Origin of the sequence: Deferrisoma camini S3R1 (genome assembly GCF_000526155.1) — a bacterium.
Lineage (GTDB): Bacteria > Desulfobacterota > Deferrisomatia > Deferrisomatales > Deferrisomataceae > Deferrisoma > Deferrisoma camini.
Window position 1 is genome coordinate 1130199 of record NZ_JAFN01000001.1, and the last position, 922746, is coordinate 2052944.

The 922746-nt window shown below is 69.6% G+C and carries 809 protein-coding genes, 9 tRNA genes, 1 other RNA gene, 8 pseudogenes, 1 CRISPR repeat array and 1 riboswitch (2 of these 829 running past the window's edge); of the genes and pseudogenes, 360 read left to right on the top strand and 467 right to left on the bottom strand.

All coding sequences use genetic code 11. The features are described from left to right. The 4 genes from DEFCA_RS0104950 to DEFCA_RS24505 all read left to right on the top strand — a co-directional run. A protein-coding gene (locus tag DEFCA_RS0104950; protein ID WP_025321933.1) for a DUF433 domain-containing protein crosses the window boundary here: on the top strand, positions 1-67 show its final stretch. 164 nt of this gene lie to the left of the window's left edge; the window shows 67 of its 231 coding nt (coding positions 165-231); the start codon falls outside the window, past its left edge; the stop codon is at positions 65-67. Beyond that, positions 64-435, top strand: a complete 372-nt coding sequence (locus DEFCA_RS0104955) for a DUF5615 family PIN-like protein (RefSeq protein ID WP_025321934.1) — start codon at positions 64-66, stop codon at positions 433-435. Before DEFCA_RS0104950 ends, DEFCA_RS0104955 begins: the two co-directional genes overlap by 4 nt. Before the next feature lie 250 nt (positions 436-685). Next, a complete protein-coding gene (locus tag DEFCA_RS0104960; RefSeq protein ID WP_025321935.1) occupies positions 686-1018 on the top strand; it encodes a hypothetical protein in 333 nt (110 codons plus the stop codon). 354 nt (positions 1019-1372) lie between these two features. Further along, positions 1373-1897: a four helix bundle protein gene (locus DEFCA_RS24505; protein ID WP_084318798.1), complete on the top strand. Its 525-nt coding sequence runs from the start codon at positions 1373-1375 to the stop codon at positions 1895-1897. A gap of 162 nt (positions 1898-2059) precedes the next feature. Here the strand turns inward: DEFCA_RS24505 and DEFCA_RS0104965 are convergent, their stop codons facing one another. Next, on the bottom strand, positions 2060-2518 hold the full coding sequence (locus DEFCA_RS0104965; protein ID WP_025321936.1) for a hypothetical protein: 459 nt from the start codon (positions 2516-2518) through the stop codon (positions 2060-2062). Positions 2519-2928: 410 nt separating this feature from the next. Here DEFCA_RS0104965 and DEFCA_RS0104970 point away from each other — a divergent pair, with 410 nt between their 5' ends. From DEFCA_RS0104970 to DEFCA_RS0104985, 4 genes are all read left to right on the top strand, one after another. Then, positions 2929-3159 carry a FitA-like ribbon-helix-helix domain-containing protein gene (locus tag DEFCA_RS0104970; protein WP_025321937.1) on the top strand — a complete coding sequence of 77 codons (231 nt, stop codon included), beginning with the start codon at positions 2929-2931 and terminating at the stop codon, positions 3157-3159. Continuing rightward, positions 3156-3602: a type II toxin-antitoxin system VapC family toxin gene (locus DEFCA_RS20295; protein WP_025321938.1), complete on the top strand. Its 447-nt coding sequence runs from the start codon at positions 3156-3158 to the stop codon at positions 3600-3602. Before DEFCA_RS0104970 ends, DEFCA_RS20295 begins: the two co-directional genes overlap by 4 nt. 296 nt (positions 3603-3898) lie before the next feature. Continuing rightward, positions 3899-4441, top strand: coding sequence for a transposase (locus tag DEFCA_RS0104980; protein WP_281173739.1), 543 nt, complete (start codon positions 3899-3901; stop codon positions 4439-4441). A gap of 594 nt (positions 4442-5035) precedes the next feature. After that, a complete protein-coding gene (locus DEFCA_RS0104985) occupies positions 5036-6448 on the top strand; it encodes a sugar transferase (RefSeq protein ID WP_025321940.1) in 1413 nt (470 codons plus the stop codon). A gap of 91 nt (positions 6449-6539) precedes the next feature. Here the strand turns inward: DEFCA_RS0104985 and tnpA (DEFCA_RS21340) are convergent. The 32 genes and pseudogenes from tnpA (DEFCA_RS21340) to rpsB form a co-directional block, all read right to left on the bottom strand. After that, positions 6540-6977, bottom strand: a pseudogene (gene tnpA / locus DEFCA_RS21340) (IS200/IS605 family transposase). 72 nt (positions 6978-7049) lie between these two features. Beyond that, positions 7050-8534, bottom strand: coding sequence for a hypothetical protein (locus DEFCA_RS22070; protein WP_169709450.1), 1485 nt, complete (start codon positions 8532-8534; stop codon positions 7050-7052). Between the two features lie 150 nt (positions 8535-8684). Then, a complete protein-coding gene (locus DEFCA_RS19145; RefSeq protein ID WP_245693432.1) occupies positions 8685-9869 on the bottom strand; it encodes an ISL3 family transposase in 1185 nt (394 codons plus the stop codon). 124 nt (positions 9870-9993) lie between these two features. Then, on the bottom strand, positions 9994-10755 hold the full coding sequence (locus DEFCA_RS24645; RefSeq protein WP_084318802.1) for a WecB/TagA/CpsF family glycosyltransferase: 762 nt from the start codon (positions 10753-10755) through the stop codon (positions 9994-9996). 116 nt (positions 10756-10871) lie between these two features. Next, positions 10872-11132 (bottom strand): annotated as a pseudogene (locus DEFCA_RS0104995) (transposase); the annotation flags it as partial. A 617-nt stretch (positions 11133-11749) separates the two neighbouring features. Further along, positions 11750-12427, bottom strand: a complete 678-nt coding sequence (locus tag DEFCA_RS21350; protein WP_169709451.1) for a glycosyltransferase family 32 protein — start codon at positions 12425-12427, stop codon at positions 11750-11752. A 446-nt stretch (positions 12428-12873) separates the two neighbouring features. Continuing rightward, positions 12874-13758, bottom strand: coding sequence for a sulfotransferase family protein (locus tag DEFCA_RS21355; protein WP_084318806.1), 885 nt, complete (start codon positions 13756-13758; stop codon positions 12874-12876). Between the two features lie 89 nt (positions 13759-13847). After that, positions 13848-15014, bottom strand: a complete 1167-nt coding sequence (gene wecB / locus DEFCA_RS21360) for a non-hydrolyzing UDP-N-acetylglucosamine 2-epimerase (RefSeq protein WP_281173740.1) — start codon at positions 15012-15014, stop codon at positions 13848-13850. A 142-nt stretch (positions 15015-15156) separates the two neighbouring features. Further along, positions 15157-15723, bottom strand: a complete 567-nt coding sequence (locus DEFCA_RS22075) for a lipopolysaccharide biosynthesis protein (RefSeq protein ID WP_169709453.1) — start codon at positions 15721-15723, stop codon at positions 15157-15159. Between the two features lie 88 nt (positions 15724-15811). Then, positions 15812-17104, bottom strand: coding sequence for an oligosaccharide flippase family protein (locus DEFCA_RS0105000; RefSeq protein ID WP_169709454.1), 1293 nt, complete (start codon positions 17102-17104; stop codon positions 15812-15814). Positions 17105-17356: 252 nt separating this feature from the next. Beyond that, positions 17357-17671 (bottom strand): hypothetical protein, encoded by a 315-nt coding sequence (locus tag DEFCA_RS0105005; RefSeq protein WP_025321943.1) that lies wholly within the window; start codon positions 17669-17671, stop codon positions 17357-17359. 866 nt (positions 17672-18537) lie between these two features. Beyond that, entirely contained in the window at positions 18538-18945 is a 408-nt protein-coding gene (locus tag DEFCA_RS0105010; RefSeq protein ID WP_025321944.1) for a type II toxin-antitoxin system VapC family toxin, read from the bottom strand. Beyond that, positions 18945-19187 (bottom strand): type II toxin-antitoxin system Phd/YefM family antitoxin, encoded by a 243-nt coding sequence (locus tag DEFCA_RS0105015; RefSeq protein ID WP_025321945.1) that lies wholly within the window; start codon positions 19185-19187, stop codon positions 18945-18947. Before DEFCA_RS0105015 ends, DEFCA_RS0105010 begins: the two co-directional genes overlap by 1 nt. A gap of 584 nt (positions 19188-19771) precedes the next feature. Further along, positions 19772-20185, bottom strand: coding sequence for a hypothetical protein (locus DEFCA_RS0105020; protein ID WP_025321946.1), 414 nt, complete (start codon positions 20183-20185; stop codon positions 19772-19774). A gap of 333 nt (positions 20186-20518) precedes the next feature. Then, entirely contained in the window at positions 20519-20962 is a 444-nt protein-coding gene (locus tag DEFCA_RS20300) for a coiled-coil domain-containing protein (RefSeq protein ID WP_025321947.1), read from the bottom strand. A gap of 438 nt (positions 20963-21400) precedes the next feature. Beyond that, positions 21401-21757, bottom strand: coding sequence for a DUF5615 family PIN-like protein (locus DEFCA_RS24650; RefSeq protein WP_169709455.1), 357 nt, complete (start codon positions 21755-21757; stop codon positions 21401-21403). Beyond that, positions 21754-21990 (bottom strand): DUF433 domain-containing protein, encoded by a 237-nt coding sequence (locus DEFCA_RS21365; RefSeq protein WP_084318811.1) that lies wholly within the window; start codon positions 21988-21990, stop codon positions 21754-21756. The genes DEFCA_RS24650 and DEFCA_RS21365 overlap by 4 nt, the downstream gene beginning before the upstream one ends. Before the next feature lie 408 nt (positions 21991-22398). Continuing rightward, positions 22399-23145, bottom strand: a complete 747-nt coding sequence (locus tag DEFCA_RS24655) for an Rpn family recombination-promoting nuclease/putative transposase (RefSeq protein ID WP_084318813.1) — start codon at positions 23143-23145, stop codon at positions 22399-22401. 21 nt (positions 23146-23166) lie between these two features. Further along, complete coding sequence (gene hepT / locus DEFCA_RS0105035) at positions 23167-23628, bottom strand: type VII toxin-antitoxin system HepT family RNase toxin (RefSeq protein ID WP_025321948.1); 462 nt, start codon at positions 23626-23628, stop codon at positions 23167-23169. Beyond that, positions 23625-24050, bottom strand: coding sequence for a nucleotidyltransferase domain-containing protein (locus tag DEFCA_RS0105040; protein WP_025321949.1), 426 nt, complete (start codon positions 24048-24050; stop codon positions 23625-23627). Before DEFCA_RS0105040 ends, hepT begins: the two co-directional genes overlap by 4 nt. A 269-nt stretch (positions 24051-24319) precedes the next feature. Continuing rightward, positions 24320-24700 carry a hypothetical protein gene (locus DEFCA_RS0105045; protein WP_025321950.1) on the bottom strand — a complete coding sequence of 127 codons (381 nt, stop codon included), beginning with the start codon at positions 24698-24700 and terminating at the stop codon, positions 24320-24322. A 451-nt stretch (positions 24701-25151) separates the two neighbouring features. Continuing rightward, positions 25152-25979: a rhomboid family intramembrane serine protease gene (locus DEFCA_RS0105050; RefSeq protein WP_025321951.1), complete on the bottom strand. Its 828-nt coding sequence runs from the start codon at positions 25977-25979 to the stop codon at positions 25152-25154. Between the two features lie 9 nt (positions 25980-25988). Next, positions 25989-26558, bottom strand: coding sequence for an HDIG domain-containing metalloprotein (locus DEFCA_RS0105055; protein WP_025321952.1), 570 nt, complete (start codon positions 26556-26558; stop codon positions 25989-25991). 173 nt (positions 26559-26731) lie between these two features. Further along, complete coding sequence (tsaB, locus tag DEFCA_RS0105060) at positions 26732-27433, bottom strand: tRNA (adenosine(37)-N6)-threonylcarbamoyltransferase complex dimerization subunit type 1 TsaB (RefSeq protein ID WP_025321953.1); 702 nt, start codon at positions 27431-27433, stop codon at positions 26732-26734. After that, positions 27430-28500, bottom strand: a complete 1071-nt coding sequence (gene rseP / locus DEFCA_RS0105065) for an RIP metalloprotease RseP (protein WP_025321954.1) — start codon at positions 28498-28500, stop codon at positions 27430-27432. The genes tsaB and rseP overlap by 4 nt, the downstream gene beginning before the upstream one ends. Further along, positions 28497-29657 (bottom strand): 1-deoxy-D-xylulose-5-phosphate reductoisomerase, encoded by a 1161-nt coding sequence (locus DEFCA_RS0105070; protein ID WP_025321955.1) that lies wholly within the window; start codon positions 29655-29657, stop codon positions 28497-28499. Before DEFCA_RS0105070 ends, rseP begins: the two co-directional genes overlap by 4 nt. Further along, positions 29654-30451: a phosphatidate cytidylyltransferase gene (locus DEFCA_RS22600; protein WP_025321956.1), complete on the bottom strand. Its 798-nt coding sequence runs from the start codon at positions 30449-30451 to the stop codon at positions 29654-29656. The genes DEFCA_RS0105070 and DEFCA_RS22600 overlap by 4 nt, the downstream gene beginning before the upstream one ends. Continuing rightward, a complete protein-coding gene (uppS, locus tag DEFCA_RS0105080; protein ID WP_025321957.1) occupies positions 30448-31194 on the bottom strand; it encodes a polyprenyl diphosphate synthase in 747 nt (248 codons plus the stop codon). Before uppS ends, DEFCA_RS22600 begins: the two co-directional genes overlap by 4 nt. A 12-nt stretch (positions 31195-31206) precedes the next feature. Beyond that, positions 31207-31773, bottom strand: a complete 567-nt coding sequence (gene frr / locus DEFCA_RS0105085; RefSeq protein ID WP_029733594.1) for a ribosome recycling factor — start codon at positions 31771-31773, stop codon at positions 31207-31209. Positions 31774-32035: 262 nt separating this feature from the next. Further along, complete coding sequence (gene pyrH, locus DEFCA_RS0105090; protein WP_025321959.1) at positions 32036-32761, bottom strand: UMP kinase; 726 nt, start codon at positions 32759-32761, stop codon at positions 32036-32038. A gap of 469 nt (positions 32762-33230) precedes the next feature. Then, positions 33231-33881: a translation elongation factor Ts gene (tsf, locus tag DEFCA_RS0105095; protein WP_025321960.1), complete on the bottom strand. Its 651-nt coding sequence runs from the start codon at positions 33879-33881 to the stop codon at positions 33231-33233. Between the two features lie 218 nt (positions 33882-34099). Then, positions 34100-34894 carry a 30S ribosomal protein S2 gene (gene rpsB / locus DEFCA_RS0105100; protein ID WP_029733595.1) on the bottom strand — a complete coding sequence of 265 codons (795 nt, stop codon included), beginning with the start codon at positions 34892-34894 and terminating at the stop codon, positions 34100-34102. 327 nt (positions 34895-35221) lie between these two features. Here rpsB and DEFCA_RS0105105 point away from each other — a divergent pair, with 327 nt between their 5' ends. Beyond that, positions 35222-35563 (top strand): P-II family nitrogen regulator, encoded by a 342-nt coding sequence (locus tag DEFCA_RS0105105; protein WP_025321962.1) that lies wholly within the window; start codon positions 35222-35224, stop codon positions 35561-35563. Positions 35564-35904: 341 nt separating this feature from the next. Here the strand turns inward: DEFCA_RS0105105 and DEFCA_RS24025 are convergent, their stop codons facing one another. The 23 genes from DEFCA_RS24025 to DEFCA_RS0105225 all read right to left on the bottom strand — a co-directional run bounded on the left by DEFCA_RS24025 (position 35905) and on the right by DEFCA_RS0105225 (position 59991). Continuing rightward, positions 35905-36981 (bottom strand): OmpA family protein, encoded by a 1077-nt coding sequence (locus DEFCA_RS24025; protein ID WP_025321963.1) that lies wholly within the window; start codon positions 36979-36981, stop codon positions 35905-35907. Continuing rightward, the gene (locus DEFCA_RS0105115) at positions 36978-38477 is read right to left on the bottom strand and encodes a sensor histidine kinase (protein ID WP_025321964.1); all 1500 of its coding nucleotides are present in this window, start codon (positions 38475-38477) and stop codon (positions 36978-36980) included. Before DEFCA_RS0105115 ends, DEFCA_RS24025 begins: the two co-directional genes overlap by 4 nt. Positions 38478-38498: 21 nt before the next feature. Continuing rightward, positions 38499-39341 carry a 4Fe-4S binding protein gene (locus DEFCA_RS0105120; protein WP_025321965.1) on the bottom strand — a complete coding sequence of 281 codons (843 nt, stop codon included), beginning with the start codon at positions 39339-39341 and terminating at the stop codon, positions 38499-38501. An 87-nt stretch (positions 39342-39428) separates the two neighbouring features. Further along, positions 39429-40550, bottom strand: coding sequence for a redoxin domain-containing protein (locus tag DEFCA_RS20310; RefSeq protein ID WP_025321966.1), 1122 nt, complete (start codon positions 40548-40550; stop codon positions 39429-39431). Between the two features lie 192 nt (positions 40551-40742). Beyond that, complete coding sequence (locus DEFCA_RS0105130) at positions 40743-41735, bottom strand: redoxin domain-containing protein (RefSeq protein ID WP_025321967.1); 993 nt, start codon at positions 41733-41735, stop codon at positions 40743-40745. Positions 41736-41890: 155 nt separating this feature from the next. Further along, the gene (locus DEFCA_RS0105135) at positions 41891-43171 is read right to left on the bottom strand and encodes a cytochrome c3 family protein (protein WP_035802876.1); all 1281 of its coding nucleotides are present in this window, start codon (positions 43169-43171) and stop codon (positions 41891-41893) included. An 85-nt stretch (positions 43172-43256) separates the two neighbouring features. Continuing rightward, entirely contained in the window at positions 43257-44099 is an 843-nt protein-coding gene (gene ccsB, locus DEFCA_RS0105140) for a c-type cytochrome biogenesis protein CcsB (protein WP_025321969.1), read from the bottom strand. Positions 44100-44171: 72 nt separating this feature from the next. Then, entirely contained in the window at positions 44172-45548 is a 1377-nt protein-coding gene (gene resB / locus DEFCA_RS0105145) for a cytochrome c biogenesis protein ResB (RefSeq protein WP_025321970.1), read from the bottom strand. A 614-nt stretch (positions 45549-46162) separates the two neighbouring features. After that, positions 46163-47953, bottom strand: coding sequence for an FAD-dependent oxidoreductase (locus DEFCA_RS0105150; protein WP_025321971.1), 1791 nt, complete (start codon positions 47951-47953; stop codon positions 46163-46165). Positions 47954-48300: 347 nt separating this feature from the next. Further along, the gene (gene folE2, locus DEFCA_RS0105155; protein WP_025321972.1) at positions 48301-49071 is read right to left on the bottom strand and encodes a GTP cyclohydrolase FolE2; all 771 of its coding nucleotides are present in this window, start codon (positions 49069-49071) and stop codon (positions 48301-48303) included. Between the two features lie 4 nt (positions 49072-49075). Beyond that, on the bottom strand, positions 49076-49447 hold the full coding sequence (gene queD / locus DEFCA_RS0105160) for a 6-carboxytetrahydropterin synthase QueD (RefSeq protein WP_025321973.1): 372 nt from the start codon (positions 49445-49447) through the stop codon (positions 49076-49078). A 422-nt stretch (positions 49448-49869) separates the two neighbouring features. Next, the gene (locus tag DEFCA_RS0105165) at positions 49870-51186 is read right to left on the bottom strand and encodes a glycerate kinase type-2 family protein (protein WP_245693434.1); all 1317 of its coding nucleotides are present in this window, start codon (positions 51184-51186) and stop codon (positions 49870-49872) included. A gap of 11 nt (positions 51187-51197) precedes the next feature. Beyond that, positions 51198-51842, bottom strand: a complete 645-nt coding sequence (locus DEFCA_RS19165) for a SurA N-terminal domain-containing protein (RefSeq protein ID WP_025321975.1) — start codon at positions 51840-51842, stop codon at positions 51198-51200. Next, entirely contained in the window at positions 51800-52810 is a 1011-nt protein-coding gene (mltG, locus tag DEFCA_RS0105180) for an endolytic transglycosylase MltG (RefSeq protein WP_025321976.1), read from the bottom strand. Before mltG ends, DEFCA_RS19165 begins: the two co-directional genes overlap by 43 nt. 4 nt (positions 52811-52814) lie before the next feature. Further along, positions 52815-53561, bottom strand: coding sequence for a succinate dehydrogenase iron-sulfur subunit (sdhB, locus tag DEFCA_RS0105185; protein ID WP_025321977.1), 747 nt, complete (start codon positions 53559-53561; stop codon positions 52815-52817). Beyond that, positions 53558-55264 (bottom strand): succinate dehydrogenase flavoprotein subunit, encoded by a 1707-nt coding sequence (gene sdhA, locus DEFCA_RS0105190; protein ID WP_407919185.1) that lies wholly within the window; start codon positions 55262-55264, stop codon positions 53558-53560. Before sdhA ends, sdhB begins: the two co-directional genes overlap by 4 nt. 117 nt (positions 55265-55381) lie before the next feature. After that, entirely contained in the window at positions 55382-55918 is a 537-nt protein-coding gene (locus DEFCA_RS0105195) for a hypothetical protein (RefSeq protein ID WP_025321979.1), read from the bottom strand. A gap of 299 nt (positions 55919-56217) precedes the next feature. Beyond that, entirely contained in the window at positions 56218-56673 is a 456-nt protein-coding gene (locus DEFCA_RS0105200; RefSeq protein WP_025321980.1) for a hypothetical protein, read from the bottom strand. Between the two features lie 68 nt (positions 56674-56741). Next, a complete protein-coding gene (locus DEFCA_RS0105205; RefSeq protein WP_025321981.1) occupies positions 56742-57338 on the bottom strand; it encodes a cupin domain-containing protein in 597 nt (198 codons plus the stop codon). Positions 57339-57358: 20 nt separating this feature from the next. Continuing rightward, complete coding sequence (locus tag DEFCA_RS0105210) at positions 57359-57901, bottom strand: 2-oxoacid:acceptor oxidoreductase family protein (RefSeq protein WP_025321982.1); 543 nt, start codon at positions 57899-57901, stop codon at positions 57359-57361. Between the two features lie 64 nt (positions 57902-57965). Further along, complete coding sequence (locus DEFCA_RS0105215) at positions 57966-58718, bottom strand: thiamine pyrophosphate-dependent enzyme (protein ID WP_025321983.1); 753 nt, start codon at positions 58716-58718, stop codon at positions 57966-57968. Beyond that, complete coding sequence (locus tag DEFCA_RS0105220; RefSeq protein ID WP_025321984.1) at positions 58715-59791, bottom strand: 3-methyl-2-oxobutanoate dehydrogenase subunit VorB; 1077 nt, start codon at positions 59789-59791, stop codon at positions 58715-58717. The genes DEFCA_RS0105215 and DEFCA_RS0105220 overlap by 4 nt, the downstream gene beginning before the upstream one ends. Continuing rightward, a complete protein-coding gene (locus DEFCA_RS0105225; RefSeq protein WP_025321985.1) occupies positions 59788-59991 on the bottom strand; it encodes a 4Fe-4S binding protein in 204 nt (67 codons plus the stop codon). The genes DEFCA_RS0105220 and DEFCA_RS0105225 overlap by 4 nt, the downstream gene beginning before the upstream one ends. A gap of 231 nt (positions 59992-60222) precedes the next feature. Here DEFCA_RS0105225 and DEFCA_RS0105230 point away from each other — a divergent pair, with 231 nt between their 5' ends. Next, a complete protein-coding gene (locus DEFCA_RS0105230; RefSeq protein ID WP_025321986.1) occupies positions 60223-60621 on the top strand; it encodes a hypothetical protein in 399 nt (132 codons plus the stop codon). A 44-nt stretch (positions 60622-60665) separates the two neighbouring features. Here DEFCA_RS0105230 and DEFCA_RS0105235 read toward each other — a convergent pair whose 3' ends face one another. From DEFCA_RS0105235 to DEFCA_RS24030, 5 genes are all read right to left on the bottom strand, one after another. Then, the gene (locus tag DEFCA_RS0105235; protein ID WP_025321987.1) at positions 60666-61469 is read right to left on the bottom strand and encodes a Clp1/GlmU family protein; all 804 of its coding nucleotides are present in this window, start codon (positions 61467-61469) and stop codon (positions 60666-60668) included. 302 nt (positions 61470-61771) lie between these two features. Then, positions 61772-62404 (bottom strand): 2-oxoacid:acceptor oxidoreductase family protein, encoded by a 633-nt coding sequence (locus DEFCA_RS20315; RefSeq protein ID WP_025321988.1) that lies wholly within the window; start codon positions 62402-62404, stop codon positions 61772-61774. Then, entirely contained in the window at positions 62401-64302 is a 1902-nt protein-coding gene (locus tag DEFCA_RS0105245; protein ID WP_025321989.1) for a thiamine pyrophosphate-dependent enzyme, read from the bottom strand. The genes DEFCA_RS20315 and DEFCA_RS0105245 overlap by 4 nt, the downstream gene beginning before the upstream one ends. Further along, entirely contained in the window at positions 64299-64853 is a 555-nt protein-coding gene (locus DEFCA_RS0105250; RefSeq protein ID WP_025321990.1) for a hypothetical protein, read from the bottom strand. Before DEFCA_RS0105250 ends, DEFCA_RS0105245 begins: the two co-directional genes overlap by 4 nt. Continuing rightward, complete coding sequence (locus DEFCA_RS24030) at positions 64850-65494, bottom strand: methylenetetrahydrofolate reductase C-terminal domain-containing protein (RefSeq protein ID WP_025321991.1); 645 nt, start codon at positions 65492-65494, stop codon at positions 64850-64852. Before DEFCA_RS24030 ends, DEFCA_RS0105250 begins: the two co-directional genes overlap by 4 nt. A 495-nt stretch (positions 65495-65989) precedes the next feature. Here DEFCA_RS24030 and DEFCA_RS0105260 point away from each other — a divergent pair, with 495 nt between their 5' ends. From DEFCA_RS0105260 to DEFCA_RS0105295, 8 genes are all read left to right on the top strand, one after another. Then, on the top strand, positions 65990-67378 hold the full coding sequence (locus DEFCA_RS0105260; RefSeq protein WP_025321992.1) for a TrkH family potassium uptake protein: 1389 nt from the start codon (positions 65990-65992) through the stop codon (positions 67376-67378). Further along, positions 67375-68034, top strand: a complete 660-nt coding sequence (locus DEFCA_RS0105265) for a potassium channel family protein (protein WP_245693435.1) — start codon at positions 67375-67377, stop codon at positions 68032-68034. Before DEFCA_RS0105260 ends, DEFCA_RS0105265 begins: the two co-directional genes overlap by 4 nt. Positions 68035-68036: 2 nt before the next feature. Further along, positions 68037-68711 carry a potassium channel family protein gene (locus DEFCA_RS0105270; RefSeq protein WP_025321994.1) on the top strand — a complete coding sequence of 225 codons (675 nt, stop codon included), beginning with the start codon at positions 68037-68039 and terminating at the stop codon, positions 68709-68711. 160 nt (positions 68712-68871) lie between these two features. After that, positions 68872-70065: an aminotransferase class I/II-fold pyridoxal phosphate-dependent enzyme gene (locus DEFCA_RS0105275; RefSeq protein WP_025321995.1), complete on the top strand. Its 1194-nt coding sequence runs from the start codon at positions 68872-68874 to the stop codon at positions 70063-70065. 57 nt (positions 70066-70122) lie between these two features. After that, positions 70123-71430, top strand: coding sequence for a homoserine dehydrogenase (locus tag DEFCA_RS0105280; protein WP_025321996.1), 1308 nt, complete (start codon positions 70123-70125; stop codon positions 71428-71430). After that, entirely contained in the window at positions 71427-72641 is a 1215-nt protein-coding gene (locus DEFCA_RS0105285) for a cofactor-independent phosphoglycerate mutase (RefSeq protein ID WP_025321997.1), read from the top strand. Before DEFCA_RS0105280 ends, DEFCA_RS0105285 begins: the two co-directional genes overlap by 4 nt. Next, complete coding sequence (locus DEFCA_RS0105290; protein ID WP_281173741.1) at positions 72635-73054, top strand: acyl-CoA thioesterase; 420 nt, start codon at positions 72635-72637, stop codon at positions 73052-73054. The genes DEFCA_RS0105285 and DEFCA_RS0105290 overlap by 7 nt, the downstream gene beginning before the upstream one ends. A 36-nt stretch (positions 73055-73090) precedes the next feature. Next, positions 73091-75340 carry an alpha/beta fold hydrolase gene (locus DEFCA_RS0105295; protein ID WP_025321999.1) on the top strand — a complete coding sequence of 750 codons (2250 nt, stop codon included), beginning with the start codon at positions 73091-73093 and terminating at the stop codon, positions 75338-75340. Positions 75341-75347: 7 nt separating this feature from the next. Here the strand turns inward: DEFCA_RS0105295 and DEFCA_RS20320 are convergent, their stop codons facing one another. Continuing rightward, on the bottom strand, positions 75348-75770 hold the full coding sequence (locus tag DEFCA_RS20320) for an archease (protein ID WP_025322000.1): 423 nt from the start codon (positions 75768-75770) through the stop codon (positions 75348-75350). Positions 75771-76223: 453 nt separating this feature from the next. Here DEFCA_RS20320 and DEFCA_RS0105305 point away from each other — a divergent pair, with 453 nt between their 5' ends. Genes DEFCA_RS0105305 through DEFCA_RS0105315 form a run of 3 tightly spaced genes read left to right on the top strand, consistent with a single transcriptional unit; the run spans position 76224 to position 79160 of the window. Further along, the gene (locus tag DEFCA_RS0105305) at positions 76224-77564 is read left to right on the top strand and encodes a hypothetical protein (RefSeq protein WP_025322001.1); all 1341 of its coding nucleotides are present in this window, start codon (positions 76224-76226) and stop codon (positions 77562-77564) included. 16 nt (positions 77565-77580) lie between these two features. After that, positions 77581-78435, top strand: coding sequence for an amidohydrolase family protein (locus DEFCA_RS0105310; protein ID WP_025322002.1), 855 nt, complete (start codon positions 77581-77583; stop codon positions 78433-78435). Beyond that, positions 78432-79160, top strand: coding sequence for a hypothetical protein (locus tag DEFCA_RS0105315; protein WP_169709457.1), 729 nt, complete (start codon positions 78432-78434; stop codon positions 79158-79160). The genes DEFCA_RS0105310 and DEFCA_RS0105315 overlap by 4 nt, the downstream gene beginning before the upstream one ends. 21 nt (positions 79161-79181) lie before the next feature. On the opposite strand, the gene DEFCA_RS0105320 is transcribed toward DEFCA_RS0105315, so the two are convergent. The 3 genes from DEFCA_RS0105320 to DEFCA_RS0105330 form a co-directional block, all read right to left on the bottom strand. Beyond that, on the bottom strand, positions 79182-80219 hold the full coding sequence (locus DEFCA_RS0105320) for an IS630 family transposase (protein ID WP_025322004.1): 1038 nt from the start codon (positions 80217-80219) through the stop codon (positions 79182-79184). A 257-nt stretch (positions 80220-80476) separates the two neighbouring features. Continuing rightward, positions 80477-81895, bottom strand: a complete 1419-nt coding sequence (locus DEFCA_RS0105325) for a DUF4412 domain-containing protein (RefSeq protein WP_025322005.1) — start codon at positions 81893-81895, stop codon at positions 80477-80479. Between the two features lie 96 nt (positions 81896-81991). Then, a complete protein-coding gene (locus DEFCA_RS0105330) occupies positions 81992-82804 on the bottom strand; it encodes a hypothetical protein (RefSeq protein ID WP_169709458.1) in 813 nt (270 codons plus the stop codon). Positions 82805-84001: 1197 nt separating this feature from the next. On the opposite strand from DEFCA_RS0105330, the gene DEFCA_RS0105335 reads away from it, so the two are divergent. The 3 genes from DEFCA_RS0105335 (at position 84002) to DEFCA_RS21375 (ending at position 89045) form a co-directional block, all read left to right on the top strand. Further along, positions 84002-85531 carry a hypothetical protein gene (locus tag DEFCA_RS0105335; protein ID WP_169709459.1) on the top strand — a complete coding sequence of 510 codons (1530 nt, stop codon included), beginning with the start codon at positions 84002-84004 and terminating at the stop codon, positions 85529-85531. A gap of 105 nt (positions 85532-85636) precedes the next feature. After that, positions 85637-87322 carry an O-antigen ligase family protein gene (locus tag DEFCA_RS0105340; RefSeq protein ID WP_169709460.1) on the top strand — a complete coding sequence of 562 codons (1686 nt, stop codon included), beginning with the start codon at positions 85637-85639 and terminating at the stop codon, positions 87320-87322. A gap of 397 nt (positions 87323-87719) precedes the next feature. Further along, positions 87720-89045 carry a tyrosine-type recombinase/integrase gene (locus tag DEFCA_RS21375; RefSeq protein WP_169709461.1) on the top strand — a complete coding sequence of 442 codons (1326 nt, stop codon included), beginning with the start codon at positions 87720-87722 and terminating at the stop codon, positions 89043-89045. Between the two features lie 34 nt (positions 89046-89079). Here the strand turns inward: DEFCA_RS21375 and DEFCA_RS0105350 are convergent, their stop codons facing one another. Next, complete coding sequence (locus tag DEFCA_RS0105350; RefSeq protein ID WP_025322009.1) at positions 89080-89553, bottom strand: helix-turn-helix domain-containing protein; 474 nt, start codon at positions 89551-89553, stop codon at positions 89080-89082. 479 nt (positions 89554-90032) lie between these two features. On the opposite strand from DEFCA_RS0105350, the gene DEFCA_RS24660 reads away from it, so the two are divergent. From DEFCA_RS24660 to DEFCA_RS22985, 3 genes and pseudogenes are all read left to right on the top strand, one after another. Continuing rightward, the gene (locus DEFCA_RS24660) at positions 90033-90230 is read left to right on the top strand and encodes a helix-turn-helix transcriptional regulator (protein WP_084318823.1); all 198 of its coding nucleotides are present in this window, start codon (positions 90033-90035) and stop codon (positions 90228-90230) included. Between the two features lie 139 nt (positions 90231-90369). Continuing rightward, positions 90370-90984, top strand: a pseudogene (locus tag DEFCA_RS24735) (DUF7146 domain-containing protein); the annotation flags it as partial. A gap of 9 nt (positions 90985-90993) precedes the next feature. Continuing rightward, entirely contained in the window at positions 90994-91311 is a 318-nt protein-coding gene (locus tag DEFCA_RS22985) for a toprim domain-containing protein (protein ID WP_025322010.1), read from the top strand. A gap of 132 nt (positions 91312-91443) precedes the next feature. Here DEFCA_RS22985 and istB read toward each other — a convergent pair whose 3' ends face one another. Together istB and istA are read right to left on the bottom strand one after the other, a co-directional pair. After that, positions 91444-92226: an IS21-like element helper ATPase IstB gene (gene istB / locus DEFCA_RS0105360; protein ID WP_025321171.1), complete on the bottom strand. Its 783-nt coding sequence runs from the start codon at positions 92224-92226 to the stop codon at positions 91444-91446. A 59-nt stretch (positions 92227-92285) separates the two neighbouring features. After that, complete coding sequence (istA, locus tag DEFCA_RS0105365) at positions 92286-93854, bottom strand: IS21 family transposase (RefSeq protein WP_084319498.1); 1569 nt, start codon at positions 93852-93854, stop codon at positions 92286-92288. Between the two features lie 288 nt (positions 93855-94142). On the opposite strand from istA, the gene DEFCA_RS0105370 reads away from it, so the two are divergent. After that, positions 94143-95903 carry a DUF927 domain-containing protein gene (locus DEFCA_RS0105370; protein ID WP_025322011.1) on the top strand — a complete coding sequence of 587 codons (1761 nt, stop codon included), beginning with the start codon at positions 94143-94145 and terminating at the stop codon, positions 95901-95903. Positions 95904-97371: 1468 nt separating this feature from the next. Here the strand turns inward: DEFCA_RS0105370 and DEFCA_RS0105375 are convergent. The 5 genes from DEFCA_RS0105375 to DEFCA_RS0105395 all read right to left on the bottom strand — a co-directional run bounded on the left by DEFCA_RS0105375 (position 97372) and on the right by DEFCA_RS0105395 (position 102989). Next, the gene (locus DEFCA_RS0105375) at positions 97372-99363 is read right to left on the bottom strand and encodes a clostripain-related cysteine peptidase (protein WP_169709463.1); all 1992 of its coding nucleotides are present in this window, start codon (positions 99361-99363) and stop codon (positions 97372-97374) included. 998 nt (positions 99364-100361) lie between these two features. After that, positions 100362-100437: transfer RNA gene (locus DEFCA_RS0105380), tRNA-Thr, on the bottom strand. A 57-nt stretch (positions 100438-100494) separates the two neighbouring features. Next, positions 100495-101946: an HDOD domain-containing protein gene (locus DEFCA_RS20325; protein ID WP_025322013.1), complete on the bottom strand. Its 1452-nt coding sequence runs from the start codon at positions 101944-101946 to the stop codon at positions 100495-100497. Continuing rightward, entirely contained in the window at positions 101943-102725 is a 783-nt protein-coding gene (locus tag DEFCA_RS0105390; RefSeq protein ID WP_025322014.1) for an HDOD domain-containing protein, read from the bottom strand. Before DEFCA_RS0105390 ends, DEFCA_RS20325 begins: the two co-directional genes overlap by 4 nt. Positions 102726-102913: 188 nt before the next feature. Next, positions 102914-102989 (bottom strand) — tRNA-Ala (locus DEFCA_RS0105395). Positions 102990-103316: 327 nt separating this feature from the next. On the opposite strand from DEFCA_RS0105395, the gene trpS reads away from it, so the two are divergent. The 7 genes from trpS to DEFCA_RS0105430 all read left to right on the top strand — a co-directional run bounded on the left by trpS (position 103317) and on the right by DEFCA_RS0105430 (position 111516). Next, positions 103317-104294: a tryptophan--tRNA ligase gene (trpS, locus tag DEFCA_RS0105400; RefSeq protein WP_025322015.1), complete on the top strand. Its 978-nt coding sequence runs from the start codon at positions 103317-103319 to the stop codon at positions 104292-104294. A 90-nt stretch (positions 104295-104384) separates the two neighbouring features. Further along, a complete protein-coding gene (locus DEFCA_RS0105405) occupies positions 104385-105338 on the top strand; it encodes an ABC transporter substrate-binding protein (protein ID WP_025322016.1) in 954 nt (317 codons plus the stop codon). A gap of 166 nt (positions 105339-105504) precedes the next feature. Further along, positions 105505-106404: an ABC transporter permease gene (locus tag DEFCA_RS0105410; protein WP_025322017.1), complete on the top strand. Its 900-nt coding sequence runs from the start codon at positions 105505-105507 to the stop codon at positions 106402-106404. Next, positions 106401-107198, top strand: a complete 798-nt coding sequence (locus DEFCA_RS0105415) for an ABC transporter ATP-binding protein (protein WP_025322018.1) — start codon at positions 106401-106403, stop codon at positions 107196-107198. Before DEFCA_RS0105410 ends, DEFCA_RS0105415 begins: the two co-directional genes overlap by 4 nt. A gap of 127 nt (positions 107199-107325) precedes the next feature. Next, positions 107326-108456, top strand: coding sequence for a 3-hydroxyacyl-CoA dehydrogenase (locus tag DEFCA_RS0105420; RefSeq protein ID WP_025322019.1), 1131 nt, complete (start codon positions 107326-107328; stop codon positions 108454-108456). 223 nt (positions 108457-108679) lie between these two features. Beyond that, positions 108680-110770 carry an elongation factor G gene (fusA, locus tag DEFCA_RS0105425; protein WP_025322020.1) on the top strand — a complete coding sequence of 697 codons (2091 nt, stop codon included), beginning with the start codon at positions 108680-108682 and terminating at the stop codon, positions 110768-110770. A 53-nt stretch (positions 110771-110823) separates the two neighbouring features. Next, the gene (locus DEFCA_RS0105430; RefSeq protein ID WP_025322021.1) at positions 110824-111516 is read left to right on the top strand and encodes an AAA family ATPase; all 693 of its coding nucleotides are present in this window, start codon (positions 110824-110826) and stop codon (positions 111514-111516) included. 347 nt (positions 111517-111863) lie between these two features. Here the strand turns inward: DEFCA_RS0105430 and DEFCA_RS0105435 are convergent, their stop codons facing one another. Then, positions 111864-112505, bottom strand: a complete 642-nt coding sequence (locus tag DEFCA_RS0105435; RefSeq protein WP_025322022.1) for a lactate utilization protein — start codon at positions 112503-112505, stop codon at positions 111864-111866. 21 nt (positions 112506-112526) lie between these two features. Then, the gene (gene tyrA, locus DEFCA_RS0105440) at positions 112527-113672 is read right to left on the bottom strand and encodes a bifunctional chorismate mutase/prephenate dehydrogenase (RefSeq protein ID WP_025322023.1); all 1146 of its coding nucleotides are present in this window, start codon (positions 113670-113672) and stop codon (positions 112527-112529) included. A 164-nt stretch (positions 113673-113836) separates the two neighbouring features. On the opposite strand from tyrA, the gene DEFCA_RS0105445 reads away from it, so the two are divergent. The 3 genes from DEFCA_RS0105445 to DEFCA_RS0105455 all read left to right on the top strand — a co-directional run bounded on the left by DEFCA_RS0105445 (position 113837) and on the right by DEFCA_RS0105455 (position 120009). Next, positions 113837-115402, top strand: coding sequence for a capsule assembly Wzi family protein (locus tag DEFCA_RS0105445; RefSeq protein WP_025322024.1), 1566 nt, complete (start codon positions 113837-113839; stop codon positions 115400-115402). Positions 115403-115469: 67 nt separating this feature from the next. Next, positions 115470-119030 (top strand): SLBB domain-containing protein, encoded by a 3561-nt coding sequence (locus tag DEFCA_RS19180; RefSeq protein ID WP_169709464.1) that lies wholly within the window; start codon positions 115470-115472, stop codon positions 119028-119030. Positions 119031-119043: 13 nt separating this feature from the next. After that, the gene (locus DEFCA_RS0105455; protein WP_025322026.1) at positions 119044-120009 is read left to right on the top strand and encodes a Wzz/FepE/Etk N-terminal domain-containing protein; all 966 of its coding nucleotides are present in this window, start codon (positions 119044-119046) and stop codon (positions 120007-120009) included. A gap of 76 nt (positions 120010-120085) precedes the next feature. Here the strand turns inward: DEFCA_RS0105455 and DEFCA_RS0105460 are convergent, their stop codons facing one another. The 7 genes from DEFCA_RS0105460 to DEFCA_RS0105490 all read right to left on the bottom strand — a co-directional run bounded on the left by DEFCA_RS0105460 (position 120086) and on the right by DEFCA_RS0105490 (position 125728). Further along, a complete protein-coding gene (locus DEFCA_RS0105460) occupies positions 120086-121810 on the bottom strand; it encodes an adenosylcobalamin-dependent ribonucleoside-diphosphate reductase (RefSeq protein ID WP_025322027.1) in 1725 nt (574 codons plus the stop codon). 435 nt (positions 121811-122245) lie between these two features. Then, positions 122246-122773 carry a cob(I)yrinic acid a,c-diamide adenosyltransferase gene (gene cobO, locus DEFCA_RS0105470; RefSeq protein ID WP_025322028.1) on the bottom strand — a complete coding sequence of 176 codons (528 nt, stop codon included), beginning with the start codon at positions 122771-122773 and terminating at the stop codon, positions 122246-122248. Positions 122774-122783: 10 nt separating this feature from the next. Continuing rightward, entirely contained in the window at positions 122784-123104 is a 321-nt protein-coding gene (locus tag DEFCA_RS0105475; RefSeq protein WP_025322029.1) for a YbaB/EbfC family nucleoid-associated protein, read from the bottom strand. Positions 123105-123117: 13 nt separating this feature from the next. Beyond that, on the bottom strand, positions 123118-124809 hold the full coding sequence (gene dnaX, locus DEFCA_RS0105480) for a DNA polymerase III subunit gamma/tau (protein WP_025322030.1): 1692 nt from the start codon (positions 124807-124809) through the stop codon (positions 123118-123120). A 97-nt stretch (positions 124810-124906) separates the two neighbouring features. Then, positions 124907-125005: signal recognition particle sRNA small type (ffs, locus tag DEFCA_RS21390), an RNA gene on the bottom strand. A 59-nt stretch (positions 125006-125064) separates the two neighbouring features. Beyond that, positions 125065-125154: transfer RNA gene (locus DEFCA_RS0105485), tRNA-Ser, on the bottom strand. 58 nt (positions 125155-125212) lie between these two features. Then, positions 125213-125728 (bottom strand): nucleoside deaminase, encoded by a 516-nt coding sequence (locus DEFCA_RS0105490; protein ID WP_245693437.1) that lies wholly within the window; start codon positions 125726-125728, stop codon positions 125213-125215. A 101-nt stretch (positions 125729-125829) separates the two neighbouring features. Here DEFCA_RS0105490 and DEFCA_RS0105495 point away from each other — a divergent pair, with 101 nt between their 5' ends. The 4 genes from DEFCA_RS0105495 to galE all read left to right on the top strand — a co-directional run bounded on the left by DEFCA_RS0105495 (position 125830) and on the right by galE (position 130783). Beyond that, on the top strand, positions 125830-126222 hold the full coding sequence (locus DEFCA_RS0105495; protein ID WP_025322032.1) for a hypothetical protein: 393 nt from the start codon (positions 125830-125832) through the stop codon (positions 126220-126222). Between the two features lie 117 nt (positions 126223-126339). Beyond that, complete coding sequence (locus DEFCA_RS20330; RefSeq protein ID WP_025322033.1) at positions 126340-128706, top strand: sensor histidine kinase; 2367 nt, start codon at positions 126340-126342, stop codon at positions 128704-128706. 28 nt (positions 128707-128734) lie between these two features. Further along, the gene (locus tag DEFCA_RS0105505) at positions 128735-129754 is read left to right on the top strand and encodes a UDP-glucuronic acid decarboxylase family protein (protein ID WP_025322034.1); all 1020 of its coding nucleotides are present in this window, start codon (positions 128735-128737) and stop codon (positions 129752-129754) included. Between the two features lie 45 nt (positions 129755-129799). Further along, positions 129800-130783 carry a UDP-glucose 4-epimerase GalE gene (gene galE, locus DEFCA_RS0105510; protein WP_025322035.1) on the top strand — a complete coding sequence of 328 codons (984 nt, stop codon included), beginning with the start codon at positions 129800-129802 and terminating at the stop codon, positions 130781-130783. 18 nt (positions 130784-130801) lie between these two features. Here the strand turns inward: galE and DEFCA_RS0105515 are convergent, their stop codons facing one another. Further along, on the bottom strand, positions 130802-133123 hold the full coding sequence (locus DEFCA_RS0105515) for a tetratricopeptide repeat protein (protein ID WP_084318829.1): 2322 nt from the start codon (positions 133121-133123) through the stop codon (positions 130802-130804). A 40-nt stretch (positions 133124-133163) separates the two neighbouring features. Between DEFCA_RS0105515 and DEFCA_RS0105520 the strand changes: the two genes are divergently transcribed. After that, positions 133164-134462: an O-acetylhomoserine aminocarboxypropyltransferase/cysteine synthase family protein gene (locus DEFCA_RS0105520; RefSeq protein WP_025322037.1), complete on the top strand. Its 1299-nt coding sequence runs from the start codon at positions 133164-133166 to the stop codon at positions 134460-134462. Between the two features lie 92 nt (positions 134463-134554). Here the strand turns inward: DEFCA_RS0105520 and DEFCA_RS0105525 are convergent, their stop codons facing one another. Further along, complete coding sequence (locus DEFCA_RS0105525) at positions 134555-135181, bottom strand: cyclodeaminase/cyclohydrolase family protein (RefSeq protein ID WP_025322038.1); 627 nt, start codon at positions 135179-135181, stop codon at positions 134555-134557. Positions 135182-135198: 17 nt separating this feature from the next. Then, complete coding sequence (locus tag DEFCA_RS0105530) at positions 135199-136074, bottom strand: bifunctional 5,10-methylenetetrahydrofolate dehydrogenase/5,10-methenyltetrahydrofolate cyclohydrolase (RefSeq protein WP_025322039.1); 876 nt, start codon at positions 136072-136074, stop codon at positions 135199-135201. Between the two features lie 175 nt (positions 136075-136249). On the opposite strand from DEFCA_RS0105530, the gene larC reads away from it, so the two are divergent. The 5 genes from larC to DEFCA_RS0105555 all read left to right on the top strand — a co-directional run bounded on the left by larC (position 136250) and on the right by DEFCA_RS0105555 (position 142111). Then, entirely contained in the window at positions 136250-137461 is a 1212-nt protein-coding gene (gene larC / locus DEFCA_RS0105535; RefSeq protein WP_025322040.1) for a nickel pincer cofactor biosynthesis protein LarC, read from the top strand. A gap of 123 nt (positions 137462-137584) precedes the next feature. Then, a complete protein-coding gene (locus DEFCA_RS0105540; protein ID WP_025322041.1) occupies positions 137585-139378 on the top strand; it encodes a B12-binding domain-containing radical SAM protein in 1794 nt (597 codons plus the stop codon). Between the two features lie 72 nt (positions 139379-139450). Continuing rightward, complete coding sequence (radC, locus tag DEFCA_RS0105545) at positions 139451-140143, top strand: RadC family protein (RefSeq protein ID WP_025322042.1); 693 nt, start codon at positions 139451-139453, stop codon at positions 140141-140143. A gap of 62 nt (positions 140144-140205) precedes the next feature. Then, on the top strand, positions 140206-141720 hold the full coding sequence (locus tag DEFCA_RS0105550) for an FG-GAP repeat domain-containing protein (RefSeq protein ID WP_025322043.1): 1515 nt from the start codon (positions 140206-140208) through the stop codon (positions 141718-141720). 314 nt (positions 141721-142034) lie between these two features. Continuing rightward, a tRNA-Met gene (locus DEFCA_RS0105555) sits at positions 142035-142111 on the top strand. A 319-nt stretch (positions 142112-142430) separates the two neighbouring features. On the opposite strand, the gene DEFCA_RS0105560 is transcribed toward DEFCA_RS0105555, so the two are convergent. From DEFCA_RS0105560 to DEFCA_RS0105570, 3 genes are read right to left on the bottom strand one after another with little or no spacing between them, the layout of a single operon-like run. Beyond that, on the bottom strand, positions 142431-144632 hold the full coding sequence (locus DEFCA_RS0105560) for an ATP-binding protein (protein ID WP_025322044.1): 2202 nt from the start codon (positions 144630-144632) through the stop codon (positions 142431-142433). Next, on the bottom strand, positions 144616-145191 hold the full coding sequence (locus tag DEFCA_RS19185; protein ID WP_025322045.1) for a YfiR family protein: 576 nt from the start codon (positions 145189-145191) through the stop codon (positions 144616-144618). Before DEFCA_RS19185 ends, DEFCA_RS0105560 begins: the two co-directional genes overlap by 17 nt. A gap of 40 nt (positions 145192-145231) precedes the next feature. Then, positions 145232-147268 (bottom strand): TonB-dependent receptor plug domain-containing protein, encoded by a 2037-nt coding sequence (locus DEFCA_RS0105570; RefSeq protein WP_025322046.1) that lies wholly within the window; start codon positions 147266-147268, stop codon positions 145232-145234. A 214-nt stretch (positions 147269-147482) separates the two neighbouring features. Here DEFCA_RS0105570 and DEFCA_RS0105575 point away from each other — a divergent pair, with 214 nt between their 5' ends. Next, positions 147483-149396: a FapA family protein gene (locus DEFCA_RS0105575; protein ID WP_025322047.1), complete on the top strand. Its 1914-nt coding sequence runs from the start codon at positions 147483-147485 to the stop codon at positions 149394-149396. Positions 149397-149452: 56 nt separating this feature from the next. On the opposite strand, the gene cybH is transcribed toward DEFCA_RS0105575, so the two are convergent. The 13 genes from cybH to DEFCA_RS0105645 form a co-directional block, all read right to left on the bottom strand. After that, positions 149453-150136, bottom strand: coding sequence for a Ni/Fe-hydrogenase, b-type cytochrome subunit (cybH, locus tag DEFCA_RS0105580; protein ID WP_084318835.1), 684 nt, complete (start codon positions 150134-150136; stop codon positions 149453-149455). 12 nt (positions 150137-150148) lie between these two features. Next, complete coding sequence (locus DEFCA_RS0105585; protein ID WP_025322049.1) at positions 150149-151825, bottom strand: nickel-dependent hydrogenase large subunit; 1677 nt, start codon at positions 151823-151825, stop codon at positions 150149-150151. Further along, positions 151815-153011, bottom strand: a complete 1197-nt coding sequence (locus DEFCA_RS0105590; protein ID WP_025322050.1) for a hydrogenase small subunit — start codon at positions 153009-153011, stop codon at positions 151815-151817. The genes DEFCA_RS0105585 and DEFCA_RS0105590 overlap by 11 nt, the downstream gene beginning before the upstream one ends. A gap of 165 nt (positions 153012-153176) precedes the next feature. Further along, positions 153177-154595, bottom strand: coding sequence for a sigma-54-dependent transcriptional regulator (locus DEFCA_RS0105595; RefSeq protein ID WP_025322051.1), 1419 nt, complete (start codon positions 154593-154595; stop codon positions 153177-153179). 579 nt (positions 154596-155174) lie between these two features. Continuing rightward, complete coding sequence (locus tag DEFCA_RS0105600; protein WP_025322052.1) at positions 155175-155879, bottom strand: ABC transporter ATP-binding protein; 705 nt, start codon at positions 155877-155879, stop codon at positions 155175-155177. Next, a complete protein-coding gene (locus DEFCA_RS0105605; RefSeq protein ID WP_025322053.1) occupies positions 155872-156597 on the bottom strand; it encodes an ABC transporter ATP-binding protein in 726 nt (241 codons plus the stop codon). The genes DEFCA_RS0105600 and DEFCA_RS0105605 overlap by 8 nt, the downstream gene beginning before the upstream one ends. 1 nt (position 156598) lies before the next feature. After that, the gene (locus DEFCA_RS0105610) at positions 156599-157585 is read right to left on the bottom strand and encodes a branched-chain amino acid ABC transporter permease (protein WP_025322054.1); all 987 of its coding nucleotides are present in this window, start codon (positions 157583-157585) and stop codon (positions 156599-156601) included. 13 nt (positions 157586-157598) lie between these two features. Beyond that, positions 157599-158510 carry a branched-chain amino acid ABC transporter permease gene (locus tag DEFCA_RS0105615; protein ID WP_025322055.1) on the bottom strand — a complete coding sequence of 304 codons (912 nt, stop codon included), beginning with the start codon at positions 158508-158510 and terminating at the stop codon, positions 157599-157601. Positions 158511-158593: 83 nt separating this feature from the next. Next, complete coding sequence (locus tag DEFCA_RS0105620) at positions 158594-159787, bottom strand: ABC transporter substrate-binding protein (protein ID WP_025322056.1); 1194 nt, start codon at positions 159785-159787, stop codon at positions 158594-158596. Between the two features lie 162 nt (positions 159788-159949). Then, positions 159950-163027, bottom strand: a complete 3078-nt coding sequence (locus DEFCA_RS24035) for an ATP-binding protein (RefSeq protein WP_025322057.1) — start codon at positions 163025-163027, stop codon at positions 159950-159952. Between the two features lie 168 nt (positions 163028-163195). Beyond that, a complete protein-coding gene (locus DEFCA_RS0105635; RefSeq protein ID WP_025322058.1) occupies positions 163196-163573 on the bottom strand; it encodes a DUF309 domain-containing protein in 378 nt (125 codons plus the stop codon). Positions 163574-163742: 169 nt separating this feature from the next. Beyond that, positions 163743-164141, bottom strand: a complete 399-nt coding sequence (locus DEFCA_RS0105640; RefSeq protein WP_025322059.1) for an Hsp20/alpha crystallin family protein — start codon at positions 164139-164141, stop codon at positions 163743-163745. A 22-nt stretch (positions 164142-164163) separates the two neighbouring features. After that, complete coding sequence (locus DEFCA_RS0105645; protein ID WP_025322060.1) at positions 164164-164613, bottom strand: Hsp20/alpha crystallin family protein; 450 nt, start codon at positions 164611-164613, stop codon at positions 164164-164166. A gap of 203 nt (positions 164614-164816) precedes the next feature. Between DEFCA_RS0105645 and DEFCA_RS0105650 the strand changes: the two genes are divergently transcribed. Both DEFCA_RS0105650 and DEFCA_RS0105655 read left to right on the top strand, forming a co-directional pair. Next, complete coding sequence (locus tag DEFCA_RS0105650) at positions 164817-165950, top strand: ribonuclease D (protein WP_025322061.1); 1134 nt, start codon at positions 164817-164819, stop codon at positions 165948-165950. A gap of 169 nt (positions 165951-166119) precedes the next feature. After that, positions 166120-166404, top strand: a complete 285-nt coding sequence (locus tag DEFCA_RS0105655; protein ID WP_025322062.1) for an antibiotic biosynthesis monooxygenase family protein — start codon at positions 166120-166122, stop codon at positions 166402-166404. A gap of 4 nt (positions 166405-166408) precedes the next feature. Here the strand turns inward: DEFCA_RS0105655 and DEFCA_RS24670 are convergent, their stop codons facing one another. Next, positions 166409-166702 carry a hypothetical protein gene (locus tag DEFCA_RS24670; protein ID WP_025322063.1) on the bottom strand — a complete coding sequence of 98 codons (294 nt, stop codon included), beginning with the start codon at positions 166700-166702 and terminating at the stop codon, positions 166409-166411. Positions 166703-166720: 18 nt separating this feature from the next. Continuing rightward, entirely contained in the window at positions 166721-167227 is a 507-nt protein-coding gene (locus tag DEFCA_RS24675; protein WP_025322064.1) for a glycine/sarcosine/betaine reductase selenoprotein B family protein, read from the bottom strand. 482 nt (positions 167228-167709) lie between these two features. Between DEFCA_RS24675 and DEFCA_RS0105670 the strand changes: the two genes are divergently transcribed. From DEFCA_RS0105670 to DEFCA_RS0105710, 9 genes are all read left to right on the top strand, one after another. Further along, on the top strand, positions 167710-167934 hold the full coding sequence (locus DEFCA_RS0105670) for a DUF2061 domain-containing protein (protein WP_025322065.1): 225 nt from the start codon (positions 167710-167712) through the stop codon (positions 167932-167934). Between the two features lie 22 nt (positions 167935-167956). After that, a complete protein-coding gene (locus tag DEFCA_RS0105675; protein ID WP_025322066.1) occupies positions 167957-168679 on the top strand; it encodes a phosphoadenylyl-sulfate reductase in 723 nt (240 codons plus the stop codon). A 15-nt stretch (positions 168680-168694) separates the two neighbouring features. Beyond that, on the top strand, positions 168695-169498 hold the full coding sequence (gene cysD / locus DEFCA_RS0105680; protein ID WP_025322067.1) for a sulfate adenylyltransferase subunit CysD: 804 nt from the start codon (positions 168695-168697) through the stop codon (positions 169496-169498). Positions 169499-169836: 338 nt separating this feature from the next. After that, a complete protein-coding gene (locus DEFCA_RS0105685) occupies positions 169837-171399 on the top strand; it encodes a sulfate adenylyltransferase subunit 1 (RefSeq protein ID WP_025322068.1) in 1563 nt (520 codons plus the stop codon). 8 nt (positions 171400-171407) lie between these two features. Beyond that, entirely contained in the window at positions 171408-172175 is a 768-nt protein-coding gene (gene lgt, locus DEFCA_RS0105690) for a prolipoprotein diacylglyceryl transferase (RefSeq protein ID WP_407919186.1), read from the top strand. 272 nt (positions 172176-172447) lie between these two features. After that, complete coding sequence (locus tag DEFCA_RS0105695) at positions 172448-173593, top strand: trans-sulfuration enzyme family protein (RefSeq protein ID WP_025322069.1); 1146 nt, start codon at positions 172448-172450, stop codon at positions 173591-173593. Continuing rightward, positions 173590-174741 (top strand): trans-sulfuration enzyme family protein, encoded by a 1152-nt coding sequence (locus tag DEFCA_RS0105700; RefSeq protein WP_025322070.1) that lies wholly within the window; start codon positions 173590-173592, stop codon positions 174739-174741. The genes DEFCA_RS0105695 and DEFCA_RS0105700 overlap by 4 nt, the downstream gene beginning before the upstream one ends. Positions 174742-174937: 196 nt before the next feature. Continuing rightward, on the top strand, positions 174938-176794 hold the full coding sequence (recD, locus tag DEFCA_RS0105705) for an exodeoxyribonuclease V subunit alpha (RefSeq protein WP_025322071.1): 1857 nt from the start codon (positions 174938-174940) through the stop codon (positions 176792-176794). A gap of 95 nt (positions 176795-176889) precedes the next feature. Beyond that, positions 176890-177441, top strand: a complete 552-nt coding sequence (locus DEFCA_RS0105710) for a rubrerythrin family protein (protein ID WP_025322072.1) — start codon at positions 176890-176892, stop codon at positions 177439-177441. A 4-nt stretch (positions 177442-177445) separates the two neighbouring features. Here the strand turns inward: DEFCA_RS0105710 and DEFCA_RS0105715 are convergent, their stop codons facing one another. Then, positions 177446-178636 carry an FAD-dependent oxidoreductase gene (locus tag DEFCA_RS0105715; RefSeq protein ID WP_025322073.1) on the bottom strand — a complete coding sequence of 397 codons (1191 nt, stop codon included), beginning with the start codon at positions 178634-178636 and terminating at the stop codon, positions 177446-177448. Between the two features lie 533 nt (positions 178637-179169). Here DEFCA_RS0105715 and DEFCA_RS0105720 point away from each other — a divergent pair. The 7 genes from DEFCA_RS0105720 to DEFCA_RS0105750 all read left to right on the top strand — a co-directional run bounded on the left by DEFCA_RS0105720 (position 179170) and on the right by DEFCA_RS0105750 (position 184853). Continuing rightward, positions 179170-180015: a TrmH family RNA methyltransferase gene (locus tag DEFCA_RS0105720; RefSeq protein WP_025322074.1), complete on the top strand. Its 846-nt coding sequence runs from the start codon at positions 179170-179172 to the stop codon at positions 180013-180015. Continuing rightward, positions 179994-180431, top strand: coding sequence for an OsmC family protein (locus tag DEFCA_RS0105725; RefSeq protein WP_025322075.1), 438 nt, complete (start codon positions 179994-179996; stop codon positions 180429-180431). The genes DEFCA_RS0105720 and DEFCA_RS0105725 overlap by 22 nt, the downstream gene beginning before the upstream one ends. Before the next feature lie 6 nt (positions 180432-180437). Then, on the top strand, positions 180438-181355 hold the full coding sequence (locus DEFCA_RS0105730) for an RsmB/NOP family class I SAM-dependent RNA methyltransferase (RefSeq protein ID WP_025322076.1): 918 nt from the start codon (positions 180438-180440) through the stop codon (positions 181353-181355). Beyond that, positions 181330-181803, top strand: a complete 474-nt coding sequence (locus DEFCA_RS22085; RefSeq protein ID WP_169709465.1) for a hypothetical protein — start codon at positions 181330-181332, stop codon at positions 181801-181803. The genes DEFCA_RS0105730 and DEFCA_RS22085 overlap by 26 nt, the downstream gene beginning before the upstream one ends. 102 nt (positions 181804-181905) lie before the next feature. After that, entirely contained in the window at positions 181906-182763 is an 858-nt protein-coding gene (locus DEFCA_RS0105740; RefSeq protein ID WP_025322078.1) for an HDOD domain-containing protein, read from the top strand. 11 nt (positions 182764-182774) lie between these two features. Then, positions 182775-183344, top strand: a complete 570-nt coding sequence (locus DEFCA_RS0105745; RefSeq protein WP_025322079.1) for a CheB methylesterase domain-containing protein — start codon at positions 182775-182777, stop codon at positions 183342-183344. A gap of 81 nt (positions 183345-183425) precedes the next feature. Beyond that, a complete protein-coding gene (locus DEFCA_RS0105750) occupies positions 183426-184853 on the top strand; it encodes a DHH family phosphoesterase (RefSeq protein WP_025322080.1) in 1428 nt (475 codons plus the stop codon). 54 nt (positions 184854-184907) lie between these two features. Here the strand turns inward: DEFCA_RS0105750 and DEFCA_RS0105755 are convergent, their stop codons facing one another. From DEFCA_RS0105755 to truD, 4 genes are all read right to left on the bottom strand, one after another. Then, positions 184908-185720: a HesA/MoeB/ThiF family protein gene (locus tag DEFCA_RS0105755; protein WP_025322081.1), complete on the bottom strand. Its 813-nt coding sequence runs from the start codon at positions 185718-185720 to the stop codon at positions 184908-184910. Then, complete coding sequence (locus DEFCA_RS0105760) at positions 185717-185938, bottom strand: sulfurtransferase TusA family protein (protein WP_025322082.1); 222 nt, start codon at positions 185936-185938, stop codon at positions 185717-185719. The genes DEFCA_RS0105755 and DEFCA_RS0105760 overlap by 4 nt, the downstream gene beginning before the upstream one ends. A 125-nt stretch (positions 185939-186063) precedes the next feature. Beyond that, positions 186064-187002 carry a 4Fe-4S dicluster domain-containing protein gene (locus DEFCA_RS0105765; protein ID WP_025322083.1) on the bottom strand — a complete coding sequence of 313 codons (939 nt, stop codon included), beginning with the start codon at positions 187000-187002 and terminating at the stop codon, positions 186064-186066. Between the two features lie 76 nt (positions 187003-187078). Then, on the bottom strand, positions 187079-188140 hold the full coding sequence (gene truD, locus DEFCA_RS0105770) for a tRNA pseudouridine(13) synthase TruD (protein WP_025322084.1): 1062 nt from the start codon (positions 188138-188140) through the stop codon (positions 187079-187081). 240 nt (positions 188141-188380) lie between these two features. Between truD and DEFCA_RS0105775 the strand changes: the two genes are divergently transcribed. Beyond that, complete coding sequence (locus tag DEFCA_RS0105775; RefSeq protein ID WP_025322085.1) at positions 188381-189019, top strand: response regulator; 639 nt, start codon at positions 188381-188383, stop codon at positions 189017-189019. 16 nt (positions 189020-189035) lie between these two features. After that, entirely contained in the window at positions 189036-189590 is a 555-nt protein-coding gene (locus DEFCA_RS0105780; protein WP_025322086.1) for a flavodoxin family protein, read from the top strand. 22 nt (positions 189591-189612) lie between these two features. Here the strand turns inward: DEFCA_RS0105780 and DEFCA_RS0105785 are convergent, their stop codons facing one another. The 8 genes from DEFCA_RS0105785 to thrC all read right to left on the bottom strand — a co-directional run bounded on the left by DEFCA_RS0105785 (position 189613) and on the right by thrC (position 199514). Continuing rightward, positions 189613-191169, bottom strand: coding sequence for an acyl CoA:acetate/3-ketoacid CoA transferase (locus DEFCA_RS0105785; RefSeq protein WP_025322087.1), 1557 nt, complete (start codon positions 191167-191169; stop codon positions 189613-189615). A 32-nt stretch (positions 191170-191201) separates the two neighbouring features. Then, positions 191202-192590, bottom strand: coding sequence for a TRAP transporter large permease (locus DEFCA_RS0105790; protein WP_025322088.1), 1389 nt, complete (start codon positions 192588-192590; stop codon positions 191202-191204). Between the two features lie 33 nt (positions 192591-192623). After that, a complete protein-coding gene (locus DEFCA_RS22090) occupies positions 192624-193157 on the bottom strand; it encodes a TRAP transporter small permease subunit (protein WP_025322089.1) in 534 nt (177 codons plus the stop codon). 314 nt (positions 193158-193471) lie between these two features. After that, positions 193472-194560 (bottom strand): TRAP transporter substrate-binding protein, encoded by a 1089-nt coding sequence (locus DEFCA_RS0105800; protein ID WP_025322090.1) that lies wholly within the window; start codon positions 194558-194560, stop codon positions 193472-193474. A 223-nt stretch (positions 194561-194783) separates the two neighbouring features. Then, entirely contained in the window at positions 194784-196844 is a 2061-nt protein-coding gene (locus DEFCA_RS0105805; protein ID WP_025322091.1) for a sigma 54-interacting transcriptional regulator, read from the bottom strand. A 229-nt stretch (positions 196845-197073) separates the two neighbouring features. Beyond that, positions 197074-197277, bottom strand: coding sequence for an FmdB family zinc ribbon protein (locus DEFCA_RS0105810; protein WP_025322092.1), 204 nt, complete (start codon positions 197275-197277; stop codon positions 197074-197076). Between the two features lie 15 nt (positions 197278-197292). Then, positions 197293-197769, bottom strand: coding sequence for a YbhB/YbcL family Raf kinase inhibitor-like protein (locus tag DEFCA_RS0105815; RefSeq protein ID WP_025322093.1), 477 nt, complete (start codon positions 197767-197769; stop codon positions 197293-197295). 374 nt (positions 197770-198143) lie between these two features. Next, complete coding sequence (thrC, locus tag DEFCA_RS0105820) at positions 198144-199514, bottom strand: threonine synthase (RefSeq protein WP_029733641.1); 1371 nt, start codon at positions 199512-199514, stop codon at positions 198144-198146. Positions 199515-200134: 620 nt separating this feature from the next. On the opposite strand from thrC, the gene DEFCA_RS0105825 reads away from it, so the two are divergent. The 3 genes from DEFCA_RS0105825 to rpmB all read left to right on the top strand — a co-directional run bounded on the left by DEFCA_RS0105825 (position 200135) and on the right by rpmB (position 201996). Then, entirely contained in the window at positions 200135-200824 is a 690-nt protein-coding gene (locus tag DEFCA_RS0105825; protein ID WP_025322095.1) for a metal-dependent hydrolase, read from the top strand. A gap of 152 nt (positions 200825-200976) precedes the next feature. Continuing rightward, entirely contained in the window at positions 200977-201639 is a 663-nt protein-coding gene (locus DEFCA_RS0105830) for a hypothetical protein (protein WP_025322096.1), read from the top strand. 162 nt (positions 201640-201801) lie between these two features. Next, positions 201802-201996, top strand: a complete 195-nt coding sequence (rpmB, locus tag DEFCA_RS0105835; RefSeq protein WP_025322097.1) for a 50S ribosomal protein L28 — start codon at positions 201802-201804, stop codon at positions 201994-201996. Positions 201997-202459: 463 nt separating this feature from the next. On the opposite strand, the gene DEFCA_RS0105840 is transcribed toward rpmB, so the two are convergent. Then, the gene (locus tag DEFCA_RS0105840) at positions 202460-203203 is read right to left on the bottom strand and encodes a sulfite exporter TauE/SafE family protein (protein WP_025322098.1); all 744 of its coding nucleotides are present in this window, start codon (positions 203201-203203) and stop codon (positions 202460-202462) included. A 289-nt stretch (positions 203204-203492) separates the two neighbouring features. Further along, positions 203493-204011: a thiol peroxidase gene (gene tpx / locus DEFCA_RS0105845; protein WP_025322099.1), complete on the bottom strand. Its 519-nt coding sequence runs from the start codon at positions 204009-204011 to the stop codon at positions 203493-203495. Positions 204012-204188: 177 nt separating this feature from the next. Between tpx and DEFCA_RS0105850 the strand changes: the two genes are divergently transcribed. From DEFCA_RS0105850 to DEFCA_RS0105880, 6 genes are all read left to right on the top strand, one after another. Beyond that, positions 204189-205667: a phosphomannomutase gene (locus DEFCA_RS0105850; RefSeq protein ID WP_025322100.1), complete on the top strand. Its 1479-nt coding sequence runs from the start codon at positions 204189-204191 to the stop codon at positions 205665-205667. Between the two features lie 251 nt (positions 205668-205918). Next, on the top strand, positions 205919-208246 hold the full coding sequence (locus tag DEFCA_RS0105855; RefSeq protein ID WP_025322101.1) for a type I restriction-modification system subunit M: 2328 nt from the start codon (positions 205919-205921) through the stop codon (positions 208244-208246). A gap of 110 nt (positions 208247-208356) precedes the next feature. After that, the gene (locus DEFCA_RS0105860; protein ID WP_025322102.1) at positions 208357-208950 is read left to right on the top strand and encodes a four helix bundle suffix domain-containing protein; all 594 of its coding nucleotides are present in this window, start codon (positions 208357-208359) and stop codon (positions 208948-208950) included. 139 nt (positions 208951-209089) lie between these two features. Continuing rightward, positions 209090-210520 (top strand): restriction endonuclease subunit S, encoded by a 1431-nt coding sequence (locus DEFCA_RS20340; protein ID WP_084318845.1) that lies wholly within the window; start codon positions 209090-209092, stop codon positions 210518-210520. Continuing rightward, complete coding sequence (gene rhuM / locus DEFCA_RS0105875) at positions 210501-211565, top strand: RhuM family protein (protein WP_084319550.1); 1065 nt, start codon at positions 210501-210503, stop codon at positions 211563-211565. Before DEFCA_RS20340 ends, rhuM begins: the two co-directional genes overlap by 20 nt. Then, positions 211562-214579 carry a type I restriction endonuclease subunit R gene (locus DEFCA_RS0105880; protein WP_025322105.1) on the top strand — a complete coding sequence of 1006 codons (3018 nt, stop codon included), beginning with the start codon at positions 211562-211564 and terminating at the stop codon, positions 214577-214579. Before rhuM ends, DEFCA_RS0105880 begins: the two co-directional genes overlap by 4 nt. Before the next feature lie 14 nt (positions 214580-214593). On the opposite strand, the gene DEFCA_RS22095 is transcribed toward DEFCA_RS0105880, so the two are convergent. From DEFCA_RS22095 to DEFCA_RS0105935, 11 genes are all read right to left on the bottom strand, one after another. Next, a complete protein-coding gene (locus tag DEFCA_RS22095; protein WP_025322106.1) occupies positions 214594-215193 on the bottom strand; it encodes a lysine exporter LysO family protein in 600 nt (199 codons plus the stop codon). After that, the gene (locus DEFCA_RS22100) at positions 215190-215462 is read right to left on the bottom strand and encodes a LysO family transporter (RefSeq protein ID WP_025322107.1); all 273 of its coding nucleotides are present in this window, start codon (positions 215460-215462) and stop codon (positions 215190-215192) included. Before DEFCA_RS22100 ends, DEFCA_RS22095 begins: the two co-directional genes overlap by 4 nt. Positions 215463-215677: 215 nt before the next feature. Then, the gene (hemE, locus tag DEFCA_RS0105895) at positions 215678-216703 is read right to left on the bottom strand and encodes a uroporphyrinogen decarboxylase (protein ID WP_025322108.1); all 1026 of its coding nucleotides are present in this window, start codon (positions 216701-216703) and stop codon (positions 215678-215680) included. 84 nt (positions 216704-216787) lie between these two features. After that, complete coding sequence (locus tag DEFCA_RS0105900; RefSeq protein ID WP_025322109.1) at positions 216788-217852, bottom strand: radical SAM/SPASM domain-containing protein; 1065 nt, start codon at positions 217850-217852, stop codon at positions 216788-216790. Between the two features lie 71 nt (positions 217853-217923). Next, positions 217924-219453: a uroporphyrinogen-III C-methyltransferase gene (cobA, locus tag DEFCA_RS0105905; protein ID WP_029733647.1), complete on the bottom strand. Its 1530-nt coding sequence runs from the start codon at positions 219451-219453 to the stop codon at positions 217924-217926. Positions 219454-219455: 2 nt separating this feature from the next. Further along, on the bottom strand, positions 219456-220397 hold the full coding sequence (gene hemC, locus DEFCA_RS0105910) for a hydroxymethylbilane synthase (protein WP_025322111.1): 942 nt from the start codon (positions 220395-220397) through the stop codon (positions 219456-219458). Between the two features lie 80 nt (positions 220398-220477). After that, positions 220478-221758 carry a glutamyl-tRNA reductase gene (gene hemA / locus DEFCA_RS0105915; RefSeq protein ID WP_025322112.1) on the bottom strand — a complete coding sequence of 427 codons (1281 nt, stop codon included), beginning with the start codon at positions 221756-221758 and terminating at the stop codon, positions 220478-220480. Positions 221759-221774: 16 nt separating this feature from the next. Continuing rightward, complete coding sequence (gene ccsB, locus DEFCA_RS0105920) at positions 221775-222614, bottom strand: c-type cytochrome biogenesis protein CcsB (protein ID WP_025322113.1); 840 nt, start codon at positions 222612-222614, stop codon at positions 221775-221777. Next, a complete protein-coding gene (locus DEFCA_RS0105925) occupies positions 222611-223237 on the bottom strand; it encodes a precorrin-2 dehydrogenase/sirohydrochlorin ferrochelatase family protein (RefSeq protein ID WP_025322114.1) in 627 nt (208 codons plus the stop codon). Before DEFCA_RS0105925 ends, ccsB (DEFCA_RS0105920) begins: the two co-directional genes overlap by 4 nt. A 410-nt stretch (positions 223238-223647) precedes the next feature. After that, positions 223648-224607: a hypothetical protein gene (locus tag DEFCA_RS0105930; RefSeq protein ID WP_025322115.1), complete on the bottom strand. Its 960-nt coding sequence runs from the start codon at positions 224605-224607 to the stop codon at positions 223648-223650. Then, on the bottom strand, positions 224607-225188 hold the full coding sequence (locus DEFCA_RS0105935; RefSeq protein WP_025322116.1) for a D-sedoheptulose-7-phosphate isomerase: 582 nt from the start codon (positions 225186-225188) through the stop codon (positions 224607-224609). Before DEFCA_RS0105935 ends, DEFCA_RS0105930 begins: the two co-directional genes overlap by 1 nt. A gap of 199 nt (positions 225189-225387) precedes the next feature. Here DEFCA_RS0105935 and DEFCA_RS0105940 point away from each other — a divergent pair, with 199 nt between their 5' ends. Then, positions 225388-226677: a GGDEF domain-containing protein gene (locus DEFCA_RS0105940; protein WP_169709466.1), complete on the top strand. Its 1290-nt coding sequence runs from the start codon at positions 225388-225390 to the stop codon at positions 226675-226677. On the opposite strand, the gene uvrC is transcribed toward DEFCA_RS0105940, so the two are convergent. Next, positions 226637-228490: an excinuclease ABC subunit UvrC gene (gene uvrC, locus DEFCA_RS0105945; RefSeq protein WP_025322118.1), complete on the bottom strand. Its 1854-nt coding sequence runs from the start codon at positions 228488-228490 to the stop codon at positions 226637-226639. The two genes, DEFCA_RS0105940 and uvrC, sit on opposite strands and share 41 nt — an antisense overlap. A 204-nt stretch (positions 228491-228694) precedes the next feature. Between uvrC and DEFCA_RS0105950 the strand changes: the two genes are divergently transcribed. The 5 genes from DEFCA_RS0105950 (at position 228695) to DEFCA_RS0105980 (ending at position 234086) form a co-directional block, all read left to right on the top strand. Further along, a complete protein-coding gene (locus tag DEFCA_RS0105950; protein ID WP_025322119.1) occupies positions 228695-229285 on the top strand; it encodes a hypothetical protein in 591 nt (196 codons plus the stop codon). 66 nt (positions 229286-229351) lie between these two features. Further along, positions 229352-230647, top strand: coding sequence for a glycosyltransferase family 4 protein (locus tag DEFCA_RS0105955; RefSeq protein ID WP_029733649.1), 1296 nt, complete (start codon positions 229352-229354; stop codon positions 230645-230647). A gap of 36 nt (positions 230648-230683) precedes the next feature. Next, the gene (locus DEFCA_RS0105960) at positions 230684-231922 is read left to right on the top strand and encodes a glycosyltransferase family 4 protein (RefSeq protein WP_025322121.1); all 1239 of its coding nucleotides are present in this window, start codon (positions 230684-230686) and stop codon (positions 231920-231922) included. Between the two features lie 605 nt (positions 231923-232527). Then, complete coding sequence (locus tag DEFCA_RS0105975; RefSeq protein ID WP_084318853.1) at positions 232528-232800, top strand: TRAP transporter large permease subunit; 273 nt, start codon at positions 232528-232530, stop codon at positions 232798-232800. An 89-nt stretch (positions 232801-232889) separates the two neighbouring features. Continuing rightward, the gene (locus DEFCA_RS0105980; RefSeq protein ID WP_025322123.1) at positions 232890-234086 is read left to right on the top strand and encodes a CaiB/BaiF CoA transferase family protein; all 1197 of its coding nucleotides are present in this window, start codon (positions 232890-232892) and stop codon (positions 234084-234086) included. Positions 234087-234098: 12 nt separating this feature from the next. Here DEFCA_RS0105980 and DEFCA_RS0105985 read toward each other — a convergent pair whose 3' ends face one another. The 7 genes from DEFCA_RS0105985 to DEFCA_RS20345 all read right to left on the bottom strand — a co-directional run bounded on the left by DEFCA_RS0105985 (position 234099) and on the right by DEFCA_RS20345 (position 240695). Next, positions 234099-234806, bottom strand: coding sequence for a type 1 glutamine amidotransferase (locus DEFCA_RS0105985; RefSeq protein ID WP_025322124.1), 708 nt, complete (start codon positions 234804-234806; stop codon positions 234099-234101). 240 nt (positions 234807-235046) lie between these two features. Continuing rightward, positions 235047-236507, bottom strand: a complete 1461-nt coding sequence (gene gcvPB / locus DEFCA_RS0105990; RefSeq protein WP_025322125.1) for an aminomethyl-transferring glycine dehydrogenase subunit GcvPB — start codon at positions 236505-236507, stop codon at positions 235047-235049. Beyond that, positions 236504-237817: an aminomethyl-transferring glycine dehydrogenase subunit GcvPA gene (gene gcvPA, locus DEFCA_RS0105995; protein ID WP_025322126.1), complete on the bottom strand. Its 1314-nt coding sequence runs from the start codon at positions 237815-237817 to the stop codon at positions 236504-236506. The genes gcvPB and gcvPA overlap by 4 nt, the downstream gene beginning before the upstream one ends. Beyond that, positions 237818-238222, bottom strand: coding sequence for a glycine cleavage system protein GcvH (gene gcvH, locus DEFCA_RS0106000; protein ID WP_025322127.1), 405 nt, complete (start codon positions 238220-238222; stop codon positions 237818-237820). After that, complete coding sequence (locus DEFCA_RS0106005) at positions 238219-239502, bottom strand: aminomethyltransferase family protein (protein WP_051463313.1); 1284 nt, start codon at positions 239500-239502, stop codon at positions 238219-238221. Before DEFCA_RS0106005 ends, gcvH begins: the two co-directional genes overlap by 4 nt. An 8-nt stretch (positions 239503-239510) precedes the next feature. Continuing rightward, positions 239511-240026, bottom strand: a complete 516-nt coding sequence (locus DEFCA_RS0106010) for an Lrp/AsnC family transcriptional regulator (RefSeq protein WP_245693442.1) — start codon at positions 240024-240026, stop codon at positions 239511-239513. 174 nt (positions 240027-240200) lie between these two features. Then, complete coding sequence (locus DEFCA_RS20345; protein ID WP_025322130.1) at positions 240201-240695, bottom strand: DUF2284 domain-containing protein; 495 nt, start codon at positions 240693-240695, stop codon at positions 240201-240203. A gap of 391 nt (positions 240696-241086) precedes the next feature. Here DEFCA_RS20345 and DEFCA_RS0106020 point away from each other — a divergent pair, with 391 nt between their 5' ends. Both DEFCA_RS0106020 and DEFCA_RS20350 read left to right on the top strand, forming a co-directional pair. Then, entirely contained in the window at positions 241087-241989 is a 903-nt protein-coding gene (locus tag DEFCA_RS0106020) for a protoglobin domain-containing protein (RefSeq protein ID WP_025322131.1), read from the top strand. A gap of 275 nt (positions 241990-242264) precedes the next feature. Further along, positions 242265-246443, top strand: coding sequence for an Ig-like domain-containing protein (locus DEFCA_RS20350; protein ID WP_025322132.1), 4179 nt, complete (start codon positions 242265-242267; stop codon positions 246441-246443). Positions 246444-246451: 8 nt separating this feature from the next. On the opposite strand, the gene DEFCA_RS0106030 is transcribed toward DEFCA_RS20350, so the two are convergent. From DEFCA_RS0106030 to DEFCA_RS20355, 13 genes are all read right to left on the bottom strand, one after another. Next, positions 246452-246955, bottom strand: a complete 504-nt coding sequence (locus DEFCA_RS0106030; protein ID WP_025322133.1) for a chemotaxis protein CheX — start codon at positions 246953-246955, stop codon at positions 246452-246454. A gap of 81 nt (positions 246956-247036) precedes the next feature. Then, the gene (locus tag DEFCA_RS0106035; protein ID WP_025322134.1) at positions 247037-247921 is read right to left on the bottom strand and encodes an MBL fold metallo-hydrolase; all 885 of its coding nucleotides are present in this window, start codon (positions 247919-247921) and stop codon (positions 247037-247039) included. 54 nt (positions 247922-247975) lie between these two features. Further along, positions 247976-248917 carry a ketopantoate reductase family protein gene (locus DEFCA_RS0106040; RefSeq protein ID WP_025322135.1) on the bottom strand — a complete coding sequence of 314 codons (942 nt, stop codon included), beginning with the start codon at positions 248915-248917 and terminating at the stop codon, positions 247976-247978. A 110-nt stretch (positions 248918-249027) separates the two neighbouring features. Further along, positions 249028-249951, bottom strand: a complete 924-nt coding sequence (locus DEFCA_RS0106045; RefSeq protein ID WP_025322136.1) for a DMT family transporter — start codon at positions 249949-249951, stop codon at positions 249028-249030. Beyond that, positions 249948-251192 (bottom strand): MFS transporter, encoded by a 1245-nt coding sequence (locus DEFCA_RS0106050; protein ID WP_025322137.1) that lies wholly within the window; start codon positions 251190-251192, stop codon positions 249948-249950. The genes DEFCA_RS0106045 and DEFCA_RS0106050 overlap by 4 nt, the downstream gene beginning before the upstream one ends. Then, entirely contained in the window at positions 251185-251607 is a 423-nt protein-coding gene (locus tag DEFCA_RS0106055; RefSeq protein ID WP_025322138.1) for a MarR family winged helix-turn-helix transcriptional regulator, read from the bottom strand. Before DEFCA_RS0106055 ends, DEFCA_RS0106050 begins: the two co-directional genes overlap by 8 nt. Before the next feature lie 153 nt (positions 251608-251760). After that, positions 251761-253107: an MFS transporter gene (locus DEFCA_RS0106065; protein WP_169709467.1), complete on the bottom strand. Its 1347-nt coding sequence runs from the start codon at positions 253105-253107 to the stop codon at positions 251761-251763. A gap of 661 nt (positions 253108-253768) precedes the next feature. Then, positions 253769-254587 carry a DUF169 domain-containing protein gene (locus tag DEFCA_RS0106070; protein ID WP_025322140.1) on the bottom strand — a complete coding sequence of 273 codons (819 nt, stop codon included), beginning with the start codon at positions 254585-254587 and terminating at the stop codon, positions 253769-253771. 40 nt (positions 254588-254627) lie between these two features. After that, a complete protein-coding gene (locus tag DEFCA_RS0106075) occupies positions 254628-254972 on the bottom strand; it encodes a hypothetical protein (RefSeq protein ID WP_025322141.1) in 345 nt (114 codons plus the stop codon). 342 nt (positions 254973-255314) lie between these two features. After that, complete coding sequence (smc, locus tag DEFCA_RS0106080; protein WP_025322142.1) at positions 255315-258893, bottom strand: chromosome segregation protein SMC; 3579 nt, start codon at positions 258891-258893, stop codon at positions 255315-255317. Positions 258894-259061: 168 nt separating this feature from the next. Further along, positions 259062-259496 (bottom strand): hypothetical protein, encoded by a 435-nt coding sequence (locus DEFCA_RS0106085; RefSeq protein ID WP_025322143.1) that lies wholly within the window; start codon positions 259494-259496, stop codon positions 259062-259064. Positions 259497-259692: 196 nt separating this feature from the next. Next, complete coding sequence (locus tag DEFCA_RS0106090; RefSeq protein WP_025322144.1) at positions 259693-260691, bottom strand: cytochrome c biogenesis protein ResB; 999 nt, start codon at positions 260689-260691, stop codon at positions 259693-259695. 32 nt (positions 260692-260723) lie between these two features. Then, the gene (locus tag DEFCA_RS20355) at positions 260724-261503 is read right to left on the bottom strand and encodes a cytochrome c biogenesis protein (protein WP_025322145.1); all 780 of its coding nucleotides are present in this window, start codon (positions 261501-261503) and stop codon (positions 260724-260726) included. Between the two features lie 157 nt (positions 261504-261660). Here DEFCA_RS20355 and DEFCA_RS0106100 point away from each other — a divergent pair, with 157 nt between their 5' ends. From DEFCA_RS0106100 to DEFCA_RS20360, 11 genes are all read left to right on the top strand, one after another. Next, positions 261661-262452 carry a putative hydro-lyase gene (locus DEFCA_RS0106100; RefSeq protein WP_025322146.1) on the top strand — a complete coding sequence of 264 codons (792 nt, stop codon included), beginning with the start codon at positions 261661-261663 and terminating at the stop codon, positions 262450-262452. Between the two features lie 65 nt (positions 262453-262517). Then, positions 262518-263837 (top strand): ABC transporter substrate-binding protein, encoded by a 1320-nt coding sequence (locus DEFCA_RS0106105; protein ID WP_025322147.1) that lies wholly within the window; start codon positions 262518-262520, stop codon positions 263835-263837. A gap of 200 nt (positions 263838-264037) precedes the next feature. After that, positions 264038-264952 carry a branched-chain amino acid ABC transporter permease gene (locus tag DEFCA_RS0106110; RefSeq protein WP_025322148.1) on the top strand — a complete coding sequence of 305 codons (915 nt, stop codon included), beginning with the start codon at positions 264038-264040 and terminating at the stop codon, positions 264950-264952. Beyond that, positions 264940-265950 carry a branched-chain amino acid ABC transporter permease gene (locus DEFCA_RS0106115; protein WP_025322149.1) on the top strand — a complete coding sequence of 337 codons (1011 nt, stop codon included), beginning with the start codon at positions 264940-264942 and terminating at the stop codon, positions 265948-265950. The genes DEFCA_RS0106110 and DEFCA_RS0106115 overlap by 13 nt, the downstream gene beginning before the upstream one ends. Then, on the top strand, positions 265950-266702 hold the full coding sequence (locus tag DEFCA_RS0106120; RefSeq protein WP_025322150.1) for an ABC transporter ATP-binding protein: 753 nt from the start codon (positions 265950-265952) through the stop codon (positions 266700-266702). The genes DEFCA_RS0106115 and DEFCA_RS0106120 overlap by 1 nt, the downstream gene beginning before the upstream one ends. After that, positions 266699-267415, top strand: coding sequence for an ABC transporter ATP-binding protein (locus DEFCA_RS0106125; protein WP_025322151.1), 717 nt, complete (start codon positions 266699-266701; stop codon positions 267413-267415). The genes DEFCA_RS0106120 and DEFCA_RS0106125 overlap by 4 nt, the downstream gene beginning before the upstream one ends. Positions 267416-267552: 137 nt before the next feature. Continuing rightward, positions 267553-268335, top strand: a complete 783-nt coding sequence (locus DEFCA_RS0106130) for a LamB/YcsF family protein (protein WP_025322152.1) — start codon at positions 267553-267555, stop codon at positions 268333-268335. Beyond that, on the top strand, positions 268332-269036 hold the full coding sequence (gene pxpB / locus DEFCA_RS0106135; protein WP_025322153.1) for a 5-oxoprolinase subunit PxpB: 705 nt from the start codon (positions 268332-268334) through the stop codon (positions 269034-269036). The genes DEFCA_RS0106130 and pxpB overlap by 4 nt, the downstream gene beginning before the upstream one ends. Continuing rightward, the gene (locus tag DEFCA_RS0106140; protein WP_245693444.1) at positions 269033-270016 is read left to right on the top strand and encodes a 5-oxoprolinase subunit C family protein; all 984 of its coding nucleotides are present in this window, start codon (positions 269033-269035) and stop codon (positions 270014-270016) included. Before pxpB ends, DEFCA_RS0106140 begins: the two co-directional genes overlap by 4 nt. Before the next feature lie 376 nt (positions 270017-270392). Continuing rightward, positions 270393-270875, top strand: a complete 483-nt coding sequence (locus tag DEFCA_RS0106145) for a hypothetical protein (protein ID WP_025322155.1) — start codon at positions 270393-270395, stop codon at positions 270873-270875. A gap of 32 nt (positions 270876-270907) precedes the next feature. After that, the gene (locus DEFCA_RS20360; protein ID WP_025322156.1) at positions 270908-271381 is read left to right on the top strand and encodes a cupredoxin domain-containing protein; all 474 of its coding nucleotides are present in this window, start codon (positions 270908-270910) and stop codon (positions 271379-271381) included. A 272-nt stretch (positions 271382-271653) separates the two neighbouring features. Here DEFCA_RS20360 and DEFCA_RS20365 read toward each other — a convergent pair whose 3' ends face one another. Continuing rightward, a complete protein-coding gene (locus DEFCA_RS20365; RefSeq protein ID WP_051463197.1) occupies positions 271654-272322 on the bottom strand; it encodes an MgtC/SapB family protein in 669 nt (222 codons plus the stop codon). A 155-nt stretch (positions 272323-272477) separates the two neighbouring features. On the opposite strand from DEFCA_RS20365, the gene DEFCA_RS19205 reads away from it, so the two are divergent. The 3 genes from DEFCA_RS19205 to DEFCA_RS0106170 are packed head-to-tail and all read left to right on the top strand — an operon-like array spanning position 272478 to position 275185. Continuing rightward, positions 272478-273215, top strand: coding sequence for an alpha/beta fold hydrolase (locus DEFCA_RS19205; RefSeq protein WP_025322158.1), 738 nt, complete (start codon positions 272478-272480; stop codon positions 273213-273215). Beyond that, positions 273212-273988 (top strand): J domain-containing protein, encoded by a 777-nt coding sequence (locus tag DEFCA_RS24040; protein WP_025322159.1) that lies wholly within the window; start codon positions 273212-273214, stop codon positions 273986-273988. The genes DEFCA_RS19205 and DEFCA_RS24040 overlap by 4 nt, the downstream gene beginning before the upstream one ends. Positions 273989-274000: 12 nt before the next feature. Then, positions 274001-275185, top strand: coding sequence for a hypothetical protein (locus DEFCA_RS0106170; RefSeq protein ID WP_025322160.1), 1185 nt, complete (start codon positions 274001-274003; stop codon positions 275183-275185). 12 nt (positions 275186-275197) lie between these two features. On the opposite strand, the gene DEFCA_RS22110 is transcribed toward DEFCA_RS0106170, so the two are convergent. The 4 genes from DEFCA_RS22110 to DEFCA_RS0106190 form a co-directional block, all read right to left on the bottom strand. After that, positions 275198-275626 carry a hypothetical protein gene (locus DEFCA_RS22110; protein WP_025322161.1) on the bottom strand — a complete coding sequence of 143 codons (429 nt, stop codon included), beginning with the start codon at positions 275624-275626 and terminating at the stop codon, positions 275198-275200. Positions 275627-275787: 161 nt separating this feature from the next. After that, positions 275788-277584, bottom strand: coding sequence for a chloride channel protein (locus DEFCA_RS0106180; protein WP_025322162.1), 1797 nt, complete (start codon positions 277582-277584; stop codon positions 275788-275790). After that, positions 277581-278099 (bottom strand): DNA-3-methyladenine glycosylase I, encoded by a 519-nt coding sequence (locus tag DEFCA_RS0106185; RefSeq protein WP_025322163.1) that lies wholly within the window; start codon positions 278097-278099, stop codon positions 277581-277583. Before DEFCA_RS0106185 ends, DEFCA_RS0106180 begins: the two co-directional genes overlap by 4 nt. Continuing rightward, positions 278096-279031, bottom strand: a complete 936-nt coding sequence (locus tag DEFCA_RS0106190) for a dihydroorotate dehydrogenase (protein ID WP_029733663.1) — start codon at positions 279029-279031, stop codon at positions 278096-278098. The genes DEFCA_RS0106185 and DEFCA_RS0106190 overlap by 4 nt, the downstream gene beginning before the upstream one ends. Before the next feature lie 184 nt (positions 279032-279215). Between DEFCA_RS0106190 and DEFCA_RS0106195 the strand changes: the two genes are divergently transcribed. Further along, positions 279216-280211 (top strand): zinc dependent phospholipase C family protein, encoded by a 996-nt coding sequence (locus tag DEFCA_RS0106195; RefSeq protein ID WP_025322165.1) that lies wholly within the window; start codon positions 279216-279218, stop codon positions 280209-280211. Positions 280212-280223: 12 nt separating this feature from the next. Here DEFCA_RS0106195 and deoC read toward each other — a convergent pair whose 3' ends face one another. Continuing rightward, positions 280224-280892 carry a deoxyribose-phosphate aldolase gene (gene deoC, locus DEFCA_RS0106200; protein ID WP_025322166.1) on the bottom strand — a complete coding sequence of 223 codons (669 nt, stop codon included), beginning with the start codon at positions 280890-280892 and terminating at the stop codon, positions 280224-280226. Between the two features lie 332 nt (positions 280893-281224). Between deoC and lptF the strand changes: the two genes are divergently transcribed. Together lptF and lptG are read left to right on the top strand one after the other, a co-directional pair. Beyond that, on the top strand, positions 281225-282367 hold the full coding sequence (gene lptF, locus DEFCA_RS0106205; protein WP_025322167.1) for an LPS export ABC transporter permease LptF: 1143 nt from the start codon (positions 281225-281227) through the stop codon (positions 282365-282367). Beyond that, positions 282364-283446, top strand: a complete 1083-nt coding sequence (gene lptG / locus DEFCA_RS0106210) for an LPS export ABC transporter permease LptG (RefSeq protein ID WP_025322168.1) — start codon at positions 282364-282366, stop codon at positions 283444-283446. The genes lptF and lptG overlap by 4 nt, the downstream gene beginning before the upstream one ends. A 55-nt stretch (positions 283447-283501) precedes the next feature. Here the strand turns inward: lptG and DEFCA_RS0106215 are convergent, their stop codons facing one another. From DEFCA_RS0106215 to DEFCA_RS0106460, 50 genes are all read right to left on the bottom strand, one after another. Then, positions 283502-283972 carry a chemotaxis protein CheX gene (locus DEFCA_RS0106215; RefSeq protein ID WP_025322169.1) on the bottom strand — a complete coding sequence of 157 codons (471 nt, stop codon included), beginning with the start codon at positions 283970-283972 and terminating at the stop codon, positions 283502-283504. Between the two features lies 1 nt (position 283973). Beyond that, a complete protein-coding gene (locus DEFCA_RS0106220) occupies positions 283974-284357 on the bottom strand; it encodes a response regulator (RefSeq protein WP_025322170.1) in 384 nt (127 codons plus the stop codon). A gap of 301 nt (positions 284358-284658) precedes the next feature. After that, complete coding sequence (locus DEFCA_RS20370; RefSeq protein ID WP_025322171.1) at positions 284659-287712, bottom strand: ATP-binding protein; 3054 nt, start codon at positions 287710-287712, stop codon at positions 284659-284661. Further along, on the bottom strand, positions 287709-288764 hold the full coding sequence (locus DEFCA_RS0106230; protein ID WP_025322172.1) for an ABC transporter substrate-binding protein: 1056 nt from the start codon (positions 288762-288764) through the stop codon (positions 287709-287711). The genes DEFCA_RS20370 and DEFCA_RS0106230 overlap by 4 nt, the downstream gene beginning before the upstream one ends. Beyond that, positions 288761-293020 carry a PAS domain-containing protein gene (locus DEFCA_RS24045; RefSeq protein WP_025322173.1) on the bottom strand — a complete coding sequence of 1420 codons (4260 nt, stop codon included), beginning with the start codon at positions 293018-293020 and terminating at the stop codon, positions 288761-288763. Before DEFCA_RS24045 ends, DEFCA_RS0106230 begins: the two co-directional genes overlap by 4 nt. 25 nt (positions 293021-293045) lie before the next feature. After that, a complete protein-coding gene (locus DEFCA_RS0106240) occupies positions 293046-293939 on the bottom strand; it encodes a CheR family methyltransferase (RefSeq protein ID WP_245693543.1) in 894 nt (297 codons plus the stop codon). Further along, positions 293921-295036, bottom strand: a complete 1116-nt coding sequence (locus tag DEFCA_RS0106245; RefSeq protein WP_025322175.1) for a protein-glutamate methylesterase/protein-glutamine glutaminase — start codon at positions 295034-295036, stop codon at positions 293921-293923. Before DEFCA_RS0106245 ends, DEFCA_RS0106240 begins: the two co-directional genes overlap by 19 nt. Next, positions 295033-295479, bottom strand: a complete 447-nt coding sequence (locus DEFCA_RS0106250; protein ID WP_025322176.1) for a chemotaxis protein CheW — start codon at positions 295477-295479, stop codon at positions 295033-295035. Before DEFCA_RS0106250 ends, DEFCA_RS0106245 begins: the two co-directional genes overlap by 4 nt. 25 nt (positions 295480-295504) lie before the next feature. Then, positions 295505-297199 carry a methyl-accepting chemotaxis protein gene (locus DEFCA_RS20380; RefSeq protein WP_025322177.1) on the bottom strand — a complete coding sequence of 565 codons (1695 nt, stop codon included), beginning with the start codon at positions 297197-297199 and terminating at the stop codon, positions 295505-295507. Between the two features lie 128 nt (positions 297200-297327). Then, positions 297328-299487, bottom strand: coding sequence for a methyl-accepting chemotaxis protein (locus DEFCA_RS20385; RefSeq protein ID WP_025322178.1), 2160 nt, complete (start codon positions 299485-299487; stop codon positions 297328-297330). Between the two features lie 39 nt (positions 299488-299526). After that, positions 299527-301659: a methyl-accepting chemotaxis protein gene (locus DEFCA_RS24050; RefSeq protein ID WP_025322179.1), complete on the bottom strand. Its 2133-nt coding sequence runs from the start codon at positions 301657-301659 to the stop codon at positions 299527-299529. Next, the gene (locus tag DEFCA_RS0106270; protein ID WP_025322180.1) at positions 301656-304808 is read right to left on the bottom strand and encodes a hybrid sensor histidine kinase/response regulator; all 3153 of its coding nucleotides are present in this window, start codon (positions 304806-304808) and stop codon (positions 301656-301658) included. Before DEFCA_RS0106270 ends, DEFCA_RS24050 begins: the two co-directional genes overlap by 4 nt. Before the next feature lie 28 nt (positions 304809-304836). Next, positions 304837-305157: an STAS domain-containing protein gene (locus tag DEFCA_RS0106275; protein WP_025322181.1), complete on the bottom strand. Its 321-nt coding sequence runs from the start codon at positions 305155-305157 to the stop codon at positions 304837-304839. Further along, entirely contained in the window at positions 305154-305594 is a 441-nt protein-coding gene (locus DEFCA_RS20395) for an ATP-binding protein (protein WP_025322182.1), read from the bottom strand. Before DEFCA_RS20395 ends, DEFCA_RS0106275 begins: the two co-directional genes overlap by 4 nt. A 2-nt stretch (positions 305595-305596) precedes the next feature. Beyond that, complete coding sequence (locus DEFCA_RS0106285; RefSeq protein ID WP_169709468.1) at positions 305597-306631, bottom strand: PP2C family protein-serine/threonine phosphatase; 1035 nt, start codon at positions 306629-306631, stop codon at positions 305597-305599. Positions 306632-307166: 535 nt separating this feature from the next. Then, positions 307167-308999 (bottom strand): methyl-accepting chemotaxis protein, encoded by a 1833-nt coding sequence (locus DEFCA_RS20400; RefSeq protein ID WP_025322184.1) that lies wholly within the window; start codon positions 308997-308999, stop codon positions 307167-307169. Between the two features lie 443 nt (positions 309000-309442). Then, positions 309443-310000 (bottom strand): hypothetical protein, encoded by a 558-nt coding sequence (locus DEFCA_RS0106295; RefSeq protein WP_025322185.1) that lies wholly within the window; start codon positions 309998-310000, stop codon positions 309443-309445. 2 nt (positions 310001-310002) lie between these two features. Beyond that, the gene (locus tag DEFCA_RS0106300) at positions 310003-311181 is read right to left on the bottom strand and encodes a hypothetical protein (RefSeq protein ID WP_169709469.1); all 1179 of its coding nucleotides are present in this window, start codon (positions 311179-311181) and stop codon (positions 310003-310005) included. A 74-nt stretch (positions 311182-311255) separates the two neighbouring features. Beyond that, positions 311256-312380 (bottom strand): SPFH domain-containing protein, encoded by a 1125-nt coding sequence (locus DEFCA_RS0106305; protein ID WP_025322187.1) that lies wholly within the window; start codon positions 312378-312380, stop codon positions 311256-311258. 553 nt (positions 312381-312933) lie between these two features. Beyond that, on the bottom strand, positions 312934-313410 hold the full coding sequence (locus DEFCA_RS0106310; RefSeq protein WP_025322188.1) for a MucR family transcriptional regulator: 477 nt from the start codon (positions 313408-313410) through the stop codon (positions 312934-312936). Positions 313411-313727: 317 nt separating this feature from the next. Then, positions 313728-314177: a PaaI family thioesterase gene (locus DEFCA_RS0106315; protein ID WP_025322189.1), complete on the bottom strand. Its 450-nt coding sequence runs from the start codon at positions 314175-314177 to the stop codon at positions 313728-313730. After that, the gene (locus DEFCA_RS0106320; RefSeq protein WP_051463199.1) at positions 314174-315664 is read right to left on the bottom strand and encodes a class I adenylate-forming enzyme family protein; all 1491 of its coding nucleotides are present in this window, start codon (positions 315662-315664) and stop codon (positions 314174-314176) included. The genes DEFCA_RS0106315 and DEFCA_RS0106320 overlap by 4 nt, the downstream gene beginning before the upstream one ends. Then, positions 315661-316074, bottom strand: a complete 414-nt coding sequence (locus DEFCA_RS20405) for a VOC family protein (RefSeq protein ID WP_025322191.1) — start codon at positions 316072-316074, stop codon at positions 315661-315663. The genes DEFCA_RS0106320 and DEFCA_RS20405 overlap by 4 nt, the downstream gene beginning before the upstream one ends. 5 nt (positions 316075-316079) lie before the next feature. After that, entirely contained in the window at positions 316080-317273 is a 1194-nt protein-coding gene (locus tag DEFCA_RS0106330; protein ID WP_025322192.1) for an ABC transporter substrate-binding protein, read from the bottom strand. Between the two features lie 40 nt (positions 317274-317313). Beyond that, complete coding sequence (locus DEFCA_RS0106335) at positions 317314-318243, bottom strand: branched-chain amino acid ABC transporter permease (protein ID WP_084318866.1); 930 nt, start codon at positions 318241-318243, stop codon at positions 317314-317316. Then, on the bottom strand, positions 318240-319106 hold the full coding sequence (locus DEFCA_RS0106340; RefSeq protein WP_025322194.1) for a branched-chain amino acid ABC transporter permease: 867 nt from the start codon (positions 319104-319106) through the stop codon (positions 318240-318242). The genes DEFCA_RS0106335 and DEFCA_RS0106340 overlap by 4 nt, the downstream gene beginning before the upstream one ends. A 185-nt stretch (positions 319107-319291) precedes the next feature. Next, positions 319292-319996, bottom strand: a complete 705-nt coding sequence (locus tag DEFCA_RS0106345) for an ABC transporter ATP-binding protein (RefSeq protein ID WP_025322195.1) — start codon at positions 319994-319996, stop codon at positions 319292-319294. Then, positions 319990-320778, bottom strand: a complete 789-nt coding sequence (locus DEFCA_RS0106350) for an ABC transporter ATP-binding protein (protein WP_029733679.1) — start codon at positions 320776-320778, stop codon at positions 319990-319992. Before DEFCA_RS0106350 ends, DEFCA_RS0106345 begins: the two co-directional genes overlap by 7 nt. A 15-nt stretch (positions 320779-320793) precedes the next feature. Beyond that, positions 320794-322407 carry a hydantoinase B/oxoprolinase family protein gene (locus tag DEFCA_RS0106355; RefSeq protein ID WP_029733680.1) on the bottom strand — a complete coding sequence of 538 codons (1614 nt, stop codon included), beginning with the start codon at positions 322405-322407 and terminating at the stop codon, positions 320794-320796. Then, complete coding sequence (locus DEFCA_RS0106360; protein ID WP_025322196.1) at positions 322404-323792, bottom strand: phenylacetate--CoA ligase family protein; 1389 nt, start codon at positions 323790-323792, stop codon at positions 322404-322406. Before DEFCA_RS0106360 ends, DEFCA_RS0106355 begins: the two co-directional genes overlap by 4 nt. Then, on the bottom strand, positions 323789-324265 hold the full coding sequence (locus tag DEFCA_RS24055) for a V4R domain-containing protein (RefSeq protein ID WP_025322197.1): 477 nt from the start codon (positions 324263-324265) through the stop codon (positions 323789-323791). Before DEFCA_RS24055 ends, DEFCA_RS0106360 begins: the two co-directional genes overlap by 4 nt. A gap of 131 nt (positions 324266-324396) precedes the next feature. Further along, on the bottom strand, positions 324397-325494 hold the full coding sequence (locus tag DEFCA_RS0106370; protein WP_025322198.1) for a 4Fe-4S dicluster domain-containing protein: 1098 nt from the start codon (positions 325492-325494) through the stop codon (positions 324397-324399). A 117-nt stretch (positions 325495-325611) separates the two neighbouring features. Then, a complete protein-coding gene (yqeC, locus tag DEFCA_RS0106375; protein WP_025322199.1) occupies positions 325612-326445 on the bottom strand; it encodes a selenium cofactor biosynthesis protein YqeC in 834 nt (277 codons plus the stop codon). Next, on the bottom strand, positions 326442-327041 hold the full coding sequence (locus DEFCA_RS20410; RefSeq protein WP_025322200.1) for a class I SAM-dependent methyltransferase: 600 nt from the start codon (positions 327039-327041) through the stop codon (positions 326442-326444). Before DEFCA_RS20410 ends, yqeC begins: the two co-directional genes overlap by 4 nt. A gap of 7 nt (positions 327042-327048) precedes the next feature. Beyond that, entirely contained in the window at positions 327049-327861 is an 813-nt protein-coding gene (yqeB, locus tag DEFCA_RS0106385) for a selenium-dependent molybdenum cofactor biosynthesis protein YqeB (protein WP_025322201.1), read from the bottom strand. Positions 327862-327880: 19 nt separating this feature from the next. Then, complete coding sequence (locus DEFCA_RS0106390; protein ID WP_342672957.1) at positions 327881-328789, bottom strand: nucleotidyltransferase family protein; 909 nt, start codon at positions 328787-328789, stop codon at positions 327881-327883. A 57-nt stretch (positions 328790-328846) separates the two neighbouring features. Next, entirely contained in the window at positions 328847-331189 is a 2343-nt protein-coding gene (locus DEFCA_RS0106395; protein WP_025322203.1) for a xanthine dehydrogenase family protein molybdopterin-binding subunit, read from the bottom strand. Continuing rightward, complete coding sequence (locus DEFCA_RS0106400) at positions 331186-331662, bottom strand: (2Fe-2S)-binding protein (protein ID WP_025322204.1); 477 nt, start codon at positions 331660-331662, stop codon at positions 331186-331188. The genes DEFCA_RS0106395 and DEFCA_RS0106400 overlap by 4 nt, the downstream gene beginning before the upstream one ends. Positions 331663-331954: 292 nt before the next feature. Further along, complete coding sequence (locus tag DEFCA_RS0106405) at positions 331955-332827, bottom strand: FAD binding domain-containing protein (RefSeq protein ID WP_025322205.1); 873 nt, start codon at positions 332825-332827, stop codon at positions 331955-331957. 16 nt (positions 332828-332843) lie between these two features. Then, the gene (locus DEFCA_RS0106410; RefSeq protein ID WP_025322206.1) at positions 332844-334127 is read right to left on the bottom strand and encodes a phenylacetate--CoA ligase family protein; all 1284 of its coding nucleotides are present in this window, start codon (positions 334125-334127) and stop codon (positions 332844-332846) included. A 329-nt stretch (positions 334128-334456) separates the two neighbouring features. Further along, on the bottom strand, positions 334457-336214 hold the full coding sequence (locus tag DEFCA_RS0106415; protein ID WP_025322207.1) for a hydantoinase B/oxoprolinase family protein: 1758 nt from the start codon (positions 336212-336214) through the stop codon (positions 334457-334459). Next, the gene (locus DEFCA_RS0106420; protein ID WP_025322208.1) at positions 336211-338316 is read right to left on the bottom strand and encodes a hydantoinase/oxoprolinase family protein; all 2106 of its coding nucleotides are present in this window, start codon (positions 338314-338316) and stop codon (positions 336211-336213) included. The genes DEFCA_RS0106415 and DEFCA_RS0106420 overlap by 4 nt, the downstream gene beginning before the upstream one ends. Positions 338317-338411: 95 nt before the next feature. Then, positions 338412-340040, bottom strand: a complete 1629-nt coding sequence (locus DEFCA_RS0106425; RefSeq protein ID WP_025322209.1) for an acyl-CoA mutase large subunit family protein — start codon at positions 340038-340040, stop codon at positions 338412-338414. A 322-nt stretch (positions 340041-340362) separates the two neighbouring features. Next, entirely contained in the window at positions 340363-340758 is a 396-nt protein-coding gene (locus tag DEFCA_RS0106430) for a cobalamin B12-binding domain-containing protein (protein ID WP_025322210.1), read from the bottom strand. Positions 340759-340891: 133 nt separating this feature from the next. Continuing rightward, positions 340892-341170: a ferredoxin family protein gene (locus DEFCA_RS0106435; RefSeq protein WP_025322211.1), complete on the bottom strand. Its 279-nt coding sequence runs from the start codon at positions 341168-341170 to the stop codon at positions 340892-340894. A gap of 100 nt (positions 341171-341270) precedes the next feature. Further along, on the bottom strand, positions 341271-342584 hold the full coding sequence (locus tag DEFCA_RS0106440; RefSeq protein ID WP_025322212.1) for an FAD-dependent oxidoreductase: 1314 nt from the start codon (positions 342582-342584) through the stop codon (positions 341271-341273). Between the two features lie 76 nt (positions 342585-342660). Then, the gene (locus tag DEFCA_RS23060) at positions 342661-343614 is read right to left on the bottom strand and encodes an electron transfer flavoprotein subunit alpha/FixB family protein (RefSeq protein WP_025322213.1); all 954 of its coding nucleotides are present in this window, start codon (positions 343612-343614) and stop codon (positions 342661-342663) included. A 17-nt stretch (positions 343615-343631) separates the two neighbouring features. Further along, the gene (locus DEFCA_RS0106450) at positions 343632-344381 is read right to left on the bottom strand and encodes an electron transfer flavoprotein subunit beta/FixA family protein (RefSeq protein WP_025322214.1); all 750 of its coding nucleotides are present in this window, start codon (positions 344379-344381) and stop codon (positions 343632-343634) included. Positions 344382-344873: 492 nt separating this feature from the next. Next, positions 344874-346022: an acyl-CoA dehydrogenase family protein gene (locus DEFCA_RS0106455; protein ID WP_025322215.1), complete on the bottom strand. Its 1149-nt coding sequence runs from the start codon at positions 346020-346022 to the stop codon at positions 344874-344876. A 328-nt stretch (positions 346023-346350) separates the two neighbouring features. Beyond that, complete coding sequence (locus DEFCA_RS0106460) at positions 346351-347544, bottom strand: CaiB/BaiF CoA transferase family protein (RefSeq protein ID WP_029733687.1); 1194 nt, start codon at positions 347542-347544, stop codon at positions 346351-346353. A 285-nt stretch (positions 347545-347829) separates the two neighbouring features. On the opposite strand from DEFCA_RS0106460, the gene DEFCA_RS0106465 reads away from it, so the two are divergent. The 8 genes from DEFCA_RS0106465 (at position 347830) to DEFCA_RS20415 (ending at position 359777) form a co-directional block, all read left to right on the top strand. Beyond that, entirely contained in the window at positions 347830-348822 is a 993-nt protein-coding gene (locus DEFCA_RS0106465) for an FAD binding domain-containing protein (RefSeq protein ID WP_025322217.1), read from the top strand. Next, positions 348822-349352 (top strand): (2Fe-2S)-binding protein, encoded by a 531-nt coding sequence (locus DEFCA_RS0106470; protein WP_025322218.1) that lies wholly within the window; start codon positions 348822-348824, stop codon positions 349350-349352. The genes DEFCA_RS0106465 and DEFCA_RS0106470 overlap by 1 nt, the downstream gene beginning before the upstream one ends. Further along, positions 349349-351628, top strand: a complete 2280-nt coding sequence (locus DEFCA_RS0106475) for a xanthine dehydrogenase family protein molybdopterin-binding subunit (protein WP_025322219.1) — start codon at positions 349349-349351, stop codon at positions 351626-351628. The genes DEFCA_RS0106470 and DEFCA_RS0106475 overlap by 4 nt, the downstream gene beginning before the upstream one ends. A 340-nt stretch (positions 351629-351968) precedes the next feature. After that, entirely contained in the window at positions 351969-352394 is a 426-nt protein-coding gene (locus tag DEFCA_RS0106480) for a VOC family protein (protein WP_025322220.1), read from the top strand. A 2-nt stretch (positions 352395-352396) separates the two neighbouring features. Further along, entirely contained in the window at positions 352397-353305 is a 909-nt protein-coding gene (locus tag DEFCA_RS0106485) for an AAA family ATPase (RefSeq protein WP_025322221.1), read from the top strand. A gap of 343 nt (positions 353306-353648) precedes the next feature. Further along, a complete protein-coding gene (locus DEFCA_RS0106490; RefSeq protein ID WP_025322222.1) occupies positions 353649-354743 on the top strand; it encodes a vWA domain-containing protein in 1095 nt (364 codons plus the stop codon). Positions 354744-354771: 28 nt separating this feature from the next. Further along, positions 354772-356142 (top strand): TrpB-like pyridoxal phosphate-dependent enzyme, encoded by a 1371-nt coding sequence (locus DEFCA_RS0106495; protein WP_025322223.1) that lies wholly within the window; start codon positions 354772-354774, stop codon positions 356140-356142. Between the two features lie 89 nt (positions 356143-356231). Beyond that, the gene (locus DEFCA_RS20415) at positions 356232-359777 is read left to right on the top strand and encodes an FAD-dependent oxidoreductase (protein WP_025322224.1); all 3546 of its coding nucleotides are present in this window, start codon (positions 356232-356234) and stop codon (positions 359775-359777) included. 99 nt (positions 359778-359876) lie between these two features. On the opposite strand, the gene gptM (DEFCA_RS0106505) is transcribed toward DEFCA_RS20415, so the two are convergent. Then, positions 359877-361184: a geopeptide radical SAM maturase gene (gene gptM, locus DEFCA_RS0106505; RefSeq protein ID WP_025322225.1), complete on the bottom strand. Its 1308-nt coding sequence runs from the start codon at positions 361182-361184 to the stop codon at positions 359877-359879. A gap of 347 nt (positions 361185-361531) precedes the next feature. Between gptM (DEFCA_RS0106505) and DEFCA_RS0106510 the strand changes: the two genes are divergently transcribed. Further along, positions 361532-362797, top strand: coding sequence for an MFS transporter (locus tag DEFCA_RS0106510; RefSeq protein ID WP_025322226.1), 1266 nt, complete (start codon positions 361532-361534; stop codon positions 362795-362797). Between the two features lie 250 nt (positions 362798-363047). Here the strand turns inward: DEFCA_RS0106510 and DEFCA_RS0106520 are convergent, their stop codons facing one another. The 10 genes from DEFCA_RS0106520 to DEFCA_RS0106565 all read right to left on the bottom strand — a co-directional run bounded on the left by DEFCA_RS0106520 (position 363048) and on the right by DEFCA_RS0106565 (position 373268). Next, positions 363048-364979, bottom strand: a complete 1932-nt coding sequence (locus DEFCA_RS0106520) for a TonB-dependent receptor plug domain-containing protein (RefSeq protein WP_169709470.1) — start codon at positions 364977-364979, stop codon at positions 363048-363050. Positions 364980-365002: 23 nt separating this feature from the next. Continuing rightward, a complete protein-coding gene (locus DEFCA_RS20420; RefSeq protein ID WP_025322228.1) occupies positions 365003-366742 on the bottom strand; it encodes a sensor histidine kinase in 1740 nt (579 codons plus the stop codon). Positions 366743-366750: 8 nt separating this feature from the next. Then, on the bottom strand, positions 366751-367671 hold the full coding sequence (locus tag DEFCA_RS0106530) for an ABC transporter substrate-binding protein (RefSeq protein ID WP_025322229.1): 921 nt from the start codon (positions 367669-367671) through the stop codon (positions 366751-366753). Positions 367672-367870: 199 nt separating this feature from the next. After that, positions 367871-368320 (bottom strand): hypothetical protein, encoded by a 450-nt coding sequence (locus DEFCA_RS0106535; protein WP_025322230.1) that lies wholly within the window; start codon positions 368318-368320, stop codon positions 367871-367873. Next, entirely contained in the window at positions 368320-368913 is a 594-nt protein-coding gene (recR, locus tag DEFCA_RS0106540) for a recombination mediator RecR (protein WP_025322231.1), read from the bottom strand. The genes DEFCA_RS0106535 and recR overlap by 1 nt, the downstream gene beginning before the upstream one ends. Before the next feature lie 319 nt (positions 368914-369232). Further along, positions 369233-369397 (bottom strand): FmdB family zinc ribbon protein, encoded by a 165-nt coding sequence (locus DEFCA_RS21405; RefSeq protein WP_084318870.1) that lies wholly within the window; start codon positions 369395-369397, stop codon positions 369233-369235. 63 nt (positions 369398-369460) lie between these two features. Next, positions 369461-369784, bottom strand: a complete 324-nt coding sequence (locus DEFCA_RS0106550) for a flagellar biosynthesis anti-sigma factor FlgM (RefSeq protein ID WP_084318873.1) — start codon at positions 369782-369784, stop codon at positions 369461-369463. Between the two features lie 282 nt (positions 369785-370066). After that, positions 370067-370867 (bottom strand): tryptophan synthase subunit alpha, encoded by an 801-nt coding sequence (trpA, locus tag DEFCA_RS0106555; protein WP_025322233.1) that lies wholly within the window; start codon positions 370865-370867, stop codon positions 370067-370069. Continuing rightward, positions 370864-372054 carry a tryptophan synthase subunit beta gene (gene trpB / locus DEFCA_RS0106560; protein WP_025322234.1) on the bottom strand — a complete coding sequence of 397 codons (1191 nt, stop codon included), beginning with the start codon at positions 372052-372054 and terminating at the stop codon, positions 370864-370866. The genes trpA and trpB overlap by 4 nt, the downstream gene beginning before the upstream one ends. A gap of 29 nt (positions 372055-372083) precedes the next feature. Then, positions 372084-373268: a pyridoxal phosphate-dependent aminotransferase gene (locus DEFCA_RS0106565; protein ID WP_025322235.1), complete on the bottom strand. Its 1185-nt coding sequence runs from the start codon at positions 373266-373268 to the stop codon at positions 372084-372086. Between the two features lie 295 nt (positions 373269-373563). Here DEFCA_RS0106565 and DEFCA_RS0106570 point away from each other — a divergent pair, with 295 nt between their 5' ends. Continuing rightward, the gene (locus DEFCA_RS0106570; protein WP_025322236.1) at positions 373564-374070 is read left to right on the top strand and encodes an FKBP-type peptidyl-prolyl cis-trans isomerase; all 507 of its coding nucleotides are present in this window, start codon (positions 373564-373566) and stop codon (positions 374068-374070) included. A gap of 416 nt (positions 374071-374486) precedes the next feature. Beyond that, a complete protein-coding gene (locus tag DEFCA_RS0106575; protein WP_025322237.1) occupies positions 374487-375737 on the top strand; it encodes a tyrosine-type recombinase/integrase in 1251 nt (416 codons plus the stop codon). Between the two features lie 111 nt (positions 375738-375848). Here DEFCA_RS0106575 and DEFCA_RS0106580 read toward each other — a convergent pair whose 3' ends face one another. Then, a complete protein-coding gene (locus DEFCA_RS0106580; RefSeq protein ID WP_025322238.1) occupies positions 375849-376064 on the bottom strand; it encodes a helix-turn-helix transcriptional regulator in 216 nt (71 codons plus the stop codon). A 1480-nt stretch (positions 376065-377544) separates the two neighbouring features. Here DEFCA_RS0106580 and DEFCA_RS0106585 point away from each other — a divergent pair. Both DEFCA_RS0106585 and DEFCA_RS0106590 read left to right on the top strand, forming a co-directional pair. After that, positions 377545-378492 (top strand): integrase domain-containing protein, encoded by a 948-nt coding sequence (locus DEFCA_RS0106585; protein WP_025322239.1) that lies wholly within the window; start codon positions 377545-377547, stop codon positions 378490-378492. Positions 378493-378497: 5 nt separating this feature from the next. After that, positions 378498-378878 (top strand): hypothetical protein, encoded by a 381-nt coding sequence (locus DEFCA_RS0106590; RefSeq protein WP_025322240.1) that lies wholly within the window; start codon positions 378498-378500, stop codon positions 378876-378878. Positions 378879-379280: 402 nt separating this feature from the next. Here DEFCA_RS0106590 and DEFCA_RS24680 read toward each other — a convergent pair. Then, positions 379281-379646 (bottom strand): annotated as a pseudogene (locus DEFCA_RS24680) (tyrosine-type recombinase/integrase); the annotation flags it as partial. Between the two features lie 441 nt (positions 379647-380087). Between DEFCA_RS24680 and DEFCA_RS21410 the strand changes: the two are divergent. After that, entirely contained in the window at positions 380088-380501 is a 414-nt protein-coding gene (locus DEFCA_RS21410) for a TIR domain-containing protein (RefSeq protein WP_084318877.1), read from the top strand. 11 nt (positions 380502-380512) lie between these two features. Continuing rightward, entirely contained in the window at positions 380513-381034 is a 522-nt protein-coding gene (locus DEFCA_RS21415) for a RipA family octameric membrane protein (RefSeq protein WP_084318880.1), read from the top strand. Between the two features lie 519 nt (positions 381035-381553). On the opposite strand, the gene DEFCA_RS0106600 is transcribed toward DEFCA_RS21415, so the two are convergent. Next, the gene (locus DEFCA_RS0106600) at positions 381554-382600 is read right to left on the bottom strand and encodes an IS110 family RNA-guided transposase (protein ID WP_025322242.1); all 1047 of its coding nucleotides are present in this window, start codon (positions 382598-382600) and stop codon (positions 381554-381556) included. A 167-nt stretch (positions 382601-382767) separates the two neighbouring features. Here DEFCA_RS0106600 and DEFCA_RS22120 point away from each other — a divergent pair, with 167 nt between their 5' ends. Beyond that, positions 382768-382977 carry a hypothetical protein gene (locus DEFCA_RS22120; protein ID WP_169709471.1) on the top strand — a complete coding sequence of 70 codons (210 nt, stop codon included), beginning with the start codon at positions 382768-382770 and terminating at the stop codon, positions 382975-382977. A 47-nt stretch (positions 382978-383024) separates the two neighbouring features. Here DEFCA_RS22120 and tnpA (DEFCA_RS0106605) read toward each other — a convergent pair whose 3' ends face one another. Then, positions 383025-383465: an IS200/IS605 family transposase gene (gene tnpA, locus DEFCA_RS0106605; protein ID WP_025321573.1), complete on the bottom strand. Its 441-nt coding sequence runs from the start codon at positions 383463-383465 to the stop codon at positions 383025-383027. A gap of 76 nt (positions 383466-383541) precedes the next feature. Between tnpA (DEFCA_RS0106605) and DEFCA_RS22125 the strand changes: the two genes are divergently transcribed. From DEFCA_RS22125 to DEFCA_RS0106615, 9 genes are all read left to right on the top strand, one after another. Next, the gene (locus tag DEFCA_RS22125) at positions 383542-384018 is read left to right on the top strand and encodes a hypothetical protein (RefSeq protein ID WP_169709472.1); all 477 of its coding nucleotides are present in this window, start codon (positions 383542-383544) and stop codon (positions 384016-384018) included. 80 nt (positions 384019-384098) lie between these two features. Continuing rightward, complete coding sequence (locus DEFCA_RS21420; protein WP_084318882.1) at positions 384099-384710, top strand: GyrI-like domain-containing protein; 612 nt, start codon at positions 384099-384101, stop codon at positions 384708-384710. 119 nt (positions 384711-384829) lie between these two features. Continuing rightward, entirely contained in the window at positions 384830-385621 is a 792-nt protein-coding gene (locus tag DEFCA_RS22130; RefSeq protein WP_169709473.1) for a hypothetical protein, read from the top strand. Between the two features lie 110 nt (positions 385622-385731). Continuing rightward, positions 385732-386364 (top strand): hypothetical protein, encoded by a 633-nt coding sequence (locus DEFCA_RS22135; RefSeq protein WP_169709474.1) that lies wholly within the window; start codon positions 385732-385734, stop codon positions 386362-386364. An 18-nt stretch (positions 386365-386382) separates the two neighbouring features. Continuing rightward, a complete protein-coding gene (locus tag DEFCA_RS22140; RefSeq protein WP_169709475.1) occupies positions 386383-386949 on the top strand; it encodes a hypothetical protein in 567 nt (188 codons plus the stop codon). 99 nt (positions 386950-387048) lie between these two features. Further along, the gene (locus tag DEFCA_RS22145) at positions 387049-387639 is read left to right on the top strand and encodes a hypothetical protein (protein ID WP_169709476.1); all 591 of its coding nucleotides are present in this window, start codon (positions 387049-387051) and stop codon (positions 387637-387639) included. A 120-nt stretch (positions 387640-387759) separates the two neighbouring features. Continuing rightward, positions 387760-389106, top strand: a complete 1347-nt coding sequence (locus DEFCA_RS0106610) for an IS701 family transposase (RefSeq protein ID WP_084318607.1) — start codon at positions 387760-387762, stop codon at positions 389104-389106. 219 nt (positions 389107-389325) lie between these two features. After that, positions 389326-390054 carry a hypothetical protein gene (locus tag DEFCA_RS22150; protein ID WP_169709477.1) on the top strand — a complete coding sequence of 243 codons (729 nt, stop codon included), beginning with the start codon at positions 389326-389328 and terminating at the stop codon, positions 390052-390054. Positions 390055-391004: 950 nt separating this feature from the next. After that, positions 391005-391925, top strand: a complete 921-nt coding sequence (locus tag DEFCA_RS0106615) for a tyrosine-type recombinase/integrase (protein ID WP_169709478.1) — start codon at positions 391005-391007, stop codon at positions 391923-391925. A gap of 316 nt (positions 391926-392241) precedes the next feature. Here the strand turns inward: DEFCA_RS0106615 and DEFCA_RS0106620 are convergent, their stop codons facing one another. From DEFCA_RS0106620 to DEFCA_RS0106745, 27 genes are all read right to left on the bottom strand, one after another. Beyond that, positions 392242-392631 carry a 3TM-type holin gene (locus tag DEFCA_RS0106620; protein WP_025322244.1) on the bottom strand — a complete coding sequence of 130 codons (390 nt, stop codon included), beginning with the start codon at positions 392629-392631 and terminating at the stop codon, positions 392242-392244. 2 nt (positions 392632-392633) lie between these two features. Then, positions 392634-393044: a M15 family metallopeptidase domain-containing protein gene (locus DEFCA_RS0106625; RefSeq protein WP_025322245.1), complete on the bottom strand. Its 411-nt coding sequence runs from the start codon at positions 393042-393044 to the stop codon at positions 392634-392636. 2 nt (positions 393045-393046) lie between these two features. Next, on the bottom strand, positions 393047-393298 hold the full coding sequence (locus tag DEFCA_RS0106630) for a hypothetical protein (protein ID WP_025322246.1): 252 nt from the start codon (positions 393296-393298) through the stop codon (positions 393047-393049). Between the two features lie 218 nt (positions 393299-393516). Next, on the bottom strand, positions 393517-393810 hold the full coding sequence (locus tag DEFCA_RS0106635) for a hypothetical protein (protein ID WP_169709479.1): 294 nt from the start codon (positions 393808-393810) through the stop codon (positions 393517-393519). A gap of 14 nt (positions 393811-393824) precedes the next feature. Further along, on the bottom strand, positions 393825-394181 hold the full coding sequence (locus DEFCA_RS0106640; protein ID WP_025322248.1) for a hypothetical protein: 357 nt from the start codon (positions 394179-394181) through the stop codon (positions 393825-393827). Positions 394182-394184: 3 nt separating this feature from the next. Beyond that, positions 394185-394688 carry a hypothetical protein gene (locus DEFCA_RS0106645; RefSeq protein ID WP_025322249.1) on the bottom strand — a complete coding sequence of 168 codons (504 nt, stop codon included), beginning with the start codon at positions 394686-394688 and terminating at the stop codon, positions 394185-394187. Positions 394689-394701: 13 nt separating this feature from the next. Further along, positions 394702-396168 (bottom strand): LamG domain-containing protein, encoded by a 1467-nt coding sequence (locus DEFCA_RS21425; RefSeq protein ID WP_084318887.1) that lies wholly within the window; start codon positions 396166-396168, stop codon positions 394702-394704. After that, on the bottom strand, positions 396169-396564 hold the full coding sequence (locus DEFCA_RS0106655) for a hypothetical protein (protein WP_025322251.1): 396 nt from the start codon (positions 396562-396564) through the stop codon (positions 396169-396171). Between the two features lie 3 nt (positions 396565-396567). Then, complete coding sequence (locus DEFCA_RS0106660) at positions 396568-397008, bottom strand: hypothetical protein (RefSeq protein WP_025322252.1); 441 nt, start codon at positions 397006-397008, stop codon at positions 396568-396570. 3 nt (positions 397009-397011) lie between these two features. Next, entirely contained in the window at positions 397012-397509 is a 498-nt protein-coding gene (locus DEFCA_RS0106665) for a hypothetical protein (RefSeq protein ID WP_025322253.1), read from the bottom strand. Beyond that, positions 397506-398405, bottom strand: coding sequence for a hypothetical protein (locus DEFCA_RS0106670; RefSeq protein WP_025322254.1), 900 nt, complete (start codon positions 398403-398405; stop codon positions 397506-397508). The genes DEFCA_RS0106665 and DEFCA_RS0106670 overlap by 4 nt, the downstream gene beginning before the upstream one ends. A gap of 1 nt (position 398406) precedes the next feature. Beyond that, positions 398407-399954, bottom strand: coding sequence for a hypothetical protein (locus DEFCA_RS0106675; RefSeq protein ID WP_025322255.1), 1548 nt, complete (start codon positions 399952-399954; stop codon positions 398407-398409). A gap of 9 nt (positions 399955-399963) precedes the next feature. Next, a complete protein-coding gene (locus DEFCA_RS0106680; protein ID WP_025322256.1) occupies positions 399964-400425 on the bottom strand; it encodes a hypothetical protein in 462 nt (153 codons plus the stop codon). A 3-nt stretch (positions 400426-400428) separates the two neighbouring features. Then, complete coding sequence (locus tag DEFCA_RS22155; protein ID WP_169709480.1) at positions 400429-401139, bottom strand: hypothetical protein; 711 nt, start codon at positions 401137-401139, stop codon at positions 400429-400431. Between the two features lie 4 nt (positions 401140-401143). Next, positions 401144-401680 carry a hypothetical protein gene (locus DEFCA_RS0106685; protein ID WP_025322257.1) on the bottom strand — a complete coding sequence of 179 codons (537 nt, stop codon included), beginning with the start codon at positions 401678-401680 and terminating at the stop codon, positions 401144-401146. After that, a complete protein-coding gene (locus DEFCA_RS0106690) occupies positions 401677-402441 on the bottom strand; it encodes a hypothetical protein (protein ID WP_025322258.1) in 765 nt (254 codons plus the stop codon). Before DEFCA_RS0106690 ends, DEFCA_RS0106685 begins: the two co-directional genes overlap by 4 nt. A gap of 3 nt (positions 402442-402444) precedes the next feature. After that, positions 402445-404463 carry a tape measure protein gene (locus tag DEFCA_RS20425; protein ID WP_025322259.1) on the bottom strand — a complete coding sequence of 673 codons (2019 nt, stop codon included), beginning with the start codon at positions 404461-404463 and terminating at the stop codon, positions 402445-402447. After that, the gene (locus DEFCA_RS0106700) at positions 404460-404714 is read right to left on the bottom strand and encodes a hypothetical protein (RefSeq protein ID WP_025322260.1); all 255 of its coding nucleotides are present in this window, start codon (positions 404712-404714) and stop codon (positions 404460-404462) included. The genes DEFCA_RS20425 and DEFCA_RS0106700 overlap by 4 nt, the downstream gene beginning before the upstream one ends. Before the next feature lie 77 nt (positions 404715-404791). Further along, complete coding sequence (locus DEFCA_RS0106705; RefSeq protein ID WP_025322261.1) at positions 404792-405139, bottom strand: hypothetical protein; 348 nt, start codon at positions 405137-405139, stop codon at positions 404792-404794. A 34-nt stretch (positions 405140-405173) separates the two neighbouring features. Beyond that, positions 405174-406340, bottom strand: coding sequence for a hypothetical protein (locus DEFCA_RS0106710; protein WP_025322262.1), 1167 nt, complete (start codon positions 406338-406340; stop codon positions 405174-405176). Positions 406341-406351: 11 nt separating this feature from the next. Beyond that, on the bottom strand, positions 406352-406777 hold the full coding sequence (locus DEFCA_RS0106715) for a hypothetical protein (RefSeq protein ID WP_025322263.1): 426 nt from the start codon (positions 406775-406777) through the stop codon (positions 406352-406354). 3 nt (positions 406778-406780) lie between these two features. Beyond that, complete coding sequence (locus DEFCA_RS0106720; RefSeq protein WP_025322264.1) at positions 406781-407587, bottom strand: hypothetical protein; 807 nt, start codon at positions 407585-407587, stop codon at positions 406781-406783. Between the two features lie 3 nt (positions 407588-407590). Next, a complete protein-coding gene (locus tag DEFCA_RS0106725) occupies positions 407591-407959 on the bottom strand; it encodes a hypothetical protein (protein ID WP_025322265.1) in 369 nt (122 codons plus the stop codon). 75 nt (positions 407960-408034) lie between these two features. Beyond that, positions 408035-408370 (bottom strand): DUF2190 family protein, encoded by a 336-nt coding sequence (locus DEFCA_RS19215; RefSeq protein WP_025322266.1) that lies wholly within the window; start codon positions 408368-408370, stop codon positions 408035-408037. Between the two features lie 96 nt (positions 408371-408466). Next, complete coding sequence (locus DEFCA_RS20430) at positions 408467-410557, bottom strand: prohead protease/major capsid protein fusion protein (protein ID WP_169709481.1); 2091 nt, start codon at positions 410555-410557, stop codon at positions 408467-408469. Between the two features lie 3 nt (positions 410558-410560). Beyond that, positions 410561-412078, bottom strand: coding sequence for a phage portal protein (locus DEFCA_RS0106740; RefSeq protein WP_169709482.1), 1518 nt, complete (start codon positions 412076-412078; stop codon positions 410561-410563). Beyond that, positions 412075-412320, bottom strand: a complete 246-nt coding sequence (locus DEFCA_RS0106745) for a hypothetical protein (RefSeq protein ID WP_025322269.1) — start codon at positions 412318-412320, stop codon at positions 412075-412077. The genes DEFCA_RS0106740 and DEFCA_RS0106745 overlap by 4 nt, the downstream gene beginning before the upstream one ends. Positions 412321-412701: 381 nt before the next feature. On the opposite strand from DEFCA_RS0106745, the gene DEFCA_RS21430 reads away from it, so the two are divergent. After that, positions 412702-413559 (top strand): DUF3800 domain-containing protein, encoded by an 858-nt coding sequence (locus tag DEFCA_RS21430; RefSeq protein WP_084318889.1) that lies wholly within the window; start codon positions 412702-412704, stop codon positions 413557-413559. 116 nt (positions 413560-413675) lie between these two features. Here DEFCA_RS21430 and DEFCA_RS0106750 read toward each other — a convergent pair whose 3' ends face one another. From DEFCA_RS0106750 to DEFCA_RS0106875, 23 genes are all read right to left on the bottom strand, one after another. Continuing rightward, the gene (locus tag DEFCA_RS0106750) at positions 413676-413948 is read right to left on the bottom strand and encodes a hypothetical protein (protein ID WP_025322270.1); all 273 of its coding nucleotides are present in this window, start codon (positions 413946-413948) and stop codon (positions 413676-413678) included. A gap of 4 nt (positions 413949-413952) precedes the next feature. Continuing rightward, entirely contained in the window at positions 413953-414243 is a 291-nt protein-coding gene (locus DEFCA_RS0106755) for a hypothetical protein (protein ID WP_025322271.1), read from the bottom strand. Further along, on the bottom strand, positions 414237-416144 hold the full coding sequence (locus DEFCA_RS0106760) for a terminase gpA endonuclease subunit (protein WP_025322272.1): 1908 nt from the start codon (positions 416142-416144) through the stop codon (positions 414237-414239). Before DEFCA_RS0106760 ends, DEFCA_RS0106755 begins: the two co-directional genes overlap by 7 nt. Further along, positions 416137-416925 (bottom strand): hypothetical protein, encoded by a 789-nt coding sequence (locus tag DEFCA_RS0106765; protein WP_025322273.1) that lies wholly within the window; start codon positions 416923-416925, stop codon positions 416137-416139. The genes DEFCA_RS0106760 and DEFCA_RS0106765 overlap by 8 nt, the downstream gene beginning before the upstream one ends. Next, positions 416922-419645 carry a phage/plasmid primase, P4 family gene (locus DEFCA_RS20435; protein ID WP_025322274.1) on the bottom strand — a complete coding sequence of 908 codons (2724 nt, stop codon included), beginning with the start codon at positions 419643-419645 and terminating at the stop codon, positions 416922-416924. Before DEFCA_RS20435 ends, DEFCA_RS0106765 begins: the two co-directional genes overlap by 4 nt. Next, positions 419646-419882, bottom strand: coding sequence for a hypothetical protein (locus DEFCA_RS0106775; protein ID WP_025322275.1), 237 nt, complete (start codon positions 419880-419882; stop codon positions 419646-419648). Between the two features lie 133 nt (positions 419883-420015). After that, positions 420016-420441 (bottom strand): hypothetical protein, encoded by a 426-nt coding sequence (locus DEFCA_RS0106780; protein WP_025322276.1) that lies wholly within the window; start codon positions 420439-420441, stop codon positions 420016-420018. Next, positions 420438-420926 carry a hypothetical protein gene (locus DEFCA_RS0106785; RefSeq protein ID WP_169709483.1) on the bottom strand — a complete coding sequence of 163 codons (489 nt, stop codon included), beginning with the start codon at positions 420924-420926 and terminating at the stop codon, positions 420438-420440. Before DEFCA_RS0106785 ends, DEFCA_RS0106780 begins: the two co-directional genes overlap by 4 nt. A 14-nt stretch (positions 420927-420940) precedes the next feature. Continuing rightward, complete coding sequence (locus DEFCA_RS0106790) at positions 420941-421078, bottom strand: hypothetical protein (protein WP_169709484.1); 138 nt, start codon at positions 421076-421078, stop codon at positions 420941-420943. A 56-nt stretch (positions 421079-421134) separates the two neighbouring features. Further along, positions 421135-421482 (bottom strand): hypothetical protein, encoded by a 348-nt coding sequence (locus DEFCA_RS0106795; protein WP_025322279.1) that lies wholly within the window; start codon positions 421480-421482, stop codon positions 421135-421137. 623 nt (positions 421483-422105) lie between these two features. Then, entirely contained in the window at positions 422106-422618 is a 513-nt protein-coding gene (locus DEFCA_RS0106805) for a hypothetical protein (RefSeq protein ID WP_025322280.1), read from the bottom strand. Next, entirely contained in the window at positions 422615-423202 is a 588-nt protein-coding gene (locus tag DEFCA_RS0106810; RefSeq protein WP_025322281.1) for a hypothetical protein, read from the bottom strand. Before DEFCA_RS0106810 ends, DEFCA_RS0106805 begins: the two co-directional genes overlap by 4 nt. Before the next feature lie 272 nt (positions 423203-423474). Continuing rightward, a complete protein-coding gene (locus DEFCA_RS0106815; protein ID WP_025322282.1) occupies positions 423475-424230 on the bottom strand; it encodes a hypothetical protein in 756 nt (251 codons plus the stop codon). Then, positions 424227-424571 (bottom strand): hypothetical protein, encoded by a 345-nt coding sequence (locus DEFCA_RS0106820; RefSeq protein WP_025322283.1) that lies wholly within the window; start codon positions 424569-424571, stop codon positions 424227-424229. Before DEFCA_RS0106820 ends, DEFCA_RS0106815 begins: the two co-directional genes overlap by 4 nt. 10 nt (positions 424572-424581) lie before the next feature. Then, positions 424582-425667: a beta clamp domain-containing protein gene (locus DEFCA_RS0106825; RefSeq protein WP_025322284.1), complete on the bottom strand. Its 1086-nt coding sequence runs from the start codon at positions 425665-425667 to the stop codon at positions 424582-424584. A 1-nt stretch (position 425668) separates the two neighbouring features. After that, the gene (locus tag DEFCA_RS0106830; RefSeq protein ID WP_025322285.1) at positions 425669-425848 is read right to left on the bottom strand and encodes a hypothetical protein; all 180 of its coding nucleotides are present in this window, start codon (positions 425846-425848) and stop codon (positions 425669-425671) included. Next, complete coding sequence (locus DEFCA_RS0106835; protein ID WP_025322286.1) at positions 425838-426575, bottom strand: hypothetical protein; 738 nt, start codon at positions 426573-426575, stop codon at positions 425838-425840. The genes DEFCA_RS0106830 and DEFCA_RS0106835 overlap by 11 nt, the downstream gene beginning before the upstream one ends. A 3-nt stretch (positions 426576-426578) precedes the next feature. After that, the gene (locus DEFCA_RS22160; protein ID WP_169709485.1) at positions 426579-426755 is read right to left on the bottom strand and encodes a hypothetical protein; all 177 of its coding nucleotides are present in this window, start codon (positions 426753-426755) and stop codon (positions 426579-426581) included. Between the two features lie 302 nt (positions 426756-427057). After that, positions 427058-427249: a hypothetical protein gene (locus DEFCA_RS0106855; RefSeq protein WP_025322287.1), complete on the bottom strand. Its 192-nt coding sequence runs from the start codon at positions 427247-427249 to the stop codon at positions 427058-427060. Then, on the bottom strand, positions 427246-427545 hold the full coding sequence (locus DEFCA_RS0106860) for a hypothetical protein (protein WP_025322288.1): 300 nt from the start codon (positions 427543-427545) through the stop codon (positions 427246-427248). Before DEFCA_RS0106860 ends, DEFCA_RS0106855 begins: the two co-directional genes overlap by 4 nt. A gap of 3 nt (positions 427546-427548) precedes the next feature. Further along, positions 427549-428304 (bottom strand): BRO-N domain-containing protein, encoded by a 756-nt coding sequence (locus DEFCA_RS23070; protein ID WP_025322289.1) that lies wholly within the window; start codon positions 428302-428304, stop codon positions 427549-427551. After that, positions 428301-428783 (bottom strand): phage regulatory CII family protein, encoded by a 483-nt coding sequence (locus DEFCA_RS0106870; RefSeq protein ID WP_025322290.1) that lies wholly within the window; start codon positions 428781-428783, stop codon positions 428301-428303. The genes DEFCA_RS23070 and DEFCA_RS0106870 overlap by 4 nt, the downstream gene beginning before the upstream one ends. A gap of 111 nt (positions 428784-428894) precedes the next feature. Beyond that, positions 428895-429128, bottom strand: a complete 234-nt coding sequence (locus DEFCA_RS0106875) for a helix-turn-helix transcriptional regulator (RefSeq protein WP_169709486.1) — start codon at positions 429126-429128, stop codon at positions 428895-428897. A 224-nt stretch (positions 429129-429352) separates the two neighbouring features. Here DEFCA_RS0106875 and DEFCA_RS22165 point away from each other — a divergent pair, with 224 nt between their 5' ends. The 4 genes and pseudogenes from DEFCA_RS22165 (at position 429353) to DEFCA_RS23075 (ending at position 430695) form a co-directional block, all read left to right on the top strand. Beyond that, positions 429353-429736: a hypothetical protein gene (locus DEFCA_RS22165; RefSeq protein ID WP_169709487.1), complete on the top strand. Its 384-nt coding sequence runs from the start codon at positions 429353-429355 to the stop codon at positions 429734-429736. 30 nt (positions 429737-429766) lie between these two features. Further along, the gene (locus tag DEFCA_RS22170; protein ID WP_025322292.1) at positions 429767-430123 is read left to right on the top strand and encodes a hypothetical protein; all 357 of its coding nucleotides are present in this window, start codon (positions 429767-429769) and stop codon (positions 430121-430123) included. Between the two features lie 101 nt (positions 430124-430224). Then, a pseudogene (locus tag DEFCA_RS24685) lies at positions 430225-430398 on the top strand (SH3 domain-containing protein); the annotation flags it as partial. Positions 430399-430536: 138 nt separating this feature from the next. Next, the gene (locus DEFCA_RS23075; protein WP_245693445.1) at positions 430537-430695 is read left to right on the top strand and encodes a superinfection immunity protein; all 159 of its coding nucleotides are present in this window, start codon (positions 430537-430539) and stop codon (positions 430693-430695) included. A 538-nt stretch (positions 430696-431233) separates the two neighbouring features. On the opposite strand, the gene DEFCA_RS0106890 is transcribed toward DEFCA_RS23075, so the two are convergent. The 4 genes from DEFCA_RS0106890 to DEFCA_RS0106905 form a co-directional block, all read right to left on the bottom strand. After that, positions 431234-431310 (bottom strand) — tRNA-Arg (locus tag DEFCA_RS0106890). 19 nt (positions 431311-431329) lie between these two features. After that, on the bottom strand, positions 431330-431857 hold the full coding sequence (locus DEFCA_RS0106895) for a DUF2155 domain-containing protein (protein WP_029733703.1): 528 nt from the start codon (positions 431855-431857) through the stop codon (positions 431330-431332). 35 nt (positions 431858-431892) lie between these two features. Continuing rightward, a tRNA-Ser gene (locus DEFCA_RS0106900) sits at positions 431893-431984 on the bottom strand. 19 nt (positions 431985-432003) lie between these two features. Beyond that, positions 432004-432094: transfer RNA gene (locus DEFCA_RS0106905), tRNA-Ser, on the bottom strand. 128 nt (positions 432095-432222) lie between these two features. Between DEFCA_RS0106905 and DEFCA_RS0106910 the strand changes: the two genes are divergently transcribed. The 5 genes from DEFCA_RS0106910 (at position 432223) to DEFCA_RS0106930 (ending at position 440446) form a co-directional block, all read left to right on the top strand. Further along, positions 432223-432765 carry a TlpA family protein disulfide reductase gene (locus DEFCA_RS0106910; protein ID WP_025322295.1) on the top strand — a complete coding sequence of 181 codons (543 nt, stop codon included), beginning with the start codon at positions 432223-432225 and terminating at the stop codon, positions 432763-432765. A 66-nt stretch (positions 432766-432831) separates the two neighbouring features. Further along, positions 432832-435051 carry a serine protein kinase gene (locus DEFCA_RS0106915; RefSeq protein WP_025322296.1) on the top strand — a complete coding sequence of 740 codons (2220 nt, stop codon included), beginning with the start codon at positions 432832-432834 and terminating at the stop codon, positions 435049-435051. A 13-nt stretch (positions 435052-435064) separates the two neighbouring features. Next, entirely contained in the window at positions 435065-436132 is a 1068-nt protein-coding gene (locus tag DEFCA_RS0106920) for a DUF444 family protein (RefSeq protein ID WP_025322297.1), read from the top strand. Then, complete coding sequence (locus DEFCA_RS0106925) at positions 436125-437738, top strand: SpoVR family protein (RefSeq protein WP_025322298.1); 1614 nt, start codon at positions 436125-436127, stop codon at positions 437736-437738. Before DEFCA_RS0106920 ends, DEFCA_RS0106925 begins: the two co-directional genes overlap by 8 nt. A gap of 215 nt (positions 437739-437953) precedes the next feature. After that, positions 437954-440446, top strand: coding sequence for a hypothetical protein (locus DEFCA_RS0106930; protein WP_025322299.1), 2493 nt, complete (start codon positions 437954-437956; stop codon positions 440444-440446). 28 nt (positions 440447-440474) lie between these two features. On the opposite strand, the gene DEFCA_RS0106935 is transcribed toward DEFCA_RS0106930, so the two are convergent. From DEFCA_RS0106935 to DEFCA_RS0106960, 6 genes are all read right to left on the bottom strand, one after another. Next, positions 440475-440846: a PilZ domain-containing protein gene (locus DEFCA_RS0106935; RefSeq protein WP_025322300.1), complete on the bottom strand. Its 372-nt coding sequence runs from the start codon at positions 440844-440846 to the stop codon at positions 440475-440477. Between the two features lie 166 nt (positions 440847-441012). After that, a complete protein-coding gene (gene mqnC, locus DEFCA_RS0106940; protein ID WP_025322301.1) occupies positions 441013-442062 on the bottom strand; it encodes a cyclic dehypoxanthinyl futalosine synthase in 1050 nt (349 codons plus the stop codon). Next, entirely contained in the window at positions 442059-443174 is a 1116-nt protein-coding gene (gene mqnE, locus DEFCA_RS0106945) for an aminofutalosine synthase MqnE (protein ID WP_025322302.1), read from the bottom strand. The genes mqnC and mqnE overlap by 4 nt, the downstream gene beginning before the upstream one ends. After that, complete coding sequence (locus tag DEFCA_RS0106950) at positions 443174-444037, bottom strand: UbiA-like polyprenyltransferase (protein WP_025322303.1); 864 nt, start codon at positions 444035-444037, stop codon at positions 443174-443176. The genes mqnE and DEFCA_RS0106950 overlap by 1 nt, the downstream gene beginning before the upstream one ends. 508 nt (positions 444038-444545) lie before the next feature. Then, the gene (locus tag DEFCA_RS0106955; RefSeq protein WP_245693446.1) at positions 444546-445010 is read right to left on the bottom strand and encodes a GNAT family N-acetyltransferase; all 465 of its coding nucleotides are present in this window, start codon (positions 445008-445010) and stop codon (positions 444546-444548) included. 695 nt (positions 445011-445705) lie between these two features. Continuing rightward, positions 445706-446479, bottom strand: coding sequence for a YdcF family protein (locus DEFCA_RS0106960; protein ID WP_051463201.1), 774 nt, complete (start codon positions 446477-446479; stop codon positions 445706-445708). Between the two features lie 258 nt (positions 446480-446737). On the opposite strand from DEFCA_RS0106960, the gene DEFCA_RS0106965 reads away from it, so the two are divergent. The 20 genes from DEFCA_RS0106965 (at position 446738) to DEFCA_RS0107060 (ending at position 470157) form a co-directional block, all read left to right on the top strand. After that, entirely contained in the window at positions 446738-447322 is a 585-nt protein-coding gene (locus tag DEFCA_RS0106965) for a PilZ domain-containing protein (RefSeq protein ID WP_025322306.1), read from the top strand. Positions 447323-447457: 135 nt separating this feature from the next. Then, a complete protein-coding gene (gene ilvA, locus DEFCA_RS0106970) occupies positions 447458-448678 on the top strand; it encodes a threonine ammonia-lyase (RefSeq protein ID WP_025322307.1) in 1221 nt (406 codons plus the stop codon). A gap of 124 nt (positions 448679-448802) precedes the next feature. Then, complete coding sequence (locus DEFCA_RS0106975) at positions 448803-449051, top strand: ribbon-helix-helix protein, CopG family (RefSeq protein ID WP_025322308.1); 249 nt, start codon at positions 448803-448805, stop codon at positions 449049-449051. Continuing rightward, positions 449048-449449: a type II toxin-antitoxin system VapC family toxin gene (locus DEFCA_RS0106980; protein WP_084318896.1), complete on the top strand. Its 402-nt coding sequence runs from the start codon at positions 449048-449050 to the stop codon at positions 449447-449449. The genes DEFCA_RS0106975 and DEFCA_RS0106980 overlap by 4 nt, the downstream gene beginning before the upstream one ends. Positions 449450-449658: 209 nt before the next feature. After that, positions 449659-451545 (top strand): molybdopterin-dependent oxidoreductase, encoded by a 1887-nt coding sequence (locus DEFCA_RS0106985; RefSeq protein WP_169709488.1) that lies wholly within the window; start codon positions 449659-449661, stop codon positions 451543-451545. Continuing rightward, positions 451545-452570: a lysylphosphatidylglycerol synthase transmembrane domain-containing protein gene (locus DEFCA_RS0106990; RefSeq protein WP_025322311.1), complete on the top strand. Its 1026-nt coding sequence runs from the start codon at positions 451545-451547 to the stop codon at positions 452568-452570. Before DEFCA_RS0106985 ends, DEFCA_RS0106990 begins: the two co-directional genes overlap by 1 nt. 17 nt (positions 452571-452587) lie before the next feature. Beyond that, positions 452588-454000, top strand: coding sequence for a sigma-54 interaction domain-containing protein (locus tag DEFCA_RS0106995; protein WP_025322312.1), 1413 nt, complete (start codon positions 452588-452590; stop codon positions 453998-454000). A gap of 260 nt (positions 454001-454260) precedes the next feature. After that, a complete protein-coding gene (gene gabT / locus DEFCA_RS0107000; RefSeq protein ID WP_025322313.1) occupies positions 454261-455568 on the top strand; it encodes a 4-aminobutyrate--2-oxoglutarate transaminase in 1308 nt (435 codons plus the stop codon). A 45-nt stretch (positions 455569-455613) separates the two neighbouring features. After that, positions 455614-456852, top strand: a complete 1239-nt coding sequence (locus tag DEFCA_RS0107005; protein ID WP_025322314.1) for an amino acid ABC transporter substrate-binding protein — start codon at positions 455614-455616, stop codon at positions 456850-456852. An 86-nt stretch (positions 456853-456938) separates the two neighbouring features. Beyond that, the gene (locus DEFCA_RS0107010; protein WP_025322315.1) at positions 456939-457829 is read left to right on the top strand and encodes a branched-chain amino acid ABC transporter permease; all 891 of its coding nucleotides are present in this window, start codon (positions 456939-456941) and stop codon (positions 457827-457829) included. 3 nt (positions 457830-457832) lie between these two features. After that, positions 457833-458816, top strand: a complete 984-nt coding sequence (locus tag DEFCA_RS0107015; protein ID WP_025322316.1) for a branched-chain amino acid ABC transporter permease — start codon at positions 457833-457835, stop codon at positions 458814-458816. Beyond that, entirely contained in the window at positions 458813-459538 is a 726-nt protein-coding gene (locus DEFCA_RS0107020) for an ABC transporter ATP-binding protein (protein ID WP_025322317.1), read from the top strand. Before DEFCA_RS0107015 ends, DEFCA_RS0107020 begins: the two co-directional genes overlap by 4 nt. Continuing rightward, a complete protein-coding gene (locus tag DEFCA_RS0107025; RefSeq protein WP_029733707.1) occupies positions 459535-460245 on the top strand; it encodes an ABC transporter ATP-binding protein in 711 nt (236 codons plus the stop codon). Before DEFCA_RS0107020 ends, DEFCA_RS0107025 begins: the two co-directional genes overlap by 4 nt. Positions 460246-460259: 14 nt before the next feature. Continuing rightward, positions 460260-462026 (top strand): aldehyde ferredoxin oxidoreductase family protein, encoded by a 1767-nt coding sequence (locus tag DEFCA_RS0107030; RefSeq protein ID WP_025322319.1) that lies wholly within the window; start codon positions 460260-460262, stop codon positions 462024-462026. Between the two features lie 20 nt (positions 462027-462046). Continuing rightward, positions 462047-463006, top strand: a complete 960-nt coding sequence (locus tag DEFCA_RS0107035) for a CoA transferase subunit A (RefSeq protein WP_169709489.1) — start codon at positions 462047-462049, stop codon at positions 463004-463006. Next, positions 463003-463773, top strand: a complete 771-nt coding sequence (locus DEFCA_RS0107040) for a CoA-transferase subunit beta (protein ID WP_025322321.1) — start codon at positions 463003-463005, stop codon at positions 463771-463773. The genes DEFCA_RS0107035 and DEFCA_RS0107040 overlap by 4 nt, the downstream gene beginning before the upstream one ends. Before the next feature lie 85 nt (positions 463774-463858). Beyond that, a complete protein-coding gene (locus DEFCA_RS0107045; RefSeq protein ID WP_025322322.1) occupies positions 463859-466852 on the top strand; it encodes an NAD-glutamate dehydrogenase domain-containing protein in 2994 nt (997 codons plus the stop codon). A gap of 269 nt (positions 466853-467121) precedes the next feature. Further along, complete coding sequence (locus DEFCA_RS19235) at positions 467122-467568, top strand: nucleoside recognition domain-containing protein (protein ID WP_025322323.1); 447 nt, start codon at positions 467122-467124, stop codon at positions 467566-467568. Next, on the top strand, positions 467565-467999 hold the full coding sequence (locus DEFCA_RS0107055; protein ID WP_025322324.1) for a hypothetical protein: 435 nt from the start codon (positions 467565-467567) through the stop codon (positions 467997-467999). Before DEFCA_RS19235 ends, DEFCA_RS0107055 begins: the two co-directional genes overlap by 4 nt. A 184-nt stretch (positions 468000-468183) precedes the next feature. Beyond that, complete coding sequence (locus DEFCA_RS0107060; RefSeq protein WP_084318902.1) at positions 468184-470157, top strand: TRAP transporter large permease subunit; 1974 nt, start codon at positions 468184-468186, stop codon at positions 470155-470157. 82 nt (positions 470158-470239) lie between these two features. Here DEFCA_RS0107060 and recJ read toward each other — a convergent pair whose 3' ends face one another. The 5 genes from recJ to tgt form a co-directional block, all read right to left on the bottom strand. Further along, on the bottom strand, positions 470240-471964 hold the full coding sequence (recJ, locus tag DEFCA_RS0107065) for a single-stranded-DNA-specific exonuclease RecJ (RefSeq protein ID WP_025322326.1): 1725 nt from the start codon (positions 471962-471964) through the stop codon (positions 470240-470242). Next, positions 471964-472887, bottom strand: coding sequence for a protein translocase subunit SecF (secF, locus tag DEFCA_RS0107070; protein WP_025322327.1), 924 nt, complete (start codon positions 472885-472887; stop codon positions 471964-471966). The genes recJ and secF overlap by 1 nt, the downstream gene beginning before the upstream one ends. Before the next feature lie 656 nt (positions 472888-473543). Further along, positions 473544-475142, bottom strand: coding sequence for a protein translocase subunit SecD (secD, locus tag DEFCA_RS0107075; RefSeq protein WP_025322328.1), 1599 nt, complete (start codon positions 475140-475142; stop codon positions 473544-473546). A 90-nt stretch (positions 475143-475232) separates the two neighbouring features. After that, positions 475233-475568 (bottom strand): preprotein translocase subunit YajC, encoded by a 336-nt coding sequence (gene yajC / locus DEFCA_RS0107080; RefSeq protein ID WP_025322329.1) that lies wholly within the window; start codon positions 475566-475568, stop codon positions 475233-475235. Between the two features lie 499 nt (positions 475569-476067). Further along, a complete protein-coding gene (gene tgt / locus DEFCA_RS0107085; RefSeq protein WP_025322330.1) occupies positions 476068-477195 on the bottom strand; it encodes a tRNA guanosine(34) transglycosylase Tgt in 1128 nt (375 codons plus the stop codon). A gap of 774 nt (positions 477196-477969) precedes the next feature. On the opposite strand from tgt, the gene DEFCA_RS0107090 reads away from it, so the two are divergent. The 4 genes from DEFCA_RS0107090 to DEFCA_RS20440 all read left to right on the top strand — a co-directional run bounded on the left by DEFCA_RS0107090 (position 477970) and on the right by DEFCA_RS20440 (position 482279). After that, the gene (locus DEFCA_RS0107090) at positions 477970-479811 is read left to right on the top strand and encodes a PEP-utilizing enzyme (protein ID WP_025322331.1); all 1842 of its coding nucleotides are present in this window, start codon (positions 477970-477972) and stop codon (positions 479809-479811) included. 3 nt (positions 479812-479814) lie between these two features. After that, positions 479815-480915 (top strand): PEP/pyruvate-binding domain-containing protein, encoded by a 1101-nt coding sequence (locus tag DEFCA_RS0107095; RefSeq protein ID WP_025322332.1) that lies wholly within the window; start codon positions 479815-479817, stop codon positions 480913-480915. After that, entirely contained in the window at positions 480912-481361 is a 450-nt protein-coding gene (locus DEFCA_RS0107100) for a DUF120 domain-containing protein (RefSeq protein ID WP_169709490.1), read from the top strand. The genes DEFCA_RS0107095 and DEFCA_RS0107100 overlap by 4 nt, the downstream gene beginning before the upstream one ends. 222 nt (positions 481362-481583) lie before the next feature. Next, entirely contained in the window at positions 481584-482279 is a 696-nt protein-coding gene (locus DEFCA_RS20440) for an HAD family hydrolase (protein ID WP_025322334.1), read from the top strand. A 152-nt stretch (positions 482280-482431) separates the two neighbouring features. Here DEFCA_RS20440 and DEFCA_RS24060 read toward each other — a convergent pair whose 3' ends face one another. After that, positions 482432-483313 (bottom strand): LysR family transcriptional regulator, encoded by an 882-nt coding sequence (locus tag DEFCA_RS24060; RefSeq protein ID WP_025322335.1) that lies wholly within the window; start codon positions 483311-483313, stop codon positions 482432-482434. A 214-nt stretch (positions 483314-483527) separates the two neighbouring features. Between DEFCA_RS24060 and ppcB the strand changes: the two genes are divergently transcribed. The 9 genes from ppcB (at position 483528) to DEFCA_RS0107155 (ending at position 492309) form a co-directional block, all read left to right on the top strand. Then, the gene (gene ppcB, locus DEFCA_RS0107115; protein ID WP_025322336.1) at positions 483528-484943 is read left to right on the top strand and encodes a phenylphosphate carboxylase subunit beta; all 1416 of its coding nucleotides are present in this window, start codon (positions 483528-483530) and stop codon (positions 484941-484943) included. 339 nt (positions 484944-485282) lie between these two features. Further along, on the top strand, positions 485283-485825 hold the full coding sequence (locus tag DEFCA_RS0107120) for a KdsC family phosphatase (RefSeq protein WP_051463203.1): 543 nt from the start codon (positions 485283-485285) through the stop codon (positions 485823-485825). A gap of 220 nt (positions 485826-486045) precedes the next feature. Continuing rightward, the gene (ppcA, locus tag DEFCA_RS0107125; RefSeq protein WP_025322338.1) at positions 486046-487494 is read left to right on the top strand and encodes a phenylphosphate carboxylase subunit alpha; all 1449 of its coding nucleotides are present in this window, start codon (positions 486046-486048) and stop codon (positions 487492-487494) included. Positions 487495-487779: 285 nt separating this feature from the next. Further along, entirely contained in the window at positions 487780-488034 is a 255-nt protein-coding gene (locus DEFCA_RS22175; RefSeq protein ID WP_025322339.1) for a phenylphosphate carboxylase subunit gamma, read from the top strand. Between the two features lie 13 nt (positions 488035-488047). Continuing rightward, a complete protein-coding gene (locus DEFCA_RS0107135; RefSeq protein WP_025322340.1) occupies positions 488048-489391 on the top strand; it encodes a UbiD family decarboxylase in 1344 nt (447 codons plus the stop codon). Further along, positions 489388-489984: a UbiX family flavin prenyltransferase gene (locus tag DEFCA_RS0107140; protein WP_025322341.1), complete on the top strand. Its 597-nt coding sequence runs from the start codon at positions 489388-489390 to the stop codon at positions 489982-489984. Before DEFCA_RS0107135 ends, DEFCA_RS0107140 begins: the two co-directional genes overlap by 4 nt. 224 nt (positions 489985-490208) lie before the next feature. Continuing rightward, on the top strand, positions 490209-491552 hold the full coding sequence (locus tag DEFCA_RS0107145; protein WP_025322342.1) for a phenylacetate--CoA ligase family protein: 1344 nt from the start codon (positions 490209-490211) through the stop codon (positions 491550-491552). Then, positions 491552-491737: a hypothetical protein gene (locus DEFCA_RS0107150; RefSeq protein ID WP_025322343.1), complete on the top strand. Its 186-nt coding sequence runs from the start codon at positions 491552-491554 to the stop codon at positions 491735-491737. The genes DEFCA_RS0107145 and DEFCA_RS0107150 overlap by 1 nt, the downstream gene beginning before the upstream one ends. A 23-nt stretch (positions 491738-491760) precedes the next feature. After that, positions 491761-492309, top strand: coding sequence for a hypothetical protein (locus DEFCA_RS0107155; RefSeq protein WP_025322344.1), 549 nt, complete (start codon positions 491761-491763; stop codon positions 492307-492309). 293 nt (positions 492310-492602) lie between these two features. Here the strand turns inward: DEFCA_RS0107155 and DEFCA_RS19240 are convergent, their stop codons facing one another. Continuing rightward, the gene (locus DEFCA_RS19240) at positions 492603-493715 is read right to left on the bottom strand and encodes a two-component system sensor histidine kinase NtrB (protein WP_084318911.1); all 1113 of its coding nucleotides are present in this window, start codon (positions 493713-493715) and stop codon (positions 492603-492605) included. A 236-nt stretch (positions 493716-493951) separates the two neighbouring features. On the opposite strand from DEFCA_RS19240, the gene DEFCA_RS0107165 reads away from it, so the two are divergent. From DEFCA_RS0107165 to DEFCA_RS0107175, 3 genes are all read left to right on the top strand, one after another. Next, complete coding sequence (locus DEFCA_RS0107165; RefSeq protein WP_025322346.1) at positions 493952-495094, top strand: GHMP family kinase ATP-binding protein; 1143 nt, start codon at positions 493952-493954, stop codon at positions 495092-495094. A gap of 280 nt (positions 495095-495374) precedes the next feature. Continuing rightward, entirely contained in the window at positions 495375-496340 is a 966-nt protein-coding gene (locus tag DEFCA_RS0107170) for a SphA family protein (RefSeq protein ID WP_025322347.1), read from the top strand. A 61-nt stretch (positions 496341-496401) separates the two neighbouring features. Beyond that, positions 496402-497862, top strand: a complete 1461-nt coding sequence (locus DEFCA_RS0107175; protein WP_025322348.1) for a sigma-54-dependent transcriptional regulator — start codon at positions 496402-496404, stop codon at positions 497860-497862. On the opposite strand, the gene DEFCA_RS20445 is transcribed toward DEFCA_RS0107175, so the two are convergent. The 3 genes from DEFCA_RS20445 to nrdD form a co-directional block, all read right to left on the bottom strand. Continuing rightward, positions 497799-498578, bottom strand: a complete 780-nt coding sequence (locus DEFCA_RS20445) for an anaerobic ribonucleoside-triphosphate reductase activating protein (RefSeq protein ID WP_025322349.1) — start codon at positions 498576-498578, stop codon at positions 497799-497801. The genes DEFCA_RS0107175 and DEFCA_RS20445 overlap by 64 nt on opposite strands. Before the next feature lie 99 nt (positions 498579-498677). Beyond that, complete coding sequence (locus DEFCA_RS0107185; RefSeq protein ID WP_025322350.1) at positions 498678-498932, bottom strand: hypothetical protein; 255 nt, start codon at positions 498930-498932, stop codon at positions 498678-498680. A 99-nt stretch (positions 498933-499031) separates the two neighbouring features. After that, entirely contained in the window at positions 499032-501176 is a 2145-nt protein-coding gene (gene nrdD, locus DEFCA_RS0107190; protein WP_025322351.1) for an anaerobic ribonucleoside-triphosphate reductase, read from the bottom strand. 249 nt (positions 501177-501425) lie between these two features. Here nrdD and DEFCA_RS0107195 point away from each other — a divergent pair, with 249 nt between their 5' ends. The 9 genes from DEFCA_RS0107195 to wecB (DEFCA_RS0107235) all read left to right on the top strand — a co-directional run bounded on the left by DEFCA_RS0107195 (position 501426) and on the right by wecB (DEFCA_RS0107235) (position 506668). Beyond that, positions 501426-502028, top strand: a complete 603-nt coding sequence (locus tag DEFCA_RS0107195) for an RNA polymerase sigma factor (protein ID WP_025322352.1) — start codon at positions 501426-501428, stop codon at positions 502026-502028. Continuing rightward, complete coding sequence (locus DEFCA_RS0107200) at positions 502025-502282, top strand: anti-sigma factor family protein (protein ID WP_025322353.1); 258 nt, start codon at positions 502025-502027, stop codon at positions 502280-502282. The genes DEFCA_RS0107195 and DEFCA_RS0107200 overlap by 4 nt, the downstream gene beginning before the upstream one ends. A 138-nt stretch (positions 502283-502420) precedes the next feature. Then, the gene (gene trxA / locus DEFCA_RS0107205; RefSeq protein ID WP_025322354.1) at positions 502421-502750 is read left to right on the top strand and encodes a thioredoxin; all 330 of its coding nucleotides are present in this window, start codon (positions 502421-502423) and stop codon (positions 502748-502750) included. Between the two features lie 10 nt (positions 502751-502760). Continuing rightward, positions 502761-502952 (top strand): FmdB family zinc ribbon protein, encoded by a 192-nt coding sequence (locus DEFCA_RS19255; protein ID WP_025322355.1) that lies wholly within the window; start codon positions 502761-502763, stop codon positions 502950-502952. Between the two features lie 99 nt (positions 502953-503051). Then, positions 503052-503582, top strand: coding sequence for a TlpA family protein disulfide reductase (locus DEFCA_RS0107215; protein WP_025322356.1), 531 nt, complete (start codon positions 503052-503054; stop codon positions 503580-503582). A gap of 19 nt (positions 503583-503601) precedes the next feature. Next, the gene (locus DEFCA_RS0107220) at positions 503602-504357 is read left to right on the top strand and encodes a SagB/ThcOx family dehydrogenase (RefSeq protein WP_025322357.1); all 756 of its coding nucleotides are present in this window, start codon (positions 503602-503604) and stop codon (positions 504355-504357) included. A gap of 283 nt (positions 504358-504640) precedes the next feature. After that, entirely contained in the window at positions 504641-504844 is a 204-nt protein-coding gene (locus DEFCA_RS0107225) for a cold-shock protein (RefSeq protein WP_025322358.1), read from the top strand. A gap of 96 nt (positions 504845-504940) precedes the next feature. Next, on the top strand, positions 504941-505150 hold the full coding sequence (locus DEFCA_RS0107230; protein ID WP_025322359.1) for a hypothetical protein: 210 nt from the start codon (positions 504941-504943) through the stop codon (positions 505148-505150). A gap of 378 nt (positions 505151-505528) precedes the next feature. Then, complete coding sequence (wecB, locus tag DEFCA_RS0107235) at positions 505529-506668, top strand: non-hydrolyzing UDP-N-acetylglucosamine 2-epimerase (RefSeq protein WP_025322360.1); 1140 nt, start codon at positions 505529-505531, stop codon at positions 506666-506668. 7 nt (positions 506669-506675) lie between these two features. Here wecB (DEFCA_RS0107235) and recG read toward each other — a convergent pair whose 3' ends face one another. The 5 genes from recG to DEFCA_RS0107260 form a co-directional block, all read right to left on the bottom strand. Next, positions 506676-508802: an ATP-dependent DNA helicase RecG gene (gene recG / locus DEFCA_RS0107240; protein ID WP_025322361.1), complete on the bottom strand. Its 2127-nt coding sequence runs from the start codon at positions 508800-508802 to the stop codon at positions 506676-506678. A gap of 4 nt (positions 508803-508806) precedes the next feature. Next, positions 508807-509850 carry a 7-cyano-7-deazaguanine synthase gene (locus tag DEFCA_RS0107245; protein WP_051463204.1) on the bottom strand — a complete coding sequence of 348 codons (1044 nt, stop codon included), beginning with the start codon at positions 509848-509850 and terminating at the stop codon, positions 508807-508809. Positions 509851-510206: 356 nt separating this feature from the next. Next, positions 510207-511025 carry a purine-nucleoside phosphorylase gene (locus tag DEFCA_RS0107250; RefSeq protein ID WP_025322363.1) on the bottom strand — a complete coding sequence of 273 codons (819 nt, stop codon included), beginning with the start codon at positions 511023-511025 and terminating at the stop codon, positions 510207-510209. Further along, on the bottom strand, positions 511022-511885 hold the full coding sequence (locus tag DEFCA_RS0107255; protein ID WP_025322364.1) for a helix-turn-helix domain-containing protein: 864 nt from the start codon (positions 511883-511885) through the stop codon (positions 511022-511024). The genes DEFCA_RS0107250 and DEFCA_RS0107255 overlap by 4 nt, the downstream gene beginning before the upstream one ends. A 42-nt stretch (positions 511886-511927) precedes the next feature. After that, positions 511928-512602, bottom strand: a complete 675-nt coding sequence (locus DEFCA_RS0107260) for a tetratricopeptide repeat protein (protein ID WP_025322365.1) — start codon at positions 512600-512602, stop codon at positions 511928-511930. Positions 512603-512744: 142 nt separating this feature from the next. Here DEFCA_RS0107260 and DEFCA_RS0107265 point away from each other — a divergent pair, with 142 nt between their 5' ends. Then, on the top strand, positions 512745-513095 hold the full coding sequence (locus DEFCA_RS0107265) for a response regulator (protein WP_025322366.1): 351 nt from the start codon (positions 512745-512747) through the stop codon (positions 513093-513095). Between the two features lie 275 nt (positions 513096-513370). Here DEFCA_RS0107265 and DEFCA_RS0107270 read toward each other — a convergent pair whose 3' ends face one another. From DEFCA_RS0107270 to rlmN, 3 genes are all read right to left on the bottom strand, one after another. Beyond that, positions 513371-514291, bottom strand: a complete 921-nt coding sequence (locus DEFCA_RS0107270) for a PfkB family carbohydrate kinase (RefSeq protein ID WP_029733721.1) — start codon at positions 514289-514291, stop codon at positions 513371-513373. Then, positions 514288-515166, bottom strand: a complete 879-nt coding sequence (gene mtnP, locus DEFCA_RS0107275; protein ID WP_025322368.1) for an S-methyl-5'-thioadenosine phosphorylase — start codon at positions 515164-515166, stop codon at positions 514288-514290. The genes DEFCA_RS0107270 and mtnP overlap by 4 nt, the downstream gene beginning before the upstream one ends. A 160-nt stretch (positions 515167-515326) precedes the next feature. Then, positions 515327-516370: a 23S rRNA (adenine(2503)-C(2))-methyltransferase RlmN gene (gene rlmN, locus DEFCA_RS0107280; RefSeq protein WP_025322369.1), complete on the bottom strand. Its 1044-nt coding sequence runs from the start codon at positions 516368-516370 to the stop codon at positions 515327-515329. Positions 516371-516507: 137 nt separating this feature from the next. Then, positions 516508-516691, top strand: a riboswitch (cobalamin riboswitch). 555 nt (positions 516692-517246) lie between these two features. Here rlmN and DEFCA_RS0107285 point away from each other — a divergent pair. From DEFCA_RS0107285 to DEFCA_RS0107315, 7 genes are all read left to right on the top strand, one after another. Next, on the top strand, positions 517247-518146 hold the full coding sequence (locus DEFCA_RS0107285; RefSeq protein ID WP_084318919.1) for an ABC transporter ATP-binding protein: 900 nt from the start codon (positions 517247-517249) through the stop codon (positions 518144-518146). After that, positions 518143-518877, top strand: coding sequence for an ABC transporter permease (locus tag DEFCA_RS0107290; RefSeq protein ID WP_025322371.1), 735 nt, complete (start codon positions 518143-518145; stop codon positions 518875-518877). Before DEFCA_RS0107285 ends, DEFCA_RS0107290 begins: the two co-directional genes overlap by 4 nt. A gap of 305 nt (positions 518878-519182) precedes the next feature. Then, on the top strand, positions 519183-519908 hold the full coding sequence (gene cobI / locus DEFCA_RS0107295) for a precorrin-2 C(20)-methyltransferase (protein ID WP_025322372.1): 726 nt from the start codon (positions 519183-519185) through the stop codon (positions 519906-519908). Continuing rightward, positions 519905-520945: a FecCD family ABC transporter permease gene (locus tag DEFCA_RS0107300; protein ID WP_169709491.1), complete on the top strand. Its 1041-nt coding sequence runs from the start codon at positions 519905-519907 to the stop codon at positions 520943-520945. The genes cobI and DEFCA_RS0107300 overlap by 4 nt, the downstream gene beginning before the upstream one ends. Then, on the top strand, positions 520942-521751 hold the full coding sequence (locus DEFCA_RS0107305; RefSeq protein WP_025322374.1) for an ABC transporter ATP-binding protein: 810 nt from the start codon (positions 520942-520944) through the stop codon (positions 521749-521751). Before DEFCA_RS0107300 ends, DEFCA_RS0107305 begins: the two co-directional genes overlap by 4 nt. 79 nt (positions 521752-521830) lie before the next feature. After that, on the top strand, positions 521831-522721 hold the full coding sequence (locus DEFCA_RS0107310; protein ID WP_029733724.1) for an ABC transporter substrate-binding protein: 891 nt from the start codon (positions 521831-521833) through the stop codon (positions 522719-522721). A 218-nt stretch (positions 522722-522939) separates the two neighbouring features. Beyond that, positions 522940-523140, top strand: coding sequence for a hypothetical protein (locus DEFCA_RS0107315; protein ID WP_025322376.1), 201 nt, complete (start codon positions 522940-522942; stop codon positions 523138-523140). Between the two features lie 63 nt (positions 523141-523203). Here DEFCA_RS0107315 and DEFCA_RS0107320 read toward each other — a convergent pair whose 3' ends face one another. From DEFCA_RS0107320 to DEFCA_RS0107340, 5 genes are all read right to left on the bottom strand, one after another. Further along, a complete protein-coding gene (locus tag DEFCA_RS0107320) occupies positions 523204-526470 on the bottom strand; it encodes a M20/M25/M40 family metallo-hydrolase (protein ID WP_035802881.1) in 3267 nt (1088 codons plus the stop codon). A 4-nt stretch (positions 526471-526474) separates the two neighbouring features. Then, complete coding sequence (locus tag DEFCA_RS0107325) at positions 526475-528367, bottom strand: hybrid sensor histidine kinase/response regulator (RefSeq protein WP_025322378.1); 1893 nt, start codon at positions 528365-528367, stop codon at positions 526475-526477. A 55-nt stretch (positions 528368-528422) separates the two neighbouring features. Beyond that, the gene (locus DEFCA_RS0107330; RefSeq protein ID WP_025322379.1) at positions 528423-528935 is read right to left on the bottom strand and encodes a ferritin; all 513 of its coding nucleotides are present in this window, start codon (positions 528933-528935) and stop codon (positions 528423-528425) included. A 407-nt stretch (positions 528936-529342) separates the two neighbouring features. After that, entirely contained in the window at positions 529343-531601 is a 2259-nt protein-coding gene (locus DEFCA_RS0107335; protein WP_025322380.1) for a Tex family protein, read from the bottom strand. A gap of 345 nt (positions 531602-531946) precedes the next feature. Then, on the bottom strand, positions 531947-532138 hold the full coding sequence (locus tag DEFCA_RS0107340; protein WP_025322381.1) for a DUF6485 family protein: 192 nt from the start codon (positions 532136-532138) through the stop codon (positions 531947-531949). Between the two features lie 410 nt (positions 532139-532548). On the opposite strand from DEFCA_RS0107340, the gene DEFCA_RS0107345 reads away from it, so the two are divergent. The 13 genes from DEFCA_RS0107345 to DEFCA_RS0107405 all read left to right on the top strand — a co-directional run bounded on the left by DEFCA_RS0107345 (position 532549) and on the right by DEFCA_RS0107405 (position 544891). Next, positions 532549-532938: an NADH-quinone oxidoreductase subunit A gene (locus DEFCA_RS0107345; RefSeq protein ID WP_025322382.1), complete on the top strand. Its 390-nt coding sequence runs from the start codon at positions 532549-532551 to the stop codon at positions 532936-532938. Positions 532939-532997: 59 nt separating this feature from the next. Beyond that, positions 532998-533531: an NADH-quinone oxidoreductase subunit B gene (locus DEFCA_RS0107350; protein ID WP_051463317.1), complete on the top strand. Its 534-nt coding sequence runs from the start codon at positions 532998-533000 to the stop codon at positions 533529-533531. Next, positions 533521-534009 (top strand): NADH-quinone oxidoreductase subunit C, encoded by a 489-nt coding sequence (locus DEFCA_RS0107355; RefSeq protein ID WP_025322384.1) that lies wholly within the window; start codon positions 533521-533523, stop codon positions 534007-534009. The genes DEFCA_RS0107350 and DEFCA_RS0107355 overlap by 11 nt, the downstream gene beginning before the upstream one ends. Then, positions 534006-535121, top strand: coding sequence for an NADH-quinone oxidoreductase subunit D (locus DEFCA_RS0107360; RefSeq protein ID WP_025322385.1), 1116 nt, complete (start codon positions 534006-534008; stop codon positions 535119-535121). Before DEFCA_RS0107355 ends, DEFCA_RS0107360 begins: the two co-directional genes overlap by 4 nt. A gap of 421 nt (positions 535122-535542) precedes the next feature. Next, on the top strand, positions 535543-536547 hold the full coding sequence (gene nuoH / locus DEFCA_RS0107365) for an NADH-quinone oxidoreductase subunit NuoH (RefSeq protein WP_025322386.1): 1005 nt from the start codon (positions 535543-535545) through the stop codon (positions 536545-536547). Positions 536548-536554: 7 nt separating this feature from the next. Continuing rightward, positions 536555-537061, top strand: a complete 507-nt coding sequence (locus tag DEFCA_RS0107370) for a NuoI/complex I 23 kDa subunit family protein (RefSeq protein ID WP_025322387.1) — start codon at positions 536555-536557, stop codon at positions 537059-537061. A gap of 185 nt (positions 537062-537246) precedes the next feature. Continuing rightward, positions 537247-537795, top strand: coding sequence for an NADH-quinone oxidoreductase subunit J family protein (locus DEFCA_RS0107375; protein ID WP_025322388.1), 549 nt, complete (start codon positions 537247-537249; stop codon positions 537793-537795). Between the two features lie 3 nt (positions 537796-537798). Beyond that, positions 537799-538122: an NADH-quinone oxidoreductase subunit NuoK gene (gene nuoK, locus DEFCA_RS0107380; protein ID WP_025322389.1), complete on the top strand. Its 324-nt coding sequence runs from the start codon at positions 537799-537801 to the stop codon at positions 538120-538122. A gap of 10 nt (positions 538123-538132) precedes the next feature. Beyond that, the gene (locus DEFCA_RS0107385; protein WP_025322390.1) at positions 538133-539602 is read left to right on the top strand and encodes a monovalent cation/H+ antiporter subunit D family protein; all 1470 of its coding nucleotides are present in this window, start codon (positions 538133-538135) and stop codon (positions 539600-539602) included. Further along, the gene (locus DEFCA_RS0107390) at positions 539599-539865 is read left to right on the top strand and encodes a hypothetical protein (RefSeq protein ID WP_025322391.1); all 267 of its coding nucleotides are present in this window, start codon (positions 539599-539601) and stop codon (positions 539863-539865) included. Before DEFCA_RS0107385 ends, DEFCA_RS0107390 begins: the two co-directional genes overlap by 4 nt. A 2-nt stretch (positions 539866-539867) precedes the next feature. Further along, on the top strand, positions 539868-541622 hold the full coding sequence (locus tag DEFCA_RS0107395; protein ID WP_029733730.1) for a Na(+)/H(+) antiporter subunit D: 1755 nt from the start codon (positions 539868-539870) through the stop codon (positions 541620-541622). Between the two features lie 151 nt (positions 541623-541773). Beyond that, entirely contained in the window at positions 541774-543414 is a 1641-nt protein-coding gene (locus DEFCA_RS0107400; protein WP_084318925.1) for a complex I subunit 4 family protein, read from the top strand. Positions 543415-543475: 61 nt separating this feature from the next. Further along, entirely contained in the window at positions 543476-544891 is a 1416-nt protein-coding gene (locus DEFCA_RS0107405; protein WP_025322394.1) for an NADH-quinone oxidoreductase subunit N, read from the top strand. Between the two features lie 225 nt (positions 544892-545116). Here DEFCA_RS0107405 and DEFCA_RS20450 read toward each other — a convergent pair whose 3' ends face one another. Beyond that, positions 545117-547183 carry a methyl-accepting chemotaxis protein gene (locus DEFCA_RS20450; RefSeq protein ID WP_025322395.1) on the bottom strand — a complete coding sequence of 689 codons (2067 nt, stop codon included), beginning with the start codon at positions 547181-547183 and terminating at the stop codon, positions 545117-545119. 348 nt (positions 547184-547531) lie between these two features. Here DEFCA_RS20450 and DEFCA_RS0107415 point away from each other — a divergent pair, with 348 nt between their 5' ends. Beyond that, entirely contained in the window at positions 547532-548017 is a 486-nt protein-coding gene (locus tag DEFCA_RS0107415; protein ID WP_025322396.1) for an acyl-CoA thioesterase, read from the top strand. Positions 548018-548067: 50 nt separating this feature from the next. Here DEFCA_RS0107415 and DEFCA_RS0107420 read toward each other — a convergent pair whose 3' ends face one another. From DEFCA_RS0107420 to DEFCA_RS22180, 10 genes are all read right to left on the bottom strand, one after another. After that, entirely contained in the window at positions 548068-550362 is a 2295-nt protein-coding gene (locus tag DEFCA_RS0107420) for a tetratricopeptide repeat protein (protein ID WP_025322397.1), read from the bottom strand. Between the two features lie 181 nt (positions 550363-550543). Next, on the bottom strand, positions 550544-551350 hold the full coding sequence (locus DEFCA_RS24690; RefSeq protein ID WP_169709492.1) for a PEP-CTERM sorting domain-containing protein: 807 nt from the start codon (positions 551348-551350) through the stop codon (positions 550544-550546). Between the two features lie 183 nt (positions 551351-551533). Next, positions 551534-552337: a nickel pincer cofactor biosynthesis protein LarB gene (larB, locus tag DEFCA_RS0107430; RefSeq protein ID WP_025322399.1), complete on the bottom strand. Its 804-nt coding sequence runs from the start codon at positions 552335-552337 to the stop codon at positions 551534-551536. After that, the gene (larE, locus tag DEFCA_RS0107435; protein ID WP_025322400.1) at positions 552334-553161 is read right to left on the bottom strand and encodes an ATP-dependent sacrificial sulfur transferase LarE; all 828 of its coding nucleotides are present in this window, start codon (positions 553159-553161) and stop codon (positions 552334-552336) included. Before larE ends, larB begins: the two co-directional genes overlap by 4 nt. A gap of 278 nt (positions 553162-553439) precedes the next feature. Next, on the bottom strand, positions 553440-554723 hold the full coding sequence (locus tag DEFCA_RS24065; protein WP_025322401.1) for a peroxiredoxin family protein: 1284 nt from the start codon (positions 554721-554723) through the stop codon (positions 553440-553442). Continuing rightward, the gene (locus DEFCA_RS0107445) at positions 554720-554974 is read right to left on the bottom strand and encodes a hypothetical protein (RefSeq protein ID WP_025322402.1); all 255 of its coding nucleotides are present in this window, start codon (positions 554972-554974) and stop codon (positions 554720-554722) included. The genes DEFCA_RS24065 and DEFCA_RS0107445 overlap by 4 nt, the downstream gene beginning before the upstream one ends. Before the next feature lie 151 nt (positions 554975-555125). Beyond that, entirely contained in the window at positions 555126-556382 is a 1257-nt protein-coding gene (locus DEFCA_RS0107450) for a type III PLP-dependent enzyme domain-containing protein (RefSeq protein ID WP_025322403.1), read from the bottom strand. 191 nt (positions 556383-556573) lie between these two features. Next, positions 556574-558361: a B12-binding domain-containing radical SAM protein gene (locus tag DEFCA_RS0107455; protein WP_025322404.1), complete on the bottom strand. Its 1788-nt coding sequence runs from the start codon at positions 558359-558361 to the stop codon at positions 556574-556576. A gap of 81 nt (positions 558362-558442) precedes the next feature. Beyond that, positions 558443-559921: a class I adenylate-forming enzyme family protein gene (locus DEFCA_RS20455; protein ID WP_025322405.1), complete on the bottom strand. Its 1479-nt coding sequence runs from the start codon at positions 559919-559921 to the stop codon at positions 558443-558445. Beyond that, positions 559897-560835, bottom strand: coding sequence for an N-acyl amino acid synthase FeeM domain-containing protein (locus DEFCA_RS22180; protein WP_025322406.1), 939 nt, complete (start codon positions 560833-560835; stop codon positions 559897-559899). Before DEFCA_RS22180 ends, DEFCA_RS20455 begins: the two co-directional genes overlap by 25 nt. A 414-nt stretch (positions 560836-561249) precedes the next feature. Between DEFCA_RS22180 and DEFCA_RS0107470 the strand changes: the two genes are divergently transcribed. Next, a complete protein-coding gene (locus DEFCA_RS0107470) occupies positions 561250-562143 on the top strand; it encodes an N-acyl amino acid synthase FeeM domain-containing protein (protein ID WP_025322407.1) in 894 nt (297 codons plus the stop codon). Between the two features lie 8 nt (positions 562144-562151). Here DEFCA_RS0107470 and DEFCA_RS20465 read toward each other — a convergent pair whose 3' ends face one another. The 3 genes from DEFCA_RS20465 to DEFCA_RS0107485 all read right to left on the bottom strand — a co-directional run bounded on the left by DEFCA_RS20465 (position 562152) and on the right by DEFCA_RS0107485 (position 565388). Then, positions 562152-562514 carry a ComEA family DNA-binding protein gene (locus DEFCA_RS20465; RefSeq protein ID WP_169709493.1) on the bottom strand — a complete coding sequence of 121 codons (363 nt, stop codon included), beginning with the start codon at positions 562512-562514 and terminating at the stop codon, positions 562152-562154. Further along, complete coding sequence (locus tag DEFCA_RS0107480) at positions 562511-564274, bottom strand: adenine deaminase C-terminal domain-containing protein (RefSeq protein WP_025322409.1); 1764 nt, start codon at positions 564272-564274, stop codon at positions 562511-562513. Before DEFCA_RS0107480 ends, DEFCA_RS20465 begins: the two co-directional genes overlap by 4 nt. A gap of 250 nt (positions 564275-564524) precedes the next feature. Beyond that, positions 564525-565388 carry a hypothetical protein gene (locus tag DEFCA_RS0107485; protein ID WP_025322410.1) on the bottom strand — a complete coding sequence of 288 codons (864 nt, stop codon included), beginning with the start codon at positions 565386-565388 and terminating at the stop codon, positions 564525-564527. A gap of 196 nt (positions 565389-565584) precedes the next feature. Between DEFCA_RS0107485 and DEFCA_RS0107490 the strand changes: the two genes are divergently transcribed. The 12 genes and pseudogenes from DEFCA_RS0107490 to pnp all read left to right on the top strand — a co-directional run bounded on the left by DEFCA_RS0107490 (position 565585) and on the right by pnp (position 578263). Further along, complete coding sequence (locus tag DEFCA_RS0107490) at positions 565585-566901, top strand: TolC family protein (protein WP_025322411.1); 1317 nt, start codon at positions 565585-565587, stop codon at positions 566899-566901. Between the two features lie 353 nt (positions 566902-567254). Beyond that, positions 567255-568229, top strand: coding sequence for a permease (locus DEFCA_RS0107495; RefSeq protein WP_025322412.1), 975 nt, complete (start codon positions 567255-567257; stop codon positions 568227-568229). A gap of 104 nt (positions 568230-568333) precedes the next feature. Then, complete coding sequence (rimP, locus tag DEFCA_RS0107500) at positions 568334-568807, top strand: ribosome maturation factor RimP (protein ID WP_025322413.1); 474 nt, start codon at positions 568334-568336, stop codon at positions 568805-568807. A 44-nt stretch (positions 568808-568851) separates the two neighbouring features. After that, positions 568852-570267 carry a transcription termination factor NusA gene (gene nusA, locus DEFCA_RS19270; RefSeq protein ID WP_025322414.1) on the top strand — a complete coding sequence of 472 codons (1416 nt, stop codon included), beginning with the start codon at positions 568852-568854 and terminating at the stop codon, positions 570265-570267. A gap of 72 nt (positions 570268-570339) precedes the next feature. Beyond that, positions 570340-570480 (top strand): annotated as a pseudogene (locus DEFCA_RS24740) (translation initiation factor IF-2 N-terminal domain-containing protein); the annotation flags it as partial. A gap of 492 nt (positions 570481-570972) precedes the next feature. Further along, positions 570973-572823, top strand: a pseudogene (infB, locus tag DEFCA_RS0107510) (translation initiation factor IF-2); the annotation flags it as partial. A 6-nt stretch (positions 572824-572829) separates the two neighbouring features. Continuing rightward, the gene (locus DEFCA_RS0107515; RefSeq protein ID WP_025322416.1) at positions 572830-573117 is read left to right on the top strand and encodes a DUF503 domain-containing protein; all 288 of its coding nucleotides are present in this window, start codon (positions 572830-572832) and stop codon (positions 573115-573117) included. A 359-nt stretch (positions 573118-573476) separates the two neighbouring features. After that, the gene (gene rbfA, locus DEFCA_RS0107520; protein WP_025322417.1) at positions 573477-573839 is read left to right on the top strand and encodes a 30S ribosome-binding factor RbfA; all 363 of its coding nucleotides are present in this window, start codon (positions 573477-573479) and stop codon (positions 573837-573839) included. Continuing rightward, positions 573814-574809: a DHH family phosphoesterase gene (locus DEFCA_RS0107525; protein WP_084318933.1), complete on the top strand. Its 996-nt coding sequence runs from the start codon at positions 573814-573816 to the stop codon at positions 574807-574809. Before rbfA ends, DEFCA_RS0107525 begins: the two co-directional genes overlap by 26 nt. Beyond that, a complete protein-coding gene (gene truB, locus DEFCA_RS0107530; protein ID WP_025322419.1) occupies positions 574806-575687 on the top strand; it encodes a tRNA pseudouridine(55) synthase TruB in 882 nt (293 codons plus the stop codon). The genes DEFCA_RS0107525 and truB overlap by 4 nt, the downstream gene beginning before the upstream one ends. A gap of 126 nt (positions 575688-575813) precedes the next feature. Beyond that, positions 575814-576083: a 30S ribosomal protein S15 gene (gene rpsO, locus DEFCA_RS0107535; protein ID WP_025322420.1), complete on the top strand. Its 270-nt coding sequence runs from the start codon at positions 575814-575816 to the stop codon at positions 576081-576083. 98 nt (positions 576084-576181) lie between these two features. Then, positions 576182-578263, top strand: a complete 2082-nt coding sequence (pnp, locus tag DEFCA_RS0107540) for a polyribonucleotide nucleotidyltransferase (protein ID WP_245693548.1) — start codon at positions 576182-576184, stop codon at positions 578261-578263. Between the two features lie 317 nt (positions 578264-578580). On the opposite strand, the gene DEFCA_RS0107545 is transcribed toward pnp, so the two are convergent. The 12 genes from DEFCA_RS0107545 to DEFCA_RS0107600 form a co-directional block, all read right to left on the bottom strand. Continuing rightward, entirely contained in the window at positions 578581-579120 is a 540-nt protein-coding gene (locus DEFCA_RS0107545; RefSeq protein WP_025322422.1) for a hypothetical protein, read from the bottom strand. Positions 579121-579261: 141 nt separating this feature from the next. Next, positions 579262-579600 carry a P-II family nitrogen regulator gene (locus DEFCA_RS0107550; RefSeq protein WP_025322423.1) on the bottom strand — a complete coding sequence of 113 codons (339 nt, stop codon included), beginning with the start codon at positions 579598-579600 and terminating at the stop codon, positions 579262-579264. 67 nt (positions 579601-579667) lie between these two features. Further along, the gene (locus DEFCA_RS0107555) at positions 579668-583192 is read right to left on the bottom strand and encodes an efflux RND transporter permease subunit (RefSeq protein ID WP_025322424.1); all 3525 of its coding nucleotides are present in this window, start codon (positions 583190-583192) and stop codon (positions 579668-579670) included. Between the two features lie 206 nt (positions 583193-583398). Further along, positions 583399-584934 (bottom strand): efflux RND transporter periplasmic adaptor subunit, encoded by a 1536-nt coding sequence (locus DEFCA_RS0107560; protein ID WP_025322425.1) that lies wholly within the window; start codon positions 584932-584934, stop codon positions 583399-583401. A gap of 72 nt (positions 584935-585006) precedes the next feature. Beyond that, positions 585007-586593 (bottom strand): TolC family protein, encoded by a 1587-nt coding sequence (locus DEFCA_RS0107565; protein WP_169709494.1) that lies wholly within the window; start codon positions 586591-586593, stop codon positions 585007-585009. Further along, the gene (locus tag DEFCA_RS0107570) at positions 586590-587921 is read right to left on the bottom strand and encodes a TolC family protein (protein WP_035802882.1); all 1332 of its coding nucleotides are present in this window, start codon (positions 587919-587921) and stop codon (positions 586590-586592) included. Before DEFCA_RS0107570 ends, DEFCA_RS0107565 begins: the two co-directional genes overlap by 4 nt. 217 nt (positions 587922-588138) lie before the next feature. Continuing rightward, entirely contained in the window at positions 588139-588543 is a 405-nt protein-coding gene (locus DEFCA_RS0107575; RefSeq protein WP_025322428.1) for a heavy-metal-associated domain-containing protein, read from the bottom strand. A 476-nt stretch (positions 588544-589019) separates the two neighbouring features. Then, the gene (locus tag DEFCA_RS0107580) at positions 589020-589724 is read right to left on the bottom strand and encodes an ABC transporter ATP-binding protein (RefSeq protein WP_025322429.1); all 705 of its coding nucleotides are present in this window, start codon (positions 589722-589724) and stop codon (positions 589020-589022) included. A gap of 108 nt (positions 589725-589832) precedes the next feature. Beyond that, positions 589833-590990, bottom strand: coding sequence for an ABC transporter permease (locus DEFCA_RS0107585; RefSeq protein WP_025322430.1), 1158 nt, complete (start codon positions 590988-590990; stop codon positions 589833-589835). Positions 590991-590992: 2 nt separating this feature from the next. Continuing rightward, entirely contained in the window at positions 590993-591556 is a 564-nt protein-coding gene (locus tag DEFCA_RS20470) for a DUF2318 domain-containing protein (protein WP_051463206.1), read from the bottom strand. 863 nt (positions 591557-592419) lie between these two features. Beyond that, the gene (locus DEFCA_RS0107595; RefSeq protein ID WP_025322432.1) at positions 592420-593790 is read right to left on the bottom strand and encodes a sigma-54-dependent transcriptional regulator; all 1371 of its coding nucleotides are present in this window, start codon (positions 593788-593790) and stop codon (positions 592420-592422) included. Next, positions 593783-594943 carry a sensor histidine kinase gene (locus DEFCA_RS0107600; RefSeq protein ID WP_025322433.1) on the bottom strand — a complete coding sequence of 387 codons (1161 nt, stop codon included), beginning with the start codon at positions 594941-594943 and terminating at the stop codon, positions 593783-593785. The genes DEFCA_RS0107595 and DEFCA_RS0107600 overlap by 8 nt, the downstream gene beginning before the upstream one ends. Before the next feature lie 313 nt (positions 594944-595256). On the opposite strand from DEFCA_RS0107600, the gene DEFCA_RS22185 reads away from it, so the two are divergent. The 4 genes from DEFCA_RS22185 (at position 595257) to DEFCA_RS0107620 (ending at position 599634) form a co-directional block, all read left to right on the top strand. Then, complete coding sequence (locus DEFCA_RS22185) at positions 595257-595403, top strand: hypothetical protein (protein WP_169709495.1); 147 nt, start codon at positions 595257-595259, stop codon at positions 595401-595403. Positions 595404-595424: 21 nt separating this feature from the next. After that, positions 595425-595571, top strand: coding sequence for a hypothetical protein (locus DEFCA_RS22190; protein WP_169709496.1), 147 nt, complete (start codon positions 595425-595427; stop codon positions 595569-595571). A gap of 836 nt (positions 595572-596407) precedes the next feature. Further along, on the top strand, positions 596408-597844 hold the full coding sequence (locus tag DEFCA_RS0107615; RefSeq protein WP_025322434.1) for a hypothetical protein: 1437 nt from the start codon (positions 596408-596410) through the stop codon (positions 597842-597844). A 401-nt stretch (positions 597845-598245) separates the two neighbouring features. Further along, on the top strand, positions 598246-599634 hold the full coding sequence (locus DEFCA_RS0107620) for a hypothetical protein (protein ID WP_169709497.1): 1389 nt from the start codon (positions 598246-598248) through the stop codon (positions 599632-599634). Between the two features lie 87 nt (positions 599635-599721). Here DEFCA_RS0107620 and DEFCA_RS0107625 read toward each other — a convergent pair whose 3' ends face one another. From DEFCA_RS0107625 to DEFCA_RS0107640, 3 genes are all read right to left on the bottom strand, one after another. Continuing rightward, positions 599722-601101, bottom strand: a complete 1380-nt coding sequence (locus tag DEFCA_RS0107625) for a beta-sandwich domain-containing protein (RefSeq protein WP_169709498.1) — start codon at positions 601099-601101, stop codon at positions 599722-599724. A gap of 324 nt (positions 601102-601425) precedes the next feature. After that, positions 601426-601746, bottom strand: a complete 321-nt coding sequence (locus tag DEFCA_RS0107635) for a hypothetical protein (RefSeq protein WP_025322437.1) — start codon at positions 601744-601746, stop codon at positions 601426-601428. Between the two features lie 172 nt (positions 601747-601918). Beyond that, positions 601919-602551, bottom strand: coding sequence for a hypothetical protein (locus DEFCA_RS0107640; RefSeq protein WP_169709499.1), 633 nt, complete (start codon positions 602549-602551; stop codon positions 601919-601921). 186 nt (positions 602552-602737) lie between these two features. Here DEFCA_RS0107640 and DEFCA_RS20475 point away from each other — a divergent pair, with 186 nt between their 5' ends. The 10 genes from DEFCA_RS20475 to DEFCA_RS0107690 all read left to right on the top strand — a co-directional run bounded on the left by DEFCA_RS20475 (position 602738) and on the right by DEFCA_RS0107690 (position 610708). Continuing rightward, positions 602738-603592 (top strand): GerMN domain-containing protein, encoded by an 855-nt coding sequence (locus DEFCA_RS20475; RefSeq protein WP_025322439.1) that lies wholly within the window; start codon positions 602738-602740, stop codon positions 603590-603592. Further along, complete coding sequence (locus tag DEFCA_RS0107650; RefSeq protein WP_025322440.1) at positions 603589-604245, top strand: hypothetical protein; 657 nt, start codon at positions 603589-603591, stop codon at positions 604243-604245. The genes DEFCA_RS20475 and DEFCA_RS0107650 overlap by 4 nt, the downstream gene beginning before the upstream one ends. Then, on the top strand, positions 604232-604570 hold the full coding sequence (locus DEFCA_RS0107655; RefSeq protein WP_025322441.1) for a hypothetical protein: 339 nt from the start codon (positions 604232-604234) through the stop codon (positions 604568-604570). Before DEFCA_RS0107650 ends, DEFCA_RS0107655 begins: the two co-directional genes overlap by 14 nt. A gap of 809 nt (positions 604571-605379) precedes the next feature. Then, entirely contained in the window at positions 605380-605934 is a 555-nt protein-coding gene (locus DEFCA_RS0107660) for a hypothetical protein (protein ID WP_025322442.1), read from the top strand. Between the two features lie 131 nt (positions 605935-606065). After that, complete coding sequence (locus DEFCA_RS22195) at positions 606066-606278, top strand: YHS domain-containing protein (protein ID WP_169709500.1); 213 nt, start codon at positions 606066-606068, stop codon at positions 606276-606278. A gap of 30 nt (positions 606279-606308) precedes the next feature. After that, positions 606309-606518, top strand: a complete 210-nt coding sequence (locus DEFCA_RS22200; protein WP_025322443.1) for a hypothetical protein — start codon at positions 606309-606311, stop codon at positions 606516-606518. Positions 606519-606577: 59 nt separating this feature from the next. Continuing rightward, positions 606578-607102: a hypothetical protein gene (locus DEFCA_RS20480; RefSeq protein ID WP_025322444.1), complete on the top strand. Its 525-nt coding sequence runs from the start codon at positions 606578-606580 to the stop codon at positions 607100-607102. Between the two features lie 51 nt (positions 607103-607153). Further along, positions 607154-609778, top strand: a complete 2625-nt coding sequence (locus DEFCA_RS0107680; protein WP_084318941.1) for a heavy metal translocating P-type ATPase — start codon at positions 607154-607156, stop codon at positions 609776-609778. Between the two features lie 58 nt (positions 609779-609836). Continuing rightward, the gene (locus DEFCA_RS20485; protein ID WP_025322446.1) at positions 609837-610217 is read left to right on the top strand and encodes a nucleotidyltransferase family protein; all 381 of its coding nucleotides are present in this window, start codon (positions 609837-609839) and stop codon (positions 610215-610217) included. Then, positions 610214-610708, top strand: coding sequence for a ribonuclease toxin HepT-like protein (locus tag DEFCA_RS0107690; protein ID WP_025322447.1), 495 nt, complete (start codon positions 610214-610216; stop codon positions 610706-610708). The genes DEFCA_RS20485 and DEFCA_RS0107690 overlap by 4 nt, the downstream gene beginning before the upstream one ends. A 28-nt stretch (positions 610709-610736) precedes the next feature. Here the strand turns inward: DEFCA_RS0107690 and DEFCA_RS0107695 are convergent, their stop codons facing one another. The 5 genes from DEFCA_RS0107695 to DEFCA_RS0107715 form a co-directional block, all read right to left on the bottom strand. Continuing rightward, positions 610737-611582 (bottom strand): transporter, encoded by an 846-nt coding sequence (locus DEFCA_RS0107695; RefSeq protein WP_025322448.1) that lies wholly within the window; start codon positions 611580-611582, stop codon positions 610737-610739. 51 nt (positions 611583-611633) lie between these two features. After that, positions 611634-612107, bottom strand: coding sequence for a hypothetical protein (locus tag DEFCA_RS0107700; protein ID WP_025322449.1), 474 nt, complete (start codon positions 612105-612107; stop codon positions 611634-611636). A gap of 23 nt (positions 612108-612130) precedes the next feature. Beyond that, positions 612131-613108: a hypothetical protein gene (locus DEFCA_RS0107705; RefSeq protein WP_169709501.1), complete on the bottom strand. Its 978-nt coding sequence runs from the start codon at positions 613106-613108 to the stop codon at positions 612131-612133. A 146-nt stretch (positions 613109-613254) separates the two neighbouring features. Further along, the gene (locus DEFCA_RS0107710) at positions 613255-613668 is read right to left on the bottom strand and encodes a hypothetical protein (protein ID WP_169709502.1); all 414 of its coding nucleotides are present in this window, start codon (positions 613666-613668) and stop codon (positions 613255-613257) included. Continuing rightward, complete coding sequence (locus DEFCA_RS0107715) at positions 613652-614047, bottom strand: hypothetical protein (RefSeq protein WP_169709503.1); 396 nt, start codon at positions 614045-614047, stop codon at positions 613652-613654. Before DEFCA_RS0107715 ends, DEFCA_RS0107710 begins: the two co-directional genes overlap by 17 nt. Positions 614048-614722: 675 nt before the next feature. Here DEFCA_RS0107715 and DEFCA_RS0107720 point away from each other — a divergent pair. From DEFCA_RS0107720 to DEFCA_RS0107750, 7 genes are all read left to right on the top strand, one after another. Beyond that, entirely contained in the window at positions 614723-616048 is a 1326-nt protein-coding gene (locus tag DEFCA_RS0107720) for a multicopper oxidase family protein (RefSeq protein ID WP_029733748.1), read from the top strand. A 139-nt stretch (positions 616049-616187) separates the two neighbouring features. Continuing rightward, on the top strand, positions 616188-617384 hold the full coding sequence (locus DEFCA_RS0107725; protein ID WP_169709504.1) for a hypothetical protein: 1197 nt from the start codon (positions 616188-616190) through the stop codon (positions 617382-617384). A 16-nt stretch (positions 617385-617400) separates the two neighbouring features. Next, positions 617401-618642: a transporter substrate-binding domain-containing protein gene (locus DEFCA_RS20490; protein ID WP_084318943.1), complete on the top strand. Its 1242-nt coding sequence runs from the start codon at positions 617401-617403 to the stop codon at positions 618640-618642. A gap of 40 nt (positions 618643-618682) precedes the next feature. Beyond that, positions 618683-619186 (top strand): HAMP domain-containing protein, encoded by a 504-nt coding sequence (locus tag DEFCA_RS0107735; protein ID WP_025322457.1) that lies wholly within the window; start codon positions 618683-618685, stop codon positions 619184-619186. 139 nt (positions 619187-619325) lie between these two features. Then, positions 619326-619712: a DUF302 domain-containing protein gene (locus DEFCA_RS0107740; protein ID WP_025322458.1), complete on the top strand. Its 387-nt coding sequence runs from the start codon at positions 619326-619328 to the stop codon at positions 619710-619712. Positions 619713-619916: 204 nt separating this feature from the next. Next, entirely contained in the window at positions 619917-621002 is a 1086-nt protein-coding gene (locus DEFCA_RS0107745; RefSeq protein WP_051463207.1) for an ATP-binding protein, read from the top strand. Between the two features lie 29 nt (positions 621003-621031). Continuing rightward, positions 621032-621916, top strand: a complete 885-nt coding sequence (locus DEFCA_RS0107750; protein WP_245693549.1) for a vWA domain-containing protein — start codon at positions 621032-621034, stop codon at positions 621914-621916. Positions 621917-622069: 153 nt separating this feature from the next. Here the strand turns inward: DEFCA_RS0107750 and DEFCA_RS0107755 are convergent, their stop codons facing one another. The 5 genes from DEFCA_RS0107755 to DEFCA_RS0107775 all read right to left on the bottom strand — a co-directional run bounded on the left by DEFCA_RS0107755 (position 622070) and on the right by DEFCA_RS0107775 (position 627389). After that, positions 622070-622474: a type II toxin-antitoxin system VapC family toxin gene (locus DEFCA_RS0107755; protein WP_025322459.1), complete on the bottom strand. Its 405-nt coding sequence runs from the start codon at positions 622472-622474 to the stop codon at positions 622070-622072. Beyond that, positions 622471-622716 (bottom strand): FitA-like ribbon-helix-helix domain-containing protein, encoded by a 246-nt coding sequence (locus tag DEFCA_RS0107760; protein ID WP_025322460.1) that lies wholly within the window; start codon positions 622714-622716, stop codon positions 622471-622473. Before DEFCA_RS0107760 ends, DEFCA_RS0107755 begins: the two co-directional genes overlap by 4 nt. Before the next feature lie 318 nt (positions 622717-623034). Next, the gene (locus DEFCA_RS0107765; protein ID WP_025322461.1) at positions 623035-624546 is read right to left on the bottom strand and encodes a hypothetical protein; all 1512 of its coding nucleotides are present in this window, start codon (positions 624544-624546) and stop codon (positions 623035-623037) included. A gap of 204 nt (positions 624547-624750) precedes the next feature. Further along, positions 624751-625629 (bottom strand): Hsp33 family molecular chaperone HslO, encoded by an 879-nt coding sequence (locus tag DEFCA_RS0107770; protein WP_025322462.1) that lies wholly within the window; start codon positions 625627-625629, stop codon positions 624751-624753. Further along, positions 625629-627389, bottom strand: coding sequence for a GAF domain-containing protein (locus tag DEFCA_RS0107775; RefSeq protein ID WP_025322463.1), 1761 nt, complete (start codon positions 627387-627389; stop codon positions 625629-625631). Before DEFCA_RS0107775 ends, DEFCA_RS0107770 begins: the two co-directional genes overlap by 1 nt. Positions 627390-627649: 260 nt before the next feature. On the opposite strand from DEFCA_RS0107775, the gene DEFCA_RS0107780 reads away from it, so the two are divergent. Both DEFCA_RS0107780 and hcp read left to right on the top strand, forming a co-directional pair. Next, positions 627650-628225, top strand: coding sequence for an HD domain-containing protein (locus tag DEFCA_RS0107780; RefSeq protein WP_025322464.1), 576 nt, complete (start codon positions 627650-627652; stop codon positions 628223-628225). Between the two features lie 140 nt (positions 628226-628365). Continuing rightward, entirely contained in the window at positions 628366-630000 is a 1635-nt protein-coding gene (gene hcp / locus DEFCA_RS0107785) for a hydroxylamine reductase (RefSeq protein ID WP_025322465.1), read from the top strand. Positions 630001-630258: 258 nt separating this feature from the next. Here hcp and DEFCA_RS20495 read toward each other — a convergent pair whose 3' ends face one another. Next, the gene (locus DEFCA_RS20495) at positions 630259-632694 is read right to left on the bottom strand and encodes an ATP-binding protein (protein WP_025322466.1); all 2436 of its coding nucleotides are present in this window, start codon (positions 632692-632694) and stop codon (positions 630259-630261) included. A 157-nt stretch (positions 632695-632851) separates the two neighbouring features. Between DEFCA_RS20495 and DEFCA_RS0107795 the strand changes: the two genes are divergently transcribed. Together DEFCA_RS0107795 and dfsP are read left to right on the top strand one after the other, a co-directional pair. After that, the gene (locus DEFCA_RS0107795) at positions 632852-634321 is read left to right on the top strand and encodes an MFS transporter (protein ID WP_025322467.1); all 1470 of its coding nucleotides are present in this window, start codon (positions 632852-632854) and stop codon (positions 634319-634321) included. 43 nt (positions 634322-634364) lie between these two features. Next, complete coding sequence (dfsP, locus tag DEFCA_RS0107800; protein ID WP_025322468.1) at positions 634365-634997, top strand: DUF166 family (seleno)protein DfsP; 633 nt, start codon at positions 634365-634367, stop codon at positions 634995-634997. Positions 634998-635072: 75 nt separating this feature from the next. Here dfsP and DEFCA_RS0107805 read toward each other — a convergent pair whose 3' ends face one another. Continuing rightward, the gene (locus DEFCA_RS0107805; protein ID WP_025322469.1) at positions 635073-636092 is read right to left on the bottom strand and encodes a hypothetical protein; all 1020 of its coding nucleotides are present in this window, start codon (positions 636090-636092) and stop codon (positions 635073-635075) included. Between the two features lie 264 nt (positions 636093-636356). Here DEFCA_RS0107805 and dctP point away from each other — a divergent pair, with 264 nt between their 5' ends. From dctP to DEFCA_RS0107820, 3 genes are read left to right on the top strand one after another with little or no spacing between them, the layout of a single operon-like run. Further along, positions 636357-637376, top strand: a complete 1020-nt coding sequence (dctP, locus tag DEFCA_RS0107810; RefSeq protein ID WP_025322470.1) for a TRAP transporter substrate-binding protein DctP — start codon at positions 636357-636359, stop codon at positions 637374-637376. Positions 637377-637380: 4 nt separating this feature from the next. Further along, a complete protein-coding gene (locus DEFCA_RS0107815) occupies positions 637381-637878 on the top strand; it encodes a TRAP transporter small permease (RefSeq protein WP_025322471.1) in 498 nt (165 codons plus the stop codon). 4 nt (positions 637879-637882) lie between these two features. Beyond that, complete coding sequence (locus tag DEFCA_RS0107820) at positions 637883-639160, top strand: TRAP transporter large permease (protein WP_025322472.1); 1278 nt, start codon at positions 637883-637885, stop codon at positions 639158-639160. Between the two features lie 73 nt (positions 639161-639233). On the opposite strand, the gene DEFCA_RS0107825 is transcribed toward DEFCA_RS0107820, so the two are convergent. From DEFCA_RS0107825 to DEFCA_RS0107840, 4 genes are all read right to left on the bottom strand, one after another. Continuing rightward, the gene (locus DEFCA_RS0107825; protein WP_025322473.1) at positions 639234-639875 is read right to left on the bottom strand and encodes a CBS domain-containing protein; all 642 of its coding nucleotides are present in this window, start codon (positions 639873-639875) and stop codon (positions 639234-639236) included. Between the two features lie 77 nt (positions 639876-639952). Beyond that, entirely contained in the window at positions 639953-640753 is an 801-nt protein-coding gene (gene mqnB / locus DEFCA_RS0107830; protein ID WP_169709505.1) for a futalosine hydrolase, read from the bottom strand. Next, entirely contained in the window at positions 640750-641007 is a 258-nt protein-coding gene (locus tag DEFCA_RS0107835; RefSeq protein WP_025322475.1) for a hypothetical protein, read from the bottom strand. The genes mqnB and DEFCA_RS0107835 overlap by 4 nt, the downstream gene beginning before the upstream one ends. Beyond that, the gene (locus DEFCA_RS0107840) at positions 641004-641192 is read right to left on the bottom strand and encodes a hypothetical protein (RefSeq protein ID WP_025322476.1); all 189 of its coding nucleotides are present in this window, start codon (positions 641190-641192) and stop codon (positions 641004-641006) included. Before DEFCA_RS0107840 ends, DEFCA_RS0107835 begins: the two co-directional genes overlap by 4 nt. A gap of 368 nt (positions 641193-641560) precedes the next feature. Here DEFCA_RS0107840 and DEFCA_RS0107845 point away from each other — a divergent pair, with 368 nt between their 5' ends. The 13 genes from DEFCA_RS0107845 to DEFCA_RS0107905 all read left to right on the top strand — a co-directional run bounded on the left by DEFCA_RS0107845 (position 641561) and on the right by DEFCA_RS0107905 (position 660316). Beyond that, entirely contained in the window at positions 641561-642547 is a 987-nt protein-coding gene (locus tag DEFCA_RS0107845; protein ID WP_025322477.1) for a helix-turn-helix transcriptional regulator, read from the top strand. A 190-nt stretch (positions 642548-642737) separates the two neighbouring features. After that, a complete protein-coding gene (gene cas6 / locus DEFCA_RS0107850) occupies positions 642738-643328 on the top strand; it encodes a type I-MYXAN CRISPR-associated protein Cas6/Cmx6 (RefSeq protein WP_025322478.1) in 591 nt (196 codons plus the stop codon). Next, positions 643325-645640: a CRISPR-associated helicase/endonuclease Cas3 gene (locus DEFCA_RS0107855; RefSeq protein WP_084318950.1), complete on the top strand. Its 2316-nt coding sequence runs from the start codon at positions 643325-643327 to the stop codon at positions 645638-645640. The genes cas6 and DEFCA_RS0107855 overlap by 4 nt, the downstream gene beginning before the upstream one ends. Further along, positions 645637-647352 (top strand): type I-MYXAN CRISPR-associated protein Cmx8, encoded by a 1716-nt coding sequence (gene cmx8 / locus DEFCA_RS0107860; protein ID WP_025322480.1) that lies wholly within the window; start codon positions 645637-645639, stop codon positions 647350-647352. Before DEFCA_RS0107855 ends, cmx8 begins: the two co-directional genes overlap by 4 nt. Then, complete coding sequence (locus DEFCA_RS0107865) at positions 647349-648299, top strand: CRISPR-associated protein Cas8 (RefSeq protein WP_025322481.1); 951 nt, start codon at positions 647349-647351, stop codon at positions 648297-648299. Before cmx8 ends, DEFCA_RS0107865 begins: the two co-directional genes overlap by 4 nt. A gap of 11 nt (positions 648300-648310) precedes the next feature. Then, the gene (gene cas5, locus DEFCA_RS0107870; protein WP_025322482.1) at positions 648311-648997 is read left to right on the top strand and encodes a type I-MYXAN CRISPR-associated protein Cas5/Cmx5/DevS; all 687 of its coding nucleotides are present in this window, start codon (positions 648311-648313) and stop codon (positions 648995-648997) included. 46 nt (positions 648998-649043) lie between these two features. Further along, positions 649044-649274: an addiction module protein gene (locus DEFCA_RS0107875; protein WP_025322483.1), complete on the top strand. Its 231-nt coding sequence runs from the start codon at positions 649044-649046 to the stop codon at positions 649272-649274. A gap of 4 nt (positions 649275-649278) precedes the next feature. After that, on the top strand, positions 649279-649575 hold the full coding sequence (locus DEFCA_RS0107880; protein WP_025322484.1) for a type II toxin-antitoxin system RelE/ParE family toxin: 297 nt from the start codon (positions 649279-649281) through the stop codon (positions 649573-649575). Positions 649576-649604: 29 nt separating this feature from the next. Next, entirely contained in the window at positions 649605-651332 is a 1728-nt protein-coding gene (locus tag DEFCA_RS0107885) for a type I-MYXAN CRISPR-associated endonuclease Cas4/Cas1 (protein ID WP_025322485.1), read from the top strand. Next, positions 651332-651625: a CRISPR-associated endonuclease Cas2 gene (gene cas2, locus DEFCA_RS0107890; protein ID WP_025322486.1), complete on the top strand. Its 294-nt coding sequence runs from the start codon at positions 651332-651334 to the stop codon at positions 651623-651625. The genes DEFCA_RS0107885 and cas2 overlap by 1 nt, the downstream gene beginning before the upstream one ends. Positions 651626-651861: 236 nt before the next feature. Then, positions 651862-654876: a CRISPR direct-repeat array (repeat unit 36 nt; unit sequence GTGACCCGATCTTCGATGCCGAAAGGCGTTGAGCAC). Between the two features lie 672 nt (positions 654877-655548). Next, positions 655549-657693 (top strand): beta strand repeat-containing protein, encoded by a 2145-nt coding sequence (locus tag DEFCA_RS20500; protein ID WP_084318952.1) that lies wholly within the window; start codon positions 655549-655551, stop codon positions 657691-657693. A 483-nt stretch (positions 657694-658176) separates the two neighbouring features. Continuing rightward, complete coding sequence (tyrS, locus tag DEFCA_RS0107900) at positions 658177-659406, top strand: tyrosine--tRNA ligase (RefSeq protein WP_025322488.1); 1230 nt, start codon at positions 658177-658179, stop codon at positions 659404-659406. Between the two features lie 22 nt (positions 659407-659428). Beyond that, positions 659429-660316 (top strand): DMT family transporter, encoded by an 888-nt coding sequence (locus DEFCA_RS0107905; protein ID WP_025322489.1) that lies wholly within the window; start codon positions 659429-659431, stop codon positions 660314-660316. On the opposite strand, the gene DEFCA_RS0107910 is transcribed toward DEFCA_RS0107905, so the two are convergent. Both DEFCA_RS0107910 and DEFCA_RS0107915 read right to left on the bottom strand, forming a co-directional pair. Continuing rightward, positions 660291-661667 carry a sigma-54-dependent transcriptional regulator gene (locus DEFCA_RS0107910; protein ID WP_025322490.1) on the bottom strand — a complete coding sequence of 459 codons (1377 nt, stop codon included), beginning with the start codon at positions 661665-661667 and terminating at the stop codon, positions 660291-660293. The two genes, DEFCA_RS0107905 and DEFCA_RS0107910, sit on opposite strands and share 26 nt — an antisense overlap. 731 nt (positions 661668-662398) lie before the next feature. Further along, on the bottom strand, positions 662399-663175 hold the full coding sequence (locus tag DEFCA_RS0107915) for a prepilin peptidase (protein WP_025322491.1): 777 nt from the start codon (positions 663173-663175) through the stop codon (positions 662399-662401). 520 nt (positions 663176-663695) lie between these two features. Here DEFCA_RS0107915 and tolQ point away from each other — a divergent pair. The 11 genes from tolQ to DEFCA_RS0107970 all read left to right on the top strand — a co-directional run bounded on the left by tolQ (position 663696) and on the right by DEFCA_RS0107970 (position 675804). Then, complete coding sequence (gene tolQ, locus DEFCA_RS0107920) at positions 663696-664409, top strand: protein TolQ (RefSeq protein WP_245693449.1); 714 nt, start codon at positions 663696-663698, stop codon at positions 664407-664409. Next, positions 664406-664831, top strand: a complete 426-nt coding sequence (locus DEFCA_RS0107925; RefSeq protein ID WP_025322493.1) for an ExbD/TolR family protein — start codon at positions 664406-664408, stop codon at positions 664829-664831. Before tolQ ends, DEFCA_RS0107925 begins: the two co-directional genes overlap by 4 nt. After that, positions 664828-665778, top strand: a complete 951-nt coding sequence (locus DEFCA_RS0107930; RefSeq protein ID WP_025322494.1) for an energy transducer TonB — start codon at positions 664828-664830, stop codon at positions 665776-665778. The genes DEFCA_RS0107925 and DEFCA_RS0107930 overlap by 4 nt, the downstream gene beginning before the upstream one ends. 7 nt (positions 665779-665785) lie before the next feature. Continuing rightward, entirely contained in the window at positions 665786-666430 is a 645-nt protein-coding gene (locus DEFCA_RS24070; protein ID WP_025322495.1) for a septal ring lytic transglycosylase RlpA family protein, read from the top strand. Further along, positions 666427-668301 (top strand): ATP-binding protein, encoded by a 1875-nt coding sequence (locus DEFCA_RS0107940; RefSeq protein ID WP_025322496.1) that lies wholly within the window; start codon positions 666427-666429, stop codon positions 668299-668301. Before DEFCA_RS24070 ends, DEFCA_RS0107940 begins: the two co-directional genes overlap by 4 nt. A 99-nt stretch (positions 668302-668400) precedes the next feature. Then, on the top strand, positions 668401-669225 hold the full coding sequence (locus tag DEFCA_RS0107945) for a hypothetical protein (RefSeq protein WP_025322497.1): 825 nt from the start codon (positions 668401-668403) through the stop codon (positions 669223-669225). A 4-nt stretch (positions 669226-669229) separates the two neighbouring features. Then, a complete protein-coding gene (locus tag DEFCA_RS0107950) occupies positions 669230-669619 on the top strand; it encodes a hypothetical protein (RefSeq protein WP_025322498.1) in 390 nt (129 codons plus the stop codon). Positions 669620-669734: 115 nt separating this feature from the next. Further along, positions 669735-671867, top strand: a complete 2133-nt coding sequence (locus tag DEFCA_RS24075; protein WP_025322499.1) for a methyl-accepting chemotaxis protein — start codon at positions 669735-669737, stop codon at positions 671865-671867. Between the two features lie 146 nt (positions 671868-672013). Further along, positions 672014-673201 (top strand): hypothetical protein, encoded by a 1188-nt coding sequence (locus DEFCA_RS0107960; protein ID WP_025322500.1) that lies wholly within the window; start codon positions 672014-672016, stop codon positions 673199-673201. A 239-nt stretch (positions 673202-673440) separates the two neighbouring features. Then, positions 673441-673812, top strand: coding sequence for a hypothetical protein (locus DEFCA_RS0107965; protein ID WP_025322501.1), 372 nt, complete (start codon positions 673441-673443; stop codon positions 673810-673812). Between the two features lie 759 nt (positions 673813-674571). Continuing rightward, a complete protein-coding gene (locus DEFCA_RS0107970; protein ID WP_025322502.1) occupies positions 674572-675804 on the top strand; it encodes a methyl-accepting chemotaxis protein in 1233 nt (410 codons plus the stop codon). A 10-nt stretch (positions 675805-675814) separates the two neighbouring features. Here the strand turns inward: DEFCA_RS0107970 and DEFCA_RS0107975 are convergent, their stop codons facing one another. Next, the gene (locus DEFCA_RS0107975) at positions 675815-677032 is read right to left on the bottom strand and encodes a glycosyltransferase family protein (protein WP_025322503.1); all 1218 of its coding nucleotides are present in this window, start codon (positions 677030-677032) and stop codon (positions 675815-675817) included. Between the two features lie 166 nt (positions 677033-677198). Between DEFCA_RS0107975 and mazG the strand changes: the two genes are divergently transcribed. Beyond that, entirely contained in the window at positions 677199-678110 is a 912-nt protein-coding gene (mazG, locus tag DEFCA_RS21455) for a nucleoside triphosphate pyrophosphohydrolase (RefSeq protein WP_025322504.1), read from the top strand. Here mazG and murJ read toward each other — a convergent pair. Further along, positions 678081-679568 (bottom strand): annotated as a pseudogene (gene murJ, locus DEFCA_RS23130) (murein biosynthesis integral membrane protein MurJ); the annotation flags it as partial. The gene mazG and the pseudogene murJ overlap by 30 nt on opposite strands. Positions 679569-679650: 82 nt before the next feature. Here murJ and DEFCA_RS19275 point away from each other — a divergent pair. From DEFCA_RS19275 to DEFCA_RS0108000, 3 genes are all read left to right on the top strand, one after another. Continuing rightward, positions 679651-680388, top strand: coding sequence for a TIGR04282 family arsenosugar biosynthesis glycosyltransferase (locus tag DEFCA_RS19275; RefSeq protein WP_051463210.1), 738 nt, complete (start codon positions 679651-679653; stop codon positions 680386-680388). A gap of 100 nt (positions 680389-680488) precedes the next feature. Further along, positions 680489-682834 (top strand): phosphoenolpyruvate--protein phosphotransferase, encoded by a 2346-nt coding sequence (ptsP, locus tag DEFCA_RS0107995; RefSeq protein WP_025322506.1) that lies wholly within the window; start codon positions 680489-680491, stop codon positions 682832-682834. Between the two features lie 65 nt (positions 682835-682899). Next, on the top strand, positions 682900-683172 hold the full coding sequence (locus DEFCA_RS0108000; protein WP_025322507.1) for an HU family DNA-binding protein: 273 nt from the start codon (positions 682900-682902) through the stop codon (positions 683170-683172). A gap of 84 nt (positions 683173-683256) precedes the next feature. Here DEFCA_RS0108000 and DEFCA_RS0108005 read toward each other — a convergent pair whose 3' ends face one another. Continuing rightward, positions 683257-684276: a peptidylprolyl isomerase gene (locus DEFCA_RS0108005; protein ID WP_035802883.1), complete on the bottom strand. Its 1020-nt coding sequence runs from the start codon at positions 684274-684276 to the stop codon at positions 683257-683259. Further along, positions 684276-685163, bottom strand: a complete 888-nt coding sequence (locus DEFCA_RS0108010) for a lipoyl synthase (protein WP_025322509.1) — start codon at positions 685161-685163, stop codon at positions 684276-684278. Before DEFCA_RS0108010 ends, DEFCA_RS0108005 begins: the two co-directional genes overlap by 1 nt. Positions 685164-685299: 136 nt before the next feature. On the opposite strand from DEFCA_RS0108010, the gene DEFCA_RS0108015 reads away from it, so the two are divergent. From DEFCA_RS0108015 to DEFCA_RS0108045, 6 genes are all read left to right on the top strand, one after another. After that, positions 685300-686667: a class I SAM-dependent RNA methyltransferase gene (locus tag DEFCA_RS0108015; RefSeq protein WP_025322510.1), complete on the top strand. Its 1368-nt coding sequence runs from the start codon at positions 685300-685302 to the stop codon at positions 686665-686667. A gap of 48 nt (positions 686668-686715) precedes the next feature. Then, entirely contained in the window at positions 686716-688107 is a 1392-nt protein-coding gene (locus DEFCA_RS0108020; protein ID WP_025322511.1) for a sigma-54-dependent transcriptional regulator, read from the top strand. A 39-nt stretch (positions 688108-688146) separates the two neighbouring features. Further along, a complete protein-coding gene (locus DEFCA_RS0108025; protein ID WP_025322512.1) occupies positions 688147-689055 on the top strand; it encodes an AEC family transporter in 909 nt (302 codons plus the stop codon). Between the two features lie 248 nt (positions 689056-689303). Beyond that, positions 689304-690599 carry a class II fructose-bisphosphate aldolase gene (locus DEFCA_RS0108035; RefSeq protein WP_029733771.1) on the top strand — a complete coding sequence of 432 codons (1296 nt, stop codon included), beginning with the start codon at positions 689304-689306 and terminating at the stop codon, positions 690597-690599. Positions 690600-690866: 267 nt separating this feature from the next. Further along, positions 690867-693044, top strand: coding sequence for a tetratricopeptide repeat protein (locus DEFCA_RS0108040; RefSeq protein WP_025322515.1), 2178 nt, complete (start codon positions 690867-690869; stop codon positions 693042-693044). 7 nt (positions 693045-693051) lie between these two features. After that, a complete protein-coding gene (locus tag DEFCA_RS0108045; protein WP_025322516.1) occupies positions 693052-693813 on the top strand; it encodes an RNA methyltransferase in 762 nt (253 codons plus the stop codon). Between the two features lie 1580 nt (positions 693814-695393). Here DEFCA_RS0108045 and mobB read toward each other — a convergent pair. The 3 genes from mobB to DEFCA_RS0108065 all read right to left on the bottom strand — a co-directional run bounded on the left by mobB (position 695394) and on the right by DEFCA_RS0108065 (position 698327). Continuing rightward, positions 695394-695897, bottom strand: a complete 504-nt coding sequence (mobB, locus tag DEFCA_RS0108055) for a molybdopterin-guanine dinucleotide biosynthesis protein B (RefSeq protein WP_025322518.1) — start codon at positions 695895-695897, stop codon at positions 695394-695396. Then, positions 695894-697132 carry a molybdopterin molybdotransferase MoeA gene (locus DEFCA_RS0108060; protein WP_025322519.1) on the bottom strand — a complete coding sequence of 413 codons (1239 nt, stop codon included), beginning with the start codon at positions 697130-697132 and terminating at the stop codon, positions 695894-695896. Before DEFCA_RS0108060 ends, mobB begins: the two co-directional genes overlap by 4 nt. A 157-nt stretch (positions 697133-697289) precedes the next feature. Next, positions 697290-698327 carry a KamA family radical SAM protein gene (locus DEFCA_RS0108065; RefSeq protein WP_169709506.1) on the bottom strand — a complete coding sequence of 346 codons (1038 nt, stop codon included), beginning with the start codon at positions 698325-698327 and terminating at the stop codon, positions 697290-697292. A gap of 58 nt (positions 698328-698385) precedes the next feature. On the opposite strand from DEFCA_RS0108065, the gene efp reads away from it, so the two are divergent. The 3 genes from efp to DEFCA_RS0108080 all read left to right on the top strand — a co-directional run bounded on the left by efp (position 698386) and on the right by DEFCA_RS0108080 (position 700603). Continuing rightward, entirely contained in the window at positions 698386-698949 is a 564-nt protein-coding gene (efp, locus tag DEFCA_RS0108070) for an elongation factor P (protein ID WP_025322521.1), read from the top strand. Positions 698950-698951: 2 nt separating this feature from the next. After that, positions 698952-699866, top strand: a complete 915-nt coding sequence (gene epmA / locus DEFCA_RS0108075; protein ID WP_025322522.1) for an EF-P lysine aminoacylase EpmA — start codon at positions 698952-698954, stop codon at positions 699864-699866. A 419-nt stretch (positions 699867-700285) separates the two neighbouring features. Then, entirely contained in the window at positions 700286-700603 is a 318-nt protein-coding gene (locus DEFCA_RS0108080) for a hypothetical protein (RefSeq protein ID WP_025322523.1), read from the top strand. Positions 700604-700979: 376 nt separating this feature from the next. On the opposite strand, the gene DEFCA_RS22205 is transcribed toward DEFCA_RS0108080, so the two are convergent. Beyond that, complete coding sequence (locus DEFCA_RS22205; protein ID WP_169709507.1) at positions 700980-701144, bottom strand: hypothetical protein; 165 nt, start codon at positions 701142-701144, stop codon at positions 700980-700982. A gap of 484 nt (positions 701145-701628) precedes the next feature. On the opposite strand from DEFCA_RS22205, the gene DEFCA_RS24080 reads away from it, so the two are divergent. Then, positions 701629-703956: a DEAD/DEAH box helicase gene (locus DEFCA_RS24080; RefSeq protein WP_029733773.1), complete on the top strand. Its 2328-nt coding sequence runs from the start codon at positions 701629-701631 to the stop codon at positions 703954-703956. Next, a complete protein-coding gene (locus DEFCA_RS24085; RefSeq protein WP_025322525.1) occupies positions 703956-705194 on the top strand; it encodes a ribonuclease H-like domain-containing protein in 1239 nt (412 codons plus the stop codon). Before DEFCA_RS24080 ends, DEFCA_RS24085 begins: the two co-directional genes overlap by 1 nt. A 17-nt stretch (positions 705195-705211) precedes the next feature. On the opposite strand, the gene DEFCA_RS0108100 is transcribed toward DEFCA_RS24085, so the two are convergent. Then, entirely contained in the window at positions 705212-706930 is a 1719-nt protein-coding gene (locus tag DEFCA_RS0108100) for an ABC-ATPase domain-containing protein (protein WP_025322526.1), read from the bottom strand. Positions 706931-706995: 65 nt separating this feature from the next. After that, entirely contained in the window at positions 706996-707502 is a 507-nt protein-coding gene (locus DEFCA_RS0108105) for a ferritin family protein (protein ID WP_025322527.1), read from the bottom strand. Positions 707503-707646: 144 nt separating this feature from the next. On the opposite strand from DEFCA_RS0108105, the gene alr reads away from it, so the two are divergent. After that, entirely contained in the window at positions 707647-708780 is a 1134-nt protein-coding gene (gene alr, locus DEFCA_RS0108110) for an alanine racemase (protein ID WP_035802884.1), read from the top strand. A gap of 58 nt (positions 708781-708838) precedes the next feature. Here alr and DEFCA_RS0108115 read toward each other — a convergent pair whose 3' ends face one another. From DEFCA_RS0108115 to DEFCA_RS0108145, 7 genes are all read right to left on the bottom strand, one after another. Continuing rightward, positions 708839-709621, bottom strand: a complete 783-nt coding sequence (locus DEFCA_RS0108115) for a hypothetical protein (protein WP_025322529.1) — start codon at positions 709619-709621, stop codon at positions 708839-708841. 109 nt (positions 709622-709730) lie between these two features. After that, positions 709731-711110, bottom strand: coding sequence for a heterodisulfide reductase-related iron-sulfur binding cluster (locus DEFCA_RS20520; protein ID WP_025322530.1), 1380 nt, complete (start codon positions 711108-711110; stop codon positions 709731-709733). Positions 711111-711139: 29 nt separating this feature from the next. Further along, the gene (locus DEFCA_RS0108125; protein WP_025322531.1) at positions 711140-712126 is read right to left on the bottom strand and encodes a methylenetetrahydrofolate reductase; all 987 of its coding nucleotides are present in this window, start codon (positions 712124-712126) and stop codon (positions 711140-711142) included. 43 nt (positions 712127-712169) lie between these two features. Then, on the bottom strand, positions 712170-712889 hold the full coding sequence (locus tag DEFCA_RS0108130) for a methylenetetrahydrofolate reductase C-terminal domain-containing protein (RefSeq protein WP_025322532.1): 720 nt from the start codon (positions 712887-712889) through the stop codon (positions 712170-712172). Beyond that, positions 712886-713353: a hydrogenase iron-sulfur subunit gene (locus tag DEFCA_RS19295; protein WP_169709508.1), complete on the bottom strand. Its 468-nt coding sequence runs from the start codon at positions 713351-713353 to the stop codon at positions 712886-712888. The genes DEFCA_RS0108130 and DEFCA_RS19295 overlap by 4 nt, the downstream gene beginning before the upstream one ends. 62 nt (positions 713354-713415) lie before the next feature. After that, a complete protein-coding gene (locus DEFCA_RS0108140; protein ID WP_025322533.1) occupies positions 713416-717960 on the bottom strand; it encodes an FAD-dependent oxidoreductase in 4545 nt (1514 codons plus the stop codon). Between the two features lie 95 nt (positions 717961-718055). Next, the gene (locus DEFCA_RS0108145; protein ID WP_025322534.1) at positions 718056-718535 is read right to left on the bottom strand and encodes a response regulator; all 480 of its coding nucleotides are present in this window, start codon (positions 718533-718535) and stop codon (positions 718056-718058) included. A gap of 439 nt (positions 718536-718974) precedes the next feature. Between DEFCA_RS0108145 and DEFCA_RS20525 the strand changes: the two genes are divergently transcribed. The 3 genes from DEFCA_RS20525 to DEFCA_RS0108160 are packed head-to-tail and all read left to right on the top strand — an operon-like array spanning position 718975 to position 721499. After that, positions 718975-720087 (top strand): pentapeptide repeat-containing protein, encoded by a 1113-nt coding sequence (locus DEFCA_RS20525; RefSeq protein ID WP_025322535.1) that lies wholly within the window; start codon positions 718975-718977, stop codon positions 720085-720087. A gap of 11 nt (positions 720088-720098) precedes the next feature. Next, the gene (locus DEFCA_RS0108155) at positions 720099-720998 is read left to right on the top strand and encodes an HDOD domain-containing protein (RefSeq protein ID WP_025322536.1); all 900 of its coding nucleotides are present in this window, start codon (positions 720099-720101) and stop codon (positions 720996-720998) included. 54 nt (positions 720999-721052) lie between these two features. Continuing rightward, positions 721053-721499, top strand: a complete 447-nt coding sequence (locus DEFCA_RS0108160) for a universal stress protein (RefSeq protein WP_025322537.1) — start codon at positions 721053-721055, stop codon at positions 721497-721499. A gap of 18 nt (positions 721500-721517) precedes the next feature. Here the strand turns inward: DEFCA_RS0108160 and DEFCA_RS0108165 are convergent, their stop codons facing one another. From DEFCA_RS0108165 to DEFCA_RS0108180, 4 genes are all read right to left on the bottom strand, one after another. Continuing rightward, positions 721518-722849: a sigma-54-dependent transcriptional regulator gene (locus tag DEFCA_RS0108165; protein WP_025322538.1), complete on the bottom strand. Its 1332-nt coding sequence runs from the start codon at positions 722847-722849 to the stop codon at positions 721518-721520. Next, complete coding sequence (locus DEFCA_RS0108170; RefSeq protein WP_025322539.1) at positions 722837-724354, bottom strand: PAS domain-containing sensor histidine kinase; 1518 nt, start codon at positions 724352-724354, stop codon at positions 722837-722839. Before DEFCA_RS0108170 ends, DEFCA_RS0108165 begins: the two co-directional genes overlap by 13 nt. A 293-nt stretch (positions 724355-724647) precedes the next feature. Continuing rightward, positions 724648-727140: a sugar phosphate nucleotidyltransferase gene (locus tag DEFCA_RS0108175; RefSeq protein ID WP_025322540.1), complete on the bottom strand. Its 2493-nt coding sequence runs from the start codon at positions 727138-727140 to the stop codon at positions 724648-724650. Between the two features lie 93 nt (positions 727141-727233). Beyond that, positions 727234-727611: a response regulator gene (locus DEFCA_RS0108180; RefSeq protein ID WP_025322541.1), complete on the bottom strand. Its 378-nt coding sequence runs from the start codon at positions 727609-727611 to the stop codon at positions 727234-727236. 146 nt (positions 727612-727757) lie between these two features. On the opposite strand from DEFCA_RS0108180, the gene DEFCA_RS20530 reads away from it, so the two are divergent. The 5 genes from DEFCA_RS20530 (at position 727758) to DEFCA_RS0108205 (ending at position 730502) form a co-directional block, all read left to right on the top strand. Next, positions 727758-728846, top strand: coding sequence for a GGDEF domain-containing protein (locus DEFCA_RS20530; protein WP_025322542.1), 1089 nt, complete (start codon positions 727758-727760; stop codon positions 728844-728846). Between the two features lie 42 nt (positions 728847-728888). Continuing rightward, a tRNA-Gln gene (locus tag DEFCA_RS0108190) sits at positions 728889-728962 on the top strand. Positions 728963-728979: 17 nt separating this feature from the next. Next, positions 728980-729057: transfer RNA gene (locus DEFCA_RS0108195), tRNA-Glu, on the top strand. An 81-nt stretch (positions 729058-729138) separates the two neighbouring features. Next, positions 729139-729675, top strand: coding sequence for a YIP1 family protein (locus tag DEFCA_RS0108200; protein ID WP_025322543.1), 537 nt, complete (start codon positions 729139-729141; stop codon positions 729673-729675). 125 nt (positions 729676-729800) lie between these two features. Next, positions 729801-730502 (top strand): transglutaminase-like domain-containing protein, encoded by a 702-nt coding sequence (locus tag DEFCA_RS0108205; protein WP_025322544.1) that lies wholly within the window; start codon positions 729801-729803, stop codon positions 730500-730502. On the opposite strand, the gene DEFCA_RS0108210 is transcribed toward DEFCA_RS0108205, so the two are convergent. Further along, entirely contained in the window at positions 730492-731559 is a 1068-nt protein-coding gene (locus DEFCA_RS0108210; protein WP_025322545.1) for a DUF763 domain-containing protein, read from the bottom strand. The two genes, DEFCA_RS0108205 and DEFCA_RS0108210, sit on opposite strands and share 11 nt — an antisense overlap. A gap of 146 nt (positions 731560-731705) precedes the next feature. Between DEFCA_RS0108210 and DEFCA_RS0108215 the strand changes: the two genes are divergently transcribed. Further along, positions 731706-732062, top strand: coding sequence for a cytochrome c3 family protein (locus DEFCA_RS0108215; protein WP_025322546.1), 357 nt, complete (start codon positions 731706-731708; stop codon positions 732060-732062). 374 nt (positions 732063-732436) lie between these two features. Here the strand turns inward: DEFCA_RS0108215 and DEFCA_RS0108220 are convergent, their stop codons facing one another. The 3 genes from DEFCA_RS0108220 to DEFCA_RS0108230 form a co-directional block, all read right to left on the bottom strand. Next, on the bottom strand, positions 732437-732961 hold the full coding sequence (locus tag DEFCA_RS0108220) for a hypothetical protein (RefSeq protein WP_025322547.1): 525 nt from the start codon (positions 732959-732961) through the stop codon (positions 732437-732439). Then, positions 732958-734538, bottom strand: coding sequence for a hypothetical protein (locus DEFCA_RS19300; protein ID WP_169709509.1), 1581 nt, complete (start codon positions 734536-734538; stop codon positions 732958-732960). Before DEFCA_RS19300 ends, DEFCA_RS0108220 begins: the two co-directional genes overlap by 4 nt. A 176-nt stretch (positions 734539-734714) precedes the next feature. Beyond that, positions 734715-736088 carry a class II fumarate hydratase gene (locus tag DEFCA_RS0108230; RefSeq protein WP_025322549.1) on the bottom strand — a complete coding sequence of 458 codons (1374 nt, stop codon included), beginning with the start codon at positions 736086-736088 and terminating at the stop codon, positions 734715-734717. A gap of 319 nt (positions 736089-736407) precedes the next feature. Between DEFCA_RS0108230 and DEFCA_RS0108235 the strand changes: the two genes are divergently transcribed. From DEFCA_RS0108235 to DEFCA_RS20535, 5 genes are all read left to right on the top strand, one after another. Beyond that, complete coding sequence (locus DEFCA_RS0108235) at positions 736408-737292, top strand: FAD binding domain-containing protein (protein ID WP_051463212.1); 885 nt, start codon at positions 736408-736410, stop codon at positions 737290-737292. A 4-nt stretch (positions 737293-737296) separates the two neighbouring features. Next, positions 737297-737782 carry a (2Fe-2S)-binding protein gene (locus DEFCA_RS0108240; RefSeq protein WP_025322551.1) on the top strand — a complete coding sequence of 162 codons (486 nt, stop codon included), beginning with the start codon at positions 737297-737299 and terminating at the stop codon, positions 737780-737782. Then, positions 737775-740078, top strand: a complete 2304-nt coding sequence (locus tag DEFCA_RS0108245; protein ID WP_025322552.1) for a xanthine dehydrogenase family protein molybdopterin-binding subunit — start codon at positions 737775-737777, stop codon at positions 740076-740078. The genes DEFCA_RS0108240 and DEFCA_RS0108245 overlap by 8 nt, the downstream gene beginning before the upstream one ends. A 5-nt stretch (positions 740079-740083) precedes the next feature. Further along, positions 740084-740509, top strand: a complete 426-nt coding sequence (locus DEFCA_RS0108250) for a pyridoxamine 5'-phosphate oxidase family protein (protein WP_025322553.1) — start codon at positions 740084-740086, stop codon at positions 740507-740509. Positions 740510-740868: 359 nt separating this feature from the next. Next, entirely contained in the window at positions 740869-744126 is a 3258-nt protein-coding gene (locus DEFCA_RS20535) for a chitobiase/beta-hexosaminidase C-terminal domain-containing protein (RefSeq protein WP_025322554.1), read from the top strand. 64 nt (positions 744127-744190) lie between these two features. On the opposite strand, the gene DEFCA_RS0108260 is transcribed toward DEFCA_RS20535, so the two are convergent. After that, positions 744191-745315, bottom strand: a complete 1125-nt coding sequence (locus DEFCA_RS0108260) for a 4Fe-4S dicluster domain-containing protein (RefSeq protein ID WP_025322555.1) — start codon at positions 745313-745315, stop codon at positions 744191-744193. Between the two features lie 207 nt (positions 745316-745522). On the opposite strand from DEFCA_RS0108260, the gene DEFCA_RS0108265 reads away from it, so the two are divergent. Continuing rightward, positions 745523-745957, top strand: coding sequence for a hypothetical protein (locus DEFCA_RS0108265; protein ID WP_025322556.1), 435 nt, complete (start codon positions 745523-745525; stop codon positions 745955-745957). Between the two features lie 232 nt (positions 745958-746189). Here the strand turns inward: DEFCA_RS0108265 and DEFCA_RS0108270 are convergent, their stop codons facing one another. From DEFCA_RS0108270 to DEFCA_RS0108290, 5 genes are all read right to left on the bottom strand, one after another. Continuing rightward, complete coding sequence (locus DEFCA_RS0108270) at positions 746190-747164, bottom strand: glycoside hydrolase family 130 protein (protein ID WP_281173752.1); 975 nt, start codon at positions 747162-747164, stop codon at positions 746190-746192. A 226-nt stretch (positions 747165-747390) separates the two neighbouring features. Next, the gene (locus DEFCA_RS0108275) at positions 747391-748530 is read right to left on the bottom strand and encodes a glycosyltransferase (protein WP_025322558.1); all 1140 of its coding nucleotides are present in this window, start codon (positions 748528-748530) and stop codon (positions 747391-747393) included. Between the two features lie 190 nt (positions 748531-748720). Further along, positions 748721-750406, bottom strand: a complete 1686-nt coding sequence (locus tag DEFCA_RS0108280; RefSeq protein WP_025322559.1) for a glutamine--tRNA ligase/YqeY domain fusion protein — start codon at positions 750404-750406, stop codon at positions 748721-748723. A gap of 91 nt (positions 750407-750497) precedes the next feature. Continuing rightward, complete coding sequence (locus DEFCA_RS0108285; protein ID WP_025322560.1) at positions 750498-751451, bottom strand: calcium/sodium antiporter; 954 nt, start codon at positions 751449-751451, stop codon at positions 750498-750500. Then, the gene (locus DEFCA_RS0108290) at positions 751448-752509 is read right to left on the bottom strand and encodes a potassium channel family protein (protein WP_169709510.1); all 1062 of its coding nucleotides are present in this window, start codon (positions 752507-752509) and stop codon (positions 751448-751450) included. Before DEFCA_RS0108290 ends, DEFCA_RS0108285 begins: the two co-directional genes overlap by 4 nt. A gap of 102 nt (positions 752510-752611) precedes the next feature. Between DEFCA_RS0108290 and DEFCA_RS0108295 the strand changes: the two genes are divergently transcribed. Continuing rightward, positions 752612-753859 carry a DEAD/DEAH box helicase gene (locus tag DEFCA_RS0108295; RefSeq protein WP_025322562.1) on the top strand — a complete coding sequence of 416 codons (1248 nt, stop codon included), beginning with the start codon at positions 752612-752614 and terminating at the stop codon, positions 753857-753859. Here DEFCA_RS0108295 and DEFCA_RS22210 read toward each other — a convergent pair. The 13 genes from DEFCA_RS22210 to DEFCA_RS0108360 all read right to left on the bottom strand — a co-directional run bounded on the left by DEFCA_RS22210 (position 753856) and on the right by DEFCA_RS0108360 (position 765666). After that, entirely contained in the window at positions 753856-754257 is a 402-nt protein-coding gene (locus tag DEFCA_RS22210; protein WP_025322563.1) for a c-type cytochrome domain-containing protein, read from the bottom strand. The two genes, DEFCA_RS0108295 and DEFCA_RS22210, sit on opposite strands and share 4 nt — an antisense overlap. Then, the gene (locus tag DEFCA_RS22215; RefSeq protein ID WP_025322564.1) at positions 754254-755243 is read right to left on the bottom strand and encodes a hypothetical protein; all 990 of its coding nucleotides are present in this window, start codon (positions 755241-755243) and stop codon (positions 754254-754256) included. Before DEFCA_RS22215 ends, DEFCA_RS22210 begins: the two co-directional genes overlap by 4 nt. Continuing rightward, the gene (gene lipB / locus DEFCA_RS0108310) at positions 755225-755890 is read right to left on the bottom strand and encodes a lipoyl(octanoyl) transferase LipB (RefSeq protein ID WP_025322565.1); all 666 of its coding nucleotides are present in this window, start codon (positions 755888-755890) and stop codon (positions 755225-755227) included. The genes DEFCA_RS22215 and lipB overlap by 19 nt, the downstream gene beginning before the upstream one ends. Beyond that, the gene (locus DEFCA_RS0108315; protein WP_245693452.1) at positions 755887-756138 is read right to left on the bottom strand and encodes a lipoyl domain-containing protein; all 252 of its coding nucleotides are present in this window, start codon (positions 756136-756138) and stop codon (positions 755887-755889) included. Before DEFCA_RS0108315 ends, lipB begins: the two co-directional genes overlap by 4 nt. A gap of 437 nt (positions 756139-756575) precedes the next feature. Then, positions 756576-757214 carry a lipoyl protein ligase domain-containing protein gene (locus DEFCA_RS0108320; protein WP_169709511.1) on the bottom strand — a complete coding sequence of 213 codons (639 nt, stop codon included), beginning with the start codon at positions 757212-757214 and terminating at the stop codon, positions 756576-756578. Continuing rightward, positions 757211-758146 (bottom strand): homoserine kinase, encoded by a 936-nt coding sequence (locus tag DEFCA_RS20545; RefSeq protein WP_025322568.1) that lies wholly within the window; start codon positions 758144-758146, stop codon positions 757211-757213. Before DEFCA_RS20545 ends, DEFCA_RS0108320 begins: the two co-directional genes overlap by 4 nt. 253 nt (positions 758147-758399) lie before the next feature. Continuing rightward, positions 758400-759212, bottom strand: coding sequence for a 16S rRNA (adenine(1518)-N(6)/adenine(1519)-N(6))-dimethyltransferase RsmA (rsmA, locus tag DEFCA_RS0108330; RefSeq protein ID WP_025322569.1), 813 nt, complete (start codon positions 759210-759212; stop codon positions 758400-758402). Next, positions 759209-760240, bottom strand: coding sequence for a tRNA (adenosine(37)-N6)-threonylcarbamoyltransferase complex transferase subunit TsaD (gene tsaD / locus DEFCA_RS0108335; protein ID WP_029733796.1), 1032 nt, complete (start codon positions 760238-760240; stop codon positions 759209-759211). Before tsaD ends, rsmA begins: the two co-directional genes overlap by 4 nt. Before the next feature lie 374 nt (positions 760241-760614). Beyond that, positions 760615-761931, bottom strand: coding sequence for a PhoH family protein (locus tag DEFCA_RS0108340; RefSeq protein WP_025322571.1), 1317 nt, complete (start codon positions 761929-761931; stop codon positions 760615-760617). 113 nt (positions 761932-762044) lie between these two features. Then, a complete protein-coding gene (locus DEFCA_RS0108345; protein WP_025322572.1) occupies positions 762045-763181 on the bottom strand; it encodes an aminotransferase class V-fold PLP-dependent enzyme in 1137 nt (378 codons plus the stop codon). Further along, positions 763178-764029: an SPASM domain-containing protein gene (locus DEFCA_RS0108350; RefSeq protein ID WP_025322573.1), complete on the bottom strand. Its 852-nt coding sequence runs from the start codon at positions 764027-764029 to the stop codon at positions 763178-763180. Before DEFCA_RS0108350 ends, DEFCA_RS0108345 begins: the two co-directional genes overlap by 4 nt. Next, a complete protein-coding gene (locus DEFCA_RS0108355) occupies positions 764022-764453 on the bottom strand; it encodes a DUF1178 family protein (RefSeq protein WP_025322574.1) in 432 nt (143 codons plus the stop codon). The genes DEFCA_RS0108350 and DEFCA_RS0108355 overlap by 8 nt, the downstream gene beginning before the upstream one ends. A gap of 28 nt (positions 764454-764481) precedes the next feature. Beyond that, positions 764482-765666, bottom strand: a complete 1185-nt coding sequence (locus DEFCA_RS0108360) for a pyridoxal phosphate-dependent aminotransferase (protein ID WP_051463213.1) — start codon at positions 765664-765666, stop codon at positions 764482-764484. Positions 765667-765840: 174 nt separating this feature from the next. Here DEFCA_RS0108360 and DEFCA_RS24090 point away from each other — a divergent pair, with 174 nt between their 5' ends. Next, complete coding sequence (locus DEFCA_RS24090) at positions 765841-766653, top strand: TonB family protein (RefSeq protein WP_025322576.1); 813 nt, start codon at positions 765841-765843, stop codon at positions 766651-766653. Positions 766654-766970: 317 nt separating this feature from the next. Here the strand turns inward: DEFCA_RS24090 and DEFCA_RS0108370 are convergent, their stop codons facing one another. Then, positions 766971-767174 (bottom strand): hypothetical protein, encoded by a 204-nt coding sequence (locus DEFCA_RS0108370; RefSeq protein WP_025322577.1) that lies wholly within the window; start codon positions 767172-767174, stop codon positions 766971-766973. Between the two features lie 66 nt (positions 767175-767240). On the opposite strand from DEFCA_RS0108370, the gene sfsA reads away from it, so the two are divergent. Continuing rightward, positions 767241-767954, top strand: coding sequence for a DNA/RNA nuclease SfsA (gene sfsA / locus DEFCA_RS0108375; protein WP_025322578.1), 714 nt, complete (start codon positions 767241-767243; stop codon positions 767952-767954). Here sfsA and gptM (DEFCA_RS0108380) read toward each other — a convergent pair. From gptM (DEFCA_RS0108380) to DEFCA_RS0108400, 5 genes are all read right to left on the bottom strand, one after another. Continuing rightward, complete coding sequence (gptM, locus tag DEFCA_RS0108380; protein ID WP_025322579.1) at positions 767899-769263, bottom strand: geopeptide radical SAM maturase; 1365 nt, start codon at positions 769261-769263, stop codon at positions 767899-767901. The genes sfsA and gptM (DEFCA_RS0108380) overlap by 56 nt on opposite strands. Before the next feature lie 265 nt (positions 769264-769528). Next, complete coding sequence (locus DEFCA_RS0108385) at positions 769529-771508, bottom strand: TonB-dependent receptor plug domain-containing protein (protein WP_025322580.1); 1980 nt, start codon at positions 771506-771508, stop codon at positions 769529-769531. A gap of 761 nt (positions 771509-772269) precedes the next feature. Beyond that, positions 772270-772812, bottom strand: coding sequence for a response regulator (locus tag DEFCA_RS0108390; RefSeq protein WP_025322581.1), 543 nt, complete (start codon positions 772810-772812; stop codon positions 772270-772272). Beyond that, positions 772784-774421, bottom strand: coding sequence for a sensor histidine kinase (locus tag DEFCA_RS20555; protein ID WP_025322582.1), 1638 nt, complete (start codon positions 774419-774421; stop codon positions 772784-772786). The genes DEFCA_RS0108390 and DEFCA_RS20555 overlap by 29 nt, the downstream gene beginning before the upstream one ends. Before the next feature lie 29 nt (positions 774422-774450). After that, positions 774451-775377 (bottom strand): ABC transporter substrate-binding protein, encoded by a 927-nt coding sequence (locus DEFCA_RS0108400; protein WP_025322583.1) that lies wholly within the window; start codon positions 775375-775377, stop codon positions 774451-774453. A gap of 553 nt (positions 775378-775930) precedes the next feature. Between DEFCA_RS0108400 and gatC the strand changes: the two genes are divergently transcribed. The 6 genes from gatC to DEFCA_RS0108430 all read left to right on the top strand — a co-directional run bounded on the left by gatC (position 775931) and on the right by DEFCA_RS0108430 (position 781760). Beyond that, positions 775931-776221 carry an Asp-tRNA(Asn)/Glu-tRNA(Gln) amidotransferase subunit GatC gene (gene gatC / locus DEFCA_RS0108405; protein WP_025322584.1) on the top strand — a complete coding sequence of 97 codons (291 nt, stop codon included), beginning with the start codon at positions 775931-775933 and terminating at the stop codon, positions 776219-776221. A gap of 11 nt (positions 776222-776232) precedes the next feature. Beyond that, positions 776233-777687 (top strand): Asp-tRNA(Asn)/Glu-tRNA(Gln) amidotransferase subunit GatA, encoded by a 1455-nt coding sequence (gene gatA, locus DEFCA_RS0108410; RefSeq protein WP_025322585.1) that lies wholly within the window; start codon positions 776233-776235, stop codon positions 777685-777687. A gap of 60 nt (positions 777688-777747) precedes the next feature. Next, the gene (gene gatB, locus DEFCA_RS0108415; RefSeq protein WP_025322586.1) at positions 777748-779196 is read left to right on the top strand and encodes an Asp-tRNA(Asn)/Glu-tRNA(Gln) amidotransferase subunit GatB; all 1449 of its coding nucleotides are present in this window, start codon (positions 777748-777750) and stop codon (positions 779194-779196) included. Beyond that, positions 779193-780227 carry an S-methyl-5-thioribose-1-phosphate isomerase gene (mtnA, locus tag DEFCA_RS0108420; protein ID WP_025322587.1) on the top strand — a complete coding sequence of 345 codons (1035 nt, stop codon included), beginning with the start codon at positions 779193-779195 and terminating at the stop codon, positions 780225-780227. The genes gatB and mtnA overlap by 4 nt, the downstream gene beginning before the upstream one ends. A 49-nt stretch (positions 780228-780276) precedes the next feature. After that, positions 780277-780948 (top strand): outer membrane protein assembly factor BamD, encoded by a 672-nt coding sequence (locus DEFCA_RS0108425; protein ID WP_025322588.1) that lies wholly within the window; start codon positions 780277-780279, stop codon positions 780946-780948. Between the two features lie 104 nt (positions 780949-781052). Further along, on the top strand, positions 781053-781760 hold the full coding sequence (locus DEFCA_RS0108430; protein ID WP_025322589.1) for a tetratricopeptide repeat protein: 708 nt from the start codon (positions 781053-781055) through the stop codon (positions 781758-781760). Between the two features lie 168 nt (positions 781761-781928). Here the strand turns inward: DEFCA_RS0108430 and DEFCA_RS0108435 are convergent, their stop codons facing one another. The 7 genes from DEFCA_RS0108435 to DEFCA_RS0108465 all read right to left on the bottom strand — a co-directional run bounded on the left by DEFCA_RS0108435 (position 781929) and on the right by DEFCA_RS0108465 (position 791548). Beyond that, positions 781929-783434, bottom strand: a complete 1506-nt coding sequence (locus tag DEFCA_RS0108435; protein ID WP_025322590.1) for an Rne/Rng family ribonuclease — start codon at positions 783432-783434, stop codon at positions 781929-781931. A gap of 292 nt (positions 783435-783726) precedes the next feature. Then, a complete protein-coding gene (locus DEFCA_RS0108440; RefSeq protein WP_025322591.1) occupies positions 783727-786234 on the bottom strand; it encodes a TIGR03960 family B12-binding radical SAM protein in 2508 nt (835 codons plus the stop codon). A 129-nt stretch (positions 786235-786363) separates the two neighbouring features. Then, on the bottom strand, positions 786364-786657 hold the full coding sequence (locus tag DEFCA_RS0108445) for a hypothetical protein (RefSeq protein WP_025322592.1): 294 nt from the start codon (positions 786655-786657) through the stop codon (positions 786364-786366). 337 nt (positions 786658-786994) lie between these two features. Further along, a complete protein-coding gene (locus tag DEFCA_RS0108450) occupies positions 786995-787582 on the bottom strand; it encodes an HD domain-containing protein (RefSeq protein WP_025322593.1) in 588 nt (195 codons plus the stop codon). A gap of 8 nt (positions 787583-787590) precedes the next feature. After that, on the bottom strand, positions 787591-789540 hold the full coding sequence (locus tag DEFCA_RS19315) for a transketolase C-terminal domain-containing protein (protein ID WP_025322594.1): 1950 nt from the start codon (positions 789538-789540) through the stop codon (positions 787591-787593). Positions 789541-789578: 38 nt separating this feature from the next. Continuing rightward, positions 789579-789920, bottom strand: coding sequence for a hypothetical protein (locus DEFCA_RS0108460; RefSeq protein WP_025322595.1), 342 nt, complete (start codon positions 789918-789920; stop codon positions 789579-789581). A gap of 89 nt (positions 789921-790009) precedes the next feature. Next, the gene (locus DEFCA_RS0108465) at positions 790010-791548 is read right to left on the bottom strand and encodes a YifB family Mg chelatase-like AAA ATPase (RefSeq protein WP_025322596.1); all 1539 of its coding nucleotides are present in this window, start codon (positions 791546-791548) and stop codon (positions 790010-790012) included. A gap of 483 nt (positions 791549-792031) precedes the next feature. Here DEFCA_RS0108465 and rsmI point away from each other — a divergent pair, with 483 nt between their 5' ends. From rsmI to DEFCA_RS0108495, 6 genes are all read left to right on the top strand, one after another. Beyond that, complete coding sequence (gene rsmI, locus DEFCA_RS0108470; protein ID WP_025322597.1) at positions 792032-792913, top strand: 16S rRNA (cytidine(1402)-2'-O)-methyltransferase; 882 nt, start codon at positions 792032-792034, stop codon at positions 792911-792913. A 118-nt stretch (positions 792914-793031) separates the two neighbouring features. After that, positions 793032-795035: a monovalent cation:proton antiporter family protein gene (locus DEFCA_RS0108475; protein ID WP_025322598.1), complete on the top strand. Its 2004-nt coding sequence runs from the start codon at positions 793032-793034 to the stop codon at positions 795033-795035. A 140-nt stretch (positions 795036-795175) separates the two neighbouring features. Beyond that, the gene (locus DEFCA_RS0108480) at positions 795176-795628 is read left to right on the top strand and encodes a MarR family winged helix-turn-helix transcriptional regulator (RefSeq protein ID WP_025322599.1); all 453 of its coding nucleotides are present in this window, start codon (positions 795176-795178) and stop codon (positions 795626-795628) included. A gap of 291 nt (positions 795629-795919) precedes the next feature. Further along, a complete protein-coding gene (locus tag DEFCA_RS0108485; protein ID WP_025322600.1) occupies positions 795920-796600 on the top strand; it encodes a hydrolase in 681 nt (226 codons plus the stop codon). Between the two features lie 59 nt (positions 796601-796659). Continuing rightward, positions 796660-797223, top strand: coding sequence for an antibiotic biosynthesis monooxygenase (locus DEFCA_RS0108490; protein WP_025322601.1), 564 nt, complete (start codon positions 796660-796662; stop codon positions 797221-797223). A 146-nt stretch (positions 797224-797369) separates the two neighbouring features. Further along, positions 797370-798239, top strand: a complete 870-nt coding sequence (locus DEFCA_RS0108495) for a pirin family protein (RefSeq protein ID WP_025322602.1) — start codon at positions 797370-797372, stop codon at positions 798237-798239. 239 nt (positions 798240-798478) lie between these two features. Here DEFCA_RS0108495 and DEFCA_RS19320 read toward each other — a convergent pair whose 3' ends face one another. Further along, a complete protein-coding gene (locus tag DEFCA_RS19320) occupies positions 798479-799093 on the bottom strand; it encodes an isochorismatase family protein (RefSeq protein ID WP_051463216.1) in 615 nt (204 codons plus the stop codon). Positions 799094-799392: 299 nt separating this feature from the next. Here DEFCA_RS19320 and DEFCA_RS0108505 point away from each other — a divergent pair, with 299 nt between their 5' ends. Then, on the top strand, positions 799393-800601 hold the full coding sequence (locus tag DEFCA_RS0108505) for a hypothetical protein (RefSeq protein ID WP_025322604.1): 1209 nt from the start codon (positions 799393-799395) through the stop codon (positions 800599-800601). A gap of 47 nt (positions 800602-800648) precedes the next feature. Here the strand turns inward: DEFCA_RS0108505 and DEFCA_RS0108510 are convergent, their stop codons facing one another. Next, positions 800649-801242 carry a flavodoxin family protein gene (locus tag DEFCA_RS0108510; protein WP_025322605.1) on the bottom strand — a complete coding sequence of 198 codons (594 nt, stop codon included), beginning with the start codon at positions 801240-801242 and terminating at the stop codon, positions 800649-800651. A gap of 154 nt (positions 801243-801396) precedes the next feature. Then, positions 801397-801969 carry a class I SAM-dependent methyltransferase gene (locus DEFCA_RS0108515; protein ID WP_025322606.1) on the bottom strand — a complete coding sequence of 191 codons (573 nt, stop codon included), beginning with the start codon at positions 801967-801969 and terminating at the stop codon, positions 801397-801399. Positions 801970-802399: 430 nt separating this feature from the next. Here DEFCA_RS0108515 and DEFCA_RS22220 point away from each other — a divergent pair, with 430 nt between their 5' ends. Then, a complete protein-coding gene (locus tag DEFCA_RS22220) occupies positions 802400-803206 on the top strand; it encodes a hypothetical protein (protein WP_025322607.1) in 807 nt (268 codons plus the stop codon). 329 nt (positions 803207-803535) lie between these two features. Here DEFCA_RS22220 and DEFCA_RS0108525 read toward each other — a convergent pair whose 3' ends face one another. From DEFCA_RS0108525 to DEFCA_RS21470, 3 genes are all read right to left on the bottom strand, one after another. Further along, a complete protein-coding gene (locus DEFCA_RS0108525; RefSeq protein WP_025322608.1) occupies positions 803536-804537 on the bottom strand; it encodes a transposase in 1002 nt (333 codons plus the stop codon). A 66-nt stretch (positions 804538-804603) separates the two neighbouring features. After that, positions 804604-806217 (bottom strand): transposase, encoded by a 1614-nt coding sequence (locus DEFCA_RS20560; protein WP_025322609.1) that lies wholly within the window; start codon positions 806215-806217, stop codon positions 804604-804606. Between the two features lie 204 nt (positions 806218-806421). Then, the gene (locus tag DEFCA_RS21470; RefSeq protein WP_084319572.1) at positions 806422-807552 is read right to left on the bottom strand and encodes a TIR domain-containing protein; all 1131 of its coding nucleotides are present in this window, start codon (positions 807550-807552) and stop codon (positions 806422-806424) included. 998 nt (positions 807553-808550) lie between these two features. Here DEFCA_RS21470 and DEFCA_RS0108535 point away from each other — a divergent pair. Continuing rightward, a complete protein-coding gene (locus tag DEFCA_RS0108535; protein WP_051463217.1) occupies positions 808551-809618 on the top strand; it encodes an FAD-dependent oxidoreductase in 1068 nt (355 codons plus the stop codon). Between the two features lie 83 nt (positions 809619-809701). Here DEFCA_RS0108535 and ampD read toward each other — a convergent pair whose 3' ends face one another. Genes ampD through DEFCA_RS0108555 form a run of 4 tightly spaced genes read right to left on the bottom strand, consistent with a single transcriptional unit; the run spans position 809702 to position 813532 of the window. After that, positions 809702-810238, bottom strand: coding sequence for a 1,6-anhydro-N-acetylmuramyl-L-alanine amidase AmpD (ampD, locus tag DEFCA_RS0108540; RefSeq protein ID WP_025322611.1), 537 nt, complete (start codon positions 810236-810238; stop codon positions 809702-809704). Further along, entirely contained in the window at positions 810235-811089 is an 855-nt protein-coding gene (locus tag DEFCA_RS24095) for an ABC transporter permease (protein WP_084318992.1), read from the bottom strand. Before DEFCA_RS24095 ends, ampD begins: the two co-directional genes overlap by 4 nt. Beyond that, positions 811086-811994: a nickel ABC transporter permease gene (gene nikB, locus DEFCA_RS0108550; protein WP_025322613.1), complete on the bottom strand. Its 909-nt coding sequence runs from the start codon at positions 811992-811994 to the stop codon at positions 811086-811088. Before nikB ends, DEFCA_RS24095 begins: the two co-directional genes overlap by 4 nt. Beyond that, a complete protein-coding gene (locus DEFCA_RS0108555) occupies positions 811991-813532 on the bottom strand; it encodes an ABC transporter substrate-binding protein (RefSeq protein ID WP_029733808.1) in 1542 nt (513 codons plus the stop codon). Before DEFCA_RS0108555 ends, nikB begins: the two co-directional genes overlap by 4 nt. A gap of 190 nt (positions 813533-813722) precedes the next feature. Here DEFCA_RS0108555 and DEFCA_RS0108560 point away from each other — a divergent pair, with 190 nt between their 5' ends. From DEFCA_RS0108560 to DEFCA_RS22225, 4 genes are all read left to right on the top strand, one after another. Beyond that, positions 813723-814115 carry an OsmC family protein gene (locus DEFCA_RS0108560; RefSeq protein ID WP_025322615.1) on the top strand — a complete coding sequence of 131 codons (393 nt, stop codon included), beginning with the start codon at positions 813723-813725 and terminating at the stop codon, positions 814113-814115. A gap of 53 nt (positions 814116-814168) precedes the next feature. After that, the gene (gene rlmD / locus DEFCA_RS0108565; RefSeq protein ID WP_084318996.1) at positions 814169-815362 is read left to right on the top strand and encodes a 23S rRNA (uracil(1939)-C(5))-methyltransferase RlmD; all 1194 of its coding nucleotides are present in this window, start codon (positions 814169-814171) and stop codon (positions 815360-815362) included. Then, entirely contained in the window at positions 815359-816153 is a 795-nt protein-coding gene (locus DEFCA_RS20565; protein ID WP_025322617.1) for a TatD family hydrolase, read from the top strand. The genes rlmD and DEFCA_RS20565 overlap by 4 nt, the downstream gene beginning before the upstream one ends. A 62-nt stretch (positions 816154-816215) precedes the next feature. Then, positions 816216-816389: a hypothetical protein gene (locus tag DEFCA_RS22225; protein ID WP_169709512.1), complete on the top strand. Its 174-nt coding sequence runs from the start codon at positions 816216-816218 to the stop codon at positions 816387-816389. Here the strand turns inward: DEFCA_RS22225 and DEFCA_RS0108580 are convergent. From DEFCA_RS0108580 to DEFCA_RS0108630, 11 genes are all read right to left on the bottom strand, one after another. Then, on the bottom strand, positions 816386-817564 hold the full coding sequence (locus DEFCA_RS0108580; RefSeq protein WP_025322618.1) for a DNA polymerase IV: 1179 nt from the start codon (positions 817562-817564) through the stop codon (positions 816386-816388). The two genes, DEFCA_RS22225 and DEFCA_RS0108580, sit on opposite strands and share 4 nt — an antisense overlap. A gap of 150 nt (positions 817565-817714) precedes the next feature. Next, entirely contained in the window at positions 817715-818476 is a 762-nt protein-coding gene (locus DEFCA_RS0108585; protein ID WP_025322619.1) for an MBL fold metallo-hydrolase, read from the bottom strand. Positions 818477-818557: 81 nt separating this feature from the next. Then, positions 818558-819976, bottom strand: a complete 1419-nt coding sequence (locus tag DEFCA_RS0108590; RefSeq protein WP_029733811.1) for a mannose-1-phosphate guanylyltransferase/mannose-6-phosphate isomerase — start codon at positions 819974-819976, stop codon at positions 818558-818560. A gap of 552 nt (positions 819977-820528) precedes the next feature. Further along, the gene (locus DEFCA_RS0108595; protein WP_025322621.1) at positions 820529-821602 is read right to left on the bottom strand and encodes a protein-glutamate methylesterase/protein-glutamine glutaminase; all 1074 of its coding nucleotides are present in this window, start codon (positions 821600-821602) and stop codon (positions 820529-820531) included. 72 nt (positions 821603-821674) lie between these two features. Next, complete coding sequence (locus DEFCA_RS0108600) at positions 821675-822526, bottom strand: CheR family methyltransferase (RefSeq protein WP_025322622.1); 852 nt, start codon at positions 822524-822526, stop codon at positions 821675-821677. Then, positions 822523-824829 carry a HEAT repeat domain-containing protein gene (locus tag DEFCA_RS0108605; RefSeq protein WP_025322623.1) on the bottom strand — a complete coding sequence of 769 codons (2307 nt, stop codon included), beginning with the start codon at positions 824827-824829 and terminating at the stop codon, positions 822523-822525. Before DEFCA_RS0108605 ends, DEFCA_RS0108600 begins: the two co-directional genes overlap by 4 nt. Positions 824830-824857: 28 nt before the next feature. After that, positions 824858-827218 carry a methyl-accepting chemotaxis protein gene (locus DEFCA_RS0108610; RefSeq protein WP_025322624.1) on the bottom strand — a complete coding sequence of 787 codons (2361 nt, stop codon included), beginning with the start codon at positions 827216-827218 and terminating at the stop codon, positions 824858-824860. After that, positions 827211-827879, bottom strand: coding sequence for a chemotaxis protein CheW (locus tag DEFCA_RS0108615; RefSeq protein WP_025322625.1), 669 nt, complete (start codon positions 827877-827879; stop codon positions 827211-827213). The genes DEFCA_RS0108610 and DEFCA_RS0108615 overlap by 8 nt, the downstream gene beginning before the upstream one ends. A gap of 46 nt (positions 827880-827925) precedes the next feature. Continuing rightward, on the bottom strand, positions 827926-828732 hold the full coding sequence (locus tag DEFCA_RS0108620) for an ExeA family protein (protein WP_025322626.1): 807 nt from the start codon (positions 828730-828732) through the stop codon (positions 827926-827928). A gap of 10 nt (positions 828733-828742) precedes the next feature. Beyond that, positions 828743-830734 carry a chemotaxis protein CheA gene (locus DEFCA_RS24100; RefSeq protein ID WP_025322627.1) on the bottom strand — a complete coding sequence of 664 codons (1992 nt, stop codon included), beginning with the start codon at positions 830732-830734 and terminating at the stop codon, positions 828743-828745. A 1-nt stretch (position 830735) separates the two neighbouring features. After that, positions 830736-831107 (bottom strand): response regulator, encoded by a 372-nt coding sequence (locus DEFCA_RS0108630; protein WP_025322628.1) that lies wholly within the window; start codon positions 831105-831107, stop codon positions 830736-830738. Between the two features lie 155 nt (positions 831108-831262). On the opposite strand from DEFCA_RS0108630, the gene DEFCA_RS0108635 reads away from it, so the two are divergent. Continuing rightward, a complete protein-coding gene (locus DEFCA_RS0108635; RefSeq protein WP_025322629.1) occupies positions 831263-832375 on the top strand; it encodes a cytochrome c3 family protein in 1113 nt (370 codons plus the stop codon). 341 nt (positions 832376-832716) lie between these two features. Then, a complete protein-coding gene (locus tag DEFCA_RS0108640) occupies positions 832717-833379 on the top strand; it encodes a phosphatidylserine decarboxylase family protein (protein ID WP_025322630.1) in 663 nt (220 codons plus the stop codon). Here DEFCA_RS0108640 and DEFCA_RS0108645 read toward each other — a convergent pair. The 4 genes from DEFCA_RS0108645 to lpxC form a co-directional block, all read right to left on the bottom strand. Next, positions 833345-834712 (bottom strand): sigma-54-dependent transcriptional regulator, encoded by a 1368-nt coding sequence (locus DEFCA_RS0108645; protein WP_025322631.1) that lies wholly within the window; start codon positions 834710-834712, stop codon positions 833345-833347. The two genes, DEFCA_RS0108640 and DEFCA_RS0108645, sit on opposite strands and share 35 nt — an antisense overlap. Further along, positions 834709-836880 (bottom strand): sensor histidine kinase, encoded by a 2172-nt coding sequence (locus DEFCA_RS0108650; protein ID WP_025322632.1) that lies wholly within the window; start codon positions 836878-836880, stop codon positions 834709-834711. The genes DEFCA_RS0108645 and DEFCA_RS0108650 overlap by 4 nt, the downstream gene beginning before the upstream one ends. Beyond that, a complete protein-coding gene (locus DEFCA_RS0108655; RefSeq protein ID WP_169709513.1) occupies positions 836877-837455 on the bottom strand; it encodes a DUF4390 domain-containing protein in 579 nt (192 codons plus the stop codon). Before DEFCA_RS0108655 ends, DEFCA_RS0108650 begins: the two co-directional genes overlap by 4 nt. Before the next feature lie 583 nt (positions 837456-838038). Further along, positions 838039-838965, bottom strand: coding sequence for a UDP-3-O-acyl-N-acetylglucosamine deacetylase (lpxC, locus tag DEFCA_RS0108660; protein ID WP_025322634.1), 927 nt, complete (start codon positions 838963-838965; stop codon positions 838039-838041). A 664-nt stretch (positions 838966-839629) separates the two neighbouring features. Between lpxC and DEFCA_RS0108665 the strand changes: the two genes are divergently transcribed. Beyond that, positions 839630-841456: a DUF4382 domain-containing protein gene (locus DEFCA_RS0108665; protein ID WP_025322635.1), complete on the top strand. Its 1827-nt coding sequence runs from the start codon at positions 839630-839632 to the stop codon at positions 841454-841456. Between the two features lie 315 nt (positions 841457-841771). On the opposite strand, the gene DEFCA_RS22230 is transcribed toward DEFCA_RS0108665, so the two are convergent. Next, entirely contained in the window at positions 841772-841942 is a 171-nt protein-coding gene (locus DEFCA_RS22230; protein ID WP_169709514.1) for a hypothetical protein, read from the bottom strand. After that, the gene (locus DEFCA_RS24105; RefSeq protein WP_025322636.1) at positions 841939-842997 is read right to left on the bottom strand and encodes a sensor histidine kinase; all 1059 of its coding nucleotides are present in this window, start codon (positions 842995-842997) and stop codon (positions 841939-841941) included. Before DEFCA_RS24105 ends, DEFCA_RS22230 begins: the two co-directional genes overlap by 4 nt. Positions 842998-843205: 208 nt before the next feature. On the opposite strand from DEFCA_RS24105, the gene DEFCA_RS0108680 reads away from it, so the two are divergent. Beyond that, entirely contained in the window at positions 843206-844711 is a 1506-nt protein-coding gene (locus tag DEFCA_RS0108680) for a cobyric acid synthase (RefSeq protein ID WP_025322637.1), read from the top strand. Positions 844712-845105: 394 nt separating this feature from the next. Here DEFCA_RS0108680 and DEFCA_RS20570 read toward each other — a convergent pair whose 3' ends face one another. From DEFCA_RS20570 to yihA, 5 genes are all read right to left on the bottom strand, one after another. Then, positions 845106-846659: an NFACT RNA binding domain-containing protein gene (locus DEFCA_RS20570; RefSeq protein ID WP_025322638.1), complete on the bottom strand. Its 1554-nt coding sequence runs from the start codon at positions 846657-846659 to the stop codon at positions 845106-845108. 10 nt (positions 846660-846669) lie between these two features. Further along, positions 846670-847545, bottom strand: coding sequence for a signal peptide peptidase SppA (gene sppA, locus DEFCA_RS0108690; protein ID WP_025322639.1), 876 nt, complete (start codon positions 847543-847545; stop codon positions 846670-846672). Between the two features lie 105 nt (positions 847546-847650). Next, positions 847651-849384 carry a 30S ribosomal protein S1 gene (locus DEFCA_RS0108695; RefSeq protein WP_025322640.1) on the bottom strand — a complete coding sequence of 578 codons (1734 nt, stop codon included), beginning with the start codon at positions 849382-849384 and terminating at the stop codon, positions 847651-847653. Between the two features lie 252 nt (positions 849385-849636). Beyond that, positions 849637-850359 (bottom strand): (d)CMP kinase, encoded by a 723-nt coding sequence (gene cmk / locus DEFCA_RS0108700; protein WP_025322641.1) that lies wholly within the window; start codon positions 850357-850359, stop codon positions 849637-849639. Beyond that, a complete protein-coding gene (gene yihA / locus DEFCA_RS0108705; protein ID WP_084319000.1) occupies positions 850352-850969 on the bottom strand; it encodes a ribosome biogenesis GTP-binding protein YihA/YsxC in 618 nt (205 codons plus the stop codon). Before yihA ends, cmk begins: the two co-directional genes overlap by 8 nt. A 484-nt stretch (positions 850970-851453) precedes the next feature. Between yihA and DEFCA_RS19340 the strand changes: the two genes are divergently transcribed. From DEFCA_RS19340 to DEFCA_RS0108730, 5 genes are all read left to right on the top strand, one after another. After that, on the top strand, positions 851454-851663 hold the full coding sequence (locus DEFCA_RS19340) for a hypothetical protein (protein WP_025322643.1): 210 nt from the start codon (positions 851454-851456) through the stop codon (positions 851661-851663). Between the two features lie 116 nt (positions 851664-851779). After that, positions 851780-852418, top strand: a complete 639-nt coding sequence (locus DEFCA_RS0108715; protein WP_025322644.1) for a DUF4388 domain-containing protein — start codon at positions 851780-851782, stop codon at positions 852416-852418. After that, positions 852415-854562 carry an ethylbenzene dehydrogenase-related protein gene (locus DEFCA_RS24110; protein ID WP_025322645.1) on the top strand — a complete coding sequence of 716 codons (2148 nt, stop codon included), beginning with the start codon at positions 852415-852417 and terminating at the stop codon, positions 854560-854562. Before DEFCA_RS0108715 ends, DEFCA_RS24110 begins: the two co-directional genes overlap by 4 nt. After that, on the top strand, positions 854562-855200 hold the full coding sequence (locus DEFCA_RS0108725; RefSeq protein ID WP_025322646.1) for a hypothetical protein: 639 nt from the start codon (positions 854562-854564) through the stop codon (positions 855198-855200). The genes DEFCA_RS24110 and DEFCA_RS0108725 overlap by 1 nt, the downstream gene beginning before the upstream one ends. A 1-nt stretch (position 855201) precedes the next feature. Then, positions 855202-855945 (top strand): hypothetical protein, encoded by a 744-nt coding sequence (locus DEFCA_RS0108730; RefSeq protein ID WP_025322647.1) that lies wholly within the window; start codon positions 855202-855204, stop codon positions 855943-855945. Positions 855946-856073: 128 nt separating this feature from the next. Here DEFCA_RS0108730 and DEFCA_RS0108735 read toward each other — a convergent pair whose 3' ends face one another. Beyond that, positions 856074-856847 carry a hypothetical protein gene (locus tag DEFCA_RS0108735; RefSeq protein ID WP_025322648.1) on the bottom strand — a complete coding sequence of 258 codons (774 nt, stop codon included), beginning with the start codon at positions 856845-856847 and terminating at the stop codon, positions 856074-856076. After that, the gene (locus tag DEFCA_RS20575; protein WP_025322649.1) at positions 856844-857500 is read right to left on the bottom strand and encodes a DUF3786 domain-containing protein; all 657 of its coding nucleotides are present in this window, start codon (positions 857498-857500) and stop codon (positions 856844-856846) included. Before DEFCA_RS20575 ends, DEFCA_RS0108735 begins: the two co-directional genes overlap by 4 nt. Before the next feature lie 83 nt (positions 857501-857583). On the opposite strand from DEFCA_RS20575, the gene DEFCA_RS0108745 reads away from it, so the two are divergent. From DEFCA_RS0108745 to DEFCA_RS0108760, 4 genes are all read left to right on the top strand, one after another. Beyond that, positions 857584-858297 carry a methyltransferase domain-containing protein gene (locus tag DEFCA_RS0108745; protein WP_025322650.1) on the top strand — a complete coding sequence of 238 codons (714 nt, stop codon included), beginning with the start codon at positions 857584-857586 and terminating at the stop codon, positions 858295-858297. A 332-nt stretch (positions 858298-858629) separates the two neighbouring features. After that, positions 858630-858761, top strand: a complete 132-nt coding sequence (locus tag DEFCA_RS24115) for a hypothetical protein (RefSeq protein ID WP_281173754.1) — start codon at positions 858630-858632, stop codon at positions 858759-858761. 4 nt (positions 858762-858765) lie between these two features. Next, positions 858766-859650 carry a 4Fe-4S binding protein gene (locus DEFCA_RS0108755; RefSeq protein ID WP_025322651.1) on the top strand — a complete coding sequence of 295 codons (885 nt, stop codon included), beginning with the start codon at positions 858766-858768 and terminating at the stop codon, positions 859648-859650. After that, positions 859620-860639, top strand: a complete 1020-nt coding sequence (locus DEFCA_RS0108760; RefSeq protein ID WP_025322652.1) for a ribonuclease Z — start codon at positions 859620-859622, stop codon at positions 860637-860639. Before DEFCA_RS0108755 ends, DEFCA_RS0108760 begins: the two co-directional genes overlap by 31 nt. Before the next feature lie 43 nt (positions 860640-860682). On the opposite strand, the gene DEFCA_RS0108765 is transcribed toward DEFCA_RS0108760, so the two are convergent. Next, positions 860683-862458: a M3 family oligoendopeptidase gene (locus tag DEFCA_RS0108765; RefSeq protein WP_025322653.1), complete on the bottom strand. Its 1776-nt coding sequence runs from the start codon at positions 862456-862458 to the stop codon at positions 860683-860685. A gap of 158 nt (positions 862459-862616) precedes the next feature. On the opposite strand from DEFCA_RS0108765, the gene DEFCA_RS23205 reads away from it, so the two are divergent. The 4 genes from DEFCA_RS23205 (at position 862617) to DEFCA_RS0108785 (ending at position 866675) form a co-directional block, all read left to right on the top strand. Next, positions 862617-862871, top strand: coding sequence for a DUF4911 domain-containing protein (locus DEFCA_RS23205; protein ID WP_025322654.1), 255 nt, complete (start codon positions 862617-862619; stop codon positions 862869-862871). Next, positions 862868-864250 (top strand): TldD/PmbA family protein, encoded by a 1383-nt coding sequence (locus DEFCA_RS0108775; RefSeq protein WP_025322655.1) that lies wholly within the window; start codon positions 862868-862870, stop codon positions 864248-864250. Before DEFCA_RS23205 ends, DEFCA_RS0108775 begins: the two co-directional genes overlap by 4 nt. A 610-nt stretch (positions 864251-864860) precedes the next feature. Next, positions 864861-865136, top strand: a complete 276-nt coding sequence (locus tag DEFCA_RS0108780; protein ID WP_025322656.1) for an acylphosphatase — start codon at positions 864861-864863, stop codon at positions 865134-865136. Between the two features lie 162 nt (positions 865137-865298). Then, positions 865299-866675 (top strand): cobyrinate a,c-diamide synthase, encoded by a 1377-nt coding sequence (locus DEFCA_RS0108785; protein WP_025322657.1) that lies wholly within the window; start codon positions 865299-865301, stop codon positions 866673-866675. A 144-nt stretch (positions 866676-866819) separates the two neighbouring features. On the opposite strand, the gene DEFCA_RS0108790 is transcribed toward DEFCA_RS0108785, so the two are convergent. Then, positions 866820-867071, bottom strand: coding sequence for a DUF3343 domain-containing protein (locus DEFCA_RS0108790; protein ID WP_025322658.1), 252 nt, complete (start codon positions 867069-867071; stop codon positions 866820-866822). Between the two features lie 30 nt (positions 867072-867101). On the opposite strand from DEFCA_RS0108790, the gene DEFCA_RS21475 reads away from it, so the two are divergent. Continuing rightward, positions 867102-867650, top strand: coding sequence for a DUF721 domain-containing protein (locus DEFCA_RS21475; RefSeq protein WP_025322659.1), 549 nt, complete (start codon positions 867102-867104; stop codon positions 867648-867650). Here DEFCA_RS21475 and DEFCA_RS0108800 read toward each other — a convergent pair. Further along, positions 867574-868323, bottom strand: coding sequence for a tRNA1(Val) (adenine(37)-N6)-methyltransferase (locus DEFCA_RS0108800; protein WP_025322660.1), 750 nt, complete (start codon positions 868321-868323; stop codon positions 867574-867576). The two genes, DEFCA_RS21475 and DEFCA_RS0108800, sit on opposite strands and share 77 nt — an antisense overlap. A gap of 259 nt (positions 868324-868582) precedes the next feature. Further along, entirely contained in the window at positions 868583-869926 is a 1344-nt protein-coding gene (locus DEFCA_RS0108805) for a DUF1015 domain-containing protein (protein WP_025322661.1), read from the bottom strand. Positions 869927-870108: 182 nt separating this feature from the next. Between DEFCA_RS0108805 and phnD the strand changes: the two genes are divergently transcribed. The 9 genes from phnD to DEFCA_RS22235 all read left to right on the top strand — a co-directional run bounded on the left by phnD (position 870109) and on the right by DEFCA_RS22235 (position 882357). Further along, a complete protein-coding gene (gene phnD / locus DEFCA_RS20580; protein WP_025322662.1) occupies positions 870109-871719 on the top strand; it encodes a phosphate/phosphite/phosphonate ABC transporter substrate-binding protein in 1611 nt (536 codons plus the stop codon). Continuing rightward, positions 871716-873773, top strand: a complete 2058-nt coding sequence (locus DEFCA_RS20585; protein WP_025322663.1) for a two-component system sensor histidine kinase NtrB — start codon at positions 871716-871718, stop codon at positions 873771-873773. The genes phnD and DEFCA_RS20585 overlap by 4 nt, the downstream gene beginning before the upstream one ends. Before the next feature lie 529 nt (positions 873774-874302). After that, positions 874303-874482: a hypothetical protein gene (locus DEFCA_RS0108820; RefSeq protein WP_025322664.1), complete on the top strand. Its 180-nt coding sequence runs from the start codon at positions 874303-874305 to the stop codon at positions 874480-874482. Positions 874483-874495: 13 nt separating this feature from the next. After that, positions 874496-877267 carry a molybdopterin-dependent oxidoreductase gene (locus tag DEFCA_RS19360; protein WP_084319009.1) on the top strand — a complete coding sequence of 924 codons (2772 nt, stop codon included), beginning with the start codon at positions 874496-874498 and terminating at the stop codon, positions 877265-877267. Between the two features lie 10 nt (positions 877268-877277). Beyond that, positions 877278-877868, top strand: coding sequence for a formate dehydrogenase FDH3 subunit beta (gene fdh3B, locus DEFCA_RS0108835; protein ID WP_025322667.1), 591 nt, complete (start codon positions 877278-877280; stop codon positions 877866-877868). A gap of 17 nt (positions 877869-877885) precedes the next feature. Next, the gene (locus tag DEFCA_RS0108840; RefSeq protein ID WP_169709516.1) at positions 877886-878719 is read left to right on the top strand and encodes a hypothetical protein; all 834 of its coding nucleotides are present in this window, start codon (positions 877886-877888) and stop codon (positions 878717-878719) included. Positions 878720-878933: 214 nt separating this feature from the next. Further along, the gene (locus tag DEFCA_RS0108845) at positions 878934-879602 is read left to right on the top strand and encodes a formate dehydrogenase subunit gamma (RefSeq protein ID WP_025322669.1); all 669 of its coding nucleotides are present in this window, start codon (positions 878934-878936) and stop codon (positions 879600-879602) included. Positions 879603-879667: 65 nt separating this feature from the next. Next, positions 879668-881536, top strand: a complete 1869-nt coding sequence (locus tag DEFCA_RS0108850; protein WP_169709517.1) for a 4Fe-4S dicluster domain-containing protein — start codon at positions 879668-879670, stop codon at positions 881534-881536. Positions 881537-881793: 257 nt separating this feature from the next. Beyond that, entirely contained in the window at positions 881794-882357 is a 564-nt protein-coding gene (locus tag DEFCA_RS22235) for a TorD/DmsD family molecular chaperone (protein WP_025322671.1), read from the top strand. Between the two features lie 91 nt (positions 882358-882448). Here the strand turns inward: DEFCA_RS22235 and nifA are convergent, their stop codons facing one another. Next, complete coding sequence (gene nifA, locus DEFCA_RS0108860; RefSeq protein WP_025322672.1) at positions 882449-883990, bottom strand: nif-specific transcriptional activator NifA; 1542 nt, start codon at positions 883988-883990, stop codon at positions 882449-882451. Between the two features lie 428 nt (positions 883991-884418). On the opposite strand from nifA, the gene glnA reads away from it, so the two are divergent. Beyond that, the gene (gene glnA / locus DEFCA_RS0108865) at positions 884419-885831 is read left to right on the top strand and encodes a type I glutamate--ammonia ligase (protein ID WP_025322673.1); all 1413 of its coding nucleotides are present in this window, start codon (positions 884419-884421) and stop codon (positions 885829-885831) included. Positions 885832-886305: 474 nt separating this feature from the next. Here glnA and DEFCA_RS19365 read toward each other — a convergent pair whose 3' ends face one another. Beyond that, positions 886306-888540: a NapC/NirT family cytochrome c gene (locus DEFCA_RS19365; RefSeq protein ID WP_084319013.1), complete on the bottom strand. Its 2235-nt coding sequence runs from the start codon at positions 888538-888540 to the stop codon at positions 886306-886308. Between the two features lie 273 nt (positions 888541-888813). On the opposite strand from DEFCA_RS19365, the gene DEFCA_RS24120 reads away from it, so the two are divergent. Beyond that, positions 888814-888942, top strand: coding sequence for a hypothetical protein (locus tag DEFCA_RS24120; protein WP_281173756.1), 129 nt, complete (start codon positions 888814-888816; stop codon positions 888940-888942). Positions 888943-888984: 42 nt separating this feature from the next. Then, positions 888985-890154 carry a multiheme c-type cytochrome gene (locus DEFCA_RS20595; protein WP_025322675.1) on the top strand — a complete coding sequence of 390 codons (1170 nt, stop codon included), beginning with the start codon at positions 888985-888987 and terminating at the stop codon, positions 890152-890154. 283 nt (positions 890155-890437) lie between these two features. Here the strand turns inward: DEFCA_RS20595 and DEFCA_RS0108885 are convergent, their stop codons facing one another. The 7 genes from DEFCA_RS0108885 to DEFCA_RS0108920 form a co-directional block, all read right to left on the bottom strand. After that, positions 890438-890965: a hypothetical protein gene (locus tag DEFCA_RS0108885; protein ID WP_025322676.1), complete on the bottom strand. Its 528-nt coding sequence runs from the start codon at positions 890963-890965 to the stop codon at positions 890438-890440. Further along, positions 890965-891588, bottom strand: a complete 624-nt coding sequence (locus tag DEFCA_RS0108890; RefSeq protein ID WP_025322677.1) for a recombination-associated protein RdgC — start codon at positions 891586-891588, stop codon at positions 890965-890967. Before DEFCA_RS0108890 ends, DEFCA_RS0108885 begins: the two co-directional genes overlap by 1 nt. A 196-nt stretch (positions 891589-891784) precedes the next feature. After that, complete coding sequence (locus tag DEFCA_RS0108895) at positions 891785-892246, bottom strand: hypothetical protein (RefSeq protein ID WP_169709518.1); 462 nt, start codon at positions 892244-892246, stop codon at positions 891785-891787. 514 nt (positions 892247-892760) lie between these two features. Beyond that, positions 892761-896315: a golvesin C-terminal-like domain-containing protein gene (locus DEFCA_RS20600; protein ID WP_025322679.1), complete on the bottom strand. Its 3555-nt coding sequence runs from the start codon at positions 896313-896315 to the stop codon at positions 892761-892763. A gap of 42 nt (positions 896316-896357) precedes the next feature. Then, positions 896358-899537 (bottom strand): hypothetical protein, encoded by a 3180-nt coding sequence (locus DEFCA_RS0108910; RefSeq protein WP_169709519.1) that lies wholly within the window; start codon positions 899535-899537, stop codon positions 896358-896360. A 7-nt stretch (positions 899538-899544) separates the two neighbouring features. Next, a complete protein-coding gene (locus tag DEFCA_RS0108915) occupies positions 899545-900363 on the bottom strand; it encodes a fimbrial biogenesis chaperone (protein ID WP_025322681.1) in 819 nt (272 codons plus the stop codon). A gap of 130 nt (positions 900364-900493) precedes the next feature. After that, entirely contained in the window at positions 900494-901108 is a 615-nt protein-coding gene (locus DEFCA_RS0108920) for a hypothetical protein (protein WP_025322682.1), read from the bottom strand. Positions 901109-901465: 357 nt separating this feature from the next. On the opposite strand from DEFCA_RS0108920, the gene DEFCA_RS0108925 reads away from it, so the two are divergent. Next, positions 901466-902524: a hypothetical protein gene (locus DEFCA_RS0108925; RefSeq protein ID WP_025322683.1), complete on the top strand. Its 1059-nt coding sequence runs from the start codon at positions 901466-901468 to the stop codon at positions 902522-902524. A gap of 71 nt (positions 902525-902595) precedes the next feature. Next, positions 902596-903372, top strand: a complete 777-nt coding sequence (locus DEFCA_RS0108930; protein ID WP_025322684.1) for a tyrosine-protein kinase family protein — start codon at positions 902596-902598, stop codon at positions 903370-903372. Here the strand turns inward: DEFCA_RS0108930 and DEFCA_RS0108935 are convergent. Further along, positions 903308-905008 carry a tetratricopeptide repeat protein gene (locus DEFCA_RS0108935; RefSeq protein WP_025322685.1) on the bottom strand — a complete coding sequence of 567 codons (1701 nt, stop codon included), beginning with the start codon at positions 905006-905008 and terminating at the stop codon, positions 903308-903310. The two genes, DEFCA_RS0108930 and DEFCA_RS0108935, sit on opposite strands and share 65 nt — an antisense overlap. A gap of 159 nt (positions 905009-905167) precedes the next feature. Between DEFCA_RS0108935 and mutY the strand changes: the two genes are divergently transcribed. From mutY to tkt, 5 genes are all read left to right on the top strand, one after another. Continuing rightward, positions 905168-906292: an A/G-specific adenine glycosylase gene (gene mutY, locus DEFCA_RS0108940; RefSeq protein ID WP_025322686.1), complete on the top strand. Its 1125-nt coding sequence runs from the start codon at positions 905168-905170 to the stop codon at positions 906290-906292. Then, positions 906265-906600, top strand: coding sequence for a cupin domain-containing protein (locus DEFCA_RS0108945; protein ID WP_025322687.1), 336 nt, complete (start codon positions 906265-906267; stop codon positions 906598-906600). Before mutY ends, DEFCA_RS0108945 begins: the two co-directional genes overlap by 28 nt. A gap of 98 nt (positions 906601-906698) precedes the next feature. After that, positions 906699-907055, top strand: a complete 357-nt coding sequence (locus DEFCA_RS0108950; protein WP_025322688.1) for a hypothetical protein — start codon at positions 906699-906701, stop codon at positions 907053-907055. Between the two features lie 81 nt (positions 907056-907136). Further along, complete coding sequence (locus tag DEFCA_RS0108955; protein WP_029733832.1) at positions 907137-908396, top strand: NupC/NupG family nucleoside CNT transporter; 1260 nt, start codon at positions 907137-907139, stop codon at positions 908394-908396. Positions 908397-908754: 358 nt separating this feature from the next. Beyond that, a complete protein-coding gene (tkt, locus tag DEFCA_RS0108960; RefSeq protein ID WP_025322690.1) occupies positions 908755-910776 on the top strand; it encodes a transketolase in 2022 nt (673 codons plus the stop codon). Positions 910777-911282: 506 nt separating this feature from the next. Here the strand turns inward: tkt and DEFCA_RS0108965 are convergent. From DEFCA_RS0108965 to hisG, 11 genes are all read right to left on the bottom strand, one after another. Continuing rightward, entirely contained in the window at positions 911283-913622 is a 2340-nt protein-coding gene (locus tag DEFCA_RS0108965; protein WP_025322691.1) for an FAD-dependent oxidoreductase, read from the bottom strand. Between the two features lie 10 nt (positions 913623-913632). Further along, positions 913633-915288: a glutamate synthase-related protein gene (locus DEFCA_RS0108970; RefSeq protein ID WP_025322692.1), complete on the bottom strand. Its 1656-nt coding sequence runs from the start codon at positions 915286-915288 to the stop codon at positions 913633-913635. Continuing rightward, the gene (locus DEFCA_RS0108975; protein WP_025322693.1) at positions 915243-916385 is read right to left on the bottom strand and encodes a class II glutamine amidotransferase domain-containing protein; all 1143 of its coding nucleotides are present in this window, start codon (positions 916383-916385) and stop codon (positions 915243-915245) included. The genes DEFCA_RS0108970 and DEFCA_RS0108975 overlap by 46 nt, the downstream gene beginning before the upstream one ends. Before the next feature lie 676 nt (positions 916386-917061). Further along, a complete protein-coding gene (locus DEFCA_RS19375; protein WP_025322694.1) occupies positions 917062-917358 on the bottom strand; it encodes a cupin domain-containing protein in 297 nt (98 codons plus the stop codon). A gap of 11 nt (positions 917359-917369) precedes the next feature. Next, positions 917370-917711: a phosphoribosyl-ATP diphosphatase gene (locus tag DEFCA_RS0108985; protein ID WP_025322695.1), complete on the bottom strand. Its 342-nt coding sequence runs from the start codon at positions 917709-917711 to the stop codon at positions 917370-917372. Next, a complete protein-coding gene (gene hisF / locus DEFCA_RS0108990) occupies positions 917708-918496 on the bottom strand; it encodes an imidazole glycerol phosphate synthase subunit HisF (protein ID WP_025322696.1) in 789 nt (262 codons plus the stop codon). Before hisF ends, DEFCA_RS0108985 begins: the two co-directional genes overlap by 4 nt. A 335-nt stretch (positions 918497-918831) precedes the next feature. Then, on the bottom strand, positions 918832-919575 hold the full coding sequence (gene hisA, locus DEFCA_RS0108995) for a 1-(5-phosphoribosyl)-5-[(5-phosphoribosylamino)methylideneamino]imidazole-4-carboxamide isomerase (protein ID WP_025322697.1): 744 nt from the start codon (positions 919573-919575) through the stop codon (positions 918832-918834). A 384-nt stretch (positions 919576-919959) separates the two neighbouring features. Beyond that, a complete protein-coding gene (hisH, locus tag DEFCA_RS0109000; protein WP_025322698.1) occupies positions 919960-920604 on the bottom strand; it encodes an imidazole glycerol phosphate synthase subunit HisH in 645 nt (214 codons plus the stop codon). A 3-nt stretch (positions 920605-920607) separates the two neighbouring features. Next, complete coding sequence (gene hisB, locus DEFCA_RS0109005; RefSeq protein WP_025322699.1) at positions 920608-921195, bottom strand: imidazoleglycerol-phosphate dehydratase HisB; 588 nt, start codon at positions 921193-921195, stop codon at positions 920608-920610. Between the two features lie 139 nt (positions 921196-921334). Next, positions 921335-922660 carry a histidinol dehydrogenase gene (gene hisD / locus DEFCA_RS0109010; RefSeq protein ID WP_025322700.1) on the bottom strand — a complete coding sequence of 442 codons (1326 nt, stop codon included), beginning with the start codon at positions 922658-922660 and terminating at the stop codon, positions 921335-921337. After that, positions 922657-922746 carry the 3' portion of an ATP phosphoribosyltransferase gene (gene hisG, locus DEFCA_RS0109015; protein ID WP_025322701.1) on the bottom strand. It continues 555 nt past the right edge of the window, so the window shows 90 of its 645 coding nt (coding positions 556-645); its start codon lies off the right edge, out of view — the gene reads right to left on this strand; the stop codon is at positions 922657-922659. Before hisG ends, hisD begins: the two co-directional genes overlap by 4 nt.

Below are 922746 nucleotides of genomic sequence, written 5' to 3' on the forward strand. Positions count from 1 at the left end.
CCGGCAGGCCCTTGATTTTGCGGCCCACTGCCTCACCGAACAGACCATCGACCTGGACGCGGCGTGAGGCGCATCCCCCTCGACCAAGGGCTCCCGCGCTCCACGGGACGAATTCTGCGCGATCTGGGCTGGGACGCCGTCCACGTCGGAGACGTCGGGCTGGCGCGGGCAACCGACAGCGAGCTTCTCCTCGTCGCCGCCCTCGAACGGCGGGTGGTGGTGACGTTGGACGCCGACTTCCACGCCCTCTTGGCCATACGCGAGCAGGCCACCCCTTCCGTGATCCGGATTCGCCGAGAGGGTCTCGACGGTCCAGCCGTCGCCCAACTGCTGGTGTCGTGCTGGCCGAAAATCGAGCAGGCGCTAGCAGAGGGTGCCGCGGTCTCCATTACGGCAACCGCGATCCGGATTCGCAAGCTCCCGATCGGCGGCTAATAGACCTGTCGGCGTACGGAGCGTCCCACGTCTGCCCGAGCCTAAAAACTGCCCTCGAATATCATGCCCACGCGAGTCCTCCCGCCCGGACGTGGGTGTCAGTCTTCCATGTAACTTCCGCTAGGAGGCGGACGCTCGTCCCCTCGCCCTCCTGCGCCGCGTGGCAAGCGCAGTCCAGTCCTTGCATCCCGGAATCCAGGGGGGCAAGATGCCCGTGTGCGAGTCGATCCCGTCCACCGGAGACACGGCCATGGAAAAGGACCATCTCGAAATCCTGCTCGAGGACATCCGGGGAAAGTTCGACCTTGTCCTGGAGGGCCACGAGGTCCTTCGCGCCGACATCGAACGGGCCCGTCAGGAGTCGCGGGAGCGCGATGAACAGCTCCTGTTCATGATCCGCGCACTCAACGACAAAATCGATGGAGTGGACGCCCGGTTAAGCGCAAAGATCGACGAGGTGGACACCCGGCTCAGCGCCAAGATCGACCGTGTGGACTCGACCCTCCACGAGGTGAAGGAAGACCTCGCTGCCCACCGTCGGGACACCGAAGTCCACCTTCCTCGCCCGGCGAAGGGCGCGTAACCCCCTCGGGGGGTAAACTCAGCCGCCGGACCCCAGAACCGGGCCGACCGATCACCGCGCGCACCGGAACCCCCGGGGAACGGCCCCGACCTTCTCCTCCTCCCCGCCCCCGCCCCGCGCGCCCAAAGGCGCAGGGAGCCCCCAGCCCAGGCCGATAATCGAATAACCGGTCAACGTTCCCTCCAGCACCCAGGCTTGCCATTGACGGCCTAGGGTTTTGCCGCCACAATGCCACCATACCCGTTGCAGGATCGCGAAGGGGCACGGTGGCCGAGCACGACACCGGGTACAAGAACTCGAAGGCCGTGACGTGTGACCCAGTGACGGGGGGGAACTGCAGCGACGGGTGCGCTGATGAGGAGCCACAAGGACCTCGCCGCGTGGAAGCTCTCTCTCGCGCTGGTCACGCGCGTGTACGCCGTGACACGCACTTTTCCCGAGGGAGAGGCCTGGGGGCTCACGGGTCAGATGCGTCGGGCCGCGGTATCGATACCTTCCAACATCGCAGAGGGTGCGGCCAGAGGTTCGCGGCGGGAGTTTTCTCGGTTTTTGAGGATGGCACTGGGCTCGGCGGCGGAACTGGAGACCCAGATATTAGTCGCGAAAAACCTGGATTACCTCGAAAACGAAAACACTTTGCTGGAGCCGCTCACCCAAATACGCAGGCTGATATCCGGCCTTCTGAAAAGTCTGGAGAGGTGTTTCAACACGAGTAGGCGTAGTTGTTGCGTCCACCTGGCACCGGGGGCTCCGAAATCCCCTACCTGCCTCCGCGTCCTCGGCACGGACCGCGCGGCCCGCGTAGCCAGCTGCTCACGGCAGATACGGAGTTGGAGCAAGCCTTCCGTCGAGCAACCTTCTCCCGTCCAAGGGCGATAACTTCAGAACTTGCCGACGTCTCATTCTCCGTCGCGGAGGCGAAGCGGCCTTTACTCACATAGTCAAGGGCCTCCCGCTGTCCCGCTTCCTGGCAACTACGCAGCAGCGTCCCCCCGTCGTGGCCCTGTCTCTCTCCGCCCCCCTCGCGCCCACAGAAGCTGCTCAGGCTGCGATCCGGCGTTTGAGGTCTTCGATGGTTCCTTCCATAGAGGTGATCCGGTGCTCCATGTGCCGGAGCACCCGGTCGTACTCGTCTCGCCGCACGATCGCCTCCCCCAAGCGATCCATCCGGGCGGATAGCCGATCGTACCGGTCAATGAAATCCCTTCGCACATCCTCAATCCGCTCCGTGAGCTCGGAGCGGACGCCTATGATCTGCTCCGTGAGCTCAGAGCGGACGCCTATGATCTGCTCCGTGAGCTCGGAGCGGACCGCATCGATGCGTTTGTTCGTCTCGTCGATCCGGCGGCTCAGGTCCGTCAACTGGAGCTGCAAGTCGCCCATCCGCTGGTTGGTGAGATCCAACGCCACCCTCACCTCGGCCACACTCCCCTGCAAGGCCTCAAGCTGGGGGACCACCCACTCCTGGATCGCCTTCTTGATGACCTCGGCCACATCCATCCCACACCTCCGAGAAATATCTCGACTGTTCGCACCTTACCGGGGCGTTGGACGTTTGGCAAGGCAGAGCGGCTGCTCTCCGCTGGGAGAGCCGTAAGTCGTGAGTCGTGGTGAGGCGCGCACCGGGTAGCCGGGCGCAAGGCCTCACGTCGGTGGGAGCCTGCTTCTGCAGGCGATCCCGGGCAGAAGGCCCGGTTCGCGCTTTCCAGCCGACGCGAAGCGTCGTCACCCGTCCAAGCTGCCGTGAATCGTAGCGAGGCAGCTGGGCGGCCGGAGCCCCTGTACCCGTCCGAGCGTCTCCCCGTCCCTGCAGTTCTCGTTGCGAGCTTCGCGGCGTTGCGTGAGCCCGGAGCTTGGAAATTGACAGCATTCTGCAAGCACATCATACTGTGCTCACGAAAGGAGTCATCATGAAGTCCCTAACGGTGCGCAACGTTCCGGATGACGTCTACGAAGCCTTGGCGTCGTTGGCGAAACGCAACCGTCGGAGCCTCCAGCAGCAGGTCCTCGTCCTGCTCGAGCGGGTACGCGCGCTGAACCGCCCCTCACCGGTCGGTGCAGCCGCCCACTGGAGGGCACGGCTCCAGGGCCGGCCGTTGGGAGATACCGTCGCGGAGGTCCGGGAGGAGCGCCGCAGGTGAGAGCCTGGGTCTTGGACACCTCGGCGATCGTGCGCTTCTACGTGCCCGACGGCCCCGTGCCGGACGGGCTCGTGGATGCGGTGGAGACGGCGTGGCGCGGCAACGGTGTCTTGATGGTGCCCGAACTGGCCCTGGCCGAAGCGCCCCAGGTCCTGCTCAAGAAGGAACGGGCCGGTCTGCTGCGCGCGGACGAGGTGGACGGGATCCTGACGGAGATCCTGACCCTTCCCATGGACGTGGTGGGACACCGGGACCTCGTCCTCGGAGCCGTCGAGCTGGCCCGGCAGGTGGGGCTGACGGTCTACGACGCGATCTTCCTCCGTCTCGCCCTGGACCACGGTGCCGATCTTGTCACAGCTGACAAGGATCTGGAGCGCGCTTATCGCCGAGCGCTCAAGCCGTGTGCCGGCCCGACTGATCCGCAGGGCGGAAAGCGCTCGTGACCCCTTTCCCTCGTGACCCGCAACACATGTGCGGCGGCTGGGCGGCCGGCGCGCCTGCCCCGTCCAAACGTGCGCACGGTATCCCAACTGCCGTGGGTGGTTCTCGCCGGTCGTGCGTCGTGGAGTGCCGACGACCCGCGACCAGCGGTACCCATCCCACCTGCGAGTCACGACCCACGACGGATGGCTATTCCGGTGCTTTGCGGCGTTGCGTGACCCCGAAGTCGATCACGCTGCGGCGTTTCCCCCCCAACGGGCACCTCCCAGCGCCTCGCCGGGCCCCAAAACTTTAAAACTTGTCAGCGCCCCCCACGATCCGCACAAACCGAATACCCGGCCGCCCCTCCCCCCGCGCGGCAGCTCCGCAACACCCTGCCCCCCCGCCCCCACAACGCCTCGCTGGAGCCAAAACTTTAAAACTTGTCGACGTCCCTGCCTCCTCACCGGGCGTCGGCCCAGTGGTGGCCGCCATGGTGCTGGCCGCCATCGGCGACCCCCACCGGTTCCAGCACCGACGGCAGGTGCTTCGCCTGGCGGGCTTGGATCTTTGTGCCAGCCGCAGCGGGAAGACGAGCGATCGGGCTGTGCCCAAGATCTCCAAGCAGGGTAAGGGGGCGTTACGCTACGCCCTGGTCCATGCGGCCATCATCGCAGCCCACCAGAACCCGGCAATCCGGGCGTACTTCACCCGGTGCCTGGAGGGGCGCCAGCATGAGCGGGGCATCCGGCAGAAGATGTACGTCAAACTGGCCGCCAAGCTTTTGGTGGTGGCCTGGCACCTGATGAAGACCCGGTCGGTGTTCGACCCGGAGCGGTTCCTGGCGGGGCAGACCGGGTAGCGGTCCACCGACTCCGACAACTTGGTTCGGCGGGAGAGCCCGACTGTCAACGTGGAGGCACCGACCTCGAGAGGGACAATCCTGGGCCTCTCTGCCGGATCTGCGAGCCTGGATGAGGAGTGGTGGACGCTGCGGTACCAGACAGTAGGGCCGCGGACGTCGGGTTGCCCGATAACGGTGAGGTTGCAGATCCGCCGAGGCAGAGACGTCGCCGACGTGATCCGATCGGGGGTGGGGTGTGTCCGAAAACCACGGGTCCGCTCAACTGCTTGTTATCACAGCATAAATTTTTAGCTTGACGGAGGGACTATAGAGTGTCCCTGCCTCCTCTAAGCTGCCGTGAATCGTAAATCGTGAATCGTAGCGAGGCGGCTGGGCGGCCGGAGCCCCTGCCCCGTCCGAACGTCCCCACGTCCGCGCGTTTTCCCGTCACCGATCACCCGTCACGCGTCACTGCCCTTCCCACCCGTCACGGCCCTTCTTCCCTTTCCCCCCTTCCCCAAGGTCATTTGATCGGCTACAATTCGGCCCGCACTTCCAAGGGCTCGACGAGGAGTTCTTTCTGCATCCGTTTCGATTCACAGGAGGGGGTCCATGCTGCGCGAGCATGCCAAATGCGTTGAGCGGGTGGTGATCACGGTCGACCTCCTGCTCGTAGCCGCCTCGCTTCTCCTCGCCAACACCATCGTCCAACGCTACCCCACAGCCTTCCTCATCCGGCAGTACGGTCCCCTGCTCATCTCCGTCTGCGTCGTCTGGTACCTGGTTCTCCGGTTTGCGGGGTTCTATCGGTCCCTGCGCACGCGGGGATACTGGCCGCTGGTGCTCAAAGTGGGCCAGAGCGTCTGCCTTGCTGGCGTCATCAACGCGGCCCTCCTGTTCGTGTGCGCCCCGCACTTCTCCCGCCGCGTATACGTCACCCACGTCCTGCTCGCGGCGAGCTTCATCCTCGCGTGGAAACTCCTCATCCGGGCAAGCCAGAAAGCGGCCCGGCGCCGCGGCTACAACTCGCGCCGGATCTTGGTGGTGGGAACCAAGGGCCCCGCGGTCCGGTTCATCCGGCACGTCGAGGAGCACACGGAGTGGGGCTACACCATCGTGGGATGCGTGCAGGGCCCGGACGGCGACGACAAGACCGAGTGTATGGGCTACCCGGTGCTGGGCCGGGTGGACCAGATCGTCGAGATCTGCAAGTCCCAACCCATCGACGAGGTGATCATCACCCTGCCGCCCGAGTATCTGGCGAAACTGGAGACCGTTCTGCCCCGGCTCGAGGCCATGGGCATCACGTTGCGGATGGCCATGGACCTCTACCGCCCCGAGAAGAGCCGGGTCATGGTCGGGGCCCTGGGCGAGGACGATCCGGTGCCGGTGGTCACCTATTACCGCATGACCCTGGACCCCACCCAGCTGTTCCTGAAGCGCATGCTCGACGTCGTGGGAAGCCTGGTGGGGTTAGGGATCACTGCCGTCCTCTTCCCGTTCGTGGCGTTGGCTATCAAACTGGACAGCCCCGGGCCGATCTTCTTCCGCCAAAAGCGGGTGGGACAGAACGGCCGGCTGTTTACCTGCTACAAGTTCCGCACGATGTACGTAGACGCCGAGGAACGAAAGCGCGAACTGCTGGCCAAGAACGAAATGAAAGGCGCTATCTTCAAAATCAAAAACGACCCTCGCATCACCCGCGTGGGCCGTTTTCTGAGAAAGACCAGCATCGACGAACTGCCCCAGTTCTGGAACGTGCTCAAGGGCGAGATGAGCCTGGTCGGAACCCGTCCCCCCACGCCTGACGAAGTGGCTCAGTATGAGGAGTGGCACCGGGCCCGGATCTGCATCAAGCCGGGTCTCACGGGTATGTGGCAGACCTCAGGTAGGAATGAGGTATCCGACTTCGACAAGATATGCGAACTGGATACTCAGTACATTGATCGATGGTCGATCTGGCTCGACCTGAAGCTGATCGCAAAAACCGTTGCTGTCGTAGTGGCGGGTTTGGGGGCCAGGTAGACTCAACGACCACCGACTAAAGCCGGTGGTTTTGTTACGACTGAAAGTCGCCTGTTGCGGCTAAAGCCACTGGCGTGCGCCTAAAGCCGGCTTAAACCTGTGCTTCGTCGGACACCTTAAAGTCATCCAGCGGAATCGTCTGCTGTTCAGTGTATGCATTGACGATTTCGTCTGTTACCGTGTCCGACGAAGCACAAAAGTACCTCCGAGCCCAGATGTGCTGCCCCCAATATCGTTTTCGGAGGGAGGAAAACTTCTGTTGCAAACTCCGGGACGCCCTCCCTTTCATGTACTGCATAATCCGGGCAGGTGATAAGATCGGTGGCGCGGACACAAGAAGGGGTACATGATCTTTACTTATGTAGCCCTTTAAGATTGCAATCTCTCTCGCCATGCATATCTGGCGTATGATATCCCACGCGCACTCTGCGATCTCCCCACGGAGAACTTTGTATCGGCATTTCGTTACTCACACAAAGTGGTACTTAATATCATGGACCGCATGCGGCCGTATGCGCCCAGCTCCGATCCCCTACCATTTTGCGGACCTCCTTCTCTGTCCGCCTACACTACAAAGAAAAACCCACTGAAGCGGTTCCACCTAAAGACGAAAGTTTGTGACCTGGCAGTTCGAAATCAAACCGCAAATGGCCCCATTCACTTGGCCAACGGCCAAATTTTCGCTCCCAACAGCACGACCTCGCAACACAGGCGCAGCAGACGACCCCAGCGCAAACAAGGGGTAGGCGACCCATACATATTCTAAATAGTTATCGAATACCATTAGCACAGTCAAATACATTAACACAAAACAGCCCACCCAGGCCCTCCAGTCACTCTGCTGCCGCGCTTTTTTCCACAAGAGCCTCATTTGAAATAGCATGGACAAAACGACCCCCCCAAGGCCCAAGATGCCCACCTCCCCATACAAAGAGATCCAACTTGAAAACGGCTGTCCTATAATGCTGTTAGCCGCCAGACTCCAACTACCATCTTCATACATATAAAACACATTCTCTTGCGCGACTTCAGAAACACTCGCGCCCCCCCCACTCTTTACGTGGCGACCCTCTAGGAAACGTTCTTGATATCCCGGAGCTAACACCGCTTGGGCCCAACTCGAATAATTCCCTAAACCAACGCCGACGAGGGGTTGGTACGGCACTTCGCTCGGCAAGCGGGTGAATGTGTTTTCCAAGAACTCCAGCCGGGGCAACTTTCTCATTACAGCATATTTCATAAAGAACGTCTGCGCATATACTACAACATTAGCATACTGCACAAGAACAAGACAAAACCCGGCCGACACCAACACGAAGACTAATTTCTTCACTATACCAACTCTTCTCAACATTCGAGCCATAACAAGCGCTCCACACACCATTGCAGCCAGAACACTGACTATAGATGCAGTAAATACAGATGCACCCAACATAACCAGACTCTTGAACAACTCTGCTTTTCTTTTACTCACTAGATACCGCGCCCAATATATAAACCATGCTACACACAAAACAATTGCCACCAAACGTGCTCCACCGGAGGCGAACGACCCCTGAAAAAAATCTTCGGAAAAATCCCGATACGGCAATTTCATTGGAAACCCGAGACTGACCGCTTGTGCTATGCCAATGAAAATTTGTAACCACGCAAGGGCCAGAACGCACCTTACTACCGAATCATATCCCCGCACCGTGATTCTCGGCCACAGAACCAAAACCAGGATCGAACTGTGCGACGCCAAGGCCAAGTAAAAGTTGGGCAGCAACCCGCCTCGCATGGCTATAACAAATACATTAACAGCAGCAACAAAGAGGATAACAAGCATGCGCGTACGACTTATTCTGCCATCCCCAGACAAAGACAATAATACCACAAAAAACACGGGAGACAGATACGCTACCGGGTACGATAAAATACTTCTCGGCAAAAATAAAGGGCCAAACGCAATCCACATCAGATCATAAAAGCTACTCATAGCCATTACTAGACCAACCTCGCCGTTTCGTTCGAACCTCTGTTGTCCAAGAACGAATAACTGAGTGAGTGAAGGTCGTGAGCAGGATCCCGTCAGCGCCGCATTCACACGATTTCTTCGCCCACCGGGTCCTCCACAACCTCGGTGCCGCCCAGGGGCTCTTCCGACTTTTTAGTGGGTAACGGGGTCGATGGGAGGTTCTTCCGACTTTTTAGTGGGTAACGGGGTCCATGGGGAGGCCGCCCAGGTGGAACAGGATCACCAGCCGATACCTCTCGCCTTGTTCCGGTACCCCCGTGCTTTGCGCCAGATGGCATCCAGCCTCGAGTTCAGGCCTTCCGTCATGGCGTTCGTGATCCGATGGCGAAAGTAGTTCATCACCCCGTAGAGCCGACCGTGCACCATCTTCGCGACCCGTTTCACGGGCTCCAAGCGGCTGTGCGTTGCCCAGTAGTACCACCGCCGGTAGTACCTCATCGCCCAGATCTCCCGCTTGTAGCTCCACACCCGGCGAAGGTTCTCCTTGATCGCCCACGCTCGCGCCGTCTTCAGGTCCGAGTCCCGAAGCGCGTAGTACACACCCCAATACCGCCGGGGCACCCGTTCTCGGCCGTACAGCCACATAAACCGCGTGCCCGTGAGTGGCGATTCCCCGTCCCGGGCCATAAGCCGCCGGTGTTCCTCCCGGCGCACCTGGTCCACGGCTTTGGTCATGTGCTGCATGATGTGGAACCGGTCGAACACGATCATTTCGTCCCACCGGTCCGGAAACTGCCCTTTCACCGCCTGGATGTACGCCTCATGCATGTCGATCGCGACCGCCTCAAGCGCTTCTCGTTGCTCCGGCGTCAGCGCGTCCAGGCTCGCTTTGGATCGTCCCATCATCACGTCGTCCACCACGCCGGCCTCGGCGTCACAGGCCACCGTGATGTAGTTCGACTGCCCCCGGCCCGCCGCCTTTTCGTCCACCCCCAAATACCGAATGAGGCGGGGCTCCTTTCGCGCCAGGCCCCGCTTCACCGCTCGGTTCAACAGGCCCCCCGCCTCATCCCAACTGATCCCCAGGATTCGGCAGGCGCCCTCGATCGTGGTCTGTGCCAGCACCCGGATGGCGAACGACTCAAAAAGCAGCGTGAACCGGCCCCTTGGTTCCGCCCAGGGCAGATCCACCTGGCGTACCCCGTGGTCCGGGCACCTCACGCGCGGCGGTCTGGCGTGCAAAAACGTCTGGAACTGGCAGCTGTCCAAGTGGCGCCAGGTCCGTTGCGGCGTGTGATCGTAGAGCGAACACGCGGTGCCACACTCCGGGCATGGCCACCGATGTCGACGAGGGTGTCCTACCCAGACGTCGACCCGCTGCGTTTGGACGTCGAGTGCCACCCTCTCAACGGTCCAGGGTTCTTCCAGGCCCAACAGGTGCTGGTACAGGGTCGTGTCGCGCATGGCTCGCCTCCTTTCGGCGAACCACACTACCGCGACCCTTACCCACTAGAAACCCGGAAGAACCCCGGCAAAGCCGGGGGCCTACCCAATTTTAGTTACTTGGAAGGCTTGTTCTGGATCGGCTCTATTTCGAACGCGTGGCGTACAGAAATGCCGCATGAACATTTGTCAGCGCATATCGGCGAATAACTCGACCCCTTTCTTTGATGCAACGGTACGCCCACTCTAGCCCAGCTCGCTGCACCCACAAGGGCGGTCTTCTAACTTCACCCGCCAACACCCGAAACATCCCCCCACATGTCTTGATGCACCGCACTCCACTCAGAGATTCGCGATGTTTCACGACGAAAAATTGTTCCAATGGCACCCCCATTCCAACAAACAAGAACGTCGGCCTTAGGCTCACTATTTGGCTCACCGCCACCTCTTCTTCATTCTCTGATCTGAAATATCCGTTTCTATACCCGACAACATTCAGCTTGGGGTACATTGATTTTACGTTGGCGACAGCGGTATTTACGGTCTTCTCCTCTCCGCCAAGAAAATACACCGTCATTTTGGTATTCTGTATAATTCGTGCTAGCGCGTGGAACACATCTGTTGTTACAACCCTTTCAGGGATCTTATTATGACAAAAGATCCGAGAGGCGAACACAACCGACATACCATCCGCGTCTATACCGTCGAAACAAGAGACTACCTCTCGGAGTTCGCTGTTAGATGCAACTTGAGACACAAAGTGACCATTCGCGGAGGTGTACAATCTCGGTTTGTCCGGACAAGCCTCCTGAGCAGCCTCTCGCACATACATTTCAACCCATTCCTTAACAGTGTAGCAACTAACTGGCACGCCACCAACGATAGCGATATTGTCTCCGCGACCCATAACTGTCCTCACCCGTGAATCCTATTAGCCCGGTCACGCCCCCCCACCAAAGGTGGGGGTTTGAAAAACCGTGGACCGCTCAAAGCGGTTCAACACCGGGGGCCGCCTAAAGACGGCTACTCCGGTAGCCTTAACTGCTTAATTCTACCATCTTCTCGCTCTTGCCGACGGATATACTCCCGGACCACCTGCTCGTCCAACCCTACCGTCGACACGTAGTACCCTCGGGCCCAAAAGCTCTGCCCCGTAAAGTTGCGTGCCCGCCCCCCATACCTCCTTGCCACGTGGTCCGGCATCAGATGCCCCTCCACCACCCGACTCTCCTTCTGCCGAGCCAATTCCCGAATCACATCCCGCAAATCCTCTCGAATCCCGCCGACGGGCGCAATCGCACCGGTCGGTACGTCGAGCGCCGAGGCGGAAGCACGCCCCGAGACGGCGTGTGATCGGTGGTTACAGCAAAAGGCTTGGTGAAAAATCCGGGTTAGTTGATGTGAGGCACCCTCTCTTATTGGAAGGCCAAAGCATCGGGTACATCCGCCGTTCGTCCAACCACTGGGGAAACCGCGCAACCGACTGCTTCGGACTTCGGGGATCGGACTTGAGCCCCTCAGCCACGGGGGCTTCACTGTCGGACTCCCCGATTCTGAAAACACGGACAGAGCCCGTTTGGGGCAAACGGCGAATGCACCCCAAAGGCACTCACGCACCCATCAAAAGTGGGGGCTTGAAAAAACGTGAACCGCTTAAAGCGGTTCAACACCGGGGGCCGCCTCAAGCTGGCTACTCGGGGCAGCATCAACCGCTCAATCACACGCTATGGTACAGGCTGAATAACTGAGACTTCTTTCCCATGGGGCTTCTGGCGGTCCACGTGGCGGGAGGTTCCTCAATCGCCGGAACTGTTAAACCTCGACTGTGCCCTGGCCCCGAGGGCTTACGCATTTTGGTTGAACCGCATCGCAAGATATTTAGACACCGGTGTATAAATAGACTAACTTCTAGCTCCCTTCAGCGAGTCCAGCATCCACAAAAACTTGCCTTTAGCCCTCTTCCACCATGGTGCCCAGCTTCCATCGAACAGGTGTTGTGCATAAGCCTGATCGCCTCCACGGCAAAAATAGTAACTTGGATAAATATGCAGATCATCCCCTACAACTTGGTACGTATCGTCGTTTTTGACGCCGTATTTATTTATTAAATTCTCGGTTATGCGCACAGTATTTGTCTTCAGATCCATACCCCCAAAAGATCGCAAAAACGTTGCACCATCGTATTCGGCCAACAACTCGCCAATCCACGAATGTCCCTTAATCGCACCCATAACAGCCGTTACTGGAGCTAGCCTTCCCGCGAAATACTCAAAACCTGTAAATGCATTATGGACCAGAAAACTATCAAAAGATCGAAACACCCGCACATCTGTGTCTAGATAAATCCCTCCATAATTATACAATGCCCATAGACGCACATAGTCAGCAACAAATGCCCATTTTTTTGCTCGATACGCCTCTTGGACGTAACGCACCGATTCAATGTCGAAATTCGTTTCGTTCCATTCTACTATTTCGTAATCAGGCAAAAAGGAGCGCCAACTATCAAGGCATGCCATCGCTATTTCGCCTTTCTGCGCACCGCCGAACCAACAACAATGGATAATTTTAGGTATCATACATTGCTCCTCCATCTCGGCAGGGCATCACCGATCCGCTGCACTTTTCCCAATACCCCCGAACGCAATTTATATGGACTGTTCCGACTCTCCATGGAAGGCCGAACCACAGGACCAGGACCCGGGCACTCGCGTTGTTTCCCGATCCACGCGCCTTACTCCCGTCGCTAGAAACCTCACGCTAGGGATGCCGGAAGACCGTTTGATCTATGAGTTCGCCTCCAAACTACGCGCACAAGGGGCAATTCGCCCCCAAGGCACACCTCAACCAGCACGCACCCAGCATGCATCAAGCCGGTTACTCCATCCGTCCGTGGACTCGCTGAGTTTGGAGGCCCTGCTGTGACTCTCTCGACTGTCCAGGATTACCGAAAGCCCGGCAGGTCCCTACAGAGCCCCCTTATGAGTTGCAAACCATCAAAAACCTATCAGCCTGCGTCAATCGATTACGTGTCGCCCCGCCGCCATCTTGACAGATCTCTGCACAAGATATGTTCCAACAACTCAATCTCGTCCGCAAATACCATGCACAAGTATTCCCTAAACTCCGAATTGTATTCTCGTCCCTCTGTTACAGTATTCCACTCCATCATCTTGCTCGCCACTCCAAAACTATGCCTGAGCCCCACTTTCTCCTTCAATCTTCTCAATCCTAACGCCACTCTGGCGACAAATTTAAATTTGTGCCTTTTCCCTCTATTATGGGCATCAAACACCACCCTGCCGTCATCAGGCACCCCAAGAAACGACAACACCCTCAAGTACTCCTGCCGCGTATCACTTACGAAGTCATCAAAAACAATCACATGGACTTTTTCTCGGCCTACAGTAGCAAAAAGCCGTTTCAATTGACTCCCTAGAGCGCACACCTCTCTATACTGCAACCATGCCGGGTCCCGACAATACCAACTGATTCCCTTTCCTGCGCGTCGCGTTCTCTGCAAAAACCACGCCTCCTCAAAGGACTCCACATGTTCAATACCGATCCACAGCAATTCCTTATGGAGAGAATATGCCATATCAACCGGGTTTCGCACCATTACTATAAATTTAGCATCTGGATTAAATTTGATTATATTTGGTACAGCCTCTTTTGAATACAAATAAGATGTCGACGCCTCACCTAAAATTTCAACACTGTCTTGAGTTTTCATGAATAATTTCAGATAATCTTTCTCCGACACAACCCCCCTGTACTGCAAATCAGTATTAAAATAAAATGGTTCTTTGGGATCTGAAATGTAAATACGCTCATGGGATCCCAAGTATCGAGACAGCGAGGTAGTTCCGCATTTAGGAGCTCCAATTATAAAAAGACTAGGCTTCCGCATGTATAAATCCGCAGTTTTATAAAAAAGCACCACAATGTCCTAACAAAAACAGGCCCGAACCAAGACACCCAAAGGGCACCTCCGCATACTCACACGACTTCTGTTGCCGGATCCTTGACCCCGTGCTGTTCGCAAAGCCGGGCCACGATGCGTGCCGCCGCCTTACCATCACCGTAAGGGTTATTACTCCCCCGTCCCTCGGTATCTTTATCTTTCCCAATCCGCTGGAGGGCCAACTCTACCTCTGCGACAATCCGATTGGGATCGGTCCCCACTACGGTCACAGTGCCGGCCTCAACGGCTTCAGGCCGCTCAGTGGTTTCCCGCATCACGAATACCGGCTTGCCCAGTGAAGGAGCCTCTTCCTGAATTCCTCCCGAGTCCGTAAGGATCACGTGGGCACGACTCATCAGATGTACAAACGGCAAGTAGTCTAGAGGTTCAACGAGAAACACATTGTTAAGACCATAGAGATTGCGCATGACGGGCGCTCGCACATTTGGATTAAGGTGCACTGGATACACAATTTGCACATCATCCCGTTTTGCCAAAGTGAACAAGGCTCGGCAGATGCGCTCGAACCCCGAACCGAAGCTCTCGCGGCGGTGTCCTGTCACCAAAATCACCCAGCGGTCTGGATCGAGATATGAAAATTCCTGGGAGACACTGTCTCTAAGTTGCGAGTCGCCCTCCAGCCGACGCAGGGTCATGTACAGCGCATCAATAACCGTGTTTCCGGTAATATGAATCCGCTCCTCAGGCACCCCCTCCGCCAAAAGGTTGTGGGACGCCCGCTTGGTAGGAGCGAAATGGAGATCGGCGATACCTGCAGTCAGCTTGCGGTTAATCTCTTCTGGCCAGGGTGCGTAGATATTGCCGGTGCGGAGACCCGCCTCGACGTGAGCGACTGGAACCCTCTGGTAATAAGCTGCTAAGGATGCCGCGAGCGTTGTAGTTGTATCCCCATGCACTAACAGTCTATCGGGCTTGAACTCCCGAATCACTTCACGCAAGCCCCGCAGCACATCACATGTAATATCTGTAAGATCTTGCATCGGCTTCATGATATCGAGATCATAATCAGGAGAAACCTCGAACAGAGCGAGAACTCTGTCAAGCATCTCTCTGTGTTGAGCGGTGACGCAAACAGCGGCATCGAAACAAGGGTGGGTCTCCAAAGCCTTGACGACTGGGGCCATCTTTATCGCTTCGGGCCGAGTCCCGAACACGGTAAGGATTCGTAGATTGCCCGACACCTTCGACCTCCCGCTCTCTGGGACACGTTGTGTGTGTGTGTGTGTGTGTGCAGGGGGAGCGTGGGGGGCGCTGCTCCGCAGTTGATTCCCCATCTCGCTCTCGGCCGCCTCCGCCGCAGCCTCACGTTCCCCCTTCCTCTTATTACGCCCGCCTAATGAAACAATATCCGGTAGTTACACGGCGCGACACCGACTTCGGATAAGGGCAAAGACGGATGCTAGAAGGTTCTGCATGGCAAGCGGTACGGCCACTGCAATCGCCGCGACGATGACACTGTTCCAGAACGGCATCATGGTTACGAGGCCTGCGCACGTTACCGCTGCCAGCCACGACCGACACCCAGAGCCATTTCCCGTGCCCCGTCATCATCAACAGGTACCCTACCGAGCCTGTCGCTGCGTTCACGAACTGTCCGGCGGCCAGAATGGTCAGAGCCACGGCTCCCGAGGCGAAATCCTTGCCGAACAGCCCGAGGACCTGCTCCGGGAAAAAGGCCAGGATCGACAGGATCGGAGCCGCGGATAACGAGACCAGCACGGCGGACTTGACCGCTGTTTTCTCCAGCCCCTGCAGATCCCCTTTCGCCCAAAGTGCCGCAAATTTCGGCGCGGTCATGCTGTTCACCGCCACCAGGAGCAGACTCGTCAAGGTGGCCGTGCGAAGGGCCGCGCCGAACACCCCCACCTCTGCCTTGGTGCCAAGGGCCACCAGGGGGACGCTGCTGTCTAGTTGCTGCCAACCCCTCCCGCGATTCCGCGTCGTCGTGTTGCCACCATCCCGGGAAAACAGTTTGTCCTCACGAAACTGGCTGCCGGAACAACACCGCATAGTTACACGGCACCACACCGATGCGGAGAAAGGCGAAAACGGACGCCAGAAGATTCTGCATAGCAAGCGGTACGGCCACGGCAATCGCCGCGACGATGACACCGTTCCAGAACGGCATCAGGGCTACGAGGCCTGCGCACGTTACCGCTGCCAGCGCGACCGACACCCAAAGCCATTTCCCGTTCCCCGTCATCATCAACAGGTACCCCACGGACCCTGTCGCTGCGTTCACGAACTGTCCGGCGGCCAGAATGGTCAGAGCCACAGCTCCCAAGGCAAAATCCTTGCCAAATAGCCCGAGGACATGCTCCGGGAAAAAGGCCAGTATCGACAGGATCGGAGCTGCGGATAACGAGACCAGCAGGGCGGACTTGACCGCTGTTTTCTCCAGCCCCTGCAGATCCCCTTTTGCCCAAAGTGCCGCAAATTTCGGCGCCGTCATGCTGTTCACCGCCACCAAGAGCAAACTCGTCAGGGTGGCCGTGCGAAGGGCCGCGCCGAACACCCCCACCTCTGCCTTGGTGCCAACGGCGCCCAAAACCAGCAGCGGGAGCCACTGGATCACAAGGCTCGTCGCCGCAACCGCCCCCAACGGCTTGGCAGTACCAGCCAACTCCCGTGCGGAAAATGCGGCGACGGCCCCGTTGACGTGCGCCGTGTGGCGCCGCCAAAGCCAGTAGCCGCCGAACACAGCCGCGTACGCGGCAGCGGCGTACACGACCACCGCACCAACCGCCCCCCACCATCGAGCTGCAAGTGGGATCGTGAGCAACGCGCCTACCGGGAGAATGAGGCTTTGAAGGGACTGAGAGGCCAGCATCCGCTTCAGGCCCTTCAGGGCCTCGGAGTGGATCCACAGCAGGGCCACCGCCGGGACCCCCACCGCAGCAGCCCTGAACGCGGTCGTGAGCTCGGGTTTCTGGAACACGGCCTCCGCGAGAAGGGGCGCCCCGACAAACACTGCGAGCCCGATTCCAAACGACAGCAGCCCGGCCAGAAAAACGGCCTTTTTGTAAACCCCGCGAACCCTGCCCCATTCCCCCAGTTCCGCGTTCGCTGCCACGAATTTCAACGCGGCGTTGTCCAAGCCCCACCGGCCAAGGACTCCGCAGACCTGCAGCACCGTAAGGGCCAGGAAGAAGATCCCTGTCTCCTCGACCCCCAGCAACCGAGCCACGACCACGTTGAACCCGAACATGAGCCCCGCACCGAGCACCTTCACGGTGAAGGTGACGGCGGCGCCGGCCACGACCTCGCGCATGTGCTCGTCGAGCCGGCGGGCGACCCAGGCCGGCATCCATCGGGGCGAGTCCCCCGAACCAGGGGTCGGGGGCTGCGGTTCCATGTTCTCCGCCGGTTCGGTCAAGTGATCAGATCTCCAGGTGCCGTGAATCGTAAACTGCCGTAAATCGTAAATCGTGAATCGTTGGTCGTTGGGAACGGCCGTGACGCGGTGACGGCCCTCCGCCGTCGAGATCTGTGGCGATCTGTGTTTACCTGTGGCCCCACGATCCTACGGCTCTTTCACCCGGTACACGCCGTGGTGGGCCTCGGTGTCGGCGCGATGGGCCGCAAGGTCCGCGGCCACGGCGTCGAGCTTGGCTTCGAGCTTCTTCTCGACCGCGTCGATCTTCGCGTCGAGGCGCGTTTCCACCTCGTCGACCCGCTTCGTCAGGGCTTCGAACTTGAGATCCACCAGGTCGAAACGCTCGTCCGTCCTGCGTGCGAGCGCCTGGATCTCGCTCCGGAGCACTTCGTGCCCCTCGAGAACCAGGTCGAACTTGCTTCGGATGCCTTCGAGCAGGATCTCCAGGTGGTCCTTTTCCATGGGGACCTCCAGGACGCTTCGCGTCCGCTGGGAGGTTGGGCCGTCACCCCGTCACCGATCACCCGTCACGGCCAAACTGCCGTGAATCGTAAATCGTGAATCGTTGGGACGGCAGGACGCATTGCGTCCCAACGTCCTGACGTCCCGCCGGTTCTCGGCGAACGGCGAACAACAGTCCGTTCGTGACGGGAAACTGCCGTGACGAGTGACAGGTAACGGGTGGGAACTGCGGTGACAAGTGATCTGTGACGAGTGACGGGGAACGGCGGTGACGGCACGACCAACCGCAGCCGTTTCCGTGACGCGTGATCCGTGACGGGTGGCGAGTGACGGCCCGGCCGCCCCTCGTCCCAACGTCCTACCGTCCCAACGTTCCAACGGTTCTCGACCAGCGCCCCACCACGAACGACCAGCGGCAGCCGTTTCCGTGCCGGGGGGGAGCTGCCGTGGCGCGTGATCCGTGACAGGGGGAAAGGCCCGTCGCGGGGACTGCCGCTCTGGTTCGGTCATGACCGCTGCCCCTCCCTGGGATTCGGCTGGAAGGCCGGGAGACTGGAATGCTGGGAGGCCAGGATGCCGGAGCACGGGAAGGCCGATCTCTCCCGCTCGTTCTCCGGCGGACGCCGAATGATACGGAAAACGGCGGTTGGGGACAAGGGGGGGGGAAGGGCCGTGAATCGTGAATGGTGAATCGTAAATCGTGAATCGTGGCTGGGCGGTGGGCCGTCCGTCGCAGGTCGTTGGTCGTAGGTCGTGAGGACTGCCGGAGGTCGCAGGCCGCAGGTCGTTCGTCGTGGCAAGTGCCGGAGGTCGTGGGTCCGGATCGGCTGGCCCGAGGCGATTTCGTTTCCGCTTCGACGTAAGGCTTAAGTCAGTCGCCCCCCGCTCGCCAAGCACGCCTCAGCGAGTCGTTTGTCGAGCGTGGCCAAGGGCAGGTCCCGTCGGAGGGCCAACTCAAGGTACATCCCGTCGTACACCGATAGGCCGCACTTGTCGGCCAGAGGCACCACCGCGGTGAGCACATCGTCCGGCGGAATCCGGTCAACCACGATCGGGAGCGCCGCGAGGTCTGCCGCGATCCGCCCCCAGTCACACCGGTTGATCCGCCCCCTGCGCGTCGCCACAAGAAGCACGTTCCCCACCTCGGCCGGCCATAAAGCCGGCACGACTGCGGTGTCATCCAGGAGGCTGTCGCGCAGCCGATCCGTGGTGTCACTGGCCTCGTCGGGGAACACCCAGGCCATCGTCACCGAGCAGTCGAGCACGAAGGGCATCAGTATTTTCGTCCCTCTTCGATCAGGTCTCGCACCAAAAGTCCCTGGAGAGAGTGGGTCTTCTGAAACGCCTTCAGGTCCTCGATGGCCTCCCGGACCCGACCCCGGGAAATCTCCCCTAAGGGGATCAACTCGGCCACGGGGCGACCGTGTCTCGTAATCACGAACCTCTCACCTTGCTCCACGCGTTTCAACAACTGAGGCAGGCGCGTCTTGGCTTCGCGGGCACCGATCTGGGGCACGGCGTCACTCCTTGGGCGCTGGCAGGCACGAACTCCACTCCAGTGTAACCGGCACCCCCCCTATAGGCAACGAGAACGAACAATCAACTTTCGTGAATGGGGAATCGGGAATGGGGAATGGTGAACTGCCGGAGTCGCGGGTCGCGCGCCTTTCCGAAGGCACCGGGCCACGGTGGAGTGTCCTCATCGCCGACCCAGAGGCCCCCTGAACGGCAGGTGTTGCTTCGGTACGTGGCCATGGCCACCGATCGTGTGGGCGCCGAGGAAATCCGAAACGCTCTTGTAACGGCCCTCGGGCCCGAAGGAGAAGAGATCATGCCGACGCTGGAAGTCCGGGGGGACGTTGCTGCGCAGTTGCCTGCTCGCCCCCGCTGAACTGCCGTTGGTCGTGGGAAGGGCCGTGAATCGTGAATGGTGAATCGTAAATCGTGAATCGTTGGGACGTTGGGACGCTGGGACGCGAAGCGTCGATACCCGTCACCAATCACTCGTCACTGGTCACCGCACTTCCCACCCGTCACCGAAGTGTGGCCCTCCGCCCCCGAGATCTGTGGCGATCTGTGTTTACCTGTGGCCCCACGCTCCTACGGCTCTTTCACCCGGTACACGCCGTGGTGGGCCTCGGTGTCGGCGCGGTGGGCCGCAAGGTCCGCGGCCACGGCGTCGAGCTTGCCCCCGAGATTTTTCTCGACGGCCTCGATCTTGGCGTCGAGTTTCTTCTCGACCGCGTCGATCTTTGCCTCCAGCTTCCTCTCGACGGCGTCGATCTTCGCTTCCAGCTTCTTCTCTACACCGTCGATCTTCGCGTCGAGGCGCGTTTCCACCTCGTCGACCCGCTTCGTCAGGGCTTCGAACTTGAGATCCACCAGGTCGAAACGCTCGTCCGTCCTGCGTGCGAGCGCCTGGATCTCGCTCCGGAGCACTTCGTGCCCCTCGAGAACCAGGTCGAACTTGCTTCGGATGTCTTCGAGCAGGATCTCCGGGTGGTCCTTTTCCATGGGGACCTCCAAGACGGGGGGACGTTGCTGCGTAGTTGCCTGCCGGCCCCTCGCCCACGACTCCCATTTTTCTCTTCTTTATGCTCGCTTAGCTAAACAATGTCCGGTAGTTCCCTTCCGGGGGCCGAAACCGACTTTCCCGGCAACTCGGCCCTTCGGAAGGCCGGGGTGACGGGACGCCGAATGGTACGGAAAACAGCGGTCGTGGGCAAGGACTGGACTGGGGGGGAGGTGGGCCGCTCGTCGTGTGAAGGGCCGTTGGCCGTTCGTGGTTCAGGCTTCCCCAACGACCCACGATTTACGGCTCACGGGGCTTCATCCTGCCAAACCCCCTCAGGCCACACGGCGTTTGAGGTCGCTGAGCTGGTGCTCCATGGAGGTGAGACGGTGTTCCATGTGCCGGAGCGTTCGGTCGTACTCGTCCCGACGGACGATGGCTCGGCCCAACTCGTCCATGCGTTGGTTCAGTTGGTCGTGACGCGCCGTAAGATCGCTCCGAACGCTCTCGATCCGCTCGGTGAGCTCCGTGCGAACGTCGTCGATGCGTTTGTTGGTCTCGTCGATCCGCCGGTTCGTCTCGTTGATCCGCTCCGAGAGTTCCATACGGATCTCGTCGATGCGGCGACTCTGGTCCGCAAGCTGGGTCTGCAAGTCCGTGAGGCGCTCGTTGGTCCCTTCCAACCGGCCCTTGACCTCGGCGATCTCGGACCGGATGGCGCTCAACTCGGGGACCACCCACTCCTGGAAGGCCTTCTTGATGATCTCGGCGATCTCCATGGATTTCCCTCTGCGACCTTGGGTGGATATACACCTAATCTACCCGCTGCCTCCGGGGTTGACAAGGAGGGAAGGCCGTTCGCGGCGGGTCGTGCGTCGTGACCGCCGGGCTCCTGGGCGGTCTCGGAAACCGTCCCAACGTCCTGACGTCCCAACGGCCCTCGGCGAACGACGAACGTGGGGAACGGCCGTGACGGGTGATCGGTGATCGGTGACGGGGGGAAGGCGGTGACGAGTGACGAGTGATGTGGCGACGGCCCAGCCGCCCTGCCACGATTCACGATTCACGGCAGTTTGGCGGTGACACGGTGACGGGTGACGGTGCTTCGCGTCGGCTGGAAGGCTGGAACGCTAGGAGGCTAGGAGGCTTTCTAGCTTCCCAGCTTTCGAGCTTTCTAGCGGCAGGCCTGACATGTCGGCGGGAAACGGCAACCCCGGTTAACGAAAGGGCCTTCGGACGCGCAACGACGCCCCCGTCAAGACAGAAAAGTTCCCGAAAAGCTCGTCAGCGTGCCGCGTAACAACGCGCACTGCGAGACGAGCCCGCTCGTTGGGATCCATTCCGGGTAGCCTCACCAGGAGCACACCATAGGGTGCCTCTCGACGGCGGAAGACGATCTCTCCGAAATCCTTGTCAGCGGTAAGGAGAAGCGCTTTAAGGCGCTTTGCCATGTCGAGAACTTCGCCATCGGGGCTTCCCGGAGCGACTTCTGCAACGTAGGTCACCTCCCACCCGGCTGCGCGAAAAGCAGACACAGTGCTTGCATCGATGCACTCATCCGCCAGAATCCTCACGCCGCCTCCTCGGAAACCGGATGCACGATGTCGGTTCCCAGGATCTGTGCCGCGAAACGCAGAGCAGCCCGAACGTCTTCGACCTCAAGCCCGGGATGTTCCCGAGCCAAGTCCTCAGGCGTCCGGCCGGCAGCGAGTTCCTCTAGAATGAACTCCACCGTGATCCGAGTCCCCTGAATCACCGGCTTTCCGAACATGACGTGCGGGGTGGAAGTGATCCGAGATGAAGGCATGGCTAGGCTCCCCGAGTAGTAAGGTACGTTTCTCCCCGTAGCCAAGGGGAGGTCCTTGACGGTATGGCTGGCCCCTCTCCCCCTGCGACGCCTGCCTGCTTGCGTATGTTCCTCTTGCCGGCGACCACCTCGCGCATGTCCCCTGTGCTCGTCGGGCCGGCGGGCGACATCCCCAGGCGAGGCCCCCATGCGGGGTCCTTCCTCTGGGCCTCGCGCTGGGAGTCGACTTCCTCGAGCCGTTCCGGGTCCACTTCCGCCAGCGGCACCGCGCGGGAAAGCCGGCCAAACACGCATTTCAGAGTGTACACTTTGCCCCTCCATCTGTCACGACTGGGGGGCAGTGGGCCGTTGGTCGTGGGAAGGGCCGTGAATCGTGAATGGTGAATCGTTGGGACGCTGGAAGGCTTTCTAGCTTGCCAGCTTTCTAGCGGGCCGCGTAGCGGGCCATGGGTGGCTGCGAGCGCGTTGACCGTAGGGGTGGGGACGGCTATGGTGGATTGTGTGATGGACCCTTCTGGTCCGCGAGAGACCGGGGCGATGAAAACGACGCGTTATTTTCGGTTCGTCCGGTGCGGCCCGACCGGGCACGCATCCGGGAAGACTGGATCTTGCGTGTGCTGCGGGATCCCCAGCATGAAGAACGCAGTCCGACGGGAGGATCCGGAGGTGGGCGTGGATCGAGGAGGAAGGGAAGCACCTCCGAGCCCCCAGCGGTCCGGGTGGCTCTTGTGCTCGATCAGCACGTATACGAACGCCTCGCCGCCCCCCCCGTAGCGCCACCCAGAAGATCACATCCGCCAGGTGCGCCCGAAGGTCCGGATCCACGAACGTGCGCGGCACGGCCGACACCAAGGAAACGTTCAGGCACGCCACCACCTCGGCCGGCAGGGAGTGGCGCAAAAAGTCCCGGGCCGCCTCGGGCCGGGAGAACACCTCGCGCACAAACCGGTCGTGGGGGTTGGAAAGGTCGGGCAAGGGGCCATTCCAGCCCGGGACGTTGCGGGCCGCTATCTTTGGGCCTCGCGCAACGATGCAACGGACGCCGTGTGTGGGCGGTTTTCGGCGAGCAGATGGGCAGGTGTCCAGGTAGATCACGGCTCTTCCCGGCGGGGTGGCGGCGTTGGGACGCTGGGCGGCGGGGCCTTCACCCGTCACGGGTCACCCGTCACCGCCTTTCTATTCCACCGGTGCATCGAAGCGTTCCGGATGTGCGCGGCACCAGGACAGCATGGCGTCCAAGACGTCCTCCACGTCCCCGAGCCGCCGGGAGCACACCTCGTACAGCTCTTGGGGCCCGACCTCGTGGTAAAAGTGGACCATCCGGTTCCGATAGCCCGCCAGAACGACGAGGGTCCGGGCAACGTCGGGTGCCAGCACGCCGACCCGCTCGAGTCCCCTCGCCACCTCCTTGTACTCGGAGGGCGCCACCCCAAACCCCTTTGCGAGCACGTGGCGCCCCAGGTCCAGCAACGCCTCCAGAGCCCGGCGGAGGTACGACTCTGCCGCAGCCACGTTTCTGGCGTCCGAGAAAAACTCGTCGGCGCTCCCCAGGGGAAGCCCCCGCACGCAGGCCAGCATCTCCCGCACCCAGGCCGCTCTTTCGGCCACCACGGCCGCCCGAAGAGTCGACGGGGTCATCGAGCTCCCTCCCGGTAGATCGCTCGGATCCTCTCCTTGTGCCAGTGGGCCAGGTCTCCGGTCCGCGCCAGCACGTAGAGTTCGTACCGGGCCTGGGCATCCGGGTCGGTGCAGGCCAGGATCTCACCCCGGATCACTTCGTACGCCAGAAACGTCGGCGCCTCGGTCACCACGACGAGGTCCACCCGGCCCACCCCGAACAAGTCCTCCAGGGCCTGGGCCAGCTCCACCTTCTCGAAGGCTCCCAGCCGCCGACCCGGCCTCGGCTGCACCCCGATGTCCAGGTCCGACGCGCCGGGTTCGGGCTGCACGTCCCCACCCCGCGCCCGCGCCGCCGCCTCGCCGGCCCGGCTACCGAATGCATAGATCGCCACCAAGCCGTGGCGACGGCACAGGTCCAAGAGGCGCTCGGAGAGGCACATGGAAAAGCTCCGTTGGGACGGACGTTGCTGCGTAGTTGCCTGCCCGCCCCCGCTGAACTGCCGTTGGTCGTGGGAAGGGCCGTAAACCGCCGTGAATCGTAAATCGTAAATCGTGAATCGTTGGGACGCTAGGACGTTGGGACGGTGGGACGCGATGCGTCGTCACCCATCACTCGTTACTGGTCACCGCACTTCCCACTCGTCACCGAAGTGTGGCCCTCCGCCCCCGAGATCCGTGGCAATCTGTGCTTATCTGTGGCCCCACGCCCCTACGGCTCTTTCACCCGGTACACGCCGTGGTGGACCTCGGTGTCGGCGCGGTGGGCCGCAAGGTCGGCGGCCACGGCGTCGAGCTTGGCTTCGAGCTTCTTCTCGACCGCGTCGATCTTTGCCTCCAGCTTCCTCTCGACGGCGTCGATCTTCGCTTCCAGCTTCTTCTCTACACCGTCGATCTTCGCGTCGAGGCGCGTTTCCACCTCGTCGACCCGCTTCGCGAGCGCTTCGATCAGGAAGGTATTCCGTTCGACCTTCTCCTCGAGCTCCCCGAACCGCGCGTCGATCTTCCGGTCGAGAGCCGCGTAGCCCTCGATCACGAGATCGAACTTACTTCGGATGTCTTCGAGCAGGATCTCCAGGTGGTCTTTTTCCATGGGGACCTCCAGGACGCTTCGCGTCCGCTGGGCGGCTGGGAGGCTGGGCCGTCACCCCGTCACCGATCACCCGTCACGGCCAAACTGCCGTAAATCGTAAATCGTAAATCGTGAATCGTAAATCGTTGGGACGCTAGGACGCTGGAACGCTGGGACGGTAGGACGCGAAGCGTCGACACCGATCACTCGTTACCGGTCACCGTGTCACTGCCCTTCCCACCCGTCACCGCCAAACTTCCGTAAATCGTGAATCGTAAATCGTGAATGGTTGGAAAAGCCGCGGGTCGTTCGTGCTTCGTCGTTGGTGGAGGGGCATCACCTGTCACGGCCTTTCCGCCTCCCAGCCTCCTAGCTTCCTAGCTTTCCAGCGGCCCGCGTGGCGGGCCATCTGTGTCCATCTGTGTGGATCTGGGGCGAAAGACGTTGGGTCGTAGAGACGCGAAGACGCCGCCTAGCCCAGCCTCCACGCCACCACCCCCACCACGCCCCACAGCAGGCTGAGGACGGTGAGGCCGGCGAGCCCTAGGGCCAGGAGCCGGTGCCAGGGGGCCTCGGGCCGCTGCTCCCGGAACCCCAGCAGATGACCCAGGGCGAAGCCGGCCGCGAGCCCGCCGCCGTGGGCCCAGTTGTTGATGCCGGGCAGGAGGAACCCGAACAGGAAGATCCCCACGGTCCAGCCCCCCATCTGCCGGAACACGGCCTCGCCGTACACCCCGCCCCGGGCCCGGCCGTAGTACATGGCCGCGCCGATCAGGCCCAGCAGCGAGGCCGAGGCCCCGATGGTCAGCCCCACCCCGGCCAGCACCGACACCAGGAACCCTGCCGCGCCGGTGAGCAGGTACAGGGCCACGAACCGGGCCGTGCCGTACTCCCGGGCCACGAACGGCCCGATCTGGGCCAGGGCCGCCATGTTGAAGAACAGGTGCAGCAGCCCACCGTGGAGGAAGTTGGCGGCGAGCAGGGTCCACCACCGCCCCAACCGGAGCACCGGCAGGGAGCCGGTGGCGCCCATGAGGAACAGCCCCCGGTCCGAGGGGCTCAGAAACGCCAGGGGATTGAGGCTGCCGCCCAGGCCGGCCGGGTCCACCAGCAGGGACAGGCCGAACCAGGCCACGTTCACGGTGATGAGCCCCCGCACCAGCTCCCGGGGGCCGGGCTGGAGCCAGCCCAGCAGCGCCCGCCGGAACCGCATGCCCGGGGCGTGGAGCCCGCAGTGGGGGCAGCGGGGCTCGTCCGACGAGATCAGCCTTCGGCAGTGGGGGCAAAGGATGGGGGGCATGGGTGGGCCCTACCCCCCCAGCCCGATCCGGTCGGCCACCGAGCGCATGCCCTCGATGGTGTCGGCGATCAGGTCGGCCAGCTCCACCCCCAGCATCTCGGCCCCCCTCTGGATCACCGACCGGTCCACCCCGGCGGCGAACGCCTTGTCCTTCCACTTCTTGCGCACGCTCTTGACCGGCAGGTCCATCACGCTGCGCGACGGCCGCACCAGGGCCGCGGCCGCCACCAGGCCGGTGAGCTCGTCCACGGCGTAGAGGGTCTTCTCCAGGTCGGTGACCGGCTCCACGTCGGTGCACAACCCCCACCCGTGGGCGAGCACCGCCCGGATGTACGGCTCGGGCCAGCCGTGGGCCCTGAGGATCGCGGGGGCGTGTTGGAGATGCTCCTCGGGGTGCTCCTCGTAGTCCACGTCGTGCACGAGCCCGATCACCCCCCACTCCTCCTCGTCGGCCCCCCGCTTCCGGGCCATGTGGCGCATCACCCCCTCCACGGCCAGGGCGTGGCGCAGGAGGTTCTCGCTCTTCACGTGCTCGGTGAGGATCTGCCAGGCCTCTTCCCGGGTGGGCTTCGTGTCCATGGGGGTCTCCGTTGGGTCGGGGACTGCCGTGAATCGTGAATCGTAAATGGTTGGGAAGACCGTGGGTCGTTCGTCGAAGGTCGTTCGTGGTGTCAACTGCCGTCGGTCGCAGGTCGTTTGTCGTTGGTCGTTGGACCGCTACCACCTACGACCTACGACCGGCGACTCACGACCTACGACCCGCGACCTACGCCCCTCCTCTCCTCCGCTTCGCTGCGCCGCAGGTACCGGGGGGTGAGGGCGTCGGGGGGCTCGGCCGAGCCGGCTCGCCAGCGCTGCCAGCCCAGCAGGGCCACCCGGGCCGGGGGCACGGTCCACAGGTCCTCGGGCGCCTCGTGGTAGCGGTCGCCCAGGCACGAGCGCAGGGCCTCCCGGTACGGGGCCACCCCGGCTCCCAGGGCCAGGACCGGCCGGCCGGTCTCCGCCAGGGCCCGGCCGAACTCCGACGGGTCCCAGGCCGCCTCGTCCAGGACCCGCCGGCCCGTTTCGCCGTCCCAGGCGCCGGCGTACACCTGCCGCTTCTTGGCGTCGAGCACGGGCGCCACCAGTCCCGGCCACGGCCCGGCCCGGCCGGCCAGGGCCGCCAGGCTCGACACCCCCACCACCGGGATCCCCAGGGCCACGGCCAGGCCCTTGGCCGTGGCCACCCCCACCCGCACCCCGGTGAACGCGCCCGGGCCCGCGGTCACGGCCAGGGCCGCCAGGTCGCCCCGGCCGACCCCGGCCGCGGCCAGGGCCGCCTCCACCAGGGCCAGGATCCGCCGGGACTGGCGGGGGGCCGAGGCCTCCACCGTCTCGCACCGAACGCGCCCCTCCACCACCACGGCCGCGCCGGCCGTGCGCTCCGAGGTGTCCAGGCCCAGGACCGCGTTCATCCGCTCAGGATCCGGGCGAGGTCGTTGTACATGACGAAGGCCATGAGCGCGAGCAGGATGGCCAGGCCCACTTGCTGGGCCACCTCCCGGTGCCGCAGGCTCACGGGCCGGCCCCGCACCGCCTCGATCCCGAAGAACAGCAGGTGCCCGCCGTCCAGGATGGGGATGGGCAGCAGGTTCAGCACGGCCAGGTTCACCGACAGCACGGCCATCAGGAACAGGAAGCTCTGGGCCCCGGCCTGGGCGGTCTCGCCGGCCATCTTGGCGATGGCGATGGGCCCGCCCAGGGTGCGGGGGCTCACCCGTCCCACCACCATCTTGACCAGCACCTCCACGGTCACCGCGGTCCATCGGGCGGTCTCCCGGACGCCGATCCACGGCGCCATCCACACGGGGTTGCGCTCGACCGACACCTCGCCCGAGGGGGCGATGCCGATCATGGGCTTCTGGATCGTCTCGCCCAGCAGGTTCCGGGACTCCCGCAGCACCGGCTTCACCCGCAGGTCGAACCGGGTGCCCTGCCGCTCCACCGTGAGCACCAGCTCTCGGCCCTCCGAGCCGGCGATCCGCTCGGCCATGTCGTCCCACGAGGCCACGGGCTCGCCGTCGATGGCCACGATCCGGTCGCCCTGCGCCAGGCCCGCCGCCTCGGCCGGCATGCCCGGGCTCACCTGGCCCACCACCGGCTGGAGCACCGGGGTGCCGAACAGGCTCAGCAGGGCGAACACCACCACGGCGAGAACGACGTTCATGACCGGCCCGGCCACCACGGTGGCGATGCGGTGGGACACGGGCCGGGCGCTGAAGCTCCGGGCCTCCTCCCCCGCGGCCAGGGGCTCGTCCGGGTCCTCGCCGAACAGCTTCACGTACCCCCCCAGGGGCACGGCCGAGATCAGGTACTCGGTCTCGCCCCGGCGCCACCCCCACAGCCGGGGGCCGAACCCCAGGGAGAACTTCAGGACCCGGATGCCCAGGCGCTTGGCCACCAGGAAGTGGCCGAACTCGTGCACGAACACGAGCACGCCCAGCAGCACCACGAACGCGGCGGTGGAATGGAACACGGTCATCCCCTTCCCCTTCGGCCCACCCACCCCTTGACGAACCGCCGGGCCCACAGGTCGGCCTCCAGGGCCTCCTGCACCGTGGTCAGGGGGTGGGGTCGGTGGGCATCGAGGGCCGCGGCCACGGCCTCGGCGATCTCCAGGAACCCCAGCCGTCGGGCCAGGAACGCGGCCACGGCCTCCTCGTTGGCCCCGGACAGCACGGCCGGCACGGTGCCGCCGGCCCGCAGGGCCTCGTACGCCAGGTCCAGGCACGGAAACGCGTCCCGGTCCGGCTCCTCAAAGGTCAGACGGCCGGCCCGGACCAGGTCCACCGACAGGTCCGGCAGCGGCAGCCGCTCCGGGTGGCTCAGGGCGTAGGCGATGGGGATGCGCATGTCCGGCGGCCCGAGCTGACCGATCAGGCTTCCGTCTACGAACTCCACCAGGGAGTGGACGATGCTCTCGGGGTGCACGGCCACGTCGATCCGGTCGGCCGGCACGTCGAACAGCCACCGGGCCTCGATGACCTCCAGGCCCTTGTTCATCAGGGTGGCGGAGTCCACCGTGATCTTGGGGCCCATGGACCAGTTGGGGTGGGCCAGGGCCTCGTCCACCCCCACCCCCGCCAGGCTGCCCCGGGACCGCCCCCGGAACGGGCCCCCGGACGCCGTGAGGATCAGCCGCCGCACCTGCCCCGGGTCGCGGCCCTCCAGGGCCTGGAACAGGGCCGAGTGCTCGCTGTCCACGGGCAGGATGCGGGCCCCGGTGCGCCGGGCCGCGGCCATCACCACCTCGCCGGCGGCCACCAGGGACTCCTTGTTGGCCAGGGCCACGATCTTGCCGGCCAAGACCGCCGCATAGGTGGGCAGGAGCCCTGCGGCGCCCACCACGGCCGACACCACCACGTCGGCCTCCTCCAGGCCGGCCACCTGCACGAGCCCCTGGGGGCCGGCCAGGACCTCGGCCGTGACCCCCCGGCACCTCAGGGCCTCGGCCGCGGCCTCGTCCGGCACGGCCACCCACCGGGCCCCGGTCTCCCGGACCTGGGCCGCCAGCCGGTCGATCCGCCGCCCCCCGGCGGCCAGGGCCACCACCCGGAACCGGTCGGGGAACCGCCGCACCACGTCCAGGGTGCTCTCGCCGATGCTTCCGGTGGCCCCCAGGACCGCCAGGCGCCTCACGGGCCGGTCCCCACCAGGGCCAGCACGGCCGCGTAGGCCGGGGCCGCCAGCAGGAGCGCGTCCACCCGGTCGAGCACGCCGCCGTGGCCGGGCAGCAGGGAGCCCGAGTCCTTCACCCCCGCGCTGCGCTTCCACACCGACTCCAGCAGGTCGCCCAGCTGGGCCGCCACGTTGAGCACCCCGGCCACCCACAGCCCGGTCCAGGCTCCGTGGGGGGTGGGCAGCACCGCCGAGACGCCCCAGCCCACCAGGCAGGCGGCCACCACGCTGGCCACGGCCCCCTCCACGCTCTTGTTGGGGCTGACCGCCGGGGCCAGGGGGTGCTCGCCGAGGGCGGTGCCCACGTAGTAGGCCGCGATGTCCCCGGCCCACACCACGGCCAACACGAACACCACCGCGCTCACCCCGGCCTCGCGCACCCACACCAGGTGGCCCAGCCCGTAGGCCACCCCCACCCATCCGCCCACCGTGCCGCCCCACCGGGCGAACCAGTCGCGGCGGGGGCCGGGCCCCAGGATCCAGGCGGCCCCGAACACCGCCCCGCCCCCCACCAGCAGAAGCCCCGGCACGGCGCGGTCCGGGCACAGGAACCCCAGGACCACCACCCCGGCCCAGGCCGCCGTGGCCGCCCGCTCCAGGGGGTTGGCGTGGGGCGCGGCCAGCCGCAGGTACTCCCGCATGCCCGCCACGGCCACGGCCGCGGTCAGGAGCCCGAACCCCGTCGCCCCGCCCAGGAACAACACCCCCAGGAACCCCGCCCCGGCCCACAGGGCGGTCCGCACCCGCGCGCTCATCCGCCACCTCCCCCCGCGAGCTGCTCGCTCGTCAACCCGAACCGCCGCTCCCTGCGGGCGTAGTCCGCCAGGGCCTCCCGGAACTGGGCCTCCCGGAACTCGGGCCACAGGGTCGGGGTCACGTAGAGCTCGGTGTACGCCAGCTGCCACAACAGGAAGTTCGAGATCCGCATCTCCCCGCTCGTTCGGATCAGCAGGTCGGGGTCGGGAACGTCGGGGGCGTAGAGGAACCCGCGGAACCGGGCCTCGTCCAGCTCCTCGGGCCGCACCCCCTCGGCCAGGGCGGACCGCACCGCGTGGAGGATCTCGTCGCGGCCGCCGTAGGACAGGGCCAGGATCAGGTCGAGATCCCGGCCCTCGCGGGTCTCATCCTCGGCCCACCGGACCGCCTCGAGGGCCCGGGGCGGGAGCCGCCTCAGCTCGCCGATCGCCCGGACGCGGACGCCGTTGCGCTTCAGATCCGGCACCTCCACCCGGAGGAACCGGCGCAGCAGCCCCATGAGGGCCGCGATCTCCCGCTGGGGCCGGCCCCAGTTCTCGGAGGAGAACGCGAACAGGGTCAGGTAGCGCACCCCGGCCGCCCGGGCCTCGCGCACCACGGCGCGCACCGAGTCGATGCCGGCCCGGTGGCCGCGGACCCGGTTCCAGCCTCGGCGCCGGGCCCACCGGCCGTTCCCGTCCATGATGATCGCCACATGGCGGGGGACCTGGGTTCGGGGGGGGAGCGGGGTCGGGGTCGCCATCGGCCGGAAGCCTCAGACCTCCATGATCTCGGCTTCCTTCTGCTTCAGCACCTGATCCACCTTGGCCACGTACTCGTCCGTGAGCTTCTGGATCTCGTCCTTCATGCGGCGCTGATCGTCCTCGGAGATCGCCTTCTCCTTCTGCAGCCGGTCCAGCTCCGAGTTGGCCTCGCGCCGGGCGTTGCGCACCGCCACCCGGGCCTCCTCGGCCATGCCCCGCACCACCTTGACCAGCTCCTTGCGGCGCTCCTCGGTGAGCTTGGGGATCGGCACCCGCACCACGTTGCCGTCGTTGGTGGGGTTCAGGTCCAGCTCCGACTGCAGGATCGCCTTCTCGATGGCCGGGATCACCGACTTGTCCCACGGCTGGATCGCGATCAGCCGAGGCTCGGGGATCGACAGGCTCGCCACCTGGTTCAGGGGGGTGGGGGTGCCGTAGTACTCCACCCGGATCCCGTCCAGGAGGGCCAGGCTCGCCCGCCCGGTGCGCACCCGGGCGAAGTGGCGCTGGAGCGCCTCGAGCGCCTTCTCCATGCTCTTCTTGGCCTGCTGCTTCACCTCTTGCACCGACTCCGCCATGGCTCGAACCTCCTTCTTAACTGCCGTGAATCGTGAATGGTGAATCGTGAATCGTTGGGGGGCGCTTCGCGTGCGCCTGAGTTTCGGCTCGGATCCGGCCACACACGCGTGGGCGACAAGACCGGTTGGGGTCAGGGGCCGCCGGCCGGCCAACCCCGAATCCTGGGAAGTGATCGCGAATGCTGGAGTGGCAGTACAATCCCGCGTTACCGGCTTCCGACCATTCGCGATTCACGATTTACGATTCACGATTTCCGGCCCCTCACTCTCCCACCACCTTCGTGCCGATATTCTCGCCGCACACCACCCGCAGGGTGTTGCCGGGCCGGGTGAAGTCGTACACGATGATGGGCAGCCGGTTGTCCCGGCACAGGGAGATGGCCGTAGAATCCATCACTTTGAGGTCCCGCTTCAACACCTCGATGTACGACACCTCGTCGAACCGCCGGGCGTCCGAGTGGCCCACCGGGTCCTTGTCGTATACCCCGTCGACCTTGGTGCCCTTCAGGATGGCCTCGGCCCCGATCTCCATGGCCCGCAGCCCCGCGGCCGTGTCGGTGCTGAAGTAGGGGTTGCCGGTGCCCGCCGCAAAGATCACGATCCGCCCCTTCTCCAGGTGCCGGATCGCCCGGCGCCGGATGTAGGGCTCGGCCACCTGCTGCATGGTGATCGCGGACATCACCCGGGTCTTGGCCCCGCGGCGCTCCAGCGCGTCCTGGAGGGCCAGGCTGTTGATCACCGTGGCAAGCATGCCCATGTAGTCGGCCGTGGCCCGGTCCATGCCGGCGGCCGAGGCCCTGAGGCCCCGGAAGATGTTGCCCCCGCCGACCACCAGGGCCACCTCCACCCCCAGGCCCCGCACCTCGGCCACCTCGTGGGCCAGGCGCTCGACCACGTCCTGGTCGATGCCGAACCCCTGGGCCCCCATGAGGGCCTCTCCGGAGAACTTGAGCAGCACCCGACGGTACACCGGCTTTCGTTCGCTCACGATGACTCCTGCGTATGCGTGGACGTTGGGACGTGATCACTACCGTTGGTCGTTCGTCGTTGGTCGAAATTTCCGTGAATCGTGAATGGTGAATCGTAAATCGTGAATCGTGGCTGGGCGACGGGGCCGTCACCGCGTCACCGATCACTCGTTACCGGTCACCGCGTCACTGCCCTTCCCACCCGTCACCGCCAAACTTCCGTAAATCGTGAATCGTAAATCGTGAATGGTTGGAAAAGCCGCGGGTCGTTCGTGCTTCGTCGTTGGTGGAGGGGCATCACCTGTCACGGCCTTTCCGCCTCCCAGCCTCCTAGCTTCCTAGCTTTCCAGCGGCCCGCGTGGCGGGCCATCTGTGTCCATCTGTGTGGATCTGTGGCTGAAGAGGTTCGGACGCCGGGCGGGGCGGTCCAAACGCACGATCGGGGGAGCGGGGAGGGCCCCGCTCCCCCGATCCGTTCGCAGGGACGCGTCAGGCGCGGGCCTGGGCGGCCACCTCTTCGGCGAAGTTGTCCTTGCGCTTCTCCAGCCCCTCGCCGAGCTGGAACCGCACGAACCGGCGAATCCGGATGTTCTCTCCGAGCTCCGCGATCTTCTGCTTGAGCAGGTCCCCCACCGTGAGATCGGGGTCCTTCACGAAGGGCTGGTCCAGCAGGCAGTTCTCCTTGAGGAACTTCTGCAGCCGGCCTTCCACCATCTTCTCGATCACGTGGGGAGGCTTCCCGCTCTCGGCCGCCTGCTCGCTGAGGATCCGGCGCTCGTTCTCCACCTCGTCGGCGGGCGCACTCTCCCGGTCGAGCCACCTGGGGTTGGTGGCGGCCACGTGCATGGCCACGTCGTGCACGAACTGCTTGAAGGCGTCGGTGCGGGCCACGAAATCGGTCTCGCAGTTCACCTCCACCAGCACGCCGATCCGCCCGCCCGCGTGGATGTACGAGTGAACCAGTCCTTCGGCCGCCACCCGGCCCGCCTTCTTGGCGGCGTCCGCGAGCCCCTTCTTCCGAAGGTACTCCACGGCCTTGTCCATGTCGCCCCCGGTCTCCTGGAGGGCCTTCTTGCAGTCCATCATGCCCGCCCCGGTGCGCTCCCGGAGCTCCTTTACCGCTTGTGCCGTGATCGCCATGGTCTTTACTCCCTGTTCGGTCATTTCGGCTAGAAAGCTAGAATGCTAGGAGGCTGGAAACCCCTTTGTCTCTAGTTTCCAGTCTCCAGTATCTGGTCTCTGCCCGGCCGGAGGCAGGCTCCTTGCCCCGCCCTCCGAGGTGACGCGCCGATCTTGTCGCCGTGTTAACAAGATTTCGACAAACGGGAGCCGGCCCCGGGGGCCGGCTCCCGTGCGGGTCAGTCCACGTCGATCTCGACCTCTTCCACCTCGAGGTACTCGTCCGACTGGGCCGGCTCGGCCTTCTCGTCGCCCCCGGCCGCCGCCATCTCGGCCTCCACGTACTCCTGGCGCTGGGCCTTGCCCTCGATCACCGCGTCGGCGATCCGCGAGGTGAACAGCTTGATCGACCGCAGGGCGTCGTCGTTGCCCGGGATCGGGTAGTCGATCAGATCCGGGTCGCAGTTGGTGTCGAGGATGGCGATGATCGGGATGCCCAGCCGGTTCGCCTCGCGCACCGCGATGTCCTCGCGGGCCGGGTCCACGATGAACACCACGGACGGCAGGCTCTTCATCTCCTTGATGCCCCCGAGGCTGCGCTCGAGCTTGGCGGCCTCGCGCCGGATCCGCAGCCCCTCCTTCTTGGTCATCAGATCCACGGTGCCGTCGCTGAGCATCCGCTCCATCTCTTTCAGCCGCTCGATGCTGCGCCGGATGGTCTGGAAGTTGGTCAGGGTGCCGCCCAGCCAGCGGTGGGTCACGTAGAACTCCCCGCACCGGTTGGCCTCTTCGCGCACGATGTCCACGGCCTGGCGCTTGGTGCCTACGAACAGGAACCGGCCGCCCTGGGCCGCGGTCTCCCGGGCGAACTCGTAGGCCCGGCGGAACAGGCGCACCGTCTGGCTCAGGTCGATGATGTGGATCCCGTTGCGCTCGGTGAAGATGAACCGCTTCATCTTCGGGTTCCACCGGTGGGTCTGGTGGCCGAAATGGACCCCGGCCTCCAGCATGTCGCGCATCGTCACGGTTGCCATGTTGCCCTTCTCCTTTTTCTCGTGGTTGGCCTCCGCCCCCTTCGCCCCGCCTTCCCACCCGATCCGTTCGGGCACCACCGGCGGTCCAGGGGCGTGCGGAATGGAAGCGCATACGGGTACCACAGCCACGCCCCGGTTTCAAGGGCGGGCTTGACAATGGCGGGAGGGCTGGGAAGCTAGGAGGCTAGGAGGCTAGGAGGCTGGGAGGCTGGGAGGCTGGGAGGCTGTCTGGCTCTCCTGCGGCCCGTCCAGCGGACACGAGGCCTCCCGACGATTCACGATTCACGATTCACGATTCACGGAAACAATCCCCCGAGGAGGCCGACCATGAAGATGATCCAGGCCATCGTGAACACCGACCGGCTCGACGAGCTGCGGGACCGGCTGTTCGAGATCGGGGCCCCCGGCCTCACGGTCGACAGCGTGATGGGCATCGGCAAGCCCCTGGGCCAGATGCGCTACTCCGACAGCCGGGGGTTCGTGCCCAAGTTCTTCGCCAAGAGCCGGGTCCAGATCGTGGCCGAGGACGACCGGGTGGACGAGATCGTGGAGGCCGTGCGCACCGTGTGTCACACCGGCCAGATCGGCGACGGCAAGATCTTCGTGCTGCCGGTGGACGAGGTGGTCCGGATCCGCACCAACGAGCGGGGCAGCAGGGCGCTGTACTGAGGGCCGGGGGTCGGTGCTCGTTCGTCGTGGGTCGTGTGATACCGAGTTGCATCCAGAACTATTGGCCCCCTGCCCGAAGGGGCAAGGGGCCCGTCGGAGAGCCGGGCGCGGCTCCCTAGCTCGCCGCGCAGCGCCTCTGACGCTCGGACCGCGAAAGGGTTCGGATTCCACTGAGCTGCCAGGAAACCAGCTCTTCGGTCCCGTGCCTGCGCGGCGAATCTCAAGCCTGGCTTCGCGCCCGGATCCGTATGCGATGGATGGCAACTCGGTATGAAAGGCCGTGGGGTGCAGGTCGGGGTTGATCCGTGAAACGAACGGCTGTCGGACCTCCCCGCCTCGGCTCACTCGCCCTCGACCTCTGCAGCCCTTTCGCCCTGGGGCTGGGGCGGTGAGAACAACGGGGCCTCCAGGGGCACCAGCTTGATCTCGATCCGGCGGTTCCGGGCCCGGCCCTCGGGGGTGTCGTTGGAGGCCACCGGCCGGTAGGGGCCGAACCCCACGGCCGAGAGCCGCTCGGGCTCCACCCCCACCTCGTCCTGGAGGAACCGCACCACGCTGGTGGCCCGGGCCGTCGAGAGCTCCCAGTTGGAGGGGAACCGCTCCGCCAGGGCCCCGGCGATCGGCACGTTGTCGGTGTGCCCCTCGATCACGATGGCCTTGTCCGTCTGGGCCTTGAGCACCTCGCCCAGCCGCCGCAGGACCTCCCGGCCCTCGGGCTTGATCCGGGCGCTCCCCGAGTCAAACAGGATCTCGTCGAGCACCTTGACCGAGAGCTTGCCCTTGAGCTGCTCGATCACCACCCGGCCCGCGTCCACCTCCTTCTCCATGCCCTTGAGCAGGCCCTCGTAGGTCCGGGACACCTCGTCGAGCTTCTCCCGCTTCTCCTGCTCCGCCCTGCGGCGCTCCGCCTCCACCAGGTCCAGCCGGGCCTTCAGGTCCGCCTTCTCGGTCCGGCACTCCTCCAGGCGGGCCTGCAGGTCCATCCGCTCGGCCCGGGCGGCCCGCTGCCGGGCCTCCAGCCGCTCGCTCAGGTCCTTGGCCCGGGCCTCGGCCTCCCGCCGGGCCCGGGCGCACACGTCCAGGTCTGCCTCGCGGTCCTTGGCCCGGCCCTGCCACTCGGCCGCCGCCGCCTCGGCCTCGGCCAGCCGGGCCTCCAGGGTCTTGCGCTCTTCCACGAGCTTCGCCGACCGGTCCTCGCAGGCCTGGAGCTCCCCCCCCAGGTCCTCGGCCCGGGCCCTCTCGGCCGCCAGCTCCTGCTCGGCCGAGCCGAGCCGGGCCTTCAGGGTCTGGGCCTGGTCCACGGCCCGGAGGTACTCGTCCCGCCCCACCCCGCATCCGGCCAGGACCAGCATCCCCAGCGCCGCGGCCAGGGGGATCCGGCCGCGGCGTGCCGTCGTCGTCCCGTCTTCCCTCGTCACGTCTCTTCCCCTTGGGTGCGGGGAAGCCACACGTAGAACTCCGATCCCGCCCCCACCTGGCTCCTCACGTGGATCCGGCCTCCGTGCGCCTCCACGATCTTCCGGCAGATGGGCAGCCCCAGGCCCGTGCCCTGGTTCTTGGTGGTGTAGAACGGCTTGAAGATCTCCGAGAGCTTCTCCGGCGGGATCCCCGGCCCGTCGTCCCGGACCAGCACCTCGACCCAGTCTGGGCCCTCGGGGGCGCCCTCCCCCTCCAGGGTGGGCCGGGCGCTCGTGCACACCTCGATCCGGCCCCGACCGCCCACGGCGTGCCGGGCGTTCAGGATGAGGTTCAGGAGCACCTGCTGGATCTGCTGGGGGTCCATGGTGATCTCGGGCATCTCGGGGTCGAGCACCAGCTCCACCTGATCCCGGGTGCCCCCCTCTTCGCGCTCCACGAAGAACAGCGACTCCTCCACCACGTCGTTCGGGTTGGCTCGCTGCCAGTTGGGCACCGACTCCCGGGCGAAGCTCAGGAGGTCGCGGATCGTCTTGTCCAGGCGGTCGATCAGCTTGAGCATCTCCTGGACCACCGGCATTCGCGGGTCGTCCGGCTCGAACCCCTGGGCCAGGACCTGGGTCGCGCCGGCCAGGCCGGCCAGGGGGTTCTTGATCTCGTGGGCCACGCTGGCCGCCATCTCGCCGATCGACGCCAGCCGCTCGGCCCGCATCATCTGCTCCCGGTGGAGCCGCTCCACCTCGCGGCTGGCCTCGTCCAGGCGGGCGATCATCGAGTTGAAGCTCCGGGCGAGCCGGCCCAGCTCGTCCCTGCCCCGCACCCGGGTGCGCACCTCCAGGTTCCCCCGCTCCACCTCCTTCATGGTCTCGGCCAGCTCCCGCACCGGCCGGTTCACCATGCGGTGGAGCAGGAAGCTGATGGCTCCGGTGACGAGGAGCACCGTGACCACGGTGGAGCCGACCATGAACCGCGCGTTCTGCCGGATGTGCTCGCCGGTCTTGGCCATGCTGAGGCACACCTCCAGCACCCCCACGATCTCCTTGTTGGGGTCGTGGCAGGTGTGGCACCGGGGCTCGTTGTACATCACCTCGACCATGCAGAAGCTGCGGTGGCCCCGCTCCTCGCTGCGGAACGGCTTGGACCGGTCGGGGCTGGTGAACACGTTGTAGACGAGCTCGTCCACCTCCTTGCCGATCTCCCCCGGCTGGGCCGAGTGCATGATGATGCCGTCCGCGTTGAAGATCCGGATCGTCTCGATGTCCTGGAACTGGCCCATCATCCGGATGACCTTCATCACGTCCTTCTGGCACCGCCCCTCCATGTCGATCCGGATGATGTTGGTCAGGGTCTTTGACAGGATCCGCGCCTGGCTCTTGGTGTTCTCGACGGCCTGGCGGTCCTGGGCCATCAGGTTGAACCAGGTGGCCCCGCCCAGCACCAACCCCAGCACCGCGACGATGGCCAGGTTGATCTTGACGCTCAGGGAGGTTCGAAACACGGCAGAGTCCCGGGAACCGGGTCAGGTGAGCACGGAGCCGGGCACGCCCTCCCGCTCGCGGGCGGACTCCCGGCCCAGGACCGTGGTGACGGTGAGGGCCTCGCAGTCCGTGCAGTCGAGGCACCGGATGCACTGCCCCGTGTTCGGCTCCTCGTAGGGCCGGACCTCCATGGGGCAGACCTGGTAGCACTTGTCGCAGTGGGTGCACAGCTCCGGGTTCCAGCGGAGCCGCACCAGGCTCACCCGGTTGAACAGGCTGTAGATGGCTCCCAGGGGACAGGTGGTCTGGCAGAACGGCCGCTTGGCCACCACCGACGACACCACGAAGAAGATGAGGATCGCGATCTTGATCCAGAACAGATCCCGGATCATGGATCGCACCTCCGGGCTGATGGTGACCCATGGGAGCCCGCCGATCAGGGTGCCCATGGGACACAGCTTCGAGAACCAGTTCTCCGACGTGATCCAGGGGATCACGAACACCAGCATCACCAGGGCCACGAACCGAAACGGCCGCAGGTACTTGGGGATGCGGATCTTGATCGAGGGCAGCTTGTAGAGCATCTCCTGGAAGAAGCCGAACGGGCACAGGGTGCCGCACGGCATCCGGCCCACCACCGACCCCACCAGGCCCAGGAAGCCCAGCGTGTAGTAGGGGATCGCCCGCACCACCATGAAGTGCTGCAGGGTCCCGATGGGGCACGAGAAGAACGCCGACGGGCACGCGTAACAGTTGAGCACCGGCACGCAGAACCCCTTGGCAGCGCCCTGGTACACCGCTTTGGCCCAGTATCCCGGCAGGTACCCGTTGACGCCCAGGGACGTGCCGAGCTGAAAGTACCGTCGCGTTCGGATCCTGATCACCCGACCTCCTGGGGGGTCACCCGACCCCGATGCGGCTCAGCCAAACGAGCCTCCGTTGGACACCACCCCTCCCCCCTCGGCCCCGGCCTACCCCTCGCCCCGGGCCTTCCAGGCCAGCTCCACCGCCCGCCGGAACGCCCCGGCCGCCTCCTCCCACCGGCCCAGGGCCGCGGCCACCTCCCCCTTCTCGGCCAGCACCTTGGGGTTGCGGGGGTCCAGCTCCAGGGCCGCGTCCACCGCCCGGGCCGCCTCCTCGGGGCGGCCCAGGGACCGCAGCGCCCGGGCCTTGACCACCAGGGCCGGGGTGTAGGCCGGCTCGATCTCGAGCGCCTCCTCGGCCGCGGCCAGGGCCTCGTCGTGCTTCCCCCGAGCCTCCAAGACCTCGGCCAGCAGGCCCACGGTCTGGACGTGCTGGGGCTGGATCTCCCGGGCCTCCCGCAACACGGCCTCGGCCTTCGCCAGGTACCGGGGCCGCTTCGCCGCCCTCTGCAGGTAGATCCGGGCCAACAGCACCCGGGGCTCCGCCCACTTCGGGTCGATCTTGGCCGCCCGCTCCAGGTCCCGGACGGCCTTTCGCGCCATGCCCCGCCGGATCAGCACCTGCGCCTTCTGGTAGTGCAGGGTGGCCTTCTTGGGCGGCACGTAGTCGCGCTTCTTCACCGCGAACCGGGGCGCGGCCTCCTCGTGGATCCCCAGCAGGGCGTCCACCGCATCGCGCAGGTCCCGCTTGGCCGCGGTGGAGTAACTGGCCAGCGCGTAGCGCACCGTGCCCGCCTCGTCCAGCAGGGCCAACGACGGGGTCGCCACCACCCCGTAGGCGTAGTAGGTGGCCAGCCCCTCGTCCACCACCACCGGGAACGGGAGATCCTTGGCCGCGGCCTCCACCGCGGCCCGGGCCTCGCCCTCCAGCTGCTCGTGGTCCACGTTGACCGCGATGACCTCGAACCCCTGGTCCTTCCGCCCCCGGTACAGCTCGGCCAGGTCCCGGAGCAAGGGCTTGCTCCGGGCGCTCCAGGTCGCCCAGAACACCACGGCCAGGGCCTTGGGCCCCACCCGGTCCGACAGGCGCACCTCCCGGCCGTCCAGGGTCTTCAGCGCGAAGTCCGGGGCCTTCTGGCCCACCTCCACGTACTTGAACGCGGCCGCCGCCGGGGCCACGGCCAGCAGCACCACCAGGCCCAGCACCGCCCCGAGTCGCTTCCCACCCATCCGCTCGCGCTCCTGATCACTTCGGTCGTCGGTCGTCGGTCGTCAGTCGTCGGTCTGGGGCCTTCGGCCCGCTGGGAGGCTGGGACGCTAGGAGGTCAAAAAACCTTCCGGATTCCCACACGTTCTAGTCTCTAGTCTCTAGCCTCTAGCCCACAGCGGCCGAAGGGGGGCTTCCCAGAGATCGGGCTCCGCCTACCGCAGCAGCCTCTCCAGGGCCTTGCGGTACGCCTCGACCGCCTTCTCGTACTGGCCGGCCCCCTCGTAGATCCGGCCCAGCTCGTAGTAGATCCGCTCCGGCTTGGGCGTGAGCCGGGCCGCCTCCTCCAGCAGGGCCGCCGCCTCGTCGGTCTGGCCCCGGATCCCCAGGACCCGGGCCAGCCCCACCTTGGCCGCGGTGCTCCGGGGGTTCTGCTCCAGGGCCTTTCGCAGGTGGGCCTCGGCCTCGTCCGCGTTGTCGGGTGAGGCGTCCAGCAGCCACAGCCCCAGGAGCTCGTGGGCCTCGCCGAACGTGTCGTCGGCCTGCACCGCCTCGCGCGCCGCAGCCAGGGCCTTTTCGGTCATCTTGCGCTTGGCCAGGAGCTTCGCCTTCTGGAGGTGACGCTCGGCGAGCTTGCGGGCCTCGGGCTTGGCGGCCGCCTCGGGGGCCGGCTCCTCCTCCACCTCTTCGCCCAGGGCCCGGGCCACCAGGCGCCCGACCTCGTCCGCGAACCCGGCCGTGTAGCCCCCCACCTCGTCCACGAACACCCCGTCCGGGTCGATCACCCCGGTGCTGGGCGCCACCAGCACGCCGTAGGCGCCGTACACCTCCTGCCCGGCGTCCAGCGCCACCGGGTACGCGACGCCCAGGCCCTCGGCCCAGGCCTTGGCGTCGCCGTTGTCCGGGTTCACCACCACCCCCACCACGGCCACCCGGTCGCCGAACCGGGCCGCCACGTCCGCCAGGGCCTTGGCCGCCTTGGCGCTGCGCTCCTGCCCCTGCCGCAGGAACGACAGGACCACCGCCTTTCCGCGGTGGGCCGCCAGGGCCACCTCGCCCCCGTCCACGGTCTTCAGAGCAAACTCCGGGGCCGGCTGCCCCGGCTGCACCTTCCGGAACGCCTCGGCCGACCGGGGAAACCCGCCCAGCCCCACCGCGACCGCCAACGCCACGCCGACGGCCAACCCCTTGTGCCCGCGCGTACCCATGACCTCTCCTCCTGTGCCCCCGGGGAACCGCCCCGAATCACCGGCGAACGCGGGCACCGCCCCGTCCGCCCGAAGGAGACCGGCGGACCCGGTCTCCCGAACCGACGACGAACCCGGGGGGCGGCCCGGCCGCCCCCCGGGTAGGCGCAGGGCCCTCAGTACACCACCGGGTTCTCCCGGTCGTACTCCTTGGGCTTGTGGCAGCCCACCACGCACCGGCCTCCGGTGGGGGTCTTGGTGTAGTTGATCGGCAGCTTCCACATCTTGCCGAACGGAACCTCCTTGCGGATGTGCTTCTCCTGGTTGCCGGCGTGGACCTCGTGGCAGGCCTTGCAGCTGCGGCCCTTGGGGTCCTTGTTTACATGCAGGAAGTGCAGGTTCCGGTCGCCGTTGCGGAAGTCCGTGAGCTTGGTGGTGAACTCGTTCAGGGCGATGTCCTTGTTGTGACAGTCGAAGCACAGGGCGTAGTTCTCGGTCTTGTACGGCATGTAGAACTGGGCCGGGAACGGCTTCTTCAGGATCTTGGCGTAGTTGGTGCCATGGGGATCGTGGCAGGCGTAGCAGTCGTTCTGCTTGACCGGCCCGTGGAGGTACTTGGAGTTCTTGATCTTCTCGGCCATCGCGGTGTGGCAGGTGAAGCACAGGTCCTTGGTCGGTGACTTGAGCTGACGCGGGTAGTTGGACGAGTGGGGGGTGTGGCACGCCGTGCACGACTCCTTCTTCAGCGCCGTGTGCTGGACCACCGCCTCCTCGATCTGCTTCTTCTTCTCCTTGTGGCAGCGGTAGCACAGCTCCTTGCCCTCGCCGTAGAGCATGTACTTGGCGTCGGTGGCGTGGGCGTTGTGGCAGTTGGTGCAGTCCTCCTCCACCGGCTTGTGCACGTACTTGCGGGTGAACTCCTCCTTGCGGTCGATGTGGCACAGCAGGCACAGCTCCGCGCCCTTCTCCTCGGTCAGGTTGGGGTACGGGGAGGAGTGGGGGTTGTGACAGATGTTACAGTCCCCGGCCGCCACGGGCCCGTGCACGAAGGACTTGTTCGTCTTGTTGTTCTCGTGGCAGCTGAAGCACAGCTCGCTGGTGGTGGGTTTCTTGAGCTGGAGCTCCGCGTCGGACTGGTGGGGGTCGTGGCAGGCCACGCAGTCCCCCGTGGCCACCGGCTTGTGGACCGTGCGGTTGGCGTCCTTGCGGTCGTGGCACGCGTAGCACAGCTCCTTTCCACCGCCGAAGGCCAGCTTGAAGTCCTGGCCCGACTTGGTGGGGTGGTCGGGGTTGCCGTCCTCGTGGCACACCACGCACTGCCCGGCGCCCACCGGGCCGTGCACGTAGGTCGCCTTGCCCATGTTGGAGTGACACTGGTCGGTGACGCACCCCTCCTGGGCGAGCCCCGTCCCGGCCAACAAGAGCACCAAAGCGGCTGCCGCTGCGAGTAATCTCATCGGTCCATCCCCTCTCCCATTGGAAAAGAAATCCTGGCGACCCCGGACGTTCCCCCTTCTCGTCATGGTCTCTCCTCCCGCGCCGTTACCCCGCGTAACTATGAAGGCCCGACAACACGAAATTCACCCCCCAGTACGTGAAGATCACGCACCCGAAACCGATCACCGAGAGCCACGCCAGTCGCACGCCCCGCCACCCCGCCGTGAACCGGGCGTGCAGGTACGCCGCGTACACGAACCAGGTGATCAGGGACCAGGTCTCCTTGGGATCCCAGCTCCAGTAGGTGCCCCAGGCGTAGTTGGCCCACGCAGCCCCGGTGAGAATCCCCAGGGTCAGCAACGGAAACCCAACGGCCACCGACTTGTAGGCCAGGTCGTCCAGCACCTTGGCCGGGGGGAGGATGCCCGGGGCGTCCTTGCCCAGCCGGGTCTCGGTGCGGTGGCGGAACAGGTACATGACGGACACGGCAAACCCCACCGCGAACGCGGCGTAGCCGAAGAAGCAGGTGACCACGTGGGCGGTGAGCCAGTTGGACTGGAGGGCCGGCACCAGGGGTTGGATCTCGGCCGAGATGGAGGGGTTCAGGGAGACCACCGCGATGCCCAGGAAGCCCAGGGGGGCCACGAACGCGCCGATCGCCCGGTACCCGTAGATGCGCTCGAACACCAGGTAGATCAGCATGATCGACCAGGAGAAGAACACCATGGACTCGTACATGTTGGACAGCGGGATGTACCCGTATCCGGCCTGATGGGACTCGATCCACCGCACCGCGATCGCGGCCGTGTTCACGAGCCACCCCGTCAGGGCGAGCCCGGTTCCGATCCAGCCGGTCACCTTGGACCGGTGGACCAGGTAGACCACGTACCCGAACGTGGCCAACAGATAGAGGATCATCGCGATCCCGAACAGTTTGTCGTTGATCATCGTTCCTCCACCGGTTGGGCCCGGGGGGGCCGCGCCGAACAGGCCCCGGGCCGCGTTATAGCAACTTGGGGTCTACTTTTCAAAAACTTCTTGCGCCTCGGTGCACAAGTCCGCGAACCAGCGCTCGAACGCGATCCGGTTGCGGCTGGCGTTGCCGCCCAGGAACACCTCGACCCCGCCCCTGTCGGCCGGCCGGACCCGGGCCCACACCCTCCGATGGCTCAGGAAGAAGGCGATCATCAACCCCAGGGTGATCAGGATGCACCCGGCCCAGATGATCGGCACCCCGGGATCCTTGGCCACCTGGAGCCCGGTGTACATGACGGTCTCCACCCCGTCGAGCCGGATCACGTACCCGCCCAGCTTCCGGTGGTTCCCTTCGGGCGCCTGGAACACCACCGTGGTCTGGGGCTTCCCCTCGGCCGGCTGCAGCACCACTTCCACCGCCGGCCCCATGCCCCGGAAGTCGCCGGTGAGCTCCCGCAGGACCAGCCGGTCGCCGTTCTCCAGGTCCACGGAGGCGCCCCGGGCCACCTTGCGCCGGTGGAACAGGATGTTCCGCCGGGGCCCGAACACCGTCAGCCAGGCCGCCCGGCCGCCGGCCTGGCCGTAGGACGACTGATAGAAGTAGATCCCCTTGTAGATGAGCGGATCGTTCACCTCGATCCGCTTTCTCAACACCTCCCGGCCGTTCTCCAGCACGGTCAGGTCGCTGATGTAGTCCCGGGGCCTGCCCGTGGACCGGCCCTGGCGGTCCGTGTAGAAGGTGACCTGGAAATCGTCGCACCGCACCTCGAACCCCAGGTCCTTCACCCCGCCCCCCCGGAGCCGCACCTGGCTCACGCTCTGGCCCTCGGGGATGTTCACGAACCCCTTGAACCCCCACAGGGCCCCCACCAGGGCGCCGATGCCGAACAGGAACAGGCTGAAGTGGGTCACGTACACGCCCATGCGGCTCCACCCGCCCCGGGTGCCCAGCAGGTACACGGCGCCGTCCCGCTCCTCCCGGTACACCCGCCGCAGACGCCGGCGCAGCAACCCCTCGATCGCGTCGGCCACGGCCGCCACGTCGGCGCCCTTCACCCGCTTGGTCCACTTCTCGTGGATCGCCACCGGCTTGCCGTCGAACACCGGGTCCCGGTAGTTCATCAGCCGCACGGCGTGGGGCAGCCGCTTCAGGGAGCAGAACGTGATGTTCACCAGGAGCAGCACCAGCAGCAGCTGGAACCACCAGGAGTGGTACATGTCGTCCAGGCCCAGAACCCGGATGACCCGGGCCACGCCCTCGCCGTACTCGGCGACGTACACCGCGAACTTCTCGTGCTGCTGGATCACGGTGCCGAACACGCTGGTCGCCGCCAGGGCGATCAGGACCACCACGCTCAGCTTGATCGAGGCGAAGAAATCGAAAAGCCTCTTGCCGAGACCCTTGTTCGACGACTTCTTCAACGGGGGTTCTCCTTTCCAGTAACTTTGGGCCTTCGGCCCGCTAGGCCGCTAGGCGGCCGGGCAGCTTTTGAGCCCCGACGCCAAGGCTTCGGGGGCATGGGGCCTGCTGGAGAGCCGCGTGCGGCCCCTTAGCTCGCCGCGCAGCGCCTCCAACGCTCGTACCGTGAATCCGTTCGTGCCCCACCGAACGGTCATGAAACCACCGCCGGTGCCCCGTGCCTGCGCGGCGAATCTCATGCCCGGCTTCGCGCGCGGCCGGAAGCAGGCCCCATGTCCCGCCGCTGGCGCCGGCCCCGGACAGACAAGAGTTACCCTTCTCGTGGTGCCCGGCCCTGCACAGGGCCTGAAGGGGCTTTCCAGTAACTTTGGGCCTTCGGCCCCCTGGAAGGCTAGAAGGCCAGGAGGCGGAAAGGCCGTGCGTCGCAGGGGGTTGTCGTCCCAACATCCTAACGTCCCAACGAGCCAAGACCCACGGCCTTTCACGACCAACAACAGTTGTTCCCGTGACGGGTGACCAGTGACGCGTGACGGGTGGGCCGGCGAGCCGCCCAGCGGACGCGAAGCGTCCCAACGATTCACGATTTACGGAAGTTTCGACCAACAACCCGCGGCCCTCACAGCTCCCGATGGCACTGCAGGCACCGGCCGGCCTCGCGCCGGGCTGCGGCCGGGTTGAACCCGAGCTCCACCTCCCGGAACCCCTCCCGGCGAAGCCGGCCCGCCAGCTTGGGCATCTCCTCGCGGATCCGCGCCTCGGGCGTCTCCCGGTGGCCGGGGAACGGGTGCCGAAGTCTGCGGTCCCTCAGGCGCAGGACCGGAAGGGCCTCCCGGGCCAGGTCGGCGTACATGCCCAGCGCGGCCCGCCGGCCCTGGGCCATGGCCTCCACCGCGGTGGACGGCCCGGCCACGGCGTCGCCGCCGGCGTACACCCGTTCCAGGCTGGTGCGCTGGGTTCGCGGGTCCACCCGGATGCGGCCGTCCCGCTGTCGGCGCAGCCCCTGGAGCGCCGGGTCCGAGAACACCGGCGAGTCCACCGTCTGCCCCAGGGCGGGCACCACGGTGTCCGCGGCGAGCACCCAGTTCCGGCCCTCCACCGGCACCGGCCGGGGGCGGCCCGACTCGTCCGGCGGCCCCAGCTCCATGGTGCGGACCTCCACCTCCAATCCCTCGCTTCCAGGCCTCACCTCCACCGGGTCGGCCAGGTAGTGGAACCGGACCCCCTCCCGCAGGGCCTCGTCCACCTCCTCGGGTCGGGCCGGCATCTCGTCCCGGGTGCGGCGGTAGAGCAGGTGCACCTCCTCGGCGCCCAGGCGAAGGGCCGTGCGGCACACGTCCATGGCCGCGTTGCCCCCGCCCACCACCACCACCCGCCGGCCCAGGCGGGGCGCCGCCCGGCCCTTGCTCGCCCTCAGCACCTCCTGGAAGTCGGTGCAGAGCTCCGCGCCCGGGATCGTCAGCTCGACCGAACGGGCCGCTCCCACGGCCAGGAACACCCCGTCGTGGTCGCGGAGGAGGTCCGCCACCGCCTTCCCGCCCGGCCCCACGGGGGCCCCGGTCCGGAACGCGATGCCCCGGCCCCGCAGCTCGGCCAGCTCCTCGTCCAGGATGTACGGCGGCAGGCGGAAGTCGGGGATGGTGGTGGCGAGCCGGCCCCCCAGGACCTCGTCGGCCTCGTAGACCGTGACCGAGGCGCCCAGCACGCTCAGGAAGTAGGCGCACGCCAGCCCTGCCGGGCCCGAGCCCACCACGGCCACCCGCAGGGCCCCCCCGTCCAGGTGGACGACCTTGGCCGGGCCGGCCTCCGGGCGGCGGGCCCGCACCTGGTCGGCCATGAACCGCTTGCACCCGTTGATGGCGATGGGCTCGCCGTCGATCCCCCGCACGCACCGGGTCTCGCACGGGTGGGGGCAGATGCGGCCGATCACCCCCACCAGGGGCAGCCGGGTCCGGGCCAGGGCGTGGCCCTGGTCGGGATCGCCGTCGAGGATGAGTTGGAGATAGTCGGGGATCGGGACCCGGGCCGGGCACGCGTCCTGGCACGGGGGATGGGGGGTGGTGGGACCCCACCGGGCGTCGGCCCACGCCACGGCGAGCACGAAACCGGCGGCCCCGACGAGGAACAGGTGGCCGTAGGAGAATCCGTTCCAGACCGCCAGGACCAGCCCAATGGCCAAGGGGAGCAAGGCGGCGAAGAGCACCCCGGTGGCCCAGCGGCGCTGGTACATCTGGCCCGCGCCGGCCGCCACGAGCGACAGCCACGCCCCCTTCGGGCGCACTCGGCGCTCCAGGGCGATCTCGTGGAGCAGCCGTTCCCGGCCGCGGAGCTTTCCCGAGCAGGTTCGGCAGCGCAGGGCCTCGCCCTTCGGCTCGATCCGGCAGAGGCTACAATCCCAGTATCGTTCCATTCCGCCATCGAGGTTCGAGGTGAAAAGGTCGCTTCCTCCCTGCCGCGCTCCTGGCCTCTTCGCTTCCCCACCGGATCGGAATCAAATCTCCCCCCCTCCCCAGTAACTTCGGTCAACGGTCAACGGTCGTCGGTCGGGGCCTTCGGCCCGCTGGGCGGCTTCCCCGAACCGCCGCCAAGGCCTCGGGGGGCATGGGGGCTGCTGGAGAGCACGCCCGTCTAACGGGCCGAGCTAGCCGGAATTTCGCTAGTTTCTAGTCTCTAGTTTCTAGTCTCTAGCTCGCCCCGGGTCAGGGAACGTTACTTTCCCCGTTGTAGGGCCCCGCAGGGGCCGAAGGGGGATTCCCCCTACCACTTCTCCACGTACGCGTACGCGTTGTGGTTGTGGATGCTCTCGAAGTTCTCGGCTTCCACCGAGAACCAGGTCACGTTCGGGTCCCGCAGCAGCGCCTGGGCCACGTCCCGGACGATGTCCTCCACAAACTTGGGATTGTTGTAGGCCCGCTCGGTCACGTACTTCTCGTCGCTGCGTTTGAGAAGGCTGAACACCTCGCAGGAGGCCCGGCTCTCCACCAGGTGGATCAGATCCTCGAGCCACACGAACTCCCGGAAGCGCACGTTCACCGTGACCTGCGACCGCTGGTTGTGGGCCCCGCCGGCGCTGATGGCCTTGGAGCAGGGGCACACGCTGGTGACCGGCACGCCCACCTCGGCCACCAGATCGAACTCGTCCCCCTCCAGCGACCCCTTCAGCGCGCACGGGTACGCCATCAGGGACGGCGCCCGGCTCACCGGCGCCCGCTTCTCCATGAAGTAGGGGAACCGCAGCTCCAGATGGGCCGACACCGCGTCCAGCCGTTCGCGGATGGTCTCGAGGATCGGCCGGACGCTGCCCACGGCGATGCCGTGCCGGTGCTCGTTGAGAACCTCGACGAACCGGCTCATGTGGGTGCCCTTGAAGTGGTGGGGCAGCCCCACGTACATGTTCACCGTGGCCACGGTGTGCTGCTCGCCGTGGGTCTTGTCGAGCACGGTGATGGGGTACACGATGTCCTTGACCCCCACCTTGTCGATGGCGATCCGGCGGTGGTCCTTGCGGCTCTGGATGTCTTCGAGCACGGGATCAGTCCCGGATGAAGGTGGCCGCGGCCCGGTTGCTCTCCCACGCCGTCACCCGGTGGACCCGCACGCCCTCCCGGTCGATCCGGCGGGCCACCTCGGCGCAGACGTACTCGGCGATGCGCTCCGACGAGGGGTTGTGCTCCCGAAACGCCTCGAGCTCGTTCAGGTAGGCGTGGTCCAGCCGGGCCAGCACCTCCCGGGTGGCCTGCTTCAGATCCTGGAAGTCCAGGGCCAGGCCCGTGTCGTCCAGGCGATCGGCGCGCACCACCACCTCCACCTTCCAGTTGTGGCCGTGCAGGGCCTCGCACTGGCCCTGGTACCCCCGCAGGTTGTGGGCCGCCGCGAAGTGCTCCTCGATCTTCACCTCGTACATCGCAACTCCTACTTCCCCGCCTTCCGTTGGAAGGCGGGGGGCTAGAAAGCCTAAAAACCTCCCGGATTCCCACACGTTCTAGGCATCACCATGCCTCTTCGCCTCCACCCCGTGCCCCGCCGCCGGCAATGGCCCCCGGCTCAGAGAACGTTACTCTCCCCGTGGTAGGCCCCCCAGGGCCGGAGGGGGCTTCCATGGAACTTCGGTCTACGGTCGTCGGTCTGGGGCCTTCGGCCCGCTGGGCGACTAGGCGGCCAGGCGGCTCTCGGATCGCGCCAAAGCTCGGGGGACACAGGGTCTAAGACTCTAGGTTCGAGTCTCTAGTCTCTAGCCGGCCGGGCCCCTAGTGCCAAAAAGAACGAAGGCGGTACGGTAACACCCGGGAAAACGGATTGTCCAGTCCAAGCGCCTTCGGTCCACGGTCAGGGGGCCACCAGCAGCACCTGCACGTCCATCACGTTGGTGCGGGTGGGGCCGGTCACGATCAGGTCCCCCACCGCCTCCAGGTACCGGTAGCTGTCGTTGTTCCGCAGGAACGCCTCCGGGTCCAGCCCCCGGTCCCGGCCCCGGCGGGCCGTGGAGGGGGTGGCGATGCCCCCGGCCGCGTCCGTGGGGCCGTCGGTGCCGTCGGTTCCCCCGGAGAGCCCGACCACCCCGTCCCACCCCTCCAGGGCGAGCCCCAGGGCCAGCGCCAGCTCCTGGTTCCGCCCGCCCTTGCCGTGGCCCCGGATCGTGACCGTGGTCTCCCCCCCGGCCAGGATGCAGGCAGGCGCGGGCAGGGGGTTGCCGGCCTCCCGAACCTCGCAGGCCACCGCGGCCAGCACCCGGGCCACCTCCCGGGCCTCCCCCTCCAGGCGCGAGGTGAGCATCAGCGGGGCGTACCCGAGCTCCCGGGCCGCGGCGGCGGCGGCCTCGAGGCTCTTGCGGTTCGACCCCACGATCGCGTGGACCACCCCCTCCAGCCGGGGGTCGCCGGGTTTGGGGGTGTCGGGCACCTCACCCCGCACCCCGGCCTCCAGGTGACGGCGCACCGGCTCGGGCACCCGGTCCCAGACCTCCCGCCGGACCAGGACCTCCTTCGCATCCCCGAAGGTGGTGGGATCGGGGGAGAACGGGCCCGACGCGATCACGTCGAGCCGGTCGCCGATCACGTCCGAGAGCACCAGGTTCACCACCCGCGCCGGGTGGGCCGCGGCCGCCAGGTACCCGCCCTTCACCTGGGAGAGGTGCTTGCGCACCGCGTTGAGCTCGCCGATCGCGGCGCCGCTCGAAAGGAGCAGCCGGGTCACCTCCTGCACGTCGTCGAGCCCGATCCCCTCGGCCGGCGCCGCCAGCAGCGCCGACCCCCCTCCGGACAGCACCGAGACCACCACGTCGCCGGCCTGGGCGGCCCGCACGATCCCCAGGATCCGGCGGCCCGCGGCCACCCCCCGGGCGTCCGGTACGGGGTGGGACGCCTCCACCACCTCGACCCGCTCCAGGGGCAGCCCGTGGCCGTCCTTGACACACACCAGCCCCCCCGCGATCCGGTCGCCCAGCACCTCCTCCACGGCGGCGGCCATCGGCGCGGACCCCTTGCCGGCCCCCACCACCCACACCCTGCCCCCCGGCCCCACCGGCACCCGGGTGGTCCGGCCGTCCTCCTGCGTCACCACCACCGCCCCGTCCTCCCAGGCCAGGTGGCGGCGCACCGCGTCGTGGGGACCGGCCGCCGCCACGGCGGCCCGGAAGATGCGCACGGCGTCCGACCTCAGCCGCCCTTCTCCTCCGGAAGCGGCAGCAGCTCCACGCGCCCGGCCTTCACCTGCTCTCGTATCCATTCCTCCAGCTCCTTTCGGAACTTCCGTTCCAGGAGATACTCCCGGACCTCCCCCCGGAGGTCCAAGGGGCTCGAGCCCGACAGCCGTTCCCCGTTCTCCCGGATGAACCGCATCACATCGGTTAGGGGGACGAACGTGAGTTCCCTCCGGAACGCCAGGTACTTACGAGCCAATACCTCCTGACGTTCCCGAAGTCTGAGATGCTCCGGATCGAGCCCCAGAACCCGGCACAGCTCCGGGTTGGGCCGACCGCAGCGGGCGCTCAGGGCCCTCAGCTCGGCCTCGATCTCCTCGTCGGAGGCCTCCAGCCGCAGCCGCCGGGCCTCGGCCACGAACAGCCGGCGCCGGACCAGGGCGTCGCGCACGACCCTGGGCACCCGCTCCCCTTGGGGCCGGCCCTCCAGCCTCCGGATGGCCGCCTCCCGGCGGACCTCGCTCCAGGTCACGGCGTAGCCGTCCACCCGCCCCACCAGGGCGTCCACCAACGCGCCGGCGGCCGACCCGGCCGCCAGCCCCACGGCCAGGGCCGCGATCAGCGCCGCCCGCGTCCGCCCCCCTGGTACTGCCGCACCCATCGACGGTGCTCCTCGTAGGTGGTCGAAAAGACGTGGGTGCCGTCGTTCCGGCTGACGAAGTACAGGTACGGCACCCGGGCGGGCCGCACCACGGCCTCCAGGCTCGCCCGGCCGGGGTTGGCCACGGGCCCCGGTGGCAGCCCCCGCCGCACGTAGGTGTTGTAGGGGTGATCGGTCCTCAGGTGCTCGCGGGTCAGGTTGCCGTCGAACTCCGGGATGCCGTAGATCACCGTGGGGTCGCTCTCCAGGCGCATCCCCCGGGCCAGGCGGTTCCAGAACACGGCCGCCACGAGCGGCCGCTCCTCGGCCACCCCGGTCTCCTTCTCCACGATCGAGGCCAGGGTCACCCACTCCCGAAGCCCCAGCTCCCGGGCCCGGGCGAGGGGCTCGAGCTCCTCCACCACCTGCCGGAACCGCCCGACCAGGGCGTCCACCACGGACTCGGGGGCCAGGCCGGGGGCCATCTCGTAGGTGTCGGGGAAGAGGTAGCCTTCGAGGGTCGGGCCCGGCAGCCCCCACCGCCCGGCCGAGCCGGGCGCGTAGCACAGGGCCTCGAACCGGTCCGGGTCCGTGACTCCGGCCCGGCCGAGGATCCGGGCCATCTCCCGGGCGGTCAGCCCCTCGGGCAGCACGACCCGCACCAGCGCCACCCGGCCCGCCTCGACCGCGGCCAGCACCCCGGCCGCGGAGACGGGGCCCTCGAACCGGTACGTGCCCGCCTTCAGGCCGCGGGGGTCGCTCCACAGGGCCACGGCGGCCCGGGCCACCCAGGGGTGGGGGAACAGCCCCGCACCCGCCAGCACCCCGGCCACCTCCCGGGCCGTGGCCCCCCGGGGGACGGTGAGCTCGGCCGACCCCAGGGCTCGGGGCCGGGTCACCCCGGTGGCGAACCAAACGGCCGCCACCCATCCCAGACCGGCGGCCAGGGCGGCCGCGGTCCACCACCCCTGGCGGCGTGCCGCGGCCATGGCGTCAGCGCTGGAACCAGTTGCGCAGGAAGTACCAGGTGGTGTCGCCGTTGAGCTTGGCGATCGCCGTGGTGAGCGGGACCTCCTTGGGGCACACCTTGACGCAGTTCTGGGCGTTGCCGCACTCGGTGATCCCGCCGTCGCCCATGATCGCCTCGAGCCGCTCCTCGGCCAGCGACCGCCCGATCGGGGAGATGTTGAAGTACAGCGCCTGGGCCAGGGCGGCCGGGCCGATGAAGTTGGTGCGGCGGTTCACCTGGGGGCACGCCTCCATGCAGCACCCGCAGGTCATGCACCGGCTCAGGCGGTACCCGAACTGCCGGCGCTTCTCGGCCAGCCGAGGCCCGGGGCCTAGATCGTAGGTCCCGTCGATGGGCACCCAGCCCTTGATCCGCTTGAGGTTCTCGAACATGACCGTGCGGTCCACCATCAGGTCGCGGATCAGGGGGAACTTGGACAGGGGCTCCAGCACGATGGGCTGGGGCAGCTCGTCCACCAGGGCCGAGCAGGCCTGGCGGGCCCGGCCGTTGATCACCATGGTGCACGCCCCGCACACCTCCTCGAGGCAGTTGCAGTCCCACACCACCGGCGTGGTGGCCTTCCCCTGGGCGTCCACCGGGTTGCGCTGGATCTCCTGCAGGCAGGTGATCACGTTCATGTGGGGGTAGTGGGGGACCGCGAACTCCTCCCACCGGGAGGGCGCGTCGGGGCCGTCCTGGCGTCGGATCCGAAGCCGTACCGTGCGGCTCATCCCATGGTCTCCTTCTTGTCCACGTCGTACTTCCGAGGCCTCGGGGGGATGTACTGGATGTCCACGTCCTCGTAATCGATCCGGGGCCCGTCCGCGGTGTAGGCGGCCAAGGTGGTCTTCAGGAACCGCTCGTCGTCCCGGTCGGGGAACTCGGGCTTGTAGTGGGCGCCCCGGCTCTCGTCCCGCAGCCGGGCCCCGAGGGTGATCACGTGGGCCAGCTCGAGCATGTAGTAGAGCTGGCGCGCGAAGTGCAGGGACTGGTTGGCTCGGGCCCCGCTGTCGGGCGGCCGCAGGTTCGTCCACCGCTCCTTGAACTCGGCGATCCGCTCCAGGGTGGCGTCCAGCCGGTCGTTGTGGCGCACCACGGTCACGTTCTCGGTCATCACCTCGCCGAGCTCCCGGTGGAGCACGTAGGGGTTCTCGTCGCCGTCCATGGCTCGGATCCGGTCCAGGAACTCCCTCTGGCGGGTGGCCTCGAGCTCCCCGTGGCGGGCCGGGTCGGTGTCCGGGGCCTTGTCCAGGGCCCACTCCATGGCCTTCTGCCCGGCCACCTGGCCCCCGTAGATGCACGACAGGAGGCTGTTGGCCCCCAGCCGGTTCGCGCCGTGGTACTGGTACTCGCACTCACCGGCCGCGAACAGCCCCGGGATCGCGGTCATCTGGTCGTAGTCCACCCACAGCCCGCCCATGGAGTAGTGGACCGCGGGGAACACCTTCATGGGCACCTTGGCCGGGTCGTCCCCCATGAACTTCCGGTAGATCTCCAGGATGCCCCCGAGCTTCACCTCCAGCTCGTCGGCCGGGATGTGGGTCAGGTCGAGGTACACCTGGTTCTTCCCGTCCACGCCCAGGCCCTGGTTGACGCACACGTCGAAGATGGCCCGGCTGGCGATGTCGCGGGGCACCAGGTTGCCGTAGGCCGGGTACATCTCCTCGAGGAAGTACCACCGCTCGCCGTTGCGCGGCACCCACACCCGGCCCCCCTCGCCCCGGGCCGACTCGCTCATGAGCCGCAGCTTGTCCGGGCCGGGGATCGCGGTGGGGTGCACCTGGATGAACTCGCCGTTGGCGAACCGGGCGCCCTGGGTGTACACGCTGCCCGCGGCCGCTCCGGTGTTGATGACCGAGTTGGTGGACTTGCCAAAGATCATCCCCAGGCCCCCGGTGGCCAGGATCACGGCCCGGCCGGGGAACGCCCGCACCTCGCCCGAGACCAGGTCGGCCGCCACCACCCCTCGGCACACCCCGGCGTCGTCCACGATGGCCGACAGGAACTCCCACCCCTCGAACTTGGTGACCCGGCCGGCCGCCTCGTACCGCCGCACCTGCTCGTCCAGGGCGTACAGGAGCTGCTGGCCCGTGGTGGCCCCGGCGAACGCCGTGCGGTGGTACTTGGTGCCGCCGAACCGCCGGAAGTCCAGCAACCCCTCCGCGGTGCGGTTGAACATCACCCCCATTCGGTCGAACAGGTAGATGATGCCGGGGGCGGCCTCGCACATCCGCTTGACCGGGGTCTGGTTCGCCAGGAAGTCCCCGCCGTAGATCGTGTCGTCGAAGTGCTCCCAGGGGCTGTCGCCCTCGCCCTTGGTGTTCACCGCGGCGTTGATGCCGCCCTGGGCGCACACCGAGTGGGAGCGCCGCACGGGCACCAGGCTGAACAGGTCCACGTGGAAGTTCTGCTCGGCGATGCGCACGGCGGCCATGAGGCCCGCCAGACCGCCGCCCACCACGATCACGTTTTGCCTTTGCACGGTTTCTCGCCTCCTAGGCCGGCCCCGCCCGGGGGCGGCGGCCGGTGTGTGTCCGGGCCTCGGCCCGGGTCAGAACTCGGCCAGGGTCTGCAGCCCGTAGACCGCCAGGATCACGAACGCGGCAAAGCTCACCCCCACGAACACCCGCTGGCTGTGGGGCCCCACGGTGAAGCCCCAGTCGATGGCCGCGCCGAAGATGCCGTTGGCCAGGTGGTACACGGCCGACAGAAGCCCCGCGTACCACACCGCCATGTACCACCCGGCGTCCGCGAACGCCGCCCCGTTCATGGCCGCCACGTGGAGCACCAGGAACGGCACCAGGAACAGCCCGGTGACCCGCTGGCCGAAGTACATCCAGTTTCGGAGCTCGGGGTACCGGATGTTGTTGGGCTGGGACTCGTACGTGATGTAGAGCCCGTACAGGCTGTGGTACAGGAGCGGCAGATACAGGAACAGAACCCGCAGCACCGGGCTCTCGTAGGCCCCCTCGCCCCGCACGTGCAGGCACAGGAAGTACCCCAGGAACAAGAACCCGGTCAAACTGTGCAGCTTCCGCATCCAGAACTGGGTGGACGCGACCTTTCCACTCGCGGCTCCCACGGTCATGGCAACACTCCTGACTTCGGTCGTTGGTCGATTGGGCCTTCGGCCCGCTAGAAGACTAGAAGGCTAGAAGGCTGGGAAGCTAGGAGGCTTAAAACCTCATTGCTTTCCAAGTGTTCCAAGCATGGCCCAGCCTCTTTGGCGTCACCTCACGTCACCCGTCACGCCCCTCCCCGTTGAGAGACTTCTGGAAAACGGGTGTATTCTGTCGCCGATCCCCCACCCAACGCAAAAGGCGGGCCGCCCGGACCCGCCCGCGAAGACTACACCTTCGGTCGGTCTTTCTCAAGAATCGGCCGGGGTCAGAGCTCGGACTCCACCCCCGAGAGCGCCTTGGCCGCCCGGTCGACCCGCTCGGCCAACTCGGGGGGCAGGGTTTCGCGCAGGGCCCGCAGGTCCGCGCGGATCCGTCCGAGGGCGGCCCGGTTGCGCGCCCGGGTCTCGTCCGCCAGGGACGCCTCCACCCGGTCCAGCCGGGCCTGCAGGCCCGAGATCTGGCGCCGCATTCCCCACAGGGCCGTACCCCCGATCCACAGGAACACCAGCATCACGGCCACCAGGACCACGGCCAGGAGAAACGTGCGGTCCCGCTCGGGCTCGGCCCCCGGGCCCTGGGGCCCCTGGGCCGGCCGGGTCGCGGCCTCGGAAACGGCCTCGTCGTCCGCCGTGGCGGCGTCGATGCCGGCGGGCTCCTCCTCCGCCTGGGGGGGTTCGGGCGACGGCGCCGCGGCGGCGCCGGGTTGGGTGGGATCGGTCATGACTCGCCTCCGGGGTCCCGAAACGCGGCGATCCTACGGACGGGCCCCGGCGGTGTCAACCGGGAGCCTCACCCCTCCCCTTCCGATCGGCCGGGGGTCCAGATCACGGCCAGCACCCGGGCCGGCTCGTCCCCGTGGCAGGTGACCCGGTGGGGCAGGCTCGCGTCGTAGAGGATGGAGTCCCCGGGCTCCAGCACGTCGGTGTGGCCGGCCAGGTGCACCTCCATCCGGCCCTCGAGCACGAACAGGAACTCCTCGCCCTCGTGCACCGACGGCTTCGGGTGGGGCACCGTGGGCGGCTCGAGGGTGATCAGGAACGGCTCCACCCGCCGGTCCTTCTTGCCGAACCCCAGGGACTCGTAGGTGTACCCGTAGGACACCCCCTCCTTGGAGGCGAACCGGGACACCTGCCGCCGCTCCCCCCTCCGGACGATGGTGTAGGGCTCGCCCGGGCCCTCACCCCACAGGTCGCCCAGACGCACGCCCAGGGCCTGGGCGATCCGGCCCAGGGCGCCCAGGGGCGGGCTCACCAGATGGTTCTCGATCTGGTTCAGGAGGGCGGAGGTGTATCCGGTGCGGTCGGCCAGCTCCTGCAGCGTGACCCCGGCCCTCTCCCGCACCTGCCGGATCCGCTCGCCCACGGTGGTTTCGTTGACCTCGGCCATGGTCCCCTCCGGTTCGTCCCTCACGCCCCCGCCCGGCCGGCGCCGGCCTCCAGGGCCTTCTGGTTCAAGGGAATCAAGCGGTGCACCTTCTCCGGCAGGACCTCGGGCAGCACCTCGGCCACCGCCTCCACCGGGAGCACCCCGCTCGCGGCCACGTAGGCGCCCAGGGCCACCATGCTGGCGAGCCGCGGGTCTCCCAGCTCTGCGGCCACGTCGTTGCACGGCACCCGAACCACCCGCACGTCCTCCCGCTCCAGCACGCCGTCGGGCACGATGGAGGCGTTCACCACCACCACGCCGCCGGCCCGCACCCGGGGCCCGAACTTGACCAGGGACGGCTCGTTCATCGCCACCAAGCCCAGCGGCCGGGCCGTGACCGGGCTGCCGATCTCCCGGTCGGAGACGGTCACCGTGCAGTTGGCCGTGCCCCCCCGCATCTCCACCCCGTATGCCGGGAAGAAGGTGACCCGGTAGCCCTGCCGCAGGGCGCCCACGGCCAGAAGGTTGCCGATCATCAGGATTCCCTGCCCCCCGAACCCTGCCATGACGATATCGTGATGCATCGTTTTCACTCGTTCTGTGGCCCGCAGCGCGGGAGGACTCCCGCCGGGCGGGGTCCGAACCGGGTTACAGGGCGTCGGAGCCCTTGCGTTCCTTGTACACCCCCAGCGGGAAGTAGGGAATCATCTCCCGCTCGATCCGCCGCACCGCCTCCACGGGCTTCATGCCCCAGTTGGTCGGGCACGACGACAGGATCTCCACGAACCCCATCCCCTTCTCCTCCATCTGGGTCTCGAACGCCCGGAACACGGCCTTGCGGGCCTGGGCCAGCCGGGCCGGGGTGTCCACGGCCACCCGGGCCGCGAACCCCACGCCCTCGAGCTGGGCGAGCATCTCGGTCATCTTGATCGGGTAGCCGTCCTGGCCGAACTCCCGGCCGTAGGGGCTGGTGGTGGTGGGCTGGCCCAGGAGCGTGGTCGGCGCCATCTGGCCGCCGGTCATGCCGTAGACCGTGTTGTTCACGAACACCACCGTGAGGTTCTCGCCCCGGTTGGCCGCGTGGATGATCTCGGCCGTGCCGATGGCGGCCAGGTCGCCGTCGCCCTGGTAGATGAACACGAACTTGTCCGGGTTGGTGCGCTTGATGCCCGTGGCCACCGCCGGGGCGCGGCCGTGGGGCGACTCGACCACGTCGATGTCGAAGTAGTCGTACAGGAACACGCTGCACCCCACCGAGGCGGCCGCGATCGTGCGCTCCCGCACCTCGAACCGATCGATGGCCTCGGCCACCAGGCGGTGGATCACCCCGTGGTGGCACCCCGGGCAGAAGTGGAACGGCTTGTCCGTGAGGCTCTGGGGTCGAACGAACACGGGCTTCATGCCGCCTCCTCCCCGGCGGGCAGGCGCCGCACGATCTCGTCGTAGATGTCGTCGGGGCTCGGCAGGTACCCCGGCGGGTACCCGGCGAAGTGCACCGGCGCCCGGCCCTCCACGGCCAGGCGCACGTCCTCCACCATCTGGCCGGTGTTCAGCTCGACCGTGAGCAGCGGCACCCCCTGCTCGGCCACCCGCCGGATCGCCTCGTCCGGGAACGGCCACAGGGTGATGGGCCGCACGTACCCCACCCGCCGGCCCTCGTCGTTCAGGCGGTCCACCGCGCTTTTGGCGATGCGGGCGGCGGACCCGAACGCCACCACGGCCAGCTCGCACCCCTCGGGCAGCTCGGTCTGGACCCGGGTCTCCTCCCGACGGATCCGCTCGTACTTCTGGGCCAGCTTCCAGTTGTGCTCGGCCAGCTCGCCATCGCCCAGGTACAGCGACTTGATCCGCCGGCCCGGCCGCCCCGCGGCGCCGGTGGCGGCCCAGTCGTCCTTGGACGGCTCCGGGCTCTGGGGCACCCACTCCTCCAGCGGCTCCTTCATCATGCCGATCATGGCGTCCGCCAGCACCATCACCGGTGTGCGGTAGGTGTCGGCCAGGTCGAAGGCGAGCACGGTGAGGTCGTACATCTCCTGCACCGACGCCGGGGCCAGGACGATCACCCGGTAGTCCCCGTGCCCCCCCCCGCGGGTGGCCTGGAAGTAGTCGCCCTGGCTCGGGGCGATGCCGCCCAGGCCCGGGCCGGAGCGCTGCACGTTCACGATCACCCCGGGTACCTCGCTGCCGGCCATGTAGCTGATGCCCTCCTGCTTCAGGCTGATGCCGGGGCTGGAGGAGCTGGTCATGGCCCGCTTGCCGGTGGCGCCGGCGCCCAGCAGCATGTTGATGGAGGCCACCTCGCTCTCGGCCTGCACGAACTGGCCGCCGACCCGCGGCAGCACCCCGCTCAGGTACTCGGGGATGTCGCTCTGGGGGGTGATGGGGTACCCGAAGTAGTACCGGCACCCGGCCGCCACCGCCGCCTTGGCCAGGGCCACGTTCCCCTTTTCGAAGGTCACCTTGCTGTCGCTCATTTCCAGACCTCGATCACCACCTCGGGGCACATCCGGGCGCAGATCGCGCACCCGGTGCACGCCTCGGGGTCCCGGAGCCCCACCGGCCGATATCCCAAAGGATTCAGGCGGTCGGTGATCTCCAGGCAGTCCTTGGGGCAGAACTCCACACAGATGCTGCAACCCTTGCAGCGGTCGTCCCGGATCACCAGTTTCGGCATACCACTCCTCCGTCCGATGGAGCCGCGGACCTTACCAGCGGCCCCGCCGGGGTGTCAATCGTCCCAACCGCCCGCCGCACCAGCGTTTCTTGCGGCCACAATCGGTTTGACTCTCACAAAATCGCAAAAACCTCGCCCTCCCCCTTCCCAAAACCGGAAACCGGGCTAAACTATGAGACAAACTTCGTTTTACATCATCCGAACCGTGATGGAACGGAAAGGAGGAGCGAGATGGCCACGGCAGCCAACAAGAGAGGACCCAGGATCCGAGCCCCCATGCCCGTGCTGCTGCGACTGCGGGGGCTGGCCCCGGAACTGGCGCGGTTCGTGAGCGAGGCCGGGGAAGAGGTGGAAGCGGTGCCCTGCGGCAGCGGGGTGTGCGCCCTGGTGGGATCGCCCCCCGATCGCTTCCGGATCGTGTGGATCGACGGGAAGGGCCGTCGGTGCCTGGACGACGAGCTCCCGGCCGAGCAGCTCGAGCAGATCCGCGACCGGATCCGCGAGGCGTACTTCCACACCCCGTGGGACACCCGCTACCTGAGCGAGGCCGGGAACCGCACGTTCCTGGTGGCGGTGTCCGACGATCTGGCCGACGCGATCCGGGACGCCTGCGGCGGCGCGATCGCCTGACGCTCGGTCCTCCGGTCGAAGCGAAAACGGGGGAGGGGGGACGGCTACCCCTCCCGTCCGCTTTCGGGATCCACCTTGAGCGCCCCCAACCGAACCGCGCACACCCGGCCGAGGTCCACGGGGCTGTGAACCGCCCGGCGTTCCCCCCACCGGGCCACCACCCCCAGGCCGAGGCAGAACCCATCCCCGTCCAGCAGCCCCACCAGCCGCCCCCGTGCGACGGCCCCCATGCCGTACACCGGCGTCTCCCGGGGCAGGAGCACCTCCCGCCCCCCGGCCAGATGTTCCCGAAACCGCTGGGCACGGGCGGCGGCTCGCTCTTCGAAGCTGCGGCGCCGCACCCCCGAACCCGGGGGGATCCGAACCACCTCGAACCGGGGGTCCCCCTCCATGGGCCCCAGGATCGGCTCCAGCTCGCCGTCCACCTCCAGCCCCACCACCGCGCAAGGGGCCAGGGCCTCGGCCTTCCAGATCTTGAGCGCCACGCCCCCTTCGGAAGGCGCCACGAGCCCCGTGGTGTCCACCACCACCCGGCCGCACCCCTCCTCCCGGGCCCGGGCCGCCAGCCGCAGCACCCCGACCACGCAGGGCAGCATGTGGGCCCGCGGGGAGGTGCTCCCCACAAACCACCGGGCCACCACCTGGGGGTCCCGGCCCGGCCGGCAGACGGCCACGGACTGGACCGCAGGGGGCCCGAGCACCCCCTGGCCCACGTCCGCGTCCACCCACCCCACGGTCTCTCCCCGGGACGTCCAGCGCTCGATCAGGGTCCGGACCCAGGTGGTCTTCCCCCGGTCGGTCCGGCCCACCACCAGGACGGTGGAGGCGTCCACGGCCCTTTCCGTCATGGCAACTTCGGTCGTCGGTCGTCGGTCTGGGGCCTTCGGCCCGCTGGGCGGCTAGGCGGCCAGGCGGCTCTCGAACCGCGCCAAAGCTCGGGGGGCATGGGGTCTGCTGGAGCGCCGGGCGCGGCCCCTTCGCTCGCCGCGCAGCGCCTCCAACGCCCGCACCGTGAATTCGTTCGTGCCCCGCCGAACTGCCATGAAGTCACCGCCGGTGCCCCGTGCCTGCGCGGCGAATCTCATGCCCGGCTTCGCGCGCGGCCGGAAGCAGGCCCCATGCCCGCACCATGGCAATACTCCTAACACGGTCAGCAAAAGGGCTTTCCGGCGAGCTCCCGGCCCAGGGCGAAGGCCTCTCGGTTGGCGTCGAACCCGGGCAGCCGCTCCCGAACGGTCTCGAGCAGGGCCTCGTCCGGCACCGGCAGTTGGCCCAGGGCCGAGGCGAGCCCCAACGCGATCACGTTCACCTGCCGAAGCGACCCGAACCGCTCCCGGGACGCGGCCTCCATCCCCACCAGGCACACCCGGGGGGTCACCTCGGCGATCCAGTCGCGGATCCGCTCCACCGGTGGGTACTCGGCGCTCCCCAGCCGCACCGCCGTGGGCGTGCGGGGCGCGACCTCGCTGATGACCACCGTGTCCGGGTTCATGAGCGCCAGGCTCCGGGCCGCTTCCAGGGGCTCCAGGGCGATCACCATGTGGGCCCCGCCCCGGGGGATCAGGCCCGAGAACGCCTGCCTGCGGGGGTTCTCCGCCTCCTCCGGCTCCAGGGTCCGGTAGCGCACGTGGGAGGTGACCCGCCCCTCCCGCTGGGCCCCGCCCCGGCGCTCGGCGCCCGTGACCTCCACCCCGGCCCGGATCGCGGCCAGCTTGAGCAGGGTGCCCAGGGTGATCACCCCCTGGCCCCCGATGCCGGCGATCAGGATGTCGTAGCGCCTCATGCCGCCCTCCCCCGTCGCACCCGGGTCCGGGTGATGGCCGAGTTGGGACAGATTTCCTCGCACACCCCGCACCGCTGGCACAGCCCCGGGTCGATCACATACACCGGCCCTTCGGCCCCCTCGTCCTCGCGGATCGCGGGGCAGGCCAGCTCCCGGTAGCATCGGTGACACCGTTGGCACCGTTCGGGGTCCAGGTCCACCCACTCCTCCTGGAGCGGCGGAGCGGCCTTCCCGCGCCGCTCGGACTGCAGGGCGCACTCGCCCTCCACCACGATCACCCGCACGCCCGAGCCGGCCAGGGCCTCCCGGAGCAGCACCTCCAGGGGGCGCACGCGGAAGGCGTCGGCCCGGCGGACCCACTCCACCCCCAGGCTCCGGACGAACCCCACCAGGTCCACCGCCTTGCGGGGCGTCCCGTCCACCAGCCGGTCGGTGGTGGGGCTCGGCTGGTGGCCGGTCATGGCCACCCACCGGTTGTCCAGGATCAGCAGCACCAGGTCGGCGCCGTTCTGGATCGCGTTGAGCAGGGTGGGCACGCCGGAGTGGAAGAACGTGGAGTCCCCCACCAGGGCCACCACCGGCTCGTCCGAGACCTGGGCAATGGCCTGGCCGCTGCCGGCGCCGCAGTTCATGCAGGTCACCCAGTCCGACACCCGAAACGGGGGCAGCACCGACAGGGTGTAGCAGCCGATGTCCCCGGCGAACACGGTGTCGGGCCCGGCCGCCCGGCGCAGGGCGAAGTTGGTGGCCCGGTGGGGGCATCCCGGGCAGAACGCCCCCTGCCGGGGGGGCATCTCGGCCCGGTGCCGCGCCAGGGCCTCGGCGCCCCGGCGCCGGCCGTGGGGCAGCCGGCCGCCCAGGGCCTCGGCCAGGGCGTCGGTCACCCGGTCCACGTCCACCTCGCCGGTGGCTGGGAACAGCTCCTTGCCCACGATGGGGGTGCGCACCCCGGCGTCGTAGGCCCAGCGCTTGGCCTGGAACTCCAGGAACCCCTCCAGCTCCTCCACGAAAACGGCCCGGTCCAACCCCTCGAGGAACCGGATCACCAGCCGGGGGTCCAGGGGGTAGCTCATGCCCACCTTGAGCACCGGCACGTCGTCCAGGCCCAGGATCTCCAGGGCCTCCATCGTGTAGGCGAACAGCAGGCCCGAGCACACGATCCCCACCCGCCTCCGGCCCGGGATCACCCGGTTCAGGCCCAGCCGGCCGGCGTCGGCCCGAAGCCGCTCCACATTGGCCAGGCACCGGCCGTGGTTCTGCACCGCGAAGTCGAACAGGTTCAGGTACCGCTCGGGGTTTCGCTCGAACCGGCCCCGGTACGTCACCCGCTCCGGCAGCGGGCCCAGCCGCAGGGTGCCGATGTTGTGGCACAGCTTGGAGGGGGCGTTCACCACGAACGGCAGGTCGTAGGTCTCCGACAGTTCGAAGGCCTGCCGGGTCATCTCCTTGGCCTCCTGGATGTCGGCCGGCTCCAGCACGGGCAGGTGGGTGTGCAGGCTGTACCACCGATCGTCCTGCTCGCCGGTGGAGCTGGTGGCCCCCGGATCCGACCCCAGCACCACCACCATGCCGGCCCGGACCCCGGTGTACCCGGCGAAGTGGAACGGCTCGGCCGCCACGTTCATGCCCACGTGCTTCATGGCCACCATGGAGCGCACCCCGGCCCAAGAGGCGCCCAGGGCGCCCAGGGCGGCCACGTGCTCGTTGGTGCTGATCTCGGCGTACAGGCCGGGGAACTCCTCGCGCAGGCCCTGGAGCACCGTGCCCACCTCGCTGGCCGGGGTGCCCGGGTAGGTGGAGAAGTAGCCCAGGCCCGCCTCGATGCCCCCCCGGGCCAGGGCCTCGTTGCCCATGGCCAGCACGGCCCGGCCGCTCTCGGCAGACGCCAGGGGGTTCACGGCGACGCCTCCAGGGGCACCAGGTCCCCGCCGGGCCCCCGGCGCACCAGGGTGAGGCCCGGGATCGGCTCGGGCGGCTCGGCCCCCGCGGGCACGATCCACCGGCTGACCCCGGCCCCGGCCAGGGTCGCGGCCCGGGCCCGCTCGGCCGGGGTGGTGAGCCGACCCGATGCCCAGAGCTCCAGCCCGACCCCGGCCTCCCGGAGCACCCCGGCCAGCACGGCGGGGTCCAGCTCGTACACCGCCGCCGCCTCCCCCGGCCCCGGGGATCCGGTCAGGAGCCACAGCCCCCGGCACCCCAGGGCCTCGGCGCCCCTGGCCTCGGCCACCAGGGCCGTGCGGTTGCGGTCCCGGCACACCAGGGGCACCACCACGGGTCGGTCCGGGGTCTCCGACCGCACCCGGGCCGCCAGGGCGAGGGCATGCACCCCCTCCGCCGGATCCCCAAGCACCACCCCGACCCCCGGGGCCAGCTCCCGGAGTCCGGCGCACACCCGGTCCACTCCCTCGGGCCCGACCCGACCCACCAACACCCAGGATGCCGCGCTCATCTCGTCCTCCGTCCCGTGGACCGGGGCCGGCGCACCGGGGGGGCGGGCGGCCGCACCGTCCCGAACGCCTCGGCTCGGCCCAACGCCTCCAGCCGCTCCCAGATCCGCTCCCACACACACTCCAGGCCGGGCTCGGCCTCGCAGGCGCCCGCGTTGGCCTCTTCACACGGCCCGTTGCGCAGGCCCTTGGGGCAGCCCGTCACCGGGCAGATCCCGGCGGTCTCGTTGAGCACGCACGCTCCGCACAGGGCGCACTGCTCGTGGAACACCCCCACCCGCTCCACGGTGCCCACGAAGTGGGCGTCGAGCCCGGCCACCACCGGCTTGCCCACCAGCTCGGCCACCGCCTGCACGCCCCCACCGCAGGTGAGGCACACCACCCCGTCGGCCGCCTCCAGCTCCCGGGCCACCCGCTTCAGGTCCCGGCGGGTGAGCCTGCGGTCGCAGGGCGACGGCAGGTCGACCCGGGCCAGCACCTCGAATCCCTCGTCCTGCATCCGTTCGGCCAGTTCGTCCACCTGGGACGAGCCGCCCGTCTGGCACACGGCCGCGCAGTCCGCGCAGCCCATCACCACCCACCGCTTCCCGTCCCCCAGGGCGAACCGGACCTCGTCCCAGGGCTTCGGCGTCGTCACGACCATCTGGAAAGAACCTCCTCTCATGGAAGCTAGGAGGCTAGGATGCCAAAGAACCTCTTTCATCTCCTAGCGTTCCGTTCCGCAAAAAAGCATATCCTTTGCGGCGGTGGGGCTGGGGGCTCCGACGAAGCGCGACGGCCGAGCCGCCCGGCGCGAGCGGTGCGGCCGCGGCGCGAGCGCTGACGCGCTGCAGCGGACCGCGCCGGGGCGGCCCCTGCGAGGCCGTTCAGCGAAGGGGGGGCCCCAGCCCAACCCCCTCGGGGAATGCGCGAACTTGCGAGCCATGACCCCAGCGGGCCGAAAGCCCCCGACCGACGACTGACGACCGTGGCCCGAAGTTGCGGTAATAGCATCCGGCCCGGGAACCGGTCAACGCGCGGCCGGCGCCCTCCCCGGCCCTCGATTCCTTGACTCGGCGGACCAGGGGCGTAGAATGGCGCCGTTTTTTGGCCCGGCCCCTCCAGTTTCCCCATCTTCACCGACGGATCGAACGACCCCGTGCGACTCTCCTCCGTCTCCCCTGCCGCCGTTCTGGAGCGGATCCTCCACCCGGCCCAGGTGCTGGCGCTGTCCTTCGGCGCGGCCATCCTGGTGGGTGCCGGCCTGCTGATGACCCCCTGGGCCTCCACCGGAACCCCGCTGGGCTTTGTGGACGCCCTGTTCACGGCCACCTCGGCCACCTGCGTCACGGGATTGGTGGTGGTGGACACGGGCACGGCCCTGACCCGGTTCGGCCAGGGGGTGGTGCTGACCCTCATCCAGCTCGGCGGGCTGGGAATCATGACCTACTCGAGCGTGTTCCTCCTGCTGGCCGGCCGGGGCCTGTCGTTCCGGGGCGAGGCCCTGGTGGAGGAGACCCTGGGCCAGAAGCACCGCACCTCGCCCCACCGGCTCGTGCGCGACGTGTTCCGGTTCACCCTGATCATCGAGGCCGTGGGCGCGGCGGTGCTGTACACGGTGTTCTCCCGGTCCCAGCCCTGGGACGAGGCCCTGTACTCGGCCGTGTTCCACAGCGTGTCCGCGTTCTGCAACGCCGGGTTCTCCCTGTACGCAACCAGCTTCACGGCGTACCGGGGCGACTGGGTGCTGAACCTCACCATCATGGCCCTGATCACCCTAGGGGGACTGGGGTTCCTGGTGCTGGAAGACCTGGCCGACGCGTGGAAGGACCGCCGGGCCGGCCGGCCGGCCCGGCTGGGGCTCCACACCAAGGTGGTTCTGGCCACCTCCGCGGTCCTCACGTTCGGCGGAGCCGCCGGAGTGTGGTTCTTCGAGGCCCCGAACACCCTGGCCGGCCTCCCCTGGCAGGACCAGGTGCTGGCCAGCCTGTTCCAGTCGGTCACGGCCCGCACGGCCGGGTTCAACACCCTGGACTACGGGGCCCTCACCAACACCACGTTGTTTCTCACGATCCTCCTCATGTTCGTGGGGGCCAGCCCGGGGTCGTGCGGCGGCGGGATCAAGACCACCACCTTCGCGGTGGTGGTGGGGCTGTTCCGGGACCGGCTGCGGGCCCGGGAGCGGGTGAGCCTGTACCGCCGCACCCTGCCCGAGGCCACCGTGGCCCGGGCGGTGTCCCTGCTGATGGCATCGTTCACGTTCGTCACCTTGGTGGTGTTCGCGCTGCTGGTCACCGAGATCGGCCCGGTGCCCCACCGGGCGGGCGGGGGAAGGTTCCTGGAGATCTTCTTCGAGGCGGTCAGCGCGTTCGGCACCGTGGGGCTCTCCACGGGAATCACCTCCTCGGTGTCCACGGCCGGCCGGCTCCTGCTGACCCTGACTATGTTCGTGGGCCGGGTGGGCCCGCTGACCCTGGCCATCGCCGTGGGCCGGAAGCGGGAGCCGGGCCGGTTCCTGTACGCAGAAGAGAACCTGATGGTGGGATGATGGCCAAACGATTCGCCGTGATCGGTCTGGGGAACTTCGGCATGGCCCTGGCCGCCGAGCTGGCCGCCCTGGGTGGGCGCGTGCTGGCCGTGGACGTGAACGCCGAGCGGGCCCGCGAGGCCCAGGCCTTCGTGGATCAGGCCGTGGTCACCGACGCCACCGAGATCACGAACCTCAAGGCCGTGGGCCTGGCGGAGACCGATGTGGCCACCGTGAGCCTGGGCGGCCGCATGGAGGCCTCGATCCTGGTGGTGCTCCACCTGACCCGGCTCGGGGTGCCCGAGATCGTGGCCAAGGCCCTCACCGAGGACCACGGCGAGATCCTCCGGCGGGTGGGCGCGACCCGGGTGGTGTTCCCGGAGAAGGAGATGGCCCACCGGGTGGCCGAGCGGGTCAGCTCGCGCAACGTGCTGGACTACCTGTCCCTGGCGTCCGGGTTCGGGGTGCTGGAGCTGGCCCCGCCCCAGGAGATGGTGGGGAAGAGCCTGTCGGAGCTGGACCTCACCCGCCGGTTCGGGGTCCAGGTGGTGGCGGTGAAGGAGCTGGTGCCGGAGCGGATCCACATCACCCCGCCCCCGGACCGGGTGGTGAAGGACAGCGACATCCTGGTCGTGTACGGCCCCAGGGAGGCCGTGCGCAAGCTCAAGGAAGCCTGATCATGGAACGCCGGCGATTCGCGGTGATCGGCCTGGGTAGCTTCGGCTTCCACCTGGCCCGGTACCTGTACGAGATGGGCCACGACGTGCTGGCCGTGGACCGCAACGCCCGGGCCGTGGACGCGGTGGAGCCGTTCTGCTCGCGGGCCCGGGTGGCCGACGCCTCCGACAAGGAGGACCTGGAGGCGGCAGGGGTGCACAACGCCGAGGTGGCCGTGGTGAGCCTGGGCACCCGGATCGACTCCTCGATCCTGGCCACCCTGTACCTGAGGGAGTTCGGGGTCGGCGAGATCCTGGTGAAGGCGGTGTCCCACGATCACGCACGGATCCTAGAACGCATCGGGGCCACCGAGGTGATCCAGCCCGAGCGGGACATGGCCGTGCAGGTGGCCCAGCGCCTGGCCGAGCCCGACGTGCTGGACCGCCTGCCGTTCCTCGAGGGCTACGTGCTTGTGGAGATCCGGGCCCCCAAGGGCCTGTGGGGCCGCACCCTGGCCGAGTCCCACCTGAGACGCAGGTGGGGTCTGTCGGTGGTGCAGGTGCGGCGGTGGGAAGCCGGAAAGGAGCAGGCCCTGTTCGCCAGCCCCGACCTGGAGCTGCGCCAGGGCGACGTGCTGGTGGTGCTGGCCAAGCCCGAGGACGTGGAGCGGTTCCGAAAGGACCACCCGGGCCACTGAGCCGGTAGCAACTTCGGTCGACGGTCAACGGTCGTCGGTCTGGGGCCTCCGGCCCGCTGGGCGGCTAGGCAGCTAGGCGGCCGGGCCGCGTTGACCCCCTCTTCGGCCATCGAGTAGCATACGAGTCCGGCCGAAATCCGGGCGGGGAGGAGGTTTTCCCATGTGGGTCGACGAGTCGGTGTTCCACCGGATCCAGCGTCTGCCGCCCTACGTGTTCAAGGTGGTGGACGACCTCAAGATGGAGGCGCGCCGGCGGGGCGAGGACATCATCGACCTGGGCATGGGCAACCCCGACCGCCCCACCCCGGCCCACATCGTGGACAAGCTGGTCGAGGCGGCCCAGAAGCCGAAGAATCACCGTTACAGCGTGTCGCGGGGCATCTACAAGCTCCGGCTCGCCATGGCCAAGTGGTACGAGCGGCGCTACGGCGTGGCCCTCGACCCCGAGAGCGAGGTGTGCGTGACCCTGGGGGCCAAGGAGGGGCTGGCCCACCTGGTCATGGCGATCCTCGGCTCGGGGGACGTGGCGTTCGTGCCGAACCCCACCTACCCGATCCACTCGTACTCGGTGGTCCTGGCCGACGGGGACCTGCGCGCCATCGAGCTGGGCGAAGGCGGCGACGAGTTCCTGGGGCGGCTCGAACGGGAGATGAAGACCGTCTGGCCCCGGCCCAAGCTGCTGATCCTGAACTTTCCCCAGAACCCCACGACCCAGATCGCGGATCTGGGGTTCTTCGAGAAGGTGGTGGGGTTCTGTCGGGAGAACCGGATCCTGCTGATCCACGACCTGGCGTACGCCGACATCTGCTTCAACGGGTACCGGGCCCCCAGCATCCTGGAGGTGCCGGGCGCCAAGGACCTGGCGGTCGAGTTCGTGAGCCTGTCGAAGAGCTACAACATGGCCGGGTGGCGGGTGGGGTTCTGCGTGGGCAACCCCGCCATGATCCACGCCCTCACCCGGATCAAATCGTACCTGGACTACGGCATGTTCCAACCGGTGCAGATCGCCTCGGTGATCGCCCTGGAGACCCCGGACGAGGTGGTGCAGGAGATCGCCGAGGTGTACCGCGTCCGGCGGGACAAGCTGGTGGAAGGGCTCGGCCGCGCGGGCTGGCCCGTGGAGAAGCCCAAGGCCACCATGTTCGTATGGGCCCCGATCCCGGAGCCGTTCCGGGGTATGGGCAGCCTGGAGTTCGCCAAGCTGCTCCTGCGGGAGGCCAAGGTGGCGGTGAGCCCGGGGATCGGGTTCGGCCAGTTCGGCGACGACCACGTGCGGTTCGCCCTGGTGGAGAACGAGCACCGGATCCACCAGGCCGTGGCGGGCATCCGGGGGATGATGCGCCGCCTGGCCTGAGCGCGCCTCTTTCACGACGAACGTCACACGACAAACGACCAACGGAGAAAACCACATATGAACGAGATCGGCGTTGGGGTCATCGGTATGGGAACGGTGGGCGCCGGCGTGGTCCAGATCCTTCTGGAGAACGCCGACGAGATCGCCCGCCGGCTCGGATTCGGGCTTCGGCTGGTCAAGGTGGCGGACAAGGACCTGGACACCGACCGGGGGATCCAGGTGGACCGCTCGCTCATGACCACGGACGCGGCAGAGGTGATCGGCCACCCCGAGGTCCAGGTGATCGTGGAGCTGATCGGCGGGTACGAGCCGGCCAAGACCTTCCTGCTCGAGGCGATCCGGGCCGGCAAGTCGGTGGTCACGGCCAACAAGGCGCTGCTGGCGGTCCACGGCGACGAGATCTTCGGCGAGGCCCGGGCCAGGGGCGTGGACGTGGGGTTCGAGGCCAGCGTGGGCGGCGGCATCCCGATCCTCCGGGCCGTGCGCGAGGGGCTGGCGTCCGACCGCATCGAGCGGGTGTACGGCATCCTCAACGGCACCACCAACTACATCCTGACCGAGATGAAGGAGAAGGGGGAGTCGTTCGACCGGGTTCTCCGGGAGGCCCAGCGCCTGGGGTACGCCGAGGCCGACCCCACCTTCGACGTGGACGGCGTGGACGCGGCCCACAAGATCACGATCCTCACCTCCATGGCCTTCGGATGCCGGGTGCCGTTCGACCAGGCCTACACCGAGGGCATCCGGGACCTCACCCCGCAGGACATCGAGTACGCGGCGGAGTTCGGGTACGACGTCAAGCTGCTGGGCATCGCCAAGCGCGACGGCGGCCGGGTGGAGGTGCGGGTGCACCCCACCATGATCCCCTCGGACCACCTGCTGGCCAGCGTGCGGGGCGTGTACAACGCGGTGTTCGTGGAGGCCGAGTTCCTGGGGCCCACCCTCTACTACGGCCAGGGCGCCGGCCGCCGGGCCACGGCGAGCGCGGTGGTGGCCGACGTGGTGGAGATCGCCCGGAACCTGGCCAAGGGGGGGGCGTGCCGGGTGCCGGCCCGCGCGTTTCCGGAGGATTCCATGGAACCGGCCGCGCTCAAGCCCATCGAGGACGTGGTGTGCCAGTACTACCTGCGGTTCACGGCGCTGGACCGGCCGGGGGTGCTCTCGAAGATCGCGGGCGTGCTGGGGGCCTACGGCATCTCGATCGAGAGCGTGGTCCAGAAGGGACGCGACGCGGGCCAGGCCGTGCCGCTCGTGATCATGACCCACGAGGCCCGGGAGGCCGACGTGCGCCACGCCCTGGGCGAGATCGACTCCCTGGGCGTCACCCTCGGCCGGCCGTCCCTGATCCGCATCGAGAGCGCCCTGTGAAGGTGGTGGTCCTGCTGGGGGACGGCATGGCCGACCGCCGTCACCCCGGCTACGGCGACCGAACGGCCCTCGAGGCGGCCCACACCCCCGAGATGGACGCCCTGGCCCGGCAGGGGGATCTGGGCCTGGCCCGCACCGTGCCGCCGGGCCTTCCGCCGGGGTCGGACGTGGCCAACCTGTCGGTGCTGGGGTACGACCCGGCCCGGTGCTACACGGGGCGGGCTCCGTTGGAGGCGGCGGCCATGGGGGTGGAGCTGGGGCCCGACGACGTGGCCTACCGGATGAACCTGGTCACCCTGCTGCCGGGAACCGACCGGGTGTACATGCACGACTTCTCGGCCGGCCACATCTCGTCGGAGGAGGCCCGCGCGATCGTGCAGACCCTGGCGCGGGAGCTCGGGGACGACGGGTTCGAGTTCTACCCCGGGGTGGGATACCGCCACCTCATGGTCTGGCGCAACGGCCGGGACGGCGCGAGCACCACCCCTCCCCACGACATCCAGGGCCAACCGATCCACGAGCACCTGCCCCGGGGCGAGGGCGCCGAGGAGCTGGTGCACCTGATCACCGGCAGCCAGATCCTCCTCAAGGACCACCCCGTCAACCGGGCCCGGCGGGAGCGAGGCCAGAAGGAGGCCAACTCCGTGTGGCTGTGGGGCCAGGGCCGGCGCCCCACCCTCGAGCCCTACCGGAGCCGGTTCGGGCTGTCGGGCGCGGTGGTCTCGGCCGTGGACCTGCTCAAGGGCATCGCCCACCTGGCCGGGCTCGACGCCCCCCGGGTGCCGGGGGCCACGGGGTACCTCGACACCGACTACGAGGGGAAGGTCACGGCCCTGCTGGCCGCACTCGACCGGGGGGACTTCGGGTTCGTCCACGTGGAGGCGCCGGACGAGGCGGCCCACGCCGGCAACCCCGAGCACAAGGTCCGGGCGATCGAGGACTTCGACGCCCGGGTGGTGGGGCCCGTGCGCAGGGCTCTGGAGGAGCGCGGCGAGCCCTACCGGCTGCTGGTGCTGCCCGACCATCCCACCCCCCTGGAGCTCCGCACCCACACGGACGAGCCGGTTCCGTTCGTGCTGTACGACTCTACCCGGCCGGCCACCCGGCCGGGGGCGGCGTTCACCGAGGCCGAGGCCCGGGCCACCGGCCTGGTGGTGGACGAGGCCCATCGGCTCGTGGCCCACATGAGCGGGAGGGTCCGGCTGTGGTGATCGAGACGACCTACCGGGTGATCTACGGCGACACCGACAACATGGGGGTGATGTACTACGGCACGTATCTGCGGCTGTTCGAGATCGGCCGCAACGAGTACATGCGCGCCCGGGGCCTGACCTATCGCGAGGTGGAGGCCCGGGGCATCCAGCTCCCCGTGACCGAGGCGGTGTGCCGATACCTGCGGCCGGCCCGGTACGACGACCGGGTCACCATCGCCACGGCCGTGGTCCACGCCCGGGGCGCCCGCGTGCGGTTCGCCTACCAGATCCGGGACGAGGCGGGCACAGTGCTGGCCCGCGGACACACCGAGCACGGTAGCATCGGCCCCACGGGCCGGCCCATCCGGCTGCCCCCGGACGTGGTCGAGGCCCTGGCCCCGGGCGAGGATCCGTTCCCCCCGGAGCGCTGATCCGAGGTGCGCCGGGCATCCCCAGGGTGAGCCCCCATGGCCGACCCCTTCCCACCCGACATCGAGAACGCGGCCTACGACTGGACGGCCCGCCTCCTGGGCGTGCTCGAGCGGGTCCTGCGGTTGCGGATCCGGCTGAACGGGGACCCCGGGGTGCTGGAGGCGGGGGACATCTTCGTGTTCAACCACTTCGCCCGGGTCGAGACCTTCATCCCCCCCTACCTGATCCACCGGCACACCGGGGCCCACTGCCGCACGGTGGCCGCAGCCGAGCTGGTGCGGTCCACCGGCCCCCTGGGCCGGTACCTGGCCGCGTTGGGCGCGGTGCCCAACGACCAGGAGGGGTTGCTGGCGTTCCTGGCGACCGAGGTGATCCGGGGCCACCGGGTGGTGGTGTTCCCGGAGGGCGGCATGGTCAAGGACCGCCGGGTCCTGGACGAGGGGGGCCGGTACCGCGTCTACTCCCGCACCACCCGGGAGCGGCGCAAGCAACACACCGGCGCCGCCGTGCTGGCCCTGGCCGTGGCCGCGTTCCGCCGGACGGTGCGCCAGGCCGAGGCCCAGGGCGAGACCGAACGGATCGAGGCCTGGGTCGAACGCCTCGGTCTGCCCGATCCCGAGGCCCTCCTGGCCGACGCCCGCCGGCCCACGGTGATCGTGCCGGCCAACATCACCTTCTACCCCATGCGGGTGTCCGAGAACCTGCTGGAGTGGGCCGCCCACCGGTTCGTGCACGGCCTGAGCCCCCGGCTGGCCGAGGAGATCCGGATCGAGGGCAACCTGCTCCTGCGCGACACGGACATGGACGTGCGCCTGGCCCCACCGATCCGGGTGGAGGCGTTCCTGACCCCGTGGGACCGGGCCCTGGCCCGGATCGCCGCGACCGACCCCGAGGGCCCCCAGGACTTCCTGGGCCGCGCAAGCGGCATCGGCCGGCTCTGGGGCCGGCGCCGGCGCCGCCTTTCGCTGCGGATCCGCGACCGGTACATGGTGGCGATGTACCAGGCGGTCACCGTGAACCTGTGCCACCTGGCCTCGCGAATCGTGCAGCGGTGGGTCGATGCGGGAGAGACCGAGGTCCCTGCCGACCGGTTCCACCGGGCGCTGTACCGGGCGATCAAAGCGGTGCAGGCCGAGCCCGATGTCAACCGCCACGAGAGCGTGGACCATCCGGACGAGTACGCCGGGCTCCTTCGGGGCTCGTGCCCGGGGCTGGAGACGTTCACCACCACCGCCTCGGCCGCCGGCCTGATCGAGCGGGACGAAGGCTCCTACCGGTTCTCGGGCAAGCTCTGCCAGGAGTTCGGCCTGGACGAGATCCGCCTGGAGAACCCCGTGGCCGTGTACGCCAACGAGGTGGCCCCCCTGCCCGGGGTGCGGCGGGCGGTGGACGCGGCGCTGTCGGCCCTGGACCGGCCGGACCCGCTCGGATGGCTGCGGGCGCGGTTCGATGACGAAGAGCGCCTGTACGCCCTGGAACGGGCGTCGTTCTGCCGGCCCGACACGGACGAGATCACCCGGGTCGAGGGCACCAAGGTCCCGGGGGAGCCGTATCTCCTGGTGCCCAAGGCGCCCCGGTCGCCGGCCGTGCTGCTGGTGCACGGGTTCACGGCCTCGCCCGCCGAGCTCCGACCGTTCGGCGAGAGGCTGGCATCCCTCGGCCACCCGGTGCTCGGGATCCGGCTGCGCGGCCACGGCACCTCGCCCTGGGACCTGAGGGAGCGGACCTGGGAGGAGTGGCTGGACTCGGTGCGGCGGGGGTTCGAGGCCCTCAGGGAGGCGTGGGACCGGGTGGCGGTGGTGGGTTTCTCGGCCGGCGGGATCCTAGCCCTCAGGCTCGCGGCCGACCGGCCCGAGGGGCTCGACCGGGTGGCCGCGGTGGCCGCACCGGTTCGGGTGCGGGACCGGGGTATGCGGCTCGTGCCCCTGGTGCACGGGGCCAACGTGGTGGCCCACACCCTGGGGGCCCCCGACCTGATGCGGTTCCACCGGTCCTCGCCCGAGCACCCCGAGATCAACTACATCCACGTGCCGGTGAAGGCCCTGTACGAGCTGGGCCGGCTGATCGACGACACCCTGGACCGGCTCGGAGACGTGGCCTGCCCCGTGCTGCTCGTGCAGGGGAGCGAGGACCCCACCGTGGACCCGGAGAGCGGCGAGATCCTCTACGAGCATATCCCGGTCCGGGACAAGGCCCTGGTGCTGATCCCGTCGGACCGCCACGGCATCCTGCGCGAGGACATCGGCGACACCCAGGGCCGGGTGATTCATTTCTTGGGGGGGTAGCCGGAGATCACACGTCGAACACCACCCGGACCCGCCACCCCCCCGTCTCCGGGTCGGGCCCCCAAAGCAGGTCGTGGTAGGTGGCCGCCTTGACCTCCAGGTCGAAGGGATGGCGCGCGGGGTCCCGGGCCTCGCCCCGGGCCGCGCCCCGGAACACGGAGCCCCGGGCCGAGGCCGCCTCCACCCGGGCCGGCATCCAGCCGCGCACGTTCACGTGGTACAGAAGCTCGTTCAGGAACCCCACCAGGGCCTCGGCCGGGTCGAGCCCCTCCACCTCTAGGCCCACCTCCTCCCGCTCATCCACCCGCCCCGGGTCCGTGATCTGGTGGACGAGCCCGTCGCACAGGGCCTCCAGCGCCTTCTCGGGGGTCTCCCCCCACGCCTCGATGGCCAGGTCGGCCGTATGGTCCAAGGTGCGCCATCTGCCCATCGGATCTCCTTTGGCTTCGGTCGTTGGTCGTCAGTCGTTGGTCGTTGGTCTGGGGCCTTCGGCCCGCTGGATGCTAGGAGGCTAGGACGGTGGGAGGGTTCGAAGCAAAACCAAGCCTTTACGCCACCACCTGACGGTCCGGGGGGCAAGGGACCTGTCGGAGAGCCGGGCGCGGCCCCTTGGCTCGCCGCGCAGCGCCTCTGACGCTCGGACCGCGAAATGGTTCGGACTCCACCGAGTCGTCACGAAACCAACTCTTCTGTCCTGTGCCTGCGCGGCGAATCTCGATGCCCGGCTTCGCGCCCGGCCGGAGGCAGGTCCCTTGCCCCGCCCTCCGAAGTGATGTGTCTATTTTGTCGCCGGGTCGACAATGTGGAACCTTCGGCCGGCTGGGCCGGCCGCGCTTGTTCCCGGTCCGGGGACCTGATAGCCTCGCGGCCCCGCGAGGAGCCCATGACACCCAACCCCCACCAGGATCTCACCGCCCGGCGCATCGCGGCCTTCTGGGCCCCGCTCGCGGCCACCTGGATCATGATGAGCGTGGAGGGGCCGTTTCTGGCCGCCGTGGTGGCCCGGCTGCCCGCGCCCAAGGAGAACCTGGCGGCCTTCGGGGTGGCGTTCTCCCTGGCCCTGGTGTTCGAGGCGCCGGTGATCATGTTGATGGCCGCCGTGACCGCCCTGGCCCGGGACGGGGTCTCCACCGAGCGGCTGCGGCGGTTCAGCTACGCCCTGTCGGTCGGCGTGACCGTGGTCATGGCGGTGGCCGTCGTCCCACCGGTGTTCCGGGTGCTCGCCGGGCCGGTGCTGGGCCTGCCCGAGGGCGTCGCCCGGCTGACCCACCCCGCCCTCGTGCTCCTCCTGCCCTGGCCCGGGGTCATCGGGTACCGGAGGTTCCTCCAAGGGGTGCTCATCCGCACGGGCCGCACCCGCCGGGTGGGCACCGGCACGGCGGTGCGATTGGCCGGCATGGCCGCCACCGCCCTGGTGCTGGCCCCCACGGGACTGGCCGGGGCGCTGGTCGGCGCCGCGGCCCTGTGCGCCGGGGTGGTGGCCGAGGCCGCCGCGGTGCGGGCCATGACCGGCAGCAGCCTGCGAGAGCTTCGTGCCACGGCCGAGCAGGCGCCCGCCCCCTCGTATCGACAGATCGCCCGGTTCTATGCGCCCCTGGCCCTGAGCACCCTGCTGACCCTGGCCGTGCACCCCACCGTGACCTTCTTTCTGGCCCGGGCTCGGGAGCCGGTGGGCAGCCTCGCCGTGTTCCCGGTGGTGCGCTCCCTGGTGTTCCTGTTCAGCTGCCTCGGCCTCTCGTTCCAGGAGGTGGCCATCGCCCTGATGGGCGAACGCTGGGAGGGGTACCGGCCCCTGCGGCGGTTCGCCCTGGGCCTGGCCCTGGCCACGTCGGCCGGGCTCGGCCTGGTGGCCTTGACCCCCCTGGGCCGGGTCTGGTTCCAGGACGTCTCCGGCCTCCGGCCCGACCTCGTGGCCCTGGCCATCCTGCCCGCGGCCCTGCTCGTGCCCGTGCCGGCGCTTACGGTGATGCTCTCGTTCCTGCGGGCCGCGTTCGTGCACGCGGGCCGCACCGGCCCGATCACCGGCTCCACCGCCGTGGAGGTGACCGCCATTGCCGCGGCCCTGGCCGTCGGCATCGCCGGGTTCGACTGGGTCGGCGTGGTGGCCGGCGCGGCAGCCCTGGACGTGGGCCGGGTAACCTCGGCCCTGGTGCTCGCCTGGGCCGCGCGGCGGCTGTGGACAGCGCGGGACCATGCCGCTATCCTAACCGAAAAGCTCCCATAACGCCGAGTCCCCCTCGATGATCCTCGACGCCCACACCCACATCGCCCCACCCGAGCTTCGGCAGGACCGCCGCTCCTTCTTCGCCGGCGAGCCGGACTTCGAGCTGCTGTACCGGGACCCCAAGGCCCGCCTGATCGGGGCCACCGACCTGGTGGAGTACCTGGACGCCAACCGCATCCAGGCCGCCTGCTCCTTCGGGTTCCCGTGGAACGACGACGGAAAGACCCGCCTGTGCGACGACTACGTGCTCGACGCGGCGGCCCGGTACCCGGGCCGGATCGTGCCGTTCGCCTGCGTGAACCCCCTACGGGGCCGGCAGGCGGTGCGGGAGGCCGAGCGGTGCCTGTCGGCCGGAGCCCGGGGGCTCGGGGAGATCGCCACGTGCGGGGCGGGGCTGGGGCCGGAGGTGCGCTCGGGTCTCGCGCCCCTGGCCGAGCTGGCGGCCGAGGCCGGGGTGCCGGTGCTGCTCCACACCAACGAGGCCGTCGGACACTCGTACCCGGGCAAGGCCCCGATGAGCCTGGAGGAGATCTACCAGCTGGTGCGCAGGCACCCCCGGACCCGGTGGATCCTGGCCCACTGGGGCGGGGGCCTGTTCGTGTACCACCTGCTGCGGCGCGAGGCCGACGACGTGCTGGCCAACGTGTGGTACGACACCGCCGCCGGCCCGTTCCTGTACAAGCCCGACGTGTTCCGCCGGTTCCTGAACATCGCGGGCGCCGACCGGCTCGTGTTCGGGAGCGACTACCCCCTGCTGGGGCTCCCCCGGTACCTGCGCGAGATGGACGCGGCCGGCGTGCGGGGACCCGAGCGCGAGGCCGTGCTGGGCGGGAACCTGGCCCGGCTGCTGGGCCTGGGGGAGGGAGCATGATGCGCGCCACGGTGCTCGCCCTAGCGCTCGCCCTGGCGGTTCCGGCATGGGGTGGCGGGTTTTCGGCCCTGCTGGACTCGGTGGTCGAGGCCTACGGCGGCCCCCGGGCCGCCGCCCGGCTCGAGTCGTTCCGGGCCGAGGCCGAGATCACGGCCCGGATGCGGGGCATGCGGGGCCGCATGGTCCGGGAGTTCCTGGCCCCGGACCGGCTCCGGGTCGAGATCACCTATCCCCGGTCCACCGAGGTGCGCGTCCTGAACGGCGACCGGGGCTGGCGGGGCGACGCGGGCCGGCTCCAGCGGGTGGAGGGGCTGCCATTGCTCGCCATGCGCTACCAGCTCCTGCGCTCGGCCGTTCCCTGGGTGTTCACGGCCCACCGGAGGCTCCTGGAGGACCGGGGCACCCGCCGCCGCAACGGGGTGGACTACCGGCTGGTGGGTCTGCCGTGGAGCATGGGGCTGGATCTCGTCTACTGGATCGACCCCGTCACCCGCAGGGTGGACCTGGTGGAGGGCACCCTGCGGGCCCGGGGCGGCGCAGCCCCCTTTGCCACCGAGTACTCGGACTTCCGCCGGGTGGACGGGGTGCTCGTGCCGTTCCACGAGGAGAACTACGCCAGCGGCCGCCATACCGGCACCACCCGGCTCGTGTCCGTGCGCTTCGGCACCCAGGGCCTGGGGCCGTTCGACCCCACCCGGGACGCGGGGGGGCACCGCTATTATTAACCCGGCGATTAAATAGGCGCACTAGGCGGCTGCGTATCGAATCTTCGGGTGACGGAAGTACGAGCGCACGCGGTCGGGCAACTTCTGGAGCTTGCGCAAGTGGGAGATCGCCTTCGCCCGGAGTTGCTCTCCCGTGCGTGCCGGCGGTCCCGAGTGCACACCGGCCTTGAGGTCGCAGTTCAGATACTCGTCCGGATTCAGCTCTGGCGAGTACGAAGGCAGGTAGAACACCTCGATCTCCTCCCGGTGCTTCTCCAACCAGGCCTTCACCGGCTTACTGTGGTGCACTCGGAGATTGTCCAAGATGAGAAACACCTTCCGGTCCGCGTCCTTGATCAGTCTCCGGAGGAACCGGATCAACGTCCGACTGTTCATCGCGCCCCGGTAGGTCATGAACCGAACCTTGCCCTGGTTGGTGATGCTGGAGATCAGGCTGATGGATTCACGTTTGGCGTTGAGCCGAACCACCGGCGTTTTTCCCCGAGGCGCGTAGGAGCGTCCATGTTGGCTGTCCGAACGAAGTCCCGTTTCGTCGCCCCAATGAATCTCTGCGTTTTCTCGCTTCGCACGGGCGACAATGGCGGGGTAGTCCTCATCCAGCCACTTCTGGACCGCCTGAGGGTTTTGCTCATAGGCCCGCCGCAACGGCTTTTGCGGCGTGAATCCCCAGCGCTTCAGGTAGTCCCCGATCGTGCGCACCGGCATCTCGATACCCCATCGGCGCCGGATCAGCTCCTGGATGTTTCGACGCGTCCACAGGGCAAAGGGCATCTTGAGCTGCTCGGGGGTTTTGTCGGTGATGAGCCGCCGGAGTTCCTGTTCCAGTTCGCGGCTCAACGTTCGTTTTTGCCCGGGCTTCCGCCCCCGTTTCTTGAGGCGGATTCCTTGGGTACCGTCGCGTTCATAGATCTTCCACCACTTGCGCACCGTGGAAGGATGAACGCCGACGATCTCGGCAATCTCTGCGAAGGTCCGACCGGCCTTTCGCAAGCGGATCGCCTGGCGGCGTAAGGTCTGCTGGGCCTCTCGGCTGATGCTGCGAGCATCGACTTTGTCCATGACAACAGTGTACCATAATCGCGCCTATTTAGCCACCTGGTTAATAAAGACCTGCAAACGTATTGCCAGGGTACGGGGTAGGGGTCCGGTTCCGGCCAGCTAGAAACTAGAAACTAGAGACTAGAGACTTAGAGACTAGAGAAATTCCGGGTAGCTCGGCCCGTTGGGCGGGCGCTCCACCAGACCCCATGCCCCCGGCTCCGATGTCGGGGCGGGCTTTCGACCAAAGTCCGTCGACCGGCGACCGTTGACCGAAGTCAGCGCTTGAACAACCCCTTGAAGAACCCCTTCACCTCTTCCTTCACCGACTCCCGCACGGACCGTTTGGCCTCGTTGCGGGTGTCGTCCACCACGTCGCCGGTGACCTCCTTGGCGTCCTTCACGATCACGTTCTCGTCTTCACCGGCGGCCGGGGCCCGGTCCGCCGGGGGCTCGCGGTAGGCGTCTTCCGCGGGCCCCGGTCCGGCGGAGGCGGCGTCGCCTGCCAGGCCTTCAGGGGGGGTGCCCCCCTCCCAGTACCCCAGCACGATCCGGGTCCTCGCACCCGGCAGGTCCAGCAACATGAGATCCATCCCCTGCCCCCCGGTCTTCTGGATCGACACGTAGGGCGGCACCATGGGCCCGGCCCCCTTCGGCCGGTACAGGACCGAGCCGTCGGGCTGCTGCTCGCGCTGCCAGTCCTCCGGAAGGCGCCGACGGTACCAGGCGTCCACCCCCTGGAACGGCTCGGTGGTCACCAGGTAGGCCTCCCGGATCGGCTTGCCCATGCCGGAGGTCCCAGTGGAGGACATGGTGAAGTACGCGCCCGGCATGGCCGGCAGCCCCACCTCGTCCCGGAGCGGGACCTCACGGAGCCGGTCGGCCTCGGTCATGCCCTTCATCTCCAGGATCTGCCGGCCGCTGGAGTTCAGCGGCGCGGGCGGCGCGATCAGGTCGTCCACCTCCGGTGGGGGCCCCGTGTACGCCGGTTCGGCCTCCCCTTCCCCGCCGCCCATCACCCGGGCGAGGGGCACCTGGCGGTACCCGGGGGGCGGCTCGAACGAGCTGTCGGGCACCTCGCGCACCTCGATGGCCGTGACCGGGGCGCCGTCGTCGCTGGGGCGGCCGTCCGCGTACGACACCTGGCGCACGGGCACCCCTTTCCGGTACACCTCCCGGTAGGCGAGGATCGCTTCCTCACGACCGGTCACGCACGACATGAAGTCCGCCGCGATCTTCCCCAGATCGAGCGTCTCCTGCTCGATCGCCCGGCCCGTGGCCACCCACAGGTCGGTCTCGGCCTCGCCGTTCCTCAGGATCCGGTACCCGCTCACGGCGAACCCCGAGACCGGCTCGCCCCTGCCCAGGGGCTGGACCTCGTAGCGGGCGGGTTCCTCCGGCGCGGCCGCTTCGCCCTGCGCCAGGCCCGCAAGCGCCTGGCGCAGCTTCTCGAACATCTCGCAGTACTCCGTCAGGGGCCCCTGGGCGTACAGCTTCGCCCCGGGGTTGATCACGAGATAGGTGCGCTCCCGGCCGTTGAGGACCGTTTTCACCTCGTCGGCCGGCATGGCGATGCGCTCCCGGGAGATGAGCGTCTCGCCCTCGCGGCTTTGGAGCACCAGCCCAGCGTGGGCCGTTCCCGCCAGGCTCCCCGCCACGAGCACCAGGACCACCGCGGCCGTTCGTTTCGCGTTCATCGTTCGCTCTCCTCTCGCTCTTCGCACCTCGTGTTTCAGGGGTCTGGGGGGGGCCGGGAGCCGATCGTGATCTCGGCCCCGGAACCCCACACGGGGTCAGTCCAGCAGCGAACGGATCCCCCCAAGATCCAAAAGGTCCCTCGCATACCGGTCCACCACCGCCTCTTCGCCGGCAAGCTCCAAGGAGATGGTCATCACCTTCAAGTGGTTGGCGGGAACGTAGTCCCCGCGAAACGCCTGGACCTTCCAGTTGGATTGGCGCGAGCTCACGTCCCACCGGCCCAGGTAGTAGGTGCGGTAGGCCTGCCCCTCTTTCCCCCCGGCCACGCGAAACGCCTTGAGCACGCCTGGAACCGCGACCTCGTATTTCTTTCCGATGGTCTGGCCTTGGCCGTTGACCACCACATTCACGCTGAAACGGGACGGGCTCTCGGTGGGCCGCGACGGCGCAGCGCCCGCGGCCTGGCCCATCGGGCCCTCCAGCACCTGGGATCGCACCAACGCGCCGAGCTGCTGCTGAAGCTCCTCCACCCGCGCCGTGTCCCCTCGCATCGCCGCGGCGATCATCTCCTGTTGGAGCTCCTCCGCATTCTTCCTCGCGGCCGCCTGTTTCCTCTCGGTCTCCGTGATCTTCGAGAACCAGAACAGGAGATGGATCCTCAGGGGCCCCTTCCAGGCGCGGTAGAAGATCCGGACGGGCTCCCCCTCCAGCACCGGGTAGCCCGACACGACGACCTCCGCCTCCCGTTTCCAACCGGCCGGCACCGGCAGGGAGGCCTCCACCCGTTTGACCACCATCTCCAGGAACCGAAGCTCTCCTGCGGTGGCAGGCACGTCTTCCCCATCGGTACCCAACGGGTCGGCGACGGCCGACCCCCACGCGAACACCGACAGAACAACCGCCGCCATCACGGTCCACATTCGGCGCTTGCCCTGCGGGCGTTGGGCCCACCCGTTCCGCCCCGGCGAGCCGGGTACGCGTTCTTCCCCGCATCTGCCGACGGAAGGAACCCGCCGCCTCCCGGACACGGGGCGGCCTCCCCGATCACGCGTTCCCACGAAGAGCGCCCCCGTGCAGCAAGGTTCCATGTGGCCTCCTGCTGCTCCTTCCAGCATTACTCATCCCGACAGAACCATTGTCAGAACCCCGGCGTTGACAAGGGAACCAGCGGGTTGGGGGCTGGTGGAGGGCCGGATGCGGCCCCCCGTTTTCCGGAACCGGCCTGATTGCGCGTCTCTCAACGCGGCCCGCCGGCCGTCGAGCGGGGTGTGCCGCCCCCCATGCGGGGCCAGGAGGGATTCGAGGCAGGCGTTCGGACCGATCCTTGATCGGAGCGGTAGTGTTTTCGTCTGTGTGTACCGTCAGGACGCGCCCGTGTCAACCCGCGTTTCAAAAACTCGGATTTCCATGATCCCTCCCAGCGGATCCACCCGCACGTTGACCACAAAGGGCGCGTTTCCGTACTTTGCTCCTTCGTTTGGCGAGCGTCTGGTGGCGCACGAGGAGAGGGCCATAGGGCGGCCCGCGGCCGCCGGACAGGAGACGGCGGGGGTCGGCGGTGATGCTTCCAGCGGGTGGCGGAGCCGGCGGTCCGATCGCCTCGTGTTCGGCTGGGCGCCCGGCAGGCCGGGATCACGTGCCGTTGGGAGCTTCTCCCCCCTCCCCGGGTGGGGATCTTCCGCCAGGCCCCGGGCGCGGCTCCGCAGCTCGCCGCGCCCGCCTGAGCCGAGATCCAACCCCGCCCTACGGGAATGCTGTGGAGTGGTTTCGCATCAGCCTGCCCACAGCCGTAAGGATCCGAAAGTTTCCGGCTTGACAATGGATAAGCTGGGAAAAAACTTCCTTACAATGGGAATGGTTTTCCCCAGTAGACCGTTCCGCACTCCTGCGAGTTCGAGCCCCCCAAAAAAGCGGGTAAACCCGACCCAGCTTCTCGGCATCTTTCTTGCTTGGCAACTCGGCACCGCCACCGGCGTCCTTCCGGAGCCGCCTGGGCGGCGGTCCGTTGCCGAGTTGGCCCAGCGGTCCCGGGCCCCCGTGGCACCGGGGAGCCGAGGCGACCGAACCGGATTCGCTCTCGGGGCAGGGCGAAGGGAGAAGACGCGATGGAGATCAGGTGGTGGACGTTTAGTGGAGTGGTGGGCCTCGCCCTGTTGGCCGTGACCGCGGTGAACTGCGGAACCGGGGGCGGCTCCGGAGCCGGCACCCCCACGGATCAGCAGACCGGAGACACCGTAGGAGCCACCGACGGATCGAGTTCCGGCGGCATTGACGGGACGTCCGGATCCGGCTCAGACGGCTCGGCCGACGCCGGTGGTGGGGGGCAGCAGGGAACGGGGAGCTCCGGCGGTGGGGCGACCCAGCCCCCGGAAACCGGCTCCGGTGGGTCCGCAGCGGTGAGCGACTACTCTGCCGAGGCCAAGCGGATCGCCCAGGGCCTGTGGGATCCCTCTGCCGATGCGGACGCCGTGGAGAGCCTTCTTTTGGACGCGTTCCGGGCCCTGGGGCTGGGCGTGTACGACGCCGACGACAACCCGGTGCTGGAGGGTTCGGGAAGCCCGGCGGACGGAGGGGTCTACCTGCGTGATTACGAGGTGAAGCTCCTGGCGCGCGCATTCGTGCGGTTTCGGGACAACTGGGACACCCTGCGCATCCCCTTGGACGGGATCCTCGCCTGGGGGGGAGACGAGGTGGGGGTCACCCTTTACGACGACAGCTGCAGCCCGGTGGACCTTACGTTGGCCAACGTGCGGGACATCCTCCAGACCCAGTACGCAACCTGGCAGCTGGCGGGGATGCCCGATCGGGATTTCTTCCTGGGCGACCTGGTGACCGAGCTGGAGCGACGGAACCCGAACAAAACCGTCCTTTCAAACGAGCTGCCCGCCTTCGACGACCTGGACCCCCTCCAGGCGTTCCTGATCGCTTTGGACTGGCTCACCGAGCCCTTGGAGAGCGATTTCACCTACGCAATCTCCCCGTGCGACCTGCCGGGTGCTCCAAGCCTCCCCGGGCAGGCGGACCGGCGCGCCCCGGGCGTGGTGTCGGCCCTATCGGGCGCGTGGGGGTGGGTGCGGGCGGGCGGGCGGGTCGTGTCCAAGGTGACGAACCCGATCAACTTACTGAGAGCCGAGATGATCGTGTACGGCACCAAGATCCGGATCAACGGCCCGACGGAAGCCATGCACTACCGCCATACGGACTCGGCCACCGAGGGGCGTTACGAGATCACGGCCACGGTGGAGTTCATCGACGATTACGGAGCCACCCTGTCCGGCACGGCGGTTCCGGAGAAGGGTCCGATCGAGGGTGCGTACGTTCGGTTCGACACCTCGGACCTGGAGACCCACGGCACCGTGATCGGCGGCCTGCTGGGCGCGTGGTCCCCGCCCCTCGGGCTGTCCCTCGCGTGGGACGCATCGACCGATCAGAACGGGCAGGCCTCGTTCGTGTTCCAAACCCGCCTGGAAGACCCCATCGGGAACTTTGTGGCGGTCGGCCCCACCCACGTCTGGGCCTACGCGAACCCGCTGAGCCCCACGTACTGGCACGGCCAGATCGCCATGCTCCTGTTCCCGATCCAGGAGATCGCGTTCTTCAATGTGTCGTGGCACGACCTGGTCCACGGCATCTGATCCCCTGACGGGATGAACGAAGGCGTTGGCGCGCAGGCCCGTGGCAGGGCCTGGACGGGAAACCTCCGGGCCGGCGTCGCCGCCCTGCCTCTGGCGGGGGCGTGCGTGGGGCTGGCCCCCACGGCACCCTACGACCCGTCGAGGTGGGGTCTGGCCGCCCTGGCGACCGCCGGATTTCTGGTGCTGCGTTCCTCCCCGGCCTCCGGCGGCGCGCCTCGGCGCCTGGCCCCCTTTGCCGCGCTCACGGCCCTGCTGGTCGCCGTTCCCGCGGGGTTCACCCCGTATGCCGTCGCCCACGCCTCCGGTGCGCTGCGCTGGTCGGTGGGGCTCGCCCTGGCCTGGGCGGTTCACCGCAAGGCTTCCTTGGCGAGGAGGGGGATTCCCTGGATCCTGGGTCTCGGGGTGGCCGAGGCCCTTCTCATCCTCCTCCAGGTTGCCGGACTTTCCTGGCCGTTTCCAGCCGGGCTGACCGCCCGGCTGGGAGGCCCCGGCACCTTTTCGAACCCCAACTGGGCCGCGGCCGTCCTGGCCCCCCTCATCCCCCTGGCCCTCTACCGCGCCCGCGCCGGGCACGGGGGGAGACCGGGGTGGGAACCGGCGGCGGCGGTGGTGATGGCGGTGGGGCTCGTCGCCACCCGATCCCGGGGCGGCATGGCCGCAGCCGCCGTTGGACTCGTCGGGTTGGCCGTGGCGTCGGCCTGGTCCAGGTTCTCGGCCCGTCAACGCCTGGCGGCTGCCGGGGCCGCGCTCGCGGTCGTCGGGGTGGCAGGGGCCCGGATCGGGGTCCGGCCGGGCGAGATCGCGGGGATGGAGGGCCGGCTCTTCCTTTGGAGAAGCGCCCTGGTCATGGCAAGGGAGAACCCGTGGGCCGGTGTGGGGCTCGGAGGCTTCGCGCCCGCATACCCGGGAGCCGCCGCCGCCGTATTGAAAGCCCACCCCGGGGCCCAACTCCCCCTCGGGGCGGTGGAGGTGGCCCACGGCTCGTTCCTCCAGATGGCGGCAGAGGCCGGGATTCCGGCGGCCCTGGGTTTTACCGGACTCACCGGACTCACCGCTTTGCGGGCCTTGGCTGCGGGGGCCGGATTTCCGGCAGCGGTGGGGGCGTCGCTCCTCGCCCTGTCAGCCCACGCGGTGATCGACGCTCCCCTCCAGACCGCCGGGGGGTTCGTGCTGTACTGGTATCTCGTCGGGCTGGCGACTGCCGGGGGGATCCGCCGGCCGCCGGATCGGGATCGGGGAAGGAATCCCGGTCGCAGCTGGAGCTGGGTCTTGGTCCTGGTGGCCGGGGTTGCGGCGGCCAACGGCGTGCGCCTCGTCACCGCAGCCCTTCTCTGGCAGGGCGCCCGAACGGCCCGGTCGGCGGGGGACCTGGCCCGAGGTCGCGTCCTGTCGGGCTGGGGCGCCGTGGCGGCCCCGGAGGTGGGCCCCTTGCGGTCTTTTCGCGCCCAGGTTCTGGCCGCCTCAGGAGAACCGGTGCGAGCCCTGGAGGAACTGAAGGCCGCCCGCGCCCTTTCGTTCTCGTTCCAGGACATGTTCCTGTACGGCGGGCTTCTCCGCCAGACCCGAGGCCGTGGCCCTGCCCTCGAGTACTGGCGGGACATCGCCCGTTTGTTTCCCCAGCTCCTCCGCCCCCGCTTCGAGATGGGGCGGATCTACGAAGAAATGGGGATGCACAACGACGCGATCCGAGAGTACCGAGCCGTGGTCGCCTCGCCCCAGCCCACCGGGGCCGCCCAGGCCCTGCGTCGGGTCGCCCGCAAGAGGCTCCGGCGACTCGGCGCGGCTCGTTGAGCCCCTGCCCCCCGGAATCGGGCCCACGGGCTGCCGTCGCAACTCAAGCGGCGAAGTGACGCAAACCCCGGGGTCCGACCACACCCGCCCCGGTGCCCTCATGGCGTCTTCACGAAACAACAAAGGGGCTAGCCGCATCGGCTAACCCCTTGAAATCACTGGAGCCGGGAATCGGACTCGAACCGACGACCTGCTGATTACGAATCAGCCAAACCAACCGCTCCTCCCGTCTCCCTTTGTCTCCACATGCAATATAACTACATATTTTAGCTTGACTTTTCTCCTGGCGAAGGATAGGCTGCGTCTCAGCAAATCTCGGCAAGTGCCACTTCAGCACACCAAAAACTGCCACTGTAGCTGCCACTGCGCCTACCATAAAGCGAGAGGAGGCGGCCGGGTGAGGTACAAACTAACCGACGTCAGGATTCGCCAGACCAAGGCAGACAAAGGGCGACGTGAACTCCGGGATGGTGGAGGGTTGGGCTTGTGGATTTACCCAAGCGGCCAAAAGGTATGGTTTTTTGAGTATTGGCTTCCTGGCGTGAACGGAGAGAAACAACGCCATCGGTGGTCCTTCGCCGAATACCCCACGGTGGGGTTGCAGGAGGCCCGCAAGCGTCATCAGGAGTACCGGGAACTCGTCCGGAGAGGAATCGATCCCAAAGCAGAACTGGAGCAGAAAAAACGCGAAGAAGCGGCGAAGCGCCAAGCGGCGGCGACAGAACTCACGGTTGAGGAACTTTGCCGCTCGTACATGGAGATCCACGCGGCACCCAACAAGCGCAGCTTCAAGGAGGACCAGAGGCAGATCCGCCGTTACATCCTTCCCGCCTTGGGGAGCCAAAAGGCAAAGGAAATCACACGGAGGGACGTCCAAGCACTCCTCGATTCCGTTGGGAGGCGTGCTCCGATACAAAGCAACCGTCTCCGGGCCCTAATGAGCCGACTGTTCCGTTGGGCGATGGCGCGGGGCCACGTAGACCACAACCCCGTGGAAGGAACGGAGAGGGTGGGAAAGGAAGTCCCTCGCACCAGGACATTAACAGTGGAGGAAATCCGAATCTTTTGGCAGGGCCTCGATAACACTGCGTTGTCAGATTCGGTGAAACAGGTATTACGGCTTCTCCTCGTCCTCGGCCAACGCCCTGGGGAGATCGCTGGCATGCAGTATGAGGAACTGAGAATACAGGGTGGGATCCCGGTGTGGACGATACCGGGCGGGCGCAGAAAAAACGGACGCCCTCACGAGGTACCTCTCCCCGCCCTGGCGCTAGATATTATCGGCCCCTGGCAAGGAAAAACCGGCTATGTGTTCCCTGGCCCGAAGGGTACGCCGGTAACCGTGGAAGCACTTTCGCGTGCGTTGCGGAGGAATTTGGGGGAACCCGAGAAAGCCCCACCCAAAAAACACGGCAAAAGGCAAGCGGAGAAAATTCCGATCCACCCACCCTTCACGCCACACGATCTCCGGCGAACCGTTGCCACACGCATGAGCGAGGCGGGCGTGTCTAAACTATTGAAGCCCATCGTACTGGGGCACACCCCCCAAGACGTGACCAGCAAACACTATGACCTGTTCGAATATCTTGAGGAGAAAACTGGAGCACTCAACATGTGGGCCAATTATTTAATTGGCATCCTTAAAGGGAAAGAAGAGCCTTCCAATATCATACAACTCCAGAACCACAAACGACTCAAAAAGTCAACTCAGCACATAGATTAAAACCAGGACCAAAAACAACAGGAGCCAGATTGTGTTATGCATCCATTTTGGTTTTTCCATGCTCTGCCAAAGCGGTTGCCACTGTGGCCAGGATCATGAGCCGATCCACATCTAATCTACCTAGAGCCTTAATAATATCATTTACCGCCTCATTTGCTTTCTTGCCGCTATTGTAAACGACCTCCAAGGCGCGCAGCACATCTTTGTCCTTTGTAATCCGCTCCACTACCTGCTGAGCAGCGGGGGAAAGGCCGGCCCAGAGCTCTTTTGCCTTGACCCGCACCTTAGGCCGATAAGGGCTCCCCACCCCGTAGCACAGCCAGTCCAGCGACAGGCCGTGCCGATCCGCTAATGCCTCCAAGTGCTCCAGAGGAATCCTGCGGCGGCGCTTCCACTGGCTGACGGCCGTTGGGACCACCTGAAATAACTCGGCCCACCCCTCCCGATCCAGTTCCCCGAACACTTCCACGAGCCGGGCTAAAACCTCTTGGGTCTCCAGGCGCTGCATCTCCTCCTCTCCTTTTCTCTGGCGCTTAGCCACCCCTTGACTAGTGCTTCACGGTCACCTATATTAGTGACGCATTTTCACTCTCACGGACAACGGCCGTCTCGTTGTCTCCGCGGGCAACTCGGTATCGTCATGTGACGTCACTCAAGATTGCATGGGAGGTTCGGGATGTCAACACCTCCACAACGGGTTGGCGGGAGAAAAGTTTTCCGGGTCCGAGAACAGTACTGGGGCACCAACCATTCAGAGGTTTCCGAGAAAGCCAGGCCAACCTGTCGTGCCCCTCCCAGAGGGGGCCGCATCGACAGCTCTACTGTCCATAAAGCACGGGAGTTCTCCCGACCAGGAAAGGATACAAAAGGACTTGCCGGTGGACTATTTTCATTATCGTTGCCGTCAGACCTTTCAGGGGCATCCTCATTCTTTTCATCGTATCGACTCATCTGATTTGATCAAGGAGAAATCAAGGAGAAATCAAGATGACGAGAGCAATTCTTAGACCTAAGCAAGCCGCTGAATATCTCGGCATTTCCAGAGCGCAACTTTATAGGCTCGCATGTCGTGGCGACCTGCCGGCACCCATCAAGATCTCTTCGCGGGCATCTGGCTGGCTTGTGACTGACCTCGATAGCTTCATAGAGAGAAAAAAAGATGGGCGCTATGAGCACGGTGACTAGAAGGACACTACATGGCCGGCTCTCTCCGAGACGGTTCAGCAAAGAATCGTTGGAGACTCGGTCGATCAATCTGCATGGACCAAATGGCTACCGTTGTCTTTCCGCCCTCCACGTCAAAGCGGCAATTAGAGGCCGCTGGATGGAAGTGCACCCTGCGCTTTCCCCCGAACTGCGGCCTGCCGTGGAACGATGGCCCCGACACGTCCCTTGCCCCATCCATGGGGGGAAGGACGGCTTCCGGCTCTTTAACGACGCACCTCAAACCGGAGGGGGCATTTGTAACACCTGCGGCCCTCGGCCAAACGGCTTCGCCCTGCTCGCCTGGGTAAATGGGTGGACCTTCCGGGAGACCCTGGAAGCCGTGGCCGGGGTGCTGGGCATGGTCAATGGAACGCCGCCCCCAGGCCGTGCACCTACCCAGCCCCCTACCCCCAAGCCCCCACAGCCGACCCGCAACGGCCGGCGGCTGGCCTTTCTGCGCCGGACCTGGGCCGAGTCGCGGCCCCTGGCCGGCGTACCGGATGTTGTAGTCTACCTCAAAGCTCGTGGTGTGCTGCCCTCCGACCTAACGCCCCTCCGAGACCTGCGCGCCCACCCAGATCTTACATTCCGGGACGGCGGAGGCCGCACCCGCGGCCGCTGGCCCGCGCTGGTGGCCCTAGTGCGCAACCCCCAGGGGCAACCAGCGGGTTTGCACCTGACCTGGGTTGACCCCGCCTCCCCGGGCCAGAAGGCCCCCGTTACGCCGCCAAGGAAACTTTTCGTGGTGCACTCCAGGGCGACACTGGGTGGGGCTGTGCGCCTGTTCGCCCCGGCCGACGGGCTGGCCGTGGCGGAGGGGATCGAAACGGCCCTGGCCGTGCACGCGCTGACCGACCGGCCCGCATGGGCCGCGCTCTCGGCCGGGGGCGTGGAGCGGATGGTGCTACCCACCACGATCCGAGAGGTTCTGGTTGCCGCGGACAACGACCCGTCCGGCGTTGGGCAAAGAGCCGGGGATGCCTTGGCCGGGCGGTTGTTTCGTGAGGGCCGAAAAGTCCTCGTGGCCGTGCCGCCCAAACCGTGTCACGGATCGCCCTAATGGAGCCACCCATGATCGGCCTAATGGAGCCAGTTTGGGGGTGCCATGATCGGGCTAATGGAGCCGGGTCATGATCGCCGTAATGGAGCCACTCGGACCGACCTACCTCAGAGGGTCCCGGCGGTGTTGACCCTACCCCTTTCGACGCGTCGAGGCAACGACCTCCTGGGGGGCGTCGTCCGGCAGGGGTCGGGGTGATCGGTAGCTCTGGCCCTCCAGGACGATCCGGTAGGCGCCGTGGCGGATCCGGTCGATGGTGGCGGCCCCCAGCAGGCGGTTGGGGAAGGCCTGGCCCCACTCGCCCAAATCGAGGTTGCTGGTGAGGATGGTGGAGGCGCGCTCGTAGCGTTCGTTCATGAGGTCGTGGAAGTCCTCGTCCTGGGGAGGGCGCAGGGGTTTGAGGCCGAAGTCGTCGATGATGAGCAGATCGACCCGTGCCAGGGCGGCGAAGCGGCGTTCGTAGGTATCGGTGGCCCGGGCGGCATGGAGCGAGCCCAGGAGCTTGGAGGCGGAGGTAAACAGCACATCGTGGCCCTGGCGGATGGCGCAGTGGCCGATGGCCTGGGCGAGATGGCTTTTGCCGGTGCCGGTGGGGCCGACGATGAGGACACAGACCTTTTCGTGGAGGAAGCGGCAGGTGGCGACATCGAGGATGAGGGCCTTGTTGACGCCGGGGTTGAAGGCGAAGTCGAAGTTCTCGATGGTTTTTTCGCCGCGGAAGCCGGCGCGCCGGAACCTGAGGGCGAGCTTTTTGTGCTCGCGGCGGGCGATCTCGTCCTGGATGAGCAGGGAGAGGAACTCGGTGTAGGAGAGCTGATGCTCCACGGCCTGACGGTTTCGGGCCTCGAGGGAGTCGAGGATACCAGAGAGGCGAAGCTGCTTGAGCAAGGGGGCGAGCTGGGGCATGGGGTTCATGGTCTGGTCTCCGTTGCGTGAAGGGGTGGAAGGCACAGGCTCGGCAGCGCGGCGGGAACTCAGAGGGTTTCGCCGGGGCCCCGCCGCTGGGGGGCCGGGGGCGGATCCCACAGGAGCAGTTGGGCGGCATCGCGGCAGAAGCGGCCCTTGCCGGTGTAGGCCTCGGCGAGGGCGGAGGGCTCGGCCGGTTCGGGCTCCTGATCGAGGCCCTTTTGGAGGATGGTCTTCACGGTGCGGTAGCGGGGATCATCGAAGCGAAGGGCCCGGCGGCACGCGGCCTCCAGGCGCTCGTGCCCGAAGCGCTGGGCCAGGCGGATCACCCCCTGGGCGGCACGGAGGTTGTCGAGGACGCGGTGGGCGAAGAGGCGCTCGACGAGCTCATGGGTGGAGGGCCCGAGGGCTCGGGCCTTCTTGAGGCACCACTGGGGGTCTTGCATCTGGTAGGCCACCGCCTCCGGGGGGAGGTGGTCTTGGACGGTGGAGCGCTCGCCGGGGCGAGCCAGGCGGGGGTGGGAGGCGACGAGCTCGTGGTCGAGGTAGAGCTCCACGGTCGAGGGGGTGGCGCGCAGCCACAGATGCTGGCGCACGAGGCGAAAGGGGGCGGAGTAGTAGGCCTTCTCGAAGGTGACGTGGCAGTTGCCGTGGAGCTTCACGCGGGTCCACACGCCGAGGATGGGGGGCACGTCGGGCAGGGGCCTGAGCACGTGGCGCTCCACCTCGACGAACCGGGTGAGGGGTCGCTCGTGGGTGGTGCCGTGAAGGCGGTTGCCGGCGGTGGAGCGGATCCACTCGTGGAGCTGGCGGTTGGCGTCGACCCGGTCTCGGAACTCGCGAAGGGGCAGAAACGAGCGCTTGATGTACTTCACCCCGGACTCCACCCGGCCCTTCTTCTTGGGGTCCCGGACGGGACAAGGGGCGATGCGGAACCCGTAGCCCTCGGCCAGCTCGGCATAGGAGCGCTGGACCTCGGGATCGTGGTAGCAGGCGCGGACAATGGCGCACTTGGCGTTGTCGATGATGATCCGGGCAGGAACGCCGCCAAACCACTCGAAGGCCCGGCGGTGGCAGGCGATCCATGTGGAGACCTTCTGGTCGGGGACGATCTCGGCGTACTGATGGCGGCTCCAGGCAAGCGTCATCACGAAGACCCAGGTGAGTTGGGGCTCGCCGGTGAGGGGATGGGGGATCGTGGGGCCCTTGCCGAAGTCGACCTGGGCGGCCTCGCCGGGGGCGAACTCCAGCATGACGGTGGCCTGGGGGTTGGCCTTCCGGATGCCTTGGAGGAATCGCCGTACCGAAGAGTAGTGGCCGGTGTAGCCGTGCTTTCGGCACAGGGCCTCGTGGATGGTGGTGCCCTGGATGCCGAGCTCGACCCAGCGGGTGATCTCGTCGCGGTAGCGCTCGAGGGAGGAACCGGCCCGCGGGGTGGCCCGTGCAGGGGAGGAGCCGAGGGCCTGGGCGATGGCGGCCTCGTCGGGCACGGGGGAGTCGGGGTCGAGCCAGCCGTTGTGGGCGGCGAGCTCACGGAAGGCAGAGGCCTTGCGGCGGCCCATGAGGCCGGCTTTGGCGATCTGGCGGTTGGAGTCTCCAAGCCGCATGCGAACGAGGACGTGTCGGTACTGGTGCATCTCGAACCTCCGGTTGGCCATGGGGATCTCCTCTCGGCTCCTGGGAAAGGGGAGCGGGGAGGATACCCCGGTGGATGGAAGTCCGAGACCCTCGGGCAGGCAGATCAGGTGGCTCGATTACCCCGATCCTGGGGTGGCTCCATTAGGTGATCATCGGGTGGCCCCATTAGGCGATCATGAGGTGGCTCCATTACGGCGATCCTCGAATGGCTCCATATTGGCGATCAGCAACAAACCGGGGATGGACTGGGCCGATCATATCCGGGAGGTCCGGGGGGAGGTTGCGCGATGAGCAAAGGCGTGATCGACATCCAGGAGGCCGCCCCGTGGCTTGAGGCCGAGACCCCGCCGGGGTGGCGAGTGAACCAAGAAGGGGTGTTCCGTGTGCCAGACGACCCCGAAAAGGACCCTGTACTCGTGTCCGGCCCCGTGTGGGTAGCCGGGCTGACCCGTGACGAAAACGGTTCCGACTGGGGGGTGCTGGTACGGTGGATTGACCTGGACAGGGAGCTCCGGAAGTGGGCAATGCCGAGGGCTCGCTTGCACGACCAAGGGGCGGGAGTCGCCCAGGACTTGGCCCGGGGCGGGCTTTTCGTGGCACCCGGGCGGGAGCGCGACCTTGCGCGGTACCTGGGGAGCGCCCGACCCGAAAGGCGGTTCCGATGCGTGACCCGGCTCGGCTGGGTCGACACCACGGACGGACGGCTTCTATTCGTGCTGCCCCATGAAGTGATCGGAACCCGAGTGGGCGAGGCCGAGGAAGTGGTGTTTCAGGCGGAAAAGTACGCCCCCACTCACGCCTTCCGGGCAGAGGGCGACCTGGCCGCCTGGCGCGAGGCTGTGGCGAAGCCGTGTGGGGATCACCCGGCCCTGGTGTTCGCACTCTGCTGGGCGCTCGCCGCCCCGCTTTTGAAGCCGGCTGGGATCGGAGGTGCTGGCGCCCACTTCTTCGGTGCGAGTTCCACCGGCAAGACCACTCTCGCACAGGTCGCGGCGTCCGTGTGGGGGTGCGGCGCTGATCCGGCGGCGGCTCCGGAGCTTTCCATGGTGCGGACTTGGCGGACCACAGCAAATGCTCTGGAAGGAATCGCCGCTACTCACTGTGACACCCTTCTCCCCCTAGATGAACTCGGGTTGTGTGCAGCATCTGACGTGGGTGCGGTGGTGTACGAACTAGCTGGAGGTGCCGGAAAAGCCCGTATGAGCGACTCGGCCCGGCTCCAGAAAACTCGGACTTGGCGGACCCTTTTTCTGTCCACAGGTGAGATTTCGATTCGCCAGAAGATTGAGGAGCGCGGCCGCATGGCTCATGCAGGGCAACTGGTGCGAGCCCTCGACATACCCGCCGAGGCTGGGATTATCCGCGCACCGAACGGGGCGGCGCCCCGAGAGATCGCCGACCGGTTGAAGGCTGCTGCTGGAACCTTCTACGGAACCGCCGGGCCGGAGCTCGTGCGGCGACTCGTAGCCGAAACTAAAGAGTTCGGGACGCTACGGGGGGAAGTACGCACCATACTCGATCTCTTGGCCCGAGACCTTACCCCGGCCCAGGCCCGGCCCGACCAAGCCCGGGCGGTTCGCTTGCTCGCCCTGGCTGGCACGGCCGGGTTCCTGGCCCAGGAACTCGGGGTGCTTCCGTGGGATAACGAGGTGATCGTTGGAGCCTTGCGGTTCGTGCTGGATGCTTGGACGGACGTCGCGCCTCACCTGTCCGACGCTGCCCGTGGGGTGGAGCGGGTGAGGGAGTTCATCCTGCGTCATCGTGCCCGGTTTCAGGCTCTGGCGGACCCGAGTGCGGATGTCCCCAGGGATCGGGCCGGGTTCGTAACGGCAGACGGTGACTTCCTCATTCTCCCTTCTGCGTTCGCCGAGGCCGTGGGTGACCTTGATCACCGGGCCGTTGCCCGGGAGCTCCTGGCCCGCCAACTGCTCAAGGTGGACCAATCTGACCGACTCGTGAGCAAGGCCCCCAGAAGTGCGGACGCGGGACGGCCGCCTGTGTATTGGGTGCGTGCTGCCCTCCTAGAGGAGGAAGGGGATGCCCCATGAACCGGGACCACCTCACCCCCCTTGCTTCGGCCGGGACCAACGGGACCGGCGGGACCAAGCCCGAAAACACTGGGAGTCAGGTGGTCCCGTTGGCCGAATCGGGGCCGGGATCACCGGGACCATTAAAAGCTGGCAAGGTCCTTTTTGGTCCCGGTGGTCCCGACGCGGAAACCGGGACCGGGACCGACAAAAGCCGCTTGGAGCAAGGCCGTGTCCCGGTGGTCCCTACGGTCTCGACCGAAAACAGGGTATCAGGATCAGTTCGGGACCTGGACCAACGTTCCGGCCTCGCTGCCCGCATCCTGGCCAGGTTGAACCTGGGAGCCGAAAAAGGGGGCCGGGGAGTCAAGACTCTGAAGACCATCCAGGGGGAAAGGGAACGGCCGCGCGTCGCGTCCTCCTCGGCGGGCGGCCTCCAAACTCGCCGCCAGGTCCACTGGGAAGCTCCCCGAGGCCGCTCCACCCCACCCCATCCTCCGGGGCAGCCCCCATGCGAGGCAGATCCCCCTTATTCTTGTGACCTGGACGGAGCGGCCCGCTACTGCCGCGACTACTGCCGACCGTCCTACGCCGGCCCCCATCCCTGGGGCCTTAATCCGACGGACTGGATCGAAGCATCCCCCCAAACAGAGCCCGCGGCCCCCTCGACGCTACCTGCGCCCAACTTCCTGGCCCCCTGTCCGGCCGACGTGGGTAAAATCCGGGAGACCGTAAAAACCTGGCCCCAATCGTTCGCCCAAACGTGGGGCGAACTCGTGGTATCCGCCATGGTGGCCGGTCGCGACCAGCACGAAGCCGAGCGCCTGGCGTTCCAGCCCCTGGCCGAAGACGCACCACGGTGGGCGCGGGAATCCGGGGAAGCTCCCGGGCCCTGGCCGCCCACGCCATACCCGGATCTCATGCAGGAGGACGTCAATGCCCGTACAGCACACGTTCAAAACCGTCGGCGGAAAACTGAAAACCCGTAATCTCACCCCCCTGAGTGCCATACGGGAGGCCTGCATCCACTGTTGCCAGGGCGTCCACGCGGTGCGGGACTGCGGGGGCGAGACGTGCCCCCTCTACCCGTTCCGGATGGGGCGTCGGTGTTCTTCGAGACCGTCGCGAAATCGCCGAAAAACCGGCCGTTCGAGCTCGGAAATCGGGAGCCTCCCCCTCGGGTCAACCCGCAGGCCCCGCGAACGCCGCAGGTGAAGGCAACCAGCGAAAAAACCGGGCTTTGGCGGTCGCGATCAGAGGGGCGGTCCTTCCCGCCGAAGCGGCTTACGCCCCCCCCACACCACCGGGTCGTGTGATTTCCTGTTTCCCCTTGGCCGCCTCGGACGTCCGTTGGCCAAGCCGCAACCTTCCCCGAGCCTGAAAAAATGAAGGGGAGGCGCCGACAACGCTGCCGACGCCTCCGCCACGTTGGTGCTGCGCTCAAGCGCTTGGTTCGACTGCAAGGGCGGGATACGGCCGACATCCCCTGTCAGCGGGGATCGCAGGCAGTCCCCCGCAGCTTTTCGCAGAGAACGGCCTTGGCCGCCTCCGGCATGGGATGGGGTTCGCCGGCCGCCCTCGTGAGGAGGGCGGCACGACCCCCCTTGGCCGCTCGCCCCGCAGCGGGGGTGTACACCTCGTAGAGCTCCCCTTGTGAAAACTGCCAGTTACCGCTTGCGTCTTCCGCGTACAGGTAAACGTAGTAGTAGCCGTCGGGGAGTTCTCCGAACTCAAAAAGCGGGCCGGTCGTGACCTCGAAATCATCCCCGACGTACTCCTCCCAAGAGGGTATCTCGGTCCAGATGGGCGTGATCAAGTCGCCGGGTTTGAGTTCGATTGTCTCGCGTGCCAGCGGTTCGTCCTCTCCCGCCGTCGGATACGCCCCTATCGTGGTGATCTCTCCCGTGGTCCTATCCAAGCGGGACAGAATTTCAACCTCCTCGCCGCTCAGAAGGGCGGGCGTCGAAAGCCACCAGTGGTTTTCATCTTCCCTTTCCGCGAACACTGGCACAACATCGCCGCCAAGGGTCACCCATACTGTATCTATCACCGTCTCCACGTACCCGGTGCCGCCTTGAACGGTCAAACTGTCCACCGGCAAGGAACCGACCAACCATTCGCCCCCGGTGGACTCGTCGTACGCCGTGATCACAGCATAGACTTCGCGGAGGTTCGGATCGTACACCTCGGCTGTGATGTCCCCGGAATCCCCGAACGAAACGTCAACGAACACGGGGGGTGTGACATCCTGGGTCACGTACTCCCAATACATCGTGGCCAGTTCGTAGTAGAACGACTGGACCACCGACCAGGCATACGCAAATGCGAAGTCGGTTGAAACGTATGTGGCGCCATCCCAAAGATCATAAAACGCCAGTCCGTTCGCATTGGGTACCCAATCGCCTTTGATAGAGTACACCACAGCACTGCGCGCGGCCTCGGCGACCTCTGCGGCTAGTGAGTATTCCTCTTCCAGGAGATTCATGGAGTGGATGAGATCGGTTGTTTCTATCGAAGCCTTCTGGAATCCGGCTGGGAATTTGGTTGATTTTGTGGCGGTGTCCATCAACACAGGCACCACTTGAACGGGATTTTGCTGAAAATCAGCAACAAGACCAGACATCAGATCGTCAAGAGCCGTTTTAACGTCCGATATCTTCGACAGGTCAATGACGGACAATGTTGTCGTTTTCGCCTCCAACGGGCTGGATTGCTCTATATGCCTTTTGTAGGCGTCTGCCACCGCCTTGCCGAAATCCACGCCGTTCATTTCCGGGCGCGCCGAGACGGCCGCAGCCACGGCTTCATGGTCCCATCCTTGCCCAGGTTCCGTGTTTTCCGAAGCGATCAGGTAGCGCCCGAAGTCCTGGAGCGTAAGCGCCACCTCCAGCGTGGCCATCGAGCACGCGTCGAATCCGATGGTCTCGAACACCACCCCCGTTTCGCCCTTCGCCGCCGAAAACGCCGCCTGCAACTCTTCCAGGGTGAGCGTGTCGCCCCCAAACACCTCGTCCAACCCGAAACCGCGTCGCCCCGCCCCGTGGTCCCAGAGGATCACGTGGTAGGAGTCCGCCGGATAGGTCCTCACACCCCAGACCAGAAAGTCTTCCAGCGTCTGGGCCTCCCCCATGTTCCGGGCGCCGAGGTCCGCCAACCTCTCCTGGCGTGCCGCCGTAATCCGCCAGCGGGCCACCGTGCGCCACCCGTCTTTGTTCGCCCCTCCGGTGGTAATGATCCAGTTCACGCGGTCGCCCGAGACACCGCGTTTCATCTCCTCGATGTCGGTGCTGCCCGCGTTCCCCTGGCTCTCCAGATCAGACCCGATCATGTAGACGAGAACGGTTGCCGTTTTGCCGGTGGGGGGTTGATTCTGAATGTTCTCCGTTTGCTGGGTCGGACCGCCGCCACCTCCGCCGCCTCCGCCGCAGCCGAAAAGGGCAGCCAGAAGGAAAACCAGTCCAATTGCCACTCCCTTTCGCATCTGCATTGTCCTCCTTTCTGCGATGCGATCAGCAGCCACCAACAAGCGAAAATCCTGAAAGCGTCGAATTCGGTCAAACGATACCCATGGCGCCCCTCCTTTCCTGGAATATGAGCCCTCTCTGCTGGTCTTTCGCAGTCTCACGACCCGGCCGCGCGGCGTGCCGTTTCGGAACTTGGTGAGGCCGCCCACGGGCTTTCGCCGCGAGTGCTATCGCCCTACGAACCGGCGCGATTGGCCTGGCAGGCGGCCTGTGGCCTCCGGGCGAATGCTTAGATTGTACCTCCCCCTCGCCCCGCCATGGCTCCCTCCCGTCCTGAATGGTGGTTCACTATGGTACGGAAATCCCCGGGACGGGGCAACGCGGGGTGGGGGAATCGCGGTCAGATCCTGTCCGACAAACGGGTCCGCCGCTCTCCGCTCCACGACATGTGGTTCTCCACCAAGCCGTTGGAGGCATTTTTCGAACGCAAAAAAACTGCGTGGACCTCGCAAATGGTTTGGTCGACAGGGCCAAGCGAGAAACGGCGGGTTTGTCCGAGGCGTGGGGTTTGATATTCCCCTTGGCCTTTCACCTCGTTAAGGTGTAATTTCGCTGCCTCCCCATCCTCCTCCCTGTTTCCCGCGAATCAATGGCACCACGGGGTACGATTGTCGGCCACTGTCGGACCGGAACCCCTCTCCTGCCCTGAGACCCCGACCCCTTCCACACCCTGCTGAGATGCCTTTGACTAAACTGAGAAACAATCCCCAAGTACCGCTTGTGACTAGATGTCACCAGGAGAAGGGGTCACCAGGAGAAGGGGCGTTCCCACTCGAACGCCCCGGGGACCCGAGTCCCCTTGTCGGGATTGGATCGCCATTTCGGCCACAGGTTTACCAATCCGCGATTCCAGGCGGAAGCCCCAGGGGCGAAAAAACTGCCACCACAACTGCCACTCTAACCCGAAAAGAGAAAAAGGGCCTACGGGGTGCAACCCGTAAGCCCTTGAAATCACTGGAGCCGGGAATCGGACTCGAACCGACGACCTGCTGATTACGAATCAGCTGCTCTACCGACTGAGCTATCCCGGCTCGTGAAGGGGCGCTTTATAGCAGGTGGCGGCCGACGTGTAAAGCCTCCGGCCCGGGTTAGCCCTTGGCGGTCTGGGCCGCCAGGGGGATCAGGTTCCCCAGGGCCGAGAGGCTCTCGACCTCTTCGTCGTCGAAGGGTTCGTCGTCGTCCTCCCGGTCGGCGTACAGGATCCAGCGCACGGCCCCCTCGGGCCCCAGGGGGAGGAGCACGAAGCAGCGGGCGTCGAACGCCTCGGCCTCGGCCGGGGTGAGGACCCGGTGGTAGTAGGGGAGGTCCCGGTCCACCACGCACAGCGGCTCCCCTTGCAGCACCGTGGTCACGGCGCCCCCCGGTTCCGGGGAGAGCGCCAGAGCCTCCAGGAAGTCGGGGGTCACGTCGCCGAACGAGGCAGCCGGCTTCAGGCGGCCGGCGTCGACTTGCAGGGCCACCAGCCGGGCCGCGCCCACGATGTCGGCGGCCCGACGCAGCACCAGGGCGGCCACGTCCGCCGTGTCGCGGCCCTCGAGGATCCGGCCGTGGATCTCGCGAATCGCGGCCAGCTCGGCCTCCCGGCGCTCGGCCCGGCGGCGTTCGGCCTCGCGGTCGGCGAACACCTCCTGGAGCCTCTGGTTCTCCTGCTCCACCCACAGGGTGTACGTCTTCAGGTCCTCCACCTGGATTTCGAAGAACCGGGCGTACTCCCGGACCTTGGCCGGCACCCGGCCCAGGGCGTCCAGCACCATACCCACGGGCTTGCGAAGCACCCGGGCCATGGACGCCGCTAGATCCCGGTGGGGCTCGGCCCCCGCCCACAGGGGCTCTGCCAGGGCCTTGGCCACCACCACCAGGAACGCCAGCCGGTCGGCACGCTCGGCCGGGGGCGCGTGGTAGGTGCGGTGGTGGCGGGCCAGGGCCGCCTGGAGCACCTCGGGCAGCTCCCAGCGCCGGGCCAGCTCGGTGCCGGTCTCCACGTGGTCCACCCCGAACGCCCGGTTCTCGGCCTTGAGCAGGGCCGGCCCCCGCAGCCCGACGCCGTACACCTCCGCCGCCCTGTCGGGCCACCGGTGGGCCAGCACCAGCTTTCCCACGTCGTGGAGGAGCCCCGCCACGAACGCCTCCTCGGGCACGTCGTAGCGCAGGAGGTCCGCGAGCTCCTGGGCCACCACGGCCGTGCCCACGGCGTGGGTCCAGAACCCCCGCACGATCTCCCCGCCCTTCCGCAGGCTCGACAGCAGGTGGTAGGCCCCGATCCCCAGGGCGATGGCTCGGACCGACTCGAAGCCCAGCAGCACCACGGCCCGGGACACGGTGGTGACCCGGGCGGAGGTCACGGCGTACCGCGCCGAGTTGGCGACCCGAAGCACCTTCATGGTCAGGGCTTGATCTTTGAGAATCACGCCGGCCAGGTCGCCGGCGTTGGAGGTCGGGTCCGAGGCCACCCGCGACACGCCCACCAGCACCTGAGGCAGGCTGGGCAGCTCTTGGATCTCGTCGAGAAACGCGAACCGATCCGGAGACGGGGCGTTCATGCAGCTCCCTCCTCGGCCACGCCGGCGGCCACCACCTCCTGGATCTCCGCTAGGATCTCCGCATGCTCCTCGGCCACGGTCGGCGGGGCCGGCGGCGGCGCGCCCACCCCCGGTGCCGAACCCCACGCCACCGCATCCCCCAACGCGGCGACCGCGGCCAGGCCCTCGGCAGGAGCGTGGTGGCCGCCCACGGCCACGGCCAGGCCGGCCGGGAGGGTCCACCGCTCCAGGAGCAGCCGTCCCAGCTCGGCGTGGTCGAACCCCAGGGCCTTGGCCTCGCCCTCGACGCCCGGCGCCCCTTCCTCGTAGAGCCGGGGAAATCGCACCGCGATCACCCCCTTGCCCACGTCGTGGAACAGCCCGGCCAGGAACGCCTCGTCCGGGTCCGAGACCCCAGGGGGGCGTACCCGGCGCACCCACTCCCGGCAGGCCAGGCCCGCGCCGTAGGAGTGGAGCCACAGGGGCTGAGCCAGCCGGCCGGCTCCGGCCAACACCCGGTGCACGGCCGAGCTCATGATCAGGGTCTTGAGGGTGCGGAATCCCAGGAACACGATGGCGGCCGACAGCGACCGGATCTCCCGGGAACGGCGATAGTACGCCGAGTTGGCCAGCCGGAGCACCCGAAGGGACAGGGCGGGGTCCCGGGCCAGGACCTGCTCGAGGGCTTCGGGCTCGGTGGAGGCGTCGGCCAGTAGGGCCAGGGCCTCCTGGGCCACGGACGGCAGTTGGGGAAGGTCGTCGATCAGCCGGGCCACCCGTTCGGCCAGGGGATTGGGCATGGGCAGGATCTCCGTCGAGGAAAGGGGGCGCTTCTAAAACGTTTCGTCCGGCCGCGTGCGGATCTCAAGCCCTTGCCGGAAAACTTCGGTCGTTGGTTGTTGGTCGTTGGTCGGGGGCCTTCGGCCCGCTGGAAGGAGGCTTTCACGAAAAAGCCCCGGCGCCGGGCGCCGGGGCTTTTCGGTTGGGGTGGTGGAGATGAGCGGGATCGAACCGCCGACCTCTGCGTTGCGAACGCAGCGCTCTCCCAGCTGAGCTACATCCCCACGAAGGGCCGAGTGTATAGCACACCGCGGCGACCGGATCAATAGGGAACCGTCCGGGAACGCCCCTCCGACGGTCGGTTGACACTGCCGCGGCAAAGCTGCTATTTCCTCCGATCATGGACGCGACGACCCCCCTTCTGCCCTTCTGGTGGTGGCGCTGGCGGACCCGGGACCCGCGGGGCCGACCGGCGTGATGCGTCGTCTTCCGGGCCGCGGGACCTCGCCCGCGGCCGGGCCGAACGGGCCGCGGGCTCCCGAACGGAGCGCGCGGCCCTTTTTCGTTGTTCCCAACCCGACCATTCCCACACACGAGGAGGAGACACGGCGATGAAACGGGTGCTGTCGGGGATCCAACCCTCCGGTGCGCTGCACATCGGAAACTACTTCGGCATGATGCGCAAGATGATCCAGTACCAGAACGAGGCGGACCTGTTCTGCTTCATCGCCAACTACCACGCCATGACCTCGGTGGTGGACGGCGCCGCGCTGGCCCAGGGCACCCGGGACGCGGCGGCCGCGTTCCTGGCCCTGGGGCTCGACCCGGCCAAGGCCACCTTCTGGGTGCAGTCGGACGTGGTGGAGGTGCAGGAGCTGACCTGGGTGCTCTCCACCCTGACCCCCATGGGGCTGCTGGAGCGGTGCCACTCCTACAAGGACAAGGTGGCCAAGGGGCTCCAGCCCAACCACGGTTTGTTCGCCTACCCCGTGCTGATGGCGGCGGACATCCTGCTCTACCAGTCCGACGTGGTGCCGGTGGGCCGGGACCAGAAGCAGCACCTGGAGGTCACCCGGGACATCGCCCAGAAGTTCAACCACGCCTTCGGGGAGACCTTCGTGATCCCGGACGCCGAGATCGACGACGAGGTGGCGGTGATCCCCGGCACCGACGGCCGCAAGATGTCCAAGTCCTACGGCAACACGATCGACATCTTCACGGACCGAGCCACCCTGAAGAAGCGGGTCATGTCGATCGTGACCGACGCCACGCCGATCGAGGCCCCGAAGGACCCGGACACGTGCAACCTGTTCGCCATCTACCGGCTGTTCCTGAACAAGCCCGGGGTGGAGGCCCTGCGGGACCGCTACCTCGCGGGCGGGCTCAAGTACTCCGACGTGAAGAAGGAGCTGATCGACGTGATCTGGGAGTACTTCGCCCCCCACCGGGCCCGGTTCGAGGAGCTGAGGAAGCGGCCCGATGAGCTGAACGACATCCTGCGGGAGGGCGCGCGCAAGGCCCGGGAGGTGGCCGGGGCCACCATGGAGGAGGTGCGGCAACGCACGGGGCTCGCGTACTGGACGGCCTAAGCACATTCAAACTATTTTTGACATCAACAAACGAACGGGGTATAACCGGGCTCCGACCGTCTCGACCTTCACCGAACAGGAGGAAACCCCATGCGACGAGTGCTGACCGCCCTGCTGGTTTGCGCCCTGGTGGCCCCCAGCGCCTTTGCCAAGCCGATCCGGATCGGCATCACCCAGATCGTGGAGCACCCCGCCCTGGACGCCAACCGCCAGGGCGCGATCGACCGGCTGACCGAGCTGGGGTACGTGGAGGGCAAGGACATCGTGTACGACGTGCAGATCGCCCAGGGCAACCCGGCCACCGCCACCCTGATCGCCAAGAAGTTCGTGGGCGAGGGCGTGGACCTGATCCTGGCCATCGCCACCCCCACGGCCGTGGCAGCGGCCAAGGCCACCCGAGACATCCCCATCGTGATCTCGGCCATCACCGACCCGGTGGGTGCGAAGCTGGTGGAGTCGCTGGAGCGGCCCGGCCGAAACGTCACGGGCACCACCGACCTCTCGCCGGTGGGCGAGCAGCTCAAGCTGTTTCGCACCGTGGCTCCCGGGGCCAAGCGGATCGGCATCATCTACAACGCGGGCGAGCCCAACTCGGTGACCCTGGTGAACCTGGCCAAGAAGGCCGGGGCCGAGCTGGGGTACGAGATCGTGGAGGCCACGGTGGCCAACTCGGCCGGGGTGATGGCCGCGGCCAAGAGCCTGGTGGGCCGGGCCGACGCGGTGTACGTGCCCACCGACAACACCGTGGTGTCGGCCCTGGAGGCCGTGGTGCGGGTGTGCCAGGAGGCCAAGATGCCCCTGGTCACCGGCGACACCGACTCGGTGAAGCGGGGTGCCGTGGCCGCCATCGCCATCGACTACTACCAGCTGGGCCGCCAGACCGGTGACATGATCGACCGGATTCTGAAGGGCGCGAACCCGGCCGAGATGCCGGTGGAAACCCTCAAGAACTTCGAGCTGCACGTGAACAAGAAGGCGGCCGCGGCCATGGGCGCCACGCTGCCGGCGGAGTTCGTGAAGCGCGCCGCCAAGGTGTATGAGTAGAGGCTGGAAGGCTAGAAGGCTGGGAAGCCTCCGGCCGCATGGTTTCGGCGGAGGGGCGTGGGGCCTGGTGGAGAGCTGGGCGCGGCCGGAACCAGGCCCCATGCCCCTCCAAGAGCTCGGCTGCAACCCGCAGTCTGGCCAGCCGCCCAGCCAATAGGAGACCGCATTGAGCTTCTACACCTTCATGGGAGCCCTGGAGCAGGGGTTCGCCTACGCCCTGATGGCGCTGGGCGTGTACCTGACGTTCCGGGTGCTCGACTTCCCCGACCTGACGGTGGACGGGTCGCTGCCCCTGGGGGCTGCCGTGTCAGCCACCTGGATCACCACCGGCGGCGACCCGTACGTCTCGATCGCGCTGGGGGTGGTCGCGGGCATGGTGGCCGGATGGGTCACCGCGTTTCTGGCCACCAAGCTCAAGATCCTGCACCTGCTGGCCTCGATCCTCACGATGATCGCCCTGTACTCGGTGAACCTGCGGGTGATGGGCCGGCCCAACATCACCCTGCTCACCGAGCCCACGGTGTTCGCCCCCCTGGAGGGTCGGGGGCTGCCCAACCACATCCTCTACCCCCTGGTGTTCGCGGCGGTGGTGCTGGTGTGCGGCGTGCTGCTGTGGTGGTTCCTCCACACCGAGCTGGGCCTGGCCCTGCGGGCCACCGGCGACAACCCGGCCATGATCACCGCCCAGGGCGTGAACACCACGTTCACGGTGATGCTGGGGCTGGCCCTTTCGAACGGCCTGGTGGCCCTGTCGGGGGCCCTGGTGGCCCAGAGCCAGGGCTCGGCCGACGTGGGCATGGGGGTGGGCACCATCGTGGCCGGGTTGGCCTCGGTGATCCTGGGGGAGGCGCTGGTGGGAGACGGGTCGGTGGGCCGGGCGCTTCTGGGGGTGGTGCTCGGGTCGGTGGTGTACCGGCTGGCCATCGCCACGGCCCTATCGGTGCGGTTCGGCGACCTGGCGCTCACCCCCAGCGACCTGAACCTGATCACGGCCGTGCTCGTGGTCGTGGCCCTGGGGGTGCCGGGGCTGCGGTCCAAGCTGTTGCGGCGGAGGGCGGTGGCGTGATCCAGATCGAAGGGCTCGTCAAGATCTTCCACCGGGGCAGCGTGAACGAGAACGTGGCCCTGTCGGGGGTGGACCTGCACGTGGCCGACGGGGACTTCGTCACCGTGATCGGGTCGAACGGCGCGGGCAAGTCCACCCTCTTGAACGCCGTGGCCGGCGCCTTCCCGGTGGACGCGGGTGCGATCCGGATCGACGGCCGCGACGTGACCCGCCTGCCCGAGCACGTGCGGGCCCGGCACATCGGCCGGGTGTTCCAGGACCCACTGAAGGGCACGGCCGCCTCCATGACCATCGAGGAGAACCTGGCGATCGCGGCCCGCCGCGGGCTGCGCCGGGGCCTGGCCCCGGGCGTGAGGGGCGGCGACCGGGAGGAGTTCCGGGCCCTGCTCGCCAGCCTCGGCCTGGGCCTGGAGAACCGCCTCAGGGACCCGGTGGGGCTGCTGTCGGGGGGGCAGCGTCAGTCCATCACCCTGCTGATGGCCACCATCCGCCGGCCCAAGATCCTGCTCCTGGACGAGCACACCGCCGCCCTGGACCCCAAGACCGCCCACCTGGTGATGGACCTCACCGACCGGCTCGTGGAGCGCGACCGGCTCACCACTCTGATGGTCACCCACAACATGGAGCAGGCCCTGCGCCACGGCAACCGGACCATCATGATGCACCGGGGCCGGATCATCCTGGACGTGTCGGGGGAGGAGCGCCGGGGCCTGACCGTGAAGGACCTGCTCGACAAGTTCCACGAGGTCCGCACCGACGACGAGGGGCTGTCGGACCGGATGCTCCTGGCCTGACCAAACCCCGTTCGCATACGGTTGCTCATTCCCTCCCCTTTCTTCCCTACCGTCCGTTTGGTATGCTGTGCGCCCCGGTTCACATGAGGCGGGCGAACCGCGTTTTCGAAGCGAGAGGAGGAGCACCATGGCAGAGATCAAGAAGGTCGGCATTGTCGGTTTCGGGGTGATGGGCTCGGCCATCGGGCTGAACGCCGCGTCCTCGGGCTACGACGTGGTGTACAAGGAGCTCAACGACGAGCTGGTCCAGAAGATGTACGACCGGTTCGTGGTGGGAGCCCTGCGCAAGCGCGTGGAAAAGGGTAAGATGACCCAGGAGCAGATGGACCAGATCACCTCCCGGATCACCGGCACCAGCTCCTACGAGGGCCTGGCCGAGTGCGACCTGGTGATCGAGGCCGCGGTCGAGAAGATGGACCTGAAGATCCAGGTGTTCGAGGACCTGTCGAAGCACTGCCGGCCCGACGCGATCCTGGTGAGCAACACCTCCACCTTCCTGATCGAGAAGCTCATGGAACGGGTGGACCGGCCCGAGCGCACCGCTGGCCTCCACTACTTCTTCCCGGCCAACGTGAACAAGCTGGTGGAGGTGATCCGCTCGAAGCACACCTCGGACGAGACCTATCAGGCCCTCATGGAGTTCGCCCGCCAGAACCGCAAGGTGGCGATCACGGTCAAGGACTTCCCCGGGTTCGCGATCAACCCGATCTTCATCGCCAGCTACAACGTGCTCGATTCGTTCTACGACGGCCAGACCTACAACGTGGCCACCCTGGACGACATCTCCAAGGAGGCCCTGGGGGTCCGGTTCGGGATCATGTGGGTGCAGAACGGCTCGGGTCTGGGCACGGCCTACCACGCGGCCGTGTCCATGGTGGAGTACCTGGGCGACACCGACATCGGGTACCCCCCGGTGCCCGAGGCCCTCAAGCGCCAGTTCGAGTCGGGCCAGCCCTGGAACCTGGAGGACGGCCCGGTGAGCACCGACCCCGAGGTGCGGGCCCGGGTACGCGACCGGCTCCTCGGTGCCATCTTCTCGATCGCCACCCACCTGGTGGACCGGGAGGTGGTGAGCCTGGGCGACCTGGAGCTGGGGGTGAAGACCGCCCTGGCCTGGCCCAAGGGCCCGTTCGCCCTGATGAACGAGCTGGGCATGGACGAGGCCGCCCGGCTGGTGCGGCTGGCCGACGAGGAGGGGTACTTCCGGGTGCCGGCCCGGTTCAAGGACGGGGTGCCCGCCCCCTGGGACCTGGGCTGACCCGGGCAACGTCCCCTGGGCCGCTTCGACGGGCTGCCGGGTGCCGGCAGCCCGTCTTTTCTTTTGGGGCGCCCCCACTTTTTTCCTTGACACCCACCGGCCGGGCCCGTATAAAGCCCGACTCTTTTCGCGCCGGGCCGGGCCGTTCTTCGGGGGGAACCGAAAAGCGGCGCCGGGCCGGGCGAAAAGGGAAATCTTTGGAACCATTCTAGGAGCAGAGGACATGATCAAGGACATCTCCAAGATCCGCAACATCGGCATCTCGGCCCACATCGACTCGGGCAAGACCACCCTGACCGAGCGCATCCTGTACTACACCAACCGGATCCACGCGATCCACGAGGTGCGCGGCAAGGACGGCGCCGGCGCCACCATGGACTTCATGGAGCTCGAGAAGGAGCGCGGCATCACCATCCAGTCCGCCGCCACCTTCTGCGAGTGGGCCGACCACTTCATCAACATCATCGACACCCCGGGCCACGTGGACTTCACCATCGAGGTGGAGCGGGCCCTGCGGGTGCTCGACGGCGCGATCCTGGTGCTGTGCGCGGTGGGCGGGGTGCAGAGCCAGTCCATCACCGTGGACCGCCAGATGAACCGGTACAAGGTGCCCCGGGTGGCGTTCGTGAACAAATGCGACCGCACCGGCGCCAACCCCTACCGGGTGCTGGAGCAGCTGCGGGAGAAGCTCCAGCACAACGCCGTGCTGATGCAGATCCCCATCGGGCTCGAGGCCGACCACGAGGGCGTGGTGGACCTGGTGCGGATGAAGGCCGTGTACTTCGACGGCGACAACGGCGAGCGGATTCGCTACGAGGAGATCCCCGAGGAGCTGATGGAGGAGGCCCTGGCCCGGCGGGAGGAACTGCTGGACGCGGCCAGCATGTTCGACGACGAGCTGATGGAGGCCGTGCTCGAGGACCGGGCCACGGAGGAGATGATCCACGCGGCCATCCGAAAGGGCGTGCTCTCTCGGGAGATGACCCCGGTGTTCATGGGCTCGGCCTACAAGAACAAGGGCGTGCAGCCGTTGTTGGACGCGGTGGTCCGCTACCTGCCCAGCCCCTACGACATCCGCAACGCGGCCCTGGACATGGAGAACGACGAGGCCGAGGTGCCCCTGGAGTCCGATCCGGAAAAGCCCACCGTGGGCCTGGCGTTCAAGCTGGAGGACGGCCGTTACGGCCAGCTCACCTACGTGCGGGTGTACCAGGGCGTGATCCGCAAGGGCGACACCCTGGTCAACGCGCGCACGGGCAAGAAGTTCAAGGTGGGCCGGCTGTGCCGGATGCACGCCAACCAGATGGAGGAGATCGAGGCCTCCAACTCGGGCGACATCGTGGCCATGTTCGGGATCGACTGCGCCTCGGGCGACACCTTCTGCGCCGAGGGGCTGCGGCTGACCATGACCTCGATGCACGTGCCCGAGCCGGTGATCAGCCTGGCCGTGTACCCCAAGGACTCCAAGAGCCAGGTGAACATGTCCAAGGCCCTGAACCGGTTCAGCAAGGAGGACCCCACGTTCCGGGCGTTCGTGGACCCCGAGAGCGGCGAGACCATCATCCAGGGCATGGGCGAGCTGCACCTGGACGTGTACGTGGAGCGGATGCGCCGGGAGTACAAGGCCGAGGTCACAACGGGCCAGCCCCAGGTGGCGTACCGGGAGGCCATCTCCCAGCGGGCCGAGTTCGACTACCTCCACAAGAAGCAGACCGGCGGCTCCGGTCAGTACGGCCGGGTGGCCGGGTACATGGAGCCCCTGGAGGAGGGCGAGTACGAGTTCGTGGACCAGATCGTGGGCGGGGTGATCCCCCGGGAGTACATCCCCTCGTGCGACAAGGGGTTCCAGGCCTGCCTGAAGAAGGGTAACCTGATCGGCGCCCCCATCACCGGCGTGCGGATCGTGATCAACGACGGCGCGGCCCACTCGGTGGACTCCTCCGACATGGCGTTCCAGCAGGCCGCCATCGGCGCCTTCCGCCAGGCCTACCCCAAGGCCAAGCCGATCATCCTGGAGCCCGTGATGAAGGTGGTGGTGGAGACCCCCTCCGAGTTCCAGGGCGCGGTGCTGGCCACCCTGAACCAGCGCCGCGGCATGATCGTGGGCACCTCGGAGGACGGGCTCTACAGCGTGATCGAGGCCGAGGTGCCGCTGGCCGAGATGTTCGGGTACTCGACCGTGCTGCGGTCCTCGACCCAGGGCAAGGCCGAGTTCACGATGGAGTTCTCCCGGTACCGGCCGGTGCCCCAGGGCGTGGCCGAGGAACTCAAGAAGAAGTATCAGGAGGAGCTCAAGAAGGAGTCGGCGGCGTAACGGAAGGCCGTCCGATGGGCTCTCTCATCCGACTGAGCGACAGGAGTTCCCGCATGTTGAAAAGCGAACTGGTGGCCCGCAATCCGCTGCGGGTCCTCGATCAGACCCGGGACGGCGGCCTGGTGCCCGGGGGCCTGGGCCTGGTGGCGGCCCGGGCCGGCACCGGAAAGACCGCCTTCCTGATCCAGGTGGCCCTGGACAACCTGTTTCGGGACACCCCGGTGCTCCACGTGAGCGTCGGCGACACCGTGAGCCACGTGAAGGCCTGGTACGAGGAGCTGTTCCGGGACCTGGCCGAGGGCTACGACCTGGAGCGGGCCCGGGAGGTATGGGCCGAGGCCGAGCGCAACCGCATGATCATGACCTTCCGGGTCCAGAGCTTCACGGTCCAGAAGCTCGAAGAGCGGCTGACCGACCTGGTGGAGCAGGACATCTTCGCGCCGCGCACCGTGGTGGTGGACGGCCTCGACGCCGAGTCCGACAACCTGGGCGGGGTGCTAGACGAGCTGGCCGAGTTCGCCCGCACCCGTGGGCTGAAGGTCTGGGCGGCCGTGCGCACCCACCGGGACAAGGGCGACCTGCGCCAGGCCGTGGACCCCCTGCTGCCCAAGGTGCAGCTGGCCCTGGGCCTGCAGCCCGGCGAGGGTGGGGTCGAGCTCCACGTGCTCCAGGCCCCGGGCGCGGCCGAGGGCGCACCGCCCCTGGTGCTGGACCCGCGCACGTTCCTGCTCAAAGCATCGAGCTAGCTCGAAACAATCTTCCTCCGTCCCTTCCCCCCGAAGAGCGGGCCCCGGTGGAGTCCTCTGCCTCCCTGGGGCCCGTTTTTTTTCGTTCATACCGAGCTGCAAACTATCAGCCCCCCGAACCGGCGGGGCGAGGGGCCTGCCGGAGCGCCGGGCGCGGCCCCTTAGCTCGCCGCGCAGCGCCTCTGATGCTCGAACCTCGAAATGGCTTGGATTCCACTAAGTTGTCTGGAAGCTGAACTTCTGCCCCGTGCCTGCGCGGCGAATCCCGATGCCCGGCTTCGCGCCCGGCCGGAGGCAGGCCCCTCGCCCCGCCCCCCGAGGGCTCTCGGTTGGGATGCAACCCGGTATCACAGCCCCAGGGGTTCGGCCACCAGGATCACGCCCAGGTCGGTGAGCCGGGGCCGCCGCTCCAGCACCTGGACGATGCGGCAGATCCGGTCCGGGCTGCGGCAGTCCACGCACCGCCCGGTCTCGGCGCAGGGGGTCCGGAACCCGAGCCTGCGGGCGTTGGGCGGGGCCGCCCAGGCCCGCACCCGGGCCAAGGCCTCGTCCACCGACCCCACCACCTTGTTGGCTCCGGCCACCACCCGGACCTTCCGGGGCCCGAACGCCAGGGCGCCCACCCGGTTGCCGGTGGCGTCCACGTTCACGATCCGGCCGTCCAGGGTCACGGCGTTCGCCCCGCACAGGAACAGGTCACAGGTGAGCTGGCGGCGCATGATCTCGACCCGCTCGTCCAGGGACAGGCCCGGTGCGCCGTGGATCAGGCACTCCTTGCCCAGCGAGGCCATTCGGTCGGGCAGCCCCAGCTCCACCAGGGACACCGACCCCCCGAACCCCACCGTGCGGGCGCCGTCGGCCTCGGCCACGATCCGTTCCGCCGCCTCGCGCCGGTCCCGGCACACCCACACGGCGAACCCGTTCTCCTCCAGCGCCCCGGCCGCGGCCTCCAGCCGCCGCTCCGTCTGCCACCGCGCGTGCTCGTTCATGGCTGCCTCCTTTCTGGGCCGTCAGAACCGCTCCACCAACTTCTCGATGAGATAGGAGCTCTCCCGGATGGCCTGGCCCCCGAAGGGCCCGAACCACTCGGCCACCCGGCGGAACTCCCGGATCAGCTCCCCGCGGCCCCCCTCGTCCAGGAACCGGGCCGTGTCCGCGGCCTCGTCCAGGAACCGCTTGAGCAGCCGGCGCCGCTGGGGGGTGGCCAGCATGATGTCCGCGTACAGCTCGGGGTCCTGGGCGAACAGCCGGCCCACCATGCCCAGCTCCAGCCGGTAGATCGGGCTCGACACCTCCAGGGTGCGATCCAGGTCCACCCCGGCCCGGGACAGGAACCGGCCGAACACGAAGGTGGCGAAGTGCCGCAGGGCCTGCACCACCCCCATGATCTCGTCGTGCTCCTCCGGGGTGGCCCGGACCACCACCGCGCCCCAGGCGCTCAGCTGCTCCAGGACCCATTCCGACCGCTCCGGGAACCGGGCCGGGGTGGCCACCACCACCTGCTTGTCCAGGCTCTGGGTGGTGGGGCCGAACATGGGGTGCAGCCCCAGCACCGGGCCGGGGTGCGCCTCGAGCATGGCCCGGACCGGCTCGGCCTTCAGGCTGGCCAGATCCGACAGCACGCACCCCTCGGGCAGGTGGGGCGCCAGGCGGGCCGCCACCTCGGCCGTGGCTCGGATGGGCACGGCCAGCACGGCCAGGTCCGCACCGCGGGCCTTCTGGGCCGCCCGGTCCCACTCGTCCCGCTCGAGCACCTCGGTGGGGTAGCCGGCGGCCGAGAACCACTCCACGACCCGGGTCCCCATGGCCCCCCTGCCCCCCACCACCAGCACCCGCGCCCCCCGCCGCACCCCCGGGGCCCGGAGCCCCTTGGCCTGGACCACCCGGGAGGCCCGCACGATGCTCCGGAACACGTCCTCCACCAGGTCGGGGTCCAGCCCGGCCGCCCGGGCCTGGTCCCGACGCCGGGAGATCAGGTCCTCCTCGCGGGCGGGGTGGTACACGGGAAGCCCCTTCCGTCGCTTGTGCTCGGCCACCCGCCCCACCACCTCTCGGCGTTCGGCCAAGAGCTGCACTAGGGCCCGGTCGATCCGGTCGATCTCGGCCCGGAGGCGGTCCAGGGACTCTTCGGTTGCGTCACGGTCGTTCGGGGCCACGGTTCGTCGCTCCGGCTGCTCGGTCGGCCCGGTGTGGGGCCGGGCTCGGTTCGAGGGGAGCCCCCTTCATACCACGCCAGACCCGGAGCTCCAACCGGGTTCCCCGGAGGGAGCGTCCTATGCTATAAGGCCGCACTTCCACCCTCCCCTCTCGAGGACCGCTCATGGCACGCACGGATCGCACGGCAGCCTGGATCGTGGCGGCACTCCTGGCGACCCTGTGGCCCGGGACGAGCCGGGCGCTCGTGGACATCCCCGTCTGGGAGCGGGGGGCCCTCGCCGTGGAGGACCTGGCCGCCTCGTCCGGGGTGGCCCGGCCGGCCGACCCTGCGGCCGGCCCCCTGGACGACGCCCTGTACCTGGAGGCCCACCGGGCCCTGGCGGGCCGCGGCTTGATGGACCCCCTCGGGGAACGCCTGGCCCGGTGGGCCCGGCTGCGCTCCGACGGGCGGCTCCACTGGAGCAGCCTGCGGCCCGACCTGTCCGTGCGCGCCTACTGGGCCAACGACGACACCACCGACCGCCCCCTGTACCACACCGCCGCCGACACTCTGGACTCCGGGTGGACCACGTTCGTGAACGCCTCGGGGGCCGCGTTCTGGGGGGACCGGGTGGCCGGCGTGTACGAGCTCCAGTTCGCCCGGGAGCCCGGGGACTTCGCCTTCCGGGTCAAGCGGCTCTACCTCAAGGGGGTGTGGGGCAAGTGGTCCCTCAAGGTGGGCCGGGACGCCGAGCGGCTCGGGCCGGGGTACCACGGCGGCCTGCTGCTGGACGACAACGCCCCCACCTACGACTACTGGCGGATCCGCACGGAGGAGCCCCTGTTCCTGCCCGGCCGGTGGGCGAGCCTGGGCGGCTTTCGGTTCCTCGTGTTCAACGCCTATCTCTCGGACGACGACCCACGCCCGGCCGACGGCCGCTACGGCAACGGCGAGGACCCCGTCCACGACCCCCGCCTTCTGGTCATGCGGGCCTCGTACCACCCCAGCTCCTGGCTCGACCTGGGGGTGAGCCGGGCCATCCTGTACGGGGGCAAGGGCCGGGAGGTGTACGACCGGCCGGCCGACTGGTGGGAGCTGTTCACGGCCACCGACGAGAACGTGAAGCCCGGCGGGAGCCACCGCTACGACAACGACCAGTACGTGGCCCTGGACTTCACGGTGCGGCTCCCGTTCCTGAACGGCTGGGGCCCGCTCAAGGGGGGCAAGGTCTACTGGGAGTACGCCGCCACCGACATCATCTCGAAGTGGCAGGGGGAGGACACGGGCAACTGGGAGCCGTTCCAGCTCAACCGTGTCGCCAACCTCGGGGGGCTGTACCTCACCACCGCCGTGACGGACTTCCGGTTCGAGTTCGCCGAGACCGACGTCCCTTGGTACCGCAACGGCCAGTACCCCCAGGGGTACACCTACCGGGGTCGGCCCCTGGGCCACCACATGGGGGGGGACGCCCGGAACTGGTACCTGGAGGTGTCCCGCTACCTCGGCCCGGCCTGGCGGGCCACCGTGAGCCTCGACCTGGAGGAGCGGGCCCGCAGCACGGCCACCGAGGAGCGGCGGGCCGAGTGGGGACTGGACGTGGAGGCCCGGCGCATCACCCTGTGGGGGGTCCCCGTGGAGCTCAAGGCCCAGGGGTTGTGGGCCAAGGTGGCCAACGCCCTCGACGACCCCGCGCGGGAGGACCGCACCGAGGTGGTGGTCGGGCTCCTGCTCACGGCCCGGTCCGACTGAGCCCGGCCTTCGTGTCCAGACGGCTTCGCGCCCCACCCAACGTCCACGAAAAAGGCAACCGATGAGAATGCGCGTCCGACGAATCGTTCTGGCCATGATCCTGGCGGTCGCATGGGGGCTCCCCGCGGCCGCCCCCGCCGCGCCGCCCCTCCCCTCTCCGGCCCAACTGGGCAAGGGCCTGCGGGGACTTCCGCCGGGGGTGGACGTGAACCGGCTGCTCCAGCAGCTCGACAAGGGGGCCGCGCCGGTTCCCGCGCCCAAGGAGGAGGCCGTCCCTCCCAAGGGTGCGGCTCCCGAGAAGCCGGTGGGTATCGACGCGTTCAAAGCCGAGGCCCGCCGGATCCTCTGGGACGGACGGCTCACCCCGGAGCGGGAGACCAAGCTCACGGCTCGGGCCCAAGAGTTTGGGGTTCCTTTGGCGCAAGCGCGTCCTTTGTGGCGTCGAATTGCGGCCGGCAGAGCCAAGCTCCTGAAACGGGCCACGGAGGACGTGAAGGCCCTGCGGCGTGGAGGAAGCCTGTCGGAGACGGACCGGGCGTGGCTCGTGCGCAAGTGGATGGACGCGGGTCAGTCGCAAGATGAGGCCCGGCGGCTTTTGGACTACGCCCTGGACCGGTTGCACCGCCTGGATGTTTACCGTTCCCTCTTAGAGGCTTTTCAAGCCGACGGCGTGGTCACGAGCACCGAAGAGGCCATACTAAAGGAACGCCGGCGACAGCTCGGGCTCACCCAGCAGGACGACGCGGCTGTGCGCAAAGAGCTCCGAGCCCAGGGGCACGAGCCCGTGCAGGACGTGTTTGAGAAGCTGAGGAAGGAGGCCGCCGCCCGACAGCCTGTAGAGCCCCCGTTGGAGCTCTACGGAAAGAAGGTGTTCGAGGCCCCCCCGGAGGCGTTCGCCCCGCCCAGCGCCCTGGCCCCGCCGGACGACTACCGGGTGGGCCCGGGGGACCGGTTCCAGGTGACCCTGTGGGGGCGGATCGAGGCCGAGTACGACCTGGTGGTCGACCCGGAGGGACGGGTCCAGTTCCCGAAGGTGGGCCCGGTATCGCTGGCCGGCCTGACCTACCGGGAGGCCCGGCAGGTGCTGCGGGGCCGGGCCGAGTCCATCACGGGCGTGAGCGCGGCCGTGACCCTGGCCTCCCCCCGGTCGATCCAGGTGTTCGTGGTGGGTGAGGTCCAGTCCCCCGGATCCGTGACGCTGTCGCCCCTGTCCCAGGCCGTGCACGCGGTCATGGCCGCCGGCGGCCCCACCGACCTGGGGTCGCTGCGCACCGTGCGGCTCCGCCGGGGGGGGAAGCTGCTGGCCACCCTCGACTTCTACAAGTTCCTCCGGGACGGCACCACGCCGGGCGACCGCCCGCTGGAGAACGGCGACGTGGTGGTGGTGCCCCGGGCGCGGGTGCTGGTGGAGGTGACCGGGCTGGTGAAACGGCCCGGGATCTTCGAGCTGCTGCCCGGGGAGGGGCTCCGGGCCGCGCTGGAGTATGCGGGGGGCTTGAGGCCCGACGCCTACGGGGGCCGGGTGCAGGTGGAACGCACCGAGGGTAACGCCCGAAAGACCGTGCTGGACGTGAACCTCGCCCGCCTGGACAAGGACTTCGAGCTGCGCGACGGCGACCGGGTCACGGCGTTTCCGGTGCCCCCGGAGCCCGAGAACCGGGTCCGGCTGTTCGGCCACGTGTACCGGCCCGGCACCTACGCATGGACCCCGGGGATGCGGGTCTCGGCCCTGCTGGGATCCACCGACCGTCTGAAGCCCCGGGTCGACCTCGACTACGCCGTGATCCTCAGGGACACCGGGCCCGACCGGGTCAAGGAGGTCGTGGCGTTCCGGCCGGGCAAGGCCCTGGACCAGCCCGGCACGGACGAGGACCCCGTTCTCCAGGCCGGGGACGAGGTGTTCGTGTTCAACCAGGACGCCTTCCGGCCGCCGCTGCGGGCCACGGCCAGCGGAAAGGTGCGAAACCCCGGGCTCTACCGGATCGAGCGGGGCGCCCGGGTGGCCGACCTGGTCCGGATGGCCGGGGGGCTGGCCCCCGACGCCCTGGTGGGCCGAGCAGAGCTGCTGCGGTACCTGCCGGACCGCCAGCGCCAGACCCTGTACGTGGACCTGGCCGCCGCCCTCAAGGGCGACCCGGCCCACAACCTGGAGCTGCGGGACGAGGACGAGCTGGTGGTCCACTCGGTGTGGGATCAGGGGGCCGAGCCCGTGGTGTTCGTGGAGGGCGAGGTCCAGGCCGCCCAGGATCCGGAGAACCTCCGGGGCGCGAGCGCGTGGGACCGGTTCCGGGGACGCGTGCCGAAAAACAGCGCCGCCCCCGGGTCGGTCCCCATTCCCCTGACGCGCGGCATGACCGTCAAGGACCTGATCTTCAAGGCCGGCGGTCTCACCAAGAGCGCGTACCTGCCGGTGGCCCATCTCTACCGCACCGACCCCCGGACCAAGGAGGTGACGGTGCGTACGTTCGACCTGGGCCGCGCCCTGGACGGCGACCCGGCCCACAACCTGGAACTCCAGGACCTGGACCACGTGGTGGTCCACTCGGCCTACGACTTCCGTCCGCTGCAGCCCGTGGAGATCTCGGGCATGGTCACCCGGCCCGGCCGATACCCCTACGCCACGAACCTCCGGGTGAGGGACCTGGTGCTCGCGGCCGGAGGGCTCAGGGACGAGGCCTACCTGGGCGAGGCCGAGATCGTGCGCACCGAGGTTCCCGAGGGGTCGGACGAGGCCGAGACCCGTACCATCCGGTTCTCCCTGGAGCGGGCCATGGCCGGGGACCCCGAGCACAACCTCCAGCTCGCCCCGTACGACAAGGTATTCGTGAAACGGATCCCCGAGTGGCGCGAGACTTGGAAGGTGAAGATCGCGGGCGAGGTGCGGTTTCCCGGCACGTATTACATCTCCAAAGGCGAACGCCTCTCGAGCGTGCTACGCCGGGCCGGGGGCTACACCCCCGAGGCCTACCTGCGCGGCGCGGTGTTCACCCGGAACAGCGCGCGCCAGCAGCAGCAGCGCCGGCTCGATGAGCTGCGCGACCGGCTGCAGCAGACGATCCTTCGGGTGTCGTCGGCCGAGTTCCAGGCGGCCCTCAGCCCGGAGGACGTGGCCGCCCAGAAGCAGTACCTGGCATCCCAGGAGCTGCTCCTGAAGAAGCTCCAGGCCGCCCGGGCCACGGGCCGGGTGGTGGTGCGGCTCCTTCCCCTGGACGAGATGGAGGGCTCGGACTGGGACGTGGCCCTGGAGGACGGTGACACCCTGACCATTCCCAAGCGGCCCCAGACCGTGAACGTGGTGGGCGCGGTATACAACCCCACCAGCCTCCTGTGGGAGCCCAGCGACCGGACGGTGGACTACTACCTCCAGAAGGTCGGCGGCCCCACCCCGGACGCGGACGAGGACGAGATCTACGTGGTGCGGGCCGACGGCACCGTGGTGAGCAGCCGGAGCCTGAGCGAGGGGAGCTGGTGGTCCCGGGACATCCAGAGCCTCGAGCTCTATCCCGGCGACACCATCCTGGTCCCCGAGAAGGTGCAGAGGGTGAGCTTCATGAAGGAACTCAAGGACACGACCCAGATTCTCTACCAGATCGCGGTCACGGCCGGGGTGGCCGTGGCCCTGTTCTAGCGGGGGCCCACCCATGAACGAGCCCCGTCGCCCCGAGCCCCCGCCGACCGGCACGCCCGTGCCCCCGGCCTACTTCCCCTACTGGGTGCCGCCGGAGGAGGACGAGATCGACCTGCTGGACCTGGTGGCCGTGCTGCGCCGGCGGTGGCGCCGGATCGCGCTGGTCACGGTGCTGGGCACCGGCCTGGCCGTGGCCTACGCCCTCCTGGCCACCCCCATGTACCGGGCCGAGGCCGTGATCGCCCCGCCCCAGGAGAAGACCCAGAGCGGCGTGTCCTCGGCCCTGGCCGCCTTCGGCGGGTTCGGGGCCGAGATCGCCGGGAGCCTCGGCATCTCGCTGGGCACCACCGACGCCAACCGCCTGGAGGCGATCCTCAAGAGCCACCGGCTGATCGCACGGGTGGTCGAAAAGCACGACCTCCTCCCGGTGCTGTTCCACGACGACTGGGACCCGACGGCCAACAAGTGGCTCGTGGACGACCCCGAGGACGTGCCCAACGTGTGGGACGCAGAAGAGCTCCTAGAGGACATTTATCAAGTAAAGAACGACGCCAAGGCCGGGGTGCTGCGGGTCAGCTTCGAGTGGGAGGACCCGGAGATGGCCGAGCGGATGCTCCGCTACTTCCTGGACGAGCTCGCCGTGGTGGTCCAGGAGGACGAGCTCAAGCGCATCGAGGCGAACCGCCGGTTCGCCGAGGAGCAGCTCAAGAAGGCCACCGACCCCGTGATCGTGGCCAAGCTGCAGGCGCTGCTCTCGGAGCAGGTGGAGAAGGCCATGATGGCCCAGAACGTGGAGCAGTTCGCCTACGAGGCCATCGACCCCCCGGCCGTGTCGGACGAGAAGGTCAAGCCCAAGCGGGCCCTGATCGGGGCCCTGGGGCTCACGGTGTCGCTGTTCTTCGGGGTGTTCCTGGCGTTCTTCGCCGAGTGGATCGACAACGCCAAGGCCCGGGCCCGGGAGAAGGAGGCGGCGGGGTAGCCCGCAGGATCAACCCAACGACGAAATGGGCGCGTTTCTCCGGAGGCGGGGCGGGTGGAGCGCCGGGGGTGGGCGCCTACTCCCCCTCGCATCGGTTACACCGGTCGCCCAGCAGGATCGGCTGGTCCGGCCTGGACCCGTGGCGGTACAGGGTAATGCCCTTCAGCCCCAGGCCGTGGGCCTCGCGGATCAGCCGGGCCGCCACCTCGGGGCCGGCGTGGGGGGGCAGGTTCACCGTCTTGGACACCGCGTTGTGGGTGTGGGCCTGGAACGCCGCCTGCACTCCCAAGTGGGCCTCGGGCTCCAGGTCGAGCGCCGTGGCGAACCGGGCCTTCAGGTCCGCGGGCACCCCCGGAACCCGGGCCAGTGAGCCCTCGGCCCGGACCCGCTCCAGCACCGGTCCTGGATCGATGCCCCGCTCCCGCAAGGCCGGCTCGAGTAGGGGGTGCACCCCGAACGAAACCGTGCGGTCGTGGAGGCGCCGGGCGTAGGCCAGGCTGAACAACGGCTCGATGGATCCCGACACCCCGGCCAGGATCGAGATCGAGCCCGTGGGCGCCACCGTGGTGACCGTGGCGTTGCGCATGGCGCGGAACCCCTGGTGCTCCCACCGGCTTCCCGGAAACGCCTCGAAGCTGCCCCGCTCCTCCCCCAACCGCCGCGATGCGGCCACGCCGGCCTGCTCCACCGCGGCCATGATCTCCCGACCCAGGGCCCGGGCCTCGGGCGAGGCGTACGGGATGCCCAACCGGACCAGCAGGTCCGCGAACCCCATCACCCCCAGCCCGATCTTGCGGGTACGGCGGTTCGCCCGGCCGATCCGGGCCACCGGCGGCCGCGACACCTCCACGCAGTCGTCCAGGAACCGCACCGCCAGGGCCGCGGCCGCGGCCAGCCCCTCCCAGTCGAGCCCCCCGCCCCGGACGAACGCCATCAGGTTTAGGGAGCCCAGGGTGCAGGACTCGTACGGCAGCAGGGGCTGCTCCCCGCAGGGGTTCGTGGCCTCCAGGGGGCCCAGGCGGGGCACCGGGTTCGCCCGGTTCACGGCGTCGAGGAACACCGCGCCGGGGTCCCCCACCCGCCAGGCGCCGTCCACCAGGGCCTCGAACACCTCCCGGGCCGGGATGCGGCGCCACACCGACCCGTCCCTTGGGTTCACCAGGGGCCAGGGGTCGCCCCGGTCCACGGCCCGGGCCAGTGCGTCGGGAAACCCCACGCTCAGGTTGAAGTTCCGAAGCCCGCCCCCGGCCTTGGCCCTGCAAAACGCCAGGATGTCGGGGTGCGTGGCGGAGAGGACCGCCATGTTCGCGCCCCGCCTCCGCCCCCCTTGGCGGATCACCCGGGTGGAGGTGTCGAACAGCTCCAGGAACGACAGGGGCCCCGAGGCCACCCCTCCGGTGGACCCGACCCGGTCGCCCGCGGGCCGGATCCGGGAGAACGAGAACCCCGTGCCCCCTCCGCTCTTGTGGATCCGGGCCATGTGAGCCAGGGCCCGGTAGATGGCCCCGATGGAGTCCTCCAGGGGCAGGACGAAGCAGGCGGCGAGCTGGCCCAGGGAGGTTCCGGCGTTCATGAGGGCGGGGGAGTTGGGCAGGAACCGGAGCCCCCGCATCAGGTCGTGGAACCGCTCCGCCCACGGGGCCGGATCCTCCCCCCACCGCCGCTCCACCCGGGCCACCGCCTGGGCCACCCGCCAAAACAGCCCCTCCGGGTCCTCGGCCAGGGTCCCGTCGGGCCGGCGCCGGAGGTAGCGCAGCTCCAGCAGGGACACGGCCTGGGGCGTCAGGGGGGGGTACGCCATCGGAAAGGCTCCCAGCAGCCCGCACAGACACGACGGGCGTCCCCCTCATCGGCGGACGCCCGTTCGCGCTCGAGTGCCTCTATTTCTTTTTCTTGGCCTTGGCGGCCTGGGCCTTCAGCTCCTTGATCCGAGCCTTCAGCCGCTTCATCCGGCGATGCCGCCGCCGCTTGATCTCCCGCTTTCGCTCGCTGATCGGCATGGTCTCGTCTCCTTCCTGTAACTTCGGTCCACGGTCGTCGGTCGAAAGCTCGTCTCGACATCGGAGTCGGGGGGCATGGGGTCTGCTGGAACGCCCGCCCGTCTAACGGGCCAAGCTAGCCGGAATTTCTCTAGTTTCTAGTCTCTAGTTTCTAGTCTCTGGCCCGGCCGGAAGCAGGCCCCATGCCCGCCACCGCCGGTGCCCAGGGCCCGGGGCGCGGGTTTACGAGGCAGGCACTAGAACTCGATCCCCTTCTGGGCCTTGATCCCGGCCCGGAAGGGGTGCTTCACCTCCCGCATCTCGGTCACCAGGTCCGCCGCCTCCACCACCTCGGGCCGCGCGTTTCGGCCCGTGAGCACGAGGTGCACCGGCTCCGGCTTGTCCCGGATCAGTCGGAGCACCTCCTCCACGGGCACCAGCCCGTAGTCCACGGCGTAGTTGATCTCGTCGAGGATGACCAGGTCGTACCGACCGGACAACACCTTCTCCCGGGCCGCCTCCAGGGTCTGCCGGGCCAGGGCCACGTCCTCGGGGTCCGGGGTCGGGGCCCCCAGGTTCACGAACCCCCGCCCCATGGGCTGGATCTCGAACCCCGGTAAGAACTCGGGCGCCTTGAGCTCGCCGTACTTCCAGCTGCCCTTGATGAACTGGACCATGGCGACCCGCATCCCCTGCCCCACCGCCCGAAGGGCCAGGCCCAGGGCGGCGGTGGTCTTCCCCTTGCCGGGGCCCGTGTGCACGATCACCAGTCCCTTGCGCGCCATGGCGGCCCCCCTAGAACAGCCCGGGAAGGTTGAGCCCCAGCCCGCCGGCCACCTTCCCCATCTCCTCGGCCACCATCTCCTGGGACCGTTTGATCGCCTCGTTCACCGCGGCCAGGACCAGGTCCTGGAGCATCTCCACGTCGTCCGGGTCCACCACCTCCGGCTCGATGGTCAGGGAGACGACCTCCTGCTTGCCGTTGACCACGCACCGCACCATGCCGCCCCCGGCCGCGGCCTCCACGGTGCGCTGCGCCACCTCCTCCTGCACCTTCGCCATGCGCCGTTGCATCTCCTGGGCCTGGCGCATCAGATTCCCGAGCCCTTTTGCCATCGGTCTCTCCTTGTTACGGCTTCAACACCTTCACATCTTCCACGGTTCCGTCGAAGATTTCCAGGGCCCCGCGCACGAGGGGATGCTCCAGGGCCTCCTTCCGGAGGTTCCGGGCCCGGTCCGAGGCGGACCGGGGGCGCTGCGCGTCCGAGCCGGACGAGACCACGAACTCCACCCCGGCCCCGGTCCCCCACACCCGGCCGGCGGCCTCCCGGAGGACTTGGGCCTTGGCCCGGAAGAAGAAGAGCTGCTCCCGGTCCGTCTCCACCACGAGCCGCTTCCCCTCCGGATCCCAGCTGGAGAACCTCGCGTGCTCCCGGAGCACGTTCCACACCACCCGGTTGCGCTCCCGAAGGCTCTCGAGGAACCGATCCCACCCCTGCCCCGGGTCTGCAGGGGCCACCGGCGCCTCGGGGGCGGGCGGGGGCTCCGGTTCGCGGGGCTCCGCCGTCGGCGGCGGGGCCGCGGGTGTCGCCTTCGGGGGCTCGGGCCTTCGCGAGCCGGCCCCGGCGGCGGGCACGCGTTCGGGCGGCCTGGGCCGGGCCTCGCCAGGGGGCCGTGGCCCCCCTCCCCCCGGGGAACCGCCCCCCTGCCCGATCTCGGCCAGCGAGATCAGGGGCGGCAGCAGGGCCATCTTGACCAGGGTCATCTCCAACACGGCCCACGGCTCCGGTGCCCTCCGAACGAGCTCCAGCCCCCGCGCCAGCATGTCGAACCGGGCGTGCACGTCCGCCCACTCCACCCCCTGGACCAGGCCCTCGGCCTCTGCGAGCTCGTCGGCGGGCAGGTCCACCAGCCCGGCCGGGTCCGGGACCACCCGGAGCACCGACAGGTCGCGGAACAGCTCCAGCAGGTCCTGGACCAAGCGGCCCACGTCCACTCCGAACCGGCGGGCGTGGTCCAGGGCCTCGAGCACCGCCCGGGCGTCCCGCGACAGCAGGTGCCCGGCCAAGCCGAGCAGGAGATCCCGGTCCACCACGCCGAGCACGTCCCGCACGGCCTCTTGGGTCACGCGATCCCCTGCGTAGGCGATGACCTGATCGAGCAGGCTCTGGGCGTCGCGCACGCTGCCCTCGGCCTCGCGGGCGATGGCGGCCAGGGCGGCCTCGTCCGCCTCGATCCCCTCGGCCCGGACCACGTCCCCCAGCAGGGCCACCAGCTCCCGGCGGTCCAGACGGCGGAAGTCGAACTGCTGGCACCGGCTCAGGATGGTGGCCGGCACCTTGTGGGGGTCGGTGGTGGCGAACACGAACACCACGTGGGGGGGCGGCTCCTCCAGCGTCTTCAACAGGGCGTTGAAGGCCGCGGTGGAGAGCATGTGGACCTCGTCGATGATGTACACCCGGTAGGGCCCCACCTGGGGGGGATAGCGCACCGCCTCCCGCAGCCGGCGCACGTCGTCGACCCCGGTGTTGGAGGCGCCGTCGATCTCCAGCACGTCGGGGCTGCGGCCCTGGGTGATCTCTCGGCACGAGGAGCAGGCGTTGCAGGGGTCGGGGGTGGGGCCCTCCCGGCAGTTGAGGGCCTTCGCGAGGATCCGGGCGGCGGAGGTCTTGCCCACCCCCCGGATGCCGGTGAACAGGTAGGCGTGGGCGATCCGCCCCGAGCGCAAGGCGTTCGTCAGGGCCCGCACGATGTGGGCCTGGCCCCGAAGCTCGGCAAAGCGCTGGGGCCGCCACTTTCTCGCCAGAACCTGGTAGGCCATCCGAGACGTTCCGTGGGGATGGGAAAGGATTGGGGCGCGCGGCCCGGCGCAGCCGGACTTCGCGACCCCCAAAAACACGACCGGCGCGGACACCAAGGATGACTCGGCGACCTGCGGCACACAAGGCTCCCGGCTACCGCTGCTTCCTTCCGGACCTGACGGAGTTCACCAGGGCCTTGTTGCGCAGGGCCCAGTCATCCTTGCTGCCCGCGCCGGCTCCGCCCTCGCCTGCCGGGCGGTTCGGGATCGAAAAAATGGCGGAGAGGGAGGGATTCGAACCCCCGGTACCCGAAAGGGTACAGTTGATTTCGAGTCAACCGCCTTCGACCACTCGGCCACCTCTCCGCTCGTCGGCAGCTGATCGGGCTCGGTTCCGCTAGAGGGCCCGGACCTCCGGGGTCCGTCAGCCGTCCGGGTGTCCCCGCCGGCCGCGGAAGAACTCCTGCAACACCTCTGCGGCCTCGACCTGCCGAACCCCCCGAACCACCCGGATCCGGTGGTTCAGACGGGGATCGTCGCTCAGGTCGTACAGGGTGCCGGCCGCGCCGGCGCGGGGGTCGGGGGCCCCGTACACCAGCACCGGCACCCGCGCCTGGATCATCGCGCCCATGCACATGGGGCACGGCTCCAGGGTCACCACCAGCACGGCCCGGTCGAGCCTCCACCGGCCCACCCTCCGGGCCGCCTCCCGGAGCACCACGCACTCGGCGTGCGCCAGGGGATCCCCGTAGGTCTCCCGCTGGTTGTGGCCCCGGGCCAACACCCGGCCCTCCCACAGGAGCACGGCTCCCACGGGGACCTCACCCCTGCCCGCGGCGGCCCTGGCTTCCTCCAGGGCGAGCCCCATGGCCTCGTCCAGGCAAGGAGCGGGAGGATACCACGCCCCCTGCGGCGTTGCAACGAACCCTTCGGCTTCCATGGCCTCACTGTACCATGGGGCCCCCGCCCCCACAACGGCACGCGTTGTGCATTCCTGCACAACCGAAACCGTTCCCCACTTCCGGTCGAGGAGGTGTTGCCATGGCTTCCAACGATGCCCACGATCTCCTGCGAGCGTTCCTTCCGGACGCCCCTCTGGACCGGGTGTTCTCCCCGGAGGTGCTGGAACGGACCCGGGCGTACTACCGGCGGCTCGAACAGCTCGGGTTCCGCCTGGAGCCCGGCCGGGCCCTGTTACGAATCCGGAACGACGAGGCCGACTTCGCATTCGTCGCGCACCTCTCCCACCCCGACGACCTGGGGGAGCGCCGGGCCCTGTTCCGGGCCCTGCGCTCCCGGTTCGGAACCCGCCGGGAGCGCTGGTTCCCCTGGCTGTTCGCCGCCGGGCCGCGGGTGTGCGAAGCCTACGAGGCGCTCCGGTACCTGATCGAGCGCTGCCAGGAGGCGCGGAACCGGGAGCCCCGGGCCGCCTGAGGCCCGGCGCGCCCGGCCGGGGGCCCAAGGTCCTCGGCACCGGGAACCGGGGTTCCCAACCGGGGCCGGTGGCGGTACAGTAGGCGCCACGTCCGAACCCCGGCCCGGAACTCCAACGTGCGGCTGCGAACCGAACGCCGACTGATCCTCGCCCTGCTCCTGTGCTCCCTTCTACCGCTCGCCGTGCTCGGCGGGCTGGGGGCGGTGGGGTTTACCCGGCTGGGAGCCGAGCTGCGGAGCGCCCAGCAGGGGCTGCGCCGCGCCGAGGCGCGCGAAACCGCGGTGGCAGCCGCGTTCCGAGCGACCGACCGGGCCTCGGCCCTGCTCCAGCGGGCGCTGGCGGACGTGCGCAGCCTCGCGGCCCTGCCCCCCTCGCCGCGGGCGTACGAGGAGTTCTGCCGCACCCACCTGGCCCCGGTCCGCACCGCCTCCGGCCGGGACGCCCCCGTGGTCTGGCCCCCCTTGTACCGCCGGGCCGGGTACGCCCCCTTGGCGCCGAGGGCCGGCTTCGTCTCCGCCCCGTTCGCGCTCCCCACCCCCGTGCCCCCCGAACCGCCGGGCCCTGGCGACGATCTGCCGGCAGGGGGCCGGATCCGGGTCGTGGCGGGCCGAGCCCCTGAGGGGCGGCTCCCCCGGGTCGAGCGGCTGGTCGCCGAGGTGTGGCGGTTCGATCTCCCCGATCCCGGCCGGGTGTGGGCGGAGCTCGACCTCCGGCACCTGGAGCACGCCCTCGGCGCCTCCCGGGGCCGAATCGGTCTCGTGCTGTTCGACGCCGCCGGGAATCCGTGCTGGTTGGGCTCGCTGGAGCCCCCCGCGGAGGTGGTGACCCGGCTGACCGGCCCGGCCGCCTCCGGCCCCGAGTCCATGCGGGCGGGGGCCGTGGAGTGGGTGCAGGCGGGCGGTCAGGGGCTCGCCCTGGCCGCGTTCAACCCCTTCCCCGGCACCGCCCAGGCCAAACCCGCCGGGTTCGTGCTGGCCGCACCCGCCTCGGTGCCGCCCCCGGCCTCGGACCGGGCCCTGGAGGACCTGGCCCGCCGTTACGCCGGGTACGCGGGCCTGCTGACCCTGGCGACCGGCTTGGTGATCGCGGTGGTGGCCGTGCTGGTGGGCCGGCGGGCCGTCCGGCCCTGGGTCCGGCTCAGGGAGCGGCTGTCGGCGTTCGCACCGGAGCGGGTCGAGGAGACCGACGAGGTGTCGGCCATCGCCGACACCGTGGATCACCTGGCCCAGGAGATGCGGCGCAGTGCCGGCCGGCTGCGGGAGACCGAGAGCCGGCTCGGGGAGTTCCTGGAGATGACACCGGACGGCATCGGGGTGTTCGAATCCACGGGCCGTGTCCTCCACGCCAACCGGGCCCTGTGCCAGATGCTCCGGCGCCCCCCCCGGCAGATGCAGGACCTGAGCGTCTCGGAGGTCCTGGAGGAACCCCGGGCCTGGCCCGCCCTGTTGGCCCGCCTGCGCCAGAGCAACCGGCTGCGCAACTACGAGCTGCCCCTCCGCCGGGCCGACGGCACCCGGATCGACGCCCTGTGGAGCGCCCGGCTGGCCCTTGTAGAGGGCCGGGAGCAGATCGAGGCGGTCATCCGGGACGTGTCGGAGATCAAGGAGGCCCAGGAGCGCGACCGCGAGAAGACCGAGACCCTGTTCCGGGTGTACGGGGAGCTCCACCGGGCGCGGGAGGCCCTGCGGCAGGCGTACCAGAAGGCCGAGGAGACGGTCCACGCCCGCACCAAGGAGCTGGAGGCCTCGTACCAGACCCTCCAGGCCACCGAACGGGTCCGCACCGAGTTCCTCATGCAGATGAGCCACGAGCTGCGCACCCCCTTGAACTGCATCATCGGCTACTCCGAGGCCATGATCCAGGGGCTCGACGGCCCCCTGACCCCGGACCAGGCCCAGAGCCTGGCGCGCATCGCGGACAGCGGACGCCGGCTGCTTCGCCTGATCGAGAACATCCTGGACCTCTCGCGGATCGAGGCCGGCCGGCTGGAGATCGCGCCGTGCCCCGTGCGGGTGGAGACCGTGGCCGAGGCCGTGCTCCACCAGGCCCGGACCCTGGTGGGGGATCGGCCGGTGGCCCTGGAGTTCCGTACCCATCCCCACACGCCCCAGGCCTGGGCCGACCCGGACCGGCTCACCCAGGTCCTGTTCAACCTGGTGGGCAACGCCATCAAGTTCACCTCCCAGGGCCGGGTGTGGGTGGAGATCCGGCCGGCCGGGGCCGGGCGGGTCGAGGTGGGGGTCGGGGACACCGGGCCCGGCATCGCCCCGGACGACCGGGAGCGAATCTTCCAGAAGTTCGTGCGGGGGGCCGCCGCGGGGGCCGACGGCGCCGGCCTGGGGCTGGCGATCTGCCGGGAGTTGGTGGAGCGCATGGGCGGCACCATCTGGGTGGAGAGCGAGCCGGGCCGGGGCAGCACGTTCCGGTTCGTGTTGCCGGCGGCCGACGCCCCGATTGACGCCGACGGCCGCGCATCCGTATGATCGCCGACCTCTTCTCGGAGCCGACACCATGCAGATCGATCCCAACCGCTTCATCTACAACCCGGCGCTGCGCACCGACCGCAGGGTGCTCGTGACCGGCGGGGCCGGGTTCCTGGGCTCGCACCTGTGCGAGGCCCTGCTGGCACGGGGCAAGGAGGTCCTGTGCCTCGACAACTACTTCACGGGCCGCAAGCAGAACATCGCCCACCTCACGGCCCATCCCGGTTTCGAGCTGCTGCGCCACGACATCACCCACCCCCTGTTCGTGGAGGTGGACCAGATCTACAACCTGGCGTGCCCGGCCTCACCGGTGCACTACCAGTACAACCCGGTGAAGACGATCAAGACGAGCATCCTGGGTGCGATCCACACCCTGGGGCTCGCCAAGCGGGTCAAGGCCCGGATCCTCCAGGCCTCGACCAGCGAGGTGTACGGCAACCCCACGGTGCACCCCCAGCCGGAGACCTACTGGGGCCACGTGAACCCGATCGGGGTCCGCAGCTGCTACGACGAGGGCAAGAGGGCCGCCGAGTGCCTGTTCATGGACTACCACCGCCAGAACGGCGTGGACGTGCGGATCGCCAGGATCTTCAACACCTACGGCCCCCGCATGCTCCCCGACGACGGACGGGTGGTGTCGAACTTCGTGGTGCAGGCCCTGCGGGGGCAGCCCCTCACGGTGTACGGGGACGGCTCTCAGACCCGCAGCTTCTGCTACGTGGACGACCTCGTGGACGGTCTGATCCGGCTCATGGGGCAGGACGGCTTCGTAGGCCCCGTGAACCTGGGCAACCCCGAGGAGTTCACGATTCTGGAGCTGGCCGAGCTGGTGCGGGAGATGACCGGGTCCCGGGCCGAGATCCGGTTCCTGCCCCTGCCGGCCGACGACCCGGTGCAGCGTCGGCCCGACATCGCCCTGGCCCGGGAGAGGCTGGGCTGGGAGCCCAAGGTGCCCCTGCGGGAGGGGCTTCGGCGCACCATCGACTACTTCGACGACTGGCTGCGGGAGAACCCCTTGGACGGGCCGCGAACGCCGCCCGAGGCATAGGGGGAGAGTTTCCCAGCGGGCCCAAGGCCCAAAAGGACGATAGCCATGGCAGAATCCGTGCTGGTAGCCGGAGGGGCCGGGTACATCGGCTCCCATGCGGCGAAGCTCCTGGCCCAGCGGGGCTTTCACCCGGTGGTGGTGGACAATCTGGAGCGGGGCCACCGTTGGGCGGCCCGGTGGGGGACGTTCGTGGAGGCCGACCTGGCCGACCGCGAGGCGGTGCGGGCGGTTCTGCTGGAGCACCGGATCCGGGCGGTGATGCACTTCGCGGCCTACGCCTACGTGGCCGAGTCGGTCCGGGACCCGGGCCCCTATTACCGCAACAACGTGGCCACCACCCTGGCCCTGCTGGAGACCATGAAGGAGGTGGAGAGCGAGTTCTTCATCTTCTCGTCGACCTGTGCCACCTACGGCGAGCCGGAGCGGGTCCCGATCCCGGAGGACCACCCCCAGCGGCCCATCAACCCCTACGGCCGCACCAAGCTCGTGGTGGAGCAGATGCTCGCCGACTTCGAGGCCGCCTATGGCCTTCGCCACGTGAACCTGCGGTACTTCAACGCGGCCGGCGCCGACCCGGACGGCGAGATCGGCGAGGCCCACGACCCCGAGACCCACCTGATTCCGCTGGTGCTGGAGGTGGCCCTGGGCACCCGACCCCACATCGCGGTGTTCGGCACCGACTACCCCACCCCCGACGGCACGTGCGTGCGCGACTACATCCACGTGACCGACCTGGCCGAGGCCCACGTGCTGGCCCTGGAGCACCTGCTCTCCGGCGGACAGAGCCGGGCCTACAACCTGGGGAACGGCACCGGATACTCGGTGCGGCAGGTGATCGACGAGGCCCGGAAGGTCACCGGCCGGGAGATCCCGGTTCTGGAGGCCCGCCGCCGGTGGGGCGACCCGGCCGTGCTGGTGGGATCGAGCGACCGGATCCGCTCGGAGCTCGGGTGGACGCCCCGATACCCCGGGCTCGACACGATCCTGGAGACGGCCTGGAACTGGCACCGCAACGGCCCGCCCGGGTGACGACGGGGCCGCCCCGGCCTACTCCTCCTTCCGTCCCAGCTCCTCGAGCAGCCGGCCCGCGTCGAACGCCCACGAGCCCTTCTTCTCGGCCTCCAGGGCCTCCTGGAGCAGCGCCCGGGCCCGTTCCTTCTGCCCCAGCCGCGCCAAGGCCGCTCCCAGGTGGTATGCCACCTCGGGGTTGTCCGGCAGCCGCTCCCGGGCCTTCTCGAACTGCCGGCGGGCCCGCTCGAACGCCCCCTGGCGGTAGAACACCCAGCCCAGGGTGTCGGCCGTGAACGGGTTGTCGGGCGCCTCCTCCACCGCGATCTCGGCCAACCGCTGGGCCTCGGGCAGGGTCTCGTCCTTCTCGGCCAGGATCATGGCCAGGTTGTTGGCGGCCACGGGGTGGCGGGGCGCCACGGCCAGGATCCTGCGGTACAGGTCCCGGGCTTGGTCCCGCTCGCCCAGGGACTCGCGAATCGTCGCCAGCAGAAGCAGGCTCGACACACGCTTCGGTTGGACCTGGAGCGCCTTTTCGAGGGCAGCGATCGCCTCCTGGGCCCTGCCCTGGCTCATGCGGAACCGGGCCTCCAGTTCCCGGGTCTCCACCGCGTCCGGGGCCGCCTCGAGGCTCCGGCGCAGATACGCCTCCGCGGCCTTCTCATCGCCCCGGCTCATGGCGTGCACGGCCAGCGCGTTCAGGACCGGCGGCACCTCGCCGTTCGCCCGCAGGAACGCCTCCCCCACCCGGCGCACCTCGTCGTGACGGCCCAGCCGGTCGAGCAGCGCCATCTCCCGCAGGACCGGCTCGAGGGCCGAGGGCTCCCCCTTGCGGGCCGCCTCGTAGGCCGCCACCGCGTCGGGCCCCCGGCCCTGGGCCTCCAGGGCCTGGGCGAGCCGCAGACGCAGGCGCGGATCGTCCGGCTTGTCCTTCAGCAGCGCCCGGAGCTCCTTCTCGGCCTGCTTGGCCTTGCCCTCCACCAGCAGCGCCACGGCCCCGAGCTCCCGGGCCGTGCGGTCGTCGGGCCGGACCCGCAGGACCCGCTCGGCGGCCTGCCGGGCCTCCTGCCCGTCTCCCAGCTCCAAGGCCACCTTGGCCAGATCCAGGTTGGCGAAGTAGTGTCCCGGCACCACCGCCAGCACCCTCTGGTACGCCTCGCGCGCCTTCTGCCACTGCCGCTCGATGGCGTAGGCCTTGCCCAGGAAGAGGTTCCCGTTCACCGAGTCCGGGGCCTCGGCCACGATCCCCTCCAGGGCCTCCCGGGCCTCGGCCACCCGCCCCCGGGCCAGATCCAGCCGGGCCTGGAGCAGCCGCACGTTGCGGTCGGTGGGGGAGCGCTTCGCCAGGTCCCGGATCAACGGCTCGGCCCGGTCCGGGTCGCCCGACAGCAGATAGAGGTTGGCCAGCCTCAGGAGCACCGCCGGGTTGCCCGGGGCGAGCGCCCGAAGCTCCTCCAACGTCTCCCGGGCCCGGGCCAGGTCTCCGATCACCGAGTAGAACCCCGAGAGCGCGGCCAGGGCCCGGGTGCGGCGGGCCTGGTCGTCCCCGGCCTCCCGGAGCGCCGTTCGAAGGAGGTCCTCGGCGGCCGTCCGGTCCCCCCGCCGCAGCCGGTACAGTGCCACGGCCTCCAGCTTCTCGGGGTTGCCCTCGGCCAGGTTCCGCACCTCCTCCATCAGGGCGTCGGCCTCTTCGAACCGGTCCTGACCGGCCAACAGGTTGGCCAACGCCACCCGCAGGGAGGAGGACGGCGGGATCTGATCGAGCCCCTTTCGCAGCACCGTCTCGGCACCCTCCCGGTCCCCGGCCGCGAGCCGGATCCGGGCGGCCTCGAGCCACAGGGGCTCCCGGTCGGGGGCCCGCTTCAACGCCTGGTCCAGGGCTTCGGACGCCTCGGCCCACGACTTCTCGGCCGCCCGGGCCCGCCCCAGCACCAGCCAGGGCTCGAACCGCTCCGGCAGCAGCTCCGCGGCCTTCGACGCGTGGTCGGCCGCGTCCGAGAACCGCCGGGCCGCCAGGTAGAACCGGGCCACCTTGAGCCGGGCCTCCCCGTCGTCCGGGTCGAGGCTCACCACCTCCCGGAACTCCCGGAAGGCACCCGCCCCGTCTCCCTGGGCCAGGAGGGCCTCGGCCAGCTTCCGGTGGGCCTTCACGTTGGCCGGATCGGCCTGCACCGCGCTGCGGAGCTCCAGGGTCGCCTCGGTCGTCTTGCCCTCGGAGAGGTAGGTCTCGGCCCGCCGCAGGTGCTCGGCCGCCCGCTCCGGATCGGCGGCCCAGGCGGTCGCCACGGCCCCCCACACCCACACGGCCACGAGAAGGAGTCCATATTTTCCTTGACGCTTCAGGAGTAATCCGCTACTCATTTACGGCCTCGTCTACTCAACAATCGAAAGGAGAAACCCCATGTCGTGGAAGCCCGAAACCCTAGCGGTCCACGCCGGGCAGGCCCCCGACCCCACGACCGGGAGCCGTGCGGTCCCGATCTACCAGACAACCAGCTACGTGTTCAAGAACGCCGAGCACGCGGCCAGCTTGTTCGCGCTCCAGGAGTTCGGGAACATCTACACCCGGATCATGAACCCGACCACCGACGTGTTCGAGCAGCGCATGGCCGCCCTCGAAGGGGGCACGGGCGCCCTGGCCGTGGCGTCGGGCCAGGCGGCCGAGACCCTGGCCCTGTCGTGCATCGTGGAGGCCGGTTACGAGGTCGTGGCCTCCACCAGCCTCTACGGCGGCACGTACACGTTGCTCCACTACACCCTGCCCAAGCTGGGGATCCGCGTGCGGTTCGTGGACCCCCGGGATCCCGAGAACTTCCGCCGGGCCATCACCGACCGCACCCGGGCCGTGTACGCCGAGGCCGTCGGCAACCCCAAGCTGGACACCCTGGACATCTCGGCGGTGGCCGAGATCGCCCACGAGGCCGGGATACCCCTGGTGGTGGACAATACCATGCCCACCGCCTACCTGCTGCGCCCCCTGGACCACGGCGCCGACGTGGTGGTGGCCTCGGCCACGAAGTTCGTGGGCGGCCACGGCACCTCGATCGGCGGCATCATCGTGGACGGGGGGAGGTTCGACTGGGGCAACGGCAAGTTCCCCCACTTCTCCCAGCCCGACCCCAGCTACCACGGGCTCAACTTCTGGGAGACCTTCGGGGACTTCCCGGGGCTCGGGAACGTGGCGTTCATCATCAAGTGCCGCGTCCAGTGGCTGCGGGACACCGGGGCCTGCCTGAGCCCGTTCAACTCGTTCCTGTTCCTCCAGGGGTTGGAGACCCTGCCCCTCCGGATGGAGCGCCACTCGGAGAACGCCATGGCCGTGGCCCGGTTCCTGGAGTCGCACCCCCTGGTGAAGTGGGTGAGCTACCCGGGGCTGGAAAGCCACCCGAGCCACGAGACCGCCCGCAAGTACCACCACCGGGGCCTGTACGGCGCGATCCTCGGGTTCGGGATCCAGGGGGGGCTCGAGGCCGGCAAACGGTTCATCGACAACGTGAAGCTGTTCAGCCACCTCGCGAACATCGGCGACGCCAAGAGCCTGGCCATCCACCCCGCGTCCACCACCCACTCCCAGCTCTCCCCCGAGGAGCAAGAGGCCGCCGGGGTGAGCCCGGACTTCGTCCGGCTCTCCGTGGGCATCGAGCACATCGACGACATCCTCGAGGACCTGGATCAGGCCCTGCGGGCCGCCGTGGGCTGAGGGCGGCGGCAGCCGCAAAAAAACCGGCGGCCCGGGAATTCGCCGTTCCCGGGCCGCCGGTCGCTTTTTGGGGGGAGGGGGCGCAGACCCTGCTACAGGCGACGCTTCACGTCGGCCAGGGCCTGGAGCTTGTACTCCTCGGCCTCCACGAACAGCCGGGCCCGCTCCCGCACCAGCATCTCCTTGAACGACTCGGTCTTGATCGAGGGCAGGTTGATGTCCACGCTCAGCATGGCGGCCCGCAGGGCGGCCTCGGCCACGTAGGCGCCCACCCCCACGTCCGAGATCGCCCCCTTGTTCCCCACGGGCGCGAGCCTGGCGGCCATCTTCAGGATCTCGAGGCACACCTTGCAGATCTCCAGGGGAACCTGGGAGGCGTTCTGGGCCGCCTTCTCCATGGCCTCGTCCTTGGCCCGGTGCTGCTCCTCGGTGTCGGTGGGCATGCGCCAGGCCTTCATGAAGATCTCGAACGCCTCCATGTCCCGGGCCGTCAGGGCCTTGAGGTCCTCGATGGCCTTGGCGCATCCGTCGGCCACCTCCTGGGCCAGGTCCTGCACGTCCTCGTACCCCTTCTTTCCGAGGGTCAGGTTCGCCACCATGCTCACCATGGCCGCGGCGTTGGCCGCGACCACGGCGCTCACGCTCCCTCCGCCGGGGGTGGGGCTCTTGGAAGCGGCCTCGGCCAGGTACTCGTTCAGGCTCTTCGCATAGATCGACATGGCTCCCCTCCCTCGCCTCAGGCGAGTCCCTTCTGCAGTTTCAGGGCCTTGACCGTGTTGCCCATGATGATCGTGGTGGTCAGGCTGCCCACCCCGCCCGGAACCGGGGTGATGGCGCCGGCCACCTCCTTGGCGGCCTCGAAGTCCACGTCGCCGGTGATGGAGCCGTCGGGCTTCTCGTTGATGGCCGCGTCGATCACCACGGCGCCCGGGGAGATCATGTCGGCCTTGATCAGGTGGTCGGCCCCGGCCCCGGCGGCCGCCACCAGGATCTCGGCCCACCGGCAGGCCCCGGCCAGGTCCTGGGTGCGGCTGTGGCACACGGTGACCGTGGCGTCGCGGCCCTTCTGGAGCAGCAGCATGGCCAGGGGCCGCCCCACGGTGTCGCCCCGGCCCACCACCGTGACGCGCTTGCCCTTGATCTCCACGCCGGAGCGCTGGATCAGCTCGATGCACGAAAGCGGGGTGGCCGGCACCAGGGCCAGGTCCTCCTGGCCGCCGAGCACGTACCCCCGGTTCACGGCGGTGACCCCGTCCACGTCCTTGGCCGGGGCGATCGCGTTCATGACCCTGGCCTTGTCGATGTGGGCCGGCAGCGGCAGCTCCACCAGGATGCCGTGCACGTCCGGATCGGCGTTGAGCTTCTCCACCAGGCCCACCACCTCGACCTCGGGGGTGTCGGCGGCGAGCTCGTGCACCTCGACCACCACGCCCACCTTCTCACCCGTCTTCACCTTGTTGCGGGCGTACCACACGCTGCCCGGGTCGTCGCCCACCAGGACCACCGAGAGCTTGGGCACGATCCCCTTGGCCTTCAGGCTCTCCACCTCCTGAGCCAGCTCGGCCCGGATCTCCTCGGCGATGGGTCCTCCCTTGATGATCTTCGCGGCCATGGCTTCCTCCCTTCGCAATCCTCATGGAAAAACGCCCCGCCAGGGGCCCGAATCCGCCGTAAGAAAACACACCCCCACCCCGGTGTCAAGCGCCGCCGAAACGCCTTTTGGGTTGGCTCCTTCCCGGCGATCTCCTACACTTTTCGCTCCCCGATTCTCCGGACGGAGGCTTCCCATGACCGTTCACCTGCACATCGACCCCTGGAACGGCGCGGCCGGAGACATGCTCCTGGCCGCCCTGGTGGACGCCGGAGCCGGCGTGGAGGCGGTGATGTCGGCCGTGACCGCGGTGCGGGTGCCCGGCGTGGACCGGGTGGAGCTCTCCTTTCCCGCCGTGGAGTCCCACGGCCTGGCGGGCCGGGCCCTGCGGGTGTCGGTGCACCCCGAGGCCCAGCCCCCCCACCGGTCGGCGTCGGAGCTACGCCAGGCCGTCGAGGAGGCGCCGCTGCCCGAGCCGGTGCGGGCCCGGGCCCTGTCCGGCCTGGACCTGCTCGCCCGGGCCGAGGCGACGGTCCACGGGGTGGAGCCCGAGCAGGTGCACTTCCACGAGATCGGGGGCGTGGACACGGTGATCGATCTGGTGGGGGTGGCGGCCGCGCTCGAACACCTGGGCGTGGGCAGCGCCACCTGCGGCGAGCTGCCCCTGGGGGGCGGGTCGATCCGCTGCAGCCACGGCACCCTTCCCTCCCCGGCCCCGGCCACCCTCCAGATCCTCCGGGGCGCCCGGGTCCGGGGGGTGGACCTCGCCATGGAGACCGTGACCCCCACCGGGGCCGCCCTGATCCGCACCACGGCCGACGCCTTCGGCCCCGCACCGGCCATGGACCTCGTGGCGGTCGGCACGGGGTTCGGCACGCTTCGGGTGCCCGACCGCCCCAATTGCCTTCGGGTCTGGCTCGGGCGGCCCCCCAGGGACGAGGCCCCCGAGGAGGTGATCCTCCTGGAGGCGAACCTCGACGACCTGACGGGGGAACTCCTTGGCCCCCTGATCCCCCAACTGCTCGAGGCGGGCGCGCTGGACGCGTGGATCACCCCGACCCTGATGAAGAAGGGCCGTCCGGGCCACGTGGTGTCGGCCCTGTGCGCCCCCGACCGGGTCGGGGCCGTGGAGGAGGTGTTTTGGCGCGAGACCTCCACCCTGGGCGTGCGCCGGGCCCGGTGGGAGCGCACCTGCCTCGAACGCTCATGGGAGGCCGTGGCCACCCCGTGGGGCCGGGTGCGGGTCAAGGTCGGGTACCGGGATGGCGTGGTGGTCCAGCGGGCCCCGGAGTTCGAGGACTGCCTCGCCGCGGCCCGGGAGGCCGGCGTGCCGCTCAAGGAGGTGTACGCCGCCGTATGGAGGTGCATGGGTGACGGATTGACAACGGGCGCAAGGCCGGTATCCTGACCAAAACATCGTTTCTGCCCCTCCCAGCCACCAGCAACTCCACCATGCCCCAAAAGGCTTGGCGGCAGCCCGGGAGCCGCCCCAACCGCCGACCGTAGACCGCTGTCGTGAAGGAGGCCGACCGTGCGCATCCTGTTCGTGGAACCGTGCCCCCCCCGCCCCCACGTGTTCAGCCGAATCCGCCTGCCCCGCCTCGGCCCGGTGCTCCTGGCCACGATCCTCCGCGATCGGGGGCACGAGACCCGGGTGGTGGTGGAGGAGGTCCGCCCCCTGCGCGATGAGGACCTGGAGTGGGCCGACGTGGTGGGGATCTCGTCCCTGACCACGACGGCCGCCCGGGCCTACCACTGGGCCGACCGGGCCCGAAGCCGCGGCAAGTTCGTGTTCATGGGCGGCCCCCACCCCACGTTCCTGCCGGACGAGGCCCTGGACCATGCGGACGCGGTAGTCCGCGGGGAGGGGGACGTGACCGTGCCGGAGCTTGTGGCGGCCCTGGAGGAGGGCCGCGGGTTCGGGGAGATCGCCGGGGTTTCGTTCCGTGCGGACGGCGTGACCGTGCACACGCCGGACCGGCCCCTGATCGAGGACCTGGACGGGCTGCCCACCCCGGACTTCTCCCTGGTGGAGAACTGGAGCGGCCGGCGGGTGACCCCGGTGTCCACCAGCCGGGGCTGCCCGTTCCGGTGCCGGTTCTGCTCGGTGATCCCCATGTTCGGGGCCCGGTATCGGTTCCAGTCGGCCCGCAGGGTGCTCGAGGACCTCGAGGCGTACTCGCGCACCACGGACCACGTGTTCTTCTGCGACGACAACTTCGCCGCGAACCGCCGCCGCACCCGCGAGATCTGCGAGGGCATCCTCGAGCGTGGATTCCCGCTGGAGTGGTCGGCCCAGGTCCGGGTGGACCTGGCCCGGGACCGGGACCTGGTCCGCCTCATGGCCCGGGCCGGCTGCTGGTGCGTGTTCGTGGGCCTCGAGTCGGTGAACCCTCGCACCCTGGAGGCCTACGACAAGCGGCAGACCGTGGACGACATCCGCAAGGCGGTGGCCACGTTCCGGCAGGCCGGGATCTGGGTCCACGGCATGTTCGTGCTGGGGGCCGACACGGACGACCCGGACACGGTGCGCCAGACGGTGCGATTTGCCCGGGAGGCGGGCATCGAGACCGTGCAGTTCCTGGCCCTCACCCCCACCCCGGGCACGGGCCTGTACGACGACATGGTGGCCCAGGGCCGGATCCTGACCCGGCGCTGGGACCTGTACGACGGCCACCACGTGGTGTTCGAGCCGGCCCAGTTCACCGCCCCGGAGCTCCAGCGGGAGATCACGCGGGCCACCGTGCGCTTCTATAGCCTTCGCCGGGTCACCCAGGCGGCCCTGAGGGCCCGGTGGCTCGAGGCCGCGGTGGCGCTGCACGCCTGGCACCACGCCCGACAGTTCCGGCGCAGGGAGCGGCCCTTCGCCCGGGACCTGCGGCTGCACCTGGTGCACCACCGGGCGGGCCTGCGCGAGATCCTCGGCAGCCGCCGGGTGCGGCGGCTGGCCCTGCCGACCCTGGGGGTCCCGCCCGAGCAGCTCCGTCTGCTGCGTCGCATCGCCGAGGGGCTTCGCCTGCAGATCGTGGAGATGGCCGAGTCTCCCGAGGCCCTGCTGCGGCGCCTGGCGACCCCCCCGGCCCCGGCCGACGTGGTGGTGGTGCCCGCCCGGCCCGACCTGCTGCCCGCCGGCAGCCGCACGGGCGACCTGTGGACCACCCGGATCGGTCACGTGCCGGTACTCGGGCTCCCCTCGGACCCGGCCGCGTTTCGAAGGGCGTGCCGGAACCTGGCCCTGGGGCTGGCGCGGAGCGCCCGGCGAGGGCTCCGGGCCTACCGCAGGGCGGTGGCAGCCCCTCGCACCGGCCGGGGCCGGGGCGTTTGACACGGTTTCCGCAGCCCTCCTAGAATCCCGTAACCTTTGCGCCGCGGGGCCCATCCAACGGGGGAGCGCGCCATGGGATCGGGCATCCGAAACTGGCCGGCCCAGGACCGGCCCCGGGAGAAGCTGCTCGGCCGGGGCGCCGAGGCCCTGACCGACCCGGAACTCCTGGCGATTCTCCTGCGTACCGGCACCGGGGGAGAGAGCGCGGTGGATCTGGCCCGCCGCCTGTGGGCCGACTACGGGGGCGCGTGGCACCGGCTCGCCGCGGCCGCGCCGGGGGAGTTGGCGGCCCGGCCGGGACTGGGGCCGGCCAAGGCCTCTGCCGTGCTCGCGGCCCTCGAGATCGGTCGCCGCATGGCCGGGCGGCCCCTGACCCTGCGGGAGCCGTTCCGGGCGAGCCGCCAGGTGTACGACCACTTCGCCCCCCGGCTGCGCGGGCTTCCCAAGGAGCGGTTCTACTGCCTGCTGCTCGACGCGCGCAACCGGCTGCTGCGGGAGGAGCGGGTGAGCGAGGGCACCCTGACCCAGAGCCTGGTCCATCCCCGGGAGGCGTTTCGGGCGGCGGTGCGCGAGGCCGCGTCTGCCGTGATCTTTGCCCACAACCACCCGAGCGGCGACCCCAGCCCGAGCGGGGACGACCGGGAGCTGACCCGGCGGCTGTGGGAGGCGGGGCGGGTGCTCGGCATCCGGGTGCTCGACCACGTGATCGTTGGGGAGGGGCGTTTCTACAGCTTCGCCGACGAGGGGGAGTTCCCCCCCGTCTGAACGAGCCGCCCCCACGGACGGTTCTCCCCCATCCTCCTGAGAGAAAGGACGGTCCAGGGTCCATGCTTCGTTTCCGCATCCGGTGGCTCGCCATCGTTCTGCTGCTGGTTCCCGGGTGGGCCGGGGCCGGGGACACCCGGGTCGTGGTCCTCCCCTTCGAGGTGTACAACGCGCCGGACCTGGAGCCCCTGAGGCCGGGCCTGGAGGCCATGCTGGCCGGCAGGCTGGACGGGCCGGGCTACTCGGTCGTCCAGGGGGCCGAACCCCGACCGTCGGACTGGACCGTGCGGACCACCATCACCCGCCTCGGGTCCACCTACAGCGTGGACGGAGCGCTGGTCCCGTCGGCCGAGAGCCCGGCCGAGGGGGCTCGCTCGTACCGCACGGTGGGGGCTCCGGACGAGATCCTGCCGGCCCTGGAGGCCCTGGCCCAGGAACTCAGGGCCCATCTCACCCGAAACCTCCCCGCGCCGGCCCCGGCCGCCCCGACCCCGGCTCGGGTCCCCCGTGAGCCCCCCCCTGCCGCGGCACCGGCCCCCCCGACCACCCAGCCGGCTGCCGCGCCCCCGACGTCGGGGATCCAGGCCGCCGTGGCCTCGCCCCGGGTGGGCCCCCTGGTCGACGGCAACGCCCTGGGGCTCGCGGCGGCCGACCTGGACAGCGACGGAACCACGGAGATCGTGGTCCTGGGCGACCAGGTCCTGACCGGATACCGGGACACGGGGACCCGGTTCGAGCGACTCTGGGAGGTGCCGGTGCCCCCGGGCATCACCCCCGCGTGCATCTCGGCCGCGGACCTGGACGGCAACGGCCGGCCGGAGCTGTTCGTGGCGGGCATGAACGGCACCCAGCCCACCAGCCAGGCCCTGGAGTGGTTCGGGTCGGCCCTGGCCTCCAAGGGCGAACGGATCCCCGGCTTCGCCCGGGCGGCCGACCCCTCGGCCCCGGTGGTGCTCGTGGCGCCGCGCGGCACGGGCAAGGACCTGTTCTCCGGGCGGATCCGCACGCTTCGGTGGGGTGGGGCCGGATACGTGGCCGGAGACCCGCTCCCCCTCCCGGCCGCCGCGCTGCCGGCCAACGCCGACCGGGTGCGCCTGGCCCCCACGACGCTTGGGTGGGCGGTCACCACCCAGGGGGACCGGCTGCGGCTGTACGACGACCAGGGGAACCAGATCTTCGAGAGCGCCGACGCGGTGAAGGGGAGCCGGGTGGCCCTGCAGGGCGAGGAACGGATCCGGGACTACCAGGACCAGGACTTCTACCGGGTGCACGGCCGCACCCTCTCGCGCCTCTCCCCGGGGAACGCACCGGAGTTCGTGCTGTTCAAGAACTACGGGAGCCTCTCCCGGGTGTTCCGGCGCATCGCCTCGTACTCCCACGCCCAGCTCCTGGTGTGGCGGTGGGACGGGCTCACCATGGTGCCGGTGGCCGAGGGCCCCAAGGTGCCGGGAGCCCTGGTGGACCTGGACTGGGACCCCGCCTCCCCCGGCCAGCGGGTGTACGCCCTGCTGGTCCAGAGCGAGGGAACCCTGTTCCGGAAGGACCGCCACCGGATCCTGGTGTACGAGTTCCGTTAGGAGGCCAGGAGGCTGGGACGCCAGAAGGCTTGAAAACCGATCTGACTCCCAAGCGCTCTAAACATCACTGCGCCTCTTTGACGCCACCTCACGGCGCGGGGGGCATGGGGCCTGTTGGAGCGCCGGGCGTGGCTCCTACCGTCGCTGCATCCGCAGGGGCCTGAAGGGGCTTCCCAGTAATTTCGGTCGTCGGTCGGTGGTCAAGAAGCCGCAAGCCCTTGGGCATACGCCGGAACCTCGGGGGGAACTGCCCTGGGGTGCGGGCACCACGGACTTGACAGGGGCCTTCCGGCCCGTATAATAGCGGCCCTTCTGGCGGTGTAGCTCAGCTGGTCAGAGCAGGCGGCTCATATCCGCCGAGTCCGGGGTTCAAGTCCCTGCACCGCCACCACGGAATGAAGGCGCCCCAGCGGCCACGGCCGCCGGGGCGTTTCTCTTCGCCCCCTTCCATGTAACTTCCGCTAGGACGCTGGGAGGCTTGAAAACCTACCGGATTCCCACACGTTCTAAGCATCACCATGCCTCTTCGCCTCCACCCCTTCGCCTCCACCCCATGATCCGGGGGGCGTGGGGCCTGCTGGAGAGCCCGCCCGTCTAACGGGCCGAGCTAGCCGGAATTTCTCTAGTTTCTAGTCTCTAGCTCGCCCCGGACCAACGCACGTTACCCTTCTCCGTTGTAGGGCCACGCAGCGGCCGATGGGGGCTTCCCCCTACGCGTCGTCCCCGAGCACCCGTCGGACCTCGGCGGCGAGCTGGCTCGGCGAGACCGGTTTCGGCACCACCACGGCCACCCCTGCCTCGGCGAGGGCCCGAGGGGTCACCGCAGCCGAGTACCCCGTGCACAGGACGACCGGCAGGTCCGGCCGGACCCCGTGGGCCCAACGGGCCAGCGCCAGGCCGGTGCACTCCGGCATGGTCTGGTCGGTGAGGAGCAGGTCGTACCCCCTGGCGTTCCTCTCCAGCCGCGACCGAGCCTCGGCAGGAGAGACCACCGCCTCCACCTCGTACCCCAAGGCCTCGAGGGTCTGGGAGAGGAAGTCGGCCACCTCGAGCTCGTCGTCCACCACCAGGATCCTCTCCCCCTGTCCCCGGGGGGGCACCTGCCGCCGGGGTTCCTTCTTCCTCGACGGCGACGCGGGCTCCGGCCCCTCCTTCGCCGGCAGATACACCCGAAACGTGGTGCCCTCGCCCGGCCGGGACTCCACCCGGACCGTGCCGCCGTGGGCCTGCACGATCCCATGCACCGCCGCCAGCCCGAGGCCCGTGCCCTTGCCCACCTCCTTCGTGGTGAAGAACGGCTCGAAGATCCGGTCGAGCACCTCGGCCGGCATGCCGCATCCCTCGTCGGTCACCCGGATCCGCAGGTAACGGCCGGTCGGGAGCTCCGGATCCCCGGCGGACACCCAGTGTTCCTCCAGGACCATCTCAAGGGTCCCGCCGTCCGGCTCCATGGCGTGCCAGGCGTTGGTCGCCAGGTTCATCAGCACCTGCTGGAGCTGGGTCGCGTCGCCCACCACCCAGTCGGACGAGGTCTCGGAGCGCACCTCGAGCCGCACGTGTTTGGGAATGCTGGCCCGCAGTAGCCCCTCGGTCTCCTCCAGCAGGGTCCCGAGCCGCAAGGGGGTGCGCCCCTCCTCCCCCTGGCGGCTGAAGGCCAGGATCTGCTGCACGATCCCGCGGGCCCGCTCGGCCGCCCGCACCACCCGCCGCAGGTTCTTCTCCAGGTGGCTCCCGGGCTCGACCTCCTGCAGGGCCATGTCGGCGTACCCCAGGATCGGGGTCAGGATGTTGTTGAAGTCGTGGGCCACCCCCCCGGCCAGGGTGCCCAAGGCCTCCAGGCGCTGGTTCTGGGCCAGCCGGTTCTCGAACTCCACCTCCCGGGTCACGTCGCGCTTCACCACCACCAGGTTGCGGACCTCGCCCCGCTCGCCCATCACCGGCGACAGCGCGCACTCCTCGTAGTACGCGCTTCCGTCCGCCCTCCGTGCCCGGATCCTTCCGCTCCAGACCTGGCCCCGCTCCGCGGCCTCCCGCAGCTCCTGCACCCTGGGTTCGTCCGCAGGGTACAGCTCGAACAGGCTCACCCCCTCCACCGGCTCGTCCACCCCGCACAGCCTCCGGAACGCCCGGTTGCCGTACAGGACCCGGCCCTCCGGGTCGGTCACCGCGATGCCTTCAACGGCCTGGTCCACGGCCGCGGCCAGCCGCGCCAGCTTCTCGTCGCGCTCTGCGATCTGGGCCAGCATCCGGTTGAAGCCCCGGATCAGGGTTCCCACCTCGTCCCGGCCGCCCCCGGGGATGCGCACCGAGTAGTCCCCGGACGAGGCGACCCGGTCCATGGCGGCGGCCAGCGCCTGGATGGGGCCCGAGATGCGTCTGCGCAGGGGGATCGAGACCAACCACGCCACCAGCACGGCCACCCCCATGACCGCGCCCGCCACCCCCAGCCCCCACCACAGCCGGGCGTGGAGCTCGGCCGTGTCCACCTGGATCACGATGCGCCCCAGGGGCTCTCCCTCGAACGAGACCGTCCGGCCCACCGCCAGGGACCGCTCCGCCCACCACACCCCGTCCCCGTTGGCGCCCCGTGGGGGAGGACGCTCGGCCCGGCCGTACCGGGCGAACACCTCCCCGTGCCGGTCCAGGAGCCAGGCCGCCCGGACCTGGGGTTGGGAGGACAGCGACGCCAGGGTCCGGGCGGCGGCGTCCGGGTCGTCGAACAGCAGGGGAGCCGCGCAGTTGGCCGCCAGCACCTCGGCCAGGGTGCGCAGCCGATCCGAGGCGTGGTCGCGGTACGACCGCACCTCGCGCCAGGCAAACAACCCCACGGCCAGGGCCAGCGAGATCGTGCTCGCGGCCACCACCGCGAGCCCCACCTTCCGCCCCAACGGGAGGTCACGGAAGCGAACCACGACCCGCTCCTTCCTGCCCGACCACCCTCAGCGCCAACCGCAACACCTCGGCGCTGATCCGAAGACCCGCCGCCCTCACCCGGCCCAGGTTCACCTCGAACCGGATCTTCTCCCCCCGCCGCACGAACCCCACCATGCCCCCGCGGTCCACGAACCCGGGCTGGTCGCTCACCGTGAGCACCGGCCACCCGTCGAGCGCCTCCAGCATCCGTCCCACCGCCGGCACCGTGGCACCCGCCAGGAACACCACCCGGCAGGCCCGGGCGTCCCGGGCCGTCCGAACCCGCACCACCTCCACCGGCCGGCCGTGCACGACGCGGCCGATCAACTCGTTCCACAGCGGCCCGAACGGGTCGTCCCCCCAGATGCCGAACCGGAACGTCCCCGCCGTCGGCGGGTCGTCCCGGGGCCACCGCGCGAACCGCGCCAGATTGTACAGGTAGGCCAGCTTGACCTCCTGCTCCCGGCCGGTGCGCGCCCCCCCCGCAGGGGCGGCCGGCCGGCTCCAGCCTCCCACGAGGGCCGCGACGGCCCAACTCAGAAACCGGCGGCGGCTCATCGGCGCCCCCGGAAACGTGGCCCGAGCCCCCCCGGCGGGGCTACGGCGTCTGCCAGGTGATCCGCACATACGCACCCCGCTCCACCTCGGTGGGGATCGTCTGGATCGCCTTTCCGGGGATGAACTCCAGGTGGGACGGCTCGAGCAGGTTCTGCCCCACCAGGTCCACGCGCCAACCCCGGCCCAGGCGCCGGCCCACCCGGACATCCAGCTCCGTGTACGCGTCCACGCCGTCCTGCTCCAGACCGCCCACGTAACGGCCCCAGAGGTCCAGCTCCCAGCCGCGCCCCAGATCCATCGAGGAGCGCACCGACACCCGGTGCCGAGGGCTCCTGCCCTCCTCGTTCTCGGTGAACACGTCCCTGCTCCCGCCCTTCAGCTGGAGGTCCAGCACCATCCAGGTGTACGCCGCGTAGATGCGCCACCAGTCGGTGGCGAACCAGTCCACCGAGGCCTCGAACCCCACGGAGCGGCCCCGGGCCCGGTTGTCGGTGTTCAGCACCACGGTGCCGTCGGAGGCGACCCGGGGCTCGAACGTGCGCAGGTCCTCGTAGCGGTGCCAGAACCCGGCCAGGTCCACCGAGAGTCTCCGCCCCCACAGGAACCGGATCCCCCCCTCGTGGGCCCACAAGACCTCCCGGTCGAAGTCGTCGGTGCCCTCCAACACCATGCGCACCGGGGTCGGGTTCGGTGCCCCCCCGAACCCGGCCGCCGCGCCTGGCGGCACGAACCCCGACAGGATCCGGCCGTCCGCCTCGGCCCGGCTCGGGGTCCGCACGGCCCGGGACCACGCCGCCCAGACCGCCGCTCCGGACCCCAGCCGGCCGATGGCCCGGGCGGTGGGCTGGAACTCGAGGCCCGTGTACTCGTTGCGTTCCACCTTCGCCCCCAGCAGGAGCCGGATCCGGTCCCCGGCCAGGGACAGCTCGTCCTGGGCGAACCCGCTCCACAGCCGGTCGGTCTCCCGGCTGGACCCGAAGGAGATCACGTCCGACTCGTCGATCCGGTCCCCGGTCCAGCGAAAGCCGACCCCCCACTGGACGTCGTGGAGGTTTCCGAACGAGAACCGGTACTTCAGATCCAGGTCCCAGGTGTCCCGGGTCTCCGTGAGCTGGGGCTCGACGCGCACGGTACGGTCCAGGTACGTGCGCACCGTCAGCTCCGACAGGCCCGGGGAGACGTGGGTCCAGGTCCCGAGCACCCACCCCCCCCGGGTCCTCACCCGATCCCGCACCACCGGCAGCCCCAGCACGTCCTCCGCCCCCAGCACCCTCCGGGTGGCGTCGGCATATGCGATCTCGGCGCCACCGCGGTACACCTCGGTCTGCACCGACCACTTCTGGGCCGTTCCCACCTCGCCGTCGGCCCGGACCCCTCCCCGCAGGCCCTCCCATTCGTCGTCCGCCTCCACCCCCAGGGCGTCGCTTCCGCTGTCGCGCGCGGCGTAGCGCACGTATCCGCGGGCCCACGCCGCCGGCCCGATGGGGCCCCCGTACCGTACGAACCCCTGGCCCCGCTCCTCGGTGCCCCCGAGGCCCTCCACGGTCCACCCCTGGGTCTCGGCGGCCGACTTGGTGATCACGTTGATCACCCCGTTCACCGCGTTGGCCCCCCACGAGGACGCGCCCGGCCCCCGGATCACCTCGATGCGCTCCACGTTCTGCAGGGGCAGATCCTGGGAGTCCCAGTACACCCCGGAGAACAGGGGCGTGTACACCGTGCGGCCGTCCACCATCACCAGGAGCTTGTTGCTGAACCGGTCGTTCCCCCCCCGGATCGTGACCGCCCAGGTGCTCGCGTTGATCCGCGCCACCTCCACCCCGGGCGCCAGGCGCAGGGCCTCGGCCAGGGTGGTGGCCCCGGAGCGTCGGATCTCGTCGCCGGTGATCACGTACACCGCGGCAGGGGTTTCCGAGAGCTTCTGGGGTTTTCGGGAGACCGAGGTGACCTCGACCTCGGAGAGGGCCCGAAGGTCCAAGTCCAGCAGGGACCGGTCCCCGGCCGCGGCGGCCGCGGCCACGCTCAACAGCACGACCCCCACGCCGATCGCCCCCCACCGGACGATGGCAAACCTCACAAGACACCTCCTTTTCCGGGGAGCTCGACAACCGGCCGTTCCGACTCGTCCCCTTCGTATCGGCAGCCGGCGTCTCGGCCTGAACCCCCGGCCGGGGTTCCCGCGAAGGCCCCCGGCTCAAGGTCCGCGGCCCTTCGGTCGATCCTAGCCAGTAACGTTCTCCTCGGCGCGCCGGCCCCCTGCCCGGCCCTGACCCCGGATCCCGGAGGGATGCGTGACGCTTCGTGTCGAACTCAGAAAAGGGGGACTGGAGGCGGTTGCCTTTCTGGACGAAGGCCCCTTCGACCTGGAGGCGGCGACCCAGACGGCCCTCGCCCGGTTGCGGGAGCTGGGCGTCCAGCCCGTGCCGGCGGCGGACCGGGTCCGGATGGCCATGTCCGTGTTCGAAGGGGGCCAGCCGGTGGAGGAAGGCGTGGTGCTGGCCCGGGGCGAGCCGCCCCAGCCGGGGCTGCCGGCCCAGATCCTGCCGTTCTTCCCGGTCCACGACACCCCCCTCGACGAGGGGGACGACCCGTTCGACCGGTACCCACAGAACGTGGTGTACCCCGGAGACCCCCTGCTGCAGAAGACCCCGGCCTCGCCCGGCATCCCCGGCCGCAGCCTGCTGGGAACGCCCATTCCGGCCCAGGACGGCCGCGACGTGCCGGTGGTGCCGGGCGACGGGGTGTCCGAGGCCGGCAACGACAACACGTTCCACGCCCAAACCTACGGGATCGTGCTGTACGACCGGGGCCGGCTGTGGGTCGTCCCCGGTCTGCACGTGTCGGACGACCGAATGGAGGCCCGGCTCACGGTGGTCCCCGACCCCAAGGTGGACGAGGAGACCCAGGTCGAAAAGCTCGTGGAGGCCCTGGCCCAGCTCGGCGTGCGCGCCGGCGTGGACCGGGACGCGCTCGTGCACGCCGTCCGCCAGGCCCGGGGCGCCGGGGCCCCGGTCCCGGACGTGGTGGTGGCCAGGGGCAAGGAGCCCGTGCACGGGCGGGAGGCGGGGTACCGGCTCCTGTTCGACCCGGAGAAGAAGGTCGGGAAGGTCCTGGACGGCGGCCGCATCGACTTCCGGGAGGCCGAGGCGGTGCAGAACGTCCGGCACGGCAACCCCCTGGCCGAGGTGGTCCCGGCCGTGGACCCGGTGGACGGCTACCGGGTCGACGGCACCCGTCTGCGGGCCCGCCTGGAGCGGTTCCAAGGCCTCCGGCCCGGCGACAACACCGAGCCCGACGAGGCCGGCACCCGCATCGTCGCGGCGGCCGACGGGATGATCGTGCTGAAGGGGGGTAAGTTCCACGTGGTGGACGAGTACCTGGTCTCCGACGACGTGGACTACCGCACCGGCAACATCCGGGCCTCGGGGGCCGTGCGGATCCGGGGCGGGGTAAAGCCCGGGTTCCAGGTGGAGGCGGGCAAGGACGTGGAGATCCTCGGCGACGTCGAGACCGCCACGATCCGGGCCGGCGGCCTCGTGATCATCCGGGGGGGGATCGCCGCCGAGGCCACCGTGGTCGGCCGCAAGGGGGTCCGGGCCAAGTACGTGTTGAGCTCGCGCATCGAGAGCGACGGGGACGTAGAGGTGGCGAACTCCATCACCAACTCCCACGTGTACACCCGCGGCAGGGTCCGGGCCCTGTCCGGCCAGGGCGCCCTGTTGGGGGGAGAGATCAACGCCGCCCTGGGCATCGAGGCCCGCACCGTAGGGAGCCGGTCCGCCCAGACCCACGTGGCCGTGGGCGTGGACCTCAGGATGGCCCGGGAGATGGAGGCCATCGACCGGGAGCTCTCGGGCCTGATGGAACAGATCAAGATCCTCCAGTCCAACCTGGGCCGGGACTTCCTGAAGGACCCCCGCACCGCCCTGGCCCGCATCCCGCCGGCCCTGCGAAGGGGCAAGATCGACCTGCTCCAGAAGATGCAGACCCTCTACCGGCGCCACAAGGAGCTCACGGCCCGACGCGACGAGCTCGCCGCCCTGCAGAGGGAGCAGCGGGCCGCCCAGATCTCGGTGGTGGGCGAGATCCACGCAGGCACCCGGGTCACCTGCGCGGTGGCCTCGGTGGTGCTGACCGAGACCCTGCGGCACGTGGTGCTCTCGTACAATGCCGAGACCAACACGGTGGCCTGGCGCAGGATGTGACGGCCCCGGCGCGCGCCGCAACACGGCGGCCCCCATCGGGGGGCCGCCGTTTCCTCCTACTCCTCCTCCACGTACTTGTACCCGCTGAACACCACCGAGATGTGCCCCTCGGTCCAGAAGATGTCACGCCAGATCTGCAGGTAGACGTGGATCGCGGCCAGGGCCACGATGGCGAACCCGGCCAGGTGGTGCACCTGCCGCACGGCCACCAGGCTGCCGAACACCGCTACCGACACCCGCTCCGACAGCCCGAGGATCCACGGCCAGATCGGCACGAGCGAGTTGGCCTGGCTGAAGCTGGGCCGCATCAGGGCGAACCCCGTGACCATCTGCACGAACACCAGGAAGTGGATGACCAGGAACCCGTAGGCGTTGAGGGGATCGATTCCCGGCTCCCGAGTGGGGGGCTTGTTGCGCAGGGTGAAGTAATGGCGGAGCATGGCGCAGGCCTCGCCGAGGCGTTTGCGAAACGGCACCAGGCTGCGCACCAGCGGCTCGTCCAGGGAGAAGAAGAACAGGTAGCACCAGCTCAGGAACGCCACGTCCACGAGCATGGCGGCCACGAAGTGCACGAACCGCACGTTGCCCATCACCAGCACGTCGGCCGGCCCGGGCGCGGGCCGGAACCAGAACGGCTTGGCGATGTACAGGCCGGTCACGAAGCACGCGGCCACCGACAGCGCCAGCACCCAGTGCATGATCCGCATCATCACGGTCATGCGGCGGACTCTTCGGATCATGGCCCACCTCCCCTAGAGCACCCGGACCGTTCGGGACGGCCCGTCGTGGCGCAGCAGGTGCACCGCGCACGCGATGCACGGGTCGAAGGAGTGGATGGTCCGCAGGATCTCCAGGGGCTGGTCCGGGTCGGCCAGCTCGATGCCCACCAGGCTCTGCTCGTACGGCCCCCGCACCCCCTTGGCGTCCCGGGGCCCGGCGTTCCAGGTGGTGGGCACCACGCACTGGTAGTTGGCGATCCGCCCGCCCCGCACCTCCACCCAGTGGCCCAGGGCGCCCCGGGGCGCCTCGGTGAGCCCGAACCCCACGGCCTCGTCGGGCAGGGTGTAGGGGGCGAAGGTGCGGCCGTCCACCTTCATGACCCGCACCAGCTCCTCCACCCACCCGGGCAGGGCATCGGCCACCCACCGGGTCTCCAGGGCCCGGGCCGCGGTCCGGCCCAGGGTGGAAAACAGCACCGTGGCCGGCGCGCCCAGGCGTTTGAGGGTGCCGTCCACCAGGGCCCGCACCTCGGGCACACCCCGGGCGTAGGCCACCAGCACCCGGGCCAGGGGGCCCACCTCCATGGGCCGGCCGTCGTACCGGGGCGCCTTGAGCCACGAGTACTTGCCGTCGGCCCGCACGTGCCCGTCCGGCCCCAGGTCGGTGTAGTTCACCTGGGTGACCCCCTTGGAGGGGTGGATCCCCTGGGACTCGTCGCCGTAGGTGTACCAGGAGTGGGTCACGTACTCCGAGACCTTGGCCGGGTCGAAGTCGTAGACCCGAGTCAGGTCCTTGCCCAGGATCACCCCCTGGGGCATGAGCAGCTTCCCCCGGTCCAGGTCGTCGGAGAGGGGGTAGGCGCCGTAGGCCAGGTAGTTGCCGTGGCCCGCGCCGATGCCCTGGAGCCCCTCCCCGGCGTATACGCTGCCGGCCAGGAGCACGTCGGGGATGTACGCCCGCCGGACGAACTCGCCGAGCTTGCGGATCCGAAACAGCACGTCGCCGATCCGCTTGGGGTTCAGCAGGTCCTCCACGCAGGTCACCCCGCCCACCACCAGGGTCTGGGTGTGGGGCTCTTTGCCGCCCAGGACCGCCAGCACCTGACCGCCCAGACGCTGGACGTCCAGGGCGTCCAGGTAGTGGGACGCGATCAGGAGGTTCGCCTCGGGCGGCAGCTTGTACGAGGGGTTCCCCCAGTACCCGTTGGCAAAGGGGCCCAGCTGCCCGCTCTTGGCGAACGCGGCCAGCCGGTTCTTCACGGCCTCCAGGTGCTTGGCGTCGGCGTTCCACGGGTCGTCCGCGAACTGGTGGGCCAGGTCCTGGGCCTTCTTGGGGTCGGCGCCCAGAGCCGAGACGATGTCCACCCAGTCGAGGCCGTGGAGGTGGTAGAAGTGGATGATGTGGTCCTGGACCAGCTGGGTGCCCAGGATCAGGTTGCGCACGATGCGGGCGGCCGGCGGCGGGGTGATGCCGAACGCGTTCTCCACGGCCCAGATCGAGGCGTCGTAGTGCACGTGGGTGCACACCCCGCAGATCCGCTGGGTCATCAACGGGGCGTCGCGGGGATCGCGGTTTCGGAGGATGGTCTCGATGCCCCGGAACATCATGCCCGAGCTCCAGGCGTCCACCACGCGGTTCCCGTCGAGCTCCACCTCGATACGCAGGTGCCCCTCGATGCGGGTGATCGGGTCGATGATCTTACGCGCCATGGTGCCCCTCCTCTCCGTCGTGGCCGGGCTTGGACTTCTTCTTCGCCGCGCTGTACGCCGCGTGCCCCGCGATGCCCACGGCCGTGGCCCCGATCAAGGTCCAGCCCACCGTGTCCACGGAGCCCTCGACCCCCTTGAGGAACGGGATCGCCACCGCGCCGTCGGCCAGGGGTTTCTCGAGGGGAGCCATGTCGTCCCAGAACGCGTCCTCGCTGCACCCGATGCACCCGTGTCCGGCCCGGATCGGGAAGCTCGCCGCCTGGTTCCACTGCATCTCGTTGCAATTGTTCCAGGTGTAGGGGCCTTTGCAGCCCACCTTGTACAGGCAGAACCCCTTTCTCGCACCCTCGTCGCCCCACTGCTCCACGAACTCGCCGGCGTCGAAGTGGGCCCGGCGCGGGCAGGTGTCGTGGATGCGCTTGGAGTAGGCCCAGGCCGGCCGGCCGTCCACCAGGGCCGGCACCTCGCCGGTCAGGAGCAGGTACAGGATGGTGCCCACCAGGTTCACCGCGTTGTAGGGGCACCCCGGGATCCGGATGGTCTGGATACCCAGGGCCTCGTGCACCGGCTTGGCCCCGGTGGGGTTGGGCGCAGCGGCCTGGGGCCCGCCGTAGGACGCGCAGTGGCCGATGGCGATCACGGCCTTGGCCCCGGCCGCCACCCGGCGGGCCAGGTCGAGCCCGGTCTCGCCCTTGGGGCCCAGCCGGAGGAACTTCCCGTCCATGGCCGTGGGGATCGACCCCTCCATCACGCACAGGTACGCACCCCTGTGGCTCTCGAGGGTGTCCTCCAGGCTCTTCTCGGCCGCCTCACCGGCCGGGGCCATGATCGTCTCGTGGTAGTCGAACGAGAGGTACTCGAGGATCAGCTCGGAGATGCCGGGGTAGGCCGTGCGCAGCGCGCTCTCGGTGCACCCCGTGCACTCCTGCAGGTGCAGCCACACCACCGGCACCCGGGTGGCCACGGCCGCCGCCCGGGCCACCGAGCGTTCAAACGCCGGCGGAAGCCACAGGGCGGCCGTCATCATGGAGGTCCACTTCAGGAAGCTGCGCCGGGAGATGCCCCGGGAGGCGAGCAGGTCCTCCAGGGCCCGACCCCGACCCTGGAAGCGGCTCTCCAAGGCGTCGAGGCGTCGCTCCGCCTCGCGTTGGGAGGGCAGACGGCGGGGATGGGGACACTTCGGCATGAGAGAACCTCCTTTCCGGACCAAGGGTCCAAGGGAAACGGAACTCCTCCCGATGCCGAACCGCAACGGAGAACGAAAGCGGGTGAGGTATTAGCGGACGAATGGGCTCCCGTCAAGGGTGGCGGACACGGTTTTCCCACGATCTTTCCGCAGGCGCGCCCCTCTTCAGCCGGCTATCCCCCCCGGCCGGGGGGCCGAAGGGATCCCGTCAGCCCCCGGCCCGGACCGCAGCCCCAGGCTTTCCATGCGGTGGCGCAGGGTGCCCCGGGGCAGGCCCAGGAGCCGCGCGGCCTGGCTCACGTTGCCGCCCGTGCGCTCCAGGGCCTGGCTGATCAGGCACCGGGCCAGGTCCCGCTCCAGGGCCTCCAGGTCGCACCCCTCGGCCGGCAGCACCCACCGGCCCGGACCGGGCTCGGCTGCTCCCCGGATCTCGGCGGGCAGGTCTGAGGCCCGCAGCTCCCGGCCGCGGCAGGTGATGGCCATGCGCTCCATGAGGTTTCGCACCTCCCGCACGTTGCCCGGCCAGGGGTAGCCCACCAGCCGCTCCTGGGCGTCCGGCGCGATGGCCGCAAGCGGCCGGTGGAACTTGCGGGCGAACCGCTCCAAGAAGTGCTGGGCCAGGGGCAGGATGTCCTCCGGCCGCTCCCGCAGGGGGGGCACGTGGATCGGGAACACGTTGAGCCGGTAGTACAGGTCCTCCCGGAACCCGCCGGAGCGAATCGCGTCGCGCAGGTCCCGGTTGGTGGCGGCCACCACCCGCACGTCCACCGCGGTCTCCCGCACCCCCCCCACCCGGCGGAACCGGCGGGTCTCCAGGAACCGCAGCAGCTTGGCCTGGAGCCCCGGCTCCATGTCCCCCACCTCGTCCAGGAACACCGTGCCGCCGTCGGCCGCCTCCAGGAGCCCCTCCTTGGCCTTGCGGGCGTCGGTGAACGCGCCGGGCTCGTGGCCGAACAGCTCGCTTTCGAGGATCGACCCGGGGATCGAGGCGCAGTTCACCTCGAGGAACGGTCCGGACGCGCGCTCGGACAGGTTGTGGATGAGCCGGGCCACCACCTCTTTGCCGGTGCCGCTCTCGCCCGTGATCAGCACCGTGGTCTCGGCGTGGGCCGCCACGTCCCGCACCTGGTCCAGCACGGCCTGCATGGCCGGGCTCTCGGCGATCACCGGCTCGCCCGGCCCGATCTCGCGCTCCCGCAGCACCCGCACCCGCCGCCGGAGACGCTGGGTCTCCAGGGCCAGACGCACGATCAACTTGATGGCGTCGGCCTTGAACGGTTTCTTCACGTAGTCGTAGGCGCCGAGCTTCAGGCTCTCGACCGCGCTCTCCACCGAGCCGTACCCGGTGATCACGATCACCAGGAGGTCGGGATCGCGCTCCTTGAGGGCCCGGAGCACCTCGATGCCGTGGCGGTCGGGCAGGTTCAGATCGAGGAGCACCAGGTCCGGGGGCGCCCCCGCCACCGCGTCCAGGGCCTCGGCCCCGGTGCCCACGCCGTGGACCCGGTACCCCTCCTCGCCCAGGATGCGGCCCAGCTGGTCCCGGAGGAACGCTTCGTCGTCCACGATCAGGATCGATGCCATGGCTCGTGTTCCGTTTCGCAAAAGCATATGCGGATTGCGGCGGTGGGGCTGGGGGCTCCGACGAAGCGCGACGGCCGAGCAGCCCGGGCCGCCCGGCGCCAGGGGAGCGGCCGCGGCGCGTGCCCTCACGCGCCGTAGCGGACCGCGCCGAGGCGGCCCCTGCGAGGCCGTTCAGCGAAGGAAAGCCCCCAGCCCCACCGCCTTGGATGCCACGAAATTTCGGAAACGCTCCATTCGTTTCGGCTGGAAGGCTGGAAAGCTGGGAGGCTGGGGAACTCCAGCCCTTCGGAAGCGATACGATAGCAGAAAAGTGGCCGAGCCGCCCCCTCAGGCCAAGTTTCCGTCAGATTGATACCGAGTTGCGTTCAAACCGAGAGTTCTCGTGGGGCGGGGCAAGGGACCTGCGCTTCAGGAACCAGGGATCAGCGCACAGAAGCCAGGGTCAAACCGCACACCCGGGCTTCCTGTCGGCTGAATTCTGAACTCTGAACTCTGTCCACCGAGACGGCCGCGCACGGCCAGAACCAGGCCCCTTGGCCCGCCGGTTCGAGGGTCGGTAGCTTTGAACGCAAGTTGGAATCACACCCCCAGGTAGGCCTTTCGCACCTCCTCGTCGTCGAGGAGCTCGCTTCCGGTGCCCTCGCGCACGATCCGGCCGGTCTCGAGCACGTAGGCCCGGTCGGCCACGGCAAGGGTCTGGCGCACGTTCTGCTCCACGATCAGCACCGTGACCCCGTCGCGCCGGATGTCGTTGACCACGTTGAACACCTCCTCCACCAGCAGCGGGGCCAACCCCAGGCTCGGCTCGTCGAACAGGATCATCCGGGGCAGGCTCATCAGGCCCCGGCCGATCGCGAGCATCTGCTGCTCGCCCCCCGACAGGGTGCCGGCCAGCTGCCGACGGCGCTCCTTGAGCCGGGGGAACCGGGCGTACACCCTCTCGAGGCTCTCGGCCCGGCGGGCCTTGGCCGCGGGCTTCAGGGCCCCCATCTCCAGGTTTTCCTCCACGGTCATCTCGGGGAACAGCCGCCGGGCCTCGGGAACGTGGGCCAGGCCCAGCTCGATGATGCGGTACGGCGGGATCTGGTCCAGGCGTTCGCCCAGGAACTCCACCGTGCCCTTGCGGGGTCGCAGTAGCCCCGAGATGGTCCGCAGGGTGGTGGACTTGCCGGCGCCGTTGGTCCCGATCAGGGCCACCACCTCGCCCTCGCCCACGTGGAACGAGACGTCCCACAGCACCTGCACGTCGCCGTAGAACACGTCGATGCCGTTCACCTTAAGCATGGGCGGCCTCTCCTCCCAGGTAGGCCTGGATCACCGCCGGGTTCCGGGCCACCTCCTCCGGGGTGCCCTCGGCGATCTTCTCGCCGTAGTTCAGCACCACGATGTGGTCGCTGATGGACATGATGACCTTCATGTGATGCTCGATGATCAACACCGTGGTGCCGGTCTCCCGGATCTTGCGGATGATCCGGATGCTCTCGTCGAGCTCCGTGGGGTTCAGGCCCGCGCACGCCTCGTCCAGCAGGATCAGGGCGGGCCGGGTGGCCAGGGCCCGCGCGATCTCCAGGCGTTTGCGAAGCCCCAGGGGCAGGCCCTTGCTCACCGTGTTGGCGACCGGGGTCAGCCCCGTGAACTCCAGCACCTCCCAGGCGTTGCGCTCGGCCTCGGCGCGGGCCGGAAACCGAAGGAACGAAGAGGCCAGCACGTTGTCCAGCACCGTCATGCGCTGGAGGGGCTTCACCACCTGGAAGGTCCGGGCCAGCCCCATGCGGCACACCTTGTGGGGCTTGAGCCCGTCGATCCGCTCCCCCCGGAACCGGATCTGGCCCGCGGTGGGCTTGAGAAACCCGTTGATCATGTTGAACAGGGTGGTCTTGCCGGCGCCGTTGGGCCCGATCAGCCCGACGATCTGCCCCTCGGCCACGGCGAAGCTCACGTTGCTCACGGCCGTGAGCCCGCCGAACTGCTTCGTCACCCCTTCGAGTTCGAGAAGCGCCATGTCACACGCCTCCGGCCCCGGCCGGCTTCGACCGGCCTAGGAAGAATCGCATCATCTTGCGAAAGTCACCCACCACCCCGTTGGGCAGGAAGATGATGATCACGATCAACAGGATGCCGAACAGGGTCTGGTGGGCCCGGCCGATGTAGGGCAGGGTCCGCACCACCTCGCTCAGGAGGATCATGATCACCGCGCCCACCAAGGGGCCCCACCGGGTGGCCACCCCGCCCACCATCACCACCATGATGGCCACGATGGACACGTCGTGCAGGGCGAACACGATCTCGGGGTCGATGTAGCCCATGTAGCAGGTGTAGAACGCGCCGGCCACGCCGGTCAGCACGGCGCTCACCACCAGGGCGATGTTCTTGTACAGGGTGGTGTCGATGCCCAGGGACTCGGCCGCGTCCTGATCCTCGCGGATCGCCACGAAGTAGTACCCCCACTTCGACCGCACCATGACCTCGAGCACGACGAACGAGGCCACGGCGATGGCCAGGATCACGTAGTAGAACGGCTCCTTGGCCACCCAGGTGCGGGTCTCGAGCATGATGCCCCGGGTGCCTTCGGTGAGCCACTCCAGGTTCTCGGCCGTCACCCGCAGCACCTCGCCCATGGCCAGGGTGCCCAGGGCGAAGTACGGCCCCCGGAGCCGCAGGCAGATGTACCCCACGCCCAGGGCGCCCAGGGCCACCACCACCATGCCCACGGGCAGCCCCCACCAGGCCGACCAGCCCAGGTGGTAGTACAGGATGCCCCCCGTGTACGCCCCGAGGCCGAAAAACGCCGCGTGGCCGAAGGACACCTGGCCGCAGTAGCCGCCGAGCAGATTCCACGCCATGCCGATCACGCTCCACATGAGCATCAGGATGAACATGTGGAGCACGTAGCTCGAGTTCAGGCCGGGCACCAGCGGGATCACCGCCAGGCCCACCACCACCGCGGCGGCGGTGCGGTACCGGCCCAGGGTCTGTGCTGCGCTCGCCATGGTCGTCTCCTCCCTATCGGCGCCGCATCAGCCCGGCCACGCCCCCGGGCAGGAAGATCAGGCACGCCACGAACACCAGGAACCGGCCCACCGGGGCCCACCCCATGCCCACGTAGGTGGCGGTCATCGACTCGAACACCCCCAGGATCAGCCCCCCGATGATCGCCCCCTGGGTCGAACCCAGGCCGCCCAGGATCGTGATCACGAACGCGATCAGGGTGAACCGCCCCCCCAGGGCGGGGTAGAGGTAGTACATGGGGATGAACAGGCTGCCGGCCGCACCCACCAGGGCCGCGCCCAGGCCGAACGTGACCACGGTCATGCGCTCCACGTTCACGCCCATCAGGATCGCGGCGTCCTTGTCCTGGGCCGTGGCCCGGATGGCCTTGCCCGCGTCGGTCCGCTGCAGGAACCACCACAGCGCCGCCGTGATCGCCACCGCGAACCCGAACGACACCACCCACGGCACCGAGAACGACAGCTCGATCGGCGACGAGCGCCACCAGTCGCTCAGGTACCAAGCGTCCGACGCGTAGTCCACGGGGGTGGACCGGTAATCTGACGTGAAGAACAGGGTGGCCAGGTTCTGGAGCACCATGCCGATGCCCACGGTCAGGATCACCTGGTTCTCCGGCAGGATCGAGTCCACCTTGAGCACCGGCGAGATCAGGGTCTTCTGGATGAACACCCCTAGCACGAACAGCGCCGGCACCGTGACCAGCAGGGTCACGTAGGGGTCCATGCCCAGCAGGTGGAACAGCCAGAAGGCGATGTACATCGCCACCATCATCAGTTCCCCGTGGGCCAGGTTGATGATCTTCATCACCCCCATGATCAGGGTCATGCCGAGCCCGATCAGGGCGTAGAGCCCCCCGAGCAGCAGCCCCGACACCAGGGTTTGGAGGAACACCTCGAGCTGTACCATGGCAGCCGCCTCTTTGCGTGGTCACACGAACGGGGCCCCCGGGCCCGGCCCGGGGGCCCCGTTCCGGCCGGGATCCCCTCGGCTCACCGCCGCCGATCGCGCCACCGAGGGATGGGGAACACGTAGTCGGCCGTGGCGAACTTCTTGGGCCAGATCACCTCGTGCTTGCCGTTGATCACCTGGAGCACCAGGGTGTCCATGAAGTTCTGGTTCTTGTACTTGCCCTTGGACTCGAACTTCACCGGGCCGAACGCGGTCACCAGGTCGGTGGCGGCCAGGGCCTTCTTGATCGCCTCCGAGTCCATGCTGCCGGCCCGCTCCAGGGCGTCTTTGAGCACGTACAGCGCGGAGTACGCCTCGGCCCCGTGGTACGAGGGGTACTTGCCGGCGCGCTTCTTGTACTTCTCGGCGAACTCCCGGGCGCCCTTGTACGGGGCGAACGGGCTCCAAAGGGTGGCCGTGACCACGTACTCGGCCGCGTCCTTGGCGTTCTCCACGAACTCGGGGATGGCGAACCCGGCCGCCCCGCCCGCGAACAGCTTGGCGTCGATGCGCAGCTCCTTGATCTGGCGCATCAGGAGCGCGGCGTCCATCACGTACGACACCATGTAGATCACGTCGGGCCGCTTGGCCTTCACCTGGGAGAGGATCGGCTTGAAGTCCACCGCGCCGGACTCGTACTTCTCGTTGAGCACGACCTCGATGCCGAGCCTCTTGGCCTCCTTCACCATGGACTTGGAGCCGCTGGTGCCGAAGTCGGTGGCCTCGTACAGGATGGCGATGGTCTTGGGTTTGACCACCTCCCGCAGGAAGCCCCGGAACCCGCTGGTGTAGTACTCCACCGAGGGGTTCATCCGGAACACGTAGTCATACCCCTTCTGGGTGATGTCGTTGGCCGCACCCGTGACCACCAGGTAGGGGACCTTGCGCTCCTCGGCCAGGGCCGCGATCGCCTTGGAGCACGACGAGGAGTACGCGCCGATCAGGAACGGCTGCTTGGCCACGTCCACCAGCTTCTCGGCGATGGCCCGGGCGATCTCGGGCTTGCCCTGGCTGTCCTGGATGTCGAGCTCGATCTGCATGCCGTTGATGCCGCCGGCCGCGTTGATCTCCTCGGCCGCGATCTCGTAGGAGCGCTTCTCGATCTCGCCGAACTTGGCCTTGGACCCGGTGAGCGGCAGGGGGATGCCGATCTTCAGGGTCTTCGCCAGGGCCGGCGACGCGGCCAACGCCGCTCCGACCACCGCCACGCCCAACACTCTGCCGAGCTTGCCCATCTCCAACCTCCTTTTCGCGAGAAAGAGACCCAACCCACACGGGGCGTCCCGGCACCAATGCACGCACCGTGCCACACCCCTCCTCGGTCAGGAGCCACGGAAAACCAACGAGGTTTGGAGAAGAGGAGGGAAAAAACCGGCCGGATCCGGCCACCCGTCCGGTCAGATCCCGACAACGCGGGGTTGAGAGCCGGCCCGGGGCAGCACCAGCCGGAACACGCTGCCCTCGCCCGGCGTGGAGCGCACCTCCACCGTGCCGCCGTGGTCCTCGACGATGGTGTGGGTGATGGACAGCCCCAGGCCGGACCCACCCGGCCGCAGGCTGAAGAACGGCTCGAAGACCCGCTCCTGGTCGCCCGGCGGAATCCCGACGCCGGTGTCGGCCACCTCGACCGCCACCCGGTCCCCCTCGGCATCCACCGTGACCCGCAGCTCGCCACCGTCGGGCATGGCCTGGACCGCGTTAAGGAGGAGGTTCAGCACGGCCTGCTTGAGCTTCTCGGGGGCGGCGAGCACCCGGGCGTCGCCCGCCGCCTCCCCCCGGAGCACTCGGATTCCCTGGCGGCGGGCGGTCTTCTCCACCAGGAACAGGCTCCCTTCCACGATCTCGCCGATCCGGCACTCCCGCTTGGGGGCCGTGTCCACCCGGGCGTACTCCAGCAGCTCCTGCACGATCCCCTCGAGCCGCTCGATCTCGCCCAGGGCCTGGCGCAGGGCCTGGCGGTCGGCCGGGTCCGGGAGCCGGTCGTGCAGGTCGTCGAGCAGCAGCGCCACCCCGGTCAGGGGGTTTCGAACCTCGTGGGCCACCCCGGCGGCCAGCCGGCCCAACGAGGCCAGCCGGTCCATCCGCTCCAGGGTCCGGCGCACCATGCGCTCCTCGGTCACGTCCCGGAACTGGAGGATCAGGCCCCGCTGCCCTCCCTCCTGCCCGAACCGGCTCGGCACCCACACGAACTCCCGGCGGGCCTCCCCCCGGCCCAGGGTGAACTCCCGGGGCTCGAGGGCGGCCCCATGGGCCAGCGCCCGGGCCCAGGCCTCCACCTCGGTGCCGGCGCCCAGCGTCTCGAACGGGCGCCCCCGCACGGCCTCCGGGTCGCACCCGAAGGCCTGGGCCGCGTAGGTGTTCACCGACAGCAACCGCCCGTCCCCGTCCAGGGTCACCACCCCGCTGGCCAGGCTGTCGAGCACCCGCTCCACGAACCGCCGGGCCTGCTCGGCCTCCTCGAACAGCCGGGCCCGCTCCACCGCCCGGGCCGCCTGGCCGGCCACGATCTGAAGGGGCCCCAGGAGGTGCTGGGGAATCGCCCGGCCCGACCGGGCGTTGTCCGCGGCCAGCACCCCCACCACCCGGTCGCGGATCTTCATGGGCACGTACACGAACGAGGTGGTGCCGGCCCCCTGGGCGATGCGACGGTCCAGCGCCGTCAGCTCGGGGTCGTCCAGGTCCCGGACGAACCGGGCCCGGCCCGTGCGCACCACCCGGGTGGCCACGCAGTCGTGCACGCCGATCACGAGCGGCCGCTGCCGGATGCGAACCTCCTCCGTGGGATCGAAGCCGGCCAGGGCCACCGCTTGCAAGGTGTCCTTCCGCGGGCCGTGGACCAGATGGAGCACGGCGCGGTCGAACCCCAGCCCCTGCACGCAGGTGTCGAGGATGACCTTGAGGGCGGCCTCCCGGTCGAAGGTGGTGCCCAGGAACTCGCTGATGGACTGGATGTGGTTCAGGATGCGTAGCTGCTCGGCCAGCCGATCCGCGCTGGTGCGGGCCTCGTCGCGGGAGCTGCGCAGGTCCTCGAGGCTCCGGCGCAGGGTCTGGTCCTTCTCGCCCAGCAGCCGGGCCATGCGGTTCAGGTCGTCGGCCAGGTCGGCCAGCTCGTCGTGGGTGGTCACCCGCACCCGGGCCGTCAGGTCGCCGCCCGCGATCCGACGAGCCATGTGGGCCATGATGCGCACGGGGTGGGAGATGGCCCGGGACAGCACGGCCGATGCCGCCACGACCAGGATGCCCAGGCACCAGGCCAGCACGAAACCGGTGCGCAGGGTGTGGCGCGAGGCCGACGCGATGGCCGCGGCCGTGGCGGCCGCGGCCCGATGGAACGCTTCGGTTCGGGCCCCGATCGTGACCCCGCCGAACACCCCGTACCGCCGGTACGGGCCGTACCCGAACCGTACCGGCGCGTAGGCCATGACCTTGTCCACGCCGGCCACGTTGTAGGTGCGGGTGACCCCGGCGCGGCCCGCGCGCACCTCCCGGGCCACCAGGGGGTAGTTGGGGTGGACGAACCCGGCGAAGTCCAGGTTGAAGGGGATTCGGCCCGCCTCGATCTCGTCCGGGGTGGAGGCCTCGGTGTACGGCGGCACCCAGCGGCCGTCCGGGCCCAGGCCCCGGATGTCCCAGAACTTGGGGTGGGCGATGATCCAGCCCTCGTCGTCGAACAGGAAGGCGTAGTTGCCGGAGAGGTACGAGGGGAACACCACCTCGTCCCGGCTCAGCGGGAGCACGTGCTGGGTGAACTCCATGAGGTGGCGGTGGTCCAGGGCCAGGGCCACCACCCCCTCCAGGGCGCCGTCGGGCCCCCACACGGCCAGGGCGAACCGGAGGATGCCCCGGTACTCGGCGCCGCCCACCGCCTCCTCCACGGTGCGGGCGCCCGCAAGCTGCTCGGCCCGGCCCACGTGCCGCCCCACCACGTGCCCCACCCAGGGCTCGCCGGGCGGGAGCTCCTGGCACGCGGTGAAGTAGGACTCGACTCCGAAGGTGGTGCCCTCGGGCCGGGACACGTCCCGGAGCCCGCTGGGGGGCACGGGCCGGCCGTGGTCCCATCGGAACCGCTCCCGGCCGTCCGGCCCCACCCAGGCCACCTCGGCGTACAGGGGCACCCGATCGCGCGCCTCCTTCACCCGGCCGTCCGGGCCCCGGCGGCGGCGCCACAGGATCCCCGTGCGGCCCCGGGCCAGCGCCCCGAACGTTCGCGGATCCTTCGGCGCCGCGGCCAGCATCCGGGCGTCCTGGACCCGCTCCTCCAGGAACGCCGCGATCCGGTCGGCCAGGGTCTTGGCCTGGAGCTCCAGGGTCTGCCGGGACCGCTCGTCCAGGGCCTCGGTCGAGCGCTCCACGGCCTGGCGGCCCACCTGGGCCACCCGGCGCGACGCATCCAGGCCGAACCAGACCAACGGCGGCAGGCTCAGGGCCAGGAACCAGGCGAGCAGCTTCCAGACCAGGGGGATGCGTCGTCTCATGACACCGGCGAAGCGGGCGGGGAACGGACCGATAGGCTATCAGGCTCGGGGGTTGGGAGGCTAGGAGGCTGGGAAGCTGGGAGGCTGGAAGCGAGGATCCGCGTCTTTGGTCCCCTTCGTCCCCTATGTCCCTCGGGCCCTTGCGCCCGGCAGGCCAGAGGCCCGAACTCAGTCGGCCGGCCGGCCCTGGGGCGACAGGCGGCGGTCCAACTCCGCCAGGCCGGTGCGGTCCGGATCGAACCGGGGGTGGTCCCACTCGTGGTCCAGGGCCTTCTCGACGGCCCGCAGCACGGCGCGCAGGTCCAGGCCGGCGTACTCCGGCCCCAACGCTCCCCAGTGGGACCGGGCCCGCTGGAAGCACCGGCCGGCCCCGGTCCGGTTGCCCCGGTCCCTGTGGAACAGGGCCGCGGCCAGCAGGGCCCAGCCCTGGAAGAACTCCCGCTCGGCCCCCTCGGCCTCGTGGCGCAGGCTCTCGAAGATGCCCTGGGCGTCCAGGTACCGTCCCTGCTCGAACCGTCGGATCGCTTCCCGAAACCGGCTGTCCATGGTCCACCTCGAAGCGTCCCCGCCGGGCCGGGGGTCCCACGTTCCCGGGAGATGGGAACGAAAGACTACCACGCCGCTGGGAATCCGCCAGCCCGGTTCGCCGACACGAAAGGGAGACCCGAAGGCCTCCCTTTCCCCATTGCCGACGTGGGACGAAACGCCCGTCCGATCAGGTCTCCACCGGGATCTTCCGGGGCTTGGCCTCCTCGGCCTTGGGCAGCTCGAGCCGCAGCACCCCGTTCCTGAGGCTGGCCCGGATCTTCTCGGCGTCGATCGCCTCGGTGATCCGGAACTGCCGGAAGAACGGGGTCAGGGTAAACTCCCGGGCCAGCACCCGGCCGGGCGTGTCCCGCTGGACCCTGCCGTCGATCGTGAGGATGCCCTGCTCCACCTGGATCGTGAGCCCATCCTTCTTAACACCCGGCAGGTCCGCGAGCACCACCAGCTTGTCGTCTTCCTCGTAGATGTCCACCAAGGGCACCGCGTACCGCTCGGCCTGGCGGGTCACCTCCTCGGTGGCCGCCTTGGCCGGAGTCGTCTCGGGAACCGTCTTCTCCACCGCGTTCATGGCTCACCTCCTCCCCTTGCGGTCAACCCACCTCGATCGCGATCTTCCGCGGCTTGGCCTCCTCCGCCTTGGGCAGCACCACCTGTAGGATGCCGTCCGCGTACACCGCCTTCACGTTGCCCGCATCCACCTCGGCCGGCAGCTCCACGGTGCGCACGAACCGGCCCGCGGAGCGCTCATTGCGGTGGAACGCGTCGGGCTTCACCCCCTCGGGCGCCTTCTTCTCGCCCGACAGGGTCACCAGGTTGTCCTTCACGGTCACGTCGAGGGTCTCCGGATCCACCCCGGGGGCCAGGGCCTCCACGATGAACTGGTCGTCCTGCTCGGCCACGTTCACCCGAGGGTACCGCCGGGCCGACACCCCGGGCATGAACTCCAGGGCCCATCCCCGGGACGGGAGCACCCCCTCGAAGATCCGGTCCATCTCCTGACGCAGCCTCTCCAGCTCTCGGAAAGGATCCCACACCGCCATCTCGCACCTCCTTTGGCAGTAACTTCGGTCGTTGGTCGTCGGTCGTTGGTCGTTGGTCGGGGGCCTTCGGCCCGCTAGTGCGAAGAGCTCCTCGCCTCCCGCGTGCGGCGGGAACCTAAGTCCGGTGCCCGCGGTTGGCAAGCCCCCCTGCGGATGAGAGAATGGGGCCCCTTTGTTCCCCCTGTCCGAGAAAGGTGTGCGTTTTGTCCCCTGCCGTACCCTACCAGTACGTGAACGACTCCCGGCGCGCCGGGCCGGCCCTGGAGGCCCTGGCCGCGGCCGACCGGATCGCCTTCGACCTGGAGGCCGACAGCCTCCACAGCTACCGGGAGAAGGTCTGCCTCGTGCAGGCCTCCACCGCCGACCGGAACTGGATCCTGGACCCCCTGACCGACGACGCCTGGTTCCCCGGGTTCGCGGCCGTCCTAGAGGACCCGACCGTGGAGAAGGTGGCCCACGGCGCGGACTACGACATCCGGCTGCTCAAGAAGGACCGAGGGGTCGGCGTGCGCAATGTGTTCGACACCATGATCGCGGCCCAGTTCACCGGCCGCACCCGGTTCGGGCTGGCGGCCCTGCTCGAGGAGTTCTTCGGGGTGCGCCTCGAAAAGCGCCACCAGAGGGCCGACTGGTCCCACCGCCCCCTGTCGCCGGATCTGCTGGCCTACGCAGCCCTGGACACGGCATACCTGTTGCCCCTGCGGCAGCGTCTGGCGCGGGAGCTGGAGACCCTCGGCCGAACCGAATGGGTGGCCGAGGAGTGCCGTCTGTTGGAAGGCGCGCAGCCCGCTCCGGACAACGGGCCGTCCGTGTGGAAGGTCAAGGGTGCGACGCGGCTCGCGCCCCGGGAACTGGCGGTGTTGGACCGGCTCCTGACCCTGAGGGATCGGTACGCCCGGGAGTGGAACCGGCCGGCGTTCAAGGTGCTGTCCACCCAGACCCTGATCGGCTGGGCCCAGGAGCCCCCCCGATCCCGGGCCGCCGTGCTCCGCACCGCCGGGGCCGGCAAGGCCCTGCTCGCCCGGATGGCCGACGAGGTGGTATCGGCCGTGGACGACGCCCTGTCCGCCCCCCCCGACACCTGGCCCCGGAGGGAACCCCACCCCTTCGTGCCGTTGACCGAGGAGCAGGAAGGCCGGCTGAAACGGCTGCGCCGCATGCGCTCCCGCCTGGCCCGGGAGCTCCGACTGGATCCGGGCCTCCTGATCAACTCGGCCACCCTCGAGCGGCTCGCCCGGGTCGACCCGGCCGATTGCGAAGACTGGCTCGGCGCCCATCTGAAGGCGTGGCAGCAGGAGGTCCTCGCCGACGAGATCCGGGCCGCCCTAAAAGCCTAGCCAGCAAGCGCGAGGTGGTGGCGCGGCGCCAGGAACAGTAGAGGCCTTAGCCTCCTAGCCCCCTAGCGTCCTGGCCTCCCAGCGGAGAAGGGATTGACACGTCCCGCGGCCGCGGTAGCGTCAGTGGAACGGACGGCACGGTTTTTCCCACCGACGAAAGGAGGCGGCGATGATCCGGGTGCTGATCGAACGCAGGGTGGCCGACGGGATGCTCGAGTCCTACCAGCTGGCGCTGCGGACCATGCGGGCCCAAGCGGTGCAGCACGAGGGATACATCTCGGGGGAGACGCTTCGGGACACCACGGATCCGGAGCACTTCCTGGTGATCTCCACCTGGACCGACCGGGCGGCCTGGGAGCGCTGGACCGCGTCCGAGGCCCGGCATCGGATCATGGCCAAGATCGCTCCCATGCTGGAGGCGCCCGAGCGGATTACGGTGTGGGAGCCGGTGTAATTCCTCACCTCCCGAACCGCCACGCGTCCCAGTCCGGATCTGGGTAGCGCTCGCGCCGCCACCGCAGGCCCGCGTCCTCGATGGTGCCGGGCTCCCGGGCCGAGAACAGCACCGTGAACACCCTTCGGAGCACCTCGAGGTGCTGGGCCCGGTTCCCGGGCTCGCCCAGGGCGTGTCCGAACGGGAACCGCACGAACAGCGCCCGGGGCGGCGGGGTCTTCTCCGTGATCTCCCGCACCACCGACAGGGCCACCGTGGCCACCCCTGCCGCCTCCACCGCCCTCGCCGCCAGTCCCACGGACCGGTTGCAGATGCCTCAGGCCGGCACGAGCAGGGCGTAGTCCACACCGGCGCCGGCGAGCCGCCGGGCCACCTCCGGGGCCGACTCCCGCCGCAGGGTGTCGACGTGGGCCCCGTCGATGTGCCCCATGAACGAGTACCCCACGGCGTGCAGCCGTCCCACCGCCCCTGCGGCCACGGCCTCGCGCAGGCGCTCGGCCGGAAACACCAGGTTCAGGTCCCTCTCGGCGTCGGTGTGATCGTAGTAGTCGTGGGTGATGGTCAGGTCCCCGGGGTCCGCGTCCAGCGGGATCTCCCGGAACGACGGGTCCCCGTCCGGATCCGCCATGTCGAACGGGGGCTGGGTGCGCAGATGGAGCCCGCCGGTGGTCACCAGGGCGAGGGTGGCCTCGGCCAGGGGCTTGGTGACGGGGGTCCAGGGGATCCGCTCCGTGTCGGCCGTGAGCCCCCGAGCCCACCGGGCCGCGAGCCCCGGGACCCGGCTGAACACCTTGGCCAGCATCCGGTCCTTCCAACCGCCCATGGGACGACTCCTTCTGAGGTCGGTGACGGGTGGGAAGAGCCGTGACAGGTGACGAGTGACGAGGAGAGAGCCAACCGACTTGCCGCCCTGCCACGATTCACGATTCACGATTTACCGCAGCTTATCGGTGACGAGTGATGGGTGACGGATCGTTGGGGTGAGATGCCGGAGCGATCGATTCCGTCGCAAGTCTAGCGGCCTCCGCGCGGAGCGCCAGGGGGGACCCTTCGGGCCGGGTTCCTTCCACCGAACCGGGCGTCCTGGAGGTCACCGATGCCGAGAAGGATAGGTGTGCCCATATTCACCCGGCCGCCAAACGGGTATCCCTCCGCAGCTCCCCCCCGCCCGACCATTCCCCCGTTCGCGCAGAAGTTCTCCATCTTCACTGAAGATATTTTCTCGACATAAACGCTTGCATTCTTGAGCTGTATAATATACATTCCAAGCATCATCCACCCTGTTTCCACACACACGGTGCATCAATGGACAGTCCCCGACGAAGTCTGGCCAAAGCCCTGTCGTGGCGCCTGGTGGCCACGGTGGTCACCACGGCCATCGTGTACGCCGCCACCGGCGAGGCCGAGTTCGCCGCGACCATCGGAATCGCCGACACCGTGGTGAAGTTCGGAGCCTACTTCCTGCACGAACGCCTGTGGAACCGCGTCGCGTACGGCCGGGTTCGCCACGAGCCCGAGTACTACATCTGACCGAACGATCAGGAGGCCGACCATGAGCCCACGCCCACCCGCCCTGCCCCCCGGCACCCCGGCCGGGGAGATCCTGCGCGCCGGCCTGGAAGGAGCCGGAGGCCCCGTGGCCCTGGCCTGCTCCTTCAGCCTGGAGGACGTGGTGGTGCTCCACATGCTCACCACCCTCGCGGCCGCCCCCCGGGTGTTCGCCCTGGACACCGGCCGACTGCCCGAGGAGACCTACGAGATCGCCGAGACCGTCCGGGCCCGATACGGGGTGGAGGTCCGCTGGTACTTTCCGGAGCGCGAGGCCGTGGAACGGCTCGAGACCGACAAGGGCCTGTTCAGCTTCCGCGACAGCGTGGAGGACCGGCGCGAGTGCTGCCGCATCCGCAAGGTGGAGCCCCTGGGCCGGGCCCTGGCCGGGCTGGCCGGCTGGATCACCGGCCTACGGCGGGAGCAGAGCGTCACCCGCACGGCCGTGGAGCCGATCGAGGTGGACCTCGCCCACGGCGGCATCTGGAAGATCAACCCCCTGGCGGAGTGGACCTGGGACGAGGTGGAGGCCTACGCGAAGCAGCACGGGGTGCCCGTGCACAAGCTTCACCGGGCCGGGTACCCATCGATCGGATGCGCGCCGTGTACCCGGGCGGTCCGGCCCGGCGAGCATCCCCGGGCCGGCCGATGGTGGTGGGAGGACCCCCAGCACAAGGAGTGCGGCCTGCACGTGGCCGCCGAACCGGCCCGGCCCGGCCGGAACTGACCTAACGAGGCGACCATGAGAGATCCCCTGACCGAACTGGAGAACCAGAGCATCTACATCTTCCGGGAGGCATACCGGAAGTTCGACAGCCTGGCCATGCTCTACTCCGTGGGCAAGGACTCCACGGTGATGGCCCACCTGGCCCGAAAGGCGTTCTTCGGCCGCATCCCGTTTCCCCTGGTGCACATCGACACCACCTTCAAGTACCCCGAGATGATCGAGTTCCGGGACCGGATGGTGAAGGAGTGGGGGGCCGAGCTGATCGTGGGCAAGAACGAGGCGGCCCTGGCCGAAGGCATGAGCCCCGAGCGGGGCCGGCTGGTGTGCTGCGAGGCTCTCAAGACCCAGGCCCTGTCCCAAACCATCGCGGCCCACGGGTTCCAGGGGCTGTTCCTGGGCATCCGGCGCGACGAGGAGGGCAGCCGGGCCAAGGAGCGGGTGTTCTCGCCCCGGGACGAGAACTTCGAGTGGGCCTACAAGGACCAGCCCCCCGAGCTGTGGGATCAGTTCAACACCGACTTCGACCCGGGCACCCACGTGCGGATCCACCCCCTGCTGGGGTGGACCGAGATCGACATCTGGCGCTACATCGAGCGCGAGGGGGTGGAGATCTGTCCCTTGTACTTCGCCCGGGACGGCAAGCGGTTTCGGTCGCTGGGGTGCATGCCCTGCACCGGGGCGTTCCCCTCGAACGCCTCCACCGTGGCCGAGATCATCGAGGAGCTCCAGGCCACCAAGACCCCCGAGCGGGCCGGCCGTGCCCAGGACCAGGAGAACGCCTACGCCATGCAAAAGCTCCGGGCCCGGGGTTACATGTGAGACAGAGTTCAGAGTTCAGTGGACAGAAATCAGGGAGAGCGGGGAGCCGCCAGCCTTTCAGCTTTCCAGCTTTCTAGTGTTCTGTTACGCAAAAAAGCATATCCATTCTGGTGGTGGGGCTGGGGGCTCCGACAAAGCGCGACGGCCGAGCAACTCGGGCCGCCCGGCGCCAGGGGAGCGGCCGCGGCGCGTGCCCTCACGCGCCGCAGCGGACCGCGCCGAGGCGGCCCCTGCGAGGCCGTTCAGCGGAGGAGGGGCCCCCAGCCCCACCACATCGGGGAATACACGAACTCGCGAACCATGACACTAGCTTTCCAGCGCCCCAGAGGGGATTCCCGATGACCCGAACTGACACCCTTCGCATCGTGATCGTGGGCCACGTGGACCACGGCAAGTCCACACTGATCGGCCGGTTGTTCTACGACACCGGATCGATCCCCGAGGTCCGGTACCGAGAGATCGAGGAGACCTGCCGGCGGCAGGGCCGCCCCTTCGAGTTCGCGTACCTCATGGACGCCCTGGAGGAGGAGCGGGAGCAGAACGTCACCATCGACACGGCCCAGACCTTCTTCCGGTGGGAGGGCAGGTCCTACGTCATCATCGACGCCCCGGGCCACAAGGAGTTCTTGAAGAACATGATCACCGGCGCGGCCAGCGCGGACGCGGCGGTGCTGCTGGTGGACGGGGTGGAGGGGGTGCGCGAGCAAACCCGCCGCCACGCCTACATCCTGTCGCTTCTGGGGATCCGCCATGTGCTGGTGGCCGTGAACAAGCTCGACAAGGCCGGCTATGACCGTCGGGCGTTCTTGGCCGCGGACAACGCGGTGCGGTCGCTGCTCCACTCCCTGGGCATCTCCCCGGAGCACGTGATCCCCATCTCGGCCCGGGAGGGCGAGAACATCGCCCGAAGGCTCGGGCACACCCCCTGGTACGACGGGCCCACGGTTCTCGAGGCCCTCCACACCCTGGGCGGATCCGGATCCGAGGAGACCCTGCCCCTGCGGTTCCCGGTGCAGGACGTGTACAAGTGGGACAACCGCCGCCTGTACGCCGGGCGGGTCGAGACGGGGCGGGTGCGGGTGGGCGACGAGGTCCGGTTCTTCCCGTCGGGCCGCACGGTGCGGGTCCGGACCATCGAGCGGTGGGGAGAGCCCCCGCTCGAGGAGGCCCGGGCCGGGGACTGCGTGGGGTTCACGTTCGACGAGGAGCTGTTCGTGGAGCGCGGCGAGGTGATGGCCCACCCGGACCACGGCCCGGCCGTGGCCCGGGAGGTCCGGGCCAGCCTGTTCTGGCTCGGCCGCACCCCCCTGGAGAAGGGCAAGACCTACCTGCTCAAGACGGCCACCACCGAACTGGAGGCCGAGTGCGTGGACATCGAGGACCGGATCGACGCCTCCACCCTGGAGGTGCGCGAGCGCCACGCGAACGTGCTCGAGAGCCCCGAGGTGGGCAACGTGCTGCTGCGGCTCAAGCGCCCCGCCGCCGTGGACGTGTTCCAGGACAACCCGCGCCTGGGCCGGTTCGTGCTCCAGGACGGCCGGTTCATCGCCGGAGGCGGCATCGTGCGGGAGACCCGGGTGGCCGGCGGCGCCCGGGCCGCCCAGGTGATCCACCTGGACCGCCAGTTTGCCACCGAGCCCGACGGGTACGTGGTGGACCTCACCCGGGAGCGGGGCGAGGTGGAATTCGAGGTGACCCCCCACTTCCTCGATACCCTTTCGGCCGGAAACCGGGTACTCTTCCGGCTCCGGGGCCCCGAGCAGGTCACGCCGGTGGCCCTGCTGGCCTACGAGCACGACATGGAGTTCACGTTCCGGCGCACCGACGACGGAGTGGCCCTGGTGTTGTGGCGGCACCCCGGGCCGAGCGCCTCGGTTCCCCTGGAGGGACTCGGACTGTAGCCCGGATGATCCCCTACCCTTCCATCGATCCGGTTGCGTTCCGGATCGGGCCCCTGGCGGTCCGGTGGTACGGCATCGCCTACCTGCTGGGGTTCCTGTCGGCCGCCCACATTCTTCGGCGGCTCGCCCGTAGCGGGCGGGCCGTCCTGGCCGAGGCCGAGGTGGGCGATCTGGTGGGGTGGCTCGCGCTCGGCGTGATCCTGGGGGGCCGGTTGGGGTACGTGGTGTTCTACAACCTCCCCTATTTCGCGGCCCAGCCGTGGAAGATCGTCGCGGTGTGGGAGGGGGGCATGAGCTTCCACGGCGGCCTGGCCGGGGTGGGGCTGGCCGCCTGGGCCTACGCCCGCCGGAGGGACCTGTCCCTGCTCGGTCTGGCCGACGCCCTGGCCGTGGCCACCCCGCCCGGGGTGTTCTTCGGCCGGCTGGCCAACTTCGTGAACGGCGAGCTTTACGGCCGGGTGACGGACGTCCCGTGGGCCATGGTGTTTCCCGCCGGCGGTCCCCTGCCCCGTCACCCGAGCCAGCTCTACGAGGCGATGCTGGAGGGCCCCCTCCTGGGGCTCGCGCTGTGGTGGTTCTGGAAACGCTTCCCCCAACGAGGGGCCGCCACGTCGGCGTTCCTCGTCGGATACGGCATCCTGCGGTTCGCGGTGGAGTTCACCCGGCAGCCCGACCCCCAGCTGGGGTTCGTGGCCGGTCCGTTCACCATGGGCCAACTGCTGAGCCTCGCGATGATCGCGGCCGGGGCGTGGATCTGGGCTGCGCGGAAGCGGTGATACCGATTTGCGATCAAGCTGAGCGCATAGAGGGGCGGTTTGGGGGCCGTCGGCCCTCCGCCGGAAAAGACGGCCTCGCCGAAGCCGCTACGGCTCGGTCTGCTGCGGCGCGTGAGAGCACGCGCCGCGGGCGCTCCCCTGCGCCGAGCGGCTGGAACGGCTCGGCCGTAGCGCTCCGGGCCAACGGCCCCCAAATCGCTGGCTTCGAATGCGACTGGGTATGAGGGGGCCTTGGTCGTTCCGAACCCTGGCTCCTGAAAAACGGAGGCTCCATGCGCATCGACACCCGCCTGGTCCGGGCCGGCCTCGGCACGGACCCCCGTACCGGAGCGGTGAGCACACCGATCCATCCCTCGGCCACCTTCGCCCATCCCGGGCTCGGCCAGAGCACCGGGTTCGACTACTCCCGCACCGCCAACCCCACCCGCCGGGTCCTGGAGCAGGCCCTGGCCGAGGTGGAAGGGGGCGCCCGGGCGTTCGCGTTCCCCTCGGGCATGGCGGCCCTGACCACCCTGTGTCTCCTGTTCCGTCCCGGAGACCACCTGGTGGCCTCCGACGATCTGTACGGCGGCACCTATCGGCTGTTCGAACGGGTGTTCCGGGAGTACGGCCTCGAGGTCACCTACACCGACACCACGGCCCCGGAGTCGGTGGGGGCCGCCCTGCGGCCCAACACCCGGGCCCTTCTGGTGGAGAACCCTACGAACCCCCTGCTCAAGGTGGCCGACCTGGAGGCCCTGGGTCGGCTGGCCCGGGACCGGGGCCTGGTGTTCGTGGTGGACAGCACCTTCCTCACCCCCTATCTCCAGCGGCCCCTGGAGCTCGGAGCCGACATCGTGGTCCACAGCGCCACCAAGTTCCTCGGCGGCCACAACGACCTGCTCGCCGGGGTCCTGGTGGCCCGGGAGCCCGAGTGGGCCGAGCGGATCGAGTTCCTCCACAACACCACCGGCGCCGTGCTCGACCCGTTCTCCTCGTGGCTGCTCGTGCGCAGCCTCAAGACCCTGGCCGTGCGGGTGGAGCGCCAGTGCCGCACGGCCGAGGCGGTGGCCCGGTTCCTGCTGGGCCACCCCGAGGTGACCCGGGTATACTACCCCGGCCTGCCCGACCACCCCGGCCGCGAGATCCTCGAGCGCCAGGCCCGGGGGTTCGGGGCCGTGGTGAGCTTTCGGCTCCGGAGCGCCGACCAGGTGTCGGGGTTCCTCGAATCGCTGCGGCTCGCGACCTTTGCCGAGAGCCTGGGCGGTGCCGAGACCCTGGTGACGGTGCCGAGCCGCCAGACCCACTGCGACATGCCGCCCGAGGTGCGCGAGCGCCTGGGCGTGACCGACGATCTGGTGCGTCTGTCGGTAGGCCTGGAGAACCCCGAGGACCTGATCGCGGACCTGGACCGCGCCCTGCAAGGAGAGAGCGGATGAACCGCAGACGACCGTCCCCGGCCACCCGCTGCGTGGGGGGCCGCGCCGAGGTGGACCCGGCCACGGGGGCCCTGGGAACCCCCATCGTGATGGCGAGCACGTTCCACCAGGACGACCCCGGCCGGCCCGGCCCCTGGGAGTACACCCGATCGGGCAACCCCACCCGGCACGCCGTCGAGACCCTTCTGGCCGAGCTGGAGGGGGGCACGGCCGGGTTCGCCTTTGCCTCGGGCATGGCCGCCACCACGGCGGTGCTGTCGCTCCTGAACCAGGGCGACCACGTGGTGGCCGCCCGCGACCTGTACGGCGGCACGTTCCGGGCCCTGACGGCCGTGTTCTCCCGGTTCGGGATCGAGGCCACCTTTGCCGACGCCACCGACCCGGACGCCCTGGGCCGGGCGTTCCGGTCGAACACCCGGATGGTGTGGCTCGAGACCCCTTCGAACCCCCTCTTGCACGTCACGGACCTGCGCGCGTGCGCATCGTTCGCCCGGCAGAGGGGCGCGCTGACCGTGGTGGACAACACCTTCATGACCCCGCTGCGGCAGCGCCCCCTGGAGCTCGGGGTGGACGTCGTGGTCCACAGCGCCACCAAGTTCCTGGGCGGCCACAGCGATCTGGTGGCCGGAGCCGTGGTGGTGTCGGACCCGGACCTGGCCCAGCAGGTGGGCTACCTGCAGAACGCCCTGGGAGGCATCCTCTCGCCCCACGACTCGTGGCTCCTGGCCCGGGGCATCAAGACCCTCAAGGCCCGGTACGACGCCGAAGAGGCCACCGCCCAGGAACTGGCCCGTCGCCTGGCCGATCATCCGGCCGTGGAACGGGTATACTACCCGGGCCTGCCCGACCACCCCGGCGCGGAGGTCCATGCGGCCCAGGCCTCGGGCCCGGGCGCCGTGCTGAGCTTCGACCTGGGCTCGGAGGAGGCCGCCCTGGGGGTGCTGCGGGCCGTGGAGGTCCCGGCCGTGGCCGTGAGCCTGGGGGGGGTGGAGTCGATCCTGTCCTACCCCTGGACCATGTCCCATGCGGCCATGCCGCCCGCCCACCGCCGGGCCCTGGGCATCGGCCCCGGCCTGCTGCGGCTGTCGGTCGGCCTGGAGGACGTGGAGGACCTGTGGGCCGACCTGGAGCGGGCGCTCGGGGGGTGAGAAGCCCTATGCGGCGCACCACCGGCCCCCATGCTCCCCGAGATCGTGAAGTGGAAGCGAAGAAGTATGGTGATGCCTAGAACGCGAGGGAATCCGCGGGGTTTTCTAGCCTTCTAGCCTCCTAGCTTTCCAGCCTTCAAGCGGGCCGAGGGCCCAGACCGACGACCAACGACCGACGACCTACGACCGAAGCTACATGGGAGACACGTCGGCAATCCTGGAGCCCCTGGAAACCGAGGGCCTCATCGGGCCTTTGGACGTGGAGTTCGCCCGGCTCGTGGCCCGGCTCTCGGGTGACGCCCGGGCCGAGCTCCTGCTGGCCGCGGCCCTGACCAGCCGGGCCGTGACCCTGGGCCACGTGTGTCTGCCCCTGGCCGCGCCGGCCCGGGCCGTGGGTCGGGAGGACCTTCCGGCCCTCCCCTCCCCGGGGCGTTGGGCCGAGGCCCTGGCCCGGAGCCCCGCGGTGGGATCGCCGGGCCAGCACCGCCCCCTGGTGCTCGACCGCGGAGACCGGCTCTACCTCCACCGGTACTGGGCCTACGAGGACGGCCTGGCCCGCTGGATCCGAGCCCGGGCCGAGGCGCCCGACCTGCCCCATGACCCCCGGGCCGCCCGGGCCGTGCTGGACCGGTTGTTCCCCCGCCGGGACGCAAGACCCGACTTTCAGCGCCTGGCCGCGGCCACGGCCCTGCTGCGGCCCCTCACGATCCTCTCGGGCGGGCCGGGAACCGGTAAGACCCACACCGTCGTACGGATCCTGGCCCTGCTCCTCTCCCAGTGCGAGGACGGGAACCTGCGGGTGGCCCTGGCCGCGCCCACCGGCAAGGCGGCGGCCCGGGCGCAGGAGGCCGTGCGCCAGGCCCGGGACGACCCGTCCGCATTGCCCCTGCCCGACGAGGTTCGGGACCGTCTGCCGGCCGAGGCCGTGACCCTGCACCGGCTTCTGGGGGTGGTGCCCGGCCGGGCCCGGCCCCGGTACGGCCCCGACCGGCCGTTGCCCCACGACGTGGTGGTGGTGGACGAGGTGTCCATGGTGGACCTGGCCCTGATGGCCAAGCTCACGGCCGCGGTCCGGCCCGGGACCCGGCTCGTGCTGGTGGGTGACCGGGATCAGCTGGCCTCGGTGGAGGCCGGATCCGTGCTGGGCGACCTATGCGACACCGGCCGGGAGCACCGGCTCTGCCGGGAGATGGCCCCGGCCCTCGGCCCCTTGGCCGGTTTTCCCCTGGACGGCCTGGTCGGGGACGAGCCCCCCCCCGCCCGGGGCCTGGTGGTGCTCCGCGACAACTTCCGGTTCCGGGCCGAAAGCGGCATCGGCCGGGTGACCCGGGCCGTGAACGCCGGCCGGGCCGACGAGGCCCTGGAGCTCCTGCGGCAGGGGTCCGGCGGCGAGGTCTCGTGGAAAGACCTGCCGGCCCGCTCCCGCCTGCCCGAGGCGCTGGCGCCGGCGGTGCTCGAGGGGTACGCGCCCGTGTTCCGGGCCGTGGCCCGGGGCGAGGCGGAGGAGGCGTACGATCTGCTGGGTCGGTTCCGGGTGCTGTGCGCCCTGCGGGTCGGACCGTTCGGGGTGGAGGCCGTGAACCGGGCCGTCGAGGCGGTGCTGGCCCGGGAGGGGTGGGTGCCCACCTCGTCGGGCTGGTACCCGGGGCGGCCGGTGCTGGTGACCCGGAACGATCCGGCCCTGCGCCTGTACAACGGCGACGTGGGCCTCGTGGTGCCGGACGCCCACGCCAGCGGCGCGGTGCAGGTGCTGTTCCCCACCCCCGACGGAGGGTGGCGCCGGATCCCGCCGGTGAGGCTACCGCCCCACGAGACCGTGTACGCCATGACCGTGCACAAGTCCCAAGGATCCGAGTTCGACCGGGTGCTCCTGGTGCTCGGCGACCGGCCCAACCCGGTGCTGACCCGCGAGCTGGTGTACACCGGCCTCACCCGGGCCCGGAACCGGGCCGAGGTGTGGGGCTCGGCCGGGGTGTTCACCGCGGCCGTGCGCGCCAGGGCCCAGCGCACCTCGGGCCTGCGCGACCGGGTGTGGGAAGGGCGAGCGGATTGAACAAGGGGCGGCGCCTTGACTCGCCCGCAGCCTCGGATACCTTTTCCCGGCGATGTGGTCGATATGAACCGGGAAAAAGCTAAGGAGGAGACCGGATGAACGCGATGACCGAGGCGAACCTGAAAAGTGCGTTCGGCGGCGAGTCCATGGCCCACATGCGCTACCTCCACTGGGCCGAACTGGCGGAGAAGGAGGGTTTCCCCGGGGTGGCCCGGCTGTTCCGGGCCGTGGCCCGGGCCGAGTGGATCCATGCCGGCAACCACTTGCGGGTGCTCAAAGACCGGGTGGGCGACGCGGCGGTCACGGCCGGCGGCGGGTTCGGGTACCAGTCCACGAGCCAGGCCTTGCAGGGGGGAATCGACGGCGAGACCTTCGAGATCGAGCAGATGTACCCGGTGTACAAGCAGGTGGCCGAGTTCCAAGGCGAGACCGCCGCGGTGCGCAGCTTCCACTATGCCCTGGAGACCGAGAAGGTCCACCGGGCCCTGTACGAGGAGGCCAAGGCCGCGGTGGACCAGGGCAAGGACATCTCGTTCGGCACCCTCCACGTCTGCCCGGTCTGCGGGTACACGGTGAAGGGCGACGCGCCCGAGCACTGCCCCGTGTGCGGCGCCGGAGCCGACCGGTTCGAGGCCCATCAGGTGTGACCGATTAGCCCCCCCGCCCCCTGCGCTCGAGCCATTCGCCCACCATGAACGCGGCCACCGTGCCCTCGCCCACGGCGGCCGTGATCTGCTTCCGGCTCCCGGCGCGCACGTCGCCGGCCGCGAACACCCCGGGCACCGAGGTGGCCAGGGTAGCGGGGTCGGCCTTCACGAACCCCGCATCGTCCAGCTCCAGGGTGCCCCGCAGGAAGCCGGCGTTGGGCTCGAGCCCGATGAACACGAACACCCCGTCGCAGGCGATCCGTTCCGTCCGGCCGGTGGCCGCGTCCTCCACCTCCACCCCCTCGACCGCCTCGGTCCCCAGCACCCGCCGAACCCGGTGGCCCAACCGGATCTCCACCCCGGGCAGGGCCCGCACCCGGTCCTGCAGCACCTGGCTGGCCGTGAGGCGATCGAGGTTTTGCACCAGGGTGATCCGATCGGCGAACCCGGCCAGGTGCACGGTCTCCTGGAGGGCCGAGTTTCCCCCACCCACCACCACCACGTGCTTCCCCCGGAAGAACGGCGCGTCGCAGGTGGCGCAGAAGCTCACCCCCCGGCCCACCAGCTCCTCCTCGCCCGGAACCCCCATCCTCCGGTACACCGACCCCGTGGCCACCACCACGGCGCAGGCCCGGACTTCCCCCTGGGCCGTGCGGATCCGGAACATCCGCCCCTCGGGCTCCAGGCCCTCGGCCCCTTCGAAGGTTCGGACCTCGGCCCCGAACTTGAGGGCCTGGCGGTAGATCCGCTCCATGAGCTCGGCCCCGTTCACGGGGTCCGGGAACCCCGGGTAGTTCTCGATCCGGTCGGTCAGGGCAGCCTGGCCGCCCGGCATGCCCTTGTCCAGCACCAGGGTGCGCATCCCCTCCCGGGCGGTGTAGATCGCCGCGGTCAGGCCGGCCGGGCCCGCGCCCAGCACGGCCACATCGTAGACCCGAGGGAGGCCCGTGAGGTCCACCCCCAGGGCCTCGCCCAGGGCTGCGGTGTCCGGATCCACCACCATCCGGTCCCCCACCCGAACAGCCGGCACCTCCAGGGCCCCGCCGGTGGCCTGCTGGAGCCGCCGGGCGGCGTCGGAGTCGTCCTCCGGGTTCACCACCCGGTACGACACCCCTGCCGCCTCCAGCAGCTCGCGCACCCGGTGACACCGCTCGCACCACGGCACGGCGTACAGAACGACCTCGTTGGGCTTCACGGTGGACCTCCCTGTAAGTTCGGTCATTGGTCGTTGGTCGTTGGTCGTTAGTCGTTGGTCGTCGGTCGGGGGCCTTCGGCCTGCTGGGCGGCTAGGCTGCTAGGCGGCTCCTGAGCCCCGCCGCCAGGACCTCCGGGGGGCATGGGGTCTGCTGGAGAGCCGCGCGCGGCTCCTTGGCTCGCCGCGCAGCGCCTTCAACGCTCGCACCGTGAGTTCGTTCGTGCCCCGCCGAACGGTCATGAAGCCACCGCCGGTGCCCCGTGCCTGCGCGGCGAATCCCATTGCCCGGCTTCGCGCGCGGCCGGAAGCAGGCCCCATGCCTCCGGCGTGAAGGCCCCGGACCAACGGAGGTTACCCTTCCCCGTTGTACGGCCCCGCAGGGGCCTGACGAGGCTTCCCAGTAACTTCGGTCGTTGGTCGTTGGTCGGGGGCCTTTGTCTCGCCCACCGTACCACCTCCGGCGCAGCCGTCCACCCCGCCCTTTACGGCCGGCCGCCCACCGCGGTACCTTGCCCGGGATGCGCGGAGGAACCATGATCGAACCGATCCGGTCTCGAAGGAACGAGCGGCTCCGGTGGGCGGCCCGGGTGGTGCGCGACCGACGGTTCCGCCGGCGCGAGGGGGTGTGGGCGGCCGAGGGCATCCGCCTGGCCGAGGAGGTGGCCGGCTCCGGTCTGCCGGTGCGGCTGTGGCTGCTGGAGGAGGGGTGGGGGGCCGAGCCGGGCCGGAACCGCCGGCTCCTCGAGACGGTGACGGAGCGGGGGGATCCGGTGGTTCGGGTGGCCCGGGGGCTGCTGCGGGAGGCAACCGACACCCAGACCCCCCAGGGCGTGGCGGTGGTGTTCCAGGCGCCCCGGTGGGCGCCGGAGGACCTGCTGGCCCGGCCCGGCCCCCTGGTGGTGCTCGACCGGCTCCAGGACCCCGGGAACCTGGGCACCCTGGCCCGCACCGCCGAAGCCACGGGCGCGGCCGGCCTCGTGCTGGTACCCGGCTCGGCCGACCCGGGCAATCCCAAGGCCCTGCGCGCCTCGGCGGGGTCGCTCCTTCGGCTGCCCGCGGTCACCGTGCCCAATGCGGCCGGGTTCCTCAAGGCGGTCGGGATCCAGGCCCTGGCCACGGTGCCCGCGGGCGGGGCCGCGCCGGACGAGCTGGACCTGACCGGCCGGTTCGCACTCCTGCTCGGCCAGGAGGGCGGCGGCCTGGCCCCCGACCTGGCCGGGTCGGCCGGCCTCCGGGTCACCCTGCCCATGGAAGGCCGGGTGGAGTCGCTCAACGTGGCCGCGGCCGCGGCCATGATCCTGTACGAGGCCCAACGCCAACGCCGCAAGGCCCTTTCCCCCATCTCAAGGAGTTCCCCATGGCCCAGATCCAGACCCTGACCTTCACCCAGACCCTCACCCACACCGGCGGGTTTCGGGCCCAGGCGCGCGTGCGCGACCTGCCCCCCTACGGCCTGGACGAGCCCAGGGACCTGGGAGGCGAGGACTCGGCGCCCTGCCCCATGGACTACCTGCTCACCGCGGTGGGCGGATGCCTCCTGTCGAGCCTGGCCATGTGCCTCCAGAAGAAGCGGGTGGAGGCCCCGGTGTCCATGGACCTGGAGGGCGAGGTCGCCCGCAACGACGAGGGGCTCCTCCGGGTGAAGAGGATCCGGGTGCGCATCCGGGTGGACGCGCGGGAGGAGGACCGTCGCAAGGTGGAGGGGTGCTACCAGATCTTCAAAAAGTACTGCATCGTGTCCGCCTCGGTGGCCCAGGGGATCCCCCTGGAGACCGAGCTGGTGTTCGGCGGATAGCCGGCGTTGTCCCGGTTCGCCCGACGGTTCGATCGTTACCGGGAGATCGTCCCCGACTTCGAGGCGTTCTGCGAGGCCCACGAGCGCCCCGCTCCGGTCCACCTGCGGGTGAACCCCCGCAAGGCCGCCCCGGCCTGGGTGGTCGACCGGCTGGCCCGGGCCGGGGTGCGGGTACGGCCCGAGCCCTGGTACCCCCACCTGCTCCGGGTGGAGGCCGCACCCGAAGGGTTCGCCTTCGGCGCCACCCTGGTCCATGCCCTGGGGTTCGTGTACATCCAGAGCGCCTCCTCCGCGGCGTCGGCCCTGGCCCTGGGGGCCCGTCCCGGCCACCGGGTGCTGGACCTGTGCGCGGCGCCCGGGTCCAAGACCACCCTGCTGGTGCAGGAGATGGACGACCGGGGCCTGGTGGTGGCCAACGAGCCCAACCGCCGCCGCATCAAGTCGCTGGTCACGAACCTGGAGAGGATGGGGGCCGCGTCCGCCCTGGTCACGGCCTACGCTGGCCAGAACTTTCCCAAGAGGGTCCGGTTCGATCGCATCCTGGTCGACGCCCCGTGCTCGGGCGAGGGCACCTGGCGGGGCCCCCGGGCGAAGCCCCGCCGGATCACCCCGGAGTTTCGTTCCGGCCTGGTCCGGCAGCAGACCGGCCTGTTGGAGCGGGCGTGGGACCTCTTGGAGCCCGGAGGGGTCCTGGTGTACTCCACCTGCACCTACGCCCCGGAGGAGAACGAGGCCGTGGTGGCCGACCTGGTGGAGCGAACCGGCGCCGAGGTGCTGCCGGTGCCGGTGGACGTTCCGGCCCGGCCCGGCCTGACCGCGTGGCAGGAACGGACCTTCCCCCCCTCGCTCGCCCGGACCGCCCGCCTGTTTCCGCACCGGCTCGACTCGGAGGGATTCTTTGTCGCTCGACTGGCTAAGCCCTGAGGACGCCCGGCGGGTCACGGCCTACCTGCAGGAGCGCTACGGCATCCCTGCCGGAGCCCTGGCCGGGCTGCGCCTGTTCCGGCGAGGCGGGTACGTCTGCGCCCTGCGGGAGGAGGCCGCGGCTGCGGCCGAGACGCTCCAGGCGGCGGGGGGTGGGCTGCGCCTGGTCAAGGAGATGGGACCCGGCCGGTACAAACCCGCGACCCGGGGAATGCAGGTCCTGGCGGCCCGGGCCGGGGGGGGGATCGATCTGACCGAGGCCGAGCTCCGGGGCCTGCTCCAGGGCCAGACCCTCTCCACCCCGCTGCCCGGCAGGGGGTTCGTGCTGCTCCGGTGGGAGGGCGCCGTGGTGGGGGTGGGGCTCCTGCGCGAGTGCCGGCTGGTGGGGCAGCTGCCCCGCACCGTGACCGAGCACCTGCGCCTCGGGGGGGACCGCCCCCTGGTGTGAGCCCTGCTCAAGGTTCCCGACGGCCCAACCGACAAGGATAGGGAGCGGGGGCGAACGTCCGGGCGCCCCGGCCGAATCCTTACTCACAAGGGGAAGTGGCCCATGGATCGACCCGCACCGGTCCTCGTGGAGATCACCGAACGGCTCGAACGTCTGCCGCCCATGCCCCAGACCGTGTCCGAGGTCATGCAGATGAGCCGGTCGGAGGACTTTGCCGTGGGCGACCTGGCCCAGGTGGTGTGCAAGGACCCCACCCTGGCCGCCCGCGTGCTCAAGCTGTGCAACTCGGGGTTCTACGGCTTGGGCAAGGAGGTCACCAGCATCCAGCGGGCGGTGGTCCTGCTGGGATTCGAGATGACCAAAAACCTGGTGCTCTCCAGCTTCGTCCACTCGGTGATCCAGGGAGACTTCGAGGCCTACGCCCAGACCTCGGACGGGCTGTGGGAGCACAGCTTCGGGTCGGCCACCGCCTGCCTGGCCCTGGCCGAGAACACCGCCCCGGACCTGGTGGAGGTGGCCTACACCGCGGGGCTGCTCCACGACATCGGCAAGGTGGTGCTGGCGTCCCTGCTGGCCGAGCGGTTCCAGGAGGTGATCGAACGGGTGAAGACCCGGAGGATCCCGTTCCCCCAGGCCGAGCACGAGGTGCTCGGAACCGACCACGCTGAGGTGGGGGCCCTGGTGGCCGAGCGATGGAACCTGGCCCCGGTGCTCCGGGAGGTGATCCGCTCCCACCACCACAGGGACGTGGAGGTGTCCGAGCCCCGGCTGGCCGCCCTGGTGCGCCTGGCCGACGGAGTGTGCGGCATCCTGGGGGTGGGGGCCGGGTTCGACGCCACCGACGCGGAGCTGGACGATCGGGACCTCGCCCTGGTGGGGCTCGACGGCGACAGGCTCCAGCCGGTTCTCGACCAGGTGATGGCCCGGGTCATGGACGTACGCGGGTTCCGGTTGTTCTAGGCGGGGGCGCCATGGAGAAGATCATCTGTATCGGGGGTAGCACGGGGGCGCCGGCCGGGCTCACGGACCTCCTGGCAAAGCTGCCGGCCGACCTGCCGGCGCCGGTGCTGGTGGCCCTCCACATGCCCGCGTACATGACCGAGGGCTTCGTCCAGACCCTCGAGCGCCGTGTGGCCCTGCGGGTGGTCGTGGCCGAGAACGGCGCCCGGCCCGAGCCGGGGTGCGTGTACGTGGGCCCCGGCGGACTCCACCTGGGCCTGTCGCCTGCCGGCCGGATCGTGGTGAGCCCCAAACCCACCGAACTCCACTTCAAGCCCAGCATCGACGTGCTGTTCTTCACGGCGGCCCGGGCCTTGAGAAACCGGGTGGTGGGCGTGGTCCTGACCGGGCTGTCGGCCAAGAAGGACGCGGTGGAGGGGGCTCTGGCCCTGCGCAAGGTGCGGGCCGAGGTGCTGGTGATCGACGATCCGTCCGCCAAGTTCCTCGGCATGCCGAAGGCCGTGATCGAGGCAGGGGGCGCCAGCCGGGTGCTCCAGGCCGCAGACCTACCGGAGGCCGTCGCACGGGCGTCCCGCGGTTGACCGGGGCTCCCCCCACCACTAGACTATAAGCCTTCGCGGGCCCGGCCCGCCTCCTCACTCCCGAGGCCGATCGGACGATCCATGGCCGTCGCCGTCATCAGTCGAACCGACTTTCCCGCCCTTCTTCTGGACCCCCGAGCCAACCCGGAACCCATGGTGTTCGTGACGGACGACCCGGCGCTGGCCCGGATGGCCCGCCGAAGGGGGTTCCGGACGGCCACCGGAGAGCTGACCGACCCCCGTCTGTTCCGACGGGCCCGCATCGGCCCGGAGGACCGGGTGCTGTTCCACCTGCCCCGGCTCACCGACCTGAACCGGTGCCTGGCCGCGCTGCTCAAGGTGGTGCCCGACGCGGCCGTGGCGGCCCTGCTGGAGCCGGGACGGGCCGCCCCGCGTCGGTGGAAGGAACGGGTGCTGTTCATCCCCACGGGCCAGATCGGCACCGTGTGCCTGCGCAGCGAGCTGGAAAAGGCCGCCACCCGCAGGATGCTGGCGGGGATCCGGTCGCTGTTCGAAGGGGCCGAGAAGGTGCTCCTGCTCGTCCAGGACGACCCCGATCCCGACGGCCTGGCCTCGGCCCTGGCCCTGCGGGCCCTGTTGGGCCGGAACCGGCTGACCGCCGTGATCGGAGCCTTCGGGGCGGTGACCCGGCCTGAGAACGTGGCCATGGTGAGGCTGCTGGACATCCAGGTGGAGACGATCACCCCGGACGACCTCGAGCGGTTCGACCGGATCGCCCTGTTGGACGTGCAGCCGCTGCACTCCCCCGACATTCCGCTGCGGGTGGACCTGGTGATCGACCACCACCCCAGGCGTGCCCAGTGCCGGGCCCGCATCTCGGACATCCGGCCCAAGTACGGGGCCACCTCCACCATCATGACCGAGTACCTGCTGGCCTCCGACACCCCGATCTCCCAGCGCCTGGCCACGGCCCTGATCTACGGCATCAAGACCGACACCCAGCTGCTCGGCCGGGACACCACCCCCATGGACGTGTCGGCGTTCGCCTCCCTCTACCCCCTGGCCAACCACGCCCTGCTGCGGCGGATCGACCGACCCCAGTTCCCCCGCCGCGACCTGCCCTCGCTCAGCCACGCCCTGAACCACGCCCGCATCGTGGACGACATCCTGTTCGCCCACCTGGGTCCCCTGACCCGGGAGGACGTGGTGCCGTTCATCGCGGACTTCGGCCTGGAGGTGGAAGCGGTGGAGTGGTCGGTGGTGTCGGGGATCTACGGCGGGAAGCTGGTCATCTCGGTCCGCAGCTACGGCACCGGCCGCAGCGCGGGCGAGGTGGTCAAGGCCGCGTTCGAGTCGTTCGGGAGCGCCGGGGGCCACAAGGCCATGGCCAAGGCGGTGATTCCCCTGGACAACGTGCCCGACGAGTGCGTGGACCACGAGACCTGGGTGCAGGGCCGGTTCCTGAACGCGCTGTACCAGAAGGCCAAGACCCGGTGCCCCGACAACGGCAGGGCCGAGGGCAACGGTCCGGCCCGGGCGTGCTCCTGACCGGGTGACCGGGGGCGGCCCCGATGCCCCCCCACGGCGCCCCCCGCCCCCGGCTCAATCCCCTGACGCCGCCTCGCACACGGCCCCGGCCTCGTCCGCGAGGGGCCGCCGGTGGGGGGGGTCGCCGCAGGCCGGGCACCGGGGATCCCGCCGCACCCTCACCTCCCGGAACGCCAGGGTCTCCCCCTCGAACAGCAGCAACCGATTCACCAGGGGCTCGCCCACCCCCAGGAGCAGTTTGAGCACCTCCAGGGCCTGGAGGCTGCCCATCACCCCGGCCACGGCCCCCAGGATCCCGGCCTGGGCGCAGGTGGGCACCGCCCCCGGGGGGGGGGGTTCCCGGAAGAAGCACCGGTAGCAGGCCCCCTTCCCCGGCACCACGGTGAGCATCTGCCCCTCGAACCGCAGGATGCCGGCGTACACGTACGGCACCCCGGCCGCCGCACACGCGTCGTTCACCAGAAACTTCGAGGGGAACGTGTCGGTGCCGTCCACCACCACGTCGTAGTCCCTGACGATCTCCAGGGCGTTGGCCGCGGTGAGCCGGACGGGGTGGCGGACCACCCGGACCCCGGGGTTCAGCCGGGCCAACGCCTCGGCGCCCGAGTCCACCTTGGGCCGGCCCACGTCCGGCGTGCCGTGGAGGATCTGCCTCTGCAGGTTGGTGAGGTCCACCCGGTCGGCGTCGCACAGCCCCACCGTGCCCACCCCGGCCGCAGCCAGGTACAGGGCCGCCGGGCTGCCGAGCCCCCCCGCCCCCACCACCAAAACCCGGGCCTCGCCCAGCCGCTCCTGCCCCTTGCCGCCCACCTCGGGCAGGAGGATCTGGCGGGAGTACCGGAGGACCTCCTCCTCGGTCAGGGTCATGTTTTCTTGCGCACCCTCAGCCGGAACGCCTCGCCGTCGCGTTCCACGGCCAGGATCTCGTGGCCCTCGTCCCGGAGCATGCGGGGGATGCTCGTGACCGGCTCCCCGGCCGCCATCAGGATCTCCAGCTCTCCGCCGGGCTCCACCTGCTCCAGGCCCATGCGGACCCGTACCATGGTCATGGGGCACACGTCACCGGTGATGTCCAACGTCTGCATGTTCGGCTCCTACCCGTTACTTCGGTCGTTGGTCTACGGTCTCCTGGCCCCCAGAGCAAGTGGACCTCGCCAACCCGGGGGCGGGGGGCCGCTGGAGCGCCGGGCGGCCCCGGGGCGAAGGCCCTCTACCGGAGCGGCTGGAACCGTTCGAGGGCCTCGGGGGTGATCGCCGTCCACTTGTCCCGGTCCACCCCTTGGAGCACCTCGGCCTGGAACCGCTCGGGCCCGATCCGCAGGATGGTCTGGCCCAGGCGCTCCTTGGACTCACCGTTGTCCCGGTACCAGGCCTTGATCCGGCCCACCGCCTCGATCGCCTCGGACTCGGTGAGGAACTCCGCGATCTGGATCCCCACCTGCTTCACCCGCCCCCAGCGGCCGCCGGCGAACAGGTGCAACCCGGTCCGGCCCGCCTTCATGGCGGCCAGGGGGCATGCTTTGATGCAGTCGCCGCAGTTGACGCACGCCTTCCGGTCTATGCGCATCATCCCCTGCTCGACCATCGCCGCACCCAAATGACACGCCTCCACGCAGACACCGCACCCCGTGCACGCCTCCGGGTCGCACTCGGGCCGGGCTGCCCCCACGAGCCCCACGTCGTTCAACTGGGGCTTGGAGCAGCTCGACGCGCACCCCGACACCCCTACCTTGAACTTGTGGGGCAACACCTCGGCGTCGTTGTACCGCTGGTCGATCTCCCAGGCGAGCTGGAACGTGTCCACGTTGCCGTGGGGGCAAACGGTTCCGCGGCAGGCCGTGGTGGTACGCATCCGGGGGCCGCACCCGGCCAGCCCGATGCCGGCGTCGGCGAGCTCCTGGCGCAGGGCCTCGAACCCCTCGCCGGTCACCCCGGGCAGCTCCACCCCGTACCGGGCCGTGAGCAGGATCTCTCCGCGGCCGTGCTTGCGACACAGCCGGGCCAGGCTCTCGAGGGCGTCGGCCGTGAGCAGCCCCACCGGGATCCGGAGCCGGGCGGAGTACTCGTTCTCCCCCTTGGTCTTGATCATCCCGGTGAGCTGGGCCCCCAGGACCTTGGGCGTGTAAAACTCGGACGGTTGCACGGACATGGCATTCTCCCCATCAGCCTAAAAGACAGGATGTCCGAGATTATGACGCCCCTATTCTGCAGTGTCAAGATAAAGTTTACACGTCCCTATTTATACCTGTATCAAGAGTAAATCCAGCCGGGGCCCCCGTGATCTCCCGCACGACCGAGGTAGCGAACGTGCCCGGAGGACACAGGAACTCCACTTCCGTGGCCGTGCCCAGGGGCCGCACCTCCACCCCGGCCAGGGGGATCCGCAGGGGCCGGCGGGCTCCGGCCTGCCGGGCGAACAGGTCCTCCCCTAGGCCGAACGCCCCGAGCACCCGCGCCTCCTCCCTGGCCACCTCCCCCACGGGCCGCACCATCTTTCGGCCCCACATGGGTCCGGTGGGGGCCACCTCGAAGCGCTCCACGCGCCCTGCCTCGGCCCGGGGGTCGGTGCACACGAACAGCCCGCCCGAGTCCGCCTTCCGGAGCACGTCCCCCTGCAGGGGGCGGTCCAGGGTGTTGGCCTCGAGGCGTCTCGCCAACACCTCATTGAACACCGCGGACTGGAGGGCCGACACCAGGAGGTCCCGCTTCCACCGGCCGGTGCGTACCTCGCCCCGGAGCACCCTCGCCCCTTGGAGGGCGTTGTCCCCCTTGGCCCCGAACCGCTGGGGTCCGAAGTAGTTGGGCACCCCCCAGGAGCGGAGGATGGTCAGCACCCGCTCCACCGCCGCCGGATCCGCCCCCTCGACCACGACCCGGAACCGGTTGGCCGCCAGATGCCCCAGCCGTAGCTTGTTCCGGTGCCGGGTGGCGGTGAGGACCCGGGCGCCCTCGGCCTCGAACGCGGCCCGCGCCGCCTCGGTGGTCACCCCGGTCACGGTGAACCCCTGCACCGCGGTGCAGCGCTTGTCCTTCATGCCGGCGTACCCCACGGCTGCCGGGCCGACCCCCAGCCGCCGGGCCACGGCCACCGCCAGGTCCCGGGTGCTCCGCCCCGCCCTCTCCACCCACAGGGCCGCGTGTTCGCCCTGCCCACCGAAGGGGTACAGGGGCACCTCCTCCACCCGGAACGTGTCCGGCCCCGGGGTCCACACCCCCCCCGCGGGCTCGGCCACGAGCCTCGGATAGTCGAAATCCCGGTACGGAGCCAGAGCGAGGTCGGTGCGCATCCTGTGCCCTCGGAAAAAGAACGGTTCTCGGTGCGTTGAACAGCCGTTTTCCCCTATGCTACCGTACCTCGGCACCCGCCGCACCGTGGCCCGGACCGTTCGGGGCACCTCGTGCCGCAACCGTCGATCCCGCCCGCGGCGACCGCCCCGGTTCGGGGCACGCCCGGGGACCCCGCGGCAAGCCCTCGGAGCCGCCGGGGCCGGGGCTCGGGACGGTTTTCGTATCCATGGGGGCTCTTGATGCCGATTCGCGTTCTCATCGCAGAGGATCAGCGCCTGCTGCGCCAGTGCTTCGAGGAGGTGCTGGCCCTCGACGACAGCCTGGTGGTGGTGGCCACCGCCTCCGACGGCACGGAGGCGGTGGTCCTCACGCAGAAGCACCGGCCCGACATCGTGCTGATGGACTTGGCGATGCCCCGGCTGGACGGAATCCGGGCCACCCGGCTGATCCGAGAGCGGGTCCCCCAAACCAGGGTGCTGATCCTGTCCCTGCACGACGCCCCCACCAAGGTGGATCAGGCGATCAAGGCCGGGGCCTGCGGGTACGTGCTCAAGGACGTGGACTTGGACGAGCTCGTGCGCATCCTCAAGGCGGTGTACCACGGCGAGGAGATCCACTCGCCGTTTCTGGCCGACCAGAAGCTCTCCCAGGCCCAGGACCCGGCCCGGTACGGCCTGACGGCCCGGGAGCTCAAGGTGCTGCGGTTCCTGGCCCGGGGCGACAACAACGCGGAGATCGCCGAGAAGCTGTGCGTGTCGGAGCAGACCGTCAAGAAGGAACTGGTGAGCCTGTTTGAGAAGCTCGGGGTCAAGAACCGAACCCAGGCCGCCGTGAAGGCCGTGCAGCTGGGGTTCGTGGAGTCCGAGGGGACCACCTGAGGGCAGGAGGACGGCCATGATCCTGGGCGTGGCGGGAAGCGGCAGCGTCCCTTCCAACTCGCGGCGGCTCCTGGAGGAGGCCCTGGCCGGGGCGGCCGAGGCCCGGCCGGTGGAGCGGCGGGTGGAGTGCCTGGCGGACCTGCGGTTCCGGGGGTGCGTCGGCTGCCGGGCCTGCCGGACCGGGGCCGACGGGTGCGTGCTGCAGGACGACCTCACTCCCGTGCTCCGGGCCACGGCCGAGTGCAGCGCCCTGGTGCTCGCCACCCCCATCTACTACGGGTACGCGAGCGGCCTGTTCAAGTCGTACTTGGACCGGTGGTACTCGTTCCGGGACGCCGGCCGGAACCTGCGGGTACCCTCGGGCCGGCCGGCCCTGCTCATCGTCACCCAGGGTCATCCGGAGCCGGAGGCCTACGCCTGGACCCTGGGCAGCCTGGAGAGGGTCCTGGCCTCGTACGGGTTCGAGCCCCGGGCCCTGGTGGCGACCGGGCTCGAGGAGGCCGGGGCGGCCGACCGCTCGCCCGAGATCCTCTCCCGCGCCCGGGACCTGGGCCGGGCCTTGACCTCCTGATCCCCGTCGCCGGCTTCGCCCCTCACACCGCCCGGGTCACCCCCATGCCTCCGGGCCGGAACACCACCGCCGGCATGGGCCGCAGGTCGGAACTCACCCGCGGCCGGAACCCCATGTGGGCCATCACGTCCCGCTCCAGATCCACCCCCGGAGCGAGCTCCACCACCTCCAGACCGTCGGCGGCCAGGCGCAGGACCGCCCGCTCGGTAATGTACAGAACCCGCTGGCCCAGGTCCCGGGCGCGCGTCCCGCTGAACGTGACCTGTTCCACCCGTTCCGGGAACTTGGGCCGGGCCCCCTCCCGCACGATCTCCAACCGCCCGTCCGCCACGCGGGCCTCGAGCCCGCCGGCCGTGAACGTGCCCAGGAAGTAGAGCCGCTTCGCGGTCTGGGTGATGTTGATGAACCCCCCGCACCCGGCGAACCGGTTCCCGAACCGCGACACGTTCACGTTGCCCTGCCGGTCGGCCTGGGCCATGCCCAGGAACGCCTGGTCCAGGCCGCCGCCGTCGTAGAAGTCGAACTGGCTGGGCTGCTCGTAGATGCACTCGGGGTTCGTGGCCACCCCGAAGCTCAGCCCCCCCGCGGGGATCCCGCCGGTCATGCCCGACTCCACCGACAGGGTGAACCCCTCGAACACCCCCTCCTCTGCCGCGCACCGGGCCACGCCCTCGGGCATCCCGATGCCCAGGTTCACCACGGCCCCGTCCTCGACCTCCATCAGGGCCCTGCGGGCGATCACCTTGCGAACGTCGAGGGGCACCGGGTCCCACCGGTCCACGGCCAGCCGGATCTCCCCCGAGAAGCCCGGATCGTAGGCCGCGGCAAAGGTCTGCATGTGGTGCTCGGGGCGGGCCACCACCACGTAGTCCACGAACACCCCCGGCACCCGCACGTCCTTGGGTTTCAAGGTGCCGGCCTGGACCACCCGCTCCACCTGGGCGATCACGATCCCCCCCGAGTTCCGGACCGCCTGGGCGATGGCCAGGTTCTCGAGCACGGCGGCCTCCCTCTCGTAGGACAGGTTGCCCCTCGGGTCGGCCGACGTGGCCCGGATCAGCCCCACGTGCACCGGAAACGCCTTGTACCACAGCCACTCCCGGCCCCCGAGCTCCACCACCTCCACCAGGTCCTCGGTGGTCCGGGCGTTCACCTTGCCCCCGTCCAGGCGGGGATCCACGAAGGTTTGCAGCCCCACGTGGGTGATGGTGCCGGGCTTGCCGGCGGCGATGTCCCGGAACAGGTGGGAGATCACCCCCTGGGGCAGGTTGTAGGCCTCGATCCGGTTCTCCAGGGCCATCCGGCCCAGCTTGGGCGCGAGTCCCCAATGCCCCCCCACCACCCGCCGCACCAGCCCCTCGTGGGCCACATGGTTCATGCCCCGGTCCCCGCCGTCTCCCTGCCCCGCGGCGTACACGAACGTCAGATCCCGGGGTTCCCCCGTGTCCAGGAACCGGCGTTCCAGGGCCACGGCCAGGGCCTCGGCAAAGCCGGTGCCCACGAACCCGCCCGTGGCCACCGTGGCCCCCGAGGGGATGAGCCGGACCGCCTCGTCCGCGGTCACGATCTTTGCGCACATGAACCGGGCCTCCCTCGGCGCCGCCCCGCCCGTCAGCCGTAGGCCACGGCCGGCAGCCACGTGACCAGCCAGGGGAACACGGCCACGAGCACCAGCCCCACCAACTGCAGCACGATGAACGGGACCACCCCTTTGTAGATCTCGATCAGCTTCACGTCCGGGGGGCAGACCCCCTTCAGGTAGAACAGGGCGAACCCCACCGGCGGGGTCAGGAAGCTGGTCTGGAGCGCCACGGCCACGAGCAGCACGAACCACACCAGCTCCGGGTTCTCCACCTGGCCGTACCCGGGCACGGCAAGCCCCAGCTTCCCCACCACCGGGGCCACCAGGGGCAGCACGATCAGGGTGATCTCGATCCAGTCCAGGAAGAACCCCAGCAGGAACACCACGGCCAGGATGAACGCCACGATGCCGTAGGGGCCGAAGGGCAGCCCCGTAAGCACCTGCTCGATCACCTCGTCCCCCCCCAGGCCCCGCAGCACCAGGGCGAAGCAGGTGGCCCCGAGAAAGATCGCGAAGATGTAGGCCGTGGTGTTGTAGGTGCCCCGGAGCACCTCCCGGAACACCCGGAAGTCCAGCTTGCGGTTCCAGGCGGCGAGCAGGGTGGCGCCCAACGCCCCCACCCCGCTCGCCTCGGTGGGCGTGGCGATTCCCGCGAAGATCGACCCCAGCACCGCCAGGATGAGGGCCGCGGCCGGGAGCACCGTGCGCACCACCTGCAGAACCTCCCGCAGCCCCACCCCCCCCTCCATGCCCTCGGGCAGGGGGGCGGCCTCGGGCCGGAGCCAGCAGTACACCAGGATGTAACCGATGTAGAGCACCCCCAGGATCAGCCCCGGGAGCACGGCCCCCATGAACAGGTCCCCCACGGAGAGGCCCAACTGGTCGGCCATGATCACCAGCATGATCGACGGAGGGATCAGGATCCCCAGGGTGCCCGAGGCCGCGATCGTGCCCAGGGCCAGGGGGTTCTCGTACCCCTGGGACCGCATGGCCGGGAAGCTCAGCAGCCCCAGCAGCACCACCGAGGCGCCGATGATGCCGGTGGAGGCGGCCAGGATGATGCCGATGGCCGTGACCGTGACCGCGAGTCCCCCCCGGACCTTGCCGAACAGCCGCTGCATCGACTCCATCATCCGCTCGGCGATGCCGGAACGGTCGAGCATGAGTCCCATGAAGATGAACATGGGGAGGGCCACCAGGACCCAGTTGTCCATGTACTTGTAGATCCGGTTCACCACCATGCCGAGCGTCATGTAGTCGAGCCCGGTCCAGGCGTCGAAATAGGTGTCGGCGATCCAGCCCACCCCGGTGAACAGCACCCCCGTGCCCCCCAGGACGAACGCGAGGGGAAACCCGGTGAACAGCCCGGCGATGAACGTGACGAACATCGCCACCACGAGGATGTCGTTGATCTCCATGGTTCTTCGCTCTCTCCCCTTCCGGCCGCCGGGTCAGCCCCGACGACCCGAGCGGACCAGGAACGTCACGGCGCGCACCAGCCTCGTCACGGTGGCGAGCCCCACCAGCCCGATGCTCAGCGGGATCACGGCCTTGATCACCCACCGCCAGGGCAGGCCCGAGGGCGCGTCCGACCCCTCGCCCACCCGCCAGGCGTCGTACACGAACGCCAGGCTGTGGTGGAACACCACCCACAGGAACGGCAGCAGGAACACCAGGATGCCAAACACCTCCCATTTGGCCTTGGTGCGGGGCGAGAACCGCATGTGGAGAAGGTCCACGCGGATGTGGCTGTCGTCCACCAGGGCGTAGCTGATGCCGAACATGATCCCCACGGCGTACAGGTGCCACTCCAGCTCCTCCAGGGCCACCAACCCGTGGCCGAACCCGTAGCGGAGCACCACCTGCACGATGATCACCACCACCAGAGCCGCGTTCACCCACATGATCCCGTGGCCGAACCGCCGGATGGCGCTGTCGATGGCGTCGCACCATCCGATCCGGGGCCACTCCTCGTGGCGTTCCATCCGATCCTCTCCCTGCGAAATTCGGTGGTCGGTCTGGGCCTTCGACCCGCTGGGCGGCTAGGCGGCCGGGCGGCTCCCGGGCCTCGACTCCAAAGCTTCGGGGGGCATGGGGATCAGGGATCAGAGGACAGATGTCAGTGGACGGGTCGTGGTCCCACGACGTCGCCTTGGCCACTGTGCCTTTGCCTTTTTCTGGCTTCTGTCCGCTGAATTCTGGCCCCTGAAACCCCTGCCCCGCCCTCGTCAATGGGCCCAGACCAACGAACGTTGCCCCCCGCCGGGGACCGGGCCTCGGTCCCCGGCGGGGTTCCCGGCTACTTCATCTTCACGTCTTGGGGCTTCGGGCGGGGCAGGAACGCGTAGGCCTGCCACACCTTGTAGTTGGTGCGAAACGCCTTCATGTCCTCCCACACCTTCTTGAAGTAGGCGTCCTTGGCGGCCTCCTCCTCGGCCACCTCCTCCCAAGCCTTCCGGAACGTGGCCAGCATCCGGTCGTCCCAGTAGTGCAGGGTGACGCCGTGCTTCTCCACGTTCTCCTTCATGGCGTCGAACTGGATCGCCTCGCCGTAGGCGAACGAGTCCGCCACGCTCGCCTTGCACAGCATCTCCAGGACCATCTTCTGGTGCTCGCTCATCTGGTTCCACACCTTCTTGTTGATCAGCAGCTCGAACACCGTGGCCTGCTGGTGCCAGCCCGGGAAGTAGTTGTGCTTGGCGATCTTGTAGAATCCCAGCCGCTTGTCGATGGCCGGCATGGAGAACTCGGTGGCGTCGATCGCCCCCTTCTCCAGGGCCGGGAAGATCTCGCCGCCCGGCAGCTGGCTGACCGATGCGCCGAGCTTCTCCATCACCTTGCCCCCCAGCCCGAAGAACCGAATGCGCAGGCCCTTGAGGTCCTGGGGCCCCTTGATCTCCTTGAGGAACCACCCTGAGGTCTCCGGCGCGATCACCCCGCAGACCAGCACCTTCACGTTGTACCCCGCCCGGTCGTACATCTCCTGGTAGAGCTTCAGGCCGTTCCCGTAGTACAGCCACGCCAGGTACTCCCCGGCCTCGGGCCCGAACGGCACCGCGCTGAACAGGGCGGCCGCCGGCATCTTGCCCTGCCAGTACCCGGCCGTGGAGTAGCCCGCGTTCACCTTGCCCGTGCTCACGGCGTCCAGGATCTCGAACGGGGCCACCAGCTTGCCGGGCTCGTACACCTTCATACGGATCGTGCCGCCGCTTAAGGTCTCCACCCGGTCGGCCATCCACTGGATGGTGCTGCCCAGCGCGGGCAGCGCCGTCGAGAACGCGATCGGCACCTTGAGCAGGATCTTCTTCTCCTTTGCCCACCCCGACCCACCGGCCAGGACCAGTCCCAACGTCAAGACCGCCGCCAACAGCCTCCGTCCCCTGTTCATGGCTCTCCTCCTTTTCGTGAGGGGGGAACGCAACGGGTCGCTCGGGACCGGCCTGCTGCAGCTTCCGTGCCGGGATGAAAACACCGTGTTCACGGGGCACGAAACCGGCGTGTTCCGGAATTCCGGAACCGAGAGGACAGAAAACAGGGAAGATCGGCCCACGGAAGGGTTTCCGGATCTCCGGACTCTTTCCGGACATCCGGACTCAAGGGAGGGGAAGGGCTCAGCGGGAGAGCAGGCCGTAGCGGGCCGCCTTCTCGTAGAACGCGGATTTACCGATGCCCACCAGTCGAGCCGCCTCCACAGCGCGCCCGCCGGCGATCCGCAGGGCCTGGCGCAGGTGCTCGGCCTCGACCTCGGCCAGCACCTGGCGCAAGGGAGGAAGCTCCTCGCCGGAGGCCGAGCGTCGGCGCAGGTGGTGGGGCAGGTGCACAGGAAGGATCCGGACGCCGTCGCACAGGTTCAGGGCCCGCTCCAGCACGTTCTCCAGCTCCCGGACGTTGCCGGGCCACGAGTAGGCCAGAAGCACCGCCAGGCTCTCGGGCGCCAGGTCCCGGGGCGGCAGTCCCAGGTCCCGGGCCAGGCGGGCGACCAGCCGTTGGACCAGCAGGGGGATGTCCTCCCGGCGGTCCCGGAGGGGCGGGGTCTCCAGCAGCACCACGTTGAGCCGGTAGAGCAGGTCCTCCCGAAACCGGCCCCGGGCCACGGCCTCCCGCAGATTCCGGTTGGTGGCCGCGATCACCCGCACGTCCACGACCACCGGCCCGGACGATCCCAAGGGCTCGATCTCCCGCTCCTGGAGCGCCCGCAGCAGCTTGGCCTGGGTCGCCGGGGCGAGCTCGGCCACCTCGTCGAGGAAGATCGTCCCCCCTTGGGCCAGCTCGAAGCGGCCCGTCCGGCCCCCTTTGCGCGCCCCGGTGAACGCCCCCTCCCGGTAGCCGAACAGCTCCGACTCCAGGAGCCCTTCCGGGATGGCCGCGCAGTTCACCTTGACGAACGGCTTGTCGGCCCGGGGGCTCAGGTTGTGCAGGGCATGGGCCACCAGCTCCTTGCCGGTGCCGCTCTCCCCCTGGATCAGCACGGTGGACTGGGTTCGCGCCACCCGGCGCACCAGGTCCTTCAGGGCCCGGATCGGAGGGCTCTCGCCCACGATGCTCCCGAGGGTGTATCGGGTGCCGTTCTGGCGCTGAAGCTCTTGCCGGTAGTACCGCAACTCGCTGCGGAGCCGGCGGGTCTCCTCCGCCAGGGCGTCCAGCTCCGACACGTCCCGGAACAGCACCTTGCCCACCGCACCCACCACCCGGCCCCCCTCGCGGATGGGGATGCGGTCGCACACCATGTCGTGGCCCTTGATCCGCTGCACCTTGCGGATCTCGGGCTTCCCGGTGCGGAGCACCACGTGCATGCGGGTGTTTTCGATGGCCTCGGTCACGGGGCGGCCCACCATGTCGGCCGGGTCCACCCCCAGAAACTCGCAGTAGGCCCGGTTGAACATGGTGATGATGCCCCGATCGTCCACGACCACCACCCCCTCGTAGGCGGTGTCGAGCACGGCCTCCAGGGTGCGCTTCCAGCGGTCGGCCTCGTCCCGTTCGGCCCGGGCCGACTCCAGATCGGTCACGTCCTGGAGCACGGCCACCGCGCCCACCACCCGGCCGTGGCGCAGGATCGGGGTTCGGTTGCTCACGTAGGCGTGGCCGCCCAGCTCGATCCGTTTCCCGATGTGGGGTCGGCGGGTCCGCAGCACCTCCAACAGCCCGGTGTGGGGCACCACCTCCTGGATGGGCCGGCCGATCAGGTCCTCGAGCTCCACCCCGAGCACCCGGCTCAGGGCCCGGTTTCCGGCCACCACCCGGCCCCCGGCATCCACCACCACGATGGCGTTGTATGCGGCGTCAAGGGCCACCCGCAGCTGCTCCAGCCGCGAGCACACCGCCCTGAACCCCGCCTCCAGGAGCCGGACCCGCGGGATCCAGCCCTCGGCCAGGTCCCCCACCCCCACCCCCACCACCGGTCGGTCGGCCGCCCCGGGCCCCAGGAGCGGCAGCCGTTGCCCCACGCGCACCACCCGGGCCGGCTCCGACACCCCGAGCACCGGGTCGCCGCCCCGGCCCTGCTCGCGGGTGCGGGTCAGCGCTTCGGCAGAGGCCACGGCCAGCACCCCGCCGTGGCCCTGCACCACCACGGCCTCCTCCGCCCCCAAGGCGGGCAGGCGGTCCACGGGCGTCTCCGCCCCCACCACCGCGGCCACGGGTTGCCAGAGCTCGTCCAGGCGAAGGTTCATGGGAAGCCCTGTCAGGCCCCCTGCGGGGCCGAGCAACGAGGAAAGGTAACGTGCCGTGATCCCGGGCCCTGGCGGCCGCGGCAGGGGGCCTGCGCGATTTGGGTGTCAGAGGCCAAAGGTCAGAAGGCAGAAGTTCGGGCAGGGTGCACACTCTGCGAGGAGCTTTACAACGCGGAAGGTTTTTCCTGTCCACTGCCCGCTGAATTCTGACCCCTGATACGACCGGGGCTCACCGGCACCCCGCGCACGACTTGGCGGTGCACCCGGAGCACCCGCCGCCGGAGGCCCCTGCCCCGCCCCCCACGGCGAACGGCGAGAGCTTCCGCTCCGGGTCCGGTGCCCCGCACCGGGGGCACGGCGGGACCCTGCCCGGCCGCACCAGAGCCTCGAACTCGTGGCCGCACCCCCGGCAGGCAAAGTCGTACAGCGGCACGGCACCCTCCCCCGGTCAGCGGGCCCGCCGGTAGGTCCCCACCAGCTCGGCCTTGCCCAGGATCTTTCCCTCCATGGCCCGCAGCAGGGCGGCCTTGGTGGGGGTGCCCAGGTCGGGGAGCCGCTCGGACAGGGCGTAGAGCTTGTGGAAGTACCGGTGCCGCCCCACCGGCGGGCACGGCCCGCCGTAGCCGGTGCGCTTCCAGTCGTTGAGCCCCTGGCCGGTGCCAGGGGGCAGGTCCGAGGCCGTCACCCCCTCGGGCAACCCGCGGGTCTCGGCCGGGAGGTTGTAGAGGACCCAGTGGACCCAGGTCATGCGGGGGGCCCGGGGGTCGGGCGCATCGGGGTCGTCCACGATCAGGACCAGGCTCTGGGTGCCGGCCGGCACCCCGGTCCACTCCAGGGGCGGGGACACGTCGTCCCCGTCGCAGGTGTAGCGCACTGGGATCTCCGCGCCGGCGGCAAAGGCGGGGGAGCGGATCTCGAAGGCCATGGCGTCACCTCCTCGGAACACCGCAATGCCCAACGCACAAGCGCACACCGCGAGGAACAGGTTGTTGGTCATCGGTCGTCGGTCCGTCGGGTCGGGACGTTAGGACGTCATTACCCCGGCGGATAAACAGGCGCTATCGCTCCCTGGTCGGAGGGGCAAGGGACCTGTCGGAGAGCCGGGCGCGGCCCCTTAGCTCGCCGCGCAGTGCCTCTGACGCTTGGACCGCGAAATGGTTCGAATTCCACAGAGTTGTCAGGAAACCAGCTCTTCGGTCCCGTGCCTGCGCGGCGAATCTCATGCCCGGCTTCGCGCCCGGCCGGAGGCAGGTCCCTTGCCCCGCCCTCCGAGGTGACGCGCCTAATTTGTCGCCGGGTTCATAGGACGTTGGGACGCCTCCCAGCCTTCCTGGGCCGCAGGCCCAGGTGCTCGGCCACGGCCTCGGCCGAGGCCTCCAGCGCCACGGGGCGGTTCACCAGCTCCGGCCGGGGCTCCACCTCGTACTCCGGGTCCAGAGTACCCGCGAAATACGCCTCTTGGAACCCCGCGAACTTGAGCTGGTGGCTGGTGGAGTCGCACACGAACCGGCCCGTGGCCGGGATCAGCCCCTGGGCCAGGGCCTTGCGCAGGCCGGCCACGGCCTCTCCGCCCTGGGTGCACACCACGTGGCCGTGGCGGTTCACGTGGAGCATGGTGTCCAGGATCTCCTGCTCGGTCACGCTCACGCAGGTGAACCGGTCCCGGTACTCCTCCTCCACCAGCTGGCGCACCTTGGGGAACGACACCGGGTTGCCGATCATCGCGGCCTGGGCCACGCTGGGCCGCACCCGCACGGGCTCGTACCGGCCGGTGCTCCGCCACCGGGCCACGGGGTCGGCGTGCTCGCTCTGCACTCCGAGGATCCGGGGCAGCCCGTCGGTCACGCCCAGGCGCCGCAGGTCCCAGAACCCCTCCAGGATGGCGGTGACGTTGCCCGCGTTGCCGATGGGCACGGCCACGGTGGCGTCCTCCACCGCCCAGCCCAGCTGCTGGGCCACCTCGAAGGCGAAGGACTTCTGGCCGTTGATCCGCACCGGGTTCTTGGAGTTGAGCAGGAACACCTCGTAGCGGTCGGCCAGCTCCTCCACCAGCCGCATGCAGTCGTCGAACACCCCGGGCACCTCGATCACCCGGGCCCCGCTGCCCAGGGGCTGGGAGAGCTGCTGGGGGGTCACCCTGCCCCGGGGCAGGAGCACGGCCGAGCGCACCGCGGCCTTGGGCAGGTACGACAGGTACAGGGCGGCTGCGGCCGAGGTGTCGCCGGTGGAGGCGCAGATGCCCAGCACCGTGCCCGGCCGGCGGGTGCGCAGGTAGTGGTTCAGAAAGCTGATGGCGCTCGCCATGCCCCGGTCCTTGAACGAGGCCGAGGGGTTCTGGCCGTCGTTCTTGACGAAGAACTCGGCGCCCACCCAGTCCGCCAGCTCGGGGTTCGCCCGCACGAGCGGGGTGTGGCCCTCGCCCAGGTACACCACGTCCTCCAGAGGCACGTGGGGCAGGACGAGCTCGTGGAAGCAGAAAATCCCCTGCAGGGCCTCCACCCCCACGGCCCGCCGCAGGTCGAACACCCGGCGCCACTCGTCCCCGCCGCGGTCCCGGAGCGCCTCGAAGTTCTCGTCGCGCACCCGCAGCAGGCCCCCGCACGAGGGGCAGGTGTAGAGCAGCCGGTCCAGGTCTTCGGTGGCCCCGCACCGGATGCAGGCGTACACCATGCGGGGCCGATGGTGGGGCATCACGTCGATGCCCGTCAGATCTCGGATCTCTTCGGGAAGCACGGGACTCCTCTTTGGGCCTTCGGCCCGCTGAAAGGCCAAAAGGCTGGAAGGCTAGGAGGCTGGGAGGCTAGAAGGCCTGAGACTCTCCTAGCGGTTACAGGATCACGGTCCGGGACACGGGGCTGTTGGAGGGCCGCACGCGGCCGGAAGCAGCCCCCATGCCCCGCCGCCGGGCACCGTTGCGGCGCCCGCGGCGGGCCGGACCACCCCCATTCAACGGGCAAACCCGGCCGCGGGTCAAGGGCAGGTTGCGGCGGCGCGGGCCTTTGGGGTACTAGAGCAGAATCCGCCCCCGGGGGCGGTCGCCGGGGGCGGATTCCGTTTCCACACGGGCCTGTGGATAACGTGTGGACGACGGTGTGGATACCCGGGAAAACCTCCGGGACCAAAGGGCCCCTGGCCAAATCGCACATTTTTTGTGCAACGATAAACACTCAACGATTTCAATATATTATGAAAAACCCGTTGATCCGCCCCGGCTTTTCGGCCCTGCCGGCCGATCCGAGGGCGATTATCCACATGCCGCTTCGGCGACACCCGCGAAAGGAGGAGTTCCCATGGTCGACGTCACCTACCACGGACACGCCTGCTTCCTGCTGGACGACGGCGCCCACCGGGTCCTCATCGACCCGTTCCTCTCGGGCAACCCCAACGCCCGGGTCGGGCCCGAGGCCTTCGACCGGCTCGACGCGATCCTGGTCACCCACGGCCACGCCGATCACCTGGGGGACGCCGTGGAGATCTCGAAGCGCACGGGTGCGCCGGTGGTGGCCCCGTTCGAGCTGGCCATGTTCTGCCAGCGCCGGGGGGCCGTGGTGCACCCCATGCACATCGGGGGCGGCCACCGCTTCGAGTTCGGTCGGGTGAAGCTCACCATCGCCCACCACGGCTCGGCGTTCGTGGACAAGGGCACCGAGTACACCGGCAACCCCTGCGGCTTCGTGCTCGAGCTGGGGGGACTCACCCTGTACCACGCCGGCGACACCGGGCTGTTCTACGACATGAAGCTCATCGGCGAGATGAACCGGATCGACGTGGCGTTCCTGCCCATCGGCGACAACTTCACCATGGGGCCCGAGGACGCGGCCAAGGCCGTGGAGCTGATCCGCCCCCGGTACGTGGTGCCCATGCACTATGCGACCTTCGACGTGCTGGTGCAGAGCCCGGGCGAGTTCGCGTCCCTGGCCGGCGGGCACGGAGCCGACGTGGTGGTGATCGGGTTCGGCGACACCCACCGGTTCGGCTGACCCGGCCCGGGGGGGCGGCCGCCCGCCCCCCGTTGATCGCCCCCCCCGCCTGAAGTATGCTTTCGGTCCGGCGCCCGAAGCCGGAGGGTCGGGAGGTTCGTCGGACTCCGGAGCCCGGTGCCGCAACCACGCCCCCCGGGAGGCTACCCACGGTGAAGTTCCAACTCGACCCCGAAGCAGCCGAAGCCCTGGAGCAGGCCTCGATCGTACACGACCTGAACCGGTCGGGGCTGCCCCACTTCCTGGTGCGCGTGCCGGACCTGGCCAAGGCGTTCGAGGCGGATCTGGGCATCGAGATCAACCGGGAGGACGACGGGTGCGTCGCGCTGTCGATCCTCCTGTACGACATCCCCAGCGAGCCGGTCAGCTACGACCTGCGGCTGTACCCCGACCAGCCCGAGGACCTCCGGTTCCTGTGGGCGTTTTTGGAGACCAAGCAGTTCCGGGTGCATCCGTGCCAGCCCGGGCCGGCGGGGTGGAGGGTAGGCGAGGCCCAGACCTTCCGGCTCCCCCCCAGCGTGGTCCTGAGGCTCAAGCACTACTCCCTGTCCTGGCCGGCGCCGCCGGACGGCCCCACGGCCGAGGCCCCGCCCGAGCCGGCCGCTTCTCCCCCGCCGCCCGCGGCCCGGGGGCCGGACCCCCGGGACACGGTGATCCGCAAGCTCAAGGAACAGGTGCAGGCCCTGCGGGAGCAGATTCAAGAGCGCGACAAGCGGATCATCGAGCTGGAGGACGAGCTCCACGAGCTGAAGAGCCGGGGCCGCACCTACCGGCTCACGGGGGAGAAGCGCTCCTGGTGGAAACCCTTCTCCTGAGGGCGCGCCCCTTCGGCTTGAGTCCGCTCCAGATTCGTGGTAGAAAGGCGGGCCTTTGTTGCCGCCCCCCTTCTCGATCCAGCCGGACCGGGGCGGTGCACACGAACCCAGCCGGGAAGGCCCGGGGCCTTCCCTCGCACGGATCCGGAGGAGGAACGTCCCATGGCCAGACGGTGTGAAATCTGCGGCAAGGGCCCCACACGGGGCAACAACGTGAGCCACGCGAACAACCGCACGAAGAAGATCGTGCTGCCCAACCTCCAGGTGGTGCGGGCCAAGGTGGGCGGAAGCACCCGCCGGATCAAGGTGTGCACCCGCTGCCTGCGCTCGAACCGGGTGGAGAAGGCGGTATCGTAGCACCCCGAACCCGCGACGCCCGAACGGGCCGGAGAGCAAGAGCTCCCGGCCCGTTTTTTCGTAACCGCGGTCCTCGGTCGCCATTTCGGCGCCCGATCCCACCGTATCCCCTGCGCTATCGGGTCCCTGCCCTCATACCAAGTTGCGTTCAAAGCCATCAGACCCCTGAACCGGCGGGGCAAGGAGCCTGGTGGAGCGCCGGGCGTGGCTCCTACAGTCGCCGCACCCGGCTCTCAGCCGATGTTTGCCTCGCGACAATCCCGAACATGCCTTGTCAAGGTTCGTTTTCCCAGCGTCCAAGGAGTATAGGGCTGAGTGCCGGGTGCGGCGTAAGTCGGATGCTGCACTCACGCACGGCCGGAACCAGGCTCCTTGCCCCGGCCCCCCCGGGATGGATCTTGCTTTGAACGCAACTTGGTATCAGACCGCTGACCAGAGACCGACGACCGCACGCCCCCGTTCCCTACCCCATCAGCAGCAGCTTCACCGCAAACACCACCACCGCCACGGTGACCACCCCCTTGACCCACCCGTGGCCCTTGAGCACCGTGAGCCTCACCCCCACCTGGCTGCCGGCCACGGTGCCCACCGCCAGGGCCAGGCCCAGGTCCCACACCACCTTGTCCTGCCACGCGAACAGCCCCAGCGACAGGGCCGTGTACACCAGCACGCTCAACACCTTGACCGCGTTGCCCCGCACCAGGTCCAGCCCGGCCAGGGTGGTGGTGGCCAGGATCAGAAACCCGACTCCGGCCTGCACGAACCCACCGTAGATCCCCACCACGAAGAATCCGGCCGCCAGCCACCCCACCCGGGGCCGGTCGCCGGGGTTCAGGAACGCCCGATGTTTCCGCAGGGGATCCCACAGGGTCCACAGGGTCACCGCGATCATCAGGAACGCCAGCACCCTTCGGAACGCCGCATCCCCGATGCTCACCGCGGCCCAGGTGCCGAGGCCGGCCCCGAAGGTGGCCGGCACGGCCGCCCACAGCACGTAGCGCCAGTCCATCACCTTGTGGCGGTTGAACCCCCACACGGCAGCCACGTTCTGGAGGAAGATCCCCACCCGGTTCGTGCCGTTGGCCACCGTGGCCGGCAGCCCCAGGAAGATCAGGATCGGCAGGGTCAGGAACGACCCCCCGCCCGCGATCACGTTCAAGGCCCCGGCCACCAGCCCCACCCCGAACAGCAGCGCGTAGTCCGTCACCCGCTCGCCTCCCTTCTGCCCGTAGCTTCGGTCGTCGGTCGCCGGTCGAAAGCCCGCCTCTACATCGGAGCCGGGGCGAGGGACCAGGGAATGGACCCGAAGTCCCAGATCCTCTAGTCTCTAGTCTCTGACCGGGGGCAGCAACGGCCCCCGTTCGGGTCTTCGGCCCGCCGTCACCCCACCCGGATCACGGGCGGACGGCGGCCCGTTTGCCCACAGCCCGTTCAGGATGCCGTGGTCCCGGGATGTTTGGCAAGGCGAACGGCGGGGAAGCGGCGGGGCGGGGGTCTCACCCTGCCAGGGAGCGGACGGCGGCCAGGGCCCGGTCGTAGTCGGGGTGGGTCCCCACCTCGGGCACGATCTCCACGTACCGGACCACGTCGTCCGGGCCGATCACGAAGATCGACCGCGCCAGGAGCCGCACCTCCTCGATCAACACCCCGTAGGCCAGACCGAACGAGGCGTCCTTGTAGTCCGAGAGCACCCGGATCCGGTCGATCCCGTGGGTGGCGCAGAACCGCTTCTGGGCGAACGGCAGATCCATGGAGATCGTGGCGATCGTCACCTCCGGGGGCAGCGCCGCCGCCTCCTGGTGAAACCGCTTCGTCTGGAGCTCGCACACCGGGGTGTCCAGGCTGGGCACCGCGCTCAACAGCCGCACCCCGCCCCCCAGGTCACCGAGCCCCACCGGCTTCAGGTCGGCGTCCACCACCGTGAACGCCGGCGCCGGGTCGCCGGGCTTCAGCTCGGGGCCCAGCAGGGTCATCGGGTTGCCCGCCAGGGTCACGATTCCTTTTCGTCGGTCCATGGTCGCTCCTCCTCGGTCGTCGGGCGCGGCGGGGCTTGCCGCGCGCCAGGGGACCACCGAGGATACCCCGCCGGTGTCGGGCCGCAAGCCCGGCCGGGCTTGACGCCGGGGCCGAACAGCCCCATGGTTTCGGCTCGAAACCCGACCCGAGGAAGCCCAGCGCGAGGAGGGAGCGCCATGAGCTCGGTTCGAATTCAGGACCTGATGGAGGAAAGCGGGGTGAAGTTCGGCACCAGCGGGGCCCGGGGCCTGGCCGAGGCCATCACGGACCGGGTGGCCTACGCCTACACCCTGGGTTTTCTGCAGCACCTGGAGCGCCTGGGCGAGTTCGGCCCCGACACGCCCGTGGCCATCGGAGGGGACCACCGGCCCTCGACCCCCCGCATCCTGCGGGCCGTGGCCCGGGCCGTGGCCGACCGGGGCGGTCGGGTGCGCCACTGCGGGCTGCTGCCCTCCCCCGCGCTGGCCCTGTACGGCATGACCGAGGGGATCCCCTCGGTCATGGTGACCGGCAGCCACATCCCCGAGGACCGAAACGGCATCAAGTACACCCGGCCCGGCGGCGAGATCCTGAAACGCGACGAGGCCGCGATCCGGGAGCAGGTGGTGGAGGTCCCTGACGAGGCGTTCGACGACCGGGGCGCGCTGCGGCAAGCCCCGGCGCTGGGGCCCGACGACCCCACGGCGCGCCGCCGATACGTGGATCGGTACTTCGAGGCCTTTCCCGAGGGCTTCCTGGCCGGGAAGCGCGTGGGCCTGTACGAGCACTCGGCCGTGGGCCGGGACCTGCTTGCCGAGCTGCTCGAGGGGTTCGGGGCCGAGGTGGTGCGGCTGGGCCGGAGCGACCGGTTCGTGCCGGTGGACACCGAGGCGATCCGGCCCGAGGACGTGGACCTGGCCCGGCAGTGGGCGGCCGAGCACCGGCTCGACGCCCTCGTGTCGGCCGACGGCGACAGCGACCGGCCCCTGGTGGCCGACGAGACCGGTCGGTGGCTCCGGGGCGACGTGCTGGGCATCCTGGTGGCCCGGCTCCTGGGGGCCGACGCGGTGGTGTGCCCGGTGAGCTGCAACACGGCCGTGGAGAAGTGCGGCTGGTTCCGGAAGGTGGTGCGGACCCGGATCGGGTCGCCCTACGTGATCGAGGGGATGGCCAGGGCCGCGGCCGAGGGGTTTCGCACCGTGGTGGGGTACGAGGCCAACGGCGGGTTCCTCACGGCCTCGCCGATCCGGCTCGACCGGGGGGAGCTCGCGCCCCTGCCCACCCGGGACGCGGCCGTGGCGATCCTGGGGGTGCTGCTGCTGGCCGTGCGCGAGGGGAAGACCGTCTCGGAACTCCGGGCCGCCCTGCCCCCACGGTACACCGCGAGCGACCGCCTCAAGGAGTTCCCCACCGAGGTCAGCCGGGCCCGGGTCGAGGAGCTGATCGCCGGGGGGCCCGAGGCGGTCGAAGCCGCCTTCGACCGCCGGTTCGGGCCGGTGGCCTCCCTGGACACCACCGACGGGCTCAGGGTCACGTTTCGGTCCGGCGAGGTCGTGCACCTGCGGCCCTCGGGCAACGCGCCCGAGTTCCGGTGCTACACCGAGGCCGACTCGGAGGAGCGAGCCCTGGAGCTCCTGCGCGAGGCATTGGAGGTGATGGAGACCTGGAGAGTCTGAAGGGACCCAAGGGACAGCAGGGACGCAAGGGGCGGCGGCCCCTGTGTCCCTCACGTCCCTTCGGCCCTTTGGGCGCCGACCCGGCGTTTGCTCCGGGCGCCCGCCCCCGGCTACAATCGCCGCCGCCAGCAGAAAGGGGGCCGCGTGGCACACCGAACGTAATGCAAAACCACCAACCGGCCGATCCCCGCCCCCACGAGGGCGCGGGGCGGCCGGTTTTCGTTTGTCCATTGTACGGAGGTGTCGCGAACATGGACATGGAAGCCCTGAAGCGCAGGCTCCTCGAGGTGCTGGCCACCCGGGGTGGCTCGGCCGGAAACCAGGCCCTGCGTAACGACCTGGGCGTGGCCGACGGCACCTACACCGCGCTGGTGGACCTGCTCGTGCGCGAGGGCCGCATCGTTCGCGGCAGGGGCCGGGGCGGGTCGGTCCGGCTCGTGGAACCGGCCGCGGCCGCCGGGGCCCCCGAAGCGAAACCGGAAGCCACCCGATCGGCCGGCGAACAGCCCAAGCCCCAGCCGAAACCCGGCCCGGCCCGGCCCCACGCCCCGGCCGAGGCCGAGCCGGCGCAGCTCACCTGGATCACCAACTTCATCTGGGGCATCGCCGACGACGTGCTCCGCGACCTCTACGTGCGGGGCAAGTACCGCGACGTCATCCTGCCCATGACCGTGATCCGGCGGCTCGACGCCGTGCTCGAGCCCACCAAAGAGGCCGTCCTGGAGATGAAGCGGAGGCTCGACGAGGTCGGCCTCGTGCACCAGGAGACGGCGCTTTGCCAGGCCGCGGGCCAGGCCTTCTACAACACCTCGCCCTTCACCCTGCGCGACCTCCGGGCCCGGGGGAGCCGCCAGCAGCTCGAGGCCGACTTCCGGGCCTACCTCGACGGGTTCTCGCCCAACGTGCAGGAGATCCTCGACAACTTCGAGTTCCGCAACCAGATCCCCCGGCTCTCCAAGGCCGACGCCCTGGGGAGCCTCATCGAGAAGTTCCTCGACCCCAGCATCAACCTGAGCCCCGAGCCCGTGCGAAACGCCGACGGTTCGGTGCGGCTCTCGGGCCTCGACAACCACGCCATGGGCACCATCTTCGAGGAGCTGGTGCGGCGGTTCAACGAGGAGAACAACGAGGAGGCCGGCGAGCACTGGACCCCCCGCGACGCCGTAAGGCTCATGGCCCGGCTCATCTTCCTGCCCGTCGCCGACAAGATCGAGTCGGGCACCTACCTCCTCTACGACGGGGCCTGCGGTACCGGCGGCATGCTCACCGTGGCCGAGGAGACCCTGCGCCGGCTCGCGACCGAGCGGGGCAAGCAGGTGGTCACCCACCTCTACGGCCAGGAGATCAACGCCGAGACCTACGCCATCTGCAAGGCCGACATGCTGCTGAAGGGCGAGGGCGAGGAGGCCGACCACATCGTGGGCGGGCCCGAGCACTCCACCCTCTCGAACGACGCCTTCCCCTCCATGGAGTTCGACTTCATGCTGTCAAACCCGCCCTACGGCAAGAGCTGGAAGGGCGACCTCGAGCGCCTGGGCGGGAAATCGGGCATCCGCGACCCGCGCTTCATCGTGCAGCACCGCGGCGAGGAGCTTTCGTTCGTCACCCGGTCGAGCGACGGCCAGATGCTCTTCCTCGCCAACATGGTCTCCAAGATGAAGCACGGCACGGCGCTCGGAAGCCGAATCGCCGAGGTGCACAACGGAAGCTCGCTCTTCACGGGCGACGCCGGACAGGGCGAATCGAACATCCGGCGCTGGATCATCGAGAACGACTGGCTCGAGGCCATCGTGGCCCTGCCGCTCAACATGTTCTACAACACGGGCATCGCCACCTACATCTGGGTGCTCACCAACCGGAAACCCGCCCACCGCAGGGGCCGGGTGCAGCTCATCGACGCCACCGGGTGGTACACCCCGCTCCGGAAGAACCTGGGCAAGAAGAACTGCGAGCTGTCCGAGGCCGACATCGAACGGATCTGCGAGGTGTTCCTCGGGTTCGAGGAAACCGAGCAGTCGAAGATCTTCCCCAACGCGGCCTTCGGGTACTGGAAGGTCACGGTGGAGCGGCCCCTGCGGCTCAAAGGCATCGACCCCGAGCGGGCCTACACGGCGGCCGAGATCCGGAAACTCCGCGAAACCAGCAAGCGGGCCGGCGACGCCCCGCCGGTGATCCGCAAGATCCACAAGGCCGGCACCGCGCCCGACCCTCTCAGGGGCCTGTTCGAGGTGACGATCCGAGGCAGGCCCCGGGTGGTGCAGTACGAGCCCGACACCGAGCTGCGCGACACCGAGCAGATCCCGTTCCTCGAGTGCCCGCGCTGCCAAGAGCCCGGGTACCTGCCCTCCGAGGCCGACACCGCCGAGGCCATCGCGGCGTTCCTGCGGCGCGAGGTGCTCCCCTACGCCCCCGACGCCTGGTACGACCCGGGCAAGGTCAAAATCGGCTACGAGATCAGCTTCAACCGCTACTTCTACAAACCCAAGGCCCTGCGCTCCCTCGTGGAGATCCGCGCCGACCTCCTGGCGGTGGAGAGGGAGGCCGAGGGGCTGTTGGCGGAGATTCTGGGGAAAAGGTGAGGGTAAGGGCCAGGGACCCAAGGGACTCGAGGGACAAAAGGGAGGCGCAGCCACCTTGCGTCCCTTCGGTCCCTTGAGTCCTGGTGGTTCTGGCGAAACCGAGGCACACCATGCCTGACCGGTTTCTTCCGCCCCACGGCGGGTACAAGAAGCTCCTGAGCTACCAGCGGGCCCTCGTGGTGTACGAGGCCACCGTGCGGTTTTGCGAGCGCTGGTTCGACCGGCGCGACCGCACCGTGGACCAGATGGTGCAGGCGGCCCGGTCGGGCAAGCAGAACATCGTCGAGGCGAGCATGGCCTCGGGCACATCAAAAGAGATGGAGATCAAGCTCACCAACGTGGCCCGGGCGAGCCTGGAGGAGCTGCTGGAGGACTACCGGGACTTCCTGCGGCTCCGGGGGATCGAGGAGTGGCCGAAGAACCATCCCTACGCCAGGCGCCTCTCCGAGCTCGCCCGGACCCCGGGCGCCGACTACGAGACCTTCCGCCGGGCCGTGGAGCACCCCGACCCGGCCATCGCGGCCAACGCCATCATCGGGCTCATCAAGATCACGACGTACCTGCTCGACCGGCAGATCGGGCAACTGGAAAAGGCTTTTCTCGAAGAGGGCGGCCTGCGCGAGCGCATGACCCGTGCGCGCCTCGAGGCGCGGGAGGAACAACGGCGCAAGAGGCGCGGACCACCCCAACGCCGCACCAAGTAACCGAACCCGAAAGGAGGGCCGGGAAGCCGATGTCCATGCAGAGGTTGGAAGACGGGAGCCTCTTCGACTACGGACGATTCCTCTCGGAGCGCCCCAGGCTCATGGCTCTGTGGATCAAGCGCTGGCTCGAGGGCCTGTGATGCTGAAGGACCTCAAACCCTACCCCGTGTACAAGGACTCCGGCGTCGAGTGGTTGGGGGAGGTGCCGGCACATTGGGAGGTGCGGAAGGTCCGCGATGTTGCACGGGTGATCAACGGTTATCCGTTCGACTCAGGGAGGTTTTCACAGCCGGCTGGTGTCCCGCTGATACGCATTCGTGATCTCAACAAAACGCAGACAGCAGTTCGGTACGATGGACCGTTTGTTGAGGCCGCCAGGGTCAATCCGGGAGATGTCCTCATCGGAATGGATGGCGACTTCAACGTTGGTATCTGGAGGGGGTCCGAACCTGCCCTGCTTAACCAGCGAATGTGTTGTGTCAGGAGCGCGAACCCTGCGACGGAAAAGTTCCTCGCGTACTTGCTACCGCGACCTCTGAAGGTGATCAACGATGTGACATGGTCAACGACTGTAAAACATCTTTCCTCCGGCCAAGTGGAGCGAATTCAGTTCCCCCTCCCACCCCTCCCCGAACAAACCGCCATCGTGCGGTTTCTGGACTATGTGGACCGGCGGGTGCGGCGGGTGATTCGGGCGCGGCGGAGGCGGATCGAGCTGCTCGAGGAGTACAAGCAGGCCCTCATCCACCAGACCGTCACGGGCCAGACCGACGTCCGCACCGGCAAGCCCTACCCCGCCTACAAAGACTCGGGCGTCGAATGGCTGGGCAAGGTGCCGGAGCATTGGGAGATCCGTGCACTGGGGCGGGCCGGCAGCGTGGTTGGCGGAATGACACCGAGCATGGATAAGCCGGAGTACTGGGGCGGCGCAATCCCGTGGGTCACCCCGAAAGACATGAAGCATGCCGAGATCCGGGACTCGATCATCCGGGTGACAGATCAGGCTCTCGCGGAGACCCCTTTGCACGTTATCGAACCACCCGCGGTCCTGGTCGTCGTAAGGGGCATGATCCTTGCGCGACATATACCGATCGCGTGGACTAGTGCGCCAGTAACAATCAACCAAGATATGAAAGCACTTGTCACTCATACTGGCATCTTACCTCAATTCATCGTACACTTCCTCAATACAAACCAAGATGCCCTAGCACCCTTGATCGATGAGGCGGGACACGGGACAAAAAGACTACCCATGGAACATTGGACCAAATTCCCAGTATTGGTGCCGCCTCCGGCCGAACAATCCGCCATTGTCGAGCGCATCGAAACGCAACTCGCGACGTTCGACGCCACGATCGCCGCCACACGCCGCGAGATCGAGCTGCTTCAGGAGTTTCGCACCAGGCTCGTGGCCGACGTGGTCACGGGCAAGCTGGACGTACGCGAGGTGGCGGCCCGGCTGCCCGAGGAGGAACCCGACCTGGACGACCTCGAGCCGGAAGACGACGAGGCCGGCAATGAGCCGGATGAGGAAGACCCGGGGGCGGAGGATGACGACGACCAAGGGTAAAGCCTCGGGAAGCCCCGCCGGCGGGAGCGGGAAGGCTACCTCGATCGGTGCGCCGCACGGCGAGGTGGTGATCTACGAGGACCCCGCTCACGGGGTCCGGGTGGACGTGCGACTCGAGCAGGACACGCTTTGGCTCAACTTGAACCAGATCGCAGAACTCTTCGGGCGGGACAAGTCCGTGATTTCCAGGCACTTGCGCAATGTGTTCCGGGAGGGTGAACTGGACCGGGAGTCAACTGTTGCAAAATTTGCAACAGTTCAGCAAGAAGGGGGACGGACCGTCACCCGACAGATCGAGCACTTCAACCTCGACGCCATCCTCTCCGTGGGATACCGGGTCAACTCCAAGAGGGGGACCCAGTTCCGCATCTGGGCAACCCGGGTGTTGCGTGACCACCTGCTCAAGGGATACACGGTAAACGCCCGTCGCTTAGAGCAGTTGCGCCAGACCATCAGGGTGGTGAGCAAGGCCGCGGGCCACCCGGAACTTTCGAGCGACCAAGCCGGCGCGCTACTGCGGGTGTTGCGTGACTACAGCTACGCACTCGACCTACTCGACGCGTACGACCACAACCGCCTTCCTCCGCCCAGCGAGGACTACTTCCCGGCCGAGGCGATCACACCCGACGAGGCCCGACGCGTGGTGGCTGTACTGAAGGAGCGGTTCGGTGGTTCCCCCCTGTTCGGCCAGGAGGCCCGGGAGGGCGCACTGGAAAGCTCCTTGGCAACGGTGTTCCAGACCGCAGCGGGCCGCGACCTGTACCCTTCGCTGGAGGAAAAGGCGGCGCACCTCCTCTATTTCCTCGTCAAGAACCACCCGTTCGTGGATGGCAACAAGCGGATTGGGGCCGCGCTGTTCCTACGGTTTCTCGACAAAAACGGCGCGCTGATCGGGGCCGACGGTGAACCCGCCATCTCGCAGGAGGGATTGGTGGCGGTCACGCTCCTCATCGCGGAGAGCGCGGCCGAGGACCGGGATACAGTGATTCGGGTGCTTATGGCACTGATCCGGAAGAACCGGGCGGGCATGGGGGAGCGGAGATGACGCGGACAACCGACACGACCGAACGGGGCTTGGAACGGCTGATCTGCACCGCGCTCACGGGGTCGGCCTGCGACCCGGGCACGGTGCCGGAGCCCGGGGCGGTCGGCGAGCGGCCCGAGGGCTTCGGGGGCTCCGGCTGGATCGGCGGCCGGCCCGAGGACTACGACCGGGACTACTGCGTGGACCTGGCGCAACTCAGAACGTTTCTTTACGTCACGCAGCCCGAGGTGGCAGAGGCCCTCGACCTCACGGCCAACAGCCCCACCCGCCGGAAGTTCCTGGCCCGGCTCCAGGGCGAGGTGGCGAAGCGCGGCGTGGTGAACGTGCTCCGGAACGGCGTCCGGCACGGGCCGCACCACGTGGAGCTCTTCTACGGCACGCCCTCGCCCGGGAACGAGAGGGCCCAGGAACTCTACCGCGAGAACCGGTTCAGCGTGACCCGGCAACTGCGGTACAGCCGTGACGAGACCCAGCGGGCGCTGGATCTCGTGCTCTTCGTGAACGGGCTCCCGGTGTTCACGTTCGAGCTCAAAAACCGGCTCACGAAGCAGACGGTCCACGACGCGATCGAGCAGTACAAGCGCGACCGCAACCCCCGGGAGCCGCTCTTCCAGCACGGCCGGTGCGTGGCCCATTTCGCGGTGGACGACAGCGAGGTGTGGTTCTGCACCGAGCTCAAGGGCAAGGCCTCCTGGTTCCTGCCGTTCAACCAGGGCTGGAACGACGGGGCCGGAAACCCGCCGAACCCGAACGGGCTCAAGACCGAGTACCTCTGGAAGGAGGTGCTCACCCCCCAGAGCCTGACCGACATCCTCGAAAACTACGCCCACCTCGTGGAAACCAAGGACCCCGACACGGGCCGCCGGCTCCGGCGGCAGATCTTCCCGCGCTACCACCAGCTCGACGCGGTACGAAAGCTCCTGGCCGACGCGGCACGGCACGGGGCGGGCCGGCGGTACCTGGTGCAGCACTCGGCCGGGAGCGGCAAGTCGAACTCCATCGCCTGGCTCGTGCACCAGCTCGTGGGGCTACAGCGGGACGGAGCCCCGGTGTTCGACTCGATCGTGGTGGTGACGGACCGGCGGATCCTCGACCGGCAGATCCGCGACACGATCCGGCAGTTCGCCCAGGTGAGCGCCACGGTGGGCCATGCGGAGCGCTCGGGGGATCTGCGGCGGTTCCTCGAGGGCGGCAAGAAGATCGTGATCACCACGCTCCAGAAGTTCCCGTTCATTTTGGACGAGATCGGCGCCGAGCACGCGGGCCGGCGGTTCGCCATCGTGATCGACGAGGCCCACTCGAGCCAGGGCGGCCGGACCACGGCGAGGATGCACCAGGCCCTGGCCGGGGCGGCGGGGGACGAGGGGGAGGACTTCGAGGACCGGCTGAACCGGATCATGGAGGCCCGGCGGCTCTTGCCGAACGCGAGCTACTTCGCGTTCACGGCCACGCCCAAGAACAAGACCCTCGAGATCTTCGGCGAACCCGATCCTCAGCCCGACGGCACGGTGAAGCACCGGCCGTTCCACGTCTACACCATGAAGCAGGCGATCCAGGAGGGGTTCATCCTGGACGTTCTCGCCCACTACACCCCGGTCAAGAGCTACTACCGGCTCGTGAAGACCGTGGAGGACGACCCCGAGTTCGACGTGAAGCGGGCCCGCAAGAAGCTCAAGCGGTTCGTGGAGGGCCACGACCACCCGATCCGGCTCAAGGCCGAGATCATGGTGGACCACTTCCACGACCAGGTGCTCGCTCGGGGGAAGATCGGGGGCGAGGCCCGGGCCATGGTGATCACGAGCGGCATCGAGCGGGCCATCCGGTTCTACCACGCCATCGAGGCGTACCTGCGGGAGCGCAAGAGCCCTTACCGGGCCGTCGTGGCGTTTTCGGGGCAGTACGACCACGGCGGGCGGATGGTGACCGAGGCTACGTTGAACGGGTTTCCGTCCAACCTGATCCCCGAGAAGATCCGGCAGGACCCCTACCGGTTCCTCGTGGTGGCCGACAAGTTCCAGACCGGCTACGACGAGCCGCTCCTGCACACGATGTACGTGGACAAGGTGCTCTCGGGCGTGAAGGCGGTGCAGACCCTCTCGCGGCTCAACCGGGCCCATCCCAAGAAGCACGACACCTTCGTGCTCGATTTCGTGAACGATCCCGAGGTGATCCGGAAGGCGTTCGAGCCCTACTACCGCCGGACCATCCTGGCCGACGAGACCGACCCGAACAAGCTCCACGACCTCAAGGCCGCGCTCGACGGCTACCAGGTGTACGCGCCCGAGCGGGTGGATGAGTTCGTGCGGCTCTACCTCGCGGGCGCGCCCCGGGACCGGCTCGACCCGTTCCTCGACCAGGCGGTGGCCGCGTACCTGACGGAGCTCGACGAGGACGGCCAGGTGGAGTTCAAGGGCAAGGCCAAGGCGTTCCTGCGTACCTACAACTTCCTGTCGGCCGTTCTGCCCTACACCCACGCCCCCTGGGAGAAGCTCTCGATCTTTCTGGAGTTCCTGGTGCCGAAGCTCCCGGCCCCGGCCGAGGAGGACCTGGCCCGGGGCATCCTCGAGGCGATCGACATGGAGAGCTACCGGGTCGAGAAGCAGGCCGCGATGCGGATCGCCCTGGACGACCGGGACGCCGAGATCGACCCGGTGCCGGCCGGGGGCGGGGGGCACAAGCCCGAGCCCGAGCTCGACCGGCTTTCGAACATCGTGCGGGAGTTCAACGAGCGGTTCGGGAACATCCCCTGGAGCGATGCCGACCGGGTCCGCCGGCTCATCACCGAGGAGATCCCGGCCCGGGTGGCGGCCGACCCCGCCTATCGGAACGCCCGCCGGCACTCCGACCGGCAAAACGCCCGGATCGAGCACGACAAGGCCCTGGCCCGGGTGATGACCGCCATCCTCCAGGACGACACCGAACTGTTCCGCCGGTTCATGGACGACGAGGGGTTCAAGCGCTGGCTCACCGACACGGTGTTCGGGCTGACCTACGAGGAGGAGCAGGCGGCGTAGGGGGGCGCAGACCCCTACACGCCGAGGAGCAGCGGCACCAAGAGCGGCACCAGCGCGCTCAGGGCGAAGCCGTTCACGAAGCCCACGAGCGCGGCGGCGTCGCCCGCGTAGCGCTCGATCAGGGGCAGGGTGGTGTCCATGGTGGTGGCGCCGCCCGGTGCCACGGCCACGTAGGGCCCGAGCCGCCGGGCCACCACCGGGATCAGGCCGATGGCCAGGAGCTCTCGGAGCACGTTGGCCAGAAACGCCACCGAGCCCAGGTCGGGCAGGCCCGCGTCCGCGATCAGCACGGCCGACAGGCTGTACCACCCGAACCCGGCCGACACGGCCAGGCTCTCGCGCGGGCCGAGGGTCGTGACCCAGGCCGCGCACCACCCCCCGGCCAGGGTGCCCAGCACCGTGCCCACGGGCACCAGGAACGCGTACCGGTCGGCGGTGAAGAGCCGCCGCAGGGCCGCCCGGTCCCGGCCGATGTCGTACCCGATCCACACCAGCAGCAGGTACAGGGCCCACCGGGTCAGGTCGCTGCTGCGGGCCACCAGGGCCTCGGGCAGCAGCCCGGCCTGGGCGGCCGCCGCACCGGCCACCACGCTGAGCACCAGGGCCGCGGTCACGGCCGCCTCCGGGCCAGCCGGTCGAGCCCCCACACCGCGGCCACGCTGCCGGCCACGGCGAGCACGGCCACCACGAGCGCGTTCCACCCGAACCGGCCGATCTTGGCCGGCAGGTCCGGGTCCCGGCCGATCCCCACCCCCATGAAAAAGAGGAGCCCCAGGATCGTGGCGGGCAAGAACCGCTGCTGCAACCGACGAAGAAGCGGCCGGGCCCCCAGGACGACTCCCAGGGCGATCCCGGCCGCAAGGCAGGCCAAGTACGCAAACACGTTCGGGTCCTTTCGGACGGCTGGGAGGCTGGAAAGCTGGGAGGCGAACCCCTTTAGGCATCGGGCCAAGCCTCCCAAGACCCAGCCTCTAGTTTCCAGTTTCTAGTCTCTAGTTTCTAGCTCGCCCCTGCCCCGCCGGGCCACCGGCGCCGCGCCGCCCCTCCCCCTCCCTCCCGGGATCTAGTTTCCAGTTTCTAGTCTCTAGTCTCTAGCTTCTAGCCCGCCCCTGCCTCGTGGACCGCCTCGACCAGGGCCTTGACGTTGTCCACCGGCACCATGGGCAGGATGCCGTGGCCCAGGTTGAACACGTGGCCCTTGGCCGGCCGGCCCTTCTCCACGATCTCGCGGGCCCGCTCCACCACCAGGTCCCGGGGGCCCAGGAGCACCGTCGGGTCCAGGTTGCCCTGCACCCCGAACTCTTGCCCCACCCGGGCCACGGCGTCGGCCAGGTCTATGTGCCAGTCGATGCCCAGCACGTCGCCCCCGGCCGTGCGGATGTGGTCGAGGAGCAGCCCGCAGCCCTTCACGAAGTGGATCACCGGGACGCTGCGGTCCAGCCCGGCGATCACCCGCTTGGAGTAGGGCAGTACGTACTCGGCGTAGTCCGCGGGCGACAGGATGCCGCCCCAGGTGTCGAACACCTGCACGGCCTGGGCCCCGGCCGCGATCTGGGCGTTCAGGTACCGGATCACGGTCTCGGAGACCTTGTCCATGAGCGCCCGGTACACCTCGGGGGCCGCGTACATCATCCTTTTCAGGTTCTCGAAGTTCCGGGACCCCTTGCCCTCGACCATGTAGGCCGCCAGGGTGAACGGGGCGCCCGAGAACCCGATCAGCGGCACCCGGCCGCCGAGCTCCCGGCGGATGAGCCGCACCGCGTCCAGCACGAACGGCACGTCGGCCTCGGGCTCGCAGATCCGGAGCTTCTCCACGTCGGCCGCGGTGCGCACCGGCTCGGCGAACACCGGTCCGGGGTTGAACTCGATCGAGCACCCCATCCCCTCCAGGGGGATCATGATGTCCGAGAACAGGATCGCGGCGTCCACGCCCAGGAGGTCCACGGGCTGCAGGGTGACCTCGCAGGCCAGCTCGGGCACGTGGCACACCTCGAGGAACGAGTGCTTGGCCCGCACGGCCCGGTACTCGGGCAGGTACCGGCCGGCCTGGCGCATGATCCAGATCGGGGTGGTGTCCACGGGCAGGCCCCGGCAGGCGTTCAGGAATCGGTCGGCTCGGCTCATATTGGGTGTCTCCCGGTGATGGGCGTTTCAGGGACGAAAGGGACGCAAGGGACCCAAGGAAAGGCATCCCGGCTTCCCAGCCTCCTAGCTTTCCAGCCTCCTCGGCACATACGAGCAGAACGGCTCGGCCTCCAGGTAGTCGCCGCTCACGGCGTAGGCCCGGGCCCGGCAGCCGCCGCACACGTTCAGGAACTCGCACGCGCCGCACTTACCCTTGTAGCCCTTGAAGTTCCGAAGGTCCTGGAACAGGGGGCTCTCGAACCAGATCTTCCGGAAGGGGGTCCTCTTCACGTTGCCCGCGCTCATGGGGAAGTACGAGCACGGCTTCACCTCGCCGAAGCAGTCGATCAGGCAGATGGACTGGGCCGCGATACACCCCTTGCCCCCGCCGGTGGAGAAGGTGAGGCTGCGGCGCTGGAACCGCACGCCCTCCTTCTTCGCCATCTGGGGCACGATCCGGTAGTAGTGGGGCGCGCAGGTGGGCCGCATCAGGATCTCGTGCTCCTCCTTCTCCTGGCGGTAGTGCCACTCGAGGATCTCCTCGTAGTCCTCCTTGGAGATCAGCTCCTCGAACAGGTCCTCGCCCCGGCCGGTGGGCACGATCATGAACAGGTACCAGGCCGTGGCCCCGAGCTCCTTGGCCAGCCGGAAGGTGTCGGCGATGTGGGCCTGGTTGCGCTTGGTGAAGGACGAGTTGATCAGGAACTTCACCCCGTGCCTGCGAAACAGCTCGGCGGCCCGCACCACCCCCTCGAACGCGCCGGGGCACTGCCGGAAGTCGTCGTGCACCTCGGCCGTGGGCCCGTCGAGCGACAGGGAGACCATCTTGATGTCGGCCTCGAGCATCCGGCGGCACACCTCGTCGGTGACCAGGGTGCCGTTGGTGGCCATGCACATCCGGAACCCCTTGTCGGTGCCGTACCGGGCGATCTCCCAGATGTCGGGCCGCAGGAGCGGCTCGCCCCCCGAGAGCACGATCACCGGCGTGGAAACCTCGGCGATGTCGTCCAGGAGCTTCTTGGCCTCGTCGGTGGTGAAGTCGCCCTGGGCGGCCTCCAGGTCCGAGGAGCACCGGCAGTGCACGCACCGCAGGTTGCACCGCTGCGTGGTTTCCCACGCGATCCACTTGGGAAGAAACGGTTGTGTCATTGGCTTCTCTGCTGGGGGTCCGAGGGACTCAAGGGACAAAAGGGACGTAAGGAAACCGGCGGCCCAGCCGCCTAGCCGCCCAGCGCCAAAAAATACTCCTCTGCCGCGGCCACCAGGCCCCGCAGGGTGTACTCGGCCGGCACCACGGCTACCGGCAGGCCCAGGGTTCGGGCCGTCCGCTCCGTGGCCGGGCCGATCACGGCGCACGGGATCCGGTCGGCCGGCACCCCCAGGTCCCGGCACAGGTCGGCGTAGTTGCGGGCCGCGGACGAGCTGGCCAGGGTCACGAGGTCGAGCCGGCCCTCCTTCAGGGCCTGCAGCCCCTCGGCCGGGTGGGTGGCGGGCTTCACGTTCTCGTAGATGGGCAGCACCTCCACCCGGGCCCCCATGCGGGTGAGCTCGTTGGGGATCACGTCCCGGGCCTCCCGGGCCCGGGGCACCAGCACCGACGCGCCCCGGAGCTCGGCGTGGGCGGCCAGGGCCTCGACCAGGGCCTCGGCCACGTACCGCCCCGGCACCACGTCGGCCCGGATGCCCCGGCCGGCCAGGGCCTCGGCCGTGCGGGGGCCCACGGCGCACACCCGGGCGGCGCCGAAGGCCCGGGCGTCCAGGCCCAGGGCTTCGAGCCGCTCGAACAGGAACCGCACCGCGTTGGCCGAGGACAGGATCACCCAATCGTAGGCGAACAGCTTGCGCAGGGCCGCCTCGATGCCGCTCGTGTGGCCGCAGGGCCGCAGCTCGATCAGGGGCAGCTCCACGGGCTCGGCCCCGCGCTCCCGCAACAAGCCCGACAGCTCCCCGGCCTGGTGGGCCGCCCGGGTCACGAGCACCCGCTTGCCGAACAGGGGCTTGTTCCCGAGCCACTCGCACCGGGCCCGAAGGCCCACCACGCCTCCCACGATCACCAGGGCCGGGGCCTTCACCCCGGCCTCCCGCGCCCGGTCCGCGATGTCGCCCAGGGTGCCGGTGACCACCCGCTGGCCGGGCCAGGTGGCCCGCTCCACCACGGCCGTGGGCGTGGCCGGGTCCTTGCCCCCCTCGACCAGGCGCCGGGCCACGTCGCCCAGCTGGCGGATGCCCATGTAGATCACCACCGTGCCGCTCGCCCGGGCCAAGGCCTGCCAGTCGATCTCGGGACCGGTGCCGCCGTCCCGGCGGCGGTGGCCCGTGACCAGGGTCACCGAGGGGGCGTGGTCCCGGTGGGTCAGGGGGAACCCGGCGTACACCGCCGCGGCTGACGCCGAGGTGACCCCAGGCACCACCTCGAAGGGGATGCCCGCCCGGGTCAGGGCCGTGGCCTCCTCCCCCAGCCGGCCGAACACGGCCGGGTCCCCGCCCTTCAGCCGCACCACCACCTTTCCGGCCCGGGCCCGGTCCACGAGGGCCTGGTTGATCTCCTCCTGGGAGTGCTGGTGCACGTGGCCGATCTTTCCCATGGGCACCCGCTCGGCCCCGGCCGGGGCCCAGTCGAGCACCCGGGGGTGCACCAGGTTGTCGTACACCACCGCGTCGGCCCGGCCCAGCACCTCGCGGGCCCGTACGGTCACCAGGCCCGGGTCCCCCGGCCCGGCGCCCACCAGGTACACGAATCCCTTGCCCACGGTCAGGCCCCCTGGGGCCCGTTCAGCCGGTACACCTCGTCGAGGATCTCCCGGGCCCCCCGATCCAGCAGCTCCTCGGCCAGGCCCCGGCCCAGGTCGGCCGCGGCCTCGGCCGGCCCGGTGCGCTCGGCCCGGATCAGGGTCGAGCCGTCCAGGCTGCCCACCAGCCCCCGGAGCCGCAGGGTGCCGTCCCTGAGCTCGCCGAAGGCCGCGATCGGCACCTGGCACCCGCCCTCGAGCCGGGCCAGGAACGCCCGCTCGGCCGTCACCGTGGTCCAGGTGGGCTGGTGGCGCAGGGGGGCGATCCGGGCGTTGGTCTCGGGGTCGTCCACCCGGCACTCGATGCCCACCGCGCCCTGGCCGATGGCCGGCAGGGTCACGTCCGGCCCCAGCAGCTCGGTGATCCGGTCGGCGAACCCCAGGCGCTTGACCCCGGCCGCGGCCAGCACGATGGCGTCGTAGCCCCCTTCGGCCAGCTTGCGCAGCCGGGTGTCCACGTTGCCCCGCAGGTTCTCGAACTCGAGGTCGGGCCGCACGGCCCGCAGCTGGGCCTGGCGCCGCAGGCTCGAGGTGCCCACCCGGCTGCCGGCCGGAAGGTCCCCGAGGCCCGCGCCGTCCCGGGAGAACCAGGCGTCCCGCGGGTCCTCGCGCTCGCAGATCACGGGCAGGTGCAACCCCTCGGGCAGCTCGGTGGGCACGTCCTTCATGGAGTGCACCGCGATGTCGGCCCGGCCGTCCAAGAGGGCGTCCTCGATCTCCTTGACGAACAGACCCTTGCCGCCGACCTTGGCCAGGGGCACGTCCAGGATCTTGTCCCCCTTGGTGACCACCTTGACCAGCTCCACCTCCAGGCCGGGGTGGAGCCGCTCCAGTTCACTCTTGACCCAGTTGGCCTGCCACAGGGCGAGCTGGCTCTTCCGGGTGGCGATGCGCAGTGTTTTCACGAACGAAGCTCCTTGGTTTCGGCCAGGCAGCGAGGCGGCTGGGCGGCCGGAGCCCTCCGACATCCGCACGTCCTAGCGTCCTAACGTTGCTCTTCCTCCTCCAGGCCGAACAGGCGGCGCACCGCCTCCACCGACACCTCCAGCTCGCGGTCGCCGGCCGCCCGTTTCAGGTACACGGTGGGCTCGTGGAGGATCTTGTTGACGATGGCCTGGCTCATGGCCTCCAGGCTCTTGCGCTGCTTGGCGGTGAGGCCGTCCCCGAACACCCGCAGGGTCTTCTCGAGCTCGGCCTTGCGGATCGCGTCGAACCGCTCCCGCAGGGCCCGGATGGTGGGGGTGACCTCCAGGGTCTTGAGCCACGCCTGGAAACTCTCCACCTCCTCGGCCACGATCCGCTCCGCCTTCTCGGCCTCCTTCTCCCGCTCCTTCTTGTTCTGCTCCACGACGCTCTGCAGGTCGTCCACGTCGTAGAGGTACACGTTGGGCAGGTCGTTGATCCGGGGGTCGATGTCCCGGGGCACGGCGATGTCGATCAGGAACATGGGCTTCTGCTTGCGGGCCTTCATGGCCGAGCGCACCGCCTCGACCCCCAGCACGAAGTGGGGCGCGCCGGTCGAAGAGATCACGATATCCACCTCGGGCAGGTGGTATGCGAACTCCTCGAACGGCACGGCACGGCCCTGGAACCGGCCGGCCAGCTCCTCGGCCCGGGCCAGGGTGCGGTTCGTCACCTGGACCTCGCGCACCCCGTTCTCCACCAGGTGGGTCACGGCCAGCTCGCACATCTCGCCCGCACCGATCACCAGCACGCTCTTGCCCTCGAGGCTGCCGAAGATCGCCCGGGCCAGCTGCACCGCCGCGAACGACACCGACACCGCGGCCTGGGCGATGGCGGTCTCGGTGCGCACCCGCTTGGCCGTGCTGAACGCCTTGTGCATGAACCTGTTGAGCACCAGGCCGGTGGCCTTGCCCGCGGCCGCCGCCTCATAGGCGTCCTTCACCTGCCCCAGGATCTGGGGCTCGCCCACCACCATGGAGTCGAGGCTCGAGGCCACCCGGAACACGTGCCGCACCGCCTCGGGCCCCTGGTACACGTACAGGTGGGGCCGCAGGTCCTCCAGGGGCAGGCCGTGGTACTCGGCGAAGAACCGCACCACCTGCTCCACGCCCTCGTCCCGGTCCCGGGCCGCTGCGTACACCTCCACCCGGTTGCAGGTGGACACGATCACGGCCTCGGGCACCGCGTCGCCCACCCGCACCCGCTCCAGGGCGTCGTGCAGGCAGTCGGCCGCGAACGCCACCTTCTCGCGGATCTCCACCGGCGCGGTCTTGTGACTGAGCCCGACGACGATGATGTCCATGGCGTCTCTTCCGGCCTCAGCCGGTGTAGATGTGGAGGCTCTTGAGGTCGGGGATCAGCTTCGGCAGCAGGAAGTTCACCCCCAGGAACGTGAACAGCACCGAGCCGAACCCCACGATGGACCAGATGGCCGCCCGGCGGCCCCGCCACCCCACGGTGAGCCGGCCGTGCAGGAGGGCGGCGTACAGGAACCAGGTGATCAGCGACCAGGTCTCCTTGGGATCCCAGCTCCAGTAGGTGCCCCAGACCTGCTGGGCCCAGATCGCGCCCGTGATGATGCCCATGGTGAGCAGCGGAAACCCCACGGTCAGGCACCGGTAGTTGAGATCGTCGAGCACGTCCAGGCTGGGCAGCCGCCGGAACAGGGCCCCCAGGCGCTTGCGCTTGAGCTGGCGCTCCTGGAGCAGGTACATCACCCCAGCCGCCGCGGCCACCGCGAACGCGCCGTCGCCCAGGAACAGCAGGCCCACGTGCACCGGCAGCCACCACGACTGCAGGGCCGCCGGCAGGGGCTCCACCTCGCCGTGCATCATCGTCGCCCCCAGCACGAACACCATGGCCACGGGCGTGGCGAAGGCGCCCAGGCTGGGCACGTGGTAGCGCAACTGCAGCAGCAGGTACAGGGCGGTCACGCACCACCCGAAAAAGCTCAGGGCCTCGTGCAGGTTGGTGACCGGCGTGTACCCCGCCTCGATGAACCGCACCACCAGCGCCAGCGTGTGGAGCCCGAAAGCCCCCCAGGTGATCCGCTGGGCCCAGGTGCGCACCCCCGGCTGCAGGGTGACGAGGTAGGCCAGCTGGAGCACCGCTGCCAGCAGGTACACCAGGGCCGTTCCCTTCAACATCCAGACGCTCATGGCTCCTCCGTGCCGCTCGGCCGCTCGGCGGCCCCGGCCAACACCTCGGAAACCTCCCGGTCGCCCCGGTCCAGATCGTCGGCCACCCCCCGGGCCAGCATCCGGGCCACCGCGCCCGGCTGCGCCCTTTGGCGCACCTGCCGGGCCCACTCCGCCAGATCGCCCAGGCGCCGGGGCAGGGCCTCGGCCACCCGGTCCCGGAGCCAGGCGGCCAGCTCGGGCGAGGCACCGCCCGTGGACACGGCCACGGCCACCGGCCCTTGCCGCAGCACCGCGGGCACGTGCACCTCGCTGCCCTCCGGGTCGTCTGCCACGTTGGCCCACACCCCCCGCTCCCGGGCCGCGGCCGCGGCCGCCCGGTTCACGGCCGGATCGGAGGTGGCAACGAAAGCAAGGACCGTGCCTTCCAGATCCGCCGGCTCGAACCCCCGGCAGACCCACACGAGCCGGCCCTCGGCCGCCAGACCCCGGATCTCGTCGGCAGCCTCGGGCGCCACCACCCGCACCCGGGCTCCGGCCTCCAGAAGCCCCCTCACCTTGCGCACCGCCACCCGGCCCGCCCCCACCACGAGCACGGGCTTGTCCCGGAGATCCAAAAAGACGGGGTAGCGCGGCCGGCTCACGGCTCTCCTTCCGGTAACTTCGGTCGACGGTCCACGGTCAACGGTCGTCGGTCTGGGGCCTTCGGCCCGCTGGAGGGCTGGAAAGCTAGGCGGCCAAAAGGCTGAAAATCTCTTTCCGCTCCGAGCGCTGCCAGCGCCCCAACTCTGGGGGCATGGGGGCTACGGTTCAGGAGCCAGGACTCAGCGGACAGAGGCCAGAGGCAAACCGCCTCGTCGGACCCCTGTCGGCGTTCCTGTAGCTTCGGCTATGACGCTGGGATGCTGGGACACCAGGAGGATTAAAAACCTCACTGTTTTCCAAGCGTTCCAGGCATGGCCACGCCTCCCGGCATCACTTCACGGTCTCGGAGACCCGGACGCGTCTATCTTGTCGCCGGAGGAACCGTTCTCTAGTTTCTAGTCTCTAGTCTCTAGTCTTCCAGCAGCTCCAGTACCCACCCGAACAGGAGCGGGACCAGGATCTCGTGGGGGCCGGTCAGGTGGTAGCCCCGGCCGCCTCCGCCGGTGGGGCGGCCCACCACGTTCACGCTGGGCCGGTAGTGGCGCACGAAGTCCAGGTTGGCGGTGGTGAAATGGGCTACCTCCCGGCCCAGGTTGCGGGCCAGGGTCAGGGCCTTCAGGAACACCTCGGGCAGCACCACCGCGCTGCCCACGTTGAGGTACACCCCCCCCTCCAGCTCGGCCACCAGGGCCGCGAACCGGCGGAAGTCCCGGAGGCTGGCCTCGCCCAGGGCCGCGCCGTCGCACCCCGGGTGCATGTGCACGATGTCGGTGCCCACGGCCACGTGCACCGTGGCCGTGACCCCGTGGCGGTAGGCCGCGGCCAGCAGGCTCGCCTCCCGGTGGGGCAGCCCCTCCTCCCAGATCGCCTCGCCCACCGCGAACCCCAGGCCCACCCCCCGGTCCCGGGCCCGACGGATCACCCCGCTCACCCACTCCCCGGTCTCCCGGGCCATACCGAACCGGCCCTGCCGGAGCTGGGCGGCCACGTCCTCGGAGGTGTGGCCGGCGAGGGCGAGCTCCAGGTCGTGCACGATGCCCGCCCCGTTCAGGGCCACGCCGCTCACCAGCCCCCGGGCCATCAGATCGGCGTACAGGGGCTGGAGGCCCACCTTGATGTTGTGGGCGCCCAGGCCCAGCAGCACCACCCGCTCCTCCCGATGGGCCCGGGCCACGGCCTCGGCCACGGCCCGCAGGTCCTCGGCCTGAAGGAAGCTGGGCAGGCTCTCCACGAACGCCCGGAACGACCCGCCGGGCCGGTACGGCGGCCGCAGCGTGCCCACGTGCACCTTGCTCGGCCGCTCCGCCAGGGGGTAGGTGCGGATCCCCGAGGGGTCCAGCTCGGCGTGGGGGGGCAGTCGGCGGGCCATCAGGTCGGTTCCAGAGGAAACAGGATCTCGTCCACCAGGTCGCACAGGGCGTGGATCCAGGCGATGTGGCACTCCTGGATCCGGGGCGTGTGGCGGGAGGGGGCCCGGACCAGGTGGTCGCACAGCTCGGCCAGGTCGCCGCCGCCCTCACCGGTCAGGCCCACGCACAAGCATCCGGCCTCCCGGGCGGCCCTGAGCGCCCGCACCACGTTGGGGCTTCGTCCGCTCGTGGAGATGCCGACGGCCACATCCCCCGGCCGGGCCAAGGCCCGCACCTGCTTCTCGAACACCTGGTCGAACCCGAAGTCGTTGCCGATGGCCGTGAGCGCCGAGGTGTCGGTGGTCAGGGCCACGGCCGCCAGCGGCGGCCGGTCCCGCAGGAACCGGTTCACGAACTCGGCCGCCAGGTGCTGGGCGTCGGCGGCCGAGCCGCCGTTGCCGAACGCGAGCACCTTGCCGCCAGACCGAAGCCTCGAGGCCACCTCGGCCGCAACCGCCGCGGCCTGGCCGGCCGCCTGGTCGGCGAACCGCTGCAGGGTGCGGGCCGACTCCAGCCACTGGCCGCGGACCCTCTCTTCCATGCTCAACCGAGTCGACTCCCTCCCGCGTATCACGGGGCCGCGGAACACGGGCATGCTACCACAGAGTCCAAGAAAAGAGCGCAGGATAGGGGGCCGGATTCCCGGGTGTCAAGAAACCCCGCCGGGTCTCATCGTTTCGGGGGGGCCGTCCGATCAGTGCCGGAGGCCCCCCTTCTCCCCGGACCCAGGAGCCCAACCCTTGCCGAACCGTTGGCTCGCCGCTCCCCGCCCACCTCTCCCCCACCTCCTGCCCGACCGCTCCGCCGTGGAGGCAGAGGTACGACGAAGCCCTGTGGCCCTGCGGTTCCAAGACCCGTTGGAGCCGGCGTTCCGCCGGTACGACCTGGCGGCCCTCCTGCCCCAGATGCGAATCTCCCTGGCCGCCGGGCTCGCGATCCTCGCCGGCTTTGGGCTCCTGGACGCGGCGCTGTTTCCCGAGCTGCGCCCCCGGCTGTGGGCCCTGCGCTACGGCGTGGCGTGCCCGGCCGTGACCGCGGCCCTCGCGCTCTCGTTCTGGAGGAGGGGGCGGCCCTACCTGCCGCTTGCCTATGTCGGGGCCCTGATCGTGGGCGGCGGGTTCCTCACCGCCGTCATGGCCCAACACCCCCGGATCGCCGTGCTGTACTATCCCAGCCTCATCCTCCTCCTCATCTTCGCCTACGCCTTCTCCGGGCTGCGGGTCGCCCCGGCCACGGCCGCAGCCGTGGCCGTGACGATCGTGTACGTGCCCGTGGCCCTGTTCGGCGGCGTCCTTCCCCCTTCGGTGGCCCTGAACAACGTGGCCGGCCTGGCCGCCACCAACCTGATCGGCGCGGCCACCGGGTACCTGCTGGAGCGGTACCGCCGAAAGGACTTCCTCCAGACCCTGCTGCTCACCCTGGACAAGCAGGAGCTGGAGGCGTCGAACCGGGCGCTCCGGGAGCTGTCGTACCTCGACCCCCTCACCGGCATCCCGAACCGGCGGGCCTTCGACGAAGCGTTCGAGCAGGAGTGGAACCGGGCCTACCGCCACGGGTACCCCCTGTCGCTGCTGCTGGTGGACATCGACCACTTCAAACGGTTCAACGACGAGTGGGGTCACCTGGCCGGGGACCAGTGCCTGGGCAGGGTTGCCGATGTGCTCCGGTCGTTCGGGGGGCGGCCCGGGGACCTGGCGGCCCGCTACGGCGGGGAGGAGTTCGTGCTGCTGCTGGCGGGAACCGAGAAGCCGGCGGCCGCCCGCCTGGCCGACGAGATCCGGCACCGGGTCGCCGGCGTGCGGATCGAGCTGCCCCCGCCGGCGGGCTCCCGGGGGGTCACCGTGAGCGTGGGGGTGGCCAGCGTGGTGCCCGGACCCGGCCGGTGCCGGGAGGCCCTGGTGGCCGCGGCCGACGCCGCCCTGTACCGGGCCAAGGCCCTGGGCCGGAACCGCACCGAGGTGGACCGGCCCGGCGACCCGAGCGTTCAGGTCATCCTCCCCGGCGCTCCTCCCCGGCCAGGGCCTCCTTGATCCGCCGAGCCAAGGCCTCGGAGATCCCCGGGACCGCGGCGATCTCGTCGACCGGGGCCTCGGCGAGCCGCTTGAGGCTGCCGAACCGGCGCAGCAGGGCCTGGCGCCGTTTGGGCCCCACCCCGGGCACCGCCTCCAGGGCAGACCCCAGGCTGGCTCGGGCCCGGCGCTTCCGGTGGAGGGCCAGGGCGAACCGGTGGGCCTCGTCCCGGACCCGCTGCAGCAGGAACAGGCCCGACGAGTTGCGGCCGAACGGCACCGGGTTGGCCCGGCCCGGCAGGAAGATCCGCTCGGGCGAGCGCACCACCTCGGCCCCGCCGCCCGGGAGCACCCGGGCCTTGGCGATGCCGGCCAGGGGCACCGACCCCCCCTCGTCCTCCAGGGCCTTGGCGGCCGCCGCCACCTGACCCCGGCCGCCGTCGATCAGCACGAGGTCGGGCAGCTCCCACCCGGGCTGGTCCCGCCGGGCCAGGCGCCGCCGCAGCACCTCGTAGAGCATGGCGAAGTCGTCGCTGCCCTCCACCGTGCGGATCGCGAATCGGCGGTAACTGCGCGGGTCGGGGAACCCGTCGGTGAACACCACCATCGAGCCCACGGCGTGCCCCCCCTGGAGGTTGGAGATGTCGTACCCCTCGATCCGCCGGGGCGGGCCGGCCAGCCCCAACCGGTCGCGCAGCTCGGCGAGCGCCGCGTCGTACCCCACCTTGGTCTTGCGCCGCTCGTCCAGGAGCTCCCGGGCGTTCTCCGCGGCCATGGCCACCAGGGCCCGCTTCTCCCCCCGCCGGGGGTGCACCACCCGGACCCGCCGGCCCCGTCGCTCCGACAGCCACTCCCCGAGCACCCGGGCCTCGTCCTCGCCCACGTCCACGCCCACCACCACCTCGGCCGGCACGATCCGGTCGCCCCGGTAGTACTGCCGCAGGAACTGCCCCATCACCTCCGGATCGTCCCCCTCCAGGTGGGGCAGGTAGTAGGACCGGCGGTCGATCAGGTTGCCGCTGCGCACCACCAGCACCACCACCTCGGCCTCGGCCCCCTCGCGCACCATGGCCACCACGTCCCGGTCCACCGGCCGGTGGGTCACGGCCTTCTGCCGCTCCAGGGTCTCCTCCACCGCCCGGATCCGGTCCCGCAGCCGGGCCGCCTCCTCGAACTCCAGCCGCTCGGCCGCCTCGGCCATGCGGGCCCGCAGGGTCTCCAAAAGCTCCCGGCTCCGGCCCCGCAGGAACGCCACCACCTGGTCCACCATCTCCCGGTAGGCCTCGGGGGTCACCCGGCCGCAGCACGGGGCCAGGCAGCCGCGCATCTGGCAGTATAGGCACGGCCGGGTGCGGGCCCGGAACTCCCGGTCCCGGCACTGGCGCAGGGGGAAGATGCGGTGGATCAGGTCCACGGTCTCCCGCAGGGCCCGGGCCGAGGAGTACGGCCCGAAGTACAGGGACCCGTCGGGCACGATCCGGCGGGTCATGGTGAGCCGCGGGAAGGGGTTCTGCACGTCGAGCCGGAGCGAGAGGTAGGTCTTGTCGTCCCTGAGGTCCACGTTGTACCGGGGCCGGTGGCGCTTGATCAGGGTGTTCTCGAGGATCAGCGCCTCCTTCTCGGTGTCGGTGACCACGAAGTCCACATCCGCCACCCGGGCCATCAGGAACCGCACCCGCGGCCGGCCGTCGGCCCCCTCGCGGAAGTAGGTGCGCACCCGGGCCCGCAGGTTCTTGGCCTTGCCCACGTACAGCACCCGGCCCTGGGCGTCCTTCATGAGGTACACGCCGGGACGGGTGGGAAACCGGGCAACCTTGGCTTCGAGCTCGTCCATGGGAAATAGTCTCAAAAAGCTGGGAAGCTGGGAGGCTAGGAGGCTGGAAGGCTAGGAGGCCGAAAACGTCCCGACGACCGGCGACCGACGACCAACGACACCCCTTTGCCTCTCGGGCGGCAGCCGTTACATTATTGCGCCTCGGGCCCGCGCGCGGGAAGTGGTGGTGTGCGGGCGCTGCGCCCCGAACCCGGGAGAGACACCATGGCGAGCGACGGCGAACGGGCCCTGTGGGCCTTCGAGGAAGCGGTGGAGGGCGTGCTGGCCTTCGTGAAGGCCGCCGAGTACGGCCTGCGGCTGGCCACCAAGCGGATCGCCGACCTGGTGAACCAGCCCGCCGCGCCGGCGGGCCAGCTGGGCCCGGAGATCGAGTCGATCCGGTCGGCGCTGGCCGTTGCGCCCGACGGGCTCACCGACCTGGCCGTGCTGGCCCTGGGCGACCACTTCCGGGCGTTCCTGGCCCGGGCCCTGGGCCTGGAGCACCTGCCGGCCCTGCCCGACACCCCGGCCGGAGTGGAGGACCTGGCCGGCACGCCCGGCGCCCTGTCCCGCTCGCCCTTCTGGGTGACCCTGCTGCTGCAGATGTACCGGGCCGCCCTGAGGAGGGGGGCCCTGGACCGGCGGGCCCTGGAGGCCCTGGGCGGCTCGGGGTTCGAGCTGCGCTACCCCGGGGGCAAGATCAAGCTGGTGACCGAGGGCGACCGGGTCACCCTGACCGAGGGCCAGATCGAGGAGATGGCCCGGGCCCTGGTCGAGGCCGCCCGGGCCGTGCACCTGCGGCTGCTGACCGCATAGCCCGAGCCGGCCCCTCCCCCATCGTCCCAACCCTCCAACCCTGTCGACCGGCGAGGTGGAGTCACCATGCAACCTGGATGCACGAACGACCCGATCCGGAACGTGGGGTTCGTGTCCACCCGGATCGCAGGCACCGACGGCGTCTCCCTGGAACTGGACAAGTGGGCCCGGGTGCTCGAACGCAACGGGTACACCTGCCACTATCTGGCCGGCGAGCTGGACCGGCCGGCCGACCGCTCCATGGAGGTGAAGCGGTTTCACTTCCTCCACCCCGACATCCTGGAGCTCCAGGCGGTGCTGTTCGGCCGCAAGACCCGGCCCCGGTGGGCCACCGAGCGGATCCACGAGCTCAAGAACGAGTTCAAGGACGCCCTGTACGCGTTCCGGGACCGGTTCGCCATCGACCTGCTCATCCCCGAGAACATCCTGGCGATCCCCCTGAACATCCCCCTGGGCCTGGCCACGGCCGAGTTCATCGCCGAGACCGGCATCCCCACCATCGCCCATCACCACGACTTCTCGTGGGAGCGCGACCGGTTCCTGGTGAGCGCCTGCCGCGACCTGCTGGACGCCGCCTTCCCCCCGGACCTGCCCACCGTCCAGCACGTGGTCATCAACTCGCTGGCGGCCGAGCAGCTCAGCCACCGGCGGGGGGTGTCGAACACCGTGGTGCCCAACGTGTACGACTTCGCCACCCCGCCTCCCCCGCCGGACGAGTACTGCCGCAGCCTGCGCGCCCGCCTGGGATTCGACGACGGCGACGTGATGGTGCTCCAGCCCACCCGGGTGGTGCCCCGTAAGTGGATCGAGCGATCCATCGAGATCGTCCGGTACCTCGACCTGCCCAAGCCCCGGCTGGTCATCTCCCACTCGGCCGGCGACGAAGGGGGCGAGTACACCGAGCGGGTCCGGGAGTACGCCCAGAACCTGGGGGTGGAGTTGGTGTTCATCGACCATCTGGTGGCGCCCGAGCGGGGCACCAACGACCGGGGCGAGCGGCTCTACACCATCGCCGACGTGTACCGGGCCGCGGACCTGGTCACCTACCCCAGCGGGTACGAGGGGTTCGGCAACGCCTTCCTCGAGGCGGTGTACTTCCGCAAGCCGATCGTGGTGAACCGCTACTCCATCTACGTGGCCGACATCGAGCCCCGGGGGTTCGACGTGGTGGCCATCGAGGGGTTCGCGGCCCGCAGGGCCGTGGACGAGATCCGTCAGGTGCTGGCCGACCCGGAACGGAGGGAACGGATGGTGCGCACGAACTACGAGATCGCCCGGCGCTACTTCAGCTACGAGGTGCTCGAGCAGAAGCTGCTGCACCTGATCCGGTGCTGCAACGGCCAACTGCTCGGCCGCGGCTGACGGCCGCCCCCGCAACCCGCGACAGGCCCTCGTCCCATGCGCAAGCTCCAGATCGCCCTACTCCACTACTCCTGCCCGCCCGTGGTGGGCGGGGTCGAGGAGGTCGTGCGCCAGCAGGCCTCCCTGTTCCGGCGCCACCTCCACCCGGTCAAGATCGTGGCCGGCGCCGGCGGCCCGTTCACCGACGAGTTCCCGGTGGAGATCAACCCCAAGCTGGGCTCCCGGTACGAGCGGGTGGCCCGGGCCCAGGAGCCCGGGCAGGAGGATCCCCGCACCTTGGACCGCATCACCGGCGAGATCCACGCCTACCTGGCCGAGACCCTGGCCGGGTTCGACGTGGTCGTGGCCCACAACGTGCTGGCCATGGCCTACAACCTGCCCCTGGCCCGGGCCCTGCACCGCCTGGCCGACGAGGGCCGCATCCGGGTGGTGGCGTGGAACCACGACAGCCCGTTCTTCTACGACCACATGGCGCCCCGGCTCGGTCACCCGGTATGGGAGATCCTACGCACCCACAACCCCAACGTGGTGTACGTGACCATCACCGAGGCCCGGCGGCGCCAGTTCGAAGACCTGTACGGCCGCGGAGCCCGGGTCCACGTGGTGCCCAACGGCATCGACCCGATCCGGTTCTTCCGGCTCGACCCCACCACCGTGCGGGTGATCCAGGAGCAGCGGCTGTTCGAGGCCGAGTTCCTGCTGGTCCACCCCTCCCGGCTCCACCCCCGCAAGAACATCGAGCTGTCCATCCGGGTGGTCCGGGCCCTCCAGGACGAGGGGCTCGGGGCCCGGCTCCTCCTCACCGGCGCTTACGACCCCCACGAGGAGAAGACCCTCGCCTACTACCGCAGGCTGCGGGCCCTGGCCCGGGAACTGGGGGTCCTGGACGACATCCTGGTCATGGCCGAGTACCGGTTCCGCAGCGGCGAGCGCCTGAGCGCCGACCGGATCACGATCCGCGACCTGTACCTCCTTGCCGACGTGCTGTTCATGCCGAGCATCCAGGAGGGGTTCGGAATCCCCCTGCTCGAGGCCGGCATGATCAAACTGCCCATCGTGTGCTCCGACATCCCGCCGTTCCGGGAGATCGGGGGGCAGAACGTCACCTACTTCGGCCTGGACGAGACCCCGGTCGAGATCGCCCGCAAGGTCCTGGCCGTGGCCCGGGACCCCAACACCCAGAGCATGTTCCGCCACGTCATCCGCCACTACGTGTGGGACAACCTCTACACCCGCCAGATCCTGCCCCTGCTCCAGGAGGCGGCGTCCGGGTGATCCATGTCCCCTGGGGTGAGAGGGGGGACGCAGGCAAGTTTTGAAGTTTCGGGGCCGCCGGGTGGCCCCTCGCTCGTCACCACGTCACCCCCCACTTGCGGCACCCACCTCACCCGAGCACCATGATCGTGCGTTCCGGTCCGGATGGGCCAAGGCGCGCCCCGAACCGGAAATGGCGAGGATGCGTAAACAACAGCCGGCCAAGGGAGAGCGGCTGGTGGCCACGGCCCGGGTGCTCCACCACGGCCGGAGCCAAGCGGTGTGCGCCTGAGAGATCCTGGCGGTGCACGGCTCCCAGGAGCAGACGGTGGGGTTCGCCCAGGGCACGGTGGTGAAGACCAGGCGGGCCAAGGCTGGCCCCTAGCACCCTCCCCCTCTGACGGCACCGGGACCGCTCTCGGAGCACAACAGACCAGCAGAAAGGGGTGCTCCTCGCGCCATGCCTTCCCCTGGGCCTGCCCAACGCCATGTGGCCCGCCCCACCACCCATGTTCGCCGACACCGGGTCTCCAGGGCCACAGGTCCAAACGGTCGGCGGCTCCGCCCGCAGCTCCGAAGCGCGCCACCTTAAAGCCAGGTTCGAAAAAATTGACTGACGCTGGATTATGGTGGCCCCCATGTTGCTGCCCGTGATCAGGGGTCTGGGGTTCGACCCGGTGTGGTTCGCCGGGATCATGACGGTGAACCTGGAGATCGGCTTGGTGACCCCGCCGGTGGGCCTCAACCTCTACATCGTCAAGGGCATCGCCCCGGACGTGCCCCTGTCGGAGGTGCTGCGGGGGGTGCTCCCCTTCGTGATCATCGAGGTGATCGTGATCGTCGCCGTGTCCGCGTTCCCCCATCTCGCCCTCTGGCTTCCGAACCGGATGATCGGATAGGCTCACGGGTCGGACGGTCCCCGGGGCCCCTGATTCCCGGCGGCCGGAGGAGGGCCCCCGGCGCACGAACCCCTCGACAAGGAGCCGACATGGAGCCGGAGCTTCCCCTCGCAGGCCTCAGGGTGCTGGACCTCACCCGGGTGCTGGCCGGGCCCTACTGCACCATGGTGCTCGGCGACCTGGGGGCCGAGGTGGTGAAGGTGGAGGTGCCGGGGGTGGGGGACGACGCCCGTCACTTCGGGCCCTTCGTGGGCCCGGAGAGCGCCTACTTCATGAGCCTGAACCGCAACAAGAAGAGCATCACGCTGAACCTCAAGCACGACCGGGGAAAGCGCCTGCTCCTCGACCTGGTGCGGCACTTCGACGTGCTCGTGGAGAACTACCGGCCCGGCACCATGGAGAAGCTGGGGCTCGGGTACGAGCGGCTCTCGACCGAGAACCCGCGGCTGGTGTACGCGGCCATCTCGGGGTTCGGCCACACCGGGCCCTACCGCACCAAGCCCGCCTACGACGTGGTGGTCCAGGGGATGGGGGGCATCATGAGCATCACGGGCCACCCCGGGGGTCCCCCCACCCGGGTGGGCGCTTCCATCGGGGACATCACCGCCGGGCTGTTCGGCACGGTGGGCATCCTGGCGGCGCTCCGGGCCCGGGAGCGCACCGGCAGGGGCCGGTTCGTGGACGTGGCCATGCTGGACGGCCAGGTGGCCATCCTGGAGAACGCCATCGCCCGGTACGAGGTGTCCGGCCGGGTCCCCACCCGCATCGGCAACCGCCACCCCTCGATCACCCCGTTCACCTCGGTCCGGGCCTCGGACGACTACCTCATCGTGGCCGTGGGGAACGACGCCCTGTGGGAGAAGCTTTGCCGTCTGGTGGGACGCGAGGACCTCATCGACCACCCTTCCTACCGCACCAACCAGGACCGCACCGAGAACTGGGAGAGCCTCGAGCCCATCCTGGCGGCGATCTTCCGCACCCGCACCGCGGCCGAGTGGTTCGAGGCCCTGGAGGGGGCGGGCATCCCGTGCGGCCCCATCAACACCATCGACAGGGTGGTGGCGGACCCCCAGGTGAACGCCCGGGGCATGATCGTGGCGATGGACCACCCCGTGGCCGGCCCCATGAAGATGGCCGGCTCCCCCATCAAGATGTCCGGGGTCCCACCCCAGGAGCGGCCCCGCCCCTCCCCGGCCCTGGGCGAGCACACCCGGGAGGTCCTGACCCGCCTCCTGGGCCTGCCCGACGACGAGGTGGACGCCCTGGCGGGCGAGGGGGTGATCTGACGCAACTCCGAGCTATGGGCGCACCAGACCGGCCCACCGCCGGTACACCGTGTCTCCCAGGCAAGCGAGCCGGTCCAGATGCGCGGCGGCATCCGCTCCGAGCACCGCGTCCTCGGTCACCCCGGCCGCCTGCATCTCCCCCCCGAACTCCGAGATCCAGTCCCGGAGGATCGCTTCGGTGATCTCCATGTGGAACAGGAACCCGTAGGCACTGCTGCCGTAGCGGAAAGCCTGGTTCTCGGTGAGCTTGGACGAGGCCAATCGCACGGCTCCGGCCGGCAGATCGAACACGTCGCCGTGCCAGTGCAGGGCGGTGAACGAGGGGGGCAGGCCTGCCAGCAAGGCGTCCGTCCGGGCCTCGTCGCTGAGGCGCACCTCGTGCCACCCGATCTCCTTCCGGGCCCCTGGCCGGACCGACGCTCCCAACGCCGCGGCAAGGAGCTGGCTCCCCAGGCAGGTGCCGAGCACCGGTCGTCCGAGGTGCAGGGCGTCCTCGATCAGCCGCAGCTCCTTGCGCAGGAAGGGGTGCGCCTCGTGCTCGTACACGCCCATGGGCCCGCCCATCACCACGAGCCCGGCCGCATCTCCCATGCGGGGCGGCACCGGGTCTCCGGCGTAGACCCGGACGAGCCGCGGCCGCACCCCTGCCGCCCGCACCGCCGCCTCGATCCGCCCCGGGGGTTCGCACCACACGTGTTGGAGAATGTAGACGGTTTCCATCGGAGCTCCCCTGACCACGAAACCAGCAGCTGTCCGGCCCAATGCCCACCAGCAACCCCCGTGCCACGGGAGCCGAGCCGGAACCGCCCGGTGCGCGGGGAGTTCGCCGTCCCGGCTCCGGCCCCATCACTACAGAACCGTCCCGACCACTACAAATTGATACGCTTTTGTCACAAACATACCGCAAGCCACCCGCCTCCCGACCTACCCCAGCTTGAACTCTGTTCGTTGGGTGCGACCTCACCCGGTCAGGCGGGGGGAGCGGGCGGCGGCGGCCTCGTCGAGGCGCCGGCGCTTGGCCCGCACCGGAGCGTCGTGCAGGACCTGGGGGTTCTCCTCGGCCTCGGCCGCGATGGCCCGCAGGGCCTCGATGAACCCGTCCAGGTCGGCCTTGGACTCGGTCTCGGTGGGCTCGATCATGAGGGCGCCGCGCACCACCAGGGGAAAGTAGATCGTGGGGGGGTGGTACCCGTAGTCGATGAGCCGCTTGGCCATGTCGAGCGCGGTGACCTTGCGGGGGGTCTGGTTCCGGTCGGTGAACACGCACTCGTGGAGGCACGGCCGGTCGTAGGGGAGGTGGAGCACGTCCTTGAGGCGCTCCTTCACGTAGTTGGCGTTGAGCACGGCGAGCTCGCTCGCCCGCCGGAGCCCCTCGGCCCCCATCGAGCGGATGTAGGCCCAGGCCCGCACGATCACCCCGAAGTTGCCGTAGAAGGCGTGGACCCGGCCCACCGACAGGGGCCGGTCGTGGTCCAGGTCCAGGGAGCCGTCCGGCCGCTCCACGATGCGGGGCACCGGCAGGAACGGCTCGAGGGGGGCCCGCACGCACAGGGGCCCGGACCCGGGCCCCCCGCCGCCGTGGGGCGCCGAGAAGGTCTTGTGGAGGTTCAGGTGCATGGCGTCCACCCCCAGGTCGCCCATGCGCACGACGCCCATCAGCGCGTTCAGGTTGGCCCCGTCGCAGTACACCAGGCCCCCCTTTGCGTGCACGATCCGGGCCACCTCCTTCAGGCTCTCCTCGAACAGCCCCAGGGTGTTCGGGTTGGTGACCATGATGCCGGCCACGTCCTCGTCCATCACGGCCTCGACCGCCGCGGGCTCGAGCACGCCGTCGGGCCCCGAGGCCACCGGCACCGGCCGGAGGCCGCACAGGGCCGCGCTGGCCGGGTTGGTGCCGTGGGCCGTGTCGGGGACCAGGATCTTGGTTCGGCGCTCGCCCCTCCGGGCCAGGAAAGCCCGGATCACAAGGATGCCCGTCAGCTCCCCCTGGGCGCCGGCAGCGGGCTGCAGGCTCACGGCGTCCATGCCGGTGATCTCGGCCAGGAACCGCTCGGTCTCGTGAAGGATGCGTAGGGGGCCCTGGGCGAGGGCGGGGGGAAGCAGCGGGTGGGCGGCCCGAAGCCCCTCCAGGGCCACGACGGCCTCGTGGAGCCGGGGGTTGTACTTCATGGTGCACGAGCCCAGCGGGTAGGTCGTGGTGTCCACCGACACGTTCCACTGGGACAGCCGGGTGAAGTGGCGCACCACGTCCGCCTCGGTGAGCTCGGGAAGGTCCGGGGCCTCCCCCTCGAGCCCCGGCGGAAAGGCCGCCTCGGGCACGTCGCGCCGGGGCAGGGAGAAGCCGGTGCGGCCCGGCCGGCTTCGCTCCCAGATCGGGGGCTCCTCGAACACCAGCCCGGTGGTTCCGACCCGTGCGGTCATGGCCCGACCTCCTCGAGGAACGCGTCCAGGTCCTCCCGGCTCTTGGTCTCGGTGACGCACACCAGGTGGGCGCCCTCGAGCTCGGGAAACAGGGGACCCAGGGGGAGCCCCGGCACGAACCCCCGGTCGCGGAGCCGCTCGGGGGCGCCGGGGGGCAGGCGCACGACGAACTCGTGGAAGGAGGGGGCCGCAAACGGCACCTCCGCGCCGGCCCGCACGAGACCCGCCTTCAGGTACTCGGCCTTGTCGCGGTTCAAGCGCGCCAGCTCCCGGATGCCGGCCTTTCCGAGCAGGGCCAGGTAGGCGGCCGCGGTCAGGGCGCACAGGTTCTGGTTCGAGCAGATGTTGGAGGTGGCCTTCTCGCGGCGGATGTGCTGCTCGCGGGTCGCCAGGGTGATCACGAACCCGGGCCGGCCGTCGCGGTCCTCGGTGCGGCCCACCAGCCGGCCCGGCATCTGGCGCAGGAACCTCCGGCGCGCCGTGAAGATGCCCAGGTAGGGCCCCCCGAACGACAGGGGCAGCCCCAGGCTCTGGCCCTCGCCGCAGGCCAGGTCGGCCCCGCAGGCCCCGGGGCTCCGCAGGAGCCCGTAGGCCAGGGCCTCGGTGAAGGTCACCACAGCAAGCCCCCCGCGGGCCCTGGCTGCCCCGCAGGCCGCCTCCAGGTCCTCGATGCACCCGAAGAAGTTCGGGGACTGGACCGCCACGGCGGCCAGGTCCCCCTCGGCGTCCAGGCCCGACAGGTCCGTGCGGCCGTCGCCCCCCCACGGCAACTCCACGATCTCGTACCCCCCGGGCTCCAGGTAGGTGCGAACCACCTGCCGGTAGGCCGGATGCACGGCCCGCGACAGGGCCACCCGGTGCCGGCGGGTGACCCGGATGGCCAGGAGCAGGGCCTCGGCCAGAGCCGAGGCGCCGTCGTACACCGAGGCGTTGGAGATCTCCATGCCCAGGAGCCGGCTCACCAGGGTCTGGTACTCGTAGATCGCCTGGAGCGTGCCCTGGCTCACCTCGGGCTGGTACGGGGTGTAGGCGGTGAGGAACTCGGCCCGGGAGAACAGGGGGGGAATGGCGGCCGGCACGTGGTGGTCGTAGGCCCCGGCCCCCAGGAACACGCGGTGGGCCGGCGCCGGTCCGGCCAGCCCGGCCGCGTGGCACAGGAGCTCCGGCTCGGACAGGGGCTCCGGAAGGTCCAGGGGCCGGTCCAGCCGGCAGTCGGCCGGCACGGCGGCGAACAGGTCCTCGAGGCGCTCGGCCCCGACCACCCGGAGCATCTCGGCGATCTCGGCTTGGGTGTGGGGGAGGTAGCGCATCTACTCGATCCCCTTCAGGTGCTCCCGGTAGGCTTCCACGTCCAGGAGCCCCTTGATCTCCGCCGGGTCGGAGGGCCGCACCACCACCATCCACCCGCGGTCGTAGGGGCTCTCGTTCACGAGCTGGGGCGCTTCGGAGAGCCCGGCGTTCACCTCGACGATCTCGCCGCCCACCGGAAGGTAGAGCTCTGAGACGGCCTTCACCGACTCCACGGTGCCGAACGCCTCCCCCCGGGCGAAGGTCTGGCCGGGCTCGGGCAGCTCCACATAGACCACGTCGCCCAGCTGGTCCTGGGCGTAGTCGGTGATGCCCACCCGCACGAGGTCTCCCTCGACCCGGGCCCACTCGTGGTCGCGGGTGTACCGGAGGTCGTGGGGCAGGATGAGCTCGTCGAGCGTCTTCATCGCGGTTCCTCCTGGCTCGAGGCCGACCGACGGGTCCGCATCGCCCCGATGGGGACCCGGGCCGTGCGGTCGGGGCGGATGTCGGAGACGATCTCCACGGGGATCGAGCGCCGGCCGTGCCGGAGCTCGACCCGGGTGCCGGGCGGCAGGGGCTCGCCCACCCGGACGAACCCGCAGCAAAGCCCCCGGGGGGTGAACCCGGCGGGACGGTTGGGGCTCGCCACGCTCACGATCCGTCCCTCGACCCGGTCGATGCCCATGTCGGTGGCGCAGGTGAGCACGGTGCCGAGCTCCCGGCCCGATCCGCTGCGCACCGAGGCCCCGGAAGGGACCTTCCGCGGGTCGAACCCGGCAAAGGGCAGGGTCCACGCCGCGTCCACGGCCGCCTCGATCGCCGCCCGGCCCAGGAACTCCTTGGTGTAGCCGGTGCCCCCTGGCCCCAGCGGCAGGACGCGGGTCCAGGGGTTTCGCACGAAGGGCCAGTCGCCGAGGTCCTGGTGCGCCAGGGGAAGGACCGCCCCGGTGCGCAGGCTGTCCCGGGCCGCCAGCCCGCAGGGGAGGAGCCCCCGGCCCTCCCCTGCCTCCACGAGGTCGGCCCAGATCGTCGGCGCCCGGCGCGCCTCCACGTAGAGCTCGAACCCGAACTCGCCGGTATAGCCGGTGCGCGACAGGAGGACCGGGGTGCCGTCGTGCCACCGCACCTGCCCGGCCTCCGGGGCCTTGGGGTCGAAGTGCCCCCGGAACCGGAAGTAGCCCAGGTCCTGGAACGCCCGGTCGGGGTCGGCCAGGAGGGGCTCGAGCACCCGCGCCGCACCGGGGCCCTGCACGTCGATCTTGCCCAGCCGGTCCGTGAGGTCCGCGATCCCAGCCCCCGGCCCGGGCGCGTGGGCCGCCAGGTGGGCGGCCACCCGGGGGCCCATGCCCGCGTTCACCACCACCAGGAACCGGTCCGGGGAGAGGCCGTAGACCACGGCGTCGTCCACCACGTGGCCCCGGGCGTCCAGAAAGACGCCGTAGGTGCACCGCGGGGGGTCTGCGGGGGGAAGGAGCGCCCCGAGGTCCCGGGTGTGGCAGCGCTGGAGCAGCCCGAAGGCCCCCGGGCCCGACACGGTCAGCACGGCCATGTGGCTCGTGTCGAACACGCCCACGGCCGTGAGCACAGCCAGGTGCTCGGCCCGGGCCCCGGCCGGGTACCACAGGGGCATCTCGTACCCGGCGAACTCGGCCGGGTTCGCGCCGTGCCGGCGGTGCCACTGCCCGAGAACCGTGTGCCGGGCCACGGCCGCCCTCACAGCACGTAGGGGACCCGGCCCCGCACGTGGTGGTACACCACCCAGGTCTCGGTGGACTGGATGTCTGGGATCTTGGCCACCTCCTCGGTGTAGAACCGCTTGATCGTCAGCTCGTCGTTGAGGAGCACCGTGAGGATCAGGTCGTACTGGCCGGTCACCACGGCCACCGACACGACCCCCCTCAGCCGTCCGAACTCCTCGGCCTTCTCGACCAGCCTCACCGTCTTGAGCTTGACCCCCACCAGCACCAGGAAGTGGTTGGGGACGGTGTAGGGGTCCACCGTGCCCGTGATCTCCAGGATGCCGGCCCGCTCCATGCGGCGCACACGGGCGCGCACCGTGTTCTCGGTGACCCCGAGCGCGGCGGCGATCTCCCGGAACGACTTCCGGCCGTCCCTCAGGTGGCGGACGATCGCGAGGGCGAGCTCGTCCACGTGGATGTCGCGGGGACCGGGGGTGGGCTTGCGGGCCGAGGCTGCGGTGGGGGGGAAGGTGGGCTCTCGTGCGGACACCGCGATCCTCCCGATGGGGCGGCAGGGAAGCGTTCGGTGTCAGGCTAGCACGTCTTCGGGATCCGTCAATGATCGATCCGAAAAATGATGAAAAAATCGGTGAGATGGCTGGCAGGAGCTAAAAAGCTCATTTGCAAGGGGAGAAAGGGATTCGCCGCCCGGCGGAGCCGCTCCTCAGCCGAGCAGGAGCACCCCGAAGCACAGGAACCGGCCGCCCGGCCGGGGATCGATGCCGTGGCGCTCCAGGGCCTCGAGCACCGCCACCCCGCAGGCCTCGAGCGAGGGGAACGCTCCGGTCGGATGGCGGCACGCCCGGGTGTCGCACGCCTCGCACAGGTCGCAATGGCCGGCGCCCAGGGCGGCGGCCTTCCAGTGGCCGGCCCGGAACGCCTCGGACCGCAACTCCCGCAGCACCCGGTTCACCCCGGGGTGGTCGGCCGCAGCCACCCACAGGCCGCTCCGGTACTCCGAGAGCATCCGCTCGGTCAACTCCAGCTCCGGCGCGTGGGGCGGGCAGGTGAGCCACCGGCCGTGGTCCGGGCAGCCGTACCGGCAGTGGAACCGCACCCAGGCACGCACCGGGATCCGGGCCGGATCGGCCGGCCACACCCCCAGGGCCCCCAGCTCGAGCGCCCGCTCCGCCAGGACCTCCGCGGCGTCGCCCCTCATCCCCACCTCCCCGGGGCCACCACCGGGCTCCCGCAACTCGGCGCCAGCAGGGTGCGAGCGAGGCCGGCCAGGGGGTTCGCCGCGCGGGCAAGAGACACGGGGGTTGGTTCCATCACGGCTCCGTGCAACGGCACTTCGCGGTCCCGACGCGGCAGGCGCTGCACCGCACGAGACCCAACGGGCCGAAGGCCCAGACCTCCTTGTAGCATCGGGCCCGGCGGCCGCACAAGGCCGGCGCCCCGGCCGGCCCCCGGCTGGATTGACCCGCCGCGGCCGCCGAGGGTAGCTTGCCCGAATCGGGGCCCCGGCGGCCGGCCGTCGGAGAGACGCGCCCGCTTCGCCTGGGGGCCGGACGATTCCACCCGGCGGCCCGGAAACCGGAGGAGGACCCATGGAGCCCGTGGAGAAGATGCTCGACCACTACCGGTACGGACCGGCCGACGAGGCCAACCGGGAGCGGCTGCGCGCCCTGCTCCTCCCCGAGGCCGACCGGTTCGCGGAGGCGCTGTTCGGCTACATGGCCTCCGACCCCTACACCCTGTCGTTCTTCCCCACCGAGGAGGCGGTGCGGAGGCGCAAGGCCATCAGCCGAACCTGGTTCCAGGCCCTTCTGACCGACCCCCTGGACGAGCACCACCTGAAGCGTCTCCACCGGGCCGGCAAGACCCACCTGGACATCGGGCTGCCCGGCCACTACGTGAGCGCCGCCATGAGCTTCGTGCGCGGCTACTGCCACGAGCGGGTGGCCGCCCTGGCGGCCGACCCCGACGAGGCTCGGGCCCTCACGGCCACCCTGGACAAGCTCCTCGACCTGAATCTCGACGTCATGACCGAGGCGTACCGCGAGGAGGAGCTGCGCCGGGTGTTCCTGTCGAAGCGCACCGAGACGGCCCTGATCCGCTGGGTCGAGCGGCTGACCCACGGGCTGAACCTGCTCCTGGTGGTGGGGCTCGTGGCCATGACCGGGGCCATCGCCGCCCTGTTCGTGTCGGACGTGATCCAGGTGCCCGGGGGCCGGCTCGACGTGGGGGTGGTCAAGGCCCTGGGTTCGCTCCTCATCCTGTGGATGATGATTGAGCTGCTCCACGCCGAGGTGCGCTACCTCCGGGGAGGCCGGTTTACCCTGAGGGTGTTCCTGGAGCTGGCCCTGGTGGCGTTCATCCGAAAGCTGTTCGTGGCGGCCCTGGAGAAGTCCGACCCCGTGGACTTCGGCCTGATCCTGGCGAGCCTGCTCGTCCTCGGGGCCCTGTTCTTCCTGATGGCCCGGACGGATCGCCAGGAAGGCGCGGACTGACCCCCCGGCCCGGCGGGGAACCGCCGGTTCGATGTCTTCGGTCCGACGTTTCGGCCTTGACACAGGGGGCCGAAGCTGGTATCTGCACCAAAAACCTACCCCACAACCCTTTCCATACACCCTAAGAGCTAGGGTTCGCGACAGGGTGCACCCCTCTTCTCTCTAGCCGCCCGCCTTCCCTTCGGTGGGGACGAGCGCAGCAACCCCCCTCGCAGCGGCGTCCCCTCCCGGTCCCCAGGGGTCGCCGGAACCCCCTCCGGGACCGGGAGGGCACCATGTGGACGGCGCGGATCGCGGCAAGACGCGGGTTCTGGCTCTGGACGGCGCTGCTCCTCGCCGCGTCGGGGTGCGGGGGAACCGCCGGGGGGACCGGATCCGGCCCGGCGGCGGACGACGCAGCCCCACGGGTCCTGCGCGCCGAGGCCCTCTCCCCCGAGGAGGTCCTGGTCGTCTTCGACGAGGCACTGAACCCCTGTGCGGCCGACGCCGCCAACTTCTCGGTCACACCGGAACTGACGATCACCGGCGCCGTCCTGGTGGACGGGGGCACGGCGGTACGCCTGGGGACCGGCAGGCAGGTGCCGGGGCTCGAGTACCAGGTCGAGGCGGCGGGGTGGGACCGGAACGGGGACGGCCGAATCGACGAGCGGGACGGCGTGGTTCTCGACCTCGCCGGCCAACCGGTGGATCCGGTTCGCTGCCGCGCCACCTTCCGCGGGGCCGGAGCCCCGGACGGCGAGGGGCCGAGGCTGGTGAGCGCCGTGGCCACCGGCAACACCGAGGTGCTGGTCACGTTCAGCGAGGCGGTGCGGGGTGGGATGGAGGGTGCGGAGAACCCCTCCCACTACCGGATCTCGGCGCCCCTGCCCCCTTCCGCCGGCCGGCGGTCGGCCCGGGCGGTCGTGATGGTGCGCAGCGCCACCCTGATCCTGCCCGGCCGCACGACGGACCGCCTCACGACGTGGTCGCAGTCGGACCTCGAGTACACCCTGACGGTGACCGGCATCCAGGACCTGGCGGGAAACCCCCTGGCGCCGCCGGAGATGTTCGTCGTGCCGAGCACGGTGCGGTTCGCGGGAATGCCGCCGGGGCCCGGCGACCTCACCGACGAGGACCTGGACGGGGTGCCCGACTCGGTCGAACAGCGGGGCTGGCTCGTCACCGTGCGCGGGGCGGACGGTGAGCCGACGCAGCGGGAGGTGAACGCAGACCCCGAGGCCGCGGACACGGACGGCGACGGCGTCACCGACCGCGAGGAGTGGACCTACCTGCTCGATCCGCGCCTGCCGGACACGGACGGCGACGGGGTCGAGGACTGGGAGGAGCTCAACCGGACCTACAGCGATCCCCTCGCCCGGGACACGGACCGGGACGGCCTGGACGACGGGCTCGAGGTCGGCACCTTCGGCACCTCGCCGGTGCTGGCCGACACGGACGGCGACGACCTGGACGACTACCAGGAGCTGTACGTGCGGGGGGAACGGTACGACCCCCTCGTGGCCGACCTGCCCCGGATCACGGTGACCTATTCCACCCCGCCGGCCGTGTACATGGTGACCGATGTGGGCACCACGGACGAGAGGAGCTTCGGCACCCGGATCGCCCAGACCGTGACGGAGTCGGTGACCATGGGACAGACCGACTCCCTCACCAACCAGCGCACCACCCGGAACTCGCAGGAGATCGCGACGACCGTCGGGATCAACCTGGGCGACATCACGAACCTGGGCGTGCCGAGGGGCACGCTCGAGGTCTCGGGCAAGCTCTCGTGGTCCCAGGGCACGATGAACGAGCGCAGCCAGTCGTGGAGCCAGGACAAGTCCCGGGCCGCGGCCCGGGCGGTGGAGGAGTACGAGGACTACGCCAGGAGCAGCACCGTGCGCACGACCGGGGGCCGGGTGACCGGGGGGATCAAGCTCGAGAACACCGGCGGGGTGTCGGTGACGATCCGGTCCCTGGTGGTCAACGTGAAGGTCCCCGACTGGAGCCGGCCGGGGGCCTACCGGGTGGTGGCGGCGGTCCGGCCGGAGCTGGTGGGGGAGCTGACCCTGGGGCCCGGCGACGTGAGCGGCGAGATCTTCGTGTCCACGGGAGAGCGGGACCTGACCGTGGCCCAGGCCCGCGAGGTGCTGCTCAACGCCGGCTCGGTGCTGTTCGAGGTGTCCAGCATCGCCCTCACCGACGAGAACAACCGCAGCTTCACCTACAAGACCGAGCAGACCGTCTCCCAGACCGCGCTCGTGGCGATCGACTACCAGGGGCGCGGGGGGCGGCCGCTCGAGCGCTACATGGTGGCCACCAACCTCGTCCACACCGGGCCCAGGGCCTTCGCGGGGGTCACCCTAGGCGAGGTGTTCGACTACTTGGGCATCCCCTTCGAACAGTTCGACGCCGGCGCCGTGAGGAGCATCCGGGGCCTGGAGACCCGGTCCCGGCAGGAGGGGTTCTGGTTCGTGCTCACTTCGAGCCCCTCGGTCCGGCCGGGGGGCTCGGCCGCCTTCCGCGACATCGTCCTGAAGGCCGGCGACTGGATCCAGGTGGCGTACCTCACCGACGTGGACGGTGACGGCCTGTTCACCCGCGAGGAGTACCTGTACGGCACCGACGACACCCAGGTGGACACGGACGGGGACGGCATCTCGGACTACGACGAGCTCAAGACGGGGTGGTGGGTCCCGGTCCTCGCCCGGACCGTCTACCCCAATCCCCTCCACGCCGGGGACTACGACGGGGACGGTCTGGACGACCCTGCCGAGCGGTCGATCGAGACCGACCCCCGAAACGCCGACACCGACGGCGACGGGGTGTCCGACAGTGACGACGCGTACCCGAACGTCCCCAACCCCTCCCCCACGGACTTCACAGCGGTGGTGGGGGAGGACCCGGACGACGCGGTGCTCCTTTCGTGGGAGATCCCGGACGAGTACGCGGGGGTCCTCGTCCTTCGCCAGGCCAACGCCCCCGTGCGGTCCCGGCCGGTGAACGGCGAGACGTACGCCCTCGGCGACGTGGTGGGCGACGCCGTGGTGGTCTACTCGGGCGCGGACGGCTCGGTCGAGGACCCCGGCCTGAACCGGAGGACCACCTACCACTACCGGCTCTTCCCCTACGACGCGTCCCACGGCTACGGGCCGTCCGCGTCGCGATCGGCCACCACCGGCCCCGGCCCGCTCCCCGACCCCACCGCCGCGAACACCCGGGTGGAGGCCGACGAAGCGAGAGCCTGGATCCAGGTCTCGTGGGCCGTGCCCGGCGACGATCGGGTCGAGGGGGTGCTCGTCCTGAGGGACGAGGCTCCGGTGGTCACCCGGCCCATCGACGGGGCGTCCCACGAGGTGGGCGGGTACATCGACGACGCCAAGGTCGTCTACGTGGGCGACAACGCCACGTTCTCGGACGAGGACGTGGAGCCGGACACCACCTACTTCTACCGGCTGTACTGCTTCGACGCCGACCGCGCCTACTCCGCGGGGGTGCCGGTGACCGCGACCACGGACGACGGTAACTCCACGGTCCGGGTGACCATGGAGGCCGTGAGGCTGGTCCGGAACGAAGACGCCGGCAACAAGAGCGAACTGTACTGGAAGTTCTGGATCGAGACCGAGGACGGGCGCACCTACACGATCGACGACCCGGAGGACGGTTATCTGGCCAAACTGGAAGAGGGCCACGAAAAAGGCATCCACAAGACGGTCGAGTTCCAGATGGACAACCGACGGAAGTTCTGGGTGCTGGGCTGGATGAAGGAGGAGGACGACTGGCCGGATCCGGACGACTCCATGGGCTCGGACAAGCAGGAGTGGGCCTACGACATTCGATCGAGGCGCTGGGAGGGGGCCGACGGTCAGAGCACCGCCGGCGAGCTGCGCTTTTCGCGCGAGGGCGTGGCCGTGGCCCGGTACACCACGATCACGCTGGACAGTCTGCTCACCGTCACGGCCGGCTCCGCCGCAGGGCTGGGGGGCCGGGCCGATCCCGGAGCCCGGGATCACGAGATCCAGCAGATGACCTGGACCGTGGACTACGGTTCGGTGCTGGTGACCGGGGTGCAGGTGTCCGGGGTGGCTCCGGCGGACGGCGTGGAGCGGATCCACCTGTACGAAGACGAGGGGACCAAGGGAGTGTACGACCCCGGCGTCGACCGGCCGCTGGGGCCCCCCGCCGTGTGGAGCGACCAGGGATCCGCGTTCGTCGCTTCCGGCTGGAGCTACCGCCTCGAGCCCGGCTACGACCGGCAGGGGGCGGCCACGCCGCGGGCCGTCGACGTCCTGGTCACGGTGGACACGGCCCCCGACGCCGCTGCCGTGGATCCCCTGGTCTCCCAGGTGGAGTTCATCCGGCTGGGGATCGGCAGCGTGGTGGGTCCCCCCCTCCCCTCCGAGCCGTTCTGGATCGAGGCGGCTCCCGAGAGCCCGCCCGCCCCGGCGGCGCGCCGGGGGACGGGACGGGAGTGAGCCGGCGATCAGGCCTTGCTCAGGCGGATCGTGGTGGAGAACAGCCGCTCCTTTGCGAACACGATCGGGAGGCCCTCGAGCTCGAACTCCACGGACACCGTCTGGAACCCGCGGAACGAGTACACCTGGTAATCGGCGCCCACGATCATCGAGGGGCAGGAGATGTGGGTGATGCCGTAGCGATCGCCGCTCAGCTCCCCCTTGATCCGGCCCGCGATGATGTTGGTGATCTCGGCGGCCGCGTCGAACACGTCGGCGCTGTACCCGTCCACCTCGGCCCCCAGGAACTGCCGGGCCAGGAAGAGCACTCCCTCCCGGGAGAGGTGCAGGGTCACGGTGCCGTTCCGGCGGCCCACCAGCCCCACCACCACGGCGATCTCCTGGCCCCTGGGGCCCACCGTGGACCAGCCCACCGGCCGGGGGTCGAGCCCGGCCATCTGGAAACCGGCCTTGGTGCTGCGAACCACGGCGTCCAGGAGGTGGGGATCCACCTCGATCGAGAACTCTTTCATGGACATCGCTCCCGAAACAGGTTGGCGTCTCCCAGCCCGTTTCGGGTCGCGGGGGGCGGGACTTGAGGGAGCTCGGCCGGCTCAGGCGGGGCGGCCGGGGGTCTCGGCCTCCCGGCTCCGCCGGATCAGGAGCCCCACGCACATCCGGATGTTCGTCGGGCTGTAGCAGGTGAGCTCGTCCCGGTACACCTGGGCGAAAAGGCGCTGCGCCAGGTCCTCGTCCGAGCCCCGGTGGGCGAGCACCCGCTCCCGCAGGGCCTCGGCAGCGGCCCGGGCCGCTGCCACCGCCTCGCGGGCGGCTGGCCCGGTCAGGGCGCCCAGGTGCCCGAGGCCCAGCACCTCGGGGCCCCAGGCCCGGATCCGCTCCAGGGTGTCCTGGTACGGCCCGTACCCGGTGAAGTACAGGGGCATGAACCCGCCGCGGCCGTACCGAAAGCCCAGGCAGTCCGACACGAACAGGGCGCCCCGTTCCGGCACGCCGGCCACCAGGTTGCCGGGGGCATGGCCCCCTGCCACCCACAGCTCCAGGGTCAGCCCGCCCAGGTCGATCCGGGCCCCCTCCCCCACCTCCCGCGCCCCGGACAGGTCCGGCGGCCCCCCGAGCGCGGGGCGGGCCACCGCCTCCCCCCGCGAAGCCAGGGCCTCGGCCATGTACCGGTCCTCCGCCACGAACCCGGCCGCGGCCTTGGGGTGCGCCACGAACCCCGGCGCGCCCGGCCCCACGACCACCTCGGCCCCGGGGAACCGCTCCCGCAGGGCCCCCAGACCGCTCAGGTGGTCGGTGTGGGGGTGGGTCACCACGAGCAGGTCCGGAGCCACGCCCAGGGCTTCCAGCTCGCCGACCAGCCGGGGGGCCACGGCCGAGATGCCCACCTCGACCAGGGCCACCCGGTCCGCGCCCCGCACCAGGTACGCGTTGAACAGGGGATGCCCCAGCTCCCAGATGCTCTCGCACAGCCGTTTCACGGGGGATCACCTCCGATCGTAAGGCCTTTGGTTGTGCCTTGGGCCCAGGCCGCCTCACGCACCACCAAGGCGCTTGGCCTCCAGGGCCCGGACCATGTCGGTGAGGGTGGCGTAGTGGGGCACGGGGATGCCCAACCGCTCCGCGTAGGCCACGACCCGCCCGCCCAGGTACTCGATCTCGGTGGGCCGGCCGGCCTCGAGGTCGTGGCACATGGAGTCCTTGTGGACCCCGGCCTTCTCCAGGTAGGCCACGGCCTGGGAGAGGTACTCCTCGCCCAGGTCGTAGCCCAGGGCCCGGGCCACGGCCAGCACCTCGCGGAAGCACGCGTCCGCCACCCGCCGGCTGGCCGGCAGCGTGAGGGCCTCGCGCAGGGTCAGGTCGGCCAGGGCGCAGATCGACGCCATGGTGCACTTCATGACCATCTTCCTCCACACGAACCGCCCCACGTCCTCCACCGCCTCGGTGGCCAGGCCGCCCCCGGAGAGCCGTTCCGCGAGCTCCCGGGCCACGTCGGCGCCCTCGGGCAGCACCGGGCCCAGGTGGTTCGGGGGGTTGAAGAACGCCACCCGCACCTCGCCCGGCCCCTGCCGGGCGCAGCCGTAGTTGAGCACCATGCGAAACGCGTTGGCCTTTCCGAACGCCTCGGCCACGTCGTCCTCGGTGCCCAGACCGTTCTGGCAGCTCACCACGGGAACCCCGGCCGGCAGCACGGCCGCCAGCTCCGAGAGCACCCGGGGCAGGCTGTAGGTCTTGGTGCACAGGAACACGGCGTCGGGCCCGTGCCGGGCCAGCTCCGCCACCCCCACGGCCACATTGCGCACCCGCACCCGTTTCTCGACCGCCCCGCTCACCCGGATGCCGTCGCGCCGCAGGGCCTCCGCCGTTTCCGGCCGGGAGACCACGCAAACCGCGTCGGGCGCCGTCTCCGCCAGGGCGGCCGCGAGAACCGCGCCCGTGGCCCCCACCCCCACCACCGCTGGTCTTCGAACCGCCATGGACACGCTCCTTTCCAGTAACTTCGGTCGTCGGTCTACGGTTAACGGTCGTCGGTCTCGGGCCTTCGGCCCGCTGGGCGGCTCTCGAGCCGCGCCGAAGCTTGGGGGGTTCAGGAATCGACGACGCGCTCGGCCTCCTGGCCCGGGCGGTTCACCAGGATCATGCCGGCGCTCACCAGCCCCAGGGCCAGGAACACCCCGGCCGTGAGGGGCTCCTTCAGGATCAGGGCCCCGCTCACCAGCACCCCGAACACCGGCGTGAAGAACGTGAACCCGGCCAGCAGGCTCACGGGGTAGCGCTGCACCAGCTCGAACCACACCAGGTAGCTCAGGAACGCCACCACGATGCACTGGTAGGCCAGGGCCCAGAGCCCTGCGGCAGACACCCCGCGCACCGGCTGGGGCTCCCACAGGAGGCTCAACAAAAACAGGAACGGCGCCGAGAACGCCACCTGGTAGAACAGGGTCTGCAGGGGCACGGCCACCGGAGTCAGGAACCGCTTGATGTACAGGGTGGTGGCGCCCCACAGGGCGCCGGCACCCAGGAGCATCAGGTCCCCGGGCAGGGTGCGCAGGGTCACCTCGCCCCAGTCCTTGCCGAACAGGACCACCACGCCGGCGAACGCCAGCACCAGGCCCAAGGCCTTGCGGCGGTTCATGGGGTCGTGCCGGAGAAGGTAGTGGGCCCCCAGGGCCGTGAAGAACGGCTGGGTGTAGAGGAACACGTAGGCCCGGGAGGCGTACGTAAAGTTCAGCCCGAAATAGATCGCGGCGAACTCGGCGCCGAACATGAGGCCCACCGCCAACCCGTGGCCCAGGGCGACCCGGCTCGGGAACGACGGGATCCCTGCCAGGGCCATCCAGCCCCACAGGCACACGGAGGCCACGGCCGAGCGTACGCCGGCCATGAACAGGGGGGCGAGGTCGCGGCCCGCGATCTTGATCGCGGCCATGTTCGCGCCCCAGATCAGGGACAGGACGATCAGGATGGCCACCGGGCCCCAGGGGAGCTGGCGACGGTGTGCCGGGGTCATGGCTCGTCCGCAGAGGCGCGGGGAAGCCCCAGCGACAGCACCGCCCCCACCACGGAAACGGCCGCCGCCAGCCAGAACGCCCCCACGAACCCGCCGGTGTGGTCCGCCACCGCCCCGCCCACGGCCGGCCCCAGGGCCTGGCCGATGCCGAAGAACAGGGTGATGAACCCCAGGCACGCCGGCGCCAGCCGCGGGCCCACGTAATCGCCGGCCGCGGCGGCCGTTATGGTGGGCACGCTCCAGGCCGTCACCCCGAACACCACGGCCGACAGGTACAGCCCCGGTCGGCCGGAGCTCACCGCGTACACCCCGTAGGCGAAGGCGAGCACCGCGTAGGCCAACGCCGTGGCTCGGGGGCGGCCGATCCGGTCCGAGATGCCTCCCCACAGCAGCCCGCAGAAGGTGCTCAGCCCCCCCACCAGGGCCCAGAGCCCCCCGGCCTCGCCCGGGCCGAGGCCGCGCTGCTTCACCAGGTAGGCCACGAAGAAGGTCACGTAGATGATGTACGAGAACCCGTACATGAAGTACACCAGCCCCAGGTACCACACCCGGCCCTGACGGTACACCTGCCCCCACTGGAACGGCGCCGGCCGGCCGGCCCTGGCCGGGGGGGCCTCCTCCGCCGACACGGCCCCGATCGGCGCCAGGCCCATCTCGCCGGGGCTGGTGCGCAGCAGGGCGGCCGCCACGGCCGCGATGCCGAGCACGGCCGCGCCCAGCACGAACCATGCGGTGCGCCACCCCTCGGCCCCCCCGGCCCGGAGGATCGGGGGCACCACCAACCCCGCGATCATGGTGCCGGCCCCGATACCCGCGGTCACGATGCCGGTGGCCAGGCCCCGCAGCCGCACCGAGAACCAGGCCGCGCCCAGGGCCATGGCCGGCACGTAGGCCGCGCCGTTGCCGAGCCCCGTCAGGGTGCGCATGGCCAGGGCGAACCCGAACGCCCGGGCCGCCCCCATGCCGGCCAGGGTCAGGGCCATCAGCACCAGGGCCGCGGCGATCACCCGCCGGGGCCCGAACCGCGCCGCCAGCACCCCGCCCACCAGGGCCATGACCAGGTACCCCACGAAGTTGCCCATCTCGAGGAGCCCCAGCTGGGTGTAGGTGAACCCCAAGCCGTCCTTCATGGCCGGCAGGATCAGGGTGTAAGACATGCGGCCGAACCCGTGGGCCCCGATGGTGACCAGGAGCCCGGTCCCGATGACGATCCACCCGTAGTGCAGGCGCCGATCACCCATGGGCGTCCTCCTCCAGCTTGGCTACCACCTGCTGGACCACCCGCCTCTCCTCGGGCGTGAGCCGGGAGAGGAAGGTCGCGTTCGTCTCCTCGTACACGGCCCGGAGGCGGGCCTCCAGCTCCCGGGCCCGGGCCGTGAGCCGCACCACGAACGACCGCCCATCCGAGGGGTTCTCGACCCGCTCCACCAGCCCGTCCCGCTCCAGGCGGTCCAGGATCCCGGTGAGGGTGGACTTGTCCATGGCCACCCGGGCCCCGAGCTCCGACACCGTGACCCCATCGCCGTCGAACAGGGCGATCAGCAGGAAGAACTGGGGCTGGGTGATCCCCAGGGGCTCCAGCCGCTCCCGGTAGGCCCGGGCCATGGCCCGGGTGGCCTTGCCCAGGGCGAAGCACAGGCATTCCTCCAGTCGCATGAGCGTGCCCCTTTTTTCGGCTGGGAAGCTAGGCGGTCGGGCGGCTCCTTAGCCCGCCGCGCAGCGCGTCGAACGCTCGCACCGTGAAACCGTTCGTCTCCGGTAGGATCGCCATGAAACCACCGCCGGTGCCCCGAGCCTGCGCGGCGAATCTCATGCCCGGCTTCGCGCGCGGCCGGAGGCATGCTCCTTGCCCCTCCCTCCGGGAAAAGCGAGCCTGTTTTGTTGCCGGGTCCAAGGCCGGTGGCGTGGGATCGCCAGGCTCAGCACGGCGGCTGCCGCCGACAGCCCCAAGGCCAAGGCCAGCACCGCTCGGTAGGAGCCGAACCGGTCGAAGGCCGCGCCCCCTACGAACGCGCCCAGTCCACCCGACGCGTGATGGACCAGGATCACCACCCCGGTGAGGAGGGCGATGCGCTCCACGCCGTAGCGGTTGCGCACGAGCACCGCGGTGATGGGCGCCGACGCCATGAACGAAAAGCCGTACAGCACCGCGAACCCCACGGCCGCCCCCAGCCCCGGAAGCACGAGCACCCCTGCGAAGATCGCCACCCGCAGGGCGAACGAGGCCGCAAGGGGGACGCGCTCGTCCACGCGGTCCGAGAGCCAACCCGACAGAAGCACCCCGAAGAACGACGCCGCCCCCATCACGGCCTTCACGGTCCCTCCCCCGAGGAGTGACCCGCCCCGGTCCAGGAGCAGGGGCACCACGTGGAGGTCCACCAGGAAGTCCGTGAACCCGCACACCGCGAACACCGCGCAGATCACCCAGAACCCCCGGCTCGCCATGGCGGCTCCGGCGGCCAGCTCCGCGGGCTCGGCCCGGCCCGGGGCCGAGGGTTCCGGGTGGGGCCTGCTCCCCACCCGGGACAGGCCCAGGTCCTCGGGGCGGTCGCGGACCAGGACCCAGGCCGCTCCCACGGCCACCGCCGTGAGCAACCCCAGCCCCCGCAGGGCCCACCGCCAGCCCAAGACCTCGGTGGCCCAGGCCACGGGGGTGAGGAGCGCCAGCTGGCCGGCAGCGATTCCGGCGAACCCCAGCGACATCAGGGTGCCCGTGCGCGAGGCGAACCAGCGCCCCACCACGGTGGCGAGCAGCGTGGGCCCCAGCCCCCCGAACCCCACGCCAGCCAGGACGCCGTACCCCAGCACGAGCTGCCACAGGGAGTGCCCGTACGACGAGAGGATCACGCCGACCACCAGCGCGGCCCCGAACACCCCCAGGAGCCGTCGGGGCCCCACCCGATCGTACAGCAGGCCCGAGACCGGCAGGGTGAGGGCGAAGAAGACCATGTTCACCGAGTACGCCCAGGAGCCCGCGGCCCGGGTCCACCCGAACTCCTCGAGCATGGGCCGGAACAGCACGCCGTACGAGAACCGCAGGGCCCCCAGGGCGAACAGCACGAACACCACGCTGCCGAGGACGATCCAACCCCGGTGGATCCGTCGCCCACCGGCCCCCACGGCCGCCCCCTGCGCACCTGTCGCCGACTCCGTCACCCCGTCCTCCGTTCCGGCAACCTCCATGTAACTTCGGTCGTCGGTCGTCAGTCGTTGGTCGCTGGTCGAAAGCTCGACTCGGAGTCGAGGGGGGGCCTGGTGGAGAGGCGCGTGCGGCTCCCACCTCGATCCTCTACCCTTGCTGCCCGGTCCCGAAGGGGGATCGGTAGACGATGGCCCAAAATATTCCGCATACAAACTTCTCGTCAACACAAAAATGGTTTTGCCGTTTCAAACGGAATCGAGCGGACCATCGTGTCGAGGGGGCATGGGGGGTGAGGCCCACGACTCCGGGGCCGGAGGGCAGGGGGGCCTTTCCAGTAACTTCGGTCTGCGGTCGTCGGTCGACGGTCTTCGGTCGGGGCCTTCGGCCCGCTAGAAGGCTGGAAGGCTAGGAGGCCAGAAGGCTAGAAGGACTGAAAACCTCCTTGATCTCCCAGCGTTCCGAGCACGACCACGCCCCTTTGGCGCCACCTCACCGGCCCGGAGGGCAAGGGGCTTGGTGGAGCGCCGGTCGTGGCCGTATCAGGGGCCAGGGTTCAGAGGACAGTAGACAGAAGAGCTATAGGAGCGATTCTCCCCTGTATTCTGTCCACCGACTCCTGATTCCTGAAATGCGGGCCCCTTGCCCTTCGGCGGCAACGCCCCGGACCAACGGACGTTACTCGTCCCGTTGTAGGTCCTCGGAGGGGGCTGACGATGCTTCCCCGGGGGGCGGCTCCTCCAGCTCGTAGTACTTCTCCGGCATCCTGGGCTCGTTCAGGGCCGCCAGGTTCGGCACCGGATATCGGAACGCTCCGGCGCTGCGCACGTACTCGAGCCCCTCGGCTACCCGTTCGAGCTCCGCATACGGCACCGCGAACGACATCTCGTGGTCCTGGGTGCCGGCGAACACCCGCTCGCCCGGGCCGGGAACCAGGTAGGTGCTCTCGCCCGACTGCACCACCCCCGCCAACCACGTGGCGCACCCGAGCCGCCCCGAGCTCACCGAGCGGATGCCGGTGCCCTTGCCGTAGTTCGCCCCCTGGATCAGGGTGAGGATCTGGGCGGGGTTGCCGTAGACCACGGCCAGGTCCGGCCGGAACGGGCACCGATCCAGGGGGGCCAACCAGATGCCGGGGTATCGGCCTGCGGGCCAGCGCGGGTACGCGGCCTCCATGGCCCGGCCGCACTCTGGATCGGACTGGTAGTATCCCGCCACGGTGCCGTCCAGGAAGCGCTCGGCATCCACGTAGCCCATGAACACCTTGGGCAAGGGGCAGCCGTGGTCCTCGGCCGCGAACACCATCGTCCAGCCCAGGGTCCGGGCCGCGGTCATGCCCTGGCACACGGTGAGCCGCCGCTTCAGGTCCTGGAGGGGCCGCCGGGCCTTGGGGGGCGGCGTCTCTCCGGGAGCCGCGAGCTTCACCCCCACCGGCCGGGTCGTCGGCCGCACCGCGGTCTCCACGGCCTCCAGGAACGATCGGACCCGTTCGTCCATCCTCACACCTCCCGTGTTCGAGGGGGGCGGCCGGCCCGCCTCACGGTCCGGCCGCGCGCTTCTCGTGCCTACGACGCAGCCGCTGCCGCACCCGGTCGTTGATGGAGAACCCGGTGATCACCAGCCAGATCAGCCCCAAGGCGAGCGCCGTGTGGTAGATCGCGCCGAGCGGGCCGCCGCCGTAGTGCACGTTCACGAACAGCCAGTCCCACATCTTCAGGCTCTCGGGAACCCGGCTCGCGTCGATCAGGGCCCCCACCCTCGCGTGGAACCCCAGCAGCCACTCGATGCTCAGAAACAGCCCGCTCACCGCCTGGAGGAGCACCAGCGCGCCGATCCCCACTCCGACGCGGCGGTGCCATTTTCGAAGGGTGGGTTCGTCCATCGTAGTCTTCTCCCTCCCCCACGGCCCTCGGGCCCGGCCCTCTCATGCCAAGTCGCATTCGAAGCCAGCGATTTGGGGGCCGTTGGCCCGGAGCGCTACGGCCGAGCCGTTCAAGCCGCTCGGCGCAGGGGAGCGCCCGCGGCGCGTGCTCTCACGCGCCGCAGCGGACCGAGCCGTAGCGGCTTCGGCGAGGCCGTCTTTTCCGGCCGAGGACCACCGGCCCCCAAATCGCCCCTCCATGAACTCATCTTGATCGCAAATCGGCATCACGCCGGGTTGCGTTCAAAGCCATTGGCCCCTTGCCCCGTCCCCGAGGGCTCCCGGTTCGAACGCAACTCGGTATCAGGCCGCCTCGGCCGGGGCGTCCGGGGTCAGGCGCACCGACAGCACCCGGCTCACCCCGGCCTCGGGCATGGTGACCCCGTAGAGGTGGTCCGCCGCCTCCATGGTGGAGCGGTTGTGGGTGATGATCACGAACTGGGAGCGGCCCTTGAGCTCGGTGAGGAGCTGGGTGAACCGGCCGATGTTCGCCTCGTCCAGGGGCGCGTCCACCTCGTCGAGGATGCAGAACGGGCTCGGCTTCACCTCGAAGATGGCGAAGATCAGGGCCACGGCGGTCAAGGCCTTCTCTCCGCCGGATAGCAGGCTGATGTGCTGGGGCCGCTTTCCGGGCGGCCGGGCCACGATGTCGATGCCGGTGGCGAGCAGGTCGTCCGGGTCGGTGAGCACCAGCTCGGCCTCGCCGCCCCGGAACAGCTTCGGGTACAGGTCGCGGAACGCCCGGCTCACCCTCTCGAAGGTCTCGCCGAAGCGCTTGCGGCTCTCGCGGTCGATCTTCCGGATCGCCTCCTGGAGCGACGCCAGGCTTCCCTCCAGGTCCTGGCGCTGGCGCTCCAGGAACTCGAACCGCTCCTTGCGCTCCTCGTACTGCTCGATGGCCAGGAGGTTCACCTCCCCGAAGGTGGCGATCTTGCGGTCGAGCTCCGCGAGCCGGTCCTGGGCGACCGCCGGGTCGAACCCCTCCGGCAGCCCCTGCCGGTCGGCCTGTTCGATGTCGTCCCCGGTCTTCTCACGGAACCGGTCGGCCAGCCCCCGCACCTCCACCTCGCGCTCCCGGAGCTCCAGCGACGCGCGGTTGTGGGCGTCCTGCGCCTCGGCCAGCCGCCGGCGCGCCTCCGCCAGGGCCTTCTCGCCCTCGGCCACCCGGGTGCGGGCGGCATCCAGGGCGTCGGCCACCTCCCGGGCCGAGGCCTCGGCCGTCTCCAGCTCCCGCCGGGCCACGTCCAGGAAGGCCAGCACCTGGCGCAGCTCCTCCGCCCGTTCGCCCCGCTCCCGACGGCAGCGCTCGGCCTCCTGGGCGAGCCGCTCCCGCCTGCGGGCCACGTTGTCGAGGCTGGCATCCAGGGTGCGGATCCGCTCCACGAGCCCGGCCCGGCGCTGGCGGTCCGCAGCCTCCTGCACCCTCTGCTGGGTCACCCGGGCGCCCAGGGTGCGGGCCCGCTCCCGGAGCTCCTCCACCTCGGCTTCCAGGGCCTCGACCTGCTCCTCGAGCCGCCGGTGCCGCTCGGCCGCATCCAGGCGCTCCGCCTCGAGCCGCTGGCGCTCCGACCGGAAGGTCTCCACGGCCTCGGCCAGCTCCTCCCGCTCGAACGCGAGGCCCTCGCACCGCTCCACCAGGCGGTCCCGCCGGTCGGCCAGCCGTTCCAGGTCGCGGCCCAGGTGCACCACCTGCAGGTCCCTGCGGTGGGCCTCCTCCCGCGCCGCCTCCAGCTCGGCCGCCAGGCGCTCGGCCTCCCGGTCCAGCTCCGCCACCTCGGCCTCGGCCGCCTCCAGCGCCGCCCCCAGCTCCTGCACCGACCGGCGCAGCTCCCGGATCTCCCGGTTCTTCCGCAGCAGGCCCGCCTGCTCCCCGGCCTTCACCCCGCCCGAGATCACCCCCTCGGGGGTCACGGTGTCCCCCTCCAGGGTCACCAGGGTGGCCCGCATGCCGTTCTGGCGCCACAGGGCCACGGCGTGCTCCAGGGTCTCCACCACGAACACGTCACCCAGCAGCCCCCGGGCGAAGGCCTCGTAGCCCTCGGCCACCTCCACCAGATCCAGGAGCGGCCCCAGGGACCCGGGCGCGCCCGAGGCCGGGAACACCGGCGCTGCCGCCGGCCGAAGCTCCACCGGGGCGAAGCTCGACCGGCCCACCCGCCGCGCCTTGAGGTGCGCCACGGCCTCCAGCCCCCGGTCCGGGTCCTCCACGATCACGTACTGGAGCCGCTCCCCCAGGGCGGCCTCCAGGGCGGCCTCGTACTCGGGAGGGGCCGTGAGGATGTCGGCCACCACGCCGCGCACCCCGTTTCGACCCGAGGCCGCGGCCTGGGTCAGCACCTCCCGGACCCCCTCGGCGTACCACTCGAACCGGTTCTTGAGCTGCTCCAGGCTCTGGAGCCGGGACTCGTCCGCGTGCAGCCGGCGCCGCAGCTCCTCGGCCTTCCGGCCCGCCCCGTCCCGGCGGCCGCGCAGGACCCGCAGCGCCTCCTCCGTACGCTCCCGGTCCTGCCGGGCCTCGTCCCGCTCGGCCTCGGCCCGGGCCAGCTCGGCCCGCCGGAGCTCGATCTCCGCCTCCACCTCCCCCAGCCGCTCCCGGGCCTCGGCCTCGGTGCGGTTCGACTCGGACAGCCGGCGCTGGGCGTCCGCCTCCTGACGCGCCGCGTGGTCCAGACCGTGGCCCAGCCGGGTCACCTCGGACAGGACATCCAGGGCCTCCCGCCGCCGGCCCTCCAGGGCCCGCTCGGCCTCCCGCTGGGCCTCCAGCACCGTCTCGTGCTCGGCCTCCAAGGTCTCCAGGGTGCCGTCCCGCCGCTCCAGGCTGGCCTCCAGCTCGGCCAGCTCGGCCCGGGCGGCCTCGGCCTCGCCGGTCAGCTCCTCCTGCCGGCCCTCCAGGTCGGCCGCCTCGGCCTCGGCGGCCCGGGCCCGCTCGGCCAGCTCGTCGATGCCCCGCCGGAGGAACGCGACCCGCTCCTCGGCCTGGGCGATCCGGCTTCGGCCCTCGTACACGGCCTTCTGCACCCCCTCCAGGCCCTTCTCCCGATCGAGCAGGCCCAGCTTGGCCTGCTCCACCTCGGCCTCGACCCGGCTCACGCCGGCGTGGGCCTCCACCAGGCGCCCCTCGAGCTCGGTCACCCGCGCCCCGGCGGCGGCCTCCTGCTCCCGGAGCTCCCGCCACCGGTGCACCAGCAGGTGGCGCTCCACCTCCCGGCGTTCGGCCCTCACCCTGCGGAACGCCTCCGCCCGGGCGGCCTGGCGTTTCAGGGCGTTCATCTCCCGGCGCACCTCGCCGATCACGTCGCCGATCCGCTCCAGGTTCTGGCGCACGTGCCCCATCTTGCGCTGGGTCTCCTCCTTGCGGGACCGGAACTTGGTGATGCCCGCGGCCTCCTCGATCAGAAACCTCCGCTCCTCGGGTTTGGCCGCCAGGATCGCGTCGATCCGCCCCTGCTCCACCACCGAGTAGGCGCGCCGTCCCACGCCGGTGTCCATGAACAGCTCCATGATGTCCCGGAGCCGGCACGGGATCTTGTTGATCAGGTACTCGCTCTCCCCCGAGCGGTGGAGCCGGCGGGTGATCGCCACCTCGTGATACCGGCCGAACTTGTCCGGCAGGGCGCCCTCGACCTCGGTGAGGGTGAGGGTGACCTCGGCCATGCCCAGGGGCTTTCGGGAGTCGCTGCCGGCGAAGATCACGTCGGCCATGGTGTCGCCCCGCAGGCCCTTGGCGCTGGTCTCGCCCATGACCCAGCGGATGGCGTCGATGATGTTGGACTTGCCGCACCCGTTGGGCCCCACCACGGCGGTGATGCCGTCGTGGAACACGATCTGGGTGGGTTCGGGAAAGGTCTTGAAGCCGCAGAGTTCGAGCTTTTTGAGCTTCATCCGGGCCCGTCCGGCGTCAGGGGAACTCGTGACGCCGGCATGCTACGAAAACCCGGGGGGGATGTAAAGAAAAAACACAATCCAATGTGGATCACACCGACGCATGCACAAGATATTGTGCCCACCCCCGGCCCGGCCCCGCCGGGCCGGGCCGGGGCGCCGCGCAGATCAGAACGCGCCGAGCTGGCACGAGGAGATCTTGATGCCGAGCGCCTCGCACGCCGAGGAGACCGCCATCTTCGAAACGCCCCGCTCCCCGGCGATCCGCCAGGCGCTGGCGCAGGGGAGCCGGCCGTCCACCAGGCTGGAGCGGATCGCGGCCTCGAGCTCCGGGTCCACCGAAGCGGCCGGCTCCACGATGCTGCGCTTGGGCGGGTACCCGAACAGCCCCAGTTGGCACCTCACGATCGTCACCTCGAGGCAGTCGATCGCCAGGCCCACCTCCGAGGGGCTCACGTTCTTCTCCGCGGCGATCTCGAACGCGGCGGCGCAGCCGATCTCGTTCCCCTCGGCCCGCTCCTGAACGGCGTCGGTCACCTCGGGGATCGGCCTGCGCTCGGGGGGGTGCTTCTTCGCGAACTTGCCCTTGTCCAGGTGTGTCATCGCGGTCTCCTTGAAGCTTCGGTCGTCGGTCTACGGTCATCGGTCTACGGTCATCGGTCGGGCCTTCGGCCCGGTGGACGGCTAGGCTGCGCGGCCCTCGAACCGCGCCAAAGCTCGGGGGGCATGGGGCCTGGCGGAGCCCCGGACGCGCCCCCCAAATGCTTACCCGCATCCTCTCGAATCGTCAACCCGAACGTCAGATCCGCGCGAAGTACACCGCGGCCGCCCACAGGGTTCCCAGGGTCAGCAGGGCCGCCCCCACCATCACGAACCACACCCCCGGGTCCTGGTGCACGTTGTAGACGCCGTTGGGCTCCAGGTCCAGGTCCACCAGGCGCAGGCCCAGGCCGCCGGCTCGCACCGGCCCCATGCCCGGGGACAGGAACGCCCGGCCGCCGCCCCCTTGACCGCCCCGCACCTCCACCAGCACCCCCGGGCCGAAGTACGGCCCCCAACGCTGCCCAGGGCTCAGGGCCCCCCGCACGGCCACCGTCACACCCTGGGCCACCTCGGCCTCGGCGCCCACGGCCACCTCCACGCTCCCCCGGGTGGTGGCGATGCGGGCCGATCGGATCACGGTCTGGACCCCTTGGGGGTAGACCACGGTGGTGCCCGCGATCAGGGGGCGGTTGGTGCGCACGTCGCCCTCGGCCACCTTTTCCCCTCCCCGCCACAGGCTCACCCGGGTCTGGACGTCCCAGGGGCGTCCGTCGGGCCCGGCCACGGTGTCCACGGCCTCGACCCGAAGGCGGTAACCGGTGTCGGGCACCTCGGCCTCGCCCCCCACCGCCACCCGCACCCCTTGGGCGCGTGCGCCGAACCCGCTGCCCAGCACGAACCCGGCGAAGATGAGCAGAAACCCCAGGTGAACCAGCACCTCGGCCGCCCCCCGCCACCCCCGGCGGCGGCGCCAGAGCCAGTTGAGGGTGCACAGCAGCAGGCTCGCCACCACCAGGTACGTGAGGCCCACCAGGCCGTACACCCACCAGGAGCCGGGCCACTGGGCCGGCGCGGCCTCCCGCAGCCACACGTTGAACGGCACGGCGTCCATCTTCATCCAGAACCGCGGATCGGCCCGGTAGGCCAGGATGGACCCGACGGCCAGATCCAGGCACCACAGCACGCTCAGCACCACGAACGTGCCCGGCGCCACGGCCAGGTCCCACACGGCTCGCCCCACTCTTCGAATGCCCATGCTCGCGCTCCGCTCTCCCCGACCCCTCCGACCTACCGCAGGGGGTGCGAGGTCTCGAACAGCAGCCCCAGCCCGAGAAAGGTGAACAGCACCAGACCGAACCCGGCCACGGACAGGGCGTTCAACCGCCACCCCTGCCACGCCGGCCGGTGGCGCACGTGGATCACCCCCGAGTAGAAGAACCACACAATGGTGGACCACAGCCCCTTGATCCGCCAGGTCCAGTAGGAACCCCAGGCCAGGTAGGCCCACAGGCTGCCGGCCACCATGCACCAGGTGAACAGCAGGTACCCCAGGTACAGGCACTCGTCCAGCATGCGGCGGTCCTCCCCCAGGGCCGACCCGGGCACCCCGGCGAACCGGTACACCCCCACCAGGGCGGCCAGGCCGAACAGGCCGTAGGCCGCGAACGAGGTGGCCACGTGGATCAGGAAGAGCGGCGTGTCCAGGGCCGGGCTCAGGGGCTGGAGGTCCATGGAGCCGGCCGAAGCCCCGGCCAGGGACGCGGCGCCCAGGGCCAGCGCTCCGGGCAGGAGGCCCCTAGCCCGGTAGCGCCACCCAAGATACAACGCCATTCCCACGAGCCAAACCGCCAAAAAGTGAAGCGTGGAGAACAGGCCTGTTACCGGCAGATACCCCACCTTCCCCCACCGAGCCGCCAGCAGAACCACCTGCGCGACCCATCCCAGGGCCGCCAAGCCGACGCCGGCCCGTCGGAGCCGCTCCGCCCGCCAACCCGCCAGGCACAGCAGCGCCGCCAGCGCGTAACACCCCAGGGCGACGTAATGGGCCATCCGCGTGAACTCGAGCATGTTCTCCTCCGGTTCCCGAACGAGGCGAGACCGATCTTACAGGGCCTGGGGCGGCCATAGCCAGCCGCGGACCACCAAACGCCGTTTCTTGACACCCCTGCCCCGGTGTGTCATTCATACGGTCGCAGCGCCCTTTGCCGGGGAAAAGGTGGAGCCCATGGGACACACCGCAAGCCATTGGTCGCCGAACGAGCTTCGCCAAGCGATCCGTTCGGGACGGTGGCGGGGGCCCACGGCGGGGCTGTGCCCCGGCTACACCCAGGTGAACCTGGTGATCCTTCCCCAGAGCCTCGCCTTCGACTTCCTCCTGTTCTGCCAGAGAAACCCCAAGCCCTGCCCCGTTCTCGAGGTGCTCGAGCCCGGCCGGACCGAGCCCCGGCGCTCGGCCCCCGGCGCGGACGTACGCACGGACTGCCCGGCGTACCGGGTGTTCCGGGGGGACCGGGTCACCCCGGCGGACGACGTGCGGGATCTGTGGCGGCCCGACCTCGTCACGTTCCTGTTGGGGTGCAGCTTCACCTTCGAGGCCGCCCTGCTCGAAGCCGGGGTGCCGGTGCGCCATCTGGAGCTGGGGTGCAACGTGCCCATGTTCGTCACGTCGGTGCCGTGTGAGCCGGCTGGCGTATTCCGGGGAAACCTGGTGGTCACCATGCGGCCGATCCCCTCGGACCTGGTGCCGAAGGCCGTGACCGTGACCGCCCGGTTCCCGGGCGTGCACGGCGCGCCGGTCCACGTGGGCAACCCCGAGCGCCTGGGCATCCGCGACCTGGGAGCGCCGGACTTCGGCGACCCGGTGGAGATCCGGCCCGGCGAGGTACCGGTGTTCTGGGCCTGCGGTGTGACGCCCCAGGTGGCGCTCCGCAACGCCCGGCCGGAGCTGGCCATCACCCACGCGCCGGGCCAAATGCTGGTCACGGACGTGCTGGACCGGAGCCTGGCGGTGTTCTGAGCGATCCCCCGGGGGAGCACAGCCCCTGAAACGGCGGCCACGTCCGCCGGAAAGGAGAGAGGATCATGGGACGCAAGGGGAAGAGAACGGTGGTCACGCTGCTCGCGGCTCTCGTCGCCCTCGCGCTGCCGGCCGGGCCCGGCCGGGCGGCCGAGAAGGTGGTGAAGATCGGGGTCATCTACCCCCTGACCGGGGGGGCTGCCGCGGCCGGAAGGGAGCTGCGGGCCGGGGTGGAGCTGGCCGCGGACATCATCAACAACGTGATGCCCGGCATCGACATGGAGATGGCCAAGTCCGCCGGGATCCCCGGGCTCGGGGGCGCGAAGATCCAGCTCCTGATCCGGGACCACGAGGGCAACCCCACCCTGGGGGCCGACCTGGCCAAGAAGCTGATCCTCGACGACAAGGTGGACGGCATCCTGGGCTGCTACCACAGCTCGGTCACCAAGACCGTGAGCGCCGTGTGCGAGCAGTACGGCGTGCCGATGATCAACGGCTCGTCCACCTCGCCGGCCCTGACCGAGCGCGGGTTCAAGTGGTTCTGGCGCACCACCCCCCACGACCGTTGGTTCACCAAGGACCTGTTCGAGCTGCTCAAGGGGCTGACCGAGGGCAAGGTCCGGGGCGTGCCGGCCGTGCCCAAGGAGGAGATCGGCACCATCGCCTCGGCCTGCGAGAAGACCGAGTGGGGTTCCCACGTATCGGGCCTGATCAAGGAGCTGGCCGACCAGTACGGGTTCAAAGTGCGCAAGTCGCTCCTGTACGCGGCCAAGTCCGCGGACCTCTCCAGCGAGGTCCGGTCGCTGAAGGCGTCCCGAGCCGGCGTGTACCTGTTCGCGTCCTACACCTCGGACGCCATCCTCATGGTGAAGACCCTCAAGGCCCAGCGGGCCGCGCCCAAGGTGATCTGGGGCCAGGACGCCGGATTCGAGAAGCCCGAGTTCCGAAAGACCCTCGGCGACGACATCGTCGGGGTGCTCACCCGCACCGTGTTCCTGCCCAAGGTGGCCGACGTGAAGAAGGTGGCCGGCCAGGTGAACGCCCTGTACAAGAAGCGCACCGGCCACGACCTGGGCGGGGCCTCGGCCCGGGCGTTCACGGGTCTGCAGGCCTGGTATCACGTGCTCAACAAGGCCGGTTCCACCGACCCGGCCGCGATCCAGAAGGCGGCCAACGAGATCGTGATCCCCGGGTCCGAGCTGGTGGTGCCGTGGGCCGGGATCGACTTCCAGAACACCGGCTCCGAGATGGGCCAGAACGTGCTGGGATCGGGGCTGATCGGCCAGTACCAGAAGAACGACAAGGGCGAGATCGTGCTGGAGATCGTGTACCCCTTCGACCTCGCCACGGCGGACATGATCTACCCGTTCCCTGGGTGGAAGTAGGGCGGCGCTCCGGCAGGTCCCTTGCCCCCCGATCGGGGGCGTGAGAGCGTCTATCTTGTCGCCGGGCAAACAACTGGGGTCCGCACGCGGAGGGGCAGGGTCTCTCCGCGTGCGGAGGAGGTCTTGGATGCAGCGATTGGGTCGTCGATCTTCGGTCTCTAGTTTCCAGTCTCTAGTCTCTAGCCTCTAGCCTCTAGCCCATGGACATCCTCGTCAGCTCGGTGGTGGCCGGAGTCCTGATCGGGATGGTGCTGGCCCTGGTGGCCCTGGGCCTCACCATCATCTTCGGGGTGATGGACATCGTGAACTTCGCCCACGGCGAGTTCCTGATGCTGGGTATGTACACCGGGCTCCTCACGGCCAACGCCACCGGCATGGATCCGCTGCTGGGCATCCCGGTGGCGGCCGTGGTGGGGTACCTGCTGGGAGTCGCCTGCTACTGGGGGTTCATCCGGTTTCTGCTGCGCGGCCCCATGGTGGCCCAGCTGCTCGGCACCTTCGGGCTCATGCTGCTGCTGCGCAACCTGGCGCTGCTGCTGTTCGGGTCCGAGGACCGGGGCGTGAACGCCGGGCTCCTGGTGGGCAAGAGCGTGGACTTCGGCATGGGCGTGATCGTGCCGGCCACGAAGCTGGCCGCGGCCGCGCTCTCGCTGGTGTCGTTCGTGGGGGTGTGGCTGCTGATGAACCGCACCCGGGTGGGCAAGGCGCTCACGGCCACGGCCTTGAACGCCCAGGCCGCCCGGTACATGGGGATTCCGACCGAGCGGATGAACGCCCTGGCCTGGGGCATCGGCGGCGCCACGGTCACGATCGCAGGGGCGTTGATCGTGAACTTCTGGTCGGTGAACCCCTATGTGGGCCTGCTGTTCACCATGATCGCCTTCACCATCGTGGCCCTCGGCGGCTTTGGGAGCGTGCCCGGGGCGCTGGCGGCCGGGATCGTGGTGGGGCTCCTGATGGAAATCCCTGGCATCTGGGACTCCGTTGCCTACGCCACCGAGTGGGACTGGATGATGGACGTGCCCGTCACGTCCTTCAAGTACACCTTCGTCTACCTGGCCTACTTCGTGATCATGGTGGTTCGCCCCCGGGGACTGTTCGGATGGAAGCACTGAGAGCCGCGTTCGACTTCTCGGACTTCCGGCCCACGGAGAGGTGGGTCTCCCGGGTCGTGGCCGCGTTCTTGCTGGCGTTCCCGCTGCTGCCGGTGTCGTCCTTCGCCACGGCCACCATGATCCAGTTCCTGATGTTCTCCCTGTACGGCATGGGCTGGAACACCATCGGCGGCTACGGCGGCCAGGTGGACCTGGGCAAGGCCCAGTACGTGGGCATCGGCGCCTACACCACGGCCGTGGCCCTGATCCGGTGGGACGTGCCGTTCTGGGTGTCCATGCCGGTGGGCATGGGGTTTGCGGTGCTGTGGTCGTTCGCCATCGGTTACCCCCTGTTCCGGCTGAGGGGGCACTACTTCGCCATCGCCACGATCGCGGCCTCCCTGGTGCTCAAGGACCTGTTCGAGGTGTGGGACTTCGTGGGCGCGGCGCGGGGCCTCGAGATCCCGGCCCACCGGTTCCCCACGCCAGACTTCGTGCGCCTGATCTTCAAGGAGGACGTGTACTACTACTACGTGCTCCTGGCTTTCTTCTTCGGCGGCGTCCTGTACATGAACGCGTTCCGCAAGTCGCGGCTGGGCTACCAACTGCGGCTGATCAAGGACAACGAGGACATGGCCCGGTCGCTGGGGATCAACGTCCACTGGGCCAAGGTGAAGACCTATGCCATCGCCACGGCGTTCGTCAGCATGGTGGGCTCGTTCCACGCCTGCTACATCAAGAACATCGAGCCCGAAGACACCATGAGCCTGGACCTGTCGATCCTGATCGCCCTCATGGCCATGCTGGGCGGGGCGGGGTCGCTATGGGGGCCGATCATCGGGGCCGGCATCCTGATCCCGCTCAAGAGCTACTTCAAGGAGTGGTTCGGGGCCCGAGCGGGGCTGGTGGGCATGGACCTGATCCTGTACGCCCTGATCATCATGGTGGTATCGGCGGCAGAGCCCCGGGGCATCTGGGGCCTGGTGGAGCGGTACCGGGCCCGCAAGGAGTCGGCCTGATGCCCGCGCTCCTGGAGGTGACGGAGCTCACCAAGGAGTTTGGGGGGCTCCGGGCCAACGACGGGATCTCCTTCACCGTGGAGGCAGGGGAGATCCTCGGACTGATCGGCCCGAACGGGGCCGGCAAGACCACCCTGTTCCATTGCATCACGGGGTTCCACCGGCCCGAGCGGGGGACCGTGCGGTTCGACGGCCGGGACGTCACCGGCCTGCCGCCCCACCGGATCGCCCGCATGGGCATGGCCAGGACGTTCCAGACCTATGTGGCCGGGGGGGACCTGACGGTGCTGGAGACCGCCATGGTGGGGTGCTTCTCCCGCACCGCCTCCCCGTCCCGGGCCCGGAGCCGCGCCCGGGAGATCCTGGGGTTCCTGGGCCTTGCGGGCCTGGCAGACCTGCCGATCCGCGACCTGCCCGTGGCCGGCCAGAAGAGGGTGGCCCTGGCCACCGCCCTGGGGACCGAGCCGAAGCTCCTCCTTCTCGACGAGGTGGCCGCCGGCCTCAACCCGGGCGAGATCGGGGAGCTGATGGACGCGATCCGCCACGTGCACCGGGAGCAGGGGGTGACCCTGATCGTGATCGAGCACGTGATGGAGCTGGTGATGAACCTGAGCGACCGGGTGCTGGTGCTCGACTCGGGGCGGGTGATCGCCCAGGGCCTGCCCCACGAGGTGGCCCACGACCCGGCCGTGATCCGGGCCTACCTGGGCGAGAAGTACGCGGCCCGGTACCTGGAGGAGGCGTCACCGTGAGCGCGCCGCTCCTGACCGTTCGCGGCCTGGTGGTGCGCTACGGCAAGCTCGCCGTCCTCCACGGGATCGACCTGGAGGTGCTTCCCGGCGAGACCGTGTGCGTGGTGGGCGCCAACGGGGCCGGCAAGTCTACCCTGCTCAAGGCGATCATGGGTGCGGCCCCGGTGTCGGAGGGCGAGATCCGGTTCGACGGCAAGCCGGTGGCCGGGCTGGCCACGGAGGAGGTCGTGTCCCGGGGGCTCGTGTACGTGCCCGAGGGGCGCATGCTGTTCGGCCCGCTGTCGGTGGAGGAGAACCTGAGGCTTGGGGCCTACGTGGTGCGGGACGAGCGGCGCGTGCAGGAGAACCTGGAGCGGGTGTACGCCCTGTTTCCCCGGCTGAAGGAGCGGAGGCAGCAGGCGGCCGCCACCCTTTCCGGGGGCGAGCAGCAGATGGTGGCGATCGGCCGCGGCCTGATGTCGGGCCCGAAGGTTCTGATGCTCGACGAGCCCTCGTTGGGGCTCGCCCCCAAGCTGGTGGACGAGGTGCTGGAGACGGTGGACACCCTGAAGGCCCAGGGCATGACGATCCTGCTCGTGGAGCAGACCGTGCGCGAGGCCCTGGAGATCGCCGACCGGGGGTACGCGCTCCAGTCCGGCCGGATCGTGGCGAGCGGCCCGGGGCGGGACCTCCTGGAGGACGACCGGCTCCGCAGCGCCTACCTGGGCCTGTGATCACCAAAACTTTCAAGAGGGTTGCCGTAGTGCGGGGTGGGGGACTGGTTCCCTTGTGAACGCCGGGGATCTGACAATAGTTCCGTTGGTATTAGCAGTAACTTGGTCCAGAACACGCTTGCGGAGGTGCGGGTGCCATGCGATCGGTGGATCTCAACGCGGACATGGGAGAAGGGTTCGGGGCCTACCGCAAGGGGGACGACGCGGGGCTGATGGGCACGGTGACCTCGGCCAACATCGCCTGCGGGTTCCACGCCGGGGACCCCCACGTGATGCACAGGACCGTGGAGCTGTGCGCCGAGCACGGGGTGGCTGCCGGGGCCCACCCGGGGTATGCGGACCTGCTGGGGTTCGGCCGCCGGCCCGTGGAGGCCGCCCCCGACGAGGTGTACGACTGGGTGCTGTACCAGGTGGGCGCCCTCGACGCGTTCCTGCGGGCCCGGGGCCTGCGCCTGCAGCACGTGAAGCCCCACGGCGCCCTCTACAACCGGGCGGCCGGGGATCCGGACCTGGCCCGGGCGGTGGCCCGGGCGGTGCGGGACTACGACCCGGACCTGATCCTCCTGGGCCTGGCGGGGTCCGAGCTGGAGCGGGCGGCCCGGCAGCTCGGAGTGCGCGTGGCCCGCGAGGCGTTCCTGGACCGCGCCTACCGGCCGGACGGCACCCTGGTCCCCCGCTCCGTTCCCGGTGCCGTGCTCACCGATCCGGAAGAGGTGGCGGCCCGGGCGGTGCGCATGGTGACCCGGGGAACCGTGGACACGATCGACGGAGGCGAGATCGAGGTGCAGGCCGAGTCGTTCTGCGTGCACGGCGACAGCCCCGGCGCGGTGGAGCTGGCCCGGGCGGTCCGCAGCGCGCTCGAGGCCGCCGGGGTGCGGGTGGCCCCCCTGTCCGAGATCGTCGGGGGGCTCACGGCGTGACCCCGGCCCCCTGGCAGCGGCCGCGGATCCTGCCCTGCGGGGAGACGGCCCTCACCGTGGAGGTGGGCGATGCGATCGCGCCCGAGATCCACGAGCGGGTGGTGGCGCTGGCCCGGGCGCTCGAGGGGATCCGGGGCGTGATCGCCCGCGTGCCCACCTACCGATCGGTGTTCGTGGAGTACGATCCGCTGGAGGTCTCGTACGAGGCCCTGGCGCTCGAGGTGGAGCGGGCCTGGTCCGACCTCACCCGCAGCCCGCCCCGCGCCTCTTCCCCGCGGGTGATCGAGATCCCCGTCTGCTACGATCCCGAGTTCGGCCCCGACCTGGCGGAGGTGGCCCGGCGCCACGGTCTGACCCCGGCCGAGGTGGTGGAGATCCACACCGCCCCCGCCTATCGGGTGTACATGCTGGGGTTCATGCCGGGGTTCCTGTTCCTGGGGGGGCTCTCCCCCCGGATCCACACCCCCCGCCGGGCCGAGCCCCGGGCCCGGGTACCGGCCGGCTCGGTGGGGATCGCCGGCCCCCAGACCGGGGTGTACTCCCTGGACAGCCCGGGCGGGTGGCAGATCATCGGCCGGACCCCCCTGCGCATGTTCGACCCCCAACGCCAGCCCCCGGCCCGGGCCGTGCCCGGCATGGGCGTACGGTTCCGCCCCATCGACGCGGCCACTTTCCGCGCGATGAAAAAGAGCAAAACGTGAAGACCCGACCTATACTGCGCATCCGAAGACCCGGCCCCCTCACCACGGTCCAGGATCACGGCCGGTGGGGGTTCCAGCACCTGGGCGTGCCGGTGTCCGGCGCCATGGACCCCCTCTCGTTCCGGGTGGCGAACGCCCTGGTCGGCAACCACTGGACCGCGGCCGTGCTGGAGATCACCCTGGGGGGGTTCGAGGCCGAGTTCCTCGGCCCCACGGCCGCGGCCCTGGCCGGGGGGGACCTGGGGTTCGAACTGGACGGGACCCCCCTGGGGCCCGGGACCTCGTTCCGGGCCGAGGCCGGGTCGGTCCTGAGGACGAAGGGCCGGCCGCGGGGGTGCCGGGCCTATCTGGCCGTGGCCGGCGGGTTCGCCGTGCCGGAGGTGCTGGGCAGCCGGTCCACGTACCTGCCCGCCCGTTTGGGAGGCCTGGAGGGGCGGGCCCTCCGGCAGGGGGACGAGCTCCGGGCCTACGGGCCGCCCTTTCCCCCGGGATGGGGCCCGGGGCGCCGAGCGCCGCCGGAGCTGCTCTCTCCCCTCCCCCCACCCGGCGAGCCGATCCGGCTCCGGGTCGTCCTCGGCCCCCAGGCGGACCGGTTCACGCGGAGCGGGCTGCACACGTTCCTGGCGGAGCGGTTCGAGGTGTCGCCCCAGGCCGACCGCATGGGCTACCGCCTGGAAGGCCCCCGGATCGAGCACGCCGGCCCGGCCGACATCCTCTCGGACGGCATCGCCTGGGGCGCGGTGCAGGTGCCGGCCCACGGCCGGCCCATCGTGCTCATGGCCGACCGCCAGACCGCGGGAGGCTACCCCAAGATCGCTACCGTGGTGCGCACCGACATCCCGGCCCTGGCCCAGGCGGTGCCCGGCGACCCCGTGACCTTCGAGGCGGTCTCCCTGTGGGAGGCCAGGGAGCAGCTGGCGTGGCAGGCCCTCCGGTTGCGCCGGTGGGCCGAGGGAAGCTGGGAGGCTGGGGGGCTGTGAGGCGGCGGGGTCCTGACGCCGAGGCCCCGGACCAACGCGAGATCCCCTTCCCGCTGTCCCATCCCTTGCCTGTTCGTCCCGGCGCGCTATGAATGGGGAGGCGCGTTGATTTTTTTCGTTCCGCGGATGCGGATACCGGGTGATACCAAGTTGCCATCCATCGGATCCGTATCCGGGGGCGGGGCAAGGGACCTGCCTCCGGCCGGGCGCGAAGCCAGGCATTGAGATTCGCCGCGCAGGCACGGGGCGGGGGAGCTGGCTTCATGGCAACCCGTTGGAATCCGCACCTTTTCGCAGTCCAGACGCCGGAGGCGCTGCGCGGCGAGCCAGGGGGCCGATAGCTTTGAATGCAACTTGGGGATGAGAGGTTCTCGTCATGGTTCGGAGGGGAGTTGCCGGTCTGGCCGCGGTCCTGGTCTGGACGGCCGTCGCGGCCGGGTTCAGCAAGAAACCGGTGTACATCGACCCGGCCCTGGGCGGGTGGGTGGCCCCGCTCCAGACCCTGTGCTTCCAGGCGGGGTGCGGGGAGCTGTATTATGTGGCCGGGGTGTGGCTGGAGCCGGGGGGCGACCTGGTGGTCCTGAGCCGGGCCAAGGTCACCTTCCGGCGGTTCGATCGACGCAGCCTGGGGCGGTTCGCCCAGCGGCTGGCCCGGGCCCTGGGCCCCACCGTGGCGGCCCTCCACCGGCAGGGCCGGCTCCGCGACGTGGTCCTGATCTTCTACTGCCCCCAGCTCAAGGGCAACGTGATCACCCTGGAGGTGTACGAGTCGCGGCTGCCGGCCTCGGCGTTCGAGGGGGCCGGCCCGGTGCCCCTCAAGGTGGTGGAGCGCCGTTCGTGGGTGCTGCCCCCGCCGTGACGGTCCCCTGGACACAGGAGGAGTTCCCCCCGATGGCGAGCACGACGAAGGTATGGTTGGCGGCCGGCCTCTTGGGGCTGGCCGGCTGCATCCCGGCTGGATATGTGAAGGACCCCACCCCCTGGGTCCAGGAGGCGAACTGGGCCGAGGCCCAGACCCTGCGGCTCGAGCTGGCCGAGTATCGCCTCTCGCCGCAGGTGCTGGTGCTCCGGGAAGGCCTGTCCTACGTCCTGGAGATCGTGAACACCGGCCGGGAGACCCATTCCTTCTCCGCTCCGGAGTTCCTCAAGGCCGTGGCGGCCCGGAAGGCCGAGGTGCCCGAGGTGGCCGAGGTCCGGGCCTGGCGGTTCACCGCGTTCCAGCTCGCACCGGGGCGGTCGGTGCGCCTGTCGTTCGTGGCCGTGAGGCCCGGTACCTATCCCGTGGCCTGCACCCAGCCCGGCCACGCCGACCGGGGCATGCGCGGGGCGGTCCAGATCGAGAAGACGCCGGCCGGGGGCGACTGATCACCCCTCCAACTAGGGCTCCTCAGGGCTCGTGCCTCCCTCCTCGAGGAGTGCGGGGGGGTCTGGCGGAGCGCCGGGTGCGGCCCCTCAGCTCGCCGCGCCCCCGAATGTCGGGACCGCCACCGGCCTCCGGGGGTTCCGCTATCGCCGACTGAATCGACGGACAGACAACGGCATGAGAAGGCGCGGCGACCGGATGCTGCACTCGCGCCCGGCCGGAGCCAGGCCCCCACCCCGCGCTACGGCAACACTTTCGAAGGGTTTAGGCAGAGCTACTCCAGGATCTGCCCCAGGTCCCACAGGATGCCCCGGTGGGAGGGGTGGCGGGCGCAATAGGTGAAGCGGATGCGGGTGCCGCCCTCGCAGCTCTCGATCCGGTCCACCCGGGTGGGCCACTGGGCGCTCTCGAGCACCGCTTCGAGGCGGGCCAGGGCCACGGGCCGGTCCGATCCCAGCACCACCTCCACCGTGCGCATGTCGCACGGCCCCATGAGGCGTTTTTCCACCCGGCCCAAGGCCACCAGGGTGGCCACCGTCATCACGGCGGTGATCAGGCCGATGAGCCAGTACCCCATCCCCACCATCACCCCGATGGCGGCCACGAGCCAGATCGTGGCCGCCGTGGTCAGCCCCACCACCCCCCTACCGCTCCGCAGGATCGCGCCGGCCCCGATGAACCCCACCCCGCTCACGATCTGGGCCGCGATCCGGGTGGACTCCTGGGGAGCGTGGGCCACGAACTTGGCCATGAACTCCGAGCCCATGGTGAACAGGGCGGCTCCCAGGCAGATCAGGATGTTGGTGCGCAGCCCTGCCGGCTTCCCCTTCCACTCCCGCTCCGCCCCCACCAACGCCCCGCACAAGAACGCCACCGCCATGCGGCCGGCCACGGGCAGCAGGATCATCTGGAACTCGGGTCTCAGCAAGGGCATGGGATCCATGGGGCGCCTCCGGTTCGAGGGGTTCCCGGCTCGTTCCTCCCCTTGGAATCTTAGCCTGGGATCGTGTAGTTTGGAAATCACCGGGCGAGCGGTTTCCATCCGAACCGATCCGGGAACCCCCTTTCGACGTTCCGGCGGACGCTGCGGAGGGCACCATGGAGACACGGATCCAGGGCGCAGGGCCGGCGCTCGTGCTGATCCCCGGCCTGGGCTGCGACGACCGTCTGTGGCTTCCGGTGGGGGAGCGTCTGGCCGGGGAGTTCCGGGTGGTGTACCCCAGCGTGTGGGGCCGCGGGTCCCTGGCTAGGGTGGCCGAGGAACTGGGGGAGGTGCTCGACCGGATCGAGGCGCCCCGGGCCTTCGTGGCCGGGCTGTCCATGGGCGGCTACATCACCTTCGAGCTCCTTCGGCGCCGGGCCGACCGCATCGCCGCGGCCGCCCTGGTGGACACCACCGCGTTCGGCGACACTCCGGAGCGTCGGGTCAAGAGGGACCAGGTGCTCGACCTGATCCGGCGGGGCGGGTTCGAACAGGTGCTCGAGACCTTCGCGGCGAGCGTGCTGGCGCCTTACCACCGGGAGGGCCCGCTCCGGGATCTGGTGGTCGAGATGGGCCGCGCCGTGGGGCCGGAGGCGTTCGCCGCCGACGCGGCCGCCATCCGGGACCGGGGCTCGTACGAGGACGTGCTGGAGCGGGCGGATCTGCCGCTCCTGTTCGCCGCGGGCGCGGACGACCCGCTCACTCCGCCCGAGGTGGCCGAACGGATGAGCCGCCTGGCTCGGCAGGGCCGGCACGCCGTGATCCCCCGGGCGGGGCACCTGAGCCCCCTGGAGAACCCCGAGGCCACGGCCCGGGTGCTCGGCGAGTTCTTCGGCCGGGGGGAGCGGCCGTGAAGGATTACTACGCGGTCCTGGGGGTCTCGCCCGAGGCCACCGCCGAGGAGATCCGAAGGGCCTACCGCCGCAGGGCGTTCGAGCTGCACCCGGACCGCAACGGCGGCAGCCCCGAGGCAGAGGAGGCGTTCAAGGAGCTCACCGAGGCCTATGCGGTGCTCGCCGACCCGACCCGCCGCCGAAGCTACGACGCGGCCCGGGCCGGCCGGCCGACACCGGGCGGAGCCGACTTCCGCCCCGAGGACCTCTTCGCCGACCTGTTCCGGCACCCGGTGTTCGGGGCGTTCCTGCGGCAGATGGCCGAGGAGTTCCGGCGCCAGGGCCTCCGGTTCGACGAAGGGTACCTCCGCAGGGTGTTCCACGCGCCCGGCGGCGGGGTGTTCTTCGGCGGGTTCGTGTTCGTGGGGCCCCTGGGCGGCTGGTTCCGTGCCTTCGAGCGGGCCCCACGGAGGTTCCCGGGCCCGCACAGCCGGGCCAGGGCGCTTCCCAAGCGGCCCGGGGTGCTGGGTCGGATCCTCCGGAAGGCCCTTCCCCGGCCGGCCTCCCCCGGCCCGGTGGAGTACCGGCTTCCGGTGCCCCCCGAGGTGCGGCGTGCCGGCGGAACCGTGGAGGTGGCCGTGCCGGGCCCCCGGGGCATGGAGCGGCTTCGGGTGCGCATCCCGGCCGGAGCCCGGCCGGGCCTGAGGCTGCGCATCCGGGGCAAGGGCCCCGGCAAGGCCGGAGCCCGAGGCGACCTCCTCCTGAAGATCTCGGACCCCCCTTCCCCCTGCTGAAGGACAGGTCCCATGCGCATCTCGCTCACCGCTGCCGTGCAGCCCCGCGAGGTTCCGTGCCGGGTTCCGGGGTGCCGGAACACCTGGACCCAGACCGCGGAGGACATCCTCCACGCCCTCCGCCGGGGGCAGAGGGAGCCGCCCAAACGCATGTGCGCCCGGTGCGAGGCCCTGTACCGGGACATCACCGAGCAGGAGGTTCCCTGCGAGCGGCCTGGGTGCGGGGGAACGGTCCGGCTGGGCCGGTTCCAGCAGCTGGTGTGGCAGGTGCGGGGCCGTCGGCCCCGGGAGCTCCTGTGCGAGGAGTGCCGGTCCGAGGCCGCGGCCCAGGATGCGGTGGAGGTGCCCTGCCGGGTCCCTGGGTGCTCGGGCCGGTGGCTGTGGAAGCCGGAGGAGCGCCTCGCCTGGGGTAGGGACAAGCCGCCGGCCCGCATGTGCCCGGACTGCTACCGCACCTACCGGGAGCTGGAGGACGTGCCCCGGCCGTGCAAGGTCCCCGGGTGCTCGGCCACGGTGGTGTACCGGCGATTCGACCAGCTGGCGGACCGCAAGGCCGGCCGGCGGCCTCCCCAGCGCATGTGCCCGTCGTGTGCCGAGCGGCTGCGGGAGCTCCAAGACCGGCCGGTCCCGTGCTCCGTGCGCGGATGCGACGGCACCTGGACCTGGACCCGGTTCTCCCAGCTCGCCGCCGAGAGGAGGGGGCTCGGTCCCGAGCCCCCGCGCCGGCGCTGCGCCCGGTGCCAGGAGGAGCTCCAACGGCTCCAGGACCGCACCATGCCGTGCCGGGTGAACGCGTGTGACGGCACCTGGGTGTACACCGCGGTCCAACAGCTCTCGGACCTGCGCCGCGGCCGCAAGCCGCCCCGGCGGCTGTGCCCCGATTGCCTGGAGCGGGTGAACAGCCTGGAGGATCGTGAGGTGCCCTGCCGGCAGGAGGGGTGCGACGGCACCTGGACCTTCACGCGGTTCGACCAACTCCTCCACGAGCGCACGGGCCGGCCCCAGCCCCGAAGGCTGTGCGCCCGGTGCGAGGCCTTCCTGAAGGACCACCCCCCCGTGGACGTGCCGTGCCGGATCTGCGGTACGCCGATGCTCTGGACCAGCGAGGCCCAGCTCATGGCCGAGCTGGGCCTGTGGGTGAAACCCGACCTGTGCGGGGAGTGCAAGGCTCGGGAGGTCCGGCAGGGCGCCGGATAGCCGAAGGCCCGATCAATCCCCGCCGGAGAGGTTTGCCTGCCGCCACGCCGCGGCGAACCGGTCCAGCACCTCCCGGGCCAAGGGGGTCGGGTCGTCCGCCTCGCGGTCCGTGGCGACCTCCATCCAAGTGGACTGCTCCGCGCACAGCAAGGGATCGCGCTCCAGGCACATGGGCTGGATGAGCACCAGCCCGGCGGACCACCCGCCGTCCGCCGGCACCAGGTCCAGCCGAAGCCGCTCCCGGGCGGAGGGGTCCGGGCGGACGCCCAGGTCCCGTAGGGTGCGGAGCAGCTCCACCTCGGCCTCCACCGGATCCGGGGCCGCCTCCGCGGCCACCTCCACCGCCACGGCCGAGAGCCCGCCGAGCCCCCATGCCCGGGCCGGGCCCGCGCCGGCCGACACCACCCCCAGAACCACCCCCAGGATCCAAGCTCTGCGCACCGTCTGCCTCCTCATCCGGGTTGGCCGCAGGAGAACGTTCTTCCTACGGATCGGCAGATCGAGCCGCGGGCTTGATACTCCGAAACCGGCGGGCAAACAGGCGCGCTCCCTTCCTGCTCTGGGGGGCAAGGGGCCTGCCGGGGAGCCGGGCGCGGGTCCCCTCACACCTCCGCGTACAGGCCCTTTCGGTGCTCGAGCTCCCGGGTGTAGCGGGCCAGGACCGAGCGGCGGGACAGCATGTACAGGACCCGTCCGGGGTCGTCCGGGTCCACCACGGGGATCTCCTCGAGCCCCCGGCTGGAGAGCTTCCGGAGCACCTGGGAGAGGGGTTCGTCGGGCGTGGCCGTGACGACCCGGGGCACGGCGATGTCCCGGGCGATCACCAGATTGGGGGGCAGATCCTCGTTCAGGATGCGGCGGATGTCGTTGACCGAGAAGATGCCGGTCATCCGGCCCTGGCGGTCCACCACCGGGTAGTAAGCCGTGTCGGCCGCGGCGATGCACTCGAGGATCCGGGGCAGGGGCATGTCCTCGGCCACCAGGGTGGGGGGCCGGCCCTGCTCCCCCAGGTCGCGGACCCGGATCCCCTCCAGCACGTCCACCACCAGGTCGCCCAGGTGGGCCGGGGAGTCCACCCTTCCGGGCACCTGCTTCTCGTAGATGGTGGTCGCCCGGGCCGTGAGCATGGCCACCACCGACACCAGCATCAGCGGGGCCAGCAGGCCGTAGTCGCCCGTGAGCTCGCTGACCATGATCAGGGTGGCCACCGGTGTGTTCGACACCCCGGCGAAGAACCCGGCCATGCCCACCAGCACGTAGGCCCGGGGGTCCTGGACCAGGGCGGGAAACAGCGCGTCGGCCGTGGCGCCGAAGGCGCCGCCGAGCATGGCCCCGATCACCAGGCTCGGAGCGAACACCCCCCCGGACCCTCCGGACGAGATGGTGAGGCTCGTGGCCACCACCTTGGCCAGACACACCACCAGCATCACCCACAGGGCCATGTGCCCCCGCAGCGCCGCCTGGATCCACCCGTATCCCGAACCCAGCACCTGGGGAACCGCCAGGGCCAGGGCGCCCAGGGCCAGCCCGCCGATCACCGGCTTCCACATGGCCGGCACCGGCACCCGGTGGAACAGGTCCCGGGTGGCGTAGAACACCCGCACGTACACCATGCCCAGCAGGGCACAGGCCACGGCCAATCCGAGGAAGACCAGCAGCTCGGGGGGATAGGTGAACCGGAACCGGGGGGTCTGGAGAAGCGGCTCCCACCCGGTCACGGCCCCGAACAGCGAGTACGCCACGATCGACGAGATGATGGCCGGGATGAGCCCCTCGTGCTCGAACTCGGGGTTCTGGTACAGCACCTCCACGGCGAACAGGGCCCCGCCCAGGGGGGCCCGGAAGGTCGCCCCGATGCCGCCGGCCATGCCGGCCACCAGGAGTACCCGCCGGTCGGCCGGGGTGAGCCCCAGGCGGGTGGCCAGGAACGAGCCGAACCCCGCCCCGATCTGGGCGATGGGTCCTTCCCGGCCGGCCGAGCCGCCGGTGCCGATGGTGGCGGCCGAGGCCAGGGTCTTCACGATGGGCACCCGGGCCCGGATGAGCCCCCCCTTGTTGTGGAAGGCATCGATGGCGCCGTCGGTGCCGTGGCCCTCGGCCTCGGGCGCGAACGTGTAGACCAGCCACCCGGACACCAGCCCTCCCAACGCCGGGATGAACGCCAGGAACCACCGGAACGACATGGCCAGGGAGTCGACCCGGGGGCCGTGGGCCACCCCCTCCTCCGGGGGCACATACCCGGCGAGGTCCCGCAGGAAGAACGCGCCCGCGTAGTTGGTGGCGTAGTAGAACACGATGGCCCCGGCCCCGGCCACCACCCCTACCAGGGCACTCAGGGCCACCCACCGCCCCAGGGTGGGCAGGGTCAGACGCTTCGGAAGGGCCCGGAGGAGCCTCACGGCCGTCCCCCGGCCGCGTGGCAGTGGGGGTCGTGGGGAAGCGGAAGCCGGCCCGCGCTCTCCAGCAGGCTCCTCACCAGCACGGGGCCCAGGAACCGGAACCGCCTCCGGAACGCCCGGACCACCCCGGCCTCCCCCTCCGAGGCCATCAGCCGGTCCACCCACGCCCCGAACCCGGGCCCCTCGGCCACGGCCTGCCGGAAGGCCCGGGCGTTCGCCACCACCGCCTCCAGCTTCCTCCGATTGCGGATCATGCCGGGCGCGGCCAGGGCCTGCTCGATCCGGTCGGCGTCCCAACGGGCCAGGGCCTCGGGCTCGAACCCCTCCAGGGCCCGACGCAGGGCCTCTCTCCGGTGGAGGACCAGCCGCCAGGACAGCCCGGCCTGGAACACCTCGAGGCACAGGAGCTCGAACCACGCCCGGTCGTCCCCGGGGTCGCGGCCCCACTCCTCGTCGTGGAACCTCCGGGCCAGGGCGTCGTCGCCCACCCAGTCGCAGTAGGCAGCCGGCGTCACGGCCCCACCCGGAAGGTTCCGATGAACTCCCCCACCCCGGCGTACCCCCTCTCCCCCAGGTACCGTGCGATGCCGTCCGCGATCTCCACGGCGGCCCAGGGTCGCACGAAGTTCACCGTGCCCACCTGAACGGCCCGGCAGCCCAGGCACAAAAACTCCAGGGCGTCCCGGGCGTCCCAGATGCCCCCCATGCCGATCACGGGCGCGTCCACTGCCTGAAGCACCTCCCACGCCAGGCGCAGGGCCACCGGCTTGATGGCCGGGCCCGAGAGCCCGCCCGTGACGTTGGCCAGGGCCGGCCGCCGGCTCTCCAGGTCCACGGCCATGGCCGGGATCGTGTTGATCAGGCTCAGGATGTCGGCGCCGGCCGCCACGGCGGCCTCGGCCAGGGGGCGGACGTCCGCCACGTTGGGGCTCAGCTTCACGATCAGGGGCAGGTCCGTGGCCCGGCGCACACCCTCCACCACCCGGCCCAGCAGGCCCGGGTCGGTGCCGAACGCGATCCCGCCGGCCTTCACGTTGGGGCACGATACGTTCACCTCGAGGGCCGCGATCCCCTCCACCCGGTCCAGCTCGGATGCGCAGGCCTCATACTCCTCCACGGTGTTGCCGAAAAAATTAACGATGACCGGGGTCCCCAGGTCCCGCAGGAACGGCATCTTCTCCCGGGCGAAGGCGGCGACCCCCACGTTTTGCAGGCCGATGGCGTTGATCATGCCGGCCCGGGTCTCCACGATGCGGGGGGGAGGGTTGCCGTCGCGGGGTTGCAGGCTCAGGCCTTTGACCACGATGGCGCCGATGCGCCGGAGGTCCGCGAACGGCGCGAACTCCTCGCCGTACCCGAACGTGCCCGACGCCGTGATCACGGGATTCCGGAGCTCCAGGGGCCCCACTCGGACGGACAGATCGACGCGGGAAGGGATGGCAGGCATGGCAGACCGTTTGCACACGAGGACAGGGGAGGGACGGCGGATTCTAGACAGGGCGGTCCCCGGGGGTCAAGGAGCCCACGGCGTCTTTGACCGTGCCGGATCGGGCCACTATACTTCGGGCGGCCGAACGCCACGACCCGACGACTCCCCGGCCCGGCACCGCGCCGGGGCACGGACACACCCCATGACGAAAGCGACCCGGATCCTGGCCGCTGCCGCGGCCGTGGTCCTGTTGATCCCTGCCGCGGCCCTGGCCTGGGGCCCGGCCACCCACCTCGAGATCGGAACGAGGGTCCTCGAGAACCTGCCCCTCCTGCCGGCCGCCCTGCAGGCGCTGCTGCGGGTGCACCCCCTGGACTTCCTGTACGGGTCCATCGCGGCGGACATCGTGGTGGCCAAGCGGCTCACCCACTACCTGCGTCACTGCCACCGTTGGACCGTGGGGTTGGAGGTGCTGTCCCGCGCCAGACGCCCCAGCCAGGAGGCGTTCGCCTGGGGCTACCTGGCCCACCTGGCCGCGGACGTGGTGGCCCACAACTACTTCGTACCGTTCAAGACGATCCTGAGCTTCCCCACCCGGGCCATGAACCACGCCTACTGGGAGGTGCGGTTCGACACCCACGCCCCCCGGGAGGTGTGGCAGATCCCCTACCGGATCAGCCGGGAGATGCACCAGGACAACGACGAGCTCCTGAAGTCGGTGTTGAGCCGGACGCTCCTGTCGTTTCAGACCAACAAGGTCATTTTCAACAGCGTGGTCCTGATGGGCCGGTTCCGGGGGTGGCACGAGATCATCCGCCAGTCCATGGGCCAGTCGCGGGTGGTCCTGGATCCGGAGCGGGTGGCCCGGTACAAGGACCTGTCCCTGAACGCGGTCCTGGCCTATCTGATCGACCGGGAGGAGGCGTGGTGCTTCCGGGCCGATCCCACCGGCCACCAGAGCCTGAAGGCCGCGGGCCTGATCCGGGCCCACCTGCGGCGGCTGTACCGCCGCGGGCGGCTCTCCCGTCAGGCCTTCCGCGACGTGCTCGAGCGGTATCGGCCGCACCTGGAGGCGAGCATCTATGCCGAGCCGTCGGCCGCGGACCTGGTGGAGACGGCTCTTGCGTACGTGGAGGCGGCAGGGGACGCGGCCGAACCGGCCGGCCGGCACACCGCCCTGCCCGCAGCAGGACCGTAAAGGGAGGGGGAATCAGGGGGCCGACTCCATGGCCTGCCGGAAAATGGCTCCGGCGGACGAGGTGCCGAGCCGGTCCGCCCCCGCAGCCAGGAGCTCCCGCGCCTGCTCCAGGGTGCGGATCCCGCCGGAGGCCTTCACCCCGCAGCGGCCTCCGGCCACCTGCCGCAGCACGCGCACGTCCCCGACGGTGGCTCCGCGGGGGCCGAACCCGCTGGAGGTCTTCAGGAAGTCCGCCCCGGCGCCCAGGGCCAGGGCGGCCGCCTCCCGGAGCTTCGGGGGCGTGAGATGTCCGGTCTCCAGGATCACCTTGAGGGTCCGGTCGCCCGCGGCCTTGCGGAGATCCTTCAGCTCGGCGACCACCGCCCGGTAACGCCCCTCGAGGAACCAGCCCAGGTTCCACACGGCGTCCACCTCGTGGGCGCCCGCGGCCACGGCCTCGTCCACCTCGGCCGCCTTGCACCGGGGGGTCTGGGTCCCCAGCGGAAACCCCACCACCGTGACGACCCGGACCCCGGTCCCCGCCAACCACCCCAGGGCCTCCCCCACTCGGCACGGGCTCACGCACACGCCGTGGAGGCCGAGCTCCGCCGCCTCGCGGCACAGGGCCTCCACCTCGGCGGCACCGGCCACCGGGGACAGCAGGGTGGACTCCAGGGCTCGGCGAAGGCGGTCCGGCTCCATGGGAACTCCGGCAAGGGGTAGGCGGATCACGGGTCCAAGAACGGTATCACCCCACCCCGCCGGACTCAACCACGGCCCGGCCCGTCTGGCGCCGGCCGGGCCAAATCCGGTAGCCTGGGGCGGGGCACGATCCCGACGGAAGCCTCCGCCGGCCCTTGCGGGGCCGTCTAGAGACTAGAAACTAGACCATGCCCCCCGAGGCCGTTAGCTGACGCCAAAGAGGCGTGGGTAGCTTGGAACGATATGAAATCAGATAGGTTTTCAAGCGTCCTAGCTTCCCAGCCTCCTAGCGTCCTAGCGGAAGTTACTGGGAAGGAGCTTGCCGCGAACCCATGAAGGTCCTGGATCGATACCTCCTGCGATCGGCGCTCCCCGCCCTGGGGGTGAGCCTGGTGGTGCTCGCCTTCGTGCTGGTCATGCACCGGATGTTCCTCCTGTCGGACCTGGTCGTGGCCCGGGGGGTGCCGTTGTCCACGGTGGGTCGGCTCATGGCCCTGGCCCTGCCCGCCCTCCTTCCGATCCTCCTGCCCGTGAGCCTGCTGGTGGCCGTGCTCCTGACCACGGGGCGCCTGAGCCTGGACCACGAGGCCGTGGCCATGCGCGCCTCGGGGGTGAGCCTGGCCCAGAACCTGCGCCCCCTGATCTGGCTGAGCGCCGGGGTCACGGCGGTGGCCGCGGCGGTGAGCCTGTGGGGCCAACCCGCCGCGGCCCGGGCCTTCCGCCAGGAGCTCTACGACGCGGTCAAGAACCGGGTGGGGCTCACGGCCGAGGCCGGCACCTTCACCGAGGTGGCGCCCGGCATCACCCTGTTCGCCGGCGACACCCGAGACGGGGGCAAGGAGCTGGCCGACCTGTTCCTGGTGGTGGACCGCGGGGGGAAGGGCCCCCTGTGGGTCACGGCCCAGCGGGGCCGGCTCTGGACCGAGGGGCGGCGCCTGTTCCTGGACCTGGAACGGGGGGAGGTTCACGAGTACGAGGGGCCCGGCACCCCGTACCGGAGGATCGGCTTCCGGCGGTACCGGGTCACCCTGCCGATCCCCGGCGTCTCCCCCGATCTGGACGTGGAGGAGCTCCCCACGGCCCGGCTCTGGGCGGCCGCGACCAACGGCGACCGGGCCGCCCGGCTGGAGATGCACCGCCGGCTCGCCCTTCCGGCCGGATGTCTCGTCCTGGGGGTGCTGGGGGCGTGTCTCGGGTTCCACCACTCCCGGTTCGGCCAGGGCCGGGGCTACGTGCTGGGGCTGGGGGTGCTGCTCCTGTACTACGGGCTCCTCACGGTGTCCCGGGCCCTGGGGAAGGCCTCCTCCGTGCCCCCGGAGGCGGCGGTCTGGGCGCCCCAGGTCCTTCTGTGGGGGCTTGCGGCGTTCGCCTTCGCCCGCAAGAACCAGGAGCGACCGCTCCCGCTGGAGGAGGGGCTGGGCGCGGCGTGGGACGGCGTGGTCCGCCGGCTCCGGGCCCGGGAGGGCCGGCCGTGACCGTGGTGAGCCGGTACCTGGCCCGGCGGTTCTGGGGCCTGTGGTGGCCGGTGGCGGGCGGGTTCCTGGGGCTCTTCCTCGTGGTGGAGGCGTTCGAGAAGCTCCGCCTGATCCTCAAGTACTCCCCCCGGGCCGCCGACATGGCCCTGTTCTTCGCGGCCCGGGTTCCCTGGATGCTGACCCAGATCCTCCCCATGAGCGGGCTCCTGGCCGCCGCCTTTGCCGTGGCCGGGCTCGTCCGCCGGGGGGAGCTGGCCGCCCTCCGGGCCGGGGGCCTCTCGTTGGCCCGGTTGAGCGTCCCGTTCGTGGCCTCGGGGCTCCTGCTCGCGGTCGGTCACGCGGGGCTCCAGGAGCTCGTGGCCCCGCGGGGGTTCGCCCTGGCCCGGCAGGTCAAGAACGTACGGATCAAGGGCCGATCCGAGGCCTCGCTCGTGCGCACCACCGACCTGTGGCTGCGGGTACCGGGGGGCTTCGTCCACGTGGATCGCCTGGACCCGAGGACCATGACGCTGACCGGCGTTCAGATCGCCCGGGTCCAGGGGGGACGCATGCGCGAGCGGGTGAGCGCCCGAACGGGTCGATGGGACGGCAGGGGGTGGGTGCTCGAGTCCGTGGAGGCGCGGCGGTTCCGCCCCGACGGCACGTTCGAGACCGAGCGACTGGAGCGAAGCCGGCGGGACCTGGGCCTCACCCCCCGGGACCTCACCGTGGAGAAGGTGCCCATGGACGCGATCACCTGGCGGGAGCTTCGGCGCCGCATCGAGCGGAACCGGCGCCGCGGGTTCGACACCCTGGACCTGGAGGTGGGCTTGTGGGCCAAGACTGCCCTCCCTGCCGCCACGGCCCTTCTGCCTCTGCTGGCCTTCTCCCTGGGGGTGGGTGGGCCCCCCCGAGGCACGGGGGTCCGGGGGGTGCTGACGGCCCTGGCGGCGGCCGTGGCGTTCGGCCTGGCCCAGGCGGTGAGCCTCTCGCTGGGCCGGACCGGCGCCGTGCCCCCGCCCCTGGCCGCCTGGGCCCCGCCCGTGGCCTTCGCGCTGCTCGCCTGGTGGACCCTGCGCCGGGCCGAAACGTCCTCCTGACTCTTCACGCACGGGGCCGTGTTCAGACGGATCTTTGCTCGGATGCGGGCCGCCACTACCGTGCGTCGAACTTCAGGGCCGCCTGGACCCAGAAAGGGGTGCCCATCGCGTGAAACGGAATCACCAGAACCGGCTGATCGCTCTGATACAAGATCTGGTGACGGGGCCCCACGGCCAGGGTTGGTACGCTCAACTGAAACGAGATCCCCATCTTCGCGTACTCGCGCTTCACCCCTCCGGTCACGATGTTGGCCAGCTCCCCCACCGCGTCGGGGATGCCGGGATCGTCGTCCAGCACGGTCTCCCCCACCAGGGCCTCGCACAGTCTCCGGGCCAGGGACAAGGGGAACGACAACGCCACGGCCCCCTTCACGTCCCCGGTGATCCCGATCAGGCCGCTTACGTCGGCTCGCGCCACGAACTGACGTTCCAGGTCGGGGCGCCCCCGCACCACCTCGAGCCCCGCCATCGTCCGCAAAGCCTCCACCGTGGCCGAGATGAACGGGTTGATGAGTCGGACATCCACCCTACTCCTCCCTGATCTCTTCTCCCAGCAGCCGATTCACGCTCTCCAGAAGCTGTGCCCGCCGGAACGGCTTTCGCAACGTCTCCACCCGACCCAGGGCCTGGGCGGTGCTCAGAAAGTTCAGATTCCCGCTCTTGCCGCCCCCCGAGATCGCGAGCACCGGCGCCGACGGGTCGATCTTCCGGATCTCCATGATCAACGACAGCCCCCCCCGGCCCGGCATGAGGATGTCGGTCACCGTCAGGTCCGGCCGCATCTCCCGGAACCGTTCGACCCCCTCGTTGCCGTCGGCCGCCTCCACCACCTCGTGCCCGGCCCGTCGCAGGACCTGGCTCAGCATCCCCCGGACCTCCACCTCGTCGTCCACCACGAGTATCCTCGCCATGGTTCCTCTTCCCGGTAACTTCGGGCCTTCGGCCCGCTAGGCGGCTAGGCAGCTAGGCGGCCAGGCGGCTCTCGAACCGCGCCAAAGCCCGGGAGGCATGGGGGCTGCTGGAGAGCCGCGTGCGGCCATACCAGCTGTCAGAATTCAGAGGACGGTAGACAGGGGGAAGTCTCCCATCTCACTTTCTGTAGAGCTTCGCGCATCGTGGGAGGCGCCCTACGCTTCTGTCCTCTGTCCTCCGGACCCTGGCTCCTGAACGGCAGGCCCCATGCCCCCGGCAACGCCCCGGACCTCACACGCCTCACGACGGGGTTCGCCCGATCACCCGGTGCACGGTTCGTTCCAGTTCTGCCACGGTCACCGGTTTCGTCAACCGAGCGTCCGCGGAACCCCGTCGGTCTCCGTCGTCCACGGTCCCTGAGATCAGAATCACGGCCACGCTCGGGTGGTCGCGCTTCACCCGCTGGGCCAGGGCCGCCCCGCTCATCCCGGGCATCAGATCGTCCGTGACCACCACGTCGAACGCCCCTTGCCGGAGCCTCTTCAGCGCCTCCTCACCCGATTCCGCCACCTCCACCTGGTGCCCCCGCAGCCTCAAGGTTTCCACGAGGGCCTTTCCCACCTCGGGGTCGTCGTCCACCACCAGCACGCGCAGCGCCGGGGCGTCCGTTTCCGGCGTTCCACCGGGCTCCGACTCGGCCCGGCCGGCCCGGCGTGGCAGGGTGATGCAAAAGCGGGTGCCGGACCCGGCGGAAGACGTGACGATCACCTCCCCGCCGTGGCGTTCCACGATCGCCCGCACCATGGCGAGGCCCAGGCCCGTGCCCTCGCCGGGCGCCTTGGTGGTGAAGAAGGGGTCGAAGATCCGGGCCCGGAGGTCCGGCGGAATCCCCGGCCCGTCGTCCTGTACCCAGATCTTCACCCAACCGTCCGCGCACTCCACCCCCACCTCCACCGTGCCCGCCTGTCCCACGGCCTGCACGGCGTTCACCACCAGGTTCATGAGGGCCTGGTTCAGCTCGGAGGCGTCCCCTTCCACCATGGCGTGGCTCGGGGCCCCCGCCTCCCGCAGCACCACCCCCGGCGGCGCGCCCGACCGGGCCAGCCCCACGACCTCGCGCACCACCATGCCGACGTCCACCGGGCCCTCGTGCCTGGGTTGCCTCCCGCTGAAGGTCAGGATCCGGCGCACCAGATCCCGGGCCCGCATCACGGCCCTCTCCATCCGGGCCACCACCCGATCGAGCCGTTCGTCCCCCCTGGTGCGCGCCCTCAGGATCTCCAGGTTCCCCAGGAACGCCATCAGAAGGTTGTTGAAGTCGTGGGCCACCCCCCCCGCCAGCACCCCCAGGGCCTCCATTTTCTGGGCCTGGGCCAGCTGGGTCTCCATCTCGACCTGTTCGGTCACGTCCCGCCGGACCACCACCCGGCACCGCTCCCCGGGCCGGACCTCCACCTCCCCCACGGTCACGTCGTGCACCGCGGCCGTGCCGTCGGCCCGCTCCACCTCCACCCGGCCTTGCCATACCTTGCCCCCGGCCAGGGCCGCGTCCACCTCGGCCGGGTCCGGACCGGCCCCGGCAGGGACATCCCAGTACGGGGCTCCCAGGGCCTCCGCCCTGGGCACGCCGCACAGCCGCTCGTAGGCGGGGTTCAGGTAGATCAAATTCCCCACGGGGGTCGCGAGGGCCAGCCCGTCGTGGGACTGCTCCACCGCGGCGGACAGCATGGCCCGCTCCCGTTCCCCGCAGACCCGCTCCGTGATGTCGCGGTAGGTGAGCAGGAACCCGCCGTCCGGCAACCGCGCCGCGAACGCCTCCACCTCCCGGCCGTCCCGGCGGGGGGTGTGGATCGGCACCACCGGCCCGGGCCGCGAGAGGTCCTCGATCCGCCGTCGGACCAGCGCGTCCGCCGTGAGGGGATCGTACAGCCCTTTCCGGGCCACCTCCCGGATCAGGTCCCCCACGGTGGGCCGACGCTCCAGAAACGAGGGGGGCAGCCCCCAGAGCTCCACGAAAGGCCTGTTGTAATACCGCACCCTTCGGTCGGAATCGAGGATGAGAACCGCCTCGTCCAGGTGATCCAGCACCCATCCCAGGAACGCCTCCCGCCGCCGCACCTCCTGCTCGGCCCGCACCCGGTCGGACACATCCCGCCCCTGTAGGAGCACCACTTCCCTGCCCCCGAACCGGGTGATCCGGCTCCGCACGTCCAGATGGCGCGGCGGGTCCCCATGAACCCGGACCGTAAGGGGGGAGGGATCCCCCTGTTTCGCCCGCTCCAGCAGGGTGGCCACGGCCGAGGGCGGCAGGTACGAACGCAGGTCCCGTCCGGCGGGGATCTCTCCGAGGAGCCGGCGAGTCTCCCGGTTCAAGGCCACGATCCGGCCGGCGCGGTCCGCGAGCACCATGGGGTCGACCGCCAGCTCGAACACCTCCCGGAACCGCGCCTGTTCCCGGTTCTGGTCCACGGCGGCCACCATGGCCCGCAGGGCCCTGCGCACCCCCACCAGCTCGGCGTAGGGAGCGTCCTCGGCCACGGTGCCCAGGGTGGGGTCCTCGGCCACGGCCGCGGCCTCGCTCGCCAACGCCGCCAACGGGCCGGCCACCCGCTCGGAGACCACCGAAGCGGCGACCCAGGCCAGCCCGAGGGCGACTGCCAGGCCGGCCGCCACAACCAGGGCGAGGCGACGACGGTTCTGGGTCAGGGCGCCCGGGTCGGTGGCCCGGACCACGGCCGGCATGCCGGGCACGGGCCTGGGATCCCCCGGCCTCCCGCACACCCACACCACCCGGCCGCCTTTGCGCACCCCCAGCCCGGGGCCGTCGCGGCCGCCCACCTCGTTGCAGAGGGTCGTGTCCCTCGTGAGGTCGTACACCCCCCAGGCTTCGCCCAGAACCCGATCGCCCCTGCGGATCGGCTGCTGGAACACCCACCGGGGCGGCGATGCCGTGCCGGCCAAGGCCTGCTCCGGAGCCCACGGCAGGTCCTGTCCCGCCAGCACCCGGCCCTCGGCCGTTCTCACCCCGAACACGGCCCCCCCGGACGGCGGGGCTTCCCGCCGCAGCACCTCCCTCAGCCGGGCCTCCGGCCCGATCAGGAGCCCCACCCGCACCCCGTTGTCCTCGGCCAGGCGCCGAACCTGGTCCCTCACCGAACTCAATCGCGCTCGGAGCACGGCCTGGGTCCGGGCCAACTCGGCCTGCTCGCGCTCCTCGAACTCGGCCCGTAACGCCCCCACCAGCGGGAAGTACACGGCCAGCCCCAACGCGAGCGCGGCCAGGGCCGCCATCCCCAGAAACCACCGGACCAGCACCCGCCGCACCGGCGGTCTGCGATCCCCGCCCAGGATCATGGTTTCCGGGCCTCCTCCCACCCGATCACCTCGTCCGCGGCCAAGAGCACGTCCTCCGGGATCCGGATGCCCAGCTCCCGGGCCCGAGCCAGGTTGAACACCAGCCGGACCCGCTCGGCCTCCTCCAGGGGAATCTCGGCGGCCGGCGTGCCCCGCAAGATCCTCGCAACCATCCGGCCCGCCTGGGCGCCCATGGCCGCGAAGTCCACCGAGACCCCCCCGAACAGGCCGGCCCGAAGGAACCCCACGTTGATCGGGATGCTGGGATGGCGGGACTCCCGGGCGGTCCAGGGGAGGATCTCGGCCGCGGTGCGGGTCTTCCCGTCCGCACCGGACAGGCGAAGCGCCGCCGGGTACAGCACCAACCGCTCGGCCGACCGGTTCAGGCGCCTCACCAGCTCCTGGTACGCCTCCCAGGTCTCCACCACGTGCAGCTCCAAGGGCACGGGCAGGACCTCGTCCTCCAGCTCCTGCAGGACCTGGGCCCGAATCGCCTCCCCCGTGGGCGACCGGTCCCCCAGGAACACCACCCGAGCCGTGTCCGGCACCAGCCGGCAGTGGGCCCGCACCGCATCCACGAAATGGAGCTTCTCGTACACCCCCGTCACGTTGGCCCCGGGCCGGGAGCGGGTGGCGAAGAACCGCATGGTGCGGTTCAGGCGGTCCAGGGGGGTGTTGACCCCGGAGAACACCACCGGCAGCTCGGTGCCCACGAGCGCCGCCCCAACGGTGCGGAAGGCGTTGTCGTCCAGGGTCACCACCACGTCGGGTCGGAACGCCCGCAGGGCTGCCAGGGCCTCCCTGCCCCGCCGGGCCACCGCCTCCGGCGCGGTGTAGCGCCGCTTGGTCTCCATGTAGAACACCCCCACCTCCAGGTTCCGACCGGGCACGAACCCCTCGTCCTCCAGGGCCTGCACGAGCCCGTCGTGCTGGGGCTGGCCGCACACGTGGCCGGCGCCGTAGCTGTGCACCACGAACACCCGGGCCGCCACCACCGGCCCCGCTCCCCACAGGGCCAGGAGCCCCGCAGCGACCCACCGCCTCCACCTCATCCCTCGCCTCCTGTCTCCGCTGTTGCGGGTCGTTCCCCCTGCCGGGGGCCGAGCACCGCCGCCAGAGCCCGAGCCAGCTCGCCCGCGGTAAAGGGTTTGAGCATCACCTGGACGCCTCCGAGCCGCTCGGCCGCCCTGCGGGTCTCCTCCCGCTCGAACCCCGTGCAGACCACGGCCGCCAGTCCGGGTCGGATCTGCCGGACCCGCTCCAGGAACTCGGTGCCGTCCATCCCAGGCATGGCCTGGTCCGTGACCACGGCGTCGAAGCCGGCGGGGTCGGCCTCGATCGCCTCGATCGCGTCTGCCGGGTGGCCGAACACCTCGGGCCGGTACCCTTTGGACGTCAGCACCTCGGCCAGGATCTCGGCCACGGATGGATCGTCGTCCACCACCAGGATCCGCTCCCCGTTGCCGCAGGGCCCGGGGGTCCCGTCGGGGGCACCCGCGGCCTGCCGCGGCACGAACACGTGGAACGTGGTGCCCTGTCCGGGCTTGCTGTGCACCTCCACCGCCCCGCCCCACGACGCCACGATGCCGTGGACCATGGCCAGGCCGAGGCCGGTGCCCTGGCCCACCCCCTTGGTGGTGAAGAATGGGTCGAAGATTCGGGGCAGCACCTCGGGGGAGATGCCGCACCCGTTGTCCGACACGGTGATCCGCAGGTACGCGCCGGGCACCAGGCCCGGCCTCCCCCGGGCCAGCGCCTCGTCCACCTCGGCATCCCGCACCGACACCTCCACCCGGCCCCCCTTGTCTCCGAGGGCCTGCGCAGCATTGGTGACCAGGTTCACCACCACCTGCTGGACCTGCACCGGGTCCACCACCGCACGGTCGTCCCCCACCGCCCACCGGCACACCAGCTCCACGTCGGGCCCCAGACCAGAACGAAGCAGGTCCAGGGCCTCGTCCAGCACCCAGCACAACCGGACGGGGCGGGGGTCGCCCTCTGCCTCGCGGCCGAAGGCCAACATCCGGGCCACCAGGGCCGCGGCCCGGTCCACCGCCGCCAGGACCCGCTTCAGGTTCTGACGGGCCTGGGGGGAGCGCACGTCGTCCATGGCGAGCTCCAGGTACCCCGTGACCGCCGTCAGGATGTTGTTGAAGTCGTGGGCGATGCCGCTGGCCAGCGTGCCCAGGGACTCCAGCTTCTGGGCCTGGCGGACCTGCCGCTCCAGCAGTACCTCCTGGGTCACGTCCCGGGCCACCACCACGGCGCCGCCGCCCCCGCCGCGCAACGGCGTGACCGACAGGTCCAGCTCCCGGGATCCGGCCCCGTCGGCGGCGGCCAGGGATCGCCGGAACCGTCGCGGCGACTCCTCCGGTGCGGGCACCTCTCCAATCAGCTCGGTCACCCGGGTGCCGTTTCCGATGATCCTGCGGAACGCGGGGTTCGCGTGCCGGATCCGCCCCTGCCCGTCCACCACGGCGATCCCCTCGGCCGCCTGCTCCACGGCCGCGTCCAGCCGGGCACGGCCCGCCTCGGCCTCCTTGAGATCGGTGAGATCCTGCAGGGTCTCCAGCACCGCCCGGATCCGTCCCCGGCCGTCGCGGATCGGCACCGCGTCGAACACGATGAACCGGCGACGGCCGTTGACGCGGTCGAACCAGCCCTCGGCCCGCAGCCCGTCCGGGCTCAGGGGGGACGGGCCCCAGTTCTCGTAGTACCGGCCGGCCTCGCTGCTCCGCCCCCTCAGAACGAGGTCGGCCAGGGTGGGGCGGGGATGGGCGTAGAACGCGACCCAGGCGTCCCGGGTGCCCACCATGCGCGAGGCGGGAACCCCGGTCAGCAGCTCGGCGGCCCGGTTCCACACCCGGATGCTGCCGTCCGCGTCCAGCACGAACGCGCCCACGGCCAGCGACGCCACCAGGCTCTCGGCGAACTCCTTCTCGGCCCGCAGGCGGTCGCCGGAGGTGCGCTCCACGGTCACGTCCCGCAGGATCCCCATCCGGCGGGACCCGTCGCCTCCGGCCAACCGGGCCAGGGTCACCCGGTAGTGCCGGCCGTCCCGGGGGCTGCGCCACTCGCCGGTCCACGGCTCCGGCCCGGGGTCCCGGCACCACGAGCACGGGGCGGTCAGGCCGTGGACCGCGGCGTAACAGGGCTCACCCCGGGGGTCCCGGCCGCAACGAGCCACCATCGCAGGGTTCGCGTACTCCACCACCCCTTCGGCACCCCGGATGTACACCGGGTCGGGCAGCGCCTCGAGCATGCCCCGGAACCGCTCCTCCTGCTCCCGCAGCTCCGCGAGCACCCGCTCCCGATCGGTCACGTCCCGGTAGGACACCAGGACCCCCCCGTCGGGCAGGCCCACGGCCACCGCCTCCACGATCCGACCGTCCCGCCGCGGGGCGAGGTACTCCACCCGCTTGCCCTGCCGGGCCTCCTCCATCTGGCGCATGCGCTGCCGGACGAGCTCCTCCACCTCGTCCGGAGGATAGATCCCCTCGTTGCACACCCACCGGACCATCTCCTCCAGGGTGGGCCCCGGCCACAACACGTCCTCCGGCACCCCCCAGAGCTCCCGGACCCGTTGGTTGTAGTACCGGATCCGGTGGTCCGGACCGAGGAGCACGAGGCCGTTGTCCGAGTGCTCGAGCACGGTCTCCAGGATCCGGGCCGTGTCCCGGGACTGCCTCGCCTGCTCCGCCACCGCGGTCACGTCCCGCAGGGCCAAGAGGAGCGCCCGGTGTCCACGGAACCCGATGTCGGCGCGGGACACCTGGAGCCAGACCGGCCCGGCCGGGATCTCCAGGCAGACCACGCCCCCTTCCTCCGGACCGGACAGCAGGTCCCACAGCCGCTCCCCGGCCCGGCCGTCCAGCAACTCCGCCACCGACGCGTTCTCAAGGCTCTCCGGGGCGCGGCCGAACAGCATGCTGGCGCGACGGTTGGCCCACAGGACCCTCCGCTCCATCGGGTCCACCACCATCACGGGGTCGGGCGCTGCGTCCAGGACCTTCTTCAGCCGCCCTTCGAACCGCGCCCGCTCGTGCCGGCGAACCCGCCGGCGCTCCCAAAACGCGAATCCCGCAGCGGCCGAGGCCACCGCGGCCAGGGTCAGGGCCATCCCCAGGCCCCGGGCCCGGGCTCGCGGGGCCGTCCAAGGGGGAACCCGCACCCCCACGTCTTCCAGCCCCTCCACCGGGTGCCAGACCCCCTTTCCCGGTCCGACCCGGTAGCCGCCCGGTGGAAGAGGTCGGCACGCCACCACCCGCCCGATCTCCGCGCCGAACACGTCCCGAACCGGAGCGGCGGCGCACACCGTGTCCCCCGCCACCCACGCACCCCCGGCCGCGGGCGCTCGCCCCGGCAGGCTCGGCCCCACCAACCGCCGGCCGGCCGCGTCGAACAGGGTCCAGGGCCCCTCCGGGGGCAGCCCCGGGTCCCCGCCCCTCCCCAGGGCGGCCCGCACCCCCGCCCTCTGGGCTGCGCTCTCGGCCTCGGCCTGCACCGCCCTCGCCTGGGCGGCGACGGCCGAGGCCCAGGCCCGGGCGAGCCGCTCGGCCTGCGCCTCGGCCCGGGCGCTCTCCCAGCGCCCCAACCCCTCGGTCCCGATCCACCCCAACCCCATCAGCGCCACCAGCGCCACCGCAGCCGCCCGGGACGCGGCCGGCCGGCCCTCGGCCCGGGCCAGGGCGTGGCCCCGCGCCCACACCCCGGCGGCCATCAGCCCGGCGAAAACGCCCCGTACTCCCCACACCGGCACCCCGCACCACGCCCCGAACGCCTCTTCGTTCCAAACCGCGGCGGGGATCCAGGGCGCCCCGGGTCCCACGAGCCCCGAGGCCAGGGCGAAGCCGGCCAGCCCCACCGCCAGCAGCCCCAACCCCTGGGGGCGGTCGGCCCGGGCCCAGGTGCGCGCCGTGGACCAGGCGGCCGCCGCGCCCACGGGCAGCGCCAGGGTGTAGGTCCACACCGCCTCCGAACCGGCTCCGCGCCCCCCGACCGCTCCCGCGAGAAGGCCGGCTCCCACGAGCGCGGCCCACCCCCCCCACCGGCCCGGGGCAGCATACACGGCCAGGGCCACCCACGAGGCCACCCACAGGCCCAGGGACAGAGCTCCCCACCCCCCGTGCGCGGGAATCAGCTCCACCCATTCGTGCAGCCCGTGGAGCACCCCGAACGCCGCGAGCCACTCCCAACGCACGCCGGTCCGGTCCCTCCCGTGCACCACCGTGCATCCCAAGGCGGCCAGCCCCAAGAGAAGACCGTAGAGGAACCGGAGATAGTCGGCCTGCGTCACGAGCCAGCTCATGAAGGCGTCGCCTCCGGTGCAGGGGTTACGGGTCGGTCCTCACGTAATAGACATGTCGCAGGTGTCTTCGGGCCGTGAAGCGCTGGGTCACCCCGGTGAGGAACTCCGACGCCCCGATCAGGAGCGCTCCCCAAGGCTCCAAGGAGTCGGCCAACCGTTCGTAGAGGTTTTTGCGGTCTTCCGGCTTGAAGTAGATGGCCACGTTGCGGCACAGGACGATGTCGAACCGGCCCAGGAACCCGAACGGCTCCAGCAGGTTGAGCTTCTTGAACTGGCACATGGCCCGGATCTCGTCCGAGATCTTCCAGGTGGAGTGCCCCACCTTTTGGAAGTACCGGTCGCGGATGCCGGGGGGCAGACCGCGCTCCACCTCGAAGGCGCTGTACTTTCCGGCGCTCGCCCGACCCACCGCCGCGCTGGAGATGTCGGTTCCCAGGATCTTCACGGACACCCCCGGTGCGTGCTGGAGCACCTCGTGGCACACGATGGCCACGCTGTACACCTCCTGCCCGAACGAGCACGCGGCGCTCCAGATCCGGATGGTGGGTCTCAGCCCCCCCACCGCGCCGGAGGTCTTACGGTCGATCAGATCGGGCAGCAGCTTGTAGCGCAGCAGGTCGAACGGACCGGTGTCCCGGAAGAACAGGGTCTCGTTCGTGGTCATGGCGTCCACGAACCGGTGAACCAGGCTCTTGCTCCGGTCCTGCTTGAGGCGGTACAGGAACTCGCTGTAGGACGCGCATCCGAGCTCCTCGAGCATGTGCCCCAGGCGGGTCTCGACCAGGTATGCCTTGCCCGGGTCCAGGTGGATCCCGGACACCTCGTACAGGTACTGGGCCAGAACCTGGAACTCGGAAGGGGTCAGGCGGGGCTTCGCCGCCTTTGCGGCCTCGGCCCCCATCACGCCCTCTCTCCGCACGCCCAACGGGCCTCCCCGGGCTCAGCCGCCGCCACGATGGCGTCGGCCAGCCGGTCCAGGGGCACCACCCGGTCCACCACCCCGGCCTCCACGGCGCACCCCGGCATGCCCCACACCACCGAGGTCGCCTCGTCCTGGACGAGGGTTCGGCAACCGTTTCGCTTCATGTGCTCCAGCCCCTCGGTTCCGTCCCGGCCCATGCCGGTCATCACCACGCCCACGGCCCGCCCGGCAAAGTGGTGGGCCACCGACCGGAACAGGTAGTCCACGCTGGGCCGCACGGCGTGCTCGGGCGGATCCCGGGTCAGCCGGACGATCCGGCTCAGGCCGTCCACCCCGGCCACCACCTTCATGTGCAGGCCGCCCGGCGCGATCAGGATCCGCCCGGGTTCCAAGGCCTCGCCGTCCCGGGCCTCCCTCACCTCGAGGGGGCACTTCCGGTCCAGGCTCTCGGCCAGCGAGGCCGTGAACATCGGGGGCATGTGTTGGACCACCAGGACCGGCGCCCGAAACCCTTTGGGGATCCCGGGCAAGAGCCGGGCCAGGGCGTTCGGGCCGCCGGTGGACACCCCGATGGCCACCACGTCGGCTCCCTCCCAACGGGCGGGGGCCCGCACCGGCGCCACCCGGGGCGGCACCCGTTTCGCCGGCCGGCGGACGGCCCGCGCCCGCAGGGCCCGACGGGCCCGGAACGCCTCGATCCGGCGCTTCAGCTCCTGGACGAGCACCGCCCGGTTGACCTTGGCCGAGGCCTCCTGGGGCTTGGGAACGAAGTCGAAGGCCCCCAGCTCCAGGGCCTGCATGGTTAAGGCGCCGCCCCTCTGGGTCAGGGTGCTCACCATGATCGCCGCCGTGTCCGGGCAGGTCTCGGGCAGCCGCCGCAGCACCTCGAGCCCGTCCATGACCGGCATCTCCAGGTCCAGGGTCATGAGATCGGGCCGCAGGTTCTGGGCCTTGGCCAGGGCGATCTTTCCGTTGGCCGCGGTGCCCACCACCTCGACCCCCGGGATCGACTCCAGGGCCTCGGTCACCAGCTTGCGGTAGACGATGGTGTCGTCCACCACGAGGACCCGGATCGGCGGCTGGGTCGGGATCACGTCTCCTCTCCCAGCACGGCGTCCACGTCCAGGATGCCCACCAGGGCACCGTCGGTGCGCAACACGCCCTGGAACGCCGTGCCCCGGATGCCCCCCAGGTTGGCCGGGGCGGGCGCCACCGTCTCGAGGTCCACGTCCACCACGTCCGCAATCCGGTCGACCAGCAGCCCCACCGGCTCCCCCTGGGACTGGACGATCACGTTGCGGGTCTCGTCCGTGAACCGGGTGCTCCCGAGCCCCAGCTTGGCCGCCAGGTCCACCACGGTGACCACCCGCCCCCGCAGGTTCATCACCCCGAGAACGTAGGGGGGCGACAACGGCACGGGTGTGGCATCCACCTGCCGGTTGATCTCCTGCACGCAGCGGATGTCCACGCCGCACAGGGCCTCACCGATCCAGAAGGTGCACACCTGATCCGGTGCTTTCTTTTCCTGTTCCGCCATCGAACTGGCCTCCTTGAGCAGAGCGTCACACCTTGAACCGGGCCATCAGCGCCTGGAGATCGCCGGCCAGGCGGCTCAGGTCCTCGGCCGCGGCCTGGACCTGGCTGGTGGAGTTCGACATTTCGCTGGCCGCCTGGTTCACGTCGGCGATCTCCCGGGCGACGTCCCGGCTCACCTCGGCGGTCTGCGCCACGTTCGTGTTCACCTCTTCCACGCCCTGGGCCGCCTGGGTCACGTTGTCCGCGATCTCCCGGGCCGTGGACGACTGCTCCTCCACCGCGGCCGCGATCGTCGTCACGATCTCGTTCACCTCCTCGATCACCCGGGTGATCTCCCCGATCTCGGTCACCGTGGCCGACGTGGACCCCTGGATCCCCTCGACCCGCTCCCGGATCTCGCCGGTGGCCTCCGCGGTCTGCCGGGCCAGCTCCTTGATCTCGTTGGCCACCACCGCGAACCCCTTTCCGGCCTCGCCCGCCCGGGCCGCCTCGATCGTGGCGTTCAGGGCCAGCAGCTTGGTCTGCTCGCTGATCTCGTTGATCGTCTCGGTGACCTTGCCGATCAGCTGGGCCGCCTTGCCCAGCTCCCCGACCCGCTCGGAAGCGCTCCGGGCCACGGTGACCGCCTGAGCGGTGACGGTGCTCGCCTTCTCCGTGTTCTGGGCGATCTCGCGGATCGTGGAGGTCATCTGCTCCACCGCAGTGGAGATCACCCCCAGGTTGGTGGTGGCCTGCTCCATGGCCGCCGCCACGTTGGCCATGTTCGAGCTCATCTCCTCGGCCGCGGCCGCCACCGTGTTGGACCGGCCGAACATCTCGTCCGCCCCCTGGGACATCTGGGCCGCCAGCTCGCTCATCCCCTGGGACGAACGGCCCAGCACCTCGGCGCTCTCCTTCACCTCACGGATCATCTGCTGCATGCTCTCCATGAACCGGTTCACCGATCCGGCCATGGTGTTCAGCTCGTCCTTACCGTTCACCGCGAGGCGTTTGGTGAGGTCCCCTTCACCGGTGGCGATGTCGTCCAACACGGCCCCCATGCGTCGAATGGGGCTTGCCAGCCACCTGGCCATCCAGGCGCCCGTGCCCAGGGCCGCCACCATGGCGAGCACCGCGAGGAGCAGCGACGTACGCCTCGTCTTCTCCGAGACCGAGATCGCCTCCTCCGAGTGCTCCTTCAGCTTTCGCTCCGCAAAGGCCGCCAGCCGATCCAGCTCCTGCCCGAGCCGGTGCGTGGCATCCTTGTAGCGGGCCATCAGACGGTTCGCCTCCTGAGGGGAGATCTCCCCCTTCATGGCTTCGGCGGCCACGCTCTTGGCGCCCTTCGCATAGGCCGACAGGTTGTCCCTCAGCGTCGCGATGAGCTGTCGCTGTTCCCCTGTGAAACCGAGCGCCGGGTGAGCGGCGTGCTCCTCCAACTCCCCGAGCAGCCGGCTCAGCAAGTCCAGGTTCGCCTCGAACTTTTTCAGGTATTTCTCCTGTTTCTCACGGGTTCCGATGTTCAACAACAGATCCTTCTCGTAGCGCCGCAGCATGAGGTTGCTCCGCGCCGCTTTGCCCGCATCGATGGCGAACTCGGCCACCAACGCGCCCTCCACCGAGTCATTCTTTGCCGTTGTCATGCCGGACAGGCACACGAAGAGGGGGACAGCCAGCAAGACGATGACCAGACCGAAGGTCAGAAGGAACTTCCCCGCAACCGGGATGTCTCTCCATTTCATCGCGAACCTCACCTTTCCGTCCGGTCCCCGGCCAGGGCGCCGAACGACCGTGGGAGCGCGGTAGGAGCCGCGGCCGGGCCGTTCCGGTGCCCTGGCCGCAGCCCCCGCCGAATCAGAACCCAGTGGCATCACACTTTGAACCTGGCCATGCGTTCCTGCAGATCGTCGGCCCCCCGGCTCAGGTCCTCGGCCGCGGCCTGGACCTGACTGGTGGAGTTCGACATCTCGCTGGCCGCCTGGCTCACGTCGGCGATCTCCCGGGCGATGTCCCGGCTCACCTCGGCGGTCTGCGCCACGTTCGTGTTCACCTCTTCCACGCCCTGGGCCGCCTGGGTCACGTTGTCCGCGATCTCCCGGGCCGTGGACGACTGCTCCTCCACCGCGGCCGCGATCGTCGTCACGATCTCGTTCACCTCCTCGATCACCCGGGTGATCTCCCCGATCTCGGTCACCGTGGCCGACGTGGACCCCTGGATCCCCTCGACCCGCTCCCGGATCTCGCCGGTGGCCTCCGCGGTCTGCCGGGCCAGCTCCTTGATCTCGTTGGCCACCACCGCGAACCCCTTTCCGGCCTCGCCCGCCCGGGCCGCCTCGATCGTGGCGTTCAGGGCCAGCAGCTTGGTCTGCTCGCTGATCTCGTTGATCGTCTCGGTGACCTTGCCGATCAGCCGCGCCGCCTCCCCCAGCTCCCCGACCCGCTCGGAAGCGCTCCGGGACACCGTGACCGCCTGAGCGGTGACGGTGCTCGCCTTCTCCGTGTTCTGGGCGATCTCGCGGATCGTGGAGGTCATCTGCTCCACCGCGGTGGAGATCACCCCCAGGTTGGTGGTGGCCTGCTCCATGGCCGCCGCCACGTTGGCCATGTTCGAGCTCATCTCCTCGGCCGCGGCCGCCACCGTGTTGGACCGGCCGAACATCTCGTCCGCCCCCTGGGACATGTGGCTCGCAAGCTCGGTGAGGCCCTTTGACGACCGGCCCACCTCCTCGGCGTTCTCCTTCACCTCGCGGATCATCTCCTGCATTTTGCCCACGAAGGTGTTGAACCACCGGGACATCTCCCCGAGTTCATCCTGGCTCTGTATCTCGATGCGCTTCGTGAGATCCCCTTCGCCCTCGGCCACGTCCTTGAGCATGGCCGTGGTGTTCCGGATGGGCTGCGAGAACCTCCGGGCCAGCACGAAGGTCAGCACGCCCGCGATCAGGGTCACCAAGGCGATGGCCCCCACCTGGGTCCAGATCGACCTATGGACCCGGTCCTCGATCCGCCGGCCGACCGCGGCCACCTCTGCCTCCACGTCGTCCACGTACACGCCGGTGCCGATGACCCATCCCCAGGGCTTGAACAACTTCACGTACGACAGTTTCTGAACCGGCTCGTCACTCCCCGGCTTGGGCCAGTAGTAGGGAACATACCCTTCCCCGTTCTCGCGGCACACCCGGACGAACTCCCGGAAAATGTACGTTCCCTTTTTGTCCTGGAGACCGGACAGATCCTTTCCGTTCAACGACGGCTTGATGGGGTGCATCAGCACCACCGAGTTCATGTCGTTGACCCAGAAGTAGTCGCTGCCGTCCTTGCCGTAGCGCATGTCCGCGATGACGCGAAGAACGTCCTGCTGGATCTCTTCCTCGGCCGCCTCCAGGTACACGCCGGTGCCGATGATCCAGCCCCAGGGTTTGAACAGCTTCACGTACGAGAGCTTGGGCACCGGCTGGTCGCTGCCCGGCTTGGGCCACATGTAGTCCACGAACCCGGCGCCTTCGGGAGAGGACTGGCACGCCTTCACGAACTCCACGAACAGCTTCTTGCCGTTCACGTCCTGCAGGTCCGAGAGGTTCTTGCCGTCGAGCTGGGGCTTGATCGGGTGCATGATCATCATGTAGTTGACGTCGTTGATCCAAAAGTACCCCGACTTCCCGTACCGAAGCCCCTTGACCACCTCCTTGGCCTTCTCCTTCTTCTGGGTCTCGTCCAGGTTCGGGTCGTTGTACACGGACTCGATGGCCGTGTAGGCCGTATCCACAAGCTCCTGGAGCCGGTCCCGGTACAGCTCGGCGATCTTCTTCGGGTCCCTGGCGTCCTGGTAGGCCTGGCGGACCACCGCCTCCACCCCCCGAACCAGGTCCTTGAGCTTCTCCTTCTTCGCCTCCATCATTCGCGCCCGGACCTCCCGGATCTCGGTCTGGCCGCTCTCCCGGAGGGCCATGGAGCTGGTGATCGCCGTGATGGCCCCCAACGCCACCACCCCCGCGACCGCCAGCACCGTCATTTTTCCTGCGATGTTCATGTCGATTCTCCTGGTTGTGTCGTTTCCGTAAACCCGGACCTATACCTGGAATCGGGCCACCAGCCTCGAAAGGCTCCGGGCCGTCTCCACCAGCTGCTCCATCTGCTCCCGCACGCCGTCGGCCTCGCGGCTGGCCCGTTCCACGGCCTCGGCCACGCCGGACAGATCCCGGGACACCTGCCGCGATCGGTCCGTGACCCCGGTCACCTGCCGGGCCGAGGCGTCCAGCTCGCCCGCCGCCTCGCCCACTCCGTCGGCGATGTGCTTCGTGGTCACCGACTGCTCTTCGACGGCCGCCGCGATGCCGGCCACCACCTCCTCCACCTGGGCGATGCCCTGGGCCACGGACTCGATGTCCGCGCTGGTGGCCTGGGTGGATCCCACGATGGCCTCGATGCGCTCCCGGATCTGCTCGGTGGCCTCGGCGGTCTGCCGGGCCAGCTCCTTGATCTCGTTGGCGACCACCGCGAACCCCTTGCCCGACTCCCCGGCCCGGGCCGCCTCGATGGTGGCGTTCAGGGCGAGCAGCCGGGTCTGCTCGCTGATCTCGTTGATCGTCTGGGTGACCGAGGCGATCCGGTCGGCCGCTTTGGTGAGGTTCGCCACGCGCTCCGTGGCCTGCCGGGCCTGGGTCACCGCCCCGGTGGTGGTCTGCCGGGCCGTCTCGGTGCTCTTGGCGATCTCTCCGATGGTGTCGGCCATCTGGCGGGTGGCATCGGCCACGTCGGCAAGGGTGGAGTTCGCCGAGTTGACCCGTCCGTCCACCTCCTCCAGGGAGTCGGCCAGCTCTCCCGTGCCCCCTGCCATGGCCCCCGTCTCCCGGGCCGACCGCCCCACCGCGTCTGCGATCTGGCCCACGGCGCCCGAGGTCCCTTCGGACACCTGGGCCACCCGTTGCGAGGCGGTCTTCACCCCCTCGACCACGACCCGGACCTTGTCGAGGAACAGGTTGAACCAGTGGGCCATGCGGTCGAACTCGTCCACCTCGTAGGAGCGGGCCTTGGCGTACACGGGGCACTCCCGGCAGTCGGAGACCTTTCCGTCCAACACCTCCCGGCACCGCACGTTCTCTTCAAGGGGCTGCATGGTGCCCGAGTGGCTCCAGCAGGGGTCGTCCACCCCGTACGAGGGGCAGTCCTCGGCACCGCAGTTCCACACCTCGGAGCACACCGGAACCCGGTAGGGCAGCCGGCGGGTGAGGTCGCCCTCGCCCTGGGCCATGTCCTTCAAGATGTCCACGGTGCGGTTCAAGGCCCGGGTGGTCGCCGTACCGAGCCAAAGCAGTACGCCCAGGAGCACCGCCCCGACCACGACCGAGCCGCCCGCGGTGCTCATGCGGGTGCGCCGGGCCGACGCCTCGGCCTCGGCCCGGGCCGTCGTGACCAGGCTCGCCACGGCTTCCTTGGCATCGCGGGCCCGGCCCTTCACCTCCTCCAGGGACCGGCCGATCGCTTCCTCGGCCCGCCACACCGCCACCGCCTCGTCCGCCATGCGGGTGAAGGCCTCCCGGTACCGCTCCACCGTCTCACCCAGCGTCTCGGAGGCGTTGCCCTTGTAGTCCTCCATTTTCTGGTCCCGGAGCTTGGAGACCAGCACGTCGAGGTCCTCGCCGAACTTCTGGATGAGCCCGGGGTCACGGTGCAGGAAGAGGTTCTTGGCGTCCTCCCGGCACGGCACCAACGCCTCGCGGAGGTACGAGAACCACCGGACCTTCTCGGCCAGCTCCTCCTCCACGGCCGCGAACTCCTTGCGGGTGCCCTCCTCCGGGCCGAACCCCAGCTGCTCCATTCCGTCGGCCCACCCGCTCAGGTCACCGGCCAACCGTCCCACGGCCTGGGACAGACCCGACAGGGCCGAGGCCAACGGGCCGGCGGCGCCCTGGGCCACCGAGTCCAGGTCCGCCCGGACCCCGTCCCGCACCTCGGCCACGTTCGACCGGAAGGCTTCGATCTTGTCGGAGGTCATGTGGGTGACCTCCGAGGCGATCCGCAGGGCCGCGATCTCGGCGTCCGCCACCGCCCGGAGGGCCTCGGTGGCCCCCCCCACCTGGCGTACCCGGGCCCCCACCGCCGTGAGCCCCACCGATGCCGCCACCGTGATCCCCGCCATGCCCACCACGGCCACCCCCACCGACACCCACACCTTTTGGCGAAACGACAGGCGCCACCTCATGCGTATTCCTCCGTGCGCAGAATGCGGGCCACGCTGGCCAGGAGCTCGTCCCGGTCCAGCTTCACCTGGTAGTCGGTCACCCCAGCCTCCCGGCCCCTGGCGATGTCCTCGTCCTCCGCCAACGTGGTTAGCGCGACCACCGGCAGGTGCCGGAACCGCTCGTCGGCCCGGATCTTGCGGGTCAGGGCCAGTCCGTCCATGTTGGGCATCTCGATGTCGGTGACCACGGCATCGATCCTCTCCCCTTCCCGGCACAGGATGTCCCACGCCTCCTGGCCGTCCTCCGCCTCGAGCACCGCGTAGCCGGCCTCACGGAAGAACCCGGCCACCTGCCCCCGGAAAAAGGCCGAGTCCTCCGCCACGAGCAGGGTGGCCCCTTCCCGGGCGTCGGTCTCCTCGGCCTCGTACGCCTGGAACCAGTCCGGGTAGGAACGGCGGGCCACGTCCACCACGTCCACCACCAAAACCGTCTCGCCTTCGATCACCGTGGATCCCGCGATGCCCGCCTGGACCAGGGTCTCCCGGTCCACCTCGATGCGCCCCTGGTACGCGTCCACCGGGCCGGTGGCCAGCAGGCCCGCCGATCGGCCCGGCAGCCGCACCACGAGCACCACCGGCTCGGCGTCCTCGTCGGGCACCCCCACCTGGGCCACGTCGTCCAGGGCCAGCAGGGGCAGGATGCCCCCCTTGTACTGCAGGACCCGGCGTCCTCCGACCGTGGCGATATCGTCGCGCTTCACCCGCTCGATCCGCTGCACCACGTCCAGGGGCAGGGCGAAACGCTCGGTCGGGGCGTAGCGGAACAGGAGCAGGTGCTCCTCGCCCACCGCGCCACGCCGGGCCTGCTGTTTCACCTCAGCGGCCCGGGCCGATCCCTCCACGCTGGTGAGCTGGGCGAGGCGGGCCACCCCCGGCACGTCCAGGATCAGGGCCACCCGCCCGCTTCCCATGATGGTGGCGCCTGCGTAACACCCGCACCCCTTCAGGTGTCGGCCGAGCGGCTTCACCACGATCTCCTCTGCGTCCAGGAGCTCGTCCACGACCAGGCCGTATTGGAACGCGCCGGCGTTGGCCACCACGATGTTCACCGCGCTGGCGGTCCGGCGATCGGGCCCCCCGCGCCGGTCCTCGTGTTGGGACGCCGCCTCGTCCGGGTCCGTCCCCGGATCGTCCAGCGAGAGACGTCTCCCCCTGCGGTCGGCCAGGGACCGCCGCCGGTCCTCCCGTTCCTCGCCCGTGGCCGGATCGCGGTACTTGGGAGACAACCCGAGCACGTCCGCCAACCGCACCAGGGGAAGCAGCCGGTCCCGCAGCCGCACCACCTCGGCGTCCCCCACGATCTCGATGCGCTCCTTCACCTGCGACGCCGGGATACGCAGGAGCTCGTCCATGTTGACCTGGGGGATCGCGAAGGCCTGGCCCCCGGCGGCCACGATCTGGCTGGGGATGATAGCCAGGGTCAGGGGCAGCTTGATCCGAACCGTGGTCCCCCGGCCCGGCGCCGAGTCGATGTCCACCACCCCCCCCAACTTGTCCAGGTTGGTCTTCACCACGTCCATGCCCACCCCCCGGCCGGACACGTCCGTGACCTGCTCGGCCGTGGAGAAGCCGGGCAGAAAGATCAGCCCCACCTTCTCCTTCTCGGACATGGCCCGGGCCTGCTCCGCTCCCACCAGGCCCTTCTCGATCGCCTTGGCGACGATCTTCTCGGCGTCGATCCCCCGGCCGTCGTCCGAGATCTCGATGTTCACGTGGCCGGCCTCGTGGAACGCTCGCAGGGAGACCCGGCCCTTGGCCGGCTTTCCGGCGGCCAGCCGCTCGCTGGGGGTCTCCAGCCCGTGATCCACCGCGTTTCGCACCAGGTGGGTCAGGGGGTCGTTCAGGCCCTCGATGATGGTTTTGTCCAGCTCGACCTCGTTGCCCTCGACCTCCAGCTCGACCTCTTTGCCCAGCTTCCGGGCCAGATCGCGCACCACCCGGGGGAACTTGCCGAAGATCTTGCCCACCGGCTGCATCCGGGTGAGCATGATCGTCTCCTGGAGCTCGGAGGTGATCAGGTCGATGCGCTGGGCGATCCGGTCCACGCCGGCGGCGCCGGTGGTGACGGCCTGCAGGAGCTGGTTGCGGCTCAACACCAGCTCGCCGGCCAGGGTCATCAGGTTCTCCAGCAGGCTCACGTGAACGCGGATGCTGGTCTCGGCCGGTCTGCCGTGGTCCTTGGAACGCGCGGTTTCCCCCTGGGGCGCTGGCTTCGGGTCCGGGTGGGAGGGGCCGGGGTCCTGGGGAGCTGCCGGTGCCGGATCGGGCGCGGCCGCGGGGGTGGCCACGAGGGTGGTGGGCTCCTTCTCGGGCGCCACCGGCTCGGGCGGGGCGTCCTGGAGGTTCGCCTCCCCCAGCACGTGGATCCGTTCCTCGGGCAGGTCGAACACGCCCGAGGCGATGTCGGTCCCCACGATGGTGGCATAGAGCACCAGGAACGGGAGCGCCCGGGGTAGGGCCTCCGAGTCCAGCCCGCCCACGACCCCCAGGTCCACCTTGGCGTCGAGGATGACGCCCCCGTCCTCCAGCTCCTGGAGCACCGTGAGAGGGGAGCGCCCCTGGCGCTGCACGTCGTGGATCAGGTCGTACTCGAACACGTAGAGGTTTTTCCCACCCTTGGTCGCCTGCTCCAGCTCGAACCGGCTCACGGTGAACACCGGGCCGCGGCCGTCGAGCACCACCTGCACCCGCTCGGACACCGTGGGCTTGCGCTCCTCGGGCACATTGGCCGTGGTCAACCCCTCCAGGGCCACCACCAGCTCCGACACGTCCGCGTCCCGCCCCCCGTCCACGTCCTGCAGCAGATCCCTGAGGCGGTCGAACCCCTGGAGGAGCAGGTTGATCACGTCGGGGTTGGGGACCAGCTCCTTGCTCCGGAACAGGCCCAGCACGTTCTCCAGCTTGTGGGCCAGCTGGTTGATGGCCGTGAGCCCCAGGAACCCGGCACCGCCCTTGATGGAGTGGGCCGCCCGGAACACCTTGTTCACCAGCTCCTCGTCGGCGCCGGCACCGGCCTGCTCGATGGCCAGCAGGTCGGACTCGATGTCCTCCAGGTGGTCCAGGGACTCCTCCACGTACATCTGCAAGGTTTCGTCGTCGAGGATCGTCATCGTTCGCTCCCGATGTTGGTGGAATCCCTCAACCGGAGCCGTCCGGCCCCGGCTCCAGCGCCAGGTGTCGATCGAGCCGCATCGATCTCAGGAGCCGAGCCACCTCCGGGCTCGTCCCCACGACCCTCACCCGCCCCCCCTTGGGGGTGACCGTGTTGTGGGTGGCGATCAGCAGCCCGATCCCGAGGGAGTCGATCTGGTCGATCCCCGCCAGGTCGAACACCACCTCCACCGCCCCGGCCCGCACGGCCTCGAGCAGGCGGGGCTTCAGGTCCTCGGCCACCGAGGCCACCAGCCCCGGCTCCGGCCGCACCCGCACCGCGTTCTCCCTTTGCTCGATCACGCTCATTCCCTCACCTCCGTCGCCAGGTCCGCCGGTTCGGGCCGGCAGACGATCCGGATCTCGTTTCCCCGCCCGATGAACTCCACCTCGTCCCCGTAGAGTCGAATCAGGGCGATCCCCCGGCCCTCGGATGCGGTCGGGACCGGCACCCTTTCCAGATGGGGTCTCCAGTCGAAGCCAGGTCCGTCGTCCGCCACCCGGGCCTCCCACCGCTGCGGGCCCACGGTGACCTCCACATCCACCCCCGATCCTCCCCCCCGCTTGCAGCCGTGGCGCACGGCGTTCACCAAAGCCTCCCGCAGCGCCAACCGGAACCCGAAGCTGGCCCTCCGGCATGCTTCCGGTGGCAACAAGGCCCCCACCGCCTCCACGACCCGGTCCACGGCCCGGTAGTCGGGGTCGATGCGCACCCGGAACCGGCGGGTCCCCCCCGGATCGGTCATGCCTACACCTCCACTCCCAACAGCACGATGTCGTCCGTCTGGCCCTCCCCCTCCCCCACCAGCCGCGACGCGATCTCGGCCACGGCCAGCTCCACCGGGTAAGACCGGACCTCCTCGGCCACGGATTCGAGGATGCCGGCCACCCTCTGGCGCTCGCCCACGGACCGGGCCACCGCCTCCACGAGCCCGTCGCTGAAGGCGTAGAGCCGCGACCCGGGGGGGGCCGGTACCCGGAGCTCCGGGGTATCGATCCGGGGGTACACCCCCAATACGTCGCCCCGGGCCTCGAGGAACCGGGGCGACCCGTTCAGCGGGACCCACAGGGGAGAGGGATGCCCTGCGGAGGCCAGGGTGAGGAGACCCCGCACCACGTCCACCCGGGCAAACAGGGCGGTCACGTACCGCCCGTCCCCCAAGACCGGCCGCAGCCCCTCGTTCAGGAGCCCCAGAACCGCGGCGGGGTGGGGGTCGCGAGCCACGGCCAGGGCCGTGATGCTCTTCAGCGCGCCGGTCACGTACGAGGCCCCCAGGTCATGGCCCACGGTGTCCGCCACCAGCACACCGAACGACCCGTGGGCCAACGGGACCACGTCGTAGAAGTCGCCGCCGGCCTCGAGGGCGGGCGCGTACACCGCGCCGAACCGCACCCCGGGCACCTCGCCGGGGCGGGGAAGGAGTCGCCGTTGGGCCGCCGTGAGGGAACCGGTCTTGCGGGTCTCACGCCTTCGGTGGGCCGACCACCTGCGGCGATAGGCCACGTGAAGGCGGATCCGGTCCGCCAGGGCGTCCAGGTCCGGGTCGGCCGGCACCGCGTCGTCCATGCCGTCGGCCCGGCAGCCCAGGCACACCCACGCCGCTCCGTCCACGTCCTCCGGAGGGTCCGGCAGGGGGGCGGAGGTGAGAACCACCTCCACCCCTTCGGACTCCACGAGGTACCGGGCCTCTTCCGGCGCAGCCGTGAGCACCGCGAACCCCCGGGAGGCCAGCTCGCGCCGGATCCGATCCCGGACCCCGGCGTCCGGATGGGCCACGAGCACCGTTGCCTCCATAGGAGAATCGCTGACCACCGGTCCTTCCCCGCTCTCTTCCCCCGGCAAAAAAGAAGGGCCTCGTCCCCTTCCACGGCCCTTTCGCGGCATGCCCCCTCTTGCAACAAACATCGGATCGGCGCAGGGGGGGAAAACTTGAGCCCCCTGCGCAAAAAAAGAAAACTCTCACAAAACAATTGCACCTCTCGGCCCGGGAGGTCCGCATCACGCCGAAGAAAATGGGCCGGGGACGAACCCGGCCCTGCCAGAAAAGACGCCAAAAACATGACAATCGAAGCCGAATCTTAAGGGAGGCCCCCACGCCGCGGTCGAGAGCAGGGGAGGGCCCGCGGAGGCCCCGACATATACAAACATTGTTTTGCCCCACTCTTTTCCAATGAAACCTGCCACATCGCCGTTCCCCGAGGGGAAAGAGGCCCGGCCAAGGGTCCGGGAGCCGAGAGTCCGGTCCGCCTCATACCAAGTTGCATCCAAAGCCGGCGACTTGGGGGCCGTTGGCCCGGAGCGCTACGGCAACCTGGTATCAGGTGCTGAACCGGTTCGTGAGGTGCCGCAGCTCGTCGGCCTTCTTCGCCACGGTGTCGGCCGTGCGGGCGATCTCCTCGCCGGCACGGGTGTTCTCTCCCACCCCCTGAGCGATCTGGTCCAGGTTCATGGCCAGGTGCTGGATCGTGGCCGTCAGCTCCTCGGTGGCCGCCGCGATCTGCTCCACCTGGGCGGCCGCTCCGCTCACCTCACTTTCCACCTCGGCCATGGCACCGGCCGCCCTCCGCCCCAGATCCCTCCCCTGGGCCACCGCCGACACGCCCTCTTCCATCGCATCCACCGCCCGGCGGGCCTCGGCCTGGATCCCTTCGACGGTCCGGGCGATCTGCTGAGTGGCCTTCACGGTGTCCGCCGCGAGCTTGCGCACCTCGTCCGCCACCACGGCGAAACCGCGACCGTGCTCGCCCGCCCGCGCTGCCTCGATGGTGGCGTTCAGGGCCAGGAGCTTCGTCTGGTCGGCGATCTCCTTGATCGTCCGGACGACCACGTCCACCTTCTCGGCCTCGGCGCCGAGCCCTTCCACCACCCGCCCGGCTCCGGCCACCACCTCCGCGATCCGTTCGAGGGACTCCCCGGTCTCCCGCACCATCCGACCCGCCTCCGCAGCCCTGCCCCGCGCCCGGTCCGCGGCCTGGGCCACACCTGCCGCGTTCTGGCTCACCTCCTGCACCGTGGCTCCCATCTCCTCGCCGCTCGCGGCCAGCACCTGGGTCTGCTGCGACACCTCCTCGGTGCTCGCCGCGATCTGGGTGGTGGTGGCCGACAGCTCCTCGCTCACCGCGGCCATCTCCCCGGCCGACTCCTTCACCTGCTCCACCATGTAGCGGATCTTGTTGGTGAAGATGTTCACCCAGTTGGCCAGTTGGTCGAACTCGTCCTGCTCGGCCGCCTGAAACACCTCGCAGGTGGCACAGTCGGTGACCTTGCCGGAGAGCACCGACGGGCACTGGATCTTTTCCGGGATGAGCTGCATGGACCCCACGTGGCTCCAGCAGGCCTCCTGTCTGCCGAAGCAGACGCACTCGTCGTGACCGCAGTCCTTGACCCCGGCGCAGTCCACGTATCGCAGGGGGATGCTCTTCGTGAGGTCGCCGTCACCTTCCGCCATCTCCTTCAGGCTCTTCACGAAACCCCGCATGCGGCGGGTCACGAACCGGTCCTGGAGGAACCAGGTACCGAGAGTGGCGGCCAAAAGCCCTACGAGACCCGCCCCGACCCCGGTCCACACGCTCGCCCGACGGGCCGAGGTCACGAAGTCTCGGGTCTCCTCCTCCGTCCGAGCCGTGGCGGCCAGCGCGTACCGGACGTACAGGATGCCGGCGAGCGTTCCCGGTGCCGCCCCCCCGTGGCACTCTGCACACTCCTGCCGGAACCGATGGGCCCGCGCCACGATGACTTCGTCGCCCCGGGGCACCACCACCGGATCCTTCGACCCCACCGCCTGCCGGACCGCGTCCGGGTCGAACCGCACGCCCGCCGAGGCACCCCCGCTCGCATAGACAACCGTGCCGTCCGGGTCCGTCAGCCCGATCTCGATCAGCCCCTCCACGCTTCCCAGGTCCGTGAGAAGCTCCTGAAACCCCGCCATCTCCCCCTTCTCCAGCGACCCTTTCGTGCCGATCTCCAGGCTCGAGAACACGGTGCGGGCCTGGCCGATCGCCGACGAGCGCAGCGTTTCGATGCTGCGCTCCCCCAGCTCCTCCAGCGCCGCAGTGGAGCGGGCGGTGGAGATCCAGGTGCTGCCCCCGAACGCCAGCAGGAGAACCCCCACCAGAAAACCGCAGACCTTCCCTTGGATTCCGACGCGCATGGCACACTCCTTTCCAGCAACTTCGGTCGACGGTCGTTGGTCGTCGGTGCTCCGTGCCTGCGCGGCGAATCTCAATGCCCGGCTTCGCGCGCGGCCGGAAGCAGGCCCCATGGCTCCGCCACCAACAATGGCTCCGGGCCCACGCAAGTTACCCTTTCCCGTTGCCCGGCCCCGCAGGGGCCTGGCTGGACTTCCAAAGAACGGAGGATGGGAACCGATGGACGGTGAAACCAGGGAGAACCGAGGGAGGGAACCCACAGAGGAATTTCCAGAACAGACCTCTCTCCGGCTTGGGGGCTCGGATGGCCCAATTCCTGCGAACCTTCCGGGTTATTATCGGAGGGGAAGATTTCGGACTTTAGAACTCTTTAAAAAAATTTTCCGAGCGGCAGGCGGGTGGAGGGATGGTGGGGGGGGATCCCCGGCGGAGGGGCCCTTTCCTCTCAGGTGGCGACACCCCAAGCCTTCGCCAGGGTCGCCACCCAGGGCGGGCAGGCCCCCCTTTCCAAGAACCCCTCCCAGGTCGGATACCCCCCGCGCACCACGTACTCGAGGAGCGCCCGGAACTGGGTGGTGGAGAACTCGTACGGGCCGATGGTTGCCAGGTCCCGAGCGGGAGTCCATGTGATCGGGATCGTCACCCTGCGGGCCCACCGTGCCAGCACCCGCTCCACCTCGGGCCGGGTCCGGTGGCCCTCGAGCCTCTGACGAAAGGCGGCCTGGTCCTTTGGGAACGGCCACCTGCGGTACACCTCGCCCAAGTACCCCTCGAACCGCTCTCCCCGGATCGCCCCCACCAGGTCCCCGATCGCCCGACGGGAGGCGAACCGGTATCCGCGCAGGTCGGCCCTCCCGCCCGAGGTTGGGGGGATCTCCGCGAGGGTCCCGCAGAAGTCCGTACAAAAGAAGCTCAGGTCTTCGAGCAGCAGGCTGTCGGTCTCGATGTTGTAGAAACCGAACACGATCGTGCCGTGGGATCGGGATGGAAACGCAAGCGGCATCGTCAGATCCCCCTTCCGCGCTCCAGGGCTGCCGCCGGAACGGCGGCTCCGGTCGCCTCTTCCACCCACTCGGCCCCTTGTCGCCGGAACGGCAGGAGCACCAGGCCCGCCCGGCGCACCCGCAGGCGTGCGGTGAGCACGGCCCGGCGCTTCCGGTACTGGGTTCCGGCCAGCTCGGCCAGCACCGGTTTGAGGCTCTGGGCGGCTTCGCCGAGGGGCAGCCGGGCCGGCTCCACCTCGACCGCGGCCGGCGGGAGGCGGTCGAGCCCGCCAGCCGGCAGGTCGGCGAGCGTCAGGTTCCGGCCGATCCGCAGGAACAACCGGGGGTGGGCCTTGAACGCCGGGATCCGCACCACCGCCGGCCGGCCCTCGTCGCCGTCGGAGGGCCTCCAGTACGGAACCGCCCACCGCACCAGGCCGGCCCGGCTCCGGAACGGCAACCCCCTCGCCGAGATCTCCAACTCCCAGAACGGCAGATACCGCGCCTCCGAGCTCCGGGCCGGCCGAACCGTGAACGGCAGCGGCGCGAGCCTCGCCCCCCGCGGCCACCACCCCCGGCCGCACCGGCCGCACCAGAACCCCACCGCGTGGGCCACCGTGGGCAGGTCGTCCCCGCACTCCGGGCACCGCAGGGCCAGGAACCGGTGCCTCCACTCCCGGGGCGGCTCGTCCAGCCCCTTGCGCAGACTAAGCGCCTCGGCTCGGCCGAGGAGGCCGGACGGTCCGTCCGGAAACAAGGCGGTCAGCCCCCAGTGCTCCCCCGCCCGCTCCAGGGCGAACGGCGCCCACAGCACCGCCGCCACCTCCCCCACCAGCCGCCGGACCGGGGCTGGCCCGGCCGAGAGCCCCTCCACCCGCGCCTCGGAGACGGCCACGGCGTCACCAAGGGAGAGGTCGGGCCACAGCACACGGCCCGCCTCCGGCACCCCCATGCGAAACGGAACCACCTGGGGTCGGATCCCCAGGCCGGACCCCTCTCTCACCCCCCGGCGGGCGTTCACGGTGGCGTCCAGGAGGATCCCCTCGGTGCTCCGCTCCCTCACCCGGTACCACAGGCCCCGAAACCGCCAGTAGGGGAACCACACGAGCCCGGGGGGAGGAGGATCCACGAGGGGCCAGTGGTAGACCAAGGGGCCCGCGGCCCGGACGTAGAGAGCCGTTCGGCAATACAGGCAGGGCACCACTGGATCGCCGACCCCTAGGACCACGGGGGCCGCGCACCGCGGGCAGGTGGTCTCGGCCCCGGGCCAGGGGCCTACTCCGTCAGACGGGTTCCGCATGCGTTGCAGAACACGGCCTCCGGCCGGTTCTCGGCGCCGCAGGCCCCGCAGGTCCGGCTGCGCGGCCGGGCGTCGGCCGGGGCGCCGCACGCGGGGCAGAACCGCGCCCGGGCCGTCAGGTTCTTGCCGCAACCGGCGCACCGGCGCGCCACCAAGAGCTGGTGACCGCAGTGGGGGCAGAACCGGGCGTCATCGCCCACCGGCAGGCCGCACTCCGGGCATGGGGCGGACCCGCTGGCCGGCGCCCTGTCGAGGGAACCCATGCCTGAGAGAAGCCCGGGCAGGATCATCCCCAGGCCCAGCCCCATGGCTCCTTCGGCCGGCCCGCCGGCGTCGGCCGCCCGCTCCAGCGCCTCGGCCACCTTGAGCTTCATGAGCTCGTCCAACCGGTCGCCCACCGCGCCCAGCCGGGTGCGGTCGTCGATGGCCCGCTGCACCTCGTCCGGCGGGGTGATGGCGTTGATGTACAGGGCGTCCAGGGCCAGCCCGTACCCGGCCAGATCCTGCGCCAGCCGTTCGTGAAGCCCCCGGGCCAGCTCCTCGTACCGGGTGGGCAGGTCCAGGAGCGAGCCCAGGTTCTCCCCCAGGTGGTCGTTCAACCGGGACACGATCACCTCGCCCAGGTACGCCTCCAGCGTGTCCACCGTGTAGGAAGCCTCGGTGCCCACCAGGGTGTTCACGAAAAGAACCGGCTGAACCACCCGCACGTTGCACATCCCGTGCGCCCGGAGCCGGACCAAGCCGAACTCCCGGTCCCGGAACGCCACGGGATCTCGGGTGCCCCACCTCAGGTTCGCGAACACCTTGAGGTTGACGAAGTACACCTCGGCCCGAAACGGGCTGGTGAACCCCCAGGGCAGGGCCAGGGCCTTGGTCAGCAGCGGGACGTTCTTGGTGATGAGGGTGTGGCGGCCCGGGCCCAGGGCATCACAGGCCACGCCGCCCGAAAAGAACACGGCCGCCTGGCTGTCGCGCACGATCACCTGGGCCCCCACCTTGAACTCACCGGATCCGCGCTCCGGGATCCGGTGGGCCACCTCCCGGCCGGAGGGGTCGAACCACTCGATGACCTCGAGGAACACCACGTTGTCCTTGCCCATGGCTGCCTTCCATGTAACTTCGTAACTTCGGTCGTCGGTCTACGGTCAACGGTCGTCGGTCTGGGGCCTCCGGCCCGCTAAGCGGCTGGACATCTGGACGGCCGGGCGGCTCTTGAGCCCCGACGCCAGGGCTTCGGGGGGCATGGGTTTCAGGGACCAGGATTCAGCGGGCCGAAGACAGGAAAAGACCACGGGCACGCTCCTGCATCCGACGTTGCAACCTGTCCTCTGAATTCTGTTTTCTGGTTCCTGAACCGCAGGCCCCATGCCCGCCGCCGACAACGGCCCGAACCAACGCACGTTACCCTTCTCCGTTGTAGGGTCCCCCAGGGCCAAAGGGGCTTCCCTGTAACCTCGGTCCACGGTCTTCGGTCTCCTGGCCCCCAGGGTGAGGGGCTCTCGCCAACCCGGCGGCGGGGGCCTGGTGGAGCGCCCGCCCATCTCACGGGCCGAGGCCCCTAAGATTTTCTCTAGTCTCTAGTTTCTAGTCTCCCAAAAAAGACAGCCCGGATCGGGCGATTCGATCCGGGCCGTGTCTGCCTCGCTCGCGGGGCTACCCCTCCTGTTGCGCCTTGCGCTTGGCCGCCCGGGCGGCCCGGGCCTCGACCAGCTTCTCCGCCAGCCCCAGCTCGGCAGCCATGCGTTTGCGCTGTTCCGAGTACTCCTGAGACACCAGCGGGGTGTTGGTGGGCAGCCCGAACTTGGTCAGGTAGGCCTTCGGATCGAGGCCGTGGGCGGTGTGGAGATGGCGCTTCAGGGTCTTCATCCCCTTGCCGCAGATCATGCAGTAGATCTTGTCCTTGCCGAAGGCCACGTCCGGCGGCACCACGGGCTGGGCCGGGGCCTCCTCGCCGGACTCCTCGGCTTCCTCGGCCACCTCCTCCTCGGCCACCTCCTCGCCGGCCAGGGTGGCCAGTTTCCGGTACACCTTGTCGATCTCCGCCAGCAGATCTTCCTGGCCCATTTCGTTCATGGATGCGTGGGAAGCGACGATGTCGGCAGTGAGCTGAAGCAACAAACGTTTGTCCATGGGGGGTCCTCCTAATGTGAGCGTTGCGAACGGCACGGGTTATATAACGGACCCACCCAACTTATGCAAGCCCTTCAGAAAAAAAATGTCGATACGCGCTCAAGACAGTCTTTCAAGACGGTGCGCGACCGCAGAACCTAGCTTGCCCCAGGCAGTTGGAGCGTGGTTCCCGTAGCTGAGATGCGCTGGTACACATTCGCGCAGGTTTTTCGGACACACACCTCCGCTCCGCACGACAACGGCGGTGCGAAGCAGCCACGGGCCGTTCGTGGTTCGTTGTTCGGTTGGGCAGCATCGGATCCATTCGCGCCGGATCCTCATCCGGAGGGGTCCAGGAAGGGGACGGGGGTACCCAGCCGGTAGGCTAGGGCCTGGGCCGTGGCCACCACCTCGCCGCTGTCCCGGGTCACCCGGATGTGGTAGGTGGCCGTGCGGCGGGTCAGGGCAACCTCCCTCGCCTCGGCCACCAGGCGCTCCCCGGGCCTGGCCGAGCTCACGTAGGTGACCGACAGGTTCAGGGCGAAGGCGGTGACCCCGTGGGAGTTGCAGGCGATCTGGAAGGCCTCGTCCAGCAGGCTGAACAGGGCTCCGCCGTGGACCGTGCCAAAGAGGTTGGTCATGTCCTCGCCGGGCACCATCTCCACCCGGCAGGCCCCGGGCTCCACCTCCAGGAGGCGCAGCCCCATCCGGTTGGCGTAGGACTCCCGCTCGGCCGCTTGGGCGATAGCCCGGCACGCGGCGGCTGCGTCCGGCCCCTTATGGCTCATGGTTCGATTCCTTTCCACAGATCCCTGAGGGCGTCCTTGCGGACCTTGCCGAGCTCGGTCCGGGGCAGCCGGGCCACGAAGGTCACGTCCCGGGGGCACTTGAACCGGGCCAGGCGGCGGGAGCACCACGCCCGGAGATCCTCTGTCGAGGCCTCCGCACCGGGCCGGAGCTCCACGAAGGCGTGGCCGGCCTCGCCCCACCGGGGATCCGGCACGCCGATCACGGCCGCGTCGGCCACGGCCGGGTGGGCACGAAGCACCGCCTCCACCTCGGCCGGGTACACGTTCTCCCCGCCCGAGATGAACATTTCCTTGGCCCGCCCTGCCAGGTACCAGTATCCGCCCTCGTCCACCCGGCCCAGATCCCCCGTGCGGAACCACCCCCGGGCGAAGGACCTCCTCGTGAGCTCCGGGTCGTTCCAGTACTCCAGCATGAGGGCGGGGCCCCGAACCCGGATCTCGCCCACCCCCGACCGGATGGGCCCCAGCCGCAGCTCGGCATGGCGCACCGGCCGGCCCACCGTGCCCGGCCGGTCCCGGAGATCGTCGGCCGAGGCCCACAGCACGATCGAGGTCTCGGTCTGGCCCAGGAGCTGGCGCACCTCCACCCCGGCCTCGAGGCACGAGGCGATCATCTCCGGCGGCACCGGCTCCCCACCCACCCCGCACACCCGAAGCCCCTGCAGGCACCCTACCCCGCCCGCGTCCAGGACCCGCCGGAGCACCGTGGGCACGGCCAGGAAGTGGGTGATCCGGTCCTCCGTGAGGGTGCGGGCCACCCGCTCGGCGTCGAACCGGGGATGCAGCACCACCGTGGCGCCGGCGTAGAGGGCCGGCACCACCTGGATGAACAGGGCGCCCGAGTGGAACAGCGGCAGCACCACCAGCATCCGATCCCCCACGCCGACCTCGAGGAACTCCTGGGCGTTCAGGGCGTTGAAGAACCCCTTTCGCACGGGGAGAAGCGCCCCCTTGGGCCGGCCCGTGGTGCCCGAGGTGTAAAGGAGCGCCTGGGGCGCGTCCGGCCCGCGGCCGGCGCAGGGGGCGGGCGCAGCATCTCCCGCCGGGGCCCCCTGGAGGAACGAGACCACCCGGCCGGACCGCTCCACCTCGGCGGCGAGCCGGTCGCGCAACCCCGGCTCCACCACCACACACCGGGGATCGGCGTCGCGGAGCCGGTACGCGGTCTCCTCGGGCGCCAGGCGGGCGTTCCAGGGGTTGAACACCGCCCCGAGCCGGCTGGCGGCCAGGAACAGGAACACCACGTGGGGATGATTCCGGTGCAGGCATGCCACCCGGTCCCCCGGCCCGACGCCCAGAGACCGAAGCCATCGGGAGGTCCGGTCCACCTCCTGTTCCAGCCGGGCCCAGGTCCACACCCGGCCCTCGAACTCGAGGCCGGGCTCCTCCGGCCGACGCGCCGCCCAGGTGGCCACCCACCGGTCGGGAGACATGGCCCGCGCCAGGTCGATCCCACCCCTTCTCACGCCCCCGCCTCCACGAGCTCCAGCAACCCGCCGGACACCGGGTCCTCCACGAACGCGATCCGGCCGTGGAGCCCCGGCCGGGGGAACCCCTGGAGCACGCCCACCCCGTCCCGCCCGAACGAGGCCAGGCAGCCGTCCAGGTCCTCGACCCGGACGGCCAGGTGATGGACCCCAGGCCTCGGCCGGATGGCACGGGGGTCGATCCCCTCCACCTCTCCGGCGAACCACAGCACCTCGACCCCGCCCCCCAGGTACACCCGGGCCTCGAGCCCGATCTCCGGGATCGAGCGGATCACCGGGGGACCGAGGAGCGCGTCGAAGGCGCAGGCCGCTGCTTCCAGGTCCTCCACCACGAACCCCACGTGGTCGAACCGGGCGGGGGGAGCCCCCGCCCGGTTCGACGCTGCCACCGCGCTCAGAGCGGGCTCTCCACGAGCTTGCCGTCGCGGATGCCCAGCCACCCGCTGATCGGAACGAACCGGCCGCCCTGCACCTCCACCATGAACCCCTGGTCCTGGGCCTGGTGGTCACCCGGGCCGAACGACACCGGCGGGATGATGCCGTTCTCCCAGTTCTGGATCGACTCCAGGGCCTGGATCAGCTTCTCCCGGGTCAGGTCCTTGCCGGCCCGCTTGAGCCCCTCGCAGAACAGCTTGGTGTAGAAGTAGCCGTACAGGTTGTAACGGTTGGGCTCGTGGCCCGGACGGTACTTCTTGAGGATCTTGCGGTACTCCTGCATGGCCGGGGAGTCGTCCCGCACCGGGTCGGGCCACAGGGACAGGCCCCAAACCCCCTCGCCCACGCCGCCCGACAGGATCAGGAACTTCTCGTCGGTGAGCGGCCCCGACGAGATCAGCTTGGTCTTCTTGAGCCCGATCTTGGCGGCCTCCTTGAGCACCTGGGCCCCGGGGCCCGGCACCAGGGCCAGCAGGCAGGCGTCCAGGCCGGCCTGGGCGATCTTGGCCACCTGGGGCGCCACGTCGGTGGCCCCGCGCTTCACGGACTCGGCCGCCGCGATCTTCAGCCCCTTGGCCTTAAGCTCCTTCTTCAGGGTGTTCAGGAAGAACTTCCCGTAGGCGTCGTCCTGGTAGATGATGCCGATCCGCTTGAACCCCTTCTTCTCGACCAGCCACCGGGTCACGATCTGGGTCTGGGTGTCGTAGTACGTGAACGAGGTGAACACGTACTTCTTGCCGTGGAGCCTCGAGCTTCCCTGGAACGGGAACATCAGGGGGACCTTCTTCTGCTCCAGGTACGGCACCACCGCCATCACCGGGGACGTGCCCTGGTTGATCAGAATGCAGAAGACCTGGTCCTGCTCCACCAGCCGCTTCATGTTGGCCACGGCGTCCTGGGGCTTGTACCCGTCGTCGTACCACTTCCACTCGATCTTGCGGCCGTGGATGCCGCCGCTTTGGTTCACGTACTCCAGGTACGCCTCGATGCCGGCGATCTCCTCGGTGCCCGGGAACACCAGGGGCCCCGAGAACGACTGGGACGTGCCGATCAGGATCCGGTCGGCCGTCACCCCCACCTCGGCCGCCGCCGGCGCCGCCACGCCCAGGAGAACCGCCGCCAGGGTTGCCAGCCACCACGTCGTTCGCCTCATGAGTGCACCTCCTTTTTTCCCCGCCCGCTTGGTTGAGGGTTCAGCCCCGGAACCGCTCCAGGGCCGCTTTCCACGCCGCGCTGACTCCTCCCGGCATCAAGATCATGCAGACCACCACGGCGAGCCCGAAGATCAGGGCCTTGAAGTCCTGGAGCACCGCCAGGTACTGGTTGAGCACGGTCAGCAGGGCGGCCCCCACGATCGAACCGCCGATGCTCCCCATGCCCCCCAGGATCACCATGGCCACGAAGTCGATCGATAGCTCGATGGAGAACGCGTCGGGCGAGATGTACGAGACCACGTAGGCGAACAGCCCGCCCGCCACCCCCGTGTAGAACGCGCTGAGGGCGAAGGCCAGGGTCCGGTAGGCGGCCGTGGAGATGCCCAGCGTCTCGGTCGCCACGTCGCTCTCGCGCAGCGCCAGGAACGCCCGCCCCACCTTGGACCCCGCCAGGTTCTGGGCGGTCCACACGGCCAGCACCGCCGTCCCCAGAACCAGCCAGAACTTCTGGGTGTCCGAGTCCAGGGGAAAGCCGAACAGCGAGGGCGCCAGCACGTACATGCCGTCGGCCCCGCCGGTCCAGACGTCCATCTGGAGGATCGCCTCGGTCACCACCACCCCGAACGCCAGGGTGGCCATGGCGATGTAGAACCCGGCCAGCCGAAGCGCCGGCAACCCGATCGCCACCCCCAACAGGGCGGCCGCCGCGCCCGCCGCGATCAGGGCGCCCACCGCCCCGACCTGGGGTGCGTGCGTGCCCACCAGGGCCGCCACGTAGGCCCCCACCGCCAGGAACCCGGCGTGGCCGGCGCTGATCTGGCCCGTGAACCCCATGAGCAGGTTGAGCCCCACGGCCACGATCACGTAGACCAGGAGCAGGTTCACCACGAACAGCCCCAGGCTCGCCTTCACCACCCAGAGCACGGCCGCGGCCCCGGCCCACATCGCGATTCTTCGGACCGTCCTCATACCTTCCGGACCTCCCGCTCCCCCAACAGGCCCTGGGGCCGGGCCACCAGCACGGCCAGCACCACCAGGAACGGCACCATGTTCTTGATCTGGGCGGCCAGATACCCGCCGGCCAGGTTCTCGATCACCCCCAGAGCCATGCCGCCGGCGATGGCCCCTGGAAACGATCCCCAGCCCCCCAGGATGGCCGCGGCAAACGCCGGGATCACCACGGCGCCCATGTGGGTCGAGAGGTTCAGCACCGGTGCGATCAGGGCCCCGGCCAGGGCGCTCAGCCCCGCCGACAGGATCCAGGCGAACGCGTACACCCGCCGCACCTCCACCCCCATGAGCTGGGCCGCCTCCGGGTTCTCGCACACCGCCCGCATGGCCACGCCGTGGCGAGTGTATCGGAAGAACGCGAACAGCCCCACCATGATCCCCAGGGCCACGGCGATGGTGCCCAGGTTGAGCGGCGTGACCACCACCGAGCCCAGCCGCACCCCTCGGGGCGAGAACAGCGGCGGGAACGGGAACTCGTCGTGGGACCACACCATGCCCGCCAGGCTCTTGAGCACGATGCTGAGCCCCAGGGTGATGATGAACACGTTGACGTGGGGCTGGCCCTCCGCGGGTCGGATCACGGCCAGCTCGCACACCCACCCCACCGCCCCACCCAGCACCGCCCCGCCCAGCACCGCGGCCCACACCGGCAGCTGAAGGTGCACGTGGAGGGTGAACCCCAGGAACGCCCCCACCATGGCCAGCTCACCCTGGGCGAAGTTCACGTGCTCCGTGGCCCGGTAGATCAGAGTGAGGCCCAGGGCCACCAGGGCGTACACGCACCCCGTGGCCAGCCCGCTCACGACCAGCTGCCAGAACATGGCGGCTAGGCCGCTAGGCGGCTAGGCCGCCGGGCAGCGCGGCGGCTGGGCGGCTGGGCCGCCCGCGGAACCGTGACGAGGGGGGGGATACCTACGGTTTGCAAGGGTCTCATTCTCTCTCCGGCCTCCTGGTCACTTCGGTCGTCGGTCAACGGTCGTCGGTCGGGGCCTTCGGCCCGTCCCCCTCACCCCCCCAGGTACGCCGCGCGCACGCTGGGGTCCTCCATGAGCTCCCGGGCGGCGCCCTCGCGCACCACCCTTCCGGTCTCCAGCACGTAGGCCCGAGCGGCCACCGACAGGGCCATGCGGGCGTTCTGCTCCACCAGGAGCACGGTGGTTCCTTCCTGGTGGATCTTGCCGATCACCTCGAAGATCTCCCGCACCAACAGCGGTGCGAGCCCCAGGCTGGGCTCGTCCAGGAGGAGCAGCCGGGGCCGGGCCATGAGAGCCCGGCCGATGGCCAGCATCTGCTGCTCGCCCCCGGACAGCGTGCCGGCCCGCTGGCGCAGCCGCTCGGCCAGCACCGGAAACAGCGACAGCACCCACTCCCGGTCCGACCGGACCCCTGCCGGGTCCCGGCGGGCATAGGCGCCCATGACTAGGTTCTCGTCCACGGTGAGGTGACCGAAGATCTGGCGGCCCTCCGGCACCAGGCCCACTCCCCGGCGCACGATCCGGGCGGGCCGCTGACCGTCGAGCTCCTGGCCGTCGAACACCACCGAGCCGTTCCACGGCTTGAGGAACCCCATCACCGTGCGCATGATCGTGGTCTTGCCCGCGCCGTTCGCGCCCAGCAGGGCCACCACCTCGCCCCTGGGCACCTCCAGGCTCACCTCCCGGAGCACCGGGGTCTTCCCGTACCCGACCGTGACCTCCCGCAGGCTCAACACGGCTCTTCTCCCAGGTACGCCTCGACCACCCGGGGGTTCGAGCGCACCTCGTCCGGCCGACCCTGGGCCAGGATGCTGCCGTAGTTGAGCACGCACACCCGGTCGGACAGCCCCATCACGAACCGCATGTTGTGCTCCACCAGGACGACCGTGATGCCGCGCTCGTCTCGGATGCGGCGAACCGTCTCCATCAGGTCCTCGGTCTCTGCGTCGTTCAGCCCGGCCGCGGGCTCGTCCAGGAGCAGGAGCACCGGGTCCGTGGCCAGGGCCCGGGCCACCTCGACCTTCTTCTGGACCCCGTAGGGCAGGTCGTCCACGGCCACGTCCGCGAACTCCGCCACCCCCAGGAACCCCAGCAGGTCCCGGGCCCGGCCCATGCCCCGGGCCTCGCGCCGCCGCACGCCCGGGTCGCCCCAGAGGGCCCGGAAGAACCCGTACCCCAGGTGCCGATGCCCTCCCACCAGCACGTTCTCCGCTGCCGTGAGGCCCTTGAACAGCTCCAGGTTCTGGAAGCTCCGGGCCATGCCCATGCGGCCCACCCGGTTGGGCCGCATCCGGTCCACCCGCACCCCCCGGAAGTACACCTGCCCCTGGGTGGGCCGGTACAGGCCGGTGATCACGTTGAACAGGGTGGACTTGCCGGCCCCGTTGGGGCCGATCACGGCGAAGATCTCGCCCGGCTCCACCACGAATGAACAGTCGTTTAGCGCGCGGAGCCCGTCGAAATCCATGGTCACGTGCTCCACGCGCAAGATCGGCGTGCTTTCGCTCTGTTCTCTCATCGTCTCATTCAAACACTATTTGTCTTCATTGGCAACCGAACCGAACCCTCCGCCGCCCCCGGCCACCTGGCACAGCACCGTGCCCTCGGGCAGCCCTTCGAGCAGATCCAGGGAGCGCGGCCGAAGCCGCCGGCCGTCGGGCAGGTCCAGGAACAGGTGGTTCCGGGACCCCGGCTGCCCCCCGGCCAGGCCGAACGCCCGGGTCTCCTCGGCCAGGCCGTCGCCGAACACCACCACCCGGTCCACCGGCGCGCCGAACCGGATGCGGGTCACCACCCCCCGGCCGCCCCGCCAGCGGCCCCGGCCGGCCGTTCCCGGCGCGTACTCGTGCCGCTCCAGGCGGTGGGGCACGGCCCTCTCGAACATCTCCGGGTCCTGGGCCAGGATGCCGCCGGCACAGTTGATCAGCCCGATGTGGTCGTACCCGTCGCACCCCTCCATGGCCCCGCTCCCGCCCTTGAGGGCGTTGAACAGGATGTCCACGTAGGGCGCGCCGCCGCTGCGGGGATCCCGGCCGGCGAGCACCACGGCCAGCATCCGGTTCCACCCGGCCGTGACCCGGTCGGGCCTCGCCTGGAAGAACGCCTTGAACAGGGCGTCGGCGTGGGCGCCGGTCAGGGTGTTCCCGAACCCGGTGGCGGCCGGGGCCCGGGCCGCGAGGATCGTCCCCTCGGGCAGCCGGATCCGCAGGGGCCGGAGCATGCCCTCGTTGTGGGGGATGTCGGGCGCCAGGATCATGAGGAGCGTGAGCACCGCCGCGGACAGCGAGGCCGAGGCCGGGGCGTTGAGGAACCCCTCGGTCTGGGCCGAGGTGCCGTCGTACCGGATGAGCACCTCTCCGTCCCCCACCTCCACCTGGCACCGGATCCACAGGAGGTGCCCCCGTTCCTCGGCACCGGCTCCCACCGGCGCCTCCCCCTCGTACCGGCCCGGCGGGAACTCCCGGATCGCGGCCCGCATCCGGCGCTCGGTGGCGTCCATCAGAGCTTCCACGGTCTCCAGGTACGCCGGCAGGCCCATGCGGTCCACGATCCGGCGCATCCCCCTCTCGCCCACCACGCACGCCCCCATGGCCGCCTCCAGATCCTCGGCCACCACGGGATACCGGATGTTGGCCAGGATCAGGTCCCACACGTCCCGGAGCCTCCGGCCCCGGCGCACCACCCGCACCGGCGGGATCCGCAGCCCCTCCTGCCACACCTCGGTGGCCCGGGGGTTGTACCCGCCCCCCACCGCGCCGCCGATGTCGGCCTGGTGGCCCTTGACCGCGGCCCAGGCCACCAGGCGGTTCCCGACGAACACCGGCCGGAACACGCACACATCGGCGAGCTGGTTGCCGCCCCGGAATACGTCGTTGTGGAGGAACACGTCCCCCGGGCCCACGTCGTCCCCAAAGGTCTCGATCAGGTCCTGGAGAGCCGGCTGCACCGCGAACGCGAGCACCGGGATGTACTCGGTCTGCTCCAACATCCGGCCCCGGGCGTCGTACAGGCCGGTCACGAAATCCCGGGCCTCGGCCAGGATCGGGGACCGGGCCGTGTGCAGCAGCGCCAGACCCATCTCCCGGGTCAGGCTCTTGAGCCGGTGCCGGAGGATGGCCACCTCCGCGGCCGGGGACGCGGGGCTCATCCCCCCTCCTCCACCTCGACCCACCGGGCCTTGTGGGTGGGCCGGGGCAGCGTGCCCGGGTCCACCCACTCCACCGCCGGCCGGACCCGCAGCCGGTCCCGCATGGCGGACACCAGCTCGGCCTCCAGCCGGGCCAGGGCCTCCCCCTCCACCCCGCTTCCCCGCTCCACCCGGAGCCGCAGGGGCGGCTCCACCCGGGGGCCGGGCCGGGGCATCACGATGCGGAAGTGGCCCGTGACCCGGGGCACGAACTCCTCCAAGAGCGCCCGCACCGCGCCGGGGAACAGGTTCACGCCCTTGACGATCAGCATGTCGTCGGCCCGGCCCACGATGCTCAGTCTGAGGCCCGGCAGCCCGCACCCGCACGGGCCCGTCCACACCCGAACCACGTCGCCGAAGCTCGCCCGCACGAAGGGGGTGCCCTCCCACGCCAGGAACGTCACCACCAGCTCCCCCTCGGCCCCGTCACCCACCGCCACGGGCCGGCCGGTCCCGGGCTCCACCAGCTCCAGCACGCAGTGGTCGGCCGAGACGAAGTGCATGCCCGCGTGCTCGGGGCAGGTGATGGCGTGGAACGCGTGCCCGCCCCCGGTGTGGTCGAACACCCGGGCGCCGAACCCCTGCTCCAGCCGGCTGCGGATCGCCGGGTCCGACCCGCCCGGCTCGCCCGCCGCAAAGAACCACCGGATACCCAGATCCCGGAGGTCGCATCCCAGCACGGCCGGGCACCGCTCCACCAGGTGCAGCCCGAAGCTGGGGGTGGCCACGATGGCCTGGGGCCGCGTGAGCCGGGCGAACTCCAGCACCCGCCGGCTGCCGCCGTCCACGCCCACTGGAACCACGGCCGCGCCCAGGTGCATGATGCCCTGGGACAGGGGCAGCCCGCCGGTGAACATGGAGAGGCTCAGGGCCTGGAGCATCACGTGGCCCGGCCGTAGCCCTGCGCGCCAGCACTTGCGGGCGTGCATCTCGTTGACCACGGCCACGTCGTGGGCCGTGAGCAGGTACAGCGTGGGGGTTCCGGTGGTGCCGGAGGTGGCGTTCACCCGGACCACCCGGTCCCGGGGCGCGCAGCAGATGCCGCCGAACGGGTCGCCCCGCTCGGCCAGGCTCTCGGCCTGGGCCCGGCGCAGGTCGTCCTTGGTCAGGATCGGCAGGCGGGTGAAGGCGTCCCACGAGTCCACGTCCTCCGGCCTCGCCCCGGCCTCGTCGAACCAACGGCGGTAGAAGGCGGAGCTTTGGTACACGTACACCAACTGCCGCTGCAGCCGCTCCCACTGCAGCCGGCGCATCCGGTCCGTCGGCAGGGCCTCCACCCCGGGGTTCCAAAGCGCCTCCCCGGGGTCGGGTCGCCCCGTGCGCAGGGTGGAGCGGTCCGCGATCACCCTCTTCTCTCCTCGAACCGGCACGTGTCGGCCCCACAGGCCACGCATCCGGTCTCGTCGAACGCGACCGTAGGGCCGAACACCTCTTCCCAGATCCCCTCGAGCACCCCCCTCACCAGGTGGCAGACGGGTCCGGCGGCCCGCCCCGCGGCCTCGGCGAACGGGGAGCCGGCCAGCCGGACCTCGGCCCCCCCCGGGCCCCACACCACGCGGAACCGGCCCCACCCGATGAGCGCCCCAAACGCCAGAATCTCCTCCACCGCCGCCTCTCCCTGCCGTCCCCGGTCCAGCACCGCCCGGGCCGCCAGCCGGCCGCCGGCCCGGCCTCCCTCGACCAGGGCCGCCCGGACCTCGTCGGACGCGGACGAGACCACGGGCCCCAGGGTCTCCGGCCGAATCAAGAGGTACCGGCCGGTGCCGACAAAGAGCGATCCCCGGTCCGGATCCAAGGTGAGAGGAAGCGTTTCGCTCATGGATCGGTTGCCTCTGGAACTTCGGTCGACGGTCTTCGGTCTACGGTCGACGGTCTTGGGCCTTCGGCCCGGTGGGCGGCTAGGCGGCCGGGAGGCTGAAAGGCCTGATCCTAGTTTCTAGTCTCTAGTTTCTAGCCTCTAGCCCGCTGGGCCTGTCGTCCGTCCACCGATACCTGTAACGGGCACACTCCCTGGCACAGGCCGCAGCTCTCGCCCCGCTCCACCCAGAACCGCAGGCAGGCCTCGCCGTCCACGGGCCACTTGAGGGACCCCGGCCGGTTGCACGGGTGGGGAGCCTCCGCCGTGGGCTCGCCCTCGGGGATCGCCCCGACCGGGCAGGCCCGGGCGCAGATGCCGCAGTCGTGGCAGAGCCCGGCCAGGGGCTCCTCCGGCGGCTCCGCAGGCTCCAGAGGCATGTCGGTCAGCACCTTGGCGATCCGCACCGCGGTCCCCCATCCGCGGGCCGCCAGCATGCCGTGGCGACCGGCCGCACCCAGGTCCGCGGCCACGGCCAGGGGCACGGACAGGGCGGTGTCGTTCATGCACGGGATCGCGGTGAACCCCGCGGCCCGCAGGGCCTCGGCCACCGACACGGCGAGCTCGGCCATGCGCGAGTAGCCCAGGTTCGTCTCGATGCTCGCCTCGAACGGCCGCTTCGACACCAGGCGCCGCCGGTCCATGGGCGCCAGGAGCACCACGGCCCGGTTCACGGTCTCGGGAAGGACGAACTCGTCCTGGGTCTCGGCCGGCCCGGCCGCCGGTCGGATCACGATGGGCTTCGTCTCCGGCTCCCCCGGGGCGTAGGGGTTGGTCTGGACCCGGCCGTACACCCACTCCGGCTCCAATGGGGCCACGCCCGCGTCCAGGGCCCCCAACCGTCGGGCCAGCTCGCAGACCCAGCGGGCGTTCTCGGCCGGGTCCTCCACCGGCCAGGGTAGCTCGGCCAGGGGGGAGGGCCTGCCCTGGGGGGTCCACGACAGGAGCCCCCGGTTCTCGCGGCCCTCGCCGTAGGGGCCCACGAGAAAGTTCAGGGTCCGGGCGCCGGAGAGCTCTGCCAGCGCCCTTCGCGCCTCCGGATCGGTGCGCGCCCGGGCCGCGGCCCGCTCCATGTACGCCTCGACCCACGGCCGTCCCAGCCGCCGGGAGAGGCTGTGAAACGCGATCCGGGACCCGTCGAACCGGTCGGGGCCGGGGGATCTTTGCCCTTGCGAAACCATGTTTTCCGCCATGAACCTTTTTCCTCCAGCCGAATCCGACGGACCCCGTCCAGGCACCCGGGCATCGTCGAACGGCGTCTCGCCTCTTCTCCGGGGCAAAAAAAAGAAGGTCGGTCTTCGGTCAACGGTCTACGGTCGAGGCGGCTCCCGAGCCGCCGCCCCCTCGGGGGGCATGGCCTTCTCCCACGCCTCCCAACACGCCTCGGGCCCGGCCAGCCTGGCCACCATCACCCTTTCGAACCGTCCTCCGGCCGCCAGCACGGCCCCGGCGATCCCCCGGGCCGCGGCCCACCGCCGGGGGTCGTCGGCCTGGTTCAGCACCGCCACGGCCCGGGCCCCGGGCGGGCACCCCTTTGCGGCGCCCTCGGGGTGCACGAACAGCCGTGCCAGGGCCTCGGCCGAGATGGGCTCCCCCCCGCCCAGGCCCGTGACGGCGGCGAACCGTTCGGTCCGGAAGGCCACGTCCGGCCCCAGGGGGCGCCCCAGGCAGGATAGCCCCGCCACCGCCACGAACACCGTGGTCTCGGCCGGCACCACCGGCTCCCACGACTCCGGCGCCTTCACGGGTCGGCGGGCCGACCCGTCCCCTTCGAGCACCAGCGCCTCCAGAAAGTCGTCCCGCAGCAACCCGACGGCCCAGGCCGGGTCGATGCCGTCCACCTTGCCCGGGTGGATCCGGGTCCGGCCGAGCACCGGAAACCCGGGGTCGGCCCAATCCCACCGCGCCACCGCCTCCTGCAGGGCCTCCGGGCCCTCCCCCAGGACCAGCCTGCCTCCTCCCTCCGGATCCGGCGGAAAGATCTTGGTGGTGGTGCCGGCCGCCGCCCGGACCCCCTGCTCCCGAAGCTCCCGGACCAGCCGGTACATCAGGGTGGTCTTGCCCCCGCCCCCCACCACGGTGACCAGGTCGCCCCGGCCCACCCCCAGAGCGTCGGCCAGCCGTTGGGGCTTCGTGAACCTCACCCCCGCACCTCGATCCAGAGCCCGCCCCGCTCCACCACCCGGGCCCGGTCCGCCAACCCGGCCTCCCGGACGAGCGTTCTCGCCTCGTCCGCCGAGACCCAACGCTTCCCGAGGCGGGCGTTCAACTCCCTGGACACGTCCGCGATCGGCCGGATCACCTCCTCGGGCGTGTCGGGGCCGTACCCTCCCCCGACCCAACCGAACCCGCCCTCCGCAAGCACCCGCGCGACCTCCGCGAGGAGCCCCGGGGTGAGGAAGAAGAACGCGCCCCGCACCACCACCGCGTCGAACGACCGGTCCTCCAGGGCCAGGGGCTCCAGCGGGCCCACCCGCGCCTCCAGGCGGTCGGCCACGCCCGCCGTTCGAGCCAGGTCGCCGGCCCAGCCGGGCACTGCAGGGGACTCGTCGTACACCACCGCCTCCAGCCCATCGCGCTGCCGCAGGGCCTCCACCGCGATGCCCCCGGCGAACGGCCCCAGGTCCAGCAGCCGCCCCGGCCGGCCGCCGCACCGCCCCAGCAGGTACCGGGCCATGTGCGGGTACACTGGGGCCCACAACCGGTTGATTTCGAGGATGAGCGTTTCGTCCCGGGTCATGGGGAAATCACCGGTTGAACCGCATCAGGATGGCTTCCAAGGCCGAGCCGCCCAGGGCTCGGGCCTTCTCCGAGATGGTGAAGCAGTACCTGCGGTCGCCCCGGGGGTCGATGTCCCCGGCCTTCAAGCCCTTCCACACCCGCAGCCCCGGCCGCAGGAGCCCCCGCACCACCCCGCCGATCCGGGCCCGGACCTCTCGGCCGGCCACCCGGGCCACCACCTGATCCGGCTCCACCGGGTCCCCGATGTCCACCGTGGGCTCGAACACGCCGTCGCACGGGGCCCGGAGCACCCGCTCCGTGGTGTAGCCCAGGGTGGCGCCGGGAACGCCGGTGTTGGGCTGGGCCTCGCCCTCGAAGATCAGGCGGCCCAGGTCGTGGCCGCGGTTCGTCTCGACCACCACGTCCACGTCCTCGCCGGCTCGGAACCCGGGGCCGAACCCGATCACCAGATCGGCCATGTCCCGGTGGGTGCCCAGGTTGCGCTTGGCAATGGTGGCGTCGATCAGCACCTGGGGCTGCCAGGCCTCCAGGCACTCCAGCTCCGGGTCCACCACCACGGGGATCGCCCCCGCATCCAGGACCGCGTCGAACTCCCCGGCCGCCTCCACCCGACGGGCCTCCACCCCCTCCACCTCGGTCCGGCCGTCCCACACGGCCTCGCAGAAGCTGACCTTGCGGCGCACGGCCAACGGCTCGGGCACCTCGGTCAGGGCCACCCGCAGATGGCTCCGGAACAGCCGGTGGGCGATGCCCGAGGCCATCTCCCCGGCGCCCCGAACGAGCACCCGAAGGTCGGTCAGGCTGGAATGAAGGCGCATAGGTAACGTCGGTTGTTGGTTATTGGTTATTGGTTATTGGTCGTTGGTCGTCGGTCTTCGGTCGGGGGGCGCGGGCCCCCTGGCGGATCCGCTCGTACTCCTCCGGGGTGTCCACGTCGGCGATCACCCCGGGGTCCTCCACCGCTACTTCCAGCACCTCCTCGGGGTAGCGGCGGAGGATCGATCGGGCGCCCTCGTCTCCGGCAAGGGCCAGGAGCCCACCCCGGTATCGCCGGAGGTCCAGAAGCACGGGGTGCCCCCTTCGGCCCTCGTGGACCGGAACCACGATGCCTTGGGCGGCATCACGAAACGCCGCCACCAGGCGTCGAACCACCGGGGCCCCAAGGTCTGGGAGATCCCCCAGCGCGATCGCCACCGCCTCCACGCCGCTCCCGAGGGCTTCGACGCCCTTCCGCAGCGACCCGGCCATGCCCTCCGAGAAATCCGGGTTCTCGGCAAAGAGGACCGGGAGCCCCTTCAGGGCCTGCCGCACGGCCTCGGCGTCCCGGCCCACCACCACGACCACGGGTCTCAGGCCCGCCTCCAACAGCGCCCGGGCCGGCCGCCGGACCAGGGGCTCCCCTTCCACCGGCAGGAGGAGCTTGTTGGGGCCTCCCATCCGGGCCGACGCGCCGGCGGCCAGCAGCAGCCCGGCGAGGCTTCCACGTAACTTCGGTCGTTGGTCGTCGGTCGTTGGTCGTCGGTCGGGGGCCTTCGGCCCGCTGGGCGGCCGGGCCACTCCCCCGAACCGCCGCCAAACGCCCGGTGGGGCATGGGGTCTGCTGGAGAGCCGCGTGCGGCTCCTTAGCTCGCCGCGCAGCGCCTCCCACGCTCGTACTGTGAATCCGTTCGTGCCCCACCGAACGGTTATGAAACCGCCGACGGTGCCCCGTGCCTGCGCGGCGAATCGCAATGCCCGGCTTCGCACGCGGCCGGAAGCAGGCCCCGTGCCCCTACGCCGGCAAAGGTTCCGGACCAACGAAAGCTACCCTTCCCGTTGTAGGGCCCCGCAGGGGCCTAATGGGGCTCCCCGTTCTTTGAGCGCCCGAAGCACCCGTTCGGGCTTCAGGGGCAGGCGGTTCAGACGCACGCCCACGGCGTCGTAGATGGCGTTGGCGATGGCCGGGGCCGAGGGCACCAGGCCGGGCTCGCCGATCCCCTTGGCCCCGAACGGGCCGGCCGGGTCCTCGGTCTCCACGATCACCGGCTCCACCTTCACGGCGTCCTTGGCCGTGAGGATCTTGTAGTCGCGGAAGTTGGGGTTTCGGAGCCGGCCCTGCTCGAAGATCATCTCCTCGGACAGGGCGTACCCGATGCCCATCATCACCGCGCCTTGCACCTGGCCCCGCAGGAGCATCGGGTTGATCGCCCGGCCCACGTCGTGGGCCGCCACGTACTTGACGATCTCCACGTGGCCGGTGGCGGTGTCCACCTCCACCTCCACGCCGTGGCAGCCCCAGGCGTAGGTGCACGAGTAATTGCCCTTGAACTCCCCCTCCAGCATGTCGGTGTCGGGCTCGTAAAAGTGGGCCGCCATGAACATGGTGTTGCCGGTCTTGGCGAAGTGGGCCCTCCGGAGCACCTTTGCCAGGGGCAGGTTTTTCGAGGGATCCTCCCGGCACACCACCTGGCCGTTCTCCAGGGCCAGGATCTCGGGCGGGGCCTCCAGCATCTGGCCCGCGAACTCCAGGATCTGGTCGCGCACCATGCGGGCGGCGTTCAACGCCGAGTTGCCCGCGATGAAGGTGGACCGGGACGCGTGCACCCCCACGTCCCAGGGGCACACGTCGGTGTCGCCCACGATCACGTTGACCCGTTCGATCCCCACCCCCAGGGTCTCGGCCACGATCTGCCTGAGCACCGTGTCCAGGCCCTGGCCGATGTCCATGGACCCGCTGAACACGTCCACGTTCCCGAAGTCGTCCACCTTGATCAGGGTGCCGCACCCGTCGGACCGGTAGATCTTGGCCCCGCCGCCCACGTGCATCAGGCAGGCCATGCCCACGCCCCGGCGCTTGGACCCCCTCTGGCCGGCCCGGCCCCGCTTGTTCTCCCAGTCGAGGCGCTTGGCCACCTCCTCGATGCACTCCCGGTGGCCGCAGGTGGTGACCTTGAACCCCTGGGGCGTGACCTCCCCCGGCTCGTTCGCGTTGCGCAGGCGCATCTCCAGGGGGTCCAGCCCGACCTTTTCGGCCAGCTCGTCCAGGTTGCACTCGATGGCGAAGGTGACCTGGGGCGTGCCGTACCCGCGCATGGCCTGGCAGTAGGTGTTGTTCGTGTACACGCAGGTGGCCTCGAACCGAACGTTGGGCACCCGGTACAGGCTGGTGGCCGGCATCATCATCACCGTGGGGGTGGTGGCCCCCCAGGAGGTGTAGGCCCCGTTGTCCAGGACCATGGAGATCTCCCGGAAGGTGAGCCGACCCTCGGCGTCGCACCCCTGCCGCACCCGCACATTGACCGGCTGGCGGGGAGAGGTGGCGAAGAACTCCTCCTCCCGGTCGAACACGATCTTCACCGGCCGTCCGGTGCGGTGGGCGAGCAGGATCGCGATGTACTCGTGGGCATAGGTGTCGAGCTTCGATCCGAACCCGCCGCCGATGGCCGCGTTCACCACCCGCACCCGGCCCCGGAGCCCCATGGCCTTCAAGGCCTCCATGTAGTCGGTCCGGGCCAGGCTGGGGATCTGGGTGTTCGAGTACATGGTCAGGTTGCCGTGGGGATCGAACGAGGCGATGCACCCCGACGTGCCCAGGCAGCAGTGGGTCACCCACCCCACCTCGTACTCGCCCTCGGCCACGAACGCGCTGGCCTCCTCCCCGGCCTTCACGTCGCCCGCCTCCACCCGCCAGGGAAGGCGCAACCGGTTGTCCTTGAGGGGCTTGCCCCGGGGGTCGGTCTCGTGCACCCGGGGCGCGTCGGGCTTCAGGGCCTCGTCCGGGTCGAACACCGCGGGCAGGTCCTCGTACTCCACCCGGATCTTCCGCACCGCCTCCTCGGCCGCCTCGGGCGTGGTGGCGGCCACGGCCGCGATCTCGTCCCGGTACTGACGCACCCGGTCCTTCTTCAGGGCGGTGTTGTCCTTCAGGAACCCGAACCGGATCTCCGGGGTGTTGTAGGCCGTGATCACCGCCTTCACGCCCGGCACCTTCTCCGCCTCGGAGGTGTCGATCGAGACGATCCGCGCGCTCACCCGGTCGCTGTACTTGATCTTGCCGTACAGCATGCCCGGGATCTTCAGGTCGTGGATGTAGACGGTGCGTCCCGTGACCTTCTCGGCGCCGTCCACCTTGGGGACGGCCTTGCCCACCACTGCCGTGGCACTCATCGGCTCAACTCCTCGGCCGCCGCCTGCACGGCCTCGATGATCTGGGCGTACCCGGTGCACCGGCACAGATTCCCGGCCAGGGCGGTGCGGATCTCCTCCTCGCTGGGCAGCGGCACCCGGTCCAGGAGCGCCTTGGCCGACAGCACCATGCCGGGGGTGCAGAACCCGCACTGCACGGCCCCCTTCTCCACGAACGCGCGCTGGATCGGGTGGAGTTCCCCTCCCGGCCCGGCCAGCCCCTCCACGGTGGTCACCTCGGCGCCGTCGGCCTCCACGGCCGGGTACAGGCAGGCGTTCACCGCCCGGCCGTTCACGAGGACCGTGCAGGCCCCGCACTCGCCCGCCCCGCACCCCTCCTTGGCCCCGGTGAGCTCCAACTCCTCCCGGAGCACCCGCAGGAGGTTCCAATGGGGCGCCACCGCCACGATGGCGTCCTCCCCGTTGACCTTGAACCGAATCGTGATGCGTTCCATATCAGAGCTCTCCTTGAGGGACGCTGGGCGGCTAGGCGGCCGGGCGGCTCCCGGGCCGTCGCGTCAAGGCTCCGCGGGGCATGGGGGCTGCTGGAGCGCCGCGTGCGGCTCCTCAGCTCGCCGCGCAGCGCCTCCAACGCTTGTACCGTGAAACCGTTCGTGCCCGGCCGCACCGCCATAAGACCACTGTTGGTGCCCCCTGCCTGCGCGGCGAACCTCATGCCCGGCTTCGCGCGCGGCCGGAAGCAGGCCCCATGCCCCTCCGCCGAAACTGAGTGGGGACCGGTGCACTTTACCCCTTTCGTGAGAGGACCGCCTCGTCCAGGATCCGGGGGATCCACACCCGGATCATCTCCCGGCGGTACCACGCCTCGCCCCGCCAGGAGTCGCGCACCTTGGCCTCCTGGGCCGCGATCTCGGCGGCCTCGGCCGCGGCCTCGCGGGTGAGGGGCTCGCCCTCCAGCCGCTCCTCGGCCTTGCGCACCCGCAGGGGGGTGGGACCGGCCACCCCCAGGGCGATCCGGGCCTCGGCCACCCGGCCGTCGGCCCCGAGGGTGACCCGGGCGCCGATGCCGATCATCGGCAGCTCCACGGCCTTGCGGCGGGTGATCTTCCGGTAGCCCGCAAAGGTCCTGCCCGCCGGGAGCGGCAATCGGATCTCGGCCAGCACCTCGCCGGGGCCGAGCACGGTCCGGTTCGGGCCGGCGAAAAACTCGGTCAGCGGCACGTCCCGGTGGCCGGTTCCGGTCTCGATGCGGCACTCGGCGTCGTAGAGCAGGAGCCCCACGGCCGAGTCGGCCGAAGGGGCGGCGTTGCACAGGTTTCCGCCCACCGTGGCCACGTTGCGCACCTGCCTCGACCCCACGCCCGAGCAGGCCTGGTGCAGGGCCGGAAAGTGCTCGGCCACCCACAGGTCGTCCTCCACCTCGGCATGGGTGACGCATGCCCCCAGCACGAGGCCGTGCTCCGTCTTCCGCAGGCCCGAGAGCTCCGGCACGTTGCGCAACGACACCAGGGCCTCGGGCGCGAGCTTGCCGGCCCGCAGGTTCACCCAGACGTCCGTGGCCCCCGCCACCGGAACCGCCCCCGGCCCCAGGTCCGCCAGCAGGGACAGGGCCTCGCCCAGGCTGGTGGGGCGGTGATAGGAAAAGCCTCTTGCGGCCATGTCGCGTCCTCCGCGCTCAGCGCTTGTCGAACACCCGTTTCGCCTTCTTCTCGCTGCGGGGCAGGCTGGCGTAGTCCACCACCCTCACCTCGGCCGACACCATGATCTGGCTCTTGATCCGGTGCTCCAGGTCCGCCTCGATGCGCTCGTCCTTGAGGGGATCCCCGGCCGGATCCCGCTCCACGTAGATGGTCATGTAGTCCCGGCCCTGGCGCCGCTCGAGCACGATGTTGTACTCGCTGGACACCCCCGGCACCTCCGACAGGATCTCGTCGATCTGGCCCGGGTAGATGTTCACGGCCCGGTAGATGAACATGTCGTCGTCCCGTCCCAGGATCCGGTCGTGCCGGGGCAGCACCGACCCGCAGGCGCACCGCCCCGGCAGGGCCCGGGTCAGATCCCGGGTGCGGTACCGGATCAGGGGGCTGGCCTCCTTTCGGAGGGTGGTCACCACCATCTCCCCGATCTCCCCCTCGGGCACCGGCTTCAGGGTCTGGGGATCGAGGATCTCCAGGATGTACATGTCGGCCCAGTAGTGGATGCCCCGGTGCTCGCGGCAGTCGATGCCGGCACCCGGCCCGTACAGCTCGGTCATGCCGGTGATGTCGAACACGTGCTCCACCCCGAGCCCCTCCTGGATCCGGCGCCGCATCCGGTCGCTGCACCGCTCCGAGCCCTGGATCACCGACCTCAGGCGGATGCGGTCCCGCAGGTTCCGGCGCTCCACCTCCTCGGCCAGCAGCAGGGCCATGCTGGCGGTGCAGCACACCACCGTGGGCTGCAGGTCCACCAGGAACTGACACTGGAGGTCCACGTTACCGGGCCCCACGGGCACCGCCATGGCGCCGACGGCCTCGCACCCGGCCTGGAAGCTCACCCCCGCGGTCCACAGCCCGTACCCCACGGCGATCTGGACCCGGTCGCCCGGGCCCACCCCGGCCATCTCGTAGCACCGGGCGAAGAACGCGGTCCAGTCCTCGATGTCCTTGCGGGTGTAGGCGAGGATCTTGCGCTTGCCCGTGGTTCCCGAGGACGAGTGGATCCGCACCACCCGATCCGTGGGCACGCTCAGGAGCGGGAACGGGTATCCTTCGCGCAGGTCGTTGGCCGTGGTGAACGGCAGGCGTTGGATGTCCTCGAGGGTCTTGATCTGGTCGGGCCGCACCCCGGCCTCGTCGAACCGGCGGCGGTAGAACTCCGACCCCTCGTACGCGTGCCGAACGGTCCAGCGGAGCCCCTCGAGCTGGATACGGGCCAGCTCCTCCTCGTCCCGGATGGATGGCATGAAGGTTTGGCTCATGGTGAATGGCTCCCGGCAACTTCGGTCGTCGGTCTTTGGTCGTCGGTCGGGTCGGCTCCCGGGCTGCTCGGCCGTCACGCTTCGTCGGAGCCCCCAGCCCCACCGCCGCAATCCGCATACTTTTTTGCGAAACGGAACGCCGGGTTAATAGTCCCCGGGGGATAAACAGGCGCTATCGCTCCCTGCTCGGAGGGGCAAGGGACCTGTCGGAGAGCCGGGCGCGGCCCCTTAGCTCGCCGCGCAACGCCTCTGACGCTTGCCCCGCCCTCCGAGGTGACGCGCCTGTCTTGTCGCCGGGTTAATAGTCTCTAGTTTCCAGTCTCTAGTCTCTAGTCTCTGGTTTCTGCCTCTCCGGAGCGCAGCCTCTCCGTCTCGGCCTCGTCCACGGTCCAGGTGGCCGGGTCGATGGCCACGCCGTAGTCCTCCCGGGCCTTCTCCAGGGAGACCACGCCGTTTCGCACGTCCCGGAGCACCTTGGCCGGGTCCCGCTCCCTGGGGTCGCCCCAGCCCCCGCCGCCCCCGGCCTGCTGGAAGTACACGGTGCCGGCCGGCACGTTCTCCACCAGGTCCTTGCTGGTGCAGGTGTACCACCGGCCGTCCGGGTACCGGAGCTTGATCACGTTCAGGGTGCCGTCCTTGCCCCCCACCGCGCCCCTGGCGGGCTCCACGTCGCCGTCGCCGAAGGTCACCACCTTCACGTTCTCGCCGCCCATGACGAACTCGGTCTCCACCCCCAGGCCGCCCCGCCACCGGCCGGCCCCTGCCGAGTCGCACCAGTACTCGTGGCGGACGAGGCGGTGTGGGGTCTGTTGCTCGAACATCTCGTAGTCCTGGTCGAGCACCCCGCCCGAGGCGTCGATCATGCCGATGTGGTCGTACCCGTCGCACCCGTAGATGCCGCCGGACCCTCCTTTCATGCCCATGAAGAAGATGTCCACGAACGGCTCGCCGCCCTTGCGGGGATCGCTGCCGGTGGACAAGCTGCACAGCAGCTCGTTCCACTCGGCCGTGACCCGCTCGGGGATCACCGGGCCCAGGGCCCGCATGATGGCGTCGGCGTTGTTGGGGCACAGGTGGTTCCCGTAGGTGGTGGCCGCGGGGTAGGCCGCGTTCAGGATCGTGCCGCCCGGGATCGTGATCTGGATCGGCCGGACCATGCCCTCGTTGTGGGGCATGTTGGGGTTCACCATCTGCAGGAACGTCAGGATCGTGGCCGAGGCGCTCGAGGTGAACGTGCCGTTCACGAACCCGGGGGTCTGGGGGTCGGTTCCGGTGTAGTCGAAGTGGATCTCCCCGTCCTTGACCGTGATCGTGACCCGGATCGTGTACTCGGACCCGGGGTTCTTCCCGTCGTAGTAGGCCGTGGCCTCGCCCCGGTACACGCCGTCGGGGATGGTGCGGATCTCCTGGCGCATCATCTGCTCGGTGGCGTCGAACAGGTACTCCTTGTGGGCCTCGAACACCTCGCGGCCGTACCGCTCCAGGATCTTCAAAACCCCCCGCTCGCCCACCACGCACGAGCCGATCTCGGCCCGCATGTCCTCCTCGACGATGTCGAGCCGGATGTTGGCGAAAATGAGGTCCCACACGTCCTTTCGCAGCTTGCCCCGCTCGATCACCTTGACCGGCGGGATCCGCAGGGCCTCCTGCCACACCTCGGTGGCCTGGGGGTTGTACCCGCCCTGCACGGCGCCGCCGATGTCGGCCTGGTGGCCCTTGCACGCGGCCCACGCCACCAGCTCGCCCTCGAAGAAGATGGGCTTGTACACGGCCACGTCGTTGTTCTGGTTGCCCATGCTGAACACGTCGTTGTGGAAGATGACGTCGCCCGGATGGATGTCGTCGCCGAAGTACTCGATGATGTACTTGCACACCGGCGCCAGGCTGAAGGCCAGGATGGGCAGGTTCTCGGTCTGCTCCAGCATGTTGCCCTTGGCGTCGTACAGCCCGGTGACGAAGTCCTTGGCCTCGCACAGGATCGGACTCCGGGTGGTCCGGGTCATCGCGATGCTCATCTCTTCCGTGATGCTCTTCAGGCGCCGCTGCAGGATCGACACCAGCACCTTGTCGATTCGGATCTCGCTCATCCCAGAACCCTCCGGAGGATCTCGTCTTCCCGTTCCTTGAGGTACAGGGTGTAGGTGCCCAGGGGGTCCACCACCACCGAGAACTCGGGGGTCACGAAGGTGGTGGTGTTCACCTGCTCGATGATGGCCGGGCCGGCGATGCGGTTGCCGTGCCGCAGCTTCATGCCGTCGTACACCGGTACGTCGGCGAACCGCTTTTCCCGGGGCAGGTACGCCGACCGGCTGCGTTTGAACGCGGGGGACGGGTCCTCCCCGGCCAGGGGCTCGGGGGCCAGCCGGGGCTTGTCGGTGCGGCCCACGGTGGTGACGCGCACGTTGATCAGCTCCACCGGGGTGCCCTTCTCGGCCAGGTTGTACCCGTACAGGGCGTCGTGCTGGGGGTGGAACCGCGCCGCGAACGCCTCGGGGTCGGCGGCCAACGCCTCGTCCCACGGCACCTCCACGCTCACCTCGTGGTACTGGCGCACGTAGCGCAGGTCCAGCACCACGTGGGTCTCCACCCGGTCCTCGGGGATGCCCTCCGCGGCGAGCTGCCGGACTCCCTCGTCGCGCATCTCCCGGCACAGGGCCCGGAACCGGTCGCGGTCGAACTCGTCGAGCCGGGCGGGGTAGCTGCGCACGAAGTCGTGCTTGAGGTCCGAGCGCAGCATGCCGGCCGCGCAGAAGATCGAGCTCTCCCGGGGCACCAGGATCACCGGGATCCCCAACTCCAGGGCGATCATGCAGGCGTGGTTGGGCCCGGCCCCGCCGGCCGTGACCAGGGGGAAGTCGCGCGGGTCGTACCCGTTGTTCACCGCGATCTCCCGTACGGCCGCGGCCATGCTCACGTTGATCACGTCGTACATGCCCGCGGCCGCCTCCTCCACCGTGTACCCCAGCTTCCGGGCCACGTGCTCGTCGATGGCCCGCCGGGCCGCCTCCAGGTCCAGGGGCATCCGCCCCCCGGCGAAGAACGCCGGATCCAGATAGCCCAGCACCAGGTCCGCGTCGGTACAGGTGGGAAGCTCCCCCCCCCGGCCGTAACACGCAGGCCCCGGGTCGGCGCCGGCGCTCTGGGGCCCCATCCGCAGCAGCCCCCCCTCGTCGATCCAGCCGATGGACCCGCCGCCCGCCCCGATGGTCACCACGTTGAGCATGGGCAGGCTGATCCGAAGCCGGTTGATCGAGCCCTCGGTGGTGGTCAGGGGCTTGCCGTCCTTGACCAGGGCCACGTCGAAGCTGGTGCCGCCCATGTCGCAGGTGATGCAGTCCTCGTACCCCTGGCCCCGGACGAAAGCGAGCCCGGCCACCGGCCCGCCCGCCGGGCCGGAGAGCAGCGTGGTGGCGGGCTTGTCCATGGCCGCCTCGGGGGAGATCACCCCGCCGTTCGACGCCATGATCAGGAGGATGCCCTGGTACCTAAGGCCCTCCAGCTTGCGGATCAGGCTTTGGAGATACCGGGTGAGCACCGGGCCCACGTAGGCGTTCAGCGCCGTGGTGGAGACCCGGTCGTAGAACCGGATCGCCGGGACCACCTCGGTGGACACCGACAGGAACGCCCCGGGCAGCTCGTCGCGCACGATCTCGGCCGCGCGCCGCTCGTGGGCCGGGTTGGCGAACGCGTTCATGAAGCAGATCGCCACCGCCTCGACCCCCTCGTTGCGGAACTCGGCCAGGGCGGCCCGCACCGACCCCTCGTCCAGGGGCTCGACCACGTCCCCCTTGTAGTCCACCCGCTCGGCCACCGGCAGCCGCAGGTACCGCTCCACCACGGGCCGGGCGTTGGGGAAGCGGTTGTTGTACTGCTCCTCCCGGATGCCCCGGCGCATCTCCAGGGCGTCCCGGAACCCCTTGGTGGTGAGGAGCCCGGTCTTGGCCCCGGTGTAGGTGAGGGTGGCGTTGGTGGTGACCGTGGTGCCGTGGACGATGGTGCTCACCTGGCCCAGGAACTCCTCGGTCGTGAGCCCCCGGTCCCGGGCCATCTCCTCGATCCCCTGGATCGTGGCGATGGACGGGTCCTTGGGCGTGGACAGCACCTTGTAGATGTGGCTGGTCCCGTCCTCCTCGGTGAGCAGGAAGTCGGTGAACGTCCCTCCCACGTCGATCCCGATCTTGTACGTCATGAGAAAAGCTCCTTGACGGCTGGACAGCCGGAAGGCCGTAGCGGTTCGTCGGCCGGGAACGATCAACGATTCACGATTTACGATTCACGGCCCCTTCAAAAGATCCTCGGCTCCTGGAAGGTGCCGAACACCTCGCGGAACACGTCGGCCATCTCGCCCACGGTGCAGTAGGCCCGGCAGCACTCCACCAGGGCGGGCATCACGTTCTCGCCCGACCGGGCCACCCGCTCCAGCTCCCGGAGGCTCTGGAGCACCGGATCGGCCGGCCGGGAGCGCTTGAGCTCCTTGAGCTCCCGGATCTTCTCCTCGGCCCAGGCCTCGTTGTACTCGTGGAGCTCGACCTCCTGCTCCTCCTCGGTGGCGTACTTGTTCACCCCCACCTTCACGATCTCGCCGCGCTCCAGGGCGCGCTCGAACTCGTAGGCCTGGCGGGCCAGCTTGCGGTGCACGTAGCCGTTGCTCACGCACTCCACGATCCCGCCCTTGGACTCGATCTCCTCCATCTCCTCCCAGATCTTCTCCTCCATCTGCTTGGTGAGGGTCTCGACGAAGTACGATCCGGCCAGGGGGTCCACCGTGTCGCGCAGCCCCACCTCCTCCATCAGGATCTGGCAGGTCCGGAGGCTCAGCAGTGCGGCCCGGGGCGTGGGGATGGTGAACGCCTCGTCGAACGAGCACAGGGCCGTGGTCTGGGCCCCCGACAGGGCGGCGGCGAGGGCGTAGTAGGCGCCCCGGATGATGTTGTTCTCGGGCTCGGCCTTGGTGAGCCCCGACCCGCCGCCGGCGAACAGGCCCCGCAGCCACAGGTTCCGGGGGTTCTTGACCTTGTACTTCTCCTTCAGGTTCGTGGCCCACACCTTCCGCCCCGCCCGGAACTTTGCGACCTGCTCCCAGAGGTTGCCGAAGATGTTGAAGTTGAAGCTGAACCGGCCCACGAACTCGTCGGGCTCGTACCCCCGCCGCACCACCTCGTCGATGTAGGCGTTGGCGATCAGGAAGGCGTAGGCCATCTCCTGGGCCGGGGTGGCTCCCGACTCCCGGATGTGGTAGCCGCACACGCTCACCGGGTTGGTGCGGGGCATCGCCTTGATCGAGTACTCGATGGTGTCCCCGATCAGCCGGATCGCCGGCTCCAGGGGGTAGATCCAGGCGCCCCGGCCGATCACCTCCTTGAGGATGTCGTTCTGGGGGGTGGCCGAGATCTTGGTGCGGTCGAACCCCAGCTTCTCGCCCACCGCCTGGTACATGGCCAGCATCACCGAGGCCACGGCGTTGATCGTGAGCCCCGCGCCCACCCGGTGCAGGTCGATGCCGTCGAAGGCGATCTCGAAGTCCCGCAGGCTGTCCACGGCCATGCCCACCCGGCCCACCTCGCCCTCGGCCATGGGGTGATCCGAGTCGAGGCCCATCTGGGTGGGCAGATCGAAGGCCACGTTCAGGCCCGTCTGGCCGTGGGAGATCATCAGCTTGAACCGCTCGTTGGTCTCCCTGGGCGTGCCGAACCCCGTGTACTGGCGGGTCGTCCACTCGCGGGTCCGGTACCCCTGGGGGAAGATGTTCCGGGTGAACGGGAACTGCCCGGGCTCCCCCAGGTCCTTCTGGTAGTCGAACCCGATCGCCTCCAGGTCCTCGGGCCCGTACTTGGGCTTCACGTGGATCCCGGAGGGCAGGATCACGTCCAGGATCACGTCCTTTTCGTCTCGGATGTACTTCGCAACGTCCATGGGGCCTCCGTTTGGTAGGCTGGAAAGCTGGAAGGCTGGAAGGCTAGGAAGCCCTTTGTCTCCGGCCTGCTGCCGGACCTTCACATGTGGCGGCTGGTGTCATGCTCAGCAAGTTCGTGCATTCCCCGAGGGGGTGGGGCTAGGGGCCCCTCCTTCGCTGAACGGCCTCGCAGGGGCCGCCTCGGCGCGGTCCGCTGCGGCGCGTGAGAGCACGCGCCGCGGCCGCTCCCCTGGCGCCGGGCGGCCCTGGCTGCTCGGCCGTCGCGCTTCGTCGGAGCCCCCAGCCCCCCTGGGAACCCCGCGAAATTTCCGAAACACCACACTACGCACCGCACCGCTCCTGGATGAACCGCACGGTCTCGTCCAGGGGGGTGCCCCCGGGGAAGATGCCCTCCACTCCCAGCGCCCGAAGGGCTTCGAAGTCCTTCTTGGGGATCACGCCTCCCACGATCACCACCTTGTCCTGAGCGCCCTTCTCCTTGAGCAGAGCGGTCAGCTTGCGGCAGATCGGCAGGTGGCCGCCGGTCATGACGGACAGCCCGATCACGTCCACGTCCTCCTGGATGGCGGTCTGCACGATCGCCTCCACGCTTTGGTGGAGCCCCGTGTAGATCACCTCCATCCCGGCCTCCTGGAGCGCGTGGGCCACCACCTTGGCCCCCCGGTCGTGGCCGTCCAGCCCGGGCTTCGCAACCAGCACCTTGATCTTTCGCGCCATGGTCGGGTCTCCTACAGAGCGGTTTTTGGTCTTTCGTCGTTCGTCGCAGGTCGCTGGTCGTTCGTCGTTCTCCGTCCAGACCGTGGGTGTGTCTTCGCGTCGCGACGTCCGCGCGTTCGCACGTCCGAACGTCCTAACCGTACCGGTACCTCACCCCGTATCCCCCCCGGGGGTACCGCCAGGTGAGAGCCCCTTCGCGGCACGCCACGAGGCAGGTGCCGCACTCCAGGCACCCCGCGAACTCCACCGTCATCCGGTCCGACTCCTCGTTCCACTCGTACAGGGCGGCCGGGCAGACCCGCACGCAGTAGCGCTCGCGGCACCGGGCCCGGCACACCTCGGCGTCGATCTGAATGTGGCTCTGCTCGTCGTGCCGGAACGCGTTCTTCGTGAGCTTTTCGTCGACGGTCATGGGGGGCTCGTGAATCGTGAATCGTCAATCGTGAATGGTTGGGTCGTCGGTCTCCGGTCTTCGGTCTCCGGTCGTCGGTGGCACCAAACGTCCTCCCGTCCTAACGTCCTAACGTCCCAACGTCCCAACGTCCCAGCCCCCGTGCCTTCCACCAGAACCGGGCGTCCCGGCGGTTGAGGGCGGTTCGCCGGAGGAATCCCCATACCAGGGAACCGAGGGGCTCGGGCGCGTCCTTTCCCAGCCGGACCAGCCGGCCCACCAGCTCGGCCACCTCCCTGGGGTACCGGTCGAACAGGTCGGGGTTGGACAGGAGCGCCGGCATGTCCCGGTAGGCCTCCAGGTACCTCCACACGAAGCTCTGGCGCAGCCGCCGCAGGTACCCCGACAGCCCCACCGCCGAGTAGTCGTCCGCCTCCCGGGCCTCCAGCACGGCCTCGGCCGCCATGCGGCCGCTCGCCACGGCAAACTCCATGCCCCGCACCGTGTACCCCATGTTCAGGGCCAGCCCCGCGGCGTCGCCCGCCAGCAGGATGCCGTCGTCCAGGATCCGCCCCACCCCCCCCAGGCCGGTCTCGGGGATCAGGTGGGCCGAGTACTCCAGGAGCTCCCCACCTTGGAGGAGCCTTCGGACCCGCGGGTGGCGCTTGAACGCCTCGAGGATCTCGGGGGCCTTTTCCCGACCGCCGTCCTCCATGAGATCGTGCACCCCCATCACCACGCCCACCGACACCGAGTCGCGGTTCGTGTACACGAACCCCCCGCCCATCCGGCCGCCCGTGAACGAGCCCACGAACAGCTCCGCCGCCCCTTCGCCCGGCTCCAGGTTGAACCGGTCCTCGATGGTGCCCGGCGGAAGCCCGATCACCTCCTTCACGCCCACGGCCACGGCCTTGGGCTCGGGCACCTGCCGGAGGCCGGCGGCCTGGCCCACGAACGAGAGCACGCCGTCGCACCCGATCACCACGTGGGCCGGGATCTCCTCGCCGTCCACCCGGACCCCGGCCACCCGTCCGTCCTCGCGCAGCAGCTCGGCCACGGGCTTCTCCGGGATCACGAACGCCCCCATGCCCATGACCCGCTCGCCAAGCCAGGCGTCGAGCCGGCCCCGGAGCACGGTGTAGCTCTGGGGCACCTCACCGCCGAGGGCCGGGTCGATGTACTCCATCCGCACGGCCCGGTCGCCGTCCACCAGGGTCCAGGCCTCGCGGGTCACGGCCCGCTCCCACGGGGCGTCCTGCCACCGCTCCACCACGTCGCGGATGGGCCCCACGTACATCCGGCCGCCGGTCACGTTCTTGGTGCCGGGCCCGTCGCCCCGCTCCAGCACCACCACCTGGAGCCCGGCCTCGGCCAGCCGTTCGGCCGCGGCCAGCCCGGCCAAGCCCGCGCCCACGATCACGGCATCCATCTTCATGGGCACGCCTCCTGCGGCTGGAAGGCTGGAAGGCGAGAAAGCCGGAAAGGGGAGCGCGCCCGGTTGAGGGGTGCTGTCACGTCCGGGCCTCCCGGATCGCCCGGGTCAGGGCGGGCAGCACTTGGAGCGCGTCGCCCACGATGCCGTAGTCCGCGTAGCGGAAGATCGGGGCGTTGGGGTCGCTGTTGATGGCCACCACCACCTTGGAGGTGTCCATGCCCATGGTGTGGTGCACCGCGCCGGAGATGCCGGCAGCCACGTACAGGGCCGGCGACACGGTCTTGCCCGATTTGCCCACCTGGATCGCGTGGTCGGCCCAGCCGGCGTCCACCACGGCCCGGCTCACTCCCACGGCCCCACCCAGGGCGTCGGCGAGCTCCTCCAGGAGCCTCAGGTTCTCCGGCCCCTTCAGGCCCCGGCCTCCGCTCACCACCACCTGGGCCTCGGTCAGGGGCACCCGTTCCGACTCCCGGCCGGTCCGCTCCAGCACCTCGGCCCTCTGAGCCGCCGGCTCCACGGACACGGTCTCCACCCGGGTCGTCAGGTCGGCCGGCGTTTCCGGATCGAAGCTGTTGGGCCGAAACGCCGCCAGTACCCGGCGGCCGGTCAGGCCGAGCCACTGGTAGGCCTTGCCCCCGCACACCGGCCGCAGGAGCCGCAGCCCTCCGTCTCCGGCCTCCAGCGCCAGGGCGTTGGTGACCGCGTTCCATCCGAGCCGGGCCGCCACCCGGGGCAGCACGTCACGGGTGCGCGGCCCCTCAGGCCACAGGACCAGGTCCGGGGCCTGGTCGCCCAGCACCCGGGCCAGGGCGTCCACCCAGGGATCTGCGGCGTAGCCGGCAGGCCCCTCCACCTTGAGCAGCCGGTGTACCGTTCCCTGTAGGGCCTCGGCCGGCCCTGCCTCGTCGCCCACGGCCACGGCCGTGACCTCTGCACCTTCGCCCCCCACCCGCCGGGCCTGGGCCGCGAGCTCGCGGACCGCCCGCCGCAGCCCCTCGCCTTCTGCCTCGCACACCACCCAGATCTGCATGGGAACCTCCTCCCAGCCTAAATCACCCTCGCCTCGTCCCTCAGGAGCCGCACCAACTCGGCCGCGGCCTCCTCGGGCTCGCCCTGGATCATGCGGACCTCGGGCCGGCTGCGCGGCCCCTGGAAGCCCTGGGACGGCAAAGGTTCCACCGCCTCCACCCCCAGATCGGCCAGGGACACGGCCGGGATCTGGGCCCGCATCGCCTTCATCAGGCCCATCACCTGGGGCACCCGGGGCTCGTACCACCCCTTCTCCGCGGTGAGCAGGGCGGGCAGGGGCACCCGGAGGGTCTCCCGGCCGTCGGCCTCCCGCGTCACCACCAGGCTCCCGTCCTCCGCCTGGCATCCCACCACCCCGGTCACGCAGGGCACGCCCAGCACCTCGGCCACCATCGGCCCGACCAGGCCGGCCTCGGTGTCGGTGCCCTGCTTTCCGGCCAGGACCAGGTCGAACCCCTCCTTGGCCACGGCCGCCGCAAGGGCCCGGGCCACGGTAAGGGGATCCGCCCCTTCGAGGGCCGGGTCCTCCAGCCGCACGGCCGCGTCCGCGCCCATGGCCAGGGCCCGGCGCAGGGCCTCGAGCCCCGTGCCCACCGCCACCACCCGCCCGCCGGCGGCCTGCTTGAGCTGCAGGGCGGCCTCGACCGCGATCTCGTCGAAGAAGTTCAGGACCCGCTTGGGCTCCACCTCGAGCCCCGAGCCGTCGCCGGTCACCTGGACCCGCGCCTCCAGATCGGGGACCTCTTTCACGAGCACGGCGATGTTCATGACGACTCCTTTTTCGTAGCTCGGCGGCCGGGCTGCTAGGCGGCCGGGCGGCTTCGTCTGCCGGGGCCCTCGCTCCCCCTTACCTGTGGAAGCGGCCTCCAGCTCCTCGACGGGCCTTCCGGCCCGGGATCGCGACCGGGAGGTCGCTCCTACTCACGGCGGCCCCGGGCAAGCCGCCGGCCCCGGCGCCCTCCAGCCTCCCGGCCTCCCAGCTTTCTAGCCTTCCAGCCTTCTAGTGCTCCGTTTCGCAAAAACGTATGCGGATTGCGTCGGTGGGGCTGGGGGCTCCGACGAAGCGCGACGGCCGAGCAGCCCGGGCCGCCCGGCGCCAGGGGAGCGGCCGCGGCGCGTGCCCTCACGCGCCGCAGCGGACCGCGCCGAGGCGGCCCCTGCGAGGCCGTTCAGCGAAGGAGGGGCCCCCAGCCCCACCCCCTGGGAAAACCACGGGATTTCGGAAACGCTACACTAGCGGGCCGAAGGCCCCAGCCCCGATCACCGTCCCTTCACGATCTCCCGGCCGATGAAGTTCTTAAGCACCTCGTGGGTGCCGCCGCCGTAGAGCAGGAACCGGGCGTCCCGGAAGTAGCGCTGGGGCCCGTACTCCGTGGCGAACCCGTTGCCACCGTAGATGCGGGTCACCTCGTCCACCACCTTCAGGCAGGTCTCGGTGGCGAACATCTTGGCCATGGCGGCCTCCTTGCGGGGGTTCAGGCCCTCGCCGATCATCCAGGCCGCGTAGTAGACCAGCAGCCGGGCCGCCTCCATCTCGGTGGCCATCTCCGCGAACTTGGCCCGGATCAGCTGGTAGTCGCCGATCGGCCGGCCGAACGCCTCGCGCTTGCGGGCGTACTCCAAGCCGTCCGCAAACGCGGTGCGCGCGATCCCCAGGGCCATGGCCCCGGTCATGCACCGCACCTCGTTCAGGATCTCGCCCAGGTACGCCACGCCCTTGCCCTCCTCCTCGCCCAGGAGGTTCTCGTCGGGCACGAACACGTCCTCGAACACCAGCTCCCCGGTCACCGGGCCCCGGGCCCCCAGCTTGTGGAGCACCTGGCCCGACCGGAACCCCGGGGTTCCCTTCTCCACCAGGAAGAAGTTCAGGCCCTTCATCCCCTTGGCCGGGTCGGTGGTGGCCAGCACCGTGGCGAAGTCGGCCGTGGGCCCGTTGGTGATCCAGTTCTTGGTTCCGTTGAGCACCCAGCCGCCGTCCACCTTTTTCGCGGTGGTGCGGGTGGCGGCCAGGTCCGACCCGGACTGGTCCTCGGTGAAGCAGATGGTGGCGATCTTCTCGCCCCGGAGCGCGGGCAGCAGGCACCGCTCGCGGATCGCCTCGGACCCGAACCGGTACAGGAAGTGGGTGCCCATCAGCATGTTCATGATCACGGCCTGGGCGAACCCCACCGACCCCCGGGTGATCTCCTCGTAGAAGATCATGCAGGTCACCGGGTCGGCGTTCATGCCCCCCAGCTCCTCGGGGTAGCGCAGGCCCAGGTACCCGAGCGAGGTGAACTCCCGCCACAGGTCCTCCGGGATCCGGTCCTCCTGGTCGATCTCCTCCACCCGCGGGAGGATCAGCCGATCCACGGTGTCGGCCACGGCCTGTCGGAAAAACTGCTGTTCCTCGGTGAGTCGGAAATCCATGGGCATGCCTCGTTCGGCTGGAAAGCTAGAAAGCTGGGAAGCTACCTGAGACCAGCGACGCGCTCATTCCCCTGGTCGGGAGCAAGGGGCCTGCCGGAGAGCCGGGCGCGGCCCCTTAGCTCGCCGCGCAGCGCCTCCGGTATCCGGGCCACGAAATGGTATGGATTCCACCGAGCTGTAACGGAACCAACTCTCCTGTCTTGTGCCTGCGCGGCGAATCTCAACGCCCGGCTTCGCGCCCGGCCGGAGGCGGGCCCCTTGCCCCTCCTCCGAGACGGAACCCGCGGATCCACCCCTAGGCCCCCGTGGGAGCTCGCGTGGCACGGCTCTACACCACCCCCTCGTCCGTGAGCCGGGCGAGCGCGTCCTCGGACAACCCGAGGGCCTCGCCGTAGACCTTGGCGTTGTGCTCGCCCAGGCGGGGCGGGAACGACAGCTCCCCCCCCCTCTCCCTCAGGAACTCGGTGGGCACCGGCGGCGGCGCCAGGCAGACCTCGAACCCGGTCTGGGGGTCCCGGGTGCGCAGGAGCTTCGGCTTCACCGCGGGGTCCTCGCACACCTCCGGCACGGTCTGGACCCTCGACCCCGGGATCCGGGCCTGCCGCAGCAGGCCCAGGAGATCTTCGGTGCCGAGGGCTCTCGTGACCTCGGCGATCCGCTCGTTCAGCCGGCCCACGTCCGCGATCCGGCCGGCGTTGGTCTCGTACGCAGGGTCGGCCAGCCCCTCGAACCCCGGCAGGGCCACCAGCCGCTGCCACTGCAGGTCGTTGCCCACCGCCAGGTACACGTACCCGTCCCGGGTGGGGTACACGCTGACCGGGGCGAAGAACTCGTGGGTGTTGCCCCGGCGGGTCATCACCTTCCCAAAGGTCTTGGCCATGGTGATCGGCTGGGTCAGCCAGCTCACGGTGGAGTCGATCATGGCCACGTCGATCCGGGCCCCTTCGCCGGTCACGGCCCGGCGGTACAGGGCCTTCATGATCTGGCCGTAGGCGTGCTCGCTCGTGCCCATGTCGGGCAGGGGGATCCCCACCACCTCGGGGGGGCCGTCCGGCTCGCCGGTCAGGTCCATCAGCCCCCCCCGGGCCTGAAGGATGGGGTCGTAGGCCGCCTCGTTGGAGTCGGGCCCGAACCCGGTGATCCCCACCCAGATCAGATCGGGCCGGATCTTCCGGAGGGTGTCGTAGTCGATGCCCAGGGGCTCGTAGTTCTTGGGCAGCTGGTTCGTGGCGAACACGTCCACCGGCAGCTCCGCGATCAGGTCGTGGAGCAGCTTCTGCCCCTTGGGGTCCTTCAGGTTCAGAGTGATCGCCTCCTTGCCCGCGTTGATGGCGAAGAAGTAGCTCGACATCAGGGGCTCCTCCGGGCGGAACGGGTCCCCCACCCGCCGGTTCGGGTCGCCGCGGCCCGGGGGCTCCACCCGGATCACCCGAAGCCCGTCCATGGCGAGCCGGTAGGTGAGGTAGGGCAGCACGGTGGCCTGCTCCAGGCTCAGAACGGTCAGGTCTTGCAAGGGGTTCATCGGCTCCTCCCGGAATCGCGACTCGCAGCCGGAACAGTTGGCGGGGTCGTTTGATTTTTGCACCGGCATGTTTGAAAATTATCAAACCGCCGTTTGCGATATGCGCTGTGTGCGCGCACATTACTCCGGAACCTCCCGCCTGTCAACCCCGCCGGCGCCTCCAGACGGCAGAATTCGCCCGCCCCGACCTTGACACTCACGATTCCGTCCTGCTAAGTTGCGCCGCACCGGGTTTCAACTCGGTGTTCTGTTTTTCTGCTAGATCGTTTTATTTTGGAGCGTACGATGCTTCGCCTGCCCCATTTCGCCGTTCACCGCCCCGGTTCCGTGGCCGAGGCGCTCCAGATCCTGGCGACCGCTCCCCACGCCCGGCCGCTGGCCGGGGGCACCGATCTGCTGGTGGCCATGAAGCACGGCCACCACAAGGAGGCCGACCTCGTGAGCCTGGCCGGGCTCGGCCTCTCCGGCATCGAGCGATCGGACTCCGCGATCACGGTGGGCGCGGGAACCTCCCTGTGGGATCTGATGCGGTGGGCCTGGCCCGGCGCATTGGGCGTGGTGGCCGAAGCGGTCCGGGCCGTGGCCGCCCCGCCCCTCCAGAGCCGCGCCACGGTGGGCGGGAACGTCTGCCTGGACACCCGGTGCTGGTTCTTCAACCAGTCCGCGTTCTGGCGAAGCGGCCGGCCGGCCTGCCTCAAGGCCGGGGGCGACCGGTGCCACGTGGTGCCCGGGGGGAGCGACTGCCACGCCGTGAGCCAGGCCGATCTGCCCCCGGTCCTGATCGCCTGCGGGGCCCAGGCGGAGATCGCCGGGCCCGACGGAAGCCGGGAGGTGCCGGTGGAGGGGCTGTTCTCGGGCGACGGAAGGCGGCCCCACACCCTGAGCTCCGCAGAGCTCCTGCTGCGGCTCCGCGTTCCCCTGCCCCCCCCCGGGGCGGGCGCGGCCTACGAGAAGCTGAGGATGCGCCGCGCCTTGGACTTTGCAGCCGCCTCGGCCGCGGTGTACCTGGAGCGCCGGGACGGAGGCTGCGCCCGGGCCCGGGTGGTGCTGGGGGGCCTGGGCACCAGCCCCCTACGGGTGCCCGAGGCCGAGGCCGCGCTGGAGGGCACGGAGCTGGATCCCCGCGCCCTGGCCGAGGCTGCGGAGGCGGCCGTGGCCGCGGCCCGGCCCGTGAAGAACACCGACCTGACCCCGGCCTACCGCCGGAAGATGGCAGGGGTGCTGGTTCGGCGGGCCGCCCTGCGGGCGTGGACCCGGGCGGCCGGGGAGGAGTCCTGATGAGCGAAGCGCGGAAGAGTGCGCCAAAAAAGATGGTGGTCGAGCTCGAGGTCAACGGAACCCGTCACGAGCTCCTGGTGGAGCCCCGCCGGACCCTGCTGGAGGTCCTGCGGGAGGAGCTGGGGCTCACGGGCGCCAAGGAGGGGTGCGGCCTGGGCGCCTGCGGCACCTGCACCGTGCTCATGGACGGCCGGCCCGTGCGCGCGTGCCTCACCCTGGCGGTGGAGGCCCAGGGGGCGAGCATCCTCACCGTGGAGGGGCTGGCCGACACCGTGGCCGACCGGGAGCCCGGGGCCCTGCACCCGATCCAGGAGGCGTTCGTGGACGCCCACGGGGTCCAGTGCGGGTTCTGCACCCCCGGCATGATCCTCGCGGCCAAGGCGCTGCTGGACGAGGAGCCCGACCCGGACGAGGCCCGGATCCGCGAGGCGCTGGGCGGCCAGGTGTGCCGGTGCACCGGCTACACCAAGATCGTGGAGGCCGTGAAGCTGGCCGCCCACCGGCTCTCTGGCGAGGAGGTGGAGGCGTGAGTCGCTACATCGGACAGAGCCTTCCGAGGAGGGACGCGCGGCTCAAGGCCACCGGCGAGGCCCGGTTCACCGCAGACCTCTCCCTGCCGTTCATGCTCCACGCGGCCGTGCTGCGAAGTCCCTACCCCCATGCGCGCATCGTCCGGCTCGACACCAGCCGGGCCGAGCGGCTGCCCGGGGTCAAGGCGGTGCTCACCGCCCGGGACACCTCCGGGGTCAAGTGGGGCGTGTTCCGCTACACCCGGGACCAGGAGTTCCTGGCCCGTGAGAAGGTGCGGTACGTGGGCGAGGAGGTGGCGGCCGTGGCCGCCGAGTCCGAGGACATCGCCCGGGAGGCCCTGGAGCTCATCGAGGTGGAGTACGAGATCCTGCCGGCCGTGTTCGACCCGCTGTCGGCCGTTGCGGACGACGCCCCCCGGATCCACGACCACGCCGAGCGCAACATCAACATCCACGTGCCGATCCACGTGGGCGACGTGGACCGGGCCTTCGACGAGTGCGACTACGTCCACACCGAGCGCACGGTCTCGGAGGAAGAGAGCTACTTCATGACCGAGCCCTACGCGGTGCTGGCCCACTGCGACCGCCAGGGCACAGTGGAGGTGTGGATGCCCAACGCGAGCCCCCACACCAAGGCCAAGGGGCTCGCCAACGCGCTGGGGCTGCCGGTGTCCAAGGTGCACGTGCGCCACGTGTTCGTGGGTGGCGCCTTCGGGGGCCGCAGCGACATGTTCCCCGGGGAGTACATCGCGGCGCGGCTCTCCCAGATGACCCAGCGGCCGGTGAAGCTCGTGTACACCCGCGAGGAGAACTCCATCGCGGTGCGCCAGGGCCACTCCATGGTGGTGGAGAGCACCTTTGGGTTCAAGCGGGACGGCACCCTTCACGCCGTGGACGTCACCGCCTACATGGACGGCGGGGCGTACTCGTCCACCGGCCCCATCGCCACGAGCGTGCCGTTCCTGTGCTTCGAGCAGACCTACCGGGTGCCCAACGTGCGGTACAACGGGTACCGGGTGTACACCAACAAGCCGATCCGGGGCATGATCCGGACCCACGGCCGGGCCTGGGCCTGCAACGTGGACATGCAGCTCGACCTGGCGGCCGCCGCCCTGGGGCTGGACCCGGTGGAGATCCGCCGGCGCAACGCGGTGCGCACCGGCGACACCACCCCGACCCAGAGCAAGATCTTCAAGATGGACAGCCTGGCCACCATCGAGGCCGTGGCCGAGGCCAGCCGGTTCCGGGAGAAGTGGGGGAAGCTGCCCAAGTGGCGCGGCATCGGGATCGGCTGCGTGAGCGTGATGAGCGGGTTCCCCATGGGCATCCGGGGCGGATCCGCGGCCATGGTGAAGTTCGACGAGGACGCGGGGGTGACCGTGATCTCCGGGGTGGTGGACAACGGCCAGGGCAACGAGAACGTGGTGCTGCAGATCGCGGCCGAGGCCCTGGGCGTGGCCCCCGACGCGATCCAGCTGGTGGCCTCGGACACCGAGGTCACCCCCATCGACCAGGGCGCCTACTCCCAGGCCACCACGTTGTGCAGCGGCAACGCCGTGCGCCTGGCCTGCGAGGACGCCCGGCGCCAGATCTTCGAGATCGCCTCGGACATGCTGGAGGCGGCCGCGGAGGACCTGGAGCTGGAGGACGGCAAGGTGTACGTGCGGGGCTCCCCGTCCCGGGCCGTGCCGCTGCGCAACGTGATCCGCATGGGGCTGCTCAAAGGCAAGAACGTCATCGGCCACGGCAGCTTCGGCCCCAACGTGGACCAGACCCGCGAGTGGATCAAGAACCCCACGGGGCAGCTCGCGGCCGCGTTCAGCTACGGCAGCGCCGTGGTGGAGGTGGAGGTGGACCCGGAGACCGGGTTCGTCCGGGTGCTCGACGCCTGGGTGGCCCACGACTGCGGGAAGGCCATCAACCCCAAGGAGGTGGAGGGCCAAATGGAGGGCGGCCTCGCCATGGGGGGCCACGGCGGCATCCTGCTGGAGGCCTGCAAGTGGCACGAGGGAGCCAACCTGAACCCCGACTTCCTGGGGTACAAGGTGCCGCTCGCGCCCGACATGCCGCCCATCCACCCCTTCATCGTCGAGTCCGAGGATCCGTTCGGGCCGTTCGGGGCCAAGGAGGGCGGGTTGTCCATCTCCATGTGCACGGCCCAGGCCTACTCCAACGCCATTGCCAACGCCATCGGCACCCACATCCGGGAGTTCCCCCACACCCCCGACCGGGTGCTCGAGGCGATCGAGAAAAGGGCCGTGACGGGTGATCCGTGACGGGTGACGAGGTCACTAAGACGTGCAAACGTATTGCCAGGGTACGGGGTGGGGGCCTGGTTCCGGCCGGGCGCGAGTGCGGCATCCGATCGCCGCGCCTTCTCATGCCGCCGCTTGCCCGTCGGTCCAGGCCACGATAGCGGAACTCTTGGGATGCGGAGGCGATCCGGACGTTCGGAGGGCGCGGCGAGCTAAGGGGCCGCACCCGGCGCTCCACCAGACCCCCACCCCGCCGACGAAAATGGGACAGTGATCCGTGACGGGTGACGGGCCGGCCGCCCCGCTACGATTCACGATTTACGATTTACGGCTTCTTAGCCTTCCATCCAAAAGGACCGACATGAAAGCGAAGTCCATCGACCACATCTGTTTCGCGGTGCGCAACCTGGACGAGGCCGTGGCCCGGTACCGGGACGTGCTGGGCCTGGAGCCCGACGGCGTGTACACCGCCGAGTCCGAGAAGATCCGGGTGGCCCGGTACTACCTGGGCGAGGTGGCCGTGGAGCTGATGGAGCCCACCGATCCGGACAGCGACGTGGGGCGGTTCCTCGAGAAGCGCGGCGAGGGGTTCTTCCTGATCTCGTACCGGGTGGACGACGTGGAGGAGGGCCTCCGGGAGCTCGAGTCCAAGGGGTACCCCCTGATCGACCGCAAGCCCCGGGAGCTCATGGGCAACCGCTACGCCTTCATCCTGCCCCCGGCCCGGATGAACGGCACCCTGGTCGAGATCCTGGATGGGGAGTTCGAAGGGTATCCGGAACGCTGAACATGTTCTCGTCTGTCGATTCCATCGTCGAGCGTCTGGGTCGGGAGCAGTACGTGGCCGACCGGGCCCTGGGCACCATCCTGTACCTGAGCCAGGCGCTGGGGAAGCCCCTGTTCCTGGAGGGGGAGCCCGGCGTGGGCAAGACCCGGCTCGCCGTGGTCCTGGCCCGGGCCCTCGACACGCCCCTGATCCGGCTCCAGTGCTACGAGGGGCTCGACGCCTCCACGGCCCTGTACGAGTGGAACTACCCGCGCCAGATCCTGGAGATCAAGCTGCAGGAGACCTGCGGCGAGCGGTCCCAGATCGCCCGCACCATCTTCAGCGAGGAGTTCCTGATCCAACGGCCCATCCTCCAGGCCCTGCGCCACCCCGGCCCCCGGCCGGCCGTGCTCCTGATCGACGAGCTGGACCGGGCCGACGAGGAGTTCGAGGCGTTTCTGCTGGAGGTGCTCGACGAGTTTCAGGTGACGATCCCCGAGCTGGGCACGATCCGGGCGGCGGTGAAGCCGCTGGTGATCTTGACCTCCAACCGCACCCGCGAGGTGCACGACGCCCTGAAGCGCCGGTGCCTGTACCACTGGATCGACTACCCGGACTTCGACAAGGAGTACGCCATCGTCAAGGCCCACCTGCCGGACATCGAGGACGATCTCGCGGCCCAGGTGTGCCGGTTCGTGGAGAGGATCCGCACCGAGGAGTTCCTGAAGCGGCCCGGGGTGGCCGAGACCCTGGACTGGGCCGCGGCCCTGCTGGCCCTGAACCGCCACGCCCTCGACGAGGAGGTGGTGGAGGCCACGATGGGGTGCATCTTCAAGAACCAGCAGGACATCCTGCTGTTCCGCAACGCGGTGTGGGGCGACCACGAGAAACGGGCCGAGTACCTGCGCCAGGTCAAGGCGGCGATGTGTTAGGGAAGGCGAGAAAGCTAGGAGGCTGGGAAGCTGTGAGGCTGGAGGGCGCCGGGCCCGGCAGATTGCCCAGGGCCACCGTGGGTAGGAGCGACCTCCCGGTCGCGATCCCGGGCCGCGAGGCCCGTCGGGGAGTTGTCGCGGCCTGGAGGCCGCTCCCACAGGCGAGGGGGAGCGAGTACGCTGGGAACCGAAGCCGCCCGCCGCCTAGCTGCCTAGCGGGCCGAAGGCCCAAAGTTGTTTCCATTTTTTGAGTTCGTGGATCATTGGGAGGAGAACGAGACGATGAGACGAACACCCTCTTGACTCCATGACCCGACCCCACAGCCCACCTCCTGACGCCGGCATGGCAGGCCACGTCCTCGCCTTTGCCCGGCTGTGCAAGCGCTCCGGCCTGCCGGCCCACCCGGCCGCGGCCGTGGACGCGTGCCGCGCCCTCAGCCTGCTGGGGGTGGGCGATCCCCGCAGCGTGTACTGGGCCCTGCGGGCCCTGCTCGTCTCCTCCCCCGACCAGATCCCGGTCTTCGACCGCCTGTTCCACGCCTACTGGGAGTCCGGCTCCCTGCCGGAGGAGCCCCCCCCGCAACCGCCGTGCGAACGTCCGTCGGCCCGCCCGGGCCAGGGCTCGGCCGGCGGCGAGGGCGAGTCTTCCCTCCTCTCCGACGCCGAGGGCGGAGCCTCGGACCGGGAGATGCTGCTGCGCAAGGACCTGCGGCACGTCACCCCCGAGGAGGAGCCCCGGGTTCGGGCCGCGTTCCTGGCCCTGCTGCACAAGCTCGCGAGCCGCCCCGGGCGACGGCACCGGCCGGCGTACCGGGGCCGGTCCATCGAGTTCCGCAGGGTGTTCCGGCAGAGCCTGCGCTACGGCGGCGAGATCGTCCGGCTCACCCGGCGGGAGCCCCGGCTGCGCAAGCGCAACCTGGTGCTCCTGGGCGACGTGTCCGGGTCCATGGACGTGTACAACCGGTTTTTCCTGCTGATGGCCCACGGGCTGGCCCGGCGGGATCGGGGGGTGCGGGTGTTCGGGTTCTCGACCCGACTGTTCGACCTGACCGATGCCCTGCGCGACCGGGATGCCACCCGGGCCGTGGCCCGGGTGGGGGAGCAGACCCGGGGCTGGTCGGGCGGCACCCTGATCGGCAGGAGCCTGGCCGAGCTCAACCGCTCCCTGGACGCGGCCGGCCCCCGCCGGGGCCTGGTGGTCGTGGTGTTCAGCGACGGGTGGGACCGGGGCGATCCGGACCTGCTCACCCGGGAGCTGGGGCGGCTACGGTCCCGGGCATGGCGGATCCTGTGGCTCAACCCCCTGAAGGGCGACCCCGACTACCAGCCCCTGTGCCGGGGCATGGCCGCGGCCCTGCCGTTCCTGGACGGATTCTACCCGGCTCACACCGCCGAGAGCCTGCTACGGGTGGCCCAGCAGCTCCAGCGGCTTCGTTGACCCTCACCCCAAGAAAGGAGGTAGGAGCATGTCGCAGATCAAGTACACGCTTCCCGAGTCGGAGATCCCCAAGCAGTGGTACAACATCGCAGCGGACATGCCGAACCCCATGAAGCCGCCCCTGCACCCGGGCACCGGGCAGCCGGTCGGGCCGGACGACCTGGCCCCCCTGTTCCCCATGGCCCTGATCGAGCAGGAGGTGAGCACCCAGCGGTGGATCGACATCCCGGAGGAGGTGCTCCAGATCCTCCGGCTGTGGCGGCCCACCCCCCTGTTCCGGGCCCGGCGGCTGGAGGAGGCCCTGGGGACCCCGGCCAAGATCTACTACAAGTACGAGGGCACCAGCCCGGCCGGCAGCCACAAGCCCAACACCAGCGTGGCCCAGGCCTACTACAACAAGAAGGAGGGCGTGAAGCGCATCGCCACCGAGACCGGCGCCGGCCAGTGGGGCAGCGCCTTGTCCCTGGCCTGCAACTTCTTCGGCATCGAGGCCAAGGTGTACATGGTGAGGATCTCCTACGAGCAGAAGCCCTACCGGCGCGTGCTCATGGAGACCTGGGGCGCCAGCGTGATCCCCAGCCCCTCGAACGAGACCGAGGCCGGCCGGAAGATCCTGGCCGAGGACCCGAACAGCACCGGATCCCTGGGCATCGCCATCTCCGAGGCCGTGGAGGACGCGGCCAGCCGCGAGGACACCAAGTACGCCCTGGGCTCGGTGCTCAACCACGTGCTGCTGCACCAGACCGTGGTGGGGCTCGAGGCCAAGAAGCAGATGGAGCTGGCCGGCGACTACCCGGACGTGATCCTGGGTTGCTGCGGAGGCGGCTCCAACTTCGCGGGCCTGACGTTCCCGTTCCTGTACGACAAGATCCACGGCCGTGAGATCGACGTGGTGGGCTGCGAGCCCACGGCCTGCCCCACCATGACCCGGGGCCACTTCCACTACGACTTCGGCGACACGGTGGGCATGACCCCGCTGCTGCCCATGCACACCCTCGGCCACACCTTCGTGCCCCCGGGCATCCACGCCGGCGGGCTGCGCTACCACGGCATGGCCCCCCTGGTCAGCCAGCTCTTGAACGACGAGCTCATCCGGGCCGAGGCGTTCCACCAGGTGGAGTGCTTCGACGCGGCGGTCATGTTCGCCCGGGCCGAGGGCATCGTGCCGGCGCCCGAGTCGAGCCACGCCATCCGGGGCGCCATCAACGAGGCCCTGAAGGCCAAGGAGGAGGGCAAGGAGAAGACGATCCTGTTCCTGCTCTCCGGCCACGGCCACTTCGATATGTCGGCCTACGACGCCTACTTCGGGAAGAAGCTCGAGGAGTACGAGCTGCCGCCCGAGGAGCTGGACAAGGCCTGGGAGGCCATCAAGGGCCTGCCCTCGCCCCAGGCGGCGTAGCACCTGCCACACCGGTGCCGGGGGACGTGCCCCCGGCACCGGTGTGTTTCGTTCCAGCTTCCCAGCCTTCTAGCCTTTCAGGAGCCCCCATGCACGCTACCGAGTACCGGTTCCTTCTCGGAAACGAGGCCATTGCCCGCGGCATCGTCGAGGCGGGGTGCCAGTTCGCCACCTCCTACCCCGGCACCCCCAGCTCGGAGATCCTGCCCGCCGTGGTGCGGTTCAAGGAGGAGATGGGCCTGGACCTGTACGCCGAGTGGTCCACCAACGAGAAGGTGGCCCTGGAGACGGCCCTGGCCGCCGCCTACTCGGGCAAGCGGGTCATGGTGGCCATGAAGCAGGTGGGGCTCAACGTGGCGGCCGACCCGGCCCTGTCGGCCGCGTACATCGGGGTGAAGGGCGGGCTGGTGCTGGTGGTGGCCGACGACCCCGGCCCCCACAGCTCCCAGACCGAGCAGGACACCCGGCTGTTCGCCCGGTTCGCCAAGCTGCCGGTGCTCGACCCGGCCGACGCCCAGGAGGCCAAGGACCTGTGCGCCCGGGCGTTCGAGCTGTCGGAGCGCCACGAGATCCCGGTGATCCTGCGGCCGACGCTCCGGATCTGCCACTCCAGCCAGCGCATCGCGTGCGGGCCGGTCACCGGCCCGGGCCAGGAGGCCCGGTTCGACAAGAACCCCCGGCGGTGGGCGGCCACCCCCCGGGCGCGGTTCGAGCTTCACCGGCTGCTGAACCAGAAGCTCGCGGCCATCGCCGACGAGGCGGCCTCGTGGCCCGAGAACCGGCTCCACCTGCCCGAGGGCACGGCGCCCCTGGGCATCGTGGCCTCGGGCATCGCCTACGCCTACGTGATGGACCTGCTGGAGTCCCTGGGGCTCTCGGACCGGGTGGCCGTGCTGAAGCTGGCATTGGCCCACCCCCTGCCCCCCGCGCCCCTGGAGGGGCTGGCGGGCCGGTGCGAGCGGGTCCTGGTGATCGAGGAGCCCGACGCCGCGGTGGAGACCCAGCTGCGGCTCGACGTGCCCGTGTGGGGCCGGCTCACCGGCCACGTGCCCCGGGCCGGGGAGCTCACCCCCGAGCGGCTCCGCGAGGTGCTCGGCCGGGCGGCCGAGGAGGCCGGTCTGACCGTGCCCGAGCCCCAAACCGGGACCCCGGGGGCGGCCCAGGGGCTGCCGATCCGCCGGCCCACCCTGTGCCCGGGGTGTGGCCACCGGGCCTCGTTCTACGGCATCCGACGGGCGTTCCCCCGGGGGATCTTCCCAGGGGACATCGGGTGCTACACCCTCGGGCTCAACCTGGGCGCCGTGGACACGGTCCACTGCATGGGCGCCTCGGTATCCATGGCGGCCGGCTTCTTCCATGCCCACGCCCAGGACGGCGACCCGCCCCCCATCGTGGCCACCATCGGCGACAGCACCTTCTACCACTCGGGCGTGCCGGCCCTGGAGAACGCCGTGTACAACGGCGCCCGGTTCGTGCTCGTGGTCCTCGACAACGAGATCACGGGCATGACCGGCATGCAGCCCACCCCGGAGTTCGGCACCACGGCCGACGGCCACCCCGGCCGGGCGATCTCCCTCGAGGGCCTGATCCGGGGGTGCGGGGTGGAGTACGTGGACCACGCCGACCCGTTCGATGCCGACGGCTTCCAGCGCCGGCTGTTCCGGGCCTGGGAGCACGCCCGCTCCCCGGACGGCGGGGTGGCCGTGCTGGTGGTGCGCTACCCCTGCGTGACCCGGTTCGGGGCCACCCTGCCGGGCCGGCCCCGGATCCCGGTCGAGGTGGTCCACGGGCCCCTGCCCCGACTCGAGGACGGCTCCTGGAAGCCCGCCTGGAGGCCCCGACACCAGGACAAGGTGAGCCCCTGTGTGGAGGCGTGCCCGGCCGGGAACGACGTGGAGCGGCTGCTGGCCTTTGCCGCCGAGGGTAGGTGGGACGAGGCCGCGGACCTGGTGCTGACCGAGCACCCCTTCCCCGCGACCCTGGGCCGGGTGTGCCCCCACTTCTGCGAGGAGGCCTGCAACCGGGCCGGAGCGGACGGGGCCCTGGGCGTCCACTGGATCGAACGGGCCGCGGGCGACGCCGCCCGGGGCCGGCCCGCCCCGGCGAGGGCCGCCACCCCCACCGGCCGGAGCGTGGCCGTGGTGGGGGCGGGGCCGGCCGGGCTCACGGCCGCGTACCACCTGGCCCGGCTGGGGCACCGGGTGGAGGTGTTCGAAGCCCTTCCCGAACCCGGAGGCATGCTGCGGTGGGCCATCCCCGACTACCGACTGCCCCGGGACGTGATCGAGGCCGAGGTCTCCCGCATCCTGGAGGCCGGCGTGGTGCTGCACACCGGGGTGGCCGTGGGCCGCGATCGGCCCCTGGCCGACCTGCTGGCCCACGACGCCGTGCTCCTGGCCACCGGCGGGGGACGGGAGCGGCGGCTCGGGATTCCGGGGGAGGATCGCGAGGGGGTCTGGACCGGGCTCGGGTTCCTGCGGGCCCTGAAGGCCGGGGGGGACGCCCCCGGCGTGGGCCGGCGGGTGGCCGTGATCGGCGGGGGCAACACGGCCATCGACGCGGCCCGCTCGGCCCGGCGGCTGGGCGCCGAGGTCACCGTGTACTACCGCCGGGGGCCGGATCGGCTCCGGGCCATCCCCGAGGAGGTGGAGGCGGCCCGGGCCGAGGGGATCTTCTTCCGGTTCCACGCCGCCCCCGAGGAGGTCTCGGCCGGCCGGAGCCGGCGACTGTCGGTGCGGTTCCGCAACACCCGAGCCGCCCAAGAGCATCCCTTCGGGCTCTCCCCCCAGGTGGAGGGCCAGCCGACCGAGTTCTGGGCCGAGGTGGACACCGTGGTGGTGGCCGTGGGGCTCCAGCCCGACCTGCCCGAGGGCGCGCCCTCAGACCTTACGCCCGACGAATGGGGCCGCACGGGCGTGCCCCGGGTGTACGTGGCGGGCGACGCGGCGCCCGACGCCGCCGGCACGGTGGCCCATGCCGTGAACGCGGGCAAGCGCGCCGCGCTCGCGATCCACGCGGACCTCACCGGCGAGGGGCTCGAGCCCCGGGCCCTGCGGATCGCCCGGGGCCCGGGCATCAGCCTCCAGGCCTGGGCCGAGCCCGGGGGCGGCCGGGCCGGCCGGGTCCAGGCGGTGCCCCCCCTGCGCACCATCCAGCGCCGGTACTTTCCCGACGTGCCGAGGGCGAACGCCCGGGCCCTCCCCCCGGACGACGCGATCTGGAGCTTTGCCGAGGTGGACCGGGGGCTCCCCCTGGAGAAGGCGGCCCGCGAGGCCCGGGACCGGTGCTTCCACTGCGGGGTGTGCACCCGGTGCGACCGGTGCCTGGAGGTGTGCCCAACCGGCGCCATCTCCCGGGAGGGCGACACCTACCGGGTGGACGAGGACAAGTGCACCCTGTGCCGGCTGTGCCAGGTGGAGTGCCCCCGCAACGCCATCACCATGCCCCGCACCGAGTCGTGCGTGGCCTGCGGGTACTGCACCACCTGGTTCGAGTGCCCGGCGCTGGTGCGGGGCCCCGACGGCCGGGCCGTGGTGGACGAGGGGCTGTGCATCGAGTGCGGGCTGTGCATCCAGGTGTGCCCCCAGGGCGCCATTCGGCCCAGGGTGTCCGAGGCGGAGCTCGCTTCTGGTTGAGCCTGGACGCGGGTGCCGTGCGACGGCGGGGCAGGGGCGCGGATCCCCTTTCGGACCCATCGCAGCCGGGTTTCGGCAGGGGGTCGGTGCGGGTCAGCGCTAGGAAGGGGCGCGGGTCTTGCCCGAGAGCCGGGCCTCCTGGATCAGAATGGGCCCCAGCGTGCGGTCCAGGAAGCGGCGCTGGCACTCCACCCCCATCCGCCCCTCCCGTTGGTACTTCATGTAGCGGCAACCGCCCAGGCACAGGGGCAGATACTCGCACTCCCGGCACGCGGCAGCGGTGCGCAGGCGGTCCAGGGCGAACCGTTCCCGGTAGTCCTGGAACCCCTCCCACAGGTCCCCCGCCACGAACTGTTCGTGCCCCACCAACGCCGGGCACTTGGTCAGGGTGCCGTCGTAGTGAACCGTGAAGGCGTACTCCAGATCCACCATGCACGCGATGGGTGCGATCTTGGGGGGGCGGTAGCCCCGCTTGAGAACCTCCTCCCGGAGGAACACAGTGGCCTCGGCCACCCAGTCCTCGTTTATCGAGGCGCATCCCACACACGACTCCGGCGGCGCAAACTCGTCCGTGGTGTGCATCACCGGGCTGAACTGGATCGGCCCCACCGCTTCCGGCCCGAGCCCCCGGTCCGACAGGTCGTCGAGGAGCTCTGGGAAGCGACGGTAGTTGTCCCGCGTATAGGTGCCGGCAAGGCCGATCCGGGTTCGGCCCGCACACCTCTTCAGGTTCGCCACGATCGCCTCGTAACTCCCCCGGCCCGAGCGAAACGGCCGGAACCGATCGTGGACGTCCCCGGGGCCGTCCAGGGTCACCCGCACGCCCATCAGCCCCAAGGGGTTCAGCTCGTCCACGATCTCGGGGGTCAGGAGGGATCCGTTCGTGACCAGGGTGCAGTGGAAGCGGCCTCCCCGCTCCTCCACGAGCCGCTTCAGGCTCCCCGAGATCCGGACGATCGCGTCCCGATACAGGAGAGGCTCGCCCCCGTAGAAGTCCACCACCACCGTGTCCATGCCCGGGAGAAACCTCTGATCCACGAACTCCACCAGGCGATCCTCGGTGGCCCGGTCCATGCGGGCGGGTCCTTTGAGGCTCCCTTCATAGCAGTAGGAGCACCGAAAGTTGCACTCCATGCCCAGGATGACGGCGATGGTGAGCCCGGTGGTCTCTCGGTTGGCTCGGTCCAGAAATCCGAACGCCTCCCGGACCTCGGCCTCCCGGTCGCGAACCAGGATCCCCAGCCGGAGGAGCGGCTCCTCCGCCTCGGGCGGGATCTCCCCCGCCTCCAGCCGCCGGTACAGATCCTCCGGGAGCAAAAGCATGGAGGTCTTCCGGGTGGAGAACACCAGGAGCGTTCCGGGCCGTCCCGGGAAAGGGTAGGCTTTCACGTACGCGGACAGAACCACGGATCACCTCCGGCGGTGGCACCCCTCCCGTGGGCCAGGCCGAGCCCTTCCGGATCGGCCCGCGCACCAACGGAAATGGGCGATTCCGTCAAGCAGCCGGGCGATCATACCCAGCTCCGACGGGATTGTCACGCCGCCCTGGATCGACCTCCTCCTTGTATCTTCCCGTGGCTCCACGGAATATGGTGGCCTCCGCCGCCGGGATATACCGCCCCTTCTGTGGGGGCGCCGCAGGCCGCGGCACACGGCCGCCGCTCGGCCCCCGCGACGGAGGAGACCGGGCCTGCCCCCCCCCGGGGAGGACAGCCGCCTCGGTGCCGCTCGCCCCGCCTCGAACGGAAAAGCGCATGTGTGAGCCCAGTGGCCTGTGGAACCGAAACTTCCTGTTGTTCTGGCAGGGTCAAGCCGTCAGCCTGGCCGGATCGTCACTAAGCACGATGGCCGTGGCCCTGTGGATCGTGGACGCCACGGGCTCTGCTGCCCTGTTGGGAGCGGTGATGATGGTGGGATCCCTCGCCGGACTTTTGGCCACCCCAATTGCGGGAGCCGTGGCCGACCGGTACCCCCGAGTGAGGGTCATCGTGTGGTGCGATGCGTTCCAAGGGTTGTCGGCCTTGACCATGGCTGGAGCGGTTTGGGCCTTTCCGACAGCCCCATCCCTTGCTTTGGCTGCCCTGTTCCTTTTCTACGCGGCCGGCATGGCGACCTCCGCCGTGTTCGCTGCCGCCGCCCGGGCACTGGTTCCCGACCTCGTGCCCCCCGACCTGGTGCCCTCGGCCAACACGGCCACGCTGGCGGTCGTGCAAACCGCGGGGCTTGCGGGCAAGGGCTTTGGGGGCACGGCCTACCGCCTGCTGGGCGCCCCGTTTCTGCTGGCCGTCGACGGCATCACGTACTTGATCAGCTCGGCCACCGAGGCGTTCATCCGACTCCCCCAGGCCCCTTCTCGGCCCTCCGCCGGCTGGGGCGAGGCGGTTCGCGGCCTGGCAACGGAGGCAAAGGAAGGCTTCCGGTACGTGTGGGGCGATCCCGGCCTTCGGGCCGCCGTGCTAGCGACCGCCTGCACCACGTTTTGCCTGGAGCCCTTGGTGGTGCTCCTGCCGTTCCTGGTGAAGGACACGAGGTTTCTCGGGCTCCCGGCCGACTGGTACGGATACCTCCTGGCCGGGTACGGGGCCGCCAACATTGCAGGATACTGGCTGGCCGGCCACACGTCCCTTCGAGGGGGGGGCCTGGCGGCGGGAACCATGGGGGTGGCCGGCGTTGGCTTTGTGGGGCTGGGATTGGCCCGGAGCCCCGGGGCGGCTCTCGGGTGGATCGCGGCCAGCGGTCTGGCTCTGGGGTTCTACAACAACTCTCTCCTCTCCCAGGTCCAGACCCGGGTTCCCGCCCATCTGCGGGCCCGGGCCCTGACGGCCTTCCAGACCCTTACCATGGTGTTGGTGCCGCTGGGCATCGGCCTGGCCGGGGCGGCAGCGGAGCTGCCAGGGCGAAGGGTGGACCTGGTGTTTACGGGCGCGGGACTGGCGACGGCGCTCGCGGCGCTGCTCGCGTCCTCACGCGCAGGGTACCGGGAGCTTCTCTCGCCCCGCTCGTCCGTTCGCCGCCAATAAAAAAGCGGGAGCCGAAGCTCCCGCCGACAATCTTACTCAAAGGCACCTTAGCCGCTCCACCGAAAAATCGCCACAGAAGTGAAGCAACACGTGGTCATCGGCCCGAAAGCCTCCCCGTCGATCCCCTCGTCCAGAACCAGAATGCCGAGCTCTTCCATCGTCTGACCTCCTTTCTCCGGGTGGTCGGGAACGGACGTCCAGCGCCCTGCCAAAACGACGTTTTTAGTCTAGCTCGGACCGGAACCGGAAATCAAAAGGAAAATCGCAGCCCCACCTCCACCCACCGGTCCGGGTTGGGCCGGTCCGGGTCGGTGTACTGCCGCCCTTGGAACAGGTTGTGGGCCGTGAGGAACGCTTCCATGCCCACACCTGCCCCCACCCGAAACCGCTTCCACAGGTTCAGGTCCCATATGGGGTCGTTGCGATCCCCCTCGTCCGGGCCCTGGTCCCACCACACGAAGTGACCGGCCAGCTCCCCGTGGAACGAGCCGGGCCAGCGGTGGACCAAGGCCACGTCGAAGGTATACTGCTCCCGGTCGTCCCCATCCCCTTCCTGGTCGTGGTCCACGTAGCCCAGGCCCCACCGCAGCGAGGTACGGAGCACCGGCGCGGTCTCCAGCTCCAGCTCCATCCCGGCCCGGGTGGCCCCCTCGCCGTTCACCTTGCGCACGTTCCCTTCGGTGTCTGGGGACGGCTCGGCTACCCGTTGGTCCACCAACCGGTGCCAGAACCCCGTGGCCTTTACCCACAGGAACGGGATCGCCTTGGTCTCCACCCCGGCCTGGATCGACCAGATCTTCTCCGGCTCCAGATCCGGGTTCGGGTCGGTGCTTGCGCCCCCGCCCGAGAGCTCGGACAGCGGGGGGCTCGAGAACCCCCGAGCGGCCGTGGCCCGGACCACGGTCTGCCGCCCCACCCGCCGCACCGCACCGAAGCTGGGGCTGACGATCGGGCCGGTCACCGAGTGCTCGTCGTACCGCAACCCAGGGGTCAGGCTCCAGCCGGCCACCGAGAAAGTGTCGTTGAGGTAGACCCCCCACCGATCCAGCTCGGGGCTGGAGGTGAACCGGGCTGGGGTCCCCCGCGACTGGAAGACCGGCCCGGACTCCACGGTCTGATCCAACCGGCCGTGGTCGTAATCCACCCCCAGCACCACCACGTGGCCCTCGGGACTCCACACCAACCGTGCCCGGAGACCCTCCGAAACCTCGTCGAACCGCACCTCCCGAACCAGGGACCCCGTAGGCCCCCGCGTCCCGTCTTCATAGCCGGTCCCACGAAGACGGTGATCGTAACGGTACGCAGCGAAGTGAGCCCCCAACCGTTCCCCGAGGTCCATGTCCGCCATGATCGTGCCGAAAGCCGCGTGAAGGTCGTCTTCGGATCTGACCCCTTGCCCCACCAGGTGGCCAGATTCTGGCTCCGCCTCTGCATATCCGCCCATGAAGCCGACTCGCAGCCCTGGTCGTACAGGCAGTGAGAACTTGGCATAAGCCGCCCGGTTCCGGAAGCTTCCGTGGGTCCGTTCCCACTCGGCCCGCTGGTATCCCCCGTACAGGTAGTACCCCAGCCGGCCTGCTCGGCCGGCCGCCTCGGCCCGAGCGTCCAGGGTGGTGCCCGGCCCGTACGAGACCGAGCCGCTCCCCTCGGGCCGGGGCCGCCGGCCGACGTCCTTGGTGATCACGTTGATCACGCCGCCGAGGGACGACCCCCAAGCCGACGAGGCCGGCCCCTTGATCACCTCGATCCGGTCCACGACCCCCACCGGTATGGTCAGGGTCTCCGCGTTCCCCCCGGACAGGAAGTTCCAGGGGATCCCGTCCACCAGCACGAGCACGTGCTCCTCGCGGGAGCCCTGGATCCGGGTCAGGGAAAGGCTTCCCAGATCCGCTCCGAAGAACTCCACGAACACGCCGGGTACCCGGTTCAGGGCCTCGGCCAGGGTGTGGGCGTTCATGTCTCGGATCTGCTCGGCGGTGATGATCGTCACGTTCTCCGCCGTTTGGGACAGCGGCTTGGGGTGGCGGGTGGGAGCCTCCACCAAGGTTTCGCCCGGGAAGTACATGCGTTCGAACACGGCCTGGTCGCCCGCCCAAGCCGGGCACCACCCTCCCCCCAGCACTCCGGAGCAAAGAAGGGCTGCAACCGACAGGAGGTGCGGGAACCACCGGACACTGCTCACCGTTCTCCTCCGCTTCCCCGGAATCAACCGGAATCCGCCGTCCCGCGCACGGCCTCACTCCCACCGTCCGGCTTCCCATCCTGGGCCGGATCCGACGCCGGCAGGCTTACCGTGCACCGCGTACCTTCGCCCACCCGGCTCACGACCTCGATGTCGCCCCGGTGGCGTTTGATGATGCCCCGGGAGATCGAAAGGCCCAAGCCGGTCCCTTCCCCCGCCGTCTTGGTGGAGAAGAACGGCCGGAAGATGTGTTCCAGATCCTTCTCCTCGATACCTCCCCCGGTGTCCTCAACGTGGATCTTCACCCACCCTTCGCTCGCCTCGGTCGCCACCCTCAATGTGCCCCCTGAAGGCATGGCGTCTCGGGCGTTGGTGATCAGGTTGAGCACCACCTGCTTCAACTGGTCCCCCACTCCCCGCACCCTGGGCAGGTCCTTCGCGAACGAGGTTTTCACTTCGATCCCCCGGACCATAAGATCCTTGGTGCACAGAAGCACCACCGAGTCCACCAGCTCGTTCACGTCCAGATCCTCTGTACGGTCCGTCGTTGGCCGGTAGAAGTCTCGAAGGTTCTTAATCAGCCGATCGATCCGATCGCATTCTTGGATCGCCAGTTTGACCAGACGCGTCTCCCGAGCAGAGAGGCCGCCCCGGTACTCCAGTGACTCGAGCACCCCTCGGATGCCGGTGAGGGGGTTGTTCAGCTCGTGGGCCACGGAGGCGGTCAACGTACCGAGGGCGGTGAGCTTCTCCGAGTGGGCCAGCTGCTTGTACGCTGTTTCCAGCTCCTCCGTTCGTTCTTTGACCCGCTCCTCCAGCTCGTCCCGAGCCCGTTTCAGCTCTTCCTGAACCCTCGTCCGCTCCTGGACCTCGTCCTGAAGCCTCTGGTTCGCCTCGGTGAGTTCAGCGGTCCTTTCTCGGACGCGTTCCTCCAGCCCCAACCGCAGCTCGTCGATGGTCACGAACGCCCGATCCAGCGCTTGGACCAGCTCGTAAAACGGGTCGGCCAGTAGTCCGCGGGATGCGGGGGTCTCCGTCCAGATCCCCCGACGGCGCATCTCGTTCAGGAGGCGCCGCAGGGGCCGGGATGCGCCCCGAACCACCAAGAACGTCACACACCACCCCAACACCAAGAACGCCACCCCCGCCCCCACGCTCCGGACCACGATGGCCCGGAAGCCCGCCTCCAGAGCCCGCTTGCTGACCTCTACCCCCACATACCCCAGCACGGTTCCCGACGCCGGCTGGCCGAGGGGACCCGTAAAGAAGTACAGCCCCTCCACCGTGGGGGCGCTCAGCTCGGCCCGAACCGCCTTCCAAAAAGTAATGTTCTCCGCGTCCTCGTGATGGGCGATCCCCCCCGGCTGGGCAACGATCGCCCGTACCTCGGCCGAAGGAGCAGGCACCTGCCCTTTTGCTTCCGTGGGCGCCCCAGGCAGGTTTCGACCGTACTGCAAGAGGCGCCAAGATGGGTCGAACACGGCCACCCACTCCACATCGTCGTCCCTCAACGCTGGCAACAACGCCGAACGGATCTCCTCTGCATTCTCCGAAAAGAGCCCGAGCCGAAGGCTCTCTGCCAGGAAGGAGACCACAGTGGTCCCTTTCTCCTGCATCTGGCGCCGGAGCATCCGCTGCTGGAAGTGGATCAAGGCTCCGCTCAGCAGGACCGTTGCGAACAGGATGGTCGCGGCCAGGTACAGGTAGGTCTGTAATGCAAAGTGCCGCGACGGCAGAAAAACGCAACGTTTCTTCGCATCCATGCCGAGCCCTACCGTTCAGCGCCCGAAGGCACCACGCCCAAGCGTACACCCAGCTTCCGGGCCACCCTGGGGTTGACCCGAAGGAGAACCCCCTTGGGGGGCTCGGGAAGCACGTTCCCCCCGGGCTCCCCGTTGAGGATCCGCCAGGCCAAGGTCGCGGCTTGGCGCCCGATCGACGGAAAATCGAGGGTGACCGCAACGGTGGCCCCTAAAGACAGGTACCCTTCGGAGAATGTCACTAAGGGCATCCGGTGCCGGAGCGAGTACAAAAGGAGAGACTCGACCGTCTCCCGTGTGACCACGGTAGGGTCTGGGATCATCCAGAGCCCACCCACGTCGGGGGGGAGTTCCGCCAGCCTCGCAGGAACCTCCTTTGGAGACCGGACCTCCAACGCGGTGAGCCCCAACCCCTGATGGGCCGCGGCGTTCTCTGCCTTTTTCACGAAGTTGCCGGTGTTGCTCGGGTCGAAAAAGACGCCCAGACGTTTCACATCTGGGAGGGCTTCCCGGATCATTTTGATCCATCTTTCCGGAGGCACCTGCATGCCCACGCCCGTCACGGGGGTGCGCGCCCTCTTCCAGTCGGGTGGCCGGTGCACGAGCACGTACACCACAGGGATCTCGGGTTCCGGCAACCTTCGTACCGCCTCGAGGGCCCGCGTGCCGACGGCGAAAACGAGGTCCGCTCCGAGACCGTCCCCCCCGAGGACACCTCTCCGACCTGCCTCGTCACACTCCAACTCCCGGAAAGTGACGGGCACGAGACGCCGTGGCCCCCGGTGGGAAAAAGCCGTTTCCAAGGCCTCCTTGAAGGCGTCAACCACCTGGCGGGTCGGCGGCAACGTCGGGTCGTGGAGGATCAACACCTCCTCGGCCACGGCGCTAGCTGTCATGCCCAGGAGTAGCACCCCGATCAAAAGCCCCCGCATCCACAAACCCCCTTTTCGTCGTATCGGGCTCGGCCCGGCCGGATCGCGGTTCTCCGACCGGACCCCCCTCGAAACCCACATCTCCGCATCATTTCGGCAGATTGAGGCGGAAAGCTGAAAGCCTCGATCCTCCACGCCCCTACTGTCCTCCTGTCCCCCCCTAACCCTTGCCATCCTCGTCCGACGAGCCACGGTCCTCTTACTTCGGGGTGACCCCGTCCTTCCGGCTCTCCCCCCCCCTTCCTATCAACTTGTCACCGCTCCCAAGCAGCCACCCCCCTCCGCACCACGGATATTCGCTTAAGCTGTCCGCGAACCCCTTCCCCAAGAGGAGTTCGGCCAAAGGCCGCACAACGGCCACTGGAGAGCCAAGGACCTCGACCTCCTCCGCCACGGCCCCCCACAGCCCTTGCCCGTTCTGGGCCCGGAACCGCTCCTCGGCCCTGCTCCGGGCCGTTTCCAGGAGGTCTGGGAGGGTGTCTGGGCCCTCGGCAACGAACCCGAACCGGTCTTCGAGGAACACCCACGCCCGCACCCGGGCCTCGGGTCCCAGAGCGGCCTCCAGAGCCTGGAGGGTCGCCCGCATCACCTTGAGGTTCGCGAAAAAGGGCCGCCCCTCGGCGGTAGGCCACACGGCGCGGATCACCATCAGAACGAACTCCTCCCCTCCAGGGCCCGGCCCAGGGTCAGGGCGTCGATGTACTCCAGATCGCCTCCCAGGGGCACCCCGCGCGCGATCCGGGTGACCCGGACCCCCAGGGGCTCGAGGAGCTTCTTGAGGTACAACGCCGTGGCCTCCCCCTCCACGTGGGGATTGGTGGCCACGATCACCTCCCGGATCTCCCCCCGCCCGATCCGGTCCACCAGCTCCCGGATCCGAAGGTCCTCGGGCCCCACCCCCTCCATGGGCGAGAGGTGCCCGCCGAGCACGTGGTAGAGCCCGAAGAAGGTGCGAGTGCGCTCGATCGCGAGCACGCCGGCCTGGTCCTCCACCACGCACACCACGCTCCGGTCCCGTCGGGGCGAAGCGCACACGGCGCAGGGATCGGACTCGGTGAGCTGAAAACACACCGAGCAGGGTTTCACCTTCTCTTTGAGCTCCACCAGGGCCCGGGCCAAGGACTCCACCTCGGTCCGGGGCGCCTTGAGCAGGTGGAGCACGAACCGCGTGGCGGTCTTCTCGCCCACCCCGGGGAGCCTCTGGAGTTCCCTCATCACTTTCTGGATCGGAGAAGCCAGCATGGGGTTTCCTTGAAAGCTCGGGCAGGCCGCGGGTGAGGGGCCGTAGAAACTAGAAACTAGAGACTAGAGACTAGAATTTGGAGCCGCGTCCGGCTCCCTAGCAGATCCCATGCTCCCGTGTCGCGGTGCTGGCGGCGCTCAGAGATCAAGGAGGGTTCTGGCCTCCTAGCCTCCTAGCCTCCCTGCTTCCCAGCCGCCCTGCGGGCCAAAGGCCCCAACGTCCATACAAAAACGGCAGGCCCGATCCGCCTGCCGCCCTGGGATTCGTCCCCCGCCGGCGGGGCGCACGCGGTTCGTGCGCCGCGCCCGCCCCAGTGGGTCATGCTTTCCGGCTCGTCTTGGCGAAAAATCCGGTGTACACCCGGGTCACCTTCTTCTCATGGCAACTCGGGCACTCCACGGTGCGCTTCCCCACCTCGGTGGGGCGCATCTCCACGTCGAAGTCCTTGTCACACTTGGGGCAGTGGTACGGGTACATGGGCATGGCTACACCTCCTCGGCTGGCGCCGTCCGCCGGCGATGGAACCGAGGCGGGCGCGGGGGATCCTCACCCGTACGGGAACGCCTCTCCTTGCCCCCCAAGGCCCCAGGCGTGCTCCCGCAGCAGGCGGGGCAGCACCTCCCGGCCGCTCACCCGATACCGGCCTTCCCGGATCGCCTGGGACAGGGCTTCGACCAGCTCCTGCCGCACCTCCGGGGCCAGGAGCGCCAGGGTCCGGGCCCGCTGCACCTCGAGGCCCCGGTCCGAGACCTCCACCCGGTCCACGGCCACGCCGACCCCGGCCACCCCCTCCACCGGAGCCTCTCGACGGGGGCGACCCGGCGAAGGGGTACCCGACACGTATCCCCTTCGAACGTCACGAACTCGCATGGCACCTCTTTACGCTGGAAGGCTGGGAAGCTGGAAGGCTGGAAAGCGACCATGCCAGAGAGTCGTCCAGTCCGACTTCAACGCATACAAGATGCCGTCACCGTAGCCAAAAGGCAAGACATCTCGGGCGGTGCGGCCTCCCAGCGACTTCGGGTCTTCGGCCCGCTAGGCAGCTAGGCGGCCAGGCGACTCTCGAACCGCGCCAAAGTTCGGGGTCATGGGGTCTGCTGGAGCGCCCGCCCCACAGGCCGAGCTACCCGGAATTTCTCTAGTTTCTAGTCTCTAGTCTCTAGACAACGCTTCCCGTAGGGAGTCCAGAAACCTGCGGGCCCGAGCCACGGCCGAGGCCCCGGCAAGGTCGCCCACGGTTCGGATCAGGGCGCTGCCCACGATCACCCCGTCCGAGCGCGCGGCGAGCGCCGCGGCCGAGGCGGCGTCCGACACCCCGAACCCCACCAGAGCGGGCAGATCCGTGTGGCGGCGCACCCGGCCGACCAGATCGTCCACGGTGGCCTCGACGGGCCGCTTCTGCCCGGTGACCCCGGTCACGCTCACGCAGTACACGAACCCCGAGGCGCCGGCCACGATGCGGCCCACCCGCTCCTCGGGCGTGGTGGGTGCCACCAGGAGCACCGTGTCGAGCCCCTGATCCCGGGCCACAGGCAGGAACTCGCCGCTCTCCTCCCAGGGAAGGTCCACCACCAGCACCCCGTCGGCCCCGGCCTGCCGGGCCGCCCGGGCGAACCGCTCGCCCCCCCGGGACAGCACCGGGTTGTAGTAGGTCATGAACAGGGCCGGGATCCCCAGGCCCCGGTCCCGGGCGACGCGCAGATCGGCGAACGCGTGCTCTAGCCGGTACCCGGCCGCCAGCACCCGGGAGCTGGCCTCCTGAATCACCGGTCCGTCGGCCGAGGGGTCCGAGAACGGGATCCCCACCTCGAGCGCATCCGCTCCGGCCCGCTCCGCCTCCAGCAACAGATCCACAAAGGTCTGCCGGTCGGGAAACCCCGCCGTCAGGAACGGTACCAACGCCTTCCCCCCCCGATCCCGCACCGAACGAAGCGTCGACTCCAGGCGGTTCACGCGGCACCTCCCTTCCCCGCAGCCAGGACCGTGGCCAGGTCCTTGTCGCCGCGGCCCGAGAGGTTGACCACCAGGATCCCGTCCGGGCCGAGCTCCCGGGCCAGGTCCCCGGCCCGGGCCAGGGCGTGGGAGCTCTCCAGCGCCGGCAGGATGCCCTCGGTGCGAGCCGTCAGATGGAACGCCTCCAGCGCGTCGGCGTCGGTGGCGGTCACCGTGCGCACCCGGCCCGACTCCACCAGCCAGGCCACCTCCGGCCCCACGCCCGGGTAGTCGAGCCCGGCCGAGATGGAGTGAGCCTCCTGGATCTGGCCGTCTCCGTCCTGGAGGAAGTACGACTTCATGCCGTGGAGCACCCCCACCCGGCCGGCGCCGATGGCCGCGGCGTGGCGGCCGGTCTCCACCCCCTCGCCAGCCGCCTCCACGGCCACCAGGGTGACGGGGTCCTCCAGAAACGGCGCGAACATGCCCATGGCGTTGGAGCCGCCCCCCAAGCAGGCCACGATCGCGTCGGGCAGCCGGTCCAGAGTTTCCAAGCACTGGGCCCGGGTCTCCTCACCGATCACCCGCTGGAACTCCCGAACCATGGCCGGGTAGGGGTGGGGGCCGGCCACCGAGCCGATCACGTAGAAGGTGGTCTCCACGTGGGTCACCCACTGACGGATCGCCTCGTTCATGGCGTCCTTCAGGGTTCGGCTCCCGCTCTCCACCGGCACCACCTCGGCCCCCAGCAACCGCATCCGCTCCACGTTGGGGGCCTGCCGCCGCACGTCCTCGGCGCCCATGTACACGGCGCACTCCATCCCGAACAGGGCCGCGGCCGTGGCCGTGGCCACCCCGTGCTGCCCCGCTCCGGTCTCGGCGATGATTCGGCGCTTGCCCATCCGTCGGGCCAGCAGGACCTGCCCGAGGGTGTTGTTGATCTTGTGGGCCCCGGTGTGGCACAGGTCCTCCCGCTTCAGGTAGATCCGGGCTCCGCCCAGGGCCTCGGTGAGCCGGTGGGCCGGGGTCAACGGCGTGGGCCGTCCCACGTAGGTACGCAGGAGGCCCCGAAACTCCTCCCAGAACCCGGGGTCCCGGCTCGCGGCCTCCAGGGCCGCCTCCAGCTCCTCCAGGGCGGGCATGAGGGTCTCGGCCACGTACTGGCCCCCGAAGGGGCCGAAGTGGCCGCGGGGCTGCGGTTCGGTCATGGGTGCTCCGTTTCGTGGGGAGGGGGCGCTCAACCCCGGACCCGCTCCAGGGCCCGGCGGAACCCGGGGAGGCTGCGCTCCACGGTCTCGTACGAGCAGCAGTAGGCCAGCCGGAAGTGGCCCGGGCCGCCGAACCCGCTTCCGGGCACGGCCAGGATGTTCTCCTTCTGGAGCTCGCGCACAAAGGCCACGTCGTCCTCGATGGGGCTCCTGGGGAACAGGTAGAACGCCCCCTCCGGTTTGGGGCAGTCGTATCCCGCCTCCACCAGGCCCTGGTACAGGGTGTCGCGGTTGCGCCGGTAGAACTCCAGGTCCACCGTGACCCCCTGGAGCCGGGCCACCACCCGCTGGGCCAGGGCCGGGGCGTTCACGTACCCCAGGATCCGGTTGGTGAAGGTCAGGGCCCCGGTCACCAGGGCCACGTCGTCCATGCGGGGGCTCACCGCGATGTACCCGATCCGCTCCCCCGGCAGGCTCAGATCCTTGGAGTACGAGGTGCACACGAAGGCGTGGGGGAAGATCTCGAGCACGGGCGGCACCTCGACCCCGTCGTACACGATCTTCCGGTACGGCTCGTCCGAGATCAGGTAGATCCTGCGCCCCAGCTCGGCCGACTTCCGATCCAGCAGGTTCCGCAGCGCTTCCAGGCTGGCGCGGTCATACACCTTGCCCGTGGGGTTGTTGGGCGAGTTGATCAGCACGGCCCGGGTCCGGGGGCCGATCGCCTGGTCCAGGGCGTCGAGCCGCAGGTCGAACGCCTCGGTGGTGGGCACGGTCTTGAGCACGCCGCCGTGGTTGTCCAGGTAGAAGTTGTACTCCACGAAGTAGGGCCGGGGCACCACCACCTCGTCGCCCGGGTCCAGGATGGCCCGGAACACGGTGTTCAGGGCTCCGCCGGCCCCCACGGTCATCACGATGTGGTCCGCCGTGAGGCCCACCCCCTGCTCCTTCGACACGTAGGCCGCCACGGCCTCGCGGACCTCCGGAAACCCGGCGTTGGGCATGTACCCGTGGCACCCCGGGGGGTCGTCCTGGGCCAGCTCCTGCAGCACCTGCCGGAACCGATCCGGGGGATCCAGATTGGGGTTGCCCAGGCTGAAGTCGTACACGTTCTCCGGCCCGAGCTCCTTCTTCAGACGGGCCCCTTCCTCGAACATCTTCCGGATCCACGAGGCCCGCTCGAGGGCCGTGCGAACGCGCTGGGACACGGGCATGGGGAGACCTCCTTGGCAGCTCCGATTGGAATGGACGGCAGGGAGGCCGGGCCGGTTGACGGCTCGCCCCACCCGCCTCGGACAGGGGGCCACCGAATCTATCAGATGGGCCCATGCCGCCTCAAGGAACCCCGAGCGGCCCCTCTGGACATGACACAGGTTTCCTAGTTTTTTTGCCGAAAACGACCTTTTCGTTTGACAGACGTATCCGGGCCGGGTAGGGTGGCTCCGCAACGTCCCGGTCTCCCCGAGACACAAGGGGGCCGGGCAAACTTTTTTTGGAGGTAAGAGAGTTATGAAGGCAGAAGACAACCTGTACGTGGCCATCGACTACACCCTCACCCTCGACTCGGGCGAGGTGGTGGACCGTTCGGACCCGGGGGAGCCGCTGGGCTTCATCTTCGGCAAGGGCCAGATCATCCCCGGCCTGGAGCGTGCCCTGCGGGGCATGGAGGCCGGCCAGTCCGCCAAGGTGACCGTGGAGCCCGAGGACGGCTACGGCCTGCCCCGGCAGGACCTCATGCGGGAGATCCCCCGCGAGAACTTCCCGGCCGACATGGAGATCGAGCCCGGCATGGGGTTCGAGGCCCGAGGTCCCCACGGCCCCGTGGTGTTCCGGGTGAACGAGGTGCGCGACGACGTGGTCGTGGCGGACTTCAACCATCCCCTGGCCGGCGAGCGGCTCCACTTCGACGTGACCGTGGCCGAGGTTCGCAAGCCCCGGCCCGAGGAACTGGCGGCCCTGTTCGGCGGCGGCTGCGAGCCCACCGACTGCGGAAGCTGCTCCGGCGGCTGCGCCTGAGCCGACCGTTTCGGACCGACCCGAAAGCGGGGCCCCCGGTGGGGGCCCCGCTTTTTGCCGGAAGAACCAAGACGAAGGGGCCAGCCGGATCGGCTGGCCCCTTCGTTTCTTACTGGTGCGCGCGAGAGGATTCGAACCCCTGACCTGCGGATCCGTAGTCCGCTCTCGGCCGTTTTTCACCATTTCCCACCTTTTGCGATTAATCTCCATAACGTACCGTCATCGCTACAACTTACTGGCTTTCACTTCTCCCCTTGACGATCACCGAATGACCTGCTTTACTGCGCTTCCGGTCTACTGCCGGTCTACTGCCACCCGACACACGGACCTTTGACGGACCCGAACGCAGAGGTGCTCCCATGCCCGCCCGCCCGACGACGAAAACGAAGGCTCGCAAGACCTACCCGACCAGGACCTTGGAACCCCGCAAGCTCACCAAGCGCGCCATCGAGGCGATTCCGGTTCCGGCCGAGGGCGCGGTGCTGGTGCGCGACACGGCGTTGACCGGGTTCGGTGTGAAGGTGGCGCATACGGGCCGGGCGGTGTTCTTCTTCGAGGCGAAGGTCCGAGGCCGCGCCAAGCGGTGGACCATCGGCCCCTTCGGACCGCTCACCGTTGACCAGGCGCGCTTGCAGGCGAAGGCCCTCGCGGGGGAACTCGCCAAGGGCGAAGACCCCGACTCGAAGGCGAAGGCCGAGGAACTGGAAGCCCGTACGCTGGGCGATGCCGTGGCCGAGTACCTGGAAACCCGCGACCTCAAGGAACGCACCCGCCAAGACGTGACCAAGACCTTGAACCGGAACTTCAAGGACTGGATGAAGCGACGGGTGACCGACCTGCGGCCCGAAGACGTGCGGAAGCGCTACGTGGAGGTTTCCGCCCGGGCGCCCGGGGAGGCGAACCGCGCCTTCCGGTACCTCCGGGCCGTTCTGGGGTTCGTGCAGGCCGCCTGGCGCACCCCGGACGGGGAACCCGTGCTGCGGGAGAACCCTGTGAAGGTGCTTTCGGCTGCACGTGCATGGAAGAAGCTGCAACCTCGCCGGACCGTGATCGAACCCCACGAACTCGGCCCGTGGTTCGAGGCCGTGCTGGCCGACCCCGACCCGGTGGCCCGGGACTTCTTCCGGTTCGTGCTCCTGACCGGGTGCCGCCGCTCGGAGGCCACGAACCTCACCTGGGACCAGGTGGACCTCGTGGGCGGAAAGGTGACCTTCCGGGACACGAAGGCCCGGCGGGACCATACCTTGCCCCTGGGCCCCTACCTCTGGGGGCTCCTGAAGCGCCGCCGGGAGACAGCCGGCGACCCCTGGGTGTTCTCCGAACGGGTGACCACGGACCGGCGCCGCCAGGACGAACGGTTCGAGAACGTGCGCTACGCCCTGAACCGGATCCAAAAGGCTTCGGGCGTGACCTTCACCGTTCACGACCTCCGGCGCACCTTCGCCACGGTGGCCGAGAGCCTGGACCTTTCGAGCTACGCCGTGAAGGCCCTTCTGAACCACGCCCTGCCCCGGGAAGACGTGACGGCCGGCTACCTACGCTTGACCCCCGAGCGCCTGCGGGACGCGATGGAGAAGGTGGAGCGCCGCATCCTCACATTGGCCGGGATCGAGCCGGGTGCCGAAGTGATCCCGTTTCCGGGTGCCGGGAACGGCGCCGACGGGTAGGCCGACGGGTATTGCGTGTTTCGGGTATAGGGAAAAGCGAAGGCGCAACACGCGGGAACCGGTCCGAAAGGGAACGCGAACTCGCGGACCGCTCTCCCGGCTCTGCCCCTCCTATGCCGCGACTTTGGGGCCGGCGTCCGATGTGGACGCTCTCGTACACTCTTCGAGAAACGCATCCAAATCGCTCAGGGCATACCTGACGGCGCGGCCCAACTTTTTCCAAGCGGGGCCGATACCCTTCTGCCTCCAGGCCTGCAAAGTCCGCACGGAGAGTCCCAGGTACGCCGCCGCCTCTTTCTCGTTCATCAGCTTGACCTTCTCGCTCATCTAGCACCTCCTTTCGCCCTGGAGTTGTCTGGACTCCCTTCCCGCGCCCGGGCGTTCGGCGACGGGACAGGGAATGCGCTGCCCCCTCATCCTGTACTGCCCGGACAGAGGACATTCTTGGGGCCCACCTCCGGAAAAAAATCGCATCCCGGGCTCGTGGGGGTCCGGCGACGGGGGTCTTGACGAGGGGCAAAAGGCGGGGCGGACTCCGCTGGAGCGTTGGCAATGACGTTTTCCGTTCCCGGAAGAGATCGCAACGCATGGCACTTGACAGTAAAAGAACGCCACCAACAGTAACAGCGCTCTTCGCCTCATCACTCAGGCCACGGCGCTACGTAAGTGCCCGTCCATGATGTGTGGCTCAATGCCATTTTCTTGCCCGCGTTCTGCTTGACGAACCTGGGTGGGTGTGTTATAGGGGTTGCAAGCTTTCCTTCCTCCGCCTGTCGCCATACAGGCGGTGAATCCCCCACTGAGGGGAACCTAGACACCACGGTTTGAGTGTCTCATCAGCAGACCCAAGGGCCTCCTTGCGTCTGCGGTGCCTTCGCAGTCGTTGTCCCTCCACGTCGTCATGCCTGCCCCACGGGCGGGCACGAGCGCCAAGGACTCACCCGGTACGCCTCACGTGACATGAGAGGCTGCGCGTTTCGCACGGCTTCTCATCCGGACACTCTGGAACAGCCACACGAGCGGTATCGATCTCGCACGGGGCCGACGCCGGCTTGCAGGCCGCCGGGCGTCCGGACCCCCTGAACTGCGACGACTGAACCGCGGCGACGGGCCGCTGCGCGCCGCACCGGCCCGGAGACGACCATCACGCCTTGGGCCTGCCGGAGAGGGGCACCCCTGGCCGGCGGGCCGGGTCTCTGTCTCTGCGCCCCGCAGAGACAGAGACCCCGGAAGACCCCCGAAGGGAAACGGCAAGAAGACGCAACCACCGACATTTTCTGGGCATTTCGCACGGCAAGGGCGACCGAACATCGGCCGGAAGGCCGACGAAAAATCCCGAAAATCCCGTCTTCCAGGGGGGGAGGCTGACGAGGACGAGTCAGCCCCCTTCGGTGTGAACCCGGTATCCCACGGCGTCGCGCCCGGACGCAGACGAGGGGAGTCTGCGTCGGCCGCATCCTCCACCGGGATCTTCCCCGTGTCCGTTTTGGACACCGTGGGGCCTTGCGGCCACCGCGTCGTGGGAAGACGCTGACGAGGCGAGTCAGCGTCCCGGCGCCCCACTCTCCCTGCCTGCTCCTTCCGCCACCTCCCGAAAAAAATCCCGCCCGGCTCGGCGTCCGGATCGGACGCCCTCGCCTACCCGCGACCCGGCTCTGGTGGGTCCACAAAGGCGACGAGAGCCCGGCGGTTCACATAGATGCCCTGTGAGGGAACGCCCCTCACACCGCAGCTCGGGCGGCGAACCGAGTGACCACTGAACCGTCTCCCAGGGTGGCATCTATCCCCCACAGGAAAGGAGGTCCGCATGAAGGTAGGAGGCCACAGGAACTTTGGCTGGGGCCGCAAGATGGCCTGGGCGGGACGCCAGGCCCTCAACCATGCGTATGGCGGCGGGCACTACGCCACGGTCGCGGCTCACGCGAGCCGATGGGGAGAGTTCGCGCGATGGGCAAAGGAACAGGGGATCCGCGACGCGCGGGACGTGACCCGGGAGGTGCTGGAGCGATACGGGCAACACCTCGCCGAGAGGGTGCTGAAAGGAGAGATGAAAGTCGCCTACGCTCAAAACCTCTTGTCGAGCGCCAACGTGACGCTGTCGGCGTTGCGGCAGGACGATCGGGTCCGTGTCTCGCCGCGCGAGCTTGTCGGTCAGCGCACTACGGTGCGAACGGACGCCCCGAAGGGACTGGACCGCGACGCCGTGGCCCGTGCGGCAGATGCCCTACGGGAGCGCGGGCACGAACGGGCGGCGGCGGTCATCGAATTGGCCCGGGATCTCGGCCTTCGGATGCGCGAGGCGTCCATGTTGGACGCCAAGAGCGCCCTGCGGCAGGCCGAGCGCACGGGCCGGGTGGACATTCGAGAAGGAACGAAGGGAGGCCGAGGCGCGTTCGTCGAGCGGTTGGTCCCGGTGTCGGACCGGGCGATGGAGACGCTCAGGCGGGCGGCCGAGGCCCAGGGCGAGGCCAGGAACCTCATCCCGACGGACAACTCCTGGAAGGAGTTCCGAAACCACGTCCACGGGGTGTGGCGGGAGGTTCGCGACGAGTATGGACTGGGAAAGATCCACGACCTGCGGGCGGCCTACGCCTGCGAGCGCTACGAGGAGTTGACCGGGCACGAGGCCCCGGTCCTCGCGGGCGGGCGCACCGCGTCCGACGAAGACGACAAGGCGGCCCGCAGGCAGGTCTCCTACGAACTCGGCCACGGCCGCATGGACGTGGCGAGCGAGTACATCGGTGGAAGGAGGTAAGCGCGATGGCGGCACCGAAGACCCACGTTCGGGCCAGACAAATCGGCGAGAGCCTGCTTGCCCGGTCGATCCCGGGAAGCAGCAAGCGAAAGCGCGACTACCTGGGTCTCGCTGGCCTCATCGCCGAGAGGATTTGGAAGCGCTGGAAGGTGGGGCCGTGGCAGTGGCGGTGCAAGCACGTCCGGTGGTACCTGGACGTGGCCACTGCCGACCTGTCGCCCCGGTGGAGATACAAGCACTGGCTCGCCCTGAAGGCCATGATCGCGGCCCGAGGCAAGCTGAACGATTGGGAGCCGCGTCTGCGCGGCCCGTGGCTGAGGCCCACGGGCGAGTGGACGAAGCCCGTCGCAACGCGCCGACCGTTCCGGCTCCCCCGGTCGGCCTGACCCGACCCCACAGCCCTGCCCGGGAATCCCAGCGGCAGGGCTTTTTTTGTTTGATCGCAATCCGTGGAAGCGGGCCAACCCGGAGAGGGTGGGCCCGCGAGCGCCACGCGACTTGTCCACGAAACCGGGGCAAGCCCGGTCGCAGGCTGCCTCGGCAGTGTTGGGCCGGCCTTGTCGCCGGCTTCACCGTGCGGTTCCACAGGGCGTGATTTCCGACCGTCGGCCCGCCGGGCGGCCCGTTCTCCCCCCCCGTTCCAGCTTGACACACACGGGCGCCCGCCCGTATACAACAGGAACCCGCTACAACAGGGAAATCGACCGGGGGAGGCGATGTCCCGACACCCGACCCTAGGCACCATCCACGGCCGCAACGCCCGACGAGGCGTGTGCGGCCGTTTTGCGTCAAGGGAGGGGGTGCAACGGTTCCCGATGGGCCACAGGGTCGCCGAAGTCGGCGGGGCTTTGGACGGCAAGGCCGGGCCGGTTCAGAACGTGCGTGTAGATCATGGTCGCCGACACATCCGCATGGCCGAGCAGCTCCTGAACCGTCCGGATGTCCGAACCGGCCTCGAGCAAGCAGGTGGCAGACGAATGGCGCAAGGGGTGGCGGGAAACGGGCTTTGCGATACCAGCCCTTTTCGCGGCACGCCGGACCGCCTTCAGGGCCCCTGCCTCATGGATGTGGCGACGTCGTACGATCCCCGATTTTGGATCGGTGGAGAGCCTGTGCGAGGGGAAGACCCACTGCCACGGCCATTCGGCCCCGGCGGAAGGACACTGGACACCGGGCGCCCAAGGAACGTTGAGCATGGTGTAGAGCAGGCGGACGACATCGACCCACCGGGCGACCTGCCATGCCTCCAGAGCGGGCTTCCTCAGGTAGCGGGAGAAGTAAGCCTCAACGTCTTCGGGGAAACGGTTGGCAATCCTCCGCCCCGTTCCATAGCGGACAAAGTGTTGAGCGCGACGCACGCACCAGTCCGCAGCGTATCCCCTCGTCCCCGAGAACATCCCGGTAGCGCTTCCAAAAGATCCTTGCCTTGGCGGAGGACCTCCCCTGGATTGGTAGTGGGGATACCATGACGAGTCTCTAGGGCTGGCGTTCGCGCGTGCACGTTTCGTCACCCTACAGCCCCTTATGCCGACGTCAAGATAAATGTCTTATGTGGACGTCCGCATAAGGCCCTGTTAGCGCAAGGGAGAAATGAAATGCCAAGAACGTACAATTTATTTATAAGCCATTCGTGGGCATATAGTGATGCATATGAAAAATTGGTATCATTGCTTGATGCAAAGCCATACTTCATATATAAAAATCACTCTGTCCCTAAAAATGACCCAATTCATAATGCACCTTACGACTATCAGTTGTATGAAGCAATAAAAAATAAGATTACTGGAGTTCACGTTGTGTTAATTTTGGCTGGGGTGTATTCCAGTTACAGCAAATGGATTGATAAGGAAATAAAAATTGCAAAAACAGAATTCATGAGACCAAAACCTATCGTTGCTATTCAGCCTTGGGGTGCTGAGAAAACTTCTAGGAAAGTCAAAGAAGCTGCGGATAGAATCGTTGGATGGAACACTGATTCAATAGTTTCTGCTATTAGAGAATTGGCATAAGGCAAAAAATAATGTCCTTAGAAGAAACGCTATTCAGGGTAAAAAAGGCAGAATATGGGGCAAATTATGAGAGCCATTACATTGAACAGTATAAATTGTATGTTGAAATGGCAGATCGTATTAGCAGTAGGAGACAATCTGCAAATTCATTTTTCTTATCAGTAAATACGGCAGTGGTTGCTTTAATTGGATATGTGCAGTTAGGAGGTGCTGTTGACACAAGTAATAAATTTTATTGGTTGGTAAGCATTGCTGGCATGGCCTTATGTTATACATGGTATCGACTGATTCGTTCATACAAAGATCTTAATTCGGGTAAATTTAAAGTCATTCATGTTATGGAGAAAAATTTACCAATAGCGCCATATGATGCAGAATGGGAATCATTGGAACGCGGTAAGAATCCTAAGATTTATCATCCATTTACAAGAGTAGAAATGGTTGTGCCGTGGGTGTTTTTTGCACTCCACTTGTCGGTTTTAGTGAATGTTGTTCCTTGGTCATATTGTTTTCACGTGCTAATAAACAAATAGAGAAGCGCTAACACGTATATGGCCTCCTCCGGTCAAGGCGAAAACGGTCCCTGAACCGAGGTTTTTCTCGGTTTTGCGTAAGTGACGGGTCCCAGCGTCGGTGGTTTCGGTCTCTGACTTCGTTTGCTGGTTTTCGGGTTTGCAGACGTTCGTGTCTGCACCAAACACGTATCGACGGTCGTTTGGCTGAGGTCCTTGAAAAGCCGGGCCTCGCCGGTAGAAACAGCTTCGTGCCCTCGTGCCGGCCGACTCTTTGCGGTGGGGCTCAGGTGGTTGACCTGTCCAGTTCGTAGCGCGGCTCGGGGGAGGGGCAGAGCACGAACCCCGAAGACCGGGACGTCACACAAACCAGCGGGGCCCGGGGCATGGGTCCAATCAAAGCGACATGGGCTCGGGTCGAAGGGCCGAGGCACCCGGGGCACGCGCGCTCGGAGCGCAAACGGAGAGTTCTTCGGGTGCAACGCGCGGCTGAGACCCCATCGTCCCAGTTAGACGAAACGGCTCCCATGCCCCGGCCCATCAGGTGGTTGCAAAGAAGCGGTTTTCGTCAAAAGCCTCCCGCCGCTTGAGCATGAAGTAGAGCGCGCGGCCGAGCTTGTGGGCGAGAATCGAAAGGGCCTTGCCCTTGCCGTGCTTGCCGGCGAGGCGCTCGACATGGCGCTTGGCGCGCGAAGACTCGCGAAGGAGAAGAATGGCCGCCTCGGAGAACGCCCACTTGAGATGCGGGTTGCCGATCTTTCGTCCACCCGAGCCTTTTCGCTTACCGGCGGACTCGTGAGCAGGGGTTACAAGCCGGGCGTAGGAGCAGAAGTCCTGGACACGGGGGAAGCGGCGGATGTCGTGGATCTCGTAGAGGAAGGTCAGCGCGAGGATCTTGCCGACGCCTGGGATGGTGCGAAGGCAGTGGAAGGCATGGGGGTCGTGGATCTTGGCGGTGCGGACGAGATGGAGCTCGATCTCGGCGAGGAGCTGGTCGTAGACATCAACGAGGTCCACATCCATCTCGATCATGGTACGCACGCTGGGGTCTTCGAAGCGATCGGCCACATCGACGCGGTTGGCGGCATAAGCGAGCTTTTTGCGAAACGGGGGCAGATTGTACTGGGAGTTGGTGTTCTCGATGTGGGCCAGGAGCTCGGCGCGGCGGCGCATGAGGTAGTGGCGGCGCCGAAGGAGATCGCGAGTAGAGCGCATCTGGGCGGGGTAGACGTAGGCCTGGGGAAAGGTGCCACCCCGGAGGAGATGGGCGATCTTGAGGGAGTCGATGCGATCGTTCTTGGCCTTGGCGCCGTGGATGGCGCGCATGTAGAGGGCGTGACCGAGAACGAAGGGGAGGTTTTCTCGGGCGCACAGATCGCTGATCCAGTACCAGGCGAACATGCACTCCACGGCAACGGCCACGTCAGGGCGAAAGGGCTCGAGGACCCGCAAGAGGGCCTCCGGAGAAGCTGGGATCTTTCGGTGGAGGCGCACCTCACCGGCGTGGTCGAGGATGCAGACATAGAGACTCCGGGCATGGAGATCGATGCCGCAGTAGAAGTCATGTTGTCCCAGGTAGAAACGCATGGCCTCCTCCTTGGCGAGAGGGTTTGAGGACACCCTGGAGCGTAGCCGAGGTCGGCGGCTCCGAGGAGGAGGCCATCAACAGTATCCAGGCGCTGCACTGGACCGCTATTCCGCTGCGCTCCATAGCGGCCAGTGAGCTTAGTCGTTAGGCCAAAGAAAGGATAGCAATGAGCTACGACGAACAAGATGCCGCAATGGATGAGTTCTATGACCAAATAAGCAAAGAACTTTATCCGGAGCATAAAGAGCAAGCGATTGAGGAATTCACTCAGGAGAAGCTGAAATCATATTACCTGCAAAATCCTGGCGTAATGCGGCCCGCAGTAGAAGCAACTGAACGACCACCGGCTAAAGCCGGTGGGTTCTGTTGCGACTGAAAGTCGCTGGTTGCGGCTGAAGCCGCTGTCGTGCGGCTAAAGCCGGCTCAAGCCCGTGCTTCGTCGGACACCTTGAAGTCGTCCTCCGGCGGCACAGTCTGCTGCTCGATATACGCTTTGATCACCTCGTCCGTCACCGTGCCCGACGAAGCACAAAAGTAGCCCCGAGCCCAAATGTGCTGCCCCCAATACCGTTTCCGAAGAGACGGAAACTCTTGCTGCAACATCTTTGACGATCGTCCCTTCACATACTGCATGATCCGAGCCGGCGACAAGCTCGGAGGAGCTGACACAAACAGATGAACATGATCCTTACTTACATAGCCCTTCAGTATCGTGATCTCTCGCGCCATGCATATTTGCCGGATAATATCCCGCGCGCGCTCCGCTATCTCCCCTCTCAGAATCTTGTATCGATATTTCGTCACCCATACAAAGTGATACTTGATGTCATGGACTGTGTGTGCCCCTCTTCGATACTCTGCCATCGCGGACCTCCTTGCTGGTCCGCCAACCCTACAAAGAAAAACCTGCTGAAGCAATTCCGCCTAAAGGCGAAGGATTGTGACCTGGCACTTCGAAATTCAAGAGGGTAATTGGCAACTAGAACAAAAAAGATACTCTCCAGCACTTGTTTTCTATGTGACTGCTATCGAGCTTTTGTTAAAAGCAACATTATTACGTCCGGTGCTTTATGGGTTAATTCACAATGAGGGGCTTGCTGAAATAATGATCAAGCATATTCTTGGCCAAACTGGTGTTGAGAGATATGAAAATCTATTGGCGCAGTTGTTTGATAATCTGGCCGATATAGATGTAAAGAAAATATCAAGGGAAGGTACAAAAACAAAGTTATTTGTAGAATGTCGGGAACTTCAAAAGGTCAGAAACAACGTAATTCACCAAGGTCAAAGCTGTACTGACAAAGACGCAGAAAAGGGTAAATTGGTCTCTATTGCAGTATTCGAACAAATTGTGCGGCCAATGCTTTATTCGCTTGGTCTTACCGTTATCGAGAAAGGGCGGATCGTTGAGGCCTAACACGCTCGTTCGGACGCAAACTACGCTGCGCTTCGTTTGCGCCGCACAGCTTTATCGTTAGTCCATGAAAGGATAATAAGATGAAGAAAATTAACTTCAAAAAGGAACTTAAACCGTTATACAGTGCATCTTCAAAAAAGGTAGCAATTGTAGATGTACCAAAAATGAATTTTCTTATGATAGACGGCGAAGGCGATCCAAATACCTCAAGGGAATTTCAAGAGGCAGTTGAAGCCTTATTCAGTCTTTCTTATACCTTAAAATTTATGATAAAGAAGAGTGAATTATCTATTGATTATGGAGTCATGCCATTAGAAGGTTTATGGTGGGTTGATGATATGACCCAATTCAGCATAGAAAATAAAGAAGATTGGAAATGGACATTAATGATTATGCAACCAAAATTTGTGAAGGAGAAGTTAGTTATTGAGGCCAAAGAACAACCCAAAAAGAAGAAAAACTTACCTGCATTGTCTAAAGTGCATTTTAAGGAATTTTCAGAAGGAAAAGTAGCACAGATAATGCATATTGGTCCGTTTTCAGAAGAAGGTCCAACTATTGAAAAGCTCCATGATTTCATTAAGGATAATGGTTATAAACTTTACGGCAAGCACCATGAAATATATTTAAGTGATATTAGGAGGGCAACACCAGAGAATTGGAAAACTATTATAAGACAACCAATAAGATAAAAGGGCTAACAAGCCGGTTCAGGGGACGCAAAAACTTGCTGCGCTCGTTTTGCGCCCCTGACCTCAGCGTTCGGCCTCAAAGGCCCAAGGATGGGATGGTTTGATAAAAGGTAAAGCAGATGGCAAAAGATGGGCAGTTGTCTGAACTCGTTGAGTTGGTCGCTGATTTTGAAAGGATAGACAGCTCTATACCCTCAGCCATCAGCGCCGGTGATTTCGACGTAATCGAGAAGGCAATGGAGGCCAAGAAGAAGGTTAAACGATACCTGTCAGACTGCAAGCCTCTTAATATGGGCCGAGATCTGGGGATCAAACTGAAAAAGATACGGGATAATTACGGATATAACATTGATCGCCTTCTGGAGGCCCTCGAAAGCAAAACTGGAACTCATGTGTCACAAGAATCTGAGGAGGATATGGACTATGTCGATGCGTTATTCAGCCTGGGTACTGCTGATTACGTAGACGATAATTTCTTTAGGAGAAAGAACCAAGTCGGCACACTTATCGTCAACGAGTCACTTCCTGACCATTTCGTTCAGCATTTCGACAATCTCCGTGAATGTTACTCATTAGGCCTCTTTCAGGCGGTTGTTGTCTACTGCCGAGCGGTCATCGAAACGGGTTGTTTTGAAGCGCTTCGTCGCAGGGGGCGGGTGAAACTCGATCCCAAAGTTGACGACATTCGTGAGTTCCGTCTCAAGCGGCTTATGTGGAGCGTGAAACCATTCGTCTATACGCCAAATTGGGATAAAGCCGACGCGACGATTAAGAAAGCGAACGAGGTCCTTCACTCAAAGCGAAGGAAAGTCGTAATTTCGGAACAAGAGGCGTTTGATGCCATCCAAAACACTTTCGCTATTATCGAGGAATTGTTCTCCGGCGGCCAGATGAAGAATCGAGGAAGATAGGCCCGAACAATGCCATGCACTGGATTTGTGTTCCGATGCGCTCCACACAAACCAGTGATGGCAGGCGTTATGTAAAAAAAGACTATACTCAACAACTTAGGATTATAATTATGGAAACCATACAGACACAAATAGCCTTTTATTTTAATACCGATTTTAAAAAAGATTTTGAAATATTATCATTGTCAATAAAAGAATTATTTGGACATAAGGCTCAAACGATTTTAATCCCTATTCCTAAAGATGAACCAAGTGAAATACCGAGACTGATTTTACAATATGATAAATTTAAAATTAATGTTTCAAAAAATAGGTTAGATATTTTCACTTCTGAGGACATTACTGCAATTTACCAGAAAATAATATATGACCTATTTGACAGGTTAAATATTAAAATTATTAGAATTGGATTTGTAAAAACATTTTTTTTGCCGTCCAAAATAGATGACTTAAAAAAAATATTGAATGAGAAGTTGCAATCAATCTCCTATAAGGAGATTAGTTTGCGTTTAGGAATTGAAATAACATGCAAAGGATTTAAGTGCAATAATATTGAAAAAATTGATTTTGGTCAGGCACAGAAATTTGAAAACGGCAAAATCATTCGTACTGAAGGACAGATTATTCAAAGGGATATTAATACTTCACCTGAGAATTCAGATGTTATACCTGCTGATAAAATTGAATCACTAATTCAAGAGTTTATGAACATTGCACACAGCAGAATCATAAATATTAAATAAATAGTAAGGAAAAATTTGATGGAAGAAATCATAATTCCGAAAAATACTGGCACAGATCATACTGAATTGCCACCAGGTTATCAGCGTTATGTGATTCCAGATAGTTTACAGGAACAAGACCGTCTAAAATTGTTTGGTGAGCAGATAAATGCCGTTATTAACAAACAGATTGAAATAGAAAAAATAATACAACAATATAAGGCACAGGTCGATGAGTATGCCAAAGAATTAAAAATTCAAACCAATAGAAATATGGAGGTTATCGGCGTATTTTCCTCCATCATTGCCTTATTAATTATTGATGTAAATATTATAAAAAGTGCTCAGACTTTCTTATCATCTATTCTTTTAATAATAGCTTTGACCTGCTGTGTGGCAATATTTAGTATAATGATTCATTCTTTTTTTAGTGAAGAACCATCAAAGAAATTTAATAAGCACTTCTGGATACCTGCACTTATTTTATCATTATTGCTATGCTATGGCATAGCAGTAGAAACGGGATTTTTGAAAAACGAGAAGCAACAACAGCTTGAAAATATTTCTAAGTATCGTGATTCTAAGAAAATAGAAATAAAAAAATGAATACATAACAAAAGGGTGCACTTGACCGCTATTCCGCTGCGGCCTTTGGCCTTGCTCCATAGCGGCAAGTGACCCTATGCGTTAACTGGAGGAAGCAAAGTGCAAATCAAACATCTGTGGATCACCATGGCAGTGATCATTGTTTTGGCCGGAATTAGCGGGTGCGCTACAGAACGTCACATCGCCCCAACGCTATCTGACTCCCCCAAGAGTGGGCTTGATTTGAAACCGCCGGTTCTTTGTGCTGTTTTTGATGGCAGAGCAAGTCAGGAACCAAAAGACGCAGCGGCACAACTACAAGAAGATTTGAAGCGGATTTACGGTTCTTCGATTGAATGGAGTAACTACTTTACAAAAACACCCCAAGGTCGTGTGGCGGTGCGAGTTCGGCTTGTCATCTTAGGAGCCACATTTGGAAGTCGCCTAATTTCTACAGTGGCCTTTGCGGATGCCGTGAGTTCAGCGCAGGGTAGCGCCATCGGCCCATGGGGGACCGTTGTGGGTAATATATCGGCCCAGCAGACACTGTTTGCAGGATCTTTTTCCGGTGAAGGCTGGTGGAATGGTGCCGCTTGGATTGATCTTGAAGTGCAGGACTACCGAGGCGCAAAGCCAATAAACTTTACCCTGCCTATTTCTACTTTGTCAGATTCGCCGAGGCCTTGGCAAAGAGCGGGTCCGGAAGTATAGTAGCTCTGGGATTCATCGTAACACTTTGAAATAAAAGGAGGATTAGAATGATTACTAAATCGGAACTGACTAGGTAATAATTCTTCTAATCTAGCCAGCTCCCCTCACCCCCTCGCGGAGTTGGAGCACGACCTGGATCGGTTCACAGCACGCTACCGATCGCATTTCACCTCTCGTACCCGCTCGTGCGTGAAGGCCGCCGAGGCGTATTTTGCCGGCTTGGCGCAAGCCCGGAAGCGAAACATGGAGCGCATCGCAGAAGTCGTTCCGGACGCCGACGACCAACGCCTGCAGCATTTTGTGTCGTACTCCCCGTGGGATCACCGCGAGGTGATCGACCATGTGGCCCGTGACGCCGACCGGTTGTTGGGAGGCTCCCCCAACACGTGTCTGATCGTGGACGAAAGTGGGTTCCCCAAGAAGGGCGACCGATCGGTTGGCGTTGCGCGCCAGTGGTGTGGGCGCCTGGGCAAGGTGGAGAACTGCCAGGTGGGCGTGTTTGCCGCCCTGGCCCGCGACGGGGAGGTGACGCTCACCGATGCACGGCTGTACCTGCCGAAGGCGTGGGCCGAGGATTCGGCCCGGTGCAAGCGGGCGAAGGTTCCGGAAGCCGAGCGGGGGTATCGCACCAAACCGGAACTGGCCTTGGAGATGGTTCGGCACGCCCGGCGCCTGGGGGTGGAGTTCGCCTGGGTGGGGGCAGATTCGTTCTACGGGGCCGACCCGAAGTTCCTGCGGGGGTTGGACGCCGACGGGGAAGTGTTCGTGGTGGATGTGAAGGCGTCCCAGCGGATCTACCTGGAGGATCCTCGGCCCCAGGTACCCCCGCGGCGCAGTGCGCGTGGGAGAGCGCCCCAACGGCCTCGGGCGCAGGGGCCGGAACCGATCCGGGTGGATGCGTGGGTGCGCAACCAACCGGGGGAGGCCTGGCGGCGTTTGTCGTATCGGGACTCCACGAAGGGCCCACTGTGGGTGGAGGTGCTTCACCGCAGAGTGTGGGTGTGGGACGGGCGGGAGTCCAAGGCCCACTGCTGGCACCTGATTGTGCGGCGCTCGGTGCGCAACCCGGGGGAGATCAAGTACACGCTGAGCAACGCGCCGGAGCAGACGTCGGTGCGGCGATTGGCGTACATGCAGGGGCAGCGCTATTGGGTGGAGCGAAGCCTGCAGGAGGCCAAGAGCGAAGTGGGCATGGCCGAGTATCAGGTGCGGTTGTGGCAGGGGTGGCATCACCACATGGCGATGGTGCTGATGGCGTTGTTGTTCTTGTTGGAGGCACGCCGAAAGCATCGTGGTGCGTTCCCCTTGTTGAGCGCGCGCGACGTGCGGGAAGTGCTCAGCGTTTTGCTGCCGCGCGCGAACGCGACACTGGAAGACGCCTTGGCGCAGATGGCCCGACGTCACCGGCGAAGGGCATCCGCGATGGCATCGCACACCAGAAAAGCCAATCAAAGCCAAGCGTTATGAAAATCTGACAAAGCAGAACTATTGTAGCAGAGCATAGAGAATCGAACATGTGGGGTTACTCGTCGGGAGACAAAGCAGCACGCATCGCATGGCAACGAGTGTCTGTTCAGCTTACAAGAGCCATGGATACAATTTTTCGTACTGTTCGGGATCAGCAACCCTAAGAATGCGGCCTTTCGGACAATATTTCATTTAGGTTAAAATTGTTTGCGAGAACACATGGCGTGTAGATTATGCAAGAAGGACAGGCCACTGAGAAAGTCTCATGTCTTCCCAGAATGGCTTTACAAATCGCTGTATGACGATAATCATCGTTTCTTTGTTCTTTCTACAGATAAGAACAAGAGAAGAGGCACACGCCCAAAAGGGATTTATGAAAGACTTTTATGCCATAAGTGCGAACAGCGGTTTAGTAAGTGGGAAGGATACGCTCGAGATGTTTTCTACGATCTGTCACTAAAGGTGGTTGAGGATAATCGAGCTTTTGTATTTTCGGGCCTGCAATATACACCTTTCAAGCTATTCCAAATGTCCTTGATTTGGCGAGCCTCTATCACGAGCAGACCAGAGGTACACAGGATCGACTTGGGACATCATACTGAGAGGCTTCGTAAGATGCTACTTGAGGACCATCCGGGAGAGGTTTATGAATACGGCTCAATTTTGATGTTGCCGGCGTTGAGTCAAGAACTAATGCAACAATTTGTTTATCCACCTGAAAGTCTTCCCACGAAAATAGACGGTCACTCGGCCTATCGAGCCGTTTTTGGCGGATTATTCTGGCTATACATTGTCTCGAATCACTCGGCTCGTCTTTCCCATAAAGAAGTGTTTCTTTCAAAAGATGGGAACCTCCCTGTTTTCAAGACTGGCGGGCCAGCCGTAGAATTCATGCAACAGTTAGCATCCGATTTCTTTGCAGCAGGCATGCTGAATGATCTGAAATGATATAATAGATCAGCCAACAACTTTATGAACCGGACTGGCTACCCCGCGCGTTTTCCGGAGGTTACTAAACGTTCAATGCTTCGCTCCAAGTTGATTGCTTATGCCACGGCCAGCCGGTGATAATTGCCGTTAGCCGTACAGAAAGATTGATGTCTGTTCGCTTTGGTGCACCATATGAAGACTCTTGACACCCCGGGCCGCCCCGCTACGCTGGTGCGTGCTGTGTTCAGGTTGGTGCGCTTCGTTCGCCCGTCGGTTGGGAGATCCACGGCTCCCGCCGGCGTTCTTTTTGGGAGGACCGGAGCGGACTCTGGGCCGACCCGCACCCCGTGCCTCCCTGGGAGTGGAGACGGACCCGCAAACCAGGAATGGTTACACTCGGGTTCCGGTGCCTTTTCCCTGTCCACTTGCGACTCCGGCAGTAGACCACTGGAGGCGCCTGAGTCGCCTTGCGGGTCTACTGCCGGTCTACTGCCAAAAACAAAGGGGCTAGCCGCATCGGCTAACCCCTTGTTTTAATTGGTGCGCGCGAGAGGATTCGAACCCCTGACCTGCGGATCCGTAGTCCGACGAGCTGGGGTTGTCGTATGATGCCAGGCTATACCAATTGTTGCCATATCATGGGGTTACGGATATCCTGATGTTGCCATGCGTGCCCATGGATGGCCATGGAATGCCATGGAATGGGATAAGGGCGGGATAAACGATGAGGGGTTGGTATGGGTGCGTGGACGTGGTCAAAAAAATTCGTGGGGGTGGGGTACCGAAAAAATTCGAACGGTAGAAAGACGTTTTATATTCGGTACAGGGTTGGCGGTCGCCGCGTCATGGAACGGGTAGGGTCTGAGACGGAGGGCTACTCGCTCCAGCTTGCCAATAGGATTCGCCAAGAGCGCATTCAGCAGGCCCGCCATGGCGAGATCCTCCCGGCCCGTCGGGGCGGGCTCACGGTGGAAGAGCTCCTGGACGCCTGGCTCCAACACTCCACCAAGCGCAGCCGCAAGGACGATGCCCAGCGCATCGCCGACCATCTGCAGCCCGCCCTGGGCGACGTTCCTGCCGCGAGGCTTCGGCCCGATGATTGCCTCGATCTCTACCGCTCACTCCGCGAGGGGGGTCTCTCCGACGCGACGGCCCGGCACTGCCTGGTAATTTTGCGCACGGCCTGGAACCGGGGGTTGGAGCGGGGTCTTGTGACAGGGGCGAATCCAGCCTCCATGGCCCTCAAACAGCTCGGCCGGCCCGCGCCGAACCGCAGGCTCCGATATCTCACCGAGGAGGAGTTCGAGCGGCTCCTGGAGGCCGTGGAGCACTCCCGGGCGGCGTGGGATCTCGCGGTGGTAGGGTGGCACACGGGGGCCCGGTTCGGCGAGTTGGCGGCGCTTCGGTGGTCGGACGTGGACCTCGGGCACGGTTACCTGACGTTTCGAGACACGAAGGCCGGTGACCCCCGGCGGGTGCCCATGAACGTCGCAGTCCGCCGTGTGCTGGAGGCGAAGCCGCGCGGGCTGCCCGAGGTGCTCGTCTGGTCCACCCGGAGCGGGCGGCCCTACCGCGACCCGCCCATGACACTTCGGCGGGCGATGGACCGCTTGTTCAACCGGGAGGTCGAGGATCGGCGCCAGCGCGTGAGCTTCCACACGCTCCGGCATTCGTTCATCTCGCACCTCGTTATGCGGGGCGTCCCCTTGCCGGTGATCCAGTCCCTCACCGGCCACAAGACCTTGGAGATGCTCCAGCGATACACGCATCTCGCCCCAGACGCCCGCTGGGCTGCCGTCGAGAGCCTCGCCGGGGAAAACCGGCGCACAGAATCGCCCAGGATTGAACGATTGGAAGGGGGGTCGCTACCTAACCCCTCGGAGAGCTGACACCGCCCTCTCGCGGCCAGAATCGGCCATAGAGCAAAAAACGCCCCGCCGGCCAGGAGGAGGGAACCGACGGGGCCAAGGGGGCCGCTGGGAGGGGCGGCGGGTAACGTCTAAAGGTGGCTGTGCCCGGCATTTGGCCGAGGCCCGGATGCTCCGCCCGCGCATGGTGGGTGAGACTTGCACTCGCGGCAGCGCTCCACCGCGAGGCGGTTCGCGTAGTCGATCACCTGCAGGATCTCCTGCGGTGTCACCGGTTCGCCCGAGGCGGCGATCCGATAAAGATACTCGTGGAGCTCCCGATCCTGGCGCGTGGGGGTCATCGCCTCATCGTCTCCGCGATCAGGGGCAGCACCTTCTCGGCGCTCCGGCCGATCACATAGCCGCCGATGCCGAGCTCCACGATATCCCAGAGCTTGAGGTACTCGGCCTCGCTCAGGTTCGGGGCGGTCCAGCCCATCCACCTAGCAACGATCAGCGCGCCGAAGGTGAGCATCAGGAGCGGCCGCCAGTTTGCGGCGAGCCAGTGCTTGGATGCTGCCTCGGTGCGGATGATCTGGGCTGCGGCCTGCTCGATCTCATGGCTCTGCTCCATCAGGAGCCTAACCGCCTCGGCCTGGGCCTTCGCCTGGGCCTCCTTGTCGGGCACAAGCCGCTCGATGACCTTTCCTACCACCGGGATCAGGCTACCGATTAGGGCGCTCACCATCGTCAATCCTCCACCAGTTCGAAGTGCGGCAGATCGTCGAAGCTGTGCCGCCGTTCATCACTCGGCCGAGTGCAGAGCTCGCCGTGCCAATCGCCGCCCCACCGCAGGCGAATCCCCATCGCGGCGGCGAGGCCCAGGAGGTACCCGGCGAACACCCGGGCCCGGTCGGTATCCACCCAGCGGATCGGGTAGGGCCACAGATCCACGGCCCGGCTCGGCCACGCATTGTGCGGGCTCTCCCCCCACCGGGCCTTGCTGCGGCCCTCCCGGTAGGCCCGCTCTTGCTCCTCACGGCCCCGGTGGCCGCAGAGCACCGAGAAGTCCCAATTCTGGATCGCCCGCTCGCACAGGCGCACCAGGTCCGGATGGCATGTGTCCAAGCGGACGCGGCTCGTCTCGCTGAAATGGGGCATCGTCACGCCTCCACGTCGATCATGGTGCCCCTGCGGCACCCGGGGCACCGGTCGCAGGGGGTGAGGCCGCGGTATCGGGCCTCGATGCGCTGCACCCGCTCGCGGATCATCACCAGATACCGCCGTTGCTCTGTCGTTACCCCGGCCCGCAGCATCCGTTGCACGGCCAGAGCCAGCACCGTCACATCATTGCCGAGGGCGTCCTCGAGGATCTCGCACGCCCCCCGACACAGCACCACCGGGCGCGGCGGCATCGCCTCACTCCTCTAGCCGCACACGGCCCCGGAACAGGGGCGGGGGGCAGCTCGGCTCCTGCTTTGGGCGGTCGGGGCTGTAGCTCCACATGGGCGCTCCTGGGCGACGCATCCACCCGAAGTGCGGGCCCCACCAGTGGTGTGAGCGCCGCACCCAGAGGTACCCCCCTTTGCGCCGCCACACGGCCAGGGCCCACAGCAGGCAGTTCGAGCGGATCCTACGGCCGGCCTTGACCATTCCGATTTCTGATCGCGTCCGCGATCTCATCGAGCCGGCCGAAGATGCGGCCGTGGTCTTCCCGGTTTTCGGACCGCAGCACTGTCACGGCCTGCTCCAATACCTCCACCCGCTGCGTCGTGCCCCGGCTGCACAGGTGGCACTCCTGGCGGCTCACGTAGTCGCGCCGCAGCCGGGCATCAAGCCGATCCGTGGCGATCCACCGGTCCCACAGCACCCGGCCCACCAGGGCCATCGCCGCACCCGTAGCTCCCGTCAGTAGGATTTCGGTCACGGGTCACTCCTATCTCAGGCGCTCCGGTCGCCTGCGATCACGCGCCGGGCGTCGTATACGAGCACGGCGCCGGTGTTGAGGGTGAGCCGGTATTCGAGGGTGTACACGCCGTCTCCCGAGGTAGCCGGATACGAGAGCGTGCAGAGCACGTCGTCCCCGTCCACGCTGACGCTGCCCGAGTCCACGAGGTCGTCAGCCTTGGTGCCACTGGAGTCGTAGGCCTTGACCGTGGCCGACGAGATCGTGGTCCCATAGGGCCTGGCGCCATCGTTGGCATCCGGGGCCGACGCTGCCGGGAACGCGGCCCGCACGGGGTAGGCGCTCGTCCCCGGCTGGATGTAAATCTTGGCGGAGCCCTTGAAGTCGGGCATCGCTTACGCTCCGTCATCCGCCGCGCTGAAGTCGTACTGGACATTCAGCGTGTCCCCGGAGCCCACAGCCTTGTCGCCGGCCGAGAACGCCCCGGCGCACAAGAGCGTGCCGGTCGTACCGCCCTTGGTGGAGTCGCTCGCGAGGAACGCGCCCCCAACGGTGGCCGTCCCGTTGATGCTGAAGGCGGCCTTTGAGGAGCTGTTCGACACCGTCTGGTTCGTCCGGCTCCCGCTGTACGCCGGGCGGGTCGCCTCGGAGTAGGCCGTGACCTCGGTCCAGCCCGCGTGCGAGGTCATGGTGTCTCCCGCCGCCACAGTCGGGGTGCCGTCGGTGAGCCCCACGTACCATGTGCCCACCTGCGCCCCGCCCAGGAGACCGGCGTCCAGGAGGTACTGGAGCCCCTGGTTGGTCACGAGGTTCTCGAAGGTGTCCCGCCACTTGAGCCGCCCATCGGGTCCGTAGCATTCCACCCGGAACCGCCCGCCGAACTTTGCTTTCGCCTTCATCTTCTGCCTCCGGTCAGTGGGTCTTTGCCGATAGCGCAAACGTCCGAGCCTTCACCTCGAACCGCCACGTGCGGCCCTTCGCGTAGAGCGTAATGACCGCGCCATCTCCCGTGATCACAAACCTGGGCGTGTCCCCGGCCTGGAACCCGTCCGTCACGGTGGCTAGGAACTGCACGATCGCCTGCACCGCCTCGCCGAACGCCGCCCCATCGGCCACCGTGACGGTGAAATCGGTCCGTACCGAGGCACCGTCCGTCAGGGTAAGGCCGTCGGCCAGGCTCGCAGCGATGATGAGCGCCCGGTTCGCCTGATCGGACGCGAGCACCCCGTCGGCCACCATGGCATCAATCACGGTCCCGAGGATGGTGCCGATCGGCGTGTCGCCTATGGCCGCGCCGTCAGACAGGGCCGCGTGCAGCACAGCAGCAGCCGCCAGGGCATCTCCAAGGCTCACGCCGTCCACCGCTTCCGCCTGGTAGCTGGCCGTGGCGCTCGCCCCGTCCCCGAATGCCGTGCCGTCCGTCACGGTGAGGGCGATCCCCACCTCGTAGGTCGCCGTATCGGAAAGGGTCATCCCGTCGGCCGACGCCACGGCGAAATCCGCCACGCCGGTGTCCCCGTCGCCGAGGCTCAGGCCATCCACTACTGCCGCCAGATAGGCCGCCGTGACGCCAGCGGTGTCGCTCATGGCCAGCCCGTCCAGCACGCTCACGTCGTAAGTCGTCCCCGCCCCCACATCGAACACCAGCGGCCGCGAGATCGGGCGGATGAGGGCGTAGGGGTCTTCATTGAGTGTAGCTATTACACCACTAAATAGGATCTGATTTGTAATAAAAATCTGACGTATCTCTCCATCTAAGTAGTCTTGATCAGAATACCTAGCACCAAAATACCAATCCGATGAAAAACTACCCAAACTTGCATCAGTACCATCACCAATCAGCTCCCCATTCAAGTAGAGTAGATTACTACCCCACACAACAGCAATATGTTTTCTGCCAGTAAAAGTATAACCACTCACAGACAATCTATTTGATGTTTGTGTATATACTGATAAATTATTACTATTGTCATAAGCCAACAAAAACCTTTGATTAGCCCCACCATAAGAATCAAAAAAATAATTCCAAGTGCTGCTTATACTGCGTTTAGATGTAGTTTCAATTACGATAGTACCAGAGGCAGTGTCCACTCCTAATGTAGGAACTTTTATATACTGCTCGATGGTGGAAATTTGAAGCCCAAGCCGCATCCACGCAGGCGTAATTATTGTTCCATGATTTTGTCCAACATAATCATAGACAGTATTTCCACTCTCTTCCCAGAGAGTCAAAAGAGACACTATCTGGGCCGGATCAATCCCCAGCCGCTCGGCGTTGTAGAACACGGCCGACTGCACAGCCCACAAAGGCCCCCACTGGCGGGGCTTCTGCCTGGCCTTATACGTCGCGCTGTTGCGGGTAAGAAGGAGCAGGGCCATCTACGCCGTGATCTCCGTAATCTCTGCGCTCACCGTACAAGCGTCTGAGGCATTGCTCACGACCTTCAGCCGCCCGTACTGCGCCAAACCGTAAAGCCCGAAGCTGCGCACGTAGGTGGAACTCGCAGCTCCCACGTCCATCGTGCCCAGGTACGTTCCGTCGGTCTCGTAGTCGTTGGTGCTGTCGCCGTCAGGGTCGCCACGGCCCTCCCAGTAAAGTTCAAGCGTGTCGCCGCTCGCGCCAGCAGCACCGGTCACGGCCTTTACCCGCACCTCCCGGGCCCACGCAGTAGAACTGAGCGTCGCATCGTCGCTCGTCTGCGTCCCAGAAGCCGCCACGCTCACGGTATTCGCAGAGCTCCAGGTGACCTGTACTCGGTTCAGAGCCGTCGCCATCGGTTATTCTCCTCGCGCCTTGACGATTTCCCAGTTCTGCACCGTCCCCAGCCCCGCCGCCTCGGCCGGGCTCACCGTACGCGCCGCCAAGGCCCGGAGTTGATCCGCCTCGGCCTGGGTCAGGAGCCCTGCGGCCACCCAACCATTCAACAGAATCTCGGCCTGGGCGTCGCCGATGTTCACGCCGGCGTCGCTCTTGAGCCATGCCAGCACCCTGGCCGCAACTGGGTCAGCAGCCGCCGCCGCCTCAAAGCCCTGAAGGATCTCCTCCCCCCGGGTCGGCCCGAACTCCGTGTAGATCCGACGCTCGGTGATGTACCGATCCTCGTACACCGTCAATGTCTTGCCATTGGCCCACGAGACCACGTCGGCCGGGGGCTCGGTCCGCCACCCCGGCCGGGCCGAGTCGAGCCAGGCGGCGATCTGGGCGATACGGTCTGCCATCTCTCACACCTCCAGCGGGTACACCACGGGGCACCGGGCCAGGTAGTCGCCCGGGTCCCGGGGCGGGGGCTCGCCGTAGCCAGCGGCCCGCCAGATCTCGTACACGTAGCTGTGGCACTGCGGCCCCCGGGCCCGGTAGGGCCGGCCCAGGAGCTGGTGCCACCAGATCACCGGCAGCTCCCACCACGCGTAGTCCGGTGGCTCGGCCGACCACTCGCGCACCGCCCGGGCGATCTCGGCCCGGTGCTCCCGCACCTCGGCCGGGGCCTGCCCGTGCCACAGCCGCCGGCCCCGGTAGCGACGCAGCCACTCGGGCAGCGCGAGCACCCGCTGGCCCTCGCGCAGCGTGTAGTCAGTCACCACTACATAGGGCCGGGTCCTGGGGGCCATGCCGAGCGCCCCGCACACCAGGGCCACGTGCGAGATGCTCTCGCCCGTGAGCACCCGGATCCAGCGCGAGCCCTGGACCAGCAGCAGGTCGCCGATATGTAAGCGGCTCATACCCAGTAGCTCCCGGTGCTAACGACGAGAGCCCCGTCTCCGGCCGTCGATACGACCACCCGGAACCTGGCCTCAGGGTCGAGCCGCACCTGGTGGAGGCTCGGGGCCTCCACCCAGGCGGAGCCGTCCCATTGCTGCACCGTGTAGTCGTATAACGTGTTCACGCTCTGGTCGTCCGGGAACACGTCCACCGCCCTGGGGTGCTCGTCTCCGGCGGCCACGGTGTAGGTGTACGTGCCCGTGGTCGAGATGGTGCCGGCCGTGGACCGAGCTCTAGCTACCTTCCCCCGATAGACCCCCGCCCGCACCCCGTCCACGGTGACCGTGCCGGTCACCCCGCCGGCCTCGGCCACGGTCACCCTCACCCGGTACGCCTGGGCCGGGTTCGTGCCGCTGGGCGCCACGGCCTGGCCGGCGCGCCGGGCCCAGGAGGTGGGGTTCGAGGTGGAGGAGTACACCGTGGAGCTCGGCGTGCTGGCCGCGGCCCAGGCCGAGCCGGTCCAGTAGTACCAAAGGAGCTCCACGGTCACGCTCACCCCGGCGGCCGAGGCCTTGAGGTCGAGCCCCACATCGATCCGCTCCCCTGGTGCGCAGGGGATGTAGTGGTCGCTCGTTGCCTGCGCCTGGTCGCCCGAGGCCAGCACCGCGAGCTCCAGGGCCTGCTTGCCGTGGCGCGCGGTGCTCGTGAGGGCGGCCGTGGCCGTGCCGGTGAGGCTGAACGTCCACCCCTCGGCGCCGCCGGCGCCATCCGAGGTCTCGAACGACCCGTTGGGCAGGACTTGGGCCTCGATCACGCCGATCCGGGTCTCGTGATCGCCCAGGGCGTCCACCACGGCGTCGGCCCACGACTTCTTGGTCTGCTCGCCAACGGAGGGTTTGCTCGGGATCGTCGCCATGTCAGCTCCACACGCTCTCGTTCAGAGAGTCCGCATCTCCAGGGGCCGTGTAGCCGTCGTCGTCGCTCCAGTACCCCAGATTCTCGCGGGCCCACGCCTTTTGTTCCGCCGTCCAGTTCGGATCCCACGGGGCCGCCGGTCCCCCGCCCAGGCGCGCCGGGAACACCGGGTTGTCCTCGCTCCACCAGGCCCCGCGGGGGCCGAACCCCCGGCGGTCCACCAGCACCAGCCGCACCCGGTGGGCGCCCAGGTCGCGCTCCACCTCGGCCACTTCCAAGAGCTCCGAGACCGATGGGCGGGATAGCACCAGCCGCACGGCATCACCCGGCTCCAGGAGCATGGCCCGGGCGCCGGCGTCCACGGTCCACACCGTGTGCGGCTCGTCGTCCATGGCCAGCCGGCGGGAGGCGTAGGCCTGGGCGTCGGCCAGGCGGTCCATGTGCAGGTCCACCTCGGCGATGGCCGGGGCCGGGAGCCCCCGGCGGTACTGGGCGGCGGGCCGGTCCTCCACGTAGGATTGCCAGGCGTCGGCGGCATGCCTGCGCCGGTACCGGGCCACCACCCGGGTCACCACGTCCCGCGGCCGGCGCTCGCGCTCGGCTCGGTCCACGTCGGCATCGGTGAGCTCCAGCACGCCCTCCCCGGTGAGCAGCGCCCAGGGGCGCAGCACCAGCCGACCCTGGCCGTCGGTGTAGAGCAGCCCCCCGATCTGCCCCAGCAGCTCCTCCACGTGGTCGAGCAGCGGCCGGCGCTTGGCCAGGTACCAGCTCACCTCGGGCGCATGTCCCTCGATGCCGTCCTCCGGGTCGGTGCCCACCACCCAGGCGAGCCTCGCGCCGTAGGCCCCGAACCCCCGGCCGGCCTGGGGGTCGCCCGCCGAAGCGGGGATCAGAAGGTCGGCGTCCTGCGCCCCGGCATCCCGCAGCACGTACTCCACCGCGTCGGCCGGATTGAGGATCGGGTGGCTGTTGGAGTCCGCCACCCCCACCACGTCGGCCGTCACCCGGGCCCAGGTCTCGTACCCCGATGCCCCCGTGACGAGCACCGTGGCCTCGTCCATCGTGACCGTGGCCGCGGCCAGGTCCACCGAGCTCGGGGCCTGGGGCCGGCCGTCCACGTACACGGCCGTCACGGCCGAGAGAGCATGGGTCGCCAGGTGGTACGTGACCGTCCCGGCCCCCTCGTCCCGCCCGATCCGCACGGCCGGCACGTCGTAGCACCGGCCGATGATCACCGGCACGGGCCGGCCGTCGGCGTCCGGATCGAGCCCGGCCCAGGTGTGGTTGCTCGGATCGTCTGCCGTGCCCAGCCGGTATGTGCCCAGGGGGTAATCCACGTCCCAGGCCCGCTTGCGCTCCTCCAGCACCAGCTCCAGGCGGTCGCGCCGCCACACCCACCGGCTGGGCCGCAGCGTGGCCAGGGCCACGTAGTTGGCCCGGTCCATCTCGCGCCAGCTGGGCGCATAGCGCCGGAGCCCGTAATCGGGCCAATACCGGTCGGCCCAGTAGCCGGATGGGAAGTAGCGATTCGGGAAGTACCCGATGCCCATGGTCGTGCCTTAGCTCGCATCCAGGGTCATGGCGGTGCGGTTCTCGCTGGCGTCCACCGTAGCGATCACACGGTCCTTGGTATCGGCCAGGTCCCGGAACGTCATGGTATTGGTGCCGCCTCCGGAGCTCTTGCCGAAGAGCACGGCGGCCATGAGCCGGAGCAGGTCCTGGTCCGAGTACGATCCCTCGCCCAGGTCTCTCACCACGAGCACGCGCTCCCCCGGGTCGGCCCCGGTGGCCGTGCAGCGCACCACCAGGTCGCCCACCGTGTCGGTGTCGGTGGCCGCAAGACTCACGGCATACCAGCCGTTTCCCCGCTCGGTCACCGTGGGGCTGATCGTGGTAAACGCCCCGCCATCCTTCGAGATCTCCACCGTCAGAGTCAGGCCGGTCTTTCCCGTGACGTGGTCGGTCGAGTCCACCATCAGGATCATGACCGTAGCGGCCGTCGACTGCTTGATCACCCTCATCGATCATCCTCCCGCCATGGCGATGTGGGACCGGATGGCCGGGCCCAAGCCGCCGGCGTTCACCAGCCTGGATCTGGACGAGAACGCCCCACCGCCTGCGGCCGGCGTGCCTGTCCATGTAATATCGTTCACCGCAGCCTGGTCGGCTGTTGTATACGTCAGACCTATTCCTATCGCACCATCATGTGTATATGTCGCCTCTTCAATATCGATCTGCACCGTTCCATCGTATTTTATGATATGCCGCCCACTTGCCGTTCTGGTCCATTCAAATGTATGTGTGCCCACAGAGGTCTCTGTTGACAAGTAAGGCCCCGAGGCAATAGTTGTGACGTCATAACTCGTTCCATTCCAATCATAGCGACGCAAATAAAAGCGTCGTCCTGTCGCATTGAAGTATACGTCGTAATATCCCGTCGTCGTGTCGGGATCGTCCACCAGCATGTATGCTATAGGCCATCGCCTGTCCACCATGACCTGGACGGTCATCGAAAGCGTCTGATCCTGCGAGCCAGACGCTTTCGCCTTTGCCAACACGGAATTTGCACTCGTGGTCGATGCTTTCTTGGCGGCGCTGTTTGACACGATCACCAGGGCATCCGCATAGACCGCGTTCCCGGTGAAGATCTCCCATCCGGGGCCCGTATCCGGGGTGTGGGCCACGACGTGTGTGCCATCTGGGGCTGTAAAGGTGTCGTAGATCAATGTGCCCATATCGCTACCTCAGCACGTCCGCCCCGAGCTCCAGGGTCACGCTCCCCGCGTCCCAATCCAGGGCCTCGAGGCCGTCGGCCCATCCGTCGCCGGCCTCGATCACCAGCCGGCCGCCGCCGATCTGGCCCAGGCCCCCGAACCGCTCCGGGACCCGGATCGAGACTCCTACGCGTTCGGCCAGCCGCGGCTCGAACCGCTCGGCCCCCCAGCGCTTGGGGTGGTTCGCCACCCGCACGACCACCCGGGCCTGGATCAGGGCCTGGTGGGGGTTCGAGGCGGTCGGGTTGACGTACACGCGGCCGGCGGCCCGGTCCCAGTAGTACGAGCCATCGGTGGTATTGGCCGTGGCCAGGTCGGCCGCCGCCGTGAGGTCCGAGCCGTCCTCGCGCACCCCCTCCACCTCCAGGGATGTCGAGCTCCACCAGAGGTTGGTGTACGTGGCGTCCTGAGTCCATGCCTCCAGGGTCTGGCCCGTGCGGATCGTGGCCAGCACCACCAACCGGCTCGTGGGCTCCTTGATGGCGTCGGCCAGGGTGGTCACAGCGCCTCCTCCATCTCCAGGGCCACGTCCCACAGGTGGCCGCCGTCGTACGTGCGGTACTCGGCGCCGCCGAGCCGGGTGAGCCGGCCGTACAGGGCCCACCCGGACGGGTCGAGGTCTGGGTTGAGATGCACGAACCAGGGGGTGTGCGTGCCCATCGAGTCCGCCAGCGCCTGGAGCTCGTCCACGTCGGCCTGGGGCAGCGCAGGCAGCGCAGCCGAGAGCGTGCGGAGTACCGCCCCGGCATCCGCATGGGCCTGGCCGCCCGGCACCACCCGCACGGTCGAAAGATCCCGATGGCCCCACCGGAAGCCGTCGCGCCGCGGGCCCCAGGTGAGCTCGTACGAGGGGCCCAGCATGAGCCGGCCGGCGCTTCGCAGGTCCGCGGCCGAGGCCTTGGTGAACACCAGCCGCCACCAGCGGTACGTCTGCTCGGCGAAGAACGCCGCGATCACTCCGGGCTGGTACGTGAGGCTCAGCGTCCAGGCCGGGCTGGTCCAGTCGTCCGTCGCGTTGGCCTGGAGCGAGAGCCCGGTCTCCGTGCCGTCCAGGTCATGGCCGATCAGGGCGAATCCGCCGCACGCCACGGCCGAGCCCAGGTCCAGCTTGATCCACTCGGCAGCTTGGCTCCCGGTGCACTGCCACGCGTCGGAGAGGTGCGGCCGGGTAAGAGCGGCCGCCTCGGTGCCGTCGGCCGTGCTCGAGGCCGTCACCGTGGCTTGCCGGGCCGCGTCGCGCCAGAGGAGCCGGGGCTTGGCCATGGCTCAGGCCCTCAGCACCACGGGGAAGCGGCCTTCCTCGGCCAGGTCCACCAGGGCCTGTGCCAGCGTGCGGCCGTCGAGCACCAACTCCACCACCGCGGGCCGGCTCCGTTCCTCGCGCTCCCGGCGGATCCAGTCGGTCCACTCCCGGTTCTGCTCGCGCGAGAGGATCCGCTCCCCCGTCTGGGCGATGATCGGCACCTCGTCGGGGGCCAGATTCAGGCCGGTGTGGGCCCGGGGGAGGGCGGGGACCTCGCCGCCGTCGTGGAACTTGAAGATCGATCCGAGGGAGAATCCGAGATCCAAGCCAAACAGCCCGAACACGCTGCCCACGGCGGCACGGGCGAACACGCTTGTGACGTAGCTGGCCAGGTCAGAGAAAAGCCCTTTCATGCTTTCCGAGAACTTCTGCCCATACACCAGGGACTGGGCAAAGGCGCTCCCGAACCCCATCTGGATCTGCCGGGCCGCACCCTGGGCCACCCCTGCGGTCTCCACCAGCTCGCCTCGAAACCGCTCCTGAATCTCCTGAATCACACCCCAGTCCTGCTCGCCCACCTCCTTGAGCCGCCGCAGCGGGTTCGTGGTGGCGTTGTCCATGAGGGCGCCGATCTTGCGGGCCTGTTCCTCCATGAGCCGGGCCCACCGCTCGGCCCCTTCGGTGGGGTCGATCCACGCCCAATGGGCATCGGGCGTGAGTGGTTCGTTGAGGCGGCGTTTGAGGTCGGCGAACGAAGCGCCCCATTCTTCTTCCGAGGCGATTAGGGCCTTAAGGCGGTCCTCTTCGGTCAACGTGCCGGAAAAACGGAGCGTCGTTCCCTGGGCGGGGGGGAAGACGTCCTTCGGTACGCTCACGCCGAGCAGGCGTTCCAGCGTCTCCTTGCCGGCGCGCTCCTCAATGAGCTTCGACAAGGACTCGAAATCGCTGGTGGCCGAGTTAGTGAACCATTCCTTCAGGGAAACGATGCCTTCCTTCCGGGCCTTGAAGAACAGGGCGTCGGTTCTCAGGCGCTCCGCCGCTACGGCCATACCGAGCAGCAGGAACCGGCCGCGCACGCCGCCCACCAGGGCCCCGAAGATCCCAACCTCCTTCATCCAAGTGGGCAGCGCCCGGAAGCCGTCGATAAGGGCCTTGAAGGTCCGAACGAGCCCCTGCATGGGGGTCTTGAGGTCTTTGACGATCTTCACGGCCCGGTCGAACGTCTGCACGATCGCCTGCCCGGCACGGTCGGCCCACTCGGTGAGCTTGCCTTCCTGGTCGAGCCGATCGAGCTCATCGAGGAACGACGAAAGCCGCTCCTTGAGCAGCATGAACGGACCCGATTCCATCACCTTGCGTTTGAACAAGGTGAGCCGGTCCAGCAGGTTCGACCACATGCCCGACCACGAGGTGCTGAGCTCCTCCATGCCGCCGGCGTAGCGGTCGTTCCAGATCATGGCCAGGGTCTCGCGGATGATGTCCGCGCGCTTGGCCACGGTGACCTCGCGCATGCGGCCCATGGCATCGGTCCACGCGAACGTCACCTCGTCGGCCGTGGATCGAGCCCGGATTCCGAACTCCTTGAGCCGCTCGAACTCCCCCTGGCTCGCGTCGGCGAATGCCTCCACGGCCTGGTCCAGGCTCTTGCCCATGGCGGCGGCCGTGTCGCCCAGGGTGCGGAGTGTGCCCTCGGTGGGGTCGATGCCATAGGCCTTGAGCTTGACGAACGCTGCCGTGACCTCGGCGATCTCGTAGGGGGTCCTGGACGTGAACTCGGTGATCCAGTCAAGGCTGCGCTTCGCTGCGGCGGCCGACCCCTCGATGGTCTTGAGCTGTAGCTCGAAGCGCTCGAACTGGGTGGCGGTGTCGAGAAAGCTCTTGGCCACCAGGCCGGCACCCAGGGCCGCGAACGCGGCCTTGAGGCTGAAGACCAGGCGGGTGGTGCGCTGCACGTTGCGGTTGATCTGACGCAGGGTGCGCTGCAGGGGGCGCGCCGCCTGGTCCTTGAACCGCATCAGGATGTCGATGGTCGCCCGGTTCACCGCTCATCCTTGCCGGCCGCGCTCTGCAGCCGGGGCCAGAGGTATGTCTCCAATGCCAGGACCCGTTCCACTTCGCCCATGGCCGCGCCGCACGATCGGGCCAGGTCGAGCAGGGGGCCGAGCATCAGCCTGCCGGTCATGCCGTCGCGGCCATGGGCGTGACACAGGGTCCACAGGTGCCACACCAGCTCGTTGGCCGGGTGCAGGGGCTCGGGGTCGGCCGATGGGCAGCCCCCGCACGGAGGGTCCACCCCATCCAGTTCGTGTGCTTCGGCGCAGTCTTCGCACGACACGCGGCCCGGCCGGACCTGCGCGTCGGCGAAGCGCCTCAGTTTCCCTCCAGTTCCTCCCGGTGTTTGCGCCGCGCCTCGTCGATCTTGTCGAGCACCTCGCCGGCGACGTCGCTGTGCTTCTCGAACACCCAACGCCGGTTTTCGGGGGTGCACTCCAGGGGCTCGCCGGCCCGGGTCACGTTGCCCCAGGCCGTGATCGTGCGCTCGAACAGCTCACGGCCGAACCCGGCCACGTCGAACTCCTCGTGGGTCCGGCCGCGTTTCACCGTGACGGTGGTGTGCTTCTTGACTAGCCGGTTCAGCTCGGTGGTGTCGAGGGGCGTGCCCTCGAACCACGCATCGCCCACGGTGACCCGGTAGCGTTCGGGGATTCCGAGTTCCATGCTTCTGTCTCCTCCTGTGGTTGCCGCAAGCGGCTTAGCTGTACGTGAACTTGATCTCGTCCTCGAGGGCCGAGCTGGCCTTGGCGTCGAACGGCAGGGTGATCTCCAGGGTGGGATCGGCCGTCTCCACCTCGCCCACGTTGTAACGGCCCTGGGGTAGCTCGATGAGCAGGCGCGAGCCGGCCGAGCGGTGGGTCCAGTCGACGGCGAAGCTCTTGTCGGTATCGTCGGCCCGCAGATTCACCACGCTGGACGTGCGCATCACCGAGCGCACGCTGGCGTTGACGGTGCGGGTCTTGGCCGCCAGCCCCACGGGGTAGTCGGCCTGGGTCGGATCCTCGGGGACCTCCGTGATCTCGGAGAGCTCGCGGGTGTACTCCACCGACCACTCCTTCCATTTGACCGCCGTGCCGTTCACCTTCACGGCCGGCCGGTCGTCGATGGGCGCGCCCACCTTGGTGGGCGTGGGCAGGGCCAGGGGCACCACGGCGGCACCCGAGCTCTGGTCGGTGTTCACGTCGGGGCTGACGGTGAGCTCGTTGGTGCTGGTGTCCACGGCCGTCACGGTGTAGCCCGAGCCGCCGTTGTCGTCGGTGCCCACCTGGATCCGCGCGCCCACGCTGAACGGCTTGGCGTCGGCCACCGGCACGGTGGGGGTGGGAGTGGTGGCGCCGTTGATGGCCGAGCTCAGGCTGCTCTCGCCGCACCAGCCCAGCCGCACGAACTGGGCCCCGGCCTCGGCCTCGGCGAACCCGTTCTCGCTCTGGCGGATCGAGAGCTGGTTGATCTTGGCCCCGGTGGCGAAGACCACCACGTTGCCCACGCCGAACCAGATCGTGTAAGGGCTCTGGTCCTTGTGCAGCGTGTAGACCACGCTGGTGCCGGCGTTGACCGTTTCGGTGCCGCACAGGGCCTTGAGGATCGGCGCCTCCTGCGGTTTACTGCCGGCCGTGCCGCTGGGCCGGAAGTAGAACGGGAGCCGCAGCGTGCCGGAACTGCGCAGGTCGCGGATGAGCGCCGTGACCGAGCCCGTGTCGGCCACTTCGTTGGCCCGGGTGTGCGCGGTGGGCTGGCTGGGCAGGCCGATGCCGTCGCGCAACTGCACGGCGTCGGCCGCCGCGGGGAACACCGGGGTGCCCTCGGTGGTCTCGGCCACCACGAAGCACGTCAGCCCTTCGGGGATCAGGATCTGTTCGGACATGGATCAGCCTCCTATCGACTCACCAACGTCGGCACGGCGTAGCTCTGGGCGTAGCAGTATCTGCCCCTGTGGGCGGCCATGAGCTCCTCGTCGCCCACCAGGCGCACCCGGCGGCCGTCGATCGACGAGGTCGTCAGGTGCGCTTCGAGGGCGTCCAGGATCGTCAGGGCCCGGGTCTGGCCGTCGCCGAAGTCGTCGGTCTCGGTGAACACGAGCACGTCGTACAGGTACGTGGCCTCGTGGGTATCGGCCCCGGCCTCCAGGGGTGGGCCGTTCGAGATTCGATCCAGGGACACGGCGATATGGGGGAACGCGGCGTCGGGGTTCAGCGTGAGGTCCTCGCCGTCCCACACGTCCACCTCGTCGTCGGGCACCCCGGTGTTGGCAGCCTTCACCAGGGCCAGAAACGCGTCGAGGTGCTGCTGGCGAGTGAGCATGGGTTACCTCCACAGTGGCTTCGGGCGGGTCCGCCAGAAGTTCGATCCGAGCCGCTTGACATCGCTGACAGAACCTCCAGCTAGGTCACTGAAATCGGCATGCTCCCACCATCGCCCCTTGCTCCAGCGCCGACCTTCCATCTGCATCTGGTACAGGCGCAGGATGTAGCGCGGCGACCGCAGGCGTTCCGCTGCTACGATGTCAGCAACCCAGTTCCGCTCGGGCCAATGAATGAGCGTGCCCCTTTTCGGGATCCAACCCTTTGGGATCTCCCGCCACCTGCGGCCCCCCGACATGTAGCGGGCCCGGCGTTTCTGCCAGCGCTCGCTATAAGGTGTCGTCCTGCGAGGGTTCTGTACCGGCTCCCCCCAGCGCCGGCGCAGTTTGTACGCGATCCATGCCTGTTGCTCGCGGGTCACATAGTGCGTGCCCCCGGTGGCGAGCTCCTCGATCATCTTGATGGGCACCGCGGAGATGCGGGTGCGCATCTGCCCCTTGACGCTGCCGACCCGGCGCCATTGCCCGGGGCCGACCCATAGCTCCATGTCGTCGCCATGGTCTCGCACGGTATAGGCGATGCGCTTCCCGAAGGCGTACAGCGCTTTGTTCTGCGCGCGGTAAGTTCTGGCGAGCTCCCGGGTGAGGGGAGCCCTTGGCGGGCCGACGCCGGCAAAGAACTCGTCCTGCACCACCGTCCGTAGCCGGAAGCCTTCGCCCTGGAACGCCCGCCGGATGGCCCGTCGGTGCCCCCGGTACCACCCCTCGCTCAGGGCCTTGATCTGATCGGTGTCGAGGTGGATGTCGATCACGGCTCACCGCCTCGCCAGGGGCCTCACGTTGCGCTCCACCCGCAGCCGCCACATGCCCGCCTCGCGGCGGATCGACTCGACCTCCCAGGTCTCCGCGGCGCTCACGTCGTCCGGGTAACGCGTGAGCATGGCCCGGCGCTTGGGGTTCACGCTGCCGGCCACGTCCTGGAGGTCCGCCTCGGGCACCAGCACCTCGCACGCGTCGGCCACGAACCCCGCGCCCACCTCGGCCACCTCCACCGCGCCCCACACCGCCCGCACCCGCACGGGCGTGGAGGCCAGGTCGGGGTGGTCGTAGTCGGAGGTCTCGGCGAAGTCCGGGCCGAACAGGGTGCGCTCCATGTCGTGGGCGGCCATGGTCGAAAGGGGCATGGGGCCTCCTCGAAATGCGGCCGGCCCGGGCCCGGAGGCGGGGGCGTACCTCCTGGGCCCGGGCGCCGCGGCCGGCTACTGCTTCAGCAGCACCGGGATCGTGGTGGTGGCCCCGGCCGTCACCGCGCCCAGGGCGTAGCCGAACAGGGTGCCGCTGGTATCCTTGTTGAGCTCCGAGCCGTCATGGTAGATGGCATCGCCCACCGCCACGGCCGCGTTGGCCGCCCCGTCCCAGCCGTGCACGGCCAGGTCGAACACGCCCCGGATCTCCACGGCCCCGGACGAGCCGTTGGCAATGTCCACCAGGGCCACGCCCGTGATCTGCCCCACCACCACCGGATCGCCCGAGCTGGCGCCCCCGGAGGGGGCCAGGTCGAGGATCCGCCCATCCTGAACCTTGTTCGTCGCCATGATCCCTTCTCCTTTGGTCTTGGGAATCGGTCGTCGGTCAACGGTCTACGGTCGTCGGTTCCCCGTCACCCGTCACCGATCACGCGTCACCGCTCATCACGCGCCGGGGTTCTTCGCCAGGGCCTTCCAGCTCACGGCCTTGGCGCCGGCGTCGATACGCACCTTGTACTCCACCCCGTCCACGGTCCACCCGTTGCGGGTCTCCAGGTACGGCCGCTGCACGCCATTCAGGAAGTACACCACCACCGTCTTGCCCCGGGGCCCGGCCAGGTACCACGCGGTGGCCGAGTCGTCGTCGAGCCGCGGCTCGTATACCCGCGTGAAGTAGGTGCCCGCGTAGGGGTTGGCCCGGGTGGCGCCGGTGTCGGTGGCGTGGAACTGCATGCTGTTGAAGAACACCTCGGCCGAGCCTTCCAGGGCCACCGGAGCGATGAAGAACCGCGGCCGGATGTTGAGCCGGCGCTTGCCCTGCAGGTCCTTATGGAGCTTCATCAGCTTGATCAGCTCGGCGATGGTGGTCTCGCTGGGCGCGCCGGCCGTGCCCAGGTTCCCGTGGTTCGAGTGGAACAGGGCCACACCGTCGCCCATGGTGGGGTTCGTGGTGAGCTCGGCGTACGCCACGTCGCCCACCTTGCGGGCGGCGGCCTCGCCGTGGGCCCGGGGGATGTCGGTCAGGGCCTGGAGGTCGTCGTTGATGATCGTCTGCCGGGAAATCACGAACAGCTTCCCGTACGTGGCGATCCGGTACTCCTCCTTGGCCTCGGTGCGCTTGCCGTGCTTGTACTCCTCGTCCTCGTCGATCTGATCGAGGTCCGAGGCCTCGCTCACGCTCACCAGCGTGTGGGTCTTGAAGTCGCTCACCTGGCCGGTGGCGCACCAGAGCCTCCAGGTCTCCTCGGCCGTGTCGAACCCGGTGAACAGGCTCTTGTTGGCCACGTTGGCCAGGATGTTCGGGAAGTCGCTCGTGCTGAGCGCCCGGCCCACCACGTCGCGCGGGTCGCCGTAGAGCCGGCCCTGGCCGGCCATGCGCAGGCTCTCCCGGGCCATGTCCACCAGGCTCATGCCCAGCAGCTCGTCGTGCCCCGCGGCGGCCCCATCGGCCTCGATGATGCCGCCCCGCACCAGCAGGGCGTCCTGGGCGGCCGCGCGGAACTTGTCGCGGTCCTCCAGCCCCACCTCGATGTGCGCGGCAGGGGTCGGGGCCTTCTCGGCCCGCTCGGCCACCACCTCCAGAGCCTCGGCCCGGGCCCGGTCCACGGTCACGCCGTCACGGATCCATCCGCTGAGCCTGTCGCCCAGGTCGAACCGCTCGGCCATGGCCGTCAGCTCGGCCACGCGCTCGCGCTCCGCGCGGATCTCGTCCCGGATCTTGGCGCGGTAGTCGTCGAGCGAGATCACGTTGCCGCCGTCGGCGCGCGCGGCAGCATCGCCGCCGTCGGACGCATCGCCACCGGCCCGGGCGGCCTCGGCCTCGGCGACCGTGAGCTTTCCCCCCTCGATCGCCTCCTCGAGGAACCGCAGGGCCTCCTCGGTGTCGGCCTCGGCCCGCAGGCCCAGCTTTTCCAGCAGTTTCCGCAGCTTCTCGTTCATCTCCGTCACCTCCTCGATGGGTTGATCGTCCGCCCGGGCCTTCGCCGCCTCGTCCGCGCCGATGGGGCACGCGCTGAGCTCCCGCGGAGTCCAGCGCGTCACCAGGATGGCCGGGCCTTTCCATTTGCGGCCGTACACCACGGCCGTCTCTCCCTCTTTGAGCCGCCGGAACTCGTCGCGGCGGTACCCGATGCTGAAGTCCGTTAGGTGCCCCTCGGCGATCTTCTCGAACGCCTGCTCGGCCCGCTCGTCGCTGGCGAACACCGCCCGGGCCATGAGCCGGTCGCCCTCCACCCGCAGCTCCCGGGCCGAGCCGATCACGTCCTGGGTGCTCCACCGGCTGTGGGTGTCGAGCAGCGGCACCTGCCGGCTCTCGGGGATCTGACACCCCTGCATCAGCAGATACTCGGGCACCCGGCCGAGCTCCCAGTCGTACACGTCCACCGGGTTCTCGGTGGCGGCCACCACCTCCACCGAGCGGGTCTTGCGGTCGAGCGTGGCCGGCCCGGGCCCGTCGCCGTCGGGCTTGGGCAGGGGCACGGCCCGGCGACCGAGCTCGGGCAGGCGCGTATGCTTCCTCTTCTGGCGTCGCGGCATGGCTCACTCTCCGATCAGCGCGGCGGTCACGGCCTCGTCGTCCCCGTCGAGCAGCGCCTGGGTCACGCGCTCCTCGCTCGCGCCCAGGGCCGCGGGGTTCTGCTGCAGGGCCGTCGACCCCGTGCCCAGGTCCAGCTCGATGCCGGCCTCCTCGGCCATGCGCCGGGCCTCGGCGATCTGCGCGTACACCTCTTCGAGGTCCCAGCCCCGGCGGGCCACGATCTGCTGGGGCGCGATCAGCCCGGCCCGCAGGGCCTCCACGTCGGCCTTGATCTCCCTGAGCGGATCGATGGGCTCCTGGCCCGGCGGCATCCACTCCACCCGGCGGTAGGCCCAGGGATTGCGCCAGTACCCGGGCAGGTCGAGCCGGCCGCTCAACACTGCCCACTCCAGGAACGCGTGGAACAGGGGCTGGCAGAACTGCCGCACGTGGCGGGTGATCACGGGCCGGAGCTGCTTGGTAAGGTCCGAGCGGCTCACCCGCAGGCTCGAGTAGTTGTGCTCGCTGTAGTCGGCGGCCAGCAGGTCGTAGCTGGTGCCGATGGTGGCGGCCACGGTGCGCAGCACGAACTTGACGAACAGCCCGAACGACTCGGCCGGCCGGTTGTAGCTGGCGAACTCCACCTTCTCGCCGGGCCGCAGCAGCTCCACCAGGCCGCCCTCCACCTCCTGCACAACCCGCTCAGACCCGTCGGCCGCGGTCTCGCGCTGGGCGCCCGGGAAGATCGACCCCGGGTCCAGCGAGTACACGAACGCGACCCACCGGCTGGCCAGTTGCGCCGCGCCCACCTCGTTCTCGATCACGTCGCGGAGCGCGTGGGTCAGCAGCACGGCCGGTGCGAACGGGCTCACTCCCAACACCTGGCCGGGCCGCAACGTCTGGAACCCGTGGAGCACCCGGTCAGCCGGCACCCGCACCGGCTGCTGCACCAGCCCCTGGGGGTCGGCCATGTGGTACGCCACCCGCCGGCCCGTATCTGGGTCGATCTCCACCCCGCTCACCACCCGGTTCCGGCCCTGGGGCCGGGCCATCGAATCGGTGAGCCAGTCCACCTCGTAGGCCTGCACGGCCAGGGGCAGATACCGGCCCGGCTCGCGCACCACCCGCAGCACGTAGAGGAACGCGCCGCTCTCCAGCTCGGTGCGCTTGGCCAGCCGCATGTGCTCGTGCAGGTGGTTCACGCCGGAGATGTCGGCCTCGTCGCACCACCACTTCCAGGCGTCCTCGATGCGCCGGTTCACCTGGCGCATCAGGTTCCCGTCGGGGTCGCGCACCCGGGCCTGCAGGGTGAGGCCCTCGCCCACGCCGAAGTCGATCAGGTTGTTCACGGCCCGGGCGAAGTAGGGGAAGTCGCGCACGAGCTGGCGCACCCGCGCGCGGATGATGGGGGCCGACTGGCCGATCAGCTCGTTCACGTCCACGTCGATCGGCTGCCAGTCGCCGGTGAGGCGGGTCGTCTTGGCCGCGGCGTACCGCCGGCCCTGGGCCATCAGTCGCCCGAGCTTGGCCCACCCGCTCACCACGTCCCCCCCGAGCCGACCTTCAGGCTCACCCGGCGCGGCGCCGTGCCGGCCTCCTCGGCCGCCAGCCGATCCACCAGAGCCAGCAGCTCGCCGAGCTCCTGCACCGTGCGGCACTGCACCTCCTTGCCGTCGGGCAGGCGGTACCGGGCCACCGTGAGGTCGCGGTTCACCAGGTCGTTCCGCAACCGGTCACGCACATCGGACCACGAGCTGAACGTCAGGGTCTGAACCTCGGCCATGCACACCTCCCATGGGCTGGGCAGCCTGGCGGCTGGGCGGCCAGGCGGCACAACATCTTGTGGTGTGCGTTTAGTCTACGGGCCGATCTTGGGGGTGAAGGCGATTGAAAGGAATTGAAAGGCGGGTGAAAGCTGTTGAAAGGATTTTTGGGGTTGACAGGTGGAAGACTCGTTGGCTATCCCTGGCTCCATGGGAAATGTGGGAAAACCTGGGAAAGGACGTCAAGACCTCTTGACATTCGGGATCCCATGGTCGATATATATGGTACCTACTGCAGCACACACGTTTGCGCCGCACCGACCGGCAGACCCCGGTACGGGCGGCACGTCCTACGGCCACCTCGGTGGCCGTAGTTGCTTTTTGGGCTCAGGGGAGCGGCCATGCATATCTGCTATGTGGACGAATCCGGAGACCTTTCCTCCCTGCCTGCCGTCGCTCATCATGACAGGCCGTGTAATCTTCAGCCCCTGCTGGTGATTGTTGGCCTCATCTTGTCGCTGGATCGCCTGCGCACCATTACAGAGCACTTCATCCACCTGAAGCGTGACTTTTTCCCTGGCAGGCACGAGAACCTTGACCACTTTCTGGATTCGAACTTGGTGGAGGTCAAAGGCAGATATCTTCGGAAGGCGGCAGCGTCAAACAGCCGACGCGAATGGCGTCACGCGGTTGGATTTATCGACAAACTTTTTGATTTATTGGAGCAATGTGAAGCAAAAATCGTAGGTCACATATGGGTCAAATGGCCAGGCGCTGAATTCGATGGCCGATCAACGTATACAAGCGCGATTCAGGGTATATGCAGATCTTTCGACTCCTTCCTGGCAGAATATCGTGATCTCGGGATAATGGTGCTCGACAGCAGGGACCACAACAAAGACAGGATTGTCTCACATTCCATTTTCACCCAAAAGTTCAAGAGCACTGGCGATTCGTATCCGCATATTGCAGAGATGCCTCTCTTCGGCCGGAGCAACAACCATGCCGGCATCCAAATCGCTGACCTCATCGCCTCGGCGGTGGTGTGGCCGCTGGCAATCCACGCCTATTGTGACGGGCACATCAACAACGTTCACATACGCCCCAATTACTCCAGACTCCGGGAACGATTCGGTCCCAGGCTAAAGCAGCTTCAATATACGTACAGGGATCCAGAGGGCCGGCCTCGGTACGCCCTTCGCATCTCGGGTGATCTCAGAGGGCAACGCCGCACAGCGCTGTATGAACCACCGGCGTGATCCGAGGCATTTACCCTTCGCTCCCCGTTCGCTTCCGCATGCTTCGCCTTGGCATGCCCCCAATCAATGCTGGCGATTTCGCCCGGACCTTATCCGTATGATCAATCCTCCAGGAATCAACTCGACCTCATCAGCTCGATCAGCGGATCGAGCACCTTGATCTGATCCTCCAGCTCCTCGATCCGCTCGCGCAGGGCTCGCTCCCGGGTCTCCACCCTCCGGATCATGTGCTCCAGCCCCAGCACGCCCCACTGGGCCAGGGCGTCGTGCATGACGGCGCAGCCCAGGCACATGGGATCATGGTCGTCATCGGCGCAGGTGCAGAACAGTCGGCGCCATCGGGCATACAGCTCGGCCCGCCGGCGCATCACCTCGGCGTGGCTGGTCATGGGCTCAGCCCCCCGTCCCGGTCCGGGCACGGCGGCGGCGCTTGGGTTGGCCGACCAGGGCGGCCAGCTCCGAGTGGAAGTGGGCCTCGATCTCGTCCACCGTGGCGCCCAGGGCCACCAGCTCGGCCCACTGGTCGATGAGCTTGCGGCTCGACACCAGCTCGCCCCCCAGCTTGCGGGCCGGGAACCCCTGGGTCTGCCGCCGGCGCCACAGGGTGGCCTCGCTGATGCCGCCGGCGTACTGGCAGATGGCCTTCGTTCCGATCAGGATCCCATTGTCACGAGGGTTCACCATAGCTTCTGCCTCCGGGTCAGGGGTGGAGGTTTGGGTTTCTCGGCGGTCTCCTCGGGCTTGCGCCAGTGCCGCACCCCCAGGATCTCGGCCGCGGCCAGGCACAGCACGCCGCAGTCCCACAGGTGGTTCGGCCGGCTGCCGCGCGGCTGCCAGATGCCGGCCTCGTCTCGGTACTCGGCCGTGTAGTGCCGGGCGTAGTCCTCGGCGGTCTCGGCGTGCAGCAGCCACGCGCCCGGGTCGGCCGGGGCCACCTGCAACCGGGCCGACAGGGCGTCCTTGAAGTATGTGGTGTTCACCCGCACGAGCTGCACCCCGCCCGGAATCGGCTTGGTGCTGCCTGGGTAGGTGTCGATCTTGCTGTAGGCGATGGGCGTGCGCATCCGCTGCTCGCCCCGGCTGGGCCGCACCACGCGCACGCGGCGGCACCAGTCGTACACCTCGGCCGTGCGGTGACCGCCCGAGTCCTGCAGCCCGAGCTGGACCGTCAGCTCCTGGCCCTCGGGGTCCCGGTACCGGTCGTGCAACACCACCCGCTCCAGGTCCTCCCACGCCGTCACGAACCCGTACCGCACCAGCCACGAGGTCAGCGTGACGGCGGCGAACGCCCGGATCTCGTACCAGAACCCATCGTCCTGGGTGTCGATGCCCACCACCAGGGCCGCGGCCTCGGCCGGCACCAGGCCGGCGGGCCGGTCGTCGCGCAGGGCCAGAATGGCCGACTCGGCCCGCTCGGCCGGTGGCTCCTCGACCCAGGGCAGGGCCGGGTAGTTGTTGGTCCAGGCCTTGAGCTTCTCGCGCCGGGCCGCCGGATCGGGCTCGTGGTGGGCCTTGAGGAACTCGGCCACGGCCTTGGCCAGCGGCACGAACTTGCTGCACCAGGCCGGCAGGTGAAACCCCACGCTGATGGGCTCCCGGGCCGGTCTGGCCGGAGGCTGGGGGAAGGGATCGTCCAGCAGCTCGCGCCGCTCCAGGTCCAGGTACCGCTTGTCCACGGCCTGCCACCGGCCGGCGTCCACGGCCCGGTCGCGGTCGGCGTCGTCCCACTGGCTGCCGCACCCGGCGCACTCGTACACGGCCAGGCGCTCGGCCAGGATCCGCTCTGGGTCGCGCTCGGCCTCGGGCCACCGGATGCGCGGCCACACCATGCGCTGCTCGGCGCCGCACTCGGGGCACCGCACCAGGTACACGCGCACCTCCTGGCACCCCACCAGCTTCGACCAGATCCCCTCGGGCAGCACCGGCGAGCTCACGAGGGTGAGCTTCGACTCCCTGGGGTACGTCCGGAGCCGCACGTCGAAGAGGGCCTCGGGGTCGCCGCCCCGGTCGCCCGACGAGGTGGGCCAGTCGTCCACCTCGTCGCCCACGCCGTAGCAGGCCGGGAACGTCTTGAGGAGCTGGGGGCTCGTGCTCCATGCCGTGTACAGGCGCATCCCGTTGGCCAGCCGGATCCGGTAGGCCGTGAGGTCGTCGGGGTCGGGCGGGAACAGCGCCCGCAGCCGCGGGGTCTCGCGCATGATCGGCAGGATGTAGTCCTTGCTGATCTTCTTGGCGCCGTCCTGCCCGCTCATCACGATGAGCGCCGGCAGCCCCTTGGGCCGGTCCATGTCGCGGAACAGCGGCACATACGCGCTCAAGGTCTTGCCGGTCTGCGGCGCGGCGCAGAACACCGTGCGCCGCACGTGGGGCTCGTCGCGGGTATCCATTACTCCGCGCAGGTACGGGGTGCGGCTCAGGCGGAACGGCCCGGGCATCGAGGTCACGCTGGCCGGCAGCCGCAGGTACTTCTCGGCCCACACCGAGCTCTTGATCTTCTCGGGCCGCCGGAACACCCGGCGCTCGGCCGGGTAGAACCGGAACCGCACCTCGCGCACGAGTTCGAGTTGGCGTGCGGCTTCACCCATGCCTGACGTCCTCCTCGTGGGGCAGGTCCGGTCCCGCGATCACCGCAACGAACTCCTTGTCGTCGCTGTACTGGTCGAACCACTCCTCCCCCGCCTCCAGCAGGTAGGCCACCAGGTCGGGGGCCCGCTCGGGGTTGCCCTCCACCAGCTTGACCATCTGGTCGGCCTCGGCTCGCACGAAGTCCTCGAAGCCCGACCGCAGAACCACGGCCCGGGCCGCCAGGGCCGTCTCCACCTCGGAGCGCTTCACGTAGTAGCCGCGCTCGATCTTCGTGCGCAGCTCCCAGTGCCGTGCCTGGGCCTCGGTCTTCTCTTTCTCGGCCCGGAGCTTGGCCCGCTGCAGGGCCTCGAGCTCGTCCTTGGGCTTGCCACCGCCGTCGAGCCGCTTCAGGAACGTGCGGGCGTAGCGGTCCACGGCCCGCTTGGTGTATGTGCCGTCCTCCTCCTGCCGGATCCGGCCCTCGCGGCGGTGCTGGTACAGGGCAGACTTGCCGATCTTCCACCCCTCGCGCTGCAGGTACTCGAGCACCCGCAGCAGGTTCGGGAACCGCTCCTCGTCCGAATCCGCCTCGTCCGACTCCGCCGCCGGAGCCGGAGCCTTGGCCAGCCGGGCCCGGGCCTCCTCCAGCGCACGCGTGGCCTCGTTGAACGCCCGCACGTTCGCGGCCGACGGCTCGGCCATCATGGCCTGCTTGGCGGCCTCCTTCACCCGCAGCAGCGCCGCCAGGTCGGTCGAGGCCGACTTCTCCAGCAGCTCCTGGAGCTTCGCCTGGTCGGTCATGGCTCGCCCTCCGCGAGCCCCACCCCCTCATACGTCGTCTTCCCCCCCACGGCGCTCTTGCCCCGGCGGAAGCCCAGGGCGGTCATGGCCCGGCCGAACTTGGCCTGGCTCATCACGGCCTCGGCGCCCTCGGCCCACCGCTCGTACGCGTGGTACAGATCCGAGGCATAGCACCACAGCCCCTCCCCGGTAACGCAGCACTCGCTCAGGAACCGGCCGATCACGTCCTCGCGGCTCGCGTACTCGCGGGTGGCCGCCTCCACCGTGCGGGGGGGCCGCAGGCCGCCCGTGCGGTACTCCACCGCGCCTTGAATCGCCCACCACAGGATCCCGGGGGCCTCCTCCCGGAGCTTGTGCCGCAGCCGGGGGTCCCGCCGGTCCTCGGGGATCACCACCGTCCAGGGGATCCGCTTCACCCGCCGCCAGATCCCGCCGTCGCGGCCGCGGATCTGGGGCAGGTGGTTCACGGCCAGGTGCAGGGTGTGCGAGGGCCGGAACTCGAACGGCTGCTGGTGTAGGTACCGGGCCGTGATCACGTCGTCTCCGGTGAGCTGCTTGATCAGCCCCTCGGCCAGCCGCACCCCCTCGTCCGGCTCGGCCGCCACGGCCAGGCGCGCGCCGTGCAGCCGGGCCAGCTCGGGCGTGGGCCCCACGCTCACCCGCTCCTGGTGCAGCAGCGCGGCCACCGGCACCGTGCACGCGTAGTCGCCGAGGATCTCCTGGAAGATGCCGAGGAACGTGCTCTTGCCGTTCGCGCCGTCGCCGTGGTGGATGGGCAGGATGTGCTCGTCCACCGAGCCGAACAGGGTGCAGCCCATCAGCCGCTGGATGAACTCGATCAGGTCCTCGTCCACGTCGAACCACGTGGCCAGGCACTCGGTCCACAGCGGGGTGGGGCACCTGGGGTCCGGGGCCACCCCGGTCACCTTGGAGCACCGCGCGGCCCGGTCGTGGGGCCTCAGCTCGCCCGTGGTCAGGTCCACCAGCCCGGCCGGGGTGTTCAGCAGGTCGGGGTCGGGGTCGAACTCCTGGGGCTCCACCGGGCGGTGGTGCTGGGCCAGCCGAATCATCTCGCGGATGCGCCGGCCGTCCTCCGACTTCTGGGCCCATGCCAGCAGCTCGGTGCGGTGGCCGTTGGGCGCGCGCTGGGCCTCGTGCCACAGCGCGTCGATGGTCTGGTCGGCCTTCCGGTACACCAACCCCCGCCAGTCCTGGAGCCACCGCCGGCCGTCCCACACGTACCATCGGCCGATCCGCTCGCAGTACAGCAGGTCCTCCCCGGCCACCCGCACCAGCCGCAGGGCGTTCCCCCGGTCGGTGCACCGCTCGGCCGGGTCGGTGTCGGGGTCGGGCGGGCCCGACGCGCCCCCGCGCACCCGCCGGCCCGCGTCGCCCATGGCCCGGCGGAATGCCCGGGTGCCGATGCCCAGGGCCTCCCGGGCCTCCTGGGCCATCAGCTCGCGCACGGCCGGCGCGGCCAACTCCCACAGGGGCTTGAGCTCGCGCTCCAGCACCGCCGGCAGGGCCTGGGCCTCCAGCCCCTGCTCGGCGATTCGCTCGCACAGCGTCCGCCACACCCCGGGCGCGGCCTCCACCGCCTCGGCCAGCCACCGGGCCCCGCTCGTGCGCTCGCCGAACGCCCCCCCGGCCGGCTCGCGCGCCACCCGGTCGGGGTCCCACTTGCCGCCGGCGTCCTCGGGCGGCAGGGTCACCACCCGCAGGGGCAGCCCGGCCTCCAGCGCGTGGGCCAGGGCCTGGCCCAGCCGGAACCGGCCGTCGCCGTCGGGCACCAGCACCGCGTCCGTGGCCCCGGCCCGCTTGAGCAGCGCGGCTTGCTCGGCCGTAAGGGTCGAGCCCTGCACCGCCACGGCCGGAAGCCCCTCGATCTGCAGCGCCAGGGCGTCGGCCGGGCCCTCCACCACCACCGCCCGGCCCGTGCGCCGCACCAGCCCCGCGCACTCGGCCAGGCCGTAGAGCTCCCTGCCCTTGTGGTACACCGGCGTTTCCGGCGTGTTCCAGTACTTGGCCTTGGCGCGGCCCGTCACGTCGCGGCCGGCGAACCCCACCACCCGGCCGTCGAGCCGGCGCTGGGGGAACACCACCCGGCCCCGCATCCGGGGGTACTCGCGGCCGTCCTCGGCCAGGGCCGTGATGCCGGCCGTCACCCGGTCGGCCTGGCTCACCCCCTGCTCGTGGAGCCACCGCACCAGCCCGTACCCGGTGGGCGCGTAGCCCAGGCCGTGGCTCGCCACGGCCGGCCCCAGGCCCCGCCGGGCCAGGTACCACCGGGCCGCGGCAGCCTCCTGGTGATTGTTCTGCAGCGCCCGCCGGTAGTAGGCGTCGGCCAGATCCAGCGCCCGCAGCAGCCGCTCGGCAGCGGCCCGGGCCTCGGCCCGCTCGGCCGCCGCCTCGGGGCTCTGGCGCCGCTCCTCGTAGGCGATGCCGTAGCGCCGGGCCAGCTCCCGGGCGGCCTCCAGCGGCTCCAGCCCCTGGGTCTGGGCCACCCAGTCCACCGCAGAGCCGTGCGCCCCGCACCCGAAGCAGTGGTAGCGCCACTCGCCGTGCTTCTGGAACAGCGTGAACGAGGGGTCCTTGTCCTCGTGGAACGGGCACCGTCCGGCCCATTCCCCACCGCGCGGCCGCAGATCCGGCACCCGCTCGGCCACCAGGGCCGGCAGGTCGGCCGCCTCGCGCACCGCCTGGAACAGATCGGCCGGCACTCAGCCCCCCTCCGTGGTCCTCATGCCCCTCAGTTGCCGGGCCAGCGCGTCCATGGCCTCGCGCACCCCGGGCCGGCCGTCGGCCCGGCCGGCTCTGAGCGCCAGCGACGCCGCCACCCCCAGGGCCACGTCCCACCCCCGGGCCAGCTCGCCGTCCTGGTCGGGGTACCAGATGCGGCCCAAGTGGTGCCAGATCTCCTGGATCTCCCGCTCCATCGCCTCGATCCGCTCCTGCACCCCTGCCTCCTTTCCGGACTGCCGTGAATCGTGAATCGTGAATCGTCCGTCACCGATCACCGATCACCCGTCACGGCCTTCCCCACCCGTCACGGCCCTCCCCACCCGTCACCGAAGTTCCCCCAATCACACGTCACCGATCACCCGTCACTGAACTCACAGCCAGCCTCTCGATCATGTGTGCCGCGTGGTGTAGGGCCAGCATCGCCTTCTGATTCCCGTTGGCCGCTTCCGCCTCTTTCGCGCACCGAAGCAGCGCCACCGCCGTCCGGATCGCATCGTCCCAGCCCGATGCCCGGGACTGGGTCTCCGGGTGCACCCGCGAGGCCACGCCCTGGATCTCAAGCCCCTCCACCCGCTCGTCCATCGAGGTCACCGCGACCTCCAACTCCACGAGCCGCACGTGGAGCCGGTCCATCACGGTGTGCAGCTCCCGGATCTCCTGCCGCATCGCGTCCACCTCCTCCCTGCTCACCCGCACCTCCCCGTGCGCCGGCCGCCCGCCCCGGGGCGGCGCCTTGCACGCCAGGCACCCCGACACCCACGCAATCCCGATCATGTTCTGCGCTCCTTCCCGGCGGCCGTCTGGTAGTGCGCGGTCAGGGCCGGGCACTCGCCGTTGTAACGGCATGCCTCGCATACCGTGTCCACCGCCACGTCCTGCCCGGCATTGGGCCCCTCGCACCGGATCCGGACCACCGGCTCCGCGGCCACCGGGCCCACCGGGTGCATGTAGCCCGACGTGTACACGTACGGCTCCCACCCCTCGCCGTGCTGAACCAGGTCGAGGATCTCCGCCCGGGCCCGCATGGCCACCCGCAGGGCCACCGTGGCCACGTCCAGGGCCTCCTCCTCCACCCTCCGCCGGATCGGCTCGCGGGCCCGGATCTCGTCCAGGAGCTCCGCCGTCTCCTCCATCAGCAGCCCGTACCCCTCGTGGAAGCTGGCGCAGCACCCGAACTTCATCTCCAGGGCGATCACCCGCTCCCGCAGCTTGTCGAGGTATGCATCCAGGCTCCGCTCCAGGCAGGTCCGAAGATCCATCCGGTCTCCGTCCATCACGCCGTCTCCCTCCGCGGCAGGTCCCGCAGCGTCCACAGCTCCCCCAACTTCTCCTTGTACTCCTTGGCGATCTCGGACCCGTGGCGCAGGCAGTACACCCCGCCCGGCACGCTCCGACCCATAGGGTCATGCAATCTCACCTCCGCCTCGGCCCGGCACCTCGTCCCCTCACCCCAGTACCGGCATCGCATCACGCCACCTCCTCGAACAGGCTCAGTTGCTCCCGGTCCGGCACGAGCCGCAGCAGTTCCTCGATCGCGCGGCGCGCATCCGGGCTCATCTCTCGCCAGGTCGGGCGCAATGCATCCTCTAGCTCGCGCCGAACCGCGGCCCGGGCCGCCCTCAGCGCCGCGTCCCGCGACGGGTAGGCCGGGTCCCTCTCATGGGCCGGCCTGATCCGGCCCCCGGCGCCTACCCCACAGCCGCCGAACGATACGTGATACCCGTACCGCCACCCGTCCCCATACCTGACTAGCTCCACCACGATGTACCGCCGGGGGAACTCGTCGGCGATGAGCACCCGCTCGGCGCGGCTCACTTGCTCAGGTATTTCGTGAAGTACAGCCATGCGATCCATCCGAAGAGCGCCAACAACCCAAGGAACCCGACCGTCCGGCAGATCAGCTCAATCGATCGCGCATCCATCCCTCACCTCCTCCCCCGGTTGATCCGCCGCGACCGTGCGGCGATCTTCCGCAATCGCTTCTTCTTTGCCTTGGGGACGGGCTTCTTGCTGGTATAGCCCAGCCGACGTTTGACACTGCCTTTCCGCCATACCGTCCTCGGTATGCGAAACATCCACAGCGGGGGCATCGCTACCATCACACCACCTCCTCCAAAGGTCCCGGGTTGATCGTGGGCCCAACCCGGGAAAGCCACTGCCCTGCCTTGCCTCGCCCCGCCACGCCATGCCTCGCCTGGCCAAGCCCTGCCTCGCCATGCCTCGCCTTGCCTGGCCAAGCCGCGCTCGATTGGTCCCTGGTTGATCGTGGGCCCAACCAGGGAAAGCCACTGCCCTGCCTTGACACGCCTCGCCTCGCCTGGCCCTGCCACGCCTGGCCATGCCCGGCCAAGCCGCGCCCCGCCATGCCATGCCAATCCCGGCCATGCCATGCCCAACCAGACCTTGCCCAGCCATGCCGCGCCCTGGTTAGCGTTTGGCTACTCGCCTTCGTCGTCCAGATTCTGCAGCCCAGGCAGGGCCTTCGGGGTGGTGTTCGTCACCGTTATGGTGAGCCCCAAGAGCTTCTTGGCCCGAGTCGGTGAGTTCGCGAGCAGCGTGTGGCCGAAGCGCAGCATCTTCGAGTCGAGCAGCCGCGCATCCTCTTCGTCCAGCTCCTCGCGGCTGACCGTGAGCAAAGTGAGGATGCCGTTGATCATGGCATTGCGTGCTCTGGCCTCGAGCTGGTCGGTCACCACGCGGACCCGCTCCTCGTCGGTGGCGATCTTGTAGCCACCGGCCCGGTATGGCCTGTAGATGACGATGTTGTGCTTCCTGAGCAGTACCTTCTTGGCCGCCAGCATGGAGAAGGTGAACTCATCGGTGCCCGCGGGTAGCTCCAGCATCTCGGAGAGCTCGTCGTCCGAGTAGAACCTGCCTGGGCTCTCGGCGGAGTCGCGGAGAACCGCCTCGACGACCTCCTTCCATGTGGGGTGCTTCTTCAAGCCGGTCATTGGGCCCACTCGATCACTTCGAACCGCCCGTACTTCGGGCGGTACTCCCCGATGCCGACGTAGAGCCCGGCCTCCATGAGGGCGTTGTGGACCACGGACACGTCGATGACGTCGGAGAAGATCTGCAGCTCGAACGTAGCCCTCCACTCCGGGAACATCGGGCGCGTGCGCAGCGTGCGGTTGCGCTGCACCATGACCATCATCCTCGACACGAACCGCTGGTCCGCGTACAACGCGTCCGGATCCCTAGGCCCGTCGTATTCGAGCGGCGCATCGGCCATGCAGATCACCCCTGCGGTTACGGCCTTGCCCAGCCGGTTGCGCTTGGCCCCGTCGCGGATCGCCCCCTCGATCCATGTGGACGGGATGTATGGGCCCTTCTGTTCGTCCCAGTACAGGCCGCCCAGGTACTCCAGCCGCATGATCTCGGCGATGTCGCTGTCCGTCTTCTTCCGCTTTGCCGTGTACCCCTTGATCTTCTTGACCAGCGGGTCCAGAGGGTTACTCAGGCGAGCGTTGTGCATGAGCAGCGGTATGCCCTGGAACCCCTTGATCGTCGCCAGTACTGTCGTTGCTCGTGACATGATGTGTCCTCCTGTTGTGTTGAAGTTCAGCCACCCGGCAGCAGTGCTCGGCCAGGCTCAGCGGCATGGGGTCGAGCGGCGTGCCGAACTCCACCCGCCTCTCGCACCCCCTCTCCCACAGCCCCGTGGTCATCCAGCACGGCCGATCGGGGTGGCGGCACCGCACCGCCATCCCCGGCCCCCACCCCAGATACCCGCACCCCCCACACCCCGGCCCCGTGCGCCGGCGTCCGGAGTCGGGGTCGCGGTTGGGCCAGGTCATGGGGTGCCGCTCACGCGCCCTGGTACACGTGCCAGCCGTCGCCCAGGCCGGTGCGCAGGTCCTGGATGCAGCGCTGGAGGAACCGGTCCACGGCGCCGTCGCGGTCGAGGTGGATCAGGCGGAACCGCGGCACACCGTCGGCCACGCCGGCCACCAGGCGGAACCGGTGGGGCTCCTCGTACTCGCGGGTGCCGATGCGCAGCGTGATGGTGATGTACTTGGGCAGGTCCACCGGGCGGTCCTTGACGTCCCTGGCCTGCACCCCGCGGGCGGCCTTGATCTCGATCCGCGTGGACGCGCCCGTGTCGCGGGTGACGAGGTCCTTGCCCTCCACGGCGTGCACCACCGAGAGCACCGCCCGGATCGCGTCCTCGTCCTCGATCTTGCCGGTGTGGCGGTCGAGGTAGAGCAGCAGATCCTCGTGGGAGAGGGGTCGTTCGGGGGGCAGGTCGGCATCGAAAAAGGGCACGGTGACGATGTCGCGGCGGTGAGCCGATGTCTCGTCCATGTGCGCGCAGATCCCCCTCGGCGACACGATGACGGTGGCGGCCTCAGGTTTGGCCCATTCCCTCAGGTACTCCACCAGCGCGGCCACGGTGCCGAAGGCGTGGGTCATGTCGGGAGCGTCGAGGGGCTTCACCTCGCAGTACTTGCCGGTCTCCGGCTGAAACAAGTAGGTGCGGCCGCATGTCTCGACCACGGTGGGCCGGGTGGCGGCGGTGGCCTGCTGGAACAGATACTCGAGTCCTTGCTTGAGCCAGCTCATTGGGTCTCCTCCTTCTCTGCGGGGAACGGCTCGACGTTGTCGGCGAAGGGCAGGGACTCCTGCCGGTCGCGGTACTGCAGCAGCTTGCCCCGGTCGTCGATCACGCCCAGGGTGCGCACGGCCACGCGCTTGGCGAGCTTTGTGTTGCCCGAGACGACGATGTCCACGGCGTTGTCGCGCTCGTGCGGCGTGATCTGAATGGTGAGGGTGATGGTGCGGGTGGCGGTGCGCACCTTGGCCTCGTCCTCGATGTCGCGCAGCACCTCCTGGACGGATGCCTCGAAGATGGCCTGCAACTCACCGTCGCCCACGGTTTCCAGAGTCAGCGCTTCGAAGTTCATGGTCTCCTCCTTATTCCAGCCTCACCGGCATGATGATCTCGCCCCACCCGGGCAGGGCGTCCGTGCGCAGCAGGATCGGGGCCAGGGGGTCCTGGATGGTGAGCGTGATCTCCACGTCCCCGGCCGCCTCGCACGCCTGAACGGCGTACTTGGCGTTCCAGCCCCACTCGATCTCGTCGTCGCCGCTGTGCGAGCACCCCACCGAGGCCGTGGCCGAGCCCGGCGCGGCCAGCCCCGGGCCGGATGTGATGACCAGCTCGCCCGAGCCGGGCACCGACCGCAGCCGCACCAGGGCCACGTCGGCCGGCGCGAACGGCAGCACCTGCCGGGTCCGCTCCAGCAGCTCGGCCGCCGACACCCGCAAGGTGTGCACCGTCCGCGGGGCCACTGACGACACGTCCGGGAACACCCCGTCCCGTTGCCGCAGCACCCAGCGCCATGCGGCCGTCTCGTCGGCGTGGACGATGAGCACCCGGTCGTCGTCCGCGGCGATCTGGCCCTCACCAGGGGGCAGGGCCGGCAGCAGGTGCTCGGCCTCCAGCAGCACCTCCCTGGGCCAGTGGGGGCACTCGGCCCGGCTCCACGCGGCCCGGTGGCTGTCGGTGACCTCGGCCAGCACGCCCCCGTCCACCGGCACAAGGTGCACGCACCGCAGCACCGGCCGCGTGATGTCGCGGCTCACCGCGTGCCGCACCCGCTCCACCGCCAGCCGCAGGGCGGCCAGGTTCGTATCGCGCGGCAGGGCCACCTGTGGGGGGTCCGGCACCAGGCCCTCTCCCAGGTTTCCAAGGCACGCCTGGTACCTGTGGCCGGTCACCTCAAGCAGCGAGCCGTTTTGCCGCAGCTCCACGGCCTCGGGCTCGCTGCGCACCGCCGCCAGCAGGGCCCGGGCCGACACCGTCACCGCGCCCTGCACCGGTCCCGCGCCGTCGAGCCGGGCCTCCACGTGGGTGCGCGTGTCCGACGCGCGCACCCACAGCGCGCCGGCCTCCACCCGCAGCTCCACCGGGTCGTGGTCCTGCGGATACCCCTCCGCCACGGGCATGATGGCCTTGAGCACCCGCACCAACCGCCGAGCTTCAACCCTGATCTGCATGTCAGTGCTCCTCCGGCCGATGCGAAAGGGCCGCACTCAGAAACCTGAGAACCTCCAGGTGCTGGTCCACATCGTCCGTTGCGGTCATCATCGCCCGAACCTGGCGCTGCCCCTCCTCCGTCTCCGCATAGGCCGCCGCCTTCTCCAGCACCCGGATCAGCTCATCCACATCAATCTGCATGGCCGTTCTCCAGATGATGGAGTATCTGCGGGAGCACCTCTTCCAGCACGTGGATCGCCTGGGCCTCTGGGGTGCGCCGCGCGAACTGCGCGACCTGGTGCAGAGCCATCATCACCCGCCGGTCGCGCTCGGTGTGGAACTCCAGCGTGAGCCGCCGGGTATCGTCGGGCTCCGGCTGCGTGTCGCCGCCCCCGGCACGCAGCCGATCCAGCTCGGCCTCCAGCTCCGCCACCCGCTGGGCCGAGGCCTGCGCCTCCTCGCGCAGCCCCTCCACCTCGGCCCGGAGCTCCTCCGCCTGCCGACGGGCCCCGTCCAGCTCGTGGCGCAGCGCCCGCACCAGCTCCGTCTCGTCCTGTGGGACGCCCATCATCCCGAACCGATCCAGCGTCCCGGCCCGCTTGTGCTTGCTGTAGCACTTGGGGCAAAGCCCGCTGCCCTGGTTCCGGGCCTGCTGGCCGCAGTCGCGGCACGTGACCGTCTTCCCTCGTCCGCCCATCGTCCTCTCCTCCTCCCGGATCTCCCGGGCCCGATCCCTCCGGGCGCTGCGCACCCGGAACCTCGTCCGGCGCCCCGGATCCGGCTCGGTGCGGCGGGGGCACTTGTGGCACGCGTCCGGCGCCATCACCTGGTGCTGCCGGCACGCGCTCGGGCTGATCAACGCCCGGTACCGCTGGCACTCGATCGCGTGCTCCCGCAGCCACGCCGCCAGATCCGCCGCCGGGTCCATGGCTCACGCCTCGCAGTCCTCGGTGCACGGCGGCGGCAGCCGGCAGGGCCCCGGGCAGCGGCCGTGCTCCAGCAGCAGCGGCACGGGGCAGTTGTCCTCGTCCACGGCCGGCGCCCGGTAGATCTCCCAGGCGATCCAGGCCACGATCACCGCGATGCCGAGCCAGCTTACGCTCCACATGCCTGCCTCCCGAGCTCCCGCTCCCACACCGCCACCACGCGGCGGTATGCGTCGCGCCACGTCTCCGCGGCCGGGTCGTACAAGGCCGTGGTCATGTGCCACGGCTCCCCAGGGGCCCACACGCCGAAAAAGACCCGGGCGGGAGGCGAAAGGAGGAAAACTCCTCCCGCCCGGGCTCGGCGGGGAGCCGCTCTCTCAGAACCCAAGGGCCACCCCCAGGCAGAGGAAGGCCAGGAAGTACAGGTAGAGGGCGGCGGCACCGAGCATGCCGCCCACGATCGCCAGCGCCCACTCCCGGCGCGTCATCGCCGGGTCTCCCGCCGGAGCCGGGGGCTCAGGTCCAGCCCGGCCCGGGCCGCCTTGTCCCGCAGCTGCTCCAGCAGCCGCTCGGCCGCGTCCTGCGGCACCCCTCCGCCTCGGCTCACGTGGTACTCCAGCACCCCGGCGGCCCACCCCAGGGCCCCCGCCATCTCCCGCGCCTGCTCGTGCCTCATCGCCCACCTCCCCCGGCCCTCTGCCGGACCTCGTCGATCGTGAGCACCCGGTTGTGGTCCCACCAGGCTTTGACCTCTTCGGGGTCGTAGAGCACCACCCCGTACTTCTTGCGGTACGGCGGCCCGATCCCCTCCATCCGCCACCGAGCCGCCGTGCTGGCCGATGGCAACAACCCCAGCTCCACGGCTTCTCGTGTGGTCAGAAGGCGCTTGCCCGCCACCCGAGCCCGCCGCTCCGCCGCCTCCACCGCCCGCTCGAACCGCTCCATCAACGCCTCGATCCGCTCCGGATCCATCCCCTACCCCTCCACCATGTGAAGCCCCTTGGGCCGAAGGCCCCGGTAGATCACCCGGCCGCCCACCGCCGACTTGACCCGGCCGAATCCGAGCGCGGTCATCGCCCGGCCGAACCTGGCCTGGCTCCAGGCCTCCTCCCCTGCCCAGGCCCGGTAGGCCGTGAACAGCTCGGTGGCCCCGCACACAGCGGCCGGGTCGCGCTCGCAGCACTCCTCCACGAACCGCGCCACCTCCGATGGCTCCGGCGCCAGGCCGTCGGGCTGGCCCAGAAGCTCCAGGCAGTCCACCCCGTGGAGCTCGCGCACCACCCGGTTGGCCCGCTGCACCGCCGCGGCCCCCTGCAGCCCCGCCGCCCGGGCAAGCGAAAGGGCCCCTCGGAACTCGCGCGCGAGCTCCGCAAGGGCCCCTTTCCGCCGCAGCCCGTCCACCTCGTACCGCCCCGTGCGCCGGATCGCCGGCAACACCTCCGACGTCACCCACTTACGGAACCGCCGCGCCGCCGGCTTGCGGGAGCGGAAGATCAGGGCGTACAGGCCGGACTCGTTGACGGCAGTGGCCACTTGCTGTCCCCCAAGGGGGTCGGTAATTCCGACCCCCTCTCGCTCGTCTTCGTCCAGCCTCGACACCGCATCCCTGTGATTTTTGATTCCAAGCGCGTCGCACACGTCCTTCGCCACGAACCACAGCTCGCAGGTTTCCCGGTCCACCACCGTGCGCACCGCCTGTTCGCCGTAGCTGAACGGAATCACCTGGCTCATCGCGCCCCTCCCCGCCGCCGTGAGGCGGCCCGCACCGTGGCCATGAGCCGCGCCAGCTCCGACTGGGCTTCCGAATACTCGCGCTCGATCTGGGCAAGCTCCCGGCGGTCCACCCGGCCGTCGTCCATCAGGGCCTCGCGCGTGACCCGGAGCACGTCCACGAACTCCTCCTGCGCGCGGATCGCCTCGGCCAGCACCGCCTCGTCGAGGCGCGCCTCGGCCTCGGGGAGCTCGCAGAACGTCACCCCGCACTCGTCCAAGAAGAACGCCAGGAACCGCCGGTCGCGCGTGGCCAGGTAGAGGGGTGCGATCAGGTCAGGGGGGAAGATCCGCTTGCCGCGGATGTAGTCGTAGAGCGTGCTGGGGGAGACATCGAGCAACGGCGCCACCTCGTCCACCCGGTAGCGCTTCTCAATGATGAAGGCCACGTACAGCAGGCTGGCGAAACCTTGCGTATTCTCCGATGGATACGTTCCCACGATGACCTCCTTCCGAATCCTGGGCCGCCGATTCGGCAGCCCACCTCCGCCTGTCGTGCTAGGCTGGTGGCACCCGGCGGGGCGCTGCCACGCCCCGCCGGCCCCGGGCCGCTACCCTCCCGCCTGCGCGGCCTGCGGGGGATCCTCGTCGGCCACGCCCAGCTCGGCCGGATCCACCCCGATCTCCCGGGCTATCCGGCGGAGCACCCTCCGGGCCGCCGGCCCGCGGCGCTCGCCCCGGATCGCCTTGGTCACGAGCGAGGGGTCCACCCCCTCCTCCCGCGCGATCCGAGACGCGGAGACCCCATGGATCATCATGTGCCCGTAGATTTCTGCTGGTTTCATGGTATAGTCCTTGATTGGGACGGTTTGACCACTACGAAGAATCGTATCCCAGTCCTACCGCGAGACAGCGTATACGATACTTCGTAGCGCGTCAAGGGGGAGGACTACGAAAATTCGGATTTTTGATGCCACGCCAAAAACGCCAAAAAATTCCGGGACTTAAAGGCAGGCTTGAACTCGTAGCGGCCGAAAAATTCGGGGGGTCCTTTGCGGAATTCGCTAGAATGGCCGGCGTGCGGTATACAACCCTGATGAGCCTGAAGGACTTGGAGCACGAACCATCATCTCTCGTGGCCCTGGGTATCGCACGAGCGGCTGGGCGGAGTGTTGCTTGGCTTCTTGGTAAGGAGGAGTGTGAACCAACACCGGCAGAGAGGCAGATCCTTTCCGTCGGCGAAGCTCCGCACCCGTATGGATATGAGCTCGACGAGAGAGAACGGCAGGTACTCAGGATCTATCGATCGCTCACGGAGGAGGGGCAGGAGCTCGCGCTGGACTTACTACAGTCTGTTGCCAAGCGCGAGCACAAGGACTCAGGCTCTGCAAGGGCGGTGGGGGGCGAGGGAGGCAGAGTAAGCGCACGATCGAGGACGCAATCGAGCGGCTAGGGTGGAGAGTATATTAGTAGGAGGGGCGAAATGTTGTGGCAACGATCTCTCCTGTTGGCTTCTGTCATTATCTTTGCCGCTGCTTTTCTCGGGGTTATACCGGCAAAAGCTGACCGCTTTGACGATGCGCTCCAGGCCGTGAAGGCAGAGCCAAAGGTAAAAGATGCAGCCTGGGCCAGTCGCAGCGAAAGCCTGCCTTCACTCATCGTGGGTGTGTGGGACGACGGTTCATCCCAAGTCGGTTATGCCCAGTATTTATGTCTCACGCTGGCGGATTACGGGATCTACGGCGGGGTGGTCCGTGTGCTCGATTACGGCGTCTTCCTGCGAGAGAACGGCAAGAGGAAGGTGCTCGGCAAGGCGTGGTGCCCTAAGAGTGATGAATGATTTCCTTAGGAGTAGGGCGAAAAAACATCCTGGGTAGCATCATCCTCTTCACTGCGCTCTCGTCACCAGTCTTGGCCCGCTCCATCGGCTACCCTGAGACGATGTACACCACCACGGCACTCCGGGTGAGGGAATACCCCTCGACGAGTGCACCTATCCTCGGCACTCTCCAGAGGGGCACGAGGGTCTATGTGGCTCTCGATGATGCGACTGTCACGAAAGGATTTACATGGGTCCCCGGGCGCACCTCCGACGGCCTAGAAGGTTGGGTAGCTGCCGACTACCTGGCTTACAGCAGGCCAGAGCCTTCATCCGAAACGCCGAAAACGGTCCCGAGCTCCTGGCGGCCTGCAAGTAGAGAAAAAACTCAAGACCCTCTCTGGGTTGGGCTCGCCGGAGCGGTGGCCTCCGTCGTGTTCTACCTGTTCCCGGCTGTCATTGCACGGGCGAGAGGCCACCACGATTTCCTGGCGATCTTCTTCCTCAACCTCTTGGCCGGCTGGACCGTGATCGGCTGGTTCATCGCCTTCATCTGGTCCCTCACCGCCGTGCGCAAGCCAACCCCAGCCTAATCCTAAGAGTTTGCCTAGACTGAACCTTGACGCCAAAAAGCCAGAACTCGCACCGAAACCCTAACTCACGGCGCGCCCCCAGTGATACGAACCGCAACCGCCCGAGATCACAGCCAATTCCATTTTTCCACGCCGTTTCAGACCCCACCCGTAGCCAAACACCGCGCTGCGCGTAACCGTACTGCGGAAGCCTCCAGGAGGACCCGTGATGCCTCGAGCCCCTGCCGTACGGAGGGTTACGGACCTTTGGAGGGTTGGTGTATTTATCTTCTACAGTGGCAGCTATATAGGGGTGAATTATGCGGTAAAGGTCTGAATCCTCCGGATCGTCCGTATGAAAGCGAAAAAGCCAGTGGTGAAGCTTGGTTGCAGGTACGGAGGATTTGATGTCTGGGAGCCAGGGGTACGGAGGAAAATCCTCTCAGCCCTGGCTCGTCCCCAGATGGGTGCGAGGTGCGAAATAGGCGGGTTGGGGATAAAGATGGGATAAAAAAGAGACAAGGGATTACGGCTCCAGGCCGTAACCCCTTGTTTTTACTGGTGCGCGCGAGAGGATTCGAACCCCTGACCTGCGGATCCGTAGTCCGCCGCTCTATCCAACTGAGCTACGCGCGCAAATTGCTTATACGGTTGTTTACTCCGCCTTCACGAAGTCCTTGAGCAGGATGGCGTAGCGCTCGTGCTCGAAGGCGTGGGCCTCGGGGTACATGCTGAACAGCCACCCGGAGAACACCTCCTGGCCGTTCTCCTTGATCACCAACCGGGCCGCCGGGTTCTCCGTGTCGTTGGACTTGGAGGTGATCACCCCGCCGCCCATGGTGAACGCCGGCAGGAACGTCTCCACGGTGATCTCGAGCCCGCCCACGGTGGCGGTCTGGCCGATTCCGATGGTGACGTCCTCGCTCTTGTTCTCCTTCTTGTCCGTGACCGTCAGGACCACGGCCTTCCACGCGGCCTTCACGTCGTCGGGCACCACCACCTGGCGCTTAACCGGCGCCGCCCCCATGGACCCGGTGCCCCCGGGCTGGGCCTCGTGGGACGCGGACGGCTCCACCTTCTGGGCCGGCGCCTCCGCCTTGGGGGCTGGCTCCTCGCTCTTGGAACAGGCGCCGAGAGCCAGGGCCCCGGCGAGTGCGACCGCCACTACGATCCGCGTCCTCATGACCAACTCCTCAGAAGCAGGAACGGAAGAGGGAGTGGCGGAGAGGGGGGGATTCGAACCCCCGGTACCCTTGTGGGGTACACACGATTTCCAGTCGTGCACCTTCGGCCAGCTCGGTCACCTCTCCGTTGTTCCCGGAAAAGCACTGGCGGAGAGGGAGGGATTCGAACCCTCGGTAGGGGGGAACCCTACACTGGTTTAGCAAACCAGCGCCTTCAGCCTCTCGGCCACCTCTCCGACCCGCGAAGACGCGCATTCTACTGACCCGGCCGGGCCCGGTCAAGCGGTTTGGCGCCAGGGGGTCCGCCCCCCCTTGCGGGGGCCCGGTGGCGTGGTATCCATGGAAGTACAAAGGAGAATCTCCGATGAGGCCTCGCCCTGGGATCTTCGTACGTCTGGGACTGTTGCCGTTCCTGGTGCTGGCCTTCGCCGGATCGGGCGGGGCCGGGGTGGGAACCGAGCGGATGCTGCGCGAGGGGGAGCCTGCGCCCCGGTTCCGGTTCGCGGAGATCCCCGGCGGCGAGGTCCGCGCCCTCGACGAGGTGGCCCCGGGCCGGCCGGTGCTGGTGGTGTTCCTCCAGACCGCATGCCGCTCATGTGTTCGGGAGATGTTGGCGATCAAGAAACTGAGGGCAGAGATCGGCCGGTTCGGGGTGGTGGGCGTGTTCGTGGACATGAAGGCCAGGGACTTCGAGGGGTACATCCGCGACTACGACCTGCCGTTCCGGTTCGCCTGGGACCCGGACCTCACCCTGGCCAACGCCTTCGGGGTCACGTTCACGCCGGCGAGCTTCCTGCTCAGGCCCGACGGCACCGTGGAGGCCGTGTACCGGGGGTTCACGGTGGGGCTGGAGGAGGCCATGGGCCGCGACATTCTCCGGTTGCTGCGGCGGACCGGGGGGCGCTGACTCGACGAACCAGTACGCGCTGCGGGTTTCGGGACCTCCCCGCCCGCGGCGAGACGGAGGAACGACATGTGGGAGAAGCTGCAGACCCTGCTGGACCGGGCCGGCACCCGGACACCCGACGAGGAGATCCTTTCGTTCCCCGAGTACCTCGATCTGGTGCGGCGGGAGCCCTGGGTCACCCGAAACACGTTCCAGATCCTCCACGACATGCTTCTGAGCTCGGGCGTGGAGTACCAGGTGATCCCGGGCAAGCCGATCCGGCACCGCTACGCGTTCTTCGAGGACGAGTCCCTGGTGGGCCCGTTCGCGGTGTTCGGCCAGCAGAAGGCCAAGGAAAACCTGGTGGAGAAGATCTCCAACGCGAGCCGGGGCCTGGAGGCCGCCAAGCGCCTGTGGATCCTGCTCGGCCCCCCGGGGGCGGCCAAGTCCCGGTCGATGGACGGGATCAAGACCGCCCTGAATGCCTACTCCCGCACCGACGACGGCAAGACCTACACGCTCCTTCTGCCCACCGTGGACGAGCGCCTCCGGGAGAAGGCCCTGTTCGAGGAGGACGGCATCTGGTACCTGCAGGCCCCGATCTACGAGCGGCCCCTCCAGGTGGTGCCCCCTACCCTGCGGCCCATGTTCCTCCGGGAGCTCAACAGCACCCTCGACCCCGAGGACATGGACGCCTTTTTCGAGAAGCACCCCCACTACGACGGGGTGTTCCGGGTGGAGATCGACGGGCTGGTGTCCCCGTACACCGACCACGTGCTGCGGGAGTTCATGCGGGCCAAGGGGCTCAGCTTCGGGGCCCTCCTGCCCTACCTGAAGGTGCGCCGCATGATCTACGACGCCCGCACCAAGACCGGCATCGGGTCCTACACCCCCCGGGACGAGAAGAGCCAGGAGGCCGGATCGCTGGTGGGCAACATCGACTACAGCCTGCTGCCCCGGTTCGGCAGCGAGTCCCACCCGCTGGTCCACGACTACAAGGGGGAGCTGTGCGTGGGCGCCAACGGGTTCGTGGAGATCCACGAGATCCTGAAGCTGTCCGACCGGTTCCTGTACGAGCTGCTGTTCGCCACCCAGGACCGGTTCTTCAAGCCCGAGGGTCAGCCCCCGATCCCGTTCAACGGGGTGATCATCGGCCACACGAACTTTCACGAGTACAACATGTTCCTGGCCAACGAGGCGTTCGAGGCCCTGCGGTCCCGGACCACCTTCATCGAGATGCCGCTGTCGGTGCACTTCAAGGACGAGGAGCGGATCTACGCCTACACCTACTCCAACGAGCGCCGGGGGTGGTCCCCGGAGAAGAAGTTCGTGGCCCACACGGCGCCCCACAGCCTGGAGTTCCTGAGCCTGGTGGCCGTGATGACCCGGCTGTACGAGTCGAAGCAGAACCCGAACCTCACCCTGCTGCAGAAGGCCCTGATCTACGCGGGCCGGGCCGACAGCGGGGTGGACAACAACATGGCCCGGACGATCCTGGAGGAGTTCGAGTACGTGCGGCCGTCCGAGGGCACGTTCGGGCTCGACCCCCGGTTCATCCAGAACGTGTTCGAGCGCACCGAGCACTTCCAGATCAACGAGTACCAGGCGAACCTGCGGCGGCTCCGGGAGGAGGAGGGAGAGCCGGCCCTGCTCACCTCCATCGCCCTCCGGAACCCCTGCGTGACCCCCCTGGACCTGTACCTGCGCATGGAGAACTCGATCAAGGAGACCTTCGCGTCCAACAAGACCCGGCTGCGCCACTACGTGGAGAAGGTGCTGCCCCAGGCCAAGCGGTGGATTTTCGCCCAGATCGCCAGCGACGTGTACACCGCCGTGCTCCGGGACGAGACCGTGGTGGAGACCACCTGGAAGCGCTATACGGATCACGTGCGTGCCTACGTTCACAACACCACCGTGAAGCACGAGGTGACCCAGGCCGACGTGCAGCCCGACGAGAAGTTCATGCAGGCCATCGAGCAGTACCTGGGCATCCCGGACAAGGAGGTGTTCCGCAAGGAACTCTCCGACGCGATCGCCAGCGTCGGCTACCAGGTGCTGCTGTCCGACGAGCCCTCGTACCAGAGCGCCATTCGGCGGTACGTGTTCGAGAACGAGTTCAAGGCCACCGAGAACGTGAAGCTGCTGGGCTGGATCAAGAGCGGGTCGAGCGCGGCCGGGGTCCACTCGAAGGAGCAGGAGGAGCTGGACGCCACGGTGCGCTACCTGATGGACCGGCTGGGGTACTGCGGCAAGTGCGCGTACCAGGCCCTCACGATCACGGCGAACGCTTCGAGCATTGCGGAGTGACCCGAGGCTGCCCATGGCCGAAGACGTCATCGAGTCCAACGAGTCCGAGGGCCTGTTCAACGACTTCATCGAGAACCAGCTCGAGGACCTGGTGGAGCACATCGTCAACGAGGGCGACCTGGACCGCCTGGGGGACGCGGGGTCGGACATCGTGATCGAGATGGACGACATCGTGCCCCCGACCTTCGTGTACGACGACGAGGGCGCGGGCGCCGGCGGCCGTGGCACCGGGCCGGGTCGCGAGAAGGATCGGTTGCGATTCAGCCTTCCCTACGAGCGGTTCATGGAGCTGGTGGCCCGGAAGCTGGGCCTGCCGAACCTCACGAAGACCGGCCAGGGCCGGATCAAGGAGCTGTCGTACACCTTCCGGACCTTCGGGCCGGTGGGCGTGATCCTGGACAAGCGCCGCACGTTCCGCCGGGCCCTGCGCTCCAGCATCGGGCTCGGGCTCTACGACCCGGCCGCGGGAAAGTTCGAGGTTCAGTTCCGCCGCCGCGACCGGCGCTACCGGGTGCCCCAGCGGGTGGAGCGGCCGCGGTTCAAGGCCGTGGTGTTCTACATGGGCGACATCTCCTACTCGACCTGGGGCGAGCGGCTCGAGATGGAGAAGCGGCTGGTGGGGTTCATCCACCACTGGCTCGACTTCAACTACGGCACGGGCAACGTGGACCACCGGTTCTTCGTCCACGACGTGGAGGCCTACGAGGTGGACCCCGACGCGTTCTACCGGGTGGGCACCGCCGGGGGCACCCGCGCCGCGCCGGTGTTCGAGCTGGTGGGCCAGGTGGCGGTGAACGAGTACGACGTGGGCTCCACCAACTTCTATGCCTTCTACTTCGGCGACGGCGAGCTGTTCGAGGACGACGCCTCCCACATCGTGGCCGTGCTGGACGAGACCCTGAAGCCGCTGTTCAACCGGGTGGGCCTGGTGGAGGTGAAGCCCAGCCGGTTCAGCTACCTGAACCGCGAGGTGGAGAAAGCCTTCCCGGCCGACCCGGTGATCCGGCTGGCCCAGATCAAGGACAAGAAACAGACCGTGGCCACGATCCAGACTTTGTTCGGGGAGACCCCCCGTGCGTAGCGTGCGCACCGACCCCCTGCTGTCCCGCCTGGTGGACCGGGTGATGGAGATCGCCCGGGGCCTGGGCCGCACCGTGCCGGAGATCCGGTTCTTCCTGCTGGACGGGCTGGAGTTCGCCGCCCTGCTCGAGAAGAACGTGTACCCCGCGAGCCCCCTGAACCTGTGGGAGGGCAAGCGGATGGCCCACCGCCGCCACCGGATCGAGACCGGCGAGGAGACCACCCTGTACTACGAGGTGGTCCAGACGGGCGACCCGGCCTACGCCTACCTGAACAGCGCCAACTCCCCGGTGATCCAGGCCTCGGTCATGGCGCACGTGGTGGGCCACTGCGAGTTCTCGCTTCTGAACGTGCTCCGGGACGCCCAGCCCGACCGCACCGAGCGGGTCCTGCACCTGGTGCGCAAGGTGGAGTTGGCCCGGCAGCAGATGGGTCAGAAGGACTACGTGGAGTTTTGGAACGCGTGCGAGTCGGCCACCAGCCTGGCCGCCCCCCGTTCCCAGTACAACCTGGACCGCACGGTGGAAACCGAGTCCCACCCCTCCCCCGGCGTGGCGGGCGGTGAGCCCCCCCCGGGGCCGAGGCCGATCCTGCCGGTGTTCGACACGCTCACCGAGCTCCTTCACCCGGCCGAGGAGCCTCCGTTCGAACGCGAGATCCGGGTGCGCCGCCGTCAGCAGGCCCTGGGCCGGCGGGGGTACGTGCTGCGGGCCCCCTGCCAGGACGTGTTGGGGTTCCTGCGGCTCTACGCCCCGTTGAGCCCGGCCGAGCGCCGGGTGCTGGACTATCTGTACGAGACCCGCGCCCCCCAGGAGTTCGTGATGCGCACCCAGATCATGAACGAGGGGTGGGCCATGTACTGGGAAAAGAAGATCATGCTCGAGCTGTTCCGCGAGCGGATGATCCCCGGGGTCATCGAGTACGCCCGGGTGTTCTCTGGGGTGTGCGCGCCGCGGCCCTACTTCCAACGAAACCCCTACCACGTGGGCTACAACCTGTGGTGCCGGATCGAGGAGGACCTCCGGCACGGCCGGCTCACCCTGGAGTACCATGAGGAGACGGACCTGGAGAGGAGAGAGGCGTGGGACCGCCCCTCGCCCGTCGACCCGATCGAGGCCATGGGCCGGATCGTCCGAACCACCACCGATGCCGAGTTCCTGCGGCGGTACCTGACCAAGGAGGCGGTGGAGGCCCTGCACCTCAACCGCATCCCCCGACCCCTGGCCGAGCGGATGGGCATCCGGCCGGCCGACGCCCACCGGGCCGACGACCGATGGGTGTGGCTCGACCCCGAGGCCGTGCGGCAGGAGATGCTCCGGTTCTACGTGCACTTCTACCGGCCGCGGATCTACGTGGTGGACACCGAGTTCCGGGACGGAGGGCTGCTCCTCTACCACCGGGACGACGGCCGCACCCTGCGCCAGGACTGGATCCGGCCGACCCTTCGGAACCTGAACCGGATCTGGAAGGGCCCGGTGGCCCTGGTGACCCGGTCGTCCCTCCACGCCTACGCGGGTGGGCGGTACGTGCAGGAGGAGGTGGAACCGGTGGAGTTCGACGAGGTGCGGGAGCGGATGCTGAGGGGACAGAAGGCGCTGGCCGCGTAGACGCGCGAAGGGGAAGCCTCGTCAGGCCCTTGCGGGGCCGTCTAGAGACTAGAAACTAGACCTTGCTTCCCGGACTGTGAGGTGGAGGCAAAGAGGCGTGGTACTGCCTAGAAAACGTGGTAATCCGGGAGGTTTTCAGGCCTTCTGGCCTCCCAGCCTTCCAGCCTTCTAGCGGGCCGAAGGCCCAGACCGCCGACCGTCGTCACGAGGTGGCCATGCACCACGAAGAGTTCCGACGTCTGTTGGGCCGGCTCCGCAAGCGCAGCCTGCGGTTCTCGGAGTTCGTGGACTACCTGATGGAGAAGCCGGAGGAGGCCCTGCGCACCAGCTCCACGCTGGTGTGGGAGGCCATCGAGCACTTCGGGTTCGAGATCGTGGTCCGCAGCGGCGAGCCCACCCTGAGCTACGCCATCTTCAAGGACCCGTTCTCGGGGGGCACCAACGCGGTGTTCGGCCAGGAATTCTGCATCAAGCAGGTGGTGGACGTGATCGAGGCCATGGGCAAGGAGTCCGGGCCCAACCGGGGCATCGTGCTGGTGGGGCCGCCCGCCTCGGGCAAGACCAACATCGTGGACCTGATCAGCCTGGCCCTGGAGGAGTACACCAAGGAGCACCACACCTCGATCTTCACTTTTTTCTTTCGGTTCGAGGGCCGCAACGGTAGGGTAGTGGAGGTGCGGCCCCAGTTCCTCCACAACCCGGTGCTGCTGTTCCCCACGAGCATCCAAGAGGACTCCACGATCCGCCATCCCCGCCAGGAGCTGTTCGAGCTGATCAACGCCCGCCGGGGCAAGCACGAGAAGATCCTGGTGCCCACCTACTTCCAGCACGCCAACCTGGACAAACGCAGCCTCGACATCCTGGAGTCGCTGCTCGTGCACCCCCGAAACATCGGCAAGACCCTGTTCGACGTGATCGAGGAGTACGTGCGGGTGGAGGAGGTGGAGTTCTCCAACGCCCAGGCCAAGGGCATCGCCAACATCGACGACATGCGCGAGCTGCGGATCACCGTGCATCCCCTGGAGCTTGGGGAGGACGACCGGGCCGTGCTGGCCGAGCATCTGCCCGGCACCCGGCTGCGGGAGTACCAGGGCGCCCTGGTGGCGGCCAACCGGGGGCTCCTGCATATCCACGACGCGTTCGGGGGCATCGGCCCGGACGGGCCGTCCGAGCGGGACTACAAGCCCCTTCTCATGCTGCTGGGGAGCGGCCGGGCCTCGGTGGAGGCCACCCAAACCGCGGTGGACACCACGGTGGTGCTGACCACCAATCTGGAGGAGATGGCCCAGCTCGAGCGGCAGCTCACGTCCTCCAAGCTGCTCGACCGGATCGAGAAGATCCCGGTCAACTACCTCCTGGACGCCCAGTCCGAGATGGAGATCCTCCGGCGCGACCTGGCCAACATGCGCCAGAAGTTCGACGTGGACCCGAACCTGCTCCGCGTGGCCGCGTACTTCGCCGTGCTCACCCGTCTTCTGCCGCCCCGAAAGCCCCCGGCCGACTGGGACGACGATCGCAAACGCCTGTTCTGCTCCATCACCCCCGAGCAGAAGATGTTCATCTACGCCTGCCGCTCCGAGGACCCGGTGTCCACCATCCGCAAGCTGCCCCATTGGCACCCGTTTCGGAGCGAGATGATCAAGCGCAACATCAACATCCACGACACCGAGGCCCTGTCGCGGCTGATCGCCCGGGACGAGGGGCGGGTCAGCCTGGAGCAGAGCGGGGTGTTCACGGCCGAGGAGCTCAAGGGGATCGACGACGCGTTCATGCGGGCCCTGATCCAGGAGCACTACCCCAACGAGGGTCGCCACGGGATCTCGGTGCGCCAGCTGCAGAACATCATGCGCGACACCATCGCCCACTCGGACGGCCTGCGGGTGCACGTGGGCACCTTTTTCGCCCAGCTCCGCCGCATCTTCACCGGCGGCGCGGACCTACACCACTGGCTGGCCATCGACCCCGCCTACCACAAGGGGCGTAAGCCCCTGCCGCCCCGCACGGTGGGGTTCGTGAGCTTCGGGGAGGGAGAGGGAGACTACGGGGACTTCGAGGGGCTGGCGAGGGTGACCCAGGCCCTGTACTGGTCGATCATCCGGCACGAGATCACGGTGGCCACGGTGAACCGGGACCCCGACGAGATCGCCTTGGACCTGCGCCGCTACCTCCAGCACGCGCTCCTGGCCAAGGCCCATGCCAACCGGGCCTTCGCCCACGTGATGGTGCCCCGGTACACCTACGTGGACCCGCACACCGGCGAGAAGGTGGACCGGCCCGACGAGTCGTTCCTGGAGGCGATCGAGGAGATCCTGGCACCCGGGCGCAGCGGCATCGCCCTGCGAAACGAGATCGCCCAGCGGTTCCTGGACCTGCAGGCCTCGGGCGAGTTGGTGCTCGAGCCGGGCAAGCCGGTGATCGCCTCACGCGCGGACAATGTGCTTGCGGTGTTCGCGGCGGAGTACGAGCGGCTGCTGGGCCACCGCCGGGCCGCCGGGGAGGTGGACGCCGACCGTCTGACCGAGGCGTTTTTCAAGAAGAAGCGCGAACCCGAGGCCTATGCCGGGTTGGCCCCCCGGATCACCGAGTTCGCCGAGAACGTGCTTCGGAACATGTCGAGGAGGTTCGGCTACTCGAAGCAGGGCGCGCTCGACACCGTGCTGTATGCCGTGCGCAAAGGGGTGGTGGACTTCCGGGAGATCATCACCTAGTCCGGCGGAGTCGTCCGGACCGGGCCGGTCAGTTCTGGGTGGACTCGAGGAAGTCCTCGATGATCTGGGCTCCCTGGGGGCCCAGGTTCAGGAAGTAGATGGCCAGGCGATACTCGGCCACGCCGGGCGTCTCGGCCTCGGGCTCCACCCGAACCACCACGCCGTCGCACTCCACCGTGCGGTGATCGCCGTGATCGAAGGGGAGGTCCAGGGCCACCCGCAGCTTGGAGAACGGCTTCACGTGCCGGGGCACCTTGCAGTACAGGCCGCGGGTCGAGATGTTGATGGACTCGGCCCTCACCCCCTCACCGTCCCCGCCCACGCGCAGCGGAAAGCTGGCCTCGTAACGGGGGTCCCTGCGCCGCTCGTTGGTCTCGCCCGGACCTTTCGCCTCTGCCATCACCGCTCCTCCCGAACCTCCACGCCATCCCGTTCCCGTGTCGTCACGACGGCCAGGGGCGAACCCGTCCCCGGCACCGCCTATTGCTTCCGATAATAGGGCAAGCCCCTCGAAAACACAACGGCACGGCGACTCGGCGCCGCGTCCTCCACCGCCAGACGAGGGATCACCGGGAAAACACCTTCAGAATCTCGTAGGTGGTCGTCCGCTGGGCCGGCACGAACCCCGCGTCGCGGACCAGGGTGACCAGCCGGTCCCGGTCGAGCCGGAACCGAACCCCGGTGGCGGCCACCACGTTCTCTTCGAGCATGGTGCCCCCCATGTCGTTGGCCCCGAACCGCAGGGCCACCTGGGCGATCTTGTCGCCCTGGGTGACCCACGAGGCCTGGAGGTTGGGCACGTTGTCCAGCACGATCCGGGCCAAGGCCAACACCCGCAGGTACCGCACCGCCCCGGTCTTGCGGATGCCCTCGGCCCGGCCCAGCTCGGTGCGGTCGGGCTGGAACGTCCAGGGGATGAACGCGGTGAACCCACCGGTGCGGTCCTGTAGGTCCCGGATCCGCAGCAGGTGGTCCACCAGGTCCTCGTCGGTCTCGGTGGCGCCGAACATCAACGTGGCCGTGGTGGGCATGCCCTGGCGATGAGCCTCCTCCATCACCTCCATCCACCGGCGCCACCCGATCTTGTTGGGGCTGATCTCCCGCCGGACCCGGTCCACCAGCACCTCGGCGCCCCCGCCGGGCACCGAGTCGAGCCCCGCGGCTCGCAGGCGTTTCAAGGTTTCGGCCACCGTGTGGCCGGAGATCCGGGCCAGGTGGGTGATCTCGGCCGGTGAGAGGCTGTGGTTCTGCACCTGGGGGAACCGGGCCTTGATCTTCCGGAACAGGTCCTCGAACCACTCCAGGGGCAGGTCCGGGTGGAGCCCGCCTTGCATCAGCACCTGGGTGCCCCCGCACGCCACGAGCTCCTCGATCTTCGCAAGCACCTGGTCGTGGGTCAGCACGTACCCGTCGGGGTCCTCGGGCCTGCGGTAGAAGGCGCAGAACCGGCACTGGCAGATGCAGACGTTCGTGAAGTTGATGTTCCGGTCCACCACGAACGTGACGAGCCCGTGCGGGTGCAGCCGCCGGCGCACCCCGTCGGCCCGCCGGCCCAGCTCCAGGAGCGGCGCTTCCCGCAGGAGATCCAGGGCCTCGGAGCGGTCCACCCGGCTCACGCCGCTCCCTCCGCCACCCACCACCGGGCCCCGTCGCGCGCCACGGGTCGGTACAGGGTGTCGCGCTCCACCGGCACCCGGCCGGCCTCCTCGATCAGGGCCACCAGCTCGTCCCGGGTCAGGGCGCCCCGACTCGTGGCGCCGGCCTCGTGGGCGATCTTCTCCTCCACCACGGTCCCGTCCAGGTCGTTCACCCCGAAGTGCAGGCTCACCTGGGCCACCTTCTCGCCCAGCATGACCCAATAGGCCTTGATGTGCCGGAAGTTGTCCAGATAGAGCCGGGCCGTGGCCAGGGTGCGCAGGTCGTCGAACCCGGCGGTGCCCCGGCCCTGCCCCAGATCGGAGTGGAGCGGCTGGAACGCGAGCGGGATGAACGCCTGGAACCCGCCGGTGCGTTCCTGGAGGTCCCGGAGCATCCTCAGGTGCTCCACCCGGTCCTCGGGCCGCTCCACGTGGCCGTAAAGCATGGTGGCGTTGCTTCGGAGGCCCAGGCCGTGGGCGATCTCCATGATCTCGAGCCACCGGGCCCCCGGGATCTTCTCGGGGCAGATCCGGCTTCGCACCGGCTCGGGCAGGAGCTCCGCCCCGCCCCCGGGCAGGCTGCCCAGGCCCGCGTCCCGCAGCTCGCGGAGCACCCGCTCGGCCGATCCCCCGCCCATCCGGGCGAGGTGGTCGATCTCCACCGCGGTGAACCCCTTGATGTGGAGCCGGGGAAACCGCTCGTGGATCTCGGCCACCAGGTCCCGGTACCACCCGAACGGAAGGTCCGGGTGGAGCCCCCCCACGATGTGGAGCTCGGTGGCCCCGGCCCGGTCGGCCTCGGCCGCCCGGGCCAGCACCTCGTCGCGGCCCAAGGTGTAGGCGCCCTCTTGGCCGGGGCTCCGGCTGAACGCGCAGAACCGGCACCGGTTCACGCACACGTTGGTGGGGTTGATGTGGCGATTCACGTTGAAGAACACCCGGTCCCCATTCCGCCGGCGGTTCGTCCGGTCGGCCAGCTCGCCCAGGCCGATGAGATCGTCCGCGGTCAGGAGCGCCAGGGCGTCCGCCTCGTCCAGGCGGTCGCCGGCCTCCAGCTTGGCCGCGATCTCCGGCAGCGTCCGGGAGGCCATCACAGCACCACGTCCAGGAAGGTGGCCAGGAACACCACCACGCTCACCACCCCGTTCATGGTGAAGAACGCCACGTCCAGCCGGCTGAGGTCGTAGGGGGTGACCAGGGCGTGCTCGTACAGGAGCAGCCCGCCCGCCACGGCGAGCCCGGCCACGTACCACCATCCCAGCCCGAACAGGGGGATCTGAAGCACCAGAAGGGCCATCATGGTCAGGTGGAGCCGGGCCGCCCACCGCAGAGCCCGCCCCCGGCCCCAGCGCTGGGGGATGCTATGGAGCCCCTCGGTCCGGTCGAAATCCAGGTCCTGCAGGGCGTAGAGCACGTCGAACCCGGCGGTCCACAGCAGCACGGCCAGCCCCAGGGGTGCGATGCGCCAGCTCCACGATCCGGTCACGGCGATCCACGCCCCGAGCGGCGCGGCCGCCAAGGCCAGGCCCAGGAGGTAGTGGCACAGCCAGGTGAACCGCTTCGTGTACGGGTACAGGAAGATGACCGCCAGAGCCAGGGGTGAGAGCTTCAGGCACAGGGGGTTCAGGAACCAGGCCGCCGCCTCCAGCAGCAACACGCCCCCGACCACCAGGGCCCACGCCTCCCCCCGGCCCACGGTGCCGGCCGGGATGTGGCGGCCGGCGGTGCGGGGGTTCCGGGCGTCGATGTCCGCATCGGCCAGCCGGTTCCATGCCATGGCCGCGGTGCGCGCCCCCACCATGGCCGCGACGATCCCCAGCACGGTGCCGGCCGACGGCACCCCCCGGGCCGCCAGCACCATGCCGGTCAAGGCGAACGGCAACGCGAACAGGGTGTGGCTGAACTTGATCATCTCGAGCAGGTCCGAGACCCGCCTGAGCGCATGGGTCGTCATGGAATGTGCTTCCCAGTAATTTCGGTCGACGGTCTACGGTCAACGGTCGTCGGTCGTCGGTCTGGGGCCTTCGGCCCGCTGGGCGGCTAGGCGGCTCTCGAACCGCGCCAAAGCCCGGGGGGCATGGGGGCTGCTGGAGAGCTGCGCGCGGCTCCTTGGCTCGCCGCGCAGCGCCTCCAACGCTCGCACCGCGAAATCGTTCGTGCCCCGCCGAACGGTCATGAAGCCACCGCCTGTGCCCCGTGCCTGCGCGGCGAATCTCAATGCCCGGCTTCGCGCGCGGCCGGAAGCAGGCCCCATGCCCCGCCGCCGGCAATGGCCCCGGACCAACGTACGTTACCCTTCTCCGTTGCCCGCCCCCCCAGGGTCGAAGGGGGCTTCCCTGTAATTTCGGTCGACGGTCTACGGTCAACGGTCGCCGGCCTGGGGCCTTCGGCCCGCTGGGCGGCTGGGCGGGCGGCTCTCGAACCGTCTGCAAGCCCTCGGAGGGCCTGGGGGAGCTTCCGGCTCACCCGATCCGTTTCTCCATCTCCACGTGGGGGATGCCCGCCTCTTCGAACACCGGGCCCCGGGCCCGGTAGCCCAGCTTTTCGTAAAACCCCTGGGCCGACACCTGGGCGTGGAGCCGCACCCGGGCCATGCTGCGACGGCCGGCCTCCGCCTCCAACGCCTCGAGGATCCCCCGCCCCACGCCCCGGCCGCGCCAGCCCGGCAACACCGCCATTCGGCCGATTCGGCCGTCGGGCAGCAGTCTTCCGGTCCCCACCGGCTCGCCGCCGGGCCCCACGGCCAACGCGTGGACGCAGGTCGGATCCAGCCCGTCCACCTCGATGGACATGGAGACCCCCTGCTCCTCCACGAACACGCGGGTGCGGATCCCCAGGCACGCCTCGCCCGCCTCGGCCCACCCCACGATCCGGACCCGTACCCCGCCCTCGCGCCGCCCTTCCATGTAACTTCGGTCGTTGGTCATCAGTCGTTGGTCGTCGGTCTGGGGCCTGCGGCCCGCTGGGCGGCTGGGCTGCTAGGCCGCTAGGCGGCCGGGCCGCTTCCCCGAACCGCCGCCAAACCCTCGATGGGGCATGGGGTCTGCGAATCAGGGGGCAGAAGACAGATTTCAGTGGACAGGTTGTGACCGCACGCCGTTGGACGCCGGATCAAGCCTGTCGTTCCTTCCCTGTCTCCTGTCCGCTGAATTCCGGTTCCTGAAACCCATGCCCCGCCGCCGCCAATGGGCCCCGGACCAACGAACGTTACCCTTCCCGTTGTGCGGCCCCGAAGGGCTTGAGGGGCTTCCATGCAACTTCGGTCGTTGGTCGTCGGTCGAGAGCTCATCTCGACATTGGAACCAAGCCCCTTGCCCGACCCGGAGGAGCTCGGTCTGAACGCAATTTGGTACTAATACCAACGGAACTATTGTCAGATCCCCGGCGTTCACAAGGGAACCAGCGGGTGGGGGGCTGGTGGAGAGCCGGGCGCGGCCCCTTACGTCGCCGCGCCCTCACCAAGCCTGAATCACCTCGGAAGTTCCGGAACTTCCGCCACCGGCGCCCCGGCCTACCGGGCTGACAACGGCATGCGAAGGCGCGGCGAAAACGGTGCCGCACTCGCGCCCGGCCGGAGCCAGCCCCCCACCCGCGTCCGGCAATACCTTCGTAGGCCTTGGTATCAGATCCTGCCCGTGACCCAGTACACCGCGTATCCCACGTACTCGTGGATGGCCTCCCGGGCCAACGCCAGCGTCGACACCTGCGGCACCCACCGCCGCCATCCCCGGCCCGGCGGGGTCACCCGGTAGTCCACCGGAAACGGGATCGGATCCGCCCCCGCCTTGCGGAAACACCCCACCGCGCGGGGCATGTCCATGGCCGTGGTCACCAGAAAGAACCGGCGGATCCCCCTCTTCCGGAGCAACGGCACGGTGTAGGCCGCGTCCTCCGCCGTGGTGCGGCTGCGCGGTTGGAGCCAGATCGCGTCGTCCGGCACTCCCATCTGTCGGGCCACGACGGCCATGAGCTCGGCCTCGCTGGCGTCCGGCAGGTCGGGGTCCCCGCTTCCGCCCGAGAACACGATCACCCGCACCCGACCCTCGCGCCACAGCCGGATCCCTTCGAGCACGCGCTCGGCCCGATGGTACAGTTCCACCCGGTCGGCGGTGGAGTGCTGCAGATCGACGGCGCCCCCCAGCACCACGGCGGCCTCCGCCCGGGTCCGAGCGGCGGGGCGCGGGTAGGCCCGCTCCAGGGGCGCCACGAGCCTCTCCGCGACCGGGCCGGATCCCAGCGCCCCGAGCCCGGCTCCCGCCAGGAACACCAGGGTCCGGCTCAGCCGCGGCCGGCGGCGGAACACCGCCCAGGCCACGAGCAGCACCCCCAACCCCGCGGTCAACGGGTCGAGCAGCAGGGACAGCGTCTTGGCCAGAGAAAACCCCATCGCATCCATCGGGGTGGTTCCGAGTCCACGAGCAGGCCGCCGAGAGGGCCGGCTGCGGTGCATTCTGCCACAGGCGCCCGCCGGGTTGCACCCCGGCCTTTGGTTTCAGACCCCACCGGCCGATACGAATCCCAACGAAAGCGCTGTCAGACCCGTGCCCCTTTGCCCCCTGGCCCCTGAACCGCAGGCCCGCACCATGGCAATACGTTGCCCGTGGGAAGGGTCCGGCAAAGAGAAGCGAACTCCCTTACGCCCGGAGGAACGAACGTGCTCAGACGCGCCGCCCTGGTCGTGCTGGTCGTGGGAATCGGAGTGGCTGCCTGGTACAAGGCGACCCAGCTGCAGGACCCGGCGCCCACCGCCACCCGGTACTTTGCCGCTTTGTTCTTCCTGGGTGTCGCGGGAATCGCCCTGCTGCTGGCGGGGATGGCCCGGGAACGCACCCGAAAGCGCCGGGGGTTCGACCTGGAGCGCCACCTGGCCGGGAACCGCCGTGAGACGTTCCGGATCCCTTACCCCGAAGGGGAGCGGCCCCGCCTCGGCCTGCTTACGGGGGAGCAGGCGGCGGCAGAGCCCCGGTGGTTCGAGGTGCTGGACGCCTCGGAGGAGGGCCTGCGGTTCCGCTCGGACGGGGGGTTCACCCCCGGCCAGGCCGTGGAGGCGCGGGTGGAGTTCCCCACCGGCCGGTGGGCCCGGGTGAAAGGGGAGGTGGTGCGGGTGGACGGCGACCAGGTGGGCCTGCGGCTCACCCGGCCGATCCCGGCGGGAATCATCGTGGAGGAGACCCGCCGGCTCCGCGATCACCTCCGGCCGGCCGCCCGGCCGCCGACCGAGCGTCCAGCCGGGTCCTGAACCTCATCCCCCATGGGCCCGCCAGCCGGCCCCCGGCCCCCAATCCCCTGCCCCTGGCAACCCTCCGGAAGGTTCTAGTATGCTCCCCTCCCCGCGTCGTTCGCCGTGGTCCACAAGGGGGGAGGAGCAACGTGAATGCCTGACCGGAACCGAATCCACGAAGCCATGGACGTGGTGGGGCGGCGGTTCCCGCCCACGCCCCTCATCCGCTCCGAACAGCTCAGCCGCCAGACCGGGGCCGAGGTGTTCCTCAAGCTCGAGAACCTTCAGCGCACCGGCTCGTTCAAGGTGCGGGGGGCGGTCTACAAGCTCTGGCGGATCCGGAACGAGGTGGGGCCCCGGGGCGTGGTGGCGGCATCGGCCGGGAACCACGCGCAAGGGGTGGCTCTGGCCGCCTCCGACCTGGGAATCCCCGCCACCGTGATCATGCCGGAGGGATCGTCCATCTCCAAGCAGGTGGCCACCCGCGACTACGGGGCCCGGGTCCTCCTCCACGGGAAGACCGTGGCCGAGGCGCTGGACCGGGCGCGGGAGCTGGAGCAGGAGGGCTACACATTCCTCCACCCCTTCGACGACGACGACGTGATTGCGGGTCAGGCCACCGTGGGTCTGGAACTCACAGAGCAGCTCGAGCGGTTCGACGAGGTGTGGGTGCCGGTGGGCGGGGGCGGGCTCGCGGCCGGGGTGGCCCTGGCCCTGGCGAAGCGCCGGCCGACCGCGCGGGTGGTGGGAATCCAGACCCGGGCCTGCCCCTCTGCCCTCGAGGCCCTGCGCCAAGGGCACCCCGTGGAGGTGGAAACCGAGCGCACCCTGGCGGACGGGATCCGCGTCCCCCGCATCGGAGAGCGGCCCTTCCGGGTGCTGCGCCAGGTCATGGAGGAGGTGCTCCTGGTGGAGGAGAGCCGCATCGCCATGGCGGTGGTGGCCCTTCTCGAGCGTAAGAAACTCCTCGCCGAGGGGGCCGGGGCCGTGCCGGTGGCCGCCCTGCTCGAGGCCCCGGCCGACCGGGTACGGAACCGGAGGATCGTGCTGGTGGTGAGCGGGGGGAACCTGGACCTCAACGTGCTCGATCGCATCCTGGAGCAGGGCCTCATGCGCACGGGCCGGATCCTCCGGTTCCGGGTAATCCTCGACGACGCGCCGGGCGCGCTCCACGGTCTGCTCTCCATCGTGTCGAAGGAGGAGGGCAACATCCTCCACATTTTCCACGACCGCCTCAGCGTGGACCTCCCCCTGGGCCGCACCCGGGTCGAGGTGGAGGTGGAGACCCGGGGCTTCGACCACATCGGCCGGCTGACCGCTGCCCTGCTGCAGGGCGGGTACCGGATCGAGGCGAGCCCGGTCTCGGCTCTTTGAAAAGGCCCGTCTCACCGAATCCCATCGACGCCCCCACTTTTCCCCCACGCGATACCGACCGAGCCTCGATTGACATTACAGCATAAGGTGCTTACACTCAGTCGCCGAGGAGGGAGGGACGACGATGGTCCGGACACAGATCCAACTCACGGAAACCCAGAACCGACGGTTGAGGGAACTGGCCCGACGCGAGGGAATCTCCCTGGCAGAGGCCATCCGGCGGTGCGTCCAGCGTGCGCTCGCAGAAAAGACGGAGGACCGGGCCGCACTCTACGCCCGGGCCGCCGAGTTGGTGGGGAGCCTTGAGCGCCCCGAAGGCCCGCAGGATCTCGCGGAGAACCACGACCGGTATCTGGAGGAGGCGTTCGAGTGACACCGGTGTTCATCGACACGTCCGCGATCCTCGCGCTCCTCAACCGCACCGACAGGGTCCACGAAACCGCCAAGAGGATCTTCGAGGGGCTGGCGGCTCGGCGGGCGGTCCTGCTCACGACCTCGTACGTCCTGGTGGAGACCTACGCGCTTCTCGGCCGTCGTTTCGGTCCCAAAGCCGCCCGTGAGTTCCGCGAGAAGTTCGTCCCCCTCCTCGATGTCACGTGGGTGGATGAGGATCTTCACGAACGCGCCCTGGACGAGTGGCTGAGGCGCGACTCCCGCCAACTCAGCCTGGTCGACGTCGTCTCTTTCTTGGTCATGCGAAAAAAGGGAATCTCCGAGGCGTTCGGGTTCGACCGGCACTTCGACGCCGAGGGTTTTTCCCTCCTTTCCTGAACCCCACCGGGCTTCCGACCTCTGCCATCCACATCCCCGCCCTCGGTCGGAGCCGGTGGCGGCGACGACGACGCTGGGGTATGCTCGCTGGACACGCGAGGGAGCATCTCGGCTCTTGTGTCATCCGGTCGTCGGCATGCCGCCGTGGGCCCCGGACCGACGACCGTGGACCATCGGCCCCGAAGTCCCAAAGGTATGCATTGGCCGTCGTGACCACCTGTACCCTGGACTGCCCCGACCGGTGTTCGATCGTGTGCCGGGTCGAGGCCGGGGGGATACGGCTCCGGGGGAACCCGGATCACCCGTACACCCGGGGATTCACCTGTGCCAAGATCCGGCGGTACCCGGGTCGGCTGGCCAGCCCCCACCGGATCCGTGAACCGTGGATCCGGTCGGGCGAGGGATTCCGGCCGGCCTCGTGGGAGGAAGCGCTGGATCTGGTGTGCGGGGAGCTGGAGCGGGTGCGCCGGGACGATCCCCGCGGCATCCTGTGGGTGCGGGGCGCCGGTTCCATGGGGGTGTCGAAGGGGGCCCTGGACTACCTGATGACGGCCCTGGGCGCCCGGGGCACCCGGGGGGCCTTGTGCGACGGCGCGGGCATCGCCGCGGTGGAGGCCGACGCCGGCCGGCTCGACATGAACGACCCCCTCCAAATCGACCGGGCTGAGGCGATCGTGCTGTGGGGCAAGAACCCCAAGGCCAGCTCGGTGCACACGGCCGCCCAGGTGAATCGGGCCCGGAGCCGCGGCGTGCCGGTGGTGGCGGTCACGCCGGACCCCTCGCCCGTGCAGGGACTGGCCGACCGGGTCGTCCGGGTCCGCCCCGGCACCGACCGGTTCCTGGCCCTGGGGTGCTGCCGGCTGCTCCTGGACTCGGGAGCCCGGCTCCGCCCCGCGGACCGGGCAGCCAACCCAGAGGCGTTCGAGGCGCTGGTGCGGTCCCGCACCGCAGAGGAATGGCTCGGGGCCTGCGACGTGGCCCGGGCCGACGCCGAGGCGTTGGCCGCCCTGTACGCCCGAACCCGCCGCACCGCCACGATCGTGGGGTGGGGGGTGCAACGCCATCCTTACGGCGCGGAGAACGTCCGGGCCATCCACGCGTTGGCGTTCGTGGCCGGCACCCTCGGGGTGGAAGGCGGGGGGGTGTACTTCAACATCCCCTCCTCCCGCCATCTGAACCGACCCAGGCCGTCCACGCCGGCCGCTCCCTCCCCTCCCCTCCTGCTTCCCGCTCTGGCCCGGGAGCTGCCCCGGGCCCGGCCGCCGGTTCGGTTCGCGTGGGTGGCGGGGTCCAACCTGCTCAACCAGGCGCCCGACGCCAAGGCCCTGGCCGAAGCGTTCCTCCGGGTCGAGACCCGGGTGGTCGTGGACGCCTTCTGGACCGAGACGGCCCGGCACGCAACCGTGGTGCTGCCGCCGGCCCTGTGGCTGGAGGAGGAGGATCTGGTGGGGTCGTACTGGGCCAACGTGGTGGGCGCCGTGCGCCAGGTGGTGGACCCTCCCGAGGGGTGCCGGGGAGACTTCGAGATCGTGGCCGAGGTGGCCCGGCGGCTCGGGGTGGAGTTCCCGTTCCCCGACCGGGACGCATGGCTCTCGGCCTGCCTGCCCGTCCAGGGCCCGGACTTGGAGGCTCTCCGGCGCCGAGGTTGGGCCGTCGTTCCCTGGCCCGAGGTGGCGTGGTCGGAGGGGTTCGCCCACCCGGACGGCCGGTTCCGTTTCCTGGAGGCGGTCCACGACGAGCCCTCCGGCCCCCTCCCCTTCCGGTTCCTGACCCTGATCCGACCCGCGGCCCTCCACTCCCAGATGCTGCCCGAGGAGCAGCCGCGCCCGCTGGAGGTGCGCCTGGCCCCGGCCACGGCCGAGGGCCTGGGCCTGGCCGCCGGTGATCCGGTGCGGATCGCCGGCACCGTGGGGGAGCTGGAGGCGGTGGTGCGGATCGACCCCCTGCTCCACCCCGGCTGCGTGGCCGTGCCCCGGGGCGGATGGGTGAGCCTGGGCCTGGGGGTCAACGAGGCCGTGCCGGTGTTGGTGACCGATCTTGGGGAGACCGCGGCCTACTACGGGGCCACCGTCCGGCTGGAACCCGGAGGGGGCTGATGGTCCGGCGGGCAGCCGCCTCGCTGCTGGTGCTGGGGATCCTCCTCTGGGTGGTTCTGTTCTTCCTCGGGGACCTCGAGCGGGTCGGCCTCCACCTCTCCTCCCTCCGGCCCCTGCCGCTTGCGCTGGCAGTGGGGGCCACCGTGCTCAGCTACCTCTGCGGGGGGTTCAGCCTGGCCGCCCTGCTCCAGGCCCTCGGGATCCGGCTTCCCTTGGGTCGGACTCTTCGGGTCGCGTTTTTCGCCACCGCCCTCAACTACCTCGTCTCGTTCGGGGGGATCGGGGGGGTGGGGCTGCGGCTCGCCCTGTTCCACCGGGAGGGCCTTCACCCCTCGGACAACGCGCTGGTCTCTTTGCTCCACACGGCCCTGATGAACGCGGTGCTTCTGATGTTCGTGGCCGTGGGTTTTGGGGTCCCCGTGGCCACGGGCGAGCTTCCGTGGCGCCGGGCCGTGTCCCACCTTGCCCTGGTGGGGTTCAGCCTGGCCGCCCTGTCCGTACTGGTGGGAGCGTTCCTGAACCCCTCCCTGCGGCGTCGCGTTCTGGGGCTGGGTTTCCGGGCCTACCGTTGGATCGGCCGACGGCTGCGGATCCCTCCCCTTTCCGATCGGATGCAGGAGGAGACCCTCCGCCGCTTCGACCGGACCGCCCGGTGGGTCCGCGCCCACCCCGGGGGCGTCCTGGGGGCGTTCGTGTGGGTGGCCGGGGAGTGGGGGGCCGCGCTCGGGTGCTTGGCGTTCAGCTTCTGCGCGGTGGGCCGGCCGGTGGCGGCCTCGCCGCTGCTGGCCGGGTACGCCATCGGCATCTTCGCGGGAGCGGCCGCGTTCACCCCCGGCGGGATCGGGTTCGTGGAGGGCGGGATGACGGCGGTGTTCGTGTCGATGGGCGTCCCCCTGGAGACCGCCCTGGCCGCGGTCCTGGTCTACCGGTTCGTCTACTACGTGCTCCCCTTGGCCCTGGCCCTTGCGTGGCTCGGCCCGGCCACCGTGCGTCGCCTGGCCCGGGTGGCCCGGGGCCATACCTGAGGTCCTGCGGAGGAACGATGAGCGCGTCGCCCCGTGCCCCTTCGGCCTGGCGCCAGCTTCGGACCGTGTTCGACATCAGCCACGACGGGCTGTGGATCATCGACGGCCAGGGCGTCATCGTGAACCTGAACCGGGCCGCCGAGCGGCTCAACGGGGTTGCGGCCGCCGAGGTGATCGGCCGGAACATCGACGACCTCGTGGCCCAGGGGGTCATCGACGCCTCGGTGACCCGGGCCGTTCTGACCTCGGGCGAAACCGTCAGCATGGTGCAGACCGCCCGACGTACGGGCCGCCAGCTCATCGTCACGGGGACCCCTTCCCTCGGGCCCGACGGAACGGTGGAGTACGTGGTGGTCAACGACCGTGACGTGACCGAAACCAGCGAACTCAGCCGTCAACTCGACGAGCTCCGCCGGGCCAACGAGCGGCTCAGGGAAGAGATGGCTGCCCTGAGCCTGAAGGACACCGCGGAAAAGGGCCTCGTGGCCGAGAGCCCTCAGATGCGCGAAGTGGTCCGGGTGGCCCTGCGACTGGCCCGCAAGAACGTGACCAACATTCTGCTGCTGGGCGAGTCCGGAACCGGGAAGGGAGTGTTGGCGCGGTTCATCCACACGGAGAGCCCTCGGGCGGAGCGGCCGTTCGTCCAGATCAACTGCGCCGCCCTGCCCGAGACGCTGTTGGAGGCCGAGCTGTTCGGCTACGAAAAAGGGGCGTTCACCGGGGCCTCGGATGCGGGCAAGCCCGGCCTGCTCGAGGTGGCGGACGGGGGCACCCTGTTCCTGGACGAGCTGGGGGACATGCCGTTCTCCATCCAGGCGAAGATCCTCAAGTACCTGGACGACCACGAGATCCGCAGGCTGGGGAGCACCCGGGTCCGCCGATCGTGGTGCGCCGTGATCGCGGCCACCAACCAGGATCTGGAGGCCCTTGTCAGAGAACGCCGATTCCGGCACGACCTGTTCTACCGCCTCAACACCTTCACCGTTCACCTTCCGCCCCTGCGGGAGCGGCGGGCAGACGTGCTGCCCCTCACCCTGCACTTCCTCTCCCGGTACGGACGTCAGTTCGGTGCCCGGAAACGCCTCGGCCGCCGGGCGCTCCGATGGCTCGAGCGCTACCCGTTCCCCGGGAACGTGCGGGAACTGGAGGGCATCATCAAGAACGCCGTGGTGATGTGCGAGGACGAGATCGTCGACGACTACCTCGTGCGTGACGGGAACCCTTTGGAAGCCGAGCGCCGCGCCGGTGGGGCTCCGTCGGGCACCCTGTCCGAACTGCTGGAGGCCACGGAACGGGAGGCCCTTCTCCGGGCGGCGGCCGAGTGTTCCAACACCCGGGAGATGGCCCAGCGCCTGGGGGTGAGCCAACCCACGGTGGTACGAAAACTCCGACGGCACGGGATTCCGCCGCCGGGCGCACCCCGTTCGTGATTCACATCTGCATCGTCGCGCCGCCCCCGCCCTTGGCCCCGCCGAATCCGATACAGCTCTGCATCATCACACCCGCAACCCCGCCCGGCCGTTGATCCACGGATGCATCACAAGCTCCCCGCTCGCGCCCTCCACATTTTCAATACGCCGTTTTTATTTCACTTTTTCAACCACGACTCCATTGGCACCCCTGTTGCATCCCTGAGGAGGCACCCTGGGAGCAATGCCAATTTTTTTCTTCACATGGAGAGGAGGGGTCCATGACCCGTAGCAACCAGCAGCTCATGGAACGCCGTCAAAAGGCGGTTCCCAGAGGCCCGTTCCACGTGACCGACCGGTTCGCGGTCCGCGCCCGAGGTGCGCGGATCACCGATGCCGAGGGCACCGAGTACATCGATTTCACCGGCGGGATCGGCGTGGTGGGGACCGCCCACTCCCATCCCCACGTCCTCGAGGCCGTCAAACGCCAGGTGGACCTCCTGATCCACACGTGTTTTCACGTGATGCCCTACGAACCCTACGTTCGTCTGGCCGAGGAACTGAACCGTCGAACGCCGGGGAACCGCGCGAAGAAGACGTTCTTCTGTAACAGCGGGGCCGAGGCGGTGGAGAATGCGGTCAAGGTGGCCCGGGCCTATACCGGCAGGCCGGCGGTCGTGTGCTTCCAGAACGCCTTCCACGGCCGGACCCTCCTGGGCATGACCCTCACCAGCAAGGTCGTTCCCTACAAGAAGGGCTTCGGTCCGTTCGCGCCCGAGGTGTACCGGATACCCTATGCGTACTGCTACCGCTGCCCCTTCGGGGCGCCGGGCCCGGAGGTCTGCTCCCTGGAGTGCGCCGAGAACCTGCGGGAGCTGTTCGCCACCGGCGTGGACCCGGATTCGGTCGCGGCGCTGGTGGTGGAGCCGGTGCTCGGCGAGGGTGGGTTCGTGGTCCCCCCGGCCCGGTTTCTCTACCGTATCTTCGAGATCTGCCGGGAGCACGGCATCGTGGTGGTGGCCGACGAGGTGCAGACCGGGTTCGGGCGAACCGGGGCGTTGTTCGCGTGCGAGGTGATGGGGGTCGTGCCCGATCTCATCACCACGGCGAAGGCCATGGCCTCGGGCTTTCCCCTGAGCGGGGTAACCGGGCGGGCCGAGGTGCTGGATGCGCCCCAGGTGGGCGGGCTCGGGGGAACATACGGTGGGAACCCCGTCTCCTGCGCCGCGGCCCTGGCCACCCTGGAAGTGATCGATCAGGAGGACCTGTGCGGCCGAGCGAAGCTCCTGGGCGAGCGAGTCCGGCAGCGGTTCCTGCGACTCCGGGATGAACTGCCGGTCGTCGGCGAGGTACGGGGTCTCGGCGCCATGATGGCCATGGAGCTGGTGACCGACCGGTCGACCAAGGAGCCGGCCACGGACCTCACGCAACGGCTGGGGCAGTATGCCCTGGACCACGGTGTGGTCACGATCAAGGCCGGTACGGGGGGGAACGTGGTGCGTCTCCTTCCGCCGCTGTGCATCGAGGAAGCGGATCTCGAGCGGGGGCTCGACGTTCTAGAGGCAGGACTCAAGGAACTGAGCGGCTGAACAGGCGGCACCCCGCCGCCGGCTCTCGAAGAGAGGAGAAAGACGATGAGAAGACTCGTGGCGTTCGCACTCTGTGCCGTCCTCGGCACGAGCCCGGCGTGGGCCCAGGCCGACCGGAACTACTTCAAGGTCGGCGTGATCACCTCGCTTTCCGGAGACCTCGCCACCGGTGGAAACGTGACCAAGCGAGGGTACGACCTCTGGGCGAAGGCCGTGAACGAGGCGGGGGGCATCGAGGTGAACGGCAAGCGTTACCCCGTCAAACTCTACTACGCCGACGCTCAGTCCGAGCCTTCCCAGGGGGCCAGCGGTGCCGAGCGGCTCGCCACCCAGCAGGAGGTGGACTTCGTGCTCGGTCCCTACTCCTCCGGGGTGACCCTGGCCGTGGCACCGGTTCTCGAGAAGTACAAGATCCCCATGATCACCGGCTCTGCCGAGTCGCCGCTGATCTGGCGTCAGAAGTTCGCCTACACCTTCGGCACGATCCCGCCCGTGAACTACACCGGCTCCCAGCCCGTGGGGGCCTTGGCCGGTCTGGCCCCCAAACCCAGCACCGCCATCGTGTTGGGATCGAACGACGCGTTCTCCAAGGCCACGGCCGAGGCGTTCAAGGCGGCGGCCGAGGCCCACGGCATCAAAGTCCTCAAGTTCAACATCGTGCCGAGCGGCCAGGACCTGATCCCCTTGCTCTCCGCGGCCAAGGTCCTGAGGCCCGACGTGATCGCGTTCGGCGGGCACGACGAGGAGCTCATCAACCTGGTCAAGGCCCTCCGGCAGATCAACTACACCCCCAAGGCCCTGCTGATGCACTACGGAGTCACCGAGCCCGCTTTCGTGGAGGCCCTCGGCAAAGACGCCGAGGAGGTGTTCGGCGCCTCGGTCTGGACCCCCACCCTGCCAACCCGGGGGGACCTGTTGTGGGCCGACGCCCGTGCCTATGCCGAGGCGGCCCAGAAAGAGTACGGGGTGCCGGCCGACTACACCCAGGCGGGATGCTCTGCCGCAGGAATCGCCTTCCAGGCCGCCGTGGCCCGCGCAGGGGTCACCCCGCCCCTCGACGAAGGCGAGAAGACGGCGTTGCGCGACGCACTCGAGGCGTTGGACATCGAGACCTTCTACGGCCGCATCGACTTCGCGGAGCAAGGGGAGTTCTACCACGCCAATACCGGCCTGGAGGCCCTGACCGTGCAGATCCAAGGGGGACGCCCCGTCATCACGGCGCCCGCCGAGTTTGCCGAGGCCCCGGCCCGGTATCCCATGACGCCGTGGAACGACCGACGGTGAGTTGTCCGTAGCGCCAAACTTTCAGTCAAAAGAGGTCTCCTGGGCCGGGCCTTTCTCGGGCCCGGCTCCCTTTCACGGAGGTTCCCGTGCTCTGGCAGCTCCTTCCCCAGGCCGTCCTGGACGGCCTTCTGATCGGCGGCGTCTACATCACAGTGGCCCTGGGGTTCTCGCTCGCGTTCGGGGTGATGCATATCATCGACTTCGCGGTGGGCGAGTGGATCATGCTGGGCGCGTTCCTGGGCTACTACCTGCAGGGGTGGACCGGCCTCGACCCGTTGCTCCTCCTGCCCGTTGTGTTCGCCGTGTTCACGGCCGTGGGATACGCCATCCAGCCGGTGATCCACCGGGCCGTGAGCGGCCGTCGGGGCAACCCGGTGCTCATGGGACTCGTGTTCACCTTCGGACTCATGCTGGCCATCCGGGGCGCAGGCCTGACCGTGTTCGGGTTCTTCAGCCACTCGATCCCGTCGGTGCTGAGCGCGCGTTCCTGGTTTCTGGAGGCCGGGGGCCTGTTCGTGACCGTACCGGCCATCCGGCTGGTGGGGTTCGTGTACGCCATCGGGATAACGGCCGTTCTCCATTGGGTGCTGCGCCACACCGACTTCGGGCTGGCGGTGCGGGCCCTGGCCCAGAATCGGGATGCGGCCGGACTCATGGGTATCAACGCACGCCGGATCAGCTCGTGGGTGTACGGGATCCACGTGGGCGTGAGCGCCATGACCGGCGTGGTGATCGGCTCGATCTTCTCGATCAGCGCCCAGATGGGAGGCGACTACACGATCCTGGCGTTCTTCGTGGTCGTCCTGGCCGGCATGGGTTACCTAGCGGGTGTGCCGTGGGCCGCGTTCCTGTTGGGGCTCGTGCAGTCGCTCTTCCTGGTCTACGGCAACCCCAGCTATACCCTGCTCGCGGTGTTCGCCATCCTGTACCTGATTCTCCTCGTCTCGCCCCGGGGGCTTTTCGCGAAGGGAGTGTGACGGATGCGACGATCCAGGGCCCTGTGGGCCGGGATCACGGCCGTGGTGTTCGCCGTGATCCCCCTTCTCACCCGGGACACGTTTGCCCTGCGGGTGGTCACCGAAGCCATGATGTGGATCGGGCTGGCCGTGGCGTGGGACGTGCTCGGCGGTTACACCGGGTATCTCAACTTCGGGCACGGGGCCTTTTTCGGCCTCGGCGCCTACACCACGGCCGTGCTGATGATGCGCGGTCACTGGCCGTTCGCCCTGGCGCTGGCCGCCGGAGGAGTACTGGCCGGAGCTGCCGCGGTCGTGGCAGGGCTCCCTACCCTGAGGTTGAAAGGGGCTTACTTCGCCATCGCCACCTGGGCCTTGGCCAGGGCCGTGCAACAGCTCGCACTGGTGCTGGAGTTCACCGGCGGCCCCGACGGCATGCGGCTTCCCCCTTTCCTGAACCCCCTGTTCTTCTACTATTTGATGTGGGCCCTGGTGAGCGTGATCTTCGTCGTCCTGTGGATCCTCCTGGAACGCTCGGCCTTCGGGCTCAAGCTCCAGGCGATCCGGGAGGACGAAGAGGGTGCCATGGCCCTGGGGCTGAAGCCCACCGCCATCAAGATCCAGGCCTTCGTGCTCTCCACGGTACCGGCCGGAATCCTCGGCGGGGTGTACGCCTACTGGATCACGTTCATCGACCCGGCATCGGTCCTGGGCGACCTGGTCACCGACCAATCGGTGGTGATGGCCGTGTTCGGAGGGCTGGGCACCTTGGTGGGGCCGGCCGTGGGCGCGGTGCTGGTCTACGCCTTCAAGACCTTTTTCTGGGCCTACCTGTCCGAGTACCAGGTGCTGTACCTCATCATCCTCGGGACCGTGATCGCCCTGAGCGTGGTGTTCCTGCCCGACGGCCTGATCGGTCTGCTGACCGGCCGCGGCCGGGCCGAAGCCCCCAGGTCGCCGGAACCGGCGGACGAAAATCCTCCAGAGCTTCGGGAGGCAGCCCCATGAGCCGTGAACTTCTGGCCGTGGACCAGGTGTCCATGATTTTCGGCGGCCTGCGTGCCCTCGACGACGTCTCGTTTTCGGTGGGATCCGGCGAGATCGTGGGGCTCATCGGCCCCAACGGCGCGGGCAAGACCACCTTGTTCAACGTGGTGAGCGGGTACTGCCGCCCCAGCCGGGGCCGGGTGCGGTTCGACGGCAAGGACGTCACCGGCCAGCGGCCGTTTCATTTGGCCCGTCTCGGCATCGCCCGCACCTTCCAGATCGTCAAGCCCTTCGCGGGCCTGACGGTGCTGGAGAACGTGACCGTGGCATGCCTGCTCCACCACCCCCGTCGCCGGCATGCACAGCAGAGGGCCTGGGAGATCCTCGAGGTCACGGGCCTGGCCGATCGGGCCGGCCGACCGGCCTCGGGCCTGACCCTGGCCGGGAGGAAACGGCTCGAGATCGCCAAGGCCCTGAGCCTCAACCCCCGACTCCTGCTGCTCGACGAGGTGGTGGCCGGCCTGAACCCCACCGAGGCCGACCGCACGATCGAACTGATTCTGAACATTCACCGCAGCGGGGTGAGCATCCTGATCGTGGAGCACATCATGCGGGTGATCATGAACATCAGTGACCGGGTGGTGGTGCTCAACTACGGGGCGAAGATCGCCGAGGGGCCGCCTCAACAGGTGGCCCAGGACCCCGGAGTGATCGAGGCCTACCTCGGGGAGGCGGCGGCATGAGCGAGCTGGTCCTCGAGACGGTGTCCGCCCATTACGGCGACGTGCAGGCACTGTGGGACGTTTCTCTCTCGGTGGCCCCGGGTCAACTCGTTACCCTGCTGGGCGCCAACGGCGCGGGCAAGACCACCACCCTCCGGACCATCTGCGGCCAGATCAAAGCATCGTCTGGAACGGTGCGATACGCAGGTTGGGAGATCACCCGCTGCGAGGCCCACGAGGTGGCGGACCTGGGGATCACCCTGGTGCCCGAGGGCCGGCAGTTGTTCCCCCAGATGACCGTGGAGGAGAACCTGATCGTGGGGTCGTACCTACCCAGGACCCGGGCAAACCGCAAACGCAACCTCTCCCGGGTGTACGAACTGTTCCCCCGCCTGGCGGAACGGCGCTCCCAACCGGCCGAAACCCTGTCGGGCGGCGAACAGCAGATGCTGGCGATCGGCCGGGGCTTGATGCAGGAACCCCAACTCATCATGTTCGACGAACCCAGCCTGGGGCTGGCCCCGATTCTCGTCCGGGAGATCTTTGGTATTATTCGGGAGCTGCACCGCCAGGGGCTTACGATCTTCCTGGTGGAGCAAAACGTCCACCACGCGATCCGGGTGGCCGACTACTGCTACGTGATCGAAAACGGCCGGGTGGTGCGCGAGGGCTCGGCGGCGGACCTGGAGGCCGACCCGGCCATCCGACAGGCGTACCTGGGCCTGTGAGACGGAGGAGCGTCATGAACGGCTTCTATGGACGCGTGCTCGTGGCCGATGCCACCCAGCGGACCTGCCGGATCGAGGAGGTGCCCGAGGAGGTGGCCCGGGGCATGTGGGGGGGCAAGGGGCTGGGGGTGTGGCTCCTGGAGCGGTACGGGCTGGTGGGCGTGGATCCCCTGGCGCCCGAGAACCCCCTGGTCCTCCTGGCCGGCCCGGTGGCCGGCACGCCGATCCCCGGTTCGTGCCGCCACGCCCTGGTGACCAAGAGCCCCCAGACCGGGTTCTTCTCCGAGTCGTACTCCGGCGGGAAGCTGGCCGAGAAGATCGCCAAGGCAGGGGTGGACGCCGTGGTCCTCCTGGGCCGGGCGGACGACCCGGTGGTGCTGGAGGTAGGGGACGGCCAGGGCCGGTTCCACGACGCCTCGGACCTGTGGGGCCAGGACACGTTTGTCGCCGAGGCCGCCCTGGTGGAGCGGTTCGGCGGGAGCGGCCGCGTCGGGGCGTGCGTGATCGGCCCGGCCGGCGAGAACGGGGTGGTCCTTTCCATCGTGGCCAACGACAAATGGCGGTGCGCGGGGCGTACCGGCGCCGGCGCGGTGATGGGCTCGAAGCGGGTGAAGGGCGTGGTGTTCCACGGATCGGCCTCCCGGCCCCTGGCCGACCCCGACGGGGTGCGGGCGTTCGCCCGGCGCACCGTGGCCGAGCGGCGCGGCAGCCCGGCGGCCCAGACCTACCGGAACTACGGCACCCCCAACATGGTGGCCCTGCTCAACACCGTGGGCGCGTTCCCCAACCGCTACTGGCACCGGGGCCGGTCGGGGCGGGTGGACGAGATCTCGGCCGAGGCGCTCCTGACCCGGTGCGAGGTGAAGCCCAAGGCCTGCGCCCGGTGCTTCATGGCCTGCGGCAAGCTGACCCGGGTGACCTCGGGGCCGTACGAGGGCCTGGTGATCGAGGGCCCGGAGTACGAGACCATCTACGCGTTCGGAGGCCTGTGCGAGATCGCCCCGATCGAGGCCGTGGCCCACCTGAACGATGTGTGCGATCGGCTCGGCCTGGACACGATCAGCGCGGGCAACCTGGTGGCCTTTGCCATGGAGGCGTCGGAACGCGGCGCCGTGGACGAGACGGTGGCGTTCGGGGACGTGGAGGCGGCCGAGCGGCTCCTGGGCCAGATCGCCCGGCGCGAGGGCCTGGGCGAGGTGCTCGCCCGGGGCATCGTGGCCGCGGCCCGGCAGTGGGGTCTCGAGGGCGCGGCGATCCACGTGAAGGGGCTGGAGCCGGCCGGGTACGACCCCCGGGTCCTGCCGGGCATGGGCCTGGCCTACGCCACCTCGGACCGGGGCGCCTGCCACCTGCGGACCACGTTCTACAAGGCCGAGCTGTCGGGTCAGATCCCGCCGGAACAGGTGGAGGGCAAGGCCGCACTCCTCATGGACTACGAGGACCGGCTCGCCCTCATGGACGCCCTGATCCTGTGCCGGTTCTACCGGGACTTCTACGGCTGGGAGGAGCTGGCCGAGATCGCCCGGCTCACCCTGGGCGTGGAGGGGGGGCGGGACGAGCTTCGGGCCACGGCCCGCCGGATCGCGGACGCGGTCCGTCGGTTCAACATGAATGAGGGCCTCACCGCGGACGACGACCGGCTGCCGCCGCGGTTCTTCGACGAGCCCCTGCCCGAGACCGGGGCCGTGCTGCGGCGGGACGACTTCGAGCGGATGCGGCGGGAGTACTACGCCCTGCGGGGCTGGGACCCGGCTGGCCGGCCCGGGCCGGGGAACGATTGAGAGTGGATGGGACCGGCTCCGTGATCGACAAGGTGATCTCCTTGGAGGAGGCCGCGGCCCTCGTGCCGTCGGGGGCCACGGTGTCCATCGGCGGGTTCACGAGCCAGCGGCACCCCACGGCGCTGCTGCGGGCCCTCGTTCGGCGAGGCGTCAAGGACCTGGTGGTGTACTGCCACTCGGCCGGCAGCGACGTGGACCTGCTGATCGGCGCCGGGTGCGTGCGCCGGGTGGAGGCGGCGTACCTGGCCGACGGGGTGTTCGCCCCCATCGCCCCCAACTGGCGCCGGTTCGTGGAGGCCGGCCGGCTGGAGTTCGAGGACTACTCCAACGCCGCCATGATGGCCCGGTTCTCCGCCGGCGCCATGGGCCTGCCGTTCTTCCCGGTGCGCTCGATGCTCGGCACCGACCTGCTGGAGAAGGAGGGGCTGCCGGCCGAGGTGCGCCGGACCGATCCCACGGCCGCCCCCAAGAAGGCGGCGGTGATCGACTGCCCGTTTACCGGCGAGCCGGTGGTGCTCGTGCCCGCTATCCGCACCGACCTGTGCCTGCTCCACGTCCAGAGGGCCAGCCCCCGGGGACTCCTGCGGATCGAGGGACAGGAGTTCCTGGACGTGCAGCAGGCCCTGGCCGCCGACCGGGTCATCGTGACCTGCGAGGAGCTGGTGGACGACGAGGAGCTCCGGCGGGAGCCCGAGCGAAACCGCATCCCCCCCTTCGCCGTGCACGCCGTGGTGCCCGTGCCGTTCGGGGCGCACCCCCACAGCGTGCACAACTACTACGACTACGACCCCCGACACCTGGCCCTGTACGCCGAGGCGGCCCGCTCCGACGAGGCCTTCCGGGCCTACCTGGACCGGTTCGTGTTCGGGCCGGCCGACCACGCAGCCTACCTGGAGGCCGTGGGCGGCCCCGAGCACCTGGACACCCTGCGGGCCCGTTCCGGCCTGGGGTACAACCCCGAGCTGCGGAGGAGACCGTGAAGGCCGCGTTCTCCACCTTCGAGCTGATGACCGTGGCCGCGGCCCGGGAGATCCGGGACGGCGAGGTGGTGTTCGCCGGCACGGGGCTTCCGATGCTCGCGGCCATGCTGGCCCAACGCACCCATGCACCGGGCTGCGTTCTTGTGTTCGAGGCCGGGGGCGTGGACCCCCGCATGCTCCACCTGCCCATGAGCGTGGGCGACTCGCGCACCCTGACCGGCGCGGCCATGGCCGCGGGCCTGATGGAGGCGTTCACCTACCTCCTGCAGGGCGGCCGGATCGACGTGGGGTTCCTGGGCGGGGCCCAGGTGGACCGGTACGGGAACATCAACTCCACCGCCCTCGGGGACTATCTGCGGCCCTCGGTGCGGTTCTCGGGCAGCGGGGGCGCGGCCGACGTGGCCGCCCTGGCCGGCCGCACGGTCATCATCGCCCGCCACGAGCGCCGCCGGTTCCCGGAACGGGTGGACTACCGCACCAGCCCCGGCTGGATCGAGGGCGGCGACTCCCGCGCCCGGGCCGGGATCCGGGGCGGCGGCCCGGCCGCGGTGGTCACCACCCTGGGCGTCATCCGGTTCCGGCCCGACACCAAGGAGCCCTACCTGGCCTCCGCCCACCCCGGCATCCCCCCGGAACACGTGCAGACCGAGACCGGGTTTCCCTTGGACCTCTCCGAGGCCGGGGAGACCCCGCCTCCCACCCGGGAGGAGCTTGAGATCCTACGCACCACGGTCGATCCTGAGGGGGTGTTTCTGAAGCGGCATTAACCCGCCGTTTTGTTCTGGACACGGCCGCCCGCCTTTGGTACACACCGAGCATTGTTTGATCCCACCAAACCAAACGGAGGTATCCATGTATCCCGACGCCGCCAAACCGGTCTACCGCCGCCTTCGCCAGACCCTGAAGGGGCACCAGGAGCAGGCCCGCCGGAACCTGGAATGGCTACGCGACCACATGCATCCGTACTTCTTCATCACCATGAAGGAGGAGACCGAGGCGTTGGTCCAGCTGGCGTCGGGGCTCCACGCCCTCACCCACAGCCGCCGGATGATCCTGACCGACCAGGAGAAGAAGCTGATCCTGGCCTGCCTGAACCTGCCCGGCACGGTGTACGCCTCGTTCCGGGAGCTGGCCGAAAGGGAGATCTCGTACGCCGAGATCACCCACTCCTACGAGCCGATTCCCGAGCTGTGCTGCGAGCTGGAGATCCAGCGGTTCGAGTTCTCCCCCAAGGACCACGCCGAGATCGCCCAGGCCGCCCCGCCCGAGGTACCGGCGTCCGTCCGCCGGGGGGTGGCCCGGGCCATGCGCCGGATGTACCCAGAGTTTGATTTCACGGAACTCGACCGGGTGCTGGGGCTCCTGTGGCTCAACAACGAGCACTACATGCGCATCTCTCCGCCCGAGCGGGTGGCCCGGATCCTGTGGCTGTACCAGACGGCCCGGCGCCACGACGGCCTGTACCTGGACGTGGAGAACACCGAAGACGTGGTCCACCACCGGGAGTCCCGGGTGCTGTTCGCGGTGGGCAACCCCCCCCGGCCCGGGTTCCTGGCCCAGACCATGGAGGTGTTCAACCGCCTCGACCTGGGGGTGCGCCGTGCCTACTGCCTGACCATCAGCACCGGCGTCCACCCTTACTTCCTGGGCACCTTCTACGTGACCACCCGGAGCGGGGAGCTGTTGCAGAAGGACTCGCCCCTGTTCCGGACCCTCCAGAGCGAGCTGTACAACACCCAGATCCTGTCGCCGGGGGGCCCCCTGTACACCGAGTACGTGGCCCAGGGCACCATGACCGGCGAGGACGCCACCCTCACCAACGCGTTCATCGCGTTCTGCCACACCAACCTGGCCCACAACCAGCCCGACCGGTTCGACCTGGGCGAGGTGAAGCGGGCGTTCTACGCGAACCCGAACGTGGCCCTGGCCCTGATTCGGCTGTTCCGGGCCCGGTTCGACCCGGACCGAACCGACCGGGAACAGGCCTACGCGGCCGCGAGGGAGGAGGTGGAGACCCTGGTGGCCAACTACAACACCGGCCACCGGCATCTGGACGAGGTACGCCGCACGATCTTCCGCACCGCGCTGCTGATGATCGAGCACACCCTGAAGACCAACTTCTTCGTGCCCGAGAAACACGCCCTGGCGTTCCGGCTCGACCCGGCCTACCTGAGGCAGATGGGTGAGGAGTTCACCTCCGACCTGCCGAAGGGCGAGCCGTTCCGGATCACGTTCTTCTTCGGCCGCCACGGTGCGGGGTACCACGTGGGGTTCTCCGACATCGCCCGGGGCGGGTGGCGCACCATCATCTGCCGTAGCGCCGACGACTTCGTCACCAACGCCAACACCCTGCTGCGCGAGGTGTACGTGCTGGCCCACACCCAGCACCTCAAGAACAAGGACATCTACGAGGGCGGGTCGAAGATGACCGTGGTGATGGACGCCTCGGACCTGGCCGACCCGGCCCTGGTGACCCAGCGGCTCTACAAGCTCCAGTACGGGTTCCTCAACGCGTTCCTCGACCTGTTCGTGACCCGGGACGGCCGGGCCGCCCACCCCCGGGTGGTGGACTACTACGGTGAGGACGAGCCGATTGAGCTGGGGCCCGACGAGAACATGCACGACGGCATGATCGAGCTAATCGCCCGCCAGGCCGTGAAGCGCGGCTACGTGCTGGGCAAGGGGATCATCTCGTCCAAACGGGTGGGCATCAACCACAAGGAGTACGGGGTGACCTCCCTGGGCGTGATCCGGTTCGCCGAGATCACCATGGAGGAGCTCGGGATCGACATGGCCCGGGACCCCTTCACCGTGAAGATCACGGGCGGGACCAACGGCGACGTGGCCGGCAACGCCATGCGGCTGCTGCTGGAACGGTGCCCCAACGTGGCGATCCGGCTGATCGTGGCCGGCTCCGGGGTGCTGTACGACCCCGAGGGCATCGACCGGGAGGAGCTGGGCCGGTTGATCCTGAAGGACAACATCGATGCGTTCCGGCCCGAGCGGCTCCACCCCGGGGGGTACCTGCTGCTGCGGCGTCAGCGCAAACGCGAGGGTCTCCGGGAGCTGTACCGCAAGTGGGTGCGGACGGCCAACGGCGTGGAGGAGCAGTGGGTGACCACCGACGAGTTCCACCGGGAGTTCGACGGCGCCATCTTCCACGTGCCCGCCGACCTGTTCATCCCCGCCGGCGGACGCCCCGAGACGATCGACGACCAGAACTGGGAGAACCTGCTGGGGGCGGACGGCACCCCCACCTGCCGGGCCATCGTGGAGGGCGCCAACTCCTACCTCACCCCCCGGGCGAGGGAAGAGCTTCAGCGCCGCGGGGTGGTGGTGATCCGGGACGCCTCGGCGAACAAGTGCGGCGTGATCAGCTCGTCGTACGAGATCCTGGCGAACCTCCTCATGAACGACGAGGAATTCCTGGCCCTCAAGGCCTCCTACGTGGGGCAGGTGTTGGAGATCTTGGAGCGCCGAGCCGAGGACGAGGCTCGCCTTCTCCTGCGGCGGTGGAAGGAGGCCGGGCGGGCCCGGCTGTTCACCGAGATCTCGGCGGAGGTCAGCCGGGAGATCAACGCCCGGTACGCGGAGCTGTTCGACCTGTTCCGCAGGCGTCCGGAGCTGTTGGCCCAGCCGGTGTACCGGCGGGTGGTGCTGGCCCACCTGCCCCCGCTGGTGGGTGGGACCCCCAAGTTCCGGCGGAGGGTCGGCAGGCTCCCGGCCAAGATCCTCGCGGCCATCACGGCGGTGGAGATCGCCACCCGCACGGTGTACCATCGGGACTGGCAGGAGGATCTGGAGGACACGGTCCGGCGGTACGTGAAGCGGGAGTTCGGGGCGTAGTCCGGCGATGTTCCGGGGCGGGCGAAGAACCCGCCCCGGAGCCGTTCCGTGGACAAAAAAATCCCCGACCCCAGGAGGAAAGGGCCGGGGCAAACGGGGGAACGTTCCAAGTCAAATTTAGAACCTTTCCATGACCGTGTCAATCCCCTTTTCGGGAAAAGCGCGAAACATCCACACTTTCCTGCAGAGTCAGTGATACCTTTTGCGGCTCCGGCAGACGGGCTCGGACCGGGCTCCCGCCGGCCGGCCCCGGGCCTTCCGGAGGTTCGATGGACGCATCCGCCGACATTTCGCGCCCCCTGGGAGAATCGGTACGGGAAGGGCTGGCGAAAAGCCTGGTCTCGCTGGGCATCCTGGCCCGCGTGCTGGTCCCCTCGTACCTGGTCGTCGACCTGCTGCGCCAGACGCCGGTGATCCCCTGGATCGCCGACGCCCTGGCACCCGCCATGGGCCTGCTCGGGCTGCCTGGGGAGGCCGCAGTGCCGCTGGTGGCCGGGTTCACGGTGAACCTGTACGCCGCCCTGGGGGCGATGGCGCCCCTGGGGCTCGCGCCCCGGCAGGTCACGATCCTGGGGCTGGTCCTGGGCATCGCCCACGCCCTTTTGGTGGAGACCGCGGTCATCCGGCAGGTCTGCCGTCACTGGCTCGCCCTGGCCGCGGCTCGGCTCGTCCTGGGGCTCTCGGCCGGGGCCCTCCTCCACCTGGTGCTGCCGTGAACCTCATCGATTCCCTGGGACGCGCCCTGATCACCCTGGGCCAGGTGGCCGCGGTCATCGTGCCCCTAACCGTGGGGTTCCAGGTCCTGAGGGACCGGCCCTGGGTCCGGAGAAAGCTCGGTCCGTACGCCGGCTCCCTGCGGCGGCTCGGACTCGGCGAAGGGGCCGGGGTGGGTCTCGCCGCCGGCGTGGTCCTGGGCATCGTCTACGGCGCGGGCATCCTGATCCAGGAGAGCCGCTCCGGCCGGATGACCGAGCGGGAGACGTTCCTGCTGGCCCTGTTCCTGTGCACCTGCCACGCCGTGGTGGAGGACACCCTCCTGTTCGTGGTGGTGGGTGGCCACGGCGGCTGGATCCTGGGCACACGGGTCCTGCTGGCCCTGCTGGGCACGGCCGTGCTGGCCCGGGTCCTCCCCACTGCCACGCATTGATCGCGCCCCGTTTCGTTTTCTCGAACCCTTTCCCGGGACCGCATCCAATCCATGGTCCCGCTTTTGGGCCCGGTTCGCCTGGAATTTCGAACCCGAACCGTGATAGGGTTTCGCCGCCTTTCGCCAGACCCCTCAGAATTTACCCAGATCAAACATCGTCCACCAGGATCGGAAAGGAGGTCCGATGGGTCCGCTGGACAGCCTCGCCCGGGGAATCGACCGACTGAACGACGGGGTGGGGAGGGCGGTCTCGTGGCTCACCACGGGGATGGTGCTGCTCACGACTTACGACACCATCATGCGCTACGGGTTCCAGCACGGGAACATCGCACTGCAGGAACTGGAGTGGCACCTGTTCGGCGTGGTGTTCCTGATCGGGGCCGCCTACACGCTCAAGGAGGACGCCCACGTCCGGGTAGACATCATCTACGCGCGCTTGGACGAACGGAAACGGGCCTGGATCAACCTGATCGGCTCGCTGATCGCCCTGATCCCGTTTACGATTCTGGTGATCTGGTGCACGAAGATGTTCGTCATGAACTCTTGGGCGGTGCGGGAGACCTCGCCCGATCCCGGCGGCCTTCCGGCCCGGTACGCACTGAAGGCCATGATCCCCCTGGGGTTCGTGCTCCTGCTGCTGCAGGGGGTGTCCGAAGCGGCCAAGAGCTACCGGTACCTCCGGGAGCACCCGGCCCCCGACAAGGCCGCGGGCCGCAAGTGGGTGTGGCTCTGGATCGCGGCCGCGGTGGCCTTCCTGCTGTTCGGAGCGGTCATCAAGGTGAGCCTGGAGGGGTGGGTGCCCCTTCCCGAGAGCATGGAGACCTGGCTCGAGCCGATCCACGAGATCCTGCCGGCCATCATGTTCGGCGTGTTGTTCGCCGTGCTCCTGTTCGGGTTCCCGGTGGCGTTCACCCTGGGCGGCACCGCGCTCGTGTTCGGGTACATGGCCTTCGGGTTCGACTTCTTCAATCTTTTGCCCCTCCGGATCTGGGGCATCGTCACCAACTTCACCCTCCTGGCCGTGCCCCTGTTCGTGTACATGGGGGTGATGCTGGAGCGCTCGGGCCTGGCCGAGGAGCTGCTGGAGACCATGGCCCTGCTGTTTGGCCGGATGCGGGGCGGGCTGGCCATCTCGGTCGTGGTGGTGGGCGCGCTCCTGGCGGCCTCCACCGGGATCGTGGGCGCCACCGTGGTGACCATGGGGCTCCTGTCGCTTCCCACCATGCTCCGCCGGGGGTACCAGAAGGAGCTGGCCACCGGCGTGATCGCGGCATCCGGAACCCTGGGTCAGATCATCCCCCCATCGATCGTGCTCGTGCTCCTGGGCGACATCATGAACGTGCCGATCGGCGACCTGTTCATCGGGTCGGTGATCCCCGGGTTCATCCTGGTCGGCCTGTACATCATCTGGATCCTCATCGTGGGGTGGCTGCGGCCCGAGTGGGCGCCCCCCATCCCGGCCGAGGAGCGGGCCCAGACCCAGGGATGGGACCTGGTGCGTCGGGTGGTCGTGGCCCTGATTCCGCCGGCGTTCCTGATGCTGGCCGTTCTGGGCTCGATCTTCGCAGGCATCGCCTCCCCCACCGAGGCGGCCGCCCTCGGCGCGGTGGGCGCTTCGATTCTGACGGCGGCCAAGGGCCGGCTGAACCTTCAGATCGTCCGGGACGTGATGCAGGCCACCACCAAGCTCACCTGCATGGTGTTCATCATCCTGGTGGGGGCCGGCTCCTTCGGGCTGGTGTTCCGGGGGATGGGCGGCGACGACGTGGTGCGGGCGTTCATCGAGTGGCTGCCGTTCGGCAAGTGGGGCATCCTGGTCGTGACCATGTCGATCATCTTCGTCGCCGGGTTCTTCCTGGACTTCATCGAGATCACCTTCATCCACGTGCCCGTGCTCGCCCCGATCATGATCAGCATGGGCGTGGACCCCCTGTGGCTGGCCGTGCTGATCGCGGTGAACCTCCAGACCTCGTTCCTCACCCCCCCGTTCGGGTTCGCGCTGTTCTACCTGAAAGGGGTGGCGCCCAAGGAGGTCACCACGGGGCACATCTACAAGGGCATCATCCCGTTCGTGGTGATCCAGGTGATCGGCCTGATCGTCGTGGCGTTCTGGCCCGAGGCCGTGACCTGGCTGCCCTCGCTGATGCTCAAGCAGTAGGAGCGCACGGGCCCCCTGCGGATGATCCGCAGGGGGCCCGTGCGCGCTGGAAGGCTGGAAGGCTGAAAGGCGGCGGAGCCCCTCACCCCGCGGGGTGGGCGTCTTTCACCGTGAGGCGGACGGTCGTGCGGCCGTTCCAGGTATGGAGCCCCGCGGTGGCCACCAGGTCCACCCGGGTCCCCGGCCGCAAAAAACCCCAAGATTCCGGCACGCGCCACACGACCGCCTCCCGGCGCGCCCCCCCTTGGGCAACGACCAGGGCCCTGTGGTCTCCCGAGGCTCCGAGGGGCCGCTCCGAGACCACCTCCACTCCCCGCAGGACAAACACGGGGCGGGGGTTCCCCACGCCGAAGGGCTCGAGGCACCCGAGCTCCGCCACGGTCTGGTCGTTCAGCTCCGAGAGGGCCACCTCGGCGTCCGCCTCGAGCACCGGCACCAGATCCTCCTCGCCGACCCGGCTCCGCACGACCTCCTCAAACCGCGCCCGAAACGCCCCCAGCGCGCCGGGCTCCAGCTCCAGCCCGGCCGCGGCCGCGTGCCCCCCGTAACGCACGAGCAGGTCTCGGCAGTCTTCCAGAGCCTCCACCAGGTGGAGCCCGGGGATCGACCGGGCCGAACCCTTCAGGGTCGCCCCCTGGGGCACCAGGACCACCGTGGGCCGATGGAACGCCTCCACCAGCCGGGAGGCCACCAGCCCCACCACCCCGGGGTGCCAGTCGTCCCCCTCGAGCACGAAACCGTAGCGCCCGGGCCACCAGCCCTCTTTCTCCACCCGCTGCCGCGCCGCGGCCACGGCCGAGCGCTCCTCGGCCTGGCGTTGGCGGTTGAGGCCGTCGAGGACCCGGGCGTGCTCCACGGCCTCCGCCGAGGATGCCGCGCGCAGAAGGTCCAGGGCTGCCCGGGGCCCCTCCATGCGGCCGGCCGCGTTGAGGCGCGGCCCGATGTGAAACCCCAGATTTCCGGCCGTGAGAGGGGGGCGAAGCCCGGCCACCGAGGCCATGGCCCGGAGTCCGGGCCGACGCGGCGGGTTGCACAACCCGAGCCCCGCCGCCACGAACACCCGATTCACCCCGCGCAGTGGCACCATGTCGGCCACGGTCCCCACCGCCACCAGGTCCAGCCACACCCGGAGATCCGGCTCGGGCCGTGAGGCGAAGTGGCCGTGCGCCCGGAGCACCGAGCGCACGGCCGCGGCCAGGTTCCAGGCCACCCCGACCCCGGCCGGAGCCGGCTCCGGGTACTCTCCCCCGGTGAGCCGGGGATTCACCAGGGCCGTGGCCGGCGGCAGCTCCGGCCCGGGGGTGTGGTGGTCGGTGATCACCAGGTCCACCCCCAGCTCCCGGGCACGCCGGGCCGCATCCACCGCCCGGATGCCGCAGTCCGCCGTCACCACCACCCGGGCGCCGGCGGCCGCCATCTCCTCCAGGGGCTCCACCTTGAGCCCGTAGCCCTCCCGGTCCCTGCGGGGCAGGCGGCAGTGCACCTCGGCGCCACACGCCTCCAGGAACTCCGCCAGGAGCGCGGCTGAGGTGACCCCGTCCACGTCGTAGTCGGTGTAGACCCACAGGGGTTCCCGGGTCTCAACGGCCCGCGCCACCCGCTCCGCTGCCGCACCCATGCCCGGGATCCCGAAGGGGTCCGGGAGGGAGGCGAGTCGCGGCCTCAGAAACGCCTCGGCCTCGGGGCCCGGCCTGAACCCCCGGGCCGCCAGCACCCGGGCCACCAGCGCAGAAACACCAAGGGCCCGGGAGAGGTTCTCCCAGGCCCCGGGTTCGGACGCGCGGATCCGCCAGCGACGGGCCAGCATCAGGCCCGCGACTCCACCGCCCGGGCCCCGCCGACCCGCTTCTCCAGGGCCAGCACCACCGGGCTCGCAATGTAAATCGAGGAATAGGTACCCACGATGATGCCGACCAACAGGGCGAACGCGAAGTCGTGGATCACGCCGCCACCGAACAGAAACAGGGCCGCCACCACCAGCAGGGTGGTCAGCGAGGTCAGGATCGTGCGGCTGAGGGTCTCGTTGACGCTCCGGTTCATGATGGCTTCCAGGTCGCCCTTCCCGCCGGCGCGCTTCACGTTCTCCCGGATCCGGTCGAACACCACGATCGTGTCGTTCAGCGAGTACCCCACGATGGTCAGAAGCGCCGCCACCGTGGTGAGATCGAACTGTTTGTTGAACACGGAAAACGCGCCGATCGTGATCAGCACGTCGTGGAACAGGGCGGCCACCGCGCCGAGCCCGAACCGCAGCTCGAACCGCCACCAGATGTACAGCAGGATCGCGCCCAGGGAGAACAGCACCGCCAGGAGCCCCTTCTCCCTCAGATCCCGGCCCACCTTGGGCCCCACCATCTCGACCCGCCGGATCTCCACGGCGTCGTCCCCCAGCTTCTGGGCCAGGGTGTCGTGGATCCGTTTGGCCAACCCCTCCAGCTCTCCAGAGCTCTTCTCGGTCTGGATGATGTACTCGTCCGCCTCGCCGAACGATTGGACCACGACCTGGCCCTGGATCACGCCCTTCAGGGCCGAGCGGATCTCGCCGACCTCGACCGGCTTGTGGAACTTCACTTGGATCAGGGTGCCGCCGGCGAAGTCGATGCCGTACCGGGGCCCACCCCGCACCACCAGGCTCGCCAGCCCGATCAGGATCAGGGCCGCGCTCACCGCGAAGAAGACCTTGCGCTTCCCCAGAAAGTCGAAGTTCGTTCCCGAACGAATGATTTCCATGGCTGACCTCTTCCCAGTAACTTCGGTCTACGGTCGTCGGTCGTTGGTCGCCGGTCGGGGCCCTTCGGCCCGCTAGGCGGCTAGGCAGCCAGGCGGCCGGGCGGCTCTCGAATCGCGCCAAAGCTCGGGGGCATGGGGCCTGGTGGAGCGCCGGGCGCGGCTCCTTGGCTCGCCGCGCCCCCCGAACATCTGTAGCTTCATCGAATTCCAGGCCCCTCCGCTGTCGCCGCCCGAACAAGCTGCTCCGGCAACGGCATGCGAAGGCGCGGCGATCGGATGCTGCACTCGCGCACGGCCGGAAACAGGCCCCATGCCCCGCCGCCGGCAATGTGCCCGCACCACCGAACGTTACCTTCCCCGGTGTAGGGTCCCGCAGGGGCCTGGTGAAGCCCCCACCAAAGTTCTACCCCCCGGTTTGTTCTAGTTTCTAGTCTCTAGTTTCCAGTCTCTGGACGGCCCCCCAGGGGCCTGAGGGGGCTTCCCAGTAACTTCGGTGGTCGTCAGTCGTTGGTCGTCGGTCGGAGAGCCTTCGGCCCGCTGGGCGGCTGGGCTGCTAGGCGGCTAGGCAGCTGGGCGGCTCTCGAACCGCGCCGAAGCCCGGCGGCATGGGGCCTGGTGGAGCGCCCGCCCAACGGGCCTAGCTACCCGGAATCCATCTAGATGCTCAGCCGGCGGATCGTGCGCCGCCGGAGGAACGCGTCGAAGATGACCCGGGTTCCCACGATGGCCGTGAACATGCTGGCCACGATGCCGATGGCCAGGGTCACCGCGAACCCCTTGATCGGCCCCGTGCCGTACTGCCACAGCACGGCCGCCGCGATGAACGTGGTCACGTTGGCGTCGAGGATGGTGACGAACGCCTTGGCGTAGCCGCTGTCCAGCGCGTTCACGGGCGACTTTCCGAGCCTCAGCTCCTCGCGCACCCGCTCGAAGATGAGCACGTTGGCGTCCACCGCCATGCCGATGGTCAGAACGATGCCCGCGATGCCCGGCAGGGTCAGGGTGGCCTCGAACAGGGCCAGAGCCCCCAGGATCAGCACCACGTTCATGACGAGCGCGAGATCCGCCACCACCCCGGCCCATTTGTAGTAGAACCCCATGAACAGCACCACCAGGGCACCGCCGATCACGAGGGACATCAGGCCCGCCCGGATCGAGTCGTGCCCCAGGGACGGTCCCACCGTGCGGCGCTCCAGGATCTTGACCGGTGCGGGCAGGCTCCCCGAGCGAAGGGCGATCGCCAGGTCCCGGGCCTCCTCCAGGCTGAACCGACCCGTGATCTGGGCCCGCCCACCGCCGATCCGCTCCCGGATCACCGGGGCCGACTGCACCACCCCGTCCAGCACGATGGCCAGCCGCTTGCCCACGTTCTCGGCCGTGATGCGCTCGAACATGCGGGCGCCGCGCTTGTCGAAATTGAGCGTGACGTAAGGCTCGTTGTAGCGCTGGTCGATCTGGACCCGGGCGTCGGTGATCACGTCCCCACCCATGAGCACCCGCTTCTGGACCACCAGGGGCCGGCGGCCCACCACCTGCCGGGTGACCGGGTCGACCTCGTGCTCATAGAGGATCTCGGTCCCCGGGGGCGGACCGTTCTTGAGCGCCTCGTCCACGCTCACGTCCTCGGCCAGCAGGCGGAACTCCAGCTGGGCTGTCTTGCCGATCAGCCGGATCGCCCGCTCCGGGTCCTTGATGCCCGGAAGCTGGATCAGGATCCGGCGCTCTCCCTGGGGCACGATCGTGGGCTCGGTCACGCCGAACTGGTCCACCCGGTTGCGGATGGTCTCGATGGCCTGGTCCACCGCGTACTTCTCGAGCCGCTTGGCCTCGGCCGGATCCAAACCCAGCTTGACCACGACCCGACCTCCCTCCTCGGCGCGGGCGACGGGTCGCAGCATGGGGTAGTCGTCGTCCAGCAGCGCCTGGAGCCGGTCCGCCGCTTCCGCGTCCCGGAGCACCAGCCGGATCGTCTTGCCCTGGGCCTCCACGGCCCGGGCCCGGATCCGGGCCTCCCGCAACGCGGCCTTCAGCTCGGCCGCCATGCGTTCCACGGCCTGCTCCACCGCCTTCTCGGCCTGGACCTCCAGCACCAGGTGCATCCCGCCCTGGAGATCGAGCCCCAGGTGCAGCTTCCGCTCCGCCAGGAACCCGGGCAGATTGGCGTCCGACCCCATCAGACTCGGCAACAGGAACACGATCCCCAAAACGGTCACGGCCGCCACGATGGCGGCCCTCCACTTGAGGCTCATGGACATCGACCTCTCCCTCCTGGCGGTGGGCGGATCCTCGGTACCACGGAACGCCAAGGCCCGCCGACGGATGCCGCGGGCCTTGGGAGCTCCGGCCTAACCGCCCCGCTTCTTCACGGTGGCGATCGCCGGCTTGGACACCTTGATCTTGACGTTTGGAGCGATCTCCAGGGTGACGGTCTCGTCGGTGACCCCGGTGACCCTAGCGTGGATCCCGCCCGAGGTGACCACCTCGTCCCCGCGCTGGAGCGCCTCGAGCATGGCCTTGTGCTCCTTCTGGCGCTTCTGCTGGGGCCGGATCAGGAGCACGTAGAAGATCACGAACATCAGGATCAGCGGAAGCAGGCTGACGATGGGGTTGCCCTGCGCGCCGGATCCGGCGCCGCCCTGGGCGCCCATAGCGAACGCGGTGGCGGGGAACAGAAAGTCCATGACTTGGTTTCTCCTTATAGCTTCGGTCGTTGGTCGTCGATCTGGGGCCTTCGGCCGTATCAGGGGCCAGAATTCAGAAGTCAGTGGAAAGGGAGAAGGCTCTTCGGTGCGTCGAGATGATCCCCCCGGGAAACCGAACTGCTTTTCGGGATTTCCTGTCTTCTGTCCGCTGAAATCTGTCTCCTGACCCGCCGGCCCTGTTGCCCGGCCCAGCAGGGGCCCGAGGCGAGGCCTCATACCAAGTCGCGTTCAAAGCTATTGCCCCCCTGCCCAGAGGGGCAAGGGTCCTGTCGGAGAGCCGGGCGCGGCCCCTTCGCTCGCCGCGCAGTGCCTCCGGCGTCTGGACTGCGAAAGGGTGCGGATTCCAACGGGTTGTCATGAAGCCAGCCCCCCGCCCCGTGCCTGCGCGGCGAATCTCAATGCCTGGCTTCGCGCCCGGCCGGAGGCAGGTCCCTTGCCCCGCCCCCGGCTGGGTATCCTACTGGATGGCAACTTGGTATCAATCCTTCAACTCCCCGGCCGAGGCATGTCGGAACTCGGTGACGAACCGTGCGTAGGTCCCCGCCTCGATGGCCGCCCGGATCCGGCGCATCAGCTCCAGGTAGTAGTGCAGGTTGTGCAGGGTGTTGAGCCGCGAGGCCAAAATCTCGCGCGATTTATACAGATGCCTCAGGTAGGCCCGGGAATAGTTTCGGCAGGTATAGCACTCACACGCCTCGTCGGGCGGACGCGGATCCCGCTCGAATCGAGCGTGCTTTATAGCAAGCCGCCCTCGTGAAGTAAAGAGCAAACCGTTTCGGGCGGTTCGGGTGGGAAGCACGCAGTCGAACAGGTCCACGCCCCGGGCCACGGCCTCCACGATGTCCTCGGGCGTGCCCACCCCCATCAGGTACCGGGGCTTGTCCGCGGACAGGTGGGGCGTGGTGGCCTCGACCGTGGCCAGCATGAGCTCCTGCCCCTCCCCCACCGACAAGCCGCCCAGGGCGTACCCGTCGAAGGGGTGGTCCCGCAGAAACTCGGCCGAGCGCTTCCGCAACGTCGGGTTCACCCCCCCCTGGAGGATGGCGAACAGGGCCAACTCCGGTCGGGTTCGGGCCGCGAGGGACCGCACGGCCCACCGGTGGGTGCGTTCGAGGCTCTGCTCCAGGTACTTCGGCTCGGCCGTATGGGGAGGGCACTCGTCCAGCACCATCATCACGTCCGAGCCCAGCACCTCCTGGATCTCCACCACCCGCTCCGGGGTCAGCAGATGCCGGCTACCGTCCAGGTGGCTCCGGAACTCCACGCCCTCCTCGCGGATGCGGCGCAGGGGCCCCAGGCTGAACACCTGGAACCCCCCCGAGTCCGTGAGGATCGGCCGGTCCCAGTGCATGAACCGGTGGAGCCCCCCGAACACCCGGATCACGTCGCACCCGGGCCGCAGGTACAGGTGGTACGTGTTGCCCAGGACGATCTCGGCGCCGAGCCCCTCGAGCTCCTCGGGGGTCATCGCCTTCACCGTCCCCTGGGTTCCCACCGGCATGAAGGCCGGGGTCTCCACCGTGCCGTGGGCCAGATGCAGCCGTCCCCGCCGGGCGCCGGTGGGATCGACCGCGAGCAGGGAAAAACCTGGGGGCTGTGTGTCCATGTGTTTCGGCTGAAAAGCTAGAAGGCTGGAAAGCTAGAAAGCTGTTGGGAAGCTCTTCGTAACTTCGGTCTACGGTCGTCAGTCTACGGTCGTCGGTCTACGGTCGTCGGTCTGGGGCCTTCGGCCCGCTAGCCGCCCAGCGGACCGAAGGCCCTAGCCCCGTTCGCGCCCAATCGATCGGTCGGCGGAGCATACCAGGAACCGCGCCAGAGCTAGGGGGCATGGGGGCTGCTGGAGAGCCGCGTGCGGCTCCTTCGCTCGCCGCGCAGCGCCTCCAACGTTCGCACCGTGAGTTCGTTCGGGCCCCGCCGAACGGTCATGAAGCCACCGCTGATGCCCCTGTGCCTGCGCGGCGAATCTCGATGCCCGGCTTCGCGCGCGGCCGGAAGCAGACCCCATGCCCCGCACGCAGCGCAGGGTTTGGCAACAACCCGAGAGCCGCCTGGCCGCCTAGCAGCCCAGCCGCCCGGCGGGCCGAAGGCCCTAGCCCCCTTCGCGCCCAAGCGATCGGCTGGCGGAGCATACCAGGAACCGGGCCGCCGTGCACGGCATCGATGCGTCACCAGAGCCGCACGATAAAACCCTGTCTCTCGACGCAGCGCCCTCCCCACCCGCCCCAGCGTCACTACTGACGTATTTTGTGTGCTTCCGTCCTCCGTTTCGCCCTCTTCCATCCCTTTCGCCCCTTGAAACAGGTTTTGGCACGACCCCTGCATCCCTTCGCTCCCACCGGTTTTCTGTGTTTCGGTCCCCCTGGAAAAAAGGAGGCACACCATGGCGAACGGCGGCGGCTTTCCCAGTCCCCACGACGTCTTCACGATCCCCGGAACCGAGGGGTGGGAGCGGATGTACCCCTACCATTACCGGTTCGGGGCCGACGATCCCGAGCGCAAGGAGTACGAGGCGTCGATGTTCTGGTTCTACGACGGCCTCCACTACCCGGAACCGATCTACCCCTTCGACATGATCTGGGACGAGGCGTGGTTCCTGGCCCTGTCCCAGTACAACACCCGGATCTTCATCGTGCCCCCCGCCCTGGGTGTGGACCACCGCATCATCAACGGCCGCATCTACATCACCCCGGTGCCGGTGAAGGACCCGTCCGAGATCCCCGCCCGGGTCGAGCATTTCATGAAGCGGGCCGGGTACTACTACGAGAACTGGGACGAGCTCTACGCCAAGTGGGAAACCAAGATGAAGGGTGTGATCGAGGAGCTGGACAAGCTCACGATCCCCGAGCTGCCCGACATGGAGGAGGACTCGGTCGTGTTCGACGCCGTGGGCCGGAGCAGCGGCTACGAGCTGCTCACCGCCTACGACCGGCTCATCCAGCTCGGCATCCTGGCCTGGCAGTACCACTTCGAGTTCCTGAACCTGGGGTATGCGGCGTACGTGACGCTCCTGGACTTCTGCCAAAAGGCCTTCCCCGGGATCCCCCTGCAGCGGGTCACCCAGATGGTCAGCGGCATCGACGTGATCCTGTACCAGCCCGACGAGGAGCTCAAGGGCCTGGCCCGCCTGGCCTGCGAGCTGGGCATCGAGGACGAGATCCTCGTGGAGCGCTCGGTGGAGGAGCTGTTCGAGGAGCTCAAGAAGACGAACGACGGCCGCCTGTGGGAGCAGCGGTTCGAGAAGGCCAAGTACCCCTGGTTCTACATCTCCACCGGCACGGGCTGGTTCCACCACGACCCGGCCTGGATCGACGAACTGGAGATCCCCCTGAGCTCCATCCGCATGTACATCCAGAAGCTCAAGAAGGGCGAGTCCCTGGAGCGGCCCCTGGGTGAGCTCAAGCGGGAGCGGGACCGGATCATCTCGGAGTACCGGGAGCTGCTGGGCTCGGACGACGACCGGGAGATGTTCGACAACTTGGTGGGCACGGCCCAGAGGGTGTTCCCGTACGTGGAGAGCCACCTGTTCTACGTGGAGCACTGGTTCCACTCGATCTTCTGGAACAAGATGCGCGAGGTGTCGCGCCGCTTCGTGACGGCCGGGTTCTGGGACGACGTGGAGGACATCTGGCTCCTGAACCGCCACGAGATCAAGCAGGCCATGTGGGACATGGTCACCGCGTGGGCCACCGGCACCCAGCCCATGGGCAGGCTCCACTGGGGACCGGAGATCGCCTGGCGCAAGCAGGTGATGGAGAAGTTCAAGGAGTGGACGCCCCCTCCGGCCGTGGGCACCCCCCCCGAGACGATCACCGAGCCGTTCACCATCGTGCTGTGGGGCATCACGAGCGAGACCATGGCCGCCTGGTCCAAGGGCAAGGAGGCCGGCGAGGGCCCGGTGCGGGAGCTCACCGGGTTCGCGGGAAGCCCCGGCGTGGTGGAGGGCCCGGCCCGGGTCTGCCGCACCGTGTCCGAGATCTCCACGCTGCAGGACGGCGAGATCCTGGTGTGCCCCACCACGAGCCCCAGCTGGGCGCCGGCGTTCACCAAGATCAAGGCCGCGGTCACCGACGTGGGCGGCATCATGTGCCACGCCGCCATCGTGTGCCGGGAGTACGGGCTGCCCGCCGTGGTGGGCACGGGCAACGCCACCCAGGCGTTCAAGACCGGTCAGAAGATCCGTGTGGACGGCAACACCGGCGTCGTCTCGATCGTCGAGGAGTAGGGAATGAGCCGAAAAGACATCGCGTGGTTCGAGGAGTGTCGCAAGGACGACACCCCGCTGGTGGGGGGCAAGTGCGCCAGCCTCGGGGAGCTGCTCGCGGCCGAGATCCGGGTGCCGCCCGGGTTCGCCGTGACCACCGAGGCCTACTACCACTTCCTCACCCGGGCCGGCATCAAGGAGCCCATCTGCAAGGTGCTGCGCCGCATCCGCGACGGGGTGCCGGTGCACGAGGTCGGTGAGGAGACCCGCCGCATGGTGCTGGAGGCCCCGATCCCCGCGGAGGTGGAGGCAGGCATCCGGGCCTCCTACCGGGCCCTGTGCGACCGGTGCGGGGTGGAGGACCTGCCGGTGGCCGTTCGCTCCAGCGCCACCCTCGAGGACATGGCGGACGCCTCCTTTGCCGGTCAGCAGGACACCTACCTCTGGGTCCGAGGGGAGGACGAGGTGGTGGACAAGGTCAAGCGCTGCTGGGCCAGCCTGTTCAGCGACCGGGTCATCGCCTACCGGGAGGAGAAGGGGTTCACCCACGAGAACGTGCGGATCTCGGTGGGCGTCCAGAAGATGGTCCGGGCCCGGACCTCGGGGGTCCTGTTCACCCTGAACCCGGTGAACGGCGACCGCTCCAAGGTGGCCATCAACGCCGCCTGGGGCTTTGGCGAAGGGGTGGTCTCGGGCGACATCACCCCCGACGACTTCCTGGTGGACAAGGTCACCTTCGACATCTTGCGGCGCACCGTGGTGCCCAAGCCCGAGGCCTACCTGCTGGACCCAGCGGCAGGACGGGTGTGCCGGATGGGGGTGCCCGAGGCCGACCGGGCCAAGCCTTCCCTGTCGGACGACGAGATCCAGGAGCTCACCCGGCTCGCCCGCCGGATCGAGAAGCACTACGGCCGGCCCATGGACGTGGAGTGGGCCGTGGACGCCGACCTCCCCTTCCCGGAGAGCATCGTGACCCTCCAGGCCCGGCCGGAGACGGTGTGGTCCCAGAAACCGGCCCGAACCGTGGCGAAGGAGAAGCCCAAGTCGGCCCTGGACGCCATCGTGGGCAAGCTGCTGGCCGGGGTGCCGGTCCAGAACAAGGCCCAGACCGTGGGGGGCGTGTGAAAACCGATTCCGCCTCGGCCCGCCCCCAGGGGGCACCGGTGCGGATCGAAGGGGTGGTCTCCTCGGGCAGGGGCGAGGCGGCGGGGTTCGTGGACCTCCCCTGGGTGGTCGAACAGGTGCGGGAACGGGCGGGGTTCCGCCCGTTCCCGGGCACCCTGAACATCCTGGTGCGCGATCCCGCTTCCCTGGCGCGGTGGCAACGGGTCCGCCGGGTTCCGGGGTTCCTCCTGGAGCCCGGCGACCCTTCCTTTTGCTCGGCCGCCTGCTACCCGGTGCTCGTGGCCGACCGGGTTCCCGGCGTGATCGTGCGTCCCCACATCCCCTCCTACCCCGAAGGCCTGGTCGAGGTGCTCGCGGCCACGTGCCTCCGACAGGAGCTCGGCCTGCGGGACGGGGACCGGTGCTCCCTGGCCTTATATCAATTTGCGATCAAGATGAGCTCATAGGGGGGCGATTTGGGGACCGTTGGTCCTCCGCCGGAGAAGACGGCCTAGCCGAAGCCGCTACGGCTCGGTCTGCTGCGGCGCGTGAGAGCACGCGCCGCGGGCGCTCCCCTGCGCCGAGCGGCTTGAACGGCTCGGCCGGAGCGCTCCGGGCCAACGGCCCCCAAATCGCTGGCTTCGGATGCGACCTGGCATTACACCCCCGTTGACCCGAGGAGGGGTTCCATGGTCCGGTGCGTGCTGTTCGATCTGGAGGGAACGCTCGTGGACTTCCAGTGGAAGCTGGAAGAGGCCGAGGCCGAGCTGCGCCGGGCCGCAGCCGGGGTTCTGGGATGCGGCCCAGAGCGGTTCGCCGGCTTGAACTACGCGGGCATCTGGGAGGCCGCGATGGAGGCGGGCTCCCCGGCCCTGCGCGCCCGCATGGAGCAAACCCTGGGGCCCATCTACGACCGGTACGACCTGGACGCCGCCACTCGCTGGACCCTGCGGCCGGGCGCCGCCCCGGTGCTCACCCGGCTCCGGGAGCTCGGAGTCCCCACGGCCCTCGTGACCAACGTGGGCCGTAGGGCGGCAACCCACATCCTGAGCCGGCTGGGCATCGATCGGCAGTTCGGGGTGGTGGTGACCCGAAACGACGTGGCTCGGATGAAGCCTGCCCCCGACGGCATCCGTAAGGCTCTCGACGCCCTGGGCACGACCGCGACCGAGGCCCTGATGGTGGGGGACAGCCTCTCCGACATCGGGGCCGCCCGGGCCGCCGGCTGCCGGGTGGCCATCGTGCTGGGGGGCGAGAGCACCGAGGCGGCGATCCGGGCCGCCCGGCCCGACCTGGTGCTGACCGACCTGCGGGAGGTCGTGGGTTCGCTCTGCGAGCCGCTGGAATGCCGGAAAGCCGGAAGGCCAAAAGCCCAAAGCTATTGACCCGGCGCTGTCGCTCCCTGCTCGGAGGGGCAAGGGACCTGTCGGAGAGCCGGGCGCGGCTCTCCCGCAGACCCCAAGCCCCCCTGGGCTTTGGCGCGGTTCGAGAGCCGCCTGGCCGCCTAGCTGCCTAACCGCCCAGCCGCTTGGCCCCCCTAGCTTTCCTCCAGGATCTCCAGGAACGCCTGCGCGGCAGGGGAGAGCACGTCCGGCTCCGGGCACACGATGAACACGTCGAGCCACAGGCGCTCGTCCCGGAGCGGGATCTCCACCACCTTCCCCGCCCTCAGCTCCTCCTCCACGGCGCACCGAACCAGAAACGAGACCCCCTCCCCCCGGGCCACCACGTCCTTGATGAACTCCAAATTGCTGGTTTCCACCAGCACCTTGGGCGACACGCCGTGCCGCCGACAGGCGCCGCGCACCAGGGTGCGGGTGGTCGAGCCCTCCTCCTTGAGGACCATCAGCTCCCCCGCCAGCTCCGAAAACCCCACCTCTCCCCGGCCCGCCAGGGGATGGCCCGGGGCGGCGAACAGCACCACCTCCTCCCTCCGGAACGGAACGCACCGCAGTCCCCGGACCGGTTCGGCCAGACCCACCACGGCCATCTCGCTGCGGCCTTCGACCACCGATCGAACCACCGCCGCGGACGCCCCCTCGTCCAGCACGATCCGGATCCCGGGGTATGCGGCGTGGAACCGGCCCAGGATGTCGGGCATGACGTACCGGGCGTACGTCTTGGTGGTGCCCACCTTGAGCAGCCCCTGCCGCACGGTCCGGAGCTCCTCCACGAGCCCCTCGATCTCCCTCTCCAGAGCGAACACCCGCTCGGCCTGCCGGAACACGAGGGCCCCGGCCTCGGTCAGCACCATGTTCCGACCCCGACGTCGGAACAGGCGAAGCCCCAGGGCCTCTTCCAGGGCCCGGATCTGCCCCGACACGGCCGGCTGGGTGACGCACAGGGCCTCCGCCGCCCGAGTGAAGCTTCCGCTCCGTGCGGCCTCGTAGAACGTTCGTAACTGGTTGAAGTTGAGCATGGCAGTAACGGGTGACGGGTGACGGGTGACGGGTGACGGGTGACGACCTGCGACCTGCGACCTGCGACCTGCGACCTGCGACCTGCGACCTGCGACCTGCGACCAACAGCATAACTCCACCTTATACATCAGCGCAAAACATATGATTGGACCCCGCCTCCACCGGGCGCTAGAGTCGCAACCCATCAAACGATTTTTTGCGAAGGAGGGAGACATGGACCTCAGGGACTTCATCGCCCGCTGCGAGGAAGAGGGGCAGCTCAAGCGGATCGGCGCCGAGGTGGACTGGGACCTGGAGCTCAGCCACGTGGCCAAGCTCGTGGAAGAACAGGAGGGGCCGGCCCTCCTGTTCGAGAACGTCAAGGATTACGACAGCCCCGTGTTCACGGGTGCGTTCGCCACCACCCAGCGGCTGGCCCTGGCCCTGGACAAACCCACCCATCTGAGCCTGTGCGAGCTCACCCGCGAGTGGATGAAGCTCGCGGTGGACAAGATCATCCCGGCCCAGGAGGTGGAGTCGGGACCGGTGTTTGAAAACGAGTACAGCGGCGACGACGTGGACATCTTCCGGTTCCCCTCGCCCCGGTTCTTCGAGAAGGACGGCGGCCGCTACATCGGCACGGCCGTGTTCCTGGTGACCCGCGACCCCGAGACCGGCGGGATCAACCTGGGCACCTACCGCATGCAGGCCCAGGAGAAGAACCGCATCGGGGTCCAGATCCTCAAGGGCAAGCGGGGCGACCGCATCCTGAAGAAGTACAAGAAGGCCGGGCAGAAGATGCCCGCCTGCGTGGTGATCGGGTGCGATCCCCTGCTCATGCTCGCGGGAAGCGCCATGGTGGCCAAGGCCAGCGAGTACGACGTGGTGGGGTCGCTCCGGGGCGAGCCGGTCACGGTCACCCAGGGCAAGGTCACCGGCCTTCCGATCCCGGCCGACGCGGAGATCGTGCTCGAGGGCTGGATCGACCCCGACGATCTGCGGCCCGAGGGGCCCTTCGGCGAGTACACCGGGTACTACACCGACGAGCTGTTCCACCCCATTCCCAAGCCCTCCATGGTGGTCGAACGCGTGTACCACCGGAACAAGCCGATCCTGTGGGCCACGTCGGTGGGCCGCCCGGTCACCGACAACCATTGGATGCTGGCGTTCGTGCGCGGGGCCACCCTGTGGACCGAGCTGGAGAAGATGCGGATCCCCGGGATCGAGTCGGTGTACCTGCCGCCCGAGGCCTGCGGCCGGTTCTGGGCCATCGTGAGCGTGCGCCAGATGTACCCCGGCCACGCCAGCCAGGTGGCGGCCGCGGTGGTGGCCAGCAACACCTGCACCTACGGCACGAAGGGGGTGATCGTGGTGGACCACGACGTGCGCGCCGACGACCTGCCCCGGGTCTGGTGGGCCCTGGCCACCCGTTTCGACCCGGCCCGGGACACCCAGATCATCCAGCGCGGCCGCTCCACGCCCTTGGACCCGGCCCTGGACCCCGACTCCAACAAGCTCATCACCTCCCGCATCCTGCTGGACGCCACCGTTCCGTTCGAGTGGGAGCAGAAGCCGGTGGAGGTGGCCCTGGTGCCCGAGGTGGTGGAGCGGATCAAGAAACGCTGGAAGGAGCTGGGGCTGGACGACTGAGAGAACTTCCTGAGAAGCCCCTCCAGGCCCCCTGCGGGGCCCGGTACGAGGAAAGGTAACGCTTGGTGGTCCTGGGGCCATCGGCGGCGGGGCATGGGTTTCAGGGGACAGGAGCCAGAAGAGGGGCAAAGACACTGGGGCCAAAGCGGCGTCGTGGGACCACGCCCTGCCCACTGACGTCTGTCCTCTGACTCCTGATCCCCATGCCCCCGGACTGTGAGGTGGAGGCGAGGAGGCATGGGGATGCCTAGAAGGCGCGGGAATCCGAGAGGTTTTCAGACCTCCCAACGTCCCAGCCTCCCAGCGTCCTAGCGGAAGTTACATGAAAGGAGGCATTCCATGGCCTACGACATGATGGATGCGATCGAGCGGGCCAAGCGCGTGAAACTGGTGGTCCTGGACGTCCACGGCGTGCTCACGAACGGCATGGTCCTGTTCAACGAGGACGGCGTGAAGTTCCAGGTGTTCCACCACGACGACGGGTTCGGGGCCAACGTGCTGATGATGTCGGGCATCGAGGTGGCGCTGCTCACCCGCAAGTCCAAGATCGTGTTCGCCCGGGCCCAGGAGGTGGGCATCAAGCGGGTGTACGCGGCCAAGGAGAAGTGGGCCAAGATGGAGGAGATCATGGCCGAGATCGGCATCGGCCCCGACGAGGTGTGCTACGTGGGCGACGAGGTCATCGACCTGGGCGCCATGCGCCGGGTGGGATTCGCGGTGTGCCCGGCCAACGGGGTCCCCGAGGTCCGGGACGCGGCCCATCTCATCACCCACAGGGCCGGCGGCGAGGGCATGCTGCGGGAGCTGGCCGAGTTCATCCTCAGGGCCCAGGGCCGATGGGGCGCCCTGGTGGAGAAGATCGCGAACATGGGCTGGGGCTGAGGCCTCAGAGCCCCGGCTCCACGACGAAAGCTCCATCAGGCCCCTGCGGGGCCGTCTAGAGACTAGAAACTAGAAACTAGACCATGCTTTCCGGACCGTGAGGTGGAGACAAGGAGGCGTGATGATTTCTAGAACGCATGGGAATCCGGCAGGATTCCAAGCCTTCTAGCCTCCTGGCATTCCAGCCTTCTAGCGGAAGTTACATGAAAGGGAGATCCCCATGGCGTACCGCTACTACAAGGACAACCGCGAGTTCATCGAGGCCCTGCGGGCCACCGGAGACCTGGTCACGGTGGAGCCCGAGGTGGACTGGGACCTGGAGCTCGGGGCCATCGTCCGGCGGGTGTGCGAGCTCCAAGGCCCGTCGCCCCACTTCAAGAAGATCAAAGACTACCCCGGCTTCGAGGCCCTGGGCGCGCCCTTGGCCACCTACCGGAAGCTGGCGGTGTCCCTGGGGCTTCCGGCCGACACCCCGATCCCGGAGATCGGCAGGGCCTATGTGGAGCGCACCGAGCGGGGCGAGCCCCTCAAGCCCAGGGTGGTGGACCGCAGCCGGGCCCCGTGCAAGCAGAACGTGTGGACGGGCGACGACGCCAACCTGTTCAACCTGCCCGCGCCCATGGTCCACGACGGCGACGGCGGCCGGTACCTGGCCACCTGGCACATGGTGGTGGCCAAGGACCCGGACACCGGCGAGGTGAACTGGGGCATGTACCGCCAGATGGTGTTCGACGAGAAGACCATGGTGGGCCCGGTGCTGCCGTTCTCCGACATGGGCAAGATGTTCTTCAACAAGTACGTGCCCCGAAACCAGCCCATGCCGTTCGCCACGGTGATCGGCATGGACCCGCTATCCGGCGTGGCCGCCTGCGCGCCCTCGCCGATCCCGGAGGACGAGTTCGCGAGCCTCCTCATGGGCGAGGCGGTGGAGGTGGTGAAGTGCGAGACCTCGGACCTGCTGGTGCCGGCCCACGCCGAGATCATCATCGAGGGCGAGGTGCTGCCGGGCGTCTGGCTCGAGGAGGCGCCGTTCGGGGAGTACACCGGCTACCGCACCTCGCCCCGGGAGCGGCGCACCGTGTACCGGATCCGGGCGATCACCTTCCGGGACAACCCGATCCTCACCGTGTCGAACATGGGCGTGCCCACGGACGAGGGCCAGCTCCTACGATCGTTCTCCCTGAGCCTCGAGATGGAGAAGCTCCTGCGTAGCCAGGGCATCCCGATCACCGGCGTGTACATGTGGCCCGAGTCCACCCACCACATGGTGGTGATCGGCACCCGCCACGCCTACACGGGCATCGCCCATCAGATCGCCAACCTGGTGTTCGGCAGCAAGCTGGGCCCCTGGTTCCACATGGTGGTGGTGGTGGACGAGAACACCGACATCTACAACAAGAACCAAGTGATCCACGCCCTGGCCACCCGGTGCCATCCGGTCAACGGCATCCACATCTACGAGAACGACGTGGGAACTCCCTTGAACCCCTACGCCACCCCGGCCGAGCGACGCCTGGGCAAGGGCGCCAAGGTGCTGTTCGACTGCCTGTTCCCGCGGGACTGGCAGCCCTCTGACATCCCGATCCTGGTGGCGTTCGACACGGTCTACCCCCAGGAGGTCCGGGACAAGGTGTTGGCCAACTGGAAGGCATACGGGTTTTCCGAATAAGCCCCGTGAGGCCCCTGCGGAGCCCTACAACGGGGAAGGGTAACGTTTGTTGGTCCGAAGCCTTCACGCCGGAGGCATGGGGCCGACGGTTCAGGAGACAGATTCCAGCGGACAGAAGACAGGAAATCCCGAAAAGCAGTTTGGTTTCCCGGGGGGATCCTCTCGACACACCGAAGATCCTTCTCCCTGTCTACTGACTTCTGAATTCTGGCCCCTGATATGGCCGAAGGCCCAGACCGACGACCAACGACCAACGACCGAAGTTACCGGTAAGGAGTCCGAACCATGGCTGAATACGACGCGTTTTTCGAGAACCTGCAGGAGGTCCCCCAGGACGAGGAGATCCGCCTCGTGATCCGGGACCTCACCCCGGGCCGGACCAAGTACCGGTGCCAGGTGGTCCGGGCCCAGGTGTCGAGTGAGCCTTCCAAGTACCCGGAAAGGCTGTGGCCCCGCCTGGGCCGGGGGCAGTGGGTGGGCGAGCCCTGGTCGATCCGGGTGGTGGAGGAGGTGGACCCCATCCCGGAAGCGTGGCGGTAGGGGAGCACGGATCGTGGCGTTCCGCGACCTGACCGGGGTGCTGGAGTTCCTCCGGGCCACCGGCCGCCTGGCGGAGGTGGGGGGCCCCGTGTCGGTGCGACACGAGGTGGCGGCCCTACTCCACGTGGCGTCCCGGCAGCATCGAGCCGTGCACGTGGGTCGGACCGACCGGGGCCCGCTGCCGGTGGTGGGGAACGTGCTGTGCCACGACGAGGTCCTGGCCCTCGGCCTGGGCGTGCCCTCGGAGCAGGCCGGCCGCGCGTTCGTGGAACGGTGCACCGCCGAGGTCCCGCCGCGAACCGGGACCGACGGCCCCGTGCTCGAACGTTCGATCGAGCCGGCAGAGATCGGGGAGTTTCTGCCCGTGCTCACCCACTACGAGGGCGACTCCGGGGCGTTCCTCACCACGGCCGTTGTCTCGGCCGTGGATCCCCGCACCGGCGCCGTGGCCCGGGGCGTCCACCGCATGGAGCAACGGGGACCGGATCGGTTCGGCGTAGCCCTGCTGAACCCGCCCCTGTCCGATGTGTACGCCCAGGCCAGGGCGGCGGGCCGGCCCCTGGCGGCCGCTGTGACCCTGGGGCACGAGCCGCTCACCTTTCTCGCCGCAGCCCTCAAGGGGCGCGCCGGCGAAGACAAGATGGCCGCGGCCGGCGCCCTGCGGGGGGAGCCCGTGGACCTGGTGAGCGCCCCCCACACCGGTATCCCGGTGCCGGCCGAGGCCGAGATCCTGCTGGAGGGCGAGATCGACCCCTCGGACGAGCGCCCGGACGGCCCGTTCGGGGAGATCAGCGGGTACCACGTATCGTTTTCCGCCACGCCCACCTTCGTGGTGAAATCGGCCCGGTGCCGGCAGAGCCCCCTGTACCACGCCCTCCTCCCCACCGGGTGGGAGGCCGACCGGCTCCTGGGCATGGTGGCCGAAGCGTCGGTGCAGGCCCTGGTCGGTCCGGCGCCGGTCGAGGTCACGGCGGTCCGGGCCGTCCCGTTCTCGTACGGGGCTTCGGTGGTGGTCCGGCTCGCTCCGGCAACGCCGGACCGGATCCGGGCGTTCCTGGAGATCCTGCTGCGCGAGACCCGGGTGAAGCAGGTGGTGGCCGTGGCCGAGGACGTGGACGTGGAAGATCCCTGGGACGTGGAGTGGTCCGTAGTGAGCCGCAGCCAGCCCGATCGGGACTGGGTGATCCTGCCGGGCCTCCGGGGCCAGCCCATCGACCCTTCGGCCCACGAGCACGCGGTCACGGCCAAGGCGGCCGTGGACGCCACCGGGTACCACCGGGTACCCGGACGGCGGGCTCGGGTGCCCCAAGGGGCCCTGGAGCGGTGCCGGGCGTTCCTGACGAGGAGAGAGCGATGAGTGCACCCCGCAGAATGGTGGTTGGCATCTCCGGGGCCACCGGCCCCCAGTACGGCATTCGGCTCCTGCAGGTGCTGGGAGAGCTCGGCGTGGAGACCCATCTGGTCCTCTCCAAGGCCGCCCGGCGAAACATCCGGCTCGAGAGCGACTGGACCCCGGAGCGGGTGGAGGCCCTAGCATCCAAGGTCTACGACCCCGAGGACGTGGGCGCGGCCATCGCCAGCGGATCGTTCCTGACCGAGGGAATGGTGGTGGCCCCCTGCTCGGTCAAGACCGCCTCGGCCATCTCCAACTCGTACAACGACAACCTGCTGGTGCGGGCGGCCGACGTGACCCTGAAGGAGCGCCGGCCCCTGGTCCTGCTGTTCCGGGAGACCCCGCTGCACAAAGGGCACCTGGACATCCTCCGCCGGTGCGCCGACATTGGGGCGGTGATTCTGCCGCCCATGGTGGCCTTCTACCACCGCCCCCGGACGGTGGAGGAGATCGTGGACCAGACCGTGGGCAAGGTGCTCGACCAGCTCCGCATCGAGCACAACCTGTTCCGTCGCTGGAAGGGCAGCGACGTGAAGGTGCTGTCGGCGGGAGGATGAGCCCCTTGGGCCTTCGGCCCGCTGGACGGCTCCCCCGCCGCGCCGAAGCTCAGTGAGGCCTGGGGCCTGGTTCCGGCCGTGCGTGAGTGCCGAATGCAGCGACTGCAGGAGCCACGCCCGGCGCTCCACCAGGCCCCAGGCCTCCCCGACTTGTGGCGTCGGCGCAGCGCTCAGAGATCGCGGAGGTTTTTGGCTTTCCAGCTTCCTAGCCTCGGAGAGGACCTATGCCGTACCCGGAAACCGAGTACTGGAACCCGATCACCGAGACCCTGGACCCGGACCGGCTCCGGGAGATCCAGCTGGCCAAGTTCCGGCGGGTGTTCGCCTGGGTATACGAGCGAAGCCCCATGTATCGCCGCAAGTACGACGAGGCCGGCCTTCGGCCGGAGGACGTGCGGACCTGGGACGACCTGGCCAAGGTGCCCCTGGTGACCAAGGACGACTACCGATGCCAGGGCGCGGACCCGTTTCCCTACGGCGACACCCTGTGCGTGCCCCTGGAGGAGGTGACCGAGTACCACCAGACCTCGGGCACCACCGGCACCCCCGTGTATCAGCCCGACACCTGGGCCGACTGGGAGTGGTTCTCGGAGCTCTGGGCCACGATCCTGTGGGCCCAGGGGTACCGGCCCACCGACCGGGTGTTCTTCCCCTTCGGGTACCACGTGTTCATCGCCTTCTGGACCGCCCACTACGGGGCCGAGAGGCTCGGGTGCGAGGTGGTCCCCGGCGGGGTGCTGGGCACCCGGGAGCGGCTGCTCAAGATGCGCGAGCTCAAGACCAACGCCTTCATGGCCACCCCCACCTACGTACTGGGCATGGCCGAGACCGCGCGCAAGGACCTGGGCGCCGACCCCCGGGAGTGGGGCATCGAGCGGATCACATGCGCCGGGGAGCCTGGGGCCTCGGTTCCAACGACGAAAAAGCGGATGCAGGACGCCTGGGGCTGCCCCGTGTACGACCACGTGGGCGCCACCGAGGTCGGCGCCTGGGGGTTCGAGTGCCGGCACCAGCCCGGGGGCCAGCACGTGATCGAGTCCATGTTCCTGGTGGAGCTCCTGGAGTTGGATGCGGATCGGCCCGTGACCCGGCCCGGGGTGCCGGGACGGATCGTGATCACCGCCTTCGACCGGAGGGCCCAGCCGTGCGTGCGGTTCGACACCAAGGACGTGTCCATGTGGGCCGCGGACGGATGCGGGTGCGGCCGCACCTGGCGGATCCTCGAAGGTGGGGTCCACGGCCGGGTGGACCACATCACCAAGGTGAAGGGGGTGCTGTTCTCCCCGGTCACCGTGGAGGAGGTGGTCCGATCGTTCGAGGAGCTGGACGGCGAGTTCGAGATCTTCGTGGAGAAGCGGGGGGACCTGGATCACATCACCCTCAAGGTGGAGCTGCCCGACGGACTGGCCCCGCCGGACCGGGACAACCTACTCAAGGAGCTGGCCAGCCGGCTCCGGTGGAAGACCCAGCTCAACTTCGACATCCAGCCCCAGCCCTACGGCAGCCTGCCGCGCTACCAGGTCAAAGCCCGCCGGTTCCACGATCTTCGCAAGAAGGGAGGCGTGTAATGGCTCCGGACGATCGGATCCGCGAGGTGGCCGAGGCGTTGGACCGGGTGGCCTCGGCGTTGAGGGAACTGGAGCGGGCCGGAGACGGCATCCCGGCGGTGGAGCGGAACGTGCGCCGGATGGAGGGGACCCTGTGGGTGCTCCGGGCCCACTTCGAGCCGCCTGCCAGGGCGGAAACGCCGTAGCCCGGCCCGACGGGCCCGTTCCCATGGAGGTCCATTTCGGGCACCGGGTGTCCCGGGAGGGGTGGTGGAGCTTCGAGACCCACCCCCACATGGTGCGCACGAAGCGCCGCATCCACGAGCGGTGCCTGCCGTGCCTCGCCGGGCTGCTGGATCAGCTGAAGACGGACCGGAGGGAGATCGACCTGCCCCATGCCTGGGACTGCTGGAAGGTGGTGGCCGTGGCCCCGGACGAGGCGACCTGCATGGAGATCCTCGACCGGCTGGCCGAGGACCACCCGGACCTATACCTCCACGGCAAGCTGGGGGGCCGGCGGGATCGCTACGGGACCTCGGCCCTGGTCCTCCACGCCGAGGGGGAGGCCGAGCGGGACCGGCTGGTGGGCTGCCTGCGAAAGACATTGGAACACCATTTCCCGCAGGTACCCCTCCAGCTCTCCCGGGCCTGCGCCGACCCCTACGCCGAGCTCCTGGGCCCCTGGCAGGACTGGACCCTGCCGTGCCCCATTCGGCACCCGGAGGCGGTGCCCCGGGTGGTTCGGCGGCTGCGGGAGCTCCTTTACGGCGCGGGCTGATACCCAAGTTGCGTTCAAAGCCATCAGACCCCTGAACCGGCGGGGCAAGGGGCCTGGTGGAGCGCCGGGCGTGGCTCCAACAGTCGCTGCCCCCGGCACTCAGCCGATACCCGCTCTGCCGGTGACCCGAAATGCATTGCCAACGTTCGCTTTCCTACCGTTCAGGGGACACTCGGGCTGAGTGTCGGGGGCAGCGTGAGTCGGATGCTGCACTCACGCACGGCCGGAATCAGGCCCCTTGCCCCGGCCCCCGGATGGATCTCGGTTGGAACGCAACTTGGCATGAGGAGGGGCTAGCCGGCGTGCGCGGGCAGCTCCACCACGGCCCAGGCTCCTCCCCCCTCGCGCTCTTCGAGCCGGATCGTGCCCCCCCACGCCTCCACGATGCGGCGGCACACCGTGAGCCCCAGCCCCCCGCCCTTCTCCTTGGTGGTCACGAACGGCTCGAAGAACCGCTCCGGGTCCTCGCCGCCGAAGCCGGGCCCCCGGTCTCCCACCCGCAGCCGCACCCGCCTCAGGCGCTCCAGGCGCAGCACCGGATCGAGCAGGGAGTCTCCTCCCCTCTCCTCCTGCCGCTCCACCACGTCGCCCACCACCTCGACCGCCCCGCCCCAAGGCGTCACGTCCGCCGCATTCAGCAGAAGGTTCAGCACGACCTGCTTCAGCTCCGACGCATCGGCCCACACCGTGGGCAGATCCGGCGGCAGGTCGGCGTCCACCGACACCTGAGCCCGCTGCAGGCGGTGCCGCACCAGGGGCAGGGTCTCCCCCACCACCACGGCCAGGCGCACCGGCGCGGGGGCGCTTCCCGTCGTCGCGGAGCGCGCGTAGCCCAGCAACTGGTCGATCAGGGTGCGGCACCGGTGCGCTTCTTCGTAGATGCGGCGGCGGATCGAACCGTCCGGGTCGGTCTCGGTCTCGCTCCGGAGCAGCGCCGCAAACCCCAGGATCACCGACACGGGGTTGCCCACCTCGTGCACCACCGACGCGGCCAGCTCCCCCAAGGTGGCCAGCCGCTCGTACTGCACCAGTTTCCGGTCCACCGCGTCCCGCAGGGAGTGGTCGGTGGCCAGCCACAGCCGGCCCGCGGGCCGGCCGGCCGGGTCCCGGACTGGCCGGGACCGAAGCCGGAGACGCATGGGCCGACCGTCCGCCCGGGTGGCGTCGCACACCATGTCCACCCAAGCGTTCCCCCGGGAGTCCGCCGGCTCCTCCCCCGGGTTCGGCCGCCCGAGGGCCTCCTGCCACGGCCGCCCCTCCACCTGCGGCGCCAGGCGGCCGGTCAGGATCTCCGCGGCCGGGTTCCAGCCCACGACCCGGCCCTGGGTGTCGGTCACGAACGCTGCACAGGGGACCCCCTCCCACAGTGCGTCGCCTATGTCGTATTTCAGACCATTTATCGTCATTTCCTACCCATGTTTGATTTCTCGTGCTATGATCGGTCGTCGCGAGCGATGCCGGGGCCGAGCTCCTCTCGTGAGACGGGCAACAAGCGGAATCGCCGGAAATTACCCATGCGCGGACCGGGTCGCCCCCGGCCCGGCCGGCCGTCTCCCCCCGATCGAACTCCCGCCTCTCCACGGGATGGCCCGATGTTTGAATACTACCGAACAAAACCCTGTATGGTCCAGGAGGGGCCCTATTGAGCGGCCCGACCCTGGAGACGTTGGCCTTCTCCCCCGGCGATCCGTCCCGATTCGTCCGGCCGGTGGCGTGGGGGGGGAGCCTGCGGCCGGTGGAGCCCTCGCCCGCCGGGACGGTGTGCGAGGCCGAGGTGCCAAGCCGGCTGCACGCCCTGGTGTTGGACATGACCCGCTTCGATCTCGGCCGCCCCGGAGGCGGGGGGGTTGGGTTCGCCGTGGGGCTGTTCTCCCGAGCCCGGGTCATGCTGACCGACGCCCCCGGTGTTCGGTCCACGGGAAGCCGCCCGCTGCTGGGGCAGCACCTGGCCCACCTGTTCCTGGCCCTCACCGGATACCCAGGCGGGGTGGAGATCCAGACTCGGGACCACGGCCGGCGGCACATGGGGCTCGGCTCGTCGGTGGCAACCCTGACCGCGGCCGCCCTGGCCTTGAACGAGGCCCTGGGCCGGCCCTTGGATCTGCGGGACCTGCGCAAGCTGATCGCCCACAACTACTGCGAGGAGTTCTCGTCGGCCCCGCCCCGGCTGGTGCCCGGGTTCGAGACCAACGTGGGCGCCATGGCCGGCCTGCACGGGGGACTGGTGGTGGGGTCCGACCGGTGTGAACTGCTGGCCCGGGTCGCCCTGCCCGAGGACCTGCGGGCCCTGCTGATCCTGCCCCAGATCGCGCCCGAGGTGTCGTCGGGGGCAGGGGAGTACCGGTCGCTGGTCCAGACCGCCCGTCGGGCGGACGAGCAGGCCGCACCAGCAAAGGTGTACCGGGTGTTCATGGACCTCCTGCCAGCCGCCCTCACGGGCGACCTCAGGGCCGTAGGAGACGTTCTCTGGGAGCTTTCCCACGGCGGATCCAAGCTGGCCGAGATCGAGCTCCACGGCGATCGCGGCAAGGAGGTCTGGGCGACCATGGAACGGCTCCGGAACGAGGGGGCAGAGATCGTGGGCATGAGCTCGGTGGGCCCGGCGGTGTTCGCCCTGAGCCGCGACGCCGGGGTCTGGGCGAAGTGGAAACGGTGGGAGGGTTCCTCGGCCGTGACCTGCTCCGTCACCGTACCGGTGGACAGCCGTGGCGCCCGGGTCCGCCTGGACGGAACCCCCATCCCGTACCGGTTCGAGCCCTGGTGGTCCGACCCCGTGTACGGCTGATACCAAGTCGCATTCGAAGCCAGCGATTTGGGAGCCGTCGGCCCGGGGCGCGACGGCCGAGCCGTTCAAGCCGTTCGGCGCAGGGGAGCGCCTGCGGCGCGTGCTCTCTCGCGCCGCAGCAGACCGAGCCGTAGCGGCTTCGGCGAGGCCGTCTTTTCCAGCGGAGGACCGACGGCCCCCAAATCGCCCCTCTATGAGCTCATCCTGATCGCAAATCGGCATGAGGTCCCCCCTGCGGGGAGCCCGGAGCTCCCCCTTCGCAAGGAAAGGAGGAAGGCGCATGAGACGAGGACGCGGCACGACCTGGTGGTGGACCGGATTGGTCCTGGGGCTCACGCTGTGCGCGGGCTCCGCCGTGGCCGGCGGAGGCCAGCACTACCCCAACGGAGCCGAGGACTTCGTGGTGGGCGCCCTGCCCCCGCCCGGGGTCTACTTCAAGAACTATCTCGTCTACATCAACAAAGACCGGCTCATGGACAACGAGGGCAAGAAGACCCCGGTGGAGTTCGACGCGAGCGTGTTCGCGGCGATCCCCCGCTTCATCTGGGTCAGCCCCTACAAGATCCTGGGCGCCTCGTGGGGGGCCCACGTCTTCATCCCGTTCTACACGGCAGACGTCGAGGTAACCGCTCAGACCCCGGGAGGTCCCCTCAAGGTGGTGAACGACTCGGACGGCGGGCTCGGTGACATCATCTTCAGTCCGTTCATCCTGGGATGGCACTTCGGCCCGAACTTCCACGCCGTGTTCGCCGTGGACATCTGGGCCCCGACCGGAAACTACGACAACGAAGACGTATCCACCCAGCTCCTGTCGCGAAACCACTGGACCTTCGAGCCGGTGTTCGCGGCCACCTACCTGTGGAACGGGTTCGACTTCTCCGTGAAGCTCATGTACGACTTCAACACCACCAACGACGAGTACCTCGTGCCTGACGGAGCCGGCGGCATGAAGGAAGTGGATCTCGACCCGGGCCAGGAGTTCCACTTCGACTGGGCCGTGGGCTGGTCCCCCAAGCCGGGCTGGCGGTTCGGGGTGAACGGGTTCTACTATTGGCAGACCACCGACGACGAGATCGACGGCACCGAGGACCCCAACCGCAGCCGGCTCGCCGCGATCGGCCCGGGCCTCAAGTGGTGGCCGAACCAGGGGCGGTTCAGCGTGGTGGCCAAGCAACTTTGGGAGTTCGACGGCAAGAACATGCCCGAGGGATCGAGCACCTGGATCAACGTGGTGTGGGTGTTCTGACAAACTCCACTTCCAACCCCGGGGCCCCGATCCGGGGCCCCGGGGGCCCTACCGAGGACCCATGGCCCATCCCCGGCGAGCCGAGAATCCCACGGAACACGTCCCCCGGATCCTGGTGGTGGACGACGAGGTCGGCATGCTCGACCTCCTCCGGCGGGTGCTGGAGCGGGAGGGGTACGCCGTGGAGACGGCCAGCTCGGCCGAGCAGGCGGAGCTCTTCCTGGCGGGGACCCCCTTCGATCTGGTGATCACCGACCTGGTCCTGGGCGGCCGGGGCGGCGAGCACGTGGTCCGGGTGACCAAGTCCACCCAGCCCGAGACCGAGATCCTCGTCATCACGGCCCACGCCTCGGTGGACTCCGCGGTGGAGGTGATGAGGGAGGGGGCCTTCGACTACCTGCGCAAGCCCCTGCTGCCGGAGGAGATCCTCCACGTAGTGCGCCGGGCGCTCGAGATGAAAGGGCTGCGCGACGAGGTCCGGACGCTACGCCGGGAGAAGGCCGCGGCGCTGCTCCAGGGGGAGCTCCTGGGCCGCAGCCCGGCCATGCTCCGGGTGTTCGAGCGGGTGCGCCGGGCGGCCCGTACCGATGCCACGGTTCTGCTGGAAGGGGAGTCGGGCACGGGCAAGGAGCTGGTCGCCCGGGCCATCCACGCCGAGTCCCGCCGGGCCTCGGGGCCGTTCGTGCCGGTGAACTGCGGGGCGATCCCCGGCGACCTTCTGGAGTCCGAGCTGTTCGGACACGTGCGGGGCGCCTTCACCGGCGCCCATGCCGACCGGCAGGGGTACTTCGAGGCCGCCTCCGGCGGCACCCTGTTCCTGGACGAGATCGGCGAGATGGACCCGCGGCTCCAGGTGAAGCTGCTGCGGGTGCTCCAGGACTCGGCCGTGACCCGGGTGGGCGAGACCCGGCCCAGGCCGGTGGACGTGCGGATCGTGGCGGCCACCAACCGCAGGCTCCTCGATGCGGTGCAGGACGGGTCGTTCCGGAACGACCTGTACTACCGGCTCCGGGTCGTGCACATCGAGCTTCCTCCCCTGCGGGAGCGGCGGGAGGACATCCTGCTGCTGGCCCACGCGTTCCTCCAGCGGTTCGCCCGGGCCTACGGCAAGGGGTTCGAGGACATCGACCCCCGGGCCGCCCGCACCCTGCAGCGGTATGACTACCCCGGCAACGTGCGGGAGCTGCGAAACATCATCGAGAGTGCGGTGGTGATGGGGCGGGGGAAGATCATCCACGAGTCCCACCTGCGCGAGGCCATGGGGGAAGAGGCGTTTTCCCGGGCCTCGGGGGCGCCGGCCGAGTGGGAGCTGCCGTTCGACGAGGCCCTGGCGCGGGTGGTGGAGGAGTTCGAGCGGGCGTATCTGGAGCACAACCTGCGGAGGTTCGGGGGTCGGATCAAGAACCTGATCCAGGCCTCGGGGCTGTCGCGCCGAACCATCGAACGCAAGATGGCCCGCTACGGCCTGTCGCGGCGCGACTTCGTGCCCGGCCGGGGGCCGGGGGGAGGATCGAAGGGGTAACGATCTTGGGCGAACGCCGTGCGGGCCGCGCGCTCCCACACCGCGAACTCCTCGGGAGAGAGCGACGGCGCACCCCGAAGGTCCGGGTCCAGCACCTCGTCGGTTCGGCACCGTTGCAGGGTCCACCCCACCTCCGCGGCCCGGCTCCGAAACCTCCGGCCCAGATCCCGCCCCAGCCGGCACACTTCCTCGAGACTCAGAAGGGCCGGGTGCACCGTCGTGCGGATCTCCAGGGGAACGGCAGCACACTCCAAGGCTCGCAACGAGGCATCCACGGCCTCCGGATCCGAGCCCGATCCCGCGTTGCGGCGGTAAGGCACGCCCTCCAGGGGCGCCTTCACGTCCAGGGCCACCTGGTCCACCAACCCCGCCTCCAGCAGCGACGCCAGCACCCCGGGCCGGGACCCGTTGGTGTCGAGCTTGATCCGGAACCCCAGGGCCCGAAACCGCTCCAGCAAGGCCGGGAGCCCCGGGTGGAGCGTCGGCTCGCCCCCGGTCACGCACACCCCATCCACCCACCCCCGAAGCCGCACCAGCCGCTTCTCCACCTCGTCCCATGGCCAGGTCGGCACCTCGTGGGGCGAGGTCACGATCCGGTGATTGTGGCAGTACGGACACCGGAAGTTGCACCGCGCCAGGAACACCACGGCGGCCACCTGGCCCTTCCAGTCCGTGAAGGAGGTTTCCAGGAATCCTTTGATCTCTGGGAACTCCACTTAGGCCTCCGCTCGAACGACGAGGGGCGACGAAGTCGTCGCCCCTCGCTCACCGGACGATCCCGGTCCGTCTCCCTCACCAGGGCGCCACGCCCGGGACTACGCTGCCTGCCCCTCCAGGCCCTCCAGGTACTTACGGATCCGCACGGCTCCCGTGAGATAGTTCGAATCCTCCAGCACCAGGATCGGTAGATTCCTCTCGGCCACGTTCACCAGCCCGTGCCAGGCCAGGTGGGCCAGGGCGTCCGGGTTTTCCGGCCCCAGCTCCTCCACCGCCACGCCCAGGGCGGCCAGATCCACCCGCTCCTTCACGTACTCGCACTTCTCACACCCAACCTTCGTGAACAGCGTCATGGGATCCTCCTGTAACTCCGGTCTTCGGTCGACGGTCTACGGTCGCCGGTCGGGGCGGCTTTCCGAGCCGCCCGGGGGCCCCACCCGACGGGGCCGGGCTCACGCCTCTGCCGCGCCGGCCCCGGCGGAGGGGGCGCCGGAGAAGTAGCCCGCCGTGCGCTGCCGGTCGTGAAGCTCGCCGATCTTGCCCTTGTTCCAGGAGCTGATCTTGGTGAAGTACCCAGTGATCCGGGTGATCCCCTCCACCTCGTCGCTGCCGCAGTGCGGGCAGGTCTCCGACAGCCCCCGGCTCGTGCGGGCGCAGGCCACGCAGGTGGTGAACTCGGGGCTGAAGGCCACCTGGTCGTTGTGGGTGTTCCGGAAGATCTTCACCACGAACCGGGCCAGGCTCTCGGGGTGGGGTCTCTCCTCGCCCAGCCACAGGTGGGTGATCGCGCCGGCCTCGATGAGCGGGTGGAACAGGCCCTCCAGCCGGACTCGGTCCACGGGGTTGGTGGGGCTGCCCACGTGGAGCTGGGTGGAGTTGGTGTAGTACACCTCGCCCCGGGCCACGTCGCCCCGAACGGCCGCGCCAGCCGCCGGCGAGTAGTACTTGAGGTCGAGCTTGGCGAAGCGGTAGGCCGTGGACTCGGCCGGGGTCTGCTCCAGCACGAAGTGCATGTCGTGCTTGCGGGCGAGCTTGTCGGCCGTGAGCTTCATGTGGGCGATCACCTTCAGCCCGAACCGGAACGCCTCCTCGCTGTCGTGGAGCTCCTGGCCGGTGTGGATCTTGATCATCTCGTTGAGCCCCACCATGCCGAGCAGGTAGCTCACCCGGTGCATCCGCAGGTACGGCTGGCCGTCCCGGTTCATGGTCAGCAACGACAGGGGTCCCCGCTCCCCCTGGCTCAGCAGGCGCTCGATGAACGCCTTCTTCTGCAGATGGGCCTGGGCGGCCAGCTCCATCATCTCGGTCAGGTGCTGGAACAGCCGGGTGTCGTCGCCCCCGGCCCGGTACGCGATCCGGGGGAGGTTCAGGGTCACGTTCTGGAGGGCCGAGTACCGCATCCGCCAGGGCTGCTTGGCGTCCTCCAGGTCCGACTTCTCCAGCTTAAACGCCAGCCGGCAGCACTCGGAGATCTTGGCCGTGTCCCCCCGGTCGAACACGAAGTAGGTGTTGCCCTTCTCGGCCGCCACTTCACAGATTCGGTGGAGGAACCGCTCGTGGCCCTCGGTCTGGAAGAACTTCTCCGTGATGTGCACCAGGGGCTTCGGGAAGAAGAACGGCCGGCCCGAGGCGTCGCCCTCGGCGTACACGTCGAACAGCTTCCACAGGAACCGCTGGGCCTCCTTCTCGTAGTCGCCGTAGGTCTTGCCGGTGTATTCGCCGCCCGGCCCGATGGCCGGCACGTCCTGGAAGTGCTTGGGCACCTCCCAGTACAGGTTGATGTCCGAGAAGATCGCCTGCCCCCCTCGGGCCACGGCCTGCTGAGAGTACTCGAAGATCAGCATCTGGGCGAGCTGCTCCACGTCCCGGTCGGGCAGGCCCTCCAGGTACGGGGCGAAGAACAGGTTCACCGCATCCCAACCGATGGCCCCGGCGAAGTTGGACTGGAGGGCGGCCGAGAACTTGACCATGTGGGCCAGGAGCACCTCGGGGTGCTTGGCCGGCCGGGCGTTGGCCAGGCTGTTGGGCAGGTTCAGCCCGAACTTCTTCAGGTACTCCAGGCTCTGGCCCGAGCAGTAGGGCCGGTCGATGAACCCGAGGTCGTGCAGGTGCAGGTCGCCGCGCATGTGGGCGTCGGCCACCTCTTGGCTGAACACGGCCAGGAGCGCGTACTCCTTCTTGATGTTCTCGGCCAGGGTCAGGTTGGTGGCCTCGGGGCCGTGGGGGACGTTGGCGTTCTCCTTGTTGGGCGCGACCAGCAGCTCCTCCACGTCGTACAGGGGCATGCCGAGCCGGGTGTGCATCCGGCGGGCGCTCTCGAGCCCCATCTCGATCAGCTTCGCGTCCACCAGCTCACGGATCAGGGGCGCGGTCAGCACCTGGATCCGGGATCGGTGGATCATCTGGTCCACCGCCTCGGCCACCCGTTCGGCCGTGTCCCGGTCGAGGAACGTCTCCCGGACCAGGGCCTCCACGATGCGGCTCCGGTCCCAGTTAACGATCTCCATGTCCGAGGTTCGGACGAACAGCACCCGGTCGGTGGCGTCCGAACCGCGGGGCACCGGACCACCTCGGTTGAGCTCCATGACCTCGCCCATGACCGTCGCTCCTTCCGTAGGGAAAACAGGGGGTTAGGAGGGAAGAAAAGCGCCACATCTTGTGGGCGGCCAAATAATACCACGACATATTGTGGTGGGCTACCCTTTTTTTGTGCCCAAGGGCCGCACCGGACGACCATGCCGATCCGGCCCGGCCGGGGCGGGTTTCTTGCGCAGGGTCGGCCCCTCCTTTATGCTTCGGAAGCCCCGTAACCCCGAGGCCCCCACCCGCATCGTAAGGATGTCGCAATGGACGAAACCCGGTTGGTGGAGCGGGCCCGAGCAGGCGACTTCGAGGCCTTCGAGGAGCTGGTCACCCGCACCGAGGGCAGGATCTACAGCCTGCTGCTGCGCATGACCGGCAACCCGGAGGACGCGCGGGAGTTGCTGCAGGAGACGTATCTGAGCGCCTACAAGAAGCTCGGCTCGTTCCGGGGCAACGCCGCATTCTCCACGTGGCTGTACCGGATCGCCACGAACCACGCCCTGATGCGGCTGCGGCGCAAACAGCCCGAGACCGTCTCGTGGGACGAGCTCCCCTTGCCCTCCCACGAGGAGATCCGGCGGCGGGGGGTGAGCAACTGGGCGGTGGACCCCAAGGAGGCCCTGCTCCGAAGGGAGATCCGGGAGCTGCTGGTTCGGGCCATCCAGGACCTACCGCCCCTGTACCGGGCGGTGGTGCTGCTGCGGGACGTGGAAGGCCTGAGCACGGCGGACACGGCAAAGATCCTGGGGACCACGGAGGGAGCGGTGAAGACCCGCTTGCACCGGGCCCGGATCCACCTGCGGGAAAAACTGAGCCCCTACTTCGCCGACGGCGAGGAACCCGGGGGGCGGGCGGTGATCCCATGACCCGGAAACTCACGTGCAAAGAGATCCTGGAGCAGCTCTCGGCCTACATCGACGAGGAGCTGGACCCGTCGATCTGTGCCGAGATCGAGGCCCACATGGAGGGATGCAACCCCTGCGTGGCGTTTTTGAACACCCTCAAGAAGACCGTGGTCCTGTACAAGTACTCGGCAGAGGGTGACGAGGTGCCCCGGGAGGTCCACATCGACCTCCACCGGTTCCTCCGGGAGAAGTGCGCCCAGGACGAAGGGGAGTAGGATGGACGGGTGGATCTGGTTGCTCTTGATCGTGGTGGTGGGATACTGGACGATCCGAGGGGGCGGCTGAGGCGCATGCTGACCCGCCGGTCGGCGGGCCGCCCTACGACGCGAAACCGAAACCAAGGAGAGAGCAAGATGGCAGGAGACAAGGTGCTCAACGTGACCGACGCCGATTTCGAGGAGAAGGTCCTCAAGACCGACAAGCCGGTCCTGGTGGACTTCTGGGCGGCGTGGTGCGGACCGTGCCGGATGATGGGGCCGGTGATCGACGAGGTGGCCGCCGCCTACGACGGTAAGGTGATCGTGGCCAAGATGAACGTGGACGACAACCCCCAGACCCCGGCCAAGTACGGCGTGCGCGGCATCCCGAACCTGAAGCTGTTCCAGAACGGCCAGGTGGTGGACGAGGTGGTGGGAGCCGTGCCCCGGCAGAAGCTCGAAGAGATGCTCAACCGGGTCGTGTGAGGGAAGGACCATGCCGCTCTACGAGTTCCAGTGCGCCCAGTGCGGGGAGAAGACCGAGGTGCTGGTGCGGTCCGGCGACCGGGCCGACGCCCCCAGGTGCCCGGCCTGCGGGGCGCCCATGGAGCGCCGGTGGGCCCCGGTGGCGGCCCACACCAAGGGGGCGGGGGGCGGGGGCTGCGCTCCCAGGGGAGGGTTCACCTGAGGGTAGTGCCGACGGGGCCGGGGGCCCCGCGGACACGGCGCAGGCGCTGGTGGGGCCTGCGCCTTTGTTTTCCTTTTGGTTCGTTTGGAGGGATCGGTGATGGGCCTGCGATGGGGGAAGGGGTGGGGGGCCGTGTTGGTGGCGTTTTTGCTCGTGGTCGGCTCGGCCTGCTCCAAGACCGAGGAGAAGGGCCGGGAGCCCAAGCCCGCGCCGGACTTCGATCTGGTGAGCGTCGACGGCAACCACGTGCGTCTGTCGGACCTGCGGGGCAAGGTGGTTCTCCTGGACTTCTGGGCCACCTGGTGCCCGCCGTGCCGGGTCGCCATTCCCCACCTGGTGGAACTCCAGCGGAAGTACCGGAAAGAGGGGCTGGTGGTGATCGGAATGAACATGGACCAGGACCCGGACGAACTGGCCCAGTTCATGGCCCGCACCACCTTCAACTACCCCGTGGTCCGGGTGGACGAGACCACCCGCATGGCCTACGGGGGCATCTCCTCGATCCCCCAGGCCTTCTTGATCGACCGGGCCGGGTACCTGCGGCACTCGTTCATGGGCTTCAGCCCCGACATCGGCCAGGACATGGAGGAGAAGGTCCGCCGGCTGCTCGAGGAGAAGCCCGCGGAGTGAACCGAAGAGAAGGGGGACCATGGCTGAGGAACTCCGACGGTGGCGGGACCTGACCGACCTGGACCCCGACACCCTTTCGCCCCGCAGGCTCGACTGGTCCCGCAAGCCCGAGGCGGTCAAGAGGTATCCCGACCGTCCCCGGGTTCCGCTGCCCCGGCCCGGCGCTCTCCGGACGCCCCCGGCCGACCTGTGGGACGTGCTGGCCCGGCGACGATCCCGCCGGGAGTTCACGGGCGAACCGGTCCCGCTCGAGACCCTGGCGGCCCTCCTGTGGGCATGCCAGGGCGTGACCGCTCGGCAGGGCCCGTGCCTGCTGCGCACCGCCCCCTCGGCCGGGGCCCTGTACCCGTTCGAGACCTACGTCTCGGTCCAGGCGGTCGAGGGCCTCGACCCGTGCCTCGCCCATTTCGACGTGGCCGGGTTCGCGCTGGAGGTCCTGGAAGAAGGGCACCACGGACGGCGGATCGCGCTGGCCGCCCTGGCCCAAGGGTTCCTCGCCCGGGCCGCGGCCGTGTTCGTGTGGACCGCGGTGTACCCCCGGACCGCATGGAAGTACGGGGACCGGGCCCTGCGCTACCTGGGTCTGGACCTGGGGCATGTGTGCCAGAACCTGGCGCTGGCGGCCGAGGCGCTGGGCCTGGGCTGCTGCCCCGTGGCCGCGTTCTTCGACCGGGAGATGAACCGGGTGCTCGACGTGGACGGCGAGGAGGAGTTCGCCTACTACCTGGCCGCCGTGGGCCCGCTGCCTTTGCCGCGGGAGAGGATAGGAGGTTAGATCTTTTTCTCCTTGCATCCGCCCCCTAAGGGGCGTAGGGTGTGGCTCACAACAAAGGGGCTGCGACGCGGCTCAAGACGGCAGTTTCGGTGTGCGAACCCAGGCGGGAGAGGCGACCGTGGCCTCTCCCGCTTTTTGTGTTTCCGCTCACCCGCAGATGTTCTTGACGCAATTGGATGGACGTGTTCCGGAGTCTGGGATTTGGTTCCTCGGTCTGGGCTTGGCGCCATCGCGGTTGCACACACACCCGGGATCAGAGGTCCCAGACAAAGGAGAAGGCAACATGGCTAAGGGTACTGTGAAGTGGTTCAACGACCAAAAGGGCTACGGTTTCGTCACCCCCGAGAACGGGGGCGCAGACCTGTTCGTGCACTTCAGCGCGATCCAGGGCGAAGGGTTCAAGACCCTGACCGAGGGTCAGACCGTGGAGTTCGACGCGGTCCCCGGCATGAAGGGCCCCCAGGCCTCCAACGTCCGGCCCGTGTAGAACCGTCGGTCCCCGACGAACGAAACGGCGCGGGTTCCCTCAGGGGGACCCGCGCTTTTTCGTTGTCGGCGCCCCAACCGAGAAAGGAGCCATCCCATGGCGAGACGCACCAAACAGACCTACCAGAAACGGGCCCGGGAGAAGGCCCGGCAGGAGCGGCGCATGGAGAAGCAGGCCCGCCGGGCCGAGGCCCGGGAGCGCAAGGCCCAGGAGCCGCCCCGGCCGGACGACGGCGAGGATCCGGACATCGCCGGCATCGTGCCCGGCCCCCAGCCCCTCCCACCCCAGTTCCGGGACGACGAGTGATCTCGGCTGGAAGGCTGGGATGCTGGGATGCTGGAAGGCTAGAAGGCTGGAACGCCGAGAACTTCCCTTATGTCCCATATGTCCCAGAGGGTCCAATAGACCTTCCATGTAACTTCCGCTAGGACGCTGGGAGGCTTGAAAACCTCCATGATCTCCCAGCGTTCTAAGCATCACCACGCTTCTTTGGCACCACCTCACGGTCTCGGGCGGCATGGAGCCTGGTGGAGCGCCCACCTAACGGGCCGGGCTACCCGGAATTTCTCTAGTTTCTAGTCTCTGTCCGGCCGGCCCGGGCTGCGTGTTGCCCCTGGGCCGGGGCCTGTGGCAAAGTGAGCCGCCGTGTCTCCGTTCTGGCCCGCGAAAGGAGCGCCGTTCCCCATGAAGATCCTCCTCGTGGTGGGTGCCCGGCCCAACTTCATGAAGATCGCCCCCATCGTCCGCGCGATCCGCGCCTGGAACGGGGCCCATCCCGACCGATCCATCGAGCACCGCCTCGTGCACACCGGCCAGCACTACGACGAGCGCATGTACAAGGCGTTCTTCGAGGATCTCCAGATCCCGCCGCCCGATGTGGACCTGGAGGTGGGCTCCGGGTCCCATACCTTTCAGACGGCCCACGTGATGCTGCGGTTTGAAAAGGTGTGCGAGGCCGAGCGGCCCGACTGGGTGCTGGTGGTGGGCGACGTGAACTCCACCATGGCCGCGAGCCTGGTGGCGGTGAAGATGGGCATCCGGGTGTGCCACGTGGAGGCCGGGCTCCGGAGCCGCGACCGCACCATGCCCGAGGAGATCAACCGTCTGGTCACCGATGCCGTGGCCGACCTGCTGTTCACCACCAGCCGCGACGCCGACGAGAACCTCAAGGCCGAGGGCGTGCCCCCGGAGAAGATCCGGTTCGTGGGCAACGTGATGATCGACACCCTGCTCGCCCAGGTCCGCCGGCTGTCGGACCTGGGGCTCCGGCCGCTGGTGGCCCCGGGCCAGCGCTATGGGGTTCTCACCCTTCACCGGCCCAGCAACGTGGACCGGCGCGAGGTCCTCACCCGGCTCCTGGGCGCCATCGAAGAGGTGGCCCGGGACCTGCCCATCGTGTTCCCGATCCACCCCCGCACCCGAAAGATGGCCCGCGAGTTCGGGATCGACAGCGGATTCCGGCCCCTTCCCGAGCCGGAGGGGCGGCTCGATCCAGGGCTGTACGTGACCGAGCCCCTGGGCTACCTGGACTTCCTGAACCTCTGGAAGGACGCGGCCCTGGTGCTGACCGACTCGGGCGGGCTCCAGGAGGAGACCACGGCCCTGGGCATCCCGTGCCTGACCCTGCGGGAGAACACGGAGCGGCCGGTCACGATCTGGGAGGGGACCAACACCCTGGTGGGCACGGACCCGGAGGCCATCCAGGCCGAGGCCCGCAAGGCCCTGGACGGCCGGGGCAAGGCCGGCCGCGTGCCGGAGCTGTGGGACGGCAGGGCCGCCGAACGGATCGTGGCGGCGTTGATGGAAGAGGGGCCGGAAGGCTAGCCCGCCCCTACCCCACCTTGGCCAGCTCCAGCCGGCCGGCCCACCGGTCCTGGAGGGCCTCGCGCAGGGCCGGGTACCGGCCGGCCCGCAGGCCCGGGTCCTCGGCGAGCACCCGGGCCGCCAGGTCCCGGGCCACCTGCAGCAGGGGGCCGTCGCGCAGGATGTTGCCGATGCGGAAGTCCGGCAGCCCGGACTGGCGGGTCCCCAGCAGGTCACCCGGTCCCCGGATGCGCAGATCCTCCTCCGCGATCCGAAACCCGTCCGAGGTGCTCGCGAGCACCCGCAGCCGTTCCCACCCGTCCCGCCCGGCCTCCCGGCCGGCCACCAGCACGCAGTAGGACCGCTCCGCCCCCCGGCCCACCCGGCCCCGCAGTTGATGCAGCTGGGCCAGCCCGAACCGCTCGGCGTGCTCCACCACCATGACCGTGGCGTTGGGCACGTCGATCCCCACCTCGATCACGGTGGTGGACACCAGCACCTGGATCTCGCCGGCCGCGAACGCGGCCATGACCGCTTCTTTCTCGTCGGCCCGCATTCGCCCGTGCAGAAGCCCAACCTTCAGGTCGGGGAACACCTCGCCTTGGAAGTGCTCGGCCATGGTGGTGGCCGCGCGGAGGTCCAGGGCCTCGCTCTCCTCCACCAGGGGGTACACCAGGTAGGCCTGGCGCCCGCGGCCCACCTGCTCGCGAACGAAGGCATACACCTTGGGCAGATCGCGCTCCCGCACCACCCGGGTCGCGATGGGCTGGCGGCCCGGGGGCAGCTCGTCGATCACCGAGAGATCCAGGTCCCCGTACACGGTGAGCGACAGGCTGCGGGGGATCGGCGTGGCGGTCATCACCAGCAGGTCGGGGTTGCGGCCCTTCCTGAGGAGGCCCGCCCGCTGGAGCACCCCGAACCGGTGCTGCTCGTCCACCACGACGAGCCCCAAGCGGTGGAACTCCACCGGGTCCTGGATAAGGGCGTGGGTCCCCACCACGATGGGTAGGGCGCCGGTGCACAGGGCCTCGAGGACCTCCTCGCGCTCGGCCCGGGGCGTGGAGCTGGTCAGGCACCCCACCTCCACCCCGATGGGCCGGCACATCCGCTTCAGATTGAGGGCGTGCTGCTCGGCCAGGATCTCGGTGGGCGCCATGATGGCGGCTTGGTAGCCCGACTCCACGGCCATGAGCGCGCTCAGGAGGGCCACCAGAGTCTTGCCGCTGCCCACGTCGCCCTGGAGCAGCCGGTGCATGGGCCGGGGAGCCTCCATGTCGCGCCGGATCTCCCCCAGCACCCGGCGTTGGGCCCGGGTGAGCCGAAACGGCAGGCTCCCGAGCAGCGGCTTGATCAGATGGAAGTCCGGCCGGAAGGCGATCCCCTCCACCGGGCCCTTTCCCTCCCGCCGGAGCAGGAGCCCCAACTGGAGGAAGAAGAACTCCTCCAGCACCAGAGCCTTGCGGTGCCGGGCCACCCACCGGGGCAGGTCCGCCCCCCCCCGGCTGGGGAAGTGGACCTCCTGAAACGCCCGGGCCATGGGGGGAAGGCCGAGCTCGTCGGCCAGGTGCGGAGGGATCAGGTCCACTACGGCGGGGAGCGCCTGGTCCAGGACGGACTCGAGGATTCGGCGGAGGGCCTTGGGGTGGACCCCCTCCACCTCGGAGTACACGGGCACCACCCGCTCGAACCCGGCCGGGTCTCGATCGTCCTCGAGGGGCTCGAGCTCGGGGTGGTGGATCTCGGCCCGGCCCTGGAACATCCTCACGGCGCCGGAGCCCGCCACCTCGGTTCCCGGCGGATACCGGCCCTGGAGCCACCCGAAGTTTCCCCGGAACCATTTGAGGGTGACCCAGCCGTTGCCGTCGGTGAGCCGGGCCTCCAGCACCCGGCGGCGGTGGTAGTCGCGGATCCCGATCGACTCGATCCGGCCCCGAAAGGCCACGGTGTCGCCCGGTACGAGCCGGTGGAGAGGGGCCGGCCGGGTTCGGTCCTCGTGGCGCAGGGGCAGGAACACCAACGCGTCACCCAGGGTCCGAAGCCCCTTGCGGGCCAGCTTCTCCGCCACCTTCGGCCCCACCCCCCTCACGCCGGTGAGCGGGGTGGCGAGCACCGAGCGCATGTGGCGGTACGAGGCGAGGTCGGCAGGACGGCGCACCCGGTCAGAACCTCCAGGCCTCGATCTGCTCCTCGGCCGCCCGCACGGCCCGAACGGTCTGGGGCAGGTCGTCCGGAGCCGGCCCCACCCCCACCTCGTGCTCGGGGCCGGCCTTCGGGCAGTACCGCAGCAGCACCCCGGCCGCCAGGGGCAGATCATCCGGGCTCCGGAGCCGCACCAGCCCCAGGGGGCCCGGCACCTCCCGGGCCTTCAGGAACCGGTCGCCGGGCCGGGCCAGGCCGGCCACCGCCCGGTTCTCCCCCTGGTTCCGGCCCAGGGTCAGCCAGCTTCCTCCGGGCAGCCGGAACGGCCGGCCGGCCAGCAGCAGCCGCACGTCCTCGCTGGAGCGCTCGTCCGCCGGCACCTCCTCGAAGTACCTGCGCACCCGGTTCGCCAGGGTGGGGTCAGTGAGGTAGCACCCCCCCGCCGGGCTCGGATACTCGGTGATCCCCATTCGCTCGGCCAGCTCCATCTGGGGCTTCCGGGACCGGCCCCGGAACCCGAACAACCGCTTCCGGTCCACCCAGCCGTGACGCTCCGGCGCCGTGATCGGCATCAGCTGGGCCGAGAGCGGCCGCAGGATGATGTCCCGGGCGCCCGACTGGCGGGCCACGGCGTTCATGGCGTCCCGGCGCTGGCTCATGGGACGCTGCCCCAACACCTCGCCCGTGATCAGGAACCGAGCCCCCTCCTGACGCATGATCTCCAGGGCCTTGCGCACCAGGAAGATCTTGCAGTCGATGCACGGGTTGAAGTTCTTGCCGTACCCGTACCGGGGTTTGGCCAGAACGTCCATGTACTCGTCCGACACGTCCACCACCCGGGCGTTCAACCCGTACCTCTCCCGGAAGAACGCCTCCACCTCGGCCTCGCGGCCCCGCTTGTGGCCCCCGAAGAACGGGGTGATGAAGTGGAGAGCCAGCACTTCCACCCCCTGGTCCTGCACCACCCGGGTGGCCAGGATCGAGTCGAGCCCCCCGGACAGGAGGCTCACCGCCTTGATCGGCCCCTCGGGGACCGGGGTCGGTTCGTTTCGCTCGTCGGTCAAGGTCTCGTCTCGCTGATCGGTGTGATGAGCCCAGCGGCTCATTGTGAACCTAGCGTTCCGTTTCGCAAAAAATATACGGATTGCGGCGGTGGGGCTGGGGGCTCCGACGAAGCGCGACGGCCGAGCAGCTAGGGACGCCCGGCGCTAGGGGAGCGGCCGCGGCGCGTGCCCTCACGCGCCGCAGCGGACCGCGCCGAGGCGGCCCCTGCGAGGCCGTTCAGCGAAGGAGGGGCCCCTAGCCCCACCGCCAGGGAACACCGCGAAATTTCCGAACCACGACACCAGCGGATAAACAGGCGCCATCGTTCCCTGCTCGGAGGGGCAAGGGGCCTGCCGGAGCGCCGGGCGCGGCGGTATCAGGGGCCAGAATTCCACGCCCGGACCGTGGCCTCGAGCAGCGCCCTCCCCTCGGCCGCGTTCCGGCCAACCTGGGCGAGCACGTCCCCATGGCTCACCGGCGCCTCCGAGACCCCGGCCGCGGGGTTCGCCACCCGGGCCCAGGCCACCACGTCCAGGCCCAGGAACCGGGCCCATACCGCCTCGGGCACCACCGACATCCCCACCACCCGAGCCCCCTGGCTCCGGGCCCACAGCACCTCGGCCGGCGTCTCGTAGGTGGGGCCGGCGAACGCGGCGTACACCCCCCGGGCCGTGGGAATCCCCCGGGTCCGGGCCAATGCGGGCCACAGATCGGTGCGGTACACCCCCGTCAGGTCCACGAACGCGGGGGTCCGGTCCGGAAACCGCACCCCTTCCAGGGGGTTGCGGCCCATGTCGTTCACGTGGTCGCTCACGAACACCCAGGTGCCGGGCTCGAGCCCCGGGTCCACGGAGCCGGCCGCAGCGAACAGCACCACCAGTCTGGCCCCCAGCCGCCGGGCCAGGCGAATCGGGAACGCGGCCTGGCCCGGGGAGATCCCCTCGTACAGGTGGCGCCGACCCTGGAACACCACGACCCGCGTCTGCGCCACCCGGGCGATCCCGACCCTTCCCGCATGGCCCGGCACCCCGCAGGACGACAGTCCGGGCACCCGAGCAAAAGGAACAGATCGCTCCAGGGGCCCCGCCACCTCCCCCAGGCCCGACCCCAGCACCACGGCCACCTCGGCCCGGAACGCGGGCCCCAAGGCCCTGGCCGCGGCCGCGGCCAACGGGTCGCCGGACCACCCGATCACGGCAGCAAGGCCTCCAACTCCGCGGGCAGCCGCACCTCCTTCACCTCCCCCGGCCGACCGGGCACCTTGAGGAGCGTGCCGTTCCACACGAACCGCACCCCCCCGGCGTTGCCCAGCTTCACGGAGAATCCGTTGCGGGCCTCGTAGGTGCGCTTCTCCCCGGGCTGGAACACTTGGTCGTCCGGCTCGCCGCCGTCGGCCACCACCCGAACCCAGGCCTTCTCCGTGGCTCGGATCTCCAGGGTGAACGGGGCGGTTGTCGGCGTTGCGGTTTCCTCCGCCGGCGCCTCCCGGCCCGGGGGGGGCTCGGGAGCCCGGGCCTCTGCCGGCACCTTCGGTTCGGGTGCGGGGGCCGGCTCGGTTCCGGGGGTCTCATCCCCAGCCCCGTCGGCCCCGCCCGGCGCGGCCGTCTCGACCGCCGGCTTCGACGGCGCGGGGGGGACCGCGCCCCCCCAGAACCACCACCCCGCCCCGAGGGCCGCCACCAGGAGAACCAGCACCAAACCGCCGGGCAGGAGCCTGCGCCGTCCCCTCCGCAGGGAAACCTCCCATTCGGGCTCCGGCAGTCCCCGCGCCGGGGCCGAGGCCTCGTCGGGCCGGCAGCGGTGATACAGTTCCAGCAGCTCGGCCTCGACCGCGCCGATCTCCTTGGCCACCACCCGCACGAATCCCCGCCCGATCACGCCCCGCGGCACCCGGGCCCAGTCCTCTGCCTCGAGGGCTTCGAGGTACGCCTGCCGGATGCGGGTGGCCCGGGCCACGTCGTCGAGGGTGAGGCCCGCGGCCTCCCGGGCGGCTCTCAGGGCCGGACCGAACCGGTGGGGTTCGGAGGGACGGGGCTCGTGTTCGGTGGTGGCCATGGACGTCCTCCTCGGTCTGCCGGTTCCCGAACCCCCTCCGCACTACTCCACGAGATCCAGATAGGTCTTTGCCGACTTGCCCACATCCGTCCGAGGCGCCAGCCTCCAGGCCTTCTCCAGGTCGGCGCGGGCGCCGTCCCGGTCGCCCGTGCGCAGCCGGGCCAGTCCCCGGTACAGGAGCACCTCAGCATCCTGGGGCAACGATTTTGCGGCCCGCGTGAGATGCTCCAAGCCCTCTGCGTACTCTCCCCGGTCGTACAGGACGATCCCCAGGTTCTTTTGGGCCAGGGGGAAGCCCGGGGCCACCTCCAGGGCCTCGCGCAAGCGGCGCTCGGCCTCTTCGAGGCGCCCCTGCTTGTACAGGGCCCAGCCCAGATTCGTCAGGGCCCTCTCCTGGGTGCCGTAGAACACGTTGTTCAGGGCCTGCCGGAACGCCTCCTCCGCCTCTCCGTACCGGCCGGTGTCCAGGTACAAGGCCCCCAAATTGTTCCAGGCCTCGGAGTAGTCGGGCTTGAGCTCCACCGCCCTCCGGAACCCGCGCTCGGCCTCCCCCACCTCCCGCCGGGCCCAGTACGCCAACCCCAGCGCGTTGTGCACCTTGGGATCGTCGGGGGTGAGTCGGACCGCCTTGGTGAACTCGCGCAGGGCCGGGGCGGGCCGGCCCTCGGCCAGGAACGCGACTCCAAGCTGGTACGCCGCCTTGGCCTGGCGCCTCACGGCCTCCTTGTTGCCGGCGCAGGCGGCCAAAAAAAGAGCCATCACAAGAAAAAACGGTTGACACCGGAGGGCGGACCGGTATCTTTGGCGCGGTTTGCTTCCCGGCCGGGACGCGGGGGAGGGGCAGGAAGGAGTCATGGCGGTGGGCCGCATCCTTTTCGTCGACGACGACGACAACATTCGGTTCTTGCTCCAAGAGGAACTGTCCTCGGCGGGGCACGAGGTGTTCGCCGCCGCCGACGGGCCCCAGGCCTTGCGGTTGCTGGACGACCGCTCTCCCGACCTCGTGATCCTCGACCTCAAGATGCCGGGCATGGACGGCCTCGAGGTGCTTCGCCGGATCCGGGCGCGGTATCCGGAGATGCCGGTCGTGGTGTTCTCCGCGTTCTGCGAACCCGCCCGCGAGGCCTTGGCCCTGGGGGCCAACGGGTGCGTGGCCAAGTCCGCCGACCTCACCGAGCTGCATCAGCAGATCCGGCGATACTGCAGCTAGCAACCCGGCGACAGATTAGGCGCGTCACCTCGGAGGGTGGGGCAAGGCACCTGCCTCCGGCCGGGCGCGAAGCCGAGCATGAGATTCGCCGCGCAGGAACAGGACCGAAGAGCTGGTTACACGACAACTCGATGGAATCCGAGCCATTTCGCGGTCCGAGCGTCCGAGGCACTGCGCGGCGGGCTATGGGGCCGCGCCCGGCTCTCCGGCAGGTCCCTTGCCCCTCCGAGCAGGGAGCGATAGCGCCTGTTTATCCGCCGGGTTCATAGCCCCCCTCACCCCACCTCGGCCTCGAACTGCGTGAGCGTCTTGAACTGACGGTACCGGGAGGCCACCTCGTCGTAGGTGAGGCGCTCCAGCCGGCGGAAGCTGAAGTCCTCCACGTTGAAGCTCGCCATGGCCGACCCGAACACGATAGCCCGGCGGATGTTGTCGGGCTCCAGGTTGCCGGTGCTGGCCAGGTACCCCATCATGCCGCCGGCAAAGGTGTCCCCCGCGCCCGTCGGGTCGAACACCTCCTCCAGGGGAAACGCCGGCGCCGCGAACACGTGGCCGTCCGCAAAGTACATGGCGCCGTACTCGCCCCGCTTCACCACCACGCCCTTGGGCCCCCACGACAGGATCTTCTGGGCCGCCCGGACCAGGTTGGGCTCCTCGGCCAGCATGCGGGCCTCGGCCTCGTTGAGCACCACCATGTCCACCCGGGCGACGGCCTCCAGAAGGCTCCGGCGCTTCCCCTCGATCCAGAAGTTCATGGTGTCCAGGGCCACGAACCTCGGGTCCTCCACCTGATCGAGCACCCGTTGCTGCAGATCGGGGTCGATGTTGGCCAGGAACACGTACGGACACGCCCGGTGGGCCGGCGCGAGCTCCGGCGAGAACCCCTCGAACACGTTCAGGTGGGTCTCCAGGGTGTGGGCCTCGTTCAGGTCGAACCCGTACCGCCCCTTCCACCGGAAGGTCTTGCCCGGCGCCCGCACCAGGCCCGACAGGTCGGCCCCCCTCTCCGCCAGGAAGGCCACCCGCTCGGTGGGGAAGTCCTCGCCGATCACGGCCACGAGCCGCACCGGGGCGAACAGGCTCGCCGCCGCCGTGAAGTAGAGGGCCGAGCCCCCGAGGGCCTCGTCCTCCCGGCCGAACGGGGTCTCCACCGCGTCGATGGCCACCGAGCCCACCACGAGCAGATCGCCGCTCATCCCTCCCCCTCCCCGCTCGTGAGGTACCGGCCGAACAGCAGCTCCACCCGGCGCCGGGTCTCGGCAGGGACCCGAGCCGGGTCGGTGAGCACCGCGTACCGGGCCGCCTCGGCGCAGGGGCAGGAGCGCTCGGCCGGGATCCGACCCACGGCCTCGCGCACGATCCTTCGGGCGGTGTCCACGTTGCGGTGGAGCACCTCGAGCACGGCCTCCACGCTGACCTCCTCCTCGGTCTCGTGCCAGCAGTCGTAGTCGGTCACCAGGGCCACCGTGGTGTAGCAGAGCTCCGCCTCCCGGGCCAAGCGGGCCTCGGTGGCGTTGGTCATGCCGATCACCCGCGCCCCGATCGACCGGTACCAGTATGACTCGGCCCGGGTGCTGAACTGGGGCCCCTGAATGCACACGTAGGTCCCCCCCCGGTGGAACGGCACGCCCACGGCCTCGCGGGTCTCCCACACGGCCTGCTGCAGGGCCTGGCACACCGGGTCGGCCATGGCCACGTGGCCCACGATGCCGTCGCCGAAGAACGTGCTCTCCCGACCCCAGGTGCGGTCCAGGAACTGGTCGGGCAGGCAGATGTGGCCCGGCGCCACCCCTTCCTGCAGGCTGCCCACGGCCGAGATGGAGATCACCCACTCCACCCCGAGGGACTTCAGGGCCCAGACGTTCGCCCGGTACGGCACCTCCGAGGGCAGAAACCGGTGGCCCCGGCCGTGGCGGGGCAGGAACACAAGCCGCCGGTCGCCCAGGCGCCCCTCGATCAGGGCGTCGGACGGCGCCCCGAACGGGGTGGACACCTCCACCTCCCGAACGTCGGTGAGCCCCTCCATCTCATAGAGCCCGCTTCCTCCGATGATTCCGATCGCTCTGTCCATGCAGTGATCCTTGTGGGTCGTTGGTCAGGGACTGCCGTAAATCGTAAGTCGTAAATCGTGAATCGTGGGTCGTCCGTCGTTGGTTGTGCCCGGCCGTGAGTCGTTGGTCGTTGGGAGGTCGGGGCGACAAACCACCTGCGAGGAACAGTCGTTGCGCCTTCTAGCCTCCTAGCGTCCCCCCCTCCTCCGCCTTCAGCTGCCCGCAGGCGGCCAGGATGTCCTCCCCCCGGCTCTTGCGCAGGGTGGCGGTGAAGTTCTTGTCCAGCAGGATCTTCCGGAACGCCTCCACCGCCTCGGGCCGCGGCCTCTCGAAGGGGCTGTCGCCGTGGGGGTTGTAGGCGATCAGGTTCACCTTGCACCGCACGTGGGACAGCAGCTTCACCAGCCGCCGGGCGTCGTCCGGCGAGTCGTTCACCCCGCCCAGGAGCACGTACTCCACGGTGTAGCGGTCCCGGGGGGGCAGCGGGCTCTCCCGCAGGGCCTCCAGGAGCTCCTGGATCGGAAACCGGCGGTTCACCGGCATGATCCGGTCGCGGACCTCATCGGTGGTGGCGTTCAGGCTCACGGCCAGGCTTCCCAACATCTCGGGCGGCAACCGCCGGATCCGGTCCGCCAGGCCCGCGGTGGACACCGTGAGGCGACGCCGGGTGATGTTCAGACCGTGGTCGCTCGACAGGATCCGGAACGCCCGCACCACGTTGTCGAAGTTGTGCAGGGGCTCGCCCATGCCCATGAACACCACGTTGGTGATCCGCCGATCCGGCCCCATACGGGCCTGCCCCACCACGACCTGGGCCACGATCTCTCCGGCGGTGAGGTGGCGACGCAGCCCCAGGGTGCCGGTCCGGCAGAACGCGCAGCCCATGGCACACCCCACCTGGGTGGACACGCACTGGGTCACCCGGCCGTCGTCCGGCATCAGCACGGTCTCCACCCGCTCGCCGTCCGCCAGCTCGAGCAGAAGCTTCACCGTGCCGTCCCGGCTGGTCTGCTCGGCCGCGATCCGTGGCAGGGCGGCCGTGGCCTCCCGGCCCAGCCGCTCCCGCAGGGCGGCGGAAAGGTCGGTCATCTCCTCGAACCGGGTCACGCCCTTCTTGTAGAGCCAGTTCATCACCTGCCGGGCCCGGAACCGCTTCTCCCCCCACCTCTCGAAGACGCGTTCCAGGCCGGGCAGGTCGTGGTCGAACAGATCAAGGGCCGTCATCGGTCGTGAGGAACCTTGGATCGAAGAGGAGTTGCGACATCCCTGCCGGACTCGGCTTTATACCGTGGGCCGCAAACGACCGTCAAACCTGGGAGGTTCCCGGCTTGACACGGCCCGGTCAAGGGGATAAAAGGCCCCTTCAACACACGTCCGCCGGTGCCCCACGGGGCTGAAAAGGGAAGTGGGGTGAGAATCCCCCGCGGACCCGCCGCTGTGAGCGAGGACGACGGGCCACTGGTGCCACTGGCCGCTTCGCGGCTGGGAAGGCGGCCCCGAGGACGAATCGCGAGCCAGAAGACCTGCCGGACGGACTCCCCTTGCACGCAGCTCCCCGGGTGGATCGGGAGAGAGGGGAAATCGGGTGCTTCGAATACGGGAAGCCCACTCCCCCGGAGTGGGCTTTTTGTTGTCGCAGAGGCCCCAACACGGGGCCTTCGCCTCACCCCTTCGGGGATTCGCGGCCTTCCGACCAACGACCGCTGTTACGAACTTAACCGGAAAGCCCCCTTCGGCCCTGGGGGCCCTACGACGGGGAGAGTAACTTTCCCTGAACCGGGTAGTTGCGGCGGGCACGGGGCCTGCTTCCGGCCGCGCGCGAAGCCGGGCACCGAGATTCGCCGCGCAGGCACGAGGCATCAGCGGTGGCTTCATGACCGTTCGGCCGGCACGAACGATTTCGCGGTGCGAACGTGGGAGGCCCTGCGCGGCGAGCCAAGGAGCCGCGCGGCGCTCCAGCAGACCCCGTGCCCCCTAGCTTTGGCGCGGTTCCAGAGCCGCCCGGCCGCCCAGCTGCCTAGCCGCCGAGCGGGCCGAAGGCCCCAGACCGACGACCGTTGACCGTTGACCGAAGACCGTTGACCGAAGTTACGAAGTGACATGGAACACACCGTGGCCATCGCCTCTCCCATCGAGAACACAGCGCCCGAGCCGCCCCTGGCCGTCGAGGCCCGGGGGCTGGTGAAACGTTTCGGCCGGGTCCGGGCCCTGGACGGCCTGGACCTGCGGCTCCGAACGGGCGAGATCTACGGGTTCCTCGGGCCCAACGGCGCCGGCAAGACCACCACCATCCGCATCCTGACCGGGCTCCTGCGCCCCGACCGGGGCGAGGCCCGGGTGGGCGGCGCCGACGTGGTGCGCAACCCGGTGGCGGCCAAGGCCCAGATCGGGGTGGTGAGCCAGCAGCTCAACCTGGACCCGGACCTGACCGTGGCCGAGAGCCTGGAGCTCCACGGCATTCTCCACGGCATGCCCCGGGCCGAGCGCCGGGCCCGGGCCCGAGAGCTCCTGGAGTTCGCCGGGCTCGCCGACCGGGCCGACAGCCTGGGCCGAACCCTGTCGGGGGGCATGAAGCGGCGGGTCACCATCGTCCGGGCCCTGCTGCACGAGCCCCGGATCCTGTTCTTGGACGAGCCCACCGTGGGGCTCGACCCGGCCACCCGCCGGAGGCTGTGGGACCTGATCCGGAGCGTGAACCGCAGGGGCGTGACCGTGCTCCTGACCACCCACTACATCGAGGAGGCCGAGTTCCTGTGCCATCGGGTGGGCATCCTGGACCGGGGCCGGCTGATCGAGGAGGGGACGCCCCGGGAACTCCTGGAGGGCCTGGGCGAGTACGCCGTGGACCTGGTGGAGGATGGGGGAACCCGCACCCGGTTCTTCCCCACCCGGGAGGCCGCGCTCGCGTTCCTGCGCCACGACCGGGCAGGGGCGGGCCTGCGCCGCACCAACCTGGAGGACCTGTTCCTTCAGCGCACCGGCCGGAGGGTGGACCCGTGAACGGGGTGAGGGGTGTCCTGTACCGGGAGCTGCGCATCTACCGCAGGCGCTGGAAGAAGCACCTGGCCTCCTACGCGGTGTCGCCGTTCCTGTTCCTGGTGGTGTTCGGCTGGGGCCTCGGCCGGCACGTCGAGTTCGACGGGGTGGGCTACCTGGCCTTCATGATCCCGGGGCTGGCCACCATGGCCAGCATGACCCAGAGCTACGGCACGGCCACCGAGATCAACATCGCCCGGTTCTACTGGCGCATCTTCGAGGAGTTCCAGATGGCGCCGATCCCGGCCTGGGAGATCACCCTCGGCGAGGTGGTGTACGGCATGCTCCGGGGGATCGCGGCGGCGGTGATCGTGTACCTGCTGGCCTGGCCGTTCGGCATCCGGCCTCCGGCCAGCCCCCAAGTGGCCGGGTTCTTCCTGCTCCACACCTTCACCTTTGCCTCGGCCGCGGTCACGGCCGCCATGGTGGTGCGCAGTCACGCCGACCAGGGGCACATCAACACGTTTTTCATCGTGCCCATGTCGTTCCTGTGCGGCACCTTCTTCCCCCTGGATCGCCTGCCCGGGTGGGCCCAGACCATCGCCTACGGCCTGCCGCTGACCCACTCGAGCCTGGTGATCCGGGCGGCCAGCCTGGGCACCCCCGTGCCCGGGATCAATGTGGTCGCCCTGACCGGCTTCGCCGCGGTCTTCTTCGGCTCGGCCGTGTGGGCGGTGAGGAGGAGCAGCTGTTGACCCGGCGACAGAACAGGCTCGTTTTTCCGGGGGATGGGAGCTGGTTCCGGCCGTGCGTGAGTTGCAACATCCGACTTACGCTGCATCCGACACTCAGCCGATGCTCGCCTTGCCGACGGACCACGAGGCGCTCTCGCGGATCGGGCCACAACAGCGCTTTGCAGGCCGGGCTGAGTGCCGGATGCGGCGACTCTAGGAGCCACGCCCGGCGCTCCACCAGATCCCATGCCTCCGGGTCACCAGCGTGTCGTTGGGTCCCCGACCGACGACCGTAGACCAGCGACCGACAAATCAGGAGCCCCGTCATGACCCAGCTCGGAACCTTCTACGGCATCGGGGTCGGCCCCGGCGACCCGGAGCTGCTCACGGTGAAGGCCGTTCGCGTGCTCCAAGAGGTGGACGTGGTGTTCGCCGCGGGCCACGAGCGATCGGGCCGGAGCGCCGCCCTGGAGATCGCCCGACCCCACCTTCGGCCGGGCTGCCCCGTGGTCACCCTGCCCTTCCGGCACACCTTCGAGGACGTGCGGTCCCGCGAGGTGCACCGGGATCACGCCCGAAGGGTAGTGGACGAGCTCCGACGGCCCGCCGCGGCCGCGTTCCTCACCCTGGGGGACCCCATGACCTACTCCACCTTCACCTATCTGCTCGAGGCCGTCCGCGAGCTCGAGCCCCGGGTGCCGGTGGAGGTGGTGCCGGGCATCACCTCGTTCGCCGCGGCAGCGGCAGAGGCGCGCGTTCCCCTGGTGGAGGGCGACCAGACCCTGGCCGTGGTGAGCGCGGCCCGGGGCACCGCCGCGGTGGAGCGGGCGCTCGAGGCCGCCGACAGCCTGGCCATCCTCAAGCCCTACCGGAACACGGCCGAGGTGTGCGACCTGCTCGAGGCCCGGGGCCTGGGCGGGAAGGTGGTGTTCGCCTCCCACTGCACCCGGCCGGGGGCCCTGGTGGCTCGGGGGGTGTGCCAGGCCCGGACCCACGCCAACGGGTACATGAGCCTGTTCCTCGTCCGGCCGGGGGAGGACCGCACCCCGTGACCGCTCGGCCCGGCCGGGTGATCCTGGGGATCGCCCTGGTCCTTCCGCTGGTGTTCCTGTGGGCCGCGGGCATCGGCTCGTCAGGCCTGGGCTCGTCCGACCTGCTCCGGGCCCTGGCCGAGGCGGCCGGGCTGATCCCGCCCACCCTCGACCCCGTGGATCGCACCATCCTTCTCACCGTGCGCCTGTCGCGGGTGTGCCTGGCAGGGCTCGTGGGTGGGGGGCTGGCCGTGGCCGGCGTGGTGTTCCAGGGGATCCTGCTGAACCCCCTGGCCGACCCCTACACCGTGGGGGTGTCGTCGGGCGCGGCCCTGGGCGCGAGCATCGCGATCCTGGCCGGCCTGGGCGGGTACACGGCCTGGGGGCTCGGGCTTCTTCCCGTGTTCGCCTTTGCCGGCGCCCTGGCCGCCCTGGGCGCGGTGCACCTGCTGGCCTCGGACCGGGACTTCGGCTCCGGAAACACGCTGATCCTGGCCGGGATCGTGGTGAGCACGACCCTGTCGGCCGGCATCAGCCTCCTCAAGAGCCTCAACGAGGACAGCGTGTCCTCCATCGTGTTCTGGATTTTGGGCAGCTTCAACGGCCGGAGCTGGGCCCACGTGGCGTTCTCGGCCCCCTACGTGTTCGCCGGTGTCGTATGGGCCTGGTGCCTGGGCCGGGACCTGGACCTGCTGGCCCTGGGGGACGAGTCGGCCCGCCAACTGGGGGTGGACGCCGCCCGGGCCCGGCGGTGGCTCCTGGTGGCCGCGTCGGTCATGACCGGCGCGTGCGTGGCCGTGAGCGGGGTGATCGGGTTCGTGGGCCTGGTGGTGCCCCACCTGCTCCGGATGGTGCTGGGGCCGGGGCACCGCAGGCTCGTGGTGGGCTCGTTCCTGACAGGGGCCTCGCTCCTGGTGCTCGCGGACGGGCTGGCGAGGACCGTGCTGCCGGGGGGCGAAGAGCTGCCGGTGGGCGTGGTGACGGCCCTGGTGGGGGGCCCCTTCTTCTGCTGGCTGCTGCGGTGGAGCCCCCGGAGCCGCAGGGCGGAGGCGCCGTGATCTCGGTGCGGGACCTGTGGGCCGGGTACGGCCGCGAGCCGGTGCTGCGGAGCGTGGACCTTCAGGTGGACCACGGCGGGTTCCTGGGCATCCTCGGGCCCAACGCCTGCGGCAAGTCCACCCTGCTGCGGGTCCTCACGGGGGTGCTGCGGCCCCAACGGGGCGAGGTGCGGGTGGGGGGGCTCGACCCCAGGGAGGCCGCCCCCCGCAACCTGGCACGGGTCGCGGCCACCGTGCCCCAGTCCACCTGGATCCCCTTCCCGTTCACCGGGTTCGAGGTGGTCATGATGGGCCGCCACCCCCAGCTCGGCCGGTTCGGCCGACCCGGCCCGCCCGATCGGGAGGCCGTGCGCCGGGCCATGGCCGACACCGACACGCTGGGGCTGGCCGACCGGCTGATCACCCAGGTCTCGGGCGGCGAGCGGCAGCGGCTGGTGCTGGCCCGGGCCCTGGCCCAGGAGGCCCCCCTGCTGCTGCTGGACGAGGCCACGGCCGCCATGGATGTCCACCGACGAATCGACGCCTTCGACCTCCTGGCCCGGGTGAACGCCCAGGGCACCACGGTGTGCGCCGTGATGCACGACCTGAACCTGGCCGCCCTGTACTGCCGGCGCCTCGTGTTCCTCAAGGAGGGGAGGGTCTGGGCCGAGGGCCCCACCGAGCGGGTGTTTTGCAAAGAGATCCTGGAGGCGGTGTACGAGACCCCGGCCGAGGTCTCCGTGCACCCGGCCACGGGCCGGCCCCATGCCGTGTTCCTGCCGCGGGCCCGGCGGGGCGGGAACCAGAGACCAGAAACTAGAAACTAGAGACTAGAAACTAGCTTTTCAGCCTTCAAGCGGGCCGAAGGCCCCAGACCGACAACCAACGACCGAAGGTTACGAGAAGATGAAGAGGAGACTCTTTTGGGGGCTGCTGGCCCTTCTTCTGCTGGGCCCCCTCTCCCCGGCCCTGGCGGCGTGCATCGTGGACGACACCGGCACCCGGGTGTGCACCGACGGCTCGCCGCGGATCGTCTCGCTCTACGGCGCGTACACCGAGGTCCTGTGGGAGATCGGTGCGGGGGACCGGATCGTGGGCCGCACCCGCCACGACGACACCGTGCCCCAGCTGCGCGGGGTCCCCTCGGTGGGCACCGGCCTGCGGCCCAATGTCGAGTACGTCCTGGCCCTCCGGCCGGGGCTGGTGGTGGCGCGGGCCGGCCGGGCCGCGGCCCGGGCCGTGGCGACCCTGCGGGAGCGGGGGCTCACCGTGGCCGCGTTCGACCCGCGCTCGATCGACGACGCCCTCGGCGTGATGGAGCGTCTGGGGGTGCTCACGGGCCGCGTGGCCCAGGCCCGAGAGCTGGCCGGCCGGCTACGGGCCGAGGTCGATCGGGTGCGCACAGCGGTCGCCGACGCCCCCAGGGTCCGCCTGGTGTACGAGATCCGGGGCCAGCCGCTGACCGTGGCCGGCACCGACGGCCTGATCCACGACATCATCGTGGCGGCCGGCGGCGAGAACGCGGTGCGGGTCCCCAAGAAGCTCCTCACCCTGGACGTGGAGGCCCTCCTCCGGCTCGATCCCGAGGTGTACGTGATCCAAGAGGGCCCCATGAACCGCAACCCGCCGCCCCTGTCCGAGCGCCCCCTGTTCCGCGAACTGCGTGCGGTGCGCGCAGGCCGGGTGCTCACGGTGGCCGAACGCGAGTTCGCCCGCCCCGGCCCGGGGCTGGCCCGGGCCGTGCGCACCCTGGCCCGGTTCCTCCACCCCGACCGGGTGCCGGACCGGGCCGAATGAGCGAGGAGCGCTCCTCATTACCATGAACCCGGCGGAAAAACAGACCCTATCGCTCCCTGCTCGGAGGGGCAAGGGGCCTGCCCCCGGCACTCGCGCCCGGCCGGAAACAAAACATATCCGAGTTTGTCTTTTTTATTCTTGACACGGGGATCGGAAACGCTTATCTTTCGCGCGACTTTTGGATACGGGTCCGGTTTGGACCCGGGAGGAGGCGCCCGTTGGAGACCCTGATCACCCTATTCCCCACCCTTGTGACGGCCGTGGTGCTCACCACCCTGACCCTGGCCCCTGAGGCGGCGTACCGGTTCGCCCAGGAGAGCCGACGGCGCATCGCCGAGCTTCGGCGCACGTTGCGGAGGCGGGAGCCCGAGGCGCCCCGTCGGGTCGTACGAACCTACGGCCGCTCCTGGTGTGAATAGAAAAACCGGCCCTCGGGCCGGTTTTTTCGTGCGGATGGTAGGACGTTGGGACGGCCCCGCGTCCTACCTCTCCGACAAACGAACCTCCACACGCTTCGTTTCTCCCCCCCTGCGGAACACCACTTCGACCTGGTCCCCCGGCCGGTGGGCCTTGAGCACCCGGCCCAGGTCCGCGAGGCTCCGGACCTCGGCACCCCCCACCCGATCCACCACGTCCCCCGCCCGCAGGCCCGCGGCCTCGGCCGGAGAGCCGGGCGTGACCCCGGACAGGCGCACTCCGGGGCCCGGAAACGCGAAGTCGGGCACCACGCCCAGCGTCACCCGCCGCCCTCCTGACCGCTCCGGGGACCGTTCGGCGCCGGACGATGTCCCCCGGGTGAGGGGTTCTCGCCGGTCGGCCAGGTAGGCCACGAACTCCCGGGCCACCTCGGCCACCCGCACCAGCCCATCAATGTCGATCTTGTCCGGCGTGTCGGTGGGGCGGTGGTAGTCTGGGTGGGGTCCGGTGGTGAGCTGCACGGCAGGGACCCCTGCCTCCACGAAGCTCACCTGGTCGCTCCCACCCTCGTCCCGGGCCACCGGCTCCACCCTCACCCCGGTCACGTACCCCGCGCCGTTGGCGATGTGGACCCACTCCCGGGCCGTGCCCGTGCCCAGCACCAGGAGCCTGCCCCCACCCAGCCGACCCACCGTGTCCAGGTTCACCATGGCCACGATCCGGCTCACCGGGAACGGCCGGCCCGCGGCCACGAACTGCTTCGATCCCAGACGGCCGGCCTCCTCGGCCGCGAACGCCACGAACACCACGCTCCGGGCCGGGCGGGCCGCGGCCACGACCCGGGCCAGCTCCAGGAGCACCGCGACCCCGCTGGCGTTGTCGTCGGCGCCGGGGTGCACACGGCCCCGGTCCCCTGCGTGGGCATCGGGCCAGCCCCGGCCCAGGTGGTCGTAGTGGGCCCCCACCACGACCGCCGTGGCCGAGAGCTCCGGATCGGTGCCCCGCACCAGGCCCACCACGTTTCGCAGCCGGACCTCGGCCTCGGGCTCTCCCCCGCGGGCCCGGAACTCCTGAAACCAGACGCCGTCGTCGCCCCCCGGCTCGAGTCCGGCCTCGGCCATGCGCCGGGCGATCCACTCCGCCGCCTCCGCCAGCCCCGGCGTGCCGAACCCCCGCCCCTCCCGCTCGGGCGCTGCCAGGAACTCCACGGTCTCCCTCAAGCGCTGGGCCGAGAACACCGGAGCCGGCCGGGCCAGGGGCTCCCGGCGGGGCAGCTTCGCCCGGGCCGCCGGGGCGTCGGCCAGCTGGGCCGTCAGGGGGGAGTCGCTCACCGGCCACCGACCCTTGGCCGTGTTGGTGGGCTCCTCCCCTTCGAACACCAAGAAACTGTACTTGTGGTAGTGGGGCAGCTTCCGGGCGAGCCCGGGCAGGGCCTCCGGAGGAGCCGCCGCGAACGCCACCACCTCGGCCGAATTGCCGGGCCGGCGGGTCACCAGCACCACCGAATCCCCCGGCCGAAGGGCGCCGTTTCCATCCCAGGCCACCCCGCCGTCGGAGAACACCACCCCGTGGGTCGCGGCTGCCTCGGCGAACCGCGGCCGGTGGCGGTTCTCCCACCCCAGGATCCAGACCGCCCCCTCCTCGGGGAACGGCTCGGTGTCCGGCAGGATCTCCCAGCGCCCCTCCTGGCCGGCGGCCCAGGTCCGGGCCGCCTCTTCGTAGGCCCGGCGCAGGCGGGCGTCCGCCGCCGAGGGCAGGAGCACCGTGACCCGATCGGCGCCGAACGCCCCGCTCAGGGCGGGCGGGATCTCCCCCGGATCCAGCCTGCGGAAGCAGTCGTAGGCAGGGTCCACGTCCACCCGCAGGGGACGCCGGTCGAACCATCCCTGCCACCGGGCCCACCGCCCGTCCGTGTCGAGCTCGATCCAGCGGGCCCGGGGTTCCCCCTCCACCGTCACGGCCACCGGAATCCGCAGGGGGAAGGCGGGGCCGGGTTGGCGCTGGAACACGGACACCCGGAGCTTCCACCGCCGCCCCCGCCGCACGGCCAGCGCCTCCCTCAGATCGAGGTCCGGGGCCCCGGCCCGATCTACCCAGGCCCGGAAGAACCCGGCCAGGTCCTCCCCAGCGGCCTGTTCGAAGGCCGCGCGCACGTCCTCCCAGGAGGCCCGGCGGAACCGGTTTCGCCGGTAGAAGGTGCGCAGCGCCGCCACGAACGCCTCGTCCCCGAGCCTGCGGCGTAGCATGTGGAACACCATGAGCCCCTTGCCGTACCCCACGGCTTCGGTGGTGGCGCTGTGCCGGGCGGTGAACTCCCGCAGGGCGAGGTCCCGGCCCCGGGCCGCGTAGTCCGCGTACTTCTGAAGGGTGGCCTGCCGGTACTCCGCCCCCTGCCCCCGCCCCTCTTGGATCAGGTGGTCGGCCAGGTACGCGGTGAGCCCCTCGCACCAGTTACCCGACGCATAGTCCACGAACACCCCGTTCCCCCACCAGTCGTGGAGGATCTCGTGGGGAAACGAGGAGTGCAGAATGAAGGGAAACCGGATGATCCGGGGCCCCAGCAGGGTGAAGGAGGGCATGCCCCACCCGGTCTCCCAGAAGTTCTCCACCAGGGCGAACTTGGGGTAGGGGTACGGCCCGAGCAGCGCCGAGTACATGGCCAGGTAGGAGCCGCCGGCCTCCAGGTACTTGCGGGCCAGGGCGGGATCGGGCTGGCGCAGGTACACCTGCATCTCCACGGAGCCGGAGGGCCGGCGGTAGGCGGTCCAGGGGCCGGCCACCAGAAAGATCTCGTCCTGGGGCGCCTCGCAGGTCCACCGGGCGGGGCCGTTGCCGCCAGCCTCGCCTCCCCCCTGGCTCACGGCCATCCATCCCGGGGGCAGGTCCACTCCCAGCCGGAACGTGACCTGCCCGTCTCCGGTGTCCGGATACCACCCGCTCTCGCCCGCCAGGTACACCCCCTCGTCCGAGATCAGCCCGGGCGTGGTCCGGAACCCCCGGGCGTACCCCTCGGGCCCGGAAAGGGAATGGCGGATCGCCCCCCGGTACCGGAGCCGGAAGGTGCGGGCGGGCTCGTCGAACCGCAGGCGGTACCGGACCCGCACCCCCTCCTCGTCGCCCAGGAGCTCGGCCGAGTCGGTCTCGATCCGGAGGTCTCGATGCAGCCAAAACCCCACCTCGGGGACCGGAGCGGGCAGGGTCACCCGGTCCTCGGCCTCCAGGGTCCCGGCACGGGGATCGAGCCGCACCCGCAGGTCGTGGTGCACGGTGCCACCGGCCCAGCAAACGGCCGCAAGCCCCACCAGAAACAGGGAGAGGAAGAGGGCGCGCATGGGGCTAACCACCCAAAGCTCTTGCCACGGCCGCCAGGAACTCGCGCTGGGCGAACGGCTTGGCCAGCACCGGGTGCTCCGGTCGGGCCAGGTTCGCGGCCAGGTCCTCCCGGCCCGTCACCAGGACCACCGGCAGCTCCGGCGCCACCCCCTGAATCAGTCGGTACACCTGGGTGCCGTCGAGCTCCGGAAGCACGAGGTCCAGCACCAGCAAGCCCACCGGCTCGTCCTGCTGCAGGCGGTCCAGGGCCTGAAGTCCGGTGCGCGCCCGCTCGACCCGGTACCCCGCGGCCTCCAGCCCCAGGACCATCAGATCGGCCACCCCCTCCTCGTCCTCCACCACCACCACGACCCGGTCGGTGAGGGGATGGGCCGCGGCGCTGCCCCCGGCCCTCCGCCCGGCGGGCGGGGTCCCGGGATCCGCCGCTGGAAGCCACAGCCGGAACACGCTGCCCTCAGGACCGGAGGTCTCTAGTTCCAGGGAACCGCCCCAACCGGTCACCCCGGCGTGGGCCTCGGCCAACCCCAGGCCGACCCCGTCCCCCGCCTCTTTGGTGGAGAGAAACGGCTCGAAGACCCGGTCCCGGATCGCCACCGGGATCCCGGAGCCGGTGTCGGCCACCCGGATCTCGATGCCGCGATCGGCCACCCGGTCGCTGGACCGGGCCGCCAGGGTCAGGGTGCCCCCCGCCGGCATGGCGTCGCGGGCGTTCAGGCACAGGTTCAGGAGCGCGGTGGTCAGGAGCGACCGGTCGGCCCGGGCCGGGGGCAACCCCGGCTCCACGTCCATCACCAGGGTCACCGTCTTGGGGAGCGTGTGGTCCAGCAGCACCCGGATCTCCTCCAGGCACTCCTTCACGCCCACCGACTCCACCCGCCCCCCCTCGCGGCGGGCCACGGCCAGGAGCCGGCGCGTTATCTCTCCCCCCCGGCGGCAAAGGCCGCTGATCCGCTCGAACTCCGAGTGGGGCACCGAGCCCTCCGGCACCTCCAGCCGGCCCACGTACGCACACCCCAGGATGCTGCCCAGGATGTTGTTGAAGTCGTGGGCCACGCCCGCGGCGAGCCGCCCCACGGCCTCCAGAACCTGGGCGTGGCGGAGCCGGTTCTGGAGCCGTTCCCGCTCCACCTCGGCCGCCCTCTGGAGCGTCAGATCTACCAGCTGGCACAGCACGTGGAGGGGCCGCCCCTCGGCGTCCCGCACCAGCGCCGCATGGGTCTCCACCCACACCTCCGACCCGTCGGGCCGGAGGTAGCGCTTGCGCAGACTGTAGGAGTCCACCTCTCCGGCCACGAGCCGTCTCAAGAACTCCTCGCTGGGGCCTCGGTCCTCGGGGTGGGTGAACTCGGCGTACCGGCGGCCCACCAGCTCCTCCGCCGTCCGGTCCAGCATGCGGCACAGGGAGGGGTTAACCCGGACGAACACCCCCTCGGGCGTGGCCAGGCTCATCCCCACCGGCGCCAGATCGAACGCGGCGGTCATGTGGGCCTCGGCCTCCCTCAAGGCCTCCTGCCCGCGCTTCGCCTCGTCGATGTCGCGCACGCTGGCCACCACCAGGTCGTGGCCCGCCACCCGGGCCCGCCGCAGGCACACCTCCACCCAGAACAGCCGGCCGTCCCGGGCCCGCGCCCGCCACTCGAACCGCTGGGGGCCTTGCTCGCCGGCCCGGCGCACCCACTCGGCCGCCTCCCTCTGGGAGTAGGGAGGCTCGCCCTCGCTCAAGTCCCCCACCTCCATCCCGAGCAGTTCCTCGGCCGGCCAACCGTAGAGGTCGCACGCGGCCCGGTTCACGAACACGATCCGACCGTCGGCCGGATCGTGCACGAACAGAGCCTCTGCCACGGCGTCGAGGAGCGAGGCGTGGAATCCGAGCTGCTGGGAGAAGGGAGCCGACACGGGTGGCGAAACAGCGGGCCCGGGACGGTTCACCCGCCCCGGGCCCGCAGCAAGGCTACTGTCCGGCCGGCGGGGGAGTAAACGTGCGTTGACCGGCCTCCTGATCGAGCATCAGGAGGCCGCGGCCGTCGCCCTCGACCCGCCGGACCTTGGCCAGCCAGGCCGAGAAGTTGGCCTCCTCCTCCACCTGCTCGGTGACGAACCACTGGAGGAAGATCCGGGTGGCGTGGTCGCTCTCGGCCATCGCCAGGTCGGTGAGGCGGTTAATCATGCCGGTGACCTTGCGCTCGTGCTCCAGGCCGTACTGGAACACCTCGGTGAGGGAGGCATAGTCGTTCTTGGGCTCGGGGACCGCCGCCATCCGGGCCCGGCCCCCCGCCTCGCAGATGTAGCGGTAGATCTTGTCGGCGTGGGTGAGCTCCTCCATGGCCTGCACCCGGAAGAAGCTGCCGAAGCCGGGCAGGTCCTCGGCCTCGCAGTAGGCCGCCATGGCCAGGTAGAGGTACCCGGAGAAGAACTCGTTCTTCATCTGCTCGTTGAGCGCGTCCTGCACCTTTTGGCTCAGCATGGAATCTCCTCCTTATGCTGGGGAAAGGCCGTTGGCGGAGGTCGTCGGTCGTCGGTGGGGGGCCTTCGGCCCGCTAGGCGGCTAGGCAGCTAGGCGGCCGGGCGGCTCTCGGATCGCGCCCACGCTCGGGGGTATGGGTTTCAGGGATCAGAATTCAGCGGACCGAAGACAGGAAAAGACCATGGGCGCACTCCTGCATCCGACGTTGCACCCTGTTCTCTGAACTCTGTCTTCTGGCTCCTGAACCGCAGGCCCCATGCCTCCGGCGTGAAGGCTCCGGACCAACGAACGTCACCCTATCCCGTTGTGGGGCCCCGCAGGGGCCTGACGAGGCCTCCCGGCCTCCTAGCGTTCTAGTGGGCCGAAAGCCCGACCTCAAAGTAAGGTTGCCGAGGTGCCGGGGCGTGTCAAGGCCGCCGGCCGGCCGGGCTCACCCGGTACCGTTGGGCGAGCCTAGCCTTCCAGTCGTCCGGTTTCGGGTCGCGCCCTCCCTTGCGGGGCCGGGACCGCGGCCGATCCGACCGCATGGACAGCGAGATCCGGCCCCGGTCCCGATCCACCCCGAGCACCCGCACCCTGACCTTCTGGCCCACCCGAACCACCTCGGCCGGGTCTTCCACATACCGGTCGGCCAGCTCCGACACGTGCACCAGCCCGTCCTGGTGGACCCCCACGTCCACGAACGCCCCGAACCGGGTCACGTTGGTCACCACCCCCGGCAGCTCCATGCCCTCGCGAAGGTCGTCCAGGGTCTGGACCCGCTCGTCGAACCGCACCGGATCGAACGCCTCCCGGGGGTCCCGGCCGGGCTTTCGGAGCTCGTCGAGGATGTCGCGCACGGTGGGCAGGCCCACGTCCCCCTCCACGTAGGCCTCGGGCCGGATCCGGTCGATCAGCCGGTCGTTCCCGATGAGGTCCGCCACCGGCACGCCGAGGTCCCGGGCCATCCGCTCCACCAACCCGTAGCGCTCGGGGTGCACGGCCGAGGCGTCCAGGGGATCCTCCCCACCAGGGATCCGCAGGAACCCGGCGGCCTGCTCGAAGGCCTTGGGCCCCAGCCGGGGCACCTCCAGTAGGTCCTGCCGTTGCCGGAACGGACCCCGCTCCCGGCGGTGGGCCACGATGTTTCGGGCCAGCCCCTCGCCCACCCCGGCCACGTACCTGAGCAGCGACGGGCTCGCCGTGTTCACGTCGACCCCCACCCGGTTCACGCACCACTCCACCACCCGGTCCAGGGCCTTCTTGAGCCGGGTCTGGTTCACGTCGTGCTGGTACTGGCCCACGCCGATAGACTTGGGGTCGATCTTCACGAGCTCGGCCAACGGATCCTGGAACCGACGACCGATGCTCACGGCCCCCCGAACCGACACGTCCAGGTCCGGGAACTCCTCCCGGGCCACGGCCGAGGCGGAGTACACGCTCGCCCCGGCCTCGGACACCATGAGCACCCGGCATCCCCACTCGGGGTGCTCGGCCAGGAGCGCCCGCACGAACCCCTCGGTCTCCCGGCCCGCGGTGCCGTTGCCCACCACCACGAACTCGGGCTTGTGGCGGGAGATCAGGCCGGCCAGGGTCTGCCGGGCCTCGTCCACCCGATTCTGGGGCGGATGGGGATAGATCGGCTTCCACTCCAGCAGATCGCCGACCTCGTCGAGGGCCACGACCTTGCAGCCGGTGCGAAAGCCCGGGTCGATCGCCACCACCCGCCGTCTGCCGGCCGGGCTCTCGAGTAGCAGGTGACGCAGGTTCTCGGCGAACACCTCGATGGCGGCCTCGTCCGCCCGCGCCTTGAGCTCGACCCGCACGTCCACCTCAATCGAGGGGGCCAGGAGCCGGCGGTAGGCGTCTCCCACGGCCTCGCGCACAAACCCGGCCCAGATCGACCCCGGGGTCTTGACGAACCGCCGCTCCAGGTCCGCCAGGATCTCCGCCTCCGGCGCCTCGACCCACACCCGCAGCACCCCCTCGTCCTCACCCCGCCGCACGGCGAGCACCCGGTGGGACGGCACCTTGGGAATCGCCTCCCGGAACTCGTAGTAGGCCTCGAACTTGGTGCGCTCGGCCTTGCGCTCGGGCAGGACCTCGCTCCGGAGGAACCCCTTCTCCCAGGTGAGCCGCCGGACCCCGGCCCGGGCCTCGGGGTCGTGGGCCACGGTCTCAGCCACGATGTAGGCGGCCTGGGCCAGGGCCTCGTCGGGGGTGGTCACCTCCCGTTCGGGGTCCACGAAGGCCGAGGCGATCTCGCGTACGTCGCCCCGGAGGTCTTCCTGGGCCAGGGCCCGCAGGGCCAGGGGCTCGAGACCCCGCTCCCGGGCCACGTCGGCCCTGGTCCGGCGGCGGGGCTTGAACGGAAGGTAAAGGTCCTCCACCTCCTGCTTGGTGGCGGCGGCCCGGATGCGGGCGGCCAGCTCGTCGGTGAGCTTGCCTTGGGCCTCGATGCTCTCGATCACCGCGGCCTTGCGATCCTCGAGCTCGGCCAGGTAGCCGTACCGATCCCAGACGGCCGCGATGGCCACCTCGTCGAGGCTGCCCGTGGCCTCCTTTCGGTAGCGGGCCACGAACGGGATCGTGGCCCCCCCGGACAGCAGCTCCACCACGGCCCGGACCTGCCCGGGCCGCAGCCCCTGGTCCGCGGCCACCTGCCGCAGCAACGACTCCTGAATCAAATGAACACTCCTGGGGAAACCCCGTCAGGCCCCTGCGGGGCCGGGCAACGGGGAAGGGTAACTCTCGTTGGTCCGGGGCCATTGCCGGCAGCGGGGCATGGGGCCTGCGGTTCAGGAGCCAGAAGACAGAGTTCAGAGAACAGGGTGCAACGTCGGATGCAGGAGTGCGCCCGTGGTCTTTTCCTGTCTTCGGTCCGCTGAATTCTGATCCCTGAAACCCATGCCCCCGAGCGTTGGCGCGATTCGAGAGCCGCCCGGCCGCCTAGCTGCCTAGCCGCCTAGCGGGCCGAAGGCCCCCCACCGACGACCAACGACCGAAGTTACTGGGAAGGTGCCGTCCCCCCCTCACCGGAACTGCGACACGAAGTTCTGCATGGAACGGTCGTAGGTGCGCTCCACCTCGGGCTTGAAGTAGCAGGCCACCATCTGGTTCTTCGACCGGTGGTACGCGATGCACTGGCAGCACAGCCCGTGGCGGGGGCATCCCGGGTAGGTGCAGGTGCACTGGGCCTCGTTCTTTTCCTTCTGACACTCCATGACGCGGACCTCCGTTGGAACGTTAGGACGTTGGGACGCTCGGCGGCTTGCCTTGCCGCCTAGCTGCCCAGCCGCCTAGCTGCCTAGCGGAGGCGAAGCCTCCTAGCCGCCCGTATCCTAGGCAACCGGTCGGGCGGGGGCAAGGGAGCCGGAACCGGGGGGCGCGGGTTCGTGCGGATTGCCACAACAAAAACGCGGTTTGTTGTCACAGGGTCACAAGGCCACACGACCCAAGCCACGGCGAGAGTCAAACAGCATAAAGCCATTTTATAACACACGAATCCCTTGCTGTTGCAGGAGGTTTCAGGACCAGGAAACGTTTTCCTCTGGACTTCCGGTTGACACCAAACGGGCCTTTCGCATAAGGTCCCCGCCGACCTGCCCCGGGTCGGCCCAAGGGAGGAGAGGCCGTGGACCAGAAATGGGTGCTCGATCACGCCTACGTCATCTTTTTCCTGGCCGTTGGCCTGGTGGTGGCCGCCGCGCCGTTTCTGGTGTCGGCCCTGATGGCCCCCCGCGTGTTCTCCCGCAAGACCTCCGACACCTACGAGTGCGGCATGGACCCCATCGGACCCGCCTGGATCCGTTACGGGGTGCTGTACTACCTGTACGCCCTGATGTTCCTGGCCTTCGACGTAGACGTGCTGTACCTGTTCCCCGCAGCGCTCGCCTACCGCAAGGTCCCCGGGTTCGGGGTGGCGCTCGAGGTGATCCTGTTCGTGGCCGTCCTGGCCCTGGCCATCGTCTATGCCTGGCGCAAGGGAGTGTTCACGTGGCCCCGAAAAATCCAGACGCGGTGAGCCCGGCCTGTCGGCTGTGCCCCTCGTTCGACCCGGGCCCCGGGTACGAGTACGAGACCCTGCCGCCCCGGCTCCGGAACCCCGCCATCGACGCGGTGATCAACTACTGCCGGGCCAACTCCATCTGGCCCATGACCTTCGGCCTGGCCTGTTGCGCCCTGGAGATGATGGCCGTGGGAATGGCCCGGCTCGACATCTCCCGGTTCGGGGCCGAGGTGTTCCGGCCGAGCCCGCGCCAGTGCGACCTGATGATCGTGGCCGGCACCGTGAACAAGAAGATGGCTCCGGCCGTGCTGACCTTGTACGAGCAGATGACCGCGCCCAAATGGGTGATCGCCATGGGCAACTGCGCGATCTCCGGCGGGCCGTTCGCGATCCCCGAGAACTACAACGTGGTGGAGGGGGTGGACCGCTTGATCCCGGTGGACGTGTACGTGCCGGGGTGCCCGCCGCGGCCCGAGGGGCTCCTGGAGGGGATTCTGCAGCTCCAGGAGAAGATCTCGGGCGTGCGCCACCCGCTGCCCCAGACCAAGGGACGGTTCCGGCCCAAGCGCGACCCCGAGGCCGGGAGGTGGAACCCCCATGACGCCTGAGGAGATCCGGCAGGTGCTCGAAGCCATCGGCGCCGAGGCCTCCCTGGCCGACCACCCGGCCAAGGGCGTGCACGTGGAGGCGTGGGTGCCGGCCGATCGAGTCCGCGACGCAGCCCAGGCCCTCCGGGACCGGGAGTTCCTGATCGAGGACGTGATCGGCGTGGACGCGACGCCCGAGATGATGGTGGTGTACCACTTCCACCGCCTGGAAGGGGGCTGCCGGGTGCGGCTCCGGGTCCGAGCCGACCGGGAGACCCCGCGGGTGCCCACGATCCAGGACATCTTCCCCGGCGCCAACTGGCACGAGCGCGAGCAGCACGACTTCTACGGGGTGGAGTTCGAGGGCCACCCCGATCTCTCCCCCCTGATCCTGCCCGAGGACGCGGGGGACCTGCGGCCCCTGCGCAAGGACGAGAAGAAGCTCAAGAGCCTGGACGACCTCGTCCCGCCGCCGGCTGACCAAGGGGAGGCGTCATGATCCCCCGGCCCGACCCGACCCTGGAGACCCTGGTCCTCAACATGGGCCCCCAGCACCCCAGCACCCACGGGGTGCTCCGGGTGGTGCTGAAGCTCGACGGCGAGTACGTGCTCGAGGCCCACCCGGTCATCGGCTACGGCCACCGCATGCACGAGAAGATGGGCGAGGTGCGAAACGTCAGCGGCTTCTACGCCAACGTGGGCCGCATGGACTACGCCGGCGCGCTCTCGTTCGGCCACGGCCACGTGCTGGCGGTGGAGCGGATGCTCGGGATCGAGGTGCCGCCCCGGGCCGAGTACATCCGGGTGATCACCACCGAGCTCAACCGCATCGCGAGCCATCTGTTGTGGTTCGGGGCGTTCCTGTTGGACCTGGGGGCGTTCACCCCCATCCTGTACTCGTTCGACGACCGGGAGTACATCCTCGACCTGCTGGAGCACGTGACCGGTGCCCGCCTCACCTTCAGCTACTTCCGAGTCGGCGGGGTGAACCGGGACCTGGACGAGAGGTTCATCCAGGGCACCCGGGTGTTCATCCGGCGGATGCGCAGCCGGTTCGAGGTGTACCACAAGCTGGTCACCGGCAACGTGATCTTCCGCAAGCGGGTCGAGGGCGTGGGGGTGATCTCGCCGGACATGATCCGCAAGTACGGCGCCACCGGCCCGGTGGCCCGGGGCAGCGGCATCCCCTACGACATCCGCCGGGTGGAGCCCTACTCGGTGTACTCCGAGTTCGACTTCGACATCCCCACGTTCCCCGAGGGCGACTGCTTCGCCCGGTACCGGGTGCGCCTGGCCGAGATGGAGCAGTCGCTCCGGATCGTGGAGCAGGCCCTCGACCGGCTGCCCGACGGGCCGATCATGGCCGAGAAGGTCCCGAAGAAGCTCAAGCTCGGCCCCGGCGAGGTGTACCAGGCCGTGGAGGCGGCCCGGGGCGAGCTGGGGTACTACCTGGTGGGCGACGGAACGGACGTGCCCTACCGGCTCAAGATCCGGCCGCCGTCCTACTCGAACTTGAGCCTGCTCAACGAGCTGGCCGAGGGCGTGCTGCTGGCCGACCTGGTGGCCATCATGGGCAGCCTAGACCTGGTGATCCCGGAGATCGATCGGTAAGGCGCGCTTCGCGCGCCGCGGGGACGCTAGGACGTTGGGAAGTTAGGAGGCTAGGAGGCCGTTCGTCGGTAAGTCGTAGGTCGTAGGTGGTTGAAGGTCAACGACGAACGACCTACGACCGGCGACCTACGGAACTTCACACGACGAACGGCAGTTCAACGATTCACGATTCCCGGCTTCTGAGCCACTGATCAACACAGATTCACACTGATTTGGGGGAGCTTTGAACTTGGATTGGCACCGCAACACAACAAGGGCGCACAAACGCACTGACGCACATCTAACGCTATGGTGCCGTAACACAAGAACAGGGTGCGGCGCATCAGCGTTTCAGGATTCGTGACAAGAGATTTCCAATACGCTGGGCCCAGTCTGTGTTCATCTGTGTAAATCTGTGGCCAAAATCATTCACGGATTTCCCATGACCGACCTGTTTCCGCCCGACCTGATCCGCCTGATCGTGTCGTTCGTGATCGTGGTGGCGTTCGCGTTCACCAACGCCGCCGTGCTGGTGTTGGTGGAGCGGAAGATCTGCGGCCACATCCAGCGACGGCCGGGGCCGTTCGAGGTGGGCCCCCACGGGCTCCTGCAGACCGCGGTGGACGGCGTGAAGCTCATGGCCAAGCAGATGCTGGTGCCCCGCAACGCCGACGCCGGCCTGTTCCGCGCCGCCCCGATCCTGAGCTTCGTGCCCCCGATCGCGGCCCTGATCGTGGTGCCGTTCGCCCGGCTGCTCCAGGTGCGCGACCTGGACATCGGCGTGCTGTTCATCCTGAGCCTGGCCGCCGTGAACGTGCTGGCCATCCTGGTGGCCGGGTGGAGCTCGGCCAACAAGTACAGCCTGTTCGGGGCCATCCGGGCCGTGGCCCAGAACGTGGCCTACGAGATCCCCCTGCTCCTGAGCCTGCTGACCATCGTGATCTGGGTGGGCAGCTTCCGCATGAGCGACATCGTGGCGGCCCAGGGCGGGTTCTGGTTCGCGTTCACGCCCATGGGATTCGTGGCATTCCTCGTCTACTTCATCTGCGGCATCGCCGAGACGAACCGGGCGCCGTTCGACCTGCCCGAGGCCGAGAGCGAGCTCACGGCCGGGTTCCACACCGAGTACGCCGGCATGGGCTTCGGCCTGTTCTTCCTGGGCGAGTACACCAACATGCTCCTGGTGTCGGCCATCGCCACCACCCTGTTCCTGGGCGGGTGGAACGGACCGGCGTTCCTGACCACCGCCGGCACCGGGTTCTGGGCCACGGTGATCCAGACCCTGTGGTTCCTGGCCAAGGTGTACGGCCTGATCGTGGTGATGATCTGGGTGCGGTGGACCTACCCCCGGGTGCGGTTCGACCAGCTCCTGAACTTCTGCTGGAAGATCCTGATCCCGATCTCCATGGCCAACCTGGCCGTCACGGCCGTGTGGCTCAAGCTCTAGGGACGCCATGATCCGCTACTTCCGCGAGATCTTCGAAGGGCTGTGGTCGTTGCTGGTGGGGCTGAAGGTCACGGGCCGGTTCGCCCTGGCCCCCACCGTGACCACCCACTACCCGTTCGACGAGCTGGAGGTGACCCCCAACTACCGGGGCCACATCGACCTGGTGGTGAACCCGAAGACGGGCAAGGACAAGTGCATCGTGTGCATGATGTGCCAGCGGGCCTGCCCCTCCGGGTGCATCACGGTGAAGGGCCAGAAGCCCGAGGGCGCCAAGAAACGGGTGCTCACCGAGTACCGCCTGGACTTCACCAAGTGCAGCCTGTGCGGCAACTGCGTGGAGGCCTGCCCCACCTCGGCGATCGAGTTCTCCCACGAGTACAACATCGCCGGCACCAGCCGCCACGACTTCCACTACGACCTGGTGGAGCGGTTCCGGGACCGATGCCGGGCCCTGGGCGTGGAGCCCAAGATCGCCGACCTGACGCCGGTGGCGTCGAAGCCGCCGGAAAGCTAGGAAGCTAGGAAGCTGGGAGGCTAGGAGGCTGGGAAGCGAAAAGGCCGTTCGTCGCAGGTCGTTGGTCGTAGGTCGTAGGTGGTAGAAGTTCAACAACGAACGACGAACGACCGACGACGAACGACAACTCAACGACTTACGACTCACGATTCACGACTCACGATTCACGACTCACGGACCCAGACATGACCTTCACCTTCGATCCGAGCCTGAGGCTGTACATCTACCTGGCCGACGCCGCGTTCCTGGGGTTCGTGTTCCTGGCCCTGGCCGGCGGGGTGGTGGCGGTGGGCGCCAAGCGCCTGATCCACGCGGTGCTGGGGCTCGCGACATCTCTGGTGGGCGTGGCCGGGCTGTACGTGTACCTGGGCACCCACTTCATCGCGGCCATGCAGATCCTGATCTACGTGGGTGCGGTGTGCATCAGCATCGTGTTCGCCGTGATGCTGGCCCGCCCCCCGAGCGAGGCCGAGAAGGCCCCCCGGGCGGGGCCCGGCAAGCTGATGGCCGGGTTCGGGGTGGGGCTCTTCGCGGCCCTGGTGCTGGGCTCGGCCGTGTTCGCCACCCGCTGGCAGGCCGAGCCCACGGCGGTGGCCGGCACCCTGCAGGAGGTGGGCGAGGGCCTGCTGACCCGGTACGCGTTCGTGTTCGAGCTGATCTCCCTGGTTCTCCTGGTGGCCATCGTGGGGTCGGTGGTCCTGGCCCGCCGGGGCCGGCGGCCCGCGGGAGGGTAGACCATGCAGCCGGCGTTCTTCGGCCATCTCGAGGCCTATCTGCTGGTGGCCCTGTGCCTGTTCGCCCTGGGCCTGTACGGGCTGGTGAGCCGGCCGGGTTTCATCAGCATGCTGATCAGCGTGGAGCTGATCCTGAACGCGGCCGGGCTCAACTTCGTGGCGTTCAACACGTTCCTGGCGCCCGACAAGACCGTGGGCCAGACCTTCACCCTGTTCATCATGGGCCTGGCCGCGGCCGAGGCCGCCATCTGCCTGTCGATCGCCGTGGTGGTGTACCGGCGGTTCCGCACCATCCTGGCCGACGAGATCTCCGAACTGAAGGACTGACGGGGTCGCCATGTACGAGATCGAAACCGCCCGCATCGTGATCCCGATCCTGCTGCCGCTCTTGACGGCCGTGGCGATCCTGGCCACCGGCCGGTGGCCCAACGTGCGCGAGGCCTGCTCGGTGGTGGGGGCCGCGGCCACGTTCGTGGCGGCCATGACCCTGCTGCCCGCGGTGATCCACGGCGGGGTGTACACCTACACCCTGTTTGAGTTCTTCGACGGCGTGGCGATCCGGCTGCGGGTGGACGGCATGAGCCTGCTGTTCGCCGGGGTGAGCTCGTTCCTATGGATCCTGGCGGGATTCTACTGCGTGGGCTACATGCGGGGGCTGCACGAGCACGCCCAGACCCGGTTCTACGTGTGCTACGCCGCCACGATCTTCAGCGCCGTGGGGGTGGCGTTCTCGGGCAGCCTGCTGAGCCTGTACCTGTTCTACGAGCTGGTCAGCATCTTCACCTATCCCCTGGTGATGCACCACCAAGACGGCGAGGCCTACGACGGCAGCCGCAAGTACATCACCTACCTGATGGTCACCTCCAAGGTGCTGCTGCTGCCGGTGTTGGTGCTCACCTACGTGACCACCGGCACCCTGGACTTCGCCACCAACATCCAGACCGGCATCTTCCCGGCCGACGCGGGCCGGATGCTGGTGACCGTGCTCTTCTTCATGAGCCTGTTCGGGTACGCCAAGGCCGCGATCATGCCGCTGCACAACTGGCTGCCCTCGGCCATGGTGGCCCCCACCCCGGTGAGCGCGCTGCTGCACGCCGTGGCCGTGGTGAAGGTGGGCGTGTTCTCGATCTGCCGGGTCATGCTCTACGTGTTCGGGGTGGACCTGCTCCACCGGTACGGCCTGGGCCTGATCACGGCGTACATCGCGGCGTTCACCATCCTCATGGGCTCGGCCATCGCGCTCACCAAAGATAACCTCAAGGCCCGGCTCGCCTACTCCACCATCAGCCAGCTCTCCTACATCGTGCTGGGGGTGGCCATGCTCACCCCCAGCGGGATCACCGGCGGGTTGATCCACATCCCCAACCACGCGTTCTCCAAGATCACCCTGTTCTTCTGCGCCGGCGCCATCATGGTGGCCCACCGGAAGACCGAGATCAGCCAGCTCGACGGCATCGGGTACAAGATGCCGTTCACCATGGCCGCGTTCGGCCTGGCCAGCCTCTCGATGATCGGGGCGCCGCCGGTGGCCGGGTTCGTGTCCAAGTGGTACCTGGCACTGGGCACCATGGAGCTCAAGAGCCTCGGGCTCCTGGTGGTGCTTTTGGCGAGTTCGCTCCTGAACGCCGGGTACTTCGTGCCGGTGTTCCTGCGGGCCTTCTTCCCCCGCAACGGAGGCACGGCCCGGCTCCAGATGGCCGAGGCCAGCCCCTTCATGGTGGTGCCGCTGTTCCTCACGGCGGTGTTCAGCGTGGTGTTCGGCTTCTACCCCGACCTGTTCCTGAAACTCATCGAGGTGGTGCGATGAGCTCTGCCCTCGTGCGCGTGATCGACCGGCTTCGGGAGCGGCCCGACCGGCTCCGGGCCGTCTTCTTTGGGCTCCTGGGGCTGTTCGTGGCCTACGACGTGTTCACGCCACGCCACGAGCTCCACTTCTGGGGAGACCGGGTCCGGGGGTTTTGGGCCCTGTTCGCCCTGCTGGGCGGCCTGGTGATGGCCAAGGGCATGAAGGGCCTCGGCCACCTGTGGCTCATGAAGCCCGAGGATTTCTACGACCGGGAGGAGGACTGACCATGGGCCTCATGCACCCGGCGCTCCTCTTCGTGGTGGGCGCGGCGCTCGCGGCCGTGCTGCGGGGCCGGCCCCGGCAGGTGGTCCTGGTGGCCGTGCCCCTGGTGGCGTTCCTCTCGGTGAACGCCATGGTCCCCGGCACCTACGGCACGCTGGAGTACCTGGGGTTCCGGCTGGTGCCGGCCCACGTGGACAAGCTGGCCCTGGTGTTCCTCAACGTGTTCACCCTGATGGCCCTGATCGGCGCGATCTACGGGCTCCACGTGGAGGACACCGGCCAGCACGTCTCAGCCATGCTCTACGTGGCGGGCTCGCTGGGGGTCACCCTGGCCGGCGACTACCTGACGCTGTTCGTGTGGTGGGAGCTGATGGCGTTCGCCTCGGCGTTCCTGGTGTTCCTGCGCCGCCGGCAGGCGTCGGTGCGGGCGGGGTTCCGGTACCTGCTGGTCCACACCGTGGGCGGGCTGGTGCTGATGGCCGGCATCTTCCTGAAGTGGATGAAGACCGGGGACCTCTCGTTCGGGCCGATCCCCGCCGACACGGCCGACCTGGCCGCCTACCTGATCCTGATCGGGTTCGCCCTGAACGCGGCCGTGCCGCCGATCCACGCCTGGCTGCCCGACGCCTACCCCGAGGCCACGGTGATGGGGGCGGTGTTCATGTGCGCGTTCACCACCAAGACCGCGGTGTACGTGCTGGCCCGGGCCTTCTCGGGGTACGAGGTGCTCGCGGTGGCCGGCGCGATCATGACCATCTACGGGGTGCTCTACGCCATCATCGAGAACGACGGCCGCCGGATCCTGGCGTACCACATCGTGAGCCAGGTGGGGTACATGGTGTGCGGCATCGGCATCGGCACAGCCCTGGCCGTGAACGGGGCGGTGGCCCACGCCTACGCCCACATCCTGTACAAGGCGCTCCTGTTCATGGGGGTGGGCGCCGTGCTGGAGATGGCCGGCACCTCCAAGCTCTCGGAGCTGGGTGGCCTGTACAGGCGCATGCCCCTGGCCATGGTGGCCACCGTGATTGGCGGCATCTCCATCTCGGGCTTCCCGCTCACCAGCGGGTTCATCTCCAAGTCCATGGTGATCGCCGGCGCGGGCGCGGCCCACCGCACCGTGCTCATGCTGATGCTCAGCCTGGCCGCGGTGGGGACGTTCCTGTCGGTGGGAGTGAAGCTCCCCTACTTCATCTGGTTCGGCAAGGACTCCGGCCGCGAGTGCAAGGACCCGCCCAAGAACATGCTGGTGGCCATGGGCATTGCCGCGTTCTTCTGCTTCTTCCTGGGCGTGTACCCCGACTACCTGTACCGGATGCTCCCGTTCCCGGTGGAGTACCACCCGTACAACGCCTACCACCTCTCCGAGACCCTGCAACTGCTCGGGTTCACCGGCCTCGCCTTCTACCTGCTGCGCAAGAAGCTCACCCCCGAGGCCAAGCTGAACCTGGACCTGGACTGGTTCTACCGCCGGGCCACGGCCTGGTTCCTGCGGATCGACCGGCGGTGGTTCGAGCCGGCCAACGAGTGGGTGAGCGAGATCTACCGCCGGGTGGGATACCGGTTCGCCCTGGGCGCGGCCGCCCTGTGGAGCCGGTTCGACGTGAAGGCCATCGACGGGGTCGTGGACGGCACCGCCTACGGGGTGTTGGGCCTGGGCGACCGGGTGCGGCGGGCCCAGACCGGCCGGCTCCAGCAGTACATCGCCATGGCCGTGGCGGCGCTCTTCTTCCTGGTGGCCCTGGTGATGCACATGTAGTCGTAGGTCGTAGGTCGCAGGTCGCAGGTCGTCGGTCGTAGGTCGTAGGTCGTAGGTCGTTGCAGTTCAACCACCAACGACGAACGACCAGCGACCTACGGCAGTTCAGCCATTCACGATTCACGGCCCTTATCACCGCAAGGTTTTGCCCATGACGCCAGCGTTCGCCGTGGAAACCAACGTGGGATACCCGCTCCTGAGCGTGCTCGTGTTCCTGCCCCTGGCCGGGGCCCTGGTGGCCCTGATGCTCAAGGGCGACCGCACGCTCAAGGCCTGGGCCTTTGCCGTGACCGTGGTGGAGGCGGCCCTGTCCGTGCCCCTGTGGACCCGGTTCGACCCCTCGACCCACAGGTTCCAGTTCCTCGAGATGGCGGACTGGATCCCCACGTTCCACATCCGCTACGCCCTGGGGGTGGACGGGATCAGCCTGCTGCTGGTGCTCCTGACCACCTTCGTGCTGCCCCTGTGCGTGCTGTCCTCCTGGCGCTACATCGAGCGGCGGGTCAAGGAGTTCGTGGTGAGCCTCCTGATCATGGAGACCGCCATGATCGGGGTGTTCGCCGCCCTGGACCTGGTGCTGTTCTACGTGTTCTGGGAGGCCATGCTGGTCCCCATGTACCTGCTGATCGCGGTGTGGGGCGGGCCGCGCAAGGTGTACGCCTCGATCAAGTTCTTCCTGTACACCCTGGCCGGCAGCGTGCTCCTGTTGGTGGCCGTGATCGCCCTGTACCTCAAGGCCGGCACCTTCCTGATCCCCGAGCTCATGGACCAGGGGTACTCGTTCGCGTTCCAGTTCTGGGTGTTCCTTGCGTTCGCCCTGGCCTTCGCCATCAAGGTGCCGATGTTCCCGTTCCACACCTGGCTGCCGGCGGCCCACGTGGAGGCGCCCACAGCCGGATCGGTGATCCTGGCCAGCGTGCTCCTGAAGATGGGCACCTACGGGTTCCTGCGGTTCTGCCTGCCCATTACCCCGGCCGCCGTGGCGTACCTGGCGCCGGTGTTCCTGTGGGGCTCGGTGGTGTCGATCCTGTACGGCGGGTTCGTGGCCCTGGGCCAGACCGACATGAAGAAGCTGATCGCCTACTCCTCGGTGGGCCACATGGGGTTCGTGACCCTGGGGATCTTCCTGGTGAACCAGCGGGGCATCGAGGGGTCGATCCTCCAGATGATCAACCACGGCATCACCACCGGCGCCCTGTTCATCTGCGTGGGCATCCTGTACGAGCGCACCCACAGCCGCCTGATCCGCGACAACTCGGCCGTGGGCGCGTTCATGCCCGTGTACGTGGCGTTCCTGGGGCTGTTCAGCCTGTCGTCCCTGGCGTTCCCCGGCACCAACTCGTTCGTGGGGGAGCTGCTGGTGCTGGTGGGCGCGTTTCAGCAGAACAAGCTCTTGGCCGCCTTCGTGATCCCGGGGGCGCTCCTGGCCGCCACCTACATGCTGCGGATGCTGCAGAAGATCATCTGGGACCGGGTGAGCGGTCACCACCACGGCCACGACGAAGGGCACGGCGGCGAGCACGAGGCCGGCGAGGCCCACCGCCGGCGCCTGTTCGACCTGGATCTCCGAGAGGCGGGGATGCTCGCGTTCCTGTCGGTGTTCGTGTTCTGGATCGGCCTCAATCCCAAGCCGTTCCTCAAGGTGATGGACCGGAGCATCGCCCACGTGATCACCCAGGCCCAGGCCGTGGAAGGCCTGCCCGAGGGCGGTATGACCGGGCTCATGAATACCCTGTTCCCGGCGCTGGGACATTCAGGGGGGGAAGAGAATGCGGCACCGGAACACGAGTAGGGATCGTACCACGTCCCAGCGTCCCGACATCCTAACGTCCTAACGTCCCAACGGAACCGACATGGCCTTTGCACACGAAACCGTTCTGATCCTGAGCTGCCTGGCCCTGTTTGCCCTCACCCTGGTCCACGTGCGGCCCGGCACGGCCCGGGCCGCGGCCCTGGGGCTGTCGGCCCTGGCCGTGGTCACGGCCCTGTGGGGCGTGGGTGCCCAGGGGGAGCTGTTCTTCGGGGCCTACCGGGTGGATGCGTTCAGCCAAGGCGTGAAGCTGCTGCTGGCCGTGGGGTTCTTCCTGGCCGTTGCGTTCGGCGAGGGCGTCCGGGGCATCGAGGCGGAGCACGAGCCCGAGTACTTCCTGTTCCTGGCGGTGAGCGTGCTGGGCCTGACCTTCCTGGCCAGCGGGGTGGAGCTCCTCACCATCTACATCGCCCTGGAGCTCTCGTCCTACTCCCTGTACATCCTGGTGCCCCTGCGCCGACACGAGCACATCCACCAGGTGGAGGCCGGCATCAAGTACGTTCTGTTCGGGGCCATGGCCTCGGGGGTCAGCCTGTTCGGCATGAGCTACGTGTTCGGCCTGGCCCACACCACCCGGGTGGACGACCTGCTGCGGCTGTACCCCGAGCTGGTGTCGTCCCCCCTGGGGCTGATGGGCCTGACCCTGATGCTGGGCGGGTTCTTCTACAAGTTGGCGCTCTTTCCGTTCCACTTCTGGACCCCGGACATCTACCAGGGCGCGGCCAACGAGACCTCGGGGGTGATCGCCACCCTGCCCAAGGTGGGCGCGGTGGCCGTGCTGATCCGGCTCACCGGCCTGGGGGCGGAGTCCGCCGGGTTCGCCACGGTGCTCACCCTGCTGGCCGTGCTCTCCATGACCTACGGCAACCTGGCCGCCCTGGTCCAGGAGGATCTGAAGCGGCTGCTGGCCTACTCCTCCATCTCCCACGCCGGGTTCATGGTGGCCGGCATCCTGGCGGGCACCGTGCGGGGCTACGCCGGCGCGCTGTATTACGTGGCGGGCTACCTGATCATGAACCTGGCCCTGTTCCACGTGATCTACGCCCTGGCGCCCAGGGGGCAGAACATCACCTTGGCCGACCTGCGGGGCCTGTACCGGCGCTCGCCGATCCTCGCGCTGACCCTGGCCGTGGCCGCCTTCGGCCTGGCCGGCATCCCGCCGACTGTGGGGTTCGCCGGCAAGTTCTTCGTGCTCGCCGCGGCCTTGGAGAAGGGCCACCTGGCCCTGGTGATCATCGGCGCCCTGAACACCGCGATCTCGATCTACTACTACTTGAAGATGGTGAAGGCGGCCTACAGCCCTGAGGAGGAAGGAGGGGAGGCTCCCGCCGGCCGCGTGGCCCTGTCGCCCCTGGGCTGGGCCCTGGGCTGCGCCTTTGTGGTGAGCATCCTGGTGATCGGGGCGCTTCCGGGGCCGGTGCTGGGGTGGTTCCAGCGGGCCCTGTCCTGGGCGGCCTGATACCAAGTTACATTCAAAACCATTGGCCCCCTGCCCAGAGGGGCAAGGGGCCTGTCGGAGAGCCGGGCGCGGCCAGGTTCCTTGCCCCGCCCCCGGATACGTATCCGATGGATGGCAACTTGGTATGAGATTCCGATCCGATCCGGACCTCGGATGGTCCGCGGCCGCACCCGAATGGGTGCGGCCGTCTTGTTCGTGCCCGACCCCTTGCGGTCTCCGGGCTCGTTACGTCCGAAACCGCTCCGTGAGGTGCCGCAGGTCGTCGGCCTTTCGGGCCACCGTGTCAGCCGTGCGGGCCACCTCTTCCCCGGCCCGCGTGTTCTCCCCCACGCCGTGGGCGATCTGATCCAGACCGGTGGTTAGGTTCTGGATCGTGGCCGTGAGCTCCTCGGTGGCCGCGGCGATCTGCTGGACCTGGGTCGCGGCCCCGGCCACCTCGTGCTCCACCTTGGCCATGGCGGCCGCGGCCTTCTGACCCAGCTCCCGCCCCTCCTTGACGCCAGCCACCCCCTTGCCCATGGCCTCCACGGCCCGGCCGGCCTCCCGCTGGATGCCTGCGATGGTCTGGCCGATCTCCTGGGTGGCCTTCACGGTCTTCTCGGCCAGCTTCCGCACCTCGTCGGCCACCACCGCGAACCCCCGGCCGTGTTCCCCCGCCCGGGCCGCCTCGATCGCCGCGTTCAGGGCCAGCAGGTTCGTCTGGTCCGCGATGTCCTCGATGGCCCGGACCACGGCGTCGATCTTCTCGGCCTCGCTTCCCAGCCCCTCCACCACGCCACCCGCGTCGGCAACGGTCGCCGCGATCCGCTCGAGCGCCTCGCCCGTGGCCCGGACCATGCGCGCCGCATCCGACGCGCCTTCGCTCGCCGAGTCGGCCGCCTGGGCCACGGCGGCCGCGTTCTGGGCCACCTCCCTCACCGTGGCCCCCATCTCCTCCCCGCTGGCGGCCAGGGCCTGGGTTTGGTGGGACACCTGCTCGTTGCTCGCCGCGATCTGGGTGGTGGTGGCCGAGAGCTCCTCGGACACCGCCGCCATCTCGCCCGCAGAGGTCTTCACCTGGTCCACCAGGTAGCGGATCTTGTCCGCGAAGATGTTGAACCAGTTGGCGAGCTCATCGAACTCGTCCCTCTGGGCCCCCCGGAACACGGCGCACTCCGAGCAGTCCTTCACCTTGCCCGAGAGCACCCCGGGGCACCGGATCTGCTCCCGCATGGGCTGCATGGACCCCACCCGGCTCCAGCACGCCTCTTTCTTGCCGAACGAGTCGCACTCCTCGTGACCGCAGTCCTTGATTCGGGAGCACTCCAGGTACGGCAGGGGCAGGCGCCGGGTGAGGTCCCCGTCCCCCTCGGCCAGGTCCTTCAACAGCCGGATCGTCCGGTCCAGTCTTCGGCTCGTTCCGACCCCGATCCACACCATCAGCAGGAGCACCACCGCCACCACGACGGCCCCACCCACCGCCACGGTGCGTTGGGTGCGGGCCATGGCCTGCACCGTCCGGGCCCGGATGGCGCCGAGACGGGACCCGATCCGATCCTCGGCGGCCTTGGACGCCTTTCGAAACTCGCCCACGGCCTGGGTGAGGCGCTCCCCGAGATCCTTGCGCCGGAGCACCAGCTCGGCCGCCCGCTGAAACGCGTCGTCGTACCGGTCCAGCAGGGGCATGAACCGCCCCCCGGAGCCGTAGGGAAGCCCTGCGATGGTTTCGCGCAGGCGTGCCAGGGCCTCCCGGTGCTTGTCCAGGTAAGCGGGATCCTCCCGCAGGAAGAAGTCCTTCTCCCGACGACGCACCTGGAGCAGCGCCTGCATCAGCCGCGCGCCCTCCAGCCCTTGCTCCAAGCGGTGGGCCGCCTCCCGAAACTCTCCGCGGACCCCTTCATCCTCGGTCAGCCCCAGGGCCTGGCAGCTGGCGATCCACTCCCGAAGCAGGCTTACCACGGGAAGCACGGCCTGGGAGGCGTTCCCGAGGGCCGCGGCCGCGTCCCCGGCCAGACGGCCCCGCCATTCGTCCAGGGCCGCTTTGCGTTCCTTCTCCAGGGCGACGATGTGGTCCTGGATCGTCGGCAACGAACGGGACGACAGGCCCTTGGTCACGTCCTCCACCAGGCCCAGCAGGTGGATCTGCGTCTCCTTCAGGTCGTCCAGGGCGCTGGTGAGCCTCTCGGTCTGCGCATGGGCGCTGCGTAGCTCACCAAACGTGCGCCACACCTCGACGCCCAAGCCTCCGAAGGCCACGAGCACCACTGCCACCACGATCCCCAACCGTGCCCGAAACGTGAGCCTGACCGTCATGGCGTCTCTCCTTCCATGTAACTTCCGCTGGGAGGCTGGGACGCTGGGAGGTTTGAAAACCTCCCGTATTCCCACACGTTCTAGGCATTACCATGCCTCTTCGCCTCCACCTCATGGTCCGAGGGGCATGGGGTCTGAGGGGACTCCCAATGAACGCCCCGTGTTCGCCCCTGACCTCCTCTCCCGAGGGCGGCCCGAAGGCCGCAGGGTGCGACGGCCGGGGGGCATCGAACGGTCCTCCGGCGTTATCGGCGCGGGTCTTCCCTTGCATTAGCAGGAGAAACAGCGGCAGGGAGAGGCTGGTTCTGGTAGGATCGGGGCTCCCCCAGCAGCGTCAGGAGGAAGGTCATGGACGGGCGGTTTCCGGTGATCGCCAGGATTCAGGTGCGGTGGCGGGACATCGACCCCCTGGGTCACGTGAACAACGCGGTCTACTTCACGTACTTCGAGACGGCTCGGGCCCGGTACTACGAGGAGGTGCTCGACGCCCGAGGCATCGAGGACATCGACTTTCTGGTCGCCTCGATCCGGTGCGACTACCTGAGCCCGGTGGTATACGGCGAGACCGTGGAGGTGGGGATCCGGGTCGTGTGGGTGGGGAAGACGAGCTGGTCGTTCGAGTACGAGGCCCGTACCGGCGACGGCCGCGTGGTGGCCCGGGCCGACAGCGTACAGGTCCGCTTCGACCACCAGACCGGAAGGCCCCGGCCCCTGGACGAGGACTGGATCGCCCGGGTGACCCGCGCCCAGGGCGGCCCGCCGGCACCCAAGCCGAACGACGGGCCCGAATCAGGGGAGCCTGCGCCCCATGCCGTCACCGGGGAACGGCGCTGACGCAACAGGAGTTCCCCGGCACAGCCGCGGCGAGGCACGCGCTCCGTCGTTCACATCCAAGCGGCGAGTTGGGCCGCGTACTTCGAGTCCGGCGCCAACGCCTTGACTTTCCTGGCGACCTTCTTCGCCTCGGCCTCGGCCCCCCTGGCTCGGAGGTTCTCCGCGTAGTGGAACAGTACCTCGGGTGAGTCCGGCAACCCCTCCGCGGCCCTGCGCAGCCAGGGTGTGGCCTCCTCCACGCGGCCCGTGCGGTGCAATGCCCATCCCAGGGTGTCCATGACCCGGGGCTCGGACGGGGCCCCGAGCACGGCGATCCGCGCCAGTTCCAACGCCTCTTGTTCACGGCCCGTCTCCAACAGGAGCACGGCCAGGTTGTTGCTGGTGATCGGCTCCCTGGGGTGCTCCTCCAGCAGCCGCCGGTACACATCCTCCGCCTTGGTGGGGTACCCCTCCTCCAGATACAGGGCTGCCAGCTCGTTGTAGGCGGTGGGCTCCGACGGGGCCAGCCGGATCGCCTGCTCCAGCTCACCGATGGCCTTCGCCCGCTCGCCCTGCTCCAACGCCAGCTTGGCCTTGAGATACCGGGTCTCCCAGTAATTGGGTTCCACCAGCAGGCTCCGGTCCACCGCGCGAGCGGCCTGGGCGAGGTCACCCGTCTCCAGGTAGAGACGCGCCAGGAAGTTCAGTACGAAGGGGGTCTCCCGGGCGCGTTCCTGATACGCGTCGAGAGCCTCTGCAATCTTCCGGACCGGCCGTCCCAGCCGGTACAACACGCGGGCCTCGGCCAAAACCGGCTCGAACGCCGACGGACTCTGTTTCTGGGCCTTCCGGTACCATCGCAGCGCTTTCCTGAGCTTGCCGGAGGCCTGGGCGAGATCGCCTTCCAAGGCCAACAGCACCGCGTTGTCGGGTGAGTTCGATCGCAGGCGGTCCAGCACCTTTCGGGCATCCTTCAGCCGGCCCAGGGCGATGAGCACCCTCGCACGCAGCAGCTCGGCCCGAGGATTCTTCCGGGCCCTCGCGGGCAGCCGGTCGAGCTGTTCCAACGCCCCCTCGCGGTCCCCCACCCTGGCCAGGAGGTTTGCGTAGTCGAGCCGGGCCAGCACGTGACCGGGCACCCGGTCGAGCACCAGCAGGAACTCCCGCCGGGCGTCCACCCAGCGCCGCATGGCTGCCAGGGCCTTCCCGTAGAGGTAGTGGAGATCGACGCCGAGATCCCCGCGGGCGAGAAGGGGCTCCAACACGAAACGGGCCCGGGGGGCCAGCCCCTCCGCCAGGTACATCCGGGCCTCCAGGAGGGCGGCCGTCCTGCCGGCGGGGTCTGCTTTGGCCGCCAGGGGCAGCAGGTCTCGGACCTGACGGGTGCGCCCCAGACTGATCCACACGTCCGCCAAGCCGGCAGCGAGGTTCGGATCCTCCGGCGCCCGTTTTCTGGCCCCCTCCAGGAGCTCGGCCGCATCCTGGAGCCGCCCGATGGGCACCAACACGTCGGCGGCCTGGAGCACCATCGGCACGAGCCCGGCCGGATCGTCCCCGGCCTCCTCCACCGAGCGCCGGAGAAAATCCACGGCCTCCTGCACGCGCCCTTTCCGCACCAGGAGCTTCGCCCATGCCCCGCGCACCTCGGGCGCCCGGGGAAACCGTTTCCGGCACGATACGAGGACCTGCTCCGCGTCGTCCCCTCGGCCCAGGCGGACCAGCAGTCCGGCCTTGGCGAGCCACAGGGAGCGATCGTCCGGAAAGGAGGAGAGCCCTTTCTCCAGAAGATCAAGGGCCTTCTGGGATTGCCCCGCCCGGCTGAAGAAATCCGCCGCCATGGCCCAAGCCCGCGCGTGGGGCGGCCCCAGCTCCAGAATCCTGTTCCATGCCTGTTCCGCTTCCCCGGTCGTTCCGAGCCCGGTCAGGGCCTGGGCCCGGACCAGCCAGGCCTGGGGGTCGGAGGAGTGCTGCTTCAACACCCGGTCCGCCAGCTCCGCGGCCCGCCCGTAGGCGCGGGCCGCAAGGAAAAACGAGGCCATCTCCAGCGCAGCCTCCCGGTGCCCTGGGTCCGCCGCCAAGACCTTGCCCAGAAACGTCCGGTACTCGCCCTGGTCGCCCTGCGCCTTCAGCACCCGGGCCAGCCCGTACAACAGGTCCGGGTCGGACGGGGCGTTCTGGAGGGCAGCCTGGTACTCCACGGCCGCTTCCTGGTACCTGCCCTGACGCAGGTACGCCTCGGCGCGTTGCTGATGCTCCCGGGCCTTTTCGGCGGGGCCTCCGGAACAGGCGGCGATCGCCAGGACAGCGCCCAACGCGATCCCCAGCCAGGGGCCGCGGCCCCGAGATCTCCGGCCCACCTTCTCCATGGTTCCCCTTCCTCCGCCGTGCGGCTGCTCCCGGTGCGCTGTGCGTATCTTCGAGACGCGTCGGTCGAAATCCGCCGTCACTTTACCGGCTCCCGGTCTGCCGCGCCAACATCCCCCCAAGCGCCGGGCACAAAAAAAGAGCCCCAAACGAGGCCCTCGCGGTTGCCAGAGGTCGGCGCCGTCAGCCCTGCTCCCCCTTTTCCGGTCCCCCGGCCCCCCTCTGGCGACGGACCCAAGCCCCCATGCCCAGGAGGCCCGTGCCCAGGAGCACCATGGTGCCCGGCTCCGGGACCACGTTGGGGGCGTCGGCGGTGTACCACACCTCGTAGTTCTCGCACGAAGGCCAGATACCCACCGCCGACATGGCCGTGCCCCCTTCGCTGGGGAACATGAAGTCCGCGGCCCGCGGGGTGTGGCTGCTTCCCGGTTTGGAGGTGACCTTGTAGGTCACGTACTCGCCCACGTCGAACTCCCAGTTCCCCCAGCCCCCCACGTCAGGGAACGCAAAGTCGAACAGGATATCGAACGTTCCCAACGCCCCGGTGACGATGGTCCCCCCGTTGCCCACCTCGTTCACCGGTGCGCTTCGAGTCACCCCGCCGTCGTTCGAGATCGTCGCGGGAGCGGTGAAATCTCCGGTCTGGACGGTGGCGGCCTGGGTGAAAGAATCGCTCTTGTCGCTAAGGTACTGGAACTCCAGATCTGTTGGATCACCCGAGTAGTTGAACAGCCAACTCCGGACGTAGTACTGGAAATCATCGTTTCCCCTCGCCATGCTGCCGAGATCCATCTTGATCTCGACCCCATCGGAGAGATCCGTGAACACGACGCTCGGGGTGCTGGTCGGTTCGGCCGGGAGGGTCGCGTTCGCGTTGTCCCTTCCGTCCACCTTGAACTCCCGCTGAAAGCTCACGACACTCGCCCCTGCCGCGACCGGGACCAGCATGACGCTTGCAATCACCAACGCGACGAGTCGCGCACTCCGCATCCTCAGCCTCCTTCGCTGCACGCCCACACGGGGCATCTCCGTATCAAGGAGGAGTTCATGCAGATCCCATGCCATACAAAAAAGAAGATCGTTGGGGCGATTTTCGGCTTCAGATCAACGAGTTCCCCGCAACCTTCCCGCAGCCCCCCCAAATGAGGGAAAAATTTTTCCACTTTTTGCACCTCATCGCCCTTTCTCCTCCCTCCCCGAAACGCCCCTGTCGGCGTCCTCGCCTCTTCCCTCGGCCAGACGGTTGATGAGGTGGGCTTGGTAGCCGGCGCCGAAGCCGTTGTCGATGTTGACCACGCTCACCCCGGAGGCGCAGGAGTTCAGCATGGCCAGGAGCGCGGCGATCCCGCCGAAGCTCGCGCCGTAGCCCACGCTGGTGGGCACGGCGATCACGGGTACGGCCACCAGGCCGCCGATCACCGAGGGCAGGGCCCCCTCCATGCCGGCCACCGCCACCACGCACCGGGCTCGGCGCAGAACCTCGCCGTGGGCGAGCAAGCGGTGGAGCCCCGCCACGCCCACATCGTAGAGCCGCTCGACCCGGCTTCCGAACGCCTCGAGGGTGAGGGCGGCCTCCTCGGCCACCGGAAGGTCCGAGGTGCCGGCCGCGGCCACGGCCACCAGGCCCTTCGGCTCGGGAGGGCTCTTCCGGAGCACGATCATTCGAGCCGTGGGGTGGTATTGGGCGTCCGGCGTCCGCGCCCGCACCGCGTCCCATGCCGCCCCATCGGCACGGGTGCACAACACCGTGGGAGAGCACTCGGCCAGCCGGGCGAAGATCTCGGCCACCTGCTCCGGGGTCTTGCCCGCGCCGTAGATCACCTCGGGCAGCCCCTTGCGAAGCCCCCGGTGGTGATCCACCTTGGCGAAGCCCAGGTCCTGGAACGGCAGCCCCGCCAGGGCCTCGAGCACCTCGTCGGGGGTCGTGTCCCCGGCCCGCAGCGATTCCAGCAGCCTGCGCACCTGGTCGCGGGTCACGGTGAGCCCTCCCGAATCTCGGGGGGCAGGACCTCGTTCAGGGCCCCGGGGCGATAGCCCTGGAGGTCCAGGGCCACGTAGGCGTAGCCCGCGTCCTTCACGATGCGCACCACCTCGTCGCGCAGGTCTCCGACGACCCGGGGGAACTCGTCGGGCCCCACCTCGATCCGGGCCACGTCCCCGTGGTGGCGCACCCGCAGCACCCGCAGGCCCAGGCCCCGGAGCCCCTCCTCGGCCCGGCCCACCCGGGCCACCTCGGGCCGGGTGATCGGGGTGCCGTAGGGAAACCGCGAGGAAAGGCACGCCATGGCCGGCTTGTCCCAGGTGGGCAGCCCCCGGCGGCGCGACAGCTCGCGGATGTCGTCCTTGGTCAGGCCTGCCTCCTCCAAAGGGCTCCGCACGCCCAGCTCCCGGGCGGCCCGCCGGCCGGGACGGTGGTCGGACCGATCGTCGGCGTTGGTGCCGTCCGCCACCCACGGAAGCCCCTCTTCCCGGGCCACCTCCCGGAGCCTGCCGAACAGCTCGCGCTTACAGTGGTAGCACCGGTCCGGGGGGTTGCGGGTGAACGCGGGGAGATCCAGCTCCTCGCTCACGATCCGGCGATGGCGCCCGCCGAGGGCCCGGGCCAGGGCCTCGGCCTCGCGCCGCTCTCGCTCGGGGTAGGTCTCGGACACGGCCGTCACGCCCAGGGCCCGCTCTCCCAAAACCTCGACGGCCACGGCGTAGAGATAGCTGGAGTCCACCCCTCCGGAGAACCCGATGACCACTCCCCCCATGTCCTGGAGGATGGCATGCAGACGGCGCTCCTTCTCGGCTAGTGTCATGCTCTGCAAGTTATTACCCCAGCGGATAAACAGGCGCTATCGCTCCCTGCTCGGAGGGGCAAGGGGCCTGCCGGAGAGCCGGGCGCGGCCCCTTAGCTCGCCGCGCAGGGCCTCGGACGCTCGGACCACGAAATAGTTCGGATTCCACCGAGTTGTCGTGAAACCTGCTTTTCGGTGCCGTGCCTGCGCGGCGAATCTCATGCCCGGCTTCGCGCCCGGCCGGAGGCAGGTCCGTTGCCCCGTCCCCCGAAGGCTCTCGGTTTGAACGCAACTCGGTATCAGAACAGTTCCACCCGAACCCGATCTTCGCCTTGGGGTTCCGCGAAGATCCGTAGGCCAAGGGAGAGCCCCCGGATCTCGGCGGCCAGCTGCCCGGGGGTGCCGTAGTAGATCAGATCCTCCCCCCGTACCTGCTGGAGCCGGTACGAGACCCTGCGGAGCTCCTCAAGCACCGCCCGGGCCTTGAAGTCGAAGTCGGTCACCACCTCGAGCCGGATCGTGCTCGGCTTCGTCGGGAACTCCAGGTCCTTCAGCTTGGCCCGGAGCCTGCCCAGGTCCACGTCCCCCACCATGCCGGCCCGATACACGTCCCCGGTCCAGAGCGCCTGTCGGTCCTCCTCGCGATACAGGCCGTCGAACTCCAGGTCGGCGTACAGCCGCGCCCACCGGCCGTCACCCGCCAGGGGGCTCTCCGGAACCCGGATTCCCTCGCCCGCCCGCGCTGCCGCGTCCGGGCCTGGGAGCCGCACCCCCACGCTCGCAAGGGCCTCCTGGGCCAGGGCCACCCTCAACCGGTCGGCCACCACCCCTTCGACCCGGCGCGACTCGGCCTCCCGGTCGGCCCGGCCGACCGGATCGGCGATCCAGCCCGACGCGTCGTACAGACCGAACCGGGGCAACTCCGCCTCGACCCGAAAGCTGCCCCACTCCACCCCGCCGCCCGCCCCCTGGCTACGCAGCAAGGTGACCAGGCGGGCCCGCAGCCCGGTTCCCCAGGCCCCCAGGGCCACGGTGCCCTCTTCCAGGGCCCGGCCCAGGCGCTCCCGGTCCCCCTGCCGGTAGCCGGACACCAGGGCCGTGATCCGGCCGGTCCGATCGGCCACCACCAGCAAGGGGATGTATCGGATGCCCAGCGACCGGAGGATCGCGGCGTCCCGATCCAGCAGGTGGGCCACTCCCAGCGGCCCCCGGGCCGCCTCGTACCTTCGCACGAACCCCGCAATCCGGTTGACCGGCAGCCCCGAGTCGGTGTTCACGGCCACCAGGGTCAGGTCCTCGCCCCGGAACTCCCTGCCCACCAGCCGCAGATCGTCCAGCTCCCGCACGCAGTCCCGGCAGTGGACCGACCAGAACGACAAGACCACGGCCCCGTCCCCGGCCAGGTCCTTCAACGTCACCGGCCGGCCGGCCAGATCCACCCCTGCCAGGGGGGGAAGCACGTCGCCCACCCGCAACCTCGCCGGCGCGTTCTCCTGGGCCGGGGCCGGTTCCTGGGCCGCCCCCTGGCTGGCCAGGGCGAGCAACACCAGCCAGCCCAGGGGCCACCGGATCCGCCGGATCATTTGAGCTCCTCGTCGTCGATCAGGTAGATGATCCGATTCTTCAGCTCTCCCCGGCTCTTGAGGCTGAGGTAGTACACCCGGTTGCCCACGATGGCCCACGCCGAGTCGCCCGCGGCCGAGATGGACACCGGCGGGCCCGCGGGCTCGGGCAGGGTGTACGCCACCGGCGCCTCGGGCCGCAGGAGATTCGCCAGCAGCAACGCCCCCACCGCGCCCATTCCCACACCGAACAGAAACTCTTTCCGGCTCATGGTTCGCCTCCTTCCGCCGGCTCACGGGCCGGCGTCGGATGTGATGACTTGGGTCTGCTGGGCGGCTCGGCAGCTAAGCGGCTCCCAAGCCGCCACCAAAGCTTCGGCGCTCGATTTCCTCCATCCCTCCGCCGATGCCCGGTCTCGCCTCTCACCCCCTCCACACCTCGGGCTCGAAGTTCAGGGTGGCGAAGTAGTCGTCCGCCGTTTCGGCCCGCCGGATCCGCTCCACCGTGCCGTCGGCCCGCAGCAGCAGCTCCTGGGGCCGGAGCCGGCCGTTGTAGTTGAACCCCATGGCGTGGCCGTGGGCCCCGGTATCGTGGACGAGCACCAGGTCCCCCTCCTCGATCCTCGGCAGGGCCCGCTGGACCGCGAACTTGTCGTTGTTCTCGCACAGCGCGCCCACCACGTCCACCACGGTGTCCGCCGGCGCGTCCTCCTTACCGTGCACCGTGACGTGATGGTACGCCCCGTAGATCGCCGGCCGCATCAGCGCCGACATGCAGGCGTCCACGCCCACGTACTCGCGGTAGATGTGCTTGTGGTTGATGCACCGGGTCACCAGGACCCCGTGGGGGCCGGTCATGTACCGGCCGCTCTCCATGAGCAACCGGGGCACGTACCCATGGGTGCGGCCGAACTCCTCGAGCAGCCCCGCGATCCGCGTGGCCATGGACTCCAGGTCCAGGGGCTCGTCCTCGGGCCGGTACGGGATGCCCAGCCCGCCCCCCATGTTCACGAACTCGAACCGGATCCCCAGGGCGTCCTGGACCTCCTCGACCACCGCGAGGAGCATCCGGACCGTCTCCACGAAGTAGCCGGCGTTGCGCTCGTTGGAGCAGATCATCGTGTGCAGCCCGAACCGGCGCGCTCCCCGGTCCCGGGCCTCCCGGTAGGCGTCCACGATCTGCCCGTGGGCCACGCCGTACTTGGCCTCCACCGGGTTTCCGATGATGGCGTTGCCGGTGCGCCGCGGCCCTGGGTTGTACCGGAAGCAGATCAACTCCGGCATACTCGGCACCTTCGGGATCAGCGTCACGTCGTCGAGGTTGAGGATCCCGCCCACCGCCAGGCACGCCTCCATCTCCTCGACCGTGGTGTTGTTGGAGGTGAACAGGATGTCCTCCCCGGCCGCCCCCACCCGCCGGGCCAGCTCGATCTCCGGGATCGAGCTGCAGTCGAACCCGAACCCCATCTCCGCCATGATCCGGAGCACCGCCGGGTTGGGCAGCGCCTTGACCGCGTAGTACTCCCGAAACTCCGCCACCCCCGCAAACGCCCTCTTGAGCCTCTCGCCCGTGCTGCGGATCCCGATCTCGTCGTAGATGTGAAACGGGGTGCCGAAGGTCTCGGCGATGCGAGGCAGAATGGGCGAGAGCCTGTGGTGAAAGTCGGCAGACATCGGCATAGACGGCGCTCCTCGCTGGCAGAAGAACGGACGCAAGTCCCCCGAGCGGCTCCCAGCAGCTCGATGGCCGGGGCCGTCCGAGAGCCCTGCTTCCTTCTCGGGAATCGGACTCGGAAGCGGTAAGGATACCCGAAACCGCGGCACGGGCGCCACGGCGAGGCGCATGGATGAGGGATGGAGAAAGGGGCGGGTCAGGCGGCGGCCGAGGACTTCTTCTCGTTCTCCTCCAGGCTTCCGGAGCTCGACGCGGTCGCCAGCCGGCGGCTCTCGGCGTTGATCCGCCGGGAGATGCCGAGGAGGGTTCGGTAGTCGCACGACACGATGTCGAGCAGGGTCTCCCGCTTGAACTCCTCGGCCCCGTCGCGCCCCTCGTACCCGGCCGCGCGGAGCATGAGGAAGTGCTCGTCCGAGATGTCGGTGGGGATCCCCATGGCCTCGACCGCCTTGCGGAACCGGCCGCACTCCTCCAGCAACCGGACGAAGCTGCGGCCCTGGAGCCCGATGTCCAACCGGGGCCACAGGGAGGGGGGCTTGTACAGGACGTACTCGTACTCCATGGCCGACGGGATCACCGACTCCTCGAACTCGAACCCGAACCGTTCCTTCTCGGTGTACCACCGGCTGTGCTTGAACGGACCCGGAGGGGTCACCATGACCGAGTCCGGCTGGAACTCGCGCAGCAGCTCGAGGTTCGCCTCGAACACCTCCTGGTCGGTCACCCCCTCCACGAGGGGCGTGGGATAGATCAGGGCCAGCGACACGTCGATGTGGATCCCCGTGCGGGCCTCGGCCTCCCGGATGGCCCGGGCCGTGGCCACCAGTTCCGAGCGGGTGACGCCCTTGTTCATCACCTGGTCGTTGATCCGGTCGTGGCCGGTCTCCCCGCCGATGAACACGGCCCGCAGCCCCGAGCGCAGCATCACCTCGTACTGGCGGACCGTCCGCTCGAACACCTCGGGCCGGGCGGCGTTCCGCACGGCCCGGCTCCCCATGCCGTAGACGACCTGGAGTCCGGCGTCCAGGATGCCCTCGGCGATCCGGGCGCCGAAGGCCGGCGGCGTGTCCGAGCCGGCGAACCGGAAGATACCGATGCCCTGGGCCACCATGGCCTGCATCTCGGCGATCACGTCCTCCACGGGCCGGGGCGCGTACTTCTTGTAGAAATGGGGGTGAACGCAGAAGTGGCACTTGCCCCAGGGGCAGCCGAGGCTCTCCAGCAGCACGTGGATCCGCACCTTCCCCGGGCGGTCTCCGTACCGGGGAACGGCCTTCTTCACGATCTTCACGGGCCGTTTCCGGCCCTTCCGGATCGTCCCGTCCGGCTCCCGCCACAGCACGTTCTCGAACCTCCGCGACGCCACCGCCTCCAACACCGCCTCCCGGCCCGCTCCGGGCATGGCGTCGATGAGGTCGAGGATCTTGGTCAGCGCGAACTCCCCCTCCCCCCGCACGGCCAGGTCGAAGGGGCTCCGCCGCAGGACCTCCTCCTCGTACAGGGTGGCGTGGTACCCCCCGGCGATCAGCACCACCTCGGGGTCCCGCTCGCGCACGAGCTCGGCGAACCGCCGCGCCCAGCCGAACGCCTCGCCGTACCACAGCTTGACCCCCACGATCGGCACCCCCTCCTCCACCACCCGCCACGCCAGGTCCCGCAGGCGGGCCTCCATGGCCCGCCTCTGGAGGGCGGACTGCACCTCCTGGAGCCCCATGGTCGCCCCACCCAGGACCTTCACCCAGACCGGGGGGGGGCCGTCGCGCCGGGCGCCCAGCAGCAGGCCGTAGGCCGGCCGCAGGAGCCGGGCCACCGGCTTCAGGGTCAGGTCGGCGAAGAACTCGTCGGTGGCCCAGTCCTCCAGCCATACCGAATGGCCCCTGGCCTCGAGATGGGCGGCCAGCACCCCGAGACCATTGTCGAAGAACGTGTCGCTCGCGGACCGGCGCCGGGTGGTGAGGGAGTTCCAAAGGAGGATTCTGGCCATGACGTTGCTCCGCAACGGGTCTCGACGAACGCGTCGTCCTCCCCTTCGGCGGGTTTGGGGCGGAACTTGAGGTTCGTCGGATCAGGGATTCGGGTCCAGCCGAAGCTTGTAGCTTCCGGTCTTGGGGGCCTCTGCCTCCAGGCTCACCCGGCAAGGGACCGGGGCTTCTCCCGCCAGGTTCTCCGGATCCGGGCGGGAGCCCCGGGCCGGCACCACGTGGAGGGTTCGCGCCCGCTCCGCCTCCGACACCCAGGCCAGGCACACCTCGGGTCGAGCCTCGGCCCAGTCCCCCAGGGCCCGGGCCGCTGGGGAGGGCACCCGGCCCTCCCGTCCCAGCACGTGCAGGTATCCCCGGCGGTCGAGGAACCCCCGGTCCCCGGTGATGTAATACCCGCGGTGCCGTGTGACGGCGGTGAGGTCCGGCCGGCGCCAGTACCCCGGCGACACCGTGGGCCCCCTGACCCGGATCGATCCGGGCTCGCCCGGCGGGAGCGGGTTTCCGTCCGGGTCCGTGACCCGGAGGTCCACGGCCCGGGTGGGCCGGCCGGCCGTCTCGAGGATCCACGGTTCCCCGTCCAGGGCGCGGGCGTGCTCATCGGGGTGGAGCAGGCAGACCGGCGGCAGGGCCTCGGCCATGCCGTACCCCTGCTGGAGCACGGGGCCCAACACCTCCAGGGCCTTTCGGATGCGCGGGGCGGGTGCGCCCTCGGTGCCGTAGATCACGGCCCGCAGGCTCGACACGTCCCGCCGCCCGGCCCGGACCACGTCCACGAACTCGGCCAGCATGGTCGGGGTCAGGAAGATCCGGGTCACCCGGTGGGCCTCCACCAGATCCGCTGCCGCATCCGGATCCCAACGGGGCAGGAACACGCTCGTGGCCCCCGAGAGCACGGCCGGCAGGATCAGGGTGGAGCCGGCCGTGGCAAGGGGCACCGCGTGGAGGAACACCTCGTCCGCGCCCACCGGCGAGCGGTTCTCGCGCAGTGCGTGGTACAGACTCGCGCCCCATCCCCTGCCGGTGCTCACGACCCCCTTGGGCTCGCCCGTGGTCCCCGAGGTGAAGTTGATGGTGACCACGGTATCGCGGGCCCGCCGGAGCGGCCGGGGGATCGGGGCGGCCGCCGCCAGGGCGGCCTCGTACTCCCTCCGGTCGCCGGCCAGGGGGTCGAGGTGGACCCGCCTCACGCCGGGAACGGCGTCCCCCCGGGGTCCCAGGTACGCCCGGGCCTGGGTGGCCTCGGCGATCCAGCCCAGCCGATCGTCCCCGGTGCCCGGCGGCACCGGTACGGCCGTGGCGCCGAGCCACAGGCATGCCAGCCGGGCCTCCACAAAGGCGGGGTCGTTGGGCAGGTCCAGAAGAATCCGGTCCCCCACCGAGATCCCGGCCCCGGCCCACGCGCCCGCCAGGCGCGCCACCCGTTCCCCCAGGCCGGCGTAGGTGACCCCGTCGGGGAACGCGGGGCGTCCGGCGTTGCGCCGGAGGGCGGGCCGCAGCAGGCGGTGGGGCAGGCCCGCCGCCCGGATGACGGCCAGGCTCAGGAGGGTTCGGAGGTCTCGCACCGTTCCCTTCCCTGGGCCTCGGCCCAAACCCGAAACGCAGCCACGTCGGCAAACCCGTGGACCCGGGCGAACGCATCCGCCTCGGAGGGCGCCGCCCGGGCGAGGGCCCCGCCCTCCACGGCGAATCGCCATGCCGTGGCCGGATCGAGGCTGGGAAGCCGTTCCTCTCCGCGGAAGAAACCGTGTTCCAGGCGGAAGAAGAACCGCCCCAGACCGAACATCCGGTCGCTCTCGCGCATGGCCCGGTCGAGGCGTTCCGGAAGCCGGTTGAGATCGAGCTGCAGCGGCACCGCCGGCGCCCCCCTGACCGAGTCGTAGGGCTTCACCTCGCCGAACCGCTCGAACAGGTACAGTCGCTCGTAGAACGGAACGTGCCTCGGGTTCACGGTGATGACCAGATGATCCACCTCCTTCTGCCGGGCGTAGTACAGCACCGCCTGGTGCAGCAGCCAGAACAGCCCCCGGCGTTTCCCCTCCTCGTCGATCAGGAGCCACCGGTACTGGGAGTCCACGGCCAGGGCCGACACCTCGGCCAGCCGGAGTCCCTGCTCCCGGAACCGGTCCAGCTCCTCCTGGTACAGGGCGCTCATGGGAAGCCCCATGCCTCCGGGATCGTCGAAGATGAGGCTCACCGTTCCCAGGATCAGCGTCTCTTCCCGAGCCAGGAACACCAGGGTCGAGGGAACCAGCTGGTGGAGGGTGGCCCGCAGCCCGCTCGGGTGGGGCTCGGCATACCCCATGTCCACGTACACGTCGTGGACCAGCCGAAAGGCGGTCTCGAACTCCGCGGCCTCCTCGGCCACCTTGACGTTGGGCTTCCGGAGGCCCCGGTCCGGGCCCATCCGGATGCTTCGTCGGCGGTCCCTGCGCGGATCCTCGGCGAAGCTGTTCTTGGGGCCGGGACTACCCCCCATGGATGGCTCCTCGGGTCACGAACGGCTCCCTCTCCGGCGATCCCCCGACGACCGGATCGAAGGCTCGGGGGCGTGGGGCCTGCCGGGGCGGTCCCCCCCCGCGGCCGCGTCTGGGCCGCGCGCGCCACACCCTAACAAAAACCTTGACATAAAACCGAACCCAAAAATTGTTTTCCTATAGACAATCCGCCTCCCCGCCGGTACCCTTACCCACCACGCCGCGCCTCTCCCAGGTGTTCCCTTTCCGGGACGCGTCGCGGCCCGGCGTTTCGAAAGGGTGCCCCCTCGTCGGGCACCGAGGGAGTTTTTGGGGATCCGGGCGCTTGTCGGATCCGGCACAAGACGTGCATACTTCGCGCCCCTGACTCCACGGGCCCATGCCCCATCCATATTTGTTCTCCAGGAGGCCTCCCCATGATCTCCACGGCGTGCCGTCGCGCGGAAGACTTCGTTCGGGTCTCGCGGTCCCAGGACTCGGGCGCGGTCGATCCCGGGCCGTTCACGTTCGCCCAGGCGTCCCGATGGTCTGAAGTTCGGGGCGCCTTTTCTCTGCTGTACCGAAACTACCTGTCCCGAGGCCTGATCCCCCCCGACGGGGTGGGCCTGCGGTACACCCATTTCAATCTCCTGCCGGAGTCGGCCACCTTCGTGGCGTCGGACGGGGGCCGGGTGGTGGCCACCTTCTCCCTGATCCCCGACACCCGTTCGTTCGGTCTCCCCATGGACACCCTGTACGCCGAGGAACTGGCCGCCCTCAGGCCGGGCCGACGGCCCGCCGAGATCTCCGGTCTGGCCGTGGCCCCTTCCTACGAATCGGTGACCCTGCTCCTGATCTTGAACCTGGTGAGGATGATGTACGCCTACGCCCAGCGTACGGGCATCACCGATCTGGTGGTCGCCTGCCATCCCCGCCACGCCCGGCTCTACACCCGGTTGTTCCGGTTCGAGGAGCTGGGCCCCCTGCGCACCTACCGGGCCGTGAACGACGCCCCGGCGGTGGCCCTGCGCCTGGACATCGAGACCGCGGAAGAGCGGTACCGACAGGCATTCGGCGAGGGGCAGGGCCTCCACGGATTCCTGTTCCGGCAGCAGGCCACGGAGCTCCCCTGGATCCCCCTGCGGGTGGGAGCCATGGACACCGATGCGGTTCGCCAACTGCTGACCCTGCGGCCGGAGATGCTGGACCTCCTCGAGGCCGGAGAGCCCGGGCTGGCCGCCCGCATCTCGGGCTGGGCCGTGCCCACCGCCCGCCGGTTCCTGGAGAACGCGCCCACCCCCGGCTGGTTCCCGGCCTTCGTGCCCGCCTGACCCGATCCTCAGGGCGAGGGCAGGCACAGGTAGGGCCGAACCGCCGCCAGGGTCTTCGGCCCGATCCCCCGCACCTCCACCAGCTCGTCCACCGACCCGAACCCGCCCCGTCGGTCCCGCTCGGCCACGATCTGTGCGGCCCGCACCGGGCCGATGCCGGGAACGGCCGTGAGGTCCTCAGGGGTGGCCCGGTTCAGATTCAGCGGAACCCCCCGGAGGAGCCCCTCCCAGCCGCCGCCGGTCGGGCCGGCCGGAACGACGGCGGGGTGCGGCCGGACCGGGCCCCGCACCGTCCACCCGACGGCTCCGGACACCGCGGCCAGCACCAGCAGGCCGACCGCCCAACGCCCGCTCGGGGGTTCCGGCCTCACCCCGCGGGTTCCCACGGCACCACCACCTCGTCGGCCTTGACCCGGACCCACCCCCGGCGGGTCACCCGCAGATCGGGCAGAAAGTCGCACGAGAGGAACAACAGGGTGTAGTTGGGGTCCGAGTGGGCGTACCCCCCGGCCTCCATGGCCCGCTGGAACGCCGAGGCAGCCTCGGCCGCAGGCCCGAACGGGCCGGGCATCTGGATGCCGGCCAGGGGCAAGGGGAACTCCTCCACCCGACCGTTTCCGAGCAGCACCACGATCCCCCCGCCCAGGGCCCGCAGCCGGCCCAGGGCGTCGGCCATGGCGGCCGGATCCTGGCCGGCCACCACCAGACCCCCGTTGGTGGTGTACGAGCTGGCCACGGCCCGCAGCCCCTCGCCCAGCCCCAGGACCACACCGCGGCTGATCCACGAACCGGTCCGGTCCGTCAGCGCCACCACGTGGGCGTCGCCGGCCCGGGGCCACCGCCCCGCGCCCCGGCGCGTCAACGGCACCGGCTCCTCCCGGGTGATCACGGCGTTCACCAGGCGCCCGGCCGGAAAGGGGTCCGGCACCTCCCCCGGCAACAGGAACCGATCGGGGCCCCAGACCGGCACCCGGGGCTCCGCCCCGGCGTAGGCGCTCTCCCAGGGGAAGACCCTGCTGGGCGGGGGCACCGTCAGACGGCCGTCCCGCGCCACCACCCGTCCGCCCACGATCACGACGCAGGGGGTGGGGTCCGAGAGGTCCCGCAGGAGGTTCATGTCGGCCAGGCGGCCGGGGGCCACGGCGCCGAGGTCGTCGTCCAGGCCCAGGAACGCGGCGGCGTTGCGGGTGGCCAGCACGTAGGCCGTGCCCGAGGGAACCCCGGCCGCGAGCGCCTCCCGGATCAGGTGGTCGGTCAGGCCCTTTCGGGCGATCTGGTGGGCCTTGGCGCCGTCCGTGGTCAGGGTGATCCGGTCGAGGAACCGGGTCCGGCCAAGTGCCGGCAGGAGCTCCTCCAGGTCCTCCCGGAGGCTCGAATGGCGAAGCAGCACCCAGAGCCCCTGCCGCAACCGCTCCAGGACCTCGTCCGCGGTGATCGCCTCGTGGCACGAACGAAGCCCTGCCGCAGCCAGTGCGGGCAGCCGGCGACGGCTCGCCCCTGCCGTATGGCCGTCCGCGAACCGGCCCCGGCCCCGCGCGCCTTCGATCAGCCGCAGGAGTCGACGCGCCCGGTCCGGCCGGAGGAGGTCCGTCCACCGGGTCATCTCGCCGGCGGCCACGAACTCGGGCATCCCGAGCATCCCCAGCACGGCCTCCTCCGAGAACACCTCGGCCTCCTGGGGAAACCACGACTGGCTCGCGATGCGGGCCACCCAACGGATCCGGCCCAGGCTCGCGTCGGTCAGCGCGGCCGCCAGGGCTCCGAACGCCTCGGCACCCAGGGCCAGGTACAGGAGGAGGTTGTCGTACACCAGGAACGTCGTACCCCGGCACACCGCGGCCTCGGCCAGGGACAGGGGGTTGTGGAACGGCCAGGGGTGGGTGTGGGGCTCGATGTAGCCGGGCACGATGGTGAACCCGCGCGCGTCGATCCGGACCGTGGCGTCCCCCATGGGCCCCTCCCACGGGCCGACCCGGGCGATCCGGTCTCCGCACACGGCCACGTCCGCCTCGAAAACCTCGCCGGTGAACGCGTTCCAGACCCTGCCCCCCCACACCAGCAGATCCGGCGCGTCCAGCCCTTGGGCGACGCGGATCAGGCGCCAGCGCAGATCGGGATCGCATCGAACCATTCGGAAACTCCGTGGGGAAAACCGGCCGGTAGCATCTGCATCAACCCTGCAGCTTCCGCTGGAAGGCTGGGAGGCTTCCCAGTGACTTCGGTCTACGGTCGTCGGTCTACGGTCGTCGGTCTGGGGCCTTCGGCCCGCTAGGCGGCCGGGCAGCTAGGCAGTTGGGCGGCTCTCGGATCGCGCCAAAGCTCGGGGGCACGGGTCTGGCAATATTTTCGTTGGGATCTGTCAAAAAACGGATTCCTCACCCTTACGGTCCACCGCCCCCCGCCGTCCACCTCGGGCACAGCTCGGGGGACGACAGACCCTCCAGGCACAGCAACCTGCGGTAGTGCCGAACCACCCCGCCGACGTCCTGGAACACGTCGAGCAGGGTTCCGTCCGAGCACCGCAGGCACGCCTCGGGCTGGCACGAGAACGTGGAGGCCGTGTGCTTGGCCGCCAGGCCCTCGGCAGCGGTCCACACCCGGCCCCGGCCCCGTTCCAGCACCTCCACCCGGCCCACCCGGCCCAGCACGATCCGCCCCCGGTCCTGACCCAGGGTGGCCACGCACTCGATCCGGTCCCCCGCCCGGAACGCGTGCCGGTCCTGGGCCGAGCGGGACACTTTGAGGTACACGGGCGCGTCGATCCGGGTCCAGTCGAGATGAGCCCCGGCCAACACCACCAGGAACCCCTGATACCGCACCCGGGTCCCCGCGTCCACTTCGCGCACGAAGCTGGGCTTGACCTCGGCCACCTCGCCGGTCACCTCCACCCGCCGGCCGACGGTCTCGTCGAACCACGCCTCGAACGCCTCGAGCTCCCGGCGGTAGTCCAGCCACTGCCCCGGCGTGAGCAGGAGCCGGGGTTGTTGGTGCACCTTCTCCTCGTCGTACTCGCGGCACCCCCGGCACAGCCGGCCCACGTGGCGGAACCTGCGTTTGCAGGGTTTGCCCTTCTCGAGACGGCGGCACCGCCACCGGAAGTAGATGCACCCCCTCGGAAAACAGCGCTTCTCGCGCAGCACGTGATAGGGGCTCACCATGCCGGCGAAGTCCTGGTGGGCCAGGTGGTCGCAGGCGAACACGCCCACCCGCTTCCAGGGGTTCGAAAACCGCTGCGCCCGCCGCATCGTCGCGAGTCTCCCAGGGGACCGGCGTCCCGGTTTCGTTCCGTCACGAGACGCCGGCCAGTCTACCCGGGGCGGCCCGCCAGGGCCAGGAGGGGTTGCAACCGGGGTCGGGAGAGCGTAGGGTACGCGCCTGAATCTCCATTCAGCCAAGAACGACGCGAGGTTCGAGGGGGCTCCCCCCTACAGGAGGACGTGCATGAAGCGTTGGACCGTGTGGGCGGCGGCGGTATGCGTGTGGATTGCGGCGGCCGGGGCGCCGGTGCGTGCCCAGGAACCAGCCCAGACTCCCCTCCGGCTGGACCTGCCGGCTGCGGTGTCCATGGCCATGGAACGAAACCACGAGGTGCTCCGGGCCCGGGAGCGGATCCGGCAGCTGGAGGGCCGGATCACCGAGGTCAAGAGCCAGGCCTACCCCCGCCTGGGGCTGGAGGCGGCCTACCGCCGCAGCTACGACGAGAGCTTCCTCGATCTGTTCGACGGGTTCATCCCCCCGGAGGAGGTCGATTTCTACTCCCTCAAGGGCACCCTGGACCAGATCCTGTTTTCGTGGGGACGGGTGTCCACCGCCATCGAGATCGCCCGGGTCGCCCGGGAGCAGGCGAGGTGGCAGCAGGAGGCGGTGGAGCGGGACGTGAAGCTCCGGGTCCACGAGGCGTTCTACGACCTGCTGCTGGCCCGACGCCTCGTGGAGGTGGCCGAGGAGACCCTCGCCCAGAAAAAGCGGCACCTCGACGTGGCCCGCAAACGGTTCCAGGCCGGCGTGGTCAACGAGTTCGAGGTGGTCCGGGCCCGGGTGGCCGTGGCCAACGCCCGCCCCCCGGTGATCCAGGCCCGGAACCGGGTTCGGCAGGCCGTGGCCAAGCTCAACAACCTGCTGGCCCGCCCCCAGGACGCCCCCCTGGAACCCCAGGGCGAGCTGGATCAGCCGCCGCTGCCGGTGCGGGACCTCTCGGCGGTGATCGAGCGCGCCTGGGAACGCCGGCCGGAGCTGCAGGCCCTGGTCCAGGCCCGGGACCTGGCCCAGAAGAACCTGACCCTGGCCCGGGCCGAGGACAAGCCCACCGTGGGGCTGAGGGCCGAGTACGGGTTCGCGACCCAGGAGTGGGACCGGCTGGACTTCCGCCGCGAGCAGTGGTCGGTTGGGGTGCAGATGACCTGGCCGTTCTTCGATTCGGGCAAGACCCGGGGGAAGATCGCCCAGGCGCGCAGCCAGCTGCGCGACGTGCAGATCGCCCTGGACCAGAGCCGCCAGGGCATCGCCCTGGAGGCCAAGGTGGCCCTCGACGCCGTGGAGGAGGCGGAGAAGATCATCGAGGCCGCGGGCCACAACATCGAGCAGGCCCGCAGGGCCCTGGAGCTGGCCGAGGCCTCGTACCGGTACGGGGTGGGGACCACCCTGGACGTGACGGACGCGGAACTGGGCCTCACCGCGGCCCGCACCGACCACGCCCGGGCCCTAAGGGACTACCTGGTCGCCCGGGCCCGGGTGCTGGCCGTGATGAACGATCTGTGAGCCAACGTCGTTAGAAGGCTGGGAGGCCAGAAAGCTGGAAGGCTAAATGCAGTGCCTCCCGCGTCCGGACCGCGGAATGGTATCCATCTGTACGGAACTGTGATGAAACCAGCTCCCGTGTCTTGTGCCTGCGCGGCGAATCTCTACGCCCGGCTTCGCGCCCGGCCGGAAGCAGGCCCCATGCCCGCCGCCGGCGATGGCCCCGAACCAATGGAAGTTACCCTCGCTCCCCCGGCCCCGCAGGGTCCCGGGGGAGCGAGGGTGGCGGGCCCGCAACTTTTCCTTGAGTTTCGGGTATCCGCTGCCTCCCCCGTCCGAAAACCCGAAAACGGGCGTCCTTACCGGAGAGTTTCATGGCGCTTTTCCACGAGGTGTCGGCCGTCGGTCAGGACATGCTGGCCGAGATCGGCGCGATCTGGCCCTACTTCGCCCTGGGGGTCGCCCTCGAGGCGTGGATCCGCACCAAGAAGTGGCACCTGAAGATCCGGCGGGCCCTGACCCGGTACGGCCCGTGGGCCGTGGTGGTGGCCACCGTGCTGGGCATCGTGAGCCCCCTGTGCGCCTGCGGCATCCTGCCTCTCACCATCAGCCTGATCCTGGGCGGGCTCCCCCTGGCCCCGGCCATGAGCCTGCTGGTCGCCTCTCCCCTCATGAGCCCAGCGGGCTACACCCTGGCGGTGAAGAACCTGGGCCCGTTCTGGGCCAACGCCGAGCTCGCCGCAGCCGTGTTCATGGGCTTGTTCGCCGGCGGGGTGACCCACTGGTTCGAGACGAGGGGGCTGCGCCTAGAGACCCTGTTCCGCAAAGAGCTGCCCAAGGGCAACTTCCACGACCCGGACTACCCCGAGGAGATCCTCCGCTGCCACTGCAACGAGATGCTCAGCAAGCGGGTGGAGGCGCGCGGCGGCAACCCGCTGCTCGTGTTCCTGGCGAAGGCATGGGAGGGCGGGGTCAAGGTGGGGAAGTACGTGTTGATCGGGGTGCTGATCGAGGTGCTCGCCCGCCGCTACGTACCCAACGAGTGGATCGACCGGCTCCTGGTCTCGGGAGACCCTCTGGCGGTGCTGGGGCTCACCCTGGCCGTGGTGCCCCTCCACATCACCCAGATCACGGCCTCGGCCATCCTGTTCGGGTTCAGCGACCTGGCCATCTCCCGCGCGGCCGGCATGGCGTTCCTGGTGGGGGGGCCGGTCACGGCGCTGCCGGTGATGGGGGTGTTCCTCACCTTGTTCAAGCCCAAGATGTTCGCCCTGTACCTGGGGCTGTGTCTCGTCGGCACCCTGATCGTGGCCACCGCGTTCCAGGCCACGGCGTGGCTCGGAATCTGAAATTTCGTCTTTACACAAAGGGCTTTCGCTGTTACCCTTTCGCTCTTCGCTTCGAGGCACTCCGAAGTGGGCCGTTCGCCCACTTTTTTCGTTTTGGCGCGGCCATGCAGAAAAGTCCCAAGGAAATCGAGATCCAGGAGCTCCTGGCCCCGGTGGTCGAGGACGCGGGATACGAGGTGGTGGACCTGCGGCTTCGGACCGAGGCGGGCCGGCTGGTGCTGCGCCTCCTGGTGGACCGGCCCGGCGGGATCACGCTCGACGAGTGCGCCCGCCTCAGCCGGGAACTGAGTGCCCACATGGACGTGGCCGACCCCATCCGGGGGGCCTACGTGCTGGAAGTGTCCAGCCCGGGGATCCGCCGCCCCCTCACCCGGCCCGAGCACTTCGAGCGGTTCGTGGGGGAGCGGGTCGTGGTGAAGACCACCGAGGCGTTGGGAGGCCGCAAGACGTTCCGCGGCGTCAACCGGGGCCTGGGCGAGGACCAGACGGTCCTGGTGGAGGACGACTCCGGGGCCACGACGCGGATCCCGTTCGCGTCGATCCGGGAGGCGAACCTCGACCCGGAGATCCGGTTCTGACCGGCGGCCAGACACGCTAAAGACACCGAACCAGCGGGGACACCATGAAAGACCTGAACCGAGTCATCGACCAAGTGGTCCGGGAGAAGGGCATCGACCGGGAGGTGCTGATCGACGCCCTGGAGCAGGCCATGGCCACGGCCGCCCGGCGGCAACTGGGCAACCGAGAGATCGAGGCCCAGTTCGACGAGGAGACCGGCCGCGTCCAGATCTTCGAGTACATGACCGTGGTGGAGGAGGTGGAGGACTCCTACACCCAGATCAGCCTGCAGGAGGCCCGGGAGAAGTACGACCCCGAGTGCGAGGTGGGCGACGAGCTCGGCATCCCCCTGGAGCTCGGCGAGATGGGCCGGATCACGGCCCAGGTGGCCAAGCAGGTGATCATCCAGAAGGTCCGGGAGGCCGAACGGGAGCTGATCTACAGCGAGTTCATCGACCGCCGCGGCGAGATCATCAACGGCATCGTCCAGCGGTTCGAGCGCGGCGACATCATCGTGAACCTGGGGCGCACCGACGCGGTGCTGCCCCACGCCGAGCAGATCCGAAGCGAGAACTACCGCCAGGGCGACCGGATCCGGGCGCTGCTGCTCAAGGTGCAGAAGGAGTCCCGGGGACCGCAGCTGGTCCTGTCGCGGACCCATCCGGATTTCGTGAAGAAGCTGTTCGAGGCGGAGGTGCCCGAGATCCGGGAGGGCGTGGTGGAGATCCAGGCCTGCGCCCGCGACCCGGGCGAACGGGCGAAGATCGCCGTGGTCTCCCACGATCCGGACGTGGACCCGGTGGGCGCCTGCGTCGGCGTGCGCGGGAGCCGGGTCCGAGCCGTGGTCCAGGAGCTCCGTGGCGAACGGATCGACATCGTGGTGTGGAACGAGGAGCCGGCCATGTTCGCGGCCAACGCCCTCTCCCCCGCGCAGATCTCCCGGGTGCTGGTGGACGAGGAGCGGCACGTCATGACCGTGATCGTGCCGGAGGACCAGCTGAGCCTCGCCATCGGCCGAAGGGGCCAGAACGTGAAGCTCGCGGCGAAGCTCATGGGGTGGCGGCTCGACATCATCACCGAGCAGGAGGCCCGACGCCGAGAGGAGGAGCGGGGCAAGATCTTGCGTCTTCCCGGCATGGACCCCCTCAAGGTGGCCCTGCTCGGCCGGATCGACGTGCACTCGCTGGAGGATCTGTCCGAGATCCCGGTCCCCAAACTGTGCGAGGCCCTCGGCCTGGACACCGAAGAGGCCGAGGCCCTGCGGGACGCGGCCAAGAAGGCCTTCGAGGCCGAGCTGATCGCCGCCACGAGCGAGGCCGCTACGGAGCGGACCGAAGGGGGGCCCGAGGAGGCGGGTCCGGGGGCCCCACCCGCGGGTGAGGAATCCGAACCGGCCGAAGAATCCGAACAAGAGGACGAAGAAGACGAGGAGCGGGCCGAGCACGGCGCCTCGGCCCCGGACCTCCCCCCGGCCGACTGAGCCGGCCCGAGGAACCGAAGGGTAGCGCCCCCGGGGCGCATGACACGATCTGTCCCTGGCAGGAAGGCGGGAATGGCGAAGATCCGCGTATTTGAAGCCGCGAAGAAGCACGGTGTGGAGGTTCAGGCCTTGCTGGGCGCCTTGACCGACCTGGGCGTCAAGGTCCGAAGCCACCTTTCGCCCGTGGACGAGGCCGACCTCGAGAAGGCGCTGGGCACCCTGGGCGCGGGGCAGACGCCCGAGGCCGAGGCCGCCACGGCGCCGAAGCCGGCGAAGGTGGTGCGCCGCCGCCGAAAGAAGGAAGAGACCCCGCCGCCGGAGGAACCGGCGACCGAGGCCGAAGCGGCCGGTGTGCCTGCGGAGAAACCGATTTCGGAACCCCGGGAGGAGGGCGAGGCCGCCCCTGCCGAGGCGGAGGCGCCCCCACCGGCGGAGCCCCCCGAACCCGCGGGGGAACCCACGGCTCCGGAACCGGAGCCCGCCCCGCCCGCCGAGGAGCCGTCGAAGGAGGCCGAGGTCCCTGCCGAACCCGAGGCCGGCGAGCCCGCGGCGGAAGAGGGCAAAGAGCCGGCCGAGGGGGAGGAGAAGTTCAAGCTCAAGGTGGTTCGGTTCATCCACCACCTCCCGGAGCAGCCCACCCCACCGCCCTCGTACCAGATGTCCAAGGAGGAGCGGGAGGCGTCGAAGGCGGCCCGCAAGGCCCGCAAGGGCAAGAAGGGCAAGAGGGCCAAGCGGGAGGTCCACGCCAGGCCCCAGCGCAAGGCGGCCCCCCAGGCCCCCAGCACGGTGGCGCCCAAGGCCCAAAAACGCCGGATCCGCATCGGCGAGGTGATCACGGTCTCGGACCTGAGCCAGCGGATGGGCGTGAAGGCCACCGAGCTGATCCGTCAGCTGATGGGGCTCGGGGTCTTGGCCACCATCAATCAGACCATCGACGTGGAGACCGCGGCCCTGGTGGCGTCGGAGTTCGGGTACGAGGTCGAGAGCTACCAGGTGGGCGAGGAGGAGATGCTGGCCCAGAGCGAGGACCGGCCCGAGGACCTCGAAGCCCGGCCCCCCGTCGTCACCGTCATGGGCCACGTGGACCACGGGAAGACCTCGCTGCTCGACGCCATTCGCGAGACCCGGGTCGCCGACCGCGAGGCCGGCGGGATCACCCAGCACATCGGCGCCTACGAGGTGGAGACCAGCCGGGGCAAGCTGGTGTTCCTCGACACGCCGGGGCACGAGGCGTTCACCGCCCTGCGGGCCCGGGGCGCCAAAGTCACCGACATCACGGTGCTCGTGGTGGCGGCGGACGACGGCATCATGCCCCAGACCATCGAGGCCATCGACCACTCCAAGGCGGCCGGGGTGCCCATCATCGTGGCCGTCAACAAGATGGACAAGCCCGATGCCGACCCCGAGCGGGTCAAGCGTCAGCTCACCGAGCACGGGCTGGTGCCAGAGGAGTGGGGAGGCGACGTGATCTGCGTGCCGGTGTCGGCCAAGAAGCGCGACGGCATCGACGATCTGCTCGAGATGATCGCCCTTCAAGCCGAGCTGTTGGACCTCAAGGCCAACCCCAACAAGCCCGCCCGCGGCGTGGTGATCGAGGCCCGGGTGGACCGCGGCCGGGGGCCCGTGGCCTCGGTGCTGGTGCAGGAGGGTACCCTCAAGGTGGGCGACGTGGTCCTGGCGGGCCACCACTACGGCCGGATCCGGGCCCTGATCAACGACCAGGGCAAGCGGGTCAAGCAGGCCGGGCCGTCGATCCCGGTGGAGGTCCTGGGCCTCGGCGGAGTGCCCACCGCCGGCGAGGCGTTCCAGGTGGTGGAGAGCGAGCGGGTGGCGAAGCAGATCGCCACGCGCCGCGCCGAGAAGGCCCGGCAGGAAGAGATGGCGAAGACCAGACGGGTCAGCCTGGAGGACCTCCACGCCCAGCTCGCCCAGGGCGAGGTGCAGGACCTCAACCTCATCATCAAGGCCGACGTGCAAGGCTCGGTGGAGGCCCTCACCAAGGCCCTGGAGGAACGATCCACCGACGAGGTGCGGGTCCGGGTGATCCACGGGGCCGTCGGCGGGATCACCGAGAACGACGTGAACCTGGCCACGGCGTCCCACGCGATCATCATCGGGTTCAACGTGCGGCCCGAGTCCAAGGCCTCCCAGCTGGCCGACCAGCAGGGAGTGGACATCCGTCTGTACAACGTCATCTACGACGCCATCGACGACCTGAACAAGGCCGTGCAGGGGCTGCTCGCGCCGACCATCGAGGAAAAGGTGCTGGGACGGGCCGAGGTGCGGCAGCTGTTCCGGGTGCCCAAGGTTGGCACCGTGGCCGGATGCTACGTCACCGAGGGCGTGGCCCAGCGATCGGCCCGGGTGCGGCTGCTGCGGGACAACGTGGTGGTGTACGAGGGCACCCTGGCGAGCCTCAAACGGTTCAAGGACGACGTGCGCGAGGTGCGTGAGGGCATGGAGTGCGGCCTGTCCATCCAGAACTACAACGACATCAAGGAGGGCGATGTGGTGGAGTTCTTCGTGGTGGAGGAGAAGGCCGCAGACGAGGCCTAGCCCCCCATGGTGATCGGAGTGGCCCGGTTCGACCTGTACATTCCCGAGGCCCACAGCCTCAAGGAGAAGCGCTCCGTGGTGCGCCGGGTGGTGGACCGGGTGCGCAACCGGTTTCCGGTGAGCGTGGCAGAGGTGGACAGCCTCGACCTGCACCAGCGGGCCACGATCGGGTTCGCCGTGGTCTCGGGGTCGGCTCCCCTGGCCGACCGGGTGCTGGAAGGGGTGCTCCAGTTCGTGGAGGATCAGCACCTGGCCCAGATCCTGACCGTGGACCGGGAGATCCTGCATTTTTGATTCGGGGGCGGTTCCCCATGCCGAGAGATTGCCGGGGGCGGGAGACGGAGGGCCTCGGCCCTTCTCGCCTTTCAGCCTTCCACCAACCTGGCGACAAAACAGGCTCGTTTCCTTGGTGGGTGGGGGCAAGGAACCTACCTCCGGCCGGGCGCGAAGCCGGGCATCGGGATTCGCCGCGCAGGCACAAGACACGAGAGTTGGTTTCATTCCAACTCGGTAGAATACGTATCGTTTCGTAGTCCGAACGCCGGAGGCGCTGCGCGGCGAACTGAGGGGCCGCGCCCGGCTCTCCGGCAGGTCCCTTGCCCCCTTCGCGTGTATGTTCGTCGCCGGTTTCATAGCCTTTACAGGAGCCATCCATGGAATCACGGCGGACCCAGCGGGTGGCCGACCTGCTCCATCACGAGATCGCGTGGGTGCTCCAGCGGGAGATCAAGGACCCGCGGGTGGGATTCGTGACCATCACGGGGGTGCGGGTCAGCGCCGACCTGCGCCACGCCCGGGTCTACTACACGGTGCTGGGAGAGGCCCTCCAGCGTTCGGAGACCCAGAAGGGCCTCGACAGCGCCCGGGCCTTCGTGCGCCGGGCGGTGGGTGCCCGCCTGCGGATCAAGGTGGTGCCGGAGCTCAAGTTCGTCTACGACGAGGATTTCGAGCGGGCCCTACGGACCCAGGCCGCCCTGGAGGACGTGCGCGATGCAAAGGAAGACCCGGATCGCTGAGGTGCGCCGGGCCCTCCTCCCGGCCCGGCGGGTGCTCATCGTCTCCCACCGCAACCCCGACGGCGACGCCATGGGGTCCTCGCTGGCGCTGCTGTCGGGCCTGCTGACCCTCGGAAAGACCTGCGAGGTGGTGAACACAGACGGCGTTCCCGCCAACCTGGTGTGGCTGCCCCTGGCCGAACGGGTGGGCATCGCGCCGGAGCGCGGCGACTACGACACGGTGGTGTTCCTGGACTGCGGCAACCCCGACCGGCCCGGCGTGGACCTCGCTCCCCTCCGGGGAGCCCGGTGGATCAACATCGACCATCACCCGGGCAACGGCGAGTTTGGCCACGCCAACCTGGTGGATCCGGCGGCCTGCGCCACGGCCGAGCTGGTCTACGAGGTGCTCGTGGGGCTCCAGGTGCCGGTCGGATTCACCGCCGCGACGAACATCTACACGGCCATCCTCACCGACACGGGTTGCTTCCGGTTCTCCAACTCCAACGCCCGGGCGTTCGAGATCGCCTCGCGGATGGTGGGTCGAGGCGTGGATCCGTCGTGGGTGGCCCAGATGGTGTACGACCAGCAGCCGGTCAACCGCCTGAGGCTTCTTAGCCGGGTGTTGGAGACCCTCGAGCTCTCTCCCCGCGACAAGGCCGCCTGCGTGGTGGTGACCCAGGACATGTTCCGGGCCACCCACACCGGGGTGGAGGACGTGGAGGGGTTCGTGAACTACCCCCGGTCCGTCTGCGGAGTGGAGGTGGGGTTCCTGCTGCGCGAGGAGCCCGACGGCCGGTACCGGGTGGCGTTCCGCTCCAAGGGTCGGGTGGACGTGGCCGAGATCGCCCGGGAGTTCGGCGGGGGCGGCCACCGCAACGCGGCCGGCGCCACGGTGGAGGGGACCGCCCCCCAGATCCGCCAGCGAATCTTCGACCGGGTGGAGGCGGCCTGCGACGAACTGCTCCTGGCAAGGCGCGAGGTGGGATGACGGATCCCCGTTCGGGCCTTCTGGTCTGCGCAAAACCCCCCGGCCCCACATCCCATACGGCCGTGGCGCGGGTCCGCCGCGCCCTGGCCGCCACAAAGGCCGGCCACGCCGGCACGCTGGACCCGTTCGCCTCGGGGGTCCTGCTGGTGGGGCTCGGCCGGGCGACCCGGCTGCTCGAGTACCTGGTGGGCCACCCCAAGGCCTACCGGGCCCGGATCCGGCTGGGCGAGGAGCGCGACACCCTCGACCGCACCGGCCGGATCACGGCCACCGCCCCGGTTCCCGCCCTGACCCCAGGGGAGATCGAACGGCTGCTGCACCGGTTCCGCGGCACCCTCACCCAGATCCCGCCCGTATACTCCGCCGTGAAGGTGGGGGGCCAGGCCTTGCACCGCCGGGCCCGGCGGGGCGAGCGGGTCGAGCCCCCTGCCCGAACCGTGGAGATCCACCGGCTCGACCTGATCACGGTGGACCTGCCCGAGATCGAGGTGGAGGTGGAGTGCTCGGCCGGCACCTACATCCGGTCGCTGGCCCGGGATCTGGGCCGGGCCGCCGGATGCGGCGCGGTCCTGTGGGAGCTCGAGCGGACCCGCTCCGGCCCCTTCTCCTTGGGGGATGCGGTGCCCCTCGACGAGGTGGAGGAGCTGGGGACCGCTGCCTGGGAACGGGTGCTCCCCCCCGAACGCATGGTGGAGGGGCTGCCTCGGGTCGAGGTCGGGCCGGACGAGGCGGCGCGCCTGGCCCACGGAACCGCCGTGGAGTGGGCGGGCCCGCCCCACGACGGGCCGGTGGCTGTGTTCGGCCCTGCCGGCGAGCTCGTGGCAGTGGGCAGGGTCGAGGAGCAGCGCCTGCGGCCCGTGAAGGTGTTCGCCGCCTGACCGCCACCTCGCGCGCTTTACCGAAATCGGCGGTTGTGCTAAAAAGTCATGTTCATGCTCGTACCCGGCCCGGCCGACGGGCCGGATGGTCCCAGGAAACAAGGAAATACCAGGAGGATATTGAAGATGGCCCTCACCCCCGAACGGAAGCAGGAGATCATCGAGCAGTTTCAGACCCACGAAGGGGACACCGGCTCCCCCGAGGTCCAGATCGCGCTCCTGAGCGAGCGGATCAGCTATCTGACCGAGCACTTCCAGCACCACCACAAGGACCACTCGTCCCGCCGGGGACTCCTGAAGCTGGTCGGCCAGCGCCGTCGGCTGCTCGAGTACCTCAAAAAGAAAGACATCGAGCGCTACCGCACCCTGATCGAACGCCTCGGCATCCGCAAGTAGTTCCCTTTTCCTTCCCGTCACGGAGTAGTGCGTTGTTCGACACCAAAACCGTAGAGATCGAACTGGGGGGCAGAACCCTCTCCATCGAAACCGGCCGCATGGCCCGCCAGGCCCACGGCGCCGTGGTGGTGAGCTACGGGGGAACCGTGGTGCTCGTCACGGCCGTGGCCGCCGAGGAAGCCCGGGAAGGAGTGGACTTCTTCCCCCTGACCGTGAACTTTCAGTCCAAGACGTTTGCCGCCGGGAAGATTCCCGGCGGTTTTTTCAAACGCGAGGGCCGGCCGCCCGACTACGACACCCTGGCCTCCCGGCTGATCGACCGGCCGATCCGGCCCCTGTTCCCCAAGGGCTTCCGGTCGGAGACCCAGATCATCGCCACGGTGCTGTCCCACGACTCCCAGAACTCCCCGGACGTGCTCGGGCTGGTGGGCGCGAGCGCGGCCCTGTCCATCTCGGACATCCCGTTCCAGGGGCCGATCGCGGCCGTGCGGGTGGGCTACATCGACGGCGAGTACGTGGTGAACCCCACCCTGGAGCAGCTGGAGCGCAGCCGGCTGAACCTGGTGGTGGCCGGCACCCGCGACGCGGTCACCATGGTGGAGAGCGGCTCCAACATCCTCTCCGAGGAGGAGGTGCTGGGAGCCATCGAGAGGGGCCACGCCGAGATCCGGCGGCTGGTGGAACTCCAGGACCGGCTCGTAGAGCAGGTCGGCAAGCCCAAGCGCGAGATCCCCGAGGCTGCGGCAGACCCCGAGGTGGAGGCCCGGGTGGCCCCGATCTTTGCCGAGCACGGGGTGGCGGCCTACCAGGAGGTCCGGAAGAAGGCCCGGTACGCCGCCTTGCGGCAGGCCAAGCAGATTCTGCTCGAGTCCCTGACCGAAGAGGAGCGGCTGCGGGAGAAGGAGTACCTGGCCGCGTTCGACGAGCTGGCCAAACGGCACGTGCGGCGGATGATCCTGGAGGAGGGTCGCCGCATCGACGGCCGGGGCTTGGCGGACATCCGTCCGATCGACTGCCAGGTGGGCGTGCTCCCGCGCACCCACGGCTCGGCCCTGTTCACCCGGGGCGAGACCCAGGCCCTGGTCGTCACCACCCTGGGCACCTCCAGTGACGAGCAGATGATCGACGCCCTGGAGGGCGAGTACTACAAGCGGTTCATGCTGCACTACAACTTCCCCCCGTTCTCGGTGGGCGAGGCCCGGTTCCTCCGTGCCCCCAGCCGCCGCGAGATCGGCCACGGCGCCCTGGCCGAGCGGGCCCTGGAGCCCCTGCTGCCCGACCAGGAGAAGTTCCCGTATACGATCCGGGTGGTCTCGGAGATCCTGGAGTCCAACGGCTCCAGCTCCATGGCCACCGTGTGCGGCGGCAGCCTGAGCATGATGGACGCCGGCGTTCCCATCGCCCACCCGGTGGCCGGGATCGCCATGGGCCTCATCCTCGAGGGAGACCGGTTCGCCGTGCTGTCCGACATCCTCGGCGACGAGGACCACCTGGGCGACATGGACTTCAAGGTGGCCGGCACCCGCGAGGGCATCACGGCCCTCCAGATGGACATCAAGGTGGGTGGCATCACCACTGAGATCATGCGCCAGGCCCTCGAGCAGGCCCGGCAGGGCCGGCTGCACATCCTGGGCGAGATGGAGAAGGCCATCTCGGCCCCCCGGCCCGACATCTCGCCCCTGGCCCCCCGGATCACGGTGATCAAGATCAACCCCGAGAAGATCAAGGACGTGATCGGCCCGGGCGGGAAGACGATCCGCAAGATCATCCAGACCACTCAGACCACCATCGACATCGAGGACGACGGCACGGTCCAGATCGCCAGCACCAACGAAGAGCAGTGCAAGAAGGCGATCCAGATGATCGAGGAGCTCACCCAGGAGGCCGAGGTGGGCCGGGTGTACGAGGGCATCGTGCGGCGGGTGACCGACTACGGCGCGTTCGTCGAGATCTTCCCGGGCACCGACGGGCTGCTGCACATCAGCGAGATCGACAAGGAACGCGTGAACAAGGTCACCGACTACATGAAGGAGGGCGACACCGTGCCGGTGAAGGTGGTGAGCATCGACCAGACCGGCCGGATCAAGCTCTCCCGCAAGGCGGCCCTGTACCCGGACGAGGCCGGATCGTCGAACGCCCGCCACGACAACGGACGGAACCGGCGCGGCGGCCGACGTTAGACCGGCCTGGATCCCGCCCCAGCCTACAAAAAGGGCAACCCCCGAGGGGGTTGCCCTTTCCCTTCTCACGTCTTGTGCTTTTTGTCCTTTGGCCCGCTTAAAGGCTGGGAAGCTAGGAGGCTGGGAGGCCGTAAGGCTAAAAGACCTCTTTTATCTCCTAAAATTCCAAGCATGCCTGCGTTACTGCATCACACTCCGGGGGCCTGGGGCCTGGGTGGAGCCCCGGCCGTCCAACGAACCAACGCACCCGGAATCTCTCCCGTCTCCAGTTTCTAGTCTCTAGTTTCTAGTTTCTAGTCTCACCGGGCCTCCCGGTCTCACTCCACCGTGTAGGTGAACTCGTCCACGAGCTTCGTGTCGCCCGCCACGACCTTAGCCTTGATCGTGTAGGTGCCCTTGGCCTTGAAGTCCACGTCGGCGCCGAACCCGCCGGACATGGCCATGCACATCACCTTCTGCACGGGCACCTGGGCGCCGCTCGGCCCCTCCACCTTGAACCCGGCCTTGGCGTCGGCCACCGGCTTTCCGTCGGCCCCCTTGACGAACACCATGAGATGGTGGGACTTCATCTTGGACATGTCCATGCCCTTCATGGACATACCCTTCATGCCCTTCATCATCTCCATCTTCTGCTTCATGTCGATCAGGCGGTAGGTGAGCGTGTAGCCGTTCACCTGGGTCGTGCGGATCTCCTTGCCCATCATCGGCATAGACCCCTTCATGTCCATGCCTTTCATCTGCATCCCCTTCATGCCGCCGCCCTGCATGCCGCCGCCGTGGTCCGAGCCGGCGAACGCCGGAACGGAGAGGCTCAGGCTCACCAGGGTCACCAGGGTCCAGATCGTGTGCTTCTTCATGGCGTCTTCTCCTTGGTACTCAGGTTTGGATGGTGCGGGTTCGGGCCTGGAAGGCCCCCTGGCGGCAACCCGCTCCCGCCGGGGGGAACGATCAACACGGCACTGAAATGGGCCTACCGGTCTCTCGCCAATCACCGCCCCTCACAACGCGTCCACGCTCTCCTTGGCGGTGCGGATCTTCACCAGCCGGTTCAGGTTCTGCACGGCCACCACCCCGTCGCCGGGCTGCCCCGTACAGGCCGCCTTCCGGATCGTCTCGACCATCATGCTCTCGTCCTTGTCCGGACAGATCAGCTCCAGCTTGACCATGCGGTTCACCCGCCGGCCGAACTCCATGCTCACCTTGCTCTGGTCGGGATCCTGATTGGGCCCCACGGCCAGCACGTGGGTCAGGGTGGCGTTCACGATGCCGGCCTGGCTCAAGGCGTCGAGCACCTCGTCGGCCCGTTCCACGCGGATGTAGGCTCGGATCAGTTTCATGCGGTGACTCCGTGGTCTGGGCCGCCGGAGGGGCCGGACTCCCCCCCGGCGGCGGGTTCAAGGGGGTCTACCCTTCTTCGTCGTCCTCGGGCGCCGCGTCCGTGGCCCGGCCGTGAACCAAAACGCCCCTCAGCTCCCAGCGCTTCCAGATGTCGTACACGGCCGGGATGATCACCAGGGTCAGGATCGTCGAGGAGATCAGCCCGCCCACCATGGGCGCCGCGATCCGCTTCATCACCTGGGAGCCGGTCTCGTGGCCCCACATCACGGGCAGGAGCCCGATCAAGGTGGTGGCCACGGTCATCAGCTTGGGCCGCACGCGCTCCACCGCGCCCTCGATGATCGAGGCGTGCAGGTCCCCGGTGGTCTTCATCAGGGCGTGGGTTCGGCGTCGGTGGAACGTCTCGTCCAGGTACACCAGCATCACCACCCCGGTCTCCGCCGCCAGCCCGGCCAGGGCGATGAACCCCACGGTCACGGCCACCGAGAGGTTGTACCCCAGCAAGAACAGGAGCCACACCCCGCCCACCAGGGCGAAGGGAAGGCTCGCCATCACGATGGTGGCCTCGGCGATGCTGTGGAAGTGGAGGTACAGCAGCAGGAAGATCACGACCAGGGTGATCGGCACGATCACGTTCAGGGTCTTGCGGGCCTTCTGCATGTACTCGTACTGACCGGACCACACGATGGAGTACCCAGCCGGGAACTTCACCTCCCGCTCCACCACCTCCTTGGCCTTCTCCACGTAGGACCCCACGTCCACCCCCTTCAGGTCCACGTAGATCCACGCGGTCTGGCGGGCGTTCTCGCTCTTGATGCTCGGCGGGCCCTTCACGATCGACAGCTTCGTCAGCTGCCCCAGGGGCACCTGGGCGCCGGTGGGCGTGGGCACCAGCACCCGCTGGAGCTTGTCCAGGTCGTCCCGGAGCTCCCGGCTGTAGCGCAGGTTCACCGGGTAGCGCTCGAGCCCCTCGACCGTGTAGGTCACGTTCATGCCGCCGATGGCGGTCATGATCACGTCCTGCACGTCCTGCACGGTCAGGCCGTACCGGGCGATCTCCTTGCGATCGATCTCGAAGTCCACGTAGTTGCCGCCGGTGACCCGCTCGGAGTAGGCCGATAGGGTGCCCGGGATGTCCCGCACCACGGCCTCGATCTTGGCACCCAGGTCCGAGAGCACCTGCAGATCCGGCCCCATCAGCTTGATGCCCACCGGGGTCTTGATGCCGGTCGACAGCATGTCGATCCGGGTCTTGATGGGCATGGTCCAGGCGTTGGTGAGCCCCGGGAACTGGATGGCCCGGTCCAGGTCCTCCACCAGCTCGTCGATGGTGATGTAGCGCTCCTCGGGCCAGATCTTGGCCAGGGGCTTCCGGATCCAGTCGGGCCAGTCCGAGAAGAACCGCTCCACCTTCTTCTTGCGCCACTCGTGGAGCACCTTGCCCCGCTTCACCTCGGGCCAGATCCAGGTCAGGGGCTTCTTGAGCCACCCCGGCCAGTCCGAGAAGAACCGCTTCACCCGGATCTCCTCGTACTCCACCTGGGGCCGCAACATGATGGTGGTCTCGATCATCGACAGGGGCGCCGGGTCGGTGGCCGTCTCGGCCCGGCCGATCTTGCCCAGGGTGTGGTGCACCTCGGGAAAGCTCTGGATGATCTTGTCGGTCTGCTGGAGGACCTCCTTGGCCTTGGTGATGGAGATCCCCGGCAGCGTGGTGGGCATGTACAGGAGGTCGCCCTCGTTCAGGGGCGGCATGAACTCGCTGCCCAGCCGCGACAGGGGGTACCAGGTGACCACCACCGCCACCAGGGCCACCAGCACGGTGGTCTTACGCCACTTGAGCACCGTTCGGATGAACGGCAGGTACAGGCGGATGAAGAACCGGCTGATGGGGTTCTTCGCCTCGGGGATCATCCGCTGGGGCACCAGGCACACCGCCGCAAACGCCGACACCCCCAGGGCCGCCACCAGGCTCCAGTCCGGGAGCGCGAGCCCCGCCACTCCCCCGGCCACCACCAGGGCCGGGGGCCCCGCCACCGCCCCCACCCAGGTCCAGAACCGGCGTCGGCGCGACGTTTCGGGCGAGAACGTCTCCTCGCGCACGAAGAAGGTCATGAGCACCGGGATGATGGTGATGGCCAAGATGGACGAGGCCGCCATGGCGAAGGTCTTGGTGTAGGCCAGGGGTTTGAACAGCCGGCCCGACTGCTCCTGCAGGGCGAACACCGGCAGGAAGCTCACCGTGATGATCAAGAGGCTGTAGAACAGCGCCGGGCCCACCTCCTTCGAGGCCTCCACGATGATCTCGATGTGGGGCCGTTTGCCCCGGTCGTGCTCCAGGTGCTTGTGGGCGTTCTCCACCAGCACCACCGAGGCGTCCACCATCACCCCGATGGCGATGGCGATTCCCCCCAGGCTCATGATGTTGGCGTTGATCCCCAGGGCGTACATCACCAGGAACGACATCAGGATGCCCACCGGCAGGGTGAAGATCGCCACGAACGCGGACCGGAAGTGCAGGAGGAAGATGACGCAGATGATCGCCACCACCGTCATCTCCTCGATGAGCTTCCCTTTCAGGGTGTCCACCGCCCGCAGGATCAGGGCCGACCGGTCGTAGCCCGTCTCGATCACCACGCCCTCGGGCAGGCCCTTCTCCAGGTCCTTGAGTTTCTCCTTCACCCGGCGGATCACCTCGAGGGCGTTCTCGCCGAACCGCATCACCACCACCCCGCCCACGGCCTCGCCCTCGCCGTTCCACTCGAGGATACCGCGCCTGAGCTCGGGCCCCAGGTGCACGTCGGCCACCTGCCGCAGGAGCACCGGCGTGCCGAACTTGTCCACCCCGATGGCGATGTTCTCGATGTCCTCGATGCTTCGCAGGTACCCCTTGCCCCGCACCATGAACTCGGTCTCGCCCATCTCGATGAGCTTGCCGCCCACGTCGTTGTTGGACCGCTGGATGGCGCGGCGCACCTTCTGGATGGGGATGCCGTAGGCCAGCAGCTTGTTGGGGTCCACCTCGACCTGGTACTGCTTCACGAACCCGCCCACGCTCGCGACCTCCGACACACCGGGCACGGCCGTCAGCTCGTAGCGCAGGTACCAGTCCTGGAGGGACCGCAGCTCCGAGAGGTCGTGGGTGCCGGTGGTGTCCTTAAGGACGTACTCGTAGATCCACCCCACGCCGGTGCCGTCGGGGCCCAGGCTCGGGGTCACCCCCTGGGGCAGCCGGCCGGCCACGAAGTTCAGGTACTCGAGCACCCGGCTCCGGGCCCAGTACAGGTCGGTGCCGTCCTCGAAGATGATGTAGACGAAGGAGAACCCGAAGAACGAGTATCCGCGCACCACCTTGGCGTAGGGTACGGCCAGCATGGCCGTGGTCAGCGGATAGGTGACCTGGTCCTCCACCACCTGGGGGGCCTGGCCAGGGTACTCGGTGTAGATGATCACCTGCACGTCCGACAGGTCCGGAATCGCGTCCAGGGGGGTGTTGGTCATGGCCAGCACCCCGCCCAGGATCACGAACACCGTGGCCAGGATCACCATGAACTTGTTGTTGATCGACCATTCGATGATCTTTTCAATCATGTCGGCCTTCCGCTGGAAAGCTAGGAGGCTAGGAGGCTAGGACGCTGGAAGGCGGAAACCCGTCGTGTTCTCGCGCCATCGTTTACCTCCACCCGTCAGAACGGCCTCCGGGTCAGGTACAGAGCTCAAATCCGGACTTTCCGAACCCCTGGGTGCCGACTTCTGGGCCCGACAGCGGAGGCCGGGCCGCTCCGGCCGCCCCGTGGTCACATGTCCTCGAAAAAGTCGTCCTTCTTCTTGCCCGCGTCGCCACCGTCCATGTCGTCGAAGAAGTCGTCGGACGACTTGGCCGGCTTCTCGGCCTTGGGCTTGCCCATCTTGGCCTCGAGCATCTTCTGCACGGCCTCCTTGAGCTTGGACTCGGAGTCCAGGAGGAACTGGCCCGACGTGACCACGTACTCGCCCTCGGCCACTCCCGAGAGGATCTGCACCTTCCCGCCGTCCACCTCGAGCCCCAGGGTCACCTCGCGGGGCGTAAACTTGCCGTCGCCGCGGGTCACGAACACCACGTTGCGCTCGCCGGACCGGAGCACCGCCTCGGAGGGGATCAGCAGGCCCTGGCCGGGCAGGGTGGTGCGCAGCTCCACGTCGGCGTACATGTCGGGCTTGAGCTCCAGGTCGGGGTTGTCGAACTCCAGCCGGATCACCACGTCCCGGGTCTGCCGCTGGAGGTAGGGGTACACGTAGGTCACCTTGCCCACGTACACCCTGCCCGGCTGGTAGGGCAGGGTCATCCGGGCCTCCTGCCCGACCTTCACCCAGGGCAGCTCGTACTCGTAGATGTGGGCCTCCACCCAGACCTTCGACAGGTCGGCGATCTGGTACACGGGCTGGCCGGCCTTCACGAACACCCCCTCCACCGCCTTCTTGTGGGTCACCACCCCGGTGAACGGAGACCGGATCAGGAGGGTCCGGCGGACCTTGCCGTACTTCTCGATGGCCCGGATCTGGTCGGGGGGGATGTCCATGTACTCCAGCCGGCGGCGGGCCGACGCCAGGAGATCCGATCCGCCCTCGGTCTCGCTCAGGCTCCGGTAGGCGGTGAGGTACTCCTCCTGGGCCGAGACCAGGTCCGGGGAGTAGATCTCGAACAACGGATCGCCCTTCTTCACCAACTGGCCGGTGAAGTCCACGTAGAGCTTCTCGATCCAGCCCCCGAACTTGGGGCTCACCGTGGCGGTGCGGGTCTCGTCGTAGGTCACGTGGCCGTAGGTGCGGATGGTGCGGACCAGGGGGCCCTTCTCCACCGGCGCCGTCCGGATGCCCATGTTCTGCTGGATCACCGGGTCGATCCGGACCTCCACCCCGCCGACCACCTCATCCTCGTACACCGGCACCAGGTCCATGCCCATCTTGCTCTTGCCGGGGTGGTCGTAGATCTCCGTGGGGTTCATGGGGGCCCGCCAGTACAGGATCTTGCGCTCCTTCTTTCCCGACGCGGCGGCCTTGGCCTCGGATGCCTCGTCGCGCTTGGGCACCAGTTCCATGCCGCAGATCGGGCAGGTCCCCGGCTCCTCCGAGATGATCCAGGGGTGCATGCCGCAGGTGTAGAGGGTTTTCTCGCCCTTCTGTCCCCCGGCCTCACCCACCGGCTGGGGAGCCGTGGCCACGCCGGTTCCTGGGGCGGAGAGCCATCCGAAGAAGTAGGCGGCTCCCCCGGCCACGCCCAGGGTCACCACCGCCGTGATCAGCACCACCCGCAGGGGGGATCGGGTTTTCGGATTCTCAGTGTTGGTCGCCATGAAAGGAACTCCTAAGCCGTTGGTCGTTGATCGTCGGTCGTCAGCCGTCGGGGGAACAGGGGGGCGGTCCTCCTACCGGCTCGTGCCCCCTTGGTCCATCCCCAAAGCCTCGGCCAGCTCGGCCCAGGCCACGCCCAGGTCGGCGCGTTTTCGCGCCTCGGTCAGGTTCGCCCCCAGCCACCCCATGTACGAGCCGATCACGTCGGCGAACATGACCTCACCGGCCTCGTACCCCCGGGTGGCCACGTCCAGGGCCGCCCGGGACAGCCCCACCACCTTGCTGGCGTACAGGTCCTCTTCGCGGGCCGCGCGGTCCAGCCGGAACCAGGCGTCGTGGACCCCGAAGCGGGTGGCGGCCTCTTCCTTGCGCAGCCGCTGCCGCAGGGCCTCGAGCTTTTGGCGGGTCTCCCGCACGTAGGCGTCCCCGCGGCCGTACCACGGCATCTTGGGCAGCCCCGCCCCCACCGAAGCCGTGGTCACCGTGGCGAACGGCTCCTTCACGCGGGCCGTGCCCACCTGGTTCACCGCCTCGTCCTGGTACAGGGAAAGGTTCAGGGTGTAATCGGGGTAGATCCGCGTCTCGGCCAACTCGATCATCCGCTCCATCTTGCCCACCTGCGCCCGGAGCATCCGCAGCTCCTGGCGCCGGTCCAGGGCGACCTCGTACAGGGGGCCGAGTTCCGGCACGTTTCGCACGGGCTCGATCTTGGCCGGCCGTCCCACCGTCACCTCGGGGGGCAGGTCCAGGATCTCGCGGATCTTCGACTCCACGGTGTGGCGCTGCTCGGCCAGGGTCTGCACGTCCTCGGTCACGGTCTCGCGCCGGATCCGAACCTGGATCACGTCCTGGAAGTTGGTCTTCCCGGCCTCGTACCGGGCCTTGGCCACGGACTCGAGCCGTTCGAGCAGTTCGAGCATCTCAGTGGTGATCCGCTCGGCCTCGGTCACGAACTCCAGGTTCCAATAGGCCTTGCGGATGTTGGTGATCGCGGTGCGCCGGGCGATCTCGAGCCCCTCGGCGGCCGCCCTCACCTCCTGGGTGACGATCTCGCCCTTCAGGGCCAGCAGGCCGGGGAACGGGAACCGCATCTGCACCGGCTCCCGGCCCTTCATGGGCCCCACCCCGTTCATCAGCCCCTCGGTGAAGGCCGTGTACTGGCGTAGGATCTCGTCGAGGTTCCACGCCTGGGTGTAGCGCTCCAAGATCCCACGCAAGCGGTCCTGGGCGGCACGGATTCCCGGGTTGCGCAGCCAGGTGAGCACCTCGAGGTCCTGCAGGGTGACCCCGTCGGCGGCGAGTGCCCGGGCGGCGACCCCGGCGTCGTCGGCAGCGTCCCGGAGCCGGGCGAGAACTTCGTCCGGCGGGGAGTAGAACCCTTCCGACGGCGCTGCCTGCTCCAGGGCCTTGGTCCATCGCTGCCGGGCCTGCGCAAGCACCTCCTTCTGGCGCTCGAACTCTTCGCTCCCGGCGGGTTTCGCCTTTGCCGGAACGGCCGGAGCGGCAGCGGTCTGGGTTCGGTACAGCCCCTCGGGCTGGTAGGACTCCCACTGGTCGCTCAGCTCCCCGTACCCGGCCCAGGCCGGCGCCCCGGCGAACACGGCGACGCCCAACGCCCAGAGCGCCGGCATCCGGCGGATCCAATTCCGTAACCGTCTCATTGCTTCCCCTCCTCGGCGCTTGCTTCCCGCCGGGTCAGGCTCGTGGCCGTCAGCCGTTCCAGCCGGGCCAGGAACTTCCCGTAGTCGGCCTCGGCCCGGGCCAGGGAGAGCTGGAAGTTGTAGTACACCGACTGAGTCTCCACGAAGTCGCTGAAGCTCCCCTCCCCCTCCTGGAACCACGTCTCGGCCACATCCAGGGACTGGGCAGCCTGGGGCAGGAGCTCGTCCCGGTAGAGCGTAACCAACCGCTCCGCATTCTTGAGACGGAAGTACACGCTTCGGATGGCCGCGTCGGTGTCGTTGATCCGCGCGACCTTCAGGGCCCGGGCCCGCTCGATCTCCGCGCGGGCGGCCGCGGTCCGGCCCGCGTTCTTCCCGAGCCACAGGGGAATCGTCATGCCGAACTGAACGCCCAGGGCGTCACGGCCGGCATCGTCGGGCTCGTTGGCCACGTCCGGCTCCCCGACGCCCGCGTAGAACAGCCCCACCTTGAAGTCCGGCCGGTTCTCGTACCGGGCTAGGTCCAGCTTGGCCCTCGCCTTCGCCACCCGGGCCTCGGCGATCCGGATCTCCTCCTGCCGCTTGGCCGCCAGCTCGTGGATCTCATCGAGGCTGTAGGCCAGGGGCTGGAACGGGATCTCCGGCAGAGGCCCCAGCTCGGCGCCCGGAGCGCGGTTGAGCAGCGCGTTCAACCGGGCCCGCTCCGTGGCCTCGAGCTCCTCGAGCAGGAGGGCGTCGTACTCCAGCTGGGCCCGCTGGGACTGGGCCTTGGCCACGTCCACGAACGTGGCCCGGTCGCCGGCGTGGGCGGTCTCGGCCACCTTGCGCATGTGGTCCAGCAGCTCCCGGTTCGCCGCCACCACCTGCTTGGCGCGCCGGATGTAGAGCAGCTCGTGGACCGACTCGCGAAGCGCCACGATCACGTCCCTCACCGTCTTGTCGAGCTCCAGACGGGCGATGCGCGCATCCGCCTCCACCACCTCCCCGGCCTTCGAGAGCTTGCCGGGAAACGGAATCATCTGACTCAGCACCGCGTTCCAGTCCTGCGGCCCCAACCTCGTCTCGATCGGCTCGGGGAAGTAGGTCACCATGACCTGGGGATCGGGGTACGCCGTGGAGACCCGGTAACGCTCCACCACGGACTTCCATTTCTGACGGGCCGCCGCAATCTTGGGGTTGGTCTGGTACGCGTAGGTCACCAGATCCGCCACCGAGGGGCCGCTCCGGAGCCGGGCCTCCAAAGCGGCCGGGGCCTCGGCAGCCCGGACCGGCGCCACCGCAACGGCGACCGCCAGCGCGCCCATCATCCATCCAACGGTTCGTTTCATCCCATTCTCTCCGGTCTTCGAAGAAACCCAGCGGACGGCAGCCGTTATACCCGGGGCCCAGAAATTCGCAAACCGAACTCGCGTCGCCGTCCCGGGTCGGCGGCCCAAGGAGCAACCCATGTGCCAGCCACCATTCCACCGTTATTCTCACCTGTTAGCACGATGGGTTTCCTCTCGAGAACGGCGGCATGAAGACTATTCTCCAACCGCCTGTGGACTATTGAGCACCCTGGCAGCAACTCCCCCCACACCCGCCGTCACCGGCCTGGCCCCGCTGCCCCAGCGGCACGGAGGGGCCGGAGGCCAGGTACCGGGCCGGGTACCCGATGCGGGTCACGGCATCGGCCAGCCGCTTCGCATCGACCACCGCGGGCTCGTACTCCACCACCACACGGCCCGCCCGCAGATCCACGCCGACCGCCCGGACCCCGGGCTGGGCCTGCAGGGCTTTGACCACCTGACCTTCACAACTGCCGCAGGAAAGGCCCTCCACCGCGAACAGAACCCGGTCGGTGGCCGCGGCGGCCGGGGCCTCGTCCGGAAAACCGGCGAACGCCAGCCACACGACCAACACCGCCCCTCCAGCCAGCACCCCCGCCCACCATTTCCACGGATATTTCATCGTCACGTCTCCTCGACTCTTGATGTCTTGCCAGTAGCTTCTGCCGGGACGCCAGGAGGCTAGGAGCCTGAGAGCCTCTTTCACCTCCTAACGTTTCAAGTATCTCTCTGCGTCGCAGCATCACGGTCCGGGGGCATGGGGTCTGCTGGAGAGCCGCGTGCGGCTCCTTCGCTCGCCGCGCAGCGCCTCCAACGCTCGCACCGTGAATTCGTTCGGGCCCCGCCGGACTGCCATGAAGCCACCGCCGGTGCCCCGTGCCTGCGCGGCGAATCTCAATGCCCGGCTTCACGCACGGCCGGAAACAGGCCCCCTGCCCCGCGGGACGGCGTCCGGTTGCGCCGCAGGTTGTAGGGGCCCCCCAGGGGCCTGACGATGCTTCCCACTCACTTCGGGCCATCCGGCAGCTAGGCGGCCGGAACAGGCGCAAGGTCTGCACCCCGAAAACCGGCCGCCTCGTGGCCTACCGAGGCGGACATCTAGCCCCCCAGCGCCGTCTCCCGCACGATCCGGTCCTCCTCCACCACGCGGCCGTCCACCACCCGAAGGATCCGCCGGGCGTACGCGGCGCAGTCCGGGCTGTGGGTCACCATGACCACGGTGGTGCCCTCCTGGTTGAGCCGGGTGAGAAGCCCCATGATCTCCTGGCTCGTCTTGGTGTCCAGGTTTCCGGTGGGCTCGTCCGCCAACAGGATCGGGGGATCGTTCACGATGGCCCGGGCGATGGCCACCCGTTCCTGCTCCCCGCCCGAGACCTGGCTGGGAAGCCGGTCGGCCTTGCCGCCCAGTCCCACCCGGTCTAGGGCCTCGATGGCCATGCGCCGCTTCTCGTTCCTGGCGGCCTTCACCGTGGCGAGCGGCAACATCACGTTCTCGGCCAACGTGAGGTACGGCACCAGGTGGAAGCTCTGGAATACGAACCCCAGGAACTCCCGCCGGAAGTCGGCTTGCCGCTCGCTGTCGAGCCCGTACACGTCGATGTCGTCCACCAGGTAGCGGCCTTCGGTCGGCGTATTTAGCGCCCCCAGGATCGACAGCAGGGTGGACTTGCCCGATCCGGACTCGCCCATCACCGCCACGAACTCGCCCTGCTCCACCGAAAACGTCATTCCTCGAACGGCCAGCACGGCCGCATCGCCGCTGCCGTACCGTTTGGTCAGGTTCTCCGCGATCAAATAGGACATGGGTGAGACTCCGTTGGTCTTCGGTTTGGGGCCTTCGGCCCGCTGGAAGGAGGGGCCCCCAGCCCCACCCCCTGGGAAAACCACGAGATTTCGGAAACGCTACATTCGTCACAGGGCCCGGAGGGCCTCGTTGGGGTCCATTCGGGCGGCCAAGAGCGCGGGGTAGAAGCTGGCGGCCAGCCCCACGACCAGGGCGGTGGCCACGGCACCCGCGGCCACCACAGGGTCAATGGGCACGGCCACCCCCTGGCTCTCGGTGAAGAACGGCACGAGCAGCCGCGAGCCCCCCAGCCCCGTCAGGTACCCCAGCACCCCTGCCAGAACCGAAACCACGGCGGCCTCCAACAGCACGATGCGCATCACATGGCTCTTTCGAAATCCGATGGCGCGGAAGATGCCGATCTCGGTGGTGCGCTCCCGAACGCTCCCCATCATGGTCACGAGCACCACCAGAGCGCCCACTCCCACCACCACGGCCGACACCCCCAACGAGAACCGCTTCAGATGGCCCAAGGCCTCCATGCGGCCCCGCACCACCTGTTGGATCGCCATGACCTTGGCGCCGGGCAGCACGTCGCCGATCTGCCTGACCATCGCCTCGATGGGGCAGTCCTTGCATAGGGCCGCCACCTCCACCATGGACACCCGCCCGGGTTTTCCGAGAACGGCCTGGGCCGTGGCCAGGCGCGCGAACACCAGCTGATCGTCCTGGCTGCCCGTGGGCTCCAGCACCCCGGTCACCTGGAGCCGCCGGCTCGGCAAGGCCAGCGCATCCCCCACCGAGAGCCCGAGCACCCGGGCAGCCTCGGCTCCCAGCACGACCCCGTCCGGTCCGGGCAGATCACCCCGCACCCGCCACCACGGCTTCAGGATGCGCACCGCGCCGAAGTCCACCCCCGCGAGCAGCGCCCTTCGGCCCCCGGTGTCGACCGCGCCCAGCACCACCGGCCCGACGGCGGCCACGTTGCCCGCGTTCTTGATGGTCTGGATGCGTGCGAGATCGGCCTGGCGGATCTCCTCCATCTCGAACGACACCCCTCCGAGTTGAAGCCCCCCGTAGGTGAGGGAAAGGTTCTCGGTCTTGGGGACGATGAGGATGTTCGCCCCGAACTTCTCGAGTTTGCGGTTGACGTCGGCGGTCATGGCCTGGACCAGGGTGAGCAGACCGACGGCGGTGGACACCCCCACCAGGAGTCCGGCCAGCACGAACGCCGCCTTGGCCCTGCGCCGCCTCAGGTTCAACAGCGCGATGTCCTTGAGCGTCATGGTCACCCTTCCTCCGGCAGGTCGAAGTACCGCCGGCCCTCCAGGATATCGGCCACCCGGATCACCACCTTGCCCTCGCGGATCTCCCGGGCCAAGGGAGCGGGGTTGCACCCCCCCTTCACCTCGTTGACCTTTACCGACGGGAAGCGCCGGCGGCAGTTGCGGCACACCATGTCGTCGCCCTGCTGCTGGTACCCCTTGCCGGCCGGCCAGCACGAGTCACACGCATCGAACGCCGCCCGGATCACCCCGTCGGAGCTCTTGAGCACGAAGTAGCGGATGGTGGTCCCGTCGCCGGTGCGGAAGCGGAAGAACCGGGCTTGGCCGTCGTCGAACTGGGCCGTGGGGAACGTGACCTCGCCGGCCTGGGCCGGGGTCGGAGCCGCCACCTCCACGGCCGGTCCGCCCCACAGCGCCCAGAAGGCGTATCCACCGCCCACCACCAGCGCGGCACAGGCAATCATCGCAAGCAGCGGCCCCTTCGATCTCTTTTTCGTTTGCTCCCCGAGCACCGCCGCCTTCTTGGCGGCGAGTTTGTCCTTGGAACGGTTGGTCTTCTGGCTCATGTTTCCGTCTCTCCTCAAGATTGAACCGGTTCGCGGCATCTCCGTGGCCGAACGAGACCACGCCGGGGCGGGCGCTCCCCGCCACGTTGACGCGGCGCGCAACTTCCCCCGTAGCCCGCCGGCGGCAAGGCAAACCATGCCTCCGGCGTCAGGGCGCACTCCGGCGTTCCCCCCCGGGGGCGCGGCTCAACACAGGAAGGAGACGTTTCGAAGGTACAGGTCGGCGGGGGGAGAGGCGCCCGAAGGGTGGATCCGCTCGGGCCCGAGGGGCCCGGCAGGGGGAACGGGCGCCAGCGGGAGGGGGGCGATCCCAACCACATGGACCGAGGGGAAGAACGACGCGGCCCCCACGGCCGCATCGGGAACGCGGCCCCCGAGGTCCTCGTGGAAGTCGCAGGGAATCGGGGCATGGCCGCAGCAGCAAGCCGGGGACGGTTGCCGCTCGGGGCCGTGCCCCGACGGCATGGAGGCGCAGCACGATGCACCGCACGCGGCAGCCCCTGGGGACGCGAACCCCAGGAGCACCATCGCCACCACCAGCCGTGTTGCGACCCAACGCTGTACCGATGTCATCCTCGCCTCGGGCGATCGTTCTCGCTATTGATCCGGCGGATAAACAGGCGCTATCGATCCCTGATCAGGGGGGCAAGGGACCTGCCGGAGAGCCGGGCGCGGCCCCTTAGCTCGCCGCGCAGCGCCTCTATCCCCTAGCGTTTCAAGCAGGTCTGCGTTACGGCGTCACGGTCCGGGCGCATGGGGCGCCCCTGGTGGAGTACCGCGCTCGGCCTGCCGAGGCTGTTCGCCCCCTCGGCGGCGCCGGCGCCGGAACCCGCTCCCCGCCCGATCCCCTGAAGAGCCTTGCATCACCCCGCCTTTCGCCGCGGGACCCCGAACTTCTCCATGCGGTACAGCAGGATGTGCCGTGGAATCCGGAGCAGGCGGGCGGCCCGGCTCTGGTTCCACCCGGTCCGGCGCAGGGCCTCCTCGATCACGGCCCGCTCCACCTCCTCGAGGGAGATGCCCTCCGGGGGGAGGGTGAACGAGAACCCCCCCGCCTGCCCCGGGTCCTGGTCTGGAGCCCGGATCTTCTCCGGCAGGTCCTCCAGCTCGATCGTGTCCGAGTCCCGGAGCACCAGCAGCCGCTCAATGGTGTTCTCGAGCTCCCGCACGTTCCCCTTCCAGGGGTAGCGCTGCAGGGCCTCCAACGCCTCGGGCGTGACCCGGATCGTCTTGCCCGGGGCGAGCTTCTTCAGGAAGTGGGCGACCAGCAACGGCACGTCCTCGGGCCGCTCCCGAAGCGACGGCATGTGGATCGGCACCACCGCCAGCCGGTAGTACAGGTCCTCCCGGAACCGGCCCTCCTCGATCTCCGCCTCCAGGTCCCGGTTCGTGGCGGCCACCACCCGGGCGTCCACCCGGATCACCTCGTTCGACCCCACCGGCGTAATCTCCCGTTCCTGGAGGGCGCGCAGGATCTTTGGCTGGAGGTCCAAGGGCATCTCGCCGATCTCGTCGAGAAAGATCGTGCCGCCAGCGGCCTCCTCGAACCGGCCCTTCTTGTCGCGGATGGCGCCGGTGAACGCCCCCTTGCGGTGGCCGAACAGCTCGCTCTCCAGCAGTTCCCTGGGAATGGCCGCGCAGTTCACCGCCACGAACGGCCGGTCGGCCCGCCGGCTCTGGCGGTGAATGGCCCGGGCCACCAGCTCCTTGCCCGTCCCGCTCTCCCCGGTGATCAACACCGAGGCGTCCGAGTCGGCCACCTTCTCGATGAGCCGGTACACGGCCTGCATCGCGGGCGAGTCCCCCACGATCCGATCCACCCCCTCGGAGCGTCGCACCTCCTGCCGGAGGCGGACGTTCTCCGCCTCGAGGTTCCGGATCCGAAGCGCCTTTCGGACCGCCAGTTTGAGCTCGTCGCGGTTGAACGGTTTGGTGATGTACTCGGCCGCGCCCGCCTTCATGGCCTCCACGGCCATCTCGATGGTGCCGAAGGCCGTGATCACGATGACCTGGGTCTCGGGAGACTCGGCCTTGATCCGCCGCAGCAGGTCCATGCCGTCCATGCCGGGCATCTTGATGTCGGTGACCACCAGGTCGAACGAGGCCTTCTCCAGGCGCTCCAGCGCCTCCTCACCGCTGGCCGCCGTGGCCACGGCATACCCTTCCTGGGCCAGGTTGTACTCCAGAATCCGTCTGAGGCTCGCATCGTCGTCCACCACCAGAACCCTAGCCATCCGCTTCCTCCAGCGCCGGAAGGGTCAACACGAATCGGGCCCCCCCCTCGGGGCGGTTCTCCGCCACCAGGGTCCCTCCGTGGGCCTCGGCGATCTTGCGGCTGATCGCCAGCCCCAGCCCCGTGCCCTCCTCCTTGGTCGTGAAGAACGGCTCGAACACCCGCTGCTCCTCGCCCCGGGGCAGCCCCGGGCCCTCGTCCTCCACGCACAGGTGGGCCACCCGTCCCGCCACCTGCCGGAACTCGGGCCCGAGGACCCGCCCGTCGCAGCTGCCGACCCGCACGATGACTCTCCGGCCCGGGGGAGTGGCCTGGACCGCGTTCAACACCAGGTTGAGAAGCACCTGCTTGAGCTGCGCCGGCCGCCCCCCCACCCGGACCGGCTCATCGGCCTCGAGCGACACCGTCACCCCCGCCTTGCGGGCCGGGGTGGACAGAAACCCCACCACCTGCCGTGCGACCTGGGCCAGATCCACCGCCTCCCCCTCTTCGGTGCTGCCGGGCCGGGCGTACCCCAGAAACTCCTCCACCACCTGGTTGAGGCGATCGGTTTCCTTCAGAAGGATCTCCAGGAACTCCGCCTTGGGGTGCCCGCTGGGGAACTCGTCGCGCAGGATCTCGGCCGTGCCCTTGATCGCACCCAGGGGGTTTCGGATCTCGTGGGTCACCGCGGCCGCGAGCTGGCCGATGGCCGAGAGCCGATCGGCCCGCCGGAGCTGCTCCTCCACCTGGAGCAGGGTGTCGGCCTGACGCCGCAGCTCCTCGTAGGACCTCTCCAGACGCTCGTTGGCCATCTGGAGCCGGCGCCGGTAGGCCCGGTCGCGGTCGGCGAAGAAACCCACCAGCCCCGAGAACACGAAGTACAGCCCCACCTCCATGACCCGGTTCCACAGCTCCCGGCCCATGTCGTTCCAGTAGATGATGATGTGGGGCACGTAGATCGCCGCCACCACCCCGGATACGGCGAGCCCGCCGCGCAGACCGAACCACACGGCGGCCAGCCCCACGGGGATGTAATAGAGGCGGCGGTACACGTCGTGGAGCAGCGGGCGGGCCGTGGTGGTGCCGTAGTGAAGGAGCGACACGCCGAACACGAGCACGGCTACCGCGCCCACCTTGATCCAGAAGTCCTTCCTCGGGTCGTTCACCAGCATGGCGTGATCCCTCCGGCTCGGTCGGCCGGAGTCGGAAGCAAGGGTCGTACCGCCGCCTGAATCGGGCGGATTTCCGCGGTTCTCTCAGAATCCCCCGGCCCGGAGGCTACCACCGGTCTCTGTGGGTGTCGAGTTTTCTGCAGTCCGCACAATATTCACCTAAACCAAACCTTTGTCAAAAAACCCCACAAAGCGGGCAGCGACAACACTATCTAATCATATCAGTGAGTTACGGATTTTTTCCTGCGCTGGCACGCCCTATGCTTTGCACTCAGGTCGAACACAACCCCATTCCCACCAAGGAGGTGGAACCATGAAACGCATCGCAGCCCTCACCGTCCTGTTGGCCCTGCTCGGCATCACCGGCGTGAGCCTGGCAGCCCCTGCCGCGTCGGCGTGCGGGTGCAGCTCGGCCCAGCAGACCACCACCAACCTGGAAGCCACAGACCTGGTGCGCTAGCGCACCGAAGGAGGTGATCCCATGAAGCGCGCAGCATTTCTCGCCCTGCTCCTCTCGACCCTGGCGGTGGGAACCGTGAGCCTGGCGGCTCCGGCTACCACAGCCTCCGGATGCTCCTGCCCCACGATGGAGCGCACCACCATGGAGGCGATCGACCTGGTCCGGTAATCCGCCTCCCTCCCCGCGCCCCGCCCTCCTCGCCCTTCCGGGCCCCCTGGACTTCCCAGGGGGCCCGGCGCCGTTTCGGGGAAAGGCCCGACGACCGCGTCCCGTTCGACTCGTTGCGCTGGCTTCCACCGACCGCTGTCGAGATAGCCGGGGCGCTTGACGAACCGAGGGGATGCGGTAATGAGACACCTGAGTCCCTGTACGCGGAGTACGCGAACGGTTCGGGAGCGCCCCCCGGCACCTGGGCTTGGGGCGTTCGACAACGGCTCAGAGCGACGGGTCGTGAAGGACTTCCGGCACGTTCGCCGAGGCGCGAGGGAAGGGAACGAGGGCCCGGCAACCACGCCGACCTCACCCGAGGGGCCGTGTCCCAGAGGCGTGAACCGACGGCGAGTGCTCCTCGTTCGGATCGGCACGCACAAAAAAGGGGGGAAGGGTGGACCAGACCCTTCCCCCCTCTACAGGAGGAATGGGAATCGGGTTGGGGCGATTCCCATGAAGGAAACGTTATGCATCAGGCGTGCCAAGGTCGCGGACCAACGGACGACACCCGCAAGGCCGGGGATCGAGGCACGATCTTCCTCCCTCTGTCGCACCACCCGCGCGGGAGACAGCTGACGAATATTCCACACACCTGTCGAATAATATACAAACTCAAACAGTGTTATTTTTTTGTTGACAGGTCAAGTTTGCCCTGGTATCGATGGCGCGACGTATCAGCGGCATACCCCCAAGACGGGCATTCCATCGGAAGAAAGGAGGTGATACGGCAAACCCGAGCACTGTCTGCATCCGACAGCCACCACGGGAGTCTCACAACAGAAGGAGGAATCCTCATGAAAAGAACCGTTTCCCAGATCGCGCTCGCCACGATCGCCGCGGTGGGGTTGGCCCTGCCGGCACAGGCGGCCATCCAGTTCTTCGGAACCGCCAAGATCAAGCCCACCTTCTACAACAACTTCGACTTCGACGACTCCAAGGGCGACGCCCCGGCCCTGAACGAGGGCGGGTGGGCCTCGGGCGAGCACATCCGCGCCGAGCTACGGCTCGGCTGGAAAGCCACGGGCGACAACTGGTCGGTGAAGATGATCGCCGAGTCCGACGTGATCATGAACAAGGACAACGGCGACCGGTCGTTCTACGCTGGAAAGAAGGACGACCCCAACAACACGGGAGCAACCAAGAACAACCAGCCCAACGCGGGCGGCGAGTTCGGGATCGAGCGGGCCGAGTTCCTCTACACCTTCGCCCCCGAGCTGCAACTGGAGACCGGCTGGGACATCCGGTTCCTCGACCTGAAGACCGGCGGCCTCCTGTACGGCGACGACCACCCGTTCATCGGGTTCCGCGGCAAGGTGGGCGACATGCTCTCGTACGAACTCCTGTACATGCCCATCCAGAACTCGGACCTGATCGGAACCCGGGACGACTGGCAGACCGGTGACTGGCGGGTGTACACGGCCAAGGTGAACGCCACGTTCGACACGGGAATGGGTAAGTTCACGGTGAGCCCCTTGTTCGCCTACAGCGACAACGAGGCTAAGAACGTGAACGTGGCCTACTACGGCGTGGAGGGGCTCGGCCAGATCGGGCCGGTGAAGCCCAGCTTCGAGGTGGTGGCCGCCAACGGCGAGTTCGAGGACGGCGGGCCGGACGTGCGCTCCTGGGCCGCGTTCGCCGGGCTCGAGGTGCCGGTGAGCAAGGCGTTTAGCCCCTACGTGGCGTTTCGGTACACCCGGGGTGACGACGACTCCAGCGACGACGACGTCGAAGGCTGGCTCGGCATCACCGACATCGGCCGGTTCACCCCGCTCATGGGCATGGACGGCAACATCCTGGGCGAGCACCTGGCCTCGGGCGCGAGCCCCTACGGCGCCTCCCTGTACGCCTATGCTCCGGAGCGGGCCGTGGGCGGCAACGGCTACGGTGGCATCGGCAACGGCGGCTCCGGCAACAACCCGGGCCAGCGGCTGATCGCGGTGGGCGCCAAGGGCGACCTGGGGCGGTTCGTGGCCAACCTCTCCTACAAAGCCCAGGCGTTCTTCATCTGGTACGACGAGACCGGCAACCTGACCAACGCGAAGGACCCGGGCGAGGACGTGGACGACTACGCCGGAACCACCTTCGACCTCCAGCTCAAGTACAAGTTCAACAAGAACTTCTCCATCGACAACATCTTCTCGGCCTTCGTGCCGGGCCAGGGCATCGAGGACCAGGTGGACGCCAACGACACCGCCTGGCTCAACATGCTGACGTTGGCGTGGGCCTACTAACCCACCCCGTTCCTTCCGCGTGGTTCTGACCCAACCCGCATCGGGGCCCCGGCAACGGGGCCCTTTTTTTCGACTTCCGGAGACCGTGGTACCCTGGGCAAGGGGGGAGGGCATTTTTTGTGGAGCCGCACGCGTGTAGGCGCGACCGCCCGGTCGCGATCCCGGGCCGCAAGGCCCGGCAAGGGGGCTGGCCGCGGCCTGGAGGCCGCTCCCACAAGGGAGAGCGAGCGGCTCCGATCGCCGCGCCCGGTGCCCCACCAGCCCCCATGCCCTCGGAGATGAAAGAAGGTTTTTGCCTGTCAGCCTCCCAGCCTTCTAGATTCCCAGCCTTCAAGCAGGCCGGAGGCCCCAGACCGAAGACCGCCGACCGTTGACCGAAGCTACATGGAAGGAGAACGAACTTGCGCCGTCTCATGCTCCTGTTCTGCACCGTTCTCGCCGTTGTTTGGGCCGGGCCGGCCCCAGGGGCCGAAGTCTGGAAGGGCGTCTCCCAGGCCCTGGACGCCTGGCAGGGGGAGAAGACCGCCGTGATCCGGGGGACCGGAGCCGACCCCCTGGCCGTGCCCGAGGTTCGGGAACTGCTCCGGCTGTTCACCCAGCGGGGATTCGTGGTGGTGCCTGCGGCCCCGGCGGGTCAGGGGCCGGACAGGGGGCTGGTCCTGGATCTCCGGAGGGAGGGGGACAGCTGGGTGGCGGCTCTGCGCCGGGCCTCGGACGGGGCGTTTCTGGCCGTGGACGAGGCGGGGCTGTCCGGCCCCGCGACGGAGCCACCTCCCCCCCCGTCTCCCCGAACAGCGGCCCCGCAAGCCGTACCCGAGGCCCCGGCCCGGAGAGCGCGGACGATCGAACTGCAGGAGACGCCCCGTCGGCTCGTCGCCGTGGGGGACGAGATCGTCCTCCTGTACGACGACCGGGTGGTTCGGGCCACGTTGACCGACGACGGCGTCCGGGAACTGGCCCGTTTCCAGGCGCGCACGCGCCCCAGCCGGGCCCTGTGGCTCGACGTGGGGGACCTGGACCGCGACGGCGTCCCCGAGGTGGCCGTCACGTGGGCCGAGGACGTGCAGCAGGTGTACGAGGGGACGGACTCGTGGCCCCATTCCTGGATCCTGGCCTGGCCGGATCTCGCCCCTCAGAGCAAAGACCTCACCGGGTACCTGCGAATCGTCGGGAATCGGGCATTCCTGCAGCGCCGGGGACGATTCTCCGCGTTCGAGGGCGGAGTCCTATCGGTGACGGAGCAGGCCGGCCAATGGCAGCCGGGGACTGCGGTCCCGTGGCTGCAGGGACACGCGATCTACGATGCCACCCCCCTCTCCGGAGGGCGCTGGGTGAGCCATCGAACCGACCAGCGGTGGCGGCTCTCGGACGCCGAGGGCAGGAGCGGTCCGGTCCTCCTGGCCGACCTGGGCCGGTTCCGGGGCCCTGCCGTGGCGGTGCGCCTAGAGAATCCGGAGTTCCGATCGGGTTTCGAAAAGGAAGACCGGGTCACGGAACGGTGGATCCCTCTGCCCCGAAGGGTGGTGGTGAGCCCCGACGGCGGGGTGTACACGATCCGTCGGGGCAGGACCCCGGGGCTTCCCCTGGTGGGGCGCCCCTCGGGATCGGACGCCGTGGTCCGGATCCGCCTCGGCGCCGACGCTATGGGGGTGGACGAGCCGTTCGGCGCCGTGGAGCTGTTCCTCGTGGACTTCGGCCTCCTCGGCCACGGCCAGGACGGCGTGCTCCTGCTGGGGAACGAGAGGGAGGACGGCCGGGGCACGGCGTATCTCCAGGAGATCCGGCCCTGATTCGCCTCCCCGGCGCCCACCCGACGAAAAACGGGCCACCCCCGGCGGGGTGGCCCGTTTCCTGGGCGGGCAAAGAGCGCCGCATCCCTACATCGGCATCCCCCCACCCATCCCGCCGCCGTGCGTGGGCATGGGCATCGGCCACTCCATCGGTTCGTGGTGTTCCTCGCCGATGCCGTCCCCGGATCCGCCCATGTGGCCGGAGCCCATGGGATAGCCGTGTCCGGTCCGATCGTTCACCCCGTCGCCGTCCGCGTCGGTGAACGCATCGTTCTTGCCGTCACCGTCCGCGTCCACCCAGCCGAACCCGTGGCCGTAGGGCATGCCGGTCACGTCGTCGATCCCGTCCCCGTTCGCGTCCCGATGGGCCATGGCGAACCCGTAGCGCCAGGGCATGCCGGCGTGGTGGCCGAAAGCCGGCCCCTCGTCCACCATCCGGTCGCCGTCGGCGTCCGCAAACCGGTCGTTCGTCCCGTCACCGTCCGCGTCCACCCAGCCGAACCCGTGGCCGTAGGGCATGCCGGTCACGTCGTCGGTCCCGTCCCCGTCGGCATCCTGGAAGAAATCGTTTTTCCCGTCGCCGTCCTGGTCCACCCACCCCGGCATGGCCATGTACGGAACCCCGTCCACGTCGTTCACCCCGTCGCCGTCGGCGTCCGTGAACCGGTCGTTCACCCCGTCGCCGTCCTCGTCGGCCCACCCGAACGGGTGCTCGAACGGCATGCCGGTCAGATCGCAGATGCCGTCTCCGTCCGCGTCCTGGAACAGATCGTTCTTCCCGTCGCCGTCGGCGTCCATCCACCCGAACCCGTGACCCAGCGCCCCGCGGCCAGAATCGTCCGCGCCGTCGCCGTCGGCGTCCACAAACCGGTCGTTCCTCCCGTCGCCGTCCTCGTCGGCCCACCCCATGTCCATGAGGTAAGCGTACCCCTCGTACGGTGTGCCGGCGTCGCAGATGCCGTTTCCGTCGGCGTCGGTGCACAGGTCGTTCTTCCCGTCACCATCCTCGTCCACGAACCCGAACCGGTACCCGTCGAATCCCGTATGGTCCACCGTTCGGCCCTGGGCGATCGTGACCACCCCCAGATCCAGGGGGCGTGCGTCCATCACCCGCACCGGGACGTTCACGTTGGTGCCGTCGGGCAGGTGGACCACCAGCGTGTGGTCGCCGTCGGGAACCCCCGTCATCGAGAAGTGCCCATCGGCGTCCACGGGAACCCCGGATTCCTGGTCGTCGAGCGACACGGTGGTTCCGGGATCGACCGCTGCTGCGGCCCGGGCCGCGATCCGGGCGGCCGTGTCGTCCACCTGGATCACGCCGGACACCGTGCCGCCGTCCGTCGCGACGGTGTCTCCGCTCCCCGACGAGCCGCAGCCAGCGACCAGTAACGCCAACCCAACCGCCGCGGCCCACGCCGTCCAGGCGCGCCGCGCTCCGTGGTTCGAGATGTGCTTCGTGTACCTCATGGTCTGTCTCTCCTGTTGTCGGTTCTTGGGTTCCCCCGTGGGGCCGCGCCGCCGCCCCCGGCCGGCTGGTCAGCCCCGGCCTCAGGGGACCACGCAGTGCCCTGGGGCCATGTGGCCCCAATGGTGAAAGGGGAAGCACCCTGCCAGGCCCAGCAGGGCGATGCCGGCGAGAACCAGCCACATCCATCTCCTCGGCAACATCGATTTTTACCTCCTCGGGCGTCCGGCCCCCGTCGATCGGAACGATCGGGTGGGGAAGTGGGGTTGCACACCCCGTTAGACGCGCCACCGGCCAGGGGGTTTACAGCCCGGGTCGATTTTTTTTCACCGGAACCCCTGCCACCGCAGATCCAACGCCTCTTCGATCGCCCGCAGCAGGTCCACCGCACGCACCGGAGCCGGCAGGATGACGTGGGCGCGCCGGGCCGGGTCCCCGTCGAAGCAGGCGCGGACCGTACCGGGGCACCAGACCACAGGCACCGACGGCCACCGCCTGCCGGGGGGCCACGCCCCCCAACACACCACCACGTCTACTTCACCCGGCTCCAGGACTCGCCCGCCGTCCCCGATCTGCACCACACGGAATCCCGCGGCCTCCAGCACCTCGGTCCACCCCAGGCTCTTCCCGATCCACCCCACGCGCATCTCGGCCTCCTCGGCTTGAAGGTAGAGTTGAACGAACGGCGGAGTTGCAGGGGGCGTGCCCCCCGTTGCCGGGGTGCCCCCAAAGAAACTGGCGGGAGGAAACGGAGACGGGTGGAAGGGACGGGTTGCCCGGCCTCCGCATGCTGCTGACTATTCTTCACTCAGGCGTAGACTATTCTCCACTCCCCGGGACTGCCGAAGGAGGAAACACGGAGGGAGGCCCCCCCCCGAACCGGGCCCAGACCACCCGGCCGCTGACCGTGTTCACCGCGGCCTCTCCGACCCAGCGGCCTCGTCGGTCCAGCAGGAACACCAACAGATACCCGTAGTAGCGCTCCTGGGAGCCGATCCGCAGCCCGGTCGAGGCCGGGATCGACTTCGCGACCCGGCCCAACGCCTGGTCGGGGGTCAGCCGCTCGCGGATCATGGACAGGTCCCTGCGGGCGCGGTGGCCGTACTTCTGGTTCCACATCATCTCGGGGTCCATGGACGGAAACCCCCTGAGCGACAGCCGGCCCTCGGGCGTGATCTCCAAGGTGAACGCGCCCCTTCCGGTGGACTCCTCCGCCACGTACACGTAGAACCGGTCCCCGGTTCCGGCCACCCGGCGCACCCGCAGGCCCTTCAACCCGAGGGTTTCCATGTACGAGCGGGTGTACCGAGCGGCAGCCGCCGCATCCGGAACCGCTTTCACCTCGAACCCGTCCGGAACGATCCCGACCCGGGCCCGCACGTGGGACGCCTGCGCATGACTCCCCAGCAGCACCGCGAGCAGGGCCACCCCAGCCACGAGTCGAATTCTCATCGGCTCCTCCGATCTCCCGGTTTTCGGCACGGTCGTTGCTAACGAACGGTTTCGAGTTACCCTTTGTGCCTGCATAAACCTAGCCCGGCCCGTCTGCGACGCAAGGGTGTTGGCCCGAAGCAGAAAGAGCAAGAGCGGCCCGAGGCAGGAGACCCGCCGGGCAGGGCCCTCCTAAGGAGAAACGCCATGAATCGATGCATGTTCCGAACCGCCGCCCTTGGGGCGAGCCTCGCCCTTTTTTTGGCCGGCCCCGCGGCAGGGGCCGGCACCCAGGTATCGGCAACCCCAGCCTACCGCGCGGCGTTCGGCGCCCCTCCGGCATCCCAAGGGGTCGACTGCCGGGCCGCAGTGGTGTACCTGCCCGGGCTCGGGGCCTCGGGCTCCGGGGATCGGCTGGCGCCGATCCCCTTGTTCTCGGTAACGCCTGGAAAGATCGTGGAGGAGGCCGCCCGGGTCCTGGTGGCCGGGCATCCGGAACAGGTCCGGCTCCTCCCCCTGCCCCGGCTGTTCCCCGAGGGGACGGCGCTCAAGGGCGTTGAGGTGGAAGAGGGCGTGGCCGTGGTCCGGATCGCCCTGGGCACCGCGGGCCAACCCCACCCCCTGGCCAGCCAGGCCCTGGCCCACACCCTGACCCAGTTCGAGGGGATCACGGGCGTGCGGCTCCGGTTGGGGGACGATCCCCCTGCCCCTGTGGTGCGACCCGACCCGGCCGCGGTGGAGCCGCCGGCCGCTCCGCGGCTCCTCGACGTCCTGACCGCCGTGCAAGAAGGCGAACCCCCAGCAGAGATCGACGTATTGTTCGATCGTCCGGTCGAAGTGATCGAGACCCGGCTCGAGAGACCGGACGGCACCCCCATCCCCGGCAAGCTCTACACCTCGATGTTCGACATGGCCGCCGTGCTGCGCCCCGAGGACCCGGGAGCGATCCGCGAGGGGATGGCGTTGCGCGTCACGTGGGCCGTGCGCGACCGCAAGGGCCGGGAATCGCGGGGCAGTCGGACGATCTCCCTGCGCTGGTACCGGCATCCCGGTACGAGATGATTCCTTTCCTCGTGGTGTTCGCGACCTTGCTGGCGGCGCAGGCGGCGGCAGCTCCGTTGGAGACGGTGCCCGAGGCGGTACGGGCCGGCACGCCCGAGGCCGTGGCCCGGATTCGGGAGGGAGCCGCGATCCGGGCCGTATGGATCGAGGGCAAGTTCGGGGAGTACGGCGACCGCGTGCACGTGATCCGGTTCGACCCCGAGGGCAACCCCGTGTCCGTCGAAGGGAAGTTCATCCGCCTGGGGGACGACCGCTTCCGGTTCGAGCCCGCGCCGGGGGGCTGGCGCGTGTTCGGAAAGTTCGGGGACGGCGGCGGCACCACGTTCCAGGTGATTCTCGACCCCGAACGCCGCATCCGGGAGGTGAGGGGGCGTTTCTACCACTACGGCGACAAAGTGTTCCGGTTCGTCCGCGACGACGACGGCCGCCTGCTTCGGGTGGAGGGGAAGTTCGGTCGGGACGGCTCCCCGTCCTTCTCGTTTGAGTACGACGAACAGGGGCGGATCGCAGCGGTGGTCGGGAAGTTCTTGACCTTCGGAGACGAGCGGTTCACCCTGAGTCACTACCCCGGCACGCGTCTCCCCCTGGAGCTCCGGGGCAAGTTCGCGCGCTGGGGAGACGACCGGTTCGGGTTCTACTATGAGACGTGGTGAGTGGTCGCTCATCCGGGTCGGGGCGTGGATCGGGCTCGGGATCGTGTTCGCCGTCGCGTATGACGCGGTGGCGCTCCTCCCCTACTGGGGCGTCCGGATCCCCCTGGCGTGGGCGGCCCGCATCCAGGACTGGGGCCAACCTCTCCGTTTCGGGCTCGCCCTGGCCGCCCTGGCCGCTCCCTGGTGGGCCCTATCGGCCGTCCACGGCTCTCCGTCCAGGATCCGATCCCCGGCCGTCAGGCGGCGGGCCGCATGGGTCGCTTGGACCGGGACGACGCTCGTCCTGGCCCTTCTCGTGGCCCCCTCCCTTTTCCTCCTGCTCTGATCCGCCCTCCTCCCTGCACACGGCAAGAAACGGGCAGTTTTGGGTCGTGCCCAGGACCTGGCATGTGGGGGGGACGAACAAAGGTGGGCCATGTATCACCCCCTTTCGTGTGGGCTCGGCTCGGAGGGGCGTGTCCGCACGCCGAATCCGGCCGGCACCGAGGTCCTCTGCACGCGACGTGCCACGCCCTCGTGGCCCGCCCGGCGTTCGTCCTCCGGCGTCTCCCCCCGGTCCCGGCGTCGAACATTCTACAGGGGTGACGGATACTGAACATCGAGGCCGGCGCACAACGGCCCCACGGCAGGCTGCCGAGGGGGGCATCCCGCAACGCCCCCCCGGAAAGGAAGGGGCGGGTCACGGGCCCGCCTTCCATGTAACTTCGGTCGTCGGTCTACGGTCAACGGTCGTCGGTCTGGGGCCTTCGGCCCGCTAGGCGGCCAGGCGGCTCTCGAACCGCGCCAAAGCTCGGGGGGCAGGGGGTCTGCTGGCGCGCCGGGCGCGGCCGGTTCAGCGGACAGAATCCAGAATTCAGCCGACAGGGGTCCGGCCATGCGCGTTCCTCCCTGCCCTCTGTCCTCTGATCCCTGGCTCTTGAACCGTAGGGCCGCGCAGCGGCCGATGAGGTCTTCCCACTGGGGCCACGGCCGGCATCTTTCGTGCATTCCTCGTGGGGGTACCGTGACGACATCCCGATCGATTCCGAAATGCCCGATACAGAGGCCGCCATGCGTCGGTTCCGCCTACTACCCCGATTCCGTCGCTCCCATGCCGAGACCAACCCACCGACGGGCTCTTGGCCGTCGCTCGCCGTGCCAGCGGGGATCGCCGCGCTGATCGTCGTGCCGGTGGTGGCCCTGTTCGTGGGCCTGGAGGCCCTTCATCAGATCGACTCGCTCCAGCGGGTGGCACTGGCCCCGGGCTCGGTTCCCACCAGTGAGATCGTATGGGTGAACCTGGGCTACGGGATCCTGGCGACGGTGTTCCTGGTGGTGGGCCTGGCAGCCGTGTTCGACGGGCTGTGGTCCATGCGGGCCCGCCGAAACGCCGCCCCTGCCAAAACCGGCCGCCCCCTTCTCGCCGAGATGCCCACCCCTCCGCCCGAACGGGGAGAGCCGCTTCGAGCCGGAGCGGACATCGCGTTCCGGGCGCTCGAGGCGGAACTGCGCCTCGTGGCGGACCGCCTGTCCCCGCCGGCGGTCGTGGCGTTTCACGGGGTTCTGGAACGAGCCCGCAGACGGGCCTTTTTGGAGCTTCCCTCTGGTCCTCCGAACCGGTCGTTCCCGCCTCGATCGTCGGAGGGGGAAGTCGCCCCTGAGGGATCCACCGGTCTCCCCCGAGCCGGCTCGGGCCAGGACGCCGCATGAATTGCAGGCCGGTCCGGGACTCGAGACCAAGCCTCGGCACACAACGTGCATTTCTCGTTCGTATCGAGTCGTTCCCGCGGTCAACGGCGCGGCCCTGCTCCCACGAGAAGTCAGGTCGGAAGGAGACCATCATGAACCCACGCGAATCGCACCAGATCGCCCCGGGATTGACTGGACCCTACAGCGGATGGAGCTATGATCCGATGTGCCGCATGCTGATCGATGAGAGGGACCCTCCGGGGGGCACGTTCGACCACGATGGCAAGCGGTATTACTTCTGCTCCGTCGGATGCCGGGAGGCGTTCCGAGCCGCCCCCGACTCGGCCCTGAAACGGAAACGATGAATGCCCCCCGCTCGCCATGGGAGACCCGTCATGGGAGAGTTCCTTCGCAACAACTGGTTCTGGATCCTGCTGATCGCCCTCTTCCTCTGGATGCACCGCCGGGGTGGGGGGTGCGGCTCCCATGGGCAGCACGGCGGGGGAGGGCACGGCGGCCACGGCACCTCGCCCCAGGGTCCGGCGGCCGAGGGGGAGGAGCCGTCCGGCCACGGATCCCACGGCAAGGACGGCCCCCGGGGATAGCGATGCGGGCCGCCGCGCGAAGGAGGGGCGAGCCCTCCACCAACCGGAAGGAGAGGATCATGGACCTCATCGGTCGCATTTTGCTGTCGCCGTTCGTGACCGGAGCGGGCGCCGGATGGCTCGTCCTCCACCCGTTCGCCATGGTGGCCGTGGGAGGCCCGGGAACGGGTATGGGAGCCGCGGGACCGACGGGCGCGTTCCACCTGTCCATGCTCCCCATGGCAGCGGCGTTCGCGGCCCTGGGGGCGGTGCTCGCGTGGGCGTTCCACCTGGCCGGTCCGGCCCGGCGAAGGCTCAGGGACGAGCCCTGCGGGCCGACGGGCGACAGGGGCGACTCGCTGTTGCGGACCTGCATGCACTGCAAGGCGATCCCGGTCTCCGGCGACGACGGGAGGGAGCACTGGTTGCCGCTGGAGCAGGCCCTGTTCCAGACCTACCACATCACCTTTAGCCACGGCATCTGCCCCCACTGCATGAGCGCGGTGGTCGAGCCGGAGCTGCGAGCCCTGCGTGAAAGACACCCCTCTTCCACGGGAACCCGCTCGTGCGGTTCCCGCCTTGCGGCCTCCGGGAAACGGGGGTAAGGTCCGACCCCGGTTGTATCTGGCTGTTTTTTGAGCAGGAGGAAACCGACTATGAGCCATCCATCGCACCACCACCATTCCGCCACAGTGGACGCACCCACCGACCCGGTGTGCGGCATGACTGTGGATCCGGAAACGTCCGAGCACCACCACACCCACCAGGGCAAGACCTACGCATTCTGCAGCGCCCACTGCCTCGAGAAGTTCCGGGCGGACCCCGAGGCGTATCTGGGCGCGCCGGACGCGTCGAACGGCTCGGGGCAGGCCGCCCCGACCGACCCGGTGTGCGGCATGACCGTGGATCCGGAAACGTCCGAGCACCACCACACCCACCAGGGCAAGACCTACGCGTTCTGCAGCGCCCACTGCCTCGAGAAGTTCCGGGCGGACCCCGAGGCGTATCTGGGAGAGAAGCCGGCCCCGGCCCAACCCAAGGCGGCCGAAGCCACCCGCTACACCTGCCCCATGCACCCCGAGGTGGTGGCGGACAAACCCGGGCCTTGCCCCAAGTGCGGCATGGCCCTCGAGCCCATGATGCCGACGGTGCCCGGGGCAGGCCCCACCGAGTACGTGTGCCCCATGCACCCCGAGGTGGTGCAGAACGAGCCCGGCTCGTGCCCCATCTGCGGCATGGCCCTGGAGCCCCGGGTCCCGGAAGCGGAAGAAGAAGAGAACCCCGAGCTTCGGGACATGCGTCGGCGGTTCTGGGTTAGCGCGGTGCTCACGACGCCGGTGTTCCTGATCGCCATGGCCGAGTACCTGCCCGGCCGCCCGCTGGGGCAGCTGGGCTCCAGCCGGATGCTCAGCTGGCTGGAGTTCATTCTGGCGACCCCCGTCATCCTGTGGGGCGGCTGGCCGTTCTTCGTCAGGGGATGGCAGTCGGTGGTGAACCGCAGCCTCAACATGTTCACCTTGATCGGGCTCGGGGTCGGCGTGGCGTACGCCTACAGCGTGATCGCCACCATCTTTCCCGACATCTTCCCCCCCTCGTTTCGGGACGAGTCCGGACAGGTGGCGGTGTACTTCGAGGCCGCCTCGGTGATCGTGACCCTGGTCCTGTTGGGCCAGGTGCTGGAGCTCAAGGCACGCAGCCAGACCGGGGCAGCCATCCGGGCTCTTCTCGGGCTCGCCCCCAAGACGGCCCGCCTCGTGCTGCCCGACGGCACCGAGAAGGACGTGCCCCTGGACCAGGTCAAGCCCGGTGACCGGCTCCGGGTCCGGCCCGGCGAAAAGATCCCGGTCGACGGGGTGGTGGTGGAGGGGCGATCCAACGTGGACGAGTCCATGATCACCGGTGAGCCGGTGCCGGTGGAGAAGGGGCCGGGTGACCCCGTGACCGGCGCCACGGTGAACGCCACCGGCTCGTTCGTGATGGAGGCCAAGAGGGTGGGGGCCGAGACCCTGCTCGCCCAGATCGTGCGGATGGTGGCCGAAGCCCAGCGCAGCCGGGCCCCCATCCAGAAGCTGGCCGACCAGGTGGCCGGCTACTTCGTGCCGGCCGTGGTGCTGATCGCGGTGCTCACCTTCGTCATCTGGGCGGTGTTCGGGCCCGAGCCCCGCCTGGCCCACGGCCTCATCAACGCGGTGGCCGTGCTCATCATCGCCTGCCCCTGCGCCTTGGGCCTGGCCACTCCCATGTCGATCATGGTGGCCACCGGGAAGGGCGCCACGATGGGGGTGTTGTTCAAGAACGCCGAGGCCATCGAGCACATGCGCAAGGTGGACACCCTGGTGGTGGACAAGACCGGCACCCTGACCGAGGGCAAACCCCGGCTGGTGACCGTGGAGGCGGCCGAGGGGATGGACGAGCAGCGCCTCGTGCGCTTGGCCGCCAGTCTCGAGCGGGCCAGCGAGCACCCGCTGGCGGCGGCGATCGTGGACGGGGCCGGGGATCGGGGGGTGGATCTGGCGGCGGTGGAAGGCTTCGAATCGATCACAGGCAAGGGCGTCCGGGGCCGAGTGGACGGGGCCGAGGTGGTGCTGGGGACGAAGAAGCTGCTGGACGACCTGGGCATCGACCCCGGACCGCTCGGCAAGAGGGCCGAAGCCCTTCGGGCCGAGGGCCAGACGGTCATGTTCGTGGCCGTGGACGGCAAGCCGGCGGGAATCCTCGGGGTCACGGACCCGATCAAGGAGACCACGCCCGAGGCGATCCGACAGCTCCACGACGAGGGGATCCGGATCGTCATGCTCACCGGCGACAGCCGCACCACGGCCGAGGCCGTGGCCCGACGTCTGGACATCGACGAGGTGGTGGCCGAGGTGCTGCCCGAGGACAAGGCCAGCGTGGTGAAGCGCTATCAGGAGGAGGGCCGGTTCGTGGCCATGGCCGGCGACGGCATCAACGACGCTCCAGCGCTGGCCCAGGCCCAGATCGGCATCGCCATGGGCACGGGCACCGACGTGGCCATGGAGAGCGCCGGGGTGACCCTGGTGAAGGGGGACCTGCGGGGCATCGTGCGGGCCCGGAAGCTCAGCCGGGCGACCATGCGCAACATCAAGCAGAACCTGTTCTGGGCGTTCGCCTACAACAGCCTGGGCGTTCCGGTCGCGGCGGGAGTGCTGTACCCGGCCTTCGGCCTGCTCCTGAGCCCCATCATCGCGGCGGCGGCCATGAGCTTCAGCTCCGTGTCGGTGGTGGGTAACGCCCTGCGGCTCCGGACGGTGAAGCTGTAATGGCAAGACCGAGCCGCAGTCTTTGATTACCGAGCGGCCCCTTGGTACAGTGAACGCCATGTGCGCCGGAAGGTGGTCGGACCACGAACTCGCCCCGTTTCGCGAAACCTACCGCTCGCGGGCACGCGCCGAGCACTCCCGGCTCTTGGTCAGGAGGACCCGGGCGCTGGCACTGGCCAAGGAGGCCGCCCGAATCCTACGGGAGCGGTATGGGGCCGGCCGGGTGATGCTGGTGGGCTCGCTCGCCGGCCCGGAGGACCTGTTTACACAGTGGTCCGACGTGGATCTCCTCGCGTGGGGAGTGCCGGCGTGCGACACTTTTCGGGCCGTCGCCGAGCTCGCGTATATGGATCCGGAGCTCCCCGTCGAACTGATCTGTGCGGAAACGTGTGCGCCGGACGTTCTGGACCGGCTGTTGGAGCAGGCGGTGGAGTTGTGAGGCCTCGATACGAGGTGCTCGCCGCCCGGATCCGGGCGGAACTGCGGGAAATCGCTCGGGTGGAAAGCCGGGTCGACCGCGCTTTGCGCGGGGCTCGGGAACACCCCGAGCACCAGGACGCCTTTCTCGACTCGTGCGCCCTGAACCTTCACGACTTCTATTGCGGGATTGAAAGAATCCTGGAGCGCGTCGCACGAACGGTGGACGAAGTGGTACCGACCGGGAGGGACTGGCACCGCGAACTCCTGCGGCAGATGGCGGTCCCCGTCCCGGGCCTCCGCCCCGCAGTCCTACCCGACTCCACGGCCAGGGCCCTTCAGGAGTATCTCGGATTTCGGCACGTCGTGCGAAACGTGTACGCCTTCCAGTTCGATCCGGAACGGCTGCAGCGTCTGGGCGAAAACCTACCTACCGTTTCCGCGGGCCTCCGCGCTGCTTTGAGCGATTTCTGCCGATTCCTCGAAGGCATTGCCGCAGGGGACAAAGACTGAGCCCCTCCGTTACCGGCGCGTGCCGCGCTCAGAACGCGACCGAAGCCGACACGCCCGCCCCGTAGTCGGGGGCGCCATCGGTGAGGCCCTTGGAGAGGTAGCCGCCGAGACCGAGCCCCGAGGGGAGGCCGAAGTCGATCCCGAGCCGCACCTCGGCCGAGGGATCCGAGAACTCCGAAGGGGCCGAGGCCCATGCGGTAGAGGCCCAGACCTCTGCCGCCTCCCCGACGAACCGGCCGAGCCCTGCTTCCAGCACCGCGAAGTCCTTGAGCCCGAACGCCTCGGACTCTCCCTGAAACACGTACCGGCCCGAAGCGAACACGTCCCAGTCACCCACGATCTTCGCCAGGGCCAGCCCGACCTCCAGGTCCCACTCGCCGGTGCCCAGATTCTTCTCCTCGTCGGCCGTGGGGATCTTGACCGCCGAGGAAACGGAGAGTTGGGGCAGGTCGTCGCCCTCTTCGATCAGGGTGTAGCCGACCCCCACCACCACGTCCCCCAACCCGCTCTGGGAGTCGGTGACCGTGGCGACGTTGCCGGCCCCCGGTTCCCTGTGGCCCGGCCCCATGGTGGAGCTGGAGGTGCGGCCGTCCGAGCTCACGTCGAACCGCATACCGCCGGCGGTGGTCGTGGTGGTGCTCGCCGACTGGTACAGGTAGGGAACCGACACGTCGAGCACCCAACGATCCGTCGGCCGGAAGCTCGCCGTGAGGGTCACCGCCCAGGCATCGGTGGTCTGTCCGGACCCGTAGTCGCCGGTCTGGTAGTCCACCGCCATCCCCACGGTTCCCCGGGGGCTCGCCATGACCCGCCCCCCCGCCACCACGACGAGGCCCCCAACGAGCGCAGCCGAAACGATCCGCCTCCTTCGCATCTGCCGTCTCCCTATCGAAGGGCTCCCGGAGCCCGCTCCCCGGCCATCCCGTCATCCCCCGGGCGGGGGCACGACGAGATCGAACCGAACCCGGTCCTCAAGGTTCCCCTTCCGGACCCGCACCTCCAGGGTCCAGGTACCGGGCTCGTCGAAGGCCAGGCCGGTCACGTCGTAGGCCCCGTACTCCACCTCCCAGATCCGGGGGTGCACCTTCTGACCCGAGGGCCCCCTGGCGACCACCTCCACCCGCGCCCCTTCCACATCACCCATCTTGGCGTGGTGCACGATCAGCTCGAACCGGTTCTTCCCCACTCGAAGGCGGGCCGGACTCGTCTCCAGCTCCACGCTGAACACCCGGTTTTCGCCGATCCGGAAAAAGCTCTCGGCGTAGTGCTTGGTGAACCCCTCCACCTTGGTGTCGACCCGGGTCAACGGGGCAAATGCGGCGCCCGCGCATCCCCACAGGGCCAGCAGCGCCGCGACCAGCCACCCCCATCCCCCCGGCACAGTCCGGCTCGTCCGCATCCGATCCTCCTCGTCGTCTCTCGTCAAAACGCGCCTCCCACCCCGGCCAGCACCCGGAACCGCACCTCGTTCTGATCGCCGTTGAGGTCCTGGAACACCGGCAACCCCGCGGACACGTACGCGTTGGCCCGGGGGTGCATCCGCCACCTCAGCCCCGGGGAGACCAGGAGCACCTGCCCCCCGCTGTCCGGATCCTCCTCCCCCGCCCGGCGTTCCCGGTCCTGCCACAGGCCGTTCGCCTCCAGCACGAGATCCACCCGAACGGGCGGGGGAACCCGGTACACGAACGCCAGGTCGTAGTTGAACCGGTCGCCGAGGTCGGTGTCCAGAACCCCCTCCGTGACCCAGGTGTACCGCACCGCGCCGTGGAGGGCGAACGGTCCGTAGGCCTCGGACACGGCGAGCCCCACGGTGGGATCCCAGGAGCCCGACCCCGGCTGGAACTCCGCGTCGAACCGGTTGCCCGCGTCGTCCCGGACGCGGGTCTGGCCCGTGGGGACCTTGAGCGCCACGATTCCCGTGACCTCGATCCCCCACGCCTCCGAGCCGAACAACCGGACGTGGGCGTGAGCCGAGGCGTCACCCAATCCGCTCGCGTCCCCGTGGCTGTGGATCTCGTCCGGGGGCTCCGACTCCTCGATCCCGCGCCGCACCACGTAGGGCACCGCCACGTGGAAGGTGGCGAAACGCCCGGCCCCGTAACTGGCCGAGACCGAGTAGGTGGTCACGCTCTCCAGGTTGTGGATCTCCCGGTCTTCGGCGGCGAACCCCAGCAACTCGCGGTCAGAGAACGTGTCAAAGGCCTGGTAGTCGACCTGGAAATTGAGGGCCACGGTTCCCTTCCCCAGGTTGCCGGCCGCCGGCGTGACGATCGGCCCGGCCCCCTTGCCGGATCCGCCGCCCAGAACCGGGTGGGTGGCCCCCGCCGGAGGAACCGTCAGCATCGCCGCCGCCAGGGACAGCGCCGCGACCCCACCGATCCGTCTACCGGTTCGCCCCATCTTCTGCCCCTTTCTCCGAGTCACGACGGCGGTATCGTCCCGGGCACGGCCGCACTTGAGATACGAACCCCAACGAGAGCATTGCCAGACCCCTGCTCCCGATCCCTCCGGGCCCCACCCCTCACCATGGCAAACCTGTTGAAGGTTCAGGACGAGCACCGGCCCAGGCGCCGGTCCACCCGCACCCACACCCCCCCCGTCGGCACCTCAGCCAGGGGAACCCGGACCGAAAACGTCCGCCACCGCCTTCCCCGGCCCCTCCTTGCCGTGGGAAACACCTTGGCGCACACCGTGCGGATCAGCCGCCCTCCGGGAGCAAACACGCTCGTCTCCACCTCGACGCGCAGGCGGGAGCGGAAGAACTGGACCACGCGGCCTCGCAGGATCAGCGTGTTGCCCTGCCACTGCGCCCGAAGGCTCCGCACGCTCGCGTCCCCCGGCAGGAAGGTGACCGCCGGAGCCGGGTCGCCCCCCCAGGCCGCCCCCGCGCACAGCAGCGCGACGGCGAGGACCGCCCCCGTGACCCGGCCCGCCCGTCGAGCGTCACCGGTAACACGCAACCGTGCGTTCGTACGCCTTGCGCACCTTTGCAAACGCATTCTCCACCTCCACACGCAGTCGGGCCGCATCGGCCCGGGACCGGCGGGCGAGGGCCAGCTTGGCGCGCAGCTCGTCGCGCAACGTCACGTACTTCCGGCGCTCCACCCCGAACGCACACCGCCGAAGCGGGTCCTCCCCCAAGGCCCGGCGGGCGAGCTTCAGCATCTGCCCGTCCAGGTTCGCCAACGCGAACTCGATCTGCACCAGATAGTCGGTCGGAGCGTCGGTGGCCAGCGCAAACTGCCGCCCACCCCCTCCGGGGCCGCCGGGAACCCACCCGGCCCCGAAAACCGCCCACAACAGGACCACCACCCACCAAAATCCGCGTCGCCCTGACATCGTGTCGCCTCCGGTCTCCGTCGCTGGACCCGTGCCGGGGGGAAAACCCTCCTGCACCGGCCAGGGGATTATTCTGCACCTCATTGGCCATTTTTCTGCATGCCCGCCCCCCGGTGCGGCCACTGCGTCCTTCCAAGTAACTTCGGTCTACGGTCGTCGATCGACGGTCTTCCGTCTCCTGGCCCCCAGGGCAAGAGGCTCTCGCCAACCCGGGGGCGGGGGGCCTGTTGCTGGAGAGCCCGTTCGCCCAACGGGCCGAGCTACCCGGAATCCCTTTAGAAACCTTGAAGGGCAAAACTTGTCGTAAATGCATCAGGTTTTTGCGTAGGGGCGCAGTTCCCTTGCTGCGGCTCCCCATGCCTCGACGGTCTGAGGCGGAGCCTCGCTAGTTTCTAGTCTCTAGTTTCTAGTCTCTGCCCCGTCACTCGTGCACGGCCGGAAACAGGCCCCCCGCCCCCGCGGGAGGGCGTCCGTTACGCCGCACGTTGTAGGGCCCCCGCAGGGGCCTGACGAGGCCTCCCCTCTGGCGTCCTGCCACGGCCCCAGGCACCCTGGGCCCGGGACTCGACTCTACCACTCATTCCGACCTCCACCAGTCACGGTTGCCGGCTTTTGTTCCGGTGATAGACTGCGCCACCGGTCCCCATCCCTCACCGAAGAGGAGGAAGAGAGCCAATGAGCGACAAGGCCCCGGAAGGGCACGACCCCGCTTCCGAACTCCCCAGAAGAACCTTTCTGAAGACCGGCCTCGCAGTGGCCGGTGCGGCCGCCGCAGGGCTCGCGACCAAGGCCGAGGCAGCGATTCCTAAGCCCCCTCCCGGCGGGGAGACGCGGTTCGTCGCCCCGCCCCTCCTCTCGCCCTCGGCTGCCCCCGATCCGGGGCACCAGACCCCCCTACCGGCCCAGGGGCGCACCATCGAGGCCCCGCTGCACGGCATCCCCGCCGTGGTGGAGCCGCCCGGAGCACCCCGGGACGACCAGGTCGCCTACAAGACCTTCGACCTGGACCTGCAGATCGCGCGCCACACCCTGCTTCCCGGGGTCGAGGCCCACCTGCTGGCCTTCAACGGCAGGGTCCCCGGCCCCACCATCCGGGTGATGGAGGGGGACTGGGTCAAGGTACGGTTCAAAAACCGCACGGAGCTCATGCACACCATCCACTGGCACGGCATGGACGTGCCCTACACCATGGACGGCGTGCCCTGGGTCACCCAGGACCCGGTCCGGCCCGGGCAGACGTTCATCTACCGGTTCCAGGCCCGGCCCGCGGGCACGCGGTTCTACCACTGCCACTTCGGCACCCTGCTCCACATGCAGTCGGGCATGCACGGCGCGTTCATCATCGAGAAGCCCAACGACCCGATCCGCCAACGGTTTCCCTACACCCGCGACTACGTTTTGATCCTGACAAGCTGGGACCTGAACTTCATCCGCGAGGAGCTCAACGCCATGCTCCGGCGGATGAAGGAGCGGATGCTCCTCATGGAGCTGGGGAAGCTCGACCCCCAAACCATGGGCGTGTTCCGTACCTACGAGGACCTCCAGAGGGCCCTGGAGAGCGGCTACATGCCCCCCTACACCACCCAGCGGCTGGCCGGCGAGGGCCGGGCCACCCTGAACTTCAATTTCTTCGCCATCAACGGCAAGTGCTATCCCTCCACCGAGAATCTGCTGATCCGCGAGGGCGAGTGGATCCGGATCCGGCTCATCAACGCCGGCCAGCTGGAACACTATATGCATCTCCACGGCCATCAGTTCTTCATCGTGGCCGAGGACGGAAACGACCTGCCCGAGCCGATCGAGCAGAACACGGTGCGGGTGTCGCCGGGCAAGACCGCGGACATCGTGGTCTACGGCAACAATCCGGGGTACTGGACCTTTCACGACCACGACACCCGCAGGGTCACCAACAACGGGATCTACCCGGGCGGCATCCTGACCGTGCTCGCCTACGAGGGCATCGACGGCCCCTACGCCCCCAAGGTGGCCCTGGATGAGTGATACCCAAGAGTTCGGTCGACCGTCATCGGTCCACGGTCAGAGATCCACCACCGACCCGCGGGTACGCGGAACGCCTGATGTCCCGTCAGAGATTTTGTTTCGCAACCAGGCCGCGAAGCGGCCTACCAAAGGAGCGAGCATGCGTAGATGGGCCTTTGTGATCCTCGGCGCGCTGGCCACGTCGGTCCTGGCCTCCCCGGCGTCGGCGCGGGACGTGGGCGCCAACGTGGTGCCCCGCATCACCATCGGAGGCCGGCTGATCTCCACGTTGAACGCCACCTGGCTCCAGGGGGACGGCAGGGACGACGACGACCTCTACGACGTGAGCATCGCCGACACGAGCATCCTGGCCCGGTTCGATCGCCGGCTGTTCGACAGGAGCGTGGGCGGAGCCGTGGTGGGGCTGGAGTTTCCCGACCCCGACGCGGACTTCACGGACTCGGTGTTCTACCACCGGGTGTTCGCGTTCCTGTGGGACCGAAGCTATCAGGTGGAACTGGGCCGCACGAAGCTTCGGAACTTCCTGGTGGAGTTCCCCACCCTCCGGGATGACGATCTCTTGCGGTTCACCGAGATCCTGAACGGCTTCTCCAACTCCAACACCGAGGAGTACCACCAGTTCGGGAATCACCTCGCCCTGGATCTGTTCTGGCCGCGGCGATTCCTGCAGCTGACGGGCTACCTGGCCCAACGGGTCGAGACCGATGCGGCCGGCGAGATGAAGGAAGAGTTCGACCTGAACTCGGGCGGGCTGTTCCTCCAGCGGACCGTGCCGGGTCCCCTCAAGTTCTCGAGCCGGCTGCGGCAGCTCGGCGTGGGCTGGGACGCCCAGAAGGTAGACGTGGACGGCGACACCTGGAAGCACGCGTTCGTGGCGGGCGGCGTGGTCAACCTCACCATGGATCCCCTGGACCACTGGGAGGCCATGGCCCAGGTGATCTACGACACGGGCGCCGGCGACCGGGACCTGACCACCGACCAAGGCCGGGCGCTCGCGGAGAGCGTCGCGATGGCGGCGGCCGTCAACTACCGGCACAGCACGTTTCAGGTGCTGCGCTGGAAGGCGTCCCTCACGGCCGCGTACAAGGACTACCGGGACGAGGACGGGGCCGAGTGGAGCGTGGTGCCCACCTTCCAGTACCGCCTGGGGGACGGCATGGGCCTGTTGGCCCAGTACCAGTACACCCGCCGGTCCGGGGACCTGGCCACGGCCGTGGGGTTCGACCAGGAGCACACCGTGCAGATCGGCCTCACCTTCGACTTCGAGACAACCTTCAACGATTACATCGGGGAACGCCAGTCCATCCTGAACATGGAACACGGATACGTACGCTAACAGGAAGGAACTCCAAATGAAATCATCCCTGACTCGAATGACCTTTCTGCTGTTGGCAACCCTTCTGGCCGTGCCCCGGGCGGGTCTGGCCCAGGCCGCCCTGGACCGGATCCAGAAAACCGGGGTCATGGTGGTGGGCGTGCCGGAGGACGACCCGCCCCTGGCGTTCCGGGAACCCAACTCGGGGCGGCTGGTGGGGTACGACGTGGACGTGGCCACCGCCATCGCCCGGATCCTCGGGGTGAGGCCCCAATTCAAGCCGGTGAGCCCATCCAACCGCCTGGCCGCGTTGATCGACGGACGGGTGGACGTGGTGACCGGTCTGACCCACACGCAGCCCAGGGCGGCCGTGGTGGACTTTACCGAGCACTACCTGGTCTCCGGGCAGAAACTCATCGCCCGCACCGGCACCATCCGCACCCACGACGACCTGGAAGGCAAGCGGATCGGCGCCGTGGTGGGCACGTTTTCGGAGAGCTGCGCCCGCGATCGGTGCAAGGTGAGCGAGATCGTGCCGGTGGACGACTACATCTCAGGCATTGAGGCCCTGCTCAACGGCGACATCGACGCGTTCACGGCGGACGAGGCGATCCTGGTGGACCTCCTGGCCGGGATCCCGGGCCGTGGATTCGAGATCCCGGACGTTGCGATCCTGCGGCAGGAGTATCACTTGGCGGTGCGAAAGGGCGAAATCGCTCTGCGGGAGACGATCAACCGGGCCATTGCCCAGCTGGGCGAGTCCGGGCAGCTGGCCGCGATCCGGGACGACTGGTACGGCCCCAAGGAGGCAAGGCAGCCCCCGGCCTACGGCGCAATCGTCCGGAAGGCGGCCACCCGGCCCCGGTTCCTGGGCCTGCTCCTGAACGGCGTGATGTACCCGGACGCCCCGGTGGACGTGTACGCCCTGGACGGCCGGCGCGTGGGGTCGGGCAAGGTCTCGAAGATCATCGGCGACGAATTTTACGTGGATGTCGAACCCGAGGCTTACGAGTACGTGCGGCCGGGCTACCTGGTGACCATGAACATGACCCCCGAGATGGCCCTCGATGTGCTGCTGCGGGGCCGCAGTTCTCTGAAAGCGGTGAAGGCCGAGACCGAGAAGGCGACGACCCAGCTCCAGGCCCAGAAGGAGCGGGAGGGCTTGGAGAAACTCCGGCGAGCCCAGAAGCTCGACACCCTGCGCGAGCGCACCCGGATCTCGATTCAGGGCGATCGCGCACGGTACTTTTACTACTACCGCCGTTACCGCTACCGGTAGGCGCTGACGCGGGCGACCGGAGCCGAGCACGGAGGCACTCATGAAGCGATCGCGGGACTGGTCCCTGGCCACGGTGGTCTCGTTCCACTGCACCTGGATCGTGGCGCTGTTCATGGGCGCGTACGGCACCATGGAGACCTGGGTGTTCGGGGGGGGTTGGACGGAGGCGCTGTTCCGCCACGCGTTCCACGTGGCACTGATCTCCTTCGGCCTGCTCGTGATCCTTCACATCGTGCTCCATCGAACGGTGGCCCGCCCCATCGCCCGGATCAGCGCGCAGCTGTACCGGCTGGGGGCCGGGGCGGACGAGATGGATCCCATCGAGACCTCGATCCGGGAGATCCGGCAGATCGTACGGGGCATCGAACTGATGCGGGAACGAAGACGTGGCGGCGCCGCCGGATCGCTCCGCCACAGCGCCGAGCCGGCGCTGGAGGAGCTGCGGGAGCAGGCGAAACGGATCCACTCCCGCGACCCCGAGGCGAGCCGGGCGATCCTGGAGGCGACCGCACGGCTGCAGGGGATCTTGGACGCGGCATCCTGAGCCGAAGACCGAGAGGAGCCCCCGGAACCCCCCTCTCCTACCGCGTCAGAATCGGGGGCGGACGGGGGAGCGACGGTGGCGCAATCGGGAAACCCTAAGGCAACAAGACGACACGAACCACAGAAAAAAGGAGAGGACCATGATCCACATCGTCGAGACCGACAAGGACGTGGAGACCGCGGTGGCCGACCTGACCGAGGCGGTCAAGCGCCACGGGTTCGGGGTACTCCACACCTACGATCTCCGGGCCAAGATGGCGGAAAAGGGGGTCGATTTCCCCCGCGCGTGCCGGATCCTGGAGGTGTGCAACCCCCACCGGGCCTCCGAGGTGCTCACGGCCGACATGACCATCAGCCTCGCCCTGCCCTGCCGGATCACGGTGTACGAAGAGGGCGGAAAGACCCGGATCGGCACCCTGCTCCCCACGAAACTGCTGAATGTCTTCCCCAACGCCGAGGCCGTGGCCGGCGTGGCCCGCGAGGTGGAGCGCGAGATCCTGGCCATGATCGAGGAAGCGGCAGGGTAGAGGAGATAGCTTCGCGAATCGTGAATGGTTTTAGGTGCTTCTCCGCGGCCGCGCCGACTCGCGGGCCGTCGCGGAACTCTCCTCCCGGACCGGCCCCGGCGGGGGGAGGGGCGCACCTCCGTGTCCCTGCGGGTCGCCCCCCTCACATCGACCCCGCCTTCGTGCTAGCATACCTCCCCTTCGCGTTCCCGAGGGAGGAGGCCCATGCCCCACAGCCACGTGTTTCCGTTCTCGGCCCTGGTCGGCCAGGAGCGCATGAAGCTCGCCCTCGTGCTCAACGTGATCGACCCCACGATCGACGGGGTGCTGATCCGGGGCGAGAAGGGAACGGCCAAGTCCACGGCCGTGCGCGCCCTGGCGCAGCTCCTGCCGGAGATCCCGGTGGTGGCCGATTGCCCCTTCTCGTGCCACCCCACCCGGCCGGAGGAGATGTGCGAGCGCTGCCGGCAGCGCCGCAAGGCCGGAGAGAGCCTCCCCGCGCTCCGAAGGCCCATGGCCGTGCTGGACCTGCCGGTGGGCGCCACCGAGGACCGGGTGGTGGGGTCGATCGACATCGAGCGGGCCCTCAAGACGGGGGAGAAGGCCTTCGAGCCCGGCGTGCTCGCCCGGGTGAACCGGGGCATCCTCTACGTGGACGAGGTGAACCTGCTCGACGACCACATCGTGGACGTGCTCCTGGACGCCGCCGCCATGGGCGTGAACCACGTGGAGCGAGAGGGCGTGTCGATCCGGCACCCGGCCCGCTTCGTGCTGGTGGGCACCATGAACCCCGAGGAGGGGGAGCTCCGGCCCCAGCTCCTCGACCGGTTCGGCCTGTGCGTGGAGGTGGTGGGCATCCGGGACCCCAAGGATCGGGTCCAGGTGATCCGCCGGCGCCAGGCCTACGAGGCCGATCCCGAAGGGTTCCGGCGGGAGTGGTCCGAGGCCGACGCCCGGGTGCGGCAGGCCCTGGTGCGCGCCAAGGAGCTCCTGCCCCGGGTGGAGGTGACCGACGACGACCTGGAGGTGATCGCCACCCTGAGCGTGGACCTGGGGGTGGACGGCCACCGGGCCGATCTGGCCCTGCTCAAGGCCTGCCGGGCGCTCGCGGCGTACCGGGGTCGCACCCGGGTCACCGACGACGACATCGCCGAGGCCGCGGGCCTCGTGTACGCCCACCGGCTCAAAAGGACTCCGTTCGAGGAGCGGATCCTCTCGGAGGAGGAGGTGGTCTCCTCCATCCAGCGCACCCGCGAGGCCCAGAAGGCTCCGAAGCACAACCCTCCCCGTAAAAAAAAAGAGCCCACCTGAGCCCCCAGAAGAAGGCCGGCGACCGGTTGGTGCTGGAGCACCGGGTGTACGCCCCCACCGGCCGGTTTCGGGTCCGGGGAACCCTGGTGAACCGAGCGGTCCAGAAGCACCTGGCCCGGGGCCGCAGGGTCCGCAACCGCATGGCGCCCGACGCCGGCCGGTACATCCGGGCCCGGATCCCCCGCCGCAAACCCCGGGCACTCGCCGTGGACGCCACGCTCCGGGCCGCCGCGCCCGAGCAGGTGCGGCGCCGGGCCATGGGCCTCGCCCCTGCCCGCGGCATCGCCGTGCTCCCGTCGGACCTCCGGGAGAAGGTGCGCACCCGGCGCTCCGGGGTGAGCCTTCTGTTTGCCGTGGACGCGTCGGGATCCATGGGCGTCGAGGAGGTCATGGCCACGGCCAAGGGCATCGTGCTCACGCTCCTCACCGACGCCTACCAGAAGCGCGACCGGGTGGGGCTCTTGGCGTTCCGGGGCACGGAGGCGCGGCTGGTGCTGCCCTTCACCACGAGCGTGGCCCAGGCGCAGCAACGCCTCCGGGACCTCCCCACCGGCGGAAAGTCGCCCCTCGCCCTCGCCCTCGCCAAGAGCCTCGAGGCGTTCCACCGGGAGCTCACGAAGCACCCGGGCCGGTTGCCGCTCCTGGTGCTCCTCACCGACGGCAAGGCGAACATCAGCATGGCGGGCCGGGAACCGTTCGAGGAGGCGCTCGATCAGGCCCGCCGCATCCGCCACGCCGGCATCCGCAGCCTGGTGGTCGACACCGACCTGACCTGGATCCACTCCTACGCCTACGCCCGGGTGCTGGCCGAGGCCATGGGCGCCCGCTGCCTGGGCATCCGCGACCTGGAGCTGGGGCAGGTGATCGATTTCATGGGGCTGGGAGGCGGGGAGGCTGGGAGGCGGGGAGGCTAAACATCTTTCGGCCACAGATTCACACAGATCTACACGGATCTTTTACCCCCGGGGTGGACCTGGCTTGCGTCGTTCCGTCCCCGCGGCCCCTGGACCCGGGGATCTCCCCATCCCCTATGAATCTGTGGCGATCCCGCCCCCTTGGAGCCCGCATCACGCCCCTACCGCCTCCCTAAGCGAAACCGCCAATGCCGGAAACGCCCGCAGCACGGCACGGTCGGCCGTGACCAGCAGGCATCCCAGTTCCGCGGCCAGGGCCACGAACTCGCAGTCGTAGGCCGAACAGGGACTCTCCCGCACGAACCGGAGCACCTCGTACGAGTCCACCGTGTACTCACGGCCCGCCATCAGATCCTCGGCTTCCCTCTGGAGCGCGTAGGCGCGGTCGAAATCGATCACTTTCCTCCGCAGATAGAGGGAAAGGACGCTTCGAAACTCACTCCTCCAGAGCACCGGGGCCGCCCACTCCGGGTCTTGCCGCAGCAGCCGCTCGGCCAAGGGCGTCTCGCGGGTCGGAAGGTAGAGGTAGGCGAGAATGTTGGTGTCGACCACGATCACGGACGGCCCTCGTCGATCGCGGCCGCGATCTCCCCCGCATCGAACGCTTCGGAACGCAGTCCGGCACGAAGCCGGCGGGCCCTCTCGATCCTCTCTTCCGGCACCACCGCGTTCGGCAGGAGAACGCGCTCCAAACAGGCGATGGCCTCCCCATTGATGCTCCGGTGATGGGCGCGGGCGGACTCCTTCAGCCTCTCGTACAGGCCCTCGGGCACATTTTTCAACGTAACGGTCGTTGGCATGGCACCCTCCGCACTACACCAATTTGCCACCATTATGGTGCCCACCCCACCGAAGAGCAAGACCGTCGACCAACTCCCCTTTGCCGCCCCTAGTGGCGCGTTTCCGAAATCTCGTGGCATTCCCAGGGGGTAGGGCTGGGGGCCCTCCTTCGCTGAACGGTCTCGCAGGGGCCGCCTCGGCGCGGTCCGCTGCGGCGCGTGAGGGCACGCGCCGCGGCCGATCCCCTGGCGCCGGGCGGCCCGGGCTGCTCGGCCGTCGCGCTTCGTCGGAGCCGCGAGCCACGGCCGCCGATCGTTGGGGTGCGGCAGACGGTCCCCTCACCCGGCTTCCGCGACGGCCCGCACCCGGGCCCTTTGGATGTCCCACTCGTCGAGGAGGAACCGGCTCTCCTGGTCCACGATCCAATAGCCGAACCGGTCCTCCGGATCCTCCAGCACGCGGCAAAGCCGGGCTCCGGCCCAGGGGGCCTCCCACGGTGGGGCCTTGCCCACCACCACCTCGAGCAGATCCCCGCTTTCCAGGGCCTGTCGTGCCAGACGGTGGATCGTGGGTTCGCACCGGTCCACCCACGGCACCGGGATCATCTCGTCGAGCCCTCTCCAGCGCAGGCGCACGGCGCCGTGCAGCCGGCCGTACTCGTACAGGGCGAACAGCGATTTGGCGTCGGCCTCCAGGCGCTGCAGCAGCCGGGTGCGCTCACCCGAAACCAGGTAGCCGCGGAGCGTGGCCGCATCGCCGAACGGCCGGCGGATGCCGCACGAGCCCTGGATCAGCATCTCGGTGGTGATCTTGAGGGTGCGCCCCCTCCGGCCCGTCCTGGTCGTTTTCTTCGGGGGACCGAGCTCCGCGAGTCTGCGGATCCCCGGATCGAACCCGAGCCCCGCCAAAAACGCGCGCACCCGAAGGCCGGCGATCAGGTCGTACCCCTCCAGAGCCTTTCTCGCGTCGGCGAGATCCTCCCCGGCGAACCCCTGGATCTCGCGGCGGTTCACATCGAGCACCACCGCGGCCCCGGGGCGCTCCGGCGGAAACCCGTGCACGATCGCCCGGCGCAGCGCCGCCAGTTCGGCGGCCTGGGCCGCTTGCCGGCGCTCGGCCGCCCGGATCTGTGCCCGGATCACCCCGGGATCCGGCTGCAACGAGGCCCACCGCCTCTTTTGCTCGATCCGCTCCCGGACCATCCCCCGGACCGTGCGCACCAGGGCGTCGCCGCCCGGGGCCACGGCCCACCGGCCGTCGGGAAGGACCTCCACCGGAGAGCCGCGGCGCCCGAAATCGGGGTGGTCGGCCCGCACCCGGTGCCAACGGGTGCAGGTCTCCAGAAAGGAAACCACCTCGCCGGGCTGCATGGGCCGGCCGTGGGCGTCGAGCACCGCGACCACCACCCGCCGCACCGACCACTTGCCGAACAGGCTCTCGTCGCCCCACGCTTCTTCGAGCTCCGCCGGCGTCAAGGGCTGGTCGGGGCCGGGAAGCGGCGCCGGGGCCGGACGCACCACCTCGATCCTCGGCGCCCTGGGAGGGCGCAGTCCGAGCCGAAACGCCCACAGGTCCGTTTCGGACGCGTGGGGGTCCAGCGCGTAGAGCTCGCCCTCGCGGTACACGGGCGGGCGGCCCGGCCGGCAGCGTTTCAGGGATCGGATGGCCTGGTCGGCCGGCGCAATGCCGGCGCGCTCGAACCGTTCGGCCACCTGTTCCAGGGTCAAGGGGCCGCCCGCCTCGAGAAGGGCCACGATCAGCAGGGAGAAGGTGTTCGCCTCCCGGTGATCCTTCACCCCCTCAATTCGCGGGGGTTCGATGCCGAGAACCTCACAGTACCGGTTCGTCACGGCATCCTCGCAGGCGAACCAAGATTTTTTTGGCCACGGATGAACACAGATCGACACAGATCCATTTGGCCCTGGGCCGGGATCCCGCCTGCGGCGGTTTCTTCCCACGGCCTCTTGGACCGCCCCGGGGATCTACCGCCCCCCAAATCCGTGTCCATCTATGTGCCTCCGTGGCCGACATGGACGCGGGCGCGGATCCGTGGCTCAGCTCCCCCCACGGCCGCTCGCCCGCGCCCAGGGGCCGTCGAGGGAGCGGCGGATCCATTCGGTGCCGCAGAAGCTGCAGGTCACCCGGATCTCGCCCTTCTCCTCCAGGAGCCGGCGGGCCTCGTCCGGCCCCAGCGCCGCCAGGGTGGCGTCGAGGCGCTCCTCGTTGCACCGGCACCGGAACTCGGGGGTCCCCAGCTCCTCCACCTCGTACTCCAGGCCTGCCAGCGCCCGATCGAGAACCGCGTCGAGCCCCCCCTCCCGAAGGAGCTCCGTGACCCCCCCGAGCCGGGAGAAGTTCTCCACGAGCCGGTCGAGGTCCCGGTCGGTGGCGTCGGGCAACGCCTCCACCAGCACGCCGCCGGCCGCGCCCACCCGGTAGTCGGGGGCCACGTACACCCCCAGGGCCACGGCCGAGGGGATCTGCTCGCTGGTGAGAAGGTAGTACGCCAGGTCCTCGGCGACCTCTCCGGTCTGGATCGGAGCGGTCGAGACGTAGGGCTCCTTCAGCCCCAGGTCCCGCACCACCACCAGCTCGCCCTTCCCCACCCCGCCCCCCACGTCGAGCTTGCCGTCCCGGGAGGGAAGATCGGCCTGGGGGTTCTGGACGTAGCCCCGCACGGCCAGGTCGGCCCGGCCCTCGGCCACGACGGCCCCCAGCGGCCCGTCGCCCCGCCATTGGAGAAGGACCGACGCCTCGCCCTTCCCCAGGCTTCCCAGGAGGGCCGCGCCCGTGAGGGCCCGGCCGAGCGCGGCCGTGGCGGTGGGAGAGAGATTGTGCCGCCGGCGGGCCTCCTCCGCCAACGCCGTGGTCTCGGCCGCCCGCACCAGGAATCCGCCCCCCCGAGGGAACACGGCCACGACACGGTCTGCCATCACTCGTCCTCCCGGTGGCGGGGCAGGGTCACCCGGAAGGTGGTCACCTCCCGGTTCGGGTCCAGCTCCACGTCGACGGTGCCGCCCATCGAGCGCACCAGCCGGTACACGATGCCCAGGCCCCTGCCCTTCACGTCGGCCTCCCGCAGCGCCTCCAGCTGCTCGGGGTCCAGCCGGCCGGGGTTCGAGATCTCCACGCAGGCCCGGTCCCCCTCGGCGTAGGTGCGCACGGTGAGCGTACCGCCCGTGGAAGGAACGGCCTTGGTGGCGTTGTTCAGCAGGTTGTCCAGCACCCGCTCTAAGGCCAGCCGGCGCACCCGAACCCAGAGTTCCGGCTCCAGCTCGCCCGCGTCGGTCTCCACCCCGGTGCGGCGCTGCTCCTGGATCGCCTCGGTGTTGATGGCCACCCGGTCCTGGACCACCTGGCTCAGGTCCAGGGACTCGGGCCGGCTCACCGGGTAGAGGCTCAGCGCCATCTCCTGGATCCGGGTCCCCTCCCGGATCACCACGTCCAGGTACTTGAGCATCTCCTCGCGCCGAGGGTCTCCGGACTCCAGCATCCGCCGGACCCTCCGGGCGAATCCGGCCACCGCAATGGCCGGATTCTTGAAGTCGTGCAGGATGTCGTCGAGGCGCTCGATCTCCAGCACCTGCGTGAGCTGCTTCCCGAAGAAGGTGAGGATCTCGATCTCCTCGTCCGTGAAGAACCGGCGGCGCTCCACCGCGTCGAACACGAGGATGTATCGCACCCGGTCGGCCAGCCGCAGGGGCACGTACAGGATCGAGTGGATCCCGTGGGTGCGGCAGAACTCCCGGAGCTGCGAGGTCACGAGGTAGCTCTTCTGGGGGGACTTGATGAGCAAGTAGGAGGGGTGGACGCGCTCGTTCTCGAAGTCCCCCGCGGGCAGGCCCTGGCGGACCACGGCGTTCAGGTAGGGGTGGTCCGCCAGGAGGAACGACTTCCCCACCGTGTGGTAGCCGCCCTCGCTGGGCCACCCGGCCTCGAGCACGGCCTGGGTCTCGTCCTCGCTCACGGCGAACAGGCTGCAGCTCTGGATGCGGATGATGTCCTGCAGCTCGTCCAGGGCCGGCTGGAACAGGTCCTTGAGCTTGATTCCCCGGTCCTGGGAGAGCTTGGCGAAGATCCGCTCGACGATCCACTCCTTCTTCTCGTTCATCCGGCGCAGATCCAGGATCTGCTTGCGGGCCACCACATAGCTGACCCGCTGGGCCATGAGCTGGGCCACCTCGATCTCGGTGTCGGAGAACGCCCGGTTGGCCTCGGCGTAGTAGATCTGGATCGCGCCTTGCACGTCGGGGGCCCGTGGGTCGAATCGGGGGATCGACAGGGGCACGGCCAGCAGCGACCGCAGCCCCTGATCCACCACCGACTTGTTCCGATACGAGGGATCCGACGCGATGTCCGAGATGGTGTGGGCCTTCTGGGTGGCCACCACCCGGCCGGCCACCGACTCTTCGAACGGGATCGCAACCTCCCGCTCGGCTTCGGACATGTGGAACGAGCCGAAGGAGATCATCTGGTTGAGGCGGGGATCGTACAGACGGATCGAGGCCGCCCGGGCGCCCAGGAACTCCACGATGACCCGGGCCGCGTCGTAGAGGATCTTGCGCCACGACTGGTTCGGGTCGATGTCCATCAGGCGGCTGAAGGTCTCGAACACGCAGCCCAGGGCCCAGGGGAGGTCCGGGTGGTCGAGGCGCCGGAGGATCTCAGGGAGGGTGCAGGAACGCTCGGTCATGGGTCCGACCCGGTAAAAGGCGTTTGCTCGTTGTATACGGGAAGCATGCGCGTCGGTCAAGCGAGCCCCTATTTTCCCGGCGACCACCGGAAGAACGCCTCGAATTCCCGCCTTCGCCGGGCCTACACTCGGGACACCGCCGGGGGACGGTTGCGACGGGCGGAGACCCCGGTCGCACGACGAGCGTCCTGGTGGCATCGGGGACCCGGCTCCCGTACACTCTGCGCCGAACATCCGCCCTTTTGCCCGGAGGAGGCCCCATGGATCGGATTGCGGACTTTCTGTTCGAGGCCGGCATGCTCAAGCGCACCCCCCGTACCGGCTGGCAGTTCCTCGGGTCGGGCACCGAGAGCGTGGCCGAGCACACGTTTCGCACCGCCGTCATCGCGTTCGCCCTGGCCCGCCTCAGCCCCGAGGTGGACGCGGACCGCGTGCTGCGCATGGCTCTCCTCCACGACCTGCCGGAGGCGAGGACCGGAGACCTCAACTACATGAACCAGAAGTACGTGCGGGCCGACGAGGAGACGGCCGCGGCCGATCTGACCCGCGGGCTTCCGTTCGGCGAGGAGATGGCCGAGCTGCTGGCCGAGTTCCGGGCCCAGCAGACCCCGGAGGCGGTGCTGGCCAAGGACGCCGACCACCTGGAGATGCTCCTGCAGCTCAAGGAGCACCTGGACGTGGGCAACCGCAACGCCGAGGAGTGGATCCCCTTCAGCCTGAGACGCCTCAAGACCGACGTGGCCCGGGATCTGGCCCAACGGATCCTTCAGAGGGACTCCTCGGCCTGGTGGTTCGACAAGGACTCGGAGTGGTGGGTCAGCGGGGGAAAGACGTAGGCCACCCCGCCGCCTTGCGTTCCCGGAAAACCCTGGCACCCTTGACCTGGCTCAATGGCCAGGAGGATCGATCCGGGTATCATCGCCCCCATTCAAGGGAACGAGATTCCCAACCCCACTCTCTTTCGAGGAGGTATGCCATGTTCTGCAACCAGTGCGAACAAACCGCCAAGGGAACCGGATGCACCAAGTGGGGGGTCTGCGGCAAGTCCCCCGAGGTCGCGGCGCTCCAGGACCTGCTGACCTACGCCGTGCGCGGCCTGTCCCAGGTGGCCACCGAGGGCCGGCGGGTGGGCGTGGTGGACGCCGACGTGAACCGGTTCACGGCCAAGGCCATCTTCGCCACCCTGACCAATGTGGACTTCGACCCGGCCCGGTTCGAGGCCTGGGTCCGCGAGGCCGTGGAGCGGCGCGAGGCCCTGAAGGCCAAGGTGGCCGCGGCCGGGGGCCGCACCACCTTCGACGACCCGGCCGCGTCGTTCCAGCCCGCGGCGGACCAGGCCGGCATGGTCAAACAGGGCGAGGAGGTGGGCCTGCCCATCGATCAGGACCGGGACGAGGACGTGAAGAGCCTGCAGGAGATCACCCTGTACGGCATCCGGGGCGTGGCGGCCTACGCGGACCACGCTGCGATCCTGGGCCAAGAGGACGACTCGGTCTACGCATTCATCCACGAGGCCCTGGCGAAGATCATCGACAAGGGTCTGGGGCTCCAGGACTGGGTGGGCCTGGCCCTCAAGACCGGCGAGGCCAACCTGCGGGCCATGGAGCTCCTCGACGCCGGCAACACCGGCCGCTTCGGCCACCCCGTGCCCACCGAGGTGCCCCTGGGCCACAAGAAGGGCAAGGCCATCCTGATCTCGGGCCACGACCTCAAGGATCTCGAGGACCTGCTCGAGCAGACCCAGGGCAAGGGCATCTACGTGTACACCCACGGCGAGATGCTCCCGGCTCACGGGTATCCGGAGCTCAAGAAGTACCCCCACTTCTACGGCCACTACGGTACGGCCTGGCAGAACCAGAAGAAGGAGTTCGCCGAGTTCCCGGGCGCGATCCTGATGACCACCAACTGCCTGCAGGAGCCCAAGGAGGAGTACAAGGGGAATATCTTCACCACGGGTCTGGTGGGCTGGCCCGGCGTGACCCACGTGAAGAACGGCGACTTCGGACCGGTGATCGAGAAGGCCCTGGAGCTGCCCGGTTTTGCCGAGGACGAGGACAAGGGCACCGTGATGGTGGGGTTCGCCCGCAACGCGGTGCTGGGCGTGGCCGACAAGGTGATCGAGGCGGTGAAGGCCGGCGCCATCAAGCACTTCTTCCTGGTCGGCGGGTGCGACGGCGCCAAGCCCGGCCGCAACTACTACACCGAGTTCGTGGAGAAGACCCCGGCCGACACGGTGGTCCTCACCCTTGCCTGCGGCAAGTTCCGGTTCTTCGACAAGAAGCTCGGCGACATCGGGGGGATCCCGCGGCTGCTGGACGTGGGCCAGTGCAACGACGCCTACTCCGCGGTGCAGATCGCCGTGGCCCTGGCCAACGCCTTTGACTGCGGGGTGAACGACCTGCCCCTGTCGCTGGTGTTGTCCTGGTACGAGCAGAAGGCGGTGGCCATCCTGCTGACGCTGCTCCACCTGGGCATCAAGGGCATCCGGCTCGGGCCCACCCTGCCCGCGTTCATCACCCCCAACGTGCTGAACGTGCTGGTGGAGAACTTCGACATCAAGCCCATCTCCACCCCGGACGAGGACCTGCAGGCCATCCTGAACGCGGCCTGACCCCTCGGACGAGCGCCTACACGTGGAAACGCCCCGCCGGCGGCATGCCGGTGGGGCGTTTTTGCGCGGCCCCTTGGCTCACCGCGCAGCGCCTCTGACGCTAGGATCGCGAAATGGTCCGGATTGCACCGAGTTGCTATGAAACCAGCTCTTCGGTTTCGCGCCTGCGCGGCGAATCTGAATGCCCGGCTTCGCGCCCGGCCGGAGGCAGGTCCCTTGCCCCGCCCGACGAGAACTCTCGGTGAACGCAACTCGGTATCAGACCCCCAGGGCCTCGGCCACGGCCCGGGCCAGGTCGCGGCTGGCCACCGGCTTGAACAGCAGGGCCGATGCGCCCACCCCCGCCGCGGCCGACTCGTCCAGCGACTCGGAGTAGCCGGTGCACAGGACCACCGGGAGATCCGGCCTCACCTCCCGGATCCGCCGGCACAACTCGGTTCCCATCAGGCCCGGCATGGTCTGGTCCGTCACCACCAGGTCCCATTCCCCGGGGCCCGAGCGGACCAGATCGAGCGCCTCGGCCGGATCGGTCGTCCACCGGGTCCGGTAGCCCACCCCCTCCAGGACCGCTGCGGTGGCCTCGGCCACGGCGGGTTCGTCGTCCACCACCAGGACCCGCTGGCCCGCGCCCCGGGCCCCCCCGTCCGGCCACGGGGCCCCACCGGCCCCTTCCTGCACCCCGGGGAGCCACACCGAGAAACGGGTCCCACGGCCCGGCCGGCTGTCCACCTCGACGGTGCCCCCCATGGCCTCCACCATGCCCCGGACGACGGCCAGCCCCAGCCCACTGCCCTGCCCCACCTCCTTGGTCGTGAAGTACGGCTCGAAGATCCGGGGCATCAGCTCCTCGGGGATGCCCGGCCCGTCGTCCTCCACCACGAGGAGCACCCCGTCCCGCTCCCCGCGCCGGGCCGGCTCCACGGCCACGGTGACCCGGCCCCCTGAGCCGCGCACGGCCTGGTAAGCGTTGGTGACCAGGTTCATCACCACCCGCTGGAGCCCCGCCGGGTCGGCCAGCACCGCACCCGCGGCCGGATCGATGCACTCCTCGATCTCGACGTTCGCCGGGATGGCCGCCCGCAGGAGCACCAGGGTGTCGGCCACGGCCCGGGCCGCGTCCACGGGCTGCCGGGGGCCCTCGGTCTTCCGGCAGAACGCCAACAGCTGGGCCACCACCTGCCGGGCCCGCTCCGAGGCCTCGAGGATCCGTTCCAGCCGCCTCCGCAGCTCGGGATCGGCCGGTCCCCGGCCCAGGGCCAGCTCGGCGTTGCCCAGCACCACGGCCAGGATGTTGTTGAAATCGTGGGCGATCCCCCCGGCCAGCGTGCCCACGGCCTCCATCTTCTGGGCCTCCCTCAGCCGGGCCTCGAGGGCCTTTCGCTCGGTGATGTCTGTGGACGTCTCGAGCCGCACCCACCGACCGTCCACCCACCGGATGGCCCGGTCGCAGTTCAGGTAGAATCGACCGGTGACGGGGTTTCGTCCCTCCCACACCACCGTGGGGGCGGCCTCGCCGTCGGGGCCGACCAGGCGGGGGTTCGTGCAGTGGTCGCACGGGCCGTCCCGGTGACGGAATACCTCCCAGCACCGTCGCCCGACCGGATTGGTTCCGAACGCCTCGCGCATGCGGGCGTTGGCGAACAGCACCTCGTGGGTCTCCATGTCGGCCACGAACACCAGTGCGTCCATGCCCTCGAGCACGGCGGTGAGGATCTGCCGCGCCGCCTCGGCGTCGGCCTCGGCTCGGCTCGTCCGGGCCAGGGCCCCCTCGAGCTCTGCCGTTCGCTCGCGGACCTGCCGCGAGAGCGAACGGTTCCACACGATGACCAGGGCGAACAGCAGCCCCACCGCGCCCACCACCCCGGCCGAGGTCCACCACACCTCCGGCCGGCGGTAGAAGGGCTTTCCGATCAACCCGATCCAGCGGCGCTGCATCGCCTCCTGCTCGTCCGGGGGAATCGCGGCCAGCCCCTTGTCCAGGATGCGGGCCAGCTCGGGCCAGTCGCTGCGCACCCCGAACCGCAGGTTCCACTCGAACCCGGAGTAACCGGCCACCCGCAGGTTCGTGATGCCGAGCCGGCCGATGAAATAGGACGCCACGGCCAGGTCCACCAACGCCGCGTCCGCCCGCCCCAGCGACACGGCTTGGAGCGCTTCGGGGTCGTCCCGGGTGGGAACGACCACCACCTCGGGATAGTTCTGCCGCACCCACCCCACCGTGGCATACCCGGCGGGCACGGCCACGTGCATGCCGGCCATGTTGGCCAGCGTGAGGTCCCGGTCCAGGTCCTCACGGGTGAGGATCACCACGGGGATCGTGATGTAGGGGCGGGTGAAGGCGAGGTACTCGTCGCGTTCGGGGGTCTGCTCGATCGCGGCCACCAGGTCGACCCGCCGATCCCGCAGTTTCTCGAGGATCTCCATCCAGTCCCCGCACGACTCCACCCGGATCCGGAACCCCAGCATCTCCTGGATGCGGGCCAGATAGTCCGCGGCCAGGCCGGCCGGCCTTCCGTCGCCGTCCACGAAGTCGATCGGGGCGTAGTTGGGGATGGGGCACCACCGCACCTGGCCCTCGTGGGCCTGGAGCCAGGCGCGCTCGTCGGGCGTGAGCAGGTCCGATGCGCCGGCCGGCGGGCACGCGAACATCCCTGCCAGCAGAAGAGCGGTGACCAGCCAACGTGTGCGGGCCATGGAAACCTCCCGGTCCCCGTTTCGACTGGGGTCGCGGAACTCTTGAAAAATCGGCGGGGAGAGCCGGTGCCGTTCTCAATCTATCACCGTTTCGGTCCTTGGCCATGTCGCGCTCCGCGCTTGACAGCCGCACCGCGGCTGGGCCACCGTGGCGCCCATGGAAAGGGAATCCCCGAAGTCCCCGTGGCCCGCCTTCTCCTGCGTGGCCGCCGGGGTGTTCATGGCCACCCTTGACTCCAGTGTCGTGCACGTGGCCCTGCCCGCGATCCGCACCGACCTGGGGGCGAGTCTCGCGGTGGTGGAATGGGTGCCCAACGCCTACCTGATCGTGATCACGGGGCTCCTGCTGGCGTTCGGCCGGCTCGCCGATCTGCTGGGCCAGCGGCGGGTGTACCGGTGGGGCCTCGGCGTGTTCACGGCCGGATCGGGGCTGTGCGCGCTGGCCCCCGGTGCGGGGGCCCTGGTGGCGGCGCGGGTGGTGCAGGGAACCGGAGCGGCCATGCTCATGGCCTGCTCCCCCGCGATCATCACGGCGGTGTTCCCCCCCGAGCACCGGGGCCGGGGGCTGGGGCTCGTGGGCACGACCGTTGCGGCCGGTCTCACGGCCGGGCCTGCCGTGGGCGGGGTGCTGTTGGGGGTGTGGGGGTGGCGTAGTCTGTTCGCGGTGAACCTGCCCTTGGGGATCGCGGCTTGGCTCTGGGCCGGGCGCGTGCTGCCCCCCCTCCGGTTCCAGAAAGGCCGCGAAGGGTTCGACCGGCTCGGCGCGGCGTTGCTGACGGCAGGCCTCGTGGGGGTGGTGCTGGCGGTGAACCGGCTGGGGGTCTGGGGGGTCGGGGCCCCCCGGCTGTGGGCGCTGACCTCGGGGGCGGGGGCGGCGCTGGCAGCCTTCGTCTGGCGTCAACGTCGGGCCCCTTGGCCGCTGGTGGATCTGGGGCTGTTCCGGAACCGCTCCTTCTCCGCGGCCGTGACGGCGGCCGTGTTGGCGTACCTGGCCGGGTTCGTGGCGGTATTCCTCCTGCCGTTCTACCTGGCGGATCTGCGCGGCCTGTCGCCCCGGGCCATGGGGCTGGTGCTCACGGTGCCGCCGCTGGTGATGAGTCTGGTGGCACCGTGGGCCGGCGGGTTGTCGGACCGGATCGGGTACGGCCGGCTCACGGCCGTGGGGCTGGCGGTGCGGAGCGTGTCCCTGTTCGGGCTCATGCTCCTCGGCGCCCGCACCCCCATGCCCGGCCTGGTGTTGGCCCTGGGCCTGCTCGGCGCGGGGAGCGCCCTGTTCAGCCCGCCCAACACGTCGTCGATCATGGGGAGCGTACCGCCCGAACGCCTGGGCGTGGCCGGGGGGGTGGCCGCCGTGGCCCGGAACCTGGGCATGGTGCTGGGCATCGCCGTGGCCGGAGCCGTGTTCCGGAGCGTGGCCGGCGACCCGGCCGAGGTCGCTCCGGCCCGGTTCGTGGCCGGCTGGCGGGCCGCCATGGCTGCGGGCCTGGCGGCCTGCCTCCTGGCCCTCGTGGTCTCGTTGACCCGGGGCCGGGACCCTCGGAGGGGGGAGGCCCGGTTCACACCGACCCAACCGGCGCCCGCTGGCCGCCCCAACAGCGAACCGGAGCACGCCGTCCCAACGTCCTAGCGTCCCAGCGTCCTAGCATTCCAACTCCCGAACGAGGGAAGCCATGCAGAAGATCCTTGTGTTCCAACGAGACGGAATGGGAGCCGAAAAGGTGCGGGCCGTGAGGGAGCTGCGGCCCGACCTGGAACTGCGGGTGATCGACGTGGACGGGCCGTTCCCCCCCATCGTGGACGATCCCCAGGACCACTTCCCGCCGGACCTGGAGGAGCAGCTCGCCTGGGCCGACCTGGTGCTCGACCACCTCTACCACCCGGACCTCACCGGGTTCCTGCTCGACCGGTGCGACCGGGCCGGCAAGCCCGTGGTGGCCTCGGGCCGCAAGCTGCCCCGGGCCCACACCCCCACCACCTGCTGCACCCTCGGCCGGATCGCCGAGCTCGGGGAGTACGCCGAGTCGTTTGGCGCGCCCGAATTCTGCGTGGAGATCCGCGACGGCCGGATCGCCGCCGTGGAGGTCATTCGGGGGGCACCGTGCGGGGCCACCTGGAAGGCCGCCCGCAAGGTCGTGGGGCTCCCGGTCGAGGAGGCCGTGCCCCGGCTCGGCCTGGAGACCCAGTTCCACTGCTATGCCAAGGCAAACCCCAACGTGTTCCTCACGAACCCCCTGCACGTGGCGGGCGAGGTCCACGCCGCGGCCCTGCGAAAGGCCTTGAGGGCGAAAAACGGGGAGGGGTGATCTCGGACCGCCCCGCCGCCTTGCGGGGCTGGCGCCGCTCGCCGGACAGACGCCCTCCTGGAGCAGGGTGTCGGCTCAGAAATAGGGCCGAAGTTGCCGGGCCAGATCCTCGGGCCACACCGCGCACACCGGCTCTTCCAGCACCGCCTGGAAGAAGTTCAGGTCCGGTGCGAAATCGCGGAGGTTCAGGTGGGTGCGGGGCACGATCCGGAGCTGCGCCGGAAGGGGCTCGCCCGCGTCAGGGCCCACGAACAACGCGGCGTTGAAGCTGTGGATCCCGGCGTCGGCAAAGCAGGCCAGCACCCGCCCCAGGCCGTCGAGCAGGGCGCCCCATCCTGCCGACTCCAAGGCCTCCAGACGCCCCAGGCCGGGGGCCAAGGCCCAAACCTCCCCCCAGATCCCCACCGGTGCGAACGGCACCCACCACTCCCATGGCCCGGTGCGTCCCAGGTACCTTTCGTCCCGGGCCCTCTCCGCCTCGGCCAGGGCGGCCCACACCCCCGGATGCCGGGCGGTGGCCTCGAGCGCCTCGGCCAACGCCCGCGGCGCGATGTCGAACCGGAAGAACTGGATGTGGGGATGGACGAGCCCCCCGCCCGACGGGGGCATGTAGTTCCAGGCCATCACCGGGTACCGGTGCCGGGGGTCGGCCCGGCCCACGGCCTTCCAGTAGGCCAGGCCCAGTCCCAGCCCGTCGGCGAGGCGCCGGCGGGTCAGCCCCTCGAGCCCCACCACGTGATCGCGGGTCAGCACGCACACGGCGCCGTGCACGTCGTAGGGGAACAGGTTCGGCGCGAGCACGGCCTCGCCCGCCTCGAGCCGGCCCCCGGGGATCACGGCCGGGTCGAACCGCGGCAGCTCCCGCTCCCGGTTCCCGGGGCAGAACGGGCAGTGGCCCTTGACCTCGGGCGCCGCGTACCGCTCCAGATCCAGGGGAACGGGCCGCACCGCTCCGAAGTGCCCCACGCGCACCGTCCGGCCCGTCACCGGGTCGCGGCGCACCTCCACCGGCGCAGCAGCAGGCGAAAACCCCTGCCGCGGGTCGAGGAGCCGGCTCACGGCCGGCCGCCGCTCGAACGAGACCGCCACGCTCACGGCCGGTCCTCCACCCGGATCGTCACGGCCTGCGCGGTGAGCCCCTGCCCGCCGCCGTGCGCTGCGAACTCCCTCGTGCCATCCCTCTGCCTCCGCCCCCCTCCCCTTGGGCAAACATAGTTTATTTTTCCCCCTTGTAACCCGAACCGGACCCCCCTGCCAACTCCCGGGTTGACAAACCGGCCAACCTGCGCCTAGGCTCTCCACCGGTTGTTTGAACCGGGAGAAGGGGCGTTTTGTTACCACGCGGCAAGGAGGGTCGTCATGCGGAAAGGTCTGGTGTGTGCGCTCGCCGTCGTTCTCGCCCTGCTCGCCGGTCCCGGCTGGGCCGGCAGGGTGGTGAAGCTGGGCCACGTGGCCCCACCGTTTCACGGCCAGCACCAGGGGCTCCTGAAGCTGGCGGAGGTGGTGAAACAGGAAACCGGGGGGCAGTGGGAGGTGAAGGTGTTCCCGCTGGGCCAGCTGGGCGGGGAACGGTCCATGGCCGAGCAGGTCCAGATGGGCACCCTTCAGGTCGCGGCCATCACCACGGCCGTGCTCTCCAACTTCGTGCCCCAGGCCGCGGCCCTGGACCTCCCGTTCCTGTGGCCCGACCGGAAGACCGCCTACGCGGTGCTGGACGACCCGGAGTTTCAGAAGGAGTTCTTCAAGTTCTTCGAGCCCAAGGGGTTCGTTGCCATCGGGTTCGCGGAGAACGAGTTCCGCCACCTCACCAACTCCAAACGCCCGGTCCGGCGGCCCGAGGACCTGAAGGGCTTGAAGCTCCGGCTCATGGAGGCCCCCATCTTCCTCGACACGTTCAAGCTGCTGGGCGCCACGCCCGTGCCGATGCCGTTTCCCGAGGTGTACAACGCCCTGCAGCAGGGGGTGATCGACGGCCAGGACAACCCCCTGCTCACCTCGGTCCTCATGAAGTTCACCGAGGTCAACAAGTACGTGACCCTGCTCAACCACACCCTCACCGAGACCGTGATCGTGGTGAACGCCGACTTCTGGAACAGCCTGCCGCCCGACGTGCAGAAGGCGTTCCGCAAGGGCGCCCGGGAGTGCATCCGCACGAACCGGGCCGTGAACGCCGCCCTGTACAAGAAGCTGCCCAAGCTGGGCATCTCGGTGGAGGAGTACTGCAAGAAGAACGGGATCCAGGTCATCGATCTCACGGCCGACGAGCGGGCCGCCTTCCGCAAAGCGGTGAATCCCATCTACGACAAGTACCGCGCCCAGATCGGGCCCGGATTCATGGACTTCCTGCTCTCGAAGGTCAAGGAGCACCAGGGCAAGTAGTCCGGTGCGGCTCCTGAAACTGGCGGAACAGATCGAGGAGGCCCTGCTGGGGTGGGGCCTCCTCGCTTTGGCGCTCCTGGGGTTCGTGCAGGTGGTGCTGCGCTACGCGTTCGGCACCGGCATCGACTGGGCCGAGGAGGCGGGGCGGTACGGCTGCATCGCCCTCACGTTCCTGGGGGCCAGCGTGGGGGTGCGCCACGGCACCCACTTCTCGGTCGAGCTCGTGGAGCGGCTGCTGCCCGAGGGCGGCCGGCGGTGGCTCAAGGCCTTCGCCAGCCTGGCCAGCGCCGTGCTCTTCGGCCTGGTGGCGTGGTACGGCTACGCCCACGCGGCCAAGCTCCACCGGTTCGGGGTGACGAGCGCATCGCTCCAGATACCGATGTGGGTCCCCTACGCCGCCATCCCCCTGTTCTCGAGCACCATGGCGGCCCGGTTCCTGGCCGATGCGGTGCTCCGGGTCGCCCGGGGCCGGGGACTTGCCTCGCCCGAAGGGGGGGCGTGATCCCGTGCTCACCACGGTCGTCCTCACGTTCACGGTCCTTCTGCTCCTGGGGCTCCCCATCGCCGCGGTCATGGTGGGGGTCACGGCGCTGGCGCTGAGGCTCCACACCTTCACGCCCCTGCTGATCATCCCCCAGCAGCTGTTCAACGCGCTCGACAACTTCGTCCTCCTGGCCATCCCGTTCTTCATCCTGGCCGGCCGGATCATGACCGAGGGGGCCATGGCCCGCCGGCTGGTGGACGTGATGCGGGCCCTGGTGGGCACCAAGCGCGGCGGGCTGGCCGTCACGGCCGTGCTGGCCTGCCTCTTTTTCGCGGCGCTTTCCGGCTCGAGCCCGGCCACGGTGGTGGCCATCGGGTCGATCATGATCCCCGCCCTCGTGCGCAGCGGGTACCCCGAGCAGTTCAGCATCGGCCTGATCACCAGCGCGGGCTCCCTGGGCATCGTGATCCCCCCGTCGATCCCGATGATCCTGTACGCACTGGTCATGAACGTGTCGGTGGCCGAGCTGTTCATGGCCGGCATCGGGCCGGGGCTGCTGATCGGGGGGGTGTTCACGGCCTACGTGCTGTGGAAGGCCCGGCGGGAGAACTGGCGGATCGAGGGGGGGCTCACCTGGGCCGAGGCCCTGCGGGCGGTGCGCCACGGGATCTGGGCCCTGTTCCTGCCGGTGCTGGTGCTGGGGGGGATCTACTCGGGGGTGTTCACCCCCACCGAGGCGGCGGCGGTGAGCGTGGTGTACGCCCTGTTCGTGGAGGCGGTGATCCACCGGGAGCTCACCTGGAAGGGGCTCCACCGGGCCCTCGTGGAGTCGGCCGTGCTCTCCGGCTGTCTCCTTCTGATCCTGGCCTGCGCCATGGCGTTCGTCTGGCTGCTCACGGCCGAGGGGCTGCCCGCCACCGTGGCGGAGTGGGTGGTGGCCCGGGTGGAGAGCCCCTGGGCCTTCCTCCTGTGGGTGAACCTCTTGTTCCTCGCCCTGGGGTCGGTCATGGACGACGTGTCGGCGATGCTGATTCTATCGCCGATCTTCGCCGAGACCCTTCGGCGGCTGGGCATCGACCCCGTGCACTACGGCATCGTGATGGTGCTCGTGATCGAGTTCGGATTCCTGACCCCCCCATTCGGTCTGAACCTGTTCGTGGCCATGGGGCTCACCCGCAAGCCCATGGGCTACGTGGCCCGGGCCACCCTGCCGTTCCTGGCGCTCCTGCTCCTGGCCCTGGCCGTGGTCACCTACGTGCCGGCCGTGAGCCTGTGGCTGCCCTCGCTGTTCTTCCGGTGAGCAAGGCGGCCGGCTGGGGGTAGGGGAAAAGAGAGGGGCCCGAACCGGGCCCCTCTTGTGGGCTTCCGCGGCTCTACCGCTCGCGCTCCTCGGCGTCGAGCCCCTCCTCCTTCATGCACTCCACGAGCTTCGAGGCGTCCTCCCCGTCGATGTGGATCAGGAAGTCCCGCTCTCCGCCCCGGCGGCTCGGCAGGTAGGCGGCGTTCAGGACCCGGTGGCCCATCTTGGCCACGCACTCCAGGGCCTTCATCATGAGCTCGGGCGTGTCGCAGTGGCGCACGATGACCCGGGCCCCCTTTTCGCCGATCCCCAGCAGGGGGTTCAGCACCAGGTAGAAGAAGTCGTTGGTGGTGAGAATGCCCACCACCTCGCCGTCCTCCACCACCGGCAGGCAGCCCACCCGCTTCTCCTGGGCCAGGCGCACCGCGTTCTCCACCGTGGTGTCCGGGGTCACGGTGACCACGTTGCGCTGCATGATCTCTTTGACGGTCAGCTTGGCGAACAGGTAGTGGATCTCGTGGAGCGAGAGGCTGGTGGCCATGGACGGCGACGCCCGCAGCACCCGGTCCTTGGTCACGATGCCCATCAGCTTGCCGTCGTCCACCACCGGCAGCCGCTCGATTCTCTTTTCCTTCATGAGCTTGGCGGCTTCCAGGACCGGGGTGGTGCTGGGTACCGTGATCACGGGGCTCGTCATGATGTGGCGAACGCGCATGGGTTTCCTCCTTCGGGCTGGGGAACGAATCCACGAGATCAAACGAAGGGTCAGTATACACAAATTCGCGGCGAACGCTACGAGCCCAGAAACGCGAGCACCGCCTCCTGGGCCGCGGCGGCGGCCTCACGGAGCCGCCACGAGCCCCGGTCCCGGGGCCCCACCGGGTTCGAGACGCCCCGCACCTCGCCGAACGGCACCCCGAAGGCGAGGCAGGCGTGGGCCGCGGCCGCCCCCTCCATGCTCTCGCACACGGCCCGGTGGCGCCGGGCCAGGCGCACGGCCCGATCGGCCGTGCCCGTGACCGTGGACACCGTGACGAACCCCCCCTCTCGGCACGGAGCCACCCTCCCCGCCGCCGCCGAGAGCCGGCCGCACAGCCCCGGGTCCACCGGCAGGGTCTCGTACCACTCTCGGTCTTCGGCCCGCCACACCGGCAGACCCAGGGCCTTGAGCCCCCGCAGGCCCGCCCGGGTCTCGGCCCCCTCGTCGCCGTAGACCTCGCGGGTGGCCACGGCCAGGTGGCCGGGCTCGAGCCCCGAGCCCGGGTAGGCCCCCCCCACCCCCACCTGCACCACCGCGGCCGGACGCAGCACCGGCACGAGCGCGCCCAACGCCAGGGCGGTGTTCGCCTTGCCGACGCCGGTCACCAAGACCCGGACCGGCGTTCCTCCCAGCACGCCCTGCCAGGCCGGCCACGGACCCGCGCACCGCACCGCTTCAAGCCTCCGGGTCAGGCGCGACACCTCGGCCTCGGTCGCCGCGATCACGAGGATCGGGCCCGGAACCTCGGTCGCCGGTCGTCGGTCGTCGGTCGTCGGTCGTTGGTCAGGGCCCCCACCCAACGCCGGTGACCCGCAGGCACGGGGCCGGGTCATGCCGCCTCCCGGGCCTCCCTCGGCTCCATGGGCCGGCCGCAGCAGATCAGCTCGGGCGCCTCGTCGTCCTGGCGCAGCACGGCCACCTCGCTGCCGCACACCGGGCACCGGTACACCGGCACCACCCGAACGGCCTCCATGGGTTGATTGCAGCAGTGGGGCTCCAGCGCGGCCGAGGCCGCGTTGATCACCACCACCTCGGCCCGGCACACCGGGCACCGGTACACCTGGCCCACCCGCACCGGCCGGCTCATCGCTTCGGCTCCACGGCCACCATGGGCTTTCCGTGGCACCGGGGCTCCAGGGTGCCGGTGCCGCCCTTGATCACCATGATCATGTTCGAGCACTCCTGGCACCGGTAGGCCGTGCCCACCCGAATGTGCCAGGCTTGGAGCCACTCGTCCACGGTCCACTCCGGGCTGGAATACCGATCCTGCATCCCGCTCCTCCTCTCCGCGTTCCGGTCGATCCCGCACCCGCGGGCCGGCTTCCCCACGGGGTCGTGGGACCGTCCCCGCCGGCGGCGCGGCCCCTGCCGCACCTCAGCGGGGCCGATGGGTTGGTTCCCGCAGCGGCTGCAGAATATACCATGCCGTTCCCCTTGCCACACTCACCGCCGAAACGGCGCCACCCTCGGCCGCCGAGCCAAAAGGCGGGGTTGTCCAATCGACCACCGTTCTGGTAACAAGGAGAGCATCTCCCTCGGGGCGGGAGACGAGCCCCGAGCCGGAGGCCTCCGCCCCAGGAGGGCTTCCGGCTTGGAGGGCTCGGCCGCACGCAAGGGCCGACGGGCCGGAAAGGGGGGGCATGGCTTCCACCCAGCTCATCCGTCAGTGGACACTTCTCCAGGAGCTCGCGGTCTCCCGGTTCGGCCGCACCGCCGCCGAGCTGGCCCGGGCCGCCGAGGCGTCGGCCCGCACCGTGCGCCGCGACCTGGCCGACCTGGAGGCGGCCGGGTTCCCGGTCGAGCGCCTCCGCGACGGCCGGGAGGTGCGCTACCGCCTGGCCCACACCAAGGCCCTGCCCCAGATCCCCCTGGACCTCCACGAGGCCCTGGCCCTGCACCAGGCCGCGCTCACCGCCTCGCTGTTCCACACCGCGGCCTTCCACGAGCCCCTCGAGTCGGCCCTGCGCAAGATCCTCCGGACCCTGCCCGAACGCGTGCGCAACCACCTGGGCCGGGTGTCGGCCGCCTGGTCCCACCGATCGCCGGCCTCGTCCCGGGCGGGCCTGCTCCACACCCTGCGCGTCCTGTCCGAGCAGGCCGCGGCCCGCTGCCGGGTGCGGATGCGCTACCACAACCTGGAGGCCGAGCTGCGCGACCGGGTGGTGGACCCCTACCTCCTGCGCCAGCACAACACCGACGTGTACCTGCTGGCCCACTGCCACTTCCGGAGTGAGGTGCGCCTGTTCCACACCGAGCGGATCCTCGAGGTCGAGCCCTTGGACGAGGAGTACCAGATGCCCCCCGGGTTCGACCCGGACCGGGTGTTCGCCGAGAGCCTGGGCGTGTTCCTGGGCCCGGCCGGCCACGCCGTGGTGCGCTTTACCGGCTGGGCCGCCCGGTACGTCATGCACCGCCCCCTCCACCCGGACCAGCAAGTGCTGGAGCGCGCCGACGGCCACGTGGTCGTCCGGGTGCCGGTCCGGGGCCACGCCGAGATCACCCAGGCCGTGCTCCGCTTCGGCGACCGGGCCGAGCTCCTGGGCCCGCCGGACCTGCGCGCCCACGTGGCCCAACAGGTTCGCACCCTGGCGGAGCGGTACAGCCGGGACGGGGAGGATGGGCAGTGATCGGCACCCTCGCTTCCGGGACGCCCGAGCCTTCCAGCTTTCTGGCTTTCCAGCCTTCGAGCGCGACGAAGTCGCCCGATGGACAGGATCTGACCGGAATGGGGGGTAAATTTCTTTGAACGCCCCGCCGGCGCCGTAGTACCACAAATGAAAGCGCGGGATGGAGGAGTCCGTACGAGGAGTGGACCAGATGACCGTTGAACCGAAAGTGGATCTTGGTTTTCAGCTCCTGGGGCAAACATTGCCCGTGGACCACGGCTATCTCCTCTATGCGGCCATCAGTCGCATCTTGCCCCGGTGGCACGACATGACCGGAGTGGGGATGGCGCTGGTTCGAGGGCGGTACATCGGGCAGGGCTTGCTCGACATCTCGCCACGCTCGGAACTGGTGCTGCGGGTGCCCGCAGGCCTCATCTCAGAAGTCTTGCCGCTGGCCGGCAAAAGCCTCGACATTGCCGGCCACGCCGTTCGGGTGGGTGTCCCCGTCACCCGTGCCCTGGCGCCAGCGGCCACCCTGTACGCCCACCTCGTCACCACACGGAACGGGCACGACCAGGCCCGATTCGAGGACGAGATCCGGCGCCAGGCCGGCGCACTCGGTGTGAAAGGGAAACTCACGATCGGGCAACGCAGGACCTTCGCCGTCCACCGCAAGCAGGTGGTCGGCTACTCTGTGCTGGCCAGCGAACTCACGGCGGAGGAGTCTATCGAACTGCAAGAAAGCGGGCTCGGGGGGAGGCGGAAGATGGGGTGCGGGGTGTTCGAGGTGTGGAAGGGATGACCGTTACGAGTCCGCCGGTTGTTCTCGCCAAGAAGCCGCGGGAGAGAACCTCACCACGGCCCGAGGAAACCCTGGTCGGCCACACCGCCAGCGCTTTGGCGTGTTTCACCAAAATGTTCGGGCGCGCTCACGCCCCGACTCGCCTCGCCCAGCTCTGGTTGGCGTTCTTTCGGGTCCCGAAGGTACTTTGGCCGGCCTTCTGGCGGAACGGGCCCCTTGCGGTCGCTCTCCACGACGTGGGGAAAGCCAACTCCGGATTTCAGGGCATGCTTCTGAGGGGTAAACCCCAGGTCCTCTGGCACGACCACTTGGGTGCCATGCTCCTTGGATGGGACGAGATAGGACGTTGGTTCGGCAGCCTACCGGAAATCGACGGTGACCTGGTGCGTAGCGTCGTCGCGGCACACCACCTGCGGTCGGCCTTCGAAACGTTCGGGGAGCGCCTCGATGCGGACCGGGACGCCTTCGAGCCGATCTGGCCTGGAATCCTTGACGTGCTCGAAGTCGCGGCCCGAACGGTCGATGCAGCGCCGCCCACGTTTGATCTTCGCGACGGCTTCTGGTCGTTGGGGGGACCCCGAGGGTTCGATTGTACGCCGCTGCGCAAAGCGACCAAAGACATGCTCCGGAAGCTTCGGCGGGCACTGGGTCGGGACGAAAACCGTGCGCGGCTCCTCTGGGCCGTTCGCTCTGCGGTGATTCTCGCAGACAGTGCCGGATCCGGCCTCGTGCGCGAGGGGCACGACATCGCGGAGTGGCTCGACGAGGCATTCTCTCCTCGGCTCGTCCTCGACGGTGCCTACATCGAACGCGAGGTGATCGAGCCCCGTGTCAGGGAGATCAAGGAGAAGAAGGGGAGTTTTCAGTGGAGCGGCTTCCAGGTCGCCGCAGACGACCTGCCGGCCCGGGCGCTCTTGCTAGCCCCCTGCGGCAGCGGGAAAACCCTGGCGGCCTGGCGGTGGATCCGGGCTCAACTCGACCGGCGGCCCGCCTCCCGCGTGCTCTTCCTCTACCCGACCCGAGCCACGGCCACCGAGGGGTTTCGCGACTACGTCTCCTGGGCGCCCGAGGCGGATGCTCGCCTCCTGACGGGTACCGCTGCCTACGAGCTCGAAGGCATGTTCGAGAACCCAGCGGACCCTCGGTCGGGCAAGAATTTCACCGACGAGGACCGCCTCTTCGCCCTTGCCTTTTGGCACCGCCGCATCTTCAGCGCCACGGTCGACCAGTTCTTCGGGTTTCTCCAGCACGTATACAAGTCCACCTGCCTCCTGCCGCTCCTGGCCGACAGCGTGGTCGTGATCGACGAGGTGCACAGCTTCGACCGGAGTCTTTTCTCCGCCCTGAAAGGGTTCCTGCAAACTTTCGACGTGCCCGTGCTCTGCATGACCGCAACCTTGCCAGCCAACCGCCGCGCCGAGTTGGTGGGGGCCTGCGGCCTGACGCCGTTCCCCGCCGAAGCACAAGACTTCCCGGACCTTGCGGCAAAGGCGAAGATGCCCCGCTATCGCACGAAACGCATCGACCGAGACGACGCGCCGATGATCGTGCAGGAGGCCCTGGACCAGGGCAAGCGCGTGCTCTGGGTCGTGAACACCGTATCCCGCTGCCAGCAGTTGGCTTTGACTCACCGGGCCCTCTGCTATCACAGCCGGTACCGGCTGCGCGACCGCAAGAAGCGACACCGCGAGGTGGTCGACGCGTTTCAGGCGGGCAGCGGGCCCGTGCTGGCGGTCACGACCCAGGTGTGCGAGATGAGCCTTGACCTCGACGCCCATGTCCTCGTTTCGGAGGATGCCCCGGTCACGAGCCTCATCCAGCGCATGGGGCGATGCAACCGCCACGCTGAGCCGGGGGCGGGATCTCTCGGAGAGGTCTTCCTGTACGAACCCGAGGATTGGAACCCCTACTCCCCCGAGGACCTGGCCGGCACCGCCGAGTTCGTGGCAGCCGTGGACGGCCGTTGCGTGAGCCAGGAGGAGTTGGAGGAACTACTGGAGAGGCACGGCCCGAAGGGCGTGCAGCCTGACACCTACACGGCCTTCCTACTGAGCGGGCCCTGGGCCGTGAGCGGGGAGGAGCGACTCCGCGACGCCCGGGATCATTCGGTGCCGTCGATCCTACGGGGCGACCTTCCTGAGTATTTCGACCTGAAGCGATCAGGAGAGCCGGTTGACGGCCTTGTCGTACCGGCACCCCGTCGGCTGGTGCGCCCCGATACCCGCCTCGGCCGGCTCTACCAGGTGGCACCCTCCGAGAACTACGACCCGCAGTATGGGCTCCTCGACAGTCCGCAGGTGGTGATCGAATGACGACGGCTCGCTTTGAAGGCAACGAGGGAAAGACCCTCGTCCTGGAGTACGACCTCTTCGACCTTCCAACGGCCCAGCACAAGGCCGGGCTCGCGGGACTCTTGCTCGTGGTCGAGTCGATGAAACGCCGCGGGCTGGCGCCGCGGCCAGAGGTGGACGTTGGCGCAACGTCGGCGACGGTACGAACGAGCCGAGAGGGCTTTCAGGCGCTTTTCGATGACTTGTACGATGCGGAATGGGTGGAGACCGAATCGCGCCAGAAATGGCCAGGAAAAACGCCAAAGCGAACCGAAGAACGAGAGGTGGGCACGAGCGATAAACCAAAGAAGGAGAAGCGTTTCATCTATGACGTCGTGCAACCGCGGGGCAGGTTCCTGCGGGCATTCTACCCGCCTGGGGCGGAATCATGGGTGAAGCTCTGGCGCGACATGATCTGGAACACCCAACGCAGCCGACCGAGGGCCCGGCGCGTTTACGACGAACGCGCCGACGGGAAACCCTCGTCCCTCGGTGGGCTGTGGGCCGAGTTCGAGAAGTCGGCCAAAGACAGAGTTCGGGGCCGCACGCGGACCACCGGCTTCGGGGGCTCCCTTTTTGTCGGTGCCCAAGACTCGAACGCAGAGCGCGTCTCTTTCAAAGGCACGGTGGAGGAGACCCTCCTCCTCCACTTCTGGCCCGCCATCGCGGCGATCTACGCCCCCAGTCGGCTGAAAATCGATCGCGGGCAAGAGGGCCTCCAAGCCAAATCGGAGGACGCAGGCTATCTCGTGGTGATACCTGAACCCGGGCACTTGGAAGATTTCGTGGCCGACTCCATCAGCGCGCTCGGCTCGCTGGACCCCGCGGCCAGGGGGAACGACTACCGGCCGAAAGCGGCTCGGATCGACGTGCCCGCCGAAGGAGGGTTGGAGTACCTCTACCACCTTGCCATGCACCGCACGGCGGGTCGTGAGTTGGCCGACCTGCTGGTCGCCGTGGAGATCTACCACCTGGAAAAACGAGGGAACAACGTAAGGATGCTCGCCGCCGACCGGCTCGCACCCCGGCGGCGCCTCTTGGAGCAGTACGAACGGCTCCGCGAACAGTGGGCGAACCCGCTGTACAAGGCGGTGAGGCTGTCGAACCTGCTGGCCGACGCGCCCTGGTTCCAGGGGTTCGACAGGTGTTTCGCCGAGAACCCCTGGCAGATGTTTGTCCATACGAAGGAGACGCCAGCGTGGCCCCGCTTCTTCGGTCGCGATGTGAGGGACGTATTGGCAACGATCGAAGAGCGAGACTCATCCAGGAAGGGAGAAGACGACATGAGCGAAGAGGAACGGATCGACGCACTGGCGCTGCGGGTGCATCGGCTCATTCGAGGCTACGTCAACGCCCGCACGGAAGAGAGGTCCGGGAAGAAGTACAAGGATTTCAAGAATAACCGGGACGACAAAGGCCGGGTGATTTACCCGAAGGAGTACCGCGAAGCCAGAGAGAAGGTCTGCTCGGACGCCTTTCTCGCCATGCGCGGCCGGCGCGACCAGGACTTCGTGGAGTACTTCACCGGCACGATCTGCTCGGTCCCCCATTATCTCCCCGAGGACGACTATCTCGCCGTCGCCCAGGCACTGCTCGCCGACTGGCAGACTGTGAAGACGCTCTCGATGCTTGCTCTCTCGGCGAGTTCCTTTCTTGCCTCAGAAACCCCTGCCATCCAGGAGGATGCATCATGAACCTCTTCGCCACTGTACTCACCTACGCCGCCCCCAGCGCCAACTACCGAGGCGAGTCCGCCGAGAACCGCGCGGTGATCCAGAAGATCACGAAGGGGCGCTTCGAGTACGCCATCATCTCTCCAGAGGCCATCCGGAACGCGCTGAGGGAGACATTGCGTAAATTAGGGCTGCCCTGTAACCGGAGTCGCCTCGACGACGAGGAGCAACTCGCCGTAGAGTTCCAGGACTACCCGGATAGTGGCCGCTTCGCGGATGATTTCTTCATGGGCTGGATGATCGCCCCAAAGCCCCAAGAACGTAAGAAGATCCTCGACGCTGTAGCGAAGTCTCCGCACCGGTCAAGCCAACCCTTCACGTTCAAACGCGACTCTGTTCTTCGAATGAACATGGCCGTCGCCCTGGAGCCTTACCGTCACGACAGCGTGTTCACCCAATCGCCGCTCAACGCCGGCAAGAGCCCTTGGAAGAACGCTACCAGCTCCCAACTCCTGCATCGGGAGACCGCCTACACCGCATACCAGTTCCCGTTCGCCCTGAACCTGGAGGACTGCCGCGTAAAACCTCACTGGACCCGGACGCTGCTGCGGGCAATCGGACAACTGAACGAAGTTGCAGGCAACCACGCCCGTAGCTATTTCGAGATGGCGCCCGCTAGCATCGTGGTTCGGCTCACCCCAAGCCTGGTTGCCGGCTTCAACACCTACGGCTTCGAGATCGCCGAGGACGGGCGCCACGTGCTCCCTGAGATCGAACAGGGCCTTTTGGCCGGCGAGACAGCCGACGAAGCGGACTTCCCCGGAGGCGAGTTCTACCTTGGTGGCAAGGTCGTCCGGGACATGGACGAGGCCACGGTGAAAGAACTGCAGAATCGGGGCGTCACGCTCGATCGAAGCCCTCAGAGGTTGCTTGAACGTGTGGCAGACGCAGCATTGCCGTCTTCCTAGCCGGGTCGCTCATGCTGACGCTCTATCTGCAGGCGCCGTTCGCGACATTCCGCCACTTCACCGCCGGGAGCTTTCGGCCCACCGCCGGCTTCCTCACACCGTCAGCGGCCTACGGGCTCCTGCTCAACGTCGCAGGCATCGAGATGCGCATAGACGAAGGCAGGGAAATGACCGTGGTCCGGCAAGGGCTCCCCGCTGTGCGACTCGCCTTGGGTGCCCTCTCGATGCCGATACAGCACTTCGTTTACCAGCAACTCCACAACTATCCTGTGGGTAAGGATGCAGGGAAGAACTATGCGGCCGGCGCCAGGGGCAACAAGTACAACATCAGCCCGGTCCGCAGGGCCTTTCTCTCTGGGATCCGTGCCTATGTTTGCATGGACGGGAACCCGGAATTGGAGAAGCAAGTTCTGGAGGGGGTGGCGGGCAGAGGGGCGAGAGGGTACGGCCTGCCCTTCCTGGGCGACAACAGCTTCCTGATCGACCGCCTGGAAGCCGTCGAACGGCGCGAACCGGCGTATTGGTTTGAACGCATCGAGGGCGGCGACGGCGAGGGTATCCGCCCCGGCACCAGCCGTCTCACCGTTACTATCGACCGCGCCAACATGGCCGGGACGAGGAGCTTCTTGTATGCTCCAACTGAACACAAAACAGTCGATATCCCGGAACGCGCGTGGACCGAGGTCGCGTATTCCTGACCTGGGGTGATGGGCGCGCCCCGCAGAACACCAGAGAGGTGACGCCATGCAGTCCGCGAAGAAGATCACGGCCGCCGACGCCTTGGCGCTGGACATCCCCGAGCGCATCCGGTTGGTGGGGGACATCTGGGACAGCATCGCCGAGGTTCCGGAGGCGGTGCCCGTAACCGACGAGATACGGGCCGAACTGGACCGTCGGCTCCGGGCTTACGAGGACGCAACCGAGGCCGGCGAGCCCTGGAGCGTGGTTCGGGAGCGCCTCCTGCATCGCAAGTGAAGCGATGCTGCGGATACAGAGCGAAGCCGAGAAAGATCTCGCCACCGCATATGACTGGTACGAGGCCCGGCAACCCGGACTTGGGGCGGAGTTCTTGGCAGAGATCGACGCGGTGCTTTCACGGATCGGGGAGGCACCCACCCGGTACCCTGTGGTCCACCGCGGCGTGCGCCGAGCACTTGCTCGGCGCTTCCCGTACGGCGTCTTCTATCTGATCGCCCCGGATGCCGTCGTCGTGATCGCCGTTCTCCACGCCGCCCGAGACCCCGCTCTTCTGCGCCGGCGCTCCAAGTCGGTCTGACCCCAAGACTTGCCACGAGAGGCCTGAATATGGCCGATGCCGAGTTCGAAGACGCCTTCCGCTCGCACCACCACGCCGAACGGACCACCGACGAGCCCTTCATCCGGGTGATGGCCCTGCACGCCCTGGCTTACTGCGAGCGGCTTTTCTATCTGGAAGAGGTGGAAGAAATCCGCGTCGCCGACGCCAACGTGTACTCGGGGCGGCGGCTTCACGACCAGATCGACAAGGGGCCTGATACCTATACCGTCGAGCTTGCGAGCGAGCGCCTGGGCATCCGGGGCAAGGTCGACGCGGCCCGGCGCGAAGACGGGCACCTGGTGGTCACCGAGCACAAAAAAGGGCGGTCGAAGAAAGGGGTGGAAGCGTGGCCCAGCGATCGGCTCCAGGTGCTGGCCTATGCTCTGCTCTTATCGGAACACCGGGGCGAACCCGTCCCCGAAGCCGTCATCCGCTACCACGCCGACCGGAAGACGATTCGAATCCCCGTGGATGAGAAGGAAGCCGAAGCGGTGGTCGGGGCCGCCGTCCAGAGGGCCCGCGAGTTGCGGGCGGGACTGGAGCGGCCCCCGGTTAGCGTGCCGGAACACCAGTGCCGCACCTGTTCCCTGGCCCCGGTCTGTCTTCCGGAAGAGGAACGCTTTGCCGTCGCGGGCGAGGGCAAGGCACAGCGATTGTTCCCAGCGGACGAGACCCGGCGGGTCGTCCACGTGGTGGAGCAAGGCAGCTTCGTTCGCAGAGAGGGCGACCGCTTCGTGGTCGGCACCCCGGACGGGGCCAAGAAACCCCTTCCTGCCAGGACCGTCTCGGCGTTGGTGCTGCACGGAAATGTCCAAGTGACCACCCAGGTGATCCACTACTGTGCGGGGAACGACATCAGTGTTCACTGGCTGTCGTACGGGGGCCACTATGTGGCGGGAGTAGCTGCGGGGGCAGGAGGGGTGCAACGGCGAAACCGCCAATACCAAGCTCTCTGCAACCCTTTGCTGAGGGCGCGCCTGGCTGCGCGGATCGCCCTGGCCAAAACAGAGAACCAGCTCCGTTACCTGCTGCGGGCCACCCGGGGAGCAGAAAGAGGCCGTTCGGCCACGGTCGAGGAGGGCATCGCCGCCCTGCGCGCGGCGGTATCCGGGCTGGCAGCCCAAGTGAAGGATTTGGATGCCCAGGAAAGTCTGAGCACCGACGAAGCCGAGCGGCAAATCGCCAGCCTGCGGGGTCATGAGGGGTTGGCCGGCAGGAGGTACTTCGAGTTGTTGCCGGCTGTACTCAAGCTGCAAGCGGACGATTTTCTCTATTTCACCGGTCGCAACCGCAGGCCGCCTAAAGATCCGTTCAATGCCCTTCTCTCTTTCGGGTACGCCCTGCTGTATCGCGACTGCGTGGCAGCGCTCATGACGGTCGGCCTGGAACCGTCTCTTGGGATTTTGCACACGCCGAGATCGACGGCGTACCCCCTCGCCCTCGATCTGATGGAGCTGTTTCGCTTGATCGTATGGGACGTTCCCCTGATCGGCTCGGTGAACCGCCGCCAGTGGACCAAAGCGGATTTCGATATCACCAGCGGGCAGGTGTGGCTGAATCCGGACGGTCGCCGCAAGGCCATCCAGGTGTACGAGAGCCGGAAGCAGGAGAAGTGGAAACACCCTGTTCTTGGTTACTCGTTGAGCTACGCCCGTACCCTGGAGCTGGAGGCCCGGCTCCTCGAGAAGGAGTGGAGCGGCCAGCCGGGGCTCTTCGGAAAGTTGAGGTTGCGCTGATGGGCGCGGAGCAGCACTGGCATCTGGTCAGCTACGACATACGGGACGACCGGCGCTGGCGGCGTGCGTACAAGATCTTGAACGGGCGGGGCGAGCGGATCCAGTACTCCGTGTTCCGGGTGCGCATGAGCCGTACCCAGTTGGAGGAACTCCGGTGGGAACTCGGCAAGATTTTGGCCGAAGAAGACGACCTGATGATCATCCGGCTCTGCCAAGGGTGCGCCCAGCGGGTTATCGACAGCCGTGGGGAAGATGCTTGGAAGAACGCACCGCCGAGGTTCGAGATTCTTTGATCAAGCACCAAGAAAAACACGAATGCGAATCCCGCCCACAGGGCCGAAACCGCCTGTCCAGCCGGGCCGAAAAGGCAACCGGGAGAGGGAAAGGTGCGTGAACGAAAAAAACTACGTCATTCCAACGGATTTCGCGTCGCACGAAGGTTCGTTCGCAAACACCCAGCATCAATCTTGGTAGTGCCTGATTACAGGTCCAAAAACACCAATGGTCACAAGTCCTTGCGGGGGGCGCAGTGACCCGATCTTCGATGCCGAAAGGCGTTGAGCACCGCACGTCTCCACCGGTCTCCCGGGCCTCGCGGTACGTGACCCGATCTTCGATGCCGAAAGGCGTTGAGCACCGCACGTCTCCACCGGTCTCCCGGGCCTCGCGGTGTGACCCGATCTTCGATGCCGAAAGGCGTTGAGCACGTGCCGTAGGCCCTCCGCTCGTCGTCCGAGGCTTTGTGACCCGATCTTCGATGCCGAAAGGCGTTGAGCACTAGAAGGTCCTTCGGCGTTTCATCGTTCTATTTCGTGACCCGATCTTCGATGCCGAAAGGCGTTGAGCACTCCACCTCGATGGAAAGGGAAGTGATCGGATTGGGGTGTGACCCGATCTTCGATGCCGAAAGGCGTTGAGCACATGAAGTGGGCCTTGGGTGTGCTGGTGACGACCACAGTGACCCGATCTTCGATGCCGAAAGGCGTTGAGCACTCGCGGATGATCTGGTGCATGTGGTCCTCCTTGGGTGACCCGATCTTCGATGCCGAAAGGCGTTGAGCACTCCAACCCTGCGGCAAGGTCCGGATCTCGGATTGGGTGACCCGATCTTCGATGCCGAAAGGCGTTGAGCACATGGTCCCGCCGTTGTGGTTTGATTTGTCTTCGCTGTGACCCGATCTTCGATGCCGAAAGGCGTTGAGCACAACCCCGAGAATCCGGGACGGACGGAGGGAGACGGTGTGACCCGATCTTCGATGCCGAAAGGCGTTGAGCACTTTTCTTGCCCCTCAAGCGCCTCCTTGACCACTTCGTGACCCGATCTTCGATGCCGAAAGGCGTTGAGCACTCCGGAAGCACGAGCTCCGAGCCCACGCCGTGGGGTGACCCGATCTTCGATGCCGAAAGGCGTTGAGCACGCCTCCACCCCTGCGGCCGATTCCACCCGCCGCACGTGACCCGATCTTCGATGCCGAAAGGCGTTGAGCACCCTTTGAGGAGGTCGGGGTTCTTTGACATGGGCGCGTGACCCGATCTTCGATGCCGAAAGGCGTTGAGCACTCCCGCAGGCCGCCTTTCTGTCGCAGGAACTCCAGTGACCCGATCTTCGATGCCGAAAGGCGTTGAGCACTCCGAGAACACGAGTTCCCGCACCTGGTCCCGGTGTGACCCGATCTTCGATGCCGAAAGGCGTTGAGCACACGGAAAGCGGGAAAACGGCGCTAGCGAAGCGACTGTGACCCGATCTTCGATGCCGAAAGGCGTTGAGCACGCGTACAGCAGCATGTTCAGCCAGGACTCGGTCTTCGTGACCCGATCTTCGATGCCGAAAGGCGTTGAGCACATGGTCATCTGCGGATTGCTGGGCCTGATCACGCGTGACCCGATCTTCGATGCCGAAAGGCGTTGAGCACGAGATGCTTCGGTTCGTCACGGGCGGCGGCACGGTGACCCGATCTTCGATGCCGAAAGGCGTTGAGCACTCGAGGATCTCCGCCCGGGCCCGCACGGCCACCCGCGTGACCCGATCTTCGATGCCGAAAGGCGTTGAGCACGCGTACAGCAGCATGTTCAGCCAGGACTCGGTCTTCGTGACCCGATCTTCGATGCCGAAAGGCGTTGAGCACATGGTCATCTGCGGATTGCTGGGCCTGATCACGCGTGACCCGATCTTCGATGCCGAAAGGCGTTGAGCACTCGAGGATCTCCGCCCGGGCCCGCACGGCCACCCGCGTGACCCGATCTTCGATGCCGAAAGGCGTTGAGCACTCCACCTCGATGGAAAGGGAAGTGATCGGATTGGGGTGTGACCCGATCTTCGATGCCGAAAGGCGTTGAGCACATGAAGTGGGCCTTGGGTGTGCTGGTGACGACCACAGTGACCCGATCTTCGATGCCGAAAGGCGTTGAGCACTCGCGGATGATCTGGTGCATGTGGTCCTCCTTGGGTGACCCGATCTTCGATGCCGAAAGGCGTTGAGCACTCCAACCCTGCGGCAAGGTCCGGATCTCGGATTGGGTGACCCGATCTTCGATGCCGAAAGGCGTTGAGCACATGGTCCCGCCGTTGTGGTTTGATTTGTCTTCGCTGTGACCCGATCTTCGATGCCGAAAGGCGTTGAGCACAACCCCGAGAATCCGGGACGGACGGAGGGAGACGGTGTGACCCGATCTTCGATGCCGAAAGGCGTTGAGCACTTTTCTTGCCCCTCAAGCGCCTCCTTGACCACTTCGTGACCCGATCTTCGATGCCGAAAGGCGTTGAGCACTCCGGAAGCACGAGCTCCGAGCCCACGCCGTGGGGTGACCCGATCTTCGATGCCGAAAGGCGTTGAGCACGCCTCCACCCCTGCGGCCGATTCCACCCGCCGCACGTGACCCGATCTTCGATGCCGAAAGGCGTTGAGCACCCTTTGAGGAGGTCGGGGTTCTTTGACATGGGCGCGTGACCCGATCTTCGATGCCGAAAGGCGTTGAGCACTCCCGCAGGCCGCCTTTCTGTCGCAGGAACTCCAGTGACCCGATCTTCGATGCCGAAAGGCGTTGAGCACTCCGAGAACACGAGTTCCCGCACCTGGTCCCGGTGTGACCCGATCTTCGATGCCGAAAGGCGTTGAGCACACGGAAAGCGGGAAAACGGCGCTAGCGAAGCGACTGTGACCCGATCTTCGATGCCGAAAGGCGTTGAGCACGCGTACAGCAGCATGTTCAGCCAGGACTCGGTCTTCGTGACCCGATCTTCGATGCCGAAAGGCGTTGAGCACATGGTCATCTGCGGATTGCTGGGCCTGATCACGCGTGACCCGATCTTCGATGCCGAAAGGCGTTGAGCACGAGATGCTTCGGTTCGTCACGGGCGGCGGCACGGTGACCCGATCTTCGATGCCGAAAGGCGTTGAGCACTCGAGGATCTCCGCCCGGGCCCGCACGGCCACCCGCGTGACCCGATCTTCGATGCCGAAAGGCGTTGAGCACTTGTTAAGCTTCTCGGCGTCGTCGGCGCCGTGGAGTGACCCGATCTTCGATGCCGAAAGGCGTTGAGCACTTCAACACGTGGGAGGGGATGGGACTCCGACAACTTGGTTCGGCGGGAGAGCCCGAGAGTCAACGTAGAGGCACCGACCTCGAGCGGGACAATCCTGGGCTTCTCTGCCGGATCTGCGAGCCTGGATGAGGAGTGGTGGACGCTGCGGTACCGGACAGGAGGGCCGCGGACGTCGGGTTGCCCGATAACGGTGAGGTTGCAGATCCGCCGAGGCAGAGACGTCGTCGACGTGATCCGATCGGGGGTGGGGTGTGCCCGGAAACCATGGGTCCGCTCAACTGCTTGTTATCACCGCATAAATTTTTTGCTTGACGGAGGGACTATAGAGTGTCCCTCGGCGCACTTGCTCTCCTCGCGCTCGTACCCGCCCCCTCTGGCGCACCCCCCGCGGTTTCGCGACGGATGCCCAAGAGTCATGCGGACAAGGGAGGCGCCGCCGGGTGGGTCTCACCCCTCTTGCCCCTTGCCGCCCCCTCCACCGTCCACCCGCCAACCGAAAGCTCCTCCGTCAGATCGCTCTCACCGGCCCACCGCGCCGCGCCGCTGCCCCCGGTCCGACACACTCTCAACGGTCTCGGGACGAACGCTCATGAAAAAGCAGGCTAAAGGAAGGAGTGGGGGTGTCCGAAACCATTCTTACACCTTCACCGCGTTTTTCTGAGGAGGCGAAAGATGCGAAGAGCGATTTGGGCTGTGGCCGTGGTAGGGCTCGGTTTGGGAATCGCGGCGTGCGGCGGCACCGGGGGTGGAACCGGGGGTGATGTGGGATCGACCGCCAACTCCGCACCCACGGCTGATGCCGGCCCGGATCAGAACGTGGCCACCGGCTCCACCGTCACCCTCGACGGAAGCGCCAGCTCCGACGCCGACGGCGACCCGCTCACCTATGCCTGGGGCTTTGTCTCGAAGCCCTCGGGGAGCACGGCCACCCTGTCGGATGCGGCCGCGGCCAAGCCCTCCTTCACCGCCGACCTGGACGGTGACTACGTGCTGCAGCTCGTCGTCAACGACGGCACCGTGGACAGCACCGCTGACTCCGTGACCGTCACCGCGGCCACCGCCAACTCCGCACCCACGGCCGATGCCGGCCCGGATCAGAACGTGGCCACCGGCTCCACCGTCACCCTCGACGGAAGCGCCAGCTCCGACGCCGACGGCGACCCGCTCACCTATGCCTGGAGCTTCGTCTCGAAGCCCTCGGGGAGCACGGCCACCCTGTCGGACGCGGCCGCGGCCAAGCCCTCCTTCACCGCCGACCTGGACGGTGACTACGTGCTGCAGCTCGTCGTCAACGACGGCACCGTGGACAGCACCGCCGACTCCGTGACCGTCACCGCGGCCACCGCCAACTCCGCACCCACGGCCGACGCCGGCCCGGATCAGAACGTGGTCACCGGCTCCACCGTCACCCTCGACGGAAGCGCCAGCTCCGACGCCGACGGCGACCCGCTCACCTATGCCTGGAGCTTCGTCTCGAAGCCCTCGGGGAGCACGGCCACGCTGTCGGACGCGGCCGCGGCCCAACCCTCCTTCACCGCCGACCTGGACGGTGACTACGTGCTGCAGCTCGTCGTCAACGACGGCTTCGTGGACAGCACCGCCGACTCCGTGACCATCACCGCGTTCGCTCCGGCGACCCCCGCCGATGCGCTGGACGACACCTTCGGCCGGGGTGGCATCGCGTACTGGGACAACGGGGGAGGCAGCGACTCCGGCCAGGCCCTCCTCCAGGCTGGCGGACGTTTCCTGGTGGCGGTCTCCACATCGTTGAGCTACAGCTCGGGGGAGACCTCCATCGTGGCGTTCGATTCGTCCGGAGTCCTGGACACCACGTTCGGCACGGACGGGGTTGCCACGTGGACGCTGGGGGGCACGAGCAGCGGCACCTCTGCCCTGGCCGTGCAGCCCGACGGGAAGATCCTGGCGGCAGGCTCGGCCTTTGCCAGTGGCGTTACCACGTATAAGGACATGGCCGTCGCCCGGTTCACGGCGGACGGGGTGCTGGACACCACGTTCGGCACCGATGGCATCGCCACATGGGACTCCGGGGGGATCGACGAGGCCGCCGACGTGGCCGTTCTGGACACGGGCGAGATCGTCTTGGCCGGGGCGACCGCGTATCCGTACGACCTGGTGCTGGCCCGATTCCTCTCCGACGGGTCGATGGACACGTCGTTCGGGACGGGGGGATCGGTCACCTGGGACAACAGCGGCGGGACGGATAGCGCGGCCGCGGTGGCCGCCCTGTCCGGGGGAGCGATCGTGGTGGCCGGAAACACGTTCGTGAGCGGCGGCACGAAGGATGTCGTGCTCCTCCGTTACCTGTCCGACGGCACGCTGGACCCCGGTTTCGGGACGAGCGGGGTCGTGACCTGGGACGGGGGGCAGTCGGACTCCGCCGCGGACATGGTGGTGACGGACGACGGATCCATCCTCGTGGTAGGCACCTCGGACAACGGTACGGACACGGATGTGCTGCTCCTCAAGTTCGGAGCGGACGGGGCCCTGGACACCACCTTCGGTTCCGGCGGAGCGGTCACCTGGGACGGAGGTGGGACCTCCGACCAGGGCCTGGGTCTGGCCGTGACAGCCGACGGGAAGATCCTGGTCGGCGGATCCACCGACGGTTCCGGAGTGGTGCTCCGGTTCTCCGGCGCGGGCCAGTTGGACACGACCTTTGGCACGAACGGCGTGCTCACCTGGTCCGGAGGTTCCGTTGTCGTGGCGTTCCAGGTTCTTTCCGATGGGAGCGTTCTAGCCGCGGGCACCGAAAACACGGGCACGGACAACGACGCGGCCGTGCTGAAACTCAAGTGACCGAAACCCAGCATCCGCCCCGGCCTCCGCCTGCCGTGGGGGCTGGGGCGGATGCGCAGAGGAGGAGGTCTGGGAGAAACCCTGTTGGCTCTGAGGGGTTGACGTAGACCCCTTTCTCTGCCCCCCTTGCCCAGCCGTGAGCGCGTTTTTTGCTACGGCCTGGCCCACCCGACGGCGGTTGGGTTGCCCACCGAATCGATCCATGGCGAGCCCACAGTACGTTACCGATCAGCCCACTCCGAGACGCACTCGAATTCTCTCTGGCCCCACGCCCCCCGGACCAAGCTGCACACGATCCGGGTCTCCCGACCCCACTCTGCCGGGCAGGGAAGCCCGTTCAGGCCCCGGCAGGGTACCGATCGGCGGAGATGGGAACCCGACCAGTCCACGTGTTTTGGGCGGCGAGCGGGCCTCTCGTTGACCCGGGGTTGGGGCGTTGCTACCATCGCCGGCCTTTCCCCTGTGGACGCGGAGGGAGCGGCGATGACCCACGTGCTTGACGTGCTCAAGGACCGGGGGTTTGTGGAGCAGACCACCGACGAGGCGGAGCTGCGGGAGCTCCTGCGAAACCCCACCACCTGCTACATCGGGTTCGACCCCACGGCCTCGAGTTTCCACGTGGGCAGCCTGGTTCCGATCATGGCCCTGGCCCACATGCAGCGGGCCGGCCACCGACCCATCGCCCTGGTGGGGGGCGGCACGGCCATGATCGGAGACCCCTCGGGCAAAACCGAGATGCGCAAGCTCCTGACCCGGGAGCAGATCGAGGCCAACGCCCAGGGGCTCAAGGCCCAGCTCGCGAGGTTCCTCGACTTCGACCGCGGCGCGCTCCTGCTCAACAACGCCGAATGGCTGCTGGGGCTCAACTACATCGAGTTCCTGCGGGACATCGGGGTGCACTTCTCGGTGAACCGGATGCTCGCGGCCGAGTCGTACCGCCAGCGCCTGGAGACGGGGCTCAACTTCATCGAGTTCAACTACATGCTGCTCCAGGCATACGACTTCCTGCACCTGTTCCGCCGTTACGGCTGCCGGGTGCAGATGGGCGGCAACGACCAGTGGGGCAACATCGTGGCCGGGGTGGAGCTGATCCGGCGCACCGAGGGCCAGGCCGCCCACGCGATCACCTTCCCCCTGATCACCACGGCCTCGGGCGCCAAGATGGGCAAGACCGCCCAGGGCGCGATCTGGCTCGACCCGGAGCGCACCAGCCCCTACGACTTCTACCAGTACTGGATCAACACCGAGGATCCGGACGTGGAGCGGTTCCTGGGCCTGTTCACCTTTCTGCCCATGGACCGGGTCCGGGAGCTGGGCCGGCTCGAGGGCGCGGCGATCCGCGAGGCCAAGGAGGTGCTGGCCTTCGAGGTCACCCGCCTGGTGCACGGCGAGGCCGAGGCCCGAAAGGCCCGCGACGCCAGCCGAGCGCTGTTCGGAGGCGGGGGCCGGTTGGACGAGGCCCCCACCCACGAGGTGGACCCGGCCCGGCTGGCGGAGGGGATCGAGGCGTTCATCCTGCTCCACGAGGCCGGGCTGACCAAGAGCCGGGGGGAGGCCCGCCGGCTGATCGGCCAGGGCGGGGCCTACCTCCACGGCGAGCCGATCCGGTCGTTCGACCAGCGGATCACCGCGGCGGACCTGAGGGACGGGGTGATCCTTCTGCGCGCGGGGAAGAAGAAGTACTGCGTGGTCCGGCCCGGGCGGGAGGGGTAAGGCCCGGGAGCCGGAGGCCTCCATGGGCCCGCATCGCAGGGGGCCGGCGCTTCTGCTGGCGGGGGGCGTGGCGGTCATCTCCAGCGCGGCCATCCTGATCCGGCTGTGCCAGGCCCCGAGCCTGGCCATCGCGGCCTACCGGCTCGGGATCGCGGCCGCCCTGCTGGTGGGGTACGACCTCGCGCGCCACCGTCGCCTGCCCCCGGCCCGATCCTGGCCCTGGTTCGCCTCGGCCGGGCTGTTCCTGGCCGTGCACTTCGCCGCGTGGATCGCGAGCCTACGTTACACCACCGTGGCCAGCTCGGTGGTCTTGGTGACCACCAACCCCCTGTTCGTGGCGCTGTTCGCGTGGCTCCTGGGGGAGCCGCCCGACCGCCGGACCCTGGCGGGCATCGTCCTGGGGTTGGGGGGGGCGGTGCTGATCGGGTGGGGGGATTTCGGGGGCGGACCGGCGCCGCTGGTGGGGGACGGGCTCGCCCTGATCGGGGCGCTGGCCATGTCCGCCTACCTCACGGTGGGCCGCCGGGCCCGGGCCGGGTTGGACGCCCGGACCTACTCCACCTGGGTGTACGCCGTGGCCGCGGTGCTTCTGGCCGCTGCCGTGGGGATCACGGGCACGTCGGTGGGGCCGTACCCGGCCGCCACCTACGGGTGGCTGGTGCTCCTGGCCCTGGGGCCCCAGATCCTGGGCCACACGGCCATCAACGCGGCCCTGGCCCATCTGACCGCGCCAGCCGTGGCCCTGGCCATCCTGGGCGAGCCGGTGGGCTCGACCCTCCTGGCCTACCTCGTGCTGGGCGAGGTGCCCTCGGTCAGCACGGTGGCCGGCGGGGCGCTGATCCTGGGGGGCATCGCCCTGGGGCTGGGAGGGGCCGGGAAGCCGGTCACAGGTCGATCTCGTAGTCCTTGATCTTGTACAGCAGGGTGCGGTGGCTGATCTCCAGCAGCCGGCTCGCCCGGCTCCGGTTGCCCCGGGTCTTGCGCAGGGCGCGCCGGATCAGCTCCTCCTCCACCCGGGCCACCACCTTCTTGATGGAGTACTCGTCGGGGCCGATGCCCGGGAACACGCCCTCCTGGTCGTCCTGGATCCAGGGGCTCAGGTGGGCCTCGTCGATCACGGGGCCCTCGGCCATGACCACGGCCCGCTCGATCACGCTCTCCAGCTCCCGCACGTTCCCCGGCCACCGGTAGCGCAGCAGCATCTCCATGCCCTCGGCGCTCACGCCGGTCACCGACTTGCCGGTCTCCCGGGCGAACCGGTCCAGGAACCGGTTCACCAGCAGGGGGATGTCCTCCCGCCGCTCACGCAGGGGCGGCACCAGCACCGGGATCACGCTGAGCCGGTAGTACAGGTCCTCCCGGAAGCTCCCCTCGGACACGGCCTTCTTGAGGTCCACCCGGCACGAGCTGACCACCCGCACGTCCACCGGCAGGTCGGCCGTTCCGCCGGCCCGGCGCACCACGCCCTCCTGGAGCACCCGCAGCAGCCGCACCTGGAGGAACGCCGGCAGGCCGTCCACGTCCTCGAGGAACACCGTGCCCCCCTGGGCCTGCTCGAACAGGCCGGCCCGGGCCCGGGGGGCGTCGGACACGGCGCCGGGCTCGTGGCCGAACAGCTCGCTCTCCAGCACCGCGTCGGCCATGGCCCGGCAGTTCACCTTCAGCAACGGCCCGTCGCTGCGCCGGGAGTTGTAGTGAAGCGCCCGGGCCAGCATCTCCTTGCCGGTGCCGGCCTCGCCCACCAGGAGCACGCTGGTCCGGTAGTCGGCCACCTTGGCCAGCAGCTCCAGCACGGCCCGCATGCGGGCACTGCGGGCCACCAGGTTCTCGAACTGGTACTCCCGCCGGATCGCCTCGCGCAGGGCCCGATTCTCGCGGATCAGCCGCTCGCGCTCCTCGGCCTTGCGCAGGGTCAGGAGCACCTCGTCGGTTTTGAACGGCTTGGAGATGTAGTCGTAGGCGCCGAGCTTCAGGGCCTCGAGGGCGGTGTCCACCGTGCCGTAGGCCGACATCATGACGATGGTGGCCGCGCAGCCCCGGGCCCGGGCCTTCCGCAGGAACTCCAGGCCGTCGACCCGGGGCATCTTGATGTCGCACAGGATGAAGTCGAAGGCGTCGCCCCCGTGCTCGTCCAGGAGGTCCAGGGCCTCCTGCCCGTCGCCGGCCTCCGAGACCCGATACCCCTCCTCGGCAAGGATCGAGGCCAGGGTCTCCCGGACGATCGCCTCGTCGTCCACGATCAGCAGGGAATGGTCTTTCACGCGGTCACCTCCGTCTCAGCGACCGGGCCGGAAACCCGGCCGGCCGATTTCGCCCCTTCCAGTAACTTCGGTCTACGGTCGTCGGTCGACGGTCTTCGGTCTGGGGCCTTCGGCCCGCTAGGCGGCTAGGCGGCCTTCGAGCCGCACCAAAGCTCGGGGGGCATGGGGTCTGCTGGAGTGCCGCGCGCGGCTCCTTGGCTCGCCGCGCAGCGCCTCCAACGCTCGCACCGTGAGTTCGTTCGTGCCCCGCCGAACGGTCATGAAGCCACCGCCGGTGCCCCGTGCCTGCGCGGCGAATCTCCATGCCCGGCTTCGCGCGCGGCCGGAAGCAGACCCCATGCCCCGCCGCAGCTACCCGGTTCAGGGAAAGTTACTCTCCCCGTTGTAGGGCCCCCAAGGGCCGTAGGGGGCTACCCGGAAGCTTCGGTCGACGGTCGTCGGTTCGGGGCCTTCGGCCCGCTAGAAGGCTGGAAGGCCAAGAGGCTAGAAGGCTTAAAAACATCCCGGATTCCATCACGTTATAGGAGCCTTCTTGCCTTTTCGCCTCCACCTCATGGCCCGGGGGGGGCAACGTCCCGTACCAGGGAGAAGATACCCTTCCCCGTTGTGGGGCCCCGCAGGGGCCTGGTAGAGCCCCAACCCAACGGTCTGCCCCCCCGGTTTTTCTAGTTTCTAGTCTCTAGTTTCCAGTCTCTGGACGGTCCCGCAGGGGCCTGAGGGAGCTCCCCCCCTCACCCCAGCAGCCCCAGGTACCAGGTCACGAGCTCCGGGCCGGCGTACACATACAGGGCCGCGCCCAGGGCCAGGAACGGGCCGTAGGGCACCTCGAGCCGGAGCCCGCCGCCCCGCGCCAGGCCCCAGGCCACGCCCACGGACGCCCCCACCAGCGACGAGACGAACACCGTGAACAGCACCGCCTGCCACCCCAGGAACGCCCCCACCGCACCGAGGAACTTCACGTCGCCCAACCCCATGCCCTCCCGGCCGGTCACCGCCCGGTACCCCAGGGCCACGGCCAGCAGGAGGCCGGAGCCCACGGCGATTCCCAGCAGGCTCTGGACGGGCCCCAACCCCGTCACGAACGAGGCGGCCAGCCCGGCCGGCATCCCCCCCAGGCTCAGGGAGTCGGGGATGATCCGGTGGTCCAGGTCGATGAAGGTCACCGCCACCAGACCGGCCACGAACACGAAGTAGACGCCGAACGCGGGCGTGGGTCCGAACCGCACCCAAAGCAGGCCGCTCAGGCCGGCGGTGAGGGCCTCGACCAGGGGATAGCGCAGGGGGATGCGCATCCCGCAGTCCCGGCACCGGCCCCGGAGCACCAGATAGCTCACGATCGGCACGTTGTCCCAGGGCCGCACCGGACGGCCGCACCCGGGGCAGTGGCTCGGCGGCCGCACCAGCGACTCGCCCCGGGGCAGGCGGTGGATCACCACGTTCAAGAAACTGCCCACCACGGCCCCCAGCACGGCCGCCGCGGCCAACCCGATCCCGTACCACGGTTTCAAGGCACCCCTCGGCAACTTCGGTCGTTGGTCGTCAGTCGTTGGTCTAGGGCCTTCGGCCCGCTAGGCGGCTGGGCTGCTAGGCCGCTAGGCGGCCGGGTCGCTTCCCCGAACCGCCGCCAAACGCTCGGTGGGGCACGGGGTCTGCTGGAGAGCCGCGTGCGGCTCCTTAGCTCGCCGCGCAGCGCCTCCAACGCTCGCACCGTGAAACCGTTCGGTCCCCGGCCGGACTGCCATGAAACCACGGTTGGTGCCCCGTGCCTGCGCGGCGAATCTCATGCCCGGCTTCGCGCGCGGCCGGAAGCGGACCCCATGCCCTCCGTCGGCAATGGCCCGCCGGAAGGCTCAAGGGCTCGAAAGCTGGAAACAACGCTTTTGCGGGTTTTACTAGTACCACGGACCCGCCCCCCGTTCCCAGGGCCCCGGGTGAGGCCGACTGAGCCGCGTTGACACCCCATACCCCGGACGCCTATCTTCATCGTTTCCACACCCCCTCTCCCGCCAACGCGAAGGACGAACGACGGTGCATCCCTGGAACGGTTCCTCCAGCATTCTGGCCATGGCCTTCGGGTCCGGGCCCGTGGTGGGGGGCGTGCTCCTCCTGCTGGTGTTCGCCTCGGTGCTGTGCTGGGGCATCATCCTCTACAAGTTCTGGGTGATCCGCCAGGCCGCCCGCCAGAGCCGGGACTTCCTGGAGGTGTTCTGGGGCGGCAACCGGTTCGAGGCCATCCTGGCGGCGTCCCAGGACCTGACGGAGAGCCCCCTCGCCCAACTGTTCCGTGCGGGCTACCGGGAGTGGCGCCGCCGCCGCACCCGCCCCCAGGGCCAGGGCGAAGCCGAGGACCTGTCCCCCCAACTGGGCCGGGTCGAGGCGGTCCAACGCACCCTGCGGCTCGTGGCCGACGCCGAGATCACCCGGCTGGAGCGGATGCTGGTGTTCCTGGCCACGGTGGCCAGCGCCGGCCCCTTCGTGGGTCTGTTCGGCACGGTGTGGGGGATCATGGACTCGTTCCGCCAGATCGGGGCCATGGGCACGGCCAACCTGGCCGTGGTGGCCCCCGGCATCTCCGAGGCCCTGATCGCCACGGCCACCGGTCTGGCCGCGGCCATCCCGGCCGTGGTGGCGTACAACTACTTCAACAACGCCATCAAGGTGCTGGCCACCGAGATGGAGGCGTTCTCGAGCGAGTTCCTCAACATCGTGACCCACCACGACGCGACGAGGGGCGCCCCATGAACGCACCGGGCCCGGCGGGCGGCCGCACGGCCCGCACCCACCTGGCCGAGATCAACGTCACCCCTTTGGTCGACGTGATGCTCGTGCTGCTGATCATCTTCATGGTCGCGGCGCCCATGATCCAACAGGGGGTGGACGTGAACCTGCCCGAGGTGGTGGCCACCGAGCTGCCCGCCCAGACCGACCTGATGGTCATCTCGGTGGACCGCGCCGGGCGGGTGTTCCTGGGCAACACGCCCGTCCCCATGGAGGCCCTTGCCGAGAAGCTCGGCGCGATCTACCGCCGCAAAGGGACCAAGGAGGCGTTCCTCCGGGCCGACCGGGACGTGCCCTATGGGGTGGTCGTGCGGGTCATGGCCGAGGCCAAGCGCGCCGGCATCGAACGGCTCGGCATGATCACCGAGCCCCCTGAGGAGCCGTGAGAGTCGACCGATACCACGGCCTGTTCGGCGACCGCCGCGACCACCGCGTCTGGAAGGCCCTGGGGTTTTCGGCGGTGCTCCACGCGGCCCTGTTCCTGGCGTTCGGGCGGTTCCACATCCGGCCCGTCGAACGCACGTTCTACGCCCCGATCCAGGTGGTGAACCTGGTGCCGCCCTCCGGCCGGTCCAAGCCGGGCGGGGTCGTGGGCACGCCCCGACGCGCCTCCCCCGCGGCACCGAAGGTCAAGACCCCGACGAAGCCGAAGCCCAAGGCGAAGAGCAAACCCAAGGCGAAGGCCAGGGTCGTCTCCCGCCCCCCCAAGCCGAAACCCAAGCCGTCCCCCACCCGGCCCTCCGCGGCCCGGCCCAAACCTGCGCCGGCCCAGGTGGCCCGGCCCAAGGGGTCTGCCGCGCCCGCGCCGGCACCGGAGCCCAACCCCGAGGCCTTGGAGCGGAAGGTCGCCGAGCGGATCGCCGCCATGCGCGCCAAGCATGCGCAGGCCCCGCCGCCGGCCCCCGCGTCGGCCGACGACCGATCGGAGCTGGGGGAACGCCGGGTGGGGCAGGCCATCGAGGCGATCCGCCGGCGCATCGACCAGGCGTCGGCCGGGGGCCCGGGGGGGTCCGGCGCCGCCGGTATCTCGGGCAGCCGCACGGCCCTCGAGGAGGTGCGGCTCCGAGCCTACTACAACCGCCTGTGGGAACGGGTCAAGGACCACTGGACCATCCCCCCCGGCCTGAAGGGCCGGGACCTGTCGGTGATCGTCTCGGTGGTGCTCGACCGCCAGGGCAGAATCCTCCGCAGGGTGGTGGAGGAGTCCTCGGGCAGCGAGGCGTTCGACACCGCGGCGTTGATGGCCCTGGAAAGGGCCCAGCCCCTGCCCCCCATGCCGGACGAGGTGCGAGATGAAACCCTGGAGGTGGGTTTCCGATTCCACGGCGAGTAGGGGGCTCGTGCTCCTGCTCGCCTTGGTGGCCGCCTGTGCCGGGCCTCCCCCGCCGGGGACGTACCGGGTCAAGGGCCGGATCTACCGGCCGCTGCCCTCGGCCCGGGGCTACGTGGCCGAGGGCCTGGCCTCGTGGTATGGTCCTGGATTCCACGGTCGGCCCACGGCCAGCGGGGAGCCGTTCGACATGTACGCGGCCACCGCGGCCCACCGCACCCTGCCCCTGGGAACCCGGGTTCGGATCACCAACCTGGAGAACGGCCGGTCCGCCGTCGCCCGGATCAACGACCGGGGACCGTTCGTGGAGGGCCGGATCATCGACCTCTCCTACGGCGTGGCCCGGAAGCTGGGCATGGTCGAGGCCGGGGTGGCCCGGGTGCGAGTCGAGGCCCTGGACGGGGTGACCGACGAGCGCGGCCCCCTGGCCTGGCAGGTGGGGGCGTTCCGGGTGGCGGCGAACGCCGAGCGGCTCCGGGCGCGCCTGGACGGGCGGTTCGGAAGGGCGTGGGTCGAACGGTTCGACCGGGGGGATGCGGTGTTCCTGAGGGTGCGGGTGGGGCCCTTCCCCGACCGGAAGGCGGCCCGAGACGCCCTGGCACGGCTCCGGGACCTGGGTCTTCGGCCCTTCCTGGTACGGATCGACGAGCCATGACCGAGACCCTGTGCGTTCTGCTGGTCGACGACCAGGCCGACCACCGGCTGCTCCTCTCGGCCAACCTGCAGGACCAGGACCCCTCGATCCGGGTGCTCGAGGCCCGGGGCGTGGACGAGGCGCTGGGGCAGCTCCGGGCCGGCGGGGTGGACGTGGTCCTGTGCGACTTCTGGCTCGGTGGGGAGACCGGGCTGGACCTCCTGCGCCGGGCGCGGGACGACGAGCGCGCCGTGCCGTTCGTGCTGGTCACGAACCACGGCAGCGAAGAGCTCGCCCGGCAGTCGTTCATGGAGGGAATCGCCGACTACACCACAAAGGAGGTGGCGCTTCGCAACCCGGCCGACCTGGTCCGCCGAATCCGTCGGGCCGCGGACAAGGCCCGCATGGCCGAGGAACGACACCGGGCCGAGGTGCTCCTGGAGAGCTTTCTCACCAACAACCCCTTCGCCATCCTGATCCTGGACCAGGCCGGCCGACCCGTGCGCTGGAACCGAGCCCTGGAGCGCATGGAGACCCACCCGAAGAACCTGGAGCGCCTCCGGGAGTACCGGCCGTTCGAGGATCCCCAGCTGCGGGAGGCGGGCGTGACCGCCCTGCTGGATCGCGCCCGGGCCGGCGAGTGGGTAGAGCTGCCGCCGTTCCCCTGGGACCCCGGTCGGGCCGGCCTGGGAGGGCCGTCGAGGATCCTGAGCGGGGTGGCGTTCCCGGCCACGGTGGGCCCCGGCGAGTCGTACCTGTGCGTGATGATCCAGGACGTCACCCAGGCCGAGACCGCCCGACGGGAGCGCGACGAGTACGCCGCGGTGCTGGCGAGCCTGCTGAACTCGTCCCCGGCCGGCATCGTGTTCGTGGACGTGGAAGGCCGGGTCCGGTTCGCGAACCGGTGGATCGAGACCTTCTTCGGGGTGGATCCCCGGCCGTTCGTCGGCCGGCCCTACACCGAGCTCGCCCGGGAGATGACCTCCGCCCTGGCCGACCCCACCGGGCTGCTGGAGCATCCCGCGGATCCCGAGGCCTGTTCGGTGGAAGCCTGGGAGCAGGCCATAGAGGTCTGCCGCCCCCAGCCCCGACACCTGCTCCGGGTGGTGGGGCCGGTTCGCGGGCCCGGCGGCCGGTACCTGGGCTGCATCGAGGTGTACATCGACGAGACCGGCGCGGTGGAGCGCCAGAGGCTGCTGGAGGAGCGCAACCGGGAGCTCGACGCGTTCGCCTCGCGCCTCGCCCACGACCTCAAGACCCCCCTGGTCAGCCTGAAGGGGTTCGCCGATCTGTTGGCCCGCACGGCCGGTCCGGACCTGGACGAGCGAAACCGCATGTTCCTCGAGCGGATCCGCACCTCGGCCGATCTGCTCAACGAGATGGTGGACGGGCTTCGCGAGTTGTCCCAGGCCAGCCAGCCGGTGGCCGAACTCCACGACATGGACCCCATTCCGGTGGTGCGGCTGGCGGCCGAGAACCTGGCGGAAGGGGCGGCCGAGGCCGGGGTGAGGCTGGAGCTGGCGGCGGACGCGCCGCGGCTTCGGTGCGCCCGGGCGAAGCTGTTCCAGATCGTCCAGAACCTGCTCTCCAACGGCATCCGGTACGCCGACCCGGCCAAGGACGATCGGTGGGTGCGCCTGGAGTTCCGGTCCGCCGGCGACCGGGTGGTGCTGCGGGTGAGCGACAACGGCCTGGGGATCGACCCGGCCGAACTGCCCCACCTGTTCGAGCCGTTCCGCCGGGGCAAGGCCGCCGGCAGGACCCCGGGCATGGGCCTGGGCCTGGCCCTCACCCACCGCCTGGCCCAAGCATGCGGCGCCCAGGTCGAGGTGCGGTCCGCACCCGGGGTGGGCACCGCGTTCGAGGTGTGGTTCCAAGCCGCCGGAGGATGAACCGCCGAGGCGAGCATTCCTCGTTCCCCGCCGCGCCTCTACGTGGAGAGGCATTTTTCGCATGGGCAAACTTTGGGCCCGCAACCCGGCAGGAGGGGCATGAGCGACCCGAGCACCGAATCCCTTGCGGCCCCCTCGGGCCCCCGGAGTATGCGGGACCTGTGGGAGGCCGAACCGGCCCTGCGCCACCGCTACCTGGCCCGGCTGGTCCCGGCGCCGCTGCTGGAGCACTACGGCTTGGGGCCGCCCCGCTCGTGGTCCGAGGGACCCGAGGGGGTGTTCCGCTGCCTCGAGGTTCCCGGAGAGGACGCGGTTCGGCTGGAGGTGTGGCCCGACCCGGCCGGCGAGGACCCGGCCCTGGTGCTGGAGCTCACCGACACCTACCTGGGCCACCTCGAGGCGTCGTGGATCGTGATCAACGACATCCACGGCCCCCGGTTCCACGTGGACCGGGACCCCCAGGGCAACCCCATCCCCCTGGGCTCGACCGTGCGCAACCTGCGCGAGGAGATCCGGGCGCTGGCCGCAGGCCTGGCCCCCAACCAGGTTCGGCCGGGGCTGCGCATGTTCCGTCCCCTGATCCGGGGGGTGGAGGCGTTCGCTCGGACCCTGGGCGTGGAGATCCTGTACGTGGCGCCCCTGGCCTACCACAACGCCATCAAGTACGAGCAGTACGGGTTCACCTACTCGTCCGGCCAGGAGCAGATGGAATGGATCCACCGCGAGTTCCAGCCCGGCGGGGTGCTGCGGGCCCGCATGGACGGATCGCGGCCGTTCCGGATGCCGTGGATGTCCGACACGGTGCGCGGCCGGTCGTGGGCCATCCACGACGGGGTGCTGGGGCGGCGGTGGATGGCCCCCCAGATGTACAAGTTCGTGAGCCGCGACTTCCACACCCGCACCTTCCCGAACGCCGTGTGGTGACGCCATGCCCGACTACCCCTACGTGTACGGCACGGCCGGCCCCCGGCCGGTGGAGCCGGGCGGCACCCGGATCCGGGTGTTCCGGCGCCGTCCCCGCCGGGGCGAAGAGGAGGGGGGCGAACAAGACCGGGACTCCGCCGAAGACCGCTGGGCCGCCTGGCGCGAGGCCCTGGCCGACGCCGTGGAGGAGCTGAACCGGGCCCTCGAGGCCGAAGGGGTGGCCACCCGGTTCCTCCTGGTGGAAGAGGAGGCGGGCCTGGGGCTCGAGGTGACCGGCCTTCCCCCCGGGGCGAACCTCCCTCCCCTGCCCGAGGCCCTGGATCCGGACGACCTGCCCGCCTGGTTCGCCCGGCTGCGCACCCGGCTGGGCCTCCTGCTGGACCGACGCGCGTAAACCTCCTCGTTCTTTTTTTCTCAAGTCTTCCCCGACATCGGCCGATCCATGGTCCCCGGGGCGGCGGACCGGTGTATCGACCTCTCAACCCCGTACAGCCGGGAATCCTCCTGCCTTGATCGACCGACCGACCCAAGCGTTTCGAAGCCTTCGCCGTGCCCTGGCCGTGGGCCTGCTGTGCCTGCTCGTCCTGGGAGCCGCCGCCCTCTGGGGGCTCGACCGCCATACCCGCATCATCCGGTCCCTGCGGGAGGTGGCCGTGGAGGACCTCTCGGCCATGGCCGCGCTCCAGGAGGCGGTGGCCGAGTTCGAGATCGCGATCCTCCGGTTCATGGAGTACATCGACCCCGACCTCTCCCGGGCCGAGAAGGCCCTGGATGCGGCCGAAACGGCCCTGGATCGTCTGCCCGAACCCCGCCGGGCCCGGCTGGCCCCGGCCCTGGCGCAGCTGCGCGACGGGGCCAGCGTTCTGGTGGACATGGCGGAGGACCCGGAGGTGTTCGAGGAGCTCGACCGCCAGTTCCAGGCCCTCGCCGCCCGGGCCGATGCGGTGAAGCAGGAGGTGGGCCGCGGCCTGGAGGAGCTCCGCCGGGCCTCCGCGGCCCGGGCCGAGACCGCGGTGGGCGAGTCCGCCTCGCTCCGGTTGTTCATCGGGGCCACGGCCGCGGCCGGATGGCTCGTGCTCCTTGCCGCGGCCGTGGTGAGCATCCGGTCGATCCAGGCCCCGTTCCGCCAGGTTCTGGCATTCCTCCAGGGTGCATCCCAACGGGACCTGACCGTGCCCCTGGAGGTGGGCGAGCGAAACGAACTGGGAGAGCTGGCCCGCGCCGCGGCAACCCTGCGGCAGAACCTGGTGGCCGGTCTGAGCCGGCTGAGGCAGGCGGCCGCCTCGCTGGCGGCCCAGAGCCACGCCCTGGAGGAGGAGGCCCAGGCGGGCCGGGCCCGGGCCGAGGAGACCCTGGGGCGGGTGCGCGAAGGCGGCGCCGCGGCCGGCAGGGTGGCCGGCGAGACCCGGGCACTGCGCCAGGCGGCCGAGAGCCTGCGGAAGCGGGCCGAGGAGACCGCGTCGGGGGTCCAGCAGATCCTGGCCATGACCGAGGAGGTGCGGGCCGAGATGGAGGGCCTGTGCCAGAGGGCCGAGGAGTCGGACCGGGCCGTCGAGGAACTGGGTCGGGCGGCCTCCCAGGTGGCCGCGTTCGCCGAGCAGGTGGGCGCTGCGGCCCAGACCGTGGGCGCCTCGGCCGCCTCCATCGAGAACGTCGCCGCCACCCTGCGGCAGGGCGCGGTCGAGGGCCGCTCCCTCACGGCGGCCGTGCTGGACCGGGCCGACGAGGGGCTGGTGGCCATGGAGGAGGCCCGGGCCGCCATGGACCGGATCGGCCAGGCCGTGGCCGCAGCCGTGGACCGGTTCGACCGCCTCGACGCCGGCCTGGCCCGGGTGGGGCGGGTGCTCCAGGTGATCGACGAGGTGGCGGGGCGTACCAACCTGCTGTCGCTCAACGCGGCCATCATCGCGGCCCAGGCCGGTGAGAAGGGCCGCTCGTTCGGCGTGGTGGCCGGCGAGATCCGGGCCCTGGCCGAGCAGGTGAGCGTGGGCACCCGGGAGATCCGAGGCATCGTGGACGGGCTGGTGGCCAGCGGCCGCGACACGGCCGAGGCGATCGCCCGGGGGTCCGAGCGGGTGGCCGAGGGCCAGCAGCGGGTGCTCGCCACGGCCCGGGTCCTGGACGCCATCCACGAGGCGGCCCACCTGGCCGCGGAGCACCTGGCCGCCATCGAGGAGGCCGGCACCGCCCAGGCCCGCGAGGCGGAACAGGTGGCCCGGGAGATCCTGCAGGTGATCCAGGGGGTCGAGGGCATCGTGGAGGCGGTGCGCACCCAGGAGCGCGAGGTGCACGCCGTGCACGAGCACATCGAGGCCATGGTGCGGGTGGCCCGCCAGACGGTCCGCGCCGCGGACGAGCAGACCCAGGGTACCGAGCTGATCACCCGGGGGGCCATGGAGGTGACCCGGGTGGGCGAGGAACTGGAGGCGGGCGCCGGCCGGTTGGACGAGTCGGCCGAGGCCCTGGCGGAGAACCTGGCCGCCCTGTCGGAGCGGGCGGCCGAGGATCTGGAGCGGGCCGGCAACCTGGAGGCGGCCGGCGAGACCCTGGCCGAGACCGCCGACCAACTGGCCCGGCAGGTGGGTGCCTACCAGCTTCCCGACGAACCGACCGAGATCGCCCCTCCAGAGGGCAGCGCGTAGGGACCGCCCCCCCTCCCGCTCTTCGCCCCCATGCCAGGGCCCCGCTTTCCCGACTCATCCGCTCAAGTCCTTCGCTCCACTGGCCGATGCGAAAGCCGCACCGGCGGGGGTGAACATTCGTTCCCTTTTGCCTAGGAGGAAGTCCCATGAACAAGGTGATGTCCATGGTAACGCTCCTTGGGCTGGCAACGTTCGCCGTGCCTCGCGCCCAAGCCATCCCGGCTTTCAGCCGAGCCTACAAGACCGAGTGCGCCACCTGCCACACGGTGATCCCCCACCGCAACGCCTTTGGGGAGGCGTTCCGGCGCAACGGCTACGTGTGGCCCGGGGCCGAGGGCGCTCGCAAGCCCGCCAAGGGGATGGAAGCCCTGTGGAGATCCGGGGCCTTGGAGGCCCTGCCCGTCTCCCTACTCGGCATGCACGACGCCCGGTACGACCGCGAGGCCGAAAGCGGGGACAAGCTGGACCTGGAGCCCCACGAGTTCGAGCTCATGGCAGGGGGAAGCCTTCGTGACCGGGTGACCTTCTGGATGGAGTACCGGCTGGAAGAGGTGGAGGACAACGAACGCGAGGGCACCGAGATGGAGGAGGCGTTCGTGATGTTCCGCCGCGTGCTCGGCACCCCGCTCAACGTGAAGTACGGCCTCTTCCGGCCCGACCTCACCCTGTGGAAGCACAACGACCGGCTCACCGCGGCCACCTGGGCGCCCTTGGACAAGATCCACGGCGAAAAGCTCAAAAGCGCCAGGGACGGGGTCGAGATGAACGGCGTGTTCGGCGGCCGACTGTTCGCCGCCGCCGGCGCGGTGGACCGGGAGGAACAGGACGGGTACGAGTTCTACGGCCACGTGGCCTACAAGTTCGGCGGCGCCGACCTCGACGGCAACGAACCCGAGATCGACCTGGAGGCGGATCCGAGCGTCTGGGACGACCTGGCCGTAACCCTTAGCGCCTACGGATACGTCGGCCGGCGCGGGGACACCGACACCCAGAGCTGGTCCCGGGTCGGGGCCGAAGCCGAGGTTCTGTACAAGGGGTTCACCCTACTGGTATCCGGGCTCAACGGCAGGGACGAGGTCGCCGGCGCGGACGACGCCGACACCTGGGTGTACGCGGCCGAGGCCCTGTACGTGTGCCGGGGCAAGTACTTCATCCTGGCCCGGTACGAGTACAAGGACGAAGAGGGAGACGGGAGCGGGGTGATCAATCGGTTCATCCCGGCCGTGGGATGGACACCGGTTCCCAGCGTTCGTCTGAGCCTGGAGCACCGCTGGGAGAAGGCTGCCCCCGAGGTGGACAACACGACCCTGATGCGGCTCCTGTACAGCTTCTGATACCAAGTCGCATTCTAAAGCCAGCGATTTGGAGGCCGTTGGCCCGGAGCGCTACGGCCGAGCCGTTCATGCCGCTCGGCGCAGGGGAGCGCCCGCGGCGCGTGCCCTCACGCGCCGCAGCGGACCGGGCCGTAGCGACTTCGGCGAGGCCGTCTTTTCCGGCGAAGGACCGACGGCCCCCAAATCGCCCCTCTATGAGCTCATCTTGATCGCAAATTGGTATGAGCGGGAGGCTCCCCATGATCCGCAAGATGGTTTTGGCCGCATGCCTGTGCGGTCTTCCCGCCGCGGCCCTCGCAGGGCTGGCCGTAGTCGGCCAGGGAGAGGCCCGGCGGTTCGACCCCTCGGGGTTCCCACCCGATATGCAGAAACGCTACGCACTCATGGAGGTCAAGTGCGCCAACCCGGCCGAAGGCTGCCATAGCCTGGGCAGGGTGGTCGAGGCCGTCACCACAGGCATCGCTCCGATCTCCCACACCCCCTTCGACAAGAAGGCCGCCAAAATGTACGGCATCAAGATGATGCGCAAGCCCGACTCCGGCATCGACAAGAAGACGGCCCGGGAGCTCGTCCGTCTCCTCTACTTCCTGCTGGATCAGGCGCGCCCGTAGGGCCAGAGGCCAACCCTGTGCTCCCCAACGTCGGGCTCCGGGTCAAACTATTCGCCATCGGGCTTGCAGCGGTGGCCGCCGCAGCCGCGGTGACAGGGGGGTGCGCCCTTTGCCGAGGCAGGGACGCCATCCTCGCAGAGGTGGAGGCGCGGATTTTGCGGGAGGCCGCGGCCGCGGCCCGGCGAGTGGCCGAGGTGCTGGAGGACTCCTGGGCCGACCTGGCCGTGTGGTCTAGCCTGGACGCGGCCCCCATGAGCCTGGACAACGGGGACCCGAAGTTCTTCGCCCAGTTCGCGGATGCGGCTGTCGCCCGAAAACCCGCCTACGCCCTCCAAGCCCTCATTCGGTCCGACGGCGCCGTGTTCGCCGTGAACGAGACCGGTCCGGGTGGGACGCCCTGGGCCTCCCACCCCCTTCCCCGGGCCTCGGTGGCACGGAGCCGGTGGTTTCAGGCCGTGGCGGGGGGTGCGGCAGGAGCCTTTGCCGGCCCCCTGGTCCCCGGGGAGCTCCTGCGGGCGGTCCCCGGGGCTCCACGGGGGATGCGGGTGGTCCTGCTCGCCCGGCCCGTGCTCGACCTGATGGACGACCTGGCCGGGGTGTGGGTATCGTGTCTGGACTGGGGCTGGTTCGAGGCGTACCTGGAACGGCTGGCCCTCCGCACCGAAGAGGGCGGCCTCCGAGGGTTTGCTGCGGTGATCGGTCCGGACGGCAAGGTGATTGGGCTCCCAGCCGGAGGGGGCCCCCCCGGACCTTTCCGCCTTGGGAGAGGTCGGCACGGACGGTGCCGGGGCTCAGACCATCGTTTTGGAGGGCGTTCCCCACCTGGCGGCGCCGGCCCCGGTGCTGGCCGAGGGCGTGCCCGGGAGCGGCGAGTGGAGGGTCGTCGTGGTCCGGGACCGGAAGGCCGCCCTTGCGCCGGTGCGGCAGTTCCGGCGCCGGCTGGCCGTGGTGGTGGTGGCGGCCCTGCTCCTCCTGGCGCTCCAGGCGACGGCATCCCAGATGACCGCGCCCTTGCGCCGGCTCGCCAGGGCTGTGGAGGTGCTGGGGCAAGGCACCCTGCCCGCGTCTCTCCCCCCGCCCCGGGATCCCACTCCCGCCGGGGTGTTCGACGCGTTCAACCATACTGTGGAGACCCTGCGCCGCGTGTTGCCGCGGGCGGGCCGCACCGCCGAGGCCGTGGCCGCGGCCGGAGCCTCGGTGGACGAGGCGTTCCTCGCCTACGACCGCCGCCAGGACCGCTTGGCCGAGGCGAGCCGGTCGGCGTCCGAGGCGAGCCAGAACATGGCCGCCACCCTTCGCCGGTTGGCGGCCCATTGCGAGGACTTGGAACGATTGGCCGCGGACACGCGCAACGCGGCCCAGGACGGCCGGACCCAGGTGGAGGCCACGCTGGAGGCGGCGGCCGAGGGGGCTCGGGCCACGGGAGCGGTCACCGAGGCCCTCGGGACCCTGCGCCGGCCCCTGGAGAAGATCTCGGAGGTGGCGGGCACCGTGGAGGACGTGGCGGACCGGACCAACCTCCTGGCCCTCAACGCGGCTATCGAGGCCGCCCGGGCGGGGGAGCACGGCCGGGGGTTCGCCGTGGTGGCCTCTGAGGTGAAAAAGCTGGCCGATCAGACCGGCAAGGCCACCCGGGAGATCCAAACCCTGGCCGCCACGGTCCAGTCCGCGTTCGCCGAGGTGACCCGCAGGGCCGAACGGGCGCGCCTTCGGGCGGCCGCCTCCATCGAGACGTCCCGGCAGGCCGAGGGCGCCCTGGGGCGGATCCTGGCGGCCGCTGGGGCCAGCGCCGAGAGGCTGCTGGAGATCTCCGGGGCCATCGACGAGCAGAGCCGAGCCGCACCCCAGATTCCCAAGTTGCTGGATTCGCTGGCCGAGGCCCTGGAGGCCACCCGCCGCGACCTGGCCGAGGCCCGCACCCGGGTGGAACGGCTTCGGGACGCGGCCGGCGAGCTCCAGGCCGAGCTCTCCGGGTTCCGTACCGGGGAATGAGCCGGCCCCCTCACCCGACCCAGTCCGCCTCCACCGCCTCGCGCAAGGCCCCCCCCACGCCTGGGTCGGCGGCGAGCACCTCGGCCCACGAGGGGATCGGTGGCGTGCCCCCTGGATCTTCGTGAAACGCCTCGGCCGCCCCGGCCAGGGCCTGCGCGAACGTCTCGACCAGCCCCAGCTCGCCCCCGAGATCGTGGCCCAGGCCGTTGGCACGGGCCAGGTGGCCATAGCGCCGCACCGCCTCCCGGGCCTCCCTCCGGTAGGCCACCGGCAGGGTCTGCAGCAGGTCCCGATCGAGCACCGCCCCCTCCTCGGCCAGGGCCCGGAACAGGGCCAGGGCGATCTCCCGGGCCATCCGCACCAGGCCCCGGGGCTCCCCTGCCCCTTCTCCCGTGGCCTGGTGCTTGTGGTCGTAGGCCACGGCCAGATCCACCTGGCACACGGCCCGAGGGCCGCAGATCCGCCAGGCCTCGACCAGGGTGCCGATCTCCAAGCCCCAGTCGGCCGGGATCCGGGCCTCCCGGGCCAGCCGGGCTCCCATGGCGAACTCCCCGGCCAGGGGGTACCGGAACGAGGCCAGGTACCCGAGCAGCGGGTGGGGCCCCAGGCACCGCGCCAGGGCCTCGAGCACCGGCCCCACGAACAGGCGACACACCCGGCCATGGAGCCGGTCGGTGACCCGGGCGTAGTACCCCTTGGCGAACCCGTACCCCAGGCCGGGGTGTACCACCGGCAGCACGAGCCGGTCGAGCAGCTCCCGCTCGTAGGTCACGATGTCGGTGTCGTGCAGCGCGATCGCGGCCGGAGGCCGGTCGGAGGCCAGCAGGTACCCGTAGGCCATCCAGGCGGCCAGCCCCTTGCCGGGCTCCCCCAGGGCGAACCCGGCCGCCCGGATCCGGTCCTTCACCGCCGAGATCCTCGGCCCGTCGTTCCACACCACCCGCACCCGACCCGGCAGCCGGCCGAACACCTGCCGGGCGTGCCGGAACTCGGCCTCGCCCGCCACCCCCAGGGTGACCACGATCTCGGCCAGGTACCCCACCGACGCCAGCCGGTCCAGGATGCGGGGCAGGGCCGGGCCGGCCAGCTCGGAGTACAGGCACGGCAGCACGAGGGCCAACGGTGCCTCGGCCACGGCCTGCCCCACCCGCCGCTCCCATTCGGCCGGGTCGTGGTCCGTGAGCGCCTGGATCGTGGTGATGGGCCCGGTCTGCGAAAAGTCCGCCATGTCGAACTCCTCCGGGGATACGTTGGGACGTTGGGACGCTAGGAGGCTAGGACGTTAGGACGTTGGGACGTTGGGACGTTGGGACGGGAGACGGCCTCCCAGCTTCCTGGCCTTCTAGCCTCCCAACCGCTACACTCGCCCCCACTTTACCGCACGGAGGACCGAGATGTCCCTACCCTTGTCCGAGGAGACGGCCGGGCTGTTCGTACGGCTCCTGGAGATCGTGGAACGGCTGCGGGGGCCCGACGGGTGCCCCTGGGACCGGGAGCAGACCCCGGCCACCATCGCCCCCTACCTGGTGGAGGAGGCCTACGAGGTCCAGGAGGCCGTGGAGCGGGGCGACCCGGCCGAGCTGCGCGAGGAGCTCGGCGACGTGCTGCTGGAGGTGGCGCTCCTGGCCCAGATGGCCCGGGAGCAGGGGGAGTTCACCGTGGCCGACAGCCTCCGGGACATCTACGACAAGCTGGTTCGGCGTCACCCCCACGTGTTCGGCGACGCCCGGGCCGACACCCCGGACGAGGTGGCCGTGTCCTGGGCCCAGATCAAGGTCCGGGAGAAGGAGGGCCGGGGCGTGGTCGAGGGGGTGCCCCGCCGGCTGCCGGCGCTGCACCGGGCCCGACGGGTCTCGGAGAAGGCGGCCGGGGTGGGGTTCGACTGGGACCGGGCCGAGGCGGTGCTCGAGAAGGTGGACGAGGAGCTCTCCGAGCTGCGCGCCGCCGTGGGCCGGGGCGACCGGGAGGGGGCGGCCGAGGAGCTGGGAGACCTCCTGTTCGCCCTGGTCAACCTGGGCCGGCACCTGGGGGTGGACGCGGAGCGGGCCCTGCACGGCACGGTGGAGAAGTTCCTGCGGCGGTTCGCCCGGATCGAGGCGGCCCTGGCCGGCCGGGGCCTTCGGCCCGACCAGGTGGGGCTGGATGAGCTCGAGGCCCTGTGGCAGGCGGCCAAGGGAGGCTCAGCCGCGGCCGAGACGCCGGCCCACCACGGCGAGCACCCGGCCGACCTCCCGGGCTCCGAGCGCCCGGGCGAGCCCGGCGTACAGCACCGCCCCGGCGGCCACGAGCCCCAGGACGGCCAGTAGGGCCCCCACCCCGCCCCCGCCGGGGAGCCAGGGACGGGCGGCCGCCACGGCCGCGGCCATGCCGGCCGACCCCGCGGCCATGGGAGCCAACCGCCGGCCCAGGGCCCGCAGCCGCAGGGACTCGCCCCGCCGGCCCAGGGCCCAGGCCAGATAGGCCAGGTTGAACGCGCTGGAGATCCCCGTGGCCAAAGCCAGGCCCACGTGCTTCAGGGGCCCCATCAGGGCCAGGCTCGCCCCCAGGTTCACCCAGAACGCCCACCACGAGGCCTTCACCGGGGTGCGGGTGTCACCCAGGCTGTAGAACGCCGGGGCCACCACCCGCACCCCTGCCACCGGGGCCAGAGCCGCGGCATACGCGGCCAGGGCCCGGGCCGTGGCGTCCACGGCGGCCGGCCCGAAGGCGCCCCGCCCGAACAGGGCCCCCACAATCGGCCCGGCCAGCACGGCCAGCCCGGCCGCGGCCGGCAGCACCACCAGGCCGGTCATGGCCAGGGCGTCCTCCAGGGTGCGGCGGAACCCCTCGTGATCCCCCCGGGCCCTCAGCCGGCTCAGGCTGGGAAGCGCGGCCGTGCCCACGGCCACCGCGAACAGCCCCAGGGGAAGCTGGAACAGGCGCTCGGCATAGTACAGGTACGACACGCTTCCGTCCGGGAGCCACGAGGCCAGGAACGTGCTCACCAGAATGTTCACCTGGTACACGGCCACCCCGAACACCGCCGGCCCCATGAGGCCGAGAATCCTGCGGATGTGCCGGTCCGCCGGGGCCCAATCGGGCCGAAACCGGAACCCCAGGGCCCCCAGGGCCCGGACCTGAAGGGCCAGCTGCCACACCCCCCCGGCCAGGACCCCGGCGGCCAGGGCCAGGATCGGCGGGTCCACGAACGGGGCCAGGCCCAGGGCCGCGGCGATGAGGCACACGTTCAGCACCACCGGCGCGAGCGCGGGCGGCCCGAACACGTTCCAGGCGTTCAGCATGCCTCCGGCCAGTGCCGTGAGACCGATCAGGGCGATGTAGGGGAACACCCACCGGGTCAGCTCCACGGTCAGGGCGAACTTGGCCGGGTCGCGGCCGAAGCCGGCGGCGGTGGCCCGCACGATCCACGGGGCCCCGGCCACGCCCAGGGCGCTCACCGCCGTGAGCACCACGGCCAGCAGGGTCAGGGCCCGCCGCCCCAGCCGCACGGCCGAGCCCCGGCCCTCCCGCTCGGTGACCTCCACGAACACCGGCACGAACGCCACGGTGAGGCTGCCCTCGGCGAACAGCCGCCGCAGGGTGTTGGGAAGCCGGAACGCAACGAAGAAGGCGTCCAGCGCGCCCCCGGCCCCGAACGCCCAGGCCAGGACCACGTCGCGCACCACCCCCAGCACCCGGGACAGGCCGGTGGCCGCCGAGACCACCCCCGCGGCCCGGGCGATGCGGCGCCCCTCGCCCGCGGCCGGTTCGTTCGTGCCGCCCATGGCTCCTCCTGCTGGCCGGTGGGGGAAAGAGCGGGTAGGATACCACTACGGCTCCTCCGATTGGCCACCCGACCGAAGACCGTTGACCGACGACCGAAGACCGACGACCGACTCTCCCCATCTTCTGGTGTTCGCCAAGGAGCCCGTGGCCGGCAGGGTGAAGACCCGCCTCGCTCCGGCCCTGGGTGCGGCCGGGGCGGCCCGGCTCTACGAGGCGTTCCTGGAGGACCTGGGGCTCGTGCTCGACCGGTTGGGCCGGGGCCGGGTCACCTGGTTCGTGGATGGAGACCCGGCCCACCCCTCGTTCCGGGGCCGGGACGTCCGGGCCCAGGCCGGGGGAGACCTGGGACACCGGCTGGAGGGGGCCTTTGCCTGGGCCTTCTCCCAGGGCCCGGGCCCGGTGGCTGTGATCGGGTCGGACAGCCCCCTGCTGGAGCCCGGGCACCTGGACGGGCTGCTGGGCGCGGTGGCTGGCCCGGACGAGGCGGCCGTGATCCCGGCCGACGACGGGGGCTACACGGGCCTCGCCCTGGGCGCCCCCTGCCCGGCCGCGTTCCGCGGGATCGCGTGGTCCACCGGGGGGGTGCTCGGGCAAACGCTCCGAGCCCTCGAAGCGGCCGGGTTCCGGGTGCGGGTGCTGGCGGCCGTGCCCGACGTGGACGAACCGGCCGACCTCCGGCGCCTGGCCCGCCGGCTGCGGGAGCGGCCCGGCCTCGCGCCCCACACGTTCCGGGCCCTGGGACTGCGCGTGAGCGAAAGGCCCCACTCCTCCGCGCCGCCGGCAGGGTCCCCCCGCCGCGATCCGGCAAAAACCCGTTGACGTACCGCCCGAAATCCGAAGGCCCCGGGCTGCGGGGGCGGGCGGACCCGATGTTGCGGGGGCGCAGCCCCAACGACCACCCGAGAAACGAGCGAACGCCGTGGCATCCGAAAGCGAGAAGCTGATCCTCCTGGAAGACATCTCCCGGATCGTGGTCTCGTCCCACGACCTGGTGGAGACCCTCAACCAGATCACCGGGCTGCTGCGGGAGCGCCTGGGGGTGGAGGTGTGCTCGGTCTACCTGGACGAGGGGGGGGACCTGGTGCTCCGGGCCACCCGGGGACTGAACCCCGAGGCCGTGGGCCGCATCCGCATGGCCCCCTCCGAGGGGCTGACCGGCCTGGCGTTCGAGACGGGCGAGCCGGTCAACGAGGAGCGGGCCGACGCACACCCGCGGTTCAAGTTCTTCCCGGGCATCGGGGAGGAGCGGTTCCGGTCGTACCTGGGGGTTCCCCTGATCCACCGCCGGAGGCCCATCGGCGTGCTGGCGGTCCAGACCACCGAGGCCCGGCGGTTCACCCCGGACGAGGTCCGGCTCCTGGTCACCGCGGCCAGCCAGGTGGCCCCCCTGATCGCCCAGGCGCGGTTGCTGGACGCCCAGGCACGGACTGAAGAGCCCGAGCCAGACCTCTCCCCGGCCCCGGCGTTCCTGCGGGGCATGGCCGTGTCGCCCGGGTTCGCCCGGGGGCGCGCCTACCCGCTGACCGAGGAGCTGGGGTTGGAGCCGCCGGCCGAGCCGGCCCCCGAGGACCCGCGGGCCGAGCTGGACCGCCTGGAGGCCGCGGTCGAGGCCAGCGTGTCCGACGTGGAGGGGCTGCGGGCCCAGGTGACCCAGGCCCTCTCCCCCGAGGAGGGGGCGATCTTCCACGCCCACCTCCTGATCCTGGAGGACCGGTCGCTCCGGGCCAAGATCCGCGACCGCATCCTGGCCGGCTCGTCGGCCGGCCAGGCCGTGGTGGCGGTGGCCCGGGAGTACATCGGCGCGTTCCTGCGGGTCGAGGACCCCTACCTGCGCGAGCGGGCGGCCGACGTGCGCGACGTGGCCCTGCGGGTGCTGGGCCATCTGAGCGAGGGCCGGCCCCCGGGAGAGCCCATCCGCTTCTCCCGGCCCACGGTGGTGGTCGCCGAGGATCTCACGCCGTCCCGGTTCGTCCAACTGCTCCAGCCCAACCTGGCGGGGGTGGTGCTGGCCAAGGGCGGTCGCAACTCCCACACCGCCATCCTGTGCCGCTCGGCCGGGATCCCGGCCGTGATGGGAATGGGGGACCTGCCCCACGTGGAGCCCGGGGCCGAGACCATCGTGGACGGCAACGCCGGCGTCGTCTATTTCGAGCCGCCCGAGCCCGTGGTGCAGGAGTACGCGAGGCTCGAGGCCGACGCCGCGGCCGTGGAATCGGACCTACGGGCCCACCTGGCCGAGCCCCCGGTCACCCGCGACGGGGTGCGGGTGCGGCTGCTGGGAAACGCGGCGCTCCTGAGCGACGTGCCCCGCATCCTGGAGGCCGGCGGCGAGGGGGTGGGGCTGTACCGCACCGAGTTCCCGTTCCTGGTGCGGGACCGGTTCCCCGACGAGGATGAGCAGGTGGAGATCTACCGCCGCATCCTCGCGGCCCTGGACGGCCGGGTGGCCACCCTGCGCACCCTCGACGTCGGGGGGGACAAGAGCCTGCCGTACCTGCGCCTGCCCCGGGAGGAGAACCCCCACCTGGGATGGCGGTCGATCCGGGTCAGCCTCGAGATGGACGAGCCGTTCCGGATCCAGCTGCGGGCCCTGCTGCGGGCCGGCCTCCACGGCCCCCTGCGGATCGTGTTTCCCATGATCTCCACGGTGGAGGAGCTCGCCCGGGCCCGGGCCATGCTGGAGGACGAGCGGGCCCGGCTGGCGCGGCAGGGGGTCGAGGTGCCGGCCGTGGCCGTGGGCATCATGGTGGAGGTGCCGTCGGCCGTGTTGTGCCTGGACCGGCTGGCGCCCCTGGCGGACTTCTTCTCGGTGGGCACCAACGACCTCGTGCAGTACGTGCTGGCGGTGGACCGGGCCAACCCCAGGGTTGCCCACCTGTACACCCCCCTGCATCCGGCGGTTCTCGAGCTGCTCCACCGGGTGGCCCAGGTGGGCCGGCACGAGGGCAAGCCCGTGTCGGTGTGCGGGGAGATGGCGAGCCGCCCCCTGGGCGCGGCCGCCCTGCTCGCCCTGGGGATCGAGGATCTGTCGGTCAGCCCCGGATCGCTGCCGCGGATCCGGCGGCTCGTCCAGACCGTGCGCAGCGCGGACCTCCGGGCCCTGGCCCCCGCCCTGCTCGCGGCGCAAGGGGCGGGGGAGGTGGAGGAGCGCCTCGCCACCGAGCTCCGGCGCCAGGGGGTGCCCGATGGGCTGCTGGCTCCCCCGGGCCGGGAAAACGGTGTTTTTGCCAGCAACCCCCTTGAGTTCCGGCACCAACGCGGGTAAAGTCGGCGCGTTGTCGTTTCCGAAGGGTGTCCGTCCCCCTTTTCCAGAAAAGCAAGGAGGATCTCATGAACAAGGCCGAACTGCTCCAGGAAATCAGCGTCAAGGCCGGTCTCAAGGCGAAGGAGGCCGAGGCCCTGCTCGAGGCGTTCATCGCCACCACCGAAGAGACCCTGGCCAAGGGCGACAAGGTCTCGATCACCGGGTTCGGCACCTTCGCGGTGACCGAGCGGGCCGCCCGCAAGGGCCGTAACCCCCAGACCGGACAGACGATCGACATCCCGGCGAGCAAGACCCCCCGGTTCACGGCCGGCAAGAGCTTCAAGGACGCCGTGAAGTAGCCGCGGGATCCTGCTGGTTCTCCCGGAATGAAAGCGGGCGGCCCCGAGGGGCCGCCCGCTTTGCGTCTGGGACGTGGGGCCGGGCTAGAGAGGGGAGGCCACCACGTCCACCTTGGCCGACTTGCGCAGCTCGGCCAGCTTGGCCTGCACCGCCTGGTCCAGGGCCCGGGCCTTGAGGTACTGGGCGATGGACTCCTTGACGTCCTCGAACTTCTGCTGGGTGGCCTCCTTGCGGTCGGTCACCTTGATCACGTGGTACCCGAACCGGGTCTCCACCACGTCGCTCACCTTGCCCTTCTCCAGGGCGAACGCCGCGTCCGCGAACGGCTTGACCATGCGGTCCCGGGTGAAGAACCCGAGATCCCCGCCGTTGGGGGCGCTGCCCGGGTCCTCCGAGTTCTCCTTGGCGAGGGTGGCGAAGTCCTCGCCGGCAGCGGCCCGTTTCCGCAGCGCCTCGGCCTTCTCCCGGGCGGCCTTCCGGTCGGCCTCGGAGGCCGAGGGGTCGGTGCGGATCAGGATGTGGCTCGCCCGCACCTGCTCGGGCGTGGCGAACTTGTCCTGGTTGTCCTCGTAGAACTTCTTCACCTCGTCGTCCGAGACCTTCACGCTCGGCTGGATCTCGGTCTCCACGTAGTGGCGCACCAGCACCTGCTGGGCGATCAGGTCCTTCAAGCTGTCCTCGGTGAGCTGCTCGCTCTCCAAGGCCTTCTGGTAGGTGGCCTCGTCGGGGAACCGGCCCTTGATGCCCTTGAGCTCCTCGGCCACCTTGGCGTCCAGGTCGTCCACCGGCTTCTTCTTGGCCTCCTGGTACAGGAGCGTGCGGTCCACCAGCTGGCGCAGCACGTCCTCCTTCATCTTCTCGTTGGGCTGGCTCACCCCGCCGTGCATCCCGCCGGTGAGCTGGCGGAACCGGCGCAGGTAGGCCGACATGGCCCGGTCGAACTCGGCCTTGGTCACCGGCTGACCGTTCACCACCGCCACGGGCGCGTCGGGCGCGAGGGCGGCCCCCTTCTCGGCCTTCGGTTTCGCGGCGTCGTCCCCCGCCAAGGCAGGGCCGCCCAGGGCCAGGCCCGCCAGGACCATTCCGACTACGATTCGCTTCATCACTTGCTCCTTCTTGGTTGGGTTTCGGGCGCCCCAGGGCGCCCTCGGGATGACACACGGTACGAGCTCCGCACCCGGGGCCCACTCCACACCTCTGCGAACCCCAGCGCCCGGGCCTCCTCGGCCCAGCGCTCGAACTCGGCCTCCTGCAGGTACCGGCTCACCGGGACGCGACCCGGGCCCGGCCGAAGATACTGCCCCAGGCACACGGCGTCCACGCCGGCCCCCCGGAGATCGGCCAGCACCCGGCGCACCTCGTCGGCGCTCTCGCCCAGGCCGAGCATGAGCCCGCTCTTCACGGTCTGACCCCGGTCCGCCAGCCCGGCGAACGTTCGCAGCACGCCCAGGCTCCGGGCGTAGTCGGCGCCCGGCCGGATCCGGGGGTACAGGCGGGGCACGGTCTCCACATTGTGGGCCAGCACCCGGTACGGCGCGGCAGCGACCACGGCCAGGGCCTCCGGGTCCCCCTGAAAGTCCGGAACCAGGGCCTCGGCCGTGACCGGTCCGGGCAAGGCCGCCACGGCCCGGGCCACGGCCGCGTACTGGCCGGCTCCGCCGTCCGGCAGGTCGTCACGGGTGACGCTGGTGACCACCACGTGGCGCATCCCCAGACGTGCAGCCAGCTCCGCCACCCGGGCCGGCTCGTTCGGGTCCACGGGCTCGGGCCCGCCGTGGTCCACGGCGCAGAAGCCGCAGGCCCGGGTGCAGCGCCGGCCCAGGATCAGCACGGTCACGTGGCCGGCATCGTAGCACTCGGGCCGGTTGGGGCACAGGGCCCCCTCACACACCGTGGGGATGCCGAGGTCCTCGAAGACGCGCCGCGTGCGGCGCAGCCCGCTTGGGCGAACGCGGATCCGGGGGAGCGACGGGGTGGGGGTGACAGACAATCCAGAAGCGTTCCGTGTCAGCCCGGGCGGTCCATGAACCGCCCGGGCCCGGCGGCGTGGACCCGCCGGGGGATCGGGGTGTAGGCTAGCGAGCCACGAGACAACACCAGCCGAGTTCGTGGGAGACGAGTCTATCATGCCCTCCCTGAGCGCACCACCCGAAACCCCTCGGCCCCGCCGCCGGATCCGGGTGTTCGCCCTGGCTGACCGGGGCATGAGCATGGCCCACCTAGACGGCAAGGTGGCGTTCGTGCCCCGGGCCGCCCCGGGCGACACCGTGGAGGTGGAGGTGGTGCGGGAGAAGCGGCGGTACGTGACCTGCCGGCTCCTGGAGGTGGTGACCCCTTCGCCGCTTCGGCGTCCCCCCGCCTGCCCCCATTTCGGCCGGTGTGGCGGATGCCACTGGCAGCACCTGCCCTACCCCGATCAGCTGGCGGCCAAGGACCGAAGCTTCCGGGGGTTCGTGCGGAGCCGCCTGGGCGCCGGCGCGGAGGGCCGGTTCCGGGACCCCATCCCGTCCCCCCGGGAGCTCGGGTACCGCAACCGGGTGGGCTGGAAGGTGCGGCGGCTCGGGGACCGGGTCGGGGTGGGGTACTTTGCGGAGGGGACCCATCGGCTCGTGCCGGTGGCGGCGTGCCCCGTGGCCCATCCCGCCCTGGAGGGCCTGCTGGAGCCCCTGACCCGGTTCCTGCAGGGCTTCCGGCCGGCCCGGGGCCATCTGCCCCAGGTGGATCTCCAGGTGGACGGGGAGGGCGGGGTGTGGGCGGTGTTCCACCTGCTTCGCCCCCTCGAACCGGACGAGCGGCGCGAGCTCCTAGGGTTCTGCGGCCGGGCGGGGCTCCGGGCCGCGGCGGTGCAGGCCGGCCGCAAGCACTCTCTGGAACCCCTGGGAGAGGACCCCGGTCCGATGCCGTTCTCGGTGCGGGCCGGAGGACGCGTGCTGCCGGTGGGCGTGCGGCCCGGCGGGTTCGTGCAGGCCAACCCCTGGGTGAACCAGGCCCTGGTGGACGAGGTGGCGAGCCTGGCCCCCCTGTACCGGGGGGGCGAGGTGCTGGAGCTTTACGCCGGCGCGGGCAACTTCACCCTGCCCCTGGGGCTCGAGGCCCGGCGGGTGGTGGCCGTGGAGGGGTATCCCCCGGCTGCCGAGGACCTGGCCCGGAACGCCCGCGCCCTGGGATGGGACCACGTGGAGGCCCGCGCCGAGCCGGCCGGCCGGGCGTTGGAGCGGTTGGCCCGGCAGGGGTTTCGACCCCGGTTCGCCCTTCTGGATCCCCCCCGCGAGGGCGCGGCCGACGCCATGGAGGCCCTGGCGGACCTGGCCCCGGAGCACATCCTGTACGTGTCGTGCTCTCCGCCCACCCTGGTGCGGGATCTGGGGGTCCTGCTCGGCCGGGGGTACCGGATCGAGTGGATCCGGGCCGCGGACATGTTCCCCCAGACGGCCCATCTGGAGAGCCTGACCCTCCTTCGGCTCGCTTTGACTCCCCGGAACGGGGGTGCGTAAAATGCCGCAGTTTGGAGGAAGGAGGAACCCGGGGGTCGCGGAGAGGCCATGCCCAAACCGAAGATCCTGATCGTGGACGACGAGTACCTGATCCGGTGGTCCCTGTCGGAGAACCTCCAGAAGGAGGGGTACCGGTGCGTGACCGCCGAGAACGGGGAGGAGGCCCTGGAGCTGTTCCGGACCGAGGGCCCGGACCTGGTGCTGCTCGACATCAAGCTGCCGGGCATCGACGGAATCCAGGTGCTCCAGCAGATCAAGGAGGCCGACCCGGACATCCCGGTCCTCATGATCACGGCCACGACCCAGGTGGAGGTGGCGGTCAAGGCCATGAAGCTCGGGGCCTACGACTACGTGTCCAAGCCCTTCGACCTCACCGAGATCCAGACCAAGGTCCAGCACGCCCTCGAGACCACGCAACTGCGGCAGGAGGTGGCATACTTCCGGAGCCGGCACGCCCACCGCCTGGGGTTCGACGCCATCATCGCCGGCTGCCCCCGGATGCAGGAGGTGCTGTCCGTGGCCCGCCGGGTGGCCCGCTCCTCGTCCACCACCGTGCTGCTCACCGGGGAGAGCGGCACGGGCAAGGACGTGCTCGCCCGGGCCATCCACTACGAGAGCCCCCGAGCCGACCGGCCGTTCATGCCGATCAACTGCACGGCCCTTCCCGAGGAGCTTCTCGAGAGCGAGCTCATGGGCTACGAGAAGGGCGCGTTCACGGACGCCAAGAAGACCAAGAAGGGCCTGTTCGAGCTGGCCGACGGAGGCACCATCTTCCTGGACGAGATCGGGGACATGAAGCCGGGCCTCCAGTCCAAGCTGCTGCGGTTCCTGGAGGACCGGTCGTTCAAGCGGGTCGGCGGCAAGGAAGACATCGAGGTGGACGTGCGGATCATCGCCGCCACCAACGCCGACCTGGAGCGGGCCATCGAGGAGAAGCGGTTCCGGGAGGACCTGTTCTACCGGCTGAGCGTGGTGCCGATCGTGCTTCCTCCGCTCCGGGACCGGCAGGAGGACATCCTCCCCCTGGCCTACCACTTCCTCGAGACGTTCAACCGGGAGTTCAAGACCTCGTTTCGAGGGTTCTCGGCCGAGGCCGAGGCGTTCCTGACCCGGTACGACTGGCCCGGCAACATCCGCGAGCTGCGCAACGTGGTGGAGCGGGCCGTGATCCTGTCGACCGGCGAGGAGATCGGGGTGGACGCCCTGCCCTGGAAGATCAAGGGCGGCGAGCGGGCGGGCGGGGTCAGGAGGCCGGGCGAGGAGCCCCAACCGGGCGTGGTGGTCCTCCCGGATCACGGGGTGGACATCGAGGAGGTCGAGCGGGAGCTGATCGTCCAGGCCCTGGAGAAGACCGGCAACAACCAGACCCGGGCCGCCAAGATGCTGGGCCTCACCCGCGACGCCCTGCGCTATCGGATGAAGAAGTACGATCTTCTGTAGGCCGAAAGCCGAAACCCAACCACCAACCCCTGCATCCACGTGGAACCACTCGTCCGGGTCCTTCCCGTCTTTCTCGTGATCCTGGTGGGCTGGGTCGGCCGCCGGGTGGGGCTGATCCCGCCGGGATTCCAGGCCCCGGCCAACCGGGTGGCCTACTACCTGGCCGTGCCGTGCCTCATCTTTCTCAAGATCTCCGCAGCCCCGTTCCGCGAGGTGTTCCGGCCGGGGGGGATCCTGGCGGCGCTGGCGGCCGTGGTGGCGGTGTGGGCGGCGGCCCAGGCCGCGGCCCGGGTGTTGGGGCTCAAAGGGGGGACCCGGGGCACGTTCGTTCAGGCGTCGGTCCACGCGAACCTGGGCTACATCGGGCTTGCCGTCGCCTACTACGCCCTGGGCGACCGGGGCCTCCAGTTCGCCGGGGTGTACGCGGCCTTCTTCATGCTGGCCAACAACTTCCTGTCGGTCGTGGCCCTCACGGCGGCCTCGGGGCGACGCCCCGGCCTGGCGCGGCTCGCAGCCCGGATCGGGCTCCAGCCGGTGATCGTGGGAAGCCTGCTGGGGCTGGTCTGGAGCTTCTTCCAACTGCCCTTGCCCGGCCTGGCCCGGGAGACCATCCGGATTCTCGGCAGCATGGGCCTCCCGCTGGCCCTGTTGCTGATCGGCGCCGACTTGGGGCTGGACGCCCTGCGCCGGCCCCTGCCCGCCCTGGTGTCGCTGGGGCTCAAGAACCTGGCCCTCCCCGCCCTGGGCATGGTGCTCCTGGGGCTGGCCGGGGCCGGGGCCACGGAGCGGGCCGCGGCCGTGGTTCTCTTGGCCGCGCCCACCGCCACCCTGACCCTGGTGATGGGCCGGGAGCTCGGGGGTGACCCCGCGTTCGCCTCCACCGCCATCAGCCTGAGCACCCTGGCGAGCGCCGCCACCCTGCCCCTCTGGCTGGCCCTGGGCCACTGACCCGACGATCCGACCGGCTCACCCGGCCGAAGCCGGATCCCCCTCCCCCGCCCCGGCAGGACCGAACCGGACGATTCCCCCGGGCCGGCCGGTTGACCGGCACCCGGAGGTTCCCGTACAAGTACCGGTGGGGATGCCGCCCGATCCGAACGAAGGCGTTGCAGGCTCCCCCCCGTCCCTTGGTCGCACGGCATCGTAGGCGGACACCATCCACCCGAACCCGTTCTTTCTTCACGGAGGGGTAACCCATGAGCCAGATCGTGTCGTCCCCGTCCCAGCGGTTCGACAAGGCCCTCGAGATAGGCCGGCCGCCCAACATCCGCAAGCTGTTCCCCCACTCCCGGGCCCTGATCGTGAGCGGAAAGGTGATCGACCGGGCCATGCTCGCCAAGGGCGGGGCCATGGCCATCGCGGCCAACGCCCGAAACCGGTTCGTGATCCACGGCGTGCTCCGGGCCGCCCAGAGGGCCAACGCCGCGGTGATCATCGAGATCGCCAAGAGCGAAGGCGGCGCGGACGCCTACTGCGCCGTGAACTACTGGAACATGGCCACCTACGTGGACCAGGCGGCCAACGAGCTGGGGGTCACCGTGCCGGTGGCGGTCCACGCAGACCACTACACCCTCAAGAAGCCCCAGGACATCGAGACGGCCCGCTCCCAGATCCCCAGCATGTTCGATGCGGGCATCACCTCGATCGCCATCGACGCCTCCCACCTTCCCGACGACGAGAACCTGCTGGCGAACCTGGACCTGTACCGGTACGTGCCCGTCTGGGCCGGGCTCGAGACCGAGGTGGGAGAGATCAAGGGCGCCGCAGGGCTGTCCACCGTGGACGAGGCCCGGTTCCTGATCCAGGGGCTCAACGCGAACGGGGTGTTCCCCGACTGGATCGCCCTGAACAACGGCACCACCCACGGCATCCAGGCCTCGGACGCCGGCATCCAGGTGGAGCTCACCGCCGAGATCCACAAGGCCCTCGAGCCCTACGGCGTGTCCGGGGCCCAGCACGGAACCTCGGGCAACAGCTTCGACCGGCTGCGGCGCATCGCGGCCGAGACCCGCACCACCAAGGCCAACGTGGCCACGGCCCTGCAGATGATCTCGTGGGGGGTCAAGGTGAACGAGTACGGCAACGCCATCCTGGACGACCAGGGGCGGTTCGTGCGGGAACCCGGGGCGGGGGTCTCCGACGAGCTGTGGGCCGAGATGGTGGCCTACGCCGACGAGCGGGGCTGGAAGAAGGGCGACTACAAAAAGCTCAACCTGCCGTTCGAGAACAAGCTCTGGGCCCAGCCGGCCGAGATCCGCGAGCGCATGATCCGGGGGGTGGAGGAGTTCGTGTACCACCTGCTCACCCAGGTGTTCAACACGGCCGACACCGCGCCCCTGGCGATCGAGGCGATCCTCCGGGCCGAGTCCTACGACCTGGGGCCCAAGGCGGAACGCAGGGAGAACCCGTCCGACTGGACCGAAGAGAAGATCCGCGAACGGGCCAAGGCCCTCCAGAAACAGGAGGGTCCGGGGGGCGATTTCGACGACTGAGACCAAGTTGCGTTCGAAGCCGGCGATTTGGGGCCGGCGGCCCGGAGCGCTACGGCCGAGCCGTTCAAGCCGCTCGGCGCAGGGGAGCGCCCGCGGCGCGTGCTCTCACGCGTCGCAGCGGACCGGGCCGTGGCGGCTTCGGCGAGGCCGTCTTTTCCGGCGGAGGACCGACGGCCCCCAAATCGCCCCCCTATGAGCTCCTCTTGATCGCAAATCGGCATGAGAGTGAGACTCTGTCCCACCCACACCCTGAAAAGGGGGAAATCCATGCGTGTTCGCCTCGCCGTGATCGTCCCGGTCCTCGCGGCCCTGGTGCTCCTCGGTGCCTGCTCCAAGAGCCCGGAGGAGAAGTTCGCCCTCCACAAGGCCCGAGGCCACGCCTTCCTGCAGGACGGCAAGATCGACGAGGCGGTCCTGGAGCTCCGGGGGGCCCTCCAGATCAAGCCCGACTCGCCCGAGGTGCTGTTCGACCTGGGGGATGCGCTCCTGAAGAAGGGGCGGATCCGCGAGGCGTACCAGGCCTTCCGCAAGGTGTCGGAGCTCGAGCCCGACAACCTCGACGTGCAGATCCGGCTCGGCAACCTGGAGCTCCTGGCCAACATGGCCGCCGAGTCCCGGGGCCGGGCGGAGAAGGTGCTCGAAGACGCCCCGGACCGGGCCGACGCCCACCTCCTGCTCGGCAAAGCATACCTGCGCGAGCGCAAACTGGACGAGGCCCTGGCCCAGTTCGACAAGGCCATCGAGCTCGAGCCGAAGAAGGTGGGGTACCGCCTGGTCAAAGCCACCGCCCTGCTGGCCGGCCAGCGCCTGGCCGAGGCCCGGGCCGAGGTGGACCGGGCCCTCGAGATCGCCCCCGACAACCGGGACGGCCTGCTGCTGCTCGCCCAGATCGCGGACCTCCAGAAGGACACCGAGGCGGTGGACCGAGCCTTCACCAAGGCCCTCAACACCTCGCCCGACGACCCGGCCGTGTGGCTGAGCTACGGCAACTACTGGATGACCAAGGGCGAGGTGGACAAGGCGGTGGATGCCTTTCGCAAGGCCGGCGAGAAGGAAAAACGCACCACCCGGGGGTGGGAGAAGGTGGCCGAGATCGCCCTGGCCCGCCGGGACCTGGACCTGGCCCGGGAGGCCGTGGCCAAGATCCGGGAGAAGAACCCCAAGAGCGCGGCGGCCCTGTACTACGAGGGCCGGATCTTCCTCCAGCAGCGCAAGTTCGACGAGGCCTCGGCCCGGCTCGCCCAGGTGCTCCAGCAGTACCCAGACCACCCCGAGGCCCACTACTTCCAGGGGCTGGCCCGGTACGGGAGCGGGAGCCTGGAGCTGGCCCAGGCCGAGCTGGAGAAGGCCGTGCAGGTCAACCCCAACTTCTACAAGGCGCGGATGCTCCTGGCCCAGGTGCTCCTGGACCGCCGGGACTTCGAAGGCGCGCTCAAGGCCACCGATCCCCTGGTCTCGACCCCGAAGGTCCACACCGAGGCCGTGCTGATCCGGGCCACCGCGCTCATGGGCCTCGACCGGCCGAAGGAGGCCCGGAAGCTGCTGGAGGCCCTGGTCAAGGCCGTGCCCGGCCACGGCCGGGCCTGGGAGCGGCTCGGGGTGTGCTACGTGACCCTCAAGAAGCCCGACCTGGCCCTCAAGGCGTTCCGCAAGGCCATGGAGGCCGACCCCGCCAACCTGCGGCCCGTGATCCTGGCCACGGCCCTGCTCACGGCCCAGAAGAAGACCAGCGACGCGGTCAAGCTGGTGGAGGGCCACATCCGTGCCGGCAACGACTCGGCCCCGGCCCGGATCCTGCTGGCCAAGGTCCGGCTGGCCGCCAAGGACCCGGACGGCGCCCGCAAGGACCTGGAGAAGGCGTTGGAGCTCGACGAGAACGCGGCCGAGGCCTACCTGCTGCTGGCCCGGCTCCAAAGCGGGCCCGACGCCGGCGACAAGGCCCTGGCCGATCTGGAGAAGGCCGTGGAGAAGCGGCCCGACTACCTGCCCGCGTGGGTGCTCAAGGGCTCGCTCCACGACCTCAGGGGCGAGTACGACGCGGCCAACGAGGCCTACCGCAAGGTGCTCGACCGCAACCCCGACTTCATCCCCGCGCTCAACAACCTGGCCTGGAACCTCTCGGAGCACGGCGGCAACATCGACGAGGCCCTGAAATTCGCCGAGCGGGCCGTGGAGCTGGCCCCGGACTCCCCGCCCCTGAACGACACCCTGGGCTGGATCTACGTGAAGAAGGGGGTACCCCTGAAGGGAGCGCGGCACCTGGAGACCGCGGCCGAGGGCCTGCCCGACAACCCGGTGGTCCAGTACCACCTGGGGGTGGCCTACGCCCGCCTGGGCGAGAAGAAAAAGGCCCGGTCCGCCCTGGAGAAAGCCCTGAAGCTCGCCAAGGACTTCCCCGGCGCCGACGAGGCCCGCAAGGAACTCGAGGCCCTGGGGGCGGACTGATACCGCGGTGACCGACAGCCCCCTTCTCCACCCCACCATCGTCCTCGTCGAGCCCCTGTACGGCGGGAACCTGGGCAGCGTGGCCCGCGTCATGGCCAACTTCGGGCTCCGGGATCTGGTGCTCGTGAACCCGGCCCCGGGCATCCTGGAGGACCCGCGCCTGGAGCCCATGGCGAGAAAGGCCGTGGAACTGGTGCGGGGCGCGAGGATCGTGGGCACCCTGGCCGAGGCCGTGGCCGACGCCGAGCTGGCCCTGGGGTTCACCACCCGGCTGGGCCGCCGCCGCAACGACGGCCTCGAGCTCCGGCAGGCCGTGGAGCAGGCGGCCCGGTTCCTCGCGCCCGGCGCCCGCATCGCGGCCGTGTTCGGCCGGGAGGATGCAGGCCTCACCACGGCCGAGCTGGACCTGTGCCACTGGCTCGTGCGGATCCCCACGGACCGGGGCCTGCCCAGCCTCAACCTGGCCCAGGCCGTGGGCCTGTTCTGCTACGAGGTGCGCATGGCCCGGCTGGCCGCGGCTCCGGAGTCGGTGCCGTACCGGCCGGCCACCGTGGCCGAGATGGAGGGCATGTACGCCCACTTCGAGCGGGTGCTGTGGGAGATCGGGTTCATCGAGGAGGAGAGCCCGGAGCGCATGATGAACCAGATCCGCCGGATCTTCTCCCGCCGGCTCCCCAGCCCCCGGGACGTGCGGATCCTCCGGGGCATCCTGTCGAAGGTGGAGCTGGCCCTGCGCCGGCCGGAGCTGCGGAAAGCGCCCCCGGAGTGAGAGAGTTCGGGCCTTCGGCCCGCTGACGGGCCAGGCGGCTGGGCAGCTTGGCGGCCGGGCGGCTCCCGGGCTGCTGCCAGCGGGGCAGGTTTTATTAACCCGGCGGCAAAATAGGCGCGTCACCACGGAGGGCGGGGCAAGGGACCTGCATCCCAGGAACCAGGAGCCGGTGGACAGAAGACAGGGGAGAACCGCTCCTGCAGTTCTCCTGTCTATTGTTCTCTGAACTCTGCCCCCTGATACGGCCACGCCCGGCGCTCCACCAGGCCCCTCGCCCCCCGAAATCGTGAAGAGGAGGCGAAGGGGCGTAGTAATGGGTAGAACGCGTGGGAATCCGGGAGGCTTTCAAGCCTCCTAGCATTCCGGCTTTCTAGCTTTCCAGCCACTTGGCGGACCGATGGCCTGACCGATTCGTGTTCCGTTTCGCAAAAAATATGCGGATTACGGCGGTGGGGCTGGGGGCTCCGACGAAGCGCGACGGCCGAGCAGCCCGGGCCGCCCGGCGCCAGGGGAGCGGCCGCGGCGCGTGCTCTCACGCGCCGCAGCGGACCGCGCCGAGGCGGCCCCTGCGAGGCCGTTCAGCGAAGGAGGGGCCCCCAGCCCCACCCCCTGGGAACACCGCGAAATTTCCGAAACCCGACGCTAGCCCGCATTATTCATGGAGCCTTCTGCTGCAACCGCCGATTGCACACCATCTCGGGGCGTGCTCGCGCCTCGGGGCTCGACGTACCGTCCAGTACGCCTGCGCCCCTCGGCGCTGCGCTTGCCCCGATCTGACGCACACTCGACGGTTTCGCGACGAACGCTCATGAATAATGCGGGCTAGCCGGGGATCTCCGGGGACCACAGGAGCCGGTGGGCCCCCAGCCGGACCAGGTACCGGGCCGTGGGCTCGTCGTCCCGGCGAAGGAACAGGGCGTTGCCCCGGGACCACAGGGGGGTGGGGTCCTCCTCGTTGCGCAAGCGGGCCTCGGGGTGGGCGAGGCAGGGCCGGCCGCACCGCACCGGGTCCTCGGTCCAGGGGCAGGCCAGGCTCACGGTCACCGGCACCCACGGCGCGTGCACCCGCAGGGTCACCCCCTCGGGCAAGTCGGGCACCCGGATCCCGGCCGGCGTGAGGTCCAGCTCCACCCCCACGGCCCCGTGCTCCGCGAGCAGGGCCCGCCCCTCGGGCCCGTCCCACAGGCTCGCCCGGAGCTCGGCCGCCTCGGACGCCGAGGCCGAGGCCAGCATCGCGGCCACCCGGGGCCCCCGGCGCTGGCGCGACAGCAGCCGGCCGGCCACCCCCCGCAACGGCAGGCCGGCCCCCCGGGCCCGGGCCCACAGGCCCCAGTCGTTGAAGCTCACCTCCGCCCCGGGCGCGGCCTCCAGCGCGGCCGCGAGCCACGCCCACGCCGCCTCGGCCGTGCCCTCCCGGACCACCGGGGTCACGAGCTGGAGCCCCACGCCCAGGGACCGGCACAGCCCGGCCGCCTCGGCCAGGGCCTCCAGGCGGGGCAGCCGGTGGACGCAGAACTCGGCTCCCAGGGCCAGCCCGTCGTACCCCCGAAGCTCCTCGGCTCCGGGAACCCGATCGGTCCTCAGGTACCGCCCGACAACAGCCGCCGCTCCAAGAGGTCGGCCACGGCCCCGGCGTCCCCCAGGGGGAGCACCGGGCAGGGCGCCTCGAAACCGGCGAGATCGGTGGCGACGCAGAGCACGTCCTCGGTCCATGGAACCTCCCGTTCGAACCCCCGCCGCACCACCTCGATCCTCGGATACCCCCCCAGCCCCTTGAACCCCTCGACCAGCAGGAGCTCGGTGCCCGGGGGGCACCACCCGGCCAGGGTGCCGGGCGACACGTCCGGCGGCCGGTCCCGGAACACCACCACCTCGTCCGCGGTGACGAAGAAGGTCGCCACGGCCCCGGCCCGGCGGTGCCGCCAGGTGTCCTTGCCGGGCCGGTCCACCTCGACCCGGCCCCGGTGGTGCTTCACCGTGGCCACCCGCCGGCCCCGGGCCGTGAGCTCGCGCACCAGGGACTCGAGCAGGGTGGTCTTGCCGCTCCCCGAGGGCCCCGCCACCAGGCAGACGGGTGGGTTCACGGGCCGATCCCCGGTTCGGCCTGGTCCAGGATGCCCGGGTCGTAGATCTGCACCCGCACCCGCTCCCCCGGCTCGGCGCCCGTGGACTCCGCTGGGATCACCAGCAGGCCGTTCGCCTGGACCAGGGTGCTCAGGATGCCAGAGCCCTGCTTCTTGACGCGGACCACCCGGAAGCCCTCCGGCCCGCGCTCGACCCGGCACCGCACGAAATCGGTCCGGCCCGCCTTGGTCCTCACCGCGCCGGCCTCCTCGCCGAGGACGGCCTCGACCACGGGCCGGAACAGCTCCCGGTGCCCCAGCATCTTGCGCAGGGCGGGCCGCACGAACTGCTCGAACGCCACCATGGCCGAGACCGGATTGCCCGGAAGCCCGAACACCGGCACCCGGCCCTTCATGCCGAACACCACGGGCTTGCCCGGCTTCATGGCCACCTTCCAGAACTGGACCGCCACCCCGGCCCGGGCCAGCACCGGCCGCACGAAGTCGTAGTCCCCCATCGACACCCCGCCGGTGGTGATGACCGCGTCGCACGTCGCCGCCCGCTCGAACATCTCCAGCAGCCCCTCCGGGTCGTCCCGGCCGATGCCCAGCACCACCGGAACCCCCCCGGCCTCGGCCACCTGGGCGGCCACCCCGTACGAGTTGGAGTTGATGATCTTGGCCCCCTGGGCCGGGGAGTCCAGGTCCACGATCTCGTCGCCGGTGGCCAGCACCGCCACCCGGGGCCGCTGGTGGACCAGCACGAACGCCCGGCCCAGGCTGGCCATCATGCCCACCTCGGCCGCCCGGACCCGGGTGCCCCGGGGCAGCACCAGGGTCCCCTGCCGCACGTCCTCGCCCTGGGGCCGGATGTTGGCTCCGGCGGCCGGCACCGACACGATCTCCACCCCGCCGTCCGCCTCCCGCGTGTCCTCCACCTGCACCACGGTGTCGGCGCCGGCCGGGATGGGAGCACCCGTCATGATCTTGGCCGCCTGGCCCGGCTCCAGGCCCCGGCTCGGGTCGGCGCCGGCCGGGATCGCCTCGACCACCCGGAGCACGACCCCGGGCCGCAGATCGGCGTGGCGCACGGCGTAGCCGTCCATGGCCGAGTTGTCGTGGGGCGGAAGGTCCCGGGGCGCCGTGACCTCCTCGGCCAGCACCCGCCCGTGGGCCTCGAGGATCGAGACCTTCTCCGGGGGCATGGGCCCCACCGCACCCAAAATGATCTCCACCGCGTCGAGAACGGGTATCATGGAACGAGGCTCCTTATAACTTCGGTCGTTGGTCGTTGGTCGTCGGTCAGGGGCCTTCGGCCCGCTAGGCGGCTAGGCAGCTAGGCGGCTAGGCAGCCGGGCGGCTCTCGAACCGCGCCAAGGATCGAGAGATCCTAGCAACGGCCGCGAAAAACGGTCAACTTGGCCCCGGCTTCCGGGGTTCCCACACGTCCCACCACTCGGCCGTGCGGCCCGGCGCCACCCCGGGCCAGCCGGCCGGCCTCGCCCACCGGTAGCGAACGCGGCGACGCCGGCCCCGGCGCTCCTCCGCCACCGGTGCCAGGCCGGACACCGGCACCTTTCCGTGGCCGGTGGGCAGGTCCACCACGTAGCGGATGCTCCGGCCCAGCAGGGCCTCGGCCCGCCGGACCGTCCCCAGCCCCTCCCGCAGGCTCACCCAGAACCGGCCCGTGCCCGGAGCCCGGTCGGGATGATGGAGGTAGCGCAGCCCGACCCCCATCCCCTCCAGCCGCCGCACCAGGTCGGCCAGGACCGGAGCCGAGTCGTTGATCCCCCGCAGGAGCACGGCCTGGTTCTCCACGGGCACGCCGGCGGTCCGGAGCCGTTCCACCGCCCCCTCCAGGGCGGGACGGGCCTCGGCCGGGTGGTTCGCGTGGATCACCACCCGGCACGGCGGCCCCGACGCCAGGGCCTCCGCGAGCCCGGCCCCCACCCGCCGGGGCACCACCACCGGCGCCCGGGTGTGGACCCGCCACTGCCGAACGTGCGAGATCCGGCCCAGCCGCCGGCCGATCCCGGCCAGCACCCGATCGGGCAGGGTGAGGGGGTCCCCCCCGGACAGGATCACCTCCCCGACCTCGGGGTGGCGCTCCAGCCAGGCGCAGATCCGGTTCCACGCTTCCGGCCCCGGCCCGCTTCGGTGCGCCTCCCCCCCCCGCCGGAAGCAGAACCGGCAGTACAAGAAGCACCGGGATGCCGCCAGCACCACCACCCGGTCGGGATGCTTGCGCACCAGGAACGGCACCGGCATGAGTCCCTGCTCGCCGGTGGGGTCGGCCAGGGCGTCGGGATCGGGGCCCTCGCCGGCCGGATCCGGCTCGCCCATGGCCAGCAGCGGGCTCCCCCGGCCCAGGGCCTCGGCCAGTCTGCGGTATTCCCTGGGCCAGCGCACGGGAAACGTGTTCAGCTCGGGCTCCTTTCGGCTTTGACACACCCCCCCCGGGGGCGGTAAAAATACGCGCTTTCCAACCCCCGGCCAAGGAGCTTTCGCGATGTACAAGGCGGGTGACCTGCGCAAAGGCCTCAAACTGGAACTGGACGGCGAGCCGTACGTCATCGTGGACTTCGAGTTCTCGAAACCCGGCAAGGGCCAGGCCCTGTACCGGTGCCGGCTCAAAAACATGCTCACCGGCATCCAGTTCGACCGGACCTACCGCTCGGGCGACACCTTCAAGCCGGCCGACGTGGAGGAGCGCAAGATGACCTACCTCTACACGGACGGCCAGTTCTACACCTTCATGGACCAGAAGACCTACGAGCAGTACCAGGTGTCGGCCGAGCAGCTGGGCGACAGCCGGTACTTCCTCACCGACAACCTGGAGGTGGACGTGGTGCTGTGGCAGGACAAGGCCATCGGCGTGACCCTGCCCAACTTCGTGGTGCTCACCGTGACCCGGGCCGATCCGGCCGCCCGGGGCGACACCGCCACCAACGTGACCAAGCCCGTGCTGGTGGAGACCGGGTACGAGCTGCAGGCCCCGGCCTTCGTGGAGGAAGGGGACAGGATCCAGATCGACACCCGGACCGGCCAGTACGTGACCCGGGTGAAGGAGTAGGCGTGCCCGACCCCAGGGAGCCGGTTCTGCGGGCCCGGGCCCGGATCGTCGCAGCGGTCCGGGCCTTTTTCGTGGACCGGGGGTACGTGGAGGTGGAGACCCCCCACCGGATCCCCGCCCCCCTGCCCGAGGCCCACATCGATCCGGTCCGGGCCGACGGGGGGGTGCTCCACCCGAGCCCCGAGCTGTGCATGAAGCGGCTCCTGGCCCGGGGGTGGGACCGGATCTTCCAGATCTGCCGGTGCTGGAGGGCGGGGGAACGAGGCCGGCTCCACCTGCCCGAGTTCACCCTGCTGGAGTGGTACCGGACCGGCGTGGACTACACGGCCCTCATGGCCGAGTGCGAAGAGCTCCTCCTGCACGCCGCCCGGGCCGCGGGGAGGGGACCGCAGATCCACCGCCAGGGGACCCGGGTGGACCTGCGCCCGCCCTGGCCCCGGATCTCGGTGGACGAGGCGTTCGAGCGGTGGGCCGGCGCCGACCCGGACCGCGCCCTGGCCGACGGCTCGTTCGACGAGCTGGTGGTGACCCGGATCGAGCCCGCCCTGGCCCGTTTGGGCAAGCCCGCGTTCCTGTACGACTACCCCCTGGGCCAGGCCGCCCTGGCCCGACGCCGGCCCGACCGGCCGGACCGGGCCGAGCGGTTCGAGCTCTACGCCGGCGGGCTGGAGCTGGCCAACGCCTTCACCGAGCTGACCGACCCGGTCGAGCAGCGTGCCCGGTTCGAAGCGGAGCAGGAGGCCCGCCGCCGCCGGGGCGCCCGGACCGACCCCATGCCCGAGCGGTTTCTGCAGGACCTCTCCCGGCTCCCCCCCTGCGCCGGCATCGCCCTGGGCGTGGACCGGCTGGTCATGCTGCTCACCGAGGCCGAGAGCATCGACGAGGTGGTGACGTTCACCCCCGAGGAGCTGGGCTGACCCGGCTCCCACCCAAGTTGCGTTCAAAGCTATCGGACCCCTGAACCGGCGGGGCAAGGGGCCTGGTGGAGAGCCGGGCGTGGCTCCTACAGTCGCTGCCTCCGGCACTCAGCCGATGCCCGTTCTGCCGGTGACCCTAACTGCGTTGTCAACGTTCGCTTTTCCAGCGTTCATGGAGCATCCGGGCTGAGTGCCGGGGGCAGCGTGAGTCGGATGCTGCACTCACGCACGGCCGGAACCAGGCCCCTTGCCCCGCCCCCCGGAGGGATCTCTGATCGAACGCGACTTGGTATCGCTCCTGCCGCACAGGCCGCTACCCGCCTCCTGGCCCCAGGGCTCTCCCCCCCGAAAGCCACCACCTCAAGTCCGCATTCCAACCGTCCGAAACGAAAGGAGAACCCTGTCGCGGAGGCCCGACGATGCCCGACGGCGTGCGCATGATGGACCTGGCGGCGCTGACCCGGGGCCTGGAGGAGTTCAAACGCCTCGACCCCGAGCAGAGGGTGCTCGCCAACCGGCTGGCCACCCAGGCCGCGGTGCACCGGGTGGAGGAGGTGCACCGGGACGTGACCGCCGCGAACCGGGCCGGCGAGACCCGCGTTCGGGACCGGGACCGGCGTTCGGACTCCGAAGGGGAAGGGCAACGTCACGCGGGCGCTGAAGAGGGGGAGGACGCCGAGGTGGAGTCCTGCCCTCCCGAGGCGGACGAAGGGCACGTGCTCGACATCAAGGTGTGATACCAAGTCGCGTTCAAAGCTATTGCCCCCCTGCCCAGAGGGGCAAGGGTCCTGTCGGAGAGCCGGGCGCGGCCCCTTCGCTCGCCGCGCAGTGCCTCCGGCGTCTGGACTGCGAAAGGGTTCGGATTCCAACGGGTTGTCATGAAGCCAGCTCCCCAGCCCCGTGCCTGCGCGGCGGATCTCAATGCCTGGCTTCGCGCCCGGCCGGAGGCAGGTCCCTTGCCCCGCCCCCGGCTGGGTATCCTATGGATGGCAACTTGGTATGACTCCCCTTCAAGACGAGCGGGCCGGAGCCCCGCAGGGCTCCGGCCCGTCGTGGAATACGGGTTCCCCGGCCCAGATCGGCCGGGGCATCCCGGAGAGGAAGGGCTCTCCCCTACTTCACCAGGTCCAGCCCGTCCAACCCCGGCCCGTGCACCACCGTGCCCGAGGGGCACGGACACTCCTTCTTCTGGTGCGTATCCGCGGTACCCGCCAGCACCACGGAAGAACCCAGGCCAAACACCGCCAGGACCGAAAGCACGGCGATCAGACGTTTCATGGCAACACCTCCCTTTCGTCGGTTCGGTTGAGGACCGTGACGACCGGAAGCGCTCCCGATTCTCGCTCATTTAGATGACGCGCCCCTTCGAAGGTTACACGCGGCAACCGCCTGCCGGGGGACGCCCTCCGCTCCGGAACCGACCGCTCTCCCCTTCTGGTACCAAGCTGCATCCAAAGCCGTTGCCCCCGAGCAGAGAGAGGGACCTGCCGGAGAGCCGGGTGCGGCTCCTTAGCTCGCCGCGCAGCGCCTCTGACGTTAGGACCGCGAAATGGTCAGGATTCCAGCGAGTTGTCATGAAACCAGCTCTTCGGTCCCGTGCCTGCGCGGGGAATCTCAATGCCCGGCTTCGCGCCCGGCCGGAGGCAGGTTCCTTGCTCCGCCCCACGAGAACTCTCGGTTTGAACGCAAGTCGGTATGAAACGACATCCGGCCAGAGCCTCCCCTTGGGCGCGGCCGCCCTGCTCTGCTATTCTCGTGGCCCATGCGAGCCGACGTGGAGCAGATCGTCCAAGCCCTGCTGCGGGACCGGAACCTGGGGCCGTGCGTGACCCACCACCAGGTGATCGAGCCGGCCCCGGCCCGTACCGAGCCGTTCCCCGACGGCGTGCACCCGGACCTCGTGCAGGCCCTCGGCACCCGGGGCATCGAGCGCCCCTACTCCCACCAGGCCCGGGCCGCCGAGGCCGCCCTGGGGGGCCGGGCCTTCGTGGCCGTGACCCCCACCGCATCGGGCAAGACCCTGTGCTACAACCTGCCGGTGCTGACCACCCTGCTCCAGGAGCCGGACGCCCGGGCCCTGTACCTGTTCCCCACCAAGGCCCTGGCCCAGGACCAGCTGGCCGAGCTCCAGGAGCTGGCCCGGGCGATGGGCCGGGACCTTCCGGCGTTCACCTACGACGGCGACACCCCCCAGGACGTCCGTCGGCGCGTGCGCGACCAGGCCCGGATCGTGCTCACCAACCCCGACATGCTCCACCAGGGCATCCTGCCCCACCACCCCCGGTGGGCCCGGTTCTTCGGGAGCCTCCGGTACGTGGTGATCGACGAGATGCACGTGTACCGGGGCATCTTCGGCTCCCACGTGGCCAACGTGCTGCGCCGGCTGCGGCGGGTGTGCCGGTTCCACGGGTCCGAGCCCGTGTTCCTCCTCTCCTCCGCCACCATCCGCAACCCGGGGGACCTGGCCCGGCGGCTCACCGGCGTGGAGGACCTCGTCGAGATCACCGACTCCGGCGCTCCGCGCGCGAGGAAGCACCTGCTGTTCGTGAACCCGCCGGTGATCGACCCGGCGCTGGGGCTGCGGGCCTCGGCCGTGGGCGTGGCCCGAAGGATCGCCACCCGGTTCCTGCGGGAGGGGGTGTCTACCATCGCGTTCGTGCGCACCCGGCTCCAGGTGGAGATCCTCACCCGGTACCTCAAGGACCGGTTCGAGCGCCGGCCGGACCGCAAGGGCTGGGTGCGCGGGTACCGGGGCGGGTACCTGCCGGACCTGCGGCGCCAGATCGAGCGGGGGCTGAGGGACGGCACCATCCGGGGCGTGGTGGCCACCAACGCCCTGGAGCTGGGCATCGACATCGGCCAACTGGAGGCGGCCGTGCTCACCGGATACCCGGGCAGCGTGGCGAGCACCTGGCAGCAGGCGGGCCGGGCCGGCCGGCGCACCGGGGTGAGCGCCGCCGTGCTGGTGGCCTCGAGCCAGCCCCTGGACCAGTACGTGATCACCCACCCCGAAACGGTGGTGGGCACGCCGCCGGAGCTCGGGCTGATCGACCCCGACAACCTCCACGTGCTGGTCAGCCACATCCGGTGCGCCGCGTTCGAACTGCCGTTCGAGGAGGGGGAGGAGTTCGGGTCCGAGCCCCTCGAGGAGATCCTGGCCTTCCTCGAGGAGAAGGGCGTGCTGCGCCGGTCCGGCCGGCGGTGGCACTGGATCGAGGACGCCTACCCGGCCGAGCAGGTGGCCCTGCGCACCGCCGACCCCGACAACTTCGCGGTGATCGACGCCTCGGGGCCCCGGCCCCGGGTCATCGCCCAGGTGGACCTGGAGAGCGCGCCCACCACCATCCACCCCGGCGCCGTCTACATGGTGGAGGGCCGGGCCCACCAGGTGGAGCGCCTGGACTGGGAAGGCCGCAAGGCCTACGTGCGGCCGGTGGACCCCGACTACTACACCCAGGCCATCTCCTACGCCAAGGTGCGCGTCCTCGAGGCGTTCGCCGGCCACGACCTGGGCCGGGGGCGGGCCGAGTGGGGCGAGGTGCACGTGCTCGCCCGGGTGCCGGGCTACAAGAAGATCAAGTTCTACACCTCGGAGAACGTGGGCTACGGCGAGGTGGACCTGCCCGACCAGGAGATGCACACCACCGCGGCCTGGTGGGTGTTCCCCCTGATCCTGGCCGAGGCCCTGGGGCTCACCGACGCCGCCTTCCTGGACGGCATCGCCGGGCTGGGCCACGCGCTCCACCACCTGGCCTCGCTCCACTGCCTGTGCGACCCCTCCGACCTGGGCCGGGCCCTGGGCGACCGGGAGGGCCGGTGGGACGCGGGCCCCGGCCCGGTGGACCCGGCCGCCGCCCCGCCGGGGATCGAGCCCACCCTGTTCCTGTACGAGCGGTACCCGGGCGGCTGCGGCCTGGCCGAGGGGATCCACGGCCGCACCCGCGAGCTCCTGGAGGGCGCCCTGGAGCTCCTGGCCGCCTGCCGGTGCGAGAGCGGCTGCCCCTCGTGCGTGGGCCCACCCGGCGACGTGGGCCCCGAGGCCAAGGCGGCGGCCCAGCGCCTGCTGGGCCTGCTGCTGCGGACGGCATGATGAAGGGGCTCGCCGCACGGCTGCGCCGCCTGGACCGGAGCCGGCCCCTGGCCGGCTCGGCCTTGCGGGAGCGGCTCGAGCGGATGGATCGGGCCGCCGCCTCCTCCCGCCGGGCCCCCATCGACCGGTTCGTGGCCGGCGACCGGGTGGACACCCCGGCCGGGCCGGTGTTCCGGGTGGTGCGCACCGCGGCGGCGTCCAAGGCCCACGGCCGCCTGCCCGTGGGCGAGCTGGGCCGGCTGCCCTGCGAGGGCCTCCGGGACCTCTTCCCCCGGGAGCTCGGTCGCGTGGGAACCCCTTCGGAGATCGCGTTCCTCGACACCGAGACCACGGGCCTGGCCGGCGGCGCGGGCACGGTGGCGTTCCTGGTGGGGGTGGGGCGGTGGGATCCCGGAGGCCGGGGGTTCCGGGTGGTGCAGCTCTTTCTGGAGGACCTGGACCGGGAGCCCGCCCTGCTCCACGCGCTGGCCCAGGAGCTCGAAGGGGTGTCGTGCCTCGTCACCTTCAACGGCCACCGGTTCGACGTGCCGCTCCTCGAGAACCGCCACGTGCTGAACCGCATGGCTTGGCCCCTGGAGGGGGCGCCCCACCTGGACCTGCTGCCGCCGGCGCGGGCGCTGTGGCGGCCCACCCTCCCCAACTGCCGCCTCGTCACCCTGGAGGCCGGGGTGCTGGGGGTCCGGCGCACCGGCGACGTGCCCGGGGCCGAGATCCCGGCCCTGTACGGCCGCTACCTGCGCCACGGCGCGGAGGAGCGGCTGGGACGGGTGTTCTCCCACAACCGCATCGACATTCTGAGCCTGGCCGGGCTCCTCTGGGCCGCGGGCCGGGCCGCCCGCCGGCCCGAAGGGCCCCAGGCCCTGGGCGTGGGGCTGCTGCACGCCCGGGCACGGCGGCCGGACCGGGCCCACCGGGCCCTCGCGGCCGGGCTGGACCACGCCCCCAGCCGAGGGGACCGGATCCGGGCCCTGCGGGAGCTGGGCCGGGCCCACAAGGCCCGGGGCGACTGGCACGCGGCCCTCGCGGTCTGGCAGAAATGGGCGGGGCTCGAGCCCTACCGGCTCGAGCCGGTGGAGGAGGCGGCCAAGGCCCTGGAGCACCGGCTCCGGGATCCGGGCCGGGCCCTGGCGTGGGTCGAGAGGGCCCTGGGCCTGCCCCACTGGCCCCCGGCGGACCGGGCGGCCCTGGAGCACCGCCGGGATCGGCTGAGGAGGAAGGCGGGAGACCGCGGGGTGTGAGGGAGAGGCGGGGCGGGTCAGTCCCGCCCGGCTTCGCTTCGGACCCGCAGGGTGCGCAGCCGGTTCAGGGCCGCGGCCAGCTCGAAGCGCCGGAACCCCGCCAGGTCGCCCACGGGGCGGTCGGTGAGGGCGTCGAGGCCCTCCTGCCGGACCTCCTCCTCGATCCGGTCCAGGATCTCGGCCAGGGTGCGGCGGCCGTCGGCCAGGGCCCGCACCCGCAGGAGCGCCGCGCCCACGGCCCTAAGCTGCCCCGGGTGGACGATCTGCTCCACGGCCGACACGTCGATCTCCTCGGTGCCGAACAGCACGGTCTTCACCCCCCGGCTCCTCACGCTCTCCTCGCGCCGGCCCCGGCGCGGGTCCAGGCTCCCGCCCAGGGGCCGGCGGGGCGTCACCGCTCCGAAGGCCGGGCCCCCTTCGGGCCGGCGCTCGGCCCGGTACCGCTCGGCGATCGCCTTGGCCTGCCGGGTCACGTCCCTCGGCCGGAACGCCTCCATGGCGATCACGGTGTCGGCCACGTCGAAGTAGTCGCCGCTGCCGCCCATCACCAGCACCGTGGACACCCCGCGCTCCTCCCAGAGCTGGCGCACCTTGTCCACGAACGGGGTGATCGGCTCCTTGTCCTTGGCGATCAGCTCCTGCATCCGGTGGTCGCGGATCATGAAGTTGGTGGCCGAGGTGTCCTCGTCCACCAGCAGAACCCGGCTCCCCGCCTCCAGGGCCTCCACGATGTTCGACGCCTGGGAGGTGGATCCCGATGCGTCCTGGGTGGAGAACGCGGCCGTGTCCACCCCACCGGGCAGGTTCGAGATGAACGGACGGATGTCCACGCCGGCCACGGCCCGGCCGTCCTCGGACCGGATCTTCACGGCCGTGGGATCGGTGACCACCAGCTCCCTTCCGTCGGCCGGCCGGTGGTTGTACACCCCCAGCTCCAACGCCTCGAGCAGCGTGGACTTGCCGTGGAACCCTCCGCCCACGATCAGGGTGATGCCCCGGGGGATTCCCATGCCCGCGACCCGGCCCCGGTTGGGGAGGTCCACCTCCACCCGCAGGCTCGGGGGGCTCTCGAACGGCACGGCCCCGGCCCCCAGGGGCCGGGGATCCACGCCGCTCAGCCGAGGAAGGACGGCGCCGTCGGCCACGAACGCCACGAGACCCAGCTCCGGGAGCCGGGACCGAAGGGCCTCGGCGTCCTCGTTGGTCTCGGCCGCGGCCCGCACCTCGGCCGGGTCCAGGTTCCGGTACCGGAGCGAGCGCGAGACCAGCTCGGGCACCCGATCGCACAGGATCTCGGCGGCGGCCCGGCCCAGGATGCGCCGGCCGCGGGCCGGGAGCCCCACGGTGAACCGGAGCTCCACGGCCCCGTCCCGCACCAGGGCGGCGGTGGTGGGCAGCACCTCCTGCCCGGGCGCGTCGATGTCGATCCGGCCGCTCTTGCCCGACCCCGACGGCCGGGACGCCCGCCGGGCCTCCCGGTGGAACCGCCGCGCCAGGAACGAGCACACCCCCACCACGCGGGCCTCGCCGGCCAGCAGGTCGGGGGGAAACCCGGCCACGTCCAGGGGCACGCGCACCCGCATCCGGCTGGGCGCGGCGAACGGGTCGCCCTGCACGTGGTCCACGATTAGTCGGAAGTCGGGGAAGTCGTAGGAACCCTTGATGTCCTTGTAGGCGGGGTACGGCCCGTTGTCGAGCCGCAGCAGCATCCTTCGCAGGTCCTCCTGGCTCGGCATGGAAGTGTTTCACTCCGCTGGGAGGTTAGGAAGCTGGGAAGCAAGAAGCAGGTCAGCCGAGGGGTTCAGTCCAGGGTGAACTCCCGGATCCCGAGGAAGTGCCCGGTGCCGGTCAGGTAGTCCAACTCGGCGCGGACCAGGGCGGTGTGGCCGTCCTCGATCTCGAGGAACCGCCGGAACAGGGCCTTGGCCTCGGGATGGTCCACGGCGTCCACCAGCGTCCGGTAGTGGGCGCTCACCTCCTCCTCCAGGTGGAGCGCGGTCTCCAGGTGGGCGAACCCGTAGGCCCGGTCACCGGCCCGGCCCTCCCCTTCCATCTTGCGCTCCCCCTCCTCCATCCATTTCTTCTGGGGCACAGCCGTCTCGATCTCGGCCGGACCGAGCACCCCCTGGGAGCGCCACTGCTCCAGCTTGTGCTCCAGGTACTCCACGTGGCGCCCCTCTTCCCGGGCCATCAGCCCGAAGAACTCCCGGGCCGCGTCCTCCCGGGCCGCTTCGGCGGCCTCGGCGTAGTGGGCCTGCACCTTGCGCTCGAACGCGAGCGCCGTGGTCAACGCTTCTTCGATCTTCATGCTCGGCCTCCGTGTGGTGAACGGCATCACCGCCGAACCGAACGGTAGCCGCGGTGCAGGGCGCCGTCAAGCGCTGCCGTTTGCCCGGGCGACGCCGGGCTGGTACCGTTCGTTTCCGTGCTCTTCGGACCCGAGGTTTGCCGGATGTCCCCCAACGCTCCTATCTTCCGCCCCACCGAGGCCCGTATCGACCTGTCTGCCGTGGCCCACAACGTGCGGGCGCTCGGCTCCCTCACGCCGGCGGCCACGGCGTTCATGGCCGTGGTCAAGGCCGACGCGTACGGCCACGGGGCCGTGGCCGTGGCCCGGGCGGCGCGGGAGGCGGGCGCGTCGTGGTTCGGGGTGGCCCTGGTGGAGGAGGCGCTGGAGCTGCGGCAGGCAGGGCTGTCGGAGCCGATCCTGGTGCTCGGGCCCACGGACCCGGCCGCGGCCCGGGCCGCGGTGGCGGCGGACGTGCGGCTCGCCCTGTTCGACCCCGACCTGGCACAAGCCCTGGACGCGGCCGCCCGGGACCTGGGCCGGACGGCCCGGGTCCATCTCAAGATCGACACCGGAATGGGCCGGGTGGGGGTGCGGCCGGATCGGCTCGCCGAGTTCGTGGAGGGGGTGGCGGGCCTGCAAGGGATCGAGGTGGAGGGCGCGTTCACCCACCTCGCCACGGCCGACGAGGCCGACCTGGGGTTTGCGCAGGAGCAGCTCGGCCGGTTCCGGGAGTGCCTGCCGGTGCTGACCGACCGGGGGCTGCGGCCGCGGCTCGTCCACGCCGCGAACACCGCGGGCATCCTGGCCCTGCCCGAGTCCCACCTGGACCTGGTCCGGGCCGGGATCGGGCTCTACGGCATCTACCCCTCGGACGAGGTGGCCCGGCCCGTGCGGCTGGAGCCCGTGCTCACCTGGGCGACCCGGGTCGCGTTCGTGAAGACCGTGCCCGGCGGCACCCCCCTTTCGTACGGCCGCACCCACGTGACCACAGGCCCCCGCCGGATCGCCACCCTGCCGGTCGGCTACGGCGACGGATACCCCCGGCTCCTGTCGAACCGGGGCTCGGTGCTGGTGCGGGGCCGACGGGCGCCGGTGAAGGGCCGGGTGTGCATGGACATGATCCTGGTGGACGTGACCCACGTGCCGGAGGCGGATGTCGGCGACGAGGTCGTGCTTCTGGGCCGCCAGGCGGGCGAGGAGATCCCGGCCGACGAGCTCGCCCGGCTCACCGGCACCATCCCCTACGAGATCACCTGCAACCTGGGGAAACGGGTGCCGAGGAGGCTGGAAGGCTAGGAGGCTGGGAGGCCGGAAGGCTGGGCCCGGATGCCGAGGGGCATCCGGGCCCTCTACGCTATTCTTTCGTCACCTGGGCGTCCTCCAGGAGCAGGGCGTAGCGGTAGCCGAACCCGAAGTCCTTGTCGGTGACCACCTTGCCCCGGACGAGCACCGTATCGCCCACGCCCACCTGGGCCTGGGTGGTCACGGTGAGGTCGTTGGTGCCCTCGGCGCCGGTGCCGTCCCGGAGGTGGATCCAGTTGCGGCCCATGATGCCGGCGTTGAACTTGACCACCCGGCCCCGCACCACCACCTCCTGGCCGGCCAGGTCCGCCTTCTTGGCGAACAGCTCCTCCACGGTGTGGCCCCCCTCGGCCTTCTGGATGCCGCTCAGGTCCACCTGGGCCGCGGCCCGGTTCCGGGAGGCCGCGCCCGTCGGGGGGGTCTCCGCACCGGCGGCGGCGGTGGCGGCGGCCGCCTGGTCGGTCGGCAGGATGGCCGTGGCGAAGTAGAGCATCTCGAAGGTGCGGTCCAGGGTCTTGCTGTGGTAGCCGGGCATGGGCATGGGGTTCTGCACCACCACCTCGTCGCCCACCTTCACCGTCACCTTGGGCGCGGCAGCCCAGGTCTCGCCTTGGGCCGTCTTCACCTTGACGTAGGTGTAGCCGCCGGCGTCCATGGTCTCGAGCACCGGTCCGGCCATGGGGCCGGCCGGGGCGGGCGCGCTGGCCGGTTCCGGCTGGGGTTCGGCTTGGGGCGGGGGCGCGCTGGCGGGCTCCTGGGTGGCAACGGGTTGGGACTGGGTGCAGCCGACGAGCAGGGCGAGGCTCGCGGCCAGGAAGAGTCGGGGCGTGTTCACGGTGTTCTCCCGGGTTGGAGGAAACGAGACAGGTTCGGCCCGGGAGGGTACCACACCGGCCAGACAAACCGAATAAGAGGGGGATTAAAAGGGGCCGAAGGCCCCCCAGTCACGCGTGGCCCGCGCGGGCCAGGGCCGGCCGGGGATCCACCGCCGACTGGTCGAGGGCCGCCGCCGCCAGGGGCAGGCCCTGGGCCAGCGTGAGGAGCTGGGTCACGTACACCACCGGCAGCGTGAACCCCAGGTCCCCGGCCATCTCGGGCTGGCGTTCGTCCAGGTTCACCTGGCACAGGGGGCATGCCACGGCCACCACGTCCGCGCCCCGGGCCTTGGCGTCGGCCAGCACCTTGGCCGTCATCTCCTTGGCCCGCTCCACCTGGGGCACCGAGAGGCTGCCCCCGCAGCAGTCCGTCTTGCGGGACCAGTCCACGGGCTCGGCCCCCAGCGCCCGCACGATCCGCTCCATGGCGGTGGGGTTCTCCGGATCGGGAGCCCCGGTGATCCGGGCCGGGCGGGTGAGCAGGCACCCGTAGTAGCAGGCCACCTTGAGGCCGTGGAGCGGCCGGCGGGGCTCGAAGCCGTCGTCCGTGCACCGGCCCTCCAGCAGGTCCAGGGCGTTGGCCACGGTCACCGTGTCGCGGTACTCGTACCCCATCCAGTCGTCCACGCGCACGGCCAGCCCCCCGTCCTCCCGGTACTCGGCCAGGGCGGCCTTGAACCGGCCGTAACAGGCCGCGCAGGGGGCCACCACCCGATCCAGGCCCATCCGCTCCACCAGGGCCAGGCTGCGCAGGGGCAGGCCCACCGCCAGGAACGCGTCCGTGCCGTGGGCCGGCGTGGTGCCGCAGCAGGTCCAGCCCTTCGGCTCCACCAGCTCCACCCCCAGGGCCCCGGCCGCCGCCCGGAACGAAACGTCGTAGGCCCTGCCCGTGGCGTGGAGGGAGCACCCCGGGTAGTAGGCCACCCGGTTCGGGGCGGGCCCCGCCCACGGGACCCGCCGGGGCGGCCGGACCACCTCGGGCAGCAGCCGGATCTTGCCCTTGCGGATCATCCGCAACCCCATGGGGAGGTCGCGGAACGGCTGCTTCTCCCGCAGGTTCAGCTCGCCCATGAGCCCCAGCTCGTACACCCGGCCCAGCAGCTTCACCTGCCGCATGAACACCTTGTAGAACCGGGCCACCTCGGGCACGGACGGGGAGTCCAGGGTCTCCTGCCGGAACCGGTCCAGGATGGCCGGCAGGTCGATGCCCTGGGGGCACCGGGTCACGCAGGTCTGGCACGAGGCGCACAGCCACACCGTGCGGCTGCGGGCCACCGAGGCGTCGCCGTCCTGGATGGCCCGGAGCACCTCGCTGGGCAGCAGGTCGAAGTGCTCGGCCATGGGGCACCCGGCCGAGCACCGCTGGCACTGGTAGCACAGGTACGCGTTCTCTCCGGTGGTCTGCTCGACTCGGCGGGCCACGGACTCACGGGTTTGGGTCACGGTCATGGGAGCACTCCGGTTGGTGGCTTCGTTCCTCACCCCGCCTCGGCCGCGCCGGGCAGGGGTTGGGGCCGGGGCAGGAGGCCCGCGCCCTCCACGATGGGCCGCACGGCCTCCTCCCACTCGATGGCCATGATGTGCACCCCGGCCACGCCCGGGATCTCGCGGACCTCCTGGATCTGCTCGATGCAGATCCGAATGCCCTCGGCCCGGAACGCCTTGGACCGCTCGGCCTTGTCGTCGATGCCCTTGCCCGCGGCCACCATGCGGTCCACGATATCGTCGGGCACGTCCATGCCCGGCACCTGGTCTCGCATGTACTTGGCCATGCCCGGCCCCTTGAGGGGGCTCAGGCCCGCCAGCACGTACACCTTGTCCAGGAGCCCCAGGTCGCCCAGGCGGGCCATGAACTCCCGGAACCGGTCCATGTTGTAGATGCACTGGGTCTGGATGAACCGGGCCCCGGCCTTCACCTTTTTGGCCACCCGGAACGGGCGGTAGGGGTACGGCTCGGCGAACGGGTTCTCGGCCGCCCCCAGGAAGAACCGGGGCGGCTCGCCCTCCACCTCCTCGCCGTTGGCGAACACCCCTCGGTCCCCCATGTCGGCCAGGATCTTCAGCAGTTGGATCGAGTCGATGTCCCACACGTTCTTAGCACCCGGGTGGTTGCCGAACGTCTGGTGGTCGCCCGACAGGCACAGCAGGTTCCGGAGCCCCAGGGCCCAGGCGCCCAGCAGGTCCGCCTGGATCGCCAGGCGGTTCCGGTCGCGGCAGGTCATCTGCACCACCGGCTCCACGCCGGCCTGCTGGGCCAGCAGGGCCGCGGCGATCGACGACATGCGCACCACCGCGGTCTGATTGTCGGTGATGTTCACGGCGTCGGCCGCCCCCCGGAGGAGGTCGGCCTTGCGCCGGATCACGGCCGGATCCGCCCCCTTGGGCGGCCCCAGCTCGGCCGTGACCGCGAACGATCCGGATTCGAGCACGCGTTCCAAATTGCTGCGGGTATCGCTCTGGGACATGGCACGGCTCCTGGCGAGGCTGGAAGGCTGGAATGCTGGAAAGCTAGGAGGCTAGGAGGCTGCTCGCCGGCTCGGACTCCTCGATCGTTGGGGGGCCGCGACGCAGGTCCTCGCGCACGATCCGGCCGGGGCCGCCGCTGGGACCGGGCGACCAGTCCTTGGGCGGCTGGATCTCGGCCAGCCGGTCCAGGTGACCCAGGGCCTCCATCCGCTCGTAGATCAGGTGCCACGCACAGGGGGTGTCGGGGCTGATCTCGCACTTGCCGCCCTGGGAGCCCCCGCACGGCCCGTTCAGAAGGCTCTTGGAGCACCGGGCCACCGGGCAGATGCCGTCGGTCAGGCCCAGCACGCAGTCCCCGCACCCGGCGCACCGGGCCTCCCACACCCCGTGCTCGGTGGGCAGGCCGTAGAACTTGGTGTTCAGCCCCGGCACGGTGCGCAGCTCGGGGAACCGCTCCACCATGGCCTGCACCCCCACCCCGCAGGCCAGGCTCACCACGCAGTCCACCCCCTCCAGGGACGGCCGGGCGGCGTCCAGGTACTCCCACTCGCACTGGCGCTGCACCACGCCGTGGGTGGCGTCGAGCGAGCGGCCCTGCACGCGGGCCCGCATGCGCAGCGAAGCGGCCAAAACCTCGGCCTCCTTCTCGCCTCCGGCGAAGCACACGGTCACGCAGGTGCCGCACCCCAGCACCGCCACCCGTTCGGCCCCCTCGGTCAGGGCCAGGATCTCGTCCAAGGGCTTCTGCTCGGCCACGATCATGCCCGCACCTCCGCTTCCGCACCCGCCCCGGCCTGCTCGTCCGGGGCGTCGGCGCCCTTGAGGGGGTTGGGACCCAGGGCGCGCACCCGCTCGGTCATCTCCTCGCAGATCTCGGCGAACCTCTGGGCCTGGGCCGACGAGAGGTTGTACATCCGCACCCGCTCGCCGCCGATCCCGATCTCGTCCAAGAGCCCGGCGATGTACCGGACCCGCCTCTTCGCGTTCGTATTACCTTCCAGGTAATGGCAGTCGCCCTCCAGTCACCCGGCCACGAACGCGCCGTCGGCGCCCCGCTCGAACGCCTCGAGCACGTGGGCCACGTCGAGCTTGCCGGTGCACGGAAGCCGCACCACCCGCACCCCTTCGGGGTAGCGCAGCCGCATGGCGCCGGCCAGGTCGGCGGCGCCGTAGGCGCAGTGGTGGCAACAGAAGGCCACGATCCTGGGTTCGAACTCCTGGGACATGGAAGACCTCCGTGGAGTACCGTGGTAAATCAAGGTATAGGAGAAATGGGGAGCCGGTGCGTTCAACACCCGCCGGGCGCGGCAGAGGCGTCCCCCTCGCCTCGGTACCAGGTGTCGGCCCCCAGCAGGGCGTCCACGGTGGCGGCCACCTGGTCGTCGGTGTAGTGGGCCAGCTGGATCGCCTTGGCCGGGCACTCGGCCGCGCACACCCCGCAGCCGTGGCAGGTGGCCGGCTCCACGTACGCCGCACCCGCGATCCCGCCGGCGCCCTGCAGATCGGGCCGGATCTGCGGCACGTCGTAGGGGCAAACCCGCACGCAGGTCAGGCACCCGGCACACCGCTCCGGCACGACCTCGGCCACCACCCCCTCGCTCTCCACGTGCTCCTTGGCCAGCACCGTGGCCGCCCGAGCCGCCGCGGCCTGGGCCTGGGCCACCGACTCGGCCAGGAGCTTGGGGTAGTGGGCCAGGCCCGCCAGGTACAGGCCCCGAGTCTGGAAGTCCACGGGCCGGAGCTTCACGTGGGCCTCCAGCAGGAACCCGTCGCTGTCCAGGGGCACCTTCAGCCGGGTGGCCAGCTCCCCCAGGTCCGCATGGGGCACGATCGGCTCGGCCAGCACCAGGAGCTCCGGGCTGAGCGATACCTCCCGGCCGGTGGCCGCGTCGCGGTACCACACCCGCACCGTGCCGTCGCCCGTGGCCACCTGGGGCGGCTCGGCCTCGTCGTACCGCCGGAACACCACGCCCCGGCGACGGGCCTCGGTGTAGAGCCGCTCCTTGAACCCGTACGTGCGGATGTCCTTGTACAGCACCGTGATCCGGGCCTGGGGCCGGAGCTCCTTGAGGATCAGGGCGTTCTTGAGGGCGGTGACGCAGCAGGTGCGGCTGCAGAACCGCTGGGCCGGCCCCACGCACAGCACCATGACCACCTCGTCGGGGATGGACCGGCGGGCGATGGGAAGGTCCAGGTCGTGGCCGTTGCCCGAGGCCTTGTGGAACAGGAACTCCTCGAAGTCGAGGCCGGTCACGACGTCGGGGTGGGCGCCCAGGCCCAGGTCCGGGCCCCGGTACTCCCGCGCGCCGGTGGCCACGATCACGGCGCCGTGCTCGACCACGTCGGTGTCGCCCGAGCGGTGGCGCAGCCGGCTCGTGAAGTTGCCCGTGAACCCCGAGATCTCTTCCAGCTCGGTTTCGAAGTGCACCCGGATGTTGGGGTGCTGCAGGACCCGCCGCACCCGGTCCTCCAGGTACTCCCGGGGGCTCCTGCCGGTCTCCAGGAACCGGATCCGCCGGAGGTTCCCCCCCAGCTCGCCGGTGCGCTCCACCAGGTGCACCGGGAACCCCTGGTCCGCCAGGTCCAGGGCCGCGGCCATGCCGGCCGCCCCACCGCCCAGCACCAGGGCCTGGCGCTTCACGGGGTAGCGCAGGCTCCGCACCGGCCGCAGCCGGGTGGCCCGGGCCACCGCGGCCCGCACCAGGTCCATGGCCTTGCGGGTGGCCCCCTCCCAATCGCCGCCGTGGACCCAGGAGCAGTGGTTGCGGATGTTGGCCATCTCGAACAGCATGGGGTTCAGGCCGGCCGCCCGCACCGCGTCCTGGAACAGGGGCTCGTGGGTCCGGGGGCTGCACGAGGCGACGACCACCCGGTTCAGGCCCTTCTCCTTCACGGTCTCGGTGATGTGGGCCACGGTGTCCTGGCTGCAGGTGTAGAGGTTCGCCTCGGCGTGGACCACGCCGGGGAGCGAGCCCGCGTACTCGGCCACCCCCGGCACGTCCAGGAACCCGCCGATGTTCGAGCCGCAGTGGCACACGAACACGCCCACCCGGGGCTCCTCACCGGCCACGTCCCGCTCCGGCGGGTACTCGGGCTCTCGGGTCAGGGTGCCCCGGGCCCCGGCCAGCAGGCTTCCGGCCCGCGAGGCGGCCCCCGAGGCCTCGACCACGGTCTCGGGGATGTCCTTGGGCTCCCGGAACGGCCCGGCCACGTAGATGCCCGGCCGGGAGGCCTCCAGGGGCTTGAACAGGGTGGTGCGGCAGAACCCGTGGTCGTCCACCTCGATCCCCAGCCGCCGGGCCAGGTCCCGCACCGAGGCCGAGACCTCCATGCCCACCGACAGCACGACCAGGTCGAACCGCTCCTCGCGGATCTCCCGCCCCCTCACGTACCGGACCAGCAGGTCGCCGGTGTCCGGGTCCTCCACCAGCCTCGACACCCGGCACCGCTCGTAGCGCACCCCGTACTCCTCGCGGGCCCGGCGGTAGTAGGCGTCGTACCCCTTGGAGAACGAGCGAGTGTCCATGAAGAACACGGCCACCTCGGTTCCGGGCTCGTGCTCCTTGACCATCACCGCTTCCTTGGCCGCGTACATGCAGCACACGCTGGAGCAGTAGTCGTGGTCCTGGTCCCGGGAGCCCACGCACTGGAGGAACGCCACCTTCTTGGGCACCTTGGCGTCGCCCGGCCGTTTCACGTGGCCCCGGGTGGGGCCCGAGGCCGAGAGCATGCGCTCGAGCTGGAGCGAGGTGACCACGTTGGGGAACCGGCCCAGGCCGTACTCCTGGCTGAGCCGCGCGTCGTAGGCCTGGTACCCGGGCGCGAGCACCACCGCCCCGACCCTGAGCTGCTGCGTGTCCTCCACCTGGTCGTGGTCCACGGCGTCGGCCTTGCAGGCCTCGACGCACGAGTAGCACTCGGAGCACACCCCGCAGCTCAGGCACCGCTCGGCCTCCTTGCGGGCCTCGTCCTCGGTGTATCCCAGGCTGACCTCGTCGAAGCCCTGGAGCCGCTCCTGGGCCTCGCGGGTGCGCACGTGGACCCGGCGGCCCTTGCGGATCTCACCACGGGTCATCCGCTCCCGCAGCTCCTCGTCCGAGAGCTCCGCCACCGGCATCCGCTCCTTGGGGGCCGGCCGCACGGCCTCGCCCCGGAGGTAGGCGTGGATGCCCCGGGCCGCCCGGTGGCCCGAGGCCACCGCCTCGATCACGAAGGCGGTGCCGGTGGTGGTGTCGCCCGCGGCGAACAGCCCCGGCCGGGCCGTGGCCCCGGTCTCGGGGTCGGCCACCACCGTGTTCTGGCGGGTGATCTGGACGCCGGTGTCCGGCGGCAGGAACGCGAGCCCGGCCCGCTGCCCCACCGAGAAGATCACCGTGTCGCACTCCACCTCGAACTCCGAGCCGGGCACCGGCACGGGCCGGCGCCGGCCGGTCTCGTCGGGCTCGCCGGGCTCCATGCGCTGGAACCGCACGGCCCGCACCCGGCCGTCGGGCCCTGCCAGGATCTCCACCGGGTTCGAGTGGAAGGTGAACGCCACCCCCTCTTCCTCGGCGTGCCGGATCTCCAGGGGATGGGCCGAGGCCTCCTCGCGGGAGCGGCGGTAGTGCACCGCCACGTCCGCACCCAGGCGCACCCCCGTGCGGGCGCAGTCCATGGCCACGTCGCCCGCGCCGATCACCACCACCCGTCGGCCCACGTCGGGGGGGGGGCCCAGGCGCACGTCCCGCAGGAACGACGTGTTGGTGAGCACCCCGGGCAGGTCGTTGCCGGGGATCGGCAGGCGCACCCCCTCGTGGGCGCCCACGGCCACCAGCACGGCACGGAATCCGTCGTCGAACAGGTCCTCCACGTTGGACACCGGGTGGTTGAGCCTGAGGTCCACCCCCAGGTCCACGATCTCCTGCACCTCGCGCTCGATGATCGAGGCCGGCAGCCGGTACTCGGGCACCCCCACCCGGAGCATGCCGCCGGCCACCGGCAGGGCCTCGAACACCGTCACCGGGTACCCCTCGAGCGCCAGGTCGCGGGCCGCGGTGAGCCCGCAGGGGCCCGCGCCGATCACCGCCACCCGCTCGTCGAACCGTCTCTCGGCCGGCGGGGGGGGCTCGTAGGGCCGGGAGTAGGCCCAGTCGGCCACGAACCGCTTCAGGGCCCGGATGTCCAGAGGCTCGTCCACCCGGCCCCGGGTGCAGGCGTCCTCACACCGGTGGTTGCAGATGCGGCCGCAGATGCCGGGGAACGGGTTGTCGAGCTTGATCGTGCGAAACGCGGCCTCGTAGTCCCCGGCACGGATGTGGGCGATGTACCCCTGGGCCCGCTGCCCGGCCGGGCAGGCGTGGCGGCAGGGGCTCACGCCGCGCTTCTCCACGGCAAAGGCGTTGGGCACGGCCTGGGGGTAGAGCTTGTGGATGGCCTTGCGGGTGGAGAGCCCCTCGTCAAAGGGGTTGGGGATGGCCACCGGGCACACCTTCTCGCAGTCGCCGCAGGCGGTGCACCGGTCCTCGCGCACGTACCGGGGCCGACGCCGCAGCCGCACGCGGAAGTCACCCGCGTGGCCCTCCACGGCCAGCACGTCCGCGTTGGTGATCACGTCGATGTTGAGGTGGCGGCCCGTGTCCACCAGCTTGGGGCTGATGGTACACATGGCGCAGTCGTTGGTGGGAAACGTCTTGTCGAGCTGGGCCATGTGGCCGCCGATGGCCGAGCGGTTCTCCACCAGGTACACCTTGAACCCGGCGTCGGCCAGATCGAGGCTCGCCTGGATGCCGCCGATCCCGCCGCCCACCACCATGACCGCGCCGGTCAGCCCGGCGCTCCCTGACGCTTGACCCATGATCTGCTCCCGGCTGGAAGGCGGAAAGCGGGGACGTGCTCGGAAAACGGGCGGCCGCTTGGCCGCCCGCCCCCCCGCCCCTGGACATCCGCCCGCTACACCTGCTTGGTCACGAACGCGTACTCCGGAACGCCCTGGACCTCGGCCTCCCACTCGGCCTCCAGGGCGGCCTTCTGCTCCAGCACCGTCATGACCATGTTCTGGATCATGTCGCTGGTATAGTCGGTGGTGATGAGGTCGTCGGCCATGTCCAGGATCTCGATGCCCTCCTGGTAGCCGGAGCGGTACACCAGGTAGCTGGGCATGGGCAGCACCAGGATCACGCTGGTGCGCGTGGTCCGGAAGTCCTCCTGGATCAGCTCCAGGAGCCCCGTGCCGTCCTCTTCGAGATAGGGGAAGGTGGTGTGGAGGAGGACCAGGCTCGGCCGCTTCTGGAGCACCGCGTCCCGACAGCCGTCGACCCGGGTGACCTCGTCGATCCTCAGATCCGGCTTGGCCTCGGTCAGGATCCTCCGCAGGCTCTTCACGCGGCTCCGGTCCGTGTCGATGATCATCACGTCGGTGTGGCGTTCCATGATGCGCCTCCTTCGGGGAACGTCCCCCGTGTGGGTTTGCCTCGTTGAGCAGCAAAGCCCGTGCCAACATCGCAACATATTGATTTTCAAAAACTTATGTTCCATCGGCCGATATCTTCCTTGGCGGGCCGGGTCCAGGACCCGGATTCGTGGCAAAACGCCACGCGCACGGCAGGACGAAAGGGGGCGCTTCCCGCGATATCATCACAACATACCGGAATTATTTCGTTATACACCGAGGTCCGGATGGGGCGATCTGCCCCTCGCCCCCCTCTCCCGCCGCCGTGACGGGGCGTTCTGCCCCAACGCACCGCCGGGGCGACGCCCTCTTCGTTCGGGGCCCGACCTCAAGTGGGCACCGCCCCCAGCCGATCCTTAGGTCAAACCTTCACGCCAACCCGGTCCAGGCGGGCTGGGGAAAGAAGGGACCGTTCGGACCATGGCTGCCCATCCCGCGCCCAAGCGCAACCACGCCCATTGGACCCTGCCCCCCGAGCAGCTCGGCCCCCTGACGGCCCGGTGGCTGGTGCCGGACGAGGGCGGGGGCACGGTCCGGGACCGGGCGTTGGAACGCCTGCGCTCGCCCCAACGCTCCTCTTGGAGCGAAGGGGGAGACGAGCGGGACCTGCGGGGAATCCGCTTGGCAGGGGAGGACCTCTCCGGGGTGGACCTGACCGGCTACGACCTGTCCCACGCCGACCTCTCGGGCGCGATCCTGACCGGCGCCACCCTCTGCGGAGCCTCGCTGGTCGGAGCCGACCTCAGCAGGGCCAGGCTGGACGGCGCGGAGCTGCTGGGCGCCGACCTTCGGGGAGCCCAACTGAACGGCTGCAGCGCCAAGCGGGCCGGGTTCGGGGAGGTGGACGCGGAGGAGGCGGTGTTTTTCGGCGCCGACCTGGAGCACGCCACCTTCACCCGGGCGGAGCTGGTGGGGGCGGACCTGCGCACGGTACGGGCCTCGAACGCCCGGTTCCGGGAGGCCGACCTCGAAGGAGCCGATCTGTCGGGGGCGGACCTGCGGGGGGCCGACATGGCCCTTTGCTCCGTGCAGGGGGCCACCCTCAACGGCGCCGACCTGCGGGGGGCAAGGATGCGGGGGCTCAAGGGGTTTCGGGGGGCCACCTGGATCGGGGTGGACGTGCGGGACGTGGACTTCACCGGGGCCTATCTGTTCCGGCGCCACGTGCTGGACGAGAACTACCTGTACGAGTTTCGCAACCAGAGCCGGTGGCACGAGTTCCTGTACAGGCTGTGGTGGCTCACGTCGGACTGCGGCCGCAGCATCGCCCGGTGGGGCCTGTGGAACCTGGGCCTGGCCTTCGTGTTCGGATGCCTGTACCTGCTCGTGGGCTTGGACCCCGGCGACCACCCCACGGCCCTGACCCCGTTCTATTACAGCGTCGTGACCCTGACCACGTTGGGGTACGGCGACGTGGTCCCGGCGACCGCAGCCGCCCAGATGCTGTCGGTGGTGGAGGTGATTCTCGGCTACCTTGGTTTGGGGGGACTCCTCAGCATTCTCGCCAACAAGATGGCCCGCAGGGCCGATTGAGGGAGCCCGCCATGTTTGGTCTCGGGAAAAAGAAAAAGAAGAAGAGCTCCGACGCCCCGGCCAAAAAGGCCGGCAAGGCCCACCCCAAGAAGAAGCGTGCCCACGTCCTGCCCCTGGAGGGGGCCGAGCTGCCGGCCTTCCACCCGGTGGCCATGAAGGCCATGCGGGAGATCCGCGGGGGGGAAAAATCCCCTTCGGAGATCGCCGACACCATCTCGGCCGACCCGGGGCTGTCGGTGCGGGTACTGCGCACCGTGAACTCGGCCGCGTTCGCCCTGCGCAAGGAGGTGACCAGCGTGGGGCACGCCGTGGCCCTGCTGGGCCTGGGCCGGCTCGAGTCGGTGCTGATCAGCGTGGCCGTGAAGGACGCCCTTCCCCAGCGGTGTTTCCGGGGGTTCGAGCCGGGCCGGTTCTGGCGCACGGCCGTGAAGCGGGCCGCCCTGGCCCAAGAGCTGGCAGGGCTGCTCCACCCGGCCACCCGGATGGAGTGCTTCACCTGGGGGTTGCTGGTGGACCTGGCCGTGCCGCTCCTGGCACAGCACCACACGGCCACCTACGGCCGCGTGTTGGAACGCTGGCACGGGGGAGAAGGGGAGCTCCATGCGCTGGAGCAGGAAAGCTTCGGGTGGACCCACGCCGAAGTGGGCGGGCAGGTGTGCCGAGCGTGGGAGCTGCCCGCCCCCCTGACCGGGGCGGTCGAGGACCACCACCTGGACACCGGCGAGGAGACCCGGTGCCCGCCGGCGGTGCAGCTCGCGGCGATCCTGTGCGAGAGCCCGGAGCACTCCGGGATCGAGAGGCTGGTGCAGGTGGCCGCCGCCCGCTACGGCATCCCCGAGCCGGTGAGCCAACAGATCCTGTCCACCGCCGAGGAGAAAGCCTCTCAGCTCGCCTCCCTGTTCGCGAGCTGAGCGACAAGGACAATCATCCCCCCTGTACGCATCGCACCGGTAAGGAGCACGGAGATGCGCCCCGAGATCCGCAGCATCCTTCTGCCCATCGACATCAGCGACGCCAGCTCCCGGGTAGCCGGGTACGCGGCCGCGCTGGCCGAGCGGTTCAACGCCCGGCTCACCGCCCTGTACGTGGTCGAGGAGAGCGAGGGGCTCCTGGGGTTCACCGTGGCCAGCCGCGACACCGACGAGTCGGTCCGGGAGCTGGAGGACGCCGCCATGGGGGAGCTGGCCGAGCATGCCCACCGCTACCTTCCGGCGGGCACCGAGGTCCGGGTGGAGGCCGGCGACCCCACCCACAAGATCCTGGAGGCGGCCGAGCAGGTCGGGGCCGACCTGATCGTGATGGGCAACCACAACCGCAAGGGGCTGGAGCGGCTCCTGGTGGGCAGCACGGCCGAGCACGTGATCCGGGAGTCCAAGGTCCCCGTGGTGAGCGTGCCCCTGCTGGCCGCCTGAGGTCCGGCGGGGCGGCGGCTAGCCCCCCAGCCCGTACTGCTTGATCTTGCGGTAGAGGGTCTTGCGGTCGATCCCCAGCACCTCAGCCGCCCGGGTCTTCTGCCCGTCGCAGGCGCGGAGCACGAGCGCGATGTGGTCGCGCTCCAGCTCCTCCAGGGTGGGGAACCGTTTCCGGTGGTTGGGCTGGTTCTTCAGCAGGTAGGCGGGCAGGCTCGATGGCCGAAGCACGTCGGACTCCTCCAGGAGCACGGCCCGCTGCACGATGTTTTCGAGCTCCCGGATGTTCCCGGGGAAGTTGTACCCCGCCAGCACCGACAGGAACCCCGGCGACACCTCCCGGAACCGCTTGTGGACCCGAGGGGCGTGCTTCGCCACGAAGTGGCGCACGAGTTCGGGCAGGTCCTCCATCCGCTCCCGGAGCGGCGGCAGGTGAATGGGGAACACGGCCAGGCGGTAGTACAGGTCGCCCCGGAACCGGCCCTCTTTCACCTCCTGCTCCAGGTCCGCGTTGGTGGCCGCGATGATCCGCACATCCACCTTGCGGGCCGTCACGCCGCCCACCGGCTTGATCTCCCGCTCCTGGAGCACGCGCAGGAGCTTGGCCTGGGTCTCGGGCCCCAGGTTCCCCACCTCGTCCAGGAAGAACGTGCCGCCGTTGGCGAGCTCCAACAGGCCCCTCTTGGGTGCGTGGGCGCCGGTGAACGCCCCCTTCACGTGGCCGAACAGCTCGCTCTCCAGGAGCGGCCCGGCCAGGGCCGAGCAGTCCACGGCCACGAACTCCCGGTCCTTCCGGGGTGAGAGCTCGTAGATCATCCGGGCGACCACCTCCTTGCCGGTGCCGCTCTCCCCGGTGATCAGCACGCTGGTGTCCGTGGCCGCCACCTTCTCGATCAGCGCGTTCACCTCGCGCATCCGGGGACTCGATCCGATCACGTACCGGTCGGTGCGGGCCTGCAGCTGGCGCCGGAGCTGCTCGTTCTCGAACCGAAGCCGCCGCCGCTCCTCGGCCCGGGCCGTGGTGATCCGCACCTCCTGGGGGCTGAAGGGCTTGGGCAGGTAGTCGTAGGCACCCAGCCGAAACGCCTTGAGCACGTTGTCGATGGAGGGGTACCCCGTGATGATCACCACGATCACCTCGGGGTCCAGCTCCCGCATCCGGGCGAGCACCTCCATGCCGTCGAGCCCCGGCATCTTGAGGTCCAGGAACACGAGGTGGTAGTCCCCCTGCCGGAAGCAGTCGAGGGCGCTCGCGCCGTCGCTGCACACCTCGGCCTCGTGGCCCATGCGCCGCAGGGTCTTGGCCAACCCTTCCCGGATCGAGCGCTCGTCGTCCACGATCAGGGTTCGCACCGCTCCTCCTCGGGAACCGGAAACACCACGGTGAAGGTGGTCCCCCTGCCCGGCTCCGACTCCACCCGGATGTCGCCCCGGTGCATCCGCATGATGTTGTAGGACAGGCTGAGCCCCAGACCCGTGCCCTTGCCGGGCTCCTTGGTCGTGAAAAACGGCTCGAAGATCCGCTGGCGCACGCCAGGGGGCATGCCGGGCCCGGTGTCGGTGAACGCTACCCACACCGTCCCTTCGTCCGGGTCACAGCCCGACCGTAGGACCAGTTCCCCCTCCCCGTCCATGGCGTCCACCGCGTTGGTGACGATGTTCGTGAACACCTGCTTGATCTGGCTGGGGTTGCCCACCACCAGGGGCAGATCGTCCGACAGCTCCCGCCGCACCCGGATGTTGTGGAACAACGCTTTGCCGCCCAGCAGCTCCATGCACTGGCCCAGGGCCGCGTTCAGATCCACGGGCTCCTGGTACCGCCGGCGCTGGTGGGCGAAGTCCAGCAGCGAGTTCACGATCTCCTTGCACCGGCGGGCCTCCTGGACGATCCGGTCCACGTCGGACCGGCGGGGGTCCGAGAAGTCCAGATCCTCCAGCAGCAACCCCCCGAACAGCAGGATGCCGCCCAGGGGGTTGTTGATCTCGTGGGCCACGCCGGCCGCGAGCTTACCCAGCGAGGCCATCTTGTCGGCATGGATGAGCTGCATCTGCACCTCTTCCAGCCGGCGTTCCAGCTCCATCACGTGGCGAAGGTCGTGGATAAAGCTCACGGTGCCGGCCTCGGCCCCGTTCTCCTCGTACAGCAGGTGCACCGTGAGCCACACCGGCACCCGCTCGCGGCTGCGGGTGATCAGGATGGCCTCGTAGCGCTCCAGGACCCCCTCGCCCCCGTGCTCCGGGTCTCGGACCCGCTCCATCACCTCCCGGGCGGCGTTGCCCTCGTAGAAGTCCTGGATGTACCGCCGCCCCACCACCTCGGCGGCCGAGAACCCCAGCAAGGCCTCGGCCCCCCGGTTGAACCGGGTGATCACCCCCCGGGCATCGGTCACGATCACGGGGTAGGGGGAGCCCTCCACCACCTGCCGCAGCCGCGCCAGGGCGCCGCGGAGCTCGTCCTCGGTCTCGTGGCGGGGGGTGACGTCCCAGAGGTGGAGCGCCCCGAGCCGGCGTTTCTCGGAGACCGGTACGATCTCCATCCGCCCCTCCACCCGCCGCCGGGGCCGCAGGGGGATCTCCACGTCGAAATCCAACGCCACGGCCTCGACCTGTCCGCTCTGGAGATCCCGAAGCGCTGCCGACAGGACCGGCCGGGCCGCCTTGCCCAACACCCCCGGCAGCGTCGCCCCCTGGATCTGGGCCGCAGAGGTGCCGGCCAGACGGCAAAACGCCGGATTCGCATACCGGATCCGACGCCCCCCCGGGGTGAACAGGGCCAGGGCCTGGGGCGTGCGCTCCCACACCCCGGCCAGAACCCGCATGGTCCGATGATGGTCCGAGAACAGTGCTGCGTCCGGCATGTTCGACTCGCGGCTGGCGGGGGAACGCGGGAGACCGACCGGCCCGGCCGCTGGGCGCCTCCCGCGGTCCAAGCCTCCGGACCCCATCTCAATCACATAAAACCGCGTTTGTCAATGCCGGGGCCACAGCGCCCGCTCCGTGCCTGCGCGGCGAATCTCAATGCCTGGCTTCGCGCCCGGCCGGAGGCAGGTCCCTTGCCCCGCCCCCGGATACGGATCCGATGGATGACAACTTGGTATCAGACGAAAGCGTTCCCCCGGGCGGGTCAGATGCCGCGTCGGACGGGGGCCCGTCACCCGGCCAACCAGGTCCGTACCTTGTTCTCGTAGGCCGCCAGCTCCCGGGACACGGCCGCAGGATCCGGCCCCTCCACCACGAGGTGCAGCACCGGCCGGTAGGGATCGGGCAGGAGGAGCACGCTCGTGTCCCCCAGGAGCACCTGCACCCCGTCCACGAAGCTGGCCTCCTTGTCCACGCTGTCCTCGCTCATGCGCCGCATCACCCGGCCCTTCAGCTCGTGGGGGCACGGGATCTGGCGACGTTCGTACGTGAACGGGGGCAGGGAGTCCAGGACCTCGGAGGCGTCCACCCCTGCCCGGGCCAGCAGCTCGAGGATCTTCGCGGCGGCGAACATGGCGTCCGGGGCGTGGAGGAACCGGGGGAAGGCGTACTTGCCCGGGGCCTCCGACACGAACGTGTACTCGTGCAGCTCCGAGGTACGGAGGCTCGTGGTCTTGCCCCGTGTGATCCGCAGACGGGGCTCCAGGCCGTCCAGCACCCGGGGCGCCGTGACCGGCAGGAACGCCCGGGCGCCCTCGGGCTCGACCATGGCCAGCAGCCGCAGGATCAGCAGGAGCACCTCGTGCTCCGCCCGCACCCGCCCCCGGTCGTCCACCAGGCGCAGGTTCTGGCCTCCGGGCGAGATGTAGAACCCCAGGTCGGCGTGCAGAGCGCCCACGATGTCCTCTGCCTGTTTGAGGATCCGGTCCAAGTCGTACATGCGCCGGGTCAGCCGGCGCTCGTCGGGGTAGGCATTGAGCACCACGGTGCGGCAGCCCAGGGCGTTCAGGAGGGGGGGCAGGTACTCGCCCGTGGTGCCGTTGTCCAGGTCCACCACCACCCGGAATCGCCGCGCGCGCACCGCGTCCGCATCGATCTCCCGCAGGAACCCTTCGCGGTAGAACGCGTCGATCCCGGATAGCTCCAGGATGGCCCCCACCTCGGAGTGGTCCACCCGGCGAAAGTTCTCCTTGAAGAAGATGCGTTCGATCGACTTCTCCACGCCGGTGTCGATCCGGTTGCCGGCCTCATCGTAGAACACGATCTGGGTGCTGCGGCTGTCCGACGGGCTCTGTTGGAAGTACACCCCCGCCACCTCGCCGAAGCTGGCCAGCTTGTAGCGGGTGACGGGCACCGGCACCATCTTCACGTCGTGCACATCCACCCCCGTGGACAGGATGCCCCCGAGGAACGCCCTCTTGAGCATCCGGCTGGCCTTCAGGTAGTCGCGGCCCACCAGGATCGCCGTGTTGGGCCGCAGGATCGATCCCATGGCCGCCCCCAGCTTGGCCGCGAACTCCGGCGAGAGCTCGATGTTCGTGCGGCCCTCCACCGCGCCGGCCTCGAACACCGACTTCTTCCATTTGTCGCCCCACACCAGGTTGGCGGAGAGCACCGCCCCGGGCTCCACCTTCTTGTCGGGCCACACCATGAGGTCCCGCTCGAAGGACGCCCGGTCGCCCACCTCGGTGCCCTCGGCCACGACCGCTCCCTTCTCCATGCGCACGGCCTCACCCACCCACACCCGGTCGCACAGCACCACCCGCCGGAGCCTCGCCCCCGGCCCCACCCGCACCTCGTTCCACAGCACGCTCGAAGCCAGGACGGCGCCGTCCCCGATCCGGCACCCCCTTCCCACCACGGAGTCCTCGAGTTCCACCGCACCGCCCACCTCGACCCCGGCCCCCAGCACCACCCGGCCCCTCACCCTCAGGCCCTCGGGCGGCACGAACCCCTCGTCCTCGACCCACAGCTCCCCCCCGTCGGTCTCGATTCGGCGGCCCGGGAACGAAAGCCTCACCTTCCCCGACAGCACGTCCGCCACGGCGTCCCGGTACGCGTCCGGGTCGCCCACGTCGCGCCAGTACCCCTCGGCGCACATCCCGTAGATCGGCACCTCCTCGCGCAGGAACGAGGGGAACAGGTCCTTGGAGAAGTCGAACGGCCGGCCCCGGGGGATCCGGGCCAGCACCTCGGGCTCGAGCACGTAGATCCCGGTGTTCACGGTGTCGCTGAACACCTCCCCCCACCCCGGCTTCTCGAGGAACCGCAGGATCCGGCCGTCCGCGTCGGTGATCACCACCCCGAACTGGAGGGGGTTCGGCACCCGGGTGAGGGTGATCGTGACCGGGGTGCGCTTCTCCTTGTGGAACGAGGTGATGGCGCCCAGGTCGAAGTCGGTGATCACGTCTCCCGACAAGACGAGGAAGGTCTCGTCCAGGAAGGTCTCGGCACACTTGACCGCACCGGCCGTGCCGAAGTCCTCGTCGGGGAGCACGTACCGGAGCCGGAGGCCGAACCGGGATCCGTCCCCGAAGTGGTCCCGGATCGCGTCGGGCATGTAGTACAGGAGGATCACCACCTCCTCGATGCCGGCCCCCCGCACCCGCTCGAGGATGTGTTCCATCATTGGGCGGTTCACCACCGGGACCATGGGCTTGGGCAGGCTGTGGGTCAGGGGTTGGATGCGGGTACCGAACCCGCCGGCCATCAGAACCGCTTTCATGAAACCCCTCCTCCTGGTCGAATGCACAACCAACGAACCGGCAAACAAAAGCCCGGCCGAGCCGGGCCTCGATCTGGGGGGGCGGATCCGTCGCTACTGATCCCGCGTGCCGCCGTAGCGCCGCTCGATCACCCGCGCGATCTCGGCCTTGAGCTCGTCGAGGCTCCCCGATTTCACCACGTACGCGTCGGCCAGCCAGGCGGAGTAGTCGGTCTTGAACGAGCTGTACGCCGTGGACAGCACCACCGGCACGTCCCGGTGGGTGCGGGAGAACTCCTGGAGGAACTGAAGACCGCTCTCGCCCCTCAGCTTGATGTCGAGTACCACCGCGTGGACCTCGTTCTCCTCCAGCAGGCCCCGGGCCTCCTCCCCGCTGCCCGCGCACAGCACCCGGTACCCTGCCTCCTCCAGCTCCTCCCGGTACAGGACCCGGATGCTCTCCTCGTCGTCCACCACCAGCACGGTGTACATGGCGCCTCCTCCTGGCGATGCGAAGCGGATTCATCTTAGCATCCCGTTCCCTCTGGTCAAACCGACCCGCCCCGACGAAACCGGTAAAGTCTCGGCGGCCGGGGTACGAAAAGAAGATCAACCCACCCCCGGCCCGGAGGACTGCGTTGGAGAGCCCGAACCTCCCCATCGATTCGATCCCCCCGGAACTGGCCCCGGCGGCCTGGGCCCTCCTGGCCGAGATCGCCCGTCGGATCCCCCCGTTCCTGGGCCAACCGCCGAGGGTCCTCCTGGAGCAGGCCCCCGACGGCACGGCCCTGTCCGAGGCGCTGGCCGCGTTCCTGGCCTGGCTCGAGACCGCCCCGGCCCAGTGGGGCACCCGCATGGAGGAGCTCGAGGCCCTGTTCGGGGAGATGGGAGCGGTGGTCGGGGAGCTGGACGGCCGGGTGAGGAGGTTCGTGCAGCACGCCCGCAGGTACGCCACGGAGCACGAGGGGCTGACCGCGTCGGTGGAGGAGGCCCTCGGCCGGCTGGACGCCGGGCTGGTGGACGACGCCTTCCGCCCCGCGCTCGAGCCGATCCTGAGGACGCTGCGCTCCGAGGCCGTGAGGGAACAACGGGAGACCCGACGCCTGGAGGAGGAGGCCGGGCTGCTGAGGGACCTGCTGGGAGGGCTGCGCGAACGGCTGGGGCAGGTGGAGAACAAGGTGCGGGCGCTGCGCACCCAGAGCCTGCGGGACCCCCTGACCGGTCTGTGGAACCGGGGCGCCTGGGACGATCGCCTGGCCGAGGAGACCGCCCGGGCCGTGCGGTACCTGCAACCCTTCTCGGTGATCCTGTGGGACGTGGACCGGTTCAAGGAGGTCAACGACCGCCACGGCCACCCCACCGGAGACCTGGTGCTCCAGGCGCTGGCCGGCCGCACCCTCCAGGCCCTGCGGCGCAGCGACTTCGTGGCCCGGTACGGGGGCGAGGAGTTCGCCGTGCTCCTGCCCCACACCGAGGGCGATGCGGCCCGGATCGTAGCGGAGAAGCTGCGACGGCTGGCCGAGACGGCCCCGATCCGGACCCAGGCCGGTCCGGTGCGGGTGACCCTGAGCGTGGGGGTGGCCACCTGGCAGCCGGGCGAGGACGAACAGGCCCTGGTGCAACGCGCGGACGACGCCCTCTACCAGGCCAAGAGGGCCGGCCGCAACCGGGTGATGGCGGCCCAGTCCCCCTCGGGGCAACCCAAAAAAGCGGCTCAGCCCGCTTGACAGGGTCGGGCCCATCGGGTATAAAGCGCGTCTCATTCGCGCTGGGGGATCGTCTAAGGGTAGGACAGCGGACTCTGGATCCGCGAGTGAGGGTTCGAATCCTTCTCCCCCAGCCAACCGATTCGTACAAGACGGTCCCGTCGTCTAGCCAGGCCTAGGACACCGGCCTCTCACGTCGGCGACACGGGTTCAAATCCCGTCGGGACCGCCATCTTTTTGGGACCCCGGCGCCGAGCGGCGTCGGGGTCCCTGTGTTTTTCCCGCCCGTCCGGGCAAAGGAGGAGATCACCCCGTGGACCATCCGCACCGTTTCGGCGAACACCTTGACCGGCCGGTCGTGCCGGTGCTCGCGGCCGTCTCGGTCCTGGCCGTGGGCGCCGCCTACGGAGCCGCCCTGGCATGGACCCAGAGAAGCCTGGGGATCCCGGTGGGAGACATCCCGGCCCAGCGGATCCCCTTCCAGATCCTGCTGCTCGGGAACCTGTTCGGGGGGATCGGGGCGGTGGCGGCCGCCCACTTCGGGGGAAGCATCGTTCTGTGGCTCATGGGCCGGGCGGTGGGCGGGCCGGGCCGGTTCGGCCGGGTGTACCGCGGGGCGGCCCTGCTCCTGTGGGCGGCCCTGCCGGCGCTCCCGGCGGTGGCGCTGCGGGTGTTGGCCCCGGGGGCTCCCCTCCCGGACGGCCTGGCCGTCGGTGCGGGCCTGGCCGGGGTCCTGCTGCTCGCCGGCGCCTACCACCTGTGCCGCCGGACCCAACCCCTGCCCCCGTGGCGGGCCCTGCTCGCCGTCCTCCTCGCCGGCGCCTTCGTGGGATCGCTCGCCCTCCTTTGACCGGCCGCCGGAACTTTGCATAACATGGCCCCTTCCAAAGGTCGTCGGAACGGCTCCCGAGGAAGGGACGGGCCCCGCCACCGATATCCGACGCTCCCCACACCTCCTCATCCAGGGGAATCCGAATGACCCGCGCCATCGACCCGGCCTACCTCTCCCCCACCCCGATCCTCGATGCGGATCACCCAACGGTTCGGGGGTTCGCCCGCGAGGCGGTGGGGGGCCGCACCGACCCGGTGGAGCGGGCGGTGGCCCTGTACTACGCGGTGCGGGACGGCCTCTGGTACGACCCCTACTCCCCGTTCTACAAGCCCGAGCACTACCGGGCCAGCCGGGTGATCAAGGCGGGCCGGGGCTACTGCGTGCAGAAGGCCTCGGTCATGATCGCGGCGGCCCGGGCCCTGGGGATCCCGGCGCGGGTGTCGTTCGCCACGGTGCGAAACCACCTGGCCACCCGCCAGCTCCTGGAGTACCTGGGCTCGGACCTGTTTGTGTACCACGGGGTGGTCGAGCTCTTTCTCGAGGGCCGGTGGGTCAAGGCCACGCCGGCGTTCAACCGCGAGCTGTGCGACCGGCACGGCGTGGAGCCGCTGGAGTTCGACGGCCGCCACGACTCCATCTTCCAGCCCTACAACCGGCAGAACCAACGGTTCATGGAGTACGTGGAGTTCCACGGCACCCACGCCGACATCCCCCTGGACGAGATCCTGGCGGCGTGGCGCCGGGCGTACGGAGACCACCGGGTGGACGCCTGGATCCGGATGCACGAGACGAAGGGCTCGGCGCGCCCCCGGGACTTCCTGGCGGAAGAGGTGGTCACCGACTGAACCGGGCCAACCTCCGCAACGCCTTCACCTTGTCGGACCGGTCCACCTTCGAGCGATCCACCGCCTGGCGCAGCAGGTCGATCGTGCGGTCGTAGGTCTCGCGGTCCACGGGGAACGGGGTGCGGTCCTTGCCCCCATGGGCGAAGCTGAACCGGGCCGGGTCGCGGGTGCTGGCGGGGGTGCCGTACACCAGCTCGGCCGTGAGGGCCAGGGCCCGTAGGGTCTTCGCGCCCACCCCGGGCAGCCCCAGCAGGGTCTCGAAATCCCCGGGCGCCCGCTCGTAGGTCTCCAGCAGGATCCGCCGCAGGTACCGGGGGTCCACGTCGGCCAGGCTCACCGGGTGCCGGCCCGGCATCCGGAGCTCTCGGGCCCGGGCCACCGCGTCCAGCACCACCTCGGGGCTCCGGCACAGCTCCACCGAGGCGTCCCGGGCCCCCCCGCTCTCTCGGGCAACCAGGTTCAGGGTGGGCCGGGCCCCCTGGGCGCACACCGCCGCGTGGGGCTCCTCGTCGAACGCCCTCACCCCCTCCCCCAGCCAGTGGTACCGACGGGCCGTCCGGGCCTCGGCGCACATGCCCTGCTGCACCACGCACCAGCTTCCCCGGGCCGTGAAGAAGAAGGCGTGGTGGTAGATCTGGTGGTCGTCCTGCACCGCGGCCGAGTCCACCTTGGCCGACATCCGGCTGGCCCGCACCAGGGGGACCGCGTCGAGCCCCGTGATCTCGCACGCCGCCTCGATCTCCGCCGGGGTCCGGCGGGACGCCCGGCCCTTGCCCCCGGCCACGAACAGCCCCAGGTCCCCGCCGACCGGTCGGAGGGCCTCCTTCAGGGCTCCGCACACGGTGGTGGTCACCCCGCTCGAGTGCCAGTCGAACCCCAGCACGCAGCCCAGGGCCTGGAACCAGAACGGGTCCGAAAGGCGCCGGAGCACCTCGTCGGGCCCGTGCTCCTCGACCAGGAGACGCACGATCTCCCGGGCCAGGCGCACCATGCGCTCGAACAGCCAGCGGGGCGCGCGGCCGGTGTGGAGGGGGAGGTGGGCCGTGCCGGTCTTCATGGAGACCCCGATCTGGCGTGTCGAAACCGTCGCACGGCCGCGGCGTAGACACCGCTGCGGGCCGGGGTTGTGCCGGACCGCGTCCGGCCGTACCCTACGGAGCGAAGAAGGGGCAACGCCATGCCCGCCTGGGAGGGGGAGAGCCGATGCTCGTTCGCGTGTTCACGGTCTTTTGCGTAGCAGCGGCCCTGGTCGGGGCCTGGGGGGCGCAAGGTGCCCAACGGATCCAGGTCACCAACTACGGCAGAAAGGAGCCGGTGCTGTTCCCCCACTCCGACCACGCCGAGCGGTTCCCGTGTGACACCTGCCACCACCCCCAGCGCTCGGAGGGGGCCCACCGCTGCGGGGCCTGCCACCGCGCCGAGGCCGAGGGGGAAAAGCCCTCCCTGGAAGACGCCGCCCACGGCGAAGGCAGCCCCCAGGGCCGGTGCCGCTCGTGCCACTTCGGACCCAAGGCCCGGAAACCCCTGGAGTGCGAGGACTGCCACAGCGGCTCCGGGTGAACCGAACGGCGGCGGCCCGGGCCTTCGGCCCTCTAGGCGGCTAGTGTTCCGTTCCACAAAAAAGCATGTCCATTCCGGCGGTGGGGCGGGGGGCTCCGACGAAGCGCGACGGCCGAGCAGTTCGGGCCGCCCGGCGCCAGGGGAGCGGCCGCGGCGCGTGCTCTCACGCGCCGCAGCGAACCGCGCCGAGGCGGCCCCTGCGAGGCCGTTCAGCGAAGGAGGGGCCCCCAGCCCCACCCCCTCGAGAATGCACGAACTTGCGAACCATGACACTAGGCGGACGGGGGGCGCCCAAGCCGCCCAAAGGTGAAGGTTCCTTTTTCGCAAACAGGCCCCGCGCAGCCTACCGGAGCTTCCGGCCTTCCGGTGAGAAATCAGTGGGCGCGGCCCCGGGACCGGTGGGAGGTCGAGGCCAGGTCCACGGCCCGCTCGGGGCCCTCGGGCAGCACCCAAGGGAGGACCACCAAGAACTCGATCCGCACCACGGCATGGCCGGCCCACGCCCCCTCCGGCGCCATCCACGGCCGCACGGCCGCATGCACCCGCTCGGAGACCCGCTCGAACACGTCCGTGGCCCCGGCCGCGAACGGGAACCCCCGGTAGGGCCGGCCGGCCACGATCTCGCCCACGCACAGGTAGGCACCCGCATACAGGTGCAGCCCCCCCTCCAGCGGCGTGATCCACCGGACCTCCCGCTCCTTGCGGGGGTCCACCCCCAGCGACGCGAGCAGCTTCCGGAACGCCGGGCCGTACCGTGCCGGGCGGGCGGCATCGAAGTTGCGGCAGGCCAGACACCCGCAGCCGGAGGCGAACCCGGCCCCCACCGCCCGGTACAGGCGCCGGGTGGCGGCGGGGTCCACCTCGAGGGTCCAGGCGAGCACCCGTTGCCGCACGCTCATGGCGCCGGACTCACCCGGAACCGCCCCTCCGGGCGGGACGGGAGCCGAACCCGGGTGCGCAGATCGATCCGGTCCGCCCCGGAACCACCCCACCGAAGCCCCCACCGCACGGCCCGGTCCAGCTCCCGGGGCCCCGCCCCCGAGGGCAGCACCACCACGGTGCGGGGCGTGGGGGCCACGACCCGCACCTCGCGGTTGCGGACCCGTTGGTCTTCCACCGCCTCCAGGGCCCCCAGCAGCAGCTCCGGCCGCCGGGCCAGGGCCGCCGCCCCCTCCCCCTCCAGGAGCACAGCGCCCTCCCCGTCCCGGGCGAAGCTCAGGGCCCACTCCGCCTCCCGGGCGTCCCGCCGGACCCGCTCGGCCACCTCCTTCAGGCCCACCCCCCACTCCTTCAACAGACCGGCCGTGAGGTACTGGACGTGATCCGGGCACAGGGCCGCCACCACCACCGGGACCCCTCCGGCCCGCTCCCACACCAGGGCCTCGCCCGGCGTCCGCACGGGAACCTCGCGAAGCACCACCTTCCGGCCGCAGAAGCACCGGAACGGCCGGACCGGCCGGGCCAGCTCCGCCCGCAGATCGGTCCAGAACTCCTCCCAGGCGTCCGGATCGCTGGCGAACCAGCCGGCCCAGGCATCCGGGTCCAGGTCGAACCTCCGGCCGGTCTCGGGGTGGCGCAGCCGGACCACGTGCCCCTGCCGCCGCACCTCCAGGCCGCCGGCGTGGGCCCGCACCCACGCAACCAGATCCGCCTGGGCCCCCAGGTCGTCCGCCGCCTCCACCGCGGCCAGGGACGCGGCAGCCGAGGGCCCCAGGGCCTCCGTCGCCGCCCGGAACCGCCACTCCTCGGGGTCCACGAACACGCTCTCCCCCCTCGCCGAGGCCCGAAGACCGCCTTGCTCGGGCCTTACCTCAAGGCCCGATTCGGCCAAAGCCTTCTCCAGGGCCCGAAGGAACGGATCCGCAGGCACCCGGACCCACGCCACCTTTCCTTCCCCCGCCGGCGCCAGGCGGTCGCGCGGGAGCCACTCGTCCCAGGTGACCTCCGGGACCCAGGGGGTCGCGGGATCCCAGGGGTAGGCCCGGACCCAGTCCGGCCCGGGCGCGGCCTTTCCGGCGGCCATCCACCGAACCTGAACCTCCGACGGTTCTCCGGCGAGGGCCGCGGCCAGGTCCCGGCGGAACCGGGCGGCCCCCGAGAGCACCTCGGCGTACGGGTCGTCCGGGAGGGCCCGCGCCATGCGCTCGGCCACGGCCACGGCCCCCTCGTACCGGGCGGCCGTGAGCTCCGCCCAGGCCCAGTCCCAGTACACGTCCCGCAGGAACGCCTGCCGGTCCTCCACGGCCTCGGCGTCCGGCCCCTCCAACACCCGGGCCGCCTCCGGGAACCGCCCCAGGTCGTACAGGCACTCGGCCCGCAACCACACGGCCTCTGCCCCGAGCTCCGAGCCCGGGCCGATCTCGGCCAGGTACGACAGGGCCTCCTCGAACAGCCCCGCCTCGTGGGCGTCCCAGGCCAGGTTCAACCAGCCCCGGTCCTGGGACGGCCCCGCCCAGGCCACGACCGCCAGGAGCACGGTCGCCCACAGACACGCCGCCCCCAACGCCGCAGCCCGACGGCCCCGGTTCGCAGCCGGTTTTCGGGGTGTCGCACCAAAACGCCAGCTTGGCCGCCTGGCTGATAACTTCCGCACCTCTCCCCTCCGAACTTTCCAGAAGAACCAGCCATTACACCGGCCCGCGCGGGCGCCTGTCAACGTCGGGGCCGGGCCAACCGCTCCGGGTCCAGCAGCCGGCGCAGCTCCCCTTCGTCCCCCAGCCCCAGGTCTGCCGCGGCGCGGGCCAGCGACACCCCCCGGGCCAGGGCCTCGTGGACCACCCGGGCCGCGGCCTCGTACCCCACCACCTCGGCCAGGGGGGTCACCAGGGCCGGGCTCGCCTCGGCCAGGGCCCGGCACCGGTCCCGGTCCGCCTCGATCCCGACCACGCACCGCCGGGCCAGCAGTCGGCACGCCTCCGCCAGGAGGGAGATCGACTCCAGCAGGTTCCGGGCGATCAGGGGCATCATGAGGTTCAGCTCGAACGCCCCGCCCATGCCCCCCTGGGCCACGGCCAGGTCGTTGCCCAGCACCTGGGCCGCGGCCTGGATCACCGCCTCGGGCACCACCGGGTTCACCTTGCCCGGCATGATGGACGAGCCCGGCTGGAGCGCCGGGAGCCGGATCTCCCCCAACCCGCCCCGGGGGCCCGAGGCCATCCACCGAAGATCGTTCGCGACCTTGGTCAGGGCCACGGCCAGCCCCCGCAGCGCCCCGCTCACGGCCACACAGGCGTCCCTCGCCCCCTGGGCCTCGAACGGGTCCCGAGCGCGCCGCAGGTCGAGACCGGTCTCCGCCGACAAGAGGCGCAGCACCCGCGGCGCGAACTCGGGGTGGGCGTTCACCCCCGTGCCCACCGCCGTGCCGCCCAACGGCACCTCCGCCAGCCCCTTGGCCGCGGCCCGGATCCGGGCCGCGGCCGACCGGACCTGGCGGGCGTACCCGCCGAACTCCTGGCCCAGGGTCACCGGCAGGGCGTCCATGAGGTGGGTCCGGCCCAGCTTCACCACCGTGCGCAGCGCCCGGGCCTTGGCCCCCAGGGCCCGGGCCAGCTCCCCGGCGGCCGGCAGGAGGCCCTGCTCCACCCCGCCGAGGGCCGCCACGTGGATGGCGGTGGGAAACACGTCGTTGGACGACTGGCACCGGTTCACGTGGTCGTTGGGGTGGACCGGCCGGCCGCCCAACCGGGCCGACGCCCGGCGGGCCAGCACCTCGTTCACGTTCATATTGGTGGAGGTGCCGGACCCGGTCTGGAACGGGCTCAAGGGGAACGCCCCCTCGTCCCGGCGGGCCAGCACCCCCTCGGCCGCCTCCACGACGGCATCGGCCACCTCCGCCGGAATCAGCCCGAGCTCCCGGTTCACCCGGGCCGCGGCCCGCTTGATCCGCACGAGGGCCTCGATCACAGCCCAGGGAACCCGGCCCACCGGGATCCCGTTCTCGAGGGCCCGCTGGGTCTGGGCCCCCCACGGGGCGTCCTGAGGAACCCGCACCTCGCCCATTGTGTCGTGCTCGATCCGGTCCGGCATCGGAACCTCCTGCTGGAAGGCTGGAGTTGGGCCTTCGGCCCGCTTGAAGGCTGGAAAGCTCAAAAGCTGGAAAGCTAGGAGGCCAAGAGGCCGAAAATCCTGGGCCTTCGGCCCGCTCGGACTCTAACCTACCCAAAGCCGCCCGGATCGCCAGCCAAATTTTCACCGCCCGCCCCGGGCGATGGGTCAGGTTTCACCGCCGGCCGGGCGGTCGCCTGCGGCCAAACGAGCGGTTGAAAACGGTCTGGATCTTGCTAGACTCACCGCGCGGTCCCGCGCCGGAACCGGGACCGGTTCGCCCTTCGCAAGGAGAACGCCCATGCACATCGAACCGTTCGTGTACGAACGCCCCACGAACCTCCGGGAGTTCGAGCAGGCCCTGGCGCGCCACGGCGACGACGCCAGGATCCTGGCCGGGGGCACCGACCTGATGGTGCTCGTGAAGGAGAAGGTGCTCTCCCCCCGGGTCCTGGTGGACGTGAACGCCGTGACCGAGCTCGATTGGATCCGCTGGGACCCCGAAGAGGGGCTGTCCATCGGCGCGGGCACCCGGGTGGCCGCCATCGAGACGAGCCCCCTGGTCCGGGAGCACGCCCCAGCACTGGCCTTTGCCGCGGCCCAGCTGGGGTCGAGCCAGGTGCGGCACATGGCGACCATGGCCGGGAACGTGTGCCACGCCAGCCCCTCGGCCGAGACCCCGCCGGTGCTCCTGGCCCACGACGCCCGGCTCACCCTGGGCCGGGAAGGAGCCGAGAGGACCCTGCCGATCTCGGAGTTCTTCCTGGCCTACCGGAAGACCGCGCTCCAGACCGGAGAGTACCTCAAGGCGTTCCGGCTTCCGCCCCTGCCCCCCCGGGCGGCCGTGGCGTACCGGTTCCGGGGCCTGCGACGGGCCATGGAGATCGACATGGTCAACGTGGCCTGCTACCTGGAGCTGGCCGACGACGGCTCGGCCAAGGCGGTGCGAATCGCCATGGGCGCGGTGGGCCCGACCCCCTACCGGGCGGTGGCGGCCGAGCAGGCCCTCGCCGGCCGGCCGGTGGACGACGCGTTCTTCGCCGACGCGGGCCGCCTGGCTGCCGACGAGGCCAATCCCATCGACGACATCCGGGCGTCGGCGGCCTACCGCAAGCGCATGGTGGACGTGCTCACGCGGCGGGCCCTGCGGGCCGCCTGGGACCAGATCCAAGGAAAGGAGGGGTAGAGCCGTGAAACAGCCCATCACGCTCACGGTCAACGGCGAGCCCTACGAGCTTCTGGTGAACCCCACCGACTTCCTGGTGGACGTGATCCGAGATCAGATCGGCCTGACGGGCACCAAGAAGGGGTGCGGCATCGGCGACTGCGGCGCCTGCACCGTGCTGGTGGACGGCAAGCCCGTGCTGTCGTGCCTGACCCTGGCCGTGTCCGTTCAGGGCCGCGAGATCACCACGATCGAGGGGCTCTCCTCGGGCCCCGAGCTCCACCCGGTGCAGCAGGCGTTCGTGGACAAGGGCGCGATCCAGTGCGGGTTCTGCACGCCGGGCATGATCCTGTCGGCCAAGGCGCTCCTGGACCGGATCCCCAACCCCACGGAGGAGGAGATCAAGCGGGGCATCGCCGGGAACCTGTGCCGGTGCACGGGGTACGTGAAGATCGTGGAGGCCATCGGCCACGCCGCCGAACTGCTGGCCCAGGAGGAGACCCATGGCTGAGAAAACCTTCCGCGTGGTCGGCACCTCGGTCACCCGCAAGGACGCGCCCCTGAAGGCCCGGGGCGAGGCCCTGTACGCCGACGACATCCGCCTGCCGCTGATGCTCCACGCCCGGGTGAAGCGGGCTGACGTGGGCCACGCCCGGATCCTGCGGATCGACACCTCCCAGGCCGAGGCCCTCCCCGGGGTGAAGGCCGTGGTGGTGGGCGAGGAGGCCCCCATCCCCTACGGCATCGTGCCCCAGATGCCCACCGAGTACGCCCTGGCCTACAAGAAGGTGCGCTACCACGGCGAGCCGGTGGCGGCCGTGGCGGCCGTGGACCCCGACACCGCCGAGAAGGCCTTGGACCTGATCGAGGTGGAGTACGAGCCCCTGCCGGTCTACACCGACCCGAAGGAGGCCATGGCTCCGGACGCGGTGAAGATCCACGAGGAGAGCCCCTTCCCCGCGAACATCGCCTACCAGGCCGAGCAGGAGTTCGGCGACGTGGACCGGGCGTTCGCCGAGAGCCACTACGTGCTGGAGAAGACCTTCCGCACCAGCTACGTGAACCACGCCTTTCTCGAGCCCCACTCGGCCGTGGCCAAGTTCGACACCAACGGCGAGCTCACGATCTGGTCGGGCACCCAGGTGCCCCACTACCTGCACCGGACGCTCTCCAAGGTTCTGGAGATGCCGATGCAGAAGATCCACGTGAAGGTGCCGAAGGTGGGCGGCGGGTTCGGGGGCAAGGGCGAGGTGTCCAACAACGAGCTGATCGCGGCCTTGCTGGCCCGCAAGGCCGGCCGGCCCGTGAAGCTCACCTACTCCCGCAAGGAGGTGTTCCTGCAGCACCGGGGCCGCCACCCCATCGAGATCCGGATGAAGATCGGGGTGGACCGGGAGGGGGTCATCCAGGCCCTGGAGTACGACGGCACCATGGACGGGGGGGCCTACGGCGGCTGGGGCGTGGTGATTCTGTTTTACACCGCGGCCATGCTCCACCTGCCCTACAAGGTGGAAAACGTGCGGTTCCGGGGCCGCCGGGTGTACACCAACAAGCCCACCTGCGGGGCCATGCGGGGCCTGGGGGGGGTGCAGCCCCGGTTCGCCATGGAGAGCCTGCTCGATCAGATCGCGATCGACCTGGGGATGAGCCCCTACGAGATCAAGAAGAAGAACGCGATCGACCGGACCCACGAGACCGTGAGCGGGGTGTACGTGCGCCACAGCGAGTACAAGCAGTGCATCGACAAGGTGGTGGAGAACTCCGGCTACCTGGAGAAGCACCGCAAGCTCCCGTTCGGCCGGGGGGTGGGCCTGGCCGGCGGCTACTACATCTCGGGCACCGCCTACACCCTGTACATGTCCTATAAGCCCCACTCCACCGCCACCGTGCGGGTGGACACCGAGGCCGGGGTCACCGTGTACTGCGGGGCCACCGACATCGGCCAGGGCTCGGACATGGTGCTCGGCATGATGGCGGCCGAGAAGCTGGGGCTGCCGTTCGACCAGATCCACGTGGTCAGCGGCGACACCACCCTGGCCCCGTTCGACCTGGGCAGCTTCGCCAGCCGGGTCACCGTGGCCGCGGGCACGGCCGTGTGCCAGGCCTGCGACCGGGTGCTGGAGAAGATCTTCTCGGTGGCCGCGGTGCAGCTGGGCTGCCGGGCCCAGCAGCTCGCCGTGGCCGACGGCGAGATCTACTCCGTGTTCGAGCCCCACAAGAAGCGCATGGGGTTCTGGGAGGCGGTGGAGCGCTACATCGACGCCAACGGGCCCCTGGTGGCCTCGGGCGAGTTCACCCCGCCCCGGCGCACCGGCAAGTTCAAGGGCGCCAACATCGGCCACAGCCCCACCTACGGGTTCACGGCCCAGGTGGCCGAGGTGGAGGTGGACACCGAGACCGGCGAGATCCGGGTGGTCAACTACTGGGAGGCCGGGGACTGCGGCCAGGCCATCAACCCCCAGAGCGTCGAGGGCCAGGTGGAGGGCTCGATCGTGATGGGCATGGGCCAGGCCCTGTTCGAGCAGGTCCGGGTGGCCGAGGACGGCCGGCTGCTCAACCCCAACCTCCACGACTACAAGGTGCCCACGGCCGCGGACCTGCCGGCCATCCGGACCCACATCGTGGACAGCTACGACCCGGACAGCCCGTTCGGGGCCAAGGAGTCGGGCGAGGGGCCGATCCAGCCGGTGATTCCGGCCATCCTGAACGCCATCTACGACGCCATCGGCGTGCGGTTCACCGAGATGCCCGTGACCCCCGAGAAGGTGCTCGAGGCCCTGGAGCGCCGGAAAGCCGAAAGGAGTTGAGCGCCATGGACGCCGCCAAGGTCCGCGAACTCGTCAACGACCCCCGACGGGTGGGGGTGATGGCCACCACGAACCGGGCCGGCGAGCCCAACGCCGCGGTGTTCGGATCGCCCTACATGCCCGACGACCACACCCTGGTGATGGGCCTGGGCGAGACCCGCACCGCCCAGAACCTGCTCGAGACCTCCCGGGCCGTGTTCCTCAGCGTGCTCCCGGCCGACAACCCCGTGGAGACCCAGGGAGTCCGGATCTACCTCAAGGTGCGCACCCTGGAGAAGGAGGGGCCGAACCTGGAGGCCGTGAAGGACCGCATCCGCAAGGCGGCCGGCGACCGGGCCGCTGCCCGGGTCAGGTACGCCGTGTTCTTCGACATCGAGTCGACCCGGCCCCTGATCGACTGGGGCCCGGGGAGCAAGGATCCGCTGACCTGACCGAAGCGGCCGCCGCCCGAGAGGGCGGCGGCCGCTTCGCTTCCGCCGCGCCCCACCCCCCACAGCCCTGCCCAACATTTCTTGACACCTCCTTTTTTTCTTGTAGCGTCACCTCCTACGGCATTTCCAGACTTCTTCTATCTACTATTTCCATTTTGCCCAGCCGGAAAGGACACCGCCACCCCCCCACAGGAGGGAATCGAATGAACCCGCGCATACCCCCCCCAGTGAACCGGCCCGGAAGGCTCCCATGGTCGTGGCTTTCCCTCTTGCTGTTGTTGCTCCTCCTGACCCCGGCTTGCGGCGGGGGAGGGGGAGGCGGCACGGAGACGCCCCAAACCGGAGATACCAACCCACCCGTGGTCACGGCGGTCCCCGGGGGGGACACCTACACCGAACCGGTTTCCGTGACCCTCTCGGCAGACGAATCGGCGACCATTTACTACACCACGGACGGATCCACCCCCACGACATCCTCGGAAACGTACCAAGATCCCCTCGCCGTGAGCGGAGACACCACGTTGCGGTTCTTCGCGGTGGACGACGCGGGAAACGAGAGCGCGGTGACGACCGAGCAGTATGCCTTCGAGATTCCGGTGACGGTGTCCGGGCAGATCCTGTTCGACGACGGCGTGACCCCCGTGGAGGGGGCTACCGTCACCGTGAGCCTTTCGGACGAGGCCGCTCGACGGGCGGTTCGAGCCGCGAAGCGTACGTTCTGGGAGGCTGGGGACTACACCCGGCCCGATGCGAAGAAAAAAGCTCTGGAGCGACGACGGCAGGGCCGCTCTCGGGTGGCCCTGCGGGTGTTCGGGACCCAGTCCGTGTCCACGAACGCGCAGGGCAACTACCAAGTCACGGTCACCTCGAACCAGCTCCCCATCCATGTCCTGGTCCGGGTCACCCACCAGCCGGCAGGTGCACCCGCTATCGAGTCGGCCAGATGGCAGGAGGTGGCGTCGGCTGGCGGGGTGACGCTGTCACCGATCGCGATCCCGAACCCCGAGGGTCGGGAAACAGCCCGGAGCGGCACAACCGCCACCACCCCAGACGGGACCGTGGAGTTCTCGGGGCTCCCGAGCGAGATCGACCGTCTGTTCGCCACCACCTTCGACCCGGGGGACCAGTCCGGGGACACCCCTGGAGAACAGGCGTTCCCCGGCGAGTTTGCGGAACTGGGCCAGGTGCCGCTGAACTCGAGCGCCTACTTGTGGGTGGAGGCTCTCGACGCGGACGGCAACCCGGTGAGCAACCTGAGCGACGCGGTGACGATCCGGGCCAAGATCCCCAAGACCCAGTGGGCAGACCTGGAGGACATCACCTCTGGCACGGACCGGATCGAGCTCCCCATGTACTTTTACGACGAGGACTCCCAGATGTGGGAGCAAGGAGACACGCCCGGCTGGCTGGAAGCGGCGGACGGAACGGTTCTTCCGGAGGATGCCCAGAGCGAGATCCTGGACGGATCGTACGACCAAGACGTGTACGCCGTGTTCACCACGACCCACTTTTCGTGGATGAACGTGGATTACGCCTACATCGGTCCCTGGACGTTGTCCCGCTTGGACCGCTCCAAAAGAAACGTGGACTGCCTCTACGAGGCGATGCAGCTCGCCAAAGCCGTTGTCAGATCCCAGAAGGGACACGATACGTACAAGCAGTTCAACAAGGCGGACGGCGACCTGGACGTGGAGCTGGCCGACGGAAAGGGCCCTGAGCTCAAGAGCACGAACCTCAAGGGCGCGTACGGAGAGTTCAAGGGCAACGAGAACGGCGACCAGGACGATCAGCTCTACTTCGACAATACGATGTGGGACGGCTGCAAGGAGGGGGCGACCGAGAAGCAGAAGAAGAACACAACCCTGCTGATGGCCGTCACGCTCGTGCACGAGACCGCCCACTGGAAGTGGGACGTGAAGCACGAAAACGGCAACTGGAAGAACGCAGAGCCGGGGGGAGAAGCAGGGAACCAGCTCGAGCGGGACCTGTTCGGGGGAATCGTGGCAGGCGGCCCGGACGGGCTCTCCGTGGACGGGAACGCCTTGTCCGACACGGTGCGCGACCGGTGGCTGAAGAAGGACAACTGGCCTGCGGCCTCCGCTGCAAACCGAAGGGTCCCTCTAGTGGCTCAGACGGCCGAGGAGGAGGGCGAGTCGCCGATCCGCATGACCCTGACGCTGGACGACACGAGCTATGAGCTCGGCGACAACATCCTAGCCACGGTGACCTACGAGAACGTGTCCGCGAGCGCCGTAAAGGTACTGACCCTCAACCAGCTCGAAGGGTACCCGCTGTGGTTCGAGATCGTCCGGGAGGGGGAGACGGAGCGGGTGGCGTTCCGGGGGGCCCGGGCCAAGCGGATCATCGACTATGAGAACGACTTCACGACAATCCAGCCCGGCCAGACCCTGGACGTGGAGACCTGGCTCGTCCGCGACCCCGAGTCGGGCGAACGCCGGTACAACCTCATCCGCTCCGGGGACTATCAGGTCACCGCCTTCTACAGCCCCCATTTCGGCATCCCCCAGACCGAGTCCGACCCGGTCTCCTTCTCCGTGGCAGCGGGCGGCAGCGTCTCGGGCACGGTGACCCACGCCAGCACCGGCGCCGCCCTGGAAGGAGCCGTCGTGAGCGCCGTGCAAGACGGCCAGGAACTCGACAACGCCACCACGGACGCCGAGGGGAGGTACACCATCCCGGAGCTGCCCGGCGGAACCTACACCCTGGAGGTCAGCGCTCCCGGGTTCTTGCGCACGTCGCAGGAGGGGGTAACCGTTACGGCCGGCCAGGACACCCAGCAGCACTTCTCCCTGACCCCCCTTCTCACGGCCGGCCAGGTCCAGATCGTGTTGACGTGGGGTGAGTTGCCCAACGACCTGGACTCCCACCTCTGGCTCCCGCCCACTCAACCTTACCACGTGTACTACAACCGCGAGGGAACCACAGACGGCTGTCCGTTCTCCGGGCTCGACGTGGACGACACGGACTCGTTCGGCCCGGAGACCATCACGATCTCCCAAAAGGTCTCGGGCGGACAGTACGTGTATTACGTGCACAACTTCAGCGGAAGCCCGGACCTGGCGGGCTCCGGGGCCCAGGTCGAGGTCTTCGACTCGTCCGGCCGGATCGCAACGTTCACCGCCCCGGACACCGGAAGCGGCACGTACTGGCACGTGTTCGACCTGGATGGGGACACGGGCGCGATCACCGAGGTCAACGAGATCACGGACGCCGAACCTCGGCCCTACCTAGACACGGGTGCGGGGTGCGGCGACACGCCCACGGTAACGTTCGACTCGGCGGAACAGTCGGTGGGCGAGGCGGACGGAACGGCGTCGGTCGGGGTGAGCCTCGACTTCTACTGGCCGCTGGACATCACGGTGCCGTTCACGGTCGGAGGCACGGCCACGGAGGGCAGCGACCAGGATTACTCCTTGGACCCGACGGGAAGCGTGACGATCCCGGCGGGCCAGACCTCGGCCACCATCACGGTGACGATCCACAACGACACGGCCGTCGAAGGGGACGAGACCGTGGAGATCTCCCTGGGGACGCCCGATCAAGGGAGTCTGGGCGAGCCCACCCAGCACGTGTTGACCATCACCGACGACGACTGACCCCCTTCTTCCCGGTCACGAGCCGGCCTCCCCCTGGGGGAGGCCGGCTTTTTTCCCTTTCGGGCTAACCTCGGCTCGCCAGCAGCCGGTCGAGCTTGGAGCGTAGGGCGGCGACGGCCAGGCGGGTGGGGGTGAGGGTGCCCCGGGCCCGCCCGAGACGGAGCAGGGTCTCCTGGTAGGTGCGGGGCACGTCCGGGGGCCGGGGCTTGCGGGCCAGGGCGAGGGCGTCCTTGGGGCACCGGGTGACGCACAGCCCGCAGCCGATGCACCGCTCGGCCGCCAGCCGGACCCGCTCCCCGTCGAGTTCCAACGCTCCCATGGGGCAGCGGTCCACGCACCTGCCGCAGCCCACGCAGGAGCCCTCCTCCAGCCTCACCGCGAACGCGCTCGACACGATGTCGGCCGGGCGGGGATGACGGGCGATGTTCTTGAGCACCTGACAGCAGCATCCGCAGCAGCAGCAGATGTTCACCGCCTTCTGGGAGTTGGAGGGCTGGAGCACCAGCCCCTCCTCCTCGGCCCGGGCCAGGATCTCCAGGGCCTCCTCCGCGCCGATCCGGCGGCCGACCCCCCGCCGCTCGTAGTAGTCGGCGGCCATGCCGAAGATCAGGCAGGCCTCCTCGATCCGGTCGCACCCCTTGCCTGCCAGCTTGTGCTCCCGCCGGCAGATGCACGGGGCCACCAGGATCTTCTTCTGCCTCCGCACCAGCTCGTCGGCCCGCTCGTAGTCCATGACCGCGTGCTCCACCGGAACGGCCCGGCCCACCGGCACGGTGCGGAGCTGGGGCGACTTCTTCCACGTCTCCGGATCGAACAGGTGGGGGATGTACTCGTTCACGTCCCGCACCAGCTCGGGGTCCAGGTCGTTCACGTGGTACTCCCAGATCCCGATCACGAACTGGGCGGCCATGTAGAGGGCGGGCCGGCCCGGCCGGGCCATCGAGAACACCAGCCCGCGGCGCACCATGGCCTCCAGCCGGGCCTCGGCCTCCTCGGGGCCCAGGCGGGCCCGCCGGGCGATCACCCGCGCCTCCTCGGGAATCACGCCGAGGCACAGGGCCAGCTCGGCCTCCTCCCGGGTGAACAGCCGCTTGAGGATGCGGATCTCCACCCCTGAGTCGGTCCGGGGGTACCCGCCCGGCAGGCGGTCCAGGTGGCGGGCCAGCCGTTCGTACACGTCCTGGGCCATGGGGGCTCCTCGCGCATGAATGTTCATTCAGTCGAGACCCTACACGAAAGCCCTCGTGGCCGCAACGGGAATGTCTTTCAGACCTTCAGCCTTCTAGCTTTCCAGCTTTCGAGCGTTCCCGCGGGCCGAAGGCCCGAAAAGGGTTCCGTTTCCGGGTGGGGCTGTTACACTGGGGTGTACACGGCCCCGGGCGGAAAGGAGTGGGCCATGGGTTTCTTCAACCGGATCTTCGGCGATCGGGAGGAGCTACCGGAGCTGGACGCCGCAAACCCGGTCGCGCGGCGTCTCGAAGAGGTGAAACCCGCCCTCGAGAACCTGGCCAAACGGGTCCGGGATCCCCTGGAGGTGGTGCCCTGCCCCCACGGGACCTTCGTGTTCATCGGAAAGCCCCGGAAGCGTTTCGGCGCGGCCTGGGTGGAGGGGAGTGAGGTAAAAAACCTCCGCCAGTTTGCGGAGGAGCGCAACATCCCGTCCGACCGGCTCGGTTCGCTGGTGGAGACCCTCCAGAGGATCTACGAGCAGGAAGCCATGAGGGCCCCCCGGTACGTGACCCGTGTGGCCGACCGCACCGTGGTGGTGGACGCCTCCGAGGAACTCGGCCGGAAGGTCGAGGAGGTATTCGAGCAAAGCGCAACCCATTAGGGAGCCCCGATGCTCCCCCTTGCGATCCGGAACCGGCGCTGCCTCCCCAATCTTCTCGCCCGGGGCCTGGGGCGCCGCCGGTTCCGTTCGGCCCGGCCTTCCTCCAGGAAAGCCGGGCCGATTCGTGGGAAACGGCTGGGCGGCAAGGCGGCCAGGCGGCAAAATTCTGGGGCCTGACAGGCTCGGGCGGCCCCTCCCCCCCAGGTGGTTCAAACCTCGCCCTCCCGCCCCGCTAACCTCCTTGCCCCGCGGCCCTCCCGCCCGCTCCGTCGCAGCCTTCGTCGATCGCCCGAAGGACGTCCTGGATCCGGGCCTCGGCCAGCCCGATGCAGGTGTCGGCCGCCCCGTAGTACATCTTCACCCACCCGTCCGGCTCCTCCACGAGCCCGCAGGGGAACACCACGTTGGGCACGTCGCCGGTGCGCTCGTACACCTCCTCCGGACCGAAGATGAAGTGGGGTGCATACCCGATCACCCGATCCGGACGATCCCGCTCCAAGAGCATGGCCCCCACCCGGTACAGGGTGCCGGCGCCCGTGCCCCGCACCCCGTGGTACAGCACCAACCAGCCCCGCTCCGTGAGCACCGGCGGGGTGCTCGCCCCCAGCTTCGCCCCGGACCAGCCGGGCTCGGGGCCCAGCACCACCCGCGCGTCCCCCCAGTGGCGCAGGTCCGGGGAGTACTGGATCCAGATCGCGCCCGGAACGCCGTGGTACCCGCCGGGACGGTCCAACATGACGTACCGGCCGTCGACCCGGTCCGGGAACAGCACGGCGTCCTTGTTGGGCACCTCGGTCACCAGGGCGACCCGCTCGAACTCCCGGAAGTCGTGGGTGCGGGCCACGGCCACCCGGGGGCCGTGGCGGCTGAACGCGGTGTAGGTGATGTAGTACGCCCCGTCGATGGGGGTGATGCGGGGGTCCTCCAGGCCGTACTCCTCGTACGGCCCGAACTCGGGGTCCTGGGCGGGCTCCACCCACGGCCGCGGGTCCACCCGGAACCGGTACCCGTCGTCGGAGCGCGCCAGGGTCAGGTGGCTGTGGCCGCGGAGGTCCTCCACCCGCAGGACCAGCAGGTACTGGTCTTCGAACCTGCACGCGGCCGCGTTGAACACGGTGTTGCAGGCGTAGGGGATGTCCTCCCTCCGGATGATCGGGTTCTCGGCGTACCGCTCGAAGGGACACAGGTGCTTCATGGTGTCACCCAACTTCGGTCTTCGGTCGACGGTCCTCGGTCGCGGGCGGCTCCGGAGCCGGCCCCATGCCCCGCCGCTAATATCTCGGGGGGCAGGGGAGCCGGGGTTCGGGGTGGCCGCCTCATACCGAGTTGCGTTCAAACCGAGAGTTCTCGGGGGGCGGGGGCAAGAAACCTGCCTCCGACAGGTTCCCTGCCCCTCTGCTCAGGGGTCCAATGGTGTTGAACGCAACTTGGTATCAGTCCACCACGAGCACGTTGGGCTCGATGGCCCCGTACCCCACCAGACGGCGGTACAGGTCCAGGTGCCGGGCCGCCACCAGCGGCCACGCGATCCGCTCGCGCACGTGGCGCCGGGCCGCCTCGCCGCACCGCTCCCGCAGGGCCGGGTCGCCCAGGAGCCGGGAGATCGCCTCCACGAACTCCTCGTCGCTCGCGCACACGAGCCCCGCCCCGGAGTCCGCCAGGGCCCGGCGCATGGACTCGGTGTCGCTGGTGACCACGGGCCGGCCGAACGCCAGGCAGTGGGCGAGCACCCCGCTCTGGGCGTTGATCTCGTAGGGCAGGGCCACCACGTCCGCAGCCGACAGGATCCGGTCGAAGGTCTCCTGGGCCAACTGGCCCCGGATCAGGACGATCTGGTCTCGCACCGGCGAGCTGCGGATCCGGTGGAACAGCATGTCGCGGTACTCCAGGAACTCCTGGCCCCGGATTTTCCCGGCCACCACCAGCAGCGCGTCCGGCACCCGCTCCACCACCCGGGGGAACAGGTCCACGATCCGCTCGAACCGCTTGCTGGGCCGGAAGTACCCGATCATGAGGACGATCGGTCGGTTCTCCGGCAGGCCGAGCTTGCGGCGGGCGTCGGGGTCCGGGTCCACCAGCCGGGCCCCGTGGGGGATCACCCGGATCTTGTCGTCGAACCGTCCCCCGAACTCCCGGTGCAGGGCGTCGCGCTGGTACGGCTCGTGCACGATGGCCGCGTCCGCGTTGGTGAGGATGTTCTCCAGGAGGATCCGGTGGGGCGGGTCGATCCGGGCGTACACGGTGTGAAGCGTGACCACCAGCGGCACGCCCAGCAGCCGGAACCTGAGGAGCAGGGGCACGGCGTTCACCCCGTGGTGCCGGCCGTACATGCCGAACTCGTGCTGTACGTGGACCACGTCGGGGGTGAGCCGCATCATGGCGGAGAACGCCCGCTCGGGCAGGTCCTCGTCCTCGTAGTCGAACACCGGAAACACCCGGGGCCCGGAGCTGCCCAGGTGCCCCACCACGTACACGTCCACCGCCGAGGCTCGCAGGGCCTCGGTCAAATACTGGGTGTACGTGGCGACCCCGCACTCGATGGGCGGGTAGGTCGAGATCATGCCGACGCGCATTCTGGGAACTTCGGTCTTCGGTCGTCGGTCGTCGGGGGTCGGTGGTCGGTCCGGGGCTCAACAGCGGCCGCCGTCAACCCGCGGGAACGCAGCGAGGACGCGGTACGCCTTTGGCCCGTGCCCTCGGGTCAGAACGTACGGCCGGAAATGTGGGTCGCGCAGGGCCGGGTGGCAAGGGGGCGGACGGCGGTCAGCCCCCCCGCGCCCTCACCTTGGCCCAGGTGTCCCGCAGGGTGACGGCGCGGTTGAACACGGGCCGACCGGGTCCGGTGTCGGGGTCGGCAGCGAAGTATCCGAGCCGCTCGAACTGGTAGCGCTCGCCCGGCTCCACGCTCCCGAGGCTCGGCTCGAGCTTGCAGCCCGTCAGAACCTCCAGAGAGTTGGGGTTCAGGTGCTCCCGGAAGTCGTCCTTGAGCCCGTCCGGGTTGGGCTCGGTGAACAGCCGGTCGTACAGGCGCACCTCGGCGTCCACGGCGTGGGCGGCCGAAACCCAGTGGAGCGTGGCCTTCACCTTGCGCCCGTCCGGCGCGTCGCCCCCGCGGGTGGCGGGGTCGTAGGTGCACCGCAGCTCGACCACCTCGCCGTTCTCGTCCTTGACCACGTCGGTGCACCGGACGAAGTACGCGTAGCGCAGCCGCACCTCCCGGCCCGGGGCCAGCCGGAAGAACTTCTTGGGCGGGTCCTCCATGAAGTCGTCCCGCTCGATGTACAGCACCCGGGAGAACGGCACCTTCCGGGTGCCGGCCGAGGCGTCCTCCGGGTTGTTCACGGCCTCGAGCTCCTCCACCTGGCCCTCGGGGTAGTTCTCGATCACCACCCGCAGGGGCCGCAGCACGGCCATGCGCCGCTCGGCCCGGCGGTTCAGGTCCTCGCGCAGGCAGTGCTCCAGCAGGGCCACGTCCACCACGCTGTCCTTTTTGGCCACCCCGATCCGGCTGCAGAAGTCCCGGATGGCCTCGGGCGTGTACCCCCGGCGGCGTAGCCCCGCGATGGTGGGCATCCGCGGGTCGTCCCAGCCCGCCACCCGCCCCTCCTGCACGAGCTGGGTGAGCTTGCGCTTGCTCATCACGGTGTACGTGAGCCGCAGCCGGGCAAACTCGATCTGCCGGGGGTGGTGCACGCCCAGGGCGTCGAGGAACCAGTCGTACAGGGGCCGGTGGTCCTCGAACTCCAGGGTGCAGATCGAGTGGGTGATGCCCTCGATCGAATCGGACTGGCCGTGGGCCCAGTCGTAGGTGGGGTAGAGGCACCAGGCGTCGCCCGTGCGGTAGTGGGTGGCCCGCTTGATCCGGTACATGACCGGGTCGCGCAGGTTCAGGTTGCCCGAGGCCATGTCGATCTTGGCCCGGAGCACCTTGCTCCCGTCGGGGAACTCGCCCCGGCGCATCCGCTCGAACAGGTCCAGGTTCTCCTCCACCGACCGGTTCCGGTAGGGGCTCTCGCGGCCGGGCTCGGTCAGGGTGCCCCGGTAGGCCCGGATCTCCTCTGGGGAGAGGTCGTCCACGTAGGCCTTTCCCTTCTTGATCAACTCCACGGCCCACTCGTAGAGCCTGTCGAAGTAGTCCGAGGCGAAATACAGGTGCTCGCCCCAGTCGAACCCGAGCCAGCGCACGTCCTCCTGGATGGCCCGCACGTACTCCATGCTCTCGGTCTCGGGGTTGGTGTCGTCCAGGCGCAGGTGGCACCGGCCCCCGAACTCCTCGGCCAGGCCGAAGTTGAGGCAGATGCTCTTGGCGTGGCCGATGTGCAGGTACCCGTTGGGCTCCGGCGGAAACCGGGTCACCACCTCCCGGTACCGGCCCTCGGCCAGGTCGGCCCGAACGATGTCCTTGATGAAGTGGGAGGGCGCTTCGTCGCGTCGTTCGGCGTCGGACATGGGAAATCGCTCCGTGATCAGGATGAAAAGCTTGAAAGCTGGAAAGCTGGGAGGCTAGAAGGCCACCCCCCCCGGGCCTTCGGCCCGCCCCCTACACCACTCCCCCCAGGTACAGGAACGCCACGTACGCGCAGTACCCCCCCAGCAGCACGGCCCCCTCGGCCCGGGAGATCCGCGAGCCGGTGCGGCAGATGGGCAGCAGGGCCAGGGTGAACCCGGCCAGCACCGGATACTGTAGCACGAAGAACGATCCCCCCACCCGGATCGGGTCCAGCAGGGCGGCCACCCCCAGGATGCCCAGCAGGTTGAACAGGTTCGATCCCAGCACGTTGCCCACGCTGATGTCGTCCTCGCCCCGGGCCACGGCCACCAACGAGGTGGCCATCTCCGGCAGGCTGGTGCCCACGGCCACCATGGTCAGTCCCACGATCACCTGCGGCACCCCCAGGATCCGGGCCGCCGTGACCCCGCCGTGCACCAGGAGGTGCCCGCCCAGCACCACTCCCCCGAGCCCCGCGGCCACGAACCCGGCGTCGAGCCCCCGGCGCAGGAGCGTGGGCGAGGCCCCCCGGTACCGGGACTGGATCTCGTCCGGCGCCCGTCGCTCCACCACGATGCTCCAGTACAGGAACCCCGCGAATCCGGCCAGGAGCACCAGGCCGTCGGCCCGGCCCAGGCCCCCGTCCAGGCTGAGGAGCACCACCAGCACGACCGCGGCCATCCCCAGGGGCACCTCCCTCCGGATCATGGTGAACTCTACCGCCAGGGACCGGACCACCGTGGACATCCCCAGGATCAGGCCGATGTTGGCGATGTTCGAGCCCACCACGTTTCCCAGGGCGATGTCCCCGTTGCCTCCCAGAGCGGCCGTCACCGTGACCACCAGCTCGGGCAGGCTGGTTCCGAACGCCACCACCGTGAGCCCGACCACGGCCGGGGCCACCCCGAACCCCCGGGCCAGGCTCGACGCGCCCCGGATCAGCAAGGTCGCGCCCAGGTAGAGCAGCACCGACCCGACCCCCACCTGCAGGAGCGCTGGGATCACCGGGACTCCTCCGCGGCCGACGTCTTCCCCGCGCGGGCGAGGACCTCCAGGTGCTTGAGGTGCTCCACCTCGCCGATCACGATCAACCGATCGCCGGCCTCCGGGCAGGTGCGGGCCGAGGGGTTGAACTCCATGCGTCCGCTGCGGCGCTTGATGGCCACCACCATGACGTCGTGCTCGGAGCGGATCGGGCTCTCGGCCAGGGGCACCCCGGCCAAGGGCGACCCCTCGGACACCAGCACCTCCTCCATCTGAAGCCCCAGGCTCTCGGAGGTGGTGGCCAACTCGATGAAGTCGATCACGCTGGGCCGCAGCACCGCCATGGCCATGCGGGTCCCGCCGATGATGTAGGGCGACACCACCCGGTCCGCCCCCGCCTGCAGCAGCTTCCTCTTGCTGCGCTCCTCCTCGTACCGGGCCAGGATGAACAGGTCGGGATTCAGCCCCCGGGCGGTCAGGGTGACGAACAGGTTGTCGGCGTCGGAATGCAGGGCGGTCACCAGCCCCTTGGCCCGCTCGATCCCCGCCCGGATCAGCACCTCCTCCTCGGTGGCGTCGCCCACCACCACGGGGTAGTGATCCGGGATCTTCACCACCTGGGCCTCGTCCCGCTCCACCACCACGAACGTCAAGGGCCTGCGCTCGAACTCCTGGGCCACCAGTTTGCCGATCCGGCCGAAGCCGCAGATCACGTAGTGGTCGCGGAGCCTTCGGATCTTCGACATCTTGCGTCTCCTCCCGAGCAGGGCCTGGACCTCCCCCTCCACCACCATCCGGCCCAGGGTACCCACGGCGTAGGTCATGAGCCCGACCCCCGCCACGATGAGGAACATCGTGAACATCCGCCCCCCGGGGCTCAGCGGCCGCACCTCGCCGTAGCCGATGGTGGACACGGTGATGATCACCATGTACAGGCTGTCCTCCCACGGCCAGCCCTCGATCCATCGGTACCCGCAGGTGCCCACGGCCAGGATGCCGAACAGCAGCCCGAGGATCCGGGTCAGATGGACCCGACCCCTCACGGCCGCGGCTCCCGGCCGGCCGAGGGTTTGACGCACCGCCCCCGGCTCCCTATAGTGGCGTGTTTCCCGTTGCCAGGCCCGACCGATCCACGGGACGGCCGGGCCATCCCTTCAGAGAACCTCATCCAAAGGAAGTACATGCACCTCACCGACAAGCGTTTCACCGAGTTCGACCTTCCCCCGGAGCTCCAACAAGGCATCGCCGACTGCGGATTCACCCACCTCACCCCCGTGCAGGCCCGGAGCCTGCCGCTGACCCTCGAGGGCCGCGACACGGCCGTGCAGGCCCAGACCGGCTCCGGCAAGACAGCGGTGTTCCTCATCACCATCTTCAACCACATGCTCCGCACCCCCCGCCGGAAGACCCGGGGGGTGTGCCCGCGGGCGCTGGTGCTCACCCCCACCCGGGAGCTGGCGGTGCAGGTGGCCCAGGACGCCCAGGACATCGGCCGGCACCTGCCGTTCCGGGTGATCGCGGCCTACGGCGGCGTGGACTACCAGAAGCAGCGCCAGGCCATTGCCGAGGGGGTGGACCTGCTGATCGGCACGCCGGGCCGCCTGATCGACTACCTGAAGCAGAAGGTCTACCACCTGCGGGACGTGGAGCTGGCGGTGATCGACGAGGCCGACCGGATGTTCGACATGGGGTTCATCGGCGACATCCGTTACCTGCTGCGCCGCATGTCCCGCTACGACCGGCGCCAGAGCCTGCTCTTTTCCGCCACCATCTCCGACCGGGTCATGGAGCTGTCGTACGAGTACATGAACGTGCCGGAGCTGGTGGAGATCACCCCCGACAAGGTGGTGGCCGAGAAGGTGGAGCAGGTGCTCTACCACGTATCGTCGGCCGAGAAGACCTCGCTCCTGCTCGGTCTGTTGAAGCGGGAAGACTGGACCAAGGCGCTGGTGTTCGTCAACACCAAACGGGCCGCCGCGCGGCTGAAGCCGGTGCTCGACGCGGCGGGCCACCCGGCCGCGGTCCTGAGCGGCGACGTGAGCCAGCCCCAACGCCTCAAGATCCTGCGGCGGTTCATGGCCGGCGAGATCCGGGTCCTGGTGGCCACCGACGTGGCCAGCCGGGGCTTGCACGTGGAGGGCATCAGCCACGTGTTCAACTACGACCTGCCGCTGGAGGCCGAGGACTACGTCCACAGGATCGGCCGCACGGCCCGGGCCGGTGCCTCGGGCAGGGCCGTGAGCCTCGCCTGCGAGGACTACGTGTTCGGCCTGGACGCCATCGAGGAGTACATCGGCCACAAGGTGCCGGTGGCCTGGCCCGAGGACGACTGGTTCGAGCCTGTGCCCCAGGTCAAACGCCCCCCCCGGCCCAGGGGCCGGTCCCGCTCCGGCGGGCCCCGAGGGCGGGGAGGTCGGAAGCGGGGCTAGCGCTTCACTCCCTGCCGGATCCACCCCCGGATCCGGTCGATGTCGGCCCGCCCCAAGGGATCCGCACCCAGGGGCATGCGGGGGGTGTCTCCTCCCGCGGAGATCCGGTCCACCAGGTAGCTCGAGTCCGGGTCTCCGGGCACCACCCGCTTGCGGTCGGGCCGGCGGTGGGCCGGTGCGTCCACCAGGTCGGAGTACGCCCGCTCGTCCCCCAGGTGCAGCCCACCGGCGGGCCGGTCGCCCGAGTGGCAGCCGGCGCCGGCGCAGTGGGGCTCCAACACCTCGGCCACCAGGGCGGCGAACTCCCCGCCGGCCCCCTCCGCGGGCGTCTCCGGGGCCGGCTGGCATCCCGCGGCCAGGGCGGCCACGGCCGCCCAACCGATCCAGATCCTTCTCAAGCCGCCTCTCCCCTCCCCTGGGCCCTCCACAGGGACACGATCCGGTCCAAGATCTCCTGCTTGGCCCTGAGCATCTCGTCCTTGGAGCGGCACGCCACCCGGCCGGCCCCCGCGCCGGGGTGGCCGTCGCCGATGTTGAGGGTGCGCATGATCTCGCCCACGTCGCGGCCAGCTCCCTCCCGGTTCTCTCGGATCGTCAGCGACATCGAAACCGACAGGTCGTTGGTCTTGCGGCCGTTCCGAAAGGCGCACTCCACCGAGACCACGGCCCGGGCCTCGGGGTAGAGGACCTGGGCCAGGTTCTTCCACACGAACGGCCTGCGGTTGTGGCGCGTCAGGTCCACCAGCACGATCGCGGGCTCGGCCTCCAGGGGCCGGGCGTCCTGCTCCAGGAGCCGGAGCATCCGCTCCTCCTCCTGCCGATACGCCTCGTAGCGGCGGCGCACCGCTTTCGCCCGGGCGGTCTTCTCGAGCCCGTGGTCCCGCAGGGCGTACACCAGCTCCCGGTAGAACCGGTTGCGCTGGCTCGGGGACCGGAACTCCCCCTTCATGGCGTTCGAAACCACGTGGGCGGGCGTTTCGGCCCGCCACTCCTCCACGGTGGCGTAGTCGAAGCTGTCCACCACGTCCACGGCGTCCACCAGCGCGGCGAAGTGGTCGGGTAGCCTCCGCCCCTCGTCCCGCAGATAGCCGTACACCACCCGCGCGCACGACTTCTCCGGCGCGAACCGGCCCGGAATCGAAGCGGGGTCGAGCCCCCGGTGCTCCAGGTCGGCCAGATTGCCTTGGTGGTGATCGAACCACAGGCCGCACTCCACCGGGTACGGCAGGTCGCACACGATGTCCCGGGCCGTGATGGTCACCCGGGCCTGCTGCACCAGCACGGGCCCGGTGAAGAAGATCCGGTTCACCCCGTAGGCCTTGGAGCACAGGGCGGCCGAGGCCACGCCGTCGAGGTCGTTGTGGGTCACGATGGTCTGGAACATGGCTCGCGCGGCTCCTCCATTCGTTTCAGGCGCACCAGGATCTCCTCGATCACGGCCTCGCGCACCACCCCCAGGGGCACCGGCGCGTGGTCGGCGACCCGGGTCATGGGAACCCCGGTGAGCCCGCAGGGGGTGAAATGACGGTACACCCGGAGATCGTTGACCACGTTCACCGCGATGCCGTGGCGGGTGATCCACCGCCGCACGGCCACCCCGATCGAGGCCACCTTGGCCGCCCCGATGAACACGCCCACGGGGTCCCGGCCCGGCTGGGCCGGGATGCCGAACCGCTGCAGGGCCGCCGCGGCTGCGTCCTCCAAGGCGTGCACGTAGGCCCGCACGTCCCGGCCCCGGCGCCGCAGGTCCACGATGGGGTACACCACCACCTGGCCGGGCCCATGGTACGTGGCCCGCCCGCCCCGGTCCACCGGGACCACCTCGACCCCTCGGGCCCGCCACTCCTCGGCCGGGAGCCCCGCGTCCCCGGGCTGGGTCGAGCGGCCCAGGGTGATCACGGGCGGGTGCTCCAGGGCCAGGATCAGCTCGGGGCCCTCTCCCCGGAGCAGGGCCTCGCCCAGGCGCTTTTGGAGCTCCCAGGCCTCCCGAAACCCCACCCGGCCCAGGCGCCGGACCTTGGGGCCGGTCACGCGGCCTCCGGCCGGATTCGGGCCACTACCTGATCCGGGGACACCCGGGCCCCCGGCTCCGCGAGGACCTCGATCACCACCCCGTCCACCTCGGCCTCCACCTCAAACACGGCCTTGTCCGTCTCCACCTCGAACAGCACGTCGCCGTCGCGCACCCGGTCGCCCTCGGCCACGTGCCACGCCACCAGCACGGCCGTGGCCACGTCGTCCCCCAGCCGGGGCACCCGTACTTCCACCCACTCGCTCACGTCGTCTCCTCCTGGCAACTTCGGTCTTCGGTCGACGGTCGTTGGTCGAAAACCGTGAGCCCCGGGCAGACCCCCAAGCCTGGGAGCATGGGGTCTGCCGGAGAGCCGGGCGCGGCCCCTACTGCCAAGTTGCGTTCCAACCAAGATCCATCCGGGGGTCGGGGCAAAGGGGCCTGGTGGAGCGCCGGGCGTGGCTCCCACAGTCGCTGCCCCCGGCACTCAGCCGATACCCGCTCTGCCGGTGACCCGAAATGCATTGCCAACGTTCGCTTTCCTACCGTTCCTGGGACACTCGGGCTGAGTGTCGGGGACAGCGTGAGTCGGATGCTGCACTCACGCACGGCCGGGACCAGGCCCCTTGCCCCGCCGGTTCAGAGGTCTGATGGCTTTGAACGCAACTTGGTATGAAACCCTTGCCCTCCGCCCAGGCAAAGCGCCTATTTTGTCGCCGGGGCCGCCAGGCCGGCGGCGATGCGGCGGGCCAGGTCGTCCGGGGCCAGCCGGCAGCCGTGGTCTTTGAGGTTCGTCAGAAACTCCCCGTGGGGCCGGCCCCGCCGGTACCCGGGCTCCCGGGGCGGATGGGGAAGATAGCGGTCCACCAGCGAGAGGTCCATGTCCACGAGCAGGCTCGCCTGGTACAGGAACCCGCCCCGCCGGGCGAACACGCTCGACCCCAGCACCTTGCGGTCGCCCACGCACAGGTCGCCCGTGCCCCGGGCCGCGAGCTCCACCCCGGCCGCCCGACCGATCACCCCGGCCAGGGCCTCCACGGTCCGGGCCATCCGGGGGGCCACCCGAACCGGGTCCTCCAAGGGCTCCGACACACTCACCACCACGCACCCCGGGGCCAGCACCACCGTGCCCCCGCCGCCCCGGCGGCGGTACACGGGAACCCCGTCGGCCGCACACCGCGCCGCGTACACCTCCTCGTCCACCCGGCCCGACCGGCCCAGCACCACGCACACCTCCCGCACCGGCCAAACCCGCACCCCGCCGCCGGCGTCGAGCACGGACGGGGCCAGCAGATCCTCGTCCCAGGCGATCGGCACGACCGTCGCGGCCGACGGTGAGCTCACGGCCCGCACCTCAGCGCCTCGAGCTTCCGCTGGAACTCCACCGGGTCCTTAGGGGTGCCCGCCACCATGGCCCGGCCCGGGAGCCAGGCCCGTTCGATCCGCAGGCACAGGAACCGCAGCGCCGCCCGGCGCAGCCACGGCCCGAGGGCGGCCGGGTCCAGGGCTGCGGGCGCCTCCCCGTTGTAGCCCCGCAGCAGGGCCCACACCCGGTCCGGATCCGGCCCCTGCTCCGCCCAGGCCGCGTCCAGGATCGTCACGGCCGGATCGTAGGGCAGCGGACCCCGGCCGGCCATGTGGAGGTCCAGCACGGCCCGCACCTCCGGGCCGCCCGGCTCGAACAGCACGTTGTCCAGGAACAGATCGCCGTGGACCAGCCCCCACGGCACCGCGTCCTCCGGCACCCCCTCCTGGAACGCGGCCTCGTCCCGAAGCAGGGCTGCCACCTCCGGACGGGCCGGCTCCAGGGCCGCGGCCACGGCCCGGGCCAGCTCCGCGAGCTCGGCCGCGACCTGGGGGCCCTGCCGGCTCACCCCCAGGCCCTGCCCCTGCCGGTGGAGCCGGCCCAGGCACCGCCCCAGGGCCTCCAGCCGCTCGGGCCGGGGCCGCAGGTCCATCTCCCCCTCCACCCACGGCACCACCACCGCCGGCCGCCCGGCCAGGGTGCCCACCAGGCCCTCGGGGCCTTCTACCGGCTCGGGGCACGGAACCCCTCGCCGCGCCAACTCCCGGGCCAGGGCCATGGTCTCCCGGGCCCGGTCAAGGGTCTCGCGCTCGAGCAGCGTGAGCACGTACCCGCGGCCCCCGGCCCGAACCCGGTAGTTGGTGTTCTCGATGCCCTGGCCGATCGGCTCCAGGGCCTCCAGGGGGCCGATCCCCCGGGCCGCCAGGAACCGCCCGGCCTCCTCGGCCGAGACCTCCGTGTATACCGCCACGGTTCACACCCTAGTGTCGTGTTCGGAAATCTCGCGGTGTTCCCCGGGGGGCAAGGGACCTGCCGGAGAGCCGGGTGCGGCCCCTTAGCTCGCCGCGCAGCGCCTCTGACGCTCGAACCGCGAAATGGTTTGGATTCCACCAAGCTGTCATGAAACCAGCACTTCGGTCCCGTGCCTGCGCGGCGAATCTCGATGCCCGGCTTCGCGCCCGGCCGGAGGCAGGTCCCTTGCCCCGCCCGCCGAAGTGCCGCGCCTATTTTGCCGCCAGGCTCATAGTCACCGCGTTGGCCAGCCGCACCCAGGTCTCGGCGTCCAGGGCCTCGGCCCGCTCCCGGCCCGTCAGCCCGGCGGCCTCCAGGCAGGCCACCGGGTCCGGCACCACGCCGGCCAGCGCGTTCCGGAGCATCTTCCGGCGCCGGCCGAACCCCGCCCGCACCACCCGCCAGAGGGCCTCCTCGTCGTCCAGGGGCGCGATCGGGGCGGGCAGCACGTCGAGCCGGATCACCTGGCTCTCCACCCTGGGCGGGGGGGTGAACGCCCCCGGCCCCACCCGCAGGACGGAACGGATCCGGCAGAAGGTCTGGGCCAGCACGCTCAGGCCGCCCCGGGCCCGGGTGCCCGGCCGGGCCAAGATCCGCTCGGCCACCTCCCGCTGGATCATGACCGTGATCGAGGGGAACGCCCGGCGCTCCCGCAGCAGCTTGGCCAGGAGCGGTCCGGAGATGTTGTAGGGCAGGTTCCCGACCAGGCGCAGGGGCCCGCCGGCCCCCTCGGCCAGGGTCGGGTAGTCCACGGCGAGGGCGTCGGCCTCGATCACCTCCAGCCCCTGCCAGCCGAGCGCCCGCAGCCGCGCCACCATACGGCCGTCGGCCTCCACCGCCCACACCCGGGCCCCGTCGTCCAGGAGCGCCCGGGTCAGGCCCCCCGGGCCGGGGCCGATCTCCAGCATCCGCTCCCCCGGGGCCGCCCCGGCCGCCTCGGCGATGCGCCGGATGATCCCCTGGTCGTGGAGGAAGTGCTGGCCCAGGCTCTTCTTGGCCGGGGGCACCGGCGGGGTCGCCCTCACAGGTCCTCCAGGTGCCAGGTGGGCACCGCGTCCAGGTCGGGGCCGGACCGGTGGCCTTGCAGGAAGCGGTGGAGCCCGGCCGCCGCCACCATGGCGGCGTTGTCCGTGCACAGCCGGGGCCGGGGAAGCACCAGCCGGACCCCCAGCCTGTCGGCCAGCTCCGCCGCCCGCTCGCGCAGGCGGCTGTTGCACGCCACCCCCCCGCACACCACCAGGCAGGCGGCGCCGGTGCGCTCCAGGGCGGTGCGGGCCTTGGCCAGCAGGGTGTCCACCACCGCCTCCTGGAACGAGGCGCAGGTGTCCCACAGGTCCTGCTCGGTGAGTCCCTTGAGGAACCGCTCCCGGTGGGTGCGCACCGCGGTCTTGAGGCCCGAGAACGAGAAGTCCAGCCGCCCGCTCCCCATCATGGGCCGGGGGAACGCGAACCGCTCCGGGTCGCCCTGCCGGGCCAGGCGGTCCACCACCACCCCGCCCGGGTAGCCGAGCCCCAGGAGCTTGGCCACCTTGTCGAACGCCTCGCCGGCCGCATCGTCGAGGGTCTGGCCCAGGAGCCGGTAGGTGCCCCGGCGGGGGCTCTGGTACAGGGCCGTGTGCCCCCCGGACACCACGAGCCCCACGAAGGGAAACTCCAGGTCGTGCTCCAGGAACGCCGCGGCCAGGTGGGCCTCCAGGTGGTTCACCCCCACCAGGGGAAGCCCCCGGGCCCAGGCCAGGGCCTTGGCGAACGACAGCCCCACCAGCAGGGCCCCCACCAGCCCCGGCCCCCGGGTCACGGCCACGGCGTCGAGCCCCTCGAGCCCCACCCCGGCCTGCCGGAGCGCCTGGCGCACCACGGGCACCACGGCCTCGGCGTGGGCCCGGCAGGCGATCTCGGGCACCACCCCGCCGTACTCGGCGTGGAGCTCCGCCTGGCTCGCCACCACGTCGGACAGGAGCTCCTGTTCCCCGCGCAGCACGGCTGCGGCGGTCTCGTCGCACGAGGTCTCGATGGCCAGGATGGTCGGTGGTTGGCGGTCGGCTGTCGGCATGTCGGTCCGGTTCGGCTAGAAAGCGGGAAGCCCCCATCGGCCCTGAGGGGCCCTACAACGGAGACGGGTAACTTGTGTTGGTCCAGGCCGGTGCCGGCGGCGGGCATGGGGCCTGCTTCCGGCCGCGCGCGAAGCCGAGCATGAGATTCGCCGCGCAGGCACGGGGCATCAGCGATGGCTTCATGACAGACCGGCCGACACGAACGATTTCACGGTGCGAACGTTGGAGGCGCTGCGCGGCGAGCCAGGGAGCCGCACGCGGCTCTCCAGCAACCCCCATGCCCCCGACTCCGATATCGAGACGAGCTTTCGACCGACGACCAACGACTGACGACCAACGACCGAAGTTGCTGGAAAGCCTGGAAGCCGGGGCCTCACAGCACGTTCGCGGCCAGCTCCGCCAAGGGGCTGCGCTCGCCCTTGTGCAGGGTCACGTGGGCTGCGATGGGCTGGTCCTTGAACCGCTCCACGCAGTAGCTGAGCCCGTTGCTGGTGGAGTCGATGTACGGGTTGTCGATCTGGTACGGGTCGCCGGTGAGCACGATCTTGGTCCCCTCGCCCGCCCGGGTGATGATGGTCTTGATCTCGTGGGGGGTGAGGTTCTGGGCCTCGTCCACGATGATGTACTGGTACGGGATCGACCGGCCGCGGATGTAGGTCAGCGGCTCCAGGGCCATCAGGCCCATGTCGATCAGCTCCTGGTACCCCCGCCGGCGGCGCCCTTCCCGGTCCTCCACCCCGGCGAACAGGAAGTCCACGTTGTCGAAGATGGGCTGCATCCACGGCCGCAGCTTCTCCTGCACGTCCCCCGGCAGGAACCCGATGTCGCGGCCCATGGGGAAGATGGGCCGGGAGACCAGGAGCCGCTTGTACACCTGCTCCTCCACGCTCTTCTGGAGCCCGGCCGCGATGGCCAACAGGGTCTTGCCCGTGCCCGCCTTGCCCACCAGGGTCACCAGCTGGACGCGCTCGTCCAGCAGGGCGTCCATGGCGTAGCGCTGCTCCCGGTTGCGCGGGTGGATGCCCCACACCCCCTCCTTGGGCACCCGGATCGGCTCCACCTTGCCCGACTCGGCCCGGTACCGGCCCAGCGCGCCGTGCTGGGGGTTGGTCTCGTCGCGCACCCACACGTACTGGTTGTCGTACAGCTCGGCCTCCACCGGGATGCCGCCGTCGTGGAACAGCCGGTCCACGCCCCCCGCCGGCACGTTCACCTCGGCCGTGCCGGTGTAGAGCTCGTCGAGCCGCACCTTGCCCCGCTCGTAGTCCTCGGCCCGGATCCCCAGGGCGTTGGCCTTGATCCGCAGGTTCGTGTCCTTGGTGACGAACACCACCGGCAGGTCCTCGTTCTCCCTGAGGGCCAGGCACACGGCCAGGATCCGGTTGTCGGCCTTGCCCGAGGCGAGCTCCGGCGGAAGCCGGTCGGCGAACTCCAGCCCGAACATCACGCGCACGCACCCGCCGTGCTCGTTGGGGATGCCCTCGCGCAGGTCGCCCTGGGAGCGCAGCCCGTCCAGGAACCGGGAAACCTGCCGGGCGTTACGGCCGATCTCGTCCAGGTTCTTCTTGAACCGGTCGATCTCCTCGATCACGGTGATCGGGATGTTCACCGTGTTGTCCTCGAAGGCCAGCATGGCATCGGGGTCGTGGAGCAGCACGTTGGTGTCGAGCACGTAGTTCTTTTTTGCCATGGGGGCTCCTTACGAACCGATGAATCCAACACGAATCTCAGCGACAGCGCTGCCAGACTCGGGCAACCTCCCGTCGGGGCGTGCGGGGCAAGGGGCCTGCCGGAGCGCCGGACTTACGTCCGTGCGATCTCGTGCAGGGCCCGCACGAGAGCCTCGGCGTCCTCGTGGGTGCTGAACGGGCCGAAGCTCGCCCGCACCGACCCGGCCGGGAACGAGCCCAGGGCCCGGTGGGCCAGGGGAGCGCAGTGCAGCCCCACCCGCACCGCGATGCCGTGGCGCTCGTCCAGGGCGAACCCCACGAGGGCCCCGTCGTGCCCCTCCAGGTTGAACGAGACCACCGCCACCCGCTCCGCCGGGTCGGTGGGCCCGTACAGCACCAGGCCCGGCACCCTTGCCAGCTCGGGCAGGAGCCAGGCCAGGATCTCCTCCTCCTGCCGCCGCACCCGGTCCACCCCCCGGTCCAGCAGGTGCTCCACCCCGGCCCCCAACCCGGCGATCCCCGGTGTGTTCAGGGTTCCGGCCTCCAGGGCCTCGGGCATCTCCGCGGGCATGGTCGGGGCCTCGCTCCGGGTGCCCGTGCCTCCCTCCAGCAGGGGCTCCGGCGCCAGGTCGGGGTGCACGTACAGCACGCCGGTTCCCTGGGGCCCCAGTAGCCCCTTGTGGCCCGGGGCCGCGAGCAGATGACACCCCACCTCCTCCACCGCGATCGGCACCGCACCCGCCGTCTGGGCGGCGTCGAGCAGGAACACCACGCCCTTGCGACGGCACAGGCGGCCCACCTCGGCCGCAGGAAGCAGGGTGCCCGACACGTTGGAGGCGTGCACGAGGGCCACCAACCGGGTCCGGGGCCGCAGGGCCGCTTCGATGTCGGCCGTGCGGACCCGGCCCCCGCGATCGGCCGGGACCCGGGTCACCTCCACCCCCCGGCGCTCCAGGCCGGCCAGGGGCCGGAGCACGCTGTTGTGCTCCATCACCGTGGTGACCACGTGGTCCCCCGGCCGCAGGAGCCCCTTGAGGGCCAGGTTCAGGGCGTGGGTTCCGTTCAGGGTGAACACGATCCGGGCCGGATCGGCCACGCCCAGGAGCCGGGCCACGGCCTCCCGGGCGCCGTGGATCCGGCGGGCCGCCTCCAGGGCCCGGCCGTGCCCCGAGCGGCCGGGGTTCGCCCCGAGCTCCAGGGCCTCGGCCACGGCCCGGTGCACGGCGGGAGGCTTGGGGTGGGAGCTGGCCGCGTTGTCCAGGTAGATCATGGCGGCTCCGGCCCGGGGCACGAGGCGTCGCGGCCGTCGGGCCCGGCAAGGCCCGGGCAGCCGCCCCGGCAGGTCTCGGACAGCCCGCACCCCCCGCAGGCGGCGGGCACCGCCTTCAGGTCCCGAGCCACCCGCTGCCGCCGGTCGCCCGCCCACAGCTCGGGCAGGGGCGCCCCCCGCAGATCGCCGATCTCCAGGGGATGGGTGCGGCAGGCCACCAGCCGCCCCTCCGCGGTCACGTGTGCGAGGAGCCCCGCGCCCTGGCAACCCCGGTAGCCGGACAGGTCAAGCCCCAGGTCCCGGGCCAGGAACAGGTCGTGCACCACGGCCTCCAGGCCCGGGCCGGCCCGGGCTTGCCACACCTGGGCCGCCCGGGCCCGGTCGGCCGGCAAGAGCGGCCGGGCCGGGGCCGGCGGGTTCAGCAGGGTCACCGACCGCAGCCCGTAGGCCCGGGCCAGCTCCAACGCCTCCTCCAGGCTCGCGAGACCCTCGGGGTCGCACCACAGGGCGGGGGTGAGGCGATGGGTCGCCGCGGCCAGCTCCTCCACGCTGAGCTCGGGGCGGTACGGCGGCAGCACCCGGGCGTCCGCCGCGGCCAGGGCCCGGGGACCCAGGGCCTCGAAGGCCGCCAGCAGGGGATCGGGGGGGGCCAGCAAGGCGAGTTGGGGGCCGGGCCGCTCGGCCCATCCCCGGCCCAGGCCGGGGAGCCCGGCCAGGGCGGTGGGGGCCAGGCGCACCTCCACGAACAGCACCCGGGCCGAGGCCAGGCGCTCCCACACGAGCCATGCGAGATCGGGGTCCGGCGGGAGGTCCCAGGTGACCCGGACGGGGGCGGAGAGCTCAGGCATCGTACTTGGGCAGGGGAACCTTCAGGAACTCCACGCCCTCCTCCCGGAGGGCCTCCTCCTCTTCCGAGGTCGTGGTGCCCCGGATGTTCCGGGCCTCGGCCTCGCCCCGGTGGATCTTGCGGGCCTCCTCGGCGAACCGATCCCCCACGTCCTCGAAGTGCTTCTCCACGAACCGGGCCAGGGCCACGAAGAACGCCTCGGGCCGGAGCTTGCCCTTGTCGTCCGGCCCGTCGCCGGGCCGATCCGGCGCGGTCCGGCGGCCCACGTGCACCGCCGGGGCGCTGGGTTCCTTGCGGATCTTGCCCGAGCCGCACACGGGGCACACCAGGAGCCCCTCGTCGAGCTGGCGCTCGAACTCCTCCCGGTTGCGGAACCAACCCTCGAACCGGTGGCCCTGGTCGCAGGACAGGTCGAACGTGATCATGGCGTCTCCGGGTGCGGGGCGGGCCGGGTCACCGGGCCCGCAGGAAAGCCTCGAGCCGGTCCATGCCCTCCCGGATGTTCTCGATGGAGTTGGCGTAGGTGAACCGCAGATACCCCTCCCCCCCCTTTCCGAAGTCCACCCCCGGCGTGCATCCCACCCGGGCCTTCTCGAGGATCTCGAAGGCCAGGCGGTAAGCGTCGTCGGTCAGGTGCCGCACGTTCACGAACACGTAGAACGCGCCCGTGGGGTGGCACCGGAACCGGAACCCCATGCCCTCCAGCCGCTCGATCATGTACCGCCGGCGACGGTCGTAGGTGGCGCGCATCTCGGCCACGTGCCCGTCGGTCTGGGTGAGGGCCGCGATGCCGGCCCGCTGGACGAAGGCGTTGGCCGAGATGAAGAAGTTCTGCTGGAGCTTCTGCATGGGCCGGACGAACTCCGGGGGCGCGATCACGTACCCCAGACGCCACCCGGTCATGGCGTAGAGCTTGGAGAACCCGTTGATCACGAACGCCCGGTCCGTGAACTCCAGTACCGAGTGCTCCCGGCCCTCGTACACCAGGCCGTGGTAGATCTCGTCCGACACCACGTAGGCCCCGGCGGCCTCGGCCCGCCGCACCACCTCGGCCAGGCGGTCCCGGTCGATCAGGGTGCCGGTGGGGTTGGCCGGCGAGTTGACCAGCACCGCCTTGGTCCGGGGGCCCACCGGGCCGGTGAGATCCTCGGGCACGAACTGAAACGCTTCTGCCTCGTGCACCCGCACGAACACCGGCTCGCCGCCGCAGAACTCCACCATGGGGGGGTAGCAGGCGTAGCACGGGTCGGTCAGGACCACCTGGTCCCCGGGGTCCAGGAGGGCGGCAAAGGTCAGGAACAGGGCCGGGGACGAGCCGGAGGTCACGATGACCCGGTCCGGGTCCACGTCCACCCCGTACCGGGCCCGGTAGTGGACCGAGATCTCGGCGCGCAGCTCGTACAGGCCCAGGCTGTGGGTGTAATGGGTCTCCCCCGCCTCCAGGGCCGCGGCCGCGGCCCGCCGCACCGGCTCGGGGGTGTCGAAGTCCGGCTCGCCCACCTCCAGGTGCACCACGTGGGCCCCGCCCCGCTCCATGGACTGGGCGGTCTCCAGCACGTCCATGGCGATGAAGCTGGGCAGGGCCTGGGCCCGCCGGGACACCGGCGATCTACACGGGCCGGTTGGGGTTTCGGTCATGGTACGCGGCTCTCCGCTGCGAAAGGAACGAAGACCCGATCATAACAGCCGGTTTCCCGAACCGGCAAGGCGTCCCTTGCCCCCGGCCGGCCCCTGCTCTACCCTCCGTCCCAACGTCCCATCGGACCGAAAGCCCCATCCGGAGGTGGCCGACCGCCTGGCCTGACCGAGCCCATGGAACCCATCGACCTGAGGTCCGACCTGCTGCCCCCCCTGATCGCGCTGGCCCTGTCGGTGGCCGTGCATCTGGCGGCCGCCTGGTGGGTGCCGTCCCCCCCCAAGCCCGACCGGTCGGAGCCCGAGGCCGTGGTCGTGGAGATGCGCGAACTGCCCGCCCCGGCGCCGCCCGACAAACCCAAGCCCAAACCGCGCCGCCCGCCCAAGCCCCGGCCGAAGGCCGCCGCCCGGCCCCGCCCCAAGCCCGCGCCGAAGCCCCAGCCGGCCCGGCAACCCCCGTCGCCCCAACCGGCTCCCCGACCGGCGCCCGAGCCCCCGCCGTTGGTCCAGGAGACGACGGCAAAGGCTCCGGCCCGGGCCGAACCGCCGGCCGCCCCGCCGGAGCCGGAGTCGGCGAAGCCGGCGCCCCGGCTGAGCGACCTGCTGCCGTCGCCCCGGGAGATCGCCGTCCAGGCCCGCTCCGGAGCCCCGGACCCGGCGGGCGGGGCCCAGGAGGCCACGCTGTGGCTCGGCCAGACCGACACCCGGTACCGAGGCTACCTGGAACGGGTGCAGAACGCCATCGACGTGTCGTGGAGGTGGAAGGAGGCGCTCCTCGGGGCCGGCCGGCCCGGGAGCGTGGTGATCGGGTTCACCCTCACCCCGGACGGCCGGGCCGAGGAGGTCAAGGTGAGCCGGAGCTCCGGCAGCCCGCTGCTCGACGAGGAGGCCGCGGCAGCCGTGCGGCGGGCCGTGTTTCCGGCGTTCCCCACCCACTGGAGCATCCGCCGGCTGCGCCTGTTCGCCCAGTTCGACTACCGGCTGGAGTGATCCCAAGTTGTGCTACTAAAGTATTGCCAGGCCCGTGCCCCCTTCCCCTTAGGGAGTACGGGGTGGGGGTCTGGTGGAGCGCCGGGTGCGGCCCCTTCGCTCGCCGCGCCCTCCGAACGTGCGGATCCCCTCCGGATCCCGAGGTTTCCGCTATCGTGGCCTGGATCGACGGGTAAGCGGCGGCATGAGAAGGCGCGGCGATCGGATGCCGCACTCGCGCCCGGCCGGAACCAGGCCCCCACCCCGTACCCTGGCAATACGTTTGAAGGTCTTAGTAAAAAACATTAGGCCCCTTGCCCCCCGGTTCGCGAGGCCCGCTACTCCTTCTGGACCTTCTCCAGGGCCTTCTTGAGCGCGTCCTCGGCGTCCTGCACCCCCCGAGCCGCCTCTTTGGCCCGCTCCAGAGGCTCCAGCACGGCCCGACCCTCGCGCCGCCCCTGGAGCACCCCCAGGTCCTGGGCCACCAGGTACCCTGCGCCCAGGAGACCCAGTAGAATCACGATCCACCCGAGCCCTCGCATGCCGTTCTCCTCCCACGCGCAAAGGGGTCCCTCGTTGTGTTCTGATCGGACCCGGAGGTCGCCGCCTTGAACCCGTTCGTCCCGTTCCCCGAGCCCCGGGTGTTCGCCGTGTTCCACGGCCGCCGAAAGCGGTTCCTGGCGGACATGGTGCTCGAAGACGGCACCCCCACCGTGGCCCACTGCCCGAACACCGGCTCCATGAAGGGGTGCCTGTTCCCCGGACACCGGGCCCTGCTGTGGGACAGCCGCAACCCAAAGCGCAAGCTCCGCTACACATGGAAGGCCATCGAGGCGGAAGGCCTCTGGGTCGGCATCGACACCGGCGTTCCCAACCGCCTGGTGGAGGAGGCCGTGCGCCGCGGCGCCGTGCCCGGGCTCCGTGGGTTCACGGAGGTGCTCCGGGAGAAGCGGATGGGAGCGCGCAGCCGCGTGGACCTCCTGTTGCGGGGCCCTTCCGGAGAGTGCTGGGTGGAGGTGAAGAATGTCACCTTGGTCGAAGGGGGAGCGGCCCGCTTCCCCGACGCCGTGACGGCCCGGGGGCTCCGGCACCTGGAGGAGCTCGCGGCCCGGGTGCGCGAAGGCCACCGGGCCGCCATGGTGTACGTGGTGCAGCGGGCCGACGGCGACCGGTTCGAGCCCGCGGCCGACATCGATCCGGCCTATGCCCAAGGGCTCGCCCGGGCCCGGGCGGCCGGGGTGGAGGTCTACGCCCTGGCGACCCGGGTCACCCCGCGGGGGGTGGAGATGACCGGGCTGCTGCCGGTGGAGGTCCGGGGGTAGGGGACGATCCGGGGCCCTTCTGATCCTGGGCTCGCGCCTCGGCCACCACGAGGGGCTCCAGCACCCGGTCCCAGAACGATCTCTGGCAGTCCACCCCTTCCATCGTGCCGTCCCGCAGGAGCTTCCGGTACCGGCAGCCTCCGAAGCACAGGGGGAGGTAGACACACTCCCGGCACGGAGCGTGCCGTTCCCACCGGGGAACCCGGAACGGGTCGGGACCGGACGAGATGCCTCCCTCCAGGGTTCCCACCACGAACTCGGGGCGGTTGATCAGGGCGGGGCAGCGGGTGAGGGTGCCGTCCCAGTTCACGGTGATGGCGTGGTCCAGGTCGGCCATGCACGGCGAGGGCGAGAGCTTCGGCACCCGGTACCCGCGGCTCCGGACGGCCCGGTCCAGGGTGATCACCGCCTCGGCCACCCACGGCTCGGCCGTGGAGGTGCAGGCCCCGCAGGCCGGGTCGGCTCCGTCGGCCGGGAGCACCGGGCTGAACCGCACCTGGGCGACCCGGTCCGGCCCCAGGCCGGCAGCCATCAGCAGGTCGAGCAGCTCCGGGAACCGCCGCCAGGTGTGCCGGGTGAGATTGGCCCCCACCCCCACCGGGACCCCGGAGGCGCACTGCCTGAGGTTCTCCACGATGTCGTGGAAGCTGCCCCGTCCGTCCCGGTAGGGCCGACTCCGGTCGTGGACGTCCGGGGGGCCGTCCAGGGTCACCTGGGCCCCCTTGAGCCCCAGGGGAAGCAGCGCGTCCAGCACGTCCGGGGTGAGGCGGCTTCCGTTGGTCACCAGCCTCAGCTCGAGGTCCACCCCCCGGTTCGCGCATCCCTCCCGGAGGCGGGAGGCCAACGATCGGATCGTCGCCAGGTGGAGGAGCGGCTCGCCGCCGTACACGTCCACCAGCAGCCGCTCGTGGCGGGACCCGAGCCGGTCGAGCAGGTACGCCACGAGCGCCTCGGCCGTCGCCTCGTCCATGGCGCCCGGGCCCTTGTCCGCTCCCTCGTAGCAGTACGGGCAGGCGAAGTTGCAGGCCATGCCCACGATCACGGCGGCCACGAGCACCGGGCTCACCCGGTTCACCTCCCCCAGGTAGCCCCACACCTGCCGGCGCTCCGCCTCCGGATCGTCCACCCACACCCCCACCCGTCGCAGGGCCGCCAGAGAGCCCTCCGAAAGGCTGGGGGCGCCTTCCTCCAGGCCCTGGAGCACGGCACTCGGCAGCCGGACGATCGATCCGCGGCGGGTCGAGAACACCAGAACCCGACCCGGCCGATCCGGGTCCGGAAACACCTTGAGATAGCGAGAGAGCGGCATGGACACCCCCAAAAAGAAGAAGAAGGCGGGAACCTCTCGAAGGTTCCCGCCTCTCCGTTCCGCCGTCTCTTCCTAAGTCCGCAGGTTTTGCGGCCCAGTCTTGCAGCAATCGCCGGACGCCGCCACTTCCCGAACGTCCTTGCCTTCCTCGAGGATCTGGATCTCTTGTTCGCCCATGGCTCGCCCTCCGCGCTGGGGTGGTTGGTTGGGTCTTTTCTATCGACCCAAAAGAGATCGGACTTGAGCCCTCGGCTCCCCCCTGCGGTCAGAACCTCATCCGGATCCCGGCCTCGAGCCATCGCGGCTCCTGGCCCCGGTCCGTGCTGTACATGGCGTCGCCGTTGAACAGGTTGTGCACGGTGGCGAACAGGTCGGCCGTGACCGTCCTCGTCAGCGTCAGGGTTTTGCGCAGGTTCAGGTCCCACAGGAAGTCGTTATGGTCCCCCTCGCTCGCGCCGGGGCCGTAGTCCCACCACACGTACCGGCCCACGGCCTCGGCGTGGAGGCCGGGATCGGGATCGTAGTACACGCCCACCACGGCCTGGTGCTGGTCCTGGTCCCGGTCGCGGCCCGAGACCTCGATGCGCACCCAGGCAAACCCGCCCCGGAGCGTGACCCCCCCCAGCCGGGCCGTCTCCGCCTCCAGCTCGTACCCGGTGCGCCAAATCGTGCCTTGGTTCTCCCAGGTGTTCGGGTTGGGCCCAGGCGAGGCGGCCGTGCGGATCGCCCCGCTTACCTCGTGGCGGAACCCCGTGAGCTTGAGCCACAGGCCGGGCAGGGCCGTGGTCTCGAGCCCCACCTGGTAGGACCAGATCTCCTCCGGGGCCAGGTCCGGGTTGGGGTCGAAGTCGATCCCCCCGCTGGCGAGGTATGTGAGCGGCGGCGCGCTGAACCCCCGGGCCGCGTCGGCCCGGAGCAGGGTGCCCCGGCCCAACCCCACGGTGAGCCCCAGGCTGGGGCTCCAGAACGGGTCGGTGCGGGAGCTGTCGTCATACCGGACGCCCGGCACCAGGGTGAACCGGCCGGCCCGGATCGTGTCGTTGAGGTACACGCCCCAGCGGTCGATGGCCGGCTCCACCTCGAACCGGGCCGGGTTGCCGAGGCTCTGGAAGAAATCGCCCGAGTCGGTGCGGGCCCGGAGGTCCGTGTGCCGGTAGTCCACCCCGGCCACGACCACGTGCCGGCCCTGGGCCCAGGTGGCCCGGGCCTGCACGCCGGTGTGCTCCTCGTCGTAGAGGTTGTTGATCAGCAACTCGCCCCGGGGCGCAAAGGTGCCGTCCTCCTGGGCAAACTGCTCGAGCCGCTGCCCGAACCGGTACGCCTCGAGCCGCAGCCCCAGGCGTTCCGAGGGCCGGGCGTCCAGGCCCGCCCGGGCGAAGGCGGCCCGGGGCTCGCTCTGGGCCAGGGCGAACTGGCTGGCCAGCCGGCCGGCATCGGTCTCCACGTCCACGATCCCCGCCGATAGGTCCACGCTCGCGGCCCCGGACAGCAACACTTCGGCCTTGGCAAATGCACTGGCCTCCTCGAACCCGGCGGGGCCGGGCTGGTCCCACTTGGCGTTCTGGGCCTGGGCCTGGGCATAGTAGCCCACCGGGCCGGCCGCTCCAGCCACCTCCCCCCGGGTGTCCCAGGAGCGGCGCTCCCCGTAGCTCGCGGCCAGCTCCCCCAGGGGCCGCCCCGGGCCGCCGGCCTCCTTGGTGATCACGTTGATGACCCCGCCCAGCGACGAGCCCCAGGCGGAGGACGCAGGGCCCTTGAGGATCTCGATCCGCTCGATGGGCCCCACCGGGATCGTGTCCAGGAACGGCCCGGCCGTCTCGGAGCTCCAAGGCACCCCGTCCAGCAGCACCAGCACGTGGCGGTCCTCGTGGCCGTAACGGAACGGGTTCGGCTCGCCCGAGCCCTGGATGTGGGCCAGGGGGGTCGCCCCGAAGTGGTTGCCAAAAGTAAAAGTGAACACGCCGGGAACCCGCTTGAGCACGTCCCCCAGGGTGTGGGCGTTCATGTCGCGGATCTCGTCCGCGGTGACCACGGTCACGTTCTCGGCCACCTGGTCGATCGGCTTGGGGGCGCGCGTCGCCGACACCACCAGGTCCTCGGGGTCGAAGTACAGCCGCACGAACGCCGCCTCCGGGTCCCCGCTGGCCACCAGGGGAACACCGGCAACAGGGGTGGCCCCGGCCGGGTGGGCCCAGGCCACCCCCAACACCAGGAGGACGAGCGCACGGATCGAAGGGGTACCCACGTGTTCCGACTCCTGCCCCCGCCACCCAGAGGAACGCCTGTTACTAAGGCCTACGAAGGTATTGCCGGACGCGGGTGGGGGGCTGGCTCCGGCCGGGCGCGAGTGCGGCACCCGTTTCGCCGCGCCTTCGCATGCCGTTGTCAGCCCGGTAGGCCGGGGCGCCGGTGGCGGAAGATCCGGAACTTCCAAGGCGATTCAGGCTTGGTGAGGGCGCGGCGATGTGAGGGGCCGCGCCCGGCTCTCCACCAGCCCCCCACCCGCTGGTTCCCTTGTGAAGGCCGGAGATCTGGCAATACTTCCGTTGATATTAGCACCAACCCGGCGAGAGAACAGGAGTCTCACCCCGGAGGGCGGGGCAAGGGACCGATAGCGCCTGTTTGTCCGCCGGGTTGACAAACAACAGGCGGCGGAAAGCTAGCAGACCCGGCAAGGAAAAGGCAACCTGGCGGGACGAGCGCCACGCTCCGACGCAGGGCTCATACCAAATTGCGTTCAAACCAAGATCCATCCGGGGGCCGGGGCAAGGGGCCTGGTTCCGGCCGTGCGAGAGTGCAGCATCCGACTCACGCTGCCCCCGACACTCAGCCCGAGTGTCCCATGAACGGTAGGAAAGCGAACGTTGGCAATGCATTTCGGGTCACCGGCAGAGCGGGTATCGGCTGAGTGCCGGGGGCAGCGACTGTCGGAGCCACGCCCGGCGCTCCACCAGGCCCCTTGCCCCCCCGATTCAGGGGTCTGATGGCTTTGAACGCAACTTGGTATCAGACGCCTTGGCAGCCGGGGCACGGGGTTGGGGAGAGGCGCTCCACCGAAGCCGGGCCGGCGGGCTCGGACAGCGCGGCCCACCGTCCTCCTTCCGGCCCCGGGACCCAGCGGAACCTCCCACACCGGGAGCAGACACCAAGCAGCCTCTCGTACCGCAGCACTTTCCTGCGCAGCTCTCGCTTCTCCGCCTGGCGGGCGACCCGGAGCACCAGCTCCTCCGGCTGGAACGGTTTGAACAGGTAATCGTCCGCGCCCTGACGCAGGGCCTCCAGGCCCGCGTCCTCGTTGGAGTAGCCCGTGATCACCACCACGCAGACCTGGGGGTCGCGGGACCTGGCCTGGCGAAGCACGGCAAAGCCGTCCTCCCCCTCCATCCGCAGGTCGGTCACGATCACGTCGTACTCCTGGCGCTCCACGGATGCCAGGGCGTCCTCCCCGGTGACGGCCGTATCGACCTCGAATCCGAAGGCCGAGAGCGCCCTCCCCAGCGTCACCACCAGCAGTCTCTCGTCATCCACCAGCAGAATCCGGCCTTTCATCCCTACCCTCACCGATAGGCAACTCCACCGTGAACGCCGCACCCTCACCCACCCTGCTCTCCACATGGATCCGCCCGCCGTGGCGCTCCACGATCCCGTAGCACACCGACAGTCCCAGGCCGGTGCCCGACGCCGCGGATTTGGTGGTGAAGAACGGCTCAAAGATCCGCTCCAGGTGGTCCTCGAGAATACCGCAGCCCGTATCCTCGACGCGAATTCTCACGAGCCCGTTCGACGACGCGGTGGATACGCGGATGGTCCCTCCCGCCTCGGGCAACGCCTCGGCAGCGTTCGTCAGCAGGTTCAAGACCACCTGCTTCAGCTGATCCTCCACCGCGAAGATCCGCTTCACCCCGGCCGAGTACGAGGTCTCCACCCGGATCCGCTGCCGTGCGAACCGCTTCTTGCACAGGATCAGCATGGTGTCGATGCTGCGGTGGACGTCCACCCATTCGGGTGTCTCGGTGCTCGGCCGGTTGAACTCCCGCAGGCTTCGCACGAGCTTGGCGATCCGGTTGCACTCCCCGATCGACAGGGCCACCAGCTCGGCGTCTTCTGGATCGAGATCCAGCTTCCGTTGGAGCTCCTGGAGCACGTTTCTGATCCCGAAAACGGGGTTGTTGATCTCGTGGGCGAGGGAGGCAGCCAGCTTGCCGACGGCGCTGAGCTTCTCGGTCTGCCGGAGATGGCGGTGCATCGCCTCCAGCTGGGCCGTCCGCTCCCGGACCCTCTCCTCCAAGAGGTCCCGGGCCCGGCGCAGCTCCTCGTTGGCCCGGGCGAGCTCTTGGGTACGCTCGGCCACCTTCTGCTCCAGCCCCTCCTTGAGCTCCCGGATCGTGGCGAACGCGAGCTCCAGCCGCGCGACCAGCGAGGTGAAGGTGTCCCGGAGCGCCCCGAGCTCGTCGTGGGCCTCCACCGTGATCCCCTGCTCCCGGAACGCCTCCACCAACCGGGCCAAGGGCCTCGCGGCCTCCCTGGAGACCAGGAAGGCCAGAAGGCCTCCCAGGAGGAGGAACCCTCCCCCTACCGCGGCCATGCGGCGTACGACAGCGTCCGTCTCGCGGCGGAGCCGCTCCTTGGACAGGACCACGGCCACATATCCCAAGACGGACGCCCCCCCCCCCGCCCCCCCAAGCCCCTCGAAGTACAGCTCCTCAGGGGTCTCGTACGACAGCCGATCGAGCACCCCCCGCCAAAAGACGATCCGCTCCCCGTCCTCCTGCAAGATCACCCGCGCCAGGTCGCCGGGGCCTCCGGAGGCCATCCCCGTGAACGGAACCCGCTGGGACACGTCCGGGCCTCCCCCCGTGTGCATCAGCACCTCGCCTGTCGCGTCCAGCACCACCACCTGCTCCACGTTCCGGTTCCGGAGAACCGGAGCCGCGCTGCGCACCAGGGCCTCGTGATCAGAGGCAAACACATCCAGCCGCACGCTATTGGCGAGCAGGTGCGCGAGGGTTCGACCCTCCTCCTCGAACTGCATGCGCAACGAGGCCTGCTGGGATCGAACCAGAACCGTGCCGAGGGCTAGGGTGAGAAGGAGGATGAACGTGAGGAGATAGACCAGGACTCTCGTGCGGAAGGTCAACCCCCTGGCCGCGGCCAACACGGAGGGCGTCCCCGGGTGCCAGAAGGGAATCAGTCGCCACCGCCCAGCCAGGCGGTGTCGAGGAACGTGCCGAGCTTTCTTGCCACCTCGGCGTTCACCCGAACCCTTGTCCGTTGGGCGACCTCACCCCGCTCCGCCCTCGAGCCCCCGGTCGAGAGCGCGTTCTCCGCCAGCACCGCTGCCGCCTCCCCCATACGCCGATAATCGGACACGAGAGCGATCATGGCTCCGCGACGCAGATACTTCTCGGCAAACGTGACCACCGGAACCCGCTCTTCCATGGAGAACCGCAGCATTGCCTCTGCCGTCTGGGGGGTGAGCACCGTCAGGTCGGGAAGCATCCAGAGCACGTCGATGCGCCCGCGCAGCTCCTCCAGGCGCCCGCGGACCTCGCGGGCGGTGCGAGCCTCGACGCCGACGATCCGCATCCCCTGCAACCGGGCCAGGGCGCTTGCCTTCCCCACGAACGCGCCGGTTCCCCCCGGAGAGAACACGACGCCGATCCGCCGCACCTTGGGCAGGCATTTCTCGGTGACCTCAACCCAACGCGCGGGCGGCACGGAGAATGGGACCCCAGCGGCCCGATCGTGGAAGACCAAGCGGGGCTCCGGGTCCGGCACCATCGTGTAGACCAGGGGAATCCCACGGAACCGGTCGGCAAAAGAAAGGGCCTTCCCGCCGATCGCCAGGATGAGGTCCACGGGACGGGATTCCAGGAACCGAGCCGCAGCCTCACGCCCCCCCTGATCCGCGAGCACGAACTCGGTGAACTGGTGGGGATGGAGCGTCTTGGTTCCGGAAAGGGGGGGGCGGTGGGACAGCGCCTCCCGAAAGGCCTGTCGAGCCTCCTCGTAGGGGCGGATCCTCGCGCTCTGCACGATGACGACCTCGGCGGCCCGAGCGGCCCCCCCCAACCCCACGACCAGCAAAACACACAAAAGCCACCACCGGCGCACCTGGCACCTCCCCCTACACGCGACGAACCGGGCTCCTCCGGAAAGGGATGGAACCGCCCCCCCTCCCCCACCGCCCCGACATCGGCAGCCGCACCCTCTCACTGGCTTCGCCCCCCACCGGATAGATCTCCTTCAACCTGAGGAAAAAAATCCATCAGATGTTGCGTAGTGTAACACGCACGGTCCTCGGCTGCATCCCCGATCTTCTCCCCACGCATCCTTCCCCGCCCTCGGCTCCGCCTTGCCCCGCCCGAAACCCTCGTGCTAGCTTTGCGGGCTTCCATGTGACTTCGGCCGTTGGTCGTCGGTCGAAAGCTCGCCTCGACATCAGAGTCGAGGGGCGCGGGGCCTGTTGGAGCGCCGGGCGGGGCCGTATCGGGGACCAGGACTCAGAGGACAGGGGACGGGAGAGCCTATCTTCTGTCCACCTAGTCCCGACTCCTGAAACGCAGGCCCCCGCCCCCGCGGGAGGGTGTCCTACGTTGTAGGGCCCCGCAGGGGCCTGGCGAAGCTTTCCATATCGTAATCGCAAGCGACCCCAAGGAGCGGTTCCATGGGCATCACACGCGAAGACGTCCTGCACGTGGCCCGGTTGGCGCGGCTCGAGTTCGCGGACGAGGAGATCGACGGGTTCGCCGAGCAGCTCTCCGCCATCCTCGACTATGTGGCCAAGCTGGACGAGCTCGATCTCACGGGCACCGAGCCCATGGCGCACGTCCATGAGGCCGTGAACGCCTTCCGGGAGGACCGGGCCCGGCCGCCCCTGGGGCAGGAGGCCGTTCTGGCCAACGCCCCCGAGGCGGAGGCCGGGTGCTTCCGGGTGCCCAAGGTGATCGAGGGGTGAGGGAGGCGACCATGGAACTGGTGGGACGGACCATACGCGAACTGCGGGACCTCCTCGACCGGGGCGAGATCACCAGCGAGGAGCTCACCCGGGCCTACCTGGACCGGATCGAGGAGTGGAACCCGCGGATCAACGCCTACATCACGGTCACGGCCGAGCTCGCCCTGGAGATGGCCCGGGCCGCGGACCAGCGGATCCGTAGCGGCCGGGCCGGGCCCCTCACGGGGATCCCGGTGGGGCTCAAGGACCTGCTGGTCACCGAGGGGGTGCGCACCACCTGCGGCTCCCGGATCCTGGAGGGCTTCGTGCCCCCCTACGACGGCACGGCCGTGGCCCGGCTGCGGCAGGCCGGGGCCGTGTTCCTGGGCAAGCTGAACATGGACGAGTTCGCCATGGGCTCGTCCAACGAGACCTCGGCCTTCGGCCCCGTGCGCAACCCCTGGGACCCCGAGCGGGTGCCGGGGGGATCGAGCGGGGGGAGCGCCGCGGCCGTGGCCGCCGGCCTCACCGCGGCCGCCCTGGGGTCGGACACCGGCGGATCGATCCGCCAGCCCGCGGCCCTGTGCGGCGTGGTGGGGCTCAAGCCCACCTACGGCCGGGTGAGCCGGTACGGGCTGGTGGCGTTCGCCTCGAGCCTGGACCAGATCGGCCCCCTGACCGCGGACGTGGCCGACGCGGGGTGGGTGCTGGAGGCGATCGCCGGCCACGACCCCCTGGACTCCACCAGCATCGACCGGCCGGTGCCGGCCCTGCGGGACCTGCAGCCGGAGGTGAAGGGCCTCAGGGTCGGGGTTCCCCGGGAGTACTTCATCGAGGGGCTCGATCCCGAGGTGGAGGCGGCGGTGCGCCGGGCCGTCGGGGTGCTGGAGGACCTGGGCGCCGAGGTGCGGGAGGTGAGCCTGCCCCACACGGCGTACGCCGTGGCCACCTACTACCTCATCGCCCCGGCCGAGGCGAGCTCGAACCTGGCCCGGTACGACGGGGTGAAGTACGGCCTGCGGGTGGCCGGCGAGGACCTGATCGACACCTACCGCAAGACCCGGGCCGCCGGGTTCGGGCCGGAGGTGAAGCGCCGGATCATGCTGGGCACCTACGCCCTGTCGGCGGGGTACTACGACGCGTACTACCTGAAGGCCCAGAAGGTCCGGGCCCGGGTGGCCGAGGACTTCCGCAGCGCGTTCCAGCAGGTGGACGTGATCGCCTGCCCGACCACGCCCACGCCGGCGTTCCGGCTGGGCGAGAAGGTGGACGACCCCCTGCAGATGTATCTGAACGACATCTTCACGATCCCGGCGAACCTGGCCGGGCTGCCCGGGATCAGCGTGCCGTGCGGGTTCACGGCCCAGGGCCTGCCGGTGGGGTTCCAGCTGCTGGCCGGCCCGTTCGAGGAGGAGACCCTGCTGCGGGCGGCCCATGCCTACGAGCGGGCCGCCGGGATCGAGCGGCCGAAGCCGGCCCTCGGGTAGGGAGGGCGCGAACCGCGCAGGAAGTATGACTCTAAAACTCACGGCACCCAGGAGCCGACGATGGCGTGGGAAATGGTTGTGGGCCTTGAGGTCCACGCGCAGCTTCTGACCGAGACCAAGATCTTCTGCGGGTGCTCCGCCCGGTTCGGGGCCGAGCCCAACTCCCAGGTGTGCCCGGTGTGCATGGGGCTGCCGGGCGCGCTCCCCGTGCTGAACCGGAAGGTGGTGGAGTACACCCTCAAGGTGGCCCTGGCCACCCACTGCCGGGTGGCCCCGTTCAGCCGGTTCGCCCGGAAGAACTACTTCTACCCCGACCTCCCCAAGGGCTACCAGATCAGCCAGTACGAGCTGCCGATCCTCGAGCACGGCTGGCTCGAGGTCACGGGCGCCGACGGCGGGACCAAGAGGGTCGGCATCACCCGGATCCACATGGAGGAGGACGCGGGCAAGCTCCTCCACCCCGAGACCCCGGGCGCCGACTATAGCCTGGTGGACCTGAACCGGGCCTGCGTGCCGCTCATCGAGATCGTGAGCGAGCCGGACATCCGAAGCCCCAAAGAGGCGTCGGAGTACGTGCGCAGGCTCCGGGAGATCCTGGTGTACCTGGGGGTGTGCGACGGCAACATGAACGAGGGCAGCCTGCGGGTGGACGCCAACGTGTCCGTGCGGCCCAAGGGGGAGACCCGGCTCGGCACCCGCACCGAGATCAAGAACCTCAACTCGTTCAAGTTCCTGGAGCAGGCCCTTGCCTACGAGGCGGAGCGGCAGATCGACCTGCTGGAGACGGGGGGCGAGGTGGTCCAGGAGACCCGGCTGTTCGACAGCCAGAAGGGCATCACCCTGTCCATGCGCTCCAAGGAGGAGGCCCACGACTACCGGTACTTCCCGGACCCGGACCTGCCGCCGGTGGTGATTGACCCGGACTGGATCGAGCGGGTCCAGGCCGACCTGCCCGAGCTCCCGGACGACAAGCGCCGCCGGTTCCAGAGCGAGTACGGGCTGCCCGCCCAGGACGCCGACCTGCTGTGCCAGAGCCGCGACCTGGCCGACTACTTCGAGGCCACGGTCCGGCTCCACCACGACCCCAAGGCCGTGGCGAACTGGATCATGGGCTACGTGCTCCGGGAGTTGAACAAGGAGGGCGCCCCGCCGATCATCGAGGCGCCGGTGACCCCCGAGCACCTGGCCGGCATGCTCGACCTGGTGAAGAAGGGCGAGATCTCCACCAACATCGCCAAGACCGTGTTCGACGAGATGTGGGCCACGGGCAAGCCCCCCGGCGTGGTGGTGGAGGAGAAGGGGCTCAGGCAGATCACGGACACCTCGGCCATCGAGGCCCTGGTGGACGAGGTGCTGGCCCGGAACCCCAAGGAGGTGGAGGCGTACCGGGCCGGGAAGACCAAGCTTCTCGGGTTCTTCGTGGGTCAGGTGATGCGGGCCACCAAGGGCAAGGCCAACCCCCAGGCGGTGAACCGGCTGGTGCGCGAGAAGCTGGAGGCCGGGTCGTGAGCGGGTTCCGGGCCGTGGAGTGGACCGGCGAGGCGGTGCGGCTGCTGGACCAGCGCCGGCTTCCCACCGAGGAGACCTACCACGACTACACCGACCCCGAGGCCGTGGCCGTGGCCATCGAGCAGATGGTGGTGCGGGGGGCGCCGGCCATCGGGGTGACCGCGGCCTACGGGGTGGCGCTGGCGGCCCGGAGATGGGCCGGGGCGACGGCGGCGGAGTTCCGCTCGGCCATGGAGAGCGTGTTCGAGCGGTTCGCCCGCACCCGGCCCACCGCCGTGAACCTGTTCTGGGCCCTCGACCGGATGCGGCGGGCGGCCCAGGGGGCCCCGGACCCGGCCCGGGCGGCCGAGGCCCTGGAGGTCGAGGCCCGGGCCATCGAGGCCGAGGACCTCGAGGCCTGCCGGGCCATGGGACGGCTCGGGGCGGAGCTGCTCACCGACCCGGCCACCGTGCTGACCCACTGCAACGCCGGCGCCCTGGCCACCGCCGGCTACGGCACCGCCCTGGGCGTGATCCGGGCCGCGGCCGAGGCGGGCAAGCGCGTCCGGGTGCTGGCCGACGAGACCCGGCCGTTCCTCCAGGGAGCCCGGCTGACCGCCTGGGAACTCCGGAAGGACGGCATCCCGGTGACCCTCATCACCGACGGCATGGCCGGGTACCGGATGAAACGCGGCGGCGTGGACGCGGTGGTGGTGGGCGCCGATCGGATCACCCGCTCCGGCGACGTGGCCAACAAGATCGGCACCTACACCCTGGCCGTGCTGGCCCGGGAGCACGGGGTGCCGTTCTACGTGGCCGCCCCCCTCTCCACCGTGGACTTCGAGCTCTCGTCGGGCGACGAGATCCCCATCGAGGAGCGGGACCCGGCCGAGGTGACCCACTGCGGGGGCACGCGGGTCGCGCCCGAGGGGGTGGAGGTGTGGAACCCGGCCTTCGACGTGACCCCGGCCCGCTTGGTGACGGCCATCGTCACGGAACGGGGCGTGGCCCGACCACCTTACACCGAGTCGCTGGACGCCCTGCGGCGTTGACGCCAGGGGGCGTTTCCCGCTACGGTTCTTTCCATTCCGGGAGGCCCACGTGATCCGATCCGCCCGTACCCTCCTCTGCCTCGTTCTCGGCATCGCCCTCGCGGGGTGCTGGGGCACCCAGCGGCTGGAGGACCTCTCCCCTGCCGAGCTCTACGCCATGGCCCAGAGGGCCGTGGAGAAGTACCGGTACGAAGAGGCCCAGAAGCTGATCGACCGCATCCGCGACGACCACCCGTTCTCTAAGTTCGCCACCGAGGCGGAGCTGCTCGAGGCGGACATGCTGTTCCGCCAGGAGAAGTTCGAGGAGGCGGCCGCCGCGTACCGGGGGTTCGAGGAACTCCACCCCACCTACCCGAAGCTGGACTACGTGATCTTTCGGCGGGGCTTGTGCTACTACAACCTGAGCCAGCCCCCCGACCGGGACCAAGAGCCCACCCACCGGGCCCTGGAGGCGTTCCAGAAGCTGCTGTACGCCCGCCCCAAGAGCCAATACGCGGCCGAGGCCCAGGAAAAGGTAAAGGAGCTGCGCCAGCGCCTGGCCGAGCACGAGATGTACGTGGCCCGGTACTACCTGCGGAAGAAGCGATACTCCGCGGCCCTGGGACGGCTCCAGGAGCTGGTGCGCTCGTACCCGGACTCACCCCTGCGCGACCAGGCCCTGGCCCTGGCGTTGGAGATCCAACCGAAGGCCGAGAGGGAGAAGGTGGGGGAGGATGAGTAGCTCGTAAAGGTCCGTTTTCCGATAGGAACGGACCTTTTCGTTTTTTGTTGGTCACTTTTCATTTGGGGAAGGTACGGCCGCAAAACCGGAAAGGAGACGTTCCCGTGGACTCGGCGATCGTGGAGCTCACCCACCTTGGGCGCGAGGCGTTCAACGACGGCCGGTACGAAGAGGCCGAACGCTACCTGCGCAAACTTCTCGACATGGACTGCCGGTTCGCCGACATCTTCAACATGCTGGGGGCCATCGCGTTCCAGAAGGGCGACCGGGAGGGGGCGGTGGGGCTGTTCCAGGAGGCCCTGGACGTCAACCCCCACTACACCGAGGCGCTCCTGAACATGGCCGTGGCTTTGAACGACCTGGGCCGGTACGACGAGGCGGAGCGGGCCTTCGAGAAGGCCCGGAGGGCCTCCCGGGTGGACCAGGGCACGGTGGACCCGTACATCAAGGGGCGCCTGGCCAACGTGCACGCCGACATCGGCGAGATCTACCACAGCCTGGGCATGCTGGCCGAGGCCGAGGCGGAGTACCGCAAGGCCCTGTCCCTGGGCCCCACCTTCCCGGACCTGCGCACCCGGGTGGGCGTGCTGTTCCGGGACATGGGGCGCTACGACGACGCCGTGGCCGAGTTCCGGCGGGTCAAGGAGGAGCACCCCCATTACACCGAGGCCGGCATCCAGCTGGGCATCACCTACTACAGCCGGGGCCAGGTGGATCTGGCCGTGGAGGAGTGGAACGGGGTGCTGGAACGCTCGCCCGACAACCCCAAGGCCTTGATGTACCTGCGGCTCGCCGAGCGCGAGCAGGTGTGAGCAGGGAGGCTGGGAGGCCAGGAAGCTGGAAAGCTAGAAAGCTCTAACCCCTCCGGCTCCAGCTTGGGAACTCCGCCCTTGCGAGAACGTCCTTCCCTTCGCGAAAGGATCTCTCGTCGCGTCTCCGGTTCGGGCCGCCCCGGAGCACGGCGGCCGCCTCCCCGCGTTCTAACCTTTCCCCTCCCCGATCCGGAACTCCTCCTGGTGCAGGTGGGGCCGAGCCTTGAGCACGATCTGCTTGCCCAGGGTCTGCTCCAGGGCCTCGAGCCCTGAGCGCTCCTCGTCGTAGAGGTAGTGGACCACGTCGGGGTGGGCCTCCACCACGATCGTGTCCGAGGCGATCCCGTGACGACGGCGCCGGATCTCGCGGAACACGTCGTAGGCCACCGTGGACCGGGACCGCACGTACCCCTTGCCCTCGCAGTAGGGGCACGGCTCGCACAGCATCCGGCCCAGATCCTCGTGGACCCTCTTGCGGGTCATCTCCACCAGGCCTAGGCTGGAGATCTGCAGCAGGTTCGTCTTGGCCCGGTCCCTCCGCAGCTCCGACTCCAGGGTCTCGAACACCTTGCGGCGGTTCTCCTCCACTTCCATGTCGATGAAATCGATGATGATGATGCCCCCGATGTTCCGGAGCCGGAGCTGGTAGGCGATCTCCCGGGCCGCCTCCAGGTTCGTCTTGAGGATGGTCTCCTCCAGGTTGCGCTTGCCCACGTAGGAGCCGGTGTTCACGTCGATGGCCGTGAGGGCCTCGGTGCGCTCGATCACGATGTAGCCCCCGCTCTTGAGCCACACCCGCCGCTCCAGGGCCTTGGAGATCTCGATCTCGATGTCGTAGAAGCTGAAGATCGGCTCGGGCCGGTTGTAGAGCTCCACCAGCGGGCGCGCCTGGGGCACGTAGGTGCCGACGAACTCCAGGATCTTTTTGTACTCCTCGGCCGAGTCCACCACGATCCGGCGCACCTCGGGGGTGTACAGGTCGCGGATGGCCCGGAACGAGATGTCCAGGTCGCAGTGGAGCAGGTTGGGGGCCGACACCCGGGCCGCCCGCTGGACCACGTCGTCCCACAGCCGGGTCAGGAACTCCATCTCGGGCTTCAGGTCGTCGGCGGTGCACCCCTCGGCCGCGGTGCGCACGATGAACCCGCCGGGCCCCGTGCGCAGCTCGGCCACCATCTCCCGCAGGGCGGCCCGCTCCTCCTCGTCGGTGATCCGGCGAGACACCCCGATGTGGTTCACGTGGGGCAGGTACACCACGTTGCGGCCCGGCAGGCTCACGAACTGGGTGATCCGGGCGCCCTTGCGCCCCAGGGGCTCCTTGGCCACCTGAACCAACACCTCCTGGCCCTCGTGGAGCAGATCCTCGATGGGGGCCGCGGGCTTGGGGGGACGCAGGGGGACGTCTCCGTCCTCGTCCAGGCCGAACATCTCCGCGTACTCCTGGATGTCGGAGTACACGTCCGACACGTACAGGAACGCCGCCTTCTCGAGGCCGATGTCCACGAACGCGGCCTGCATGCCCGGCAACACCCGCACCACGCGGCCCTTGTAGATGTTGCCCACCACCCTTCGGTCCTTGACGTGCTCGATGTAGAGCTCGGCCAGGACCTTGTTCTCCAGCAGGGCCACCCGGGTGTCCTGGGGCGTGGCGTTGATGATGATCTCTTTCGACAGGCTGGGCGCCGCTTCCACCTCGGACATGTCTGCTCCGGTAACTTCGGTCGTTGGTCGTCAGTCGTTGGCCGTCGGTCGGGGGCCTTCGGCCCGCTAGGCGGCTAGGCAGCTAGGCGGCGGGGCGGCTCTCGAATCGCGCCAAAGCTCGGGGGCATGGGGTCTGCTGGAGCGCCCGCCCGTCTAACGGGCCGATCTAGCCGGAATTTCTCTAGTTTCTAGTCTCTGGTTTCTGGTCTCTGGCCTTGCCGGAAGCAGGCCCCATGCCCCGGCAACAGAACGGAGCGGCCGCCGGTCAACTCAGCCGCATCCGCACCTTGACGATCCGGTCGCAGGCCCGCACGCCCTCGGCCAGGCCTGCCAGGCGGTGCACCAGATCCTCGGGCGTGACCGCGGTGCCGTTTTCGGCCCGGCGAATCCGCACGTGCAGCCGCCCCTCCTCCTCCCAAAGGCCCTCCACGTACCGCCGGGCGTCCAGCACCCGATCGGCCTTGTTCTTGCGGTGCTTGACCACCGGGAACTCGGCCACGGCCCAGAACGCCCCGATCCGCTCCCGCCAGCCGGAGCGCTCCCCCACGGCCGCGGCCGCCTCGGCCGTGGGCACCACCTCGTACTCCTCCACCGTGCCCCCCCCGGTCAGCCCCTTGGTGTCCGGGCCGATCACCCACAGGGCCTCCACCCTGAGCCCTTCGGGCAGGCTGGCGTTCATGCGGGCCTGGGTCTCGGGCAGGAGCGGCACGGTCCACACCTTCAGGTCCGCCAGCTCGGCCCGGCTCTCGGTGCCCAGCGGAAGCGCCGGCCCCAGCACGATCCGGGGCTGGGGATGGTGCCCGCGGGAGTACACCACGTCCACCCCGGCCGCCCGCAACGCCCGGTGCAGAGCGGTCACCGTCTCCAGATGGGCCAGGAACGAGGCCGGGCCCTGCTTGGAGAACCGGAACCGGATCCGGGGGACCTGCGACAGATCCTCGGGCTTCGGCGGCGCAGGCTCGGCCGGCGGCGGGTAGGGAACCGGGTCAGCCACCCGGGGCTTCACCCGGTCGAAGTCGCACAGGCCGCACCCCTGGCACCGGCCGCCCCGGCAGTCCGGGGTGGGCTCGGCCCGCAGGGCGCGCTCCCACTCGGTCCGCAGGAACGCGGGGTCCGCGCCCAGGTCCACCACGTCCCAAGGCTGGGGCGCGGCAGGATCCCGCTCGGCCAGGAACTCCTCGACCCGCAGCCCGGCCTCCCGGAACGCGGTCTCCCAGGTCTGCCACCGGAACTCGCCGGTCCAGGCGTCCATGCGGCATCCGTTGCGGTAGGCCGCCTCGATCACCCGGCCCAGGCGCCGGTCGCCCCGGGCAATCACCCCCTCGAGCACGCTCATCCGGGCGTCGTGCCAACGCAGGTCCACCGCCCCCCGCCGCAGGTTCTTCTTGAAGAACGCCTGGATCTCCTCGATCTCGGCCACCCCGATCTGCCGGGCCCACTGGAAGGGCGTGTGGGGCTTGGGCACGAAGTTCGAGATGCTCACGCCCACCCTGCCCCTGCCCTTGGGCGCGGCCTTGGCGATCCGGCGCACCAGCTCCACGATGGCCTGGCGGTCCTCGGCGGTCTCGGTGGGCAACCCCACCATGAAGTAGAGCTTCAGCCCCTTCCAGCCCGCCGCGAACACCTTGTGGACCGCCCCGAAGATCTCGGCCTCGGTGATGTTCTTGTTGATGACCCGTCGCAGCCGCTCGGACCCGGCCTCGGGGGCCAGGGTGAACCCCGTCTTGCGCACCCGGCGGATCTCCTCGAGCACCCGGTCGTCCAGGCTGTCGACCCGCAGGCTCGGCAGGCTCACCGCGGTCTGCCGCCCGCCGTGCTCGCGCATGAGCCGCACCAGGAGCGGCCCGATCGACGAGTAGTCCCCGGTGGACAGGGACAACAGCCCCACCTCGTCGTACCCGCTCTGCTCGACGCCCCCGGCCACGGCCCGGGCCACCTGGTCGGCCGGCCGCTCCCTCACGGGCCGGTAGTAGAACCCGGCCTGGCAGAACCGGCACCCCCGGGTGCACCCTCGGCAGACCTCCACGGCGAGCCGGTCGTGGATCGTGGAGATAAACGGCACCACCGGCCGGGTCGGCGGAGGCCAGGCCGCGAGGTCCGGCAGCACCCGCCGCCTCACCCGCATCGCGGGGTCGAACCCGGCGAACCGGCCGGCCTCGAACCGCGGCCGAGTTCGGGCCGGCACGTACACCCCCTCGACCCGCGACAGGGCCTGGAGCCTCGCCTCCCGATCCGGCCCCGCCCCCTCCAGGGCCCGGGCCAGCTCCACCACGGCCTCCTCGCCGTCGCCCACGAAAAACGCGTCGAAGAAATCGGCGAACGGCTCGGGGTTGGCGCACACCGGCCCCCCCGCGATCACCAGGGGATGGCCGGGGCCCCGGTCGGCGGCCCGGAGCGGCACCCCGCCCAGGTCGAGCATCAATAGCACGTTGGTGATCGACAGCTCGTAGGGCAGGGTGAACCCCACCAGGTCGAACTCCACCAGCGGCCGGCCCGACTCCCGGGTGACCAGGGGCCAGCCCCGGCGCCGCAGCAGGGCCTCCATGTCGTGCCAGGGGGCGAAGGCCCGCTCGGCCAGGACCCCCTCCTCCCGGTTCAGGGTGTGGTACAGGATCTGGAGCCCCAGGTGGCTCATGCCGATCTCGTACACGTCGGGGAAGCACAGGGCCACCCGCACCCCGGCCCCGCCCCAGTCCTTGACCACGGCGCCGACCTCGAGCCCCTCGTACCGGCCGGGCTTCTCCACTTCGAGCAGTGCGCGTCCGTACCTCATGCCGTCCTTTTCTAACCGGCCCGGCGGGCCGGGTGCCGTCTCAGGATCGAAAGTCATTGACCCGGCGGACAAACCAGCGCTACCGCCCGGATCGGAGGGGCAAGGGCCTGCCGGAGAGCCGGGCGCGGATCAGTGCATCCGGCCCCCGGGCCCCGGCGGCTCACCGGTCCGGGCCCGCCCCAGCGGGTCGGTCAGGAACGACGCCTTGCAGGCCGGGCACAACAGGAACCCCTGCGCCTGGTACACGTCCCGGCCGGCCGATCCCGGATCGACGCCGTCGAGGGCCCGCATGAACGCCTCCAGGTCGTCCATGTCGCCCTGGTCGGGGAGCACGCCGTCGAAATCGGCCGTCACGTGGATCGTGATCAGGTACTTGAGGCTACCCGGGGCCAGTTCCGCCCCGCACCGGTCGCACTGGGCCATTCCCGTCGTCCTCGCCGGGGATCGGTCCGCCGAAATTGGAGACCGGATTCAAGCACACCGGCCCCACCGCCACAAGCGGCCGCCCCCCGCACAAAAAAACCGGGTCCGATCGGCCCGGCCCTGTGTCGTGGTCGCGTTGGTGAGTTCGGTCGTTGGTCGCTAGTCGTTGGTCGAAGAGCCAGGGATCACCGGGGCGGCCGGGCGGCTTTCGAGCCGCCACCAAACCCTTGGGGGGCGTGGGGCCTGGTGGAGTGCCGGATGCAGCGTACGTCGGATGCTGCGCTCACGCACGGCCGGAACCAGGCCCCATGCCCCACCGCCAAACCCTCGGGGGGGCTCAGCACGCCTCTCCGCATCGCACGGCTCGGGTCAGGTCCTCGGGGGTGAACGGAAGGCGGCGGAACAGCTTCTCCTCCAGCCTGCGGGTCCGCTCCCAGTTGGCCCGGATCCGGGCCTCGGCCTCGGCATGGTTCCGGCCGTAGCGTTGGATCAGATCCTCGAACCGCTCCGCCAGGCTCACCACCTCCTCGTGGCGTACCCGCTTGTCGCTGTAGTTGAGCACCTCGGCCTCGTCCACCCTCCCGTGGGGCCGGCTGCCCCGCAGCTCCACGTGCTGCCCCACCAGGTCGGCCACCTCCGCGTACCCGGCACCCCGGAGGATGTCCGCCCCCTCCTTGGCGTGGTCCTGGAGCGACCCGAGGCACCGGGCCTTGGCCACGTCGTGGAGCACCGCGGCCGCCTCCAGCAGGTCCGGATCCAGGTCCTGGCCCCCGTACTCCCGGAGCCACCGTCCCAGCACCCGGGCCACTCGGGCCACCTGGCGGCTGTGGCGCCGGATGTGGGCCGGCACCCCCCACTCGTCCAGCAGGCGTTCCTGCTCCGCCGGCCCGGGCACGGCCCGGGCCGGCTCGTCCCGGTCCGCCACGGGGGGGCTCACCGCTTCAGAAACTTGGCCGCCCGAGCCACCAGGGCGCTGGCGTCCAGGCCCAGGCGCCGCCGGACCTCGCCGGGGTCCCCCGCCATGCCCTCGCCCTCCACCCCCAGCTTGAGGAGGCGGCACGAGATGCCCCGGGTGGCGATCACGTCGGCCACCCGGGCCCCCAGGCCGGTGCGCACCGTGTGGTCCTCGTAGGTGATGACCCGGCCCTTGCGCAGGTTCTGAAGCAGCACCGGGTCCTCGCTATCCACCAAGGCCCCCGGGCACGGCACGTGGAGCACGGCCGGCCCCATGCCCCGCTCACGAAGGGCCTCCCAGGCCGCGATGGCCTCCAGCACCAGGGGACCGGTGGTGAGGATCACCCCGGAGTCCCCGGGCCGCACGAGGTCGATCCGGCCGTACTCGAACCGGTACTCTCCCCCAAACAGCGGTCGGCCGTCCACGTCGGTCACCACCGCGGTGGGGGTGCGCCACACGCCCACCACCCAGTTGCCCGGCTCGATCAGGGCGACCCGCGCCACCCGGTCCATCTGGTTCGCGTCGGCCGGGAACACCATGCGGCACCGGGGCAGGTTCTCCACCAGGCTCACATAGTCCAGGCACAGCCCCGCCCGGCCCCGCCGCCCGCCTTCCACCCCCAGGGCGGCCGCGAACAGCTTCACGTGGGTCCGGTTGAGATCGTTCAGGCGCAGGGAGTGGAACGCCCCCTCCAGGGCGTCGGGCCCCCGAGCCAGCCACACCGGAACCCCCCCGGCCAGGCTGAACGCCCCCAGGGCCACCCCCACGGCGGCGTCCTGGCCCCGCACCTCGAAGAACCGGTCCCGGGGCCGGGGCAGGTTGGCCGCGTCGGCCCCGCCCACCACCACCTTCCCCTCGAACAGGGCCATCGGCGCCCCGGATTCCTCGGCCTCCTCCGCCTCCAGCACGTCGGCCAGCACCCCGGCCAGGGCCGTCTGACCCGACACCTCGGTCCCGGCGGGGTAGTCGCGGTGGGTCAGGGGCACGGCCGGCACCGGGTGGTCCTCCGGCTCCTCCTCCAGGTTCAGGTCGAACTCCCCGAACGCGGACCGGTAGTCCTCCTCCTCGTCCAGCGACGGGTCCTGGCGCAGCTCGCGCATGGCCTCCCGGTACTCCTCGTCCGTCAGCCGGATCTCGTGGTACCGGGGATCGTTCTCCATGAACGACACCCCGTGGCCCGACGTGGTCCGGGCCACCACCAGCACCGGGGCGCTCTGGATCTGGATGGCCCGCCGGATGGCCCGGTAGATGTCGTCGGGGTCGTGGCCGTTGACCTCGATCACGTCCCAGCCGTCGGCGATGTACTCGTACTTGATGCTCTGGAGGTAGGCCTCGGCCGCCTTTCCGGTGGCCATCACCCCGTTGGCGTCCATCACCGCGGTGATCTGGTTCAGCCGCTGGCGCTTGGCGAACCGCCGGGCCTCGGCCACGATGCCCCGCTGCTGCTCCCCGTCGCTCACCACCACGAATACCTGGTTCTTCGCGCCGGACAGCCGCCCGGCCAGGGCGAACCCACACGCGGCCGCAAGCCCGGCGCCCGGCACCCCGCCGGTCCACTCGACACCGGGCACGGCCCGGTTCGGCGCCTCCTCGAACACGCTGCCGGCCTTGGCGAACAGGCTGACCGCGTCGTCCCGGTCCACGAAGTCGAACCGGCCCAGGGTGGCGTACAGGGCCGCCGTGAGGTGGGGAGGGCTCAGCACGATCCGGTCCCGCTTCGGCTCGTCCGGGTCCGACGGCCGCACGTTGGCCGCCGCGTACAGGGTGACCAGGATCTCGGCGCACGAGAGGCACCCGGCCGGATGCCCCTCGCCCACGAGGTGGATCATCTTGAGCACGTCGCCGCGGACCTGCCGGGCGAGATCCCGCAGCGTCCGCACCTGTTCGGCCGACAGCTCCTCCAGCTTGAAGCCCTTCGGTAACTGCATCCACGACTCCTTCACATCCCGCGGCGCGGGCCCGGAAATCAGTACTCGTCGTCCTCCAGCCCGTCCTCGTCCAGGTCCTCGTCCTCGTCGTCGTCCTCCTCGTCCTCCCGGAACGATTCCCAGGCCCTGCGAGCCACGGGGGTCTTGAGGAGCTTCCCGATGCCGGACAGGATCGCCTGCACGGGGTGGTCCACGTCCTCCAGGTCCTCCGCCTCCACGTACTCCGCCAGCTCCTCGGCCGCCTCGGCCCGGAGCTCCTCGTCGAACAGGTCGTCCCAGGAGAACTCCATGTCCTCCACGGGCTCCCCGTCCAGGTAGAAGACGACCCCCTCGTCGTCGTAGACCGCTTCCAGGGTGGAGATGATCTTCCTCTTGGGCATGGCTCCCTCCTCCGCCCCGCCACGAAGCCGGTAAAGCCGCGGGAACATAGCATCCAGGCACCATTCTGGCAAGACCGCCCTCGCCCGGCTCAGGCGGTTCCGCCCAGGCTCCTCACCGTGGTGCGGAACTGGAGCGCCTCGAGCACGTGCTCCCGGAGCACCCGCTCCGACCCGGCCAGATCCGCGATCGTGCGAGCCACCTTCAACACCCGGGTGTAGGCCCGGGCCGAAAGCCCCAACCGCTCCACCGCGTGGCGCAGCACCGGTTCGGCATCGTCCGCCGGGGTGGCGAACCGCCGCACCGCCCGGGCGGTCATGGCGGCGTTGGTGGTGATGCGCGTCCCCCGGAACCGGTCGGCCTGGCGGCGCCGGGCGTCGGCCACCCGGGCCCGGATCTCGGCCGACGGCTCCCCCGGCTCCCCTTGCCCGTGGATCTGCCGGAACGGCACCGCCGGAACGTCCACCTGGAGGTCGAACCGGTCGAGCAGGGGCCCGCTCACCCGGGCCCGGTACTTGCGCAGGGCCGAGGGCGAGCAGGAGCAGGCCCGGTACGGATCTCCCCAGTACCCACACGGGCACGGGTTCATGGCGGCCACCAGGGTGAACCGGGCCGGGAACGTCAGGGTTGTGGAGGCCCGCGAGATGGTCACCTCGCCGTCCTCCAGGGGCTGGCGCAGCACCTCGAGCACGTGGCGCTTGAACTCGGGCAGCTCGTCCAGGAACAACACCCCGTTGTGCGCCAGGCTGATCTCCCCGCAGCGCGGAACCGTGCCCCCGCCGATCAGCCCGGCGTCCGAGATGGTGTGGTGAGGAGCCCGGAACGGCCGACGCACCACCAGGGGGCTGCCGCCGTCGCGCACCCCCATGGCGCTGTAGATCCGGCTCGTCTCCAGGCACTCGTCCCAGCTCATCTCCGGAAGGATCGTGGGCAGCCTTCGGGCGAGCATGGTCTTGCCGGAGCCGGGCGGCCCCACCAGCAGCACGTTGTGCCCCCCGGCCGCCGCGATCTCCAGGGCCCTCTTGGCGTGGGCCTGGCCGCGGACCTCGGCAAAGTCCACGTCGAAGGCCCCCCGCGCCGCCAGCACCTCTGCCGGGTCGGCCTCGACCCGGCCGAGCCCGCCGCTTCGCAGCCCCTCCACCACCTGCCCGATGGAGTCGGCCGGGTGCACGGCCACCCCTTGCACCACGGCCGCCTCCACCGCGTTCTCCCTGGGCACGCACAGAGCCCCGAACCCCAGCCGGCGGGCCTCCAGCGCGATGGGCAGCACGCCCCGCACCGGCCGAACCGAGCCGTCCAGCGCCAGCTCGCCCAAGAACAGCGTACCCTCGGGGACCGACAGCTTCAGGTCCGGGTCGGCCGCCAGCACCGCCAGGGCCACGGGCAGGTCGAAGGCGGCGCCCTCCTTCTTCACGTCGGCCGGCGCCAGGTTCACGGTGATCCGGTGGGGCGGGAACCGGTATCCGGCGTTGCGCACCGCCGCCTTCACCCGGTCGCGGCTCTCCTTGACCGCCCCGTCCGGCAACCCCACCACGGTGAACGAGGGCAGCCCGTGGGCCACGTCCACCTCCACGTCCACCCGGAACGCGTCCACCCCCAACACCGCCGCCGAGCACACCCGAGCCAGCAACGCCCACCTCCCCGCCCCCAGCGCGCCAAAGTACCCAAGGCCCTGCCGACCCGCAAGGGGCAAGGGGGCCGACGAAAGGGGCAGCACCGAGCTTTTCCCGGGAGGAACGGGAGCGGTACAGTACGGGTTCGAGCGCGTGGCCGTATCAGGGGACAGAATTCAGAGGACAGTGGACAGGACCAAACCTTCCACGTTTTGTAAAACTCCACACAGCTTTTGGACTCTACCCGAACTTCTGTCTTCTGATCTCTGGCCCCTGACACCTGAATCGCAGACCCCGTGCCCCACCGCCGAAACTGTGCGAGGATCGGTTCGAGTTACTTCTTCGCCAACAGGCCGCCTCGCGGTCTACTGGAGCTTCCCAGTAACTTCGGGCCTTCGGCCCGTTGGGCGGATGCGCCGGACTCGCCGGGATCAAAGGGGGTTTTGGCCTCCTAGCCCCCCAGCGTTCCAGCGAAAGTCACTGACAAGGACCTACCGACCATGGACGAGAGCCGGTACCCCGAATCGATTCCCAGGGCGGCCGAGGGCTGCCTGTACGTGGTGGCGGTGCCGCTGGGCAACCCCGACGACATCACCCGACGGGCCCTGCGGGTGCTGACCGAGGTGGACTGCGTGGCCGCGGAGGACACCCGTACCGCGGCCCGGCTGCTGGCCCGGCACGGGCTGAGGAAGCCCCTGGTCTCGTACCACGACTGGAACGAGGAGGCCCGGGCCCGCCAGCTGCTCGGCCGGCTCGAACGCGGGGAGCAGATCGCGCTGGTGTCCGAGGCCGGCACCCCGGGCATCAGCGACCCCGGGTTCGACCTGGTGCGCCTCGCCCGCCAAAGCGGCCACCGGGTGGTGCCGGTGCCGGGCCCCAGCGCGGTGGCCGCCTTCCTGAGCGCCTCGGGCCTGCCCACCCATGCCTTCTCGTTCCACGGCTTCCCGCCAAAGCGGGCGGCCCGCCGCCGGGCGTTCTTCCGGGAGCTCCGGGACCGCACCGAGACCCTGGTGTTCTACGAGTCGCCCCACCGCATCCTGGCCGCCCTGGACGACGCGCTGGCGGAGTTCGGCGACCGGGAGGCCGCCCTGGCCCGGGAGATGACAAAGCCCCACGAGGAGTTTCTCTGGGGCACGATCTCGGGGATCCGAGGGGACCTGGAGCGGCGGGACCGGGTCCGGGGCGAGGTGTGCTGGGGGGTCCGGGGCAGGGACCCCCGGCGTCCTCCCGAGATCAGCGAGGCAGAGGCGGCCGAGGCGGCCGCCCGGGTCGAGGCCCTGGGCCTTCCCCCCCGCCGGGCGGCCCGGGAGCTGGCCCGGCTCACCGGCATGTCCACGGACGAGGCCTACCGCTACCTCTCAGAACGCCGAGGGCGGGGGTAGCGCCGCGCCCCGCAGCCCCCTTCCCGACCCGTGGCAGGCGACAGGCCGGTTTGACAAGGCCGTGCCGGCCGGAAAGGCTGGTTGGATCCGTCACCTGCCACCGCGACGCGGGGAGCCCATGCAGATCTCCCTCCTGAACGACATTCTGATCATCTTCGGGCTGTCGGTGCTCATCCTGTTCGCGTGCAACCGGCTCCGGGTGCCCGCGGTGGTGGGGTTCCTGTTCACCGGCATCCTGGTGGGCCCCTACGGGCTCGGCCTGATCCAGGCGCTCCACGAGGTGGAGATCCTGGCCGAGATCGGCGTGGTGCTCCTGCTCTTCACCATCGGGATCGAGTTCTCGTTCCAGAAGATGCTCCAGATCAAGCGGCCGGTCCTCGTCGGGGGCTCGCTCCAGGTGGGGCTCACGTGCCTGGCCGCGTTCCTGCTGGCCCGGCGGCTGGGCCAGCCCACGGGCCAGGCGGTGTTCCTCGGGTTCCTGTTCTCCCTGAGCAGCACGGCCATCGTGCTCCGGCTCATCCAGGAGCGGGCCGAGGTGGACAGCCCCCACGGGAGCACCACCTTGGGTATCCTGATCTTCCAGGACGTGGCCATCGTGCCGATGATCCTGGTCACCCCGCTCCTGGCCGGCACGGCCGGGGGCTCGGGCGGGGCCGCCCTGCTCCTGGTGGCCAAGGGGCTCGGCATCGTCGCGCTGGTGATCGTGAGCACCAAGTGGGTCGTGCCCCGGGTGCTCTACCAGGTGGCCCGCACCGGCAGTCAGGAGCTCTTCCTCCTGAGCGTGATCGCCATCTGCCTGTCGGTGGCCCTGCTGACCGCCGCGGCCGGCCTCTCCCTGGCCCTGGGGGCGTTCCTCGCGGGCCTCATCATCTCGGAGTCCGAGTACAGCCACCGGGCCCTCGGGAACATCCTGCCCTTCCGGGACGCCTTCACCACCTTCTTCTTCGTATCCATCGGCATGCTCCTGGACGTGGGCTTCCTGCTCCGGGAGCCGGCCGCGGTCACCCTGCTCGCCCTCGGCATCCTGGTGCTGAAGTCGGCCATCGCCGGCCTGGCCGCCGTGCTGCTGGGCCTTCCCCTTCGCACCGCGGTGCTGGTGGGCCTGGCGCTGGGGCAGGTGGGGGAGTTCTCGTTCATCCTCTCCCGCACCGGGGTGGAGCACGGCCTGGTGACCGGGGACCTCTACCAGCTCTTCCTGGCCGGCGCGGTCCTGACCATGGCCGCCACCCCCTTCGTCATCGCCCTGGCGCCCCGGGTGGCCGACGCGGTGGTACGCCTGCCCCTGCCCCGCAGGCTCAAGGCCGGCATGGACCCGGCCCCGGCGGACGGGGACGAGACGCGCAGGGACCACCTGGTGATCATCGGGTTCGGGGTGAGCGGCAGGAACGTGGCCCGGGCCGCCGCCGTGGCGGGCATCCCCTACGCGGTCATCGAGATGAACCCCGACACCGTGCGCAGCGAGCAGGCCCGGGGCGAGCCCATCCGCTACGGCGACGCCACCCAGGAGACCGTGCTGGAGCACGCCAACGTGCCGGAGGCCCGGGTGGTGGTCGTGGCGATCAACGACCCCACGGCCACCCGCCGGGTCACCGAGGCGGTCCGGCGCCTGAACCCCAAGGCCCACCTGATCGTGCGGACCCAGTACCTCCAGGAGATGGGGCACCTCTACGACCTGGGGGCCGACGAGGTCATTCCACAGGAGTTCGAGACCTCGGTCGAGATCTTCACCCGGGTCCTGACCAAGTACCTGGTGCCCCGGGACGAGATCGAGCGGCTGGTCACCGCGGTGCGGGCCGACGGCTACGAGATGCTCCGGAGCCTCTCCGGGCTGCCGCCCTCCGTGGCCGACCTGAAGCTCCAGCTCCCCCACATCGACATCGTCACCCTCAAGGTCGCCGAAGGCTCGGCCCTGGCGGGCGCATCCCTGGCCCAGGCCGAGCTCCGGAAGACCCACGGGGTCACCGTGCTCGCGGTGCGTCGGGGCACACAGATCGAGGTCAACCCCCCGGCCGACATGGAGCTGCGCCACGGCGACATTCTCTTCGTCCTCGGCCCGCCCGAGAGGATCGCCGACGTGGTGGAGCTGTGCCGCGGCGCAACAGAAAGGCAAGGCGAAGGGTGAGGCGGGGCCCCGGCCGGGCGTGAGGGCAGCATCCGCAGGGATGGCGAAGCAGGGCGTCCAACCGTGCCAGAGAAAATGTCCTTGACAAAAAATAACCCATCCGCTATTATTTTAACATTAAACTACATACTGGAGGCAGCATGGGCACCCACCATCTAGGAACCGAAGAAGAGGTGCGGGCGTTGGACGCCTACATCAAGCTGATGCGGGCTGCCAACGCGCTGACGGCTCGCGTGCACCGTCACCTGGCGGAGGAGAGGCTCACGATCAGCCAGTTCGGTGCGCTGGAGGCGCTGTACCATCTCGGCCCCCTCTGCCAAAAGGACCTGGGGAGGAAGCTCCTCAAGACCGACGGGAACATCACCCTCGTCGTGGACAACCTGGAGAAGCGGGGGCTGGTGGAGCGCCGGCGAGATGCCAAGGACCGACGCTACGTGATGGTTCACCTCTCCGACGAGGGCCGAGAGCTGATCCGACGGACCTTTCCCCGACACGTGGCCGGCGTGGTCGAGGCCCTGAGCGTTCTCGACCCTTCCGAGCAGCAGGAACTGGCGCGGCTGTGCCGCATCGTTGGAAAGCGGGCAGCCGACTGATGGGAGTTTTTCTTGGAGATTTAGTTCAACATTGAAACGTATGGAGCGGAGCCCCACTCCCTCAGGCCGAGCACGAACCCAATGTGAAGGAGACAGCCCGATCATGGAGAGCGTGTCCACGTCATCCGACGCGGCAAGCCGGCTCACGCGCGCCTGGCTGCTGCGGGGAGCGGCGCCGATCCTCCGGTACCACCGCGGCAAGACCGGTGCTCCTGGCGTCTGTGGCCCCTCGGGCCGCGCCGACTCCCCTTCCGTACTTTTGGCGAACCATAAAACGAAAGGACTACAGCCATGAAGAACATCCTGCCCCACACCGATGCCGGCCTGATCACCCCGGAGACCTCGGTCGTCGTATTCATCGACCACCAGCCGCAGATGCTGTTCGGCGTCGCCAACATCGAGCGCCAGCAGCTCGTGAACAACGTCGTCCTGCTCGCCAAGGCGGCGAAGGAGTTCGGGGTCCCCACCGTTCTCACCGCCGTGGAGACGGAGTCGTTCAGCGGCTACGTATGGCCCCAGCTGATGGACGTCCTTTCGGACCAGCAGCCCATCGAGCGCTCCAGCATGAACTCCTGGGACACCCCCGCGTTCCGCCAGGCGATCGAGACCTCGGGGCGCAGGAACGTGGTCGTCTCTGGGCTGTGGACCGAGGTCTGCGTGACCTGGCCCACGCTGAACATGCTGGATGCCGGCTACAACGTGTACATCGTGGAGGACGCCTGCGGTGCCACCTCCTCGGCGGCCCACGATGCGGCGCTCCGGCGTTCCGTACAGGCCGGGGCCGTGCCGATGACCACCATCGCCACGGTGCTCGAATTCCAGAGAGACTGGGCCAACCGGGACCACTATGACGCCTTGATGGATCTCCTCCGGGAGCATGCCGGAGCGTACGGCAGCGGCATCGAGTACGCCTACTCGATGGTGCACAAGGCTCCCCAGGCGGCGCTCCACCCGCACGTGGTCAGCCCTTAGGGGCAACCGAGCCGGCCGGCGGTCCCCCACCGGACCGCCGGCCGCGAGGAGGCAACGGAATGGAAGACCCTATCCATGTCGCCGTCACCCGCACGGTGAAGCCGGGATGCGAGGCCGCCTTCGAGGACGCCATCCGCGCGTTCTTCGTGGCGTCCATGGGCGAGATCTCGACCCTCGGCGCGCAGCTGCTGCGGCCCCTGCCCGGACGAAAAGATCGCACCTACGGGATCCTGCGATCCTTCGCCAACGAGGAGGAGCGCGATGCGTTCTACGCCTCCGAGCATTTCCGCCGTTGGGAGGAGACCGTGGGTCCGCTCGTGGAAGAGGGGTACTCGCGCCGGAACCTACACGGCCTGGAAGCCTTTTTCGAACCGACCGGGACGGACCGTCCCCCTCCGCGCTGGAAGATGGCCGCGCTGACCTGGCTCGGGGTGTGGCCGACCGTCTACCTCGTCTCAATGGGGGTGTCACGGCTGCTCCAGGGCTGGCCCCGGTGGGCCGCCACCGGGGTGGTCACCCTGCTGGTCGTGCTGGCCCTTGCCTGGGGCGTGATGCCCATCATGACCCGGTGCTTTCGGCCCTGGTTGAGCGACCCCGCTTCCGCCGAGACGCCACCGGGCTGACGTCCCCTGGGAGCGGAACGCCCGACGGGTCGCTGCCGGGGCACGAAGCCCCCGCACATACACCCATCCGGCCTCGGGGCGTGGAGGTTGACCCTCCGCCCCCGCTGCCGCACCACTCGCGCCGAACGGCCGAGAGGAGAGCGAACATGAACCGGACACGAGAGCCGCAACAGATCCTTGCCAGCCGTCCCACCGTGGACGGGGCCGGCGTACGGCTCCGGCGCAGCGTCGGCCACGACCGGGGGCTGATCCCCCGCTTCGACCCCTTCCTGCTCCTCGACGACATCCACGCCAGCGACCCGGACGACTACCTGGCGGGGTTTCCGTGGCACCCCCACCGGGGCATCGAGACGGTGACCTACGTGCTCCGCGGCGAGGTGGCCCACGGGGACAGCCTCGGGAACCAGGGCGTGATCGGCTCGGGCGACGTGCAGTGGATGACCGCCGGCAGCGGCATCGTGCACCAGGAGATGCCGCGACGCTTCCCGGGGGTCATGCGCGGGCTGCAGCTGTGGGTGAACCTGCCGGCCAGCCACAAGATGATGCCCCCGCGGTACCGCAGCGTGACCGCCGCGTCCGTTCCCGAGTGCCGCCTCGATGGGGGCGCCGTCGTGAGGGTGATCGCCGGCCGCTGCAACGGCTGCGAGGGCCCGGTGGCCGAGATCGTGCGAAAACCGGAGTACCTGGACGTGGAGGTGTCCCCGGGCGGAGAGTTCACCCACGCCACGGTACCGGGCCACACGGTGCTCGCCTACACCCTGGAGGGCGAGGGGCTCTTCGGTCCCGGATCGTCCCGGGAGACCCCGGCCGACCACGTCGTCCTGTACGGCCCCGGCGACCTCGTCACCGTTCGGGGCGGGGCCGGCGGGGTCCGGTTCCTGCTCTTGGCCGGCGCCCCCCTGGGCGAACCGGTGGCGTGGCGAGGACCGATCGTCATGAACACCGAGGAGGAGCTGGACCTCGCCTTCCGGGAGTATCGTAACGGGACCTTCCTCAAGTCGAGCCCCCATCCGTGACCCCTTTCCACGCGTTCTAGGCATTGCCATGCCTCTTCGCCTCCACCTCATGGTCCGGGGGGCACGGGTTTCAGGGGCCAGGATTCAGAAATCGGTGGACAGGGAGAAGGCTCTTCGGTGCCTCGAGAGGATACCCCCAGGAACCCAAACGCTTTTCGGGATTTCCTGTCTCCTGTCCGCTGAATTCCGGTTCCTGAACCCCATGCCCGCCGCCGGTAATGGCCCTGGACCAACGCACGTTACCCTTCTCCGTCGTAGGGCCCCCCAGGGTCGATGGGGGCTTCTCCGTCATCCGGTCGGCTCACCCGGGCCTTGAGGCGGGGGAGCACTTGGGAGAAGGCGGGGTGGTCGCGGCCGCCCAGGAGGGCGAACAGTAGGACCTCGGTGGTGAGGGGCACGGCCCCGGCCCGCACTAGGAGCTCCCGGCCCACCCGCTGGTCGCGGGGGGTCCGGGAGAACACGGCGTCGTCCAGGAACGCCACGGTGCGGCCCCGCCCCAGGAGCCCCACCGCGGTCTGGAGCACGCACACGTGGGTCTCGACCCCGAGCAGCACGAGCCAGGGCCGGTCTAGGTCCTCCAGGGCCTGGAAGCTCTCTGGGTCGGCCGTGGCGTCGTAGCGGGCCTTGGCGACGACCCGGGCGCCGGGGGCGGCCCCGAGCACCCGGCCGTGGGTGGGGCCGAGCCGGTCCGGGTCCAGTTCCAGGATCAGGGTGGGGAGCCCCAGGGGCGCCAGGAGGTCCAGCGCCCCGGCCGCGGACTCGACCACCCGCCGGGCCCGCCGGGGCGGGTAAGCCTTGAGCAGCCCCGGCTGCACGTCGATCACCACCAGGCCAGCCCCGGCCCGGCCCGGCATCACCGCCCTCCGACCGGGGCGCCTTCCTCCCGCGTCGCTATGATCGCACATCGTTCCCGCTCTCCTCTCCGCCAGCCCCATGCCCTCGCTCCCAAACCGGGCGGGGGCCCGCCGTTGTTGCGACATTCCCCACCGCAGTACACTACACCGCGACCCGCCGGAGGAGGAGCCCCTGTGAGCGAACGCGTCGGAGGGCAGGAGGGAACGGTGCTGCGGCCCTGTTTCGGGCCCGCGCGGCAGTGCCCCCTCACCCTCCGAGTGGGGGGTGAGCCGCGGGGCTGCGACCGCCGGGAGATGCGATGCTGAGTGCCCTGATCGTTGCCGTGGCCCTGGCGCTCGGCGCGTACCTGGCGTTTTCGCGGCGCCTGGCCGGATCGGCCCGGTGGAAGGCCACGGTCACCCCCCTGGCGTCGATCATGGGCAGCGGGTTTCTGGTGAGCGCGCCGCTGCTCGGGGGGATCGTGGGGAACCTGGCCGTGGGGTTCATGGCGGTCCTGCTCGTCCTGGCCTACGCGGTGGGCGGCGCGATCCGGTTCAACATCCGCCACTTCGAACCCCTGGAGAACCGGGGCCACGGCCCGGCCCAGGTGATCGGCGAGCTGTCCCGGATCGTGCTGTCCGGGGCGTACTTCATCTCGGTCACCTACTACCTGCAGCTCCTGGCCGCCTTCCTTCTCAACGCCGTCGGCGTCCACAGCCCCACGGCCGGACACGCGATCACCACCGCCCTGCTGGTGGCGATCGGCGGGGTCGGCATGTGGCGAGGGCTGGGGGAGCTGGAGGGGCTCGAGAAGTACGCCGTGGCGCTGAACCTGGGGATGATCGGGGCTCTTCTGGTGGGGCTTGCGGTGTACAACGCCGGCCTCTTGATCCACGGCCGGTGGGCGCTGCCCGCCGTGCCCTCGGACGTGGACCTGCACGACGCCCGGGTCCTGCTGGGCCTGCTGATCGTGGTGCAGGGGTTCGAGACGTCCCGGTACCTGGGGGACGAGCACCCGGCCGCCCTCCGGATCGCCACCATGCGGACCGCCCAGCTCCTGTCGGCGGCGATCTACCTGGTGTTCATCGCGCTGGTCACGGTGCTGTTCCACCCCGATCTGGGCGCGGACGTCACCGCGATCGTGGGCATGACCCGGCCGGTGTCCGCGGTGCTGCCGATCCTGCTGTCGGTGGCCGCGATCGGCAGCCAGTTCAGCGCGGCCGTGGCCGACACCGAGGGGGCCGGCGGCCTGATCGAGGACATCACCCACCGCCGGGTGCCGGTGCGGTACGCGTACCTGCTGATCCTGCTGGTCACGGTGGCTCTGGCGTGGAGCACCGACGTCAACGGCATCATCGCGTACGCATCGCGGGCGTTCGCCCTCTTTTACACGCTCCAGTGCATCGTGGCGGTGATCGTGGCGTGGGAGGCGCGGGACCTGCCCCGGCACCGCCTGAGGGCTGCCGGGTTCGCGGGCCTGGCCGTGGCGTGCTTCGCGGTGTTCACCCTGGGGCTTCCCGCCGGTTGAGGCGACAAGACGTTCGCCAAGCCCCGGGGGGAACCTCTGCCCTCCCCTCAGCCCCGGCCGCGCAGGAACTGCACGGTCACCTCGGCGACCCGCCGGCCGTAGCGCTCGGCCGTGGCGATGTCGCCCGGGCCCGGAGCCTCGGGCGGATCCACCTGGAAGCTGGCGGCCATGGGCCCGATGAACGAGCCGACCCGGTTGGTGACCTCGGGGCCGGGGCCTCCCACGGCGTTCATGGAGTCCGGGTCGCTCTCCGCCGGGAACATGCCCGTGCCCACGTAGATCATGCCGTGCTGCATGGCGAACACCACCAGGCCCTGGAGGGTGTTGAGCTTGTCGCCGCTGAACGAGCTGGAGTTGGTGAACGCCCCGGCGATCTTGTTGCGCCAGGTGGCCGCGAACCATTTGGACACCGAGGCCTCCATGAACCGCTTCATGCCGGCCGAGATGTTGCCCATGTACGTGGCGGTGCCAAGAACGATCGCGTCGGCCGCGTCCAGCTCGTCGATGCGCTCGACGGCCTCTTCGGCGGTGTAGAGCCGGACGTCCACGCCGTCGACGGCGGCGGCGCCCCGCGCCACGGCCTTGGCCTGCAGCTCGGTGTGGCCGTACTGGGAGTGATAAACGATCGCGACGGTTGCCATGATGGGCCCTCCTCGTCTGCAGTGGACTGTGCGAGTCGAAGCCGACTCTACACCGCCCCGCCAGACCTGCAAGGCCGGGAGGGCCGCAGCCGCTGAAAAAGCCTCTTTCAGGCACTCCCTTTGCGCACAGCTCTTCCACGAGCCGGAACTCGACCTACGGCTTCGCAAAGTTCACGGTGTAGTTCTTCCCCCTGCCGCAACTCGACACGAACGCAAACCCCTGCTCTTCAGCCAGTGAACGCACGGCCTGCAGGGGCAAGAAGTCAGGGTCTCCCGGCTGCTCCGTGATCGAGAGGAGCCCTGGGCTGCGAAGGCACCTGTAGATCCCTTGGAGGCACGCTGCCCGATCAGAGACCTCGCCCAACACCGCCACAAGAAAAACGACATCGAAACTGCCTTCACCAAAGGGCAGGTTGGTCGCGTCACCTTGCGTGAACCCCACAGAGCGCAATCCTGCCGTCCCGATCCTCCGGCGTGCCCTCTTGAGCATCTCCGATTGCACATCGAGCACCGCCAGGTGCCCGTGCGGGATGCGCCGTGCCACCTCGACGCTGAAGTATCCCGGACCCGAGCCGATTTCCAGCACCCGAGAGTCTTGTTCGAGGTGCAGACGATCGGCCAGCTTCTGGGGGGAAAGCACCAGCCGGCGCAAGAACGAGCCCAAAAGCAACGAAAATTGGTACGGGTAGACGCCTTTTCCGAAAAACCGCCTGACGATGTCTACCAAGGCTCCTCTCCGCTCACCCCACGGGCCTCCTTTCTCGCCCCGGTCAGGATCTCCTGAACCGCTTCGGGATCCTCCCGAGCCACCCTGCGCCAGGGGCCGGGCCGCGGCTCACCTTGGCGCGCCCACCCCCACCCTCTCGTCGCAGGCCTCCTGTTCCCTGCCTCGCCCGAGCACCTTCAGACTCCGGCACGTGCTGCCCCAGTCCAGGCAGGTCGATCCGGGCGCTTCGCGGCATCCCCCGCTACCACGCATCCCCAATTCTCGCAACTACGACGCCCCGGCCCTGCAGGGGCATCCGGGGCGGCCCGGCCTCGATCGCCGTTTGACCCCTGGGGGTGCCGGGGGTAGCCTTTTCGGGAAAGCGCGGTGGCCCCCGGGCGGCTGCTTTCGTCCCCTGGAGGGCGCTCCCGGACACGAAAAGGAGAGAAGCATGGACACCTCGGCCCGGCCCGACAACGAGCTTCGCAGAGCCACGATGGAGCGCAAGAAAGCGCCGGGGCACCGATGCCTCGGGCGGCAGCGGGACGGCAAATACGCGCTCTCCGTGGGGGTTCCCACGGGGTGTCTGTCCCCTTCGCAGCTCCGGAGCCTAGCCGACATCGTGGAGAGGTACGGGAGCGTCGGCCACCTCTCGACGGCCCAGAGCCTGATCATCGTGGGGATCGACGGGGAGCACTACTACGAGGCCAGGCAGGCCGTGATGGACGCGGGCCTCGACGTGCGCTCCATCGGCAGGGACGTGCGGCAGGTGAAGTGCTGCCCGGGCGCGGACTTCTCTCCCTTCGGCCTCCAGCGAACCCTTCCCCTGGCGACCCTGCTGGAGGAGACGTTCCGGGGGGTCCCCACGCCCATGAAGTTCAAGATCAGCGTGTCCGGATGCCCCAACTGCTGTGCCAACACGAAGCTCAACGACTTCGGGATCCACGGCACGGTGGACGGCTGGAAGGTGTTCGTGGGGGGGAAGATGGGCAACACCCCGGTGATCGGCCGGGAGATCGCCTCGTCCGTGCCCACGGACGACGTGCCGAGGTACCTGGCGGCCGTCATCCGCACGTACCGGGACCGGGCCGAGCCCGACGAGCGCCTCGCCGCCACCATCGAGCGCATCGGGCTCGACGCGTTCCGGGAGGCGGTGGAGGGGTGCCTCGACCTTCCCTACGACGATCTGGCCGCCATGGCCAGGGAGGCGCGCGAGGAGGCGGCCCGCTGCCAGTGCATCGGTCCCCTCGGCGCATGACCCGGCCGCCAGCCCTTCCGGCGTGACCCCGGAGGGCCGCTCATCCCCTTTCAGCGGATTTGCTTTCTCCCCCGGCCAGGGTCTCCCAGGGTCTCTGAACCGCTTCGGGACTCCCTATGCCGGCCCCGCAGGGGGGCGAAGCACGTGGTAGTCCTGGTCACCCGCAAGCGCCCACGCCAACAATCGGGCCTCCCCTCCCCCTCGACAACCGGGAGGGACGCTGCTGGACAACCGGGAGGGACGCTGCTGCGTAGTTGCCTAGCGCTTCCTCACGCACCCTCTACCGGACAACCGGGAGGGACGCTGCTGCGTAGTTGCCTAGCGCTTCCTCACGCACCCTCTACCGCGTCTCCGCCCAAAACGTCCCGAAGCACCTCCGGCTCCGCCCGGGCCACCTTCCGCCCACGCGCCAAGCACCGGCTCGCGCCCGATCGCCCAAGCCTTAGAATCCGCCCCACCTCCGTAGCCTTCAGCCCCAGCACGTCCACCCCAACGTGGCACACCAGCCCCCGCGCGTCGCTCACCCGCGAATCCGTGCTCCGCCGCAGCACTCGCTCGGGTTCCAGCCCGTAGCGTGCAGCCACCCGCTCCACCACCTCCTCTACTGTCCACGGCGGCCGCACCACGTCCCGTAACTCCTCCCGACGCCACAGCTCCTCCACGAACGCCCCGCTTCCCAGCACCCGCTCGTCGTATGCCTCCCTCTCCTTCCCAGGCCCAAGGACCTTGAGGCTCCGGCGCAGCCCGCCCCCCACCAGCTCGTCCCGCCGGCCTTGCTTCACCCCGGCCGCCACGAACCGCTCGTATTCTTGCCTTGCCTCCCCGACCGTTCGGCCGAACCGCCGCAGAACCTCTTCCTCCGCCTGCCCCGGAAGCTCCCGCGCCCCCATCAGCACCGCGTGCCCGCTCCACCGGTACCGGCGAAGCCCCTCCACCCCCGGCACCAGGCCGGCCCGAACGGGGTTCAGGTGGATGTACCGGACCAACTCCAACAGGTACGGCTCCTCCTCGCACACGATCGACTTGTACCGGTTCTGGAACAAATGCCCGCTGCGGGCGTGGCGCTTGTTGAAGGTCCCGGCGTAGCCCGTGAGGAGCCGGCGCATGAACGTGGACAGCGGCACGTCCCAACGCCGAAGCAGCAGGTGCACGTGGTTCGACAACAGCGCCCAGGCCAGGCACTCGGTGCCGGTGTCCACCAGGAGCGAGCTCAGTCGGGCCACAAACCGCTCCCGATCCTCCTCGTCGCGAAAGATCACCTCGCGGGCCACCCCACGCACGATCACGTGCTGCAACAGTCCAGGTAGGTCGATTCGGGCGCTTCTCGGCATACCCCACCTCCTGGCGCACCTCGCTTCGATTCGCAACTAGGCAGCTGCGTCCCCCTGAACCTCCCTTCAGGAACGGATCCCCGAAACCGGCCCCCCGATGTGGCGAGACCGCTCTCCCATCCCCGTAGCCCCCACGGGGCACACGCTCACACACAGCCCGCAGCCGTAGCACCGATCGGCAGCGTACACCATCCGCCCCGCGTCTAGAGCCCGTGCCCCGAACACGCACCGATCCACACACGCACCGCAGTGGAGGCAGGCGTCCCGGTCCGTCACAGCGACGTACTCCGAGCGGGCTACCAGATCCACGCGGCCTCGCCCTTTCAGAAGGTAGAGGTCGTGACAGCAACATTCGCAGCAACTGCACACTGCGAACACCTCCCGATGCTCGTTGTACAGCGTGAGGTGGACCAACCCCTTCTCGTCCGCCCGCTCCACGGCTGCTCGTGCCTCGTCCAGCGACACCTTCCGAGCCCTTCCCCGTGCGACATTGCGCTCGGCGAACGACCCCAGATACAGACATACGTCCAGCGGCTTGTCGCACCGGCGGGCCAGGGCCCGACACATGCAATCGGCTAGGGCGATGAAAGGGCTCGCCTGCAAGTACTCGATCACCTGATTGCCCGGCATAATCCATTGCCGGAGCTTGAAAGACTTGCCCACCGGCACGACTTTAGAAGAGTGGGTCATCTTCCCTTCGGCGATCCACCGGTCGTACCGGGCCACGGTCGCGTCGACGTACTCATTCCATCGCATGGGCCATCCTTTGTTCAGCCTGAGTTGGGGACCAGGAGGCTTCAGCCCGTCCCGGTTGCATTGCGGCACGCCACCATGTACCGGTACCCGTAAGTGACCACCGTTTGCCCCCTCTGGTTGGCACCCTCGCACCGGATAGAAGCGAACCCCCGCCCCGGCCGGCTCCGGGAACGACGGAGATCGCACCACCATGCTTTCACGGCCAAAGTGTCCCCAGGCCTTACCGGGGCGTGCATCTTGGCCTCGGGAAGAGGAAGGAAGAGGAAGGGACACTCTATAGTCCCTCCGAACACCCCTTTCCTTCCCCGGCCCAAGGACCTTGAGGCTCCGGCGCAGCCCGCCCCCCACCAGCTCGTCCCGCCGGCCCTGCTTCACCCCGGCGGCCACGAACCGCTCGTATTCTTGCCTTGCCTCCCGGACCGTTCGGCCGAACCGCCGCAGAACCTCTTCCTCCGCCTGCCCCGGAAGCTCCCGCGCCCCCATCAGCACCGCGTGCCCGCTCCACCGGTACCGGCGAAGCCCCTCCACCCCCGGCACCAGGCCGGCCCGAACGGGGTTCAGGTGGATGTACCGGACCAACTCCAACAGGTACGGCTCCTCCTCGCACACGATCGACTTGTACCGGTTCTGGAACAAATGTCCGCTGCGGCCGTGGCGCTTGTTGAAGGTCACGGCGTACCCCGTGAGGAGCCGGCGCATGAACGTGGACAGCGGCACGTCCCACCGCCGAAGCAGCAGGTGCACGTGGTTCGACAACAGCGCCCAGGCCAGGCACTCGGTACCGGTGTCCACCAGGAGCGAGCTCAGCCGGACCACAAACCGCTCGCGATCCTCCTCGTCGCGAAAGATCACCTCGCGGGCCACCCCACGCACGATCACGTGCTGCAACAGTCCAGGTAGGTCGATTCGGGCGCTTCTCGGCATACCCCACCTCCTGGCGCACTTCGCTTCGATTCGCAACTAGGCAGCTGCGTCCCCCTGCCCCCCCCCCGATTCGCAACTAGGCAGCTGCGTCCCCCTGCCCCCCCCCGGAAGAACCTCTGAACCCCCCTTACGCAAAACCGAGAAAAACCTCGGTTCAGGGACCGTTTTCGCCTTGACCGGAGGAGGCCATATACGTGTTGGGCGTTATTTTTCATCAACAAGTCCCTCACGCTCAAGTACTCGACGTATATCTTCAAAAATAGCTGAAATATTTCCCTTAGGAAACCTAATCTGTCCTAGTCCCTGAATATTCGAAAATTCCTCGCAACCCTCTTCTAATAAGATTATTGCACGCTCAAAACCCAAACGCCCTTGAAATAATCCAGCCTCGTGTATAACATTTTGCCTAGCGTGCTGTTTTCCGTCCGCTTGCTCATCTTCTGCAGTCATAATGAGGAATGCAATTGCTGCTTCATCAAGCATCTGAGACAATCTAGCTATATTTGTAAATCCTGCCACAGGCACACGATTAAACTCATCCCAAGGAAGATGCATTCGATCCTGAATAAAGTCTTTCAAATCTTTCCAGACAGCGGACCTTCCATGACCAATGAATACATTTGTCCCTATGCGTTCAGATTGCACCTTATGCTTCTCGACATTCTGAAGATGCGAAGCTGCACGACGACTTAATTTGGAGAGCTCTTTGCAAGCGGTAAATGGATAACGAATAGCATGGATCGATGCAAGCACGCTTAAGTGTGGTGGCGTATGCAGGCCCGCTTGGATGGCTGGCATATCCCTTGACATCATTTGTCCTTTAGGACGAATGGCTTCAATAAAATCACTCGCTCCAAATATTTTTAGATTTTCTACTTTCTCAGTAATATCAGCCAGAAACTTATCATCCTTTCTATTAGATAGGGCACTGGATAACAACGAAACAATTCGCGCTTGAGCTTCCTCAAATTCTTCTGCTATAGAAGTCGCTTTCTCTTCTTGAAAATGAATATCTGGATTGCCAGCAATTCCCTCTATAGCCGACACAACATCCTCAAATCTATATTCCCTCCAATCACCGATGGTTTCTTGAACAGCAAAGGTATCCATCAAACCCCACTCTTGGCTAAAACGTGCACCAGGCGGAGGAGGAGACAAATCTTTATAATAGACTCTGGAATGATATCCTAGCCATGAACCGCTCCATGCTTTACCAACATCCTCTGCAGCATCAGCTAGTTTTTGCAGGGGCTCACTAAAATCCGTGTTCTGCAGAATATCACTCTGCTTTTGCAGACTATCTGCGATTTCAAAAAGTTCGTCAGCTACGTTCATGCGGCTTCCTTATTACGCCCAACAGGGGATTAGGCCGACGTCGGCCTAATCCGTTCGGGCTGTATTCGGCCTAACATGTTGTAGATTTCGCTTTGCGGGCGCGCCCCTCCGGGGAGGCGCGTGGGGCGGCGGGGTGAGCCGCGGCCCTGAAACGAAACGGCCGCAACCATTCCGGGGAATGGATTGCGGCCGTTGGATGCTGATGGTCGGTGAAGTGCTTGCCCATCGCGCCCCCCTGTGGCGTCGGAGCCCTTCAACACGCCGTTTCATAGCAGCTCTCGCCCCTTGCTGTCAACGCCCGCCCGCCGGCGATCGCTTTCCGGCCGCGCGCCTCTCCCTTCGCCCGACCTCGGTAGGGGGCCCTCGGCCACTCCGGGGGACGAAGCACGGGGTCTCGGTGGTGAGGGGGCGGGCCAGGCCGGGCGTTCTTGCGGCTTGCGGCGCCCGGAGTACACTTCCATGGAACTTCCCAGCTCGGCGGCTGGGCAGCTAGGCGGCTAGGCAGCTAAAACCATCGTGATTCCAGCTCGATAGCCTGAACAGCACCGGGGGAGCGGCCCTTTGGGCCGCGATGCATTCCCTGTGCGGGCCTACGGCCCGAATCGCGGCGTGGACGCCGCTGCCACACCGGGCCTCACCCAGCCGTTACTCTTTACGTCGTAGGGCCCCCCAGGGCCGAAGGGGGCTTCCCAGTAACTTCCGTTAGGACGCCGGGAGGCTTGAAAACCTCACGGCTTTCCAAGCGTTCTAACCATGACCAGGCGTCTTTGGCGTCACCTCATGGTTCAGGGAAAGCTACTCTCCCCGTTGCAGGGCCCCGCAGGGGCCTGACGGGGCTACACGACAACTCGGGGCCTATGGCCCGCTGGGAGGTTGGGACGGGAGGATGCCAAGCTCCTGGCGGTAGAGCAGGCCCGCGTGGGGGAGCACACGTGACCTTGGGGCCTTCGGCCCAAAGACCCCTGAGGGGTCTACCCCACCAACGGAGGAGGAGCCCCGTGATCGAACGCGTGGTGGACCCGGTGTGCGGCAAGCCGGTGGAGAACCCGGACACGGCCCCCAGCACGGAGTGCAGGGGCGAGACCGTGTACTTCTGCTCGGTGTCGTGCCGGGAGAAGTTCGTGTGCGAGCCCACGAAGCGTCTGACGGACTACCTGTTCGACGTGATCATCATCGGCGGGGGGCCGGCCGGCATCTCGGCCGGCATCTACGCCGCGCTCACGGGGCTGGACACCCTGTTCCTCACCAAGAGCCTGGGGGGCCAGGCCTGGGACTCCACGGCCATCGTGAACTACCCCGGCTTCGACCTGATCACCGGCCCCGAGCTGGTGGACCGGTTCCAGAAACAGCTGTTCGAGAGCCTGAAGCTCTCGCACCAGATCTGCGGGGTCACCTCCGTGGAGAAGCACGGCGGGGTGTTCGAGGTGCGCACCGACGACGACCGGACGTACCGGAGCCGCACCGTGATCCTGGCCACGGGCATGAAGCGCCGCCGGCTGGGGATTCCGGGCGAGCAGGAGTTCCTGGGCCGGGGCGTGCTGGAGTTCCACGCCCTGGCGGCGAACCGGTACGACGGCACCGAGGTGGCGGTGGTGGGCGGGGGGAACTCGGCCGCCCAGGCCGCCCTGGGCCTCGCCGAGGAGGGGGCCCGGGTGACCCTGGTGACCCGGTCGTACCGGGCCGACGAGTACCTCAAGGAGAAGGTGGCCGCCTCGGACGCGATCGTGGTGCTGCAGAACCGGACCCCGCTGCGGATCGAGGGCACCGACCGGGCCGAGGTGCTGGTGGTGCGCAACCAGGACAACGGCGCCGAGGAGGTGCTGCCGGTGGAGGCGGTGTTCGTGGAGATCGGGCTGGTGCCCAACAGCGACCTGGTGCGGGACCTGGTCCACGTGAACGAGCGGGGCGAGGTGGAGATCGACGGCAACTGCCGCACCGGCCTGCCGGGCCTGTACGCGGCGGGCGACGTGACCAACACCTTCGGCAAGCGCATCCTCATCGCGGCCGGCGAGGGGGCCAAGGCGGTCCTGGCCATCGAGCAGTTCCTGAAGGGCCGGAAATCGTGAGCCGTTGGCAGTGGGGGGGGGAGAGGGGGAATCCTTGGCGTTGGTGGATCGCCAGCCTTCTAGCCTCCTAGCTTTCTAGCTTTCTAGCCTTCCAGCCTTCCAGCCGCCTCCCTCACCCGTTTCCAGTCGAACAGGGGGCCGGGGTCGCGCTTGCGGCCCGGGGCCACGTGCTCGTGCCCCACGATCCGCTCCGGCCGGATGGCGGGGTGGGCCCGCATCAGCTCCGCCAGGAGCCGATCCAGGGTCTGGTACTGGGGCTCGGTGTAGGGGGTGACCTCGTCCCCCTCCAGCTCGATGCCCACCGAGAACCGGTTCACGTCGGGCACCCCGTCGAGCAGGCTCTCGCCCGCGTGCCAAGCCTTGCGGTCGGTGTCCACGAACTGCACGCACCCGCCCCGGCGGTCGATCAGGAAGTGGGCCGACACCCGCAGGTCCGCGATCTGCCGGAAGTAGGGGTGCAGCCCGGGATCGAGCCGGTTCTGGAACAGCGCCTCGATGTGGCCCCCGCCGAACTCGCCCGGCGGCAGGCTGATGTGGTGGAGCACCACCGCGTCCACCTCGGCCCCGCCCCGGTCGGATGCGTTGGGGCTCGGCACCCACCGGGCCCAGGGCACGATCACGGCCGCTCCCCCGACGGCCCGGCCCGGGGGTCGAGCCGGTCGCGCAGCACGTCACCCAGCACGTTGATCCCCAGCACGGCCACCAGGATCGCCAGGCCCGGGAACAGGGCCAGGTGGGGCGCGAACAGCAGGTAGTCCACCCCCTGGCTCAGCAGCCCGCCCCAGGTGGGCACGTCCTGGGGCCCCAGCCCCAAAAACGAAAGGGTGGATTCGGCCAGGATGGTGCCGGCCAGGCCGAACGTGGCCTGCACGGCCAGCACCCCCACCAGGTTGGGCAGCAGGTGGCCCAGGGCGATCCGCACGGGCCCGGCGCCCAGCACCCGGGCCGCGGTCACGAACTCCCGCTCCCGCAGGGACAGGACCTCGCCCCGGACCAGGCGGGCAAACCCCACCCATCCCATGGCACAAAGGGCGATGATCAAATTGCGAAGACTCGGCCCCAGCACCCCAGCCAACGCGATCGCGAGCAGGATGCCGGGAAACGCCAAGAGGATGTCCACCACCCGCATCAGGACCTCGTCCACCCATCCGCCCCGGTACCCGGCCCACAGCCCGAGCCCCGTGCCCACCACCAGGCTCACGCCCACCACCGAGAACCCCACCGCCAGGCTCACCCGGCCGCCGTAGAGGATGCCCGCCAGCACGTCCCGGCCCAGGCGGTCCTGGCCCAGGGGGTGGGCCCGGCTCGGCCCCTCGAGGGTGCCGTCCAGGTCGATGGCCTGGGGGTCGGCCGGCGCCAGCACCGGCGCGAGCACGGCGCCGACCACCAGAAGCGCCAGGCATCCGGCCGCGGCCAGCACGAACACCCGGCCGCCCGGGATCCGGCGCAGCGCGGTCGCGATCCCCCTCATCCCCGCACCCTCGGGTCGGCCCACCGGTAGGCCCAGTCGGCCAGCAGGTTCACCCCCACGTACCCCAGGCTGATCACCAGCACGCACCCCTGCACCAAGGGGTAGTCCCGACCGTGGATGGCCTGGAGCAGCAGGGTGCCCAGCCCGGGCCACGAGAACACCGCCTCGGTCACCACGGCCCCCGAGAGGAGGGACCCCATCTGCAGGCCCAGCACGGTGATCACGGGCAGCAGGGCGTTTCGCAGGGCGTGGACCCACAGCACCCGGCCCTCGCCCACGCCCCGGGCCCGGGCCGCCGTGAGGTACTCGGCGCCCAGCACCTCCACCAGGCTCGACCGGAGCATCCGGGTCAGCATGGCCGCCAGGGCCGTGCCCAGGGTGACCGCGGGAAGCACCAGGCTGGCCCAGCCCGCCCGGCCCGACACGGGGAACCACCGGAGGTGCACGGAGAAGGCCAGCACCAGGAGCGGCCCGAGCCAGAAGTTGGGGATCGACACCCCCAGCAGGCTCGCCACCAGGCTCCCCCGGTCCACGGCCGTGTCCTTGCGCCGGGCCGCGGCCACCCCCAGGGGCACGGCCAGGATCAGGGCCACGGCCAGGGCGGCCGCGGACAGCTCCAGGGTGGCCGGGATCCGGGCGGCCAGCAGCTCGGCCACGGGCCGGCGGTAGAGGATGCTTCGGCCCAGGTCGCCCCGGGCCACCCCGGCCAGGTACCCCAGGTACTGCTCGGCCAGGGGCCGGTCGAGCCCCAGCTCGGCCCGCAGGGCCGCCTTGTCGGCCGGGTTGGCGGTCTCGCCCAGCATCACGTCCACCGGGTCGCCCGGCACCAGGTGCACCAGCAGGAACACCAGGGTCACCACGCCCAGCACGGTGGGCACCAGGGTCACGAGCCGCCGCCGGATCACGGCGCCCCCTCCGGCCTCACCCGGGCCAGGCTGGTGTACTCCCCGCCGGGCAGGGGCTCGAACCCGGTGTACCCCCGGCGCAGCACCACCACGTTGTCGAGCCACCACAGGCTCACGTACACGCAGTCGCGGGCCACGGCCTCCTGGATGCGGAAGTACAGCTCCCGCCGCCGCTCCGGGTCGGTCGTGCGGCGGCTCTCGTCGATCCAGGCGTCCACCTGGGGGTTCCGGTACCGGCCCCGGTTGGCCCCCCGGGGCGGCACCGAGGCGGAGTGGAACAGGTAGTGGAACACGTCCGGGTCCCGAAGCCCGATCCACCGCAGGCTCATGAGCTGGAAGTCGCCCCTTTTGACGTCGGAGAAGAAGGTCCCCCACTCGAAGCTGCGCACATCCACCCCGATGCCCACCCGGCCGAGCTGCTCGGCGATCACCCGGGCCACCTCGTTGGCGGTCTTGTCCGTGCTGGTCTTGTAGCTGAGCCGGAACCGCACGGCCGGCCCCGGCCCGTCGGGGTCGGGGTAGCCGGCCTCGTCCAGGAGCCGTCGGGCCCGGTCCGGGTCGTAGGGGTAGGTGGGCACGTCCGGGTTGTGGGCCCAGTGCTCCGGGGGGAACAGGGTGGTGGCCGGCCGGGCCAGCCCGTCCAGGGCGAACCGGATCAGGGCCTGGCGGTCCACGGCGTGGGCGATGGCCCGGCGGACCCGCACATCCTTCAAGATCGGGTCTTCACAATTGAAACCGATGTACTGATACGAGGTTCCGGGCGACACGATCACCTGGAGATTCGGATCCCGCTTCAGGAACCGCACGCTGTAGGGGGGCACGGCGTTCTGGAGCAGGTCCAGCCCGCCCGAGCGGATCTCCAGCAGCCGGGTGGTGGCGTTGGGAATGATGCGGAACCGGATCCGCTCGAGGGCCGGCGGCCCCTCGAAGTGCTCCGGGAACGCCTCCAGCACGATCTCCTCGCCCGGCCGGAAGGCGGCCAGTCGGTACGGGCCGGTCCCCACCACCCGATCGCCCAGGTCCTTGCGGTTCGCCAGGCCCTGGGGCAGGATGCCCAGGGTGAGCAGCGAGGGGAACGACACGTAGACCCGCTTCAGCCGGAACACCACGGTGTAGGGGTCGGCCGCCTCGACCGACCGGAGCGGCTCCAGGGCCCCCGCGGCCGGGCACCCGTGGGCCGGGTCGGCCACGTACCGGTAGGTGGCCACCACGTCCCGGGCCGTCAGCTCGGAGCCGTCGTGGAACCGGACCCCCTGCCGAAGCCGCAGCACGTGGGTGCGCTCGTCCGGCTGCTCCCACGCCACGGCCAGGTCGGGCACCAGCCGGCCCGAGGGGTCGGCCTTGAGCAGGCCGTGGAACAGCAGGGGCAGGATCCGGACGGCGTGGGCCCCGGCCGCGTACCGGGGATCCAGGGTGGTGGGGGTGGACTCGATCCCCACCCGGAACGCCGCCGGCTCCGGGCCGGTGCGGCACCCCATGGCTCCGGCCGCCAGCAGGGCGACGGCGAGCGATACGATCCGTGCGACGCGGGCTCCCATGCCCCTATGGTACCCACGGCCGCCGCCCCGAACCAGAGGTGGGCTTCGGCAGGCTGCGAGGCGGCCAGCCGCCCATCGAGCCGAAGGCTCAACGTGAAACCCAGCCGGGCCGAGAAGCATCAAAAGGCCGCGGCGAAGCCTTCCGGCCTTCTGGCTTTCCAGCCTTCCAGCGTCGATAAGGAGAAGACCCATGGCCATGGAAGTTCGGTACCCCGGTGGGGTTGCGGTCGAGGTGCTGCAGCGGGGGTTCACGATCCGCACGGACCAGCCCGAAGGGGCCGGAGGCGGGGGCACGGCCCCCTCGCCGTTCGAGCTGTTCCTGGCGTCGATCGCGGCCTGCGCCGGTTTCTTCGCCCTGAGGTTCTGCCAGCAGCGCGGCATCGACACGGCCGGGCTCGGCCTGACCCTGGACACCGAGCGGGACCCGGAGCGGCACCGGGTGTCGAAGATCGTGCTGCGGCTCCGGCTCCCCGAGGGGTTCCCCGAGAAGTACCGCAAGGCCATCGTGCGGGCGGTGGACGAGTGCTCGGTCAAACGCCACATTCTGGAGCCCCCGGAGTTCGAGACCGTGATCGAGGGGTAGGTGGGGGACTCTGGGCTTGACAAAACCCTTGGGAGTTCCGCACCATCGGGGCCATGATCGCGGAAGACGACCCGTCCCCTCACCCTAGACCGCCCCCAGCCTGTCCCCATTCGGGGTGCCCGGGGTGCGCCCTGGCGCACCTGCCGGCCCCGGAGCAGATGGAGACGAAGCGGCGCACGGTCGCCGAGGCCCTGGCCCTGCACCTGGGCCGGATCGTGCCGGTGGACGCCGTGGTGCCGGCACCCCGCACGGCCGGGTACCGGGCCGGAGCCAAGCTGGTATTCGGCCGCCAGGGCACGCGGGTGGTGCTGGGCATCTTCGCCCGGGGCTCCCACCGGGTGGTGGACATCCCCCGCTGCCCGGCCCACACCGCCGGGGTGGCTGCCGCGGCCCGGGCCCTGCGGACGTTGATCGGCCGGGCGCCCGGCCTGGTGTGGCAGGGGCCCGGTGGGCAGGGGTGGCTGCGGTACGCCGCGTTTCAGGAGAGCCGGGCCACGGGCCGGGTGGCCGTGACCCTGGTCACCCGCACGGACGAGGGCGCGGGCACCCTGCGGAGCCTGGCCGCCCGGCTGCGGGAGGCCGTGCCGGCCGTGGCCGGGGTCGCCTGGAACGTGAACCCCAGCTCGGGCAACGCGGTGTTCGGCCCCCGATGGGAGCCGATCCTCGGGGACCCGGTCCTCGAGGAACGGTTCCTGGGCCTGGAGTTCCGGGCCTCGCCGGGCGCCTTCCTCCAGGCCAACCGGGACCTGGCCGACGAGGCCTACCGCGCCCTGGTGGAGGCCCTGGACCCGGGCCCGGGGGACGACGTGTTGGACCTCTACTCCGGGGTGGGGGTGACCGCCATCGCCCTGGCGGCCCGGGCCCGCCGGGTGGTGGGGGTCGAGGCCCACCCGGTGGCGGCCGACGACGCCCGGGCCAACGCCCGGAGGGCCGGCGTGGAGAACGCCCTGTTCCGCCAGGGGGATGCCGCGGCCGAGGCGTGGGAGCTCGTGTCCGAGGGGTTCCGGCCGGCCGTGGCCGTGCTGAACCCGGCCCGGAAGGGGGCCGACGCCGGCGTGATCGACGCGCTGGCGGCCCTGGAGCCCCGGCGCATCGCCTACCTCTCGTGCAACCCCCAAACCCTGGCCCGGGACCTGGCCCTGCTGCTGGAGCAGGCCCCCTACCGCATCGTGCGGGTGACCCCCTACGACTTCCTGCCCGGCACCGACCACGTGGAGACCCTGGTGCTCCTGGAGCGTGGGCCGTGACCCTCGGGTTCGTGGACGGCCACTGTCACCTGGACCACGTGCTCCAGGCCCACCCGGGCCGCATCGCCTGGATCAAGGCGGCGGGTGGCGGCCTGGTGGGGTGGTCGTTCGCCCACCGCGTCGGGTCGGTGTCGGACCTGAGGGCCTACTGGCGCGCCCAGATCGCGGCCGTGGAGGAGGTGGCCCGGGCGGGGGTGGTCTGCGCGTTCCTGGTGGGGGTGCATCCCCGCAACATCCCGCCGGACCTCCGGCCGGAGGCGCTCGGGGACCTGCTGCGGCCCCTTCTGGACCACCCCCTGTGCCGGGGCATCGGAGAGATCGGCCTGGAGACCGCGTCGGACCGGGAGCTGGAGGTGTTCGAGGCCCAGCTCGGTCTGGCGGCCGAGCTGGGCGATCGCGGCCAGATGTTCGGGGTGCACACGCCCCGGCAGGACAAGGAGCGGGTCACCCGGGCCGTGCTCGCAGCCCTGGTCCGGCATCCTGCCGCAGCCGGGCGGGCGGTCGTGGACCACACGACCCCGGTCACGGCGCCGTGGGCCCTGGAGGCGGGGCTCCGGATCGGGATGAGCCTGAGCCCCTTGAAGAGCTCGGCCGACGACGTGCGCGCGGTGCTCCGGGCCCATCCCGAGGCGGCCGACCGGCTGTGCCTGAACACCGACTCGGGGACCCGGTTCTTCGAGGACCTGTGGGCCTTCTCCCGGGCGCCCGGGCTCCCCGAGCCCGTGGCCCGAAAGATCGCCCGCGACAACGCGGCGGCCTGGTTCCGGTTGGGGGAGGCCGGGGCCGGGTAAAGGTTTTTCCCGGGCCGGCCGAAGGGAGAACGGAACGGCCCCGTATCCACGGAGGGAACCCCATGGCGAGACCCCGGAAGCCCCGATGGTGGCGGCGTCTCAAGTACAAGGCCCGCGGCCCGCTGCTGTACGTGGTGGTGTTGGGCTCGGCGCTGGGGCTCTTCGTGGCCGTGCTCCACGTTCTGTCCACGCCCCCCGACGCACCCCGCACCGAAACCCGTCAGGATCTGCGCTAGCGCCGGCGCAGGAGCGCCGCCCGGACGATCCCCTGCCGGCCGAACCGCCTGCGGACCTCGTCCTGGGCCTGGGCGGCCCGGCGCCGGCGGTCCGCGTCGGCCTCGAACAGGCCGGGCTGCCATCCGGCCGCGGCCGGCACCAGGCGCGCGGCCTGGACCCCCACCAGCCTCACCCTGCCCCCCCTGGGCCACGGGACCCGGGCGACCAGGAGCTCCACCGCGGCGAACAGGTCCTCCGCCAGGTCGGTGGGGGGCTCCAACGACGCCGACCGGGTGGCCGTCCGGAACTGCGCGTCCCGGAACTTCAGGGTCACGCCCCGGGCCCGGACCCCGTGCCGCCGCAGCCGGGCGGCCACCCGGTCGCACAGGTCGAGCAGGGTGAGCCGCACCGTCTGCCGGTCCGATACGTCCTCGGCAAAGGTCACCTCGGCCCCCAGGGACTTGGGCTCGGCCGGCGGCTCCACGGGCCGGTCGTCGATGCCCCGGGCCAGGCGCCACAGCTGCCGGCCCGCCTCGCCGAACCACGCCTCCAGGTCCCCGGGCCGGAGCCGCTGCAGGTCGCCGACGGTGCGCACCCCCCGGCTGCGCAGCTCCGCCGCGGTCTTGGGTCCCACGCCCCAGATCCTCGACACCGGCAGGGGCGCCAGGAAGGCGGCCTCGCCCCCCGGGGGCACCACGGTCAGCCCGTCGGGCTTCTCCAGGTCGGAGGCCACCTTGGCCAGGAACTTGTTGGGGGCCACCCCCACCGACGCCACCAGCCCCAGCTCCCGGCGGATCTCCTGCTTGATCCGACGGGCCGCCTCGGGCCCCGGCCCCACCAGCCGCTCGCACCCGGTCAGGTCCAGGAACGCCTCGTCGATGCTGATGGGCTCGACCCGGTCGGTGTAGCCCCCGAGCACCTCGAACACCTGCCGGGACACCTCCTCGTACCGGGCGAACCGGGGCCGCAGGTACACCCCGTGGGGGCACAGGCTCCAGGCCCGGGAGATCGGCATGGCGGAGCGCACCCCAAAGGCCCGGGCCTCGTACGAGGCCGCGGCCACCACCCCCCGGCCCCGGCCCTGCCGGGGGTCGGCCCCCACGATCACCGGCCGACCCCGCAGCTCGGGCCGGTCGCGCACCTCCACGGCCGCGTAGAACGCGTCCATATCCACGTGGAGGATGGTTCGAGGCACGGGTGCGGGCATGGGCTCGGGTCGGGGGAAGGGGTGGGGGTCTGGTGGAGCGACGGGCAAGCGGCGGCATGAGAAGGCGCGGCGAGCGGATGCCGCACCCGCGCCCGGCCGGAGCCAGGCCCCCACCCCGTACGCTTGAAGGTCTTCGTATCAGAAGCGGTACACCCGGCCCTGCTCGGCCAGGCGCATCCGGCCCAGCCGGTGCCGGTGGGCCTCCCAGTCGTCGGAGTAGTGCACCAGGAGCAGCCGCTCCTGCCAGGCCTCGGGCAGACGCAGCAGCTCGTCGAGGGTGGCGTGGATGTGGGCGCCGTTGGAGGCGAACTGGCAGTCGTGGAACACGACCTCGACGCCGGCGCCGTGGGCCTCGAGGTTGCCGGGATCGTACCGGGTGTCGCAGGGCAGCAGAACCCGCCCGCCCGTGGCCCGGTCCTCCAGCCGGAACCCCCAGCTCGGCCGCCCCGGCACGTGGGGGGTGGGGAAGGCCGTGAGCCGCACGCTGCCCAGCTCGAACGTGCCGGGCCCGGCCAATGGATGGACCCGGAAGTAGGTGGACAGGTCCGCCTCGAACTCCCCGTGCTCGCCCCGCAGGCGCTGGCCCATGCCGGCCTCCAAGGCGTGGGACCACAGCCACGGGAGCAGGTCCTCGGGCACGTACAGGTCCGGCCGGATCCCCCACCCGAAGTACCCTGCGAACCCCAGCTCCTCCAGGCCGCCGATGTGGTCGGCGTGGAGGTGGCTCAGCACCACCCGGGTCACCGCCCGGGGCTCGATCCCCAGGTCGGTCAGGGCCCGGGACGCGGTGTGGCCGCAGTCGATCAGGAACGGCTCGCCCTCGGCCGGCCGCACGAGGAAGTTCGTCTGATACAGGGTCTTGGCGAACGCGTCGCCGACCCCGATGGGAATGATCTCCATGGCACTCCCGGGCCGCCTGGGGAGGGTGCCGGCCCGCCGGCACCCGAGTTCCCGGTACCCATCGGCCGGAAGGGAACGAAACTAAAGGGTGCGGCCGTAGTCGTCCTGGAGGCGCACGATGTCGTCCTCGCCCAGGTAGTCTCCGGTCTGGACCTCGATGATCTCCAGCAGCCCCTCGTCCGGGTTCTCGAGCCGGTGCTTCTCGCCCCTGGGGATGTGCACCGTCTGCCCCACGGTCAGGTCCAGCACCTCGTCGCCCCGGGTCACCCGGGCCGTGCCCCGCACCACCACCCACTGCTCGGCCCGGTGGTGGTGGAGCTGGAGGCTGAGGCGCTGACCCGGGTACACCGTGATCCGCTTCACCTTGTGGCCGTCCGCCTCCTCCAAGGTGGTGAAGGTGCCCCAGGGCCGGTGGACCGTGCGGTGGTGCACCGCCTCCTCCCGCCCCTGCCGCGCCAGGGCCTCGGCCACCCGGCGCACGTCCTGGCTCCGGTCCTTGGGGCAAACCAGCAGCGCATCGGCCGTGTCCACCACCACCGTGTCCGTCACCCCCACCAGCGCCACCACCTTGTCGCCCGCCCACACCAGGTTGCCCCGGCTGTCCTCGAGCAGGGGCAGCCCGTCCACCCGCACGGCGTTGCCCGCCTCGTCCCGGGCCAGCACATCCAGCAGGGCGGCGAAGCTCCCCAGGTCGGACCACCCGGGGTCCACCGGCAGCACCACGCCCCGCTCCGACCGCTCCATCACCGCGTAGTCGATGGAGATCTTGGGGATCCGGGCGTACCCGTCCGCCGGCAGATCCCCGCCCGCCTCCACCGCGTTCCGCAGGGCCTCGACCCCGGCCCACACGTCAGGGGCGTGGCGGGCCAGCTCCTCCAAAATGGTGCCGGCCCGGAAGGCGAACATGCCGGAGTTCCAGTAGTACCCCCCCTCGTCCAGGTACCGGCGGGCCGTCGCCAGGTCAGGCTTCTCCACGAACCGGGCCACCCTGCGGAACCCGTCGAAGCCCGGCAGGGGCTCGCCGGCCTGGATGTATCCGTAGCCGGTCTCGGGCCGCGATGGGGCGATGCCGAAGGTCACCAGGTTTCCGGCGGCCGCGGCCCCGGCCGCCCGCTCCAGGGCCGACCGGAACGCATCCTCGTCGCGAATGGCGTGGTCCGACGGAAGGACCAGGAGCACCGTGTCGGCCGGCGCCGCCAGGGCCGCCACCCCCACGGCCGGGGCGGTGTTCCGGCCCACCGGCTCCAAGATCACCCGGCCGTGGGGATCGATGCCCAGGTCCCGAAGCTGGCGGTCCACGAGGTGGGCGACGTCCCGGGTCGCCACCACGCACACCTCGTCCCCCACCAGGGGCCGCACCCGCTCCACGGTCTGCTGGAACAGGCTCCGCTGCCCGAGCAGGGGGAGGAACTGCTTGGGAAACGCCTGGCGCGAGAGGGGCCACAGCCGGGTCCCGCTCCCGCCCGCGAGGATCACTGCGCGCACGGCTTTCCTCCTCACTTCGGTCGCTGGTCGTCAGTCGTTGGTCGTTGGTCTGGGCCTTCGGCCCGCTGGGCGGCTGGGCAGCTAGGCGGCCTGGCGGCTCCCGAGCCTCGACTCCAAGACCTCGGGGGGCATGGGGTCTGCTGGAGAGCCGGGCGCGGCTCCTTAGCTCGCCGCGCAGCGCCTCCGGCGCCCGGACCGCGAAATGGTACCCCTTGCACGCGCCCGTGATGAAACCAACTCCCGTGTCTTGTGCCTGCGCGGCGAATCTCAACGCTCGGCTTCGCGCCCGGCCGGAGGTAGACCCCATGCCCCTCACGCTACGCTCGGACCGAGACGCACACAAAGCCTGTACCCCGCAAACAGGCCGCCTCGGGGCCTACGGAGCTGAAATCTGTATCCTGAACCCCCTGCCCCGCCCCACGAGAACTCTCGGCTGGAACGCAACTTGGTATCAAACGATCCCGAGAGCACGATCGGGACCGCCCCGCGCCTCGAACGCCTCCCGATAAATAAATCGGCCTTCCGGAAAGGCAAGCGGCGGGCGGAAACCGAAGAGCCTGGCCCCCCTCACGAGCCGTCGCCCCCCCGGGCGGTGCGGGCCTCCAGCTCCTCCATGATGGCCCGGGGCATCTCCTCCAGGGGCACGACCCGGTCCGCGTGCCCGGCCTCCACCACCGAGCGGGGCATGCCGTAGACCACGCAGGAGGCCTCGGCCTCGGCCAGGAGGCGCCCCCCCGCCTCCTTCAGCCGTTTGGCCCCTGCCGTGCCGTCGTCGCCCATGCCGGTCAGGACCACACCCACCACCCCGGCGCCGAACGTCTCGGCCGCGGCCTCGAACAGCACGTCCACCGAGGGCCGGTGCAGCCCCTGGGAAGGCTCCGGGTCCAATGCGGCGACCACCCCGTTGTGCCCCTGCCGAAACTTCAAGTGGATGCCGGCCGGCGCGACCAGGATCGTGCCCGGGCTCACGGGGGTGCCGTCGGCCGCCTCCACCACGGTGAGGGCGCACACCGAGTCCAGGTGCTCGGCAAAAAGCCCCGTGAACCCCACGGGCATGTGCACCACCACCGCCACGGGAAGGGGGAAGTCGGCGGGCAGCTGGGGCAGCAGGTACCGCAGGGCCTGGGGCCCGCCGGTGCTGGCGCCCACCGCCACCAGCCCCGCGGCGGCGGCGGGAACCTCCACCGGAGCGACCGTCTGCGCCGCGGCATCCGGGGGCTCCCGGAGCCGGGCCGGGTCCGCCTGGGCCGCCCCCCGCACCTGGGCCACGATCTGGGCCTCGATCTCGTAGATCGTGTCCAGGGCCAGGGCGGTGGGCTTCTGCACCAGGGCCACCGCTCCGGCGTCCAGGGCGGCCATGGCCTTCTCGCCCCCCTCGCTGGCGATGCTGCAGACCACCACCGGGATCCGCCTGCCCTGTTCGTGGAGGGCCCTCAGGAACCCGATACCGTCGAGGTTGGGCATGATGAGGTCCAGGGTGATCACGTCCGGCTCCAGGGCCTGCACCTTCTCCAGGGCGTCCAGGCCGTCCCGGGCCGTGCCCACCACCTCCAGGTCGGGGGTCCCCTCGAGCATCCGGCTTACGGCCCTGCGCACGAACGCAGAGTCGTCCACCACCAGCACGCGGATCTTCTTGTCCATGGCAGCCTCCGCCCCTATGCCCATGCGAGGGGGGATCTCCTCCCCGCCTCCACGTCCCAACGTCCCAACGTCCTAACGTCCTAACATCCCACCGTCCTTCACGTAGAAGAACCAGCCGTTCACCTCCTCCACCCGGAACGGGGTGTCGAACCGCAGCAGGCTCTCCGTGAGCCCCAGCAGCAGCACGCCCCCGGGACGGAGGGCCCGGTGGAACCGGTCCACCACCCTGGCGATGGTCTCCTCGGCGAAGTAGATCATCAGGTTCCGGCACAGGATCGCGTGCCACCGCCCCTCCCGACCGGCCTCGCCCGGCTCCAGGGCGTTGGCCCAGAAGAACCGCACCCGGCTCCGGGGGGGATCCTTCAGGCGCCACCCCCCCTCGGTGCGCTCGAACCAGCGGTCGCGCTTGTCGGGCGGGGTCATCCGGAGGGCCCCCTCCCCGTACACCGCGGCCCGGGCCTCCTGCAAGGCGTGCCGGTCGATGTCCGAGGCCCAGATCTCCACCCGGTCGGCGAGCCCCTCCTCCTCGGCCACGATGGCCAGGGTGTAGGGCTCGGCCCCCGTGGAGCAGGCGACCGACCAAACCCGGAACGGCTCCGGGTCCCGGTGCCGCTCCGGGATCCAGGTCCGCACCAGGGTCTCCAGGGGCCCGGGCTCGCGGAAGAAGTAGGTCTCGTTGATCGCGAGCTCCTCCACCGCCCGCTGGAGCTCCTCGCGGCCGTCCGGGTCGTACTTGAGATGGTAGTAGTAGTCGAGGAACCCCGGCAGCCCCAGGGCCGCCACGCGCCGGCCGACCCGCTCCGCGAACAGATCCCGTCGGCTCACATCGAACCGGAGCCCACAATACTCTTCGACGAGTCCGGCCAGCAGCTGAAACATCCGCTCGTCCAGGGCGAACGGCCCCGCCCCCCCACGTGGGGTCACGCCCCGCCTCCCAAGGCCTCGGCGCAGGCCGCCCGCACCAGGGGATCCACCGCCCGGGTCCGCAGGGCCGCGATCTTCTGCCGCACCCCTTGCCGTTCGAGGCCCGAGCGGGCCAGCCCGTTCACCGCGGCGGCCGCCACCGACGGATCCGAGTCCGACAGGGCGTCCACCAGGTACCCGGCCGCCCGGTCGGTACGGGCCCGGCCCAGGGCCACGACGGCCGCCCGGCGGCGGCGGGACGATGGGTCGGCCAGCAGAGCCGCCACGCAGTCGGGGTTCTCCCTGGCCAGGCGCCCCAACGCGGCCTCGGCCTCGGCCCGGTGGGACGGCAGCCCCACCTGGTCGGCCAGCACCGCCGCGGCCCAGGTCGAGGGGGTGGCCGAGAGCGCCGCGAACGCGGCCGAACGCGCCTCCGGATCGGCATCGGGGCGCACCAGGCCCGCCAGGGTCGGAACCGCCTCGCCCCATCCCCCCAGGGCCTCCACCGCGGCCCGCCGCACCGGCGCCGGGCCGGCCTCGGCCGCGGCAATGAGCGCCTCGATCGCGGCCGGGGCGCGGGCGGCCCCCAGGGCCTCGGCGGCGGCCGCCGCCACCTCGGGCTCGGCCTCGTCCAGGCCTCGGATCAGGGCCGCCACGGCCTTCGGGGTGGCCACCCCTCCCAGCACGGCCAGGGCCTCGATGCGCACCGGCGGCATGGGGTCGGTGGCGAGCCGGAGCGCGGCCTCCGCCAGGCCGGCGGCGCGCCGGAACCGGAGGCTCCGCAACGCCTCCAGCCGCACCCAGGGGTCCGGGTCGTCGAGGGCGGCCTCCAGCGAGGTCTCCACCTCCGCCCCCTCGGCGTCGCGCAGGGCCCGCACCGCCGCGCGCCGTTCCACCGGGTCCCCGGCCCGGGCCACCCGCCGGAGCCTCTCGGCGGCCTCGGGCCGCTCCAGATAGGGGAGGGCTTCGATGGCGGCCAGCCGCACCCGCGGTGCCGGGTCGTCCAGGCGGGACAGCACCGCCTCGGCGGTCTCGGGGAACCCGAAGTACCCCAGGACCCGCACGGCGGCCTCCCGGCGTTCCGGCACGTCGCTCTCCAGGAGCGGCGGCACCAGGTCCAGGGCCCGGTCCCCGCCCAGGGAGTTCACCGCGGCCACCAGGGCCAGGCGGACCTGGGGGTCCGGCTCCCCCAGGCGTTCCACCAGGGCGGGCACCACCGAGGGCTCGCCGAGGATGGACAACGCCTCGGCCGCCAGCAGCCGGACCGTCTGGTCGGCGTGGTCCAGGAGCGCCACCAGGTCGCGGGCGTGCTCCGCGCGGCCCAGCGTCCGGAACGCCCGAAGCGCGGCGGCCACCACCTCGGAGTCGGGGTGGGAGAACAGGGAGACCAAGAACCCAGCGGCGTCGCCTCCGGCCGTGCCCAGGGCTGCCACGGCATGGGGCCGAAGGTCCGGATCCGGCAGGAAACCGGTCAGGACCTGGGCGCCTTCGGCGGTGGGCAGCCACGCCAGCAGGCGGCATACCGCGCGGGGCTCCCGTTTCGCCGCGGCCGGCGCCGTGGCGCACAGGCGTTCGGCCGCGTCCGGGTTCGCCGCCAGCTCCTCGGCCGCGCGCTTCCGGACGCGCGAGCCGCCGCCGTGGCGCTCGTCGGCCCGTTCGGCGATCGCGACCAGGGCCCTCGCCACCCGGGCCGCCAGGCCGGCGTCGGCCTCCACCAGCAGGCGCACCAGCGGGGCCACGGCGCGCTCCGTGCCCAGGGCGGCCAGGGCGTCCACGGCCGCGGCCCGCACCTCGGGCCGGCCCAGGGACCCCAGCACGGGAACCTCGGCCAGGGGATCGCCCAGGGCCCCCAGCCCCCCCAGGGCCGGCAGCATCTCGAAGGGGTCCTGGCTGTGCAGCGCCCGGACCAGGGGCCACAAGGCCTCGGGCCGGCCCTGGATCCCCAGGGCCTCCAGGGCCGAGAACCGCACGTTCGCGTCCGGATCGCGGGCCAGCCGGGTCAACAGACCGAACGCCTCCTCCCCCGGCAGGTGGGCGAGCAACTGGGCCGCGTACACCCTCACCTCGGGCCGGTCGTCCCCGGTCAGCGCCTCCATGGCGGGGCCGGGGTCGAACCCGGCCGCGGAGAGCACCTGCATGGCCGCTGCGGGCAGGTGGGGGTCGTCGCCGACGCCGCGCAGGCGCAGCAGGAGCTCCCGCCATGCCTCCGGCCGGTCCTCCGTCAGAAGGGCTGCGGCAGCGGCCCTGCGCACCCGCCAGTCGTCCGAGCGCAGGTCGGCCAGGAGCTCGTCGGTGTCGGGGTTGGTTCGGGTCGGGTCGGCCATCGGGAACACCTGCCGTTGGGGTGGGGGGCTAGCCCTCCTCGGACGTCGCGGCCTCCTCCAGCCGCTCGACCGTGGCGGTCTGGTCCCGAAACAGCCGGCCGAGCTCCCGGATCCCCTGGCGCAGGTTGTGGACCGCGGTGGCCAGCTCCGCGGCCGTCCGGCTCTGGTCCTCCACCGTGCGGGCCTGGGCTTCGGCGCTGTCGGCCAGCCGCTGCGCCTCGGCCGCCACGGCCTCCACGGTTCTCGCCTGCTCCTGGGTGGCCCGGGCCGTCTGCGCCGCCAGGCGGCGCATCTCGACCACGGCCTTGGCCACCTGCCCGGCGGCCGCGGCCTGGGCCTCGAGCCCCGAGCCCACCCGGGCCGCCAGCTCGGTGAGGGCCTCGGCCTCGGCGCCGATCCGGTTGCCCGTCTCGGCCACGGCCGCGCCCAGCCGCTCGGCCGTGCGCGCCTGACGCTGCATGTCCCCCACCGCCTGGGCGATCTGGTTGGCCGCCGCGGTCTGCTCCCGCACCGCCTGAGACACCTTCTCCACCAATGTCGCGGTGGCATCCACGGCCCGGGTGACCTGGTCGGCCCCGGCAGACTGGTCGGACAGGCTCTTCACGGTGGACACCACGGACTTGCGCATGTTGGCCATGGCCTCGGCCACCTGCTTGGCGGCCTGGGTCTGCTCCGCCACGGCCGCGCGCACCCGGGCGACGGCCTCGGCCGTGGTGCGGGTGTTCGTGACGATGGTCTGGGCCGATCGGGCCTGGTCCGCCGCCACGGCCCGGATCTCGGCAACCATCTTCCGCACCCGTTCCGTCTCGGCGGCCGCCTCGCCCACGGGCCCCACCTGGGACTTCGCCCCCTGCACCAGGGCGTCCCCCCGGGACCGGACCTCGCGCACCCGCCCGATCAGGTCCCGGGTGGCCCGGAGCTGCTCCTCGGCCCCCTGCCGGGCCATGGACACCCGGCCGGCCAGCGAGTCCACCACCTCCACGATCCGCGCCAGGCTCTCCCGGGCCTGGGCCGCGCCGGCGGCCCCCTCGCGGGCCGTGCGGGAGGCCTCGTCCATGGTGGTCACCGCCTGGCGCACGCTCTGCTGCAGGGCCTTGATGATGCCCCGGATCTCGGCCGTGGCCTGGGCCGACCGGTCCGCCAGGTTCCGGATCTCCTCGGCCACCACCGCGAACCCCCGGCCGTGCTCCCCGGCCCGGGCCGCCTCGATGCTGGCGTTCAGCGACAGCAGGTTCGTGCGCTCGGCCAGCAGGGCGATGGTGCCCACGATCTCGCCCACCTCCTCGCCCTGGGCCTCCACCTGCCGCACGGCCCCGGCCGACCGGCCCATGGACTCCTCCACCGCCCCGAACGCGCCCAGGGCTCCGGCGATCCGCTCGCTGCCCTGCCGGGCCGCCGATACGGCCGCGTCGGCCTCCCGCGCCACCGCCTCGAGCACCTCGGCGCTGCGCTGGACCGAGCGGTCCACCTCCTCGCCGGCCGTGGCGGCCTGGTCCATCAACGTTCCCACCGCCTCGGCCGTGCGGGCGGTCTCGTCCACGAACCGGGCCGCCCCGGCCACCCGATCGGCCGCCGCCTCCACCGAGCGCACCATGGTCTCCACGGTGCGCGACACCTCCTCCACCGACGCGGCCAGCTCGTTGGCCGCAGACCCCGACGCCTCGGCCTGGCGGGCCATCTCCTCGGCCATCCGGTCGGTGGTCTCCAGGGACCGGGTCATCTCCTCCATGGCGGCCGCGGTCTCCTCCACCCCGGTCCCCATGTCGGCCGCGTTTCGGTCGAGCTCCCGCACCCCGTGGGCGAACGCGGCCACGGCATCCCGGGCGCTACCGGCCTCCTGGCGCATGCGGTCGGCGTCGGCCGCCACGGCCTTGGCGCTCTCGGCCACCTGCTCGATGGCCGCGCCGGTCTCGTTCACGGCCGAGGCGTTGGCCTCGGCCGCCCGGACCATGTCGTCGGCCACGGCCCTCATCGTCCGCGCCCCTTCGGAGAACCGCGCTGCCGCCGCCTTGAGCTCCCTTCCATCCGACGCCAGCGACTCGATGCCGCGGGCCATCTCCTCCACCGAGGTGCCGGTCTCCTCCACGTTCGAGGCCAGCTCGTTCGTGTCGCTCGCCACATGCTGGAGCGACTGGCGCATCTCCTCCATGGACGACTGGATCTCCGCCGCGGCCGAGGCCAGGGACTCGGCGGCCTTGGACAGCCGGTCGGTGGTGCGGGCGAACTCCTCGGCCGCGGCCCCGGTCTGGTCCACACCGGTGGTCACGGCCTCGGCCTGGGCCAGCGCCTCCTGGAACGCAGCGGCCAGCTCGTTGGCCGCCGAGAGCAGCTGCTCGGCCTGGGTGGACGGGGCGGGCTGCCGTTTGCCCTTGGGGGTCCGTTCAGCCATCGGTTCCTCCTTTTGCGGACGTCATCTGCATCACGGCCTCCCGGCCCCCCCGGTCGGCCAGGGCCAGCACCTGGGTCAGGTTCACCACCAGCAGCGTCTCCTCGGGCCGCCGCACGATCCCCACCAGGTAGTCGCCGGCCAGCCCGTGGATCATCTCGGGCGGCGGGAGCACCTCGTCGCCCCGGATCCGGCGCACCGACCGGGCCTCGTCCACCACGAACCCCACCCTGCGGCCTGCGACGCGCACCACCAGCAGGCGGGTGGACAGGTCCCAAGGCCGGGGTTCCAGCCCGAACAGGCGCCGGAAGTCCACGGCGGGCACGGGCTCGCCCCGCACCGTGACCACCCCCAGCACGTAGTCGGGCGTGCGGGGCACCCGGGTCACGTGCTCGGGCATCTCCACCCGTTCCACCTCCTCCAGCCGGATGGCGTAGCGGTTCTCCGCCACCCGGAACACCAGGACCTCGAACGCCTCCCCGGCCCCGGTCGGAGGGGGCCCCGCCCCGGGCCCGTCGGGCTCCTCAGGCGGAGGCGGCGTCTCGGGCGGCTCCGCCGGGGCGGCGTCCTTCTTCTTCTCCGCCTTCTCCGCCGGAGCCGGTTTGGGGGTGCGCGGTTTTCGGGCGGCCGTCTTCTTCTTTCGGATCTCACCGATCTTGGCCATGGAACCACCTCGGCGACTTCGTCTCGAAAGCGGGGGGACCCCGCCCCTACCCGAACAGCAGGCTCTTCGCGCCGGCCTCCACCAAGGGGGCCGTGATCTCCTCGGCCCCCTGGCCGTAGGCCTCGATCAGGGCGGCCTCGGCCACGGCGTTGATCCGGCGGGGGAGCCCCCCGCTCAGCCGGTGCACCGAGGCCACCGCCTCCTCGGTGAACAGGGGTTCCTCCCGGCCCGCCACCCGGAGCCGATGGGCCAGGTACCGGCCCGTGTCGTCTTGCGACAGGGGCTCCAGGCGGCAGTGGATGCCGATCCGTTGGGCCACCGCCCGGTAGGCGGGCCGGCGCAGCCGCCCCTCCAGCTCGGGCTGTCCCACGAGGATGAGGCCCAGCAGGTTCTCGGTGTCCGTCTGGAAGTTGGTGAGGAGGCGGATCTCCTCCAGAGCCTCCCGGCCGGGGAGGAGCTGTGCCTCGTCCAGGATCACCACCGGCCGGACGCCCCCTTCCCACAGCTCCTCGAGCCGGGCGTAGATGGCCTCCACGCAGGCCCTGCGGCTCCGGGGCGGGCGGTCCACCCCCAGTTCCGCGGCCACGGCCGCCAGGAGCTGGGCCGGGCTCAGGCGGGGATGCACGATCCATCCCAGGTGAAACCCCCGCCCGTCGAGCCGGTCGGCCAGGGCCCGAGTCAGCAGGGTCTTGCCGGTGCCCACGTCGCCCGTCAGCAGCCCCAGGTCGGTCTCCTCGGCGCAGTACACCAGCCGCTCCAGGGCCTCGGCGTGCACCTCGCCCGCGAACAGGTAGGCCGGGTCGGGCGTCCTGCGGAACGGCCGGTCGCTCAGACCGAAATGGGACTCGTACATGGCTTGCGGCTCAGCCCTCTCCCTGGAGCCTTCCCACCACCCCTCGGGGGTCCAGGACCAGGATGCCCCGGCCGTCTCCCAGGTCGGTGACCGCCTCGACCCCGGGGGTGCGGACCAGGGGATCGGCCAGGGGCCTCAGCACCACCTCCCTGAGCCCCAGCATCCGGCCGACCCCGATCCCCACGGGCCCCCGGGGACCGGGGGTGATCACGGCGCTGGGGAACGCCGGGGCCTCCGCCGCCGGCATCCCCAACGCCTCGGCCAGGTCCACGTGGGGGATCTCCCGGCCCCGGTAGCGCATCAGGGTCTCCCGCTCCACCCTCACCAGCTCCGGGGCCTCCAACACCTCGATCACGGCGGCCAGGGGGAACGCCAGGGTCTCCGCCCCCACCCGCACGAGGACCACGTCCCCGATGGTCAGGGTCACGGGAACCCGAAGCGTCCAGGTGGTCCCCCGGCCCGGGCGGGTCTCCAGGGCGAGGCTGCCCCCCAGGGCCGTGACCCCGTGCCACACCGCCTCCATGCCCACGCCCCGGCCGCCGAGCTCGTCGGCGCCCCGGTGGGTGGTGAACCCCGGCGCGCACAGGACCCGGATCAGTTGGTCGGCGGTCAGGGGTTTGCCGGCGGCCGCCAGGCCCATGGCCTCTGCCCGGGGCCGCACCGTCTCGGGGTCGATCCCCCGGCCGTCGTCGGCCACGGTGAGCACCACCTCCTCGCCCTCGCTCCGGCAGGCCACCCGAACGGTCCCCACCCGGGGCTTGCCCAGGCGCTCCCGCTCCGCCGGCGGCTCGATGCCGTGGTCCACGGCGTTGCGGATGAGGTGCACCAGGGGCTCGGCCAGCCGCTCCACCACGGCCTTGTCCACCTCGACCTCCCCCCCCTCCAGCAGGGCCCTCACCTCCTTGCGCTGCACCCGGGCCGCCTCCCGGGCGATGAGGGGGACCCGTTGCAGCAGCTCGGCCGCCGGCACCAGCCGGGCCGTGGTGACCGCGTCGCGCAGGTCGCGGGCGGTCCGGTCCAGGGCCCGGAGCCGTTCTTCCAGAAGGTTCCGGAGCCGGCGGGGGGGCAGGCCGGCGTCCACCTGGGCCAGGGCGCCCCACAGCCGGTTCTTGTCCACCACCAGCTCGCCCACCAACCGGAGCATGGCATCGAGCTTTTCGGCCGGCACCCGGATCGTGTCCCGGGCCGGGCCGGCCGGCGGCGCGGGGCGGCGCTCGGCCTTGGGCGGGGGCGGCTTTGGCTTCGCGGGAGGGCGCAGCACGCGGCCGGTCACATCGCCTTTCCACGGTGCCAGCACCTCTTCGAGGGGCCGGGCCGACATCACGGCCACCAGGAACCGAAGCCCCTTGCCCGCCTCGGCCAGCGGGACGGCGGCGAGGAGCTCCTTCGCCTCCTCCAGGGTGCTCCGTACGGCGTTGATCGAGACCCCGCGGGCCACCTTGTCCTTGTCGGGGGCGAGCTCGAGGAGGTAGAGGCCCTCACCGGCGGCCAGTCGCTTCAGGGCCTGGCGCTGTTCGTACCCCGAGAGCTTGCGGAGCACCGACTCGGGCAGGGGCAACGACTCCCCCGGGCCCGCGGCCGCCCCCGACGGGGTCCCCTCCTCCGCGGCCCGGACCCGCGCGAGCGCGTCCAGAAACCCCTCGGTCTCGGGCGCCTCCACCTCCCCGGACCGGAACCGGTCGACCAGGGACTCCAGGAGGGCCACCCCCTCGAACAGGCGGTCCAACAAGGCCCGGGACGGCGCCTGCTCGCGTGCGTGGAGGTCCTGGAGAACGGTCTCCAGGCCGTGGGCCACCCGCACGGCCGCGTGGGCCTCCACCATCGCCGAGAGCCCCTTGATCGTGTGCATGGCCCGGTACACCGTGTACAGGCTCGGCACGTCCAGGTCCCCCTCGGCCACGGAGTTCTCCACCGAAAGCAGGGCGGACTGGGCGGCCTGGAGCAGCTCGGCCACCTCCTCGAAGTACCCTGCCAAGGCCTGGGAGACGTCGGGCCCCGACACCTCAACCTCCGGCGGGAAGCAGGTCGCGGGCGGCCTGGAGAACCGCAGAGGGGTCGAACGGCTTCGTGATGTACCGGTCGACCCCCTGGGCCAGGAGCCGCTCGCGCAGCCCCGGCTCGGCCCGGGTGGTCACCATGACCACGGGGATCTTGGCCAGGGAAGGGTGGGTCTTCAGGAACGACACCACCTCCACCCCGTCCATGTCGGGCATGTTGATATCGAGGAACACCAGGTCGAAGGGCTCGATCGAGAGCCTTTCCACGGCCTCCAGCCCGGTGGAGGCCTCCGCGCAGTCGGGGGACAGGGGGGCGAGACAGGCGGCGAGGAGCTGGCGCATGGTGGGCGAGTCGTCCACGATCAGGATCCGCGCCATCGGCTCCTCCCCTGCTTTCGGTTTGGGATGCGACCCGGGTACTCTATGCGGTGGTCGGGGGGGTCGTCAACGCCTCATGCCGCGCCGTCCGGGTGCCGATGAGAGGGGCCGTGAGGTTCGTCAGTCCGCCCAACCCGTTCCTGGAGGATCTTTGCATGCGAACCGCGCTCCTGGCCGCCCTGGTCTCCCTGCCCCTTGCGGCCGCACCGGCCGCGGCCCGCGAGCTGCCCCGGCTGCTGGCCCCGGCCGAAACCGGGGTGGTCCGCACCCCCCAGGTGCTGCTGGTGTACACCGTGCCCGCCGGCGAGCAGACCTTCGTGCGCGCCGATGGCAGGCGCCTCGACCGCAAAGGGGTGTCGGTGCCTGGGGACCGGGAGGATCTGTTCCACCTCCAGCTCCCCCTCAAAGAGGGGCGCAACCGGTTCGAGATCGTGCGGGCCGTGGACGAGAAGGTCCGCCTCTCGTTCACCGTGACCTACGTGCCCCCCTATTCGCTTCGCACCCCGGTCGCGCCGGGCGACCGGCCCTACGCGTTCCACACCCGCGAGCGCGAGGCCGGGTGCTCGGGCTGCCACAACCTGCCCGAAACCTACGAGACCGTGCCGGACCGCCCCCTGGCCCCGGCGGGCAAGGTGTGCGGAGCGTGCCATCCCGGGATCGAGAAGGCCCCCAACCTCCACGGGCCCACCGCGGTGTACGCCTGCTTCATGTGCCACGACCCGCAGTACCGGTCGGCCCGGTTCACGATCGCGGCCTCCCAGCCGGCGGGGTGCGGCCGGTGCCACGAGGACTTCCTGGCCCGGATCCTGGGGGGCAAGAAGTTCGTGCACGGGCCGGTGGCCGCCGGGGGGTGCCTGGTGTGCCACGATCCCCACGGCGGCAAGACCACCGCGGTGCTGCGCGAGGCGCCCCCGAAGCTGTGTCTGTTGTGCCATGCGGACACCCTGCCCCTGCCGGTGGACAAGGGCCTGCACGGATCGGTGCCCTGCACCCAGTGCCACAACCCCCACGGCGGCGACACCCGGATCCTCACCGCCAAGGCCGGCAACGAGTTCTGCGCCGGGTGCCACCCGGACGTGGCCGAGGGGGGGCGCGGCCATCCCGTGGCGGGCCACCCGGTGGAGGCCGAGGTGGACCCCTCCCTCCCGGGCCGACCCCTGGGGTGCGTGAGCTGCCACGCCCCCCACGGGGTCTCGGACGTGAGCCGGGCCCGGATCCTGGAGAACGAACAGGCCCTGACCCGGTTCTGCCGGAAGTGCCACTACTGATACCAAGTTGCGTTCAAAGCCACTGGCCCCCTGAGCAGAGGGGCAAGGGACCTGCCGGAGAGCCGGGTGCGGCTCCTTAGCCCGCCGCGCAGCGCCTCCGGCGTTGGAGCCACGAAATGGCTTGCATTCTCCGGAGTTGGAATGAAACCAACTCTCCCGTCCCCTGCCTGCGCGGCGGATCTCAATACCCGGCTTCGCGCCCGGCCGGAGGCAGGTCCCTTGCCCCGCCTCCCCGAGGGCTCTCGGTTTGAACGCGACTCGGTATGAGGGCTTCTTTACCCCCGCAGGGCCCTCTGCTATAAGGGGCGGCCCGCACTCCAACCCGGGAGGGATCGATCTCCATGCTGCCCATCGTGCCCGATGCGTGGCCGTATGTCTGGAAGCTCTTGGCGCTGGCCGCGGTGACCGGCTTTCTCGGTTGGGAGACCCTGGCTTGGGCGTCCCTGGGGCTCACGGCGTTCGTGGTGTTCTTCTTCCGCGATCCGGAGCGGGAGGTCCCGATGGAGCCCGGCCTCGTGGTGTCACCGGCCGACGGCACGGTGCTCCGGGTGGACTCGGTGGAGGAGCCGTTCGTGGGCGGTCCGGCCGTGCGGGTCTCGATCTTCCTGAGCGTGTTCAACGTGCACGTGAACCGCTCGCCGATCACCGGAACCGTGCTGTTCCAGACCTACCGCCAGGGGAAGATGCTCCCGGCGTTCCGGGACCACGCCTCGGAGCTCAACGAGCGCAACACCCTGGGCATCGAGGGCCAGGGGATCCGGGTCGTGGTGCACCAGATCACCGGCATGCTCGCCCGGCGGATCGTGTGCCGGGTGGGGCCGGGAGACCGGCTCCGGCGGGGGCAACGGTTCGGGCTGATCAAGCTGGGGTCGTGCACCGAGCTGATCCTGCCCGAGGGGGTGGAGCTGAGGGTGCAGCCGGGTCAGATGGTGGCGGGCGGACGGACCGTGATCGCCCGGATTCCGGACGTCAGGACGACGGAACCTCGATCCCCAGCTCCTTGAGCTTCTTGTACAGGCTGGACCGGTCGAGCCCCAGGGCCTCGGCCGCCTGGGGCACGTTCCAGCCGGCGGCCGCCAGGTGCCGGGTGATGTACTCCCGCTCGAACAGCCGCCGGGCCTTGCGGAGGCCGAGACCCGGCTCGGGCAGATCGCCGGCCCGGGGCTCGTGCGTCCGACCCCGCACGGCCGGGGGCACGTCGTCCGGGGTGAGGCGATCCGAGCGGCACAGGATCACCATGCGCTCGGCCACGTTCTTGAGCTCGCGGACGTTCCCCGGCCAAGGGTAGCCCTGGAGCACCTCGAACACCCCTTCGTCCACCTCCACCGGCTCCCGGTTCTCTTCGGCGCAGTACTCCCGCACGAAGTGGCGGAACAGCATGGGGATGTCCTCCACCCGCTCCCGCAGGGGCGGCACCTCGATGGGCACCACGTTGAGCCGGTAGAACAGGTCCTCCCGGAACCGGCCCTCCCGGATCTCCGCCTCCAGGGCCTTGTTGGTGGCCGCGATGATCCGCACGTCCACCTCGTGGGTCTTGGTGCCCCCCACCCGCTCGAACCGCATCTCCTGGAGCACCCGCAGGATCTTGGCCTGGGTCTTCAAGCTCATGTCGCCGATCTCATCGAGGAACAGGGTGCCCCCGTCGGCCAGGTCGAACTTCCCCCGCCGCCGGGCCGCCGCTCCGGTGAACGCCCCCTTCTCGTGCCCGAACAGCTCGCTCTCGATCAGGTCCTCGGGGATGGCGGCGCAGTTCACCTCGACGAACGGCCCGTCCTTGCGGCGGCTGGCCCGGTGCACGGCCCGGGCCACCAGCTCCTTGCCCGTGCCGTTCTCGCCGGTGATCAGCACCGAGGCCCGCGTGGGGCCCACCACCCGGATCTGATCCCGGAGCTCCTGGATCGCCCGGCTCTCGCCGATCAGCTCGTGGGTGCGGCCCCACCGCTCCCGCCAGTACCGGTTCTCCTCGGCGAGCCGGCGGGCGTGCACGGCGTGCTCGATGGTCAGCAGGAGCTTGTCCAGGTTCAGCGGCTTCTCGATGAAGTCGTAGGCCCCGAGCTTGGTGGCCTTCACCGCGGTCTCGATGGTGGCGTGGCCCGACATCATCAGCACCGGCAGGTCCGGATCCTTCTCCCGCAGCCGCTGGAGGGTCTCCACCCCGTCCATCCCCGGCAGCCACACGTCCAGGATCACCACGTCGGGATCGGCCGCGTCGACGCCCTCGACCGCCTCCTCGCCGCTCCGGGCCACGGCCACCTCGTACCCCTCGTCCTCCAGGGCACCCCGCAGGCTGACCAGGATGCTCTCTTCGTCGTCCACCACCAGGATCGTTCGGCTCATGACTGGGCACCGTCCAAAGGCAACTCGATGAGGAAGCGGGTCCCCCGGGGCCGGTTGTCGTGGGCCCGGATGGATCCGCCGTGGTCCGACACGATGCTCTTCACGATCGCGAGCCCCAGGCCCGTGCCCCCCTCCTTGGTGGAGAAGTACGGCTCGAACAGGCGCTGCCGCGCCTCGGGGCTGAGCCCCGGCCCGTTGTCCGCCACCGAGACCCGCACCCGGCGGGCGGAGGGGTCGTAGTCGGTGACCACCTCCACCCAGGCGTCGTCGCTGCCCTGGAGGGCGGCCACGGCGTTGTCCAGCAGGTTCACGAACACCCGGCGCATCTGCTCCCCGTCGACCAGCACGGTGGGCAGGTCCGGGTCCAGGTGGGCCTCGAACCGGATCTCGGGGTGGGCGGGCCGGTACAGGCCCACCACCTCGTCCACGAGCCGGTTCAGGTCCTCGGGGCCGGGCCGGCACTCGGGCATGCGGGCGAACCGGCTGAACGCGTTCACCAGGCGCTTGAGCCCCTCCACCTGGGCGACGATGGTCCGGGTGGCCTCGTCGAGCACGGCGCCGTCCTCCCGTTCGAGCAGGTCGGCGTACTTGCGGCGAAGCCGCTGGGCCGAGAGCTGGATCGGGGTCAGGGGGTTCTTGATCTCGTGGGCCATGCGCCGGGCCACCTCCTGCCAGGCCCGGGCCCGCTGGGCCAGCACCAGATCGGTCAGGTCGTCCACCACGGCCACCGTGCCCAGGTGCCGGCCCTCGTCGTCGCGCAGCCGGGTCATGTGCACCATGAGGGTGCTGCGGCGGCCAGGCCCCTCCACGGTGACCTGGCGCTGGATCGTGTCGTGGCGCGACCGCTCCAGCTCCCGGCCGATCTCGGTGAGGGGGCGCTCCACCTCGGGGGGGAGCACGTCTCGGTACCGCCGGCCCACGCAGTCGGGCGGAAGCCCCAACAGGTCGCAGGCCGACGGGTTCACGGTGGTGATCCGCCCCTCCGGGTCCGCGCTCACCACCCCGGCCGTCACCCGGCTCAGCACGATCTCCATGTAGCGGCGCCGCTCCTCCAGCTCGGCGTTGGCCCGCTCGAGGGTGGCCTGGGTCCGCTCCACCTCGGCCCGGCTCGCCCTCAGGTCGCGGGTCATCCGGTTGAACGAGGCCACGAGCACCCCCACCTCGTCTCGGCTGGGCACGTCCAGCTCGAAGTTGAGGTCCCCCCCGGCCACCCGCTGGGTGGCCTCGGCCAGCTTCTGGATGGGGCCGGTGATCCCCCGGGCCAGGTAGAAGCCGAACCAGATGGCCGCGAACACGAGCAGCAGGGCCACCAGCAGAAGGGGCAGGATGTAGCTCACCTTGATCGGGGTCCGGAGGATCTGGAGCTGCCGGTACTCCTCGAACCCCGCCGTGATCTCCTCGAGGCGCTCCAGGGTTCGGCCGGGCAGGTGCACGTCGGCCACCACCACCCCCCCGGACGGGACCGGCACCGCGGCCCGGATGAAGTCGCCCCGGTCGGTGTTGAGGATGGTGGCGGCCTCGCGGCCCTCCAACGCCTCCTTCACCGGGGCCTCGTCCGCCGTGGGGGGCGGGGCCACGGGCCGCCCCCGCCGGGACGCCCCCGCCACGAGCCGCCCGTCCGGACCCAGCCGGTACACGGCGGCCAGGCCCAACGCCTCGACCCGGCGCTCCAGGTCCGGGGCTCCCAGGGGTTTCGCGATCCGGGCCACCGTGCGGGCACCGTCCAGGACCCGGTCCTCCTGCTCCCGGTAGTAGGCCCGGGCCACCTCCAGGGCCTGGCGCAGGGCGCCCTCCACCCGGTCGCTGAACCAGCTGTCGATGCTCCGGGCCAGGAACCCGGCGCTGGCCAGGAACAACAGGGCCGTGGGGATCACGGTGATCGCCAGGAACGCCAGCACGAGCTTGGTGCGAAGCCGGGACCCGAGCACCCCCCGCCGCCACTCGAACACCAGCTTGGTGAGGTTGCGCAGGCACAGATAGAGCAGGAGGAGCAGCAGGAGGATGTGGAGGTTGACCAGGGCGAAGAACCCCAGGCTCTCCCGCACCGAGACGGTCCGGAACCCCATCAGCCGCCACAGCGCGGCCGCACCCAGGACCCAGAGGATGAGCAGGATCAGCAGCCCCCCAAGCACCAGGGGGCGTCGGGCAAACCGGGCTCGCCGCGTCATGGCAGGTTCCGCGGCACCTCGACCACGTACCAGGGGGTCTCCAGGTCCCACAGGGCCACGAACGGCAGGATCCGGTGGAGCCGGAACGGGAGCCGGAACTCCTGGAGCCGCGCCCGGATCCTCAGGAAGGCAGGCCCCCCGCCCCGCAGGGCGTCCAGGGGCAGCAGGCTCATCCGCTCCACGCGGCCCAGCGCCGCCACGGCCCGGGCCAGGTCCGGTTCCTCGGGGCCGGCCGACCCGTCCTCGAAGGTGACGTGGAACCGGTTCTGGAGGTTGTTCTTCTCGAGGGTGCGGGTCAGGCGCAGGTCCACCAGCACCTCGTCCCGGGCCCAGGCCTTGGGTCGGTCGATCCGGATCCAGAAGGTGAACCGAACCGGCAGGCCGCTCTCCAGGGTCTCGCGAAGTTGGGGAACCAGAGCCCCCTCCACGTGGAACGACACCAGCAGGTCCGAACGGGGGCCCCGCTCCAGGAGCACGCCGTCGATGTACGGCCCCTTGTCGCCGGCGGCCGAGGCCGGGGACGCCAGCAGGAGACCCAGCAAGATCAAGATCGAGGGGAAGAGTCGTCGCGTCACCACCGGGCTCCCGAAGCCGTGGGATCACCCAAAAAAGGTGATTTTAGGCGACGGGTCCCGTGGGGACAAGGAGAAGGCGCGCCGGCGGTGATCCGCCGGGTCCATGTTGATCCGGCGACGAGAACAAGCTCGCTCTTTCCGGACGGCGGGGCGACAGGGAAGCCCCCTTCGGCCGCTGCGCGCCCCTGCGGTGGAGAAGGATAACGTGCGTTGGTCCGGGGCCATTGCCGGCGGCGGGGCATAGGGTCTGCTTCCGGCCGCGCGCGAAGCCGGGCATGAGATTCGCCGCGCAGGCACGGGGCACCAACGGTGGTTTCATGACCGTCCGGCCGGGGACCGAACGGTTTCACGGTGCGAGCGTTGGAGGCGCTGCGCGGCGAGCTAAGGAGCCGCACGCGGCTCTCCAGCAGACCCCATGCCCCCCGACTCCGGTGTCGAGACGAGCTTCCGACCAACGACCAACGACCAACGACCAACGACCGAAGCTACATGGAAGCGCGTCTGTTTACCCGTCGGGTCAACAAGAAAAGCCGGCCCCAGGGGGAGACCGGCTGCAGAGGGGTTCGAAAAGGGGGGCGCCGGCTCAGGCGGGGGCCGGGGCCAGCTCCGGCCGGGCATGGCTCCACGCCGGCCTCCAGGGCGGCCGGGGGTCCGAATCGGCGTAAGACCAGGCGTCGGGGCGGCTCAGGAGGGTCTTGACCAGCTGGTCGTGGAGGGCGTGGCCGCCTTTGTGCACGATCAGGTGCCCCTCGATCCGGTGGCCCATCAGCGCCAGGTCGCCCACCGCGTCGAGGATCTTATGGCGCACGGGCTCGTCGGGCATCCGCAGCCCCTCGGGGTTGAGGACCCGGTCCCCCTCCACCACCACGGCGTTCTCCAGGCTGCCGCCCCGGGCCTTGCCGTTGCGGCGCAGGAACTCCACCTCGTGGAGGAACCCGAAGGTGCGGGCGGGCGCCACGGCCTCGGCGAACCGCTCCGGCGTCACGTCCAGGAAGAAGTGTTGGCTCCCCGGAAACCGGCCGTCGAAGTCGATGGAGTACGTCACCCGAAACCCCCGGCCGGGCCGGATCAGGCAGAACTTGTCCCCGTTGCGCACCCGCACCGGCTTCTCGATCCGGATCGTGCGCCGGGGCCGCCCCAAGGGCCGCACCCCTGCGGCGAGCACGGCCTCCACGTACGGCAGCGCGCTTCCGTCCAGGATCGGGAGTTCGGGGCCGTCCACCTCGATGCGGGCGTTGTCCACCCCCAGCCCGGCCAGGGCTGCGAGGCAGTGCTCCACCGTGGACACCTCGACCCCGTCCCGGCCTAGCACCGTGGCCAGGGTGGTGTCGGTCACGAACCGGCTCTCGGCCGGAATCTCCACCGCCGGAGACAGGTCGGTCCGGACGAACCGGATCCCCGCGTCGGCCGGGGCCGGGGCGATCCGCATCCTCACGGTCTCGCCGGTGTGCAGGGCCACCCCCTTCAGGTGCACCGACCGCTTCACGGTCGTTTGGTAGGTCTCGCTCATTGCCTCGCTTCCTCCCGTGCGGACCCGGACAGTCGAGTCCCGAATCACCAGAGGTTGCTTATTAGCAAGGCCCGTGCCATGAGCTCAAAGAAACCCGGCAACCGGCAACACGCCGAAATCATTGGCCGCGTACCGGTTCGGCCCGGCACGCGGCCGGCCGGCAGTGGCGTCTTTTCCACGCGCCGCCCCTGGGGAGTGGCCGAAACGCAACAGCGCTCCCCGTGTAAACCCCTGGCCCTTGCCGTGCGTCCACATGGGCACAACGCCGCGGCAACCGACCCGAAGATCGTCCGTTCTTCCCGGTAACTTCGGTCGTTGGTCATTAGTCGTTGGTCGGGGGCCTTCGGCCCGCTAGGCGGCCGGGCGGCTCTCGAATCGCGCCAAAGCTCGGGGGCATGGGGCCTGCTGGAGAGCCGGGCGCGGCCCCTTAGCTCGCCGCGCAGTGCCTCTGACGCTTGGACCACGAAATGGTTCGGATTCCACATAGTTGCCATGAAACCAGCTCTTCAGTCCCGTGCCTGCGCGGCGAATTTCATGCCCGGCTTCGCGCCCGGCCGGAGGCAGGTCCCTTGCCCCGCCCTCCGAGGTGACACGCCTAATTTGTCGCCGGGTTAATACCCTTCCCTCGTTGTTCGGCCCCCGAAGGGGCCAAAGGAGGCTTGCGATGAAGAGACGACGACCGCTGCGCGCAACCCTGACCGTTGCCGCCGCAACCCTCGCGCTGTTCCTGGCCGCCTGCGGCGGCGGGACCGGCTCCACAACCTCGTCGACCTCGTCCGACGGGGGCGAGGTGCTCGTCGGCCTGACCGACGCCGAAGGGGACTTTCTCCGGTACGAAGTGGACGTGGAGGGCCTGGAGCTCACCCGGGCCGACGGGACCGCGGTGGAGACGATCCCCCTGGACACCCGCATCGACTTCGCCCAACTCACCGACCTGACCGAGTTCGTCACGGCGGCCACCGTGCCGAACGGCACGTACGTGGCGGCCAGGCTCACCTTGGACTACACGAACGCCCTGATCGAGGTGGAGGGGGCCGACGGCTCGGCCCTGGAGGCCGTGGCCGTGGGCGAGGACGGCACCCCCCTGGACACCCTCGAGCTCGACGTGACCCTGGACAACGCGAACCACCTGGTGGTGGCCCCCGGGACCCCGGCGATGCTCACCCTGGACTTCGACCTGTCGGCGAACCACGAGGTGGACCTCTCCACCTCCCCGGCCACGGTCACCGTGCAGCCCACCCTGCACGCCGCCGTGGAGCCCGACCCCTCCAAGATCCACCGCGTCCGGGGGCTGCTCGGGGCGGTGGACGAGGAGGCCGACACGTTCCGGGTGCTGCGGCCGCCGTTCCGGAGCCCCCGTCGTCCCGTCCGGTCGATCACCGTGGCCACCTCGGAGAGCACCGAGTTCCAGGTGAACGGGGCGAGCGCCTCGGGAGCCGAAGGCCTGGCCCTGCTGGCCGAGGCCTCCGCCGACCCGGCCGTGCCGGTGGTGGTGCGGGGCGGTGTGGACGGGGAGACCGGCACGTTCCGGGCCACCGAGGTCCTGGCCGGGACCAGCGCGCCGGGGGGAGAGCACGACGGCCTGATCGGCGTGGTGGTGGCCCGGGACGACACCTCGCTCACCGTTCGGGGGGCCGCCCTCGACCGGAGCATGGGGGCCCTGTTCGTGGGCGAGGACGTGACCGTGACCTGGACGGACGACGTGGTCGTGACCCGGGCCCTGGATCCGAACGGCATCTACACGCCGGCCGACGTGTCCGTGGGGCAGCGGGTGCGGCTCCTGGGAACCTACGCGGAGGGCGGCGGCACGGCCGCGTTCCAGGCCGAGCGTATTCGCATGCTCGTGACCCGGATCGCGGGCACGGTGAACGATCTCCAGGAGGGGGAGGTCCGGCTCGCCCTGGAGCACATCGAGGGACGCCGGCCCGACGTCTTCGACTTCACGGGCACCGGCTCCGCGTCGGCGGACGACGCCGATCCGGACAACTACCAGGTGAGCACCGGCGGCCTCTCCCTGGACGGCGTGGCCGCCGACGCCCCGGTGCGGGTGTTCGGGTTCGTGACCCCGTTCGGCCAGGCCCCCCCGGACTTCGAGGCCGTGACCGTGGCCGACTACTCCGAGGCGACGGCCCGGCTCCGGGGGCGGTGGGCAGCCGGCAGCGGGACGGAGCTCTCGGTGGCCGAAGGGGGGCTCATCCTGGACCTGACCGACGCGGGTGCGCTCCGCCACGTGTTCCGGGGCGGCATCGCCACGGAGCTCGCCGCGGAGCCCGCGCCCACGGTGGCGCCGGAGAACCCGGACCGCGGCCTGTTCGTCATCCACCGGCGGGGGGAGCCCACCGAGGTGTACGGCCGGTACGCCGAGTTCGCCGACGCCCTCGGGGCCGAGCTGGCCGGCGGCCGCCATGTGGCGTTCCTGTCGGGGCTGGGCGCGTTCGACCCCGCCACCCAGACCCTCACGGCCCGGCGGATCTTCGTGCGGCTCCGGTGAGGGGAATCCGAGCATCTCGGAGGGAGAGCCCGGGCTTGCCGGGCTCTCCCTCTATGAACCCAGCGATCAAATACGCGCCCCCGCCCCGGATCGGAGGGCAAGGGACCTGCTGGAGAGCCGGGCCCGGCCCCTTTGCTCGCCGCGCAGCGCCTCCTGCGTCCGGACCGCGAAATGGCACCCATTCCAAGGAGTTGTAATGGAACCAACTCCCGTGTCTCGTGCCTGCGCGGCGAATCTCAACACCCGGCTTCGCGCCCGGCCGGAGGCAGGTCCCTTGCCCCGCCTCCGGAAAAACGCGCCTGTCTTGTTGCCGGGTCAATAGCGCGCCGGATCCACCCACTCCAGAAACTTCGCCAGACCGGCGGCCATGGCGTAGAACAGCGCCGCCCAGAACGCCATGTGCAGGAACTTCCGGAACGGGGAGCGGTTTCCCAGCACCCCGGGATCCTTTTTCTCCGGCGCGTCCTTGTTCTCCGAAACGCTCACGGCTCTTCTCTCCCTCGGTCGCGGTCCGTGCCGCTGGAGGCCGGGATCTCCATCCAGAACCGGCTCCCCCCCGACGGCAGGTTCTTCGCCCCGACCTGGCCCCCGTGCATGTGCACCAACTCACGGCAGATGTGAAGACCCAGGCCGTGGCCCCGCCCCACGGTTCGGGCCAGCCCACCCTGACGGTACCGGTCGAACAGGCAGGCCATGGCCTCCGGATCGATCCCCGGCCCCTCGTCGTCCACCTCGAACCGCACCCGCCCCGCCTCCTCCCGCACCCGCAGCCGCACGGTCTTCCCCGACGGCGTGAACTTGACCGCGTTCTGGAGCAGGTTCCCCAGCGCCTGGGCCAGGCGGTCCGGGTCGGCGGTGATCTCGAGATCGGACACCTCGCCCTCCACCTCCACAGACACCCCTTTGCCCTGCGCCACCGAAGCGTGGAGGGCCGCAATCCGATCGACGAACTCCCGAAGCCGCACCGGCCGGGGCTCGAACGGCAGCTGCCCCTGCTCCAGGCGACGCGCCGTCAGAAGGTCGTCCACCAGCCGGTTCATGGCCGCCACGGCCTGCAGGATGCGATCCACGTACTCCTGCTGACGCGGGCTCAGGCCGTCCGTGCCGGCCGAACGCCGCAGGAGCTGGGCGAACCCCTGGATCGCCACCAGGGGGGTGCGCAGATCGTGGGCAACGATGCTGAGGAGCTCCTCCTTCTGATCCCTCAGCTCCGCCAGCCGGCGGTCCCTCTCCCGGAGGGCGTCGCGGATGGCCAGCAGCCTCTCTCGGCTCTGCTCCAACGCCTCACCCAGGTCCGCCGGGGCCCCGCTGCCCGCCGCCAGGGCCTGTCGGGCCCGGGCGGCCGAGTGGAGCAGCCCCTCTTCCCCCCGAGCCTCCCGCAGGACCTCCCCCAACAGGGCCTCGGCCTCCTCCCAGGCGAGCCATGGGCCCCACGAGGCCCCCTGGTCCAGCTGCTCCCGCAGACGGCACACCTCCTCGGCCAAGGCCTCCCGTTCGTCCTCCAGGGCCTGGATCCGGCGTTTGTCGTCGTGGGTTCCCATGTGAATCCCTCCGCGTGGGTCCCGGAGCCCCCCTTGGGGGCAGCCCGTCCCCTCGTCGGCCGCAGTTCGCCCCGATTCTACCCGCACCCTCCGAGATGTTGCCAGGGCCGAGGGCCTGCCTCGGCCTCGACAGAGGGCAGGGCTTGGGCTTGCCCCGCCGGTCGGCCGCGTCCACAATAGGCGGCCCTTCTCCCTTCGGAGGCGTGCCATGGCCAAGGTTCTCATGCTCCAGGGCACCGGTTCGGACGTGGGCAAGAGCGTGCTCGTGGCCGGGCTGTGCCGGCTGCTCCGGCAGGACGGGGTGCGGGTGGCCCCGTTCAAGCCCCAGAACATGGCCCTGAACTCGTACATCACGGCCGACGGTGGCGAGATGGGCCGGGCCCAGGTGGTGCAGGCGGAGGCGGCCGGGGTCGAGCCCCACACCGACATGAACCCCGTGCTGCTCAAGCCCACCACGGACGTGGGGGCCCAGGTGATCCTCCAGGGCCGGGTGTACGGCAACATGAGGGCCCGGGAGTATCACGCGTTCAAGCCCAAGGCCCGGCAGGTGGCCCTGGAGAGCTTCCACCGCCTGGCCCGCAGGTTTGAGGTGATCCTGGTGGAGGGTGCCGGAAGCCCGGCGGAGATCAACCTGAGGGACGGGGACCTGGCCAACATGGGGTTCGCCCTGGAGGTGGGGGCGCCGGTGGTGCTGGTGGGCGACATCGACAAGGGCGGGGTGTTCGCCTCGCTGGTGGGCACCCTGGAGCTGCTGGAGCCAGCCGAGCGGGACCTGATCCGGGCGTTCCTCATCAACAAGTTCCGGGGAGACCCCTCCCTGCTCGACCCGGCGTTCCGGACCATCACCGAGCGCACGGGCAAACCGTTCCTCGGCGTGGTTCCGTACTTCCGGGACATCTTCATCCAGGAGGAAGACGGGATCCACCGCGACGTGGTCCACTCCCGCACCGGGGGCGAGGTCCGGGTGGCGGTGGTGGTGCCGAACCGCATCAGCAACTTCACGGACTTCGACCCGTTCCTGGCCGAGCCGGGGGTCCGGCTCGACTTCGTGTGGCCCGGGGAGCGGCTGGGCCGGGCAGACGCCATCGTCCTCCCCGGCTCCAAGAACACGGTGGACGACCTCCACGCCCTGTGGCGGTGCGGGCTGGCCGACGAGATCCTGGAGAACCGACGCAGAGGCGCCTGGGTGGTGGGCATCTGCGGGGGGTACCAGATGCTGGGCCGGTGGGTGCGCGACCCCCTGGGGGTCGAGAGCTCCCGGCAGGAGGCCCGGGGGCTCGGGCTTCTGGACGTGGAGACCGTGATGGAGCCCGAGAAGGTCACGGCCCAGTCCGAGGGGCGGGTTCGGCCGGGGGTCCTGACGTGGTACCCCGGCGACGGCATCCTGAAGGGGTACGAGATCCACATGGGCCGCACCCGGCTCGGCCCCGGTGCGGCCCCCCTGCTGGAGGTTCGGCGCAAGGGGGACGGGTCGTGGCACCCGGACGGCGCGGTCAGCCCGGACGGGCGGGTGTTCGGCACGTACCTCCACGGCATCTTCGACAACGACGCCTTCCGGCAGGCGTTCCTCGGCCTGTTCCGCACCGGCGAGGCCCAGACCACCTCGTTCGCTCGCCGGAAGGAGGAGGGGTACGACCGGCTGGCCGCGCTGCTCCGGAAGCACCTGGACGTGGACGGCCTGCGCCGGATCCTCGACGGCTCGCCGGACGTGTGAGGTCGGGCCTTTGGCCCGCTGGGAGGCTAGGAGGCTGGGAAGCTAGGAGGCTTGAAAACCTCCGTGAACTCCATGTGTTCCAAGCGTGGCCACGCCTCTTCTGCATCCCCTCACGGTGTCGGGGGGCATGGGGTCTGCTGGAGAGCCGCGTGCGGCCCCTTAGCTCGCCGCGCAGCGCCTCTGACGCTCGGACCGCGAAATGGCTCGGATTCCAGCGAGTTGTCATGAGACCAGCTCTTCGGTCCCGTGCCTGCGCGGCGAATCTCATGCCCGGCTTCGCGCGCGGCCGGAAGCAGGCCCCATGTCCCGCCGCCAAGGCCCCAGGATCTCTGAACGTTACCTTTCCTCGTTGCCGGGCCCCGCAGGGGCCTGACGAGGCTCCCAAACAACGCGACTATTTCATCGCCGGTTTGGGGCTTCCCCAGCCGGGGCGGACCCGCACAGTCTCCTCGCCGTGGACCACCACCCGCCCCGGGCCGGCCCCCTTGGGCTTGCGGACCCGTCCGGCCTCGACCACCATCACCTCCACCGCCCCCTCCCCCGACCGCCGGGACCTCAGGGCCGCCAGGCCGGCGGCCTCCCGGAGGGTGCGATCGGGGCACCGGGCCTCCCGGCCCGGTTTCCGGATCAGCACGTGGGCGCCGGGCGCGTCCCGGGCGTGGAGCCACAGGTCCCACGGCCGGGCCTCGCGCAGCAGCCGGTCGTTCTCCCGGCCGTTGCGGCCCACCCAGATGGGCCAGCCGTCCGACGACACGTACCGGGCGAAGGGCCGGCCCCCGGGATCCGGGCGTGGCGGCGCCGCAGGTGGGGGGCCGCCGTCCGCCGCTGCCCCCTCGAGCTCCGCCCGGGCCGCGGCCAGCCTCTCCGTGAGCACCTCGCGGGCCCGCTCGGCCTTGGCCGCCCGGCGGTACAGCCGCTCCAGGTTGTCGGCGGGGGACCGAGCCGGGTCCAGGGGCACCTCCACCTCCCCGCCGCCCCACGGGTCGGGCAGGACCACCGTGTCGGTCCCCCGGGCCACCCGGTGGAGCCCCGCGGCCAGGGCGTCGGCCAGCCGCCGCAGCCCGGCGGGGTCCGGAAGCCGGGCCAGGTCCTGCTCGATGTTGCGGATCCTGCGCTCGACCCTCCGCCTCCAACGGCGGGCGTCGGGGGCGTCGCCCTCGGCCGGGGCGCCCGGTCCCGCCACCCGGACCTCCAGCCACCGGCCGGCGCCTTCCAGGGCCGACGGCCACACGGCCACGGGCGCAGCCCCTTCCCGTTCCACAGCCGACAGTCCGTCCTCGTACTCCCACAGGGGGCCGGGCCGGCCGTAGGCCGCCAGGATCTCTTTGAACGCCACGGCCGCGCCCTTGCGGTCCATCCGGGCCCGAAGCTCCCGGGCCTGCCCCGGGGTCACCCCGAACAGGATCCGCTCCAGCGGCTCGCCCCGGCCGACCCGGCGCTCCAGCTCCCAGGGGTCCGCCCGGTCCGGGAAGACCCGTCCCTCGGGCACGGGGGGCGGCTCGTACGGCCGACCCGGCGAGAGGCCCGGCCGGGGTCGGACCGCCTGGACCGCCCGGACCCGGCCGTCCGGATCCAGCACCGCCAAAAGGGGATGGCGACCGGCGGCCTCCCACACCAGGGAGCACCCGCCGTCGCCCCGGCGAAAGGCGAGCTCGAGCACCCGGTCGAACCGGCCCCAACGCACGCCTTCGAGCCGTCCGCCCACGGCGTGGGCCCGCAGGTACGCGGCCAGGGCCGGGGGGCGGGGCGGGGCGGTGGGCCGGCGCTCCACCAACCCAACCCCCACGGCCCGCGGACCCGCCGCCAGCATGAGCAACCCGGTCCGCCCCGGGGCCCGCAGCCGCACCACCGCCCCCCAGTCGGGGGAGGCCCAGGCCCCCTGGACCCACGCCCCCCGCCAGTCCCGCTCCAGCTCGGCGCCGACCCGGGCCACCACCCACGGATCCATGCTCCGTTTCCTACCACCCGGGCAGGGCGTAGCGCAGGGGCGGGGCCGCGGCCTCCTCCAGGGGGGCCAGGGCGTCGGCGTCGTCCCCCAGCAGCCACCGGAGCACACCCCTCCGGTCGCGGCGCCGGTACTCCAGCTTGGGCTCCTCGGGCAGGCCGGCGAGCTGCCGCGCCCACTCCACCGCGTCCCAGAACCCGCCCAACCGGTCCACCAGCCCCAGATCGAGGGCCTGCCGGCCCGAGTACACCCGGCCGTCGGCCAGGGCCAGCACCGCCTGCCGGTCCATGCCCCGGCCCTCGGCCACCGCGTCCACGAACTGTTGAAACAGGTCGTCGATCAGGCTCTGGAACACGGCCCGGTCCTCGGCGGTCATCTCCCGAAACGGAGACCCGGCGTCCTTGAGCGGTCCGCTCTTCACCACCTGGGTCCGAAGGCCCAGCTTGTTGAACAGCAGGTGGACCTCCTGGAACTGGAGGATCACCCCGATCGACCCGGTGGCCGTGCCGGGCAGGGCGACGATGCCGGTGGCCGGGGCCGACAGGTAGTACCCCCCCGAGGCGGCCAATGCCCCCATCGACACGATGACCGGCTTGACCGCGGCCGTGCGCTTCACCTCATCGTGGATCTCCTGGCTGGGCGCGATGCCCCCCCCGGGGCTCTCCACCCGCACCACCACGGCCTTCACGTCCTCGTCCTTGCGGAACGCCCGCAGGGCCTCCACGGCCGGACGGGCGTCCGCGATGAACCCCCGCACCTCCACCACGCCGATCCGGTCGCCCATGGGCAGGGCGCCCCGGCCGGCCCACCAGAGGGCCGCGCCGGCCGCGAGGGCCACTCCCACGGCCACGGCCACCAGGACCCCCAAGAACTTCAAGCACCCTCGCATCGCACGCCTCCTCGGACGCCCCCCGCACGGAAAAGGCCGGGCGAGAGCCCGGCCTTTTGTTTTCGTTTCCGTTTGTCACGGCCGCCCCCCACGCGGGGCCCCTGCCTACTCCTCGCCGTTCTCCTGGGCCTCCTTGGCCTGCTTGGCCAGGAGGATCTTCTCGCCGAGGGTCGTGGCGGAGTGGGCCGCCATCTGGCGGTTCAGCTCGTCCAGGGCCATCTTCTCGGCCCGGACCTTCTCGTCCTCGATGGCCTTCATCGACAGGCTGATCTTGCGCTCCTCCTGGTCGATGTTGAGCACCTCGGCCTGGATCTCCTGGCCCGGCTCCAGCATGGACCTCAGGTCGTCCACCTTCTCGCTGGACACCTCGCTCACGTGCACCAGGCCCTCCACGCCCGGCTCGAGCTCCACGAACACGCCGAAGTCCGTGATGTTCGAAACCTTGCCGGTGACGATCGAGCCCACCCGGTACCGGGCCGTGATGCCGGCCCACGGGTCGGGGGTGAGCTGCTTGATGCCCAGGCTGAACCGCTCGTTGTCCTTGTCGATGTGGAGGACCACCGCCTCCACCTCGTCACCCACGTTGTACAGGGTGGCCGGGTGACCGACCCGCTTGGTCCAGGAGATGTCGCTCACGTGGATCAGACCGTCGATGCCCTCGTCCACGCCCACGAAGATGCCGAAGTCGGTGATGTTGCGGATCCGGCCCCGCACCACGGCGCCCACCGGGTAGCGCTCCTCCAGTAGATCCCAGGGGTTGGGCTGGCACTGCTTCATGCCCAGGGAGATCCGGCGGCGGTTCATGTCCACGTTCAGGACCATGACCTCCACCTGCTCGCCCACCTTGACCACCTCGCTGGGGTGGTTGATCCGCTTGGTCCAGCTCATCTCCGACACGTGGACCAGGCCCTCGATTCCGGGCTCCAGCTCCACGAAGGCCCCGTAATCGGCCAGGCTCACCACCCGGCCCTGGATCCTCGAGCCGATCGGGTAGCGCTCGTCCGCGCTCTCCCACGGGTCGGGGCTGAGCTGCTTGATGCCCAGGCTCACCCGCTCCCGCTCCCGGTCGAACGACAGGATCTTCACCTCGACCTCGTCGCCGATGTTCACCACCTCGGAGGGGTGGTTCACCCGACCCCAGCTCATGTCGGTGACGTGGAGCAGGCCGTCGATCCCGCCCAGGTCCACGAAGGCTCCGTAGTCGGTGATGTTCTTGACCACGCCCTTCATCACCACGCCCTCCTCCAGAACCTGGAGGGTCTTCTCCCGGAGCTTGGCCCGCTCTTCCTCCAGGAGCACCCGGCGGGAGAGCACGATGTTGCCACGGCGGCGGTTGAACTTGATGATCTTGAACTGATAGGTCTCGCCGATGAGCTTCTCGAGCTGGCGCACCGGCCGCAGGGCCACCTGGGAGCCCGGCAGGAACGCGCGCACCCCGATGTCCACGCTCAGCCCGCCCTTGATGCGGGCCACGATCTTCCCCTCCACCACGTCGCCCCGCTCGGCCGCCTTGCTGATCTCGTCCCAGATCCGGATCTTGTCGGCCTTGTCCTTGCTCAGGACGACCATGCCGTCGGCGTCCTCCAGCCGCTCCACCAGCACCTCGACCTCGTCGCCCGTCTGCACCGAGATCTGGCCGTCCTCGCCCCGGAACTCGGACAGGGGCACCAGCCCCTCGGACTTGTAGCCGATGTCGATGACCGCGTAGTCGTTGGTGATGTCCACCACCCGGCCCTTGGCCACGCTGCCCTCTTCGGGCCCGCCGAGGCTCTCCTCCAACAGGCGTCCGAAGTCCTCCATCCGCTCCTCGGGCTGCACCATCTCGCTCGTCTGTTCCATGCTGTTCTTGTTCCTCCTACCTTTTGGATTCAAAAAGGCCCGCCAGGGCCCTTTTGTTCGGGTGTTGCCGTGCCGTAGGCACGGTCGGGCAGGGTAACACATGCCCCTTCGGCGAAACAACGGGAAAAGGCGGAAACGGCCGAAGGATCGGGCGTGGCCGCTCTTCGCGCCTTCGGCCCGCCGGGGGGGGACGCTGGGACGTTAGGACGCTGGGAGGCTGGGAGGCCAAAAACTCTTTTGCCTCCTGGCGGTTCAACCAGGTCTGCGCGTCACGGCATCACGGCCCGGGGGCATGGGGTCTGCCGACGGGCCGGCTCCTCGCACCAGGGCCACGATCCGGGCCACGACCTCGCCCGGGCCGAGCCCCGTGGTGTCGAGCACCACCGCGTCGGAAGCCGGCCGGAGCGGGGCGTGGGCCCGGGAGCTGTCGTTGGCGTCCCGGGCCAGGATGTCCCGGAGCACCTCCTCGTACGGCAGGGGCTGGCCCCGCCTCTCGAGCTCCTCTGTGCGGCGGCGGGCCCGCTCCTCGGGGGAGGCGGTGAGGAACACCTTGACCCGGGCGTCGGGGAAGATCACGGTGCCGATGTCGCGTCCCTCCAGCACCGAAGGCGCCTCCTCGCCCAGCCGCCGCTGGTACCGGCCCATGGCCTCGCGCACGGGCCTGCGGGCCGACACCCGCGAGGCCAGATCGCTCACCCGGTGCTCTCGGATCGCCTGGGTCACGTCCTCGCCGTCGAGGAACACCCGGGGTTCGCCGGCCTCGTCCCGGCGGAACTCGATCCGGGTGTGCCGGCAGAGCTCCTCGAGGGCCGGATCGTCGTCCAGGGGCACCCCCAGCCGGTCGGCCTTGAGCCCCACGGCCCGGTACATGGCGCCGGTGTCCACGTAGGTCCACCCCAGAGCCCTCGCCACCGCCCGGGCCACCGTGCTCTTTCCCGCGCCCGAGGGCCCGTCGATCGCGACCACCTCACGCATCGTCTCCCACCTCCTCGGCCCCCCGCCCCGCCAGCTCCCGGATCGCCCGCCACAGGTCCGCCCGGCCCTCCCCGGTCCTCGCCGAGGTCAGCACCATCTCCTGCCGGGGAATCCCCAGGCCCTCGGCGATGGTCTGCAGGTGGACGGGCCGCCGGCCCCGGGGGACCTTGTCGGCCTTGGTGACCGCCACCAGGAGCCGGCGGCCCGCCCCGCGCACGAGATCCGCGAACCGAACGTCGTCGTCCGTGGGTTCGCGCCGGATGTCCACCAGCAGCACCACCGCCCGCAACGACTCGGAGCGGGCCACGAACTCCCGGGTGGTTCGGGTCCAGGCCCTCACCACCCCCACCGGCGCCCGGGCGTACCCGTACCCCGGCAGATCCACCAACACGAACCGCTCGTCCACCACGAACAGGTTGAGGGTCTGGGTGCGGCCCGGCGTGGAGGAGGTGCGGGCCAGCCTCCGCCGGCCGGTCAGCAGGTTCACCAGGGACGACTTGCCCACATTGGACCGGCCGGCCAAGGCCACCTGGGGCCAGGGGGTGCGGGCGACGTCCTGCCACCGCACGGCGCTCTTCCAGAATCGGACGTTGGGTCTCGGGGTTCCCATCGGTACGGTACGCTCGCTCGGGTGGGGTGCAGCCGGCGGGTCCTGGCGGACCGCGGCCCGGAGGATAGTACAGAACCGGCCCCCGTGTCTTCCATGGCAACTTCGGTCTACGGTCGTCGGTCGACGGTCTTCGGTCTCCTGGCCCCAGGGCAAGTGGCTCCCGCCAACCCGGGGGCGGGGGGCCTGTTGGAGCGCCGGGCGTGGCCGTATCAGGGGCCAGAATTCAGAAGACAGTAGACAGGAGAACCGCCGAAGAGGTTTTCCACTGTCTTCTGTCTACCGACTCCTGATCCCTGAAATGCAGGCCCCCTGTCCCCGCGGGAAGGCGTCCGGTTACGCCGCACGTTGTAGGGCCCCACAGGGCCGATGGGGGCTTCCCCGGAAGCGAGGCGTTCGGGGTTGCCCTTGACACGTCCGCCGGCCGGCCGAAAGAATACGGGTTTCTTTGGGCATTTGAGCTTCCACGTTCCCGGGGCGACGTCCGATGAGCGAACCGATCCGCGACAAACTCTCCCACCTGCTCCCCCACTGGCTCGAGCACAACGCCTCGCACGCCGACACCTACCGGCAATGGGCCCGGCGGGCCCGGGAGGCGGGGCTCGGGGACGTGGCGGACCACCTCGAACAGGCCGTGGCCGAGGCCCAAGCCCTGGGGAGGGCCCTGGAGGCCGCCCTGCGCGCGATGGGCTCCTGACGGCCGCGGGGACCGGGGTGGGCGCCCCGAGGGAGACCTCCGTCCCTGCCGGCGGGTTCAAGAATCGGGGCCGGGCCGACGAACCGTAGAGTGGACCGTTTCCAAGGGGGCCGTGCGTGGAACTTCGAGGGACCCTCAAAGACTTCAGCCTCGCGGACATCATCCAGCTGGTCGCCTTCGGACAGAAGACGGGGGTCCTGCGGGTGGTGTGGCCGGGAGGCGAGGCTTCCATCCACTTCGTGCGAGGCGAGGTGGTCCATGCCCGCTCCCCCAACCACGTGGGAGAAGAGGCGGTCTACGAGCTGTTCCGAATCGAGGACGGCCAGTTCGAGTTCCACAACTCGTCCGAGCCGCCCCCCGAACGCACCATCACCGTGGACGCGACGAACCTGGTGATGGAGGCCGCCAGGGTCCTGGACGAGTCCCGGCGGGCCGAGCCGGCCGAAGGCGAGGCCCCACCCCTGCTCGAGGATTTCGGGGACCTGCAGTTCGAGGCTCCGCCTGCCACACCGGGCCCGGATCCGGGCCGGTGCAAGAAAGAGATCCGTGAACTCCTGCGCCGGCGGTTCGGCCGCCGCGCCAAACGGTTGATCGAGGCGGTAAACCGATGCGGAGATTCGAAGGAGGACCTGCTGGACCTGGCGGACCGGGTGGAGAAGTACGTCCGGGTGTTCCTGGACGACTCGGCCGCCGGGGACGTGGCAGCCCGGATCCGCACCATCCTCGATGGGGGGGATGGCGCCTCTGGGGGATGATCGCGGCCGTCCTGTGCACGCTGGCCCCCCTCGCCCGGGCCGCGGACCTGGAGATCCGGCTGACCAAGAACATCATCTACGACATCGCGTCCGACTCCCAGAACCGCAAGTACCTGGAGCTGCGCAGCCAGGTGAAGCGGCTGAACCCCTCCCTGTCCCACTTCGACGTCGCCCACGACGGAGACTCCATCACCGTGACGTTCGGATTCCGGAACGGGCCGGACCGGGCCGAGCTGCGGCTGATCGGATCGAAACACGACTTCTATCGCATGGCCATGGGGGTACGGCTCGCCGAGACCCTGCAGGCCCTGACCCGGGCGGACCCCATGGTGGAGAGCCTGGGGGTGGAGACCCAGGGCAACGAGGTGATCCTGAAGCTCCGGTACGCGGGCGAGTTCCCCGCCCCCACGGCCCAGAAGGCGCCCCCGCCCCCCCCACCCGAAACCCAACCCGAGCCCCAACCTCCCCCGCCGGAGCCGGCCGAGGCCCCCGCCACGCCGGCCGAGGCCGAGGTCGAGGTGAAGATCCAGGCCGTGGCGCCGCCGGCACCGGCCCGCCCCGTGGCCGAGACCGCCGCGCCCCCCCCGGCGGCCCCCTCGCCCCCTGCCGAGCCCAGCCCGGCCGACGAGGCGGCCGAGGCGTGGGACGCGGCCCGCCGGGAGGACACCCTGCAGGCCTACGTGCGGTTCCTCGAGCGGTACCCCGACGCGCCCCAGGCCGACGAGGCCCGGGCCCGGGCCGACGAGCTGCGCGAGAACCTGGCCTACCACCAGGCCCTGCGGCGGGACACCGAGGAGGTGTACCGGGCCTTCCTGGACCATTTCCCCGAGTCCTCCCACCGGGCCGAGATCGAGGCCCGGATCCAGGCCATCGAGGCCCGGCGCCGGCAGCTGACGGCCGAGCGCAAGGCCCAGGAGGCCGAGAAACGCCGCCGAGCGAAGGCCTACGCCGAGGCCCGGAAGCTGGACACGGCCGAGGCGTACCGCATCTTCCTGGCGGCCTATCCCGATGCGCCCGAAGCGGCCGAGGCCAAGAAGCGCCTGCGCCGCATCGAGGAGGACGACCGGGCGTTCGCTCAGGCCCGGGGCGACGAGCGCCGCCTGGAGGAGTACCTGGGCCGGTTCCCCAAGGGCAGGCACCGGGAGGAGGCCCGGCGGGAGGCCCGGGAGCTCCGGCGCCGCCGGATGGAGGCCGACTACCAGCGGGCCGTGGACCAGGGCACCGAGGAGGCGCTGGCCGCCTTCCTGAAGGCATGGCCCCGGAGCCCCCACGAGAGCAAGGTTCGCAAGCTGTTGGCGCGGCTGCGGGCCCCGCCGGCGCCCCCCGAGCCGGCCGCGTCGGAGCCGGTGGCCCCCAACGAGGCGGGGGTGCTCCGGGCGGCGTGGGTCTCCCGGCTCCCCGCGGTGGACGGGAACCCGTCGGACCCGGTGTGGGCCCAGGCCTCGGAGCTCGAGGTGGACGTGGCCCCCTCCGGCCGCACGCTGCGGGTGCGGGCTGTGCACGACGGGGAGCGGATCGCGCTGTTGGTGCGGTGGGAGGACCCAACCCGGGACGCCTTGTACCGTCCTTGGGTGTGGGACCCCGCCCGCAACGCCTACCACCAGAACGAGCAGGCCGACGACGGCCTGGCAGTGGCCATCTACGGCGACCCCCAGATCCAGGACCCCTGCATGCTCCAGGGCCGGGACCTGGAGGCCGACATGTGGGTGTGGAGGGCGTTCTGGTCGGACCTGTCCGGGTACGCCTCGGACGGCCGGCTCCAGATCAGCCGCACCCGCATGCCCCGTTCCAACCCCTACCCCTCCCGGGACGGGTCCGGGCAACTGTGGATCCGCGAGGAGCCGGACGTGGGAGCCTACCCGTGGTCCTTTTTCGTGCCGGTGGAGTTTCAGGGCTCGGTGGTGCCCAGCTACAAGCCCTCGCGGGCCGCGGGCAGCCGGGCCGACGTGACCGCCAAGGCCGTGTGGGCCGAGGGGGTCTGGTCGGTGGAGATGGAGCGACGGCTTCGCACGGGCAACGCGGACGACGTGGAGCTGGTGCCCGGCAAGGCATACCCCCTGGCGTTCGCCGTGTACGACCGCAGTGAGAAGGACCGCCACAGCACGAGCGGGGTGGTTCGGCTCGAGATCGAAACGAGGCGCTGATGGGAAAACCGGCTGGGGTTCAGATCCGGCGGTGGTTCTTCTTCCTGGTGGCCCTCCTGGTCGCCACCAACGGCGGGGTGCTGGTGGGCAGCTGGATGGTCGAGCGCTCCGTGACCGACGCGGTGGAGCGGGCCCGGCCGGTGGTGGAGGTGACGGGGGAGATCCGGGCCGAGATCCTGGCCGCCCAGCGGGAGATGTTCCGTTACCTGGCCGAGTTCGCGGACGACGTGACCCCGGCCCTGCAGCACCTGGACCGGCTGAGCGAGCAGGTGGCCCGGGCCCGCACCCTGCCGGGGACCCGGGCCATGGCGGACGACCTGGACGCCATGGACACGGACGTGCGGCGATACCGAAAGGTGCTCGAACTCCTGCCCAGCACCACGGGGGGCACCCGGGACTGGGCCCGGATCCAGGAGTACGGGGCCACGGCGGTGCGGCTGGGGGCCGAGGTGGGGCGACGCGCCGAGAAGATCGCGACCGACGCCCTGTCCACCATCCGCCGCCGGGGCAAGGCGGCCGTGCGGGTGGCCCGGTGGGCCCGCTGGGCCGCGGTGGGCACCCTGGGGGTGAGCCTGATCACCGTGTTCGCGCTGGCACGGTGGTGGCGACGGTTCCAAGACCTGATCCTGGGGCTGTGAGATGGGCCGTTACGAGCCCGTGACCATCGAGGCCAAGGGCGACCGCTACGAGCTCAGCCGGGGGGGTGAGGTGGTGGTGCGGGTGCCGAGCAGCGTGTTCGAACGCTACGAACCCGACGCGGTGTTCCCCCCGGCCTGGCCGGCCCGGAGCCCCGAGCACCCGGTGCGGCGCCTGTACTGGAATCCGGACACCCGCGAGCTCCTGATGGCCGGACTCGAGGCCCACCCCGCCCGCACCGCCGAGCTCCACGGCGGAACCCCGTTCCGATCGTTCCTCCAGGGGTTCTGGGTCCCCCGACCTCCGGTGCTCCTGCTGCGGCCCTACTGGAACCCCTCCGACCCCTACAGCCCGTTCGACCGGGCCGCCCGGGTCCGCAGCCTACGGTTGCAGACCGAGTTCGTGGAGTTGCTGGCCGGGCTCCGGCCGCCGGCCGGCTGGAGCGCCGTTCTCAACGTGACCCAGGAGTACCTGGACGGCCTGGGCATGGGTCCCGACGGGATCCCGGCCGAACCCGGCGAGATCCGGGAGGTGTCGCTGGCCCCGCCCGCCGCGCTGGACCGCCCCGACGCCCGCAAGGCCCTCGAGGACCTCGCCGTGGCCCACGTGGGCGACCTGTTCCCCGTGCTGCGGGCGGGGGCCCTGGTGGGCGTCCACGCCCTGGGGCTCCCGGCGGTCCACGCGGCCGAGGCCGTGTTCCGGGACCAGGGGCTCCACTACCAGGTGGGCCCGTTCCGGCCCCACTGAGCCCTTTTGGGCCTTCGGCCCGCTGGGAGGCTAGGAAGCTGGGAAGCTGGGAAGCCTTGGGGCCTGGTGGAGTGCCGCGCGCGGCCGGAGGTAGACCCCATGCCCCGCAAGCGGTTCGCTAGCGGAGCTCATCTCTGGTAGGTCAGACCAGCGATCCAGCCCCACGACAGCGCGTCCTGGGTCCCCCGGCGGCCCCCCAGGCTCAGGCGCCACCGGCCCAGCACCCAGTCGAGCACCAGACCGTAGGTGGCGAAGTCCCGTTTCCGGCGGATGCCGTAGGGCCCCGAGTACCCCGCCGCGTCCACGCCCACCCGGAACCGCCCCCCGAGCAGGGGCAGCCGGGCGCAGGCCCCCCAGGTGAACACGTCGTCCTGGGACCCCACCTTGGAGCGGTCGCCCAGGATCCCGAGCCCCGCGTTCAAAGACACGAGAACCGGTCCCACCGACACGTCCCACAGGCCGGTGAGGAACGCGTCCGTCTCGTCCGTACCCAGCCCCCTGCGGTCCGATGCGTTGGGCAGCTTCACCCCGAACCGGAAGCTGAACCCCTTGAGCGTGTTCGGGAACAGGGCGAGCTTGGTCCACAGCCGCACGTCCCCCGACTCGTACGCCGCCTCCCCTCCACCGGCCGGATCGAACCACAGGAGCTCGTACTGAGCCGACACCTCCGCGTGGGGGCCCACCCCCAGACTCGCCTCCACCTCGGGGAAGGTCCACAGCACCCCTTTCCCGCCCCGCAGGAGCCGGCTGTCCTGCCAGGTGTGGCTCACCCCCACGGACGCGCTCCATCCGCCTTCCCTCAGGGTGGAGGCCTCCTCGGTCAGGTACGGCCACTCGGCGCGGCTGCGGACCGGAGCAGCGAGCCACGCCAGAGCCAGGGCCGCCGCCACCAGCCGGTTCACGGGGCACCCCCGCGGCCGGCCCTGCGGACGAGATCGGACACGGTCACGTTGGCCAGGGCCCACAGCACGTCGAGGGCCAGGTGCAGGTGGGCCCGGGCGTCCGTGAGCAGGGTGGCGGAGGCCGGGAACTCGTCGGTGGCGGCCCACACGAGCACCCGCACCGGCACCCGGGGAAGGGCGGGGAGCTCCGCGGCCGCGTCCGCTCCCGCCACCGGCCGCCCCCCCGCGCCGCGGGCCGCTTCCCGCAGCCCGGCCGGGTCCGGGCCGAACGCCGCTTCCAGCCGGGGCGTGGGCAGGGCGTGGGGCCCCCGGAAGAACGCATCCCCGCCGGGCAGGTCCCGAAACCGCACCCACTCCCCCCTCACGGGCGCCTCGAGCGCACCGGCCAGGTAGGCCACGGCCACCAGGGCCCTTTGGTATCCCACCGGCCGGCCGGGCTCCCCCGCGAATCGGACGAGCCGCTCCGCCGGCACCACCTCCAGCTGCCGGCCGAGGATCGACAGCAGGAAGGCTCCGCCGTCCCATTGCGCGCCGGCGGCCCGCGCCGCCTCGACCGGGTCCCGGGCCGAGAGCCGTTCCCAGTGGGCGGGGTGCAGGTCCTCGGCCCTAGCGTAGCGCCGGTTCTCCTCGGGGTTCAGGGGGGCATCGGCCATTGTGGGTCCTCCGGGGCCAGGGTATCCTCTGGGACGATTCTAGGGGAAAAGGCCGCCTTCGAGAAACCCGACGAGGCCCCGTGATGGACCCGGACCGGCTCCGAGCCCAGATTCTCGCCGTGTACGACCGCACCGCCCGGGAGGGCTCCCGCCCCCCGGAGGGGCTCGGGTTTCCCGTGGGCGCCGACCTGGCCCGGCAGCTCGGGTACCCGCCAGGGGACCTGGCCGGGGTCCCCGAAGCGGTGCGAGGGGCGTTCGTGGGCGCCGGGCGCTTGGCGCCCGAGGTGGCGGGCCCGGGCCCGGTGGCCGACCTGGGATGCGGGGCCGGGCTCGACGCCTGGATCCTGGCCCGACGGGGCCACGAGGTGGCGGCGCTGGACGCCTCGGCCGCCATGGTGGCCCGGCTCGCCGGCTCCCTTCGTGAGGCGCCCGGCCTCCCGCTCCGGCCGGTGCGGGCGGTCTTGCCCCATCTGCCGCTTCGCTCCGGCGCGTTCCGGTGGGCGCTGCTGAACGGCGCCGCGAACCTGGTCCCGCAGAGGGACGAACTCCTCCGCGAGACGAGACGAATCCTGGCCCCCGAGGGGTGGCTGCTGGTGGCCGACCTGGTGGCCGTGGGGGAGATCCCACCGGAGGTGCGGGAGCAGCCCGAGGCCTGGGCATGGTGCGTGGCCGGCGCCGACCCGCCGGCTCGATGGCACGAACGGCTCCTGCGGGCCGGTTTCTCTGAGCCCCGAATCGAGATCCTCGAAGAGTTTCCTCCCCTGGCCCGGGCCTTGATCCGGGCAAGGCGGGCCTGATCGTAAGACCTTCAAACGTATTGCCGGGGTACGGGGTGGGGGCCTGCTTCCGGCCGTGCGCGAGTGCGGCATCCGGCTTACGCTGCATCCGGCACTCAGCCCCATGTTGCCATCCATCGGACCCGCATCCGGGGGCGGGGCAAGGGGCCGATAGCTTGGAACGCAACTTGGCATGAGCCGACGAACGGGGCGCGGAAGGGGCGGACGGGCACCCCGTTTCCGTCGTTTGATCTGGGCCCGAACCCACCCCGCGAAACCAGGTAGGTTTGGGAGAATCGGGCGGATTCTGGTAGAATGCGCGCTCCCGCAGGGGGATCCGCAGGGAGCGTGCCATGCGTTGGATGTGGTGGACCGGCTTGGGATTGGCGGGGGCGGCGGTGGCCCTGGGGTGGTACCTGGGAGAGGCCACCCAGGTGCTCATGAACGCGGCCACCGTGTGCCTGGCCTGCATGGGGATCGGCTAAGGCGATGCGCCGGTGGGTCCAGGCCGCGTCGGCGCTCCTGCAGAACGCCTACTGGGCGTTTCCCTGGACTCGCACCCTCTACCAGGGCCCCCTCAAGAAGTTCTGCACCCCCGGGCTCAACTGCTACTCCTGCCCGGCTGCGGTCCTGGCCTGCCCCCTGGGCACGCTCCAGCACTTCCTGGCCGGGTGGCGGCCGGCGCTACGGTGGGGAACCTACCGGCTGGGGTTCTACGTGTTCGGGTTCCTGGCCGCGGTGGGGCTCCTGGGGGGACGGGCCGCGTGCGGCTGGCTGTGCCCGTTCGGGTTCCTGCAGGAAGGGCTCCACCGGATCCCCTCCCCCAAGTTCCGGGTGCCCCGGATCCTCGGCGGGCTGCGCTACGCCGTGCTGGCCGTGTTCGCCGTGGGCCTCCCCCTGCTTCTCACCGGCCCCATGGGGTACGGCGAGCCCTGGTTCTGCCGGGCGGTCTGCCCCGCCGGGACCCTGGAGGCCGGCGGGCTGTTCTTCCTGATGCCGGCACTCCAGGAGCAGATCGGGCTGTGGCTGTGGATCAAGATCGGCCTCCTGGCGGGCGTGCTGGGGTGGGCCGTGGTGGCCTACCGGCCCTACTGCCGCACCCTGTGCCCGTTGGGGGCCATCTACGGGATGCTGAACCGGTGGAGCCTGCTCCGGGTGGACCACGACCCGGATCTCTGCACCGAGTGCGGCCGCTGCGTCGAGGCCTGCCGGGTCGGGCTCGACCCCCGCCGGGAGCCCGACCGGGCCGCGTGCCTGCGGTGCCTCACCTGTGCGACCCAAGCCTGCCCCACCGGCGCCCTCACCGCGGCCGTGGGCTCCCGGCGGCTGGAGCGAAAGACCCCGTGCGCCCCACCTTCCACCCCCGGCTCGTGAACGGCCCGTTCGGCGATCCCGTGGTCCTGGTGCGGCTGCTGGGCCACGGCCGCAACCTGTTCCTGGACCTGGGGGACCTGCACGACCTCCCCGCCCGGCCCGTGCTCAAGGCCACCCACGCCTTCGTGACCCACGCCCACATGGACCACTTCTGCGGCATGGACACGGTGATCCGCTACAGCCTCGGCAGGGAACGGGTGTTCCGGGTGGTGGGCCCCCCGGGCATCGCGGAGCGGGTGGAGGGGAAGCTCCGGGGGTACACCTGGAACCTGGTGCACACCTACGATCAGGCGTTCCGGCTGGAGGTGCTGGAGTGGGGAAACGGCCAGGGCCGGCTGTGGGCGTTCCCCTGCCGGGAAGGGTTCCCCCGCCAGGACCAGGGACCCGTGGACCTGGCCGAGGTGGAGCCGGGTCTTCGGATCGTGCACGCCGAGACCGCCTTTCGGGTCGTGGCCGCCGAGCTGGACCACCAGGTGCCCTGCCTCGCGTTCCGGCTGGAGGAGCCGGTCCACGTGAACGTGGCCCGGGACGCCCTGGACCGGCTCGGGCTCGAACCGGGCCCCTGGCTCAGGCCGGCCAAGCGGGCGGTCCAGGCCGGCAGCGGCCCCGACCACGAGGTGCGGCTCCCGGACGGCCGAACCGCCCCCGTGGGCGAGCTCCTGGAGCGCGGCGTGATCCGGCTCACCCGGGGCCAAAAGCTGGCCTACGTGGCCGACTGCCTATGGACCGAGCCCGGCCTCTCCCGGGCCGTGGCCCTGGCCCGGGACGCCCACCTCCTCTACTGCGAGGCCGCGTTCCTCGAGGAGGACGCCCGACGGGCCCGGGAGCGTTACCACCTCACCGCCGCCCAGGCCGGAGAACTCGCCCGCAGGGCCGGGGTGGGGGAGCTTCGCATTTTCCACTTCTCCCCCAAGTACCGGGGCCGGGAGCCCGAGCTCCTCGCCGAGGCTGCCGAGGCCTTCGGGGGCCCGGTGGGGCTTGGGCCGTGACAGGGGGCAGGCCCGGCCCGCGGGCCGCCCCACCTCCGGGGGGTCAACCCCCTCCGCCCTCCTCCAGGGCCGAGATCATCGCCTCCAGCACCTCGTACCCTCCCGCCCAGAACCCGGGGTCCTCCAGGTCGTAGCCCAGGCCGGCCACCAGCTCAGCCGGAGACCGGCTTCCGCCCGCGGCCAGCAGCTCCCGGAGCTTCGGCACGAAGGCCGCCCCCTCCTCCTGGTACCGGCGGTACAGGGCCAGCACCAGCAGCTCGCCGAACACGTAGGCGTAGCAGTAGAACCGGGTGTGCACGAAGTGGGGGATGGCGCTCCACGCCCAGCGCGCGGCCGGCACCTGCTCCACGGCGTCGCCGTACGCCTCGTCCAAGGCCCCGAGCCACAGCTCGCACAGCCGCTCGTCCGACAGGTACCCCCCCTGCCGGTGGGCACGGTACTCGAACTCCACGTAGAGGTTCTGGCGGAAGGTGGTGGCGATCACGTCCTCCACCCGCTCGGCCAGGAGGTTGCGCCGCAGCACCGGGTCCAGGTCCTCGGCCTCGAGGCGGCGGGCCAGCAGGAGCTCGCCGAACACGCTGGCCGTCTCGGCCATGGGAAGCACGGGGGAGTACTCCAGGAGCGGCTGGGCCCGGGCCAGGGTGAAGTGGATGCCGTGACCCAGCTCGTGGGCCAGGGTGGCCGCGTCCCGGAGCTTGCCGGTGTAGTTCATGAGCACGTACACCGGCAGATCGGGCGCGACGCCCATGCAGAACGCCCCCCCCGCCTTGCCGGGCCGGGGCGCGGCGTCGATGCGCCCCTCCTCGAAGAACCCCCGGGCGATCTCCTCGAACTCGCCCGCGAACCCGGCGTAGGCCTCCAGCACCCAGGCCCGGGCCCGCTCGAACGGCACCGCCTCGGGCTCGGGCCCGGGCAACGGCGCCACCAGGTCGGTGCTCCACAGCCGGTCCACCCCCAGGACCCGGGCCTTCCACCGATAGTACCGCCGGGCCAGGCCGTAGTGGGCCCGGGTCACCTCCCTGAGGGTCTCCACCGCCCTCGGGGTGAGTTCGTTGCGGAGGTGCACGGGCTCCATGGGGTCCTGGTACCGCCGCAGCTCCAGGGTCTGTCGGTGGTCGAGGACCAAGGCGTTCCACACCGAGGTCAGGGTCACCCGCTGGGCCTCGTAGGCCCCCAGATAGGTCTCGTAGGCCCGCCGCCGAACGCCCCGGTCGGGGTGCTTGAGCAGGGCCAGGAGTTCCGGCCCGGTCAGATCCCGCTCCTCCCCGTCCAGCTCGAACCGGTAGCGGAACGACGAGGTGAGCTGGTCGTAGAGCTGCACGAACGCCGAGCGACCCACGAGGTCCTTCAGCGTCAGGATCTCCTCCTCCGCCTCGGAGAGCCGATGGGGCCGGAGGGCCCGGGAGTGGGCCAGGTAGTGGCGGTACCGGCCCAGGTCCGGGTGGGCCAGGGCCCGATCGAACGCGGGGTCGTCGATCCGGTCGAGCTCCAGGTCGAAGAACACCGTGTGCCGGTGGGCCCGGGTGGCCGCCTCCTTGACCCGCTGGAGCAGGGCCACGCTGCCGGGGTCGGACGAGTCGGCCGCGAACCGAAGGTGTGCGAACGCGTACGGCCGCAGGGGGGCCCCCATCGCGGCCTCGTACTCCCGTACCGCCCGGGCCAGGTCGGGGGCGCCGGCCTCCCCCACCCTGCCCCTCCAGGCCTCCCGGAAACGCAGGGCGGCGGGCTCGATGGCCTCGATGTCCGCCTCCAGGGCGGGGTCGTCCGAGCCGGCGTACAGGTGGTTCAGGTCCCATCGGGGAAGGTCGGTTGCACGCATCGGATCGCTCCCAGTAACTGCGGTCGTTGGTCGGGCCTTCGGCGCCACGGCATCACGGCATCACGGCTCGGGATCACGCGGTCTGTTGGAGAGCCGCGGCCGGTCGGTTCCCGTGGGCGGGCGGATCGGCTATGCTACCGGCATCGAAAGGAGGTGTCATGGCCGAGGTTCCCCGGGAGATCTGGGTGGAGTGCCGGGTCCCCCACTCCCACATCTACTTCGTGCGCTACACCCTCGACGCCTACGACGGTCTTTGCCTCGCGTCCACGGTGGAGGACCCCTCCGGCCGGGTCCGGCTCCTCAGCACCGAGGACCGTGCCGAGGAGCTGGATCGGGTGTTGGAGGCCTTGGCCGAGGAGGTCCCGCTGCGGGTGGTCGGGCGGGGAACCCTCGGCCCTGGAGGGACGGCGTGACGGCCCCCTTCGCCCCCGGCCGGGTGATCCGGCTGGCCCTCGCCCGGGGCGGGGATCTGGCGGAAGTGTACTGGGAGAAGGCCCGCAGCGCCACCGTGGTGCTGGAGGCGGGCCGGGTCGAGGAGGCCCGCGCCGGCATCCGGCACGGGGCAGGCATCCGGGTGGTCGAGGGGGAGCACGAGGTCTACGGCCACCAGACCGGGCCCGACCCCTCGTCCCTGGAGGAGCTGGCTCGGGAGGTGGCGCGGCTCCGGCCCGGCTCGGAGCCGGCCGTGGTGGCCTCCGGCGCCGTCGCGCCCCTGGCGGGGCCGGGCAGGGATCCGTTCGCGGGCCTCGACCTGGCCGCCCGCGCCGACCTGGCACGCCGGCTCGACCGAGCGGCCCGGGCCGTGGACCGCCGGGTGGCGCAGGTGCGGGTGATCTACCAGGACCACGCCCAGGAGGTGTGGGTCGCGCCGTCCGACGGCCCGCCGGTGCGGGACCTGCGTACCGGGTTCTATTTGGGCGTCCTGGTGGTGGCCCGAGACGGCGAGGTGGTCCAGACCGGGTACGAGGCCGTGGCCGCCACCAGGGGCTGGGAGGTGTTCGACGAGCAGCCGCCCGAGGAGCTGGCGGTGACCGCGACCCGCAGGGCCGTGCGGCTCCTCTCGGCGCCCCGGGCCCCGGCCGGCCGGATGCCGGTGGTGCTGGCCAGCCAGGCGGGGGGCACCATGGTGCACGAGGCCGTGGGCCACGGTCTGGAGGCCGACCTGGTGCTGCAGGGGCACTCGGTGTACGCGGGCCGGGTCGGGGAGACCGTGGCATCGGAGCTCGTAACGGTGGTGGACGACCCCACATTGCCCGGGCGGCGGGGGTCCTACCGGTTTGACGACGAGGGAACCCCGGCCCAGCGGACCGTGCTGGTGGAACGGGGCGTCCTCAAGGGCTTCCTCCACAGCCGCACCACGGCCCGCCGCATGGGGGCCCGGCCCACCGGCCACGGCCGGCGGGAGTCGTTCGCCCACCGGCCGATCCCCCGCATGGGGAACACCCTGATCGCCCCCGGGCCCCACGACCCGGAGGAGATCCTGCGCGAGACCCCCACGGGCCTGTACGTGACCCGCATGGGCGGGGGCCAGGTGGACACGGTGAGCGGGGACTTCGTGTTCGAGGTGGCGGAGGGGTTCCGGATCGAGAGCGGCCGGGTGGGCGAGCCGGTGCGGGGAGCCACCTTGGTGGGCAACGGCCCCCGGGTGCTCCGGGAGATCGACCGGGTCGGTTCGGACCTGGGGTTCTCGGTGGGCACCTGCGGCAAGGACGGCCAGGGGGTGCCCGTGGCCGACGCCCAACCCACCCTGCGGATCCCCGAGATGGTGGTGGGCGGCGAGGCAGGCTGTTGACCCGGCGGAAAAGGAGGCGAGTTCGCCGGAGGCGGGCCATGGGGTCTGCCTCCGGCCATGCGGGAGTGTCGGGGGCGGAGACCAGAGACTAGTGGATCGTTTCCAAAATCTCGTTGCGTTCCCTGGGGGTGGGGCTGGGGGCCCCTCCTTCGCTGAACGGCCTCGCAGGGGCCGCCTCGGCGCGGTCCGCTGCGGCGCGTGAGAGCACGCGCCGCGGCCGCTCCCCTGGCGCCGGGCGGCCCGAACTGCTCGGCCGTCGCGCTTCGTCAGAGCCCCCAGCCCCACCGAGGCAATCCGCAACCGTTTTTGCGAAACGAAACACTAGAAACCATCTAAATTTCGGTAGGTTTTACGATTTAGACTGGTGTTCCTCGAGCCACCATGCCCCCGAGGCATTGGAGTCGAGGATCAGGAGCCGCTAGGCCGCCTAACTGCCCAGCCGCCTAGCCGAATCCAGGCCCCCTGCCCCCGGGACATGAGGTATAGGCGAAGAGGTGAGATGGCTCCTAGAACGTGGGAGAGTCCGAGAGGTTTTCAAGCCTTCTAGCCCCCTAGCTTTCCAGCCTTCCAGCGGGCCGAAGACCCGAAGTCACCGACGGGAGGGGTAACCATGGACGACGTCAGGGCCCATGTGGTGGTGAGCGGGCGGGTCCAGGGGGTGTGGTTCCGGGCCAGCACCCGGGACGTGGCGCGCCGCCTCGGGCTGCGCGGCTGGGTGCGCAACGTGCCCAACGGCGACGTGGAGGCCGTGTTCGAAGGCCCCCGCCCCCAGGTGGAGGAGGCGATCGCCTGGTGCCGCCGGGGCCCCCCGGCCGCCCGCGTGGACCACTGTGACGTGATCTGGGAGGAGCCCCGGGGGGAGGGGCCGTTCGAGGTGCGGTTCTAGATTGACCCGGCGACGAAATAGGCGCGTCACCTCGGTCTGTCCTCCGTCCCCTGAACTCTGTCCACCGATACGGCCGCGCCCGGCTCTCCGATGGGTCCCTTGCCCCTCGGATCTGGGAACGATAGCGGCTATTTCATCCGCCGGGTTGACAACAGGAGAACGATGCGCAGCGCGTTCGTGATCGCGGCCCCCTGGTCGGGGTCGGGCAAGACCACGGTGACCCTGGCCGTGCTGGCGGCCCTGCAACGCCGGGGCCTGCGGGTGCAGGCGTTCAAGGTGGGGCCCGACTACATCGACCCGGCGCACCACGCCAGGATCACCGGCCGCCCCTCCCACAACCTGGACACCTGGATGATCCCCAGGGCCGTGAACCGCCGGCTGTTCCACGCCTCGGCAGCCGATGCGGACGTGGCCGTGGTGGAGGGGGTGATGGGCCTGTTCGACGGGGTGGACGGGACCCGGCCCGAGGGCTCCACGGCCCACCTCGCCCGGACGATTCGGCTGCCCGTGGTGCTGGTGGTGGACGCCCGGTCCATGGCCCGCAGCGCGGCGGCCCTCGTGCAGGGGTTCGCCTCGTTCACGCCCCGGGTGCCCATCACCGGCGTGGTCTGGAACCGGGTGGGCAGCCCCACCCACCGACGGATCCTGGACGAGGCGCTGGCCGCCGCGGGGCTGCCCCCCGCGTTGGGGGCGCTGCCCCCGGAACCGGGGCTGGCCCTGCCCGAGCGGCACCTGGGGCTGGTCACCCCGGAGGACGCGGCCCTGCCCCCCGCGTGGGAGGACCGCCTGGCGGCGTGGATCGAGGACCACCTGGACCTGGACCGGCTCCTCGAGCGCACCCCGCCCCCCCCTCCTCCCCGGCTGCCCGTGCCCCGGCGCCGGGCGGGGACGCGCACCGTGGCCGTGGCGCGGGACGCGGCGTTCTGCTTCTACTACGACGAGAACCTGAGGCTGCTCGAGCGGGCCGGGGCCCGGATCGTCCGGTTCTCGCCGCTGGCCGGCGACGGTGTGCCGCCCGACGCGGACGCGGTGTACTTGGGCGGAGGCTACCCCGAGGTGCACGCAGAGCGGCTGGCGGCCAACCAGGCCTTCCTGGACGGGCTGCGGGGGTTCCACTCCCAGGGCCGCCCCATCTACGCCGAGTGCGGAGGGTTCATGGTGCTGTGCCGGTCTCTGGAGACTCCCCGAGGGGGGCGGGTGCCCATGGCCGGGATCTTTCCGGCCGAGGCCCGGATGCGCTCCGGCCGGTTCCATCTGGGCTACCGCGAGGTGGTGGTGCAGGGGGTGGCCGGCATGGACGGGCTCACGGCCCGGGGTCACGAGTTCCACTACTCGGAACTGGTGGCCCCACCCCAAGGGGTGGAGACGGTGTACCGGGTGCGCAACGCCCGGGGCGAGGAGCTCGGTCGGGAGGGGTACCGGTCGGGCGCTGCCCTGGCCGGGTACATTCACCTGCACTTCGCCTCGTGCCCCGATCTGCCGCTTCGGTGGCTCGGGCTGTCGGGGCCCAGGCCCTGCCGGGCAGAGACCAGAAACTAGAGACTAGACCATGCCCCCGATATTTGGCGGGTTCGAGAGCCGCCTGGCTAGTGTCATGGTTCGCAAGTTCGTGCAGTTCCGAGGGGGTGGGGCTGAGGGCCCCTCCGTGCAGGGAGCGGTAACGCCCGTTTATCCGCCGGAGTATCAGCCGTCGAGCCGCCGGTACCCCGTGCCGTCCCAGCCGTGGAGCTCTTCGTAGGGGCACCCGGCATCCGCGAGGGCCTGCTCCACCGCCTCCCGGTCGGCCATGCGAAACGCGATGGAAAGCCCGCAGTCCGAGGACAGCTGGCGGGGAACCGGCATGAGCCGCACGTCGAGGCCGGCCCCCTTGAGAACCTTCTCGGCCCGCATCACCCGATGGATGCTGTGGAAGATGAGAATTCCGTCCCGATCCATGTGCCGTCTCCTCGCCTCGGGGGGCCGGCCGTGAGGCGCCCGCGCTCCCGGCCCGAGCCCCTCGGCCCCGCGGTCCAGGCCCTGGTCCGCTCGGTGCGCTCGGGGCTGTCCGGCCCCACCCACCGGGTGTGGGAGGTGTGGGAGGAGGCCGTGGGCCCCGACCTGGCCGCCCGGGCCCGGCCCCTGTCGGTGCGGGGCGGCGTGCTCACCGTGGGGGTCACGTCCTCCGCCTGGGCCCAACAGCTGTCGTTCCTGCGGACCGAGATCCTGTCGCGCCTGAACGCCCACCTGGGCGACGCCCCCCTCAAGACCATCCGGATCCGGGCGGTAGAACCCGAGCCCTCGCCCACAAGCCGGCCCTCGCCTCCGGAGCGCCCCGCACCCCGGCCGGTGCCCGGGTGGGCCCGGGAGCGTGTGCAGCGGATCACCCAGGGGGTCGCCGACCCCGAGGTCCGCCGGGCCCTCGAGCGCCTCTGGCTCCGACACCTAGAGGCCAAGGGGGTCACGGAGGACCCAGCAGACGCTCCGCCTCCGGGGAGTACCGGCGATCCCTCCCGTGGAGGACCAGGGGAGGCCTGATCTCCAGGTCCTCCCGCCCGCCCTTGACGGCCCGGACGAGCACCCGGTGGGCCGGCTCGCCGGCCCTGGGGTGCACCGGCCACAGCACCGACGGCTCCAGGCCCAGCCTCCGGCACTCGCCGAGCAGGGCCGCTGCCCGCCGGGCCGGGTACACGCAGCAGAACGCCCCGCCGGCCCTCAGTTTGGCCTCGGCCGCCCGGATCACGTCCGCGAGCCCGCAGGTCACCTCGTGGCACGCCGCGGCCACCTCGGGGTCGGGACTGGTCCGGCCCTGGCCCACCGGCCGGTACGGAGGGTTCGCCACCACCAGCGGGAACCGGCCGGGGGGAAGGCGCGCCGGGTCCCGCAGGTCGGCCACCGCGAACCGGGCCCGGTCCGACAACCCGCTCGCCCGGGCCGACCGCTCCGCCCGGTCCACCATGGCCGGGCTGAGGTCCACCCCCACCACCTCCCGGGCGCCCCCGAGGGCCAGGAGCGCGAGCCCCACCACCCCGCACCCGCACCCCAGGTCCAGCGCCGTGTCCACCGGGGTCTGCGCGGCGAACCGGGCCAGCAGCACCGCGTCCACGCTGAACCGGTACCCCTTCCGGGGCTGGACCAGACGGATCGTGTTGCCCAGGGCCCCGTCCAGGGTCTCGTCAGGCCCCATCGGCACCCCGTCCCGGTGGACCATGGCGTCCTCATATCAAAATTCTCGGCCCCCTGGGCTGGCGGGGCAAGGGACCTGCCTCCGGCCGGGCGCGAAGCCGGGCATGAGATTCGCCGCGCAGGCGCGGGGCAGAAGAGCAGGTTTCATGACAGCTCGGTGGAATCCGACCATTTCGCGGTCCGAGCATCAGAGGCGCTGCGCGGCGAGCTAAGGGGCCGCGCCCGGCTCTCCGACAGGCCCTTTGCCCCGCCCTGGTGGAGCTCTATTTGAAGGCAACCTGGGATCAGCCCCCCGGCAGCACCTCGGCCGGGTCGAACAGCAGGTGCATCACCAGTCCCGTGACCTGCTTCGGGAAGAAGTAGGTGCTCTTCTGGGGCATTCGCTCGCCGGCCAGGGCCACCTCCTTGACCTCCTCGACCCGGGTGGGGTTCATGACGAAGCCCAGCTGGATCTCGGGATCCTCGACCACCTGACGCACCAGCTCGCCGGTGCCCTTGACGTACCGGAGGTTGCGCTGCTCCTCCTGGGCCTTGCGGTCGATGCCGAGGATCCGCTCGAGGATGAGGGAGTGGAGGATGGTCACGTCCAGGGTCTGCACCACTTTGGGCACCCGGCCCCGGAGCATCCGGTGCATGACCCCGTCGTCCCTGAGCACCAGGAGCCGGAACCGGGGCTCGCCCTTGGCCACGAGCCCGAAGGCGTGGGCCCGACCCCGCAGGTCCCGCAGCCGGGCGGACAGGGTCTCGGCGTCCGCCACCGGCTCCACCTCGAAGAACTCCTCCAGCTGTCGTTCGAGGTTCTCGATCCGGTCCGGGGGCACCCCGAACACGGCCCGGTGGGTGGGGAACACGGCCAGCCCCGGCGAGCTCAGGTTCGAGAAGTACATCATCACGTAGTTCCACGGCTCGTTGCCGGTGTAGCCGGGGTGGCGCTCCCGCATGAGGTCCCGGTACCGCAGGGCCGTCTCGTAGCGGTGGTGCCCGTCGGCGATCACGAACACCTTGTCAGCCATGCGGCGGGTCACCTCCCCCACGAGGCGGGGCTCGGTCACCCGCCACAGCCGGATCTCCACCCCCTCGTCGGTGTGGACCCGGATCAGGGGAGGCTTCCCCTTGGCCATGGCCTCGAGGTCCCGCAGCACCACCATCTGGGGGTCGTCGTACAGGCTGAAGATCGGGCTCAGGTTCGCCCTCACGGCCTCCATGAGCCGGAGCCGGTCGGCCTTGGGCCCGGCCAGGGTCCGCTCGTGGGGGAAGTACAGGCCGGAGTCGGGATCCTCGAGCCGCACCTTGGCGTAGTACCCCCTCCGGGTCAGGGGCTCACCGAACTCGCCGCGGTAGTCCTCCTCGGTGTAGTACACGCTCATTTCCCGATCGCGGATCAGCACCTTCTTCCGGAGCCATTCGATCAGCGTGCGTCGCGCCCGGGTGTAGCGGTTCTCCTCCTCGTCGTCGCCGGGAAGCACCTTCCCGAACTCCAGGCGCACCACGTTGTAGGGGCTCCGCCGGTACAGCTCCTCCTGGAGCTCCGGCCCGATCACGTCGTAGGGCGGGCAGATCACCCGGTCGAAATCGTCCACCACGGCGGGGTTGAACCGAACCCCTCGAAATCCCAGCACCTCGGCCATCGTCTCTCACTCCCTCGGGGAAATCATTCGAAACGCCCCGGCTCCGGGGCGGGCCCCTGCTATCACATCCCCCCCTCCCGGAGCAAGTCCGCAAAAAGGCCGCGTGTGCCGGTCGGAGAACTTTGATAAACTTTTTTCAGGTCGGGTCCGATCCGTGCGGGGGCCCTTACCCGGATGCGCACATGGACCGTCTCGTCTCGTTGATCCTGTTGGTTCTCGTGGCCGCGTGCTCCCCGCCGGCCCCCTCTCCGGTCGACCGGTTCCGGATCGGGGGATCCGCGTCGGCACGGGACCTGGCGGAGGCCCTGGTGGAGGCGTTCCGGCTGTCCCATCCCCGAACCGAGGTGGAGCACGCGCCCCCCACCCATTCGGGAGCGGCGATCCAGGCCCTGAAGGCCCGGGAGATCGACGTGGCCTACCTGACCCGGGAGCCCACCGCCGAAGAGCGCTCCGGCCTGTTCCTGTACCCCTTCGCGCTGGATCCCCTGGTGTTCGCGGCCCACCGGACGGCCGGGGTCACGGACCTGACCACCCAACAGATCCGCCGGCTCTATGACGGAACCATCACCCGGTGGTCCCAGGTGGGGGGCGCGGACGTGCCGGTGGTGCTGCTGGACCGCCCCTCCTACACCTCACCCCGGCGGCTCCTGAACGACACCCTCCTGGCCGACCTGGATCCGGCGCCCGGGGCCACGGTGCTCGAGGGACCGGGCGACATGGACCATGCGCTGCGCCTGTACCCGGGGGCCCTCGGGTACACCTCGCTCCGGGCCGCCCTGGCCCTGGAGCCGGATGTCCGGGTCCTGCGGGTGGACGGCGTGTACCCCGACCCCGACGCCGTGCGCAGCGGGCGGTACCGCCTCAACCGGCCGGTGGTCTTCGCGGTGCGGGCCGAACCCCTGTCGGCGGCCCGCCGCTTCCTGGAGTTCCTGAACACGCCGGCCGCCCGGCGGGTGGCCACGGCCCGGGCCACGGTCCCGGTTCGGCGCAGCCTGCGCATCGGGGTCCCCCCCATGCGGAACATCGTGGCCCTCGAGGCCAAGTACGGTGGGCTCGCCCGTTACCTCCAGGCCCGGCTGGGGCTCCCGGTGGACCTGGTGCACCAATCGAGCTACACGGACCTCACCGAGGCGTTCCGCACCGGCCGGGTGAACGCGGCGTTCGCCGGGAGTTTCGCCTACCTGGTGGCCCACGCGGAGACCGGGGCCGAGGTGCTGGCCCGGCCCGACTATGGGGGGGTGTCCCACTACCGGGGTGTCGTCTTCGTGCGAAGCGACAGCCCGTTTCGATCCCTGGCGGACCTCCGGGGACGGCGGGTGGTGCACGCCGGCCTCACCACCACGGCGGGCCAGATCTTCCCAATGTACGCCCTGAAGATGCGGGGGCTGGGCCCGCCCCAGGAGTTCTTCGGGGAGTTCACCGACGCCGGATCCCACGAGGCGGCCCTGCGACAGCTGCTCGAGGGCGCTGCCGACGCGGCCGCGGCCAAGGATCTGGTCTGGGGCGAGATGGTGGCCGAGAACCCGGCGCTCGAGGGGCGGCTGCGGGAACTGGCCGCGTCGGCACCGGTGCCGTCCAACGGATTCGTGGCCGGGCCCACGGTGTCGCCCGCCCTCCGGCGCCAGATCCGCAACCTCCTGCTCTCCATGCACGAGTCCCCCCAGGGCCGCAAGGCCTTGACCGACCTGGGCGCGGACCGGTTCCTGCCCACGACCGACGAGGACTACCAGGCCCTGTACGAGATGGTGCAAGCCCTCTCCGACGAACTCTCCGGCTACTTCCAGTACCGATGAAGCGCCCCACCAGCCTCCGCCACCGCTTCCTCGTGTCGTTCGGGGCGCTCCTCGCCGGCCTGGGCGGCCTGAGCCTTGCGGCCACCCTGATCTCGGCGGCCGTATCCTACCGCAACAACCTGGCCCTGAAGCTCCGCCAGGCGGCCGGGCGGTTCGAGAACCGCCTGCGACACGCCGAGGAGTCGCTGTTCTTCCGCACCCGGATCCTCTCCGAGGTGGCCCGGGTCGAGGCCTCGGGGGCCGACCCGCAGCCCCTGCGCCAGCTGCAGGTCTACACCCTGCGCTGGCTCACCCACGACGGCCTGGAGATCCTGGGAATGGGGAGCCGCCGGTACTGGAAGGAGCGGGGGAAGTGGGGGCCCCTGATGGAGAAGGCCTTCTCCGGGGTGCCGTCGGTGGCCCTGCAGTCCGACCCCCATCGGGGGGCGGCCCTGGTTGCGGCGAGCCCCCGGGAGAGCGACATCGGGGTCGAGGAGGTGATCGCGGTGGCCCTGCCCCTGGACACCTCGCTCCTGCAGGAGTGGGCCGCCCTCCTGGGCGCCGAGGTGGCGCTGCTCGCCCGGGACGGCACGCTCCTGGGATCCAGCCTTCCGGCGGCCGTCTCCCTGCCGGTCCAGGGGGCGAAACAGGGCACGGTGCGAACCGGCGGAATGTCGTACGCGTACTACCGGTTCCCCCTCCGGGTGGGCTCCCGGCCGGCGGGGTGGGGCATGATCCTCCTTCCCACCGGGGACCTTCGGGCCCTGGCGGTCCGCAACGCCACGATCCAAGGCGGGGTGCTCGTGTTGGGCATGATGGGGTTCTTCCTCCTCTACCGGGTCGTGGTCCGGCGGGCGACCAGCGACCTGGAGAGGCTGACCGGCTGGGCCCGCGACTTCGACCCCGCGGCCCCCACCCCCCCGCCGGCAGTGGCCAGCGGCGACGAGGTCGACGTGCTGGCGACCTCGTTCGGGGACCTGCTGGACCGCCTGGAGGCCGCGCTGGCCCAGGTGGCGGCGGCCAACCAGGAGCTGTCCCGCACCAATCAAACCCTGGAGGACCGGGTCCGGGAGAAGACCCGGGAGCTCGAGGCCGAGAGGCAGCGCCTCGACACCGTGCTGAGCGGGATGCCCCATGCGGTGTTCCTGGTGGACGTCCACGGCAGGGTGGTGTACGCCAACCAGGAGGCCCGGCGGCGGTTCGGCCCGGTGGAGGGAATGAGGTGCCAACGGGTCCTCGGAACGAGCGGGCCCCTGCCGGAGGAGACCGAGACCGAGACCCGCATCGGGGATCGGATCTACCTGCTGCAACGGAGCCCCGCCGGTGACGGCCGGGCCGTGCTGGTGGCCCAGGACGTCACCGAGCGCCGGGCCCTGGAGCGCCAGCTCCAGCACGCCCAGCGCATGGAGAGCGTGGGGCGGCTGGCGGCCGGTGTGGCCCACGACTTCAACAACATCCTGGGCTCCATGATCCCCTCCCTCGAGATGCTCAAGCACCGAACCCACGACCCCAAGGCCCTGCGGTACCTGAAGACCGTGATGAACGGCGCCGACCGGGCGGCCGACCTGGTGCGCCAACTGCTCATGTTCAGCCGGGCCGGGGAGTTCCAGCCCCAGGTGATCGACCTGAACCAGGCGGTCGAGCGGGCTCTGCATCTGGTGGAACCCAGCCTGGGGAAGGTGGAGCTTTGCTGGCGTCCCCACCCCGGCCTGGAGCGGGTGCGCGCCGACCCCACGCAGGTTCAGCAGGTGGTGTTCAACCTGGCCCTGAACGCCCTGGACGCCATGGAGGGCGGGGGCACCCTGACCGTCGAGACGTTCCCCGATCCGGAAACGGGGCAGATGGGCCTGGCCGTCGAGGACACCGGTCCGGGAATCCCCGAGGATCAGGTGGAACGGGTGTTCGACCCCTTCTTCACCACCAAGGCCCCCGGCAAGGGCACCGGACTGGGGCTGGCCATCGTCTACGGCGTGGCCGAGCGCCACGGGGGCACGGTGCGCCTGATCAGCCCCCCGGCGGGGGGCGCCCGGTTCGAGGTGACCTTCCCACCGGCGTCGGCCGCCCCTCCCGCCTGACCCGAACCGGAAGGCCTGCCGCGCCCCGGCCCGACGACATCCGCCAAACGGATGTTTGCCTGAAGCGAGCGGTATTTTTCCAGATTCTGACCCTTGCACAGTGAACGACGGATGCTATAGTGCGTTCGTTCGTGAGATTCATCCATTGTTTTGTTTTGGGGGCTCGCTCGGATGGGGGCTCTGTGCCGGCCGTTTCCGATCCTGACCGCAGTCCGTCCGGCCCTGGGGGGGACGGCGGGCGACGGCCCGCGGGGCGTCGTGACCCTCCCTCCGGCCCCTGGCGTTCCATGGGCCAGCCTGGACGCCGAGGGTGGGCCCCACCTCGACCTCACCGGTCCGGCAGGCACCACCGACGCGATCACCACGAGGATCGGCAGCCCCCCAGGTTCCGGAGAGGTACGCCACCAGCGGCGACACCGTGCCGAGATCCCTCCTGTTCGACGTCCCGCGCAACGCCGGCTCGTTTTTTCCAGGACCTGATCGCAACGGGCCTGGTGAGCCCGTGATCCGCCACCAAAGGAGGTGCCCCATGAGACAGCAACCCGTTTCCAGCCGAAGGCGGTTCCTCGCAGGCGTCCTCGCCGGCCTGGGCGCGGCGGGCCTGGCCCGGCGGGTGCGGGCCGAGGAGCGCCGCCCCCCGGAGAGGGGCGAGACCCTGTTCCGCCGCACCCGTCACGTGGAGGCCTATTACCGGACCCTGGAGGACTGAGGGAGGTGGCGCCATGAAGATCCGATCACGCAGCAAGGGCACGGGCCCGACGCGGACGGGCCACGGCCGGACCGACCGGAGGGGGTTCCTGAAGGCCGCGGCCACGGCCCTGGGGGCCGGAGCGGTGGCCGGCACCCCGGCGGGGTTCGTCCGCCGGGCCCGGGCAGGGGAGAAGAACCCGTTCCCGGATGCCAAGCAGGTCAAGACCGTGTGCACCCACTGCTCCGTGGGCTGCGGGGTGATCGCCGAGGTGCAAAATGGGGTGTGGGTCCGCCAGGAGATGGACCTCAATCACCCGATCAGCCGGGGAGGACTGTGCTGCAAGGGAGCGAGCCTCCGGGAGCTCGCCATGAGCGATAAGCGCCTCCGGTTTCCCCTGAAACGCGTAGACGGCAAGTGGCAGAAGATCTCGTGGGAGAAGGCCCTGGACGAGATCGCGGACAGGCTCCTCCAGATTCGCAAGGAGAGCGGCCCGGACAGCGTGTTCTGGATGGGCTCGGCCAAGATGTCCAACGAGCAGTGCTACCTGTTCCGAAAGATGGCCGCCATGTGGGGGACGAACAACGTGGATCACCAGGCCCGGGTCTGACACAGCACCACGGTCGCCGGTCTGGCGAACACGTGGGGCTACGGGGCCATGACGAACCACCTGAACGACATCCGAAACGCCCGCTCCATTATCATGTTCGGATCGAACGCGGCCGAGGCCCACCCCGTGGCCATGCAGCACATCCTCGCGGCCAAGGAGAAGAATGCAGCTCCCCTGATCGTGGTGGACCCCCGGTTCACCCGGACCGCGGCCAAGGCGGACGTGTACGTGCGGCTGCGTTCCGGCACCGACGTGGCACTGGTGATGGGCCTGGTGCGCGAGATCGTGAAGAACGGCTGGCACGACCGGGACTTCATCGACAAGCGCACCTTCGGGTTCGAAGAGGTCATGAAGGTGGCCGAGCACTACACCCCGGAGGAGGTCCAGCGCATCACCGGGGTGGAGCCCAAGCTTCTGAAGCGGGTGGCCCGGCTCTTGGCCGACAACCGCCCCGGCACCCTGATCTGGTGCATGGGCGGCACCCAGCACTCCCACGGCAACAACATCACCCGCAGCTACTGCATCCTCCAGCTCGTGCTCGGGAACATGGGCAAGGCCGGGGGCGGGGCCAACGTCATCCGGGGCCATGACAACGTGCAGGGCGCCACGGACATGTGCATCCTGTCCAACAGCCTGCCCGGGTACTACGGCCTGTCGGACGGCGCGTTCAAGCACTGGGCCCAGGTGTGGAAGGTGGACTTCGAGTGGCTCAAGGGCCGTTTCGACCTGGCCTACGACAAGAAGCAGCACAACAAGAAGGGCTTCACCATGGCCCGCTGGTACGAGGGCGTGCTCCAGCCCAAAGAAAAGATCGACCAACGCGACAACATCCGGGCCCTGTTCTACTGGGGCATCGCCATGGAGAGCCAGAGCCAGATGCACCGGGTCAAGAAGGCCCTTGAGAAACTCGATCTCCTGGTCCTGGTGGACCCGTTCGTGCCCAGCGCCGCGGTGGTGCCCGACCGGAAGAACGGCACGTACCTGCTGCCGGCCTCCACCCAGTTCGAGAACGAGGGGTCGGTCACGGCCACGGCCCGCCAGCTCCAGTGGCGTTTCCAGGTGCTGGAGCCCCTGTACGACTCCCGGCCCGACCACTGGATCATGTTCGAGCTCACGAAGCGCCTGGGGTTCGGCCAGGAGTTCGCCAAGAACATCGAGAAGTGGCCGGACGACTGCCTGGAGGAGTGGCGCAGCGGGCTCCAGACCATCGGGTACACCGGCCAGACCGTGGAGCGCCTGAAGCGCCAGCGCGAGTACGCCCACACCTTCGACCTGGTGACCCTGCGGGCCAACGGCGGCCCCTGCGACGGCGAGTACTACGGGCTTCCCTGGCCCTGCTGGACCACCGATCATCCCGGCACCCCGATCCTTTACGACATGTCCAAGCCGGTGATGGAGGGAGGCCTGCCGTTCCGGGCCCGGTTCGGCACGGAGTACAAGGGCCGGCCCCTGCTGGCGGCCAAAGGCGTCACCATGCCCGGCAGCCAGGCCGACGGCGGCTACCCCGAGTTCAAAGGTGTGGTCAAGGGCACCAACTGGAAGACGGACCTCTCGGACAAGACCTTCCGGGCCGCCCTGTCCAAGGGCATGGCCCCGTTCGGCAACGCCCGGGCCCGGATGTACGTGTGGACCTTCCCGGACCCGGTGCCGATCCACCGGGAGCCGATCCAGACACCCCGGCCGGATCTGCTCTCAGACTACCCGACGTACCCGGACAAGAAGCTCCAGTACCGGGTGGACACCGCCTTTGCGAGCGCCCAGAAGGCCGACACGAGTAAGACCTACCCACTCATCCTCACCACCGGCCGGATCGTGCAGCACATGGGCGGCGGGGCCGAGACCCGGGCGAACCGCTGGCTGTCGGAGCTGGCGCCCGAGATGTACGCCGAGGTGAACCCCCGCACGGCAAACGACTACGGCCTCATGGACGGCGACTGGATCTGGATCGAGAGCCCGCAGAAGGGCCGCGTCAAGGTCAAGGTCAAGGTGACCCTCCGGGTCGATCCCTACACGATCTTCCTGCCCTACCACTTCGGCGGGGTGTTCGAGGGGGTGAGCCGGATCGAGCGGTTTCCCGAGGGCAACGCCCCCTACGTGGTGGGCGAGTCGGCCAACGTGGTCACCAACTACGGTTACGACGTGGTGACCCAGATGCAGGAGACCAAGACGGGTCTGTGCCAGATCCGCAAGGCCTAGGAGGTGCCCCATGGCCCGGCTGAAATTCCTGTGTGACGCGAACCGGTGCATCGCCTGCGACGGTTGCACCGTGATGTGCAAGAACACCAACGACGTGCCCCGGGGCACCTTCCGCCGCCGGGTGGTCACGATCAACGAGGGTCGGGACGGCGAAGCCAGCATCTCGGTGGCCTGCATGCACTGCTCCAACCCGCCGTGCGCGGCCGTGTGCCCGGTGGAGGCGTTCTACCAGCGGGACGACGGGCTGGTGCTCCACTCCAAGGACAAGTGCATCGGGTGCGGGTACTGTCTGTTCGCCTGCCCCTTCGGGGCGCCCGGATTTCCCACCGGGACCCCGTTCGGCGTCAAGGGTGCGATGGACAAGTGCACGTACTGCGCCGGCGGGCCGGAGGAGGACTTCTCCGAGGCGGAACGGCGCAAGTACGGGGCCAACCGGATCGCCGAGGGCAAGCTGCCGGCCTGCGCCACGGCCTGCGCCACCAAGGCCCTGCTGGCCGGCGAGGCGGACGAGATCGCCCGGATCTACCGCAGGCGCGCCATGGAGCGGGGGAGCGAGGCCAACGCCTGGGGCTGGAAGCGGGCCTACGGCAAGGGCCTGTAGGGACGCCGATGCGGGCCATGCGGACCGGCCTCGTGTTGGGCCTGATCCTGGCCGGGGCCAACGCGGCCGGGGCTGCGCCGCCGGACCTGGCGGAGGGGCGTTACCCCTATCTCGCGCCGAGCGGGGGGGCCACCCCCCTGGTGGCCCGGTGGGCGGGGCTGGCCCGGGCCATGCCCGACTGGAAGGACAAGGCCAAGGCGGCCCACTACCGGTTCCCGGCGGACAAGCCGGGTCGCCGGTGTGATCAGCCAAAGTGCCACCCGGGGTTTCGGGACGCCTACGTCCAGCGGCTCCTGGCCCTCCCCGAGGGGTCTTCCCGCCAGAACGCCCGGCAGGGCCGGCTGGGGCTCGCCCGATGCGGCGACTGCCACACCTGGGATCGGATCCGGGAGCGGACCGCCGCGTGCCGGCTCCACTTCGACCAGCCCGACCGGGTCGAGTGCACCGCCTGTCACCTGGAGGGGCCGAAGGTCCTGGAGCCCCGTGGCGACAAGAAGACCGTCTCGGTCCGAGGCGCAGCCCCGCTGGGGGCCTGGCCCACCCACCGGCTCACCCGGGACGAGAAGGCGATCCCCTGCGACCAGACGTGTCACGTGCCCCAAAACCCCTTTGGGGTGGAGCAGGTGTGCAACGACTGCCACGGAGAGGGCAAGCTCCGGGTGGCCCGCTTGGCCGCACCAGGGGTGCTGGTGCACGCCACCGACCCGAAGAGCCCGTGGCCCCGCCTCACCCACCGGTTCTTCCTGTGGCTCACCACCGGCGTGAGCGGGGCCCTTCTGGCCTACATCCTCCTCGACCTGGTGCGTTCCCGGAAGCATCCTCAGGCCCCTGCGGGGCCGTCTAGAGGCTAGAAACTAGAGACTAGAAACTAGAGAAATCTTGACGGCCTCGGACCGTGTGGTGGAGGCGAAGAGGCATGAAGGTTCCTAGAACGTACGGGAATCCGCGAGGTTTTCAAGCCTTCTAGCCTCTTAGCTTTCCAGCCTTCAAGCGGGCCGAAGGCCCCAGACCGACGACCGTTGACCGTAGACCGACGACCGAAGTTACTGGGAAGGAGATGAGGGGATGAACAGCCGGGAAGTCCAGCGGTTCCCCCCAGGGTTCGTGTGGCAGCACGGGCTGCTCATCGTCACCTTCACTCTGCTCGCGGTGACCGGCATGCCCCTCAAGTGGCACTGGTGGGGGGTGATCCGGGTCATGGGAGGGTACGAGGTGGTCCGGTGGATCCACCGGTTCCTCGGAGCCGTGATGCTGGCCCAGGGTGTGGTCCACGTGGTCCATGCGGCGGTCCGCCAGGTGCGGGTGGGCCACCCCGGCGGCCTGTGGCCGAGCCTTCGGGACGTGCACGATCTCCTCCACGACGTCCGGTTCCTGCTGGGCCGGGAGCCCGAGCGGGCCCGCTACCCCCGGTACTCGTACATCAACAAGTTCGACTACTGGGGTGCGTTCTGGGGGGTGGCGATCATGGCCGGGTCGGGCCTGGTGCTGTGGTTCCCCCGATCCTTCTCGGACACCGTCATCCACATGAGCCACATCGCCCACACCGACGAGGCCCTGCTGGCGGTGATCGCCATCTTCATCTGGCACCTGTACCACGTGCACACCTCCCACGGGCGGCCCCGCCTCAACCGGGTGTGGCTCACCGGCCGCATCCCGCTGGAGGATCTCAAGAGCGAGCACCCCGAGGAGTACGAGCAGCTCGTCCGAAACAGCCGCCTCGGGGAGCCCGGCTGACCCATGCCAGCTTTCCTCGTCCCATGCGGGCCGAAGCCCCCCACCAGACCGGCGACCGTAGACCGATGACCGGAGACCGAAGCTACGCGGAAGCCTGGGTGTGCTCCTGCAACGGGCGGATCCCCCTGCCCCGATCCCAGGATCTGGGTAGCGGGGTGCGCCTACGAACCTTCCGAGCCCTGTGCCTCCAGGACCCCGCGCCGGCGCCCGAAGGGCCGGTGTTCCTCGGATGCTTCCGGGGCACGGCGGACCTCGTGGCCCGGTGGGAGGACGAGGGCAGGCCCCCGGGGTCGGTGGTGGCGTGGGACCTGGACGGGCTGCTCGACGCCGCCGCACCCGCCCGAGCCGTGGCTGCGGCGGCCGAGGCCGGTGCGGCCCTGGCTGCCGCGGGCCGGCCCCCGACCCGGGTGGACCTGCCCCCCGGCCCCCGGGTGGCGGTCATGGGCCCGGGCAGCGGGGCCCTGGCCCGGGCCCTGGAGCCCCACGCGGCGGTGGTCTGGATCGATCCGGAGGCCCCCCCGGGCCCTCCCCTGCGCGGGTATCCGGCACGGCCCGGGGGGGTGGAAGGCCGGCTCGGAGCCTTCCGGGTGGTCCCCCATCGGGGGCCACCCGTGGACCCTTGGACCTGCGTGGGATGCGGGGAATGCGCCCGCGCATGCCCCACAGGGGCCCTGGAGCCGGGGCTTCGATTCCAAGCGGACCGGTGCGATGGCTGCGGCCGGTGCGAGGAGGCGTGCGCCTCGGTCGGGGCCCTGGACCTGCGGTCTGCGCCCGGGGTTCCCGCCGATCAGGTGGTGTGGGTGGGCGGCGCCGGCCCTTCCCGGCCCGGGCTGCACCTGCCCCCGGATCCTTCCCGGGCGGGGGAAGCCGTGGCGGAGGTGCTTGGGCTCGTCCGTGGGGCGGAGGCGTGGGACCCGCTGATCCTCACGGAGCGGCCGTGCGCCCACGCGGCCTCCGGGCTCCGGGGCTGTGACCTGTGCCTGAGGGCCTGTCCGACCGGCGCCTTGCAGGAGGGGGGCGCCCGGATCCGGCGGGACCCTCTCGCTTGCTCCGGCTGCGGAGCCTGCTTGGCCGCCTGCCCCACGGGCTCGCTGGACTCGCGGCCCCACGACCGGGATGCCCTCGCCCGGGCGCTGGAACGCCTGGGCCGGGCCGGTGTTCCGACCACCCTTCGCTGTCCCGGGGCTCACAGGCCGGGCCGGCGGGGGGGCGTGGGGATCCCGTTGGAGCACCTGTACGGAGTCGACGCGTGGGCCCTGGCAGGGGCGGTCCTCGCCGGCGCCCCCTGGGTGGCGGTGGAGCCGTGCCCGAGCTGCGGGCCGTGGGTGGGGGGAGAGCTGGACCAGGCCCGGCGGGTGCTCTTTCCCCCGGCCCTCTCCGGCCGGGTCCTGGGCCCGGGCGATCCCGCGCCTGCCGACTCTACGGCGACGGCTCCCGCCCTGCCCCCTGCCCCCCCGGGGCCGGAGGATCCGCTGGACCGGAGGGCCCGAGTGCTGACCGCCGTCCTGGTCGGTCCCGTGACCGGGCCGCCCCTGGAGGGGCCGTTCGGCCGGCCCACGGCCCGGGCCGGGTGCACCGGCTGCGGGGCCTGTGCCGGCGTATGCCCCACGGGGGCCCTGACCGCCGACCCGGACACGCCGGTGGTTCGGGTGCGGGAGGTGCGGTGCGTGGGCTGTGGGCTGTGTGCGCAGGCCTGTCCCGAAGGGGTGGTGGAGATCGCGCACCACCTGGCATGGGAGGGCTCGGCGCTCCAGCCCCGCGTGTTCGCCCGGGCCGAGGCCCACGCCTGCCCGGCGTGCGGACGGGTGTTCGCCACCCGCCAGGCCCTCGAAGCCGTGCGGGGCCGCCTCCAGGGCCGGGTGGCGTTCGAGCCCACCCTGCTGGAGTTGTGTCCCGACTGCCGGGTGGTCCGAGCGGTGGGCCCGGCCCGGTAGGAACCGGCGAATGTAGCGTTTCCGAAATCTCGTGGTTTTCCCAGGTGGGGCTGGGGGCCCCTCCTTCGCTGAACGGCCTCGCAGGGACCGCCTCGGCGCGGTCCGCTGCGGCGCGTGAGAGCACGCGCCGCGGCCGCTCCCCTGGCGCCGGGCGGCCCAGGCTGCTCGGCCGTCGCGCTTCGTCGGAGCCCCCAGCCCCACCGCCGCAATCCGCATACGTTTTTGCGAGACGGTACACGAGGAACCGGAGGAGGACCGTGACCAACCCAGGGTTTGGAGATTTCGCCTGCTGGCTCCTGACCCCGCCGTCCCCAGAGGATCTGGAGGCCTTGGCCCGAAAGGAAGCGGGAAACGGGGCAGAGGGGTTGGAGGAGTATGCGCGGGAGCGGGGCCCCGAGCGAGGCGCCCGGGACGCGGGCGAGGCCCTGTGGAGGCTATTGGAGACCCCCTTCGAGCCCCGGCTCGTCCCCTATGCGAGCGTCTACCGGGACGGAGCGAGGTTCGGCCCCTCGCTGGTGGCGTTCCGGGGGTTCCTCAGGCGTTGGGACCTGGTGCCGGATCGAGGGCGATTCCGGGACCTGGAGGACCACGCCGGCTTCCAGTTGGACTGCTTGGCATACCTCGGGGGGCGACCCGACGGCCACCAGGCCTACCGGGAGTGCTTGGAAGAACATGTGCTCCCCTGGATGCCCCGGTTCCTGGACGACCTGGCCCGGGAGGACGAGCGGCTCCCCTACGGCGGGTTCTACGGCTCCCTGGCCCGGGCCGCCCGGAGCTTGCTCGAAGCCGAGGCCGTCCGACTGGGGCTGGCCGCCCCATGAGCCTCGGGCCGAAGGCCCCAGACCGACGACCGTTGACCGCACACCGTCGACCGAAGTCACCGGGAGGCTGGACGCTGGGCCAGGGGTCTCCTCACCGGTACTTGCGGGGCTCGATCCCGTACTTGCGGACCTTGTACCCCACGATCCGGGGCGTGGTCTGGAGACGCTCGGCCGCCTTGCGGATGTTGCCCCGGGTGGCCTTCAGGGCGTCCACGATCAGGTCGGTCTCAAAGTGGCGCACGGCCTCGTCGAACGGCAGGTCCACCGCGCTGCGGGACTCGTCCGCGGTCTGGAGGGTGGGCGGGAGGTGGTAGGAGTGGATCGCCGGCTCCTCGCACAGCAGCACGGCCCGCTCCATGCAGTTCTCCAGCTCCCGGACGTTGCCCGGCCAGTGGTAGCGCATGAGCATGTCGATGGCCGGGGTGGTGATCCGCCGGATGTCCTTGTCGTTCTCGCGTGCGAACTTGGCCAGGAAGTGCTCGGCCAGCAGCAGGATGTCGGTGCGCCGCTCCCGCAGGGGGGGCAGGAAGATCGGGAACACGTTGAGCCGGTAGTACAGGTCCTCCCGGAACCGGCCCTCGCCGATCAGCGCCTCCAGGTCCCGGTTGGTGGCGGCGATCACCCGCACGTTGACCCGGATGGTCTGCCACCCCCCCACCCGCTCGAACTCCTTCTCCTGGAGCACCCTCAGCAGCTTGACCTGGAGGGCAGGGGAGAGCTCCCCGATCTCGTCGAGGAAGATCGTCCCCCCTTCGGCCAGCTCGAACTTGCCGGGCTTCTGCTGCACGGCCCCGGTGAACGCCCCTTTCTCGTGACCGAACAGCTCCGACTCGATCAGGTTCTCGGGGATGGCCGCGCAGTTCACCTTCACGAACGGCTTTTTGGCCCGGGGGGAGTTGTAGTGGATGGCGTGGGCCACCAGCTCCTTGCCGGTGCCGCTCTCCCCCCGGATCAGCACCGTGGCGTTGGACTTGGCCACCCGGGCGATCATGGCGTAGACCTCGTGCATGGCCTTGGAGTTGCCGATGATGTTCGTGATGTTGTACTTGCGCACGAGGTCGGCCTCGAGCCGCTCCTTCTCGGCCACCAGCTTCTGCCGCTCGTCCTCGGCCAGCCGGTGCAGCTTCACGGCCTGCGCCACCATGGTGCCCAGGATACTCAGGAGCCTCACATCATCCTCTAACCCCACCCCGTCGCCCCGCACCCGGTCGGCGCTCAGGGCCCCCAGGATCTCGTCCCCCACCTTGAGGGGCACGCACACGAAGGCCACGTCCTCCCGGGTCAGGTCCCGGCTCATGGTGCGGTTCAGGAACAAGGGCTCCTGGCCGGCGTTGGGCACCGCCATGGGCTCGCCCGTGGCCACGACCCTGCCGGTGATCCCCTCCCCGATCCGGTAACGACCCCGGCTCTCCTCCTCGGGGGTGAGGCCGTAGGCCACCTCGACCCGCACCTCCTCGGCGTAGGGCGAGACCACCGCAACGGTCCCCCGGGTCATGCCCAGCCGACGGGCCAGCACGGACAGGGTGCGGTACAGCCGATCGCGCAGGGGGGCGTCGCTGGCCAGGGCAGCGCTCACCTCCCCCAGCGTTTCGAGCTCTTGAAGCTTTCGTTCCAGTGCTTTCGCCGTCGTCACCACGGTCCTCCCTCGCAGGGTGCTACGGGAGTGTACTTCACAAAAACACAAAAAACAATATTGTCTCACCAAGGCCGGGGGGCACCCCCTTTCTCCCGCCAACTCGGGGAGCGCACGCCGGCACGAATCCTGCTAAGATTGCGCGGATCGATTCTCATACCAAGTCGCATTCGAAGCCAGCGATTTGGGGGCCGTTGGCCCGGTGCGCTACGGCCGAGCCGTTCAGGCCGCTCGGCGCAGGGGAGCGCCCGCGGCGCGGGCTCTCACGCGCCGCAACGGACCGAGCCGTAGCGGCTTCGGCAAGGCCGTCTTTTCCGGCGGAGGACCAACGGCCCCCGAATCGCCCCTCTATCAGCTCATCTTGATCGCAAATTGGTATCAATCCCAACGGGGCGCGAGCCCCCAGCCCACGCAGGAGGTGTTGCAGCATGGATCCGAAAGCCGTCATGGAGTTTGCCCGAGAGAACGAGTGCGTGTTCGTGGACATCAAGTTCCTCGACTTCGTGGGGCTGTGGCAGCACTTCACGCTGCCCATCCAGGCCTTCGACGAGTCGGCCTTTGACGAGGGTCTGGGATTCGACGGGTCGAGCATCCGGGGGTGGCAGCCGATCAACGCCTCGGACATGTTGGTGATCCCCGACCCGAGCACGGCCCGGATCGACCCGTTCCCCCGGGACCGGACCCTCTCGCTCATCGGGAACATCGTGGACCCGGTGACCAAGGAGCCCTACAGCCGCGACCCCCGCTACATCGCCCAGAAGGCCGAGGCGTATTTGAAGAGCACCGGCATCGGCGACACGGCCTACTTCGGACCCGAGGCCGAGTTCTTCATCTTCGACGACGTGCGGTTCGACCAAACCCGCAACAGCGCCTTCTACTTCGTGGACTCGGTGGAGGGCCGGTGGAACACCGGCCGGGACGAGCAGCCCAACCTGGCCTACAAGCCTCGGTACAAGGAGGGGTACTTCCCGGTTCCGCCCACCGACGCCCTGAACGACCTGCGCAACGAAATGGTGCTCGAGCTGCTGCGCCTCGGGATCGAGGTGGAGCTCCAGCACCACGAGGTGGCCACCGGCGGCCAGGGCGAGATCGACATCAAGTACGCCCCGCTGGTTCAGCAGGGTGACAACCTGCAGTGGTTCAAGTACGTGCTGAAAAACGTGGCCCGCCGCAACGGCAAGACCCTGACCTTCATGCCGAAGCCCCTGTTCGAGGACAACGGCACCGGCATGCACACCCACCAGTCCATCTGGAAGGACGGACAGAACCTGTTCGCCGGCGACAAGTACGCGGGCCTGAGCCAGGTGGGGCTGTGGTACATCGGCGGGATCCTCAAGCACGCCCGGGCCCTGTGCGCCATCTGCAACCCCTCCACCAACTCGTACCGCCGGCTGGTGCCCGGGTTCGAGGCGCCCGTGAACCTGGCCTACTCCAGCCGGAACCGGTCGGCTGCGGTGCGGATCCCCATGTACTCCACCAGCCCCAAGGCCAAGCGGATCGAGTTCCGAACGCCCGACCCGTCCTGCAACGGGTACCTGGCCTTCGCCGCCATGCTGATGGCCGGGCTGGACGGCATCGAGAACAAGATCGACCCGGGCGAGCCGCTGGACAAGGACATCTACGGCCTGTCGCCCGAGGAGCTGGCCAACGTTCCCACGGCCCCCAGCTCCCTGGAGGAGGCCCTGAACGCCTTGGAGGAGGACCACGAGTTCCTGCTCAAGGGCGACGTGTTCACCGAGGACGCGATCCAGATGTGGCTCGAGTACAAGCGGGAGAACGAGGTGGATCCCATCCGGATGCGGCCCACCCCCTGGGAGTTCGCCCTGTACTTCGACTGCTGATCGCCTCCGCAGTTCGATGCGGACCAAGGGCCCCTTCGCGGGGCCCTTTTTTGTGTATTGTACGGCTCCTCGGCTCTCCAGCAGACCCCATGCCCCCCGAGACCGTGAGGTGGCGCCAAAGAGGCGGGGCCATGTCTGGAACACTCTGGAATCAAGTAGGTTTTCATGCGTCCTAGCGTCCTAGCCTCCCAGCGTCCTAGCGGAAGTTACTTGGAAGGGGCAAACCGCACACCCGGGCTTCCTGTCGGCTGAATTCTGGATTCTGTCCACTGAGACGGCCGCGCCCGGCGCTCCGGCAGACCCCTTGCCCAGCCGGTTCAGGGGTCCTGTAGCTTTGAACGCAACTTGGTATTAGGAGGCGGCGCCCGCCCGGCCAGCGGGCCGAAGGCCCCGGAAAAGGAACGCCCCGCCGGGACACGGGGCCCGGCGGGGCGCAAAGGATACGGCGGAACGCGAACGAGCCGTCCGCCTCGATCAGAAGTAAGCCTCCCTCGGGAGCGTACGAATGGTGCTGTAGGCCTGCAGGGTCTTCTGGGCGCGCACCAGCAGGTTCTTCACCCGCCCCAGGAGCTCCTCGGAGAACGCCAGGTTGTGGATCGGGTTGCCCCGCTCGAAGAGCTTCAGGTTCTTCTCGGCGTTGTTCACGAGGTCCTGGGCGTCGTAGGTGTACTTGCCCTCGCGCATGGCGCCCAGAATCTTCCGCTGGGTGTCCTGGAGCATGGTGCGCAGTGACTTGACCTCCTCCCGGAGCTGGTCGGCCTTCTTCTTCCACTCGTCCACCATGGCCCCGTAGGACTCGTCGCCGTCGTGGCACTCCACGCATGCGGCCTTGATCCCGTCCAGGGTGGTGGGTTCCCCCTCGACCACCTGCACGTGGCAGTCGCTGCACTCGACGGCGTCGGCCATGGGGTTCTTCTCGCCGCGCACGTCGCAGCTCTTCTCGTCGCAGGCGTTCTGGCCGTTATAGAGGTTGTGGTTCTCGACGTGGCAGTCGCTGCACTCCACCGCGCCCTGGCCCTCGCCGTGGTGACAGTCGTTGCAGTTGCTGAGCCGGGTCTGGCCGTGGTTCTCCCGCGGTGAGTGGCACTCCAGGCAGTCGAGTCCCTCGTCCTCCACGTGGATGTCGTGGGGGAACGACACGTTGCCGAACGGCACCGGCTTCGTCTCGATGCACTCCACGCACGAGTGACACAGCTGGGTGCAGCCGGTGGGAGGAGAGACCGGCTGGGCCACGTACCCCGGCTCGGCAGCGGCCTTCGCCTTCTCGGCGCGCTCCTGCACGTCGGCCAGCACCTTCAGGGCGTAGTCCATGTTGTGCAGGCCCCGGCCCTGGCGCACGAACGCCAGGTTTCGCTCCGCGCCCTCGAGCAGGGCGGTCATCTGTCCCTTCACATCGGCCGAAGCCTTGCGCACCGCACCCCGGGCGTCGAGGAGGGCCTTCTCCGCCTTGTCCATCTCGCCGGTGAGGAGCTTTTTCCAGTGCTTGGCCATATCGTCGTACCCGCTGCCGTGGCAATCGACGCAGGACTGGATCACCGCCTCGTAGTTCATCCGAAGGGTCGAGGCGATGCCGGTCGGCGTCTTCTTCACCGCCACGTGACAGCTGCCGCAGTCGGCGTGGGCCAGGTACATGGGGTTGGGGGTCTGCGGCACGCCCTCGGCCCCCTTGCCCATGTACAGGTTCCGGGTGGCCTCGTGCTGGTCGAGGGTGTGACACTTCAGGCAGTCGGTGTCGTAATGATAGCCCTTCGTCCTGGGCCGCAGGGCGGCCTGGGCCATCTTTTTCAGCGCCTTGGGGGTCTCGTCGCCGGGCCGCACGATGTGGTGCTCGATCGCCGAGTGGCACCGGAGGCACTCCACCTTGTACTTGGTCACGTGGTTCCGGTGGATCTCCTCGCTGGCATACTCCCCGAACAGGATCCGGGGCTCCGAGTGGCACTGCACGCAGGTGTTGTCCTTGAGGTGTCCGTCCCCGAACACCACGTCGAAGTGGCACTGCTGGCACGCCACGCCGTGGTCCAGGTACTTCTGGTGCACGAACGGCATGTTCTCGTTGGCGTTGATGAACACCTTGGCCCGCAGCTGGGCATGGCAGAGCTGGCAGTCACTCAGCTCAGGGTTCTCGTCGCGGTTCATGAAGTGGCACACGAAGCAGGTGCTCTCGGTCACGGTCAGATGCTCGCCCTGCACGATCTGGGAGTGGCAGGTCACGCACCGCAGCTTCTTGCCCCGCCGCAGCTCGCCGAGGTGGCTGCCGTGGCTGAACCTCACGCCCTTGAAGGTGATGGTCTTCTCACCCAGGTCCGCCCGGTTGTGGCACCCCTCGCGCAGGCAGCTGGCGTCGCTGATCTGGGTGTGGGGCCGGGTGGGCTCGGTGCCGGTCAGCTTCATCCACAGGTGCATCTGGGCCTTCCACTTGCCCCGAAGCTCGTTGAACACCCCCGGCTCGAAGTGGCACTCGATACACAGCACGTCCCGATGGCTCGACTCGGCCCACGACTCGATATAGGGCTGCATGTTATGGCACATGGAGCAGAACTTGGGGGAGGCGGTGGCCTTGAGCATCACGAACAGGCCGGCCACGGCCACCACGGCCACCACCCCGAGGAACACGAGCATGCCCTTCCAGTGCCGCCGCACCCCCACGACGAGCACCCGCCCGAGGTCGCGAATAAAATCGACCATAAGAGAGAACAGTTCCCGAATCATGGCCTCGTACCTCCCTCCTCAACGCGCAACAAACTGAAACATCTTGAAACACATGCAACAATCAGAGCCTCGTTTCCTGAATCGGTGCCTGTCTGTACCACGAATGCGCTGCCGCGCGCAAGGGTGGCCTCTTGTGCTCAATTCCGACTTCAACAGTCTTGTTCATTGAGTCGGATTGTGTATTGAAACAGCAAGAAATCAGCTCCTCCTAGGAACCGGCCCTGGTATCTGGTACGGTACGGCCACGCATCAGCCGAGGAAAAGGAGGAACCCGTGCGACGAGTCCTGGCGACCCTTCTCGTGCTCCTAGCCGTTGCCGCGACGTCCGCGCGGGCGGCCCGCCCCGCGCTCATCCTGCTGTACACGGCCGACGAGCGAGGAGAGGTCCTTCCCTGCGGGTGAAAGAAGAACCCGCGGGGCGGTCTGGCCAAGCGAGCAACCTATGTGGAGGCGGCGCGCACCCAGGGGCCGGTCCTCCTGGTGAACGCCGGGAACTGCCTGTTCAAACGGGAGCGGATCCCGGCCCGGAAGGTCCCCGAGGCCCGGGAGATCGCCCGGCTCATGGTGGATGCCTACAACGAGATGGGGCTGGCGGCGATGGGGGTGGGGGCCTACGACCTGTCGTTGGGCGTGGACTTCCTGCTGGAGCTGGGCCGGCGAGCCCGTTTCCCCCTTCTGTGCGCCAACCTCACGGACCCCCACGGCACCCCCTACTTCCCCGCGTACCGCGTCGTGGAGGCGGGGGGCTTGCGCGTCGCCCTGGTGGGCCTGATCGACGATCGCCTCAAGCGCGGCCACATCCCCGGGGGCCGCAAGGTGGTCGTGGCGCCCCCGCTGGAAACAGCAGCTCGGGTGATTCCCCGCGTGGCCGAGGAAGGGCCCGATCTGGTCGTGGTGCTGACCGACATGACCGAGCGGCGGCTACGGCTGCTGGCCCGGAGAGGGCTGCCCGTGGATCTGGTGGTGGGCACGTCCCGACGCAATCAACTGTCGGTGCCGTTCCGTCTGAAGGGAACCCTGATCGTCGCGCTGGATCGCAGGGGCAAGACCCTGGGTCGGGTGGACGTGATCCCGAAGAAGGGCGGAGGGTACGAGCTTCGGAACAGCTTCGTCCCCCTGCTCCAGAAGAGATACCCGGATCATCCGCGGGTGGGGTCGATGGTTCGAGAGGTGCTGACCCGGATCCGGTCCCTGCAGGCCCAGGCCATCCCTGAGGAGGCGGAAAGGGGAGAAGAGGGGTGCGGCCAGGACTACGTGGGCGCCGAGACCTGCCGTCGGTGCCACGGCAGGCGCTACGCCCACTGGAAGCGCACCCCCCATGCCCGGGCCTACGAGACGCTTCGGGCCAAGGGAAAGGAACTCGACACCGACTGCCTGGCCTGCCACACGGTGGCGTTCGAGTGCAGCAATGGCAAACCCGACCGCCGGAGCATGGAGCAGTTCCCCGGCGTCCAGTGCGAGTCGTGCCACGGCCCCGGTTCGGCGCACGCCGCGTCCGAGGGCCGCACCCCGGTGGAGCCGGGCCTCGTCTGCGCCAAGTGCCACACCCGAGATCGGAGCGACACCGAGCGGATCGAGGATCGTGCCTCAGAAGCCTGCGCGGAGACCGACTGATACCAAGTTGCCATCCATTCGGATACGTATCCGGGGGCGGGGCAAGGGACCTGCCTCCGACCGGGCGCGAAGCCAGGCATTGAGATTCGCCGCGCAGGCACGGGGCGGGGGAGCTGGCTTCATGGCAACCCGTTGGAATCCGCACCCTTTCGCAGTCCAGACGCCGGAGGCGCTGCGCGGCGAGCCAAGGGGCCGCGCCCGGCTCTCCGGCAGGCCCCTTGCCCCTCTGAGCAGGGGGCCGATAGATTTGAATACAACTTGGTACGAGGCCGGCGCGTCCGGCTCAGGCGCCCCGTTTCTCCGCGATCCACCGCCCCATCGAGGCCACCGTATCGGGCCAGGCGGACGAGATCCGGTTCTCGACGAACTCGCGGTACAGGGCGTCGAGCACGTCCCAGATCTCCCGCACCAACCCGGCCCGCACCAGGGCGGTTCCGTGCCACCCCTCGTCGGGGTCGCCCTCCACGGATGGCACCTTTCCAGCGGCCAGGTCCAGGGTGTCGCCCTTCAGGGTGAACTCGTACTCCCGGTCGTTCACCGCCAGACCGAGCCGCACCTCCTGGACCTTCTTCCCAACGGCCAGGGCCGCGGCCGCCTCGGCCGAGCGGGCCACCTCGCCGTTGCGGAGGATGTTCTCCTTGCTGTCGGTCTCGAGGCTTCCCAGGGTGAGGCGCTCCTCGATCCACAGGGTGGCCGTGCCCATCCCCGGCACCGGCACCTCGCCCCCGTGTTCCTCGATCCGGTACCACAGCCAGGTCAGGAACTCATGGCCCCAAAAGGCCTTCTCCTCCAGGGTCTTGAGCACGTCCATCACGATCCTCCACCCGGCGCGAACCAGGCAGGGGCCACCCGGTCCAGTACCTCGGCGCGATCCTCGCCCAGGACCTCCAGGGCCAGGGAGTAGGGGAACAGGGGTCGCAGCCGCAGTCCAAAGGTGCGCTCGAACAGGGTGCGGAACGTCTCGTTCGCCTTCTCGGCCGTGCTCCAGAACCACGCCTCCCGGCGGTCCAGGTCCCAAACCATGTCGGTCCCCTGCACCGATGGGATCACCCGCTCCAGGAGCTCCTTGCGCACGAGGGCGGCGATCTCGTCCCGCTCGGCCCGGGTCAGGTCCTCGCGGCCCGCCTTCAGCCGCCACTCGGCCTCGCGGCGGCGGCACTGGAGCTTGAAGTACTTCGAGGGGATTCGTTTGGTGTCGACCCGCAGGGTGAGGCAGATCGTGTTCCCCACGAGCCACCGGTCCAGGGGCAGCCCCGGCTCGAACCAGTCGTCCACCCCCACCCAGCCCGCCACCTGCTCGCGCTCGTCGTCGGGCGCGAAGTCCTGGAAGGCGTGGGTCTGGATCGCCTCTTCGTACCGGTCCCGGAAGTCCGGGGGCACGTCCCCCATCACCCGATAGCGCCGCATGCGGATCCCGCCTGACAACAGCCCCATCACGCCTCCTTTTCCTCGAATGCACCAGGGCCGACGCTTATACGCGCCGGCCCTTCGGGTGTCAACGCGCGAGCGGAGACCGGAGCATGCGACAGGGGCCCCGGGAGGGGTCGGAACGCTGCATCCGGATCGCCGCCGGGGAGGCCGATGCCCGGGCGGTCCCCGCGCCCCCGCCGGCCGGGGCGCGATCACCCCGTCAGGGGGAGGAGCTCCCCGGCGAAGGGGTGGATCGCTCTTCCCAGAGTTCCGCACTCGCCCACAGTGTCCGGTCCTCGGCCCCGGGACGGGGGGCGTCCACTCCACCCTCCCGCGGGGAGTTCCACACCACGTTGACCAGGCGGACCACCCGGCCCTCCGGGGCTCCGTTCACCTCCCCGAACAGATGCCCGGCCTCCCCCTGGCGCAGGCAAAACGACCCGCCCGTTCCCGGCCGGCCGTTCCACCGAACCGCGGTCCTCGCCCAAGCCGCCTCGTCCCGCACCGTGGCCACCCACGTGCCGGGGGCGGCCCCTCCCTCCACCCTTCCCAAGAAGACTCCCGGATCGATCCGTATCCTGATCTTCGCCAGCATCCCCGCCTTCGTGCCCGCCCAGGCCGTGCCGACCAGCGCCAGCACCGAGAGCGTTCCTGCCAAGACCACCGCTCGTGCTCGTCCCATCTCGCCCTCCAAACAGGAAGAGGTAACAGATTTCCACAAGGATACTCATCGGCACGAGCGCACCCGTACTGAAGGCCGCGCCCCCCAACCCTGACCGGCGAGAGCCCGGCCGGAGGCAGGTCCTTTGCCCCGCCCTCTGAGGTGACGCGCCTATTTTGTCGTGGGGTTCATACTAATACCAACGGAACTATTGTCAGATCCACGGCGTTCACAAGGGAACCAGCGGGTGGGGGGCTGGTGGAGAGCCGGGCGCGGCCCCTTACGTCGCCGCGCCCTCACCCGGCTTGGATCGCTTTGGAAGTTCAGGAACTTCCGCCACCGGCGCCCCGGCCTACCGGGCTGACAACGGCATGCGAAGGCGCGGCGAAAAGGGTGCCGCACTCGCGCCCGGCCGGAGCCAGTCCCCCACCCGCGTCCGGCAATACCTTCGTAGGCCTTAGTAATGGGAGACCCGATCCGGCGAGCCCCGGATCGGGTCTCCACCCCCCTGCGCGGGGCGAGACAGGGATCGGTCTCAGGGAGTTACCGGCACGAACCGCACGGCGTCGGCCGAAGCCTGGCCGTTCTCGCCCGACACCTCCACGTATCCGGACTCACCCGCGTCGAACCGCCACCGGCCGAGGTGCTGCCATACCCCTCCGCCGGTGCGCTGGTCCACCGTGGTCTCCCAAACCCCATCGGCGTACCCCACGCGCACCGGCACCCGAGCCGAGCGTCCGGCCGAGGAGGTCCACCACAGGTACACGTCGTACTCGCCCGCTGCCGGGAGAAACGGGCTCCATCGGTACCGGTCGGTCCCGTATCCCGGACAGTAGAGGCTGTCGCCGTCATGGCCGCCGGGTGCGGACGAGAGCCTCCACACCCCGCTTTGGGTGGTCCCCGGATCCCCGTCGTCCAGGACCACGGCCTCCCCTCCCGGCGGGGGAGGCTCCGGGGGCGGAGGTTCCGGCGGCGGGGGCTGCGGCGGGGGAATGCTCAGGTCGCCCACGCGGACGAAGAGAACGGCGTCGGCCGAGGCCTGGCCGTTCTCGCCCGTGATCTTCACGTAGCCCCCGGTACCCTGGAAGAAGTCCCACTCTCCGATCAGGTTCCACTGCCCGCCCTTCTGGGTCTGGTCCACGGTGGTCTGGTACTGCCCGGCGGCGTGGCCCACGAGCACGGGGACCCGAGTGGAGCGTCCCGCCCCTTCGGTCCACCACATTAGGACCTGGTACCGCCCGTCCTCCGGCAGGTTCGGCGTCCACCGGTAGGTGTCGCCGGGTCTGCCGGAGCAGTAGAGGCTGTCCACCCCGTAGGGCTGGGGCGCGTGGGACACGAACCAGTAACCGGTGCTTTCCGTGCCCGGATCGCCGTTGTCCACCACGACCGACACCGTCGGCGTGGGCTCGGGCTCCGGTGGAGGGGGCTCGGGGGGCGGGGGCTCCGGCGGAGGCGCTCCCCCGGCCGACACGAATCGGACCGCGTCGGCCGAAGCCTGGCCGTTCTTGCCCGAGATCTCCACGTATCCCGAGCTGCCGGCGTCGAAGGTCCACCGGCCGAGCAGGTTCCACGTGGATCCGTTCGTGGTCTGGTCCACCTCGAGCTCGGAGGTCCCGCCGGCATGGGACACGAGCACGGGGACCCGGGAGCTGCGGCCGCCGCTGGCCGTCCACCAGAGATACACGTCGTAGCTGCCCGCGGTGGGCAGGTCCGGGGCCCAGCGATACCAGTCCGTGGGGTAACCCACGCAGTACAGGCTGTCGCCGCCGTACCCTCCCGCGATCGAGCTTTGCCTCCATAGCCCGCCCGAGGTCGTTCCGGGGTCCCCGTCGTCCAGCACCACCTCCACGGGCGGACCGGGAGGCGTGGCCGAGCTCACCGTGACCACCACCTGGGCCGTGCCCACGGCCCCGTCTGGATCCGTCACCTCGTAGGAGAACCGATCCTCCCCCACGAACCCCGGATCCGGTGTGTACCGAACGGTGGACGCGGACATCACCTCTGCCACGCCGCTCGAGGGCGAGCCCACCGAGGCCACGGACAGGGCATCCCCATCCGGGTCGGTGTCGTTGGCCGTGACCACGATCGCCACGGCCTGGCCCTCCACGGTGGACGCCGTGTCGTCCTGCGGCCTGGGCGCATCGTTCACGGGAAGCACGTTCACCGTGACCCGGGCCTGGGCCGCGCCCCCGTGCCCGTCGTCCACTGTGTAGACGAACCCGTCCTCCCCCCAGTAGTCGGGAGCGGGGGTGTAGAGCACCCGGTCCCCTCGAACCTCGGCCGTGCCGTGCAGCGGTGCGTCCACCGATACCAGGCTCAAGGCGTCCCCGTCGGGATCGGTGTCGTTGGCCAGCACGTCCACCTCGACCGGTGTGTCCTCGGCGGTCTCGGCCGCATCGTCCAGGGGCTCCGGCGGATTGTTCGCCGGGCCCTCCACGGCCACGAAACGCACGGCATCGGCCGAGGCCTGCCCGTTGTCGCCCGACACCTCCACGTACCCGATCATCCCGGCCGGGAACGTCCACGTTCCCAGGTAGTTCCACCGGCTTCCGTTCTGGGTCTGATCGACCTCCCCCTGCCAGATTCCCCCGGCGTGCCGGACCCTCACGGGCACCCGAGTGCTCCGGCCCCGGCTGGCGACCCACCACAGGTACACTTCGTATTCCCCGGACGCCGGAAGCGAGGGCGTCCATCGGTACACGTCGCCGTCGTACCCGGAGGTGTACAGGCTGTCTCCCTCGTAGCCCCCCGCCACCGACGACGGGGACCAGACCCCCTGGGACCAGGTCCCTGCATCCCCGTCGTCGATCACGATTCCTCCTTCGGGAGGAGGCTCCGGCGGGGGCTCGGGAGGCGGCGGGGGCGGCGGCGGAGTGCCCCCGGCCGCGGCCACCGCGGCCCCCACGTCCACCAGGCCGTACCCGTAGTAGGCGTCCCACCCGGCGATCCCCTTATCGGTTGCGGTCGCCACGAGGACCGACTCCACCTCGTCCGCCGAGGAGACCCCCAGGGCCTTCAGCAGCGCTGCCGCCGCGGACACGTGGGGGGCCGCCATGCTGGTGCCGCTCCACGACTGATACGTGAAATATCCGGGGTTGCGCATGTACAGGGTCTGCTGGACGATGCCCTCTCCCACCCCGCCCCCCGGCGCCACGAGGTCGAGCGTGGGGCCGTAGTTGCTGTAGGGCGCCCGAAGCCCGTTGCTGCCCACCGCCCCCACCGAGATGCACACGTCGTTGTACCTTGCCGGGTACCCCACCGGCCCGGCGTCGTTCCCCACCGCGGCCACGACCACCACGTCCCGTCCCCACGCGTATCGCAGGGCGTCATAGAGGGCGGAGGACGGCTCGTCGCCGGTGATGCTCAGGTTGATCACCTGTGCCCCGTGGTCCACGGCCCAGTAGATGGCCCTCACGACGTCGCTGTACAGCCCCGTGCCGTCCGCGCCGAGGGCCTTCAGGGGCATCACGGCCGAGCGGAACGCGATGCCGCTCACCCCCTCGCCGTTGTCGGTGGTCTCGGCGATGGTCCCTGCCACGTGGGTCCCGTGGCCGTTGTCATCGTTCGGGTGGGCGTCGTCGTTGACGAAGTCGTAGCCCGGCACGAACACGGTTCCCGAGAAGTCGGGCGCCTTCCGGTACACCCCGTAGTCCTCGTAGGCCACGCCCGTGTCCACCACCGCCACCACCACCGACGCGTCGCCGCCCCGGATCACGTCCCACGCATCGTCCACGCCGATGAGGCGGAAGTTCCACTGCTTCGACCACAAGGGGTCGTTGGGCACCCACACCGCCCGGATCCAGTGGTCCGGCTCCACGTACTCCACCTGGGGCAGCCGGGACAGCTGCTCCAGAACCTTCTGGGCCGGCAGCCCCGGGGGCGCCTGGACCGTCCGGAACCTCCCGTGACCGAAGGCGGGGCCGAACCGGTACCCCCGGCCTGCGGCCTGGGCCAGGGAAGAGGTGGCCACCAGTCCCGACCGGGTCTTCACGATGAACCGTCCCGGGGGGCCCTTTGGAGCCGCCAGGGCCTCCGCACCGACCATCAACAAAGCCACTGCCGCAATGCTGCACCAACCGAGCCTTCCCATGACTGTCCTCCCGCGGTCGCCGAGCGACCGTCCCCCTTGGAACTATCCCTCACCCTCGTCGGTTTTCCCCCCCTGCACCACCAGAAAGTCCACCCGCGTCTCCTCGGGAAAGTCCTCGCCGGACACGACCCGCACCCGCTGGGGCGGGGTTCGCACCGCCCAGCCGGGGGGCACCGAGTCCTCCTCCACCCTCACCCAGTACCCTCCGGGGAGGACCTCCCCGATGTAGAACGTGCCGTCCGAGGCCGTGAGGGAGCGGCCGACCCTGACCCCCTCCTCGTCGAACAACCCGACCCACACCCCGGGCATCGGACGCCTCCCTTCCGGGGTGTCCACCTCCACCTTGCCCACCACCGCGCCCGCGATCGCCACCCCGAGGTCCACCGGGGTCACCGCTCCCCGCGCCCACTCCACCTCCCGCACGGCATTGGTCGGGGTGTACAGGGCGTCCAGGGCGCGCACGTCCAGCACCACCCGGCCCTTCTCCCGCAGGCGCCCCCGCGGAAACACGAACCCACCGTCGGTGCCGGTGCGGGCGGCCAGCCGCCCCATCTTCACCTGGACCCCGGGCACGCCCGGCTCATCGGGCTGGCGCAGGCCGTCCCCGTTGCGGTCCAGGAACACCTTGCCCAGCACGCACCCGGCGTCCGGGCTGATTCGCCTGCCCGTGAGCCACATGGCCTCGGCGCCGCGGAACCCGAACAGCTCCAACACGTTGAACGAGCCCACCAGGCTCCACCGGTCCCGCCGGTACACGGCCGACAGGGACACGCGGCGGGAGGTGGATCGGGTCGGGTACAGGCTCAACCGCCCCCGCCACACGAGCGTCTCCACCAGGGACGACGCGTCCGGGTCCCAGTCCTTGCCCAACTCGCTCTGGAAGTCCCACCGCAGCTTCCCCCGCCCGCTGAGGGAGATTCCGAACTGGCTCTGCTTCCGGGTCTGGAAGTTCCAGTGGCTCGCGTACACGCCGCCCCCCTCCCAGAGGTTCCACCGGATCTGCCCCCCGTTGTACGGGTCGCGGTAGAAGGGGAGCTCCAACAGGCGGATGTCGTCCACCAGATCGGAATGACGGGCCACGTTCAGGCGATCCCCCAGGTACGTCCGCCACGAGAGATCCACGTTCGCAAACGGCCAGGCGTCGATCTCGGCGGAGTAGAGGCTCAGGTTATCCCCGCCGTCCCAGAGCTGCTGGACGTAATCGGCCGCCAGGCTGAGCCGGGTCCGGGGCAACAGCCTCCCCAGGGTGAGCTCGACCCGCTCTATGTTCTCCCGCAGCGTCTCGTCCCGGGCTCCGTCCAGGTTGTTTCGCACGGTGCCCGCCCCCCCGTAGAGGCGGTACCCCGGCAGGGGCGCCCACGCCAGGCTCGTCCACGCCCCGAGGCGGTCGCGGGTCACCACCGACCAGCCGTCGAAGAACTCGGAACCCAGCCGAAACCCATCCCCTCGCCAGCGCCACGCCCCCTTTCGGACGTCCCCGGTCACCCGCACCGCCCAGTCCGGATCCCGCCGGCCCTCCAGGGGAGCCGACCAAGCGAGGTCGGTGCGGAATCGGCTCGTGCCCCCGGGGGTCCAGGTGACCCCCACCCCGGCGTGGACGCTCTCCGCCGGGGCGGGCAGGAACGTCTCTCCCAGCACCTCCCCCCTTTCGCCCCGGAACTCCGGCCGCAGGAACCGGGCCTGGTAGGCGCCGATCAGGTCCATCCGGACCGTCTCACCCAGGCCGTACCCGAGGCTCCCCCCGGCGAACACGCCGTGGTTCTCCCAGCGGTCCTTTCGGCGGAACGTGCCGATGCCCCCCAGAAAAGACACCTCCCCCGGTGCCAGGCGTCCTGCCTCGCCCCACACGGTGCGCAACCGCTCCCGGCGGATCCCGGTGGGCTCGGTGATCACCAAGCGGATCTCGTTGGCGCGGCCCGGGATCAGGGTGATCCCCTCGAACCGGAAGAACCCCATCCCCTGGCGGTCGCGCAACGGATCCCGTACACGCAGCGACGCCACGAACCGATCGTTGAGGTACAGGTCCACCTGGCTGTCCAAGGGGGCCTCGTCCTCCACCGTGATCTCCGTGGTCCGCCCCGGGGCCCCGACGCCCGTCCCCCACCGCACGCCGGTCATGGGCGCAGACGGGAACACCAGCTCGCCCAGGGACAGCTCCGCGTCCCCCACCGACAGCCGGTGGCGGTCGCCGGAGCGCTGCCACCACATCCGCTCCACGAGGAACCTCGGGTCGTCCAGGGTCCGGTCGCTCCACCACAGCCATCCGCGCTCGCTCAGATCGAACCGGAACGCCCCCTCCGCGGCCCTGCCCCAGATCCGCTGTCTGGGCCGGTAGATCCATACGTCCCGTTCCTCCAGGTCCTCCCTGGCGGCGTACCGGCCCGTGAACGAGAGCTCCACGAACTGGACGCCGTTCTCGGGGGGCCGGGCCGGGCCGAACTTCTCGGGGAGATTGGGCGGGACCTCCTGAATGTTGCGCCATTCGATCCGCTTGGACCGCAGCTTCTGGAGGTACCACTCCGGATACACCGGGGTCTGCACGGTCAGGGTCAGGGTCGGCTCGTCCCACCGGATCTCGTACCCGAAGGCTTCGCGCAGCAACCCCTCGGGCACGTACACCTCGACCCGGTGGGTGAACGGCGACCACCGGCGGATCATCGTGGTCTTCGACGTCTCATCCCCGAAGGTCACCGTTTGATCCGTCACCGACAGCCGCACCCTCCGCCGGTCCCGGGGAAAGAAGGAGACCGTCTCCGGCCCCCCGACGCCGGCCGCGACCTCCGTGTCCTCGCCCACCGCATCCAGGAACCGAAGCAGGGGCCACAGCCTCCCCAGGGACGGGACCACCAGCACGTCGAAGTCTTCCACCTCGAGGATCCGCATGCCCCTGGGACCGACGAGCCGCAGGGCCACGATCCACTCCTCGGCCGCGCTCACGGGGGGCTCCCGGGTCGCGGGAAGGACGTCCTCGGGCCGGACCGTCAGGTCGTCCGAGGGGGTGGGGGCTCCCGCCCTGGCGAGACGGAGGGGCGGGCGGGGGGCGAGCGTCCGGCCCCCCGCCCGCGCGGCCGGCGGGACCAGCGCCGGTGCCGGCGGCGGATCCGGCACCCCGCCTCGGACCGGCGGCAGCACCAAGGCCCTCGGTCCCGCGGGGACCGCGGCCATTGCCGCGGCCGCCCACCAGGCCGCCACCCCCAGCACGCTCAACCCCGTCCAGCGCACGCTCCCCTCACGAACCCCACCGAACCGGGAACACCGAATGCACGGGCTTTTCGAGCTGGCGGAGCTCCAGCTCCAGCTCCAGCTTGTACGAGCCCGGGGCGGGCGGCGGATCAGGCCGGATGCCCACGAGGCGGGCCCCCGCCCGCAGGATCATGACCTCGGGCACGGGGCCGGCGGCCACCTCCGCGCCGTCCTCCCGGACCAAGCGGTAGCTCCCCCGCACGTCCACCCGGGTCTCCCCCCGATTCTCCAACCGGATCACGATCCCCGGGCCCTTGGGCGTTGCCACCGCCTTCGCGTCCGCCACCTCCAGATCGACCCGGGGCGATCCCTTCTTGGCGAAGATCGGAACCAGGGCCGAGTTCAGCACGTGGATGCTCAGGTTCTTCCCTTTTCCGTCCGAGAAGCGGTACACGGAGCTCTGGAGGGGTTCGAACTCGATCCCCCCCCAGTACTGCCCCTGTTCGAGGGTGGAGGGCACGAGGATCGTGTACCGCACCACCCGGCTCGCATTGGGGGGCAGCTCGAACTCGGCCGGGTTGAACCGGATCCAGGGGGCCAGGGACCACTCGTCCGGCTCCACCAGCTGCAGCCCCCCGGCCTCCGAGAGCCGGAAGTGCACCGCCCGGGCCCGGTACCGCTCGGTCTTCTCCCCCACGTTCGTCAGGGTGAACGCGCCCCGGGGGCGTCCCCCGTCCAGGTCCACCCGCAGCAGTGCCGGGCTGATGACCAGCCTGGCCTGGGCCGTCGGCATCCCAACCGTCAGGTTCCCCACGATCCCCATCACCGCGGCCAGGAGCAGAAGCTTTCGCGTGGAGCTCGTCATGGGCAGCCTCCTTGGAGCAAAACGGTTCCAGCCGGGGAGACCCGGCCGGAGAAGGGGGGATGCTTTGCTGGTGCGGGCGGGCAATGTGACGAGAAACCCCGGAGACTAGGTTGCCGCCGGGGCCACGGGATCAGGGATCGTTATAGGTCCAGGCGATCAGCTTCACCCAACCGCTGTAGTCGCCCTTGGGCAACTCGTTGTCCTCGTTGACCCAGGTGAAGGTCAGCACCAGATCGTGACTGAACGTGCCGTTGTTTCCACTCTCGAAAATGCTGGTCTCGGTGCAGAACCAGGGCCAGGTGCGCCCATCGGGCGTGACCGGAATCTCGGAGCATTCCCCGTTGTCCGGTCCTCCCGACCACGCCAGACCCCAGTCGTAGCCCGGCGACGGATTCCCGCTCACCCCGTTCTCGTCGGGCAGGATGTCCACCATGACGTCCGATCCGAGATCGATCGGGATCTCGTACGGGCTCATCGGGTCGTCCGCCTTGTAGAGCGGCGTGCCCATGGCCTGCAGGGTCACCCACTGGGTGTTGGCGTGCACGGTGAACGCCACGTCCACCGGGATCTCCCCGGCCTGGAACGACTGCTGGGTCACCTGCACCCCACCGGAGACCGCGATGTTCGGGTCGATGTGCACTTGCACCTTCTTTATGGCCTGGGACGTCTGGTCGGCAAAGGCCAACCCCGACGCCAGCACCAGTCCGGCGGCCGCGGCCAGTGCCGCGCTCCAGAATCTCCTCATGTGTCACCTCCTCTTTTCGTGTTCCCCTTGGGCCGCCCGCCCGCACCAGCGAAGCATCCCACCGAAGAAATCTCTCCCCAATCCCAACCTTACGCAAAACTCTAAGCAAAACCCGTACCAAACACTCCTTCCATCCACTTTTGCCGCAACATGAGGCCTGGCCTCCCGCTATGCCCATTCCCGGACGCAAGACCTTCATTTCCAGGGAAAAGTTTTTCCACTTTTTGCCCTAACGTTTGCCCACCCGGTCGCTCCACCCCTCCCGGTGCCACCCAGGCCTGACAAAGGCCTGCCCCCACCATGGCTCGATTCTTGCTTGAGATCCGCATCGACACACCTTTGGAGGACACTTTGCCGATGCTTCCTTCGAGACTTCGCCGGTTCCCCTGGGCCGTGGCGTTCTCCGGTCTGGCGGTGTGGGTCGGATCGGTGGCGAGGCAGGCGACCGTGTCGCCTCCGAGAGCCGAGGCCGTTGTGAGGCTGGGCCCCCAACAAGCCCCCCCCTCCCTCTCGGACCCGGCGATCCGAGCCGTGCAGGCCCCACGAAGAGGCCTGTGGACCCTCGTGGCCACCGGCCCGACAGGGGCCGACGCGGTGGAACGGCTCCGCGCAGAGCTGGAGCGGCTCCAGGCGGAGGTCGCCCCCCCACCGGAACCCGAGGGGAGCGACCCGACCCGGGCAGACCCGAGGAAGGCGCTGGAGTGGCTGAAGGAGGAACTGAGAAGGGTGCTGGGGGGGACCGGCGCCCCGGCGTCGGGGAAGCCGAGGGTTCAGCCGGGCGACCGATCGGTCCGCGACATCGCGGCCCTGGACGAGAGGCTCCGGAAGGCCCTGCCCCCCGGCCACCCCTGGCTGAGGCGGGTGCAGGAGACCCTCGGGTCTCTTCGGAGGCTCGAACCCGACCGCCGGGGGCTGCTGCGGCTCGAGGAGAGGCTCCCGCCGTCCCATCCGGAGGCCCGGCGCCTGCGCAGGGAGCTCGCCTCCCTCCCCCCCGTCACGCCGCCTTTGCAGAGCCCTGCCGCGGGCCCTCCGCCGGTCGCGATCCGAAAGGCACTCGAGAAGCTCCTTGCCGAGATCGACACCCAGCTAAAGGGCCCGGAGCCCGGGGGGGCCGAGGCGAAGCCGCGCCGGCCCGCCCTTCGGGTTGTGTCGGGGCCCGAGCCCCTGGGAGGAGAGTCCCCCCTGCCGGCCGGCGCGGTGCCGGCCGCGGCCGCCCTCGTGTTCGTCACGGTCCTCTTCGCCCCGGCGGGCCGGGGCCGGGTCCGGGACCCCTCCGACGTGCCCCCGGGGCCCTGGGGAGAACAGATCTTCTCCCTGCCCCTTCTCCCGACCCGGGCCGGGGCCATGTCTGCGGTGGGAAGGTGGGTGTTGGCGGGGCTGCCCTGGGTCCTCGCGGGTTTTTCCACCCTGGCATGACCCCCGCCACCTGGAGGGGGGTGTCGGCCCTGGCGACGGGCCGGTGGTCACCACGAAAGTCGAGGTGAACCGTGTCCAAGATCCTGGAGGCGTTGGAGAAGGCCGCCAAGGAGCATCCCCGGCTGGGCCGGGGCAGTGTGCTACCGTTTCCGGCCGCGTTCACCCGGCCTCACCTGTCGCCGCGGGAACTACGGCGGCACGGCTGGTTTTCGGCGTTGCCCCACTCGACCCGCCGGGTGGAACCCGTCCGTGCGATCGCCCGCCGGATCGCCGGCGCTGCGGCGTTCCCGTTTCGGGCCGTGGTGACCGGGGTCGGCCCCCGGTGTGGAACCACGACGGTCTCCCTGAACCTCGGGGCCGAGCTCGCCCGGATCGCGTCCGGGGAGGTGGTCTGGCTGGGTGGAGCCCCTGGATCTCCCTGGCTGGCGGACCTCCTTCACCCGTGGGCCAACCGGGGCCTGTCGGACATCCTGTATCGAGGGGCCCCCCTGTGCGAGGTGAGGATCTCCGGTCCGGTCCCGAACCTCTTTCTCGTGCCCGGGAACGCGAGGAAGGGATGCCCCGAGCCGGTGGAGCCCCCCCTGCTGGCAGAGGCCCTGGAGAGGATCTCCGCCGGACTGGCCGGTTCCGCGCTGGTGATCGACGCGCCCCCCTTGGAGACCTGCCCTTCGGTGGTCACCGAGGCGGACGCCGTGGTGCTGGTCGTGAGACCCGGAACGCCTTCCAAGCACCTCGAGACCGCAGCGGAGCTGCTGGACCGGGTCCCGGTGTCGGCCGTGCTCGTCAACCACCTTCCCCTGACGGCCGCCCTGCGGACCGGACGAGCTCCAGCAAGGTGGGGCCGTTGACCTCTCCGGTGGGAACGAGCCCCCGCTCCCGCTGAAGCCGGCGGAGGGCCCGCCGGGTCCGCTCTCCCAGGACCCCGTCGACCGGCCCCGGCTCCTCCCCCGCCCGGCGCAGCCACTCCTGGATCCGCCGCACCCCTGCCGGGGACCCCGCGAGGAAGGCCGCGGCCTCCTCCAGATCGGCGAGCACGGCAGGCCAGCCCGGGTCGAGCCGGAGAGCCCGGTCCCAAGCCCCCAGGGCCTCCTGGTACGCTCCCAGGCGCCACAGCGCCCGGGCCCGCGTGCGCAGGGCCGCCGGGAACTGCGGCTCCATCCGCAGGGCTTGGTCCTCGTCCTCCACCGCGCCCTGGGGGTCCCCCGCGTGGAGCCTCGCCAGGGCCCGATTGTGGAAGGCCGCCGCCGAGGGATGCTGCGCCACGAGGCGATCGAGCACCTTCACCGCCTCGGAGGGCCGCCCCCCCTCGTCCAGAGCCATCCCGAGCTCCAGGAGGAGATCCGGGTCCTCGGGATGGAGGCGCAACGCTTCGGAGAGCACCCGCGCCGCCTCGACGAAGCGCTCTTGAGCGGACAGGGCGCGGCCCAGGACGAGGGCGAGCCGTCGGTTCCCTGGGGAGCGGGCCAACCCGGCCGAGGCCGCCTCCTCGGCCTCGGCCACCCGCCCCATCTCCCAGGCCGAAACGGCCAACGCCTCCCACGCCTGCACCATGGTCGGATCGGCCCGAACCGTCCGGCGATACGCCTCGAGGGCCTCCTCCCGCTTGCCCTGGGCCCACAGCGCCGAGCCCAGGTTGAACCGGGCCTCGGCAAAGCCCGGATCGAGCGAGAGCGCCCGGGCGAGCACCCGTTCCGCGTCCCGGGGCCTGCCCAGCAGGTTCAGCACCCCTCCGAGGTTGTTCAGCACCGCGGGGTCGCTCGGGTTGTTCCGGACCGCCTCCTGGTAGACGGCCCGAGCCTCCTCCAACTTCCCTTCCTGATACAGGCGAAAGGCCCTCTCCTCCGCGGACTGCTCGACGGCCGGCCGGACCGGCTCCGGCTCGGGTGGGGGCTCTGCCGGCGGGGCCGGCTTCCGTGCCGCCCCGCCTTGCGGGGGCGGCTCTTTGGGGGGCTCCTCGGGCGGCCGGGGCGACCGGGCACGGGGCAGGGACACCGTGACCTCCCCGGCGGCCCCTCCCCGCAGGATGCCGACCACGGCCGTGCCGCCGCCGAGAACGCCGCTCCATTCGGCCAGGTCCTCCGCCCCCCCCACGGGCACCCCGTTCACCGAAAGGATCACGTCCCCCCACCTCAACCCCGCGCGCTCCGCCGGGGTGCCGGCAAGGACCCGGGTCACCACGCAGCCCCGGGGCGGGTCCAGCCCCAGGGTACGGGCCAGGATCGGGGTGACCTCCTGGACCTCGACGCCCAACCAGGGCACCCGGCGAACGACCGGGGCCGGCACGGGCGTCGCGGGCGCAGGGCGTCTCGGGCCGGCACACCCGAGGGCCAGCACCGCAACCACGGCCACGGCGCCGGCCAGGCGCCACGGGCGACTCGGGGCCCGCTGTCCGCTCCCCCCGGCCGACGGGCCGACGGCGCAGCGCCCCGGCCCCGCAGAGATCTTCCGGAGGTCCGGCTTCCCGTGGTACCGTGTGCCCGCCATGGAACCACTCCCGTCGTTTTTCCCCAAGCCCCCTGTCGTCGGGGCCTCCGACGCCGCCTCGCCAGACCCGGGGCCCACGCTCCCCGGCCACGTGCTCTCCCGGAACGGGAGCCGCACGGAGGCGGCCCGGCCGGGCCCCAGCCCGTCGGGAGGACCGGATTGAGCCCGGCCGCGGCGATGGGTGCGCTCTCGCAGCGGATCCCCGCGCTTCACGCCTGGTACCGGGCCAACGCCCGGGACCTGCCGTGGCGCCGTCGCGGGGACGCGTACGCGGTGTGGGTCTCGGAGATCATGCTCCAGCAGACCCGGGTGACCGCGGTGATTCCCTACTACGAGCGCTGGATGCTCGAGCTGCCCACCCTCCGGGCCCTGGCCCGAGCCGAGGATCAAACCGTGCTCCGGCTGTGGGAGGGGCTCGGCTACTACTCCCGGGCCCGGAACCTCCTCCGGGCGGCCCGGATCGTGGTGGAGCGGCACGGCGGCCGGATCCCAGACGATCCCAGGGAGTTCCAGGCCCTGCCCGGCGTGGGGCCGTACACGGCGGCCGCGGTCATGAGCATCGCGTTCGGCCGGGACCTGCCCGTGGTGGACGGGAACGTGCGCAGGGTGCTGGCCCGTCTCACCGCCCTGCCGGAGGACCCCCGTTCGGGCGAGGGGCGCCGCCGGATCGATCGGCTGGCCCAGGACCTGCTGCCGCCGGGCCGGGCCGGCGTGCACAACCAGGCCCTGATGGAACTGGGCGCCCTGGTGTGCACCCCCCGCAGCCCGTCTTGCGCAGCCTGCCCGCTCCGGGAGCCGTGCCTGGGCCGGGCCACCCCGGAAGCATACCCGGTGCGCCCCCCTCGGAAAAGGCGGCCCCACCACCGGGTGGCCGTGGGCATCGTCCGGCGCCCCGACGGCCGGGTGCTGATCGACCGGAGGCCCTACGGGGGGCTGCTGGGCGGGCTGTGGGAGTTTCCGGGCGGCAAGATCGAGCCCGGCGAGACCCCGGCCCGGGCTGCCGTGCGGGAGCTCCGGGAGGAGCTGGGGGTGCGGGCCGAACCGGTGGCCGAGCTGCCGCCGGTGGAGCACGCGTACTCCCACTTCACGGTCACCCTCCATCCCCTGCTGTGCAACTTCGTCGAGATGGACCCCGCGGCCGGCGAGGGGCGGGAGTGGAAGTGGGTTCCCCCCGGGGAGATTCCCCACCACCCCATGCCCCGGGCCAACCGCAAGATCCTGGAGCTGCTGACCCACCGCTGGAAGGAGGAACCCCCATGCCCGACACCTTCCCCCGGATCGTGACCGAGCTTCCGCAGGTGGACCTCCCCCTCGAAGGGGCGGCCGGGTGGCTCCTGCAGGGGCCCACCCGCCAGGCCGTGTTCTTCCGGCTGAACCCCGGGTTCGAGATTCCGGAGCATTCCCACGGCGCCCAGTGGGGGATCGTGATCCAGGGCGAGATCGAGCTGACCATCGCCGGTGAGGCGCGAACCTACCGCAAGGGCGACACCTACGAGATCGGCGCGGGGGTGCCCCACTCGGCGCGCACCCGCGACGGCGCCCTGGTGCTCGACCTGTTCGAGGACCCGGCCCGCTACCGGCCCCGGGGGTAGGGGGGGCTTCGGCCGCAGGAAGGCGGGAAAGCCAAAGGCCCCAGACCAACGACCAACGACCAATAGCCAACGTCCGGTCCTGAAAAAGGAGGGAAACGATGAAACGTTGGACCGCCGCCCTGGCCCTTGCCGTCGTGCTCGCCGCCCCCCTGGCCGCCCGGGCCGAGCTCAAGGGCGAGGTGATCTTCCGCGACACGTTCTACGGCACCCTGACCGGCGCCATCATCGGCGGGGCGCTCACCGTGTTCACCGACGAGCCCCAGGACCACCTGGAGTACATCGGGTACGGCGCCGCGGCCGGGGCCATCGCCGGCGCCCTGTTCGGGGTGTACGAGTCCACCGCCGTGGCCGAGATCCGCGACGGCAACCTCTACCTGGCCCTGCCCACGGTGCGCACGGTGCCCGAGCCCGGCGGGGTGCGGGTGAGCGCCGACCTGCTGCGGGTGGACTTCTAGCTCGGCTCCGAGCCCGGTCGGAGGCAGGTCCCTTGCCCTGCCTCCGGAAAACCGAGCCTATTGGGTTGTCGGGGTGACGAGATGGGCGGAGGGTTCGTGGCGATTCGAAGCGCCCTGGGGCTTGTTGTCCTGTGCGCCCTGGCTTGGGGCCTGGGCGAGAACCGACGGGCCGTTCGGTGGCGCACGGTGGCCGTGGGCGTGGGCCTCCAGGTGGCCATCGCCCTCGTGCTGCTCAAGCTGCCGCCGTCCAAGGGGCTGTTCCTGGCCCTGAACCGGGCCATGGACGCCCTCCAGGAGGCCACCCGGGCGGGCACCTCGTTCGTGTTCGGGTACCTGGGGGGAGCCCCCCTGCCGTTTCAGGAGGTCTCCGCCGGCGGGAGCTTCGTGCTGGCGTTCCAGGCCCTGCCCATCGTCCTGGTCATGAGCGCCCTGTCCGCGGTGCTGTTCCACTGGCGGGTGGTGCCCTGGGTGGTGAGGGGGTTCTCGTGGCTCCTCGAGCGCACCCTGGGAGTCGGCGGCGCGGTGGGGCTGTCGGCCGCGGCCAACGTGTTCGTGGGCATGGTGGAGGCCCCCCTTCTGGTGCGCCCCTACCTGGAACGCATGGGCCGGGGGGAGCTGTTCATGGTGATGACCGCCGGCATGGCCACCATCGCCGGCACCGTGCTGGCCCTCTACGCCTCGATCCTCGGGCCGGTCCTGCCCGACGCCATCGGCCACATCCTCACCGCCTCCCTGATCAGCGCCCCGGCCGCGGTGGTGGCCGCCCACCTGATGGTGCCGGAGACCGGCGAGCCCACCGGCGGCGGGCTCGCCCCCCCGGACGACTACGCCTCCACCATGGACGCCGTGACCAAGGGCACGTTGGCGGGCCTGGGGCTCCTCCTGAACATCGTGGCCATGCTGGTGGTGCTGGTGGCCCTGGTGAGCCTGGTGAACCAGGCCCTGGGCCTGCTTCCGCCCGTGGGAGGGGAACCCATCACCATGGAGAGGATCCTGGGCTTCGTGCTGGCGCCGGTCATGTGGCTCATCGGCATCCCCTGGTCCGAGGCGGTCACTGCTGGGAGCCTCATGGGCACCAAGACCGTGCTCAACGAGTTCCTGGCCTACCTCCGGCTGGCCCAGCTGCCGGCCGAGGCCCTCTCGGACCGGGGCCGGCTGATCGTGACCTACGCCCTGTGCGGGTTCGCCAACTTCGGCAGCCTGGGCATCCTGATCGGGGGGATGGGGGCCCTGGTCCCCTCCCGGCGGGACGAGATCGTGGCCCTGGGGCTGCGCTCCATCGTGTCGGGCACCCTGGCCACCCTCATGACCGGGGCGGTGGTGGGGATGCTAACGGCGTAATACCAAGTTGCGTTCAAAGCCATTGGCCCCCTGAGCAGAGGGGCAGGGGACCTGCCGGAGAGCCGGGTGCGGCTCCTTCGCTCGCCGCGCAGCGCCTCCGGCGTTCGAACCACGAAATGGCTCTCATTCTCCGGAGTTGGAATGAAACCAACTCCCCCGTCCCGTGCCTGCGCGGCGGATCTCAATGCCCGGTTTCGCGCCCGGCCGGAGGCAGGTCCCTTGCCCCGCCCCACAAGGGCTCTCGGTTTGAACGCAACTCGGTATGAGGCGAAAACTCTCCTGGACTCCCCGACCCACCTGGGGCACAATGCCCGGCCTTTCCGGGGGGAGACCAAACCCACACGCGGAGTTCACCCCCATGAGCGAGCCCCACATCGACGCGCTGAGCATCAACACCCTCCGGTTCCTGGCCGTGGACGCCGTGGAGAAGGCCCGGTCGGGCCACCCCGGCATGCCCATGGGCGCGGCCCCCATGGCCTACGCCCTGTGGACCCGCCTCCTCCGGTTCGACCCCCAGGCACCCCGGTGGCCCGACCGGGACCGGTTCGTACTGTCGGCCGGCCACGGGTCCATGCTCCTGTACGGGCTGCTGCACCTGGCCGGGTTCGGTCTGACCCTGGAGGATCTCAAGAGCTTCCGCCAGTGGGGCTCGAAGACCCCCGGCCACCCCGAGTTCGGGGAGACCCCGGGCGTGGAGACCACCACCGGCCCCCTGGGGCAGGGCATCTCGGCCGCGGTGGGCATGGCCATCGCCGAGCGGCACCTGGCCGCCCGGTACAACCGGCCCGGGTTCGAGGTGGTGGACCACTGGACCTACGTGATCGCGGGTGACGGCGACCTGATGGAGGGAGTGTCGGCCGAGGCGGCCAGCCTGGCCGGTCACCTGGGCCTGGGCAGGCTGGTGGTCCTGTACGACGACAACCGGATCACCATCGAGGGGGGCACGGACCTGACCTTCTCTGAGGACGTGGAGGCGCGGTTCCGGGCCTACGGCTGGCAGACCCTGACCGTGGAGGACGGCAACGATCCCGACGCGGTGGAGGCGGCCCTGCGCCAGGCCCGGGCCGAGCCGGACCGGCCCTCCCTGATCCGGGTGCGCACCCACATCGGGTACGGCAGCCCCGGCAAGCAGGACTCGGCCGACGCCCACGGCGCCCCCCTGGGGCCCGACGAGGTCCGCCGCACCAAGGAGCGGCTGGGCTGGCCGGCGGAGCCCGAGTTCCACGTGCCCGACAGGGCCCGCGAGCCGTTCCGGCGCGCGGCGGAACGGGGCCGGGCCGAGCGGGAGCGCTGGGAGGCCCTGATGGCCCGGTACCGCGAGCAGCACCCGGACCTGGCCGCCGAGTTCGAGCGCCGGATGGCCGGCGAGCTGCCGGACGGGTGGGACCAGGCGGTTCCCACCTTCGACCCGGATGCCAAGGGCGTGGCCACCCGGGGGGCCGGGGGCAAGGTGCTCAACGCCCTGGCGGCCCGGGTTCCGGAGCTCATGGGCGGATCGGCGGATCTCGGGCCCAGCACCAAGACCCTGCTGAACGGCGAGGACGACTTCTCCCGGCACACCCCGGCCGGCCGAAACCTGCGGTTCGGGGTGCGGGAGCACGCCATGGCCGCCGTGCTGAACGGCATGGCCAACCACGGGGGGTTCCGGCCGTTCGGCTCCACGTTCTTCGTGTTCTCCGACTACCTGCGGCCCTCGCTCCGGCTGGCGGCCCTGATGAAGCTGCCGGTGATCCACGTGTTCACCCACGACAGCATCTTCGTGGGGGAGGACGGCCCCACCCACCAGCCGGTGGAGCACCTGGCGAGCCTCAGGGCCATGCCGAACCTGGTGGTGCTCCGTCCGGCCGACGCCAACGAGACCGCCGAGGCCTGGCGGGTGGCCCTGGAGCGCACCGGCGGCCCCACGGCCCTGGTGCTGACCCGCCAGAACGTGCCGGTCCTGGACCGCGGGGCCCTGGCTCCGGCCTCGGGCCTGCGCCGGGGGGGCTACGTGCTCAGGGAGGCCTCGGCCGGCCCCGAGGGAGTCCGCATGATCCTCGTCGCCACCGGCTCCGAGGTGCACCTGGCCCTGCAGGCCGCGGACCGGCTCGAGGCCGACGGCGTGCCCACCCGGGTGGTCAGCCTGCCCTCCTGGGAACTGTTCGAGGAGCAGGATCCGGCCTATCGGGACGAGGTGCTCCCCTCCGCGGTTCCGGCGCGGGTGGCGGTGGAGGCCGGAAGCCCGTTCGGGTGGGATCGGTACGCGGGCCCGGCCGGCGCGGTGGTGGCCATCGACCGGTTCGGCGCCAGCGCCCCGGCCGGCGTGCTGGCCGAGAGGTTCGGGTTCACCGTGGACAACGTGGTGTCCACGGCCCGGCGGGTGCTGGAGCGCGCGGGCTGAATCCCGTCCGCGGCAAAGCGCACCAAGGCCCGAGCCGCCCATCGAGCGACCCGGGCCTTTTGTTTGCCTTCCAGCTTCCCAGTAACTTCGGTCGTTGGTCGTCAGTCGTTGGTCGTCGGTCGGAGGCCTTCGGCCCGCTAGGCGGCCGGGCCGCTTCCTCGAACCGCCGCCAAACGCTCGGTGGGGCAAGGGACCTGCCGGAGAGCCGGGCGCGGCCCCTAAGCTCGCCGCGCAGTGCCTCTGACGCTCGGATCGCGAAATAGTTTGGATTCCACCGAGTTGCCAGGAAACCAGCTCTTCGGTCCCGTGCCTGCGCGGCGAATCTCAATGCCCGGCTTCGCGCCCGGCCGGAGGCAGGTTCCTTGCCCCGCCCCCCGAGGTGGCGCGCCTATTTTGTCGCCGAGTCAAACTGCGACTGTCCCCCGGCATAGCCGGGGGCTTACCCATGTTGGTTAATACCCTTCCCGTTGTAGGGCCCCGCAGGGGGCTGGAGGGGCCTTCCAGCCTCAGTACTCGTACAGCGTCCAGATCCCGCAGGGGCAGATGCCGGCGCAGAAGCCGCACCCGATGCACTTCTCGTCGTCCACCATGTACTCGTACCCGCCGCCCGGGGTCTCCCGTCGGGAGATGGCCCCCCAGTAGCAGGTGTTCTCGCACAGGTGGCAGTCCCGGCAGCTGGCGCACGACATGCACTTGGCGGCCTCGCCCTCGCAGGTGCGCGACAGGTCGTCCTGCCGGGCCCGGTCGTACCACTGGAACCGGATCCGCTCGTACGGGATCACCTCCTTGCGGTCGTCCTCGTACTCGGTCTTGGAGATCAGCGAGTGGATGTACCGGGCGGCCCGAAGGCCCGAGCCGATGGCGTTGGTGATGAGGCCCGGCTGGGTCACGTCGCCCACCGCGAACACCTTGGGATCGGTGGTGCGGCCCACCGGGTCCACCCGCACGAACCCCCGCTCCCGGTCGATGGTCTCGGGCAGGAAATCGAGCTCCGGGGTCTCGCCGATCGAGATGAACACCGCGTCGGCCCGAAGCGAGGTGCCGTCCTTGAAGTAGATGCGCTTCTCCTCGGGGTCGTAGCGGTCGGTGAACTTGGGGTAGAGGATCTCCGCGCCCCGCTCCTTGGCCATCTTCTGTTCCTTGCCGAAGGACGCGGGCTTCTGGATGTCCACCGCGGTCACGGTCTTGGCCCCGCAGTTGAAGGCCTCCACGCAGATGTCCATGCCCACGTTTCCGGCGCCGATCACCACCACGTCCATGCCCGTGAGGTCCCGGGGGTTGCGGGCGTTGATCTCCTTGAGGAACACGATGCCCGGGATCACGTGCTCGTAGCCCGGGAACGGGATCACCCGGGGCGAGTGGCAGCCGGTGGCCAACAGCACCACGTCGTGGGTCTGGTGGATCCCCTGGTACTTGGCCGAGTCCACCTCCACGCCGGTGTGCACCTCGATGCCCGTGGCGCGGAACCGTTCGATCTCCTTGGCCAGGATCTCCCGGGGCAGCCGGTCCTCGGGGATGCAGTAGTAGATCTTCCCGCCGAGCTCCTCCTCCCGCTCGTACAGGCTGACCTGGTAGCCCCGGAGCCGCAGCTGCCACGCCGCGCTCATGCCGGCCGGGCCGCCGCCGATCACCGCGATCCGCTCGGACCGCTTCGCCTCGATCCTGGGCGCCGGCCGGTCCAGGCTCAGCCTCCCCAGGAAGCTCACGTCCACCGGATCCGACAGGTACTGCTGGCGCGAGCAGTTGTCCATGCACAGGTTGGGGCACACGTACCCGCACACCGTGCCGGGGAACGGCGAGTACCGGAGCACCAGGTCCAAGGCCTCCGTCTCGTGGCCCTCCCGCAGGAGCCGGGTACGCTCGTGGGTGGGGATGCCGGTGGGGCAGTACCCCGCGCACGGCGGCGCGTACTTGTCGTTCTCCCACACCGGCCGCTGGCGACGCAGCTCGCCCGTGACCGTGAACGGGATGATGGTGCGCTCGTCGGTGATGTAGTCGGCGAAGATCCCGCCCTCGCCCACCCCCTTGAACCATACGTTCCGCCGGAACTCGGCCATGCTCCGCCGCTTCGACCGGGCCCGCTCGGCCCGCTCGTCCGGGGTCAGGGCCACGATCTTGCGCCACTCCTCCGGGCTGCGGGTCAGGGACTCGTAGAACCCCATCCGGTCTACGGCCCGGAGGAACGGCTTCATGTGCTTCTTGAGCCAGGCCCAGTCCGCGTCGGTGAGCTCGGTGATCCGGACGTCGTCCTCGCTGACCCCCTCGGTGGGCCCGCGGAAGTAGATGGTGCCGCCCACCATGCCCACGCACGGCCGGTACCCCAGCACGTTGTCGGGGTTCCGGGGGTTCACCCCGCACACCACCGCGATGCCCCCCGCCTTGAACTCGGCGAACGAGTCGCCCACGTCCCGGAAGTACCACGACTGGATCGGGTCGAACCGGGGGTTGTACTTGGTGAGGGTGTCGCACCGGGCCCCCCCGCCGCCCTGGACGTACAGCACCCCCTGGGCCCCTGCGTTGTGGGCGCCGTTGGCCACGTCGCCGAGCACCGTGATCTTGGCCCCGCAGTTGATCCAGCCCACGTCGTCCGAGCAGGACCCCTCGACCACGATCTCGGTGCCGAACATGCCCATGGCCCCCAGCCGCTGGCCCGGCGCGCCCACCACCTTGATCTTAACGGTGTCGCCCGTGGGCCAGATGCGGCCGCCGATGCCGTGCTGGCCGTCGGCCACCACCTTGAGCCGGCGCTTGCCGGAGCGCACCAGTTGCTGGATGCGCTCGTCGAGCTCCTTGGAAGGCACCCTCTTTCCGTTCAACCGTCCTTTGACTTCCACCGCTGCAGGCATGGTTCGTCCCCTAACAGGCGTAGGCGATCTGGAGCCGGTCGGCCACGGCCTTGTCGGCCACGCTCAACCCGTCGGACATGCCGATCGGCAGCTCCGTGGACCGGCCCATGGGCGCGAAGATCTTCTTGAGTTCCTTGTCGGCGGCCACGAACACGTCCACCACCCGCTCGGCCACCTTGTCGGGGTCGAGCCGGCGGTAGAGCTTCGGGTCCTGGGTGGTGATGCCCCGGGGGCACTTTCCGGTGTTGCAGATGTTGCACCGGTTGCGCTCGTCGCCCAGGCACCCGGCCGCGGCCTGCATGATGTACTTGCCGCAGTCGGCGCCCGAGGCCCCCAGCATGATCAGCGCGGCCGCGTTGGCCGCCAGGTTGCCGCTCTTGCCCACCCCGCCGGCCGCGAACAGGGGCAGCTCGTTCTGCTTGCCGATCTTCACCAGGTTCAGGTAGCACTCCCGGAGGTTCGAGGCGATGGGGTGCCCCATCTTGTCCAGGCTCACGGTGTAGGCCGCGCCGGTTCCCCCGTCCTCGCCGTCGATGGTCAGGGCGGCGGCGAACGGGTTGCGGGCCAGGTTGTTCAGCACGGCCAGGGCGGTCTTGGTGCCCGAGATCTTGGGGTACACCGGCACCCGGAACCCGAACAGCATCGACATGGAGGTGATCATCTTCGCCACCGCCTCCTCGATGGAGTACTTGGTCTGGTGGGTCGGCGGCGAGGCCAGGTCCACGTACTCGGGCACGCCCCGGATCCGGGCGATGTGCTTGAGCACCTTGGCGGCCATGAGCAGACCCCCGTCGCCGGGCTTGGCGCCCTGGCCGTACTTGATCTCGATGGCCGCCGGGTCGCACTGCATCTCGGGCACGGCGTGGATGATCTCGTCCCACCCGAAGTAGCCCGAGGCGATCTGCAGGATGAAGTACTTGAGGAACGGGCTCTTCAGGAGCCGGGGCGGCATGCCGCCCTCCCCGGTGCACATCACCACCGGGATCTTCTCGACCTCGTTCAGGTACGCCACCCCCATGGCCAGCCCCTCCCACATGTGGGGCGACAGGGCCCCCACCGACATGCCCCCGATCCGGATCGGGAAGATCTCGCGCACCGGCGGGATGAACGGGGTGCCGTCTTTCACCAGGCTGTCGCCCTCCACCCGCAGGGGAAGCTGCTCGGGCGGCAGGTTCCGGCCCAGGTAGGTGCGCACCCGGAACTCGTGCCGTCCGGCGTCCAGGGCCGGGTCGGTGAGCATGGAGATCCGGGTGAACTTGAGCTGGTCCAGGGTGGACACGCCCGGGTCGTTGCGCCGGCCGCCCCGCTTGTAGGGCTCGCCGCCCTGGTTGATGTGCCAGTTGAACTTGTTGGCCGGGTTGAACTCGGGCCGGATCGCGTCGTTGGGGCACACCAGCCGGCAGGTGGCGCAGCCGATGCACCGGCGTCGGATGTCCGTGACCTGGCGCACCCCCGACACCACCTTGCGCACCGTGGTGGGCAGGGGGATCGGGCCGGTGGACTCCACCAGGCGCTTCTCGAACACCCCCGGTTCGATGGCCCGCACGGGGCACACCGCTGTGCACCGGCCGCACCGGGTGCACCGGGGGTCCTCCCAGCGGACGATGTAGGGGAGGTCGTTCAGGCTAAGCTGATGGTTGTGGTCGAGCCGTCCAACTGATTCCATATCTCGATCTCCTCTGCGCCGGGGCGCACCGCAACGAAGTCGTACTTCATCGGGAACACGTCCTTCTCGGTGTCCCGGTCCGGCACGGCCGCGGTCAGGCCACACACCTCGGACATGAGCCCCACCCGGCCCTTCACCCCGCCCACCACGCCGGGGCGAAGCTTCTTGGCATCCTGCACCATGAACACCGTGCCGTCCCGGTCGCACCCGATCACGCAGTTGGGGCCGTCGATGGTGAGCATGCGCAGGCTCCGCTTCATCAGCCGCAGGGCGTCGGCATCGGGCCTGCCCTCCATCTCCTCGTCCTTGAGGGGGGTGATCACGTCCTTGTAGTAGGGCAGGGGGTAGCCCAGCCGGTAGCGCATGAAGTGGAGGATGTGGGCGAACACCTCACTGTCGGAGTTGTACCCCACGTACCCCGGCTCGCCCCGGCTGGTCAGGTACTCCCGGATCGGCACGAAGGCCGTGTTCTCGCCGTTGGTCATGGTGAACACCCCCTGGATGAAGAAGGGGTGGCAGGCGTAGAGGTTGATGGCGTAGTTGGTGTTCTGGCGACCCTGGGCGAACACCACCCTGGCCGGGATCGGCTTCTTGTCCAGGCCGAAGAACTCCCCCACCTCCAGGGGGTCGCCCACGGCCTTCAGGGTGACCACGTCGGGCCAGAAGCTGAACACCCGGATCGACCCGCCGTCCCGCTCGCCCATGGCCCGGATTTCGAGGCGGGTGCGGAGCAGGAACTCGGCCTTCTCCTCGAACGGCTTGTCGCGGATGTGGTCCGGGTACTCGAACGCCTTCACGATGTAGCGATCGTGGCGCTCCACCGTGGGCCCGGGGTTGGGCGACAGCTCCGGCTCCCACATGTGCTTGGTGCGGAACCCCCTGGACACCATGAACTGGTCCAGGTCGTAGAACCCCTTCTCCGTGGTGATGGCCGACAGGACCGGGAACTCCTTGAGGTCCTCGAACTCCCCCCCCAGGTCCCGGAGGATGAGCCCCAGGCCCGAGCCATCGTGGCCCTCCTTCATGGTCTCGAGGGCGAGGATGTTCTCCATGGGGGAGAAGTACTCGTTGGAGATGATCGCGGCTAACCGGCACATGAATCGCTCTCCTTGGTGCCCCGGCCCCGGGGCGGGCTGCCTACTTTTCGGACACACCGATCAAATTCCGGACGGACTTTGTACCCCCTGGAACATGCCGGGTCAAGCGTTCTGTCTGCCTATTTTTTGGGCACACGCGGGGCTTTGTCCCGTTGGAAGGCTGGAAGGCTGGAAGGCTAGGAGGCTAGGAGGCTGGAAGCGGCGGATATGCAGGCGCTATCGCTCCCCGGTGGGAGGGGCAAGGGACCTGCCGGAGAGCCGGGCGCAGCCGGATCAACTGAACCCCTTGCCCCGGTCTCCGAGGTGACGCGCCCATTTTGTCGCCAGGTTGAGGCGGTTACTAATTCCGACGAAAGTATTGCCAGGCCCGTGCCCCCTTCCCCTTGGGGAGTACGGGGTGGGGGTCTGGTGGAGCGCCGGGCGCGGCCCCTTAGCTCGCCGCGCCCCCGAACGTCCGGATCTCCACCGGCTTCCGGGGGTTCCGCTGTCGTCGCCTGGACCGACGGGCTGGCAACGGCATGAGACGGCGCGGCGATCGGATGCCGCACTCGCGCCCGGCCGGAACCAGGCCCCCACCCCGTACCCTGGCAATACATTTGAAGGTCTTAATAAACGGACGCGGTCCCCTCCCTGACCGGAGGGCATGGGGGCTTCTGGTGGGGTGCCGGGAGCGGGATCAGTCTCCTCCGGCGCTCACCGAGACGAACCGGAGCCCCTCCTCCGATGCCCGCATCCCGTGGGCCTCGCCCTCGGGCACGAACACCAGGGTCCCCGCCCCCACCGGGTGCTCGGCCTCGGGGGTCAGGAACCACCCCGATCCCTCGGTCACCACCCACACGTGGTCGCCCGCGTGCACGTGGGGCCGGATCTGGTCGCCGGGGTCGAGCCTCCACACCGTGACCCGGCTGTGGGCCCCCGAGGCCACGGGGTTCTTGCGTTCGGTCGTGTGCTCCGAGATCCGGGTGATCTTCATCGGGCGTCTCCTCAGCCCTTTCGGGCCGCCTTCTCGGCGAGGCCCGAGGTGCCGAACCGCCGGGCCAGCTCCTCCGCCACCCTCTGGGGGTCGATGCCCCGATGCCCCAAAAGAACGAGGCAGTGGAACACCAGGTCCGCCAGCTCGTACACCAGGGCGTCGTCGTCCCCGGACTTGCCGGCCAACAGGACCTCGACCGCCTCCTCTCCCACCTTCTGGAGGATCTTGTCCTCCCCCTTCCCGAGCAGCCGACACACGTACGAGTCGGCGCGGGGGTTGGCCTTGCGGTCCAGAATGACCTCGTACACGCGTCGCAGGATGTCGGCGGTCGGAGGCTGGGGATTCCTGGTCATGACTCGGCCCCTTGGTCCTCGAGCCGCACCGGCACCCCCCGCTCGGCCAGGTACCGCTTGACCTCGCCCACCGTGAGCTCTCGAAAGTGGAAGATGCTGGCCGCGAGCGCCGCGTCGGCCCGGCCGGCCGTGAGGGCCTCGTACATGTGGTGGGCGTTGCCCGCGCCGCCCGACGCGATCACCGGGATCTCCACCGCCTCGGCCACGGCCCGGGTCAGGGCGATGTCGAACCCGTCCTTGGTGCCGTCGCAGTCCATGCTGGTCAGCAGGATCTCGCCGGCACCCAGGGCCTCGACCCGGCGGGCCCACTCCACCGCGTCCAGGCCGGTGGGACGGCGCCCTCCGTGGGTGTACACCTCCCAGCCCTCTTCCGGCCCCTCGCCCCGGCGCTTCGCGTCGATGGCCACCACGATGCACTGGGACCCGAACCGCTGGCTGGCCTCGGCCACCAACTCCGGTCGCTGCACCGCCGCGGTGTTGATGGAGACCTTGTCGGCCCCCGCCAAGAGCAGCCGCCGCACGTCGTCCACCGCGCGCACCCCGCCGCCCACCGTGACCGGCATGAACACCCGCTCGGCCGTGGCCCGCACCACGTCGATGATGATGTCCCGCTCGTCGCTCGAGGCGGTGATGTCGAGAAAGGTGAGCTCGTCCGCGCCCTGGGCGTCGTAGAGCTCGGCCACCTCCACCGGGTCGCCGGCGTCGCGAAGGTTCACGAAGTTCGTGCCCTTCACGACCCGGCCGGCGTTCACGTCAAGGCAAGGGATGATCCGTTTCGCGAGCATGGGTTCTCGGCTGGAAGGCTAGAAGGCTAGAAAGCCATCATTATCAAGCCGACGGACAAACAGGCGCTAGAGCCTCTGTTCGGGGGGCAAGGGACCTGCCGTAGAGCCCTTAGCTCGCCGCGCAGCGCCTCTGGCGCTCGGAACACGAAGTGGTTCGGATTCCACCAAGTTGCCACGAAACCAGCTCTTCAGTCCCGTGCCTGCGCGGCGAATCGCATGCCCGGCTTCGCGCCCGGCCGGAGGCAGATCCCTTGTCCAGCGGCCTTGCAAGCGCGGCTGTTCCGCCGCCGAAACGATGAGCCGCTGGGAGGCCTGGGCACCCAAGCCCCGTGCGTTCATCTCGGGTCTCCCGTTGGGCCTTGGGCCACGGCGATGGCCTCGGCCAGGTCCAGGGTGCCCTCGTACAGGGCCCGGCCGGTGATGACCCCCACCACCCCGTGGGCCTCCAGGGGAATCAACCGCTCAATGTCCCGCAGGGTCGACACCCCGCCCGAGGCGATCACGGGCCGGCCGGCGGCCCGGGCAAACGCGGCCGTGGCCTCCAGGTTCACCCCGGTCTGCATGCCGTCGCGCTCGATGTCGGTGAAGATGAACCCGGCCGCCCCTCGGCCCGCCAAGTCCCGGGCCAGGTCCTCGGCCGCCACGTCCGTGACGTCGGCCCACCCCCGCACGGCCACCCGGCCGGCCCGGGCGTCGATGCCCACCAGCACCCGCTCCGGATGGGCCTCGGCCAGGCGGGCCACCAGGTCCGGGTCCTCGAGGGCGGCCGTACCCAGGATCACGTAGTCCACCCCCTCGGCGAACAGGGCCTCGGCCGTGGCCCGGTCCCGGATGCCGCCCCCCAGCTCGATCGGCACGTCCACGGCCCGACGGATCGCCCGGATCGCCTCCCGGTTCTCGGGCCTTCCCGCGAACGCGCCGTCCAGGTCCACCACGTGGATGCGGCGCGCGCCCGCCTCGGCCCACCGCCGGGCCACGGCGGCCGGGTCGTCGCCGTACACCGTGGCCTCGTCCATGCGGCCCTGCCGCAGCCGCACGCACCGGCCGCCCTTCAGATCGATCGCCGGAATCACGAGCATTTTTGTTTCCCTTCGGGAAACGCTGGGAGGCTGGGAAGCTGGAAGGCTGGAAGGCCTTTGCTTGAGCCCCCTCACCCCGGCCCTCTCCCCCGGGGGGAGAGGGAGGCGGTCCCAACGTTTTATGAATCTGGCGAGAAGCCCCCGCCCCCCTGCTCGGCGTGGCAAGGGGCCTGGTGGAGCGCCGGGCGTGGCTCCTACAGTCGCTGCATCCGGCACTCAGCCGATGCTCCCCTCGGCTATGGATTTTCAGAAGGCGCTCCCAGGGCTCGCCCCATCACCGTTCATGGGGCACCGGGCTGAGTGCCGGATGCAGCGTAAGCCGGATGCCGCACTCACGCACGGCCGGAACCAGGCCCCTTGCCACGCCCTCCGGGGAACAGCCCCCTATTTGCCCGCCGAGTCGACAACGTTCTCCCAGAACCCCCGGAGCAGCGCCAGCCCCACCCGCTGGCTCTTCTCGGGGTGAAACTGGCACGCGAACAGGTTCCCCCGGGCGACGGCCGAGGCGAACTCCACCCCGTACTCCGTGGTGGTCACCACCACGTCCGGGTCCTCGGGCACCGGGTAGTAGGAGTGCACGAAGTACACGTGGGCCCCGTCGGCCACCCCGGCCAGCACCGGGGTCTCGCGCACCTTGCGCAGGCGGTTCCAGCCCATGTGGGGCACCTTGCGCCGCTCCGAGGCCCCGGGATCGGGGTGGGGGAACCGAACCACCCGGCCGCGCAGGACTCCCAGCCCCGGCACCGGCCCGTTCTCCTCGCTCTCGTCGAACAGGAGCTGGTAGCCCACGCAGATCCCCAGGAACGGCGCGCCCTGCAGGATCCGGTCACGCACCACCTGGGCCAGCCCGAACGCCTCGAGCTTGCGGAGGCACTCCCCGAACTCCCCCTGGCCCGGCAGCACCACCGCGGCCGCGTCCCGCACCCGGGCGGGGTCGCGGCTCACCACGGCCGGCGCGCCCACGTGGGCCAGGGCCTTCTCCACGCTCCGGAGGTTTCCGGAGTCGTAGTCGATGACCACCACCTCCACGGCTTACAGGCTCCCCTTGGTCGAGGCCACCCCGGCCCGCCGGGGGTCTGCCGCGGCGGCCCGGCGCAGGGCCCGGCCGAACGCCTTGAACACGGCCTCGATCTTGTGGTGGCTGTTCCGGCCCGCCAGCACCCGCACGTGCAGGGTGATGCCGGCGTTGCGCACCAGGGCCTCGAAGAACTCCCGGAACAGCTCCGTGTCGAGGTCGCCCACCTTGCCCGGGGGGACGGCGTCGTCGTAGCTCAGGTGGGCCCGGCCGGAGAGGTCCAGGGCCACGTGGGCCAGGGCCTCGTCCATGGGCACCGTGGCCTCGCCGAACCGCTCCAGGCCGGCCCGGTCCCCCAGGGCCTCGGCCAGGGCCCGGCCCAGGCAGATACCCACGTCCTCCACGGTGTGATGGGCGTCCACGTGGAGGTCGCCCTCGGCCTCCACCGTGAGGTCCACCAGGCCGTGCACGGCCACGTGGGTCAGCATGTGGTCCAGGAACCCCACGCCGGTGGCGATCCGGTTCGCTCCGGTGCCGTCCAGGTCCAGGGTGAGCCGAACCGAGGTCTCTGCCGTCTTCCGCTCGATCTGGGCGCGTCGGGCCATCGGGGTCTCCGCTGACTGCCGTGAATCGTGAATCGTAAATCGTAAATCGTTGATCACTGGGACGAGAAGCCACTGACGGGAATCTGCCGCCCCCCCAGGACCGACCAACGACCTTCCAGCCTCCCAGCCTCCCAGCTTTCTAGCTTTCTAGCTTGCTAGCCTTCCAGCCTTCCCGCTTTCCCACCCTCTTCTCCACCGCCCGGGCGTGGGCCTCGAGCCCCTCCAGGCGCGCGATCCGCATGACCGGGGCGGCCAGGCGGGCGAGCGCGGCCGGCGAGAACGACAGCACGCTCGAGCGCTTCACGAAGTCTTCCACCCCCAGGGGGGAGAAGAACCGGGCCGTGCCGGCGGTGGGCAGCACGTGGTTGGGTCCGGCCAGGTAGTCGCCCAGGCTCTCGGGCGTGTGGTGTCCCAGGAACACGGCCCCGGCGTGCCGGATCCGGCCCAGCAGGTCCCAGGGCCGCTCCACCGCCAACTCCAGGTGCTCGGGGGCCACCCGGTTGGCCACCTCGCACGCCGCCTCCAGCGAGGGTACCACGAGAAGGGCTCCCCGGTCCTCCCAGCTCTTCCGGGCAGTCTCCGCCCGGGGCAGCCGGGCCAACTGGGTCTCCACCTCCCGGGCCACGGCCCGGGCGAACCCCTCGTCCGTGGCCACCAGGGCGGCCGTGGCCCAAGGGTCGTGCTCGGCCTGGCTCAAGAGGTCGGCCGCGATCCAGGCCGGCTCCCCCGACCCGTCGCTCACCACCAGGATCTCGCTGGGCCCGGCCACCATGTCGATGTCCACCCGACCGTACACCAGCCGCTTGGCCGTGGCCACGTAGATGTTGCCCGGCCCCACCACCTTGTCCACCCGGGGCACCGTGGCCGTGCCGAACGCCAGGCCCCCCACGGCCTGGGCGCCCCCGATCCGGTACACCTCCCTCACCCCGGCGAGCCAGGCCGCGGCCAGCACGTGGGGGTTCACCCGCCCGCCCGGGGTCGGGGTGACCATCACGACCCGTCCCACCCCGGCCACCCGGGCCGGCACGGCGTTCATGAACACGCTCGAGGGGTAGGCGGCCGTGCCGCCCGGCACGTACACCCCCACCGCGTCGAGCGGGGTGACCCGCTGGCCCAGAACCACGCCGTCCTCGTCGCAGAACCACGAGGCAGGGCGTTGGCGCTCGTGGAACGCCCGGATCCGCTCCTCGGCCAGGGCGAGCGCCTCGCGGTCCTCGGCCGGCAGCCCGTGCCACGCGGCCTCCAGCTCGGCCTCGGGGATCCGAAGGTCCCCGGGCGCCAGCTCGAGGCCGTCGAACCGCGCCGTGTACCGGCACAGGGCCTGGTCCCCCTCCCGGGCCACCGCCTCCAGGATCTCCCGGACGGCGGACTCCACGCCGGCCACGGCCTCGCCGGCGCCCCGGCTCACCAGCCGCTCGAGGATCCGATCCCCCTCGGGGGTACCCCAGCGCGCGATCGGCTTCATGACGCCTCCCCTCGTCTCCGAAACGTGCGAATCAGGTCCGAGATCTCGGCGGTCCGGGTCTTCATGGACGCCCGGTTCACAATCAG

Coding starts and splice junctions, on each gene's coding strand:
- ccsB (WP_025321969.1), bottom strand. CDS start 44,099: ATGATCAACGACAAACTGTTCGGGATCGCGATGATCCTCTATCTGTTG.
- DEFCA_RS0108950 (WP_025322688.1), top strand. CDS start 906,699: ATGAAACGTTGGACCGCCGCCCTGGCCCTTGCCGTCGTGCTCGCCGCC.
- DEFCA_RS0107220 (WP_025322357.1), top strand. CDS start 503,602: ATGGCTGAGGAACTCCGACGGTGGCGGGACCTGACCGACCTGGACCCC.
- DEFCA_RS0107470 (WP_025322407.1), top strand. CDS start 561,250: ATGATCTCCACGGCGTGCCGTCGCGCGGAAGACTTCGTTCGGGTCTCG.
- galE (WP_025322035.1), top strand. CDS start 129,800: ATGGCAGAATCCGTGCTGGTAGCCGGAGGGGCCGGGTACATCGGCTCC.
- DEFCA_RS0105445 (WP_025322024.1), top strand. CDS start 113,837: ATGGCACGCACGGATCGCACGGCAGCCTGGATCGTGGCGGCACTCCTG.
- DEFCA_RS0107625 (WP_169709498.1), bottom strand. CDS start 601,101: ATGAGGTACACGAAGCACATCTCGAACCACGGAGCGCGGCGCGCCTGG.
- DEFCA_RS20385 (WP_025322178.1), bottom strand. CDS start 299,487: ATGAACATCGCAGGAAAAATGACGGTGCTGGCGGTCGCGGGGGTGGTG.
- DEFCA_RS0105020 (WP_025321946.1), bottom strand. CDS start 20,185: ATGGAAAAGGACCACCCGGAGATCCTGCTCGAAGACATCCGAAGCAAG.
- DEFCA_RS0105490 (WP_245693437.1), bottom strand. CDS start 125,728: ATGGAAGCCGAAGGGTTCGTTGCAACGCCGCAGGGGGCGTGGTATCCT.
- DEFCA_RS0107405 (WP_025322394.1), top strand. CDS start 543,476: ATGGCCTTTGCACACGAAACCGTTCTGATCCTGAGCTGCCTGGCCCTG.
- DEFCA_RS0108490 (WP_025322601.1), top strand. CDS start 796,660: ATGGAAGACCCTATCCATGTCGCCGTCACCCGCACGGTGAAGCCGGGA.
- radC (WP_025322042.1), top strand. CDS start 139,451: ATGGGATCGGGCATCCGAAACTGGCCGGCCCAGGACCGGCCCCGGGAG.
- DEFCA_RS0105635 (WP_025322058.1), bottom strand. CDS start 163,573: ATGGACAGCCGGTTTCGGGAAGCGATCCGACGGTTCGAGCAGGGACGG.
- mtnP (WP_025322368.1), bottom strand. CDS start 515,166: ATGGACAGAGCGATCGGAATCATCGGAGGAAGCGGGCTCTATGAGATG.
- DEFCA_RS22165 (WP_169709487.1), top strand. CDS start 429,353: ATGGCCGGCGTGCGGTATACAACCCTGATGAGCCTGAAGGACTTGGAG.
- DEFCA_RS0105000 (WP_169709454.1), bottom strand. CDS start 17,104: ATGCGCGAGGTCGTGGCCGGCGCCGCCGTCACCTTCACCGTGAAGGTG.
- DEFCA_RS0107310 (WP_029733724.1), top strand. CDS start 521,831: ATGAAGAGGAGACTCTTTTGGGGGCTGCTGGCCCTTCTTCTGCTGGGC.
- DEFCA_RS0106195 (WP_025322165.1), top strand. CDS start 279,216: ATGACGAAAGCGACCCGGATCCTGGCCGCTGCCGCGGCCGTGGTCCTG.
- DEFCA_RS20415 (WP_025322224.1), top strand. CDS start 356,232: ATGCACGCTACCGAGTACCGGTTCCTTCTCGGAAACGAGGCCATTGCC.
- DEFCA_RS21355 (WP_084318806.1), bottom strand. CDS start 13,758: ATGCGGAAGCCTAGTCTTTTTATAATTGGAGCTCCTAAATGCGGAACT.
- DEFCA_RS0106895 (WP_029733703.1), bottom strand. CDS start 431,857: ATGAGGACGCGGATCGTAGTGGCGGTCGCACTCGCCGGGGCCCTGGCT.
- DEFCA_RS19375 (WP_025322694.1), bottom strand. CDS start 917,358: ATGAAGATCACCCGGATCTCGGAGCACACGACCGAACGCAAGAACCCC.
- DEFCA_RS0105370 (WP_025322011.1), top strand. CDS start 94,143: ATGAGCAAAGGCGTGATCGACATCCAGGAGGCCGCCCCGTGGCTTGAG.
- DEFCA_RS0105780 (WP_025322086.1), top strand. CDS start 189,036: ATGATCCTGGGCGTGGCGGGAAGCGGCAGCGTCCCTTCCAACTCGCGG.
- DEFCA_RS0106130 (WP_025322152.1), top strand. CDS start 267,553: ATGCGATCGGTGGATCTCAACGCGGACATGGGAGAAGGGTTCGGGGCC.
- DEFCA_RS0105420 (WP_025322019.1), top strand. CDS start 107,326: ATGGCAGAGATCAAGAAGGTCGGCATTGTCGGTTTCGGGGTGATGGGC.
- DEFCA_RS0108970 (WP_025322692.1), bottom strand. CDS start 915,288: ATGGAATCAGTTGGACGGCTCGACCACAACCATCAGCTTAGCCTGAAC.
- DEFCA_RS24690 (WP_169709492.1), bottom strand. CDS start 551,350: ATGCGGAGTGCGCGACTCGTCGCGTTGGTGATTGCAAGCGTCATGCTG.
- DEFCA_RS0106820 (WP_025322283.1), bottom strand. CDS start 424,571: ATGAACTTCGAAGCGCTGACTCTGGAAACCGTGGGCGACGGTGAGTTG.
- DEFCA_RS0107060 (WP_084318902.1), top strand. CDS start 468,184: ATGGGTCCGCTGGACAGCCTCGCCCGGGGAATCGACCGACTGAACGAC.
- DEFCA_RS0108615 (WP_025322625.1), bottom strand. CDS start 827,879: ATGGCCAAGATCGGTGAGATCCGAAAGAAGAAGACGGCCGCCCGAAAA.
- DEFCA_RS0108360 (WP_051463213.1), bottom strand. CDS start 765,666: ATGACCGAAACCCCAACCGGCCCGTGTAGATCGCCGGTGTCCCGGCGG.
- DEFCA_RS0106835 (WP_025322286.1), bottom strand. CDS start 426,575: ATGGACCCGGCGGCGGATCTGGCGGCGTGGCTGCGGGAGCACGCGATC.
- DEFCA_RS0106785 (WP_169709483.1), bottom strand. CDS start 420,926: ATGGATCTTCGGACCTGCCTGGAGCGGAGCCTGGATGCATACCTCGAC.
- DEFCA_RS0106105 (WP_025322147.1), top strand. CDS start 262,518: ATGGGACGCAAGGGGAAGAGAACGGTGGTCACGCTGCTCGCGGCTCTC.
- DEFCA_RS0108640 (WP_025322630.1), top strand. CDS start 832,717: ATGCTGCCCATCGTGCCCGATGCGTGGCCGTATGTCTGGAAGCTCTTG.
- DEFCA_RS0105775 (WP_025322085.1), top strand. CDS start 188,381: ATGCCGATTCGCGTTCTCATCGCAGAGGATCAGCGCCTGCTGCGCCAG.
- gatA (WP_025322585.1), top strand. CDS start 776,233: ATGGAACTGGTGGGACGGACCATACGCGAACTGCGGGACCTCCTCGAC.
- glnA (WP_025322673.1), top strand. CDS start 884,419: ATGGATCCGAAAGCCGTCATGGAGTTTGCCCGAGAGAACGAGTGCGTG.
- DEFCA_RS0105685 (WP_025322068.1), top strand. CDS start 169,837: ATGACCCGAACTGACACCCTTCGCATCGTGATCGTGGGCCACGTGGAC.
- DEFCA_RS0106465 (WP_025322217.1), top strand. CDS start 347,830: ATGCTTCGCCTGCCCCATTTCGCCGTTCACCGCCCCGGTTCCGTGGCC.
- DEFCA_RS19215 (WP_025322266.1), bottom strand. CDS start 408,370: ATGGCGACGAACAAGGTTCAGGATGGGCGGATCCTCGACCTGGCCCCC.
- DEFCA_RS0108445 (WP_025322592.1), bottom strand. CDS start 786,657: ATGGCCCAGTGCGACCGGTGCGGGGCGGAACTGGCCCCGGGTAGCCTC.
- cybH (WP_084318835.1), bottom strand. CDS start 150,136: ATGATCCGAAGAGTCCGCCGCATGACCGTGATGATGCGGATCATGCAC.
- nrdD (WP_025322351.1), bottom strand. CDS start 501,176: ATGGGCGAGGTCATGGAGCTCAACCGAGGTGGTCCGGTGCCCCGCGGT.
- DEFCA_RS22135 (WP_169709474.1), top strand. CDS start 385,732: ATGGAAACCATACAGACACAAATAGCCTTTTATTTTAATACCGATTTT.
- DEFCA_RS0106630 (WP_025322246.1), bottom strand. CDS start 393,298: ATGCCGCCGCGCCCGGTGGTGCTGTGTCGGGGGGCGTGCGAGATCCTC.
- DEFCA_RS0106680 (WP_025322256.1), bottom strand. CDS start 400,425: ATGAGGGTGATCAAGCAGTCGACGGCCGCTACGGTCATGATCCTGATG.
- DEFCA_RS19315 (WP_025322594.1), bottom strand. CDS start 789,540: ATGCAGTTACCGAAGGGCTTCAAGCTGGAGGAGCTGTCGGCCGAACAG.
- DEFCA_RS0105005 (WP_025321943.1), bottom strand. CDS start 17,671: ATGGAAAAGGACCACCTGGAGATCCTGCTCGAAGGCATCCGAAGCAAG.
- trpS (WP_025322015.1), top strand. CDS start 103,317: ATGAAACGGGTGCTGTCGGGGATCCAACCCTCCGGTGCGCTGCACATC.
- hisA (WP_025322697.1), bottom strand. CDS start 919,575: ATGCTCGTGATTCCGGCGATCGATCTGAAGGGCGGCCGGTGCGTGCGG.
- DEFCA_RS0108725 (WP_025322646.1), top strand. CDS start 854,562: ATGGGAAAACCGGCTGGGGTTCAGATCCGGCGGTGGTTCTTCTTCCTG.
- DEFCA_RS0107340 (WP_025322381.1), bottom strand. CDS start 532,138: ATGGAGTGTCAGAAGGAAAAGAACGAGGCCCAGTGCACCTGCACCTAC.
- DEFCA_RS0105530 (WP_025322039.1), bottom strand. CDS start 136,074: ATGGCCGCGAAGATCATCAAGGGAGGACCCATCGCCGAGGAGATCCGG.
- DEFCA_RS0105305 (WP_025322001.1), top strand. CDS start 76,224: ATGACACCCAACCCCCACCAGGATCTCACCGCCCGGCGCATCGCGGCC.
- DEFCA_RS0108920 (WP_025322682.1), bottom strand. CDS start 901,108: ATGAGGAGATTCTGGAGCGCGGCACTGGCCGCGGCCGCCGGACTGGTG.
- gabT (WP_025322313.1), top strand. CDS start 454,261: ATGACCCGTAGCAACCAGCAGCTCATGGAACGCCGTCAAAAGGCGGTT.
- DEFCA_RS0105880 (WP_025322105.1), top strand. CDS start 211,562: ATGACGCGGACAACCGACACGACCGAACGGGGCTTGGAACGGCTGATC.
- DEFCA_RS0107285 (WP_084318919.1), top strand. CDS start 517,247: ATGGAACACACCGTGGCCATCGCCTCTCCCATCGAGAACACAGCGCCC.
- DEFCA_RS0108620 (WP_025322626.1), bottom strand. CDS start 828,732: ATGTACGAGTCCCATTTCGGTCTGAGCGACCGGCCGTTCCGCAGGACG.
- DEFCA_RS0105850 (WP_025322100.1), top strand. CDS start 204,189: ATGAGCTCGGTTCGAATTCAGGACCTGATGGAGGAAAGCGGGGTGAAG.
- DEFCA_RS0106450 (WP_025322214.1), bottom strand. CDS start 344,381: ATGAACATCGCCGTGCTCGTGAAAGAGGTCCCCGATCTGGAGGCGCGG.
- DEFCA_RS24660 (WP_084318823.1), top strand. CDS start 90,033: ATGACGAGAGCAATTCTTAGACCTAAGCAAGCCGCTGAATATCTCGGC.
- DEFCA_RS0108215 (WP_025322546.1), top strand. CDS start 731,706: ATGCTCGTTCGCGTGTTCACGGTCTTTTGCGTAGCAGCGGCCCTGGTC.
- DEFCA_RS0106530 (WP_025322229.1), bottom strand. CDS start 367,671: ATGCGGGGGCTTTTGATCGGGGTGCTACTCCTGGGCATGACAGCTAGC.
- DEFCA_RS21405 (WP_084318870.1), bottom strand. CDS start 369,397: ATGCCCATGTACCCGTACCACTGCCCCAAGTGTGACAAGGACTTCGAC.
- DEFCA_RS0107835 (WP_025322475.1), bottom strand. CDS start 641,007: ATGAGCCGGCCGGTGCGGGTGGGCCAGGTGTACCGGTGCCCGGTGTGC.
- DEFCA_RS0107655 (WP_025322441.1), top strand. CDS start 604,232: ATGAGACGTGGTGAGTGGTCGCTCATCCGGGTCGGGGCGTGGATCGGG.
- DEFCA_RS0108005 (WP_035802883.1), bottom strand. CDS start 684,276: ATGAAGCGAATCGTAGTCGGAATGGTCCTGGCGGGCCTGGCCCTGGGC.
- DEFCA_RS0105645 (WP_025322060.1), bottom strand. CDS start 164,613: ATGGCGGTGTGGGATCCTTTCCGAGAGCTGGAGAGGCTGCGTCAGGAG.
- DEFCA_RS0105520 (WP_025322037.1), top strand. CDS start 133,164: ATGTCGTGGAAGCCCGAAACCCTAGCGGTCCACGCCGGGCAGGCCCCC.
- DEFCA_RS24065 (WP_025322401.1), bottom strand. CDS start 554,723: ATGATCCGGCGGATCCGGTGGCCCCTGGGCTGGCTGGTGTTGCTCGCC.
- thrC (WP_029733641.1), bottom strand. CDS start 199,514: ATGGTGTACGCCTGCATCCGGTGCGGGGCCACCGAAGACCTGGACCGG.
- cas6 (WP_025322478.1), top strand. CDS start 642,738: ATGACCGTTGAACCGAAAGTGGATCTTGGTTTTCAGCTCCTGGGGCAA.
- DEFCA_RS0107445 (WP_025322402.1), bottom strand. CDS start 554,974: ATGAGCCGGAAAGAGTTTCTGTTCGGTGTGGGAATGGGCGCGGTGGGG.
- DEFCA_RS0106930 (WP_025322299.1), top strand. CDS start 437,954: ATGCACCACGAAGAGTTCCGACGTCTGTTGGGCCGGCTCCGCAAGCGC.
- mqnE (WP_025322302.1), bottom strand. CDS start 443,174: ATGGCCTCCCGGACGCTGCCGGAGATCGCGGCCAAGCTGGAGGCCGGC.
- DEFCA_RS0107450 (WP_025322403.1), bottom strand. CDS start 556,382: ATGCCGATGTCTGCCGACTTTCACCACAGGCTCTCGCCCATTCTGCCT.
- DEFCA_RS0108785 (WP_025322657.1), top strand. CDS start 865,299: ATGCGCAGCGCGTTCGTGATCGCGGCCCCCTGGTCGGGGTCGGGCAAG.
- DEFCA_RS0108495 (WP_025322602.1), top strand. CDS start 797,370: ATGAACCGGACACGAGAGCCGCAACAGATCCTTGCCAGCCGTCCCACC.
- DEFCA_RS0108245 (WP_025322552.1), top strand. CDS start 737,775: ATGGCTGAGAAAACCTTCCGCGTGGTCGGCACCTCGGTCACCCGCAAG.
- DEFCA_RS0106250 (WP_025322176.1), bottom strand. CDS start 295,479: ATGGCGGAACAGGAAAAGAAAGCACCGGATCAGGTGTGCACCTTCTGG.
- DEFCA_RS0107020 (WP_025322317.1), top strand. CDS start 458,813: ATGAGCCGTGAACTTCTGGCCGTGGACCAGGTGTCCATGATTTTCGGC.
- DEFCA_RS0106580 (WP_025322238.1), bottom strand. CDS start 376,064: ATGAGCGAGAAGGTCAAGCTGATGAACGAGAAAGAGGCGGCGGCGTAC.
- DEFCA_RS0106040 (WP_025322135.1), bottom strand. CDS start 248,917: ATGGCGGTTCGAAGACCAGCGGTGGTGGGGGTGGGGGCCACGGGCGCG.
- DEFCA_RS0106490 (WP_025322222.1), top strand. CDS start 353,649: ATGGCAGGCCACGTCCTCGCCTTTGCCCGGCTGTGCAAGCGCTCCGGC.
- DEFCA_RS20520 (WP_025322530.1), bottom strand. CDS start 711,110: ATGACCGTGACCCAAACCCGTGAGTCCGTGGCCCGCCGAGTCGAGCAG.
- DEFCA_RS0106055 (WP_025322138.1), bottom strand. CDS start 251,607: ATGCGACTGGAGGAATGCCTGTGCTTCGCCCTGGGCAAGGCCACCCGG.
- DEFCA_RS0108265 (WP_025322556.1), top strand. CDS start 745,523: ATGGGTTTCTTCAACCGGATCTTCGGCGATCGGGAGGAGCTACCGGAG.
- rlmN (WP_025322369.1), bottom strand. CDS start 516,370: ATGACGGCCCTTGATCTGTTCGACCACGACCTGCCCGGCCTGGAACGC.
- DEFCA_RS0108955 (WP_029733832.1), top strand. CDS start 907,137: ATGGGCGGAGGGTTCGTGGCGATTCGAAGCGCCCTGGGGCTTGTTGTC.
- DEFCA_RS0107150 (WP_025322343.1), top strand. CDS start 491,552: ATGGCTCCGGACGATCGGATCCGCGAGGTGGCCGAGGCGTTGGACCGG.
- DEFCA_RS0108370 (WP_025322577.1), bottom strand. CDS start 767,174: ATGCGAGGGCTCGGGTGGATCGTGATTCTACTGGGTCTCCTGGGCGCA.
- DEFCA_RS23070 (WP_025322289.1), bottom strand. CDS start 428,304: ATGAGCCAGGTGATTCCGTTCAGCTACGGCGAACAGGCGGTGCGCACG.
- dnaX (WP_025322030.1), bottom strand. CDS start 124,809: ATGGCCTACCAGGTTCTGGCGAGAAAGTGGCGGCCCCAGCGCTTTGCC.
- cas5 (WP_025322482.1), top strand. CDS start 648,311: ATGCTGACGCTCTATCTGCAGGCGCCGTTCGCGACATTCCGCCACTTC.
- DEFCA_RS0108355 (WP_025322574.1), bottom strand. CDS start 764,453: ATGATCACGTTCGACCTGTCCTGCGACCAGGGCCACCGGTTCGAGGGT.
- DEFCA_RS0107455 (WP_025322404.1), bottom strand. CDS start 558,361: ATGGCCAGAATCCTCCTTTGGAACTCCCTCACCACCCGGCGCCGGTCC.
- DEFCA_RS0105955 (WP_029733649.1), top strand. CDS start 229,352: ATGCAACCTGGATGCACGAACGACCCGATCCGGAACGTGGGGTTCGTG.
- DEFCA_RS0105675 (WP_025322066.1), top strand. CDS start 167,957: ATGAGCCCACGCCCACCCGCCCTGCCCCCCGGCACCCCGGCCGGGGAG.
- DEFCA_RS0105670 (WP_025322065.1), top strand. CDS start 167,710: ATGGACAGTCCCCGACGAAGTCTGGCCAAAGCCCTGTCGTGGCGCCTG.
- DEFCA_RS0106335 (WP_084318866.1), bottom strand. CDS start 318,243: ATGAGGACGGTCCGAAGAATCGCGATGTGGGCCGGGGCCGCGGCCGTG.
- DEFCA_RS0107360 (WP_025322385.1), top strand. CDS start 534,006: ATGATCCCCCGGCCCGACCCGACCCTGGAGACCCTGGTCCTCAACATG.
- DEFCA_RS0106655 (WP_025322251.1), bottom strand. CDS start 396,564: ATGGCGACGGCTCTGAACCGAGTACAGGTCACCTGGAGCTCTGCGAAT.
- DEFCA_RS22180 (WP_025322406.1), bottom strand. CDS start 560,835: ATGGGGGGTAGTCCCGGCCCCAAGAACAGCTTCGCCGAGGATCCGCGC.
- DEFCA_RS0108440 (WP_025322591.1), bottom strand. CDS start 786,234: ATGAGGTACGGACGCGCACTGCTCGAAGTGGAGAAGCCCGGCCGGTAC.
- DEFCA_RS0106470 (WP_025322218.1), top strand. CDS start 348,822: ATGAGCGAAGCGCGGAAGAGTGCGCCAAAAAAGATGGTGGTCGAGCTC.
- DEFCA_RS24085 (WP_025322525.1), top strand. CDS start 703,956: ATGAAGGGGCTCGCCGCACGGCTGCGCCGCCTGGACCGGAGCCGGCCC.
- nuoK (WP_025322389.1), top strand. CDS start 537,799: ATGCAGCCGGCGTTCTTCGGCCATCTCGAGGCCTATCTGCTGGTGGCC.
- DEFCA_RS0105055 (WP_025321952.1), bottom strand. CDS start 26,558: ATGGACACGAAGCCCACCCGGGAAGAGGCCTGGCAGATCCTCACCGAG.
- DEFCA_RS20490 (WP_084318943.1), top strand. CDS start 617,401: ATGAAATCATCCCTGACTCGAATGACCTTTCTGCTGTTGGCAACCCTT.
- DEFCA_RS0107550 (WP_025322423.1), bottom strand. CDS start 579,600: ATGAAACTGATCCGAGCCTACATCCGCGTGGAACGGGCCGACGAGGTG.
- DEFCA_RS0105825 (WP_025322095.1), top strand. CDS start 200,135: ATGGTCGACGTCACCTACCACGGACACGCCTGCTTCCTGCTGGACGAC.
- DEFCA_RS0105250 (WP_025321990.1), bottom strand. CDS start 64,853: ATGAGCGCGGCATCCTGGGTGTTGGTGGGTCGGGTCGGGCCCGAGGGA.
- DEFCA_RS0106975 (WP_025322308.1), top strand. CDS start 448,803: ATGGTCCGGACACAGATCCAACTCACGGAAACCCAGAACCGACGGTTG.
- DEFCA_RS0106510 (WP_025322226.1), top strand. CDS start 361,532: ATGTGTGAGCCCAGTGGCCTGTGGAACCGAAACTTCCTGTTGTTCTGG.
- DEFCA_RS0108965 (WP_025322691.1), bottom strand. CDS start 913,622: ATGCCTGCAGCGGTGGAAGTCAAAGGACGGTTGAACGGAAAGAGGGTG.
- DEFCA_RS0107795 (WP_025322467.1), top strand. CDS start 632,852: ATGGAAAGGGAATCCCCGAAGTCCCCGTGGCCCGCCTTCTCCTGCGTG.
- DEFCA_RS0107170 (WP_025322347.1), top strand. CDS start 495,375: ATGAGACGAGGACGCGGCACGACCTGGTGGTGGACCGGATTGGTCCTG.
- DEFCA_RS0105805 (WP_025322091.1), bottom strand. CDS start 196,844: ATGAACCTTCGCCTGGACGAGCTCTGGCAACCCGTGGCCGCGGTGGTG.
- DEFCA_RS0105220 (WP_025321984.1), bottom strand. CDS start 59,791: ATGAGCGACAGCAAGGTGACCTTCGAAAAGGGGAACGTGGCCCTGGCC.
- smc (WP_025322142.1), bottom strand. CDS start 258,893: ATGAAGCTCAAAAAGCTCGAACTCTGCGGCTTCAAGACCTTTCCCGAA.
- DEFCA_RS0107385 (WP_025322390.1), top strand. CDS start 538,133: ATGTACGAGATCGAAACCGCCCGCATCGTGATCCCGATCCTGCTGCCG.
- DEFCA_RS0105515 (WP_084318829.1), bottom strand. CDS start 133,123: ATGAGTAGCGGATTACTCCTGAAGCGTCAAGGAAAATATGGACTCCTT.
- hisB (WP_025322699.1), bottom strand. CDS start 921,195: ATGGCCCGACGCGCCCAGATCGAGCGGAAGACGGCAGAGACCTCGGTT.
- DEFCA_RS24105 (WP_025322636.1), bottom strand. CDS start 842,997: ATGGGAACCCACGACGACAAACGCCGGATCCAGGCCCTGGAGGACGAA.
- DEFCA_RS22150 (WP_169709477.1), top strand. CDS start 389,326: ATGGCGTGTAGATTATGCAAGAAGGACAGGCCACTGAGAAAGTCTCAT.
- DEFCA_RS0107600 (WP_025322433.1), bottom strand. CDS start 594,943: ATGCTGGTGAACGACCCGAGGAAGGACTTCTGGATCAAGGTGGGCGCG.
- DEFCA_RS24110 (WP_025322645.1), top strand. CDS start 852,415: ATGATCGCGGCCGTCCTGTGCACGCTGGCCCCCCTCGCCCGGGCCGCG.
- DEFCA_RS0108275 (WP_025322558.1), bottom strand. CDS start 748,530: ATGCGCGTCGGCATGATCTCGACCTACCCGCCCATCGAGTGCGGGGTC.
- DEFCA_RS0108295 (WP_025322562.1), top strand. CDS start 752,612: ATGCACCTCACCGACAAGCGTTTCACCGAGTTCGACCTTCCCCCGGAG.
- DEFCA_RS0105600 (WP_025322052.1), bottom strand. CDS start 155,879: ATGCTTAAGGTGAACGGCATCGACGTGTTCTACGGCGACGTGCAGGTG.
- DEFCA_RS0106550 (WP_084318873.1), bottom strand. CDS start 369,784: ATGCGAGTTCGTGACGTTCGAAGGGGATACGTGTCGGGTACCCCTTCG.
- DEFCA_RS0107390 (WP_025322391.1), top strand. CDS start 539,599: ATGAGCTCTGCCCTCGTGCGCGTGATCGACCGGCTTCGGGAGCGGCCC.
- dfsP (WP_025322468.1), top strand. CDS start 634,365: ATGCAGAAGATCCTTGTGTTCCAACGAGACGGAATGGGAGCCGAAAAG.
- DEFCA_RS0105790 (WP_025322088.1), bottom strand. CDS start 192,590: ATGGAGATCAACGACATCCTCGTGGTGGCGATGTTCGTCACGTTCATC.
- uvrC (WP_025322118.1), bottom strand. CDS start 228,490: ATGGACGAGCTCGAAGCCAAGGTTGCCCGGTTTCCCACCCGTCCCGGC.
- DEFCA_RS0108635 (WP_025322629.1), top strand. CDS start 831,263: ATGCGAACCGCGCTCCTGGCCGCCCTGGTCTCCCTGCCCCTTGCGGCC.
- DEFCA_RS0107480 (WP_025322409.1), bottom strand. CDS start 564,274: ATGGTTCGATGCGATCCCGATCTGCGCTGGCGCCTGATCCGCGTCGCC.
- tnpA (WP_025321573.1), bottom strand. CDS start 383,465: ATGGCAGAGTATCGAAGAGGGGCACACACAGTCCATGACATCAAGTAT.
- DEFCA_RS19340 (WP_025322643.1), top strand. CDS start 851,454: ATGAGCGAACCGATCCGCGACAAACTCTCCCACCTGCTCCCCCACTGG.
- DEFCA_RS0106830 (WP_025322285.1), bottom strand. CDS start 425,848: ATGCAGATTGATGTGGATGAGCTGATCCGGGTGCTGGAGAAGGCGGCG.
- DEFCA_RS0106590 (WP_025322240.1), top strand. CDS start 378,498: ATGGCGGCACCGAAGACCCACGTTCGGGCCAGACAAATCGGCGAGAGC.
- DEFCA_RS0107705 (WP_169709501.1), bottom strand. CDS start 613,108: ATGGGGCGAACCGGTAGACGGATCGGTGGGGTCGCGGCGCTGTCCCTG.
- DEFCA_RS0108180 (WP_025322541.1), bottom strand. CDS start 727,611: ATGTACACCGTGCTGGTGGTGGACGACGAGGAGAGCATCCGGGTCCTG.
- DEFCA_RS0108780 (WP_025322656.1), top strand. CDS start 864,861: ATGGACGACGTCAGGGCCCATGTGGTGGTGAGCGGGCGGGTCCAGGGG.
- hcp (WP_025322465.1), top strand. CDS start 628,366: ATGTTCTGCAACCAGTGCGAACAAACCGCCAAGGGAACCGGATGCACC.
- rseP (WP_025321954.1), bottom strand. CDS start 28,500: ATGACCGTGTTCCATTCCACCGCCGCGTTCGTGGTGCTGCTGGGCGTG.
- DEFCA_RS0107140 (WP_025322341.1), top strand. CDS start 489,388: ATGAGTGCACCCCGCAGAATGGTGGTTGGCATCTCCGGGGCCACCGGC.
- DEFCA_RS0106420 (WP_025322208.1), bottom strand. CDS start 338,316: ATGACGTACAAGATCGGGATCGACGTGGGAGGGACGTTCACCGACTTC.
- DEFCA_RS0108260 (WP_025322555.1), bottom strand. CDS start 745,315: ATGGCCCAGGACGTGTACGAACGGCTGGCCCGCCACCTGGACCGCCTG.
- DEFCA_RS0107090 (WP_025322331.1), top strand. CDS start 477,970: ATGGCGAACGGCGGCGGCTTTCCCAGTCCCCACGACGTCTTCACGATC.
- DEFCA_RS19165 (WP_025321975.1), bottom strand. CDS start 51,842: ATGGGTGCGGCAGTACCAGGGGGGCGGACGCGGGCGGCGCTGATCGCG.
- DEFCA_RS0108510 (WP_025322605.1), bottom strand. CDS start 801,242: ATGGCAACCGTCGCGATCGTTTATCACTCCCAGTACGGCCACACCGAG.
- DEFCA_RS0105615 (WP_025322055.1), bottom strand. CDS start 158,510: ATGGTACAGCTCGAGGTGTTCCTCCAAACCCTGGTGTCGGGGCTGCTG.
- DEFCA_RS0104985 (WP_025321940.1), top strand. CDS start 5,036: ATGCTGCGCGAGCATGCCAAATGCGTTGAGCGGGTGGTGATCACGGTC.
- DEFCA_RS0108160 (WP_025322537.1), top strand. CDS start 721,053: ATGCGCCCCGAGATCCGCAGCATCCTTCTGCCCATCGACATCAGCGAC.
- DEFCA_RS24115 (WP_281173754.1), top strand. CDS start 858,630: ATGCGTTGGATGTGGTGGACCGGCTTGGGATTGGCGGGGGCGGCGGTG.
- DEFCA_RS0106995 (WP_025322312.1), top strand. CDS start 452,588: ATGAGCGCGTCGCCCCGTGCCCCTTCGGCCTGGCGCCAGCTTCGGACC.
- DEFCA_RS0107185 (WP_025322350.1), bottom strand. CDS start 498,932: ATGACGCTGTTCACGAAGGTTGGGTGTGAGAAGTGCGAGTACGTGAAG.
- DEFCA_RS0106570 (WP_025322236.1), top strand. CDS start 373,564: ATGAAGGCAGAAGACAACCTGTACGTGGCCATCGACTACACCCTCACC.
- DEFCA_RS0107255 (WP_025322364.1), bottom strand. CDS start 511,885: ATGGCCACCACCGAACACGAGCCCCGTCCCTCCGAACCCCACCGGTTC.
- wecB (WP_025322360.1), top strand. CDS start 505,529: ATGAAGATCCTCCTCGTGGTGGGTGCCCGGCCCAACTTCATGAAGATC.
- DEFCA_RS0108790 (WP_025322658.1), bottom strand. CDS start 867,071: ATGGATCGGGACGGAATTCTCATCTTCCACAGCATCCATCGGGTGATG.
- DEFCA_RS0107855 (WP_084318950.1), top strand. CDS start 643,325: ATGACCGTTACGAGTCCGCCGGTTGTTCTCGCCAAGAAGCCGCGGGAG.
- DEFCA_RS0106855 (WP_025322287.1), bottom strand. CDS start 427,249: ATGAGGCACGAGCAGGCGCGGGAGATGGCGGGGGCCCTGGGGTGGGCC.
- DEFCA_RS21365 (WP_084318811.1), bottom strand. CDS start 21,990: ATGCCTTCATCTCGGATCACTTCCACCCCGCACGTCATGTTCGGAAAG.
- DEFCA_RS0105750 (WP_025322080.1), top strand. CDS start 183,426: ATGGCCGTCGCCGTCATCAGTCGAACCGACTTTCCCGCCCTTCTTCTG.
- DEFCA_RS0105710 (WP_025322072.1), top strand. CDS start 176,890: ATGAACGCGATGACCGAGGCGAACCTGAAAAGTGCGTTCGGCGGCGAG.
- DEFCA_RS24060 (WP_025322335.1), bottom strand. CDS start 483,313: ATGCTCAACTTCAACCAGTTACGAACGTTCTACGAGGCCGCACGGAGC.
- DEFCA_RS0105325 (WP_025322005.1), bottom strand. CDS start 81,895: ATGAACGCGAAACGAACGGCCGCGGTGGTCCTGGTGCTCGTGGCGGGG.
- DEFCA_RS0107580 (WP_025322429.1), bottom strand. CDS start 589,724: ATGTCCTATTTGATCGCGGAGAACCTGACCAAACGGTACGGCAGCGGC.
- DEFCA_RS0105280 (WP_025321996.1), top strand. CDS start 70,123: ATGAACGAGATCGGCGTTGGGGTCATCGGTATGGGAACGGTGGGCGCC.
- DEFCA_RS0105785 (WP_025322087.1), bottom strand. CDS start 191,169: ATGTGCGCAAAGATCGTGACCGCGGACGAGGCGGTCCGGCTCATCCCC.
- DEFCA_RS0105210 (WP_025321982.1), bottom strand. CDS start 57,901: ATGCATCACGATATCGTCATGGCAGGGTTCGGGGGGCAGGGAATCCTG.
- DEFCA_RS0107490 (WP_025322411.1), top strand. CDS start 565,585: ATGAAGCGTTGGACCGTGTGGGCGGCGGCGGTATGCGTGTGGATTGCG.
- larC (WP_025322040.1), top strand. CDS start 136,250: ATGACCGTTCACCTGCACATCGACCCCTGGAACGGCGCGGCCGGAGAC.
- DEFCA_RS0107270 (WP_029733721.1), bottom strand. CDS start 514,291: ATGAGCGGCGATCTGCTCGTGGTGGGCTCGGTGGCCATCGACGCGGTG.
- ccsB (WP_025322113.1), bottom strand. CDS start 222,614: ATGAGCGTCTGGATGTTGAAGGGAACGGCCCTGGTGTACCTGCTGGCA.
- DEFCA_RS0108895 (WP_169709518.1), bottom strand. CDS start 892,246: ATGGGACGAGCACGAGCGGTGGTCTTGGCAGGAACGCTCTCGGTGCTG.
- DEFCA_RS0106705 (WP_025322261.1), bottom strand. CDS start 405,139: ATGGAACTCGGAATCCCCGAACGCTACCGGGTCACCGTGGGCGATGCG.
- ppcA (WP_025322338.1), top strand. CDS start 486,046: ATGGCGTACCGCTACTACAAGGACAACCGCGAGTTCATCGAGGCCCTG.
- DEFCA_RS0107370 (WP_025322387.1), top strand. CDS start 536,555: ATGATCCGCTACTTCCGCGAGATCTTCGAAGGGCTGTGGTCGTTGCTG.
- DEFCA_RS0108745 (WP_025322650.1), top strand. CDS start 857,584: ATGGACCCGGACCGGCTCCGAGCCCAGATTCTCGCCGTGTACGACCGC.
- DEFCA_RS20600 (WP_025322679.1), bottom strand. CDS start 896,315: ATGGGAAGGCTCGGTTGGTGCAGCATTGCGGCAGTGGCTTTGTTGATG.
- DEFCA_RS0107760 (WP_025322460.1), bottom strand. CDS start 622,716: ATGCCAACGACCGTTACGTTGAAAAATGTGCCCGAGGGCCTGTACGAG.
- DEFCA_RS0107865 (WP_025322481.1), top strand. CDS start 647,349: ATGAACCTCTTCGCCACTGTACTCACCTACGCCGCCCCCAGCGCCAAC.
- DEFCA_RS0107415 (WP_025322396.1), top strand. CDS start 547,532: ATGGACGGGCGGTTTCCGGTGATCGCCAGGATTCAGGTGCGGTGGCGG.
- DEFCA_RS0106710 (WP_025322262.1), bottom strand. CDS start 406,340: ATGTCCGAACAGATCCTGATCCCCGAAGGGCTGACGTGCTTCGTGGTG.
- DEFCA_RS0106350 (WP_029733679.1), bottom strand. CDS start 320,778: ATGAGAGAACAGAGCGAAAGCACGCCGATCTTGCGCGTGGAGCACGTG.
- tyrS (WP_025322488.1), top strand. CDS start 658,177: ATGACCCACGTGCTTGACGTGCTCAAGGACCGGGGGTTTGTGGAGCAG.
- DEFCA_RS0105765 (WP_025322083.1), bottom strand. CDS start 187,002: ATGTCCGTGCAACCGTCCGAGTTTTACACGCCCAAGGTCCTGGGGGCC.
- DEFCA_RS20470 (WP_051463206.1), bottom strand. CDS start 591,556: ATGAGCCAGAAGACCAACCGTTCCAAGGACAAACTCGCCGCCAAGAAG.
- DEFCA_RS22170 (WP_025322292.1), top strand. CDS start 429,767: ATGTTGTGGCAACGATCTCTCCTGTTGGCTTCTGTCATTATCTTTGCC.
- ilvA (WP_025322307.1), top strand. CDS start 447,458: ATGCCTGACCGGAACCGAATCCACGAAGCCATGGACGTGGTGGGGCGG.
- tpx (WP_025322099.1), bottom strand. CDS start 204,011: ATGGACCGACGAAAAGGAATCGTGACCCTGGCGGGCAACCCGATGACC.
- DEFCA_RS0108560 (WP_025322615.1), top strand. CDS start 813,723: ATGGCCATGGAAGTTCGGTACCCCGGTGGGGTTGCGGTCGAGGTGCTG.
- truB (WP_025322419.1), top strand. CDS start 574,806: ATGACGGATCCCCGTTCGGGCCTTCTGGTCTGCGCAAAACCCCCCGGC.
- DEFCA_RS0106410 (WP_025322206.1), bottom strand. CDS start 334,127: ATGAGCCAAACCTTCATGCCATCCATCCGGGACGAGGAGGAGCTGGCC.
- DEFCA_RS0107905 (WP_025322489.1), top strand. CDS start 659,429: ATGGGCCCGCATCGCAGGGGGCCGGCGCTTCTGCTGGCGGGGGGCGTG.
- DEFCA_RS0106600 (WP_025322242.1), bottom strand. CDS start 382,600: ATGCGTTTCTACCTGGGACAACATGACTTCTACTGCGGCATCGATCTC.
- DEFCA_RS0108755 (WP_025322651.1), top strand. CDS start 858,766: ATGCGCCGGTGGGTCCAGGCCGCGTCGGCGCTCCTGCAGAACGCCTAC.
- DEFCA_RS0105315 (WP_169709457.1), top strand. CDS start 78,432: ATGATGCGCGCCACGGTGCTCGCCCTAGCGCTCGCCCTGGCGGTTCCG.
- DEFCA_RS0107615 (WP_025322434.1), top strand. CDS start 596,408: ATGAAAAGAACCGTTTCCCAGATCGCGCTCGCCACGATCGCCGCGGTG.
- queD (WP_025321973.1), bottom strand. CDS start 49,447: ATGTACGAGGTGAAGATCGAGGAGCACTTCGCGGCGGCCCACAACCTG.
- DEFCA_RS20350 (WP_025322132.1), top strand. CDS start 242,265: ATGTGGACGGCGCGGATCGCGGCAAGACGCGGGTTCTGGCTCTGGACG.
- DEFCA_RS22175 (WP_025322339.1), top strand. CDS start 487,780: ATGGCTGAATACGACGCGTTTTTCGAGAACCTGCAGGAGGTCCCCCAG.
- DEFCA_RS24030 (WP_025321991.1), bottom strand. CDS start 65,494: ATGGTCGTGACGACGCCGAAGCCCTGGGACGAGGTCCGGTTCGCCCTG.
- DEFCA_RS0105475 (WP_025322029.1), bottom strand. CDS start 123,104: ATGGCAAAAGGGCTCGGGAATCTGATGCGCCAGGCCCAGGAGATGCAA.
- DEFCA_RS19240 (WP_084318911.1), bottom strand. CDS start 493,715: ATGACGATAAATGGTCTGAAATACGACATAGGCGACGCACTGTGGGAG.
- DEFCA_RS0107925 (WP_025322493.1), top strand. CDS start 664,406: ATGAACGCACCGGGCCCGGCGGGCGGCCGCACGGCCCGCACCCACCTG.
- DEFCA_RS22120 (WP_169709471.1), top strand. CDS start 382,768: ATGAGCTACGACGAACAAGATGCCGCAATGGATGAGTTCTATGACCAA.
- larE (WP_025322400.1), bottom strand. CDS start 553,161: ATGACACTAGCCGAGAAGGAGCGCCGTCTGCATGCCATCCTCCAGGAC.
- DEFCA_RS0107330 (WP_025322379.1), bottom strand. CDS start 528,935: ATGCTGAGCCAAAAGGTGCAGGACGCGCTCAACGAGCAGATGAAGAAC.
- rbfA (WP_025322417.1), top strand. CDS start 573,477: ATGGAATCACGGCGGACCCAGCGGGTGGCCGACCTGCTCCATCACGAG.
- DEFCA_RS0104970 (WP_025321937.1), top strand. CDS start 2,929: ATGAAGTCCCTAACGGTGCGCAACGTTCCGGATGACGTCTACGAAGCC.
- DEFCA_RS0107120 (WP_051463203.1), top strand. CDS start 485,283: ATGGCCTACGACATGATGGATGCGATCGAGCGGGCCAAGCGCGTGAAA.
- DEFCA_RS0105855 (WP_025322101.1), top strand. CDS start 205,919: ATGGACATGGAAGCCCTGAAGCGCAGGCTCCTCGAGGTGCTGGCCACC.
- DEFCA_RS0107355 (WP_025322384.1), top strand. CDS start 533,521: ATGACGCCTGAGGAGATCCGGCAGGTGCTCGAAGCCATCGGCGCCGAG.
- DEFCA_RS0105935 (WP_025322116.1), bottom strand. CDS start 225,188: ATGGAAGAGAGGGTCCGCGGCCAGTGGCTGGAGTCGGCCCGCACCCTG.
- DEFCA_RS24055 (WP_025322197.1), bottom strand. CDS start 324,265: ATGAGCGAAACGCTTCCTCTCACCTTGGATCCGGACCGGGGATCGCTC.
- DEFCA_RS0107825 (WP_025322473.1), bottom strand. CDS start 639,875: ATGCGCGTTCGCCACATCATGACGAGCCCCGTGATCACGGTACCCAGC.
- DEFCA_RS0106110 (WP_025322148.1), top strand. CDS start 264,038: ATGGACATCCTCGTCAGCTCGGTGGTGGCCGGAGTCCTGATCGGGATG.
- trpB (WP_025322234.1), bottom strand. CDS start 372,054: ATGACCGAACCGCAGCCCCGCGGCCACTTCGGCCCCTTCGGGGGCCAG.
- pnp (WP_245693548.1), top strand. CDS start 576,182: ATGGCCCGCCAGGCCCACGGCGCCGTGGTGGTGAGCTACGGGGGAACC.
- DEFCA_RS0106920 (WP_025322297.1), top strand. CDS start 435,065: ATGGCCGAAGACGTCATCGAGTCCAACGAGTCCGAGGGCCTGTTCAAC.
- DEFCA_RS0108485 (WP_025322600.1), top strand. CDS start 795,920: ATGAAGAACATCCTGCCCCACACCGATGCCGGCCTGATCACCCCGGAG.
- DEFCA_RS0107680 (WP_084318941.1), top strand. CDS start 607,154: ATGAGCCATCCATCGCACCACCACCATTCCGCCACAGTGGACGCACCC.
- DEFCA_RS0106645 (WP_025322249.1), bottom strand. CDS start 394,688: ATGAAGGCGAAAGCAAAGTTCGGCGGGCGGTTCCGGGTGGAATGCTAC.
- DEFCA_RS0108125 (WP_025322531.1), bottom strand. CDS start 712,126: ATGTCCCAGAGCGATACCCGCAGCAATTTGGAACGCGTGCTCGAATCC.
- DEFCA_RS0106815 (WP_025322282.1), bottom strand. CDS start 424,230: ATGAGCTGGCTCAAGCAAGGACTCGAGTATCTGTTCCAGCAGGCCACC.
- uppS (WP_025321957.1), bottom strand. CDS start 31,194: ATGGCGACCCCGACCCCGCTCCCCCCCCGAACCCAGGTCCCCCGCCAT.
- yajC (WP_025322329.1), bottom strand. CDS start 475,568: ATGGACTTTCTGTTCCCCGCCACCGCGTTCGCTATGGGCGCCCAGGGC.
- DEFCA_RS20525 (WP_025322535.1), top strand. CDS start 718,975: ATGGCTGCCCATCCCGCGCCCAAGCGCAACCACGCCCATTGGACCCTG.
- DEFCA_RS0106875 (WP_169709486.1), bottom strand. CDS start 429,128: ATGAAACCAGCAGAAATCTACGGGCACATGATGATCCATGGGGTCTCC.
- DEFCA_RS22600 (WP_025321956.1), bottom strand. CDS start 30,451: ATGAGCGCGCGGGTGCGGACCGCCCTGTGGGCCGGGGCGGGGTTCCTG.
- DEFCA_RS0108645 (WP_025322631.1), bottom strand. CDS start 834,712: ATGAGCCGAACGATCCTGGTGGTGGACGACGAAGAGAGCATCCTGGTC.
- DEFCA_RS0105725 (WP_025322075.1), top strand. CDS start 179,994: ATGGCCCAGATCCAGACCCTGACCTTCACCCAGACCCTCACCCACACC.
- DEFCA_RS20420 (WP_025322228.1), bottom strand. CDS start 366,742: ATGGATGCGAAGAAACGTTGCGTTTTTCTGCCGTCGCGGCACTTTGCA.
- DEFCA_RS0107775 (WP_025322463.1), bottom strand. CDS start 627,389: ATGACCGAGCGTTCCTGCACCCTCCCTGAGATCCTCCGGCGCCTCGAC.
- DEFCA_RS23205 (WP_025322654.1), top strand. CDS start 862,617: ATGGCCGAGGTTCCCCGGGAGATCTGGGTGGAGTGCCGGGTCCCCCAC.
- tsaB (WP_025321953.1), bottom strand. CDS start 27,433: ATGAACGCGGTCCTGGGCCTGGACACCTCGGAGCGCACGGCCGGCGCG.
- DEFCA_RS0106535 (WP_025322230.1), bottom strand. CDS start 368,320: ATGGTGATCCGCGCCGTGTGGCCTACCGCCGAGGGGCGGCCCTTTTTC.
- DEFCA_RS0107885 (WP_025322485.1), top strand. CDS start 649,605: ATGGCCGATGCCGAGTTCGAAGACGCCTTCCGCTCGCACCACCACGCC.
- DEFCA_RS19255 (WP_025322355.1), top strand. CDS start 502,761: ATGCCGCTCTACGAGTTCCAGTGCGCCCAGTGCGGGGAGAAGACCGAG.
- tsaD (WP_029733796.1), bottom strand. CDS start 760,240: ATGCCGACAGCCGACCGCCAACCACCGACCATCCTGGCCATCGAGACC.
- DEFCA_RS0108605 (WP_025322623.1), bottom strand. CDS start 824,829: ATGGCCGACCCGACCCGAACCAACCCCGACACCGACGAGCTCCTGGCC.
- DEFCA_RS0105275 (WP_025321995.1), top strand. CDS start 68,872: ATGTGGGTCGACGAGTCGGTGTTCCACCGGATCCAGCGTCTGCCGCCC.
- DEFCA_RS20570 (WP_025322638.1), bottom strand. CDS start 846,659: ATGGATCCGTGGGTGGTGGCCCGGGTCGGCGCCGAGCTGGAGCGGGAC.
- DEFCA_RS0108945 (WP_025322687.1), top strand. CDS start 906,265: ATGCCCGACACCTTCCCCCGGATCGTGACCGAGCTTCCGCAGGTGGAC.
- tgt (WP_025322330.1), bottom strand. CDS start 477,195: ATGGACACACAGCCCCCAGGTTTTTCCCTGCTCGCGGTCGATCCCACC.
- istB (WP_025321171.1), bottom strand. CDS start 92,226: ATGAACCCCATGCCCCAGCTCGCCCCCTTGCTCAAGCAGCTTCGCCTC.
- DEFCA_RS20340 (WP_084318845.1), top strand. CDS start 209,090: ATGCTGAAGGACCTCAAACCCTACCCCGTGTACAAGGACTCCGGCGTC.
- DEFCA_RS0108155 (WP_025322536.1), top strand. CDS start 720,099: ATGTTTGGTCTCGGGAAAAAGAAAAAGAAGAAGAGCTCCGACGCCCCG.
- nuoH (WP_025322386.1), top strand. CDS start 535,543: ATGACCGACCTGTTTCCGCCCGACCTGATCCGCCTGATCGTGTCGTTC.
- DEFCA_RS0105700 (WP_025322070.1), top strand. CDS start 173,590: ATGAACCGCAGACGACCGTCCCCGGCCACCCGCTGCGTGGGGGGCCGC.
- efp (WP_025322521.1), top strand. CDS start 698,386: ATGTACAAGGCGGGTGACCTGCGCAAAGGCCTCAAACTGGAACTGGAC.
- DEFCA_RS0107570 (WP_035802882.1), bottom strand. CDS start 587,921: ATGAAACGAACCGTTGGATGGATGATGGGCGCGCTGGCGGTCGCCGTT.
- gcvPA (WP_025322126.1), bottom strand. CDS start 237,817: ATGCGCTACCTCCCCCACACCCAAGCCGAGATCGCCGAGATGCTCCGG.
- DEFCA_RS0108230 (WP_025322549.1), bottom strand. CDS start 736,088: ATGCCGGACCGGATCGAGCACGACACAATGGGCGAGGTGCGGGTTCCT.
- gatB (WP_025322586.1), top strand. CDS start 777,748: ATGGCGTGGGAAATGGTTGTGGGCCTTGAGGTCCACGCGCAGCTTCTG.
- DEFCA_RS0106990 (WP_025322311.1), top strand. CDS start 451,545: ATGGTCCGGCGGGCAGCCGCCTCGCTGCTGGTGCTGGGGATCCTCCTC.
- DEFCA_RS0108350 (WP_025322573.1), bottom strand. CDS start 764,029: ATGCCTGAGCTCTCCGCCCCCGTCCGGGTCACCTGGGACCTCCCGCCG.
- DEFCA_RS0105135 (WP_035802876.1), bottom strand. CDS start 43,171: ATGAGATTACTCGCAGCGGCAGCCGCTTTGGTGCTCTTGTTGGCCGGG.
- DEFCA_RS0106190 (WP_029733663.1), bottom strand. CDS start 279,031: ATGCCTGCCATCCCTTCCCGCGTCGATCTGTCCGTCCGAGTGGGGCCC.
- fusA (WP_025322020.1), top strand. CDS start 108,680: ATGATCAAGGACATCTCCAAGATCCGCAACATCGGCATCTCGGCCCAC.
- DEFCA_RS0106480 (WP_025322220.1), top strand. CDS start 351,969: ATGAAAGCGAAGTCCATCGACCACATCTGTTTCGCGGTGCGCAACCTG.
- DEFCA_RS22215 (WP_025322564.1), bottom strand. CDS start 755,243: ATGTTCCAGACCATCGTGACCCACAACGACCTCGACGGCGTGGCCTCG.
- DEFCA_RS0107225 (WP_025322358.1), top strand. CDS start 504,641: ATGGCTAAGGGTACTGTGAAGTGGTTCAACGACCAAAAGGGCTACGGT.
- DEFCA_RS0106960 (WP_051463201.1), bottom strand. CDS start 446,479: ATGGATGCGATGGGGTTTTCTCTGGCCAAGACGCTGTCCCTGCTGCTC.
- DEFCA_RS0105455 (WP_025322026.1), top strand. CDS start 119,044: ATGAACGAGCCCCGTCGCCCCGAGCCCCCGCCGACCGGCACGCCCGTG.
- hemA (WP_025322112.1), bottom strand. CDS start 221,758: ATGGACATCATCGTCGTCGGGCTCAGTCACAAGACCGCGCCGGTGGAG.
- DEFCA_RS0105460 (WP_025322027.1), bottom strand. CDS start 121,810: ATGGCGTACCCCCCCCTGACGCCCCAGGCCGTGTCCCTGCTGGAGCTG.
- DEFCA_RS0106910 (WP_025322295.1), top strand. CDS start 432,223: ATGAGGCCTCGCCCTGGGATCTTCGTACGTCTGGGACTGTTGCCGTTC.
- DEFCA_RS0105720 (WP_025322074.1), top strand. CDS start 179,170: ATGATCGAACCGATCCGGTCTCGAAGGAACGAGCGGCTCCGGTGGGCG.
- DEFCA_RS0108975 (WP_025322693.1), bottom strand. CDS start 916,385: ATGTGCCGGTTAGCCGCGATCATCTCCAACGAGTACTTCTCCCCCATG.
- DEFCA_RS24050 (WP_025322179.1), bottom strand. CDS start 301,659: ATGAGGTGGCGCCTGTCGTTTCGCCAAAAGGTGTGGGTGTCGGTGGGG.
- DEFCA_RS0106100 (WP_025322146.1), top strand. CDS start 261,661: ATGGGACACACCGCAAGCCATTGGTCGCCGAACGAGCTTCGCCAAGCG.
- DEFCA_RS0107155 (WP_025322344.1), top strand. CDS start 491,761: ATGGAGGTCCATTTCGGGCACCGGGTGTCCCGGGAGGGGTGGTGGAGC.
- DEFCA_RS19205 (WP_025322158.1), top strand. CDS start 272,478: ATGGAGACACGGATCCAGGGCGCAGGGCCGGCGCTCGTGCTGATCCCC.
- DEFCA_RS0106220 (WP_025322170.1), bottom strand. CDS start 284,357: ATGGCGAGGATACTCGTGGTGGACGACGAGGTGGAGGTCCGGGGGATG.
- DEFCA_RS24095 (WP_084318992.1), bottom strand. CDS start 811,089: ATGAGGGGGATCGCGACCGCGCTGCGCCGGATCCCGGGCGGCCGGGTG.
- DEFCA_RS0108480 (WP_025322599.1), top strand. CDS start 795,176: ATGGGCACCCACCATCTAGGAACCGAAGAAGAGGTGCGGGCGTTGGAC.
- DEFCA_RS0108925 (WP_025322683.1), top strand. CDS start 901,466: ATGCTTCCTTCGAGACTTCGCCGGTTCCCCTGGGCCGTGGCGTTCTCC.
- sppA (WP_025322639.1), bottom strand. CDS start 847,545: ATGCGAGGGTGCTTGAAGTTCTTGGGGGTCCTGGTGGCCGTGGCCGTG.
- DEFCA_RS0107595 (WP_025322432.1), bottom strand. CDS start 593,790: ATGGCTAGGGTTCTGGTGGTGGACGACGATGCGAGCCTCAGACGGATT.
- DEFCA_RS0105960 (WP_025322121.1), top strand. CDS start 230,684: ATGCGCAAGCTCCAGATCGCCCTACTCCACTACTCCTGCCCGCCCGTG.
- DEFCA_RS0107495 (WP_025322412.1), top strand. CDS start 567,255: ATGGCGCTTTTCCACGAGGTGTCGGCCGTCGGTCAGGACATGCTGGCC.
- DEFCA_RS0108765 (WP_025322653.1), bottom strand. CDS start 862,458: ATGCGTGCAACCGACCTTCCCCGATGGGACCTGAACCACCTGTACGCC.
- DEFCA_RS0106935 (WP_025322300.1), bottom strand. CDS start 440,846: ATGGCAGAGGCGAAAGGTCCGGGCGAGACCAACGAGCGGCGCAGGGAC.
- DEFCA_RS0106310 (WP_025322188.1), bottom strand. CDS start 313,410: ATGGACAAACGTTTGTTGCTTCAGCTCACTGCCGACATCGTCGCTTCC.
- DEFCA_RS0108105 (WP_025322527.1), bottom strand. CDS start 707,502: ATGAAGATCGAAGAAGCGTTGACCACGGCGCTCGCGTTCGAGCGCAAG.
- DEFCA_RS0106030 (WP_025322133.1), bottom strand. CDS start 246,955: ATGAAAGAGTTCTCGATCGAGGTGGATCCCCACCTCCTGGACGCCGTG.
- DEFCA_RS0106915 (WP_025322296.1), top strand. CDS start 432,832: ATGTGGGAGAAGCTGCAGACCCTGCTGGACCGGGCCGGCACCCGGACA.
- truD (WP_025322084.1), bottom strand. CDS start 188,140: ATGCGCACCGACCTCGCTCTGGCTCCGTACCGGGATTTCGACTATCCG.
- DEFCA_RS0105525 (WP_025322038.1), bottom strand. CDS start 135,181: ATGTCGATCTATGCGAAGAGCCTGAACGAGTACCTGGCCGAGGCCGCT.
- DEFCA_RS0107420 (WP_025322397.1), bottom strand. CDS start 550,362: ATGGAGAAGGTGGGCCGGAGATCTCGGGGCCGCGGCCCCTGGCTGGGG.
- DEFCA_RS0107175 (WP_025322348.1), top strand. CDS start 496,402: ATGGCCCATCCCCGGCGAGCCGAGAATCCCACGGAACACGTCCCCCGG.
- DEFCA_RS0106690 (WP_025322258.1), bottom strand. CDS start 402,441: ATGGCCAAGCCCCGGCTCCTCTGGCGCGACGCGGCCCGGCAAGCCACG.
- DEFCA_RS0106230 (WP_025322172.1), bottom strand. CDS start 288,764: ATGAGGTGGAGGCGGTGGGTCGCTGCGGGGCTCCTGGCCCTGTGGGGA.
- DEFCA_RS20585 (WP_025322663.1), top strand. CDS start 871,716: ATGAAGCGCCCCACCAGCCTCCGCCACCGCTTCCTCGTGTCGTTCGGG.
- DEFCA_RS0108695 (WP_025322640.1), bottom strand. CDS start 849,384: ATGGAACAGACGAGCGAGATGGTGCAGCCCGAGGAGCGGATGGAGGAC.
- DEFCA_RS0108595 (WP_025322621.1), bottom strand. CDS start 821,602: ATGGACAAGAAGATCCGCGTGCTGGTGGTGGACGACTCTGCGTTCGTG.
- DEFCA_RS20355 (WP_025322145.1), bottom strand. CDS start 261,503: ATGCTCGAGTTCACGCGGATGGCCCATTACGTCGCCCTGGGGTGTTAC.
- DEFCA_RS0107560 (WP_025322425.1), bottom strand. CDS start 584,934: ATGGCGACCAACACTGAGAATCCGAAAACCCGATCCCCCCTGCGGGTG.
- DEFCA_RS0105590 (WP_025322050.1), bottom strand. CDS start 153,011: ATGCCGAAGTGTCCCCATCCCCGCCGTCTGCCCTCCCAACGCGAGGCG.
- DEFCA_RS0106355 (WP_029733680.1), bottom strand. CDS start 322,407: ATGAGCCCCGCGTCCCCGGCCGCGGAGGTGGCCATCCTCCGGCACCGG.
- DEFCA_RS0108475 (WP_025322598.1), top strand. CDS start 793,032: ATGCAGATCTCCCTCCTGAACGACATTCTGATCATCTTCGGGCTGTCG.
- DEFCA_RS0106625 (WP_025322245.1), bottom strand. CDS start 393,044: ATGCCCCATTTCAGCGAGACGAGCCGCGTCCGCTTGGACACATGCCAT.
- DEFCA_RS0106765 (WP_025322273.1), bottom strand. CDS start 416,925: ATGACCGACCAGGCGAAGCTCCAGGAGCTGCTGGAGAAGTCGGCCTCG.
- DEFCA_RS0106070 (WP_025322140.1), bottom strand. CDS start 254,587: ATGGACGAACGGGTCCGATCGTTCCTGGAGGCCGTGGAGACCGCGGTG.
- DEFCA_RS0106340 (WP_025322194.1), bottom strand. CDS start 319,106: ATGTTCTGGCAGCTGGTCGTGAGCGGGCTGGCCACGGGGTGCGTGTAC.
- DEFCA_RS0106435 (WP_025322211.1), bottom strand. CDS start 341,170: ATGACCGTCGACGAAAAGCTCACGAAGAACGCGTTCCGGCACGACGAG.
- mltG (WP_025321976.1), bottom strand. CDS start 52,810: ATGGCCGCGGCACGCCGCCAGGGGTGGTGGACCGCGGCCGCCCTGGCC.
- DEFCA_RS0107525 (WP_084318933.1), top strand. CDS start 573,814: ATGCAAAGGAAGACCCGGATCGCTGAGGTGCGCCGGGCCCTCCTCCCG.
- DEFCA_RS0105975 (WP_084318853.1), top strand. CDS start 232,528: ATGGTGGCCCCCATGTTGCTGCCCGTGATCAGGGGTCTGGGGTTCGAC.
- DEFCA_RS0107950 (WP_025322498.1), top strand. CDS start 669,230: ATGCCCGACTACCCCTACGTGTACGGCACGGCCGGCCCCCGGCCGGTG.
- DEFCA_RS0106430 (WP_025322210.1), bottom strand. CDS start 340,758: ATGGCGCGAAAGATCAAGGTGCTGGTTGCGAAGCCCGGGCTGGACGGC.
- DEFCA_RS0107740 (WP_025322458.1), top strand. CDS start 619,326: ATGATCCACATCGTCGAGACCGACAAGGACGTGGAGACCGCGGTGGCC.
- DEFCA_RS0107400 (WP_084318925.1), top strand. CDS start 541,774: ATGACGCCAGCGTTCGCCGTGGAAACCAACGTGGGATACCCGCTCCTG.
- DEFCA_RS0105505 (WP_025322034.1), top strand. CDS start 128,735: ATGCAGATCGATCCCAACCGCTTCATCTACAACCCGGCGCTGCGCACC.
- DEFCA_RS20365 (WP_051463197.1), bottom strand. CDS start 272,322: ATGGATCCCATGCCCTTGCTGAGACCCGAGTTCCAGATGATCCTGCTG.
- DEFCA_RS20400 (WP_025322184.1), bottom strand. CDS start 308,999: ATGCGCGTCGGAATCCAAGGGAAGGTCTGCGGTTTTCTGGTGGGGGTT.
- DEFCA_RS20320 (WP_025322000.1), bottom strand. CDS start 75,770: ATGGGCAGATGGCGCACCTTGGACCATACGGCCGACCTGGCCATCGAG.
- DEFCA_RS0107700 (WP_025322449.1), bottom strand. CDS start 612,107: ATGCGGACGAGCCGGACTGTGCCGGGGGGATGGGGGTGGCTGGTCGCG.
- DEFCA_RS0106660 (WP_025322252.1), bottom strand. CDS start 397,008: ATGGCAGACCGTATCGCCCAGATCGCCGCCTGGCTCGACTCGGCCCGG.
- DEFCA_RS21425 (WP_084318887.1), bottom strand. CDS start 396,168: ATGGCCCTGCTCCTTCTTACCCGCAACAGCGCGACGTATAAGGCCAGG.
- DEFCA_RS19145 (WP_245693432.1), bottom strand. CDS start 9,869: ATGCGCGACACGACCCTGTACCAGCACCTGTTGGGCCTGGAAGAACCC.
- DEFCA_RS20345 (WP_025322130.1), bottom strand. CDS start 240,695: ATGAGGGGCGACGCCGCGGAGGTCCTGGCGGAGCGGGCGCTCGAGCTG.
- gcvPB (WP_025322125.1), bottom strand. CDS start 236,507: ATGACCGCACGGGTCGGAACCACCGGGCTGGTGTTCGAGGAGCCCCCG.
- DEFCA_RS0107780 (WP_025322464.1), top strand. CDS start 627,650: ATGGATCGGATTGCGGACTTTCTGTTCGAGGCCGGCATGCTCAAGCGC.
- DEFCA_RS0108885 (WP_025322676.1), bottom strand. CDS start 890,965: ATGGACGTGCTCAAGACCCTGGAGGAGAAGGCCTTTTGGGGCCATGAG.
- DEFCA_RS0106270 (WP_025322180.1), bottom strand. CDS start 304,808: ATGACGATCCTCGACGACGAAACCTTGCAGATGTACGTGGAGGAGTCC.
- DEFCA_RS22090 (WP_025322089.1), bottom strand. CDS start 193,157: ATGGAACGCCACGAGGAGTGGCCCCGGATCGGATGGTGCGACGCCATC.
- DEFCA_RS19180 (WP_169709464.1), top strand. CDS start 115,470: ATGCGCGTCCGACGAATCGTTCTGGCCATGATCCTGGCGGTCGCATGG.
- DEFCA_RS0105760 (WP_025322082.1), bottom strand. CDS start 185,938: ATGCAGACGTTGGACATCACCGGTGACGTGTGCCCCATGACCATGGTA.
- DEFCA_RS0106400 (WP_025322204.1), bottom strand. CDS start 331,662: ATGGAACGCATCACGATTCGGTTCAAGGTCAACGGGGAGGACGCCATC.
- rlmD (WP_084318996.1), top strand. CDS start 814,169: ATGATCGCGGAAGACGACCCGTCCCCTCACCCTAGACCGCCCCCAGCC.
- DEFCA_RS20300 (WP_025321947.1), bottom strand. CDS start 20,962: ATGGAGATCGCCGAGATCATCAAGAAGGCCTTCCAGGAGTGGGTGGTC.
- DEFCA_RS0105195 (WP_025321979.1), bottom strand. CDS start 55,918: ATGACCGTGGGAGCCGCGAGTGGAAAGGTCGCGTCCACCCAGTTCTGG.
- cysD (WP_025322067.1), top strand. CDS start 168,695: ATGAGAGATCCCCTGACCGAACTGGAGAACCAGAGCATCTACATCTTC.
- DEFCA_RS20310 (WP_025321966.1), bottom strand. CDS start 40,550: ATGGGTGGGAAGCGACTCGGGGCGGTGCTGGGCCTGGTGGTGCTGCTG.
- tkt (WP_025322690.1), top strand. CDS start 908,755: ATGAGCGAGCCCCACATCGACGCGCTGAGCATCAACACCCTCCGGTTC.
- DEFCA_RS0108820 (WP_025322664.1), top strand. CDS start 874,303: ATGAGACAGCAACCCGTTTCCAGCCGAAGGCGGTTCCTCGCAGGCGTC.
- DEFCA_RS22185 (WP_169709495.1), top strand. CDS start 595,257: ATGAAACGCATCGCAGCCCTCACCGTCCTGTTGGCCCTGCTCGGCATC.
- DEFCA_RS0106090 (WP_025322144.1), bottom strand. CDS start 260,691: ATGGGCATTCGAAGAGTGGGGCGAGCCGTGTGGGACCTGGCCGTGGCG.
- DEFCA_RS22160 (WP_169709485.1), bottom strand. CDS start 426,755: ATGTGGAGCGTAAGCTGGCTCGGCATCGCGGTGATCGTGGCCTGGATC.
- DEFCA_RS0108035 (WP_029733771.1), top strand. CDS start 689,304: ATGAGCCAGATCGTGTCGTCCCCGTCCCAGCGGTTCGACAAGGCCCTC.
- DEFCA_RS0106275 (WP_025322181.1), bottom strand. CDS start 305,157: ATGAGCGTGATCGAGCAAAGGGAGAACGCGGTGCGGGTGCGGCCGGAG.
- DEFCA_RS0106145 (WP_025322155.1), top strand. CDS start 270,393: ATGGTTCGGAGGGGAGTTGCCGGTCTGGCCGCGGTCCTGGTCTGGACG.
- DEFCA_RS22220 (WP_025322607.1), top strand. CDS start 802,400: ATGGACACCTCGGCCCGGCCCGACAACGAGCTTCGCAGAGCCACGATG.
- DEFCA_RS0107940 (WP_025322496.1), top strand. CDS start 666,427: ATGACCGAGACCCTGTGCGTTCTGCTGGTCGACGACCAGGCCGACCAC.
- DEFCA_RS22200 (WP_025322443.1), top strand. CDS start 606,309: ATGGGAGAGTTCCTTCGCAACAACTGGTTCTGGATCCTGCTGATCGCC.
- DEFCA_RS0105130 (WP_025321967.1), bottom strand. CDS start 41,735: ATGGGTACGCGCGGGCACAAGGGGTTGGCCGTCGGCGTGGCGTTGGCG.
- DEFCA_RS22195 (WP_169709500.1), top strand. CDS start 606,066: ATGAACCCACGCGAATCGCACCAGATCGCCCCGGGATTGACTGGACCC.
- DEFCA_RS0107575 (WP_025322428.1), bottom strand. CDS start 588,543: ATGAAATATCCGTGGAAATGGTGGGCGGGGGTGCTGGCTGGAGGGGCG.
- hepT (WP_025321948.1), bottom strand. CDS start 23,628: ATGACCCCGTCGACTCTTCGGGCGGCCGTGGTGGCCGAAAGAGCGGCC.
- DEFCA_RS0108170 (WP_025322539.1), bottom strand. CDS start 724,354: ATGCCGGACGCAGCACTGTTCTCGGACCATCATCGGACCATGCGGGTT.
- DEFCA_RS20450 (WP_025322395.1), bottom strand. CDS start 547,183: ATGACGGTCAGGCTCACGTTTCGGGCACGGTTGGGGATCGTGGTGGCA.
- DEFCA_RS20495 (WP_025322466.1), bottom strand. CDS start 632,694: ATGGCCCGCACACGTTGGCTGGTCACCGCTCTTCTGCTGGCAGGGATG.
- cmk (WP_025322641.1), bottom strand. CDS start 850,359: ATGCGTGAGGTGGTCGCGATCGACGGGCCCTCGGGCGCGGGAAAGAGC.
- DEFCA_RS0106295 (WP_025322185.1), bottom strand. CDS start 310,000: ATGCCGCTTGCGTTTCCATCCCGATCCCACGGCACGATCGTGTTCGGT.
- DEFCA_RS0105405 (WP_025322016.1), top strand. CDS start 104,385: ATGCGACGAGTGCTGACCGCCCTGCTGGTTTGCGCCCTGGTGGCCCCC.
- DEFCA_RS0106170 (WP_025322160.1), top strand. CDS start 274,001: ATGCGCATCTCGCTCACCGCTGCCGTGCAGCCCCGCGAGGTTCCGTGC.
- DEFCA_RS0106115 (WP_025322149.1), top strand. CDS start 264,940: ATGGAAGCACTGAGAGCCGCGTTCGACTTCTCGGACTTCCGGCCCACG.
- DEFCA_RS0105605 (WP_025322053.1), bottom strand. CDS start 156,597: ATGGCGCTTCTCGAACTCGAAGGGGTGACGAAGCAGTTCGGCGGGCTC.
- DEFCA_RS0106045 (WP_025322136.1), bottom strand. CDS start 249,951: ATGACCCCGGCACACCGTCGCCAGCTCCCCTGGGGCCCGGTGGCCATC.
- DEFCA_RS0106860 (WP_025322288.1), bottom strand. CDS start 427,545: ATGGATCCGGAGCGGATCGAGGCGTTGATGGAGCGGTTCGAGCGGGCG.
- DEFCA_RS0108175 (WP_025322540.1), bottom strand. CDS start 727,140: ATGAAAGCGGTTCTGATGGCCGGCGGGTTCGGTACCCGCATCCAACCC.
- cobO (WP_025322028.1), bottom strand. CDS start 122,773: ATGGCGCGCAAGGGACTGGTGATCGTGCACACGGGCCCCGGCAAGGGG.
- DEFCA_RS0108205 (WP_025322544.1), top strand. CDS start 729,801: ATGACCCGCGCCATCGACCCGGCCTACCTCTCCCCCACCCCGATCCTC.
- DEFCA_RS0105585 (WP_025322049.1), bottom strand. CDS start 151,825: ATGGCGCGTAAGATCATCGACCCGATCACCCGCATCGAGGGGCACCTG.
- DEFCA_RS24035 (WP_025322057.1), bottom strand. CDS start 163,027: ATGAGACGACGCATCCCCCTGGTCTGGAAGCTGCTCGCCTGGTTCCTG.
- DEFCA_RS0105815 (WP_025322093.1), bottom strand. CDS start 197,769: ATGGCCTTCGAGATCCGCTCCCCCGCCTTTGCCGCCGGCGCGGAGATC.
- DEFCA_RS0108040 (WP_025322515.1), top strand. CDS start 690,867: ATGCGTGTTCGCCTCGCCGTGATCGTCCCGGTCCTCGCGGCCCTGGTG.
- DEFCA_RS0105105 (WP_025321962.1), top strand. CDS start 35,222: ATGAAGATGATCCAGGCCATCGTGAACACCGACCGGCTCGACGAGCTG.
- DEFCA_RS20440 (WP_025322334.1), top strand. CDS start 481,584: ATGGTCCGGTGCGTGCTGTTCGATCTGGAGGGAACGCTCGTGGACTTC.
- DEFCA_RS0105235 (WP_025321987.1), bottom strand. CDS start 61,469: ATGACGGAAAGGGCCGTGGACGCCTCCACCGTCCTGGTGGTGGGCCGG.
- DEFCA_RS0107770 (WP_025322462.1), bottom strand. CDS start 625,629: ATGGCAGACCGTGTCGTGGCCGTGTTCCCTCGGGGGGGCGGATTCCTG.
- DEFCA_RS22205 (WP_169709507.1), bottom strand. CDS start 701,144: ATGAAACGTCTGATCGCCGTGCTTTCGGTCCTGGCGGTGTTTGGCCTG.
- DEFCA_RS0107545 (WP_025322422.1), bottom strand. CDS start 579,120: ATGAAGAAGCACACGATCTGGACCCTGGTGACCCTGGTGAGCCTGAGC.
- DEFCA_RS0105950 (WP_025322119.1), top strand. CDS start 228,695: ATGGCGAGCGACGGCGAACGGGCCCTGTGGGCCTTCGAGGAAGCGGTG.
- hisF (WP_025322696.1), bottom strand. CDS start 918,496: ATGCTCGCGAAACGGATCATCCCTTGCCTTGACGTGAACGCCGGCCGG.
- DEFCA_RS0106640 (WP_025322248.1), bottom strand. CDS start 394,181: ATGCCCGACTTCAAGGGCTCCGCCAAGATTTACATCCAGCCGGGGACG.
- cas2 (WP_025322486.1), top strand. CDS start 651,332: ATGGGCGCGGAGCAGCACTGGCATCTGGTCAGCTACGACATACGGGAC.
- DEFCA_RS0107725 (WP_169709504.1), top strand. CDS start 616,188: ATGCGTAGATGGGCCTTTGTGATCCTCGGCGCGCTGGCCACGTCGGTC.
- DEFCA_RS0106455 (WP_025322215.1), bottom strand. CDS start 346,022: ATGGATTTCCGACTCACCGAGGAACAGCAGTTTTTCCGACAGGCCGTG.
- DEFCA_RS0105435 (WP_025322022.1), bottom strand. CDS start 112,505: ATGAACGAGCACGCGCGGTGGCAGACGGAGCGGCGGCTGGAGGCCGCG.
- DEFCA_RS20500 (WP_084318952.1), top strand. CDS start 655,549: ATGCGAAGAGCGATTTGGGCTGTGGCCGTGGTAGGGCTCGGTTTGGGA.
- DEFCA_RS0105695 (WP_025322069.1), top strand. CDS start 172,448: ATGCGCATCGACACCCGCCTGGTCCGGGCCGGCCTCGGCACGGACCCC.
- DEFCA_RS0105330 (WP_169709458.1), bottom strand. CDS start 82,804: ATGGCGGCGGTTGTTCTGTCGGTGTTCGCGTGGGGGTCGGCCGTCGCC.
- DEFCA_RS0108140 (WP_025322533.1), bottom strand. CDS start 717,960: ATGGGTCAAGCGTCAGGGAGCGCCGGGCTGACCGGCGCGGTCATGGTG.
- DEFCA_RS0107320 (WP_035802881.1), bottom strand. CDS start 526,470: ATGCGCGCCCTCTTCCTCTCCCTGTTTCTGGTGGGGCTTGCGGCCGTT.
- DEFCA_RS0106370 (WP_025322198.1), bottom strand. CDS start 325,494: ATGGCGGAAAACATGGTTTCGCAAGGGCAAAGATCCCCCGGCCCCGAC.
- DEFCA_RS0107975 (WP_025322503.1), bottom strand. CDS start 677,032: ATGGCGGACTTTTCGCAGACCGGGCCCATCACCACGATCCAGGCGCTC.
- tsf (WP_025321960.1), bottom strand. CDS start 33,881: ATGGCGATCACGGCACAAGCGGTAAAGGAGCTCCGGGAGCGCACCGGG.
- cmx8 (WP_025322480.1), top strand. CDS start 645,637: ATGACGACGGCTCGCTTTGAAGGCAACGAGGGAAAGACCCTCGTCCTG.
- DEFCA_RS0108145 (WP_025322534.1), bottom strand. CDS start 718,535: ATGGAACGCCACACCGACGTGATGATCATCGACACGGACCGGAGCCGC.
- DEFCA_RS0108890 (WP_025322677.1), bottom strand. CDS start 891,588: ATGGGGCTGTTGTCAGGCGGGATCCGCATGCGGCGCTATCGGGTGATG.
- DEFCA_RS24675 (WP_025322064.1), bottom strand. CDS start 167,227: ATGGGCGGTTGGAAGGACCGGATGCTGGCCAAGGTGTTCAGCCGGGTC.
- DEFCA_RS0107715 (WP_169709503.1), bottom strand. CDS start 614,047: ATGTCAGGGCGACGCGGATTTTGGTGGGTGGTGGTCCTGTTGTGGGCG.
- DEFCA_RS0108060 (WP_025322519.1), bottom strand. CDS start 697,132: ATGATACCCGTTCTCGACGCGGTGGAGATCATTTTGGGTGCGGTGGGG.
- recJ (WP_025322326.1), bottom strand. CDS start 471,964: ATGCTGGCCCGTCGCTGGCGGATCCGCGCGTCCGAACCCGGGGCCTGG.
- DEFCA_RS24645 (WP_084318802.1), bottom strand. CDS start 10,755: ATGGGTCGCGGAGACAATATCGCTATCGTTGGTGGCGTGCCAGTTAGT.
- DEFCA_RS0106825 (WP_025322284.1), bottom strand. CDS start 425,667: ATGCAGATCAGGGTTGAAGCTCGGCGGTTGGTGCGGGTGCTCAAGGCC.
- DEFCA_RS0105045 (WP_025321950.1), bottom strand. CDS start 24,700: ATGGAAAAAGACCACCTGGAGATCCTGCTCGAAGACATCCGAAGTAAG.
- DEFCA_RS0107945 (WP_025322497.1), top strand. CDS start 668,401: ATGAGCGACCCGAGCACCGAATCCCTTGCGGCCCCCTCGGGCCCCCGG.
- DEFCA_RS0106810 (WP_025322281.1), bottom strand. CDS start 423,202: ATGTCACGAGCAACGACAGTACTGGCGACGATCAAGGGGTTCCAGGGC.
- DEFCA_RS24505 (WP_084318798.1), top strand. CDS start 1,373: ATGAGGAGCCACAAGGACCTCGCCGCGTGGAAGCTCTCTCTCGCGCTG.
- DEFCA_RS0106495 (WP_025322223.1), top strand. CDS start 354,772: ATGTCGCAGATCAAGTACACGCTTCCCGAGTCGGAGATCCCCAAGCAG.
- DEFCA_RS0106405 (WP_025322205.1), bottom strand. CDS start 332,827: ATGGCCGCAAGAGGCTTTTCCTATCACCGCCCCACCAGCCTGGGCGAG.
- lpxC (WP_025322634.1), bottom strand. CDS start 838,965: ATGAGCGAGACCTACCAAACGACCGTGAAGCGGTCGGTGCACCTGAAG.
- DEFCA_RS0106665 (WP_025322253.1), bottom strand. CDS start 397,509: ATGAGCCGCTTACATATCGGCGACCTGCTGCTGGTCCAGGGCTCGCGC.
- DEFCA_RS0107215 (WP_025322356.1), top strand. CDS start 503,052: ATGGGCCTGCGATGGGGGAAGGGGTGGGGGGCCGTGTTGGTGGCGTTT.
- DEFCA_RS0108650 (WP_025322632.1), bottom strand. CDS start 836,880: ATGACGCGGCGAGCCCGGTTTGCCCGACGCCCCCTGGTGCTTGGGGGG.
- DEFCA_RS0105320 (WP_025322004.1), bottom strand. CDS start 80,219: ATGGACAAAGTCGATGCTCGCAGCATCAGCCGAGAGGCCCAGCAGACC.
- DEFCA_RS0106075 (WP_025322141.1), bottom strand. CDS start 254,972: ATGGACGAACCCACCCTTCGAAAATGGCACCGCCGCGTCGGAGTGGGG.
- DEFCA_RS0106415 (WP_025322207.1), bottom strand. CDS start 336,214: ATGAGCGAGATCCGAATCGACAAGGTGCTGGTGTCGATCCTGCAGCGG.
- DEFCA_RS0105050 (WP_025321951.1), bottom strand. CDS start 25,979: ATGCCCCCCATCCTTTGCCCCCACTGCCGAAGGCTGATCTCGTCGGAC.
- DEFCA_RS0106715 (WP_025322263.1), bottom strand. CDS start 406,777: ATGCTCACTCGCCAGCAGCACCTCGACGCGTTTCTGGCCCTGGTGAAG.
- mazG (WP_025322504.1), top strand. CDS start 677,199: ATGTCCCTACCCTTGTCCGAGGAGACGGCCGGGCTGTTCGTACGGCTC.
- rpmB (WP_025322097.1), top strand. CDS start 201,802: ATGGCCAGACGGTGTGAAATCTGCGGCAAGGGCCCCACACGGGGCAAC.
- DEFCA_RS19320 (WP_051463216.1), bottom strand. CDS start 799,093: ATGCCGGGCCGGGCCGGGGCTGGCCTGGTGGTGATCGACGTGCAGCCG.
- yqeB (WP_025322201.1), bottom strand. CDS start 327,861: ATGCGCCTTCATTCCAGCCTGACCGACCTTCGGGTGCTCGTTCGGGGC.
- DEFCA_RS0106085 (WP_025322143.1), bottom strand. CDS start 259,496: ATGACACACCTGGACAAGGGCAAGTTCGCGAAGAAGCACCCCCCCGAG.
- DEFCA_RS0105550 (WP_025322043.1), top strand. CDS start 140,206: ATGCTTCGTTTCCGCATCCGGTGGCTCGCCATCGTTCTGCTGCTGGTT.
- DEFCA_RS0108915 (WP_025322681.1), bottom strand. CDS start 900,363: ATGACGAGCTCCACGCGAAAGCTTCTGCTCCTGGCCGCGGTGATGGGG.
- DEFCA_RS0108525 (WP_025322608.1), bottom strand. CDS start 804,537: ATGCCGAGAAGCGCCCGAATCGACCTACCTGGACTGTTGCAGCACGTG.
- hemE (WP_025322108.1), bottom strand. CDS start 216,703: ATGAGCCGAGCCGACCGATTCCTGAACGCCTGCCGGGGCCTGCCCGTG.
- DEFCA_RS0107875 (WP_025322483.1), top strand. CDS start 649,044: ATGCAGTCCGCGAAGAAGATCACGGCCGCCGACGCCTTGGCGCTGGAC.
- DEFCA_RS0107145 (WP_025322342.1), top strand. CDS start 490,209: ATGCCGTACCCGGAAACCGAGTACTGGAACCCGATCACCGAGACCCTG.
- yihA (WP_084319000.1), bottom strand. CDS start 850,969: ATGGGAACCCCGAGACCCAACGTCCGATTCTGGAAGAGCGCCGTGCGG.
- DEFCA_RS0107485 (WP_025322410.1), bottom strand. CDS start 565,388: ATGCGGCGGGCGCAGCGGTTTTCGAACCCCTGGAAGCGGGTGGGCGTG.
- DEFCA_RS0105860 (WP_025322102.1), top strand. CDS start 208,357: ATGCCTGACCGGTTTCTTCCGCCCCACGGCGGGTACAAGAAGCTCCTG.
- DEFCA_RS0105745 (WP_025322079.1), top strand. CDS start 182,775: ATGGAGAAGATCATCTGTATCGGGGGTAGCACGGGGGCGCCGGCCGGG.
- DEFCA_RS0105495 (WP_025322032.1), top strand. CDS start 125,830: ATGGCTTCCAACGATGCCCACGATCTCCTGCGAGCGTTCCTTCCGGAC.
- DEFCA_RS21420 (WP_084318882.1), top strand. CDS start 384,099: ATGAAGAAAATTAACTTCAAAAAGGAACTTAAACCGTTATACAGTGCA.
- DEFCA_RS0105010 (WP_025321944.1), bottom strand. CDS start 18,945: ATGCCCTTCGTGCTCGACTGCTCGGTGACGATGGCCTGGGTGTTCCCC.
- DEFCA_RS20575 (WP_025322649.1), bottom strand. CDS start 857,500: ATGGCCGATGCCCCCCTGAACCCCGAGGAGAACCGGCGCTACGCTAGG.
- DEFCA_RS0108665 (WP_025322635.1), top strand. CDS start 839,630: ATGAAGAGACGACGACCGCTGCGCGCAACCCTGACCGTTGCCGCCGCA.
- DEFCA_RS0105230 (WP_025321986.1), top strand. CDS start 60,223: ATGGCCACGGCAGCCAACAAGAGAGGACCCAGGATCCGAGCCCCCATG.
- DEFCA_RS0107720 (WP_029733748.1), top strand. CDS start 614,723: ATGAGCGACAAGGCCCCGGAAGGGCACGACCCCGCTTCCGAACTCCCC.
- DEFCA_RS0106315 (WP_025322189.1), bottom strand. CDS start 314,177: ATGAGCCATAAGGGGCCGGACGCAGCCGCCGCGTGCCGGGCTATCGCC.
- DEFCA_RS0106440 (WP_025322212.1), bottom strand. CDS start 342,584: ATGAAGATGGATGCCGTGATCGTGGGCGCGGGCTTGGCCGGGCTGGCC.
- DEFCA_RS0104960 (WP_025321935.1), top strand. CDS start 686: ATGGAAAAGGACCATCTCGAAATCCTGCTCGAGGACATCCGGGGAAAG.
- DEFCA_RS0105390 (WP_025322014.1), bottom strand. CDS start 102,725: ATGCCCAATCCCCTGGCCGAACGGGTGGCCCGGCTGATCGACGACCTT.
- DEFCA_RS0107650 (WP_025322440.1), top strand. CDS start 603,589: ATGATTCCTTTCCTCGTGGTGTTCGCGACCTTGCTGGCGGCGCAGGCG.
- DEFCA_RS0108340 (WP_025322571.1), bottom strand. CDS start 761,931: ATGGCAAAAAAGAACTACGTGCTCGACACCAACGTGCTGCTCCACGAC.
- DEFCA_RS0105740 (WP_025322078.1), top strand. CDS start 181,906: ATGGATCGACCCGCACCGGTCCTCGTGGAGATCACCGAACGGCTCGAA.
- DEFCA_RS0105215 (WP_025321983.1), bottom strand. CDS start 58,718: ATGAAGCCCGTGTTCGTTCGACCCCAGAGCCTCACGGACAAGCCGTTC.
- DEFCA_RS0106395 (WP_025322203.1), bottom strand. CDS start 331,189: ATGAGTGCCACGGCAGTGGTGGGCAAGGCCGTCCCCAAGGTGGACGGC.
- DEFCA_RS24090 (WP_025322576.1), top strand. CDS start 765,841: ATGGAACCCATCGACCTGAGGTCCGACCTGCTGCCCCCCCTGATCGCG.
- nusA (WP_025322414.1), top strand. CDS start 568,852: ATGAAAGACCTGAACCGAGTCATCGACCAAGTGGTCCGGGAGAAGGGC.
- DEFCA_RS0105755 (WP_025322081.1), bottom strand. CDS start 185,720: ATGACCCTGACCGAGGAGGAGGTCCTCCGGTACTCCCGCCAGATCCTC.
- DEFCA_RS0108555 (WP_029733808.1), bottom strand. CDS start 813,532: ATGGGAGCCCGCGTCGCACGGATCGTATCGCTCGCCGTCGCCCTGCTG.
- DEFCA_RS24045 (WP_025322173.1), bottom strand. CDS start 293,020: ATGAGCTGGCTCGTGACGCAGGCCGACTATCTCCGGTTCCTCTACGGT.
- DEFCA_RS19235 (WP_025322323.1), top strand. CDS start 467,122: ATGGACGCATCCGCCGACATTTCGCGCCCCCTGGGAGAATCGGTACGG.
- DEFCA_RS21350 (WP_169709451.1), bottom strand. CDS start 12,427: ATGATACCTAAAATTATCCATTGTTGTTGGTTCGGCGGTGCGCAGAAA.
- DEFCA_RS0105800 (WP_025322090.1), bottom strand. CDS start 194,560: ATGAACAGGGGACGGAGGCTGTTGGCGGCGGTCTTGACGTTGGGACTG.
- DEFCA_RS0106675 (WP_025322255.1), bottom strand. CDS start 399,954: ATGGGCATCGGGTACTTCCCGAATCGCTACTTCCCATCCGGCTACTGG.
- DEFCA_RS20395 (WP_025322182.1), bottom strand. CDS start 305,594: ATGACCGATCCGGGGGGGACCCGCCGGTTCCGGGTGCGCATCGACCCC.
- recD (WP_025322071.1), top strand. CDS start 174,938: ATGGGAGACACGTCGGCAATCCTGGAGCCCCTGGAAACCGAGGGCCTC.
- DEFCA_RS0106755 (WP_025322271.1), bottom strand. CDS start 414,243: ATGGTGAACCCTCGTGACAATGGGATCCTGATCGGAACGAAGGCCATC.
- DEFCA_RS22140 (WP_169709475.1), top strand. CDS start 386,383: ATGGAAGAAATCATAATTCCGAAAAATACTGGCACAGATCATACTGAA.
- DEFCA_RS0105620 (WP_025322056.1), bottom strand. CDS start 159,787: ATGGGCAAGCTCGGCAGAGTGTTGGGCGTGGCGGTGGTCGGAGCGGCG.
- DEFCA_RS0108280 (WP_025322559.1), bottom strand. CDS start 750,406: ATGTCCGACGCCGAACGACGCGACGAAGCGCCCTCCCACTTCATCAAG.
- istA (WP_084319498.1), bottom strand. CDS start 93,854: ATGCACCAGTACCGACACGTCCTCGTTCGCATGCGGCTTGGAGACTCC.
- gcvH (WP_025322127.1), bottom strand. CDS start 238,222: ATGAAGACGCTCGACGAGCTCATCCTGCCCCACGACCTCCGGTACACC.
- DEFCA_RS0108015 (WP_025322510.1), top strand. CDS start 685,300: ATGCCCTCCCTGAGCGCACCACCCGAAACCCCTCGGCCCCGCCGCCGG.
- DEFCA_RS0107515 (WP_025322416.1), top strand. CDS start 572,830: ATGGTGATCGGAGTGGCCCGGTTCGACCTGTACATTCCCGAGGCCCAC.
- DEFCA_RS0105200 (WP_025321980.1), bottom strand. CDS start 56,673: ATGACCGATCCCACCCAACCCGGCGCCGCCGCGGCGCCGTCGCCCGAA.
- fdh3B (WP_025322667.1), top strand. CDS start 877,278: ATGGCCCGGCTGAAATTCCTGTGTGACGCGAACCGGTGCATCGCCTGC.
- DEFCA_RS0107880 (WP_025322484.1), top strand. CDS start 649,279: ATGCTGCGGATACAGAGCGAAGCCGAGAAAGATCTCGCCACCGCATAT.
- ppcB (WP_025322336.1), top strand. CDS start 483,528: ATGGACCTCAGGGACTTCATCGCCCGCTGCGAGGAAGAGGGGCAGCTC.
- DEFCA_RS0107960 (WP_025322500.1), top strand. CDS start 672,014: ATGAACAAGGTGATGTCCATGGTAACGCTCCTTGGGCTGGCAACGTTC.
- DEFCA_RS0106745 (WP_025322269.1), bottom strand. CDS start 412,320: ATGGCCGAGGTTCAGACCCTGACGTTCAGCTCGTGGTCCGATGTGCGT.
- rimP (WP_025322413.1), top strand. CDS start 568,334: ATGCAGAAAAGTCCCAAGGAAATCGAGATCCAGGAGCTCCTGGCCCCG.
- DEFCA_RS20410 (WP_025322200.1), bottom strand. CDS start 327,041: ATGACCCGGGACGAAACGCTCATCCTCGAAATCAACCGGTTGTGGGCC.
- DEFCA_RS0108235 (WP_051463212.1), top strand. CDS start 736,408: ATGCACATCGAACCGTTCGTGTACGAACGCCCCACGAACCTCCGGGAG.
- DEFCA_RS0105985 (WP_025322124.1), bottom strand. CDS start 234,806: ATGGAAACCGTCTACATTCTCCAACACGTGTGGTGCGAACCCCCGGGG.
- DEFCA_RS0105150 (WP_025321971.1), bottom strand. CDS start 47,953: ATGGAACGATACTGGGATTGTAGCCTCTGCCGGATCGAGCCGAAGGGC.
- DEFCA_RS0108220 (WP_025322547.1), bottom strand. CDS start 732,961: ATGAGCGTGCGGCAACGGGTGCTCGCCTGGACCCTCGAGGTGGACCCC.
- DEFCA_RS0107015 (WP_025322316.1), top strand. CDS start 457,833: ATGCGACGATCCAGGGCCCTGTGGGCCGGGATCACGGCCGTGGTGTTC.
- gatC (WP_025322584.1), top strand. CDS start 775,931: ATGGGCATCACACGCGAAGACGTCCTGCACGTGGCCCGGTTGGCGCGG.
- DEFCA_RS0105205 (WP_025321981.1), bottom strand. CDS start 57,338: ATGGCCGAGGTCAACGAAACCACCGTGGGCGAGCGGATCCGGCAGGTG.
- DEFCA_RS0106750 (WP_025322270.1), bottom strand. CDS start 413,948: ATGACCAGCCACGCCGAGGTGATGCGCCGGCGGGCCGAGCTGTATGCC.
- DEFCA_RS0106760 (WP_025322272.1), bottom strand. CDS start 416,144: ATGGGTGAAGCCGCACGCCAACTCGAACTCGTGCGCGAGGTGCGGTTC.
- DEFCA_RS19365 (WP_084319013.1), bottom strand. CDS start 888,540: ATGATTCGGGAACTGTTCTCTCTTATGGTCGATTTTATTCGCGACCTC.
- DEFCA_RS0106955 (WP_245693446.1), bottom strand. CDS start 445,010: ATGACCAACGACCGAAGTTACATGGAAGGGCGGCGCGAGGGCGGGGTA.
- DEFCA_RS0108210 (WP_025322545.1), bottom strand. CDS start 731,559: ATGAAGACCGGCACGGCCCACCTCCCCCTCCACACCGGCCGCGCGCCC.
- rhuM (WP_084319550.1), top strand. CDS start 210,501: ATGACGACGACCAAGGGTAAAGCCTCGGGAAGCCCCGCCGGCGGGAGC.
- DEFCA_RS0105595 (WP_025322051.1), bottom strand. CDS start 154,595: ATGGCATCGATCCTGATCGTGGACGACGAAGCGTTCCTCCGGGACCAG.
- DEFCA_RS0105265 (WP_245693435.1), top strand. CDS start 67,375: ATGATGGCCAAACGATTCGCCGTGATCGGTCTGGGGAACTTCGGCATG.
- DEFCA_RS0107375 (WP_025322388.1), top strand. CDS start 537,247: ATGACCTTCACCTTCGATCCGAGCCTGAGGCTGTACATCTACCTGGCC.
- DEFCA_RS0106120 (WP_025322150.1), top strand. CDS start 265,950: ATGCCCGCGCTCCTGGAGGTGACGGAGCTCACCAAGGAGTTTGGGGGG.
- DEFCA_RS0108985 (WP_025322695.1), bottom strand. CDS start 917,711: ATGACCAGGAATCCCCAGCCTCCGACCGCCGACATCCTGCGACGCGTG.
- alr (WP_035802884.1), top strand. CDS start 707,647: ATGTCCCCCAACGCTCCTATCTTCCGCCCCACCGAGGCCCGTATCGAC.
- DEFCA_RS20360 (WP_025322156.1), top strand. CDS start 270,908: ATGGCGAGCACGACGAAGGTATGGTTGGCGGCCGGCCTCTTGGGGCTG.
- DEFCA_RS0108080 (WP_025322523.1), top strand. CDS start 700,286: ATGCCCGACGGCGTGCGCATGATGGACCTGGCGGCGCTGACCCGGGGC.
- sdhA (WP_407919185.1), bottom strand. CDS start 55,264: ATGGCCGCCGTGCGCATCGCCGAGCAGAACTTCCACGTGGACCTGTTC.
- DEFCA_RS0105980 (WP_025322123.1), top strand. CDS start 232,890: ATGGAGCCGGAGCTTCCCCTCGCAGGCCTCAGGGTGCTGGACCTCACC.
- DEFCA_RS21410 (WP_084318877.1), top strand. CDS start 380,088: ATGCCAAGAACGTACAATTTATTTATAAGCCATTCGTGGGCATATAGT.
- DEFCA_RS0108345 (WP_025322572.1), bottom strand. CDS start 763,181: ATGATCTACCTGGACAACGCGGCCAGCTCCCACCCCAAGCCTCCCGCC.
- DEFCA_RS0107695 (WP_025322448.1), bottom strand. CDS start 611,582: ATGCGAAGGAGGCGGATCGTTTCGGCTGCGCTCGTTGGGGGCCTCGTC.
- lptF (WP_025322167.1), top strand. CDS start 281,225: ATGAAGGTCCTGGATCGATACCTCCTGCGATCGGCGCTCCCCGCCCTG.
- DEFCA_RS0107045 (WP_025322322.1), top strand. CDS start 463,859: ATGTATCCCGACGCCGCCAAACCGGTCTACCGCCGCCTTCGCCAGACC.
- DEFCA_RS0107735 (WP_025322457.1), top strand. CDS start 618,683: ATGAAGCGATCGCGGGACTGGTCCCTGGCCACGGTGGTCTCGTTCCAC.
- DEFCA_RS0108585 (WP_025322619.1), bottom strand. CDS start 818,476: ATGGAGATCATTCCCATCGGGGTCGGCGACGCGTTCGCCAAGACCCTG.
- DEFCA_RS0107965 (WP_025322501.1), top strand. CDS start 673,441: ATGATCCGCAAGATGGTTTTGGCCGCATGCCTGTGCGGTCTTCCCGCC.
- DEFCA_RS0105430 (WP_025322021.1), top strand. CDS start 110,824: ATGTTGAAAAGCGAACTGGTGGCCCGCAATCCGCTGCGGGTCCTCGAT.
- DEFCA_RS20370 (WP_025322171.1), bottom strand. CDS start 287,712: ATGATCCTGGGCGGGGATCGCAGACCGCCGGTGCGGCGGGTGCTGGTC.
- DEFCA_RS0108805 (WP_025322661.1), bottom strand. CDS start 869,926: ATGGCCGAGGTGCTGGGATTTCGAGGGGTTCGGTTCAACCCCGCCGTG.
- DEFCA_RS0107745 (WP_051463207.1), top strand. CDS start 619,917: ATGCCCCACAGCCACGTGTTTCCGTTCTCGGCCCTGGTCGGCCAGGAG.
- DEFCA_RS0105930 (WP_025322115.1), bottom strand. CDS start 224,607: ATGGCCCGCCGACTGCCCCCCCACGCCGAGCTGGACCCCTCGGGGATC.
- DEFCA_RS0107395 (WP_029733730.1), top strand. CDS start 539,868: ATGGGCCTCATGCACCCGGCGCTCCTCTTCGTGGTGGGCGCGGCGCTC.
- cobI (WP_025322372.1), top strand. CDS start 519,183: ATGACCCAGCTCGGAACCTTCTACGGCATCGGGGTCGGCCCCGGCGAC.
- DEFCA_RS0108680 (WP_025322637.1), top strand. CDS start 843,206: ATGGCCAAGGTTCTCATGCTCCAGGGCACCGGTTCGGACGTGGGCAAG.
- DEFCA_RS0106620 (WP_025322244.1), bottom strand. CDS start 392,631: ATGGTGAGCGCCCTAATCGGTAGCCTGATCCCGGTGGTAGGAAAGGTC.
- DEFCA_RS22155 (WP_169709480.1), bottom strand. CDS start 401,139: ATGGGCACATTGATCTACGACACCTTTACAGCCCCAGATGGCACACAC.
- DEFCA_RS20430 (WP_169709481.1), bottom strand. CDS start 410,557: ATGCCGCGACGCCAGAAGAGGAAGCATACGCGCCTGCCCGAGCTCGGT.
- mqnB (WP_169709505.1), bottom strand. CDS start 640,753: ATGACCCGGCCCCGTGCCTGCGGGTCACCGGCGTTGGGTGGGGGCCCT.
- DEFCA_RS0108840 (WP_169709516.1), top strand. CDS start 877,886: ATGCGGACCGGCCTCGTGTTGGGCCTGATCCTGGCCGGGGCCAACGCG.
- DEFCA_RS0108000 (WP_025322507.1), top strand. CDS start 682,900: ATGAACAAGGCCGAACTGCTCCAGGAAATCAGCGTCAAGGCCGGTCTC.
- DEFCA_RS0105640 (WP_025322059.1), bottom strand. CDS start 164,141: ATGAACGCGGTGGAGAAGACGGTTCCCGAGACGACTCCGGCCAAGGCG.
- DEFCA_RS0108630 (WP_025322628.1), bottom strand. CDS start 831,107: ATGGCGCGGATCCTGATCGTGGACGACTCGCCCACCATGCGCCAGCTC.
- DEFCA_RS0106020 (WP_025322131.1), top strand. CDS start 241,087: ATGGAGCCCGTGGAGAAGATGCTCGACCACTACCGGTACGGACCGGCC.
- DEFCA_RS0106805 (WP_025322280.1), bottom strand. CDS start 422,618: ATGACCGGCTTGAAGAAGCACCCCACATGGAAGGAGGTCGTCGAGGCG.
- DEFCA_RS0108800 (WP_025322660.1), bottom strand. CDS start 868,323: ATGGTCCACCGGGACGGGGTGCCGATGGGGCCTGACGAGACCCTGGAC.
- DEFCA_RS0107025 (WP_029733707.1), top strand. CDS start 459,535: ATGAGCGAGCTGGTCCTCGAGACGGTGTCCGCCCATTACGGCGACGTG.
- DEFCA_RS0106725 (WP_025322265.1), bottom strand. CDS start 407,959: ATGCCCCTTTCGACCATGGCCGCCCACGACATGGAGCGCACCCTGTTC.
- DEFCA_RS0105270 (WP_025321994.1), top strand. CDS start 68,037: ATGGAACGCCGGCGATTCGCGGTGATCGGCCTGGGTAGCTTCGGCTTC.
- DEFCA_RS0105900 (WP_025322109.1), bottom strand. CDS start 217,852: ATGACACAACCGTTTCTTCCCAAGTGGATCGCGTGGGAAACCACGCAG.
- DEFCA_RS0107840 (WP_025322476.1), bottom strand. CDS start 641,192: ATGCAGGATCGGTATTCCAGCCCGGAGTGGACCGTGGACGAGTGGCTC.
- DEFCA_RS21430 (WP_084318889.1), top strand. CDS start 412,702: ATGCATATCTGCTATGTGGACGAATCCGGAGACCTTTCCTCCCTGCCT.
- DEFCA_RS0106780 (WP_025322276.1), bottom strand. CDS start 420,441: ATGATCGGGATTGCGTGGGTGTCGGGGTGCCTGGCGTGCAAGGCGCCG.
- DEFCA_RS0107030 (WP_025322319.1), top strand. CDS start 460,260: ATGAACGGCTTCTATGGACGCGTGCTCGTGGCCGATGCCACCCAGCGG.
- phnD (WP_025322662.1), top strand. CDS start 870,109: ATGGACCGTCTCGTCTCGTTGATCCTGTTGGTTCTCGTGGCCGCGTGC.
- DEFCA_RS0107195 (WP_025322352.1), top strand. CDS start 501,426: ATGGACGAAACCCGGTTGGTGGAGCGGGCCCGAGCAGGCGACTTCGAG.
- secF (WP_025322327.1), bottom strand. CDS start 472,887: ATGGAAATCATTCGTTCGGGAACGAACTTCGACTTTCTGGGGAAGCGC.
- DEFCA_RS0108130 (WP_025322532.1), bottom strand. CDS start 712,889: ATGATCGTGGCCGAGCAGAAGCCCTTGGACGAGATCCTGGCCCTGACC.
- DEFCA_RS0105295 (WP_025321999.1), top strand. CDS start 73,091: ATGGCCGACCCCTTCCCACCCGACATCGAGAACGCGGCCTACGACTGG.
- DEFCA_RS0108935 (WP_025322685.1), bottom strand. CDS start 905,008: ATGGCGGGCACACGGTACCACGGGAAGCCGGACCTCCGGAAGATCTCT.
- DEFCA_RS23060 (WP_025322213.1), bottom strand. CDS start 343,614: ATGCAGATCTGGGTGGTGTGCGAGGCAGAAGGCGAGGGGCTGCGGCGG.
- DEFCA_RS0106425 (WP_025322209.1), bottom strand. CDS start 340,040: ATGGACGTTGCGAAGTACATCCGAGACGAAAAGGACGTGATCCTGGAC.
- DEFCA_RS20480 (WP_025322444.1), top strand. CDS start 606,578: ATGGACCTCATCGGTCGCATTTTGCTGTCGCCGTTCGTGACCGGAGCG.
- deoC (WP_025322166.1), bottom strand. CDS start 280,892: ATGGAGCCGGACCGCCTTCGCCGAGCCCTGGAGTCCACCCTGCTGTCC.
- DEFCA_RS0106460 (WP_029733687.1), bottom strand. CDS start 347,544: ATGAACCCCTTGCAAGACCTGACCGTTCTGAGCCTGGAGCAGGCCACC.
- DEFCA_RS22225 (WP_169709512.1), top strand. CDS start 816,216: ATGGCGAGACCCCGGAAGCCCCGATGGTGGCGGCGTCTCAAGTACAAG.
- DEFCA_RS0107200 (WP_025322353.1), top strand. CDS start 502,025: ATGACCCGGAAACTCACGTGCAAAGAGATCCTGGAGCAGCTCTCGGCC.
- DEFCA_RS0108845 (WP_025322669.1), top strand. CDS start 878,934: ATGAACAGCCGGGAAGTCCAGCGGTTCCCCCCAGGGTTCGTGTGGCAG.
- recR (WP_025322231.1), bottom strand. CDS start 368,913: ATGCTGGCTTCTCCGATCCAGAAAGTGATGAGGGAACTCCAGAGGCTC.
- DEFCA_RS20485 (WP_025322446.1), top strand. CDS start 609,837: ATGTGCGCCGGAAGGTGGTCGGACCACGAACTCGCCCCGTTTCGCGAA.
- DEFCA_RS0105610 (WP_025322054.1), bottom strand. CDS start 157,585: ATGGCGAGCGCAGCACAGACCCTGGGCCGGTACCGCACCGCCGCCGCG.
- DEFCA_RS0105655 (WP_025322062.1), top strand. CDS start 166,120: ATGATCCGGGTGCTGATCGAACGCAGGGTGGCCGACGGGATGCTCGAG.
- DEFCA_RS0107565 (WP_169709494.1), bottom strand. CDS start 586,593: ATGAGACGGTTACGGAATTGGATCCGCCGGATGCCGGCGCTCTGGGCG.
- DEFCA_RS0107095 (WP_025322332.1), top strand. CDS start 479,815: ATGAGCCGAAAAGACATCGCGTGGTTCGAGGAGTGTCGCAAGGACGAC.
- DEFCA_RS19185 (WP_025322045.1), bottom strand. CDS start 145,191: ATGAGCCGCCGCCGGTTTCTGAGTTGGGCCGTCGCGGCCCTCGTGGGA.
- hisD (WP_025322700.1), bottom strand. CDS start 922,660: ATGAAGCCGATCGCGCGCTGGGGTACCCCCGAGGGGGATCGGATCCTC.
- DEFCA_RS0108250 (WP_025322553.1), top strand. CDS start 740,084: ATGGACGCCGCCAAGGTCCGCGAACTCGTCAACGACCCCCGACGGGTG.
- DEFCA_RS0106585 (WP_025322239.1), top strand. CDS start 377,545: ATGAAGGTAGGAGGCCACAGGAACTTTGGCTGGGGCCGCAAGATGGCC.
- secD (WP_025322328.1), bottom strand. CDS start 475,142: ATGTCCATGAGCCTCAAGTGGAGGGCCGCCATCGTGGCGGCCGTGACC.
- DEFCA_RS24080 (WP_029733773.1), top strand. CDS start 701,629: ATGCGAGCCGACGTGGAGCAGATCGTCCAAGCCCTGCTGCGGGACCGG.
- DEFCA_RS0106565 (WP_025322235.1), bottom strand. CDS start 373,268: ATGCCCGTGTCCCAGCGCGTTCGCACGGCCCTCGAGCGGGCCTCGTGG.
- DEFCA_RS0105225 (WP_025321985.1), bottom strand. CDS start 59,991: ATGCCGAAACTGGTGATCCGGGACGACCGCTGCAAGGGTTGCAGCATC.
- DEFCA_RS20325 (WP_025322013.1), bottom strand. CDS start 101,946: ATGAACGCCCCGTCTCCGGATCGGTTCGCGTTTCTCGACGAGATCCAA.
- DEFCA_RS20475 (WP_025322439.1), top strand. CDS start 602,738: ATGAATCGATGCATGTTCCGAACCGCCGCCCTTGGGGCGAGCCTCGCC.
- DEFCA_RS21415 (WP_084318880.1), top strand. CDS start 380,513: ATGTCCTTAGAAGAAACGCTATTCAGGGTAAAAAAGGCAGAATATGGG.
- DEFCA_RS0108505 (WP_025322604.1), top strand. CDS start 799,393: ATGCTGAGTGCCCTGATCGTTGCCGTGGCCCTGGCGCTCGGCGCGTAC.
- gptM (WP_025322579.1), bottom strand. CDS start 769,263: ATGCCGCTCTCTCGCTATCTCAAGGTGTTTCCGGACCCGGATCGGCCG.
- DEFCA_RS0107845 (WP_025322477.1), top strand. CDS start 641,561: ATGGCTTCCACCCAGCTCATCCGTCAGTGGACACTTCTCCAGGAGCTC.
- DEFCA_RS0108610 (WP_025322624.1), bottom strand. CDS start 827,218: ATGGCTGAACGGACCCCCAAGGGCAAACGGCAGCCCGCCCCGTCCACC.
- trxA (WP_025322354.1), top strand. CDS start 502,421: ATGGCAGGAGACAAGGTGCTCAACGTGACCGACGCCGATTTCGAGGAG.
- DEFCA_RS0104965 (WP_025321936.1), bottom strand. CDS start 2,518: ATGGATGTGGCCGAGGTCATCAAGAAGGCGATCCAGGAGTGGGTGGTC.
- DEFCA_RS0108460 (WP_025322595.1), bottom strand. CDS start 789,920: ATGCCCAAGAGGAAGATCATCTCCACCCTGGAAGCGGTCTACGACGAC.
- frr (WP_029733594.1), bottom strand. CDS start 31,773: ATGGCGGAGTCGGTGCAAGAGGTGAAGCAGCAGGCCAAGAAGAGCATG.
- DEFCA_RS0108390 (WP_025322581.1), bottom strand. CDS start 772,812: ATGAAAGGCCGGATTCTGCTGGTGGATGACGAGAGACTGCTGGTGGTG.
- rpsO (WP_025322420.1), top strand. CDS start 575,814: ATGGCCCTCACCCCCGAACGGAAGCAGGAGATCATCGAGCAGTTTCAG.
- DEFCA_RS20560 (WP_025322609.1), bottom strand. CDS start 806,217: ATGCCGAGAAGCGCCCGAATCGACCTACCTGGACTGTTGCAGCACGTG.
- DEFCA_RS0107005 (WP_025322314.1), top strand. CDS start 455,614: ATGAGAAGACTCGTGGCGTTCGCACTCTGTGCCGTCCTCGGCACGAGC.
- DEFCA_RS0108730 (WP_025322647.1), top strand. CDS start 855,202: ATGGGCCGTTACGAGCCCGTGACCATCGAGGCCAAGGGCGACCGCTAC.
- DEFCA_RS0105350 (WP_025322009.1), bottom strand. CDS start 89,553: ATGCAGCGCCTGGAGACCCAAGAGGTTTTAGCCCGGCTCGTGGAAGTG.
- DEFCA_RS0106670 (WP_025322254.1), bottom strand. CDS start 398,405: ATGGCGACGATCCCGAGCAAACCCTCCGTTGGCGAGCAGACCAAGAAG.
- dctP (WP_025322470.1), top strand. CDS start 636,357: ATGCGGAAAGGTCTGGTGTGTGCGCTCGCCGTCGTTCTCGCCCTGCTC.
- DEFCA_RS21470 (WP_084319572.1), bottom strand. CDS start 807,552: ATGAACGTAGCTGACGAACTTTTTGAAATCGCAGATAGTCTGCAAAAG.
- DEFCA_RS0105335 (WP_169709459.1), top strand. CDS start 84,002: ATGGAGATCAGGTGGTGGACGTTTAGTGGAGTGGTGGGCCTCGCCCTG.
- DEFCA_RS0105040 (WP_025321949.1), bottom strand. CDS start 24,050: ATGTGCCTCTCCGAGCGCCTCTTGGACCTGTGCCGTCGCCACGGCTTG.
- DEFCA_RS0107230 (WP_025322359.1), top strand. CDS start 504,941: ATGGCGAGACGCACCAAACAGACCTACCAGAAACGGGCCCGGGAGAAG.
- DEFCA_RS0107640 (WP_169709499.1), bottom strand. CDS start 602,551: ATGAGAATTCGACTCGTGGCTGGGGTGGCCCTGCTCGCGGTGCTGCTG.
- DEFCA_RS0107555 (WP_025322424.1), bottom strand. CDS start 583,192: ATGATTGAAAAGATCATCGAATGGTCGATCAACAACAAGTTCATGGTG.
- rsmI (WP_025322597.1), top strand. CDS start 792,032: ATGGACGAGAGCCGGTACCCCGAATCGATTCCCAGGGCGGCCGAGGGC.
- DEFCA_RS0107635 (WP_025322437.1), bottom strand. CDS start 601,746: ATGCGCGTGGGGTGGATCGGGAAGAGCCTGGGGTGGACCGAGGTGCTG.
- sdhB (WP_025321977.1), bottom strand. CDS start 53,561: ATGAGCCGCACGGTACGGCTTCGGATCCGACGCCAGGACGGCCCCGAC.
- DEFCA_RS20380 (WP_025322177.1), bottom strand. CDS start 297,199: ATGAAATGGAGAGACATCCCGGTTGCGGGGAAGTTCCTTCTGACCTTC.
- DEFCA_RS0108020 (WP_025322511.1), top strand. CDS start 686,716: ATGCCCAAACCGAAGATCCTGATCGTGGACGACGAGTACCTGATCCGG.
- DEFCA_RS0106330 (WP_025322192.1), bottom strand. CDS start 317,273: ATGAGGCGAACGACGTGGTGGCTGGCAACCCTGGCGGCGGTTCTCCTG.
- DEFCA_RS0108100 (WP_025322526.1), bottom strand. CDS start 706,930: ATGCCGAGCCAGGAGGACCTGCGAAGGATGCTGCTGCGGCTCGACAAC.
- rpsB (WP_029733595.1), bottom strand. CDS start 34,894: ATGGCAACCGTGACGATGCGCGACATGCTGGAGGCCGGGGTCCATTTC.
- DEFCA_RS0108850 (WP_169709517.1), top strand. CDS start 879,668: ATGACCGGAGACCGAAGCTACGCGGAAGCCTGGGTGTGCTCCTGCAAC.
- DEFCA_RS20315 (WP_025321988.1), bottom strand. CDS start 62,404: ATGAGGCGCTACGACATCCTGATCGCCGGCATCGGGGGCCAGGGGGTG.
- DEFCA_RS22130 (WP_169709473.1), top strand. CDS start 384,830: ATGGCAAAAGATGGGCAGTTGTCTGAACTCGTTGAGTTGGTCGCTGAT.
- DEFCA_RS0106305 (WP_025322187.1), bottom strand. CDS start 312,380: ATGGGCAAGGACAACGTGGTGTTCCTCGAGGTCATCGAGTGGTTCGAC.
- DEFCA_RS0105375 (WP_169709463.1), bottom strand. CDS start 99,363: ATGCGAAAGGGAGTGGCAATTGGACTGGTTTTCCTTCTGGCTGCCCTT.
- DEFCA_RS0106050 (WP_025322137.1), bottom strand. CDS start 251,192: ATGGGTGATCGGCGCCTGCACTACGGGTGGATCGTCATCGGGACCGGG.
- DEFCA_RS0107585 (WP_025322430.1), bottom strand. CDS start 590,990: ATGACGCTCAAGGACATCGCGCTGTTGAACCTGAGGCGGCGCAGGGCC.
- DEFCA_RS22190 (WP_169709496.1), top strand. CDS start 595,425: ATGAAGCGCGCAGCATTTCTCGCCCTGCTCCTCTCGACCCTGGCGGTG.
- DEFCA_RS0106950 (WP_025322303.1), bottom strand. CDS start 444,037: ATGACGACCCATGCGCTCAGGCGGGTCTCGGACCTGCTCGAGATGATC.
- DEFCA_RS0106485 (WP_025322221.1), top strand. CDS start 352,397: ATGTTCTCGTCTGTCGATTCCATCGTCGAGCGTCTGGGTCGGGAGCAG.
- DEFCA_RS0105310 (WP_025322002.1), top strand. CDS start 77,581: ATGATCCTCGACGCCCACACCCACATCGCCCCACCCGAGCTTCGGCAG.